This window comes from Paenibacillus dendritiformis (genome assembly GCF_945605565.1).
In the GTDB taxonomy this organism is placed as follows: Bacteria; Bacillota; Bacilli; order Paenibacillales; family Paenibacillaceae; genus Paenibacillus_B; species Paenibacillus_B dendritiformis_A.
Map to the genome: position 1 here is coordinate 5,113,541 of NZ_OX216966.1, position 922,746 is coordinate 6,036,286.

At 53.8% G+C, this 922,746-nt stretch carries 841 protein-coding genes, 5 tRNA genes, 1 other RNA gene, 14 pseudogenes, 2 CRISPR repeat arrays and 2 riboswitches (2 of these 865 only partly in view); of the genes and pseudogenes, 261 read left to right on the forward strand and 600 right to left on the reverse strand.

Annotated elements, in window-relative coordinates:
• A protein-coding gene (locus NNL35_RS22860) for an MATE family efflux transporter (RefSeq protein WP_006674928.1) crosses the window boundary here: on the reverse strand, window positions 1–1,235 show its 5' portion. It extends 190 nt beyond the left edge of the window; 1,235 of the gene's 1,425 nt are visible here — the first part of the coding sequence; it begins with the start codon at window positions 1,233–1,235; its stop codon lies off the left edge, out of view.
• 163 nt (window positions 1,236–1,398) lie between these two features.
• Between NNL35_RS22860 and NNL35_RS22865 the strand changes: the two genes are divergently transcribed.
• On the forward strand, window positions 1,399–2,283 hold the full coding sequence (locus NNL35_RS22865; RefSeq protein WP_006674929.1) for a helix-turn-helix transcriptional regulator: 885 nt from the start codon (window positions 1,399–1,401) through the stop codon (window positions 2,281–2,283).
• A gap of 41 nt (window positions 2,284–2,324) precedes the next feature.
• Here NNL35_RS22865 and NNL35_RS22870 read toward each other — a convergent pair whose 3' ends face one another.
• Together NNL35_RS22870 and NNL35_RS22875 are read right to left on the reverse strand one after the other, a co-directional pair.
• The gene (locus NNL35_RS22870) at window positions 2,325–7,271 is read right to left on the reverse strand and encodes a DUF3320 domain-containing protein (RefSeq protein WP_006674930.1); all 4,947 of its coding nucleotides are present in this window, start codon (window positions 7,269–7,271) and stop codon (window positions 2,325–2,327) included.
• 191 nt (window positions 7,272–7,462) lie between these two features.
• Window positions 7,463–7,669, reverse strand: coding sequence for a hypothetical protein (locus NNL35_RS22875; RefSeq protein ID WP_006674931.1), 207 nt, complete (start codon window positions 7,667–7,669; stop codon window positions 7,463–7,465).
• Between the two features lie 422 nt (window positions 7,670–8,091).
• Here NNL35_RS22875 and NNL35_RS22880 point away from each other — a divergent pair, with 422 nt between their 5' ends.
• Entirely contained in the window at window positions 8,092–8,604 is a 513-nt protein-coding gene (locus NNL35_RS22880) for a helix-turn-helix domain-containing protein (protein ID WP_006674932.1), read from the forward strand.
• A gap of 64 nt (window positions 8,605–8,668) precedes the next feature.
• Here NNL35_RS22880 and NNL35_RS22885 read toward each other — a convergent pair whose 3' ends face one another.
• Together NNL35_RS22885 and NNL35_RS22890 are read right to left on the reverse strand one after the other, a co-directional pair.
• Entirely contained in the window at window positions 8,669–9,535 is an 867-nt protein-coding gene (locus tag NNL35_RS22885; protein WP_006674933.1) for a YitT family protein, read from the reverse strand.
• A gap of 131 nt (window positions 9,536–9,666) precedes the next feature.
• Complete coding sequence (locus tag NNL35_RS22890) at window positions 9,667–10,113, reverse strand: MarR family winged helix-turn-helix transcriptional regulator (RefSeq protein ID WP_006674934.1); 447 nt, start codon at window positions 10,111–10,113, stop codon at window positions 9,667–9,669.
• A gap of 390 nt (window positions 10,114–10,503) precedes the next feature.
• Here NNL35_RS22890 and NNL35_RS22895 point away from each other — a divergent pair, with 390 nt between their 5' ends.
• On the forward strand, window positions 10,504–12,231 hold the full coding sequence (locus NNL35_RS22895; protein WP_006674935.1) for a methyl-accepting chemotaxis protein: 1,728 nt from the start codon (window positions 10,504–10,506) through the stop codon (window positions 12,229–12,231).
• Window positions 12,232–12,369: 138 nt separating this feature from the next.
• Here NNL35_RS22895 and NNL35_RS30830 read toward each other — a convergent pair.
• The 3 genes and pseudogenes from NNL35_RS30830 to NNL35_RS30735 form a co-directional block, all read right to left on the reverse strand.
• Window positions 12,370–12,714, reverse strand: a pseudogene (locus NNL35_RS30830) (transposase).
• Between the two features lie 1,086 nt (window positions 12,715–13,800).
• Entirely contained in the window at window positions 13,801–15,396 is a 1,596-nt protein-coding gene (locus NNL35_RS22905) for an S-layer homology domain-containing protein (protein ID WP_006678085.1), read from the reverse strand.
• Between the two features lie 100 nt (window positions 15,397–15,496).
• A pseudogene (locus NNL35_RS30735) lies at window positions 15,497–16,432 on the reverse strand (hypothetical protein).
• A 185-nt stretch (window positions 16,433–16,617) separates the two neighbouring features.
• On the opposite strand from NNL35_RS30735, the gene NNL35_RS30740 reads away from it, so the two are divergent.
• The gene (locus tag NNL35_RS30740; protein WP_138985653.1) at window positions 16,618–16,707 is read left to right on the forward strand and encodes a hypothetical protein; all 90 of its coding nucleotides are present in this window, start codon (window positions 16,618–16,620) and stop codon (window positions 16,705–16,707) included.
• A 1,267-nt stretch (window positions 16,708–17,974) separates the two neighbouring features.
• On the opposite strand, the pseudogene NNL35_RS30745 reads toward NNL35_RS30740, so the two are convergent.
• A pseudogene (locus tag NNL35_RS30745) lies at window positions 17,975–18,965 on the reverse strand (transposase).
• A gap of 1,113 nt (window positions 18,966–20,078) precedes the next feature.
• Window positions 20,079–20,637 (reverse strand): annotated as a pseudogene (locus NNL35_RS22920) (transposase); the annotation flags it as partial.
• 62 nt (window positions 20,638–20,699) lie between these two features.
• Here NNL35_RS22920 and NNL35_RS22925 point away from each other — a divergent pair.
• The gene (locus NNL35_RS22925; RefSeq protein ID WP_006678081.1) at window positions 20,700–21,425 is read left to right on the forward strand and encodes a putative immunity/bacteriocin fusion bifunctional protein; all 726 of its coding nucleotides are present in this window, start codon (window positions 20,700–20,702) and stop codon (window positions 21,423–21,425) included.
• A gap of 349 nt (window positions 21,426–21,774) precedes the next feature.
• Here the strand turns inward: NNL35_RS22925 and NNL35_RS22930 are convergent, their stop codons facing one another.
• The 11 genes from NNL35_RS22930 to NNL35_RS22985 all read right to left on the reverse strand — a co-directional run bounded on the left by NNL35_RS22930 (window position 21,775) and on the right by NNL35_RS22985 (window position 33,499).
• A complete protein-coding gene (locus tag NNL35_RS22930) occupies window positions 21,775–22,419 on the reverse strand; it encodes a GTP pyrophosphokinase (protein ID WP_006678080.1) in 645 nt (214 codons plus the stop codon).
• A 141-nt stretch (window positions 22,420–22,560) separates the two neighbouring features.
• Complete coding sequence (gene aac(2')-IIb, locus NNL35_RS22935; RefSeq protein ID WP_006678079.1) at window positions 22,561–23,277, reverse strand: kasugamycin N-acetyltransferase AAC(2')-IIb; 717 nt, start codon at window positions 23,275–23,277, stop codon at window positions 22,561–22,563.
• Between the two features lie 393 nt (window positions 23,278–23,670).
• Window positions 23,671–24,273 carry a pentapeptide repeat-containing protein gene (locus tag NNL35_RS22940; protein WP_006678078.1) on the reverse strand — a complete coding sequence of 201 codons (603 nt, stop codon included), beginning with the start codon at window positions 24,271–24,273 and terminating at the stop codon, window positions 23,671–23,673.
• 15 nt (window positions 24,274–24,288) lie between these two features.
• Window positions 24,289–26,844: a phage baseplate assembly protein V gene (locus NNL35_RS22945; protein ID WP_006678077.1), complete on the reverse strand. Its 2,556-nt coding sequence runs from the start codon at window positions 26,842–26,844 to the stop codon at window positions 24,289–24,291.
• 15 nt (window positions 26,845–26,859) lie between these two features.
• Window positions 26,860–28,497 (reverse strand): PAAR-like protein, encoded by a 1,638-nt coding sequence (locus NNL35_RS30455; RefSeq protein ID WP_006678076.1) that lies wholly within the window; start codon window positions 28,495–28,497, stop codon window positions 26,860–26,862.
• A gap of 14 nt (window positions 28,498–28,511) precedes the next feature.
• Complete coding sequence (locus NNL35_RS22960; protein WP_006678075.1) at window positions 28,512–29,309, reverse strand: hypothetical protein; 798 nt, start codon at window positions 29,307–29,309, stop codon at window positions 28,512–28,514.
• Between the two features lie 227 nt (window positions 29,310–29,536).
• Window positions 29,537–30,337 (reverse strand): hypothetical protein, encoded by an 801-nt coding sequence (locus tag NNL35_RS22965; RefSeq protein WP_006678074.1) that lies wholly within the window; start codon window positions 30,335–30,337, stop codon window positions 29,537–29,539.
• A 31-nt stretch (window positions 30,338–30,368) separates the two neighbouring features.
• Window positions 30,369–30,893, reverse strand: a complete 525-nt coding sequence (locus NNL35_RS22970; RefSeq protein WP_006678073.1) for a hypothetical protein — start codon at window positions 30,891–30,893, stop codon at window positions 30,369–30,371.
• Window positions 30,890–31,480: a hypothetical protein gene (locus NNL35_RS22975; protein WP_006678072.1), complete on the reverse strand. Its 591-nt coding sequence runs from the start codon at window positions 31,478–31,480 to the stop codon at window positions 30,890–30,892. The genes NNL35_RS22970 and NNL35_RS22975 overlap by 4 nt, the downstream gene beginning before the upstream one ends.
• The gene (locus NNL35_RS22980) at window positions 31,477–32,898 is read right to left on the reverse strand and encodes a phage baseplate assembly protein V (RefSeq protein WP_254553754.1); all 1,422 of its coding nucleotides are present in this window, start codon (window positions 32,896–32,898) and stop codon (window positions 31,477–31,479) included. Before NNL35_RS22980 ends, NNL35_RS22975 begins: the two co-directional genes overlap by 4 nt.
• Window positions 32,876–33,499 carry a hypothetical protein gene (locus NNL35_RS22985; protein ID WP_254553755.1) on the reverse strand — a complete coding sequence of 208 codons (624 nt, stop codon included), beginning with the start codon at window positions 33,497–33,499 and terminating at the stop codon, window positions 32,876–32,878. Before NNL35_RS22985 ends, NNL35_RS22980 begins: the two co-directional genes overlap by 23 nt.
• 516 nt (window positions 33,500–34,015) lie before the next feature.
• Here NNL35_RS22985 and NNL35_RS22990 point away from each other — a divergent pair.
• A pseudogene (locus tag NNL35_RS22990) lies at window positions 34,016–34,351 on the forward strand (helix-turn-helix domain-containing protein); the annotation flags it as partial.
• 241 nt (window positions 34,352–34,592) lie between these two features.
• Here NNL35_RS22990 and NNL35_RS22995 read toward each other — a convergent pair.
• Both NNL35_RS22995 and NNL35_RS23000 read right to left on the reverse strand, forming a co-directional pair.
• A complete protein-coding gene (locus tag NNL35_RS22995; protein ID WP_254553757.1) occupies window positions 34,593–35,576 on the reverse strand; it encodes a phosphotransferase in 984 nt (327 codons plus the stop codon).
• A 1-nt stretch (window position 35,577) separates the two neighbouring features.
• Window positions 35,578–36,126, reverse strand: a complete 549-nt coding sequence (locus NNL35_RS23000) for a hypothetical protein (RefSeq protein ID WP_254553758.1) — start codon at window positions 36,124–36,126, stop codon at window positions 35,578–35,580.
• A 170-nt stretch (window positions 36,127–36,296) separates the two neighbouring features.
• On the opposite strand from NNL35_RS23000, the gene NNL35_RS23005 reads away from it, so the two are divergent.
• The 3 genes from NNL35_RS23005 to NNL35_RS23015 are packed head-to-tail and all read left to right on the forward strand — an operon-like array spanning window position 36,297 to window position 40,511.
• A complete protein-coding gene (locus tag NNL35_RS23005; protein WP_254553759.1) occupies window positions 36,297–37,583 on the forward strand; it encodes a glycosyltransferase in 1,287 nt (428 codons plus the stop codon).
• A gap of 28 nt (window positions 37,584–37,611) precedes the next feature.
• Complete coding sequence (locus tag NNL35_RS23010) at window positions 37,612–39,348, forward strand: CotS family spore coat protein (RefSeq protein WP_254553760.1); 1,737 nt, start codon at window positions 37,612–37,614, stop codon at window positions 39,346–39,348.
• A gap of 20 nt (window positions 39,349–39,368) precedes the next feature.
• Entirely contained in the window at window positions 39,369–40,511 is a 1,143-nt protein-coding gene (locus NNL35_RS23015; protein ID WP_254553761.1) for a glycosyltransferase family 4 protein, read from the forward strand.
• Between the two features lie 37 nt (window positions 40,512–40,548).
• Here the strand turns inward: NNL35_RS23015 and NNL35_RS23020 are convergent, their stop codons facing one another.
• From NNL35_RS23020 to NNL35_RS23030, 3 genes are read right to left on the reverse strand one after another with little or no spacing between them, the layout of a single operon-like run.
• Entirely contained in the window at window positions 40,549–41,496 is a 948-nt protein-coding gene (locus tag NNL35_RS23020; protein WP_254553762.1) for an NAD-dependent epimerase/dehydratase family protein, read from the reverse strand.
• A 44-nt stretch (window positions 41,497–41,540) separates the two neighbouring features.
• Entirely contained in the window at window positions 41,541–42,842 is a 1,302-nt protein-coding gene (locus NNL35_RS23025) for a UDP-glucose dehydrogenase family protein (RefSeq protein ID WP_254553763.1), read from the reverse strand.
• Window positions 42,839–43,843, reverse strand: a complete 1,005-nt coding sequence (locus tag NNL35_RS23030) for a sugar phosphate nucleotidyltransferase (RefSeq protein WP_338111503.1) — start codon at window positions 43,841–43,843, stop codon at window positions 42,839–42,841. Before NNL35_RS23030 ends, NNL35_RS23025 begins: the two co-directional genes overlap by 4 nt.
• Before the next feature lie 208 nt (window positions 43,844–44,051).
• Here NNL35_RS23030 and NNL35_RS23035 point away from each other — a divergent pair, with 208 nt between their 5' ends.
• Complete coding sequence (locus tag NNL35_RS23035; RefSeq protein WP_254553765.1) at window positions 44,052–44,747, forward strand: hypothetical protein; 696 nt, start codon at window positions 44,052–44,054, stop codon at window positions 44,745–44,747.
• A gap of 74 nt (window positions 44,748–44,821) precedes the next feature.
• Here NNL35_RS23035 and NNL35_RS23040 read toward each other — a convergent pair whose 3' ends face one another.
• The 4 genes from NNL35_RS23040 to NNL35_RS23055 form a co-directional block, all read right to left on the reverse strand.
• On the reverse strand, window positions 44,822–45,463 hold the full coding sequence (locus NNL35_RS23040) for a carbon-nitrogen hydrolase family protein (RefSeq protein WP_254553766.1): 642 nt from the start codon (window positions 45,461–45,463) through the stop codon (window positions 44,822–44,824).
• Window positions 45,464–45,631: 168 nt separating this feature from the next.
• The gene (locus NNL35_RS23045; protein WP_254553767.1) at window positions 45,632–46,459 is read right to left on the reverse strand and encodes an undecaprenyl-diphosphate phosphatase; all 828 of its coding nucleotides are present in this window, start codon (window positions 46,457–46,459) and stop codon (window positions 45,632–45,634) included.
• 244 nt (window positions 46,460–46,703) lie between these two features.
• Entirely contained in the window at window positions 46,704–47,447 is a 744-nt protein-coding gene (locus NNL35_RS23050) for an SGNH/GDSL hydrolase family protein (protein ID WP_254553768.1), read from the reverse strand.
• A 150-nt stretch (window positions 47,448–47,597) separates the two neighbouring features.
• A complete protein-coding gene (locus tag NNL35_RS23055; protein WP_254553769.1) occupies window positions 47,598–47,852 on the reverse strand; it encodes a DUF3973 domain-containing protein in 255 nt (84 codons plus the stop codon).
• Window positions 47,853–48,495: 643 nt separating this feature from the next.
• On the opposite strand from NNL35_RS23055, the gene NNL35_RS23060 reads away from it, so the two are divergent.
• Entirely contained in the window at window positions 48,496–51,624 is a 3,129-nt protein-coding gene (locus tag NNL35_RS23060; RefSeq protein ID WP_254553770.1) for a collagenase, read from the forward strand.
• 222 nt (window positions 51,625–51,846) lie between these two features.
• On the opposite strand, the gene NNL35_RS23065 is transcribed toward NNL35_RS23060, so the two are convergent.
• From NNL35_RS23065 to NNL35_RS23090, 6 genes are all read right to left on the reverse strand, one after another.
• A complete protein-coding gene (locus tag NNL35_RS23065; RefSeq protein WP_006675764.1) occupies window positions 51,847–52,719 on the reverse strand; it encodes a carbohydrate ABC transporter permease in 873 nt (290 codons plus the stop codon).
• A 21-nt stretch (window positions 52,720–52,740) separates the two neighbouring features.
• The gene (locus NNL35_RS23070) at window positions 52,741–53,598 is read right to left on the reverse strand and encodes a carbohydrate ABC transporter permease (protein ID WP_006675765.1); all 858 of its coding nucleotides are present in this window, start codon (window positions 53,596–53,598) and stop codon (window positions 52,741–52,743) included.
• A 122-nt stretch (window positions 53,599–53,720) separates the two neighbouring features.
• Window positions 53,721–55,034, reverse strand: coding sequence for an ABC transporter substrate-binding protein (locus NNL35_RS23075; RefSeq protein WP_006675766.1), 1,314 nt, complete (start codon window positions 55,032–55,034; stop codon window positions 53,721–53,723).
• 323 nt (window positions 55,035–55,357) lie between these two features.
• Entirely contained in the window at window positions 55,358–56,653 is a 1,296-nt protein-coding gene (locus tag NNL35_RS23080) for an ATP-binding protein (protein WP_006675767.1), read from the reverse strand.
• On the reverse strand, window positions 56,646–57,329 hold the full coding sequence (locus tag NNL35_RS23085) for a response regulator transcription factor (protein ID WP_006675768.1): 684 nt from the start codon (window positions 57,327–57,329) through the stop codon (window positions 56,646–56,648). Before NNL35_RS23085 ends, NNL35_RS23080 begins: the two co-directional genes overlap by 8 nt.
• A gap of 162 nt (window positions 57,330–57,491) precedes the next feature.
• Complete coding sequence (locus NNL35_RS23090) at window positions 57,492–58,541, reverse strand: WD40/YVTN/BNR-like repeat-containing protein (RefSeq protein ID WP_138985612.1); 1,050 nt, start codon at window positions 58,539–58,541, stop codon at window positions 57,492–57,494.
• 326 nt (window positions 58,542–58,867) lie between these two features.
• Here NNL35_RS23090 and NNL35_RS23095 point away from each other — a divergent pair, with 326 nt between their 5' ends.
• Together NNL35_RS23095 and NNL35_RS23100 are read left to right on the forward strand one after the other, a co-directional pair.
• The gene (locus NNL35_RS23095; protein ID WP_006675770.1) at window positions 58,868–59,950 is read left to right on the forward strand and encodes a polysaccharide pyruvyl transferase family protein; all 1,083 of its coding nucleotides are present in this window, start codon (window positions 58,868–58,870) and stop codon (window positions 59,948–59,950) included.
• 2 nt (window positions 59,951–59,952) lie between these two features.
• On the forward strand, window positions 59,953–60,849 hold the full coding sequence (locus NNL35_RS23100; RefSeq protein ID WP_238535300.1) for a CgeB family protein: 897 nt from the start codon (window positions 59,953–59,955) through the stop codon (window positions 60,847–60,849).
• Between the two features lie 77 nt (window positions 60,850–60,926).
• On the opposite strand, the gene NNL35_RS23105 is transcribed toward NNL35_RS23100, so the two are convergent.
• From NNL35_RS23105 to ahpC, 12 genes are all read right to left on the reverse strand, one after another.
• Window positions 60,927–61,763 (reverse strand): nucleotidyltransferase family protein, encoded by an 837-nt coding sequence (locus NNL35_RS23105; protein ID WP_006675772.1) that lies wholly within the window; start codon window positions 61,761–61,763, stop codon window positions 60,927–60,929.
• 80 nt (window positions 61,764–61,843) lie between these two features.
• Complete coding sequence (locus NNL35_RS23110) at window positions 61,844–62,638, reverse strand: 4'-phosphopantetheinyl transferase family protein (RefSeq protein WP_254553771.1); 795 nt, start codon at window positions 62,636–62,638, stop codon at window positions 61,844–61,846.
• Window positions 62,639–62,714: 76 nt separating this feature from the next.
• Entirely contained in the window at window positions 62,715–63,212 is a 498-nt protein-coding gene (locus NNL35_RS23115; RefSeq protein WP_006675774.1) for a MarR family winged helix-turn-helix transcriptional regulator, read from the reverse strand.
• A gap of 192 nt (window positions 63,213–63,404) precedes the next feature.
• Window positions 63,405–64,547: an ROK family transcriptional regulator gene (locus tag NNL35_RS23120; RefSeq protein WP_006675775.1), complete on the reverse strand. Its 1,143-nt coding sequence runs from the start codon at window positions 64,545–64,547 to the stop codon at window positions 63,405–63,407.
• A gap of 69 nt (window positions 64,548–64,616) precedes the next feature.
• Entirely contained in the window at window positions 64,617–66,206 is a 1,590-nt protein-coding gene (locus tag NNL35_RS23125) for an extracellular solute-binding protein (protein WP_006675776.1), read from the reverse strand.
• Window positions 66,207–66,261: 55 nt separating this feature from the next.
• On the reverse strand, window positions 66,262–67,149 hold the full coding sequence (locus tag NNL35_RS23130; protein ID WP_006675777.1) for a carbohydrate ABC transporter permease: 888 nt from the start codon (window positions 67,147–67,149) through the stop codon (window positions 66,262–66,264).
• Between the two features lie 14 nt (window positions 67,150–67,163).
• A complete protein-coding gene (locus NNL35_RS23135) occupies window positions 67,164–68,129 on the reverse strand; it encodes an ABC transporter permease (protein WP_006675778.1) in 966 nt (321 codons plus the stop codon).
• 281 nt (window positions 68,130–68,410) lie between these two features.
• Window positions 68,411–68,602 (reverse strand): hypothetical protein, encoded by a 192-nt coding sequence (locus NNL35_RS23140; RefSeq protein WP_254553772.1) that lies wholly within the window; start codon window positions 68,600–68,602, stop codon window positions 68,411–68,413.
• A 109-nt stretch (window positions 68,603–68,711) separates the two neighbouring features.
• Window positions 68,712–70,148: a DUF6179 domain-containing protein gene (locus NNL35_RS23145; protein ID WP_006675779.1), complete on the reverse strand. Its 1,437-nt coding sequence runs from the start codon at window positions 70,146–70,148 to the stop codon at window positions 68,712–68,714.
• A complete protein-coding gene (locus NNL35_RS23150; protein WP_238535296.1) occupies window positions 70,130–70,564 on the reverse strand; it encodes a DUF6323 family protein in 435 nt (144 codons plus the stop codon). The genes NNL35_RS23145 and NNL35_RS23150 overlap by 19 nt, the downstream gene beginning before the upstream one ends.
• A 306-nt stretch (window positions 70,565–70,870) precedes the next feature.
• The gene (gene ahpF, locus NNL35_RS23155) at window positions 70,871–72,400 is read right to left on the reverse strand and encodes an alkyl hydroperoxide reductase subunit F (RefSeq protein WP_006675781.1); all 1,530 of its coding nucleotides are present in this window, start codon (window positions 72,398–72,400) and stop codon (window positions 70,871–70,873) included.
• Between the two features lie 10 nt (window positions 72,401–72,410).
• On the reverse strand, window positions 72,411–72,974 hold the full coding sequence (ahpC, locus tag NNL35_RS23160) for an alkyl hydroperoxide reductase subunit C (RefSeq protein ID WP_006675783.1): 564 nt from the start codon (window positions 72,972–72,974) through the stop codon (window positions 72,411–72,413).
• 402 nt (window positions 72,975–73,376) lie between these two features.
• Between ahpC and NNL35_RS23165 the strand changes: the two genes are divergently transcribed.
• Entirely contained in the window at window positions 73,377–73,808 is a 432-nt protein-coding gene (locus NNL35_RS23165; protein WP_006675784.1) for a LytR/AlgR family response regulator transcription factor, read from the forward strand.
• A gap of 176 nt (window positions 73,809–73,984) precedes the next feature.
• Here NNL35_RS23165 and NNL35_RS23170 read toward each other — a convergent pair whose 3' ends face one another.
• Complete coding sequence (locus NNL35_RS23170) at window positions 73,985–74,953, reverse strand: D-2-hydroxyacid dehydrogenase family protein (RefSeq protein ID WP_006675785.1); 969 nt, start codon at window positions 74,951–74,953, stop codon at window positions 73,985–73,987.
• 560 nt (window positions 74,954–75,513) lie between these two features.
• Here NNL35_RS23170 and NNL35_RS23175 point away from each other — a divergent pair.
• The 4 genes and pseudogenes from NNL35_RS23175 to NNL35_RS23190 all read left to right on the forward strand — a co-directional run bounded on the left by NNL35_RS23175 (window position 75,514) and on the right by NNL35_RS23190 (window position 78,517).
• Window positions 75,514–76,047, forward strand: coding sequence for a DUF4179 domain-containing protein (locus NNL35_RS23175; protein ID WP_238535297.1), 534 nt, complete (start codon window positions 75,514–75,516; stop codon window positions 76,045–76,047).
• Complete coding sequence (locus NNL35_RS23180; RefSeq protein ID WP_238535298.1) at window positions 75,980–76,582, forward strand: DUF5643 domain-containing protein; 603 nt, start codon at window positions 75,980–75,982, stop codon at window positions 76,580–76,582. Before NNL35_RS23175 ends, NNL35_RS23180 begins: the two co-directional genes overlap by 68 nt.
• Before the next feature lie 183 nt (window positions 76,583–76,765).
• Window positions 76,766–77,361: pseudogene (locus tag NNL35_RS23185) on the forward strand (RNA polymerase sigma factor).
• Window positions 77,327–78,517 (forward strand): DUF4179 domain-containing protein, encoded by a 1,191-nt coding sequence (locus NNL35_RS23190; protein ID WP_006675786.1) that lies wholly within the window; start codon window positions 77,327–77,329, stop codon window positions 78,515–78,517. The pseudogene NNL35_RS23185 and the gene NNL35_RS23190 overlap by 35 nt, the downstream one beginning before the upstream one ends.
• 126 nt (window positions 78,518–78,643) lie before the next feature.
• Here NNL35_RS23190 and NNL35_RS23195 read toward each other — a convergent pair whose 3' ends face one another.
• The 4 genes and pseudogenes from NNL35_RS23195 to NNL35_RS23210 form a co-directional block, all read right to left on the reverse strand.
• Complete coding sequence (locus NNL35_RS23195) at window positions 78,644–79,390, reverse strand: DUF1266 domain-containing protein (RefSeq protein WP_254553773.1); 747 nt, start codon at window positions 79,388–79,390, stop codon at window positions 78,644–78,646.
• A 615-nt stretch (window positions 79,391–80,005) separates the two neighbouring features.
• Complete coding sequence (locus NNL35_RS23200; RefSeq protein ID WP_254553774.1) at window positions 80,006–80,293, reverse strand: hypothetical protein; 288 nt, start codon at window positions 80,291–80,293, stop codon at window positions 80,006–80,008.
• Between the two features lie 31 nt (window positions 80,294–80,324).
• Entirely contained in the window at window positions 80,325–80,840 is a 516-nt protein-coding gene (locus NNL35_RS23205) for a hypothetical protein (protein ID WP_040730402.1), read from the reverse strand.
• 232 nt (window positions 80,841–81,072) lie between these two features.
• Window positions 81,073–81,397 (reverse strand): annotated as a pseudogene (locus NNL35_RS23210) (IS30 family transposase); the annotation flags it as partial.
• Between the two features lie 87 nt (window positions 81,398–81,484).
• Here NNL35_RS23210 and NNL35_RS23215 point away from each other — a divergent pair.
• Both NNL35_RS23215 and NNL35_RS23220 read left to right on the forward strand, forming a co-directional pair.
• Window positions 81,485–81,640, forward strand: coding sequence for a hypothetical protein (locus NNL35_RS23215; RefSeq protein ID WP_158000430.1), 156 nt, complete (start codon window positions 81,485–81,487; stop codon window positions 81,638–81,640).
• A 34-nt stretch (window positions 81,641–81,674) separates the two neighbouring features.
• A complete protein-coding gene (locus NNL35_RS23220; RefSeq protein ID WP_006675789.1) occupies window positions 81,675–82,043 on the forward strand; it encodes a hypothetical protein in 369 nt (122 codons plus the stop codon).
• Between the two features lie 758 nt (window positions 82,044–82,801).
• Here NNL35_RS23220 and NNL35_RS23225 read toward each other — a convergent pair.
• The 5 genes from NNL35_RS23225 to NNL35_RS23245 all read right to left on the reverse strand — a co-directional run bounded on the left by NNL35_RS23225 (window position 82,802) and on the right by NNL35_RS23245 (window position 86,256).
• Entirely contained in the window at window positions 82,802–83,053 is a 252-nt protein-coding gene (locus tag NNL35_RS23225) for a hypothetical protein (RefSeq protein ID WP_138985613.1), read from the reverse strand.
• 41 nt (window positions 83,054–83,094) lie between these two features.
• On the reverse strand, window positions 83,095–83,430 hold the full coding sequence (locus tag NNL35_RS23230) for a hypothetical protein (protein WP_006675790.1): 336 nt from the start codon (window positions 83,428–83,430) through the stop codon (window positions 83,095–83,097).
• A 30-nt stretch (window positions 83,431–83,460) separates the two neighbouring features.
• Window positions 83,461–84,876 carry a zincin-like metallopeptidase toxin domain-containing protein gene (locus NNL35_RS23235; protein WP_006675791.1) on the reverse strand — a complete coding sequence of 472 codons (1,416 nt, stop codon included), beginning with the start codon at window positions 84,874–84,876 and terminating at the stop codon, window positions 83,461–83,463.
• On the reverse strand, window positions 84,873–85,430 hold the full coding sequence (locus NNL35_RS23240) for a hypothetical protein (protein ID WP_006675792.1): 558 nt from the start codon (window positions 85,428–85,430) through the stop codon (window positions 84,873–84,875). The genes NNL35_RS23235 and NNL35_RS23240 overlap by 4 nt, the downstream gene beginning before the upstream one ends.
• 496 nt (window positions 85,431–85,926) lie before the next feature.
• Window positions 85,927–86,256: a hypothetical protein gene (locus tag NNL35_RS23245; RefSeq protein ID WP_006675793.1), complete on the reverse strand. Its 330-nt coding sequence runs from the start codon at window positions 86,254–86,256 to the stop codon at window positions 85,927–85,929.
• 14 nt (window positions 86,257–86,270) lie between these two features.
• Between NNL35_RS23245 and NNL35_RS30750 the strand changes: the two are divergent.
• A pseudogene (locus NNL35_RS30750) lies at window positions 86,271–86,517 on the forward strand (IS30 family transposase); the annotation flags it as partial.
• A gap of 12 nt (window positions 86,518–86,529) precedes the next feature.
• On the opposite strand, the gene NNL35_RS23250 reads toward NNL35_RS30750, so the two are convergent.
• The 5 genes from NNL35_RS23250 to NNL35_RS23270 form a co-directional block, all read right to left on the reverse strand.
• Window positions 86,530–87,282: an iron ABC transporter ATP-binding protein gene (locus tag NNL35_RS23250; protein ID WP_006675794.1), complete on the reverse strand. Its 753-nt coding sequence runs from the start codon at window positions 87,280–87,282 to the stop codon at window positions 86,530–86,532.
• Entirely contained in the window at window positions 87,279–88,343 is a 1,065-nt protein-coding gene (locus tag NNL35_RS23255; RefSeq protein ID WP_006675795.1) for an iron chelate uptake ABC transporter family permease subunit, read from the reverse strand. Before NNL35_RS23255 ends, NNL35_RS23250 begins: the two co-directional genes overlap by 4 nt.
• The gene (locus NNL35_RS23260; RefSeq protein WP_085982245.1) at window positions 88,340–89,350 is read right to left on the reverse strand and encodes an ABC transporter permease; all 1,011 of its coding nucleotides are present in this window, start codon (window positions 89,348–89,350) and stop codon (window positions 88,340–88,342) included. The genes NNL35_RS23255 and NNL35_RS23260 overlap by 4 nt, the downstream gene beginning before the upstream one ends.
• Window positions 89,351–89,384: 34 nt before the next feature.
• Window positions 89,385–90,398 carry a siderophore ABC transporter substrate-binding protein gene (locus NNL35_RS23265; protein WP_006675797.1) on the reverse strand — a complete coding sequence of 338 codons (1,014 nt, stop codon included), beginning with the start codon at window positions 90,396–90,398 and terminating at the stop codon, window positions 89,385–89,387.
• Between the two features lie 650 nt (window positions 90,399–91,048).
• Window positions 91,049–93,637 carry an adenosylcobalamin-dependent ribonucleoside-diphosphate reductase gene (locus tag NNL35_RS23270; protein ID WP_006675798.1) on the reverse strand — a complete coding sequence of 863 codons (2,589 nt, stop codon included), beginning with the start codon at window positions 93,635–93,637 and terminating at the stop codon, window positions 91,049–91,051.
• Window positions 93,638–94,117: 480 nt separating this feature from the next.
• On the opposite strand from NNL35_RS23270, the gene NNL35_RS23275 reads away from it, so the two are divergent.
• From NNL35_RS23275 to NNL35_RS23285, 3 genes are all read left to right on the forward strand, one after another.
• Entirely contained in the window at window positions 94,118–95,863 is a 1,746-nt protein-coding gene (locus tag NNL35_RS23275; protein ID WP_238535302.1) for a DEAD/DEAH box helicase, read from the forward strand.
• 4 nt (window positions 95,864–95,867) lie between these two features.
• Window positions 95,868–96,887, forward strand: coding sequence for a YqhG family protein (locus tag NNL35_RS23280; RefSeq protein WP_254553775.1), 1,020 nt, complete (start codon window positions 95,868–95,870; stop codon window positions 96,885–96,887).
• Window positions 96,888–97,253: 366 nt separating this feature from the next.
• Complete coding sequence (locus tag NNL35_RS23285) at window positions 97,254–98,453, forward strand: hypothetical protein (protein ID WP_040730406.1); 1,200 nt, start codon at window positions 97,254–97,256, stop codon at window positions 98,451–98,453.
• 38 nt (window positions 98,454–98,491) lie between these two features.
• Here the strand turns inward: NNL35_RS23285 and NNL35_RS23290 are convergent, their stop codons facing one another.
• Window positions 98,492–98,773, reverse strand: a complete 282-nt coding sequence (locus NNL35_RS23290; protein WP_006675802.1) for a YqzE family protein — start codon at window positions 98,771–98,773, stop codon at window positions 98,492–98,494.
• A gap of 143 nt (window positions 98,774–98,916) precedes the next feature.
• Here NNL35_RS23290 and NNL35_RS23295 point away from each other — a divergent pair, with 143 nt between their 5' ends.
• Entirely contained in the window at window positions 98,917–99,687 is a 771-nt protein-coding gene (locus NNL35_RS23295; protein ID WP_238535299.1) for an N-acetylmuramoyl-L-alanine amidase, read from the forward strand.
• Window positions 99,688–99,786: 99 nt separating this feature from the next.
• Here NNL35_RS23295 and NNL35_RS23300 read toward each other — a convergent pair whose 3' ends face one another.
• The gene (locus tag NNL35_RS23300; RefSeq protein WP_254553776.1) at window positions 99,787–100,017 is read right to left on the reverse strand and encodes an ATPase; all 231 of its coding nucleotides are present in this window, start codon (window positions 100,015–100,017) and stop codon (window positions 99,787–99,789) included.
• 325 nt (window positions 100,018–100,342) lie between these two features.
• Window positions 100,343–100,744 carry a hypothetical protein gene (locus NNL35_RS23305; protein WP_006675806.1) on the reverse strand — a complete coding sequence of 134 codons (402 nt, stop codon included), beginning with the start codon at window positions 100,742–100,744 and terminating at the stop codon, window positions 100,343–100,345.
• A gap of 728 nt (window positions 100,745–101,472) precedes the next feature.
• Here NNL35_RS23305 and NNL35_RS23310 point away from each other — a divergent pair.
• From NNL35_RS23310 to NNL35_RS23320, 3 genes are all read left to right on the forward strand, one after another.
• The gene (locus NNL35_RS23310) at window positions 101,473–101,925 is read left to right on the forward strand and encodes a MarR family winged helix-turn-helix transcriptional regulator (protein ID WP_006675807.1); all 453 of its coding nucleotides are present in this window, start codon (window positions 101,473–101,475) and stop codon (window positions 101,923–101,925) included.
• 6 nt (window positions 101,926–101,931) lie between these two features.
• Window positions 101,932–105,090, forward strand: coding sequence for an MMPL family transporter (locus NNL35_RS23315; RefSeq protein ID WP_006675808.1), 3,159 nt, complete (start codon window positions 101,932–101,934; stop codon window positions 105,088–105,090).
• A gap of 109 nt (window positions 105,091–105,199) precedes the next feature.
• A complete protein-coding gene (locus NNL35_RS23320) occupies window positions 105,200–105,505 on the forward strand; it encodes a hypothetical protein (RefSeq protein WP_006675809.1) in 306 nt (101 codons plus the stop codon).
• A 176-nt stretch (window positions 105,506–105,681) separates the two neighbouring features.
• Here the strand turns inward: NNL35_RS23320 and NNL35_RS23325 are convergent, their stop codons facing one another.
• Entirely contained in the window at window positions 105,682–105,984 is a 303-nt protein-coding gene (locus NNL35_RS23325) for a hypothetical protein (RefSeq protein ID WP_006675810.1), read from the reverse strand.
• Window positions 105,985–106,124: 140 nt separating this feature from the next.
• Here NNL35_RS23325 and NNL35_RS23330 point away from each other — a divergent pair, with 140 nt between their 5' ends.
• Genes NNL35_RS23330 through NNL35_RS23340 form a run of 3 tightly spaced genes read left to right on the forward strand, consistent with a single transcriptional unit; the run spans window position 106,125 to window position 109,812 of the window.
• Window positions 106,125–107,600, forward strand: a complete 1,476-nt coding sequence (locus tag NNL35_RS23330; RefSeq protein WP_006675811.1) for a spore germination protein — start codon at window positions 106,125–106,127, stop codon at window positions 107,598–107,600.
• Window positions 107,597–108,691: a GerAB/ArcD/ProY family transporter gene (locus NNL35_RS23335; RefSeq protein WP_006675812.1), complete on the forward strand. Its 1,095-nt coding sequence runs from the start codon at window positions 107,597–107,599 to the stop codon at window positions 108,689–108,691. Before NNL35_RS23330 ends, NNL35_RS23335 begins: the two co-directional genes overlap by 4 nt.
• Window positions 108,688–109,812: a Ger(x)C family spore germination protein gene (locus NNL35_RS23340; RefSeq protein WP_006675813.1), complete on the forward strand. Its 1,125-nt coding sequence runs from the start codon at window positions 108,688–108,690 to the stop codon at window positions 109,810–109,812. Before NNL35_RS23335 ends, NNL35_RS23340 begins: the two co-directional genes overlap by 4 nt.
• A gap of 79 nt (window positions 109,813–109,891) precedes the next feature.
• On the opposite strand, the gene NNL35_RS23345 is transcribed toward NNL35_RS23340, so the two are convergent.
• The 3 genes from NNL35_RS23345 to hfq all read right to left on the reverse strand — a co-directional run bounded on the left by NNL35_RS23345 (window position 109,892) and on the right by hfq (window position 113,129).
• The gene (locus NNL35_RS23345; protein WP_006675814.1) at window positions 109,892–111,070 is read right to left on the reverse strand and encodes a cation:proton antiporter; all 1,179 of its coding nucleotides are present in this window, start codon (window positions 111,068–111,070) and stop codon (window positions 109,892–109,894) included.
• A gap of 174 nt (window positions 111,071–111,244) precedes the next feature.
• Window positions 111,245–112,696 carry a SulP family inorganic anion transporter gene (locus NNL35_RS23350; protein ID WP_006675815.1) on the reverse strand — a complete coding sequence of 484 codons (1,452 nt, stop codon included), beginning with the start codon at window positions 112,694–112,696 and terminating at the stop codon, window positions 111,245–111,247.
• A gap of 205 nt (window positions 112,697–112,901) precedes the next feature.
• Window positions 112,902–113,129: an RNA chaperone Hfq gene (gene hfq / locus NNL35_RS23355; RefSeq protein ID WP_006675816.1), complete on the reverse strand. Its 228-nt coding sequence runs from the start codon at window positions 113,127–113,129 to the stop codon at window positions 112,902–112,904.
• Window positions 113,130–113,376: 247 nt separating this feature from the next.
• On the opposite strand from hfq, the gene NNL35_RS23360 reads away from it, so the two are divergent.
• Window positions 113,377–113,586: a hypothetical protein gene (locus tag NNL35_RS23360; protein ID WP_040730410.1), complete on the forward strand. Its 210-nt coding sequence runs from the start codon at window positions 113,377–113,379 to the stop codon at window positions 113,584–113,586.
• 19 nt (window positions 113,587–113,605) lie between these two features.
• Window positions 113,606–113,911 carry a spore coat protein gene (locus NNL35_RS23365; RefSeq protein ID WP_006675818.1) on the forward strand — a complete coding sequence of 102 codons (306 nt, stop codon included), beginning with the start codon at window positions 113,606–113,608 and terminating at the stop codon, window positions 113,909–113,911.
• Window positions 113,912–114,598: 687 nt separating this feature from the next.
• Here the strand turns inward: NNL35_RS23365 and NNL35_RS23370 are convergent.
• Window positions 114,599–114,925 (reverse strand): antibiotic biosynthesis monooxygenase family protein, encoded by a 327-nt coding sequence (locus NNL35_RS23370; protein ID WP_006675820.1) that lies wholly within the window; start codon window positions 114,923–114,925, stop codon window positions 114,599–114,601.
• 441 nt (window positions 114,926–115,366) lie between these two features.
• Here NNL35_RS23370 and NNL35_RS23375 point away from each other — a divergent pair, with 441 nt between their 5' ends.
• Window positions 115,367–115,879 (forward strand): hypothetical protein, encoded by a 513-nt coding sequence (locus tag NNL35_RS23375; RefSeq protein WP_006675821.1) that lies wholly within the window; start codon window positions 115,367–115,369, stop codon window positions 115,877–115,879.
• 162 nt (window positions 115,880–116,041) lie between these two features.
• Window positions 116,042–116,443, forward strand: a complete 402-nt coding sequence (locus tag NNL35_RS23380) for a YxeA family protein (protein WP_006675822.1) — start codon at window positions 116,042–116,044, stop codon at window positions 116,441–116,443.
• A 35-nt stretch (window positions 116,444–116,478) separates the two neighbouring features.
• On the opposite strand, the gene catA is transcribed toward NNL35_RS23380, so the two are convergent.
• A complete protein-coding gene (catA, locus tag NNL35_RS23385; RefSeq protein WP_006675823.1) occupies window positions 116,479–117,138 on the reverse strand; it encodes a type A chloramphenicol O-acetyltransferase in 660 nt (219 codons plus the stop codon).
• Between the two features lie 379 nt (window positions 117,139–117,517).
• Here catA and NNL35_RS23390 point away from each other — a divergent pair, with 379 nt between their 5' ends.
• The 3 genes from NNL35_RS23390 (at window position 117,518) to NNL35_RS23400 (ending at window position 122,028) form a co-directional block, all read left to right on the forward strand.
• Entirely contained in the window at window positions 117,518–118,906 is a 1,389-nt protein-coding gene (locus NNL35_RS23390; RefSeq protein WP_420798521.1) for an MFS transporter, read from the forward strand.
• A 154-nt stretch (window positions 118,907–119,060) separates the two neighbouring features.
• Window positions 119,061–121,130, forward strand: a complete 2,070-nt coding sequence (locus tag NNL35_RS23395; protein ID WP_138985614.1) for a hypothetical protein — start codon at window positions 119,061–119,063, stop codon at window positions 121,128–121,130.
• A 301-nt stretch (window positions 121,131–121,431) separates the two neighbouring features.
• The gene (locus NNL35_RS23400; protein ID WP_006675826.1) at window positions 121,432–122,028 is read left to right on the forward strand and encodes a class I SAM-dependent methyltransferase; all 597 of its coding nucleotides are present in this window, start codon (window positions 121,432–121,434) and stop codon (window positions 122,026–122,028) included.
• Window positions 122,029–122,091: 63 nt separating this feature from the next.
• Here NNL35_RS23400 and NNL35_RS23405 read toward each other — a convergent pair whose 3' ends face one another.
• The 19 genes from NNL35_RS23405 to NNL35_RS23495 all read right to left on the reverse strand — a co-directional run bounded on the left by NNL35_RS23405 (window position 122,092) and on the right by NNL35_RS23495 (window position 137,058).
• Window positions 122,092–122,688 carry a TetR/AcrR family transcriptional regulator gene (locus NNL35_RS23405; protein ID WP_040730414.1) on the reverse strand — a complete coding sequence of 199 codons (597 nt, stop codon included), beginning with the start codon at window positions 122,686–122,688 and terminating at the stop codon, window positions 122,092–122,094.
• Window positions 122,689–122,692: 4 nt separating this feature from the next.
• Complete coding sequence (locus NNL35_RS23410) at window positions 122,693–123,442, reverse strand: alpha/beta fold hydrolase (RefSeq protein WP_006675828.1); 750 nt, start codon at window positions 123,440–123,442, stop codon at window positions 122,693–122,695.
• Between the two features lie 252 nt (window positions 123,443–123,694).
• Window positions 123,695–124,507, reverse strand: coding sequence for an ATP-binding cassette domain-containing protein (locus NNL35_RS23415; protein WP_006675829.1), 813 nt, complete (start codon window positions 124,505–124,507; stop codon window positions 123,695–123,697).
• Window positions 124,508–124,540: 33 nt separating this feature from the next.
• Window positions 124,541–125,218: a cobalt ECF transporter T component CbiQ gene (gene cbiQ / locus NNL35_RS23420; protein WP_254553777.1), complete on the reverse strand. Its 678-nt coding sequence runs from the start codon at window positions 125,216–125,218 to the stop codon at window positions 124,541–124,543.
• Window positions 125,205–125,498: an energy-coupling factor ABC transporter substrate-binding protein gene (locus tag NNL35_RS23425; RefSeq protein WP_006675831.1), complete on the reverse strand. Its 294-nt coding sequence runs from the start codon at window positions 125,496–125,498 to the stop codon at window positions 125,205–125,207. The genes cbiQ and NNL35_RS23425 overlap by 14 nt, the downstream gene beginning before the upstream one ends.
• A complete protein-coding gene (locus NNL35_RS23430) occupies window positions 125,495–126,145 on the reverse strand; it encodes an energy-coupling factor ABC transporter permease (protein ID WP_254554002.1) in 651 nt (216 codons plus the stop codon). The genes NNL35_RS23425 and NNL35_RS23430 overlap by 4 nt, the downstream gene beginning before the upstream one ends.
• A gap of 108 nt (window positions 126,146–126,253) precedes the next feature.
• Window positions 126,254–126,952, reverse strand: a complete 699-nt coding sequence (locus NNL35_RS23435) for a cobalt-factor II C(20)-methyltransferase (protein WP_254553778.1) — start codon at window positions 126,950–126,952, stop codon at window positions 126,254–126,256.
• Complete coding sequence (locus tag NNL35_RS23440) at window positions 126,945–127,739, reverse strand: sirohydrochlorin cobaltochelatase (RefSeq protein WP_254553779.1); 795 nt, start codon at window positions 127,737–127,739, stop codon at window positions 126,945–126,947. The genes NNL35_RS23435 and NNL35_RS23440 overlap by 8 nt, the downstream gene beginning before the upstream one ends.
• Entirely contained in the window at window positions 127,736–129,235 is a 1,500-nt protein-coding gene (gene cobA / locus NNL35_RS23445; RefSeq protein ID WP_254553780.1) for a uroporphyrinogen-III C-methyltransferase, read from the reverse strand. Before cobA ends, NNL35_RS23440 begins: the two co-directional genes overlap by 4 nt.
• A gap of 13 nt (window positions 129,236–129,248) precedes the next feature.
• Window positions 129,249–129,995, reverse strand: a complete 747-nt coding sequence (gene cobK, locus NNL35_RS23450) for a precorrin-6A reductase (protein WP_254553781.1) — start codon at window positions 129,993–129,995, stop codon at window positions 129,249–129,251.
• Entirely contained in the window at window positions 129,992–130,717 is a 726-nt protein-coding gene (cobJ, locus tag NNL35_RS23455; RefSeq protein WP_006675837.1) for a precorrin-3B C(17)-methyltransferase, read from the reverse strand. The genes cobK and cobJ overlap by 4 nt, the downstream gene beginning before the upstream one ends.
• On the reverse strand, window positions 130,714–131,775 hold the full coding sequence (locus tag NNL35_RS23460) for a cobalt-precorrin 5A hydrolase (protein WP_254553782.1): 1,062 nt from the start codon (window positions 131,773–131,775) through the stop codon (window positions 130,714–130,716). Before NNL35_RS23460 ends, cobJ begins: the two co-directional genes overlap by 4 nt.
• Window positions 131,762–132,511, reverse strand: coding sequence for a cobalt-precorrin-4 methyltransferase (locus NNL35_RS23465; protein WP_254553783.1), 750 nt, complete (start codon window positions 132,509–132,511; stop codon window positions 131,762–131,764). The genes NNL35_RS23460 and NNL35_RS23465 overlap by 14 nt, the downstream gene beginning before the upstream one ends.
• Window positions 132,508–133,083, reverse strand: a complete 576-nt coding sequence (locus NNL35_RS23470; RefSeq protein ID WP_111152182.1) for a decarboxylating cobalt-precorrin-6B (C(15))-methyltransferase — start codon at window positions 133,081–133,083, stop codon at window positions 132,508–132,510. Before NNL35_RS23470 ends, NNL35_RS23465 begins: the two co-directional genes overlap by 4 nt.
• Window positions 133,073–133,678: a cobalt-precorrin-7 (C(5))-methyltransferase gene (locus NNL35_RS23475; protein ID WP_006675841.1), complete on the reverse strand. Its 606-nt coding sequence runs from the start codon at window positions 133,676–133,678 to the stop codon at window positions 133,073–133,075. Before NNL35_RS23475 ends, NNL35_RS23470 begins: the two co-directional genes overlap by 11 nt.
• The gene (gene cbiD / locus NNL35_RS23480; RefSeq protein WP_254553784.1) at window positions 133,675–134,796 is read right to left on the reverse strand and encodes a cobalt-precorrin-5B (C(1))-methyltransferase CbiD; all 1,122 of its coding nucleotides are present in this window, start codon (window positions 134,794–134,796) and stop codon (window positions 133,675–133,677) included. The genes NNL35_RS23475 and cbiD overlap by 4 nt, the downstream gene beginning before the upstream one ends.
• 14 nt (window positions 134,797–134,810) lie before the next feature.
• Window positions 134,811–135,443, reverse strand: a complete 633-nt coding sequence (locus NNL35_RS23485) for a cobalt-precorrin-8 methylmutase (RefSeq protein ID WP_254553785.1) — start codon at window positions 135,441–135,443, stop codon at window positions 134,811–134,813.
• Window positions 135,444–135,620: 177 nt separating this feature from the next.
• Window positions 135,621–135,792: riboswitch (cobalamin riboswitch) on the reverse strand.
• Between the two features lie 188 nt (window positions 135,793–135,980).
• Window positions 135,981–136,901, reverse strand: a complete 921-nt coding sequence (locus tag NNL35_RS23490) for a methyl-accepting chemotaxis protein (protein WP_111152186.1) — start codon at window positions 136,899–136,901, stop codon at window positions 135,981–135,983.
• Entirely contained in the window at window positions 136,894–137,058 is a 165-nt protein-coding gene (locus NNL35_RS23495) for a hypothetical protein (RefSeq protein ID WP_254553786.1), read from the reverse strand. The genes NNL35_RS23490 and NNL35_RS23495 overlap by 8 nt, the downstream gene beginning before the upstream one ends.
• A gap of 1,393 nt (window positions 137,059–138,451) precedes the next feature.
• Window positions 138,452–139,207: direct repeats of the CRISPR family, unit length 32 nt; unit sequence ATTTCAATCCACGCATCCGCGTAGGATGCGAC.
• Window positions 139,208–139,641: 434 nt separating this feature from the next.
• On the opposite strand from NNL35_RS23495, the gene NNL35_RS23500 reads away from it, so the two are divergent.
• Together NNL35_RS23500 and NNL35_RS23505 are read left to right on the forward strand one after the other, a co-directional pair.
• Window positions 139,642–140,691: an Rpn family recombination-promoting nuclease/putative transposase gene (locus tag NNL35_RS23500; RefSeq protein ID WP_254553787.1), complete on the forward strand. Its 1,050-nt coding sequence runs from the start codon at window positions 139,642–139,644 to the stop codon at window positions 140,689–140,691.
• Window positions 140,692–140,783: 92 nt separating this feature from the next.
• Window positions 140,784–141,161: a hypothetical protein gene (locus NNL35_RS23505; protein WP_254553788.1), complete on the forward strand. Its 378-nt coding sequence runs from the start codon at window positions 140,784–140,786 to the stop codon at window positions 141,159–141,161.
• Window positions 141,162–141,563: 402 nt separating this feature from the next.
• Here NNL35_RS23505 and NNL35_RS23510 read toward each other — a convergent pair whose 3' ends face one another.
• Window positions 141,564–141,887 (reverse strand): hypothetical protein, encoded by a 324-nt coding sequence (locus NNL35_RS23510; RefSeq protein ID WP_254553789.1) that lies wholly within the window; start codon window positions 141,885–141,887, stop codon window positions 141,564–141,566.
• Between the two features lie 348 nt (window positions 141,888–142,235).
• Between NNL35_RS23510 and NNL35_RS23515 the strand changes: the two genes are divergently transcribed.
• A complete protein-coding gene (locus tag NNL35_RS23515) occupies window positions 142,236–143,354 on the forward strand; it encodes a DUF4261 domain-containing protein (protein WP_254553790.1) in 1,119 nt (372 codons plus the stop codon).
• A gap of 432 nt (window positions 143,355–143,786) precedes the next feature.
• Window positions 143,787–144,242, forward strand: coding sequence for a hypothetical protein (locus tag NNL35_RS23520; protein ID WP_254553791.1), 456 nt, complete (start codon window positions 143,787–143,789; stop codon window positions 144,240–144,242).
• A gap of 245 nt (window positions 144,243–144,487) precedes the next feature.
• Here the strand turns inward: NNL35_RS23520 and NNL35_RS23525 are convergent, their stop codons facing one another.
• Complete coding sequence (locus tag NNL35_RS23525; protein ID WP_254553792.1) at window positions 144,488–146,584, reverse strand: TerD family protein; 2,097 nt, start codon at window positions 146,582–146,584, stop codon at window positions 144,488–144,490.
• Window positions 146,585–146,953: 369 nt separating this feature from the next.
• Between NNL35_RS23525 and NNL35_RS23530 the strand changes: the two genes are divergently transcribed.
• The 7 genes from NNL35_RS23530 to NNL35_RS23560 all read left to right on the forward strand — a co-directional run bounded on the left by NNL35_RS23530 (window position 146,954) and on the right by NNL35_RS23560 (window position 153,701).
• Complete coding sequence (locus NNL35_RS23530; protein WP_254553793.1) at window positions 146,954–147,889, forward strand: aldo/keto reductase; 936 nt, start codon at window positions 146,954–146,956, stop codon at window positions 147,887–147,889.
• 242 nt (window positions 147,890–148,131) lie between these two features.
• Window positions 148,132–149,424: a helix-turn-helix domain-containing protein gene (locus NNL35_RS23535; RefSeq protein ID WP_254553794.1), complete on the forward strand. Its 1,293-nt coding sequence runs from the start codon at window positions 148,132–148,134 to the stop codon at window positions 149,422–149,424.
• A gap of 239 nt (window positions 149,425–149,663) precedes the next feature.
• Window positions 149,664–149,855: an aspartyl-phosphate phosphatase Spo0E family protein gene (locus NNL35_RS23540; protein WP_006679697.1), complete on the forward strand. Its 192-nt coding sequence runs from the start codon at window positions 149,664–149,666 to the stop codon at window positions 149,853–149,855.
• Between the two features lie 67 nt (window positions 149,856–149,922).
• Window positions 149,923–151,296, forward strand: coding sequence for an XRE family transcriptional regulator (locus tag NNL35_RS23545; RefSeq protein ID WP_254553795.1), 1,374 nt, complete (start codon window positions 149,923–149,925; stop codon window positions 151,294–151,296).
• A 153-nt stretch (window positions 151,297–151,449) separates the two neighbouring features.
• Complete coding sequence (locus NNL35_RS23550; RefSeq protein ID WP_006679702.1) at window positions 151,450–151,767, forward strand: helix-turn-helix domain-containing protein; 318 nt, start codon at window positions 151,450–151,452, stop codon at window positions 151,765–151,767.
• A 36-nt stretch (window positions 151,768–151,803) separates the two neighbouring features.
• The gene (locus NNL35_RS23555) at window positions 151,804–152,919 is read left to right on the forward strand and encodes an aspartyl-phosphate phosphatase Spo0E family protein (RefSeq protein WP_254553797.1); all 1,116 of its coding nucleotides are present in this window, start codon (window positions 151,804–151,806) and stop codon (window positions 152,917–152,919) included.
• Between the two features lie 44 nt (window positions 152,920–152,963).
• On the forward strand, window positions 152,964–153,701 hold the full coding sequence (locus NNL35_RS23560) for a cyclase family protein (protein WP_006679728.1): 738 nt from the start codon (window positions 152,964–152,966) through the stop codon (window positions 153,699–153,701).
• A gap of 166 nt (window positions 153,702–153,867) precedes the next feature.
• Here NNL35_RS23560 and NNL35_RS23565 read toward each other — a convergent pair whose 3' ends face one another.
• The 4 genes from NNL35_RS23565 to NNL35_RS23580 form a co-directional block, all read right to left on the reverse strand.
• On the reverse strand, window positions 153,868–154,383 hold the full coding sequence (locus NNL35_RS23565) for a VanZ family protein (RefSeq protein ID WP_006679729.1): 516 nt from the start codon (window positions 154,381–154,383) through the stop codon (window positions 153,868–153,870).
• A gap of 47 nt (window positions 154,384–154,430) precedes the next feature.
• Window positions 154,431–154,799 carry a DUF4180 domain-containing protein gene (locus tag NNL35_RS23570; protein ID WP_040734358.1) on the reverse strand — a complete coding sequence of 123 codons (369 nt, stop codon included), beginning with the start codon at window positions 154,797–154,799 and terminating at the stop codon, window positions 154,431–154,433.
• Window positions 154,789–155,358 carry a PadR family transcriptional regulator gene (locus NNL35_RS23575; protein ID WP_050979500.1) on the reverse strand — a complete coding sequence of 190 codons (570 nt, stop codon included), beginning with the start codon at window positions 155,356–155,358 and terminating at the stop codon, window positions 154,789–154,791. The genes NNL35_RS23570 and NNL35_RS23575 overlap by 11 nt, the downstream gene beginning before the upstream one ends.
• Before the next feature lie 105 nt (window positions 155,359–155,463).
• Window positions 155,464–156,408, reverse strand: coding sequence for a nucleoside hydrolase (locus NNL35_RS23580; protein WP_006679730.1), 945 nt, complete (start codon window positions 156,406–156,408; stop codon window positions 155,464–155,466).
• Between the two features lie 112 nt (window positions 156,409–156,520).
• Between NNL35_RS23580 and NNL35_RS23585 the strand changes: the two genes are divergently transcribed.
• Together NNL35_RS23585 and NNL35_RS23590 are read left to right on the forward strand one after the other, a co-directional pair.
• Window positions 156,521–156,829: a GNAT family N-acetyltransferase gene (locus tag NNL35_RS23585; RefSeq protein WP_006679731.1), complete on the forward strand. Its 309-nt coding sequence runs from the start codon at window positions 156,521–156,523 to the stop codon at window positions 156,827–156,829.
• A gap of 337 nt (window positions 156,830–157,166) precedes the next feature.
• On the forward strand, window positions 157,167–157,532 hold the full coding sequence (locus NNL35_RS23590; protein ID WP_006679732.1) for a hypothetical protein: 366 nt from the start codon (window positions 157,167–157,169) through the stop codon (window positions 157,530–157,532).
• A gap of 197 nt (window positions 157,533–157,729) precedes the next feature.
• Here NNL35_RS23590 and NNL35_RS23595 read toward each other — a convergent pair.
• From NNL35_RS23595 to NNL35_RS23680, 18 genes are all read right to left on the reverse strand, one after another.
• Window positions 157,730–157,816, reverse strand: a tRNA-Leu gene (locus NNL35_RS23595).
• Window positions 157,817–158,103: 287 nt separating this feature from the next.
• On the reverse strand, window positions 158,104–158,754 hold the full coding sequence (locus NNL35_RS23600) for a DUF4310 family protein (RefSeq protein ID WP_006679130.1): 651 nt from the start codon (window positions 158,752–158,754) through the stop codon (window positions 158,104–158,106).
• Between the two features lies 1 nt (window position 158,755).
• Window positions 158,756–159,544, reverse strand: coding sequence for a DUF4311 domain-containing protein (locus NNL35_RS23605; protein WP_006679131.1), 789 nt, complete (start codon window positions 159,542–159,544; stop codon window positions 158,756–158,758).
• A gap of 49 nt (window positions 159,545–159,593) precedes the next feature.
• Window positions 159,594–159,932 carry a DUF4312 family protein gene (locus NNL35_RS23610; protein WP_006679132.1) on the reverse strand — a complete coding sequence of 113 codons (339 nt, stop codon included), beginning with the start codon at window positions 159,930–159,932 and terminating at the stop codon, window positions 159,594–159,596.
• A gap of 6 nt (window positions 159,933–159,938) precedes the next feature.
• On the reverse strand, window positions 159,939–160,304 hold the full coding sequence (locus NNL35_RS23615) for an SFCGS family glycine-rich protein (protein WP_006679133.1): 366 nt from the start codon (window positions 160,302–160,304) through the stop codon (window positions 159,939–159,941).
• Between the two features lie 15 nt (window positions 160,305–160,319).
• Entirely contained in the window at window positions 160,320–160,682 is a 363-nt protein-coding gene (locus NNL35_RS23620; protein WP_006679134.1) for a PRD domain-containing protein, read from the reverse strand.
• On the reverse strand, window positions 160,654–162,594 hold the full coding sequence (locus NNL35_RS23625; protein ID WP_138985671.1) for a BglG family transcription antiterminator: 1,941 nt from the start codon (window positions 162,592–162,594) through the stop codon (window positions 160,654–160,656). The genes NNL35_RS23620 and NNL35_RS23625 overlap by 29 nt, the downstream gene beginning before the upstream one ends.
• 65 nt (window positions 162,595–162,659) lie before the next feature.
• The gene (locus NNL35_RS23630) at window positions 162,660–162,920 is read right to left on the reverse strand and encodes an HPr family phosphocarrier protein (RefSeq protein ID WP_006679136.1); all 261 of its coding nucleotides are present in this window, start codon (window positions 162,918–162,920) and stop codon (window positions 162,660–162,662) included.
• Between the two features lie 322 nt (window positions 162,921–163,242).
• Window positions 163,243–163,956 carry a GntR family transcriptional regulator gene (locus NNL35_RS23635; RefSeq protein WP_006679138.1) on the reverse strand — a complete coding sequence of 238 codons (714 nt, stop codon included), beginning with the start codon at window positions 163,954–163,956 and terminating at the stop codon, window positions 163,243–163,245.
• Between the two features lie 39 nt (window positions 163,957–163,995).
• Window positions 163,996–165,024 carry a sugar kinase gene (locus NNL35_RS23640; protein ID WP_006679139.1) on the reverse strand — a complete coding sequence of 343 codons (1,029 nt, stop codon included), beginning with the start codon at window positions 165,022–165,024 and terminating at the stop codon, window positions 163,996–163,998.
• The gene (dagF, locus tag NNL35_RS23645) at window positions 165,017–165,772 is read right to left on the reverse strand and encodes a 2-dehydro-3-deoxy-phosphogluconate aldolase (RefSeq protein ID WP_006679140.1); all 756 of its coding nucleotides are present in this window, start codon (window positions 165,770–165,772) and stop codon (window positions 165,017–165,019) included. The genes NNL35_RS23640 and dagF overlap by 8 nt, the downstream gene beginning before the upstream one ends.
• Window positions 165,765–166,877 (reverse strand): DgaE family pyridoxal phosphate-dependent ammonia lyase, encoded by a 1,113-nt coding sequence (locus NNL35_RS23650; protein WP_006679141.1) that lies wholly within the window; start codon window positions 166,875–166,877, stop codon window positions 165,765–165,767. Before NNL35_RS23650 ends, dagF begins: the two co-directional genes overlap by 8 nt.
• Window positions 166,831–167,961, reverse strand: a complete 1,131-nt coding sequence (locus tag NNL35_RS23655; RefSeq protein WP_006679142.1) for an amidohydrolase/deacetylase family metallohydrolase — start codon at window positions 167,959–167,961, stop codon at window positions 166,831–166,833. Before NNL35_RS23655 ends, NNL35_RS23650 begins: the two co-directional genes overlap by 47 nt.
• A gap of 220 nt (window positions 167,962–168,181) precedes the next feature.
• The gene (locus NNL35_RS23660; RefSeq protein ID WP_006679143.1) at window positions 168,182–168,532 is read right to left on the reverse strand and encodes a VOC family protein; all 351 of its coding nucleotides are present in this window, start codon (window positions 168,530–168,532) and stop codon (window positions 168,182–168,184) included.
• 169 nt (window positions 168,533–168,701) lie between these two features.
• The gene (locus NNL35_RS23665; protein ID WP_006679144.1) at window positions 168,702–169,229 is read right to left on the reverse strand and encodes a GNAT family N-acetyltransferase; all 528 of its coding nucleotides are present in this window, start codon (window positions 169,227–169,229) and stop codon (window positions 168,702–168,704) included.
• Between the two features lie 32 nt (window positions 169,230–169,261).
• The gene (locus tag NNL35_RS23670; protein ID WP_006679145.1) at window positions 169,262–169,537 is read right to left on the reverse strand and encodes a hypothetical protein; all 276 of its coding nucleotides are present in this window, start codon (window positions 169,535–169,537) and stop codon (window positions 169,262–169,264) included.
• Window positions 169,538–169,572: 35 nt separating this feature from the next.
• On the reverse strand, window positions 169,573–170,682 hold the full coding sequence (locus tag NNL35_RS23675; RefSeq protein WP_006679146.1) for a Gfo/Idh/MocA family protein: 1,110 nt from the start codon (window positions 170,680–170,682) through the stop codon (window positions 169,573–169,575).
• Between the two features lie 124 nt (window positions 170,683–170,806).
• The gene (locus NNL35_RS23680) at window positions 170,807–171,508 is read right to left on the reverse strand and encodes an HAD-IA family hydrolase (RefSeq protein WP_006679147.1); all 702 of its coding nucleotides are present in this window, start codon (window positions 171,506–171,508) and stop codon (window positions 170,807–170,809) included.
• Between the two features lie 312 nt (window positions 171,509–171,820).
• Between NNL35_RS23680 and NNL35_RS23685 the strand changes: the two genes are divergently transcribed.
• Window positions 171,821–172,375 (forward strand): GrpB family protein, encoded by a 555-nt coding sequence (locus NNL35_RS23685; RefSeq protein ID WP_420798548.1) that lies wholly within the window; start codon window positions 171,821–171,823, stop codon window positions 172,373–172,375.
• 257 nt (window positions 172,376–172,632) lie between these two features.
• On the opposite strand, the gene NNL35_RS23690 is transcribed toward NNL35_RS23685, so the two are convergent.
• From NNL35_RS23690 to NNL35_RS23725, 8 genes are all read right to left on the reverse strand, one after another.
• Window positions 172,633–173,262 (reverse strand): S-layer homology domain-containing protein, encoded by a 630-nt coding sequence (locus tag NNL35_RS23690; protein ID WP_006679149.1) that lies wholly within the window; start codon window positions 173,260–173,262, stop codon window positions 172,633–172,635.
• Between the two features lie 871 nt (window positions 173,263–174,133).
• The gene (locus tag NNL35_RS23695; protein ID WP_254553798.1) at window positions 174,134–175,249 is read right to left on the reverse strand and encodes an IS110 family RNA-guided transposase; all 1,116 of its coding nucleotides are present in this window, start codon (window positions 175,247–175,249) and stop codon (window positions 174,134–174,136) included.
• 121 nt (window positions 175,250–175,370) lie between these two features.
• On the reverse strand, window positions 175,371–176,228 hold the full coding sequence (locus tag NNL35_RS23700; RefSeq protein ID WP_238535462.1) for a hypothetical protein: 858 nt from the start codon (window positions 176,226–176,228) through the stop codon (window positions 175,371–175,373).
• A 126-nt stretch (window positions 176,229–176,354) separates the two neighbouring features.
• Window positions 176,355–176,843 carry a DUF4358 domain-containing protein gene (locus NNL35_RS23705; RefSeq protein WP_006679577.1) on the reverse strand — a complete coding sequence of 163 codons (489 nt, stop codon included), beginning with the start codon at window positions 176,841–176,843 and terminating at the stop codon, window positions 176,355–176,357.
• Window positions 176,840–177,991, reverse strand: a complete 1,152-nt coding sequence (locus tag NNL35_RS23710) for a DHHW family protein (protein WP_006679576.1) — start codon at window positions 177,989–177,991, stop codon at window positions 176,840–176,842. Before NNL35_RS23710 ends, NNL35_RS23705 begins: the two co-directional genes overlap by 4 nt.
• A 14-nt stretch (window positions 177,992–178,005) precedes the next feature.
• Window positions 178,006–179,412: an MBOAT family O-acyltransferase gene (locus NNL35_RS23715; RefSeq protein WP_040734244.1), complete on the reverse strand. Its 1,407-nt coding sequence runs from the start codon at window positions 179,410–179,412 to the stop codon at window positions 178,006–178,008.
• Window positions 179,413–179,447: 35 nt separating this feature from the next.
• Window positions 179,448–180,125: a GDSL-type esterase/lipase family protein gene (locus tag NNL35_RS23720; RefSeq protein WP_006679574.1), complete on the reverse strand. Its 678-nt coding sequence runs from the start codon at window positions 180,123–180,125 to the stop codon at window positions 179,448–179,450.
• Between the two features lie 79 nt (window positions 180,126–180,204).
• On the reverse strand, window positions 180,205–181,023 hold the full coding sequence (locus NNL35_RS23725; protein WP_050979497.1) for a polysaccharide deacetylase family protein: 819 nt from the start codon (window positions 181,021–181,023) through the stop codon (window positions 180,205–180,207).
• A 428-nt stretch (window positions 181,024–181,451) separates the two neighbouring features.
• Here NNL35_RS23725 and NNL35_RS23730 point away from each other — a divergent pair, with 428 nt between their 5' ends.
• A complete protein-coding gene (locus tag NNL35_RS23730) occupies window positions 181,452–181,706 on the forward strand; it encodes a hypothetical protein (RefSeq protein ID WP_006679598.1) in 255 nt (84 codons plus the stop codon).
• A gap of 76 nt (window positions 181,707–181,782) precedes the next feature.
• On the opposite strand, the gene NNL35_RS23735 is transcribed toward NNL35_RS23730, so the two are convergent.
• From NNL35_RS23735 to NNL35_RS23775, 9 genes are all read right to left on the reverse strand, one after another.
• Window positions 181,783–183,606, reverse strand: coding sequence for a sensor histidine kinase (locus NNL35_RS23735; protein WP_006679599.1), 1,824 nt, complete (start codon window positions 183,604–183,606; stop codon window positions 181,783–181,785).
• Window positions 183,603–184,280: a response regulator transcription factor gene (locus NNL35_RS23740; protein ID WP_006679600.1), complete on the reverse strand. Its 678-nt coding sequence runs from the start codon at window positions 184,278–184,280 to the stop codon at window positions 183,603–183,605. Before NNL35_RS23740 ends, NNL35_RS23735 begins: the two co-directional genes overlap by 4 nt.
• A 144-nt stretch (window positions 184,281–184,424) precedes the next feature.
• Entirely contained in the window at window positions 184,425–184,835 is a 411-nt protein-coding gene (locus tag NNL35_RS23745; protein WP_006679601.1) for a DUF4064 domain-containing protein, read from the reverse strand.
• Between the two features lie 719 nt (window positions 184,836–185,554).
• A complete protein-coding gene (locus NNL35_RS23750; RefSeq protein ID WP_006679077.1) occupies window positions 185,555–186,127 on the reverse strand; it encodes a TetR/AcrR family transcriptional regulator in 573 nt (190 codons plus the stop codon).
• Between the two features lie 102 nt (window positions 186,128–186,229).
• Window positions 186,230–187,072 (reverse strand): phosphotransferase family protein, encoded by an 843-nt coding sequence (locus NNL35_RS23755; protein ID WP_040733840.1) that lies wholly within the window; start codon window positions 187,070–187,072, stop codon window positions 186,230–186,232.
• 45 nt (window positions 187,073–187,117) lie between these two features.
• Window positions 187,118–187,501: a retropepsin-like aspartic protease gene (locus tag NNL35_RS23760; RefSeq protein ID WP_006679079.1), complete on the reverse strand. Its 384-nt coding sequence runs from the start codon at window positions 187,499–187,501 to the stop codon at window positions 187,118–187,120.
• Window positions 187,498–187,722, reverse strand: coding sequence for a hypothetical protein (locus NNL35_RS23765; RefSeq protein WP_083835618.1), 225 nt, complete (start codon window positions 187,720–187,722; stop codon window positions 187,498–187,500). The genes NNL35_RS23760 and NNL35_RS23765 overlap by 4 nt, the downstream gene beginning before the upstream one ends.
• Window positions 187,723–187,817: 95 nt before the next feature.
• Window positions 187,818–188,450, reverse strand: coding sequence for an immunity protein Imm33 domain-containing protein (locus NNL35_RS23770; protein WP_006679080.1), 633 nt, complete (start codon window positions 188,448–188,450; stop codon window positions 187,818–187,820).
• 88 nt (window positions 188,451–188,538) lie between these two features.
• A complete protein-coding gene (locus NNL35_RS23775) occupies window positions 188,539–188,790 on the reverse strand; it encodes a DUF7660 family protein (RefSeq protein ID WP_006679081.1) in 252 nt (83 codons plus the stop codon).
• A gap of 502 nt (window positions 188,791–189,292) precedes the next feature.
• On the opposite strand from NNL35_RS23775, the gene NNL35_RS23780 reads away from it, so the two are divergent.
• From NNL35_RS23780 to NNL35_RS23790, 3 genes are all read left to right on the forward strand, one after another.
• Entirely contained in the window at window positions 189,293–189,481 is a 189-nt protein-coding gene (locus NNL35_RS23780) for a type II toxin-antitoxin system HicA family toxin (RefSeq protein ID WP_006679082.1), read from the forward strand.
• 30 nt (window positions 189,482–189,511) lie between these two features.
• Window positions 189,512–189,925: a type II toxin-antitoxin system HicB family antitoxin gene (locus NNL35_RS23785; RefSeq protein ID WP_006679083.1), complete on the forward strand. Its 414-nt coding sequence runs from the start codon at window positions 189,512–189,514 to the stop codon at window positions 189,923–189,925.
• A 312-nt stretch (window positions 189,926–190,237) separates the two neighbouring features.
• A complete protein-coding gene (locus tag NNL35_RS23790) occupies window positions 190,238–190,603 on the forward strand; it encodes an SH3 domain-containing protein (protein WP_006679084.1) in 366 nt (121 codons plus the stop codon).
• A gap of 85 nt (window positions 190,604–190,688) precedes the next feature.
• Here the strand turns inward: NNL35_RS23790 and NNL35_RS23795 are convergent, their stop codons facing one another.
• Together NNL35_RS23795 and NNL35_RS23800 are read right to left on the reverse strand one after the other, a co-directional pair.
• Entirely contained in the window at window positions 190,689–191,252 is a 564-nt protein-coding gene (locus tag NNL35_RS23795; RefSeq protein WP_238535438.1) for an RNA polymerase sigma factor, read from the reverse strand.
• Between the two features lie 216 nt (window positions 191,253–191,468).
• Window positions 191,469–192,146, reverse strand: coding sequence for a helix-turn-helix transcriptional regulator (locus NNL35_RS23800; RefSeq protein WP_006679086.1), 678 nt, complete (start codon window positions 192,144–192,146; stop codon window positions 191,469–191,471).
• Window positions 192,147–192,557: 411 nt separating this feature from the next.
• Between NNL35_RS23800 and NNL35_RS23805 the strand changes: the two genes are divergently transcribed.
• Genes NNL35_RS23805 through sdaAA form a run of 3 tightly spaced genes read left to right on the forward strand, consistent with a single transcriptional unit; the run spans window position 192,558 to window position 195,228 of the window.
• The gene (locus tag NNL35_RS23805; RefSeq protein WP_006679087.1) at window positions 192,558–193,601 is read left to right on the forward strand and encodes a PTS sugar transporter subunit IIC; all 1,044 of its coding nucleotides are present in this window, start codon (window positions 192,558–192,560) and stop codon (window positions 193,599–193,601) included.
• Between the two features lie 59 nt (window positions 193,602–193,660).
• Window positions 193,661–194,368, forward strand: coding sequence for an L-serine ammonia-lyase, iron-sulfur-dependent subunit beta (gene sdaAB / locus NNL35_RS23810; protein ID WP_006679088.1), 708 nt, complete (start codon window positions 193,661–193,663; stop codon window positions 194,366–194,368).
• Window positions 194,353–195,228 (forward strand): L-serine ammonia-lyase, iron-sulfur-dependent, subunit alpha, encoded by an 876-nt coding sequence (sdaAA, locus tag NNL35_RS23815; protein ID WP_006679089.1) that lies wholly within the window; start codon window positions 194,353–194,355, stop codon window positions 195,226–195,228. Before sdaAB ends, sdaAA begins: the two co-directional genes overlap by 16 nt.
• A 77-nt stretch (window positions 195,229–195,305) precedes the next feature.
• Here the strand turns inward: sdaAA and NNL35_RS23820 are convergent, their stop codons facing one another.
• The 8 genes from NNL35_RS23820 to NNL35_RS23855 all read right to left on the reverse strand — a co-directional run bounded on the left by NNL35_RS23820 (window position 195,306) and on the right by NNL35_RS23855 (window position 202,889).
• Window positions 195,306–195,650 (reverse strand): carboxymuconolactone decarboxylase family protein, encoded by a 345-nt coding sequence (locus NNL35_RS23820; RefSeq protein ID WP_006679090.1) that lies wholly within the window; start codon window positions 195,648–195,650, stop codon window positions 195,306–195,308.
• A gap of 97 nt (window positions 195,651–195,747) precedes the next feature.
• Window positions 195,748–196,083 (reverse strand): hypothetical protein, encoded by a 336-nt coding sequence (locus tag NNL35_RS23825; RefSeq protein WP_006679091.1) that lies wholly within the window; start codon window positions 196,081–196,083, stop codon window positions 195,748–195,750.
• A 185-nt stretch (window positions 196,084–196,268) separates the two neighbouring features.
• Window positions 196,269–197,297: an NAD(P)H-dependent amine dehydrogenase family protein gene (locus NNL35_RS23830; RefSeq protein ID WP_006679092.1), complete on the reverse strand. Its 1,029-nt coding sequence runs from the start codon at window positions 197,295–197,297 to the stop codon at window positions 196,269–196,271.
• 106 nt (window positions 197,298–197,403) lie between these two features.
• Window positions 197,404–198,237 carry a MerR family transcriptional regulator gene (locus NNL35_RS23835; protein ID WP_006679093.1) on the reverse strand — a complete coding sequence of 278 codons (834 nt, stop codon included), beginning with the start codon at window positions 198,235–198,237 and terminating at the stop codon, window positions 197,404–197,406.
• A 207-nt stretch (window positions 198,238–198,444) separates the two neighbouring features.
• A complete protein-coding gene (locus NNL35_RS23840; protein WP_006679094.1) occupies window positions 198,445–201,624 on the reverse strand; it encodes a bifunctional cytochrome P450/NADPH--P450 reductase in 3,180 nt (1,059 codons plus the stop codon).
• A gap of 274 nt (window positions 201,625–201,898) precedes the next feature.
• A tRNA-Leu gene (locus NNL35_RS23845) sits at window positions 201,899–201,985 on the reverse strand.
• A 207-nt stretch (window positions 201,986–202,192) separates the two neighbouring features.
• Window positions 202,193–202,450, reverse strand: coding sequence for a hypothetical protein (locus NNL35_RS23850; RefSeq protein ID WP_040734240.1), 258 nt, complete (start codon window positions 202,448–202,450; stop codon window positions 202,193–202,195).
• A 112-nt stretch (window positions 202,451–202,562) separates the two neighbouring features.
• On the reverse strand, window positions 202,563–202,889 hold the full coding sequence (locus tag NNL35_RS23855; RefSeq protein ID WP_006679571.1) for a hypothetical protein: 327 nt from the start codon (window positions 202,887–202,889) through the stop codon (window positions 202,563–202,565).
• A 236-nt stretch (window positions 202,890–203,125) separates the two neighbouring features.
• On the opposite strand from NNL35_RS23855, the gene NNL35_RS23860 reads away from it, so the two are divergent.
• Window positions 203,126–203,779, forward strand: coding sequence for a hypothetical protein (locus tag NNL35_RS23860; RefSeq protein ID WP_006679570.1), 654 nt, complete (start codon window positions 203,126–203,128; stop codon window positions 203,777–203,779).
• A gap of 43 nt (window positions 203,780–203,822) precedes the next feature.
• Here the strand turns inward: NNL35_RS23860 and NNL35_RS23865 are convergent, their stop codons facing one another.
• Window positions 203,823–204,437 carry a DedA family protein gene (locus tag NNL35_RS23865; protein WP_006679569.1) on the reverse strand — a complete coding sequence of 205 codons (615 nt, stop codon included), beginning with the start codon at window positions 204,435–204,437 and terminating at the stop codon, window positions 203,823–203,825.
• A 144-nt stretch (window positions 204,438–204,581) separates the two neighbouring features.
• Here NNL35_RS23865 and NNL35_RS23870 point away from each other — a divergent pair, with 144 nt between their 5' ends.
• A complete protein-coding gene (locus NNL35_RS23870) occupies window positions 204,582–205,694 on the forward strand; it encodes a YkvI family membrane protein (RefSeq protein WP_006679568.1) in 1,113 nt (370 codons plus the stop codon).
• Between the two features lie 140 nt (window positions 205,695–205,834).
• Here NNL35_RS23870 and NNL35_RS23875 read toward each other — a convergent pair whose 3' ends face one another.
• The 4 genes from NNL35_RS23875 to NNL35_RS23890 form a co-directional block, all read right to left on the reverse strand.
• Window positions 205,835–206,272, reverse strand: coding sequence for a macro domain-containing protein (locus NNL35_RS23875; protein WP_006679567.1), 438 nt, complete (start codon window positions 206,270–206,272; stop codon window positions 205,835–205,837).
• A complete protein-coding gene (locus NNL35_RS23880; protein WP_254553799.1) occupies window positions 206,238–209,489 on the reverse strand; it encodes an AAA family ATPase in 3,252 nt (1,083 codons plus the stop codon). The genes NNL35_RS23875 and NNL35_RS23880 overlap by 35 nt, the downstream gene beginning before the upstream one ends.
• Window positions 209,486–210,820 carry a metallophosphoesterase family protein gene (locus NNL35_RS23885; protein WP_006678947.1) on the reverse strand — a complete coding sequence of 445 codons (1,335 nt, stop codon included), beginning with the start codon at window positions 210,818–210,820 and terminating at the stop codon, window positions 209,486–209,488. Before NNL35_RS23885 ends, NNL35_RS23880 begins: the two co-directional genes overlap by 4 nt.
• A gap of 91 nt (window positions 210,821–210,911) precedes the next feature.
• Window positions 210,912–212,042 (reverse strand): glycosyltransferase family 4 protein, encoded by a 1,131-nt coding sequence (locus tag NNL35_RS23890; protein WP_006678948.1) that lies wholly within the window; start codon window positions 212,040–212,042, stop codon window positions 210,912–210,914.
• 103 nt (window positions 212,043–212,145) lie between these two features.
• On the opposite strand from NNL35_RS23890, the gene NNL35_RS23895 reads away from it, so the two are divergent.
• Window positions 212,146–213,324, forward strand: coding sequence for a GGDEF domain-containing protein (locus tag NNL35_RS23895; RefSeq protein ID WP_100226431.1), 1,179 nt, complete (start codon window positions 212,146–212,148; stop codon window positions 213,322–213,324).
• A gap of 50 nt (window positions 213,325–213,374) precedes the next feature.
• Here NNL35_RS23895 and NNL35_RS23900 read toward each other — a convergent pair whose 3' ends face one another.
• Together NNL35_RS23900 and NNL35_RS23905 are read right to left on the reverse strand one after the other, a co-directional pair.
• Window positions 213,375–214,133, reverse strand: coding sequence for an ABC transporter permease (locus NNL35_RS23900; protein ID WP_006678950.1), 759 nt, complete (start codon window positions 214,131–214,133; stop codon window positions 213,375–213,377).
• Window positions 214,130–215,071, reverse strand: a complete 942-nt coding sequence (locus tag NNL35_RS23905) for an ABC transporter ATP-binding protein (protein ID WP_006678951.1) — start codon at window positions 215,069–215,071, stop codon at window positions 214,130–214,132. Before NNL35_RS23905 ends, NNL35_RS23900 begins: the two co-directional genes overlap by 4 nt.
• A 756-nt stretch (window positions 215,072–215,827) precedes the next feature.
• Between NNL35_RS23905 and NNL35_RS23910 the strand changes: the two genes are divergently transcribed.
• Window positions 215,828–217,258 carry an RsmB/NOP family class I SAM-dependent RNA methyltransferase gene (locus NNL35_RS23910; RefSeq protein ID WP_006678953.1) on the forward strand — a complete coding sequence of 477 codons (1,431 nt, stop codon included), beginning with the start codon at window positions 215,828–215,830 and terminating at the stop codon, window positions 217,256–217,258.
• Between the two features lie 95 nt (window positions 217,259–217,353).
• Here NNL35_RS23910 and NNL35_RS23915 read toward each other — a convergent pair whose 3' ends face one another.
• Window positions 217,354–218,052 carry a hypothetical protein gene (locus NNL35_RS23915; RefSeq protein WP_006678954.1) on the reverse strand — a complete coding sequence of 233 codons (699 nt, stop codon included), beginning with the start codon at window positions 218,050–218,052 and terminating at the stop codon, window positions 217,354–217,356.
• A 217-nt stretch (window positions 218,053–218,269) separates the two neighbouring features.
• Here NNL35_RS23915 and NNL35_RS23920 point away from each other — a divergent pair, with 217 nt between their 5' ends.
• Window positions 218,270–218,362 carry a YjcZ family sporulation protein gene (locus NNL35_RS23920; protein ID WP_220084753.1) on the forward strand — a complete coding sequence of 31 codons (93 nt, stop codon included), beginning with the start codon at window positions 218,270–218,272 and terminating at the stop codon, window positions 218,360–218,362.
• Between the two features lie 71 nt (window positions 218,363–218,433).
• Here the strand turns inward: NNL35_RS23920 and NNL35_RS23925 are convergent, their stop codons facing one another.
• A complete protein-coding gene (locus NNL35_RS23925) occupies window positions 218,434–219,246 on the reverse strand; it encodes a Cof-type HAD-IIB family hydrolase (RefSeq protein WP_006678955.1) in 813 nt (270 codons plus the stop codon).
• A gap of 28 nt (window positions 219,247–219,274) precedes the next feature.
• On the reverse strand, window positions 219,275–220,027 hold the full coding sequence (locus tag NNL35_RS23930) for a pseudouridine synthase (RefSeq protein ID WP_006678956.1): 753 nt from the start codon (window positions 220,025–220,027) through the stop codon (window positions 219,275–219,277).
• 279 nt (window positions 220,028–220,306) lie between these two features.
• On the opposite strand from NNL35_RS23930, the gene NNL35_RS23935 reads away from it, so the two are divergent.
• From NNL35_RS23935 to NNL35_RS23945, 3 genes are read left to right on the forward strand one after another with little or no spacing between them, the layout of a single operon-like run.
• Window positions 220,307–221,032 carry an ABC transporter ATP-binding protein gene (locus NNL35_RS23935; protein WP_006678957.1) on the forward strand — a complete coding sequence of 242 codons (726 nt, stop codon included), beginning with the start codon at window positions 220,307–220,309 and terminating at the stop codon, window positions 221,030–221,032.
• Window positions 221,029–222,405: an ABC transporter permease gene (locus tag NNL35_RS23940; protein ID WP_006678958.1), complete on the forward strand. Its 1,377-nt coding sequence runs from the start codon at window positions 221,029–221,031 to the stop codon at window positions 222,403–222,405. The genes NNL35_RS23935 and NNL35_RS23940 overlap by 4 nt, the downstream gene beginning before the upstream one ends.
• Window positions 222,406–222,451: 46 nt before the next feature.
• Window positions 222,452–223,534 carry an efflux RND transporter periplasmic adaptor subunit gene (locus NNL35_RS23945; protein WP_006678959.1) on the forward strand — a complete coding sequence of 361 codons (1,083 nt, stop codon included), beginning with the start codon at window positions 222,452–222,454 and terminating at the stop codon, window positions 223,532–223,534.
• A gap of 75 nt (window positions 223,535–223,609) precedes the next feature.
• On the opposite strand, the gene NNL35_RS23950 is transcribed toward NNL35_RS23945, so the two are convergent.
• From NNL35_RS23950 to NNL35_RS23960, 3 genes are read right to left on the reverse strand one after another with little or no spacing between them, the layout of a single operon-like run.
• Window positions 223,610–224,218 carry an ArsR/SmtB family transcription factor gene (locus NNL35_RS23950; RefSeq protein WP_006678960.1) on the reverse strand — a complete coding sequence of 203 codons (609 nt, stop codon included), beginning with the start codon at window positions 224,216–224,218 and terminating at the stop codon, window positions 223,610–223,612.
• A 19-nt stretch (window positions 224,219–224,237) separates the two neighbouring features.
• Window positions 224,238–225,572: an MFS transporter gene (locus NNL35_RS23955; protein WP_006678961.1), complete on the reverse strand. Its 1,335-nt coding sequence runs from the start codon at window positions 225,570–225,572 to the stop codon at window positions 224,238–224,240.
• A 40-nt stretch (window positions 225,573–225,612) separates the two neighbouring features.
• Window positions 225,613–225,828 (reverse strand): hypothetical protein, encoded by a 216-nt coding sequence (locus NNL35_RS23960; RefSeq protein WP_138985667.1) that lies wholly within the window; start codon window positions 225,826–225,828, stop codon window positions 225,613–225,615.
• Between the two features lie 567 nt (window positions 225,829–226,395).
• Between NNL35_RS23960 and NNL35_RS23965 the strand changes: the two genes are divergently transcribed.
• Window positions 226,396–226,563: a hypothetical protein gene (locus NNL35_RS23965; protein WP_254553800.1), complete on the forward strand. Its 168-nt coding sequence runs from the start codon at window positions 226,396–226,398 to the stop codon at window positions 226,561–226,563.
• A 567-nt stretch (window positions 226,564–227,130) separates the two neighbouring features.
• Here NNL35_RS23965 and yjbM read toward each other — a convergent pair.
• Both yjbM and NNL35_RS23975 read right to left on the reverse strand, forming a co-directional pair.
• Window positions 227,131–227,940, reverse strand: a complete 810-nt coding sequence (gene yjbM, locus NNL35_RS23970; protein ID WP_006679434.1) for a GTP diphosphokinase — start codon at window positions 227,938–227,940, stop codon at window positions 227,131–227,133.
• 66 nt (window positions 227,941–228,006) lie between these two features.
• Entirely contained in the window at window positions 228,007–229,101 is a 1,095-nt protein-coding gene (locus tag NNL35_RS23975) for a quinone-dependent dihydroorotate dehydrogenase (protein WP_181454770.1), read from the reverse strand.
• Window positions 229,102–229,351: 250 nt separating this feature from the next.
• Here NNL35_RS23975 and NNL35_RS23980 point away from each other — a divergent pair, with 250 nt between their 5' ends.
• The gene (locus NNL35_RS23980) at window positions 229,352–229,489 is read left to right on the forward strand and encodes a hypothetical protein (RefSeq protein WP_165979827.1); all 138 of its coding nucleotides are present in this window, start codon (window positions 229,352–229,354) and stop codon (window positions 229,487–229,489) included.
• An 83-nt stretch (window positions 229,490–229,572) separates the two neighbouring features.
• Here NNL35_RS23980 and NNL35_RS23985 read toward each other — a convergent pair whose 3' ends face one another.
• The 6 genes from NNL35_RS23985 to NNL35_RS24010 form a co-directional block, all read right to left on the reverse strand.
• Window positions 229,573–230,982: a L,D-transpeptidase gene (locus NNL35_RS23985; protein ID WP_006679436.1), complete on the reverse strand. Its 1,410-nt coding sequence runs from the start codon at window positions 230,980–230,982 to the stop codon at window positions 229,573–229,575.
• A 48-nt stretch (window positions 230,983–231,030) separates the two neighbouring features.
• Window positions 231,031–232,776, reverse strand: coding sequence for a stalk domain-containing protein (locus NNL35_RS23990; RefSeq protein ID WP_040734141.1), 1,746 nt, complete (start codon window positions 232,774–232,776; stop codon window positions 231,031–231,033).
• Between the two features lie 18 nt (window positions 232,777–232,794).
• Complete coding sequence (locus NNL35_RS23995) at window positions 232,795–234,702, reverse strand: FecR family protein (protein ID WP_006679438.1); 1,908 nt, start codon at window positions 234,700–234,702, stop codon at window positions 232,795–232,797.
• Between the two features lie 104 nt (window positions 234,703–234,806).
• The gene (locus tag NNL35_RS24000; protein ID WP_006679439.1) at window positions 234,807–236,660 is read right to left on the reverse strand and encodes a CHASE2 domain-containing protein; all 1,854 of its coding nucleotides are present in this window, start codon (window positions 236,658–236,660) and stop codon (window positions 234,807–234,809) included.
• 1,057 nt (window positions 236,661–237,717) lie between these two features.
• Window positions 237,718–237,951 carry a ferredoxin gene (locus NNL35_RS24005; protein WP_006680207.1) on the reverse strand — a complete coding sequence of 78 codons (234 nt, stop codon included), beginning with the start codon at window positions 237,949–237,951 and terminating at the stop codon, window positions 237,718–237,720.
• Between the two features lie 136 nt (window positions 237,952–238,087).
• The gene (locus NNL35_RS24010) at window positions 238,088–239,407 is read right to left on the reverse strand and encodes a DNA polymerase IV (RefSeq protein WP_006680206.1); all 1,320 of its coding nucleotides are present in this window, start codon (window positions 239,405–239,407) and stop codon (window positions 238,088–238,090) included.
• A 237-nt stretch (window positions 239,408–239,644) separates the two neighbouring features.
• Between NNL35_RS24010 and cimA the strand changes: the two genes are divergently transcribed.
• Complete coding sequence (cimA, locus tag NNL35_RS24015; RefSeq protein WP_006680205.1) at window positions 239,645–241,258, forward strand: citramalate synthase; 1,614 nt, start codon at window positions 239,645–239,647, stop codon at window positions 241,256–241,258.
• 599 nt (window positions 241,259–241,857) lie between these two features.
• Complete coding sequence (locus NNL35_RS24020; RefSeq protein WP_254552890.1) at window positions 241,858–243,090, forward strand: IS110 family RNA-guided transposase; 1,233 nt, start codon at window positions 241,858–241,860, stop codon at window positions 243,088–243,090.
• A gap of 123 nt (window positions 243,091–243,213) precedes the next feature.
• On the opposite strand, the gene NNL35_RS24025 is transcribed toward NNL35_RS24020, so the two are convergent.
• Both NNL35_RS24025 and NNL35_RS24030 read right to left on the reverse strand, forming a co-directional pair.
• Window positions 243,214–243,369, reverse strand: coding sequence for a hypothetical protein (locus tag NNL35_RS24025; protein WP_254553801.1), 156 nt, complete (start codon window positions 243,367–243,369; stop codon window positions 243,214–243,216).
• Window positions 243,370–243,523: 154 nt separating this feature from the next.
• Window positions 243,524–244,087, reverse strand: coding sequence for a TlpA family protein disulfide reductase (locus NNL35_RS24030; protein ID WP_006678031.1), 564 nt, complete (start codon window positions 244,085–244,087; stop codon window positions 243,524–243,526).
• Between the two features lie 234 nt (window positions 244,088–244,321).
• Here NNL35_RS24030 and NNL35_RS24035 point away from each other — a divergent pair, with 234 nt between their 5' ends.
• The 3 genes from NNL35_RS24035 to NNL35_RS24045 all read left to right on the forward strand — a co-directional run bounded on the left by NNL35_RS24035 (window position 244,322) and on the right by NNL35_RS24045 (window position 246,945).
• A complete protein-coding gene (locus NNL35_RS24035) occupies window positions 244,322–245,530 on the forward strand; it encodes an MFS transporter (RefSeq protein WP_254553802.1) in 1,209 nt (402 codons plus the stop codon).
• A 245-nt stretch (window positions 245,531–245,775) separates the two neighbouring features.
• Window positions 245,776–246,207, forward strand: a complete 432-nt coding sequence (locus NNL35_RS24040) for a helix-turn-helix domain-containing protein (protein WP_006678033.1) — start codon at window positions 245,776–245,778, stop codon at window positions 246,205–246,207.
• A 54-nt stretch (window positions 246,208–246,261) separates the two neighbouring features.
• On the forward strand, window positions 246,262–246,945 hold the full coding sequence (locus NNL35_RS24045; RefSeq protein ID WP_006678034.1) for a zinc metallopeptidase: 684 nt from the start codon (window positions 246,262–246,264) through the stop codon (window positions 246,943–246,945).
• Between the two features lie 83 nt (window positions 246,946–247,028).
• Here the strand turns inward: NNL35_RS24045 and gltC are convergent, their stop codons facing one another.
• Both gltC and NNL35_RS24055 read right to left on the reverse strand, forming a co-directional pair.
• Window positions 247,029–247,979, reverse strand: coding sequence for a glutamate biosynthesis transcriptional regulator GltC (gene gltC, locus NNL35_RS24050; RefSeq protein ID WP_040732188.1), 951 nt, complete (start codon window positions 247,977–247,979; stop codon window positions 247,029–247,031).
• 56 nt (window positions 247,980–248,035) lie between these two features.
• Complete coding sequence (locus NNL35_RS24055) at window positions 248,036–248,635, reverse strand: rhomboid family intramembrane serine protease (protein ID WP_006678036.1); 600 nt, start codon at window positions 248,633–248,635, stop codon at window positions 248,036–248,038.
• Window positions 248,636–248,857: 222 nt separating this feature from the next.
• Between NNL35_RS24055 and tpx the strand changes: the two genes are divergently transcribed.
• Window positions 248,858–249,370: a thiol peroxidase gene (gene tpx, locus NNL35_RS24060; RefSeq protein ID WP_006678037.1), complete on the forward strand. Its 513-nt coding sequence runs from the start codon at window positions 248,858–248,860 to the stop codon at window positions 249,368–249,370.
• Between the two features lie 99 nt (window positions 249,371–249,469).
• Here the strand turns inward: tpx and NNL35_RS24065 are convergent, their stop codons facing one another.
• From NNL35_RS24065 to NNL35_RS24075, 3 genes are all read right to left on the reverse strand, one after another.
• Window positions 249,470–249,862 carry a DUF1499 domain-containing protein gene (locus NNL35_RS24065; protein ID WP_006678038.1) on the reverse strand — a complete coding sequence of 131 codons (393 nt, stop codon included), beginning with the start codon at window positions 249,860–249,862 and terminating at the stop codon, window positions 249,470–249,472.
• Window positions 249,863–250,013: 151 nt separating this feature from the next.
• Window positions 250,014–250,195: non-coding RNA, 6S RNA (ssrS, locus tag NNL35_RS24070), on the reverse strand.
• 102 nt (window positions 250,196–250,297) lie between these two features.
• Window positions 250,298–251,128: a YesL family protein gene (locus tag NNL35_RS24075; RefSeq protein WP_040732191.1), complete on the reverse strand. Its 831-nt coding sequence runs from the start codon at window positions 251,126–251,128 to the stop codon at window positions 250,298–250,300.
• A 176-nt stretch (window positions 251,129–251,304) separates the two neighbouring features.
• Between NNL35_RS24075 and NNL35_RS24080 the strand changes: the two genes are divergently transcribed.
• Complete coding sequence (locus tag NNL35_RS24080; protein ID WP_006678040.1) at window positions 251,305–251,406, forward strand: hypothetical protein; 102 nt, start codon at window positions 251,305–251,307, stop codon at window positions 251,404–251,406.
• A 91-nt stretch (window positions 251,407–251,497) separates the two neighbouring features.
• Here NNL35_RS24080 and cshA read toward each other — a convergent pair whose 3' ends face one another.
• Window positions 251,498–253,051: a degradosome RNA helicase CshA gene (gene cshA, locus NNL35_RS24085; RefSeq protein ID WP_006678041.1), complete on the reverse strand. Its 1,554-nt coding sequence runs from the start codon at window positions 253,049–253,051 to the stop codon at window positions 251,498–251,500.
• Window positions 253,052–253,321: 270 nt separating this feature from the next.
• Between cshA and NNL35_RS24090 the strand changes: the two genes are divergently transcribed.
• Window positions 253,322–254,149, forward strand: a complete 828-nt coding sequence (locus NNL35_RS24090; RefSeq protein ID WP_006678042.1) for a YitT family protein — start codon at window positions 253,322–253,324, stop codon at window positions 254,147–254,149.
• A 132-nt stretch (window positions 254,150–254,281) separates the two neighbouring features.
• Here NNL35_RS24090 and NNL35_RS24095 read toward each other — a convergent pair whose 3' ends face one another.
• The 10 genes from NNL35_RS24095 to NNL35_RS24140 all read right to left on the reverse strand — a co-directional run bounded on the left by NNL35_RS24095 (window position 254,282) and on the right by NNL35_RS24140 (window position 266,362).
• Complete coding sequence (locus NNL35_RS24095; protein ID WP_006679945.1) at window positions 254,282–255,841, reverse strand: IS1182 family transposase; 1,560 nt, start codon at window positions 255,839–255,841, stop codon at window positions 254,282–254,284.
• A 163-nt stretch (window positions 255,842–256,004) separates the two neighbouring features.
• Entirely contained in the window at window positions 256,005–256,541 is a 537-nt protein-coding gene (locus NNL35_RS24100; protein WP_040732194.1) for an NADPH-dependent FMN reductase, read from the reverse strand.
• A 66-nt stretch (window positions 256,542–256,607) separates the two neighbouring features.
• The gene (locus NNL35_RS24105) at window positions 256,608–256,808 is read right to left on the reverse strand and encodes a DUF3906 family protein (protein ID WP_006678044.1); all 201 of its coding nucleotides are present in this window, start codon (window positions 256,806–256,808) and stop codon (window positions 256,608–256,610) included.
• A 180-nt stretch (window positions 256,809–256,988) separates the two neighbouring features.
• Window positions 256,989–257,942: an ABC transporter ATP-binding protein gene (locus tag NNL35_RS24110; RefSeq protein WP_006678045.1), complete on the reverse strand. Its 954-nt coding sequence runs from the start codon at window positions 257,940–257,942 to the stop codon at window positions 256,989–256,991.
• Between the two features lies 1 nt (window position 257,943).
• Window positions 257,944–258,999: an ABC transporter ATP-binding protein gene (locus NNL35_RS24115; RefSeq protein ID WP_006678046.1), complete on the reverse strand. Its 1,056-nt coding sequence runs from the start codon at window positions 258,997–258,999 to the stop codon at window positions 257,944–257,946.
• A 17-nt stretch (window positions 259,000–259,016) separates the two neighbouring features.
• Window positions 259,017–260,150, reverse strand: coding sequence for an ABC transporter permease (locus NNL35_RS24120; RefSeq protein WP_006678047.1), 1,134 nt, complete (start codon window positions 260,148–260,150; stop codon window positions 259,017–259,019).
• Window positions 260,150–261,097, reverse strand: coding sequence for an ABC transporter permease (locus NNL35_RS24125; RefSeq protein ID WP_006678048.1), 948 nt, complete (start codon window positions 261,095–261,097; stop codon window positions 260,150–260,152). Before NNL35_RS24125 ends, NNL35_RS24120 begins: the two co-directional genes overlap by 1 nt.
• A 73-nt stretch (window positions 261,098–261,170) precedes the next feature.
• Window positions 261,171–262,955 carry a peptide ABC transporter substrate-binding protein gene (locus NNL35_RS24130; protein WP_006678049.1) on the reverse strand — a complete coding sequence of 595 codons (1,785 nt, stop codon included), beginning with the start codon at window positions 262,953–262,955 and terminating at the stop codon, window positions 261,171–261,173.
• 543 nt (window positions 262,956–263,498) lie between these two features.
• Window positions 263,499–264,806 (reverse strand): MFS transporter, encoded by a 1,308-nt coding sequence (locus NNL35_RS24135; RefSeq protein ID WP_083835589.1) that lies wholly within the window; start codon window positions 264,804–264,806, stop codon window positions 263,499–263,501.
• A gap of 173 nt (window positions 264,807–264,979) precedes the next feature.
• Window positions 264,980–266,362: a radical SAM/SPASM domain-containing protein gene (locus NNL35_RS24140; protein WP_006678051.1), complete on the reverse strand. Its 1,383-nt coding sequence runs from the start codon at window positions 266,360–266,362 to the stop codon at window positions 264,980–264,982.
• 393 nt (window positions 266,363–266,755) lie between these two features.
• On the opposite strand from NNL35_RS24140, the gene NNL35_RS30460 reads away from it, so the two are divergent.
• Entirely contained in the window at window positions 266,756–267,133 is a 378-nt protein-coding gene (locus NNL35_RS30460) for a DUF3899 domain-containing protein (RefSeq protein ID WP_274380415.1), read from the forward strand.
• Between the two features lie 89 nt (window positions 267,134–267,222).
• Here the strand turns inward: NNL35_RS30460 and pfkA are convergent, their stop codons facing one another.
• The 3 genes from pfkA to NNL35_RS24160 form a co-directional block, all read right to left on the reverse strand.
• The gene (gene pfkA, locus NNL35_RS24150; protein WP_040732198.1) at window positions 267,223–268,194 is read right to left on the reverse strand and encodes a 6-phosphofructokinase; all 972 of its coding nucleotides are present in this window, start codon (window positions 268,192–268,194) and stop codon (window positions 267,223–267,225) included.
• An 11-nt stretch (window positions 268,195–268,205) separates the two neighbouring features.
• Window positions 268,206–269,243 (reverse strand): tetraprenyl-beta-curcumene synthase family protein, encoded by a 1,038-nt coding sequence (locus NNL35_RS24155; protein WP_006678053.1) that lies wholly within the window; start codon window positions 269,241–269,243, stop codon window positions 268,206–268,208.
• A 161-nt stretch (window positions 269,244–269,404) separates the two neighbouring features.
• On the reverse strand, window positions 269,405–269,722 hold the full coding sequence (locus tag NNL35_RS24160) for a hypothetical protein (protein WP_006678054.1): 318 nt from the start codon (window positions 269,720–269,722) through the stop codon (window positions 269,405–269,407).
• Window positions 269,723–269,901: 179 nt separating this feature from the next.
• On the opposite strand from NNL35_RS24160, the gene NNL35_RS24165 reads away from it, so the two are divergent.
• A complete protein-coding gene (locus tag NNL35_RS24165) occupies window positions 269,902–271,095 on the forward strand; it encodes an MFS transporter (protein WP_006678055.1) in 1,194 nt (397 codons plus the stop codon).
• 345 nt (window positions 271,096–271,440) lie between these two features.
• Window positions 271,441–272,091: a nitroreductase family protein gene (locus tag NNL35_RS24170; protein WP_006678056.1), complete on the forward strand. Its 651-nt coding sequence runs from the start codon at window positions 271,441–271,443 to the stop codon at window positions 272,089–272,091.
• A 141-nt stretch (window positions 272,092–272,232) separates the two neighbouring features.
• Here the strand turns inward: NNL35_RS24170 and NNL35_RS24175 are convergent, their stop codons facing one another.
• Window positions 272,233–273,117, reverse strand: coding sequence for a helix-turn-helix transcriptional regulator (locus NNL35_RS24175; RefSeq protein WP_006678057.1), 885 nt, complete (start codon window positions 273,115–273,117; stop codon window positions 272,233–272,235).
• A 165-nt stretch (window positions 273,118–273,282) separates the two neighbouring features.
• On the opposite strand from NNL35_RS24175, the gene NNL35_RS24180 reads away from it, so the two are divergent.
• Entirely contained in the window at window positions 273,283–276,429 is a 3,147-nt protein-coding gene (locus NNL35_RS24180; protein WP_040732203.1) for a glycoside hydrolase family 2 TIM barrel-domain containing protein, read from the forward strand.
• Between the two features lie 1,703 nt (window positions 276,430–278,132).
• Here NNL35_RS24180 and NNL35_RS24185 read toward each other — a convergent pair.
• On the reverse strand, window positions 278,133–278,378 hold the full coding sequence (locus NNL35_RS24185) for a cold shock domain-containing protein (protein WP_172879032.1): 246 nt from the start codon (window positions 278,376–278,378) through the stop codon (window positions 278,133–278,135).
• 156 nt (window positions 278,379–278,534) lie between these two features.
• On the opposite strand from NNL35_RS24185, the gene NNL35_RS24190 reads away from it, so the two are divergent.
• The 6 genes from NNL35_RS24190 (at window position 278,535) to NNL35_RS24215 (ending at window position 283,940) form a co-directional block, all read left to right on the forward strand.
• A complete protein-coding gene (locus tag NNL35_RS24190) occupies window positions 278,535–278,768 on the forward strand; it encodes a hypothetical protein (protein WP_111157118.1) in 234 nt (77 codons plus the stop codon).
• 51 nt (window positions 278,769–278,819) lie between these two features.
• On the forward strand, window positions 278,820–278,999 hold the full coding sequence (locus NNL35_RS24195) for a hypothetical protein (protein WP_111157119.1): 180 nt from the start codon (window positions 278,820–278,822) through the stop codon (window positions 278,997–278,999).
• A 308-nt stretch (window positions 279,000–279,307) separates the two neighbouring features.
• On the forward strand, window positions 279,308–281,104 hold the full coding sequence (gene pepF, locus NNL35_RS24200) for an oligoendopeptidase F (protein ID WP_254554003.1): 1,797 nt from the start codon (window positions 279,308–279,310) through the stop codon (window positions 281,102–281,104).
• Window positions 281,105–281,296: 192 nt separating this feature from the next.
• The gene (locus NNL35_RS24205) at window positions 281,297–281,644 is read left to right on the forward strand and encodes a LapA family protein (RefSeq protein WP_111157121.1); all 348 of its coding nucleotides are present in this window, start codon (window positions 281,297–281,299) and stop codon (window positions 281,642–281,644) included.
• Between the two features lie 60 nt (window positions 281,645–281,704).
• Window positions 281,705–282,784: a M42 family metallopeptidase gene (locus tag NNL35_RS24210; RefSeq protein ID WP_254553803.1), complete on the forward strand. Its 1,080-nt coding sequence runs from the start codon at window positions 281,705–281,707 to the stop codon at window positions 282,782–282,784.
• 145 nt (window positions 282,785–282,929) lie between these two features.
• Window positions 282,930–283,940 carry an acrylyl-CoA reductase family protein gene (locus NNL35_RS24215; RefSeq protein WP_254553804.1) on the forward strand — a complete coding sequence of 337 codons (1,011 nt, stop codon included), beginning with the start codon at window positions 282,930–282,932 and terminating at the stop codon, window positions 283,938–283,940.
• 68 nt (window positions 283,941–284,008) lie between these two features.
• Here NNL35_RS24215 and NNL35_RS24220 read toward each other — a convergent pair whose 3' ends face one another.
• The 9 genes from NNL35_RS24220 to hemE form a co-directional block, all read right to left on the reverse strand.
• Entirely contained in the window at window positions 284,009–284,542 is a 534-nt protein-coding gene (locus NNL35_RS24220; RefSeq protein ID WP_254553805.1) for an STM3941 family protein, read from the reverse strand.
• A gap of 219 nt (window positions 284,543–284,761) precedes the next feature.
• The gene (locus NNL35_RS24225) at window positions 284,762–286,690 is read right to left on the reverse strand and encodes an ABC-F family ATP-binding cassette domain-containing protein (RefSeq protein ID WP_254553806.1); all 1,929 of its coding nucleotides are present in this window, start codon (window positions 286,688–286,690) and stop codon (window positions 284,762–284,764) included.
• 165 nt (window positions 286,691–286,855) lie between these two features.
• On the reverse strand, window positions 286,856–287,482 hold the full coding sequence (locus NNL35_RS24230; protein ID WP_254553807.1) for a TetR/AcrR family transcriptional regulator: 627 nt from the start codon (window positions 287,480–287,482) through the stop codon (window positions 286,856–286,858).
• A gap of 110 nt (window positions 287,483–287,592) precedes the next feature.
• On the reverse strand, window positions 287,593–288,456 hold the full coding sequence (locus tag NNL35_RS24235; protein WP_254553808.1) for a DUF92 domain-containing protein: 864 nt from the start codon (window positions 288,454–288,456) through the stop codon (window positions 287,593–287,595).
• Window positions 288,457–288,479: 23 nt separating this feature from the next.
• Window positions 288,480–289,142 (reverse strand): fumarylacetoacetate hydrolase family protein, encoded by a 663-nt coding sequence (locus tag NNL35_RS24240; protein ID WP_254553809.1) that lies wholly within the window; start codon window positions 289,140–289,142, stop codon window positions 288,480–288,482.
• A gap of 47 nt (window positions 289,143–289,189) precedes the next feature.
• Entirely contained in the window at window positions 289,190–290,479 is a 1,290-nt protein-coding gene (locus NNL35_RS24245; RefSeq protein ID WP_254553810.1) for a CapA family protein, read from the reverse strand.
• A gap of 291 nt (window positions 290,480–290,770) precedes the next feature.
• Window positions 290,771–292,252, reverse strand: a complete 1,482-nt coding sequence (hemG, locus tag NNL35_RS24250; protein ID WP_254553811.1) for a protoporphyrinogen oxidase — start codon at window positions 292,250–292,252, stop codon at window positions 290,771–290,773.
• A 15-nt stretch (window positions 292,253–292,267) separates the two neighbouring features.
• A complete protein-coding gene (hemH, locus tag NNL35_RS24255) occupies window positions 292,268–293,239 on the reverse strand; it encodes a ferrochelatase (RefSeq protein ID WP_254553812.1) in 972 nt (323 codons plus the stop codon).
• Between the two features lie 29 nt (window positions 293,240–293,268).
• Window positions 293,269–294,315 (reverse strand): uroporphyrinogen decarboxylase, encoded by a 1,047-nt coding sequence (gene hemE / locus NNL35_RS24260; RefSeq protein WP_254553813.1) that lies wholly within the window; start codon window positions 294,313–294,315, stop codon window positions 293,269–293,271.
• A gap of 351 nt (window positions 294,316–294,666) precedes the next feature.
• On the opposite strand from hemE, the gene NNL35_RS24265 reads away from it, so the two are divergent.
• The 3 genes from NNL35_RS24265 (at window position 294,667) to NNL35_RS24275 (ending at window position 298,776) form a co-directional block, all read left to right on the forward strand.
• The gene (locus NNL35_RS24265) at window positions 294,667–295,881 is read left to right on the forward strand and encodes an MFS transporter (RefSeq protein ID WP_254553814.1); all 1,215 of its coding nucleotides are present in this window, start codon (window positions 294,667–294,669) and stop codon (window positions 295,879–295,881) included.
• 290 nt (window positions 295,882–296,171) lie between these two features.
• Window positions 296,172–297,104 carry a hypothetical protein gene (locus NNL35_RS24270; RefSeq protein WP_254553815.1) on the forward strand — a complete coding sequence of 311 codons (933 nt, stop codon included), beginning with the start codon at window positions 296,172–296,174 and terminating at the stop codon, window positions 297,102–297,104.
• A gap of 439 nt (window positions 297,105–297,543) precedes the next feature.
• Window positions 297,544–298,776 (forward strand): IS110 family RNA-guided transposase, encoded by a 1,233-nt coding sequence (locus NNL35_RS24275; RefSeq protein ID WP_254553816.1) that lies wholly within the window; start codon window positions 297,544–297,546, stop codon window positions 298,774–298,776.
• Window positions 298,777–299,372: 596 nt separating this feature from the next.
• On the opposite strand, the gene NNL35_RS24280 is transcribed toward NNL35_RS24275, so the two are convergent.
• From NNL35_RS24280 to NNL35_RS24290, 3 genes are all read right to left on the reverse strand, one after another.
• Window positions 299,373–300,716, reverse strand: a complete 1,344-nt coding sequence (locus NNL35_RS24280; RefSeq protein WP_006679262.1) for a sodium-dependent transporter — start codon at window positions 300,714–300,716, stop codon at window positions 299,373–299,375.
• Window positions 300,717–300,757: 41 nt separating this feature from the next.
• Window positions 300,758–302,104, reverse strand: a complete 1,347-nt coding sequence (locus tag NNL35_RS24285; RefSeq protein ID WP_006679263.1) for a sodium-dependent transporter — start codon at window positions 302,102–302,104, stop codon at window positions 300,758–300,760.
• Between the two features lie 96 nt (window positions 302,105–302,200).
• A complete protein-coding gene (locus tag NNL35_RS24290; RefSeq protein WP_006679264.1) occupies window positions 302,201–302,836 on the reverse strand; it encodes an O-methyltransferase in 636 nt (211 codons plus the stop codon).
• Between the two features lie 82 nt (window positions 302,837–302,918).
• On the opposite strand from NNL35_RS24290, the gene NNL35_RS24295 reads away from it, so the two are divergent.
• Entirely contained in the window at window positions 302,919–304,085 is a 1,167-nt protein-coding gene (locus NNL35_RS24295; protein WP_006679265.1) for a THUMP domain-containing class I SAM-dependent RNA methyltransferase, read from the forward strand.
• A 120-nt stretch (window positions 304,086–304,205) separates the two neighbouring features.
• A complete protein-coding gene (locus tag NNL35_RS24300) occupies window positions 304,206–306,188 on the forward strand; it encodes an LTA synthase family protein (RefSeq protein WP_006679266.1) in 1,983 nt (660 codons plus the stop codon).
• Here NNL35_RS24300 and NNL35_RS24305 read toward each other — a convergent pair.
• The 16 genes from NNL35_RS24305 to NNL35_RS24380 form a co-directional block, all read right to left on the reverse strand.
• Window positions 306,151–306,291 carry a hypothetical protein gene (locus NNL35_RS24305; protein WP_254553817.1) on the reverse strand — a complete coding sequence of 47 codons (141 nt, stop codon included), beginning with the start codon at window positions 306,289–306,291 and terminating at the stop codon, window positions 306,151–306,153. The two genes, NNL35_RS24300 and NNL35_RS24305, sit on opposite strands and share 38 nt — an antisense overlap.
• A gap of 5 nt (window positions 306,292–306,296) precedes the next feature.
• The gene (locus tag NNL35_RS24310) at window positions 306,297–307,817 is read right to left on the reverse strand and encodes a glycine betaine uptake BCCT transporter (RefSeq protein ID WP_006679267.1); all 1,521 of its coding nucleotides are present in this window, start codon (window positions 307,815–307,817) and stop codon (window positions 306,297–306,299) included.
• A 108-nt stretch (window positions 307,818–307,925) separates the two neighbouring features.
• Complete coding sequence (locus NNL35_RS24315; protein ID WP_006679268.1) at window positions 307,926–308,213, reverse strand: hypothetical protein; 288 nt, start codon at window positions 308,211–308,213, stop codon at window positions 307,926–307,928.
• 74 nt (window positions 308,214–308,287) lie between these two features.
• Window positions 308,288–308,512 carry a YuzB family protein gene (locus NNL35_RS24320; RefSeq protein WP_006679269.1) on the reverse strand — a complete coding sequence of 75 codons (225 nt, stop codon included), beginning with the start codon at window positions 308,510–308,512 and terminating at the stop codon, window positions 308,288–308,290.
• Between the two features lie 112 nt (window positions 308,513–308,624).
• On the reverse strand, window positions 308,625–308,885 hold the full coding sequence (locus NNL35_RS24325) for a hypothetical protein (protein ID WP_006679271.1): 261 nt from the start codon (window positions 308,883–308,885) through the stop codon (window positions 308,625–308,627).
• A 65-nt stretch (window positions 308,886–308,950) separates the two neighbouring features.
• Window positions 308,951–310,165, reverse strand: coding sequence for a M14 family metallopeptidase (locus NNL35_RS24330; RefSeq protein ID WP_006679272.1), 1,215 nt, complete (start codon window positions 310,163–310,165; stop codon window positions 308,951–308,953).
• Window positions 310,166–310,310: 145 nt separating this feature from the next.
• Window positions 310,311–311,120: a glutamate racemase gene (gene racE, locus NNL35_RS24335; protein WP_040734006.1), complete on the reverse strand. Its 810-nt coding sequence runs from the start codon at window positions 311,118–311,120 to the stop codon at window positions 310,311–310,313.
• A gap of 249 nt (window positions 311,121–311,369) precedes the next feature.
• Window positions 311,370–311,711: a YtxH domain-containing protein gene (locus NNL35_RS24340; RefSeq protein WP_006679274.1), complete on the reverse strand. Its 342-nt coding sequence runs from the start codon at window positions 311,709–311,711 to the stop codon at window positions 311,370–311,372.
• Window position 311,712: 1 nt separating this feature from the next.
• Window positions 311,713–312,186: a DUF948 domain-containing protein gene (locus NNL35_RS24345; protein ID WP_006679275.1), complete on the reverse strand. Its 474-nt coding sequence runs from the start codon at window positions 312,184–312,186 to the stop codon at window positions 311,713–311,715.
• A gap of 1,171 nt (window positions 312,187–313,357) precedes the next feature.
• Window positions 313,358–313,993 (reverse strand): helix-turn-helix transcriptional regulator, encoded by a 636-nt coding sequence (locus NNL35_RS24350; RefSeq protein WP_006679236.1) that lies wholly within the window; start codon window positions 313,991–313,993, stop codon window positions 313,358–313,360.
• A 63-nt stretch (window positions 313,994–314,056) separates the two neighbouring features.
• Window positions 314,057–314,479, reverse strand: a complete 423-nt coding sequence (locus tag NNL35_RS24355; protein ID WP_006679237.1) for a DUF86 domain-containing protein — start codon at window positions 314,477–314,479, stop codon at window positions 314,057–314,059.
• A 114-nt stretch (window positions 314,480–314,593) separates the two neighbouring features.
• Window positions 314,594–314,971, reverse strand: coding sequence for a cupredoxin domain-containing protein (locus tag NNL35_RS24360; RefSeq protein WP_006679238.1), 378 nt, complete (start codon window positions 314,969–314,971; stop codon window positions 314,594–314,596).
• A 217-nt stretch (window positions 314,972–315,188) separates the two neighbouring features.
• Window positions 315,189–315,587: a phage holin family protein gene (locus NNL35_RS24365; RefSeq protein WP_006679239.1), complete on the reverse strand. Its 399-nt coding sequence runs from the start codon at window positions 315,585–315,587 to the stop codon at window positions 315,189–315,191.
• 139 nt (window positions 315,588–315,726) lie between these two features.
• Window positions 315,727–317,037 carry a 6-phospho-beta-glucosidase gene (locus tag NNL35_RS24370; protein ID WP_006679240.1) on the reverse strand — a complete coding sequence of 437 codons (1,311 nt, stop codon included), beginning with the start codon at window positions 317,035–317,037 and terminating at the stop codon, window positions 315,727–315,729.
• Window positions 317,038–317,090: 53 nt separating this feature from the next.
• Entirely contained in the window at window positions 317,091–318,062 is a 972-nt protein-coding gene (locus NNL35_RS24375) for an N-acetylglucosamine kinase (RefSeq protein ID WP_040733966.1), read from the reverse strand.
• A 137-nt stretch (window positions 318,063–318,199) separates the two neighbouring features.
• Window positions 318,200–319,102 (reverse strand): AraC family transcriptional regulator, encoded by a 903-nt coding sequence (locus tag NNL35_RS24380; protein ID WP_006679242.1) that lies wholly within the window; start codon window positions 319,100–319,102, stop codon window positions 318,200–318,202.
• 167 nt (window positions 319,103–319,269) lie between these two features.
• Here NNL35_RS24380 and NNL35_RS24385 point away from each other — a divergent pair, with 167 nt between their 5' ends.
• Both NNL35_RS24385 and NNL35_RS24390 read left to right on the forward strand, forming a co-directional pair.
• Window positions 319,270–319,524 (forward strand): hypothetical protein, encoded by a 255-nt coding sequence (locus NNL35_RS24385; protein ID WP_006679243.1) that lies wholly within the window; start codon window positions 319,270–319,272, stop codon window positions 319,522–319,524.
• Window positions 319,525–319,579: 55 nt separating this feature from the next.
• Window positions 319,580–319,654 (forward strand) — tRNA-Ala (locus NNL35_RS24390).
• Between the two features lie 91 nt (window positions 319,655–319,745).
• Here NNL35_RS24390 and nrdR read toward each other — a convergent pair.
• Window positions 319,746–320,219 (reverse strand): transcriptional regulator NrdR, encoded by a 474-nt coding sequence (gene nrdR / locus NNL35_RS24395; RefSeq protein ID WP_040733970.1) that lies wholly within the window; start codon window positions 320,217–320,219, stop codon window positions 319,746–319,748.
• A gap of 122 nt (window positions 320,220–320,341) precedes the next feature.
• On the opposite strand from nrdR, the gene NNL35_RS24400 reads away from it, so the two are divergent.
• The gene (locus tag NNL35_RS24400; protein WP_006679245.1) at window positions 320,342–320,563 is read left to right on the forward strand and encodes an alpha/beta-type small acid-soluble spore protein; all 222 of its coding nucleotides are present in this window, start codon (window positions 320,342–320,344) and stop codon (window positions 320,561–320,563) included.
• A 53-nt stretch (window positions 320,564–320,616) separates the two neighbouring features.
• Here NNL35_RS24400 and NNL35_RS24405 read toward each other — a convergent pair whose 3' ends face one another.
• The 10 genes from NNL35_RS24405 to NNL35_RS24450 form a co-directional block, all read right to left on the reverse strand.
• The gene (locus tag NNL35_RS24405) at window positions 320,617–321,201 is read right to left on the reverse strand and encodes a lytic transglycosylase domain-containing protein (protein ID WP_006679246.1); all 585 of its coding nucleotides are present in this window, start codon (window positions 321,199–321,201) and stop codon (window positions 320,617–320,619) included.
• Window positions 321,198–321,794: a dephospho-CoA kinase gene (gene coaE / locus NNL35_RS24410; protein ID WP_006679247.1), complete on the reverse strand. Its 597-nt coding sequence runs from the start codon at window positions 321,792–321,794 to the stop codon at window positions 321,198–321,200. Before coaE ends, NNL35_RS24405 begins: the two co-directional genes overlap by 4 nt.
• Window positions 321,795–321,824: 30 nt before the next feature.
• Window positions 321,825–322,535 (reverse strand): MntP/YtaF family protein, encoded by a 711-nt coding sequence (locus NNL35_RS24415; protein ID WP_006679248.1) that lies wholly within the window; start codon window positions 322,533–322,535, stop codon window positions 321,825–321,827.
• 99 nt (window positions 322,536–322,634) lie between these two features.
• Window positions 322,635–323,477 (reverse strand): DNA-formamidopyrimidine glycosylase, encoded by an 843-nt coding sequence (gene mutM / locus NNL35_RS24420; RefSeq protein WP_006679249.1) that lies wholly within the window; start codon window positions 323,475–323,477, stop codon window positions 322,635–322,637.
• 63 nt (window positions 323,478–323,540) lie between these two features.
• A complete protein-coding gene (gene polA, locus NNL35_RS24425; RefSeq protein ID WP_006679250.1) occupies window positions 323,541–326,210 on the reverse strand; it encodes a DNA polymerase I in 2,670 nt (889 codons plus the stop codon).
• 1,335 nt (window positions 326,211–327,545) lie between these two features.
• The gene (gene phoU, locus NNL35_RS24430; RefSeq protein ID WP_006680085.1) at window positions 327,546–328,205 is read right to left on the reverse strand and encodes a phosphate signaling complex protein PhoU; all 660 of its coding nucleotides are present in this window, start codon (window positions 328,203–328,205) and stop codon (window positions 327,546–327,548) included.
• 18 nt (window positions 328,206–328,223) lie between these two features.
• Window positions 328,224–329,009, reverse strand: a complete 786-nt coding sequence (gene pstB / locus NNL35_RS24435; protein WP_006680086.1) for a phosphate ABC transporter ATP-binding protein PstB — start codon at window positions 329,007–329,009, stop codon at window positions 328,224–328,226.
• Window positions 329,010–329,036: 27 nt separating this feature from the next.
• Window positions 329,037–329,912, reverse strand: a complete 876-nt coding sequence (gene pstA / locus NNL35_RS24440; RefSeq protein ID WP_006680087.1) for a phosphate ABC transporter permease PstA — start codon at window positions 329,910–329,912, stop codon at window positions 329,037–329,039.
• A 3-nt stretch (window positions 329,913–329,915) separates the two neighbouring features.
• Window positions 329,916–330,842, reverse strand: a complete 927-nt coding sequence (gene pstC, locus NNL35_RS24445; RefSeq protein WP_006680088.1) for a phosphate ABC transporter permease subunit PstC — start codon at window positions 330,840–330,842, stop codon at window positions 329,916–329,918.
• A gap of 137 nt (window positions 330,843–330,979) precedes the next feature.
• A complete protein-coding gene (locus NNL35_RS24450; RefSeq protein ID WP_006680089.1) occupies window positions 330,980–331,993 on the reverse strand; it encodes a PstS family phosphate ABC transporter substrate-binding protein in 1,014 nt (337 codons plus the stop codon).
• A gap of 489 nt (window positions 331,994–332,482) precedes the next feature.
• Here NNL35_RS24450 and NNL35_RS24455 point away from each other — a divergent pair, with 489 nt between their 5' ends.
• Complete coding sequence (locus NNL35_RS24455) at window positions 332,483–332,824, forward strand: hypothetical protein (RefSeq protein WP_254553818.1); 342 nt, start codon at window positions 332,483–332,485, stop codon at window positions 332,822–332,824.
• Window positions 332,825–332,945: 121 nt separating this feature from the next.
• Here NNL35_RS24455 and NNL35_RS24460 read toward each other — a convergent pair whose 3' ends face one another.
• The 5 genes from NNL35_RS24460 to NNL35_RS24480 all read right to left on the reverse strand — a co-directional run bounded on the left by NNL35_RS24460 (window position 332,946) and on the right by NNL35_RS24480 (window position 340,774).
• Entirely contained in the window at window positions 332,946–334,397 is a 1,452-nt protein-coding gene (locus tag NNL35_RS24460) for a BglG family transcription antiterminator (protein ID WP_006680091.1), read from the reverse strand.
• A gap of 172 nt (window positions 334,398–334,569) precedes the next feature.
• Window positions 334,570–335,697, reverse strand: a complete 1,128-nt coding sequence (locus tag NNL35_RS24465; RefSeq protein ID WP_006680092.1) for a methyl-accepting chemotaxis protein — start codon at window positions 335,695–335,697, stop codon at window positions 334,570–334,572.
• 292 nt (window positions 335,698–335,989) lie between these two features.
• Window positions 335,990–336,718: a response regulator transcription factor gene (locus NNL35_RS24470; protein ID WP_006680094.1), complete on the reverse strand. Its 729-nt coding sequence runs from the start codon at window positions 336,716–336,718 to the stop codon at window positions 335,990–335,992.
• A 162-nt stretch (window positions 336,719–336,880) separates the two neighbouring features.
• Window positions 336,881–338,692, reverse strand: a complete 1,812-nt coding sequence (pnpS, locus tag NNL35_RS24475; protein ID WP_006680095.1) for a two-component system histidine kinase PnpS — start codon at window positions 338,690–338,692, stop codon at window positions 336,881–336,883.
• Window positions 338,693–339,223: 531 nt separating this feature from the next.
• Window positions 339,224–340,774, reverse strand: a complete 1,551-nt coding sequence (locus tag NNL35_RS24480) for a fumarate hydratase (RefSeq protein WP_006680096.1) — start codon at window positions 340,772–340,774, stop codon at window positions 339,224–339,226.
• Window positions 340,775–340,997: 223 nt separating this feature from the next.
• Between NNL35_RS24480 and yfbR the strand changes: the two genes are divergently transcribed.
• A complete protein-coding gene (yfbR, locus tag NNL35_RS24485) occupies window positions 340,998–341,627 on the forward strand; it encodes a 5'-deoxynucleotidase (RefSeq protein ID WP_006680097.1) in 630 nt (209 codons plus the stop codon).
• Window positions 341,628–341,747: 120 nt separating this feature from the next.
• Window positions 341,748–342,884 (forward strand): sporulation integral membrane protein YtvI, encoded by a 1,137-nt coding sequence (gene ytvI / locus NNL35_RS24490; protein ID WP_006680098.1) that lies wholly within the window; start codon window positions 341,748–341,750, stop codon window positions 342,882–342,884.
• A 97-nt stretch (window positions 342,885–342,981) separates the two neighbouring features.
• On the opposite strand, the pseudogene NNL35_RS24495 reads toward ytvI (NNL35_RS24490), so the two are convergent.
• Window positions 342,982–344,561: pseudogene (locus NNL35_RS24495) on the reverse strand (oleate hydratase).
• Between the two features lie 154 nt (window positions 344,562–344,715).
• Entirely contained in the window at window positions 344,716–345,285 is a 570-nt protein-coding gene (gene dhaS, locus NNL35_RS24500; RefSeq protein ID WP_006680100.1) for a dihydroxyacetone kinase transcriptional activator DhaS, read from the reverse strand.
• Between the two features lie 273 nt (window positions 345,286–345,558).
• Between dhaS and NNL35_RS24505 the strand changes: the two genes are divergently transcribed.
• The 3 genes from NNL35_RS24505 to NNL35_RS24515 all read left to right on the forward strand — a co-directional run bounded on the left by NNL35_RS24505 (window position 345,559) and on the right by NNL35_RS24515 (window position 348,832).
• On the forward strand, window positions 345,559–346,605 hold the full coding sequence (locus tag NNL35_RS24505; RefSeq protein WP_006680101.1) for a FecCD family ABC transporter permease: 1,047 nt from the start codon (window positions 345,559–345,561) through the stop codon (window positions 346,603–346,605).
• Window positions 346,605–347,630 (forward strand): FecCD family ABC transporter permease, encoded by a 1,026-nt coding sequence (locus tag NNL35_RS24510; RefSeq protein WP_006680102.1) that lies wholly within the window; start codon window positions 346,605–346,607, stop codon window positions 347,628–347,630. Before NNL35_RS24505 ends, NNL35_RS24510 begins: the two co-directional genes overlap by 1 nt.
• A gap of 194 nt (window positions 347,631–347,824) precedes the next feature.
• The gene (locus NNL35_RS24515; protein ID WP_006680103.1) at window positions 347,825–348,832 is read left to right on the forward strand and encodes an ABC transporter substrate-binding protein; all 1,008 of its coding nucleotides are present in this window, start codon (window positions 347,825–347,827) and stop codon (window positions 348,830–348,832) included.
• Window positions 348,833–348,900: 68 nt separating this feature from the next.
• On the opposite strand, the gene NNL35_RS24520 is transcribed toward NNL35_RS24515, so the two are convergent.
• The 4 genes from NNL35_RS24520 to citZ form a co-directional block, all read right to left on the reverse strand.
• The gene (locus tag NNL35_RS24520) at window positions 348,901–349,317 is read right to left on the reverse strand and encodes a hypothetical protein (RefSeq protein ID WP_254553819.1); all 417 of its coding nucleotides are present in this window, start codon (window positions 349,315–349,317) and stop codon (window positions 348,901–348,903) included.
• A 147-nt stretch (window positions 349,318–349,464) separates the two neighbouring features.
• Complete coding sequence (gene mdh / locus NNL35_RS24525; RefSeq protein ID WP_006680105.1) at window positions 349,465–350,406, reverse strand: malate dehydrogenase; 942 nt, start codon at window positions 350,404–350,406, stop codon at window positions 349,465–349,467.
• Window positions 350,407–350,419: 13 nt separating this feature from the next.
• Window positions 350,420–351,718, reverse strand: a complete 1,299-nt coding sequence (gene icd / locus NNL35_RS24530) for an NADP-dependent isocitrate dehydrogenase (protein WP_006680106.1) — start codon at window positions 351,716–351,718, stop codon at window positions 350,420–350,422.
• Between the two features lie 154 nt (window positions 351,719–351,872).
• Window positions 351,873–352,985, reverse strand: a complete 1,113-nt coding sequence (gene citZ / locus NNL35_RS24535; protein ID WP_006680107.1) for a citrate synthase — start codon at window positions 352,983–352,985, stop codon at window positions 351,873–351,875.
• 316 nt (window positions 352,986–353,301) lie between these two features.
• On the opposite strand from citZ, the gene ytvI (NNL35_RS24540) reads away from it, so the two are divergent.
• Window positions 353,302–354,417, forward strand: a complete 1,116-nt coding sequence (ytvI, locus tag NNL35_RS24540) for a sporulation integral membrane protein YtvI (RefSeq protein ID WP_006680108.1) — start codon at window positions 353,302–353,304, stop codon at window positions 354,415–354,417.
• A gap of 188 nt (window positions 354,418–354,605) precedes the next feature.
• Complete coding sequence (locus tag NNL35_RS24545; protein WP_006680109.1) at window positions 354,606–355,127, forward strand: ClbS/DfsB family four-helix bundle protein; 522 nt, start codon at window positions 354,606–354,608, stop codon at window positions 355,125–355,127.
• 873 nt (window positions 355,128–356,000) lie between these two features.
• On the opposite strand, the gene NNL35_RS24550 is transcribed toward NNL35_RS24545, so the two are convergent.
• The 8 genes from NNL35_RS24550 to NNL35_RS24585 all read right to left on the reverse strand — a co-directional run bounded on the left by NNL35_RS24550 (window position 356,001) and on the right by NNL35_RS24585 (window position 365,286).
• Window positions 356,001–356,405: an FxsA family protein gene (locus tag NNL35_RS24550; RefSeq protein WP_006679849.1), complete on the reverse strand. Its 405-nt coding sequence runs from the start codon at window positions 356,403–356,405 to the stop codon at window positions 356,001–356,003.
• A 171-nt stretch (window positions 356,406–356,576) separates the two neighbouring features.
• Entirely contained in the window at window positions 356,577–357,056 is a 480-nt protein-coding gene (locus NNL35_RS24555) for an acyl-CoA thioesterase (protein ID WP_006679848.1), read from the reverse strand.
• A gap of 122 nt (window positions 357,057–357,178) precedes the next feature.
• Window positions 357,179–358,612, reverse strand: coding sequence for a pyruvate kinase (pyk, locus tag NNL35_RS24560; protein WP_006679847.1), 1,434 nt, complete (start codon window positions 358,610–358,612; stop codon window positions 357,179–357,181).
• Window positions 358,613–358,757: 145 nt separating this feature from the next.
• The gene (gene accA, locus NNL35_RS24565; RefSeq protein ID WP_006679846.1) at window positions 358,758–359,738 is read right to left on the reverse strand and encodes an acetyl-CoA carboxylase carboxyl transferase subunit alpha; all 981 of its coding nucleotides are present in this window, start codon (window positions 359,736–359,738) and stop codon (window positions 358,758–358,760) included.
• On the reverse strand, window positions 359,728–360,609 hold the full coding sequence (gene accD, locus NNL35_RS24570; RefSeq protein WP_040734430.1) for an acetyl-CoA carboxylase, carboxyltransferase subunit beta: 882 nt from the start codon (window positions 360,607–360,609) through the stop codon (window positions 359,728–359,730). Before accD ends, accA begins: the two co-directional genes overlap by 11 nt.
• Before the next feature lie 125 nt (window positions 360,610–360,734).
• Window positions 360,735–360,923 carry a hypothetical protein gene (locus tag NNL35_RS24575; protein ID WP_006679844.1) on the reverse strand — a complete coding sequence of 63 codons (189 nt, stop codon included), beginning with the start codon at window positions 360,921–360,923 and terminating at the stop codon, window positions 360,735–360,737.
• Between the two features lie 143 nt (window positions 360,924–361,066).
• Window positions 361,067–361,567 carry a phosphatidylglycerophosphatase A family protein gene (locus tag NNL35_RS24580; protein ID WP_006679843.1) on the reverse strand — a complete coding sequence of 167 codons (501 nt, stop codon included), beginning with the start codon at window positions 361,565–361,567 and terminating at the stop codon, window positions 361,067–361,069.
• A 104-nt stretch (window positions 361,568–361,671) separates the two neighbouring features.
• Window positions 361,672–365,286 (reverse strand): DNA polymerase III subunit alpha, encoded by a 3,615-nt coding sequence (locus NNL35_RS24585; protein ID WP_006679842.1) that lies wholly within the window; start codon window positions 365,284–365,286, stop codon window positions 361,672–361,674.
• Between the two features lie 155 nt (window positions 365,287–365,441).
• Between NNL35_RS24585 and NNL35_RS24590 the strand changes: the two genes are divergently transcribed.
• The 3 genes from NNL35_RS24590 (at window position 365,442) to NNL35_RS24600 (ending at window position 366,697) form a co-directional block, all read left to right on the forward strand.
• Window positions 365,442–365,768 (forward strand): YtrH family sporulation protein, encoded by a 327-nt coding sequence (locus NNL35_RS24590; protein ID WP_006679841.1) that lies wholly within the window; start codon window positions 365,442–365,444, stop codon window positions 365,766–365,768.
• Window positions 365,769–365,805: 37 nt separating this feature from the next.
• Window positions 365,806–366,303, forward strand: coding sequence for a sporulation membrane protein YtrI (locus NNL35_RS24595; protein WP_006679840.1), 498 nt, complete (start codon window positions 365,806–365,808; stop codon window positions 366,301–366,303).
• Window positions 366,304–366,385: 82 nt separating this feature from the next.
• Window positions 366,386–366,697, forward strand: coding sequence for a YtpI family protein (locus NNL35_RS24600; protein ID WP_006679839.1), 312 nt, complete (start codon window positions 366,386–366,388; stop codon window positions 366,695–366,697).
• 91 nt (window positions 366,698–366,788) lie between these two features.
• Here the strand turns inward: NNL35_RS24600 and NNL35_RS24605 are convergent, their stop codons facing one another.
• The 8 genes from NNL35_RS24605 to deoB all read right to left on the reverse strand — a co-directional run bounded on the left by NNL35_RS24605 (window position 366,789) and on the right by deoB (window position 378,466).
• Window positions 366,789–368,123, reverse strand: a complete 1,335-nt coding sequence (locus NNL35_RS24605; protein ID WP_006679838.1) for a DRTGG domain-containing protein — start codon at window positions 368,121–368,123, stop codon at window positions 366,789–366,791.
• A 266-nt stretch (window positions 368,124–368,389) separates the two neighbouring features.
• Complete coding sequence (gene ant(6) / locus NNL35_RS24610; protein WP_040734424.1) at window positions 368,390–369,244, reverse strand: aminoglycoside 6-adenylyltransferase; 855 nt, start codon at window positions 369,242–369,244, stop codon at window positions 368,390–368,392.
• Window positions 369,245–369,539: 295 nt separating this feature from the next.
• Entirely contained in the window at window positions 369,540–372,215 is a 2,676-nt protein-coding gene (locus NNL35_RS24615) for a YhgE/Pip domain-containing protein (RefSeq protein ID WP_006679835.1), read from the reverse strand.
• 343 nt (window positions 372,216–372,558) lie between these two features.
• Complete coding sequence (locus NNL35_RS24620; protein ID WP_006679834.1) at window positions 372,559–373,512, reverse strand: ABC transporter permease; 954 nt, start codon at window positions 373,510–373,512, stop codon at window positions 372,559–372,561.
• Between the two features lie 3 nt (window positions 373,513–373,515).
• Entirely contained in the window at window positions 373,516–374,592 is a 1,077-nt protein-coding gene (locus tag NNL35_RS24625) for an ABC transporter permease (protein WP_006679833.1), read from the reverse strand.
• Window positions 374,579–376,120 (reverse strand): ABC transporter ATP-binding protein, encoded by a 1,542-nt coding sequence (locus NNL35_RS24630; protein WP_254553820.1) that lies wholly within the window; start codon window positions 376,118–376,120, stop codon window positions 374,579–374,581. Before NNL35_RS24630 ends, NNL35_RS24625 begins: the two co-directional genes overlap by 14 nt.
• Before the next feature lie 65 nt (window positions 376,121–376,185).
• A complete protein-coding gene (locus NNL35_RS24635; protein ID WP_006679831.1) occupies window positions 376,186–377,220 on the reverse strand; it encodes a BMP family lipoprotein in 1,035 nt (344 codons plus the stop codon).
• Between the two features lie 64 nt (window positions 377,221–377,284).
• Window positions 377,285–378,466 (reverse strand): phosphopentomutase, encoded by a 1,182-nt coding sequence (deoB, locus tag NNL35_RS24640; RefSeq protein ID WP_006679830.1) that lies wholly within the window; start codon window positions 378,464–378,466, stop codon window positions 377,285–377,287.
• 185 nt (window positions 378,467–378,651) lie between these two features.
• On the opposite strand from deoB, the gene NNL35_RS24645 reads away from it, so the two are divergent.
• Window positions 378,652–379,356: a Crp/Fnr family transcriptional regulator gene (locus NNL35_RS24645; protein WP_254553821.1), complete on the forward strand. Its 705-nt coding sequence runs from the start codon at window positions 378,652–378,654 to the stop codon at window positions 379,354–379,356.
• 280 nt (window positions 379,357–379,636) lie between these two features.
• Window positions 379,637–380,347 (forward strand): purine-nucleoside phosphorylase, encoded by a 711-nt coding sequence (deoD, locus tag NNL35_RS24650; RefSeq protein ID WP_006679828.1) that lies wholly within the window; start codon window positions 379,637–379,639, stop codon window positions 380,345–380,347.
• 73 nt (window positions 380,348–380,420) lie between these two features.
• Here the strand turns inward: deoD (NNL35_RS24650) and NNL35_RS24655 are convergent, their stop codons facing one another.
• The 3 genes from NNL35_RS24655 to NNL35_RS24665 all read right to left on the reverse strand — a co-directional run bounded on the left by NNL35_RS24655 (window position 380,421) and on the right by NNL35_RS24665 (window position 382,476).
• Entirely contained in the window at window positions 380,421–380,726 is a 306-nt protein-coding gene (locus tag NNL35_RS24655) for a hypothetical protein (RefSeq protein ID WP_050979506.1), read from the reverse strand.
• Between the two features lie 176 nt (window positions 380,727–380,902).
• Entirely contained in the window at window positions 380,903–381,238 is a 336-nt protein-coding gene (locus NNL35_RS24660; RefSeq protein WP_006679826.1) for a YlbF/YmcA family competence regulator, read from the reverse strand.
• Between the two features lie 68 nt (window positions 381,239–381,306).
• Window positions 381,307–382,476, reverse strand: a complete 1,170-nt coding sequence (locus NNL35_RS24665) for a DUF445 domain-containing protein (RefSeq protein ID WP_040734422.1) — start codon at window positions 382,474–382,476, stop codon at window positions 381,307–381,309.
• 154 nt (window positions 382,477–382,630) lie between these two features.
• Here NNL35_RS24665 and NNL35_RS24670 point away from each other — a divergent pair, with 154 nt between their 5' ends.
• From NNL35_RS24670 to NNL35_RS24690, 5 genes are read left to right on the forward strand one after another with little or no spacing between them, the layout of a single operon-like run.
• Window positions 382,631–383,992 (forward strand): YheC/YheD family endospore coat-associated protein, encoded by a 1,362-nt coding sequence (locus NNL35_RS24670; RefSeq protein WP_040734421.1) that lies wholly within the window; start codon window positions 382,631–382,633, stop codon window positions 383,990–383,992.
• A gap of 14 nt (window positions 383,993–384,006) precedes the next feature.
• Window positions 384,007–385,164 (forward strand): YheC/YheD family endospore coat-associated protein, encoded by a 1,158-nt coding sequence (locus tag NNL35_RS24675; protein ID WP_006679823.1) that lies wholly within the window; start codon window positions 384,007–384,009, stop codon window positions 385,162–385,164.
• Window positions 385,161–386,537: a YheC/YheD family endospore coat-associated protein gene (locus tag NNL35_RS24680; protein ID WP_006679822.1), complete on the forward strand. Its 1,377-nt coding sequence runs from the start codon at window positions 385,161–385,163 to the stop codon at window positions 386,535–386,537. The genes NNL35_RS24675 and NNL35_RS24680 overlap by 4 nt, the downstream gene beginning before the upstream one ends.
• Entirely contained in the window at window positions 386,534–387,643 is a 1,110-nt protein-coding gene (locus NNL35_RS24685; RefSeq protein WP_006679821.1) for a YheC/YheD family endospore coat-associated protein, read from the forward strand. The genes NNL35_RS24680 and NNL35_RS24685 overlap by 4 nt, the downstream gene beginning before the upstream one ends.
• Window positions 387,644–387,664: 21 nt before the next feature.
• A complete protein-coding gene (locus NNL35_RS24690) occupies window positions 387,665–388,828 on the forward strand; it encodes a YheC/YheD family endospore coat-associated protein (RefSeq protein ID WP_006679820.1) in 1,164 nt (387 codons plus the stop codon).
• A gap of 72 nt (window positions 388,829–388,900) precedes the next feature.
• Here NNL35_RS24690 and NNL35_RS24695 read toward each other — a convergent pair whose 3' ends face one another.
• Window positions 388,901–389,596, reverse strand: a complete 696-nt coding sequence (locus NNL35_RS24695) for an HAD family hydrolase (protein ID WP_006679819.1) — start codon at window positions 389,594–389,596, stop codon at window positions 388,901–388,903.
• 199 nt (window positions 389,597–389,795) lie between these two features.
• On the opposite strand from NNL35_RS24695, the gene NNL35_RS24700 reads away from it, so the two are divergent.
• Window positions 389,796–390,803 (forward strand): YpdA family putative bacillithiol disulfide reductase, encoded by a 1,008-nt coding sequence (locus tag NNL35_RS24700; protein WP_006679818.1) that lies wholly within the window; start codon window positions 389,796–389,798, stop codon window positions 390,801–390,803.
• A gap of 1,756 nt (window positions 390,804–392,559) precedes the next feature.
• Here the strand turns inward: NNL35_RS24700 and yfkAB are convergent.
• The 5 genes from yfkAB to NNL35_RS24725 all read right to left on the reverse strand — a co-directional run bounded on the left by yfkAB (window position 392,560) and on the right by NNL35_RS24725 (window position 399,765).
• Complete coding sequence (gene yfkAB, locus NNL35_RS24705; RefSeq protein WP_006679261.1) at window positions 392,560–393,711, reverse strand: radical SAM/CxCxxxxC motif protein YfkAB; 1,152 nt, start codon at window positions 393,709–393,711, stop codon at window positions 392,560–392,562.
• A gap of 167 nt (window positions 393,712–393,878) precedes the next feature.
• The gene (locus NNL35_RS24710) at window positions 393,879–396,020 is read right to left on the reverse strand and encodes an MMPL family transporter (RefSeq protein WP_254553822.1); all 2,142 of its coding nucleotides are present in this window, start codon (window positions 396,018–396,020) and stop codon (window positions 393,879–393,881) included.
• Window positions 396,021–396,182: 162 nt separating this feature from the next.
• Window positions 396,183–397,268: an HD-GYP domain-containing protein gene (locus tag NNL35_RS24715; protein WP_006679259.1), complete on the reverse strand. Its 1,086-nt coding sequence runs from the start codon at window positions 397,266–397,268 to the stop codon at window positions 396,183–396,185.
• A gap of 199 nt (window positions 397,269–397,467) precedes the next feature.
• Window positions 397,468–398,295 (reverse strand): undecaprenyl-diphosphate phosphatase, encoded by an 828-nt coding sequence (locus NNL35_RS24720; protein ID WP_006679258.1) that lies wholly within the window; start codon window positions 398,293–398,295, stop codon window positions 397,468–397,470.
• 21 nt (window positions 398,296–398,316) lie between these two features.
• On the reverse strand, window positions 398,317–399,765 hold the full coding sequence (locus tag NNL35_RS24725; RefSeq protein WP_006679257.1) for a bifunctional metallophosphatase/5'-nucleotidase: 1,449 nt from the start codon (window positions 399,763–399,765) through the stop codon (window positions 398,317–398,319).
• Between the two features lie 271 nt (window positions 399,766–400,036).
• On the opposite strand from NNL35_RS24725, the gene NNL35_RS24730 reads away from it, so the two are divergent.
• Complete coding sequence (locus NNL35_RS24730; protein ID WP_006679256.1) at window positions 400,037–401,098, forward strand: HD-GYP domain-containing protein; 1,062 nt, start codon at window positions 400,037–400,039, stop codon at window positions 401,096–401,098.
• Window positions 401,099–401,112: 14 nt separating this feature from the next.
• Here the strand turns inward: NNL35_RS24730 and NNL35_RS24735 are convergent, their stop codons facing one another.
• The 5 genes from NNL35_RS24735 to NNL35_RS24755 form a co-directional block, all read right to left on the reverse strand.
• Window positions 401,113–402,003, reverse strand: coding sequence for a polysaccharide deacetylase family protein (locus NNL35_RS24735; protein ID WP_006679255.1), 891 nt, complete (start codon window positions 402,001–402,003; stop codon window positions 401,113–401,115).
• Between the two features lie 117 nt (window positions 402,004–402,120).
• Window positions 402,121–402,399, reverse strand: a complete 279-nt coding sequence (locus NNL35_RS24740; RefSeq protein ID WP_006679254.1) for a hypothetical protein — start codon at window positions 402,397–402,399, stop codon at window positions 402,121–402,123.
• Window positions 402,400–402,467: 68 nt separating this feature from the next.
• Window positions 402,468–402,674 (reverse strand): hypothetical protein, encoded by a 207-nt coding sequence (locus NNL35_RS24745; RefSeq protein ID WP_006679253.1) that lies wholly within the window; start codon window positions 402,672–402,674, stop codon window positions 402,468–402,470.
• Between the two features lie 608 nt (window positions 402,675–403,282).
• Entirely contained in the window at window positions 403,283–403,678 is a 396-nt protein-coding gene (locus NNL35_RS30555) for a DUF4183 domain-containing protein (RefSeq protein ID WP_338111533.1), read from the reverse strand.
• 260 nt (window positions 403,679–403,938) lie between these two features.
• A complete protein-coding gene (locus tag NNL35_RS24755; protein ID WP_006679252.1) occupies window positions 403,939–404,457 on the reverse strand; it encodes a DUF3231 family protein in 519 nt (172 codons plus the stop codon).
• A 617-nt stretch (window positions 404,458–405,074) separates the two neighbouring features.
• On the opposite strand from NNL35_RS24755, the gene NNL35_RS24760 reads away from it, so the two are divergent.
• The gene (locus NNL35_RS24760; RefSeq protein ID WP_254553823.1) at window positions 405,075–405,404 is read left to right on the forward strand and encodes a hypothetical protein; all 330 of its coding nucleotides are present in this window, start codon (window positions 405,075–405,077) and stop codon (window positions 405,402–405,404) included.
• Window positions 405,405–405,540: 136 nt separating this feature from the next.
• Here the strand turns inward: NNL35_RS24760 and NNL35_RS24765 are convergent, their stop codons facing one another.
• The 7 genes from NNL35_RS24765 to NNL35_RS24795 form a co-directional block, all read right to left on the reverse strand.
• Complete coding sequence (locus NNL35_RS24765) at window positions 405,541–406,212, reverse strand: hypothetical protein (RefSeq protein WP_006679683.1); 672 nt, start codon at window positions 406,210–406,212, stop codon at window positions 405,541–405,543.
• A complete protein-coding gene (locus NNL35_RS24770; RefSeq protein ID WP_006679682.1) occupies window positions 406,200–406,850 on the reverse strand; it encodes an N-acetylmuramoyl-L-alanine amidase in 651 nt (216 codons plus the stop codon). Before NNL35_RS24770 ends, NNL35_RS24765 begins: the two co-directional genes overlap by 13 nt.
• A complete protein-coding gene (locus NNL35_RS24775; protein ID WP_006679681.1) occupies window positions 406,834–407,253 on the reverse strand; it encodes a phage holin family protein in 420 nt (139 codons plus the stop codon). Before NNL35_RS24775 ends, NNL35_RS24770 begins: the two co-directional genes overlap by 17 nt.
• 78 nt (window positions 407,254–407,331) lie before the next feature.
• Complete coding sequence (locus tag NNL35_RS24780; protein WP_006679680.1) at window positions 407,332–407,478, reverse strand: XkdX family protein; 147 nt, start codon at window positions 407,476–407,478, stop codon at window positions 407,332–407,334.
• Window positions 407,475–408,098, reverse strand: a complete 624-nt coding sequence (locus NNL35_RS24785) for a hypothetical protein (RefSeq protein WP_254553824.1) — start codon at window positions 408,096–408,098, stop codon at window positions 407,475–407,477. The genes NNL35_RS24780 and NNL35_RS24785 overlap by 4 nt, the downstream gene beginning before the upstream one ends.
• The gene (locus NNL35_RS24790; protein ID WP_006674937.1) at window positions 408,095–411,337 is read right to left on the reverse strand and encodes a hypothetical protein; all 3,243 of its coding nucleotides are present in this window, start codon (window positions 411,335–411,337) and stop codon (window positions 408,095–408,097) included. Before NNL35_RS24790 ends, NNL35_RS24785 begins: the two co-directional genes overlap by 4 nt.
• Entirely contained in the window at window positions 411,327–411,521 is a 195-nt protein-coding gene (locus NNL35_RS24795) for a hypothetical protein (protein WP_006674938.1), read from the reverse strand. Before NNL35_RS24795 ends, NNL35_RS24790 begins: the two co-directional genes overlap by 11 nt.
• A gap of 80 nt (window positions 411,522–411,601) precedes the next feature.
• Between NNL35_RS24795 and NNL35_RS24800 the strand changes: the two genes are divergently transcribed.
• On the forward strand, window positions 411,602–411,853 hold the full coding sequence (locus NNL35_RS24800) for a hypothetical protein (protein WP_006674939.1): 252 nt from the start codon (window positions 411,602–411,604) through the stop codon (window positions 411,851–411,853).
• Window positions 411,854–411,960: 107 nt separating this feature from the next.
• On the opposite strand, the gene NNL35_RS24805 is transcribed toward NNL35_RS24800, so the two are convergent.
• The 38 genes and pseudogenes from NNL35_RS24805 to NNL35_RS24985 form a co-directional block, all read right to left on the reverse strand.
• Complete coding sequence (locus NNL35_RS24805; RefSeq protein ID WP_006674940.1) at window positions 411,961–412,521, reverse strand: stalk domain-containing protein; 561 nt, start codon at window positions 412,519–412,521, stop codon at window positions 411,961–411,963.
• A 42-nt stretch (window positions 412,522–412,563) separates the two neighbouring features.
• Window positions 412,564–414,540, reverse strand: coding sequence for a DUF3672 domain-containing protein (locus NNL35_RS24810; protein WP_238535262.1), 1,977 nt, complete (start codon window positions 414,538–414,540; stop codon window positions 412,564–412,566).
• 139 nt (window positions 414,541–414,679) lie between these two features.
• On the reverse strand, window positions 414,680–415,039 hold the full coding sequence (locus NNL35_RS24815) for a DUF6711 family protein (RefSeq protein ID WP_006674942.1): 360 nt from the start codon (window positions 415,037–415,039) through the stop codon (window positions 414,680–414,682).
• A gap of 38 nt (window positions 415,040–415,077) precedes the next feature.
• On the reverse strand, window positions 415,078–417,912 hold the full coding sequence (locus NNL35_RS24820; protein ID WP_006674943.1) for a phage tail protein: 2,835 nt from the start codon (window positions 417,910–417,912) through the stop codon (window positions 415,078–415,080).
• Window positions 417,913–417,947: 35 nt separating this feature from the next.
• On the reverse strand, window positions 417,948–418,256 hold the full coding sequence (locus tag NNL35_RS24825; protein ID WP_006674944.1) for a Gp15 family bacteriophage protein: 309 nt from the start codon (window positions 418,254–418,256) through the stop codon (window positions 417,948–417,950).
• Between the two features lie 31 nt (window positions 418,257–418,287).
• On the reverse strand, window positions 418,288–418,608 hold the full coding sequence (locus tag NNL35_RS24830; RefSeq protein WP_006674945.1) for a hypothetical protein: 321 nt from the start codon (window positions 418,606–418,608) through the stop codon (window positions 418,288–418,290).
• Window positions 418,608–419,069, reverse strand: a complete 462-nt coding sequence (locus tag NNL35_RS24835) for a phage tail tube protein (protein ID WP_006674946.1) — start codon at window positions 419,067–419,069, stop codon at window positions 418,608–418,610. The genes NNL35_RS24830 and NNL35_RS24835 overlap by 1 nt, the downstream gene beginning before the upstream one ends.
• Window positions 419,070–419,078: 9 nt before the next feature.
• Window positions 419,079–419,468, reverse strand: coding sequence for a phage tail terminator protein (locus NNL35_RS24840; RefSeq protein ID WP_006674947.1), 390 nt, complete (start codon window positions 419,466–419,468; stop codon window positions 419,079–419,081).
• A complete protein-coding gene (locus tag NNL35_RS24845; RefSeq protein WP_006674948.1) occupies window positions 419,465–419,848 on the reverse strand; it encodes a minor capsid protein in 384 nt (127 codons plus the stop codon). The genes NNL35_RS24840 and NNL35_RS24845 overlap by 4 nt, the downstream gene beginning before the upstream one ends.
• Entirely contained in the window at window positions 419,848–420,174 is a 327-nt protein-coding gene (locus NNL35_RS24850) for a hypothetical protein (protein WP_006674949.1), read from the reverse strand. The genes NNL35_RS24845 and NNL35_RS24850 overlap by 1 nt, the downstream gene beginning before the upstream one ends.
• Window positions 420,174–420,539: a head-tail connector protein gene (locus NNL35_RS24855; RefSeq protein ID WP_006674950.1), complete on the reverse strand. Its 366-nt coding sequence runs from the start codon at window positions 420,537–420,539 to the stop codon at window positions 420,174–420,176. Before NNL35_RS24855 ends, NNL35_RS24850 begins: the two co-directional genes overlap by 1 nt.
• An 8-nt stretch (window positions 420,540–420,547) precedes the next feature.
• Window positions 420,548–420,802: a hypothetical protein gene (locus NNL35_RS24860; RefSeq protein ID WP_006674951.1), complete on the reverse strand. Its 255-nt coding sequence runs from the start codon at window positions 420,800–420,802 to the stop codon at window positions 420,548–420,550.
• Window positions 420,802–421,686: a hypothetical protein gene (locus NNL35_RS24865; protein ID WP_006674952.1), complete on the reverse strand. Its 885-nt coding sequence runs from the start codon at window positions 421,684–421,686 to the stop codon at window positions 420,802–420,804. The genes NNL35_RS24860 and NNL35_RS24865 overlap by 1 nt, the downstream gene beginning before the upstream one ends.
• Before the next feature lie 17 nt (window positions 421,687–421,703).
• A complete protein-coding gene (locus tag NNL35_RS24870) occupies window positions 421,704–422,285 on the reverse strand; it encodes a phage scaffolding protein (RefSeq protein ID WP_006674953.1) in 582 nt (193 codons plus the stop codon).
• Window positions 422,286–422,399: 114 nt separating this feature from the next.
• Window positions 422,400–423,644: a phage minor capsid protein gene (locus NNL35_RS24875; protein ID WP_006674954.1), complete on the reverse strand. Its 1,245-nt coding sequence runs from the start codon at window positions 423,642–423,644 to the stop codon at window positions 422,400–422,402.
• Window positions 423,641–425,146 (reverse strand): phage capsid protein, encoded by a 1,506-nt coding sequence (locus tag NNL35_RS24880; RefSeq protein WP_040729824.1) that lies wholly within the window; start codon window positions 425,144–425,146, stop codon window positions 423,641–423,643. Before NNL35_RS24880 ends, NNL35_RS24875 begins: the two co-directional genes overlap by 4 nt.
• A 4-nt stretch (window positions 425,147–425,150) precedes the next feature.
• On the reverse strand, window positions 425,151–426,545 hold the full coding sequence (gene terL / locus NNL35_RS24885; RefSeq protein WP_006674956.1) for a phage terminase large subunit: 1,395 nt from the start codon (window positions 426,543–426,545) through the stop codon (window positions 425,151–425,153).
• Window positions 426,538–427,038 (reverse strand): hypothetical protein, encoded by a 501-nt coding sequence (locus NNL35_RS24890; RefSeq protein ID WP_006674957.1) that lies wholly within the window; start codon window positions 427,036–427,038, stop codon window positions 426,538–426,540. Before NNL35_RS24890 ends, terL begins: the two co-directional genes overlap by 8 nt.
• A 73-nt stretch (window positions 427,039–427,111) precedes the next feature.
• Window positions 427,112–427,519 carry a hypothetical protein gene (locus tag NNL35_RS24895; protein ID WP_040729826.1) on the reverse strand — a complete coding sequence of 136 codons (408 nt, stop codon included), beginning with the start codon at window positions 427,517–427,519 and terminating at the stop codon, window positions 427,112–427,114.
• A gap of 179 nt (window positions 427,520–427,698) precedes the next feature.
• Window positions 427,699–428,052, reverse strand: a complete 354-nt coding sequence (locus tag NNL35_RS24900) for a type II toxin-antitoxin system HicB family antitoxin (protein ID WP_040729842.1) — start codon at window positions 428,050–428,052, stop codon at window positions 427,699–427,701.
• 44 nt (window positions 428,053–428,096) lie between these two features.
• A complete protein-coding gene (locus NNL35_RS24905; RefSeq protein WP_006674959.1) occupies window positions 428,097–428,321 on the reverse strand; it encodes a type II toxin-antitoxin system HicA family toxin in 225 nt (74 codons plus the stop codon).
• A gap of 319 nt (window positions 428,322–428,640) precedes the next feature.
• Entirely contained in the window at window positions 428,641–428,817 is a 177-nt protein-coding gene (locus NNL35_RS24910; protein WP_158000422.1) for a hypothetical protein, read from the reverse strand.
• 174 nt (window positions 428,818–428,991) lie between these two features.
• Window positions 428,992–429,423 (reverse strand): hypothetical protein, encoded by a 432-nt coding sequence (locus tag NNL35_RS24915; protein WP_006674960.1) that lies wholly within the window; start codon window positions 429,421–429,423, stop codon window positions 428,992–428,994.
• A gap of 45 nt (window positions 429,424–429,468) precedes the next feature.
• Window positions 429,469–430,849, reverse strand: a pseudogene (locus NNL35_RS24920) (SNF2-related protein).
• On the reverse strand, window positions 430,846–431,142 hold the full coding sequence (locus tag NNL35_RS24925; protein ID WP_006674963.1) for a VRR-NUC domain-containing protein: 297 nt from the start codon (window positions 431,140–431,142) through the stop codon (window positions 430,846–430,848). Before NNL35_RS24925 ends, NNL35_RS24920 begins: the two are co-directional and overlap by 4 nt.
• 289 nt (window positions 431,143–431,431) lie before the next feature.
• A complete protein-coding gene (locus NNL35_RS24930) occupies window positions 431,432–433,768 on the reverse strand; it encodes a virulence-associated E family protein (protein WP_006674964.1) in 2,337 nt (778 codons plus the stop codon).
• Window positions 433,769–433,785: 17 nt separating this feature from the next.
• On the reverse strand, window positions 433,786–434,586 hold the full coding sequence (locus NNL35_RS24935) for a DUF3102 domain-containing protein (RefSeq protein ID WP_006674965.1): 801 nt from the start codon (window positions 434,584–434,586) through the stop codon (window positions 433,786–433,788).
• On the reverse strand, window positions 434,583–436,205 hold the full coding sequence (locus tag NNL35_RS24940) for a PcfJ domain-containing protein (protein ID WP_006674966.1): 1,623 nt from the start codon (window positions 436,203–436,205) through the stop codon (window positions 434,583–434,585). Before NNL35_RS24940 ends, NNL35_RS24935 begins: the two co-directional genes overlap by 4 nt.
• A gap of 12 nt (window positions 436,206–436,217) precedes the next feature.
• Complete coding sequence (locus NNL35_RS24945) at window positions 436,218–436,580, reverse strand: hypothetical protein (RefSeq protein WP_006674967.1); 363 nt, start codon at window positions 436,578–436,580, stop codon at window positions 436,218–436,220.
• A 14-nt stretch (window positions 436,581–436,594) separates the two neighbouring features.
• Window positions 436,595–438,547: a DNA polymerase gene (locus NNL35_RS24950; RefSeq protein ID WP_006674968.1), complete on the reverse strand. Its 1,953-nt coding sequence runs from the start codon at window positions 438,545–438,547 to the stop codon at window positions 436,595–436,597.
• The gene (locus NNL35_RS24955) at window positions 438,544–438,771 is read right to left on the reverse strand and encodes a hypothetical protein (protein ID WP_006674969.1); all 228 of its coding nucleotides are present in this window, start codon (window positions 438,769–438,771) and stop codon (window positions 438,544–438,546) included. The genes NNL35_RS24950 and NNL35_RS24955 overlap by 4 nt, the downstream gene beginning before the upstream one ends.
• A gap of 65 nt (window positions 438,772–438,836) precedes the next feature.
• Window positions 438,837–439,433, reverse strand: a complete 597-nt coding sequence (locus tag NNL35_RS24960; protein WP_040729844.1) for a DUF2815 family protein — start codon at window positions 439,431–439,433, stop codon at window positions 438,837–438,839.
• A 96-nt stretch (window positions 439,434–439,529) separates the two neighbouring features.
• Entirely contained in the window at window positions 439,530–440,729 is a 1,200-nt protein-coding gene (locus tag NNL35_RS24965) for a DUF2800 domain-containing protein (RefSeq protein ID WP_006674971.1), read from the reverse strand.
• Window positions 440,726–441,121 (reverse strand): hypothetical protein, encoded by a 396-nt coding sequence (locus NNL35_RS24970; RefSeq protein WP_006674972.1) that lies wholly within the window; start codon window positions 441,119–441,121, stop codon window positions 440,726–440,728. Before NNL35_RS24970 ends, NNL35_RS24965 begins: the two co-directional genes overlap by 4 nt.
• A 318-nt stretch (window positions 441,122–441,439) precedes the next feature.
• Entirely contained in the window at window positions 441,440–441,568 is a 129-nt protein-coding gene (locus NNL35_RS30465) for a hypothetical protein (protein WP_276540142.1), read from the reverse strand.
• Between the two features lie 16 nt (window positions 441,569–441,584).
• Window positions 441,585–441,854 (reverse strand): group-specific protein, encoded by a 270-nt coding sequence (locus tag NNL35_RS24975; RefSeq protein ID WP_040729846.1) that lies wholly within the window; start codon window positions 441,852–441,854, stop codon window positions 441,585–441,587.
• A 2-nt stretch (window positions 441,855–441,856) separates the two neighbouring features.
• A complete protein-coding gene (locus NNL35_RS24980; RefSeq protein ID WP_006674974.1) occupies window positions 441,857–442,594 on the reverse strand; it encodes a phage antirepressor Ant in 738 nt (245 codons plus the stop codon).
• Window positions 442,591–442,788, reverse strand: coding sequence for a helix-turn-helix domain-containing protein (locus tag NNL35_RS24985; protein ID WP_006674975.1), 198 nt, complete (start codon window positions 442,786–442,788; stop codon window positions 442,591–442,593). The genes NNL35_RS24980 and NNL35_RS24985 overlap by 4 nt, the downstream gene beginning before the upstream one ends.
• Window positions 442,789–443,052: 264 nt before the next feature.
• Here NNL35_RS24985 and NNL35_RS30755 point away from each other — a divergent pair, with 264 nt between their 5' ends.
• The 3 genes from NNL35_RS30755 to NNL35_RS25005 all read left to right on the forward strand — a co-directional run bounded on the left by NNL35_RS30755 (window position 443,053) and on the right by NNL35_RS25005 (window position 445,453).
• Entirely contained in the window at window positions 443,053–443,754 is a 702-nt protein-coding gene (locus NNL35_RS30755; RefSeq protein WP_006674976.1) for a helix-turn-helix domain-containing protein, read from the forward strand.
• A 4-nt stretch (window positions 443,755–443,758) separates the two neighbouring features.
• Window positions 443,759–444,220 carry an ImmA/IrrE family metallo-endopeptidase gene (locus tag NNL35_RS25000; protein ID WP_006674977.1) on the forward strand — a complete coding sequence of 154 codons (462 nt, stop codon included), beginning with the start codon at window positions 443,759–443,761 and terminating at the stop codon, window positions 444,218–444,220.
• A gap of 81 nt (window positions 444,221–444,301) precedes the next feature.
• Window positions 444,302–445,453: a site-specific integrase gene (locus tag NNL35_RS25005; RefSeq protein ID WP_006674978.1), complete on the forward strand. Its 1,152-nt coding sequence runs from the start codon at window positions 444,302–444,304 to the stop codon at window positions 445,451–445,453.
• A 62-nt stretch (window positions 445,454–445,515) separates the two neighbouring features.
• Here the strand turns inward: NNL35_RS25005 and sufB are convergent, their stop codons facing one another.
• The 6 genes from sufB to NNL35_RS25035 form a co-directional block, all read right to left on the reverse strand.
• On the reverse strand, window positions 445,516–446,913 hold the full coding sequence (sufB, locus tag NNL35_RS25010; RefSeq protein ID WP_111154113.1) for a Fe-S cluster assembly protein SufB: 1,398 nt from the start codon (window positions 446,911–446,913) through the stop codon (window positions 445,516–445,518).
• Window positions 446,914–446,957: 44 nt separating this feature from the next.
• Window positions 446,958–447,383, reverse strand: coding sequence for a Fe-S cluster assembly sulfur transfer protein SufU (gene sufU / locus NNL35_RS25015; RefSeq protein WP_006674980.1), 426 nt, complete (start codon window positions 447,381–447,383; stop codon window positions 446,958–446,960).
• Window positions 447,370–448,596 (reverse strand): cysteine desulfurase, encoded by a 1,227-nt coding sequence (locus NNL35_RS25020; protein ID WP_254553825.1) that lies wholly within the window; start codon window positions 448,594–448,596, stop codon window positions 447,370–447,372. The genes sufU and NNL35_RS25020 overlap by 14 nt, the downstream gene beginning before the upstream one ends.
• Window positions 448,593–449,900, reverse strand: coding sequence for a Fe-S cluster assembly protein SufD (gene sufD / locus NNL35_RS25025; RefSeq protein ID WP_254553826.1), 1,308 nt, complete (start codon window positions 449,898–449,900; stop codon window positions 448,593–448,595). The genes NNL35_RS25020 and sufD overlap by 4 nt, the downstream gene beginning before the upstream one ends.
• A 42-nt stretch (window positions 449,901–449,942) precedes the next feature.
• Window positions 449,943–450,725, reverse strand: a complete 783-nt coding sequence (gene sufC, locus NNL35_RS25030; RefSeq protein WP_006674983.1) for a Fe-S cluster assembly ATPase SufC — start codon at window positions 450,723–450,725, stop codon at window positions 449,943–449,945.
• A 615-nt stretch (window positions 450,726–451,340) separates the two neighbouring features.
• Entirely contained in the window at window positions 451,341–451,811 is a 471-nt protein-coding gene (locus NNL35_RS25035) for a Dps family protein (protein ID WP_006674984.1), read from the reverse strand.
• A 323-nt stretch (window positions 451,812–452,134) separates the two neighbouring features.
• Between NNL35_RS25035 and mtnK the strand changes: the two genes are divergently transcribed.
• Window positions 452,135–453,394, forward strand: coding sequence for an S-methyl-5-thioribose kinase (mtnK, locus tag NNL35_RS25040; RefSeq protein WP_254553827.1), 1,260 nt, complete (start codon window positions 452,135–452,137; stop codon window positions 453,392–453,394).
• Window positions 453,395–453,523: 129 nt separating this feature from the next.
• On the opposite strand, the gene NNL35_RS25045 is transcribed toward mtnK, so the two are convergent.
• Entirely contained in the window at window positions 453,524–453,826 is a 303-nt protein-coding gene (locus tag NNL35_RS25045) for a YunC family protein (protein WP_254553828.1), read from the reverse strand.
• A gap of 205 nt (window positions 453,827–454,031) precedes the next feature.
• Here NNL35_RS25045 and NNL35_RS25050 point away from each other — a divergent pair, with 205 nt between their 5' ends.
• On the forward strand, window positions 454,032–454,670 hold the full coding sequence (locus NNL35_RS25050) for a hypothetical protein (RefSeq protein ID WP_420832865.1): 639 nt from the start codon (window positions 454,032–454,034) through the stop codon (window positions 454,668–454,670).
• A 67-nt stretch (window positions 454,671–454,737) separates the two neighbouring features.
• Here the strand turns inward: NNL35_RS25050 and NNL35_RS25055 are convergent, their stop codons facing one another.
• Window positions 454,738–456,669, reverse strand: coding sequence for a putative bifunctional diguanylate cyclase/phosphodiesterase (locus tag NNL35_RS25055; RefSeq protein ID WP_254553830.1), 1,932 nt, complete (start codon window positions 456,667–456,669; stop codon window positions 454,738–454,740).
• A gap of 47 nt (window positions 456,670–456,716) precedes the next feature.
• On the reverse strand, window positions 456,717–457,085 hold the full coding sequence (locus tag NNL35_RS25060; protein ID WP_006674989.1) for a DUF423 domain-containing protein: 369 nt from the start codon (window positions 457,083–457,085) through the stop codon (window positions 456,717–456,719).
• 82 nt (window positions 457,086–457,167) lie between these two features.
• Here NNL35_RS25060 and NNL35_RS25065 point away from each other — a divergent pair, with 82 nt between their 5' ends.
• The 9 genes from NNL35_RS25065 to NNL35_RS25100 all read left to right on the forward strand — a co-directional run bounded on the left by NNL35_RS25065 (window position 457,168) and on the right by NNL35_RS25100 (window position 466,365).
• Entirely contained in the window at window positions 457,168–457,416 is a 249-nt protein-coding gene (locus tag NNL35_RS25065) for a hypothetical protein (RefSeq protein ID WP_254553831.1), read from the forward strand.
• Window positions 457,417–457,460: 44 nt separating this feature from the next.
• Window positions 457,461–457,880, forward strand: coding sequence for a hypothetical protein (locus tag NNL35_RS30560; protein WP_337999286.1), 420 nt, complete (start codon window positions 457,461–457,463; stop codon window positions 457,878–457,880).
• Window positions 457,881–458,008: 128 nt separating this feature from the next.
• Entirely contained in the window at window positions 458,009–459,133 is a 1,125-nt protein-coding gene (locus NNL35_RS25070) for a DUF4091 domain-containing protein (protein ID WP_338111508.1), read from the forward strand.
• Window positions 459,134–459,394: 261 nt separating this feature from the next.
• Complete coding sequence (locus NNL35_RS25075) at window positions 459,395–460,168, forward strand: IclR family transcriptional regulator (protein ID WP_006674991.1); 774 nt, start codon at window positions 459,395–459,397, stop codon at window positions 460,166–460,168.
• Window positions 460,165–461,673 (forward strand): sulfatase family protein, encoded by a 1,509-nt coding sequence (locus NNL35_RS25080; RefSeq protein WP_006674992.1) that lies wholly within the window; start codon window positions 460,165–460,167, stop codon window positions 461,671–461,673. The genes NNL35_RS25075 and NNL35_RS25080 overlap by 4 nt, the downstream gene beginning before the upstream one ends.
• A 159-nt stretch (window positions 461,674–461,832) precedes the next feature.
• On the forward strand, window positions 461,833–462,984 hold the full coding sequence (yhbH, locus tag NNL35_RS25085) for a sporulation protein YhbH (protein WP_006674993.1): 1,152 nt from the start codon (window positions 461,833–461,835) through the stop codon (window positions 462,982–462,984).
• Complete coding sequence (locus NNL35_RS25090; protein WP_006674994.1) at window positions 462,981–464,429, forward strand: SpoVR family protein; 1,449 nt, start codon at window positions 462,981–462,983, stop codon at window positions 464,427–464,429. The genes yhbH and NNL35_RS25090 overlap by 4 nt, the downstream gene beginning before the upstream one ends.
• A gap of 587 nt (window positions 464,430–465,016) precedes the next feature.
• Window positions 465,017–465,964 (forward strand): Rpn family recombination-promoting nuclease/putative transposase, encoded by a 948-nt coding sequence (locus NNL35_RS25095; protein WP_254553832.1) that lies wholly within the window; start codon window positions 465,017–465,019, stop codon window positions 465,962–465,964.
• Window positions 465,961–466,365, forward strand: a complete 405-nt coding sequence (locus NNL35_RS25100) for an RpnC/YadD family protein (RefSeq protein ID WP_254553833.1) — start codon at window positions 465,961–465,963, stop codon at window positions 466,363–466,365. The genes NNL35_RS25095 and NNL35_RS25100 overlap by 4 nt, the downstream gene beginning before the upstream one ends.
• Window positions 466,366–466,600: 235 nt before the next feature.
• On the opposite strand, the gene NNL35_RS25105 is transcribed toward NNL35_RS25100, so the two are convergent.
• The 12 genes from NNL35_RS25105 to NNL35_RS25160 form a co-directional block, all read right to left on the reverse strand.
• Window positions 466,601–466,915, reverse strand: a complete 315-nt coding sequence (locus NNL35_RS25105; protein WP_111154454.1) for an aspartyl-phosphate phosphatase Spo0E family protein — start codon at window positions 466,913–466,915, stop codon at window positions 466,601–466,603.
• A 178-nt stretch (window positions 466,916–467,093) separates the two neighbouring features.
• A complete protein-coding gene (locus NNL35_RS25110) occupies window positions 467,094–468,389 on the reverse strand; it encodes a helix-turn-helix domain-containing protein (protein WP_254553834.1) in 1,296 nt (431 codons plus the stop codon).
• Between the two features lie 157 nt (window positions 468,390–468,546).
• Window positions 468,547–469,241: a CRISPR direct-repeat array (repeat unit 32 nt; unit sequence ATTTCAATCCACGCATCCGCGTAGGATGCGAC).
• Window positions 469,242–469,821: 580 nt separating this feature from the next.
• Entirely contained in the window at window positions 469,822–470,571 is a 750-nt protein-coding gene (locus tag NNL35_RS25115; protein WP_254553835.1) for a PIG-L deacetylase family protein, read from the reverse strand.
• Window positions 470,572–470,632: 61 nt separating this feature from the next.
• Window positions 470,633–471,637: an N-acetylglucosamine kinase gene (locus NNL35_RS25120; protein ID WP_254554004.1), complete on the reverse strand. Its 1,005-nt coding sequence runs from the start codon at window positions 471,635–471,637 to the stop codon at window positions 470,633–470,635.
• Window positions 471,637–473,145 (reverse strand): argininosuccinate lyase, encoded by a 1,509-nt coding sequence (gene argH, locus NNL35_RS25125; RefSeq protein ID WP_254554005.1) that lies wholly within the window; start codon window positions 473,143–473,145, stop codon window positions 471,637–471,639. The genes NNL35_RS25120 and argH overlap by 1 nt, the downstream gene beginning before the upstream one ends.
• A gap of 10 nt (window positions 473,146–473,155) precedes the next feature.
• Window positions 473,156–473,914: a creatininase family protein gene (locus NNL35_RS25130; RefSeq protein ID WP_254553836.1), complete on the reverse strand. Its 759-nt coding sequence runs from the start codon at window positions 473,912–473,914 to the stop codon at window positions 473,156–473,158.
• Between the two features lie 341 nt (window positions 473,915–474,255).
• Window positions 474,256–476,805, reverse strand: coding sequence for an NEW3 domain-containing protein (locus NNL35_RS25135; protein ID WP_254553837.1), 2,550 nt, complete (start codon window positions 476,803–476,805; stop codon window positions 474,256–474,258).
• A 112-nt stretch (window positions 476,806–476,917) separates the two neighbouring features.
• Window positions 476,918–478,654, reverse strand: coding sequence for an ABC transporter permease (locus tag NNL35_RS25140; RefSeq protein ID WP_254553838.1), 1,737 nt, complete (start codon window positions 478,652–478,654; stop codon window positions 476,918–476,920).
• Window positions 478,655–478,668: 14 nt separating this feature from the next.
• Complete coding sequence (locus NNL35_RS25145; RefSeq protein WP_254553839.1) at window positions 478,669–479,748, reverse strand: ABC transporter ATP-binding protein; 1,080 nt, start codon at window positions 479,746–479,748, stop codon at window positions 478,669–478,671.
• A gap of 53 nt (window positions 479,749–479,801) precedes the next feature.
• Complete coding sequence (locus tag NNL35_RS25150; RefSeq protein WP_254553840.1) at window positions 479,802–480,887, reverse strand: extracellular solute-binding protein; 1,086 nt, start codon at window positions 480,885–480,887, stop codon at window positions 479,802–479,804.
• A gap of 351 nt (window positions 480,888–481,238) precedes the next feature.
• Window positions 481,239–482,417: an ROK family transcriptional regulator gene (locus tag NNL35_RS25155; protein ID WP_006675004.1), complete on the reverse strand. Its 1,179-nt coding sequence runs from the start codon at window positions 482,415–482,417 to the stop codon at window positions 481,239–481,241.
• A 193-nt stretch (window positions 482,418–482,610) separates the two neighbouring features.
• Window positions 482,611–485,292 carry a carbohydrate binding domain-containing protein gene (locus NNL35_RS25160; RefSeq protein WP_158000423.1) on the reverse strand — a complete coding sequence of 894 codons (2,682 nt, stop codon included), beginning with the start codon at window positions 485,290–485,292 and terminating at the stop codon, window positions 482,611–482,613.
• Between the two features lie 314 nt (window positions 485,293–485,606).
• Here NNL35_RS25160 and NNL35_RS30470 point away from each other — a divergent pair, with 314 nt between their 5' ends.
• From NNL35_RS30470 to NNL35_RS25170, 3 genes are all read left to right on the forward strand, one after another.
• Window positions 485,607–485,732, forward strand: coding sequence for a hypothetical protein (locus NNL35_RS30470; RefSeq protein ID WP_274380343.1), 126 nt, complete (start codon window positions 485,607–485,609; stop codon window positions 485,730–485,732).
• 95 nt (window positions 485,733–485,827) lie between these two features.
• Entirely contained in the window at window positions 485,828–486,661 is an 834-nt protein-coding gene (locus NNL35_RS25165; RefSeq protein ID WP_006675006.1) for a MerR family DNA-binding transcriptional regulator, read from the forward strand.
• A 93-nt stretch (window positions 486,662–486,754) separates the two neighbouring features.
• Window positions 486,755–488,281, forward strand: a complete 1,527-nt coding sequence (locus NNL35_RS25170; RefSeq protein WP_254553841.1) for a serine hydrolase domain-containing protein — start codon at window positions 486,755–486,757, stop codon at window positions 488,279–488,281.
• A 59-nt stretch (window positions 488,282–488,340) separates the two neighbouring features.
• Here NNL35_RS25170 and NNL35_RS25175 read toward each other — a convergent pair whose 3' ends face one another.
• The 23 genes from NNL35_RS25175 to NNL35_RS25285 all read right to left on the reverse strand — a co-directional run bounded on the left by NNL35_RS25175 (window position 488,341) and on the right by NNL35_RS25285 (window position 516,730).
• Window positions 488,341–488,712, reverse strand: a complete 372-nt coding sequence (locus tag NNL35_RS25175; RefSeq protein ID WP_006675008.1) for a hypothetical protein — start codon at window positions 488,710–488,712, stop codon at window positions 488,341–488,343.
• On the reverse strand, window positions 488,709–489,170 hold the full coding sequence (locus NNL35_RS25180) for a phage holin family protein (protein ID WP_006675009.1): 462 nt from the start codon (window positions 489,168–489,170) through the stop codon (window positions 488,709–488,711). The genes NNL35_RS25175 and NNL35_RS25180 overlap by 4 nt, the downstream gene beginning before the upstream one ends.
• A 91-nt stretch (window positions 489,171–489,261) precedes the next feature.
• Window positions 489,262–491,019 (reverse strand): DNRLRE domain-containing protein, encoded by a 1,758-nt coding sequence (locus NNL35_RS25185; RefSeq protein WP_254553842.1) that lies wholly within the window; start codon window positions 491,017–491,019, stop codon window positions 489,262–489,264.
• 95 nt (window positions 491,020–491,114) lie between these two features.
• Window positions 491,115–492,329 (reverse strand): hypothetical protein, encoded by a 1,215-nt coding sequence (locus NNL35_RS25190; RefSeq protein ID WP_254553843.1) that lies wholly within the window; start codon window positions 492,327–492,329, stop codon window positions 491,115–491,117.
• 614 nt (window positions 492,330–492,943) lie between these two features.
• Entirely contained in the window at window positions 492,944–494,008 is a 1,065-nt protein-coding gene (locus NNL35_RS25195; RefSeq protein ID WP_254553844.1) for a hypothetical protein, read from the reverse strand.
• Window positions 494,009–494,035: 27 nt separating this feature from the next.
• Window positions 494,036–495,715, reverse strand: coding sequence for a hypothetical protein (locus NNL35_RS25200; RefSeq protein WP_006675013.1), 1,680 nt, complete (start codon window positions 495,713–495,715; stop codon window positions 494,036–494,038).
• 66 nt (window positions 495,716–495,781) lie between these two features.
• Window positions 495,782–497,062 (reverse strand): hypothetical protein, encoded by a 1,281-nt coding sequence (locus tag NNL35_RS25205; RefSeq protein WP_254553845.1) that lies wholly within the window; start codon window positions 497,060–497,062, stop codon window positions 495,782–495,784.
• A gap of 236 nt (window positions 497,063–497,298) precedes the next feature.
• Window positions 497,299–497,793 carry a hypothetical protein gene (locus NNL35_RS25210; RefSeq protein ID WP_254553846.1) on the reverse strand — a complete coding sequence of 165 codons (495 nt, stop codon included), beginning with the start codon at window positions 497,791–497,793 and terminating at the stop codon, window positions 497,299–497,301.
• A gap of 2 nt (window positions 497,794–497,795) precedes the next feature.
• Window positions 497,796–498,380: a hypothetical protein gene (locus tag NNL35_RS25215; RefSeq protein ID WP_006675015.1), complete on the reverse strand. Its 585-nt coding sequence runs from the start codon at window positions 498,378–498,380 to the stop codon at window positions 497,796–497,798.
• A gap of 9 nt (window positions 498,381–498,389) precedes the next feature.
• Window positions 498,390–499,001 (reverse strand): hypothetical protein, encoded by a 612-nt coding sequence (locus NNL35_RS25220; RefSeq protein ID WP_254553847.1) that lies wholly within the window; start codon window positions 498,999–499,001, stop codon window positions 498,390–498,392.
• 114 nt (window positions 499,002–499,115) lie between these two features.
• Entirely contained in the window at window positions 499,116–499,658 is a 543-nt protein-coding gene (locus NNL35_RS25225; RefSeq protein WP_006675017.1) for a hypothetical protein, read from the reverse strand.
• Between the two features lie 25 nt (window positions 499,659–499,683).
• Window positions 499,684–500,838, reverse strand: coding sequence for a hypothetical protein (locus NNL35_RS25230; protein WP_006675018.1), 1,155 nt, complete (start codon window positions 500,836–500,838; stop codon window positions 499,684–499,686).
• Window positions 500,839–500,930: 92 nt separating this feature from the next.
• Window positions 500,931–501,419, reverse strand: a complete 489-nt coding sequence (locus tag NNL35_RS25235) for a hypothetical protein (RefSeq protein WP_006675019.1) — start codon at window positions 501,417–501,419, stop codon at window positions 500,931–500,933.
• A gap of 67 nt (window positions 501,420–501,486) precedes the next feature.
• Window positions 501,487–504,957, reverse strand: a complete 3,471-nt coding sequence (locus tag NNL35_RS25240) for a phage tail spike protein (RefSeq protein ID WP_006675020.1) — start codon at window positions 504,955–504,957, stop codon at window positions 501,487–501,489.
• Between the two features lie 15 nt (window positions 504,958–504,972).
• Window positions 504,973–505,614 (reverse strand): phage tail family protein, encoded by a 642-nt coding sequence (locus tag NNL35_RS25245; protein ID WP_254553848.1) that lies wholly within the window; start codon window positions 505,612–505,614, stop codon window positions 504,973–504,975.
• An 11-nt stretch (window positions 505,615–505,625) separates the two neighbouring features.
• A complete protein-coding gene (locus tag NNL35_RS25250; protein WP_006675022.1) occupies window positions 505,626–506,261 on the reverse strand; it encodes a hypothetical protein in 636 nt (211 codons plus the stop codon).
• A 23-nt stretch (window positions 506,262–506,284) separates the two neighbouring features.
• Window positions 506,285–506,881 carry a distal tail protein Dit gene (locus NNL35_RS25255; RefSeq protein WP_006675023.1) on the reverse strand — a complete coding sequence of 199 codons (597 nt, stop codon included), beginning with the start codon at window positions 506,879–506,881 and terminating at the stop codon, window positions 506,285–506,287.
• Window positions 506,882–506,902: 21 nt separating this feature from the next.
• The gene (locus tag NNL35_RS25260; RefSeq protein ID WP_006675024.1) at window positions 506,903–512,335 is read right to left on the reverse strand and encodes a phage tail tape measure protein; all 5,433 of its coding nucleotides are present in this window, start codon (window positions 512,333–512,335) and stop codon (window positions 506,903–506,905) included.
• A gap of 119 nt (window positions 512,336–512,454) precedes the next feature.
• Window positions 512,455–512,607 (reverse strand): hypothetical protein, encoded by a 153-nt coding sequence (locus tag NNL35_RS25265; RefSeq protein WP_158000424.1) that lies wholly within the window; start codon window positions 512,605–512,607, stop codon window positions 512,455–512,457.
• A 1-nt stretch (window position 512,608) separates the two neighbouring features.
• On the reverse strand, window positions 512,609–513,367 hold the full coding sequence (locus tag NNL35_RS25270; protein WP_006675025.1) for a hypothetical protein: 759 nt from the start codon (window positions 513,365–513,367) through the stop codon (window positions 512,609–512,611).
• Between the two features lie 132 nt (window positions 513,368–513,499).
• Window positions 513,500–514,270 (reverse strand): hypothetical protein, encoded by a 771-nt coding sequence (locus NNL35_RS25275; RefSeq protein ID WP_006675026.1) that lies wholly within the window; start codon window positions 514,268–514,270, stop codon window positions 513,500–513,502.
• A gap of 54 nt (window positions 514,271–514,324) precedes the next feature.
• Window positions 514,325–515,038, reverse strand: a complete 714-nt coding sequence (locus tag NNL35_RS25280; protein WP_006675027.1) for a hypothetical protein — start codon at window positions 515,036–515,038, stop codon at window positions 514,325–514,327.
• 81 nt (window positions 515,039–515,119) lie between these two features.
• Complete coding sequence (locus NNL35_RS25285) at window positions 515,120–516,730, reverse strand: hypothetical protein (protein ID WP_006675028.1); 1,611 nt, start codon at window positions 516,728–516,730, stop codon at window positions 515,120–515,122.
• 192 nt (window positions 516,731–516,922) lie between these two features.
• Between NNL35_RS25285 and NNL35_RS25290 the strand changes: the two genes are divergently transcribed.
• Complete coding sequence (locus NNL35_RS25290; RefSeq protein WP_006675029.1) at window positions 516,923–517,186, forward strand: metal-sensitive transcriptional regulator; 264 nt, start codon at window positions 516,923–516,925, stop codon at window positions 517,184–517,186.
• A gap of 208 nt (window positions 517,187–517,394) precedes the next feature.
• Here NNL35_RS25290 and NNL35_RS25295 read toward each other — a convergent pair whose 3' ends face one another.
• Window positions 517,395–518,036 (reverse strand): topoisomerase II, encoded by a 642-nt coding sequence (locus NNL35_RS25295; protein ID WP_254553849.1) that lies wholly within the window; start codon window positions 518,034–518,036, stop codon window positions 517,395–517,397.
• A 1,163-nt stretch (window positions 518,037–519,199) separates the two neighbouring features.
• Window positions 519,200–520,108, reverse strand: coding sequence for an EamA family transporter (locus tag NNL35_RS25300; protein ID WP_006675031.1), 909 nt, complete (start codon window positions 520,106–520,108; stop codon window positions 519,200–519,202).
• A 486-nt stretch (window positions 520,109–520,594) separates the two neighbouring features.
• On the opposite strand from NNL35_RS25300, the gene NNL35_RS25305 reads away from it, so the two are divergent.
• From NNL35_RS25305 to NNL35_RS25335, 7 genes are all read left to right on the forward strand, one after another.
• Window positions 520,595–521,881, forward strand: coding sequence for an ABC transporter substrate-binding protein (locus tag NNL35_RS25305; RefSeq protein ID WP_006675032.1), 1,287 nt, complete (start codon window positions 520,595–520,597; stop codon window positions 521,879–521,881).
• A gap of 81 nt (window positions 521,882–521,962) precedes the next feature.
• On the forward strand, window positions 521,963–522,847 hold the full coding sequence (locus NNL35_RS25310; RefSeq protein WP_006675033.1) for a carbohydrate ABC transporter permease: 885 nt from the start codon (window positions 521,963–521,965) through the stop codon (window positions 522,845–522,847).
• A complete protein-coding gene (locus NNL35_RS25315; protein WP_006675034.1) occupies window positions 522,847–523,665 on the forward strand; it encodes a carbohydrate ABC transporter permease in 819 nt (272 codons plus the stop codon). Before NNL35_RS25310 ends, NNL35_RS25315 begins: the two co-directional genes overlap by 1 nt.
• A gap of 45 nt (window positions 523,666–523,710) precedes the next feature.
• Window positions 523,711–525,456 (forward strand): sensor histidine kinase, encoded by a 1,746-nt coding sequence (locus NNL35_RS25320; RefSeq protein WP_006675035.1) that lies wholly within the window; start codon window positions 523,711–523,713, stop codon window positions 525,454–525,456.
• On the forward strand, window positions 525,453–526,958 hold the full coding sequence (locus NNL35_RS25325) for a response regulator transcription factor (protein ID WP_006675036.1): 1,506 nt from the start codon (window positions 525,453–525,455) through the stop codon (window positions 526,956–526,958). The genes NNL35_RS25320 and NNL35_RS25325 overlap by 4 nt, the downstream gene beginning before the upstream one ends.
• Window positions 526,959–526,987: 29 nt before the next feature.
• A complete protein-coding gene (locus tag NNL35_RS25330) occupies window positions 526,988–529,177 on the forward strand; it encodes an alpha-galactosidase (protein WP_006675037.1) in 2,190 nt (729 codons plus the stop codon).
• Between the two features lie 194 nt (window positions 529,178–529,371).
• A complete protein-coding gene (locus NNL35_RS25335; protein ID WP_006675038.1) occupies window positions 529,372–530,040 on the forward strand; it encodes a 3'-5' exonuclease in 669 nt (222 codons plus the stop codon).
• A gap of 63 nt (window positions 530,041–530,103) precedes the next feature.
• Here NNL35_RS25335 and NNL35_RS25340 read toward each other — a convergent pair whose 3' ends face one another.
• Complete coding sequence (locus tag NNL35_RS25340; protein ID WP_006675039.1) at window positions 530,104–531,762, reverse strand: MFS transporter; 1,659 nt, start codon at window positions 531,760–531,762, stop codon at window positions 530,104–530,106.
• A 177-nt stretch (window positions 531,763–531,939) separates the two neighbouring features.
• Between NNL35_RS25340 and NNL35_RS25345 the strand changes: the two genes are divergently transcribed.
• Window positions 531,940–532,566 carry a TetR/AcrR family transcriptional regulator gene (locus tag NNL35_RS25345; protein WP_006675040.1) on the forward strand — a complete coding sequence of 209 codons (627 nt, stop codon included), beginning with the start codon at window positions 531,940–531,942 and terminating at the stop codon, window positions 532,564–532,566.
• A gap of 108 nt (window positions 532,567–532,674) precedes the next feature.
• Here the strand turns inward: NNL35_RS25345 and NNL35_RS25350 are convergent, their stop codons facing one another.
• The 5 genes from NNL35_RS25350 to NNL35_RS25370 all read right to left on the reverse strand — a co-directional run bounded on the left by NNL35_RS25350 (window position 532,675) and on the right by NNL35_RS25370 (window position 537,425).
• Window positions 532,675–533,499: an aldo/keto reductase gene (locus NNL35_RS25350; protein WP_006675041.1), complete on the reverse strand. Its 825-nt coding sequence runs from the start codon at window positions 533,497–533,499 to the stop codon at window positions 532,675–532,677.
• 215 nt (window positions 533,500–533,714) lie between these two features.
• Entirely contained in the window at window positions 533,715–534,230 is a 516-nt protein-coding gene (gene gerQ, locus NNL35_RS25355) for a spore coat protein GerQ (protein WP_006675042.1), read from the reverse strand.
• Between the two features lie 90 nt (window positions 534,231–534,320).
• Window positions 534,321–534,746, reverse strand: coding sequence for a cell wall hydrolase (locus tag NNL35_RS25360; RefSeq protein WP_006675043.1), 426 nt, complete (start codon window positions 534,744–534,746; stop codon window positions 534,321–534,323).
• Window positions 534,747–534,900: 154 nt separating this feature from the next.
• Window positions 534,901–535,536 carry an FMN-dependent NADH-azoreductase gene (locus NNL35_RS25365; RefSeq protein WP_006675044.1) on the reverse strand — a complete coding sequence of 212 codons (636 nt, stop codon included), beginning with the start codon at window positions 535,534–535,536 and terminating at the stop codon, window positions 534,901–534,903.
• A gap of 191 nt (window positions 535,537–535,727) precedes the next feature.
• Window positions 535,728–537,425, reverse strand: a complete 1,698-nt coding sequence (locus tag NNL35_RS25370) for a hypothetical protein (RefSeq protein WP_254553850.1) — start codon at window positions 537,423–537,425, stop codon at window positions 535,728–535,730.
• A gap of 204 nt (window positions 537,426–537,629) precedes the next feature.
• Here NNL35_RS25370 and NNL35_RS25375 point away from each other — a divergent pair, with 204 nt between their 5' ends.
• The gene (locus NNL35_RS25375; RefSeq protein ID WP_006679943.1) at window positions 537,630–538,472 is read left to right on the forward strand and encodes a DUF368 domain-containing protein; all 843 of its coding nucleotides are present in this window, start codon (window positions 537,630–537,632) and stop codon (window positions 538,470–538,472) included.
• A gap of 70 nt (window positions 538,473–538,542) precedes the next feature.
• Here NNL35_RS25375 and NNL35_RS25380 read toward each other — a convergent pair whose 3' ends face one another.
• Both NNL35_RS25380 and NNL35_RS25385 read right to left on the reverse strand, forming a co-directional pair.
• On the reverse strand, window positions 538,543–539,121 hold the full coding sequence (locus NNL35_RS25380) for a DUF2199 domain-containing protein (RefSeq protein ID WP_006679944.1): 579 nt from the start codon (window positions 539,119–539,121) through the stop codon (window positions 538,543–538,545).
• A gap of 629 nt (window positions 539,122–539,750) precedes the next feature.
• Complete coding sequence (locus NNL35_RS25385; protein WP_006676393.1) at window positions 539,751–541,646, reverse strand: PrkA family serine protein kinase; 1,896 nt, start codon at window positions 541,644–541,646, stop codon at window positions 539,751–539,753.
• A gap of 349 nt (window positions 541,647–541,995) precedes the next feature.
• Here NNL35_RS25385 and NNL35_RS25390 point away from each other — a divergent pair, with 349 nt between their 5' ends.
• Window positions 541,996–542,808 (forward strand): DUF2161 domain-containing phosphodiesterase, encoded by an 813-nt coding sequence (locus NNL35_RS25390; protein ID WP_050979392.1) that lies wholly within the window; start codon window positions 541,996–541,998, stop codon window positions 542,806–542,808.
• A gap of 19 nt (window positions 542,809–542,827) precedes the next feature.
• Here NNL35_RS25390 and NNL35_RS25395 read toward each other — a convergent pair whose 3' ends face one another.
• Window positions 542,828–544,039, reverse strand: coding sequence for an aminotransferase-like domain-containing protein (locus NNL35_RS25395; RefSeq protein ID WP_006676395.1), 1,212 nt, complete (start codon window positions 544,037–544,039; stop codon window positions 542,828–542,830).
• A 360-nt stretch (window positions 544,040–544,399) separates the two neighbouring features.
• On the opposite strand from NNL35_RS25395, the gene NNL35_RS25400 reads away from it, so the two are divergent.
• The gene (locus tag NNL35_RS25400; protein ID WP_040730886.1) at window positions 544,400–544,810 is read left to right on the forward strand and encodes a hypothetical protein; all 411 of its coding nucleotides are present in this window, start codon (window positions 544,400–544,402) and stop codon (window positions 544,808–544,810) included.
• A 15-nt stretch (window positions 544,811–544,825) separates the two neighbouring features.
• The gene (locus NNL35_RS25405; protein ID WP_006676397.1) at window positions 544,826–545,887 is read left to right on the forward strand and encodes a phosphodiester glycosidase family protein; all 1,062 of its coding nucleotides are present in this window, start codon (window positions 544,826–544,828) and stop codon (window positions 545,885–545,887) included.
• Window positions 545,888–546,250: 363 nt separating this feature from the next.
• Here NNL35_RS25405 and NNL35_RS25410 read toward each other — a convergent pair whose 3' ends face one another.
• The 3 genes from NNL35_RS25410 to trmL form a co-directional block, all read right to left on the reverse strand.
• Window positions 546,251–548,614 (reverse strand): fibronectin type III domain-containing protein, encoded by a 2,364-nt coding sequence (locus NNL35_RS25410; RefSeq protein ID WP_006676398.1) that lies wholly within the window; start codon window positions 548,612–548,614, stop codon window positions 546,251–546,253.
• Window positions 548,615–548,840: 226 nt separating this feature from the next.
• Window positions 548,841–549,089, reverse strand: coding sequence for an AbrB/MazE/SpoVT family DNA-binding domain-containing protein (locus tag NNL35_RS25415; RefSeq protein ID WP_006676399.1), 249 nt, complete (start codon window positions 549,087–549,089; stop codon window positions 548,841–548,843).
• Window positions 549,090–549,395: 306 nt separating this feature from the next.
• Window positions 549,396–549,863 (reverse strand): tRNA (uridine(34)/cytosine(34)/5-carboxymethylaminomethyluridine(34)-2'-O)-methyltransferase TrmL, encoded by a 468-nt coding sequence (trmL, locus tag NNL35_RS25420; RefSeq protein WP_006676400.1) that lies wholly within the window; start codon window positions 549,861–549,863, stop codon window positions 549,396–549,398.
• A gap of 142 nt (window positions 549,864–550,005) precedes the next feature.
• Between trmL and NNL35_RS25425 the strand changes: the two genes are divergently transcribed.
• The gene (locus tag NNL35_RS25425; RefSeq protein WP_006676401.1) at window positions 550,006–550,725 is read left to right on the forward strand and encodes a response regulator transcription factor; all 720 of its coding nucleotides are present in this window, start codon (window positions 550,006–550,008) and stop codon (window positions 550,723–550,725) included.
• Between the two features lie 200 nt (window positions 550,726–550,925).
• Here the strand turns inward: NNL35_RS25425 and NNL35_RS25430 are convergent, their stop codons facing one another.
• Genes NNL35_RS25430 through murQ (NNL35_RS25440) form a run of 3 tightly spaced genes read right to left on the reverse strand, consistent with a single transcriptional unit; the run spans window position 550,926 to window position 554,100 of the window.
• Entirely contained in the window at window positions 550,926–552,323 is a 1,398-nt protein-coding gene (locus tag NNL35_RS25430; protein ID WP_006676402.1) for a PTS transporter subunit EIIC, read from the reverse strand.
• Window positions 552,324–552,337: 14 nt separating this feature from the next.
• Window positions 552,338–553,192: a MurR/RpiR family transcriptional regulator gene (locus tag NNL35_RS25435; RefSeq protein ID WP_006676403.1), complete on the reverse strand. Its 855-nt coding sequence runs from the start codon at window positions 553,190–553,192 to the stop codon at window positions 552,338–552,340.
• A 2-nt stretch (window positions 553,193–553,194) separates the two neighbouring features.
• Window positions 553,195–554,100 carry an N-acetylmuramic acid 6-phosphate etherase gene (gene murQ / locus NNL35_RS25440; protein ID WP_006676404.1) on the reverse strand — a complete coding sequence of 302 codons (906 nt, stop codon included), beginning with the start codon at window positions 554,098–554,100 and terminating at the stop codon, window positions 553,195–553,197.
• Between the two features lie 386 nt (window positions 554,101–554,486).
• Here murQ (NNL35_RS25440) and NNL35_RS25445 point away from each other — a divergent pair, with 386 nt between their 5' ends.
• Window positions 554,487–555,728, forward strand: coding sequence for a lytic polysaccharide monooxygenase (locus NNL35_RS25445; protein WP_006676405.1), 1,242 nt, complete (start codon window positions 554,487–554,489; stop codon window positions 555,726–555,728).
• A gap of 134 nt (window positions 555,729–555,862) precedes the next feature.
• Here NNL35_RS25445 and serC read toward each other — a convergent pair whose 3' ends face one another.
• From serC to liaF, 20 genes are all read right to left on the reverse strand, one after another.
• On the reverse strand, window positions 555,863–556,957 hold the full coding sequence (gene serC, locus NNL35_RS25450; RefSeq protein WP_006676406.1) for a 3-phosphoserine/phosphohydroxythreonine transaminase: 1,095 nt from the start codon (window positions 556,955–556,957) through the stop codon (window positions 555,863–555,865).
• 175 nt (window positions 556,958–557,132) lie between these two features.
• A complete protein-coding gene (locus tag NNL35_RS25455) occupies window positions 557,133–560,654 on the reverse strand; it encodes a discoidin domain-containing protein (protein WP_254553851.1) in 3,522 nt (1,173 codons plus the stop codon).
• 208 nt (window positions 560,655–560,862) lie between these two features.
• Window positions 560,863–561,525, reverse strand: coding sequence for a hypothetical protein (locus NNL35_RS25460; protein ID WP_006676408.1), 663 nt, complete (start codon window positions 561,523–561,525; stop codon window positions 560,863–560,865).
• A gap of 45 nt (window positions 561,526–561,570) precedes the next feature.
• The gene (locus tag NNL35_RS25465) at window positions 561,571–562,887 is read right to left on the reverse strand and encodes an alpha/beta hydrolase (RefSeq protein WP_040730900.1); all 1,317 of its coding nucleotides are present in this window, start codon (window positions 562,885–562,887) and stop codon (window positions 561,571–561,573) included.
• A 74-nt stretch (window positions 562,888–562,961) separates the two neighbouring features.
• A complete protein-coding gene (locus NNL35_RS25470; protein WP_006676410.1) occupies window positions 562,962–564,308 on the reverse strand; it encodes an alpha/beta hydrolase in 1,347 nt (448 codons plus the stop codon).
• A 69-nt stretch (window positions 564,309–564,377) separates the two neighbouring features.
• Entirely contained in the window at window positions 564,378–565,292 is a 915-nt protein-coding gene (locus tag NNL35_RS25475) for a LacI family DNA-binding transcriptional regulator (protein ID WP_006676411.1), read from the reverse strand.
• Between the two features lie 131 nt (window positions 565,293–565,423).
• Window positions 565,424–566,257: a sugar ABC transporter permease gene (locus NNL35_RS25480; RefSeq protein ID WP_006676412.1), complete on the reverse strand. Its 834-nt coding sequence runs from the start codon at window positions 566,255–566,257 to the stop codon at window positions 565,424–565,426.
• Window positions 566,258–567,574 (reverse strand): sugar ABC transporter permease, encoded by a 1,317-nt coding sequence (locus NNL35_RS25485; RefSeq protein ID WP_006676413.1) that lies wholly within the window; start codon window positions 567,572–567,574, stop codon window positions 566,258–566,260.
• Between the two features lie 49 nt (window positions 567,575–567,623).
• Window positions 567,624–568,910: a sugar ABC transporter substrate-binding protein gene (locus NNL35_RS25490; RefSeq protein WP_006676414.1), complete on the reverse strand. Its 1,287-nt coding sequence runs from the start codon at window positions 568,908–568,910 to the stop codon at window positions 567,624–567,626.
• A gap of 182 nt (window positions 568,911–569,092) precedes the next feature.
• Entirely contained in the window at window positions 569,093–570,517 is a 1,425-nt protein-coding gene (glnA, locus tag NNL35_RS25495) for a type I glutamate--ammonia ligase (RefSeq protein WP_006676415.1), read from the reverse strand.
• A 1,390-nt stretch (window positions 570,518–571,907) separates the two neighbouring features.
• Window positions 571,908–572,969, reverse strand: coding sequence for a 3-deoxy-7-phosphoheptulonate synthase (aroF, locus tag NNL35_RS25500; protein WP_006676416.1), 1,062 nt, complete (start codon window positions 572,967–572,969; stop codon window positions 571,908–571,910).
• A 220-nt stretch (window positions 572,970–573,189) separates the two neighbouring features.
• On the reverse strand, window positions 573,190–573,657 hold the full coding sequence (locus NNL35_RS25505; protein WP_238535320.1) for a DUF2062 domain-containing protein: 468 nt from the start codon (window positions 573,655–573,657) through the stop codon (window positions 573,190–573,192).
• A gap of 51 nt (window positions 573,658–573,708) precedes the next feature.
• On the reverse strand, window positions 573,709–574,659 hold the full coding sequence (locus NNL35_RS25510; protein WP_006676418.1) for a 4-hydroxy-3-methylbut-2-enyl diphosphate reductase: 951 nt from the start codon (window positions 574,657–574,659) through the stop codon (window positions 573,709–573,711).
• Window positions 574,660–574,707: 48 nt separating this feature from the next.
• Window positions 574,708–576,174 carry a sensor histidine kinase gene (locus tag NNL35_RS25515; protein WP_006676419.1) on the reverse strand — a complete coding sequence of 489 codons (1,467 nt, stop codon included), beginning with the start codon at window positions 576,172–576,174 and terminating at the stop codon, window positions 574,708–574,710.
• Entirely contained in the window at window positions 576,174–576,863 is a 690-nt protein-coding gene (locus NNL35_RS25520; protein ID WP_006676420.1) for a response regulator transcription factor, read from the reverse strand. Before NNL35_RS25520 ends, NNL35_RS25515 begins: the two co-directional genes overlap by 1 nt.
• Window positions 576,864–577,024: 161 nt before the next feature.
• On the reverse strand, window positions 577,025–578,668 hold the full coding sequence (locus tag NNL35_RS25525; RefSeq protein ID WP_006676421.1) for a S1C family serine protease: 1,644 nt from the start codon (window positions 578,666–578,668) through the stop codon (window positions 577,025–577,027).
• 239 nt (window positions 578,669–578,907) lie between these two features.
• Window positions 578,908–579,324 carry a YugN family protein gene (locus NNL35_RS25530; RefSeq protein WP_254553852.1) on the reverse strand — a complete coding sequence of 139 codons (417 nt, stop codon included), beginning with the start codon at window positions 579,322–579,324 and terminating at the stop codon, window positions 578,908–578,910.
• A gap of 36 nt (window positions 579,325–579,360) precedes the next feature.
• Complete coding sequence (locus NNL35_RS25535; protein ID WP_040730905.1) at window positions 579,361–580,014, reverse strand: response regulator; 654 nt, start codon at window positions 580,012–580,014, stop codon at window positions 579,361–579,363.
• A 14-nt stretch (window positions 580,015–580,028) separates the two neighbouring features.
• Entirely contained in the window at window positions 580,029–581,162 is a 1,134-nt protein-coding gene (locus tag NNL35_RS25540; RefSeq protein WP_006676424.1) for a HAMP domain-containing sensor histidine kinase, read from the reverse strand.
• Between the two features lie 2 nt (window positions 581,163–581,164).
• A complete protein-coding gene (gene liaF, locus NNL35_RS25545) occupies window positions 581,165–582,130 on the reverse strand; it encodes a cell wall-active antibiotics response protein LiaF (RefSeq protein WP_006676425.1) in 966 nt (321 codons plus the stop codon).
• Between the two features lie 299 nt (window positions 582,131–582,429).
• On the opposite strand from liaF, the gene NNL35_RS25550 reads away from it, so the two are divergent.
• The 3 genes from NNL35_RS25550 to NNL35_RS25560 are packed head-to-tail and all read left to right on the forward strand — an operon-like array spanning window position 582,430 to window position 584,309.
• A complete protein-coding gene (locus NNL35_RS25550; RefSeq protein ID WP_006676426.1) occupies window positions 582,430–582,810 on the forward strand; it encodes a GntR family transcriptional regulator in 381 nt (126 codons plus the stop codon).
• Complete coding sequence (locus NNL35_RS25555) at window positions 582,807–583,664, forward strand: ABC transporter ATP-binding protein (protein ID WP_006676427.1); 858 nt, start codon at window positions 582,807–582,809, stop codon at window positions 583,662–583,664. The genes NNL35_RS25550 and NNL35_RS25555 overlap by 4 nt, the downstream gene beginning before the upstream one ends.
• Window positions 583,665–584,309 carry an ABC-2 transporter permease gene (locus tag NNL35_RS25560; protein ID WP_006676428.1) on the forward strand — a complete coding sequence of 215 codons (645 nt, stop codon included), beginning with the start codon at window positions 583,665–583,667 and terminating at the stop codon, window positions 584,307–584,309. It abuts the gene before it with no gap.
• A 91-nt stretch (window positions 584,310–584,400) separates the two neighbouring features.
• Here NNL35_RS25560 and NNL35_RS25565 read toward each other — a convergent pair whose 3' ends face one another.
• The 17 genes from NNL35_RS25565 to ytxC form a co-directional block, all read right to left on the reverse strand.
• Window positions 584,401–584,715: a hypothetical protein gene (locus NNL35_RS25565; RefSeq protein ID WP_083835530.1), complete on the reverse strand. Its 315-nt coding sequence runs from the start codon at window positions 584,713–584,715 to the stop codon at window positions 584,401–584,403.
• A gap of 110 nt (window positions 584,716–584,825) precedes the next feature.
• On the reverse strand, window positions 584,826–585,749 hold the full coding sequence (locus tag NNL35_RS30760) for a 3D domain-containing protein (RefSeq protein ID WP_006676430.1): 924 nt from the start codon (window positions 585,747–585,749) through the stop codon (window positions 584,826–584,828).
• Window positions 585,750–585,866: 117 nt separating this feature from the next.
• Complete coding sequence (locus NNL35_RS25575; protein ID WP_006676431.1) at window positions 585,867–587,036, reverse strand: FtsW/RodA/SpoVE family cell cycle protein; 1,170 nt, start codon at window positions 587,034–587,036, stop codon at window positions 585,867–585,869.
• A gap of 10 nt (window positions 587,037–587,046) precedes the next feature.
• The gene (gene ftsW, locus NNL35_RS25580; protein ID WP_006676432.1) at window positions 587,047–588,186 is read right to left on the reverse strand and encodes a putative lipid II flippase FtsW; all 1,140 of its coding nucleotides are present in this window, start codon (window positions 588,184–588,186) and stop codon (window positions 587,047–587,049) included.
• A gap of 67 nt (window positions 588,187–588,253) precedes the next feature.
• The gene (locus NNL35_RS25585) at window positions 588,254–589,225 is read right to left on the reverse strand and encodes an LCP family protein (protein WP_006676433.1); all 972 of its coding nucleotides are present in this window, start codon (window positions 589,223–589,225) and stop codon (window positions 588,254–588,256) included.
• Window positions 589,212–589,754 (reverse strand): FG-GAP repeat domain-containing protein, encoded by a 543-nt coding sequence (locus NNL35_RS25590; RefSeq protein ID WP_006676434.1) that lies wholly within the window; start codon window positions 589,752–589,754, stop codon window positions 589,212–589,214. Before NNL35_RS25590 ends, NNL35_RS25585 begins: the two co-directional genes overlap by 14 nt.
• An 85-nt stretch (window positions 589,755–589,839) precedes the next feature.
• Window positions 589,840–591,225, reverse strand: a complete 1,386-nt coding sequence (locus tag NNL35_RS25595) for a sensor histidine kinase (protein ID WP_006676435.1) — start codon at window positions 591,223–591,225, stop codon at window positions 589,840–589,842.
• 4 nt (window positions 591,226–591,229) lie between these two features.
• Window positions 591,230–591,934 carry a response regulator transcription factor gene (locus NNL35_RS25600; RefSeq protein ID WP_006676436.1) on the reverse strand — a complete coding sequence of 235 codons (705 nt, stop codon included), beginning with the start codon at window positions 591,932–591,934 and terminating at the stop codon, window positions 591,230–591,232.
• A gap of 295 nt (window positions 591,935–592,229) precedes the next feature.
• Complete coding sequence (locus NNL35_RS25605; RefSeq protein ID WP_006676437.1) at window positions 592,230–593,690, reverse strand: ammonium transporter; 1,461 nt, start codon at window positions 593,688–593,690, stop codon at window positions 592,230–592,232.
• A 134-nt stretch (window positions 593,691–593,824) separates the two neighbouring features.
• Window positions 593,825–594,727, reverse strand: coding sequence for an NAD-dependent epimerase/dehydratase family protein (locus NNL35_RS25610; RefSeq protein WP_006676438.1), 903 nt, complete (start codon window positions 594,725–594,727; stop codon window positions 593,825–593,827).
• A 4-nt stretch (window positions 594,728–594,731) separates the two neighbouring features.
• Window positions 594,732–595,958, reverse strand: coding sequence for a class I SAM-dependent methyltransferase (locus tag NNL35_RS25615; protein WP_006676439.1), 1,227 nt, complete (start codon window positions 595,956–595,958; stop codon window positions 594,732–594,734).
• Window positions 595,955–597,046 carry a CDP-glucose 4,6-dehydratase gene (gene rfbG / locus NNL35_RS25620; RefSeq protein ID WP_006676440.1) on the reverse strand — a complete coding sequence of 364 codons (1,092 nt, stop codon included), beginning with the start codon at window positions 597,044–597,046 and terminating at the stop codon, window positions 595,955–595,957. Before rfbG ends, NNL35_RS25615 begins: the two co-directional genes overlap by 4 nt.
• Before the next feature lies 1 nt (window position 597,047).
• On the reverse strand, window positions 597,048–597,815 hold the full coding sequence (rfbF, locus tag NNL35_RS25625) for a glucose-1-phosphate cytidylyltransferase (protein WP_006676441.1): 768 nt from the start codon (window positions 597,813–597,815) through the stop codon (window positions 597,048–597,050).
• 5 nt (window positions 597,816–597,820) lie between these two features.
• Complete coding sequence (locus NNL35_RS25630; protein WP_006676442.1) at window positions 597,821–598,582, reverse strand: glycosyltransferase family 2 protein; 762 nt, start codon at window positions 598,580–598,582, stop codon at window positions 597,821–597,823.
• Window positions 598,583–598,805: 223 nt separating this feature from the next.
• Window positions 598,806–601,022: a M1 family metallopeptidase gene (locus tag NNL35_RS25635; RefSeq protein ID WP_006676443.1), complete on the reverse strand. Its 2,217-nt coding sequence runs from the start codon at window positions 601,020–601,022 to the stop codon at window positions 598,806–598,808.
• Between the two features lie 271 nt (window positions 601,023–601,293).
• A complete protein-coding gene (gene thrS / locus NNL35_RS25640; RefSeq protein ID WP_006676444.1) occupies window positions 601,294–603,252 on the reverse strand; it encodes a threonine--tRNA ligase in 1,959 nt (652 codons plus the stop codon).
• Between the two features lie 493 nt (window positions 603,253–603,745).
• Complete coding sequence (gene ytxC, locus NNL35_RS25645) at window positions 603,746–604,663, reverse strand: putative sporulation protein YtxC (RefSeq protein WP_006676445.1); 918 nt, start codon at window positions 604,661–604,663, stop codon at window positions 603,746–603,748.
• Between the two features lie 32 nt (window positions 604,664–604,695).
• Here ytxC and NNL35_RS25650 point away from each other — a divergent pair, with 32 nt between their 5' ends.
• The gene (locus tag NNL35_RS25650; protein WP_254553853.1) at window positions 604,696–604,986 is read left to right on the forward strand and encodes a hypothetical protein; all 291 of its coding nucleotides are present in this window, start codon (window positions 604,696–604,698) and stop codon (window positions 604,984–604,986) included.
• A 477-nt stretch (window positions 604,987–605,463) separates the two neighbouring features.
• Here NNL35_RS25650 and NNL35_RS25655 read toward each other — a convergent pair whose 3' ends face one another.
• Window positions 605,464–606,285: an AAC(3) family N-acetyltransferase gene (locus NNL35_RS25655; protein WP_006676447.1), complete on the reverse strand. Its 822-nt coding sequence runs from the start codon at window positions 606,283–606,285 to the stop codon at window positions 605,464–605,466.
• Between the two features lie 341 nt (window positions 606,286–606,626).
• Between NNL35_RS25655 and NNL35_RS25660 the strand changes: the two genes are divergently transcribed.
• The 6 genes from NNL35_RS25660 to NNL35_RS25685 all read left to right on the forward strand — a co-directional run bounded on the left by NNL35_RS25660 (window position 606,627) and on the right by NNL35_RS25685 (window position 613,016).
• A complete protein-coding gene (locus NNL35_RS25660; RefSeq protein WP_006676448.1) occupies window positions 606,627–607,304 on the forward strand; it encodes a response regulator transcription factor in 678 nt (225 codons plus the stop codon).
• Between the two features lie 33 nt (window positions 607,305–607,337).
• Window positions 607,338–608,777, forward strand: coding sequence for a sensor histidine kinase (locus tag NNL35_RS25665; protein ID WP_006676449.1), 1,440 nt, complete (start codon window positions 607,338–607,340; stop codon window positions 608,775–608,777).
• Window positions 608,778–608,850: 73 nt separating this feature from the next.
• Window positions 608,851–609,672 (forward strand): DUF3919 family protein, encoded by an 822-nt coding sequence (locus NNL35_RS25670; protein WP_006676450.1) that lies wholly within the window; start codon window positions 608,851–608,853, stop codon window positions 609,670–609,672.
• Entirely contained in the window at window positions 609,669–610,712 is a 1,044-nt protein-coding gene (locus tag NNL35_RS25675; RefSeq protein WP_040730895.1) for an ABC transporter substrate-binding protein, read from the forward strand. Before NNL35_RS25670 ends, NNL35_RS25675 begins: the two co-directional genes overlap by 4 nt.
• Before the next feature lie 3 nt (window positions 610,713–610,715).
• Entirely contained in the window at window positions 610,716–612,059 is a 1,344-nt protein-coding gene (pgtP, locus tag NNL35_RS25680; RefSeq protein WP_006676452.1) for an MFS transporter, read from the forward strand.
• Window positions 612,060–612,848: 789 nt separating this feature from the next.
• Entirely contained in the window at window positions 612,849–613,016 is a 168-nt protein-coding gene (locus tag NNL35_RS25685; protein ID WP_254553854.1) for a hypothetical protein, read from the forward strand.
• A 314-nt stretch (window positions 613,017–613,330) separates the two neighbouring features.
• Here NNL35_RS25685 and mqnC read toward each other — a convergent pair whose 3' ends face one another.
• From mqnC to metA, 4 genes are all read right to left on the reverse strand, one after another.
• Window positions 613,331–614,470 carry a cyclic dehypoxanthinyl futalosine synthase gene (mqnC, locus tag NNL35_RS25690; protein WP_040731715.1) on the reverse strand — a complete coding sequence of 380 codons (1,140 nt, stop codon included), beginning with the start codon at window positions 614,468–614,470 and terminating at the stop codon, window positions 613,331–613,333.
• Between the two features lie 303 nt (window positions 614,471–614,773).
• Window positions 614,774–615,958, reverse strand: a complete 1,185-nt coding sequence (locus NNL35_RS25695) for a trans-sulfuration enzyme family protein (protein WP_006677451.1) — start codon at window positions 615,956–615,958, stop codon at window positions 614,774–614,776.
• Window positions 615,955–617,139 carry an aminotransferase class V-fold PLP-dependent enzyme gene (locus tag NNL35_RS25700; RefSeq protein ID WP_006677452.1) on the reverse strand — a complete coding sequence of 395 codons (1,185 nt, stop codon included), beginning with the start codon at window positions 617,137–617,139 and terminating at the stop codon, window positions 615,955–615,957. Before NNL35_RS25700 ends, NNL35_RS25695 begins: the two co-directional genes overlap by 4 nt.
• On the reverse strand, window positions 617,139–618,080 hold the full coding sequence (metA, locus tag NNL35_RS25705; protein ID WP_006677453.1) for a homoserine O-acetyltransferase MetA: 942 nt from the start codon (window positions 618,078–618,080) through the stop codon (window positions 617,139–617,141). The genes NNL35_RS25700 and metA overlap by 1 nt, the downstream gene beginning before the upstream one ends.
• A gap of 116 nt (window positions 618,081–618,196) precedes the next feature.
• A riboswitch (SAM riboswitch) is annotated at window positions 618,197–618,348 on the reverse strand.
• Between the two features lie 505 nt (window positions 618,349–618,853).
• Between metA and corA the strand changes: the two genes are divergently transcribed.
• Window positions 618,854–619,789 carry a magnesium/cobalt transporter CorA gene (corA, locus tag NNL35_RS25710; protein WP_006677454.1) on the forward strand — a complete coding sequence of 312 codons (936 nt, stop codon included), beginning with the start codon at window positions 618,854–618,856 and terminating at the stop codon, window positions 619,787–619,789.
• Window positions 619,790–619,886: 97 nt separating this feature from the next.
• Here the strand turns inward: corA and NNL35_RS25715 are convergent, their stop codons facing one another.
• The gene (locus tag NNL35_RS25715) at window positions 619,887–620,948 is read right to left on the reverse strand and encodes an HRDC domain-containing protein (RefSeq protein ID WP_006677455.1); all 1,062 of its coding nucleotides are present in this window, start codon (window positions 620,946–620,948) and stop codon (window positions 619,887–619,889) included.
• 228 nt (window positions 620,949–621,176) lie between these two features.
• Here NNL35_RS25715 and NNL35_RS25720 point away from each other — a divergent pair, with 228 nt between their 5' ends.
• Window positions 621,177–621,473 carry a DUF3055 domain-containing protein gene (locus NNL35_RS25720; RefSeq protein WP_006677456.1) on the forward strand — a complete coding sequence of 99 codons (297 nt, stop codon included), beginning with the start codon at window positions 621,177–621,179 and terminating at the stop codon, window positions 621,471–621,473.
• Window positions 621,474–621,502: 29 nt separating this feature from the next.
• Here NNL35_RS25720 and NNL35_RS25725 read toward each other — a convergent pair whose 3' ends face one another.
• The 16 genes from NNL35_RS25725 to NNL35_RS25800 form a co-directional block, all read right to left on the reverse strand.
• The gene (locus tag NNL35_RS25725; RefSeq protein ID WP_100226363.1) at window positions 621,503–622,672 is read right to left on the reverse strand and encodes a phosphodiester glycosidase family protein; all 1,170 of its coding nucleotides are present in this window, start codon (window positions 622,670–622,672) and stop codon (window positions 621,503–621,505) included.
• 122 nt (window positions 622,673–622,794) lie between these two features.
• Window positions 622,795–623,694, reverse strand: a complete 900-nt coding sequence (locus tag NNL35_RS25730) for a 5'-3' exonuclease (protein WP_006677458.1) — start codon at window positions 623,692–623,694, stop codon at window positions 622,795–622,797.
• 159 nt (window positions 623,695–623,853) lie between these two features.
• Window positions 623,854–624,228: an arsenate reductase family protein gene (locus NNL35_RS25735; protein WP_006677459.1), complete on the reverse strand. Its 375-nt coding sequence runs from the start codon at window positions 624,226–624,228 to the stop codon at window positions 623,854–623,856.
• Window positions 624,229–624,372: 144 nt separating this feature from the next.
• Window positions 624,373–625,356 (reverse strand): RluA family pseudouridine synthase, encoded by a 984-nt coding sequence (locus NNL35_RS25740; protein ID WP_006677460.1) that lies wholly within the window; start codon window positions 625,354–625,356, stop codon window positions 624,373–624,375.
• Complete coding sequence (locus tag NNL35_RS25745; RefSeq protein WP_006677461.1) at window positions 625,343–625,933, reverse strand: cob(I)yrinic acid a,c-diamide adenosyltransferase; 591 nt, start codon at window positions 625,931–625,933, stop codon at window positions 625,343–625,345. The genes NNL35_RS25740 and NNL35_RS25745 overlap by 14 nt, the downstream gene beginning before the upstream one ends.
• An 83-nt stretch (window positions 625,934–626,016) precedes the next feature.
• Window positions 626,017–626,607: a bifunctional adenosylcobinamide kinase/adenosylcobinamide-phosphate guanylyltransferase gene (locus NNL35_RS25750; protein ID WP_254553855.1), complete on the reverse strand. Its 591-nt coding sequence runs from the start codon at window positions 626,605–626,607 to the stop codon at window positions 626,017–626,019.
• Between the two features lie 23 nt (window positions 626,608–626,630).
• A complete protein-coding gene (locus NNL35_RS25755; RefSeq protein WP_040731718.1) occupies window positions 626,631–627,179 on the reverse strand; it encodes a hypothetical protein in 549 nt (182 codons plus the stop codon).
• 99 nt (window positions 627,180–627,278) lie between these two features.
• Window positions 627,279–627,437 carry an aspartyl-phosphate phosphatase Spo0E family protein gene (locus tag NNL35_RS25760; RefSeq protein ID WP_261945010.1) on the reverse strand — a complete coding sequence of 53 codons (159 nt, stop codon included), beginning with the start codon at window positions 627,435–627,437 and terminating at the stop codon, window positions 627,279–627,281.
• Window positions 627,438–627,688: 251 nt separating this feature from the next.
• Window positions 627,689–628,897: an aminotransferase class I/II-fold pyridoxal phosphate-dependent enzyme gene (locus tag NNL35_RS25765; protein WP_006677465.1), complete on the reverse strand. Its 1,209-nt coding sequence runs from the start codon at window positions 628,895–628,897 to the stop codon at window positions 627,689–627,691.
• Between the two features lie 13 nt (window positions 628,898–628,910).
• On the reverse strand, window positions 628,911–629,411 hold the full coding sequence (locus NNL35_RS25770) for an Lrp/AsnC family transcriptional regulator (protein ID WP_006677466.1): 501 nt from the start codon (window positions 629,409–629,411) through the stop codon (window positions 628,911–628,913).
• A gap of 173 nt (window positions 629,412–629,584) precedes the next feature.
• A complete protein-coding gene (locus NNL35_RS25775; protein ID WP_006677467.1) occupies window positions 629,585–630,046 on the reverse strand; it encodes a spore coat protein in 462 nt (153 codons plus the stop codon).
• Window positions 630,047–630,072: 26 nt separating this feature from the next.
• A complete protein-coding gene (locus tag NNL35_RS25780; protein WP_006677468.1) occupies window positions 630,073–630,339 on the reverse strand; it encodes a hypothetical protein in 267 nt (88 codons plus the stop codon).
• 313 nt (window positions 630,340–630,652) lie between these two features.
• Window positions 630,653–631,855 carry an MFS transporter gene (locus NNL35_RS25785; protein WP_006677469.1) on the reverse strand — a complete coding sequence of 401 codons (1,203 nt, stop codon included), beginning with the start codon at window positions 631,853–631,855 and terminating at the stop codon, window positions 630,653–630,655.
• 82 nt (window positions 631,856–631,937) lie between these two features.
• Window positions 631,938–632,471 carry a hypothetical protein gene (locus NNL35_RS25790; protein WP_006677470.1) on the reverse strand — a complete coding sequence of 178 codons (534 nt, stop codon included), beginning with the start codon at window positions 632,469–632,471 and terminating at the stop codon, window positions 631,938–631,940.
• Between the two features lie 166 nt (window positions 632,472–632,637).
• Window positions 632,638–633,057: a DUF350 domain-containing protein gene (locus NNL35_RS25795; RefSeq protein ID WP_006677471.1), complete on the reverse strand. Its 420-nt coding sequence runs from the start codon at window positions 633,055–633,057 to the stop codon at window positions 632,638–632,640.
• A gap of 28 nt (window positions 633,058–633,085) precedes the next feature.
• The gene (locus tag NNL35_RS25800) at window positions 633,086–635,443 is read right to left on the reverse strand and encodes an endonuclease MutS2 (RefSeq protein WP_006677472.1); all 2,358 of its coding nucleotides are present in this window, start codon (window positions 635,441–635,443) and stop codon (window positions 633,086–633,088) included.
• 150 nt (window positions 635,444–635,593) lie between these two features.
• Here NNL35_RS25800 and NNL35_RS25805 point away from each other — a divergent pair, with 150 nt between their 5' ends.
• Window positions 635,594–635,959 (forward strand): phage holin family protein, encoded by a 366-nt coding sequence (locus NNL35_RS25805; RefSeq protein WP_006677473.1) that lies wholly within the window; start codon window positions 635,594–635,596, stop codon window positions 635,957–635,959.
• Between the two features lie 126 nt (window positions 635,960–636,085).
• On the forward strand, window positions 636,086–636,457 hold the full coding sequence (locus NNL35_RS25810; protein ID WP_040731705.1) for a cupredoxin domain-containing protein: 372 nt from the start codon (window positions 636,086–636,088) through the stop codon (window positions 636,455–636,457).
• A gap of 108 nt (window positions 636,458–636,565) precedes the next feature.
• Here NNL35_RS25810 and NNL35_RS25815 read toward each other — a convergent pair whose 3' ends face one another.
• The 4 genes from NNL35_RS25815 to pheS all read right to left on the reverse strand — a co-directional run bounded on the left by NNL35_RS25815 (window position 636,566) and on the right by pheS (window position 644,101).
• Window positions 636,566–637,153 carry a CvpA family protein gene (locus NNL35_RS25815; protein WP_254553856.1) on the reverse strand — a complete coding sequence of 196 codons (588 nt, stop codon included), beginning with the start codon at window positions 637,151–637,153 and terminating at the stop codon, window positions 636,566–636,568.
• A 54-nt stretch (window positions 637,154–637,207) separates the two neighbouring features.
• Window positions 637,208–640,117 (reverse strand): cell division protein ZapA, encoded by a 2,910-nt coding sequence (zapA, locus tag NNL35_RS25820; protein ID WP_254553857.1) that lies wholly within the window; start codon window positions 640,115–640,117, stop codon window positions 637,208–637,210.
• Between the two features lie 465 nt (window positions 640,118–640,582).
• Entirely contained in the window at window positions 640,583–643,024 is a 2,442-nt protein-coding gene (pheT, locus tag NNL35_RS25825) for a phenylalanine--tRNA ligase subunit beta (protein WP_006677478.1), read from the reverse strand.
• Window positions 643,025–643,066: 42 nt separating this feature from the next.
• Window positions 643,067–644,101 (reverse strand): phenylalanine--tRNA ligase subunit alpha, encoded by a 1,035-nt coding sequence (gene pheS / locus NNL35_RS25830; RefSeq protein ID WP_006677479.1) that lies wholly within the window; start codon window positions 644,099–644,101, stop codon window positions 643,067–643,069.
• A gap of 701 nt (window positions 644,102–644,802) precedes the next feature.
• Here pheS and gap point away from each other — a divergent pair.
• The gene (gap, locus tag NNL35_RS25835; RefSeq protein WP_006677480.1) at window positions 644,803–645,843 is read left to right on the forward strand and encodes a type I glyceraldehyde-3-phosphate dehydrogenase; all 1,041 of its coding nucleotides are present in this window, start codon (window positions 644,803–644,805) and stop codon (window positions 645,841–645,843) included.
• Window positions 645,844–645,979: 136 nt separating this feature from the next.
• Window positions 645,980–648,658, forward strand: coding sequence for a pyruvate, phosphate dikinase (gene ppdK / locus NNL35_RS25845; protein ID WP_006677481.1), 2,679 nt, complete (start codon window positions 645,980–645,982; stop codon window positions 648,656–648,658).
• A 155-nt stretch (window positions 648,659–648,813) separates the two neighbouring features.
• Here the strand turns inward: ppdK and NNL35_RS25850 are convergent, their stop codons facing one another.
• On the reverse strand, window positions 648,814–649,299 hold the full coding sequence (locus NNL35_RS25850; protein WP_138985638.1) for a hypothetical protein: 486 nt from the start codon (window positions 649,297–649,299) through the stop codon (window positions 648,814–648,816).
• A gap of 187 nt (window positions 649,300–649,486) precedes the next feature.
• Here NNL35_RS25850 and NNL35_RS25855 point away from each other — a divergent pair, with 187 nt between their 5' ends.
• Entirely contained in the window at window positions 649,487–650,884 is a 1,398-nt protein-coding gene (locus tag NNL35_RS25855) for a chymotrypsin family serine protease (RefSeq protein WP_006677483.1), read from the forward strand.
• A gap of 452 nt (window positions 650,885–651,336) precedes the next feature.
• Window positions 651,337–652,599, forward strand: coding sequence for an NCS2 family permease (locus tag NNL35_RS25860; protein WP_050979428.1), 1,263 nt, complete (start codon window positions 651,337–651,339; stop codon window positions 652,597–652,599).
• 141 nt (window positions 652,600–652,740) lie between these two features.
• Here the strand turns inward: NNL35_RS25860 and NNL35_RS25865 are convergent, their stop codons facing one another.
• The 29 genes from NNL35_RS25865 to NNL35_RS26000 all read right to left on the reverse strand — a co-directional run bounded on the left by NNL35_RS25865 (window position 652,741) and on the right by NNL35_RS26000 (window position 679,222).
• Window positions 652,741–653,100, reverse strand: a complete 360-nt coding sequence (locus NNL35_RS25865; RefSeq protein ID WP_006677485.1) for an MFS transporter — start codon at window positions 653,098–653,100, stop codon at window positions 652,741–652,743.
• Between the two features lie 292 nt (window positions 653,101–653,392).
• Window positions 653,393–653,602: a glucosaminidase domain-containing protein gene (locus tag NNL35_RS30565; protein ID WP_337999307.1), complete on the reverse strand. Its 210-nt coding sequence runs from the start codon at window positions 653,600–653,602 to the stop codon at window positions 653,393–653,395.
• Between the two features lie 290 nt (window positions 653,603–653,892).
• On the reverse strand, window positions 653,893–654,000 hold the full coding sequence (locus tag NNL35_RS25870) for a CD1375 family protein (RefSeq protein ID WP_254553858.1): 108 nt from the start codon (window positions 653,998–654,000) through the stop codon (window positions 653,893–653,895).
• 1 nt (window position 654,001) lies between these two features.
• Window positions 654,002–654,400: a hypothetical protein gene (locus NNL35_RS25875; protein ID WP_006677486.1), complete on the reverse strand. Its 399-nt coding sequence runs from the start codon at window positions 654,398–654,400 to the stop codon at window positions 654,002–654,004.
• Window positions 654,401–654,435: 35 nt separating this feature from the next.
• Entirely contained in the window at window positions 654,436–657,573 is a 3,138-nt protein-coding gene (locus NNL35_RS25880; RefSeq protein ID WP_254553859.1) for a hypothetical protein, read from the reverse strand.
• Window positions 657,574–657,858, reverse strand: a complete 285-nt coding sequence (locus NNL35_RS25885; RefSeq protein ID WP_006675253.1) for a hypothetical protein — start codon at window positions 657,856–657,858, stop codon at window positions 657,574–657,576. It lies immediately after the preceding gene.
• Window positions 657,855–658,442, reverse strand: a complete 588-nt coding sequence (locus tag NNL35_RS25890; protein WP_006675252.1) for a putative phage tail protein — start codon at window positions 658,440–658,442, stop codon at window positions 657,855–657,857. Before NNL35_RS25890 ends, NNL35_RS25885 begins: the two co-directional genes overlap by 4 nt.
• Window positions 658,432–659,544 carry a baseplate J/gp47 family protein gene (locus NNL35_RS25895; protein ID WP_006675251.1) on the reverse strand — a complete coding sequence of 371 codons (1,113 nt, stop codon included), beginning with the start codon at window positions 659,542–659,544 and terminating at the stop codon, window positions 658,432–658,434. Before NNL35_RS25895 ends, NNL35_RS25890 begins: the two co-directional genes overlap by 11 nt.
• Window positions 659,537–659,950, reverse strand: a complete 414-nt coding sequence (locus NNL35_RS25900) for a DUF2634 domain-containing protein (protein WP_006675250.1) — start codon at window positions 659,948–659,950, stop codon at window positions 659,537–659,539. Before NNL35_RS25900 ends, NNL35_RS25895 begins: the two co-directional genes overlap by 8 nt.
• Window positions 659,947–660,246 carry a DUF2577 domain-containing protein gene (locus NNL35_RS25905; RefSeq protein WP_006675249.1) on the reverse strand — a complete coding sequence of 100 codons (300 nt, stop codon included), beginning with the start codon at window positions 660,244–660,246 and terminating at the stop codon, window positions 659,947–659,949. Before NNL35_RS25905 ends, NNL35_RS25900 begins: the two co-directional genes overlap by 4 nt.
• Window positions 660,247–660,248: 2 nt before the next feature.
• Window positions 660,249–661,217, reverse strand: a complete 969-nt coding sequence (locus tag NNL35_RS25910) for an XkdQ/YqbQ family protein (protein WP_006675248.1) — start codon at window positions 661,215–661,217, stop codon at window positions 660,249–660,251.
• 11 nt (window positions 661,218–661,228) lie between these two features.
• Window positions 661,229–661,900: a LysM peptidoglycan-binding domain-containing protein gene (locus NNL35_RS25915; RefSeq protein WP_006675247.1), complete on the reverse strand. Its 672-nt coding sequence runs from the start codon at window positions 661,898–661,900 to the stop codon at window positions 661,229–661,231.
• The gene (locus NNL35_RS25920) at window positions 661,900–663,930 is read right to left on the reverse strand and encodes a phage tail protein (protein WP_006675246.1); all 2,031 of its coding nucleotides are present in this window, start codon (window positions 663,928–663,930) and stop codon (window positions 661,900–661,902) included. The genes NNL35_RS25915 and NNL35_RS25920 overlap by 1 nt, the downstream gene beginning before the upstream one ends.
• Before the next feature lie 261 nt (window positions 663,931–664,191).
• On the reverse strand, window positions 664,192–664,614 hold the full coding sequence (locus tag NNL35_RS25925; RefSeq protein ID WP_254553860.1) for a phage tail assembly chaperone: 423 nt from the start codon (window positions 664,612–664,614) through the stop codon (window positions 664,192–664,194).
• 31 nt (window positions 664,615–664,645) lie between these two features.
• Entirely contained in the window at window positions 664,646–665,104 is a 459-nt protein-coding gene (locus tag NNL35_RS25930) for a phage tail tube protein (RefSeq protein WP_006675244.1), read from the reverse strand.
• Window position 665,105: 1 nt separating this feature from the next.
• On the reverse strand, window positions 665,106–666,422 hold the full coding sequence (locus NNL35_RS25935) for a phage tail sheath family protein (protein WP_006675243.1): 1,317 nt from the start codon (window positions 666,420–666,422) through the stop codon (window positions 665,106–665,108).
• Entirely contained in the window at window positions 666,422–666,595 is a 174-nt protein-coding gene (locus tag NNL35_RS25940; protein ID WP_167539890.1) for a hypothetical protein, read from the reverse strand. Before NNL35_RS25940 ends, NNL35_RS25935 begins: the two co-directional genes overlap by 1 nt.
• Window positions 666,585–667,070 carry a phage tail terminator family protein gene (locus tag NNL35_RS25945; protein ID WP_238535269.1) on the reverse strand — a complete coding sequence of 162 codons (486 nt, stop codon included), beginning with the start codon at window positions 667,068–667,070 and terminating at the stop codon, window positions 666,585–666,587. The genes NNL35_RS25940 and NNL35_RS25945 overlap by 11 nt, the downstream gene beginning before the upstream one ends.
• A gap of 285 nt (window positions 667,071–667,355) precedes the next feature.
• Window positions 667,356–667,496: a hypothetical protein gene (locus tag NNL35_RS25950; RefSeq protein WP_006675241.1), complete on the reverse strand. Its 141-nt coding sequence runs from the start codon at window positions 667,494–667,496 to the stop codon at window positions 667,356–667,358.
• A complete protein-coding gene (locus NNL35_RS25955; RefSeq protein WP_006675240.1) occupies window positions 667,493–668,053 on the reverse strand; it encodes an XkdW family protein in 561 nt (186 codons plus the stop codon). Before NNL35_RS25955 ends, NNL35_RS25950 begins: the two co-directional genes overlap by 4 nt.
• A 12-nt stretch (window positions 668,054–668,065) precedes the next feature.
• On the reverse strand, window positions 668,066–670,642 hold the full coding sequence (locus NNL35_RS25960; RefSeq protein ID WP_006675239.1) for a hypothetical protein: 2,577 nt from the start codon (window positions 670,640–670,642) through the stop codon (window positions 668,066–668,068).
• Between the two features lie 16 nt (window positions 670,643–670,658).
• On the reverse strand, window positions 670,659–671,039 hold the full coding sequence (locus NNL35_RS25965; RefSeq protein WP_006675238.1) for a phage tail-collar fiber domain-containing protein: 381 nt from the start codon (window positions 671,037–671,039) through the stop codon (window positions 670,659–670,661).
• A gap of 13 nt (window positions 671,040–671,052) precedes the next feature.
• Window positions 671,053–671,796 (reverse strand): putative phage tail protein, encoded by a 744-nt coding sequence (locus NNL35_RS25970; RefSeq protein ID WP_254553861.1) that lies wholly within the window; start codon window positions 671,794–671,796, stop codon window positions 671,053–671,055.
• Between the two features lie 34 nt (window positions 671,797–671,830).
• Complete coding sequence (locus tag NNL35_RS25975; RefSeq protein ID WP_006675236.1) at window positions 671,831–672,928, reverse strand: baseplate J/gp47 family protein; 1,098 nt, start codon at window positions 672,926–672,928, stop codon at window positions 671,831–671,833.
• A complete protein-coding gene (locus NNL35_RS25980; RefSeq protein ID WP_006675235.1) occupies window positions 672,925–673,362 on the reverse strand; it encodes a DUF2634 domain-containing protein in 438 nt (145 codons plus the stop codon). Before NNL35_RS25980 ends, NNL35_RS25975 begins: the two co-directional genes overlap by 4 nt.
• Window positions 673,355–673,771: a peptide methionine sulfoxide reductase gene (locus NNL35_RS25985; RefSeq protein WP_138985602.1), complete on the reverse strand. Its 417-nt coding sequence runs from the start codon at window positions 673,769–673,771 to the stop codon at window positions 673,355–673,357. The genes NNL35_RS25980 and NNL35_RS25985 overlap by 8 nt, the downstream gene beginning before the upstream one ends.
• Entirely contained in the window at window positions 673,764–674,795 is a 1,032-nt protein-coding gene (locus NNL35_RS25990; protein WP_006675233.1) for an XkdQ/YqbQ family protein, read from the reverse strand. The genes NNL35_RS25985 and NNL35_RS25990 overlap by 8 nt, the downstream gene beginning before the upstream one ends.
• An 11-nt stretch (window positions 674,796–674,806) precedes the next feature.
• Window positions 674,807–675,448 (reverse strand): LysM peptidoglycan-binding domain-containing protein, encoded by a 642-nt coding sequence (locus tag NNL35_RS25995; protein ID WP_006675232.1) that lies wholly within the window; start codon window positions 675,446–675,448, stop codon window positions 674,807–674,809.
• Between the two features lie 75 nt (window positions 675,449–675,523).
• Window positions 675,524–679,222: a phage tail tape measure protein gene (locus NNL35_RS26000; RefSeq protein ID WP_254553862.1), complete on the reverse strand. Its 3,699-nt coding sequence runs from the start codon at window positions 679,220–679,222 to the stop codon at window positions 675,524–675,526.
• Here NNL35_RS26000 and NNL35_RS26005 point away from each other — a divergent pair.
• Complete coding sequence (locus tag NNL35_RS26005; protein WP_254553863.1) at window positions 679,211–679,567, forward strand: hypothetical protein; 357 nt, start codon at window positions 679,211–679,213, stop codon at window positions 679,565–679,567. The genes NNL35_RS26000 and NNL35_RS26005 overlap by 12 nt on opposite strands.
• On the opposite strand, the gene NNL35_RS26010 is transcribed toward NNL35_RS26005, so the two are convergent.
• The 7 genes from NNL35_RS26010 to NNL35_RS26040 form a co-directional block, all read right to left on the reverse strand.
• Window positions 679,564–680,058, reverse strand: coding sequence for a phage tail assembly chaperone (locus NNL35_RS26010; RefSeq protein WP_006675230.1), 495 nt, complete (start codon window positions 680,056–680,058; stop codon window positions 679,564–679,566). The two genes, NNL35_RS26005 and NNL35_RS26010, sit on opposite strands and share 4 nt — an antisense overlap.
• Before the next feature lie 39 nt (window positions 680,059–680,097).
• Window positions 680,098–680,544 (reverse strand): hypothetical protein, encoded by a 447-nt coding sequence (locus tag NNL35_RS26015; RefSeq protein WP_006675229.1) that lies wholly within the window; start codon window positions 680,542–680,544, stop codon window positions 680,098–680,100.
• Window positions 680,545–680,562: 18 nt separating this feature from the next.
• Window positions 680,563–681,981 (reverse strand): phage tail sheath subtilisin-like domain-containing protein, encoded by a 1,419-nt coding sequence (locus NNL35_RS26020; protein WP_006675228.1) that lies wholly within the window; start codon window positions 681,979–681,981, stop codon window positions 680,563–680,565.
• A 3-nt stretch (window positions 681,982–681,984) separates the two neighbouring features.
• Window positions 681,985–682,185: a YqzN/YkzM domain-containing protein gene (locus tag NNL35_RS26025; protein ID WP_006675227.1), complete on the reverse strand. Its 201-nt coding sequence runs from the start codon at window positions 682,183–682,185 to the stop codon at window positions 681,985–681,987.
• A gap of 1 nt (window position 682,186) precedes the next feature.
• Window positions 682,187–683,032, reverse strand: a complete 846-nt coding sequence (locus NNL35_RS26030) for a hypothetical protein (RefSeq protein WP_006675226.1) — start codon at window positions 683,030–683,032, stop codon at window positions 682,187–682,189.
• A complete protein-coding gene (locus tag NNL35_RS26035) occupies window positions 683,025–683,216 on the reverse strand; it encodes a hypothetical protein (protein WP_006675225.1) in 192 nt (63 codons plus the stop codon). Before NNL35_RS26035 ends, NNL35_RS26030 begins: the two co-directional genes overlap by 8 nt.
• Before the next feature lie 216 nt (window positions 683,217–683,432).
• Window positions 683,433–683,855 (reverse strand): ArpU family phage packaging/lysis transcriptional regulator, encoded by a 423-nt coding sequence (locus NNL35_RS26040; RefSeq protein ID WP_006675224.1) that lies wholly within the window; start codon window positions 683,853–683,855, stop codon window positions 683,433–683,435.
• A gap of 322 nt (window positions 683,856–684,177) precedes the next feature.
• Here NNL35_RS26040 and NNL35_RS26045 point away from each other — a divergent pair, with 322 nt between their 5' ends.
• The 3 genes from NNL35_RS26045 (at window position 684,178) to NNL35_RS26055 (ending at window position 686,222) form a co-directional block, all read left to right on the forward strand.
• On the forward strand, window positions 684,178–684,609 hold the full coding sequence (locus tag NNL35_RS26045; protein WP_006675223.1) for a helix-turn-helix domain-containing protein: 432 nt from the start codon (window positions 684,178–684,180) through the stop codon (window positions 684,607–684,609).
• 33 nt (window positions 684,610–684,642) lie between these two features.
• Window positions 684,643–685,104, forward strand: a complete 462-nt coding sequence (locus tag NNL35_RS26050) for an ImmA/IrrE family metallo-endopeptidase (protein WP_006675222.1) — start codon at window positions 684,643–684,645, stop codon at window positions 685,102–685,104.
• Window positions 685,105–685,256: 152 nt separating this feature from the next.
• Window positions 685,257–686,222 (forward strand): GDP-mannose 4,6-dehydratase, encoded by a 966-nt coding sequence (locus NNL35_RS26055; RefSeq protein WP_006675221.1) that lies wholly within the window; start codon window positions 685,257–685,259, stop codon window positions 686,220–686,222.
• A gap of 477 nt (window positions 686,223–686,699) precedes the next feature.
• On the opposite strand, the gene NNL35_RS26060 is transcribed toward NNL35_RS26055, so the two are convergent.
• From NNL35_RS26060 to NNL35_RS26080, 5 genes are all read right to left on the reverse strand, one after another.
• Window positions 686,700–686,773 (reverse strand) — tRNA-Gly (locus NNL35_RS26060).
• Between the two features lie 64 nt (window positions 686,774–686,837).
• Window positions 686,838–686,914 (reverse strand) — tRNA-Pro (locus NNL35_RS26065).
• A 133-nt stretch (window positions 686,915–687,047) separates the two neighbouring features.
• Window positions 687,048–687,707, reverse strand: coding sequence for a response regulator (locus NNL35_RS26070; protein WP_006675220.1), 660 nt, complete (start codon window positions 687,705–687,707; stop codon window positions 687,048–687,050).
• Window positions 687,708–687,733: 26 nt separating this feature from the next.
• A complete protein-coding gene (locus NNL35_RS26075; RefSeq protein ID WP_006675219.1) occupies window positions 687,734–688,585 on the reverse strand; it encodes a sensor histidine kinase in 852 nt (283 codons plus the stop codon).
• Window positions 688,586–688,760: 175 nt separating this feature from the next.
• A complete protein-coding gene (locus NNL35_RS26080) occupies window positions 688,761–689,762 on the reverse strand; it encodes a LacI family DNA-binding transcriptional regulator (RefSeq protein WP_006675218.1) in 1,002 nt (333 codons plus the stop codon).
• 243 nt (window positions 689,763–690,005) lie between these two features.
• Between NNL35_RS26080 and NNL35_RS26085 the strand changes: the two genes are divergently transcribed.
• The gene (locus NNL35_RS26085; RefSeq protein WP_006675217.1) at window positions 690,006–690,332 is read left to right on the forward strand and encodes a YbjQ family protein; all 327 of its coding nucleotides are present in this window, start codon (window positions 690,006–690,008) and stop codon (window positions 690,330–690,332) included.
• A 7-nt stretch (window positions 690,333–690,339) separates the two neighbouring features.
• A complete protein-coding gene (locus NNL35_RS26090) occupies window positions 690,340–690,591 on the forward strand; it encodes a hypothetical protein (protein WP_006675216.1) in 252 nt (83 codons plus the stop codon).
• Between the two features lie 85 nt (window positions 690,592–690,676).
• On the opposite strand, the gene NNL35_RS26095 is transcribed toward NNL35_RS26090, so the two are convergent.
• Window positions 690,677–691,645 (reverse strand): aldolase catalytic domain-containing protein, encoded by a 969-nt coding sequence (locus NNL35_RS26095; RefSeq protein ID WP_006675215.1) that lies wholly within the window; start codon window positions 691,643–691,645, stop codon window positions 690,677–690,679.
• A 426-nt stretch (window positions 691,646–692,071) separates the two neighbouring features.
• On the opposite strand from NNL35_RS26095, the gene NNL35_RS26100 reads away from it, so the two are divergent.
• Genes NNL35_RS26100 through NNL35_RS26110 form a run of 3 tightly spaced genes read left to right on the forward strand, consistent with a single transcriptional unit; the run spans window position 692,072 to window position 694,623 of the window.
• A complete protein-coding gene (locus tag NNL35_RS26100; RefSeq protein WP_006675214.1) occupies window positions 692,072–692,335 on the forward strand; it encodes a FeoA family protein in 264 nt (87 codons plus the stop codon).
• Window positions 692,332–694,431 carry a ferrous iron transport protein B gene (feoB, locus tag NNL35_RS26105; protein WP_006675213.1) on the forward strand — a complete coding sequence of 700 codons (2,100 nt, stop codon included), beginning with the start codon at window positions 692,332–692,334 and terminating at the stop codon, window positions 694,429–694,431. The genes NNL35_RS26100 and feoB overlap by 4 nt, the downstream gene beginning before the upstream one ends.
• A gap of 6 nt (window positions 694,432–694,437) precedes the next feature.
• Window positions 694,438–694,623 carry a FeoB-associated Cys-rich membrane protein gene (locus NNL35_RS26110; protein WP_040729992.1) on the forward strand — a complete coding sequence of 62 codons (186 nt, stop codon included), beginning with the start codon at window positions 694,438–694,440 and terminating at the stop codon, window positions 694,621–694,623.
• A gap of 119 nt (window positions 694,624–694,742) precedes the next feature.
• Here the strand turns inward: NNL35_RS26110 and NNL35_RS26115 are convergent, their stop codons facing one another.
• The gene (locus NNL35_RS26115) at window positions 694,743–695,633 is read right to left on the reverse strand and encodes a LysR family transcriptional regulator (RefSeq protein ID WP_006675211.1); all 891 of its coding nucleotides are present in this window, start codon (window positions 695,631–695,633) and stop codon (window positions 694,743–694,745) included.
• Window positions 695,634–695,786: 153 nt separating this feature from the next.
• Here NNL35_RS26115 and NNL35_RS26120 point away from each other — a divergent pair, with 153 nt between their 5' ends.
• On the forward strand, window positions 695,787–696,791 hold the full coding sequence (locus NNL35_RS26120) for a DMT family transporter (protein WP_006675210.1): 1,005 nt from the start codon (window positions 695,787–695,789) through the stop codon (window positions 696,789–696,791).
• 827 nt (window positions 696,792–697,618) lie between these two features.
• Here the strand turns inward: NNL35_RS26120 and NNL35_RS26125 are convergent.
• The 3 genes from NNL35_RS26125 to NNL35_RS26135 form a co-directional block, all read right to left on the reverse strand.
• Window positions 697,619–699,130 (reverse strand): leucyl aminopeptidase, encoded by a 1,512-nt coding sequence (locus tag NNL35_RS26125; RefSeq protein WP_006675209.1) that lies wholly within the window; start codon window positions 699,128–699,130, stop codon window positions 697,619–697,621.
• A 135-nt stretch (window positions 699,131–699,265) separates the two neighbouring features.
• Complete coding sequence (locus NNL35_RS26130) at window positions 699,266–700,438, reverse strand: ATP-binding protein (RefSeq protein WP_377636337.1); 1,173 nt, start codon at window positions 700,436–700,438, stop codon at window positions 699,266–699,268.
• A 545-nt stretch (window positions 700,439–700,983) separates the two neighbouring features.
• Entirely contained in the window at window positions 700,984–701,388 is a 405-nt protein-coding gene (locus tag NNL35_RS26135) for a hypothetical protein (protein ID WP_040729985.1), read from the reverse strand.
• Window positions 701,389–701,602: 214 nt separating this feature from the next.
• Between NNL35_RS26135 and NNL35_RS26140 the strand changes: the two genes are divergently transcribed.
• From NNL35_RS26140 to NNL35_RS26160, 5 genes are all read left to right on the forward strand, one after another.
• A complete protein-coding gene (locus tag NNL35_RS26140; RefSeq protein WP_006675206.1) occupies window positions 701,603–701,857 on the forward strand; it encodes a KTSC domain-containing protein in 255 nt (84 codons plus the stop codon).
• A gap of 215 nt (window positions 701,858–702,072) precedes the next feature.
• Window positions 702,073–702,552: a DUF4912 domain-containing protein gene (locus tag NNL35_RS26145; protein ID WP_274380345.1), complete on the forward strand. Its 480-nt coding sequence runs from the start codon at window positions 702,073–702,075 to the stop codon at window positions 702,550–702,552.
• Entirely contained in the window at window positions 702,549–705,470 is a 2,922-nt protein-coding gene (locus NNL35_RS26150; protein WP_006675204.1) for a 1,4-alpha-glucan branching protein domain-containing protein, read from the forward strand. Before NNL35_RS26145 ends, NNL35_RS26150 begins: the two co-directional genes overlap by 4 nt.
• On the forward strand, window positions 705,470–707,899 hold the full coding sequence (locus NNL35_RS26155) for a sugar phosphate nucleotidyltransferase (protein WP_006675203.1): 2,430 nt from the start codon (window positions 705,470–705,472) through the stop codon (window positions 707,897–707,899). The genes NNL35_RS26150 and NNL35_RS26155 overlap by 1 nt, the downstream gene beginning before the upstream one ends.
• A gap of 4 nt (window positions 707,900–707,903) precedes the next feature.
• Complete coding sequence (locus tag NNL35_RS26160; RefSeq protein ID WP_006675202.1) at window positions 707,904–709,895, forward strand: glycoside hydrolase family 15 protein; 1,992 nt, start codon at window positions 707,904–707,906, stop codon at window positions 709,893–709,895.
• 91 nt (window positions 709,896–709,986) lie between these two features.
• Here the strand turns inward: NNL35_RS26160 and NNL35_RS26165 are convergent, their stop codons facing one another.
• Window positions 709,987–710,517 carry a GNAT family N-acetyltransferase gene (locus NNL35_RS26165; protein ID WP_006675201.1) on the reverse strand — a complete coding sequence of 177 codons (531 nt, stop codon included), beginning with the start codon at window positions 710,515–710,517 and terminating at the stop codon, window positions 709,987–709,989.
• 130 nt (window positions 710,518–710,647) lie between these two features.
• On the opposite strand from NNL35_RS26165, the gene NNL35_RS26170 reads away from it, so the two are divergent.
• Entirely contained in the window at window positions 710,648–712,441 is a 1,794-nt protein-coding gene (locus NNL35_RS26170) for an ABC transporter substrate-binding protein (protein WP_006675200.1), read from the forward strand.
• Window positions 712,442–713,114: 673 nt separating this feature from the next.
• On the opposite strand, the gene NNL35_RS26175 is transcribed toward NNL35_RS26170, so the two are convergent.
• A complete protein-coding gene (locus tag NNL35_RS26175) occupies window positions 713,115–715,115 on the reverse strand; it encodes a S9 family peptidase (RefSeq protein WP_254554006.1) in 2,001 nt (666 codons plus the stop codon).
• 17 nt (window positions 715,116–715,132) lie between these two features.
• Between NNL35_RS26175 and NNL35_RS26180 the strand changes: the two genes are divergently transcribed.
• The 3 genes from NNL35_RS26180 (at window position 715,133) to NNL35_RS26190 (ending at window position 717,280) form a co-directional block, all read left to right on the forward strand.
• Entirely contained in the window at window positions 715,133–715,297 is a 165-nt protein-coding gene (locus tag NNL35_RS26180; RefSeq protein ID WP_254553864.1) for a hypothetical protein, read from the forward strand.
• Window positions 715,298–715,449: 152 nt separating this feature from the next.
• Window positions 715,450–716,127, forward strand: a complete 678-nt coding sequence (locus NNL35_RS26185) for a class I SAM-dependent methyltransferase (RefSeq protein WP_006675197.1) — start codon at window positions 715,450–715,452, stop codon at window positions 716,125–716,127.
• Window positions 716,128–716,194: 67 nt separating this feature from the next.
• Entirely contained in the window at window positions 716,195–717,280 is a 1,086-nt protein-coding gene (locus NNL35_RS26190; protein WP_006675196.1) for a glycosyltransferase family 61 protein, read from the forward strand.
• 118 nt (window positions 717,281–717,398) lie between these two features.
• On the opposite strand, the pseudogene NNL35_RS26195 reads toward NNL35_RS26190, so the two are convergent.
• Window positions 717,399–717,725: pseudogene (locus tag NNL35_RS26195) on the reverse strand (redoxin domain-containing protein); the annotation flags it as partial.
• A gap of 310 nt (window positions 717,726–718,035) precedes the next feature.
• Here NNL35_RS26195 and NNL35_RS26200 point away from each other — a divergent pair.
• The 5 genes from NNL35_RS26200 to NNL35_RS26220 all read left to right on the forward strand — a co-directional run bounded on the left by NNL35_RS26200 (window position 718,036) and on the right by NNL35_RS26220 (window position 723,521).
• Entirely contained in the window at window positions 718,036–718,713 is a 678-nt protein-coding gene (locus tag NNL35_RS26200) for a class I SAM-dependent methyltransferase (RefSeq protein WP_006675194.1), read from the forward strand.
• A 64-nt stretch (window positions 718,714–718,777) separates the two neighbouring features.
• Window positions 718,778–719,863 (forward strand): glycosyltransferase family 61 protein, encoded by a 1,086-nt coding sequence (locus NNL35_RS26205; protein WP_006675193.1) that lies wholly within the window; start codon window positions 718,778–718,780, stop codon window positions 719,861–719,863.
• A gap of 154 nt (window positions 719,864–720,017) precedes the next feature.
• The gene (locus tag NNL35_RS26210; protein WP_006675192.1) at window positions 720,018–720,659 is read left to right on the forward strand and encodes an acetyltransferase; all 642 of its coding nucleotides are present in this window, start codon (window positions 720,018–720,020) and stop codon (window positions 720,657–720,659) included.
• A gap of 27 nt (window positions 720,660–720,686) precedes the next feature.
• Entirely contained in the window at window positions 720,687–721,805 is a 1,119-nt protein-coding gene (locus tag NNL35_RS26215; RefSeq protein WP_006675191.1) for a DegT/DnrJ/EryC1/StrS family aminotransferase, read from the forward strand.
• Between the two features lie 21 nt (window positions 721,806–721,826).
• Complete coding sequence (locus NNL35_RS26220; RefSeq protein ID WP_006675190.1) at window positions 721,827–723,521, forward strand: DUF4214 domain-containing protein; 1,695 nt, start codon at window positions 721,827–721,829, stop codon at window positions 723,519–723,521.
• A gap of 26 nt (window positions 723,522–723,547) precedes the next feature.
• Here the strand turns inward: NNL35_RS26220 and NNL35_RS26225 are convergent, their stop codons facing one another.
• A complete protein-coding gene (locus NNL35_RS26225; RefSeq protein ID WP_006675189.1) occupies window positions 723,548–724,711 on the reverse strand; it encodes a glycosyltransferase in 1,164 nt (387 codons plus the stop codon).
• Between the two features lie 258 nt (window positions 724,712–724,969).
• On the opposite strand from NNL35_RS26225, the gene NNL35_RS26230 reads away from it, so the two are divergent.
• A complete protein-coding gene (locus tag NNL35_RS26230; RefSeq protein ID WP_006675188.1) occupies window positions 724,970–726,082 on the forward strand; it encodes a glycosyltransferase family 4 protein in 1,113 nt (370 codons plus the stop codon).
• Between the two features lie 76 nt (window positions 726,083–726,158).
• On the opposite strand, the gene NNL35_RS26235 is transcribed toward NNL35_RS26230, so the two are convergent.
• From NNL35_RS26235 to mnmH, 4 genes are all read right to left on the reverse strand, one after another.
• Window positions 726,159–726,647: a DinB family protein gene (locus NNL35_RS26235; RefSeq protein ID WP_006675187.1), complete on the reverse strand. Its 489-nt coding sequence runs from the start codon at window positions 726,645–726,647 to the stop codon at window positions 726,159–726,161.
• A 48-nt stretch (window positions 726,648–726,695) separates the two neighbouring features.
• Window positions 726,696–727,523, reverse strand: a complete 828-nt coding sequence (locus NNL35_RS26240) for an alkaline phosphatase family protein (protein ID WP_006675186.1) — start codon at window positions 727,521–727,523, stop codon at window positions 726,696–726,698.
• 222 nt (window positions 727,524–727,745) lie between these two features.
• Window positions 727,746–728,828 (reverse strand): 3-isopropylmalate dehydrogenase, encoded by a 1,083-nt coding sequence (gene leuB / locus NNL35_RS26245; protein WP_006675185.1) that lies wholly within the window; start codon window positions 728,826–728,828, stop codon window positions 727,746–727,748.
• Between the two features lie 193 nt (window positions 728,829–729,021).
• Window positions 729,022–730,074: a tRNA 2-selenouridine(34) synthase MnmH gene (gene mnmH, locus NNL35_RS26250; RefSeq protein ID WP_006675184.1), complete on the reverse strand. Its 1,053-nt coding sequence runs from the start codon at window positions 730,072–730,074 to the stop codon at window positions 729,022–729,024.
• 248 nt (window positions 730,075–730,322) lie between these two features.
• Between mnmH and NNL35_RS26255 the strand changes: the two genes are divergently transcribed.
• Genes NNL35_RS26255 through NNL35_RS26270 form a run of 4 tightly spaced genes read left to right on the forward strand, consistent with a single transcriptional unit; the run spans window position 730,323 to window position 734,338 of the window.
• The gene (locus NNL35_RS26255) at window positions 730,323–731,390 is read left to right on the forward strand and encodes a mannose-1-phosphate guanylyltransferase (protein ID WP_006675183.1); all 1,068 of its coding nucleotides are present in this window, start codon (window positions 730,323–730,325) and stop codon (window positions 731,388–731,390) included.
• Between the two features lie 28 nt (window positions 731,391–731,418).
• Window positions 731,419–732,531 (forward strand): glycosyltransferase family 4 protein, encoded by a 1,113-nt coding sequence (locus NNL35_RS26260; RefSeq protein ID WP_006675182.1) that lies wholly within the window; start codon window positions 731,419–731,421, stop codon window positions 732,529–732,531.
• Between the two features lie 17 nt (window positions 732,532–732,548).
• Complete coding sequence (locus NNL35_RS26265) at window positions 732,549–733,304, forward strand: glycosyltransferase family 2 protein (protein ID WP_006675181.1); 756 nt, start codon at window positions 732,549–732,551, stop codon at window positions 733,302–733,304.
• The gene (locus NNL35_RS26270) at window positions 733,301–734,338 is read left to right on the forward strand and encodes a glycosyltransferase family 4 protein (protein ID WP_006675180.1); all 1,038 of its coding nucleotides are present in this window, start codon (window positions 733,301–733,303) and stop codon (window positions 734,336–734,338) included. Before NNL35_RS26265 ends, NNL35_RS26270 begins: the two co-directional genes overlap by 4 nt.
• A gap of 116 nt (window positions 734,339–734,454) precedes the next feature.
• Here the strand turns inward: NNL35_RS26270 and NNL35_RS26275 are convergent, their stop codons facing one another.
• Genes NNL35_RS26275 through NNL35_RS26285 form a run of 3 tightly spaced genes read right to left on the reverse strand, consistent with a single transcriptional unit; the run spans window position 734,455 to window position 738,171 of the window.
• Window positions 734,455–735,135, reverse strand: coding sequence for a DUF1796 family putative cysteine peptidase (locus NNL35_RS26275; RefSeq protein WP_254553865.1), 681 nt, complete (start codon window positions 735,133–735,135; stop codon window positions 734,455–734,457).
• On the reverse strand, window positions 735,132–735,782 hold the full coding sequence (locus tag NNL35_RS26280) for a glycosyltransferase family 2 protein (RefSeq protein ID WP_006675178.1): 651 nt from the start codon (window positions 735,780–735,782) through the stop codon (window positions 735,132–735,134). The genes NNL35_RS26275 and NNL35_RS26280 overlap by 4 nt, the downstream gene beginning before the upstream one ends.
• A 16-nt stretch (window positions 735,783–735,798) precedes the next feature.
• Entirely contained in the window at window positions 735,799–738,171 is a 2,373-nt protein-coding gene (locus NNL35_RS26285; protein WP_006675177.1) for a glycosyltransferase, read from the reverse strand.
• A 197-nt stretch (window positions 738,172–738,368) separates the two neighbouring features.
• Here NNL35_RS26285 and NNL35_RS26290 point away from each other — a divergent pair, with 197 nt between their 5' ends.
• The 5 genes from NNL35_RS26290 to NNL35_RS26310 all read left to right on the forward strand — a co-directional run bounded on the left by NNL35_RS26290 (window position 738,369) and on the right by NNL35_RS26310 (window position 742,366).
• Window positions 738,369–739,778, forward strand: coding sequence for a prefoldin domain-containing protein (locus NNL35_RS26290; RefSeq protein ID WP_006675176.1), 1,410 nt, complete (start codon window positions 738,369–738,371; stop codon window positions 739,776–739,778).
• Between the two features lie 54 nt (window positions 739,779–739,832).
• Window positions 739,833–740,324, forward strand: coding sequence for a hypothetical protein (locus tag NNL35_RS26295; RefSeq protein WP_006675175.1), 492 nt, complete (start codon window positions 739,833–739,835; stop codon window positions 740,322–740,324).
• 119 nt (window positions 740,325–740,443) lie between these two features.
• Window positions 740,444–741,013, forward strand: coding sequence for a class I SAM-dependent methyltransferase (locus NNL35_RS26300; RefSeq protein WP_006675174.1), 570 nt, complete (start codon window positions 740,444–740,446; stop codon window positions 741,011–741,013).
• 89 nt (window positions 741,014–741,102) lie between these two features.
• A complete protein-coding gene (locus NNL35_RS26305; RefSeq protein WP_040730003.1) occupies window positions 741,103–741,648 on the forward strand; it encodes a CatB-related O-acetyltransferase in 546 nt (181 codons plus the stop codon).
• A gap of 19 nt (window positions 741,649–741,667) precedes the next feature.
• A complete protein-coding gene (locus NNL35_RS26310) occupies window positions 741,668–742,366 on the forward strand; it encodes a class I SAM-dependent methyltransferase (RefSeq protein ID WP_006675172.1) in 699 nt (232 codons plus the stop codon).
• Window positions 742,367–742,415: 49 nt separating this feature from the next.
• Here NNL35_RS26310 and NNL35_RS30475 read toward each other — a convergent pair whose 3' ends face one another.
• Window positions 742,416–742,547, reverse strand: a complete 132-nt coding sequence (locus NNL35_RS30475; RefSeq protein WP_274380344.1) for a hypothetical protein — start codon at window positions 742,545–742,547, stop codon at window positions 742,416–742,418.
• 283 nt (window positions 742,548–742,830) lie between these two features.
• On the opposite strand from NNL35_RS30475, the gene NNL35_RS26315 reads away from it, so the two are divergent.
• Together NNL35_RS26315 and NNL35_RS26320 are read left to right on the forward strand one after the other, a co-directional pair.
• Entirely contained in the window at window positions 742,831–743,469 is a 639-nt protein-coding gene (locus tag NNL35_RS26315) for a hypothetical protein (protein ID WP_006675171.1), read from the forward strand.
• A gap of 100 nt (window positions 743,470–743,569) precedes the next feature.
• Window positions 743,570–744,205 (forward strand): hypothetical protein, encoded by a 636-nt coding sequence (locus NNL35_RS26320; protein WP_006675170.1) that lies wholly within the window; start codon window positions 743,570–743,572, stop codon window positions 744,203–744,205.
• 28 nt (window positions 744,206–744,233) lie between these two features.
• Here the strand turns inward: NNL35_RS26320 and NNL35_RS26325 are convergent, their stop codons facing one another.
• The 3 genes from NNL35_RS26325 to NNL35_RS26335 are packed head-to-tail and all read right to left on the reverse strand — an operon-like array spanning window position 744,234 to window position 747,560.
• Window positions 744,234–744,638: a M67 family metallopeptidase gene (locus NNL35_RS26325; protein WP_006675169.1), complete on the reverse strand. Its 405-nt coding sequence runs from the start codon at window positions 744,636–744,638 to the stop codon at window positions 744,234–744,236.
• Between the two features lies 1 nt (window position 744,639).
• Window positions 744,640–746,244, reverse strand: a complete 1,605-nt coding sequence (locus NNL35_RS26330; RefSeq protein WP_006675168.1) for a hypothetical protein — start codon at window positions 746,242–746,244, stop codon at window positions 744,640–744,642.
• A gap of 38 nt (window positions 746,245–746,282) precedes the next feature.
• Window positions 746,283–747,560, reverse strand: coding sequence for a hypothetical protein (locus NNL35_RS26335; RefSeq protein ID WP_006675167.1), 1,278 nt, complete (start codon window positions 747,558–747,560; stop codon window positions 746,283–746,285).
• A gap of 103 nt (window positions 747,561–747,663) precedes the next feature.
• On the opposite strand from NNL35_RS26335, the gene NNL35_RS26340 reads away from it, so the two are divergent.
• Window positions 747,664–748,320 carry a BMQ_0737 family morphogenetic spore coat protein gene (locus NNL35_RS26340; RefSeq protein ID WP_040729973.1) on the forward strand — a complete coding sequence of 219 codons (657 nt, stop codon included), beginning with the start codon at window positions 747,664–747,666 and terminating at the stop codon, window positions 748,318–748,320.
• 93 nt (window positions 748,321–748,413) lie between these two features.
• Complete coding sequence (locus NNL35_RS26345) at window positions 748,414–749,397, forward strand: CgeB family protein (protein ID WP_006675165.1); 984 nt, start codon at window positions 748,414–748,416, stop codon at window positions 749,395–749,397.
• A gap of 50 nt (window positions 749,398–749,447) precedes the next feature.
• Here the strand turns inward: NNL35_RS26345 and NNL35_RS26350 are convergent, their stop codons facing one another.
• Window positions 749,448–749,795 carry a DUF1360 domain-containing protein gene (locus tag NNL35_RS26350; protein ID WP_006675164.1) on the reverse strand — a complete coding sequence of 116 codons (348 nt, stop codon included), beginning with the start codon at window positions 749,793–749,795 and terminating at the stop codon, window positions 749,448–749,450.
• 133 nt (window positions 749,796–749,928) lie between these two features.
• Between NNL35_RS26350 and ytxJ the strand changes: the two genes are divergently transcribed.
• On the forward strand, window positions 749,929–750,300 hold the full coding sequence (ytxJ, locus tag NNL35_RS26355; RefSeq protein ID WP_006675163.1) for a bacillithiol system redox-active protein YtxJ: 372 nt from the start codon (window positions 749,929–749,931) through the stop codon (window positions 750,298–750,300).
• On the opposite strand, the gene selD is transcribed toward ytxJ, so the two are convergent.
• Window positions 750,289–751,362, reverse strand: a complete 1,074-nt coding sequence (gene selD / locus NNL35_RS26360; RefSeq protein ID WP_006675162.1) for a selenide, water dikinase SelD — start codon at window positions 751,360–751,362, stop codon at window positions 750,289–750,291. The two genes, ytxJ and selD, sit on opposite strands and share 12 nt — an antisense overlap.
• Window positions 751,363–751,747: 385 nt before the next feature.
• On the opposite strand from selD, the gene NNL35_RS26365 reads away from it, so the two are divergent.
• From NNL35_RS26365 to NNL35_RS26375, 3 genes are read left to right on the forward strand one after another with little or no spacing between them, the layout of a single operon-like run.
• Window positions 751,748–752,446, forward strand: coding sequence for a response regulator transcription factor (locus NNL35_RS26365; RefSeq protein ID WP_006675161.1), 699 nt, complete (start codon window positions 751,748–751,750; stop codon window positions 752,444–752,446).
• Window positions 752,446–753,798: a sensor histidine kinase gene (locus NNL35_RS26370; protein WP_254553866.1), complete on the forward strand. Its 1,353-nt coding sequence runs from the start codon at window positions 752,446–752,448 to the stop codon at window positions 753,796–753,798. Before NNL35_RS26365 ends, NNL35_RS26370 begins: the two co-directional genes overlap by 1 nt.
• A 59-nt stretch (window positions 753,799–753,857) precedes the next feature.
• Window positions 753,858–754,586: a hypothetical protein gene (locus NNL35_RS26375; RefSeq protein WP_254553867.1), complete on the forward strand. Its 729-nt coding sequence runs from the start codon at window positions 753,858–753,860 to the stop codon at window positions 754,584–754,586.
• Between the two features lie 44 nt (window positions 754,587–754,630).
• On the opposite strand, the gene NNL35_RS26380 is transcribed toward NNL35_RS26375, so the two are convergent.
• From NNL35_RS26380 to NNL35_RS26430, 11 genes are all read right to left on the reverse strand, one after another.
• Window positions 754,631–756,037, reverse strand: a complete 1,407-nt coding sequence (locus NNL35_RS26380) for an ABC transporter substrate-binding protein (protein ID WP_254553868.1) — start codon at window positions 756,035–756,037, stop codon at window positions 754,631–754,633.
• Window positions 756,038–756,348: 311 nt separating this feature from the next.
• Window positions 756,349–757,704 carry an ABC transporter substrate-binding protein gene (locus NNL35_RS26385; RefSeq protein ID WP_254553869.1) on the reverse strand — a complete coding sequence of 452 codons (1,356 nt, stop codon included), beginning with the start codon at window positions 757,702–757,704 and terminating at the stop codon, window positions 756,349–756,351.
• A gap of 35 nt (window positions 757,705–757,739) precedes the next feature.
• Window positions 757,740–760,061 carry a M60 family metallopeptidase gene (locus tag NNL35_RS26390; protein ID WP_254553870.1) on the reverse strand — a complete coding sequence of 774 codons (2,322 nt, stop codon included), beginning with the start codon at window positions 760,059–760,061 and terminating at the stop codon, window positions 757,740–757,742.
• A gap of 34 nt (window positions 760,062–760,095) precedes the next feature.
• Window positions 760,096–761,076 carry a carbohydrate ABC transporter permease gene (locus NNL35_RS26395; RefSeq protein ID WP_111152245.1) on the reverse strand — a complete coding sequence of 327 codons (981 nt, stop codon included), beginning with the start codon at window positions 761,074–761,076 and terminating at the stop codon, window positions 760,096–760,098.
• A gap of 48 nt (window positions 761,077–761,124) precedes the next feature.
• Complete coding sequence (locus NNL35_RS26400; RefSeq protein ID WP_006675154.1) at window positions 761,125–761,988, reverse strand: carbohydrate ABC transporter permease; 864 nt, start codon at window positions 761,986–761,988, stop codon at window positions 761,125–761,127.
• A 2-nt stretch (window positions 761,989–761,990) separates the two neighbouring features.
• Window positions 761,991–764,540 (reverse strand): DUF5696 domain-containing protein, encoded by a 2,550-nt coding sequence (locus NNL35_RS26405; RefSeq protein WP_254553871.1) that lies wholly within the window; start codon window positions 764,538–764,540, stop codon window positions 761,991–761,993.
• Complete coding sequence (locus NNL35_RS26410) at window positions 764,537–766,681, reverse strand: YIP1 family protein (protein WP_254553872.1); 2,145 nt, start codon at window positions 766,679–766,681, stop codon at window positions 764,537–764,539. The genes NNL35_RS26405 and NNL35_RS26410 overlap by 4 nt, the downstream gene beginning before the upstream one ends.
• Window positions 766,682–766,702: 21 nt before the next feature.
• Window positions 766,703–767,611, reverse strand: coding sequence for a carbohydrate ABC transporter permease (locus tag NNL35_RS26415; protein WP_254553873.1), 909 nt, complete (start codon window positions 767,609–767,611; stop codon window positions 766,703–766,705).
• Between the two features lies 1 nt (window position 767,612).
• Window positions 767,613–768,602 carry a carbohydrate ABC transporter permease gene (locus NNL35_RS26420; protein WP_254553874.1) on the reverse strand — a complete coding sequence of 330 codons (990 nt, stop codon included), beginning with the start codon at window positions 768,600–768,602 and terminating at the stop codon, window positions 767,613–767,615.
• Complete coding sequence (locus NNL35_RS26425) at window positions 768,592–771,594, reverse strand: extracellular solute-binding protein (RefSeq protein WP_006675149.1); 3,003 nt, start codon at window positions 771,592–771,594, stop codon at window positions 768,592–768,594. The genes NNL35_RS26420 and NNL35_RS26425 overlap by 11 nt, the downstream gene beginning before the upstream one ends.
• Window positions 771,595–771,607: 13 nt before the next feature.
• Window positions 771,608–772,726, reverse strand: a complete 1,119-nt coding sequence (locus NNL35_RS26430; RefSeq protein WP_006675148.1) for an ABC transporter ATP-binding protein — start codon at window positions 772,724–772,726, stop codon at window positions 771,608–771,610.
• 62 nt (window positions 772,727–772,788) lie between these two features.
• On the opposite strand from NNL35_RS26430, the gene NNL35_RS26435 reads away from it, so the two are divergent.
• Entirely contained in the window at window positions 772,789–773,043 is a 255-nt protein-coding gene (locus tag NNL35_RS26435; RefSeq protein ID WP_006675147.1) for a hypothetical protein, read from the forward strand.
• Window positions 773,044–773,406: 363 nt separating this feature from the next.
• Here NNL35_RS26435 and NNL35_RS26440 read toward each other — a convergent pair whose 3' ends face one another.
• The 7 genes from NNL35_RS26440 to ilvB all read right to left on the reverse strand — a co-directional run bounded on the left by NNL35_RS26440 (window position 773,407) and on the right by ilvB (window position 782,149).
• On the reverse strand, window positions 773,407–774,609 hold the full coding sequence (locus NNL35_RS26440) for an IS256 family transposase (RefSeq protein WP_254553875.1): 1,203 nt from the start codon (window positions 774,607–774,609) through the stop codon (window positions 773,407–773,409).
• Between the two features lie 1,148 nt (window positions 774,610–775,757).
• On the reverse strand, window positions 775,758–776,192 hold the full coding sequence (locus tag NNL35_RS26445) for an NUDIX hydrolase (RefSeq protein WP_006677972.1): 435 nt from the start codon (window positions 776,190–776,192) through the stop codon (window positions 775,758–775,760).
• Between the two features lie 97 nt (window positions 776,193–776,289).
• The gene (locus NNL35_RS26450; protein WP_006677973.1) at window positions 776,290–776,568 is read right to left on the reverse strand and encodes a hypothetical protein; all 279 of its coding nucleotides are present in this window, start codon (window positions 776,566–776,568) and stop codon (window positions 776,290–776,292) included.
• Between the two features lie 441 nt (window positions 776,569–777,009).
• Window positions 777,010–778,560: a 2-isopropylmalate synthase gene (locus tag NNL35_RS26455; RefSeq protein WP_006677974.1), complete on the reverse strand. Its 1,551-nt coding sequence runs from the start codon at window positions 778,558–778,560 to the stop codon at window positions 777,010–777,012.
• Window positions 778,561–778,726: 166 nt separating this feature from the next.
• Window positions 778,727–779,719 (reverse strand): ketol-acid reductoisomerase, encoded by a 993-nt coding sequence (gene ilvC, locus NNL35_RS26460; protein WP_006677975.1) that lies wholly within the window; start codon window positions 779,717–779,719, stop codon window positions 778,727–778,729.
• 187 nt (window positions 779,720–779,906) lie between these two features.
• Window positions 779,907–780,407, reverse strand: a complete 501-nt coding sequence (ilvN, locus tag NNL35_RS26465; RefSeq protein WP_006677976.1) for an acetolactate synthase small subunit — start codon at window positions 780,405–780,407, stop codon at window positions 779,907–779,909.
• Window positions 780,404–782,149, reverse strand: a complete 1,746-nt coding sequence (gene ilvB / locus NNL35_RS26470; RefSeq protein WP_006677977.1) for a biosynthetic-type acetolactate synthase large subunit — start codon at window positions 782,147–782,149, stop codon at window positions 780,404–780,406. The genes ilvN and ilvB overlap by 4 nt, the downstream gene beginning before the upstream one ends.
• A gap of 725 nt (window positions 782,150–782,874) precedes the next feature.
• Here ilvB and NNL35_RS26475 point away from each other — a divergent pair.
• A complete protein-coding gene (locus tag NNL35_RS26475; RefSeq protein ID WP_254553876.1) occupies window positions 782,875–783,324 on the forward strand; it encodes a GNAT family N-acetyltransferase in 450 nt (149 codons plus the stop codon).
• 113 nt (window positions 783,325–783,437) lie between these two features.
• Here the strand turns inward: NNL35_RS26475 and NNL35_RS26480 are convergent, their stop codons facing one another.
• Window positions 783,438–783,707 carry a hypothetical protein gene (locus NNL35_RS26480; protein ID WP_006677979.1) on the reverse strand — a complete coding sequence of 90 codons (270 nt, stop codon included), beginning with the start codon at window positions 783,705–783,707 and terminating at the stop codon, window positions 783,438–783,440.
• A gap of 126 nt (window positions 783,708–783,833) precedes the next feature.
• Complete coding sequence (locus tag NNL35_RS26485) at window positions 783,834–784,898, reverse strand: nucleoid-associated protein (protein WP_133379527.1); 1,065 nt, start codon at window positions 784,896–784,898, stop codon at window positions 783,834–783,836.
• 278 nt (window positions 784,899–785,176) lie between these two features.
• On the opposite strand from NNL35_RS26485, the gene NNL35_RS26490 reads away from it, so the two are divergent.
• Complete coding sequence (locus NNL35_RS26490; RefSeq protein WP_040732153.1) at window positions 785,177–785,725, forward strand: acyl-CoA thioesterase; 549 nt, start codon at window positions 785,177–785,179, stop codon at window positions 785,723–785,725.
• A 101-nt stretch (window positions 785,726–785,826) separates the two neighbouring features.
• Here NNL35_RS26490 and rplT read toward each other — a convergent pair whose 3' ends face one another.
• The 4 genes from rplT to NNL35_RS26510 all read right to left on the reverse strand — a co-directional run bounded on the left by rplT (window position 785,827) and on the right by NNL35_RS26510 (window position 788,531).
• Window positions 785,827–786,186 (reverse strand): 50S ribosomal protein L20, encoded by a 360-nt coding sequence (rplT, locus tag NNL35_RS26495; protein WP_006284825.1) that lies wholly within the window; start codon window positions 786,184–786,186, stop codon window positions 785,827–785,829.
• A gap of 37 nt (window positions 786,187–786,223) precedes the next feature.
• Window positions 786,224–786,424: a 50S ribosomal protein L35 gene (rpmI, locus tag NNL35_RS26500; RefSeq protein ID WP_006677982.1), complete on the reverse strand. Its 201-nt coding sequence runs from the start codon at window positions 786,422–786,424 to the stop codon at window positions 786,224–786,226.
• Window positions 786,425–786,490: 66 nt separating this feature from the next.
• Window positions 786,491–786,988 (reverse strand): translation initiation factor IF-3, encoded by a 498-nt coding sequence (gene infC, locus NNL35_RS26505; RefSeq protein ID WP_006677983.1) that lies wholly within the window; start codon window positions 786,986–786,988, stop codon window positions 786,491–786,493.
• 301 nt (window positions 786,989–787,289) lie between these two features.
• Window positions 787,290–788,531: a glycosyltransferase family 2 protein gene (locus NNL35_RS26510; RefSeq protein ID WP_006677984.1), complete on the reverse strand. Its 1,242-nt coding sequence runs from the start codon at window positions 788,529–788,531 to the stop codon at window positions 787,290–787,292.
• 744 nt (window positions 788,532–789,275) lie between these two features.
• On the opposite strand from NNL35_RS26510, the gene NNL35_RS26515 reads away from it, so the two are divergent.
• Together NNL35_RS26515 and NNL35_RS26520 are read left to right on the forward strand one after the other, a co-directional pair.
• Window positions 789,276–789,803 (forward strand): phosphatase PAP2 family protein, encoded by a 528-nt coding sequence (locus tag NNL35_RS26515; protein ID WP_040732156.1) that lies wholly within the window; start codon window positions 789,276–789,278, stop codon window positions 789,801–789,803.
• 58 nt (window positions 789,804–789,861) lie between these two features.
• Window positions 789,862–791,073 (forward strand): MGDG synthase family glycosyltransferase, encoded by a 1,212-nt coding sequence (locus NNL35_RS26520; RefSeq protein WP_254553877.1) that lies wholly within the window; start codon window positions 789,862–789,864, stop codon window positions 791,071–791,073.
• A gap of 136 nt (window positions 791,074–791,209) precedes the next feature.
• Here the strand turns inward: NNL35_RS26520 and trmB are convergent, their stop codons facing one another.
• Window positions 791,210–791,938 (reverse strand): tRNA (guanosine(46)-N7)-methyltransferase TrmB, encoded by a 729-nt coding sequence (gene trmB / locus NNL35_RS26525; RefSeq protein ID WP_254553878.1) that lies wholly within the window; start codon window positions 791,936–791,938, stop codon window positions 791,210–791,212.
• A 227-nt stretch (window positions 791,939–792,165) separates the two neighbouring features.
• On the opposite strand from trmB, the gene NNL35_RS26530 reads away from it, so the two are divergent.
• The 6 genes from NNL35_RS26530 to NNL35_RS26555 all read left to right on the forward strand — a co-directional run bounded on the left by NNL35_RS26530 (window position 792,166) and on the right by NNL35_RS26555 (window position 798,561).
• A complete protein-coding gene (locus tag NNL35_RS26530) occupies window positions 792,166–793,533 on the forward strand; it encodes an ABC transporter substrate-binding protein (RefSeq protein WP_254553879.1) in 1,368 nt (455 codons plus the stop codon).
• Window positions 793,534–793,604: 71 nt separating this feature from the next.
• A complete protein-coding gene (locus NNL35_RS26535) occupies window positions 793,605–795,215 on the forward strand; it encodes a DUF4091 domain-containing protein (protein ID WP_254553880.1) in 1,611 nt (536 codons plus the stop codon).
• Window positions 795,216–795,538: 323 nt separating this feature from the next.
• On the forward strand, window positions 795,539–796,501 hold the full coding sequence (gene mnmL / locus NNL35_RS26540) for a tRNA modification radical SAM protein MnmL/YtqA (protein ID WP_006677990.1): 963 nt from the start codon (window positions 795,539–795,541) through the stop codon (window positions 796,499–796,501).
• Window position 796,502: 1 nt separating this feature from the next.
• On the forward strand, window positions 796,503–797,108 hold the full coding sequence (mnmM, locus tag NNL35_RS26545; RefSeq protein WP_254553881.1) for a tRNA 5-(aminomethyl)-2-thiouridylate-methyltransferase MnmM: 606 nt from the start codon (window positions 796,503–796,505) through the stop codon (window positions 797,106–797,108).
• Window positions 797,109–797,173: 65 nt separating this feature from the next.
• On the forward strand, window positions 797,174–797,569 hold the full coding sequence (locus tag NNL35_RS26550; protein ID WP_006677992.1) for a VOC family protein: 396 nt from the start codon (window positions 797,174–797,176) through the stop codon (window positions 797,567–797,569).
• 23 nt (window positions 797,570–797,592) lie between these two features.
• Window positions 797,593–798,561 carry a type I phosphomannose isomerase catalytic subunit gene (locus NNL35_RS26555; protein WP_254553882.1) on the forward strand — a complete coding sequence of 323 codons (969 nt, stop codon included), beginning with the start codon at window positions 797,593–797,595 and terminating at the stop codon, window positions 798,559–798,561.
• Between the two features lie 132 nt (window positions 798,562–798,693).
• Here the strand turns inward: NNL35_RS26555 and NNL35_RS26560 are convergent, their stop codons facing one another.
• Window positions 798,694–800,598, reverse strand: a complete 1,905-nt coding sequence (locus tag NNL35_RS26560) for a helix-turn-helix transcriptional regulator (RefSeq protein ID WP_254553883.1) — start codon at window positions 800,596–800,598, stop codon at window positions 798,694–798,696.
• Between the two features lie 137 nt (window positions 800,599–800,735).
• On the opposite strand from NNL35_RS26560, the gene NNL35_RS26565 reads away from it, so the two are divergent.
• The 5 genes from NNL35_RS26565 (at window position 800,736) to NNL35_RS26585 (ending at window position 806,123) form a co-directional block, all read left to right on the forward strand.
• A complete protein-coding gene (locus tag NNL35_RS26565) occupies window positions 800,736–801,560 on the forward strand; it encodes a CPBP family intramembrane glutamic endopeptidase (RefSeq protein WP_254553884.1) in 825 nt (274 codons plus the stop codon).
• A gap of 108 nt (window positions 801,561–801,668) precedes the next feature.
• On the forward strand, window positions 801,669–802,157 hold the full coding sequence (locus NNL35_RS26570; protein ID WP_254553885.1) for a DUF4358 domain-containing protein: 489 nt from the start codon (window positions 801,669–801,671) through the stop codon (window positions 802,155–802,157).
• 54 nt (window positions 802,158–802,211) lie between these two features.
• Window positions 802,212–803,621 (forward strand): MBOAT family O-acyltransferase, encoded by a 1,410-nt coding sequence (locus NNL35_RS26575; RefSeq protein WP_254553886.1) that lies wholly within the window; start codon window positions 802,212–802,214, stop codon window positions 803,619–803,621.
• A 42-nt stretch (window positions 803,622–803,663) separates the two neighbouring features.
• Window positions 803,664–804,791 (forward strand): DHHW family protein, encoded by a 1,128-nt coding sequence (locus tag NNL35_RS26580; RefSeq protein WP_254553887.1) that lies wholly within the window; start codon window positions 803,664–803,666, stop codon window positions 804,789–804,791.
• 93 nt (window positions 804,792–804,884) lie between these two features.
• A complete protein-coding gene (locus tag NNL35_RS26585; RefSeq protein WP_254553888.1) occupies window positions 804,885–806,123 on the forward strand; it encodes an aminopeptidase in 1,239 nt (412 codons plus the stop codon).
• Window positions 806,124–806,226: 103 nt separating this feature from the next.
• Here NNL35_RS26585 and NNL35_RS26590 read toward each other — a convergent pair whose 3' ends face one another.
• The 8 genes from NNL35_RS26590 to NNL35_RS26630 all read right to left on the reverse strand — a co-directional run bounded on the left by NNL35_RS26590 (window position 806,227) and on the right by NNL35_RS26630 (window position 812,849).
• On the reverse strand, window positions 806,227–806,694 hold the full coding sequence (locus NNL35_RS26590; protein ID WP_254553889.1) for a hypothetical protein: 468 nt from the start codon (window positions 806,692–806,694) through the stop codon (window positions 806,227–806,229).
• A 59-nt stretch (window positions 806,695–806,753) separates the two neighbouring features.
• Entirely contained in the window at window positions 806,754–807,686 is a 933-nt protein-coding gene (locus NNL35_RS26595) for a DUF2167 domain-containing protein (protein ID WP_244918937.1), read from the reverse strand.
• Between the two features lie 951 nt (window positions 807,687–808,637).
• Window positions 808,638–809,270, reverse strand: a complete 633-nt coding sequence (locus tag NNL35_RS26600; protein ID WP_254553890.1) for an SMI1/KNR4 family protein — start codon at window positions 809,268–809,270, stop codon at window positions 808,638–808,640.
• A gap of 114 nt (window positions 809,271–809,384) precedes the next feature.
• Window positions 809,385–809,960, reverse strand: a complete 576-nt coding sequence (locus tag NNL35_RS26605; RefSeq protein WP_254553891.1) for a hypothetical protein — start codon at window positions 809,958–809,960, stop codon at window positions 809,385–809,387.
• A 41-nt stretch (window positions 809,961–810,001) separates the two neighbouring features.
• Window positions 810,002–810,625, reverse strand: coding sequence for a M23 family metallopeptidase (locus NNL35_RS26610; RefSeq protein WP_254553892.1), 624 nt, complete (start codon window positions 810,623–810,625; stop codon window positions 810,002–810,004).
• Window positions 810,626–810,849: 224 nt separating this feature from the next.
• Window positions 810,850–811,983, reverse strand: a complete 1,134-nt coding sequence (locus tag NNL35_RS30570; RefSeq protein WP_338111514.1) for a GNAT family N-acetyltransferase — start codon at window positions 811,981–811,983, stop codon at window positions 810,850–810,852.
• A 58-nt stretch (window positions 811,984–812,041) separates the two neighbouring features.
• Window positions 812,042–812,242, reverse strand: a complete 201-nt coding sequence (locus NNL35_RS26625) for a DUF4177 domain-containing protein (RefSeq protein ID WP_133379551.1) — start codon at window positions 812,240–812,242, stop codon at window positions 812,042–812,044.
• Between the two features lie 43 nt (window positions 812,243–812,285).
• Complete coding sequence (locus NNL35_RS26630; protein WP_254553893.1) at window positions 812,286–812,849, reverse strand: AAA family ATPase; 564 nt, start codon at window positions 812,847–812,849, stop codon at window positions 812,286–812,288.
• Between the two features lie 103 nt (window positions 812,850–812,952).
• Between NNL35_RS26630 and NNL35_RS26635 the strand changes: the two genes are divergently transcribed.
• A complete protein-coding gene (locus tag NNL35_RS26635; protein WP_254553894.1) occupies window positions 812,953–813,678 on the forward strand; it encodes a L,D-transpeptidase family protein in 726 nt (241 codons plus the stop codon).
• A gap of 96 nt (window positions 813,679–813,774) precedes the next feature.
• Here NNL35_RS26635 and NNL35_RS26640 read toward each other — a convergent pair whose 3' ends face one another.
• The 4 genes from NNL35_RS26640 to NNL35_RS26655 all read right to left on the reverse strand — a co-directional run bounded on the left by NNL35_RS26640 (window position 813,775) and on the right by NNL35_RS26655 (window position 818,758).
• Window positions 813,775–815,055 (reverse strand): Gfo/Idh/MocA family protein, encoded by a 1,281-nt coding sequence (locus NNL35_RS26640; protein ID WP_254553895.1) that lies wholly within the window; start codon window positions 815,053–815,055, stop codon window positions 813,775–813,777.
• 191 nt (window positions 815,056–815,246) lie between these two features.
• The gene (locus tag NNL35_RS26645; RefSeq protein ID WP_338111515.1) at window positions 815,247–816,236 is read right to left on the reverse strand and encodes an Rpn family recombination-promoting nuclease/putative transposase; all 990 of its coding nucleotides are present in this window, start codon (window positions 816,234–816,236) and stop codon (window positions 815,247–815,249) included.
• Between the two features lie 129 nt (window positions 816,237–816,365).
• Window positions 816,366–818,255 carry a TolB family protein gene (locus tag NNL35_RS26650; protein WP_254553897.1) on the reverse strand — a complete coding sequence of 630 codons (1,890 nt, stop codon included), beginning with the start codon at window positions 818,253–818,255 and terminating at the stop codon, window positions 816,366–816,368.
• Window positions 818,256–818,257: 2 nt separating this feature from the next.
• The gene (locus NNL35_RS26655) at window positions 818,258–818,758 is read right to left on the reverse strand and encodes an RNA polymerase sigma factor (protein ID WP_254553898.1); all 501 of its coding nucleotides are present in this window, start codon (window positions 818,756–818,758) and stop codon (window positions 818,258–818,260) included.
• A gap of 379 nt (window positions 818,759–819,137) precedes the next feature.
• On the opposite strand from NNL35_RS26655, the gene NNL35_RS26660 reads away from it, so the two are divergent.
• A complete protein-coding gene (locus NNL35_RS26660; RefSeq protein WP_254553899.1) occupies window positions 819,138–820,328 on the forward strand; it encodes an MFS transporter in 1,191 nt (396 codons plus the stop codon).
• A gap of 65 nt (window positions 820,329–820,393) precedes the next feature.
• On the opposite strand, the gene NNL35_RS26665 is transcribed toward NNL35_RS26660, so the two are convergent.
• The 10 genes from NNL35_RS26665 to NNL35_RS26710 form a co-directional block, all read right to left on the reverse strand.
• Window positions 820,394–820,765 (reverse strand): DUF488 domain-containing protein, encoded by a 372-nt coding sequence (locus tag NNL35_RS26665; protein WP_254553900.1) that lies wholly within the window; start codon window positions 820,763–820,765, stop codon window positions 820,394–820,396.
• Window positions 820,766–821,423: 658 nt separating this feature from the next.
• On the reverse strand, window positions 821,424–822,344 hold the full coding sequence (locus NNL35_RS26670; RefSeq protein WP_276540154.1) for an IS3 family transposase: 921 nt from the start codon (window positions 822,342–822,344) through the stop codon (window positions 821,424–821,426).
• An 11-nt stretch (window positions 822,345–822,355) separates the two neighbouring features.
• Complete coding sequence (locus NNL35_RS26675) at window positions 822,356–822,676, reverse strand: transposase (protein WP_040734339.1); 321 nt, start codon at window positions 822,674–822,676, stop codon at window positions 822,356–822,358.
• Between the two features lie 530 nt (window positions 822,677–823,206).
• Complete coding sequence (treR, locus tag NNL35_RS26680) at window positions 823,207–823,941, reverse strand: trehalose operon repressor (protein WP_006679206.1); 735 nt, start codon at window positions 823,939–823,941, stop codon at window positions 823,207–823,209.
• A gap of 135 nt (window positions 823,942–824,076) precedes the next feature.
• Entirely contained in the window at window positions 824,077–825,765 is a 1,689-nt protein-coding gene (gene treC, locus NNL35_RS26685; RefSeq protein WP_006679207.1) for an alpha,alpha-phosphotrehalase, read from the reverse strand.
• A gap of 75 nt (window positions 825,766–825,840) precedes the next feature.
• Window positions 825,841–827,262 (reverse strand): PTS system trehalose-specific EIIBC component, encoded by a 1,422-nt coding sequence (gene treP / locus NNL35_RS26690; protein ID WP_006679208.1) that lies wholly within the window; start codon window positions 827,260–827,262, stop codon window positions 825,841–825,843.
• 334 nt (window positions 827,263–827,596) lie between these two features.
• Entirely contained in the window at window positions 827,597–829,924 is a 2,328-nt protein-coding gene (locus NNL35_RS26695; protein ID WP_006679209.1) for a helix-turn-helix domain-containing protein, read from the reverse strand.
• 212 nt (window positions 829,925–830,136) lie between these two features.
• Window positions 830,137–831,741, reverse strand: coding sequence for an extracellular solute-binding protein (locus NNL35_RS26700; RefSeq protein WP_006679210.1), 1,605 nt, complete (start codon window positions 831,739–831,741; stop codon window positions 830,137–830,139).
• Window positions 831,742–831,772: 31 nt separating this feature from the next.
• Complete coding sequence (locus NNL35_RS26705) at window positions 831,773–832,651, reverse strand: carbohydrate ABC transporter permease (RefSeq protein ID WP_006679211.1); 879 nt, start codon at window positions 832,649–832,651, stop codon at window positions 831,773–831,775.
• 18 nt (window positions 832,652–832,669) lie between these two features.
• Window positions 832,670–833,566, reverse strand: a complete 897-nt coding sequence (locus NNL35_RS26710) for an ABC transporter permease (protein WP_006679212.1) — start codon at window positions 833,564–833,566, stop codon at window positions 832,670–832,672.
• Between the two features lie 312 nt (window positions 833,567–833,878).
• Here NNL35_RS26710 and NNL35_RS26715 point away from each other — a divergent pair, with 312 nt between their 5' ends.
• From NNL35_RS26715 to NNL35_RS26730, 4 genes are all read left to right on the forward strand, one after another.
• Window positions 833,879–835,066 (forward strand): MFS transporter, encoded by a 1,188-nt coding sequence (locus NNL35_RS26715; RefSeq protein WP_083835625.1) that lies wholly within the window; start codon window positions 833,879–833,881, stop codon window positions 835,064–835,066.
• A gap of 149 nt (window positions 835,067–835,215) precedes the next feature.
• A complete protein-coding gene (locus tag NNL35_RS26720) occupies window positions 835,216–836,010 on the forward strand; it encodes a fumarylacetoacetate hydrolase family protein (protein WP_006679214.1) in 795 nt (264 codons plus the stop codon).
• On the forward strand, window positions 836,007–836,768 hold the full coding sequence (locus NNL35_RS26725) for a fumarylacetoacetate hydrolase family protein (protein ID WP_006679215.1): 762 nt from the start codon (window positions 836,007–836,009) through the stop codon (window positions 836,766–836,768). Before NNL35_RS26720 ends, NNL35_RS26725 begins: the two co-directional genes overlap by 4 nt.
• A gap of 34 nt (window positions 836,769–836,802) precedes the next feature.
• Window positions 836,803–837,189, forward strand: coding sequence for a 5-carboxymethyl-2-hydroxymuconate Delta-isomerase (locus NNL35_RS26730; RefSeq protein ID WP_006679216.1), 387 nt, complete (start codon window positions 836,803–836,805; stop codon window positions 837,187–837,189).
• Window positions 837,190–837,662: 473 nt separating this feature from the next.
• On the opposite strand, the gene NNL35_RS26735 is transcribed toward NNL35_RS26730, so the two are convergent.
• The 12 genes from NNL35_RS26735 to NNL35_RS26790 all read right to left on the reverse strand — a co-directional run bounded on the left by NNL35_RS26735 (window position 837,663) and on the right by NNL35_RS26790 (window position 850,389).
• On the reverse strand, window positions 837,663–839,081 hold the full coding sequence (locus tag NNL35_RS26735) for an aldehyde dehydrogenase family protein (protein WP_006679923.1): 1,419 nt from the start codon (window positions 839,079–839,081) through the stop codon (window positions 837,663–837,665).
• A gap of 19 nt (window positions 839,082–839,100) precedes the next feature.
• The gene (gene hpaD, locus NNL35_RS26740; RefSeq protein ID WP_006679924.1) at window positions 839,101–840,084 is read right to left on the reverse strand and encodes a 3,4-dihydroxyphenylacetate 2,3-dioxygenase; all 984 of its coding nucleotides are present in this window, start codon (window positions 840,082–840,084) and stop codon (window positions 839,101–839,103) included.
• A gap of 26 nt (window positions 840,085–840,110) precedes the next feature.
• Window positions 840,111–841,580, reverse strand: a complete 1,470-nt coding sequence (hpaB, locus tag NNL35_RS26745; protein WP_006679925.1) for a 4-hydroxyphenylacetate 3-monooxygenase, oxygenase component — start codon at window positions 841,578–841,580, stop codon at window positions 840,111–840,113.
• A gap of 51 nt (window positions 841,581–841,631) precedes the next feature.
• On the reverse strand, window positions 841,632–843,131 hold the full coding sequence (hpaE, locus tag NNL35_RS26750) for a 5-carboxymethyl-2-hydroxymuconate semialdehyde dehydrogenase (RefSeq protein WP_006679926.1): 1,500 nt from the start codon (window positions 843,129–843,131) through the stop codon (window positions 841,632–841,634).
• A 30-nt stretch (window positions 843,132–843,161) separates the two neighbouring features.
• Window positions 843,162–844,091: a 2,4-dihydroxyhept-2-ene-1,7-dioic acid aldolase gene (gene hpaI, locus NNL35_RS26755; RefSeq protein ID WP_006679927.1), complete on the reverse strand. Its 930-nt coding sequence runs from the start codon at window positions 844,089–844,091 to the stop codon at window positions 843,162–843,164.
• The gene (locus tag NNL35_RS26760; protein ID WP_006679928.1) at window positions 844,088–844,858 is read right to left on the reverse strand and encodes an ABC transporter ATP-binding protein; all 771 of its coding nucleotides are present in this window, start codon (window positions 844,856–844,858) and stop codon (window positions 844,088–844,090) included. The genes hpaI and NNL35_RS26760 overlap by 4 nt, the downstream gene beginning before the upstream one ends.
• Window positions 844,858–845,640 (reverse strand): ABC transporter ATP-binding protein, encoded by a 783-nt coding sequence (locus NNL35_RS26765; RefSeq protein WP_006679929.1) that lies wholly within the window; start codon window positions 845,638–845,640, stop codon window positions 844,858–844,860. The genes NNL35_RS26760 and NNL35_RS26765 overlap by 1 nt, the downstream gene beginning before the upstream one ends.
• Window positions 845,606–846,688 carry a branched-chain amino acid ABC transporter permease gene (locus NNL35_RS26770; protein WP_006679930.1) on the reverse strand — a complete coding sequence of 361 codons (1,083 nt, stop codon included), beginning with the start codon at window positions 846,686–846,688 and terminating at the stop codon, window positions 845,606–845,608. The genes NNL35_RS26765 and NNL35_RS26770 overlap by 35 nt, the downstream gene beginning before the upstream one ends.
• Window positions 846,689–846,697: 9 nt before the next feature.
• Entirely contained in the window at window positions 846,698–847,579 is an 882-nt protein-coding gene (locus NNL35_RS26775) for a branched-chain amino acid ABC transporter permease (RefSeq protein ID WP_006679931.1), read from the reverse strand.
• A gap of 34 nt (window positions 847,580–847,613) precedes the next feature.
• Entirely contained in the window at window positions 847,614–848,813 is a 1,200-nt protein-coding gene (locus NNL35_RS26780; RefSeq protein ID WP_006679932.1) for an ABC transporter substrate-binding protein, read from the reverse strand.
• Window positions 848,814–849,024: 211 nt separating this feature from the next.
• Window positions 849,025–849,495, reverse strand: coding sequence for a flavin reductase family protein (locus tag NNL35_RS26785; protein WP_006679933.1), 471 nt, complete (start codon window positions 849,493–849,495; stop codon window positions 849,025–849,027).
• Between the two features lie 225 nt (window positions 849,496–849,720).
• Window positions 849,721–850,389: a GntR family transcriptional regulator gene (locus NNL35_RS26790; protein ID WP_006679934.1), complete on the reverse strand. Its 669-nt coding sequence runs from the start codon at window positions 850,387–850,389 to the stop codon at window positions 849,721–849,723.
• A 374-nt stretch (window positions 850,390–850,763) separates the two neighbouring features.
• Between NNL35_RS26790 and NNL35_RS26795 the strand changes: the two genes are divergently transcribed.
• Window positions 850,764–852,035 (forward strand): esterase/lipase family protein, encoded by a 1,272-nt coding sequence (locus NNL35_RS26795; protein ID WP_006679935.1) that lies wholly within the window; start codon window positions 850,764–850,766, stop codon window positions 852,033–852,035.
• A gap of 83 nt (window positions 852,036–852,118) precedes the next feature.
• Here NNL35_RS26795 and NNL35_RS26800 read toward each other — a convergent pair whose 3' ends face one another.
• The 4 genes from NNL35_RS26800 to NNL35_RS26815 form a co-directional block, all read right to left on the reverse strand.
• Window positions 852,119–853,453 carry a CitMHS family transporter gene (locus tag NNL35_RS26800; RefSeq protein WP_040734488.1) on the reverse strand — a complete coding sequence of 445 codons (1,335 nt, stop codon included), beginning with the start codon at window positions 853,451–853,453 and terminating at the stop codon, window positions 852,119–852,121.
• Between the two features lie 176 nt (window positions 853,454–853,629).
• The gene (locus tag NNL35_RS26805) at window positions 853,630–854,352 is read right to left on the reverse strand and encodes a response regulator (protein WP_006679937.1); all 723 of its coding nucleotides are present in this window, start codon (window positions 854,350–854,352) and stop codon (window positions 853,630–853,632) included.
• Window positions 854,349–855,941, reverse strand: a complete 1,593-nt coding sequence (locus tag NNL35_RS26810; RefSeq protein ID WP_254553902.1) for an ATP-binding protein — start codon at window positions 855,939–855,941, stop codon at window positions 854,349–854,351. The genes NNL35_RS26805 and NNL35_RS26810 overlap by 4 nt, the downstream gene beginning before the upstream one ends.
• Before the next feature lie 200 nt (window positions 855,942–856,141).
• A complete protein-coding gene (locus tag NNL35_RS26815) occupies window positions 856,142–856,906 on the reverse strand; it encodes a TrmB family transcriptional regulator (protein WP_006679939.1) in 765 nt (254 codons plus the stop codon).
• Window positions 856,907–857,099: 193 nt separating this feature from the next.
• Here NNL35_RS26815 and NNL35_RS26820 point away from each other — a divergent pair, with 193 nt between their 5' ends.
• From NNL35_RS26820 to NNL35_RS26830, 3 genes are all read left to right on the forward strand, one after another.
• A complete protein-coding gene (locus tag NNL35_RS26820; protein ID WP_006679940.1) occupies window positions 857,100–857,873 on the forward strand; it encodes an effector binding domain-containing protein in 774 nt (257 codons plus the stop codon).
• A 329-nt stretch (window positions 857,874–858,202) separates the two neighbouring features.
• A complete protein-coding gene (locus NNL35_RS26825) occupies window positions 858,203–860,533 on the forward strand; it encodes a S9 family peptidase (protein ID WP_040734491.1) in 2,331 nt (776 codons plus the stop codon).
• 372 nt (window positions 860,534–860,905) lie between these two features.
• Window positions 860,906–861,073: a hypothetical protein gene (locus NNL35_RS26830; RefSeq protein WP_254553903.1), complete on the forward strand. Its 168-nt coding sequence runs from the start codon at window positions 860,906–860,908 to the stop codon at window positions 861,071–861,073.
• A 563-nt stretch (window positions 861,074–861,636) separates the two neighbouring features.
• Here the strand turns inward: NNL35_RS26830 and NNL35_RS26835 are convergent.
• From NNL35_RS26835 to recQ, 3 genes are all read right to left on the reverse strand, one after another.
• Window positions 861,637–863,403: a B12-binding domain-containing radical SAM protein gene (locus NNL35_RS26835; protein WP_254553904.1), complete on the reverse strand. Its 1,767-nt coding sequence runs from the start codon at window positions 863,401–863,403 to the stop codon at window positions 861,637–861,639.
• Between the two features lie 70 nt (window positions 863,404–863,473).
• A complete protein-coding gene (gene csaA / locus NNL35_RS26840; RefSeq protein ID WP_276540143.1) occupies window positions 863,474–863,884 on the reverse strand; it encodes a chaperone CsaA in 411 nt (136 codons plus the stop codon).
• Window positions 863,881–865,710: a DNA helicase RecQ gene (gene recQ, locus NNL35_RS26845; protein WP_111156698.1), complete on the reverse strand. Its 1,830-nt coding sequence runs from the start codon at window positions 865,708–865,710 to the stop codon at window positions 863,881–863,883. The genes csaA and recQ overlap by 4 nt, the downstream gene beginning before the upstream one ends.
• A gap of 469 nt (window positions 865,711–866,179) precedes the next feature.
• Here recQ and rlmD point away from each other — a divergent pair, with 469 nt between their 5' ends.
• From rlmD to NNL35_RS26880, 7 genes and pseudogenes are all read left to right on the forward strand, one after another.
• On the forward strand, window positions 866,180–867,571 hold the full coding sequence (gene rlmD / locus NNL35_RS26850) for a 23S rRNA (uracil(1939)-C(5))-methyltransferase RlmD (RefSeq protein WP_338111518.1): 1,392 nt from the start codon (window positions 866,180–866,182) through the stop codon (window positions 867,569–867,571).
• A gap of 42 nt (window positions 867,572–867,613) precedes the next feature.
• Window positions 867,614–868,321: a DNA alkylation repair protein gene (locus NNL35_RS26855; protein WP_254553906.1), complete on the forward strand. Its 708-nt coding sequence runs from the start codon at window positions 867,614–867,616 to the stop codon at window positions 868,319–868,321.
• A 203-nt stretch (window positions 868,322–868,524) separates the two neighbouring features.
• Window positions 868,525–869,052 (forward strand): GNAT family N-acetyltransferase, encoded by a 528-nt coding sequence (locus tag NNL35_RS26860; RefSeq protein ID WP_254553907.1) that lies wholly within the window; start codon window positions 868,525–868,527, stop codon window positions 869,050–869,052.
• A 27-nt stretch (window positions 869,053–869,079) separates the two neighbouring features.
• Window positions 869,080–869,615, forward strand: a pseudogene (locus tag NNL35_RS26865) (GNAT family N-acetyltransferase).
• An 83-nt stretch (window positions 869,616–869,698) separates the two neighbouring features.
• Entirely contained in the window at window positions 869,699–870,157 is a 459-nt protein-coding gene (locus tag NNL35_RS26870) for a hypothetical protein (protein WP_254553908.1), read from the forward strand.
• Window positions 870,158–870,362: 205 nt separating this feature from the next.
• Window positions 870,363–870,953, forward strand: coding sequence for a DUF3238 domain-containing protein (locus NNL35_RS26875; protein ID WP_254553909.1), 591 nt, complete (start codon window positions 870,363–870,365; stop codon window positions 870,951–870,953).
• 164 nt (window positions 870,954–871,117) lie between these two features.
• A pseudogene (locus NNL35_RS26880) lies at window positions 871,118–871,542 on the forward strand (DinB family protein).
• A 42-nt stretch (window positions 871,543–871,584) separates the two neighbouring features.
• On the opposite strand, the gene NNL35_RS26885 reads toward NNL35_RS26880, so the two are convergent.
• Complete coding sequence (locus NNL35_RS26885; protein WP_254553910.1) at window positions 871,585–872,001, reverse strand: hypothetical protein; 417 nt, start codon at window positions 871,999–872,001, stop codon at window positions 871,585–871,587.
• The gene (locus NNL35_RS26890; protein WP_254553911.1) at window positions 871,994–872,590 is read right to left on the reverse strand and encodes a protein kinase family protein; all 597 of its coding nucleotides are present in this window, start codon (window positions 872,588–872,590) and stop codon (window positions 871,994–871,996) included. Before NNL35_RS26890 ends, NNL35_RS26885 begins: the two co-directional genes overlap by 8 nt.
• Before the next feature lie 212 nt (window positions 872,591–872,802).
• On the opposite strand from NNL35_RS26890, the pseudogene NNL35_RS26895 reads away from it, so the two are divergent.
• The 9 genes and pseudogenes from NNL35_RS26895 to NNL35_RS26930 all read left to right on the forward strand — a co-directional run.
• A pseudogene (locus NNL35_RS26895) lies at window positions 872,803–873,543 on the forward strand (dihydrolipoamide acetyltransferase family protein); the annotation flags it as partial.
• 17 nt (window positions 873,544–873,560) lie between these two features.
• A complete protein-coding gene (locus NNL35_RS26900; RefSeq protein WP_254553912.1) occupies window positions 873,561–873,998 on the forward strand; it encodes a GNAT family N-acetyltransferase in 438 nt (145 codons plus the stop codon).
• Between the two features lie 14 nt (window positions 873,999–874,012).
• Window positions 874,013–874,468: a GNAT family N-acetyltransferase gene (locus NNL35_RS26905; RefSeq protein WP_254553913.1), complete on the forward strand. Its 456-nt coding sequence runs from the start codon at window positions 874,013–874,015 to the stop codon at window positions 874,466–874,468.
• A 287-nt stretch (window positions 874,469–874,755) separates the two neighbouring features.
• Window positions 874,756–876,138, forward strand: a complete 1,383-nt coding sequence (locus tag NNL35_RS26910; protein ID WP_111156441.1) for a branched-chain amino acid transporter BcaP — start codon at window positions 874,756–874,758, stop codon at window positions 876,136–876,138.
• A 436-nt stretch (window positions 876,139–876,574) separates the two neighbouring features.
• Window positions 876,575–877,522 (forward strand): ribosome small subunit-dependent GTPase A, encoded by a 948-nt coding sequence (gene rsgA, locus NNL35_RS26915; RefSeq protein ID WP_276540157.1) that lies wholly within the window; start codon window positions 876,575–876,577, stop codon window positions 877,520–877,522.
• Between the two features lie 16 nt (window positions 877,523–877,538).
• Window positions 877,539–878,522: a phosphotransferase enzyme family protein gene (locus tag NNL35_RS26920; protein WP_254553914.1), complete on the forward strand. Its 984-nt coding sequence runs from the start codon at window positions 877,539–877,541 to the stop codon at window positions 878,520–878,522.
• Between the two features lie 286 nt (window positions 878,523–878,808).
• Complete coding sequence (gene erm / locus NNL35_RS26925; protein WP_254553915.1) at window positions 878,809–879,675, forward strand: 23S ribosomal RNA methyltransferase Erm; 867 nt, start codon at window positions 878,809–878,811, stop codon at window positions 879,673–879,675.
• A 490-nt stretch (window positions 879,676–880,165) separates the two neighbouring features.
• Entirely contained in the window at window positions 880,166–880,300 is a 135-nt protein-coding gene (locus tag NNL35_RS30480; RefSeq protein WP_276540144.1) for a hypothetical protein, read from the forward strand.
• 3 nt (window positions 880,301–880,303) lie between these two features.
• Window positions 880,304–880,597, forward strand: coding sequence for a hypothetical protein (locus NNL35_RS26930; RefSeq protein ID WP_254554011.1), 294 nt, complete (start codon window positions 880,304–880,306; stop codon window positions 880,595–880,597).
• 147 nt (window positions 880,598–880,744) lie between these two features.
• On the opposite strand, the gene NNL35_RS26935 is transcribed toward NNL35_RS26930, so the two are convergent.
• The 3 genes from NNL35_RS26935 to NNL35_RS26945 all read right to left on the reverse strand — a co-directional run bounded on the left by NNL35_RS26935 (window position 880,745) and on the right by NNL35_RS26945 (window position 883,420).
• Window positions 880,745–881,890 carry a response regulator gene (locus tag NNL35_RS26935; protein WP_006679019.1) on the reverse strand — a complete coding sequence of 382 codons (1,146 nt, stop codon included), beginning with the start codon at window positions 881,888–881,890 and terminating at the stop codon, window positions 880,745–880,747.
• A 177-nt stretch (window positions 881,891–882,067) separates the two neighbouring features.
• A complete protein-coding gene (locus NNL35_RS26940) occupies window positions 882,068–882,805 on the reverse strand; it encodes a WecB/TagA/CpsF family glycosyltransferase (protein ID WP_006679020.1) in 738 nt (245 codons plus the stop codon).
• A 78-nt stretch (window positions 882,806–882,883) separates the two neighbouring features.
• Entirely contained in the window at window positions 882,884–883,420 is a 537-nt protein-coding gene (locus tag NNL35_RS26945; protein ID WP_085982261.1) for a GNAT family N-acetyltransferase, read from the reverse strand.
• Between the two features lie 39 nt (window positions 883,421–883,459).
• On the opposite strand from NNL35_RS26945, the gene NNL35_RS26950 reads away from it, so the two are divergent.
• On the forward strand, window positions 883,460–884,323 hold the full coding sequence (locus NNL35_RS26950) for a helix-turn-helix transcriptional regulator (RefSeq protein WP_040733781.1): 864 nt from the start codon (window positions 883,460–883,462) through the stop codon (window positions 884,321–884,323).
• A 101-nt stretch (window positions 884,324–884,424) separates the two neighbouring features.
• Complete coding sequence (locus tag NNL35_RS26955) at window positions 884,425–884,931, forward strand: ankyrin repeat domain-containing protein (protein WP_006679023.1); 507 nt, start codon at window positions 884,425–884,427, stop codon at window positions 884,929–884,931.
• A gap of 115 nt (window positions 884,932–885,046) precedes the next feature.
• Here NNL35_RS26955 and NNL35_RS26960 read toward each other — a convergent pair whose 3' ends face one another.
• The 4 genes from NNL35_RS26960 to NNL35_RS26975 form a co-directional block, all read right to left on the reverse strand.
• Window positions 885,047–885,778: an aminoglycoside 3'-phosphotransferase gene (locus tag NNL35_RS26960; protein WP_006679024.1), complete on the reverse strand. Its 732-nt coding sequence runs from the start codon at window positions 885,776–885,778 to the stop codon at window positions 885,047–885,049.
• A 40-nt stretch (window positions 885,779–885,818) separates the two neighbouring features.
• Window positions 885,819–886,520: a class I SAM-dependent methyltransferase gene (locus NNL35_RS26965; protein ID WP_006679025.1), complete on the reverse strand. Its 702-nt coding sequence runs from the start codon at window positions 886,518–886,520 to the stop codon at window positions 885,819–885,821.
• Between the two features lie 67 nt (window positions 886,521–886,587).
• Window positions 886,588–887,532 carry a DMT family transporter gene (locus NNL35_RS26970; RefSeq protein WP_006679026.1) on the reverse strand — a complete coding sequence of 315 codons (945 nt, stop codon included), beginning with the start codon at window positions 887,530–887,532 and terminating at the stop codon, window positions 886,588–886,590.
• Window positions 887,533–887,621: 89 nt separating this feature from the next.
• Window positions 887,622–887,942, reverse strand: coding sequence for an ArsR/SmtB family transcription factor (locus NNL35_RS26975; protein ID WP_006679027.1), 321 nt, complete (start codon window positions 887,940–887,942; stop codon window positions 887,622–887,624).
• Window positions 887,943–888,273: 331 nt separating this feature from the next.
• Between NNL35_RS26975 and NNL35_RS26980 the strand changes: the two genes are divergently transcribed.
• From NNL35_RS26980 to NNL35_RS26990, 3 genes are all read left to right on the forward strand, one after another.
• Window positions 888,274–889,170 (forward strand): putative RNA methyltransferase, encoded by an 897-nt coding sequence (locus tag NNL35_RS26980; protein WP_006679028.1) that lies wholly within the window; start codon window positions 888,274–888,276, stop codon window positions 889,168–889,170.
• A gap of 211 nt (window positions 889,171–889,381) precedes the next feature.
• Entirely contained in the window at window positions 889,382–890,059 is a 678-nt protein-coding gene (locus NNL35_RS26985) for a response regulator transcription factor (protein ID WP_006679029.1), read from the forward strand.
• Window positions 890,049–891,563, forward strand: coding sequence for a sensor histidine kinase (locus tag NNL35_RS26990; RefSeq protein WP_006679030.1), 1,515 nt, complete (start codon window positions 890,049–890,051; stop codon window positions 891,561–891,563). The genes NNL35_RS26985 and NNL35_RS26990 overlap by 11 nt, the downstream gene beginning before the upstream one ends.
• Window positions 891,564–891,732: 169 nt before the next feature.
• On the opposite strand, the gene NNL35_RS26995 is transcribed toward NNL35_RS26990, so the two are convergent.
• A complete protein-coding gene (locus tag NNL35_RS26995; RefSeq protein ID WP_006679031.1) occupies window positions 891,733–892,371 on the reverse strand; it encodes a DUF5701 family protein in 639 nt (212 codons plus the stop codon).
• A 181-nt stretch (window positions 892,372–892,552) separates the two neighbouring features.
• Here NNL35_RS26995 and NNL35_RS27000 point away from each other — a divergent pair, with 181 nt between their 5' ends.
• Complete coding sequence (locus NNL35_RS27000; RefSeq protein ID WP_006679032.1) at window positions 892,553–893,257, forward strand: MerR family DNA-binding transcriptional regulator; 705 nt, start codon at window positions 892,553–892,555, stop codon at window positions 893,255–893,257.
• A 52-nt stretch (window positions 893,258–893,309) separates the two neighbouring features.
• Here the strand turns inward: NNL35_RS27000 and NNL35_RS27005 are convergent, their stop codons facing one another.
• A complete protein-coding gene (locus NNL35_RS27005; RefSeq protein ID WP_006679033.1) occupies window positions 893,310–893,657 on the reverse strand; it encodes a YrdB family protein in 348 nt (115 codons plus the stop codon).
• A gap of 206 nt (window positions 893,658–893,863) precedes the next feature.
• Here NNL35_RS27005 and NNL35_RS27010 point away from each other — a divergent pair, with 206 nt between their 5' ends.
• A complete protein-coding gene (locus NNL35_RS27010; protein ID WP_006679034.1) occupies window positions 893,864–894,487 on the forward strand; it encodes a GNAT family N-acetyltransferase in 624 nt (207 codons plus the stop codon).
• 44 nt (window positions 894,488–894,531) lie between these two features.
• Here NNL35_RS27010 and NNL35_RS27015 read toward each other — a convergent pair whose 3' ends face one another.
• Both NNL35_RS27015 and NNL35_RS27020 read right to left on the reverse strand, forming a co-directional pair.
• Window positions 894,532–896,448 (reverse strand): serine hydrolase domain-containing protein, encoded by a 1,917-nt coding sequence (locus NNL35_RS27015; RefSeq protein ID WP_254553916.1) that lies wholly within the window; start codon window positions 896,446–896,448, stop codon window positions 894,532–894,534.
• 136 nt (window positions 896,449–896,584) lie between these two features.
• Window positions 896,585–897,166, reverse strand: a complete 582-nt coding sequence (locus NNL35_RS27020; protein WP_006679036.1) for a TetR/AcrR family transcriptional regulator — start codon at window positions 897,164–897,166, stop codon at window positions 896,585–896,587.
• A 239-nt stretch (window positions 897,167–897,405) separates the two neighbouring features.
• On the opposite strand from NNL35_RS27020, the gene NNL35_RS27025 reads away from it, so the two are divergent.
• The 3 genes from NNL35_RS27025 (at window position 897,406) to NNL35_RS27035 (ending at window position 900,131) form a co-directional block, all read left to right on the forward strand.
• Window positions 897,406–897,858, forward strand: a complete 453-nt coding sequence (locus NNL35_RS27025) for a type IV pilus modification PilV family protein (protein ID WP_006679037.1) — start codon at window positions 897,406–897,408, stop codon at window positions 897,856–897,858.
• Entirely contained in the window at window positions 897,858–898,514 is a 657-nt protein-coding gene (locus tag NNL35_RS27030) for a type II secretion system protein (RefSeq protein ID WP_006679038.1), read from the forward strand. Before NNL35_RS27025 ends, NNL35_RS27030 begins: the two co-directional genes overlap by 1 nt.
• A gap of 207 nt (window positions 898,515–898,721) precedes the next feature.
• Window positions 898,722–900,131 carry a hypothetical protein gene (locus NNL35_RS27035; RefSeq protein ID WP_254553917.1) on the forward strand — a complete coding sequence of 470 codons (1,410 nt, stop codon included), beginning with the start codon at window positions 898,722–898,724 and terminating at the stop codon, window positions 900,129–900,131.
• Between the two features lie 54 nt (window positions 900,132–900,185).
• Here the strand turns inward: NNL35_RS27035 and NNL35_RS27040 are convergent, their stop codons facing one another.
• From NNL35_RS27040 to NNL35_RS27140, 21 genes are all read right to left on the reverse strand, one after another.
• A complete protein-coding gene (locus NNL35_RS27040) occupies window positions 900,186–900,944 on the reverse strand; it encodes a hypothetical protein (protein WP_006679040.1) in 759 nt (252 codons plus the stop codon).
• A 1-nt stretch (window position 900,945) separates the two neighbouring features.
• Complete coding sequence (locus NNL35_RS27045; RefSeq protein WP_006679041.1) at window positions 900,946–901,548, reverse strand: hypothetical protein; 603 nt, start codon at window positions 901,546–901,548, stop codon at window positions 900,946–900,948.
• Complete coding sequence (gene pilM, locus NNL35_RS27050) at window positions 901,545–902,705, reverse strand: type IV pilus biogenesis protein PilM (protein ID WP_006679042.1); 1,161 nt, start codon at window positions 902,703–902,705, stop codon at window positions 901,545–901,547. Before pilM ends, NNL35_RS27045 begins: the two co-directional genes overlap by 4 nt.
• Before the next feature lie 11 nt (window positions 902,706–902,716).
• On the reverse strand, window positions 902,717–903,484 hold the full coding sequence (locus tag NNL35_RS27055; protein WP_006679043.1) for a prepilin peptidase: 768 nt from the start codon (window positions 903,482–903,484) through the stop codon (window positions 902,717–902,719).
• A 140-nt stretch (window positions 903,485–903,624) separates the two neighbouring features.
• On the reverse strand, window positions 903,625–903,843 hold the full coding sequence (locus tag NNL35_RS27060) for a hypothetical protein (protein ID WP_254553918.1): 219 nt from the start codon (window positions 903,841–903,843) through the stop codon (window positions 903,625–903,627).
• Window positions 903,844–904,427: 584 nt separating this feature from the next.
• Complete coding sequence (locus NNL35_RS27065) at window positions 904,428–904,835, reverse strand: prepilin-type N-terminal cleavage/methylation domain-containing protein (protein ID WP_040731013.1); 408 nt, start codon at window positions 904,833–904,835, stop codon at window positions 904,428–904,430.
• Window positions 904,836–904,927: 92 nt separating this feature from the next.
• Window positions 904,928–906,139 carry a type II secretion system F family protein gene (locus NNL35_RS27070; RefSeq protein ID WP_006676587.1) on the reverse strand — a complete coding sequence of 404 codons (1,212 nt, stop codon included), beginning with the start codon at window positions 906,137–906,139 and terminating at the stop codon, window positions 904,928–904,930.
• A gap of 35 nt (window positions 906,140–906,174) precedes the next feature.
• Window positions 906,175–907,263, reverse strand: coding sequence for a type IV pilus twitching motility protein PilT (locus tag NNL35_RS27075; protein ID WP_006676586.1), 1,089 nt, complete (start codon window positions 907,261–907,263; stop codon window positions 906,175–906,177).
• A complete protein-coding gene (locus NNL35_RS27080) occupies window positions 907,260–908,960 on the reverse strand; it encodes a GspE/PulE family protein (protein WP_006676585.1) in 1,701 nt (566 codons plus the stop codon). The genes NNL35_RS27075 and NNL35_RS27080 overlap by 4 nt, the downstream gene beginning before the upstream one ends.
• A 493-nt stretch (window positions 908,961–909,453) precedes the next feature.
• Window positions 909,454–910,371: an N-acetylglucosamine kinase gene (locus tag NNL35_RS27085; RefSeq protein WP_006676584.1), complete on the reverse strand. Its 918-nt coding sequence runs from the start codon at window positions 910,369–910,371 to the stop codon at window positions 909,454–909,456.
• An 81-nt stretch (window positions 910,372–910,452) separates the two neighbouring features.
• Complete coding sequence (locus NNL35_RS27090) at window positions 910,453–911,595, reverse strand: exo-beta-N-acetylmuramidase NamZ family protein (protein WP_006676583.1); 1,143 nt, start codon at window positions 911,593–911,595, stop codon at window positions 910,453–910,455.
• 29 nt (window positions 911,596–911,624) lie between these two features.
• On the reverse strand, window positions 911,625–912,329 hold the full coding sequence (locus NNL35_RS27095; protein WP_006676582.1) for a PIG-L deacetylase family protein: 705 nt from the start codon (window positions 912,327–912,329) through the stop codon (window positions 911,625–911,627).
• Entirely contained in the window at window positions 912,329–913,297 is a 969-nt protein-coding gene (locus NNL35_RS27100; RefSeq protein WP_040731036.1) for a GNAT family N-acetyltransferase, read from the reverse strand. Before NNL35_RS27100 ends, NNL35_RS27095 begins: the two co-directional genes overlap by 1 nt.
• An 18-nt stretch (window positions 913,298–913,315) precedes the next feature.
• A complete protein-coding gene (locus NNL35_RS27105; protein ID WP_254553919.1) occupies window positions 913,316–914,176 on the reverse strand; it encodes a carbohydrate ABC transporter permease in 861 nt (286 codons plus the stop codon).
• Window positions 914,177–914,197: 21 nt separating this feature from the next.
• Window positions 914,198–915,100 carry a carbohydrate ABC transporter permease gene (locus NNL35_RS27110; RefSeq protein ID WP_006676579.1) on the reverse strand — a complete coding sequence of 301 codons (903 nt, stop codon included), beginning with the start codon at window positions 915,098–915,100 and terminating at the stop codon, window positions 914,198–914,200.
• A gap of 89 nt (window positions 915,101–915,189) precedes the next feature.
• Window positions 915,190–916,620: an ABC transporter substrate-binding protein gene (locus tag NNL35_RS27115; RefSeq protein ID WP_133379642.1), complete on the reverse strand. Its 1,431-nt coding sequence runs from the start codon at window positions 916,618–916,620 to the stop codon at window positions 915,190–915,192.
• A 31-nt stretch (window positions 916,621–916,651) separates the two neighbouring features.
• Complete coding sequence (gene murQ, locus NNL35_RS27120) at window positions 916,652–917,566, reverse strand: N-acetylmuramic acid 6-phosphate etherase (RefSeq protein ID WP_006676578.1); 915 nt, start codon at window positions 917,564–917,566, stop codon at window positions 916,652–916,654.
• A 188-nt stretch (window positions 917,567–917,754) separates the two neighbouring features.
• The gene (locus NNL35_RS27125) at window positions 917,755–918,615 is read right to left on the reverse strand and encodes a MurR/RpiR family transcriptional regulator (protein ID WP_133380142.1); all 861 of its coding nucleotides are present in this window, start codon (window positions 918,613–918,615) and stop codon (window positions 917,755–917,757) included.
• Between the two features lie 754 nt (window positions 918,616–919,369).
• Window positions 919,370–920,080 carry a purine-nucleoside phosphorylase gene (deoD, locus tag NNL35_RS27130; RefSeq protein ID WP_006676576.1) on the reverse strand — a complete coding sequence of 237 codons (711 nt, stop codon included), beginning with the start codon at window positions 920,078–920,080 and terminating at the stop codon, window positions 919,370–919,372.
• A gap of 38 nt (window positions 920,081–920,118) precedes the next feature.
• Window positions 920,119–921,123 carry a DNA-binding transcriptional repressor DeoR gene (locus tag NNL35_RS27135; protein ID WP_006676575.1) on the reverse strand — a complete coding sequence of 335 codons (1,005 nt, stop codon included), beginning with the start codon at window positions 921,121–921,123 and terminating at the stop codon, window positions 920,119–920,121.
• Between the two features lie 247 nt (window positions 921,124–921,370).
• On the reverse strand, window positions 921,371–922,746 hold the 3' portion of the coding sequence (locus NNL35_RS27140) for a bifunctional metallophosphatase/5'-nucleotidase (protein WP_006676574.1). 487 nt of this gene lie beyond the right edge of the window; the window shows 1,376 of its 1,863 coding nt (coding positions 488–1,863); the start codon falls outside the window, past its right edge — the gene reads right to left on this strand; its stop codon occupies window positions 921,371–921,373.

The window sequence follows — 922,746 nt, forward strand, 5'->3', positions numbered from 1 at the left end:
ACGAGCCCCCAGCCCCAATGAATCCCCGTCAGGTAGGACAAGCCCGTGGCGACCAGCCACATCGAGAATATGGCCGTCAGCATCACGAAGCGGGTGTCGCCTACCGCATTGAGGGCGTTGCCCATCGCCATGTTCAGCATTTTGCCGGGCTGCAGCAGCAGATTGAGCCCGAGCAGCGAGACGCCGAGCGCCACGATCTCCGGATCGGCCGTGAACAGCCCCAGCAGCGCCCGGCCCGCGAACAGCAGCACGAGCGCATTGACCGTGACGAGCGGCAGTCCGTACAGCAGCGCGCGATAGGCCCCTTTGTAGGCCTCCTCCGACCGGCCCGCCCCGAACAGATGGGCGACCTGAATCTGCAGCGCCATCGCGATCGATGATCCGAGCAGGAAGCAGAATGATTCCAGTGTATTCATGTACGTCCGCGCCGCCAGCTCCTGCGGCCCCAGCATGGCGATGAAGGCGAAGATGACAAGCTGGGAGAAGACCCAGCAGGACATGTTGACGCCGAGCGGCCAGCCGATATGCAGGATCTCCTTGAAGCGGGCTCCGTCGAAGCCGAGCATCTCCCGCAGGCGGATGCGATGTCCGAACGACTGGACGAACACATAAGCGAGCACGGCCGTCGCCAGCAGCCGGCTGATGACCGTCGACAGGGCGACCCCGGTCAGTCCCCACTGCGGGAAGCCGAAGGCGCCGAAGATGAAGCCGTAGTTCATGGCGACATGGATGACGTTCATCCCGATCGCGATGATCATCGGCCCCTTCGTATTGCCGGTGTTCCGGATCACCGTGCTGAGGGTCGATGTGAGCGCCGTCAGCACCATGCCGCCGCCGACAATCGAAATATAAGTGTCCGCCAACGGCAGCAGACTGTCCGGCAGCTGCAGCACCGCCGCGATCGCGCGCGGCTTCGCGTAGAGCACGAAGCTCAGCGCCAGCCCGATCACCGCGCTCGCGCTCACCGCCATAATGGCCACGGAACGCGCCTCCTCCTCCCTCCGCGAACCGAGCTTCTGCGCGATCAAGATGCCGGCCCCGCTCGCCACCGTCATGAAGAGGGTCGTCAGCGCCTGGAACAGCTGATTGGAGAAGCCGACAACCGCGACCGCATCATCCGAGATGCGGCTCACCATCAGCGTATCCGCCGCCCCCAGAAGAAACTGCAGGAACAACTCTATAAAAATCGGCCATGCCAGCACACCCAGTGCATACCGATTCCGTTCTCTTTTCACAAATGAAACCTCCGTTATCCTCTTGATGTTGGCTGTATATCCTTGTGCAATGACGGATAGAACGTAATCATTATAGATGGTATACTCATCTTGATGTGTCACAATATCAACTTGAACTATCAAGATGCCAACCTGTTCAATTCGGAAAAAGGAGGCTCTTCCAATGAAAGCGCTGCAGTTCACATTACCGCCATTGCCCTATTACATTTACAGCGGTTCCGGCATCATGGAAGCCGGTCAGAAGCATGCCAGCCGCCGGAATATCGAAGTGTTCGACATGCTGTTCGTGACCGGAGGCTGTCTCTATATGTACGAGGAGGAGCGGGAATATGCGGTCCGTCCGGATCACGTCCTGATTCTGCGGCCGGATCAGACGCACGGGGCGACGAAAGAATGCAGGGAGGCGACAACGTACTTCTGGCTGCATTTCCAGACGGAAGGAGCGTGGGAGGCTCTCGAGGACATGCCGCATTCCCCCGCCTTCGACGGCGGCGAGGCGGCTGTGGCCTCCCCGTCGTCTTTGGCCCCGCGGCCGTTCCTCGTGACCTTGCCGCAGTTCGGCAAGCCGCTGCAGCCGGATCGTCTGCGGGAAGTGCTGCTCCAGCTGCAGGAGCTCCAGGAAGGGATACCCGAGCCAAATACCCCCTGGAAGGAGCAAATGCTGTTCCAGCACCTGTTCCATCTCCTGTCGGCATCGGCGGACCAGACGGATCTGTCCCCCGCCGCTGCATGCGCGGAGCGGGCAGCCGCTTACTTGCGGCGCCATTACCGCGAGGATATCAAGGCTCAATCGCTTGGCGACAGCCTGAACTTCCATCCGGTCTATATCGCCCGCTGCATGCAGAAGCAATTCGGCTGCTCCCCGATCGAATATTTGACGCGCTACCGCATCGAGCAGGCGAAGCTGCTGCTGCACCAGACGGATCTGCCAATCTCGCGCATCGCCGAGGAGGTCGGCTTCCGCCAAGCGGCCTACTTCGCCGCCTGCTTCTCCCGGTATGAAGGCATGTCGCCGCGCCGGTACCGGCAGCAGTTTTTCTGCCATTAAGGAGCTGGCTCCGCCATGGGGCTGAGCCCTCCTGCGCCGGTTCATCCGGGCAGGACGAGCTCGGTCCCCCGCTCCGCGATCTCCCCTGCGCGGATCATGTCCTCTACCTGTTCCTGTATGGCGCGTTTCAGCTCGTCAGTCGTCCGCGACCAGCCTAGCAGCTGCAGCGCCGCGGCAGGAACGAGCTCCTTGTCCAGCCCGTAGGCTTGGCGGATCGCCAGCCGAATCGCTTCCTGCCGCTCCTCCGGCGCGATCGCCTCCAGCCGCCTCATCCCGGGCTGCTGCGCGCGGCTGCGAACCGGAGGCGCCGTCATCGCCGCCGACCACAGGAAGACGCCCCGGCGCCGGATATGCCCTTGCCGCTCCAGCTCCTCCAGCGCCTGCGCGAACGATTCCTGCATCCGGCTGCCCATCCGCTTCATGCCGGCCGCCTCGTAGACCCGCTTCACCGCTTCCTCCTCCGGAATCGGACTCTCCGCCTCAATGACGCGAAGCAGCCAGTCCGCGACGGTCTCGACAGGCAGCGCATGGAACGGCTTGCCGCCCCGATCCGCATGAAGCACGGTTACCGTGTAAGGCACAGCCCTCTGCTCGCGCATGTCGCCGGAGCCATCCGGTTCCGAGTCGGGCTCGAGCAGCTTCATGCCCGCGGGAGGCGGCGGCACCCAGGCCGGTGCCGGTAGGCCCGATGCAGGCAGGTCCGGTGCAAGCAGGACCGTTGCCGCCGTGTCGGCCGTTGGCCGGGCAGCGGAGGGCGAGCCTCCGGCAGCCGGATTCGGGTCCTCCGCGCTGCCGCTATCCGCCGCCGCAGCGAACCCGGAGGCCGGCTCTCCCGTCCCCCGGCCCGTTCCGGATTCGTCTCCCGGCGCATGGCGGGAATCGTTCACGGCCTGCTGGACCGCGTCCAGCAGCCGCTTCCACTCCCGCTCCGGATGACGGAACCATTCCATGCTCCAGACGCGGTGAATTCGCCAGCCCAACCCTTCGAGGACCTGACGCCGCAAGCGGTCCCGATCCCGGGCAGAGCGCGCCCGGGCGTAGGAAGGCCCGTCGAACTCAATTCCGAGCACATATCGTGAGCCCGCTTCCGCATCCGGCGCCCGCACTGCCAGATCGATGCGCGATCCGGCAGTGCCGACCTGCCGATCGACGGCATAGCCGGCGGCGAGAAGCCGGTCGCGCACCAGTTCCTCCAGCAGCGCAGCGCCCGGTGCCGGTCCGGCATCCGCGGCGGGCCGGCCGTCGAAGCCGCCGGTCTCCGCATAATGGAGGAATGTGCGGAGCGCCTGGACCCCGCGGGCTTGGGTGCGGCTCAGATCGATATCTTCCGCCCTCAGGTTCGTGAACACCTCGCAGCGGAGGCGGGCCCGGCTGATCAGCACGTTCAGCCTGCGCTCCCCGCCTTCGCGGTTCAGCGGCCCGAAGTCCATCGCCAGCGATCCGTCGGCCTGCCGGCCGTATCCGATGCTGATGAAAATGACATCGCGCTCGTCCCCCTGCACATTTTCCAGGTTCTTGACGAAGAACGGCTCATGCGGGTGGGCGGCGAAGAACGGTTCGCCGTCCGGATGCGCCTGCCGCCGGCGCTCGACCTCATCCGCGATCGCCCGCATCTGGGCCATGCTGAAGGCGGCCACCCCTAGCGTCAAGTGGGGATGACGCCGCGCATGCTCCAGCACGGCAGCCGCCACGGCGGCGGCTTCCTTCCGGTTCGTCCGGCTGCGCCCGCGATCGTAGACGGACTCCGGCACATGCCGCCAGATCAGCCCGGAACCGCGCTTGTCCGCATCCGGGCTCGGGAAGACGACGAGCCGATCGCCGTAAAATTCGCGGTTCGACACCGCGATCAGCGATTCGTGCCGGCTGCGGTAATGCCAGCGCAGCATCCGCTGCGGCGCCTGCTGGCCGACGAACAGACTTAGCACGCTCTCCGCTTCCGCGACGAATCCGTCGTCCTCGTCCGCCTCGGGCTCCTCCATCGTGTCGAAGAAGCGGGTCGGCGGGAGCTGCTTGCTGTCTCCGACCACGACGGCCTGCTTCGCCCGGATGATGGCGCCCAGCGCATCGACCGGCTTGACCTGGCTGGCCTCGTCGAAGATCACAAGGTCGAATTCGATGGCGCCGGGCTCCAGGTAGGCCGCGACGGAGAGCGGGCCCATCATGAAGACGGGCTTCATCGCCTGGATCGCCCGCCCGGCCCGGGCGAACAGCTGGCGAACCGGCAGGTGGCGCGTCTTCTTCTCGAACTCCCGCAGCAGGACCCCCAGCTGTCCGCCGGCTTCATGGTGCGGCAAGCTCCGCCAGTGCAGATCGGCGAGGCGATAGCGGTTCACAAGCGTTACGTAGCGGTCCCATTGCCCGAACTTGCGAACCGCATCCTCGTGGAGCGCGCCGTCGAATTGGGCGAGGGCCGGCCGCTCCCGGAAGGCCCGGGACAGGATCGCCTCGTACCGGTTCCAGCGGTAACAGTCGGCCAACCGCTCGGGCGCTTCCGTCCACGCCGAAGCCAATTCGACGAATTCAGCGAGGCCAATGTCCCGGCAAGCCGATGCCAGGCGAGTGTACGACGCCATATCCTGCGCCTCCGCTTCGCGGCCGGTCCAGCTCGCGAACAGCGCCATCAGGGCAGCGAACGGCTGGGCGGACAAGCTCCCTTCCGCTCCGAAGCGCAGCGAGGCATCGAAGCCGAGGCACACGGACAGACGCTCGATGGCCTCGTCCGCTTCCGCCGTGGAGGCCTCTGTCTCGCGAGCGGCCTGCTCCAACCGGGCGGCGCCCGCCTCCTCCATGCCCCCAGGCAGCAGATCGAGCGCCGCTTCCGGCAGGAGGCCCTTGGCTCGATCCTCATGGAAGGCGATGATCCACGGAATCGCCTGCCCTAGTCTGTCCCAATCGGAATCGGTTCCGTGCCACCAGGACGGGAACAAGGCTTGCGCCAGCTCGGCCTGGCCGTCAATGACGGCCTTCAACCGCTTCGCCTGCAAGATCGCGTCGAGCACGGCAAGCGGCGGGACGACATCCTCCTTCGGAGAGCGGCACATCCCGAGCGTGCGCCGCCGCGCCCGGCGGTAAGCGCTGGACAAGAAGCGCCACCACTTGTCCCCGTACGCCGCGACAGCTTCCCGATCGGCCAGGACGTCCCGGCTCCACGCTTCGGGAAGCACGACGGCATCGAATTCCGCGCGCAGCCGGACATAGGCCAGTCCGCTCTCTGCGAGCCGCAGCAGACTCTCCTTCTTCTGCAGCCAGCGGTGCGACCGCACCTCGATCCCTTCCAGCGGTGGCGCTTCCGCGATGCGGCGGCACGCCTCCCCGAAGGCGCGTGCGCCCGGGAGGCCGTCCGGCTCCGGATAGCCTGCCGCGGCGGCATGCAGGCGTACGGTGTCGGCCGCCGCTTGGACGGCCTGCGCGGCCTGGCGGAGCTCCCGGGCCAGGCTGTCGGCGTCCGCCGGCAGGAAGGCGGCCGTGCGGCAGCCCCAGAACGGGTGCGCCGACGGCAACCCGCGCCGGACAAGCCATGCCTGGAGCTCGTCCAGCGCGGCCTCGCGGCGGACGGATTCCGCATCCGTCCAGTCGGCAATGCCTGCGGGGCGAACCTCCGGGAATTCGCCCGGACGGCTCCCGCTCCGGAAGCGGAGCAGTTCGCCCGCTGCGGCGTACGGGGTGACGCCCGAGGCGCCGACCGGCGTGTTGACGGCGCGGCAGTATGCGTTCAGCCGGTCGCGGAGCTCCGAGACGAGGCGGATGCCGCCCTCGTCGGGGGCGCCCGGTCTGCCGGCTTCCCAGGTGCGGGCCAGCTCGTCCAGCAGCGACCTCTTGCTCGTCTTGTGACTGTGCAGCTCCAGACACGCGGCTCCAAGGCCGGCCGCGTCGAGCCGCCGCTTCACGACGTCAAGCGCCGCGAGCTTCTCGGCAACGAACAGCACCTTGTGGCCCGCCCCGACGGACTCCGCGATAAGATTCGCAATCGTCTGCGATTTCCCGGTTCCCGGAGGGCCCTGGATGACGAGATGGCCCCCCTGTATCGCATCATGGATGGCGCTCCATTGGGAGCTATCCGCATCCATAATCAAGTAATTATCGACCGGATGGAAGGAAGCGTCGATATCACCCTCCTCCTCCAGCCCGGACGGAGGCTCGCGGAATCCTTCCCCCAACAGCGCGTTCAATACGGGGTGGCGGGACGGATCCGCATGCTCCGGCCAGCGGGACAGGTCGAGATCGTGATACATCAGGAATTTGCCGAAGGAGAACAGGCCAATGACGACGGCATTCCGGTCGACGGTCCAGCCCTCCTGATCGGCGATCGCCGCTTCCACCGCCGCATAATAAGCGTCCACATCCGGGCAGTCCTCATCCTCCGGCTGCAGCAGCGCCAGTCCGTAATCATTCTTGAGCTTCGCGGCAAGCGACAGATTGAAGCCTAGTTCCGCATCCGTATAGGTCATGGCGAACGGTTCGCCGGCATGAAGCCGCTCCAACTGCACGGGAACAAGAAGGAGCGGCGCCTTGCGCATCTCCTTGCGGTTCCCGGCTTCATACCAGTGAAGCATTCCCAGCGCCGCATACAGCACATTGACGCCCTGCTCCTCGACGTAGGTGCGTGCGGCATAAAACGTATTCAGCAAGCGGCTGTGCAGCTCCGCTTCCGGATAGAGGGTGCGCAGCTTGCCGGTAACGGCCACGGTCGGGAGGCTCACTGAGGCAGGCGCATCCGCTGCCGATCCGCAATCGGCGCCGGATGGCCCCGCCTCGCGGAGAGCCGCCCCCTCCCCCGCAACCGGGCGGCCCGTCTCCGGGCGGGCCGCCGCGAATCGCACCCGCTTCTTCTCCTGGACGAGAACCCGCAATACTTCCGCCGGGTTCTCTCCGCTTATCTCCAATCCGCGCGCCTTCCACAGCCGGTAGTTCAACAGCGGATTGCGCATTCCCAGATCAAGTAGCTCCTGACGGGCATGTTCCAGCTTCGTCTGCATCGGTGTTGTCATGTCGCAATACAGCCTCCGTACCTGAGTATGACTTCGCGGCGAAGTCCGTATCCGCCGCACTGATCGGTATTTCGACGAAGCGGCCGCCATTCCCTCTTGCCATGGCGAAATCCGCCGCCGCGCCGCGTCAGGCAACCCGCAGGCTGTCCGGCTCCGCTTGCTCGATCGGCCCCGTACCGTTCAGGCTTGCTTCAATGCCCGCATTCATGCATACGGTGGCATACCGGGCACCGTTCTCCCTGACATGCACTCTCCAGCAGCACGGCCTGCTCAATTAGCTTCTTCAGATCCCGGACGGCCATCGGCCGCGTGTACTGCTCGTCGTCGTCCAGCAGGCAGGCAATCTCCAGCAGTCCCGTCTTGAGCTGGCTGCAGTGCACCAAGTGATGAATATTCATCTCTCTTCCCCACCTTCTTCATCCATAGTACGCTCTCCGCTTCTGCGTTCTACCTCAAGCTGTATGTGCCACATTCGCTATTCATGAATAGCATTCAACAAATGGTTCTCCGCCGCGCTGTTCACGCCATCCCTCCTCTCTCCGCGGGAACACAACCTTTCCGGGCGCGGCCCTTCCATCCCTTCTGTCCCTTCTAACACTTCTATCCCTACTTATCCCTGCAATGCCCTGCCTCCAAGCCTCTGCGTCGTGCCGGTCTCGGCCGATACAGAAGCATTTATCCGGTGACAGAGAGTGTAAGGGACTTTTCTCCACACGCATGGTATCCAGGGATAGCGCCGCTTGCCAATACTATACCTCAATGGTATGCTGTTTGCAAGTCTTGAATCGCGAAAAAAAATACGGGAAAGGAGGTCAGACTGATGAACATCGGAAAGATATTGAAGGAGCTCCGGGGCAAGCGATCATTGCGGGAGATTGAACGTGAATCCGGAGTCAGCCATACGTATTTGAGCAGTCTGGAAAAAGGACGCGACCCGCGCACGGGCAAGGAGCGCAAGCCGACGCCCGACACGCTGAAGAAGCTGGCTCATGTCTATTCCGTTCCGTACGAGTGGCTTATGAGCGCCGCCGGGTATATGGATGTGGAGGAAGGCCCTTCGGATCCCGGCTACGAGAACGGGGAGCATCCTGCTGCGCAGGCGGACGGCGCTGGCTGGAATTACCGCGCCGGCGGGAACAGGCTTGCGCCCCGCGGCGTGAAGGAGAAAAAGCCGTTCTACGAATTGACCGAGGTGTTGAACGGCAGCGTTCCTGTCCATTATTACGGACAGCCGTTGAGCCGGGAGGATCGGGAGCGCGCTCTTGCCATGCTGGAGGTGCTGTTCCCCGGCCAGCGCCCCGCTTCCGATGCGCCGAGGGAAGAGGATCGCTGACATGCGCCCGCTTGCCCGAATGCAGCAACGGCCCTCCCGCTCAAGCCGGGAAGGGCCGTTTTTTTTAATGAATATTCGCTTTGCTGAAATTGCCGCCCAGCACATCCGATACGGTCTCTATGGCGATGAAAGCCTTCGGATCGATATCCTGCACAATCGCCTTCAGCTTCGCCACTTCCAGACGCGTCAGCACGCAATAGATCATTTGCGTATCCTCGCGCATATAACCGCCTTTGGCGTAGATGAACGTCGTATTGCGGCCAAGCCGGTCAATAATGGCCTGCGATATTTCCTCATACTCCGACGATATGATCGTAGCCGACTTGGATTCGTTCAGGCCTTCGACGACGATATCGATCATCTTGAAGGCAATATAGTACGTGAAGATGGAGTACATGGCCGAATCCCATCCGAACACGAAGCCGGCGACGATGAAAATAAACACGTTAATGATCATGATTAACTGGCCGACGGGAACGTTGATTTTTTTGGATACCAGGATCGAGACAATCTCCGTTCCATCCAGCGAGCCGCCGAAGCGGATGACGAGACCGACGCCCGCTCCGAGCATAATGCCGCCGAACATAACGGCGAGCAGCTTCTCGTTCGTGAATGCATTCACATCATGAAGAAATGCGGTCGTCAGCGACATGACGGCGATGCCGTACAGGGTGGAAAAGGCGAATGTCTTGCCGATCTGCTTATACCCAAGCATCAGAAACGGCACGTTGAGCAGGAACAGGAACAACCCGAGCTTCAGTGAAGTTGTCTTGGATAAAATAATCGATATCCCCGCTATTCCCCCGTCGATAATGCTGTTCGGCACCAGGAACAATTCCAGGGCTACGCCCATCAAGACAGCGCCTATCGTAATAAATACAACTCGTTTGATAAGGTCCAGCAGTTTTGTTTTCTTATGAGTGCGAGCCATAAATCTCCTCCAAACTATAGAAGTAATCGGTATATCATCCCCAACCGGAGAATGGCCATTCCAGGATGGGTATACGCGCAATGCCAATAGGCCGGTCTCGTTGCCATTCATGCGGAATCGGCAGCCGCCCTTTATTGCCCGCCTTTAAACACGAGCGCTTTTGCCGCCAGCTTCTCGCTTAGACGGACCAGCTGCTTCAGTTCGTCCTCTTCCAGCAAGGACAAGTAGGCAGTCAGCGTCAGCCTCGATCTGTCCTGCGCCTGCCGCAGCAGATGGAGGCCGGCTTCGGTAATCGAGACGAGCACAACCCGCCGATCGGACTTATCAGGGTAGCGGTCGACCAGCCCGCTGTCGAGCAGCCGATCGATCATTACGGTAACCGCGCTTGAAGTCACGCCTAATTGTTCGGCAAGCATGGACACCTTGCCCGGTCCCCGCCGCTCAATGACGTTGAGCAGCGAGTACTGCCCAATCGTCAGCCCCAACTCCTTCACGTTCGTCATGTCATGCCATAGCGTGCGTGCCAATACCGTCATCGCCTGTTCATAGCGATCCACCCACAATGACATGCGCTCCATCGTTCCACTCCTTCCTGCGGCATCGAGATTATTAAAAGATTCATTAATTAAACAGTCAATTAATTAAATGATTTAATTATTATATAAGCAAAAAAAAGGAAGAGTCAAGTAGGTCTATTTTCCTAATTAAGGGATTTCACTTCAATTATTTTACATAAAACGACATATTTTTAGAGTGATATCTAATGATATATCGAATTTTGTCGATAAATATGGTAACCTCATTTGCTCTGGCATGATCCCTTGCAAATAAATGAGGTTTAACCATTTTAAAAACAACCATTTTCCAAAGACAGGGAGGATGAAACTCACAAACAGGACCATAACATAGGTTTATAGTCACAAAACAAGCATCAAATCCAATTTGGGTGGAAAAGGGCGGAGTTCAACATGAATACGAAATTTCAATTTCGGTTCCGGCATGTAAAAACGGCAATTAAAATTTATATTTTGGTTGGGATTGGCTTGTTGTTATTAGGGATCAGCACGCTCATGTCCTATAGTTCCATTCGTGAAATCAATCAAAGCACCGAGGTTATTTTTAACCACAATCTTACATCCATAATCTGGCTGAAACAAATTCAGGTGAATAATCGCTCAACGGATTCCGCTATCTTCGAGCTCATGGCCAATAATGATGCGGAGGGCAATAAACGTCTGAAAGAAGCCATTGAACGTTTTCAAAAGGATAACAAACGATTACTCGAAAACTATGCTGCTATCCTCATTCATGAAGAAGAAAAAACGTTATTCGACAAGTACGGCAAGTTATTGCCGTCCTATCAGCAGCAGCTCAACGATGTGGTTGGTCTGGCCGTGCAAAATAAAAATGCAGAAGCCTACGATTACTATAATAATCAGGCGAGAGGGACACGTGCGGAGCTTCAAAACCTGCTCACGGAACTGGTTGAATGGAATCAGAACCTGGCGCAGCAGGAAGCGGATACGGCGACGGCATTGGGAAAAAACGCCACAACGAACAGCTTGCTGATTGGCGGACTGTCCCTGCTAATAAGCATCGCGATCGGACTGTTCATCATTAAAGCCATTGTCAATCCGCTCAAGGAGATGCAGCTGTTGATGAATAAAGCGCAGCAAGGCGATCTTACGGTCCGGGGTACATATGATTCGAAGGACGAAGTCGGAAAGGTCATGCAAGATTTCAATCAAATGATAGACGGCCTGTCCGCGATTATGAGAACGGTAAACAAGCAGGCCCAGGTTCTGTACGAAAGCTCGAGTCTCGTCGCCGATAACGCCAAAGAGACCGCCGCCGCCACCGAACAAATCGCAGCTTCCATGGAGCAAGTCGCTGCCGGTTCCAAAAACCAGCAGGCGGCGTCCAAGGAAAACGCAATCGCGCTCGAGGAGATGGCCAAAGGCATCGAGGTGATTGTGGACAGAGCAACCAGCGTAACGGAATTGTCCAGTTACTCATCCGAACAGGCGGAGCAGGGCAACGCGATTTTGAATGAGGCGGTCAGCCAAATGAAGGCCATTCATGATTCGGTAAAGATGACGGGGGCCGCCATTGGGCATCTGAATGAATCCTCCGAGCAAATCGGGAAGATCATTGATGTTATCACCAACATCGCCAGCCAGACCAATCTGCTTGCCTTGAACGCGTCCATCGAAGCGGCCAGGGCGGGAGAAAGCGGCAGAGGATTCACCGTGGTCGCGATGGAGGTGCGCAAATTAGCGGAACAGTCAGAGGATTCCGCGAAGCAAATCGCAAGCTTAATCGAAGAAATTCAGGGCAGCATGCAGCAGACGACAAAATCAATGGAGCTTGTGCAGAAGGACGTCTTATCCGGTATGGAAATCGTGGACAAGGCGGGTCAGACGTTCGAGACCATTTTGGACACGGTCCAAAAAGTCACCTTCGAAATGCAGGAAACGTCCGCTTCTACCGAAGAAATGTCGGCGGGGACGGAAGAAATCTCGGCTTCCGTTGAGGAAATGGCCTCGATCGCAGCAGAAGCATCCCAGACGGTGCAAACGGTCGTGTCGGCATCCGAAACACAGCTTGCTTCCGTTCAAACGATTTCCGCTTCCACGGAGCAGTTGAGGGTGCTCTCCGAGGAATTGCAGGCTATCGTCAAGCAGTTCAAATTATAAAAGCTTCCCGTATCCGTTGAAAGAAAATCAGCTAATACCTTGTCAATAGGCACTTTAGAATAAGAGAGATCTCTTGTATACTGTATTTAGCATGCCAAATAAACCTCCAGGTATTGGAGGTTTATGGTATAAACTTGTCTAGAAAGTGAAGGATTGCCTTTTTTCTAACATGGCGTAGATGTGATGCAATAACTTGTTCGCGCAAGGCGATCACGGCTACTTCATGGGGCTTTCCCTCGCTTTTTTTCTTGTCATAATACGCTCTAAGACGTATGTCTTAGCTTTTCGTAATCCGCACGCGACCCCTTAATAGGCAGTTCTTCTCAGCCTCTTGGAACCACGCTTTGTCATTTTATTTTCGCTAGCTGTGAACTTTCCAGAACTCAAAACACTTGGATCTAGCCCCGCCATCGCAACAAACCCTTTTGGAGTATGAATAACGGTTTCCGCTCCTCCGACAAGTCGATTTCGTTTAAGAAACACGGCACACCTGACTTACCTTTGGCCACATCGATCGATTCCAACAACAGGCTTCATTCGTCCTCCTTATGGTCATTGATTTGCCGGTCATTCCCACAAGGGTTCCAACTTCTCCCGGCTACCGCCATCATAAAACGACCAAAAAACAAGGCCAACCAGAAAACTCTGGATGACCTAATAACGAAGGGGGTGTCCCCAAAGTAGTAAATAGCTACAGTGAGACAGCCTTCCTGATTCTCAACGCTCGACTTGCCGAAAAACTGCAAATATGCAGCTTTCCTTTATGACGTGTACTCCGTTACAGGGTATCCTGCAAAACGGCATCAATTTCAGACTATTGAATAGATAAAAGACAAAAATCGATGAAAATAATGTACTATTCAGGCTGTTGGAAAACCCCTGTTTTTTTCGGAGGGGTGATTACCTAATCGAAACTTGGCATTCAGAGCGTCATCGCCTTCTGTAGACATCATAATCTCCTGGGGTTTTAACGTGTGGAGGGAATTGCTGCTATTTTACAGGAATTTCGGCTCAATGAGTCCACATTTCGAGGAATTGCTGCACAGCTACATCATTTTAGGCCCTTTTGAGCTAAGTTGAAGAGAAACGGGTGAAATTGCTGCAGTTTTACAGGATTCCCATTCTGGTGAAGTCGTCCCTACAGAATTGCTGTATTTGTGCAGGATTTTGCCTACTGAATCAACGTGTCTTGAGAAACCGTGCAGTTTTGAGGACTTCGCCTATCGGATAGACATTTCATTGTGCAGTTTTCAGGCACTCGATCAGATAAAATTTTTCTACCGAGAGACAAGTCCTGATGAAGTGCCCAAAAATCCTCTGGACTTTCTAAACAGCCTGACTATTGCAGGAATTTCATCAAATAGCGGCTTAAATATCGCAAATTGCTGCATTGACGCAGGATTTCGCTGCCCCCTCCACCATTTGCCGCTTTGCCCGCCGCCGTTTATCCCGCCTCCGCATTCGCTGTTGACCCGTCGACCCCAACCGCCGACCCCGGTCAATTTGCACTACCTATGAGACTTATGGGACAGCCCCATTGTTGTGCGGGGCATATGCTCCCCTGCCGCGCTAGAACCGGAACGAAGCATATCTCCACTGGTTCTCCAGCGCAATCCAAATATCATCGGTCTCGGCCCCCGCATACCAGTAGGCGAAGCCGGCGATATCACGGTTCGCCGCCATCGCATATTTCGCGGCGAGGGAACGGCTGTCCTCCGCCCAGACCAGATGCCGAACGCCGCTTGTCGTGAAATCCGCCACATACTGAGCCGTACTGCTGTCCCATCTTGTCTTGCGTGAGCGAAGCAGCTCCCCTTGTTCGATTAAGGTCAAATCGCGGGATGATAGCTTCTCCCCCTGCACGATCCACTCTCTCGTATAGAAGGGAAGCGCCGCAATAACCTTGTCGGAAGGAACCGACAGCAGCAGCTTATCCAACGCACGCTGCACCCACGGCAGCGACGATACGGAACCGGCCGTCGGAGCGCCCCCCCAATGCTCGTCATATCCCATCAGCACGATGTAATCCGCCGCCTCTCCCAAGGCGGCATAATCGAAGGCTTCGGTCCAGTCCGTCCCCAGATCCGGAGACACGTCGACTGACAGCACGGCCTGCAGCCGATGCAGCTCGCCAGTCAGCTCGGTGACGAAGGCGGTGAGCGCTTCCCGGTCCTTCGGATACACATTTTCAAAATCGAGATTCAAGCCATCGAGCCCATACTGCTTCACATAGCCCGTTAGCTTCGATATGACGGCGTTCTTCCGTGCCGGATCAGTGAGCACTTGATGCGTCAGATCCGCATCGAACCGATTGCCCACCATTGCCCATACCTGCTTGCCATTCTGCTTCGCCCAATGGATGAGCGTCATGTCGGTATGATCAGAGACCGTCTGGGATGAATCAAGAAAATACCATCTTGGCGTCAATGTATTGACAGGCGAAGAAGCAACTTGCGCTATGTATTGCTGCGTCGTCAACTCATGCTGCCATCCCATCTCGATGCGCTGCGGCGCAGCCGCGTCCAACGCGTTCGACCAATCCGGCTGCTGAAGGGCGCGATGCAATACGACAGCCGTTTCTTGGCGGGTCATTGGATCGTTCGGGCGGAACTTGCCTCCATCTCCGTTCATCAGATTCTGCTGCTGCATCATGCTGACATACGGAACCGCCCATTCCGCGATGAGGGACGCGTCCTCGTAAGACAGCCAGCCGGCAGCCGGCTCCTTCGGTTGCTTGAACGCCCGCATGATGATAGCTGCCGCTTCTTGACGGGTTACCGGCCGCTTGGGCTCAAAGGAACGCTCTCCCGTTCCATCCACCAGCTGGAGCAGCGTTCCCGCTTGCACCGCACCGTAGTACCATGCCTTGCGCGGCACGTCATCGAATGCGGGAATATCGCTGGCCACGGGCTGTACCTTGAGCAGACGATTCACCATCGAGATGAACTCGGACCGCGTCACCGGTTTCTCCGGCTCATAGGTCCGGTTGCCGAAGCCGTTCACAATGCCTTTGTTATAGAGGGCGACAATATCGTCCTGGCCATAGAGGCCCTCGATGTCATCGAAGGGCAGCGGGGCGCTCTTCGATTCTCCCCATGCCAAGCTTCCTGTAATGAACATGGCGGCTGCAGCCGCCAAAATAACGAATTTGCGTCGAAAGCTCAATTCGGATATCCTTCCTTCACTAGAGATGATAGATTACGCTCATCCTCATCCTAGCAAAAAAGAGAAAATCCGTAGATGCTTAAATATTGGTATTATGAACTCAACTTTCGCAGCCTAAAATTGGGAAACAAACCTTGATGTAGTTGGGCAAAGCCAAAATCCATTGCTGGAATTGACGCTGAATCAGAGTCGAAGGCTTTTTACCTACTTTCGTGGCAACTTCGTTGATTAGATCGAGCAGTTGTTGCAAGGCGACTTCCCAATCTAAAGTCCCCACTTCATCACACAACAAATAAAATAAGCCACCAAACGAGCGAGCGTCTGTGCTTGCTTTGCCGGTGCTGCCATGGGAGCAGGATGTAACGTGAGAACACAATAGGTGTATGACTAATGAGCAAATCTAAGAACGTCCTTGAAACTCTTTTTGCAAGCGAAGTAGTGATGTGGTGAATTTGAAGAAGACCTCGATGTCCCAGTGGACCGCGTAAATACGGATCACTTCTTCCACGGTGAGTGTAAGATATGTTGTTAGAAGCGCCAACCATTCATTCCTAATTGTACGCTTGTCGATTTTCTCGTTCATTCCGTTGATTTGTCCGTTACGTGAACTGAGCAATGCGAAATCGAGCGGCAAGAAGTTGTGTCCATCCGACCAGCCGATTGTCAGCAAACGAAAACCTTTGTAGAAGGCTCCTGTCGCATGATCCTTGAATCGGGCAAGCATTTCCACGACGTTACTTCGGTTACGCTCGAACATAAATCGTCAATGATGAAGGCGGAAACCCGGTCCGTGGAGGTGAGTGCATTTACTTTATTCAACGTGGTGATGCTGAGAGTGCTCAGAAAGCGACGCCACGCAAAGCCAGCATAATTAAGAAAACGATAAACGGCGTCCTTTCCGGGAAAAGACTCGGCTTTGTTGCTCTCGAGCATACGAAACCAGTTCTTATGGTGAAACAGGAGCCGATTAACAGAGCGCAACTGAAGCCAAATCGACCTTCAATTCTTGAAATGCGGGCTTTAACTCTTTTAGCAGGTGATTTAGGTTGCTTTGCTATCATGATGAAAGACACCGTCAACTCATATGCCAACAGCTGAAGCGTGCCGCTGGACGACAGAAGCAGTTCGGAACACACAAAAACAACAGTCCCAGTGCAGGAGTTTTGCATTCATTGCTAAGAGCATGGTGCGATCATCAATCCCGATATAACCCTTGAAGAAATGATCGACATCTGTGTTCCATTCATGGTAGAGGATGGGATCGAGGAAGAAGCTACTCGCAACATGATGTGGCATTTCTGCCGAACTTGAAGCGTTAGAGCTCCGCTCGTGGCGAAGATGCAGATGATCCCCGGTCGACCAAGATTGTAGAGTTGGATGCCATAAAGCTGGTCGGAATTGCGACGCGAACAACGAATGCATGTGAAATGAGCGGCATAGTGGAATTGGTGCATTGTAGGGGTCAATTCTGGTTAAAGCAGATTATACTTGCACGCTTCCCTCAATAGCCTGGAACGATATATGGCTGCTACAGCGACTATGAGAATGGAGCTATGGGCGAGTATATGATGCTAATCGGCGCTCCGATCGATCCGAGTGCTGAAATTCCGGTAGGAGTAGATTCCATTGAAATAGCGCCGTAAAAAAAATTCAGGTTTATTTCTTTTTTGCTTTCCAAAAGATAATAAATATTATGCTAAAAAAGAAAATGCAGGCCAAAACTAGTTCTAATAGACTGATTTCCTTATTAATTATATACCTAAATAAAAATAGCCCTCCACATAGCACAACACCAGTAATACAAAAGTGTAAAAGATTATCAATCTTTCTCAATTTGCAACACCTCGCTACATTTTATCATAAAAAGAATGGTTCATTCCTTAAAATTTATAATATACTATGTCAATCGTCTGTGAAAATGTCACTTGTGTGATCAGAGATCAGCATTTACAGGTAACCTCTGCATAGCTATTATGTTGTGAATACATTACACCTTAGAACGAACTGCTTTTTGTAGTACGCCTGGATTTAGTCGTATAATACGTGGATTTCCACGGATGATTCTGGACAGGTTTGCGTGGCGACGTAGAACTCGCTTTTTTTGTTGTCTTGCGTTCGGATTTTTCTGTCGCTTTCAAATCCACTGCCTGATCTTAGTACCACAATAAAACTTCTCCGGTTAGCGTCTCCCTTACCTTCAACTGTCAACTTCGTGTTCAATCGGAAAGGCTTCAATCCGTACTCTCGAAAGAAGAAGTTGTGCAATTAACGAAACTGGTAGGATATAACGAGACAGCCCGCAAGTTCTCTGTCTATACCTTGCTACAATACTGGACACAAGCGGCTTTTGAACAATGGGATGTTTTTCGAGACGGGGCTGATCGTACTGTTACCTCCGGACTAACCCATGCCGACTATTCACCATGTTTACAGATAGCCTTTATTCAGACTAAAATGGGACAACTGTAATATTGAGGTTGTACTTCCTTTGAATCAGGTGCTTTTGATGTAAGTGAGGCATACTTTCCCCTACCCCAACGAGGGCTTGCGGATTTCCATATTATTTTGTGGAACCGATTCATTCCAATAGGGCTACTCTTGTCTCGATTCGCTTCCAGGCATACCGGTTCGCGAAGTCTTTCGATAGCTTTAGCTGATCTGTCGGCTGTGCCGGATTATGGTTGCAGCTCAGTGAAAGAAATCCAATCGAAATCGGGCAATCGTATACCCTTGATGAATCGGTTCGCAGCAATCCCGTTTGAAACGTCCGTATAGGTTATACGTGAGAAGTTTAATCAAAAGGTCGATTTCGTTGCCTTTAAAATCGCTTGTCGCAATCCGGTCGATGGAAAATCTACACTTGACTTCCTTGATGTAGTTTTCCATAAGCACCGTTGGTTGTAAAACCGCCAAAGATCAATCGGCTCCCAATCTAGGTTGGTAACGATCGCTTCATATTGCTAATCCGTATCGAGTAGCAGGCAAGCTTGATCATTTTGAAGCACCTGAACTTTACGGACAATGGCAACACGACGGGACTTCTTCCATGAGGTTACTTTGTACCATAGCATAATGCCTTCGATGACCATCCTCATCCACGAATCGTTTCCAGTAACGGCATGCTGCTACTTCGGCATCCAAACATTTCGTCCATTTCAGCTATACCGTTTCTACCGTGGAATCCAAATCAAGGATGAGGGTCGACGGCAAATAGGGCAAAATGATCTAATGGTTGATCTTTCGTAACTTCTGATGATTGGTCGGACATGTCTTGCTAAGGCGGATCAATTCCTTGTAAAGCAGGGAATGGTGCGGACAACGTCCACCTAGAAAGCTTTTGACAAGCGAGTCCTGCCGCAGCCTGCGAAAATGAAAGGGCCGTTCGCAGCCGAGAATCCAGCCGATGATGAGATATAGTAGGATACGGTACACAGGATACAGGGAATTTCCGGCCTTGGAGTAGGATAAATTCTCAACACATTAGTTAGTTTGATTTTTTCGAGAGAGTCCATAAAGATTTTTCTGCCGTCCATGCTCGTTGCATGTTGAAGTGAAAATTCGGTCTTGATTTTTGATCATAGATGTGAAGGTGCTCCTTTCTTTGTGGGTGATGTTGATGATAAACACCATTCTACCAAAGATTTGAGCATCTTTTCATTTTTCAGAGAGAGTCGCTTTCGAAATTTAGGTTCAACTTTTTCGAAGAGAGCTAAGACTGTTCATATCGAGTTATTCAAAAGGTTATTTCATCTTGTACTTCAAAAGTGCAATCGGCAGACTTGACGTTAATTGAAGCTTCCTAAAGAATTATTGCTTATTGATTCAACAACCATTACGGTCGGCAAGACTCGTTTGCCTTGAGCTCCATTCCATGGAGAACGAGCAGAGGTGAAGCTTCATGTTGCCTTCGACCCTGCTTGTAGCCAGCCACAGTACGTGGTAGAGACCATTGCCATCCGCCATGACGGACCCGTTGGCGAAAAACTTGCGGATTCGGCCTATATTCTCGTTCAAGATCGCGCGTACGGAAAAATCAAACGATAAGACGCAAGGTCAATCCTTTGTTTTTCGATTGAAAGAAAATGTTCAAATCGTGTCTTCTCATTCTTTGCGCCGCCAGAAAATAGAAGGGGCTTTTCTGTGACGAAAGATATCACTTGTTTACTTGGCCCCCCAATATCGTTCTCAAGAGCGGCATAGAGTCGTTATGTTATGGCCATGAAATTCGGGTAGTTACGGATTTAAGAACGATCTCTTCAGAATAGGTCGCAGAGATCTATAAAAAATGCTGGCAGATCGAGCTTTTCTTTCGGGGATTAAGCAGCATCTGAATTTGCCCACTTTATTTGGTACAACGGAAAACGCAGTATATGGACAGCTTTATTCGGCCTTAATTGTTTACGTGCTATTGAAATTCTTCTATGTAATTATTTTCTACCCCATGGTGACATTATCACAGAAGAACAATAAAATCTCATAATATACTATTGACTAATAATATATGTATATTATAATAAATTATGGGTATACAAATATTTCCACAAGTCTCCATTCTAGAGGGAGGTGAGAATCTGTTCGAATCTAATATATAGAAATACTAATATATCCAACACTTACGAAGGTAGCATCAAGAATTTTGTGTAAATGAAAATATCCTCTCTTGTAGAAGATAGAGTTAGGGCCTCAAAAGCTGGTCTACCGGATTGCTCGTCTTCTGCATAGTACAACGATTTAAAGTCTTCGAAAATACTTAACTCGATCAGTTACACGTACTTCATGAGCAATGTTACGTGCCACATGTACGCAGCTTGATTAATTATTTCACCTTTACTTAATTGCTGCCACATCACCCTTTGATCCATCGGATATAAACAACAAAACTTCTTCTGCACCACTCTCTTTCACGTCCAGCAACAGCTCCTGTCATACGTAAGCCGATTCGGTTGGACAAAATGGTATACGTTAATACTTCTTTAGAGCCATCTTTACGAATGCCAACTGCAATATACACAGCCTCTTTGGAGACCGTTTCACTCTTAACCGCAATATATGTCACGTCAATGTTTAGACGGAAACATAACGCTTAGCTAGCGTTCGTTTCGCAAAGGCTTCGACTTGCTCGATGATCGTGCCCTGGTCATATTCGATACCATCTGTAGAGTATAATGATTACCATTTTTCGATGAGGTCAGCAATCTTTGTCATCGTTACGCCTTTTTGAAACATGTGAATGAACAAGGATGATCGCCATACTCAACATGAAGTGTTAACAACAAACAATTAAATTATGGAAGGATGATACTATGTCACAATCATTAAAAAAAATGAATTTCTTTGTTTTAGTTACTTTTATTGCATTTGTTATGTTGTCCGCTTTTACAGGTGTAAAAGCAAACGCATATGAAAATTCATCTCAATCTTGCGGTTGTTCCAATAAGAAAGAAGATATTACACCAGATGAGGCTAGAGCAATATTAGAAGCTGACGGTGTTGAGATAATTGACAATGTATCTAAAGACGACAAAGAAAGGGTCAATTCTATAATCGATACTTATCTTAATAACTATCAGCAATCACTAAAAGAGTATTCATTTGTTGATTATGAGCAAATTCCATCCAGTGATGTTTATATTAAATTTCAGAATGTTGAAATGAATGGCGTTTTATACCCTGAAGTTGTTTCTAAATACACTGTTTTTAAAGATTCATCTAACAACCTAATTACGCAGTCGTCATGGATTGATTTGGAAAAAAATAATGTTCTTGAATTAGGTATGGCTCTAATAGACAAAGATCAAAAAGTATTTCAAATTTTAGTTGTTGATAATCACTCAAAGGCTACTGCTGAAGAAGGAAAAATAGTTCCTTTTGAAAAAGATTGGTCTTTGTTTGGACAAAAATTCGCGTGTAGTATGACTGGCTTAGTTGCATGCGGAGTTTACTGTACGGTTTGGGGACTTGTTAATCCAGCTGCAGGTGTAACTTGTGATATTATTTGTGGCGCTGCTTTTGCAATAGCATGCTTTTAAGATTTTAGATCAATTTTGATTACTATCCTAGTGGAAACCGTGCATGGAAAGACTTTAGCCAAGCCACCAATAGTGAGTCTTGGACGAAAGGGAGCAATTCGGTCCGTTAAGCTGTCGCCGCTCACTTCCAATGACGGAAGATGGGCGGCGATTTCTTATGTACGGTGATGGTGGATAGGTTGCTTTGCCATCATGATGAAAGACACCTCTTCTGTCTGGTAGTGATTGTTTGACACTCTCACTTTATCAAACGAAGCGGTGTTTTTCTCTTTTTCAAGAAGTAAATTAATCTCGTAGAAGTCCTACGACGATAAGCTTTCAAGGCAATTTCTGTTCTGCGAAAGTTGAATTATGAAGAAGTAAGTAATTGATTGCGCAGCAGCGACATCTGCCGATCCATCTGGAAGGATGATTGCGCCAGTGCCTTCAACTGTTCTTTCGCTTCGTCGGGGATTTCTCCCCCTTGGTATTTGTAATTGAGCTTATGCTCCGTCGCCGCCCAGAAATCCATGGATGACGTCCGCAGCTGAATCTCCGCCGGAATCCACAATACGCCTTCCGACAAAATCACCTGTGTCTGAACGACCAAATGCAAGCTCATGTACCCGCTTGGCTTCGGGTGTTGGATATAGTCTTTGATCTGAATAACGCGAATGTCCTCCCGTTGTTCAATATGCTCCTTCATCATGTAGACGTCATCGATGAACGTCGTCACGATGCGAAGGCCGGCGATATCCCGAATCTGCTCCTGCACGATCTGCTGGTTGAACGGGATGTTTTTGCGTTCCATCTTTTTGATCAGAGACAGCGGATCTTTAATTCTCCCTTTGATATGCTCGATGGGAGAATATCCGTGCCTCGTCTTCCATTCCAAATCAATAATCTGGAAATCGCTTTTCAGCTCATTCAGCGCCATTTGATACTGGCGGAAAAACCCGCCCCAATGCTTCTGCAGTGCTTCCAGTATTTCAAATCGTCCAATCATCATGTTCATGCTGGTTCCTCCATTGCTGTTAACCCTATGTCATTCAGCTTACGCTACACGGATTCAATTTTCAAATAGCTCAAAAAGCTCGCTCAGCCGGAACCTTGCGAAAGAAAAAACCGCCCTGGAAGGCGGTTGAAGTGTATGAGGTCAAAGGATGGTGAAATTGACTCCATAGAAGGACAAAGCTAATTTTTGTGCCACGCGTTGGGATGACAGATTCTCTTCCAACGTGCTGTATAACGGGAACGCGTCCATCTTCCGCACGGCCCGTGCCCAGCCGGCAACCACGGCGCCGGCATAACCCCTTCCACGATAGGTATCCAAGGTCTCCAGCCCCGCTTCATGAGCTCCGGGTGCAATGCGAACGCTGCGGCAGATCGAGACGGCCCTGTTGTCGCGCACGAGCGCAATGCAGGGCTGTGCGTAATTTATTTCCGTGGTCAGCCATTCGAAACTGCCGTGCAGCAATTCGGTGCTATTTTCTCGCGTGATGCGGACGACCTCCATTGCCGGCGCGGCGTCAGGAACCAGATAACAAGGCCCCATCGTGAAGCGTTCACTGTGAAGGAGGCTCATATAAGCCTCCATATGTCGCGGCTTCGTCTGGACATCCCGGATGTGCGGCTCGTCGGCGCATAATTCCTTCAGCTGCGCGACAAGCTTCTCCGGGACATCATGCCGACACCGGCAGAGAGCCGAACCGTCAATCGTCCGTCCCAGGAAAAATCGAGGCGCAGGGGGCTCGCCGGGCCAGGGCTCGTTGATCGTGAGAAGCCGCATGTTCCGGTCATGCGTAAACATCGCCTCAGCATGCAATTCCATCAACTCCTGGGGGGCAGGCTTGATTTTTGCCTGATCATTCAAGCTTCCATCCCTCCGATCCGTTACAATGAACGAGTTTCGTACTGTGATCCGCTTCAATCATATCAAAATGATCCAAACATTACATAGCAATTCTTGCTCTCCGAACGACAAAGCCATAAAAAACAAGCGGACCCCCGAAGTCTGATCGCTTCCCCCAGCAGCTCCCCTAACGAAAAGTGACGGTATACCCGTTCACACAGTGATTCGGAAAGCATCACTCACACCGACATCGAGGGATACCCCATTTCAACCACTACTTTTGATTAATTCATCCCAATCAATCGCGCAGCCGTTTCGAATCGAGCTCCTCGACATGCTCAAGGTAAAAACAGGTCAATTAAAGACCATGAGTCCATAATTGACCTGGGGTTTAAAATAATCGTATTATCTTTATCATTCATTAGAACTCTGGCGTAAAAGCCACTCTTTGGCATCCTGTTCATAAAGAAGTAATGGATTTTCGGGAGTACCAATATTAATACTTTGTATAAAGGCCTCGTTCAGACCTTTAATACCGCTTAGCTGGGCTCCTTGAAATAGAACCCCTTCGAAGGTTGATAGACTTACATCTGCATTTTGAAAATCTGCTTCACGGAAATCTGCTACATCAAACAAGGCTCCAACTAGTGTTGTATTTCTTAAATCTGCTTTATAAAACACCGTTTCAATGCAATCACTTTTCGCAAATCTTGCGTTTTGAGCATTCACATTGGTAAGATTCGCATACGATAAGTTCGCTTTATAAAAATCCGCATATTGCACATTAGCTGAAATAAATGTTGAAGAGCAGACAATGGACGATGACATATCTTTATTCTTTAGATCCATACCGTCAAATATACAATCCGTCACATAGGCTTGATCTAGAGAAAACTTTGACAGATCAACCTCACGAAAATCGATTTCATCGGCTCGCAATTTATTGCCCCGTTTTCCGAGCGTATCAATCGATAGTTGATGCGCCTTTAGTTGGTTGATAATTTCATTAGGGTGCACTCTGTCTTCCCCTCTCTACGGATACCAAATCATTCTGTCCCACATTCCAGCTTCTTGTATAGCCTTCTTGAACTGATCCGCATGGTCAGGAGTCATATTACGGGTATCTAGGATTACATTGTGAGACTTGTTTAGCTCTTTATTGATTGCCTTCATTCCATTACGAACGGTAAAAGCTCCTTTGTGGGGAGATGTATGGCCATTCGGATAAGATTCAAAACTTTTTACGTTCCACTTTATACCCGTTGTTATGTCAATGAATTCCGCTCCGCCATTGGCCTGCGGATCGCGAATAATTTCCCCGAGCTTCCCTTGTCTTTCTACATCCAATCCAATGTCTCGTTCCTTCATCCCTTGCTCTCTAATTCTCCCTCCATGGAACGGAGCACCGGCCAATTCATCTAGCTCTTTCTGAGTTCTTCCCCCTGTATATTTTACGCCTTCGGTTCGAACGGCTCTTCCAGATGGATAAGTCTGTTCCCATGCTTTCATTCTTGATGACATTTGCAATTGCTTGTTGGCTTGTGGGAGAGGATCGTCATGACCCGGTACATGGCTGCCGTGGCTAGTTGCCAATTGTGGTGCAAGACGGGCATGATCCATGCTTTTTTTTAAATTGTTTATTTGTCCATTCAGGTATTCACCCAGATTATCATATGCATTTTGGACTGCCTGCCGTGAGCCTGTCAACGCCATGTTCAAACCAATGGTACCCACTGCGCATCTTGCTGCATTAATCCAGTCGCCTTCTTGAGCGTATTGTTCTGCAGCTTGAACATGTAGCGCATGCAGTCCATAGTTTGTGCCTTTGGCAGCCTTAGCTGCTTTTGGAATAATAGATGTTGCTTTTTTGGCTAACTGGACGCCCTTGATCATCGGACCTGCCAACGGAAGCGCGGCTGCACAGCATAGAGCTCCGTCTGCGTAGCTGCTCCTTGCCATAGACATGGCTCCATTGATAAGACTGGCCGGACTCCCGATCACAGGGATTAACCCTAAAATATTTAACCCCAGCTGCACAGAATCCAGTAACCAATTTGATGATTTTGTTTCTTTTTCTTTTTTATATTGATTTACCATTTGCTGATATGCCCTGTCAGCCTCGTCATCATCCACGACGACAGGGGCCTTCACGGTTCCATCCACATGAACGGACGAGGCTAACGTATCTGCTTCGCCATCCAGAATGATACTGTTACTGCCACACATCAAATAAATTGCTTCTTGTGCATTAGCCGTTATCTTGTTCTTTGTCGTTAACTGAATATCCTCATTTGACACTAATGTAATCGTGCTGTGACTATGAATCTTTACTCCATGCTGTTCATGCAATGTGATAAAATTGCTCTCTTTATTGGTAGACAGGGTTAATGCCTTGTTATCGAGTACCATTTCCTTGCCATAAGCGGTCCGAAAATATTTAACCGTTGGATCAGGCAAATTGGTTGAGTCATACTCTTCCTTACGGATTGAACTCTTGACAAATGCCTGTTCCTCATGACCACTAGGGAAGTACAGCTGCACATCATCCCCTATTTCGGGCATGCAGTACCAACCAGTATGACCCTCTGCGGAATAGACAGAAGAGTAGGGGAACCAGCATGTCGTTGTGTCCCGTTCCTGCGGCTTGTCAATGTCAAGATGGATCTTTACATCACTTGCGGATACATCAACAACTGATCCGGTCAGGGAGATACCGGCAATAGATGGATTTATAACTTTTCTCTGGCGCAGTCCATGTTCCGGAGCAATCAAATACTTATAAATCAAGATCCCATCTTTCATACTTACCGAAGATTGAAATATGATTCTCTCTCTATTTTCAAATATTACTCTGTCTCCGATATGAAAATATTGGGGAGATTCCATTTCACAACTTATAAATTCATTGTCGCTTAGATCCCAACTATCGTCGCTTTCCGAAGCTTCGTAATAAGCAGATAGATTCTTTTTTACGTTATAATTTCTACATTCAATCGGAACCGTCTTTTTTCCATCAGGCAGACCTAACCAGAATTTTGGAGAATCCGCACTCGAATCAGGAATAAGACCTGCACCAAGATGAGAAGCCATCCTTTTTAGAAATTGCCAATCTGTTTCATTGTATTGGAGAGTAAAAGCTCCTAACCTGGTGGAATCAGAAACATCACTGATGAAATTTGCTTTCGGATATTTGGCTATAATCGACTCGACAAGTTCTGAATACGACATATCCTCGTTTTGGAAAGATCTGAATTCTCTTTTAATATCCAATTCCGATGTATATGACAACGCTTCAATATAAATAAAATAGATATCCTGGATAGATCGGATAGTGAGGTTGGTAATCATCCCTTGAAAAAGAATCCTCTCCTGATCCCCATCGATCTTTTGCTTGACCTGTATGTAATCTCGATCTGTAGAAGTTGAGATACAATGATCTTTTTCTTCTGGCGCCATAATTCCAGTTAAAGTAAGACTGGCATGTTCATTGATTCTATTATTAATATGTATGTCTGTTATAGAGCGAATATCATATGGTGACACGACTTTAAGGTCAGCATACCCGGCCAGACTTTCTTTCGTCTTCACATTTCCCCCTCCTCGTCACCTTTTTTCGACTTGGCCATTATCGACAAAACTGATAAGACCTTTATGCAAGCATGAGTTCTGTGAAATATGTAATAAGGCCGGGTAATTCTCGACCAGCACATCCTCTTTCCCATAAATCCAGGGCGTCGTCACGATTGGCTTACATGGAACAGGTCTTCCTTCTTTGATAACTTGAGGATTGCCCGGACTGGAACACATGCCAAAAGGCGCGATGTTTTCATTTGGCCTGTAATCCATCACGTTTAACTTCGCCTTATCTTTAATGTATACTCCATGGGAGTAAGAGGCCTTCAATTTGCGCGGCAGGTTGCCGCAGCTGCATTGAATGGTCGCGCCCGCTACCACATAACTCAGCTTCTCTCCGCTTGCGGAAGAGACTTTCACCTCTTTCTTCTTCTCTTTGACCGGCAAATCTCTTATTTCAAACAGTACATCTTTAGGAAGTTGTGATATCGGCATCACCTTATCCTTTGACAGCTTCTTCCTATCTTTACCATGCGCCGAGAAATATTCAAGCAACGTTCGGACATTGATCGAATATAGTTTTTTAGAGTTTTCGATGGTGATTAGTTGAATTTTCTTTCCGTTTCTCCCGCTTATATCTTCTACTCTTATCATTTTCGATTTTTTTCCATCAAAATATATCTCCAGACACAGACTGCTGCCCGCTTTATATACTTTGAATGAGATATCCTTCAGATCATAATCATGAATCTTAAGCACTCCTGCTCCCCGGACACGTTCTCCTTGTGGGAGTATCAATATTCCGCTAGTTCGTATATACTTGTAAGTGTCACTCCCCTCTCCTCCATACAGGTAGCTGGTTCCTGGCCCGCCAATTAAAATATCATTTCCAACGTCCCCATATAGACGATCCGTTCCTGTTCCACCGATCAAGGTGCTCCCTCTTGGAAATGCTCTCAATTCATTATTGCCGTAAGGAACTTGAATTGTCATATGCTTGTCAACATTTACAAACATCCCATGTTTATCGAAATACCAATCAAAGTTCTCCATTTTATGCTTGTCCATAAAAGGTTTTTCTTTAAGTCCGATATTCAGATCAGGAGTAAATTGTTGCGGCATTCTTACCGTCTTGCCCAAGTCGTTTCCAGGTAAATCATGACCTACCATATCGCCGTAGATAACATAATTCCGTGTCTTACTTCCATCAATCACCGTATTCCACGGAAGATGCGGAGCATTAAATGTGACCGCTTCTTTTTGATATTCAGATGAAGCATACTGGGCTAATGCTCCTCCTAGAGAATGTCCAGTAAAGGTCAGATTCTTTATCTCTTTATTGGAGAGTAGACTATGGACAAACGACTTCGCACGTATATGTTGAATGGATAGTGGGCCTGTAAAAAACATATCTACATCTTGAACCACATCAATAGCGCTATAGGTTCCCCGAAAAGCAACGACTGCTTCGCCAGTAAAGTTATAGCTGTCATCTACCCTCCCAAATGCAGTTGCATCAAAACCCTGACCATATACAGCTTCCCCCAGACTGCTTACTTTGAGGACTTTCCATTTGCTATTTGATTCAGGAAGTTCTTCAATATTTTCTTCTACTAAATCATCGTAGGCAAAGGACGATAATTCTTTATACTCTCTATCCGTAACCATAGGAAATTTCCCTTCTATCGCTGAATATATTTTCTAATATCGTTTGAATCGCGAATCAATTTCAAGTCTTCCGGTAAAAGCTTAATACTCATCAAGCTCTTTTCCCTATTTTTCCTAATATAATTTTTCATTTCCTCCGCTCCTGAAATTGCTGCTTTGTTGCTATTGGTTTCATTAAGAAAATGAAATTCTATCGTATGATACTTCTTTAACCATTCGATTTCATTTAATTTATGCACCAATTCGTATACATTATTTAATTGTTGTTTTTTTATAAAGTGGTTCTCGTCCGAAAAAATAACGATTTGAGTGTAATAGTCAAAATGTAGACTCGTTTTTTTAATATAATCATCTCTGGGAATTCCAGATGTACCAAACCCAACCTCACTAAAGTGCTTCATTTCCGTATGGAACAATACATTCGACCCCAAAACCTTCTTGATTATCGGTTCGAGTTGATGATTTACATATCCCCCCCATAATATGTTGGCTAAATTTTCCCCTTCTACTCCCCACCTCATAAACTCTATTTTTCCACCTGTATCCGTCGGTATGTTAACATAAACTTTTACCTGTTCGTGTCCAACCGGATGAAGGATAATTTTATAGAAAGAACGATTTTCGTTTGGCCGATACGTAATCTTTTCCGCTTTAAAATGCATTCCAAAGCCCTCTGCCAGCCGTTGTTCTGCTACTTTTTTCAACTCTCCATGATCGAAGGGACCTTTGACGAAGAAGCGATAGTATCCTAGTGCCCCGGTGAATACGATGAGGAACGCAAGGAAATATTTGAACCTCTTTTTATTCCACATTCCAAGCCTCCCGCTTAAAAGAAATTAATTCTATAGTCCTTTTCATAAGAATTCTGTAAAAAAGTTATGTTTAGTAAACTATGTATTGTCAACCATGTTTACCCCTGGAATCTTTGACCCAACAGGCGTCGCTCTTATTTCATAATGTCCGCCGAATACAGGATTAACCCAAATCCGGTAAATTCTCGTCTTAACCTGCTTTCTGCAACATCCAGGGTTCACTATCTCTAACCATTGCCAAACTCTCTCCCCCTCACTCTACAATATTTTTCCACGCTATCTACACCGTAATTTTCCGAATAATTATCAATTGTGCAACTGACAATTCTTTTCTCTTCATTGTCAATTGAAAAATGTGTGTAATCCTTCTCATACAGATTTTGTAACAGACTTTGTTGATCTAACTGTGCACTGTCAAAGTATGTAATATAACAATGTATCTTATAGTTTAATTTTTCCCGTTTCAACTCGTTGCGTATTTCGAATATCTTGTCTACATCAATAGAAAGATCGAGTTCATTTTTTTTCTTATCTTTAAGAGCCAATATATCTATATCCAATGCTATTTCTTCCATCCTGGCATTTTTTATAAATTCCTTAAAATAACTATCTTTCATACCAGAAGCATTATAAGTCACTTCGAAATAATACCGATCAGTTGGAAACGCTTTTTCCAATATCGGCTGGAACCTTTTTTTGATTTGATAATCATCCAGGGTATCTATGCCTTGCGAAGTCTCTCTTGCAATCACATTAATAATCGGCGTCTCGGCCTTGCCAGGTGTTGCCCTGATCTCATAATGCCCGTTAAACACCGGGTTATAGATGCTGCTCCTTAGCGTAAACGGCTCCTTATATTTCTCCTCCAAATGCGCGACCGCCATTTCCCCGTATTTTCCCGGTTGGGCTGTCCACTCGCGGATTAAAAAATCGCCCATCAAAGTCCCGCGAAATATGAAAGTTAACAGCACAATTAATGCGAAGCTCCCGAACATAACGAGCAAAACCCATTTCACTGTTTTATCCAACAACGTCCCTCCTCACCAGACTCCAGCATCATTATCCATTCTCCATTTCCACCTTACACAACTGAAATCCGGTAAATCCCCGTCTTAACATACTCTCCACCACATCCAATCGAATGACAATCATTCTTTCAATCAGACCCGCTACTTTGAATACTTTGCAATTTCCTATTTTTTGTCGATCCAGAACCAGATGTTTGACTGTACCATTTTTATGGAAAGCGCTCGCACTTGCCAGGCAATCAATAAGATCGGGGATGAGCAGCCAATACATTTCTTGTCTCATTACAGTCTGATCAAGCAATATAACAGGTTTAAAGAATAATTTTGGATCATACCTTAGCCAAAGTTGTTTTAAGCGGTTAGATATTATAGGAAGGTGACTCTCGATGTAATCCATATATTCGTTTCCGGGATTGGGCTTTACATCGAAGTGCAGAATCTCATCCCTTTTTCCAATGATATCCTGTTCCAGAATTTTTTTTATCATTTGAGCATCTCCAAGGAGATGAACTGCGTCGGTAATTCGAGAGTCTTGCGTAATTGCGAAATAACTCATGCACTCTGCTCCTTGTATATCATCTCGCTTATGTCGAAATATTCACCTATCCGTACTTCTAGTCCGTCATGTTTCTCAATCGCGATATATTCGTCCAGCTCTATGGCTTGTGACACTGCGTGAAACGCCAAGCTACTCACATAGCGAAAAAAGTGAACTGCTTCTGCCAGCTTAATCTGATCCATATCTGCCGCATGGATAAGACCGGCATATCGTTTTCGCTCGGGCTCCAACTCCCTCATGAGTTCATGAAGAAATTGAAACGCCCAACTCGCATCATAATGGCTCACGCATTTTTCTTTATCTAAATACCAACGATGATCGAAAGCTTGGATGATGCATACGCCTCGATTGGCTAATAGCTCGCTCCGAAGCATAGAATACGTTATATAGGCAATCTTCCCTTTTTGCTCTTCTTCCTGCTGTCTCCGAATAAGCTGACATATCCCCCGAAATGAATTCAGAAAACCAATCCCTAATTCTTCCTGGTGCGTACGATAATATTTCTCCAGTTCCAATAGTTTTGATGCTTTCTTGGTCGCCACGAAGACATCCATAAAGTGTTGAATTGCCTCTTCTTTGTTCAATTGGTTTTAACGTCCTTTCCTTTGAACCGTGTGGATCCCTCTCTCATCGTGATGCTGCTGTCACGGCAACTCATGTTTATTTCTTGCTCAGCCTTAATAATAATTTTCTTCTGTGAATCCATAATTATATCTTCCTCGGAAATGAAGTTAATCGGCTTTTTACTAAAAATCTCAATACCGTCTACTTCATTTAATCGGATATAGATCTCTCCATCTTTTCCTGTAATGACAATCTCTTCAGGGCTGAACATTAATTCTTTTCCTGAAGCGGTTCGGAAGTATTTAATTTGAGGATTTTCTAATTTATTTGAATCCCCATCTTTTAGGTCTTTGCGAATAGAGCTGAGGACATATCCTTCCTCTTCCTTGTTGCTCGGGAAATAAACCTTCACTGCGTCTCCAAGCTCTGGCATAACATACCACCCGGTATTTCCTTCTGCGGTATAGACGGAGGAGTAAGGAAACCAAGTCGCCTTGCCTACACTCTGTTTTTTATCAATTTCCAAATGTACTTTGACATTGTTCTTGGAAACCGAAATAACCTCGCCCTCGATAGAAATCCCTGCAATAGGATTATCGATCGGGCTTTGGTAAAGCCCCTCCAATGGACACAAATTGTATACATGGCTGACTACACTGTTCTTCATCTGGGTATGTACTGTACTAACGTACAAGCTTTTTTCTTTAAATTGGACCTCGCTGCCAATCTCCATTATCTTACTTGTCTCTACTTCATAATAAATAAAGTCATTTACATCGATATTGTGATCGCTGTTTTCGGATGAATCGCGATAATTAGCCAATTTCTTTTGTACACTATAATTAAAATCTTCTAGGGTTCCCTTTGAACTCCCCTGAGGAATACCAAAATAAAACTTGGGCTTCTCAAAATTTGATGCAGGTACGAGCCCCGTTGAAAGACGCGATGACATTCTTTTAAGAAACTGCCAATCTGTCTCATCATACTGCATCGTAAATTTACCGATACTCGCTCCCTCAGAGGCAACATCCATAAAATCAACCCATGGATAATCCGCCATCATCTGCTGTACCATGTCGAAATAGGACATATTTTTATCCTGAAAGGATCTTCTTCTACGCCTGATATCAAGGATATAAGTGTGAGACACGGCCTCTACCTGCATATAGTAAATGTCCCTGACTGCTTTAATTTCTATGTTTGTCACTAAACCAGAGAATAGCGGGATACCATTTGATTGCTCATCCAGTTGAGTGATTTCAATGTTGGTGTGGATATCTGTCATTCCCACGTAGGTATCCTTAAGCTCTTCAGGAACAATTCCAGTCAAAAAAAGACGGGAATGCTCATTAACTCTCTTTACAATTTCCAATTCCTGCAGCCGTGTCAGACGATAAGGAGATATCCTTAGATTTTCATAAGTGATGATTCCGCTCATTTTTCGTTGCCCCTTCGTTTATGATTTGGAAGGAATTCATAATTTCCTCCGCGATCGACTGCCAATCACCCATTTCCTCCTCAGTGCAATTGAATGTACACATTAGAGCTTTTCCTTCCAGTTCCATACAAAACATGAAATTATAGATGCTCGTATCCAGCGCGGGAAGGAGTACCTCGAAAAAGCCTACACTTTTGCCATTTACTACTTTGACACCATCATCAAACCATTCCGCTGACGGGTTTATTTTCTTGATGAACTCCATCATTAGATCTTTAAAGGCGCTGGTATCCTTTTCTTTAATCTCTGTAGACGTATGATTAAATGCCATATTTATCGTCGTGCTCTCGCTCATTAATATCAAATTAGGTCTTCGCTCAGAAGGGTATTTTAATGCGGCCAGATCATTCGGCATCTCTTCAAACACACTAGGAAGATGCACTTTGATTTTTTTGTTCAGAAGCTCCCTTTCCGAAAATCGAATGATTTCACGGGTCGTTTTTACATAGCCTTTAGATACACTTCCCCTGCCAGGATCAATACCGTTATCATTCTGCTCCTTATTTAGCAGCTCCATAATTTTCTCATCTGCGTATTCCATAAGTACTTCCCCCTTCTCTGCCACAATCACCCGCTGCCTACAGCCGGCTTGCCAATCATATGCTCCCGGTCTTGAGTAACAAGACTCTTCTCTTCCAACCAATAATCAGGATTTATGCCCCATAACGCATTGAACAATAACGACTACCTTATGTACTCGCATAGAACTATATTTTCCGTACAGCAACCTTTCTCAAGAACGAAAAAATATGGAAATCGAGCTTATTCGACTTTATCTTAATGATATTTCTCCCAATGTGTCAATGAGTCTTCGAATCGGGACTTTCGGGCCAAAAACAAAGTCATCCAATAACAATAAATGTCGAATCGTGGAAGTAGTCTTCAAATTTCCCTGCGAGAACGAGAGTGTTGTGTGAGCATTTATATAATATGGAAGGTTTACATTTTAGAAAAAACATATCAAAATATGGATGTCAGATTATTGAAAATGGGAGAAGGTGCTGATGGGATGGCACAAATATTGTCCATTGGGGAATTAATATAGTGCTATCGACACAATAGAGGCATGACTTTATCGCAATTATCAGAATTGACAGGCATACATAAAGGTACCATATCCAAAATCGAAAACGCTGACGTTAAAAGGCCGAAATATATGACAATCCGTCCGCTTGCAGAAGCATTAGAAATACCGTTAGAGGCTTTGGTCGGGCTCCACATAACCGTTGACAAGAGGGCAGATACCCTTGTTTTCGTGTTACAGGACGTGATTCAGCATTCGAGTACTGCGGAACTGGTGCAAAAAGTAGGGAGAAAATTTTTGGAATCGCCTAGCGACGACAGTTATTCCTTGGTTGAGCGGCTCTATGCCTTCACAGAAAGCCTCATCTAGGGTCTTTCTAAATTCGACAGTGATAAAAAACCTTCCGAAGTTCAATAGTTCAATTTATATAGGGTGAACATGTGCGTCAAGAAAAACAGTGTACCAAGAATGACGTTACATGTACAAAGAAATCGTTCCTTTCGTAGATGGCAGGTTGGTACTTCCATTTTACGAAAGAACGATTTCTTTTTGTATTGCATTTTGAAAAATAGGGGGACCAGTCCAAGTTCAAACCTGATAATCAAGCCCCCTACCCTCTTGCCGAACGCCCCAGTTCGCTGACGCGGCGGCGCCCCTCCCCTTGCATCCATTCCAGAAAAGGCATTTGCTGCTTGAACTGCCGCATCCATTTCGCTGCCGGATCGGGCGCATAAGCCGCCTGACAGAGGAAGAACAAGCTTACCCGAGAGAGCGCTGCAGGAAGAGCGCGAATCTCTTCCCCGGTTAACTCTCCATAGCCTGATAAAAAGGCGGCATCGAAGGTCTCCGCATATTGCGGAAGCAGCAAATAGATGACCCATAGCGCATAGGCGACGTCAAACAATTGGACGCCATGCTGCACGAAATCGAAGTCCATCACGCAATTGACATGGTTGAACAGATAGCGCTGATTCCAAAAATGCCAGTCGCCATGAATAATGGAACGAGGCAGCATCGGTTCCGCTTCATCATATTGCTTTACAATCCGCTCCAGAAAATGGGACGCGCGGGACAACTCCCCGGCCGGGATTCCCGGCAGCGATTGAAGGTGACGGAACGTATCGGACAAATAATCGCTCGAACGATAAAAGGACCAGTCCGGAGTCGGCCCCGGCTTCATCCCCCGCAGCAGGCGGTGGAACTTCCGCAGCATGCCCGCACTCGCCCGCACTTGCTGCTCCCGGCATTGGAAGCTTCTCCCCCGTACAAATGGGGTCACTTGAATTCGCTGACCCTCATCATAAATGGTGCTGGCTCCCTGCTCATCCTTGAGCGGACGCAGCACGGGAATCTCTTCCTCCGGCAAGGCATCCAGCAAGCTTGACACATATTGAAGATGTTCCTCACGAACCGATGAATTGACAAAGCGAATGACATAGCTTCCTTTAGTCGTCCTGATCTTGATATTGATATTAAATGAGCCCCGAAGTCTGATCGCTTCCCCCAGCAGCTCCCCTAACGAAAAGTGACGGCAAACCCGTTCCACAGTGGTTCGGAAAGCATCATTCACACCGACATCGAGGGATGCCCCCATTTCAACCACTCCTTTTGATTAATTCATCCCAATCACGCAGCCGTTTCGAATCGAGCGCGTCGACATGCTCAAGGAACGATTCCAGCAGGTTCATTCTTCTGAGCCCCTTGGCCAATACGATGGGAACGGCGCAATATTGAGAATAAGCATGAACCAAGTCAATAATTTTCATTTTGCCGCCCCGATAGAAAAATAGATGGATCAAGGCAATGTCGATGCGGGCAAATTTCCTCTTTTTCATCTCGTCAAGGGTATCGAGAATCTGTGCCGCATCTTCTCTAGTCAGGCGGCCTGTGCGGCGCAGCCGGGACTGCATCGTCTCCCCGTCCAAATACTCCATAATGATATAATCCGCTCCAGCCTCATACAGATCCGGCAGAATCGGCGATCCCTCTGCCCGGCAGTATGCTTCGCATTCCAATTCAGCGTACCGTACCTTGGCATAGAGTTTGACGCATCGATCAGCCGCAATCCGGTACACCGTTCCTTGTTGTCCGCTTCCTATTTTTACGGCGTGCTCGGGCAAACGGTACTCCTTCAATGATGTCACCTCTCTACCTGCAGACTCTGATGCAATATATTCATTTGCTCTCGAAAAATAGGTAGTCAAAGGCGGAAAAGAAATATCATCGTTGAAAATACACGAGTGTACATGTCACTTTTGTTCCTATCACATATGAATGAAATATACGCTAACCCCTCTATAAAGGGCGTGAATCGATGCAGAAAAGCAAACGGGCGCTGACCGTCAAGAAAAAAACGGGAAGACGTTCCTCGATGAAGCGAACCCGCAAACGGACAGGAATGGCCAGCCCTACTGCCCTTCATCCAGTACCTGCCGATATCTCTCCCGTCCCTTCCCCTACAGTATGGCCGCTGCGTATCTTGATGGTCATCGATCAGTTCAATATCGGAGGAACAGAGACGTATACGCTGTCGTTGACAAGAGAGCTCATCCGTCAGGGTGCGTTCGTGGCTGTTGCCGGCAAGAGAGGGAAGCTGTTGGATTCCTTTGTCGGTCTCGGATGTGCGTACTATGAGATTGATTTCGTACAGGATAATTTCGAGCCTGACGTGGCGAACCAGATCCAGCATTTGAACGTGCTGAAGATGGTTATCCATGCCGAGCGAATCCATGTTGTGCATGCCCATCAGACTCCTTCTGGGGAGCTGGCCAGGAAGGCGGCCGAGCACATGAATATCCCTTTTGTCTTTACCGTTCATGGATGCTATTACGATGGCCCTGTCATGAAGAAGCTGCAGTCCGGCACGACCTTCATCAGTGTCAGCCCCGTGGTGGAACGCATGCTGCGCCGTCATGGCATTGAGTCGCAGCTCATCCCCAACGGAGTCGATGTGGCCGAGTACAACGCCTACAATCCAATGTACCAGCAATACTTGCGCAGCAAGCTGGGGATTCCGAAGCATGCCTTTGTTGTACTATATGCCGGACGTCTGTCCTGGGAGAAGGCGGATATATGCGAGGAATCGATTCGCACGGTGGCAGCGATGCGCAGATCGGGGAAATCCCCGTTAATTCTCATGATTGTAGGGGGCGGTCGAGACCAGGAAAAGGTAGCGGAGCTCGCAGAGCGAGAGCGGCAGTTGGCCGGAGAACCGTTTATCATTTTTCCGGGAGAAGTAATGAATATGAGAGCTTGCTACGCCATCAGTGATTGCGTAATCGGAACCGGCCGTATCGGGCTGGAAGCTATGGCCTGCCTGCGCCCTCTTATATCCGCCGGCAGCAGAGGGTTCCTCGGTGTCATCGACGCCAGCAAATATGATCAGGCGTGGGATTGCTGGTTCGGGGATCACCATTCAGAGCAGCCCGTATCGAGACAACTGCTGATGGCTCATATTCAGCAGATTCGGCAGATGGGAAGCGAAGAGATAAGCGAGCTGGTGCAGTCCGGAAGGTCCTTCGTAACGGAGCGGTTCCATGTCTCCCAAGCTGCAAGTCGGATGCTGGATATTTACCGCCAGCTGGTTCTGCCTGTGATGTGACTAACTAACGATTATGGAGGGAAAGCCGTTGGAACAATATCAAATTGGTCCCTGGGAGCATCTGATTCATACCGTTCCGCCCGGAACGGTACTGGAACAATATGTGCCCCCTGAAGTCGAAGAAGTAGCGCGGCATGTCATGAGCCAATATGACATGCAGGTCAGCAGCATGGTGCTGATTACATCGAAGCCGGACAAAGGCGGGGCAATCTGGAGAATCGACACCGACAAAGGCCCCCGAAGTCTCAAGGTGCTGCACCGCGTTCCTTCCCGCAGTCTATTCAGCATCGGCGCACAGCAGTATCTGGTCGAGCAAGGAGCGCGCGTGCCTGCCCTGATTCCAACGACCGGGAATGAGAATTACGTGGAAGCCGGGGGCAAGCTCTGGATTGTAACGGACTGGATCGAACAGATGCAGCCTGTATCCAAAATCGATCTGGAAGGCGCCTCTACACTTTGTTATGGACTTGGCGAATTCCACCGTATGTCCAAAGGGTATATTCCTCCTGCACGGGCAGGCAAATCATCCCGTTTGTACACCTGGCCGAAATACTATGAAAAAATTATTGCCAAGATCGGGTGGTTCCGGGATATTGCCAACGCCTACAATGAATTCCCTGCCAGCCAGCAATTGCTCGGCGTCGTCGATGAATTCGAGAGACAAGCGCGCGAAGCGCTGGAACGGCTGCATGCCTCCAAATATTTCAGCATGACGGCAATGGGAGAGCCGCATTGGGGTCTCGTTCACCAAGACTATGGGTGGTCGAACGGTCAAATGGGACCTGGCGGCATCTGGGTCATTGATTTAGACGGCGTCGCTTATGATTTTCCGTTCCGTGACCTGCGGAAGCTGATCACGAGCACGATGGACGATATGGGCATGTGGGATATGGCCTGGATTCGCGGAATGATCGGCGCCTACCATGAGGCGAATCCGATGGATCGGGAGATGTTCGAGCTCCTCTGCTTGGATATGGCCTTCCCGAATGAATTCTACAAGCATGTCAAGGAGGTCGTGTTCGATCCGGTGACCTTCCTCTCCATGGAGCTGGAGCCGATATTGCAGCGGGTGCTTGCGACCGAGAACACGAAGTGGCAGGCCTTGGCGGAGCTGGCTGCCGATGCCGAGCAATATGCGCCTGGCGATTATAGCACACCGGCTCCGGCGGCTTCGTGGCAAATGGATCTCCCGAATTCCTTCTTGAATGGAGAGCCGATGCCGGTCATCGAGGTTCCTGCCTTCCCGCATCCGGAGCCTCCTCCAGCGGTGACGGACAGCGGAACGGATGCGCCGGAGGCGCATGCCGAGACACAGGAAGCCGTCTCGGGCGAGCCTTCCATCCCTGTGGCAGTGCCTGCCGAACCGGCACCTGCTGAACCTGTACATGCTGAATCGGTACCTGCTGCGGCGGAACATGTTGCGGTGGAACATGCTGCCGCGGAGCCTGTTGGCGTGGCACCTGCTGCAGCGGAATCTGCTGCTCATCCTGCAGCCCCTGAACCCGCAGCTAAGCCTGACACGGCTCCGGCCGTCGATCCGATATTGCCGCGGGCGACCGGAACGGCCCGCCGCCGGAGAAGAACGGGGCGCCGTCTTCGCCCTTCCGCCAGCAGGAAGCGCCTGTCCCGGAGAAGGGGGTCGCTTCGCCGCAAGCGGCGGTTCAGCGCTGCGCGTATGCGCCGTGTGAAGACGGTCCGGTTATTGCGCCGGCACCGCACCGCTCGCCATTCCCGCAAGAAGTCCCGTTCCGGCAAGACTGCCTAAGACAGGAGGAAGCATACAGCATGAATATATTAATGATCTGTACGGAAAAGCTCCCTGTCCCCAATATTAGAGGCGGGGCCATCCAGACTTATATTGGCGGAGTAGCTCCGCAACTCGGCCAGCATCACCGTCTGACCATTCTTGGAAGGTCCGATCCAGATCTTCCGGACGTCGAAGTCGTAGACGGAATACGGTATGTCCGAGTTCCGTCGGACGGCCTGTTCGAATTGTATGCGGAAGGGGTTATCGGCTTCCTCTCCCAACAAGGGGAGCATTACGATATCATTCATATTTTCAACCGTCCGCGCCTCGTGCTTCCGGTCCGCAACGTCGCCCCGGCTTCCCGAATTATTCTCAGCATGCACAACGACATGTTCCACCCGGCCAAGATTCATCCGGAGGAAGGAAGCGCTGTCGTCGAACAGGCGGAGCGGATCATTACGATCAGCAACTATATCGGGCAGGAAATCGTCCGCTACCATCCGCATGCCGCCCCGAAGCTGCGCACGATATACTCTGGCGTTGACCTGTCTCTCTTCGCGCCGTGGATGGAATCCGACCACGCCCGCAACGAGCGGAACAACTTGCGCGCCCAGAACCAGCTGGAATCGAAAAAAGTCATCCTGTTCGTCGGCAGACTGTCGCGCAACAAAGGCCCGCATGTGCTGGTGAAGGCCATGTCCCATCTCAAGCATTCGGAGGCCGCTCTGGTCGTCGTGGGCGGTGCCTGGTACAGCGATAACAAGGTCAGCGATTATATCGCCTACGTCCGTGCCTTGGCCGCCCGTTCTCCTCTTCCCGTCATTACAACCGGATATGTTCAGTCAGGCGACATCCACCGCTGGTTCTGCGCAGCCGACGTATTTGTGTGCACCTCGCTCTGGGATGAGCCGCTGGCGAGAGTTCATTACGAAGCGATGGCTGCCGGGCTTCCCTTCTTGACGACAGCCCGCGGCGGCAATCCCGAAGTCGTGCTGAATGACAACGGGATGCTCATTACCGATCCGGAAAATCCGCTCGAATACGCCGAGAAGCTGAACCAACTCCTCTCCAATATGGATGCCAGCCGGCAGATGGGGCTGCGAGGCCGGCGGATTGCCGAACAGCGGTTCATCTGGCCGCGCGTTGCTCAAGAGATATTGGAGGTATGGAACGGTCAATAACGGACAGACAGGCGCCGAAGAAATCCGGCGCCTGTCTTTATGGATATAGTTGCCGAAGCGACTCTATCTCCGCCGCCAATCCCGCTTGGAGACTGACGCGCGGATGATAGCCCAGCAGCGACTCCGCCTTCGCGATGTCGGCCCAAGTATGGCGGGGTTCCCCGTACGTGTCTCCCACGTACTGTATAGCAGCCTTTTGTTGAAGCAGTTCCTCCAACAGCATGATGCAGGTCTTCACGGATGCCCGTTCCCTGCCGCCGATGTTCAATATCTCGCCGCGAATTCCACCCGCGTAGACTGCGGCGGCAATCCCTTCGACACAATCCGATACATACGTGAAATCGCGGGTCTGGCTTCCGTCGCCATACAGCGTAATCGGATCTCCCTGGAGCATTTGACGGATGAAGCGGTGAAAAGCCATATCCGGCCGCTGTCTCGGACCATATACGGTAAAGAAGCGAAGCACCGTGACCGGAATGCCGTCATTGTGCAAATAGACGCGGCACAGGTGTTCTCCCGTTAATTTGCTAACGCCGTACGGGGATAACGGCTCCGGCTTGGCGCTCTCGTCGACGCGCCCGCTCTGATCGCCGTAGACGGATGAGGTCGACGCATAAATAAACTTGCGCACCGGATGCTGCTTGCAGCCTTCCAGCAAGCGCTGCGTCGCCACGATGTTATGTGCGGCATAAGCCGAGAATTCGGGGCCCCAGCTTGATCGTACCCCGGGCATCCCCGCCAGATGGCAGACCACATCAACACCATCCAGCAGCTCCATCATCGGCGCATTCAGCAGATCAAGCTCATGGAAAATGAAGCGCGGATGATCCAGCAGCGCCTGAAGATTAAGCTGCCGATTCCGGCGGGGAGTCGATGAGTCGATCAATCCGTCAACGCCGATGACATGCGTCTGCTCATCCTGGAGCAGCCTTTCACAGAGATGGGAGCCGATGAATCCAGCAGCTCCCGTGACCAAAATGTTCACAATACGTCCCCCTCCGATGTTATGAGACGGCTATGAGGAAGTCCCTAGTTGGGCGGCTGGACTCCCACTCCTTGGTAATTGTAGCCCCAGGCCGCCATCTGCGCCGCATCCAGCATATTCCTTCCGTCGAACAGGAACGGCGTTCTCATCACGTCCCGAAGCCTATCCCATTCCAATGCCGAATAGGCGGGCCATTCGGTGCAGATAACGGCAGCGTCGGCTCCTTGCAGCGCCTCCTCCGCCTCCAGGCATTGGGTCAGCCGCGCCGTTCGGACGGAGTCGGGAACGCGGGCGACAGGATCATGCACCTTCACTTCAGCCCCATGCTTCAGCAGATAGGAGATGACGGACAACGAAGGCGCTTCTCTCATATCGTCGGTACCCGGCTTGAACGCAAGGCCCAACACGGCTATTTTCCGTCCTTTCAGCGTATGCAGCTTCCGGCTCAGCCGCGTCATCAGGTATATATATTGGGTGCGATTGATCTTAACGACCTTCTCCAGCAGCGTTAGACGTACGCCGTATTGACGGGCCGTATGCAGCAGCGCTTTGACATCTTTGGGGAAGCAGGAGCCGCCATACCCTATGCCGGCCCGCAGGAAGGAGCCGCCAATGCGCGAATCGAGTCCCATCCCTTCGGCAATGTCAGACACTTGCACGCCGCATTGGTCGCACAACCGGGCAAGCTCGTTCATGAAGGAGATTTTGGCAGCAAGAAATGCGTTAGAGGCATACTTGATCATTTCTGCGGTAGCCGGTTCCGTATGAAGGACAGGACAAGACATCGTATGATACAGTTGACGAACGATGCTTGCAGCTCTTTCCGATTGGCTGCCGATAATGATGCGGTCGGGGTGAAGCGCATCGTGCAGCGCGCTCCCCTCTCTCAGAAATTCCGGGTTCGAGACGACGTCAAAAGGCTGCTCGGAGTGCTGGCTGCCTGCTATCCAGCCGGCCACCTTGCGGTTCGTCCCGACAGGCACGGTGCTTTTGACGACAATCACTTTATACTCCTGCATGAACTCGCCTATCTGTTCCGCCGCCTGCTGAATGTAGCTCAAATTCGCGCTCCCGTCGTTCCCGGACGGAGTCCCGACGCATAAAAACAAGATTTGATGATCTCGAATCGCCTGCTGCGCATCGGTATAGAAGCGTACATTTCCCGACTGAACATGCTTCAGCAGCAGCCCGTCCAATCCCGGTTCATAAAATGGAAGCTGTCCGTTCTGCATTGACTCCAGCTTCGCCTTGTCCGTGTCTATCCCAGACACTTTCCAGCCCAGCTCCGCAAAAGCCAAAGCCGTCGTTGCGCCGACATAACCGAGCCCTATTACCAAGATATTCATTTATTCCACCTTCCAGATGGTGTCGCGATGAAATGCCGGCTCGCGATCACGCTGTTCAGTTCGGAGTGCTCCATGCTCACATCTTCCAGCAAAATACTATTCTTCACATGACAATCAATGAGACGGGCACGCGGGCCGATCGTGACATACGGACCTATCGTGCAATCGGTTAATTCACAGCTCGGATCCAATAAGACCGGCGGGATAATCCGGCATCCCGGATAATCATGTTCCCGGATCGGTTGCCCTGAACTCTCCAGTCCTTCCAATACCCAACGGTTCGCCTCCAACCAGCGCTCCGTCGTTCCGACGTCAGAATGATTTTCGTCCGTTATGGAGTACGCTACGGAATGATGATGATCGATGAGCCATTGTATCGCATGAGTAATCTCATACTCTCCCCGGGGAGAAGGAGATATGGAGTAAATCGCGCGGAAGATAGCGGGTGTGAAGACGTACGCCCCCAAGGACGCCAGGTTGGACTTGGGCCGCTCGGGCTTCTCCTCGAGCCCGATGACAAGATCGCCCTTTACTTCGGCAATGCCATAGTCCTGCGGATACGCCACCCTGCCCAGCAGCATTCCGGCATCGCGGCCCTTGCGCTCTACCAAGTCACGCAGTCCGGACAGCGACTGAGCAATCAGGTTATCGCCCAGAAGAAGCATGAACCGGTCCGAAGCGATAAAGCTCTCTGCTTGCTTGACTGCGTCTGCAATACCTAGCGGGATATCCTGATAGAGATAAGTCACCGTGATTCCCCATTGTTCACCATGTCCCAACCGTGCTTCGAACATCGCTTGGTGGTCGCGCTGGATAACGATTCCAATTTCTTGGATGTTCAGTTCCACCAGTTTCTCAATGCAATAAAATAGAAGCGGTTTATTCGCTACGGGCAGAAGCGATTTTGGAGTATCCGAGGAGAATGGTTGAACTCTGGATCCTTTGCCAGCACAGAGGATTAATCCCTTCATGACGATCGCTCCTTTATTCGTTACAGGCATACACCAGCTTATGCTCTCGTATTCTAGCAAGATAGGGCTTTTGTTCATTCATAGGGAAAATATACTTTTGTACATCTGGAACCCCGCGGTTAACAAGCGTTTTTTCCACTATCCCCCTCTCGCATTCGTCCATACCTTGTCTGGCGCCAGACATAGAATAGAGGGAAAGTAAATTATCATATTCATTCCAAGGAGAGGGTTGAGCGTAATGAGCAAATACGAAAATGTAAAAAAACAACTCGAAAATCTGGGAGGGTTCGATAGTATCGAGATTGAGTATAAGGGTGGAGAAGTCGTAGAGTTCGACGCCGATGGCGGAAGCCTCGACTCTTTCCTGAATGACATCGATTGGGACAAGGTCACGGATATCGACGTAGAGCTGGAAGGCGGGGAAAAGGTTGGCTTGGATTGGGATGGCGAGGACGACGAAGAAGATGAGGATGAGGAAGTGAAAGACAGCGGCGACGAAGACGAGGAAGACGAGGATGAAGATGACGAAGACAGCGACGAGGATGTAGACGCAGAAGACAGCGACGAGGAAGACGAGGATGTAGACGACGAAGACAGCGACGAGGAAGACGAGGATGAAGATGACGAAGGCAGCGACGAGGAAGACGAGGATGAAGACGACGAAGACAGTGACGAGGAAGACGAGGATGTAGACGCAGAAGACAGCGACGAGGAAGACGAGGATGAAGACGACGAAGACAGCGACGAGGAAGACGAGGATGTAGACGCCGAAGACAGTGACGAGGAAGACGAGGATGAAGACGACGAAGACAGCGACGAGGAAGACGAGGATGTAGACGCAGAAGACAGCGACGAGGAAGATGAGGATGAAGACGACGAAGACAGCGACGAAGAAGACGAAGACGAAGATGAAGACGACGAAGACGATGACTAATCCTTCCTTATGATGGATACAGCAAGATCAAGCCTTTCTGAAGCGAGACTGCTCCAGAAAGGCTTTTTTCGTTTCTAACCACCGACCGTTACTTCCCCCGAATTCGGGATAATGATGACATCATGCGTGTTGAAGTTGAGGATCCGGCTTCGGACATCGCTGTTCGAGATGAACACATCCTCCCCGCTGCTGTCGATGCAGTACGCGATCGGAAGCGAGACCTCGGAGTCGCGAAAGGAGCCGTCCGCATGGCTTGTCCCGATAATCATGGCACGGTTCGCTCGAGCGATCTGGCGCGCCGTCTCCACCCATTCGTCGAATTGCGCTTGACTGAACATGCCGACACCGATCGGGTGGACGATCAGATCCCGGCGTACGGACTCGTCGGCCGGCAGACCTTGCAGCACCAGCTCATCGCAGAGCAGACATGCGATGCCCAGGCCGTCAAGCTCCGTAACGGCCCCCGCCTCGTACTTGGCCCGATCGAGAAGAATCTCCCCTTTGCGGTTAATGATGATTGCCCGATCCTTCGGTTTTTTGTGCCCTGAAATGATGCTTGTACCGAAGGCGCTTGCCAGGCGGCAAGCCTGATCCACATGATCGTTCAAGTACCCTTCCGGGTACAGTACGATATCTGCCTCGGGATGACTCCGCAATTCCGCTTCCAGCTGTTCAATGGAAGCTTCCAGCTTCGGCTGCCCAATCAATATTTTCATCGTCACTCTCCCCTTCTCTCGAGCGTAGCTGACACTTAATCTGATTCTACATGACGATCCCGCTCAATGGAAATAAAGGAATTATTCTCTTGATGGGGACCGCAGCCAGGCGCAAAAAAATGCCTTGACCGCATCCCTTTGGTCGCTGCAGCCAAGACATTCGTTAGATTATAGAAAGACGAAAAAAATCACCGCCGCCAACACCAAGCGGTAAATGGCGAATGGAACGAGCTTGATGCGGTTGATCAGCTTCAGGAAAAAACGGATGGAAATCAGGGCGAACACGAAGGCGCTGATAAATCCGATGATGAAGAACGGCACGGCTTCCATCGTAATGGAATCCCAGCTCTTCAGCAGCGACAGGAAGCTCGCTCCCGCCATAATCGGCACCGCCATAATGAACGTGAAATCGGCCGCCGCGCGATGGCTCATCCCGGCTAGCACGCCGCCGGAAATGGTCGACCCGGAACGGGAAAAACCCGGCCACAGGGACAGACATTGAATCAAGCCGACGGAGAAGGCTTGTCCGTACGTAATCTGATCGACCGTCTCCGCCCTCGGGCGGCGCGGCCGGAACCAGTCTGCCGCGATCATGAGAATGGCCCCCAGCACGAGACCGACGACGACGGTCTTGGTCGAGAACAAATACTCATCGATATAGTCGTTGAAGAGCACGCCGAGGACACCGGCCGGAATGAGCCCGACGATCACCTGCAGCAGGTTCAGTCTCGGCTCGAACGGCGACCTCTCCTTCCTGCGGTTCAATCCGAGCAAGCTCATGAAGCGCCCCCACATGACCACGACAACCGCCAAGATGGATCCCAACTGGATGACGATCTTGAACGTATTGGCCACCGCGGGCGAGAACAGCTCTTTCGATTGGAACAAGAAATCATCGACGATAATCATATGACCGGTGGAAGACACCGGCGCGAACTCCGTAAGGCCTTCCACGAGACCCAAGACGAAGGCCACAAATGATTCCCACAAATTCAAAAATATTCACTCTCCCCGGCCACTTCTGAGCCGTAACAAAATAATAGAATAGCAGCTTGATGCACCGTTCCGGCACAGCTTGATCGCGGCTTGCGCATGAGGCTGCGAACCTGCAAGATGACCGATGAGTTCCGAACCGCATCCATCCCCATGCTGCGCGGCACGATGCCAGAATCCAAATGTACAGCAAAAATGATTGGCACGCAAGACAAGAATTCACTGCCGCTCTAGGGGGCAATGCCATTTATGGAAGAACCAGATTGCATGTCGGGCTCTCCTCATCGAACAGCTTCAGGTCCAGCAGCAGCTTGCGGGCAAGCTCCACATGCCCGTGCTGATTCGGATGAATAGCATCATTCAGCCAGTCGGCGCGCAGCCGCGCTTGCTCCGGCTGCTTGGTCATCCAGTGGGCATAATGATCAATGAGCACGGTATGCTCCTCCAACGCGATCTCCCGGACGATATGTACATAATGGCTAAGATCCGATCTTGTCGTGGCTTCCGCCTCGAAGATCGGATTCGGCGTCTGCAGCACGGGAATCGCGCCGAGATCGCGAATTCGCTGAATCACCCGAACGAAGCTGCCACGGAACTTCCCTCTTCCCGCCGGCCCGCTCGTGCAGTCATTCATCCCCAGCATCAAGAATACCGCATCTGGCTGGAATCTTGCGATTCTATCGGCAAATCCCCGCTCGATATCTTGAATCGTATGGCCGCTGATTCCCGTATTGATGACAACATCGTGGAAGCGCTGCAGCTCCCACCGGATTCTTTCCTGAATATGCTCCACGTAATTGCGCATGCCATTCGTATGCAATGGCCCATGGGTAATGCTGTCCCCCGTGAACAGCCATACACGAGGCTTGTCCCCGCTCAACATCTTGAATAAGCTCTCCCCGTCTGGCGTCATCTTCCGCTCCCCCTCTTCCTGAAATGCGATCGGCAGTTCCGAACCCGTTCCTTCGCGCTGCCACGAAATCACTGTCATTGTACCTGTTTCCGGTCCACGTGGCAATGAGACAGCATGGAAGCGGAGATCCGTCCGCTTCGGCTGCTCCGGCCCGGCGGATGCCGGGCCGGGACGCTTCCTCTCCCATCGGTCATACGATGCCATTCCGATGCCGACAGCAGCTTCGGTTCACCACAGCTGGAACCGGTCGATATGCTCGTAGACGGGTAAGCCACTGTTGACTTTTTTCCATACCGCCTTGTCATCCTTTATCATGCGCCGCGAATATTTATATTGGCTGCTGCCTCTACCGACCTTCTTATTGCACATCCCCAGTTGAATTTTCTCGCCGAGCATCGGCTCGATATAAATCGCGTGTTCAAATATCCAATCTTCAGCACCACATTCTTCGTGTAGCTGGGAACATACGATGCAATAAAACACAGCCACGACCTCCTTATCTCCGTAGATACTCTGAGAATTCCATTGCTGCCACGATACGGGCCCGCGCCGTCCATCGTTACGATGCTGCGCCCGCTCAACGGCCCGCCCTGGGATTGCGACGGATTCAAGTGTTGCTATATAGTACAGCAAATGTTGAGAAAGTGTGCATATTTCCCCCTGCCCGTTGCAAATAAATCAACAAAACGTTCATTGGAAGCAATTCTGTTGACTTTTGCTCAACAATGTAAGGACGAAGTCCCAGATCGCTGTTGTAGACGGAGCACATGCATAGTAACCGTTCCAGTTGGCGATGCTGCCGGGTCCTACATTTTAAACGACAAAATTCGACAAGTCGTTTCTGTCTTCACCGGATTGCCTTCGGGTACTTCGGGAGCACCTGCAAATCAAGGGATAACGATGGGAAAAGGAAAGCTGGTGATCAGCTTCTCATCCGGAAGGAAACCCTTCCTCGCCTTCCTTTTCATCCCGCTTTCGGGAACTTTTTATAGAGACGATGGCACTATTAGCCGAAAAAAACGGGAATTTTGCTGCATGTCAATCCATTTGCGGCCCGCCGATATTTAGCATTGTCGTTCATCAACAGGAAAATGAACGAACATGCATAAGGGGGATGTTGCACAAGATGAGACAACAAGCATGGATGAGATGGGCTTCGATTTTGCTGGCGGCGGCCATCGCCGCAGGAAGTCCGGCAGGCTTCGCCGCCGCTCAATCGAAGGGGACGCTCCCGGTTGAAGTAGTAACGGAGCCGAGAGCCGCCAGCGCCTTGGCGATGGAGGAGCTTACGCCGTTCGCTGCGCCGCTGGGCGTTGACGGAGAGCTTCCAGGCGAGGCGGCAGAGATTGCAGATGCCGGACTCTCTGAGCCGCAGCCGCGGCCGCTGAAGAGCGAAGCGCGCACAGACGGCCAGTACAGCATGGCGGAACTGAATTCGCTCTCGTATGAGGAGCTTACGGATCTGCTCGTTCGCATTGAATGGCATAAGATTCCCGAGCTTTTCAAATACAACGACGATACCCGCCGTTTTTACGAGGATGAGAACCGTTTCCAAGCGATTGTGGATCGGCTGCAAGAAAGCGGAACGCGGTTCACGCCGGAGGACGATCAAGGCATTCCGACATTAGTGGAGGTGCTCCGATCCGGCTATTACCTCGGATATTACAACAAGGAGCTGGCCCGGATTAATGAACCGGCATTCCGGGACAAGATGCTCCCTGCCATCAAGGCGATTATCGATAACCCGGCCTTTGCTTGGGGCAACGACTTACAGAACAAGGTTATCGGAGCGACAGGCAGAATGATCTCCAATTCTACCACCGATCCGGATACCGTGAAGCGATTGACAGGGCTTCTTCAGAGCTTCAACGACCGTGCGGATGCCTTGTCCGGTGATTACGAGGCTTCCAGTGCATTCTACGAGGTGATGAAGGGTGTCGGTTATGTGCTGATGTGGCGCATGAACGAACCGGACCGGGAAGCTGCGTTCAAGGGAAGCATCGACGGCTATTTGGAGCAGCTGTTCCGGATGGCGCAGCATGGACCTGCATCGGCGGACAAGGTGTGGCTGACGAATAACGCCATTTACTACACCGGTTCGCTCGGCCGTTATTACAGCGAGCCGCAGCAGGTGAACCGGGTGCTGACCGATGTCATGCAGACCGCGCCGGCGCTGGGCGAGATCTACTTCGTGGCTGCCGATCAGATTGACCAGCACTATGCGGGAACAGATGCTTCCGGCCGCCGGATCGATATGAACGACTTGAAGCAGCGCGGGAAGGAACGCTATTTGCCGCAGCGGGTCGAGTTCGATGACGGCCGCTTCGTATTCCGGACGGGCGGCCAGCTGAGCGAGGAACAGCTTCAGCGCTTATATTGGGCGGCCAAGGAGGTTCAAGCCCAATTCCATCGCGTCATCGGCAGCGATCAGCCATTGGAGACGGGAAATCCGGATGATGTGCTGACGGTCGTCATTTACAACAATCCGGACGAATACCGGATGAACCGGTATTTGTACGGGTACGACACCGACAACGGCGGCATATACATTGAACCCGACGGCACGTTCTTTACGTATGATCGGACGATTGACCAGAGTATTTATAGTCTGGAAGAGCTGTTCCGCCATGAATTTACCCATTACCTCCAGGGCCGGTACGAGGTGCCGGGCATGTGGGGCCAGGGGCCGCTGTATAAAACTGGACGCATGCAATGGTTTGATGAAGGCGGCGCCGAGTTCTTCGCCGGAGCTACGCGGACGGAAGGGATTCAGCCCCGCAAGTCGGTCGTCGGCAATCTGCGCCATGACGGTCCGGGGGAGCGCTTTACCGTCTCGGATACGGTGAATTCCCAGTACGGGACATGGAAATTTTATGATTATTCCTTTGCGTTGTACGATTACTTGTACCATCAAGATTTTAGGACGATGGATCGCATTCATCAGGCCATCCGGTTCAACGATGCGCCCGCTTATGAAGGACAGCTTGCGGCAATAAGCGGAGATACGCGCATGAATGATGCTTACCAACGCTCGATTGAGGCGCAGGTCGCCCGCTATGACAGCTTGACGGTTCCGCTCGTCTCGGATGATTATTTGCTGGCGCCTGATCCGAAGCCGGCGCGGGAAATTTATAGCGAAATCGCGGCGGTGGCCGGCTTGAAGGATACGAGCGCAACGGAGCGGGAATCGCGCTTCTTCCGGTCCTTCGAGCTTCGCGGCACGTACATCGGAAGCGCCGCTGCGGGGAAAGAGCAAGATTGGCAGACGATGAACAGCTTGACGGACGGCTTCTTGCAAGCTTTATCGGATCAGCCATGGAACGGATATAAGACCGTCACCGCATACTTTACCAATTACCGCGTGGACGATGAAGGACGATTCGTCTATGATGTCGTGTTCCATGGCAGGCTTCCCGCAGACGGGGAATCTGGCGAGAATCCGGACGACAACGGCGGAAAATTGCCGGATGGAGGCAACGGGAATGAGGGCAACGAGGGAGCCGAGGATGGCGGTCATGACGGCGGACAACCGAATGCGGACCATGAACCGAATGATTCCTGGGAACAGGCCGTTCCGTTGGATGGGACGGGCAATCCGGTATCCGGCAAGCTGAGCGATACAGATCGGGTTGATGTTTACCGCTTCGATGCCGTGAAGGCGGAACAATGGACGATTGAATTGGAAACGGAACAGGCGCAAAGTGCCGCCTGGGTACTCTACCATGAGGCTAATCTGAATGACTATGCCGCCTACCCGACGCAAGTGGAGGGAACGAGCGTAGCCGGTTCCGTAGAGGCTGTGCCGGGAACCTATTATGTGTATGTATATACGGTGGGGAACGGAGAGCAGTCCTATCGCTTGGTCGTCCAGCCGGGAACAGGCCAAGAACAGGAGCCGGAGCTTCCTACGTTCGAGGAGACCGAGCCGAACGATACGCCTGAGACGGCCAATGGGCCGATTCCGGCAGGCCGGCCTGTCATTGGGACCCTCAATGGCAGTGATAAGCAGGATGTGTTCATCATTGACGTGGACCAACCGGCGGAGCTTCAGATTGAGTTGGAGCGGCGGCTTGGTTCCGGCGTGAATTGGATCCTGTACCGGGAAGGCGATACCGATCGTCCGCTCCTGTACCCGTCCGAGATGGAAGGCAACCGGATGAGCGGCGGATTCGCGGCGGAACCGGGGCGGTACCATCTGTATGTGTACAAATATACCGATGAGGATATTCACTATACGCTGCAGGTTCAGCATTAATTGAGCTGCCGCCCCGCCTTAACGGGGTGGCAGAATGACGTTAAAAAAGCGTGCCTACTCGCAAGAGTGGTGCGCTTTTTTGCTTGAAGTGAAGCTTCGGAACGGGCAACAAGCAAAGACTTCACCCCCGGACATGACTTTCGAACGCCAAGCCAAGAGAGTGAAGCCGCTATGTGATATTCTTCAAGAATTTTCTTCCATTAGATAGGTCAGGCCTGATCGTTATCCTTTGACAGCGCCTTCGGTCAACCCTTTTTGGATAAACTTCGAGATGAACAGATACACAATCAGTACCGGAATTACGGTCAGCGACACGGCCGTCGCCATCAGTCCGAAGTCGGTTCCATATTGCGAGCTGATTTCATTCAGCAAGGCCACGATTGGCCGGACATTTTCTTTGTTGACAAAAATCATGGCCGAGAACAAATCATTGTACGACCACATAAAGACGAAAATGCTGGCCGAGGCGAATACAGGCTGCGATATCGGCACGAACACCTTCGTGAACATTTGCCAGCGGTTGCAGCCGTCAATGAATGCGGCTTCCTCCAAATCTTTCGGGATCGTGGCCATATATCCCGCGATGACCAGCGTGGCGAACGTCAAGTTCCCTGCGGTCTGGGGCAGAATCAGCCCCCAATAGGTATTGACCAGGCTTGTTTTGATCAAAATCTCATACACCGGTACAACCGTGGCAAATGCCGGAATGAGCAAGGTAGCGTAAAGAATCGAATAAATGGTTCTCTTGCCGCGGAATTGGAAGCGGGATAATATATAAGCCGCTAATCCGCCGAACAGCAGCACCAAAAATACAGTGCCGAAGGACATAATCAAGCTGTTCACATAGCTCTTCCCGATATTGATCCGGTCCAGCGCATTGGTGTAGTTCGTCATCACCGGGTTCCAGGCGATTCCGAACGAGTTGTTCATGACATCCCGCGACATCTTGAACGAGTTGTTCACAATCCAGAATAACGGATAGATTGTCGTCAAGGCCCACGCGGTCAATACGGCATACATCAAGGCGGCGCTTACGCTAAACCGCTTAGACTTCGCACGCCGGGCATTGCGTTCCACGACTAAGGTTGGCTCCATCTCTGTACACCCCTATAATGCTTAGTAAGTAATCTCGTCCCTCTTCAGCAGCCGATTGGCAATGAGCGCCAGCAGAACGCCGAACACGACCATGTAAATGGCTATCGTGGAACCGTAACCGAAGTTTTGATCCACCATGGCCTTTTTGTACATGTACGTTCCGAGCACTTCCGTCCCGTTCTGCCCCTTCGTAATGACCCAGACGAATTCGAATACTTTCAACGTCCCCGTAATCGCCAATGTGATGACAACCTTGATATCGCTCATAATGAGAGGAATGGTCAGCATCGTTGTTTTGCGGATGCCGGATATCCCTTCGAGCTTGGCCGCTTCATAGTAGTCGGAAGGAATTTTGGACATCGCAGTCAGGAACAGGACAAAATAAAAGCCGATGTAGTGCCATACCGTTGGAATTGCTACGGCTTTCAACGCATTATTCTCATCGAGCCATAATATTTTTTCAATGCCGAAGTTCGCCAGCAGATTGTTCAACAGACCGAAATTATAGTTGTAGAACAGCACGAACAACAGGGAGATCGCCGTGCCGGAAATGACGACAGGGAAAAAGAAGACGGTTCGGTAAAATCCCTTCAACTTTTGAATGTTGTCGACCAATACCGCCAGCACGAGCGCAATACCGACCTGGAACAAAATGACATAAATCATCAATTCCAAGGTGTGCAGCGTTGCCGCGCCCAGCAGCTCATCCGTGAATAGCCTCTTGTAGTTATCCCAGCCGACAAATTTCTTGTCGAAAAAACCGGAGGTGCGATAAAAGCTGAGATAGACGCTCTTGAAGAACGGATAATATAGAAAGACCGACATAAACACCGCTGCAGGCAGTAAAAACATGACAATATACTTTCGGTCGCCCTTCATATTTATCACCTTTGATGTTTATTTTCTTCCTTCTGCGAAATGACTACGCCGCCCGAATGAGGATTGAGGGGCGGCGTTCGTCATGGTTTTCAACCGTTTCAGATCAGATAATGAGATTCATATTATTTTTTATTGTCATCTTCGGTTTTCTTCGCATCTTCGATCGCTTGGGTCGGCGTTTTCTTGCCCGTTACCACCTGTTGAACGCTGGCGCGAAGATTGGAGAACGTTTCTTGTGCCACTTTGCTGTCGACCGGAGCACTGATGGAAGCAGCCTTCGCCGCCATCGCGAATCCATCCAGCGCAACCTGCGGCAAGCCGGTTACTTCCACGTCAGCAGCAGGCGTACCGCCGTTCGCCGTTGCGATTTTTTGAATGCTGGCCGGGGAAGTCAGATGCTTCAGCAATGCAATCGCGGCATCTTTTTTCGCTGCATCGTCATAGGTCGATTTTGGCAGATAGAATCCGGAGCCGAAGCCGCCTACGAGGTCGTTGCCGCTGCCGGCGCCGCCAGGAACCTGCGGGAATGGCACGACCGTCGAGTTGTTGCGCGTTTCGTCGCTCCACCCATTAATGGCCCAGGAGCCTTCGAGAATCATCGCGGCCAGACCTTCGCTGTAATAGTTGCCGGCCATACCGAGATCAATCGTTGCCGCATCTTTCGGGAATGCGCCGAGATCATACAGCTCCTTCAACGCTGCGTAGCCTTTTTCCCAGTTCGGGTCGATGCCGTCAATCAAGCCTTTATCCTGACCTTCCGGCCCTGCTGCAGACAGAATCGCATGCTCGACCACATAGTGGGACTGGTCAAACGGTGCCGACAACGGAATGATGCCTTTGCCAGACAGGGTACTAACCGCTGTTTTCAGCTTATCCCAGTCGGTCGGGAGCTCCAGGCCGTTATCTTCGAAGATTTTCTTGTTAACGAACAAGCCTTCGTAGAATCCGGTCAACGGCACCGCGTAAATGTTGCCGTCTTTTTGTCTTGCTAGCTCAAGCGCGTTCGGAAGGAATCCGTTTTTCCACTCCGCATCCGCATCAAGAATTTCATTCAGCGGAACGACCTTGCCTGCATTGACGAAGCCTTCGGCGTCAGCGCCGATGAAGTAGAACAGCAAGTCCGGCTCGTTGCCGCTATTCATATCGGTGTTTACTTTCGTCCGGAAGCCGTCGTCGTTCGCGGACATCGGATCATTTTCAATCGTGACGTGAGGATTTTTCGCCGTAAAATCATCCAGAAGCGCTTGGAACGCTTCCCGGGACGGGTCCGTTCCTCCGAATGTCGAGAAGACGCGAAGCTTGACCGGATCGGCTTTGGCTTCCTGCGATCCTGTCTCGGCCGGCGGCGTTGTTCCTTCAGCCGGACCGGCGGCGTTGCTGCCGCCCTTATTGCCGCATGCCGCGAGGAACATGGAGAGCAACAGCATAATGCTCATCAGTACCAATGAAGACCTTTTCATTTTGCAAATCCCCCCAAGTATTTTTGTTCACCCTGCAGGTTGTTCTTGGTGTATATCTAAAGTGTAGTCCACACGACAGCGCATTCAAAGGATACATTCCTCTGATTGAGGGATAAATACTTCCACAAGACTGGCGCCTCGTTCCCGCGGCTGACGGCGAAAAAGAGGGATTCTTACTACAAAAAAACTGGCCGGAAGCTGCTGGCCAGTCTTGCAAAGCGGGGGAATTGCTATATTCAGTTCCATCGTGCCCGGCCAAGGCTGCACCGTCCGGGTACATCAATGTCAGGGCCGCTTTATCATCCAAGCGTGAACGTAAAGGTCGCGCCCTCATTCTCCTTGCTGTCGGCATATATTTTACCGCCGAGCCGGTCGATAATCGCTTTGGCAATCGAAAGTCCCAGGCCATAACCGCCGTTCTCTTGTGTTCTGGCCGGATCAGCCCGGTAAAAACGGTCAAACAGCTTGGACAGATGCTGGGGCGGGATGCCTTTGCCGCTATTTTTTATGGAAAAGGCAATAGTATGCCTTGTTTTTTTCAACGTAATAAGAATACGGCCTTTTTCTTCCGTATACTTGATCGCGTTATCCACCAGGATCGTAATGACCTGCTTCACTTTTTCGCAGTCGCTTTTGATGATCATGCTCGGTTCCACTTCTTGCAGCAGCGTAATATCCTTTTCAAACGCCACCGCTTCCATCGATAAGATGACATCGCGTACCATCTCGCTCATATCAAAAGGTGTGGCATTCAGTTTGAGATTGGTGTCCTCTGTCTTCGCAAGATATAACAGATCGTTCACCAGCCTGCCCATTCTATCGGTTTGGTTCTTGATATAATCCAGCCATTTGCGCTGGCTCTGAATCGTCTCTCCCTCATTGGCGAGCAGGGCATCGGAATTGGCATTAATAATGGCCAGCGGCGTCTTCAATTCATGAGAGACGTCAGCAAAGAATTGCTTTTGCTTCTCCCAGGTCTCGGCAATCGGCGCGATCGACCGGTTGGCAAAGAAAAGGCTGATAGCAAAGATGACAAAGAGCATGATGAGACCTACAATAAATAACGTCGTCAGAAGCTCCATCAAGGTGTTATAGGACTCCGTTACATCTAAAAAGGTAATCTGATAATGATCTCCGTTCGCATTGATCAGGAAGCTCTTTCCGTTGTCATGAGAGATCAGCGTGCCGTTCATCGGAGAGAGTTGATACTGCCATCGTTTGTCGTCAAGAGAGATCGTGCTGCTCCCCTTTTTCCCGCTCCGGATAAGCTCGGCAGCCTTATAATAGGTTTCCTCCGGCATATCAATATGGGAGATGACTTTCACGATATTTCCATGTGAATTGACGATCATATTGAAAGAAAGGGTAGACTCGGAAGGAACGATACCGATGACTGTCTTCTCTCTGGCGGCAGCGTCCGGCAAGTTAAGATAGGCCGCGTTAGGTTTGGAAGTTAACAAGTCCAATTTATTTTGGTTTTCGGTGTGTATGTTGTTAGACGTCGTCAAATAAATGACGGCAAAGGCGCCAATCATCACGATAGAAATAATGGACATATTCAGCAGCAGCAGCCGATTACGGAGTTGATTAAACATCGTTTTTCCCATCTTCTGACGTTTTTAATAGATAGCCTGCACTTCTCACGGTTTGAATCCGAACCTCTGATTTTAAATGGCTTAATTTTTTGCGCAAAAAAGAGATATAGACTTCCACATGATTATCCTCCGCATCGGTGTCGTAACCCCACAGCTTCTCGATGATAGAGTCCTTGGATACAATCATCCCTTGCCGGCTGATCAGAAGCTCTAGCAATTGACTTTCTTTTAAGGTGAGCTTGAAGTTCTTGTTCCCGCAGCTGAGGTGTAAAGAGAATGGATCGAGCTCTATGTCTCCATATTGCAGCACGCTATCCTGGATCGGCACATTTTTGCGGCGTCCCAAGGCACGCAATCGGGCCAGCAACTCTTCCGCCTGAAAAGGCTTGGCCAAGTAATCATCCGCCCCGCTGTCAAGACCTTCCACCTTATCTTCGGTTGAGCCCTTGGCCGTGAGCAGGATGACCGGAGTTTGAATGCCGTTGTCCCGCAATTCCTTCAGTACCTGGAGGCCGTCCATTTTAGGAAGCATAATATCGAGAATGATAATATCATAAATATCGGAAAGGCCGCAGTCCAAGCCGTACTCGCCGTCAAACGCCAAATCAATGCTATAATTTTTCTTCTTCAGGACCTGTTCCATGGCTTCGGCCATATGCTTTTCATCTTCAACCATTAAAATCCTCACTTGCATCCCCCATTCTTCGGTTATAAGCGCCCGATATATCGCCAGTCTGCAGCGTTTGGCGCAGGGCCGTTCGCTGTTGCGACGACAATATCCGCAACCTTGGGGTTTTCACCCGATCAGTTGCGGATTTGTGCGCTGCTTCAAGCCATGTTATTTTTTGATTTTCACGCCTTCAGGGGCTTGTTCACTCCAAGTCTGTCCATCGTCCGTAGAGAACAGCTTCTTGCCGTTCTCCACCTTAACCATTACCTTGCTTTTGATTCCTTCTTCCAAGTCGCCTTTCATTTTGAACTTGATGTTTCCTTGTTCACCCATGTCGAAGGCCGGCATCCCTTCTGGCGCCGTCTCGCTCCAGGTCTGGCCGTCATCCGTAGAGTACAGCTTCTTGCCGTTTTCCTCCTTGACCATCACCTTCATTTTGATTCCGTCTTCCGAGGCGCCTTGCTTTTTGAATTTGATGTTTCCTTCGCCGCCCATGTCGAAGGCCGGCATCCCTTCTGGCGCCGTCTCGCTCCAGGTCTGGCCGTCATCCGTAGAGTACAGCTTCTTGCCGTTTTCCTCCTTGACCATCACCTTCATTTTGATTCCGTCTTCGGGAGCGAATTTATTGTTTATTTTCATGTTCCCTTCGCCAATTTTGATTGCCTGCATATTGGCAGGCGCGTTCTCGCTCCAAGTCTGACCGTCGTCAGTAGAGTAAGAGAGGACTCCATTTTCATGTTTTACGAGCAAAGAATCCGTGGCTGCTTCGGCTGCAAAGGTGGTTGTTCCCGATCCTAATGTAAGAGCAAGTGCGCCGCACAGGATGGCTGCGCCTGCTTTCTTTTTGGCTGTGTTCATCACGTTAATCATACTCATACCTCCATGTTTGCTTTTTTTGTAGACAGCTGCCTTACGATTTCTAATTATAAGCACCTTACCTTTAACGAACCTTAAATGAAAAAAACGGGCCAGAAGCAAGCCTGATATGCTCCCCTTTGCGGTAGACAGGTGAAATAAATAAAACCTGTGTAAGGGGAGCTTTTTTATGCCTAATATAATATGGTGCATCAGAGAAAAGTGGCGAAAGGCAAAGCCGCAAAAAAAGAGCGTTGTGATAGTGGAATTGATTCCGGGAGAGAAATCCTGCAAAAGTGCAGCAATTATCACACAACCGCGGCGCACAGTGAGAATCCTGCAAGAGTGCAGCATTTTCTCCATTAATGTGCTTGTTTGGGTTATTCGTCCTGAATTGATGTATTTTCGCAGGAATTCTAACAAAATACCCTATTTGGGCGGATAAATAATGTAAATTTGCAGGATTCACTCCTCAGCACAAGAACAAGAAGCTTAGGCTCATCGCGGCAGGTAGCTTAAAAATAAAACAAACTTGAGTCCAGACTTCCGCCTAGTCCGCAAGCTAGTCGAATGAAGTCGCGTTTTCCGATTCTATCATTTTCAACCGCTATCCATATCATATCGGAAGTGACGAGCATATCACTGTATAGTAGAGCGAGCAGCGTTGCACGCATGAAGGCGGTGTTGAAATGACGAGAATCTTATATTTAGGGGAGATTGGTTACCAAAACGCAGGGGATCAAGTCATGTGGGATGTCTTTCGGCATCACTTCAACAAGCACCTCGAAGCCAACCGCTTCCACGTTGTCGGATCATTAGCCGATAACGCTGACCCATTGGCATTCGATGCCGTTGTGCTTGGGGGAGGTTCTTTAATCGCTCCCACCTATCTTGCGAAGCTTGCGGTGGCGCACAAAGGCAGCAAACCTTACTATATTTGGGGTTCCGGCGTGGATAAGCTCGTACCTAAAAAAGGTCTGGACGCCATGCTTACCGGCAGCCCGTTACCTGCCGGGCTTATCGCTCGAGGCATCCACAGCGATTTGTTCCGAGGCGCCCGCTTCGCGGCAGTCCGAGGTCCTCTCAGTCAAGCATTTCTCCAAATGGCGGGAGTCGATGCGGAGAATATCGCGGTCAGTGGCGACCCTGCGCTGCTCCTCACGCCCGAGGAAGCGAAGCCCGTCTCGTACAAGCCGCCCCTTCCAGGTGACAGGCCCTATATTGGAATCAACTGGGGCACAGCGATGAATCAAGTCTTCGGCAATGATGAGGCTTCCGTGGAGGACAAGTTAGTCACGGCCGCCAAGGAATGGATCCGGCAAGGCTATTCGATTCTTATGTTCGCCATGTGGCCTAACGATTTCCCCGCCAGCCGAAGACTGATGCATAAAATAGGAAATGAGGATCGCGTGCGTTTGTGTGAAACCGTAAATCCGTACGAATTGATGAGCATCATAGGCCAATGTAAATTTACGGTCGATTTCAAATTACACGCCGCTGTGCTGTCGGCGGTCATGCGGGTCCCTTTTATCGCGCTTGGATACCGGTTCAAGGTGTTCGATTTCGCCGCTTCCATCGATGCGATCGGTTACGTTATATCGACCGATAGCCCGACTCTCGGCCATGAGCTAATGCATCTATCAAGCCGCATCGAAGCGCACTATAGCGACACCGTCGCCGCACTTGATCAACAAGTCGTCCAATATCAAAAAACGAAAATGTTGGCGGACCCTTTCTTCCGCAGGCTGCAAAAGGAGGTTGGAACCAATTGAGTATGCAACCGCAGCGCATATTGATGTGTTACGGAAAAACCCCATACACACCGGGCAGCTATTTGGAAAGAGCCTTTGGCAATATCGGTGTCGGCGTCGATGTGATCAACGATGCCGCCGATTTCTCCGTCCTGGATACCACAACGTATGCAGCGGTTCTGTTCGTCGAGAGTCCTGCCCGCCCCCCGATTGCTATTAAACATAGGGAACAGCTCCAAGCGCCCGTTCTCTTCTGGATCCATCACGGAGAAAATCGTCTCGCGGACAACCTGAAGATGTGTGAAATGTATCGTCCCGACATGCTGCTGATGTCCCATTCCTTGCACCTTGCATCCCGCTTCCCGATACCGGTCCGATTCTTCCCGTTCGGGGCAGATCCCCAATTGTTTCATTCGGACATCCCCTATTCGACGCGCCATATCGATGTTTCTTTCGTAGGTACACGCGGGCATGAAATTTATAAAAATCGGGATGAAAGTCTTCGCTTCATGGAAGCGAACCTGCAAGGGCAGGCGAATCTGTCGCTCCGGAAAAATATATATCTGGAAGATCTCAGCAAGCATTATGGGAATTCAAAAATCGTCTTTAATCAAACCGCCGATACAATTAAAGCCTTTAACATGAGAATCTTCGAAGGGATGGGATGCGGCGCATTAGTCCTGACGGATCACACTCCCGAACAAACGGAACTGTTCGAGAACGGAGTCCATTATGTTGTCTATGATTCGAAGGAAGATATGCTCGAGAAGCTCCGGTATTATTTAAGCCATCCGGACCAAGCCGCCAAGATCGCGGCAGAAGGGCAACGGCATGTTGTCCGTAATCATACGTATGAACATCGAGCCCGCCAGGTGCTCGGCCTTATCAAGTCTTTGCGTGACGGGACGAGCCAGGATTAGGAACAACGCTTGCGGCGCCAAAATAAAACCGCCTTTTCGATTAAGGCGGTTTCGTCTCCCGTTAGTTCAGTCACAGTTTAGATCTTTACAAAGGTCTTTGTTTCTTCAATGAGATCATTCAGCTCACTCAAAGATTTTTCCAAATGTTCCCGTTCCTCTGTGATGAGACTGATTATATGATTTACTCTCTTGGAGTATTGACTTGGAACCATTCGAAATGAATCTGCAATAGCAACAGCCCCTTTTTCGTTCATCAAGTAGCATTCGTTAACTGCGAATAAAACCTGATTCAAGCAGGATAACGACCGAAAACAACATCCAGCGATGTACGCTAAATCAGTTTTATAGATGCCCTTTCTCCCTGTATAAAGCGCAAAAGTGGCTTCCCAAAAAAACTTTTGAATAATTGCCTTTTTCAATTCAGCTGGATACGGAAAAGTTCTAGCCTTCATTTCTCCGATAATACCAGAAGGATCCCATAACACTTTGCATAACGCGATCTCCGAGAAATAAATGGTGTTGCTAAATCCGTGCGGATGCCCGGGCTGATAATCAACGGTAATTTCCCCCGAGTGACATTGCTGCATCACAGCAGATACTTGATTCAGATCGCGATATAAAAAATCAACAGGATAATGATTAACAACCAGCCAGCCGCCACCATTAATCCATGGCCCCCAGCCACCGATTTCCGTAACTAAGTTATGTCTGCCAGCATCATCCAGATCGGCAGCAACCTGTTGAAGTCCCGGAATATCTAATCCATTACGGGAATCATAATATATGCCAATATCGATATCTGAGTTGTCATTATGACTCCCTCTGGCTCTTGAACCGCCAAGAACTATAGCTCTCACGCCGTTTATTTGCTTTAGACGGTGAACAAGCTTGGAAATCGTATTTTCAAGTTCCATAAACCCTCCGCAGTTGACTAATATAGTTTTCCAAAGTAACTGAAGCCTGTAGACGGCAAAAGATGCCGCTGCAGGCTTGTCTACGATTCGAACATTGCCGCAGCGCTTAGCTCGGACACAAATGCAGAATAGTCACATCTGATCATGTCAGCGGGAAATGCTGGTTCAACCGCGCAAATAGATAGACAATATGGATCAGCCAAATGATATTGCTTGAAAAAAAAGCGGGACGCTGCATCAGCCGGAGAACGGAGGCCGCACTTCCCTTCGTCTGACTTGTAGACGGAAAAGGAATCGAGCGGGATGGACAAGCCCTGTCCGCGGAGCTTGACATAGCTTTCCTTAAGCGTCCACAAATCATAGAACAGCCGCAGCCTGCCTTCCGGCGGCGCATTCTCAAGCTGTGCATATTCTTCTGCCGAGAAAAAACGTCTGGCGACGCTTAAATCGATAGGCTTGATCTGCTCCACATCAATACCTACCTCGGCGTTATGAACGGCACAAGCGATCCACTCGCCGGAGTGGGTGATATTAAAATACAACCGAAGCTCCGAAGCGAGCTCCGGCTTGCCGTAGCTGTTGTAATGAAACTGGATTTGGGAATTGGCAAGCCCTGTCCTTTCCCCAATGATTTTGCGGACGAGCACCTCCCCCAGCAAGCTCCGGTAAGCATCGGCTTTATGATGGAAGCGGTTGATTTTGTCCTGCCGGTCCGGAGGAAGCAGCCGAAGCAGATGATGCAATGTCGCTTGATCGATAAGATCGGGGACTCTCATCGCGAATATGCCAATATTCCGGCTCTCGCTCCCCTCGGTAAATGGCGATAAGCCGCCTGCCCTATCGCTGCCCGCCAATGTCAGACGCCCGTCACTCATCATGTTCAACTCCTTTGCGCTCACATTCTATATCATCGCGCTCGTTGTCTCGAAAATTGTTCCAACGCCCTCTTTGTCATTCCTCTTCATCACGTCCCATATCGAGAGACATATTTTCTTCAAAACCATCTTGGTCCTCGCCATCAAAACGGTATAGCTTCTTCAACAAGGCCCACAATTGCTCCATTTCTTCCAAGGTGAAATGTTGGGACAGATCGGCAAAAAAGCTTACTGAGCTTTCACCGGACTTCAGCATCATCTCTTTTCCGGTATCGGTAATCGAGATATTCACCGCGCGTCGATCCAATTGGCTCGGCTTTGCGACAATATAGCCTTTCTTTTCAAGGGAGGATATCATCTGCCTTGCGCTCTGCTTGGTGGTGCCAAGCTTATTGGCAATATTGATGATCGTCGCCTCTCCCTCCGGCAGATGAAGAATCGCAAGCATCACCATAAACTGTCTTGATGTGATGTCGCGCAAGTATGCGTCTCCTTTGGTTTGCAGTTTGTTGGCCAGCGCGAAGAGCGTTCCGTAAATTTGCTGGATTACATACAGTTCCTTATCCTTATCCAAATGGAATCGCCACCTCATTAGACATTTCTTATTGGGCAGATACCAGAGTATCATTCACATTATACCAGTTGCTGGTATCGATTGGTTCAAAAAAAAGATTACTGCCTGATGATGCAATAGAGATAATAGAGGCTTCCCGATGCGGGAAGCCTCTATGACGTTGGAATATGAACTTGTTCACGCTCAGAACGATTAGATTACCGAGATTTTGCCTTTAAACAAATGTTGCAATACCATCGTGGTTACGCCGATGACATAATTGCGTTTGCCCAAGCTTGCCGGAGCGACCCAACTGGAATCATATACACCGTCCACCGTAAATCGGGCGAGATGATCATGGATGCACTGCATACATTTGGGCGACATCATGAACCAGCCGTCCAAAATGGTCTTCTCCGGGCCGAACAGATTCATCATCACCGCCAAGGCTCTGCTTAAGAACAACAAGCTCCGGTTCATTAACGGCTCTACCCAGTCTTCTCCGCGTTCATAGGCTTGGACAACGTCCTCGATCGTGTGTGGTACAGGGAGGCCGCGCTTGGCCGCCCTTTGCTTCGCCTGCTCCAGCACATAGGCGATGCTGAACCACCTGTCATGGAGCAAGGATACCTCGCCCGCTCTTCCTTTATATCCGGAATATACTTGGCTGTTCACGATCATTCTCGCCCCGACGCCTTCATATACCCATACATACAGCACGTGCTTCACGCCGGGACTCGTCTCCCGGTAATATTCCGCAAACGCCGCAGCATTCGTATCGTTCATGACGTAGACAGGCAGATGAACATAGCAGGCCTGCAGCAGCTTGACGATCTCGAAGTCCTTCAGCTGCAAAAAGCGAGCATAGGTTATCGTGCCGCTGCTCTCATCAACAATGCCCGGAGAAGCAATGCCGATGCCTTTAATCTGGGAAAAGTCGCTGATTCCCGCAAGCTGTACAATTTCGCTAATGCAATGCAAAATCGTCTGGAGAACCTCGTCATTGCCTTTCACGGCATGGACGGTAAGTTCAGCCACAATCTCGCTGTGAAAATTGGAGAGCGTGCAATAAAACAGGTGGTTGCCCAAGCCGACCGAAATGACAAAGCCCTTATCTTTGCTGATCTCCAGCCGGATAGCCTTACGTCCCGCTCCAGCCGAAGACTGTGCTCCGGATTCGACGATATAGCCTTCGTCAATCAGCTCATCGACCAAGGAGGACACTGTAGTGGCGCTCAATTTGGTCACCTTCGCCATATCGGCGCGGGACATCGCTTTTTCCCTGTGAAGCAAGCTCAATATGGTCGCTCGGTTGATTTCTTTCATGAGATGGACGTTACCTCTTACATGCTTCATCTTTGTGCCTTCCTCCAGGGTAATGTGCTCACGATAAAAGAAACCCCTCGTTCCCATAGTGTGCAGCCATTACTTCATTAATTCTTTGTTCGCCTCATACGCTTTGCTCTGGATCGCCTCCAGCTCGTCAAAGCGCATCGACTTTACTTTCGCCGTAAATTCATCGAACTTGGACAGCGGCTCCTGTCCGATAATAAACTTGCTGATCATCTCGTTGACATACGTATCGATCTGCGTTTTGAGCTCGGTGCTGGTCTCAAAGTCGTCCTCGCTATACTTCAGGGCAGGCGCCGGATCGCGGAAATAATCCTGCTCAACATAGTAGAACAGCTGCTTGGCCGCGTCCTCGCTGACCGCGGAAGCGATCTCATAACGCGGGTCTTGGCGGAAGCCAATCCACGGCTGCGCACCGATTCGGTGCAGCGCCTTGGCCGCTCCGTCCGGATTTTGCATAATCTTGTCGGTATATTTGAGCGTTCCATCCGCTTCCTTCGTATAGCTATCGCCCTCAATACCGAAGTTGAACAGCAGCTGGCCTTCATCGCTGTAAGCATACTCGAATATTTCCATCGTTTTGTCGACATGTTTGTTCTGGCTGCTGATGCCCCAAGCGACCGGCACCACGATTTGCTGCTGTCTGCTCGTGAGCGGCTTATCGCCTTTGTTCATTACAGGTGGCGGCGTAACCTGGAAATTAAAGCCCTTGATCTTCTCCACTTCCGGCCTGGAATTAAAGCCGGCCACATATCCGATCCAGTGATTGGTGGCGCCAACCTTATCATTGAACACCATCGAAGTATAATCCTTATCCTGTCTGGACAGAAGCTCTTTATCCAACAAGCCTTCGCTATACCATTTATTCATTGTCGTCAAAAATTCCTTGGCGCGCGGATCGATTGGCGTATAAATCATCTTGCCATTCTCCTCCATCCAGCGGCCATCCTCGTTCAAGTCAATGCCCCAGGCATCGGCAAAGTTCAAATAAAAGGTGCCAGCCGTAGCAAACGGCACTTCATCATTCGGATCCCCGTTGCCATTGGCGTCTTGCTCCTTGAACGCTTTTAACGTATTATACCAGTCGTCGATCGTTTCTGGAACCGGCAAGTTCAGACGATCGAGCCAATCCTGCCGAATCAGCGGGCCTTCCGATGTCCGAACCGCGGACAGCATCGGAACCGAATAGATATTGCCGTCCGCATTGACGATCTGGGACTTGGCAATTTTATCATCGACTACATATTTTTGCAGATTCGGCTTATCCTTGATCAGATCGTTAAGCGGGATGAACACGCCCTGCGGGCCGTACTTGTTGAAGCTGGCAGGCGCATCCGCAATAATGTCCGGATACTCATTGGAAGAAATCATAAGCGGAAATTTGTCGCGCATCGTCTTGGCGTCACCGGTAATAAACTCAAATTCAACATTGAACTTCTTCCCGATTTCCTTCCATACCAACGTCTCATTGGAGTACATTTCATCCGTAGCCCGGCTTGCAATGAACATCGACAGCTTCACCGGCTTGTCATCAGAACCGCCGCTCTGATTGTCCGACGGCGCTTGTTCTCCTTCGGACCCTCCCCCGCAGGCCGATGCCAGAAGAGCCAGGACCATCACCATGATGAATAAAGATACCCTTTTCTTTCTCCATTGTCTGTGCATTTGTACGACCTCCACTTTACATGATTCATGCTCTCTGTTTCTCATTTCCCGTCGTTTAGCTTTTTACGGCGCCGATCATCACCCCTTTCACGAAATACTTTTGCAGAAACGGATACGCCATAATAATCGGCAGAGCCGTCACCACGATAGCCGCATATTGAATCGTAATCGGCAGCACGCCGGAGCTATGTACGAGCGCCGCCTCCATTTCCTTATCGAACGTGCTGTCCCGGATAATCCGGACTAACAGCACCTGAACCGGCATCAGCGATTCCTTGCTCAACAGGATCAGCTCCCAGAAGAAGGAGTTCCATTTGCCGACCGCATAATACAAACCAATGGCCGCCAGCACCGGCTTCGACAGAGGCAGGGCGATTTGCAGAAATATTCGGATATCGCTGGCCCCGTCAATCTTCGCCGATTCCTCAATCTCCTTCGGCAGACTCTCGAAGTATGTCCGCACGATGATGATATAGAACGTAGACAGCGCGGCGTACAGCAAAATCCCGGTGCGCGTATTGAGCAAATGCAGATCTCGCATCACCATATAGAACGGAATCATTCCGCCGCCGAACCATAATGGAATCGCCAGGAACATGGCCGCAAAATTGCGCATCTTCCAGTTTTTCCGAGACAGCGGATAGGCGGCCATCGTCGTCAGCAGCAAGCTCAGAAAGGTGCCCGCCACCGTGTAAAAAATCGTATTGCCATAGGCCACGATCATTCCCTTGTAGCTCAACACCGTCTCATAAGCGGACCAATTCAGTCCTTTGGGCCACAGAAGCACTTCATTGCGCATCACGCTGTCGGTATCGCTGATAGAGACGGACAGGATATAAATAAACGGGTAGAGCATCACGATACAAGTGACGATAATAAACAGATAGATGAATGCAAAATAAAGGGCATCGCTGGCGTCCACTCTTTTTTTGGTCTTAAGCATGTTCTCTCCCCCATTTACCAAAGCGAAGTCTGGTTTGCCTTTTTGCTCAAGTAATTGGCCACATATACCAGGACGAAGCCGATTACGGCCTGGAACAGCCCCACCGCGGTGGCATAGCTGTAGTTGTTGTCAATGAGGCCTTTGCGGTACACGTAAGTATTCAGCACGTCCGCGGTCTCATAAATGGTCGGATTGTACAAAAGCAGGATTTTGCCAAAATCGGCCGTTAAAATGGTTCCCAGATTTAACAGCAGCATAATGATAATCGTCGGGACCAGGCTGGGAAAGGTAATATACCGGAGCTGGCTCCATCTCCCTGCCCCATCGATCTTGGCTGCTTCATATAGCTCGGGACTGATGCCCGAGAGGGCGGCGATATAAATAATGGCGGAAAATCCGGCCCCCTGCCAAATCCCCAGCAGCACATAAATCGTTCTGAAATACGCCGGGTCCTGGAAGAAGAAGATGCTCTCCATCCCGAGTTTGTTCAGAATAATGTTGACAACTCCTGTGCTTGGCGACAGGAAGGTGAGAGCCATCCCGCACACGACGACCGTAGAAATGAAATAAGGCAAATAACTGATCGTCTGCGTAATTTTTTTGACCATCAGATTGCGGATTTCGTTAAAGCAAAGGGCCAATATAATCGGTACCGGAAAACCGAAAATCAAGCTGTAAATATTGAGCAGGAGCGTATTTTTGATCAGCCGGTAAAAGTGAGGATCCTCCAAAAATTGTTTGAAATACTTCAAACCTACCCAATCGCTTCCTGTAATCCCCTTCACCACGTTGTACTTCTGAAATGCCATTAACAAGCCATGCATCGGCCAGTAGGCAAAGATGAAGTACCATATAAACACAGGCAAAAACATAAGGTAGAGCCATTTGTTATACACGATTTCTTTGGCCCATAACTGAAGCCGGGACTTCATGTTGTGCTTCGTGTCCATCTGACGTACAGTCGATTCTGAGCTAGCCATGTTCCTACTCCCTTCTAACGAGCCTGCCTCATGCACGTATCCGGCTGTGGACTCGCGTAACTTGAATTTCAATCAGTGATTTGCAACCGTTTTCATGTTAGCGATTACATTTCAGCCTTTAGAAAAATACTCTCCTCTTTTTCCCCGCCCTTTACCTTTGTTTTGTATCCCATTATATAACTGATTGAATTAATTTGTACAGTGTCTTTATTAATTAATTTGAAGGGGCGCGGCTGTCTCATAAGTCGTTTTCTGCTGCAGTGAGTCGCCCACCCCGCTTTTTACAGCGCCGCTTGCCAAAAAAACTGCAAAACTACAGTTTTCCCTTGGGACGATAACTCTATCACAGGAATTCCTGCAAAACTGCAGGAATTGAAGCCGTGCCAGCGGATAGAAAGCAAAAAGCGGCGAAAATGATGTACTTTTGCAGGATTCGCATTAGATAGCGGCTGAACTAGTGAAAATTCCTGCATCTGTGCAGGATTCGCTGCCTTCCCCGCTCCCGGCTGCCTGGCTGGGGCGCGCCTGCTTCCGCCAGCCGCCCCGCCGTTTTCCATTGTCCGAAAGGATTGGCCCTGCTGATCAATAGAATTTTATTGGTTCATAGTCCATCTCCCCCATGTACTTCTCAACGGCTTGCAGCCGCTCCCGGCTCATCCCCCGCAGACATTGAACCAATTGGAGCTGCCACTCCAGCGAATACTCCTTCTCTAACAACAGAAAAGACAGCAAATCCGGAGGCATGCTCCGTACCTCTTCATAGAACACGATGGTCGCCAGAATAGCCAGCTCCATATCGCCAAACGCCAGGAAGAGGGCATCATATTCATCCCCATACAAGCAGCCGGATTCAAGCATATCGAGGTAGTCATGGAAGGATTGGAAGCTGGACAAGATCAGCTTGACTTTGTCCTCCTTCCTCTCGCATGTCATGATCTCATGCAGCCGTCTTCTTAATTGGACATCGCTCATTTTGTCCTCTTCGTTGAAGGAAATGACGATGGACTTCGCTTCCGCCTCCCTCTCGGTAATAATAACCGTCCGCAAGCTGCTGTGCTTGGCGGCGTTCGCCACTCGCTGAACGAGGTCTTCCTTGCATCCGTCCATATACTCCTTCAATCGCGAATGAATCGGCATTTCACGCTGAAGCCTTTCCATCGCACCGGAGATGACGGATCGAATGTGCGCTTCCGTGAGGCTCATGAATTGCTGTTCCAGCCGTGCATATTGATTCCCGGAAATCCTGATATCATCTGCATCTCCCCCGGATAATAGCGAGAATATCGCATTATTCAGCATGAGCTCATAAATATTGAACAGCTCGATCCGGTAGTTCAACCTGCATTCCCTGCCGAAGTGGACCAGCAAATCCAACAGCTGCTGCGGTTCGAACATAGCGCAGAACTCGGTCTCCAGCTTCAGCCGTTCCAAATACTGCTTGATATAGAAAACGCCCTGAAGCCGCATGTCATCGATAGCCAGCGGGTAATCGATACTGGCCATCGTGTTGTGGGCATCGAAGATGATGCCGTATTTCCGGAGAAAGACAGGCAGGGACTCATCGATGGTCAGGTTATAGGCATCAACCGGAACCTCCAGCTTATTCGCACTGATTTCCTTATATAGCTGCTTGGTCTCTGCAAAGCATTGACTGACCTTTTCCACGCCTCTTCCGTAGATTTGGCGAACATCAACCGTGTTGAGATACGTGATCGCCTTCTCCGGTTCCTCGAAGCTGATCAGATAAGCGTCTGCCGCATACATGATGGAGGTCAGGATGCTCTCTGCTGTTTCCGTGGTGACCGAGGTGCTTGCACCCTGGGTATATTTCTCAATCAGCTCCTGCAGAATCTGCATGAACGCATGCTGAATGCGCATGATTTCCTGGCTCGTCAGCATCCCCGTCCGCAAGCCTTCGTTCATTAAAGAGATCGTATACTGATTTCGCTGCAGCCGAGATTTGCGAATGGCGCCCTGAACGATCAACTCGCGCTTCTCATTTAGATTGTCTGATCCCAATCGTCATCCTCTCCTTCAAGCAAAGACTCGTGCTTCTGCAATTGTCTGCGGAACTCTTCGGCATACTCTTCAAGTCTGCTCTTCAACAAGTCCAAGGATCCTTCGCAATCCTCTTCGAACAATTCCTTCATTCTGTGGAGGAGCTTCCTATCGCTGATTCTGTCTTCGGTTTCATTTTTCAGATAATAAAAAATCTCATGCAGCTCATTCAAGGTATCTGCATAGCTCTCCTGCTGGATGAACGAGGATTCCGAGAATAGCTCGATAAGCTCCTTGGTCACTTCGATGCTCAATTCCACCCGCCCGTAGCCGTACAGGATCTGGCTTCTCGCCGCCATCATCACTTCAATGTCCTGCGGGGTCAGAACCAAGCCGTAGTCCTTCGTCTTCTCGTTCAATTCCAGCAATTCAGTCATACCCTCTTCCTGCATAGACATGTTCAAGGAGTTGAAAATGCGAGACAAATTCATGTGGCTATCCTCGTACACTGCTCTCCCCCTGCCATCAATTTTTTGAGAAAAAGAAAAAACACTTGACTTTACGACGAATGTATGGTATAATATATAATTAATAAATCATTTAAATATTTTACTCGCACTTTCCACCCATGTCAATTGAATTGGTGGTTTTTTTGTGTTCATCCGGATTCTTTTTATAGCAAAAGAAAGAGCCCCCACTTTTTGAAAAGTGAGGGCTCTTCGTTCGCCTGTGAACAATATCGATTAATTGCGGATGAGATAATCGAACGCACCCAAAGCTGCTGTAGCGCCGGATCCCATCGATATAATAATCTGCTTATACGGACTATTCGTGCAATCGCCGGCCGCAAACACGCCAGGGACGTTAGTAGCGCCATGGCTGTCTACCACGATTTCACCTGTACGCGTGCGTTCAACTGTGTCCGCTAACCAATCCGTATTCGGAACAAGACCGATTTGTACAAACACACCTTGCAGTTCAATGTGCTTCGTTACTCCTGTATCACGCTCGACATAGGAAATTCCGTTCACCTTGTCTGTTCCGGTAATTTCTTGTGTCTGCACGTTCTTCAGTACGGTAACATTAGGCAGACTGTACAGGCGATCTTGCAGCACGGCATCCGCTTTGAGCTCTGGCGCGAACTCAAGCACGGTTACATGTCTCACAATACCTGCGAGATCAATCGCCGCTTCAATCCCTGAGTTACCGCCGCCAATAACCGCGACATCTTTACCGGTGAACAAAGGACCATCACAATGCGGGCAGTAAGCGACCCCTTTGTTCTTGAACTCCGCTTCCCCAGGCACGCCGACATTCCGCCAACGAGCGCCTGTCGATACGATGACCGTCTTGCTCTTCAGAACAGCACCGTTTTCGAGTTCAATCTCGATAAGATCCTTTTTCTCCAACCGCTTGGCACGCTGCAGCTTCATGACATCGATATCGTATTCTTTCACTTGCTGCTCAATATTCGCTACGAGCTGAGGACCTTCCGTATATTTTACACTGATAAAGTTCTCAATGCCCAAGGTGTCATTGACCTGACCGCCGAAGCGTTCAGCAACAAGACCTGTGCGAATCCCTTTACGTGCCGCGTAGATAGCCGCACTAGCTCCTGACGGGCCGCCGCCGACAACAAGCACGTCAAAAGGCTCCTTATTCTCGAACTCGGATGCATCCGGAGCACTGCCCAGCTTGGCAAGAATTTCTTCCACGGTCATACGGCCGCTTTCGAAAAATTCACCATTGAGGTAAACGCTTGGCACCGACATAATGTCCTTGCTTTCGACCTCTTCCTTGAAGACCGCACCGTCAATCATCGTATTCGTAATGCCAGGATTGAGGACGCTCATCAAGTTCAGTGCTTGCACCACATCAGGGCAATTATGGCAGCTCAGGCTGACATAAGTTTCAAACTTATATTCGCCGCGAATGCTTTTGATTTGGTCAATGACACTTTGCTCCACCTTTGGAGGTCTGCCGCTTACCTGCAGCAGAGCCAGTACGAGGGAAGTAAACTCGTGTCCCAAAGGAGTTCCCGCAAAGATGATGCCCGTATCTTCGTCAGGACGATTGACGCTGAAGCTCGGTGTTCGGGACAATTGCGTTCTCTCCACCGTTATCTTGGAAGACATGCCGGCAATTTCATTGACCAGGGCCAGCATGTCTTCCGATGCAGCGTCTTCGCCCGCACTGACTTTGAGCACCAGATCGCCTTCCAGGAGCTGGAGATATTGTGCGAGTTGATTTTTAATTTCTTGGTCTAGTGTCATCTGTCACACCTTAAATCTTGCCTACGAGATCGAGGCTTGGCTTAAGTGTTTGCCCGCCTTCCTGCCACTTCGCCGGGCATACTTCACCTGGATGGTTGCGAACATACTGTGCAGCCTTGATTTTGTTAACAAGGATGCTTGCATCGCGGCCGATGCCTCCCGCATTAATCTCGGCTGCTTGGATAATACCATCCGGATCGATGATGAACGTACCGCGGTCAGCAAGACCATCAGCTTCAATCAATACATCGAAGTTGCGGGAGACTACATGGGAAGGATCCCCGATCATAATGTACTCAACCTTGCCAATCGCAGGAGAGCTTTCATGCCATGCTTTATGTGTAAAATGCGTGTCCGTGGAAACGGAATATACTTCAACACCAAGTTGCTTCAGGGCTTCGTAGTGGTTCTGCAAATCTTCAAGCTCGGTAGGGCACACGAATGTAAAGTCCGCTGGGTAGAAGCAAACGACACTCCATTTCCCTTTGAAATTTTCTTCGGTAACCTCGATAAATTTACCATTGTGAAATGCAGATGCTTTGAATGGAAGAACTTCTGTTCCAATAAGTGACATGGTCATATCTCCTTTACCTGTGTTTTGTTAATATAGAGCATATTCAGAACATGCATGCAGCATATTCCAAACACACTTTGTAATTATTATTATTAACTAATTAATTAAATTCGTCAAGCTATTTTATAATAATTATAAACAGACTTCTGATGTTATTTCACACAATATTCATTATGCTGCTAACTGACGTAGAGTATTCGTAACTTGTTCAGTACGGCCTATGTAATATTATCGTTGACATGTTCAAGATGAAGGATGATTCATTTTCATCATCAATGCATATTACCCAATAAGTCCATCCATTAACCCTTTACTTCTTCATTCTAAAAACGGACACAAAATTGTAGGCTTCATAAAAATATTATAGAATCAAGCTATCTGGTTATTAACGGAGTGGCTGTAATGAATGTAGCGATATGTGATGATGATATAAACGTTGCGAATTTGATTGATGATATACTTTCAAACATGTGCGTTATGGAATTTTCCAGCGATGTGTTCTTAAGTGGCGGTGACTTGCTAAGGTGTTTGCAATCCGGCTCACATTATAATATCTATCTGCTAGACATTGAAATGCCTGGCCAAAATGGTATTGAAATTGCTTCGGTTATCCGGGAGCAGGATCGAGATGCGATCATTATCTTTATCACAGACCATAAAGAGTATGTATATGAAGTTTTTGAAGTTTTGCCGTTTCGCTTTTTAAGAAAGCCTGTAACCGCGCAAAAGTTGTCCCGCATCTTGCTGGACGCCGCGGCACACATCCAGGTGTCGAAGCGGCTATTCTTCCTTCCCTTTCCCCCGTCCGCAAGGTCAACTCTAAAGTGCCCGTGAATACGGCAGAATATCTGCTCTCTCTGGCAGGGGCAAAAAAGAAATAAAGAAATCGCCCCTGCATCACATTCCATGCAACAGAGAGAGAATCAAACAGGTAATTCCTGGGCAAAATGTCCCGAAGTTGATGAGATTATAGGACATAATGAAACGGCGGCCCCGCCGTTACGCGGTTTTTAAAAAAACCGCTGCGCGGCGGGTGATTCGTTGTTTGTCGGACTGTCCCTCAGGAAATACGATAAGATATTATTTACGGCATGTTTCATAAAAAGTTTGAACATATTATCTGTTTTCCACCCGATATGAGGAGACAGAATCACATTCTCCAACTCCAGAAAAGGGTGATTCGGTCTCAATGGCTCATCAGTAAATACATCAAGCCCTGCTCCCCCTATCTGATCATCACGTAACGCTTGAATGAGAGCCTGCTCATCAATGACTTCCCCTCTGGATGTATTGATGAGGAAGGCATTCTTTTTCATCAGCCCAAAATGCGGTTCCTTAAGCAGATGCTTTGTGTCCTCTACCAATCTTACATTTATCGAAATATAATTAGATTGCCGCAACAATTGCTCCAGCGTAACATAATCCACTTCCTGTTCGGCTGCGCGTTCAGCAGTCAGTCGAGGTCCCCAAGCCACTACTTTCATATTGAAAACGTTAGCAATCTGCGCAACTTTCGAACCGATTTTACCAAGTCCGATGATTCCAATCACTTTGCCCTCAAGGCCATAGCCAACCTCTTCCGTCCATATCCCGCTTTTCAGTTCCCCATGTTTTTTTATCAGCTTTCTGGAATAGGCGAGCATAAATGCGAATATAAGTTCCGCTACAGCACTTGAACCTCCTGGAGTAGTAGCAACAGAGATGTTATATTTATTCGCTTCATTCATATCAATATGTGCTAAGCCTGAACCCGTTTGAGCTATAAGCTTGACATGTGGGATGCGCTGCAGAATATCCTTATCGAACTTGGTACGTTCTCGAATGGGAATGATAATATCCGCATGCTGAAGTCGTTCAATCAACGTTTCTCTAGAAGGCCGATCATGAAAGATTTTTACGTCAAAATGCTCCTTCAATCTAGCGACGTCTTCGTTCTCGCCATAAATGTGCTCCCAATCATCCAAAATAACGACTTGCATCGTTCCCATCTTCCTTTCGGCTTTATTTTTATCATATGACAGCTCTAGGTTGATGTAGTTGTTGATGTAGATTTTGCTTTGTCTATTCTCGGAAGCACATGATACAACACCGCTATGCCGATCACTCCGCTTGCCCCCACCATTATGGTCATCATAACCTGGCCGGTTACTTTATACAAGTAATCCCCATCGTTCCCAGTAAGGCTGCTTCACAACCCATAGTTTCATGTTCAAAGAGACCCTCAGAAATCGAATAGGGATTTTAATGACGGCCGTATTCGTAAAGTCATGCACTGTTCCCTACTAGCAGACAACTTATAGGATGTGGTTACCCGAGACGAATAAGCGGTTTATTCGCCTGCTTGGGCGAAAATAAAAATCGTGTCACAAAATAGCCGTTCAAGATTGTTATTCATTATAGACGCAAGAGAACGCTGAGCTCTTGTATGCACACAACCCCGGGGAAATGGTATTGGATGATGGAAATGAGAATGTTCAGCACACTTGATTGACAGATTAGTACGACGTTAATCGCATTAAAAACCAGGAGTGATGATGAAGTGAACCAGTTGAATGAACACAAAGGGAACAAAAGTGCCTCAAAATCGAAGCCAGGTTTCATCAAAAAGACCGTAATCGCCACTTCCGCGGCGGCACTGCTTGGCATGGGAGCAATCGGTTCAGGCTTGCCCGCTATGGCGGCACCGATGAAGCAGGTCAGCTATCTTTTCAATGCAACAAGCCAACAATCTGTGAAAGCAGCCATGGAGCAAGGTTACATGTACACACCTGACCTGAGCGTAACTCATGACGGGATCACCTTGAAGTTGAGCGAAGTTCTTTACGATGGTAATCGTCTCTCCTTCTTATTGGAGCGTGAAGGAGCTAACTTAGAGACGACGTCTTCCCCTTATGTGAGCATGGATGTCTTGAAGGAAAATCCTAACAATGAGTTTTTGAAGAAACGCGCCGTTCCGGAGAAGGATCAGCTGAAAGGCTATATCAAGCGGCCAAAGATTCTTGCCGATGGACAACCAATTCAATCTACCGGGGGGGAGCTCCGGAGATTTTCCGAAAAAGAAAAATACTTATAGCGTTGAAGAAACGGGTGTGAAATTGCCTGACGAATTCGAGTTCACCATTACTGCCGAGGTGACGAAAGTTAGTAAAGCCCTTGAATTTAAGGTTCCAATCAAGTTGAAGAGCAAACCTCTCGTGCTGAAGCCGAATGCTTCCACATCTTCCGGGAAGTTCAGCTATACCGTCAAGCAGCTTGTCCTGTCGCCGTTGTCCACCCGTCTCATTCTGGATAGCAAAGGTCCAGTGCCGGCATCTTCGGAGCAAACAGGCAAGTATCACGCCAGCATGGTGTATTATGAGATCGTAGATGACAAAGGAAATATGCTAGTGCCTGAGGGAATCAAGTACTATCAGTCCAAGCCTAAAACCGAATACCAGATGAATGAATTGTACGCTCCGATGGATGACAAGGTTGCATCGATTACGATCAAGCCATATACGTTTACGGTAAATAATAAGGATTGGAGCATTGTTGGAAAGAATAAGGGAAGCAATGGGAAAAAAACGTATCTCAAAGATCTGGAAGTTACCATTCCAATCGAGCGTTAATGCACACGAAAGGGGTTGTTCCCAGAGCCGTGGAAACATGGCGAGGGAGCAGCCTTTTTCTTGCGCTTACTTGCGTTTGCGGAGCAGATCTTTTCATATAAAAGAGAATATTTAAATCCATGTCACAAAACGAGGCCTCCGGATTGTTATATATTAAAGGTCAAACAGAAAGGAGCTGAGGTATTGCAGCCCACTACTTCCGAGGAAATAGAAGCGGATTCTATGGATATCGAAGCCATCGTCGCGGAAGTCCAAGCAGGAGACAAACAGGCATATCAAGCGATTCTTACCCATTTTGAGCGAAAAATGTATACATATTGCTATTATATTTTGAAAAATCATGCCGATACGGAAGATGCCGTCCAGGAGATTTTTATCCGTGTGCCTTTGAACATCTTCATCAATACAATAGGCAAGCATCCTTCTCTGCCTGGCTCTATAAAGTGGCTTATCATCATTTGATCAATATGAAGAAAAAGAAGAGCCGTCGACTCAGATTAATCGAACGATGTAAAGAGCAGCAACCTGCACCGGAAATCTCTCGGCACGAAACGGTAGTCAGCGAATTGTTGACTTACCTCACGGCCGAAGAACGGCATATTTTGCTCCTGAAGGCGGTGGAACAGTATACCTTTGAAGAAATCAGTGAAATTATGGGAATCAACTCCGACACGATACGCAAAAAATATCAACGGTTACGCGCAAAATTAATGGAACATGTATGCCATAAAGGAGAGAGGGCCCATGGGACATATGCCGCATCGAACGGAATTCGCTGAAATGGATGCGATTGAACAATTGATTCGAGAATCATCGCTGCCTCACAGCCAAAGCGATGCAATTATGAATCACATTGAACAACGGGAATGGACAAGAACACAAAAATTCATGCACAAACCTAATATATTGAAGAGAACGATATTAGGTGCTTCTATCGCGGCAGTACTCGGTGCAGGCATCATTGGAATGGGATATGTATCGCCGGCAATGGCGGAAGCTTTGAAAAAAGTGCCGGCGATCGGCTTGCTATTCACCAATATTAGCGAAGAAGCCGTGCAAACGGCGATGGACCAAGGGATCCTATCTCAACCTAACGTGAGCGTAACGCATGGCGGTATAACGTTACGGGTAGCCGAGGTTCTATATGATGGAACCCGTCTGTCTATCCTTATCGAGCGCAATGGGGATAATTTTCCATTTAACACAAGTTCTCCATATGTTGATGAAGATGAGGGGGATATCAAAGAAACCGAGGAATTTGTGAAAAGAAGGAACACACCAAAAGAGCAGCAGCTAAAAGGATATATCATGACGCCAACAATCCTAGTTAATGGACAACCGTTCCACTACGAATCTGCCAGCTATGGAGATTATCCTCTAGAGACTCCGGCTTATCATATTGAATTTACGAAGGGCCTGAATTTGCCTGACGAGTTCGAGCTAACTATAAGGCTGAATGTCACGAAAGTAGAGGAAACGTTCGAATTCAAGATTCCCGTGAAGGTCGAATGTAAATCCGTTGTGTTCAAGCCGAACGTTACGAAGTCCGACGGGACATTCTCTTACACGGTCAAGGAGATCGAATTTTCCCCCGTGACCACCCGGCTCGTGTTGGATAGTAAGGGCCCTGTTCCGGCAACTCCGGAGCAAACCGGCAAATACCACGCCAGCATGGTCTATTATGAACTCATTGATGACCAGGGACGCGTATTGAAGCCGGAAATATTCGGCTATTACCACGCTAGGCCTAAAACCGAATACCACATTGATCAATTGTATGATCCTGCCGACGGCATACCGAAGTCAATCACCATTAAGCCGTTCACGCTTACGGTGTATAACAAAGGATTCATTGTGAAGGGACGCAGCAAAAAGAGTTTTGGGGATCGCACCTATTTGAAAGACTTGGAGGTTACTATTCCCATTGAACCCTAATGCACGACAAAAAAGAAATACAAGCTGGAACCTCTTCCACCCCGAAAATTTATAAAATCTATAATGTCAAAAAAACCTGTACCCGGCAAAATTGCCGGGTACAGGCTCATTCTATTCAATGCTAAATTATCGGCTTCCTGTTCCGGATCGCTTAATGCTAAATTCATTCCAGATCGAGCCCTCTTCATTCAGCAATTCTTTTCCATTCCAGATGATATCATAAATGTCACCCTCGTATGCAATGGCTCGGCCAAAAGCAAATGAAATAAAATAGTCCTTCCAGGATTGGAAGATATGGCTGGCGGCATCAGCAGCTCTCTCGATATACCCCCATGCCTGTTCTTCGGTTAGATAACCAAGTATGTAGCTCCATCTTGCAATATTTACAGCTCGGTCAAAATCCCAGGCAGCCATGGTGTTCACCCGGTCAAAATCGGAATTCGCAAAGGAAAGCTTCTTCATCATCACTTCTTGGGCTGATTTATAGCATTCCTGCGATTTCCCCACTTCCTCCTCGGTAAAAGACTGGCCAGCTTGCAACGCCATAAGAAGCTGATCATACTTCGCACGATGCCCTTCCGTAAGCAGCCATTCCAGGGTTTGTACAGCCTCCTCCGTATTACTAACGTCCCAGGCTGAAGAAAGGCCTTCCTTCAAAGTTTCAGAATCTACCTTCACTTGCAGTATCCGTGGCGACTCAGACCGGTAAAGAGAGAGATTGGCACCGTAGGCAAGCAAATGCTGTTTCTCCTTCGGTATAGAGTTGGCCATCTCCATTTCTGCTTGCGATTTTTTATTCTTTTTCTCAATTCGCTTGCTCGCTGTAATCAAACCCACGATAAGTAAAATCACAATCGCCGCAATAATTCCCACAATAATTAGAAAAGTCTTCAAACCATCACGTTCCTCTCGCTGTTGTTATTTGGCGCAGCTTACAGTCATTGTGCTTATAAACACTTGTTCTGCACAAGGGAAGACAACTCTATCTTTGCCAATCTTGCAAGCGCACCTTTAAGATTTAACAAAATACCCCATGATATTGTAACACAATAATTATTGGTTTCAACTACCAACTCAGAAAACATTTTCTTCGATTTCTTGTTTCCAAGCTGTTCGCAAAACGTACCGAAAAGGCTGAAAAGAGGTCCCTTGTACCTAACTTGTCATAGCCCCACCAACCCTATGCTCGGAAGGTTCCGAAACAAACTTGACGAAGAATAGCTTTAATAATAACTATCACTTCGATTGGCGGTTTTTCATTTCCTAGGACCTTTTAAATCATTACGTTGAATCAGACTTCTTTTTCAAACACAAAGCTCAATAAGCCTGCAGCTGGCAAACATTGCCGCTGCAGGCTTATTGAGCTTATAAGTGAAGGTACAACTGCATAGCGCCGTAATTCTCCATCTATGAGATGAAACATCTCCATTGATAGATAAGTAATGCTGTCCGCGTTGTATTTGCTCATAATAATATTTGTTTAATTTTCTATGTCTGACAGAGTTCCACTCCTATTTCTGCAATTATATTTTCATAGCTTGAATCTAGAATAGCTTTGGGATTTTGGTTATATCCAAGTTCTTCTTTTGTATATCTAGATACACTACTGAAAAGATAGTCCCTTAATAATCTGTCTGTAATATACTTATTATTTCGTAGGACTTCTGATACATCACCACTTATTGCCTTAGCTAAATGATGAGTCCATATTCCATTATTCAAGATATCGCTTGAATAAGAACTTTGTAATAAAGCGCGGATAGCATTCCTGCTCATTCTGGCTTACAAAGAAATCATATTTCAACATTTACAGCCCTCCATAGAACCATTGGGTCGGGATCAAGAACGTCCATGGTGTCGTAACAATCGCGATTGCTAAGCATACCTTCAGTCTCTGTGCAGGGCTTGCAATATGCTTTTTAAATGTGAACTTGTAATTCAGGATAAATATGATAGAAGAAGAGATGAACATCGCGATAATGACGAGCATTAAGCCGGATATATTGTGAAAAGGATTATAAGCAACCGCTGAGATCGCCTCCCGAGGCAGCACCTGCACTCCTTCCAGCAGCAGTAAGGAAAATAAGAACAGGGCTCCGATAAAATCGGCAAGAAATCCGAAGCCCCACACTTTCCATATGGTCTTTTTATAAATGAGCCCCAATGTTTGATCCGCTGATACGAGACCGAATGCATACGCGGAAGCGAGAAGGACGAGCGAGTCGATGATGAAGTTGCCTGCCAACGTAACGAGAATGATCGGCGGATAAAACATGATGAACCAAATCGGAAATATTACATTGTACAACTTTATCTTTCTCATCGCCTCACCCACCGCGTATGTTACTTTATTTCCTTCATTAGATCTAAAGCCTCAACAGCCTATAAATATCCTTCGGCTATTTTTGAAAAAGCTCGGGAGCGACGTCGCCCGTCAATTGGCTTCCATTGCTCTTATCGGCCGGACGTGTTTCCATTGACGAAATATAGAGGTACTTGGCTCCCCTTTTACGTGCCATCCTGCATTTCAAAAGTAAGATCAATATGACGGATTGTCAAGTTAAGTGCGACACCTCTTCCATGAAGGCTTCGTGAGACGAACGCCGACCAAGGCATTTTCGGGGTTGAGCATTGATCAATTGAATAGCATCGGCTAACTGTTCTTCCGTCACCTCTGCAAAGTCATGCCCCTTTGGGAAGAACTCTCTGAGAAGGCCGTTTGCGTTCTCGTTTGAACTTCGTTGCCATGAGGAATAAGGATCGGCAAAGTAGACTTTAACACCATGTAAGGCTTCTAAATTAGAATAGCATGCGAACTCCTCGCTCGGTTCTTGCCGTTTGGATGGTTCCTTTTGGAAATTGGCTGGTTACTACTCCGAAAGGTAAGCGTCAAGCCGATCACACCTATCCAAAGGTATAGAAATCCGTCACAATGAATCCATCATGCATACGAAAGGATGGGCTCAAATGGAGACGAATTTGCAAGCGTTAGTCGGCGTTGCCCGGATCGACATTCGTCCCGGTTTTGAACCCGGACTGCTGCTTTTTCCCGACGTATGCGCATATTCATTCCGGGTTAGGCAGAATCTAATGAAAGGCATGAAAGCCTATTTTACTGGTTAAGAAAACAGACCATTAACACAGGTAGGTGAACGTTATGGCAGAAAAAAATATTTTGGCCTATTTTAAAAGTCCGGAAGAAGCCGAAAGTGTGTCCAAGAAGCTGCAGGCGCTGCATGTCGTGGACATGTCAATTGATCGTTTCAGCATGTATCCAGCCAGTGATTCATACGGTTCGCCGAATCTAACCGGCAGTATGGGCAGTTTAACCTCCGTGACCTTCGGGGACACGCTCGGAGGTGATTCCACCAACGTTCTAGCTGCTACAAATGTATCGGCAAGCGGAATGAGTGACGGGGGGCAGGGTGGACCCACCGGAAGGGATATTTTGCTGACTGTTGTGGTGGAGGAGGAATCTTTTGACAAAGCCATGAGAATTATTGAAGACGCGGGCGGTATGGTGTAAAGGTAAACGTCAAATAAGCCCCACCTAGCGGTCAGTGAAGTGCCCCTGTCAAGTAGACAGGGGAAAAACAAAAAATTAGTCTATTTCCCTCAGTTCAATTTAACAGAACTGAGGGTTTTCTTATCGTTAGGTACAACTCGTCGATATTGGTTGGGTGACAAGCCATTTAAACGTTCGTAGCGTCAAGCAACTGGAGATGAACCTGTTTAACGAAGCCGCTGCGCCTGAAACGGAGCCCGAGAAGGAAGCCATCACGTATAAACGCCGGAAAACGAGCGGCAAACATGATGCAGATCTCTCCAAGCTGCCGGTGGAAACCGTGACTACGTTTGAACGTTGTTAAGATGCCCGAATGTTTACAACAACTTGCTTGTACAATCAAAATTCCCATATCGGGTGTATCCCTCACAAAAGTTAAAAAAGCCTGTAGCCAGCAAACATTGTCGCTACAGGCTTATATGTAACGAAATATTCTCACCTAGTAAGCATTAATTCTTATCTCAAGTCCTGTGAGTTTTCATAAAGGTGAGAAAATAACGGCAAAAAATGCCTTAATACAAATTGATTCATAATTATTGAGAATTAAGAGCAAATATTTCATAAATATTGAGAAAAAACGCTCCATGAAAATATTCGCTTGTATGCATGCTTATACGGCTCGAACATTTCGGTTGATTTCACATACTATAGGCCTGTCAAGTTTGATGCCACTTTATTCTTGTAAACGTACGACAAACTGAACTTGGTAATATCTTCATTCAGCAAATAGGGTTTAAGGGGGGGCTAAGCTCTTTCCTTGGATTTCTTAACTTTACTTTTCTAGTTCCATCAGAGTTAATAGATATCTCTGCAACTGCATAATTTGGATTACGGTTTGAAATTTCAGAAGAATGCACACCAATTAAGGCATTTTTATTTGGGCTTTTGCGTTGTCCCTCCAATATCTTAACTTTCATTTCTGGACTAATAACAGTCCTATTTGTTGGTAAAACATCACCAACATCACCCATCCCCTCAGTCTCCGGCTCAATTATCCAATTCTATTAGAGTCTTAATCTAAATCATTATCATCCCCAAAAAGCTCTTTTATCTCTTCTTCTGATAAGCCACCATCTTCAATGTGTGGATATCGCTCAAATCCATTAATGTCAATTACGTACTCAACTAAAGCTGTCTCATCTGAAACTACAATTTCGTATTCATTATCATCTTCGGGCGATAACGTTTCTATTTTTCCAATAACTAACCACGCAGTAAAACCCTTAACATTCTTCGAGAATTTTTCATAAAATCTTACTTCTCCAGTTAATTGACCATAAAACTCATATTTATCTTTGTATTCTTGCGCAATTAAAAGTGCTTCTTTTTCTGTTAGATTTGTTTTCATTCCATTTCTCCTTTAAAATTAAAACCAATATTAAAAATCAATTTCCCCATCAAATGCCGATCGACCATTTCTATACTTAAAAATTACTTTTTTAGCATGGAATATTTCCTCTTCATTCAGATTATAACTTGGTTTCATAAGTTCATTGAAAACATGCTCTTCTCTTTCTAAAACAGTTTGCTTCAAATAGTTTTCTTTCCCTAACTTGAACCATTGTTCAGCATGAATTGTTTCATGTATCATTTCGTGAAGGGTAGCATCTGGTTTCAGTATAATTTCACCTGTATAAGGATTAAATCCCCCAGCTTTCCGTTCTCCAGTTAATGGATCAATTAATATTTTCCCCTTCGAATCAATGCTTACATTTATTCCTCTAGCTTGCATCGTTTTCTTAAGTGTTTTCCAATCGCGTACACTTGCATATCTTTGTCCACCAGGGGTCATTTTTCGTTGTCCACTTACTGGCTTCCCCTCCCATGACATAAAATCTATGTCATGGACTCTATCACCCAAACTAGGTTTACCCATCCCCTCAGTCTGTTGCGGTGCTTCTCCTTTACCTTTGAGAGGCTTCACCCTCGCCGTACCCAGCTCATGTTCAACCTGCTTCTTCCACGCTGCCCATGAATCACCCATCGCCGACCTGGTCTTGCTGTTTGCCAGCTTGTCCGCTGCCTTATACAACCCGTGCTTGGCCAACATAGACAGGTTCACTACCATCAGAGCGGTTCCCAACTGATCCAGCAGCTCCTGGTCCATTCCCAGGAACTTCGGATTGGTATACGCATTCCCGTTCTTCAGATCCGACAGCTTCTCCATGTTCACGATAATCATGGACGCTCCAAGGGCCGCATCGGCCACGGCCAGTAAATACAGGGAGGCTCCCTGTGTCGGAATCGCAGCAATGATCGCCACTACGCCAAAGAGAATGTTAAATTCGGCCACCAGCATTTGTGGATCTATAATAAGAACCTGGAAGGTGTATCGGGATAAGTATACTGTTTTTTGAGTTTGCTTGCTCACATAATCTGGTTTTTGCGGAATGATATATTCGAGTTCCATTTGTTCCAGCCAAGGGCTAATCTGCTGCAGCGTATCCATGATACCGGTGGACTCTACGAACCGCTCGATCGGTCCAGGTTTCCCGCTTGAGGTCCCCTGATGGGATGAGCCCTGACCGCCCAATACCGGAGGAGCCGGCAACATTGCCTGAATTTCGGACTGCGACTTGCCAGCAGCTACCCCTTGTGCCATGACTTGCTTGGAGCGCTGCTGCCACTCATAGATAGCCGTTCGATCCCGGTCCATCTGGTCATAGGCCTGCTGCTCCTTTTCCAGTTCCGCTTGCTTCTCCTTTTCGCTCTTCTTCTCAGGCTCGACTGCGGGTGGTTTCACATATTTCTGCTGGTAGAGCGTCTTCTGTTCGTCCGGCGATTTGCTGCTCATCCAGTTCCGCGCTTATCTGCCAGACCGGGATCGTTCTTTGCCTCCTCGGCAACCTTGCTGCGAATGTCGGCTCGTTGACTATCCGTTAACTGAACTGCCGCCTTTAATTGTAACGACAATTCAATCTCCTGTTTCATGATTTCTCCCTGAGCCAGCGTATCCAGATACAACTCTTCCAGCTCATTTTCGGTCAGCAGCTCCATAAAGTCCACTTCGACCTTCTGGAAATCGACATGGGCGCTCTGAATTCCCACCCGATTGCCGTTCAGAACAACATACTGGTCCCTATTGGTCTGAAGCACGATCTGCTGCTCAGCGCGAATGCGGAAGCTTTCCAGAATCCCCTGCTCGCTTCCGCTGCCTGCTTCAATCTGACTGCCCGCCACAACGAGCAGATCCTCGCTGGCATTCAGTGTAATATTCCCTCCATCCAGATGCAGACGGACGGTTCCCTTCTCGAACAGCACCCCGTCCTCGCCAAGCTGCATTCTGGCCTCGCCCGGCATTTCGAATACCTTCGTCGCGGGCTTCTGGAATACGGTCCTGCTCCTCATCTCCTCGCCGCCGCCACGAACGGAGTTGATGGCGATTGCCTGCTTCTCCGTGCCGTTAGGGAAGTAGACCTTAATTCGTGCCCCTCATCCGGCAAACAGTGAAAAATATTGTTGCCTTCCCCCGAATACGGGAACCACCAATTGCCCTGCTCATCATGTTGATCATCGATGTCCAGGTGCACTTTCACCATATTGTTGGCCCGTTTGACTACGCGTCCTTCCAGAGACCTGCGCTGGTTCTCTGGTTCTTCAGCTCTTCTGCCACTACCTGTTCACGTTTCGCCATTTTCCTTTTCCTCCTTTGATTTTGAGCATGCAAAAAAAGCTCATTCCTACTCATGGTTCAAGTGGGAAAGAACTTTTGAAAGTTTATCAAGTGTTTGAATTGTTTAGTGTTTGGTTTGTTGGTTGTATTGTACGATCTTATGTGTAAGAAATAAACCCTGCCTATTTTTCTTGGTTTTTTTGTTGGTTTATCTAGCGCTGGGTGGAGTTTTTACAAATTTAAAACAACCTTTATCTTGTCAATAAGTAGATTCACTTGGTCTTTTTGTTCCGGGTTCTCCCCAATAAATTCTACACATATTTCTTTCAAGCAATCATAGAAATCTGTACTTTTCATAATGATTTCGTTATACGAAGAAGTGTTAATGAATATCATTATGCCTTCTTTAAATTCATTCTCCTCAGAATGCTCTGGAAGTTCATATCCCATCATATGATCTTGCCACGGCTCTCCATTGGATAAACACTCTAGCACATCAAGTAAATCGCTCTTCAAAAAGGAAAAAAAATCTTGAATGACTGGCTGTTTATCTATTAACATAAAACCCTCCTAATTACCATATGGAGGTAGCCTTTGGTGTGGTTGCAAGTCAATATCCTCAGGCTGCCTTTCAAACTGTTACCGTGGATCGAGGGAAAGCGTTTGCTTGTTATGCCAACCTTGAGACCGTTCATCACCTAAAAGTTTACTTTTCAGATCCGTATCCTTCCTGGCAACGAGGTTCTAATTCGCCCTTGTAACTGTCTAGGTTGGATTTCTGCTAACGAAGCTTTCATGAATGAGCTGTCGCACTTAGCTTGACAAGCCGTCTAACTAATAAATCGCTATTGGCCCATAAGGACCATCGATAATTTCTATTTTCGTTTCAAAAATATCTGTCAAAACTTCTGGATCCATAACCTCTTCTACTGTTCCAAAAGTGGCAATTTGTCCATCTTTCATGGCACAAATTCGATCAGAATATTTGGCTGCAAAATTTATATCATGCATAACAGTCAGAATTGTTCTTCCAAATTCATTAGCAGCATGCCTCAAATGCTCCATCATTTGAACAGAACGAGCAATATCAAGATTGTTCAATGGCTCGTCCAAAAGTACATATTCCGTCTCTTGGCACAAAACCATTGCTACATATGCCCTTTGCCTTTGACCACCAGACAGCTCATCTAAATATCTATTTTCTAGATCAGTCAAGTCTAAAAAATCGATATATTTTGAAATAATAGCCTCATCTTCTTTAGTTAATCTTCCCTTTGAATAAGGAAATCGTCCAAATCCAACTAGTTGTCTAATAGTAAGCCTAGTTACAAAATGATTTTCTTGTCGTAATATAGTCAAAATTTTTGCTAAGTCTTTTGATTTAGATTCAGAAACATCCATATTTGCTACCTGAATTTGGCCTTCATCCATATTCAAAAGTCTTCCAATCATCAAAAGTGTCGTAGACTTTCCAGCACCATTTGGTCCAATTAAAGAAGTAAGACCAGCCTTTGGTATTTCAATATTCAAAGGTCCTATTTTTACCTTATCAGTATACCATTTTCTAACATTATCAATCTTTATCATAGAGCCCTCTTCCTTAAAACTGCGATTAAAAATATGATTCCACCAAATAATTCAATAATAACGGAAACAACGCCTTGAGCATTGAATACATGATACATTAAAAAATATGCACCCGTTATTATCAAAAACCCTATAGCAAGAGCCATTGGAAAAATATATCGATGATCATAGGTTGGCGCTGCTTGATAACTCAACGTTGCAACTAAAAATCCATAGAAAGTAAGCGGTCCAATCAAAGCTGTTGAAATTGACATCAAAACAGAAACTAATATAAGCGTATAAATGATACTAGATTGATGTTTAACTCCAAAAGAAGTAGAGACATCCTTTCCAAGTGACAATACATTTAATTTTTTAGAATTAGCAAGAAGTAATAATGCTACAATTATTACCAGTGGAATTACAATAGGAAAATATTCAGAATCCGCATTATTGACAGAACCAAACAATCTTGCCTGTAAAATATCAAACTCAGACGGCGCAAGAAGTCTTCTCATAAAAGTTGACACAGAATTCAGCCCTGCGCCAATAATAATTCCAACCAAAAGCATAAGTTGCAGATTTCCATACTTTCCAGAAAGCAACCATCCATAAAGCATCAAACTCATTAAGACCATCACAATAACTTGAAATACAAATGGTCCAGTACCACTAAAATTTATCAATGCACTAGCACCAAAGAAAAATATCGTACTCGTCTGAATTGAGGAGTAAAGTGATTCAAAGCCTAAAAGTGAAGGGGTTATAATCCTATTATTCGTAATCGATTGGAAAGCAACAGTCGACAAACTCTGACAAATCGCAGCAATAATCATGGCAATAAGAGCTACCATCCTTCTTTTAACAACTGGGATAAAAGAAGGGGAATCTACCGGAACTGGATTGTTATAAATTAAAAGTCCATATGAAGAAAGAATGCCCAAAACAATCAATGTGATAAGCAAAATCCAATAACGTTTTTCTTCTTTCTTAGAACGAAAAGCTCTAGCTGATCTATTCTCATTATGAAGGCTAGAATCGATTACGACATTTTCATTATTTCTATATTCCAATGCGTTCATCTTAGCCTCCTTGGTTTTCTTTGTCTCAATAAAATAGCAATAAATACGACTGCCCCCACTGTTCCAAGTATTAAAGAAACAGGTACTTCAAAAGGCATTATAATTGTTCGAGAAATGATGTCACAAACCGTTATAGTACCCATTCCTATCACACATACCCAAGGCAAATTACTTCTAAGATCATCTCCCCTAAACATGGAAACAATATTAGGTACTATTAAACCTAGAAAAGGCAAGTTTCCAATGACAGCTGCAACAATTCCAACTGCAAAAGAAATAAGACCCGTACCCAAAAGAACGATCCTATTGTAATTTACTCCAAGACTTGTTGCAACATCTTCCCCTAGTCCAGCTAGAGTCAGTCTATTAGCATAAATAAAAATAAGAAAAGTAACGATAACAATGAGCCATAAATATTCATATCTTCCAACTTGAACTGCCGCAAAAGAACCTACAAACCAAGATTCAATATTTTGCGTCATTTGAAAAAGGAGTCCAATAAAAGTGGACACTGCAGAAATGACTGCTCCAAGCATCAGTCCAATAATTGGGACAATTAAAGACGAACGGAGTTTAACTCTTCTTAAAAATAAAAAGAAAATCATAGTTCCCATAAAAGAAAAAACAATTGCACCAGTCATTCTTAGAACTAACGTTGGTGCAGGAAATAATAAGTAAACAACAAGAAGTCCCAAACCCGCCCATTCAATAGTTCCTGTTGTGGTAGGTTCAACTAAACGATTCTGTGTAATAAGTTGCATTACGAGTCCTGCCATGGCCATGGCAGCTCCAGTAAGCATTAATGCAGCTGTTCTTGGAACACGAGTTATGAAAAACATATCCATTCCATCCTCTTGTCCGCGTATATCATAAACTCCAGTAAATAGGGATATAATTCCTAAAATAATAACAACTATAATCGCTAATATAAATGGTTTTGTCCATAGCTTATTGTGGTTATAAAGCTGGGGTTGAGAATTTTTCTCAACCCCGGAAATTTTTTGTATTGTCTTTTTCAGCACTATGTTATACTCCTTTAGACTACTTAGCTAAAGTATTTGCAAGGTTCTTAAATAACTCTATATAGGTTTGGATTGATTCATTTGTGTAAGTGTCATTTGGTGCATAAACGATCTGTCCTTTAGTTACAGCAGTTACTTTTTGAAGAGCAGGTGAATTATCAATAACATCCTGAGCAGGTACTGAATCAGTTGAAGCAGATATTGCAGCATCACGATCTAGTACAAAAATCCAATCAGGATTACTTTTTGCAATAGCTTCAACAGAAACTTCATCCCCTTGATGATCTGAAGAAGAACCGTCAACTTCTAATGCTGGAGTCCATCCGAAAATTTCATACATTGGTCCCCAAACACGTCCAGAATGAGGAGCTGAAAAACCAATATTTCCACCAGAAACTACAACACTCATAACTGTATCCGTTCCATTATATGCAGACTTAGCATCTTCGACAGCTTTATCAAAATCAGCTACCAATTGTTTAGCTTCTTCATTTTTATCAAAAATTTGTCCTAAAGTAATTGTAGAATTTTTAAGTCCATTTACTAAGTTTTCCCCAGGTTTATCAGTTTTCTCAGAAACGTCAAAATTAAGATCGATAACAGCTGCATTTGGCACTAATTTTTTTATATCTTCATAATAGTTACCAAATCTTTGACCGATAATTACAAGATCAGGGTCTGCAGCTGCTATAATTTCAAGATTTGGTTCGCGGTGATTTCCAATATTTTGAACCGAATCATCCTTTACATATGATGAATCCGCAGGCATTACATCTTTTGGTACAGCCACTAATTCAATTTTCCAATCAGCTAAAGTTTCAAAAGTTCTACTATCCAAAGCAATTACCTTCTTTGGGTTTACAGGAACAGTAACCGTTCCATGAGCATCAGTGATTTCAACCGTCGAAGCTTCAGTAGAATGATTTTCTTGCCCATTAGTTTCCGTTTTACCATTTTCATTGCTTGGACTTGAGCAAGCTGCCAACATCAAAACAAAAATTGCTAAAAAAACAGTTAATTTAAATTTCCCCATTTCCTATACTCTCCCCTTATATAAGCTTTATAGACAAACAGATTATTGAATTGATGAAATTATTACCTATGTATGTTTTTATGCGCGACTTGAAAAATAATTATCTCTACTTCACTATAGTGCACAGCGACAATACAAAAACAACAACGATAATGATTATCAATTTCAACTTTAAATTTAGTATATCAATTCAAAATATATTGTCAACTACTTTTTGACAGCTTAAATAAATTCATGGAACACTAGGCTATATGAGCCCAGTGTTACGTGAATTGTACCCATTCTCATAATCATTTAACTACAGTTTCAGATGCTGAAGGCTATGAAAGTTCAACTGGTTAATGAACTCCGTTTTCATGATATTAAATGTGGCTTCAGCAACTCAAGACCCACATGAGAAGCTACCACTCGGCAAATCTACCCCAATAATCCCGATCATAAAACCAGCCTGTAGCTGCTTAAATGCTGCCGCTACAGGCTGGTTTTACACTTTGAATGTTCATGCACCCACATTCATTAATGCGTATTAACATGCTGTGAAAATCCATTTTTTTCAATATTTTTGACGAATTATTCTCACTTACTGGGCAAAAAGTTTCACCTGTTATGCAAAATCACAAGTCCCCCCATCCAGGGGGACTATCGTCTATCTACGAGCAGCGGCTGTATCCGCAGTTCGCGCAGGTCTTGCAGCCCTCGACGTTCAGGAGCGAGGCGGTGCCGCAGGACGGGCACAGGTCGCGCGAGGCAGATGCGCTTCCGCTCTCCTTCAGTCCGATGACCGGCGCCTCGATCGTCGCGGCGATCGGAGCCGGATCCGCCTCGGCGCCGAGTCCGAGCGCTTCCTGCTGGTGAATCTCCAGCGCTTTGGCTACCGCATCGGCAATCGACTCGACGCGGTTGGCGCCGAAGCCGATCGCGCCGGAGCCGCCGATGCCCTTCAAATGCTTGATGAGCAGCTCGACCTTGTTGCCGTGATCGCCGTAGCGGAGGAACAGCGAGCAGACGCGGCCGAGCGCTTCCGCCATCGCGAACACATCGGAACCGGCCTTGCCCACGTTCAGGAAAATCTCGCCCGGAATGCCGTTCATATCATTTATCGTAATATAGGCCATGCCGAACGGTGTGTTCACCTTGTAGGTCGCTCCGCGCAATACTTGCGGACGGCGCTTGTACACATTGCTGCCCCCACCGTTGTTCGGCGCTGCCGCCTGCACAGCCACCGGTGCTGTTGACACTTCTGCCGCCTCTTCTGCCGGAGCCCCGGCTTCTTCGGTCTGGTCAGCTTGTCCGTCTTCCTTGTTGTCTGCCTTATCGGTCGACAGAACCTGAACATCGCGGCTGCCGTCGCGGTAGATCGTGACGCCCTTGCAGCCGAGATCGAAGGCCAGCTCGTACAACCGCTTCGTCTCTTCTACCGTGAAGTCGTTCGGGCAGTTCGCCGTCTTCGAGATCGAGCTGTCCACCCAGCGCTGGATCGCCGCCTGCGCACGGATATGATCCTCGGCGGACAGATCCATCGCCGTGATGAAGTAATCCGGCAGCTCTTGGCCCGGATGCGCGTCCATCCATTCCTGCGCGATCGGCACGAACTGCTCGTCGAAGCCGAGGCGGCTTTGCCGGAAATATTTGAAGGCGAAGTACGGCTCGATGCCGGTCGAGGTGCCGACCATCGTGCCGGTGCTGCCCGTCGGCGCCTGCGTAATGACGGTCACATTGCGCATGCCCTGCTGGCGAATCGCTTCACCGACCTCCGGATACACCTCGAGCATGTTCTTCATGAAGCCGCTCTGCAGATACGGCTCCGCCTCGAATGCCGGGAACGCTCCCTTCTCGCCCGCGATCTCCGCCGATGCGAGATACGATTCGCGCGCGATAAAGCCGAACAGCTTATCGAGGAACTCCAGCGATTCCGGGCTGCCGTAGCGGATCCCCAGCTTGATCATCAGCTCGGCCAAGCCCATTGAACCGAGGCCGACCCGGCGCTCGTTCTGCTGGTTCTCTCTATTTTTCTCGAAATGATATGGCGTCTTGTCGATCACGTTGTCCAGGAAGCGCACCGCATAGCGCGTCACGGTAGACAGTTCGTCCCACGCGACATCATGCTTCTCCTCGTCATAGAACTTGGACAGATTGAGCGCGGACAGGTTGCAGACGCCCCATGCCGGCAATCCTTGCTCACCGCACGGGTTCGTGCAGATGATCGGGTTGAAATACCAGCTGTTCGACATCTGGTTGTAGTATTCCATGAACACAACACCAGGCTCGGCCGATTTCCATGCCGATTCGATAATCGTATGCCAGATCTCGCGGGCCTTGACGGTGCGGTAAGGAATAACCGCCTTGCCGGCCTGCTTCCATTTATCGAGGTCTCCGTCCCACAGCTCGTCATACTCCGGATCGGAGGTATCCGGGAAGACCAGCTCCCAATCCAGATCTTCCTTGACCGCCTTCATGAAGGCGTTGCTGACGCAGACGGACAGATTGGCGTTCGTCACCTGGCCCATGGTCTGCTTCACCGTGATGAAATCAACCACGTCCGGATGCCAATCGTTCATCATCAGCATGAGCGCGCCGCGGCGGCTGCCCCCCTGCTCGATGAGTCCGGTCGTATAGCTGAACAATCCGCCCCAGGAGACGGCGCCGCTGGAGGAACCGTTGACCCCGCGCACGATCGCGCGGCGCGGACGAAGCGACGACAGGTTGATGCCGACGCCCCCGCCGCGGGCCATAATCTCGGTCATCTCCGACAACGTCTCCATAATGCCGCCGCGGCTGTCCTTCGGCGACGGGATCACGTAACAGTTGAACAGGGTCAATTCCTCGCTCGCCCCGGCTCCTGCCGCGATACGGCCCCCAGGGACGAGCTTCCAATCATCCAATATATAACGGAATTTTTCCGTCCATTCGTGTTGTTTTTCCGGGGTTGGTTCTACCGATGCCATCGCAGCCGCCAGCCGATCCCACATTTCTTCCGGCGTCTTCTCTATCGTCAAGGTCAGCTTCTCTACCGTGGACTGAACTACCTCTCCGCTTCTCAGCTTGACGGAGACGAAGCGGCCGTCACGCGCTACCACTTCTCCGACTTCCTTCGCCGGGAACTTCGGATCGTCTTTGGTCAGCACCAGGACGACATCCCCTATTTTGGTGTTGTTCGTGTCCGCATCCTTCCATGCGTAGCGATCCAGAAATATTTTTTCGCTCAAGCCTTCCAAGCGCTGCTTATGCCCCGTATTCAAAGAACACAACCTCCTATATATTGATCGATACTTGAATGATTACCACCGCACACGACAATTGAAGCATTGTACAATGTATGTATTTTCCACAATATATTGTGTGCGAAAATCATTGTACTATACTACATATAGAATTTCTAATGAGAAAAAAGGAAATATGGCGAATGGATGAGAACCGGGGAACTCCATGCTTCGTTTTTCTCTAGCAATCTCTCTATTTTGTCTCTTGCTTTTTCCGGAGGAAGATATACCACCCCCGCCCCCGACCCTCCTGGAGTCTCGTCTGTCTCCGTCTTGCAGCCGGTTATGAAAGCATGCAATAACGACCATACTACCTCTATAGAGGAGGTCGAGAGGATGAACAGACATCAGCAGCCGAATCATGGCTTTTCCAGTCCGCCGCCATCGGCCTTGGCCAGCTCGGACAGCGGCTCGATCATGCGATCCGCCGCGAATTCCTGGCCGCTCTCGTCGCGCCCCATGCCCGGATCGCTGTCTATCGTGACGGATCGGGGCTGGCTGGAGGAACTGTCGGCCCGCATCGACAAGAACGGCCCCTGGGATGACTGGACACTGTTCCAACTGGCCTATGAGGCGGAGCAAGCCAAGCGCATTCGCGCGTTCGACGAACTGCAATGCCTGACCCATATTACGAACGTAGAGCCGCTCCCCCATCAGGTAGAGACCGCCAAGAAGGTGCTTCACGAGATGCGCGGCCGCGCGATTCTGGCTGACGAGGTCGGCCTCGGGAAGACGATCGAAGCCGGGCTCGTGCTCAAAGAATATTTGATTCGCGGGCTCGTCAAGCGCGCGCTCATTCTCGTCCCCGCCTCCCTGGTGCTGCAGTGGGTGCGCGAGCTGCATCACAAGTTCGGCATCGCGGCGGTGGCCCAGAAGAAGAAATATCAATGGCAATCCGACATCGTCGTTGCCTCGATGGATACCGCCAAGCGCGATCCGCATAAATCGATTCTGATGGAGCAGGAATTCGACATGCTTATCGTCGACGAGGCGCATAAGCTCAAAAACCGCAAGACGACCAATTACCAGTTCATTCAGCATTTGCGCAAAAAATATTGTCTGCTGCTGACGGCTACGCCGGTCCAGAACGACATGAACGAGTTATATAATCTGATTACCCTTCTGAAGCCCGGACAGCTTGGGGCGCAGGGCGAATTCAGCAGCAACTTCGTCGCCGACAAGCGCCTTCCGAAGAACGAGGGCCAGCTTCAGGGCGAGCTGTCGAAGGTGATGGTGCGCAATCGGCGCGGCGAGGGCAGCGTACAATTCACGCGGCGCATCGTCCGCAATGTGCCTTTGTCGCTGTCCGCGGACGAGCAGGCCTTGTACGAGGGAGTCACCCGCTTCATCAAGGAGCAGTACCAGATGAACGGCCGCGATATCGGCAGCATGTTCTCGCTCATCACGCTGCAGCGGGAAGTATGCTCCAGCCGCGATGCGGTCTTCCTGACCCTCGTCAATCTCGCCAAAAAGCTGCCTGAGGATTCGCCGATCCGCGATCATATCTGGGATCTCGTCGATCTTATCAAAGCGATTACGTCCAACACGAAGGCGGAAGCCGCTATGGACATTATCCGGCAGACGAACGAGAAGGTGATCGTGTTCACCGAATACCGGGCGACGCAGGAATATTTGCTGCAATATTTCCGCAAGGCCGGCATCGTGGCGGTGCCTTACAGCGGCGGCATGAACCGGGGCAAGAAGGACTGGATGATGGACCTGTTCCGCGGCCGGGCCCAGGTGATGATCGCGACCGAAGCCGGCGGGGAGGGCATCAATCTGCAATTTTGCCACCATATGATCAATTTCGACCTGCCCTGGAACCCGATGCGCGTCGAGCAGAGAATCGGGCGGGTTCACCGCCTCGGCCAGATGAACGATGTGCGGATTTACAATTTATCGACCCGCGGCACGATCGAGGAGCATATTTTGAACCTGCTGCATGAAAAAATCAATATGTTCGAAATGGTCATCGGCCGGCTGGATATGATCCTGGAACGGTTCGAGAAGCAGGACTCCCTGGAGAAGAGCCTGACCCGCATTCTGCTGGAAGCGGGCAGCGACGAGGAGATCCGCCATCATGTCGAGCATCTCGGAGCGTCGCTGAACGCCATCCGCGCGGAAGTCGAAGCCGAAGCGGATGACGGGCAGAAGGCGGCGATCGGACAACTGCTGGACCAGATCAGTACGGAAGCGGAGGCTTGACATGATGAACACCGAGCAAGTGCGCGACTATGTCTTGCGGTATTTGGAGGCGACGGACTGCCACATTCTTGAGAAGTCGCCGGCCCATGTGACCGTGAAGCTGTCCGAGCGCGCCGATCGCGTGCTGACGAACCGCCCCTATTATTGGGGCTTCATCGATCGCACGGGAGCGGAGGCGGAGACGATGCGCTTCACGTTCGTGTTCGATCCGGCCGCGATGCCGCCGGAGCCGCCGCGCGCCGTCTCCTATGGATCGGCGCCCGGCGAATCCGTGCTCGGGCGCTACTTCGGCGTGGCGCCCGCATTCACCGGCGGCGGGGGCGGCCCCGGGCGCATCCCGCGCGACGACGTCACCTACGGGAGCAAGCGCCTCGAACAGATTATGCAGGCGGCCCATACCGAGGGCCGCTTCATTCAGCTGTTCGTGGAACCGCCGGCCGCGGGCGGCGTTCGCGGAGCACGCCGCGTGAAGCAATCCGCCCCGCACGAGCCGTGGCTGCTCCTGAACTTCAAGCTGGAGTTCGCCTGCGATCTGAAGCGCGAGGAGATCCATTCCTACGGCATCTCGCTCGTCAGCGGCAAGATGCGTCTCGGCTACATGGAGGAGGTGCTGCGGATGGACGTGACGCCGAAGCTGCCGCCGCATGTTCACGTCCTGCCGTGGCGGCTGTCCCTGCCCGCGGCATTGTCCTATGTGGAGGAGCACCTCGCGGAGGTCATCTCGAGCCATGACGACGCTTGGGCGCGCGAAGCGCGCGTCCGGCTGGAGGAAGAATTAAGCCGTCTCGCCTCCTATTATGAGCCGCTCATCCGCGAGGCGGCGAGCCAACAGCCGAGCCGCATGCGCCAAGAGGAAGCTCCCGCTCCGCCTCCGAACGGGGAGGATCGGGAGGAAGAGGCGCGGCCCATGACCATCGAGGAGCAATATGAGGTACGCCAGCAGGAAGTCCGGTGGCAGTTCGAGCCGCGCATCGAAGTAAGTCTCATTAGCGCCGGGCTCGTTCACGTGCCGATGAGCCCGTAGCGGCACCCAAGGGGTTATGATTGAAATACCCGCGAGGTCCTGACAAGGTACCTACCGTCGAGGCAGAGCACGGTTCCGGCGCCTCCCGGGTTCTGCCCGGGCCTTGTCAGATTGTCGGATCGCGATGTCCGTGACGGTCGGCTATAATGCGCGGCCAATTGCCATTTTGCGGCAAAAATAGAACCGGCACGGCAAGGCGTGTCATCCCCTGTTCCGACAGCCTTTTTATAGCTTGTCCCGTACAATGAAATGGTTGAAAGCTGGAGCCGGATGGGTATTAATGTGTACATCGTACTGGACCGGTGCACGGCACCACGAGAAGAAGGCAAGCATGTTGGAATGTCATAGCCAAGAGAGGTGTTGGAGATGCAAAAAACGCCTTGGTGGACAAGGTTAGCCAGTCTGATGACGACGGCGGCGCTGACCTCGCTCGCCGCGGGAGGAGTCACGTTCGCAGTGTTGGCCGCATCGGATTCGCTGTACCCGCTTCGCGGCGAACAGCCCCCCGTAACCTTGCCGAAGGCGCAGTCCGCTTATGTGGAAGCGGAAGAAGCGCCGATAGATGTCTACTCGCTAATGCTGGTGGTGATGCGCAGCGATTCGGATCGCCATTATCCGGAACGCACCCTCGCCGGGAACCTGCAGGCACGATCCGTGCGGGACATCGCGGATCGCTTCAAGCAGCAATTGGCGAAGAACGAACCGTTCACCGATTGGAGCGAGGCCCAGCTGGAGACGATACCCCTCGGTCCCGGCATGCACGGGTGGCTCGTTCGCGTCTTATCTGGCCAGGAACAGATCGGCTATATGATTCTGGAAGCGACCGAGGAGGGGGACATCCGGCTGGCGGAATACGGCCGCGGCAGCGCCATGCCGTACCAGGAGACCACCTTGCATCAAGCGATCGCCCATCGGCTGCAAGCCGAAGATGGGGCTTCTTCCGCGGGCCATGTCGCGTTGGCAGATGTCAAGCCGTATTTCTTCGACCCGCTGGTAACGGTGTGGCGTTTCGAATGGAGCAGCGGAGCGGTGGAGTGGCTTGATGCGCAGAGCGGAGAATGGCTGCCTCCTACCTTCGAGCCGGATCGGCTGGCAGCGCCATGGAGCAACGACGGTCAAGCCGTTACGGCCTCCAGCGCGGCACAACCGAAGGATGCCGCCGCTGCCGTCCTCCTGTTGGATACCGTTCCCGGGCGCGAAGAGAGCCGCGGGCCGGCGGGCAGCGGAGGAGAAGATGCCGTACCTGCCCCCAGCTCCTACCGGGATCCGTTCGACCCGTACCACAATATTTTGTGGATGGCCCGGGAGCCTCAGCTTCGCAAGCCGGAAGCCGGAGCCCCTGCCGATTACAAGACGAAGCGGTGGATATATGTGCAGCAGCGCGCCGGGCTCGATATGAAGATGCCGTTCGCTTATATCGGAATGCAGCGATGGGAGCCTGTCGGGGAGGCTGCCGATCAGGCGGTATCCAAGTACGTGATTATATCCAGCACCGACAGGGAAGCGATGCGCTGGATTCCGGCGGAAGATGCGCTCGTGAACGGATACTTCGTCCCGCAATCCTAATCTCGATTCATCCGCATGCAAAAAGGCACCCTCTGCCCTCAGGAGTGTGCCTTTTCATCTTGCGGAGGCCGCGGTCCTTTGCGCCAGCGCATCAGCTTCAAGCGAGCCGCTCGGCGAAGGAGAGGCTGCCCTGCCCGCCTCCACTTCCCAGCCCACATCTGTACGCTGAATGGCACCATGCCGAACCATTTCGTCGGCCACGGCTCCTTTGCGCGATTTTTGCGCTCCATTCTGCGTTCGCGCCGGGCCTCGACGGGGGTGTCGATATAAGTGACGACGCGCTCTGTAATATATTTGATCAGGTCTTGACCTTTGGCCATGACGGCCACCTCCATCCTGCCCTGATGGTTATTAGTGTGCCCCGCTCCCCTCCCGGCCAAACGCGCCGTCTCGGAATGAAGCGTTGTCATATTGCGCACGATAAGAACAATCGATTCTATACAATGAAGGTGGTTCACGCGATATGCCTAATCTCCTTAGGTCCCGACGGACGAGGCGATGGCTTCATGCCATCATAGCGGTGCTCATCGGCGTGTCATTCCTGCCCCTGTCCGCCTACGCACAGCAAGAAGCCGCTTCGTATATGCATATTCCCGAACCGGTTGGCGCTTGGCCGCCTGCCGACAAACCCCCGGTCTACAGCGGCGCGTTTCCTTCCCCTCACGTGCTGATTGATGCGGGACACGGCGGGATTGACGGCGGAACGAGCTACGGGGATATTTTAGAGAAAAACATCAATCTCGCCATTGCCCGCAAGCTCTATTTATTGCTAAAAGCGCGCGGCGTTCCGGTCATTCTCAACCGCACCGGCGATTATGCCCTAAGCGATGACAACCGCTGGTCAGGCGCACGCTCGCGCCATTCCAAGGATTTGTCGCACCGGAGGCAGCTAAGCAGGGAAGTGCCCGTGTCGATGTTCGTCAGCCTTCATGTCAATTGGTCCAAGCGTGCGAAGGCAACCGGTCCGCTTGTCCTGCATCAGAATGAAGGCCGGAGCCGCTTGCTGGCCTCCCTCATTCAAGATTCATTGAACCCGTTCTTCTCGACGAGCACTCTTCCCAAGCATGGGAAGACATATTACCTGCTCCGGCACGTCGATCAGCCTGCTGTTATCGTCGAGCTGGGTTATCTGAGCAACCCACAGGATCGCCGCATGCTGACCGATCCCCGGTCGCAGACGGCGATTGCGGCCCGGCTCTGCGAAGCGATTGTGCATTATCACGCCATATACTGACTGCAAAGCGCCGGTAGGAACGATTTCCTTCCGGCGCTTTGCACATGATGTCAACGGCCGCATCCGACGCTCCTCCATCCCCATAACATGTTGATGAGCTCATCGCAGGCGAATCTCCGCCGCATGCTGCGGCGAACCGGGAATGTGCTCCTTGGCGGCATGGGCTGTCTGCGGATGCCGTTCTTCCCCCACCGCCGCTCCATAGGCGTCTCCGGCCAATCCGGCTGCCGGAATCATCAGCGCGAGGCCGATGGCAAGGCGTCTCATTCCTCTGCCCTGAAGCAATTTTCGCAATATTTCCTTAGCCCGTTTACCTATCCCCTTTTTCATCATTCATCCCTCCATAGCTTGGGCCAGATTCTGCATATCTTTACTATGCGTCATTTGCGCCAAAGCTATCCTGATGGAGGCGAATGGCCCGGTGCCCATAAAAATAACCCCTCTAGGATGCGTTATCCTAAGGGGTTATCAGTATTCCTGAATCATGATTAAGTTCACCCAATCGTGTAGAATGAAATGCATGAACGGAGGGCTTACCCATCCGTGAGATGACAGGTTCATATCCAATTGTTCGAAAATTCCATGTACAGTGAATGAATCGCATCAATGTCCTTGTTCAAGCCCGGTTGCATCATCATTCCGCGATCAAAAGCAGTTACGCCGTGCGTTGATGAACACGATGCATAATGACGTAGCCTTCGACGATACGGTATTGTATCGTGCCCGCTTGCTCCATCGCCTGCAAGACGCAGGTCAAGGCGTCAACTGCATCCGAGATGACATCCAGCTCGATGCCGCGCGTATCCTGCAAGTACCGTTTGTTCAGTACTTCCCGGTATGGAACAGACAGTCGGGCGCATGCTTCCTGGAAAATCATTTCTTGCTCCTTCGCACGGGAGATTGCATGGCGAATGCGCTCTTGCTCCCGGCGCGTGCCTGGACGCTTGGCGTCATGGATGAAGGACATCCGGTAGGTCAAGCGGCGTTCGTTGATCGCGCGGCTTGCCCGGTATCCGCCCAAATGGTTCAACCAATTGTGCACGAGTCGTGTATTCATTTGTATTACCTCCAAACCTTTCAACCTGCCGGTCACTCTGCTGCCAGCAGGAAATCTCAAATTATTGTCGTTGTGTACAGTCCCCTTTGAAATAGACTATATTCTTGACTTCATTATAGTAACCGTAATCGAACACGATGAAACAGACTCGCTGATCGTGAGCTTCAAGCGAGCGCAGCGGCTATGCTTACAACAATCTTGATGGCATGACAGACGGAATGGGCAGCAGAAAAGGGTGATTCCGAAGTGAGATGTGGCAAGGTGTGTAAGATTCTAAAATGCGTAGGAGAGTGAAATTTACGATTATAAGTAGTAATTATATACGTTCATTTGTGAAATGTCAATAAATATAAATGAAAAAGAAAAAAAGGAAATCCGCTTCCTATTGCGGGGATTTCCTTGTTCTCCGGTCCTGCTTCAGACACATATAGAGGCATATCCCAGCAACGACAAACAGTGCCGCCGTCATAACTTGCTGCACAATAATCATGGTCCCACCCCGGTTTCATCCGTTTTTTAAACAAACATAATTAGAAATGATAATCATTATCACCATTATACAAAGGGAGGCCTCTTTTTTCAAGCGGCTTGCTCCGATTTGATGTATTTTTCCCTGTTGTGAGTTTGACATTCGCCAGGCTCCATCATATAGTTTTATTATCGAACTATTTCATTATGAAACAATATAGACAACTCTGCCGTGCATACACTTATGAGGAGGAAACACATTGAATACCGATTCCAATACCAATTCCAAACAATGGATTGATCGTTATATCGCTGCCTACTTTGATGTAACGAAGCATTTGTTCGCCGATATTCGGGAAGCCATTCAGGAAGAATTGACGCCTGAACAATTCCAGATTCTTCTGTTCATCAGCGAATCCCGCCGCTGCAATCCCACCGAGCTGGCGGATGCTTTTCTCGTCGGCAAAAGCTCGATCACTGCGATTATTACGAGGCTCGCCGATCGGGGGCTTATCGACCGCACTCGTGATGAATCCGATCGAAGGCAGGTGTATCTGTCCCTTACCTCCCGCGGCGTATCGGTGCTGAAGGAAGCGGAGCAGAAAGTGCAGGACATGGTATCTTCCTATCTGGTTCACTTCGAAGAGCAGGAGGTGGAAGCCTTCATCAGCACCTTCGAAAAATTAGCATATCTGATAAGGAGAGAGGAGTAGCGCTTCATGAAATTCATACTGAAGGCAAGATGGGCGATTATCGCCGTATGGATCATCGTCGCGGCAGGCCTGATGATCGCCGCCCCGTCCCTGAATGATCTGGTCAAGCAAAAAGGGACGATCACCGTTCCTGACGGTTACCCTTCAACGGAAGCCCAGGCGATTCTGGATGAAGCCGCCGCACGGAACGGCGTCAAGGAGCAATCTCAGATTGCGCTCGTCTTCCACAACCCGGACGGGCTGCAAGCCGATGAGATCGCGGAGATCAAGGAGACAATTCAGCGCCTGGAGCAGCATAAGGCCGATCTGGGCATCGAGTCGATCCTGAATCCGTACGCGCAGCCGGAGCTGGAGAAAAAGCTCGTCTCCCGCGACGGCAAGACTGTCATGACATCCATCGGGGCCAGCGTGAATTCGACGGACGACACCATCAGCCGCATAAACAAGGATATGGAGTCCGTCGGCGTCGAGCATTATATTACCGGCAGACACTCCATCGACAAGGACACGATTCAGAGCTCCCAAGACGGTCTGAAGAAGTCGGAATATATTACCGTTGCCTTCATTCTTATTATTCTCATTCTCGTCTTCCGTTCCGTCATTGCGCCGCTCATCCCGCTCGTGGCGGTCGGCGTCAGTTATTTGATATCCCAGTCCATCGTTGCCTTCCTGGTCGATTCGGCGGACTTCCCCGTCTCTACCTTCACCCAGATCTTCATGGTCGCCGTCATGTTCGGGATCGGAACCGATTATTGCATTCTGCTCCTCAGCCGCTTCAAGGAGGAAGTGCCGCGGCATGAACATATCGGCGATGCGATTGCCGCCACGTACCGCACTGCCGGCAAAACGGTATTGTTCTCCGGGCTGGCCGTACTGGTCGGCTTCACCGCCATCGGCCTGTCCACATTCATTCTGTATCGGTCAGCGGTCGCCGTCGCCATCGGCATCGCTGTCATGCTGATCGCACTGGTCACGATCGTTCCATTCTTCATGTACCTATTGGGCACCCGCATCTTCTGGCCGAGCCGGAACAGCTCGCTCGAACATAAGGAGAGCCGCATCTGGGGAGCGGTCGGTTCCTTCTCCCTCAAGCGTCCGTGGGCCGCCCTGCTCATCGTGGCCGCGGTAACGATTCCGTTCCTGGCCACCTATAACGGGCAGCTCTCCTATAACAGTCTGGAGGAGATTGGCGACAAATACGATTCGGTCAAAGCCTTCAACATTATCGCCGACAGCTTCGAGCCGGGCGAATCGCTTCCGACCCAGATTGTCGTTCACAGCGGGAAGCCGCTCGAGATTGCCGAGCATATGGCCTTGGCCGAAAAGATCAGCCGGGAGGCAGAGAAGGTGCCTGGCGTCGCCAGCGTGCGGAGCCTAAGCCGGCCTTCCGGGGAGGCTATCCCCGATCTGAAGATTACGGAGCAGGCCAAGACATTGGAAAAAGGACTTGGCGAAGGCAGCCAGGGCCTGACCGATATTAAGAGCGGACTCTCCCAAGCCAGCAGCGCCTTGTCCGAGAACGCGCCGAAGCTGAAGGAAGCAACTGACAGCGCCGGACAGCTTACCGCGGGCACGAAGGCGCTCAAGGAAGGCATCAGCGAGCTGAATGCCGGTCTGGCCCGAATTCAGCAAGGGATTGCGGACGGCTCGTCCGGCGCCGGACAGCTGAAGGCCGGATTGTCGCAAGCCACAGCAAGCGCCCTGCAATTGGCGAACGCCAACGAGAAGCTGCTCGCTTCGTACAAAAAGATCGGCGACGGCATTCAGCAGACGGACAACGGTCTGAAGCAGATGCAGCTGCAGCTGGACGGCGCCGCGAAGGCGCTGCAGTCGCTGGACAGCCGCTTCAACCGCCTGGAAGAGAACTATCCCGATCTGCTGCGCGATGAAGATTACTTGACCATTCGCGGCACCGTCACCGAGACTGGCAAGGGAACCGCCCAACTGGCAGGCGCTCTCGGCGAACTGAGCGGCCGCTTCGGCCCATTGTCCTCAGGATTGAACCAGGCCAATGAGGGCTTCGCCCAAGCCGTTGCCGGACAGAAGGCGCTCGCTTCCGGACTGGATGAACTCATTGCTGGCCTGTCCGATCTCGAGAACGGGCTCACTCAAGCAGCTCATGGCCAAGGTCAAATTATTGGCAAGGTCCCGTCAGTCATCGAAGGCCTGACCCGGATCGAGAACGGCCAGCAGCAGATGGGCGACGGCTTCCAGCAATTGACCAGTCAATTGACGGAGCTGACCGACGGGCTTCAGCAGGGCATCGACGGCCTGGAGCAAGTCTCCGGCGGCTTGAATTCTGCCTCCCAGTACTTAAGCGAGGTCGGCAGCACGGAAGACAGCGAGTTCAGCGGCTGGTTCGTGCCGAAGGAAGTGCTGGAGAATCCAGACTTCCAGCAGGCCATCGATCTGTATGTCTCCCCGGATCGCACCGTAATGACGCTCGACGTCGTATTCTCGGTCAACCCGTACGGCATCGAGGCAATCGAACAAATGCCGAATGTGCAAGCGGCGGCAGAGCGCGCGGTGGCCGGCACCGCTTGGGAACAGACGGATATCGCCATCGGCGGTGTCTCGAGCACCTTCGCCGATCTGAAGCAGATCTCAGGGGAAGACTATACCCGTACCGTCATCTTCATGATGGCCGGCATTCTGATCATTCTCATTCTTCTGCTGCGCTCCATCATTATGCCGCTGTATTTGATCGCCTCGCTCATCTTGACGTACTATACGTCTCTGGGCGTAACCGAGCTCATCTTCGTCGATATGCTCGGATACTCGGGCATCAGTTGGCCGACGCCGTTCTTCAGCTTCGTCATACTCGTCGCGCTCGGCGTCGACTACAGCATCTTCTTGATGGACCGCTTCAACGAGAATAAGCATATGGATGCCAGCACAGCCATTCTGCATGCGATGAAGAATATGGGCACCGTCATTATATCGGCGGTTATCATTCTGGGGGGAACCTTCGCCTCCTTCTATCCGTCCGGCGTGCTCAGCATGCTGCAGATTGCGACCGTCGTTCTGTCCGGTCTCCTGCTCTATGCCATTCTGCTGCTGCCGTTCTTCGTGCCCGTCATGGTCAAATTGTTCGGTTCGGCCAGCTGGTGGCCGTTCCGGGCAAGCCAGGCAGATGAATCCAATCGCGATCGGATCGCGATGTGACACCTGAATACGTTCTTCCCTCCCCGTCCGGATGCGATTGTTCCGGACGGTTTTTTCATGCATAACCCCTCTTCCATCCGGCAATCGTAGTTCCAAGGAGGCGATATATGTGAAAATCGTACTGATCGCTGCGTTCATTGCTGTTCCATTCGTGATGGCGGGGCTTGCCCATCGGTATCGTGCGCTTGCCACCGCGTTACATCTATTGGCGGTGCTGAGCTTCTTCGTGGCCGGCTCTATCTTCGCGTCCGTTATCTATGACGTGATCAAGCAGGGCACCGAGTTAACGACGCAGGTGCATGCCGTTTTTTTATATCCGTCATTTCGGATTGCCGGAGCTTATGCAGGCCTATATATTCCCTACCGGCTGCTGCGGGAGCTTGCATTCCATCTGGATGACAAGAGGCGAATCTAGGGAGCTTGCCCAATGCGAATGCGGGACGGCAAGCAGCGAGAGGTGCAGCTGACTACGGTTCCGTTCGCTGCCAAGCTGAACTCCATTCCTTCCTAATCAGCGTCAACTCTCTCCTCGCTGCCGCCATGAAGATCCGCAAGCTCATCCCTTGCGGATCTCCGGTCACGCGTTATGCCTTATTTTTCTTCCGTCACGACCGTCGCATTGTAGATGACAATCCGCTTCCCGTCCAAGTCAAACAGAACTTTATTGCCATATTCCGTATCCTTAATATCAATCTTGCCTTCATACTCCTGAATCAAGGTTCCGTCACTGCTGTATACCTTCACCGTTCTCTCCAATCCACCGGCTTGATTGGACCGGAAATTTTTTAACGACCGCTGTCCCGCCGCCGTGTTGAAGTACCAGACGATCATCAACGCAATAAACGCGACGATAGCTGCCGCGATGCCGAGTCCGATCTTGGCTCCTCTGCTCATCCATTTCCCCTCCTTTTTTATCTTATTTCATACGCGCTTCCCCTCTATCGGTTCCCGTCCAATCTTCCTTGGTGTTCGAATAAAATCGTTCCCAGTGAGCCAAACTTCTCTCATATGAACAATCGTGAGGGTGAGCAAGGATGACAGCACAAAACGGAAAAGTGAATGAACAGATGTCGGTCAATGTGCAGCAGCTGCAATCCATCTTCTCGCAAGCTCCCGACCTGATCTTCCGGAGCGTCGATACGCCGAACGGGCCTGAAGCCATGCTTGTCTATTTCGACGGCTTGGTCGATTTGAATTCCATCAACAATCATGTTCTGTACCCGCTGATTGAAGAACTGTCCAGTACGGAATATTCCCTGCCTGTCACGGTCGGCAATGTGGAATCGACATCCGACATGAACCAGGTGGAGAAGATGCTTCTTAGCGGTAAAAGCGTGCTCTTCCTGCCAGGCTCAACCGAAGCCTACATCTTCGATACGTGCGGATGGCCACAGCGGTCAATTACAGATCCGTCGATCGAAGCGTCTATCAAAGGATCGCACCAAGGATTCGTCGAGACCGCCATTCAGAATATCGCCCTGATTCGGCGCTATATCCCGAACCGGGAGCTCAAAATCAAGCAGTTGAAGGTCGGGACAAGAGGAGAAAACACCTTGTCCATCATCTACCTTCGCGATGTGGCCGATCCGGCCGTGCTTCAGGAGCTGACCCGGCGCGTCGAGGGGCTGGACATCGACTGCATCATCAATACAGGGGAGCTATCCGAGCTGATTGAAGACAGCGGCTACTCCCCGTTCCCGCAGCTGTTGATGACGGAACGGCCCGATTCCGCTGCCTCTCATATTTTGCAGGGCCGCTATGTTGTCGTTGTCGATCGTTCGCCGAGCGTGCTTATCGCTCCGGTGTCGTTCGTGTCGTTCTTCCAGAGCGTGGATGACTACAGCATGCGCTGGATCAATGCTTCCTTCATTCGGCTGCTGCGTTTTTTTGCGTTTTTTGTCGCGCTATTTTTGCCTGCGCTCTATATCGCGTTCATCACGTTTAATTTCGAGGTCATTCCGATCCAGCTTATTTTATCCGTGGCGGAATCGAGAGAACGCGTTCCTTTTCATCCGTTCCTGGAGGCGTTCATTATGGAAGTGACCTTGGAGATGATGCGAGAGGCGGGAATCCGGCTCCCGGCGCCAATCGGACAGACGGTCGGACTCGTTGGCGGCATTATTATCGGGCAGACTGCCGTCCAGGCGGGCATCGTCAGCAACATCATGGTTATCGTCGTCGCCTCCACCGCAATCGCATCCTTCATCATTCCCAACATTGATATGGGAACGGCGATTCGCTTCCTGCGGTTTCCCATGATGCTGATTGCCTTTCTGTACGGCTTCGTCGGCATCGTATGCGCGGCTATGCTTCTTATCTCTCACCTCTGCTCGCTGACTTCGCTCGGGGCCGCTTACGGAAGTCCGTTGGCTCCCGTCCGCTTTGCCGATCTGAAGGATACGGTCATTCGCTTCCCGCTGAGGTTGATGAAGACGCGTCCGACCGGCCCGGGTCCACAGCAGCTCAAACGGCAAGGTGAGAATCCACCTGAAGGAGGCAGCCCGAAGTGAACCAGTACCGCATCACCTTCATGCAGTTCGCCTTGTTGGTTCATAGCATTCAATTAGCGACAAGTGTCCTGACCCTTCCCCGCCAGCTCGCGGAGATCGCGTCTACGGACGGGTGGATATCTCTTATCCTGTCTTGGTTAGTCAATCTGTTGTTCAGCATTCTCATCGTTGTCGTCATGAGACAATACCCGGAAGATACGCTGCCGGATTTGCTGGATCGGCTGTTCGGTCGAGTTATTGGCAAGCTCGTGCTTGCGCTGGTCGCCCTGCATTTCACATTTTTATCCTGGTCGATATTTATCGCAACGATGCTGTATATTAAATCGTGGTTCCTGATGATGACACCAATACCATACATCTTGCTCCTGTTCGTCATCCCCGCCTATGTGACAGCACGAAAGCATATTACCCATATCGTCAGATATTGTGAAGTTATGTTTTATTTGACGATTTGGATGGCTCCGGTGCTATTGCTCCCATTGCGAGAAGGGTATTTTTCGCATTTTCTCCCTGTTCTCAAGGAAGGCTGGGGGCCCGTATTTCAGGCGATGCCGACCACGACAACCGCCTATCTCGGATTTGAGATCGTATTTTTCGTGTATCCGTTTTTAACACGCAAAGATCTGGCCATCCAAGGCATCGTGGTCGGCAATACATTGACCATGCTGGTTTATGTCTTTGCCACGATTGTCTGCTTCGGTTTTTTTAGCCCGGACGAGATCACGCAATACAACCAACCGATATTGAACCTGTTGAAGGTGATCGAGTTCCGGTTCCTTGAACGGTTCGACATCATTTTCCTGGCCCTCTATCTGTTTGTGATCTCGACGTCTCTGGTTCCATATTTGTACGGCGCTTCCCTCAGCGGCGCGAAGCTGTTCGGGACGAAGAACCATGGCCCGTATGTACTTGTTATATGCATGGGCACGTTGTTGGCAGCGACGTGGATCAGGCCTTCCTGGCTCGAGTCCCTTCGCTATAATCAATGGGCCGGCTATTCCGGGTTAATCATCTCGTATCTCTTGCCGCTTCTGCTATACCTGGCAATCAAAATCTATCAGAAGCTGTCACCGAAGGAGGCAACCCAATGATGCGCCGAGCGATTACGATTGTTATTCTGCTGCTGATTGTGCTCCCGCTTCCCGGGTGCGCAAGTTATACGACGATCGAGAATATGACGCTGTCGCTGCTTCTCGGCATCGATCTGGATGAAGAAGGCAATCTCTTGCTGGCGATCTCGAGTCCGGTCTTCTCGAAGGAGGCCGAGGACAATGAAGAAGAATTCGAGGTCCGTTCGACCACCTTGCGCCATTCCCGCGAAGAATTCGACAAGCGTGCGCTCGGGATGACAATTGCAGGCAAGACACAGATTGTTGTCGTCGGCAAGCGGCTTGCTGCAGAGGAAAATTGGGCGGCACTGCTTGATCCATTCTATCGGGACACCAGGAGCACCGTGTCCGCCCGGGTGGTCTACTTCGATGGCCCCATTAGCGACCTGATTCGTTATTCGGCCAAGGACAAGCCTCGCCTGCCCTTGTATTTGTCGAAGCTGGTGGATACGGGACTTCAGCGGAATGAGACAACCAAAACGACAATCCAGGAGTTCCATCGCCACCTGCATGAGAAAGGGTTGACGCCGAGCATAACCGCCCTCCGCAAAGATGAAGAATTAGCCTTGACAGGCACCGCCTTGCTGGATAAATCATCCCGGTTCAAAATGCTGGCCAATTCCGACGAGACGAAGCTGATATACATACTAAGAAATAAAACAAAGGGCGAATTTCCGTTTACGCTTCGTCTACCAATGTCTCCAGGGAAAGGACCCGAGAATGTCGACATGAAGCAGCTCAGCATCAATCTCCACAGCATTAAGCCGAAGATTCAAGCACGGTACGCCCAGGGCCGCTTCGTGTTCGATGTGAACGTTCGCTCCATCGTATATGTGACGGAACGTCTATTCCCGTTTGATGTCATGTCGCCGTACCATGAATTGGAGCAGAAAATTGCCGCGAATCTGGAGGAGCAGTTCAACAGTCTGATTCGCAAGCTGCAAAAAGCGCGTATTGATCCGGCCGGGTTCGGCATGTATGCAAGAGCCCACGCGTATCCGCAATGGAAGAAAGCCAAAGAACATTGGGAGGATTATTTCGAAGAGGCGACCGTGAATGTGAAGGTCAAAGTAAAAATCGTCGGCATGGGCGCCGTAAAATAAACGGAGATCAATAAAACAGGGCTGCCCCGCCGCACCGTCGGGAAACATGCGGCGGCGAATCAGCCCTGCCTTATATCAGCTACATATTAACACTGTTTTTTTGCTCCACCGGCACGGCATTGTCTTTCTTGTTGAAAAACATCTTCAGCATAGGAGGCGTTACCAGCGTCGTGATAATCACCATGATGATGATCGACGTGAAATATTCCGGCTGCAGCAGCCCCGACTGCAAGCCGGTGGCCGCAATAATAAGAGCGACTTCCCCTCGGGAGATCATCCCTGCGCCAATAGCCAGCGAGGAGCGGCTGTCGAAGCCGGTTACGCGCGCGCCGAGCCAGCCCCCGGCCATCTTCGTCACGATAGCGATGATCGTAATGACAGCGAGCAGGCCCAATTGGCTGCCGATACCGTCGAATGACACGTTCAGCCCAATGCTGACGAAGAACACCGGAACGAAGATGGAATACGCGATCGGCTCGACCTTGTGCTCGACATCATGCTTGTATGGGGTCAGCGACACTGCGATGCCGGCGGCGAAGGCGCCGATAATGCCGGCCATCTGCATCCATTCGGCAAAATAGGCAAAGCCGAAGCAAATAATTAACGCCGCGCTGATCACCGCTTCGGTGACTTTGAGCGGAGCCAGCCACTTCATTACGCGCGGCACGACCAGCCAGCCGGCCACAAAAGTAATGGCGAAGAACAGGAGCTTCTTGCCGACCAGCAGTCCGAGGGAGACGTCTCCCCCTTGGCCGACGATGCTCATAATGAACGCCAGCAGGATAACGACCAGCACATCGTCGACGACAGCCGCCCCAAGTATCGTCGTCCCTTCTCTCGAATTGAGCTTGTTCATTTCTTTAAGCACCTGGACGGAGATGCTCACGGATGTCGCGCAAAAGATAACGCCGAAAAACAGCGCATAATTCGAAGAAAAACCGAACGCGATTGCTGCCCCGTAACCGCCAATAAAAGGCAGAATGATGCCGCCAACGGCAACCGCAAACGCCGATTTCCAGTTTTTGCGCAGCTGATCGATATCGGTCTCCAGTCCGGCAATGAACATCAGCAGCAAGACGCCGATTTCCGATACCTGGGTGATGAAGCTGTCCTTCTCAATCCAGCCTAGCACGGCCGGACCGAGCAGGATGCCGACGATCAGCTTCCCCAATACAGCAGGCTGCCCCAGACGGACCGATATGTCGCCTGCCACCTTGGTGCACAGCAGAATCAAGGCAAGATACAGAATAAATTCCATTGCGATTCCCCCACTCTTTACAAATTTTAACATTTCTAAAAAAGACAAAGAGGAGCCCTAAATTGCCAGGCTCCTCCAAAATAAAACATATTTTTTTAGACGAATTATATCTATTATACTCCACTTTGTCGTAAGTTGCAAACCATTTCTCAGTAAATAAGATTAAAAATAAGGTTAATGGCTGGCAGTAGCCGGGAGACCGACCTGCTGCAGCAGTTTTTGGCTCTCTTCATTCAAGCCGCTGATCCGAACCGTCTTGTCCAGCTGCTTGTATTTCAACATAACCTTGCCGATGGCGGTAACCGCCGAATGATCCCAGACATGAGATTTCGAGAAATCAATCGTAATCTGTTCCGGGTCCTGCTCCGCCTTGAAGTGCTCCAGGAAGTGGCTCGTCGTGGCAAAGAAAAGCTGTCCCTTGACCTGATACACGACATGGCCGGTCCCGAGACGTTCCGCTTGGATGCGGATCCGGGCGCTCTTCCAGGCGAATAATACCGCGCTCAGGAGCACGCCCGCGAGCACGCCCTTGGACAGATCATGCGTCGCTACCACGATCGCGACCGTAACGACCATCACGAAGGCGTCGCCGCGCGGAATACGAGGCAACTGGCGGATGGAATTCCAGTCAAAGGTGCCGATGCAGACCATAATCATGACACCGACGAGCGCAGCCATCGGAATCCGTTCTACGATATCCCCCAGCGCCAGGATAAGAAACAACAGGAATACGCCAGCAACGAAGGTGGAGAGCCGGCCTCTTCCGCCGGATTTCACATTAATGACAGATTGGCCGATCATGGCGCAACCCGCCATCCCGCCGAAAAAACCGGTGACGACGTTCGCGATCCCTTGGCCGCGCATCTCCTTATTTTTGTCGCTCCCGGTGGCCGTCATCTCATCCACAATCGTCGCCGTCAGCAACGATTCAAGCAGGCCGACGATCGCCATGGACAGCGAATAAGGGAAAATAATCGCCAGCGTCTCCCAGCTCACCATCACTTGCGGGATATGAAATAGCGGGAGGGCACTCGTAATGCTCCCCATATCGCCTACCGTCTTCCCTTCAATCCCTGCCGCAATCGTCAGGGCGGAGACGGCGATGATAGCGACGAGTGCCGAAGGAACGGCCTTCGTAAGACGCGGCAAGCCATAGATGATGAGCAATGTCAATGCGACCAGAGCGTACATCATCCATCCCTGGCCTGCAAAATGAGGCAGCTGGGCCAGGAAAATGAGAATGGCCAGCGCGTTCACGAAGCCCGTCATGACGGAATGCGGGACAAACGTAATAAATCTTCCCAGCTTCAGCATGCCCATAACGAATTGAAGCACCCCTGCCAAAATCGAAGCAGCGAACAAATACTCTATCCCATGGTCCTTGACCAGAGTCACCATAAGCAGGGCCATCGCTCCGGTAGCGGCCGATATCATCCCTGGACGCCCGCCTACGATCGAGATAACGACGGCAATGCAGAAGGAGGCGTACAACCCGACCATCGGATCCACCCCCGCAATGATCGAAAAGGCGATCGCCTCGGGGATAAGCGCCAACGCTACCGTCATGCCGGACAAAATATCGCTGCGGATATTGCCGAACCATTCCTTATTTACTTTTGAGTTCACCTTTCCAAATCCTCTCTCTCATGATGTATGGCTTTCCCCTCTCAGAAAAGCCGGGTCCGTTGCACACAAACATAAATTATACACAGTGGTGACGATTTGTACACCCTGCAACTTAGAAGAACAACTCAAAAAGGCTGTCCTTCGTCTACCGACGACAGAACAGCCCCACAACGAAAACGGAGAAAGCGGGTGAAAACGAAACTTGCTACTTGAACAAGGAGAGGCGTTGGGACGGGATGATGGTTGATACAGCTGATTTGTTGATAAGGCTAAACTTCGAATCGATTTTGAGCACAATCGTATACACATCGAATGATGTAATCATGCCCTTCATCTGTATTCCATTTTTCGTAATGAGTGTGACGGGCACTTCCTGCTGTATCGCTTCCGTAAGAAACTGCTCTTGCAAGCTTCGATCGGTCGATTTCTTCAAGTGCAATCATCCCCTTCCTTATAAAGTCAACCTACTGCTAAGTTTACCAGATTTCAGACAGATAGAAAAATAGTTCACAAGATGTCTTTCTCCTCCGTGCCACAACGGTTTCCATATTATATCGTCAGCTTTGGCGAAAATCATTTGGCCTGGAATCATTTTTAGGATTCCGGTTCCTTATTTCCCCATACATAATCCCCAGGTCCACTCCCATACTAAGTGTGATCTGCTGAATGCTGGGAGGTGAATGCACGTGGAAACAAGAAGTCTGGGCGCGCACGAGACATTGGAGCTTCATGAGCTCCTCACTTTTAAGAATGCATGCATGACCAAAACGGCAACGATGTTCAACCTGGTGTCCTGCCAGGAGCTCAAGGGGCTAATGCAGCAAGACATTCAACATTCGGCCCAAGCGATTAAGGATTATCAAGGACTGTTGTCCCGAGCCCACAGCTAACGACGAAAGGAGGTACACCATGAATACGATAATGGAAAATCTGACCGGTATGTCAGGCATGACCGATCAGGCCGTTGCGACAGACATGTTGATTGCAGCCAAGTCCGGAATTAAAGATCTGGCTACCGCGCTGACCGAAGCAGCCACTCCGGAGGTGCGCACGGTCTTGCGCAATCACCTCGATACAGCCATTCAAGCCCATGAGCAAATAACCGCATACATGATGAAGAATGGTTATTACCACCCGTATAACCTGCAGGAACAGCTTCAGATCGATATGAACAACGCCAACACGGCACTGAACATGGTACAGCGGAACGGATAACCACCCGTTCCAGATTGGGGAACGGTCCTGTCGCATCGGGGCTTTGTTCCCCTTTTTCCTGCACTTTCTCTTGCCAATAAGTTAGGCCATCCTAACGAAATTCAATTCCTCCCATCTTGTAAAATATAACCGTCCTTCGTAATTGAGTTGGCACCCGTTACGATCCGGAATTCGGTATATTCATCCAATTATTATACAAAAAGGCAATGATCGTCAACCTCAACATGATATTGACCGAGACGGAGATCGCATTTTCTCGTGTCTTGTCCGCGCTTGTTGCCACATAGAATAAGAACAAGAGCTGCAAGTGGCGTGGAGGTGATAATTGCTATGTTGTCTGCCGCAAGAGGCTGCCTCTTCTTGATTGCCGTAGCCTTGTGCATACTCATGCTGGCCATTCTGGCGGGCGGAGCTCTCTTCCTGTCCTTATTCTTCGTGCTTCCGATCTTGTTCCTCGCCATCTGGAAAGCGTCCCGGAGTCGAAGATGATCCCGGTCGCGTGCCCCGGCGCGGCTCGTCAAGCGCTCCTGCGCGCCGGGGCCATTGATCCGCTCCATTCTTTAATCCAATCGAATGAGATCCTGGATTCTCCCCAATACTACAGGCAAGCTGGCACCGGATACTACTTCGGCATCATATATAGCGCAAGCCCCGGGGATTCCGGGGCTTGGGTATTTGATCTTGATATCAGGATTGTTGGTATGCGCCTTTTACCGCTTTTACGTAGTAGACGGCATGCTCCGAATTAATAATATGTTCCGGCTTTGGTTTTCCCCGGCTCTGTCTATGCCCTTCCAAATGCACTTCGCTCGTCTCCCAATTTTTCCACGCTTCTTCGGATTCCCAGCGAATCATGACGACGACTTCCTCGTCGCCTCTTCTCGCTTTTTTGACGAGAACGCTCAAGTCGATAAATCCTTCAAATTTTTCGATCGCGCCTTCTCCCGAGAATCGCTGCACAACCAAGTCGGAAGTGCCTTCTTTCACCGTAATCGTTTTTGTTTCTATGAACATTTATTTTCCTCTCCTTCTAAATAAATCATATCACGCTCCTTCCATTATAAATGATGATGATTATTATTTTCAATTCGTGGGCCTCAAGCGCCGAACGTCTGCTGAATGTCCGCCTCGCTGGCCGGCAGCGAAATGGCCCAGCTTCGCCGGGTCATTCGGGGAATAGGTGACATTGAGCACTTGCCTTTTTTTCCGGCACAGAAATTCAATACGTTCTTTTCGGTCCATGCTCTCCTCTGAACTCCCGATTGATGGGGATAAAGACTTCTTCTATTAGCATAGACGACACGGATTGAATGGGGAAAAGGTATATGGGCCCTTTTTCGGTGAGCCGCTGGACCTGTTGTCTTCCCGGCCCTGACTCGATATACTCTTGGGTTGAGAAGAGACGGACCCCTAGTTGATGTGGAACGTCCAGACTGAGGGTAAGGGGGCACGACGATGAACTACATGTATCTCAAGATCGAAGATCCGGACAATGAGCTCACCTATTATTTTGAAGTTGACGGCGAGCGCGTCGCCTACAGACAGATTGAGCTGTCGGAGAACCGTGAATGCAGGCTGTCGATCGCGCCCGACTTCCATTTGAGCGAAGTGCTTATCGACTTCGAAGAAAAAGACATGATCGCCAGGGAAGAATTCGAACGGGCATGGGCGGCGGCCGTGCAGCCATATCAACCCGCCTGGGAGCAGGCGAAGCGGGAATACCGCATCGGGGATGCGGTCACCGGTGGAATTGCCATGTTCTATCCGCAGGGGGTCATCATCCAGATAGGCCCGGGACGGTACGGCGCTGCCTGCCGCGAAGAGCTCGCTTCCGCTACCCTGCCGGAATACTTGTATCCCGGCCACCGCGCCGACGGCATCGTGCTCGGGTACGATGAAGACAACTTCTGGCTCGTACTGGGGGCTGTCCAAGTGTCGGAAGAAAACATCGCCATCGAATGGGGTTAATATCCGCGGCTCGCAGCTGCCGCCATTCGCCTCATGATCAGGTATCGCTCCGGTACCTTTCAAAAACGTAATGCACTCGTCACCTAATTACATTCCGCAAGGAAGCAGGTTGACTTATGATGAATGTGCCGCATAAGCATACGAAATTGAAGGTGATGCATTATGAAGAAGTTTATCATTATTATGGTCTCCATTGCCGTTATCGCATCTATCGTAGTGGCAGGCTTTCTTATTTTCGGAGTCGATGCAGCCAAAATGAAAGCCGAATGGGGCACAACCAAAATGTATGTCCATATTACCGAAAACGGCAAGGAAGAAATCATCGGCGAGGACAGCAACGATCCGTTTTCACGTTACTACTATACACTGACCGCCTATGACGAGGAAGGCAACGAAGCGAAGGTATCCTTTAGCGCCCATAAAAATTTGCGGCTCGATTCGTTCCTTCTCGTGTATGTCAAGGATGGCGAGGATGGCAGCGGGATTCGGCAAATCGGAAGATATGACGAGGTAACGAAGGAGGCCATTCCGGCCAAGGCCAGAGAGAAATTGGGAGTGAAATGAACCAAGCCCTGCCGAACCCGGCAGGGCTTACATCGTCACTCTACGTTCAGCCAATCCCCGTAATGCTGCGCCAAGCCTTCCAATTCATTGATAAAAACGCTGGCATGATATCCATCACAAACGGCATGATGCACCTGCAATGAAACGGGCAATAGCGTTTGACCATTCTGCTCGAAATATTTTCCGCTCGTAACAATGGGCAGCAAATACCGCCCATCGCCGAATATATTCAGGTTAAAGCCGGTAAAGCTGATCCATGGAATACACGACACCGAAAATGTATTGAGCGGCTCGTTCTCTTTGACGCGGATGCCCTTGACCTCGCCATACCTTCTCATATCTTCCAGATAGTTCTGGTAAAATCGATTAAAATCGTCCGAATAATCGGTCCACATCGCAGAAAAGGTGCAGTCGTCCTTGTGGAAAAACGTAAAAAGCGGAACCATGCTCTCCCAATAGCCTAATCGGCCTTTCGGGTCGTAGCAAGTCCGAAATTCACGATGCGCATTGACCGTTTTGGTAACCATATAGAGAAAAGCAGGGTATAGCTTGACCCCTTGCGCCCGCAGAACAGGCAGCAATGAGGTAATGTTGATGTTCGCCGACATACTGAACGTGCATCTCGCGGCATGCAAATAATGTTCAAAGTAAGGCTTTCTTCCCCAATTCTCCATGTCGATAGGATGGAATTTCATTGTATATGACCTCCTAAAATAGATGTTCCCTACTCTAGGAGGCGTAATCACGTGATCTAACCATAACTCCTTTTCTCTTCCGCATATTCATTTCGCTCACCTCACTGTCCAGCATATCATACTGCCATACCGAGGCTCTACCGCTCTGGCACGTTCCAGGGCTCGCTTGCCGGAGATGCCGTTATGCTCTTGACGATGGCAAGCATTTCATTTGTTTTGGCAACCTATGCTATAATAGCTGTGATTTTATCCAATTTCATTCCTTATTTTGGAGGTATATCAATGCGGCGAAATACAATTCGAAAAGGGCACAACCTGTAAGGGGATACGTATCACTGGCCCTATAAACTGCGTTTCCCCTTCCTGTTAAAGGGGTTATATGCAAGTGCAACAACATCAAAAAATCCGCACTCCCCAATTTATGGTGTGGTTCAGCGTATTGACTTTTTTCAGCGTGATGAACGAAACGATGTTTAACGTTTCCTTGCCGGATATTGCCGCCGATTTCGGTATTAGGCCGTCGGCAGCCAATTGGGTCAATACTTGCTTCTCTCTTTCCTTCGCCATTGGGATTGCGGTGTACGGCAAACTTTCGGAGCATGCCGGCATGAAGAAGCTGCTGTTATTCGGAATGCTGGCCTACGGCTTCGGTTCGATCATCGGCCTGCTGGGTCATGCCTGGTATCCGGGGGTGCTCATTGCGCGCTTATGTCAGGGAGCCGGCGCTTCCGCCATTCCTTCGCTCATTATGGTCATCATCGCCAAGACCGTCGAGCCTGGACAACAGGGCAAGGCGTTCGGCCTGATTGGTTCTGTCGTTGCCTTTGGCGAAGGGCTTGGACCGGTTATCGGCGGCGCGATTTCCAGCTATATTCATTGGTCTATGCTGTTCGCTCTGCCGCTGCTGTCGCTGCTCGCCCTTCCCTTGGTGCTGCGAACGCTGCCTGACGAGACATCGGATCGCAAAGCCCTGGATCTGCCGGGCGCGGCCCTGCTGTCCCTGGGCATTATCGCGTTCGCGCTGTTCACCACGCTGTACCAGTGGGGTTACTTGGCTGCGTGCATCGCTCTATTCGTGCTTCTCGCTCTTCATCTGCGCCGGACGCCGTCCCCCTTCCTGGAACCGTTCCTGTTCCGGAAGAAAACATATATCGCGGGCGTTCTGACCGGAGCCGTGCTGCTCGGCACCGTCGCCGGTTTTATTGCCATGGTGCCTTATCTGATGCGAACGGTTCATCATATGCCTACCGGGCTGATCGGAAGCGGCATTTTGTTCCCGGGCACGTTAAGCGTTATTGTGTTCGGAATAGTTGGGGGTGCGCTCGTCGACCGCAAGGGGCATATCGTGGCCATGGTCTGCGGATTAAGCATGATCATCGCCGGATTTTTGATCGTCATGCTCTATCCGGATCGGTCGCCGTGGCTGATCGCCGCTGCCATGATTTTAACATTTGGCGGTCTTGCGTTTGTGAAAACCGTGATTTCAGCAAGCGTGGCCATGACGCTGGCAGCGGATGAAGCCGGCTCCGGCATGGGGATGCTCAATTTTGCCTGCTTCCTGGCGGAAGGCATCGGCATTGCCGCCGTCGGCGGACTGCTGACGAGACCGTGGCTGAACGTCAGCCTATGGCCTGCGGTGAGCGGAACCGCTTCTCTCTACAGCAATATAACGCTGATTTTTGCTGGGCTCGTCGCCGCCGGCGGCATCCTGTTCATCGCCGCATCTGTCCGCGGGCGAAGAACTTCCGGGCAACCGAAGAAGCAATAGAATAGACGCACTCCACGACCCAGTCGCCTCAGAAGGAAGACTGGGTTGTGATCTGTCCCGGCAGATCGCGGATAGATATGGATAGACAACATTTACCTGCATGTGAGACAATAATGCAGAAAATTTATCTATCGATACCGGGAGTGAACCAGCAGTGATTGAATGTAAAGAGTGCGGGACGCAGGTTAGTGAATCCGTCGGTTATTGTCCCCGATGCGGTTCCCGGCTGCCCTACAAAAATAAACGCCATACGGGCTTCAGGAGACGGAATCTGATCGCCACCTTGCTCAGTCTCGTCATTGTATGCTCAATCATCCTGCTTGCCGATTACCTGAACGCACCGGACAAGTACACCGAATGGTTCAATACGAACACTCCCGCTTCCACGGACGCCACCGAATCGGAGGAGATGCCTGACGGCAGCCTCGAGGAAGAAGCCTGGGATAAGCAGCTTGAGGCCTATCTGGCAGACGGTCAAAAAGACCTCGCGCTTCAGCTCCTGCAGCAGCAAATTGCCGCTCAGGGAGCGAGTGCGCAGCTCTATGGCAGGGCGGCGGCACGATTCAGCCAGCACCGCTATCCTGCGGAAGCCGCCGCGATCTGGCTGGAAGGGATGATGGAGACAGGCGCGCCCGAGTTGGCGGAGCAAATGCGGCAGGCCATGACACCCAGCGATCTGATAGAGACGGGCACGCTCAAGGAGTTCCTGAAGACGGCCTACGGCAAACCTGTTGAGCAGATTACATGGGAGGATCTGTATCAGCTCAAGTCTTTGAGCATTAGCGAGGAAAGCATCTCCTACCTTATCGAATCGGAAGACAAGGAGGTGGACGATGCCGAGGCTTCCGATCTGCTGTCCATGCCTTTGCCGCGAAAATTCTCGGATCAGCCCTGGGCAACGGGAGAGCTTGCTCTATTTTGGGGTCTGCGGTCGCTGCAATGGGATGTCTCCGCTAACCTCCTGGATGAGCGGCTCCTTCTGGCTCTGCCCGACATGAAGCAATTGCGCTTGGCGTACGGATTCAGACAGAATCCGTTGGCATGGGCCAGCCTTAGCGGGCTGGAGGAGCTGTCCCTGCAAGGCAGCGGACTTGAAAGCCTTGAAGGAATTGGGCAGCTTCAGAATCTGAGGAAACTGGAGCTGAATCGGACCAAGGTGGACACTCTCGAACCACTTTCTGCCTTAAGCGGGCTGGAATCGCTAACGCTGCGGAACAACGATCTGATTGGGTCCGTAGAGCAGGTATCCCAATTCAGCAGCTTGCGGGAGCTGACGCTGGAGGGAGAGGAACTGTTCATGCTCCAGCCGCTGGCGGAGCTGACACAGCTTGAAGCCCTTGCCCTGCACCGCACCGGAACCAAGGATATCTCCTTCGCCGCGCAATTGCCGGCGCTCACGTCGCTCACGCTGGAAGGCAACAGCAAGCTGAGCAATCTGGCTCCGCTGGCCCGCTTGACGGAGCTGACGCATTTGGAGCTTGATGCCGGCCATTCAGATAAGCTGGACGGGCTGGCCAAGCTGACGAAGCTGGAGTCGCTGCATCTGAGAGGTGTCAATGATTTGAGCCCGCTGGCTCATCTGAAGAAGCTGCGCAGTCTGGAGCTGAGAAGATCGTCCGGAACAAACGATCTGCGCCCGCTCGCCGGACTTACCCGATTGGAGGAGCTGTCGCTCATCGACAATGTCGGCGGAATTGACGAGGCCGGCTCTATTTTCAAGCTGGGCAAGCTCAAGCGGCTGCGGCTCATGGACAGCAACGTATATAGCGACATGTCCGGCATCAGCTCCCTGCGGGAGCTGGAGGAGCTGCACATCCAGAACTCGGAGGTGTATCTCAATCTGGCGTCCCTAACCGGGTTGGGCAAGTTGAAGAAGCTCGCCATCAACAACAGCTGGCTGATTGCTAACGTCTATATCGAGCGGCAAGGGTTTATGACCAGCTATTATTATGATGACCGGAACTGGGACGAGGAGCTCGGCCAATGGAAAGCCCCGCCGCAGCTTAAGGCGCTGGAGCTGACCGGGAACAAACTGACGAAGCTGTCGTTCGCGGCCAGACTGGGCAAGCTGACGTACCTGAATCTGGAGGATAACAGCATTACGAGCATCGAGCCGCTCTTGAAGCTGCCGCAGCTGCGGCTGGTCAATCTGCGGGAGAATCCCGTACTGGACTGGTCGCCTGCCGATCAGATGCAGGATACCGTGTTTTTGCGCAACATGTAGCTGCATCTGCCGCTTCGAAGCGTACTTATCGATTATGCAGGGTCCCCCTCGCAAGCCGGGGGCCCTGTTTGCATCCACGATGGAACCCTTATCGTCTAATCAAGATTGACACCGTAAAATATTGAGGGTTATTATAGGGCTACGAAGTCTTTAATTTGGAGCGAATATAACGACTCCCCCATGAAATCATAAACAACTCAAATTAAGCCCTACACTCCCCCCTTTTCCTTGAAGATCGCTCCACAACAGCCTGTGTTCCCGCAACCGTAATAACAAGTGAATGACAGGAGGCTATTTACGTATGGAAAACCCATGGCATGAGCGTTTTCGTTCAGACGACTATTATTATGGAGAAGAAGCGAATGTATTTATTCAGCAACAAGCCTTTCGGCTAGAGGCATGCAAGAAGATCATCGCATTTGCGGAAGGAGAAGGGAGGAATGCGGTGTTTTTGGCAACGAGAGGGCATGATGTGACCGCCCTTGACTATGCAGAGAGCGGCCTGCTTAAAACGAAAAAGCTGGCTCAAAAGCATACGGTCAACGTGCATACCAAAAAGGTAGACCTATTGGCAGATCACATCCCGCACGAGGAATACGATGCGGCCATCATGGTATTTGGACATTTTCATCAAGAGGCACAGAAAACGGTTCTTACGAAGCTGAAAAATGCGGTAAAACCCGGCGGGATGATCATGATTGAAGTATACTCCAAGGAGCAATTGCATTATGGGACAGGCGGCCCTCCGGATCTTGACATGCTCTATGATCCAACAGATATTCTGGCTTGGTGCGAAGGCCATAAGGTGATCCATTTCTTCTATGGAGAGCAAGAGCGGGTGGAAGGCAAGGGGCATACCGGTCTTGCCCATGTCATTCAGCTTGTAGTAAAAAAATAAGGTAAGCACACATGTACGGGGCCTGCCAATGCGTAGATTACACCGATTCGCGGCCCCCTCCCCTTATGTGTTGGATGAATGGCAAAATTCATGAATAATATGTGCCTTCATTTCTTCAACCGGAAACTGCTCCGGATAGGTAGATATCATTAACATAAGGCCCTGAAGCACAGATGAAAAGTATAATGACCGTTTTCTGGGCTCCTTTACTCCGAGGTTTTCGAACATCTCACATTGCAAATGAAACTGTCTGGCGCTTTCTTCGATCAGCAGTTTACTGTATTTCGATAGCACTTCGTCTGATTCCGGCTGCGTCTGCAAATGAAGATAGAATTGAAAGACTTCCGGTTTTTGTTGGACATTGTTGATAGCGCCCTCAACAATATGCTTCAGTTGCTCGGCAGGCGACTCCTGCGAGGACGCCGCTTCCATAACCTGAATCAATTCATCGATTCTGGCCTGGATCATGGTCGATAGGAGCTCTTCTTTCCCTTTATAGTAATTGTACAGCAGACCTTTGGATATGTTCGCATGCTTCGCTACGTCTTCGATCGAAGTCGCGTGATACCCTTGCTTCATGAACAATTCCATGGCGGCTATTCGAATTTTCTCTTTGGCCATCTTACGTATTCGTTCATTTTCTTTGTGTGTACGCGGCATGATTTCACCCTTCCACAAAACCGATGATTTGGCGAAAAAGCTCGTCAGGATGGGTTAACGTGATCATATGATCCGCGCCGGGAACTGTGACAAGTTGAAGGTTGGGGATTCTCCGGAGGCATTCGGCCATACGTATGTTGTCCGGCAGTTCCACGTCTCCTATAATAAGTATGCTCTTCACCGTTATGTCTTCCAGCCTGTCGATAGCCGGCGGCTCGGGCCAAACCGATTCGAAGGTCCCCCATTCCGACGTCTTCTGTAGATGATGCCGAAACATGTCAAGCATCAGCTCCCAATGCGGGCTAGACTTAATGATGCGATACGACGGAGCATCGAAGGATAGCTCGACAACCTTGTCTATATCGGGAAAGGCCGCATTGATCTTTTGCATCCATTCTAGGAATTCCGGGGAGAAGCTGAAGCCTGACAAGGCGGGACCGACAAGCACAAGCTCAGATACTCTGTCAGGATGTTCCAGCGCGAAGTCGGTGGCGATTCGCCCGCCCATAGAATGACCTACAAGCGCAGCCTTACCGATCTCCAGATGATCAAGCAAAGCAAGCAGATCTTGCACATAGTTAGCCGGTTCTGCAGGCGATGGCGACTTCCCGGCACCCCGTCCGTCATAGGCGACCACCTTATAGCGCTTTGCCAAAAGGGGCGCGACAAACGTCCAATCCCGTAGATCTGCGCCGCCGCTGTGAAGGAGAACGACAGGCTTTCCGTTTCCGTTCACCTCATAGTACAAGTCCATTGTCTAATCCCTCCATTCATAACCTGATTTTATTATTGAATGAATGTTTAGTCAATGAAAAAGCTGAACCTAACATTTCCGACGTAAAAGTCCGTTGCTTTGATTAGTAATGCCTGTTAGGCTGAACTCGAACCACTTCCGGACATAAGCAGGCGCGAGTGTCTGCCGAAAGCTAAAAAAAGTCTTCCGGCTCTAAGCTTCCGCACGCTTGGAGCCGGTTGGTTGCTTGCCGGAAGCGCCATGCCCATGACCTTATTTGACTTCCCTTGCCTTGTCGGAGCGCCGGAACAACTCGTCTTCCGTCTTGCATAACGGCAGTCCTATCCGGGCGTGCAGCTTGACGAGCCACGGCTGAGCCAGTCCGGCTTCCCGCACCAGGGCGGCGTCGGAGAACACCTCGGTCTCCGGGCCTTCCGACAGGACGCCCCCTTGCTTCAATATATACACGTAATTGCAGATTTCATAAATCAAATCAATATCATGGCTGGAAATCAATATTTTTTTACCTGCTTCGGCCAAATCCCGGATCAGCTCCATCATCATCTGTCTGCCTTCCGGATCGAGCCCTGCCGTAGGCTCGTCAAGCAGCAGCCATTGCGTATCGAGCACCAGCGCCCCGGCAATCGCTACCCGCTTCTTCTGTCCGTAGCTCAAATACTGCACCGGCTTATCGCGGAAGTCCGCCGCGCCCACCGTCGCCAACGCTTGATTGACCCGTACCGCGACTTCAACTTCTCCCATCCCCAGATTCCGGAGCGCAAAAGCGACATCATCCGCCACGTTCGAATAAAAAATTTGCTGATCCGGGTCCTGAAAAACAATCCCGACTTCGGTGCGCAAGGACAACAGCTCCTTCTTGCTATAGCGGAGCGGCTGCCCATGGAACATCACTTCCCCGCTTGACGGCTTCAGAAGACCGAGCAGCAGCTTGAACAGCGTCGATTTCCCCGAGCCATTGGCCCCGACGAGTCCGATAATATTGCCTTTGGCCAGATCAATCGAGACATCATCCAGTGCCCGCTTGCCGTCTTCATATTCAAAGCAGAGATGATTCGTGGATAACATCCGCCCACCCTCTTTCGTAATCAAGGCTGTTCATTACACGTGGAAGTCGCCTTGGTACAGCTTCACATCAAGCGCAACCGACATGTCGCGATAGCGCCGCATGACGCGCTGGAACAATACATTTACCAGCATCGCCAGCGAGTTGTAGCTGTTTTTGAGCCCGCGATAGCCGAACCGGAGCTGCTGCGCATGGCGGATAGCTGCCGCTTCTTCGACAAAAATAAAGATAAAACGGTAAATCAGAATCATAAATTCAACAAGCAGAACGGGAATATGGATGGTTCTCATCACCTTGACCAGCTGCTGCACCGGTACGGTTAGGACAAAAAAGAGGGTGCAAGCGAGACAAGCCGTGCTTCTGAACAAGACATGCGCCGCAGCCTGCATGGTCGCATCTGACATCCCCAAATACAAGGACCCGGCCTGCACCTTCCATAACAGCCCATCCGCAGACGGCGACACGGATATCAGAATCGAAATGATGCTGAACAGTAAAAAAGAAAACGGCAGCATAAACCATTTGACGTACTGGCGGCAGGTCATTCTGGCGACATACATCGTTAGCGGAATAAGCAGCAGACAGATGGCAGCCTGCAGCACCGCCGATCCGTTCAAGGACAGGATCAGCAGCAGCATATACCCGAATGTTTTGATGTAGGGAGATACGCCGATCCAGCGGTTGTGACAGGCATATTTATCAATGGTCAGCATGTTCCCGCTTCCGTCTGCCGCGTTGCACTCCGATGACGTAGGCGATAATCCCGGTGCCGATGCAGCCTTGCAGCGTGAACAGCAAGCTTTCGATCTCGCCGCTCTTCGGCTCATATACGGGAGTGAACCATGGCTCGTAGTCCGGATGGAGTTCCGAGATCGCCGCTTCCGCCTCCCCGTCCGATCCTTCATACGCGGCATCTCGATTCAGCAAAAAAGGACTTACGATTAAGATAACGACCAGCAGCAATAGAACGAGATTGATATTGATCTTTTTCATTGCCATTGCGCCGCCTTTTCAGGAAGATTTTTGTGGATCAGATTGTACATCATGGTCGTTAGCAAGCCTTCCGCAATCGCTATCGGCACTTGGGTCGTGCAGAAAATGGCCATAAATTTGAGGATCGAGGCCATCATGCCGGAGGCCGGATCCGAAAAAACAATCCCAAGCTGCACCGAAGTCACCAAATAAGTGGCAAGATCGGCGATAAATGCGCACAGGAAGACGGCCAAGCCTTGACGGCAGCCCATTTTCCGGGCCAATCGATAGACGAGAAACCCGACGATGGGTCCGACGACAGCCATCGACACCGCATTGGCTCCAAGGGTGGTGATGCCTCCATGAGCAAGCAGCAGCGCCTGGAACAGCAGCACAATCGCGCCGAATACGCTCACGACAAGCGGCCCGAACAGCACGGTTGCCAGTCCGACGCCGGTGGGATGCGAGCAAGAGCCCGTCACCGACGGGATTTTCAGCGCGGATAATACAAAAATAAAGGCGCCGCATAAGGCAAGCAGCAATTTATTATGCGGATCGGCGGCCACCAGCTTGCGAATGCGGAGCAATCCGACAATCAGGAACGGAATAAACGCGATGCTCCAAAGGATGGACCACGCGGGCGGCAGGAAGCCCTCCATAATGTGCATCGCATGCGCCGTCTGCGGATTCGTGATGGCAAAATAAAGTACAGCAACGAGAACAAGCGGGATAAATTTGAAATAGTTAGCCGATACCCGGTTTCGCATTTCATGTCCCTACCTTTCTTTTTTCACAATAATCGTGGAAAAATAAGAAAGCTTTTCATCGTCATGCAGTTGGTTCAAGCCAAACGTTATCTTTTCGGAAGCCATGGATGCATCACTGACAAGCACCGCCTGCTCCAGCAAATCGTGCTGTTCCAGAAGCCGGAGCACCAGCGGCATATTGCTGGCTGCCTTCATGAATACAATCGTGTCGAAGCCGGTCAGCGCCTGGTGAAGCGCCTCCTCCCCGGAAGTGACCGGAATGACCGCCAGCGATTCCTCATCCATGACAAGCGGCCAGCCGACGCGCGAGGCCATATAGGAGAAGGAGGAAATCCCCGCAATCGTCTCGGTCTCGAGCTCCGTCCGCAGCAGCTCCAGCAAGTAGCTGTACGTGCTATAGACCATCGGATCTCCGATCGTAATAAATCCGGCATTTTTGCCCGATAGCACATCCGCCTTGATCTCCGCCGCGATGCCTTCCCAGGCCTGCTCCTTTTCCTCCTTGTTGTAGGTCATGGGAAAATGGCGCTGCTTCACCGTCAGCCTCTCCGGCAAATACGGAGCCACGATTTTCAGCGCGAGGCTGGCCCCGCCTTTTTTCGCTTCCGGCGTATAGAGTACGTCCAACCGCTCCAGCGTATGAACGGCTTTCATCGTCAATAGCTCGCTGTCTCCCGGACCTGTCCCGATCCCATAAAACTTAGCCATGTGCTACCATCTCCTTCTCCATCGCCATACGGATATGGTCGATAAACTGCGCCTGAATCAGCGGATTCTCGCCCAGCCCCTGCAAATAGGCGGCCGCTTCGAATCCTTGCTGCGTCAATTGCGATTTCCAGGAGTCCTCTTCGTCCGAAGCCATATCGTTGATCGCATGATCTCCGGCCACCAGCATGAACGGCATCAAATGGACCTTCCGGACCTTCGCCGCCTTGAGCTGCCCGATGACGCTCTCCAGCGGCGGGTAGCCCTCCACGGTGCCCAAGTAGATGGGCTCCCCGGCCAGCATATGGTCAAGACAAGCGTAGGCGCTGAACGCATGATGCTCCGAGCCATGCCCCATCAAGACCAGCGCTTCTTCCGCGGCCAGGCGCGGCGCTTGCGCCTTGACGGCCTGTATCGCTTTGCCGTAATCTTCATAGCTGTCGAGCAAAGGCTTGCTGATCAGCAATTGTTCAAATTGCTCCCGGTACGGCAGAGCCTGAGAGACGATTTTCTCGAACTCCTCGCCGTTAATGAGATGCAGGGATTGAATAATGACCTTGGCGTAACCGGCCGCTTTCAATTTTTCAAGCGCCTGCGCGGGCGTGTCGATATACAGCCCATCGCGCACCGCCAGTTTTTTTCTAATTTTGTTGGACGTAAAAGCCCGGAACACATCGTAGTCGGGAAATGTGTCTCTAATCTTGTTTTCGCAAGCTTCGATCGTTTTGGCGCGCGTCTCCGGATAGCTCGTTCCGAAGCTGACGACCAGTATCGCTTGTTTCTGTGTCATGTCGGCATAACCTCCCCGGCTTCTTCTAACAGCAGTGCAATCAGCGAATCCGGCTGCGCCGTCTCCGCCTCGCGATAGACCTCCAAGCCCTGCTCGCGTATCGTTCGGCTCGTCATCGGGCCGATGGACAGCAATTTCATCGAGCGGAGCCGGGCTTGTTCTTCCGCACTCAATACGGAGAGCAGATGCTCTACCGAAGCGGAACTGGAAAAGCAGACGGCATCAAACTTGCTCAAGTCAACAGGCCGCTCCGTCTCCAACACTTCCCGATACAGCGGCAAAGCAGCGAACTCGGCCGCTCCGACCAGTTCATCGGCCAACTGTGCCGCATGCTTCTCGCATCCGGCGAGCAGCACCTTCGTCCCATGCCGCCAATTCCCGGCGCAGGCTTGACGGATGAGGTCCGCCGACCGTCTCGACACGAGGACATCAGCGGCAAGGCCATATTCGCGCAGCTTCTCCTTCGTCAGCTTGCCGATCGCCGTCAGCCTGATCCCGCTCAGCGCACGGTTATCCTTCCCGGACTCCAACATCGCCTCGATGAACAAGGAGACGGCTTCCGCCGAAGTGAACAGGATTTCTGCGAACTCTGGCAAGGACGCCAGCACCGCGCTCATTTGAGCCGGATCTGGAAGTTTTTCAATCTGAATACCCGGATAAAGGGTGACCTCTCCGCCCAAAGCCGTAATCTGGGCGGCCAGTTCGCTTCGCCCGGCACGTGCCCGCGGAAGGAGAATATGCTTCCGGAACAGCGGTGCTTTCTCGAAAAAGTTCAATTTATCCCGCAGCTTCACCACATCGCCGACGACGATCAACCCGGGCGCCCCGATGTTGGCTTCCGCCACCTTGGCGCAGATTGTCGTCAGATCTCCGGTCACGGTCCGCTGACGGGAGCGGGATGCCCATTCGACCACGGCTGCGGCCGTGTCGGGGCGGCGTCCATGCTGGATCAAGTTCGCGCAGATCGATGGAAGCTGGGTCATCCCCATCAGGAAGATCAAGGTGCCGTCCAGCCGGGCCAAGCTTGTCCAATCGAGCGGATCGCTGCCTTCCTTCAAGTGTCCGGTGATCACGTGGAAGCTGGAGGCGCAGTCCCGATGCGTCACCGGGATGCCGGCATAGGCCAGCCCGCCGATCGCCGAGGTGATGCCGGGGACGACTTCGAAAGGAATGCCTGCGGCATGCAGGGTCTCGCCTTCCTCTCCTCCGCGCCCGAACACATAAGGATCGCCGCTTTTTAGGCGAATGACTAATTTGTTCCGTTTCGCCTGATTCACGAGAATTTGCTCGATTTCCGCTTGCGGAATCGGGTGGTGAGACGGCTCCTTGCCCACGTATATCAGCTCGCAGTCTGGTTTGCGATCCTTCAGCAGCGCCGGATTCACGAGGCGGTCATAGACGATCACATCCGCCTGCCGTATGAACTCCAGGGCTTTCACGGTTAACAGACCGGCTTCGCCTGGTCCGGCTCCGACAAGAACTACCTTGCCGCTCATCGGTGTTCCCCCTTTATTTCATATATATTGTGTATTGTGCTAGCTCGTTGACGTCTGTAATGACATTCGGGTATTGCAGCGCCGGCCGCCGAATGACGACGCAAGGAATGCCGAGCTCCCGGCAAGCGGCGATTTTCTCGGCAAAGCCGCCCTTCGGCCCGCTTTCCTTCGTAATCATCACGTCCGCGCCGGTCTGGCGGAACAGCTCGGTATTCAATGCTTGGGAAAACGGTCCCTTCATCGCGATAATCTGATCAGCCAGCAGACCGAGCTGTTCGCAGGCCGCGATGACGTCCGACACAGGCAGCACTCTCGCGATGACATGCTTGCCGGGGAGCTTCGCCACATACTCCGGCAAGTTTTTGCTTCCGGTCGTCAGAAAAATGCGGTCGCCCAACGCCGCTGCGGCGCGGCATGCTTCATCAATGTCACGGACGAGATGAAGATGGTCTGCCTCGCCGGATGACCTCTCATAGCGAACATAAGGAATATTCATGCTGCCGGCGGCGTTCATCGCATTCGCGGACACTTCCACAGCGAACGGATGGGTCGCATCGACGACCAGGGAGACCGCCTTCTCGCGCATCACCCGGCACATGCCGGCTGCATCCAGCCGCTGGCAGATGACCTGATCGGCATGCTGCTTCGCCAGCTGTTCCCCGTATTCGGTGGCCACGGACACGATATAGTCATGCCCGCGAGCGTGCAGCCAATCGCAAATATCGAGACTATCCGAGGTTCCGCCGAATATCAGGATCATAGCGTATAACCCCGTGGCGTGATCATGCGGCCACCGGAGACATAGGTTTCCTTGTTGCCGACGATCACCATCGTCGTCATATCCACCTCTTCATAGTCGATGTCCGCCATCGTCGTCAGTATTTTTCGTTCTTCCTTGCGGCCGACATCCTTCACGATCCCGACCGGAGTGGAAGGCGATTTATAGGCCATCATCATTTCCAGGGCATGCTGCAGATGGTTCGCCCGGCCCTTGCTTCTCGGATTGTAGAAGCAGACGACAAAATCGGCTTCCGCCGCCAGCTTCACCCGCTTCTCGATGACCTCCCAAGGCGTCATCAGATCGCTTAAGCTGATATGGCAAAAATCATGCATCAGGGGCGCTCCCAGTCTTGCCGCCGCGCCGATGCTCGCCGTGACGCCGGCCACGATTTCTACCTCAATCGCTGCTTGCTCTTTATCCACAATCTCGAGAATGAGGCCGGCCATGCCGTAAATCCCGGCATCTCCGCTCGATACGACCGCTACCGTTTTGCCGGTCTTCGCAATATCGACAGCTTCCTGGCAGCGGTCGATTTCCTTCCGCATCCCCGTTTTGACGACTTCTTTCCCCTGGATCAGCTCTTCGATCAGCCGGATATACGTAATGTAGCCCACGATCACATCCGCTTTTTGAATGGCGGCGAGCGCCTCTCCGGTCATCATGTCTCTCTCGCCCGGCCCAATTCCTACCACATAAATCATGCCTTCACCCCATCGCTTAGTTTCGTTCTCTCTCCCATCGCCATCGTGATTCCATTGACGGCGAACCTTGGCGTCAACACCCGGCCCCCGCTGGCAAGATCAGCCGCGGATAGCGCGACGCTGCCTACCTTCACAGTCTGTCTGACGAACTCGGATACCGGATACTTGCCCTCGACTTCACGCAGTTGATCGGCCGTATACGTGATGAAGGGGCAATTCCATTGTTCCGCCAAGTGCTTGATCGCCGGTTCATCCTTTTTGACATCGATACTGGCCATGACGGCAAAGGAATGCGGATCGGTATCATGCCGGAGGCAAAAATCAGCAAACGCCTGCCTCATCTGTTCAGGCTCGGTGTGCTTGCGGCATCCGACGCCAAGCACCCGTGTCCGGGGAACCAGCTTCACCGTGTGCACCTTCAATTCCGGCAGGCGATACCGATGCGTGACCCACACCAAGGCTTCGGCCTGTTCCGGAAGCTCATGCGGATTGGTGATTGGCGTGAAGCCCCGCCGGTCGATCTCTACCGGCACTTCTTCGTACAGGCACACGGTTTTCCCGGCGGCCAATAGCCCGTTGATTCGCTTGCAGTTCTCGCGAAAATCCGGGATCCATCCCGGGACGGACGGCACGATCATGTCGAGCGCCGCCACCTGCTGAACGTCTGTTGCCGTCGTAATTACGGGGGCTGCTCCCGTCAGCTCCGCCAGCTTGCGGGCCAAGTCATTGGCTCCGCCCACATGTCCGGACAATAGACTGATCGCGTGCTGTCCTTTCTCATCCATCACCACGACCGCCGGATCATACAGCTTGTCTGTGATGACGGGAGCCAGTGTCCGGACGGCAATCCCTGCCGCCATAATGCAGACCAGCGCATCATATTGCTGGAAAAGGAGTCGCATCCCCGTTGCGAAATCCGGTTCAAGCGCAGCAAACCCTTCGGATTGCAGCTTCGCGGGCACATAGCAATCGGCCGCCAGCGCCTCCTTGATGGAGGCGGCAAGCGCCTTGCCAATGGCCGTCACCGCAATAATGGCGGTGTTCTTATCTGTACTCATGCGAGAAATCCTTGTCGTACAGCTTGGAATAATAATAGGTCTCGCCCAGAAAATCCCCTACCATAATGAGCGCCGTTTTCGTGATGCCCTGCTCCTTGACTTTGGCGGCAATATCGCGCAGGGTTCCGGTCACTTGCTTTTCATCCGCCCAAGTTGCTTTATAGATGACGGCTGCCGAGGTATCCTCCGGATATCCGCCTGCCACCAGTTCGGCCACCACGTCCTCGACCGCTTGCACCGACAGGAAAATAACCATCGAGGTGCGGTGCGCGGCGAAGGATCGCAGCGATTCCCTGTCCGGAACCGGCGTTCTGCCCTCCATGCGCGTAATAATCACGCTTTGGCTCACTTCCGGCACGGTATACTCGACGCCGAGCTGCGAGGCCGCGCCCAGGAATGAACTTACCCCCGGGGTGCAGGTGAACTCGATATCCCGTTTTTTCATTTCCTCGATTTGTTCCCGGATCGACCCATAGATCGAAAAGTCTCCGGTCTGCAGGCGGACAACTTGCTTCCCGGCCCGCACGCCTTGTTCCATGCAATCGATAATCTCCATCAAATCCATCATGGCGCTGTTGTAGATTTCGCAGCCTTCCTTGCAGTACTCCAGCAAATCCGGGTTCACCAGCGAACCGGCATAAATGACGACATCCGCCTCTTTCAGGAGGTTGTATCCTCGCAATGTAATGAGTTCTTTATGTCCGGGTCCCGCCCCGACAAAATGCACTTTCGTCATGCTGTCCCGCTCCTTTCTTTTTGGCAAGCGATAATGAAGGTCGGATTTTGGGGCTTGAAATAATGCCCTTGTCCAAGTTCTTGCCATTTCGACACCTGCATTTGAATGATCTCGACTTCATGCCAGGGCCCTTGTTCGAGATAGGCTGCCGCTTCGAGGGCATTTTCCATCAAGATGAAATTGAGCACAAGCTGACCGCCCGGCTGAAGCAAGGCATGGCTCCAATCGATGATCTCCGTTAATTGCCCCCCGCTGCCGCCGACAAAAATAGCGTCGAACACGATATTGTCCAGCGGGATGGGAGCCTCTGCCGCCACGATCTCCACATTGTCCAGCCCGAACTGCCGCCGGTTCTGTTCGATTAAGGACAGCGCCTCTTCGTTCCGTTCTATCGCGGTTACCGCCACATGGGGGAACATCTTCGCAACCTGGAGCGCTACGCTGCCCGTGCCGGCTCCGACGTCGAGAACACGTCGGCTTGTCTCGTCCAAAGCTAATTTGTCAATGGATACGGCGCGGACCTCCGCCTTGGTCATCGGTGTCTTGCCGCGAATAAATGCTTCATCCCTCATCCAAAATCACCACCACATTCATATCATAGTGAGCCGCCACTTGCTCCGGCTTCAACCGATGCAACCGTTCCTCGGGATAGCTGAGGTTTTCTCCGATAATGAGCGTTTTGTGCAGCTTCCTTTGCAGAATTTCCTCAGCGATTTCCGCAGGGCCAATCTTGCTGTCCGTGACCATCGCCACTTTCGGATGCGCAAGCAGAAAGTCGAAGTCAGGCTGCTTGCCGTGGCTGCTCGTAATATACAGGTCGTTCATGGCAATGCCGCAGCGGCTGCATAAATATTGAATCGAGCTGATCCCGGGTACAATCTGAAGCTGTTCCTGTGGAAATCTGTCCAATGCCCATTTTCCGATGCCATACATTAACGGGTCTCCGGAGGCGAGCAGCACGATGTCCTGGCCGATCCTCTCGCGCAGAAAGGCTTCCAGCTCCGACAACTGCGAGGGCAGCAGCTTGCGTTCGGCCGGGTTGTCCGGCGGAATATCGCTGAGCTGCCGCTTCGAGCCGACAATCACGTCCGCCTTCTGTATGAGCAAGGCGCCTGCACTGGTCAGCAGCTCCGGACTGCCCGGGCCAATACCGACAATATGAATCATGGCCATGCCTCCTTGATGGTTGAGATGTCGCAGGTGGAAGCCAGCATTCCGCGATCCGTCGAGAACGTAATGACATCGATATCCACTGCCGGTTTGCTGTATTTCAAAAACTGTACTGCCCGTTCTTTCACTTTGTCCGTAATGGTCTGAAAAACCTCGCTATACCCTTCCGCCACCATAATTTCACCCGCCGCTTCCGTGGTCGCGCAGGCCGCAATTCGCTGGAGCAGGGGAAGGGGCGCGCCGGCCAGCGCCAGGTTCGCCACCATGATCTCTGCCCGCGCATCCGCGTCCTTGCTGTACGTGGTGAAAATGCCGGCGGATACTTTTATTAACTTGCCGAAATGGCCCACCATCAGCACATGTTCAAACGCGAGGCGCTGCGTCTCCTTGAGCATGTAGCCGACGAAATTGCTCATCGAGACCACGTATTTGCCGTCGATGCCAAGCTGCTCTTCGACAAAGCGCTCCCCGTAATTCCCGGGAACGAGAATGATTTTCCGGAAGCCCTGCGCTTTTTTCATTTCCAGCTCGATGGACAGCGACTGCTTCCATCCTTCATCGGACATCGGAGTTACGATTCCGGTCGTCCCCAGAATCGAGATTCCGCCGATAATCCCGAGGCGGCTGTTCATGGTGCGCTCGGCGCGCTCTTCGCCTTCCGGCGCGAAAATAACAACATCCGCCCCGCGGTCAGGGCCAATCTCTTCCCGTACGGCCGCGGTAATCATGCGGCGCGGCACCGGATTGATAGCCGCTTCCCCAACCGGGACCGCGATGCCCTTCTGCGTCACGCGCCCTATGCCTTGCCCGCCGTCGATGCGGATCTCCCCGCCGGCATTCAAGGTGACCTGCGCAAAAATCCACATCCCATGCGTCGCATCGATATCATCACCGCCGTCTTTTTGCACGGCGGCCGTGGCCGTATGCCGATCGAACTGCTGCTTGTCCACCGGAAGCTGCAGGGTCGTTCCGTTCGGCGTGATGATCGTCACCCCGGCGATCTTCTCCTGCTTGATGATCATGGCCGCTGCCGCTTTGGCCGCCGCTGCCGCGCAAGTGCCTGTCGTATAGCCCTTGCGCAATTTTTTCCCCTCGTAATATACGTAATCTTCCATCGGGCCACCTCTTCTTACATCGCGTACAGCACGGCGTTCATAATGGCCGCCGCCAGATTGCTTCCGCCCTTCCGCCCGCGGGCCACGACCGCCGGAATGTCGCTTTCATAAAGCGCTTCTTTGGATTCGGCCGCCCCGACAAATCCAACCGGCACGCCGACGACCGCCTCCACGTCCAACTCGCCTGCAACCGCCATCTCCAGAATTTGATAGACGGCGGTAGGCGCATTGCCGATGACAAACAATTTCTTGCCTTCTTCTTTGGCGGCAAGCTGAATTCCGGCCATGGAGCGGGTGATGCCTTGCTGACGAGCCACCTCCGCCGTTTCCGGTTCATTGACGTAGCAGCGGTAGCGACAGCCGTATTGCTCCAGCAGCTTTTTATTGATGCCGCTCAGGGCCATATTCGTATCGGTAAAAATGATGCCGCCCTCCCGGATCGTTTCGCGTATTTTCGTCAAGGCATCATGGGTGAAGACGAGATTATCCAAATAGTCAAAATCCGCCGTCGTATGAATCGCCCGCTTCATGACCAGCTCCTCTTCCCGGTTGCGGAACGTATAGTCCGGTCTTGTTTCCGTAATGATGTCCTGTATGATTTCAAAGCTTTTTTCTTCAATCCGCTTGGGGTTTTTGATGTAATCCATCTTTCCCTCTCCTTTTCGTGAGTTTCAATACAACCGCTAAAAAAGGGAACAAAAAAACACGAAACCTGAAGGTCCCGTGTCCATACGAAGAAAAGGCCGTATCCAAGTGTGTTCGCCAAATGAACACACTGGTGCCTGGGTTCTCTGCAATAGACAACTGTTCCCTTAGAAGTTGCTGCAAGGCTGAACAGAGGAGGTCTCCTGACTTGACATCATTCTACTTTCCCGCCTTCCCAGAAATAATTCCAGTGACATGAATGGGATTTCGTCCGCTTCACAGTAGCTAGGGCCTGTAGAGGAATCGCACCTCTTTCCCTGATCTCCGCTCAGTTTTCTATTCAATTTTTATCAGGTTCAATTTTTTTCACTTGAATTGCGTGAATCTCTTAGATGAATCATAGCTTGACTTCCATCGTGCCGCCTGTGACAGAACTCACTGCACGCCGGTTTGCCGGATGACAAAAAGAGCGTTTCAAGCCTGCTGACGGGCTCAAACGCTCTTTATGAAATCTTTGCGATAGCAATGTCCAGCCTTTGTTACATCATTTCGCTCAGGGTTTTCGCCTGCGCATCCAGATTACCCGCTGCTTTGCCGATTTTGGCAAATTCCTCGGTAGCTTGCTGAATTTGATGCTGACATTCGACGATTCCGTTCCGGGAGTTTTTCGTCCCCCCGCCAACCTGTCCTACCTTATCGGCGATTCTCTCGATGGCGGCTTGGACATTTTTGGCCGCCTCTTGGACGTGCTCGGCCAGCTTCCGTACCTCGGCGGCCACCACCTGAAACCCGAGGCCATGCTCCCCGGCATGGGCCGCCTCAATCGCCGCGTTCAGGCCCAGCAGATGGGTTTGCGAAGCAAAATCCCGGATCATCTGAACAATTCCTGTGATGGATTTGTGTTCAACTTCCAATTGCCGCAGAAGGGTTAAGTTGTCTTCACTGTCCGTCACCGCGCGCTGAATAGCTGCCTCAACCTGCTGGTTGCGCTCCACGCCTTCTTCCGTGCGCTTCAGCAAATCTTCCGCCATCAGCCGCAGCTCATCCTTCATTCGGGAGGCGGCGTTTTCCCTTGGCGTGATGTCGGTCGCCACCTTCAAGACGGCTACTGTGCAGCCCTTATCGTCAAGGACCGGCATATACGTTGCTTCCAGCCATACCAGGTCCCCATTCTTCGCTACCCGGGCGATCTTCTGTTGAAATTTTATACCGTTCCGCAAATTCTCCCAAAACGTATCATACTCTGCACTTCCGATAAACTGTTGCGTGCAAAACATCCGGTGATGTTTTCCGACAAGTTCTGACGCTGTATACCCCATTGTCTGGGCAAACAGATGGTTCGCCCAAAGTACTTCACCCTCGATGTTAAACTCGATCATGGCGAGCGACTGCTCTATTGCGGCCAGCACCGCTTGCTCCTCCAGCACTTGTGTACTTTTCTGCCTGATCCCACTATTCATTCATGCGCATCTCCCTTTTTTCATGCCATTGCAGCAGGCCTGCCATCCATACCTGCTTGCCCCCGGTTCGATTCCGACCTCTATATCCCCGCCCATGAGATGGCGCAACCGCTGGCTGATGGCCAAGCCCCAGTCCGGCACCTCGATATTTGCACATTGATGAATGATCAGCTTGTTGCGTGTGGACATACCGCGAATAAGATCTACCAATTTTTATGTAAATAAACTCTATTTTTATGAATTGGTATTACTTTCGTCCTGTTTTCTAAGCTGATGTTCAATATGCCTTAGGACTTTTTAATTATATAACATAGATCTCCACCATTTTTGAAACAAAAAATTTGGGGCTGTCCCATCTGCAGTGTTTCGCTGCAGTGATGAGACAACCCCTCATTCTCCAAGCTCGGCTTGCCGAAATAATGCAAAAATACAGGTTTCCACTATGAGGTGTCGCACGTTAGAGGGATTCCTGCAAAACTGCAGGAATTTCAGGCTTTGTCATAGATAGGAAGCAAAAATCGGCGAAAATAATGTATTTTAACAGGAGTTTAATCAAATACGGGCATAAATAGCGCAAATTCCTGCATTCATCAGGCTGTTGGAAAACCCCTGTTTTTTGCGAAGGGGTGGAGATTGTCCATTTTCCTACTCAAAACTTGGCACGCATAGCGTTTTCAATCGATTTTTTCTACGGAGAGACGAGATCCACCAGATAAAAAATGAATTGGAGAAAATTCCCACAGGCTTCTCAACGGCCTGATTTTACGGGATCCAAGAGACCACGTCGGATCCTGGGGGCATCATCACCTCCAGGAGGTATCATCGCCTCGTTGCCTCTCGGGGCTTGAACGTGTGGAGGGAATTGCTGCTATTTTACAGGAATTTCGGCTCAATGAGTCCACATTTCGAGGAATTGCTGCACAGTTACATCATTTTAGGCCCTTTTGAGCTAAGTTGAAGAGAAACGGGTGAAATTGCTGCAGTTTTGCAGGATTCCCTTTCTGGTAAAGTCGTCCATATCGAATTGCTGTATTTGCGCAGGATTTTGCCTACTGAATCAACGTGTCTTGAGAAATCGTGTAGTTTTGCGGATTTTGCCTACCGGATAGACGTGTCTAGGGAAATGGTGCAGTTTTCAGGTCGTTGGAAACCCCCTGTTTTTTACGAAGGGGTGGAGATTGTCCATTTTCCTACTCAAAACTTGGCACGCACAGTGTTTTAAATCGATTTTTTCTACGGAGAGACGTGATCCACCTACATAAAAAATGAAGTGCCAAAAAACCCCTTGGACTTTCTCAACAGCCTGATTCATGCAGGATTTTCATTTCACCAGCTCCGTCTCACAACCTCGTCTAAACCCGTCCCTATTCCGCCGCTTTGCCGTCCGCCGTCTTCCTGCCACTCTCTTATCTGTACATCCCGTCTTGCCCCGCATCCTTGCGCACTTCCTATGGGATAGCCTCATCACAATCGGGTTTGTCATAGAAAATTTGCTTTTGTGGCGCATCGGAAACGTTTTCAACTTTGCCGCAAGGCCGAAGGCCCGTTTCGTTTCAATCCAGGCATCCGCGTAGGATACAACTATAACTGTTTCCCCAATGCTTACCTTACGGATAATTTCAATCCACGCATCCGCGTAGGATGCGACCGCGCCATAATTGAGCCCACTCGTCATATTGTTTATTTCAATCCACGCATCCACGTAGGATGCGACTTATCATACATATAAAACCGAACGCACGTTCGAGATTTCAATCCACGCATCCACGTAGGATGCGACCACCAAGCCGTGCAGACCGCGCCGAGTTTCCAAAATTTCAATCCACGCATCCACGTAGGATGCGACCCACCGGGGAGAGCTGATGATGTCCCAGCCATGAGATTTCAATCCACGCATCCACGTAGGATGCGACCTAGCGTTGGAGCAGCCCCGCCACCTGCAGTACAATTTCAATCCACACATCCGCGTAGGATGCGACAGTATTCCTGTACTTTTTTATTATGGTCATCAGATTTCAATCCACACATCCGCGTAGGATGCGACCGGAAACTCGAAGGCCGGAGTTTATCCCCAAGATATTTCAATCCACACATCCGCGTAGGATGCGACGAATCAAATGTTCTATACGTTAAAAAACATTATATTTCAATCCACGCATCCGCGTAGGATGCGACTGTACTGACCGAATGACGGACAACGAAAAATAGATTTCAATCCACGCATCCGCGTAGGATGCGACTATAGTCAAATGAAACTAGATTCATATATTTATTATTTCAATCCACGCATCCGCGTAGGATGCGACACCGAAAAAATTACATAAAATATAACAATACAATCAATTTTTCGCTAAAATTTCGAGGCAAATGAGAGATTTAGCTCGAAATAGCTTTAAACTAATTAACTTTCACAAACTGAATTGGATAACATTGCAATAATTTTGGTGCGAATCCCCCAGGGATTTCATGTGCACTTCACATTCGCACCGAGTATTCATTTATTTTTACTCTCCATTTCAAATAGGCTCTAAACTCCTTTTCAGTATACCACAGGGGGAGCTAAATGATGGATAATTCAGACTAACTCATGCAGAATTCGCGTTAGCGAAAATGAATCCCGACTAGTCAGAAACTCCAGTGGAATGGCTATACAGCATAGACTCGACCGGATTCCCACCTGTTCCCCACCCCTTATAATCAGGTATAATAAAGGAAATGATGGTAGGAAGGAGAGGCTTGTATGGGGACGGAAACTGATGAACACAACACGGTACATCACCGCCACGATACGTCATATCGCTTCCTGTTGTCCAGTAAAAAGCTCTTTGTCGAACTGCTTCGCTCTTTTGTTCAAAAAGAATGGGTGAAGCGCATAGATGAAACGAACGTGCAGGAAATCCCCCATTCGTTTGTTCTTCAAGACTTCAAGCGGAAGGAAGCCGATTTGGTGTACCGCGTGAAGCTGAACGGACAAGATGTCGTATTTTATTTGTTGCTGGAAATGCAGTCCACAGTGGACTTCCTCATGCCGTACCGTCTTCTGCTTTATCAGGTGGAGATCTGGCGCTATCTTATGAAAGACCAGGAAAAGACAAAGGGTAAGCCGAAAGCATTCCGGCTGCCTCCCATTGTGCCGATTGTGCTTTACAATGGAAAGAGACGCTGGACCGCCAGCAGACAATTTCGCCAGTTGTTAGCCAATGAGACGATGTTCGGTTCGGAACTTCTTAATTTTGAATATGTGCTTATTGATGTTGCTCGATATACGGAAGAAGAGTTGTTGGCTCTTTCCAATACGATCGGTTCTGTCTTTTTGCTTGATCAGACGGAGGATCAGACGCAACTGCTGAATCGGCTCGGCAAGCTGATGCATACCGTACAGCAATTGCCAGAGGATAGCCAACAGCAATTGGTCGCCTGGATGGCGAATATATTGAGTCAGAAATTGCCGGAAAATGAACCGCATTTGCGCGAGCTTATCCAAAACGAAAAAGGAGGCGTATCGGTTATGGGGCTTGAAAAAACCTTGGATGCCATTAAACGCGAGGGAAGACGCGAAGGCCGAAGAGAAGGCTTACGGGAAGGTATACAGGAAGGCCGGAAAGAAGGGATACGAGAAGGGATTCGAGAAGGGATCCGAGAAGGCAAACAAGAAGGCAAGCGGGAAGCAAAAGAGGAAGTTGTCCAGCAAATGATTGCCGAAAATCTGGATCCTGAATTGATCGCCAGAGTCACGGGCTTTTCACTCGATATTATTACACAGTTACGGGAAAAATCTAAATCTAAGTGATTCATATTCCGGCCGTTTCTTTTGAACGGCCCTTTTTTACTCTTTGTAACTAAGTACACCTTTCGAATTAAAAATACCGCTTGTCTTTTACAATGAGCCAGCAGCAATTTGTCGCCTGGATGGCGAATATTTTGAGTCAGAATTTGCCGGATAATGGACCGCATTTGCGCGAGCTTATCCAAAACGAAAAAGGAGGCGTGTCGGTTATGGGGCTTGAAAAAACCTTGGATGCCATTAAACGCGAGGGAAGACGCGAAGGCCGAAGAGAAGGCTTACGGGAAGGTATACAGGAAGGCCGGAAAGAAGGGATTCGAGAAGGGATCCGAGAAGGCAAACAAGAAGGCAAGCGGGAAGCAAAAGAGGAAGTTGTCCAGCAAATGATTGCCGAAAATCTGGATCCTGAATTAATCGCCAGAATTACGGGCTTTTCACTCGATATTATTGCGCAGTTACGGGAGAAATCTAAATGATTCATAGTCTCGGCCGCTTCCCACTGTCGTACTACGACCTTCCAACTATCAGTAATGTCGGGCTTCCACCTAGAATGCTACTCATTGGAGAGCTCGAATTTCTAGATGATGGTGGCTTTCAATCCACGCATCCTGATAGGATGCGACCGCGAAAAAACAACAAAAAATATACCAAAATAATCATTCAACTAGATTGGATAATATTTCTAATTCAATTGTATGTTTATTGCGAATCCCCTGGAGACTTCATGTGAACTTCACATTCCCACCTGCCGATGAAGAGCAGGTATTCCTCTTCCTGCCAGAACGCCCTCATCCTTTTCCAGTATAGCAAGGATTTCCCTGAACTAAAAAAGCCGCTGAATAATCAGCGACTTAATTACGTTTAATTACGTTTGTACATTAAATAACTCTAATTTTGTAGATGTCAACGAGTTCACCCGTATCCACATCTTTAATGGATACATACACCGTTCCTCTTTTTAAACCTTTCACTTTACCATAACTAGTAAGGCGAATTATCTCTCCCGAATCGCCGATCGGTTCAATAGCATAAAGATATGAGTCTTCATAAGGCAAATAATCAGTTTCACCTACTGCTAGTCTCATTTCTTTGTAGCTTTTTGATGCTTGAATTTCGTGCATGTCTTTTGCAGCAAAGGATGGGGCAGTCGCACCCAATGACAATGCAACCCCTAATAAAGAAGCAATTAAGATTTTGTTCATGTTAGTTCCTCCCTTAAAATGGTATTTCAACTACAAGGTCATTGTATCCCCTTATTTTCCAAGGATCAATATATTTAGTATAACTGTAAGGTTATTGTAAGGTTCCACTGCCTCTGAATCACAACGACTTGAGATTTGTATCACTTTTCTCGAAATATACTTCTTGAACATCCACCCTTTTGGTTAAGTCAAAACGGCCGCCTTTCAATCCTCTTTCTGCGAAAATGCCCCTGATTAACACAGCAAAATCCGTTTCCCTCAAACGCGAAATCACTTTATACTAACGGTTTACTTTAAAAGATGACGCTAACGCGTTACAATATTATGGTAAGGGAGAGGAGAGATGGAATGACAGCCCAACAACAGGCGGCAATGCAATCCATGATAGAATGGCTTTCTGATGAACATGAACTCGGCCGCGAACCTAACAAGATTGAGATCGCAGGTGAATTTGATCTGCACGATATGCATTACTACATATTCAAGTATAAAAAGACAATGCTCGGAAAATGGCTTCTTGGCGTCTGTGGCGGCTATGAAGCTCCAGATGACACGGAGCATTGCGGCCACGTGTTCAGTGAGATGCAGCCCTATGATCCGGCTACTGCGGAGCAGGAAGCGATTGCGATGGTCGAAATGATCCGCGAGTACTGGATGAAGCAAGCGGCAGCACTTGAGGCCGAGCAAGAACAATCTGATCCTTCCGAGTCGAAGAAGGAATCATCCGGCCTTTTTAACGGTTTCGTTCTGCTCAACACTTCGGAGTGCGACCTTGAACAGATCAAGGCGAATCTGCTGCAGGACTGGAACATTTCTTGTCCATCCGCCGAGAACCCCGAGGAAGAAAAAGAGGGAACTATGGTCTTTGAGGTGGAAGGCTTCACCTTGGCCGTAAGCTTTGTCGATGCACCCGTGCCGGACGGCGAAGCCGAGCATTACGCGCAAGGCAACTACCTCTGGCCGGAGGCCGTTGAGATCACCAAAACGCATGTGGCCCAAATCATTTTGGCTGTATTTACCCGCTCCGGCTCCCCGCTGGACAGCGGAAGAATGTATACCAAGCTGGCCGCCAGTTGCTTAAAGCTCCCGAATGCAATCGGGCTTTATTCATCCGGCACCGTCTATCAGCCTGAATTCTTTGTGGAGCTGGCCGAGATGATGAAGTCGGATGATGCATTCCCTTTACTAAATCTGGTTTATTTTGGCCTTGTCGGAACGGAAACAGGGGTGAGCGGATATACAATCGGGCTGGAGCATTTCGGCAAGGACGAAATCGAAGTGCTTGACAGTCAGGCAACCCCTGCCGAGCTGCGCAACTTCCTGATTGATATTTCCGCTTATGTCATAGAGCAGGACGTCACTTTACGAGATGGCGAAACGATCGGTTTCACGGCTGAACAAAAGCTGCCGATTACCCGTTCTGAAGGCGTATATATCAACGGAGACAGCCTTAAAATCGAATTCTAAGACAGAAAAAAGAGCAGTGAAGCGTGATGCTTCCTGCTCTTTGTTGTGGTCCGGTTCTCAATTGCAATCTGAAACGTTGCCATTTCAATCCACATCCGTGTAGGATTCGACGTGAAAGAGACTCGCGAAGCGCTCAACAAGCTTGAATCCATGCATCCCCGTAAGCTGCGACAAATATATCAGGCCCCTGATGTGTGCCTCACCTTTCTTTTCCCAGTATGTCCAGGCATATGGGTTACTGTACGGTGGGGAAAGATCTCCGCATAAAGACTCAAATACCTAAACATATCCTAACCTGAAAAAGTCTAAGGAAAGAAGTAAGAAAAGTAACAATCACTGAAACCTTGTAGAAGACGTCTTAAGACATAAAAGGAAATACACTCCAGTTTAATCCTAGAAAAATTACCTAATTAAGGAGGTGTTTTCACTAACATGGGAAAAATGAAGTATGTCAAACTTAGTCTGCTAATTCTTTTTTTCACTTTACCCTTCAACGCGAACGCACAAACAACTAAAGGAGATGAAATGATAAAAACAGCGAAAGAAAAAGTGAATGTGTCCCAAGTGATAGAGCAGAAAATTGAGTCCTGCTTCGATAGAGAGTCCAAAATATTACCCCCTCTGCAAACAATGATTGATCAAGTAAAGGCTAAAAAGAAAGAAGAAAAAATCGAGGTCAGCATCATGCTTCGATACGATTCAAATGTAACTAAGGAGGCCTTCATAAGACAATATGATGACCTTTTTAATGAGTCCATTACAGACATTAACGGGTTTGGAGTCTATAGTTTTTTTACAAAACTACCCATTGAACAAATTCATAAGTTAGCTGATTTTGATGAGATATCCTCCATTTCAACAACAGATGATGTAGTTTCCGTGTATTAGTACACGCTGTATTGAATGAATAAAAACCGTTCCTTCATAAAGGGTGGTTCGCACCCCCAATTTACTCAGAACGGTTTTTTTAGTTTTGCAGGAAAGGCTGTTTTTCAGTGACTTTTAGAGTAGTCCACTAATCTCAAGGCGAGATTTGACCGGACCAGTCAATGGCATAAGTTGCATCATTGTAGGCTAGAATTCCGACTTTATAGGTGCCCCACTCAATCGATACCTCACCGAACTCCCGTACCCTACGAAGCCAGAAACGATCCCATAATCTCCTCCATATCGAACGGAGTGATTCCACGCTGGACCGAAAATACGGTCTGCGCCTCCTCTTCCCGCTCGACAAGCTGGCCGCGCGCCAGCGCATGCAGCCGGAACAACTCATACAGATTCGGCTTAGCTGCCGTAGTCATCGCTTTGCCCATGGCGACCATTCCCGTCTGATGCCCTTCCACATTGTTATAGAATTGAGGATTGCGAGTCAAAGCCAGATCGCACCAAATGACGGTGCGCTCCGCCAAATCGAGTATAGACGGAATAGCAATCTGCGTGTTGGCCGTCAAATCAAGGCGATCAACGACGGTCGCCGGATCGAACACCTCGCCCGATTTCGGATGCTGACGCATCATCCAGCCAGCGAAGCATTCCGGCAGCTCGCTATAGGCTTGCCCCGTGAAGGAATGCAGCGTGGCCACAATATAGCGTCCGCCGTACTGGAGGACAGAGGGAATGTTGATATCGATGAACTCGCAGGCGCCATGCGGTGCCGATACGATATCGCCGCTATGGGCCGCCTTATAGCGCGCAGACCTCAAATTCGTATAAGAGATATGCTCCTTGTAGTTCCAGGCGTCATCATACAAGACGGCAGAGAGATCGATATCGGTGCGGCCAGTCGGATTTCCGTCGATCACCCCTTCTTTCCACCACAGGAAAAAGCGAATCGTCTCCCCTGCCGGCATGGCCAGCTTGCTGCCGCGCACGAGCGTACGCAAGGACTTGCTGGCGGAACGCTGGGAGAAAGGCACCCTATAGTTCTGCAATTGCGGATCAAGATAGACATTCCCGAGAGCAGACAGCTTGGCGAAGCGGGCGAGCAATGTCTGTTCGCATACCTCCACTACGGCAGCGCATGCGTCCGGCGCGACGGGAGGCCGCGTATCTGGCGAAGAGAATGCTTTGGCCACATTGCCTTTCGGGAAAAACAGCCGCAGTTCATTGCCATACTGGCGATACTTGAAATGCGTCATCACCTGCAGCAAGACCGGCGTCGCCACCCGATCCGCTACCGATGCAAAAAACGAGGCAATCCAGCCCGCCTCCGCTCCTTCCAGACGAAGCAGATGATCCAAGCGCCGGGCAAACTCGCCCGGCCGCTCCAATAGCTGGTCCACGGCCTGATCGGTATCGAAATAGCGCAGCGACTCCTCAAGACGATGGCCAAAAGTAGCGTAAGGCCGATTGTTGCGCAGCACATCAAACGCTTCTTGGCATCGTGGATAACGGCTCTTATATTCCGAAGGATGCAAGATCTCGCCCAGACGCACCCAGCGGTCGCGGTAGCGCAGCATATCTTCGGCCGGATGCGGGCATTGCTCCAGCAAGCCAAGCAGCAACCGCCGCTCTGCCCGCGTGAACTTGCGGAAGAGCGTGCTCGCCGCCAGGCTGACATCGCCGTCCGACCAGGCCACGGCCAGACGCAGCACATCTGTCGCCGTCCGCACATAGCGTTGAATGCGAGTCACATCCGCCTTGCCGCTGCGCAGCAAAGTAGCAACGATAAAGCCGACCTGCTCCTTATGCGGGATCGCATCCGGCAATAAAGCGTCAATGTCCTGGTCATGCTCCATGACCCAGGCCAGATCCTGTTTGTCGGTGTCCGAGATGGACGTATTCGCCTGCATCAGCTCACGCATGAGCTGGCGGAAGTGCTCCTCGCTGCCGAGCTCGATGATCTCCAGCTTCGTCTTGCCCCGCAAAATTTCCCGGGTGATCGACTCCATCTCAGGCACTTCATTCGTCACATAGTGATACCATGCATTCAAAAATAACTCGGCATCGCTTGCCTCCATGACCTGCTCCGGGAAATTCGGATACATCGGCCGATAGGCAACATGCGCGCCGACGAGCTTTTTCAAGCTATGGATCAATGCTTTGTACCATCTCAAAAACGAAACCTCCGACAGCGTGCGAAGAGCCGCAAGCAGCGCGGGGGAACAGGTGAAGCCGAGTGCCGCTATATTTTTCATTGCCGTCGCCAACTGCGCGTCCGGAAGCTTGGATTGTTCCGGTACCACGATTACTTTTCGGCTTCTGCGCAAATAAATCTCGTTCTGCATCATGTCATACCCCTTTTCGATGGAACTGCATCGCCAGGAAAGCCGCCCCTCTAGTAACACCCAAGTTATTGTAGAAGGAAGAAAGACGATAGCCTGGCGAACGCAGTCTGGTATCTTCCGGAAAGCTGCTACCCTAAGCCAGGGTAAAGGAAGTAGAAGGAAGGTTAGCAATAGCCGGAAGATGGGAGCGCCGCTCAAGCTGTTGCCCGCTCGGCCTCTTGGTTACTATCTTCGCATCATTGGGAGCTCGCGAACAGGGCGCAAGTATGGCGAACTTGGAAAAATGATGCATGGATAGGTTTTTCCTTCGTTTGCCAGCGGCGATCCGCAACTGCTATACTGTAGGCATATTGAACAAAGGAGTGAAGGGGAATGACGCAGAAGACACGCATCGGCAAGACGGACTTATGGGTTAATCCGATTGGGCTTGGAGCCAACGCGGTCGGGGGACATAACATTCACCCGAACTTGAACGATGAGACAGGCAGGGAGGTCGTCCGTACGGCCTTCGATCAGGGCATCGACTTTGTGGACACGGCGTTCATCTACGGACCGGAGCGCTCGGAGCAGCTTATAGGCAAAGTGATGAAGGAGAGGGGCAACCGTTCGGACATCGTGATCGCCACCAAAGGGGCGCACAAGTTCGTGGACGGCAAGGTGGAGATCGACAACTCCCCCGCCTTCCTGACCGCCGCCGTAGAGAACAGCCTGCAGCGTCTTCAGACCGACTACATCGACTTGTTCTACATTCACTTTCCGGACGAACAGACGCCGAAGGACGAGGCCGTTGGCACGCTGAAGAAGCTCAAGGACGAGGGGAAAATTCGGGCCATCGGCGTATCCAACTTCACCATCGAGCAATTGCGGGAAGCGAATAAGGACGGCTACGTCGACGTCATCCAGGAGGAATACAACCTGATCAAGCGCGACAAAGAGCGTGATCTTCTTCCTTACGCGGCGGAGAACGGCATTTCATTCATCCCTTATTTCCCGCTGGCGTCAGGCTTGCTGGGCGGCAAGTATACGAAGGATTCGCAGTTCACGGACGGACGCGCCAACAGCCCGATGTTCCAGGGCGAGGCGTTCGCCGCGAATCTGGAGAAGGTAGAGCAAGTCCGGCAGATAGCGGAAGCGAAGCAGGCCGAAGTGGCCCATGTCGTGCTGGCCTGGTATTTGACGCGGGACGCTATCGACGCGCTCATTCCGGGCGCCAAGCGGCCGGATCAGGTACTGAACAACCTGAAGACCTTATCCGTTCGGCTGACTCCGGAGGAGATCGAGCGGATCGATCAGATTTTCAAAGCATAATTGCATATGGAGCTCCAGGGCTGTCCCACAAGTCAGAAAAAAATGACGAAGGGCAGCCCTTTTTGGCGGGATTCACAGCAGCTCTGCTCTCATTCGTCACCAGTCTTCCAACCACCAACTATCCTCATTGTAGAATGGTTTACATTAAATAGTTATTTTGTCATGTCATGTTTACAAAACAAGAGGGGGATGGTAAATTATAGGTAATATATCATTGATTATGGGGAGAAGGTGCTTATCGGATGGCACAAATATTGTCCATTGGTGAATTAATACAATGTCACAGATACAATAGAGGCATGACATTAGCGCAATTGTCAGAGCTGACAGGCATACATAAAGGGACCATCTCCAAAATTGAAAACGGTGACGTGAAAAGACCGGAATATAAGACCATCCGTCCGCTTGCAGATACATTGCAAATCCCGCTAGAGACGTTAGTCGAACTGCACATCACCGTGGATAAGAGGGCGGACACCCTCCTCTTCGTGTTGCAGGACGTGATTCAGCATTCGGGTACTGCCGATCTGGTGACCAAAGTAGGCAGAAAATTTTTGGAATCCCCTAGTGACGATAGTCACGCCTTGGTGGAACGGCTTTATGACTTCGCGGCCCACGTAGAAAATAAGGAGATTCAATTCGCCCTATATCAACTCATTGTTGACTACTCTCGCGATCACGGCATTATGCCTTTTTTGGCAAGAGGTTTATTCCAGGTGTATCTTATCGAACGGGACGACTTCACCAGGCTCAGATCGGTTTACGAGAGCGGCAAGCATATCGTTCAGTACGCCCAATTTTTAACCAGCGAAGACAGAGTCACTTTGTATTACAAATTGGCGATTCACGCGTTCAATTTATTTCTGTACCAGCAAAGCATCGAGCTCGGCCTCCAAGTTCTTCGGGAAGCAGCTCCGGATAATTTATTCTACATATATACGCTTTGTATATTGCGTGATTCTTATTTTCGTATTGGTAACTATGAAAAGTCGGAGTATTACTCAAGCCTCTATATACAATATGATTCTCCTCACATGAAAACTAACGCGGTGCTTATGCAAGCAGCACTCAATACGAAAAAGGGAAAAACCGATCATGCTGTCACACAGCTCACATCCTTTCTTGAAACGTGTGATCAGGATGCAGCTCTTCTTGCAATCAATCAATTAATGAAAATCTATTTACAGGATAACCGCCTGGAAGAAGCAGATCAATTGCTTGCTTACCCAATATGTCCCCAATCCATCAGCACGAACAATCCCAATATCATCTCTCAATTAGCCGAATATTATTATCATCGAGCGGAGTATTTTGGTGCCATTGGTGACCTTCACAACGGTATATCCGATTTTTTGGAGAGCGCGATGCATTTCTCCAGAATTAATGATACGGACATGGAGAAAGAATGCATGAACCAGATCGTGCGCTGCCACCTAAAGCAAAACTCTGATATGACCGTATCCACATTAGAAAAACTGAAAGAGTATTATGAACGCAGTGCAGCTAAAGATAATAAATTGGAGGGATTCATGTGAAGCGTTTCATCTGTAAGCTTTTCAGCGGACTGGTTTGCTCTGTTATCATCGGGGTGACAACATTTGCATCAGCTATGGGGAATGACTCTAGCGTTATACCGTGGTAAGAGTACCTGATTGGTACTCTTTTTTCGTTATGTTTCCTTAAATTCAATTTATTGGGATTCGTTCGACACATTGTATACTCATAGTTAAGAAAGCGCCCCATTATCCAAGCTGATGTGAGGTGACGAACTATTGTGTACAGTGATGATATTCTCCATAAAATTCACGGACTTCGACAGAAATTGATCTGCATCGCCAATCAAAAAGGGAAATTTACCGACGATGAAGTCGTTCAAGTTAGCCAACAGCTAGATATTTATATATTAGAGTTTCAAAAGTACTATAAAAAACAACAACAAAGAGACATAGTGAAAAAGAGCAGCTAGGTTCAGTAGAATAGCTTGGTAAGTAAAAAAGCGATATCATTGAATATGGGGAGAAGGTGCTTAACGGATGGCACAACTACTGTCCATTGGGGAGTTAATACAATGTTACAGACGCAATAGAGGCATGACATTATCGCAATTGTCAGAGTTGACAGGGATAAATAAAGAAACCCTATCCAAAATTGAAAACGGTGACGTGAAAAGACCGGAATATAAGACCATCCATCCGCTTGCAGACACCTTGCAAATCCCGCTAGAGACGTTGGTCGATCTGCACATCACCAGGGACAAGAGGGCGGACACCCTTCTCTTCGTGTTGCAGGACGTGATTCAGCATTCGGGTACTGCCGAGCTGGTAACTAAAGTTGGCAGAAAATTTTTAGAATCCCCTCGTGACGATAGTCACGCCTTGGTGGAACGGCTTTATGACTTCGCGGGCCACGTTGAAAATAAGGAGATTCAATTCGCTCTATATCAACTCATTGTTGACTACTCTCGCGATCACGGCATTATGCCTTTTTTGGCAAGAGGTTTATTCCAGGTGTATCTTATCGAGAGGGACGACTTCACCAAGCTCAGATCCGTTTACGATAGCGGCAAGCATATCGTTCAGTATGTTCAATTTTTAACCTGCGAAGACAGAGTCACTTTGTATTACAAACTATCGATTCATGCGTTCAATTTATTTCTGTACCGGCAAAGCATCGAGCTCGGCCTCCAAGTTCTTCGCGAAGCAGTGCCGGATAATTTATTCTACGTAAATGCGCTTGGCATCTTGGCTGACTCTTATTTCTATATTGAGGACTACGAAAAGTCGGAATATTACTTACGCCTCTATACCCAATATGATTACCCTCACATCAAGACGAACTCAGTGCTAATGGGAGCATTGCTCAACTCGAAAAAGGGGAATACCGATGTCGCTGTGACAATGCTTACATCTTTTCTGAAAACGTGCTGCCGAGATGCCGCTCTTCCGGCAATCAATCAGTTAATGCAAATCTATTTGTGGGACAATCGGTTAGATGAAGCAGAACAAGTGCTTGCCTACCCAATATGTCCCCAATCCATCAGCACGAACAATCCTTACCTCATCTCCCGGCTAGCCGAGTATTATTTTCATCGAGCCGAATATTTCATTACAGTTTGCGACATCCAAAAAGGAGTATCAGATCTACAAAAAAGTGCATGTTTCTTTTCTAAGGTTAATGATATTGACAATGAAAAAGAATGCATAACTAAAATAGAAAATTTACATGATACACTACTAGCCAAAGTCAAGGAGCTTAAACAAAAATTAATCCACATCGCCAATCAAAAAGGGAAACTTACGGATGACGAAGTCGTTCAGATTAGCCAACAGCTAGATATTTACATACTTGAGCTGCAAAAGTATTATATAGCACAACAAGAAAAAGTCATAGCTAGAAGGAGCAGCTAGGTTCAGGGAAAGGCTTGGTAAGTATACAACTTGTGGGGTAGTCAAATGGCAAACGAATTAATCCAAGCGTTGCAACGATGGGATAGCTGTTCCTAAAACCATAAACTCAGTCATGGGTCATATCATTGAATATGGGGAGAAGGTGCTTAACGGATGGCACAACTACTGTCCATTGGGGAGATAATACAATGCTACAGACGCAATAGAGGCATGACGCAAACACAATTGTCAGAGCTGACAGGCATACATAAAGGGACCATCTCCAAAATTGAAAACGGTGACGTGAAAAGACCAAAATATAAGACCATCCGTCCGCTTGCAGAAACATTGCAGATCCCGCTAGAGACTTGGGTCGAACTGCACATCACCGTGGATAAGAGGGCGGACACCCTCCTCTTCGTGTTGCAGGACGTGATTCAGCATTCGGGTACTGCCGATTTTCGGGGGGTGAGTCTTTTTTTGCTTTCTTAGAGTAATAATGGCCCGAAAAAGTTCTATTCATACATTTTGAAAGGGCTGTCGTGCTTACTTCAGCTGGTAACTAAAGTTGGCAGAAAATTTTTAGAATCCCCTCGTGACGATAGTCACGCCTTGGTGGAACGGCTTTATGACTTCGCGGGCCACGTTGAAAATAAGGAGATTCAATTCGCTCTATATCAACTCATTGTTGACTATTCGCGCGACCATGGCATCATGCCCTTTCTGGCCAGGGGATTACTTCAGGTGTACCTTATCGAACGGGACGACTTCACCAGGCTCAGATCTGTTTACGAGAGCGGCAGGCATATTGTTCAGTACGCCCAATTTTTAACCCTAGAAGACCGAATCGTTATGTATTACAAACTATCGATTCATGCGTTCAATTTATTTCTGTATCGGCAAAGCATCGAGCTCGGCCACCAAGTTCTTCGAGAGGCAGCTCCAGACAACTGGTTTTACATTAATGCGCTTGGCATAATTCGTGATTCTTACTTCTATATAGAGAACTACGAAAAGTCTGAATATTACTCACGACTCTATTCACAATACGACTATCCTCACATCAAGAGATATTCAATTCTTATGACAGCATCGCTCAACGCAAAAAAGGGAAAGACCGAAGTAGCTATCGAACAGTTGACATCATTTCTGAAAACATGCAATCAGGATGATGCCCTTCTGGCATTGAATCAATTAATGAAAATATATTTGCGGGAAAATCGATTGGAAGAAACGGAACAACTGCTTTCATATCCAGTATGCCCGCAATCTATCAGTACGAACAACCCCAATATCATCTCGCAACTTGCCAAATACTATTTTCATCGAGCCGAATATTACATTACAGTTGGCGACATTCAAAAAGGAGTATCAGATCTGCTAGAAAGTGCATGGTACTTCTCTAAGGTGAATGATACTGACAATGAAAAGGAATGCAAAAACAAATTAGAAAATTTAAATGATGCACTGTTGGCCAAAGTCAAAGAACTTAAACAAAAATTAATCCACATTGCCAGTCAAAAAGGCAAACTTACCGATGACGAAGTTGTTCAGATTAGCCAACAGCTAGATATTTACATACTTGAGCTGCAAAAGTATTATATAAAACAACAAGAAAAGGACATAGCTAGAAGGAGCAGCTAGGTTCCGTGCAATGGACTCATAAGTAAATAAGATGAGGTGGTCTGATGACACACGAGTTAATCCAAGCGTTGCAGCGATTAAAAGAAAAGGAATGGGTTGATCTGACGCATACGTTCGGTCCGGACTCGCCTCATTTTTCCGCTTTTGCCGATGCCCAGTTCACGACCTTATTCAACCATGATGACAGATTTTTTGCGCAGAGCTTTACCTTCCCCGGACAGTACGGAACGCATTTGGATGCTCCCATTCATTTTGTTCGGAATACTCGTTATTTGGAAGAGCTGGATTTGAAGGAATTGGTCCTGCCTCTGGTCGTTATCGACAAGTCCAAAGAAGCGAAAGCGAACCATGACTATACGCTCAGCGTAGAAGACATTTTGCAATTTGAAGCGGAGCACGGCACCATCGAGGCAGGCTCCTTCGTCGCGCTGCGAACCGATTGGAGCAAGCGCTGGCCGGATAAAGACGCCTTCAATAACAAAGATGCGGATGGCAACAACCATGCACCGGGCTGGTCGCTGGCCGCGCTTCAATTTTTATTCCAGGAAAGAAAAATCAAAGCAATCGGCCATGAAACGTTCGATACGGACGCGAGCGTGGACTATCAAAAGAATGGCGCCCTGTTAGCCGAGTATTACGTGCTCGAACAAGACGCCTACCAAGTCGAGCTCATGAAGAATCTGGATAAAGTGCCGGCCACAGGCGCCATCATCTTTAACATTGTGCCCAAGCCGGAGAAAGCATCCGGATTTCCGGTGCGGTCCTTCGCCATCTTGCCCTAAGCGCAAAAAACACGCCGTCATCACGCGAGCGTGTTTTTCTATTGGTTAAGCCAAGCAGCCGCATGCCCTTATATCATAGCCTGCCCAGCACTGCATGACTTCGGAGTGCTCCATCCGTTCTTTATAGTCGGAGCAAGACTCTCTGATAAATTATCTGTTATTTTATTTATTCTTTTAATATTTTTTGGACCGCTGGTCTTAATACTATAAAAATAAGATAGCCTAGTAAACCTCCAATTGTGTTTGTAATCAAATCAGTCACATCAAAAGTTCTTGAATGTAAGCCTCCCCACCACGCACTTAGTAACTGAGAAGATTCAATGATTAAGCTAAAAAGAAAAGTCAATGCAACCGTACTGAGAACACCTTTTTTCTTAGAGATGGGATATAGAAATCCAAATGGCATCATCATCATTACATTTAAAAGAAGTTCTCTAGCCGCCCCACTGTAATTTGCCATTAAATCTCTAAAAGGAATAAAATTCGCCGTTTCCATAAACAAATTATTCGTTCCGCCAAAGGGTAAGGTGAATGGCATTAACGTAACAAATAAGACCATTATAATATAAACGTATATTATTGAATTCAGGATTAAATGCTTTTTTGATTTTTTACTCCATTTCCTATAAAAAAACAAAACATAAATGAATGCTAACAAAATAAAATCAAGAAGATAGTTCATTGCCCAACTCTCCTCGTTACTAGCTTTTCAACCCCTCGGATTTTTTGCTAAGAGAGTGATTGAATAAGCCAGCTTTCCGCGTCTTCTCTGGATGCAAAAACCCCAAACTGGTTGCTGCGATTGGATTCGGTGACCATTTCCTTAAACCTGCCTTTATTCACCGATGGATCGGGAATGACGACGGCCGTCTTAACACTGTAGGTGATAAATTTTTGCATCATTCTTCCCGCTACGCCTGTTCTCAGGTTGAAAAAGTCCTCCGACAGCGCCTCCCCATGCAGCATCAGAAAATCGAGATCATGTTCTCTGCACAACGCAACCAGATCCACGGCATCCTGCTCTGTGCTTAGCGGGGTTGGGCCAGAGATCAATTCGATATACTTTTTCGTTCCGTTCTCCACAATTTTATAGTTCATTTCGTTCTCTCCTCCATTTGTTTGTTCTGTCATCGAGTTCCTTGCGAATGCCTTGCACCCATTTCAGTTCGTTCTGATAGAAGGACAGCTGGTTTTCGGCAATTTTATCCCACAAAAAGCTTTCCCGCTCGTTTCGATTGGGCGCCTGAACTCCACGCTTCATTTTTTCCTGCTGGTATATAAGCTGCATGTTGATTCTGCTTTCATATCGATCCAGCATTTCATGCAATTCCTCGTCGCTCAGTTGGTCTGCCCACGCCAATTGAATAAGGAACGTGTTCTTGAGCTCGGGAACTTCGGGTTCTTCAAGAACCCATTCTTTCAATCTCGCCAGCCCTTCCTCGGTAATACTGTAAATTTTCTTGGATGGAGAGCTTTCCTGATGCTTAACCTCGTTCGTCACCAAGCCATCATTCAAGAGCTGAACAAGGGACTTGTAGATCTGATTGTTGTTGCCGGACCAATACATCGCGGAAGAGTCTTCAAAAATCTTTTTTAGCTCATATCCTGTAGCGGGTTTCCAGCTAAGAAGCCCCAGTATGGCATACTTGATTGACATAAAGCCACCTCATTAGGTTACTTGTAACATAGGTTAATAGTAACCTATATAGCTCGTCATGTAAACATGGAATATGCAATAGTTATCGTATTCGCGCTTTGCAAGTTATGAGTATAGCTTCAACGTCTCGTAAACGGCATCTTCAAATTTTGCGAAATCCAGCTTCACCGCCACCTCTGCATTGGGTTTTTCCCCCGTAATGCCAAAGTAATCGCACAGTGTTCGCCCATAGCATGCCTCGCTTCTCAGTTCAACTGCCACATGCATAGGCTTGGTTTGAATAATGGATGGGTCCATCAGGTAGATCAATGTCGTTGGATCATGCAGCGGCGGGCCCTCCCAGCCGTATATTTCCTTCTGCCTTCCCCCCACCCAAGACATAATTTCAATGAAAAGCTTAGAGGCTTTATTATTCAGACTGGCAATACGGTCCATCATGCTTTTTACAACCAACGCTTGGCGGGTAAGGTCAAGCCCAATCATAACGATCGGTCTGCCGCATGTAACAACAACATGTGCCGCATCCGGGTCCGCATAAATATTAAACTCTGCCGCCGGGGTTACGTTTCCAAGCTGATATGCGCCGCCCATCAATATGATTTCTTTAATTTTAGGCACGATTCTTGGTTCTCTGCGAATCGCCATTCCGATATTCGTTAACGGACCGGTCGGTACTAAGGTTATATCCCCTTCCGAGTTCATAAGCAGCTCAATGATTAGATCTACCGCATGCCGCGTATCCAATTCAAGAGTAGGTTCGCCAAAGCTCGGACCATCCATCCCTGTCTCACCATGAATCGCATCGGCTATTACCTGCTTTCTAATCATCGGCTCAGCCATACCAGCCGCAATTGGCACATCGCGGATATCAAGATAGGAGCAGATATGTACAGCATTCCTGGCCGTTTTCTCCAGGGTTTGATTTCCCGCCACAATCGTTATGGCCAGCAAGTCAAAAATGGGGTACTTGGCAGCCAGCATAATGGCAATCGCATCATCGTGTCCCGGATCACAGTCAAGAATAATCTTCTTTTTCATACCTTCTGCCATAGTTTCACTCTCCCATTGTTTGTTTTTATAAAACACCTCTTTGCGAATTATTAACTTATGAATGATACATCTTACCCTTCAGGACGGTATAGTATAATATGCAGGCTTACAGATGGATATCAAGAAAGCAAAAGTGAAAATTGTGAATATTCGAGCAGCCACGGAAAGAGTTCATATCCTTGGATTTGCTTCCTTGTACTTGCCCGATAACTTTATTCACAATTTTTTTGTTCATCCCGATTTTTTAAAAAGGGGTGTTGGCCATCTGCTGCTGGATGCCTCCATAGTACAAATGAATACACCCGTACGATTGAAGTGCTTATCCGAAAATCACAACGTGATGAAGTTTTATGAGAAGAACGGATGGAAAAAAGTCGTGGAAGAAGAAAGGCTGAGGGAAAAATATTGGGTTATGGCATAGGAATAAAGAAGAAAAAAGCTGAAGCACGTTTCGAGAAGAGCCGTTGAGGACCAAACTCCTCCGGCTCTTTTGTTATTCATCGGCGAAATCAACGGCACCAAAACTCGGCTAAAGAACTGAAGAAAATAAGATAATTTAAATTTATTGGAATTTTTTCATGTAATTAATGATACAATAATTTACAGATAAAGTAATTTTATTCCGTTAAATGAAAACGTTCTTCTTGATAGTCCTAACGATAGCAACAAAAAAAGAAACGATGGAGAGGTGAAAAGGCGAGAACCGTATACTGTCGCTATCGTTAATGAACTATAAATTATTGAAGGAGGATGTTACCATGAAAAAAAGATTTTTTTCCTTGTCGTTAACTCTGTTTTTTGCTATTGTTTCCCTTCTCTTTCCATTCTCTGCCGCAAATGTAGAAGCTAAAGGGGTAAGCGGCACAATCACAATCAACAACGAAAAGTACAAATACATCGAAGAATCTTTTGGAAAAAACCGGGGAATCACATTCAATCCGGGGAGTCACACGTATAAAATCACTCCCAATCCACATGACAATCCGAAATACAATAAAAAGCAGGTTCAATTCTATGAAGAGATTGCAAAAGGGGTCAAAGCCCAAGTAGAAAAGTCCGGGTGGAAAGATACCTTTACGGGCATAAATGCGTTGGGCGAAACCTATACATTAAGCCCTCGTTAAGTCAAGTCCCAATCACGGTCTTAGGATGCGCCCATTAACCGATCCCGTGTGCAAGGGAATCAAAAGCCCCGGAACGCTCCGGGGCTGTGACTATGTTCAACCAAACGCTGGCCCCCCCCCACCCTGGCCCAATGATGAGTTCCAGCCCAAAATAAAGAAAAACCCTTAATCACAAAGGGTTCAATGGTTACTAAGTATGGTGCGGTCAAGAGGACTCGAACCTCCACGGGTGTTACCCCACTAGAACCTGAATCTAGCGCGTCTGCCAATTCCGCCATGACCGCATATGCATGTTATGTAATGTTCCTGTCAAAGTCGTTAACATCGCCTCAACAATCATTAGTATAGCCTATCTAACATCTCATGTCAAGCATGAAACACATGAAATATTATTCTTCTGTGAAAATATCTCCCGGTGCGCAGCAGAGAAGAACCACGCGCGGAGAACGTGGTTCTTCGTCTTAGCGGAAGCCTTTCATGCCCTCATCCTGACCGCTTCTCCCCACCGATTGGCTTGCCGTTCATTGGAAAGACATCCGGTTCAATGCCGCATGGCCTTCATGCGGCGGCTTCACGAACCGGCAGCAATAGGGAAGATCGCGCCCAGAACCATGGCGCCGATAATCGCGCCGCCGGCAATCGGCTTTTTGAAGTAATAAAAAATGCCTGCGCCGATCGTCGCGCCGATCCCGACCGGAATCGAGGCCATGACGGCCGATATGACGATGAGCGGCCCCAAGTAACGGCCTGCGGCGTTGCCTGCTCCCATCATGACGTCCGCCCCGAAGGTGGAATTCGCCGCGTTGATCGTAAATTTGCGGATCATAATAATGACCGAACCGACGAGGGCGCCCAGCCCGGCTCCCGTAACGAGCGCGAGCGGAAACGAAGTAAGCGGAGCGGTAATGCCAGCCCCGAGCATCAACGCCGGAACGCCGATGCCGATACCCGTCTGCAGCGCGCCGCCGATATCCAAGATGCCAACGAGCGGGCCCTCGAGAATGCGAGCGAACAAGAAGCTTGCGCCGAAGGCTGCGGCCGCGCCATAACTGCCGCCCTTCATGCCCGCCTCCAGCAGCGCCACAATCGCAATATCGTTGAATGCGCCCACATGATAGACATAATAGAGATGCGTCCCCGCAAAAATGCCGGAAGACAAGCAGGCGACAAACCAGACGAACGCCCATTCCGAATACCAAAAGCCTTGTTTTGCCGTCTCCATGCTAACGAACCTCCGATCCGAAAAATGCATGCAGATCAATAAGCCACTGCGGAATGTTCTCCACATGCAAGCTGTGGAGGAGTTGAACATCGAAGCCGCGGAAGAAAGCGCTCAATGTGAATAATAGCACAATCGCCGCGACAAGCGTCTTCGTAATGCGGTTCCAGCCGCTGTCGTCCAAGCCTTTGCCGACCAGTATCCCCAGCACAAGCCCCGGCACGGCATTGCCCATAATCAGGTGAGCGAATCCGCCGAGCACCGTCGCCCACAGTCCCGGGCGCTTGCCGGCGTCCATTGCCGCGGTCCAGAACACGATCGGCATAATCGGATTAATGAGCCAATTTGCCGCCGGGACCAGCACTTGCGTCGCAACGGCTTGCAGCGATGCCGGAATGGCTGCTGCCGTGGAATTCAACAGAGGCACGAGGATAGCGCCGACCAGCGCTCCGGCATACGCCATTTTTTTCGGATTGTGCAGCGTATCCTCCACATTTTTATTGCGAATCATCAGGAGCGCGGCCGACCAGTTCGGAATGATGCGGTGATCCACATCCTGCGTCAGTCCGCCCGCGCCGACAACGGACGCCCATGCGTTGAACAGAAAGCCGAGTCCGAAAGAGAAGTGCGCCACGGGGTCGCCTTCGCATGCATTCAACTCGCCGAATGTGCGGAACGCTCCCATGCCTTGCACCTTCGGGGCGTGGAACATGCGCGCCGCGCCAGCCCCAACGCCGTACCCGACCAACAGGCCGATAATGATCGATTCCACAATAATCGTAACGGTTTCCATTGGAGTCCTCCCCACTCGGATGTAATGCTTGCAGACTGATATTACCGTACTACCGAAGATGAAGAATGCGCTGGGGCGGGGACAACGATTCCGTCTGCTGCTCGAACGCGATTTCGTCCAGCTTTACGGCGCGGATTTTAATATGAATGCGAACTCGAACCTCGTAGCGCGCCCTTACTCTCGGAAAAAACAGCCCCAAAAAGCGTTCCGTATATCGTGTCTCCTTCGCCGACAGCACTTCGACATTTTGCGGCTCAATCTGCAGCAGCACATCGGGAAGCTCCTGCGTGAGCTTCCTCTTCATGGCGGAGAGCGCCTGCTGGAATGCCGCACCCTTCGACTCGCCCTTCCCTTCGATATCGATCTTCTGCTCCCATACGTGAAACATGCCGCCTCACCCCTTATATAGCTGAATATAGGCTTCTGTCAGCCTTCGGCCCAGTTCCTCCACATCCATGAAGCCGAAGCCAATCACCTTCTTGCCTTCCCGAATGGCCGTAACGCCCGCATCAATGGAACGCAGGCCGAATTCCATCGGATACTTATATTTCGTGTTGGCCGTAACCGCTCCGGCTCCCCCGCTGCCGCAGAACGAGATGCCGAAGTCCGCCTGCTCCGCGTGCATCACGTCGCCGACCTTCATGTCCGCCCCGACGCCCGGGATCAGGATCGCTTCCCCGCCGGCCGCCTCTACTCCCTTCGCCACTTGCTGTCCTTTGCCCAGGCGATCTCCAATCACGACTTTCACTTTGTTCTCCATCGTCTTCACCTCTTCTTATTGATTCCTGGCCGCTTCGAAATGAACCGTCAAATAAAAAACTTCCGCATCATCAATCGCTTTCTCCGCGAGTTCCCCGTAACTTCGCAGCGTGCAGCGACTTAGCTTCGCCAGTTCCGGACTCACCTCGTCCAACATCGATTCCTCCAGCTCGGGCAGTGACTCTTCTTGCTTCCGTCTGCGCGCGAACCCGAGCAAATGGATGGCAATGACGAGCAGGCGGTCATCCGTCAGCGGCAAGCCGATCCGTTCACTCCCTGCCAGCAGGCAGTGAAGCATCGGTCGCAACTCTTCCAGTTCGTCTGGATCTGCCTTCGTCTTGGCAGGGATATCATGAAGTATTCGTTCGATTCTGTCCATCTGTTGATCGCTCTCCATCATTCAAGTTGTCGTTACATGGTTCCAAATATCGGAGAATGGCAAAAACCTCTCCCTCTGAAGCGCTTACATTTCGTTCTCTAAGCATCTGTTCGATCTCTTCCTTTATCGCCCGCCGCGCTTCATCCAGTATCGGAAGCTCTTTGCTGTCCGCGAAGGATCGGCCGCATGCGGCCCGGTTCACCATGAACATCATGTGAAGCCGCAGCCCTTCCTCCCGTTCCTCCGACAGATAGCGCTTGAAGCGCGCGATGACGGCTCTCGACAACTCATAGCCCGTATAGATCACATCGCGAATCCGGCTTTCCAGCTCCGTATCATGGCAAGGATGCGCCTTCGCTTCGCCGAAGATATGCCCGCTCCCGCCCTCCATGCGTACCGCGCCCCGGCGCAGCCGGCCAAGCTGCATGCGAATCGCCTCGATATCCCTGACTCCCGGAATCGAATGGACGACGACGACCGGAACTTCGGCCGATACGGGCAAATTGCTGATGATCAAATCGACTTCGATGTTCTGCAGCACCTTCTTGACATCCATCACCGAGCAAGTGGCGACGAACCGGATATGCTTCAGCTCGCTCTCGATAACCGTGGTGAGCAGTTGGGCCATGCCTCTCCCTGTGCCGCACACGGCCAGCGCTCTCCACCGGTGCTGATCGATCCGGCGCTCATACGCCGTCTGGAAATGCAGGACAATGAACGCAATATCCGCATCGGTCAGGAAAATCTGATGTTCGCGGAGCACGTTCATGCACGCCGCCTTGACATGCCGGAACATCGTTCTATACTTCACCATCACATCCTTCGTCAGCGGATTCGGATCGGCAACCCCCAAGCTATGCTTCGAGATGCGGCTCGACATATGTGCAAACAGACTGTCCACCAGATCCGGATTCTCTTGGAACGGGAATTGCATCTCCCGCTCCACCTGCCGAATCAGCTCCATCGTGATCCCATACACATCGGGAAGCGGCTTGTGCCGTCCTCCTTGGACTTGCGGAGGTGCAAGCCCTTCCGCTTGCAAGCCGATGAACCACACATCCCCGTCCGTCAAGGCCAGCGAATACCGTTTCGACAATGGCTCCAGTCTCGTTCGAATAATCGAATGAATCATCAGTCTGGCCTGCGGGGCGTCGGCGCAATCCGCCGGCAGCGGGCAAGCTGAAGCGCTTGCCGATCGGCATCTCCGAATGGCAATGCACAGCCGGATAAAAACCCCGATCATGACGCGATCGGACAACGTTGCTCCAAGCTCCCGCTCGATATCCTGCACGATGTTCGCTACCAGCACGAACAGGATATTCACGTCGACAACGGACGCAAGCAAGCGATCCAACACATAGACGGCGAACGTGTCCGGCTTCCTCCGCAGGGCAACGCCCTGAACGATTTGCAGCATATCGGCTTGATCCAGTTGCCCGTAAATAACGTTTTCCAATACAATACGCCGCTCCTGCTCGCCAGCCTTCAGCTTGATGCCCCGCCGCGTACGCTCGATCGCAAGCCGATGCTCCGCGAGGAGATTCTCTGCCAGCGCCAGATCCGACACAATCGTATTGCGAGTAACATCGAATCGCTTGCAGAACCGCCCGATAGGGACGGGTTCATCGGCGAGCAGCAAATCCAGGATGATGCAGGCCATTCGCTCCCGTTGGCTAATGAAGCCCCCTTCACCCGCTTCATCCAATCTGTGAAGCAGCGCCATCCGCGCCGCATGGCCGCATTCCAGCCAAATCCCTTTGCTGGGACTTGAATGCAGCGTCAACCCCTGCTCCTTCAACCACATGCGAATCGATTCCAGATCGTACTTGATCGAGCGCTCGCTCACCTCGTACATGGCGGCCAATTCTTTAATATGGAACGGCGTATTCGCGAACATCAATGTCTTAAGCAAGCGGCGAGAACGCGTTGACAGTGTGATACCGCATCACTCCTTATCGCCTGCTAGCGGCACGATCATCATGCCTCCAAAATCGACTCCAGCACGGCCGCCAGCGCCTCTACCGCTTCCGCTTCTTGCTCGCCATTCGCTTCGACGATCACGTGATCGCCCTGCTGCAGCGATAATGACAAAATGCCGACAATGCTCTTGGCGTTCGCCGCCTTCTCGCCTTTAATGAGCCGAATATCGCATGGGAACGCTTTCGCTTCTCTCATTAACGCTCCGGCCGGCCTGGAATGAATCCCGAGCGGATTCGCTATCGTGACCTGCTTATCCATGATGTGTCCCTCCTGTGCGCAGTCTTGATCTAAATCAATTAAATCAATGAGATCGCAACCGCCACGATATGTTCTTCTTCCCTGCTTTAACGGTATCGCACATTCAGGACGCTGCCAAGATACAACCTCTTGCACTGTTCATCGGGAGGCAGATTGATCATCTCCCGAGAGGCGCGGACGAAGCGATGGAGCGTCAGGAGGCAGACGCCGGGGCGGACAGCAAAAAGACAGAAGCCGCTCCGTCCGCGCTGCCTGATGCCAGCACGAAGAGCGGCTTCTGCCTGGCCCCATCATTCACACAAGGCGTGCAACACAAGCCCTGTTAGCCGTCGTAATTCACGACATAAGAATGAAGAGCCGTATGGTAATACCCTACGCTATATTCGATCAGTGTGCCGTTCACATCATAAGAATAGCGGGAGCGCCGCAAGAGCGGCACGTCCGCTCCTACGCCAAGCACCGCCCTGGCCGCGGGCGGCGCCGTCGCCACGGCGAACTCATCCTTATACTGGCCGAGTTCGATATTCTGCTCCTCCAGCCACTCATACAGCGACTGCCCGTCCAGTTCCGACAGATCGAGCGCTCCGGCCTGATGCGATAAATAATGAGTAAAGTGGATATACGGCGAACCGTCCAGATCATAGACCCGCTCGATGCATAGGCAGCTCGCCCCGAACAAGCGGCAAGGAGCGGTTCCCTCCTCGGCGCGGATGACTTCCGCCCTCATGACCCGCTTATGAATCCGATGGCCCTCCTCGACCAAAATTTCCGTAAACCGCTTCCACTTGGACAGCTTTGAGGCGGATGTATTGCGAATGACCTTGGTGCCTTTCCCGCTGCCCTTCTCTACATACCCTTCCTGCACCAGTTCAATGATGGCGTTGCGCACCGTTATTTTGCTGACCTGGAATTCTTCTTCCAGCTGAGGCTCTGACGGAATATTCGTGCCGAGCGGATATACGCCGTGCAAAATGCGCTCGCGCAAAATATTGCTTACTTGTACATACAAAGGACGTTTGTTCCGTGACCGTTTCAAGACTACGTCCCGCCTTTCCCTTACTTGCTATGCTTCCTTTTACCTCTCGACGTCGATCCCGGACTCTTCCATCGCCCGCATCACTTCCTGCTCGGCCGCCATCGGCGTGTCGCCTTCGATCGTATGCGCAAGCATGCTGGAAGCGGCGGCGAACCTTACCGTCCGTTCCGGCGGGAAGCCGCGGAATTCGCCATGCAGGATGCCGCACGTATAGGCATCCCCCGCGCCAATCCGATCATGCACCGCGAACGTTAACGGTTCGGAATAATAAAAGGAGTCCCGCTTATACATAAAGCCCTGCAGCGAATGCGTCTGACTGTCCACAATCGTGCGATGGGTGCCAGCGATGACGGAAATATTATACTGCTTGGCCACCTGGGGAATCAATTCCTCCGCCTGTTCCCGCCGTCCGGCCTTCCCGCTCTTCATGTTCAGCGTCAGCATCGCATCCTTTTCGTTCATCATGACGATATCCGCAAGCTGCAGCATCTCCTCATAATGGGGCTTGGCCTTCCCATGCCCGCCTCCCCCCCAATGCGCCGGGCGGTAGTTGCAGTCGAAGATGACAAGCCCTCCCGCAGCCTTGACGGCGGCTGCCAATGCCTTCATATGGCGGCGGACGCCATCGTTCATCGCCAGCGCAATGCCGCACAGATGAACGGCGTCGATCCCGTTCGCGATATCGGCATACGGATACGCATCTTCCGGTGCGGTATTGAAGCTGCTTCCCAGCCGCTCCGTATAGGTGACGCGCCCCGGGCGCGCCCCGAACCCCTTTTCGAAGAAGTACATCCCCAAATAGTTCCCGCCGCGGACAAGATAAGCCGTGCCGATGCCAAGCTTGCGCAGATGAGCCTCCGCCGCTTCGCCCAGCGGATTGTCCGGCAGCCTCGATACCAGATACGCCTCATGCCCGAAGCGGGCAAGCTGCGAACTGACGTTGACGCCCGTGCCCGAAAATGAATAATCGAGCCGGCTGGCTTGGCTTAACCGCTCCACCCCGGGCACGGTCAAGCGCATCATCACCTCTCCGAAGGCCGCAATCTTTTTGGGAGTCTGATCAGGCATAATAATCGACCCATTTCTTCATTGTCGCATACAGGACGCGCATATCCTCAACCCTCGTCTTCCCGGTTGCCTTATCGATGATGGAAGAGTAGACATGCGGAATGACGATCGGCACATTCGCTTCGAGGGCGATGCGGAGAATCGCTTCGAAGTTGTCCAGATCGATTCCGCCGGTCGGCTCCAGCGCAAAGCCTTCTTCGCCGCATGCCTTCGCCACGGCGCGCAGCTCGTTCTCGCAAGCAAGTCCGTCCATCGGAAAAAATTTAAGCGCATTGCCGCCCATATCGCGCACCAGAGCGATGGCGCTCTTGATCGGAACGATTGCTTGATCCGCGTGTCCGGCGCTTGCGGGACCCGTTGAAATATTGACGTAACCGGCCTGGCCCGTCGGCGAAACCAAGCTGTTGATCCAGGAATCCTTGCCGCCGAGATTGGCACGGGTCGCGCCAACGGAAGGGAACACCTGGTTAATATGCGTCCCGCCGTAATGCTTCGCGATCTCCGCGACGACAGCCGCTTGGCGATTGTCGCCGGCGCCGAGCCCAATCGACACGGCCTCGTCAATCGCCGCGCCGTATTCCTTCATCGCCTCGACGGCCGATTCGACCGTCGAATAGTTTTTGGACAGGACGCCGACCAGCACATGTCCTTCCGCCGCATCGAACACTTCCTTCGCATTGGCTGCGCTGTTGGCGAGCACATTGAGCGCCGCACGTCCTTTGTACAACCGTTGATCCATTTTAGACATGAGCAGTCCCTCCCGTTAGTTTACGAATTTGCGCCGCGATGACGTCGATGTCGTCCCCCATAAGCGGGCGCGGATCGATATCGAAATAGCCTTGTCTTGCCCCGTAATCGCGCGTGTAGATCGCAATTTCTCCCGACTTCAATCCTTCTACGACCTCGGTGGCCGTCGTGCCGGCAAGCTCGGGATCAATCTGAATGCGCGCACGGTAGATAGCCCGGCCCGCTTCGTCTTGAACAATCGTACACGTGACGCCCTCGAGTTCATTCAGCGGCATCAGCTTGGCAAGCATCTCTTTTTCCCGCTCGCTCTTGTCTTCCTTCGCCATATACTCATCCAAGGCCTGCAGCAACCCGAATACCGATTCTTTGCCGACCTTCATGCTCCGTCCGATGCCGTGCAGTTGGGCTTTCACCCATTCCACGGCCTGCCGCTTGCCCGCCACGATGCCCGTCGTCGGTCCCTCGATCGCCTTCGAGCCGCTATAGATCGCCAGATCGGATACGTTCACATATTTCTGCAAATCTTCCTCTGCAGCCGCATCGACGATGAGCGGTACCCGGTTGCGCTGGGCTACTTCCCACGCTTCTTCGACCGAGATCATATTTTTTTGCACGGCATGATGGGATTTCACATAGAGAATGGCCGCCGTCTTCTCATGAATCGCGTCCTCGATATGTTCGGCCCTGCCTTCATTCGCATAACCGGCTTCCACCACCTTGCCGCCGCCCAGATAGACCATGGTCTCTACGGGAGCGCCGTATTGCACATTGTGACCCTTCAACATAATAATCTCGTTCTTCTCGATCGGATCCTGATGCAGGCGAAGGCTGCGGCGGCGTTCCCCTTGCGTCACGATGCCCGCGACCGACAACGCGATTCCGCTCGAGGCCGAATTCACGATGACGGCCGCTTCGGAACCGATGAGCTTGGCGACATAGCTGCCTGCCTTATCGACGAGATCGGCAATTTCCACATAGCTTTGCGCACCGATCTTCATCGCCTCCATCACCGTGTCCGTCGCCGCGGACACGCCCAGGATACTCATGCGGCCGCTGGCATTAATGACGCGCTTCAGGCCGTACTTCACATGCAACGTACTTGCCATTTGCAAACACTCCCTTAGCTACAAGATGTTGATGTCCAATACGGACATCGCCTTCCGAATCCGTCAGCTCAATCGGTTCCTTCCGCACTTCGAACAGCGTCAAATTGGCCCGATCCCCTGCCTGTATCCGGCCCAGCTCCGGTTTCTTGAGCCAATCCGCCGCATGAGTCGTCACGGACGCGACGACCTCTGCCAGCGAATAACCCAGATACAGGAATTTCGACATGACGCGGGCCAAGCTGTATACCGGTCCATTCAGCCGGTTGCCGCGGTAAATGTCGGAGCTGATCGTATGGAGCGGAATATGATGCCGCTTGGCGGATTCCGCTACCTTGAACGAGAAGCTCGCTGTCCCATGCCCAACGTCAAGATGCACGCCGCGCGCAATCGCGTCGGTCAGCACGCGGAGCGGCTCTCCACTATCCCGGAACAAGTTATTCGCTTTGCCGTTCAAGTAATGGGTAATCACGTCATGCCGCTGCAAATATGGAACAATTTCTTCAATGCCGGGCGGGGCCGACCCGATATGTACCATGACGGGAAGTCCTGTATCATCCGACAAGGCGCGCGCCTGCTTGAGCGGTTCGATGCCGCTGCCGCGCACGACGCTTCGGCTCATTCGCGCTTTGAGCCCGACGATGAAGTCCTGATGCTCCGCGACGGCTTCACGCACCGCCGCCGGATCGATCCAGGCCAGGTCCGACAGCTCATCCGTTCGCATCAGCCCGATTTTGGAAATATTCAGCAGCGCCAACACATTCGTGGCGGCTCGCTCCGCCTGCCCCCTCAGATCTCCAATCCGATCCGCCCCCATGCTTCCGGCATCGACGACAGTCGCCACGCCTTGCTCCACGCCAATCTTGTCAATCGCGTCGCCATAAGGATCGAACTCTTCGAAGGCATGGACATGCAAATCGATCCAGCCGCTGGATACATAAGTTTCCGTATTCGTATAATCAATAATATCGCCGCCGCGACTGGCGCCCGCTTCCGTAATGCCGGCAATGATCCCGTCCTCGACGACCAGATCCATATACGTCCCATCCACGCGTTTGAGGCCGCGCAGGACGATCCGCTCGGTCAAGTTGCTCACCTCATTTCGAGTAATGAAGGAAATGATTACTTATCGTCGATAAGCCAAACATTATAATGTTTGGTCTCATCGTAGCACTGTACTTCGCTTGCGTCAATATAACGTTATAATGTTTGAATTTCCGTCAACATGCCGCCCTGTAACTGCCCCAAGCCACAATCGTCAAAAAACCCTTGCGCGGCGCACAAGGGCTAAGGGCCGAAACAGCTTATCAAGCAAGAACCTCAACGGTGAACCCGCCCGGGGCCTTCACATAAAATGTCCAGCCATGCATTCTTTTCGGCGGCGCGACATCGAATCCATCCTCCTTGAGCCGCTGGTTAATCTCGTTCACCTTCTCTTCGCTCTCCTGGATGAAGCCGATATGGAACGTCTTCGGGTAACTGACCTGAGTTCCTCTCATTAACGTGAGCACTAATCCGTCATCGTCAAATAGTACCCCAAATGATTCGCCGCGCGGATCTCCGCTCGTGTCCATGGCTTTAAGGCCGAAATAGGTTGCCAAAAATTCAGAAGCTGCCGGAACGTCGGTCACCGTAAGATTGACATGATTCAGTTTCACAAGGCTACACATCCTTTTTCTGGATATTTGTTCCTTGTTTATCGTATCACATTGACGCAAATGATAACCTTTGCGCGGCGACTCGTTGCTCTGCCCGTCACAACCCGTCACATCGCTTGAACCCCGATGCGCAACCCTGCAATGCGGCGCCGGCCAACTTGCTGGCTCCCTAGTTTCTCCATTCATCTTTTAATACACTCATCTCAATCAAACTCCAATAGGAATCTTGATACCTTCTTGCATCCCTTGTCACGCCTTCTTGAACGAAGCCCAGTTTTTCATAGCATCTTCGCGCTGACACGTTAAAATCAAAAACACCAAGACTTATCCGGTGCAAATGAAGATCTTCAAATCCTATTCTTAACGCTTGCTGCATGATTTGTGTGCCGTACCCCTTGCCCCGGCTGCTCTTATTTCCTATGAGCACCTTACCTATTCTTCCTGAACGGTTCTCTCTATCTATTCGGCTGATGGAAATATGACCAACGATGTGGTTTGTTTCCGTTTCAATTGCTTTATATATAAGTCTGTTTGAAGTTTTTAAGTCATTCGCTCCCTTTATATACTCGACCAATTGTTCTTCAGTCAGCGGATATTTGAATTCCGGCCCAGCCCATTGGAGCAAAAATGCTTCATCCCCGCTCCATGATATAAGTTGTTGAAAATCGGAAGGTACGAAATATTGAAGCGTGATCATACGTCTCATCCCTCCATGTCATGTGGCGTCCATCAAGCATAATATCCGCCTCGCTTGAGATACTGCCCTTCAGCAGCGTAATGCTTATAGATTTTGGAGAACACTCGGCAGGCCATAAATTCGCTCTTCTTCTCACTCGTAAAAACAATGATGTTATTCAAGGGTGTCTCTTTTGATATTTCCCCGCTCATTAATTTTGAAAGATCGACTTCCATTTCGTATTCCAAGGTTTGCATGCAATGGCCATATCGGTAGCGCGCGACGGTTCCTCTCTCTTCAATTAATTCGAACTCAATACAAATCGCCATCTTCCCACTCTCCTTGACCTTGAGACCACAGTACCTTATAGATACTCGCTTCGAGTATCGAACAGAAGCGGATCCAGCTTGGCCCATGGCGTAAATGTTGTCGTTAAGGAGTACCGTTCCCCCGATTCCGCCGATCGATAGGCTCCGAACATAATTTCATGCACGTGAAGCTGCTGCCTGCCCGACTGTATCGGCTGCTTGCCGGTTCGAAGACAGTGAACGAAATGGGCGATCACACTTTCGTGTCTCTGCTTGGCGATCTCCCCGCGCGGGATATAGCAACCCTCCAGTCCGCGCCAATGGACTTGTTCCGCATCTGGCATGGGCTCCGCCGTTTGAACAATCAAGGGATAGCCGCTGTCATTGATGGCGATCGTTCCTTTTCGTCCATAAATAATCGTATTATTCTGCTTGAACGCCATGCCCCACAAGGAGCGAATCACGGCATGCTGCCCTCCGGCGAATTGGATGATGATCGTCACATTATCATCCACATCACTCCTTACCTTCTTCCCGTCTCCGACAATGCGGTTAGGAATCAGCGTATTCACTTCGGCCATTACGCTGACGACCGGTCCCAACAAGCCGACGAGCCGGCTGATCGGATACGCCGCGCAATCAAGCACCGCCCCTCCATGGGCGATGGATTTATTATAATACCAGTTGTCACGCCATGGACCGGGGAGGGATAGCTGCGCTTCGGCCCCCGTAATCTTGCCGATATAGCGTTCATTCACAAACTCGGAGGCGGTTAAGAAGACGGGATGCAAATCAAATGGCAAACTCATAAAGATGGCGCCCTTATCCTCGGCAAGGGAGACCATGCGTTGGCAGTCCTCGAAGGAAGTAGCCATCGGCTTCTCATTAAGTACATGCAGGCCCCGTTCCAGCGCGGCGATTACCGGCTCCGCGTGCAATGAGTGGGGAGTGGTGACAACTACCCCGTCGAGCTCCTCTTGGTCCATCATGACCCGATAATCATCATACCATCTGGGGACTCCATACTCTGCCGCTTTCCTCTCGGCATGCTCCATATGCTTGGCGCAAGTGGCCACAACACGAACTCCTTCCAATTGAGCCGCCTGTTCAAAATATCGATTGCTGACATGTCCGCTTCCAATCATGCCTAAATGAATTGTGTACATGGATATCTCCTTCATGTGGGATTGTCGATGTTCATAAGACGTTAGTCTTATTGGACTTTTTCCTTGTTGTAGTGATAGCCAAAAGAGTTGATTGAAGCAAATCTTGATTTCTAGCTGAACCTTCCTAACCTGAATGTTCCTCAACTATTTTTATTACATCTGTAAGGTCTCTACAATTTCTAGTAGCCCTTGAATCCATATTCCTTACTAATATTGCCTGAATTCCTACTGCTTCTGCTCCAAAAAAATCAGCCTCTATATTATCACCAATCATCCAAACCTTTTCTGGCTCTCCCGTCTCTCGCAGAGCATGAAGAAATATCATGGGATTGGGCTTCTCATAGCCTACAAGGGCTGAATTAACTAAGTAATTGACTTGATTCATTAATCCAAGTGATTTAACAATATCACCAAGTTCAGGAATATGATTGGATACGATTGCATGTCTCCACCCAAGATCCGATAGTGCTTTTAGCGTTTCTAGTGTATCGTCAAACAAAGTCCAACAACTCGTATCTATAAAACGCTCCCTTACATTCACCGCTAATCTTTTCGCGTCAGCTTCTGCAATTCCATAATGAACATACCCTTGAAAAAACTTGTCTATGATGGGTTCCCACCATTCTTCAGAAGTTTGAATATGAGTGTATGATCTCTCAGGATGATGCCACGGGAATCCGCTAATCAAGAAATTACGAAAATCTTGGGCTATTAGCTTTGTATCAGGGTCGTATTCCTTTAAGGCTTCTATCATCGTGGCGCCCCACATCCCACCTTGACGATAGCCTAGTGTTCCATCAAAGTCCCAAAGTAACATTTTTCTCATCAAAGCAACATCACCCTCAACCTATATTTTCCTTATTGCTGATAGCGTTATTATCAAACATCATCGCAATTCTATGGCTGAGTTTTTAATATTCGCTTATCGAAGCTGTTGTATTTTTTCGCCCAATGTCATGCCAAAACCTCTTTGCCACCATGGATAGGTTTGTTAGCGGCATGACCGGTTGCACTCTATCGACAGGACCTTGCATAGTTTTGAATCTAGGTTTGACGCTAGCGTTCCTTGTTTGATAAGATGAATGTCCTGAACAAATGGAAATCTATTCATCTATGATGAATGATGCTTGAGAGGATGGTGTGGGCGTTGGAAGACACAATCAAGATTATAAAGTATGATGCAAGTTGGATTCACGCTTTCCAACTGGAAAAAAGCAGGATATCTTCGTTTCTTAAAGGCGAAGCAATGGCAATCGAGCACGTCGGAAGCACGTCAATTCCAGGTCAGGATGCAAAACCAATCGTAGATATTTTCGTCGGCGTGTCACCTTTTAAAGAGTCGGCGTATTATCAATCTGTGTTTGAAGCTGAGCAGTATAAATATGTCCAGACGGGAATGAATGGAAGATATTTATTTTCTAAGTTTGCAAACGGAACTTGGACTCATAATATCCACATCCTCCCGTATAACGATGAGTTCTATATGCGAAATCAGTTTCTTTTTCGGGACTATTTACAGAAACATCCTGATTTGGTCCGAGAATATAGCGAGATCAAAAAGCGAACGGCCAAAATTAATGGAGTTACCATGGAGCAATATACCCGTTGTAAAACCGAATTTATCCAGAGAGTAGTCGATGCCGCAAGAACGGAGAAGGGACTTCCGCTTCAGAATGTTTGGGAAGATGAATAATGCAGCGTGGCGGCCGTCGGCTCATCCAGCAAAACTAAATTGTGTTTCCCTTATCAGTACATTCGCCAATTTTAACCACTGCCCAGCGCTGCCGGGAGAACAACTATCGAATCTTTACGCTCGATCATATCCGGCAGTTGTTGGCGCTGTACGCGCTTGCCGCGCTTTTCAGTAAAAAAGGAAAAAGCCTGATTTCAAGCCCTTTCCCCTAATCGGCTAATATAGCCATATTGTTGCACCCATTTTGACGGAATAGTTTATTGGCGTTTCTTTAGTTCGCCTGCCACCTTATACTCATGGACGGTACCGTCTTTGAGAAAATAATAAGTAATATCCAATAGTTCTCCTTGTTCGTTCCAGGTGATAAATAGTTGTCCCGAAACCTTTTTATTTTTCAGGCCTTCGATATCAATGGAATCATTATCCGTTTCAAATTTATAATGGTCTTTTGCCCCGATGTCATAACGCCATAAAATCAAATCGCCAGCCGCAGCATCTCTTACCTCAGCGTACTTGCTTCCCCAGATTTCTTTGACTTGATCTTTGGAAAGGGGGAGATTCATAGGCTGCTTTTGATAAAAATCGGTTCCAAACTGAGGTTCCGTCTTCTTGTCAGAAGCTGTGCCCAATAACCCGCGTTCAGACAAATTTCGGAGAAGAGTTGCCATTTCTCCGCGAGTCAGAGGCTCGTCGCCGCCAAATCGGTTATCGGAGATGCCGCTCATCAGCCCGTTATCCTTGGCCCATTCCGCATTTTCAGACCACCACCCGCGGTCTGTAAAATAACCTTTTAATGCCTGCCCGCTTGCTTCAACTATGCCTGACGCATGAATGAGTACGGCTGCAAAGATACCAACCACTACGCCTTTAAGCATGTTTTTATTCATTTTCACGACTCCTTTCTTGGAAAAATGACTTCTTCGAAAGTCTCCGGCATTTGCGTATAACGTCCATCCTATTTACGAACCCGATTTCCCGTTTAGGCCAACTCGCCAGCCCCGCTTCGTGAAGTAACGCGCTATCAGGCAGGCTCAGCCCTTTGAACCAATCAATTGCTTCTCCGGATTGAGTTGAAAACGTTTTAAATAACTGGAATCCGGATACAGCTTCCGGACACCTTTCCCACTAGAAAAAAGAACGGCATCCGATGAATTCGCCTCCTCGATCCTTCCATGCGTAGGAATTCGTAGCCCTGCCGTGGACACATGCGAATCCTCCGTTCCCAGTATCTTGACGTCCCAGTCGTCCATTCCGCCTACTAACCTCACCCTATTCAATACATACCCCGGCAGGAACAAGTCAAGATCCGTAAAATCATCAAAGCATACAAGAGCTATTTCATTTTTTCACCTGCTATGAACGTGACTTGTCAAGCTCCACTTCGAAACGCTCAAATACTCGGCACGAAGGCAAAATGCTAGTCGTCGGCTGGCACACTGCTATCCGTGGGTTGGGTACCACATTTTATACCTGCGACAAAGGGAGCTTCCGTCAACTCTCCTCGCGTGTTCATAAAGCGGACATACGTCAGCCTTATTAACGCAGTGACCAAAACGCGGATTTCTCCCTTATACCTTCTCTTTGCCTTCGGGCCCAGTATTTCAGACATGCACTTTCCGTAAGTTTGTCAAGGTGCTTTCCCTTGACAAACGACTCCTTTTACCCACACTATTCTTCCTCCCCAGCCATTGCTGGGGAGCTGCCACACGGCGAGTGAGGGGGTGCAGGGGGCATCGCCCCTTGCCTATCCGTTTTCTCTTACGCATTCGCTCTTTCTGCTTCCCTCGCGGTGGCCCATACGAACCCAACGAGTTCTCTGGCTACGGCTCCAATCGCGACATTTTTGTGCTTTCCCCGTTGAAGGACAAGACGCATATATTTTTTGTGCAACCGGTTTTGAGCTTTCCATGAAATCTCCTGGATTCCAGGCTCCAGTTCTTCTAATCTAGCGCGGAGTTTTCCCTTTACTGCAGGCCGGTGCCTGTAGTGCCAGGCAGCTTCAACCATTAGACGTCGAAGAGAAGCATTTCCAGCCTTAGTCATTTTGCCTTTCCGATTCGATTCACCCGAAGAGTATTCCCGAGGAACAAGACCTAGAAAAGCCATAAGCTGCATGGGAGATTTGAAGCGCTCAAAGCTTCCAATTTCCGCTGCAATGGTCACCGCGTTAACTAGACCAATTCCACGGAGTCCTTGCAAAGCCTGAATCACGGACGCATTCGCTCCCTCTGCCGCCTCCATGACAATCGCCTCTTCCAGTCGCTTTAACCGCATCTCGCATTCCACGATCGTATGATAGTATTCTTGAAAAACAACCTGCTCGGCTCTTCGTTCAAAAGTAAGTCTGGTTAACCATTGAACATAGGTCTTTGTCCATCGCGTTTTCATGGTAGGTGGATGATGAATCTGGTGTCGGAGCAGGAAATGAACGACACGCTGCCGGGCACGATGCAGATCTTCACGGGCGGCCTCCCTAGCTCGAACCAAATCACGTAAAGCTTCATTTTCACGAGAAGGAACAAAGACAGAAGTTAATTCGCCGGCCCGAAGCAGTTGGGCTAGTCTTAGGGCATCCCGTCTGTCGGTTTTAATATGGTCATCAGGACGAGCCGGGATGAGCGAGGGTGCAATGACGCTGCAAGAAACCCCCATTGAAGTAAGCCAGCGGTACAGATCGTACCCTGTCGGTCCGGCTTCGTAACAAACCTCCAGTGTCGATGGCAAACCTAATTGCTTGACTAGTTTGCGTACAGCTTCCGGCTTATGGGGAATTTCTCCCCAATAGCGGGCCTGCTCTCTGCCTTCTTCCGCAATGGCTACCGAAATTTTTTCTTTCGAGACATCTAAACCAACGTATTTTGTGGTATCCTTCATAATGAACAGCTCCTTTTGCTTTGTAGCTCTGAAATGGTGGTTTTCCTACTTTCCATTTTAACCTACGAAATGAAGCAAATACGGAGCTGTTTTCACGTTCATTATAACTCTCTTCATTGATTTAACCATCATATGTTATAGAGCGCTCCAATAATTCGTTCAGCTCGCTCTCAGGGAGCACCTTGTTCGCGCAGTAGACCAGGCTGGAGTGAAAGCCCCATTCACCAAATGCAACCAAACGGCTCTTATTGCTGCGCTGTCTCACTATAGCCCAAACTCCTAAATCTCCTTGCGCGACTGCGTCAAACAAAATCCAATCCTTGTATTTCATCACATAAGTTTCTGCAAACATTTTAAATCCGTCCAAATATCCAGCACTCTCTTTTTCAGGCAGCCGATCGCATATTTCGGTTAACAATAGCACTTCTTCGATGCCAAGCGTTATCCACGCTTTTTCTTCATTTTTGGATAGAATGCTTTCAAAACGGCATTTAATCAATGCGGAGGAATCGATCTCATCCGGGTGTTCTTCCCAGCCATTGAAGCTCGACAAAGCAGGTCTGAATAAAGTCCAAAAAGTTTCTCCCACCGACATATGAAAAGGAAAGTACACTTGCACTTTTTTCATTTCACCTTTGCTTGGCGTCGTTAATGTCCTCTGCCATATTTGCTCGTCCAAGCCGGGCACAGATTGGGAAAAATCAGACCAATCCATCATATCTTCATACGCTACGATATCGAACCCTCTGCTATCGAGTTCGTTTCTTTCCACGACTTGCTTGCATACTCTACATTTGAAAGCCAACTGTTCCTTTTTCATCACGCACCTGCTTAATTCGTAATATGAAATTGGTAAAGGCATGGTCGGTGTTGGTTTCCATCCTTCATGCTGTTGCACACTTTCATCGTGATAGGAATGCACGAATTGATAACCCTCTTCACGAAAACGCGGCAACTGAGCTTCGAAGAATGGCTTCATTCATATATTCTCGAAGCAAGGCCAAAAACCTCTCGCCGCTCACGCTACAAGCCATTCCCGTGATGCCCACGATAAGCGTCTTATCGGAACATCACAGGTAAATGGCGTATCGTTGTCCACTTAGAGCTACCATGCGCTGTCAAACGCGGCTTCCATTTGAGCAGCTTCTCTCGAGACCGCGAAAAAGACAAAGCGGCCTTTCGTTTTCAGCACATGCTTTTCGATGAGAAAATATTCTTCCGGGCGATAGTCTTTAAACTTTACCGTCTGGGCTTCGATTCGCTGCAATATGTTTTGTTTGACGCTTTCTGCCTGATCCGCATCTTTTACTTTGATAACTGCCAATTCGTCCGCCTTTACATTGGATGCAGCCGTATACAGAATAAAATCCTCCACTTCATCGGCATCGAGATGATACAGCTTGGTCAGTTTCTTGATATCCCCCTGCTTCATCTCATCCAGGTTCACCGCCCGTTGGATTCGCTCCCCCACCGCGGCGGCCGACAGCTCCTCCCCGTCTTGCTTACCGGAACATCCGGCCAATGCGCCGATGACAACGGCTAACATGAATAAAAAGGCGAGGCATTTCCAAGTTCCTTGTCTATATGGTTTCATTCGATCAACTCCGATAGATTCTGAATAGATGGATCTTCAAAAAATGTATTGGCATTATAAAGCAGCAGCATGTCACGGATATCGTGCTGCCGCACGAGCGCCGTCAAGTCTTCCCCGTAATACCGGAGATCGGCGACATAAATTTCGCCAAAATGCTCCGTTAAAAAGGGCAGCAAACTATTGGCGTATGAATCTTTGACCACCAGCAGCTTCTTCTTTCCCTCCGGATGGGCCGTTGTGATTTTAATCAGCGCATGATTGCCGTTGAAAAACACCGTATACTTATCCTTCTTGTTGAGATTGCCCAGCTCGTACAAAGAATCCGTCGTTCGCTGTTCATCGACATACTCCACCTTATAGCTCGCTTCCTTCTTCGGCAGATAGAGCTCGATGCTGTCTGGCCGGATGTGTCTGAATCCGCTCTTCGAATAGAGCGACCCGTAAAATTCATTCGTTACGCGCCGAATGCGGAAATCTTCCTTGTCCAGCGGTATCATCCCCATGTGCTTGCATAGCTCCCGATAAGCGTAATAGGCCCCTGTCGTCGTCCAATGATGGTCGGTTCGATAAAAAATAGGACGTTCCCGTTCCGCAGACAGCGCGGGATACACATCGACGAAGCGAATAGTACCAGGAAGCGCCTGCCGTACCTTGTCCATATACGCCGGTTCATCGCCGGATGCGGCATAGGCCGGGAGCTTATCCTGGTGCAGCGCGGCCGTGGTAGGCACAAGCATCATATATTTGCGAACACCGGGCGTGACATGGTCGAACGCACGAATGGCCTCCACCTTATCCTCCACATCTCTATCGGCTGGCGGGTTGAACCGTTGAATGAGGAAGCCGTCCTTGCCTAAGTACACCCCGTTGCTCTCCTTCTTCCCCACCGCCCGATCCGCATCGGTTTTGACTCCGATCCAGGCATCCCGGAAGACGAATTGATCGGACACATACTTCTCGTAGCTGGAAGTCAATTTCCCCGCCGCCAGCGACTGCAGCGTAAAGTCCGGCCACTTCTCCAACACCCGATTCTCCGCTTCCGAAAATTCGCGTTCCGTCGTCAGAACATTCAACACGGCGAGCGCGCCTATGAAGAGGAGCAGCAGTACGGCCATTACATATTTATAGATTTTGTCGTATCTGTTCATCGGCGCCGCCTCCTTCAAAAGCGAAAATATAGGAATGGGTTGTACGTTTCCGTGACCAAATAAGCCGTCGACAGCGACAGGAACAGAAAATACATCGCCGGAACGAGGACAGCTCCTGCCATCTTCCCTTTTTCCCTGAAGAACGATAAGGCCTTCCGGGGAAGCGGGGTCGCGCAAAATGCCAGCACGAACAGCAAGACAACATTCGCGGACAGATCATAGAGCGCTTGACGATCGACCAATCCATGCGTGCCGTACCCGAACATCGCCCCGATGAATTCCGCGGCGGAACCCAGATTTTCGAATTCGAACAAGACCCAGCCCATGATCACGATCAGAAGCGTATAGACATGCCCTACGAACCGAGGACTGCGCTGCAGCCATTCCAACAGGAACAGCTTCTCGGCCGTAACGAAAACACCGAAATACAATCCCCACAGAATAAAGTTCCAGTTCGCTCCGTGCCATAAGCCGGTGGCGAGCCAGACGGCGAGCAGATTACGGAACTGGATCAGCAGGCCCGACCGGTTGCCCCCGAGCGGAATATAGATATATTCGCGGAACCATGCGCCCAATGAAATATGCCACCTGCGCCAGAACTCGGTAACGCTTTTCGATATATAGGGATAATTGAAGTTTTCCAAAAAATCGAACCCGAACATCTTCCCGAGTCCGCGCGCCATATCCGAATATCCGCTAAAATCGAAATAGATCTGGAACGTAAAGGCGATAATGCCAAGCCAGGCCGACAATACGCTTAGCTCTTCTGCCGGCGCCGCCTTCACGCTCGTCCACAGCAAGCCGATATTATTGGCCAGCAGCACTTTTTTGGCAAGTCCTCTGATGAATAATTCCGCCCCCTCGCCGAACCGATCCAGCGTCATCGTTCGGGAGACCAGTTGTCTCGCGATATCGCCGTATTTGACGATCGGACCTGCGACAAGCTGCGGGAACATCGTGACATAAGCGCCGAAGGAGATGATATTCCTCTGTACGGGCACTTTGTCCCGGTATACGTCCACGATATAAGACATCGTCTGGAACGTATAGAAGGATATGCCTACCGGCAGCGGCAGATCCGCCGCCTGGATATGCAGATGAAAGAGTTGATTGATCGTGTCGACGACAAATCCGGCATATTTGAAAAAGCAGAGAATGCCTAAGCTGCCGGCGATGGAGCCGATAAAAACCGCTCTGGCGATCGGCTTGCGGTGCCGGTACTTCTCGATCAACAATCCGTTAACATAATCGAATACGGTCGAGAAAATCATGATAAAAATATAGACAGGCTCGCCCCAGGCATAGAAGATCAGGCTTGCGGCGAGCAGAACCGCATTTCTAAGCCTCTTCGGCGATACATAGTAGATCAGAATCGTTGCCGGCAAAAAGAGGAACAGAAACAGGAGGCTGCTAAACACCACGTTCTGTCACCTCGCATAATCGAACGATAGGCATGTTATTTCACTGCATCCTTCAGCGCATCCAGCATGAACGGATAGAACCCGGCTTTAAAATGGATGCCGTCCTCATCATACAGATCAGGATGGTCGGCAACGATCGGAGATACATCGACAAAACCGACCTGCTCCTTCTCCGCCAGCTCTTTCAAGCCTTGATTATAATCGCTTAGATTTTTGTAACGGGGCTCTTCCTTCTCCCGCTCAGCCGTAACCGGGGTTACCGATAAAATCGTGATTTTGGCCTGCGGAAGCTTTTCCTTGATCGAGCCGATCAAGGTGGCGTAATGCGCCAACGAGTAGGCCTTCGGATCATCCGTAGGCCATAGGATATCATCCGATCCCAATTGAATAAAAACATGTTTCGGGCTCCGTTTCGTCAACTCGCCGATATCCTCCAGCGCGAATTCGGCCGTTTTGCCCGCGCCTGCCAGCACATTCGCCTCATCCAGCACATCATGGAAGGACAGCCCCTCGGTAATCGAATCCCCCAGAAATACGCTGTCTTGAAAAATCGATGGGTATGAAGCCTCGGGTAGCTTGGCAGAGCCGCCCTCCTGTTGTTGCGCTTGAGGCAGCGGATTTTGCGGTTGCGGGCTGCCGGACTCCTGTCCGCATGCGGCCAAGGTGAATACGATGCTCCCGATCAACAGTGTAGAGATTAATTTTTTTGCCATGTTCCTCTCCCTCTCTTTATTTCAGCTCGTCTTGCATTCCGTTCGGAATGGAATGGGTTCGCGGTTCCCTCCGTTCCCGTTACAAGCGATGATCCTTCTGGAAATTCAGGTGAAAATGCTTGGCATCATCGTACACGCCGAAGCGGTACCCTTCTTGTTGATAGAAGGCAATGATATCCGGGAGAACCTGCAGCGTTTGCGGCTTCTCATGCATGAGCACGACTTCCAGATCGTCTGTCGTCGCTTTTTTAATGTTCTCGACAATTTGATCCGGGCGATCCTTCAGGTCCCAGTCGTTCGAGTCAATGGTCCAATCCCAAATTTTGATCCCTGCTTCTGAGATTTGATCGCGAAACTGCTGATTTTCCAATCCCGGCGCCGAGCCGTAAGGCGGACGCACCAAATGCGGGTTCTCATCCGTTATGTCATGAATGAGCGACAAGGTTTCTCTCATCTCCGGGACGAATTGTCCCTCTTCGTACAGCTTTTTATATTGATGAGTCATGCTGTGCCCGCCAACATAATGCCCTTCACGCACCGCGCGCTTCACAGCGCTTTGCCAGCCTTGACGTTCCAGATTGGTTCCCTGCATAAAAAAAGTGGCCTTGACGCCGTGCCGCTGCAAAACGTCCAGAAACTTCCCGGTCAATTCGCTCGGACCGTCGTCAAAGGTTAAATAAACGATTTTCCCTTGCGGCCGGGCGTCGCTGCTATTCGCCGCCGCTTGATAGCCCTGTCCGTGTTGCTTCGCCGTCGCCGTCTCCAGCAACGATGTAAATTTCATGAAGCAAAAGACGAGCAGCGCAACGGCCGCCAGTCCTGCGATGAATCGGCCTCGTGTCTTCTTTCTCAACCTTCCTTCCCTCGTGCTTCGCTCAAGGTTGGTTCGTGCTGTCATGTTCCATCCATCCCCTCTCACACTAGACAGAATAATAGAGAGAGATAAAGATAAAATGCAGATTATATAAAAAGAATCTATAGAAATAAAAAACCTGAAGCTGCGCTTCAGTTTTCTTAGGAAGGGCGGGGCCGGGGAAGGCAGAACAGATTAGGTTAGGGCAAGTTGGGCGCGCATGAAGCAAGCTGGTCCCCGTATGAAATTGCTGCACAGGCGCAGCATTTTTAACCTCAAGAGGCTAAACTCCGAGAAAATCCTGCAAAATTACATTATTTCTCCATTTTGAATGCAATTTATGCCTTGCCGTAGGGTAATTGCTGTATTTTTGCAGCAATCCTATTTTCGCAACCTCGTGTCATTGAAATTGCTGCATTCTTGCAGTATTGGCGGAGCAGGTGACTAGCGTCACGGGAGATACTGCAGCTTTAGTGGAGTGGATGACCGGAGCTGCAGACGTTCTGGCCGGGAACGATGGAAGAATATATGGGATGTATTTTCGAACCTATCAGACCTTGAAGGGCGTTTCGGAGCGGCTGCGCGCCCCGGACGGATCATCACCATCCGCTCGCCGCGGACCGATGCTTGCGCAGGTGATGAGGCTGCTGGCCGAGCAAGGGCTGCCTGACAAAGAATTGATTCTCACGGAATGGAATTCGACCGTCTATCAGGGAATTGACGAATGACAACGTGGATAAGGCGGCTTATCTCGCCAAAACCATTGTCGACAGTCTTAAGCGCAGAACCGAAGTTCTGCGCTCTCTACCTTTTTTTATGCAAATGGAAATAGAACATCACGCCTTCCGCCGTATTGGTTACGCCGTACGGCACGCCGTGCAGCTCCAGGATCTTCTTGGAGATCGCCAGACCGAGTCCGGTTCCGCCGGTCGAGCGTTGGCGGGAAGGCTCGCCGCGATAGAAACGATCCCATATCTTCTCCAACTGCTCGTCGGGAATACGGGCTCCTTTGTTTTCGATGCAAACCTGTACGGTATCCCGCTCCTCCATCGTCGATACGATAATGGCCTGTCGTTCCGGCGTGTAGCGAATCGCGTTCGTGAGGAAATTGACGATCACTTGCTCGATCCGGCGTTGATTGGCCTCCACTTCGAACGGCTGAAGATGAGTGTGCATCTCCAATTCCTTGCCCGCGATGCCGGAAGCGAACTTCGCGCACATCCGCTCCAGGACAGCAGCGATATCGAACGGTTCCATCTCCATCTTGTACGTGCCGGACTCATATTTGGCCAGCTCCAGCATATCCGCGATCAGCAGATCCATCCGTCTCACTTCATCTTCCATCGCCGCAAAATAATAATCTCGCTTATGGCTGGCCACCCCGTCCTTAAGTATGGACAGGCAGCTTTGAATGACGCTCAGCGGCGTTTTCAATTCATGCGACACCCCGGCTATAAATTCCTTGCGCGTATTCTCGAGCTGCTTTTCTTTCTCGATATCCTCCTCCAGCCGGGCAATATGGGAATGCAGCCGCCCGGACAGCTCATTAATGTTGCGGGACAGCTCCCCGATCTCATCCTTGGTCGTGACCGGAATTTTCTCGGAAAAGTCCAGGCCGGCCATTTTTTGCGTCGTCTCGTTCATCCGCAGCAGCGGCCGGGCGATGCGGCGGGAGAAATAGAACGAGGCCAGTAGCACAAGCAGCAGCGTGGCGACGATGATATAGACATAGTAGTCCTGCATCATCCCTGCGGCTTCGTTCACGGGCTGCAGTGACGTCATCGCGAACAGGTAGGCGGCCTTCCCGTTGCGATCTTCGGTGCGATCCACGAAGATTTTGTAATTCACATGATTTTCTTCAAAATCGATGATCTGACTCGGATTCGCGCCGCTGTCATAGTCTCCGTACAGCAGATCCGCCTGAAACGCTTTAATCCGGTCCAGAAATAAATGGTTCGTATAACGTGACACGCCCGCCCCTTCCGGTATCCGGATAGCCGTAATCGTTCCCTTTTCCAGGAATGAGGGGTACTTTTCGAAATATTCCGTCGGATTCCCGAACCGGGGGACGACTTCATATTCCTTGTTCACCATCTGATGATTTTCCAGACGGTTCTCCTCCCTCAGATTGGAGACACTCCACCCCATCCGCTGCACGACGAGTTGCTTGTTCATGATTACGCCTTCGAACGCAATCCGCTTCCCCTCTTCAATCCAGGGAACCAAAAACGAATTGTCGCTGCTGAATTGCTCGACCTTCATGACGGTGTACAGCGGAACGGTAAGCGTGGTACCGCCCAAGCCGGAGCTTCCGCCGACCCGATCCAGTCTGATCTCCATTTGAAAATCATCGGTATACAGCAGATTTCCCCTATCGTCCAACGCCGCGATCCAGGTGCCATGCTTTTGATAAAAATCTTGTTCAAGCCCCACCATCGCCTGGGCGTTCCCGGCATGCTTCAGGTAGTCCTGTTCATAGGCTTCGAGGGCAGACTTTACACTGGCCACCTTTTGATGCACATACATTTGCTTAAAAAATATGGTTTGTCCCACAAAAACGATCGCAAGGATGAACAGACACAGGGCGGTCGTTAACAGAAAAAGCTTGAAGACGATACCCTTTTTCATGGCTGATCCTCGAATTTATAGCCCGAGCGAACGACGGTGACAATGGACTTGGCCTGTTCCCCCAGCTTGGAGCGCAGATTGCGAATATGACTGTTGACCGTGCGATCGTCCCCGACGAAATCATAGCCCCATATTTTTGTAATGAGCTGATCCCTCGTGATGATGAGTCCTTTGTTTTTCATCAGATACGCCAAGATTTCAAATTCGGTATGCGTCAAGCTGCAGGCGGTCCCGTCCACCGTCACGGTTCGGGAGGGGAGATGAACCGTAATGCCGCCGCCGGATAAGGTGTCGGCCTCTTGATCGCGGACATGCCGGCTTTCCAGCAGCCGCTTCGCCCGAGCGAGCAAGATGGGCGGACTGTATGGCTTCGTAACATAATCATCCGCGCCGAGCTCGAATCCAAGCAGCGTATCGTCCTCATCCGCACGCGCGGTCAGCATAATAATCGGAACGTTCGATGCCTTGCGAATGCGCTGGCACACCGACCATCCGTCCAACTCCGGCAGCATGATATCCAGAATAATCAAATCCACTTCATGCTCATGAAATAGCGACAGCGCCTGCTTTCCGTCGCTAGCCTCCAGCACTTTATAGCCTTCATTCAGTAAATAATCCTTCATAATTTCCCGCAAAATCTGCTCGTCTTCCACAATCAATATTGTTCTCGACATATGATGACCTCACATCTTTTTGGAGCAGAGCCCCCCATATTGCTTGTCTGGGGAGCCTTGCTTTAAGAACATAATATCATTGGATATCCTAACATGTTGGCGGAATAGAGACAAATGTGTTCGGGAGGAAATAATTGATGTGCCTTACCGAATTCCTTGTTTCTTTCTTCCATTTGGTTTTCTTGCCAATGCCATAATACCTGCTGTAACAAAGAACATGGCAGGAATGAATCCGAACACCGAAATAAGACAAACCGCCACCGAAACAATAATAAGCGTCCATCCTGCGAGCTTCGGGCTGCCGTTACCTTTCAACCAAATCATCGTAATAATACCTAGCACACCGCCGATAATCCCGGGGAGAACCCACATCGTTCCCGCTTGATTCATCTGATCGAGCGAAGCAGCTACTTCGCTTTCCGTCCAATTGGCATACAAATAGTTCAAATAATCTTCATTATCTTTACGGTATAAAAAAACTAAGCCGGTCACAATCATGATGAGACTCGATGCGGCTCCAATGATGCTTAACACGATTTCCCCTGTTCGTTTCATATTGAACCTCCATTGTCATATAGATATCTTTCCCATGGCACTCTCTCACGGTTGGCTTGATGAATCCCCTCCTCGCTCGCATGTCCAGGCTGTTGAGAAAGAAGTTTTGAGTAGGAAAATGGATATTTCTACGGCCTGAAAACTACAGCATTTCCCTAGACACGCCCATCCGGCAGGCGAAATCCGCAAAACTCCACGATTTCTCCAGACACGCCTATTCGGTAAGCGAAATCCTGCATAAATACAACAATTCGATATGGACGACTTTTCCAGAAAGGGAATCCTGCAAAATTACAGGAATTTCCACCGTTTCGCTTCGGTTTGAAGCAAAAGGGCCTAAAATGATGTAGATTTGCAGCAATTCCTTGGGATGTGGACTCATTAAGCCGAAATTCCTGTAAAATAGCAGAAATTTCCCCCGCACGTCCAAGCCCCAGGAGGCAACGATGCTTCCAGCAGGCCGATAATGCTTCCTGAAGGCGATGATGCCCCCAGGATCCGACGCGGTCGCTTGGATCCCGTAAAATCAGGCCATTGAGTAGTCTATTGGACTTTTCGCCTGTGATGGATCTCGTCTCCCGGTAGAAAAAATCGATTTAAATTGATATCCGGTGAATTTTCTGATAACGAAGCAATTTGAAGCAGAAAATCGCCGGGTATGAATGAATATTTTAAAATTCATTCATTTCTGGGCAAAAAAAGGACTGCCTGTAATCATCCTATTTTTGGCAATCCGTTAACCCTTTCATGATAAACTCCGACAAATACTGTATCAGTTGGGGAAAATGGCGAACCCCAATTTCTTCCTTGTGTGAATCGATATATGCTAACGAGTCAAAGAAGGCGGGCAAAAGTTCATCATCAATATCCTTTCTTATTTTTCCTTCCGCTTTCCATTTTTTGAATAATTCAGTATATAAACTGCGAATGGAATCATCATTTCCTTTGACCTCTTCATAGTAGCGTTCCAGTTCCCGGAAGAGATCCCGGTTATACCATTCCTTCAGGATGATGTTCGAGTTCATGGCACTGATGTTCTGCTCCACTAATGTGCTCACAAGTGTTACGGGATCTTGATTCATGTCAAGGGATTCCACAATCCGCTTTTTCAATGCCTCGTTTTCTTTCATATAGATCTCAAAGAACAATTTCTCTTTCGAGGAATAGTAGTTATAAAAAGTCCCCACCGCTATTCCCGCCATTTTTGCAATGTCTGAGATATTCGTATCTTTGAATCCTTTGGAGTGAAATAGTTCCCAACCACAATGAAAGATGAGCTGTTTTTTATCCATCAGTTACCTAACCTCTTGTGAATGAATTTTTTTTTATTCATTCACATTAAAGCATAGCTGCATTTTTTTGTCAACACAGAAAGAAGACTATACAAGCGGCTTTCAAAGTAAGTGCTCATTCAAATGCCGATTCCCTTTCAATATATTCCTTACTCTTGAAATCGTACCTTTTCGGATAGGCAAATGAACCATTCTGTGGAGCAATATCCATCGTAAGCAAGCCATCGCCTCGAACAGTTCCAGCTCCTCGTATTTATATGCAGTTTCCGTTACAACGGTAGGAAGATAATAGGAATTCGATCTCATGCCGCCATATATCTTGATTAGAACCATTGACCAGGCAATATCGTATCTGGGGTCGCCAAGCTGCCCGTTTGTCCAATCGATTATGGTATACGTCCCCTCCGCTTCCAACACATTTCCCATATAAAAATCGCCATGAATCAGGCAGTCTTGCTTCATATCCGCTCGTTCAACAAGTTGAACAAGCAGATCCCTTAGATCAACATGTTCTTCAATCCCAGGATAAAAATAAGGAATAAAATCATGCTTGGGAAGCGTTGATTCATCTATATCCTGTAGGGACATTCTATGAATCTGAGTTAGCATCTCTGTAAGCGCTTTAAATAAAGACTGATTTACTTTGCCTATAGGACTCCCGTCAAAGCTGGTCAATAAGACCGGATTCTCGTCTCGATCAAGCCCCCAACCATGCGGTTTGGAAACGGGCAACCCCCGACAATAAAGAGCTTCTAACAGCTTATACTGAGCATGGACATTTGGCTTGGAGTCCCGATTCCATACTTTGAGCACAAAATGAAGCCCGCCTATGCTGAGTCTCGTTACCTCTGCTTCCAGACCGGACTTCATGGGAAGAATGGTGACGCACGAGTCCTCTGGCTGAAGTAGTGATTCTACCTCGCTGCTGATTTCCATCCAATCCATGTCTCGAATAGGATTCGTCAACGCTTCTCTTCCTTTCCAGTGGCATTATCGTATCGTTGTATTCCTGGCGCCTACTCCTAAGTCGATGTGAAATTTTCCATTCACTAAAATATCCAGATCAAGCAATCCGTTGATGTTATGGTACTTAAAAGAAGTAAAGTCCAATGAAACGTTTCTTAAAGTGGAATCCCCGATCGCTATGGATTGAATAGTCTTTGTAAAAGCATGTTCCTTCCCGCCAATACCAAAGCTTGCAATAATATCGTCTTCCACTGTTACTTTGATTCCAATATCATCAACTTCATCTTGAGAAATCAAAGTATGACTGGCTCCTGTATCAATCACAACATTATTAATCACTTTCTTTTGCCCATTAAATCCAATGACGATTTCGGTAAATAACAGCCCATCTTTATATTCGATTTTCATGACAAGTAGTTCCTCAACCCGGTATTCCTTCGAATTTTCACAATTACTTTATCCTTAGAAGTATGATAAACGAGAGTCTTGCCCTTACTTTCTAGTAGTTCTTGAGTAGCTTCCTCATCTGTTACCGGTCCAATAACAGCAACGTCTTCAATAACTTCCTGATTGTCTTGTTCATCAGAATGAAGAATTTCAAACTTTACAAACTGATTCGTACGAGTAATAACATTTTACCAAACTGACGCCTCATTTTCTACCAGTTGATGGACATCATCAGGGGAAATACTATTAGAGAACTTCTTTGACCTACCCACAAATCTTAACCGTTGTTATAATAATCCCAGTCAAAATCATAAATCTTCACAAACTTCCCTGTTTCTTGATCACGTTCATAGGCACATTGGGGTTCATCTTGGATAAACGCTAAAACAGAATCATCTATATTCAAAATGGCCCCAATAGAAATCACTTGCAGGTTATTGGGGTCATTCACATACTCGTCATCTTCATAGCCAGTAAATACGCTCCAGCCCGTATCCTCATCATCTCTCGGAAAATCCCTTAACAAGAAATTGACTTCCACTCTTTCAAGAACATCATTGCTTACAATGATTTTACTATCGAAATAGTAATCCCATTTCTGTTCCTCCGGGTCCTTATATTGGGTATCGCAAATATGTTCTTTTGAAAAATTCACGGTTTGACCGAGCTCTAAATTACTAAGTTTGACTGGATGGTTTATTAATGTGCCCACAAAACAATCGCCATCAACTTTTGCAATTTCGACCCACATTCGCTCGCAAGCATTTTCCTCTTCCGTTTCCGCCGACACAAAAATGAGCTTGACTTTATCACCCTTTTGAAGCATCTCAATAACAGAAGGGCTTGGAATATAGAATGTGTAAGGGGCGTTTTGATTTCTTTCCACAGCGCTTTCGAGAAACCAAGTCATGATATCCTCACTTTTTTCGTTTATTCTAGAGTTTCACGTAAAGTTGGGGTATTCCAAGTTTCTTAATACGTCTCTGCCTTCTTCGTGTCTACTCATAAATCTTTCCCATATACAGGATTTGTGCGCATCTCTTCCATGGATTATCGGGTTTATTATAATATGTGAGACCGTCGATTGACGTCAATCCCCAATCATAGGCGGCTTCCAGAAAGGCTTCTATCGATTCATTCTCCCACTCTTCTTTGTGATTTGACCTGTCCTTTCTAAGTTCATTCATAAAGTGCAGAAAGGATTTTTCATCTATCACTTCATCTACCAGCTCGAAAAGTATCTTCTTCATCTTTAACATTCAATCCTTTTTCATTTTCCTTCAGGAATTGCACAATACGTAATAGAAATGCAATTTCCTCTCTATCCTATTCATTGCCTGATCCGCAAGCTTTTATAATCCTCAAACTCGCCATCTTCATCTTTCATGCAATGGATTTGATTATTATGATCATAGAGCATATATGGATGCAATAACAACTTATCGCACTCTTCATGCTCCTTCTCTATAACGTTTTCTTCGCAGTATCCTTCTTATTCAACCGCCCCGGAAAAGGATAATCCATTAAGAATATTTATGTTAACCAATCTCTTGTCCCTCTTCTCGGTGCTGATGTCATCAGGGACGGCCTTGGAGAACGTCCTGGACTTCCCATGGCGTAAATTTATTGCTCAACGGCGAATATTGATGGCACCAAAAACCATGAACACGTGTAAAAACATTTGTTTCATCATTCACACATGTAATAACATGTGTTATAATATAATCAGAAAGGAGGTAAATATGGTCAACCTTGATAAAGCGTACTCATCAAGAGAAATTAATCCTTAAATCAGATGGTTGGGTACATAAGAATACAGAAGGTGACCACTACCACTTCGTTCATCCAACCAAAAAGGGAAAGGTTTCCGTACCTCATCCCAAGAAAGACATAAAACGGAGAACGACAAAAAGCATCTTCAAGCAGGCGGGGCTGATTTAGGCCTGCCTATCCCAAGGAGGTTAACCATATATGAGCAAGTACATTTATCCTGCTGTGTTCCATCCGGGCGAGCCAGACGAAGGCGGTTATACCGTAACCTTCCCTGACTTGCCGGGCTGCATTTCCGAAGGCGATACCCTCGACGAAGCATTGCATATGGCGAAAGACGCCCTTGGTGGACATCTCTACTTGATGGAAGAGGATAAAGACGATATCCCGCAACCAACGAAGCCGAACGCAATTCAATTGGAAGACGATGAATTTGTGTCTCTCATTCAAGTGAGTACTGATTTCGTCCGCGAGCGCATCCGTAATAAGGCCATCAATAAGACACTCACAATTCCAAAATGGCTAAACGATGCTGCTGCCGAAGAAGGGATCAACTTCTCTCAGACGCTTCAGGATGCATTGAAGGAGAAACTTGGTGTTAAAGACTTCTCTTAACGAGGAGTCTTTTTTATTCCCCCGACCTATTGCTCCCAAGGCAAGCACGATACCAAACTGCACCACATCCGTGCATTGTACCGGCGTCAGGATCTGTACCTATGACGACAATTTGCCACATCCAGACCTAACCTCGCGATAAGTAATCCCTTATTTTGAAAATTGTTCATAAATTTTATGTAATCTAGGAATTCATAAACAATGATATAGATGAAGGGAATAACTCGTACTCATCCTATTTCCACAAATGAGTTAGACTTTACCCTTCGTCGAAAATACAAGCCATTATCATAAAAAGGAGCTGTTATTCAAATGTTCAAAAAAGTTGCAATCTTGTCGCTGGCGATCGCCAGTACGGCCGTTATGACTCAAGGAGCATATGCAGCGGAGAATACTACTCAAGCCAATGTGAATAATCAGCATCAAGCCGTGACAGCCGAAAATGAATTTGTCCTTCTCAGTGCCACGTATGAAGTAAAGGAAAATGGAGTCAGATTGCGAAACAAGCCTTCCTTATCCGGGACAGTGCTTGGCTTGCTGAATAAGGGCGATATGGTAAACGGAGGGCATGGTGTAGAGCCTGTATACGCGGACGGTTATTACTGGCTCAATGTCTACAGCTACAAACATAATGCTTCGGGCTGGGTGGCAGTCAATTATTTGACCGAAATCGGATAAATTCCAGGTTCAATCGCAATGGGGCTGCCCCATTGCGATTGAACGTTTGCATCCTTTTGAGCGCGCACTGCTTTGCACATCTTTCTCAAATATCAAGACTTACGACAAGCGTCTGAACAATGCTCCTGATCTTTTTATTAATCCGGTAAATTCTTGTCGTAATCGCATTAGCCGATACATCGTATTTGCGAGTCAAATCCGCGATTGACATTTTCTTTATATAATAATCCGCATACAGTTCGTATTCACTTGTACTCAAGTTCATTAAGACTTCATGATATAATTCATCCACATTGACAGCGTTTTCAATAAACTGATCGATTTCATTATTTTGCGATTCTAATCGGTTATGGATGTCCTCCGTCATGATAACTTCATACCTATTTTTGAGATACATCGCTCGAAATGAGAGATTAACGAAATTCCTGGCCGTAGTGAATAGCCATCCTTCCACATTCGGGTGATTTTTCAACTTGGAGATTTGCTTTCTCGCTTCCAAAAATGTATTTTGCGTGCATTCATCGGCGAAGTCCATAAGCTCCGCTTGCGATTTTGCCAGTTTCCCGCAATATTTATAGACTGATTTGAAATAGGTATCACATAATTCATGAAAAAAAAGCTCATCACGTTCGCATCTTTCCCTCAACACAGTGCCACCTCCCTATATGATTTTGTTACTTATTTATATAAATCCCAATTAAATGTAATTATTCCTACAATAAATAATATGCATTTTTAACCGGAAAGTAAAGGTAATATTTTACATATTAAACAGACGTAAAGATCCGCAAAGAAACAAAAAAAGAGCCTCAGATTAACGCTCTGAAGCTCTTTATCCATGGCGGGAGAATCCTCCGCTCCCACCTTAATTGCTAGCTTTCTTTTCACTTTTCGACGTATGATTGCGAAGATGCAAATACACCGTATGCTTCGTAATCTTGAGCGCGTTCGCCACAATCGTGACCGCATCCCTCATATTGAACACGCCCCGTTCATGCAAAAGGCCGATAATATGCTTGTTCCGGTTCGCATACGAGATATCGGGAGAAGCGTCAACCGCTTCGATCGTCCGTTCGATCGTTTCCTGGATCATGTCCTCGACGGATGAGGCAAAATGCTCCGCCTGCCCTCTCGATTCCATATCCGGATGCGGCACAAAGGCTTGCAGCACCTGAGCAAACGATTCATCCAGATTCATGTTGATGCACAGCAATCCGATAATTTTCCCGGCCTCGCCCCGTATCGCGATCGTGCTCGACTTCATCAGACGATTGTTCTTGCTCCTCGTAAAATAACTGATCGCCTGCTTCGAGTTGGACTGTTCGATCTCTTGCAGCATTTTCAGAGCCAGATTGGTGATCGGCGCCCCCAATTCTCTTCCCGTATGATGCCCGTTCGCAATCTTGATAACGGAATGCTGGTAATCTTCCAGACTATGCAGCACAATTTCGGAGGCATCCCCCAAGTAATCAGCCAGGCCTTCCACCACCGAATCATACGACTCCAATATAGAACGATCCTGTTCCGTAAATCTTGTGTTCATGGAATCAAATCCTTCCTTGGGCAACCTGTAGTTGAGCATAGCGTTCAATTAAAAAAATTTGATTATATCAACATAAGTTAATTCTATTAACGATTAGTAACATCATAACGCGAACGATGGGCACAAGCAATCCCCGATTCGCCAATTCCCCAATAAACCGTCCAAATCGGCCACATTATTGGCCGTTTGGCAAAACTTGCGGCAAATTTTCAAACTCTATCGGAAGCGGGATTGTATGTTCAACCCAAACTTGATATAATCAATTTCAGTTAATCTACTCAATTATTTTTGATTAGATTAAGAAATTCAAGACTAACTCAAACTAATTTGATTCCCTGAAGCAATGCATTAATTTTTAAATTTTGAAAGCGGTTACTAATCAACGTGAACACACAAGGAGGATCATCGAGTATGGACATCGCAATCGGCACCTTACTGCTCTTACTGGTACTGTCCCTGTTCTCCCTCTTCAGCTTCAAAGCGCCGAACGGCATGAAGGCGATGGGCGCATTAGCCAATGCGGCGGTTGCCAGCTTTTTGGTGGAAGCGTTCCAAAGCTATGTAGGCGGAGATTTGTTCGGCTTCGAGCTCGCGAAGGAAGTCGGGCTCGCTTCCGGCAGCATGGGCGGCGTAGCTGCCGCCGCGCTGGTCTCGCTCGCGATGGGCGTCTCCCCCGTCTACGCGCTTCTGCTTGGCGCAGCCTGTGCCGGCACAGGCCTGTTGCCTGGCTTTATCGCCGGTTACCTCGTCTCATTTCTCGTCAAGCTGATTGAGAAGAAGGTTCCGGACGGACTCGATCTCATCGTCTGCATTATCGTCGCCGCACCGCTCGTCCGCTTTGCGGCCAATATCGCAACGCCGATCGTCGACGCCACGCTGCTCAATATCGGCGGCATCATTACGACAGCAGCGAACAACAATCCGATTATTATGGGTATCGTCCTGGGCGGGGTCATTACCGTCGTCGCAACCGCGCCGCTCAGCTCCATGGCGCTTACCGCGATGCTGGGTCTGACCGGGCTGCCGATGGCGATCGGCGCCTTGTCCGTCATGGGATCATCCTTCATGAACTTCGTGTTCTTCCACCGCATGAAGTTCGGCGACCGCAGCTCCACGATTGCCGTGGCCATTGAGCCGTTAACCCAGGCAGACGTCATCTCCGCCAACCCGATACCGGTCTATGTGACCAATTTCCTGGGCGGGGCCATGGCCGGAATCGTCGTCGCCCTGTTCAACCTGACCAATAATGCGACCGGCACCGCGACTCCGATTGCCGGACTGATGGTCATGTATGGCTTCAACGATGCGAAGACCGTCACGATCGCGGCGGCTCTATGCGCGCTGTGCGGCATCGCGGCGGGATTCATCGGCTCGATCGTCTTCAAGAACTTCAAAATCCGCACCGTCGCCGAAATTCGCGGAACCGCACCCGCAACCGGCAACGAAGCGGCTTGAGCGACAATGTGAGGCAAGTCACGCAACATCAACAAATCTGTGCAGAGGAGAATTGAACCATGCCGTTTCACTCCGTATTTGACATAATCGGCCCCGTTATGATCGGTCCGTCCAGCTCGCATACGGCCGGAGCCAACCGCATCGGCCGCGTGGCGCGGAAGCTGTTCGGGCGCTTGCCCGAATCCGTCACAGTCACCCTGTATGGATCGTTTGCGAAGACATACCGGGGCCATGGAACCGATGTGGCCATCGTAAGCGGAATTCTTGACTTCGACACGGCGGACGAGCGAATTCCGGACGCCCTCGACATCGCTGCGGAGCAAGGGCTGGACGTACAGTTCGTGCTATCGGAGGACATCGTGGAGCATCCCAATACCGCGCGTCTTACGCTGCGGGACAAGCGTGGCGCGCTAGAGGTCGTCGGCGTGTCGATTGGCGGCGGCAGCATGGAAATCCGTGAAGTCATTCAACTGGACGACAATCCGTCCGGCAGCCATCCAACGATGCTCGTCCTGCACGAGGACAAGCACGGCGCCGTGGCCCATGTGACGTCGCTGCTCGCCGAGCATCATATCAACATCGGATATATGGAAGTATCGCGTTCGGGTAAAGGACAGAGCGCCTTGATGGCGATCGAGCTCGACGAATCGGTCGACGACGCGGTCATCCATCATATGCACACACTCCCTCATATTAAGGAGATATGGCAAGTGAAGACGTATCAGCGCACCAGCTCCGAAGGAGGCAGACCATGTTCCATAGCGTAGCCGAACTGCTCCAGCTTGCCGAAGAGAGACAGACTAAGATATCGCGTGTCATGCTGGAAAGAGAAATGAAGATTCGACAACAAACGGAAGAAGAAATTATACAAATGATGGAGGCCAACCTGACTGTCATGGAGCAGGCGATCGAGAAAGGGCTGAAGGGGGTCGTCTCCCATTCCGGGCTGACCGGAGGAGATGCCGTCCTGCTTCAACGCTACATTGCAGGCGGCCATTCCTTGGCCGGTCCCCTGATTCTCGATGCGGTCAGCAAAGCAATCGCGACCAATGAAGTGAACGCGGCCATGGGCATCATCTGCGCGAATCCGACCGCAGGAGCGGCAGGCGTCGTGCCGGGGACGCTATTCGCAGTTAAGGAGAAGCTGAAGCCTACGCGGAAGCAGATGGTGGAGTTCCTGTTCACGGCGGGAGCATTCGGGTTCGTCATCGCCAATAATGCCTTCATCTCGGGCGCGGCGGGAGGATGTCAAGCCGAGGTCGGCTCCGCCACGGGTATGGCTGCGGCGGCAGTTGTCGAGATGGCGGGCGGAACGCCGCGCCAGTCAGCCGAAGCGATGGCGATTGCGCTCAAAAACATGCTCGGATTAGTATGCGATCCAGTGGCCGGCCTGGTGGAGGTGCCTTGCGTCAAGCGCAATGGAGTCGGCGCCTCGGCAGCGGTTGTCGCGGCGGATATGGCATTGGCCGGCATCAAGAGCCGAATCCCGCCCGACGATGTTATCCAGGCGATGTATGAAGTCGGCCTCTCCATGCCAAGCTCCTTGCGCGAGACGGCGGAAGGAGGACTGGCCAACACGCCAGCCGGCCGCAAGCTGGAAGCGATGGTGCTTGACGGCACCCAATAACGGAAAATGCCAAAGTCCCCGGGCAGTGCCAATGCCGCCGGGGACTTTCAACGTTTCCAAGCTCGGGCGGGACGCGCCTAAGACAAGTAAGCGCCGTTCAGCGCCTGCTGAACCCGCATGACGCCCTGGGACAGCGCATGACCGCCTCCGATAGCGGCCGCGACCGCCACGGCCTCCATAATTTCCGCATCGCCCGCTCCCTTATGTCTCGCCTCGTTCACATGGTATAACGTGCATACCTCGTTGTTCGCGAACAAGCCGATCCCAAGCGCAATCAGCTGCTTCGTCTTGGCATCCAGCGCCCCGTCGGCGAAGCAAGCGCCCGTGAACGCATGATAAGCTTGCACGACGTCCGGCAAGGTCGATTCCAGCTCGGAAATCTCATTTTTATAAGCCTGCACTTTGTTATCCATTTCGGACATGATCGCTCCTCCTCTGCCGCCCCCGGTGCAATGATTTCCTTGTCAGGGGCAGCGGCCAATCTGCTTCGTTCCCTAGGATAACCAGTACAAGCCGGCTTCATCCCTCCGGCCGGTCGGGCGGGCGATTCAACATCGATCGGGCTTCACGCTTCAGCTTCTTGTACGCATTGATGAACGAAGCGGGATTGTCGCGGACGAAATAGGTCTCCACCCCCCGATGAGTATGCAAATACAGAAAGCCGATCGCATCCGATCCGCCGTGCTTGCGATGGCATGACATATCATAGATCTGCGACATGGCGATCCGCTTGTCCCGGATCCGGACCTCATGTGCATGCAGCTCGATATGGAACGAGGTCTCCGTCACCCGTTCCTCGTTGCAATCAATGGTCCTCGTAATCTCGACGCAGGTCTGTACCGCCAATACACTCACCGCTGCACCCCCTTAATCCGAAGAAGAGCTTTCCCTTTCCGATCATTATAAAGGAAATGCAGGGGCATTCGCCAATTCGCCCCCATCCTGGCGAGCCCAAGCCGTATGCGCAGCCCGACCCATCCCATCACACGAACAGGCGAACAGGCGGCAGCGGGAAGCTGTCGCCTGTGCTATTATCCGGTTTATTTCACGTAATAATGGAGCGGGTACGTCCGGTATTGGGACGGAGCCATCTTCTCCGTAGTGTAGAAGCCGGCCGGCGCCTGCAGCAGATCCGGAATCCGGTTGACGACCGTCGCACACGTCAGCTCTACCGTCGCCGGGCAGGAGATGTTGACCTCGGTAGCCGGCTCGCCCTTAATGACCCAATCGTTATGGTCGACTTCATCCTCGGCATACACTTTGCCGATGCATTCGGTCACGATGACCGGACCTTGATGGGTCACCGTCGTAACGACGGCGGACATGCCGGTGGCATCGCCTGCCGGGATCGTGCGGCCGAGCGTCGTGGAATGCAGGTCTTGATTATGCGTCATCGGCACAAGCTGCTGTTCCATCGATTTAATCGTCCAGCCGAATTGCGAGCAGAGCCATTCGTTCGCATTTCGCATGAAGGACGGGAGGTCGTTGTTGCTTGCGATCTTCTCCTCGAATTCCTTCAAGGTCAATCCGGCTCCGTGCACCTCGGCAAGCGCGATGCCGTATTCCTCGACGTTGTAGCTCGACTTGCCTTCGATTCTCGTAATCTGATGCGTCGCACCGGCCAATACCGTGATCAGATTGCCCCAGAAGACGTCCTGGTACCCGGATCCCGCCAAGGTACAGCCGTTGTCCTTCGCCAGACGATCGAGACGGTTCGTCAAGGCCGGGGAGGTTGTCCATGGGTAGAAGGCCTCTTCACAGGTGCTAATCGCGTTCACGCCGTAACGGGCCGCGAGCTCGTACGCAGCGTACGTATCCGTCAACAGGCTAGTCGTCGCGATAATGCAGACTTGCGCATCGCATTCCTTGAACACTTGCTCGGCATCCGAACGGACAGGCACATTCAGCTTGAGGCCCAGGCCCGCCACCTCGCCTGCGTCCTTGCCGACGATATTCGGATTCACATCAATGGCCCCGACGATTTCCGCGCCTTTCTCATGCAGATATCTTAGAAAATACAAACCCATTTTTCCGCAGCCGTACTGAATGACTCTAATTTTCTCTTTCATGATGGACAACCTCCCATTGGTATTGTTACTTTTTTCACAATCCATGATGCAATGGTTTTGCAGGAGCTCCTCTGCCCTTATCATAAACTCTATACTAACTATAGAGTCAACCCTGTTTTATCGGAACCTGCAGCTTCATGAACATATTCCGTTCATCGGTATGGAATACCGGCAGCTCCACCACGACTTCGCAGATATAATCGCCGACCACTTCGCAGCCCTTTTCCTTCACATGGTCAAGCAGACGCCCGGCATATTCCCGCTCCCGAAAAAAACTGCTGCAATAAATGCAGGCATAGTCATGCTCCGGAATGATCTCCACCCCGGCCTGCATCTCGAAATCGTCATCGACGAACAGAAACACTTCAGTCGAGATGAACTGTCCCCGCTCCAGATTCGCTTGGCGGATAATCGAGCCGACATTGCAGAAATAAGCCATCGGCAGATGCTTGACGATCGCCTGGGCCCGCAGCTCCCGCAAAATATACTCATAGGTCTCCAGCGGGTGCTCATAAATGTTGACCTTGCTGTCATAGCAATAGATTTTCCGCGCAGGAATATGCTGCAGCACGAACTGTCCGTCCTGCGGCGCGCTCATATATGTATCGTAATTTTTGATGCTGACCTGGATCGCCTTCCCCATCTGCTCCAGTTCCTTGCGCTTGCGCTCGATAAGCTCGGCCTGCTCCCGCAGCATGGCAGGAATCGAGGCGATATCCTCGCTGTCGAACCAGGCCATAATATTGTCAAGAGACATGCCCAAATACTTCATATAATTGATCAAGTCCAGTCTGGCGCACTGCTTGATCGAATAATAGCGGTAACCGGTGCTCTCATCGACGAATTCCGGCTTCAACAGTCCCAGCTTGTCATAATAGCGCAGCGTCTGCACCGAGGTATGGTTCAGCTCCGCCATGCGGCCGATCGATAGCTTCTCCATGAAGCCCCCCTACTCCTTCACCTTGAAAAGATTAACCCATACTCCAAATAATCATACAACAAATGTGGTCAATGGCGAAGCAGACTAAGGAAACAGCAAAGCCGCCCCCATGGGACGACTCTACTGTTCCGATAATTTGTGTATGCAAGATCACGATGCCGAGTTCATCGCTCCTCGGATTGAATTCGCAGGCTGCATCATGTGACCTTACAATCCAGCCCACACGTCCTTCACGTATTGACCGTCGTTTTGAAGGCTTTCAAGCCAGTTTTGCGCCGATTCTTCCGTTGTGCCGTGAGCCTCGCGGTAAGCGGTACGGAAAGTTTCCTCCACCTCCGGAGCCATCTTGCTGCCGTCCCCGCAGACATACAGCTTTGCTCCCCGATTCAGCAAGTCGAGCAGCTTGCCGGCATCGCGCTTGATCAAATCCTGCACGTACGTCTTGGGCTTGTTCGCCACTCGCGAGAAAGCCGTGTGGAGTCGAACGAAGCCGTCCCGTTCATATTGCTCCAGTTCCTCACGGTACAGGTAATCGTGTTCCGGATTGCGGCAGCCGAAATACAGATGCGCCTCCCCGAGCGTCTTTCCTTCCTGCTTCAGAGCTCGCCGAGCTTGAAGAAATCCTCTGAATGGCGCAACGCCCGTGCCTGGTCCGACCATGATCATCGGCGTGTCCGCTTGCTCCGGAAGCAGGAATCCCGATTCCGGCGTCCGCACGAACATGGCGATGGCATCCCCCGGCTGGCGGACGGCGAGATAATTCGAGGTCACGCCGCGGAATTCGCCGCGCCCGCTCCTGGCCGGCCCGCGAACGACCCCGACCGTAATGCTGACTCGATCCGGCAGCGCCTTGGGAGAACTGGAAATGGAGTAATAGCGCGCTTTGAGCGGCGGCAGCAGCTCTATGAACCGTTGGAACGGAAGTTCGCAAGCCGGATACTTCTCCAGCAGGTCGATCATCGTCACCCGTTTGCTCAGCACTTGATCCTGATAAGTATCCTCCTGCAGAAGCGCCTCAAGCTCCTGCTTGTGCGGCGGACATACGGTGAAGGAAGCCATCTCGCGAAGCTGCGCACGCGTTGCCGCTTCCTGCAGCTCCACACTGTGGCTGAGCAAATCGTGAACGCTGATCGGACGATCGAGCGGAAGATGCGCGGCACTTCGTCCGGATGCGCTAATGATCAAATGATCGCTCCCCTGTAGGCCAAAACGGCGAAGAACGCGATCCACAAGCTCCTGTGCGTTCACGGGAAGGACCCCAAGATGATCCCCTTCCCGATAGGTTACCCCATCCGGCAGCGCGATTTCCAGATGTCGTGTGCTCCGTTCGCTGCCTTCTCCCTGCAATTCACGGTTCTCTACAATATTCGCGAGAAGGGCATCGTAAGTTTCTGCAAGCGGGGTTCCGATCAGACCGCTAACGAACTGAATGCTCAACGTGGTTCGTTCCCGGTGCGGCTGGCCACCGCTCTTCAAGCCCAGAGCGTTCAGCACATCTTGCCACAGGCGGTCGCCCCATTCCTCGAGCTGCTTCTCAAAATCGCCGCTCGCATCCGCTTCCCCGCGGGCAACAAGGCGGGTGGCCCCTTTGTCTGCAAGCGCCTCATCGATAAACCGCGGAACCTGCTGGTAGGTGCCTGCCCAATTATGATCGCCGCATCCGAAGACCGCATACCGAACCCCCTCGAATGCGCCCGGTTCCGCTCCCTCCAGCCATTGGACAAATTCGCGGGCATTGCTCGGCGGCTTCCCGTTGTACGACGCGGAGACGATAAACACAACGCCTTCCTTGGGCAGCTTGCCCACACGCTCGTTAAGCGGCGCCACCTCGCTGCGGAAGCCTTGATAGCGGGCGGTGTCCGCAAGCTCTCGGGCAATCCCCTCAGCCGTCCCGAGATTGGATCCGTACAGAACAAGCAGCGGCGTATTATGAGCCTCCACCGTGGGGGCCGCTGTCTGCACCGCCGGCTTGCCGACAGGCGCCTCGTTCCCCACAGCGGAAATCGTAAAGGCCCCCTGGCCGGCCCGGAGACGGACACGAATAGTAAAGCCTTCCGGCTTAAGCGTCAACGTCTCCTTCACTTTCAATTGATAATTCGTGTGATCGATGATTTCAAAATACTTGAGCACCATCCCGAGCACAAGCGTCGCTTCCTGCAGGGCAAATTGTTGACCGATGCAGGCGCGCTGGCCGTTTCCGAACGGTTTGTAGGCGTGTTCTGGAATTCGGCTGGGGTCTTCAAACCGTTCCGGACAGAACTCGTCGACATTGTCCCCCCACACGGATGTATCCCGATGAAGCTTGGGAATAAGGACGTTCACGCTGTCTCCTTTTTTCAGAGGGTATTTCCCCGCCAGTAACGTGTCTTCCTTCGCATACAAGGAGAATGCCGGGGCGGTCGGCCATAAGCGCAGAGCCTCGTTGAGAATCATCCGGATGTATTTGAGCTCCCGGACTCGGGTATATGTCGGAACCGGTTCGGTCAGAACGCGGTCCACCTCTTCGTAAGCCTTTTGCAGTTTTTCCGGATTTTTTAGCAAATAGTACATGGCAAAGGACAACAGTCCGCTTGTCGTCTCATGTCCGGCAATGAGGAACGTAATGATCTGATAACGGATATTCTCGTCGTCCAGCGGTTCGCCCGTCTCCGGATCTTTGCCTGTCAGCATATGAGCAAGCAGATCCTTCCCATCTTCCCCGCCGTGCGCCTTGCGTTCGGCGATAATTTTATCGACCAGAGAGAACATCGTTTGAATATCGTGCTTATATTGCCGTTTCGTCAAAATCATCATTTTATCTTGCAGCCCGAGACGCTGCAGTTGATTCATTGCTTCATTCAATGCACGGACCATACTGATGATAAAAGGATGCGGCTGCTCCCGGTAGAAGCTGTTGAAGCGATAATTGAATCCGCACAGCCCGATCGTATCCAGAGTAAGCCGAGTCATATCCTCCGGAACGTCCACGCTTTCGTCCGGGTTGAGCCGGGCCCACTTTTGCACAAGCTGCTGCGCGATATCTACCATCATCGTATGATACCCTTGCATGGCTCTCTGACTAAAGCTGGGAAGCAAAATATTATGAGCTTTACTCCAATTCGGCTCCTCCGTAGCGCTCGTGAATAAGCCGTCGCCGGCGAAAGCCCGCACCTTTTGCAAGGGGGCCCACAAATTTTTGTCAAAACGGGATTCGTCACAAGCATCCTCGACCAGTTCGTAACCGGAAATAAAGATTTCACTTCTTCCCGGCATATCCATTCGGAAGATCGGACCGTATTCATACGCAAGCTTTACGAGCGATTGAAGGGGAGCTTCGAGATCCAGCAGCGGCAAATTACCGAGCGGTCCAAACGTTTTCGGCTGCGGAACAGCAACGGATTCAGGCATGCTCATCCATCCTTTCAAGACAATATAGGAACCATATCCGAAGTGAAGTTGAACTTAGCTTGGCCGAAAACCAATCGTTGCATACCGGAATGAATATTCATTCCGAATACGAGATACCGAAGCACACCGTCGTCCCGCTATTCTCTGTTGTGGCTCCTCCAAAGAACGGATATCCGACATATGAAAAACACTCTTCCCTATTTCCCGCTCCACAAAGACAAAAACAAAAAAAGCCCTGCATAACAATGCTTAAGGCTTCTCGAATTCGTAAGTATGGTGCGGTCAAGAGGACTCGAACCTCCACGGGTGTTACCCCACTAGAACCTGAATCTAGCGCGTCTGCCAATTCCGCCATGACCGCATATTTAGTATCTTACATTTCGTAATTTAATTTTCTTAGCGACAAGAAATATAATATCATGTATCCGGAACTGCGTCAACACTTTTTCGAAAAATAATTTAAACCCATTTGAACCCACAGCACATGACCCCATTGCCGCCGCAGACCGGCGACAAAAGAACAGGACTGTCCCAACAACTCGGCAGTCCTTCCATATCGCTATTCGATTCAGGCTTCGCCTTCGGATGTCTCGGCTATCGGGCCCGAGTTCCCTTCCCCAAGCTCCGGCCGCGGCTCGCTGAAGGGCTGGATCAAATAGTTCCGGCTCAGCTTCACGATGCGCCGATTGCGCTTGCGAATCATCACCTCGTCCTCGCTCCAGGCGACGACGATGCCGATCACATCATTCGCTTCGAGCATGTCCCGCACGACACGCACCTTCGTGCCCTCCTGGCGGAACCGATCAAGCATAGTCTCGTCTATCATGGCCATCTCCTTTCTTGTATCGACTGCATCCATCACTCTGGCCCATGCTGCAATAGGGAACAAGGCCTGCCGGCTGACGCTGACAGGCCTTGCTTCCTCCGTCACGTGAAGGTTATCCGCCGACATGCTCTCTGGAGTCGTTCGTCTCGAACCAATAATCCAGTACTTTCGCCGACATGACGCGTTTTTGTATATATTCGACTTGCTGCGGGGTGAATTGCTCCTGCCAAGCCACCTGCAGCTGTTCGCACAGTTTGACGATAGTCAGTAATTCGGACCAGGCCACGTAACGTTTGTACCAGAAAAATTGAGGATGTTCAATCATATAGGGGTACAAATCATCGAACTCCGTATGCTTACAATCGAGAGCCCGTTCAAAATGAACTTTAGCTTCCGACACCTTCTCCTGCAAAAAACGCGCTGTTGGTTGATCAATCATCTTCGTCGCCCCCTCTCACCAACTTATCTTTATTATATGCCAAACAGGTGAATGGAGAAAAGCAGGCAATTTCATACAACGACTGCAACTTCTTGGAGTGAGCTCCGTCTATATTAATGAGAGTGTCCAAAGTCCCGCTCTCTTTCGTTATATGTAACCTGTTACGGTACAGATGAAAACCGATCCTATATCTATCGTCATACCCGCCGCGAGGCGGCGAAGGAGGAACCGCACCGATGACCCGTGCCCCGATTACCCGAATCCTGCATATGGTTGCAACTGCTGCCGCCCTTGGCGCTCTACTGTCCGGCTGTTCGACGCAAGCCGGCAGCGTGCCGCCGGCCAACCCGAAGACGCCGTATACGGCCAAGACAGGCCCGACGGAAGAGACTCCGGCGACAGGCAAGGATAAGACGCGAGAGCGTACCGAGATCGCTTCGAATAAGGATAATTCCCGTTCCGCCTCCGCCACGGGCGAGGAAGCCGAATTCAACCGGAAGCAGCCGAAGCTGAAGGGGATTGGGCTAAGCGATACCGAGGAGCAGGTGCGGCAGCTCTGGGGGGCGCCCGTCTCCCAATTCGTGATGGACGACGAGGAGCCGATTCATGTGCTGGAATATGACGGATTTTCGTTCGGCTGTCATGACGACGATAAGGTCGTATTTGTCGAGGTGTCGGGCGACGGCTCGTCCACCGGCATCAAGGGCCTGCACATCGGAGGCAAAAGCGATACCGCCGCGAAGGCTCTCGGCAATCCGGATCAAGATACCGGCTATGCCTGGAGCTACCAAGCGGCCAGCGCCCTGCTCCGGCTGGATCTCGATCCGAAGACAGGCAAGATTCAGTCCGTCAAGCTCTTCCCGATGGAGGAGAACGGGTTGAAGGCTTAACTTCCTTGCCTGAGATCATAGAACGCCTTGCATCCGCTGCGGATCAAGGCGTTTGTTTTGGGCGGGCGCGGCGCCGGATCAGGACGAACACGAGCGCGCCGATGAGCAAAAGCATCGCTGCCAAGCCCACCATATATAGCGTTCCTTTGGTATGAATCCAATGAACGGCCGCCTCCCAATGAACTCCGACGAAATGCCCAATCGTCAAAAAAGTGGCGACCCAGATAATCGCTCCCGTCCCAGCTGCAAAAAAATAAAGAGACCAATTCATCCGTGCCATCCCGGCCAGGTAACAGGTCAAGTGGCGCAGTCCGGGAACAAAGTACCCGAAGACGATGGCCCATGGACCGAAGCGCTGGAACCAGCGTTCGGTGCGTTCCACCCGCGCAGGCGTCAGCTTCACCCGCTTGCCGTACCGATTCAGCAGCGGCTTGCCGACCCTCCGTCCCACGATGTAGCTGACAGTCATGCCAGTCATGCTCCCGGCAAGGCATACAGCGAAGGCCGGCACGTATCCGAACGGGCCTTCCACCGTCAAGCTGCCGACGAATACCATGATCGTCTCATCCGGTATCGGCAGTCCGACGATGCCAAGCGCAAGCAAAAAAAATAAAGCAATGTACCCGAAATGGGTCAATGCCCATGTAATCTCCAGCAATCAAGGCTCCTCCTCTCACTCCCTAACTATCTTACCACATTGAGGGAGTCATGTCCGTCCCAAGCTTGTCATACGTATAGTAATGCGAACAAGCTAGCTCAATCCTTCGCATCAAGCTTCGTCGGACAAGGAGGCGCCTAATCGTTGAGACAGACGCTGCGGATATTACAGATTGCGTTCACTTACGTCGGAACCGTCGTCGGAGCCGGGTTCGCGACGGGCCAGGAAATTTTGCAGTTCTTCACCAAATACGGATGGATCGCTTCTCTCACGATCGGAGTGTCCAGCCTCATCTTTCTCTTCCTCGGAACGAAGCTGATGGTGATTGCCCATCAGATCCAGGCCCGTTCCTATGAAGATGTGAACCATTATTTGTTCGGTTCCCGGATCGGCGGCTGGGTCAGCATTTTCGCGATGATCGTCATTGTGTGCGTGAATGGGGTCATGCTCGCCGGCGCGGGCTCCGTCTTCGTCCAGCAATTGAATTTTCACTACCAGACCGGGCTGCTGCTGACGCTTGTCTCCTCCTATTTCATCATCAATCGGGGAATGAGCGCGATATTAAGCCTCAACTCGCTCGTCGTGCCGACGATGCTGATCTTTACCGTCATTATCGTGACTCACACGCTGCATATGCCGAACGCGGAACGGGTTTTTGCCATGACGACGGACACATCGTGGTATGCCGCATGGACCGCTCCGCTGCTGTACAGCGCCTTCAATCTGGCGATGGCCCAGGCGGTCCTCGTCCCGCTGGGCGCCTCGATGCCGAACCGGAGAATCATACGTATCGGCGGTGCAATTGGGGGCGTCCTCATCGGCGTGCTGCTGCTGGCAGGCCATCTGGCTCTCTCCGTGCATATGCCAGGCATACAGCAGTTCGACATTCCGATGGGGGAAATCGCGCATACGCTCGGCACTACCATCCAGCTCATTTATGTCCTGCTCATCTTTTCGGAAATTTTCACGACCTTTATCGCCGATCTGTATGGCATTACGCTCCAACTTCATCAACGGACCGGGTTGCCGAAGAAGCTGATATCGGCGCTCATCATGATGATGTGCTACACCATCAGCCAGTTCGGCTTCCGCACTCTGATCTCGTTCCTGTACCCGTTGTTCGGCATGTTCAGCCTCATATGGCTCTATCTGCTGATGCGGGCGGCCCAACCGGCGAAGCCCGGGACGGAACCGCCCTCCGCCCCTTCTCCCGCGGGAGGGAAGATCAAGCTGAATCCGCTCCCGCGCAAAAAATGACGCACACACCATATGCCTATGCAAATGGCAAAGTCAGGCTGCTTCGGGACTTGCCCGGACCCGCCGCCAAGCATCGCGCTTGCGGCAGATGCGTTTGTTTTGTCTGCCGCTGCCGCGATGCCCGGATCCCCGGTGCGTTCTTACAACGTGCACACGACAATTTCGATGTCCGTGTCTGCAAACACATCTTTTATCATCTCTCTCACTCTTCCCCACTGCAGCTTGTCAAGACCGCAGCCGATCTGCGGCATGGCAAGCGCAGTAATGCCTTCCTCCAAGCATACGACTCTCATCGAGACAACGGCTTGGGTCAATGATTCATAGGTTGGCTTGTGCCAATATTTCGCTTTGGTCACCAGATTCAAGGCTCTGCCCACTTTATAGCATGTGCCTATTTTCAACGGGCTGTGCTTGGCCGTCTCTTGAAGAGAGGCAAGCTTGAACCTTTTTTTGAATTCGACCGCAATCCCGGGCCGACATACGACACAATAAATAAATCTCTCGAAGCACCGCATGCCGGTCTCGATTGCATCTTCCCGCATCTTATCCGAGCGGACCCAGCTCCACAATGCGCACATCGGCCATCTCATCCCGGAACGCCTTCGCGAGATGCGGATGGCAGGTCGTCATCACGATCTGATGAGACGATGACAGCCGATGCAGCGCCTGTACGGCTTGTCCCAGCCTCCTCCGGTCATAATTGACCAGAATGTCATCCAGAATCAGAGGAAGGGCCGCTTTATGGGACAATGCTTCCGCCAAGGCGAAGCGCATGGCCAGATAGAGCTGCTCCGCTGTTCCGCGGCTCAGCAGGGAACTGTCGATCATTCGCCCGTCCGCCCGTTCCACCTCCAGCCGCTTCGTGCCGTACGGCGCCGTCACCCGGACATACCGCCCCTCGGTCATCGCCCGCAGATGGGCGGCCGCCCGCTTCAGCACCTCCGGCTGCTTCTCTTGCTCGTAGAGCCGCCTTGTCCGCTGGATCAGCGTTCGGGCCAGCGCCAGCACCGCATAGCGGGACGCCTGTTCGTCGAGCTTCGCTTCGTTCATCGCGGCCTCGTGATGATGCGCCGCTCCCTCGACCTCGGCCGTCAGCCGCTCATGCTCTTCCTTCAGCCGCCCGCGCTGCTCCTCTCCTTCACTGATGCGCGCATCCCACCGCTCCAGCTCCGCTTGCAATTCAGCGGCGCGCCGCTCCAGCTCGGGTCCATCATAGCGGGTCAGCAGCTCCTCCAGCGGCGCCCACTGCTCCGGACTTCCGCCCCGGTACACGATAGCCTCGCTCTCCTGCAGCATCCGCTCCCATTCCTGCCGGCGGGCCTCGGCATTCATCCGCAGGATGAACTCCGCTTCCTCCTTCACGCCCGCTTCCGCCAGCAGCCGTTCCTTCCGCTTGCGGGCATCCTCCGCATCCCGTGCGGCCGCTTGAGATGCCTCCAGAGCCGCTTCATGCTGCTGCACGCAGCGCTCGTATTCCTGCTGCCGCTTCTCTTCGGCCTCCAGCCGTTCCAGCAGCCGATACAGCTCCCCGATGGAAGAGAAGCCCCGGCGTCCCTCCGCTTCGTTCGGGAGGGCGTCCGCCGAATCCGTCTCATCCGCTTCCGGGCGCTCGGCCGCCGCGGCCGCTTCGCCGTCTCCTTCGGCAGCTCCCCAGGCGGCCTGCAGCAGCCGGGCGCATTCCTGCTCGACCTCCCCGATCTGGCGCCGCAGACGGGAGGCTCGCTCCAGCAGCCGCTCCCGCTGGCTCTCCATATCGAGCGCTTGCTCCACCCGGCGGAGATGCTCCAGCGCGCCGGCGGGGCTGAGCGACTCCGGCAGCCCGCGCTCCCGGAGCCAGCCGCGCCAGCGCCCAGCGGCCCCTCTCTCCGCCGCCAGGGCCGCCTCGGCTTCATCCGCCAAGGCATCGGCCCGCCGCCCGGCGGCCGCGGCGGCCTCGGCTGCATGCCGGGCGCGATCGGCCAGCTGCGCCTGCTCGCGCGCCCACTCGGCCGTATCGGCCAGCACTTGCGCCAGCGCCTGCTGCTCCGCAGCGTCAGGCAGCGCCGTCGCGCCGCCGGTCCCGGGCCAGAGCAGGCCAAGCAGCCCCCGCAGCGCTTCGGCCTGCAGCGCGGCCATCCGCTCGGCCGCGCCGCCCTCATCCGCAGGGCCTTCAACCCGGCCCGCGTGCCCGCTGCGGCTGGTATAGGCCCATGCGAGCGTCCCGGCAAGGCCGACGGCCGCCACCGCTCCCGCGGCCAGCCATTGGCCCGCCGCGAAGCCGAGCAGCGCGGCCAGCAGCAGCGCGCCGCCGCCGAAGGCGTACGCGCCGGCCGCTGCCGGGCTGCGGCGCTCCCCGGCGGCCCGAGCTGCCCGGCCCGCCCGGCCGGTCGGTGGCGCCGGAGCCAGGGCCTGCCGCGACGCGAGCGCGTCCTGGAGCGCCTGGCCGCGGCGCACGGCCTCCTCGGCCTGGGCCGGCGTCGGCGCGAAGCCGGCGCCGCGCACGCCGGCCGCCGTATGCCGCGCGAGCGCGCGCTCCGCTTCGCGGCGTTCGGCCTCCGCCGCGTCCGCCTCGCGGGCCGCCCGCTCCCCAGCGTCGGCGGCCTGGGCATGCGCCCGGCTGACGGCGTCGGCCTCCGCCTGCGCGGCCCGGGCCTGCTCCGCCTGCGTGAAGCTCGCGTCGCAGGCAAGCATCCGCTCCGGCGTCCAGCCGGAATCCGTCTGGCGGGCCAGGCGGCGCAGCTCTGCCGCGAGCCGCGCGGCTTCCGCCTCGGTCTCCGCGGCCGTCTCCTGCCAGTGGCGGACCGCATCCGCCTGCCGGGCCAGGCGGCGCGCCTCGGGCGCGAGCGCCAGCAGCACCCCCTGCGGGCGCAGCGCGGCGAGCCGCCGTTCCCATGCGGCCCGCTGCTCCTCCGCGCGGCCAAGCGCCGCCTCCGCCTCGGCCAGCCGGCGCTCGTTCGCTTCCCAGCGCGCGGCGGCGTCGGGCGGCCAAGCCGCGAGCGGCGGCAGCCCCGCCAGCGCTTCGCGCGCCGCGACGAGACGCACCCACGTCTCGCTGACATGGGCGGCTCGCTCCGTCAAGGCCAGCGCCTCGCGGACGGAGCGGCGCGCGGAGGCAGCCGCTTCAAGCCCGGCGTCCGCTTCCGCCAGCCGCGCTTCCACGTCGGCAAGCCGCGCCGCCTGCGCCTGGCCTTCCCGCCGCGCCCGGTCCGCGCGGTCCAGCGCTTGCAGCGTATGCGCCAGCTCCTGCGAGCGGCCGCGCGGCTTATACAGCTTGTCCGCCTCCTGCTGCAGCCACCGTTCGGCCTCGGCGACCTGACGGCCGCCCCCAAGGCCGGTGTCGTACAGGAAGGCGCCGACCTCGTCGCCCTGGAGCGCCTGCAGCTCATGCAGCTCGTCCAGCGTAATCGCGAACAGACGCCGGAACAACTCCCCGTTCAGTCCGCCCAGCAGCTCCGTCTCCAGCGCGGACTGGGTCATCCGGTCCAGGCGCCCGTCCGCCCCCCGGCGGTGGATAACCGTCTGCACGCTGCCGTTCCGCTCCAGACGCTCGATCCGCCATTCCTGTCCCTGATCGTCCTCCACGGCGAGCCGCCCGCCGTAGACGCCGCCTTCCGCGGGCTCGTAACGGACGGCCGCGCCGCCGCGCTTCGGGAAGCCGTACAGCATGCCCCGCAGGAAGGCGGCAATCGTGCTTTTCCCTGCCTCATTCGGGCCGAGCAGCAGCGTGATGCCGCCGGGCTTCCCCGGCTCGGCCAGATCGAGCTCCAGATCGCGCAGCTCGCCGAAGCCGTTCACATGCAGATGCAGCAGTCTCATGACGCGCTCCCTCCTTCATGCAGCGCTTCAAGAGACAGCAGCATCGCTTCCTGCAGCCAATCCGCCTGCGCCTCCTCCGGTTGATCGGCCAGCCATTGGCGAAGCCGGGGCTGCGCCTGGAAGGCGCGAAGCGCTTCAGCCAGCAGCTCGTCCCGCAGTTCGCTGTCCTGCCTGCCCCGATCCGTCAGCCGGACCAGATCGCCGAGGAAGCTCTCCGACTCCATCCAGACAGCAGGGTCCAGATCAGGGCGGCACCGCACGCGTACCTCGGCGATCCATACCCCGTCCGTCGAACCGGAACGCTCCATCCGTTCCAGCTCCTGCTCGTTGGCCGCGGCCGCCCACTGCTGCTCCAGCGATTGGCGCTGCAGTTCGCGATAGAGCGCCGTGCGCCCGACGAGCGTCAGGCGCGCGAAGACGAGGCGGCTGCCGCCCTGCTGGCGCAACCCGGCCAGCGCCGCGTCCAACCGTTCCATCACCTGCTGCATATCGGCAAGATCCGCGAGATCGACGGCCTCATCGCACCAGCGGACCTGATCGAGCGGCTCGAAGCGCAGCGACACGTGACGCCGCTCGTCGACCTCGACGACGTAAGCGCCCTTCGCCCCGGTCTCCTTGACATGCCGTCCCTGCGTATTGCCGGGATAGACGATGTATGGAGAGGCATGAAGCACCTCACGCAGATGAATATGGCCGAGCGCCCAATAATCATACCCGGCAGTAATAAGCTCCCGCTTGGAGCAGGGCGCATACGGATCATGGCCAGGCCGTCCGTCGACCGTCCCATGCAGCATGCCGATCCGGAACAAGCGGGCCCGCTCCGGCAGGCGGTCCGCCTCTGCAGCGGCCAGCGCCTTCTCCGGCTCGGACGGATAGCGCGCGGCCAGATTATCCCTTACTGCGGACTCGCCGTAAGACATCCCGGCGATCACCGCGAGCGGCGTCCCATCGGCGCCCCGGGCCAAGGCCGTGCCGGGCGCGCCGGTGCCGAACACGGTCACATTGTCCGGCCACGCCCACTGCACGCCTTCGTGCAGCGGATCGTGATTGCCGTGTATCAGATAGACCGCAATCCGGTGCGCCGCCAGCCGTTCCATTCCCCGCTGGAGACGCCACTGGGCCTTGAGCGACCGATCCTTGCCGTCATACAGGTCGCCGCTGACGACGACGAAGGCGGCCTGCTCCTGCACCGCCAGATCCACGAGCGCGTCCCACGCGGCGAAGGTCGATTCGACGGCGCGCGAGCGCAGCGAAGCCGGCAGCTCCTTCAAGCCACGGAACGGGCTGTCCACATGCAGGTCTGCCGCATGTATGAAGCGAAACGCATTCAACTTCCTCTCTCCTCTCCTGGTCGTGCGCGAACGCCCGGCAGATGCCGCCGGGCGTTCGAATGGCTGGATGGACATTCTCCGAACGAAGAAGTCAATCCTTGACGCGGAAGCGGAGATAGATCCGCTTCAGATCGTTCACGACGCCGCTCAGCGAGTAATCCTGCTTCGCCTTTGTCCAGGCCGTCCGTGACAGCTCATAGCGGAACGCCGGGTCCGTCATGACCCGATCCAGCGCCGCGGCGAGGGCCTCCGGCTCGTCGACGGGCACGAGCAGTCCGTTCACCCCGTCGGTGATCTGCTCGGCGATGCCGCCGACATTCGTTCCCACCAGGGCGAGCCCGCACAGCGCCGCCTCCGCGAACACCGAGCCGAACGCCTCCGCGCGGGATGGCAGCACGAAGATGTCCGAGAACGGCATGAACTCCTCCGGATGGAGCATATAACCATAAAATATCGTCTCGTCATAGATGCCCAGCTCCTGAGCGAGCCGCTCCAGATCCTCGCGGATCGGACCGTCGCCGATAATGTGGAGCACATAAGGACGGCCGCGCCGCTTCAGCTCGGCGCAAGCCCGTAGGAGCACGTCGAGCCCCTTCGCCGGGACAAGCCGGCATACGACAATGAGCTGGGGCACTTCATTCTCATGGGCAATCGGCCGGAACCGCTTCTCGTCGAAGCCGTTCGGCAGCACCTCGATCCGCTCCGGACGCGCGACGTAGGGCGCCAGGTCATGCCGGAACGAATTCGATACCGTCATCATCAGATCGACATGCGCTTCCAGTTCCCCGTACAGAGAGGTCAGGAAGCGGAACTCCGGTCCGTCCGGCTCGATTTTGCCGTTCAGAAGCAGCTCCCGCTCATAGCTGGAATGAACCGTCAGAATGACTGGCGTCTCGGGGAAGAGCCGCTTCATCACCCAGCCGGCAATCGGATGATGGGCATGGATGAGATCATAAGAGGAGGTGATTCGCCGTCTCGTCCACCATATGTAATCGCGGATCGTCTGAATATATTTGTCTACGATCGGAGAATCGCCGTATGCGGTCCAGTCGAAGGTCGCGAACGCGATCTCCTCCTGCCCTTTGCCCCGCAGCCGCTTGGGCAGCGAGAACAGCTCCATCTCCCATCGGGGGAGCTGGAACCGGTCTTGTATATATGGAACCATGGAGGACACGCCTCCCGGCTGTTCCGGCGGGAAAAACAACGCCTGCAATATTTTCATGCCAGCCTCCTTCATGTTGCTTTCGCTTTTCGATGTCTACCATTTATGATATATTAGAACATATGTTTCAGTAAAGACTACGCAGATGGAGCTATCGATTGCGATGAATCGGCTTTTTATCCCAGAGTTCTCCGGCAGCACCGCCGTCGCGGTGACGTCGGCGTGTATGATGTATATTTTATTCATTATGCTTTTGATGACCGTTCGCCTCTATTCCAGGCAGCGTTCCGGAGCCTATATTCTATTCATCGCGGCCCTGCTTCTCATCGCGTTCGAGCGGACGTTGGACCTTACCGATTATGAATGGTTTCCCGGATGGTTCGACCAGTATGGCATAGGAAGAACGGCTCTGCAAGCGTTTTCTTTTTTGCTGATGAATCTGGCGGTGCTGCGGCTGTACAAGCGCAGCAACCGGAGAATGCGGGTGTACGCGCTGGCCGCTCTGCTGCTGCTGGCGGGCGCCATCGCCCTATCCCTCATCCTGGCGGAGCAGTACGGAATGTCTGCCAAGCCGACATGGCCGCTCATAGTCTATCATATGACGTTCACCGTATTCTGCTATTTCTGGATTGGCCCGCGTGCGGGACAGCGGGTGAAATATGCGTTCACCCTGCTCGTCAATTTTTTGATGAACTTGTCGTCCGGCGTCAACTCGATCTATTTCAGCGGAATGAACACGCTCCTGTTCTACCTGGAGCACGCGCTTCCGCTCGTTTATTTCACGCTCATGTTCTTCATTCTGTTCGAGCGCGTGGTCGAGCATCTTCAGCGGACATACCGATCCTCGATTACCGACGGACTGACCCAGCTGTACAATCGCCGCTATCTCTTCAAGGCGATGCAGAGCTATGCCCAGAAGGATGCCGCCGTCTCGCTTATTTTCTGCGACATCGACAATTTCAAGAACTTGAACGATACGCAGGGGCATGACAAGGCGGATGATGAGCTGAAGCTGGTCTCCGCGATCATTCGGGAGGAAGTCGAGGAAGCCGGCATTCCAGGGCGCTTCGGAGGCGAGGAACTGGTGGCGCTGATTGTCGATCCCCATGCCCGCGTGGAGCAGCTGGCCGAGAATATCCGCCGGAGAGTGGAGTCGGAGACCAGCGTTACCGTCAGCGTCGGCCACAGCACGCTGCGCAGCGGGATGACTCCCGAGGAGCTGGTAAGAGAAGCGGATCAGGCGATGTACCACTCGAAGACGACAGGCAAGAATAGAGTGACCGATTACGAGACCATCGGCAGCCCCCGCCGGCGCAAGCGCGCTTCCGCGGGCGGCCGCTGAACAGAAGCGCCCCTGCCGGAACGGATTCCGGCAGGGGCGCTGTTCATCTCTCACTGCACATCGCGCTTCTGGAAGACGAAGAACGAGATGGCGAGCAGAATGGCAAAATATATCGCGTACATCATAAGGCTGAAGCCTAACGTCGCCCCTTCATATGGCAATTGGCCTTCTCCGAAATAAGGCCCCCAGTTCAAATGCGGGAACACCAGCCATTTATACCATACCTTCTCATGCAGCATCATCGCGACGGTTCCGGCGAGCATCTGGAAAATGATCGGCAGCGCGATGGATAATCCCAGACTCCGGGTCAGCACCGCAATCATGAATGCCAGCGTCAGTTGAAAGGCCGCATCCGAATAACCAAGGAAGAGCGCCACGACCGAATCCATCAAGGAAGCGTCCTCTGCGGACAGATTGAACAGCGCTGCGCCGACACCCAATCCAAGCAGTAAAATAATCATATAGGCCGCGAACAGCACGAGGAGCGCATTCACCCATTTCGAGGCCAGGACAAGCGCGCGGCTCGCCGGCCGGATTAACAGTTGCTTGATCGTGCCGTCCTTGAATTCGTCCGTAATCGTCTGCGCCGCGACGATAATGATGAAGATCGTGGTCAGCGGCCGGGCGATGAACACGAACGTATCGGCAAATCCCAAATAAGGCATGGCGCCGTCCTTGAACACGAAAAACCGGGTGACAACGCCGAGCAGCACCGCCATCAACGCGAGAAAAATATAATAATACGGAGCTTGCCGCTTGCTGTTCGTCTTCATCCATTCATTCTGGACGAGCGAGAAAAAGTAACTCATTCGATCCGGCCTCCTTTCGTCATCGTCAGGAAGGTATCTTCCAGCGTCGGCGCCGAGGTCCGGACCTCATAGATCGCGATGCCCGCATGGACCAGCTTCTCGACGACCTTCGGAATCTCGTTCCGCATCACGTTCACCGTTATGCCGGAACGCGCTTCGTCCCGGGCCGCTTGCCAGTCGGCCGCAGCGAGCGCCTGCAGCGCTTCCTCGGCCCGGTCCACCTCCAGATAGATCGTGGCCGGCCGCGCTTCCGCCACGTCCGCGGACGGATTCAGCTCCCGTTCCCCTACGAATTTGCCGTTCTGGATGATGACGACCCGATCGCACATCAATTCGATCTCCGAGAGAAGATGGCTCGATACGAGAATCGAGATTTTCTCCTCCCGCGCCAGGCGGCGCAAATAGTCGCGCAGCTGCCGGATGCCGGCCGGATCGAGCCCGTTCGTCGGCTCGTCCAAGATCAGAATCGAAGGATCGTGAAGCAGGGCCTGCGCGATGCCGAGCCGCTGCCGCATCCCCAGCGAGTAGTTCTTCACCTTTTTGTCTATCGCATTTTCGAGCTCGACGAGCCGCACGATTTCCTCGATCCGCTCCTCGCTGATCGATTTGCCGCTCAAGCGGGCGAAATGAAGCAGATTTTTTCGTCCGCTCATAAATTTGTACAGCTCCGGATTTTCGACGACCGCCCCGACATGGGTCATCGCTTTGGCCCGGTCGGTCCGAATGTCATGGCCCTCAATCCGGATTCGTCCCGAGGTCATGGACATCAGCCCGACGATCATGCGGATCGTTGTCGTCTTGCCTGCGCCGTTCGGACCGAGGAAGCCATAGACTTCCCCGCGCCGCACGCGGAACGACAAATTATCGATAATCGTTTTCCCCCGAATTTTCTTCGTCACGCCTTCCAATTCTACAACGGTATCATCGGTGGCTTGCATCGAATCTCACTCCTTCCAAAGTACAGCTGCTCATGTTGCTTCATCTCTCTGACTTACTTTACCGGATTCTTCCCTTCATTCCAACTGCGGAATCCACATTGCCGCGACTGGCGATCGGACAGGACATCTATTACGTACGCATCATCGGCCAACTCGTTTCGCTTGCGTCCAAATTCCTTCGGTCTGCAGGCCTGCTTTTTCGCTCGGCAGCCCGTTCGGAACGAACCATCCGGCGGGATGCTTTGCCGTATGCTTCAGGGGCTCTGTTCATGCGGCCTGGGAGAATACGCATCTATAATTGAATCATTCAATTGGATTATAGTAAAATTGTAACGGCTTTACGATCATGATCTGCACTGAGTATATCACGCGATAGGGGGAAGGCATGGATATCTTCGGATTCATTTATACCTTTCTGGCGGGAGTTTTATTTTTGACGGTCGGTATGATCGCTTCCTTCCCTCCTCCCCGATTGCCATGGTTTATCAGAATCATGATGTTATGTATTGGAATCGCCTTTGTTTTCTATTCCATAATGAGCATCCTTGACCTTATTTTCTTATTTTAAAAGTTTCCCGTGAACCTTGCAGGTTCTGCACCATGTCATGACCGTAGGCCGGATTCCGGCCCGCCGTTCAGGGCAAGATACATGAGAAAGCGCAGATTGCCGCTCGTTCTCTTCCCGGGAATCAGCGGCTTTTTTCTTGCCGGGATGACGAGGGCATGGCCCATTTTATCATACAAGGAGTTAATGCGATGTCACTATCACTGCCTGATGAATTGCCTCTGGCTTATCAAGAACAGATGAAGCGCCAATTCGAAGCGGACGGCGAGCCGTTCGCCCCCTTCCTCGACAGCTACAAAGAGCCCCGGACCTACGGCCTGCGCATTCAGCCCGGGAAGTGGAGCCGGCATGAGACGGCCCGCCGGAACGCGGCCGCCCTCTTCGGTCTGGAGCCCGTCCCTTGGTGTCCGGAAGGATATTACTATGAAGAATCGGCCCGGCCCGGGAAGCATCCCTACCATCATGCCGGATTGTATTACATTCAGGAGCCTTCCGCCATGTCTGCCGCCGAGCTCCTCGATCCGCAGCCGGGCGAGTTCGTGCTGGATCTGGCCGCGGCTCCGGGAGGGAAGGCGACGCAGATTGCCGGGAGGATGAGGGGCGAAGGACTGCTTATCGCCAACGAGATCCACCCGCAGCGAGCCAAAATACTGGCCGAAAATATGGAACGGATGGGCATCGTCAACTGCATCGTCACCCAGTCGGATCCGCATGCATTAGCCGAACGGTTCCCGTACAGCTTCGACCGCATTATGCTGGATGCGCCCTGCTCCGGCGAAGGGATGTTCCGCAAAGATCCGGAAGCGGTCAAGGAATGGTCACCCGAGCATGTGGAGGCATGCGCGCTCCGTCAGAGAGATATTATCCGGGCGGCTGTCCGGATGCTTCGGCCGGGAGGAAGCCTCGTCTATTCGACCTGCACCTTCAATCGTCAGGAAAACGAGAACATCATCGCTCATTGGCTGGAGGCGTATCCCGAATTCGAGCTGGTGCGCATGGAACGTCTGTGGCCGCACCGCCATCGGGGCGAAGGGCATTTCGTCGCGCTGTTGAAGAAATCCCTCTCCGCGCCAGGCGCGGCGGACGGAACGGCCTGTGCGCCATCCGGCCGGCGCGGCGGGCGCAAGGGCACAGGCTCTGCCGGAGCGAATGCGGCGGCGGCCGCGTTCCGGCAGTACGCCGAATGGGCCCGCGAGCATCTGCCCGGCCTGGAGCTTCCGCCAGGGAGGCCGCTGCTGTTCGGGGACGAGCTGTACTACGTTCCCGATGCTCATCCTGCGGCGCGGGCGCTGCTGGATGACGCTTCCGTATTCGCCGGGTTGCGCCTGCCCCGTCCCGGGCTTCATCTCGCCCATATGCGCAAGAACCGCATCGAACCGGCCCATGCGCTCGCGATGGCCTGCGCCGCCGCGGACCAGGCCGCGCTCTGCTGCGACATGGCGGCGGACGATCCGCGCATTGCCGCTTATCTGCGCGGCGAACCGATCGCGCTGAACCCGGAACTTGGCGCCGCCAAGGGCTGGACCCTCGTCGCCGTCGACGGCCTGCCGATCGGCTGGGGCAAAGCGTCCGACGGCATGATCAAAAACCATCTTCCCAAAGGCCTCCGCGCGCTCAGTTAAGCAAGAGGTTGTCCATCTCCCGCTCAACACAAAAAAACCGCTGACCTTGCAGCTTCAAATGCCCCTTGGGAGCTTTGCCTCTGCAAGGTTAACGGTTACCCCTGTCCGTTGGACGCGCAATCCACGATCAATTCGTCAATCATCTCGTTATGGAACATCATCGTCAGATGGAGCGACTGCACCTGCTTATCCTTCGCCAATTGACAGGCGAGCTCCTGGCCGATGCAGGCCCGATCGGCTCCCGTTCCCGGCACCCGAAAATCGATATACCCGGACATTGCCGGCCCGTCGGTGCTGATGGTCGCCTCTCCGACCGGCAGAGAGCCGTTATGATCGCGGTAAATATCATAGAGCAGCGCGCTGCCGTCATCCCGCGCCAAAATCACGTGAATCCGATCGCCCGCTCCTTCTGTCATGTCTTCCTCGTCCGGAGCAAGCTCCAGCCCGTCTTCCGGGCCGATGCCGAGCGGCCCTGCTTGCGGCCCTGGCGCCTCTGCCCGATATTCCGCAGCATCATCATTCGTGACGATGCGCTGCACTTGTCCCGTCACGAACACGACCTCCAGATCGGCGACGCCCAGCGCATCCGCCGTATGCCGGACATAGCGCTCGACCTGTTCCTCGATAGCGGTCCGGTGCCGCTCCTGCACATCGGTTCCGTCCATGACGAAGATTCCTTGAAGCCGTTCCCGCTCCCGGTATAGCCAGATGAACTCCCCTGCGTAGGCTCCGTTGAACAGCACGTCCTGCGATTCCCCGCTTGCCGTCCGGAAGTCAGGGCGAAATTGAATCATCTGCGTGTCCTCCCTTACCATTTCCGGTATATCCGGTATACTATAAGGTTGCCCGTTCCTTGCCGTTACAATCCCCCAGAAGGCTCAGGATATCCGTCCAATCGAAGCCGGATTCCCTTGCATATTCTGTGGATGTCGGAACAAGGGGAGGACACCGCCCCGTTGGCGCATCCATCGCTCTGTTCCGCTTCATATCGAACAAGGGAGGAATGTTTCCATGGGTGCAGGATTTGGGCATTTCACATCGACAGGCGTCATTCTCGTATTGTTCATTTTGCTGGTCATCGTATCGAAAGCGTTCATCTACTAACAGAAACAGCAGGAACAAGCAAGGCGGGGATGCCCCCGCCTATTCCGCGTTAGCCCGTCCATCGCAGAAGCCTAACGCGCTCCCGCTTCCAGACAGTGCTTGACTAGCGCATCATGCACGCCTTCTTCATTGTTCGACTTCGTGACTTCCTGTGCGGCCGCTTTCACCTCAATCGGCGCATTATCCATTGCGATGCCCATGCCCGCAAATTGAATCATCGACAGATCGTTATAGTAATTGCCGATGGCGAGCACCTGCTCCGGGGCAATGCCGCGAAGCTCCGCCAGCTTCGCCAGCGCGCTGCCCTTGGTCGCATCCTGGTGCATAATATCAATGAAATAATCACCGGAGCGGATATAATGCAATTGATGATCCCACAGGCCCAATTCCGCCTCCACCCGATCCATCTCTTCTTTTTGCCCGCTTATCGTCATTTTGACCGGCGCGTCATCCAGCGCGTCCCAGCTTGGAAGCTGCTTCGGCTCGATAAGGAACTGCGCGTAGAGATCCAGCATCTCCGGCATCATCCCCTCCCGGTCATCCACGTACAGATCGAACACCGTATTGATATTGAAATGAACGCCTTGCTCGCGGCAATATTGAATATACGGCTCCAGATCCTGCGGCGGAATATCGAACCGGTGCAGAACGCGCCGGCCCTTCGATGCGACGGTCGCCGCTCCGTTATGCGTAATGACAACCCCTTCCAGCCCCAGCTCGTCCAAATAAGGCAGCGTGCTCTGCGGGGCGCGTCCGGTGCAGAGCACAATCTCCGCACCTTGCTCCGCTACGCTGCGTATCGTAGCGGCCGTTCGCCCCGTAATCGCGTGATCGTCATTCAACAGCGTCCCGTCCATATCCAAGGCAATCATTCGGTAATTCATAGGTCTTCTCTCTCCCCTTCTGTCGGTTCTATCCCTCATTGTGTCCCGAGCGCAGCCGTTCTATCTCTTCCGGGCTGCATTCGCGCCATTGTCCGGGCTTCAGCTGCGGGTCCAGCTCCAGCGTTCCCATCGAGAGACGCTTCAAATAGACGACCTTCTTGCCGACCGCGGCGAACATCCGCTTCACCTGATGGAATTTCCCCTCCGTTATCGTCAGCTCGATATCCGACAGGACGTTCCCTTCCCCATCCGTTCGGTGACCGAGTATGTTCAACCGCGCCGGAGCCGTTACATAACCGTCATCCAGCGTTACGCCCGCGGCGAAGCTGGCGCCGTCTTCGGCGGTCACTTCGCCTGCCACATGAGCGAAGTAGGTCTTCGGGACATGCTTCTTCGGAGACAGCAGCTGATGGGCCAATTGCCCGTCGTTGCTGATCAGAAGCAATCCTTCCGTATCTTTATCCAGCCTGCCCACCGGGAACGGCTCGAAATGCCGCAGCGCTGCCGGGAGCAGATCAAGCACCGTCCGCTCGCGCGTATCCTCCGTCGCCGAGATAACGCCCTGAGGCTTGTTCATCATCACGTAAATATATTCGCGGTACAGCACGATCTCATCGTCCAGCCGGACGACATCCTGTTCCGGATCGACCTGATGGCCGCTATCCTTCACGCTCTTGCCGTTGACGGATATCCGCCCCGCCTTGGCCCATTTTCTGATATCCGACCGGGAACCCCGGCCCATATGCGCGAGCAGCTTGTCGATCCGCATCATTTTGCCCATGACGACAGGGTCACCTCCTCTGCCTGTAACCGTTCTTGTCCCTGCGGATCGCATGGCCCTAATGCAGAACATGTCCTTCTCAGCATACCATGTTGTTGTGCGTTTTGGAAAAGAAACCAGTGAAGGGTTGCTTCCCCCTCTTCTCGTCTATCGGCAAACAGACTTACATTATTGTCATGTATGCCCGCAACGGGGAAACTTTATTGTACAATAACCGTATGAAAACATTGTTTTCACAATCATCCGGGACTACAGACAATGAGAGAGAGGAGGAGACGGATGTTACGTGTTGAAAATCTGTCGCACGCTTTCAAAAACGGGCCGGAGACGACCCAGGTGCTGCACTCGGTATCGTTCAGTGTGCAGCGCGGAGAGATGGTCGCCCTGCTTGGGAGCTCCGGCTCCGGCAAATCAACCCTGTTGAATCTGATGGCAGGACTGATGAAGCCGACGGAAGGCAGCATATATATCGCCGATCAGAACATCGTCACGATGAACGAGAACCAGTTGGCCGAATTTCGGCGCGGACACATCGGATTTATTTTTCAGGCGTATGAGCTGATCGCGAATCTCACCGTGCGGGAGAACGTCGAGCTGCCGCTCATATTTCAGGGCGTCGCCCCTTCGGAGCGGAAGGCCAAGGCGATGCGCCTGTTAGAACAGGTCGGCATTCCCGACAAGTCAGAGTTGTTCACGTCCCAGCTCTCGGGCGGACAGCAGCAGCGGGTCAGTATCGCCCGTTCGCTTATCACGGATCCGTCCGTTATTTTTGCCGACGAGCCGACGGGGAATCTCGATACACGGACCGAGGAGGAGATTATTGCGATTTTGAAGCAGTTGAACAAGACGATGGATACGACATTCATCATTGTCACCCACGAGCATGAAGTGGCTGAACATACGAAGCGCATTCTTACGTTAAGAGATGGCCATCTGCACGATGACAGCCCCGCTCCGAAGCAAGCTCAGGAAGAAGCGGTCCTGTCCGGAGGTGAGACCCATTGAGAATCGCTGATTATATCCGGCTGTCCTGGGATCAGTTGAAGCGGCGCAAGGTGGTCACCGGATTGTGCGCCATCGGCATCTCGATCGGCTGCGCTTCTATCGTCGTCGCGATGAGCGTCGGGGAATCGGCCCAGGTGTTCGCGGAGAAGCAATTGAATTCTTTTCTGAAAATGGACGAGATTACCGTCACTCCGAATAAGGGCGTCTCGGACCCGAGCGCGCAGAACGCAGGCAAAAGCGATAACAGTGAAGCCGAGGAACGCGGGCAGATTACCGAGCAGAAGCTGGAGGTCATCCGCAATATTCCGCACGTCAAGGCGGTAGCCGCTTTTCAGCAGCTCGGCTATATGCAGATGGAGACAGCCGACGAGCGCAAGTCCGGCCTGGAGATTATCGGCACCGACCTGAATGCGCTGACCGACTTCGGCCATGAATTCATGCAGGGCTCGGCTTCCGATTTGACGGGGACCGTCATTCTGAATTACGGGGCCACCCTCGGACTCGTCGACGAGGAGACGATGGACAAGCTGATGAAGCAGTTGAACGAGAACCCGTACGACGATGCATTAATGCAGCAATACCGCAATCTGAGCCGTACGCCGAGCTCGCTCTATCAGCGCCAGATCCGGCTGATCCCGTTCGGTGCGGAGGACGGCAAGCAGCCGCAGGCCAGTTCCCCGCTTCGCGTGGCCGCCGTGCTCAAGAAGCCGGCCGGCAGCACGGATGATATGGTCATGTACGACAAGAAGGCGTATGTCTCGCTGGAGACCGCCGAATTACTGCAGCAAGAGCTGAAGATCGAAGGGGATTCCGTTCCCAAGCCAGGTACATACAATTCGCTAGTCGTCAAGATCGACGATCAGAAGCATGTGGAACAGGTCGAAAAGCAAATCAAAAAGCTCGTCCTGAACACGAGCACCAACCTTCACCAGATAGATCGTCTGAAGGAGCAGTTCGCGATCGTGCGCACGATCGCCCTTGGCATCGGCTTGTTCGTCTTGTTCATCGCTTCCATCTCCATCGTCGTCGCGATGACGATGTCAACGTATCAGCGCCGCCGGCAAATCGGAATTATGAAGGTGCTGGGCGCCAACTTGAAGCAGATCCGCAATATGTTCATCATCGAAGCGGCGCTGCTTGGCCTGGTAGGCGGTCTGGTCGGCATTATGCTGTCCTATTGGATCGTCTGGGCGATCAACGGGGCGGCCGCAGGGGCCATGTCAGACGGCAGCGGGGATCCGATTATTTTCATTTCGTCCAACTTTATTCCGATCGGCATCGCCTTCGCTATTATGACCGGGGTCATATCGGGCCTCTATCCTGCGATAAGCGCGTCGCGCACCGATGCGCTGACGGCCATCAAGCGCGATTGATCGCAGTCGCGCCACAACTATAGACTAAGGAGGTCCGCTCACCGGAATGAAGAAAAAAATAAAATGGGCAATCATTATCCTGGTACTCGCGGGAATCAGTTACGGACTCTATTCATTCGGCAATCCTCCCGCCCCGGAGACGGCGATGGAGAACAATGACGCCATCACCTTCCCCGTGACGAGAGAAACACTGGTGAACAGCATTGAAGTCAAAGGGAAGTCAGGCTATGAGCAGGAGACGTTCGTGCACGCTCCGTTCGGCGCGGAAGTAAGACAGTGGAACGTGAAGGAAGGCCAGCAGATTAAAAAGGGAGACGTCCTGTTCCAGCTCGACTCGACGGCCCTGGAGAATGAAATCGCGCAGACGCAAGCGACAATCAAGAAGCAGCGCCTGGAAATGAGACTGACGGAAGTCCAGAGCGCGCTCGGACAGGAGGATCAAGCGCTTGGCGTAACGGAGGCGGACCGCAAAAAAGTATTCGTGCAGCGGGAAGCCCAGAAGCTTCAAGAGGAATTAAGCGAAGTCACCCTGGATATCCAGGAACGGGACATTGCGGACAAGCAGAAGAAGCTGAACGAAGCCCACTACCGGGCGCCGGCATCCGGCATTTTCCTGTTCGAGGATCCGAAGAAGATTCCTTCCCAGGTGAACAGCAATGACCGCCTCGGCAAGATCGTCGATCTGAACAAGCTCCAGCTCGTCTCGCTTGTCGGAGAGCAGGATGTATTCCGCATCGCGGAAGGCATGCCGGTCGAAGTGAAGATCAACGCCCTGAAGCAGGTTAAGCTGACCGGAAAAGTCATCAAAGTATCCAAATTCGCCAAGGCGGGCACCGATGAGAAGAATACGAATCAGCCCGCTCAATTCGAGGTCATCATCGGGCTGGAGCCGAATAAGCAGCTCATCGCCGGACTAAGCCTCACCGGCCAGATCGAGACCGAGCGCAAGGATGACGCTATCGTCGTTCCAACCGTGGCCGTGCTGCGCGAGAAGGACCAGTATTATGTCTTCCTTGACAAGGGCAACGGACAAATCGAACGGAGAGATATCAAGATCGGAATGGAGACTCCGGAAAAAACGGAAGTGCTGGAAGGCTTGAAGGAAGGCGATCAGGTCGTCCTGCAATAGCAACCAGCCAGAGCAAGAGCCCCCGGCATGAAGCAATCATCATGCCGGGGGCTCTTCGCTTTCTGCCGGAGCCTGTCACGCCTTCGGGGTCCGCACATCCTTCAGCCGGTAAGACAGCGTGACGAAGACATAATCGTCCTCCTCCGTCTGATCGGCGTAAGGTCCCAGATCTTCTTGTTCATCGGGCTCGACCGTATCGGAGCCATTCTCTGCGGCTACCGATCCCCGGATCAACGCCATTTTTTGCTCCCATTCCTTCGGAGTCATGCTGCGGTACGCGATATTCGCCTCGGCCAGCATCTTCTCGCCGTGGCGAACCAAGTGAATCTGCTCTTCGATGATGCCGATGCCTTCCTGGAACACCCTTGACAGTTCCTGCAAAATATAGGCGGAATTCTCCGCCGCCAGCTCGCGATCGAACGTATAACTGCGTTGCATCAGATTCGTCTGATAATACTTCTCGATCAGATTGCCATGCTGCTTCGTCTCCACCAATTGCAGCAGATCCAGCTCCTCCAGCTTTTTGACGTGATAGTATAAGCGGGAAGGCTTCTCGTTGAGGCGTTCCGCCAACTGCTTGACCGTTACCGGCTCTTCCCGCGCCAATCGCAGTATTTGGGTTCTTCTCGAGTCAAGAAGGGCCTTCGCCAGCTCGAGATCTGAAATAATACGGTGATTCTTCAATCCATGGCCTCCTTAACCGCTAAGAAGGCATAACCGCTTGCGCGTCTCCTTCCGGCGGGGTCATCGTGCCTGCTGTATTCCTTTTTAAGGCTCGACTATATTTTAACAGAGGGAAAACGATAGAGACAATAACAAGCAGCCCCCCTGCCACCGCCGTGGCCTCCAGCACCCCGAACCAGACCGCGAACACGCCGCCCAGGCCAATCCCGATCACGGTGCCCGTCTCGGCGACGGTTCCGAATACCGCCGACCCCCTGCCCCTTATCTCATCCGGCATCAGAGTCAGGAACAAGCTGCTGAGCGGAACGTTCGTGCAAGAGATAGTGAACCCGGTCAAGAGTGCCCATACGTAGATGCTGATGACGCTCGTATTGGCGTATATCGGCGCCAGCGGCAGAATGAAGATGCAAGCGGCTCCAATGCCCGCTATCCCGGTCAGCAGCAGCGCACTCGGTTGAATGCGGCGCAGCAGGTGAGGCGCCGCTATCGCGCCGATGATGCTTCCGGCGCCAATAACGCTGGAGACGAAGCCGAAATGCTCCGCCGGAATGCGGAACGTCTGGAGCAGCGCCGCATTGAGGTTCGAATTGATGACCCCGACGACCAGCATCACCGGAACGACCAGCATAAGCAGGGCGAACAGGCCTTCATGCCGGTACATTTGGACCAGCCCTTCTTTGAACGACGCCATATACGACATCTTCTTTTCTTTCTCTTGCGGTATTTCCCTTGCTTCATGCTCTTCGGTTGCCGTCTTGGCGCCCTTCGCTTGCGCACCGCTCAGTTTCAATGGCTCCACTCCGCGCAGCGAGAAGACGAAGACGGCGGACAGAAGAAAAGTAATGGCGTTGAAGGTGAACAGCCAGCCGAAATGACCGAGTGGAATGAGCAGTCCGGCCAGCGCGGGACCTACCAGCCTCATGGACATAAATGTCGCCTGCGACAGGGATACTGCGGAGCTAATCTGCTCCTTGCCGACAAGGCGCGGTATAAGGGCGGAGCGCGCCGGCTCGAAAAAGACGGTGCCGATGCCCTGCAGCCAGATCAGCGCATAAATGAACGGCAGGCTGTCTTGCGCCAGGATGAACGCCAGCACGATACCCGCGCGGTAGATATCGGAAACGGCCATCAGCAGCGGACGGTTGATCCGATCGACGAGCGGCCCGACGAATGCCCCGAACAGCATCTGAGGCAGCACCTGAGACAACACGACCATGCTCAGCGCCAGCGGACTGTCCGACAAGTGAGCGACCAGGAAAATAACGACCAGGCGGGTAATTCCGTCGCCAAACTCGGAGATGAGCTGGGCCCACCATAATCGCCGGTAGGAAGAATTGCTGAAGAGCAGTTTCATAAGGACATCCTCCAAAATTGTTTTATCGTTAAAAACTATTTTAGTGATAAAAAATGTTTTGTAAATAGTCTTTTAAATATTCGTTAAAAATATTTTTAACGGTAAAATCGGATTCTTCTCCGGATATTCGCTTTGCTCTAGCTTCCTCCCCTTTCCTTTTGCCTGCATGCCAGTCGCAACCATTTGCGGAAACGCCAAATAGGGCTGTCTCCCGTTGAGACAACCCTTTACTCGGGAACATTCGATTGTCAGTCAAGTAAACTTCCCATTATAAACACAAACCCTAAAAATACGAAAAAGAGAATGCCCCCAGCAAACTAACAACAGGCGGGAAAGACGGCGGCGGGACAAGCAGCGGAAGATGGTTGAGGCAGTGAATCCTGCAGTTGTGCAGGAATTTACGCTATTTCTGCCGCTAACTGATGAAATTGCTGCATAAGTACATCCTTTTCGCCGATTTTTCCTTTCAACCCATTGGGCATGGCAGCAAATTCTGCAGTTTTCAGGCTGTTGGAAAACCCCTGTTTTTTACGAAGGGGTGGAGATGTCCATTTACCTAATCAAAACTTGGCACTCAAAGCGTTTTAAGTCGATTTTTTCTACTGAGAGACGAGATCCACCATATAAAAAATGAAGTGGAGAAAATTGCCACAGACTTCTCAACGGCCTGATTTTAAGGGAATCCAAAAGGCCGCGTCGGATCCTGGGGGCATCATCGCCTCCAGGAGGAATCATCGCCTCGTTGCCTTCAGGAGGCATCGTTGCCTCCTGGGGCTTGGACGTGCGGAGGGAATTGCTGCTATTTTACAGGAATTTCGGCTCAATGAGTCCACATCCCGAGGAATTGCTGCAAATCTACATCATTTATGGCCCTTTTGCTTCAAGTCGAAGCGACATGGGTGAAATTCCTGCAGTTGTGCAGGATTCCCCTTCTGGTAAAGTCGTCCATATCGAATTGCTGTATTTGCGCAGGATTTCGCTTACCGAATAGAAGTGTCTGGAGAAATCGTGTAGTTTTGCGGATTTCGCCTACCGGATAGACGTGTCTAGGGAAATGGTGCAGTTTTCAGGTCATTGGAAAACCCCTGTTTTTTACGAAGGGGTGGAGATTGTCCATTTTCCTACTCAAAACTTGGCAAGCATAGCGTTTTAAATCGATTTTTTCTACGGAGAGACGAGATCCACCACATAAAAAATGAAGTGCCAAAAATCCCTTGGACTTTCTCAACAGCCTGAGTTTTCCAGAAATGTCGGTAACGGAGTAGACGTCAAAATGGAAAACTGTATTCTTGCAGCTTTTCGGCAATTCGAGCTGTGAGAAGCAGGGGGACGATCTCAATGTAGGTAAAAACTACTTATGGAACAGCACTCTCCGTAGCGCGGTGTATTGCTAATTCAATGTGCTGCTTCTCTTCAGCGCCCGGCCACAATTTACCCTGGTACTTGAGCTTCATGCCAAAAAAGAACGGCCCCTTCCGGATGCCGTCCCTATGCTGTCATCTCTACTGTTCGTTAGCCACCACGGCTTCATTCACGGCCCCGGCATCGCTCATCCCGCTCATTCTTCGTTTGAGCCTGATTTCTTCGCCTGCCGCAGCATATCAATAATATCTTCCTCCAGCTGCTTGATTCCCGCCCGGTCTTCCTGCTCCCACAGCGTGTTGAACCGCTGCTGGAATTGGACGGCTTCCGTTACTTTATGATAAAAGTACAGCTCCTGAATCAGCGCCAGACATTGATGCACCAGGCGCGACTGATCCTCGAAATCGCGCTGCGCCTCCAATATTTCCTGCCGGATGCTGGACATTTCATTATCGAGAATGAACGCGGCTTCCGCCGCCTTTTTCAGGCGCAGCCGCACATCTTCCGGCAGGCTGTCCCGGTATTTGTAATTGAGCGAGTGCTCAATGGTAGCCCAGAAGTTCATGGCCAGCGTCCGGATCTGGATCTCCGCCAAGACCATCTTCTGGCCGAGCGCCGTCTGCACAGGGTATTCCACGATCATGTGGAAGCTGCGGTAGCCGCTCTCTTTATAGTTCGTTATATAATCCTTCTCGTACAGCAGATTCATATCTTTGCGATGGCGGATGAACTCAGCAACTCTGCGGATATCATCCACGAATTGGCACATGATGCGGATGCCGGCGATATCTTCGATTCCGCGCTCCAACTGGTCCATCGGAACGTCCAGCCGCTTCGCCTTGTCCAGAATACTGGAGATGCGCTTCACCCGTCCCGTAACGAACTCAATCGGCGAATACTCTTCCCGCTTCTTCAGTTCTGTGCGCATCGTCTTGAATTTGACCTTCAACTCTTCGACGGCCTGCTCATATGGCAGCAAAAACTTTCCCCAATCTCTTCCGTCCATTCAAGCGCCTCCTGTCATTCCCACCGTCCGTAATCTATGATCGTCCAAGCGGATGTCTTTATCGTTCTACCGGTGATCCGCGCCGACGGCTTCGGATATATGCCGGAATCCGTCCCGCGCCAGCAAGCGGGCCAGCCCCGCCGCCAAGTCCCGGTTAACCCCCGGCCCCCGGTAGATGAAGCCGGTATAGATCTCGACCAGACTGGCACCGGCCCGAATCTTGCGATAGGCGTCTTCTGCGCTGAACACGCCGCCCGATCCGATAATCGGGATCGAGCCATTCGTCAGGCGATACAGCTGGGATACGACCTGGGTCGATCGCTCCTCCAGCGGCCGCCCGCTCAAGCCGCCGGCCTCCAGCCGGTTGCTGTGCTCGGCTCCCATGCGGGACAGCGTCGTATTCGTCGCGATAATCCCCGATACGCCGCTCGCCATAATCGTATTCGTCATTTGCTCCAGCTCGGCGTCGGACACGTCGGGAGCGATCTTGACCAGCACGGCCTTGTTCCGGCCATGCTCCGCATTCAGCCGCTTCATGTCCGAGACCGCCGCCTGCAGAAGCGACTTCAATTCGTCTCCATGCTGAAGATTGCGCAGATCCGGCGTATTGGGCGAGCTGATATTGATGACGAACAAGTCTGCTACCGGATAGAGTGTCCGGAGACAGGACAAATAATCATCCTGTGCCTGCTCGTTCGGCGTCACTTTGTTCTTGCCGATGTTGACCCATACCGGAATTGGCCGCTTCCGCAGCGCTTCCAGTGAATGCAGCATGCTGTCGGCTCCCTTGTTATTGAAGCCCATCCGGTTGATAAGCGCCTCGTCCGGAGGCAGGCGGAACATGCGCGGCTTCTCGTTCCCCGGCTGTCCCTTGGGCGTAACGGTTCCCACTTCCATGAACCCGAAGCCGACCGAGGAGAGCCCGCTCACCGCCTCCGCGTTCTTGTCCAGGCCGGCAGCCAGCCCGATCGGCGTATGGAAGGACAAGCCGAATAGCTCGGTCTTCAAGGCCGGATTCTCTCCAACCCCGTATATCCCTCTCAGCAGCGCTGGCACGCCCGGAATGCGGCCCGCTTTGGACATCCCCCCGATGACGAGATGATGCGCCCGCTCCGGGTCCATTTTAAATAGCAGAGGTTTTGCAATATATCGATACAACAACGTGTTCACTCCGTTCATCCATGCCAGACAATAAGCCTGCTTCGGTACTATTTTGGCTCGTCGCCAACCCCTTCTCCGGCACGGCAGCCGTCCCTGGAGAGAGCAGGCGCTTTTGGCCCTAACAAATAGTTTAAATCTTTCTTCGGCAAAAGAAAAGTCTGGATTCACTTTCAATTCGTCTGGCCTTTTGCCCAGAAAACGATTACAATTAAGGTAGTGAACAAGCGATTTCTAAGAAAGGTGATGAACTATGGCAACGAAACGGAAACCTCCCGTTATCGCGACCAAGCCGCAGGATGCCGTGAACAAGAAAGCCATTTATTGGGCGGGAGGCATCGCGCTGGTTATTGTCATTATCGTTTCCATCTTACTAGTGACGAACGGATAACATTCCTGCCCGTTCAAGGAATAAGAGAGCCGTGCCCCTGAGCTTCCGAGGGAACACGGCTCTCTCTTTGTGCCGCGTGCCGATTAATCCAGCCAGCGGTAGACCTTGTCCGGGTTGTCCTGCTTCGGCGTCAGATCGAGCCGGTAGCGATCTTCCGGATCGGGAACCCGCAGCTCGCCGGGCAGCACATCCGATACAATGCTGACTTCCGTCCCGATCGGCACCATGTCGAACAGCTCCTCGACATCGTCCGGCCGCATGCGGATGCATCCCAGCGATTCGTCCCGGCCAATGCTGTCCGGCTCATTCGTGCCGTGAATCGCATACAGCGTATCCGATAGCGTCATCCCCCGGCTTCCGAAGGCGCCGGTCGAGGAGCCGTTCGGATTCACCACCTTTTCCGAGATGACGAATTTCCCCTTCGGCGTGCGGCTGCCTCCCAGCCCGACCTCATAGTTGCGAAGCAGGATGCCGCCGCTAACGACCCCTAGGCGATGCCGTTTTTTATCGACCACGATTCGAATCGGCTCGCGGAATGGATCGGTCTCATCCGCCCACATGCGGGAGAGCGCCTGCTCGATCCGCTTCCGCTTGGCTCCGCGGGCCATCCCGTTCCGGTATAGCTGCAGCACCTCCGCATAAGCCTGCTCAATTCCCGCCGATGTGCCGGATACGGAATTGGCCGGATAGGCCTTCGCCATGGCGGTCCATTGATCCGGAGCAGCCTTGCCCTGCTTCACATAGGCCGTCAAGGCGGACTTGGCAATCAGCCGCTGCTCGCTCGCTTCCGCCCATAGCGCCGCGCCTTGGCGTGCCGCCTGCCTCTCCTCCTCGCAGCGGCAATCCGGTTCTGCCAGCGGCAGCATCTCGATCGGACCGCCTTCGGACGGGGTGCTGGCCAACAGAACCGGCTCCGGCGTCCGCGACCAGATGAGCCACGCTTCATCGGCCTCCATCCGAACGACGACATCCTCGCCTGCCCGCTTCCGATCCTTCTCCAGAATCCGCTTCAAGGCACGCGCATAGCCCTCGTCATCTCCTGCGGCCACCAGCCGGTAGAAGGTGCCCCCAGAGCTCTCCTCTTGCGGCGGCGGCGCATGGCCCTTTTCCCGCTGAACGCTGAGCCGCATTCCATCGGGAGCCGCCGCCTCTCCGCCGGGCAAGAGGACGAGCAGCAGGAGGAACAGAATGGCCAATAACCCGGCCCGCAGCTGGCGCGCCTTCGTCCGGCGCCGCCTGTCGCGATCCTTCCGCTCCTTCATCTGCTCCTCTACGGTCTCCTGCGGCAGAGGCTCATTCTCGAACGCTTTATAGATGTCTCCCGCCTGGTTGAAGCAGTAATTCGCTTTCCCTTGCTCCCCGGAACGCTCATATTGCTTGCCCAGCAAATACCAGGCCATCCGGTTATCCGGATGGGATTCCAGGTACTCTTTCATATAAGCTTGGTCTTTTTTGGACCATTGAGGGGCCGGTTGGTCGGATTGAGGGGGCATTCTGATTCCTCCCTTCTGCATCAGTCGTCTTCTGTACCGGGGCTTGCCTTACCGTCCGGCTGCTTCCCCTGACGCGTCTTGCCGTTCAAATACGGTATCCCGAAGAATGAGCGTCCGGAGCTCCGGAACCCAACTCACATGCAGCCCGAATTGATCGAGCAAGCGCACCGGGATCAGCCACTGCCCGTCTTGCCGGAAGGGTGCTTCCTCCGCGTTTAGCATCTGCGTCCGCTTCGTCCCGTTAATCTCCACCTGTACTTGCGGAATGTTCCGCTCCAGGACAAGAACGGATGAGCCGAACGTTACCCGCACCTGGTCTGGATCAAGCTCCTCCACTCCGTAACCGACCATCTTTTTCCACGGATCCAGCGGAAGGAAAGCGCGATTGTTCCGAATGACCGCAGGAACAGGCGTCTCAACCCGCCGGTCGTTATACACCGTAATGACCGCGTCCTGTGCGGACGGGCTTGTGGCCGCCGGGGAACGGACCTCCTCAGGCAGCGTATATCGGCGGATAAGGCGTATCGAATTATTGAATCCGTCCGCCACCGCGATCGTTCCGTTGCTGAGCACGGCCACATCCATCGGCTCGCGGAATGTCGCCTGTTCCGCCCAGCCGTTCTGATGACCTGTCCGCCCGCCGCCGCTTAACGTATACACCTTGCCGTCATATAGATAGCGGATGGCATGATTCCACCGATCGGCGACGACGATGCCGCCCTCTCCCGTAAGCGCGATGCCTGCCGGGCCGTTGAACAGCGCCTCGCTCGCCTTGCCGTCACGGTATCCTCCCGCGGCATACAGCCGCGTATCCGGGAACTTGTAACTATAGCTGGCGACCGAGCCGGCGCCGGCAAGCGTCGTCACGCGCTTCTGCTTCAGATCCACCAAGCGAAGGCGTTGATTCCCGGTGTCGCTGACGACCAGATCACCGGACGGGGTGAAGGCCAGGCTGCTCGGCTCGTTGAACTTGCTCACCATGAGCTTGCCGTCTGCATAATCGCCTGCTGCCGTGACCGCGCCTGGGGCATATTCGACGATCCGCTTCGATCGGGCATTCAGCGTCGTGACATTTCCGTTCGCATCAATGCGCCGAATGACATGATTCAACGCATCCGCGACGTAGAGGGAACCGTCCTCCGCTACGGCCACATCCCGCGGCTCGTTGAAGCGCGCCTCCGCTCCTTTCCCGTCCTTCCAGCCGGCCAGACCGCTGCCAGCCACCGTCGTGACCCGGCCCGACTTGTCCAGCTTGCGGATAACGTGGTTCGCCGCATCCGCAATATAAAGGTTGCCTTGCCGATCCTCCGCCATCCCCATCGGCTCATTGAAGCGAGCCTCCGTGCCCTTGCCGTCTGCCCAGCTCCCGTTCGGCTCCCGCGTCTCCGCAGCGAAGCGGACCTGTCCGGCCAGCGTGCTCACCTGTCCCGCAGCGTCAGCCCGGCGGATCAGATGGTTATAGGTGTCCGCGATGAGGAGCGCGCCGTTCTTCCCTGCCAGCAGCCCGGCAGGATAGCGGAACTGTGCCTGTTCGGCGCGGCCGTCAGCCGAGCCGGACACGCCCGAGCCCGCCCAATCGATTGTCTCGTACCAGAGCGGGGCGCGGTTCCAGGCGGCGAAGTCGAACGCAGGGGTCGATAAGCTGTCGAAGCGGCTCATTTCCTGTACCGGCGGCGTCAAAGGAGCTGGCGCGGACGACGCGGAAGCCGTACCTTCCGGACTGGCCGCGCCGATGCACAGCATAAGGAGGAGCAACCTGCTTGCCCAACGGAATTGCTTTACTTTTCGATTCATGCTGTTCTCCTTTATGACTTATGGATTCACTTTAATTTCCAGGGGCTTCTCCATCGGGGCGATCGAGTGAGCCGTTCCTGCCGCATCATAGAACCGGATATCGGATATCGTCAAGGTCATCGTTCCTCCCGAGCCGGCAAGATAAGGCAGCGTCAGCATCATGTCATCGCTGTCCAGCCGGATGGATCCGGGCGCCGTGACGAGAATCCGGTACAATATCCGGCTGCCGGTGACCGATACCGCGTCCACGCTGTTCTTATCATTATAATTATCCGGGCTCAACGCAATATTGAATTTGCCGCCGCCATGACGGTATTGCCCGGCATTCTGATCAAGTTTATTCCGATCGAGCGTCCCGCCGCTCGCATTGACAGCGAACTCGATGGCGACGACGTCAACCGGCTGCGTCAATCGCTTCAAGACGGCTGTAATCTCGACTGCCGCTCCTGCCTGGACCTCTGCTGCGCTTCCGGTCAGCTCCAGCACATCCTTCTGCAGTTCCGGATCGGGATCCGGGTCTGGATCTGGATCAGGTTTCGGATCAGGCCCAGGGTTCGGGCCGGGCTTCTCTCCATTCCCGGAAGAGCCCCCCGAAGTCCCCTCCGTTGCGCTGCCTGGCTTCGAAGCCTCGACGCACATTGCCGATGCCTTTCCGTTCTCGCATACTTCAAGGCGGGCCTTCTTCAAGTCCTCGGCGAAGCGCTCACGCTCCTTCTTCTCCAGCGATGCGGCATAGTCTTGCTCCAGCTGCAGCTGCCGTTCGCGATCGAGCTTCGCCTGCTGCTCCCGGCGCGCTTCCTCTTCCTTGGATAGAGCCGGATCGGCCGCGGAGACGGCGTCCTCGAGGCGGCTTCGCTGTTCCTTCATCTGGGTGATGCGCTCCCGTTCGCCTTCAGTAAGCTGTAGGGCGGCGTCCCGCCAAGCCATCCCCGAAGCCTTCGCTTCGGCTGCCGTCAGTCTCCCCGCCTCCAGCGCCGCCCTGACGATGACGCCATGGAATGCGATCAGATTGCGTTGAATCCGGATTTCCGCCTCGCTCCGTACCTCTGCCGAAGTTCCGCTGCCCGCCTTATCCGTCCCGAGCTCCAGGAAGCTGTCAAGCAGGGGGCATGACGTTCCGTCCGCCGAGGCCGGTTCCGTCGAGCAGGACGATTCCTGCCATTCCCGCAGCAAGCGGCTGTTCTCCTCGGCCGCGTCGCGGAAGCCGCTCACCATTGCCCGGAGCACGGCGGGGTCAAGCTCTGCCGCGAGCGAATCGGTATCCGCATAGGCGAACAAGGCTTCCACTCCTCCCGACTTCAATGGAACGAAGCTGGCGGCCTGCGCCGGATACACATCCCGCTCGAACAACGGCTTGATTGAAGTTCCCCGCGTGGCGGAATTCGTATCGGTGCTGCTGTACTGCGTGCGGACCACGCCGGCGGCAACATGCAGATCCGTCCATCCGGCGCCGGGATCGACGCGCACGGCGAACTGAGTGCCGCGGACAGCCATCACGGTCGTCGGCGTCTCCAATTCGAAGCGATCGTCCGCCCCCATAATCGACTTCACTTTGGCAAAGACGGAACCGGCCCATACTCCGATTTTCGTCTTTGCCCCATTTTCTCCATCCAATTCGGTAAAGGCAACATCGGCCTCTTCTCCGATCGTCAATTCATCCTCCTCATCTCCGCCGACCAGTTGAAGTACGACGCTGGATTTCGCTCCGGTGACGATCCGGTCCCCTTGGTTAATGCTCATATTTTTGAATAATTGCAGCGGTTTGCCGCCGCCTGATTTCGTAACTGAGGCCGTTCCTTTCCATTCCTTCACGAGAGCTACGCGCACCGCCTTATCGGCAGCCGCAGCCGGCACAGGCCGGATGAGTCCGACCACCAATAAGCAGCATGCGATGATGAACATCAGATTCCATCTCCGTCGTTGCACGTTATCCCTCCTCTCTTTTTCTATCGGATGAAAAAGGCCGAAATGCGAGCATTTTTTTACTTTTCCATCCTTTTTGGGTATGAAATCCGTCCTTCGGTCCTAATTCAGGCCTCTTCTTGTTCCGCCAGCAACTCGTAGACGAGAACCGGCTCCGACTTGCCCTTCAGCTTGAGAGGCCCCACCTCGGACATGTTGAACCGGCTGCCAAGGCGGCGCACCGTTTCTTCTCCGACAAGCACCTGTCCCGGCTTCGCTTGGGATTCCAAGCGGGCGGCGGTGTTAACCGTGTCGCCAATTGCCGTGTAATCGAGCCGAAGCGCTTCCGAGCCGATGTTCCCGACCACCGCTTCGCCGCTCTGAATTCCGATGCCGAACTGAACGGCGATATCCTTCGCGCCCAGCGTCTGCTTCAACAGCTCCGCCCGCTTTACCAAGCTCAACGCGGCTTGAAGCGCATGTTCTTCATGCCGCTCCAGCGGATAGGGAGCCCCGAAAATCGCCATGACGCCATCGCCGATGAACTTGTCCAGTGTCCCCTGGTGGCGGAAGATGACATCGGCGCAGGCATGCAAATACTGATTGAGCACCTGGATCGTCTCCTCCGGAGCCAGCCGTTCCGAGAGCGGTGTGAACCCGCGAATATCGATGAACATGACGGTAATATCGCAGCGCGTTCCGCCGACCCGAATCGGCTCCCTGGATCGCAGCAGTTCCGTTACGACGGCAGGCGACACGTACCGCCCGAACAGCTCTTCCACCTGCTGGCGCGCCCGCCGCTCCTCCCGGCTGCGATAGGCGAGAAGCAGCGTATAGGAGGCGGTCATCCCGCATATTTCCGTGAAATACGGAATGAATACCGAGCCGGTCTCGTAGACCGCGATCCAGATCACCGTATATAGCCCGGCGAGCAGCAGGGCGCATCCTGCCCCCAGCACGCCCCGGACCCGGTTCCCGCACCAGGCGGCAGCGGCAATGCCCGCGGCGAGCGCGATCACGTTCCAGCCGAAGGGAGCTTCCTTATAGAAGCGCCCCTCCAGGAGCGATTGAACCATATTCGCATGGATCTCCACGCCGTGGAGCGTCATCGTCCGGCTAAGCGGCGTCATATGCTTGTCGCTAAGCGAGGTCGCATACGGGCCAATGAGGACCGTTGTATCTTTGTAATACTCGGCATCGACGACACCGGTCAGCACATCGATGAACGACTGGCGATCGTATCCGTTCAGCTCGCTCTCTCCATAACCGTAAGCGGAAGTGAAGAAATCGGTCGCCACCTGATGCCGTGCGTCCGTCGGAATCGGCTTGTCCCCCCGCAGCCAAGCCTGCTTCTCCTCTTCCCAACGGATGCGTTCCCCTTCGGGCAGCATTCGGTTCGCAAGCAGCACGTCGAGCGATGGAATCAGCTCGCCGTTCTCGTCGCGCAGGCCGAGCGTCATATGCCGGATAACCCCGTCCGGATCGGGAAGCACATTCACATGGCCCAGCTGCTCTTCCCGCACATGGAGCGAAGCGGCCGGCCGATCGACGCGCTCGACGAGCAGCGATTCCGCGTCAGGCTGACGGGATTGCAGGGTGACCTGAACCGGCAGGTAGACTTGCGGATAGCGCTGCAGTTGTTCCGACAGCAGCGCATCATCCTGTTCATCCGATGCCGGATCGATGAGAAGCAGGTCCAGTGCCACCGACTCGGCCCCCGCTTCCATCAGATTGTTGATCATATCTGCATATACGCTGCGCGGCCAAGGAAATGGCCCCAACTGATTCAAGGACTCTTCGTCAATCGCAATAATTTTGATCCGATCGTCGGGAGCCTGCTCCGCCACGCTCTTGGTGCGCAGCGCATCGCGAAGGGCATGCTCCGCCATCTGGAACGTGCCCCCGGTTCCGAAGCCGTACACATACACGGCAATGATTGTGACGAGGGCCGCGATCCCGAGCGGAAATCCGTAATTCTTCATCCCAGCCCTCCCCCTGGCTGCCAAAATCAAAATATGTTCATATATTCAATTGTTGTGGCGTTAACCTATAACATTGTAGAACGAGGAATGCATTCTTGGCAATGACACTAACCCCACCTTCAGCTTGCTTGCAACAGAGTCCTTTTTGAAAAGAAAATGCCTGCATGATTCAGGCTGTTGGAAAACCCCTGTTTTTTGCGAAGGAGTGGAGATTGTCTATTTTTTCCCAATCAAAACTTGGCTCTCAGAGCGTTTTAAATCGATTTTTTCTAGTGAGAGACGAGATCCACCATATAAAAAATGAAGTGGAGAAAATTCCCACAGACTTCTCTACGGCCTGATTTTACGGGATCCAAGAGACCGCGTCGGATCCTGGAGGCATCATCGCCCCAGGAGGTATCATCGCCTTGTTGCCTTCAGGAGGCATCGTTGCCTCTCGGGGCTTGAACGTGTGGAGGGAATTGCTGCTATTTTACAGGAATTTCGGCTCAATGAGTCCACATCCCGAGGAATTGCTGCAAATCTACATCATTTATGGCCCTTTTGCTTCAAGTCGAAGCAAAACGGGTTAAATTCCTGCAGTTTTGCAGGATTCCCTTTCTGGTAAAGTCGTCCATATCGAATTGCTGTATTTGCGCAGGATTAGGATTTCGCTTGCCGAATAGGTGTTGAAATCGTGCAGTTTTGCAGACTTCGCTCACCGAATAGAAGTTTCTGGAGAAATCGTGTAGTTTTGCGGATTTCGCCTACCGGATAGACGTGTCTAGGGAAATGGTGCAGTTTTCAGGTCGTTGGAAAACCCCTGTTTTTTACGAAGGGGTGGAGATTGTCCTGTTCCTACTCAAAACTTGGCACGCATAGCTTTTTAAATCGATTTTTTCTACGGAGAGACGAGACCACCACATAAAAAATGAAGTGCAAAAAAATCCCTTGGACTTTCTCAACAGCCTGAGGTTTACATGATTTTTGCGCAAATTGGATACGTTCCACAAATAAAAAAAATCCCCGCACTGAGCAGGGACAAGCTTCCTCTATGTTGATGCAACGCAGTTAGCAGTTAGTTGAAAGGCGTATCCGCGATCTTAATCGAATCCGTAGGGCAGCCGTCAGCCGCATCCTGCAGATCGTCGTACAGATCTTCCGGAATCTCGGTGATTCCTTGGTTGTTGTCGCCTTCGTATATCACTTCTGCGATGCCTTCATCGTCGTAGTCGTATATATCCGGAGCGGTTGCGCCGCACGCTCCACAAGCGATGCATGTGTCTTTATCTACCCAAGTATATTTTGCCATTGGTTCGTTCCCTCCTGTAATCAGAACAGTTCGTCATGGTTCCTCCGTAATCAATATAATACAAACAGGGTTGAAATTCAAACGAAATCCTCGTTTTTCTCGCGCTCCCACGCGGATTTCCGATGCCGGGGCAGTATTAATCGGAACGGTTGTCCCCATCTTCGTCGCGCAGAAAATCCGTCTGCAGGGAGGTCCCCCTTACTTTGTGATTCCGCAGCAGCGCCGAAGGATCGTCTCCCAGCATGCCCAGGGTGACAAGCGCGTTCTCCCCGTACTTGTCCCGGATCCGGTCCATCGCCTGGATAAGCTGCTCCCGCTTCGGCTGCTGCTCGAAGTCGAACAGATCGAGCTGAATCGCCGCCTCCTCCTTGGCCACCATGTTCTGCCCCGTAATTCCGAGCAGCCGTATCGGCCGATCCTCCGGCCAATGCTGCTCATACAAGCGCCAGGCTTCTTCCAGCAGGCGGGCCGCATCGTCCGTAGGCGATTCCAGCGTCGCCGATCGGGTAATCGTCTTCATCTCCGGGGTGCGGATCGTGATCTGAACCGTGTGGGCCATCAGCTGCTGCCTGCGCATGCGGCGGGCCACCTGATCGGCCAGATTGAGCAGCACCCGGCGGACATCCTCCTTCGCGGTCACGTCCTGCGGCAATGTCGTCGTATGTCCGACAGACTTGTTCGGCTCTCGTTCCGGGCGAACAGGCCCTTCATCCAGCCCGTTCGCCGCCCTCTTCATCCAGTGGCCCTGCACGCCGAACAGCGAGACAAGACGGGCTTCATCCGCCTTGGCCAGCTCGCCGATCGTGCGGATGCCCGATCGCGACAGCTTCATGGCCGTCTTCTGGCCGATGCCGAACAGCTCGCCGCACGGCCTGCTCCAGAGCAGCTTCGGCACATCCCGGATGCGAAGCACCGTAATGCCGTTCGGCTTCTTCATATCCGAAGCCATCTTCGCCAGCAGCTTGTTCGGCGCGATGCCGATCGAGCATGGCAGCGACAGCTCGCCGCGGATGCGCTGCTGCAACTCGTTCGCAATCTCAAGCGGCGTGCCGAATAACTTCGAGCCGCTGATATCCATATAGCATTCGTCAATGGAGACGACTTCAACCAACGGGGTATAATCGCGCGCAATAGCAATAAATGCCTGTGAATAACGCCGATACAGATAGAAATCCGGGCGGATCAAGACAAGCTGGGGACAGAGGCGCAGCGCCTGCTTCACGAGCATGCCGGTGCGGATGCCTCTCTTCCGGGCCGCGTAGGAGCAGGTTACGATAATCCCTTTGCGCAGCTCGATGCTGCCCGCGACGGCCGTCGGCTTGCCCCGGTACGTCTCCGGGTCCTCGGCTTCATGAACGGAACAATAGAACGCGTTCATATCCACATGGAGGATGACACGTCCCTTCGGCGGATAATGCCGCTCGACCCGGTCATGCGCCTCTTCCTTACCGCCCATTCCTCTCACCTTTCTTCCCTCATGGGAGTGTTCAACTACTCATTCAGGAATACCTGTAGTCCGATCCAGAACAACTGTTCTAGGTACATTTTAGCGCTTTCTGCAAGTCAATACAACCGGATCAATTTCCGCCGCCGCCGAAATTACGGACTATACATCCTCTTTTCGGATGCTATAATAGGAAAATATAGTTTCGGTACTGTATCGTCCGTGCACTAAAATAAGGGGGTTTCGAGTATGTCGACATTCGTTTCCATTTTTGATACCACGCTGCGCGATGGCACCCAAGGCGAAGGAATCAGCCTGTCCGCGGATGATAAAATAAAAATTGCGCGCAAGCTGAACGCCTTCGGGGTGTCTTATATTGAAGGCGGCATTCCGGGCAGCAACGGCAAGGACATCGAGTTCTTCAAGCGGGTCAAGTCGTATTCCTGGCAAGCGAAGTTGACAGCCTTCGGCAGCACCCGCCGCAAAATGTCGCGGGCAGACCAAGACGTGAGCCTGAACCGCATCATTGAAGCGGGCGTTCCTGCAGCGACACTCGTCGGCAAGTCGTGGGACTTCCACGTCCATACGGCGCTGGAGACGACGCTGGAAGAGAATCTGGCCATGATCTCGGACTCGATCGCCTACTTGAAGCGGGCCCACATGGAAGTGATGCTCGATGCGGAGCATTTCTTCGACGGCTACAAACATAATCCCGAGTACGCACTGGCCGTGCTTCGCACCGCCGAGGAAGCAGGAGCCGACTGGGTCGTCATGTGCGATACGAACGGCGGGACGCTGCCGCACGAGATCGCAAGCATCGTCCGGGACGTCAAGAATCATGTCAACATCAAGCTGGGCATCCATACGCATAACGACTGCGAATTGGCTGTCGCCAATACGCTTGCTGCCGTGGAAGCCGGGGCGACTCAGGTTCAAGGCACGATGAACGGCTACGGCGAGCGGTGCGGCAATGCCAATCTGTGCTCCATCATCCCGAATCTTCAATTAAAGATGGGTTACTCGTGCGTCTCCGCCGATCAGCTTAAGCAATTGACGTCGGTCGCGCGGTACGTCAGCGAGATCGCCAATGTGAACATGCCGGTCAACCAGCCTTACGTCGGTAACGCCGCCTTTGCTCACAAGGGAGGCATCCACGTATCGGCGATTATGAAGGATTCGCGGACGTACGAGCATATCAAGCCCGAACAGGTCGGCAACAAGCAGCGGGTGCTTGTCTCGGAGCTGGCCGGCCAGAGCAACGTATTGTCCAAGGCGCAGCAGCTCGGCTATGAGCTGGATGCCAGCAACCCGAATACCCGCGCCATTATCGAGCGCATCAAGGAGCTGGAGCATCAGGGATACCAATTCGAAGGCGCAGACGCCTCGCTCGAGCTGCTGCTCCGTCAGGCGACCGGGACACACGAGGAGCCGTTCACCTTCGCTTCCTTCAAAATGCTCGTCGAGAAATCGGCCGATCGCTCAGTCAATTCCGAAGCAATCGTGAAGCTGAATGTCGGCAATGAGACCGTGTACATGGCTGCCGAGGGCAACGGTCCGGTGAATGCGCTTGACAACGCGCTTCGCAAAGCGCTCGTCCGCCACTACCCTTTTATTGAAGATATGCATCTCACAGATTATAAAGTACGTGTATTGGACGAGAATGATACGACAGCCGCCAAGGTGCGGGTGCTCATCGAGTCGACCGATTCCCAAAATACATGGAGCACGGTCGGCGTTTCGAGCAACGTCATTGAAGCGAGCTGGGAGGCACTCGTGGACAGTATCCGCTATGCGCTCATCGGGAAAGAGAAGCTGGAGCTCGAGCCCGAGCGCAGAGAGCCGCTGGGGCTCGTCAATCATTGATCCTCATCGCGGACAAGACGAAGGGGGATGTTTCCATTGTAGTATTCAACTACAGTGTGACATCCCCCTGATTCTCCACGCTCGACTTCCCGGAAAACTGCGAAAATACAGTTTCCCTTATGACGTTTACTCCGTCACAGGAATTCCTGCAAAACACAGGCTGTTGAGAAAATCCAAAGGATTTTATGGGCACTTCATTAGGACTTGTCTCTCAGTAGAAAATTGTGATTTCAAACACTCTAATCGAAGTGGCTGAAAACTGCACATTGAAATGTCTATCCGATAGGCGAAGTCCTCAAAACTGCACGGTTTCCCAAGACACGTTGATTCGGTAGGCAAAATCCTGCACAAACCCCCATGACGTCTACGACGTCACCCCCCAGAATGAAAATAGGTAGATGTAAACTTTTAAAGTTACTGTAGATGGTAATCATGAGACTAACAAATCCAAGGACGACTGTATTATTGGGGTACGACCCTGTTGCACAAACCGTCCAATTGCGATCGCGAGAACCGCCCAATGCACACCCAAGTGCGTGTATAAAATTTCCTTATTCAGGTCGCATGATTTGTTAGTACACATGAAAGCAGGTGCAAGCATGGATGCCGTACGCGAATGCTGTTGCGGATTAGATGTCCATCAAAAAACAGTAGTTGCCTGTATCCTTTACGGGGATTTAGAATCCAAGCCCAAGAAAGTCATCGAAAGCTTTGGAACAACAACTACCGAACTACTCCGACTTCAAGATTGGCTTAACGCACATGAGTGTAAAGAAGTAGCCATGGAGAGCACAGGTGTGCTGTGGAAACCGGTATGGAATATTTTAGAGTCTAGCTGCTATTTAGTGTTGGCAAACGCTAAACAAATCAAGAATACACCAGGGCGTAAGACAGACAAGAAAGATGCGGAGTGGATTGCACAACTTCATCGTTGTGGTCTCATTCAACCAAGCGTGGTGTTGCCGCAGCATTTGCGGGATTTACGAGATCTAACGAGGTATCGTCTGAGAATCGTGGTGACCATTGCTTCTGAGAAGAATCGTATCCATAAAATTCTTCAAGACGGAAACATCAAGCTTACGAGTTTTATGAGCGATTTGTTCGGCGTATCCGGGCGTCTGCTTCTGGAAAAGCTCATGGACGGAGAAGTGCTCGTAGAAGATGACGTACGCGAACTTGTCAAAACCAAGCTAAAAACAAAAGTGCCTCAGTTAGTTGAAGCTCTGAATGGTCAGCTACGGCGACATCATCGTGTTATGATGCGTGCACACTGGAAGCACCTGCTGTTCGAGGAAGCAGAACTGCAAGAAATTGAATCATTAATCGACGAACAGCTTGAGCCTTATCGAAAAGAGATTGAGTGCTTAGACAGCATTCCCGGAATTGACAAGTCTTGCGCTTCCGCTATATTTGCAGAAATGGGGCCGGATATCGCCACGCGTTTTCCCACGGTCGAGCAATTCACCTCATGGGCAGGGGTATCTCCAGGTAATAATGAGAGCGCGGGGCGCAAGAAAAGCCGGAAATGCCTGCAAGGGAACAAGTATCTGAAACGTAGCATAACGCAAGCGGCATGGGCAAATTACAGGTCAAGGAATCGAATAGGTGAGCACTTTAGACGGATACGGAAACGACGAGGCGAAAAAACAGCAAGCGTAGCAACCGGACATCTCTTAATTAAGATCATTTATGCCATGATGAAAGAAGGAACGCCATACAAAGAAATAGACATGCAGGTACGCATGTCTAAACAAAGAACAGCTAATTTTTACGTAAAGAAACTCCAAGAGCTGGGCTTTGCACTTCAACTAACTGAAAACGAAACAAGCTAAATTTTGAAAATGATGTGATCATTTTCGGGGGGTGAGTCTTTTTTTGCTTTCTTAGAGTAATAATGGCCCGAAAAAGTTCTATTCATACATTTTGAAAGGGCTGTCGTGCTTACTTCAACGTTTTTATTTTCGTATAAAATACAGCAATTCGATAGGGACGACTTCACCAGAAAGGGAATCCTGTAAAACTGCAGCAATTTCACCCGTTTCTCTTCGACTTAGCTCAAAAGGTCCAAAAATGATGTAGCTGTGCAGCAATTCCTCGAAATGTGGACTCATTGAGCTGAAATTCCTGTAAAATAGCAGCAATTCCCTCCACACGTTAAAACCCCAGGAGATTATGATGACTCCAGAAGGCGATGACGCTCTGAATGCCAAGTTTCGATTAGGTAATCACCCCTCCGAAAACAGCCTGAAAAATGACGGCCCGGTCTCATTCAATCACCTTGTCGATGGCCTTTTCCAATTCCTTCGGCGGACGCAGCCCGATGAACAGCTCCCGGATGACTCCGTTTTTGTCAATCAAAATATTGGTCGGAAAGGCAATGCCGTTATACAGCTTATAGGCCTCTCCCTTCTCGTCCCACAGCACCGGGTTGACCATCCCATACTGGTTCACGAACTCCTTCGCTTTCTCCTTCGTATCATAATTCGTCACATTGACGGACAGAAGTTCCAGATTATCCTTATATTTCGCATGCAATTTGACAAGATCGGGCGCTTCTGCCTGGCATGGCGTGCACCAGGAAGCCCAGAAATTCAGAAAGATCGGTTTATCCTGCTTGCCGCCCACCTCATATTTCGTTCCTTCGTCCGTCTTCAGCGTGAACGATGGCGCCAGCTTCCCCACTTGGGGCCCCGTCTCCTCAGGCAGGGCGCTCTCGCCCGCACCTTGCCTCAATTCGGTCGAAGAGGCGGGAGACTGGCTTAGATTCTGCCACACGCCGAAGAGAATGAACAGCACGCCAACAATAAGCACGCCTGCACTTTTTTTCATTTACGGCTTCTCTCCTTTATATGTTCAACGGTTGAGCATCTTCGTTGCCGGGATCCGCACACCGGCCAAGCAAGTCTGAACATGTGCTTTTATATGTATTGTACCCTTTTTCTACATAAAATACGATCCTTTCGGCCATCAGCCCGCTGGTATGACTCCATCCTCCCCTGGGAATAGTAACAACGTGCTTGCAATAATTGCTCTCTAGAAATTACGCAGGAAAGGAACCTGATCATGGCCAAACAACGCAGCTCCTCCCTATGGCTCGAATATACGGCGATCGCCACCGTACCGCTTGTGCTCGTGCTGGGCAACTCCATGCTTGTTCCCATTTTGCCGGAGGTCAAGCGTCATCTGCATCTGACTCAGCTGCAGACCAGTCTCATCATTACGTTGTTCTCCGTATCGGCCGGCCTGATTATTCCGATCGCAGGCTACTTGTCGGATCGCTTCGGACGCAAGGCGATCATCATCCCTTCCCTCATCGTATACGGGGCGGCAGGCATCGTCACCGGGCTCGGAGCGTTATGGGAATCCTACGGCCTCCTAATCGGGTTCCGTGCGGTCCAGGGGCTGGGCGCGGCTGGTACTGCATCGATCGCGATGGCGCTCGTCGGCGATTTGTACAAGGGCGCTCAGGAGAGCCAGGCTTTGGGCCTGATCGAAGCTTCCAACGGCAGCGGCAAGGTCATCAGTCCGATACTCGGTTCGGCGCTTGCCCTGTGGACGTGGACAGCGCCCTTTTTTGCGTTTCCCGTATTTTGCGCCTTGTCGCTGGTTGCGGTCATCTTCCTGATTAAGGAACCCGAACGGAAGCAGAAGCCGCAGCCGCTCAAAACGTATATCCGCAACATCGGACAAATTTTCAAGCAGCAGGGCCGCTGGCTCGTGCCCGCTTTTTTTGCCGGGGCGCTGGCTCTGTTCATCCTGTTCGGCATTCTCTTCTATGTATCCGACATTTTGGAGGAGAAGCCATACAATTTAAAAGGGATCGTCAAAGGTCTTGTGCTTGCCATTCCGCTGCTCGGCATGGTGACGACCGCCTATATTACCGGTTCGCTCATCAAGAAGAACGGCGTGCTCATTCGGTGGCTGATGAATATCGGCCTGCTGCTTATGGCGGTCTCGCTCGGATGCACGATTTTCTTCTACAAAAACGTGTACGGATTTATCGCGCTCATTACCGTGAGCAGCATTGGGACAGGCTTATTGCTGCCATGTCTGAACACGATGATCACCGGCGCGGTGGAGAAGGCGCAGCGCGGCATGATTACATCGCTCTACAGCAGCCTCCGCTTCCTCGGAGTCGCCTTCGGACCGCCGCTGTTCAGCTGGATGATGGACAAGTCCCATCGCCTCATTTTTATCGTCGTCACGGTTCTGTCCGTCATCGCGCTTATCCTTGTGTTCTTGTTCATCAAGCCGGACAAAAAGGTACGCTAACCGGCTTTTTTTCCTATGCTTCCCGTGGAAGAACGGCTCTGGGTCCTCACCTGCAAAATGTTCAAAAAATGTACCTTTTTCGCCAAACCATCACGTTTGACTGTATGGTTTGGTTTTTAGTATCATAATAAATAAGAGTTCAAAGAGGACGGTTTTCAGCACCGAGAAGGTTGCGTGATCAAAAGCGTACTCTTTGAACAACCTCTTAGAGTAAAAAGTGAGGTGAGGACGATGGGAATAGGTCGTTGATTCGGATCGGAGAGCTTGCCCGTGCGGCGAAGGTCAGCCAGCGGACAATTGATTATTATACGACGATCGGGCTAATCGAGCCGGCAGGACGGACAGAAACGAACTATCGTCTGTACAGCCTTGAAACGATCGAGCGGCTCAGACGTATACATCAAATGAAGAGAGAAAAATATTCGCTGGAGGAAATCAAGCAGTATTTCGCGCAGCTGAGGCACGCATCGGCGGAACAAGAGCTTGCCGACCGGCTGACGGAGCTGCAGCTGCACATGCAGAAGCTGGAACGCGAGGCGAAGGAATTGAAGCCGATGCTCGACCAGCTGAAGCCGACCCAAGCCCGCAGACTGTTCAACCGTCTGGGCGCCCAGAGCGCGGCCTGCATTGAAGTGCTGCTGACCTTTATTGACAAGAACAATCATTTCATGATGTGAAGTCTTCGGTCCTGAATAAGCTCGCATCATCTGTACTGGATAGGAGGCAACAATATGATTTTATTTCATCCTATGGATTTTTTGATTTTTATTGCGCTCGGGATCTCGATCTGGGCCCAATTCCGAGTCAAGGGCACGTTCAACCGTTTCACGCAAGTGCAGGCCAGCAGCGGCATGACCGGCTACGAAGCGGCGCGGCGCATGCTCGACGCGAACGGGCTGCATGACGTTCCGATCGAGCCTGTGCAGGGAGCCTTGACCGACCACTATGATCCGATTCACCGGGTCGTCCGTCTGTCCGAGCCTGTCTATTATGAGAGCTCGATCTCGGCCATCTCGGTCGCCTGCCACGAAGTCGGCCATGCGATTCAGCATCAGCAATCGTATCCGATGCTCGTCCTGCGGCACCGCATGTTCCCGCTCGTCAATCTGACGTCAGGCGCAGCGCCGTTCCTCATTATTGCCGGGCTGCTGTTCCAATGGTCGAACTTGCTCCTCGTCGGAATTCTGTTCTTCTCGGCCGCTGTGCTGTTCCAACTGGTCACGCTGCCGGTCGAGTTCAATGCCAGCAACCGGGCAAGAGAGCTGATGGTGTCGGAAGGCTTCATTACGAACGAAGAGGAGCGCGGCGTCGCCAAAGTATTGAACGCTGCCGCCCTGACGTACGTTGCGGCCGCCCTCATCTCGCTTCTTGAACTGCTCAAGTTCATTATGATCTTCGCGAACAACCGGGATTAATTCCGCTCGTGATAATGACAAGAGCCCCTTCTCCCTGCGACAGCAGGAGGAAGAGGCTCTTTTTTTGTGATATATAACGCCCGCTACAGCTGCTCAAGCTCACCCTGCACAGAGTCAGCCTTCCCCGGCCCGCGGGCGCTGCCTTCACGCTCTCTGAAATATTGCAGCAAAAAGGCGTGAAAGGTCTGCGCGACCAGCGGCAGCTTCTCGTCGATGCGGCGAATCAGCCCGATGGAGCGCGTAACGACCGGATCGATCACTCTGACGCGGGCCGGTTGAAGCTCCGATGTATGCTGGAGCGCCATATCCGGCAGCAGGCTGACTCCCATGCCGGCGGCCACGAGGCCTCGAATCGTCTCCGTCTCTTCCCCCTCGAAGCCGATATGCGGCGTGAAGCCTGCCTTCATGCAGGCATCCCATACAATCGGCCGCAGCGAATACCCGGGACTGAACATGACGAACGTCTCTTCCTTCAGCTGCTTCAGCGATATCGTCTCCTCCCGGGCCAGCGGATGGTTCGGGGGAAGGATGGCAAGCAGTTCCTCGTTCAGCACAATCTCCCCGGTCACCATGTCGCTGTCCTTCGGATACGGGGAGATGAAGGCGAGATCGACTTCGCCGGATACGATGTCCCGAATGAGGGACGGGTACATGCCCTGCTTGAACCGGAACTTCACGTTCGGGTGCCGCTTCCGGAACTCGGCCACCAGCTTTGGAATCAGATGGATCCCCAAGCTGTGCGGAAATCCGATTCGCACCTCTCCCAGCTCCGGATGCATGAATTCCTGCACCTCTTGAACCGCACGCTCCAGATCCTTCAGCACCGCTTCCGCCCGGCTGCAGAACAGCTGCCCCACCGGCGTCAGCTGCAGGTTGCGACCCTTCTGCAGGAACAGCTTGACGCCAAGCTCCTCCTCCAGCTGGTGAATCTGCCGGCTTACGGCAGACTGGGCGACATGAAGCTCCTCCGCTGCCTGCGTCACATGCTCCTTCTGGGCTACCTTCACGAAGTACAACAATTGCCTAAGTTCCACGAATCTCTCGCTCCGTTCTACTCAATAATACGGTTCTTGCGATGCGTTGCCAGCCGTTACGACCGAATGCGCTGCAATACGGCGTACAATAGGAATCCGGCGGCCAGGCCGCCCAAATGAGCGCTCCAGCTGATGCCGGTGATGACGAACGACTGCACAATCCCGATGCCAAGAATAATCATGATCGTCTTCCGCGATGCCTGATCGAGCGCCCACCGTTGAAAAATGGCGATGAACAGATAAGCTCCGTATACGCCATAAATCGCGCCTGAGGCTCCTACGGCCAATGTTCCCCATTCGGACAGGTACAAGGCCGCCCCATTGCCTAGCAGGCCGCTCAGCAGATACAGCACGGCATATTTGAAGGAGCCAAGGATGCGTTCCATCGGCGGCGCGAACACGAATAGCGCGAACATATTGAACAAGAGATGCTGGAATCCCGAGTGCAGGAACATCGCCGTCGCCAACCGCCACGTCTCGCTTGCATAAGGCTCCATCTTCAACACGGCGCCGAAGCGGAACAGCGTCATGTTGTCCTGGCTTCCCCCATTCAACGCAAGTACGATGAACATCGCCACATTCGCGATAATGAGGAGCGTCGTTACAGGGAACTGCTTGATATAACTGCGCCAATTTTCATATCGGATAAATATCACGGGTTTTCTCTTCCTCTCTCTCCGCCGGCCTGAACTCTCCAATCGTTCTCATGGATGCGGGGAACCTATCACGAACGGACATTGGACAATCGTACAAGCAAAGCTTTATAATGAAAAATAAGGTAAATGACTGTTCAAAGGGCGCATCTCTTCGTGATCCAAAGCGTACTTTTTGAACTACCTCGATAAGTTACCGTCACTTTATTGAAGGAGGCTAACGATATGGCTAATGAACGTCAAGCTACGCTCAAGGGCAATCCCATCACGCTGGTGGGTCCGGAATTGAAGGCAGGAGACAAAGCTCCTGAGTTCCAATTGAACAAATCGTTGACGGAGGTAGCAGGCCTGAACGATTTCGCAGGCAAGATTAAGCTCATCAGTGTCGTTCCTTCAATCGATACGGGCGTATGCGATGCGCAGACCCGCCGCTTCAATGAAGAAGCAGGCAAGCTTGGCGACAACGTCGTCGTGCTGACCGTCAGCGCAGACCTTCCATTCGCGCAGGCCCGCTGGTGCGGCGCGGCAGGCGTCGACAATGTCGTCATGCTGTCCGACTACAAGGGCAATACATTCGGTGAAGCCTATGGCGTCCTGATTAAGGAGCTTCAGCTCGATATGCGCTCCATCTTCGTCGTTGACGCAGACAATACGATTCGCTACGTCGAAGTGCTTGGCGAGATGACCGAGCATCCGAATTACGAGAAAGCGGTCGAAGCCGTCAAAAGCTTGCTGTAATTCCGCTTCCAGGGAGAACAAAAGCGAGAGAAGAGTTTCGGCTCTCCTCTCGCTTTATCGTCAGGCAGTGCCCATTGCCTCTATTCGGCGGCCGCTTCCTTAACTATTTACTTTATATGCCGCCAGCTTCTTGTCCAAGACAGCGAACAAATCGAGTATTACGCGATAATTGGCGCCCAAATCACCTAATCCCCCGCGTGAAGCCGAGTAAATATCAACCGCCGTTCTCATTGGTCCCACGTTGATGACAGAGACAGTAATATCCATCGTCCGTCCGGTCATCGTCCGTTTCTCCATAGTGATTTCACCGACAGAAGGAACCTCATGAAGTATTTTGTACCCCTGAATCTTCTTCAATGTCGATGCGATTTCTTCCCATGCTTTATCCCGGGACATTTGATAGTAATGCGTTTTCAATTTGGGGTCTTTGGCACGATCGCCGCTGGATTCAAAACTGCGAATAATGCCGACCAATACTCGTTTGAGTGACAAGAGCGTGTTCCTCCTTTTCATGACAGCCGTTGCTCACTTATCTATAGTGTATCACTGTTCCGGAGTTAACGGAAGGAAAAATGTGTCCATTAAAGAGAAACACCTTCCATGCGAATGGTCATTCACATGAAAGGTGGCTGAAATGTCAATAGGAAAACCCGCCTATGCCGTTTGGCTCTTATGTTTCTGAACCTGCTCTAGCAGGTGGGTGTCCGCAAAAATGCTTTTGACTTCCCTTCGAGAGGGCTTGCCAGCCGCACTTCGATCTAGGACTCCCAAGAAACAAACATTGGTTCAAAACAACGAAAGCCGACACGTACATCGCAGGAAGTAATCTTATTATATAGCGGAGAGCATCAAATGTAAACCGGTACTTTATTCCCAATCATGCCAAGCGTGCGCGGCAGCTTCCCGCCACCCGGCAACCCGTGCGGATTAGGGACGGGAATAACGGTTCCCGTCTTCAAGCTCCTTGACCGGAGCGTGATCGACTTCATCGAAGGGCACTTCCGTATCGGCGTCCTTCTCCGGCTCTTCTCCTGCTTCCTCCTGCTCCTGCATGCGCTGATGCTGGTCCTGCATCTTCTGATAGACCGCATAGAAGTTGAAGAAGGCATAATAGGCAATGACAGAGCCTGCGAAGAAGATGAGCAGGAACGGCCATTTGAACAAGCTGAAATATAAGATGGCGCCGCTGACGACGGTCGTCATGATGATGCGGAACGGACGGAGCAGCGTCAGCAGGATGCTGTTCTTGACCAGCTGAACCGTTTTCATATGATAGTGTGCCACCATCGAGAAAAAATTAAACAGCGACACGAACAAGACGATGAGCAGTCCGAGCATGACGAATCCGATGATCTGCATGGACTTGAGCTGCGTCATGTATACGGTATAATCCACATACATGATGACGAACAGCAGCGTATAGAAGATGCCGCCAACCATGGCTTGCTTGTAGTTTTCCTTGTAGGACTTGAAGAAGGTTTTGAGCAATTTGACATCCGTATCGCCCATGACCCACTTGCGGCCTACCGAGAACATGGCGGCTGTCGCCGGGAAGAGCGTGAACGGGGCGCTAATCCCCATCATCCAGTTCATCGTGATCGATTCGTTCAGCATGTTTTGCTGCATGACCATCAATTTGACGAGCAAAAAAAAGAAAAACGGCGCCGAACAGAGCAGCCACAGCACGTTCGTGACCGAAAATCGCATAATCCATTCCGAAATGCGGTAAAAGCCGCCCATTATCCCTCGAAATTCCAAAGGTCATTCCCCCTCGAATACATCATCCTGTCCTATCTACTATAATACAAAGCTCCCCTGCTATGCCAGTGCCTATTTTCCAGCGCTCTGGGTACTTGCCTCAGTCGCAAATGCCCCCCCGGCATATGATACTACTGTAATTCAAAACCTTTGCATGTTCTAAAGGAGGTTGTAACATGGGCCACGTAGGAGGATACGGCGGTTTCTGGACGTCGACAGGTACGATTCTGGTGTTATTCATTTTGTTGGTTATCGTTAGCCGCGCCCTGATTATCTGACCGGCGCCATAAACGCAAAGAGACCGCTCTGATGCGGTCTCTTTGTATTGTTGTATCGTGAAGACGGCATTAGCCGTCGCCTATTCACATCTTATTCGTCGCGTTGGCGGCGTCCTTCATCATTGAAGCGGCGCGGTTTGCGATCGCCGTTACGGTCCCGGTAATCTCCACGGCTGCCGCCGCCCCGGTTGTCGCGGCCATATCCGCCACGGTTATCCCGGCCGTAGCCTCCGCGGCGCTCGCCGCCTCCTTGGCGTCCTCCGCGATTATACGGCGCGGACAGCTTGCGTCCGCTGGAGCGAAGGTCCGGCTTGCGGCGCTTCACGCGAATCGGATCTTCTGGTGTCAGCGAGATCTGGACATCCTTCTTCTCGCCCGTCAGCAGCTTGAATGCCGCGGACAGCAGATGCACCGAATCGTACTGCTCGAGCAATTGAATCGCAATGCCCTTGTACTCGTTCAAATCGGTATCCTTCAGCACTTCCATCATACGTTCGGCGACAATGCGCTGCTTGCCCTCGATCGCATCCGCCAGCGTCGGCATCGGCTTGCGCGGGATGCGGTGGCGGGTCACCCGTTCGATGAAGTTCAAATGGTCAATCTCGCGCGGCGTAACGAACGACCAGGCGCTGCCTTCCTTGCCGGCGCGGCCGGTACGGCCGATCCGGTGCACGTAAGATTCCGGATCCTGCGGCAGGTCGAAGTTGATGACATGGGTAACCCCGGATACGTCCAAGCCCCGGGCAGCCACGTCGGTAGCGACCAGCACATCGATGCTGCCGTCGCGGAATTTGCGCATGACGTTGTCACGCTGGTTCTGGGACAGATCACCGTGCAAGCCGTCAGCGGAATAGCCGCGCTTCTGCAGCGCTTCGGACAGTTCGTCGACACGGCGCTTCGTGCGGCCGAATACGATCGCGAGCTCCGGCGATTCCATGTCGAGCAAGCGGCTCAATGCATCGAACTTCACCCGTTCAGGCACTTCGATATAAGCTTGTTCGATCAGCGGTGCGCTCACCTGCTTCGGCATGACGGAGACATGCTCCGGATCGCGCAGGAATTGATTCGCCAGCTTCTGGATGTTCGGCGGCATCGTGGCCGAGAACAGCATCGTCTGGCGCTCTTCCGGCACGAGGCTCAGAATCGACGTGATGTCTTCCATGAAGCCCATGTCGAGCATCTCGTCCGCCTCGTCCAATACGACCGTCTGCACATGGTCCAGACGAATCGTCTTCCGGTTAATATGGTCAAGCAAGCGGCCCGGCGTTCCGATAATAATCTGCGGGTGCTTTTTCAGTGCGCGAATCTGCCGGCCAATATCCTGTCCGCCGTAAATCGGCAGGGAACGAACTCCTTTGAATCGGGTCAGCTTGCCGATCTCTTCGGCTACCTGAATGGCTAACTCGCGGGTAGGGGTCATGACGAGAGCGACGACTCGCTCTTCCGACGGGTCAATCTTGGAGATAAGCGGAATTCCAAATGCGGCGGTCTTGCCTGTTCCTGTCTGAGCCTGTCCAATCAAGTCACGTCCCGTCATGGCTACCGGAATCGCTTTTTCTTGAATCGGAGTGGCTTCTTCAAACCCTAATTCCGTAATCGCTTGAAGCAATTTCGGCTCCAGGCCGAATTCAACAAATGTCTTCAATATATTCATACTCCTTCATTGTGGACAATCCACAGCCTTGTCTGTATTCTTAAGTAGCGCGACAATGGTGACGAAAGGCACTTCCAGCCATTCGTCTTCTCATATACAATGCGGAGGGGTCCTGCACGGCGGACTTCCACCATGTAATCATATTATGGACATCGTGGGTATCATAAGCCTACTCAAGAATATCCAGCATATTATAACACAAATGATTAAAAGAATACCAGTTCCGAACTAACCAATACTACCTCATGAGGTGACTTCACGTTGAAACGAATTTTCCACTGCATCATTATCATTATCGGCGCCGCCTGCATCGCCGCCTCCTTCAATCTGTTCCTGCTCCCGCACCATTTGCTCAGCGGCGGGTTATCGGGCGTGTCGCTGGTAACGAATTACTTGACCGGCTGGAATCCAAGCGTCTTGTACTTCACCTTTAACCTTCCGATCCTGATCTGGGGCTGGTTCGTACTGGGCAGGCGGTTCATCGGGTACAGCATTCTCAGCGTCGCCACTACGACCTGGCTGCTGACGGTCATTCCCGTCCATTCGGTGACCAATGAGCCGCTGCTTGCCGCCATCTTCGGCGGGACGCTCGTCGGAATTGGAAGCGGAATCTCGCTGCGCGTCGGCGGCTCTTCCGGCGGCTTCGACATCATCGGATCGATCGTGACACGCTATCGCGATTTCTCGATTCAGAGCATCCTGATTATCTTGAACGGCGCCGTTATTTTCTCGCACGGATACATATCCCAGGAATGGGAGCTTGTCCTCTATTCCATGGTGTCCATCTTCACGACGGGCAAAATCATCGGCACGATCTACATCAACCATTACAAGGTGACCGTGTTTATCATTACCCGGGAGAAGGAAGCGCTTATCAATAAGCTGCTTTGTCTTCCGCACGGCGTAACCGTTATCAAAACGCGAGGCGCGTTCACCGACATAGAGAAGGATATGCTCATGACTGTGACAACCCGCTACGAGCTGCCCGATCTGAAGCGCAGCATCATGGAGATCGATCCGAAGGCGTTCGTCAATATTGTGGAGACGGTCGGCGTCATCGGCAATTTCCGGCGCCCGCTGTCGAAGTAAGCGTTCTGCGGGGACATGCTCCCTCCAGCCAAAAACCAAGAGGCTGTCCCAAAAGTAGGTATGCTCACTTGAAGGGGCAGTTCGCTTGATGGAAACCTGTGCAAAAAACAAAGAAATGGCGATGCTAGGTGGTTATCCCTGCATCGCCATTTCTGACTTTTGGTCGATTGCCGCCTTCTTAAGCAAATTGTGGGCGAGCGAAAGCCACCCGACCTCGAGGCTCACTTTGGGCAGGCCTCGAAGCAGAAAACGTCTGAATCCCCGATTGTTTTTCATTTGTCCAAATACACTCTCCGGTTCAATCATTCTCCGAACCGACAGCGCGTATCCTTCCTCACTCCTGAGTTTCTCCCGTGCTTGCTGCTTGTAACGTAGGTATTTCAAACTCACGCTGATTTCCCGGTTCCCTTTTGCTTTCGTACAAGTTGCTTTGAGTGGACATCCTTCGCAGCTTTCGCTTCGGTAGTGTCGCTTCCGTACCTCATATCCGCTTTCAGTCATTTCCTTGCTTTCGTAACGAAACAGCAGTTGGCGACCCGCTGCACACGTCCACCTATCTTCGGCTTCGTCGTACTGCCAGTTGTCCAGCTTACTGATATCTTGCTGCCACTTCTTCGACTTTTCCTTGTGGTATGTGCTGTATTTCACCAATGCTTCTAGTTGTTCGCTTTCCAAGTAAGCATAGTTTTCTTCTCCGCCGTACCCTGCATCTGCGATGACTGTTTTCGGCAGCTTGCCAAGAGCTGCTTTAACCTTCTCCAAATGCGGCTTAAGGCAGCGCGTGTCGGTCGGGCGTTGATGCAAGCTGTAGCCGATAATGAACTGGTTTTCCGTTCCAATCTGCACATTGTAGCCGGGCTTGAGTTGGCCATTACGCATGTGATCTTCTTTCATCCGCATGAAGGTGGCGTCGGGATCTGTCTTGCTGTAGCTGTTCCGGTCGCCGAGGCGCTCTTGATGGGTCTCATATTTTTGCAAACGCGGGAGGAGGTCTTTTCGGAGTGCGCGCACCGCTTTTTTAAGAGACTTGTCCTTCGGTTGGGTTTGCAGTTTTGCCTCCAATTGCTGAACGGCCGCCTCCAGCTTTTCGCTGGTCAGCGCGGATGCTTCGCCGAGCTCGGCAAGGTCTTGCCCAGCCTGCTCCTGATCTTCCTGCTTCTCCGCCGCTTCGATCGTTGCAAACAATGTCTGTACTTTTTCTTGCAACTTCGCTTTCTGTTTTACAACGGCCTTGCCCCAGACGAACGTGTACCGATTGGCATTCGCCTCAATTTTGGTACCGTCGACAAAGTAATGCTCGAGCTTTACATACCTTTCCTCAGCAAGAAATTGAAGGACGCTTGTGAAAACGACCTCCAGCACATTTTTCATTCTCTCGGAGCGAAAGCGATTAATGGTACGGAAATCTGGACGCTGTCTACCAGCTATCCACATAAACATGACATTCTCTCGGACCGCTTTGGCAATTTGGCGAGAGGAGTAGATCCGCTGTGTGTAGGCGTAAATAATAACTTTGGTAAGCATTTTAGGATGGTAACTGTCGCGTCCTCCGCCAGGATAGGCGGCTTTAAAGATCTGGTCGTCCAAACGATTGACCGCCTCGTTGACGACTCGAACAAGGTGATTTTGGGGAATGTCGTCCTCCAAGTCCATTGGCAGATACAGTTGGTCCATGGTATATTGAATGTACAAAGAAACCTCTCCTTTTGGTATGTGGTTGGGTGGTACCTCCATTTTACCAAGGAAAGGTTTTTTTTGTTTTACAAATTGAAGAAGGGGTGTCCTTCAGTCATCTAACGATGACCTTTTGGGACAGCCCCTTGTTCGATCATCTTATGAGTCCATACCTGCTATTTTAGAGGGCGCGCGTATTCTGCGCCAGCGCCAGGAAATAGTCCAGCGTCTTGTTCACGCGCTTCACGACATGATCATGCGCTGGCACGCCGTCAGCGGTAAATTCCCGCTGATCTCCTCCGATCGAGATCCACTCCGGGCAGTTGATTCCGTGCAGGTTCCGCACGATCGTCTGGAGGTGGGACAAGGAGCTGACGCCGACCGCACCGCCAGCCGAGCTGACCGACAGCACCACCTTGTTGTTGAAATACTCGAAATTCAAGTAGTCGAGCGCATTTTTCAGCACGCCCGACAGGGTGCCATGGTACTCCGGCGTCGCCAGCACAATCGCGTCGCTCTCCTTGACCGCCTTCTTCAGACGAAGCACGTTCGCATTCTCCTCGTCCACATCCGGGTCGTACAAAGGAAGCGGCAGGAGATGCAGCTCCACTACCTCCGCCTCGTGATCCTTTCCTTGCAGCCGTGCCGCGATATAGCGCACCAGCTTGGAGCTGGTCGCGTCCGCGTGATTACTCCCGGCAATACATACAATACGCACAATCTTCTCTCCTTCCGTCATGTTGCGGTTGGCAAGCGAACATCATCTATGGATGAACAACCTGACCTAACGGGAGGGGATGACATACCCGCTGCCAGAACGGCAGCGCTTCTTTTCCAACAACGCCAGGTCTGTCCATTCTGCGCCCGGCGCTTCACGTGTCAAATACGCTTCCGCATGAGTGAACGCTTCTGCTTCCGATTCGGCGATCACGACACAGACGAACGGTCCCTGCGCCGATGACGCTTCCAACCGAAATATGTACATGCCTTCGTCCCTCCCCTTTTGCAAATCATACATAAACAGGAAGTAACCGTCAAGAAAAGGCTCAATTCTACAGGTTGAAGCGGCTATCGTCTATGCGGAGCATTGATCTCGTTTTTCGACAAATGAAACACACCGCGCCTCAGCTCCGCCTTCTGAGAGCCGCGGTGTATTAAGGTTCGCCTATAACGATATTTTTTTCCTGTATGCCTCGGCTTCCGACGGAGACGCATAAACAAAATGACCCGGCCGAATCTCAATCAACTCCGGACGTTCCGACTTATAATCATGGATGTCCGGATTGTAGTATATCCGCTTGCGGTTCCGCTCGTGATGCGGATCTGGCAGCGGTATCGCCGACAGCAGCGACTGCGTATACGGATGCAGCGGCCGTTTATACAATTCATCGGCATTGGCCAGCTCCACGAGCTTGCCGTTATACATGACCCCGATCCGATCGGAGAAATATTTGACGACCGACAGATCATGCGCGATGAACAATATCGTCAGTCCCAGCTTCTTCCGCAGCCGGTTGAGCAGATTCAGCACCTGAGCTTGAATCGATACGTCCAGCGCCGATATCGGCTCGTCCGCGATGATCAGATCAGGGTTCGTAATCAGCGCCCGCGCGATGCCGATCCGCTGCCGCTGGCCTCCGGAAAATTCGTGAGGGTACCGGCTCGCATGCTCTTTGGTCAGACCGACCATCTCCAAAATGTCATAGACCATGGCAAGCATCTCTTTTTCGTTCTTGCACAGCTTGTTGATTTTGAGGCCTTCCCCGATAATTTCCTTGACCGTCATTCGCGGGTTCAGCGAAGCGATCGGATCCTGGAAAATCATCTGCATGCCGCGCGTCACTTCTTGTCTCGCTTCCTTGCTCAACCGACCCGAAATCAGCTTCCCATTGAAGTAGATCTCCCCGCTAGTAGGCTGGTACAGACGGATAATCGTCCTGCCGGTCGTCGTCTTTCCGCAGCCGGATTCGCCGACGAGACCGAACGTTTCCCCCTTGTGAATCGTGAAGCTGACATCGTCGACCGCCTTCAGTACCGTTTTTCTCCGTCCGAACCCGCTCGTGAAGTATTGCTTCAGATTTTTCACTTCCAGCACCGGCGGTACCGTCGAATTCATCATGTTATCGCACCAGCCTTTCGGTTTGCTGCGCAATCCGCCGCTTCAGGACATCAGGAAGCTGCACGGGCGGAGCATTCGGGTGAAGGAGCCATGTGGCGGCAAAGTGCGTATCGCTCACTTGGTACATCGGCGGCTCCTCCTCGAAGTCGATGCGCATCGCATAGCGGTTGCGCGGCGCGAACGCGTCTCCCTGCGGCGGGTACAGCATATTTGGCGGCGTGCCCGGAATAACGAGCAGCTCATCCGATGCGCTTGTATCCAGATCAGGCATTGAGACGAGCAGACTCCATGTATACGGATGCTTCGGATTATAGAAAATTTCATCCACCGTGCCGTATTCCACGATTTTACCGGCATACATGACCGCTACCCGATCCGCCATATTCGCCACAACGCCCAGATCATGCGTAATAAAAATGACCGACAGCTGGCGCTCTTTTTGAATCTGCTTGATCAAATCAAGAATTTGCGCCTGAATCGTCACGTCCAGCGCCGTCGTCGGCTCATCGCAGATCAATATTTCCGGATCGCTCGCCAGCGCGATGGCAATGACAATCCGCTGTCTCATCCCTCCCGAAAATTGGAACGGATACTGCTCAAACCTTTTCTCCGGATCGGGGATGCCGACCGCTACCATCAGCTCCAGCGCTCTTTCCCGGGCCTTCGCTTTGCTGATGTTGTGGGCCCGAAGCGCTTCCATAATCTGCTTCCCGACCTTCATGATCGGATTCAACGAAGACATCGGATCCTGAAAGATCATCGCGATTTTGGAGCCGCGAATCTGCGTAAATTGCCGCTCCGTATATTGGGTCAGATCATCCCCTTGATAGAGTATGCTTCCACCCTCAATATTGGCGTTCTTGGACAAAATGCCCATAATCGCTTTATTGGTCACCGATTTGCCCGAGCCCGATTCGCCGACAATCGCCAGCGTCTCTCCGCGATGCAGCTCGAAGCCTACGCCGCGCACGGCATGAATCTTGCCCGCAAAGCTGTTGAACGTAATACGCAGATCCTTGACCTGCAATACCGTTTCCTTGTTCGTTGCCACAGTCATCTGTCTTCACCCCGCTCCTATTCTTGTCCTCTTAGCGTCGGATCAAAGGCATCTCGCAGTCCGTTCCCGAACAAGTTGAACGAGAGCATCAGAATCGAGATGACAATGGCCGGGAACAGCGTCAAATGAGGATGATCCAGCAGCAATTTCTGACCATCCGCCAGAAGAACGCCAATCGAAGGCTCAGGCGCGCCAATCCCCAATCCTAGATAAGACAGGAACGACTCGGTGAATATAGCTCCCGGAACAGCAAGCGTCGCTTGGGTAATGATCGGACCGATAGCGTTCGGCAGGATGTGCCGGAAGATGAGAACCCGATCTTTGGCTCCCATCGTTCGCGATGCCAATACATATTCCTGTCCCTTGTATTTATAGAACTGGGCCCGAATCATCCGGCTCATCCCGATCCAGCCGGTGATGACCATCGCCAAAATGATCGGCATAATTCCCGCTCCCAAAAACATGACAAATAGAATGACGAGCACAAGCGACGGAACACCGTTCAATATTTCGATAATCCGCTGCATAATCATGTCAACTTTTCCGCCGTAATACCCGGATATCGAGCCGTAGGTGATGCCGATGAGCACGTTAATCGTAACGGCCATGAATCCGATTAGAAGCGAAATTCGCGTCCCTTTCCACAGGCGCGTCCACTGATCACGCCCCAGCGAGTCCGTACCCATCCAAAAATACTGATCCTTTGCTTCTTTTAATTGGTACATGTCTACTTTCGCCTTCACCATCGGAATTTTGCGGCCGCGATACTCCATTTCGAATTCATCGATGATTTTGACGACGCTGTCTTTATATTTCACATCCAGACTGGCCTTTTGAATATCCATCGTCCTCGTGCCGTCGAAGATGCCCAGCTTCTCGATCCCCGGCACGCGCGGCGGCAGCAAGGTCCATTCAATATGCTGCTCGCGGTATGTAAAGGAGCTGAGCAATGGGGCGATGATAGCCATCAAGATAATAAAGCCGATAAAAAAAGCGGCAACGGTGGACGCTTTATTTTTGCGGAAACGCAGCATCGCGTCCTTGAAAAAGCCGATCGCCTGACCTTCGAACTTCTGGTCGGCGAGCTGCTTCTCGCGCTGCACCAGCTCGAACGGGTTCTGCCCTTTACGTTTCTCCGTTTCGATGTTCATCATTTCTTCCCTCCCATGCGGATCCGCGGATCAATGATGCCGTAAGACAGATCCACGACCAAAATGCTGATTAGGCCGATCAAGGAATAAAAGAACATGATGGCAATCGTTAACGGATGATCGAGAGAGTTAATCGAGTTGACCACCAGAGAGCCAAGCCCTGGCACGCTGAAAATGTTCTCAATGACGATCGCTCCCGACAAGATCGAGAAAAACAACGGAATAATAATATTGGACAGCGGAACGAACGAGTTGCGAATCGCATGGCGCAAGGTCGCCTGCGTGAGGGTTAGCCCCTTCGTCCGGGCCAGCAGCATATAGTCCGAGTTAAGCGCTTCGCATAGTTCCGCTCTCAGATAGCGGGTAATGACCGCGATTTCACCGAAGGATAACGCCAGAACCGGCAAAATCATCGATTGCAGCTTCGTCCAGCTCAGCGATTGCTCCGCCGAGAGAAGGATCGGCACCAGTTCCCATTTGAACGCGACGATATATTGGAGCAGCGCCGCAATTACGAACGAAGGCACCGAGATGAACAGCACGACCATAATATTAAGGGTATGATCGGTCGCGGTATTCTTCTTTAGCGCCGCCCAAATGCCGAGCATAATGCCGATCGGCAGTGTAAAGATAAGCGCGAAAACATTAAGCTGGATCGTAATCGGCAGCTTGTCCTTAATAATATCGAAGACCGGAACCTTCGGCTGCACTTTAATCGAATCGCCGAAATTGAAGCTGAGGAAATCTTCCAAAAAATATACGTACTGGACAACAAGCGGCTTGTCCAAATGGTATTTCGCTTCGATGCGCTCCTTCACGTCCAGTGGCAGCATTGGATCGCTCACGATGCTTCCAGGCATGGAATGGATCAGAAAGAAAAGCAGGCTGATGATCAGAAACAAAGTGATTGCCATTGCAACCAGTCTTTGCGATATGTAACGCAGCATGGGCCTGAAGCTCCTTTTCGCAAATTCGGAGACCTTGTGCAACGGATGGTTGCGCAAGGCCTCCAGCTTTTACCTAGTCATGAATGATGGATTGCAGCGGAGCGAACTCGATTTCCGGGAAAAATTTCCCTTTAGCCAAAAGTTCAATCCGGTCCTGATACAGCATTGCATTATCATTTTGGAACAGCGGAATTTGCGGAACATAGTCCAGCAGCATTTTTTCCATTTCCACTAACGCTTGAAGTCTTTCCTCAGGTTTCAGCAGCAGATCCCCGGTCGTCGTCCGCTTTTGGAGCTCGTCGAATTCCGGACTGCTGAAGCGATGCGAACGGTTCGGGAAGTCGGTTCTCCATGCCTTCATGCTGGACCATGGGTTGAACGCGTTCTGGGTAATGGCGCCAATGCCCAATTCAAAATCACCGTCCCGGTAGGCGTCATAAGCGGCATTAAATGGCATTGCACGCAGCTTGATGTCAAGGCGGTCTTTGCCGAACAGATTCTCGTACAACTCTTCCGTCACTTCAGCGGTTTGCTTCATCGTATCTTGGGCATCGAAATAAGTAATTTCAATCGTGATCTTCTTGTTACCATTCGCCGCGTAGGCCTTATCGAAATATTCCTTCGCGAGCTCCGGATCGTAGCCGGTTCCTTCGGGAAGGATCGCCTTGGCCGCTTCCGTATCGCGGTACTTTTCTCCCTTCCGATAATCCCCTACCATGCAAATCGTAGAAATATAGTACGGAGCAGATTTGAAGGTTTTGAAAATCCCCTTCGACAATTTATCGCGATCGATTCCGTAGAACAGCGCTTTACGCAAATCATTGTTCGCCAGAATCGGATTTTTCTTCGATTCGGTATTTACATAGAAGCCCCATACCGATTTCGCTTCGGTATAGACAACTCTTGGATCGTCGCCATATTTATCGAATTGCTCCCCGCTGATCGAGACACTTTCGATTTCGCCCTTCTCCCATAACTGCATTCTGGTGGAGCTATCCATGACGACCCGGTTTTCGATGCGATCCGGCGTATAGACATCTTTCAACGTTGCATCCGGATTTTTCTCGAATACGCGGTACTGGTCGCGCACCCACTCAGTCAGCCGGTACGTGCCGCTGGAAGGTACTTGTTCCAGCGTCGTCCCATACGTCGTGGACGTTCTATCCGCATTCATGCCCGCCTCATACAATTGTTTGTGGATGGGCGATGTCGCTCCCCCGCCTGCAAAGACGCTAAATACATCAATTTCAGGCATTTCTGTCTCCAGCACAATCTCCAGCGTCAGGTCATCCTTCGCTTTAATGCCGACCTCTTCCCACTTGGCTTCACCCTTAAAATATTTGTTAGCGCTTACAACTGGTATACTATCGAATAGGATGAACGCATTGCGGTTGACCAGCTTCGGGTCCAGCAGCATCTGGTATGAATATTCATAATCATGCGCCGTAATTGGCGTTCCATCCGTCCATTTTAGTCCTTCCTTCAGATTGAAGGTCCATGTTTTGTTGTCAGAAGTCACTGGCAAATCAACAGCCTGGTAAGGCACAAACTTCACATTGTCCGTTGCTTCATCATAGATCAGTTCAAGCAAACTGCCATAAATATACTCCATCAGCTTCGACGCCTCTGCATTTTCACTCATATGCTGGTTAAACGTCTCCACCGATACACTGGAAAAGCGCATCACGGACTGCTTGTCGGAAGCTTCCTTCTCCCCGGAATTTTGCTTGCTTTCCCCCTCTGTGCTCTCTTGCTTCGTCTGGCTGGCGTCATTGCCGCCTCCGCTGGTGCAGCCAGCGAAGGATAGCGCCATCAACATGGCCAAAATCACCAGAAAAGGTTTTTTTGGCTGTGTCATAAGATCCCCTCCTCATGTTAAATGTTGTTCATGTATGTCAATTTATGCGGGTAACAATGAAAACGGACATGCAGAAAACCTATTCCATCGACAAAATTCCTCATGGAATCAATTAAATGTTAATTAATGCAATTATGATCCATTTTTTTACCAGATCAAATCTTTGGATATAGGATATGCAATACATTACATTGGTGACAAAGAAGTATACGCTCGAGGAAAATAGTGGAATGCAATTATTAAAAGCCTATCAAAGTGACAAATCGTAGTCAAGATATAAATATGTGATCTGGAAGGGGGATATTGTTAAACTTAATAAAGAAGAGAAATTAACCCTAAAATACGGTGTATGTTCCAGCACCAAACTTCTTTCTTCTCAATTTTCTTACTTAACCGAAAAAACAGTAGAAAACTTCACAATCGAAAACAGCATAAGAACTCGAACTGCAGAGGCCTGCTATGTCTGCCCGGGCAGTTCTACGTAAAAAGGGTCTGCACTAATTGCAAACCCGAGTATGGATCCGCTTTATGTTGAAAGCTGTTTTATGTAGATACTCCGTCATCCTGTACTGTATTTTTGTGTTTTACCGCTGAAGTCTCATCACTCAACGTCCGTAGCGGCGTAATACAAAAAGCGCCCGCTGTGATCAGCATCAAACAAATTCCATTCACACGAACGACAGATTGAAGTTCGACGCCTAGATGCAACAGATACGACATGAGCGCCAAAGATAACGGAGTCAAAGCGGTCGATACTGATGTCATAATCGCTGTCACTTTACCCAGCATATGAGGCTCTGTCGTCTTCTGAATGTATGTAAAAATGGGAATGTTAGAAAGTTGGATCGAGTAGCCGATTGCGAAAAGCGCGCATACCGCCAGCGCAAACTGGTGTATGAAGCCGAGTGCGCTATAGCCGAGCACGACGACGGCCAGGAAGCACAGCATAATAAGCCCGGGACGAACAAACGTTTTGCACAACGAGGTCGTAAGCGCTCCCAGTATAAATCCGATGCCCAGCGAGATCTGCAGACAAGCAAGCACGAAGGCGCTGCCCTGCAAAATATCCCGGGCCATAATCGGAATCATGACTCCCATCGGCCCGGCGATAAAAAAATTCATGAGGAAACCAATTCCTGTGGTAATTGGCAAAATGCGATGCCCCCGAACATAGGCAAGCGAAGCGCGAAAGTCCTCCCATGGGGTTGTTGAGCGTGTGGATTCAACCTGCTGCGGCGAGGTTCGAACGCAAGCGATAAGCAATGAAGAAATGAGAAGCATTGCCATACAGAACAAAAAAACTCCAGTAAATCCGATAGAAATAATTAATGTACTGCCTATGAGCGGCCCGATAATAAGGCTGTATTGCCCGGCCATCCGCAACAGTCCATTCGCCCGCTGCAGCGAATCTTTATCGGTAATGGAGACGATCATGGAAGAATGCGCAGGACCGGAAAATGCGTCCATAATGCCAAACAGAAAAGAAACGATGATCAGGAAAATCGGAGTAAGCGTATCGGTCAGATAACAAGCCAAAATGGACGCGATAAGAAGCAATTCCGACCACTGCGAGATAAGAACGACCAATTTTCGGTTTAACCGATCGGCAATAATTCCGCCATAGATCGTAAACAACAGCCGGGCGAACGTAGAGGCGAACAACATCATGCCCAAATAACTGCGCGACTCGTACATCGTGAGCATCAGCCATTCCACGGCGATGATATAAATAAAATAACCGGGACTGGAAATGAGGGCCGCCGTCAAAAAGAAGCGGTAATTGCGATTGCCCCAAATACCGGATTGGGGCGTGGCTTTCAATTGCTGGTCCATCGAACTACGTCCTTTCATAAAGCATATCCACTTTTATCCCTCTTTTTTTGAATCAATATATTCTATTCATTAACAAAAGTCAATATAATGGTCAAAATATCATACTCAACTACAAAGGAAATGAACGAGCTAGTCTCTGTTCGTTCCGCTGTTCACTACTTCGCTGAATCTCGTTGGTCTTATTAGGCAGGTCAGGCTTTGACCTTACTTTTGCATGTTGATGCATGGACTGAATAATCTCCATTAACAAGTTTCATATATTTTTTCACATTCTTTTTTATTGGAGGGCATGGAGTTATTCCGGATTCGATACGTTTCAGCGGACAGGCGTTGCCTTGGCAAGACGGCCTAAAGAAACATTTGGTGCATGCCGGGTCTTCATTAACGCCGCCTGTAGTCCACAAACTCCATTTCTCTTGATCGATTACTACGTCACCGTTTTCTAATATGTCGCCTACATGGTTATAAGGGTTATTAAAAGCAACAGTACATTTATAGATCATTCCATCTGAGCCGATAACTAGAGAAGAAGGATTGGAAGCATAGCATTCAGAGCCACCCGGTTGTAAATATTGCTTATAATGATCGAAACTGAATCCCTTTTCCCTTGCTTTATAATAAAAAGGAAATAATTCTTTACTATCGCATAAATGGATATCGGAGTTCTGTTCTTTTTCTAGGTTTCCAATAGGTGAAAAATGTAGGTCAAAGCGTGGATCATCTGCAAAAAGATCTCCAATCATTGAAATATACTCATTCATCGTTGTGGCTACTTCGTGATTGACATTAGAGCGAATAACAACATGAAAATTCTCCGAGCTTTGCTGCATTTGCATAACATTAGACATAATAGTATCAAATGTTTTTTCTCCAAACCTTCCAACCCGGTAACGATTATGGGTTTCAGCGGTTCCGTCAAGCGTTATTTGGAATGATTTTATTTCAAATTTAATTAATTGGTCAAATTTCTCTTTATCAAGTAAATATCCATTAGTCGTAATGCCCGCTCGATAAAGAACATTGTTTTTCTTACAAATTTCTATTATTTCTGGAGACATCTTTTCTATTACATTAAAGGATTTCAGTGGTTCCCCACCAAACCAGTTTATAACCAGACTATTATACCTACCTAACGTTTTCTCCAAATACTTGAGGATGCCCTTCTGTACAGATTCCTTCATTTCCGACTTAACAAAATCCTCATAACAATAGATACAACGAAAATTACAGTCCTCGTTTGGCATCAAGATAAGTTGAAGAGTCCGGTTAAAAGACAACAAATTATACTTTTGTGCTGTAGCCAATTGAAACTCATTCACATCCTCACGTACAAAATATCCTTTTTGATATAAAAAAGATATCATTTCGGAGTTGTTATTTTCATCCTGTGACAGATCGATTGATTTTATTCTCAGTAATTCCTTCACACGCTCCGCTTGCTTACCATAAAAAATAGTGATTGTCCCACGATACGAATTATATAATCTGAGCATGTCCTTTTCTTCAGCAAGTACATTGAAACGCGAAGGCTTGACTAAACTTTTATTTACAGTAATAGAATCCCCTATAACCAAATTAACACCTCCAAAACTTATGAGATTACAGGAAGGGTACCCTCCCTGTAATCGCTTTCACCCTAAAAAAAGACTATTCAGAAACAGACCACATTAAGAATAATTTTTCCATCTTTATTACTCATCGCAAACAATTCTTCCATATCTTCTCACCTCCTTCGATTTCTAAAATAATCCTAATATGGTTAGTAGTCAATATACACTAAATATTCTTTATTTTTTTGTAATATATTCTATCAATGGTTAAGTAAGTAATTATTAAATCTTTGTTAAAAAAGAAGGAAATCCTGTTCCTACGTAGAAAACGAACACAACCGGAATCGTGCTCAAGCTCTCATCATCCAGAAATGCGTTCTAACGAAGCTGACGGCTTGCGCCGGGAAAGGAGCCGTTTTGGCACTGAAACGCTTATCGCTTATTACTGCTCTACTTACAGCAATTTACCTGGTCCTTAACTCTCATGTCCCGACTCTCGTCAATCTCTCGAATTCCTTTTTCATCATCGGGCTCGTCTATTTATGTATCGCTTTGTTTTGCCATGTCCGAAATATCGGATTTTTCAAATCTTTGAGTTACCATCTCCAGCGTAAAAGACAAGCCGAAGACGCGGCCAATCGCATCGATGCCGCAGGCGGAGAGTCAATGTCCAAGCCGAAGCTGCATGAACATGCCGCCCGGATCGGCAGCGGCCCATGGCCGAACCGGATGTTTTATCTGTTCGCGATTCCGTTGCTGCTCTGTTCACTCGCGCTTGCATACGCTTCCATGTAGCACAATAACAAAATCCGGCCGACCGCATCGGTTGCAGTCAGCCGGATTTTTATGCGAGAGCTTGAATGGCGGATATCCAATCCCTTCCCTTATTGGGACAGGCGGGTTGCCAGCTCGTACAGCTCCATATTGAATTCTTTTTTGGTGTTGACGACCTTGTCAATATCGGTTGCGACCAGTTCGCCCCGGATCATGCCGCATCCCTTGCCGGAGTCGCCCTCCATCAGCTTGCGGACCGCGAAGTCGCCAAGACGGCTCGCCAGAATCCGGTCGAAAGCGGTCGGCGTTCCGCCGCGCTGGATATGTCCGAGCACCGTAACGCGAGGCTCGACCGTCGGGCAGCGCTCGATGATGCCTTGAGCCACATCTTCGCCGCGTCCTACCCCTTCAGCGACAATGACGATGCTGTGGCGCTTGCCTGCTTCGAAGTTATGCTTCATCCGCTGGGCCACTTCATCGATATCGAACGGCACTTCCGGCACCAGAATGGATTCCGCGCCGCTGGCCACACCGGCATACAACGCGATGTCGCCGCAGTGGCGGCCCATAACTTCGACGACAGAGGAACGCTCATGGGAGCTCATCGTGTCGCGCAGCTTGTTCACCGCATCGACCACGATGCTGACCGCCGTATCGAAGCCGATCGTATAGTCGGTATACGAGATGTCATTATCAATCGTTCCTGGAAGGCCCATCGTCTTGATTCCCAGCTTGCTGAGCTTGTTCGCGCCTTGATAGGAGCCGTCGCCGCCGATGACGATCAAGCCGTCGATGCCCTGCGCGCGCAGAATGTCCGCGCCCTTGCGCTGGCCTTCCTCCGTACGGAACTCCTGACAGCGTGCCGATTGCAGAATCGTGCCGCCCCGCTGGATAATATCTCCGACGCTGCGCAGATCCATCGGACGGATATCCTGATTAAGGAGGCCTTGATAGCCGCGCTGAATGCCGAACACCTCGATTCCATTGAATAAGGCTGCCCGCACCACTGCGCGAATCGCCGCGTTCATACCTTGGGAGTCTCCCCCGCTCGTCAGGATAGCAATTTTTTTGACATCAGACATGTTGTTTCCTCCTAGTTCTCCTTATGCGTATGTTTACGTATCCAGCGACTGTTGACCCAGAAGAACAACCGCATCAACGGACTATTCCGCATCAATCGCCGGCATACGTCCTGCACCTCAGCTTGGTCTCGTACTTTTGGATCGGACAGATACAACGCCAGAAGCCCTTCGATAATCATCCGGTGGAACCGTTCCTCCGGCAGCTTCTTCACCTGCTCCTTCGCCGCTTCCGCGATATGGCCAATCCGGTTCACGACCGTAGATTGGTTCGGGTAGTAATGGCAGAAATTCAAGTCTCCGCCCACCCGGTCTTCCTCCTGATCAATCAAATAATCGAGCAGAATGTGAAGTCCGCATACATATGGAAAATAAGCTTCCCGGATGAGCCCGGCATCCTCCCTCGTTAGCCCGCCGTCCATAGAAGCGGCGAACAGTTGGAACACGCCGAGGGTTGAGCCCGTCGCAGCGGCGAACTCATTCCACGTCAATTCCGGGAACTTGGCCTCATAGTCCCGCCACCAGGCGAGCAGCGCTTCTTCCCGCTTCGCCGGATCGATATGCTTGTACACCTGAAGATCGGTATACAACCCGACGAGCCAGACGATATCCGTGCGGGCGGCTTCGTAGCCGGGAAGCTGAGCGATACAGGTCCGGCACTTCTCCACCAGTCCCCGCAAATACCCGCCATCGTTCTTGTCTTCCCTCAGGGCGTAATAGTCTGCAAGCGGGCGCTCGGGCTGGACTGCATCCAGCATCGATTGGTGCAGAAGCCGGAAATCATCCGGATCCAGCGAGGTGCTGCGGTCGCACAGATTATCCAAATAATCGCTTATCGTCTGAAAAGCTACAATCAACGGAATCATGATACCACGCGTCTCCGGCCGGATGGCAGCGTATACCGCGCCTCCTTGACAGTGAAACTGCTTCGTGGCGATGCTGGCCAAGGCCTGTCTGCGCAGTTCTTCGTTCGGAATATTCTCTGCCCGCGCCCGCCAGGTATCCAGTTCGGAACGTACCCCCGGCAGTATGTATTTATATACGCGGCGCATGAGCCGCAACGGCCCTCTTGGAGCCACTGAACGGCTAAGCTTGTGATGGTCCAAGAATAACCTCCCGTTCTCCAGTCCTCCACCAGTGGATGCACTCATTTTAGCCAAAACTATTATATTACGAAGTGACTCTTTGCACAAACATTCCTGCGCCTTTTTGACTACAGATGGCTTTTGGCCACAGTATCCTGCTGCACGCGGAACCACAGATGAAGATCGTTGATGATGCTGGCCAGTTCCGCAATGTCCCAGTTCAGACGGCAGGATGCTTCAAACCGTTCTTCCTCATTCAGTTCGTACTGCAAGGCGATAATGCGGCCCTCGAGCTGCTTCACACGCTCCGGAATGCAGCTTCGGATGTCTTCCCAACGCGCGATGACCTCGGCCTGTTCCGCGAAACTTAACGAATCCCAGGGCACGAGCAGCACCGGGAGCTCAATGCCAAGCCGCTCATCCCGCTCGAAGCGATACCGATTCATTCCCGCGACCTCTCTCCTCCCGCTTCCTGTGCAAAAGCGACTTTTGCAGTTACTGTACCATTACGGGCCTGGAAAGTAAATGTCATCTGTCGCGAATCTCGCCCCGCATCCCGTAAAAGCATGATATACTATAGCATGCTTTGATTGATGCAATGCTTGACTTCACGGGGGGAACCAACATGTCGCAACCGATTGTGAAGAACCGTGACGCCCATTGGCTGCGTGCCTTTACCTTTTCCATCTTTATGGCGTCATCCGTCGTCGTATCCTATTTGCCGCTTTATTATCAGGCACTCGGGTTTACAAGCGTTCAGATTGGATTGCTCTACTCCATCGGACCGCTTATCTCCATCGTGTCCAATCTGTTCTGGGGCTTAACCAGCGATCGGCTCGGCACATTGAAAAAAGTTCTGATTCTGCTGCTGTGCGCCCAAATCATCCTGTCGCTTATTCTTAGTCAATTCGCTTCCTTCGGGGCGGTTGTCCCGGTTCTTATTCTGTTCTATTTCTTTTATTTCCCGATATTTCCCCTAAACGACAGCTTCTCTATCGTGACGGCGCAAGCTCAGGGCAAAAGCTTCATCGGCATCCGGGTGTTCGGCTCGATCGGATTCGCCGTCGCCGCCCTGCTGTTCGGCATGGTGCTGCGCGCGACAGGCGCCATCTATACCGTATGGGTGCTCGTATTCATCGGAGTCTTGTCGCTCGGCATTGCCTTCTTCCTGACGGACAAGCGAGCATCGATGAAAAAAATGGAGTTCTCCGGGCTGTGGGCGGTGCTCAGACAGCGCGAGGTGCTGTTGTTCTTCCTGTTCGTGCTGCTGCTCGCCATCGCGCACCGATTGAATGAGGCCTTCCTTGGAGTGACGCTGACCGGACTCGGCGCGGACGAGTCGCTCGTCGGCTGGGCCTGGATGCTGTCGGCCGTAAGCGAGATACCGATCTTCTTCCTGCTGAACGCTTTCGGCGATCGCTTCAAGGAGCTCCCGCTGCTCGCTTTCTCCGGCTTGACCTATGCGATCCGGCTGCTGCTCGTGGCCAATCTGCAGGCACCCGGCGCCATCGTGGCGACGCAGCTGATGCATAGCGTGTCCTTCGGTATTTTTTATTTTGTCGCCGTCCGTTACATCAGCCGGGTTATACCCGAAGAATACCGTTCCACAGGACTCGCACTCTATACGATCGTATGGTCGAGCATCGCCGGTCTGCTGAGCGGCACGTTCGGAGGCATGCTGCTCGAAGCGAATGGCAAGGACATGGTCTTCCATGTCGGGGCGGCATTCGCCGTCGCCGCCTGCGCGGGCTTCCTCGCAATGGCCGTTCATTCCCGCTATGCCGAGACCGGGACGCGATGGCCAAGGCGCCGCCGATAATTTGCGGCAAGATAGCGGAATTACGCCGTGCAGACCATCGGCACCAGGATGCAGCAAGTCATTGGGAGGTGTCGCCACCGAGGCCATGTCAAGCCTTAAGTGAGGGCCCCGTCCTGAGACCGCAGCATTGAAAGGCGACGCCGCCAGGACGCGCTGGGTTCGTCGTCACTCCGGTCATCACGGCGGAAACCGTTGCAATCGGACATAGCGGCCCGTATAATATTATCAGGTCTTAGTACGTGGTACTAAATGATACACATCGCACAACTTGCAAGGAGCAGTGCAGGCCAAATCAGAGACGGACTTTTTGAACAACCTCTTATATAGCGAAGGAGAAATGATACGATGACGTTATATGATACCGTGAAGGAAGTCATTCACAGCCGCCGGAGCGTTCGCCGCTTCACGGAGCAACCCGTCGCCGTCGAAGACGTGAAGGAACTCATCGACTGCGCGCGGTATGCGCCAAGCGACACGAATTCACAGACGTGGGAATTCATTGCAGTCATGAACCGGGAACGGATTCGGCAGATCGAGCAGATGACCTGGGACGCGCTGCACGCCAAGGCGGCCGAAGCGGAAAAGCGGGGTCTAACCAAGGAAGCGCGCCTGCTCGTCAAATCGTTCGGCCCCTATGCCACCGCCTTCTCCGACGCGCCCGTCCTGATCATTGGATTGGCGACACCTTATACGTCCAAGTTCCGCGATCGGATCTTCGATCCGATTCAATTCGTGCCGGAAGCCGTATGGGAGGAAGAGGGCATTAAGAGCAGCTGTCTCGCGCTGCAAAATCTGATGCTGGCCGCCCATGCACGCGGATTGGCGACCTGCCCGATGACCGGGCCCGTGCTGCTCGCCGCCGATGCGATCAAGTCGCTGCTTGACATTCCGCCGGACCGGCAGGTCAATATGGTGCTTTCGCTTGGCTATGCCGCCGATACGCCGGCCAAGCTTCCACGCAAGCCTGTCGAAGAGATTCTCCGCATTATCGAATAAACCCACGTGATGGTTCCAGCCCTCTATACAGACAAGCTCCTCCGGCCCCCGTTCAGACGAATGGGCCGAGGGGCTTGTCTTTATGTTTTCCTCCCCAACCGGACTCCGCGTCTGTTTTTCTTTGCGGCCCAGCCCATAACGTTACATCGAATCCGGCAGCAGCATCCGTTCCTGCTCATCCGGCTTGTAAGGCAGACGCCCGTACATTTGGCGGAACTGGACCGGCGTCATATGCTCCTGCTGCTTGAAGCGCTGGATGAAATAGCTTGCATGCCGGAACCCTGCCTCCTTGCCCACATGGGCGACGGCCATGTCCGGGCAGCTGATCAGGAGCTGCTTCGACTTCCGGATGCGAAGCCTGTTCACATATTGGAGCGGCCGCAGGCCGAAGGTGCGGCGGAACAGCGTGCAGACGTATTGCGGGGATACCTGCAGCCTATCCGCCATCTGCTGCAGGGAGACATCCTCCTGATAATGCTCGTGAATCCACTCGAGCAGCGGGGCCAGCGGTTGCGCGCCTGACTTGCGATGCAAGCCCCTGTCATGCCGGCCGCATTCGGACCATGCCATCATCAGCTCATAAGCCAGTGCGGACAAGCGGGGTCCATGACCGCCGCTCGCCCGGTCCAGCCAAGATATCGCTCGCCGAATGAGCGCCAGCGTCTGCTCCGGTTCACCGACCGTCATGGCGGCCGATTGGTGAACATGCACCATCGAGGTCAGCTCTTGAGCCAGCGCTCCGTGATAACCGAGCCAATAGATGCCCCACGGCTCCTCCAGCGGCCGATATACATGCGGCACATCCGGGTACAGAAGCACGCCCTGGCCCGGAGCAATCTCCACTGCTGGGCCGCCGCCTTCCCATTGGAACATGCCCCTTCCGCTCGTGCATTGCAGCCACTGATAGTCCGGGTAACCGTGCGGGCGGATCGTCTCCAGTTGGTTCGTCCAGCTTCCTACCGTGGTTACGACCAGAGGAAGCAGGCGCTCTTCGTCTGTCAGAATGGGGAAATGGATGCTGTCCAATCGGCCCCCCTCCTTGTCATAAAAATATCGAATTCTTTCATATTATTATATCCATTATAAAATCGTTAGATTGAAATGCAACGGATCACGGTCCTATCATAGATAGAGAACAGCTTCATATTGTGTCATTATTTTCATTCATGTTTCCCGATAACGAACGAGAGGATGATTTCCTTGACACTGCCCATCTGGCAAGATCCGACCAAGCTTCATCTGAACCGGCTGGATTCGAGAGCTTACTTCATCCCGCATGCCCAGGCAGACGAGGCGCTGACCTATGAGAGAGGGCTATCGCCCTTCTTCCAGCTGCTGAACGGGGAGTGGAAGTTCCATTACGCGCCTTCGCCGGAGCAAGCACCGAAGGAGTTCGAGCAACCGGACTATGATGACGCGGCGTGGGAGCGCATTCCCGTGCCGTCGAATTGGCAAATGGAAGGATATGGCGCTCCCGCCTATACCAACATACTGTATCCGTTCCCTGTCGATCCGCCGCATGTTCCCGGCCAGAATCCGACTGGCTCTTACCGCCGCACGTTCTGGATCGATGAATCCTGGTCCGGGCGGAGAATTGTGCTCCGCTTCGAAGGGGTGGACAGCGCCTATCATGTCTGGGTGAACGGCGTCCTTATCGGCTACAGCCAAGTAAGCCGAATGCCCGCCGAGTTCGATATTACCGACCATGTCCGCAGCGGACCGAACCTGATCGCCGTGCAGGTGTACCAGTGGAGCGACGGCACCTATCTCGAGGATCAGGATATGTGGTGGCTGAGCGGGATTTTTCGGGACGTCTATTTGCTGGCCTTCCCGGAAATGCATCTGTGGGACATAACCGTGCGCACAACGCTGGTCGACTCCGGTAAGCAAGCTCGGGTGGATGTGCAGACGCTCCTTCGCAACGCAGGCGGTTCCACTGCTGGCGGCACCCTGTCCGTTACCCTGCTGGATCGCTCCTTGCGGCCGGCGGCTGAGGGGGTTGCCGTCGACATTGGGATGCTCTCCGCGGGAGAGACACGATCGCTAAGCGCAGCGCTCGACGTGACGGAACCGAAGCTGTGGAGCGCCGAGACGCCTCACCTGTACCATTTGATGCTGGAGCTGAAGAACGCCCAGGGCGAAGTGATGCAGAGCGTCGCTCACCGCGTCGGCATCCGCGAAGTGAAGCTGGAGGGCGGCAATCTGCGCGTGAACGGCCGGGCGGTCATGTTCAAGGGCGTCAACCGTCATGAATTCCATCCTGACTTGGGACGGGCCGTGCCGCTCGCCACGATGATCGAAGATGTCAAGTTGATGAAGCGCTTCAACGTAAATGCGGTACGCACGTCGCATTACCCGAACGATCCCCGCTTCTACGAGCTGTGCGATGAGTACGGCCTGTACGTCATTGATGAGGCCGACCTGGAGACGCACGGATTCCAGCCCGCGGGAGACTGGTCCCGCCTTAGCAAGGACCCGGCCTGGACCGCAGCTTATGTTGATCGGATGGAGCGGATGGTCATGCGGGACAAAAACTTCGCGAGCATCGTCATGTGGTCGCTAGGCAATGAATCGGGCTATGGGCCGAATCATGGCGCGATGGCGGAATGGGCTCGCAGCTATGATCCTACCCGTCCGCTCCATTACGAGGGCGACTGGGACGATACGCTCGGCGTGGATATTCATTCCCATATGTACACCTCCGTTCAGGAAGTGGAGGAGATTGACGATCCGCGCCCGTTCATCCTGTGCGAATTCGCCCATGCGATGGGCAACGGTCCGGGCGCGTTCGAGGACTACGTCGAACTGTTCTACCGTTACCCGAAGCTGCAGGGGGCCTTCGTCTGGGATTGGGTCGATCAGGGCATCCGCCGGACCAGGGAGGACGGTCAGCAGGAGATGGCTTACGGCGGAGAGTTCGGGGAACGGATTCACGACGGCAACTTCTGCCTGAACGGGCTTATCGACGGCAACCGTCAACCATGGCCCGCGCTGCACGAATACAAAAAGGCGATCGAGCCCGTAAAAGTAACTGCCATCGATGCCGCTTCCGGACAATTCGAAGTGGAGAACCGTTTTGACTTCCTGCCGTTGAATGTCCTGCAAGGATTCTACACCGTTGTGGTCGGCGGACGCATCGCCGCCAGCGGCAGCTTCCCCGTGCCGGACATCGCTCCACGCCGCAAAGCGGCCTGGGCCTGGCGCATCGGCCCGGCAGTGCATGAGATCGCCCCTTCCCTGATCGGGCAGGACGTATGGCTGAAGCTGTCCTTCCAGATGCCGGCCAGCACGGCATGGGCGGAAGCGGGCCATGAGGTAGCCTGGGCCCATTTCCCACTTGATCCGGCCGTATTCCTGCCGCCAGCTTCGGCGGAGATGTCCTCGCATGTCCGTCCGAATCGTGCTTCAGCCCCAATCGGCGTGCGGGAGGAGGAAGAGGCCTATATCTTGACGGGACGCAGCTTCCGCCTCGACATCGATCGTCGCAGCGGCGCTCTTCTCGCCTGGCAGGCCGAAGGCTCGGATCTGCTGACATCCGGTCCGCAGCTGCAATTGTGGCGGGCCGTCATTGACAACGATATGTACAATGTTCAAGAGTGGCGCTCCTTCGGTCTCCATCAGATGGATGAGCGGGTGGACGAAGTTCAACTCGACGCATCCCGAGCCGGCGATGGAGTGGTTCGCATTATCCGCCGCACTCGCCTCGGCGCGCCGGCCTTGTCTTGGGGACTTCGCTGCCGGCATGAATGGACGATCCGGCAGGACGGAACCGTCACCTTGCATGTTCACAGCACGCCGGAGGGGAACCATCCGCAGGTGATGCCACGGTTCGGTTATGAACTGTCGCTTCCGGGCACCTTCGATCACTGCGCCTGGTACGGTCGCGGGCCGGGAGAGAGCTACGCAGACAGCAAACAAGCGGCGGGCCACGGCTGGTACGAAGCAAGCGTAAGCGATCTGATGACCGCCTATGAGAAGCCGCAGGAGAACGGCAACCGGACCGACACACGCTGGGCGGCTTGGACGAACCGCCGTGGATTCGGCCTGCTGGCGCTAAGCGACGGCACATTCGATTTCAGCGCCCATCGCTACACGATCGCCGACCTGGAGCGCGCGCCGCATCACGCGGATCTGACGCCGCGGGAAGATATTATCGTCCATCTGGATAAAGCCCAACATGGCCTCGGCAGCAACAGCTGCGGACCGAAGGCGCTGCCCCAGCATGAACTTCGCGTGGACGACATCGCCTTCACCGTCACGCTCGTCCCATTCAGCCGGGACGCGATCGCGCCCGATGCGCTTGCCCGCCGGGTCGCTTCCCTTCAGGACGCGGAATAATTAACATAGGAACGGGGCCGCTATCCGCAGCTCCGTTCCTCTTTTTCCGCAGAGGCACAGCCGCAGCTGTATTCATCGGCTAGCTAAGTTCTTAGGCGATGAATATCCGCCTCCTGTTTCTCCTGCCCCCAGCTCATAGTAAGGATGCAAGATGCTACTGATGAACTCATAGCTCCGAGTCCTTATGACCATTATCCCCGTCGCGCAGGAGAACGAAAAAGCCACAGAGTCACGGTCTTACATTCCGTATCCCTACAACGCAATAGATCAACTTGTAGCCTTACTTCCACGCTCCTTATGAACGATATCCCCGTGACTACACCGGAATCATGAACGATGGGAATATTGAGCGTAAGGAATAACGGAGACTTCCCTGACCGACGGGGATATTGACCATAAGGAATTACGAAGGCTTCCCTGACCGATGGGGATATTTAGCATAAGGAATTACGAAGGCTTCCCTGACCGACGGGGATATTTAGCATAAGGAATTACGGAGACCCCTGACTGACGGGGATATCGAGCATAAGGATTTACGGAGACTTCCATGACCGACGGGGATATTGAGCGTAAGGAGTAATGGAGGTTTCCCTGACCGAGTGGGATATTGACCATAAGGAATTGCGGAGACTTCCCTGACCGACGGGGATATTGAACATAAGAAGTTACGGAGACTTCCCTGACCGACGGGGATATTAAGCATAAGGACTTACGGAGACTTCCCTGACTGACGGGGATATTGAGCATAAGGAATTACGAAGGCTTCCCTGACCGACGGGGATATTGAGCGTAAGGAGTAACGGAGGTTTCCCTGACCGACTGGGATATTGAGCATAAGAAGTTACGGAGGTTTCCCTGACCAACTGGGATATTGAGCATAAGGAGTTACGGAGGCTTCCATGACCGACGGGATATCGAGCATAAGGAATTACGAAGGCTTCCCTGACCGACGGGGATATCGAGCATAAGGATTTACGGAGACTTCCCTGACCGACGGGGATATTGAGCATAAGGAATTACGGAGGCTCCCTGACCGACAGGGATATTGAGCATACGGAATTACGGAGGCTTCCCTGACCGACGGGGATATTGAGCGTAAGGAGTAACGGAGGTTTCCCTGACCGACTGGGATATTGAGCATAAGAAGTTACGGAGGTTTCCCTGACCAACTGGGATATTGAGCATAAGGAGTTACGGAGGCTTCCATGACCGACGGGATATCGAGCATAAGGAATTACGAAGGCTTCCCTGACCGACGGGGATATCGAGCATAAGGATTTACGGAGACTTCCCTGACCGACGGGGATATTGAGCATAAGGAATTACGGAGGCTCCCTGACCGACAGGGATATTGAGCATACGGAATTACGGAGGCTTCCCTGACCGACGGGGATATTGAGCATAAGGAATTGCGGAGGCTTCCCTGACCGACGGGGATATCGAGCATAAGGATTTACGGAGACTTCCCTGACCGACGGGGATATTGACCATAAGAAACTACGAAGGCTTCCCTGACCGACGGGGATATTGAGCATAAGGATTGCACAAGCATCATATCCCGCAGGAGCATCTGACCAGCTGCTCCACTGCCTTCCCTGCTCATCAACCCGATCAGAAAAAACAACCCTGACCGTGAGGTCAGGGCTGTTGGGTCGTGCTATTGTACACTATTTATAAATGAAGGGCCCGTCGCGGGCATTTCATTATAATTTAATGACATTAGCAGCTTGTGGACCACGGTTTCCTTCGGAAATTTCGAATTCTACCGCTTGGCCTTCATCCAAGCTTTTGAATCCATCGCCTTGGATTGCGGAGTAGTGGACGAATACATCGTCACCGTTTTCCACTTGAATGAATCCGTAGCCTTTTTCTGCGTTGAACCATTTTACAGTACCTTTCAAATTCAAAACCTCCTCACATAATCCACCCTTACAGGTGAATAATGTCATTATACTGGAGGTGTATGTGGAACGCAACTTTTTTTTGCCAATTCAATTTGATTTTCGCTCGCGGCCTGGGTTATCATGATCCTTACAAGGATGCGACACGAAGGCAGGCGCTGAATGCAAGCCCTGTCCCGGCACCGCAGAAATGAGGTTTTCATTATGATGAAGAAGCATGTCATCTACAAGCATGACAAATGGAACATGATGACGGTCGAAGTGCAAGGCCGTCATATCGTATTGCGCGAGATATCGGATCAATGGGGAGAAGAGTGTCACAACTTCCTTAGCCGCCCGGCACTGATGCAGTGGGCAGAGCAGCGTTTCCCGAAGGAAGACTACGCAGGCAAGGAAGAAGAGTGGCAGAGCATTATGGATGCGTTCAAGCAAGTCTAGGCTTGCTTCGCCTCCACGGCATAATATTAGTTCGATGAAGGCAGGTCGCTTATGAATTCGTCTACCAATATCATTTTCATCATTTTGGCATTCTCGCTCGGAGCGATACTTGTATGGAAAAAGGATAGTGTGCCGCCTGCCCTTCGCCGCCCGATGGCTATCGCGGCGCTCCTGTTCCTCGTCTTTGCCTTTTTCCTGATTGTCTATTCCTTCTGGACCGCCGGCACATAGACCCAGCGGTATCCGGAAGAACGTGTTAGACTCTCCCCCTGCCGGCCATACTATGGAAGTATGTTCATCAAGTCACGTTACGTTACGTTGGCATTATGAACAATAACGACAAGTATGAATCCGGAATACTTCAGGGGGGGGTTCGGATGAATCGGCAACGCATCCTTATTATGCTCACGGTCATCTCCGTATTGGGTTCGACGTTGATTCCGGCTACCGCCATTTCCCGTCAGGAGACGATGGCCCGTTCAGCCGCGAACTCATCGAATCCGTCCACAACGCAACAACCATTTAAGAGGAGGGTACATATGCAGCAATTGATGAAACGCTCGGAAGTTCCGCAGGAATACCGCTGGAAGCTGCAAGACCTGTTCGGCTCCCGGGCTGAATGGGATAAGGAATATGAACTCGTGCTTCAATTGGTCGACAAAATGAAGCAATACCATGGCAAGTTGAATGAAGCTGCCGCGCTCAAGGCATGCTTTGAGCTGGAGGACGATATTTCCCTACATACGGAACGTTTATATGTGTACGCCAGCATGAGCCATCACGAGGATACCGCTGATCCGGTCTATCAGGCGCTATCCGAGAAATCGAAGCAGTTGTCCGTCAAGGTAGGCGAGGCGCTCTCCTTCATTACGCCGGAGGTTCTGTCCTTGTCCGACGAGGAGCTGGATCGCTTGATTGCTGATCCTTCCCTGTCCGCCTATCGCTTCACGCTCGTCGAGATGAAGCGCCAGAAGGCTCATGTGCTGAGCAAAGGCGAAGAAGCGCTGCTCGCCCAGGTCGGCAATATGTCGAAGGCGCCGGAGACGATTTACAGCATGCTGAACAATGCGGATATGAAGTTTCCAAAAATCAAAAATGAAAAGGGCGAGGAAGTGGAATTGACGCATGGCCGTTACATCCAATTCCTGGAGAGCCGCAACAGCGACGTGCGCCGGGCTGCTTTTGAAGGCGTCTACTCTACATACCGCAAGCAACGCAACACGATTGCAGCGACGCTAAGCGCCAACGTAACCAAAAACTTGTTCTACGCGCGAGCGCGCAAGTATCCGTCCGCCCTGGAAATGTACCTGTTCGGCGACAATATTCCGAAAGAGGTATACACCAATCTGATCAATACGATTCACAAGCATTTGCCGCTCATGCACCGGTACATGAAGCTGCGCAAGCAGTTGCTTCAGGTTGACGAGCTTCATATGTACGATCTGTTCGCGCCGGTGGTCGAAGAGTTCGATATGGACATTACGTTCGAGGAAGCGAAAAAGATCGTCAAGGAGAGCCTCAAGCCGCTCGGCGAGAATTACCTGACCGCACTCCAGGAAGGCTTCGACAACGGTTGGATCGACGTGTATGAGAACGAGGGCAAGCGGACCGGCGCTTACAGCTGGGGCGCTTACGGTACCCACCCGTACGTGCTTCTGAATCATAAAGACAATCTGAACAGCATGTTCACGCTCACCCATGAGATGGGCCATGCGCTGCACTCGTATTACTCGGACAACAATCTGCCTTACCGCGACGCGCAATACACGATCTTCCTCGCGGAAGTCGCATCGACGCTGAACGAGGCGCTGCTGATGGACTACATGTTGAAGAAGACGAACGACAAAAAAGAAAAAATGTATCTGCTCGCCTACTATATCGATCAATTCCGCACGACGGTGTTCCGTCAGACGATGTTCGCCGAATTCGAATTGCTCATCCACGAGCATGCCGAGAAGGGCGAGGCGCTGACGCCGCAGCTCCTGTGCGAAATCTATTATGATCTGAACAAAAAGTATTATGGCGACGATATGGTTATCGATCAAGACATCGAGATGGAATGGGCTCGCATTCCGCACTTCTATACGAGCTTCTACGTGTACAAATACGCAACCGGCTTCTCGGCGGCGCAAAGCTTCGCGAAGCAGATTCTCGATGAAGGCCAGCCGGCGGTTGACCGCTACCTCGGCTTCCTGAAGAGCGGCGGAAGCGATTATTCGATCAACATTCTCCAAAAAGCCGGTGTCGACATGTCCGCACCTACGCCGATTGAAGAAGGCATGAGCCTGCTGGAATCGCTGATTGAAGAAATGGAAAAAATGGCTGCGGAAAAATAACAGAACGGATGGCGGGTTCCCTTTGGCGAATCCGCCATTTCCTTTTGCGCCTGCCGGCTCGACTACCTGCCGAAGATGGCCGAACCCGTTCGACCCCAGGAGCCGGGAGCAAGTGAGAATTCACCTTGTGACGGAAGGAGTCGAATATTATACTGGAATGTAGATACATAGAAATCATGAGGAGGATGCCTGATGCGCATTCAATGGTCCTTGATAGCAGGGCTCATCTTCGCTTTGATTACCGCCATCTTCGCCGTAATCAACGTGAATCCGGTACAAGTCAATCTGTTGTTCGGCACCTTCGAAGTGCCGCTCATCTTATTGATTCTCGGCTGCACGCTGCTGGGCGCCATCATTGTCGGCTCCTACAGCATCTATTTGCAGTACCGATCACAGAAGAAAATTCAACAGTTGGAGCAGCAGCTTGCCCAACTGGCGCCGGAGGCGGAAGCACTAGAAGCGGAAGTGCCGCTCCCGCCGGCCAACGAAGAGGTTCAAGGATTTACCGCCGAGAGGCGAAATCAGGAGGACTTGGCATAGCGGCTTGCCTTCGGCAAGCCGTTCCGGCTTATTTTCCAATATTGAGGAGGAATTCGTACGATGACTCAACCACACTCCCTATCTTCCCAGCCGCTGCGCGCTGACATTGATGAGAACTATGTCGCTTCCGTGCTGATGGAATTGCTGAATACTCCGTCTCCGACGGGCTACACCCATCATGTCATGAAGCGGATTGAAATCGAAGCTACACAGCTCGGTTACTCCTTCGAGCTGACACGCAAGGGCTGCGGCGTCATTCGCGTTCCGGGAACGAACCGCGATAGCGGCAAGGTCATCGGCTTGTCCGCTCACGTCGATACGCTGGGCGCCATGGTCCGTTCGGTTCATAGTGACGGCACGCTCCGCCTCACTTCCGTGGGCGGATTCATGATGCAGTCGATGGAGAATGAATACTGCCAGATTCATACTCGCAGCGGCAAAATTTATACGGGCACGATAATGAGCAATCATCCTTCTGTGCACGTATACTCCGATGCCCGTGACTACCGCCGCGAGGAAGCGAACATGATCGTGCGCATTGACGAGCCGGTGCAGTCGAAGCAGGATACGGAGCAGCTCGGCATCCGCACGGGGGATTACGTATCGTTCGATGCCCGCCCGGTGCGGCTTCCGAACGGCTATATCAAATCCCGCCATCTGGATGACAAAGCGAGCGTCTCCGCCCTGCTCGGCATGCTGGAGAGCATGAAGCGCACAGGCTGGCAGCCTCTCCATGATACCGTCATCTTTATTACGAATTATGAAGAAATCGGCCATGGGGCTTCGTATATTCCCCAGGAAATAACCGAAATGATCGCCATCGACATGGGTTGCATCGGCGATGATCTCGCCTGCAAGGAAACCGATGTCTCGATATGCGCCAAGGATTCCTCCGGCCCTTACGACTACATGATGACGAGCCGATTGATTGCCTTGGCTGAACGGGAAGGCATTGACTACGCAGTCGATGTCTATCCGCACTACGGTTCGGACGCATCCGCGGCTCTGCGCGGCGGCAACAATATTCGCGCCGCGCTTATCGGTCCGGGCGTGCATGCGTCCCATGCGATGGAACGCACACATTTGAAGGCCGTGCTGAACACGGCCCGGCTGGCTGCGGCGTATATTACCGAAGCATGATGATAAGACAGGGGACGGACGCTGCCGGGAGGCGGGCGCTCGCCCCTGTCTTTGTTCGGCAGAGCCGCCAGTTCGCGAACGCTGCCGACAGTCGGGCCCTACGCCCAGTTGGGACATTAGGAAGCTTAATGAAGGAGGAATTGGGATGAAAGAACAATTCTCTGCCCTGGTCGTCGACCGGACCGCGGACGGCGATGTCCACGCCGCCGTGCGCGAGCGGACGCTTGCCGATCTGCCGGAAGGCAGCGTGACGATACGCGTCGCCTATTCGGGCGTCAACTTCAAGGATGCCCTCGCCTGCTCGGCGGACGGGCATATCGTCAAGACCTACCCGTTCGTGCCGGGCATCGACCTGTCCGGCATCGTCGCCGCCAGCGACGACCCGCGCTTTACGCCGGGACAACGTGTCGTCGTCACCGGCTATGAGCTCGGCGTGTCGCATTTCGGCGGACTGAGCGAATATGCGCGCGTTCCCGGCGATTGGATCGTGCCGGTGCCGGAAGCGCTCAGCCTGCGCGATGTGATGGCCTTCGGCACGGCCGGCCTGACGGCGGCGATGGCCGTCGAGCGCCTGGAGCGGCACGGCGTACGCCCTGGTGACGGCCCGGTGCTCGTCACCGGCGCCAGCGGCGGCGTCGGCTCGCTGGCGATCGCCATGCTGGCGCAGCTTGGCTGCGAGGTCGTCGCAGCCAGCGGCAAGCCGGAGCTAAGCGATGCGCTCCGGCGCCTCGGAGCCGCCAGCGTCGTATCCCGCGACGACTGGCGGCCGGAACGCCCCCGCGCGCTGGACAAGCAGCGCTGGGCCGGCGTCGTGGACGTCTGCGGGGGCGGCATCCTGGCCGCCGCAGTCGCTTCCACGAAGTATGGCGGCGCTGTGGCCGCCACGGGGATGACAGCGGGCGGAGATTGGCCCGCCAGCGTATTTCCGTTCATCCTGCGGGGCATCACGCTCTACGGCATCGACTCGGTCTATGCGCCGCATGAGCTGCGATTGAAGCTGTGGAGCCGCATGGCCACCGACTGGCGCGATGCCGTACGCTTCGATGGCTGGGTGCAGGAGCTCCGGCTTGAGGACGTGCCGGCTTATGTGCGGACCATGAGAGAAGGCGGCATTGCCGGCCGTGCCATCGTCCGCCTGAGCGGAGACGGGCAATAGAACCCCGCCAACAGCAACAGACCGAGCGGTTCCCCCGCTCGGTCTGTTTTCCTATATGTGTGCCATGGCTATGCCCGGTCCTGGGCCTGCTTGTACTGCTCCCACCGCTCGCGCAGCTTCCGGGCCACGTCGTCCAGCGGCTCCGTGAACGCAACGACAGGCAGATTTACCGTCGCCTCAACCATGCCGCGATTGGCGCGAAGAAGCGTGCGCTTCCAGGATGGGAGATGAGCCAGCACGCGCTCAGGCTTCTCGACCTTGATGCCAATGAAGCGTTGATTCATGAATGAATAGACGAAAATATCCGTCACTTCCTCCCAGCTCACTTCGCCCACGCTGCTGATCGAGGCATTATCCACGAACCCTTGCTCACGCAGGATAAGGGAAGGACGCGGCGCGAGGATGCGCCACAGGGAATAGACGAGCGTCACGGCGAAGAAGCAGGCGGAGACGGCGCCTACCGCGACCGCAAAGCCTTCCTCGGCATTCATGAGGAATATCCCTGCCGCGACGAACAGCGCCGAGCCGAGCAGGATAGGAATCATTTTGCGCTTGCTCGGATACAACTCTTCGGATCCGGAGTACGAATGCGTTGATTCCAATACACATGACCTCCCGCTAACGAATCTATAATTATATACACACCGATTAATGCTTTGTAACAGCCTATTCCGCGGGCAAGTCCCTCACCTCGGAAACATCCGGACACATCTGGATACATTTGGATACATGCGGATACAGACCTCAACAAGCGCCCGGGAACAAGCCGCTGCCCAATCCAAGGGGCGGTCGTTCGGGGCCGGAGCGGAGAACGGCTTCCCTTACTTCTGCTTCTCCGCCTCGATCTGTTCCGCCAGCTCGCTCAAATATGTCCACCGCTCCATCAGTGCTTCAAGCCGCTGCTGGGCCGCGCTTTCTTCCTTCATCAATTCCTGCAGCCGCGCCGAATCGCTGAACGCCAGCTCCATATCCCGCTGGATCTGCTGAATGCGCTCCTCCGCCTCCATGATGTCGTCTTCAATCCGCTCATATTCGCGTTCTTCCTTGTAGGACATTTTCAGTTTCGGCTTCCGGTCCGACCGTTCCGATTTGCCTGCCGGGGCCGCTTCCTCCGGCGTCTGCGCCTTCGGCTTCGGCTCACCGGCCTCCTTCCCGTGCCGCGCCTTCCATTCCATATACTCGCTATAGTTCCCGACATGCTGGCGGATAGCGCCCTCTTCGAACGACCAGATCCGTTCAGCGACCCGATCCAGGAAATAGCGATCATGAGAGACCGCGATGACGACGCCCGGGAACTCGTCCAAATAATCTTCCAGCACGGCGAGCGTCTGCACATCCAGATCGTTCGTCGGCTCATCGAGCAGCAGCACATTCGGCGCTTCCATCAGCATGCGAAGCAGCTGCAAGCGCCGCTTCTCGCCCCCAGACAGCTTGCCGATTACGGTCCATTGCATCGCAGGCTCGAACAGGAACCGTTCCAGCATTTGCGCCGCCGTAATCGAATTGCCGTCGGCCGTGCGAACCGTCTCGGCCGCTTCGCGAATATATTCGATCACCCGCATCGACTCATCCATCTCCGCATGCTCCTGAGTGAAGAAGCCGATGCGGACGGTCGGCCCGAGAACGATCGAACCGCCGTCAGGCTCGCGCTCGCCGGCAATGATGCGCAGCAGCGTCGACTTCCCGCTTCCGTTCGGGCCAATGATGCCGATGCGGTCCTCCGGCACGGCGATATAGCTCAATCCCTGGAACAGCGGCCGATCCGCCAGTCTGGCTTCGAGTTCGTCCAGCTCCATTATTTTTTTCCCAAGACGGGCGGAGGCTGCCGTGATGTCCACTTGCCCGTTCTGCCCCGGCCCCTCCTGCTTCTGCAGCGCCTCGAAGCGCTCGATCCGGGCCTTCTGCTTCGTCGTCCGCGCTCTCGCGCCGCGCCGGATCCAGGCCAGCTCCTGGCGGAGCAGGTTCTGACGCTTGTCCTCCGACGCCGCTTCCCGCGCCTCGCGGTCTGCCTTGAGCTCCAGAAAGCGCGAATAATTGGCTTCATAGAAGAACGCCCGTCCCCGATCCAGCTCCACGATCCGGTTCGCTACCCGATCCAGGAAATAGCGGTCATGCGTAATCATCAGCAGCGCGCCGCTTCGCTTCTGCAGCATCGTCTCCAGCCAAGTGACCGTGTCGTTGTCGATATGGTTCGTCGGCTCATCAAGCAGCAGCAGATCCGACGGATGGATTAGCGCCGCCGCGAGGGCGACGCGCTTGCGCTGGCCGCCGGACAAATCCCCCATCTTGGCTCCGAATTGATCCAGCCCGAGCCGGGACAGAATCGACTTCGCCTCGCTCTCCAGCTGCCATGCCTGCAGCCGATCCATATCATCGGTCGCCCGGATGAATGCCGCCTGCGCCGCTTCATCGTCCGGCCGCTGCGCGGCCCGTTCCAGCGCTTCCGTATATACGCGCACCGCGGTCATGTCGGGAGCATCTCCGCCCAACACCTGATCCAGAATGGTCGCCTCCGGATCGAATTCAGGCTCCTGCGGCACGAAGCGGATCGTAATCCGGCTGCCGGCCAGCACTTTTCCTTGCTCGGGCTGCTCCCAACCCGCTATTGTGCGCAAAAAGGTCGACTTCCCCGTCCCGTTGACACCGATAATGCCGAAGCGATCCCCTTCCTCAATGCCGAAGGATACGTCCCGGAACAGTATTTTGTCGCCATAGCTCTTGCCCAGCTCTTCAATCGTCATGATGTGCATCTTGTGTTCCCCCATTCCCGTCCTGTCTGCTTCCCCTGGCGGTTCGGCATGCCCCGCATACCACAGCCAAAGGGGAGAACCGTCGGTTCTCCCCCGTAATCTCCTCAGCGCTGCCCGAGATAGCAGCAGTTGCTGCCAATTCTACTGCTTCTACCGCTTCGGCTCTCACTCTTCACCTCGGGGAGCGGATCCGTTCCCGGCATCCCCGTCCGGTGAAGCCGTTCCCGCCGCCGGACAGCCGTGAATGAACAAATCAGCCACGAAGCGGATGCGCTGCTCCATATCTTGCTCGGTGAACTCCGGAGAGAACAGCATGTCCATCTTCATCATATCCAGCATCCCCGTATAAGACTTCGCATGAAGCACCGGCTCGGGCAGCTCGAAGCGCCGCATCAGGCCTGCCATCGCCTCGATGTAGCGATGCATGAATTTGCACAGCGCCTGCATCATATCGGGATCTTTGTTCGGCGACTTGAAGAACAGATTCGTATACTGCCTCCGTCTGAAATAATAACGCAGATGATGATCTGCAGCGAAGCGCAGCCCATCCTCCAGCGAACCGGCTTGGTTCAAGCCGTAATCGAGCTCGCGCAAATATTGTTCAAAATCACGGACCGACATGGCCGTGAACAATTCTTCTTTGCTTTTGAAATAAATATAAATCGTTCCTTTGGCAATGCCGGCCTTCTCGGCGATGTCCGACATCTTCGTCTCATAGAAGCCATTGGCACCGAAAAGCTCATAGGCCGCATCCAATATCAGATGCAGTTTGTCGCTTTGCCCGTAACTCATCGGCACACCTCCTTCCAATCTGACGCAAGCCATGCAATCTCAGCTGCTGATACGAATATATCACGAGATCGGCAAGTTGTCGATTTGGCTCCCGGCGGCCATGCGGCGGCTTACCCTCCGGCCAGCAGCCAGATGAGACAGGAGACGGCCGCGCCGGCGCAGGAGCAGAGCAGATTCACCCGATCGTTGTTGAGCCAACGGTAACCGCGCACCAGATCCGTCGCGCTTCCGCAATGCGAGATCCGTTCCGTATCCGCGCCGCAGTGCGGGCAGCGGTAGCCTGCCTGCAAGGTCGCGCCGAGCAGGGAGTCGAGCAGCGCCCCGGCCAATCCGCCCAGCGTCCCGGCAATCAACAGGACGGCCAGCGCGCGGAAGGACGTCTCCGGCCCGGTCTGCAGCGGATCGAGCAGCAGGAAGACGACCGCGGCTCCTCCAATAACGAAGGCGCCTGCCGCCGACGCCGCCGTCCCAAGCAGAGACACGCCGCCGGACGTTCCCGGCGGAACGACCCGGCCGTTCACGATCGATCGCGGCGGGCGGCGGCTCAGACTTCCGATCTCGGTCGCCCATGTATCGGCGTTGACCGAGGCCATCGCCCCGACGAAGAGGGCGACCCAGGCGGGATGGGGCGCGATAATATAGGCAAGACAGAGAAGCAGCCCCAAGCCTCCATTGGCGAATACCTGCCCTGCATCCCGGGTCCCTGATTTTTCATAATTATCCTCAAAGCGCCCCTTGGCCTTCTTCTTCCACTTCGACCATAGCGTCGACGTCACAAAAAAAGTAAGCAGCAATCCGAACCAGATGAGCGCGCCGCCGCCGCAATAGATCGTCCCCATCACGATGGCCGCCGCGGCGCCGGATCCGGTTAACGACTTCTTCCACCATGCGGCCCCGGCCACCAGCAGGCTCCCCAGCAGCCCGATGATCCAGGGACCCCAGCTCGAATGCCATCCGATAACTTCCTGTATCAATCGCACTCCTCCTAACCCGCCGATTAATTCTGCGCCGCGATGACGCAGGAGCCCAGCCGTTCTCCGTCCCAGCTTAATTCCAGGCGATCCCCCGCCTGCACCGGGCCGACCCCTGCCGGCGTTCCCGTGAAGAGGAGATCCCCTTCTCCGAGCCCATAATGACGGGCCGTATAATCAATCAGCGTGTCGAGAGAGAACAGCATCTCCTCCGCGCGCCCCTCCTGCACGAGGCGCCCGTTGTTATGCATGGCGAACAGCGTCCGTTCTAGCGTCTCCGTGCCCGGAAAAGGCAGAAACCGGGTGACCGGAGCCGAGTTCAACACGCCCTTTGCCGCCAGCCACGGATGGCCCTTCTTCTTCAAAACGTCCTGCACGTCGCGCAGCGTAAAATCAATCCCAAGGGCAAAGGCGTCGACTGCTTCCGCAGCCGTCATGCCCGGCTCGACCCGGCGGCCGATGTGAAGCACCAGCTCCACTTCATGATGGACCGCCCCACGCTCAAGCGGGAGCGGCAGCATCGTATCCGTCTCCATCGTTATCACCGCATGGGAAGGCTTCAAAAACACCATCGGCTCCTCGGGAACCGCATTGCCCAATTCAGCCGCATGCAGCCGGTAGTTGCGCCCGATGCAATAGACATTGCGCACTTGGCGCCCGTCACTCATCATTCCTCTATGATCGCTCATCGTTCATCTCTCCCCCTGGATCTATAGATAGCCGGCCATCCGGCGGCTCACTTCTTCACATGCGTCACGCGTCCCTCCGCGTCGATGGATACCTGGTCCGATATGCTCTCCACTCGCTGCAGCACCGCCCGTCCCGCTTCCCCTTCCAGCGGAACGGCTTGCCCCAGTTCGGTATAGAACGGAACGACGGCCAGCTCGCATTGGCCCTGCTTCGTGCATTCCGCCTGCAAGATGGCGGTCTCCCACGTGACGGGCTGGATGGCCCGCGTAAAAATAAAGTTCCCGAGACTATAGGCGATCCATTTGCCTTTGTACTGCTCCAGGCCTTGCAGGACGTGGGGATGTCCTCCCACGATCAGGTCGGCGCCCGCATCAATATACAGGCAGGCCAGCTCCCGCTGGTAGTCCTCCGGGAAGTCCTTCTTCTCCTTGCCCCAATGCGCAATGACCACGACGAGATCGGCGTGCTCCTTCGCCTTCGCGACCGCTTCCGCCGCCTTCTCCTTCATCACGTCATAAGTGGTTGCCAGCCCAGGCTTGTTCTTGCCCGCATACCAGCTCACTTCCGGAACGACACGAGTGAAGCCGAGGAAGGCGAGTTTGATGCCCTGACTCTCGAGTATGACCGGCCTAAAGGCTTCCTCCGCATCATGCCCCGCCCCGACGTAAGGAAGATGAACTTCCTTCAGCGCGGCGAACGTATCCAGCAGCCCCTCTTCCCCTTGATCCATCGAATGGTTGTTGGCCAGGTTGACGAGGTGAATGCCCGCATCGACCATCGCCTGCGCCGTCCGCGGCGATGATTTGTAGACGAATTCCTTGTCCTTCGCCGGGACTCCCCGCACCGTCAGCGGCGTCTCCAGATTGACCGCGGCAATATCCGCTTGTTGGAACCACCGCTTGGCGTGCGCAAAAGGAAAGTCAAATCCATGCTCCTTCACGACATCCTCCACGCGTCCGGCCGTCATCACGTCGCCGGCGAAGGCGAGGCGGACGCGCGGTTCCTCCTCTGGCCCGCTCCCCGGAAGAGACGCATCCTGATTGGGATGTTCCGTATCCGCCCCCGCCTCTTGGCCGTCGTCAGCGCCGGCGGACGAACCGTCTGGCTCATCCCCCGGCAGCCCGCTCGCCGGCTTCTCCGGCGCTGCCGCTTCGCCTCCGTTGGAGGCTGCTGGCGGCTGCGTCCATTCTGCCTGTTCGCCGGACAGCCATCCCTGCTGCCAACCGGCGTAGGCCGTTCCAGCGACAATGGCCGCCAGCACGATATTCAGGACAAGCAGCGGGCGGCGCCGTCTCCTTCGCACGCGCCCTTCCCACTCCTTCCGCGATTGTCTCAATGTACCGCTCCTCCCGCCCGATTTTTGCAAATATGTCTCATTATAACGCGTTCCCGCCCTTTTTTTCCAATCGATCCATGAGGCATAGGTAACGCAACCGCTCTTCCCGCAGACGGCACCAGGCTCGATGCCACCATTCCGCTTAACGGCTCATGCCTCTTCCGCCTACAATTCAACCGATCTCGTTGCCCGTGTCCACAAGGTGAAGCCGCGCTCCAGACCACGCCAAAAAGCCGCGCTTCCGCGCGGCTTCTATTGAAATCTGTTACGTTCTCTGATCCGGCAAGTCCGTTACCCTGCCGTTCCAGTAGCGGCATCTTCGGCTGGCGCCCCTGTCTCCGTACTCATGGCCTGCATCGCGCTAACCGCCGCTTCCGCCGCATCGCGGCCGCTGCGAACGCAATCAGGCATGCCGACCCCTTCGTACGGCTGTCCGGCCAGGAATACGCCCGGCAGCGCGCGCCCAACCTCGTCCCTCAGCGAGCGGATCGCTTGCACATGGCCGACCGGATACTGGGGCATCGAGTGGCGAAGGCGCGTAATCTCGACGAACTCCGGGTCGATATCGATATCAAGCAGCTCCCTCAGCTCGCTGCGCACCGTGCGCTTGAGCGCCTCATCCGGCCAATCCACCCGCTCCTCGTCGCCGGCCCGGCCAATGTAGCAGCGGATAATGAGCTTATCTCCGCGGCTCGTATGCGGCCACTTGACCGAGGTCCACGTGCAGGCGGTAATCGCCCGGCCTTCCCGGCGCGATATAACGAACCCTGTGCCGTCGAACTGATTCTTGACCTGCTTGCGGTCGAACACGCTGACGACGTTCGCGACCGACACATGACGGATCGCCTTCAGGGAGCTCGCGTCGATATGCTCCTCGAGGAAGGAAGCCGCATGATAAGAAGGCGTCGTTACGATGACCGCATCCGCTAACAGGCTGCTGCCATCGCTCAAGCGCACCAGATACGTTCCGTCCTCCCGCTTCTCCAGTCCTTCCGCGCCGATGCCGAGGCGTAATTCGGCTCGTTCCTGCAGCGTCTCCTCCAGCCGTTCGACGAGCGAGATCAGGCCGTTGCGGAACGTCAGGAACATCGTTCCCTTGGCGACATCCGGCAGCCCCGGAACCGACTGGCCTGCTTGGCGGCTCGCTTTCATTCCGCGAATCAGGCCCCCGTGCTTCCGCTCCACCTGCGCGAATTGCGGGAAGGTGGCCTGCAGGCTCAGCGCCTGCAAATCTCCGGCATAAATGCCGGCAAGCAGCGGCTCGGCAATATGCTCCGTCACTTCCCGTCCGAGACGTCTGTCCAGAAACGCGCCGACAGATTCATCTTCATCCGACGGACGCGGCTTGATGAACAGATCCATAGCCGCGCGAAGCTTCCCCCACGGAGAGATGAGCCCGGTCTTCGCGAACGGACCCAGCTCCGTCGGAATGCCCAGCACTAGGCCGGGCGGCATCCGGTACAGCTTGCCCCGGCGCAATATATATGTTTTTTTGGCATGCGGATTCGTTGCGACTAATTCGGATTCCATTCCGAGGTCGCGCGCCAAATCGATCATCGGCAGCTTCCGGGCGAGGAAGGAGTCCGGTCCTTTTTCAATGACACATCCTTCCTTGCGCAGAGTCTCAATCTTCCCTCCGAGACGGTCCGATTGCTCTATGATGGTAACGGAGATGGGCTGCCCCTCTTCATCCGCCTGCTTCAGCGCATAGAACGCCGCGCTCAATCCCGTAATTCCTCCACCGATAACGACAAGTTTCCGCAGAGCATTCATGTTGTAACCTTCTTTCTAATTACTCGCTTCCGACATCGCCTTCATCGTCACGTCGGCCAATGTCGACATATACTTCGGATCATCGTTCAGCATGCGAATCCGCTTGAAGCGGATGCCCAGGCGCTCGGCCTCCTGAACCGCCTCGATATCGAGATCATACAGCACTTCCAGATGGTCGGATACGAATCCGATCGGAGCCGATAGCACCCAGCGGATGCCTTCCTGCTGAACCGCGGCGAGCGTGTCCAAAATATCCGGCCCCAACCAAGGCGCTGCCGTTCGGCCCGCGCTTTGCCAGGTGAATCTCCACTGCCCTTCCTTCAGTCCGCAGCGCTCGGCAATCGCGCCCGATGTCGCGTTCAATTCATCCACGTACGGATCATTCATCTCCAGGATGCGCGCAGGCAGGCTGTGGGCGCTGAACAGCACCTGAATCTCATCCCGCTTCGCCCCTTCAGTAACGAAGGCGTCCAGCTGCTCATTCACCCGCTCTGTCAACGCATCCAGCAGCTCAGGGTGAAGATGATAGCTGTTGACGCAGCGAAGCTCGATCCCGTGCTTCGCCGCCGCTTCCTTCGCCCGCGCATTGTAGCCGCCGACGCTCATCGCGGAATAATGCGGCGCGAGCACGACGGACACGGCTTCCTTGATGCCGTCCGCGGCCATCGCCGCCACGCCGTCCTCGATATACGGCTGCGCATGCTTCAAGCCTTGGTAGCACACATACTCCACTTCCGTGCCTTCGGTACGGCGGTTCAGCGTCTCCTGCAGCGCTTCAACTTGGCGGTTCGTATGCTCCCGCAGCGGGAACACGCCCCCGACAATCGCTTCATACCGATCCGTCAGCTCCTTCAGCTGCTCCTCGGAAGGCGGATTGCCCCGCCGGATATGCGTGTAATAAGGCTCGATTTCTTCGAGGCTGCGGGGAGTTCCGTAAGACATCACCAGCACGCCGATTTTACGCTTGGACACTCGCTGTCCCTCCATTCCATCTCGTTCTCGTTACATTCTGTTTCTTATTTCTTCGCCAGCAATTGGCTGGAATATTCATGCACGAACTCGGTCAGCCGCTGTAATTTGTCCAGCGAAGCTTCCGGGAACAGCCCGTGGCCGAGGTTGAAAATGTAGCCCGGCTCCTGAATTCCCTGCTCCACGATATGGGCGGCTTCCCGTTCGATGACGCTCATCGGCCCAGTCAACACATAAGGGTCCAGATTGCCCTGCACGGCGAACCGGCCGTTCAGCCGGCGGCGTCCTTCCGTGACGGACACTCGCCAGTCTAAGCCAATCACATCCGCCTTCAGCTCATGGAGGGCCGGAAGCAATTCCCCGGAGCTGACGCCTGGGAAATATATTTTCGGCACGTCCAACTCGGACAACTCCGCAAAAATGCGCGTCATCGTCGGCAGCACGTACCGTTCGAAATCGCGCGGAGACAAGGAGCCTACCCAGCTATCGAACAATTGGAACGCTTTGGCCCCGTTCGCCACTTGGGAACGCACATAGGCGATCACCATGTCTGCCAGCTTGTCCATCAAGGCATACCATACGTCCGGAGTCTCATACATCATCGTCTTCGTAAGGATGTAATTTTTAGAAGGACGGCCTTCGATCAGATAGCTCGCAATCGTGAACGGAGAGCCCGCGAACGTGATAAGCGGAACCTTCAACTCTGCGTCAAGAATGCGAATCGTCTCAAGAATATGGCCCAGATCGCCTTCCGGATCGACCGGTGTCAGGCGCTCGACATCGGCCGCGCTTCGTATCGGATTGTGAATGACCGGCCCTACATTGGCAACAATATCGAAATCAATGCCCATCGAAGCGACCGGATTCATAATATCGGAATAGAGAATCGCCGCATCCACGCCGAGCTTGCGGACGGGCATCATCGTAACTTCAGCAGCCAGCTCCGGCTGGCGGCATATTTCAAGCAGACTGTATTTCTCTTTAATCTTGCGATAATCGGGATCATAACGCCCCGCCTGCCGCATGTACCATACCGGCACGCGGTCTACTTGTTCCTGTCGACACGCTTTCAGAAAACGATCATTATAAGTCATTCATATACCCCGCTTTGACGGTATTGTGCTTATAGACAAATCGTCCGTTTTGGACACGCACTTTTTTATAGCTAACGCTTCCATTATGCCCCTTTTCCAGACTTCTCACAACCTCGCCGTTCCGGGTAGCTATGACAATCTGTTGACAAAAAACGTTCGCATATGATGATTTTTCGACAATTTGCCTGCACAAAACTATGAAATGACCAGAAATTGCATAACCTATCCTGACTTGCTGCCAACTGCATCCATATCCCTGTTTTCATATGACAATTGATATATATATGTATGGTATAATAATACCCGTTGCTGAACATTGTACGGACCGTGACAGAAAGTGGTGAACATCTTATGCAGCAATGGAAACTGAACCTGATTATCCTCTGGTTCGGATCATTTCTGGTCATGTCGGGCATGACCATGGTTACGCCATTCTTGGCGCTTTATTTGCAGCATGATATCGGATTGAGCGATCCGCATCAAATTGCAATTTGGACGGGACTTATCTTTGCGGCGAATTTTTTGACCTCATTTATTTTTCAGCCGATCTGGGGCAAGTTCGCCGATAAGTACGGCCGCAAAGTAATGATTATCCGTTCCGGCTTAGGTATGGCCATCGTGACGGTGTTAATGGGCTTCGCGCAGACGCCGATGCATCTCCTGCTGCTTCGCTTGCTCAATGGAACGATCTCCGGCTTCAACCCGGCCGCGGTCGCGCTCGTATCGTCGACAACGCCGCGGGAACGGACGGGCTTCGCGATGGGAATACTCCAGTCCGGCGTCGTTGCAGGCACAATTCTCGGACCGCTTATCGGCGGAGGGCTGGCGGACTGGGTCGGCTATCGGCCGATATTCTATATTACCGGAACACTGCTGTTCCTGGCCACGATGCTGACGCTGTTCATGGTGAAGGAATCGTTCGACCGCGAGAAAGCGGCAGAAGAGCCGCAAATCTCGGTTCTCGCCGGCTTCAAGCAGTTATCTGGCATTCCGCAGCTGCTGTCTTTGTTCGCGGTAACCTTCCTGCTGCAATTCGCCATGCTGAGCCCAATGTCGCTGCTGCCGCTATATGTGCAGGACCTTCATGGCTCGACGCAAAATCTGGCGTTTCTCGCCGGACTAGTCAGCGCGGTCACCGGCGTGTCCAACATGATTTGCTCTCCGATATTGGGGAAAATGAGCGACAAGCACGGCTCCCACCGGATATTGACCGTATGTCTGATCGGCGCTGCGCTAACCTTGATTCCGCAGGCCTTCGTCGGCACCGTGTGGCAGCTGCTCGTCGTCCGCTTCCTGCTCGGAATATTTATGGGCGGCCTGCTCCCATCCGTCAATGCGCTGATACGGAAATATACGCCGGACGGGATGGAGAGCCGCGCCTACAGCTTCAATACGAGCACGCTCGCGCTCGGCAATATGATCGGACCCGTATTCGGTGGAGCGATGTCTGGAATTATCGGCATTCAAGGCATTTTTATCATCTCCGGCATTTTGCTGCTGGTCAATACGGCATGGGCCCGTTACTCCTTGTATGGGAGAAATAGAACAAGTCATCGGAACACGTAATGCCTTCAGCAAGCCGTCTCGCCTTGCTTCACACCGTTAGCTGGCAGAACGACCACACTATTTTTGTAAAAGGGCTTGATCTGAAAAGCATTTCATCCGCTACAGTATGAATAGAGCCGCCATCAGCCGGCGTTACCTGACGACATCGTCGGGGCGTTACGGCAGGCGGCTTTCTTTATTTTTATTTATCGTCGCCGCGAATCCGATACAAAAAAATTATCAGCGGCTTCTCCCTGTTTGGATCTCCGCTTTCGTGCGTATATATCCACTGAAAGGAGAGATTGTAAAACATGGTAAACCATTGGACATCGCGTGCCTTGGCCGTCATGCTGAGCTTCGTCTTAACCTGGAGCGCGGCGGCTGTGCTGGGGCAGGCAGAGGCGAAGGCCAAGCCAAGTTATCCGGAATTCAACAAAGTGTCGGCCGCAGGTCCCGTCATTCCGGGATTGAACGCCAAAAATGAATGGGTGCCTCAAGGATTGGCGGTCGTGCCGGGGAAAAATTGGGTCATCGTCTCGCATTATTCGGGGAAATCCAGCAGCCAAGCAAGCGCCATCTCCATTACCGACACGAAGACCAAAAAGCGGCTAAAGACGCTCTATTTGTACGAGAGCGCCAACAAGAAGCATACCGGACATGTCGGGGGTGTCGCAGCCAGCGCCAAATACGTATGGATTGCATCCGGCAGAAGCGTGTACCAAATTCCCGTCAGCACGGTCTCCAGCAAAAAGGATTACAGCAATGTCGTCATGAAAAAATACCCTCTTGGCCATAAAGCCTCCTATGCTTCCTATTCGGATGGAGTGTTGTGGGTGGGTGAATATATGGATGGCCAAGATATCGGCCAAAGCATGTGCAAGCCGGGACCGAAGGGCAAAGCGAGAGGCTACAAGCTGAACGGCAAAGGCGAACTCCCGTCCAATCCGAAGGCTTCTTATACGTGGACGACGCCTGACCGGGTGCAAGGAATGGCTCTGACGAAGAACCGCGTCTTCTACAGTCAATCCTGCGGCCGCAACAACGACAGCACCCTGCTCGTATACACGCGCGGGGCCTCGGGCAAGAAGGTCAGCTCCTTGAAAATGCCTCCGATGTCCGAAGGCATTTCCCTAACGGGAAGCAGCCTCTATGTTCTTTTCGAATCCGGTGCGCGCAAATACGCAAACGGGAAATACCCGCTCAAAAATATGTACATCATCAACACAAAGAAGCTGAAGCTATAGCGGTATCCAACAACAGCCCCTCCTCCGATCGGCATGACCGGATGAGGGGCTGCTTAGATAGGACACCTCCGCGCTCCTTTGCATCATTATCCCAATCCGCCAGACGGAGACTAGCAAAAGGGGTTTCCAACGGCCTGAAAACTGCACAGTTTCTCTAGACACGCTTATTCGGTAGGCGAAATCCTGCACAAACCCCCATGACGTCTACGACGTCACCCCCCAGAATGAAAATAGGTAGATGTAAACTTTTAAAGTTACTGTAGATGGTAATCATGAGACTAACAAATCCAAGGACGACTGTATTATTGGGGTACGACCCTGTTGCACAAACCGTCCAATTGCGATCGCGAGAACCGCCCAATGCACACCCAAGTGCGTGTATAAAATTTCCTTATTCAGGTCGCATGATTTGTTAGTACACATGAAAGCAGGTGCAAGCATGGATGCCGTACGCGAATGCTGTTGCGGATTAGATGTCCATCAAAAAACAGTAGTTGCCTGTATCCTTTACGGGGATTTAGAATCCAAGCCCAAGAAAGTCATCGAAAGCTTTGGAACAACAACTACCGAACTACTCCGACTTCAAGATTGGCTTAACGCACATGAGTGTAAAGAAGTAGCCATGGAGAGCACAGGTGTGCTGTGGAAACCGGTATGGAATATTTTAGAGTCTAGCTGCTATTTAGTGTTGGCAAACGCTAAACAAATCAAGAATACACCAGGGCGTAAGACAGACAAGAAAGATGCGGAGTGGATTGCACAACTTCATCGTTGTGGTCTCATTCAACCAAGCGTGGTGTTGCCGCAGCATTTGCGGGATTTACGAGATCTAACGAGGTATCGTCTGAGAATCGTGGTGACCATTGCTTCTGAGAAGAATCGTATCCATAAAATTCTTCAAGACGGAAACATCAAGCTTACGAGTTTTATGAGCGATTTGTTCGGCGTATCCGGGCGTCTGCTTCTGGAAAAGCTCATGGACGGAGAAGTGCTCGCAGAAGATGACGTACGCGAACTTGTCAAAACCAAGCTAAAAACAAAAGTGCCTCAGTTAGTTGAAGCTCTGAATGGTCAGCTACGGCGACATCATCGTGTTATGATGCGTGCACACTGGAAGCACCTGCTGTTCGAGGAAGCAGAACTGCAAGAAATTGAATCATTAATCGACGAACAGCTTGAGCCTTATCGAAAAGAGATTGAGTGTTTAGACAGCATTCCCGGAATTGACAAGTCTTGCGCTTCCGCTATATTTGCAGAAATGGGGCCGGATATCGCCACGCGTTTTCCCACGGTCGAGCAATTCACCTCATGGGCAGGGGTATCTCCAGGTAATAATGAGAGCGCGGGGCGCAAGAAAAGCCGGAAATGCCTGCAAGGGAACAAGTATCTGAAACGTAGCATAACGCAAGCGGCATGGGCAAATTACAGGTCAAGGAATCGAATAGGTGAGCACTTTAGACGGATACGGAAACGACGAGGCGAAAAAACAGCAAGCGTAGCAACCGGACATCTCTTAATTAAGATCATTTATGCCATGATGAAAGAAGGAACGCCATACAAAGAAATAGACATGCAGGTACGCATGTCTAAACAAAGAACAGCTAATTTTTACGTAAAGAAACTCCAAGAGCTGGGCTTTGCACTTCAACTAACTGAAAACGAAACAAGCTAAATTTTGAAAATGATGTGATCATTTTCGGGGGGTGAGTCTTTTTTTGCTTTCTTAGAGTAATAATGGCCCGAAAAAGTTCTATTCATACATTTTGAAAGGGCTGTCGTGCTTACTTCAACGTTTTTATTTTCGTATAAAATACAGCAATTCGATATGGACGACTTCACCAGAAAGGGAATCCTGCAAAACTACAGCAATTTCACCCGTTTCGCTTCAACTTGAAGCAAAAAGGCCTAAAATGATGTGGATTTGCAGCAATTTCTCGGGATGTGGACTCACTGAACCAAAATTCCTGTAAAATAGCAGCAATTTCCTCCACACATCCAAGCCCCAGGAGGCAACGATGCCACTAGAATGCGATGATGCCACTAGAAGGCGATGATGCCTCCAGGATTGGACACGGAGGAGGACGACTATGTCTTCTTCACGCTGTCTTATTGGCTGAAGGATGTGCGGAATCCGAAGCCGTGACAGGCCAGCGACAAGAAGCGGAAGAGTTCCCGGCATGATGATTGCTTCAAGCTCTTTCTCCACTTTGCAGTCTTCTTTCCTCGCCCTGACCAAACGATACCCAATCATCTCCTCATTGGCGTCCCTTACAGCTGCAGCAGGCCGAGCACGTGAAGGAATACGATGGCGATCACAACCGGAATGACGTAGCGCAGCAGTATGATGTAGAGGGCGAGTCCTTTGCGCCACCAAGCCGCCTCGTTCGCGAATTCCTCGTACAGCCGCTGCCGCGGGAAGCGGTATCCGACGAACAAGGCGATGAGCAGCGCCCCGACGGGCATGAGCACATTCGTCACGGCGAAGTCGGCCGCGTCGAACAGAGACAGGCCGAAGATGCGCGCATCCGACCAGACGCCGAACGACAAGGCGGGCGGGATGCCGACGATGAAGATAAGGATGCCGAACAGCCAGCTCATCCGGGAGCGCTGTTGGTCGTTGTTGGACAATCCCGAGACCAGAATCTCCAGCATGGAGAAGGCCGAGGTTAAGGCCGCGAATAAGAACAACGCCAAGAATAAGACGATGAAAAGGCCGCCGAACGGCAGCTGTTCGAACAAGGCCGGCAAGGTGCCGAACAGCAGGCCTGGGCCTTCCTGCGGCTTCATGCCCAGCGCAAATATGGCCGGGAAGATCGCAAGCCCCGCCATCAGCGAGGTCAGGACGTTCAGGCCGACGACAGAGACCGATGATTTGACCAGCGATTCCTGGCGGCTCAAGTAGGAGCTGTAGGTTACCATGACGGATACCCCGACGCTGAGACAGAAGAACGACTGCCCCAACGCATACAGCACAGCCTGTCCCGTCAGCTTGCTGAAATCAGGCTGAAGAAAATAACGAAGTCCTTCGCCCATTCCGGGAAGGGTCAGGGAACGGATAATAAGCACGAGGAATAAGACGAACAAGCCCGGCATCAAGATGCGGCTTGCCCGTTCGATTCCCCCCTTGATTCCGCGCGCGACCACCGCGATCGTAATCAGCATGAAGACGAATTGCGCGGCCACCGCATACCACGGATTGGCTACCGTCTCGGCGAACAGCGCATCGTAATCCCGGCCGCTCGCGAGCAAGCCGCCCACAATGCCGCGTCCTACATAGAGCACGATCCAGCCGCCGACGACGCTGTAGTAGGACAAGAGCAGGAAGCAGGTTCCGATGCCCAAGTATCCGATCCAGTGCCATTTCGAACGCGGCGCAATGTCCTGGTAAGCGGATACGGCTCCCCGGCCTGTACTGCGCCCGATGGCGAACTCCGCCAGGAGCAGAGGCAGCCCGATGCCCAGCGTAAATAGTAGAAAAATAATAAAAAATGCGCCCCCGCCACTCGTCGCGACGACATTGGGGAATTTCCAAATGGCCCCCAGCCCGATCGCCGATCCGGCTGACGCCAATATAAATCCGAGTTTTGAAGTCCACTGCTCTCGAGTTGTCATTACTGCCTCCTGTTGTCAATCTGTGTACGAATATTGCCCGCTCATACCGGCAGCCAGTTCATCCCGTGCAAAAACACGACCAGGACGATAACCGGCAAAATGAAGCGGAGCATGAAGACGTACACGGCCAAGCCTTTGTGCCAACGGCTGCCGAGCGTGTTCCATTCCTCCTGCAGGCGCCGCCGCGGATACCGGAACCCAACGAATAGCGAGATCAGCAGCACGCCAAGCGGAAGCATGACGTTCGTAACCGCGAAGTCGGCCCAATCGAATATATTGCGCCCCAGCCACTGCAGATGGCTGCCCACGCCGAAGGAGAGTGCCGAAGGAACGCCCAAGGCAAATATAACGCCGCCGACCAGCCAACACATGCGCGTGCGTTGCTCCGCCTTGCCCCGGGTGAATGCGGCCACGACGATTTCCAACAGAGAGAACGCCGATGTCAGTGTCGCGAATAAGAAAAGCGCCAGGAACAGCACGATGAACAAGCTGCCGAACGGCAGCTGCTCAAAGACGGCCGGCAGTGTAATGAACAGCAGCCCCGCACCTTCTTGCGGCTTCATGCCGAGCGCGAACAAAGCGGGGAAAATCGCGATGCCCGCCATGAACGAGGTCAGCACGTTCAAGCCGACGACCGATAGAGCCGGCTTTCCGAGAGGCTCCCCTTTCTTCAGATAAGAGCTGTACGTTACCATGCAGGAGCCGCCCACACTCAGGCAGAAAAAGGATTGTCCGAGCGCATACAGCAGCGCTTGCGGCGTCAGCTGGCCGAAGTCCGGCTTCAGAAAATAGACGAGTCCTTCGCTCATCCCCGGCAAGGTAAGCGACCGCACAATCAGGACGAGGAACAGAATGAACAAGCCCGGCATCATAATGCGGCTTGCCTTCTCAATGCCCTGCTTCACTCCCCGGGCCACGATAACGATCGTGATGAGCAGGAACAACGCCTGCGCCAGCACGGCCGCCCAAGGGTTGGCCGAAGTCGATTCGAAGAGCTCTCCATAGTTCCGTCCACCCTGCAGCAGTGAACCACTCAGGGCCTTGAGGAAATAGAGCACAATCCAGCCGCCAACCACGCTGTAAAAAGACAGCAGCAAGGAGCACGTCGCCATGCCCAAATAGCCGACGCCGTGCCATTTGCTCCCCGGCGCCAACTCACGGTAGGCAGATACCGCTTCCTTGCCCGTGTTGCGGCCGATCATGAACTCGGCCAACAGCAGCGGCAGACCGATGCCGAAGGTAAAAATAATAAAGACAAGAAAAAAAGCGCCGCCACCGCTGGTAGCGACGACATTCGGGAACTTCCAGATCGCTCCGAGCCCGATGGCCGATCCGGCCGAGGCGAGCACGAAGCCGAGCCTCGAAGTCCATTGTTCTTGCTGTGTCATCCGTTCTAATCCATCCTTCTTTTTCGATTGCTGTCATCCATTATAGCATAGCAACGGAATAAAGAGTCTGCTTCCACATATTTGGAATCTGGCCGTCTATTTCACGATAGCAAGCGCCAGACCGTCATAGGCCGGAAGCAGCGTGCTGAGCAATCGTTCATCCTGCGCGATCGCGGCATTGAAGGCGCGCATCGCCTGCACGGACGGGCCCTGCTTGTCCGGATTGAGCGTTCTGCCGCGGAGCATGAGGTTGTCTCCCGCAATTAGTGCCCCCGGTCTCGCCAGCCGGATTGCGTATTCGAGATAGGCCGGGTAATTTTCTTTGTCCGCGTCGATGAAGAACAGATCATAGCGGGCTCCTTCCCGCTCCAGTTCTGCAAGAGATTGAAGCGCCTCGCCCACTCTGTATTCCACCTGCTCGCCGAAGCCGGCTTCGGTGAGATTGCGTTTCGCCAGATCGGCATAGTCTTGACGCAGCTCCAGAGAGACAAGGCGGCCTCCCGGTTCCAGCCCCCGTAAGATGCAATAGCCGCTGTAGCCGCCCAGCGCGCCGATCTCCAGCGCATCCTTCGCATGTGCCAGGCGGGCGAGCATCGTCAACAGGCGCCCGTACCCTTCCGGCACGGAAATGTCCGGCATGCCCTGAGCCCGGATAGCTTCCTTGATTCGCTCCACGGCCGGATCCGCCGGATATAATTGTTCCAAATAAGATTCTACTGCTTCACTCGACATTTTCCATCCTCCTTGCATTTTATGATATGATGAATGCCATACAAGTACAAGTAAGAGAAGTAGAACGGAGTGTTGTTATCGAATGAACCGACCTTGGACATTAATCGCGACTGCCCCGATGGGTCTGGAGGCCGTCGTCGCGCGCGAATTGAAGCTGCTTGGATACGAGGATACGCGGGTGGAGAACGGCCGCGTGCTGTTTTCCGGAGGTCCTGTCGACGTGTGCCGGGCCAATCTGTGGCTCCGGACCGCGGATCGGGTGCTCGTCAAGATGGGCGAGTTCCGTGCGCGTACCTTCGAGGAGCTATTCGAGGGCACCAAAGCCATCCCATGGCCGGACTGGATCCCGATGCACGGCGAATTTCCGGTTGACGGGCGTTCTCATAAATCCCAGCTCTCGAGTGTCCCCGCCTGTCAGGGCATCGTGAAAAAGGCGGTCGTGGAGCGAATGAAGCAGCGGTACCATACCGACTGGTTCGAAGAGTCCGGTCCGCTGTACCGGATCGAGGTCTCCCTGCTGAATGACATGGCGACGATTACGCTGGACACGACCGGGCCCGGCTTACATAAGCGCGGCTACCGCAAGCTGACCGGAGCTGCTCCGCTCAAAGAGACGATGGCTGCCGCCATCATTTTGCTGAGCAGGTGGAATCCGCAGCGGCCGCTGTATGATCCGTTCTGCGGATCGGGAACCCTGCTGATCGAAGCGGCGATGATCGGCTGGAATGTCGCTCCCGGACTCCGGCGCTCCTTCTCTGCGGAGGCGTGGGGCGTCATCGGTGAACAGGCATGGGAACAAGCGCGGGAGGAAGCGTTCGACGCCGTCCGCGACGACACGGAGCTCCGGTTGACCGGATCCGATATCGATCCGGAAGCGATTCGCCTAGCGCAGGCAGCGGCGAAGAGCGCCGGCTTCGCCCGCGAGATCGAGTTCCGCGTCTCCCCTGCGAACAAAGCAAAGCCGGAAGGAGACTACGGCTGCGTCGTGACGAATCCGCCTTACGGCGAACGATTGAACGAGAAGGATGAAGTCGAGCGGATGGTGAGAGACCTTGGCTTCATGGCGAAGACCCTGCCGACCTGGTCATTCTTCGCGATCAGCCCGAGCCGCCAGTTCGAGCATTACTTCGGGCGCCCGGCGGATAAGCGCCGCAAGCTGTTCAACGGCAATATCGAATGCCAGCTCTATCAATATCTCGGTCCGCTCCCGCCGCGCAGCAAAGCGCCGGAGTCGCCTGCCGAATCTTAATTTACGCCCAATCGAACACCATCTGCCCTACATCGGCAGGCGGTGTTCTTTTATTTTTAACATTTTATGAAAATCTGATAAGATGGGAGGTACGATTACAAGTCAAGGAAGGTACACGTAATGAATCCAATTCGTCAAGCCCGGCCCGATTCCAGCGGCAGGAAAAGATCGGCAGCCGCCCTGTTCGGATGGCTCAGCTTCGTCTTCTTCCTCGCGGCTATGATGGGGAAGCTGATCTATTTCAATCACACGCTGGCGATACCGAATATGGCCATGAACCGGGACGACTATCTGGTCGCCCTGGGAGCGCTGCTCATTGCGGGCAGCTGGACGTTCTGGGCGAAGGAACGATGGCGCCCTCTGCTCCTGCTGCTGCTTAACTTCGCGCTGACGCTGCTCATTTTTGCCGATTTGATCTATTTCCGCTATTTTCAGGACTTCATCACGATTCCCGTCCTGCTTCAAGCGGCGCAGGTCAGCTCGCTCGGAGAGAGCATCGCTTCGCTTATTCACGGCAAGGATGTGCGGCTGTTCCTGGATTGGCTCGTCCTGATTCCGCTTACGATCGGGCATGTCCGCATTCGGTCCAGGGAATCTCGGTATCAGCGCGCCATGTTATCCGGCCAAAAAAACCGGGGGCGCATGCTGCAGCGGGCAGCGGCCGGCCTGCTTGCCATCGTCGTCGGCGCCGTGATGGTAGCCGTACCGGTTAACAAAGCAACCAGCACATGGGCCAAAGGGCTGTTCAGCTCGGTCTGGTGGAGCGCCTCCGTCTATAACATTACGGGCTTGCTGGGCTTTCACGGCTATGATGTGTACCGGTTCGTGAAGGAGAATATAGGGGGCGGAGCCTCTCTCTCGGAAGCCGAGATCAAGGACGCGGAAGCGTGGTTCGCCGACCATCGCCCGGACCGGCAAGGACCTGCGCCCTCATTCGGGCGCTATGCCGGCAGCAATGTCATTATTGTGCAGGCTGAGGCGTTCGAAAATTTCGTCATCGGCGCCAAGGTGAACGGCCAGGAGATTACGCCGAACCTGAATGCGCTTCGCGAGGACAGTCTCTATTTCACCCGTTTCTTCCATCAGACGGGGCAGGGCCGCACCTCCGATGCCGATTTCGGGGTGAATGCCGGGCTTCATCCACTGCCGTCCGGCTCCGTCTTCATCCGCTACCCTGGCCAGACCTACGACACGCTGCCGGCCATGCTCCGCGCGGAAGGATATCGCACCGGGGCGTTCCATGCGTATGACGCCGGGTTCTGGAACCGTTATATCATGTATCAAAATATGGGCTACGACTTTTTCATGAGCAAAAAAGACTATGTTCTTGATGAGCGGGTCGGATGGACGGTCGGGGACAAATCCTTCTTCCGCCAATCGGTCGAACGAATGTCTGCCGAGCCGCATCCGTTCTACAGCTTCTTAATCACGCTGGCAAGCCATCATCCGTACAAGCTGCCGGAATCGGTGCAGAAGCTTGATGTCGGCCCATACAAGGACACAATGTTCGGTGACTATTTGCAATCGATGCATTACGTTGACGAAGCGGTCGGAGAAATGATTGCCGATCTGAAGCAGCGCGGGCTGTGGGACAAGACGATCTGGGTGTTCTACGGAGATCATGACAACTCTATCGGAGAGACGGAGCCTCTCTCGTGGCTGCTCGGCCATCCGATCAGCAAGCTTGATATGCTGGAGATGAAGAATCAGGTCCCGCTCTTCATTCATCTCCCTGACGGGGCCCAGTCCGGGACATATGATACGGTTGCGGGCCAATTGGACGTCGCCCCGACTCTGCTGCACTGGCTCGGAATCGATCCGGCCGACTCCTATATGATGGGCCATAATCTGCTGCTGCCGGATCGGCGGCTTGTCGTCCTGCGGAACGGATCGTACACGGACGGCAGCATTTTCTATGTCCCTTCGGCCGACGGACTGTTCGAGCACGGCACCTGCTTCGATTACGCGGCGCGAGAGAAGACGGATGTCGCCCGTTGTCAGCCGTACGATGCCGAAGCGAAGCGCCGCTTGACGGTCTCGGATAACGTGATTACGCATAATCTGATCAAGCGGTTCCGCCAATCTTCTCATTCGGAACCGTGACATGACAGCCGCTGTCCCCGTTGACAGCGGCTGTCCGCGCTTCTCCCGGGTGCCCGCCATCCGTTCGCTGCCGCTCCTGCGCCGCCCGCCTGTGCCCTCTCACCGGCACTACCGTTCCTGCAGCAGCTCGTCCAGCTTCCGGCGCCGCTTCTTCTCCTTCAGGCGCCGCTCGCGTTCTTCGCGGCGCAGGGCCTTGGCGAGAGACGCGCACATGCCAAGCAGGACGGCCGCGAACGGCAGCGCGGTTAGGATGGAAGCGGTCTGAAGCGCATCCAGCCCGCCGCTCAGGAGGAGGACGATGGCGATCAGCGACTGGAAGATTCCCCAGGTGAGCTTGATCGGGATGCTCGGATTCGGATTCCCGTCGGACGACATCATGCCAAGCACGAAGGTGGCGGAATCCGCCGACGTAATGAAGAAGGTCACGATTAACAGCGTGGCCAGCACCCCGAGCACATAGCCGGCCGGCAGGGCGTCGAGCGTTACGAACAAGGCGGACGTAATATCCTGCTCCACCGCCTGGGCCAGATTCATGCCTTCGAACATCTCCAAGTGAAGCCCCGTCGCCCCGAACACGGAAAACCAGATGAAGCTGAAGCCGCTTGGCAGCAGCAATGTCCCGAGAATGAACTCCTTAATCGTCCTCCCCCGGGATACGCGGGCGATGAACGAACCGACGAACGGCGCCCACGCAATCCACCACGCCCAGTAAAACAGGGTCCATCTCGCAATCCAGGAATTCTCCGTGAACGGCGACAGCCGAAGACTCATCTGGATAATATTTTGCAAGTAGCCGCCCAACGTCGTCGTGAACGTATCGATGATGAAAGAGGTCGGTCCGAGCAGCAGCGTGAAGACGAGCAGGCCAAGCGCAATGAGCAGATTCGTATTGCTTAATATGCGTATCCCCTTGTCCAGGCCGGTAATGGCCGAAGTCAGGAACAATATAGTAACCACGATAATAATGATGATTTGAACGGTGATGTTCGACGGAATTCCCAGCGTATGCTGCAGTCCGCCGTTAATCTGCATCACGCCGAGGCCAAGCGACGTCGCGACACCGAAGGTAGTGGCGATAATGGCCAAAACGTCAATCAGTTTGCCGATGGATCCTTCCACGCGTTCTCCAAGCAACGGGTAGAACGTTCGGCTGATCAGTCCTTTATGCTCATGGCGGAAGGTGAAATAAGCCATAGCGAGCGACACGAGCGTATAAATCCCCCATGGATGAAGTCCCCAATGGAAGAACGAATAACGCATCGCTTCTCGCGCCGCATCCGGTGTCATCCCAGCTGCGGTGGGCGGATTCAGATAATGGCTGAGCGGCTCGGCTACACCCCAGAAGACGAGCCCGATGCCCATGCCCGCGCTGAATAGCATCGCGAACCAGGACAGATTCGAATATTCCGGCTCATCGTCCTCTTGGCCGAGTCGAATGTGTCCGTGCTTCCCGAAGGCAAGCGCGAAGCAGAACAATAGCACGATCAGGGCCGTTATCAGGTAGAACCAGCCGAACCGCTCCGTCGTGAAGGTGAGCGCCGCCTCGGATTGCTGCGCCATGCTGCCCGGGGACAGCAAGCCCCACAGGACAAAGGCCAGGATGATAACGACCGATATTCCAAATACCATATCCCCACCCCTTGGTTTGTTGCTCTTGATAGCATGTAGTATGCGCAAAAAAAATCCCAGACGGTTGTCTGGGATTCCGGCATTATTTTCATAATAAAGAGGGCAACTTCATTCTTCACGTTGTTCCCACTGCTCGCTGTTGAGGAGAGAGCTTAACCGGTTCTGCTGCTCCTCAAGCATCGCTTCGGCCAGCTCCACCGGCTGCTGGTTCAAGCTCAGTCCGGCCTGCTCGACAGCCCGTTCCGCATGCTGAAGCGATTGCTCGGCTTGCTCGACGGACTGGTCCGACGGATGAGACATCGCTTGGGATACCGCATTGCGCGCGGTCTTGACGGCATTTTGGGCCTGGGAGATCGGATTCTGCGACTGCAGGCTGGAGTCATACTTGTTCGGCATGCTGTAAGCCTCCTTCGTCTGTGTAGTCATAAGCAACGTTAGGATGTGCTCGACAGCATTTTCTATACCGACAACTAGCCCTTCAGGAACGCCTTCGCCTTCTCGATCGCCTCGTCCTCCGTCGGCGCCGTGACATATCTTCCGTTAATAAAAATAAATACCCGCTTCAGGCAATGGCCGCAGTACGACTTGCACCCTATTTTAATTTCCGCCTCGGGATCCAGCTTCTTCACCTTCGGCAGGAACGACTTCATGCTGATGTGGCGGCATTTATCACATATACGTATATCATTTGCCATGATTGCTCACTCCATCTTAATCCCTTCGTCTTGATGTAAAAAGAAATACCGATGTTGCTATAGTTATTGTAAGGGAATGGCCCTGCAGAAGCAACCGGTATGACCACAACTTCTAGCGGACGGGATCGTATTTCATGACCCGCTTGGAGAACCATGGCATCAGAATCATCGTGAACAGGATATCGTCGATCGGCATGAATGGCATGACATCGGGCATTACCCAATACAACAGGACCAGTCCGACAAATATCCCTTTCTCCTTCAGCGGAACCCGGGTCGAGAACAACAACCGCGGAGCCGATCGGAAAAGCCGGATGATCCGGCGAACAGGATGCCTGCTTCCGCCCTTGCTGGACATATGATTGCGGCCCATCCGCACACCTCCTTGCCCCTAGTGTGCGCCATCCGGCACGCGTCATACGGCCCGCTTGAGACGGTCTATTCCTCGACCTGTCCGTTCAATGCTTCCCGCAAAATCGCCGATACTTCCTTGTACATTCCGTCGAAATCCTGTAACGGCAGCGGGCTGGCACCAAGGCCGACCTCGACCGTGAAGCCGGGCTTGCGGAAGCGCTGAATGAACCAATCCTTGTATCCGGCATCACTGCCCGACAGCTTGACGGCCCGGTAACCGCTGACCGATTCGAACCGTTCCGCCCATGTGACCGCTTCGGGAGGCTCGTAGTCACGGTAATTCCAATAAATTTCTTGCCCTTGCGTATGGAAGGACAGCGCCAACTCGAACGAATTCCGTTCCGTATAGGAAGCAAGCGCGGCGGCCTCGGGCTCGGACAGCGGATGCTCCCCACCGTAATTGAGCGGCGCCGGAGAACGCATACCGCGCCGTGCCCGCTCCTCCTCCCAATGGGCCGGGAACTGATCGTTCAGGTCAACGCCGCGGATGTTCGCTTTCCACCGTTGAAATCGCCGGGATCCCTGATTCCATTCCATCACCGAGGAATAGTATGGATGCCGCGGCGAGATGCCCTCCTGCACCAATTCGATGCCGTCCGGATTCACCATAGGCACGATTTTCAGCACGGTTCGCTCGTAGGCGGACCGCGCATCCCAGCCAAGCCATGACTTCCCGCTGTCGCACGCTCGTGCATAATCTTCGATGAACTGCATAAGCAGTGCCGAAGTAACCCATTCATTGGCATGGACACCGCCATTCGCATGAACCGGCACATTCCCGCGCCCGATGCTGACGGCCAGGATCGGCTTGCCGAGGACGCTCTGTCCGATCGTCTCGACTTGGACGCATGAATAGCGGCGGCTTATTTGCTGAAGGTCCCCCATCAGTTGGCCAGGGCCGTATTCCGCTTTTTTTCGAAGCGTCTCATTCGTGCAAACGTATGGAATGAACACCCGCTGCCCGGCCGTCAGCCGGTCCGGAGCCAAGGATGGATTCACGGAGCGCAGCACCGCTTCCGGAACGCGATGCCGTGCGGCAATCCGGCACAAAGTATCGTTCGGCTGGACGGAATAAGTATCGTATGGACGCGCCGGCAACATGAGAACATGCCCGGGAAGCGCATATTGGTCGGGATCAAGCTGCGGATTGTATGCAAACAGTGCAGGGAGATTAATTCCATGCCGGACGCAAATGCGCAGGTAGGTATCTCCAGGCTGGACGGTATAGGGGATATGCATCGTTCGAACCTCCTTCACTTCCTCATTGATGCATATGCCCTGTATGAAGCGGACATGACTGGGTACTGGCGCATACCAAAAGAGCATGCTCTCCGCGATAAACGCGAAGGGCATGCTCTTCGGCAAAAGGACAAACGTATAATAGCTATAAGATTTGGGACATTCGCCACACGACGGGCACGGCGCATATTTGTTCGCCCAGCCAGGCGCGGGCGATCTTTTGGAACATTTCCGGATCTCCGCTGCAGAAAAATTGATGAACCGGCGTCTCCAAACTATGGGCGAGCTGCCCTTTGTCATGCAAAATCGTACTGATTTCCCTTGCAGTCTCTTCGGCCGAATTGATAAGTTGAACATCCGGGCCCATGACCAGTTGAATCGCATCGGTTAAAAAAGGATAGTGCGTGCACCCCAATATTAATGTATCGAAAGGTAAAGAGCGCAATGGATCCAGTGCTTCCCGGACAACGCCCAGGGCTTCACTGGATTGGAACAAGCCTTTTTCGACGAGAGGAACGAAGGTCGGGCAAGCCTTGCTGACAGCCTCCACATGAGGAGATAACCGCTTGAGCGCCTGCTCGTAGGCGCCGCTTCGAATCGTCCCGTCCGTGCCGATGACGCCGATATACCCCGTCTTTGTGGCCGATAGCGCGGCCCGGGCTCCCGGATAGATGACACCGACGACAGGAACCGGAACATAGGCGCGTATCTCTTCCAAGGCGACCGCCGTCGCTGTATTGCAGGCAATTACGATCATCTTCGGCTGAAATTGGATAAGATAGTCCACGATCTGACGCGTGAACAATCTCACTTCCTCCGAAGATCGGGGGCCGTAAGGCGATCGGGCGGTATCGCCGAAATAAATGATTTGTTCCTGTGGAAGCTGGCGCATGACTTCTTTGACAACCGTCAAACCTCCCACACCCGAATCGAGCATTGCTATAGCTTGTTGCACGAATACACCGCTTCCTTTGTCTCTTGATTGACTGACCTGTGATACCATATGTACGGCAAACCTAAAATGTACCTCGATCTTAACAGCAATGCAGACAAGGTTCAAGTCGACTATCGTTCCATTTTCACACAGCGCAAGAGACAGCAGCGCGACGAAAGCGCTCCGCCCTAAGAAGCATCCCTGCTCCTTCCTCGGCAAATGCCAAGAAGAACAGGGATGCCGGTGAAACCATATGAAAGGCGGAGCGCCTTATCTACGGGTTACTTCTAATTCCTTCTCCGTCTCCTCGGATGCGGCATCCACTGTGTCGTCAAGCACCGTCAGCTCGGCTTCGTCGTCTGCCTGACGCCAATTGCTCCATTGCTGCTGAATGCCGGTCGCCTTCTCCCGCGCTGCTTCCAGGAAATTATCTTTTTGCTCTCCAATCTGCTTCGCCAGCCGCTGCGTCTTCTCATTCAACTGCTGAGCACCCTCCGCAATATCGGCGCGCAGCTCGCGGCCCGATTTGGGCGCAAGCAGCAATGCCGCTACCGAACCAACTACACTGCCGACGAGCGTCCCGATCCAGAACTTCTTGTTGCCGTTTGCCATGTTATTGCTCTCCTCCTGTCGGCATCGCTCCGGATTCATGCTGTTGTCGGGAATCCGGCGGGGATTCGTACCGGGACGCTCGCCGCTGCCATTCGTCCCATCCCGCTGCAGCCCATTCCAGCCATTGGCCGGAGGGCCGACGGGAACGGGAGCCCGACTCGTCCGGGCCGTCCGCCTGCCGCCCCTTGCGGCCGAACCACCGCTCGGCCTTGCGCCCCCAATCCGCTAGCAGCCTGCCCGTCTGGCGAAGCGCGCCGCTCCATTCCTTCAAGGCGCCGATGACTTCCTCGGCAGCCTCAACGGTCCGCTCGGCCTTCCTGGACAAAGCCGACAGCCGGCGCATCAGCCGCTTCGCTTCATAGGCACACTCCTCTGCCCTAGCCAGCGTCCGGCCCAAGCGAAGCAGCACGGCTACTCCCGCACCGCACAGTGCCGTCCAGGCAACGGCAGCAAGCAAAATGCTCCAAGCAATCATGGCGGCTCCTCCCTATCTCCAGCATCAACCCGGGCAAATGCCCATGTTGTAATGACAGTATAGATAGATTGGGCTTGTCTTGACACACTTTTCACGTAAAAAATAATTGTTGCGAGTCTGGTGACGACCGCATCAATGTTGAAACTACCTCGCGATCATGGCCTTATGGTCAATATCCCGGTTGCTCAGATGTCCTTCCTTGAGCCCTTATAGTCAATATCCCCGACGCTCAGATGCCCTTCCTTGAGTCCTTATGGTCAATATCCCCGCGGCTCAGATGCCCTTCCCTGGGCCTTATGGTCAATATCCCCGACGCTCAGATGCCCTTCCTTGAGTCCTTATGGTCAATATCCCCGCGGCTCAGATGCCCTTCCCTGGGCCTTATGGTCAATATCCCCGACGCTCAGATGTCATTCCTTGAGCCTTATGGTCAATATCCCCGACGCTCAGATGTCATTCCTTGAGCCCTTATGGTCAATATCCCCGCGGCTCAGATGCCCTTCCTTAAGTCCTTATAGTCAATATCCCCCACGCTCAGATGTGCTTGATCAACCAACATCCTCATCGTTCAGATTTGTTCAACGGAGGAGAAAATGGCACGTGGGGCAAGACGGGACTTGCTTATCCTGCACCAACGGGATAGCGTCCACAAGAGACAGACAGGGTCATCCAGGGGGATGCCATTGGGATATTGAACATAAGAGACAGACAGGGTCATCCAGCTCCTGCTCCAGGGGGATACTGTACATAAGAGGCAGACACGGACATCCATATCCTGCGCCAGGGGGATACCGTACATATGAGACAGACAGGGTCATCCACATCCTGTGCCATTGGGATAGCGAACATAAGAGGCAGACAGGGTCATTTACATCCTGCTCCAGGGGGATACGTTACATAAGAGACAGACAGGGTCATCTACATCCTGCGCCAGGGGGATACCTTACATATGAGACAGACAGGGTCATCCACATCCTGTGCCAAGGGGATAACGAACATAAGAGGCAGACAGGGACATCTACATCCTGTGCCAAGGGGATAACGAACATAAGAGGCAGACAGGGCTCTTCAACATCCTGTGCCAAGGGGATAGCGTGCATAAGGGACAGACGGGGACTTGTTCAACCTGCGCACACGGGATAAGAAAAAACCGGGAGTTCCCTCCCGGCGGTTAGATTCGCTTGCGAATCCGGTATGTGCAGCGCTTGCCCTGCTCTGCGATGCATTCGGTCCGGGTCACATCCGCGTCCAGCAGTTCACGGAACAGCGCCAGCTCGCAAGCACAAGGCTGCTTATAATGCTGGGCCACCTGGGCGATGGGGCAATTGTACTCATGCAGCAGCCAGCTTCCATCCTCTTCCTGCTCCGTCTCAACCATATAGCCATTATGATCCTGAATGGTCCCTAGGGCTTCGACGCGTTCATCCAGGCTAGATTGGCCCATCTGCGGAGCATACTTTTCGATCAGCGACTGCTTGCGGCTCTCGAACAGCTTCCCGACTCCATCTTCCTCCGGCCAGACCTCCATCTCCTTCAGCAAGTCCAGAATCAGTTGATGGTATTGCTTCGGGAACTGTTCATCCCCTTGGGTCGACAACCGATATGTACGCAGCGGGCGGCCCATCGGCTGGCGCACCATCTCGGTCTCCAGCAGTCCTTCTTCCTCCAGCGCATACAGATGCCTGCGCACGCCCATTTCCGTCATGTTCAGTTGGATGGCCAATTGGGCAGCCGACATCGCTCCATTGGTCTTGAGCAGCATCAGCATCTGTTGGCGGGTCGACGTTTTCGAATCAGACTGTTTCAATAGTAACCACCTTTATTTGGCTTGTCTTCGTATCGACATTGTATCTTATCCCGGCGACCGAGACTAGATCATTTCTTTGGCAATGAACTGACGGGCGCCTTCGGCGAACGGCGGCAACAGCTCCGGCAACTCTGCCAGGGCGGGATGGAGTTCGCCTCTCTTCCAGGCAGCGTAATCCTGGACGAGTGATTTGCGCAGCCGAACCAGGCCGAGCAGACCGTCATGCAGCCGCTCCGGTATGGCCCCTTCTTGCGATAAAATATCAACGATATCTTCATAGCTGCTGGCGTCCCTCATCATAAATCCGTCGATCAGCAGACTGCCTACATCGGTAATCAACTCAATGGCGATATGGAGCGCCCGTTCTTGCGCGTAGGATGCGGTCAAGCTGCCATCCCATCCGTTCCGAATCGCGTTCGCGGCTTCCACGAGTTCGGGAACCATATTCAACCGTTCCTCGATCTGTGCGGTATTGACATAATACATCGCTAGCCTCTCCCTTCTCTGTCAGACGCTGTCACAGACAGCATATCGAAGCTGGACATGATTGGCAACCACAAAAAAAGGAGCCCGTCAGCCCCTTTTCCTGAAAAATCTTGCTTATTCAACGATCAAATAAGATTTCATATCATCATGACCTGTACCGCACATGACCGAACAGTGAATTAAATATTTTCCCGGCTTGTCGAAAACAAAGTCCTTCTCCATTTGACCATCTTTCAAATCGATTTTGAAATCTTCAATGGCAGCACCGTGAAAACCGGATTCATTCACCAGCTTCAGGCGGACTTTCTCTCCAGCCTTCACCTTATATTCGGCCTGATCGAACGTAAAATCATTGCTCGCTACGATCTTGACAAGCTTAACGCCTTCTGGAGCTGCTTCTTCTTGCTCAGCCTTCGGCATGTTGAAGAGCAACAATCCGATGGCGAATACGCACGCGATGCTGAACAATGTGAACATTGCCCATTTTTGCATAACTGTCATACGCCCCTTTGTCAGTTACATTCGTCACCTTTTATATTACAAAATCTTTCCTGAATCTCTCAACCCCAAGTTGAAATTTTCTAAATCATTTTTGAACTTTGTGACGAATTGATGAACGAAAAGAGTATTTTCTTTATTTTTGCCGTATTTAGGCGATTTCATCCGATGGAAAAGCCTGAGCTATCCTTGACATTTCCGTGAACAGCTATTATTGTTTATCCTCGTTATTTTTGAGAGTTGCAATAAATTTGCGAATCTTCGGCGGCAGCGGAAGACCGAGACGACCATAATTTTCAACGATGGACACGAGCTCGTTCGCGAGGTAAAAGCTGATAGCGCCTTCTCGTATCCATACGGTGCCGAAGACCGTATCTATATGGTGCGCCAAAATGACGATAAACAGCATCAACCCTTTGCGGGCCAGGCCCCAGAACCCGATTTCGCTGCTCAAGCCCCTGCCTTCCCGCAGTGAAGCCGCGATGCCGGAGATATAATCAATAGCGATGGCGATGACGAAAAGCGATAACAACGGGTTCCAGGTGCCGAACAGGAAAGCGACGATTCCCCCGAGGAGCCCGGTTAAGCTGTTCAGAGCAAGCTGTCTCACAAGACCAACCTCCTCTTGCTACGTAATACATTATCGTATGCAAGGTCTTGTCCATCCCGCCACGGCCGGGTTCCATCCTGACGAAAAAATACGGACCGTCCTCCATCCGAAGGCACGGCCCACATCGCTATAGATGTGATTATTGTTTGAAAAATTGCGGCAAATACGCTCGATTCGCCTCCAGCATCTCATCCAGGAGCGCCTTGGCCACGCGGACGGAAGGGACAAGCGGATGATGCACCATCGCCTGCAGCGCTATTCCGCGATCTCCGGTGACTGCCGCTTCAATCGTCAGCTGCTCATATGTCTTCACCGCATGCAGCAGACCTTGGATATGTTCCGGAATCCAGCGCGGCGGCAGCGGAATCGGGCCTTGCTTCGTGACGACGCAATTGACCTCGATGCTGGCGTCGGCCGGCAAGAAGTCGTAAATGTTACCGTTCAGCACGTTCAGAGTCTGGATATCGTGTCTGTCGTTATAGATGGAATTCATCAGATTGACCGCTGCTTCCGAGTAATAAGAGCCGCCGCGCTGCTCGAGCTGCTTCGGCTTCTCGCGAAGCGATTCATCCTTATACAGCTCGAACAATTCGGTCTCGACGCGGCTGACGACGTCGGCGCGCGTTCCGTTCTTCGCCAGCGATTCCTTCATCTCCTCGAACATCTCGTCCGTCTGGTAGTAATATTTCAAATAATACGTCGGAATCGCTCCCAGGGAGACAAGGAATTCCGGATCCCAGCCCGTCGTCGGCACGTTCTTCGCATTGTATGCTTTCCCTCCGGCCAGCAGCTCCGGAAGCTTCTCCTCCCCCTTGACGGCAGCCGAAGTGACCCAGTGAAGATGGTTGATGCCGACGAATTCCGGCAGCACCTCGGCTTCGGATACTCCATATTCCGCGGAAAGGAATTTCTTGACGTTGATTGGCGAGTTGCACAATCCGATCGAACGGACGCTGCTATGCTTTGCAACCGCTTCCGTCACGATGCCTGCCGGATTCGTGAAGTTGAGCATCCAGGCATTCGGAGCAAATCGCTCAATGTCACGGCAAATTTCAAGCAGAACGGGAATGGTGCGCAGCGCCTTCATCATCCCCCCCGGCCCCGTCGTCTCCTGACCGATCACCCCATGCTGAATCGGAATGTGCTCGTCCCGCTTCCGGGCTTCGAGCAGACCGACTCGCATTTGCGTCGTGACGAAATCAGCACCTTCAATCGCGCGCTCCCGATCCAGTGTAAGATGAACGTCGATCGGGTAGTCCGACTCCTGGACCATGCGCTTCGCCAGGTTGCCGACAATATCAAGCTTATGCTTGCCTTGTTCGATATCGACCAGCCACAATTCGCGGATTGGCATTTGCTCATAGTTGCGAATGAATCCTTCCACGATCTCCGGCGTATATGAAGAGCCACCGCCAATCACTGCAATTTTCAATCCGTTGTTATCTCCCATGTAGGTACCTCCTTCATTTTGAAAAGCAAATCGCTTTAACTTATGACCGAAGCTTATCCGGGAAAGGTGAACGACTTCAGACGTCCGTCCAGCTCCGGGCTGATGATGACTCCAGCTTCATCCATCGCGCTCAGCACCGCCCCCACGACCGGATCCGATTGCAGCCGGACGCAGCGGGCCTTCGGCGCTACCCTGCTCACTTCCCGTGCCACCGCATCTTGAAGGTAAGATCCTTTGCCACGCATTAGCACACTGCCGATAAGGACGACATCGAATTCGTCATCCATCATATTCAGCCGGCGAATCAGCGCATTGACCGCATTGCCGAGCTCCGTCCCTTCCTCCTCCAATATTCGCTGCGCAACGGCATCGCCTTGGGCCGCCGCTTCGAACAAGCATTTGACCAAATCCCGCGGTACGGACACGCCGTTATCCAGCACATCGGTATACATATCCTCGACTGTACCGTAATTCATTTCCTTCAGCACGAGCGGCGTGAGTCCCGTCGCTTCCCCGCGCCCGTCCCACTCTCGAATAACCGCCCGGAAGGCCAATACCGCCAGGCTGGATCCTGCGCCGAATCCGTCGCCGAACAGATGGCCGTAGCCTCCATATTGCAATTCCGTGCCATGACGGTTGCGCGCGGCGCTGTTGAAGCCCGTGCCGCTGATGATTACGCCGCCATACGGGCGATCCGTGCCTGCACGCATGCCGATCATCGTGTCGCAGGCAATCGCGTGCCTGGCGAAGCCCAGCTCCGCAATCATCGGCCGCAGGATAACGTAATCCGGTTCGCGATCCGCTCCAGCCAGGCCGAAATAGGCGAAGGTTACATCCTCATGCCTCAAGCCGGCCGAAGCAAGCGCGGCTTCACAGGCGGCGCGAATATTGCGGGCGGCCCCATTCCGGTCAATCTGATGATTCCCGTTGCCGGATAGCCCGGTGCCCAGCACATTTCCCTCCGCATCGACCAGCAAGGCGTGCGTCTTGCTCCCTCCTGCGTCGACTCCTAAGTAGATGCTCATCGGTTTCTCTCCCATTCATCTGCAAATGCACCTCTTACGCACCTTCACGTGCGAATACATCATCTGTGCTATATCCTTACTTTACAATTTGTTTTATCCCATTAACTACTACTAACCTCGTATAAAGTAATATGATCTTACTGTTTTTTCTTCGTTCGCTGATTACGGATTTCGCTTGGCGACACGCCGAACAGCTGGCGGAACAGACGGTTGAAATTCGATAAATTGCGAAAGCCGCATTCTGATGCAATATCAATAATTTTCTCATCCGATGATTCCAATAAATGAACCGCTTGGGTCAGCCGGAGTTGGATAAGATAATCAAGCGGCGACGTGCCGACCGCCTGCTGGAACAAGGCGCTGAACCGGGACGGGCTCAAATGGGTCAGCTCGGCTAATTCCTTCAGCGTCCACGGGTAAGCCAAATTGAGCTCCATCGTTAGAATAAGCTCCTTCAGCGCATGGATTCCGCGGTGCTTCACTGGCGCCGGTTCCCCTTCCGAGATCGCGCCGTGGCGGTTCACGAGCGCGAGGAAGCGGGTCAATTGCGCCCGGATGACGGAGGCGTAAGATGGAGCCCGCACATGCATTTCCTCCTTCATATTGAGGAGTATCGCGATCAATTCATCGTAGACGGGCATGTCCCGGTTGACCAGATTGGTGAACTGTATGCCCTGTTCCCGGAACGGGCGGAGCAAGTCATGGTCATAGCGCATCTCCATGGCCAGCATCCCGGGATCGAACATATGAACGTCAATGACCAGATGATCCGTCTCGAAGGCGCGATGCAGGTCCTGTCCATTGATGAGGATAATATCTCCAGCCTGAAGCTGATATTTTACGCCGTTGATCACATAAAATCCTGTCCCGCCCCGGATATAATTAATCTCCAGTTCCCGGTGCCAATGGAGCCGTTGAAAGCCCGGACTCACGCCTTCCGTCGTCGATACGAGGTACGGCATCGGCGTAGGCCAAGACACCGGATCAGGCATGATGGCCTTTGGCTTTTCCCGGGGTTCCGTATGTACATTCCGATCCATACAAGCTTCACCTCCGCAATGAAAACGTTCTCCTTCTATTACAGCAAAAAAAGGCAATCCCGCAAAGAAAAACATTTCGCGTCCTGTACACAAATAAATTGACAAAGACAGTAAAAAGACATTAAGATGTAAAATGCAAAAAACTAAAGGGAGCAGGTGACCTACCCGTGAACTACCAACCGATTGTAAAGGAAAAGACGTTAATTGAGCGCAACGATGAAGACAACCTGTATCAAGTCAAAGTGAAATTGCAGGATGGCACTCAATGCCGCGTCATCTACAACAAAGGAGCAATTACGATCAGCCGCTTGCTCTCCATTCCTTGTCCCGTATGCAGAAAAGACTTCATTTGCTCATGTCTGAACCGCTTCGCGGAACAAATTGACAGCCAAGTCCATTTATCCGACATGCTTGCTGAATAAATGAATAAATCCTGTTGCAATTCGAGACATGTGGTGGTATAATGTAACAGGTAACGGGGCATTAGTTCAGTGGGAGAACGCTTCACTGGCAGTGAAGAGGTCAGCGGTTCGAATCCGCTATGCTCCACCATCATAGCTACACTCGAGAACATCTGGATGAAGATGTTCTTTTTGTTATGTCTGCACAAAAGAACCCGCAAGGGTTCTAAGATGCGGGTTTTTCATGAGTGCTCCCCTAATGAATTTTTGGATAGCAAGTGCGTCAGTTCCTTCATGAACATATTGATATCCTTGAATTGGCGGTATACCGAAGCAAATCGCACATAGGCCACCTCATCGACCGGATACAATTGCTCCATCACCCGCTCGCCGATAATGCGGCTCTCTACTTCGGCATGAGCCGTATTCCGGAGCTGCTTCTCCACTTCGGACGCTATCATCTCCAGCCGTTCCACCGAGACCGGCCTTTTCTCACAAGCCCGAATCAGGCCACGCAGCATCTTGTCGCGGCTGAACTCCTCACGGCTTCCATCCTTCTTAATGACAATAAGCGGCGTCTCTTCGACCATTTCGAAGGTCGTGAACCGCCGGCTGCACAACTCGCATTCCCTTCTCCTCCGGATGGACTTGTTATCATTCGCAGGCCGGGAATCCAGCACTTTCGTTCCAAGATGGTCACAAAAAGGACATTTCAAATGGTGTTCCTCCTTTCTTCCCGATTGAACTCGGATGTTATAGAAAATACCAGTCGTTACCTGTAATGAACTTAGCGAGAATGCACACAATACAATTACCAACCGCAAGGAGGTGAATAGATATGGCCCAAAACAACCGTTCCAGCAACAACCTGGTTGTTCCTCAAGCAACTGCAGCTCTCGAGCAAATGAAGTTCGAGATCGCTCAAGAATTGGGCATTGCCATTCCGCAAGACGGATACTATGGCAACATGGCAACCCGCGACACCGGTTCGATCGGGGGATACATCACGAAGCGCCTGGTACAAATCGCGGAGCAACAGCTAGCAGGACAATTCAAATAAGGCATTATGAGCATCGGATCAAGCCGGTAACCCCCGGCTTGTCCGATGCTTATTCATTTCATCCCATAGACGTCCTTATACTTATCATAATAATGGATTACGCGCTGTACGTACAGCTTCGTTTCCCCATAAGGAATCTGCTGCTTCACAGTCTCGTATCGTCCGTCCCATGTCTGGTTGCGAAGCCATTTGCTTACATTGCCCGGACCGGCGTTATACGCCGCGATCGCCGCTATCCAGTTGCCATTGAACTGCTTGTGCAGCGATTGCAAATACCAGGTGCCAATATGAATGTTCGGGTCGATCTCGTACTTCAATTCCTCCATCGTCCAATGCGAATCAAGCTTGAGCTGCTCCATCGCCCACGAGGCGGTGTCCGGCATCAGCTGCATAACCCCGATGGCGCCCTTCCTGGATTCCTGACCGGCCTGATAGTTCGTCTCTACCCGGATGATGGCCGCGACGAGCAGCGGATCAATCTGGTACTTGCCCGCGTGCTTCCGAATCTCATCCTCGTATGGAATCGGATACATCCAGCGGCCCAGCCATTGCGATTGTACAAATATGATAAATAGAAACCCGAGAAAGAGAGCGAGCAAAAAACGCTTTTTCCGCATCAGCTTCATGATTCGGTTCATAACAGACCTTTCCAAAGCCAGAACTGTTCCACCTGCTGCCTAGTCTCTTCTATTCCGTTGCTGTTGTCGATGACATAATCTGCTCGTTCCCGCTTCATCTCAATATCCCACTGGGAGAGAAGCCGTTCGGACGCTTCCGCTTCAGATAATCCGTCCCGCCGCATCAAGCGCTCCAATTGAATCGCTTGCGGGACGTAGACGACGACGATCTCCTCGAAGCGATCAGTCAAGCCGGACTCGTACAGCAGCGGCACGTCCACCACGACAAGGGATTGCGGATGCTCTTCCTCCAGCCGGCGCATCTGCGTCATCATCTCCTGCCGGATGGCGGGGTGGGTTATCTCCTCAAGCGCCTTTCGCGCGGCGGCATCGGAAAATACAACGTTTCCAAGCCGCTTGCGGTCAAGCGAGCCGTCCGGCAACAGCATGTCCGCTCCGAACCGGTCCGCGATCTGATCTAACGCGGGACTGCCAGGAAGCACGATCTCCCTGGCAATCCGGTCAGCATCAACAAGCAGAGCGCCCCGTTCCACGAGCAGACGGGAGACGGTGCTTTTCCCCGACGCAATGCCGCCGGTTAATCCGATGTTCATGCCTTCACCTCATTTATTTGCCTGCTTACATTAAGATATCAATTTTAGCATCCCCATCAACATTAACAACAAACCTGGCAGGAATGATATTCTCTGAATCCAGCGCTGGTGCGAGAACTTCATTCCCAGATGCATGCCTGCCCGCAAAAAGGCGCCGCTGAATAACGCGATCACAAGCGCCGTCAGCAAAGACGGATAGCCAAGCAGGGATGCCCCGATCCCTGCGCCGAACGCATCAAGCGACAACGCGGCTCCGAGCCATGCCGCTTCGGCGGCGCTAATGCTTCCTGAGCGATCGATATCGGCAGCGGAAGGCGTCTTCAATATTTGAATGACTAAGCCGAGACGGCGCAGCTGGATGCGGATGAGCGGCTTCGATTCCGCCCGGCCGATCCATTCCTTCAGCTCCTGCGGAGGAATCGGCTTCATGCCGCCGCTCCGTCTTCGGCCCGCTTCCGGCGCATCCTCCTTCTTGCGAAGCAGCTGGATGATCGCCCAGGCCCCGATCGTAATCAGGATAACCGATCCGGTCCACTGCGCGGCGGCTGGAGAGACGTATCGCACCAGGAGACCTCCGGCCTGCATCGACAGCCAAATGAACAATCCGGAGCATATCGAAATGATTACGATCGAAAATATCGGGATACGCACGCGGCGCAGACCGTAAGTCATTCCGACTCCGAAGCTGTCAAGGCTCAGCGCAAAAGCCAAGACGAACATGGACGCTGCTTGCATTAGCATCACATTTCCCTCCCTGCTCGGCGAGAACCGGCCGCGCGTCGGCGCGGGCTTCCCGCCGGTATACCCCATCATATGGGCAACAGCGGAGAGGGGTGAATGCTAATTGGCGCGTTGGGAATGCTTCTGGCAGCGCGGGCAATAATGCGTGCCTCTGCCGCCGACGACGCTCTTTTCAATGATTTGGCCGCAGCGGATGCACGGCTCGCCTTGCCGACCGTACATTTGAAGCTGATGCTGGAACATGCCCATCTCGCCCTGTCCGTTGACATAGGATTTGATCGAAGAGCCTCCGGCCTCGACAGCCTCGCTCAACGTGGCGATAATTGCTTCGTGCAAGCGGACGCATTCCGCGTCGGTCAGCTCGTCCGCCGGCCGCAGCGGATGAATGCCTGCCCGGAACAACGCTTCATCCACATAGATATTCCCGATGCCTACCACGACATGCTGATTGAGAAGCACCGGCTTAATGAAGCTGCGGCGCTTGCGCAGCAAAGCGGTCAGCACTTCGGGCGTGAACTGTTCCGAGAGCGGCTCCACCCCCAGCTTCTGCAGCGGCGGCATGCCCCATTCCTCGTCGCGCCGGAACAGATGCATCGTGCCGAACTGGCGCACGTCCTTGTACCGCAGCTCGCTGCCATCCGTGAGATGGAAGATGACGTGGGTATGCTTCTCCACCGGCTCCCCTGCCTTGAACACACCGTAGCGCCCTTCCATCCGCAGATGGGAGACCAACGTAAGCCCGTCCAGCAAAATGCGGAGGAACTTGCCTCGCCGCTCTACTTGTTCGATCGTATGTCCGCTCAATGCGTCGCAGAACTCTTCTATATTCGCTGGACGCTGGATGATGCGGGGGAGCGTAACAGTTACGCGCTCAATCGTCTTTCCCGCCACCAGCGTATTTAATGTCCTTTTAACAGTCTCCACTTCCGGCAATTCCGGCATGTCAATCACCTCTCGTTGTCCATTATACCGAATATTGTCCTCCTGCGGAGCACTGGTCTTGATTTACTTCGCTTCGTACCAATTGCTGCCGGAGCTCACATCGGCCCGAAGCGGCACATCGAGCTTCAAAGCCGCTTCCATGACTTCCGGCACCAGCTTCTTCATCGTGTCCACTTCATCCTCCGGCACCTCGAACACCAATTCGTCGTGCACCTGAAGCAGCATCCGGCTCTTCAAGCCCAACTCCTTCAGCTTGGCATCCATCTGAACCATCGCCAGCTTGATAATATCGGCGGCGGTTCCTTGGATCGGCGTATTCATCGCCGTCCGTTCCGCGAACGAACGAAGATTGTAGTTCGATGCGTTGATATCCTTGAGATATCGTCTGCGCTCGAGCAGCGTCGTGACGTAGCCATCCTGGCGCGCCTGCTTGACGATATCGTCCATATATTGGCGCACACCGCGGAACACATGGAAGTACTGGTCGATGAACGCGGCCGCTTCCTTGCGCGTAATGTGCAGGTTCTGAGACAGCCCGTAGTCGCTGATGCCATAGACGATGCCGAAGTTGACGGCCTTCGCCTGGCGGCGCATATTGGAATCGACCTGGTCGGCGGCGACGCCGAATACGTCCATCGCGGTCTTCGTATGAATGTCCATATCGTGGATGAACGCTTCCTTCAGCTTGTCATCGCCAGAGATATGGGCCAGAACGCGCAGCTCGATCTGGGAATAGTCGGCCGCGACAATATGCCACCCCGGCTCCGAAGGCACGAACGCCTGGCGGATTTGCCGCCCTTCCTCGAGCCGGATCGGAATGTTCTGAAGATTCGGATACTGGCTGCTCAGGCGGCCCGTCGCCGCAATCGTCTGACGGTAATACGTATGGACCTTACCCGTGCTCTCGCGTACTTCCTTCAGCAGCCCTTCAATATAGGTGGACTGCAGCTTCGTCATCTGCCGGTAGAGCAAGATGAGCGGAATGATGTCATGGTACGGCTCCAGCTTCTCCAGCACCTCGGCATCGGTCGAATACCCCGTCTTCGTCTTCTTGATGACCGGCAAGCGCAGCTTATCGAACAGAATCTCGCCCAACTGCTTCGGCGATCCAATGTTGAACTCGGTGCCGGCCAGCTCATAAATGCGCGCCATCGTCTCCTCGATCTGCTGCTTGAAGTTCGTGCCCAAGTCGTGAAGACTCTGCTTGTTCACCCGAATGCCCGTCTTCTCCATCTGCGCCAGCACCTTGGAGAGCGGCAGCTCCAGATCGTAATAGAGCCGGTTCATCTCCTGATCTTGCAGCGCCTTCTCCATCACCGGCTTCAGCAGCCGGACGAGCTTCGCCTTGCGAGCCGCATGCTCCGCAACGACTGTCGTCTCCGGCACCTTGAATTTAGCGCCTTTGCCGTATACGGCGTCATTATCCTGAGAGGACGGAAGCCCGTACTTCTCCGCGACGGATTGCAGCGTAGCCGAAGCATCCTCCGGATTGAGGAGATAGGCTGCGAGATGGACATCGAAGACGGATCCTTCCAGCGGAACTCCCGCCCAATGAAGCACCAGATCGTTATAGTGGAGATCATAGCCGCTTTTTGGACGCTGCCCGTCTCCCAACCACGCCCGCAGCTCGGCCGCTTCTTCGGTCTGCAGTTCATCTGCCGTCACATACCAGCTCTCGTCCTCTGTCGCGACGAGCAGTCCAATGAGCTCCGCCTGATGCGGATTGTCGCCATGGGCTTCCACAATCAGCACATCAGCGGTAGCGAGCGTCTCATTCAGCCCGTCCCATCGGCCTTCTCCGGCCAGACGGACATTGAGGCGCTCTGCGGAGAGCGATTCATCGACAGCAGCAGGCTTGGCTTCTCCACCGACACCGGCTTTTTCAAGCCGCTCGATAACGGATCTGAACTCAAGCTTGCGGAGCGCCGGCAACGCCTCCGCTTGCAAGCCGTCGAACTTCATCTGCTCCGGCGGCAGATCGAGCGGAACCTCCCGGAAAATCGTGGCCAGCCGCTTGCTCATCCGGGCATCTTCCGCATGATTGACCAGATTCTCCTTCATCTTGCCCTTCAGCTCGTCCACATGCTCCAGCACGCTCTCGACGCTGGGATACTGATGCAGCAGCTTCAGTGCCGTCTTCTCCCCAATCCCCGGAACGCCCGGGATATTATCAGAGGTGTCTCCCATCAATCCTTTCAGATCGATAATCTGTTCCGGCTTCAATCCATACTTCTCCTCTATCTCGGCAGGAGTATACTTCTCCACCTCCGTCACGCCCTTGCGCGTAAGCAGCACGGATACATGTCGGGAAGCAAGCTGAAGCATGTCCTTGTCCCCGGTGACGACGAACATTGGCTGGCCCGCTTCATCCGCCTGGCGGGTCATCGTGCCGATGATGTCATCCGCCTCGTAGCCCGCCAGCTCGAAATGGGCGATGCCCATCGCCGACAGCAGCTCCTTCAGCAGCGGAAACTGCTCGGACAGCTCCGGAGGCGTCTTTTCACGGCCTCCCTTATAGTCCTGATAGTCTCCATGGCGGAACGTCTCCTTGCCCGCGTCAAACGCGACCAGCATATGAGTCGGCTGCTCCTCCTCCAAAATGCGAAGCAGCATCTGCGTAAAGCCGAATACGGCATTGGTATGCAAACCTAGTGAGTTCGACAATGGCGGCATCGCAAAAAAAGCACGGTAAATAATGCTGTTGCCGTCGATTACGATCCATTTTTCCTTCATTAATAAACACCTCAATCCCGTCTCATGTTTTCATGATAGCATAGCGCGAACCCGAATAGGAAATCGAATATGAATACGGCACGAAGATAGAAAGCCGACCGCTCCTGTGTTACATAAATTACCACTTACGTCAAGTCCCCCAATCGGTCAGACGTACCCGATAATCCCTTATTCTAAATCTTCCAATGGATCAGGTGGCATCTATCGTCACCCCATATGCTCAATTTCCCATCGAGTCAGGTGGCACCCATCACCACCCTTATGTTCAATCTCCCATCGGGTCAGGTTACACCCATCACGACCCTTATGTTCAATCTCCCATCGAGTCAGGTTCGCCCATCATCACCCTTATAATCAATCTCCCATCGAGTCAGGTTCGCCCATCATCACCCCTTATGTTCAATCTCCCATCGGGTCAGGTTACACCCATCATCACCCTTATAATCAATCTCCCATCGAGTCAGGTTCGCCCATCATCACCCCTTATGTTCAATCTCCCATCGAGTCAGGTTCGCCCATCATCACCCTTATAATCAATATCCCATCGGGTCAGGTTACACCCATCACCACCCTTATGTTCAATCTCCCATCGGGTCAGGTTACGCCCATCACGACCCTTATGATTAATCTCCCATCGGGTCAGGTAGCACCCATCACGACCCTTATGTTCGATCTCCCATCGGGTCAGGTTACACCCATCACGACCCTTATGTTTAATCTCCAATCGGGTCAGGTAGCACCATCACGACCCTTATGTTCAATCTCCCATCGAGTCAGGAGAGCCTTCACCATCTACATCAACCATATTGGATAATTAGTAGACATTTGCTTGCTTCATGCAGTCATCAAGCCAATACATTCTCCTCATTCATCCATTGAAGCAAGTCTTCTGTTCTTGTTATTCCCCCTCTACGCAAATAATTGATTCCTGTGCCAAGGGGATAACGAGCATAAGGTGAGGCAGATGCAAATTCGTTTCGGTTTCCTGCGCCATGGGGATAACGAGCGTAAGGCGGGGCAGATACGGAGTCGTTTCGGTTTCCTGCGCCATGGGGATAGTGAGCGTAAGGCGGGACAGATACGGACTCGTTCTGGTTTTCCTGCGCTAAGGGGATAATGACCGTAAGGCGGGGCAGATACGGACTCGTTCTGGTTTTCCTGCGCCATGGGGATAGTGAGCGTAAGGCGGGCAGTTACAGATTCGTATCGCTTTCCTGCCTCAAGGGGATAACGAGCGTAAGGCAGGGCAGACGTGGATACTTCGAACTATTTTTCTGACTTATAAAAAGTCAGAACCGCCCGGCTTCAGCTCCGGACGGTTCCTGCGGTACGGTATTAACTATTCAGATCAGGACGTTCATTGGTGACGAGGTAGACGACCGACTCGCCGATATTGGTGGCATGGTCGGCAATCCGTTCGATATAGCGGCCGACGAAGGTGAGCAGCATCGCCTGGGAGGCGTTGTGCGGGTTTTCGAGCACGTAGCTGAGCAGCTCGCGGAATATTTGGCTGTACAGTTGGTCGACTTGATCATCATCCTTCGCCATTTTGTAAGCCAGATCGATATCTTCCTGCACATAGGCCCGAATCGAATCGGTAATCATCTGCTGGACAATCTCCGCCATGCGCGGCAGGTCGATGAGCGGCTTCATCAGCGTCTGCCCTTCTATCCGCAGCACGACCTTGGCGATGTCGATGGACAGATCGCCCATCCGCTCCAGATCGCTGGAGATGCGGAAGGCAACAAGGATGCGCCGCAGATCTTTGGCCACCGGCTGCTGCGTCAAAATCAGCTTCGAGCCCAGCTCGACAATATTATCCTCCATCCGGTTCAGATGCGGATCCTCGTTAATGATTGCCCGGGCGCGCTCCGCGTCCATCGTTTTCAACGATTCTATCGATTCGAACAACGCGCGCTCCACATGGCGGCCCATTTGTTCGAGCAGGCGGCTGAGCTCATCCAACCCCAGATCGAATTCCCTGCGCTTAATCATCCTGGTTTCCTCTCCTTTTTAGCCGAAGCGTCCCGTAATATAATCTTCCGTCCGCTTGTCGCTCGGATTGGAGAACAGCGTCTCCGTCTGATCGAACTCAACCACTTCCCCATTGAGGAAAAAGACAGTCTGATCCGACACGCGGGCGGCTTGGTGCATATTGTGCGTAACCATGACAATCGTATATTGATGCTTCAGTTCCTGTACCAGTTCCTCGATCTTCAGCGTCGAGATCGGATCCAGCGCGGATGTCGCTTCATCCATCAGCAGAATCTCGGGGTTCACCGCCAACGCGCGCGCGATGCAGAGGCGCTGCTGCTGCCCCCCGGAGAGACTGAATGCCGACCGCTTCAAATAATCCTTCACTTCATCCCACAGCACGGCGGAACGCAGGCTCTGCTCAACGATCTCATCCAGCTTCGCCTTGTTGCGAATACCATGAAGCCGCGGGCCATAAGCAATATTGTCATATATCGATTTCGGAAAAGGGTTCGGCTGCTGGAAGACCATGCCTACTTTTTTGCGCAGCGTCTCCACATCGACTTCATTGCTGTAAATATTGGTGCCGGCAATCTCTACCCGCCCCTCGATGCGCGTGCCGGCAATCATGTCGTTCATCCGATTCAGCGTCCGCAGCAGCGTCGACTTGCCGCAGCCGGAAGGGCCGATGAACGCGGTGACCGCCTTCTCGGGGATTGTCATCGATACATTCTTGAGCGCGTGGTAGGTGCCGTAATACAAATTCAGGCTGTCTATGTTAATGATAGGCTTCAAATCCGTCCCGGTTGCCGTATTCGTCGTCATCGTCGCCGTCGTCATACGATCGTCTCCTTATCTGTTTTTCTGATATTTATTGCGCAGCAGCACGGCTGACAGATTCATCAGGATGAGCAGCGCCAGCAGCACGATGATGCCCGCTGCGGCCAACTCATGGAACGCCACCTGCGGCCGCGATACCCAGTTGAAAATCTGGATCGGCATAACCGTGAACTGATCCAAAATGCTGTTCGGAAGAAAGGCGACGAACGTCAGGGCTCCGATCATAACGAGCGGCGCGGTCTCGCCGATCGCCCGGGACAAGGCCAGGATGACGCCGGTCAGTATGCCGGAGATGGCCGATGGCATGACCGAGCGGGAGACCGTCTGCCATTTGGTCGCGCCGAGCGCGAATGAAGCGTCCCGCCGCATCTTCGGAACCGCGCGAATCGCCTCTTGGGCGGATACGATAATGATCGGGAGCACGAGCAAGGTCATCGTGAGCGACCCGGAGAGCAGGCTTCGGTCAAGCGCCATGCCGCGCACGAAAATCGTCAGCCCGAGAATCCCGTATACAATGGACGGAACGCCCGCCAATGTGCTGATGTTCAACTGAATGAACCGGGTAAGAGCGTTCTTTTTTGCGTATTCTTCCAGGTAAATGGCCGCTCCTACGCCAAGAATGAATGAGATGGGCGCCATGATGAGCACCATATAAATCGATCCGACAATCGCCGACTTCATCCCGGCGGCGGCAGGCCGGCGGGACGGGTAGTTCGTGAACAAGTCAGTATTGAGCCGGGACAAGCCGTCCATCATAATGTTCACGAGCAGCGCCATCAGCGCGACGATCCCAATCAATGTAGCAGTAACAAAAAGAATGTGAAGGCAAAAATCGATTTTGCGCCGGGTGCTGATCTGCTTGCGGTTCGCGTCCTGTAACATCGCCATCTGTCAATATTCCTCCCTAAACCGGCGTGCAACCCAAAGCGCCAATATATTAAGCAGAAACGTAATGATGAACAGCGTCATGCCGACGGCAAAAATCGTGCCGTATTCAATGGATCCATGCGGCGTGTCGCCCAGGCTGACCTGCACGATGTACGCTGTCATCGTCTGAATGCTCTCCAGCGGATTCAGTGTCAAGTTCGGAGTCGCCCCTGCGGCTACCGTCACGATCATCGTCTCGCCGATCGCCCGTGAGAAGGCCAGTACGGCGGAGGAGACGATGCCTGACAACGCGGCCGGCACGACAATCTTGAGCGCCACCTCGAAGCGCGTTGCCCCGAGGGCGTAGGCCCCGTGGCGCAGGCTGCGCGGGACGGCCGTCATCGCGTCCTCGCTTAAGGAGGAGACCATCGGAATAATCATGATGCCGACGACGATTCCGGCGCTGAGCGCATTGAAGACGCCTGTGCTCGGGAAGATCTCCCGGATGATCGGCGTGACGAAGGTAAGGGCGAAATAGCCGTATACAATGGTCGGCACGCCAGCCAGCACTTCCAGAATCGGCTTGACGATCTTGCGGACGCGATCCGGCGCGTATTCGCTCAGATAGATGGCGCTCGCCAGCCCGATCGGGATAGCGACCAGGCAAGCGATGAGCGTGACCAGCAGCGTCCCGCCGATAAGCGGCAGAATGCCGAACTCCTTAGGCTGAATGAGCGGGCTCCACCGGGTGCCAAACAGGAAGTCGGCGATGTTGACGTGGGAGAAGAAGCTCCACGTCTCCGAGAATAACGTATAGACGATGCCTATTGTCGTCAGAACCGAGACGGCCGCGCACAGGAACAGCAGCACCGGCACGATTTTGTCCGACAAATGCATTCTGCGGTTACGGAACGTCAGCTTCGCTTCTTGTTGCGGGACATTCGCCTGCATATGCTTAACCTCACTTTTAGCTTCATTTACAATTCGTTAACAATCATGCTATGAAAATGTGATGTCCCTAATTCATGAGGATAAGAGACATCACACGTTCATCATCGTGTATGACTGCTGCGTACGAATTCCGGCGGTTACTTCAATTGGTTCAACTGCTCGTCATATTTCTCTTGCGGCAGCGGCACATAGCCGACTTCTTCGGCAATGCTGCCAGCCGTCTTCAGGTAGTACTCAACATAAGCCTTCACTTCCGGCTTCTCCATTTGCTTCTTGCTTACGTAGATAAGGAGCGGACGGGACAATGGGGCATAGCTTCCGTCTTTAATCGTATCGAGCGTCGGAGCTACCGTCGCCGTTCCGTTATCGACAGGAACGAGCTTCAGCTTATCTTGATTTTCCTCGAAGAAGGAGTATCCGAAGTAGCCGATCGCATTTTTGTCTCCGGCTACGCCTTGCACGATAGCGTTCGTATCCGCGCTGAACGTAATTTGGCCGTCGTTGCGGCTTTCTTGCGCCTTGCCGTTAATCTCTTCCGTGAAATAGTCGAACGTTCCATGGTCCGCGCCCGGAGAATAGATTTTGATCTCCTCGTTCGGCCAGCCTTCCCGCACGTCCGCCCACGTTTTGACCTTGGAGTTCGGCTCATAGATTTTTTTCAGCTCGTCGAGCGTAATTTTGTCGACCCAGGAGTTGTCTTTGTTCACGACGATGGACAAGCCGTCATAAGCAACCGTCAACTCTAAGTACTCGACGCCGTTCGCCTTCGCGTCTTCCGCTTCCTTGTCCTTGATCGGGCGGGATGCGTTGCTGATGGCAGTCTCGCCTGCGATAAACCGCTTGAAGCCGCCGCCTGTGCCGGACGTTCCCACGGAGACGCGGACATCGCTATGCTCCTTGCCGAATTCTTCTGCAATCGCCTCTGTCATCGGATAGACCGTGCTGGAACCGTCGATTTCAATCGTGCCGGACAATTTGTCCTCGCTGCCTTGATTCGTATTGTTAGCGGTGTTCGTCTGCGTAGATTCCGTTCCCGTATTGCCGGCGCCTGCGTTCGAGGTATCTTCTTTTTTGCCGCCGCATGCCGCTAGCGCGAATGCCATGACTGCCACCAAAGTAAGCAGCATGATTTGTTTGCCCCACTTTTTCAAGTGAATTCACTCCTTTGAATTGGTTCTCTCATTTCCCGATTGATAAGTTCGCTTGCTGCCTTACAATCTGAATATTACTGCTTGTTTGTTAAGCCTGATTTGGAAGTATGTTAACGGAGTGTAAAAATTCAAAGCTGATTCGAGCGGCCGCTGTTATCAGCAATATCTTCCAACGGATCCGCCAATCTGTTGCCTGAAAAGCATGACTCGGCTCGACATAAAAAAAAATCCCCGGTCCACACGCCAGGGATTTACAAATGGGGAAAATGAGCGAATGAGCCAATGTCAAAGCTCATTATTTTTATGCTATCAGAGATTTTATTTCCATGAAAATTAAAATATCCCCTTAATAAGAGAAAAAAACAGTAAGTCACATTTTTCTGCAGTATGTTATAGTGTCATAGAAATTCCCAATATTGTTGATTAGTAAATTCATTTTATAGGATGAAAATCAATTTTACCGGAGCAACACTGTATTTATTTTTAATAATGAATTTAGGTGAGATTATGGAAGAAGTGACGATTCAAGATTTTAGATCAGAAATTTCAAATAGGGAAAATATTAGAGTGATTTTAGAAAGTGATTTTTTAAGCACGCGGTCCCATAAAGTGGTTAACCTGTACTTCCAGTTAGGTAAAATTATAATAAACGACTGGGAAATCGATATTAAAAAATGCAAGTTTTTTTTAGAAAAAAAGAAAACCTTTTTGATAAAGGATTGGGAAATCAATGACAAGAAGTGCAAAGTTTATTTAGAAAAAAAAGAGTACGTTATAACAAGCACTGACTCTAAGACGAAACTGATTCTATTTTCGGGATTACGCTTTTGATTGAATCGTGTAAGTCAAAGACGCCTCCACCCCCGCGCCAAAGGGAGATGGAAGCGTCTTTTTCTGTCAAATCGCCCGTCAGCGTGACCAGTTGGAGCCCTGCAAGGCTAGAAAGGCCGGTTTATCCGTTTTGATTAACAAATAGTTCGATTTCATTGAAATCACGTTCTTGCAGTATAGGGGATACATGAACAATGGAATGAAAATTAATAGTAAGCGGTATTGTAGTAATAATAAAGTCAATGTCCATGCTTTTTATATCGCCTTCAATCATTTTTCTATCCACTTCACCTATAATCTCTAGTTTTCCGTCGAACTTTTTATTAATCCAGCTCTTCATGTATATTTCCCAGCTTTTCTCTTCCCCTGTAATTAGGAGCACTTTTTTCTTATTCATATTTTTTAACCGCCCGGTTGCCGCTATCCGCATCGTTATTTTTGCGGCTTCTTCATCAGGCACATCTAAGATTTCCAGTTTCTTCGCCCATTCGTTATATGCTTTCTTCACTGACAGAAATGTTTTTTTATAAGTCTTCTTTATATACTTGCAAGTCTCCTTTTCCGGCATGATTATCTTCGGGAGAAACATTAATTTATAAAAGGTATGTCTACAGTAATCAACCATACCATACACAAAATCTTCGTCGCTTGCTAAATCTATCTTTACTTCTCTTTCCAATATGTGAATGAATTCACTTATATAAGTATAAGCTTGTATTTTTCCTTCCTTATACAGTTTTAGTTCTTCCCGCCTTAAGTTAGCTTGATTTACGCTTGCGTATCTGGATAATTTCACGATGATTACTAATAAGACTTTCTCCTCAATCGTCAAAAAATGAATGGCGTCTCGTTTTTCATCTGTGCCCCTTTCAAATATTTCTTTATAATACGGGGTCTCAATTGTATTTTTAATTATACATTCATTAAATTTTACCCTATGCCCTCGCTTCCTGCGTATAAAAAGAATGGCCATGATAAAAACGAATCTTCTTCTGTCGTTCGTAAAAAATATAATACCTAATTTTTTTTCGATATAAGAAATATAACCTAGAAGCACTTCTTTCCTATACTCATTAAACGGCCATTCTTCTTCCGTAAAAGCCTCCAAATAGCGTTCAGAGAACATTAAGATGATTTGGAACTCATCCCCTGTGATTCCTAAAGGTTTTTTCTCAAGTGATAAACCAAATTTTTCAATATATTTACTAACCCTTTTTAGTGCCATATTCGTTGAAGAGACAGGAAGATATAATTTTTCGGACAAAGAGGTAATGGTAGGTGCAGTTCCTTCCAAAAACTTCTGAAGAACTAAAAAAGTCAGGGATTTTTTAGATAAATTAGATATAACCTCACATATGGTCTGATCTTGGGGTATGGCTAATTTGATCCCTTTTCCCTTTTTCGAAAAAATAGAAGCGTTTTGCGGCAATAAATCATTGAGAACTGATATATCCTTTCGAATTGTTTTACTGGAACAATCTAGTTTTTGTTCAAGTTCAGAGAGAGTAAACCACTTCTTTTCCTCAGCAAGAATCTTCAACAATTTGATTTTACGACTAATATCCTTTTCCATCATGATTCACCTTCAGCGATTTCGTCCAGCCGATCACTGTCGAATCTGCCTTCCAAGGTCAGATTATATAACAGTTCGTCTTCGATGAGTGCAACTTTCCCTCATACACTCGGAACCCTATCGTAACACACTTTCCCGTGCTCCAACGACGTTTTTTCACAGGACACTGTCTTCATTCCCGTTCCGCCATGCGCTTCAATTCCGCATGCGCTTCCTGCGCCCGCTCCTCCATGCGCTGCGCGCAGGCATCAATTTGTGCCAGCTGCTCCTGATTATGCGCGATCGCCTGCAGCAGCTGCTCGAACCGACCGCATGCCGCCTCAACCCCCATTGCGGTCATTCCAACCTGTTCCCGGGTGCGCTCCCCCGTATGTACCGCCTGATTCAATGCTTGAACCATCTGGCTCAGCGTCTCTTCGATCTGGCCGGTAGCCTCCTTCGTCAGCATGGCCAGCTTGCGCACCTCCGCGGCCACGACCTGGAAGCCAAGCCCGTGCTCGCCGGCGCGGGCCGCTTCGATCGAAGCGTTCAACGCCAGCATATGACATGAATCGGACCAGCCGCGGATGACGCCGATGGAATCGGCCACCGCCTGGGTATATTGTCGCAGATGCTCCATTTCCGCCGCCTGATCGTTCACCTGCTCAAATACTTGCTGAAAGGCGGAGGACACGTGATCGAGCGAAGTTTTGCCTGCCAGCGTCTTGTCCATCATCGCGGACGCGTGCAGCTTGCCTTCCTCCGCCGCCTGCCTGACATATCCGGTCTCGCCCCGAATCGAATCGAACGCCTGGAGCGTCGATTGCAGCACCGCCTCCTCCTTACGCTCCGCATTGCGGCGCACGCGGCTGGAGAGCTCGGACAGCTGCTTCGCCGACAGCACGCCGGCATATTGCCCTCCGCTAGTGATAATGAGGCTGTCATACATCCGCTCCTCCGGACGGGCCTCCGCCAATTCAAGCAGTTGGGCCGCATCCGTCCCCCACTCCGCACAGGCCATATCCCGATCCATCAGCCGCGCTATCGGCTTCTCATGATAGAGCGCCGGGGAGAACCGCTTGCTCATCCGTTCATGGAACCGTTCGCGCATCACCATCCCGCTCGGCTGCTGCGCCCCGTCCACGACAATAAGACAGCGCAGCGAGGAATCGGACAGGAACATGTCCTCGACGTCCTCGATCGGAGTCCGCGGATCAACCGCCGGAGCGTCATGAACCAAATCGCCGTACTCCGGGGAGGCGCCACAATGTTTGATCTGCGGAGAACCCGGGTTAATGAGAGATAACATCGGCATCGTCATATAGCATCACCCTTTGCGTTAATCTTGTAAATCTGCATCTTTAGTCCCAATGTAGCACGGAAATGTAAACGGTTGGCCCAGGCTGTGTAAAGAGTTTGTAAAGGCAATCGGGTTTTGTGGATTGCTTCACAAGGAATCTCGGAAACAGCAATGGACTCCAGGAGCGCCCATCGAAGAGAACGCGAACGCATGACGGCAGCCCGCTCCGAAGAGCGGACTGCCGTCATTGTCTCATCCATATTCATCGCAAAAAAAAGAATCCATCTCCCCATCGAAAATGGATTGTGCGGCCTTATTCGTCGGTGCGGTGCGCCTTCTTATGATGGACCAATTTGTAGCCGACGCCCCGAATCGAATCGATCTGGACGGAGCGCTGGTTCATCTCCAGCTTCTTGCGCAGCGAGCTGACATGGACATCGACTGTCCGCTGTCCGCCGATGTAGTCGAAGCCCCATACCGCGTTCATTAGGTCGTCGCGGGTAATGACCATCCCCGGGCGCTGGACGAGGTAGAGCAATACTTCGAATTCCTTCGGCCGCAGCGGGATCAGCTCATGATGCAGCGTCACTTCATACTTCTCCGGATAAATGCGCAGATCGCCGATCGCAATGACTTTGTCATCCGCTTCTTCCGTCTCGGCCGGCTCGTCGCTCGATGCGCGGCGCAGCACGGCGCCGACGCGCGCCAGCAGCTCAGCGACGCCGAACGGCTTCGTAATGTAGTCGTCCGCTCCGCACTTCAAGCCCTGCACGACTTCTTCCTCCGCATTGCGCGCCGTCAAAATGATGACGGGCGTACGGATGCCGGCTTGTCTCAGCTTGGACAGCACCTCGAATCCGTTCATGCCCGGCAGCATAATATCCAGTATGATGAGATCGAACTTGCGGTGCAGCGCCACCTGCAGCCCTTGGGAGCCGTGGTCGATCACGGTCGTATCGTACCCTTCCAAGGTCAGATTATATGACAATAGCCGCGCCAATGTCGGTTCGTCTTCAATGACTAATACTTTTCGTTCAGACATGATTATCCTCCGAAAGTCAATTCCTATCCCTTGTGCCTCTACGGCTTCACGCTTATACTCGCAACCCTATCGTAACATACTCCCCCGTGCCGCGGCGACGTTTTTTTCACTGCGGCACGGAGGTAGGGCGAGCATGGCGTCATGGCGAATTCATACCCGCGCTTATTGCTCTGACCCGTCCGGCGACCACTCCTGCAGCACAGGAAGCTCGATTGTAAAGGTCGTGCCTACGCCCAGCTCGCTCTCCACCCGTATCGTTCCTCCATGCGCATCGACGAGATGCTTCACGATGGATAGCCCCAGTCCCGTTCCTCCCGATACGCGGGAGCGAGCCTTGTCTACCCGGTAGAAGCGCTCGAAGATGCGCGGCAAATCCTTCTTCGGAATGCCGATGCCCGTATCGGTAATCGTCAGCCGGATCCGTTCCTCCTGATCCGGGTCATGCAGCGCCACAGCCCCTATCTTCACCTGACCGCCCTCCGGCGTATAGTTAATCGCGTTGGAGAGCAGATTGAGCATAATCTGGCGCAGCCGATCCTCATCCGCCTCGACATACAGATCCGTCTCGGCATCCAGCCGGACATCGATGCGCTTGCTGCCCGCTTCCTTGCGCAGCATCTCCACCGTCTGCTCGAGGAAGGTCCCGAGCTCCACCGGCGAAAATTGCAGCACCGCCCGCTTCGCTTCGATTTTCGACAGTTCCAGAATGTCGCCGATAAGCCGGTTCAAGCGCTCGCTCTCCTCCTGAATAATCTGCAGGAAGGACTTCGCAATATCCGGATCATGCATCGCTCCATTCAGCAGCGTCTCGGCGAAGCCCTTGACCGCGGCAATCGGCGTCTTGAGTTCATGGGACACATTGGCCACGAATTCGGTCCGCATCCGTTCCAGCCGCCGAATCTCCGAGACATCCTGCATCACCAGCAGAATGCCCGCCCATTCCTGATCGGTGAAATAGGCCGGGACGACCGTAACATCCAGCAGCCGCTCCTCCGGATAATAAATCGTCATCTCCTCATGGCGCAGCAGCTTCTTCTCCTCGACTTCGGCCATCATCTGCTGCATCTCATACGGCGCCCTGACTTCGCTGAACGGACGCCCGAGCCATTCCCGGCTTCGGATGCCGAGAATATGCTCGGCCTTCCGGTTCAGCAGCGCAACCTTGCCTTTCGCATCGACCATTACGATCGCATTGATCATATGCTCCATGACCGTCTGCAGCCGGCTCTCGTTCTCACGGATTTGCGACATCTGCACCTGAAGGCTCTCCGCCATCGCATTGATGGCCGTACCCAACTGCCCGATCTCGTCCTTCCCCGCAGCCTGTGCCCTCGCCTTGTAGTCCATCTGGGCGATGCGCATCGCGACGCGGGTCATATTCTCGATCGGACGCGTCAGATTGAAGGCAATCCGGTAGCTGACGATCCCGGCGATAACGAATAATGCCGCCAGACCGAGCGCCAAATACGCCCACAGCGCCCTCACGCTGCTCTCGACATGCTCCAGGCTCATCGCCAGACGAATATACCCGTCAAAAGTGGACGTATGCACGGGTCTGGCGACATAGAGCATATTTTGCCCCAGCGTCTCGCTGTAACGAATATTCGAGCCGATCCCTTCCTGTCCCGCCTTCACGATCTCCTCGCGCGACAGGTGATTGTCCATATCGGTGGCCTTATGATCGGAATCGCCGACGACCGTCCCGTCAGCCAGAATAAAGGTAACGCGGGCATCCGCGCTGTCATGAAGCTTGCGCGCCCAGCCGCTGTAATATGCAATCATTTCGCCCATACTGCCCGGCTGAATCCAGGCGAGCGTCTGCTCGATGAGCATAATTTCCCGGGACATATTCTGCTCCAACTGGCGGATATGATTGTGCTTGAAGGTGGACGCCATATAAATGCCGGCTGCCGTCACGGATATCCCGATCAGCAGCACAAAGATTAAAGTCAAACGCGTGCGAAACCGCGACATGCGCATCTCTCCACTTCATACTCGAGGTTGTAGGTCTATGTTCCATCCTACCGACCGTTGCGCCGTTTGGCTAGACTGTCTTATGTAAAGCTTTTGTAAACCATCGCCCTGAACGGAATCGCGTTCTCCGCTATTCTTCCCTTCCGATGAACAATATCATTCCGGCCGGCCATACCACAGCAGGATGAGCGCCTCCATACGCTCTCCGCGAATTTTTGTTCGCTGCCCCATGCTCCTCCTCATGTACCCCTTACGCCGAATCTCCCGCTTACACAGGCAATTGCCTGCTTCTGCAAGAGCTTGGGGCTTTCCCATCCATATCCCAACGATTCAGGAGAGACACGATGCAAGGAGGCCGCGGCGCCAACCTATCACCGCTGCCTTTTTGCAACCCGCGTCCGCCAGCCTGCGGTTCTACCGACGCATTCGAAGCGCAGTATGCCCCACCCTAGAATTACAATAAACCCTATAGGAACAAACCTTATATACGACAAATCCCCGGTCCGCGACCGGGGATGAGAGAATAATTGCTTATGCAAAGACAGGGTCCTTGAACTGGGCCAGCTTCTCGAACGAGCTGCGATCGACGTCGGCGTGCAGGCTGTTGCCATGCGCATCCATCGTCACGATCGCCGCGAACCCTTCTACATCGAGATGCCACATCGCTTCCGGAATGCCGAATTCGAGGAAATCGACTCCGTTCACTTGCTTCATGCATTCCGCATAATATTGAGCCGCCCCGCCAATCGCATTCAAATAGACGGCGCCATGCTCCTGCAGCGCGGCCAGCGTCTTCGCTCCCATGCCGCCTTTGCCGATAACGGCGCGGATGCCGAATTTCTTAATAATATCGCCCTGGTACGGCTCCTCGCGAATGCTTGTCGTCGGTCCGGCCGCCTTGACATGCCAGCCTTCCTCATCCTTCAGCATGACCGGGCCGCAATGATAGATTACCGCCCCGTTCAGATCGACCGGCGCATCGTGGTCCATCAAATATTTGTGCAGTGCATCGCGTCCCGTATGCATCTCTCCGTTGATGACGACGACGTCCCCCACCTTCAAGGAGCGGATCTGCTCCTCGGAAATCGGCGTGTTCAGCACGATGCGGCGGCTCTCGCTCTTCGCGGGCGCTTCTTCCGCCGCTCCTGCCGCTTCATCGGCTGCGCTGTCCATCGGAAGCTCGCTGCCGCGCTCGTATACCCATTCCTTAATCTCTCCGCTCGCGCTGTCGAGCAGAACGCCCTGGCGCCGGTAGGCCCAACAATTATAGGCAACCGATACGAAGAAGCTGGCCGGCAGCCGGTTCATGACCCCGATCTTGCAGCCAAGCAGCGTCACCTCGCCGCCGAAGCCCATCGTGCCGATGCCTAACTGATTCGCCTTTTCCAAAATATATTCTTCCAATTGCCGCAGCTCGTCGATCGGATTCGTATCATCTACGCGGCGGAACAGCTGTTGCTTCGCCAGCTCGTAGCCTGTCGTCCGATCGCCGCCGATGCCGACGCCGATGAAGCCTGCGCTGCAGCCCTGCCCCTGCGCCTGATAGATAGCATGCAGAATGCACTTGCGGATGCCGTCGAGATCGCGGCCCGCCTTGCCCAAGCCCTCCAGTTCGGCCGGCAGGCTGTACTGGATATTCTTGTTCTCGCAGCCGCCGCCCTTCAAGATGAGACGCACCTCAATGTCGTCGCGCTCCCACTGCTCGAAATGGATGACCGGCGTTCCCGGGCCGAGATTATCTCCGCTGTTCGCGCCCGTCAGCGAATCGACGGAATTGGTCCGGAGCTTGCCTTCCTTCGTCGCGCGGCTTACCGCCTCCTGAATGTCCCGCTTCATGACGATCTGATTCGCGCCTACCGGAGTATGCACGATGAACGTCGGCATGCCGGTATCCTGGCAGATGGGGGATACCTTCGTCTCCGCCATCGCAATGTTGCGGGCGATCGTGCCCAGGGACAGTCCGGCGCGCGTGGCAGCGTCCTCGCGCGCTTGCGCTTCCCGGATCGCCTTGCGCACATCGCCGGGCAGATTGGTTGATGTCTCCACGATCAAATCATATACGCTCTGCAAAAACGATTTCATAAGCAAACCCAAGCCCCTCTCTTCGAATGTCCCGCTTCTCTCTGCAATGATCTGGCTGTATATCGGGTTCCTCTCTATCTTCTCTGCTTCGGCCGATTCGACATGCCGCATGCGGCGTGAATCCGCTTCCTATAGTAATATAATAGCATAATAGAAGCGTCTGTCGAAGACTTCCGGGCGAAGTTATCCGAAGCTCGATGCGATGCCGGAAAGGATGAGAACTATGGATCCAACCAAGGACGAGGCGCAAGCCGGGCGCCCCTGCGGACATCATTTTTTTGCCTATATGTATCGGTTGAAGCATATCGAGCGCTGGAGCCTGATGCGCAATACGACGAAGGAGAACGTCGCCGAGCACAGCTTCCACGTCGCGATGACCACGCACATGCTGTGCACGATCGGGAACGAGGTGTACGGCAAAGCGCTGGATACGGGCCGGGCCGTCATGATGGCGTTGTTCCACGACGCGACGGAAGTGTTCACCGGTGATATTCCAACGCCGGTCAAGCACCACAATACGCGCATTCTGGCCAACTTCCGCGAGATCGAGCAATTGGCTGCGGAACGGCTTGTCGGCATGATTCCGGCCGAGCTGCAGGCGGCCTATGCGCCACTCATCGATCAGACCCTGGATGAGGAGCTGAAGCGCTATGTGAAGGCTGCCGATCTCCTCGACGCCTACTTCAAATGCGGAAGCGAAGCGGCGGCGGGCAACCGGGAATTCGATGTGGCCCGGCGGCAGACGGAACAAAAATTGCGGGCGCTCGGCCTGGAGGAAGTCGACTATGTCCTTACCCGTCTTGCGCCAAGCTTCGACATGACGCTGGACGAAATGTCGCTGTCCGACAGCTAGGCTCCCGTAGTTCCTCCTTCCTATCCCGCAGACTAGCGATGGTTTTGGAAATCATCCCGCGGTCTGTTAAAATTAAGGTAAAAAATTGTCGCCGTTGGATAGGAAGAAAGGAAGAACGCCATGCCATTATTCAATGTCACACTGGTTCATCGCATTTTTCGCGGCATATGGGTAACCATCGTTACGGTCGGGGCTATTCTGCTATTTTATTATGGCTTCCGGATAATTTACCCGTTCTTGATTGCCTGGCTGCTGGCCTATGCGATGAACCCGCTCGTACGGTTTTTGGAGCAAAGATGGAGGTTCCCGCGCTGGACCGCCGTAACCTCCGCCATTTTGCTGTTCGGATCGATTATTGCCTTCGCGATCTTCGTCTTCACGACCAAGATCGTGTCAGAGTCCTGGCATATCGTCGGCCTCGTGCAGGAGCAGATCGCGGAGTGGAGGAATTGGCTGAATGACTACTATCATTCCGCTGAATTCCAGGCGCTCCTGTCCGATCTGAATGAAACGCTGACATCCATCGACCTGCAATCGTCCCTCTCGAAATATACGAGCACGATCGCGACGGCCGGCTCGGCCCTCGTGGCCTATTTATTCAACTTTATTAAAGCGACCGTGCTGTTCCTGCCCAAGCTGGCGATCATCACCGTCATCATTATGGTCGCTACCTATCTTATCAGCAAACAGTGGAATACGCTGGCGGCCGCGAGCAAGCAGATGGTACCCGAACGGGTGCGCACCTCCCTTGGTGTCGTAATCGGCGATCTGCAGCATGCCATTTTCGGATACGTGAAGGGGCATATTATTTTATCCAGCATTACCGCCCTCGTCTTTTTCCTGGGGCTGCTTGTTCTTGGCGTCGAGTACGCCTTCACGCTCGCCATTATCGGCGGCATTGTCGATCTGATCCCGCTCATCGGCATCCCCGCCATTGTCGTCCCATGGGCGGTCTTCTCCTTCTTCGAAGGCAACCTGTTCCTGGGCACCGGTCTCCTGGTGCTATGGCCGATTATTCTCGTGACGCGCCATGCCTTTGAACCGAAGGTGTACGGCTCCAGCATCGGACTGAATCCGCTTATGCTGCTTATCTTTTTGTTCGCGGGACTTCATCTGTTCGGGGTGATCGGCATTTTTGTCGGCATCATCGCCCTCGTCGTGCTGACGGCGCTGCAGCGGGCCCATGTATTCCGCGATGTCTGGCGCTATATTATGACCGGCTCCTTCTTTCCGGTGGCGCCCCCTGCACCCAAATAATCAAGCAGCTTCGCAAGGACAACAAAGAGAGCGCCATTCCCCCGGAATGCGCTCTCTTTGCCTGTCAGGCTCACCGCAACTCTTTCACGCCACCTTTTTACCGGAAGGACGTCACCAGCCCATTCAGCAGCGTTCTAATGTCATATTGATACTCGTTAATCGGAGCGATCGGCTTGTTGATGCCCAACAGCGTATAAACGGCGATTCTTGCCGAGCGGACCGAATATTCTTCCGTAAAGACGACATCGTTCGGAATCTCGCAGAATTGCCCGACGAAGGCCAGATTCGTCGAGCCCTGCGGGACGACCTGCGGACGGTCGCCGATCGCGCGCGGCATGAATTGCGCCGTAATATACGGCATCATGCACGGAATGCAATTGGCGGTCTGGATAATCGCGTCCATATCCTCATGAAAATGAAGATGACTCAGCAGCTCCGTCAGTATCTCCTCACCTGTGCAGTCCGACATTTTTTTCTTCACATAGTCGCCGACATTGTCCGGGAACAGACCGTAGCCCCAGAACACGCGGACATGCTCCGGCTGGTTCCGGAAATGCGGCTGATGCGCCAGCACAATCGACATCAGCCAGCTGGACTCCTTGAACGTGACCAAGGCGCCTGTTCCTGCCTTATTGCGGGAGAAGGCTTCCATCAGCTCAAAAAATCTCGAATCCTGACAGGTCACGGTGAAGGACTCCCACTTCGAGCCTTCGATATGATCATCGAACGAAGAAGGCTTCCCCAATCCGGGCTTCTTCGCGGCGATGCGATCCCACAGCTTCCAGGAGCTTCCCTTGCCGTTCAAGCTCGGAGCGGTCGTCATCGAGCCAAGGCTATAGCCCTCCGTCATCGACCCGTTCGTCACGATAACAAGGTCGCCGTCATTGAGTTCTATCGTTCCCGGCGATCCTTCTTTGACATAATGAATTTTCGTTACCGTAATGCCGCTGCCTTCTTTGAAATCCAAATCGGTCACTGTGCATTTCATATTGAAATCGACGCCATGCTGCGCCAAATAATTATGGAGCGGAACCGTGATAGAATCATATTGATTGTATGGAGTTCTCGTCACCCCTTCAAGGGTATGAATTCGCGGGAACTCATGCATGAAGCGGATCATGTACCGTTTGAGCTCGGCGGCGCTATGCCAAGGCTGGAATGCGAACGTGGTTGCCCACATATACCAGAAGTTCGTCTCGAAGAAATGCGGGCCGAACCAATCCTGGATCCGGGCGGTGCCCAGCTTCTCTTCCGGCGTCATAATGAGCTTGGACATCGCGATGCGATCCGCCATATCGAAGCCCATCGATGTCACGTCCTGAACTTCGGCGTGCTGGTTGACGAGACGCGCATTCGAATGCGTCGGATGAGCGGTATCGAATTGACAATTTCGTCTCTGACGGATTTGGCGGGATCATCGATAGAAGGGATCGAGCTTAACAGATCCCAGGTGTTCTCATAAGTCTCATCATTCAGCATGCGGCCCCCGCGAATGACATATCCTTGCTCGCCATTGCCGGAGCCGTCGTTGCTGCCGCCGAGTATTTTCATTTCCTCCATGATATGAATGCGGGAACCAGGGAATTCACAGTCTCGAACCAGGAAAGCAGCACCTGCGAGTGACGCGATTCCGCCGCCGACAAAATAGACTTGCTTGTTATTGTACTCCGTGCTCATAACCGTCGCCTCCATTGGTATGATTGCTTGTGTTCCTCAGCAACCTAACTGTATTACACGAAGGCGGCTCGCGGAATAATCAATATGCGGCGGCTGTATGATTTTTTGTCATTCGCAATAAAATGTATAGTTTTCTAGCAAGAGGCAGCCTCGCTTACCGGGGCTTGTGCTCATAGCGATGCAGCGCTTTGGCGAAATTTCCCTCCAGCAGCTCGCTCAATTTTTGGATCATCCGGTCCGGATTCTCGGTCATTCCATTCTCCATCCATTGAATCACGAGGCCGGTAAAGGCCAACGCATAGAAATTGGCGATAAATTTCTTATCCTCTTCCCGAACCTCCATTTTATCCGATACTTCGTTCACCACATCCATCATCAAGCCCGTCGTGACGCTGTACAAATAATGATCGAGATGGTTCCTTGCCAATGAGTTGAGTGTGTTGAGACAGAATGCTTTGTTGTTCTCGATATAGAGAAAAATTTTGCGGAGTCCTTGCGTCCATGTGCTGTAGCTTCGGTAGTGGGCGATGCTCTCGACGGCTTCGGATTTGTAGACCCAGCCGAGCAAATCGTAAATGTCCTGGAAATGGTAGTAAAACGTTTGCCTGTTCAAGCCGCAGTGATCCACGATATGCCTGACCGTAATTTTATTGAAAGGGTGGTCGTTCATCAGTTCCTTGAGTGAGGTTGCAAGCGCTTTTTTTGTAATGAGCGAGCTGGACATTCCATCACCTGCTGTATCAGTATACAACGCTGAAATTTATGCTTATTATACCCGCAATCGTATAACGCTACAAATGACTTGGCGCAACAAGGCGCCCGCTAAAAATGAGGGGCCGTCCCATCGCTTTCTCAAAAAACTCTTGACAGAATAACCGCCTTTGATAAAATAGGCTTTGGATTTGATCGATAATGATTCTCAATATCATTTGTAACATCAAATCCGTCCCATTGCCGCTTCGGCACTGCATTTTTATACATAAAGGGGGTTCCACAAATGCAAGCAGATGGAGCGGTTCACCCTCCTCTCACCGGGACAGTACGATTCTCTCGCCTTATTATCGCACTCGGGCTGCTCCTCCTTGGGGCGATACTGCTTGCAGCAGGCTTTGTCGTTTCTATTTCGTATGGCGCTGCCGACGCAGGCTACCAAGATGTATTGGATTTGATATTGGGATTCAATACCGATTCGGCTTCCCAGTTGCTCATTTACGAGCTCCGGATGCCGAGAGCGATCAGCGGAATATTGGTGGGCGCGTGCCTGGCGGCATCCGGCGCGATCATGCAAGGCATCACCCGCAATCCGCTGGCCACCCCTTCGATTATGGGGCTGTCTCAAGGCTCGGGTCTGGCGATTGCCATCGCCATGATTGTGTTGCCGGCGTTAAGCTACCTTGAAATGGTCATCTTCTCCTTCGCCGGCGCGGCGGCGGGAGTCATGATCGTCTACGCGATCAGCGCGCTGTCCCCGGGCGGGATGTCGCCGATCAAGCTGGTCCTGGCCGGAGCGGCAGTGAGCTCTCTCTTCGGGGCGCTAGCCTCCGGGCTGGCGATTTATTTCAACATCGCGCAGGACATCAGCTTCTTCGCGGCCGGCGGGCTGACCATGGTCCGGTGGGATGCGATAGATATGCTGTTCCCGGTAAGCGTGGTCTGCCTGGCGATGGCGATTGTGCTGTCGCGGGATATTACCCTGCTCAGCTTCGGCGAGGAAGTGGCCGCCGGACTGGGGCAGCGCACCGTATTGATTAAGGCGATGTGCACGATTGTCGTCTTGTTCATGACCGGCGCCGCCGTATCGGTAGCGGGCGGGGTTGGCTTCGTAGGGCTGATCATCCCGCATATGGTGCGGTCGCTCGTCGGTGTCGACTATCGGCTGATTATTCCTTGCTCTGCCGTATTCGGCGGCGTTCTCGTCACCTATGCGGACATTGCAGCCAGATGGTTCAACGCGCCTTATGAGACACCGATCGGGGCGGTTACCGCCGTCATCGGCGTCCCGTTCTTCCTCTATCTGGCGCGTAAAGAAGGGAGGGCCCTATAATGCGGTCGTTACGGATGACCCTGCATGGACGAGCTTCCCTTGTGCTGAGCCTGCTGGCCGCGATGATTATTGCGGTATTTCTCATCAGTCTGAATTCAGGCTCGATCCCGTTGTCTCCGCTTGACGTACTCAAGACGCTGTTCGGCGGCGGAACCCAGCAGCAGGAGACCCTGCTGTTCCAGTTCCGGATGCCGCGCATGGTCATTGCGCTGCTCATCGGGTGCGGGCTGGCGGTATCGGGTGTCATCCTGCAGGGATTGTCGCGCAATGCGCTGGCCGATCCGGGAATTCTCGGAATTAACGCCGGGGCCGGGCTGGCGGTTGTACTCTTCATGTATTTGGTGTTCGAGACGAAGGAGATCAAGAGCGTATTGCCGACAATGACCATTCCGCTGTTCGCATTGGTCGGCGCCGGCGCAACGGCCGTGCTTATCTTTACGCTGGCCTGGAAGCAAGGCATCACCCCGATCCGGCTCATTCTTGTCGGAATCGCGGTATCTGCCGGCCTCGGTGCGGTCAATACGTTCATATCCTTGAAATTAGCCAACGCCAACTTCATGTATGCCACGGTCTGGCTGGCGGGCAGCCTGTGGGGAACAAGCTGGGCGTTCGTGATTGCGATTCTGCCCTGGATATTGGTGCTCGTTCCCTATGCCATGTGGAAGGCGCGTTCTCTTAATGTGCTTCAGCTCGGAGACCCGTTGGCGACGGGCGTCGGGCTGCGCGTCGAGCGCGAACGCGGCAAATTGATTTTTGCCAGCGCCGGATTGGCCGGAGCCTGTGTGGCCGCGGGCGGCGGCATCGGCTTCGTCGGCCTGATTGCGCCTCACATCGCCCGCAAGCTGGTCGGGCCCAAGCATCAGCTTCTGATTCCGGCCGCGACCTTGATCGGGGCGCTGCTGCTGCTGGCGGCAGACTTATTGTCGCGCAATGTCCTGAGCCGGACGGAGATTCCGGTCGGCATCGTTATCTCCGTGCTGGGGGCGCCCTACTTTCTCTACCTTTTAATGAAAACCAAGGCATAGGTCATGTACGACTGTTCTCAAGGGACGATGCTCCGTTAGCACCAATAGAACCTTAGGAACAACCTCTATACACGCTTCCGAGATTGCCTTAGCATGCCAAGGGGGGGATGCCTTGAAAATGAGCAAGATCGTCATCATGGAACGGCAAAATGGGGCCAAGCAATAAAAATAGAGAAGAAATGAGGAAATCCGATATGATGAAACGGTTGATAAGCGTAACATTGATTTTGGTATTGGCACTTATTTTTACAGGATGCGGCCAAAAGGAAGGCGCCCAGGCAACAGGCAGCCAGGAAAGTGCAGCTCAGCAGAATGAGAAGGCAGCGGAGGAACAGAAGACAGAGGAACATAAGGCGGAGTCCACGCAGGAAGCCGACTTCAAGGTGGTCAACACATCGCGCGGCGAAGTGAAAATTCCGGTGAACCCCCAACGCGTCGTCGACCTTGCCTATGCAACTGAAGAATTATTGATCATGGGCATCAAGCCGATTATGTCGTCAGCCGGCCCGGATCTGCCCGATTACTTGAAGGACAAGCTGGAAGGAGTAACCTTGGTGGATGCCGGCTCCGTGAAGGTGGAAGACGTGATGGCGCTGAATCCGGATTTGATTATTACGAGCGGCCGCACGGAGAAGCTGTACGATCAGCTCACGCAAATAGCGCCTACGGTCCAGTTGGAGGGCGACTTTTACACGTGGCGCGAACGCTTCCCTGAGATGGCCGGCATCTTGGGCAAAGAAAAGGAAATGAATGAATGGCTTGCTCAATATGAAGAAAAAGCGAAGAAAATCGGCGATGAAATTAAAGCCGTCACAGGAGATGCTACGTTTGCCCTGTACGTGACGAATGCGTCGCAATACCGGATTTACGGAAAAGCCTTGCTCGGCGACGTCTTGTTCTCTGACTTGAAGCTGCCGATGGGCGAAGGAGCGCCGACGGAGTCAAGCGTTGAAATTGTCTCACTTGAAAATCTGTTCAAGTTCGATCCGGACTATATTTTCTTGGGCCTGTACGGCAATAATTTGGCCGTGGCGCAAAAAAAGCTGGATGACATGCAAAAATCCGAGCTATGGGGCAAGCTGAAGGCAGCCAAAAACGGCCATGTCTATATGCTGGACAATCCAACATGGTCGTTAGGGACATTCCCGCTCGGCAAAGAAAAAGCACTTGAAATGGTGCGCGATATGGTATTGAAAAAATAAAGCAAAAGGCCGTCCCGTACGTCACACTGCATGACGTACAGGACGGCCCTCCCTCATCTGCCTTCCGGTTAAATGTTGCGGTAAACCATCAATATAACCATGATGATAAACAGGATAAAGACGAGCGTGCCGAACATCTGCGTCTTGTCAATCGCTGCCGTATTGCTCTGGCCGGCCTTCGCCGACTGCAGCGCAACCTTGATCTGCTTGCCCATAATTCCGCCCAGCGCGGCAATGGCGAGAAACACTACCATCGTCAAAATAATCCACAGCATGGAATAGCTGCCTTTACTAATCAAGTAGCCGCCGGTCAGAAATTGCGCGATCAGCGCGTACTGGGCTATCCGGTTCGCGGAATGCACGCCAAGCAGCAGCCCCTCCTGTCCCGATGCCGATACAAGCTTCAGCTTATTAACGACAAACGGAATGACCGCGTATATCCCCATTGCGACCGCCCCAAGGATATGCAAGAGTAAAAGAGCCATGGTCATAAGGAACATTCCCTCCATAGTCATGTTAAGTATGTAATATTGGTTCCTATTATACTAGACTCTTCCTCTGAACACAAAGAAAGATGGCCATTTTCGGGCCATCTTTCTGCATATCGCTATAATATTTGTCACAATTTCGATTTATCCGGCAACAACTTTGATAACATTCCGTACGGATTCGGCCGATTTGTCCAATGCCGCCCGCTCTTCCGGCGTCAAGTCAATCTCAATCACTCTCTCGATGCCGTCGCCGCCCAGTACGGCCAATACGCCCATGAACAGCTGGTCGTAGCCGTATTCGCCTTCCAGGTAAGCGATGACCGGCAGAATGCGCTTCTTGTCCTTCAGAATCGCTTCGGTCATCTGTACCAGCGAAGCCGCCGGGGCATAGTAGGCGCTGCCGTTGCCAAGCAGGTTCACGATCTCGCCACCGCCGACGCGGGTGCGCTGCACGATCGCATCAATGCGCTCCTGCGGAATCAGCTTCTCAATCGGTACGCCGCCGACATTCGTGTACCGAACGAGCGGCACCATGTCGTCGCCATGTCCGCCAAGCACGACTCCGCGGACATCTTCCACCGACACGTTCAATTCCTGCGCGATGAACGTGCAGTAACGAGCCGTGTCCAGCACGCCGGATTGGCCGATGACGCGGTTCTTCGGGAAGCCAAGCGTCTCGAATGCGGCGTAGGTCATCGCATCGACCGGATTGCTCAAAATGATGACGTAAGCATTTGGGCAGTATTTTTTCACATTCTCGCAGACGGACTTCACAATGCCTGCATTCGTGTTGACGAGATCGTCCCGGCTCATGCCCGGCTTCCGCGCTACACCCGCCGTAATGATGACGATGTCGGAATCCTTCGTATCTTCATAGTTGGAGGTACCTGTAATCTGGCTGTCGAACCCTTGCACCGGGCTTGCCTCCAGCATGTCAAGCGCCTTCCCCTTCGTTGGATTCTCGAGTTGGGGGATATCCACCAATACAACGTCTCCGAGTTCCTTTTGGGCGAGCATCAAAGCAGTAGTAGCGCCCGTGAATCCCGCACCTACTACTGTAATCTTGTTGCGTCGAATAGCCATTCCGGTCGACCCCCTATTTCATATGGTTAATGATATGATCAGCGAATTGCGAGCATTTCACTTCCGTTGCATCGTCCATCAGACGGGCAAAGTCATAGGTTACGGTCTTGTTATTGATGGCCGTCTCCATGCCTTTGTAGATCAGGTCGGCAGCTTCCTGCCAGCCAAGATGCTCCAGCAGCATGACGCCGGACAGAATAACGGAGCCCGGATTGACGACATCGAGATCCGCGTATTTCGGCGCGGTTCCGTGCGTCGCTTCGAAAATGGCATGTCCGGTAACATAGTTGATGTTCGCGCCAGGGGCAATGCCGATGCCGCCAACTTGCGCAGCCAGCGCGTCGGACAAGTAGTCGCCGTTCAGGTTCAGCGTAGCGATGACGTCGAAGTCCTTCGGACGCGTCAGCACTTGCTGCAGCGCGATATCGGCGATGGCGTCCTTGATGATGATCTTGCCGGCCGCTTCCGCTTCCGCCTGGGCCTTGTTCGCTGCATCTACGCCTTCCGCTTCCTTGATGCGATCGTACTGGCCCCAAGTGAACGTCTGCTCGGCGAATTCCTGCTCGGCTACTTCGTAGCCCCAGTTCTTGAACGCGCCTTCCGTGAACTTCATAATGTTGCCTTTGTGAACCAGCGTTACGCTCTTGCGCTTATGGGTGATCGCGTATTCGATCGCTGCGCGCACGAGACGCTTCGAGCCTTCGGAAGATACCGGCTTGATGCCGATGCCGGAAGTCTCAGGGAAGCGGATTTTCTTAACGCCCATTTCCTGCTGCAGGAAGGCAATCACTTTCTTCACTTCTTCCGATCCGGAAGCATACTCGATGCCGGCATAGATATCTTCAGTATTTTCACGGAAAATGACCATGTCAACCAATTCCGGACGCTTGACCGGAGAAGGAACGCCGTTGAAATAGCGGACCGGACGCAAGCAGGTGTACAGATCCAGCTCTTGGCGAAGCGCGACGTTCAGGGAACGGATGCCGCCGCCGATTGGCGTCGTCAACGGTCCCTTGATCGCGACGATATATTCACGAATCGCTGTCAGCGTATCGTTCGGCAGCCATTCGCCGTATGTGTTGTAGGCCTTCTCGCCCGCGAACACCTCATACCACGCCAGCTTGCGCTCGCCCTTGTACGCCTTCTCGACTGCGGCATCGAGCACCCGCTTCGATGCGCGCCAAATATCGCGGCCCGTTCCGTCGCCTTCGATGAACGGGATAATCGGATGATTAGGCACTTGCAGCTTGCCGTCTTGAATTGTAATTTTCTCGCCTTCAGTAGGTAACTCGAACTTCTCCAATTGAACCATGGACGTTCCTCCTTAAGTAAATTGCCGCACCATCACGCGATGCAGCCTTCGTCTGCCATACGATTGGCGGGAGCCACAACTCCATTGTAGCAACCCGCCGTCTGGTAGCACAAGCCAGTTCGATTATTCCGCAGCACCGTCCCGTGTCCGGCGATTATCGATCCGCAAGCGGAACGTAGCGCTGGACGGCCGGTCCGGTATACTCGGCGCGCGGACGGATAATCCGGTTGTTCTCGTACTGCTCCAAAATATGAGCCGTCCACCCGGACACCCGGCTTACCGCGAAGATCGGAGTGAACAGATCGCGCGGAATGCCAAGCAGCGTGTACACCGAGGCCGAATAGAAGTCGACGTTCGGCTTCAGACCCTTCTGACCGGTCACAATCTCTTCGATCCGCACCGACATGTTATACAGTTCGAGATTGCCGCTCTTGCTGCCAAGCTCGCGAGACATCGCCTGAAGATGCTTCGCCCGCGGATCTCCGTTCTTGTAGACGCGGTGTCCGAAGCCCATAATCTTTTCTCTTCGATTGAGCTTATCTTGAATGTAATCCTCCACGCGGTCGAGCGAGCCGATCTCTTCAAGCATCTTCATGACGGCTTCGTTGGCTCCGCCATGAAGAGGTCCCTTCAAGGCTCCGATAGCCGATACGATGCCGGAATAGATGTCGGATAGCGTCGCCACCGTGACGCGGGCGGCGAACGTGGAAGCGTTTAACTCATGATCTGCGTGAAGGACGAGCGCTTTGTCCATCGCTTTTACAGCGCTTGCCTCCGGCTCTTCCCCGGTCAGCATATACAAGAAATTGTATGCGATGGAACGGCCGGCTTGCGGAGCTACCGGCTCCTTGCCCGCGCGAAGACGCGCATAAGCGGCAACCACGGTAGGCAGCTTCGCCTGCAGGTTCACCGCCTTGGCGACATTCGCCTCCCGGCTCATATCGTCGGCCAACTCGTCATACAGAGCCAGGGCGGAAATGGCGGAGCGGAGAACAGCCATCGTATTGGCGTTCGACGGGTACAATCTCATTTGATCGATGACGGCAGGAGAAATTGCCGCATTCTCGTCGAATTGCTTCTGTAATGCAGATAATTCGTCACGGTTCGGCAGCTTGCCATGCCAGAGCAAGTACACGACCTCTTCAAAGGTTGCGTAATCAGCCAAATCGTCGATATTGTAACCGCGGTAGGTCAGCGTGCCGTCGATAATCGAGCTGATCGACGATTCCGCTGCAACAATACCTTCCAAACCTTTCGTCGCTGTCATGTGTCCTCTCTCCTTTGCATTACTAACCTATATCAATTCCAGCTTCCCTTTTCTCTGCCAATCCTGATGTTCCCTGACTATTTGGAAATAGGCAGGTTCTTTCTACTTTAAATCATAAAGGATTTTGTCGGAACTGTGAACGGTTTCATTACAGAATGTGGATAGAAATGCTTTATCACGTCTATAAATGCTTTTTGTGAAAATAAAAATGAAAGTCTTGTGATTTTAAGCATAGCATTACATATAGAGGTCTGTCCCACGTTCGGATCCGGGAAGCAGGAATCCCGGTCACCCAAGCCGGAAAGGAGACGGGAAAATGAATCACATACTGTTGAAACGGCTGTGGAGAGGAAGCCTTGTCCTGGGAGGATCCGTCCTTGTCTGCGTCTCTTGCTACGTTCTCTTGCCTGTGATGTACCCGTTCTTAATCGCGTGGCTGATCGCGCTCCTGCTGAATCCGATCGTTGATTGGATGAGCGAATCGCTGCGCTTCCCCCGCTGGCTCAGCGTCACGGTGTCGCTGCTGCTCTTCCTGCTCGGAATGATGACGATTGCGGCCGCCGTTATTACACGCATCGTCAAAGAAATATATACGGTCTCGTTAACGATGGATTACACACTGAATCAGTGGAGGGAGCTGTTTGTCCGTTTTTTCGACAGCGGGGAGGTGCAGCAGTTCATCCAATTGATCAGTTCGATCTACAAGGATAATCCCAATGTCCAGGAATCGATCAACCGCAATCTGGCCGATACCGCTCAGACCGTCACGACCGCGATTACGAATCTGATCACGCTCTTCCTGGACGGCATTGTCCGGCTGCTCACCAGCCTCCCCAACGTCGCAACCATCGCGATCGTCGTCCTGCTCGCCGCCTTCTTCATCAGCAAGGATTGGCTGCGGTGGCGGCGCACGGTGCTCGCCTGGGTGCAGGAGCCGCTCCGGACGCCGGCCGGCACCATTTGGCATGATCTGAAGGGGGCCCTGTTCGGCTACTGCCGGGCGCAATTCCTGCTTATCTCGATGACAATGGTCTTCGTCACGATCGGCCTCATCCTGCTCCGGGTCGACTACGCGATTACGATCGGACTGCTGGTCGGCCTTGTCGATCTGCTCCCCTACCTGGGCGTAGGAGCGGTCATGGTGCCTTGGATGATATACAGCTTCGCGATCGGCAACACCTCGTTCGGCATCGGACTTGCCGTCCTCTACGCGATTGTCCTCGTCGCCCGCCAGGTGATGGAGCCGAAAGTGCTGGCCTCCAGCGTCGGACTCGATCCGCTCATCATGCTCATGGCCACCTTCGCCGGCCTCAAGCTGCTCGGCGTGCTCGGCCTGATCGCCGGGCCCGTCGCCGTCGTCATCATTGCCGCTCTGCACCGGGCCGGTATCTTCACGGACTTGCGCAACTACATTATGGCGGGAAGGCACTGAGAATTCGGGGCGAGCGCCCGCATGCCTATCACCGTAGGGAATCCTCCGCTTTTCGCCGTTCACGGAGGGCCCGGATGTCGTCATGCCGTACAGTTATCTATTTTGGTTGCGGGACGGATCGGAATATGACATAGAGGTGTCAGGTTCAACCTAATAAAATATAAGAAAAACCTGAAAAGGAGCGCGCTATGGCAAGCTACGAATACACCTCCAAAGAAGAACTAAAAAAAACCATCCATGCCGCTTATCTGCTGCTGGATGGCGAGTTCGAGGGAATTGACGACAGTCAAAAGGACAATAGAGTTCCGGAAGTCGATAGAACTCCCGCCGAAATCATCGCCTACCAGCTCGGATGGCTGCACCTGGTTATGGGCTGGGATAGAGATGAACTGGCGGGAAAACCCGTTATCATGCCGGCTCCGGGTTATAAATGGAACCAGCTCGGCGGCCTGTACCAATCGTTCTACGCTGCTTACGCCGATCTTTCCCTGACCGAGCTTCGGCGGTTGTTCCGAGATACAGAACGCCAGTGGCTGGACTGGATCGACACCTTAAGCGAAGAAGACCTGTTTACCCAGTCTGTCCGCAAATGGACCGGGGACAAGCCGAACTGGCCGATGGCCCGATGGATTCACATCAATTCCGCCGCCCCCTTCAAAACATTCCGGGCAAAAATCAGAAAGTGGAAAAAACATCAGAGACAAGCGTAATTCGTCCGTCTGTCCCGACGGCGCGGTGTATGGAACCTAATCCCAACGCGTCAGGAGCCGGAACTTGCCGGGAAAGGCGGCCCACCAATCCTTTGCACATCGTTGCTGTTGATGGAGAATGTTGTCGGGTGCGCAGGCTGGTTCTTGTGCTTGTAATTTGTTCTTGTCCTGATGCCTTTGTCGAATGGAGAGGTACGCTGGGAAAGTCCTTATGACCAATATCCCAACGCGTCAGGGGACCGAACGTGCCAGCCACAAAGATTGAATGAAAAAGCTCGTAGTCCCTGACCCAGCCCGTCCTGACTGAGGGGAATAACGTCCATAAGGCTCTTGGTGCTTACCTTCCTGACCGAGCATAAGGCGCTCCTGCGTACTTACCTGCCCTGACCGAATGGGATATCGAGCATATGGCGCTCCTGCGTACTAACCTGCCCTGACGGAACGGGATATCGAGCATAAGACACTCCTGCGTACTAACCTGCCCTGACGGAACGGGATATCGAGCATATGGCGCTCCTGCGTACTTACCTGTCCTGACCGAAGGGGATATCGAGCATATGGCGCTCCTGCGTACTTACCTGCCCTGACGGAACGGGATATCGAGCATATGGCGCTCCTGCGTACTTACCTGCCCTGACCAAATGGGATATCGAGCATATGGCGCTCCTGCGTACTTACCTGCCCTGACCAAATGGGATATCGAGCATATGGCGCTGCTGTGTGCTTACCTGCCCTGACGGAACGGGATATCGAGCATATGGCGCTCCTGCGTGCTTACCTGCCCTGACGGAACGGGATATCGAGCATAAGTGGCCGGAACGGAACAACGACATGATGCACGCATCATGTCGTTGTCTGTGCGGGCGCACCTCATCAATGTCGCCGATAGTAGATGAAGCTGCCATCCTTCATTTTCTTTTCAATCCATTTAAGCAAGTAATGCCTGTATAGGGGCCGGGTCAGAGGAAACACGAGCGTGAAGCCCACAATATCCGTGAAAAAACCGGGGGTCAGCAGCAGCACGCCGCCAGCCAATATACAGAGCCCGTCAATGACCGCCCGTCCCGGAACCTGTCTCGCTTGAAGCTGCTTCTGGGCATCTCCCCATACTTGAGCTGCCTCGTAGCGCGCGATGATCGCGCCGATCACACTGGTCAAAAGGATCAGGAGGAACGTGTTCCACCCTCCTATCCAGCCGCTGACGAGGAGAAAACCATATATCTCCAAAGCCGGAATTAAGGTCAATACGATAAGTATGCCTATCATGATCGGGTTCATGCTCGCATCTCCTTCCCTCTGAAGTGAATTTCATGCTGCCGCTGCGAAGCCGAGGCTTGCGCGAGCGCAGCTTGCCACGTTATCTCTCTTGCTGGCGCTCAATGGCCGGTCAGTCATCAGCCCGACCGCGACGCGAACGATCGCCGATGCGGAGCAGTCCTTGAAGGAGCGTCAAGGGCATGCCTGCTTCAGCAGATCCCATACATCAGGCGCTTCCCGCTCGATCCGGGCCGGTCTCCAGTTCGCGTTCAACCAAGCCAGCGTCGTCTCTCCTTCGACGAGGCGCTCGCCTTCCGGCTCAACATACCAGCCGGCTTCGGCAACCCCCGCGCCTGCGCGGCAGATGCAGGAGGCGAAGGTGAGGCGCAGAGGCGTCCGCTGAATGAGCTTCGTGAACACGATCACCGTATCATCGTATACAGCCGGGCGCATAAAATGCAGATGCAGGTCGACGACCGGCAGCAGCAATCCCCGCGATTCCAGTTCACGGTAGGTTAGGCCTTGGGCCCGAATCCATTCAGTGCGGCCCACCTCGAACCAGGTGACGTAATTGCCGTGGAATACGACATCCATCCGGTCGGTCTCCTGGTATCTGACACGCAGCGGAAATCCATGCCACGCGGCTTGCGGGTTCATTCCGGCATCGCTCATTCCCATTCCCCCCTATTGTATCCTATGGAGCCTCCGCTCACAAATGCAACAGAAGCAATGGCGGTTGCACCATTGCTTCTGCTTATTTTTATGAAATCGATGCCCGAATCAAAGGCTGCCGATTAAGAAAGGCGGCTTTGACCGATTTGGCTAATCTTGATCAAGTTCGTTGAGCCTGCGCAGCCGGTAGGCACGCCAGCCGTAATGACGACGAGGTCGCCTTCGGATACGATGCCCGTGTTCACGCCGCCGCGAACCGCTTCATCGAACATTTCGTCCGTCGAATTGGCTGCTTCGCTCTTGACGGTAACGACGCCCCAGGACAGGCACAGACCACGCATCACTTGCTCCGATGGAGTGACAGCGATGATTGGCGCCTTCGGACGGTATTTGGATACCATCCGTGCCGTATAGCCTGTCTGCGTAGAGCTGATAATCGCCTTCGCATCCAGCTCCAATGCAGAGTTCGCTACCGCTTGGCTGATAGCGTCAGTTACAGTCGCCTGCTGCTTCGAGCTTTGCTTCGCCAGAATCTCATGATATTCGAGCGCAGACTCTGCTTTCTCTGCAATGCGGGACATTGTCAGTACCGACTCTACCGGATATTTACCTGCAGCCGTCTCGCCGGACAGCATGATCGCATCGGTGCCGTCGAAGATGGCGTTCGCCACGTCGCTCGCTTCAGCGCGGGTCGGACGCGGGTTGCGCTGCATGGAATCAAGCATTTGCGTTGCAGTAATGACCGGCTTGCCGGCCAGGTTGCACTTCTCAATCATTCGCTTCTGAACGAGTGGCACTTCTTCCGCCGGAATCTCGACACCGAGGTCTCCGCGCGCAACCATCAGGCCGTCGGATACTTCCAGAATCTCGTCGAGGTTGTCCACACCTTCTTGGTTCTCGATCTTCGAGATGATTTGGATGTGGCCTGCGTTGTTCTCTTCGAGCAGGTTGCGGATTTCCATGACGTCGCTCGCTTTACGCACAAAAGAAGCCGCAATGAAGTCGATACCCTGTTCAATCCCGAAGCGGATATCATTTGCGTCTTTCTCCGTAATGCCCGGCAGAGAAATCTTCACGCCTGGAACGTTTACGCCTTTTTTGCTCTTAATCGTTCCGCCGTTAACGATTTTACATTTGATTTCTGTGCCTTGAATATCAACGACAGACAGTCCGATCAGACCGTCGTCGATCAGAATCGTTGAACCTGCTTCCACATCTTGCGGCAATTCTTTATATGTAACCGAGATGCGGTCCTTGTCTCCCAAAATTTCTTCCGTCGTCAATGTGACATATTCGTCCTGAACGAGGTCAATCGGCTCTACCGCCAATTTTCCCGTACGGATTTCCGGGCCCTTGGTGTCGAGCAGGATAGCAACTGTCTTGTTCAGCTCGGCGCAAGCCTGACGAATATTTTTGATGCGGTTGCCGTGCTCATCGAAGTCGCCGTGCGAGAAGTTCAGACGGGCGACGTTCATGCCGGCCATGATCAATTTCTTGATGTTTTCCAAGGATTCGCTGGAAGGACCGATCGTACAGACAATTTTCGTTTTACGCATATGAGTTTCCTCCAATGTTGTGCTCTCTTTTTATGTCTATTGTTGCATATCTTGCGTATGCTCTCATCTATCTAATTTACTATATTTCGGCAAGTTTGTATATGAAGATTATCATAATATTTAGTTTTACCAGCATATACCGTTTTTATGATTCGGTACTTCCGACCTTGGTTTGTTCTTCAAATACCCCGATGCGGCGGAATTTCTCATACCGGTCCTCCCGCAGCTCATCGGCGCTCATCTCCAGCAGCTCGGCCAGATGGCGAACAAGCGCTTCTTTGACTTCGGCAGAGGCAGCCGGCACATCTTTGTGGGCTCCGCCCTGCGGCTCGGGAATGATCTCCTCGATGACGTCCATTTCCTTCAGATCGTCTGCCGTAATCTTCATCGCTTCCGCCGCCTGATCGGCCTTCGACGCGTCCTTCCACAGAATGGAGGCCGCCCCGTTCGGGGAAATAGCGGAATAGATCGCATTTTCCAGCATCAGCACGCGGTTGCCCACGCCCAATGCCAATGCTCCGCCGCTGCCGCCTTCACCGATTACGACACAAATGACCGGCACACGGAGCAGCATCATATCCCGCAGGTTGCGGGCGATCGCCTCGGATTGGCCGCGTTCTTCCGCCGTATTGCCCGGATAAGCGCCCTTCGTGTCAATGAACGTAATGATCGGGCGCTTGAACTTGTCCGCTTGCTGCATCAGGCGCAGCGCCTTGCGGAAGCCTTCCGGGTGGGGGCTGCCGAAGAAGCGGGCAATATTATCCTTCGTATCCTTCCCGCGCTGATGGCCGATGACCGTGACGGGAATGCCGTTCAGACGCGCCAAACCGCCGACGATCGCGAGATCGTCGCCATACAGGCGGTCTCCGTGCATTTCGATGAAATCGGTAAAAATATGCTGAATGAAATCAAGCGCGGTCGGACGTTGATGATGTCGTGCCAAGTGCATCTTCTGCGACGGACTGATCGTGGTATAAATGTCCTCGGCCAGCTTGGCGTAACGCTGCTCCAACCGGGCGATCTCCTCAGTAAAGTCAATATTTTTTTCTTCGCCGAACCGCTTAAGCTCGTCTATTTTGTTCTTCAACTCTACCAAAGGCTGCTCGAACGGAAGCTCACCCGCCATGCGTCACCTCTCCTTTCACGGTATGCAGATCAATCAGCTTGATCAATGTTTGGCGCATGTCTTTACGCGGTACGACCAGATCGATCTGTCCGTGCTTCAAGTTAAATTCCGCCGTCTGGAACTCGTCCGGCAGCTTCTGGCGAATCGTCTGCTCGATGACAAGTCGTCCGGCAAAGCCAATTCTCGCGCCGGGCTCCGCTATAATAATGTCGCCAAGCATCGCGAAGCTGGCCGATACGCCGCCCATCGTCGGATCAGTGAAGACGGAAATATACAATCCGCCGGCCTCGTGGAACTTGGCCAACGCCGCGCTCGTCTTCGCCATCTGCATCAGGCTCAGAATACTTTCCTGCATCCGCGCTCCTCCGGAGGTGGAGAAAATGATCAGAGGATATTGCTTCTGCTGCGCCGTCTCGATCGCGCGCGTCACCTTCTCGCCGACGACGGAGCCCATGCTTCCCGTGAAAAACTCGAAGCTCATGACGGCAACCACAACCGGAAATCCGCCAATGGTGCCTTCGCCGGTGATTACGGCCTCTTTCAAGCCCGTTTTTGCTTTTTGAAGATTCAACTTCTCCATATAATCCGGAAATTGAAGCGGGTCGACAGAATCCATATCCGCATCATATTCAAAGAAACGGCCTTCGTCCAAGGTCATTTCGATGCGTTCCCACGCATTCAATCGCAGATGATGACTGCACTCCGAGCATACCTTCAGGTTTTTTTGAAATTCTTTATGATACTGAATCGTGCCGCATTTCGGGCATTTGTTCATTAACCCTTCGGGTATTTCACGCTTAGGACGATCATCGTTCATCATCGGCGAAGGTACTGTTGCGTACTTTTTCTTTTGAAATAAGTCTTTAAACACCCGTTACACCTCTTTAGGCGTGATTTCTCAGCAAAGAGCAGTCTTGCGGCTCCCCAGAGATTGTCCTAACCGCAGGCAATAAAAATCGGCTGTCTGAACAACCTAGCGTTCATCCATCAGCCGTCTCATGCATGCAAAATCGAATTGAGCACCTCTTGAACTTCCTCGACTTCCCCGGAAGGTACCAGGATTTCAAATTGTTGTTTGGAGAGATGGACAGGGCGAACCTGTACGAGAAATCCTTCCTCTGTCAATCTGATCTGGATCTTCTCAGCTAAATTGGCAGTCGGAGCGATGTAGATAACTGTCCACATGCGCGTATGACCCCCCTAACGTCCCAAGTACGGCTCATATAATGCCATTATGATAACATAATTGACATTTTCACCGCAACCAAATCCGGTGGAATCGCTCGCCGTCATGTATGTCAGGGGAGTCTTCGGAGCCTCCGTTCAAGCTACAGCCCGTCATCTTCCGCATCGTAGCTGCGCGCGTCCCGGTTCCGGTGCGCGATGCGGGCGGAAGCCGCCGCCGCCAATCCGGCGACGATATCGTCGAGAAATACGTGCACCTGCTCCCGGTTATCGTTGAGCTCGCGGATGACGCCGATTTTCGCTTTGTCCAAATAGCCGAAGCTCGTTAAGCCAATCATGCCGTATACATTCGTAATCCCCATCGCGAGCGTCTCGTCCACCCCGTACAAGGATTCGTCCGCCTCCATAATCGATTGCAGCGGCTCGGGCAGCCGCTTCTGCTCCGCCAGCTCATCCAGCGCAATGCCGGTAATGAGCGTATATTGGACTTCCCGCTTGCGGATTACCGTCCGCACGCTATCCAGGCACGCTTCCATCGTCAGAGAAGCATTGTAAGGCGCCTGGAGCTGATAGACGATGTCCGCGATGCTGTCCAGGGTGACACCCCGCCGGTTGAGCCATTGCTCGGCCATATCGAGCGGCATGGCCATCCCCTCCCTTCCCTGTCCTCCGTTCGGACTTGTCTCCTGCATCTGAGACGTATCTAAAATGTATGCGGAAGGGCGGGGAAATGTTCACCGCTTGATCATTATTTTACGCGTACGCTTCCTTCGCCGAATAGCGCCTCGATTCGCTTGAACAGGTCTGGCGAAGGCTTCAGCGCGTACGAGTCATTCAGCGCGAGAAGCTGCTGCTCGCGCTCGTAGAACAGCACGGTCGGCAGCGGGCCGGGCTGCGTCCGGAGGAGCCGCTTCAGCTCCTCCAGCAGCTCCGGCCGCTCGCGGTCGGCCGTGATCTTGATGTAGACGCGCTGGCGCTTCGCCCCGCGCGGCGCGCTCTTGGCGCCGGAGCCCGCCGGTGGCGCCTGCTGCGGCTGGCCGGCCGCAGCCGGGCGCGGCGGCGTGGCCCGGTGTCCGGCGGCGCCGGCCGCTACGGGCGCGGCGGCATCCGGTGCGCGCATCCCTGCCGCAAGCGGCTTCCGCCGGCGGGCGGCGATGCGCTTCGCCAAGCCGGAGACGGCGCCGGCCTCGAGCGGCACCACCTCGTGGGCGAGCAGCTTGAAGCCCTCGTCCTCGAGCTGCACCTTCGCCTGCACCGCCACGAGCGCGCCCTTGCCGACGAGCCGCTCCGCCCGCTTCCACACTTCCGGGAACAGCACGACCTCGGCCCGTTCCACGCGGTCCTCCAGCTCGGCGAAGGCCATCGGCTTGCCCTTCTTCGTCGTAATGGTGCGAAGCGACACGATCATGCCCGCGACGATGCACTCGCTCTCGTCAGGCGCCTCGTGCAGGTCGACAAGCCGATCGGTGTCGAGCTCCTCCAGCAGTTGATCGTATTCGTCCAGCGGATGCCCGGACAAATAGAGACCGAGCAGCTCCCGCTCCAGCTCCAGCTGCTGCGACATCGTGAGCGGCTGGACATCGGGATAATCGATCGTCCAGTTGTTCACCTCGACGAGATCGAGGAATTGGATCTGCAAATCTTCCCGATCCTTGCGCCACTTCGCGGCCGCCTCCAGCGTCTCGTCGATCATGGCGAGCAGCTGGGCGCGGTGCCCCGGCAAGGAATCGAAGGCGCCGCCTTGGATGAGCGACTCAATAACCCGCCGGTTGCAGACGCGCAGATCGACCCGCTGGCAAAAATCGAGCAAATCCGCATAAGGCCGCTCCTGACGCTCGCGAATAATGCTGTCGATCGCCAGCGTGCCGACATTCTTGATCGCGCCCAGGCCGAAGCGGATGCCGCCCGCAACCGGCGTGAACGGCACGAAGCTCTCATTCACATCCGGAGGCAGCACCTCGATGCCGAGCCGCCGGCAATCGTCGATATATTCCGCCACCTTCCGGTGGCTGCCCATATTGGCGGTCAACATGGACGCCATGAATTCTGTCGGATAATGCGTCTTCAAATAAGCCGTCTGGAAGGCGAGCACGGCATACGCCGCCGCATGGGCACGCGGGAAGCCGTAGTCGGCGAAGCGGACGATCATGTCGTACACCCGGTTCGCTTCTTCCGCCGAATAGCCCTGCCCCAGACTGCCTTCCACGAAATGCTGGCGCTGCTGGTCCAGCACTTCACGCTTCTTCTTCGATACGGCCCGCCGCAGCAGATCCGCTTCCCCCAGGCTGAATCCCGCCATCTTGGAGGCAATGTGCATAATCTGCTCCTGATAGACGATAATTCCGTAAGTATCCCGGAGAATCGGCTCCAGATCGGGATGCGGGTATTCCACCGGCTTCAGGCCGTGCTTGCTCTGAATAAAATTCGGGATGAACTCCATCGGACCCGGCCGGTACAGCGCGAGGACAGATATGATATCCTCGAACGACGATGGCTTCAATTCCCGCAGCACGCGGCGCATGCCGGCCGATTCCAGCTGGAACACGCCGGTCGTATCGCCTCTGCACATAAGCGCATAGGTAGACGGATCCGTGTCGTCGAGCGCGTTCAGGCTGATCTCGTCTCCCGTATCCTTCTTCACCCAACCGAGCGTGCGCTCGATAATCGACAACGTGCGCAGGCCGAGGAAATCCATCTTCAGCAGTCCGACCGCTTCCAGATGCTCCATCGAATACTGCGTAAGCGCCGCATGCTCCGTCCCGGCCTGTAGCGGCACGTAATGCGTCAGCGGCTCCCGGCTGATAACGACCCCTGCCGCATGGGTCGACGCGTGGCGCGGCATCCGCTCCACCTTCGCCGCCATGTCGAGCAGCTCGCCGATGCGGGGCTGGCGTTCCTTCCATTCACGCAGCTCGCTGCTGGCGTTCAGCGCCTTAGCCAACGTCATGCCAATCTGGTTCGGGATCAGCTTGGCGGCCCGATCCGTCTCGTTATAGGGTACGTTCAGCACCCGGCCGACATCCCGTACGGCCGCGCGTGCGGCCATCGTGCCGAAGGTGATGATCTGCGCGACTCGATCATGGCCGTATTTGTCTGCGACATAGTGGATGACTTCGTCGCGCCGCTCGTCATTGAAATCGATGTCGATATCCGGCATCGTAATCCGTTCAGGATTGAGGAACCGCTCGAACAGCAGCCGGTATTTGAGCGGATCCACATTCGTAATGCGCAAGGTGTAGGCGACCAGGCTGCCGGCGGACGAACCCCGGCCGGGTCCGGTCATGATGCCCTGCTCATGCGCGAAGCGGATGAAATCCCACACGATAAGGAAATACTCGGAGAATCCCATCTTATCGATCGTGTCCAGCTCATAGTTCAGCCGCTCCTGCGCCGCCGCCCGGAACTCCTCTTCCGCCCAGACGGGCAGATCCGAGTAGCGCCGTTCAAGCCCTTCCTGGCACAACTGCCGCAAGTACTCTGGGGCGGACACCCCCGGCGGCAGCGGCTCGAAGGAAGGAAGAATCGAGGCGCCAAGGTCCAGCGTCACCTGACACTGCTCCGCAATGCGCGCCGTATTGGCCACCGCCTCCGGAACGTGGCGGAACAGCGCGTTCATCTCCTCCCTCGACTTGAAGTACATTTGGGTCGTCCCCATCTTCAGCCGATCCTCGTCTTCCTTCGTCTTGCCCGTGCCGATGCAGATGAGGACATCCTGCACCGCGGCATCCTCTTCCTCCATATAATGGACGTCATTCGTTACCGCAAGCGGAATGCCCGTCGCCTCGCTGAGCGCGACAAGGCCGAGATTGACCTTCTTCTGCTCAGGCAGCCCGTGGTCCTGCAGCTCCAGATAGAATCCGTCCTTGAATATGTCGCGGTAACGTTCCGCCGCCTCCCGGGCGGCCTCTTCGCGCCCGTGGAGCACATGCTGGGACACCTCTCCTCCAAGGCAAGCGCTCAGCGCGATGATGCCGTCCGCATGCCGGCGCAGCGTGTCCATGTCCACCCGCGGCTTGTAATGAAATCCTTCCAAATGCCCGATGGACGTAATCCGCATCAGATTGCGGTAGCCTTCTTCGTTCTTCGCCAGCAGAATCAGGTGATAGATTGGCTGCTCCTTGCGGGAGCCTTTTTCATGAAGGGACCCGGTCGTAACATAGGCCTCCATGCCGATAATCGGCTTGACGCCGTGCGCCAGGCAAGCTTTGTAGAAGGCGATGGTCCCGTACATGACCCCATGATCGGTAAGCGCCAGCGCCTTCATTCCATATTGAGCCGCCCGCGCGGCCAGATTCTCGATGCGGGCCGCACCGTCAAGCAGGCTGTATTCACTGTGAACGTGCAGGTGCACGAACGGTTCCATAGCCTTCCCCTCCCCTTCGTGTGCCGTGCCATGTATGGGAACATATTTTCGTCTATCTTGTATTGTATCATATTTTTTCACGGAAATTCTATATATGTATAAAGGACATCTTGTCCGCCGGGCACCCGCGGGAGCAGGAAAGGAGAAACCATTCAATGGGTACGTTTCTGTCCAAAGCGCTCATCGATTTTTTCATCGCCTTCGGCGTCGTGCTGGGCGGATCAATACTGGCCGGCATCGGGGCCGTCGTCGCGCTGCAATCGCCGGTCGATACGATGCAGCATATTTCCGAGCAATTGAAAATATGGGCCGTCGTCGCCGCCGTCGGCGGAACGATCGACCCGATACGCGTCATCGAAAGCAACTTCCTGGACGGGAACCTCTCCCCGGTCTTCAAGCAGCTGCTCTACATCCTCGTCTCCTTCATCGGCGCCCATATGGGAACCGAGCTGATTCAGTGGATATGCCGAAGCCGAATCTAGCCGCAGAAGGGTGCCGTCAGCGAGAGGGGGCGGGTCTATGCGGCTGAAGGCAGTACCTAGATGGCTGGGCGACATCGCGCTCGTCCTGGTCGGAGCTATCATTGGCGCGGCGGTATACCACGCGATGCACCTGCACCAATTCAACGAGCTGATGATGATGAACATCGACCTGCAGGACAGGCTGGCCCACTATAAAGCGGAGGCAGAGGATCTGCTTCGCTACAAGAACCGGCGGACGATTGTGAAAAGCATCGAGGTTCATATTTATGAGCCCGCCACGAGCACGGCTCTTCCCCAGGCCCATGAAACCGAGATCCGGCGCCGCCTGTTGAAGGATTTATCCGGCTTGAAGGGCAGGGACGTCTTCCAGATTGACGAACATTCGAAGCTGGTCGAGGGTCTCTTGGCCAACAAAATATATCCCGATGTGCATGAGAAGGACTACAGCGTGCTGCTGCGCACGATGCTTGTCACCGAGGGCGTGCTTCACGTGTGGGTCGATGTCAAACCTTATATTCCGGCGAAGGTGCCCTAAATATTGGGATGCAGTGGAATCTGTGATACACTAGGGACAGCCATAACCTATGAAAAGCATGTGAGAAGGAGAGTTCTTCCTGATGGAATGGATTCAATGGACGCTGTTCCTGTTATTGTGCATCACTTCCGTGCTGTCCGTCTTTTTCAGCATCCGCTCCCGGCGGCAGACGGACACGGTGCTCCGCGGCCTGTTCGCGGCCAGAATGAATATCTGCATGGGACTGATGCTGCTCTGCCTGGCCGGCATTCAGGCGATGGTATACTCCGCCTCGACGATGCGCATCATTGTCGGCGCCGTCGTCATGCTGCTCGGGCTGTTCAATCTGCTGGCCGGCGTGCGCAACCATATGCACTTCCAGCGCATTCTGGACGGGGTCGGCTCCTCGAAATAAGCCGCCGCACATCCATGCGCCCTCGCACGATGGCGCATAAATAGCCTCTGCCCCCGGTGGGCAGAGGCTATTTGCCGTGGAAAGGCGGGGATCAGTCGTGATCGATCGACTGCATCGTCATCATCGCTTTGGCCGCCAGCACCTCTCCATGCCGAATCTCGACCTCCAGCTTGCAGAACTTCCGGCTCATTTCGATCAATTGAGGCTTCAGCGTGACGACATCTTCAATCTGGAGCGGACGGACGAAATACGTGGTGATATTGTCCATCACGTGATCGTAGCTCCGCATCTCCTTGACCGCCCGCAGCGCGGCTTGCGTCATCAGCGTCGTCAATATGCCCTCCGACACCGCGCCGAAGCCGTTGACCATCTGGGGCGTAATCGCCCCGCGGAACATCGGATTGCCTTCCTCGTCCCGCTGTTCCTCGAAGCCGTTCCATATCAAATCAACGAACGTCTCGCCTAATTGCGTCTCCTGACGCGCGTCCCGCAGCGCGTTCAGCACCTCGCGGCGCGTCACGACCGCAATCAGCTTCCGGCTCCGATCGACGACAGGCAGCAGTTCCACCCCTTCCCACACCATCGTATGGGCGGCAGTAGCCAGCGTCGTCTGCAGCGTGGCCGTCAGCGGGCTTCGCGTATACAGCTTCTCAATCGTCTGCTGCGAATCCGCGCCGAGCATATCCTTGTACGTCATCATCCCGATGACGCGGTTCCATTCGTCCACGACCGGGAAGCGGCTGTGACCCGTCTCTTCCCGCATCCGCTCGAAATCATGCACCGTACTGGAAGGACGCAGCACATACATTTTCGATTTCAACGTGACGATATCCTCGATGATCATAATCTTCTTCTTGATTAACCGGTCGAACAGCGCGCGGTTAATGATCGAGGCGACCGTGAACGTGTCGTATTTCGACGAAAAAATCGGCAGATTCAGCGCATCCGCCAGCAGCTTGACCTCGCGGCTGGTGCCGAATCCCCCGGTGATGAGGACCCCCGCGCCATGCTGAAGGGCAAGCCGATGCGCATCTTCCCGGTTCCCGACGATAAGCAGGCTGCCGGCATCGATATAGCGCTCCATCGCGTCGAGCTTCATCGCCCCGATGACATATTTGTTCAGCGTCTTCTCGAGACCTTTGCCGCCGCCCAATACATGTCCGCCCAATATGTCGACCACTTCACCGAAGGTCAGGTTGTCCGACATATTGCGCGGCTTCTTCTCGACGCGGACCGTTCCTATCCGCTCCTTCGTAATGACGATGCCGATGCTCTCCGCCTCTTTGACGGCGCGGTAAGCGGTCCCCTCGCTCACCGACATCTCCTTCGCCAGCTTGCGCACCGATATTTTCGTTCCCGGCTTCAAGCCCTCGATATGATGGAGCAACTGCTCATACTTCGTAACCGTCCCATCATTCCCTTCCATCTGTTACACCCCCGGACTCCGAACTGTTGTACTCTGTATTTATGATAGCACATCTTCAAAGAACGATGCAAAAAAATCGGATCCGGCGCTTCGATCCCCTATCATGCAAGGCAATACGCCCTTCATCGGCTCTGCTGCGCTTGTGGAGGACTATGAAGTGGCGCATCATATTCAGGCGGCATTCGATTATAACAGCAGATTCCGGGATACCCGTCATTGCTCCAAAAATATAACCGCCCACAACAAAGGCGGCCATTTTACACCGCTCACGTCAATGAATTGCAGATATTTTCAGTATACTTTGTGATGGCTTCATCGTAATCCGGATACTTGTATCCGAGACTTGCGGCCACAGCCTTAGAGTATGTGCGGAACAACGTATAGCAAGTAGATAATGACTGCCACATTTCTTCATACCCATTCTGCGAATAGGTGGAGAGCAGCGATTTCCAATCTTCCTGTGGAAGGTAGCGGTCAATAAATTTGTAGTTCTTCCCCACGCTAAAGGTATATCCTTGCTCTGAGCCAATCTGCCAAGCCATCATTCTCAACAAATTCGGCCGCGCAATCTCGTGCAAATGGTCGATCGCAAACAGGATTTCTTGTCTCGCCAATCCTTTTACGACGTAAGTGGCAACCATCCAGAACTCATTGCAGCAATCATCAAATTCTCTTGCAGTCGGCCTTTTTATCCAATATTGACGGTCGTCTGCGATTACTTCCTTGTTGATACGAGCATCCTTATCAAGCAGGACCTCCACCAAACCGTCGCTCTTGGCAAAATAATCGTCTACTTCGCTCATCGGAATAAGGGTTAGGTCTAATTTATTGCCATCCTCAAAAAGAATAATATAGGAAAACCAATTCCCTAACTCCGAGGGAAAAAGCTCCATATCCTCGGGTTTTTGCATCATCTGCCGATTTCCGAAAATGTTGAGCCATTGATCATTTTCCTTGAACGAATCGATATCGGTTACAAAGTAGGAAACGTCATAATCTTGAAACGTATCCGGGGGAATATTTCGGTTTGTACGCGACCCTTCCAAAGTGGCTAATCGGATTCTCTGATCAGTCCTGGCGAAATCGACGAACATATTCATCATTTCTTGTTCGCTTCTCAATGCAGTAGCCCTCCGTTCTAACCTTTATCTTTTGTAAAAAGAAAAACAGTCCGCCAATACGGCCGCATCACTTGGACGAAGACTGACAATTGTTGTTATTGCAAGTCACGAGCGTATTTTTCTTATTCGGCGTTTTATTTTCGTATTCCTTGCGTTCTCAACCATGGTCCATCAACGGTTAAAACGAAAAAAAGACGCCGGAACGACATGTTCCGAGCGCCTTACTTCTTGCCTGCATCTATTTTAACCTTTTTCCCTGTCTTTCTCTCTATCGGTGCGGACTGCGTCCGTAGCGTCAGCCGGTCACCACGGTTGCGTCCGTCGACTGCTCCGTCTTCGCCAGCTTCCGGTGGCTGAGAATGAAATAGATCCAGCTGCCGATAAGCGACAGGACGAGGAAGATGGACAGCTTGCCGAGATTCAACCAGACGTATTGGATGTCGCCCAGCGACACGACGCCGCGGAAGGCCCGAATGGTGTAAGTCATCGGGAACCAAGGGTGCAGCATCTGGAAAAATTTCGGCGTTAACTCAATCGGGAATGTGCCTGCCGTCGAGGACAGCTGGAACACGAGCAGCAAAATGATAATGAACCGCCCTACGTTCCCGAATGAGGTAATGAAAAATTGGATCATGGCAAAGAACGTTAAGCTGGTAACGAGACAGACGACGAAAAACATCGGCACGTTCGTGACCGGCAAATGAATCACATTGAGGACGACCAGTCCGGCAATGGCAACCTGCAGAACGCTCTCCACCGTCATGAACCCGTATTTGCTCGTCATCCAGGCCGTGCCGGAAGGCGGCCGGTTGTAGGTCTCCCGCAGCGGATAGACCATCGAGAACATCAATGCCCCGACGAAAAATCCAAGCGACAGGAAATACGGAGCCATGCCTACGCCGTAGGTCGTGACATCATGATTCTCGACTTTATCGCTGCCAACCGGAGACGTAATCATTTCATATGTCTTATCGGTCGGGTTCTGCTGCGCTTTATCCGCGCCTTCCTGCAGCTTCTGGCGAAGCTCCGCGCCGCCGGATAACAGCTGCTCCTGACCGTCCAGCAGCTGCTCGAATCCGCCGTTGATCGCATCCTTCGCTTGATCGACCTGATTCAGCATATCGCTCATCTTGACGAAGATCATGTCCTGCACCTTTTTGGCGGCTTCCTTCAGCTTCATCTCTGCCATGTCGTGCAGCATGTCGCGCGCCATCGGCTCCAGACTATTCACCTTGTCATCGGCTGCCTGATGAATCTTGGTGAGAATCTCCGGCGTCATCCGATTCAGCTCGTCGTTCGCCTTCTGATGGAGTCCCGCGACAACTTTCGGCTCGTACTCCATCCATTTGGAATCGACCGTGTCATGAAGCTTGTCGGTGAGCTGTTTCGATTTTTCCTGATAAATATCTTCGGCAACGAGATGCGCCTTGGCCAGCAGCTTCGGCGCCAGCTCATTCGCTTTGGACATTGCGACCTGCTGGGCGAGCGAACGCACCTGCGGATAGACCTGATCGAACTTCTGGTCTGCCGCCTGATGCAGCTTGGCGAGCAGCGCCGGCTTCAACTTGTCAAGTTCCTTGTTGACCATGTTGTTCAAATCCTGCTTCACCTTGTCACGCAGCTGCTCCAGATTGGCCTGGGTCAGGTTTTCTTCCACTTGGGATCGAACCTCTTCCAGCTGCTTCTTCACCGCTTCCCACTGCTGCTGGAGCTCCGGAGGCAGCTTCTCGCCAATCGGCTTGAGCTTCTCTTCCAGTTGATCGAGGTTCGCCTGGATTTTGCCAAGTTGCTCCTTCCCGCGCTTGATGGCTTCGTCGAAGAGCTGATCTACTTTCTCATCGATGTAACCGTTCAGCGTCGAACGGATAGAGCTGTCGACATTGTCGTACTCCTTGTCAATAATGCTGTGCATCTTGACCCGGGCAGCCGGCTCCATCTCGGTAATCGACTTGTCGACCTCCCGGCTGATTTTGCCCAACACCTGATCCAGATTGTTGTTGTACGCGTTGTCGATTTCCTGATGCAGCTTCTTGCGGATTTCCGCCCCATAGATGACGGACTGCTTGTCGATTTGCTCGTGAAGCTTTTCCTTGGACAATGGCGAGTACTCATTGACCATGTCGTCGATCCGCGTATGCACGGTATCATATACAACCTTGGTGTACTTCTCAGCTTCTGTATCGATGTCTTGATGGACCTTTTTCATCAGCCCCGGCTTCTTCGTATCCATCGTTTTGTCTATTTCATCATGAATCAGCTGATCGAGCTTCTTCTCGTTCTCGGCCAGCATTTTCTCGACCATCGTCTCCGCTTCCGCCGTCTTCGAGTCAACCTGCGCATTCAACTCGTCCCGGAACATCTCGATTCCGTCGCCCAACTGGCTGAGACCGTCTTCGATTTTGCCGGCCCCTTCGCTGGCGGCGCCCAATCCTTCCGCGACGGTATCGATCGCATTGAACATCTGCTCGACATAGGTCTCTGTCACCTTTTGCGACAACTCCGATTTGATGCTCTGCACGACCTTGTCTGAGATTTGACCGGACAAGAAATTGTAGCTGCTATTCTCCTTGTATATCAGATTCATCGGCTTCGGATTGGGGTCAAGAATCGTCGTCGCGTTATGCGACATCTCTTCCGGCACGATAATAAGCAAATAATACTTGTTCTCGCTTAAGCCGCGCTCGCCCTCCTTGCGCGACACGAAATTAAAGTCCACCGCATCATTACTGTGCAGCTTCTCAATCAGTTCGCGCCCGATCGCGATCTCCTTGCCTTCATACGTCACCGGCCGGTCCTCATTTACGACTGCGACAGGCATGTTTTTTACATTGCTGTACGGATCCCAGTTCGCTACCAAGTAGACGCCGCTGTACAGCAGCGGGATAACCAGGAGACCGAGTACCGGAACCAGGACATCCTTCGAACGGACAACTCCCATTAATTCCGACCAAAAAAACCGAAGACTCTTCATGCTGTCACCTCCTTATTGACCGAATGACCATTTTGTTAAAATAGTTCTGACTTCGCAGATGTTTGATATTATACCTCCCGTCTTTTCAGAATTCAAACAGATTATTTTTGGCAATTCCCCTTAAAATGGTTCGAAAAGGATTAAAATTGATATAAAAGCAACGATTTTCTCTTGTTTAAAAAAAATCGCGCACAGCCAGATCGCGGTATGGAAGAAAGTGACGGGCACCGGCGTTTGAAGCTACGAAAAATGTATGCGATGGCGAATCCGAACATGAAAAAACCTCCCTCTTCCCCAACGGGAAGAGAGAGGCATAGGCCCGTCCATTCGCTTGCTGTTGATATTACCGCTTGCCCGGCTCATATGGCGCGCCAAGCGCAGATGGCGAATTGCTCTTGCCGGCCGTGAAGATCAGCACGAGAAGCGTCAGCACGTACGGCAGCATGTAGAATACTTCCGTCGGTACCGCATTGGCGAAGGAGTACAGCTGAACCTGATCTCGCAGCGCCTGCGCGAAGCCGAAGAACAAAGCCGCGAACGTCGCGCCGACCGGATTCCAGCGGCCGAAGATAACCGCAGCCAGCGCAATATACCCCTGGCCGGAGATCGTGTTGGACGCGAAGCTGCTGTTCGCCGTCAGCGCAATCGTCGCTCCGCCCAGTGCGGCAATCGATCCGCCGACCATGACGGCCCAGCCGCGCAGCCGGTTGACCTTCACCCCGGCTGTGTCCGCCGCTCCCGGGTGCTCGCCGACCGCCCGCAGTCGCAGACCGAGCGGCGTCTTGAACATCACGTAATAGACGATGATGACGAGCAGCAGCGCGATATACGTCGTCGGGTAAGACTGGAAGAACGCTCTGCCGACGAACGGAAGATCGCTTAGCCAAGGAATGTGAATCCGGTGGAACACATTGCTGATGACCGGGGTCTCGGCCGCTCCGTCGAAGATGAGCTTCACCAGGAAGAAGGTGGAGCTGGCGGCGAGCATATTGACCACGATACCGCTTATGACCTGATTCGCCTTGAAGCGAACCGAAGCAATGACATGAATGCCTGAGAAGATAACGGTAAAGATAAGCGCGGCCAGACAGCCCAGCCATGGAGAAGCCGCACCCAGTCCCGCCTGTTCGGCATAATAAGCAACAACCGCGGAGGAAAACGCGCCTGACACCATAAAGCCTTCCAAGCCGAGGTTGATAACCCCCGAACGCTCCGCAATGAGTCCGCCCAGCGCGGCGAAGACGAGTGCTGTTGCAAATACGAGAGTCCCGTTGATTAAAGATCCGAGCAATTCCATCTGTTATCCCTCCCGCTTCGCCTTTTTGGAACGTGAAAACCGTGTCAACAACCAACGGATAATGCCCGGTGCCGCGGCGAAGAAGATGATGATGCTGATAACCATCTTGATGACCTCGCCGGGAACGTTCGCTCCGAAGCTCATGCCCTGCGCTCCGTACATGAGCGCCCCGAACAGCGCAGCGGCCAGAAGGACGCCCAGCGCGCCGTTCATGCCAAGCAGTGCGACGGCGATGCCGTCGAAGCCGATGCCGGACGTCACGGAGGAGATGGCCATATATTTGAAGACGCCCAGCACTTCCAGCGTACCGATCATGCCGCCAAGCATCCCCGAGAGGAAGAACGTGCGGGTAATGACCTTGGACACGTTCATACCGGCATATTCCGCCGCATGTCTGTTATTCCCTACGGCGCGGGTCTCATACCCCCACTTCGTCCGGTTCATATACAGGTGATACCCGATAATGGCGATGATGACGATGAAGAATCCCCAATGGACGCGGGCCCCGCTCATCAAATCGCTGAGCCAGCCGATCTGGATACTGGCCGATTCCTGAATGTTCTGCGAACGGGAGGTCCCCGACTCGGCCATGAACGCCTTGATGACCATATGGCTGATATAGAGCGCGGTCCAGTTCAGCATAATGCAGGAGATAACCTCGTTGATGCCCCGCTTCGTCTTGAGCAGACCGACAAGCGCCCCCCACAGACCGCCCAGAATCGTGCCCGCGATAATGGCCACGATGCCGTGCAGAATCGGCGGCAGCGATATCATATTGCCCACGACCAGCGCTCCGAGCGCTCCCATCACGATCTGGCCGTCCACCCCGATGTTGAACATGCCCGCTCGGAACGCAAGCGCAACGGCCAACCCGGCGAAAATAAGCGGCACGATCGCTCGCAGCGTCTCTCCCATGTCATAGGCGGAGCCGAAGATTTTCTCCACCAGGGACTGATAAGCCAGGAGCGGATCGTAGCCTCCGGCAAGCATAACGAGAGCTCCAATAATAATACCGAGGATGATGGCCACGAGAGAGATGATAACCGATTCTTTGGCTAGCATCGATTTAAGCTTGTTCATGACGTTCCCCCCCTTGATGCTTGCCGGCCATCATGAGACCCAGCTCTTGGTCTGTCGTTGTCTCCGGCGTCGTCTCCCCGACAATGCGCCCGTCGAACATGACGAGAATGCGGTCGGCCACATTCAAGATCTCTTCCAGCTCGAACGACACGAGCAGTACGGCCTTGCCTGCGTCGCGCTGGGCGATTAATTGCTTATGCACGAATTCGATCGCGCCGACGTCCAGCCCCCGCGTCGGCTGGGCTGCGACGAGCAGCTTCGGATCTTTGTCGATCTCGCGCGCGATAATGATCTTCTGCTGGTTCCCGCCGGACATCGCCCGCACCAGCGTATGGATGCTTGGCGTCCGGATATCGAACTCCTCGACATACCGCTCCGCCACCTGCTTAACCGCCTGCTGATCCATGAAGCCTTTGCGTGTGAACTTCGGGCTGTCATACGATTTGAGCACGGAGTTCTCGCTGACGTCGAAGTCAAGCACCAGCCCATGCTTGTGCCGATCCTGAGGGATATAGGAAATACCCTTGTCCGAAGCGGCCCGCGGCGACGCATCCGTCACATCCTGTCCCGCCAGCCGAATCTGCCCGCCCGCGGTCCGGCGCATCCCGGTGATCGCCTCAATCAGCTCATTCTGACCGTTGCCGTCCACGCCGGCGATGCCGACAATCTCTCCGGCGCGCACTTGGAAGCTGACGTTGTCCACCGCATGCTGCCCGTGCTCGTCCTTCACGATCAGGTTGTCAACCTGAAGCATGACATCCTGCGGCGTTGCCGCCGCCTTGTCCGTCTTGAATTCGACATGCTTGCCGACCATCTTCTCGGCCAGCATCTCCGGATCCGTCTCGGACACAAGGACGGTGTCGATGACTTTGCCCCGGCGGATGATCGTGCAGCGGTCCGCAACCTCCATAATTTCCTTCAGCTTGTGCGTAATGAGCAGAATCGACTTGCCTTCCGCGGCCAGCCGCTTCATGATGTGCAGCAATTCCTCGATCTCCTGCGGCGTGAGCACCGCGGTCGGCTCGTCGAAAATAATAATCTCGGCGCCGCGATACAGCGTTTTCATAATTTCGACGCGCTGCTGCATGCCGACGGAGATCGACTCGATGACCGCCTCCGGCTTCACATTCAGCCCGTACTGCTCGGACAACTGCCGTATTTTCGCGGCAGCGCCCTTCAAATCCATCTTTATGCCTCGCGTCGGCTCCATGCCGAGCACGATATTTTCCGTAACCGTAAAAGGGTGAACAAGCTTGAAGTGCTGATGCACCATGCCGATGCCGCATTCAATCGCCTTGTTCGGGCCATCCATCACAATCGGCTGGCCGTTCAGTTCAATACTGCCTTCATCAGGCTGATATAATCCGAATACGATATTCATCAATGTCGATTTGCCGGCGCCGTTTTCGCCGAGAAGCGCATGAATTTCGCCTTTTTTCAACTGCAGGCTGATTTGATCGTTTGCTACAATGCCGGGAAAGCGCTTTGTAATTCCTTTCAGCTCTAGTACGATATCTCCCTTGTGCATATGGCGTTCCCCTCCGTAACACATCTCCCCGCCGGTCAAGCGGGCGGGGAGACGGTATGGTGAAATTAAGTCGTCGGCACTTCAATCTCGCCGTTTACAATTTTTGCACGGTATTCTTCGACTTTGTCCAATATGTCCTTCGGCACGTTTTTGTCGGAAGTCGGCGCAATATCGACGCCTTTCTCCTTCAGACCCATCGAGGTTACCTTTCCGCCAGGGAAGTTGCCGTCCGCCAATGCCTTGGAAATCGTGTAGACCGCTTCGTCGACCTTCTTAATCATCGAGGTCAGCGTGACATCATCGCCGAACTCAAGCGACTGGTCCTTGTCTACGCCGATAACCCACACGCGGTCGCCGCGCTTCACGCGCTCTTTCGCTTCATTGAACACGCCGTTCCCCGTCAAGCCCGATGCGTGGAAAATAATATCGACGCCATCGTCATAGAGCGTGGAAGCAGCCGATTTCCCCATATCGACGCGGGTGAACTGTCCCGTGTAAATCGCTTTGAAGGAAGCATCCGGATTCACTGCCTTGACGCCTTCGCGGAAGCCGGCTTCGAAGCGCTTGATGACCGGAATCTCCATGCCGCCGACGAATCCGATTTTATTCGATTTCGTCATCGAGCCGGCGATAACGCCGACCAGGAACGCGCCTTCGTTTTCTTTGAAGGAGACGGAAGCGACGTTCGGCACGATGATGTCCGAATCGACGATACCCAGCTTCGAGTCCGGATTTTCCTGCGCAATCTTCGTTACCGCCTTGTCGAGCGTGGCAGCAGTCGCCCAAGTCAGGTCATAGCCGCCCTTGACGAACTGATTCAAGTTTGGCTCCACTTCCCCGTCGTTTTTCGGCTCCAAATATTTGACTTCATAGCCAAGATCGTCGCGCAGCTTCTGCAGCCCTTCCCATGCGCTCTGATTGAACGATTTGTCGTTCACGCTTCCCATATCGGTAACCATCCCGACCTTGAGCTTCTTCCCGCCGTCTTCAGCGCCTTCGGCGCCGCCGGCGTTCGTCCCCCCGGACTTGTTGCCGCAGCCGGCCAGAGCGAAGGTGAACAATAGCATCGCTGATAAGACCAACAACATCGATTTTTTCATGACGAGTTCCCCCTTGAGATTAATGAATCCTTCTTCGTCTTGCATCTATACTAAAGCGAGCACGTCAGCGGGCCGTCAACAGCGATAAAAAGCTGGTCCCGTGACCTGTTCCCGTGACGCCGAAGTTGTCTGCCAGCGTAGCGGCCAAATCGGCAAAGGTCGTGCGCACTCCGATGGAAGCGGTCTTGCCCGCAAACGTCGGATTGTAGATGAGAATCGGCACATACTCGCGCGTATGATCCGTTCCGGCATGAATCGGGTCATTGCCGTGATCAGCCGTAATGATGAGCAGGTCTTTCTCGCCGACCCGTTCCATCATCTCCGGCAGCGCCCGGTCGAACTCCTCCAGGCAGCGGGCGTAGCCCTCCGGATCGCGGCGGTGGCCGTATAGAGAATCGAAATCAACCAGGTTGGTAAAGATTAACCCTTTCCCCGCGTCCCCTAACCGTTCGATCGTCGTCTCGATGCCGTGCGCATTGCTCTTGGTAGGATAGGAATGATTGATTCCGCTTCCGGAGAAGATATCGTTAATTTTCCCCACGGATACCACATCATACCCGCCCTCGGAGATGGAATTCAGCACCGTCTTCGCCGGCGGAGCAAGCGCGTAATCATGACGATTGGCGGTCCGCTTGAAGTTGCCCGGCTCGCCGACGTACGGCCGCGCGATAACGCGTCCGACGGCATATGGGGCGGTCAGCGTCATCTCCCTTGCAATCTCGCATGCCGCATACAGCTCTTCCAGCGGAATGATTTCCTCATGCGCCGCAATCTGGAAGACGCTGTCCGCGGACGTGTACACAATCCAGGCGCCGGTGCGCATCTGCTCTTCGCCGTACTCATTCAGCACATCCGTGCCGGAAGCGGGGCGGTTGCAGAGCACCTTGCGTCCCGTTTTCTCCTCGAAAGCCTTGATTAGCGGCTCGGGAAATCCTTCCGGGTAGACCTCGAACGGAATGTCGACATGCAGGCCCATCAGCTCCCAATGGCCGGTCATCGTATCTTTGCCGACGGAAGTTTCGGCCATTTTGCCGTAGAAGGCAAGCGGAGATGCGGCCGGAGGAATATGCGGCAGGTCCGCGATATTGCCCAGACCGAGCGCCTGCAGATTCGGAAGCTGAATCGCCGGTACGCGCTCCGCGATATGGCCGAGCGTATGAGAGCCGGCATCGCCGAAGCGTTCCGCATCCGGAAGCTCTCCGATTCCTACGCTATCCATGACGACGACACATACTCGTTCAAACATGTTTACCACTCCTCTTCTGTTATCCAAGTTGTCTAGACGGACACTCGCGCCGGCACTTGGCTTATCCGGCGAATGTCATGTAATATATACATGTATAAATGTAATTATGGTTTTTCGACAGGCAATATATCCATATTCCTGCCGAGAAAGGAGAATCCATGCTCAGCAGTTTACAGCACGTTTTTTTGTTACAGGACTTATCGGAGGAGGATTGCGACCATATCCTTCCCCTGCTCAAAACAAGAACCTATAAAAAGAACCAGGTACTCATCCATGAGGATGATGATAGTTCCGATATATATATTTTGCGGCAGGGACTCGTAAAAGTATATCGTCTTTATCACGACAAGGAAATTATTTTGAACTTCCAGTTCCCCGGCGATATCATCGGCGAGATGGAGACCATTGCCACCTACCCTCGGCGCGTCGCTACCGTAGAAACGATGGAAACCTCCCATTTCTGGATTATGAACCGTTCCGATTTCATCTCGATCATGGAAAGACACCCGTCGGTGCTGAAGCGGGCCTACAACCGGCTGCTCGATCATTTGAGCAACATGAACAACAAAGTCCGCTACCTGTCTTATCTGGACGTGCGGCTGAAGCTGGCGAACTTGCTCCTGGACCTCTACTACAATCTGGGCAAGCCTGCTGAATCCGCTTACAAGATCGACTGTAAAGTAACGCATCACCTCTTGGCCAACATGATTGGCGTGACCCGGGAATCGATCTCGAAGGTCATGCGCGAGCTGCAGGAGGAAGGTGTGCTGATGATGAATCAGAAATACATTTACATTACCGATTTGGAGAAGCTGCAATCGATGTGCGATGACATGGACGATTCGCCCGCTTACCGCAAATGGCGTTCGCAAGATATCTCCCAACCGTAAAAATCCATGGTGCCGATAATGCGCCATGCAAGCATAGAACTGATAGCGGCTGCCGACGATAAGGTCGGGGCCGTTTGTCATATCTTGATTATAATTGGCGAAGAAGGCGCATTCAGTTACCAACCCGTCAATAATTTGGTGAAATTGTTCACAGAATATAAGGGCCCGCCATCACGGTTTTTGAATCCGCGTTCATGGTATCGTATAAATACAAGTAACCGTTTTCATATTATATAACGGTTCCAAATTTAATTTGTGAAGGACAATGGAGGGATTCAGCATGAGTATTCATTTGGAAGCACAAGTTGGAGACATTGCACCCGTCGCCTTGATGCCTGGCGATCCGCTTCGCGCGAAATACATCGCAGAAACGTTCCTTGAGAACGCCGTTTGCTACAATCAGGTGCGCGGCATGCTCGGATACACAGGAACCTATAAAGGACATAAAGTATCGATTCAAGGCTCCGGCATGGGAATTCCTTCCTTCTCCATATATGCGACGGAGCTGATTAAAGATTACGGCTGCAAAACCATCATCCGCATCGGAACCTGCGGCGCGATTCAAGAAGACGTGAAGCTGCGCGACGTGCTGCTGGCGCAAGCGGTATGCACCGACTCTTCCATCAACAAGCACTACTTCCCGGATGCCGAATTCGCTCCGATTGCGACATTCGATCTGCTCCGCAGCGCCTATGAGATCGGCCAGGAAAAAGGGCTTCATCTTCGGGTAGGGAACATCTTCTCTTCGGATCATTTCTATGCCGACAATGTAGAGATGCAGACGAAGATGGGCAAATATGGGGTTCTTGCCGTAGAAATGGAGACGGCGGCGCTTTATATTTTAGCGGCCAAGTACGGCATTGACGCCTTGGCGATGTTCACCGTCAGCGATCATATTCTGACCGGGGAGCAGACGACCGCCCAAGAGCGGCAGACAACGTTCAACGACATGATCGAAGTCGCGCTGGAGACGGCGATTCGCGGCCAATAAGACAACCGGACAGACAGGAAGAAGGGGCAGCCCGCGGTCGATGCCAAGACCGGGCTGCCCCTTTGTATCATGCTCACTTCATCCGCACGGTCTTGCGGCTCAGCCGCTCCTCCCAACGCCGCATCTTCTCCCGCTTGATGCGCTTCAGTTCCTGCTCGGTCTCTTCATCCACGCCCAGGAGGCGGTGCAGATGGGCGGCAATGATAAGCAGCGCGAAGGCGCACCAGACGATGCCGAACCAGACGGCCGGCGTCCAGCCCGCCTTGAAAGACAGCGTCGGCAGCACGATCACAAGCATGACAAGTGCAGCTCCTATCGACAGGACATGCTTCCATATCCTACGCTTCGAAGAACGGAAATAAGACATTCGGTTCATCATGGGCAATCGCTCCTTCATCATCAACGATGGCAGCCGGCGGCGCCATCGTTCTGTTCTCCTATAGCTTGGCTATAGTAGAGCGTATGCCGCATCAATAGAGAACATGCCAGATTCGTTCCGGCCGCAGCATCTGCAGCACCTGCCTGCCGTGCCGGCCTCGCGCTTGGCGCGTCCGATCAGCCGTACAGATGGCCGAGCGCATCCGATACGATCTTGTTCACATCCTGGATTACGACCGCTAGCCGCTGTTCGGCTTCGAACAGCTTCGCTATCTCCGTATTCATGCTGATAACTTCATACAGCTTCTCCATTTTGTCCAGCTCCGACTGCTCCGGCATCTCGCCGGTCATCATCTTCTGCTGCATCTCCATCTGGCGCAGGCGGAAATCATCCAGCATCCGCTTGCTGTCCGCATCGGCCTCAATCGCCTTCATTGCCGTCTCGACGGCTTTCGCCTCGTCCGATTGCTGCAAGGCGCGGGCCAATTCATGGGCTTGATCGTATACACTCATCCATTCTCATCCTTTCCGTTCTTCCTCGTTAGTCAGCATACCATACGGAGCGGCCCCTGTCGCGGGCGCTACGAACCGATGGCCAGCAGAATCAGCGACTGGATCAAGCCGATAATCCCCCCGAGCAGCGCCCCGAGCCACGTAATGGCGCGGAACTCCTTCCCCGATACGCTCAAAATAATCGTCTCCAGCCGCTCTATCGGGAATTGCTCTACCTGCGAACGGACCACATCCTGCAGGCGTGCGGCGCGCACCACCTTGTCCAGATTGCGGTCCAGCAGCGCAATCGCGTAATCGATGAGCCGCGGCACGTAAGGCTGCCACGCCTCCTTGCTCTCCTCCAGCAAGCGGCTCGGCCGCGCGTCTCCCCACCGCTCCAGACGGCGGCTCCACTGCAGCCATGAGTTCGCCAAGCCGATAATCTGGCCGGCAGGATCGGACTCCGACCAGACGCGCAGCAGCTCGGCCGGCGGCTGGCTCAGCCACTCCTCCAGCTTCCGCTCCAGCATGCGGGTCACGGTCTCATGGACCTTGTCGGAGCGGAGCTGCTCCGCCAGCAGAGGCGTGATCCGCGTCACCAGCCTGTCTTCATCGACGAAGATAGCCGCCATCACGCCCATGAACCCCTTCGACCGGTCGACGAATTCCTTCGCCATCCGCAGCAGCATGCGCTGCCCGCTGGACGACAGCAGCTCCCGCTCAATCGACAGCAGGATAGCGGAAGCGGCCTTGCCTGCCAGCCGGTTCAGGCTCTCCTCCTGCCCTGCCGGCAGGAACTCGGACAGCGGACGCTCGTCCCAGCCGCTGCCTGCCAAGCCGCGCCGAATTCCCGACTCGGTCAGCTTATCGAGCCGCTCCCCCCAGGCCTCGCTCAGTTCAGGCCAGCTGCGGCCGGGGAAGGCGAGCGCGGCCCATTCGCGCAGCGTGCGGTCGTCCGCCAGCAGCCGGTCGAGAAAGCCTGTCAGGCCGGACGCCGCCCTCTCCTGCACCTCCGGCTGGCGCAGCATCGCCCGCAGCCCGTCGCTGGTTACCAAATATTCAGATACGACATCCCCTAACGAGGCCGCAATATCTAACTTCCGCTTCGGAATGAGGCCGGGGGTGAACGGCACTCTCCGCCCGAACAGATGAATCGGCTGCCGCGGGTGGAATAGCATCTTTATGGCAAAATGATTCGTTATGCCGCCGACGAACGCGGCGACAATGACGCTAAATAGAATAAACATCCAATTGGGCACGTCCAATCCCTCCTTTCATGATGAAGGTCAATCACCAAGGGAAATATGTCCTCATATGATGAATTACGTATGCGGTTCACCTGTATTTGAATCGACTCCAGCCCGGTGCATACCGTGATTCATCATGCAAGTCGTCGTTGGAAGGAGAACCAACATGTTGAAATCAAAAGTGAGGCTCCACGTTGTGAGCGCCGGCATCTTGCGGGAAGACACAATCATGTTGGGCGACAGCTATGTCAAGCAATGGAAAATTCCCGTAAACCATCCGATTACGATCCGCTTCGGTTCCTTCAGACAGAGCGTGACAGTGTCCTCCGTTCCCAAATCTGACGGGCTCCGGATCAATCATGCGCTGGCCCGCAATATGGGTCTGTCTAACGGTGTTGCCCTGCGGCTAACGTATACCCAACAGACGTTGAGAATCGGTCCGCTCATCGGCGTCCTGATCAGCCGGGATTATCCTGATGTGCCGGATCGGCCGTTCGGCACGATTACTGCCTTCTGCAGGGAGATGGTCGATGCCTGCCAATCCCAAGGAGCCGTTGCCTGCTTCTTCACGCCGGAACATGTGAAGGACACTCAACGGATTCAGGCATGGGTTTACACAAAAGGAAGTTGGCAGCTCACCAGCATGCCGATCCCGGATGTCGTGAACAATCGCTTGACTTCACGATCTCTGGAGAACAAACCTAGCGTACAGCATTTCATGAAAGAAGTAAAATCACGTTACCATTCGCATGTTTTCAATGAAAAGTTTCTGGATAAGACCGAGGTGTTCGACGCGTTGAAGGCGAGTGCGGAGTTGACCCGCTACTTGCCGGAATCGCATCTGCTGCGCAACTACTCTACCCTCAAGACGATGAGCGGACGACATCAGACCCTCTTCCTGAAGCCGGCCCGGGGAAGCCTCGGCAAAGGCATCATCTGCATCAACCGTACCTCGGATAACGGCTTTCAAGCCCTCTACTCCAATATTAGCGGCACCAAGCGCCAGAACTTCAGCAGCTTAACCAAGCTGTACTCTACCCTGTCCGGGAAGCTGAAGACGAACCGCTACCAGATCCAGCAAGGCTTGAACCTAATCGATTATGCCAAGCGCCCGATCGATTTCCGCGCGCTCGTTCAGAAGAACATTCAAGGCCGCTGGAGCATTACGTCCATCGTCGCCCGAACCGCGAGCACGCAGCATTTCGTGTCGAATGTGGCGCGCGGCGGAACCCTCAGCACCGTGAAGGAAGCGGTCGGCCGATCGAATCTGCCGGCCGGCGTGAAGAGCGACATCATGGGCAGGCTGCAGCGGGCGGCGCTCGATATCGCGCGCGGCATCGACACGCATATTCCCGCTCACTTCGGTGAATTGGGGATCGATCTGGCAATCGATACGTCAGGCAAAGTGTGGCTGCTTGAAGTCAACTCCAAGCCTTCCAAAAATGACAATACTCCATTGAACGTCAACCGAGTCCGACCCTCCGTCCGCAAAACGGTAGAATACGCCCGGTATTTGTCCGGGTTTTGAGGAGGTGGCAGGGAATGAAGAAGAACGGAACCGAGCAGCCCGTCATCGGCGTTCTGCAGAACGAATCGCCCGGCACGCCTCCCTTCACCGAGCCTGAATATTGCCGCAGACTGTGTCAGGCCGGACGCAAACACGGCGTCCGGGTCATCGTCTTTTCGCCCGCATGGGCCGATCTTGCTTCCGGCACGGTGAACGGTTATGTCTACGGCGACCATCGATGGGAGCCCTGCACCACGGCGTTGCCTCCCCTTGTATACAACCGGTGCGTATTCTCCGGGGGCAGCGCCAGCGCCAGAACTTCAGCCGCCCTCGCCAAGCTGCTGCGGAGCAGACACACTGCCCAACTGGGAGTAGGATTACGGGGCAAATGGGACATCTACCGCTCCTTATCCGCGGAGTCCGGCCTGAGCGCGATTCTGCCGCCCACTCATCTCTACAAGGGCAAGCGCAGCGTCGCTGCGGCGCTGTCCCGGTACGGTGGAAGCCTGTTCCTGAAGCCTCATGCCGGCTCCCAAGGAAAATCTGCGCTCCGGGTCCAGTATCACCGCCGGACGGCACAGCGAGAAGACGGAAGCCATGCCCCCTTGCTGAATATAACGGGACGCGATCAATGCAACCGCCCGCTGACGAAGCAATTTGAATGTACCGAGGATGGATACGAATGGATTGCCAGCTTTATCGGCAGACGAACCTTTGTCATGCAGCCCTGCTTGTCCTTGCTGACCCAGGCGGGCGAGCCATTCGACATTCGTGTGCTGATGCAGAAGAATGACCGGGGCCGCTGGGCGACGACCGGCATGGCCGCACGCGTCGGCACCCCTGACAGCATTACTTCCAATCTCCATGGAGGCGGGCGGGCCGTGTCTGTCCTTCCATTTTTGAAGCGCGAATACGACCTGGAGCGTGCCGAGCGGCTCATGGAGCAGCTGCATGCCTATAGCGAGCGCATTCCCCCTCTACTTGAAGCACGACACGGGCGTCTGATGGAGGTCGGTCTGGATTACGGCATTGATCGGGAAGCCCGCATGTGGCTGCTGGAGGTCAATTCGAAGCCGGGCAGGAGGGTCTTCCGTCAGACAGGCGAGCGGGAAGCCGCTGTGAAATCCGTGGAAAATCCCATCTTGTATGCGCGCTATGTATTGGGTCGACATCTTAGGAGGGTAAGTCCATGAGTTTGACGGTATGCAACGTCCACTTAACACCTAAATCCGAGAAAACAGTGTATCTCTCCAGCACCTTAATGAAGCAATTGAAGCTAACCGGCAAAAAATCAGTGCGGCTTCGATTGGGCAAGGCGACAATCCCCGCTACGCTGAAGCCGGTGAAGCGTCCAGGCAACCATGTCTTCATACCGGCCGGCCTTCGTTCCTTCGTCCGGGTGCCGAAATCCGGTATGGTCTATCTTCGCAATGATCAGGAAGGCGATCTGCAATTGGGGCCGCTGATCGGCGTCTTATCGGATTCCTCGCTGCGCACGCAGTCGCATCCATTCGGCAGCCGAACCACGTTCATTAAGCAAATTTTGCGCGTCGGCAATAAGAAAGGCTTCGTCTTTGCCTTCACTCCGCGCGACATCAATTGGAACAACGAGACCGTCAACGCCTACTTCCTATCGGAATCCGACAGCTGGATCCGGCGAACCGTACCGCTGCCGGATGTCGTATATAACCGGCTGCCGAGCCGGAGGGCAGAGACATCGTCCTCGATCCAGACGCTGCGGGAGCGGTTCGTTCGCCGGAACATCCCTTTTTTCAACTGGAGCTTCTTCAAAAAATCCGATATCTACGAGCTGCTGGAAAACGATCTGGAGGCGAACCTCCACGTGCCGGAATCCGTCATGAACCCGACGCCGGACACGATTCGCGACATGCTGGCCCGCCATCAGTTCGTCTATTACAAGCCGACCTCGGGAAGCCTTGGCATCGGCATCTATCGGCTGACCTACCTGCCGAGGAAAGGCTATTTCGCACGCTACACGGTCAACGGCAAAAACACGCTGCTTCGCTTCAAGCACTTCTCCAGCCTCATCCGCATGCTGCAAGGAAGGCACGGCCGTTCGCTGCGCAACTATGTCGTGCAGCAGGGGGTTCGGCTCATCGAGATCGATAGCTGTCCGATCGACTTCCGCTTCCATATGCACAAGAACGGGGATAATGACTGGACCGTAGTCGGAATCGGCGCCAAGAAAGCGGGCAAAGGCAGCGTCACCACCCACGTAAAGAATGGCGGCCAACTGATGACGCCGGAGCAGGCTCTCCAGCGGATGTTCGGCGACAGATCCGAAGAAGTGCTTGGCAATATGAAAACGGTAGCCATTGAGCTGGCCATGGCCATTGAACGGAACTATCCTCATCTGCTCGGCGAACTCGGCTTCGACCTCGGCATAGACCGGGATGAGCATGTATGGATGTTCGAGGCCAATGCCAAGCCTGGGCGTTCAATATTCAAGCATCCCTCTTTGCGCAATGAAGGTCAATCATCCATTGAACATATCCTGGATCACTGTCTGTTCCTTAGCAAATTCCGCAGGAGGGATCCGATGTGAGTGGCATACAGCAAGATCAACTGCCGGTCGTCGCCATTCTGACGATCGAGGATGCCAAGGAAAAATTCCGCGGCAATCGTGACAACTTCCTGGATATCTTGCGTACGGGCAAGGATCTTGGTTTTACCGTATATATCGTGACCGTGAAGGATCTGAAGCTCGGCGCCAGGCGAATCGCGGGCTATGATTACAACGAGGATAAGCAGGCCTGGGCGCAGGATTGGTACCCGCCTCCTCGCATCGTCTACAACCGCATACCGTTGCGGGAGGATGAGAATCTGCCTGCAGTCCGCCGCAAGATCGAGGAGATTCTGGACCATCCGACCATTCGCCTGTACAATCCTTATTTTTTCAACAAATGGCAATTATTCGAATGGCTCCAGAAATCGAGGGCCACCCGGACCTTCATCCCCGCCACGCGGCGGCTGCGCACCTCTGTCGCCCTGGCTAAGATGTTGAACAAACACCCCTATCTGTTCCTGAAGCCGGAGACGGGGAAGGCCGGCATGGGCATTATGACGCTGCGCGTCAATCATACGAAAGCGATGAAATTCCGGCTGAAAACCCAGGACAGAAGAAGGAGCGCCCTGTTCAAATGCGCCACGATCTCGAAGCTGTGGACCCGGATACGCAAGCAGGCCGGGAACCATGATTATATCGTCCAGCAAGGCATTCCGCTGGCTACGGTGAATCGGCGGCCGTTTGATTTGAGGGTGCTGGTGCAGAAGAACAGCAAAGGCCAATGGGATATTACCGGTGTCGGCGCCCGTGTCGCCGGCACTTCGAGCATTACGACCCATGTTCCACGCGGCGGAAGCATCGAGGATCCCGAGAAGCTGCTGAGCGCGAATTTCGGCGTCGAACAAGCGCGGAGAACGATGGCCCGCACCAAAAACGCGGCGATCATCATCGCCCGGCAGATCGAACGCGGCTCCGGACATATGCTGGGCGAGATGTCGATGGATTTGGGCGTGGATACGAACGGCAGCATCTGGTTCTTCGAAGCCAATGCGAAGCCGATGAAATTCGATGAGCCCCATATTCGGAGACGCTCACTGGAACGAATATTCCAGTATTCAACTTATTTGTATCGAAATGGCGGATAACGTCAAAGAAGGTGAAGACGCTTGGATGAACCCGTTCTTGGCATCTTGACGCTTTATTTAAATGATCAAAAACAATTGGAAGAACGGCATATTTATCAGAAGATGGTTGTGGCCGGAAAAAAGCTGGGGTTGACCGTCTTCGTGTTCACCCCGGAGGATGTTGATCACGAGCAAAAGCGAATCAACGGCATGTGGTACCATCAGAAGAGCGGGCGCTGGACGCGTAAATGGACCCGCTTCCCGACCATGATCTTCGATCGGTGCCGCATTCAGAAAAGCTACCGATTCGAGCAGCTGAAGCGGTTCCGCAGCAAATACCCGAAGCTGCTGTATCTGAACCGTCCGCTCCGCAATAAATGGACGATCTACCAGGTGCTCTCCACGGTCCCGTCCTTGAAGAAGTATCTTCCCTATACAAGGCAGTATTCGGGAATTCAGGATGTGCAGCGCATGCTGAAGGAGCGGCCGCTGCTCTACCTGAAGCCGATTAACGGCACGGGAGGGCGCGGCATTCTTCGCATCCAGCGCCTCCGCTCGACGGACGGCATGGTCTATGTCGAGGGAAGGGATCATCAGCGGCAGGTCATCCGGCCGCAGAAAATGACCTTCTCTCAGTTGGCCGCCCAGCTATCCTGCTGGAAGGCGAACGACCGCTATCTCATCCAGCAGGGCATTGCGCTCAAGCTGCCCAGCGGCCGTGTGCATGATTACCGGATGCTCGTGCAGAAGGACGGCTCCGGCGTCTGGTCGGTTACCGGCTGCGCCGGCCGCGTCGGTCCGCTCCATAGCATCACGTCGAATCTCCACGGCGGAGGCCAGGCCGTGCGGATGGAGGAGCTGCTGACGCAGTGGATAGGCGACGAGGCCCGCATCCAGGACGTCCGCAAGGAAGCCGAAGCCCTTAGTCTCGAGGTGGCCGCATTCCTTGAGAAGCGATATGATGCTCTCTGCGAGCTGGCACTCGATCTCGCGATCGACCAGAGAGGGCGCATCTGGCTGCTGGAGGTCAATCCGAAGCCGGCGCGCGAAGTGTTCTACCGCATCGGCGATAAGGTGACGTACCGCAACGCCATCGTGCGCCCGCTGGAATATGCATCCTGGCTGTACCGGAAAAAGGCCGGCATCCAACTGCCGGATTCCGACCCGCCGCCGATGCCGCCAGCCGACAGCGATTCGAAAGAATAAGAAGGACGCTTCCATTCAGGAGCGTCCATCACATACGACAGGCGCAGACTCGGAGAGCTGCGCCTGTCGCGGTTAAGAGGCTGTCGAGCGGTATAACTCCAACAGCTCGTCGAATTGTCGGATGATGATGTCTGAACCCTCGAGCTCCTGTTCCTGGCCGAAGCCGGCATATTGGCAGCCGATGACGGCCAGCCCGTTCTCCTTCCCCGCTTCCACGTCAGAGGAGCGATCGCCGACCATCCAGGCCGATTCGATGCCATGCTCCGACTTCAGGAGGCGCACCAGTTCCACCTTGGTCGCGGTGCCTCTTCCGCCCGCGCTGTACAAGCCGGTGAACAGCTCGTCCATGCCGAAGGTCTTCACGATCGCCTGTATATATTCCTCCAGCCCGTTGCTTGCGACGAATAGCTTCACGCCTTCCCGCTGCAGCTCGGCCAAGGTCTCCTTCACCTGCGGATACAGTTCCGCGATTCCTTCGTTCAATCCGGACAGCTCGTATTGCAGCAGAAGCTCGTCCGCGCGTCGGTGCGCCTCCGGGCTGCCTTCCGGCATAACCCGCTGCCAGATGTCCGCCAGCAGCATCCCAAGCGATCCGAGCATCAAATCTTCCGGGGGCGTCGGCCCCTCGTGCAGCTTCTCGCTCCGCAATGTATCGAATACCCGATGATACGCTGTCATCAACAGCGACTCTGTGCGGAACAGTGTCCCGTCCATATCGAAGATCATCGCTTCCGGGCGCGGCAGCCGGTCTGTGCGCAATGTGGCCATACTCACAACAAGTCCCTCCAATTGTCGTCATAAAGTAAACGGTCAGTGACCCCACTATACCATAAGCGGCCGCTGAACTGGAGCGTTTACCCTTATTCTTCTCTTTAAAATTATGTAACGGCCTCTGCCCGTTCACTTGAGGAACGGCTTCATATCGGATAACATCATAGTACAGCATGTTACACGGAGGCGAACCGATTTGGAACAAGTGATAATTATAGGCGCCGGGCCCTGCGGGCTGTCGGCCGCGATCGAAATGCAGCGCAAGGGATGGGATCCGCTCATCATCGAGAAGCAGTGCATCGTTCATTCCATTTACCGTTATCCGACCCATCTCCAGTTCTTCAGCACGCCGGTGCTGCTGGAAATCGGCGGCATCCCGTTCGCGACCCCGAATGAGAAGCCGTACCGTCACGAAGCGCTTGTATATTACCGCAGAGTGTCGGAGCAGTATGGGCTCTGCATTCGCTCCTATGAAGAGGTCAAGAATATCGCCAAGGAGGAGGACGGCATCTTCACGCTGCATACGGAGACCCGCAGCGGAGAAGCGCTCACTTACCGCAGCCGGCATGTCGTCATTGCGACCGGCTATTTCGATTATCCGAACCTCCTGGGCATCCCGGGCGAGGACCTTCCGCATGTCACCCATTATTTCCAGGAGGCGCATCCGTACGCCGGCATGAAGATAGTCATCATCGGCGGCAGCAATTCCGCCGTCGATGCCGCGCTCGAATGCGAGCGGGTGGGCGCCCAGGTAACCATCGTCTATCGCGGCACAGAGATCTCCGGCAATATCAAGCCGTGGGTCCGCCCGATTCTGGAGAGCAAACTCGCCAAGGAGCGGATCCATATCCGTTACGGCTCCCGCGTCGTCCATATTGCCCAAGATCAGGTGCGCATTGAGTGCGCCGACGGCTCAACGGAGGAGATCAGCTGTGACTTCGTGCTCGCCCTGACCGGCTTCCGTCCCGATCGCAAGCTGCTGGAGTCGAGCGGCGTCCGCATGCAGGACGATCAGGACAAGCCCGTCTACGATCCGGACACGATGGAGACGAACGTGCCCGGCCTCTATGTCGCGGGCGTCATCGCGTCGGGCCGCAATGCGAACGAAGTCTTCATCGAGACCGGCCGCTACCATGGCCGCTTGATTGCCGACCATATCGGCCCCAATCCCGACGCCGCGACCGAAGTCCGGCCGAACAACTGACATCCGCTCGGCCTCCGAATGGACGGAGTGCGGTCCACCAACGGACCAGGCTCCGTCCATCATTGGACTTCATCCCGTCCTCTATTGGACTTGGCATCGTCCGAGAATGGACTAAGTTCCGTTCTCGTTGGACCAGGCACTGTCCCCGGGGCCCAGACGCGTTTAAGCGGGCATGTCTGCCCCCATGCTTTACAACTCAGGCCGCTGCGGACCGCTCCCACCCCATTTCCGCGCATTCAAGCATCTCCCTTCGCGTCACGGCAGTCTCACATTCCGGCTCTTTGCGCACCCTCACCCATCAGTCAGGGCGGGCCACACTTTCTGGCTCTTTACACCACTCTCCCATCGCCTCAGGGCGGCTTCACTTTTCAGCTCTTCGCTTCACTATCCCATCGAGTCAGAGCGATCTCATTTTTCAGCTCTTTGCTTCACTATCCCATCGAGTCAGAGGCGATCTCATTTTTCAGCTCTTTGCTTCACTATCCCATCGAGTCAGAGCAGCCTCACTTTTCTGCTCTTTGCTTCACTATCCCATCGAGTCAGAGCGATCTCACTTTTCAGCTCTTTGCCTCACTATCCCGTTGAGTCAGGGCCTCACTTTTCTGCTCTTTGCTTCACTATCCCATCGAGTCAGAGCGATCTCATTTTTCAGCTCTTTGCTTCACTATCCCATCGAGTCAGAGCGATCTCACTTTTCAGCTCTTTGCTTCACTATCTAATCGAGTCAGAGCGATCTCATTTTTCAGCTCTTTGCTCCACTATCCCATCGAGTCAGAGCGCTCTCACTTTTCAGCTCTTTGCTTCACTATCCCATCGAATCAGAGCGATCTCACTTTTCAGCTCTTTGCCTCACTATCCCGTTGAGTCAGGGCCTCACTTTTCTGCTCTTTGCTTCACTATCCCATCGAGTCAGAGCGATCTCATTTTTCAGCTCTTCGCTTCACTATCCCATCGAGTCAGAGCAGCCTCACTTTTCTGCTCTTTGCTTCACTATCCCATCGAGTCAGAGGCGATCTCATTTTTCAGCTCTTTGCTTCACTATCCCATCGAATCAGGCTAAGTTCCTCACCCACAATAGCCAACATTCGGAAAAAATATCTTATTTCAAAGCAATATCACTCCATGCGTAACATCTTGTTCTAATTGTTAGGAATACTTCTAATAACGTTGATTTATTTTCTTCCTGACTCATGGAGAGATTGGTTATAAGGCAATCCGAGCTCACCCGGTTTCCTGACCGACGGGGAGACTGGCTATAAGGCTGTCCGAGATCATCCGGCTTCCTGACCGATGGGGAGATCGGCTATAAGGCAATCCAAGCTCATCCGACTTCCTGACCGATAGGGAGACTGGCTATAAGACATTCCGAGCTCACCCGGCTTCCTGACCATAAGGGAGATTGGTTATAGGGCAATCCGAGATCATCCGGCTTCCTGACCCACGGGGATATTGGCTATAAGGCAGTCCGAGAACATCAGGCTTCCTGACCGACAGGGAGACTGGCTATAAGGCACCCGAGATCATCCGGCTTCCTGACCGACAGGGAGACTGGCTATAAGGCAGTCTGAGGACATCCAGCTTCCTGACCAAAAGGGAGATTGGTTATAAGGCAATCCGAGCACACCCGGCTTCCTGACCAAAAGGGAAATTGGTTATATGAGGCATCGTTCATTTTCTTATGAAAAAAAGGCGGATTGCCAATTGGCATCCACCTCATTTTCTATCATAAAGTATCGTACATATTCCAAGCTGCTGCTTATTCCGCCAAGACTGGCATTTGGGCTGTTCTCGTCTTGAAATCGACGCCCTTGTAATACATGTCTGCGACGAGCAGATTCGGTCCGCAGCAGGCGACCGCCGGGCAATGGCAGTCGACCGTGCGGGACAGCGGGTGGTCCTGCAGCCAGGAATTGAAAATATCGTCCAGCCGGCTCTCGTAAATGCTGCCGAAGGCCGGGATGTCCGCGAAGTCGGTCACGAAGACATCGCCGCTGAACAGGTTGACATTCAACCGGTTGCGCCCGTCCGGATCGTTCCGCAGCGTGACCATCGGCTCGGAGCGGAGGCGCTGAAGGAGCTTCTGGTCTTCTTCGTCCGTATTGCAAGCGAAGAAAGGAAGCGTCCCGAACAGCATCCAGACGTCCTGGTGACGGGTGTCGAGCAGCCGGTGTATCGACTGTCTCAGATCGGACAGTGGCAGCACCGGAAGATTCTGCGCGAACGAGCTTGGGTACATCGGATGTACCTCATGGCGTTGGCAGCCCATCTCGACGATAAGCTGATGAATCTCGCTCAGTTGGCTGTGAGTCCGGTAGTTGATCATCGACTCGGCCGAAATGTACATTCCCGCCTCGCTCAGCCGCTTCGTATTGTCGATCATCCGCTCGTACAACCGGGACGCGGCCCCGGACTTGACCTCATGGCTTGTATGAGTGAACCCGACCGCATGAAAATCTTCCATGCACGTATAGTTGAACGAAATGTGCATGACGTCCAAATAGGGAGCGACCAGTTCATAGCGGCCGATATCGAAGGTCAAATTCGAGTTGATCTGGGTCCGTATGCCTCGTTCGCTGGCGTATTTTAATATTGGAACGATATAGTCGGTTACGGTCTTCAGATGGAACATCGGCTCTCCGCCCGTAATGCTGAGCGTCTCCAGATGCTCGACCTCGTCCAGCCGCTTGAGCATGAGGGAGAGCGGCAGCTTCGGCGGCTCGCTCATCATGAGTGTGTGCCCAACTGCGCAATGCTCGCAGCGCATGTTGCACATCTGGGCCACCGTCATCTCGACGCTGGTCAGGACATGACGTCCGTACGCGCGCAACGAGCGAATCGGATCCCAAGGATCATACGCCGGGCTGATCCGTTGCTTTTTCTTGACTCGTTCCATTTCTAGTTGATTCATGCTACATTCCACCTTATTTTTCCATTAACCTGTTGTCTGGCAATATCCATCACCATCCTGCCCGAACAAGGGCCATCCCTCCGCCTGTCGCGCGGCCAGGGGCACTCGCCATGTAACTGGAGGGTATAATTCGGGCGAAGCTGGCCATTCGTCCGGCCGATAAGCGATTAGGCCGCATTCTTCTTCTCCTTGTGCCGGAACCGCTTCGGTGCCCACCAATTGGCCCGCCCCATCAGCTTCATCAGCGAGGGCACGAGGAAGATGCGGATCAAGGTCGCATCGAGCAGAACCGAAGTGGCCAGCCCGAGGCCGATCGCTTTCATCATTTCATTATCCGTGAAAATAAAGGCGCCTACGACGACGATCAAAATGAAGGCGGCGCTCGTAATGATTCCGCCGGTCTTCATGAGGCCGTCGGCCGTACTGTGCTCGTTATGTCCCGTACGCTCGTATTCCTCGGCAATCCGCGACAACAGGAAGACTTCATAATCCATCGATATGCCGAAGACGACGCAAAATATGATGACCGGCAGCATCGCAACCACCATGCCGGTCGACGTGACCTGGAACAGATCGGCCAAATATCCGTGCTGGAAGACAAGCACGACGATGCCGAGGCTCGATCCGAGACTCAATATGTTCATCACCACCGCCTTCAGGGGAAGCAGTACCGAGCGGAAGGCGATGAACAATACCAGGTAGGTCACGATCAGGATGAAGACGACGACATAAGGAAGCGCCCCCGTAATCCGCTCGATAATGTCGAGCTGCACCGCCGGTCCGCCTGTCACATATTTGGCGGTCATTCCGCTCTGGAGCTCCCAATTCCGTAAGCTGTGAACGAGATCGCGCACTTCCTGCCCTTCCGGATCGCCATCGGGAATGACCTGCATGACGATAAGCCGCTCCTTCGCTAGATGGCTGCCCTCTAATTGGGCGCGCAGGGCAGGATCCTTCAAGGCCTCCGCCATTGCCTCCGGGCTGGGCAGCCTGCTCATCAGGCTTACGTAACTGTCGACGCGCCGCACTCCATCCATCCGGCTCAGCTCGGCCTGCCAGGCTTCCGCCTGCCGGATCGTCCCGGCATCCGTATAGGGCTGCTCCGTCCGCAGCGCGACGAGAATCGGGTTCAGTTCCCGCTTGTCATATGCCTCGTTCACCAGATCGGAGCCGGCTCGCGACTCATACTTCGGCGGCAGCATCTCCGCGTCCGGAATGCCTATATTCATCCCAGCCATCGGCAGCGCGAGACCGGTCAGCAGGACGAACAGGATGATGACAATCGTAATCGGCCGCTTCATGACGCTATGCGCGATTCGGCGCCAGAAGGTACTGCCTCCATCCGCATCCCGGCTGCGGAACCGCGCCGGAATGACCGGGAAGCGATTGATGCGCTCGCCGAATACGCCCAACAGAGCCAGCAGCAGCGAGTTGCCTACGATGACGGACATCGTCACGACGAGCACGCCGCCCAAGCTCAAGGAACGGAACAAAGCGAGATCGATGAACGCCATCGCCACCAGCCCGATCAGCACCGCCACGCCGGAGAAAAAGATCGAGCGCCCCGCTTTCTGGGCGGTCATCGCCACCGCCGCTTCGACCGAGCCATGCTGCCGCAGCTCTTCCCGGAAGCGGCTTACCATGAACAGCGCATAATCTATCCCGACGGCGAGCCCGAGCATCGTCACGACATTCGGGAGAAAGTTGCTGAGCGAATCCGTTGCGAACGAGATGAAGTAGATCAGACCAAGGGTGGTGGTCACACTGACAACACCGACGATAAGCGGCAGCAATCCGGCCAGCAGCGTGCCGAAGACGGCGAGCAGGACAACGAGCGCAATCGGCAGTCCAATCAGCTCCGACTTCACAATGTCCCGCTTGCTTGCTTCCTGCATATCGTAATAGACGGGGGTCGATCCGCTAACATAGGTGTCAGCCTGCGGAAGATCCGGTATCTGGCTGCGGATCTCCGGATATCTATCCAACGCTTCGTTCGTATCCAGATTGAGAATGACGTGGACGGCGACGACATCCTGTCGGGCATCATCCTGCCGCCCTTCCTTGCGAATGCGGACATCGCTGACGTACGGCTCCTGCTTCAGTCCGGAAAATCGTTGTTCTATTTGCCGGAATGTATCTTCCGTCATCAAGGAGGAGCCATCCCGGCTCTCGTAGACGATATCCATCGTCGTCGAAGAGAGCCCGACCTCGCTGCGCAGTATGGACAGCCCCTGCTCCGATTCGCTGCCGGTTGGCGTAAATCCGTTGTCCTTGAGCATCGAAGGAACCTGCAGGGCCAAGAGAGACATGGCCAAAAAGAATACCGTCCAACCGATCCACACAGCGTGTCGTCGACGGTATACCCATTGTCCCCATGTCCAAAAAAAGCCGCGGCTGTCCGATTCCCGCACATGTGTCGCCCCCTGACCACTCTCATTATAGCTTCATTGTAAGCTTCCCGAGTGACAGGGTCAATTTTCGACGTGCGAGCTGACGATCGTCACATTCAACGACCGGGCCAGATCGATCTCGTGCGGCACGGCGAGCTCTTCTCCCTCAGGTCCGGTCAAGATTCGCACGATCGGCCGTTGAGGGTATTCCGAATGAATGCGGGCGACAACGCCGGTCTCGCCCGTGCTCAGGCGGACGGACATCCCGATGGGATAGACGGCAAGCCGATCGCGGAACACGGCGAGCATCGAGGCATCATAGAGCGTATCCGCCCCCGTGTACAGCAATTCCAACGCTACGTGAGGCAAGGTCGCCTCCTTGTACACCCGATGCGACGTCATTGCATCATAGGAATCGGCAATCGCCACCCATTTCGCATATTCATGAATCTCATCGGAACGAATTCCGCGCGGGTAGCCGCTTCCGTTCAGACGCTCATGATGCTGGAACGCGCAATGAGCGGACAGCAGCGGAATATTCGGCTCCTCCTTCAGGATGAGGTAGCCAAGCTCGGCATGCCGCTTCATCTGGGCGAATTCCTCATCCGTCAGCTTGCCGGGCTTGTTCAAAATATTCAGATCAATCTGCGTCTTCCCAATGTCATGAAGCAGCGCGCCCATGCTCAATACCCGCTGCTCTTCCTTCTCATACCCGTGATGGATGCCAAGCAATGTCGTATAAATGCATACATTCAACGAATGCTGGAACAGGTAATGATCGGTCGCCTGCATATCGTTCAGCATGATCATCGCGTCTTCGTGACCGGACAACTCATCGATAATCGAATCGAGTATGCCTCCAAATGCTTTGCCAATTGAAGAGGATTGCCGCGGCTGCTTCCGCGATGTCGAATCATTCATCATCTGCTTGAACTGGCGCCGGATCACGACCGCCGCTTCCCTGCGCGTCTCCTCGCTTAACAGCGAAGGAGCCTCGATGCCTTCCGTCCGGTTATCCTCAATATACACATAAGAGATGCCCATCTTCGAGAGCCGGTCAATATATGCTTCGGACAACTGTACCGCCTCGCCCAACAGGACAAGGCCTTCTTCATTGAAAATTTTTTTCGCTAGCCGCATGCCGGGACGGCAAGCCTGAATTGGCATCCAACGCACACATGGTCAACCCCTGCTGTTTTCTGATTTGGCAATCCCTTTTTCCTATTCTCGTACGACTCTATCAGCTACTCTATCATAGCAAAAATGCCGCCGCGCGCGAAGAGGCGAATGTTGTTTTCTGTCGCTTCCCGGACGTTCTGCTGGCAGAAGCTGTCGGACGGTGACCGTCGCCATTGGCATCGCCGATTTATCGGATAATAAAGAACCAGAACAGCCCGGCCAACACGAAGCGGTAGATGGCAAAATGACGCAGCCGAATGCGCTGGATATGCTTCAAAAAGGTGACGACAACGAGATACGCCACGATAAAGGAGACGATAAAGCCAAGAGCGAAAAACCCGATAATATCCAGGGTAAGCATGCGATACCCGTCGATCAGCTCGTAGCCGCTCGCCAAGAACATAATCGGAATCGCCATCAGAAAGGAGAAATCGGCAGCCGCCCGATAGCTGACCCCGCTCAGCATGCCCCCGGACATCGTCGAGCCCGAACGGGAAAAACCCGGAAAGACGACCGAGAGAATCTGGTACAGTCCGATCAGCAGCGCCTGCAGGTACGTAATATCATCCATCGTCTCTGCGGCCGGCTTGCGCCGGGAGCCGAACCATTCCGCAATCCACATGAATACGCCTCCGGCCACAAGAGCCCATAATATAGTCGCGGTATTGTCGAATTGGCTCTTGATGTAATCCCGGGCGAAGAAAGCGACGATGAGCGCCGGGCCGATCCCAAGCGCCACATGCAGCAGATTGAGCTGCTTCGTGCGGACATGACCCTGCGCTACCGTCCGGCTTCGCAGTCCAAGCATCGCAAGAATCCGCTGCCAGTACACGACCGTAATCGCGAGAATCGCGCCCAGTTGGATGACAATTTCGAACGTCTTCAGAAAGTCCTCCTGCTCGGCGATGCCCATAAGCCGGGTCGTCAAAATCATATGCCCGGTAGAGGAAACCGGGATAAATTCCGTCAAGCCTTCCACGATGCCCAAAATGACCGCTATCCAAATATAGACCATGACAGGTGTCCACCTTTCCGACTAACGATAATGGACAATCGCAAGCCGATCCTCGCGGCAGCGGCTTAGCTCCTCCGCCTTCCGCAGTTGGACGGCCAAAATATCGCGCAGCACCTCCGGCAGGAAAAACGTAATATCCTGCCCATTTTTCAAGCTCGGATAGCCTCCGCCAAATACAAACATGTCGATCGTACCGACGACAAGCCGGTCGTTATCGGCCACTTCCCGGCCGTCGAGCCACAGCCGGATCCGCTCCTCGTCCGGACCGCGCCTCCACTCCACCTGCAGCCCGTCCACGCACAGCGTGCCAAGCTGGCCCCCGCGGAACCCGTAGCCGCGCACGACCCGTCCGTAAGCTTCCTCGTGCAGGCTCTCCCGGATTGCCTGCTTCACGTCCGCGCCGGATAGATGCATCCGGACCGGATTAATGGGGGAAGGGCACAGCGTATGCAGCATGCCCTCGGTCACCGTTCCGGCTGGCAGATCGCCAAGCAACTGGCCGGCATTGACGAGACCGATATCCGCCCCGGTATGGTCGCGAAGAGCTTGGGCCAGCAATTGGCCGAGAGGGGACGGCCGATTATACTGCACAGCGAGCGGTTCCGCGACTTGAGCGACCGGGACGGACAGCCTCCAGGTCGCCTCGGCCCTGGCCTGGAGCAGTTCGGCCTCCACGATCGGATCCGGCAGCTCTCCGGTCACCGGGATGCAGCGCACCGACAGCTCCAGTTCGCCCGAAGGAGCCCGCCGGCACTCGGCCACGCCCAGATGATCGCCGTATTTCCCCGCCGCCAGCAGCCAGGTCCGGCCCACTTTATGCCCGTCCGGAAGCAGATGATGGCTGTGCCCGCCCAGAATAAGGTCGATCCCTTCCGTTTCTTCCGCCATTTTCACATCCGTAGTCAGCCCGCAGTGCGATAGGACGACGAGCAGATCGACGCGAGGACGGAGAACAGAAACCGCCTCCCGCACGGCGGTTATCGGCTCGCCTACCTCCCATCCGAGCAAACGGTAATAGTCGACATAAGGCGCAGTAACGCCGACGATGCCGATCTGAATTCCGCCCCGCTCCAACTCGACCCACGGCTTCAGCCAATCCGGACGCTGCCCGGTGCTGATCGCGGTGACGTTCGCGGCCAGGACGGGAAAGCGGGCATTGCTCCGGTACACTTGTCCGAGCCGCTCCGGCACGAACGTCAGCCCTTCATTATTGCCGATAACGGCGGCATCATAGCCGAGCCGGTTCATGAGCCGAACATTCGCTGCGCCGTAGGTCCCCTCCGTCTCCATATAAGCACGGTCCATATGATCGCCGCCGTCCAGCAGCACGATCTTCTCCCCGCAATGCCGGCGGTAACGGCTCATGAGCGAGGCCAGCCGGGCCGCTCCGTCCCAATGGCTATGAATATCGTTGGTGTACAGCAATAGAATCGAATCCGAATCCGATGTATTCCACTGAAGCGATGGCATCGTATTCCCATCCTTCCCTTATCTAGAATGGCATGCACAGATTAGAATAGCATGTGTCCGATTCGCGTGACTACAGGGGAAGAGCGGAGGGATGGCCGTGCACCGTCGCCGGAAGGAGCGGATCATACAAGCCTTACTACTCTGTATACGAGCGCTGCAGTGATTTCATGACCGATAATTTTTAAGTAAAATGGGAAATGCTGTTGTCACGTTCCGATGAAGTTGATATGATTACGGTACATATGTTGTCTATTTTTGGCTAGGACGGTGAATGAACGTGAAGGTTCATGTCTTAAGCGTTGCGGACGGCGATATCGTGGCGAAGGATATTTTCAATTCCCACGGTCTTCTTGTAATCTCCGCCGGAACGAAATTGAAGGAGAAAGATATCGCCCTGCTCCTGCGGCATCATCTTGATTTTATCGATATTGAAGAGAGACAAGCCGAATCGATGACAACGCTTCCACAATTAGTTTCCTCTTCCGGAACGGATCGGCTGCAGTCTTCCTATAAGGAAGCGGTCGCCGGAGTGGAGCAGTTATTCTATGAGGCGGCTGCCCATGGTCATATACAAGATGAACAGGTGGAACAGACATTGACGCCATTGATTCACCAGATTAAGGCGGAACGGGATGTCGTCTCCCTGCTCCTGATGATGGGGGCGGAAGATGAATGCACCTACCAGCATTCGGTCCAAGTCGGAATGCTGTCCTATTATTTGGCGAAGTGGCTGAATTATAATGAAGCGGATGCGGTGCGGGCCGGCAAGGCCGGCTTCCTTCATGAGATCGGCATGGCCCTGGTGGATGCGGATGCCTCATCGATGACTGCTACGGGTATTCAGAGCGAGGAAGAAGCCGAGAAGATGAAAAAGCACACCCGCTTCGGGTGCGACTTGCTTCGAGGGACCTATGAAGACGAATGGCTGTATCTGGCCGCTCTGCAGCATCACGAACGGCTGGATGGAAGCGGTTATCCATACGGCCTGAAGGAAGACGAGATTCATCCCGTCTCCCGTATCGTTGCTATCGCCGATCTGTACAGTGAGTTGACCTCGGCCTGCAGCGGCCTTCCCAAGCAGAACCTGTTCTGCGTATTGCGGGATCTCCAGGCGATGAGCTTCGGCCAATTGGATCCTACGATGACCCATACCTTTATCCGGAACATGATTCCGAACTTCCTGCACAAGCAAGCCCGCCTGAATGACGGCCGGACGGGAGTCATCGTCATGTCGAATCAGACCGAACTGTTCCGCCCGCTCGTACAAATCGATCAGGAGTTCGTCGATCTGGCGCAGCGGAGACAGTTGGAAATCGAGCATGTGTACGTGTAACTGCATCATTCTTACTAGCGGGGCTTTTTCAGTTCTCCCTTGACCCGGTGCGCCATCAATTCGGAGACCGTCACCATGGAGTAGCCCCGCTTTTTGAGTTCCGGCAAAATCATCTTCAACGCCTCCACCGTCTGCGAACGTCCCTCCGCGAAATCATGCATCAGCACGATATCCCCATTCCGGGCCGAATTCAACACTTTATCGACGATGCGCTGGACTCCAGGGGAGCTCCAATCCTTCGTGTCCTGATGCCATGACCACATGACGATGCGGTAATCGTTGGCGCGAGCGGCATCCACCAGCTGTTGGTTATAGTAACCGCCAGGCGGGCGATATAAGTGAGTGGCCGTTCCGGTCACCTCTTCGATGAGGCGGTGCGCCTTCATCATATCCTCCTCGATCTCTGCGGCCGATATCCCGCGCCGGAAATATTTATGATAGTACGAATGGTTCCCGATCTCATGTCCTTCTCGGAGGGTTCGCTTCGCCAATTCTGGGTTAGCCTTGAGCCGCCAACCGACCAGGAAAAAGGTAGCTTTGGCGTCATGCTGCTTCAGCAGCTCCAGAATGGCAGGCGTATTTTTCGGATCAGGGCCATCATCAAATGTAAGGGCAATCCGCTTGCCTGCTGACGGCACCTCCCATACGATATCTCCCCGTTCCTCGAAGTAAGCCCGATCTTTGAGTACCGGCTTCACAGCCGCGTTCGCCGGCATTGGCTTCAGCTCCTCCATAGCCACAGCAGCAAGCTGTCTCTGCTGGACGGCCTCATTGCTGGCAACTTCACCCCCAGCCTCCCCTCTATGTACACTCGTCATAGCCGCAACGAACAGCAGGGCTATAGCCGCAAGACAGATCATCCCGACTCGTGACGCCCGTTCCAGACGTTTCCTTACGCTCTTCATGTCGCTTCCTCCTTCACAACTGCTGTCGAACATTCTCTGCGGTGCGCGATGCGGCGCAAGCAGTGTAGATTCACTTATTATGCGCCAGCGGAGGGAAGACATTCATGGGGAACCGGATTACGAAGGATTCTGCGTCGGCAGTATTCCGATCGATATTATTAGCAGATATAATGTAGGTCCCTCTAGAGAAATCATGTCTGCACCTTCATCTATTTGAAAATCATCGCCATAGATCGCTTCCACATACTGTCTGGCGAATTCAAGCGCTGCCTGCTTCTCTATATAGATGTACAATCGATATCCAACAAAAAGGACAATTAGAGCGGCAATAACGAGCCAATTCATCAATCTGCGGTGGTTGTGCAGGCCGTTGGAATGGAAGTGATGGCTGAGCATAAGACATCCTCCAAAACGTGGGATTTCCAGCTATTTCTTCTACTGTACCACGTTCTTGCAGCGATGTGTCATGCCGATCGTCCGCGGCCGCTCAGCGGCTTCCAGGATAAGATGCGTTCCAGGCGGAACGGGCGCCAGCCCCCTGCCGCGAGACAGGTTGCATGCAGGACGCCGTCCCGGATGCGGCGCACGACAATTCGCCGCTGAGTAATGGTTCCGTGCCGATCCTCATAGATGATTTCGATCGTGCTGCCGATATAATGCTCTATCTTCACTCTGCATCACCCCGAACATTCGTTTGCTTACTTGATAGTATAGGCGAATATTTGTTCGGTATGCAACGGTAAAAAGAAGCAGTTTTTTCTGCGTGTGAGGGGAGATTGTATTCGGTTAGCAGCTGGGGTTGTGATTAGCTTGTCCTGTATGTACGATTGGGTACCCGCCAGCCGGCAAAGATGCAAAAATACAGGAAATCCACAGGGGTCGATCGTTGGGAAAGGGAATCCTGCAAAAGTGCAGGAATTTCACTCGTTTTCGCTTGAATGTGAGGCAAGTTGGGAGAATTGATGTATGAATGCAGCAATTTAGTGAAATCTCTGCTTCCTGAGCGTAAAATGCTGCACTTTTGCAGGATTGGGGAGCTGTGGTTCCTCAGCTTAAAATGCTGCACTTTTGCAGGATTGAGGAGCTGTGGTGCTCCCACTTGGAATGCTAAGCTGCTGCCGCTTGGAGCGCTACCATCATAGAGTACATTTATGACGTTCATGACCGTCCAGGCATTTTGCGATGTTCATGGCCAACCGGGCATTGGCCGTGGGATAGCGCAGCAAGCGGGGCATGGACGTATCCCCCACCATCAGGTGACGGGACGATGCCTGCTTCCTCATATTCCCGCCGGTCTGGGGATGATTCGGATGAATTGAAGGGTAATGGGAACTCCCTGCTCGGGGACCCCATCGATTTGCAGAAGACCTTCCGTTACGGTATAGGTGTTGAGAGGCTGCAGCATTCCGTTAATAAACAAATTGAAATATGACACCGTTCCTGGATTCAGTATGCTGCTGCTCTGGAATTGAGCCAGACCATCCCCATTCGTGTATGCATTTCGAACTCCATCCGCGACCGTAATGTACTGAAAGGGTATCCACCTGTAAAATCTCGGGAGCCGGCGGAGGCACCGGCTCTCCCGGGAAGACCGCCGGACAGTCCGGTGGAGGGGAAAGGGAACTGCACGGGCTGATGGCAGAGGGATCGATGAACGGTTTAATAATTGGCATATCTCTCACCCCCTTACTAGAGATGCTATATTCAATGCCAATAATTTTACAAGAGATGAACCATGTAATTGACATGAGAAGATCATCCATTTCAGAAAGTTGCGAAAGCACAAGGGTAAAGGGCAGAAAGGCATTGAAAATACTTCGTCCATAAAAAAACACGCCCGCTTGACGCCAGCATGCAATGTTGGGTCAAACGGGCACGTATTGAACACATAAATTGAAGTTACTTCCCGGATTGCTACACCAATCCGCTTAATCGTTATTTCTCAACCAGCTCTGGTCTCTTTACATGCAGCGGGGGCGGAACCAACCAGCCCTTTTCTTTACTCATCTCCAAAATTTTGAGACCTAAAGCGGCTTTCGTCAAATGATATTTGCCGAATAATGCCGCAATGTCTTCCCGAATTGATTTCCCCATGATTTGGCTGCACACTACCATGCTGGCCGCAGTGTCAGCCGCAATCATAGACGTTATCTCTTGATCCGTAAGTCTCGCCCCGACAGGAATTTCTTCAAGTTTGGCTTCTGGCCTGTCAGGGAGTGTCGGGCTGGGAGCTATTCCATTGCTAATTAAAATTTGATCGCATTCTTTCTCTTCTAGTTCCGCTTGATTAATCAAATCGCCTAATATATTTTTTAAATCTTTGTCCCCGGCGTGATAATGGTAAGCCCGGTAAACGGAAATGCATCCTTTCGCTTTCATTGAGAATGCCCATACATCATAGGTTTCACCGTAATGAAGGGGTTCATCTTTCGGATTGCCGCTTAAAATGCCCATTTTGTAACAGCTCCTCTTAAAGTTTTTGTTGGACGGCGTGATTGACAGCCATCGTTCCAGTCGATGTTAAGGTTGTCTTTATCATGGGCCCTTATCCGTCTAAGTTATTACCATTATCTCCTACTTCGCTTCCCCGTTGAGCTCAGTTCAGCATGCCGCCCGGGTAAATATAAAAAAAGTGTCCGAGCGACTTGGACACGCAAAGCGTGAAAGTCACCTCGGACACCTATTTGGACGTATCAAGAAAGCTCAGGGATGGGCTTAGCCTATAGAACCTTCCATTTCCAACTTGATTATTGAGGCTTGTCATAATGTTTCATACGGCAGTGAAACCGTTAAAGAATCGAGTTTCTTCTATATAAGAGTGTCACATAAAATCATATCGTTTCATACTTATGTGGGCAAAATGTGGGCAGAATTATGGGCCGAAACAGTAACATAAAAAAGCCCTGGCGTAATGTTGCCGGGGCTCATCTTTTTGTGAATGATCGACAACCAAGAACCATTCTGGTGGTATTTATGTAAATTTGTTGCAATTATAAAAATGTATGGTATATTAGTTTTAGAGCATCATCATTGTTACAGTCACCTATAATTTTTTTTAGGAGGCGTGTACCATGACGAAAAAGATTTTTGCTTTAACCCTTGCTTCTGTGATGTTACTTTCTTCGCAAGTTGCAATGGCGGCACCATCAGCACCTACTACCAGTAATCTCGGCACAGTTCAAGCTTCTAGTATTGATAAGGTAGAAGTTCAATTAAAAGTAAGAGTCGGTGAAGGGAGAAAGTTGTCTGGCTATGGTTTCAGACCTGGCGGGGGTGATAGTTCCAGCTACTTTTTAGATGTGGATGGTAATTTTCTTGCACTCAAACCAGGACAAGGTTCTATCATTGCTAACTTAACATCTGATCGACTGATCATATACTATTTTACAATTACAAATTAACAGTAGCTAAGGCCTGTAGTTCTCATAAGACTTTATAAAGTAAACTCAGCAAAGAAATACAAAAGAGCCGGAGGGATGCCTTCCCATCGCGGCTCTTTTCGTTTGCACCGGTGCTTCCGGATGCATTTCCAGTATATCACATTATCGTGACGATGGAATAGACAGACCGGCCGTCCCCCCGAATCTGAACTTTGTCGGTACGCATTTGCGACGATCCGCTCCCATCCAAAAAGATGCCGTCGACGAGCGTGCCGCTGCCAATCTTCTCCTTGATTGCATATCGGAACTGCCCGGCGGTGCAGGCCGCATTTGTGACGATCAACCATAAGTTTAAGCCGGAGCCGTACACCATCGCGGTACGGTATGCCTTCCCGGACATGTTCGGCATATTCTGGGCCTTCGCTTTCTGCTGCCACCCGGAATCATCGTGAAGAGACATCGAAATGCCGCCCTGCGCCCAGTATCGGCTGCGGTCGGATACATGTAGCTCGTCGGCCGACTTGACTACCTGTACCGAATACCGACGCGCTACCGCATCCCATACAAGCGTTCCCCGGGCATACTTGGCATTGTACCAGCCGCTGCCGTAAGCTCCACGCCGGCCCTTAATCGGATTGTCGTTTTGCACCGAGATAGAAAGGATCTCGCCGGTGCCGAAATTAAAAAAGCCGCCGTTAATGGCGGTCAGTGGTTGGGAACAGACACTTGTACGACAGGCTTGCAGCTTGATATCGTTCGGACTGCACTTCATGGCATGAAGCACGACGCCATTGGACGCCGTGCATTTGTTGTATGTTACCTTACCCACTCTGCTGCTCCCTTTAGGAGCCGATCGACTACTACAGCAATCTCTGCCCTAGTAATCGGCTCGTTCGGCGCGAATCCAGTGTTACGGCCGCCCATAATTCCTGCGTCCATCACACGCCGAATAGACGCCTCGGCCCAATGGCCGGCATAGTCCAGCTGCTTCGGTTTCTCCATCAATTTGATAAACTCCGCCCAACGCGGCAGTATCCGGGACGGACACGCCTTCCCGCTCCAATGGCGATGCGGTACAACACGGCTGACTGATATTCCGTGCCGCTTAGTCAGCAGCACGATCAGCTCCGCCGCCCGCTGCCACGCCTTCGATTCGTCCATGCCCTGGTACATACAGACCTCAATTCCGATGGATGTCGTATTACCGGGACCGTTGCCGTCGCCGGCATGCCATCCCTGCTCGTCGTCCCGTAAGTGCTGGTAGACCTCGCGATCGTCGACCGTATAGTGCCAACTCTTCTGGGCCCCGGCGCTACCGTTCAAAATATACCGGCTATGCGCTTCGGCCGTAGCTCCTGGAGCGCTATTATCGGTATTGTGGATCGTGATATACTGCGGCTTCATTGTGCGAGTTGGCTTGTTGGGCCGCCCGTCTGGAAGCAATCGCTGCTTAATTTCGATGGTCATCGTTAACCCCTCCTTTGTTTCTCAGTACTTCAACCGCCTGCTTAATACCGGGTGGGAGTGGCACGCCCAGGCGGCCGCCATTCTCAATGATGGATAGCAACTCATTGGCCAAATAGAAAAAGATAGCAGCGTCCCGCAGCAAATGCTGATCCCCTAGTACGCTGTCCACCTGATGCGCCACCGCCACGACGAAAAAAATAAACACCTTGCGGGCAATGCCGATAAGGCCGATGCTGCTTTTCAGCTTACCTTCGGCGCCGGAAGCCATGACGCCCGTCACGTAATCAATCGCCACAACGATGAGCAGCACATTCAGTAGTGCCGGCCACCCGCCAAACAAAAACGAGGCAGCGCCGCCAGTAGCAGCAAATACCGTTTTCAATACCAAGTCCAATCTTTCCACGTCATTTCCCCCTTGGATAAAATTAGCCCCCACGCTGCCGTGAGGGCATAAAAACAGCGCCGTGCTATGAGCAGGCGCTTATTGCTCCGGGAATTCCCGTCCTGTGATTTTCTCGTATTCTTCCGGCGTAATCTCCCCGAACGGGTTGACCTCCGTTTTCACAGCTGCGCATAGCCCCTCCGCATCGATCCACCGGCATTCAAAAGCGAGTTTCCAGAAATTCATGTCGATTGCCCTCCTTTAAGTTCAATGATTTCCAGTTTTGCCTTCGTCAGCTCCGAGCCCAGACTGTCAACGGTTTGTTTCTGCTGCATGTTGTCTAGGCGTGATTCGGTAAGTTCCCGGCCAAGCCCATCAATGACGCTCTGCTGCTGGATATTCCGGATTTTCATTTGCGTCAGTTCTTGGCCCAGCATGTCTGTTTGGGACGGCTGCGGCTCCAGGTTGAGCGCGTCAATCTCCTCCTGCGTAAGACCATTACGCCAGAAGACCGTCCCGTCTATAGGCTGCGGCGGCTCCGGCTGCGGATCGTCGCTCTCCGGGTCATGCTCGGCCATGTATTCGGCGTATGCAGCCTCATAAGCCTCCTGCGCTGCCCTGTAGCCCTCGACATCGAATATAGGTTGATACAGGCCGTCAGGCATCGGAACGGCCACCGTATAGCCTACGAGTACCGTTTCCGGTTCGTCTTCTTGGCCGTCGTCACGTTTCCCCGGTTCCGGCTGCGGGTCGGGTTCGTCCGGCTCAACCAGTTCCCGCCGATCAAAAACGCCCGTCACGGAGTCCGCAACGAGCGTCGGTTCGATGTATCGGCCTTCAAGGTCAGTTATGATTGCTTCTTTCATACCTTTTCACCCCCAACATAGAATGAGAATGATTCCAAATAAATAAATCTGCGTGTATTTTCCATCGTTATTCTAATACTCCCGCCGTTTCCGATATCAACCGCATAAGGCTGTATATCTTGGGGGCTGCTATAAGTTACAGTTGGCACCCCTATTACTCTGGATGGACGGTACTGTATTGGCAGTACAAAGATGTCCGTACCCACTGCCTTGGCAGCTTCGGAACTGTCTAAAGTTCCTCTAAAGTGAACAAAACCAAAAGCATCCTTTGCATACTGCACAGGGCGACCCGGGACAGACTTCCACCCGTTTAGCAGAGTGGCTGTTATCCATTCAAGAGGAGCGTTCAAGCCGCTTGTGATACTATTCAACCTAACCTCCGAGACACTTAACCGACGCTGCACATCGCCCACATCCTGCACCAAGTCCGATATAGCCCCGCGCAGGTTCGCAGCAACAGTGCCGCTGATTGGAGCCGCCAGCATTGGATCAAGCATCGTATAGGTGACGTGATAGACTGCGGTTGGGTCGAATCCAGCCCCGCCATACCAGATTGCGCGCTCTTTGCCATACGCCTGGCTAACAACCTGCCTTATCCATGACGAGTCTACCGAGTTATTTCGATGGATGGCAAGTATTTTATCCGTCTTGTTCCTCAATCGGGAGGCATCTTCTCCTGGCACACTCGAATTTATGAGGATGTCATTAGCACTTGTTCGCACAGGATTCGCCCGTTCCCGAATCACAATACCGCTTCCAACCTCGATCATGTTCGATCCTGCCGTGAGTGTCGCTCCCAATCCGTAATTCCGGACGGGTTCGACGGTTGGCTTCGCCTTCAGGTATTGGAGGCGGTATGGCGTGTAATTCTTTGCCATTTCTGTTGGTAACGATGTTTGCATGTCTCCGTTTGTCAGTATGTTAACCCACCGTTTTTGATCGATTGGTTGCGTCCCATCCCACGGGTCTAATTTCTGTGTCTCATTGTTCCACCAACCGATCCGCCACCCCAAGAAATACGCCTTAATCTCTTCAGGTTCTGGATTGTAATCCTGTCCCCATCCGCTGTCGGTGTTGGCTACAGTAATGTGCAAGCCGTTTTTGTATAGCAAAACACTGTCAACTTCTTGTATTCCAGCAGCCTGAGACGTTTTCAACATTTTGCCGTCAAACTTCGTGGCATAAACATTAAAATCAATTCCATTGATAGAGCCGTCCCTGTAGTAAACCAACTTTGCTCCAGGCTCTACATTCGGGTCTGTGCCCCAAGGCTTGGTCTGCGTCAAGTCGACTTTACCCCACGGCTCCAGCACATACGGCAACCCATCGTCTCCCATAAATAGCGTATCGGGATTGCTGCCGTCTACCGGATGAGCGGCGAGCTCCGTTTCGAAGGCGAGCATGCTGCGTTGCTGTGGAACGAAGGGCTTCGGATCGGTGCCGGGAACAAGCATAGGATTCTTTACTTTAAATGAGCCAGTAGCTGACATATTGCCAAAGAAAACGCCAATATACTTGGTATCGTCGCCAATTTCAATGGTTGCTCCTGAACCAATTTCATGTTGCCGTATCGGTATGGCATCAATCGCCGCCTGCTCATTGAAATAACACTTTACATCTGTCCCCATGGAGTCAAAGTCAATGCGATATGTTTTATGCTTGGCCTCCATGTTACCCTTGCCTACGAATTGAAGTGTGCTATTAGTCATCAGGTCTATTTCATAAGCAGACTGTATATCAACGATTGCTCCATTTACGGCCCCCATATGATAAAAGGACGGCAGCAGATTGCCTCCCGTTACGATGGCGTATGGGTTTTTGACGTTGGTCATGCTGTCTACGTATGGGTACTTCTCGGCCACCTGAGCAAACTTCATCTTTCCGATGGCTTCGTATTCGGTCTGTGAAATCTCGTAGAGGCCGAATGCACCGATCCGGAATTCTGCGCCAGCCGTCCCTTCTCCACGGAAGTAAAAAACAAGCTTTTCCTGTGTCTCAAGGCGATCCGGGGAAATATCAATGTATCGATATTGCATTCCATCCCCCTTTTTTACATTTCCCGATTTGCGGATCGTAGAGTATCCAGTACTTTTCCATTCCGCAAAGGAGAAATAAACAGGTTCATCACACGAAATGTTGTCCAGGTATACTACCGCCACATAATGCTTCGAGCGATCAATGTTTAGTTCGTACCTGGCGCCAAAGTGCCCCGGGCTGTCTGCCGCACGATTACATACGATCTTCTGGACTTTCGTTCCGACGGGAGTAGATGCCGGAATGATCTCCCCGGTCCCGAAAAAGGTGAATAGCGGCGATGTCCGGTAATCAAAGTTACCTTCGCTACCGGGCAGATTAATTAGCGTCCGTCCCTTCACTTCCCCCATCTGGAACGGCGTATCCTGTTCCGACTCTACTATCTGGAGACCGGGCGGCAGCTCAAGGGGCTTATCCGGCACATCGGCCAGACCGCTCTCCACAGCTTCGATGCGCTGATCGTGATCCTCCAGCTCAGTGGTATGTTCCTTCAGCTTCTTGTCGTGCTGCATCAGTTCGGACGCCTGCTTCGGGACTTCCGTCGCCAGCTTGTCAAACTCCGCCTTGTCAGCTGAGCTCATAAGGCCCCCTTCCTTCGCCGTGGCATACGGGATAGGATCGGAACCGTGCTCCGTGTGGCTGCTGCCATGGGCACCAGGCGTGGACTCCCCGGAGGCCGTGATCGTTACTTCCTTCGAATTCGGGTTCGTGGTTATCTTGATTCCGACGCCGCCTTTAAAGGTCAAGGCGTCCGTCTTCTCGCCGGCCTCGATATCATTCACGCGAGAAAAGGCCGGCTGATTGACTTCCGCGCCGTCCTCGATGCTGCCCAACTTCTCATGGTCAGCTTCGGTGACGTGCATGACGGCGTCGGCCTTGTGGCTGTCCAGGTCAGACTGAACGGCGTCGACCTCCGCCTTACGGGCCACGTCAGTTTTTGCTGACGGTGCCGCTGCCTTCATTCGGCCGGACGCGTCACGTTGTACGAGCGTCCCGGGAGTGGCGGCAGCCGTGCTGGCATCCATCTTGGCCTTGTCCTGGGCGCTCATAAATCCGTCCGTCGTATCCGTCGCGTTGGGGTGCCGATGGTTGCCGGACGACTTCGAATCCATGTCTTTTTGAACTGCATCGAAGCCTATATTGATGTTGTTAAAATCTTCGCTGATTTTCTTTGAACCGACCAGGTTACAATATCTATTTGCCAAGCTGCCCATCTCCTTTCTTTCGCAGTTGAGCGATTCGCTTTCCGATGGCCTCCTGGACGCCGAGGAGTATTGCCTCCTCGTGCTCAGGTTGGTATGGGACAACGGCGGAGATTACGGCGCATATCTCCGGTACGGGCTTGGTTGGATCAATCTCGACTTGGATGATTGGTTGTATCTTTGCCATGGTGGGCCTCCTTTCTTTTGAAGGAAAAACCTCCTATTTGTCGAATGATAGGACTATCGACAGAATGGAGGTTCATACACATGTTTTTTAAACACCCGGATGTCAATAAAAGACGAACTATTTTCACTGCATCTGGAATTTTTACTGGGCTTGTCGTAGATGTAAGCGATACGGTTACTCGTTTTGGTAATGATTACTATCTTGAAAATGTCATTTTTATACCAACAGGTAATACGAAACTTCAGATACCAATTCCAGAAGTCAAGTTGTACAGCATAAACTTCATTGGAATTACTGATGAGATTGACCCGATAACCTTCAATGAAGCCTGAATATGAAGCTTTCAAAAAGAGTTCAGCCGGATCATCGACTAAACTCTTTTTCTACTTCTCCCAATCAAAAAGGCCCCGCCAACGGCGAGACCTTCACGGATGGTATGTTATTTTTGTGCAGCCAGGGCTTCGTTAATCAGCTCGAGCTCTTTGGTGTATTTGGCTTGCATCGCATCGTAATCCGATAATTGCTGATCGTATGCAGATAAGGAAGTTCCTTCTCCGCGCGGAGCACCTGATGCTTCCATTGTCTTGATTTTTTCGAGAATCTCTTTGCGTTCCTTTTCAATGTTAGCTAGGGTTTCCTTTTGTAGGCTATCTCGGGATTTCTCCAAGTCAGCTTTGCTTCTACCGATATAAGGATTGCTATTATTGACAGGCGCTGTGTTAGAAACGGAACCGGCATCGTCAGATGTTATGATTATCTTCTTCCCCTCCACCTTCATATCTACCCCCAATGCATTGGAGATTCCTCGAACGGGGACATTGGTTCTTCCCTCAATTACAGCACCTTTATCCTCAAGTTCCTTCCCATCCACAATTACGGTATACTCGCCGGTTACTTTTTTCCCGACCAAAGTCTTAACCTGATCAGCAAAAACACTCCCCGCTGTCGCAACAAGGGCACCGATGACAACCCCACTTACGAGATAAGTCCACTTTTTCATGTAAGTCTACCTCCGTAGCAATATTTACCTTATATGATATCACTACGGCGTGGACGTCGTAAATGTTTTGTCACCCCAGTTTTTATTCTGCGGGTTACCATGGTTGTGATTTGGCAGATACACAGTATGGGTGTGGTTCCTAAGCATATATCTGATGTTTTCTAATTCATCACGAAGCCCTTGGATGTCCCCTATTCCTAGTCTTAATCCGCTGACGCCATATCGAAATTCCACGTAACCGTTAAACGTCGTATACCCCTGTATATTTACGGGGCCACTCGTGCTATTTGAACCAATGAACAACGAATCCGAAACAATATTAAGCTGATTCTGGGACTGGTAGGAATTTATCTCCCCGGCAAAACCGCCATTCGATCCGAAGAATGAAATAGCCGATACCCCTGAATCTGAACCTGTATTTATCCGGATGCGGTTATTGCCATATGAATCGTAGGTCCGGAAACCGCTGGAATCAATCTCAATGCGACGGCCAGATGCTGCGGTCTTTATCGACGATCCGATTATGGTCGATCCGTTTATGGTTCCGCCGATAATCGAGGCCGCGGTGATAGTGCCGCTAAACGTGCCATCGACGCCGACCAGCGTGCCGGTGAATGTCCCGCCGGCAGCCGAGAGGTTTCCGGCAAACGTGCCCCGTGCCGCGCGCAGCTCGCCGCTGAAATCGCCGTCGACACCTCGGAGCGTGCCCGTAAATGTTCCACCTGCAGCCTGCAGGTCACCCCGGAACGTACCGCCCGCCGCCTGCAAGTTGCCGGAAAAGATTCCGTCCACGGCCTCCAGCGTCCCGTTAAACTTGTAGCGTCCAGCAACAGGATCAAAATATATGCGATCCTGGCCGTTGGCTTGGAAGGAGAGCACATCACTATTCAAGATGACTTTACTACGGTGATCCTCCCGCTCAACAATGAGCCCTTCCCGGCGCGTAACCGTCACACCAAAATACGCCTTGCCCTCCTTCAGCGCATCCTTGTTCAGCTTGTTAACTTGCTGGCTTAACGAACCCTCAAGCCCAAATTCGGACTGCTGTTCCGATATGGACGGGGCGTCGATCCGCAGCTTGAGGCCACCTTTGAAAGACAGAGTCTGACGCAGGATAATTGACTTGTAATCAACAATGCCGTCCCACGGTAAATGTGTATCCTGCCAGCTCGTGATTGTCTCAAGCCAGCTCGCCCCCTCCAACTGTGAGAAACCCAATACGTCGCCGTGTTCGAGCTGCGGGAAGCCTCGGGCATCCATAGTCAGCGGCAAATACGCGAACCCGTTCAGCGCGGCCAGTAGGTCGTCAACCATGGCTTGAGTTGCGAACGGGTTTTCCAGATTGAGCGTATGGTTTTCATCGCCGCTGCCGGCAGAGTACGAGAGATCATCCTCTGTATCGTAGGTAACGACAACGCGGGTGTAGGTCTTGACCGGGTTGGTCTGCTTCACTCGAATGTAATCAGAAACTCGCATCTCGAATACCGGAGGATCGGCTGCCGTGAATCGCTTGAATTTGAGCGTGCCGGCTTTGTCTATGAAGATACTGGCGCTGTTGAGGCCGGCGATGTATGCCAGGACCTGCCGCATCGTGAATCCCGCAGGACCGGCTTGAATCATATATCCCGGATTTATAACCACGCTGCTGTCGTAAGTATAGCCCAATCGGGTGCAGATCTCGTCAAATACAGCTTTCTGACTGGCCGGGTAGGTCAAGCTCGAAATATACGGCACGTCGCCCCATACCAGCTTGTCATAGCAGGTGAAGCGCCAGATGTCGTTGATCTTCTCTCGGCTGTCCACATAGAACTCGCCGAGCGGCAGCCACTCCGTCGCCCCGGCCTCCCAGGGAATGTTCATGGTCTCCCACGGGTATGCCGCATCGTTCCATGTCATTCCTTCGAGCGAGAGGGCAAGATACAGCTTGATTCTTGCATTGGCTGGAATGGTCTCCTTGAGCCGCATGGATAACGTGAGCTTCGACGGGATTGCCGTCCCAATCTCGAATCCTTCCGACATAGAAAGGCTATTCTCGATGCTGAAATCAACGATCGTCGCATTCGTGTACGTCTCGCCGTTTATGTCAGCTCTGACCAAAAACTCCCGGTCATGTCTCCGTAAATAGTCTGAATATAGCGGTGATATTGGATACATGGCCTCACCGCTCCGTTAAGGTGACCTTCAGGCCAGACCATAGCAGCTCATTGCCGTCCTGTACCGTAAATGGTGCCGGCCGGTTCCCGACATACATCTTCTTGGTTGTATAGGCCCCCAACATCGGATCTGGATAAGTGAAATCAAAGAATACCCCATCCATCGACTTGAGTAACGCCGATATTTGCGGCCATTTGAGCGGTCCCCAGGTCATTTCTATTTGACGTTTCACCGCTATTCGGTCGCGGTTGAGCGTGCCGTCTGCAGTCCGAACGGATGACTCGCCGTCATCGAGGTCTAGGGTTGTCACTGTAAATTGTGACGGGTACTCGGCAATTTCCATGCCGTTCACTTTTAATTGCAAATGCGGTCACCTCCTCAAAATCCCAAGCGCTTGGGATTTTACACATTTAATAATGTACGCCCTGCCTGCCGCTGGGCACTATTAATGGATTTGACGGCTAATCGCCCGAACTCCGTTTCGCCTATTTGGAGAACCGTCTGCTTATCGTTGGATTTCAGCGCCTCGAGTATCAGATATAACGCCTCGACAACCGGCTGGTTGTTCGCCCCGATCATATCCTGTAGCTTGCTCAGTGGGCTGACAACCTCGGGATCGACAGAGGCGCCGCGGTTGTCTCCGACCATCGCAAGCGTTGGACCGTATGCGAGTCCGCCTTTCGCAAGTTTAGGGATTTCGGGGATCGATATCCCGAACGTCCCGCCCCCGAGAAATTCCGGGATGTCGAAGCTGAGTTTATTGGCCTGCCGAACAAAGAAGTTTATAGCGTCTATCAGGAGGTTTACCGCCCCTTTGAATACACCAACGATCGCATCCGTGATTCCGGTGAAGATGTCCTTCATGCCGTTCCAGGTGCGCTCCCAGTCAAGAATGAGCACCCCAGTAATAAAGTCAATAATGCCGCCCAGGGCCTTAATAATCCCTTTGGCGACGTCTGAGATGACCCCCAGAGCCGTACCGATGACGTCGCCAATCAAAGAAAAGATGTCAGAAAAGACCGGCCCCAGTTTTTTGACAAGCCAGTTGACGATCGGCATCACAAACTTGTTAAGGATGTCCAAGGCCGAGGTGGCCAACTTGCCTACAAAATCTGTAACTTGCTTGATTAAGTCTTTCAAATGCTTATCCCATAGCCAGTTAAACATTTTTAGCATTTTATCGAGAAATGGCTTAAGAAAACCATTCCACAAGTTGTCCCATAATTCTCGTATTTGATCGAGAGATTCTTTTAACCCCTCGACTATCTTTTTGCCCCAGTCATCCCACCAACCAAAGATAATATCGAGCGTATCTTGGATGACTTTCGAAAGCATCTGCATTGCCGGATCTACGGCATCGCGCCAAATATCATCAAATATCCCTTTGACCAAGTCGAAGAGTCTACGGAATATGTCTTGTGCTCCGGTGACAAACTCCGAAAGGCGGGGCAGCCCTTCTGTGACAAATTTCTCGATAATCGGAAATGCATTTTCCCACAGACTCGAAAATACTTTTTGTGCACTGTCCCCCAACCCAGCCAGTACATGCCCTGCCAGCTCAATTCCATTCTGCCAGTTTGGTACTAATCCTGTCTTGATCCAGTTTTTTAGCGGTTCGCCGAGCGTCATGACATCGTTAAACATTTGAGCGAACTGCATCTTCCAACGGTCCAGAACAGGGGATATTTCCGCCCAGGCATTTTCGAAAGACGGCCCGAACGTCTCCACCAGCGTCATCCATCCTGACTTGATGTAGTCCCATGCTCCGCCGAACGATGACTTTATAGTGGCAACCAGCGCGTCCATTTGCGTCTGGATGCCTGTAATGTCCATATCCGGTACGGCCATCTCAAAGTCACCGGGGCCCCCGCTGCCGGCATCCGAGTCATCCCCGCCTTTCGACGTGTCCAGCGTGTTGAGCTCGTCGAAGCTGGCCACCGCCCCCTTGGCTTCCTTACCGGCTTTTTTGGCCACCTTACCATAGCCTGCCAGACTCTTCTTTGCTGTCTCGATCCCTTTGGCTGCCTGGTAGGACTGTTGATACGTCTTGCCAAACAACGCACTAATAAACGCAGCAATGTACGCCGTGGCCTTTGCCAACCATGACATTAGGGCGTTTATTGCCGGCAAGATGGCGTCATAGATCGGCTGGAAGGCTACCCGCAGATTGGTCTTTATGGCGTTCAAACTGGCAACGTATTGGGCATTCGTTTTAAGAGATGATCCCAGGTATGCGTTGAAGTCCCGAACCGCTTTGTACAAGACGGCAAATACAAACACCTGCTTTAGGATGCGACTAAAGGCAGCCGTGAACTGATTGCCCATCTTCCCAGCGTTCCGGCTGGCTGTGTTGAATGATGTTCCCGCGCCAGCTGCTGCTTTCGCTGCCTTATCCAGATTCGACCGCATCGGCTTCAGGGGCTTGTTCGCTTGGATCAACTTGCTTCCAAGTTTTTCGACTGGTTTTTCAGCCTGGGCAGCAGCTCCCCCTGCCCCTTTCAATCGATCCTCCAGCTCCCATATCTTTTGGGCTGTTCTGTCTGACGTCTGAGTGAGCCGAAGGAGTGTGCCTTCGGTGTTAATGATCTTTTCTTGAAGCTTGTTTTTTCTGCTATCGCTGAAGGTGTTATTGTATGCTTCATTCAAATCAGCAAGCTTCCGCTGCTGAACTTCGATTTTCGCGTTGGTATTATCCAGGACGGCGGACAGATCGCTTATCTGCGCCTTGATAGCGTCGGTATCTATTACCGGCTTGACCTTTGGCGCTGCGGTCTTCTGCGTCATTTTTGGCGCTACTGGCACCGGGGCCGGTTCCGGTTGTGCAGCTGCTGGCATCATCTTGTCAAAGAGCAGCGGCAGCCGCAGCTTTTTCAGCCGTTCGCCGACACTGTCGATCGACTGTTCAGCCAGCTGCTTATTCTCCTCAATGCTCTTTCTCAGCATGCCGTTGACCACGTTAATGCTACGGGAGATACGGGATTCGGCTGCCGTCATCGTCTCGTCGATACCATCAGCAATGCCCTGCATGGCTGTTTCTGTTGCCGCTCGTAGCGCGCCTGACATATGGGTTGCCAGCTTGTTTACGGATAGGCCCTTGGTCGATGTGCTCAGCGTAGTCTGCAACGATTTGGTCAGCTGCGAACCCATGCGGCCGGCGATGGTATTTATCTGCTTATTCAGGTCCCCGCTGCGCAGGTCCAGGTCCAGACTGATTTTTCCGACACTCTCGTTCGACATTCGTTCACCCCCTCGCCGGACAAGCAAAAGGACACCTAATTTGCAGGTGTCCCAAACGCTTGCTTTATCATGTTCTGGAATTCTTTCACGGCGGCCGCCGCCTCTTCGTCGGTCCATCGGGCTTGTTTCAGCCCCCTGGTTCGCCACTCGTTGCGGATCCGGTGCTGTTCTGGAGTAAAATGCTTCAGCTTCTCGCGGTCATTCTCGCTCCGGATACGCACAATCTGGCCGAGCGGCGTTTCCGGCATGATACTGGCCAACAGCGTGCAAAACTCATCCCAGGTCATGTCCGGTTCAGCGCGGAGACGTATGCCGTACTGTGCGGCTATGGACGCCTCTATCAATCCCCAGTCCTCGTACAGGTCATACCATTGTTCAGGTCTCTTGTTTTGAGGCGAGAAATCGAGCCTCAACGGCCTCGTAGTCCTCGCCCATTGCGCCCGCCAGCGCGGCAATAAAAATTACCTGATAATCGGCAAAGGAGATGTCTGACTCATTGATTTCCTTGACGGCTTCCTTGCCGAGCATCATCTCCAACACTTCATCCATGTTGGATCCATCACCCTCATCCATTTTCGCTTGGATGGCAAGGACCGTATTTTTCCGGTTGTCGATCCGGTACTCCTTGCCTTCGCCCAGCTTCAAAATCGGGCGCTCATTTGTCAGTTTCCCCGTTATATCAATTGTTTTCGCCATTACTCTCCGCCTCCTGTACCAGGTGTATATACCGGCTTGCCGTCGCTCATAACATCGCATTCCAGGGCGGCCACGTTGGTACTGTCGCCGGCCCCCGGATTCTTCACATCGACAATGCAATCAAACGCCAACTTCGAGCCGTCGGGGAAATTGACTTCAAACTTACTAGAACATTCCAGGCCACTCTTCCATGCCGTTGACGCAACGTAATCGTTGCCCGGATCCCCGACATGTCTTTTACCGTTGAGTGAGAGGGTAAACCCCTTTCCGGTCATCAGGCGCCGCGTCCAGCCTTCGGTATCCATCGGCGTCCACTCTTCCGTGTTGCCATCGATGGAGATGCTGAAGCTTTCCATGTCCTTGATGATGGCCATTTCTTGGGCTGTACTCGTCCGGCCTTTCGTGCCGATTTTAAAATCGATATTGAATACGGGGAATACCCCGCTTGTTACTAATGCCATCGTCGTTACCTACCTTTCATAATAAATGTGAGCCTCGATTACAAATTCATAGATGCCTTCACTGTCAGTACCTACGCTGATCGGCTCCGGTTCCGGCATTTTAAACATGATCACTCGCTTGCCCCCGATGGTGGCCGTCTGGCCGAACAGCGCAGCGTAAACCTCCTGCGCCTTCTGCTCCGCAATGTTCGCATTTTTACCCCAATGGACAAGGATGGAAACGGCCTTGATTTGGTATCCCGTCGCCTTAATGCCGCCTACGGCTAGTCGAACGGGCGCGCCGGTCGTATTGTACAAGCCAATGCACTGCGGCTTGCTTCCGTCAATCTTGCCAATGTACCATTGCGGGCACTCGATGACGGTCTTTAGCCAGTCTCGGACCTGTGCCAGCGTCATCATTTAACCAGCCCCTTCGCTGCCGTTTTGAGTAGACGGGCATAAGTTTCCTCGACGAATTTCCGCTTGTCTCCGGCATGGTACGACTCCATCCACTTACCTTGGGCGTTCGGGTTTTTGTCTGTCCGGAAATTGTATTCCGGGTGCCAGTAGTGCCTCCGGGCATAGGGAGTATCAAAGACGATTTTCACCTTTCCTTGACCAAGCCCGGAGGCATCCACATGCCCGCTGCGCTCCAGGTCCCCGGTCTGCTTCGGCACGACGGCAGATGTGACAATATCGGTCAGTACCGACTCGGCCGTCATCTCCAGGGCCTGCTTCTCAGCTTCGGCCAGCTTCTTGAGAGCGCCCTGGTTGATGATCACTTTCGCGGTCACCTTCATCAGCTCAACTCCAGTTCTGTGCTGAATACGCTGCCGTCCGGATTGCGAGGGCGACGCGTGCGGAAGATGTTTTTCTGCTCGGTGCCGATCTCCACAAAGCCCTCGATTGTCTTGCCTGGACGGATATCGCCTTCGATAACAATCAACCCGGAGAGCAGCACCAGGCGGCGCTCCGCGTCGAGAACCTGCCTGGACTTCTCATCATAAAAAGCAAGCCCGTCGAAGAGTAATTCCTCGACAGGCTCGCCGTCTTCGCTTAATTCGGTTTGATAGACTTTGACCGGTGTATTCAGTATCCAACGCGGGAAAGGCAGCTTCCCCCTCATCACCAGATCCTCCTACTCGTTAGGCCAGTAGATGCAAGCAGGTTGATGACGGCTTCCGTGGTCTGCACGCCACCGCCGCCCTGCACAGCCTTAAACGATACCGATACGCTGCCGGCCGAGTAACCGCCAAGAGGGAAGACTAGAAAGTCGCCATATTGGAATATGAAATCCGCCTGCTGACAGACGGACTTTTTAATATTCACCTGTTGGAACGGCGTGAGCTGGTCGAATCCAATCTTACGAATGCGGTTGTATGTCAGCGTGTCTACTTGGTCAGATGCCCTCTCAAGGGCCGTATCCAATCGTTCCGCCGGAATCAGCCCGTCTCCGTATTGCTCATAGTCTGCTGCTGTTGCGTAAGACATGGGATCACCTACTTGTCGCCCTTGGTCTTCTTGCCCGGTTCTGCCAGTTGCTCCTGTAGTGCGGCGATCTCGTCTTTCAAGGTTTCGTTCTCGTCCTGAAGCTTTTTGTAGTCTGCATATGGAACGGTCTTGCTCGGCGAATGCTGGATGATTTCAAGTTTATTGCCGTCCACCTGTGCGATGTCATAACCCATAGCCAGATATGTGTTTTTCTCCGCCTCACCGATCTTTAACTGTTTATTTCCTCTTACTGCGTATAGCATTATTCCCCACCGCCTTCAACATTGATTTGGATGCCTGCAACCTTTCGTTCGATTATAAACAGGTCCGTATAACTGCGGTTTTGGTACAACCAGCCGTCACCCAGCGTATGGCTTCCCGGTTCCCACAAATAGATCGCGCTGTGCTTGATCGGGGCGAGAATCGCGGAAGGATGCACCAAAATCATGTTGATCTGCTTTGCACCGACGCCCGGCACCGCGCCGTCACTGAAATCGTAAACCGTCTTCATGCGGTCGCTTGGCACCATGATAAGTGTCACGTCGTCCAAACTGCGTACCGCGCGGTTGATAGCTCCATTGCTAGACTGCACGCTGAGGAAACGCTGTACATCCTTCGCTTGCTTAAGCAGTTCATATACAGTTGGTGTCGCATACAGAATGCGGCCCGACTGCGGGACGCTCGCTTCGTCCATTTGCTTCATGAGACTGTCATACACCTGCAGAACGTTATTGATGTCCAACACAGTAGTATCCGGCTTGCCTCCATAAGCGACCTGCTCCGCGTACAGCTTCGAGTAACGATAACAATCCAACTCTGGGATCGCCTGCTCCTCAACGAATACGTTCGTCACATTTGCCGCTGACAAGATTTGATTCGTTTCGTCCACATCCATTGCGTCGACGAAGAATTCCACGTCACGGTCATGCTGTAGGATCTTCGTCTCAAAGTCGTTCGAGATCGCTTGCCGATTCCATCCGCCGCCACGGCTGTGATCCTTGTATCCGGCCAATTTCAGGCGCGGAATCTTGATCTCCTTAGCGCCAACCCACATAACGCGGTCAGTCGTGAGTGCGGCAGATGTAAGCTCCCTGGCGTATTTTTGCTGTAAATTAGTCAAAAAAGAATCAACATAATTGTAAGCCATTGGTTATTCACTCCTAGTTAATTTTGTGTTGTGTTTCCGAAAATAGCAGCAAGTTGGTCACTGGCTGCCTGACCGGTGCCCTGGCCGCTTCCACCTACCCGAAAGCCCGGTCCTTGGCCACCACCCTGGGAATCCTCTGGCTTGAATAGGAACGCCTTAGACTCTTGCAGCCCCTTCAGCTGTTCCTCCAAGCCCACAACCTTATCGCCATCGATGACCAACTTGTCACGGTCAAAGAGTCCCGCGACAAGCCCCTCATCATGGACTTTCCCAGTCAGCGCCGACTTGATGGCGCTGGTCAACGTCAGCTCTTTGATATCGGCAGCATACTTCTCGGCTGCCTCTTTATTTGCTGCTTGCAGCTGCTCGATCTGCTTCTTCAGTTCCTCGCTTGAGCCGGCGGACTTGCGCAGCTCCTCCAGCTGGCCGTCTCGTTCTGTCAGATCCTTTTCAAGCTTTTTCCGCTGATCGGCCAGCTCGTTATATTTTTCCTTTGGAACAAAGTGCATCGGTAGCTCCTTACGAACTTCGGTGTCAATTTTTTCGATCTCTGAATCCGCAATGCCCAACTTTTTTAGCAATTCCTTCAACCAGTTCATGTATAATCGCCTCCAAATGATTTTTATAGCTGCTCTCCAGCTTAGGGAGCTGGCCGCTATGCTCCGGCCAATGAGCAAAAGGCCCGCCGCTGCTCTGCGGTGGGCCTGAATCCGTTATTCGACTTTTTCCCTACGACGCATACGCCGGAGCTCGGGGTGATCCGCCAAGTGTTCCCTCAGCTTCTCGGTCCACTCCTTCACCTTCGCGGCGAATTTCTCCTGGTTCGATTCGTCGAGTGAGCCAGCTGCCAAGCGCTTGTATCGGCGTAGCTGGCGCTCAATGTATCGCTGCCGCTGCTCGGCCTCATAATTCCGCTTGGCCGTCTCCTCGTCCACCGGGGGTGGCAGCTGCGTGATACCGGGAAAATACGTAGATAAGGTATGCCGGCAATTGGGATGGAATGCGCCTTCCTGCATCGCCTCAGACAACAGCACATAACCGGTCTCCTTCGCCAGCTGCTGCGCCTGTTCCTCGCTAATCGACGTGTACACGTCGTCAATAAGGACCGTACCTTGATACGGCATGCACCACGGCGAGCAGTTATCATGCGCGGACATGATCACCGTATAAATGCCCCACTCGTCACGCTTTTTCCCTTCACCCAAAAACGTGGCCCGCTGCGATGCCGTCCGGAGTGCCATCTCTGCATAGGCCGTAATCGTAGCGCGGCGACCATTCTTGTACGTGATGCAATCGATCCCCTTCTCTAGAAACTCCTTCGTCGCCATGTCGATCGCCTGGTCAAGCGTCTTTGCCCCGGCAGTCATGTGCACCTCGGCCTTGTAAATGACTTGCCGGTACACATCATCCATTTTCCGGAGCACACCATGCTGCGCCTTCTTCAGGTCCTTCTTGACCGTCTCCTGGAGCGCGCCGAGCTTCTTCTCGTTGACGCCGAAGAAGTCGGATTCAGGTGGCGCCTTCGGCAGCTCCGCATGTGGCCGAGGCTCCGGCGACAATGGTTCAATGGGAATCTGGAGTTGTTCTTTCGGCGGCCGCTTCGGTTTTCGCGGCTTCATGTCCTTCGGGAACTCAATCTCCCCGGTTACCTTCTTCTCCAGGACTTGCCGTGTAGCGCCCTCCACGCTCTCCTCTCCAAACTGAAAACTCATCTGAAGAACATCTTCGACCAGCTGTTCAGCATCCTTTCCAGCATCCTCGATAATTCGTTTATTTGCCTTTCGGTACTGGCGGAGGTTTCGGAGCTTGACAGCCTGCCATTGGTCGAAGCGGAAGCCGACCTTTTCCTCTTCACGCTTGTGCCGGGACAGGTTCCGTTTTAAGGAAGCGATCAGGTTCAAGGTCATTTCGGCGAAGATGCGGCCGATGTCATACGTGCTCTTCTTCTCTTCACTCATTCTTCCTCACCAGCTTCAGGCGGGACAGTCTCAGGTGGATCGTCGTGCTCCCCAACCTGCGGCTCATCCATGCTTGTGAGGCCCTGTTCTTCTTTCAGACGGGCCACTTCCTGCGCCTTCTGCTCATCGGTCCAGGTATCGCCGTAGAGCTCTTCCACGGCCTGCTCGGTACTCATGATGCCGTATGTCTTCGCCTTACCAACCGTCTCGACCACAGCGTCAAAGCTCGGGCTCGCATATTCCCCAAACGTCACCGCTGCCTGGTACTCCCCCGCGCTGAGGTTACGCATCGTGTCATATACCTTCAGGACCGTATCGACCAGCTGCGGGATCACCTCGTTCAGCCGCTCGATGATTTTCCCGCGAGTGTACAGCGTGGCCTTCTCCTTCTCCCGCTGCGCCTCGGCGTTGTCCAACTTCTTCAGGTCAATCCCCAACGTCGAGGGAGAAATAATCCCTTGAAGGCACATGTCCAGGGCGCTGGCGTAGCTGGCGACGAATGCCTCGTAAAGGATGGCCGGCTGCACCATGTTGATCTGACCTTTGGCATCCTCGGCCATGACGCTCCCCACCCGGACGAACTGGTTATCGAATGGGTTCGGCCGCATCAATGCCCCGGTCTGGGGATTCTTCGGAATCAGATCCTCCGGGATGTATTTCTGCACCCGGCCGGCGCGGATAGCGTCCACCCACTGTGAAATGACTTCATCCAACGCGTCAAAACTATCCGCCTTCGAGTCAAATATCGACTTGCCCCGGCCTCTCCACTTCTTCGAGCGAAAGAAAGCCAGCGGAACCGCCATAATGAAGTCCCCGTCATACGTCACATCCGCCAGCTCTGCCGTTTCAGGCACCGTGGAGAGCGGCACTGCCTTACCTTCGGAATTAAGGAGCCGATACCGGATATAACCCCGGCCGAATATCTCCTCCAGCCGGTAGTCCTTGTCCTTGACGGCGTAGTCGGTATAAAACAATACCTCCTGGAGCCGCCCCCTGGTGCGCCTGTAGTCCACCCGCTCGCCGCTATAAAACTCGATGATCGGATATTCGGTTACGTCCATGTCGACGGTGATTTTAAACGCCCCGTCGCCCGCGACAAGCGTTTCAATGATGGACTCCCCTACCAGCTCGTCAAAGTCGTTGTCCTTAGCGATCTCTTCCCATAAGTCCGTCTGCTCCTGGCTCTTCAGCTCAATGCCGTCCAGGTCGGCCACGACGATGTCAGACAGCCGCTCGGCCACCATGGCAGGCAGCCCGGAATGAATCTTCCTGATTGACAGGTCCTCGCTCGGCACCGCCGCCCAGAATCGCGACTTGCTCACCGGATCCAGCGCCGTCTGCTTATAAAACTGGTCCAGTTCGGATGGATCGCCACGATACCAAAGCCGGTTCCGCAGCACATTCGTGTTGTACGAAAATGGCTCTGTAATCGTGATGACCCGATTTTCCGGGGCCGGATTGATCCGCAGCATCTTCATGATCATGTTCTTAAACCACCCCACTTTCTCACGCTCCTAACAGGTACATTGTTTCGGCCACGCCCGTTGTAGCATCCGGCGCGTCATCATGCTTGTTCTCACCTTCCCGCTGATACGATGTCATGGCCTTGTAATACTCCGGCCAGCGGTCCCGCCAGTTCACCGGATAGTAAATGTGATTCATAACCCAGGTTGCATTCGACACGATGCGGGCGATCTTGTTCTTGCTCTGATGGAACCAGCTCACGTCTGTTCGATTGCTCCGGTGCTCTTCCTCCAGGAGCCGCTTTACGTTCCGGGCAAACGCGCGGCCACCGTTGTTGCTCTCGATGCGGGCCTTATTCACCTGCAGCTCAAAAAGAGCCTTCGCGACAGCGGGCTCTGTTATCTCCATTGGCTCTTTTGTATAAATGACATCCAGGATATACGCCTCTTTGTTGTATACGCCCCAGATGATGTTGCACAGGTAATCTGCTCCTTGGTCGGCGGAGTCACAGTAAGCGTAAATGCCGCTGAACGAAGGATTGCCGCTGGCGTCCTTCGGCAGCTCCGTGTATGTCTTGAAGCTGCTGTATAGCTTGCCTTTGATGTCGATCGGGATCTGCTGATAGTTCGCACTGGCGATATCTTCGCCCATAGCCCGCACCTTCATGTCGTAGGACTTTCGCGACAAGATATCAGGGCACAGCATCGTGCCGTCATCCTGCAGCGCCTTCATGGTCAGCAGCCGGATCTTCTTTTTCTCGGCTGCAAAGTGCTCCAGGGCTCGCCCGGCCAGGTCGCCGGTTGCCCACCGGGTCATGATGATGATTATCTTGCCGCCTTCCTCCAAGCGGGACAGCATCGTATTCGTAAACCAATCCCAATGCTTCTCAAGCGTGGCCTCGTTATTTGCTTCCTCAGCATTTTTTATCAAGTCATCAATCATCAAGATAGTGGCCCCGAAGCCGGTCGCCGTACCAGTCGGAGACGTCGCCAGGTAATTGTTATATCCACCTTCCAGGCTCCACAGGTTCATTGCCCCGTCTCCTCGCTTAATGCGGACGCCCGGGAAAATGTCACTGTATACGATCTTGTCCTTATCTGCCTTCTCAGTGCTGATACCGTCACGGACAGCCTTCGAGAACGTCGTGGACAGCGTCTCGTTATACGAGCCGGTCATGACCTTCTCCTGTTGATTGCGTCCAAACACCCATTGGGCGAACATGGAGGCCGTCCTGGACTTGCCATGCCGAGGCGGCAGGTTGATGACCAGGATATCATCGTCGGACTCGTAAAAGTCCTGCATTTCGCCGCACAGCTCGCCTAGAAATGCCCGATCGTCCCGATAAAAGTCCGCCGCCATCGCCTGACAAAAGTAAAAAAACTCGCGGGATGCGAGCTCAATAAGGGCATAGCGCTTGATTGTCTCAAGGTCAACCATCGCGAATCAGCTTCCGTAGTTCGTCCGTGGTCAGGCCCTTCATCGGGTTATTTACGTCCATGCTGCCGCTGTGCTGGATGTCTTGCTTATCCCGCCATTTATCAGGTCGGCGGTTCTTCAGCCAGAATATTTGTGCCGCGACGTCTGGCTGGACTTCCTTGGTAACCCGCTTGGTCTCGACCATTACCGTAACCAATTCGCCAGTTTCCGGATCGATCACCTTATCGGCTTCCCGGGTCACTTCGTCATATTGATAGCCGACCGCGCGCCTAAATAGGGCATTCTCCACCTCGATGTCAGCTACTTCCTTGCCCTTTTTTAAGGCTGCCGATAATGCCGGGTATTTCTTGACATACTCTCTGAATGTCGAGTAAGCAACGCCTAATTTTTTGGCAATGTCCTCGTCTATTGTCCCGTCCCGCGCCCAAGCTTCAATAAGCAGGAGCTTGGGCTCAACGTGTGAATGATACTTATTCTTCCGGTCTCCTGCCATGTTATCAGCCTCCTCCCCGTGAAATAAGAAAAAGCCGCTGAATAATCAGCAGCTTGATTTTCTTTATTTAAAATTATTCAATCCACCGTCCCCAATCACCAGTCCATGAGAACCCTAATGAGCCTGAAAGGTGGCTTAGTGATTTATTTTCAATTCTGATGTTATATTCCCCAGCTTTAAGACCCGAGAATGTTTTAGAACGTGTATCGTTTTCACTAAAGTTAGCCACTAGCTCCTTGCCGGAAAAAGCATTGTAGACAATAACCTGTATGTCCCAGTATCGGGACCCTCTAACGTCATTCACACTAACTGTAACACTGCCATTAGAATTCACTTTCAAGTATTGATTACAGCAACCCCGGAAATCTCCTGCTTTAAGTGAAAACGAAGTAGAACTAGTTTCTGCAAAAGCTGGAACGGCTAAAACAAGCATCATGATAAAGGTTAACAATGATGAAACCAAAAAAGTTTTCTTTTTCATACCCTATCTCCTTTTTCAAATATTTACCACCACCATTATACACTGCCCATTTTGAGATTGTAAACAAATATTTTACATATATTCATAAATAAATTATTTTGTCATAAAATAAATATTATATGGATATTATTGTATTTCGAAAGATTTTATTCTGACAATTAAAAAGCCGCTGAACTCTGTCAGCGACTCAATTTGTAAACCACGTATTGATTTAAGGATACCCCTTCCCGTTCCGCTTGTTCTGCCAGCTGCCGGTGAAGGGTCTTAGGCAGACGCACATTGAACTTGCCGCTGTATGCATCAATCGCAGCCGGCTCCGGAATGTCGTCTCCATGTTCCAGTTTTACCTCAAAGTAACCTTCCATTGCATCACGAACCATCGCAAATGCCTCTTCCACCGTCTCCCCATGGCTATGGCAACCGTCCAGCTCGGCCACCGTGGCGTAGTAGTAGCTGCCGCTTTCGTCCTGGATAGGTCTAATCTGTATCGTATAAGGTAACGCCATGTAATAAGCTAAATCCTTATTTGCCATGCATTTTAGGCTAGGATAAAATGATTGGTAAGGAAGGGGAGCCGTCACTCCCCTATCCGTTCCAGTACGTCTTTGACGTACACCGCCTTGAGTGGATTATGTTTAGGTATCGTTATAAGTTCTCCTGCTTGGCTTCGATAGTGGTGATGTGAGCCTTTAACTCTCACCAGTATGTATCCGTAGTGCCGAAGGACTTTTTCGATTTCCTCCAACGTAATCCCATTCGGGCGGTTTTTCATTTTCTGGAGAAGTTTCTCTATCCTAGCCATGTCTCACCTCCTGATATTATAGTACCATATTTGGTACCAATAATCAAGTGGTGAACAGAGAAAAAGCACCGCGAAGGGTGCTTATCACCAATAATAATCTGCCTCTACGGATTTAGGCAGAATGATTTCTGTTCCACAGTCCGGGCACTCCATCTTTTTTCGTTCATAGCCTAGAACGGCCCCGCCATGGTCTAAAGTATCTTTCCAAACATACTCTTTTTTGCAGCGGGGGCAACTGTCAAGCTTCCATCCGGAATAGTCTTTAATGTTGTTCCTTTGTAAAATTTCTGACACGCTCAACCCTGTCACCTTCCCTGCTTTAACTAAAATAAAAATAGTTCCCACACTTATCGCAGTTAATTTTAAGTTCTGAATCTTCCGGCGTTTCCTCGTCGATATCTAACTCCAATCTGACGATGCTTCCATTTACGTGGTAGCCTTCTAACTCAACCTCACTGCCGCAATTGCCACATTTCAGCGTAAATTTATTGCTCAACGTCGATTCACCTCCCCCTAGCTGTCATACTTCGACATAAAGGGAGTTAAATCCTGCCAATAAGAATACCGCCCCACGAAGGAGGCGGCTATGATGAAGGTTATGAATTGATATTATTGCACACTATCATATTATCACGATTTATACCTCCGAAAGTGACATGATAGTGCCATTTTATCTCCATCCGATTTTTTCAGTAATGGCTGAAATGATCTCATCTCGCCATCGCATTGCATGCCTTGCGCTTACCCCTAGACGAAGCGCAATCCCTTCCCATGTTAACGTTTGTGGTCTGGTCCAGTATTTTAGCTGTACGAGCTTCTTTTTGTCATCTGGTAGTTGTCCAATCACGTACTCAATGGCATCCACGACGCGTTGCATCTGCTCAATCTTCCGGTGGGTTACCATCAGTGTCGCTGTTCGGCCCGTTGGATCACCCGGTAGGTTACTGCGGCCACCTCCGACATTATCGTCATCTGAAAGACCGGCCCCATAAAGAAGCTCGTTTTTCATTCTTATAATTTCTCGTCTCGTCAGGTCGTAATCTCGAAGTTCCGCCTCCACATGCTGAAATGTCGCCTTACGTATTTTAGTTGCAATCGTCATTTTGTCCCCTCCTTAACCCATTACGAAATTCCCAAGCGCTTGGGATTATGCACTTTTAATCCGCTCTATTCTCGCTTTGACCGCCTGCATAAGTGCCTCCTGGCCGTCTGCCTTCCGCTCCAAGGCTGCTACAGCTTCCTCGTCCATCGTCCCCTCTGCCACCAGCCGCATGACGACAATCCGCCGTGTCTGGCCCTGCCTGTGAACGCGGGCATTGGCTTGCTGATCCTCCTCGAGGCTCCATATCTGGTCATACCAGACCACGGTCTGACAGCTCGACTCCTGCAAGTTGAGGCCATGGCCGGCGCTCTTCGGATGCAGAAGCAGAAGCGGGATCTCGTCGTTGTTCCAGGCCCTGATGTCTTCGTTACCGTCGCGGCCTTTCCGCAATGTTCTCGCTTGCGGGAACCGCTTCTGGATCCGGGAAAGGCTGTGCTTGAAGTTGTAGAACACCATGACCGGCTTCCCCTGCGCCGCCTCGATGATGTCCTCCAGCGCATCCAGCTTGGCGTCATGAATCAGCTTAACGCCGCGCTCCTCATCGTAAACGGCGCCGCTAGCCATCTGCAGCAGCTTGTTACTCAGCACGGCCGCGGTACTCGCTACCACGTCAGCGTCGACGTACTCCAGCAGCAGGTCCTCCTCAAGCTTCTCATAAAGTTCCCTAGCCCTACCCGTCATCTTAACTGGAACGGTCCGATCGATGCGTTCCGGTAGCTTCAGCCAGTCCTCGGCCTTCATACTCACGGCAATGTCACTGATCGCCTTGTAAATCTGCTGCTCCGCCTCTTTCTTCTGTTTCCAGTTGTACACGACATGTCCGCTCCGTTCGCCCGGTGTAAAATACCGTTCACGATACCCGGTAATCGTCTTGCCAAGGCGCTCGCCTTGGTCAAGCAGATAAATAGGAGCCCACAAATCCATAAGGCTATTCGGTGCCGGCGTTCCAGTCAGTCCAATGACACGTTTCATCATCGGCCGGACGCGGCGAAGGGCTTTAAACCTCTTCGCCTGTGGATTCTTGAAGCTGCTCACCTCGTCAATGACCACCGTATCAAACGGCCACTTACTGCCGTATTCCCCGACCAGCCACTCCACGTTCTCGCGATTGATGACGTAGATATCAGCTTCAGCCTTTAATGCCTTCCTTCGTTGTGCGGCGGAGCCCAACACTTTGCTTATCCGAAGGTGCTGAAGGTGATCCCATTTCTCAATCTCTCGCGCCCAGGTATCGTCAGCAACGCGCAGCGGCGCAATGACTAGCACACGGGCGGCATCGAAGTAGTCGTTCAACAGCAGGTCAATCGCGGTAAGTGTACTTACGGTTTTGCTAACCCAAGCCCATCTCCAAAAACAACGCGATATACGGCGTGTCCAATATTCGTTGGGTCGCATACTCCTGATATTGGTGTGGGATGAACTTCATCGGGCATCACCTGCCTTTCCGCTTACCTCGGCAATGAATCTATCTATGTCATCGTTAGAATCAATCTTGTAAACTTCATGGCCCAGCTCCTGCAACGTCTTCGCCCATTTCCTCTGCAAAGGCTGTAACGGCTTCCCCGGCGCTTTCAACTCGACATATACGGTTCTGCCGCCTGGCAGGATAACAAGTCGGTCAGGCACACCTCGGTTCCCGGGGCTTACCCATTTCGGGGCCTTCCCGCCAAGGCGCCTTACCTCCCGCTCCAATCGGCGTTCCAGTGTTGACTCTCTCATAATCGTCATCTCCTTACTGAGGACAGATGGGACACTCACGCACGCGTACAGTGTATATGCGTGTTTAGCATAGGGAGCATAGGGGGCTATATATTACGTCCCCCTATGCTAATTAACATTTATCTTAAATAGGTTAATTCACTGTCCCAACTGTCCTAATCGTTCTTAATCCTTGCCATTACTGGGTTGGCAGCGGGTCAGTAAAATAAAAATTGCTGTCCCATCGCTGTCCCAACTGTCCTTTTAGGGTGGGACAGTGGACAGTAAGGGTCTGTCGTTCTGTCCCGGGTTACTGTCCCACTCTTTCAAAGATAGTCTGCTTCCCGTAACCTGCTACCCGCACCCGTCCAGGTCGCTCTTTCCAACCCGGGATGCGCCGGAGAATATCGCATAGCTCCTTTGCCTCCCACGGCTTCATATCCCCTCTGCGCTTCCCCAGGCACTCGGTCCATATCTGGGCCGCACACACACGATCCCGCAGTTGCTCCGACGGTTCATCTTCCCATTCATCCTCAATGGGGGACTCCAGCCACTCCTGGATAAGACCTTCCCGCGGGTCGCTCTCCATATGCGCCGCTTGCTGCCGCTCCGCCTCCATGCGGGCCTCGCCGTCCAGCTCCAAGGATTCCCCCGCCCAAAACCAGTTCAAAACCTCCGCCCATATTTTCCGTACCACATCATCGGTCAAATGGTCCCAGTGGCTGTACTCCGCCCGTTCCGGCACAACCTCCACAGGCCAAAAACGGCGGTTTCCGGTCGCATCCCGCAAGAAATCACGAGTATTCGTCGTACCGAAGAACACACATTTCCGTGGGAACTCCGATACCTGCCGATCATAGGCCACCCGATACCGGTCTTCTGTCTTGGACAAAAACGCCTTGACCTCTTCGACTTCCGTCCGCTTCATGGCCGATAGCTCGCCAATTTCAAATATCCAGCCGTTTTGCAGATGCTCGCCGGCTTCTTTATTCTCAAAAGTCCGCAATGAATCCGAGAACCATTCCCGGCCCAGCTTAGCAAGTAGTGAGCTCTTCCCAGCTCCTTGGGGGCCAACAAGCACAAGCATCTGATCAAACTTGCAGCCTGGCCGATACAGCCGGGCCACGGCCGCCAGCAGCATCTTCCGCGTCACCTGCCGGGTATAATGCGTGTCGGCGGCGCCGAGATATGTCACGAAAAGACGATCCGCACGCGGCACGCCGTCCCACTCCGTGCTCTCCACGTAAGCCTTGATGGGGTGAAAAGTATTTTTATGAACAACCTCCGTGAAGGCGTTTTGTATAGTCCGGGTTGAATTGATAGCAAATACTTTTGCGAACCAATGCTGGAGTCGCTTATCATCGGCCCCTAGCCACGGCTCATAAAGACGTCCCGGGCGCTCCAGGTTCCGCCACGGCAGCGGCCGCCGGATAACTTCCGAATTGCCGAATGCATCATAAGCGAGCACGCCCCGCCATACGCCGTTGGTAAGGATAAGCTCGACGTTACCAGCGGTAGGGAGCGGGAAGCCCGTCTTTGGATGACATTCCAGTTCGTCTTTCCAGCTGTCGTCCTCCGGCTCCTCTTCCTCCCCGTCGGTGTCCGCGAAGTCCTCCGACAGCTCCGCCAGCCGCTCCCGCTTCACCTTCGGATCCTGTGTGGCGAAGGACAGCATGGCCGTATAGCTCGGCAGCTTCGTGACATTCGTCTTCTCGCTGGCCCGATCGTCCAACTGGCCAAACTTGTGCAGCCGGACCAAGTCGAACGCATTGACCTCCCTGCCGCTTACCGGATCACTCTCATGATGGGAGTAAGCGAACGTGTCGTCGTCATAGATGACAAGGCCGCCGTGGCTCGTCGAGCCGACATGTGTATATCGCGATAGGCTATCATCGACCGGCTCATACACGTCTGGAAGAAACGTGGCTATCGCCTCACTTATGGAATAGCAACGGCAGAATGCCCCGACTACCCCCTGCTTAGCTCTTGGGTCCTCCATCCGCTTGGCAGTCTCTCGCGGCGCCTTATCGCCCTTATGCCGAGGCCACTGGAGCGGGTCATGCCAGTCCTCATATTGCTCCAGCACGTCATCGACGCCCAACGGCTCCCCCTCGTAGACTTCCAGCACTGGGTCGGCGTCCTTGCTGCAGCTCGGCAGATACATGAGACGATGCACGTCGAACGTCGTCTTGTCGAAGTAATCCATGTCGATGTTATCAGCCAGCTTGCGGCTGACAGCGGCGTATTCGTCCGGGCTCATAGTACGGTCTGCCGGCACAATGAGCCTGTATTTCGGTTTGTCCGGGCGGTGGCTATGCGTGGAATAGATCACATAGGCAGTGCCACCCAGAACCAGCTCAACGGTGAAAAGGAAGTCATCATCAGCATGGTCAACGTCCAGTGTAATCAGGCTGCGGGTGTCGACGTTCTCCTTCTTCCGGCGCCCGCCACGGACGAGGCCGCCGACGAAAGCAGGCCCGTCCTTGACTTTGCCACGGCCGATATTGTGCATCTTGTCGTATTCCGCCATCGTCTCCCCGGTCCGCCGCACCTTCCGGAGCCGATCGACGAACTCCTCCCACTCCAGATATTCTGGCTTCCAATTCGTATCCGCGCGGTGCTTGCCGAATGATATATCTAATTCCATGATGCCACCTCAATCCTCTAAAGCCGTTCTTCCATCTTTTTAATGAGACCAATGACGGCTCCTGTGTACTTCTCGCCTTGTTCTGGCTCCGCTGCTTTTACCTCATCGAGCGCCACGAGCAGCCCCTTAAAGCACTCCACCAGTGCCTCGAAGCGTACCCGGAACTTCATCGTCGCCTCGCCGCTTGACTGCGCCGCCTTCTTCCGCAGCTCCTCGAGCTCCTTCTCGACAGCTTCCGGTACCTTCTCCGTCACGGCCACGTCGATCGGCTTCTCCTTCAGCTCTTTCTCCAACTGCTTAATCCGGAGTCTGGCCTCCTGCATTTCAGCCTTCAGGCGCGCCTCTTCTTCCTCATCAAAATCCGCCTGCGCTTCCTTCAGCTTCTCGTTGAGCTCCTGCAGGGCTGCGCGCTCCTTCCCCGCTGCCTTCAACTGCTTCTCAAGCTGCTTTTTCTCTTTGATAACCTTCTGTAATTCTCGTGCTGATTTATCTTCATTCTCGGCAGCAACCTGCTCCCGTTCCTCTGACGGCACTCCAAGCAGAGCAAGCGCCTTCGTATAACTCAAATTCTCAAGCGCTTGCGAATTTGAACCATAATCGTCAGCCAAGCGCATGAAGTTATTCGCGGTAGACTGGCTGTAGTCGACATTATCCCGCAGCCAGTTCCCCCATTCTCCGTGGGGCACCAGTTCCTTGGCCTCACTTAGCCTCTTGCCGATTTCTACCGCACTGCGGAGCACGATCTCCCTGGCCTGCGCATCGATGCCGCGTATCTCGGCTGCGATAATGTCCGCCGTTCTCGTCGATAGCTGCGTCATACGGCTACCCCCTTGACTTTAATTGGCTTTTTCTTTTTAAGCTTCACAGAAATGAACCGATCGACGAAATCCCTTACTTCCGGTGTCATTGAGCAATTTTCATAACCGCGACACTGAAAAACTTGACCTCCCGAAACCTCCATAGTGTAAAAAGGCTTATCTGGTTCAGAGACCCGGCGGATAAAGAGCAGGTCACATTTTCCGTCTGCATAGTTCTTTGCGTAACCTCCGACACAATGGCTTAGTTCTTTCCCTTCTCGGAACAGCTCCACGCTAGTCATTGCTGGCCGAATAACTAACCCGTTATATTCAAATTGATATAACTTATTAAGCTTTTCCAGTCGATTGGCGATCCGAATGTTCAGAGCCCTGTCCTCTTTATACTTCACTTTCTCGAGTGTCTTCTGATGCGCCGAATGAAGGTCATTCGGGTAACATACCGCTTGAGATGCCATATCCATCCCAAGCTTCTTGCAATCGTTGAGATAATCTCTCCAGTCACGCAATACAGAAGATGCGCTGGAGTAATATTTACTAGCTCCCGGCCGTTCCAATTGTTTGAGTATATATTTAATGGCTTGATTGACAGTATGGGAAATACCCAATGACTTGAGGCTGTCCTGATTCTCTTCGAATGTAAGATCTCTAAGCTTGTTTGCTTGGTCAAATGAAACATTTATGCCTTTCTTTCTATAAAATCGGTAGCTATGAAGCATCAAAGGTATGTTTGTAGTGTTGACGGTTCGCATCTCCCGAATCTCTTGCTTAGAGAGCTTGAACACTTTCTCCATTGTTGCACCCCGCCAGTTAATGGCGTTGTAGGTATAGTGGCCGTTAATTTTCGCCTCAATAAGACTCGATAGGCCCAACTTAACAAGATACTCTATGCATGGATATTTCGCGGCCAGCGCAAAAAATTTCACAAGATCCGTTCTCGGCTCGCCTGCACGGCGTTCATAAGAAAACAACCCACAATAGTCCACCTCACCTTCGCGCCGGTGAGTCAACATTTCCTCCCAGCCGCTGTATTGAAATGGTGTCCCATGAACGGCCTCGCGTACATTTTCCTTATCTAAATAGAATGGGGGCCGCCTCATAGCATTTGACAGTTCAGTGATGATAGAGCTCGGGCTATAAAAATGATTGCCCCAAGGATGGCGTCGCCTCATATGAGCTTCGCCGAAGCGAGCCTTTCCTTTTGCTTTTGGATCCCCAGGAATAAAGAGATATTCCGCTTGCACATAAAACTGCGTGTTTACTTCCCTATAATCTCCTGTGTAATCCCGCTTTACATATATGCCGTGAGCTACTACTGCCTTGGGATTAATGAGTGACTTGTCATACCAGACTAAATAAGCATCATCAATTAGCCGGCTTCTCCCTCTCCCACTCGCCTTAACCGTACAGAACGATCCGCATTTCTCGCACATCTCCGTTTTTCCGTGGCGAAAACCTTTGGTCAGGTACTCTTTTTTACAATGGGTACAGTAGCCATATTGGAAACCACCCATTCGACGAGTAAAGATATAGCGGCTATCTCGTAAAGCCACATCAACAACATAAGTGTTTAACTCATCGCTAACCTGATTAGGCAGGTGGGCTGCAAAGTCTTTTGACATCTTCGCCCCTCCTTACTTCAACAACTCATCAAGATCGACATCGAAGTCATCAACGACAGGTATCTCCACTTTTGCCGGAGCCGCTGGCACGACCGAGGCCGCGTCTGTCGACTTAATGCCGTAGTACTCGAACACAACGGCGAAGCCTTCCTGTGGTGTAAGCATGGCCACGTTGCCTTTACGCTTCTTCTCTGCGGCCTTGCGCATGGCTTCCAGACTCTTCCCGATCGACTTTTCCTTGGCCATAATCTTGTCAGCATCTCCAGGGTGCGCATCGATATAGTTAAGCAGGTATTGCCCAACAAACTGCACGTAATCATTATCCTTAGCTCCGGCCATCTCTGCCTGGAGCTTTGCTTTTGCCTGTTCTAGCATCCCAGTTCCTCCTATCAGTCCTTTTGATAGAAATCACACTCAAAGCCCGCAGCCTGGAGTGGCAGCCCTGGCGCCCAATCAATCGGCCGCCCCATAATCTCCGTAACATGCTCCACGGATCCAGTGCCTACCGGCACATCCAGTACAACCTCGTCATGCACATGCATCACAATCTCGTATCCTTCCGCAGCGAGCCGTGTCATCGCGACGGCCAGGCAATCCCGTGCAATCGCTTGGACCAGATTCTCCACCAGTCGGCCGCCATACGTTCGGTGCGACATCCACTTTTTCTTGACCTGGTCCATGCCGTCGAAGACGATGCCATCCTTGCCGAAATTCGGATCCGGCTTGATTCGCGGATTCACGTATGCCAGGCTGCGGCCGCTCGGAAGATCCGCGAACAACATGCCCGCCTCGTAGCGGTACTGAACCCCGTGCGCCAGCTTGACGGCCGTCTTCTCTCGTACAGCGGTTACAGCGGCTTCCTCGGCTTTGTACCAGAGCCTTCTTATATTCGGGTTCGCGTCCCTCCATTGCTTGACAAGGCGCGGATAATCGTCCGGGTCAATCTCCTTTTTTGAGTCCATAGCAGCCATTGCATTCGGGCCGCCTTGGTAACCACAAGCCAGTACAGCTACTTTACCGGGTGCACGATATCTATAGTTTTCATGCCCTTTGACAATCGTCTCGAACGGTATTCCAAACATCTGCGACGCCGTGGCTTCGTATATCTTGCCGTGGCCACGGAAGACTTCCAGGACCCATTGCTCATCTGCCAGCCAGGCAACGACGCGAGCCTCGATAGCTGAAAAGTCACTGACGATGAAGCGACAGCCCGCCGCCGGGATGAATGCGGTACGGATGAGCTGGGACAGTACAAAAGGCGGCGCGCCGTAGAGCATCTCAAGCAGTTCGAAGTCACCGCTGCGCAGCGTCTCCCGTGCCAGCGTCAGGTCTTCGATTTTGTTCTGCGGCAGGTTCTGAACTTGGATGAGCCTCCCCGCCCAGCGCCATGTCCGGTTGGCACCGCAGAATTGCAGCAGCCCCCGGGCGCGGCCGTCACTGCAGATCGACCGATGCATGGCGTTGTATTTGTCCACGCTCGTCTTGCCCATCTCCTGCCGGAGCTCCAACGCTCGGCTTGTCTCGTCATCCGGCGCCGCATCCAGCAGCGCAGGCATATGCTCCTTCGCAAGACTCCCCGCCTCCAGGCCGTGCTCTGCAAGCCATGCCTTGAGCTGCACGTCGCTATTCGGGTTGTCCAACCCGGTCAGCTCCTTGGCCTCTTCTGTCAATCGCGCCCCATATTCTGCATCACAGGCGATAGCTGCATTGAAGAGCTCAGGATCCAGATGGACTCCCCGATCGTTGATTTGTTGGTCCAACGCCCACAGGTGCCACTCGTGTACTGGCACGGGGAAGCGCTCCAGCTTACGGCGGATCGCTCTTTCAACGACAACGTCCTGCCTGTTGTATTCGATATACTGCTGCCATTTCTCAGGATCATGGTGCGGATAGTTTCGAGTCCGTTTCCCGTTAGCCTTTGTCGGCTTACACGGTACGGAGAAGTACTTAATCAACGCCTTGCCCTTAGCGTCCTTCTGGGCCGAGAGTTTCAGCACGTCGGCCACTCCTTCCAGATACCCCGGCAACCCCAGCGTCAGCGCGTGAACAGCTGTGCATCGCCAATAATCCGGGTTGCAATCAATGCCGAAATACCGGGAGAGCGCTGTCCGCTCAAATCCAGCATTAAATGCCGTCTTGATTACGTCGGAGCGCAAAGCATCCATTACATCCTTCGGGACGTCCTCGAACGCGGTCAGGTCGATAACTTCAACCGGATCGTCGTCAAAGGCGAAGCCGAACAACAGAATCTCGAAATCTGGCGCTTCTACATATCGATGAACGCCGCACTTCTTTAGGTCCACACTGCTGAACGTTTCAAGGTCGATTTGCAGGACAGTCATGGCTGGCGTCGGCTCTCATCCGAAAGGCTTGATAGTGAAGAAGGGCTTATCTTGTCTTTGACCACCTGCTCTAACTCTTGAATTCTATATGCCATTGCCAAAATCAGATTATCACCAACAAGGTTCCGCCATTCTTCCCCGTATCGAAGCGCTTTGAAGATATTTTTTGACCAATCGATAACGATCTCGTATTTTTCATTCACCGTTACACGCTCTTCTTGCACAGGTCTCAACCTCCCGAAAATATTGATAGGAAAGGGGATCCATTACTGAATCCCCTAAAAATGCACTAGCCTAAAAAATCCTCGTCGTCGTCAACGTCATCGATGTCGAAATCCTCATCGCCAAAGTCATCATTTACGCTGCTACGGCCGCCCAGGAAGTCACCATCCTGCACTTTCACGATGTTGTTCAAGCCAGCAGCGATACCCTTATTCCCTTTCGTGTCGAAAAGATAGAAGTTGACAGACACCTTAGCGTAGCAGCCGCTATAAACCTCTGTTGTGTCAGTAATCTCCTGAAACTTCGTTTTTCCATCGGAGCCTTTCCCGATCGGCTTGGCAATACCCGGTTTGTTCTTGCTAGATGCGTTGAAGAAATAATGGCCAGCATAAGCCTCGTCATCCGGGCGTTCCTCATCCCCATCCCGAAGCGGTGTATGGAATTTAGCCGGAAGTTTCCCGTTATACTTCGCTTTTGCCTGCTCTTTCAGCAGGTCGGTGGCAGCCTTAATTTTGCGCAATGTCTCCTTATCATCTTTTGGGATCAAAATCGAAACGCTATATTTCGGGTCTCCCCCGTCAACAGATTGCGGTTCCCAAACATTCGCATAGCTCAGACGTACCTTGCCCGTAATTACCTTTGTTGATTGGTTATCAATTGTCATTTGCACATTTCCCCTTTTCATTGATTTGAAAGTTGCTACAGGCCATTTGCCTGAAGTCATCATGTCCACGTGGTAATCCGCTATTTCACCCATTAGCTACACCTCAAACCCCACGTCGGCAAACTCATCTTCCAAGCTGTTCAACTCCGCGCGTGGGTCCGTCTCCGGAACAAGCACTGGTTTACCGGGCGGCTTAATAATCAGTTCGTCCAGGAGCTTTGCCAGCTCTTTCTTGCCGATCCGTTTCTCCAGCTCGCCGATGCCGCGAAGCTCCCGCGGTTTGAGATATTTGTCCGGCTCCAAGTTCGCCTCTTCAAGAGTCTTCCAAGCTACGTCTTTGTCAGAAATGACCCTATTGCTCCGGCCTTCAACAAGCTTCCATTGCGGGATCCGCTTCCCAACTTTCGCCTGTTCGAAGGCATAGTCAGCGACATCCTTCGCCCACGCTTGCAACTGCTCGGCAACAAAAAGAATCGATCCGATTTCTTCATTAGAAAGCAATGCCGGATCCTGAAACTCGTAAACCAACGCCTTCATGTTCTCATCAGCACGGGCTCGGCAGTTCCCTTTCACCTTGCACCAGCGGCAGTGGCTGCCTGCCTTAAATCCCCCCTCGCCGGCGTAGGCCAGCGCCGCAGCAGGCTTGACCACAGTCTCCGCCCATTCCAGCAGGCCATCGATTGGCATAGTGTCCGTGCTGACACTATCCAGACGCGGCTGCACAATGGTCATGCGGACCTCTTGAATATCAAACATCCAGTTGTAAGCAGACCAGGCGCCAAGGGCATATAGCCGTATCTGCGGATTACCGACCGCGCTGACCTGTTGGCCTTTCCCGTATTTCAGATCAATTATTTCAAGCACGTCGTCCGATATCAGGACCACGTCACCAGTGCCGTAACCCTCCGGTACCCACTTTGTAAAATCCAGGCGCTCCTCAAGTGAAACGATGGCATCCGAAGATCGGGCCTTTGCCTCCAAAAAGCGTTCTTCGACAAAGTCAACATATTCCTGGACAGCGTTCTCCATTTCTGCATTGTAATATTGGTTAACCGCTATAAAAAACTGCAATCCTGCTTCCAATTCGGCTCGACGTTTGGAATTGCACGGTTTTATGCTACGGCTCAGCTTCAACTCAGCAAGCTCATGCGCCGCTGTCCCCTCGTCTGCGTACTCGCTGCGCTTATCTTCTATGTGCTCACAAAGCCGGGCACTCGGCGGGCAGTTGATCCACCGTTCAGCCCCTGATCCTCCGAGTAAGGCGTGATCACGTTCAGCATGCGCCGGCTGTGTCATAGTGCTTTTAATCGTGCCAGGAACGCCGCCCGCTGCTCTTCTTGTACTGCGGTAATGTTCTTACTGCCAAACTCGTCAAGCAGAGCCTTTACGGCTTTCTTCCCTTCTACCGTCTTGCCCTTAGCAGCAGCGACCTCTCGCAGCTCCTCCACAGTAGGAATGTCTTCTCCCCCGTCGCTACCTTCCTCCTCGGTGACATCTGGCTTTTCTGGTTCCTCCTGCTTCTTCGCCGCCTCCGCTTTTGCGGTGCGCTGGCGTTTAGGTTTCTCCTCCTGGACCGGGGCAGCTTCGAAGGTGGATACCTTTTGCCCCGAGATAGCTGCAGCTAAGACAGAAAGCTCCTGAATGGATTCGGCAGCATCGGCGCCGTTGATCGTGATTTGTACAGGCATGATAAGTCCTCCTATGATAAAATGATGAAGTGTGATACAATGGCGGTGAAAAATGTGTTTTCTTTGTAGCTCCGCGCGGCTCCTACCCCGCTTGGAGCTGTTTTTCATTTTCTAGACTGTCTTTAGCCCGTCGGTATTGCTGGCGGTACATCTCTCGAGCCCGGCTGCATTGTGTTGTATCCCGCAGCTGTAGCAAGTTACCCAGACTACGAAGGCGTTGCTTTCTCGACATGTCCACTCACCTCCTTATCAGAATCACAGGTAAGGATGAGGGTTTCTGCATCTTGCAGAAAGCCTTAAAACCCAGCCAGTTCATCGTCAAAATTTGAAGCCCATCTTCTCGGCCTCGATGGTCGCCCAGGTCACAAACGGGAGCCAATCCGCATCGATTCCGGACTGAATATACCGAGTAGCCAGGCGGTCCAGCAGCTCGTCAGGAATATTCATATGGCTTCGTCCTCCCTTACATCGTTGGTTGTTCCTTCAGCCACTGCTCCAGGAAACTCCGTGTTTCCCTTGCCGGAAACAGCCATTTTGTTCTCACCTTCCTTTTTGGGAAACGGGAGTCGAAGAAGAAGGTATCCTGAATGAAGTTCCAGCTCATACACGTTCGCCGCTGTAACTCCGCCGAGTCCCAGAATACATACTCACCGTCTACTTCCTTGAGAAACGCTTCGATTTTTTCACGACACATTTCTTTAACATGAGATTCATCAACTTGAACCGTTACCAGGCTCATGACGCGGCCTCCCTTTCTATTATTGGGAGGATCCCTTCTTGTTTAAGTAGGTCGTAGATGAAAAGCCGTCCTTTTTGGGTCCATTTAGTGCTTACACGCGATTTATCAGCGTCGATGACATGTGTAGTTGTCTGCGTGTAACCTTTATCCTGGTATTTCGCGTAGAGCAGCCAGATGTCGCCTTGCTTGTATTGAACGCCAAGCTCATATAATTTCTGATTGAGAGCTCTAGCACTCAAGCCGTAATCCTTAGCGATTTTAGATACTGACAATAAAGATTTGTTTTGCAGTACCATGTCATAATAGGAAGCTTTCGGCTGCAACTCATGGACCTGCTGTGTAAGTACGAGGTTATCAGTCGTCAAGGCTGCTACCTTTCTTTCGAGGTACTCGTGAGCCCGCTTAATGACCATTTCCGGACTGTTCCATCTACGCTCCAGCTCAAGGAAATACTGCCGGGCTTGCTTCCCCTTCTCATTGCGCTGAATCATGGATATTTCCTTGGCCATCTCGATTTTGATGTGGTGGTCAATGTAGGTTGATTCATTGCCTTGAGCTGTTACTCTTTTTTGAGTAACAGTTACGAAGTCGATGCTTTCAGTAAATCCGTATTCAATCATGCGTACAATCCAATCGTTATAGCGAGTTTTAACCTCTAAAAACTCATGAAGATCGCGACCACTCACAAGCAGATTACCCTGCTCATTCGATTGCGTTGGAATCAAATCGTTCATTGATTTAGCTCGCTTTCCATGCCGAGCATTTTTGCGATTGCCGGCTTATACTTCTTTCCTTTCCTCGTGCCTTTGAAGATTTCCGAGACATACGTACAGGAAATACCTAACTCCCTTGCGATGTGAACCATCTTGATGTCCTTTTGAAGCATGATTTTTCTGGCTTCTGCTCCGAACTCAGTGTAGTGCGGCATTTTTCCTAACCTCCTTGTAAAAGTTTGTAAAAATAACAGCTTAATTGTTGACATCAAGTCGCAAATGTACTACCATTGTGAAAAAGGCATAACCAAATAATAATCGTTGGGGGACGATTTTTTAAAAGTGGGTTATGAACCCTCTGGTTTTTTGTTGCCTTTTTCGCCTTAGATTAAGCTGTTGACAATAGTATAGTGCTATATTTCCTACCTGTCAATATATAAGTGCTAAATTTAAGACTTTGATGTAAAGGAGTTTGAGTTATGTCTTTAGTAAGACGTATTCAAGAATTATGTGGTAGTAAAAACACTACCCTGATTGGATTAGAAAGGGAGATTGGGCTTGGTAGAGGAACTATCCGTAATTGGGATAAAAATTCCCCTTCAATTGATAAAGTACAGAAAGTGGCTGAATACTTTGGTGTCTCTGCTGATTACTTGCTTTACGGGTTCAATAAAGGCGAGTTCACTTCACTTATTAACTTGGTTAGGTATAAAAGATCTATAAAAGAGTTTTCCTTAGATACAGGCATAGATGAGTATTATTTAAATAGGCTTTGTTCGGGTATCGAGTACACGCAGCCTACCATTGATATCGTTTTGAATATCGCAATCAGCAACGACAACGACTGGTTAGTTGATGCCGAATCACTTTTTAAAGCGGCGGGGTACGACCTAAAAGAAATAAGTGGCGATTTACTAACGGATGTACCTCTAGAATTACTGCATCATTACCAAGAGCAGGGCATGTCTGAAACCAAAATGGCGATAGCTTATGCAAAATTCAGAAAAGCTGAGTTAAGAGACGCAATGTCAGAGCCAAGCTATGAGGAGGATATAAATAACGACATCCATACCATCGCTGCCCACCACGACGGAGAAGAATGGACAGAGGAAGAGCTCGAAGAAATTGAGCGATTCAAAGAATTTATCCGCATGAAGAGAGCAAAAGACAAGCAGGAGTGATGTCATGGCATATGAGTTGCTACTGAGAGAGGCGGAACAACAAGGGGTTGACGTGTACGAACTCCCCCTAAAAGGTGGGTTAAAGGGTCTGTACCACAGGAATGCTATTTGCATAAACCGCCGTCTCTCTCGAATAACAGAAAAAACTTGCATCCTTGCCGAGGAGTTAGGGCATTACCATACATCGGCCGGTAACATATTGGATCAATCGGATGTACGCAACCGAAAACAAGAGCAGCGGGCACGTAGCTGGGCATATGAAAGGCTCGTCCCACTAAACACCATTGTACAAGCCCACCGACTAGGGGTCCGTAATCGCTTTGAGCTCGCCGAATACCTCAATGTGACTGAGGAGTTTCTTGAGTCGGTCTTAAAGCGGTATCAAGAAAAATATGGATTATGTGTCCCCGTTGGTAAGTACACCGTCTGCTTTGAACCACTAGGCGTCATAGAATTTTTCGAGTAACCTTCGCGCTTTCTCAGCCGTAAGGCTGTTTAACATACATATAAAACCGAACGCACGTTCCGAGAAAGGAGAATAGTTACAATGGCATCTTTCAGAAAACGCGGCGAAACTTGGGAGTACCGAATAACTTACACCGATCGCCGTACTGGGAAACGAAGGGAGAAAACGAAGGGGGGATTCCTTACCAAGAAAAAGGCTCAACTCGCAGCGGCAAAGGAAGAATTGAAAATCGATCAATTCGGGTTCGCCGAAAATGGGGATCAAAATGTGAAAGAGTACATGGAACAATGGCTCGAAGTATTTAAAAAGCCTGCAGTGAAAATCAACACATATCTCCTTCAGGAACGAAATGTTCGCTTAAACATAATCCCGCGATGGGGCAATTATCAACTTAAAGAGATCACTCGTGTTGAAGTTCAAAAATGGGTTAACGAATTAAGGGACCACTATAGCGAAGGGACCACAAGGAGGATTGTCAGCATTTTGTCCTGCGCGATTGATAATGCAGTTCATGACTTCGGGATCCTACGCGAAAACCCGATCAAGAAAATCAAGGTAACAAAAGACGAATCCGAGGACAAGGATAAGATTAAATATTTTACCGTCAAAGAGTTAGATAAATTCCTCGCGGCATGTGTACCCATCGCAAAAAGCAAATACGGGCATATGAGAAAATATCAAGCCTTGTTCGGGTTGATCTCCAGAACCGGTTTGCGGATCGGCGAAGCTCTGGCTTTAACTTGGGATGATTTTGATTTGAAAGCCGGAACGGTATCCGTCTCGAAAACCTTGACATATCCGCTTAACTCCGATCCACGAGTGACTACTCCAAAAACGAAGAAAAGTAATCGAACAATCAAAATTGATGACGGAACTGTCGAACTGATGAAGAAACATCGCGTGAACATGGCCGAAACCATATTGATGTACCCTAACTTTAAAAAGTCTGACAGGGATCTCGTTTTTCATCAAGAAGATGGCCGGTGGCTGAGAATAAACGTAGTTCGTGAGTATATGAAGGAAGTTTGCAAGCGCGTAGGCTTGCCGTTACTCTCTCCCCATGCTCTCCGGCATTCCCACGCCGTGCATCTGTTGGAAGCTGGAGCAACGATAAAATACGTCGCGGAGCGCCTCGGTCACTCCTCAATCAAGACAACCGAAAGGTATTTACACGTGACCAAGAAAATAGAAAAAGACGCACTTGACCTGTATGCCCGTTATCTTGCGAGATAAATGCGTGGGCAAAACATGGGCAAGTGCGCCCCAATTACTCTAAATACCGCGTAGCATAAAGGTTACCCGATACTGCCTTCCATTTCCAACTTAATGAGACGGTTCATCTCTACCGCATATTCCATCGGCAATTCCTTCGTGAACGGCTCAATGAAGCCCATGACGATCATTTGGGTCGCTTCGTCTTCCGTCAATCCGCGGCTCATCAGATAGAACAGTTGATCCTCCGACACTTTGGATACGGTCGCCTCATGCTCCAATTGAATGTTGTCATTCATGACTTCGTTATACGGAATCGTATCGGACGTGGATTGATTATCCATGATGAGGGTGTCGCATTTGACATTGGCCTTGGAGCCTTCGGAATTCCGGCCGAAGGACGCGATGCCGCGATACGTTACTTTGCCGCCGTGCTTCGAGATCGACTTGGATACAATCGTCGATGTCGTGTCTGGCGCCAGATGCAGCATTTTGGCGCCTGCATCCTGGTGCTGCCCTTTGCCCGCTACCGCGATGGACAATACCGAGCCTTTGGCTCCGCGTCCCTTCAAAATAACGGCAGGGTACTTCATCGTCAGCTTGGAGCCGATGTTGCCATCCACCCATTCCATGTTCGCGTTCTCTTCGCATACCGCACGCTTTGTAACCAGGTTGTAAATATTCGGTGCCCAGTTCTGAATCGTCGTATAGCGAACGCGGGCATTCTTCTTCACAATAATCTCAACGACCGCGCTATGCAGCGAGTTCGTGCTGTAGATAGGAGCCGTGCAGCCTTCTACATAGTGCACGAAGCTGTCTTCGTCGGCGATGATGAGCGTGCGCTCGAATTGCCCCATGTTCTCAGAGTTGATGCGGAAATACGCCTGCAGCGGGATTTCGCATTTGACTCCCTTCGGTACATAGATGAAGCTGCCACCGGACCATACCGCGCTGTTCAACGCAGCGAACTTGTTGTCCGCCGGAGGAACGACCGTGCCGAAGTGCTCCTTGAAAATTTCCGGATGCTCGCGCAAAGCCGAGTCGGTATCCATGAAGATAACGCCTTGCTCTTCGAGATCCTTTTGCATGCTGTGGTAGACGACTTCCGATTCATACTGCGCGGATACGCCGGCCAGGAACTTCTGCTCCGCTTCCGGAATTCCCAGCTTATCGAACGTCTCCTTAATCTCCGCCGGCACTTCCTCCCACGTCTTGCCTTGCTTCTCGGAAGGACGAACATAATATTGAATATCGTCGAAGTCCAACTCATCCAGGTCGCCGCCCCAACGGGGAAGCGGCATCTTCTCAAATTGCTTCAGCGACTTCAAGCGGAAATCGAGCATCCATTCCGGTTCATCTTTAATCTTCGAGATTTCCCGAACGATTTCCGGAGTCAATCCTTTGCCGGATTGGAAAATGGATTGGTGATTATCGCGAAAGCCATATTTATATTCCTCAAGTTCTGGCATTTCTTTCGCCATGGTGCATTACCTCCTCCGTACGTTATCCACGTACATTCTCGCCGTTATTTCGTCGGCTCTTCAATCCCTTTGCGCAGCGCGTTCCAGGCCAGCGTCGCACATTTGATCCGCGCCGGGAATTTGCATACGCCAGACAGTGCTTCAATATCTTCATACTCGTCGAATGTCACGTTCTCGCCTTTCACCATGGAGGAGAATCGTTCAGCCATCTCAATCGCTTCTTCCAACGTTCTGCCCTTGACCGCGTCGGTCATCATCGAGGCGCTCGACATGCTGATCGAGCAGCCCTCTCCGGTAAAACGGGCATCGACGACTTTATTATCCTCTACCATGAGCTGCAAGGAAATACGGTCGCCGCATGTCGGATTGTTCAATTCGATCGTTACCGCATCGGAATCGAACGTACCGCGGTTGCGCGGCTTTTTGTAATGATCCATGATGACGCGCCGGTACAAATCATCCAATTGCATCGCTGAAATACTCCTTTGTTGCCCGCAAGGCTTCTGCCAGACGGTCGATGTCTTCTTCCGTATTATACAGATAGAAGCTTGCTCGCGCCGTCGCGCTTGCCTTCAGCCAGCGCATCAGCGGCTGGCAGCAATGGTGGCCGGCGCGAATGGCAATTCCCTTTGCATCGAGAACGGTCGCCACATCATGCGGATGAACATCATCCAGATTGAAGGTAACGAGACCGATCCGGTTCTTCTTCGGACCGTAAATCGTAATCCCTTCAATCGCGGAGAGCTGTTCGACCGCATATTGGGCCAGCTCATGCTCATGAGCGGCAATGGCGTCCATGCCGACCTCTTCGAGGAACGTAATTGCCGCGGCCAGGCCGACGGCTCCGGCAATGATCGGCGTGCCGCCCTCGAAGCGCCACGGAATCTCTTTCCATGTCGACTCGTACAAGTCAACATGGTCAATCATTTCGCCGCCGAACTCGACAGGTTCCATCTTGTTCAGCAGCTCTTTCTTGCCGTACAATGCTCCAATCCCTGTCGGACCGCACATTTTATGCCCGGACAGCGTGTAGAAATCGCAATCCAAGTCCTGAACGTCAATCCGCATATGCGGCGTGCTCTGCGCCCCGTCGACCACCATCACGGCGCCGTGACGATGCGCGATGGCCGCGATGTCCTTCACCGGATTGATAACGCCCAGCACGTTCGAGGCATACGTGACCGTGACGATCTTCGTCCGATCTGTCACGGTCTGCTCCACGTCCGCCAGGTCAATCGTTCCATCCTCTTGCAGAGGAATATATTTCAACGTAGCGCCGGTTGCCTTCGCAACCTGCTGCCACGGAATGAGATTGCTGTGGTGCTCCATTGGCGTCAGGACGATCTCGTCGCCTTCCTTGCACACGGAGCGGGCATATGAAGAGGCAACTAGATTCAACGCCGTCGTCGTGCCGCGGGTGAACACAATCTCTTCCGGATACCGGGCATGAATGAACCGGGCTACTGTCTCGCGCGCTCCTTCATAAGCATCCGTTGCCCGGGAACCGAGCGTATGCACGCCGCGGTGGACGTTCGCATTGTCCCGTTCGTAATAATCCTGAATAGCACGGATAACCGCTGTCGGCTTCTGCGAAGTAGCCGCATTGTCCAAATAGACGAGAGGGTGACCGTTAATCTCCTGATTCAGTATCGGAAACTGCTTACGAAGCTCGCGCCCTATCATTGTCCTAACTTCCTTTCGATGTAGCGGCGCAGCAGCTCCTGCAGATGCTCGTTCGGCAGTTCGGCCACGACCGGAGCCAGGAACCCGCGAATAATCAGGTTCTCCGCTTCCTCCTTGGATACGCCGCGGGACATCAAGTAATAGACTTGCTCCGGATTCACTTGCCCGGCGGACGCGGCGTGTCCTGCCTTGACGTCATCCTCATCGATAAGAAGAATCGGGTTAGCGTCGCCGCGGGCTTTCGGGCTCAGCATAAGCACGCGTTCGGTCTGCTGTCCGTTCGCTTTGGAAGCGCCCTTCTCGATCTTCGTAATTCCGTTGATGATGGAAGAGGCGGATTCACGCATCACGGCGCGGGTGATCATATCGCTCTCGGAACTGAGGCCGATATGGACGGCCTTCGTCGTAATGTTGAGCTTCTGCTCTCCGTTCCCGACGCAGATCACTTTCGCATCGGAGGTGGAGCCGTTGCCGTTCAGAATCGAGCATGTATCGGAAGCTCCATTGCCATTGTTCATCTCGCCGACGACCCATTCGATACGGCCGTCATTCTCTACGATGGCGCGGCGGAACGAAATATCGGTTGTCGCTTCGCCCAGATGGTGAATCGAAGCGTAGGTCACCTTCGCTCCCGGCTTGACGAATACTTCAACCACGCCGTTGTGCATGACCGGTTCGCTCAACGGGCCGGACACGTAATTATCAACATAGTTCACCCGGCTGTTCACATCCGCCACAATCAAGATATGCGGCGCGAACGTAGCCTTGGAATCATCGGTATAGAACAAAGCTTGCACCGGTATGTCCACTTCTACATTTCGGGGCACGTACAGGAATACGCCGCCGTTCCACAGCGCGGCATGCAGCGCCGCAATGCGGTGCTCTTCAGCCTTAACGGCTTGCATCAGATGCGGCTTCACGAGCTCTTCATGCTCGCGGGCCGCCGTATGCAGATCCGTGAAAATGACGCCTTTGGCAGCCAGCTCGGCGTTCAGCTTGCTGTACACGACTGCGGAATTATGCTGCACCAGCACATTTTCCGGATCCGCTCCTTCGCCGAATACGGCGCGCGCGCCTTCCGGGAGGGCTGCGAAGCTGCCAGCCGCCGCACCTTCGGCATACTGGCCGTATGCCTCCAGATTCCAGCGGTCGATTTTCGTTTTTTCAAATATCGGGTTATCCAGTGTTGCCGCCTTATCCAAGGCCTGCAGCCGGAACTCGGTCAACCATGCCGGTTCATTATTGCGGGCGGAAAGGTTGGCTACCGCATCCCGGTTCACTGGTAAAGTTATTTGCGTGCTCATCGGTTCCATCGCTCCTCCTGTCAATCGAATTGCTGAATGTCGTTAGGCGTCTTGTCCAACCGTCTCATCGGCGATGCCAAGCTCTTCCTTAATCCAGTCGTAGCCTTCTGCTTCAAGCCGCTCTGCCAGCTCAGGTCCGCCGGATTTGACAATACGGCCCTGCATCATGACGTGAACGAAGTCAGGCTTGACGTAGTTCAGCAACCGTTGATAGTGAGTAATAATCAAGAAGCCCCGCTCTTCGCTGCGCATAGCATTCACGCCGTTCGCCACGATTTTCAACGCGTCGATATCCAGACCGGAGTCGATCTCGTCAAGGACGACGATCTTCGGATCGAGCATCATCATTTGAAGAATCTCGTTGCGCTTCTTCTCCCCGCCGGAGAAGCCTTCATTCAAATAACGATGAGCGAACTCTTCATTCATCTCCAATTCCTTCATCTTCGATTCCATCTGGCGGATGAACTTGATGAGGGAGATCTCGTTGCCTTCCCCGCGGCGCGCGTTGATGGCGCTGCGCAGGAAATCGGAATTCGTAACGCCGGCAATCTCGCTCGGATATTGCATCGCAAGGAACAGCCCCGCGCGTGCGCGCTCATCGACATCCATTTCAAGCACTTCTTCGCCGTCAAGTGTCGCGCTGCCTTCGGTTACTTCATATTTAGGGTGGCCCATCAGAGCGGATGCCAGCGTACTCTTCCCTGTTCCGTTCGGCCCCATGATGGCGTGCACTTCCCCGCCCTTCATCGAGAGGCTGATGCCTTTCAGGATCTCTTTACCTTCAATGGTCGCTTTCAAACCATTAATGACGAATTCTGTTGCCATGTGTCGTAACCTCCAGATTGATGGATTTGTTAAAAAGATGTATACTTTAAATTAAAGATTAATCTTCCCCTAGAGCCTTTCTTACATAGTAATCATTATAAAGTGATTATCAATGATTCTCAACATAATATTAGTACATTGGAATATAGAAAGCAACCTTGCAAAAGACAAGCCGCCCCCAACCTGCCTGAGGAAGAAGCCAACATAGCTAATCTGTTCTCCCTTCTGTCCATTCAAACCTTGCATCCTTCTCCGTCCCCCAGCTCAGCCCTGCGGGAACTCCATGAAAGGAACAACCGTTCCCCGTAACCGATTGGGATAGGAAGACATCATTGACTATCCATTTTCGGCAAACCGAAAATATTTATGCACAAGAAGCAGGTGCGGCCTTCGGCAGATGAGGCAAAAATGACTCTGCCGGCCAAGATTGTTTACCTAGGAAACAAAACCATTATAGCATCATCTGATAATGATAATCAATATCACTATTGACATAATCTCGCATCAGTATACTTGAAGCACGAAGAAGCATCCGTCACCATGTGGCAAAGGATGCTTCATCTTCAAGCTATTCTTATTCTTAAGCAGACAGCTGTCCCGGAACTCGCTCCCGGCTTACGCCATCTGATGGACGGCTTTGGAGGCATTGCCCAAGTAGGAGCTCAGCATCCAGATATGCTTCTCCAGATCGCCCTGCATGCCAATGAACATATCGTTGGTCACATTGTCTCCGACGCGGTCGGCTTCCTTCAACGCTTCTCCGAATTCGGTAATCAATTGATTGAAATCATCGATCAATTGCTTGACCATCTCTTCGGCCGTCTCGTTGCCGCGCGCTTCCGGAATCGTCGCGTTCGCCGCATACTCCTTCAGCGTAGCGTAAGGCTTGCCGCCGATCGTAAGCAATCTTTCCGCCACTTCATCCATTTTCTCCGTAATCTCATTATAGAATTCTTCGAACTTCTCATGAAGCGTGAAGAACAAATCGCCTTTTACAAACCAATGGTAGTTATGAAGCTTCACATACATCAGATTCAAGTTGGCTACTTGCTGATTCAACATCTGCTGCAATTTTTGGTTCGACATAAGTAAAACGCCTCCTGATATTTTGATTTATTCCTTGTTGATAATAATTCTAATATAAGAATGAGTTAATTTCAACCCCTTGACGGAAATTTTACATCTTTTTTTACCGTCCCGGAGCCTCGCATCCCTTATCCAATAAGTACCCTTTGCCGGCGCTTTTGAATCCCTCGGCCTTGCCCTGCTCATCCTCCAAATTTAAAGTTTCCATAGGTAAAAAAATCCGATATACTAAATCGCAACAGTCTTGGAGTGCGTTTTTGCACAACCTCATATTATGGAAGATTGTTCATGTTCATTTTATTACCGGGAGGTGCCTGTCTACGATGACTTATCACACAGCTTACCGTCCTTTGGGCCTGGAGGATGCCGTGGCTCTGGCGCACGGGATCGAAGGACTGTTCCCGCCCGATCTGCCTCTTCATTGCGAGGAAATCGGCGATGGCAATTTGAATTTGGTGTTTCGGGTATCCGGCGTTCCGGAGAGAACCGATGTTGCGACTCCCCCCCGACGTATTATTATCAAGCAGGCGCTCCCGTATGCAAAAGTGGTGGGAGAATCGTGGCCGCTCACTTTGGATCGGGCCCGAATCGAAAGCGAAGCCCTGCTGGCTCAAGGAAGGCTCGTCCCTCACCTCGTTCCGAAGGTCTATGCGTACGATCCGGAGCTGGCGCTCACCGTGATGGAAGATCTGAGCGATCATACGATTATGCGCCACGGGCTGATGCAGTCGGCTACGTATCCGCTGTTCGCTGAACATATTGCGGAATTCATGGCTCATACGCTGTTCTTCACCTCTGATCTGGGCTGCAATCAGCAGGAGAAAAAGCGAATCGCGGCTTCGTTCTCCAACCCCGAGCTGTGCAAAATAACCGAGGATCTGATCTTCGACGATCCTTATACCGATTCACCGAACAATAATTGCGAAGAAGCGCTGCGCGAGGATCACCGCAAGCTTCAGGAGGATCAGGCCCTTCATCTCGAAGTGATGCTGCTGCGGGAGAAGTTCCTGACCCAGGCCCAGGCTCTGCTGCATGGCGATCTTCATACGGGAAGCATCTTCGTCACGCCGGACTCGACCAAAGTAATCGACCCGGAATTCGCCTATTATGGCCCGATCGGCTTCGACATCGGCGCGGTCCTGGCCAATCTGCTGCTCAATGCGGCCGGGCATGAATATTGGAGTACGGATGAAGGGGCCCGGAAGCAGCACCGTGACTATTTGCTGGCAACGGCTGAAGCAGTCTGGACCGGGTTCGAGTCCCGCTTCCGCTCGCTGTGGAACGAACACGGCATCGATCGGCTGTCATTTACCCCTGGATATCAGGATCTTTATATGGAACGAATTTTGCAGGATGCGGTCGGTTATGCCGGCTGCAAAATCATTCGCCGGATTGTCGGCCTCTCGCATGTCGCCGATATTGACCGCATTGAGGATGATGCGATCCGGCTGCGGGCGCAACGGATGGCGCTGAGCATCGGCAAGACATTCATCCTGTCCAACCAGTCTGTCCGCTCCATTCGGGAAGCTATCGCGGCAGCCGGGTCGGCCATCGAGGACGAGTACGCCCATAACCGTTCCTAATATAGGGACATCTGAGGACGCTTGTCTGTTCTATTCTTGCCTATGATGATGATTATGCGCGAAGGCGAAAAGCAGCTTGCTTTTCGCCTTCGGTATGTGCGTGCTCCGACGGGAGATTGCCGCTCCGGCCTACACCATCCGCGCGAGCGCTTCTCTCCCCGTCATGCCAACATGAATGCCCCGGTTCTCCGCCTCGACGGTCACCGACTCGAGCGGCGCTTCCAGCAGCTGTTCCAGCGTGCGCACCCCGACGGCACGCCCCGCAACAATGCGGCGATCCTTCAGCTTCTCATTCAACAGCCCGACATCGAGCGCCCCGCACATAATATATCCTTCCTCTGTCGTAATCGCGAGCAGCGTCGTCTTCGGAAGCTTCACTTCAATGCCTAGAACGGTCATGCCGTCCATAGCCATTGGCACTATCTGCATCATTCTGAATTCCCCTTCCGCCCAAGATGATACCATCTTATGCATCCCGCCCCGGAAGGTATCCATAGGAAAATGAAAATCTTTTTCCCAATAATAGTACTTATGGACTATGCTATGATTTTTGTCCCGTATTATAATGGGTTCATCTAGGCTAATTGTCCAGGTTGGAGGAATCAACATGCTGTATCCCATAACATCAACATCTAACGTGTACAAATTTAATGTGGACATCCTGGTCAAAGGCGAATCCAATGCGGCAACGTTGGAGAAGCTGCTCCACCTGCTTCATGCTTCACCGGACGTGCTCGATCTCCGGATCCAATCCGGTGTGGAAATGGGATCCTTGTTGAATCTGATGGAAGCCATGCAGCAGAACAACATGGATGCGACTCCATTTGGCAAGCCAACCGCGACTCGAGGAAGAAACCAGAGCCCCGCCTTGTCGGATACCGGAGGGGAGAAGAAGACCGGAACGGCGGCCGTGCACCCGATTGTCCCAGAATCCCGTCCGACGCCGGTCCCGAATTCCAACAAGACGAATAGCGAGTCTTCGGAACAAGAGCTTCACATCGCGGGAAGCGCCGACTGTCCGGAGAAGAACGGACAAGCTCCTTCCGCCACGCGAATGAGACTGGTTTTGACAGAGCTTCAGATCAAGCGCTACATCGAGCAAAATTCCCTCGTACGGCTTACCGTCAACAAAGGAAAAGGAAAAATGTTGAGCATTCCTTGCCGGATTCTGAATTATGACCCCGTCAATCAGCTGCTGAATGTGTACCATGTCGATGAAAAAAATGTCTATGCCTACCAACTGTTCGAAATCGAATCGATGGATGCCCATAATTAATGCAGTTACGAGAACAGCCGCCACGCAAGTCCCAACGACTTCGCATGGCGGCTGTTGTATGGCAAGCCTATCCTATGTATGTCTCGCAATGTTCGCGGAACAACTGCTCGAACCGCTGGCAGGACAGCGGCGGGCTGAAATAGAACCCCTGAATTTCGTCGCAGTTATGCTTCTGCAGGAAGTGGAGCTGCTCCTCCGTCTCTACCCCTTCGGCAATGACCTGCATATTCATATTGTGCCCCAGGGCGATAATCGCCGACACAATCGCCGCATCATTCGGATCCTGCTGCAGATCGCGGACGAACGAGCGGTCGATCTTCAGGCGATGTATCGGGAAATTTTTGAGATAATGGAGCGAGCTGTAGCCGGTGCCGAAATCGTCAATGCTGATGGCTACCCCCATATCCTTCAACTGCTGCAGCACGGGAGATGCTCTGGGCACGTCCATGGTCATGCTCTCCGTAATCTCCAGATCGAGGTAGGCCGGATCCAATCCGGTCTTGGCCAATACCTCCTCCACCGTCTCCGACAGGTTGTCCATTTCGAACTGGCGAACGGACAGATTGACCGATACCGGTATCGGCGGAAAGCCCTTCTGCTGCCATTCTTTATTTTGCCGGCAGGCTTCTTCAAGCACCCATGTGCCAAGGGCGACAATGAAGCCGTTCTCCTCCGCGATCGGAATAAATTCCCCCGGCGAGATCATTCCGCGCACGGGATGATTCCAACGGACCAATGCTTCCATGCCGACGATGCGCTCCGTATTCATATCGAACTGCGGCTGATAATACAGCTCGAATTCCTCTTCCTTCAGCCCCCGCCGCATGTCATTTTCCAGCGTCAGCCGTTCCAGCGGCCGATCATTCATCTCCGGCACATAGAAGAGGAAGCCGTTCTTCCCCTGTTCCTTCACGCGCGACAGCGCCAGATCCGCTTGCTTCATCGCCTGAGCCCCGTCTATCGAGCCCGGGTTGTCGACCATCGCAATGCCGATGCTCATCGTCACATGAACCGGGACATCGTTCAAGCAGAACGGCTCTTCCAGGACGGACAGCCATTGCATGATCCGCTTATGCACTTCGGCCTCCGATTCCACGAACGTGAAAAAGCAGGCGAATTCATCGCCTTCCATCCGGGCGACCACGTCATTATCTGTCATCGTCCGCAGCAGCCGCTCGGCAATCTGCATCAGCAGCATATCGCCGAAATCCGTGCCGAATGTATCATTAATCCGCTTAAACCGGTCGAGGTCCATGTATAGAACGGCTATCGAGAAGCTCTCATTGACGGCCATCCCGATGGCTTCCTCCAACCGCTGCATGAACATGCGCCGGTTCGGCAGCCCGGTCATATCATCATAATAGGACATGTACCGGATCCGCTCCGCCATATGGCGGTCCGGACTCGGATCCTGCAGGCAGACCGAATAGATCGGCCGGGCCGCCTGGGGGCAGACCCCATCGGCCAGACGGACAACCCGGGCAATCCAATCCTGACGGAAGCCCTCCTTATGGAACCCGGCAAGCGCAAGCTCCTTCTCGCCCCCCGGTTCGAGATTCATCATCGTGTCCAGCAATTTCCGCTTGGAGCACTCATCCATCACCTCGGACAGCGCCGGCATCTCTTCTTCGTAGCCCGTTACGCCGCGGAACGAATGATTCACACCCTTAACCGCGCCATCCCTCTCTATAAAAAAAATCGGAACAGGCACATGATTAACCAAGTATGCCCACTCCGAACCGGCCGGTGCTCTGTTGTCAAGTATACACCGAGTCTGGCGGATTGCCTCCCGCCGAAGCGGCTTCGCCCGCCATTCGGATAGCGTGATGTACGCCACGGCGGCTCCCCATAGGATCCCGATACCGATTCGGAGAACGCCCTCCGACAGCAAAAAGACAACCGCGCCACCGATGCACGTTATGGCCGCCAATAACGATGTAACGCCGAACAGCGACGTTCTTCGCGGTTCCACCCTCGGTTCTTCTATCTGATTATTCACCTTGTACTCTTCCTTCCGGCCCCTAGTCTCTACCCGTCTGCTTAATGCTATCTTCGCGCTGCCAAGGCTAGCATGAGCCAGCCGATAAGGAAGGCGACGCCTCCAATCGGCGTAATCGCACCCAGCATGGAGAATCCGGTGAAGCATAGCAGATACAAGCTTCCCGAGAAGATGATCATTCCCGTCAACAGGAGGCGGGCCGACCACTGCACCTTCTTCTGGTCCGCCAGCTTATCCGCCAGGATTGCAATCAGAATCAATCCAAGCGCATGCGCCATATGATATTGAACCGCCGTCTCATAGGTCGCCATCCGCTCCGGTGTCAGTCTTGCCTGCATAATATGCGCACCAAACGCCCCCAGCGCAACGGACAACAACATATTCAGGCTTCCTATTATTGCGTAGCGTCGCAGCATGTTGCCACTCCTTTATGGATCATTTGGTGATCTATACTATTTTACGATTCTATCTTATCTGAATCCGCCGCCTTTTTCCACAATGAAATCGAAGGATGTCTTTATGAACGGGTGGATATATATCAACAATCGACAAGGCTTGAGACGCGGGCCGCACACTTTAGGGATGACGAATTGCGGAAAAATGACGGAGCCTGCCGAGGACTGGCCTTTCGCGATCATCTTGTTCTATCGCCGTCGCGTGGCCGGTATCGGGATATATTTAGAAAAAAAAGATATTCACAGGAAAACGGGGCTGCATGGAGAAGTTATAGAAAGCGTTATCATATGAATTAACTGAAAGATACTCTTCCATGTAAAGGTGGCATATGAAAAATGGCGAATCACGTGCTGGACACCCGCATCATCAGCTCCTTAGTCAAAGTTTTTGCCGACGAGCCGCTGCAGGCTCCCGACTTCCGAACCGCAACCGTCCTGCAGGGGGAAGCCCTGCACTTCCAGCTTGCCTACCGCGGAGAAGAACTGTTGAAGGAAGCGGCCATATCGGTACGGGGCGGCGTGGCGGAGGCGATTACGGTTCATAAAGTCGAGCTGGTTCCGTCCGAACTGCCCATCTATGCGCACCATGACGGCAATCTGCTCCGCTCCGCCCCCGGCCTCTATCCGATCTGCTGGCACCCGCAGACCCCCGGGAGGGCATCGTCATCTGTCCCGGACAATGGCGGGCGCTCTGGATTACAGCCGAAGTCGATGAACGGTGGAGCGCGGGCGAGCATCCGATCACGGTCAGTCTGACCACCAGCGGCGGCGGCCTGCTCGCTCAGGAGACGTTCACGCTCGTCGTCCTGCCGGCCGCCCTGCCCAAGCAGCAGCTCAAGCATACCGAATGGTTCCACAGCGACGGCATCGCGACCTGCTACGGCGTGGACGTGTTCAGCGAAGCGCATTGGGAGCTGATTCGGAGGTTCATCCGGACCGCCGTCCGGCACGGCATCAATATGATCCTGACGCCGCTGTTCACGCCTCCGCTGGATACCGACGTCGGAGGGGAGCGTCCGACCGTCCAGCTCGTTGACGTCGCCAAGACAGGCGATCGCTATGCCTTCGGCTTCGCGCGCCTGGAACGCTGGGTGAAGCTCTGCCTGGAGGAGGGCGTCGAATATTTCGAGATGTCCCATCTGTTCACCCAGTGGGGCGCGAAGCATGCGCCGAAGATTATCGCGGCCGTGGACGGCGAGCCGCAGCGCATCTTCGGATGGGAGACGGACGCATCCGGTCCCGAGTACCGCGCGTTCCTGCGCCAGTTCCTGCCGGAGCTGGTTGCCTGGATGAAGGCGAACGAAATCGCGGACCGGGCTCATTTCCATATCTCGGACGAACCGCGCGTCGAGCAGATGGACTCTTACCGCAACGCGGTGGAAGCCGTATCCGATCTGCTGGCGGAGTTCCCGGTGATGGACGCCTTATCCGATTATGATTTCTATCAGAGCGGGCTCGTCCAGGTGCCGGTTCCGGCCAACGATCATATCGAGCCGTTCATCGAGAACGGGGTGAAGCCGCTCTGGACCTATTACTGCTGCTCCCAGTACCGGGAGGTGTCGAACCGCTTCTTCTCGATGCCTTCAGCGCGCAACCGCATTCTCGGCTGGCAGCTGTACAAATTCCAGGCCGACGGCTTCCTCCATTGGGGATATAATTTCTACTATTCGCAATATTCGCGGAAGCCGATCGATCCGTTCCGCACGACGGACGCGTCGTACGCCTTCCCGTCAGGCGACGCCTTCCTCGTCTATCCCGGCGCGGAGGGGCCGCTCGAATCGATCCGGCTCGATGTGCTGCGGGAGGCGCTGCAGGATCTGCGCGCGCTGCAGCTTCTTGAATCCTATATCGGCCGGGAGGCGGTCATCGCACTCATCGAAGAAGATTTGGATGAACCGCTCACCTTCCGCACCTATCCGCACAGCGCCGACTGGCTGCTGAACAAGCGGATGCTGGTGAATGAACGGATTCGGGAAGCGGCTTGCGGCAAGCTGTCCGCTCCATCATAACGGCACGTCCGTGCCGCAGCGAAGACATGACCAGCCTGCGGTAAGGCATGATACCGTTTGCCGCGGAAACATGGTCCCGTCTTCGGAGGGCATGGCCAGTCTGCGGCGAAGACATGACCGGTTCTACGGCGAGCAGAGGATGCTCGGGTAGGGCCGGTTTCTTTTTGGAATTGCAACGATTGCGCGAATGAGATATTATATATGAAACTATATAGTAACTTATGTGATACTTTTAAACCACTACACATTGGAGGTGCAACGATGGCGGCTTCCGCACCAGGGTTGAGCAGCGGGCTTCGCATCATGGAAGCGATCGTCGAATCCGAATCCGGCATCGGATTCAATCAATTGAAGGCAGCGGCCGGCTTGAGCGCAGCCAGTCTGAACCGGTATTTGCAAGTGCTGCTGGAGCAGCAATATGTAGAGAAGGACGCGAATCAGCAATATGTGGCCGGGCCCATGCTGTTCGCCTTGATGCAGCGGGCCGAGCGCCATCACGGGCTCCGCGGCGCGAGCGGCCCGGTGCTGGACCGCATCTCCCGGGAGGCGGGCTGCACCGCGCTCTGGATCGATTTCCGCCACGGGCGCATGATCTGCCGGGACAAGCGGGTGCATCCGGAAGGCGTCGCGATGCAGCAGACGGGCGAGATCCGGACCGATTACCCGCTTCACCCATGGGGCTTCCTGCTGCTGGCGCATGCCGATGAAGCGAGGCGGCGCTTATATCTCGAGCACGCGGAGGACGGAGCCTTGGCGCCATATCGTCCGGATGCGGCGGCCCTGGACCAGTATATTGCCGACGCTGCGAAGCGCGGCCTGGCGGATGATCAGGGGGCCATCCTGCCCCATATTCGCCGCATCGCCGTTCCGGTCTATGACGGGGAGCGGCTCGCCGCCGCGATTGGGGTCGGCATGCCGGGCACTTCCTTCGATGCCCCGTTCATTCACCGCATCTATGAGCTGCTGCAGGACGAGGCCGCGCAGGTGAGGAAGCTGCTGCAGCCTGCGATTCAGGAAGGGAGAGGGGAATCATGAATATGGATGTGAGCAAGAATATGAACCGCAGCAAGACTTTGATCAACGCCAAAAGCACGCGTCCGAATGTCATTTACATTTTGGCTGACGATATGGGATACGGCGACATTTCTTGTCTGAACCCCGATTCCCGAATCGCGACGCCGCATCTGGATCGGCTTGGGCGGGAGGGCCTTATCTATACCGATGCGCATTCCTCCTCCGCCGTTTGCACCCCTTCGCGCTACAGTATCCTGACCGGCCGGTATAACTGGCGCTCGGAATTGAAGGAGGGCGTCCTGTGGGGGTACTCCCCCAGCATCCTCGAAGAAGGCCGAATGACGGTCGCCTCCTTGTTCAAGCAGGCCGGCTATGCTACAGCATGCTACGGGAAATGGCATCTCGGACTCGACTGGCACCGGACCGGCCCCGCGGCCGAAGATGTTGATTTCAGCAAGCCGATTCGGCGCGGTCCGCTCGATGCCGGGTTCGACGAATTCTACGGCATCAGCGCCTCGCTCGATATGCCGCCTTATGTCTATATCGAGAATGATTCCGTGGCGCAGCTGCCGGATCGGCTGACCCGCAACGATGACCGCAAAGGATTTTGGCGGGAAGGCCCAACGGCGCCCGATTTCCGCCATGAGGAGGTGCTGCCCCGGCTGACCCGGAAGGTGCTGGAGCGGATTGAGCAGGGCAGCTCGGCGGCGGACGGCAGCCCGTTCTTCATCTACTTCCCGTTGCCCGCGCCGCATACGCCGATTGTGCCGACGCCGGAATTCGTCGGGCGCTCGGGAACCAACTTGTACGGGGACTTCGTCCTTATGGTCGACGATGTCGTGGGCGCGATTCTGCGCAAGCTGGAGGAATGCGGAATCGCGGACAACACGGTTGTCCTGTACACGAGCGACAACGGATGCTCCCCGAGCGCGGATTATGAGGAGCTGGCCCGCTGCTGCCATAACCCGAGCTACGTCTTCCGCGGCCACAAGGCCGATATTTATGAAGGGGGACACCGTGTTCCGCTGCTCGTACGCTGGCCAGCGCGCATCGCGGCGGGCACCGTCTCCGACGAACCGGTCTGCCTCGTCGACTTCATGGCGACGGCCGCCGGCTTAACGGGCCAGACGCTCCCAGACGATGCGGGCGAGGACAGCGTCAGCCATCTCCTCCTGTGGCTCGGGACGGGCGGAACGGAGCCGCTTCGCGAAGCGATCGTGCATCATTCGATCGACGGCTCCTTCTCGATTCGCAAGGGCGAATGGAAGCTGGAGCTGTGCCCCGGCTCCGGAGGCTGGAGCGATCCGGTGCCTAGACAAGAGCCTCCCGGATCCCCTTCATTCCAGCTGTACCGGCTGAGCGGCGACCTCGGCGAGCGGCAAAATGTGATCGATCGCTTCCCTGATATCGTCCAGGAACTGACGGCCCTGTTGACCCGCTATATCAAGGAAGGACGAAGCACGCCAGGGGTGCCGCAGCCCAATACGGGCATGCCGCGCTGGAGCCAGCTGCACTGGATGGAATAAGCGGAGCGGCCCAAGCGGCCGTCCCCGGCGCACATCCGCCGCAGACAAATAATCATCGTCATCCTCCCTCATCAATCCCGGCCCTCCTGAATAAAGTGAGTAGAAAGCGATTCATCTGCTTATTCAGGGCATTCACTTGGTTAATAAGGAGGGCCATCTATGACCAACCCGTTGTTTATCGTGTCCCGCGAGGACTGGTCGCTCCATCGCAAAGGATATCAGGATCAAGCGCGCCACCAGCAGAAGGTTAACGACGCGATTAAGCAGAATCTCCCCGACCTCATCACTGAGGAAAACATCATCATGTCCGACGGCAAGCAAATCATTAAAGTTCCGATCCGGAGCCTGGATGAATTCCGCTTCGTCTACAATTTCAACAAGAAAAAGCATGTCGGCCAAGGGGACGGCGACAGCCAGGTCGGAGACGTCCTGGGCACCGACGGCTCCCAAGGCGCGGGCAAAGGGCAGCAGGCCGGCGATCAGGCCGGGACGGATGTCATCGAAGCCGAGGTCAGCATCGCAGATCTCGAAACTATGCTGTTCGATGAGCTCGAACTGCCTTATTTGAAGCAAAAGGACAAAGAACAACTGGAGACGACCGACATCCGGTTCAACGATATTCGCAAAAAGGGCATCATGTCCAACATCGACAAGAAGCGGACCATTCTCGAAAACCTGCGCCGCAATGCGCTCGCCGGCACTCCGGGCATTCACCGCATCAGTCCGGATGATCTGCGCTTCAAGACATGGGAGGAGATCGTGAAGCCGCATTCCAATGCCGTCATTATCGCCATGATGGACACGTCCGGCTCGATGGGCTCGTTCGAGAAATATTGCGCGCGCAGCTTCTTCTTCTGGATGACGCGCTTCCTGCGCCGCCAATACGAGAAGGTCGACATGGTCTTCATCGCCCATCATACCGAGGCGAAGGAAGTGAGCGAGGACGAATTTTTCACGCGCGGCGAGAGCGGAGGCACGATCTGCTCATCCGCCTATATCAAGGCGCTGGACATTATCGACAGCCGGTTCCCGCCATCTTCCTACAATATTTATCCGTTCCATTTCTCGGACGGCGATAACTTGACCAGTGACAACGAGCGCTGTGTGAAGCTGATCGGCGAGCTGCTGAAGCGTGCCAATCTGTTCGGCTACGGCGAAGTGAACCAATACAATCGCAGCAGCACACTCATGTCCGCATACCGTCATATTCAGAACCCCCACTTCATGCACTATGTCATCAAGGAAAAGGCCGAGGTGTACCGCGCGCTCAAGCACTTTTTCAAAAAACAGCCGGAAGGGGTGCGCTCATGACAGCCGACGATATGCAGATGCTGAACTATGCCATCGACGAGATTACCGAGATCGCGGCCGGCTTCGGTCTGGACTTCTATCCGATGCGCTACGAGATCTGCCCGGCCGACATTATCTACACGTTCGGCGCTTACGGGATGCCGACCCGCTTCAGTCATTGGAGCTTCGGGAAAACTTTTCATAAAATGAAAATGCAGTACGACTTCGGGTTGAGCAAAATCTACGAGCTCGTCATCAACTCCAACCCGTGCTATGCCTTCCTGCTCGAAGGCAATTCGCTCATTCAGAACAAGCTGATCGTCGCGCATGTGCTGGCGCATTGTGATTTCTTCAAGAACAATGCCCGCTTCTCGGCCTCGAACCGCAATATGGTCGAGAGCATGTCGGCGACGGCCGAGCGCGTCATGCAGTATGAGCTGGAATACGGGACGCAGGCGGTGGAGAGCTTCATCGATGCCGTGCTCGCCATCCAGGAGCATATCGATCCGCAGATCGTGCGGCCGCGGACGCTCGACAAGCAGCGCTATATGGAGCTGAAAATGCGCGAGCAGCGTGAAGGGAAGCCGCCTGGCCCGCCGGGGGCATATGACGACCTGTGGATGCTGGAGGAAATGAAGGCCGCGATGCGCGCCACCTCGTCCCGGGCGGAGATGGCCGACCGCCGCTTCCCGCCGGAGCCGGAGAAGGACATCGTCTGGTTCATCCAGGAATTCTCCCCGGTGCTGGAGGATTGGCAGCGCGACATCATGACGATGCTGCGCGATGAGATGCTCTATTTCTGGCCGCAGATGGAGACGAAAATTATGAACGAAGGCTGGGCCTCTTATTGGCATCAGCGCATCCTGCGGGAGCTGGATCTGACGGCGGAGGAGACGTTCGAGTATGCGAAGCTGAACGCATCGGTCGTGCAGCCGTCGCGCCACAGCCTGAATCCATACTACCTGGGCTTGAAAATATTCGAGGATATCGAGAAGCGCTGGGATAACCCGACGCAGGAGGAGCGCGATCGGTTCGGCCGCCAGCCGGGGCAGGGCCGCGCCAAAATTTTCGAGGTGCGCGAATTCGATTCCGACCAATCGTTCCTGCGCAATTACTTAACGAAGAAGCTGACGGAAGAGCTGGACCTGTATATTTTCGAGAAAAAAGGCCCGGAATGGAAAATTACCGATAAATCATGGGAGAACATCCGCGATCAGCTCGTCTACTCGCGCGTCAACGGCGGCTTCCCCTTCCTTGTCGTCGAAGACGGCGACTACCACCGGAACGGGGAGCTGTTCCTGAAGCATTATTACGAGGGGCTTGAGCTCGATCTGAAATATCTCGAACGGACGCTGCCTTATGTCTACACCTTATGGGGTAAAGCCGTCCACCTCGAGACGAAGGTCGAGGAGAAGATGGTGCTGTTCACCTATGACGGGAAAAAGGTGTCGCGGAAGTTCATGTGAGCATTTCGGTTGTATCGGGGCTGGCCCTTCTCTTCAGGAGAGAGGGGGGCCAGTTTTGTATCTGCTTCGGGTCGGGGCAGGTTCAGATCCCCGTCTGCAGCCGTGAATAGAGTTCATCCCCTATTCGTGTGACGCAATGTCGCGGTTTGAAGTGTATTCAATCATGCTATACCATGCACATCGTCCTTGTGTCGCGGATTATTTAAAGAGATGTCTTTCAAATGGTGGACACTTTTCTGTGGATGGGATATAGTACAACCAAACGAATGAACACTATATATTGTATTTAGTTCATATAAATATGTCCATATGTAGATTTTAATCTTTGAGAGAGAATAACCCCTTCGTGTCCACCTTTGTATGGACATTTTTCGAATTTGTCTTCCTTAAGAGAACAATAATTCCATGATTGCAGTCGAAATAACCGGCCATACGTTTCCTCTCCCGCTCTGTGTTTGATGCTGATTTCAATCCACGAATCCATGTATTCCAGAAGTCAGTAGCTACTCGACTTCTTTTCCCAGCTATTCCTTGCCGATTATAATCAGGTATAATAAAGGAAAAGATGGCAGGAAGGAGAGGCTTGTATGGGAACGGAAACTGATGAACACAACACGGTACATCACCGCCACGATACTTCATATCGCTTCCTGTTGTCCAGCAAAAAACTCTTTGTAGAGTTACTTCGCTCCTTTGTTCAAAAAGAGTGGGTAGAACGTATAGATGAAACGAACGTGCAGGAAATCCCCCATTCGTTTGTTCTTCAAGACTTCAAGCGCAAGGAAGCCGATTTGGTGTACCGCGTGAAGCTGAATGGACAAGATGTCGTATTTTACTTGTTGTTGGAAATGCAGTCCAAAGTGGACTTCCTCATGCCGTACCGCCTGCTGCTTTATCAGGTTGAGATCTGGCGCTATCTTTTGAAAGATCAGGAAAAAACGAAGGGCAAGCCCAAAACATTCCGGCTGCCTCCCATTGTGCCGATTGTGCTGTACAATGGGAAGAGACGCTGGACCGCCAGTCGCCAATTTCGCCAGTTGTTAGCCAATGAAACGATGTTCGGTTCGGAACTCCTGAATTTTGAATATGTCCTTATTGATGTTGCACGATATACAGAAGAAGAGTTGTTGGCTCTTTCCAATACGATTGGTTCTGTGTTTTTGCTTGATCAGACGGCGGATCAGACGGAATTACTGAATCGGCTCGGCAAGCTGATGCATACCATACACCAATTACCAGTGGAAAGCCAGCAGCAATTGGTCGCCTGGATGGCGAATATATTAAGTCAGAAATTGCCGGAAAATGAACCGCATTTGCGCGAGCTTATCCAGAACGTAAAAGGAGGCGTATCGGTTATGGGGCTTGAAAAAACCTTGGATGCCATTAAGCGCGAAGGCAAACAAGAAGGCAAGCGTGAAGCCAAAGAAGAAGTTGTCAAGCAAATGATTGCCGAAGATCTGGATCCTGAATTGATCGCGAGGGTAACAGGCTTCCCTGTAGATATTATCGCAAAGTTAAGGGAACAATCCCATTGATTTATATTATGGGTCGTTTCATTTTGAAACGGCTCTTTTTTGTTCCTATGGCAATTGAAAACCTTCCGGACTTAACCGATCGCGCTATACAATGGGAGGAGACGCTGGACAGCCAGCAGCAATTGGTCGCCTGGATGGCGAATATATTAAGTCAGAAATTGCCGGAAAATGAACCGCATTTGCGCGAGCTTATCCAGAACGTAAAAGGAGGCGTATCGGTTATGGGGCTTGAAAAAACCTTGGATGCCATTAAGCGCGAAGGCAAACAAGAAGGCAAGCGTGAAGCCAAAGAAGAAGTTGTCAAGCAAATGATTGCCCAAGATCTGGATCCTGAATTGATCGCGAGGGTAACAGGCTTCCCTGTAGATATTATCGCAAAGTTAAGGGAACAATCCCATTGATTTATATTACGGGTCGTTTCATTTTTAAACGGCTCTTTTTTGTTCCCATAACATTTGAGTGTGATCGGGGACGGTTGAATAAAAACTGCCGATTACCCGTTTCCTGCTCGTATAAATCGAGAGAGTCATAAAATCAAAATACAAGAGCAGTGAAGCGTTATGCCTCCTGCTTGTTGTTGTGCCGTTTGCATCCGCGTAGGAGGCGACTCGATTTTGAATCTAAAAACCTTTCATTTCAACGAATATCCATGTTCAGAATGGCTGTGCCCCCTCCCCATTCCGCTTCATCACATCGCCTGTCAGAATGGATATCCAAATGTTGCCCGTGTCTTTCCAAGGAGAACTTATCATCATACCGCTGGACTTTATATCGACTTGCGGCATTCTTTCTCTTCTGATATTCCAAAAGGTAAATATCCAGCTCTTGGCTCAATTCTACGACCGTCTTATCGGTGAAATTCTTCTTCTCTGCGGCCACTTGTATCATTTGCTGGCGTACGCTCTCGATTTTGTATCTCAAGCAATCGACTTCGTCAAGAAAAAAAGACATGAAAGTTGCTCCCTTCCACGTATTGTATAACGTTGGGTGCCTGCATCTACATGTTGCTCTTGGTGCAACTTTATCACGTTTTTCCTTTAATTCCCTCATTCTCTTTCAAGGAAAATTCGACAAAATTTATCATTTTTTTCAATAATAAAAGAGACGCTTGGTATACGCGTCCCTTGAGTTACCTCAATTCATATTTCATGCATTGATCAAAGATTTTCTGAAATTTTATTATAATCTCAATGTCTACTCGCTCGTCTTTTTCCATAACAAGCTTCATCATGAGATGGCTACTGCGTTCATTTAATTTGTCGTTGACTTTGGAGTACCACGAAGCGCTTTCCAAATAACATTGAGCCCCATTTTCAATATTTCCGACAGAAACGCAGTAGTCTCCTTTAAGTTTATAGTAGTGGGCCAGTTCGGACTTCTTATACGGAGTAAAGTATGAAATAGAGATAATTTTATTTTCCCGCTTTAATAGCTTTTCAATAGATGCCCAATCATTCATTTCAAGGTATAGTATCATGAGTTGGTTAATAACATGCAACAAAGCATTATCGCCGCAACTCTGCAAACATTCTTCAAGCTGCGACAAGGCAAGTTCTTTATCCCCTTTTTTGACATTCAGGACAGCCATCATTAATTTTGCATTATCTTGAATATGAGGATACGGAAAAGTCATGTACTGTTTCAAATAAGACTCACTCAAAATATACTCGCCTAAATAATAGTAAGAATTATGAACGACAGCGATGGATTCCGCCTTGATCAAGCTTACCGGTATATCCTCGGTTACATTGTTCATGCATAAGTCAATGCTCTCTTGAAAACGCCGCAAATTATACGCATGAACACCTAGCTTATAAAATAAGGTTGTTCGTTCTTCTGCTGATAGAAAATCTATGTAATGTAAAACAAATCGCCCCGAATCATAGGTTGCATGTAGTTTAGTAAAGTCATTTCTTTCAATAAGATATTTCTGAAAAAGAGCTTTGGCCACAAACTTATTGATACCGTGCCCACGGGACTGACGGATAATGAGATCGTACAAGGCGAGTTTGAGCGAGTCGTTGTTCACTTCCTGATCTACAAACTGGTACAGTCTTTCCATCAAATCGATGCTGTCCAAATCCTTGCTATGTAAACAGGCAGATGCCGTTTTAATAATTAAATCCGTTAAATCCGCTCCATCTCCCTTGATTACTTCTCGTAAGATTCCGAACAGAACATCGGATTTTTGCCCTATTTCAAGATATGGTTGTATGACTTCACGAATAGGTATATGTAATGCGTTAGCTATGGGATTAACCTTTTCAAATGAAGGACGTTCTACCTCATCATTTTCAATTTTGGAGATATAGCCTGTGCTGACGCCTGACAACTCGGCAAGTTGGCTTTGTGTAAGATTGGCTTTATTTCTGTATTGTCTTATGCTGTCGCCAATAGTGGAATATTGTAGCGACGACGCTTCCATATCATCACCCTTCCAAGACATCTTTATTTTGACACTACCATAATATTGAATTGATGTAAATAAGATAGAGAGAGTTTAAAAGCGAGGCATCCTCACATAAAAACAGATAACATGCTACGATACCAACGATATATATTTCTCAACTTTACGACTCAGAATTTCAATCCACGCATCCGCATAGGATGCGACGCGCCCTCGTCCAGCAACTTGCCGAACGGGATCGATTTCAATCCACGCATCCGCATAGGATGCGACTTTCCAAAACAACAGCAAGCGCTACATTCTGGGATTTCAATCCACGCATCCGCATAGGATGCGACCCCGGCCCTTCTTAATATGCGATTTCGTCATCTCGATTTCAATCCACGCATCCGCGTAGGATGCGACTGTGCTCTGTGAAGACTATGAGGACGAGACAGAATTTCAATCCACGCATCCGCGTAGGATGCGACCAGGGTACCGTCCCACTTGGGCTTGTCGTACTGTATTTCAATCCACGCATCCGCGTAGGATGCGACGGTTCGCTGCCATCGCTACCGTATGCCATTTGCCAATTTCAATCCACGCATCCGCGTAGGATGCGACGGTCAGGAATACAGCGCGACTTTTACGAATGGGTTATTTCAATCCACGCATCCGCGTAGGATGCGACAGTTACGACCATTCAATTTCACCTCCATTTTATGAATTTCAATCCACGCATCCGCGTAGGATGCGACTTTACGACGGCGCCGAGGATATGGGAGTACATATTATTTCAATCCACGCATCCGCGTAGGATGCGACCGTCATTACCCAGGTGCCGATCCCCCGAGTCAACATTTCAATCCACGCATCCGCGTAGGATGCGACCGTTGGCAGCGGCAAGACCTATCATGCCGTTGCTATTTCAATCCACGCATCCGCTAGGATGCGACAGCGAAAATTGACTGAATGTGTCAAATGTACATTCAAGTATGATTGAATAATTCAGAAAATGAATATAATAATCAAAATTACATTAAATCTATACCTCTTCTTCGGGTAATTTGATAATAATGTAATAATAGTGGTGCGAATGCCCCGGGGATTTCATGTGCACTATACATTCGCACCAGCAGTTGCACCCTATCATCAATTTGTACAACTCCGCTCTCCTCGACGGGGCAAAGGGCTGAATCTCCCACTTGTTCTGTTGAATTCTTTGAACTTGTTCTCTCATTCAGTATATCATGGGCCAGCGTGATAAGGTAATGGCCGTTACGTTCACGGGAAGTCCCTTGAGGGCGTGTTGCTAACGCGAGGGGAAGCCCCGGTTGTTGGCCCGGGGCCTAGCGACACGGGGCTATGTTCGGGCAATATGTCAGTGCCGCTGGCTCTGACGAGGAACGGCTCATGGGGGCTGCCATTCGACTCAACGGTAAGCCAGATGAATGGCGCCCCTCCGCTCCCTTCACCCCAGCTCCATCTCCGGCAGCTCGTCGAGAGCCGGTGCCGCCTTCACTTGGACGAGCTGGCCATTGGTGCGGGCCAGGGTGTAGTATTCGTAGTCGCCGATGACGGTGAAGTCGCCGTCCATGACGCCGGGATAGGCGCGGTTCACGGAGTAGATCTGGCTTCGGTACGCCTGCAAGGCCCGCCCCTTGTGATGGCGGAAGGCCCCGATATCGGCTCGCGCCGTGATCGGGCACGTCTGCGCAGGTCCGGAATCCGGGCAATGGTCGTAGTAATGAGGGATCGAGGTATAGTAGAATAATGGCTTCTGGCGCTCCGGGTAATGCGCTTCAGCCAGCTCAACCGCTCTCTCCGTGGCCCGGGAAATCGCGATATGATCGGGATGTCCGGTCACCCCGTCCGGCGGGAAAGTAATAATGATCTCTGGCCTTCGCTCCACAATTGTGGACTGAATCCGTTGCGCCAGCTTAGACAAGTCAAGCGACTTCAGTTCGCCGTCCGGGTACCGGTACAGCGCGAGCTCGGCGACGCCGAGGATGGAGCAGGCGTTCCGCAGCTCCTGTTCCCGGAACCGGGCCAGTTCTTCGCGGGTAGCGAATTGGAATTCCCCTGACCTCCCCTTGCATCCTGAGGTGGCGCATGCAAGAATCACGTCATGGCCCGCACGGCTCAGCTTGGCTATCGTCCCTCCGGCGGCAAACGATTCATCGTCGGGATGGGCGAAGACGAATAGCCATCTTGTCTTCATTCCCCTTCAGCCTCCCGCTGTTCATCGGTTCCGCGCCTGAAATGTGGATGGCTCAACGTTATCATTGGCGTTTTCCCCTCCCCTTTGTCTCCAAATAAGATAATCCCATGGCGGTGACGCCATAAATCGGCTCCCGGCGGACGTCGTCCCATTGGACATGCGGAGCGTATGCTTCAATCCGGCGCATCAGAGCTTCCCGGACGTGACTTTCATGCTGCAGCACGCCGCCCTGCATAATCGCAACAAAGGGGTCGCAGTGGAACGACAAATGACGAATCACCGCGGCTGCAGCGTAAAACAGTTCGTCAGCGGCTGCCGTTAATATCCGTTGCGCTTCCCGGTCCCCGGCAGAGGCTGCCTGGCCGACGGCGCGGGAGAGCCGGCTTACTTTTTCAATGGAATAAGCTGAGCCATACATCCAGTTAAACAACTCCTCTTCCCGCTCCATGCCTAGATACGGCAGCACCCAGTCCTTAAGCCTCGTGTCTGCTCCCCTTCTGTCATAGGCCCTCAGAATCGCCAACGCCGCCTGCTTGCCGATCCAATAGCCGCTCCCTTCATCGCCGACACGATGGCCCCAGCCGCCCGCTCTGGCCGTCCTTCCCTGCTCGTCGATCCCGTATATAATCGAACCGGTTCCGGCAATCACCAATATTCCTGGCTGACCGCCGGTCGCGCCCAGCAAGGCGGCGTAGCCGTCGTTCTCCACGATCAGGTGCCCGACTTGAAGCGGCAGCAGCGCAAGCGCCTCCTGCACCAATCTGGTGATGGCGAGCCTGTCGGATTCGGTATCCAGTCCGGCAAGGGCGAATACCGCGCATTCCACTTCCACTACGGTCTCTGCATCCGACTCGATACGGCTTCCGCCGCTGTGATCCAGGTCCGCGATCGCTTCGCGAATCGCCGCCGCCAGCTCGCGCATCGCTCCCTCTGTCCCGCTGCCGTGGTAATTGGACGGTCCACCATGTCCTCGTCCGAGCACCTGGCCCTGCCTATCCGTGAGGACGGCAAGGGATTTGGTCCCCCCGCCGTCGACGGCGAGCAGGGGGATGCGGCGCACCGCCATCAACTTCCACTCCACTCGATGATGACTTCGTCCACATGCTCCATCGCCCGCTGAATCTTGTCCTGCGCCTGCCCAACCCATTTCAAATGCGCCTGCTGCTCATTCATCCGAATCTCAATCATCCGCTTGACTTCCTTCGGGCTCGGCCCTCCTGGCAACGAGCGAATATCCACAAAATGCACAGGGTCGAGCGCCTCGCGCAGCGCTTCTTCGTTAAGTGTCGTATCTCGCCCGATATGGCGCCGCGCGCTCTCGTTGACGAGGGAAAGCGTAATCTGATCGGCCGCCTGTCCTTGCGCCAAGGCCTGCCGCACCACGTCGCTGACGATGTGATGGGCCTTGCGGAACGACAAGCCATCGGTTCGAACAAGCGTATCCGCCAGTTCAGTTACCGTGGCGAAGCTTCCCTGCGTCCGCTCGCGCAGCACCTCCTTGTTCACTTCCATTGTGCCGATGACGGCGGCGAACAGGCGGTACATATTATCCATTATGGCGAGGCTTTTCCAGGCATATGGCTGCATGTCGTCCTCAGTGTCCACGATGTCGCCGAACGGCGTATTGTGAATCATCGTCAGCACCGTATTCGTATTACCGACACAGCTCGACAGCAGGGCGCGCATATGCTCGAACGAGACGGGATTGCGCTTCTGCGGCATAATCGAGCTGATCTGCACATACGGGGCCGCCACATGCAGCGCGCCGAACTCCTGCGTGCACCACAGCAGCATATCTTGGACGACCCGGCCCAGATTGATTGCCGCAAGCTGCATGGCCGTCGCAATCTCGCCCAGGTAATCGGCCCCGCCGATGGCGTCATAGGAATTATCGATAAGTTCGTCGAAGGCGAGCAGCTCCATCATCTGCTCCCGGCTGATCGCAAAGCCCGATGTCGTGAGCGCCGCGGCGCCCATGCTGCTGCGGTTGCAATTGGCGTAGGACGCCATCATGCGCCGGATGTCCCGGTTGAGCGAATCGGTGACCGCCATCATATAATGCGCGAGTGTCGTCGGCTGCGCCTGCTGCGTATGCGTGTAGCCGATCATCAGCGTGTCGGCGTGGTCTCCGGCGAACAGCAGCAGCTGCTCTTTTAGCTTCAGCGCGGAAGCCAGCGTCACAAGCAGCTTCTCCCGCAGCACCATCCGGTAGATCGCGATGCCCATGTCGTTGCGGCTGCGTGCCAGATGCAGGTTGCCGGCGATCTCGCCCGCATGCTCCAGCAATTGATGCTCGACCTGGAAGAACAAATCCTCGAACTGCCCCGTATAGCGGGCTTGGCGGAGCGCCTCGGTATCGATCGCCCGAATCGCCCTGGCGATCTGCTTCGCTTCATCAAGCGACACCAACTGCTGCCGCTGCAGCATGATAAGATGGGCCTTATTGATCGCCATCATCGGATCGAGCAAATGGTTTTTTGCTTCATTAAAAGCAGGCTCCAGCACCACCTCTGCGTACGTTTTGCCAGGGAATGAAGTTCCTTCGGCTTCCATCCATTTTTCACGATATCCCATAGCGTTCATGTCACTCCTTCTTTTTGTCTGTTCTCCTCGCCAGCCACTCCTGGATGAGCAAGTTCATATTGCGGCTCGCTTCCTCCACGATGATCTGCCCCGCCTCCAGGGAGCACTGCCGGATGCGGCCCGTGTAGCCGTCCCAGCCTTGCGGAGTTCCTTCCACCAAGACATAGGGCACAGGAGATAAGGGAGGACCTGCATCGAAATCCAGGTCTGATTCCTGTACAGTTACCATATCCGGGCGAAATGCCTTGACAGCGGACATTTCATACGGTCCCCCATGCCCCCGGCCAGCCGTTCCTTGAAAAAGCCCCATCCGCTGCGTGAACTCGACGCTCGCCATCTGCCACCAGTTGATCAGAAGAAAGCTTGCGTCAGGATAGGTGCCGGTCACCTGCTCGGCTGCGGTGCGGGCCGGCCCCATATTGGCATCGTGGGCGTTCAGCAGCACGATATGGCGGATACCGAGCCGGCAAATGCCTTCCACGACATCGGTGAGATAGTCGATAAAGACCGTAGGGCGAACCGGGATCGTGCCCGGATAATGCCGCGTCTTGCCGGGGCAGGCCGAGTACGGAACGGCCGGATAGATCAAAGGATGCAGGGAAGGGTCCATCCGTTCCGCGAAGCTCTCCGCCAAGATCGTATCCGTCCCGAGCGGAGCGTGCGGACCATGGTATTCGACCGAGCCCAACGGAACGACGGCGAACCGCACGTCCCTTGTCACTTGCTCGATGTCCCGCCCGTGAACTTCGATTGCCTTCAATTGATTTGCACCTCCTCTCGCGAGCGAAAATGGAAGAGGGCCCCGGAGGGGCTAAAAGCTGGAGCTGTTCACTTCCGCAACGAAAATTGGATGCTTGCTCGTGAGGCCGTTCACGCACGGAAATCCGTCCGAGTTGACGGCTTATGCTTCCGTCTTGTCTCGGTAATCCGTTCGGGTTGACGGCTCACGCTCCGTCTTTTCGCAAGAATCCGTCCGGGGCCCTCGCCGATGATGCTATGCTGCGCAGACAGCCGTATCCGATTGGCAGCTGTCAGACAATTATTACGCAGCTATCAGGCAGTGTTCAGAGTCGCATAGTTGGGATTGCGTGTACCGCCTTCCTATTGATGCTGGCTAATCATATTGACGAACATTCGCATGGAGCCCGGAACGAGCGCCGGAATCTGGCGGTACCAGACTAAGGAGCTGTACGTATAGACCCCTTTGCCATAATGCGCGGTCAGGAACGTGCCCGTGAACTCCTTCTCTCCCGGGTCGCCGTTCGAGATGAGCGCCGTATACTCCTGGCCCCATTGCGACGGGTTGTAGGCGGAGCGGTCTTGAATCCAGCCGTTCCAATCCTGATTCGTAATCTTGTTCGGCGTGTTGAACATCGGGTGTTCCGGCGCCAGCCTCGTCACCTTCGAATTCTCGTCCGTGACGCGCCACTGAATCAGCGGCGTTCCGATCGTAATCGGATACGGAGCCAGCTCCGGCGACCATTTGTCCTCCGGCTTATGATACTGGACGACCAAATTGCCGCCGTCCTTGACATAGCTGAGCAGGCGCTGATTGCTCGGAATCAATTCTGGGCGGAAGGCGTATGCGCGAATGCCGAGCACGATCGTGTCGTATTGGGACAAATCGCCGGATTCGATATCCTTCGCATCCAGATTGACGACATTAACGCCCGCCTGGCGCAAATATTGGTCGATGTTGTCAAACCCGCTGGACACGTAGCCGACCTTTAATTGGTCCGGCACCTTCAGGTCGAAGGCCTGGATGGTGAGCTCCGCCGGCTGCACCAGGTACGTCCTGCCGATATGCGGGTATTCGATGACCTGCGCCCCATGTGTGCTGAGCACGGCACCGTTCTTCGCGATCGCCTTCACGGAAAAGGTGCCCGGCGCCACGTTCGATGCCGCCTTAACCGTAAATGCGGCCGATTTCATTTCGCCCTTGGCAGCGAAGCTTAGCTCTTCGACGGCCGGCTCGACCGTCCACCCTTCCGGCACGTTTAGCGATACCGACGCTTTGGAAGGGCCCGGCGTGTAGTTGCGCACGGTCACCTTCACCGGAATCGGCTCTCCGGCCCGGAGCGTATTCAGAATCGTGGCGCTTGGGCTAAGCGTCATCGAGTACGGCGGCAGAACAGCGACGGCGTTCTGCGGCGTAACGTCCACCGTCGTCGCCGAGCCGTACGCCTCATATTCGACCTTTCCCTGGAACACCACCGGGTCATAAGGCTTGAACAGCGGCGCGTTCGCGGGAACTGTCACCTCGAAGGCGACGGATGCAGTTTCGTTGTAGCCCAATTGCTCGAAGCGGGTCGCTCCGGCCGACGCTGCCTTCCAGCCTGCGGGCACGTTGAGGCTCAGGTTAATGTTGCGCAATGTCGTGGAACCGCCGTTGAAGACCGAGACAACGACCTTCGTCGTCTGGCCCGCCACCAGTTCACTCTCGGCCGGCTTGACCTTCGCCACGACGGATGCCGCTTCCATGCTGGCCGTATTCAACTGTGCTTCCTTGACCTGAAGCCGATGGAGCAGATCCTCCTTGGCTGCCGCCTCCAGGCCGGATGCGTTGACGTCGGCGAGCGCGGTCTGCACATCGGCTTTCATCTTATGGACTTCCTTCAGCACGTCGGCGAAACTCGGGTAGGCGGCAATGACTTCATTCGCATCCTTATGCAAGGCGCGCAAATCGCGAACCACCTTGCTGTCTTTGCCCATCCCCTCGATGTCCTTCGCCAAATCCTCAAAGGTGAAGGCGATGCCATCGAAGAAATCATTCTCTTTCTCCTTCGATGCGACCGTGCTTAGCTCGAGCTTGTAATACTTGCTGAACAGTTCCCCTTGCACGGGGCCTTCGTCATACACCCTGCCCATGCCCTGGCTTCGGTGCATGAAGCGGGATTCTTCCCCAAGCTGAAGATACGACGCGCCGTAGATTTCATCGTAGTCGCCAACCGGTGCATTCACGCTGTAATCCTTGGAATTGGCCGGCACGTACAGCTTCTTGATTTGCCAGGGTTGAAGCCCCTTTTTCAGATGTTCAGGAAAAATGTCCGGATTCGCTGCATCCTTGAACGCCCTGACGGTAAGCACGTTGATCGTTCGGTGATGTCCATGCGTGGAGGCTTCGTTCAAGAACGAAGGAATGATGACATCCGGGCGGAGCTCGCGAATTTTTCGAATCAAGCGCTCGTAGACGACGGAGTCGCCCCATTTGTCCAGCGTCTCCTCCACGCTCTTCGAAAAGCCGAAATCGTAGATCGGATCGTCCAGCTTCTCGCCAAGCATGCCTAACGTCACGTTAGTGATGCGGGATGCCTCCTGCAGCTCACGGGTCCGAATGACGCCGAGGGCCTGCCCCAGTTCGCTCCCGATCTCGTTCTGACCGCCTTCCCCTCTGACCGCGATGACGCTGGAGGTGCTCACGCCTCGCCCCAAGGACAGGTAAGCCAAGGTCGCGCTGTGCTCATCATCGGGGTGAGCCCCCGTGTTCATGGCGCTCGCGATCGTCGTCAATGGCCGAATCGCCTTCCACAGATCGGCGACCCCGCGATCCGCATACGCGGGTTGGGCTTGAGCGGACAGCAGGGCGCTGCCCGCCAACACCACGCTCATGACCATGGAACAGAACCTCCAAGCTGACTTGCCTTTGATCATCAAATCCCTCCTCTAATGGTGGAATGCTTTCCAGCAGGGAATGGCCCGTTCCCCGCTGCATATCATCACGTGGATCGCGAACCCCTAGGTGTTCCCACGAAATGACCGACCGTTACATAGCTGTGCTGTCACCCGTTATTTTGCGCGATACGAAGAGCACGATGATGATCAAGGAAATTTGCAACACGCCGTACGCGCAAGCCGTCCCGAATTCAAATGAATACATCCGCTGAAAAATTTCGACGGATAACGGAGTGCTTTTGGCGGTAAAGAGCAAAATGGAGGAAACAAATTCCCCGATGCCCTGCACGAACGCGAGCAGGGTTCCCGCCAGAATCCCGCTTAACGCCATCGGGAACACGACCCGGCGGAAGCTGTACCACCACGATGCGCCCAGATTGCGCGCCGCCTCCTCGACCGATGCGTCCATCTGGACCAAGGTGGCGGAGGTGGACCGGAACACTAACGGCAAATGGCGGACGAAATACGCCAACGGAAGTATCCAAAAGCTGCCGATGAGCACCTGATTGAAGCTGAATACGGTAGGCTCGCTGAAGGCGGCGATCAGGTTGACCGCGACGACCGTGCCGGGCAAGGCCCACGGAAGCATAATCAGCGCGTCAAGCAGCGTTTTGCCTCGGAAGGACAAGCGCACCATCGCATAAGCGGCAGCGACGCCGAAGATCACATTGCCGATGGTGGCCACGAAGCTCATCTGGAAGCTGTTCGCAATCGGCCGCCACGTTTTGCTGTCGGTGAACAGCTTCACGTAATGCTCCACCGTATATTCGGGAGGCAAAATCTGCGTCGTCCACCTGCCGTCCGCCGAGAACGAAATCAGAACGAGCACGAGAATGGGAAGCAGCAGCACGATCACGCCTGCGATTGACAGGAGCATGGCGACATATTTGCCCGCGGCGCTTTTCACTTCCGTCCGATGCACGCTGACCCCCTTGCTCATGTTCTGATAATTACGCAGGCCCTGATACCAGCGCATGACGAGCAGGAACACGATCGACACGACTGACAGGATGGTGGACTGAGCCGCCGCCATATCGAGATTGCCGTTCGTCCGGGACAAATAAATCTGCATCGTCATCGTCCGCTCAATGCCGAAAATAAGCGGAGCGGTATAGGAAGCCATCGCGATCATGAACACGAGCAGCGACGAGGCGACCAAGGCCGGGGTCAGCATCGGCAAAATAACGCGCCGCCATATGTAGATCCGTCCCGCGCCGAGACTGGCCGCCGCCTCTTCCAGCGACGGGTCGAGATTGCGGATCGCCGACGATGCCGTCATGTAAAAGTAGGTGTACATCGTGAACGTATGGACGACGAGCACGCCCCAGATGCCTTTTAAGGCAAACGGCACCTGTTCAAGCTGAAACAGCTCCTTGAGCGCCCGCGGAATAATGCCGCTTTCCCCATAGAGAAACGTGAATGACAGCACGCCGACGAGCGGCGGCAAGGCCATCGGCACGAGCACGAGAACGGCGAGGATTTTGCGGCCGGGGAACTCGTAGCGTTCCAGCAGAAAGGCCATCGCAACGCCGACAATCGCGCAGGTGATCACGCTTAACACCGAAATATAAATGCTGGTCCAGAGCGCTTCCAGATTGGAGGTATGCTCCAGGCTAAAAAAGCGGGCATAGTTTTGAAGCGAGAATTGATCCTCTGCCTGAATACTTTGCATAAACGTTTGGAACAACGGATATACGACATAAGCCAACAGCACCAAAAACAAGGGCGCGACCAGGACATAGACAAAATAAGGCGACTGCGCAATGGAAATGGGTCGGAATGGTGCAATTCCCGGTTTCCTCGGTTTTATGTTCCGTTTCGGTATCATCGTTCATCCCCTCTCTATTCCAAGAAGTAGATGCTTTCTTTTGGAATGAACAAGGAAATGGCTTCCCCTCTTCCTCGCACCCGATGCCCTTGATTGACGAACATCGCCTTCAATTGCCGTCCCGCCGCTTGCGACACATAGTTCACGCTCACGCCCGTAAATTCGGAGATGATCACGCTGCCGTGGACCACATTGTCCGCGGGTTCTCCTGGCATTGATTCGCGTATCGATTCCGGACGTATGGACATCGTAACGCGCTTGCCCGCTTCCAGTTGGCAGTCCGGCGAAGCGTTCGCAATCAGCCCCGTCAGGACCAGATCCGGAGCGATGCGAATGACCGCTTCTCCGTCTTTGATTCGTTCCACGGTTCCTTCCCACAGGTTGGATTCCCCGATAAAGGAGGCCACAAACCGGTTAACCGGACGATGATAAATCTCCTCCGGGCTCCCTATCTGCTGCACCACGCCGCCCTGCATTACCATTATCCGGTCCGACATCGCCATCGCTTCGGCCTGATCATGCGTGACATAGATCGTCGTGATTCCGAGCTCCAGCTGCAGTCTTTTTATTTCGATTCTCGTTTCTTCTCTCAGCTTCGCATCCAGATTCGATAACGGCTCATCAAGAAGCAGGATTTGCGGCTCGATTACAAGCGCGCGGGCCAGCGCTACCCGCTGCTGCTGGCCGCCAGACAATTGATCGATGCGGCGGCTGCCGTACCCCTCCAAGTGAACTTGCTTCTGCGCGCGTTCGACGCGCTGCACGATGTCGGACTTCGCGACCTTTCTCACTTGCAGGCCGAATGCGATATTTTCAAACACCGTCATATGCGGAAACAACGCATAGTTCTGAAACACCATGCCCGTATTTCGTTTGTTCGGGGGAAGTGTCGTCACATCGTTGCTGCCGAACAGGATGCGGCCCTCGCTCGGATAGTAGAAGCCCGCGATCATTCGCAGCGTCGTCGTCTTGCCGCAGCCGCTCGGCCCAAGAAAGGTGAAAAATTCCCCAGGGTGAATCCGGACATGAACGTCCGCGACTCCCTTTACGTTTCCGAATTGTTTGCTCACATGATCCAGGTTGACCTCTATCAAGTTGCTTGCCCCCTTGGTAATGTGCTCAGGCGGAGAAGCCCCCGCCCGATGCCTTAGTTGGACCCTTTGCCCTTGATGTTCTCGTCCCAATGCTGCATCCATTCCTTCTCCTTCTCCGCCATGACCGCCCAATCCAGCGGCAGCGGCTTCAACTCCAGTCCTTGCAGCCATGCCGGGAGCGTATCCTTGCTAATATCCGTACGCGTCGGAATCTGGTACAGCTTCTCCGCCAGCTCCACCCGCAGGTTGGAATCGAACAGGAATTCATAAAATTTCTTCGCTGCTTCCATGTTCTTGGCGCCCTTGACCACGCCGACCCCATCGACCAGAATCGGCGCGCCGCTGGCCGGATAGATGAAGTCGAACGGCTGCTTCTGCAATTCCTTCTGAATCATGATATCCTGCAGATTCCACAGCGACAGCGTGCCTTCCTCGCGCGCCAGCTTCAGATACAGGTTGGTTGGATCCTGCGCGTATTCCTTCGTATTGGCGTCGAGCTTCTTCAGCCATTCATAGCCTGGGGCCGGATCGTTAGCGTCTTGACGGTAGATCATGGCTGAATATATCGTTCTCATCGTTCCGGAAGCGAGCACCCCGCGAATAATGATTTTCCCTTTGTATTGGGGATCCAGCAGGTCATCCCAATCTTGGGGCGCCTCTTCTTTTTTCAACGCTGCGGAGTTGTACATGATCACTTCCGGCAGCAGCATTTCGCCGTACCAGCGATCCTCGCTGTCTTTGTAAAGCTCCGGAATGCTGTCGGCGAAGCTCGGCTTCACGCTGACGAGCAGCCCTTCATCCGCCGCGGTCATCAGGGCCGATTGCGTGCCGCCCCACCAGAAATCCGCCTGTGGGTTCGCTTTTTCCCCGCGCACGCGCTCCAAAATTTGCTGCGCCCCCATCGTAAGCACTTCCACCTCGACCTCCGGATGCTTCTCCTCGAACTTCGGAATGATTTCCTCGACCACGTTCTTGTCCCTCGCCGTATAGATAACAAGCCTCTGCTTCTCAGAACCGTTCGTTCCCGCTGGCTGGCCGCCTTCGGAAGCGGTGCCGCTGCAGGCGGTCACCATCAGCATGACCATGCTGAGAGCAGCCCCCATCAACCACGTAATTGCTGATTTTTTTGTGTGTCTCATCATTGACCTCCCGTAAATTTGAAATTTTTTCTCTCTTTTCTGAAAATCAATAAGTTTTCACAATTCTCTGATCTGTTACAAAATTACTAATGAGTTAATTAATAGTATTTTTTATTAATAAACGCCTGCGGAGAAAAGCCATATAAAAAGCCCTGTCCTGTCGCAGGCTCGATACCTGATTCACCTTTCATATCAAGCTATCCCTTCATGCTTTTTTGGAATCTTGGTGTTGTTTTTCGCTGGAGAGTTGTCTTCGGGTTGCTGCTCTTTATTTCTTGGAGGAGGTGTCTGAACCGCCCGAATGCAAAGCGGCAGGATGAAGTGAAAAGAGCGGATATCGTCGGTTGTGTACTACTTTTTTATATTTGCAGATGTTGAAAAAGCTTCGAGCGCGCAATGTATCGCCCCGATAAGTCCCGCCTGATCGCCAAGCGCAGCCATTTTGATCTGAGGAACGGAAGGTACCCAATCATTGAGCCATTGCCGGATGGCAGCGATCCCCTCGTCTCCGATATGAAGCATTTCTCCGCTCAGGATCAGCAGCTCCGGGTCCATGACGCTCGTAATATTGGCAATGCCATAGGTCCAGTGCCGGCAGACGTCGTCGAGCAGTCTCCGTGCCCCTTCATTTCCGCGGCCCGCTTGGTCGACGATCTGCCTCATCATGCTCGCGTCCTCGTCAATCGCAGGGAGGACGCCTCTGGCCTTGTCGCGGATCGCTCGTATAGAATAATTCCGCTCGAATACGCCGTATTCACCCTTGGCCTGCTTCCCGACGGGGCCGACGACCATATAGCCGATCTCGCCGCTCGCTTCCTTGGCTCCCCGGTAGAGCTGCCCGTCGATCATAATTCCGGCGCCGATTCCGGTACCCGCATACATATACACCAGATTGGAATGCCCGACCCCGACCCCTTTGTGAAATTCGCCAAGCGTCATCAGGTTCACGTCATTCTCAATCGCTACGGGCAGCCCGAGGATAGCCTCGATTTCCCTCTGCACCGGCAGCCCCATCCACCCCGTACTCGGAGCGTAGCTTACCGTTCCGGAGCTTCGCCGGGTAATCCCCGGCAGTCCCAATCCCATCCCCAGCAGCCATTCTTTGTGGAAGCCGCTCTCGTCAAGCAGGGCCGCCAGCCCTTGCTCAATGCTCTGGATGGCCGCTTCCCCATTCATCGGATGAGGCAGGCAAGTCGTGCGCTGGACTAGCAGTTCTCCTCGCAGATTAGCAATGGCCAATTGCAGGGTGCTGCCTTCGAACACCGCGCCGATGACGCCGTATGCTTGAAAATTATATTCCAGAAGAATCGGTTTTCTGCCGCCTTTCGATTCTCCGATCCCCACTTCGTTGATTAACCCTTCCGCAATCATCTCATCCACCAATGCGGAGACGCATGGACGGCTTAGCTCGGTTAATTTCGCCAAATCGGCTCTCGATACACGCGGATGTTCCCGCAGCTGATGAAGAATTCCTTCCCGGTTCATCTGCTTCACCAGCTTGGCATTTCCCGTCTGGCCCTTGCCAATCATTTCACTCCCTCCTTTCCGCTAGGCTGGTAGTTTGTTAAAGTAATTAACAAAGTTTGGATGCCTCCATTTTATTGTATCCGCTTACAATGTGTCAACCATAATTTTGCATGATCAGTTCATCTTATCTGAAAAAAAGCCGATGACGACGGTCATCGGCTGTTGCATCCTGCGCCAAGCAAAGGATAGCCCAGGGTTAGCGGGTTTGGCCCGTAACCTGAATTTTCTTGAGATTGGCTTGATCAACATAATAAATATGCTCGTTGCCCTGAGCGTCCTTGGCCAGCGTCATGAAGGCGATCTCCTGGAATGTGGTGCCGTTATCCTCGGACAGCGTGACATGCTCCAGTGTCTGCGGATCGATGACGGTAATCCGATCCGCCAGATCGATGTACAGCAAGCCGTCCTGCCCCCAATGCGGATGATACGGACGCCAGAAGCCGTAATTTTTCACATGCGGATAAATGTTTTTATAGTCAAGAACGCGATACGTCACCGGGTCCAGCTTGAAGATGATCCCATCGACGCCTCCCCATACGTTCCCGTCCGGCCCGATCGTCAAGCCGCTAATCATAACGGGCTGATCCAGTTCGGGAATATCCAGCGTAAATTCCGTGATTTTTTCTTTTTTGGCGACGTCCCATACGAACATTTTCGCCGTTTTTTCGGTTGCGCCGATGCCGAGCCCGCCAAAGACGGTGGTCGAACCGAATATTTTCCCGTCCTTATAGGCCAGACCGTTTATGCTCTGATTATGGACAATATTCCGGTACACTTCCTTTTGTCCCGTATCCGGATAGTAGAGCGTAAGCGCGCCGCCTAATTTGCCGTAATCGGGGATCGTGCCGATCATGATAAAATCATCCGCCGCCCGCATCACATAAGGCCGATCCTGTTCCGAGCCGATCTGGAATACCGCCTTCGCTTGGGGAACCGATTGTGTCGTATCCACCGAATAAATATGTCCTCCCGGATAAATGCCGAAATACATATCGTTGCCGTAAGCGACCATGCCCTCCGCCTGCCCGAGGCTGAATGTCTTGAACGTGTCGGTGCGCGGATCGAACTGGACGCCAACCCCGCCCGGATAACCGCTCATGTATACGTTGCCATCCGGACCGTTCTCCATATTGTGCAGCGGATTGGCCGAGCCCTGGACAACGGAAGGAAGGGTCTTGCTCGTCTCCGCGTCAACATTGAATACAGAGGTCTTGCCGTCGCGCTGCATCGTGACGAACGACTTACCCGGGAAGCCCGGATCATCGCGGAACTCGACCCAGGCAGCGCCGCGGAAGGAGGTGCCGTATCGCATCGAGGTCATCCGCGCTTCGAACGTGGTCAGATCGATCTCGGTGATGACCCCGTTGGCGGGAACATACACTTTGCCGTCCTTCGTCACGAGCTGGTTGAAGGAGAACACGCCTGCGCCCTGCGTGCCGCCAATGTTTTTGCCGACGACATGCGGCAGCCACTCTCCCCGATCGAGATCATAGAACAGCAAGGCCATCTGCGGATCACCGAACTTCACCAGCAGATAACGATCGACGATTGCCATATCGTAGGCGAACGGCACATCTGCGGGAGCGACACCAAGCAGCCCCGCGACCGGACCGGAAATGACCTCCTTCTTGCCGCTCTCCACATTGAGCTTGACGATTGCGCCCGTGGAGCCGATCCCCGCGTAAATAAATCCGTTGTCATAGACCATCGACCGCACATATTCCTGATTGTCCATCATGCGGCCATAATCGCGATAAGTTTTCGCTACGGGATCGTACTTGAATACTTTGCCTTGCTGGAAGGTGCCGCCATACACATTGCCCTTATCATCGGTGACAAGCGACCAGATCGATTTCTCGCCCGGAAGCGGTTCGCCCAGGCTGCTCACCGTCTTCGTCCGCGGGGAATAGCTCCACAGCTCTCCCCGGTTGCTGCCCGTCATAATCGCCGCGATGTAGACGGTTCCATCTGGGGCGATCGTATGGCGCCACACCGTATGAACCCCCTCCAACGGGAACGAGCGTAGCAGCTTGTTGCTCTCGACATCCACGACGCTGAACACGGCCGTATCGCCCTGGGCCGTCGAGTACATCGTCGCCCGCCCGTCCTCAACGCCGGCAACAGCATCGTTGATCGCTACCGTGAAGACAGGAATGCCCAGATCAACCGGCTGCGCAAAAGTTCTGCCCTTGAAGCTGATATCTTCGGCCGGCGGCTCGCCCGGCGATGTCTTCGGGTAGGTCACCTCAAAGTCATCATAATAGACTTCCGCCATCTGGTACTTGTTGACCGAGGCGAAAATGCGGGCCGTCACCGCATTCGCAGGCGCCTTGCCCGACACTTGCACCTTCTCCCATTCCCCGTAGCCAGATGACACATGCTGGAGCATATCGTCGCCGACCTGCTTGCCGCTGCCGTCATAATAGCGGAAAAGCAGACTGGCGCTGCCGCTCTTCAGCAGCATCATGACCGAGCCGGTATAGGTTATGCCCGGTTCGACCGTAAGCGGATCGCTCTGGACCGCGACGGCATGGTCGCGGCTCGTATCCGTAATCTTCAAGCTGCGCTTGCCGCGGTACGCTTCTTCCTTGCTGATCTCATGGCTGGCCGCGCCTTCCACGCTCGCGAATATCGATGTCCAGCCCGGGATCGAGTCCTTCGCTGTCTGCTGCTCGAAGCCGGGATTTTTCAGAGGCAGCGCCTTCGCCTCGGAACGGGTCTCTCCCTTGCCTTTATTGCCGGCAGCGGCCGCTTGACTCTTCGCCTGTCCTTCTGCTTCCGCCCCGGCGACAGCAGTGCCGCATGTCAACACAACCATCAGAACGGCCAACACGGCGCTTATTCGGCTGATATGTTTGCTTCTCCACGGTAACATCATTAATACCCTCCTCCATGTCTTAACTCTGATGCAGCGAATGCATTCGCATTAATTGTAAGCGTTATCAAAAATGCGGTCGGCCTAGACTTAAACCTCAATTTCCCGTTGCGTTCAACGTTGCCAATTACGCCTCAATACGAATCGTAGCTCTACGAAACTCCCCTGACTTCAAACTGCCGGTTTCCTGTCTTTTACCATGCTTTCACTTGCCTTCACCCGCAAGCCTCGACTCCCAGTGACCGGATCACCTCCTTTTTATCGATTCAAGTTCTTATGTAGTATACATGATGCAGCAAAAAATGGATCATCACCGAATGGAATGGAGAATTAGATTACAACTGGTTCATGATTTCTATATTACTTCGGTTGATGGCGATGTCAATTCGCAGGCGATTTATAGACAGATTAAAGACAGAGCGAAGCTGGTCGCTCCCATCTGACCGCTAGGTGGGGACGATTTGACGCTTACATCGTATTAACCTTAATAAGACAAAGAAGGTCTCATGCAAACGAATAAAGAAAGGGAATAATTACAATGAAATATAAAATAAGTATCGGTCAAGTAAGCAAAATGTATGGTATAAGCTTAGATACTTTACGACATTATGATAGAATCGGCATTTTGAAGCCGATCGTTGATCCCTCGAATGGTTATCGCTATTATTCTTTAGAGCATTTAGACCTGCTGGAATCAATTTTAGTAGGAAAATATTTGGAAACCCCGCTTAAAGAGATGAAACTTATTTTTCAAGAAGAGAGCATTCACAAGTATGTGGAATTGATTGAAAAACAAGAAAATACGATCCAGGAAAAGATCAAACATCTTCAGCAGTTAGAAGAATACACCGGGCAATTGAAAAAACTGCTATACGAGATTATGGATTTCAAAAACGATTATGATTTTGAACAAATGATAGCCGAGGACGTTGAGTTACAGCTTTATTTTATGAAATTACCTGATTTGCTTGAGAGATACGTTGAAATCAAGGATAAAGTCAGAGACTATGATGTAGAACATTATGTGATGTTTTATCGAACCAGCGAGGGAGAGATGGTCGAAAACGATGAGTATGCAATCTTCTCCATTCACCCGGAATACAAGAATAATATAAATGAAAACAATGTGTTGGATTTCGAGTTCAAACAATATGCCGGCAAGTATATTAAAGCAAGGTTTTACGGCAATAAAGAAGAAATGAAAAAGTACTTAAAACAATTCGCATCCTTTTTTCACAGCGATTGCAGCAACCCTGAAATAGTAGTTAAGTATGAGTTTAGCCTGCTTCATCGTGATTTACACCATGAATACTTTGCAGAAATCCTGTTACCCGTCCGATTACAAAATATCGATAAGCATCTTGACCCTTGAGTTACTCAAGGGTCTATTGTATTTAGCGAAGGAAAAATATAAAACACGTACTTCAACATGCCCTGTTCGTAGGTGAAAGGAAGGATTGGAAAAATGATTACTAATTTTCATGGAAAAAGAATAATTGCATTCTTTCTTACCATCGTTGTACTGCTTCATTTCAATGGAGCATCGGTGCATGCATTTTCAGAAAATGAAATCAGCAAGACGCTCCATTCGGATGAGATACAGACTATTATCTCGGAAGCAATGGAAGGAGATAAGGCTCCCGGAGCATCGATAACGGTGACAAACGGGTCGGAGGTCCTATATGAGCAGTATGGATTCAGTAATATAAGGGCAAAAACGCCGGTAACGGAGGATACATTATTTGAGCTTGGCTCAACAACAAAAGCATTTACGGCGTTGGCGATGCTGATACTTGAGGACGAGGGTGTCCTTTCGCTTGAGGATAATGTCTCCAAATATGTGCCCTGGTTTAACGTAAACTACAACGGTAAAAATGTCGAAATTACCATTGAGCAGCTGATACATCATTCGAGCGGCCTCCCCGAAAAAACAATAAACCGGTTCCCTGAGGGAACTTCGGATGACCTTCTGGAAAAAACGGCCCGTTTGGCAGAGGGGATGACGCTGGACTTTTATCCAGGAGCAGATTTTGAGTACGCCAATATCGGATATGACTTGCTTGCCTATATTCTTGAAACGGTAACGGGCAAAAAGTATGAAGACGTTGTACAAGAGAAAATTTTACGCCCGCTTGGAATGAATAACAGCTATTTCAACCTTGATCAAGCAAACCAAACCGGCCATATGGCCCAGGGATACTTGCCGTTTTTTATGAGAGCGGTCGAATACGATGCCCCGAGATATCAAGGTTCGTTAGCGGATGGATACTTAATTACCTGCGCAAAGGATATGGGGCGCTGGCTGAATGCCCAATTGGGCAGAGGCGATGTTCCTGAACAGCTTGCACGTCTTATTGCGAAATCTCACATGATTAATAATGAGATCGTGGTGGGGCATTTTGAGGGGAAACCTTTGTATTACGCCTACGGATGGATCGTATCGAAGGACGGAACCTATATTACCCACAGCGGAGCAAACCCAAGCTTCACTTCCAATATAATCATTCTTCCAAAAACAAAATTAGCGATTAGCGTACAATCCAACAGTCCGGGAAGCCAGACAGTCAACATTTCTCAGGCTATCTTAAAGTCTCTTCATCATGAGCCGTTACCCGAACTTTCATTCAGCCACGGTGGCATAGATAAAATCTCCAGTATAAGTATGATTATCGTGACTGTACTCATTATTGCTGCGGCCGTACTCCTGCTTACGATGAAAAAACGTATTTGCGCAAAGAAAAGAATCCATTTCAAAAAAGAAAGATTGATGTTTTTCGCAAAATTGATTCTGGGAATTTCATCTGTACTACTACTGGCGATATGGCCCAATCTGATAAACTATTCCTTTTATATGATTCGAGTGTGGATGCCATTCACTCTTCTCATTGCCAACGTATTGTGTTTTATTCTGTCAATTTTGTTGTTGGTTTCGTCAATTATAAGATTCAAGCTGGTAAAACAGATAGATGCAGTACGGGAATCCGTACTTTAAGGACGGGACCAGTGTCAGCTGGAAAAACTCGCCGGTGACAACAGTCACCGGCGAATTCGTCATTGCACGGCAGAGATGTGCTCCGTCTCGCCCCAGATCACGTCTCGCGCGCTTCCGCCAAAGCCATCGATAACATGGTCATCCGATGTGTCGGTATGCTCAAGCACAAGCACGCAAATATGCTTGTCCTGGCGGTTGCCGCCCAATCTGGCGATGACGGGCGCTTGAGCGTGACGCAGCGCTTCATTGACGGGCTCGATCAGCTCGGACGTAAAAAGCTCCAGCCTCGTCGCATACGTTCCTTGGGGAATGCTCGCCTCGTACTCGACACCGTCCACCTGGAAATTCAGCGTGTTATTCGTGCCCTTAATGACAATCGGTTCGGTATGCAGGGCCACCGAGCCCCATACCTGCGTTCCTCTGCTGCTCATTTGCTCATCCTTCCTTTCTGGTTATTGTCCTGTTCATGTTGCCGCTGCTGCTGTTCCCTCGTTTTCAAAATCGCAATAATCTGCTTGATCTGTGGCGGCAAAGGCAGCCCAATCCGCCCGTAGTTCTCGGCAATGCTGATCACCTCATTGGAAATGTAAAACCATATCGCCCCGTACATGAGAAAATCGCTCTCCAGCGCCACATCGGCGCGATGGGCGAGCAGCACGACAACGAACATCAGGCCCTTTTTGGCCAGTCCGGCAAAGCCCTTCTTGCTGCTTAATCCGGCCTGCGGCATCCCTCTGGCCGCTTCCATGACGGAGGCAGCGTAGCCGCTGATGTAATCCATGAGCGCCAACAGCGCCAAAAACTCAAGCAAGCTGCTCCCTCCCCCATACATGTAGCTCATCAAGCCGCCGATGAATCCGATACTGCTGTTCACTATTTTTTCGTACACCCGATCCCTCCTTACTCATCGACAGCCATCTCATCTCTCCAGAAAAAGAAAGAGCCATCCGGTGAAGGACGGCTCGCAATATGGGTTCCTGCTACAAAATATAATAATATGCGCCGCCTGCGCTGCCGACGGTAATGACACCATTCAAATCTCCCGCATCCCGCTGTCGGATCAGGGCTGTCGCAGGGCAGTCCTCCTCCGCAATGACCCTTGGCGCGAGATAGCCGTGAAGATCCGGAACGCTGACCCGAAGGGCGCCCTCCACCTCATCAATCGCGTGAACGACAAGGAAGGCCTTCAGCTCCGACGGCAGCTTAATCATGAGCGTGCTGTCCAGCGTGTGTTCATGCTTCACATAGAGATAGGTCTCGATCGAAGACGCATGCTTCACATCCAGAGCGACTGGAACTTCTGGACGGGACGCCGCAAGCGAGGCGCGATGATCCTCATAGTGCGGCACCTCGATCTGGCCTGCCATCTCCCGCTCACCCAGCGCCCGAATCGTCAGCGCCGCATGCATGTCCGGCTTGGATACGATTGCCCGGGACTCGATATCCGAATCCCTTCCATCCCGAATGCTCAGGCTGGCTGCTGTATCGCCGCTATGCTTATGATATCGCGACACTTCCACATACGCAGGCAGAGCAGGGACAGAAGCCGTAATGGATGATTCCGGCCCCTCGGATTCCTTCTTCATAACCGTAAGGGAGCAAGCCAGGCTTATGTTCGGATCGACCGTGATGCAAGCGGGCTTGTCCGGAGTGCTGGCCGCCATGATCACCCTGCGCTCGCTTGCCCCGTCTCTCCGAATCGTGCAGTTGGCTTCCAGCTCCGGGTGTTCACGAATCGCTACCGTCAGCGCTGCCGGGTGAACCGGCCTGGACACGAGCAGCAAGCCTTCCTGCCATTCGAACATCGGATCGGCAGGCTGATGCACATAGAGCGTCGCTGTCCGATCGTCCGCGCCGCGGTCGCTATGGACCGTAAGGCTGGCTCTCCGCTCGGATCCTCCAACGCCGTAGACGAATACGGAGGCGTCGATCGCGCTTCTGCCGATGCTGTACACTTGGTTCGGGATATAGCGGAGCTGGAGCACGGGCGGCTTGTGAGATTCCCTCGTATAGAATGTGACCGCGTAATCGTCTTGCGTTTTCACAATAAATCCGAAGTTGTCCAGTTCCCCCTGAAGCCAGCGCTCGACGATGCGAAGCACATCCACCTCAATGCAGCGCTCTGCCGGGTGAAGCGTGTATTCATCCGCGAGCAGTTCTACCGAGTGGGGCTTGTTCGCGTGGGTAATCCCGAGCTCTCTCCAAATGCTGTGCGGCTGATGCAGCTCAATGCTCGTCCCGACCGGGAACGCGCCGGCATAATAGAGCTTCATCGTCGCCTTCTCCAAGCGGTACACATCGGGGAGCAATTCATTCATTGGACCGAAATGAATAAAGGACTCGAACGATTCATTGCTGCCCTGTCCCGTAACCATGCTCTTCATATCGCCGTAATTCAGCGTAACGAGCTCCGGATCGCTGCGGGTCGTCGAATCGGCCACCGGAGGCAGACTGACGTCTTTGCGCGGCGTCTCCAGCAGCTCCACCCGTCCAGCGAGCCGGTTATGGGGCCGAACCTCGATCGATGCAGGCAGGTAGCTGGAAGCCATCGCTTCGATCGCTGCCGTCACATCCTCATTGCCCCGGTACTTGATATCCAGGACGATCGTCAGCTCCGCCTTTCTCGGCACCCTCGCGGAGACCGTGGCGTCTATCCCCTCTCTCACCCGGGTTGCCGATACGAGGGCGGCTTCCACCTCGCTCCTTCCGGAGCCATACAAATAAAAAGCCCCTCTCATGCGGTTGGAAGGGGATGGTTCGTCTACTATTTCGTTTCGTAATCTCTCATCTTCGTGAATCGTAATCACTTCCAATCTCATTGTATTGAGACTGTCTATATCCGATTGGCATAGGCCCGAATCTCGAAGCGGCCATCCGGCGTCGGCTTGGCGTCAATCTCCGTGGCAATCCGGACATAAAATTCAACCGTGTCTCCATGATGCAATACTTCACTGTACAGCAGACTATCGACGGGAATGAACGGGCTCGACTTCCGGGACAGCTCGATCGCGACGCCATCCGGGAGCGACTCATTCACCGTCTTCAACGTCAGATTCGTAATCGAGTAGCCCAACTGGTTTTTGACGACGACCTTCTGATCCAGACTGGTCTGCCCGGCAATCAGCATATCGAAATCCAAGTATTTCAGAATCCCGCCGAACGTATCGGAATAATAATTCCCCGTCTCGTCCATGAACATCAAGCCGGAGTAGCTGCCGATGAACTTCGTCTCCCAAGACTCGGTCTCGCCCCAATAATCCTGATATTCGACGCGAAGCTTATTCTCCCGATTGAACACAATATCCCGCTCCGAGATCGACAGATTAATATCGACCGGAGAAGCGGCCAGGCGCGTGAACTCCCCATTGGCCGGAAAGTAAGGTTTATCATTCAGCAGCACCCTGTACTGAACTTTTCCCTTATCGGCATCATCCAAGCGGCCGGTTAACTTGTTGCCCGTCATCTTGAGCTCAATCGATGCCTTTGTATTGAGAAGCGTTAGCGACAGGTCCTTCACCTTGACGTCGTCCAGAGCAGACCTCGCCAACAACCGCGTATGATCCAGCTTCACTTCCTCTTCGCGATGAATGCTATCGTCCAAATAATAGCCAATCCGAAGCTGGCTGCCCTTATTTTGGAAGTTAGCCTCTTTAATTTTTCCAAGCGCTTTGAAGCTCATGCCCAACTCGCGCACCTTCGCCATATCGTCCACATTCACCGATTTCCATCGTCCATTTCGGAACACTTCCCACGTCACGCCGCCATCAAACGACAAAATAAACCTGCATCGGCCCTCATAAGCATGGACAGGAAGCTGATTGGCAATGATAGCCAGAAGACTGCCATGCAGTTCAAAATCGCTCGGCTGCACGACAAGCTGCTCAAACGGCAAAGCCTTCATATCGATGCGCAGGGGGATATCCCTATAAGTCTCGGTGAAAGACTTCACCTTGTTGCCCTCCGGCACATATGTCACGATTTCGACTGTGGGAGAGAGCTGGGCTAGTTCCCCCCACGCCTCCGGCGGGATGATGGAGAGATCGGTCATGCCGTGTTGGGCGAATACTTGCGAAGATACCGGAGGGCTTATGACTTCCCATCCAGTGTCTCTGTATGTTCGATACCCGCCATTGTTTAATTGGATTAAACTCTTATTTGGAGTTATGCTTTCCGCATACCACTCGTTGAAAGCTACATAATTTCCTACCGGAGTAATTTTATATTTCCCTGCTTCCAAGTTCGGGCATAGAAGATACCAGTTATTAGTCGCTGTAGTATTGTAGACGCCAACATCCTCATACTTTTCCCCATCCGACTTTTGCAGCTTTATTTGTTTACCAGCACTCCCCCCACTGTCCGAATAGCTGCCACCAACAGCCCACAAATTACAGTTTCTACTTATAGAAAAATCTATAAACGAATCATAATAAGTGGACATCCCAGCCGCATTGTAAGTACCTTGTTTACTTATGATACCATCAAGCAACGCAGAAACATTGGATGCATAATTAGGGGTATCTACTGACGAGCATCTGAAGCCTGTAATATCAATTTTGACCTCATCTCCTAAATCCGGCACATTAGGTTTTGCATTACCTGCCACAAAATCAGCTCCTTTCAATAATTTCGCAAAATAAAAGAGACAGCCCTTTGATGACTGCCTCACTTAATATTTAAAGTCCCTTTTGATAAATCCACCGTTACACCGTATAGATCTCCATCTTCAATTTTTTCTTTAAGTTTTGGTTTAAGCTCCTCTTGAACCTCCGCCTCTTCCTCCATTGTCCATGTCACCAATTCGAAATCTCCATCCAACTCATCCAACGGCGAGTAATTATGGCTGATTTCAAGTTCAGCTTCCGTCTTATCTGGATCGTCTGTATAATATAGGACATTGAAGCTGTCTCCAACCTCATCGTAAAAGGTGAATGGTTCGGTTTCTAAGGTGATGGTTGAATCTTCTTGCTCAGGATTATCGGTATATTCGATTATTTTTATCGTTTGATCATCAAACTCTTCAGCAAGGGTGAAGGGTTTGGTGACGATGTTAAAGGAGGCTTCAGGTTTATTTTGATTCTCTGTGTAATAACAGAGTTCAATTTCACCGTTAAATTTAGCCCAAGCGGACTCTGGAATTGAAGAAATATCCTCAATATTAATGCCATGTAATAAGTAATCTTCTTCAGTTGGAACTGAGTTTCCTAAAAGTTCCCATGATATACCATCATATTTATAATAACTACTATTATTTTTAATCAATATCTTTTGTTCATAAAGCAGCTCATAAAATGCTAACTCATATATCCCCCAAGAATTGCTTCCATACCTAGATTTAACTCTAATTCTAAACTGCATATATGATTTTATTACTTCTGGCAAGTAAAATTCTTCAACTTTATTAGGTGTAATAACGAAATCATTTACTTCATGAAGTACATCATAAGTTGCAAAATTATCATTGCTCCCATGTATTTCCCATGATCTCACACTAAGGTAAGTTTTGTCTAAAATAATTGAATATTTCTTTACAAGGTGTTTAGTTGGAAACGATAAACCTAAGTGATCAGGGAAAGGAGGATAAAAAATTGAACTTCTATACCCCGTATTAGGGTTGCCGTCAAACACACGGAAGGATTCGGAATCGCTTGTTTGTGCCTTTATTATTGACACGCCATCAATGACCTGATTATTATTATTAAACTTAGGTGTTATATTAACATATTTCATTTCATCACTCCTTTCTAAATAAAAGCATCATTCAATTGACACTTTCTTGATAGGAATTTTTGACGTGTCGATTTTTTGCATGAACAACCTTCCATCTCCCAACACAGAAGACTCCATTTTAATAAATGATTTTTGAGCAAACTCTTCTTCAAAATCTATAGCAGTAGATTTGCCCATTCCATGATTAATAAAATTTTGTTCGTCTGCATTTGGGATATATTTAATTCCTACTGAATCAAGGACACTATGATATGATCCGTCTTTAGATTTAATTAAAGACTTTCCTCCGATATTAGCCAGAATAATCTTATTCACTTCATATTTCTTCAAATCAATTTCATGCTCAAATATTTTTCCCTCATTTGCATTGCTTTCTTTATTGGATATTAGCCGCACCTTACCATAATTACTTTTAAGAGTTTTTTCCGTTATTTTATTCATTCCATATTTGGCAAAGTATCTTTCATTAATTATGGGAACATACGAAACCGTACTATCACCACTATACATCTTTAGTTCATTGATGCCCGTATACCCTGTATGGCCATTGTTGGCAGTCCAATTTAAGCGGTACATTTTAAAAGATTTTGGGTTGTAAATGAAGTAATCCTTATCTGTATTTATGGTAGTCCATGTTTGATCTTTTTGCGTATCTAAAATATGCCACCTTTCTCCATCATTACTGCCTTCAAAAGTCCAATCTTTCGGCATAGTAGTAAGCACACTAGAGTTACCCATGCTTCGTAATACATATTTAAAAATAGGAATTGGTTGAACAAACTCATATCCCAAATATCCAACTCCGCCACTTCCACTTTTAGAGCAATAACCATCATTATCATCCGCTTGATTAAATGCGTACCAAACATCATATGAAGAACTCCATACGTCTTTAGCAAATGCGCGTCCACTAGGAACTGTATTTGATGTCATTTTAGGAATAGCTGTTAGCCTATCAATTTTATTCTCAAATGAGAGATACTTTCCTTTTGCAGTTTGAATTAAAAACTTGTTTTTTTTCCATGCAAATTCGCCATAATATACTCCAATCTCATCATAAGGAACCTTATAATCCGAATCATAGATAGGAGTACTCGTGATTATATTATTACTTTTATCCCAACTGCTATTGTTTGTACTGTATCCACTAGTGAACGCGCCATAACAGTTAGTCAGTTCAATAATTCCCCAATCAGTTCTTAGTAAATTTCTAGTCAGGCTAATGTTTATGCAATTGTATAATCTGAGTGATCCACCACCGGGCAGAAAGACCGAATAATCATTTGACGGTATATTAGCCATTACAACATTATACATATTCCAATGAAATCCATAGTTGTTCAGATTATATTGTGTTAAAGCAGCGTTCATTGTGAAAAGTAGCTGTACAAATTCAAGTGTAAAAGTGTAACTGCCACCGGTATTATTGCCTGAATATAATCCTACGATTTGTTTCAAAGTCGTTCTAGCTTTATTCCCTAAAATAGTTACTCTACAATTTGAAAATCCATCCGATATATCTCGCCCAAACGTATACTCGCCATCTTCCAGTTTAATAAGACTGTTTTTATCCTTTGGTATGACTTGCAACAGTTTAGACAAAGTTTTATATGGTTTTGTAACACCATCTCCTGAAGCGTCATCTCCATTAAGAGCATCTACAACATATTTTTTATCATAAGTAAAATTATTCCATACTATCGCCATGTTACTCACCATCCCATCTATATAAAGCCGTTATTCAATATAAAAAGAAGTAGAACCAATTCGATTCTACTTCACATCAATTCCATTAACATCAAAGTATTTCTTGTAATCTACCTTTACTTTGAACAGTCTGCCTTCACCCAGTATAGAGGGTGTCATAGGAAAAGAAACAAGTTGTTCTTTTCTATCCAGCACAGATAAATCACTCATACCTTCATTCATAAAAGTGTTTTTTGAAGGTAAAGTTGTTGAAATTGGTCTCCAACCATTGTTGTATGTTTTATAAGTGTTGTTGTGAACAAAAATATTTCTAATATACTTTACTGCTAAAAGTAGTACAGGTCTAAAGCCTACTACACTTCTAGTGTCTTTCGGATTTTCATATGAAAGGCTGGCTCCTCTTACTGTGCGCATTTCTGAGTAATCATGCCAAGAACTACTTGTCCACGAGTTCATATCTTTGAAGTTCCAAACTCTATTGTCACCTGCACTAATTAAACCTTTTAAATTACTATTTACAATATATTCATCCCATTCATTATCTTTACCGATTCCAATTCCACCTTCTATCAACCTTATAGTGGCTAAACAATCTTTATCCAATAGAACAGGTAATCCACTGCCGCTTGCTACTCCAGCACTATTTAAGGTATTCCATGAAATTGAATGTTGTAAATTTCGATCAGCGATCAATTTCCATCTCCCAAGATGATCCTTATCGACACAGATGAAATAAAAATCACCATTTGGTGTAGCAGATGATGTTGTAGGTGCAAGGAAATCCGATGTTTCTTTGCCTAGCCCAGAAAACGTACCAAAGGAGTTAGGTGCTGCTTTGTAATGGCATCTAATTTTTTTTCCTATTCTTAATTTTGCAATATCATTAACTTCATCAAAATGGAGTAGTTGTCCGTTATCATCAATGTCTATCGCATCAAATCTAAAATCAAATCCAGCAGAATCAGTTGGCTTATTTACTACAGCGACCTCCACTGTATGCTGTTCGTATTTTAACCCTAGCTTTTCATATGATAGTATTTGAGTTGTAAACGCTGGTGATCTTGCACTAAAATATTCCACAATATTTCCGTCAATTTTTATTTGAATTTTATCTGAATAAGTATTTGAATGTGCAAGAATTAATCTCATTTTTGTACCTACAAATGAAAAAATAAGTTTATTATGAGATTCTTTTGTGTATGAACCCGTAGCTGCCCCTAGGTAATGGTCGTTATGATTTACTTTTCCCCAACCTGCATCCGGAAAATAGGTAATTGCACCGTCACTATCATCATATCTCTTCCAACCGGTTTCTGGGTGCTTTATTTGCTCTCCAACTTTAGCCATTTTATTCTTTACCTACCTTCTATCCTTTATATTCAAACACGGGACGGAAACCAGTAACTTTATCTGAACTTTTAGTAGAATAGTGATACGGATTTAAAAAAGGATCCTTATGCATGAGTGCTCCTCGTATAATTCGACGATCAGAATTAACTCCAGGCCACAGCGAATTAATCCCATTTACAGGTGTATCTTGACACCAAAAGAAAAGACTATTGTGGTTCCACACATGAATATCATTAGGTGTTATTCCCGTTCAGATTTGATAATCTTATATACTTGTCATATTCATTATTCGTTGGGAACGCGCCATAAATAGAGTGTCTATCATTTTCGTTTGGAATAATTTTATTTCCATCTTTATCTGCATAAGCAACGCCACCAGTAAGTGAGCGTATAGCTCCCGAAATATCACTGATACCATCCCAACCTTTCACAAATACCTTTGGTCTGCCTTGAATACATTTATGCTGATTTAACACATTCCAAGTGACAGAGACTTGTGTTACTCTATCAGCAATCAATAACCCTTTGTCTACTTTGATAAAATAGAAATTACCACTCGTTGTCGGGTTTTCAAGCGGCAGTTCCTCCCCGGGCGTATTTAAAGACATACTTGTAACACTTTGTGTAAAATTATTTGTATTATAAGACCAATAACAACAGATATAATCCCCAATCTCCATATCCTTTACATGTTTTCTCAATTGTCCCGTAGTCGCTGGAACCGGCATCCTTATCCCTCCACTCGTAACGAATCAATCCTCTTCATCTTCCCATTCGGTATTCTCTTCCTCAAAAGAACGCCCTCGTCTTTCCAAGACTCGTCCCTCTCGTACTTATAGCGATAGTGCTTTTTCAGCTCCAGCACGCCCTCGTCGGAGTTGACCCATTCGTTGGTGTATTTGGCTGTCTCGGTGAAGTCGTCTACGGTAAAGGCGGCGGCGTGCAGGGCGGGGATGAATTCGATTTTGAGCTGAGCGTATTTGGCAAAGGGGGCGCTGTCGAGATTGCCGGCCGTTGTGTCGATGGCTGCGTATTCGGTCCAGGTGATGCTGTCCGCAGAATATCGGATGTACAGCTTATAGTCTGCCGCACCCTTCACGTCTACGGTCTGTGTCATCCGTTGAAAGGCGGCGAACCGGTCCTGGATGACGATCGGCAGGGACTCCCAGGAGCCGGAGGGAGCGTAGACGATGTTTCCTTCGTCGTCTTTTTTGAGTTCCTTCAATTGCAGTTTGCCGTCTTTTATGGCGGTGTTCGTAAACGTGCCTGCTGCCAAGTCGACAGGAATGATCACTTCATGCGTTGCGTTTGTCATCGAATCACCTCATCGTATCGTCCAATTGATTTGCCCGGCATGCTTCGCCTTCAGGGGCGCTTGCATCTCGTCCACCAGCAAGCCGTTTCTGCGAATGTGCAATGTGCCGTCCAGATCAATGTCTGACGTTATTTTAATCTGCATGAACGCCGCATCATTATAGGGAATCGAGAGAATGCATTGAAAATCGATGTTGGCGTCGTGGAGCTGCATTTGTTTTTTGTAGCCGATATTGTACTGGGTAATCGAGTCGGAGAAGGCCCCTGCCTTCCCGCCCGCCGTGAACAGCTTGGCGTCGGAGACGGCGTTTTTGTACGTAATTATGTCGTTGTACAGGAAGGTCCGCCCGGTCAGCGGATAATCCCGCGAGGAGGCCGAGTAGGATAAGGACAGCCGATGGCCGTTCATCGTGAAGACGCCGTTGCCGACATCGAAGTAGATTTGCGAGCCTTCCCCGATCAATCCGAACCGGATCAGTTTGGTTTTGTCTATATGATAAAAGCTGTTTGCTTTTCGGTTGTCGAAGTTATATTCAGCGAGATGCGAGCCGTCGGCATATTCCGCCACCCAGATGAACGACTGGGCGACAGGCGAACGCGTTATGTTCTTATGAAAAATCATGTGCAACCTCCCATTGTATTGTGAGATAAATATTTCCATATAGCAAAACAGACGGGACCCTATCGGCCCCGCCTGGATACATTGTCTTGGTGTAAATTATTGCTCTATTCAACGTTATACATAGCGATAGGATACGCGCAGCTTGAACTCTTGCCGGCCGCTCGACGCGTCCAGCGGAATTTTCGGCTGCACCGTCACGGTCACATAGTTGCCGGCGGCGTCCATCGGATTCCCGTTATTGTTGACCCCGAGAATCTCCTGGCTGGCCGGAGTCAGCGGAATCGACAGCGGGTTGCCCTCATGATCCTTTGTCGTCTTGCCCGTCGTTCCGATCGGCTTCATACGAATTTTGCCGACCGCCGATGTCTCCTCCTCGATATCGGTCTCGCCCAAGGTGTCCACCTGGACATGGAACCAGTTGTTTCGGACGGCTTCGACGTCGTTTTCAGGCGTATCGCCGGTACCCCCGCCCATGTCGCGCGTCGTGAACGTGCAGTCCTCCATCTTCGAGACGTCGGTCTCGCCGTTGCGGTTGTTCCAAATGTTGAACGTGCGCAGCGGCCCCAGATCTCCGGCATCAATAACGCCAAAATCAAACGGAGCCTCAATTTGGGCAGTATGCGTGTCGTTGAACCAGCTTACGATCGGTTTGGTCATCTTTTTTCCTCTTTTCTCGTTATCGTTATATTTTGACGATGAGCTGCAGCGTGACATTCTGGATGTTCACGCCTTGCTTCACGACATGAAGCCGGAACATATCGCCGGCATTCACGATCTTGTTATCGATGACGGCGCCGCGATCATCGACATGCTGATGGGCCTTGATGCGAACCGGATGGGACATAATCCCGCTCCAATTCGCCCCATCCAGCGATTTTTCCACCGTAATCTCGGTATCGGATTCGCCGGCTACCCCGCACAACGCTTCGACGCCGATCAGTTCTCCCCGAAAAGGGAACCTCGCAATGACGCTCTGAACGCCCTGATATAAGGAATTCGGAAGGCAGAACACCATCACCCGGTCCTTCACTTCCAGCGGGATGCTTTTTAACTTCACATGCTCGGCGACCGTCATCAGGCCGTCCGCATGCTCGCTCACCGGCTGAATGCTGCGGCCGAAGATGTCGATGAGCACCCATTCCTTGCCATCGAAGCGGTAGCGGTTGCCATCCTTGTACGTCTGCACGGTCCAGCCGATATGCGGATACGGATAGGTCGCGATCAGCTCCTTCATATCCGCCACGGGAGGCTTGAACACCAGGAGCGTCGACTTGTAAGCCAACAGCGCCTGCTCGGTAGCGAGCTTCGCCTCATCCGCGGCCTGGTTCGCCTGGTCGGCGGACCGATCGGCCGCATGAGCCGCCTCCTTCGCCATCGCCACGGCCTCTTTGACCTCCTCGATGGCCAGATTCGTCTCCTGCAGCCGCTGCAGCATCTCGTCAATCATGTCCTGCAGTGTCTTGACGACATCCGGATGCCGGCTGACCATCGCATAGATGCGGGAAGCCGGATAGAGGATCAGGCCTCTGCCCTTATACTTGCACAGCAGTGTCTTGCCTTCCTGAGATGGATGGAACTGAATCGTTCCGTTCGCATAGTTGACCACAAATTCATGCGGCGACAATGCCAGCTTCTTGTCGAATCGTTCAGGGTCGACCTCGGTCAACCCCTCGATGCGGACCTTGTCGGTCTGCGAAGGAATCTCTAGCAGCGTAATCTGGTTGTTAATGACGGGGAGCGAATCGATATGCTCCTTGTACGGCTCCTCTGGCGTGCCTTCCCGCCAAATAATGGTCACCGGATCATGCAGTTCAAGCTGCGTCCGTAATTGGGCCATCCTATCACCTCCTTACTCTGTCGATGAATTCGAAATGCAAGCATACCTTGCAACCCAAAAACGCCTCTCATTGAAGAGAAGCGCTCTTATGCCTACATATTGATCAATGAATTTCCTTCGCTAATCGTCGTCCCATTCCCGAGGCAGGTCGTCACGCTTGAGCCTTGGACGGCAATCAGCTTGCCGTTCAAATACACCCGCTTCGCGTTGCCGCCCGTTATCGTGCCTTGACCGCTTCCCGACGTACCCGGGGATATATTGATGTACCGCGTCCTAGCGGTATCCGAAGGAACCGGCGGGCTGGCTTGCCAGGCTTCGTTCACCCGATCCCCGACGACGGCGGCAGACACGCCGTTCACATAGAAGCGGGAGCTCGCCGCAATACCGCGGCCGGTAATCAGCGCGCCGGTGCTGCCTGATCCGGTTGTGTGCCATTTATCGCCCCTAGGATCGTCACACTCTCCAGTGTCAGGATCCCGATGCGCGCACCACGGCTCCTCATAAGTCTGTATCGTATAAGTCACATGCCCATCCTTCACGACCGGGGCGGTTGCGCCCCCATGCAAGGCGATAGCAGCCATCGCATCCCCTCCCTTCGCCGCTGAACCGGCTCGCCCGCGAACCGGTGCACTCCTTCTTTACAATCAATCAACTGTTCACAAAATCAAACTGGACCGCATGGAAGATCATTTTGCCGTCTGCGGTCATCTCAATATAAGCGCGCTCGGTGCCGAAGCGGCCCGCGCCGCCTTTGGCGATCGCTTCGATGTCTTGGCCGTCCAGCACGATGCCGCTCTCCTTCGCGGTCACGTACACGCCTTCGTCCTTCAAGTCGAGGCTGCGTTTTTTGCCCGTGGCGCTGGCGCCGTATTCCAGCATATAGCCGCCGGAATACTTCTTCTCGATCGCCACGCCGTGGCCGTCCCCGGTGCCGTCCCCGATGCCGAGATAGCGTACGGGCTGGGCGCCGCCGCCAGGCTTGTCTCGCTCGAACGTAATTTTCTGCTTCACATTGATGCTGTCGAATTTGTACGTGTCGGCGACAATCCCGGTATTTTCCGTCGTCAACACTTTCTTGTCCGCATCCTGCCAGTAGAGCGGACGGCCGCGCGAATCATGCGCCGGCTCGCTCTTCGACACCCTGGCGGTGATGAACTGAATCGCATGCTCCTGGATCTCGATATAGTCGACATATTCTCCTTCCCGCGCATCCTTCGGCAGCGTCTTCACCTTATTCACCGTCAGATCATTCACATACGTCTTGTCGGCCAGAATCGTGTTCACCTGGATCATTTCCGGAATGAGCTTGCCCACATTGATCATATCGAGATGGTCCATATCGATGTAGCCGGCTTCCGTATCGATCAGCACATGGCCCGCAGGACCGACGAACTTTCCTTTGTAGGCCGTCAGATTGCCCTTCATGTCGACGCGGAAGGGGGCCTTCCCGAATTCATCATGCCCGGCCCAGATGCCCAGGCTCGGATAGACCTTGAATACATCGTTGCCCTCGCCGATCACCAGGCTGGACCCCTCGATATGGCCGTTTTTGAACAAGGAGCTGTCAATCTCGGCGTCCTTCGCGAACAGCTTGTTCATCCAGACATTCCCCAAGTAATCGGCGTGAAAAGGTGCTGACGACCATACGGAGGAACCGAGCGCAAGCCCCTGCTTGTCAATCGTAAACACTTGATCGTCGACCCCGGCCTTGACGAACAGATCGCCGTCCAGAGAGGTGCCGAACGTCTTCTCGTACACGCCGTTGCGAATGCGTTCGATCGTGAAGCCGTCATCCGCGGTCATCGAGACCCGGTTCACCTTCGTGTCGCTGCCGCAATCGCCCGAAGCGTACCGGTTCACGATCATGCCGAACCGATCGGGACGATCCGCCAGCAGCCCGAGCTTCACGACCTCCCGGCCGCAGCGGTCGTCGATCATGAGGCGGGAGCCCTCGATGGTGAACACCCCGGTCGTATCGCCGATGACGACGCGCTGCCCGAGAATGATCTTGCCGAGCACCGTCTCCGCGATCAGGCCGTCCGGCGTAATCGCCGTATCGTAGCGCAGCCCGCCCGAGCGCGTCAGGCCAAGTGCGCCATGCGTCGCCCGCAGGAAGCGGTTCGGATCGTTCGGGTCGGTAATCGTCAGCCCTTTCCGATCCAGCGTCACGAACTCATTCGACGCCATATTGATGTCGTTCGTGACCTTGTTCCAGAAATGGTCGAACAGCCGGCTCATGTCCGATGTATCGATAACAGCCTGACCCCACTTCTTCTTGTTGCTGTCGACGACAATCGACGTGTTCTTGCTGTCGTAAATGAACTTCTCCAGCCGCTTCTGCGCATCGGATACATCTCTGGCATTGCTGATCGTCAGGCTGATATTGCCGTCCTCATAGTCATAAGTCATCTCCGCAATGCGGGCTTCGATCTCAAGCTGAAGCCGCTCATGCTTGATCGTGACAAAATCGCCCACGACCAGCTTGTCCCAATTATGCTGCTCCTCGACGATCTCGAGGAAGTTCACGATGTCGATGCGGAACGTCGTCCGGGGGCGCTGCAGCTCCTTGAACTTCTCGAGCGCCGCCTCATACAGATCTTGCTCGTCAATGTACTTGTCATCGCTGAACTCCCTCTCGATGACATACAGGTTCAGCTCCTGCAGCAGCTCCGGGGCGAAATTGCTGTCGGCGGACAGCGTCTTCTGCAGCTCAGCAATGTTTGCCTTGACGTTGTCCAACGCCTGCTCCACATTCTTGATCTCGATTTCCTTCGCGGCGATCTGCATTTGCTTATTATCGAGGCTGAACTTTTCAATAATGTCCGGTCCGTTATTCGCCCCGTTCAGCTCGTCGAGGGAGATGAGCGCCACCTGGAGGAACACTTCGGCCTCGGCGCCGCCCCGCACCTCGACGACCGCCTGGTGCGCATGATGCCGCTTGCCGAGCAGCATCCACCGGTCCGGAGCCGCGGCTTGATCCGCGCCGTCGAGCGAGACCGTGACGCCCCCTTGGCTGACCTTGCACAGGACGGCGTACGGATATTCCGGATTTAGCGCGAAGCTTCGCGAGCTGCTGCCGCGATGCGTATACTTCTCGAAAAACATCTTCTGCTCGAACTGCTGCGAAATCATCGTGTCGGTAATGACCGCTTCGTTTTTTTTCAGCTTATCCAGCTCAACGCTACGTTCGTTCAGACTGTCTTCAATTTTTTTGCGTTCGGCCAGCAATTCCCGGAACTTGTCCCGCCTGCTCTCCACCAGCTCCTCATAATCGAGCAGCGCATGGCATAATTCGTCGGACATGTACTGGCTGTGGCGGATCACCTGCCGCTGCTCATCCCGTTCGAACGGATACAGAAAATAATTGAAATTCTCGATGTAATTCTGCCCCGTCGGGTTGACCTTTTGAATCGTAAGCCCGTCCTGTCCGAACGCCTTCAACCGGGTGACCATCTCATCCGCTCTCGCTTCCTTGCCGATCGACTTCAAGTATTTTCCATAGGAAAAAGAAAGACCCCTGTTGACCCCGAACAGCTCCGGCTTGAGCAGCGACACGGTTCGCCGGTTCGTGTCCCATTGGACGACCGCATTGTAGGTCTCGGCCACTTGATAGACCGCATCCAGCACCGTCGTGTTCCCGAACTCGAAGGCGCGGTACGTCAGCTTGAAGTCGGCATCGAGATAGCCGATATTCCAGATCGTGTTATGCAGCAGTTCCGTCAGCACCTGCTCGGCATGATACGACTCGACGCTGTAATCCTGAATCGATTTGTCGCTCAGCTCATAAGGAAGAGCGAAGCAGGCGACTTGCCGGTACAGCCTGTCGTCCTGTCCGCTATCCTCGATCGAGTGAATCATATACCATTCGCTTTTCGATCCGAGCGTCACCCGGATATGATACCGTTCGCGGAGCAGGCCGATATTTTTGTTCGGCACGAGCCGGTGGTTCACGTCCAGGTAGAGCGGAATTTTGAAGGTCAGCTCGTTCACGGAGGACAGCGAGATGTTCTGGCTGATGTCATACGCTTCGCTGATCTTGCTGATGACGCTGCCGTTCGGCTTGGCGAGGAACAGCTGCGGCCGGTACGGCTTCTTGAGATAATCAATATCGCCCAGCAATCATCATCGCCTCCTTTATTGAATTCTCCGGAATTGATAGCGGAATTGGAACGCGGCGTTCCCGCGCACCTCCAGCACATTCCTTCCGGGCGGCAGCGACAAATACCCGTCGTTGAACCCGCTGTAGCGGTACGTGTTCACCAGACTGGTCTCGATATGCTGCCGATCATTATTCACATACACTGTCTCCTCATCCAGCAGCTGCTCGAAGCGAAAAGCGGCGTCTCCCTGCGACGTGTTCACGATGGCGAACTCTCCGCTGCCTTCCTTCGTAATCCAAATCTCCGGGGAGCAGCTCACATCTCCCTTATTGTCGAACACGACAACCGGCTCCAGCCGGAAGGAGATGGACCGGAAAGAAGGCGTGACGCCATGGCGTCCGGACTGCAGGATGACCCGGTACCGCAGCATCGCTTCGCGAAGGGGCGTCCCGGCTTCGATATCCGGAATGCCGCCGCCGTTCACGCACGTTTTCCAATCGCTCCAGGTCCGGCCCTGATCCGGGGAGAGGGAGGTCTGGACCGCAGCCCGGCAGGAGGGCGGAATCTCGCATTCCCAAGCCAGCTTCGTCAGCGCCCCGTCTCCTTCGAGCGCAATCGACAGCGGCTCCGAGGTGTACACCCCGAGCAAATTCGATAATGCAAGCCAATTTGCCATCACATCCACCTCTACTCGATTTTCCCGAAGGGACGGAACAGGGCGGAGATACCGCTCTCCTTCCACTTGGCGATGCGATAGCCGAGCCATACGGCGGCGCCGTCATAAATGCTCGTTCCGTCCGTCAACGCCCATTCCGGTTCGGTCCCCCCGGATTCGCCCGCCGTGATGCAGACATAAAAACGGCCGTTATCGACCGTCGGAAATACGATATCGTGCTTCTCGTACCGCTTCGAGCGCTGCCAGCGCTGCGCTCCCCGCGTATCCTGCACCTCTTGGCCGGACGCGGTCGGGAAGACCGGCTCCATCGCGCCGGAATGCCCGGCTTGAATGCATATATAGACATGGGCGTTATCCGTCTTCGGGATGACATAATCCCCTGTCTTGTAGGAGGTAAGCTCCGTCCATGACGGAGCCGTGCGGCCGGTCCGCGTATTCACCCAGCCGGCATAGCCCCCGATCGCCGGTTCCGCATTCCAGACGATGTCCCGCTGCTGCCACGTTCCCTCAATCGGCGGCGCCGTTCCGTAGTCCGGCGAGACCTCATCCAGCTTGGCGAAGTTCTGGCCGAGCTGCTCGATCGTCTCGTAAATCTCATCCGTATAGTCCGGAAGATGCAGCGCTAATTTTTCCGTTGTGTTTGCCATCGTTTTGTCCTCTCTCCTTTCGTTCACCCGATATCGGACCATCTCGTCCCCAGGTCGTAATCGCTCCAGCGCGGTCTTCTCGAATCGAGCCGCAGCTCTCCCTGCGGACCGAGAATCAGCCCTTCCCGGCTTCCCTGGGCGAAGTCCCGCTCCGCAATGTCCGCCACGGTCTCCTTCCATTCATACCGTGGAGAGTAATAGACCGGGGAGTAAGAATACGGAGAATCGCATTTAAAGGTCACGTTGATATACCCTTCGGATAATCCGTTATGGATCAGCATCGGCTCGTCGATGACCAGCGCATAGAAGACCCGCTCCGGATCCGAAGAGAAGACGAGCTCCCGGTAATAGCTCTGCTCGGTCAGCCAACGTGCAACTTCGCGAATCCGCTCCGAATTCCAGGTCTCTTCGAATGCGCACGAGATCTGGAAGCGCAGCGGTTCTTTGGCGATATTTTGAAAATACGGCCGATCTCGTCCCGCGATGCTGACCTCGCGAACCGAACGCGGGGCCGCGAAGCTCTCCTCCAGCATGCCGGAGCTGATATTGACGTTCCGGATGCCGAAGTCCATGCTGGATACCCCGGCATAGACGAAATAATCCGCATCTCTAATCGTCATGTTGCCATTCACCTGCCTTTCCTATAATCGATGTCCCCGGGCCCGCAGCGCCGTATCGAGCGATTTCGCGATATCGTCCCCATCCTTCTGCGCGAAGTTCCCCGTAATGGAAATGTGGAAGTTCTGGGTCGGCGCTCCCGCCAGGGCAGGCTGAAGCGCGGGAACGGAAGCGAACGGCCTTTTGATGGAATCGATAATGTTTCTCGTGATATCGACCACCTTCAGCAGATTGAACGAATCGGCTTTGTTCAGGATCAGCTCTTTTTCGTGAGCGAGCAGGAATTTGCCCTGCTTGCCGCCCCACGCCGGAGTCATGCCGCCGGATTCGGCGGAGAAGGGCTTTTTGTTTTTGAGCTGGTCAGCTGCGCCCGGAAGCATGGTTCCCGAGGACGTTCCCGGCTGTTTGACCGTACCTGCAACCGACGGGACTAAGCTCTTCCCGTACTGCTCCAGCTCGTCATAATCCCGCTTGAAGCCATACTTGATGTTGTCGGCGATCGTCTGGCCAAGCCGTGCGCTAGCCTTGGCCAGTTCCTCGAAGAACACGCCGTACTTGACTTTGATTTCGTCCAATGCGTTGAAGACAACAGTCTTATCATTGCTGAGCAGCTGCTGCTTCAAGTCATAGAAGTACTTTTCATCCTCCAAAATCCCCCTATAATGCTGCTCGATTTTGCTCTTCGCTTCATCCAGCTTATCTAATTGATTGCGGTGCTGATTGTCCTCGAGCTCTTTTTCGTTCTCGATGATTTTGCGCCGGTCTTCCAACTGATCGGAGAGGGCCTGTTTGCGCAGCTCCCGTTCCCGATCCAGCTTGAACTTGTCGATCTCCTCGTCTTTGGACTCGAGCTGCTCCTGAAGCTGCTTCTTCTTCGCTTTCGCTTCGAAGGAATCGTCCAAGGCCAGAACGTTGAGCCGATCCTGGATATCCTGCCGTTCCTTCATCAGCTTGCGGAGCTGTGTATCGTAATCCTCCTCCGCATTGGCCCGGTCCAGCCCCTTGAGCTGGGCATTGATATAATCCTCGGTCTTCTTGAGCTCCGCATCCAGATGCTTCATCTTCGCGTCGTGACGCTTGTTCTCCGTCCGAATCTCTTCCTCGATCGCTTGGGTACGCAGTTCTTTTTCCCGCTGCAGCACTTTTTTCAGGTTGTCAATCACCTTGTTCGCGTTATCGAGCCTTGCTTTTTGTTCCGCTGCCTGATTGTCCGCGATTTGCTTCAGCACGGTGCGCTGGTATTCTTGCAGCGCTTGCCGCTTCGACTCGGCGCGGCGCTTCTCGGCCACTGAGTCGGCGGCAGCTGCCTTGCGCGTCAATTCGGCTATCTGGGATTCGATGGTCCGGCCCGACTCTTCGTAAATAGAGATGATTTGATCGTCGATTTCTTTGGCTCTGCGCTGTTTCTCTTCGGTGTCCAGGCTGCCAAGCAGGCTTTTTTCAAATTCGAGTTCCTCGATTCGCTCCTTGTACCCGGCAATCAAGGCTTCGGCTTGCTGTTGACCGGCATGCTCGGCTTCGGCCACGATCTCCTCTTGCTTGCTCCGATCATTGTCCCGCAGCCATTCCAGATAGATCGTGGCGGCCCGTCTCTGCTCCGGCGGCGTCTTGCTGTTCCGGATAAGCTGCTCCGTATCGTCGATCTCTCCGCGGATGCGCTTGCCCTCCGTCACCAGCGCGTTCATGTTCTCGGCCGCGTTCTGCGCGGCAAGCCGCTTCTCTTCGGCGGTATTGATATCGCCAAGCAGCGCCAGTTGATGCCTCAGCTTCTCCCTCTTCTTCTCGCTCGGCTGCTGCAGGCTCTCGAAGCGGCGCTTATAGGCATCGGCCAGTTGGATGACGTTCTGATCGATTTTGAGGTCCGTGTCGCCGATATTGCGGGTCAGATCCATATATTCTTCGACGAACTTCTCATAGTCCGCAGCCGAATAGCCCGTCTTGCTCCCGCGCTTGCCTATCGACTCGAGCCGTGTACGGACATCCCCGACGACTTCGCCATTCTTGACCAGCCCGGCAGATCCGAGCAGGGACGCCAACTCCGAGTGGCGCGATGACTGCGATTGCCGCAGCTTCCGCAGCGCCTCCCCCATCTCATTGTACAGACCGATCCGTTTTTCCAGGAGCTTGTCGTACTGACGCCCGGACGCCATCGCCTCTTCCATTTGCTGCTGATTTTTCTCCAGGGACGCATTAACCCGCTGAATCGCTTCCTCGAATTGGTTGAACCGCAAGCTCGGCTGGTAGGAATCCTTCTTGCCGGAAGAAGCGGAGGACGTTCCTTTGCGGCTGACTCCGTAGTAGGCGTCATCGAGCATTGCTTCATATTTTTTGTAGTACTCATCTGTATCTTGGATTTTCTGCTTCACTTCATCCAACTGATTGTCTTGGAACCGTTGAACCGGATCCAAGAGGACCTTTGCGCCAGGAACAATACTTGTGACAACGTTCGTTAACTGCTTCGTCGTCTCCCGGTTCTTCTCGACTTCTCCGATTCTTTTTTTGGCATCGGCAAGATCCTTAATGCTGCCCATCTCGACGCCGTAGATGCGAATCCGGGCCATCGATTCGAAATAAGCCGCCAGCGTCGAACGTTTTTCGTTCTCCAGATCTTCCTTCGCCTTCTTCAGCTTTTCTTCCCGTAATTCTTGAATGCCCTCTTTCTCCAGCTTCCAGCCGTCAGCCGCCTTGCTGATATGCTTTTGCAGCTCCGGATATTGGGCCATCAGATCCAGCATCGCCTCGGTAGACATCGACTGGCCCGCCTCCAGGTCGGCCAAAATCTGATTGAACGATTTAAGCTCGTCCTGCGTGCTCTTGATCCGGTTGCGAAGCTCGTCGCCCCCCTGCTTGCTCTTCTGCAAAGAAGAAGCCAAGCCGTCCAGCCCGTCGGCCGCGCCGCCCGCGCCGAACTTCATCTGGTTGAATCGCTTATCCAAATCTTTCAATGAGCTTCCGGTGATGTGGATGTTCCCGGGCAGCTTGGCGAATAAGTCGACAACGTCTTCGACCTTTTGAATGTCGGCCTTCTGGAAGGCTTGAAAGATGGCGGCGAAGTCACTCTCGCTAATCTCCACCCGATTGGCGGCAGCCCAGGAGGCCAGTACATCGGTCAAAAAGCGCGTATGCTCGTTCAGTTCCTCCCCTTTGGATTCGAAGGCGTCCACATAGGACTGAAGCCGCCCGTTGATCGCGTTCTCCGCCGTGCTGACGGCGTCCGCGAATTCGGTGTTGGATTCTTCCCATTTTTCTTTCGCTTTTTTCACTTCTCCAGCAAGCTTTTCTCTTAACTCCTTGACCGTATAAATTTTGTCCGGGGTATTTGGATCAAGATCGAACTCCGGGAACTCTTCGAACGAATAATAGACATTTTCATTATCCTTGCCCTTATATTTTGCAAGGAACTCTTCATATTTTTTCCACTTCTTGTCAAGTTCCTCTTCCGCCCTGTCCCTTTTCGCAGAGGTTTTATCGATTTTGCGATCGATTTTCGACTTCTGACTTTCATATTCCAACTGCGCATTTTCCCGCTCGCTCCGAATCTGTTCCTGAAGCAAGGCGATCCGCTGTTTAATCAGCTCGTTGTTCTCCTTTTGCGCATCGGCATGCTCATCCAACGACTTTACGCTGATGCCGAATTGGGACCGAAGCGTATCCTCAATCTGAGCAAGGCGTATCTTCGCCTGAATCGATTTCTCCTCGAGCGCCGTCAATTCCTCATATTCCGCAGCTAGTGTCTTCAGATAACTGGCTTGCGCGACGGATTCCTTTACACGATCAAACGACTGGGCGACATTCTCCGCGCCCTCTCCCGCATCGCCGAATAGCCCGATCAGTTCGGATACGCCCCAAGAGATCAGGCCAACCAACGCTCCTATACCTGTACTGATCATCAAGCTTTTAAAGGCTCTGCCCAACATTTTCGTTGCAGTAGCCAGTCCTCTCAGTCCGGTAGCCGCCGTCGCTGACGCCGGAGCAATACCGAGAAGACCGGCCGCTGTCTGGGAGATGCTCCCGATAAAGGATGCAATCGCCGTACGGACCACTTTTACCGTTCCCGCCATCGTCCCGAGCAGTAGCGGCAGCGAACCGATTCGTTCCGCGAGCCAGACGAACGTCTGTCCCAACGCTGTCGCGGCGCTGATCAGCGCGATAAGCGAATCGCCGATGAAAGCCTCGCCCATCGTGAGGGCGAGCTCCTGCCATGCAGTCCGCATATTCGCGAGCCGGGCCTCCAGCGACTGCATATGCGTCTCATTGTCCCTCATCGCCGCGCCTTCGGAATAGAGCGCCGCGTTCGCCGCATCCAGCGCCACCGGATAATTTGCCATCAAGGCTATGAAGCGCTGCATATGATCCTTGCCGGCGATCGTCTGCGCGATATATCGCTGCGTCCCTTCCGAGAGCTGATTCCATTTACCGGCCAGCTCCTCCACAATGCTCGAAGCCGATTTCATCGCCCCCGACGTATCCTGCAGCGACACCCCCGCCTCCTGCAGTGCGGCGGCCGAGGAATCGGCCTTCATGATGCTCTCATATATCGCTTCCAGGCTGCTTCCGATAACAGCGCCCGATTCCTGCGTGATGGTCCCGATAGCGGCAGTATGCCCGATAAGCTCTTCCATGCTGACGCCATAGGATCGTGCCGCTGCGCCGGCTTCGGTCAAGGAGATCGCCAAGTCCCGCGTCGAGACGGCGTAGGCTTGATCGACCGCCTTGAGCGAATCGAGGATCGTCATGCTTCGGCTCGCCTCGATCTGGAAGGCGGACATGGCGGCGGTAAGCGTCGCGATCGCTTCATCTCCGCTCAATCCGGAAATATTCCGGGCCAATTGCACCGTCTCCGCCAGCGCCATAACCTGCTGTTCATTCCAGCCCGAACGGGACAGGCCGTGCATCGTATCGAGAACATCGTTCAATGATCGGCCCAATTCGCCGGCCAGCGAGACGGAACGGTCCAGCATGCGGTCGAAGTTGGTATCCCCGTCCATTTCCCGCCGAAGAGCGGCCATTTTGGAATCGATCTCGATAACCGTCTGCACCGCCTGCCGTGCCCCTTCAATCGGGACATTGACCAGTTGTTTCGCTACATTCTGAAGCACAGATTGTTTCGCATCCTTCAGATAGCTGCCGAAGCTTTTCTGCTCTGACGCCCCCGATTCAGGCTGCGCCGCAGCCGGTTCTACAGCCCCGCCCTTAGTCGCTTTTTGATTGGCCTCCTCGATCTGATCGCCCAGCTTTTTATAGCTGTCGATCGCATCCTTGACCGCCTCGTTCTGCTTCACGATAGCCGTGCTGCACTCCTTGAGCGATCGAAGCATGGCGGGATCGATGGCGGCTCGCAGTTGAAGCGTTTGGAGCGACGGGCTCTTTTCGAGCGCCCGAATCGCCTGGTTAATCGCTTTGGTCGAGCTCCTCATATCGAGCGACGCCGACAGCCGCAACGTTACATCATTCACTCTCTTCCCCACTCCTTTCCGTCCATGCCAAAAAAGAGCGGTTCGCCCGCTCCTTTGGACACATTTTCTGAAGATTCTCTCTCCGTCTTGTCCTTCTTCACTCTCGGTTCTCTTCCGCCTTATTTCTTCGGCTCTTCTTCCTCAAGGGGCTTCGCCAGCACATACCGAATCTCATACATCGCATCCTGCTCGGCGAACCCCTCCACTGGAGTACGGTTCAAAAACTGCAGCAAATTTTTCACCATCTGATCCGATAATTCATACTTGGCCATCTTATTTTTCCCCCTTTGTTCCGCGTGCCGATGCCCGGGAGGATGTCCGCGTTAACGGGGATGCCGCATCCGGCCCAGAGTCTCCTGTGCTCGCCGTGGTCTCCTTGCCTGCCTGATCTGCGCTGCGTGACTTGCTGAGCTTGCCCGCCTTCTCTTCCGTGCCTGCTCTATAGGCTGCCTTATCCGTCTTCTCTGCCTTCCCCGTCTTATCTGTCTTATCTGTATTATCTGTCTTACCTGCCTTATCTACCTTACCTGCGTTGCCATCTGACTTGACTGGCTTGACTGCCTTGCCCGCCTCGTCTGCGGCGTCCGCCCCTTTCGCCTTGGCCAGCTCCGCTTCCATCGCCCGGTTGAACAACTGCAGCGCGTCATTCAGCTCAGTGTACAGCGCGGCCAGCTCGTCCCGGTCGAACGCTTCGAGGATGCGCTCGGTGTAGCCGCCGTCATGCAGCGCATGGAGCATTTCCATATAATCGTCGAGGGTCGCGGCATCCGTTACGATCGACGTGAAATGCTTGATCGCGAGCATCGTCTGCAGCCCGAGCAGCATGCCCGCATCCAGCGGCTTATTCTGCTCCAGCGCCTCCGTCAAGACGCGGATAAGCTCCTTTTTCACGTCGTTTTTAACAGATGGACGGAACCGCACATCGATGTCCAGCTTCCGATTTTCCCCGAATTCAACCCGCTTCTTCTCCTTGTACCGGTCCTTCATCTCTTTTTTCACTTGCTTGATTGCTAAATTTTTCATCGCGCTCATATCGCTTCTCTCCTTATCGCTGGTAGAATAATTGATATCAAAAACTCTGACTCCGGCCAGAGTTTCTCAATCCAAGCATTCTCCGATGAAAAAGGGGAGTGCCGCCACTCCCCCCGTAGAATTTACAATCGATTATTCCTCGTAAATGATCATGTCCGCCAACGTATCCGTTCCATTTACCTTCACCGGGAAAATGTCGAAGGTCAGCGTAAGCGAGCTCGGATCGCCTGTCGGGCTCATCGCCAAGGTGAAATTCGGCTGCAGCTTCGCCTTGTAATACGTCATCTGCATCGGCACCATCTCGCCGGCCACTTCATCCGCATAGAGCGTATCGCCCACAATCTTCACGTATTTCGGGAAGCCCTTGGCCGTGAAGGAGAGCTTGTTCGCGGAAGCCGATTGGAATTGGTAATAGACTTCGACCTCCTCGCCTGCCGCTACGGTCGCTTTGTCCGACAAGACGATTTCGCTGCCGGTGACGGTTTTCACTTCTTGCGGCGCCCCTTTGACGCCATTGGTGAAGGCGAATACCGACACGGCCGTGCTGCCGCCCTGCGGAGCTTTGCTCAGCTTTACTTTTGTGCCGCCGGCGCCATCCTCCTGCACGGTGAGCACTTCCCGCTTATAAATGGTCTGCGGACCGCTCACAATCTCTTCTCCCGCCAGGAGCGCAAGATGCTCCATCGTGAAGATTTGCGTCTCGATGGTCAACGTCGCTCCCTTTTCCCCATTCCACGCGATGCGCTTCGGGTTGCCGTTGCCGCCGCGGGCATAGACCGTCTCCGCCGTCCATTCATTGGTGGCCGATGTGGCATAATCCATATACATAATCGGTTCATTCGTCGCATAGTCGATAACCTGCGTATTCAAAATCGCTCTAGATCCGTAACGTCCTTGTTCCATAAATCGTTTCCTCCTCGTCGTTGAAGCCCGTGCTTCTTCCATGCTTGTTCTGATTTACAATTTGCTTCTTGTCATCCATTCAGGCAGCGATTCATCGCGGCCCAAATATCCATTCGCCCATACCTTCAGCAAGCGGGTATGGCGCTCGCGCACATTCAAGCGCTCAAAATGCTCATATACCTGATAAATCGTCAATTCACCCACATTAAAAATATGGATGCCATTGCCCTCCGCATGGCAGAGGATGGACAAAATATCCTTCAAATGAAGCGTATTGTCGTTATCCCGGGCGTGCTTTGCCTTGAAATGCTGAAGCTTGGCGTACAGCTCTTTCGCCTTCTCGTTCTTGAAGCGGACCGGCGGCGTCTCCGCAGCCGCAATGCCGTTCACCAGCTTCACGGCGTGAACGACGTCCCGGTAATTATGCCGATCAATCACCGCCTCGTCGCTCACGAAGGCTTGCACGTCCTCATCATAGACGAACTCCCTTCTCGCAAAAAAACGCAGCGCATCGCAAATACTCACCTGAAGCGCCGGTATCGAGCAGAGCAGCAGGAAATCATCCTCCGCTTCGAGCTGCGCCCAATCGTCATCGTCTACCGAGAATAGCCGCTTCACAACCTCCTCCTTGTCGAAGGTCGCCAGCAAAAGATACAAATTATACAGCGGCTCGCCTATCTCGCCGATCTGATCGACCGTGGGCGAATAGACGCTCACCTTGCCGGCCGCAATCGGCTTCCCGAGAAAACAACGCAGCCGTTCCGTCATCGTTTCATATCTGCACTCCTCTCTAGCCCCATGCTTCGGGGAAATGGTCGGGGGAGCGGCCGCTCCAGTCCGGTTGCCTTGTTATGCCAAGGTCCGGCGATGATCCCCTGTACTATAGCTAGTGTCCGAATTCCAACCTGTTTTGCCCGTTTTTTGTGCATCCTTCTTATAGATGCAGGAATATTTGATCAATTGATTGACATGATGCTGGTTCTCCTTGAGATACTGCCTGAAAATCGTCCCGACCCGCTCCATGATTCGCTTTTTCTGCTGCGCCGTCAGAATCGAGAGCGGAGCATCATGATGCACGATCTCGGCCACCTGCTCCCAATAGGTCGCCAGCTTCTGCTGCAACAGCCGATTCAACGATCCGTACCGCTGGTTCAACCAATTTTCGACAACCCACTCATAGGGAGAATCATCGAAGCTGTAATCCCGCTTGAAAAAGTCAATCTCCTCGTCATCCTCGTCCAGATTATCCTTCAACCAATTGACGAAGATCTGGAACAGCAGCGGATATGCCTTCGTCTCCTCGCCGATGCTGTGGTACACGGTCATATATTCATTGATTTTTTGCGGCAAAGGAACTCGCTTGACGAAGCGGTATTCCTTCCATTTCAAATACGCCTTGCGAATCGTTTCTTTAATCGCGAGCTCGTATTTGCGCACCATCTCCGCCGAGATGCGCCATCGGTACACGCTGTAGAGCTCCGCCGCGATTTGCTTGTACGGCAGCTTGTCCTGCCGCTCGAAGCTTCGGCCCCGATCCGCACCCGCAGGTTTATATTCGATATTGCTTTTGATCAAAATGTAGGGATACACTCTCAGCTGCTTCTCCGTCAGCAGCGCCTCAATCTCGATTTCCCGCAAAAATTTGGCGAAGCTGCTCTCTCCCCGGATTTGCTGAAATCTTGCGAAAGCGTACGTATCGTAAGGAGAGTACGCCTGGTCTTCCAGCTCCTTGCCGTTCCTCTCCGCCGCTCCATCCTCGAAGCTCCGTTCCCGACGATCCGGCTCCAGCTCATTGCCCGGAATGATCTTGCCGAAGCTCTTCTCCGTGAACCGCTCCAAGGAGTACTTCACATGATGATAGAGCCGGGCCCGCAGCTGGGATTCCGTAAACAGCAGGTTCCTGTCATTTTGGAGAAATTCGATCACGCATTCTACGAAATATCCTTTGATCTCATCGGCTCCGAAATAGTTGATATACTTGCGTTGAATCGAATGGTACATCTTGCGCACCACGCTATGCTTGATGTCCAGCCTGACCTGCACCCCTTGTTTTTGACGAATGATGTGTTGGGCAAAAATCCGCTTCAGCGCCGACTCCTTGCTTCCCGCCTGATATTCGGCCACGATGAACGCGAGATCGCGCTCTTGACGAAGTGCGGGTTCATCCTGCCGGAATTGGGCATCCATCCAGCACTGGAATTGATCCGGCAGCGCCTCCTCTTCTGCTACCGCCCGCGCGGCCTGCTTGTCCAGGAACAGCAGCAAGTATTCCATGAATCGAATGTCGATCTCATCGCGCTCCATCCTGGTATATTGCCGCCTTATCGCTTGCAGCACCTGCTGCACATCCTCCAGCTCGAACTGTATGACGCGATTGCATTCGGAGACAATCCCGTTCAGCACCGCCTTGTTGCCGCGACGATATTCTTCCTGCAGCCATTTCAAATTCCGTAGTTCCATCGCTCTCAACCCCTTTCTTTCTATCGTAAAGCTCTTTTCAGGATCGAACTTAAACGGGAACGATAGATTTGTTATTATTATTTAACAGAAATATTTAACGTTATTTTTAATAACCTTATAACGCTTTTTGTCGGATTTCGGGTATACTATACCTATACGCGTATGTGTGTGAGCAGAAAGGAGGGAAATCGTATGAATCATTACTCGGATGACGTGAAAAAACGGCTGAAGCGGATTGAAGGACAAGTGCGCGGAGTGCTGCGCCTGATGGAAGAGGGAAAACCGTGCAAGGAGGTCGTAAGCCAACTGTCGGCTGTGCGGAACGCGTCGGACAAGGCGTTAGCCCAGATCGTGGCGGATAATTTGCAGCACTGCCTGCTGGAGGAGCAGGCTTCCGGCGGAGACACGGGGAAGATCGTGAAGGAAGCGGTAGAACTGCTGGTCAAGAGCAGATAACGAAAGGGAGGGCATCGCTGCCGCTCCCTTTCTTCTTGATCTGATTCGCTTTACGTGCACTGTACCGGCGGGGTTTCCGGCCGGAGGCGATGGCTGCTCACGGCCGTGTCATGGGCTTGCTTCCGTTCCCGCATGCGCCGCTACAGCCTTTTCGTGTTACATTTTTGTTAACGATCCGCAAGCTGCATCTGAAATTAAAGCGTATTTCTTATGGCTGCAGCGATGATTCTACCACCTGGCTAATATGTTCGTACATTTCCAGGTACAGATCCCGCAGTTCGTCATGGGCCTGCACCGCCTCCAGCACGATCTCGTCCAGCTGCCGCTGAATGTTCCAATAGGCGCTGGCAGGGTTGCCCTCGCGGAGAGGCTCCAGAATGAAGTTGAATTCCGGAAGTGCCCGGAACCATTGCTCCCTTCTTGCGGCAAGCTGATCCGCTTCCTCGTCAACCCGCGGCAGGTCATCGACATTCAGATATATTCCTTGTCGCTCCAGCACCAGGCCGCCTGCGGGGATAGAGAGCTCGCATTGGGCGACCAGCCGCATTCCGGATGAATCTCCGCCATCCTCCTTGTCGCATTTCATCACGACTAGCCGGAAGCCATCCGCTTCCCATGCTCCCAACGGCACCGTCACCTGCTCTGCCCCGCGCACGGCTTGGAAGCCATAGACTTCGCGCACGGTGACCGACCGATCCGGGATCACGGTCAACTGCAGCGGATCCCCCGTTCCTCGGCCGGCCGGGCTGCCGAATGACATCTCATTCCCCCTGGCCCAGATGAGAATAATCATAAAAAAAGTGCGGGTCCGCCCCATAAACACATGTCCGCCGCTGCATACGATGCGCATAGAAGGGTTGACTGACAAGTCGCATTCCTCTTTTCATCTCATAATATTTGAAAATTTAAATAATTAATTAGAATGAATACGTATATTTCTCTATTATGGACCATTCTCCCTGTATAGTCACCCTTATTTTCCGCCGCTGCAGGAAGTACCCGCTGACGTGGGCGATAGGCGGGTATGATGCGCTCCTTCCTGCGCGTGGCGGGAATGCACGTTTGACGTGAAGCCGCAAAACGCGCCGCGACTGTGCGGGCTGTTCGCACGGCCGCATGTGGCCGTGGGCTGGCTGGATGCGCAGCTGCAAGTGGCAGCGGCCCATGGGCGGGACGGGCGCGCTGCCGATGGGGGCAGCTCCCACCAGGCAAGCTTGGCACGCTGCCAGATGTAGCAGCTTCCCCGTCCAGCCTGGACCCGCCGCAGCCGCATAGGAATGCTGCAAAATGGCAGGATTTTTACCACAGCCGCTTGCCCCGGCCGGCAATCCTGCAAAAATACATCAATTTTACCTAAAATCGCTATAATTACTTCAAAACAGTAGAATTTCTGCACTTTTGCAGGAATTCTTCAATATGTCCCCACCAAAGCAATAAAAAACTGTAATTTTGCAGGATTTCCTTCAATCAGTACAGCGTGCAGACAATTACAGCGCATTATTTACTTAACCGTACTCCCTCTTTCGGCGTTCCATAGCACAGTCGCTGCCCAAAAGCCTGATTTGTCTCACTGAAGCTACTCGAAGGCACACGCTCCCTCATCTAGTTCACTAATCCTACCTCAGGCCCCGCACCATCATCGGGCGCACCAAGCTACTCGAAGGCACACATACCCTCATTCAGCTCACTAATGCTACCTCTGGGCCTCACACCATCATCCGACGCAGTGAAGCTCCTCATGCCTCGTACCATCATCCGGCGCACCAAGCTACTCGAAGGCACACATACCCTCATTCAGCTCACTAATGCTACCTCTGGGCCTCACACCCTCATCCAGCTCACCGAAGCTACTTTCAGGCTCACGCACGATTCGCCTGTAGCGCATAAAAACCGGGAGCCCTCGGCTCCCGGCTTGTCCCGCGCCAGCTGCGGATTCTCCGCCGCTGGCTGCAAATTCGCCCGCGCTGGCACCTTCGCTGGCTACAGACTCGCTTGCACCAGCACCTGCGCTGGCTACAGATTCGCCCGCGCCGGCGCACGCCGATGCCGCTCCTGGCGCACATACGCGAGCTGCGGCAGACAGATGCCCGCGAAGATCAACGCGATCCCCGCCCATTGGAGCCAGCTGACCTGCTCCTGCAGCACGGTGACGGACATGATGACGGCGGCGGGCAGCTCGGCCGCGCCCAGAATCGTGCCAAGGCCGGGTCCGATCTTCGGCACGCCCAGGCCGAAGAAGACGCCGGGAACGAGCACGCCCAACAGCCCCATGACGAGGCCGTATTTCCACAAGCCGGACGCAAGCGCGCCGTCGGCAAGGAAGGTCGGCGGGAACACGAGGAACAGGCTGGCCGCCGCTCCGGTGGTCAGCGACAGGCTCTTGTTCAGGATGGGCATATCGGTCGCGACACGCCCGTTCACCATAATATAGAAGGCGAACGATACGGCGGAGATGAGGCCGAAGATCGCGCCCTTCGCGGTCAGGCCGGACAAGCCGTGGTCAGCGAGTCCCCCCGCAAGCACCGTGCCAACGAGCAGGATCAGGACGGAGAGGAGCTTGGCCCGATCCGGCCAGGTCCGGTTGATAAGCGCCTCCAGCAGGACGCCGATCCATGTAAATTGGAACAAGAACACGACGGCGATCGAAGCAGGCAACTGCTCGACCGCGATCCCGTATGAAATCGAGGTGCAGCTGACCGACAAGCCGCAAACGAGCAGCACCAGCACCTGCTTCCCGCTCACCCTCCGCCGGGAGAACAGAAGCGCGGCGGCGGCCAGAAGCAGCCAGCCGAAGAAATATTGGCTCCCGATAATCTGGGGCACGGTATATCCCTCTCCGATCCCGAGCTTCATAATCGAGGATAATGTCCCATAGCTGCAGGCGCCGATGAAGACCAGCAGCGCATAACGAAATAATTTCATAGTCTACTACGCTCCCTTCTTGGTGAAAAACTGTAAATCCACGCAAAAAACCCCCTGTCACTTGACAGGGGGCGAACGAAACCAGATGCGCTCACGAAGCGGTAACCCGTGCGCGCCTCCGCAAAATTTCGCCGCTCAATCCATTGGACTGAGTTTGGTTGCTAAGCCGAACGTTTCTGCACCGTTCATTGTATAGAGGACAACGGACAATGTCAATGCTTTGGGAGCCGATCGGCAGCTTGCTTCCATCGGCTTCTGCTATAATGAGGCTCTGCTCGCCGAATAGCAACGCGCCGTGTTGAACCGGACCCGCGGAGAACGCAGTCACAACCGCTTCGTCCCCCCGAACAGGCAGCAATGCATGTATCGCCATTATATGGAATCTTGTTTAAAAAAGAGCGCTTTCATCGTAGATTAGGTCGTATCAGGCAAAATGAGAAGTTGATAGAATGGTGGCAACGCTTACAACTAGGAGGTCTCAATCACATGAAAACCAGATTCATGAAAGGGGCAGCCATCGCCCTGGCGGCCATTATGCTGCTGGCCGGATGCTCCAGCCGCTCGGGAGATACGGCAACCGACACCGAACCGGCGAAAAAGAACCAATCGGCATCCACGAAAATCACCGTCGACAGCAGCGTGAACGATCCGGTGGTTCAACGCGCATACAAAGACATCGTGGCCGCATTTGAAGAAGAAAATCCGGACATCGAAGTCGACCTGCAATTCCCCGGCTCGGAGCATGATAATATTTTGAAGGTCAAAATGGCGGCGAACGAAATGCCGGATATCTTCGATACGCACGGCTGGGCACAGGTGCGCTACGGCAATTACTTGGCCGATCTGCGCGATGAACCATGGGTTCCTCAGCTAACGGACACGATCAAGGATGTCGTCACAGACAAGGACGGCAAAGTATATGCGCTTGTGCTAAGCGAAGCCAAGGACGGCTTTACCTACAACGCCGACCTGTTGGAGCGATTGAATATTCCCGTGCCGTCCACGTTCGACGAGCTGATGGCGGCGGCCGACAAGATCGTGAAGGAAACGAACGGCGAGACGGTGCCTTTCCACTTCTCCGGCATCGACGATTGGACGATCGGCCAGTACTTCGATCTGATGGCGACCCCGCTCCTCATCAGCCCGGAGCAGAATGAGAAGGAAGCGCTCCTGAATGGAACCTTTGACTGGACGAAATGGACGCCGCTCCCGGAAAAATTCCAGGAGATGCACAAAAAGGGCTACATCAATAAAGACGTCATTACGGCGAAATACAGCGATGCCTCCCGCCAGTTCGCGGAAGGAAAAGTTGCCTTCGTCATGGTCAATCCGAGCTTTGCCGAAGAAGTGCGCAAAATGAACCAAGAGATGAAGATCGGCTATATGCCTGTGCCTGCGCTGGTTGCCGGCGACGAACCGAGCTTCTCGGGCGGCGAGCGCTTTACGATGGGCGTATGGAAAGACACAAAGAATATGGAAGAAGCAAAAAAATTGCTTGCCTTCTTCGCCAAGCCGGAGAACATGAGCAAAATCGCGAATGTCACCATGCTTCCTCCGGGCCTCAAGGGCGTTGATGCGAAGCACGAATTCTCGCCTTATTATGAGCAGTACAAGGATGTCCGCGTATTCCCTTACTTCGACCGCGTTTATTTGCCGAGCGGAATGTGGGACGTCTTGTGCAAGCAGGGCACGGAGCTTCTGGCGGATCGCATTACGCCGGAGCAATATTCTGAAGTGATGAAGCAGGAAGTAGAGCGATTGCGCAACAGATAGATAGACGACTCGCGCAGCAGAAGAGGGCCTTGTTCATTCGAGCAAGCCCTCTCTCTATGAGAGGTCAGGAGTGAGAACACGATGAATACGAACAGAAAACGGTCGTCCGGCAGCGTGCTGAATCTCTTTTATATTCCCGCCTTGGCGCTGTTTGCCGCCTTTGTCTTTTATCCTTTTATGAAGGGAATTCAGATCTCGTTTACGAACTGGGACGGCTACTCCCAAGATTTCCGCTGGATCGGCTTCGAGAACTATCGCCGCATGTTCTCCGATCCGCAGATTGTCAACGTGATGAAAAACACGATCATTTACGGCGTCGGCAGCACGGTGCTGCAAAATATACTCGGCCTGCTGTACGCTTTATATTTGAACCGCTCGATACGGGCCAAAGGGCTCATCCGTACCATCGTTTATTTACCGGTCATTATCAGCCCGCTCATCATGGGCTACATTTGGTATTTTGTGTTCCAATATGACGGAGGCGCCTTGAACGATATTATTTTATGGTTCCAGGACGAGCCGATCAATTTATTAGCGAATGCGGATATTAACGTATGGATCATTACGTTTGTCAATACGTTCCAATACATGGGGATTGCCATGGTGATCTATTTAGCCGGCCTGCAGTCGATCTCGAAGGAGTACTATGAAGCGGCGCAGATCGACGGCGCCTCATCGCTCAAGCAGTTCCGCAACATTACGCTGCCGCTGCTTGCTCCATCGATTACGATCAACGTCGTGCTCAATCTTATCGGCGGACTGAAGCTGTTCGATGTCATTATCGCCATGACGAACGGCGGACCGGGCTATGCGTCCTCCTCGCTGTCCACCTTGATGTATCACCTGTATTTCTCCAGACAAGACGCGGGGTATGCGGCTTCGCTCGGCAACCTGATGTTCGTCATCATCTCCGTCATCAGCATGTCTGCGCTGTACTTCTTGCGAAGAAAGGAGATGCAGCAATAATGAAAGCATACAAAAAATGGCTGATCGCCATCGGTTCGATCATTGTCATTGCGCTCCATACCATTCCGTTTTATATTTTATTGACCAGTTCCTTCAAGGCGGCCGACGATCTGTCTTCCAAATGGGCCTTTCCGGGGTATGTCTATCTCGACAACTTCTTGAACGCCTGGAATGAAGCGAATCTCGGCAGAGCGTTCATCAATAACATCCTGATCACCGGCATCGCTGTCGTGCTCGTCGTCGCGAGCGGCTCGCTGGCCGCCTATCCGCTGGCCCGGCATCAGACGAAGTGGAACAAGTTCATGTACATGCTGTTCATCTCGGTGCTCATTGTGCCGCCGCTGGCCATTTTGGTCCCCTTGTACCGCTTCTATGTCGATATCCATGCCTTGAATACGTACTGGGGAATTATTTTGATTCACGTGACGTTCAACCTGCCGATCACCATCTTTTTATTTACCGGGTTCATTGGCACCATCCCGAAGGATCTGGATGAGGCCGGCATGATCGACGGCTCCAGCCGTGTCGGGCTGTTTTTCCGGCTGATCATGCCGCTGCTGAAGCCGGTTACAGCCACCGTCATTATTTTGGCGGGCGTCGCAATTTGGAATGACTATCAGTTCTCGGTCTTTTTTCTGGAAAAAACAGAAGTGCGAACCATCACCGTGTCGTTGGCGAAATTTTTCGGACAATACAACAGCAATATCGGTTGGGTCGCCGCCGGATCGCTGATGGGAGCGCTGCCGATTACATTGGTCTACTTGGCGCTGCAGAAGCAGTTCATACACGGCCTGTCTTCAGGCGCCGTCAAAGGATAAACAGAGTTACCGGTTCGCATCCGCACCGCAATTGGGGAGGGCATCATGATTTCGCAGAAATTGCATTCGCTTCGGTCGAAGCTGCTTGTGCTGTATTTCATCATCCTGATGATTCCGATGCTTGTCATCGTTTATGTGATGCCCTCCTATTTTTACAACGTCATTACCGAACGGACTTCGAAGCAGACGGAGACGATTTTGGAGTCGCTGTCGAAAAATATGGAAACCTATCTCGATGATCTGGTGCGGCTGACCATTACCCCCTACTTGAGCGACGAAGTGATGAACGCCTTGAAATTAAAAGCGAGCTCCCGCTACAGCACCGTGGACGATTATACGAAGCTGCTCTCGGAACGCGCCCTGCGCAACGGGTTGCCGAACTTGATGCGCAATCTGCGCAGCGACATTCTGGGCATCGTGCTGTTGCCGTTGGACGGCTCGACCTATATGCTCCCCTCCTCGCAAGGAGGACAGATTACCGAAAATTATTCCTTCCGGAATCAATCCTGGTACAAAAAGGCGGTCGAGGCAGACGGCAAGACCGTCTTCATTAGCCCGCATCCGCGCTACTACGTGACGAACCCGGCCGTATCGCATGCGTTCTCCGTCGCCCGGCTGATCCAGGATCCGGACTCGCGGCAGCCGTTGGCCGTGCTGATGGCGGATGCGGATCTGTCCATCATCAACCATCTGGTCAAGGACATCGAATTCGACGTATCTTCGATTGTCAGCATCTATGACCAGGACAATCAATTGATCTTCTCCAATCATCCGCTGTCGGAGAAGATCCAGCTTCAAGCGGTGCAGCCGGGCGACATGGTCGAGGGCGAGCGCGACTCCTATGTCAAGATCGCCAAGCAGATGAGCAGCTCGGGTTGGAGCATCGTCGTGCTGCTATCCAAGACGGAATTAATGAACAACATCCGCTGGTTCTATATCGTCGGCGGCTTGTTCGCCATTGCTGGAATCGCGGCGACGTTCCTGCTGTTCAAGCTGCTGTCGCGCTGGATCATCAACCCGTACCACAAGCTGCTCGCCGCGATGAACCGCTTCCGGCGCGGAGACTGGCAGTCGCGCATCGAGATGAGGAACGGGACGGGCGAAATCCATGAGCTGTCGCTCGCCTACAATGCGATGGCGGATCAAATCAGCGACATGGTCAAGCGCGAATACATCGCCAAGCTGCAGTTGAAGGAAGCGGAATATCGCGCGCTGCAGTCGCAGATTCAGCCGCATTTTCTCTACAATACGTTAAATGGATTTATCGGCCTGAACCGGATGAATAAGCGGGATGTGCTGGAAGAAGCCATCGTATCGCTCAGCCGGATGCTGCGGTATACGCTGGAGGATCGGCCCAAAAGCACGCTTCGGGAGGAGTTCGATTTTTTGCAGCGCTATTGCGAGCTGCAGCAGTTGCGCTTCGGGAATAAGTTCACGTTCCGCATCGAACATGACGAGGCCGTCGGAGATGCCATGATTCCGAAGCTGCTGCTGCAGCCGCTCGTTGAGAACGCCATCATTCATGGCATCGAGCCGCTCAGGCGCCCGGCCTTCCTGCAAGTGCAGGCCATGGAGGTGTCGGTCGATGGGGAGCCATGGCTCTCGATTGCGATGAAGGATACCGGGAAGGGCTTCGATGAATCAGCCGTCCGGCCGAATGCGGTCGGGCTGGCCAATACGAAGGAACGATTGCGCCTCCTCTATCCGTCGGCAGCCTTTGCCGTTCAGAGCGCGGTGGACGAGGGCACGAGCATTACGATTCAAATCCGCAAGGAAGAAGTGAGTCCATGAAAATTCTCATTGCCGATGATGAATATTTGGTACGCATGACGCTGGTGAGCATGATTCAAGAGATGCCGCACCCGTTCGGCATATGCGGGGAAGCGGAGAGCGGAGAGGATCTGCTCGAACTGCTGCCGGACTGCAGGCCCGACATCGTGCTGCTCGATCTGAGAATGCCGGAGATGGGCGGGCTGGAAGCGATGCGCCTCGGGAAAGCTCTTTCTCCACTGACGCAGTGGATTATTTTGACCGGATTCTCGGACTTCGACAGCGCCCGGGAATCGGTCAAGCTGGGAGCGGCCGATTATTTGCTGAAGCCGTCTAGCGCCAAGGAATTGGAACAGGCGCTGCTGCGGGTCGCCGGGATCGTCCGGGAGCAGCGCAGCCTGCTGTATAAGCAGTTCGAGAGCAACTTGAACGCCGCCTTTTCGGGCTGGGTCGATCCTCACTTATCATGCCACGATCCGTTTATTGAGCAGGCGCAGTATATGGGCATCTCGTTCGCGATTGACAGCAGCCTGAAGGAACGGGAGAAAGCTTTCCATCAGCAGTACTTTTCCCGGCTGCGCCAGAAGATGGAAGCGGCCGTGTCCGAATCCTTCTATCCGGCGCTGTTCCTGCTCCCCCATGGCCATATGGCTCTTATCGGCGCCTGGCTGCCGGAGCGGGAGCAGGAAGGAAGCCGGGCGATGCGCAGGCTGCTGCGCGAGCTGGAGGATGAGGCGCAGACGGCAAGCGGCGCGCAGGCTGCCGTGACCGTGACGCTGTTCTCTACGGGAATATGCGCCTCGCTCCAGGAGCTGCGGCACGAGTTGAACGAATGTGCCCGCTTCGCTCCCTTGCGCGTAACAAGAGGGATAGGCAGGCACTGGAGCAAGGAACTGCTGATCGGATCGCAGTCTGGGATTCTGGCAGAATTCAGCCGGCTGTGGCTCGATCTGAGCGAGGCCTATAAGGGCCGTCACTACTTGTCCTATATGAAGACCGCCGATCGGCTGTGGCAGCTGTTCCAGGCGGAGCGCTTGTCCGCCTGCTCCCCGTCCGTCGCGCAATCGATTAAGGCGTATCTATCCGTCACGATGAACCGGCGGATTGACATCTGCAGCGAGAACTGGATAGAGGGGCTTCACGAGGCCGGAGACAGCCTGCTGCAGCACCAGGCTTCCAAGGATTGCGGCTCCACGATGATTGAACAGGTCATCTCCTATCTGGAGCAGCATTATGCGAGCGAGATTACGTTGACGGAGCTGGCGCGGGATTTTCATGTCACGCCCAACTATTTGAGCACATTATTCCATCAGACAACGGGCACGACGTTCGTGAAATACGTGATGCGGCTGCGGATGATGCGGGCGAAGCAGCTGCTTGCCGACCCGTCGCTGCAGGTGCAGCAGGTTGCCGAGCAAGTCGGCTATTTCAGCACAAGACACTTTACGAAGTGCTTCTTCGAATTCGAGGGATGCTCTCCCTCCGAATATAAGAAAAAACGGAAACGGCAAAATATGCAGTAGCCGCTATGTACGTCACGGGAGGGATCACGTTGAAGATTGACTACAACGAGGCGGAGCAGCTCTTTCACCTGCAGACGCCGAACACAAGCTACATCATGCAAGTGGTGAAGGGCGGCTATCTCGCCCATATCTATTGGGGGCGCAAGCTGAGAGGCATTCACGCCCTGGAGCGAATCCCTTATGTGGAGCGATGCTCGTTCCATCCGAATCCGGATCCGCGAGACCGTTCGTTCTCGCCCGATACGCTCCCCCAAGAGCTGCCGGGGTATGGCTGCGGCGACTTCCGCCATCCCGCCTATGAAGCGCGGCAGGCCCACGGAGGGACGGCGTCCGAGCTGATGTACCGGCGCCATGCGATTATCAGCGGGAAGCCCGCTCTGGAAGGGCTGCCAGCGACCTATGCCGAAGCCGATGAAGAAGCGATGACGCTGGAGATCGAGCTGGAGGATGCGGTCACGGGCCTGCAGGCAATACTGCGGTATACCGTATTCGCGGAGCATGACGCCATTGCGCGTTCCGTCTGCTACCGCAATGCGGGCGGTGCGGCGATGAAGCTGCAGCGGGCGCTCAGCATGAGCGTCGATTTCCCGCATGCGGAGTTCGACCTGCTCCGCCTGCCGGGCGCCTGGGCGCGCGAGCGCCATATCGAGCGGCACCCGCTGGCGGCCGGCACGCAATCGGTCGAGAGCCGCCGCGGCTCAAGCAGCCATCAGCACAATCCGTTCATTGCGCTGCTGTCGCGGGGAGCGGATGAAGAGCACGGCGAAGTGTACGGCTTCAGCCTCGTCTACAGCGGAAGCTTCCTGGCCCAGGCGGAAATCGATCAATTCCGTTCGACGCGCGTCTCGATGGGATTGAATCCGTTCGACTTCGAATGGCTGCTGGAGCCGGGCGAATCATTCCAGACGCCGGAAGCGGTCATGGTCTATTCGGCCGCCGGGCTGGGCGGGATGTCCCGGACCTATCACCGGCTGTACCGCACCCGGCTCTGCCGCGGCCGGTACCGCGATCGGGAGCGGCCGGTGCTGGTCAACAACTGGGAGGCCACCTATTTCGATTTTACCGCAGACAAGATCGAAGCGTTGGCCGGCGGCGCCGCTGAACTGGGAATCGAGCTGCTCGTGCTGGACGACGGCTGGTTCGGGAAGCGCAATGATGACCGCAGTTCTCTGGGCGATTGGTTCGTGAACACGGAGAAGCTGCCGGGCGGATTGGCGGATGTCGCGAAGCGGGTCAATGCGCAGGGGGTTCAGTTCGGCCTTTGGTTCGAGCCGGAAATGATCTCCCCGGACAGCGAGCTGTACCGCGCCCATCCGGATTGGTGTCTGCACGTCCCGGAGCGGAGACGGACGCAGGCCCGCTCGCAGCTTATTCTGGATTTCTCCCGCGAGGACGTGTGCCGTGCGGTTGCGGACATGCTCACCGGTATTTTGTCGAGCGCCCCGATCGCCTATGTCAAATGGGATATGAACCGCAACATGACGGAGATTGGCTCGGCCGCCCTGCCGCCCGAGCGGCAGCGGGAGACGGCGCACCGCTACATGCTGGGCGTGTACCGCGTCATGGAGCAGGTGACCTCCGCCTTCCCGGAGGTGCTTTTCGAGAGCTGCTCCGGCGGCGGCGGCCGCTTCGACCCGGGGATGCTCTTCTACATGCCGCAGACGTGGACAAGCGACAATACCGATGCCGTCGAGCGCCTTAAGATTCAATACGGCACCAGCCTCGTCTACCCGGCCAGCGCCATGGGGGCGCATGTATCGGCTGTCCCTAACCATCAGATTGGGCGCGTTACCTCACTGGAGATGAGAGGACATGTCGCGATGTCCGGGAATCTAGGCTATGAGCTCGACCTGACGAAGTTCACGGAGGCGGAGAAGACGGAGGTCAAGGAGCAGGTGGCGTTCTACAAATCGGTGCGCGCTCTCGTGCAGCACGGGGACATGTACCGCCTCTCCAGTCCGTTCACCAGCCCCGTGACGGCATGGATGTTCGTCTCCGCGGATCGCAAGGAGGCGCTGCTCGGCCATTTCCGCGTGCTCGCCGGGCCGAACCCGGCGATCGGCCGCATCAAGCTTCGAGGTTTGTGCCCGGATACCATGTACCGCCTGGAACAGACCGGCCGCATTTATGGCGGCGATGAACTCATGTACGCAGGGATTCATGTGCCGCAGATGGAGCATGATTTCTGCAGCATCCTGTACCGTTTTACCGCTGTGTAAAAGATAGACCGCCGTCTTTGCCCTTCACGGCAGAGGCGGCGGTTCCATTTGGCGCTCCTTCCGTTTGGGCCGGTTGCTTCCCTTTGGGCCGCTTCTTTCCGTTTGTCCCTCCTATCCAAGTAGTTCCTTCCAACCTGACTTGTCTTTTATGGTAAAATACAGAGAGACTAAATGAACAGAACAGGAGTAAGCCCATGTTAGCCATCATCTATGACCTGGAAATGACCGTAAAGCGGAAAAAAGGGGAATTCGCGGAGATTATCGAGATCGGCGCGGTAAAAGTAGCGGAGCAGGACGGCAAGGCCGCCATCGTCGACACATTCCAAGCCTTCGTCAAGCCGACGCTCTCCCCCAAGCTGTCGCAGGATACGGTTAATTTCACGGGCATCCGCCAGGAAGACGTCAACGCTTCTCCCGTCCTGCAGGATGTGCTGGATCAATTCGTCGCCTGGATTGATACGGAGGATTACGCGCTCTGTTCCTGGGGTCCGGACGACAAAGCCCAGTTCCTGAAGGAATGCCGCATGAAGCGCATCCCGCTCCACTGGCTGCGCAACCACAACAATTTGCAGAAGCCGGTGTCCCTGGTCATGAACCGGGGCAGCCACCAGCAGGTCGGGCTGAAGACCGCGCTTGACACGCTGCAGGTTCCGTTCGTCGGCACGCAGCACCGGGCGCTCGATGACGCATACAATACGGCGCTCATCTACATCCATATGATCGATCATATCCAGCTTCAGCGGAATGAAGTTCAGGAGCATCCGAGCTACGAGAGCGCGGTCGTCTACCGGGACGAGCCGGAAGACGATACGGATGCGAATCCGTTCGCGGCGCTCGCCCGGCTGCAGCTGCCGAAGGAGTGAACCGGGGCGAAGCGCCGGACAGCGGGCGGCCGGACGAGCCGGATCGTTCCGCCCCAGCCCTGGCTATCGGCTCCTTGTACGCCGCTTGTCGCTGATCCAGGCGAACGGAATACCCAGCAGGAGCAGCCAGCAGGAGATGACGAAGGTGCGGCTGAAGGCACGGGTGGCCGCTGCCCGATAGTCATCCTCCACCTGTCCCAGCAGCCGCTTCACTTCCTGCATCTGGCCGTCCAGATGCTTCGCGAAGACCTCCCGCTGCTCCGGCGGAAGCTCGGCGGCGGCACGGGCCCCTTGCTCCTCTATCCCGGCAAGCGCCGTCTCGGCGGACAGCTTCGGCGATGCCATGTTCGCGGCCGGAGCGGGAGCCGCCAGCTTCTCCGACAACTGCTCCTTGAGCGCGTCATCGAGCACCGTGTTCGCTCGCAGCGTGTCAGCCGCGAGCAGGCGCGCCTCCTCCAGTTCCTGCGTCATATTGGACTGCAACATCGTGACGATAAGAGCGACGCCGAGCGCACTGCCCAGCGCCTTGGTCATATTGACGACCCCGGACGATATGCCGACCTTCTCCTCCGGCACATTGCGAACAGAGGAGGCCATGACCGGCACGATCGTCATGCCCATCCCGAATCCCGCCAGCGCCAGCCGGGCCACGACGTCCATGACGGTCGAGCGGGCCTCCAGACTGCCAAGCCAATAGGCGGCTGCGCCCATCATCGCAAGCCCGGCCACCGCGAACAAACGGCTGCCGAAGCGATTGGACAGCGGCCCGACGACTGCGGAGGAGAGCATTGAGCCCAGGGCGACGACCGACAGCAAGAGGCCGGCCCGCAGCTCGGACATGTCCATCATTCGCGTCAGGAAGAATGACGTCAAGAAGAAAATCACCATCAATCCGGCGCCGACGATAAACATCGTAATCGCCGCCCCGTTGAACGCTCTAATCTTGAGCATGCCAAGCGGCAGCATCGGTTCCTTCCCCTTCCACTCCGCGATGAAAAAAAGCGCCAGCAATAGCCCTCCCCCGCCGAGCAGCAGCATAATCTGCAGAGAATCCCAACCGTATTCATTCGCTTGAATCAGACCGTACGTCAGACTGAACATCGCGGCCGTAATGGCCAGCGTCCCCGCATAGTCGATGCGCCGGCCGGAAGTTGGATCATACGACTCCTTAATGAAGACGAGCGTCAACAGCATACAGATGATGCCCAGCGGCACATTGACATAGAAAATCCACTGCCAATTCAGCTTCTCCGTCAGAACTCCGCCAAGCGCCGGGCCGCTGGCCGCAGCCAGGCCCGAAATCGCTCCCCAGATGCCGATGATCGTTCCATGCATCTCCTTCGGGAACAGATTCGTCGCCATCGGCACCGTCACCGGCACGATAATGGCTCCCGCCAAGCCTTGAACGACCCGCATCGCAATCAGCGTTCCCGCGTTCGGCGCAAGGCCGGCGAACAGCGAGGCCAGCGTGAACAGCAGCACCCCCGCCAGAAAAATTTTCTTCCTTCCGAACTGGTCCGCCAAGCGGGCCGCCGTCATAATAAAGACGGCGAACGCAAGGTTATACCCGTTAACCACCCACGAAATTTGCCCGACCGACCCGCCGAAATGCCGCGCCATCTCCGGCAGCGCAACATTGACGATAGTCGTGTCCAGCAAGGCCATAAAAAATCCGAGAATAATTGCGGTAAAAGAAACCGTTCTTCGCAGCGCAAGGTTCATACGCCTTCCACTCCTTCGCCTTAAAATATGAACTATAGTTCACTTTTTGAATTATATGAACTTTAGTTCATGTTTGTCAACGATAAATTTGAACTAGAGTTCATATTTCATTGACAGAGCGGAACAGTTCCTCTACAATCAACTACAATCGTTATCATTAAGGGAGGGAGCGGCTTCGTGAGCAAGGGGAAGCAGACAACCCGCACACCGAGCCAAGATCGGAGCATACGAACGAGAGAAGCGATTTTGCAGGCATCGATGCGCCTCTTCTCCGAGAAGGGCTTTCATCAGACGAATACGAAGCAGATTGCGGCGGCGGCCGGCGTCTCGACCGGAAGCTTTTACGCTTACTTTGCCGACAAACGGGAAGTGTTCGTGGAGGCGCTGAAGCGGTATAATCAACATTTTATGGACACGTTCAATGCCTCGCTGGAGGAAGTTGATTTGCAGAACAGCGGGGTGCGGCCGGGGATTGCCCATGTCGTGGACAGCCTGATTCGGAGCCACGATGTCTATACCGAATTCCACAATGAACTGGAAGTCATGTATCAATCCGATGCGGAAATTAAACAGTTGATGGATGAGCAATACGAGATAGGCCGGAGGCTTACATTGGAGTATTTGAACCTGACACGGGACCAGCTGCGCGTCACGGACATCGAAGCTGCGTCGTTTGTCGTATTCGAGACGCTGGACAGGCTCGTGGACACGATCGTGTTCTCCGCGCTGCCCGTCTCATCCGAGCGGATCAAGGCGGAGACCATCGACATGATTGCCTCTTATTTGCTCGGCGTGAAGGAGTAGTGTGCCTGTTCCCGGTTCCTCGTTCTCCAGGCACAAGCAAGAACCGCCCGGCATCTGCCGGACGGTTCCCTGTCTCCGGGACGCAGGTCCCGAATATATCAGCTATCTTTACGCGTTATTGAATTCATCCGGATTCGGACCGACGCGCTTATCCTGATTCAGCCCGTTGATATCGGCCATTTCTTCTTCCGCAAGCTCGAAGTCGAATACATCGAAGTTTTCCCGGATGCGCGATGGCGTGACTGATTTAGGAATGACGATGTTCCCCTTCTGCAAATGCCAGCGAATCACCGTCTGCGCAGGCGTCTTCCCATGCCGGCCCGCGATCGCCCCGATCGTCTCGTTCGTCAATATATCGCCGCCCTGCATCAGCGGGCTCCAAGCCTCCAACAGAATCTCGTTGCGCGTGCAGAATTCCCGCAGCTCGTTCTGAGCCAGGCGCGGATGGCATTCCACCTGGTTGACGGTCGGCTTCACGCTGCATTCCTGCAAAATCCGCTCCAGATGCGGGATATGGAAGTTCGATACGCCAATCGCCCGCACGCGGCCGTCGGCATACAATTTTTCCAACGCTTTGTATGTATCGACATACTTATCGTTCGCAGGCACCGGCCAATGAATCAGATACAGGTCTACATAGTCAGTGCCCAGCTTGTGCAGACTGGCATCGAACGCCCGCAGCGTCTCGTCGTAGCCTTGATCGGAATTCCATACTTTGGTCGTCAGGAAAATATCTTCGCGATTCACGCCCGACTCACGCATTCCCTCGCCTACGCCTGCTTCATTCTGATAGATCGCTGCCGTATCAATGAGGCGGTATCCAATCTCCAGCGCCGTCTTGACCGATTCTTTGACTTGCTGCCCTTCTTCTACGCGCCATACCCCCAGGCCAAGCTGCGGCATGCGCACACCATTATTCAAAGTAACGATCACGTTAACAACCTCCTCATTAGTAAAAAAGTGATTCCATACAGATACTGCGCGATGGCGCTCCCTCTATCCAGTATAGCCCCATTCCGCGCCCCAAATCAAACACTGTCCTATATTACCCGAACGGCGCTGCATCCAATCTCTCCCCCTGCCGCCCCCCGGGACAAGCCCGCGCCAGAAGAATAGCCGCATCCGATGGAAGCGGCCTGGATGAACGACTATGCCTCATCCTGCAGGCGCGGCGTCACGCCTGGATATTGATATGCCAACGGCTCGTCGAAGGTCGCATAATCAAAATTGACCATCAGCATCACGATGCGCTGGCCCGTATTCGGATCGCTGATAATAATATGATCGCGTCCCGCTGCCTCCAGCACGCCGCGGAACACCTTCGCGTTCCATTGGGAGTTATTCTCGTAGGTCATGTAGAAGGTGCCGACTTTGCCCAGGTTCAGCCGGAAAATGTTTTCGATGTAGGACTCTTCGAACATCGGGATCGCCGCAGGCATGACCGTACCGCTTGGCGTCATCATGCTCCCGCTTGGCACCGACGGCGGAACGGCAGCTCCCTGCAATTGCTGCGGCATCATATACCCGGACGTCGTCGGGGCGGCCATATACGGGGTCGGTGTCGGGGGAACCATACATTTCGACCCGCCCCAAGATCCGCCCCAAGATTGCGGCTGATACGCCTGCGGATTGGAATACCCATACGTGGAATAGCTGTAACTCATCTTGCACTCTCTCCTTATCAGCCTTTACGGCTTTTTATTTGTTGTGTCACAAGCGATGGTCATGCTTAACAGCCACTGCAGGATGGAGACTTACCGGTACACATCCGGACAATCGTCGCCAGACGGGGCAAAGAAGCAATGGGCCTTAAACCGCCCGGCATTCGGCTGATTGTACCAGGTTGCCGGACATTCTCCCGACGGGCGGAAGAACCACAGCGCGTAAGTAGCTGGCCATGTACGCTCCCCGTTGATGACACGCCTGGCCAGTCGGATTTCGGACTCACGCGGCCTTTGATAGAAATAGCTTTTCTGAACCGCTTCGTATCCTCCCGGGCTCTGATATACCATATCTCTCATCGTCCTGATATTCCTAAAATCAAGACAGTTCGCTAAAATGCGATTCACCCCGACATTGCCAACCATCAGCATGCCGAGTTCTCCTTCGCCTTCCGCTTCGGCCCGCAGCAGCCGCGCCAGCAGCCTCGCGTCTTCGGAATTTGCTTTGATGACCGCCATCTTCGTCCGCTCCCCTCCTTTCTTTCGATATCATCATATGTGCAGGCGCCTATTTGGTGACAGCGGACAATGGCGGCGAAGCAGAAAAAGACCGGCTCTCGCAAGAGCCGGTCTGGTAAGACCTTTATGAATCCTATGATAAGGTACTATTTCGTTACACGGAAGCGTACAAACGTGCTACGCTTTCTTCTGCCACGCGCTTGGCATTCTCCAGCAATTCTTCGGCACGGTCCGGAACGGCGTTCATGCCTTCCACGACAATGTTCTCATACTCCGTAATGCCGATGAAGCCCATAACCGCCTTCAGATACGAATTCGCGAACTGGAACGCCTGAGCCGGTCCTTCGGAATAGAAGCCCCCGCGCGCTTCGATATGCACGACGCGCTTGCCTTGAAGCAGGCCTTGAGGGCCTTCTGCCGTATATTTGAACGTGCGGCCAGCAATAATGACGTTATCGATATAAGCTTTCAGCATCGTTGGATAGCTCAAGTTCCACATTGGCGTAATGAAGACAATCAGGTCTGCGGCAATGAATTGCTCCAAAATCTCGTTCATGCGGCCGAGCACTTCCGTTTGCTGCGGAGTCAGCGCTTCGCCTTTCGCTGCTTTGCCCCAGCTGTCCAGCACGCTGCCGTCAATGAGAGGAATCGTATCTTCATACAGGTTCACGCGTTCGATGGCAACGTCGCCCTTCGCTTGCAGCGCAGCCAGGTAATGCTCGCCCAGGCGGAGTCCATAGGACATTTCCGTCGGTTTCGGGTTGGAGTTTACAACCAATACTTTTTTCATCGGTCTTTCACCTCTGTGTCAAATTTGCTATCAATGATCGAGTTGTTGATGTTGACTCAGCACTGTCGCTCATTAAATAACATGAACTTACTTTATGTAAGTATAATAACGAATGTTACTTACGAATGTCAAGCTATATTTTTATAGCGAATTCGAAAATAGAAAGGCGGCTCTGGAGAGCCGCCGTGTCATTACCCCAATTGGTTGTCGGACTGGACGCTTCGCACAAGCTCCGCCGCGCTGGAAGCAGATGCGTTGGAAGACAGCGACGACGTGATGCTTTGCGTTTGACCGCTTGGCTGGAAGCTGCTTGGCACTACATTTTGCTGCGCGCCATGGGTTTGAGCCGTAATGCTTTGCGTTTGACCGCTTGGCTGGAAGTTGCTTGGCACTACATTTTGCTGCGCGCCATGAGTTTGCGCCGTAATGCTTTGCGTTTGACCGCTTGGCTGGAAGTTGCTTGGCACTACATTTTGCTGCGCGCCATGAGTTTGTGCCGTAATGCTTTGCGTTTGGCCGCTTGGCTGGAAGTTGCTTGGCACTACATTTTGCTGCGCGCCATGAGTTTGCGCCGTAATGCTTTGCGTTTGACCGCTTGGCTGGAAGTTGCTTGGCACTACATTTTGCTGCGCGCCATGAGTTTGTGCCGTAATGCTTTGCGTTTGACCGCTTGGCTGGAAGTTGCTTGGCACTACATTTTGCTGCGCGCCATGCGTTTGAGCCGTAATGCTTTGCGTTTGGCCGCTTGGCTGGAAGTTGCTTGGCACTACGTTTTGCTGCGCGCCATGGGTTTGAGCCGTAATGCTTTGCACTTGACCGCTTGGCTGGAAGTTGCTTGGCACTACGTTTTGTTGCGCGCCATGAGTTTGCGCCGTAATGCTTTGTACTTGACCGCTTGGCTGGAACGCTTGGCTTGCAAATGCTGGGGCTCCATAGCTATGTAAGCCGCTTGGTTGATAAGCTCCATAGTTGGATTGAAGCCCGCTTACAATGCCGCCCGATAAGCCTTGGCCGCCCAGCGCCGAGAAGCTGCCTTGGCCGCTGAAGCGGTTGTATGCCCCTTCGTTCGCCGTGCTGCCCGATGGGCCGGAGTTATTGCCGACATACGTGCTTGCCACGATGCCGCCGCCGGACAGACCGCCAGCCATGCCGTAGCCGCTTGTCGGCGCGAAGCTTCCTTGACCGCTGAAGTTGTTATACGCGCCTTGATTCGCCGTGCTGCCCGATGGGCCGGAGCTATTGCCGGCATACGTGCTTGCCACGATGCCGCCGGACAGACCGCCAGCCAAGCCATAGCCGCTTGTCGGCGCGAAGCTTCCTTGACCGCTGAAGTTGTTATACGCGCCTTGATTCGCCGTGCTGCCCGATGGGCCGGAGCTATTGCCGGCATACGTGCTTGCCACGATGCCGCCGGACGGACCGCCAGCCAAGCCATAGCCGCTTGTCGGCGCGAAGCTTCCTTGACCGCTGAAGTTGTTATACGCGCCTTGATTCGCCGTGCTGCCCGATGGGCCGGAGCTATTGCCGGCATACGTGCTTGCCACGATGCCGCCGGACAGACCGCCGGTCGCGCCATAGCCGCTGGTCGGCGCGAAGCTTCCTTGACCGCTGAAGCTGTTGTATGCGCCTTGATTCGCCGTGCTGCCGGACGGGCCAGAGCTGTTGCCGCTGTACGTGCTTGCCACAATGCCGCCGGACGGACCGCCAGCCAAGCCATAGCCGCTTGTCGGTGCAAAGCTTCCTTGGCCGCTGAAGCTGTTGTACGCGCCTTCGTTCGCCGTGCTGCCCGATGGACCCGAGTTATTGCCAGCGTACGTGCTTGCCACGATACCGCCGGACAGACCGGCTCCCGGCGCCTGACTTTGAGGTCGTAATGGTTGAAAAGTCATGCCTTAGCCTCCTTATAGGATATGAAATGGGCCGAACCTGCGCTCAGCACTCGCCATTATTATGGATAGACAGGCAGGAGGTTTATGCATTTTCCTTTTTAAAATGTTGGGAAATGAACAAGTGAACCTTTGGACTCTCGCTGCAAATGATTGTACAATGGATATGGCTTGTTTTGGCTTATCGATATGTAAAGGAGCTTATCAATGTTTGAGTGGAAAAATATCATTCGCGGAATTCTCATTGGCGCCAGCGATCTCATTCCTGGCGTCAGCGGCGGAACAATCGCTCTCGTCCTCGGGATATATGAGCGTCTGATCGCCGCCATCAGCGGGTTCTTCAGCCGGGAATGGAAGAAGCACTTGGGCTTTCTCATTCCGCTGGGTATTGGAGTCGGCGCCGCCCTGCTGCTGCTCAGCCGCTTGATGAAATGGCTACTGGCAGAGCATCCCCAGCCGACGTTCTTTTTCTTTTTGGGTTTAATAGTCGGCATACTTCCTTTTCTGTGGAAAGAAGCGGACGCCTCCCGATCCTTCAAGGCCGTCCATTACGTATTGGCTATTGCCGCAGGGGCAGCCGTAGCGGCCACCGCTTTTGTCCGTCCCGAGGGACAGGCTCCGGTTATTGAATTGACCGCCTCATCCGGCGTGTTCCTATTTCTGGCAGGGTGGCTCGGAAGCATGGCCATGATCCTGCCGGGAATCAGCGGTTCGTTCGTACTGCTGCTGCTCGGCGCCTATCCGACGGCGATCCACGCGCTCTCGACCCTCGATATTCCGTTGATCGCCATCATCGGCAGCGGCGTAATCGTTGGCTTTATCGTCAGCAGCAAGTTCATCCGCATGCTGCTCGCCCGCTTCCCGGCCGTGATGTATGCGTTAGTCATCGGAATGGTCGTCGGCTCCCTTGTCATCGTCTACCCCGGATTGAACGGGTCTGCGGTGACGCTCGTCATCAGCTTCGTCACGCTGGCGGCCGGATTTGCCGCCGCGTTCTTTCTGGGACAGCGCCCGGCGAAAAAAATAGAAGCAAAAGTCACCGTACAATAACAGAAGGCACCGGCCGCCACGGCCAGTGCCTTCTTCCGCATATATGAAGTCGATCGTAGATGATGTGAGATTATTGCGCGTCGGTGTAGCGATGATATTCCGCATGCAGCGGGCGAAGCTCCAGCCACCGCTGGAAGGTTACCCCTTCCCGCTGTTCTCTGCCCAGGAGATGCGCCATGTCCTGAATGCGGATGTCGGGCAATGACCCTCTGCCCTGGTAATGCACGCTGACAGCCAGCGTCAACGTATCCGGATAACCGGGAATCGCGGAAGACAGCCGCCCTTCCATGGGCGCATTCCCGATTGGGTACGTACCGCGCTCGGGCTTGGGTGTGCCGGTGGCTTCATCCGGGCGGATCTCCACCCATACTTCCCAGCGAATATGTCCGCGGCCATTGCCGTACGGAACGCGCAGGCTTCCGCGCACATAATGATAGCGATCGTCCATGACGATCTCGCCGGCCATGAAGCGGCAGCGCTCCTCCCGCTCCCAAGGCTCGATCTCTGTCACATAGAATGGAGCCGAACAATCCGTATATACCCCGATAGCGGGCTTCTTCTCCGGCTTGCGCAGCCGGATGCGATGGCGCCGTCTCCTCCCGACGCCGGGCGAATTCGAGTTACCGTTCACATCATCAACCATTCTCATCTCTGTATCTCTCCCTCCACTAATAATTTACGCAAAATTTGGAAGATTGAAAGAGGGAGATTGTGAACATTTTGTAACAAAAATCAACAAAAATCAACACCAAAATGTCGAATTATTTTAAAAATCAAGCCTATCAACGCTGGTGTACATGAATACCAACACTATTTTTATCATCGCTCAGATTCGCTATTGGAGTTTCTGGGCTAACATCTTTTCATTCCCCGAAATCATAATACGCTCATGCTATCCGAAAAAACATTTATCGAAGAAATAGGGCAAGCTGTTCCCCGTATGAAATTGCTGCACAGGCGCAGCATTTTTAACCTCAATAGGCTAAATTCCGAGAAAATCCTGAAAAATTACATTATTTCGCCATTTTGAAGGCTATTTATGCCTCGCCGCACGGTAATTGCTGTATTTTTGCAGTAATCGTATTTTCGCAAGGTTTTCGCAACCTCGTGTCAATGAAATTGCTGCATTCTTGCAGTATTGGTGGAGCAGATGATAGGGATAAAAACCGTAAAGAACTCCCGCGGTTGCAGTATTCGCGGGAGTTCGTTCTTCAATCTGAAACCTGCAAGCCGAACGCTTGCAGGTCCCCCACCATGCCCTTAGACACTTCCGGCTGCTTAGCGGTTCAACAGGCTGCCCACATAACGCAGCAGCTCGTTCGCGCAGACCGGGCAATAGCCGTGCTCCTCCATCAACCGGGCGGACACCTCGTTGATCCGCTTCAATTGGTTCTCGTCCGGCGTCTTCGTCGAGGTCGTAATTTTCACGATATCCTTCAAATCGGCGAACAGCTTCTTCTCCACCGCTTCCCGCAGCCGTTCATGGCTGTTGTAATCGAACTTGCGTCCTTTCCGGGAATACGAGGACAATCGGATGAGAATCTCCTCGCGGAATGCCTTCTTCGCGTTTTCCGAGACGCCGATCTGCTCCTCGATCGAGCGCATCAGCCGCTCATCCGGATCCATCTCCTCATCCGTTAGCGGATCGCGGATTTTTTTCCAATTGCAGAAGGCCTCGATGTTATCGAGATAATTTTCGAACAGCGTCTTCGCCGACTCCTCGAAGGAGTAGACGAACGCTTTCTGCACTTCCTTCTTCGCCAGATTGTCGTATTCCTTGCGCGCCACCGAGATGTAATTCAGATACCGCTCCCGCTCCTCCTTCGTAATCGAAGCATGCTGATCCAGGCCGTCCTTCAACGCCCTGAGCACATCCAACGCGTTGATGCATTGCAGATCCTGCTTGATTAAGGCGCTCGATATGCGGTTAATGACGTAGCGCGGGTCAACCCCCGACATCCCTTCCTCGGAAAATTCGCTCTGCATTTCCTTCAGATCATTCTCTTTATAGCCTTCAACTTCTTCACCGTCGTACATACGCATCTTTTTGACCAGATCCATGCCCTGCTTCTTCGACTCCTTGAGCCGGGTCAGGATAGAGAAAATAGCGGCGGCCCGCAGCGCATGCGGCGAGATATGAACATGCTTCATATCGCTCTGATTAATCAGCTTGGCATATATTTTTTCTTCCTCAGACACTTTGAGATTGTACGGTATCGGCATCACGATCATCCGGGACTGAAGCGCTTCATTTTTTTTGTTGGCAATGAAGGCTTTGTACTCGGACTCGTTCGTATGGGCCACGATCAGTTCATCCGCGCTGATCAACGCAAATCTTCCCGCCTTGAAATTCCCCTCCTGGGTAAGCGACAACAGATTCCAGAGGAATTTCTCGTCGCATTTGAGCATCTCCTGGAACTCCATCAAGCCGCGGTTCGCCTTGTTCAACTCCCCGTCGAAGCGGTATGCCCGCGGATCGGACTCCGACCCGTACTCCGTAATCGTCGAGAAGTCGATGCTTCCGGTCAGATCCGCGATATCCTGGGACTTCGGATCGGACGGACTGAAGGTTCCGATGCCGATGCGGTTCTCCTCGGAGATCAGCACGCGTTCGACCGGTACTCGCTCGATGTCGTTCCCGTATTCGGTGCGGAGCCGCATCTGGCACGCAGGGCACAGATTGCCCTCGATGCGTACGCCCAGCTCATGCTCCACTTCGGCTCTCAGCTCATTCGGAATCAGGTGCAGAGGCTCCTCATGCATCGGGCAGCCCTTGATCGCATAGACGGCTCCCTTCTCCGTACGCGAGAATTGCTCCAAGCCCCGCTTCAGCATCGTGACCAACGTAGATTTGCCGCCGCTCACCGGACCCATCAGCAGCAGGATGCGCTTGCGCACATCAAGACGCTTGGCTGCCGAATGGAAATACTCCTCAACCAGCTTATGCACGGCACGGTCCAGACCGAATATTTCCTTTTCGAAGAAGGCATATCGCTTATGCCCGTCAGCCTCCTCCACGCCGTGTGACGCAATCATCTCATACACGCGTGCATGAGCCGTCATCGCAGGTGCCGGATCCCGACGCAGCAATTCCACATATTCTTTAAAGGTACCGGTCCAGGCCAATCGTTCGCTCTCGGCGCGGTGCTCTGAAATCCGCTTGAAAATATCCATACTCTATACCTCCATTGCTCCCGATTTGCAACACAGCCCTTCATCGCCGCTTCGCTTCGTATACGGTATGCACGTTTATCAACGATTGCTCATGCTTCTTACAGACTGGCCGCGCCTCGCGGGCTTCCTCAGCCCTGCCGGAGCGGATGCGTGAACAAAGTGTAATACATACTTATGCGGTCCGGAAGGATTATTAGCACGATAATTTGCAGACCAACTTGGAGAAAAGCAAGCCCGCTCCGCTCATGGTATACTCGTGTTATCAACGATCCGCGGATGCCCATGACGCGAGATCCGACCGGGAAGTGCGGGTCGACCAATGTTCGGATGGATGAGAGGGGTATCGGACATGGAAGCTTTAGACCATCGTGAAGCAAAGCCGGCCAAAACGGCGGCACGGAAGGAATCGGAGCTGTACGCTCCGTTGAAAGCATTCTTTGAAGCAAGGGGTTATACCGTTCGCGGCGAGGTGCGCCATTGCGATCTGGTCGCGATGCGTCCTGAGGGGGAGGAGGGGCAGCTGGAACCGCCGATTATTGTCGAAATGAAGCCTTCCTTCAATCTGACGCTTGTCCTGCAGGCGCTCGAACGGCAGAAGCTGTCCCCGCAGGTGTACGTCGCAGTCGAGAAAAAAAAGGGAGGCAAAGGACACTCCGTCTCTTCCCTGCGCCAGCTGTGCGGCAAGCTCGGCATCGGCTTCCTGCTCGTCACGTTCTACAAGCGCAAGGCGCCGTTCGTCGAGATCATCTGTACGCCGGCCGGTTCGGAGGTGAGCTACATGGAGACACGCCCCGTGAAGACGAGAGCGGCCCGGCTGGTGCGTGAATTCAGCGCCCGCAGCGGGGATTACAATGTGGGAGGCACGACGAAGCAGCCGCTCGTGACGGCTTATCGGGAGAAGGCGCTGCGCGCGGCGCATTGCCTGGCGGACGGCCCGCTCCGGGCTGCCGCCGTACGGGACGGCAGCGGCGTCGGCGATGCGGCCGCCATCCTGCAGCGCAATTATTACGGCTGGTTCGAGCGCATCAGCCGCGGCGTCTACGCGCTGACCGGGGAAGGGCGTGAGGCGCTGGAGCGCTACGCCCATGTCGTGCGCGATTGGCGCAAGCCCGGGGCCGGGACCCCAGAGGTCACCGGCCTGCCGATGGCGGGCGATACATAAGAGGTCGCACGGCTACAGGCTACTCGCCGGCATAGCGGCCGAGGAATTCGGTTGCGGCTTCGGTCAGCCGCTCCATGCCCGTGCGGATCACGTCCGGCTCCGCGAATGAGAAGTTCAGCCGCATCGTGTTGCGCTTCGGCTCTCCGGCATAGAATGACGTTCCCGGCACGAAGGCGACGCCCTTGTCGACGGCGCAAGCCAGCAGCGTCTGGGAATCCAGTCCCTCCGGCAGTTCCACCCAGAAGAACATGCCGCCCTGCGGCTTGTTCCAGACGGAGCTGCTCCAGATGCTCCGGGACAGCTCTGCTTCCATCGTCTCCATTCTTTCCTTGTAAATGGAAGACAATTTATGGATATGGTCATCGAGCTTGAACACTTCCGGCAGCAGCATCTCGCTCAAAATCAGCTGGTCCAGCACACTGGTATGCAGATCAGCCGATTGCTTCGCACGCGCCATCATGCCGATAATCTGGCGATCGGCGACCGTCCACCCTGTTCTTAATCCAGGCGCGACCGTCTTGCTGAACGTGCTCGTATAAGCGACGAGACGATGATCCGTCTCGCCCTCCAATGCAGCGATACTGGGCACGCGATCCGAAGTGAACCGCAATTCCCCATACGGGTCGTCCTCCAGGATGACCGTTCCATGCTCCCGGCACAGATTCAGCAGCGCTTGTCTCCGCTCGACGCTCCATACCCGGCCAGTCGGATTGCCGAACGTCGGAACGACATAGACGAACTTCGGCTTATGGCGCTTCAGCTTCTCGGCCACATCCTCGGGGATCATGCCGTGGTCGTCGCTGTCCACCGGGACGATGTTCGCTTGATTCATGCCCAGCACCTGCAGGCAGGCCAGATAGGTCGGATTTTCCACGAGGACCGTATCCCCCGGATCCAGCATGGCCCGCGCGAACAGATCCAGGGCCTGCTGCGATCCGTTCGTAATCAGAATCTGATCGACAGCAGCCGGAATGTTCCGATGCGATCCGAGACGGGCTCCCAGACGCTCCCGCAGCACGGTCGTCCCTTCCGTCAGGCCGTATTGAAGCGCTTGCGGGCTTTGCTGCAGCACGCGATCCGCCGCGTAGCGAATCGCTTCCATCGGGAAGTATTCTTCGGCCGGCAGGCCTCCTGCGAACGAGATGATCGATTTTCCTTGCGTTAATTTTAATATATCGCGTACGGCCGAGCTTTCGACAGATGACACGCGGGTTGAGAATGAGTATTGCATTCGGCTATCGCCCTTTCCCATTTTTCAAAAATGATACACCCAATACTTGTAATATGCAATGGGATAGAGATTGTCCGAAGTGCTGTCTTGTCGCTTGTAAGCGAATACATTATTATTCAAACGATCAATCGAAAAATTAGCACGTCCCTAATGTAAGGGGCGCTTTTTTTCGCGGGGATGGCCCGGACAGAGGTTTTTCCACATAGGTTTTTCCACATATTAGGGGCAATCTATCGTTTTTTTGTTATATCTATGTCTATTTTGTATGTTTTTTGCAAAATTCTATCCCCGAATGATAGAATACATGCTAGAATAGTAAATGTTTTGACGAGATACGACTTCATTCGAGGTGATTAGACTATGCAGCCATCCACGAATTCCACTCCCGAGACTACACGTCGCGCTCGAACGAAGACTAGCGGTTCGAATGCCAAATGGTTCCTTCTGTTCTGGGTCGTTATGATCGGGATTGGCGTGACTGCGACCTACTTCTACAGTGATCATATGAAAAAGACCATGCTGCAAGATTTGCAGAAGCAGACCGAAGCCCAGCTCAAGACCGTGCAGCAGTCCTACGAGCAGCAGCTGGCCGACATGAACAAAAAGCTGGACGAGATGCAGAGCAAGGTGGACACGTTCAACCAGCTTCTCACCTTCACGAAGGACAATGCGTCGGATAAGACCGACAACAGCAACAAGCTGTACACCCAATTGAATGAAGTGAAGAAGCAGTTGAATGATTTGAAGAAAAAAATGGATCTTTTGAAATAGCAGTGAGGCGATACGATGAATGTGCGAGTGAAACAAATAAACCGGCTGTTCATGCTGATTACCGCCCCGTTCATCGGGATGATGATCTGGATGCTGGCTTCCACGCTGCATGTTACGGCGGAGGTGGATTGGTCCCCTCCTTCCGAGCCGGCGGGCTGGACGGACAAGAATGAGAAGCTGTACATAAGCTTGGACGAGGCGCAGCATACAGCCTCCTTCACGGTAGAATCCATTAAGAAGACGTCGGTTCTGTACAGGCAGACCACCCAGGCGATGAATGATATCGTCAGCACAGCCGGCACGCAGGCGAAGCGTCCGGAGCAAATCTATGACCGGCGCATCTCGGCCAAGCTTGGCACCGTGAAGGAACGGATCGACAGCGACAAGCTGCGGGCCGAATTGTACCGGATTAACCAGCCAACCTACCATGGCTATGCCATGAAGGTGAAGCTGAAGGATCCGTCCGCCATGCGCCTGACGCTGGGCAAGGACAAGTACGGCGGGGCCGAGACGACCTTGCAGGCCGTCAAGCGCTACGGCGCCGTCGCCGGAATCAATGCTGGCGGGTTCGCGGACGGGAAGGGCAACCGTTATCCGCTCGGCACGACGGTCATGAACGGCGAATATGTCAATTCATTCGAACCAACCTACAAAGACTTGGCGTTCGTCGGGCTCGATGTCGGCGGGAAGCTGATCGGCGGCAAATTTTCGGAAAAGCAGCAATTGGATACATTGAATCCGCAGCACGGCGCCACCTTCGTGCCGGCGCTGCTCAAGAACGGCCGCAAGCTGGCGATACCGCAGAAATGGCAATCGTCCCGGGCTCCGCGCACCGTTATCGGCAATTATAAAGACGATCAATTATTAATCCTCGTCGCGGATGGGTATGATGAGAAGGGAAGCTCCGGCGCCAAGCTGGAGGAACTGCAGGCGAAGCTGTCGAACCTTGGCGTCATCGATGCCTACAATCTCGATGGCGGCGGCTCGTCATCGCTCATCTTCAACGGCCGGGTAGTCAATAACCCGTCGGACGGAGAACTTCGGGCGCTGCCGACTCACTTTTTGTTTTTCAAATAAAATGAAATCAAGCAACGAGTTCCACAAAACCTAATAGAGTACCACAGAATGCGTTCGTCGCGCCGTGCGATTTTTCACGTTTATCATTTCCTTTTTGGCATGTCTTGGTTATAATGAGATTAGATCAATGGAGGTGGGCGTACCATGACGACGACGTTCTGGATTATCGTGCTCGTGATGGCCATGTTCTTGACAGCTATTTTAACGGCTGGTTATAACGACGATAAGACCAAAGGCTTATAAGAGGCGAAGAAGCTTCCCGGACGCAGGGGAGCTTTTTCTGTGCCTGGACAAGCCGAATCATGGTACCGGAAGCCAAAGAAAAGCCGCGGCACTTTCAGCCGCGGCTTCATTCGACAGGAGCTAGATCCCTGTTAGCTCATTTCCGTACGAGTTAATTTCAAAGGTAATGATTTTATCATAGATAATGACATCTTTGCGTTGCTTGAACGGGCCTTTATTGTTGCTGTGCTTATCGATAGAGAACGTGACTGGTCCCGTTCCGCCAGCCCGCCCTTCATACCAGCTGATGAAGGCATTTACTTCTTGCATAGACAAGTCGTATTCTTTGTCCGCCCCGTTAATCAGCGTAATCCGGAGCAGAGCCCGATCCCCCGTACCGCCAGGTTCTCCTGGCTCTCCCGGTTCACCTGGTTCTCCAGGTCCCGGCCCTGGATTGTTCCCCGCCATTGGCGTAACGGCCACTTCATTGGATGTCGCCAACTCTTCGCCTTCATATAAAGCAGTTACGACATAATAGTAGACGGTTCCGTTCACGACACTCGTATCGATATAATCGTAAGTGCTCGAGGTAACGGTAGCCACCGTTGCATAAGGACCTCCCGTAGTTGCGGAGCGTTTCACGTTATAGCCAGTTGCGTCATTGATGGTATTCCAGCTTAACGTCACACTCGCATCTCCTGCCGTTCCGTTCAAGTGAATCGGCTCTGCCGGAGGCACCCCGGTCGTCGTTCCGAACACGTTCCACTCCGCAATGGTGGAATAGGAGCCTGACGTTTTCAATACGACCGTTGCCACGTTCTGAACGGGCTCTGGCAGTGTTTCCACGCTATCGTTGGTGGTCGGCGTATAAGATAGCAAGAGATTGTTGCTTGCATCGTATAATTCGACTACCGCATTACTGCCGGAATATCTATTGACAATGACGGCCGAGATTTCCGTTGGCCCTCTAAAGGTATGCCAGACGAATTTGCCCGCGTTCACGTCATAGCGCGAAGACGCGTTATTATCCGTCAATACCCGCACGGATTCGGTCGGATTCGTCAGTGTTGCCCCGGCCTTGAGCGTCAGCCCGTCCAGCAATCCGCCGGTATACTTGGTGGCGTTCGGCCTCATACTCTTCTCGCTGGAATGAGTGCTCTCGCCTGCTTCGTTCAGCGCACTTACGACATAATAGTACGTGATGCCGTTCGTGACGGCCTTGTCTGTATAAGAAGTCCCCTTTACATTCGAAGCTAGCATGGCGTATGGGCCGCCGGGGGAGGTTGCCCGCTTGACATGGTATGCTTTGGCCCCCGTCGATCCCCATTCGATTGTTACCGTCTTGTCACCGCCATAGATCCAGTTGATGGCCGGCACGGAAGGCGGAAAGGAAGGAGTGGTGAACAAGTTCCATTCCGCAATCGTAGAATAGGAGCCCGTCGTTTTCAATACCGCTGTCTTCACGTTCTTTACAGGAACCGCTAACGATTCAATGCCATCATTGGCGATAGGGGTATACGAAAGCAGCAATTGGTTATTCGTGTCATAGAACTCGATCACCGCGTTACTGCCGGAATATCGATTGATGATGACGGCGGAGATTTCCACTGGTTCGGAGAAAGGGTGCCAGACGAATTTGCCGGCGTTCACATCATAGCGTGATGAGGGGTTATTATCGGTCAATATCCGTACGGATTCGGTCGGATTCGCCAGCGATGTTCCTGCCTTCAGCGTTAGTCCGTCCAGCAGACCGCCGGTATATTTGGTGGCGTTCGGCCGGATGCTCTTCTCTCCGGAATGAGAGCTCTCGCCCGCCTCGTTGACAGCGCTTACGACATAGTAATACGTAACACCGTTGGTGACGGCCTTGTCCGTATAAGCATGTTCCTTCACATTCGCCGCGAGCATGGCGTACGGTCCTCCTGGGGACGTTGCCCGCTTGACATGGTATGCTTTCGCCCCTGTCGATCCCCATTCGAGCGTTACCGTCTTGTCGCCAGCCTGTATCCAATTGATGACGGGAACGGAAGGAGGCGCCGAAGGCGTGGTGAACACGTTCCATTCTGCGATCGTAGAATAGGAGCCCGTCGATTTCAAGACTACCGTCTTCACGTTCGTGACGGGAACAGGTAGCGATTCAATGCCATCGTTGACGATAGGCGTATGGGTTAACAGCAGTTGGTCATCCGCATCGTAGAATTCAATCACGGCATTGCTGCCTGAATATCGGTTAACAATAACCGCGGAGATTTCCGTTGGAGCAGAAAAGGAGTGCCAGACCGCTTTGCCAGCATTTACATCATACCTTGTCGCTGGATTATTATCCGTCAACTGCGTTACCGGACTGCCTGATGGCTGCCCTATGGCGCTTCCTGTCGGAAGCGGAACTCCGTCCAGCAGACCGCCCGTATATTTACTCGCCGCAGCGTTCACGGGCACGGCATGGATCAAGCCTGCAACCAACGTCAAGACAATGCACAACCAGCCGATCTTGTGTAACCTCATCTCACTACCCCCTAAAAAATAATTTCAAAGTAATAATATGTAATTACAATTCCATTATATAGCATTCTATTCGTTTAAGATATTGTCTTGTTTGTGACTTTTTACAATAATTATGTAATTCCAACCAAAAATCATCATCAAATTTTTTATAGAAGGAATGGCAGATGAATGGGTCTTTCAAAAAATGAAATAAAAAAGAAGCATCTTGCGATGCTTCTTGGTCGGGCTAGCGAACGAGATGCGTCATCTCATTCATGCATGGAGAACATATGTATCGTTCCTTGAATTCAGCGACTCCATCCATGGACCCGCAAAATACGCACTTCGGACGGTAGCGCTCCAAAATAATATGGTCGCCTTGCACCAAAATTTCGACAGGATCCCCCTCGTTCATCTGGTAACGTTTTCTCAACGATTTGGGCAACACAATGCGTCCCAGTTGATCGACTTTACGGACTACTCCGGCAGGTTTCATCTGTTCCACCTCTCTTGTATATACTTCCTCATGATTACCCTTAGAAAACTCTGCTTCTATTACTTCGATACTATAGACGAAATTCCTGCTGAAAAATGTTAATCAATCTCGTTTTTATCTATTCTGTTCATCTAATGTCTATATGTCCCTGGCAGGAAAGTATGCCGAATTCCGCTACTGGCGGGCAATCCAGGCGAACACTGTCTAAGCATATCGTCCCATAGTCCCTTCGAACTTCCTGCGACAATAGACTCAGCGGCGAAGACTGTCCCTGCCGGGCGCAGGAACAAGCCTTCCCTCCGCCGCCTATTTGAGCAGTCCGGGAAAATCGAGCTGGCGCAGCGCTTCATAGACAATGATCGCCGCCGAATTCGACAAATTGAGCGATCGGACCTTGTCGGTCATCGGCATGCGCATGCACGTTTCGCGGTTCGCCTCGATTAGCTCGGGAGGCAAGCCTTTCGTCTCTTTGCCGAAGACGAGGAAGTCGCCGTCCTGGAATGAGAAGTCGCTGTAGCATTTGTCCGCCTTGGTCGTGGCATAAAAAAAACGCGAATCCGCGTATTGATCCAGCACCTCTTGGAACGAATCATGATATTCGATATGGACAGCGTACCAATAATCCAGACCGGCACGCTTCAACGTCGCGTCATCCGTACGGAAGCCCAGCGGCCGCACAAGATGCAGGTGGGTGCCTGTCGCGGCACAGGTGCGGGCGATGTTGCCGGTATTGGCCGGAATTTCCGGTTCCACAAGCACGATATGCAGTGCCATTCTGTTCACCTCACATTCTGAACTCATTATACAACATCATGCCAAAAATCGCGATTTAACATCCCGTTTACGTTTGTTTAATATACCGCTGACGATCCCCTTGCATAATAGAAGCAGAATGTAATCGACGGGAGGGAAAGTTATGAAGTCCAAAATACTTGTCGTTGACGATGAGCCATCCATCTCTACCCTCATTGAATATAATCTGAAGCTGGCCGGTTACGAAGTCATGTGTGTCTACGATGGAGAAGCGGTATTCGAGGTGCTGCCCACCTTCCGGCCCGATCTGATCGTGCTCGACCGGATGCTGCCGAAGAGCAGCGGCCTGGAAGTATGCCGGAAGCTGCGCGAGCGGAGCAATATGGTGCCGGTCATCATGCTGACCGCCATGCAGGAGGTCGGAGACAAGATCGACGGGCTGAACAACGGGGCCGACGACTATATGACGAAGCCCTTCTCTCCGCAGGAGCTGATCTCCCGCATTCAGGCCGTCATGCGCCGCATCCGTTCCTTGCCGCTTCATGACGATGGCCAGGTCTATCAGATCGGACCGCTCACCGTCATGGCCGATCAGCGGGAAGTGAGGCTGGACGAGCGCCCCATCGAGCTGACGCCGAAGGAATTTGAGCTGCTCGTCTTCCTGTGCCGGCACCGCGGCAAAGTGCTCAGCCGGCAGCAGCTTCTGCAGGGCGTCTGGGACTATCATTTTCTCGGGGATACCCGTATCGTCGATGTCCATATCAGCCACCTGCGCGACAAGTTGGAGAAGAATGCACGCAATCCCGAATATATCATGACGATCCGCAACGTCGGCTATAAGCTGACCGAGCCGGCCCGACGCCATCTTGCCGCAGAAGGATAAGCCCCTTCCCCATATCGTTATGGCGTGCCCGCTGTTCTCAGGAACAAGCGGGTTTATCGCGTATGTGACAAAAAAAATAGCGCGGATCGCTTCGATTTCAATCGCGATTATATCCGCGCCGGGGAACGCTATAGCTCACATTGATGCGTGAGTTGGCAGCTGCAGCAACCGTTGATAGAGCTGCCGGGCTTGATGCATCGTCATTTGAATTGTCCTGCCATCGTTTCTTTAAATCCAAAAAAATAAGTAAATAAAAACCCGCAACCATAAGCTGTCAAAATGCCTGCTGCATAGCCGAACATTCCATTCAACCCGCCGTCTATAAGCGGAAATAAAGACAAACCGGCTACTCCAATCGATAGGGAAGCAACCTGGAAATAGGCGATAACAGCTCCGCCAACGCCTGCCCCTAGGCAAGCCGTCAAAAATGGCCGCCCCAATGGTAAGGTGACACCGTATAACAATGGTTCTCCAATACCTAGAAATCCTACCGGCAAAGCTCCGAGAATCGCTCGTTTCAAGGTTTTTTTCCTCGTTTTAACGAGAATGGCCAGCGCAGCCCCCACTTGACCTGCTCCACCCATAGCCTGAATGGTAAAAAGCGGGTCATTGCCCGTCTGATTAATAAGCTCCAAGTGAAAAGGGAAAAATCCCTGGTGCAGTCCGGTTGCTAGAAGAGGCAGGAAGGTCGCTCCTAAAATAAAGCCGGCTGCAATTCCGCCAACATCTAATAAGCCCATTAACAGCTGTGTGATCCCCTTGGCAATAAATCCTCCTACGGGCATAAAAACGAAATAGGTCAGCAACCCGGTAATGAAGAGTGTCGTCGTTGGCGTAACAATAATATCTAAAGAAGCCGGCACTTTTTTTCGGATTTGCTTCTCGAGATAGGACATGAGAGCAACAGAAAGAAGCACGCTCACGATTCCCCCGTTGCCTGGAACGAGTTTTTCTCCGAATACGGAAATGTCGGCAATCGCGGGATTAATAATTAGACCGCCTGCGATCGCACCCAGGACGGGAGTTCCCCCAAATTCTTTTGCCGTATTAAGACCTACCAAAATAGCTAAATAAGTAAATAAAACGCTTCCAATCGCTTGTAAAATCAAAATAAACGTATTTTGCGTAAAATCCAATTCCAGTGTCGTGTTTAAAATTTGGGGAACCGCTTTCGAAATGCCGTTAATTAAGCCGCATGCGACAAGCGCAGGAATAATGGGAACGAAAATATTGGCTAACCGGCGAATAAATTGTTGGAGCGGATTCTTATGTTTCTTGCGAAAATTTTCTTTGTTTTGTTTAGAAATTTCTTTAATATCAATATCTTCTTCATCTTCTTCTCCATCATTTTGATAGATTTTCTCAAGCTCTTCCCGGACATGATTTACTTTACCCGGCCCAATAATGATTTGAAGAGTATCTTCTTGCACCACCCCTGCCACGCCTTCAATCTGCTTTAAAGCATCAATATGAACCTTTTCTTCGTCAATTACCTTAATTCTTAACCGGGTCATACAATTAAAAAAGGATTCGATATTGCTCTTACCGCCTACCGTCTTATATATTTCACCAGCTAATTGCTTATATTGATCAGCCATTGGCTTCTCCTCCCTTATAAGCTGTCTTTAAATTCCCTGACGATAGTTCTGCTGTTATCAATTGCTTTAATGGAATCGTGGTAATACGCCGATACATAAGAGAAAAACAAGATGTCCATGACAAGCATTTGTGATATTCGTGATATGGTTGCGGCAGTTCTAAAAATCGGCTCCTCCGTAGAAGTTGAATATAAAGAAACATCAGCCATTTTGGAAAGCGGGTTTTTTGAAAACTTTGTCAATGAAATGACCTGGATTCCTTTGTTTTTTGCTATTTCCGCCAGTCTGGTAACTTCTTTCGTTTCTCCTGAAAAGGAAATCGCGAATAATAAATCATTTTTATCCGCATTCGAGATGACACTTGACAACAAATGAGTGTCAGATAAAGAAGTGCAGTCCTTATTTATTTTTGTCCACTTCTGCATAGCATCTAATGCCACCACAAAAGATGCGCCGATTCCATAAAAATGAATCCTTTTTGCTTCATGCATGAGTCGGATCACTTGTTCGCACTTTTTCTCGTCTAATAATTTTTTTGTTTGCTCCAGTATGGAATAGGTATTGTTCGATATTTTAGAAATGATATCGCCGACAGATTCGCCTTTAGACACTTCACGGTACTCAACCGATTCCGGCTCCTTGCTCTCGCTAGCGATTAAAATCTTCAGTTCTTGCCAACCGGATAATCCCATCGCCTTGGACACACGAACGACACCGGCGCTGCTTGATTGCGTAGCTTCCCCAACCTCTTTCGCGGTCATATGAATCACTTCTTCGGGATGATTAATGATATAGTCCGCTATTTTTCTTTCAGAGGGGGAAAACTGGTGCAAAATTTGTTTAATTAACGTAATACCGCCATATCCCACAATTATTCGGCTCCTTCCTCCAGCGCTTTTCGAATATGCCCTGAATACTTTTCTAAATATTTACTTGCTTCTTCATAACTTACTTGTTTCTTGTGCATGACAATCGCAGCTTTCACTTCGCCGTTGGCTTGTTCAAAAATCTGTTGTGCTTTCTCTTTTGACAAACCTGTAATCGTTTGAATAATTCCGATCGCCCGATGACGCAGTTTTTCGTTGCTGACATGAACGTCGACCATTAAATTCTCATATACTTTTCCAAGCTGAATCATCGTACCCGTTGAAATCATATTCAACACCATTTTATGTGCCGTTGCTGCTTTCATCCTTGTCGAACCGGTTAACACCTCGGGACCTGTCTCTGTCTCAATCCGGATATTTGCTTCACAACCAGCGATTGAATTCGAATTGGCTGTCAGCGCAATCGTTAAAGCCCCGATTTCATTTGCATACGCAAGGGCTGCTAGCACATAAGGGGTTCTTCCGCTTGCTGTAATGCCAATGACGCTATCCTCTGCCTTGAGATCGATTTGTTTCAAGTCTTTTACGGCAGCATCTTCACAGTCTTCAGCTCCTTCCCCGGCTTGAACAAATGCACTCTTCCCTCCGGCAATAATACCGATGACCTCATCATAAGAAGCGCTAAAGGTTGGAGGACATTCAACGGAATCAATAATTCCCAATCTTCCGCTTGTTCCCGCTCCAATATAGATCAGGCGGCCGCCTTTTTTTCTGCGTTTCACGATTTCCTCTATTGCCAGAGCGATATTTCCCAGCTCTTTCTCAACAGACAAAGCCACTTTTTTATCTTCTTCATTGATTAACTTTACGATTTCAATGGGACGTAAAGAGTCCAGATTCATCGTTTTTTCATTCCGCATTTCCGTAAATAATCGATCAAGATGTGTCAAAATTTCACCCTCCCGGTTAGGAAATAATATTTCGTATTTAATTAATATTTCCGTTATTACGTTTAATAATGAAATAATAATTCATATATATCTAAATGTCAACAAGATATTCCTTCCCTATAGTCCCACTTCCCTGGTGCGCGCCTAATCCCTCGCTTTTCCTTTCCATCAGGCATAAGGCATAATTCGACAAAAAAATCCTTCAAGTTGAGGATGATCGGGGGATTGCTTCGACAAAAGCGCTGCTTCCGCTGTCCTTTCTGGTACTTCGGATTGTCTGTCAAAATAGTTTGTAATGTTTATAGGAAATCCTACCAACGATCGATAGAATTAAACCGCTTATATCTTTATACTGGTGTCGATACCAATCAAAGGAGTTGACACCAATGGCAAGACGAATCGGCAGCACTCTGCTGTCCAAAGTATCCCCTCTGTTCACCGCATTCGGGCTTATCGTGCTCGGACTGGCCGCGAGCGCCATTTTCGCGGACAGCGCATCGGCCCACGGCTACATCGAGTCTCCGGCCAGCCGTGCCTATCAATGCAAGCTGGGCATGAACACCAACTGCGGACAGGTTCAGTATGAGCCGCAAAGTGTGGAAGCCAAAGGCAACTTCCCGGAAGGCGGACCGGCTGACGGCCATATCGCCGGCGGCGGCATCTTTGCCCCGCTGGATGAGCAATCGGCCGATCGGTGGAACAAGGTGAAAATGCAAGGCGGAACGAATACGTTCCAATGGCATCTAACCGCGCCGCATGCGACATCGGAATGGAAATACTATATTACGAAAAAAGACTGGGATCCGAACAAGCCGCTCACTCGCGCCGATCTGGATCCGGTGCCGTTCTGCACGATTCAGGACGGCGGCAAAAAGCCGCCGGCAACCGTCACGCATGAATGCAGCGTGCCGACCGACCGCAGCGGCTATCATCTGATTCTCGGCGTCTGGGAGATCGCGGACACCGGCAATGCGTTCTATCAAGTAATTGACGTCGATCTGGTCAATGACGGTTCGGGAATCGAGCTGCCGTCGGCGCCGGCCCAGCTCGCGGCTTCCGCGCGGACTGAGACATCGATCACCCTGACCTGGACATCTTCTTCCTCGGCGAACGGAATCAAGGCCTACGAAGTATTCCGCGACGGCGCTTCGCTGGGACAGACGACCGGAACATCGTATCTCGATGCCGGTCTGACTCCGGATACATCCTATACGTATACCGTGCGGGCCATCGATCGGGCCGGCCATCTCTCCCCGTTGTCTGCGCCGCTGGTTGCGGTGACGCTGCCGCAGGACAATAACGGCGGAGGCGGAGACGGTGAGGGAGAAGGCGGCACCGAGCCTCCACAGACCGGCGATACGACATGGAAGTCCGACGCCGTCTACACCCGCGGCGACCGCGTACTCTACGACGGCTTGGAATACGAAGCCCAGTATTGGACGCAGAACAATCGGCCTGACGTGTCAGAAGCGTGGAAGCTGGTGAGCAACGTCATCCTCGAGTGGAGCAAGGATCGTGCCTACGTCGGCGGAGACAAGGTGAAGCATAACGACACTGCCTACCAGGCACGCTGGTGGACCCGCGGCGAGGAGCCGGGCAGCGCCGATGTGTGGCAGGCGGTGAAGTAGACATCCATAGAGCTGTTCAAGGCGATGGCTTTGAACAGCTCTTTTGGCATATAGCATGACAAGTGAACATCGCGAGTACCTTCTAAACACAACGCCCCGCGAGCAAACCTCGCGGGGCGTCATCAACGTATATGTTAGCCGTTCTTCTGTTGGAATTGCTTCATGAACTGCACCAACGCCTCGCAGCTCGCATAAGGCACCGCATTGTAGATCGAGGCGCGCAAGCCGCCGACGCTGCGATGTCCCTTCAGACCGACGAAGCCCGCTTCCCCGGCTTCCTTGATGAACGTCTTCTCCAGTTCCTCATCCGTGAGCCGGAAGGTGACGTTCATCATCGATCGGCTGTCACGCGCCGCGCAGCCGCGGTAGAAATCGCCGCTGCTGTCGATGACGCCGTACAGCAGCTCCGCCTTCGCCTGATTGTCCCGCTCGACCTGCGCCAATCCGCCGCGGTCCTTGAGCCATTGCAGCACCAGATTCACCATATAGATGGAGAAAGAGGATGGCGTGTTATATAGAGAATTATTTTTATAATGAGTGCTGTAACGAAGCATGGTCGGAATCGTCGCAGGGCTGTTCGCCAGCAGCTCTTCCTTCGCGATGACGACCGTAACGCCGGACGGACCGAGATTTTTCTGCGCGCCCGCATAGATCATGCCGAACTTCGACACATCGACCGGACGGCATAAAATGTCGCTCGACATATCGGCGATAAGAGGCACCGCGCCCGTATCCGGGTAAGCGGCGAACTGCGTTCCCTCTATCGTCTCATTGGAAGTCAGGTGAACATAGGCGGCATTCGCCGGAACGACGATCTCCTCCGGTGCCGGCATGCGCATAAAGCGATCGGCTTCGGTCGAGGCGATAACCCGAGTCTCCCCGATAAGCTCCGCTTCCTTGATCGCCTTGCTGGCCCAGCTGCCGGTATGAACGTAGGCGCCCACCTTGCCTGCGGCGAGCAGGTTCATCGGCACCATGGCGAACTGCGTGCTCGCTCCTCCCTGCAAGAACAACACGTCGTAGCCGTCCGGAATATGGAACAGCTCCTTCAATAATTGCTTTGCTTCATTATGAACCTGTTCGTAGACGGCGCCGCGGTGCGACATTTCCATGATGGACATGCCATGGCCCCGGAAATCGATGAATTCGGACTGAGCCCGCTCCAATACTTCCAATGGCAAAGCTGCCGGACCGGCATTGAAATTGTACGCGCGTTGATGTTGTTCCATCCGTTTCTCCCACCTTCGTGTTCTTGTCTATCCAATATTTTATCGATAATCATAGCAGTAATTGAAGTTCGCTTCAAGGAGGTAACGCAAAAAAGTCTGCGTTCATCAGGCATTCTCCGCCGTGAAAAATCCCGCATCCTTCCGAATACGGGGGCTGTACGACCGTTCGCTCGGCCTAGTTCATCTGCACGCGCTGCAGCAGATCCTGCATCGGGCGAAGCTCGCGCGTCGCGTCATACGGATAGCGGTTCAACACTTGCAACAGCAGCTCGCGCAGGCGCTCCGGCTTGTTCAAGCGCGGCAGCAAATCCTCCATCAACCCGATCAGGCGCTTATATTCCTGGATATGATCCGGCGAATACACCTCGAACTCGTAGATGGAGTAGCCGAAGACCGTGGCCCGCTTCACGCCCTGGAATTTGACATAGCGCGCCATCTTCGGCTCGAAGGTCACGATGTCCAATTTCCCTTGGGACGTAATCATTCCTCCATCGCCGGAGACATTCGTCCAGTTCTTTTTGTCATCGGATACGAGAAGCTGATACTTCTCTGCGCCCGCCTGCCACTTCATAATCACTTTATTGATGTCTGTCGGCTCGCCCAAATCGACGATGAACCAGGCGTCGTCCACATAGGCGCTGGACCATCTGGAGTTGATCGAGACGATGCCGTCTACCGCCATATCAGGCGAATAATACGGGAACTCGGTTGCGGACGACTCGGCCGGTCTATGAAGCGCCTTATTATCCGTATAGAGCAGTTCAATCGGCTTATTGTACATGATGACATTGTCCAGCACGCCCCGGAACGCGTTCGTCTCGCTGCCGATGCGCAGCGCGGGGAGCACGAGCGTATGCAGACGAGGGTACGCATTCTCGAGCCGCTCCACATACTCATCCACATTGACGAACAGCGTCACGCCCTTATTGTCGCCTTTCAGTAAAATATGCGTCCACTTGTCTTCCGGCACAACGTAATCGAACATGCTGTCATAGTGCTCCTTCGTGAACCCGAGCTTGCCCGTCTTGCCCTGCTTGAGCTTCAGCGTTCCGGCCGGAGACTCCATCAGGATCGCGTCATCCGGGTTCCCCCGATCCGGCTTCACCCACATCGAGAGCGTCCAGCCGAACCCCAACGCCTCGACCGGCGTCTCGATATAGCTGGTTCCGCCCTTCAAGCGCACCCCCTGCTCATATTTCCCTTCCGTCATCTCCACATTGACGCCCTTCCCGTCGAAGCCATTGCCCGAACCATCCTTGAACTGGTCCTCGAACAGGTATTGAATAACCTGGTTCTCCTCGTTATCGACCTTGATCTTGCGGGACAAATTCGCATTCGGCGCGTCCCCGATCGCCTCCGCCCGCTTCATATAGCGATCGAAAGATCGGTCGTCCCGCGTGCCGGTCCACATTTTCTCCGCGACGACCTGGATTCCGGGCAGCATCCGCTCATGCGAGTCGTCCATCGACAGCCCATTGGCGTCCGATACATCGTTCCACAAGGCGAACATGCCGCCATTGACGCGGGGATGCCCGAACGGCAGCGTCGTATTCTCCCATTTGATCGGCTCCCATTCATTGTACAGGAACTGGGAATTCAAATAGTCACCATATAAGGTAGGAACGATATACATATAAATATTTTGGACGTTCAGCACGTCGAACCCGAGATCGACCGCCTGCTGCGGCGGCCCATACGGCTCATACCAGATATCCATCGTCGCTTCATTGCTGATCGGCGTCGTTCCGTTGTATTGCGTCAATCCCCCCCACAAATGCGGGTGCTTCCCTTTGTCGTTGATATGCTTCACGAGCGTATCCATATACCAACGGAAGCGCTCCACATCCGGGCCCCAATATTCATCGGTACCGATATGCACTTCCGGACCGACGAAGGTCGGATCGCTTCCATCCACATATTCGTTGAACAGATTTTTCACGAACTCCACGGTTTCCGGCTTGGAAATGTCGAGGGCGTGATCGTTCCCCAGCGCGGGATTATAGGATGTGAAGGCACGGGAATGCCCGGGCGTGTCAATCTCCGGGATGACGTTGACTCCGTAATCCATGCCCAGAAGCTGGAGTTCCCTGAATTCCTGCTTCGTATAATGCCCGTTCGGGCTGGCCAATCCCGGATAAGTGGTGCTTTCCAGCCGGAAAGCCGCCCTCGTTCCGTCCGCGAACGGGGTGCCGACATCATCGTTCAGATGAATTTGGAACATGTTCATTTTGTACCAGGATAGCAGCTTCACGTAGCTTCTCAGAAAATCGATCGTGTAAAATTTGCGCGCCACGTCGATCATGAGACCCCGCTTCTCATACTTCGGATAATCTCTCGCTTCTCCGCGGGGAATCGTCAGGTCCGGATGCTGCTTCAGAATCTGAAGCGCGGTTCTCGTGCCGAAGAACGCCCCCGTCGCCGAAGACGAGGCGATCGACACATAGTCACCGGCCTGGAAAACGTTGCCTTCCTCGCCCAGCCACGTTAACGACGGGTCTATCGACAAATACAGATCGCCCGTCTGCGGCTGGCCATACACAATCTCAAGCTCATATCCCGTCAGATCCGCCACATCCTCGCGCGTCAGCTCCGCCGCCTTGCGCAGCGCCGCTTCGTCCTCCGGGCGGACGACAATGCGCGACGACTCCGTCAACGTATAGCTCCCCGATCCGCCATACCATTCCCGTAAGGACGGGATGACGTCCGGCTCCGCATTGCGATCCCGGGTCTGCTTATATTGGCCCGGCACCGTAACCGCAATATTATCCGACAGCACCTTCCGGTTCGGATCGTTCAGATCCTCCACCTGCACGATGAGGTTCACTTTGGCATCGACCAATGGCGTGCGGATATGGCCTTCGCGATCAATGACAGGCAGCCGGTCGCTGCCATATACGCTGGCGCGGTACCCATCCGGCACTTCAGCCGCGGACCAATCCAGCTCGGTCTGTCCGGCCTGCACCGTCAATGTCGCCTCAATCCGGTCTGCTATAGATTGCAGGTCATTCAATTGGTACACCTCGAATTCATAGAAGGAGTAACCGTACAGAACGCCTTCGACAGGCGCCCGCTTCACTCCCTGGAACTTCACATATCTCGCTTGAAGCGGCGCGAAATCGATAACTTCGGTGCCTCCCTTGCATGCAATGACGCCGTCGCCCTCCCTCACATTCGTCCACTGTTCGCCGTCATCCGATACCAGGATCTTGTATGTATCGGCCGGCGTCTGCCAGCGGATGACGACGCGATCGATCGCGGTCCGCTCTCCCAGATTGACATAGAACCATTGATCATCCTGCTTCGCGGAAGACCATCTTGTATTGGCCTTCCCGTCCACGGCCAGATCCGGAGTCAAGTAATCGACTTCATTGCCCGACGAGTAAGCCGGCTTGTTCAGGGCGAGATTGGTCCCGCCGAATGCGGCCGGGAGAAGGCGGTCCGCCCCTTCATCCGGGGAAGGCACCGTCGAGAATGCGCTTCCATTTTTATCATATACGGCCTCCGTTACGGTCTCCGGCTCGGCGCCGTCTCCCGGTGCGACCGGCGCATCGGCCGTAACCGCCGCCTGCCCGCTCTGTTGGGCATAGGCATGCGCAGGCGGAATGCCAGGCAGAACGCTCGCCGCCGCCAATACGATACTAAGCATCCATCCAAGCGCTTTTTGGTTCATCGTCTTCTTCATTTCCCTCCATATCATCGTGGATTAAGCGGCTGTGCGTTGACGCCAATTTTCTTCGTTAATCACCTCCTTTTTTCCAATCCTAACCTGTTCAACATAACGCCGCAACAAAAAATACGCATAAGTAAAGAGATGTATATTCCCTGCCCTAACCCAATTCATGATCAGCAAAAAGGCATGAGCGAGAAAGACAATCCCCGCCCATGCCCCGCTGACCAACCGCTGCTTACAGCGTACGGAACTTCAACGTTGTACAATCGATTAAGAAATGATAGGTTCTCGTTTCCTTCGTTCCCTTCAAGGCAAGACGGAACGACAAGTTCGCAACATCCCGATCCTTCAACCCTTGATGGCGTACCCAGCCATGCAGCTCCTTAGTCGGGCGAATCGCCTTGCCCTTAAAGTCCGGGTTATCCGAAGCGGCTTCTACGGCTTCCGCTGATTTCCCTGCAACGCCGCTGTTCGCTTCCGTCTTCACCTCATCCAGTTGAAGCGTCACTTTTTCCTTATCCGAATTGTTCTTAATCGTCACCTCGAAGTCGGTGTTCTGCTCCGTGACCCGGATCGAATGAATCGTTACCTCCACATCGTTCACGGTGTGGGTAAGCGGCAATGGCTTGAATTGGCTGCCGTCGCTGCCGCCAGAGCGCTGGTCCGGCTCTTCCTTCCCGGGATTCGCATCCAGCTTGCGGCTGCCATGATCAATGCCAACCCGATCGCCCATCGCCCCGGCCAGCTCTCGCGCCGGAAGATCGCTCTCCCCCTTCATGGATGCAGGCTTGTCAGCCAGCGCCTTTATCCCGGCATTGGCTGTAAACTCCGAGGCAGTGAATATGATTCCCGTGAAAAAGAGGGCGCCGGCAAGGAGTCCCATCACCCGTTTTCTCATGCTGTTTCCTTCCTTTCGTTCATTCCATTGATGCGTTCCATTCCGTTATTCTTTCCGCTCGTTCCATCTCTCTACGACTATCTCCAATGTCCCGTCCTTCTCTGCTTTATAGCAGCGCTTAACGGGGGATCCCGCTCCATCGACCTCGAAGCTCCCGTCTTCGCGGTTCACCTGGAACACCCATTCCGTATGCAATGGAATACGCAGGCGGGCTGTATATGCGCGTCTGCCCTGATCGCAGGTTAACGGGAACCAAGCGTACAGCTTGAGGCCCTCCGGCGTATCGGACGGCACATGGACGACGATATCCAAGGTGACATGCGTGGGAATCTCCTCCATGACGCGAAGCGGCATCAACGCTTCCCGGCCATCGACTTGAACCGTTACCTCGGTGTCGCCCGGCTGCAGCGGAATAACCGTGCCATCGTCCCGAACCTGCGCGATATGCTCATCCGCGACGCGGTATACGGCACGCAGCGGAGACATTTTGAATCCGGAATCGAACTCGACGATCGGATTCAAGCGGCATGGAGGCCCCGTGATGCCCACCTCTAGATCGCCATGCAGCGTCAGGGAGCAAGCCTGGCCCCGATGGCCGAAGAAGTGGAGCAGCGGTGCAGACACCCGCGCCTCCCAATCCTTCTCTACATGAGCCGATCCAGGCTCATACAGATAGACCAACTCGTCATCCGCTTCGTACCCCAGGTCCAGAAGCTTCTCCGTCACTTCACGCACATGCTTTTCCATGACGAGAAGCCCTTCGCGGCTGCCCAGATCGATCCATATTTTCTTGATAGGCTGCTTGACGGTAAAGGTATGATACAGCTGCACTTCTTCCAACGTCTCGGGATATACGCAATACATGTAAGGCGAGATGATACCGAGCATGCTGAACACGTCGGGACGCCGCAGCCCGATATGGTACGTGACCTGCCCGCCCCTTGAGGAGCCCATTAAGGCCGTATGCTCCGGCTCCGGTTGCGTGCGGAACAAGGCGTCCACATAGGGCTTGACCTCTTCAATCAGGAAGCGCTCATACAGATGGCCGCGCGGTTGAACCGGGAATTTGTCGTCCTGGAATCTTACCCCTTCCAGGTCATGGGTAAATTCATCGGCCCGCTCCATCCCCATATTCGGGATGCCGACAATAATGATTTCTTCCATCCGTCGTTCGGCAATCAGCTTGTCGGCGGCCGCATGCACGTTCCAGGAATAGCCGTTGAAGGCGGGATGGAAAATATTTTGGCCGTCATGCATATACAAGACCGGATACCGCCTATTCGGCTCCTGCTGATAGCCGGGAGGCAAATATACGAATAATTCTCTGTCGTTATTCAAATAGTCCGAGTGAAACCGTTCCATTCGCAGTAAGCGTGATCCGCTTTCTAAGCTCTTCACACTCTTCACGCCCTTCACGCTTTCCAAGAGCTTCACGCTCATCGATTTTCCGCCCTTTCTGCCGCAATATCGACCCAGTTCTCGACCTCATAATACAGCTCCAGGCCGTCCGCAACCGTAAATTTGCGATAAGGAACCTCTTGACCGTGACGATCGGTCTCATGCATGCCCAGGCCGCGCGAAATCCGAAATTCGAATGCCATGTCCCGCGGCACCTCGAACGTGCCCCCATATCGTCCTGCGCCGATCATCGGCAGTTCGATTCCGGCATACAGCCTTTCCGTATACGGCGTATGCTCCGGTACTTTTACCACCATCTTTACGGCAACCGTCTTCGAAATATACGGCACGACACTGACCTCCGCCTCTGCCTTGAGCTGGTAATGATGATAGGTTACGGCCGTCTTGCCAGTCTGCTTCGGCATAAGCGTTCCATCCGCAGTTACCTCTAAAATGCTCGGATCGGCCACCTCATACCGGGCATTCAGATCTGACATCACATAGCCGCTGTCGAAATGAACGACCGCGTTGAACCTTTGCTGCGGCCCCTGTATCCCGATGACTCCGGATCCGCGCAGCTCCACGCGCACAGGCGTGCCGATATCTCCGAAAAAATAAAGGAGAGGCGCATGAACCCTTGCCGCCCAATCCTTCTGCGCATGGCCGGAGCCGACGGCATAGTAATACATCAGATCATGTCCCGGCTCATACCCGATGCGAATGAGGGTGTCCACGACCTGCCGCACATGCTTCTCCATGACCGTGAAGCCTTCCGCATCTCCGACATCCATCCATATCTTGAGATCCTTCTTCTCCGTATAGACATGGCTCAGCCAGCGCTCCTCCATCGTATCCGGATTGACGCTGACGAAGAACGGGCATAATGCCCCGATCATGCCGAACGTATCCGATTGACGGAAGCCGATATTGTAGGACACCAATCCGCCGGCGGATGAGCCCATCAAGGCGGTATGCTCCTTGCCCGGCAGCGTCCGGTATTCCCGATCGATATAGGGCTTCACTTCCTGTACGAGAAATTGTTCGTATAACTCCCCTTGATTGGCCATGTTGAATATATTGTGGCCGTCCGGATTCGCATGCATATATTCCGCAATCCGCGCATCTTCGATATGGGAAATAGCGACCACAATAATTTCCCTCATCCTGCCTTCAGCGGCGAGCCGATCGGCCGTTCGATGAACACCCCATGAATCTCCCTTGCGATCCGCGAAAAACATATGCTGCCCGTCCTGCATATAGAGCACAGGGTACCGCTGCTGTTCGTTCGTATGATAGCTGGGAGGCAAATAAATGAATATTTTTCTTCGATTCGCCAAGATGCTCGAATAAAACCCATAGATTGTAATAAGCCGTGATGAGTCCATTAGGCATTTCTCCTTATAGAGGCGGTTCCAAAAGTCCGCAAACCGGCCTTTTGAAACACGCGCATTGATCTACGAGGAGACAGGCAATTTCAGAAACTTCTCCTCGTGTACATATTCCGCATCATGAATAAAGCTGTTCATTACATTGACGAATGACGCGTATTCATCCAAGCCGAATGAGACCCTCGCCGCAGCTTCACCAACAATTTCAGGACAGTGACAGGTGCACCAGGCAATCAGATAGGGATGGACTTGAGCAGCCTCATTAGCCATAAATTCGTTCATGACGATGCCCGGCCGGCCCTTGAACTTCGCCAAAAAGGCCTTCATCCCTTGGCGGTGCTCGTACACATGAATCCGGTCCTCAGGCAGACCCGATGCCTGCTTGATGAAATCCATCCATTGTTCATTGTTGTAGCGATCCATTACGAGAAATTGCGGCGCTTCGCCCAACAGGGCGCGCGATCGCTGAAAGCCCGCTTCCACGTCCGGCATAATTTTGTGAAAAAGCGAATCCTCAATATAACTGTCCACCACAAACACGGGAATACCGAACCCGAAGTATGGCGTGATCGTTGCAAACCGTTCCTGATCCACATTGATCAAAAATACGCCGTCCAAATTCCGTTCCATAATGACCTTGAAAGACGGTGCCGTATCGTCGATCTGCATAAAAATGACGTGATAGCCGAGCGCGCTGCATTGCTGCTCGATTTTGCTTATCGTTTTGGCGTATTTGAAGTCCGACCAAGGGGTTTGACGCTCATCCTTGAAGACTAAAATCCCGATCAAGCCCGTCTTCTTGATTTTTAAAGACTGGGCCGTCCGGTTCGGCACATATTTAAGCTGCTGCGCGACTTTCAACACTTTAACCCGCGTCTCATTCGATATCGATTGCGTCTTGACATCGTTCAAAATATAGGACACAGTAGCAATAGACACACCCGCTGCTTTGGCGATATCTTTAATCGTCGTTTTTTTCATCTTATCCGACCTCGCTTGGCTTTGACTTAAACGTTTAAGCCAATTAAAGCATACCGCCTATAGGGTGTCAAATTTCCCCTTTTCCCCCTTCCACCTACTCTTATTTTATGGCCGCTTTTGATCACGCTATCCTAGCCCTTGTCCGCGCCAGCCGTCATGCCATGAATGAGATACTTTTGGAAGTACATGTACAGGATCGTAATCGGCAGCGCCACCAGCACGGCGCCGGCAGCAAAGGTAGTAAAGCTTGAATTCGTCTCGTTCGCCACCATATTGTACAAGCCTTGCGCCAACGTCATTTTGTCAGATGATCTCAACACGATTTGCGGCAGGATAAAATCCATGAACGGCGTAATGAAGCTGTTCAAGGCGACAAAGGTAATCGCGGGCAGGGACAGCGGCAAAATGATCTTGAACATCGTCTCCACATGACCTGCGCCATCGATGTAGGCCGCTTCCTCCAGACTTTTCGGAATCGTATCGAAATGGCCTTTCATCACCCATGTTCCCATCGAGATGGAGCCGCCGGCATAGATTAGAATGAGGCCCAAGTGCGTATCCAGCAGCTTCGTCTGCATCAGCAGCACGAAGATCGCCATGATGGACAGGAAGCCCGGAAACATTTGCAGGATCAGCAATGTCATCAATCCTTGCCGCCGGCCTTTGAAGCGAAAGCGGGAGAAGGCATAGGCCGTCGCCGCCACCAAAGCCGTTGACAATGCCGCATTGGCAAGCGCGATCGTGAGCGTGTTCGTAAACCACAGCACGAAATCCGTATTCCGTATCAGCTCCGTATAATGCGCAAGCGTGGGCTGGTCAGGAACCATTCGGCTTACCATTAAGGAATTGCCCGGGTTAAGCGAAGTTCCGATAACCCAGATCAAGGGATAGACCGTCGTCAGCAGCAGTACGGCAAACACCGCGTAAATGCCCGCTACGACCAGGTTGTTCAGCAATTTAGACATTTAGACCATATCCTCTTCTTGAGTTATCTTCATCCGCCGATAGTTCCATAGCGAGAATACCGTGATAAAGACGAACATGATGATCGAGACGGCGGAAGCCATATTGAATTGGCTCTGATTCAACGTCATCTTGAATATCCACGAGATTAAAATATCGGTGCTGCCCGCGTAATAATAATCAGGGTGGTTCGGATTGCCGTCCGTAAGCATGTAGATTAGATTGAAGTTATTGAAGTTAAAAGCAAATTGCATGATCAAGATCGGCGCCGTCGCCGCCAACACCAGCGGAAGCGTTAATTTAAAAAACTTCTGCATCCCCGTGGCCCCGTCCACAGAGGCCGCTTCGTACAAATCCCGCGGCATCGTCGTCAATACGCCTGACATCAACGCCATCAGGAACGGGGTGGAGAACCACAAATTCACGAGCAGAATCGTAAACTTGGCCATCATCGGGTCGGACAGCCATGGCACCGGCGCAAAGCCGAGTTTGGTTATCATATCGTTCACCGGACCGAATGAGCCGTTCAGCAGCACTCTGAACACCAGAATCGATATAAATTGCGGAACCGCCCATGGCAAGATGAAGATCGTGCGCCAAAATTTTTTGAATTTCACTTTCGGGTGATTTACCATCAACGCCAATAGGAGCCCGCTAAAAAAGACGGACAGCGTAGACGCCGCAGCCCAGATGACATTCCAGACCGAAATGCCGAAGAAGGTCGTGCGCCATGCCTCTTGCGCAAATAATTCATAAAACGTGCTCAGCCCTGTCCAATCCACCAAATTGCGGTCGGGAATATGATTCGGGGCCGAATAGTTCGTAAAGGCTATCAGCACATTGAACACCAACGGCACCACCGTCACGAACAGCACGAAGCAAATGGACGGCAGCAGAAGCAGATACGGAAAATGCCGAAGCTTCATCTGCTTGACCGATTCGATAAACCCCGGAGCAGGCCTCCCTTCATCCCGCAGCGCGCCATTTTTCTTCGCATCGTAAATATTCAGCACATAGCACCCGGCAAACAAAAGCACGAGCACCAATGTAAACAGCCCTTCAATCAGCAGGAAAATAGAATGATCGCCTTTGATCACTTGTCCGGATACCACCTGCGTAGGCATGTCGCCTAACGTTAGCAGCCCTCTTATTCCCTGATAAGCAATCGGATAATAGGTCCAGAAGAACAACTGGGCCGCGATCATCCATAGCAATCCCTTCATATATTGCTTGTTGTACAGCTGGCCTAATCCGATACACACCGCGGAGAATATAGCCGCTCTCGTCCGATGCCGACGGGCACCTGTTGTCACATCCATAAGGAAGACCGCCTTCGTCGATTTTTTATGCAATGTTCTCAATCCGAGGTTACTTTTTCGCCCGGATCGCCGTGTTGATTTGCTCGACCGCCTTTTTCAAGACCATCTCCGGTTCCTGCTTGTCATTCCAGATTGCAGCCAAGGCCGCGCCTGCCGGCACCCATACATTTCCCATTTCGGGAATGGACGGCATCGGAACGGAATACTTCGTTTGTTCCAGGAATGCCAGCGCATTGGCATCTTGCTTGATGATCGGCTCCTCCATCATGTCTTGCCTCGGCGGCAGCTGCATGGTCATCTCGTAGCGCTTGACGATATGTTGACGCGAGGTCGCATAACTGGCGAACAGCTTGGCGGCTGCCGGGTATTCGGTATAGGAGCTGACATAGAGCGCGCGAATGCCGGACAGGCTTCGCGGATGCTCCCCATTAGGCAGCAGCGGCAACGGAGCCACTCCATAATCCAGGCCCGCGTTGTTGACATCCGTTATGAGCCATGGTCCGCCTATGATGGCAGCCGTTTTCCCCTCGATGAAAAAGCCGGTGATGATATTGTCATTGATATCGTTGCTGTTGATCGGCAGGATGTTTTTCAGCGATTGCAAGAAAGCGGCTCCCGCGACCGACCCGGCATTGCTCAAGCCGATATCGCCTGCATCCTTCCCGCCATCCCCGAAAATATAGCCGCCGTAGCCGGCTAGAAATGAATAGGTTTGGTAGAGCTGGCCGACATTCCACATGAAGGCGTACTGCTTGTTTTTCGGATCGTTATACGTTTGGGCAAACTGAATTAGCTCTTCATAAGTTGCGGGAGCCTGGTTCAACATTTTTTTGTTATAGTACAGCGCATACGTATCGATTGCGGTTGGGAACCCGTAGAGCACCCCGTCATAGCTAACGCCTTCAAGGGCAGAGTCCATGATGTGCTGCTTCACCGGTTCATCGTACACATCATTTTGCAGGACAAGCCCTGCCATGACCGCATTCCCCAAATGATCATGCGGCGCCGAGAACACATCGGCCCCGATCCCCGCCGGCCCGTCCGTCGCCAGCTTCGTAACAGAGTCGATAGCCGGAACCGCTTCGACCGTGACGTTGACCCCATACTCCTTTTCGAAGTCTTCTGCGACCGCTTTCAGAAAATCCAGCTCCGGACCTTTGGATTCCCATACGAGCAATTTGGCGCCCTTCTCCGGCTGCAATCCGGCTTCTCCCGCATGCTGCTGCAACGAGTCCCCTGCCTCGTTAGCCGATTTCGTATTTTGCACGCTGCAAGCCGCAAGCAGTAGAAACACCAGAGCTGACGATAATATCGAAATGAAGAAGCGTCTTGACATTCCATTTCCCTCCCATCCGTTTTAACTTAAACGTTTAAGTTGCTTTCGTAGTCTATGATAGCGCAAGGTTGGCGAAGCCGTCAACAATCATTGCAATTAAGCTTTGCCCAGTCCTCTCCCCGGCATGTGAAAAAAATCCTCCCCATCCAAACTGGATGCGGAGGATCGTTAGAACGATTTGATTAGCAGTCGAAATAAAGGCTGTATTCCTGCGGATGAATGCGTACCGCAACGGATTGGGCTTCTTTTCGCTTGATGCCGACATAGTTGTCGATGAACTCGCGGGTGAATACGCCGCCCTCGAGCAAAAATTCATGGTCTGCCACCAATGCGTCGAGCGCTTCTTCCATCGTAGCCGGAACGCGGCGAATGTCCAGCTTCTCCGCCTCGGACAGTTCATATAGATTCCGGTCATACGGGCCGAAGCCGGCCGCGGCCGGATCGATCTTGCGCTTGATTCCGTCCAGCCCCGCCATCAGCATCGCCGCGAACGCCAGATACGGGTTCGCTGTCGAATCCGGCGTGCGGAACTCGATGCGGCAGCCCTTCGGCGTGACGGCAGCCACCGGGATGCGAATTGCGGCGGAACGGTTGCCTTTGGAGAAGACCAGATTGACCGGGGCTTCGTAGCCGGGAACGAGCCGCTTGAACGAGTTCGTGCTCGGGTTCGTCAAGGCGATGAGCGCAGGTGCGTGATGCAGAATCCCGCCGATATAATGAAGCGCCATCTCGCTCAGATTGGCGTATCCGCCCTTCTCATAGAACAGCGGCGTGTCGCCGTTGAATATCGATTGATGCACATGCATCCCGCTGCCGTTGTCGCCGAACAGCGGCTTCGGCATGAAGGTGGCCACCTTGCCGAACTGCCGTGCCGTATTATGAACGATATATTTATATTTCATCAGATTGTCGGCCGTGGCCGTCAACGTATCGAAGCGGAAGTTAATCTCCCCCTGCCCCGCCGTCGCCACTTCGTGATGATGGCGTTCGACGCGGATGCCGCATTCCTGAAGCAGGCGGCACATCTCGCTGCGGATGTCCTGCTGCGTATCGACCGGCGCGACCGGCACGTATCCGCCCTTCGCCGGAATTTTGCCCCCGAGGTTGCCGCCGGCCTCCTCGCGATTCGTATTCCATGACGCCTCCACCGAGTCGACGTAGAAGGAGGAGCGGTTCATCGTATTTTCGTACCGCACCTCATCGAAGATGAAAAATTCCGACTCCGGAGCGAAGAATGCGGCCGTCCCGACCCCGGATGTTTGCAAATACGCTTCCGCCTTCTGCGCGATGCTGCGCGGATCCCGATCATAGCGTTCGCCATCCGGTGTAAAAATATCGCACATGACGATGAGCGTCGGATGGGCCATGAACGGATCGACGTAGCAGGAGTTCGCGTCCGGCATCATCACCATGTCAGATTCTTCAATTCCGCGGAATCCTTTGATGGAGGAACCGTCGAAAGCAACTCCGTTCGTGAACGTGCTCTCATCCACCTCTGAAGCGGGAAGGGTAATATGATGCGCCCGACCGACCAAATCAACAAAGCGAAAATCTACATACTGGATTTTTTTCTCCTGAATAACCATCAAAGCTGGATTTGTCGACATGATGATTCCTCCCATTTCCGAACAATACACGTTCATCACGCACTCATTGTTCCACTTTCAAAATTAAGTTGTTGTCATTATAATCGCTGCGGAGAAATCTCGTCAATATCTATGTCAGGTATTTTTATGTTTCATGTTAGGTATTCTTACACCAGATGATGGGAAACGGCAGAAAAGCCGCTTTTGCCTACGCTTTCCCCTTGCTCTCCCAAGGGGAGCGAATTGGCCCCTCAGACTAGTAATACTTCCTTGCCTCCGTCCGGTGGGCCTGCCTGTTTATTGGCTGCGGCATGGCCTCTTTGGGCTTGTAAAAGTGCGCCCCATGCCTAGCTTCGTTTTCCTCGTTCGCCATGACCACTTCCTCGGTTTGTAGGGCTCGCTACTTTTCTCTCTTCAATATGGGCATACTTGATTGGCATATCTTGGCTTGCAACTCGCCTCTTCCCCGGCTTCGGCATTGCCACTTCTTGGCTGATAACTCACTATACATGTTCGGCTGCTCCGAATGCTGCAAAAATGCAGGATTTCTAGAACGCCTCATTTCTGACTAAGGCAATCCTGCAAAAGTGCAGCAATTTCGCCCGATTTAACTTCGTTCGGGCCAGAAACGGGAAAATTGATGTAGATTTGCATCAATTTCACTTAATCTACCTGCTAGAGGAATAAAATACTGTAAATTTGCAGCATTCATTGGAATTGGACCGAAAACCGATGCATCACGCGGCCGTAGGCTATCCCACCAGCGCATAGGCAGAAGCAACTTCACGTCATGTCAGCTCGTAGTCCCACATAGGCGGAAGCAACTTCACGTCATGTCAGCCCGTAGTCCCACATAGGCGCACGCTGCTTCACGCTGGTTCACTAGCGACTCATGACATGCGCGTAGCTGGTAAGCCACTAGCGGGGCTATGGCCCTAGCCATGCATTGTCAACCTGACACGCACGAGCCCACTCGATCGAATTTGGCGCATGCGGCTCAACGCTTTGCGAACAGCGGTCCTTAAGCGCATGAAGTTCCGCTCTAGCTCACCAGCCGCGCATAGGTACATGTACCTGCGCGCTTTGTCACTTGCGGCGCAAAGGGGTCCCTTGCCTACTAACGCACAAATCCGCATACCGGTCAACACATAGACACATGCCGGTGCCCACTTACCCACTCACGCGCGCATAGGCGCATGCCTTGCCCACAGCGGCGCATAGGCACACGGCCACAGCCGCTCAGGACCCCTGCCGCATGGCTCCGCCGGGTGCACGCAAGCCGCATGCCGTGCGCACCATCGGCGGTCCGGCGCGCGGCAATCGCCAAGCAAGCAGCCTCGATTGCCGCTGAAGCAAAAAAACAGCCTCTTTCCTCATAGAAAGAGACTGTTCTTCTGCAATTCAAATCGGTTCACTTGACCCATGTCGCGAAATGGGACGGCTCCATTTTCTCCGTATGGAAGGTCTTGCCGCACAGCGGAGCCAGCTGCTCCAGTTCGCGCAGCAGATTGGCGAATTGGTCCGGGAACAGCGACTGCACCCCGTCTCCGGTCATCGAGTTGTCCGGATCGGTATGCATCTCGATAATCAATCCGTCCGCGCCCGCGGCCACTGATGCCTTGGACATCGTCTCCACCAGCTCGCGGCGGCCTGTGCCGTGGCTCGGATCGGAGATGACCGGCAGATGGCTCAACTGCTTCACGACCGGAATGGCGGTCAAGTCGAGCGTGTTGCGCGTATACGTCTCGAAGGTGCGAATGCCGCGCTCGCACAGCATGACATTCGGATTGCCGCCGGCCAATATATATTCGGCCGCATTCAGCCACTCATCATAAGTGGCACTGAATCCGCGCTTGAGCAAGACCGGCTTGCCGCATTCGCCCAGCTTGCGCAGCAGATCGAAGTTCTGCATATTGCGCGTCCCCACCTGGAGAATATCCGCATACTCCGCACAAATATCGACGTATTCCGGCGTCATGACCTCCGTAATCGTCAACAGCCCGTGCTTTCGGCCGGCCTCGGCCATCATGACCAGCCCTTCCACGCCGGTCCCCTGGAAGCTGTACGGGCCTGTCCGCGGCTTGAAGGCCCCTCCGCGCAAGATTTGGCCGCCCGCCGCCTTCACCAGGCGCGCGATCTCGTCAATCTGCGCCGGCGATTCGACGGCGCACGGGCCGCCCATGACGACGAGATTGCCGCCGCCGATTTCTACGCCTTTGATATCGATCACTGTATCTTCCGGATGGAAGTCACGGCTAGCCAGCTTATATGATTTCGTAATTTTAATCACGTTCTCTACGTCCTTCATTTGTCTAAGATGTTCAGCCAGTTGAGGCTCTGCTTTACCGATAATGCCGATGACGGTACGGTCCGTGCCGCGCGAGATATGGGCTTGGTTGCCCGCCTTCTCGATGATGCGCACGAGCTCCGCGACCCGTTCTTCCGGAGTCTGATTCGAGACGATAACGATCATGGGGCTACATCCTTTCTGCTCTGTCGATTCATTGCTTTCTCATTTCAACGCTTATACGCTTTTAAGCTTTTATCTATTAAAGCAACTATATCGAATATTACCACATTCGTCAATTCTTTTTTTCTTCATCTGTAGTCCCCCGCCTCCCATTATGTCCCGGGAAATAGAAGAAAGCCCTTTTCTGCCCGGGCCGTTCGGCCGGCAAGAAAAGGGCTGCTCCTTATCCGTGAGCGTGGCCATGACGGTGGCGGCGCTTCTGCCGGCGCCGCTCCTGCACGGTCAGCAGGATCTGCTTCATTGGAATATACAGCAGAAGCGCCAGCACCACACCGTCAATCATTCCGCCTACAATCAGATTCATGTTGATGGTCAGAAGCCGGTTCATCCAGTCCGGCAGCGCGGCCGCATGAACCGTCCAATGCATGGGCAGAATCCAATGCCCTACCCGCTCATTGACGACAGCGACCGGAATATAGATCAGCTTCCCGAATACGAAGCCGATCAGAGCGGCGGCCAGCCGCCCCCTCATCAGATATACCAACGGGAAGATGAGGAAGAACGCCAGCCCTGCCGTCGGGAGGGTGAACATTTCAACGGCCAGTCCGATACAGAAGCCTCTCGCAACCTGAGCGGCGGCGCCGCGGGTCCGAACCAGCTTCAAGAACTGGTACTTCAACCACCTTTTCACAATATTCCTTCTCTCGAGGAGTGTCGTCGAGCCGTTGATTGTCGCCCCGTGTTATGACTTCGACTTCTCGCGGATGACCGGAAGCAGCTTCTTCATGTTCACGGTGCGCTTCAATTCCCATGTCTCCGGATCGTTCTCGTCATACTGCTCCAAATAAGCGATGACTTCCTTCGTAATCGGCGTCGGCGTTGAAGCGCCGGAGGTCACGCCGACTATCTGTACCCCATCAAGCCATTCCCGCTTCAATTCCGACAGATCGGAGATGCGGAAGGCTCGCACGCCGGCAATCTCCTCCGACACTTGGGCCAGCCGGTTCGAGTTGTTGCTTCGCGGATCGCCCACGACGATGACGAGGTCGCAGCTTTTGGCCTGCTCGGCTACCGCCGCCTGTCTCTCCTGCGTCGCCATGCAGATCTCGTTATGAATCTCCGCCGTCGGGAATCGGGCGATGAGCCGATTCATAATATGCTTGATATCCCACTGGCTCATCGTCGTCTGATTCGTAATGACGAGGCGATCCGTGCCTACCTTGAGATCGGCGATCTCCGCTTCCGTCTCGATGAGATGCACCTTGTCCGGAGCCACGCCGATGGCGCCCTCCGGTTCAGGATGCCCTTTTTTGCCGATATAAATAATCTCGTAGCCTTCGGCCGTCTTCTCTCGAATCAGATCATGCGTGCGCGTGACATCGGGACATGTCGCATCCACGGTGGTCAGCCCCTTCTCCCGCGCCTTCTTCCGCACTTCCGGCGATACGCCGTGCGCCGTAAAGATCACCGTCCCGGAATCGATCTGATCCAGAATATCCAAGCGGTTCGCCCCATCGAGCGTAATAATGCCTTCATCCTCGAACGCATCCGTTACGTGACGGTTATGAACGATCATCCCTAATATATATATCGGACGGGGCAAATCCAGATTGCGCGCCGTCTGTTGTGCCAGCACCATCGCATCCACGACGCCATAGCAATAGCCGCGCGGTGTAATCTTCCTGACTTCCATCGGTACACCTGCCTCCTCTTTATACTGCGCCTGACATCGGCTCCTCTATTATACCGGATAATCTCCGCTTCCGTCGACCGTAGCCAGCGGCAGCCACACGATGAACGACGTTCCTTCGCCCGGCTTCGTGACGACCTCGACCGAACCCCGGTGCTCATCGATAATCCATTTGGCAATCGCCAGCCCCAGTCCGGTGCCCGATGTGACGCCGCGCGACACGTCTGCGCGGTAGAAGCGCTCGAAGATGTACGGCACTTCCTTCTCGTTCATGCCGATCCCCGTATCGTCCACTTTGAGGCCGATCTGATTGTCCTGACGCAGCGCGGTAAGGCGGACCTTGCCTTCCTGGGTATATTTGAACGCATTCTCAATGAAGATGAACAGCATCTGCTGCAAATAATCCTTATTACCGTACACGTACAAATCTTCAAGCACATCGATATTGCCCAGTTCCCATTCGGCCTTGCGCGGCAGGAACTGCGCCCGGCGCACGACCTCCTCGACCATCGGCTTCAGCTCGACGAGCACCTTGCTCATCACATAGCCGGCATCGGCGCGGGCGAGCGACAGCAAATCATTCACGAGATGGCTCATGCGCTGCGACTCGTCCGCGATGTCACGCAACGCTTCCAGCGACATCAGCTCCCGTTCGCTCTGGCTCATCTGATTCGGCTCCTGCTGCTGCATCCACATTTTCTGAAGCAAATCGACATTGCCGCGAATTGTCGTCAACGGCGTCCGCAGCTCATGGGACGCATCGGATACGAACCGGCGCTGGGCCCGATAGGCTTCGTCCAGCTCGTTATAGAACGTCTCCATCCGGCCCAGCATGCTGTTAATCCGGTCGGTGAGCTGACCAACCTCGTCATCGGGAGGACCTTCGCGCGGAATGCGGACGCTCAGGTCGGCCCCCTTCTGAATCCGGTCGGTTGCCCGGATAATATTCTCGATCGGCCGCAGCGATTTCTGCGCCAGGAACAGGCCAAGCGAGAAAGCGAGCACGATCGTCACCATCGACGCGATGATGAGGATGCTCCGCAGCTCTTTGGTGAACAAGGCTTCGCGCCCGGTGAAGGCGAATACCTGGAAGGCGCCCTCAACCTGATCACCTAGCACGATCGCATTTTCATAGACGAGAAATTCATAGCCGTTGACTACGATTTTGCGGTAGCCCTCGTTGATCTGCGACGCCTTCTGCGGCATCGGTATATTGAGACCGAGCTCCGACAGATTCGGCGACATGCGCGGCGTTTTGTTGCGGAAGCTCACAATCTGAATGTACAGCTCGGCATCTTCCAGCCGCTTGACATCGGATTTGGGGACATCGAAGTCGAAGCGATTCTGCAGATCGAGCGTCGGCAGCACCTTCAACTGGTTGACCTGTCCCTGGATGCGGGTCTTGATATGCGCATATGTGTTGTAGTCGACAAAGGTGTAGATGGCGATTCCGAATAATAGCAATGTAAACGCGAGCAGGACGGAATACCATACCGTAAGCCGCAGCCGAATCGACATTAATGATCTCCTCTCAAGACGTACCCCGTTCCCCGAATGGTCTGGATGATACGCTTGCCTCCATGCTCTTCCGTCTTCTGGCGCAGCATGGCGATATACACCTCAAGCACATTCGATTCTCCGCTGTAGTCATAGCCCCATATTTTCTCCATAATGACGTCGCGCGGCAGCACCCGCTTCGGATTCTGCATGAACAGATGGAGCAGCTCGAACTCCTTCGCCGTCAGCTCGATCGGCTTGCCGTCGCGAAGCACCTCGCGGGTATGCAGATCAAGCACGACATCCTCGAACGCCAGGCGGTGCGTCCCGCCATCGGCCTCCGTCCGGCGGCGCAGCAGAGCGCGCACACGGGCCAGCAGCTCCTCCAGCGCGAACGGCTTGACGAGATAATCGTCCGCTCCGAGATCGAGCCCGTGCACCCGGTCCTGCACCTCGTCCTTCGCGGTCAGCATCAGCACCGGCACGCTGCTGCCCGCTTCCCGCAGCCTCCGGCACACCTCCCAGCCGTCCACCTCGGGCATCATCACGTCAAGGATCAGTAAATCAGGCTCGCGAATCATCATCTCGCGCAAGCCCTCGCTGCCATTCGTAGCCGTCCGGACCTCATATCCTTCGAACACCAAGCCACGCCTCAGCATGGACGTAATTTTCTCATCGTCATCCACGACCATAATCGTCGAACGCGTCATCCTACCAGCCCCTCTTCACCCGTAGATTACTATTTCTCTTCCTCGCTGCCATTCACCGCCACAATAGCGAAAAGGAAGCCAAGAACGGCGCAGGCCGTCCTATGCTTCCTCTCCCGCTGCGCCCGGGCCGCAGCCCCCGGATTCGTCATAAGCCGCACGGCTTATGGCTGCTGTTGCTGCGACTCAATCTGCTTGTCGAACTTGTTCCGGTCGCCGAGCTTAATCTTCAATTCCATCTCTTTGCCGTTTCGCACAACCTGCATCGTGACGGTATCGTCAACCTTCTTCTTCTGTATCGCTTCAATCAATTCCTCTTTGGTCGCGTACTTCGTGCCATCCATACCTACAATAATATCATAGGCGCGCAAATCCGCCTCATAAGACGGCGATCCGAACACCACATTGAGCACGAGCGAGCCTTCCACATTTTTGATGCCCATTTCCTGCGCAATATCGCTGGTCATTGTCTGCAGCGTAGCGCCAATGAACGGAATCGGCTCCTTCGGGATTTCACGGTTCGCCTTCAGATCGTCGACGACCTTCTTGATCACATTCGAAGGGATTGCGAATCCAATGCCCTGCGCCTGCTTGCTGACTGCGACGTTCATGCCGATGACTTCGCCCTTCATATTCAAGAGCGGTCCGCCCGAGTTGCCGGGATTGATCGACGCGTCCGTCTGCAGCAAATGCTCGTATTCGCGGGCGCTGCCATTGTCATCGACATTGATCGAGCGCTCGCGGGCGCTCAGCACGCCAGAAGTCACCGTATGGTCGAAGCCGGACGGGTTCCCGATCGCGACGACCTGCTCCCCGACCTGCGCCGCATCGGAATCGCCCAGCGGCACCGTTGGAAAATCGCCTTCGCCCTCAATCTTGATGACCGCCAGGTCCAGATCCTTGCTCTGACCGAGCAGCGTCCCCTTGAGCGGCTTCTTGTAGCCTTCCACCGTAACCTGGATGACTTCCGCCCCGGAGATAACATGCTGGTTCGTCAAAATATAGCCCGACTTATCGAAGATGAAGCCGGTCCCGATGCCAAGCGGCTGCAGCTGCTGGCTCTGGCTCGAGCTGTTGTTCCCGCTGCCGCCGAAAGAATCGCCGAAGAACTGGCGGAAGAACGGATCGTTCATCCAAGGGTTGTTGCCATAGCCGTTCTGCGTGCTAACGCGGGCCAACGTCTCGATTTTGACCACCGCCGGACTCGTCTTCTTCACCACCTCCGGCACGCTGCTGGCGCCGTTCGGGAACGGAACCGGCGTCCCGTTGGTCACGACCGCGCTCTCCGACGGGCTGGCCGTGCTCGCCAGCTCCTGTCTTCCCGTGAACAGATTGGTGGTGTCCGCTGCATACATCAAGCCGGTGATGACCAGCATTCCTGCCAGGAAGGAAGCGAACATCGCGCGGAAAGAAGTTCCCCGCTTCCGCTTCGGCTCGTTGAACTGCCAGTTGCCCTGCGGCGGCTGGGGAGGCATGTTGCCTCCGCCCTCTCCGGAATGGAAGCTGGAGCCGGCTCCTTGACCGGTCGCTCTGGAGAACGGCATCGGCTTGACGGGAGCAGGAGGCGTAACCTCTACTTCACTCACCTTGCCGGATGTCTCCGTCGTTGTTGTGCTGCCTTCGGATTGTTTGACGGACTGATAAGGGCCGTAAGCGAAATAATAAGCGCCGCCATCCTCCGGCTTATGCGCCTTGGCCTCGCCCGCCTGCGGGCCGTCCTGCGCGCTTCGGGTCTCATCCGATGCTGTTGTATAAGAATCCGAATCGGTGTCGGATGTAAAAAATAATTTGCGGCGTTGTTCGTCCATAGTTCTTACCTCCCAATAAGCTGATCTTCACTCGAATCAACAAGCGTTCTGTGGTGTGAATGATATATTTATATATTGTACCATCAACCTTAAACTCAGCTTAAAAAGATTATAAAACCCAATAAAAAGATATGCCGCCGGCAAGCGGCCGCATGCTCGCAGCGGCAGCCCGCAGGCCGGATATGGACGCAAAAAACAGGCCCTTGGACCTGTTTTACGATTCGAACGGGCCGGCGCCGCTAACTCATCCGCCCCAATACATTTTCTGCTTCATCAAGCTTCGTCCGCGCCCGGTGCATTTCGGCCGGGGATAGCGAAGCGTCCGGATTGGACGGCGCCTGGAACTGATTCACGACGGCGCCGAACAGCTGCACGCCAGCATCCGGATCATTGCCGACCCGGTACTCGTGCTTCAGCACGAATGGCTGCTTCATCTGAACGAATACCGATTCGTTGGCTTCCCCATCGAACGGACCGTTCACCGCCGTGAACGGAAGACGGAGCCACAAGGTGCGATCCTCATTCAAGGCGCAATCGAAGCTGCCTCCTTCATAATTCCAATTGCCGGAGACGGCGAAGCCGATCGGCTCCAACACGCGCACCAGTTCATCGGTGCCGAACTTGCGGCCGACGAACTTCCCTTCCAACTGCTGCATGGCATGCAACCTCCTTCCTCCTTATTGTGGACGAAGTCAGTCGCTTTTAACCCAACCTTTGCGGTGCGCATGGACGGCGAGCTGCGTCCGATCCTGCACCTCGCATTTCATGAGCAGATTGGAGACATGCGTCTTCACTGTCTTGATGCTGATGTGAAGCTCTTCGGCGATGTCCTTGTTCGTCTTCCCGTCGGCGATAAGCAGCAGCACTTCCCGCTCCCGCTCGGTCAACGCCTCATCATCCGACTGCGACGCCTGCTTGCGCAAGCCGCGGGTCAGCGCCTGCGACACCTCTCCGCTCATCACCGGCATGCCACGCACGGCGCCGCGGAGGGCATAGACCAGTTCCTCGGCGGATACGGTCTTCAGCACATAACTGATTGCCCCGGCCTGAATCGCTTCGAATACTTGATTATCCTCCATGAAGCTCGTCAGCATGACGATCTTCAGCTCCGGGTAGCGGCGCGTCAGTTCCCGCGTCGCCTCGACGCCGTTCATGTCCGGCATCATCAGATCCATCAGGATGAGATCGGGCAGCCGCTCTCCCCGCTCGGCCCGGGCCGAGATCGACTGAATCGCTTCAAGCCCGCCTCCGGCTTCCCCGATGACCTCAATTTCCGGATCCAGCATCAAATACGTCTTCAGTCCCATTCGGACCATCTCATGGTCATCCACGAGAAATACGGTCATCACCGTCTGTTCCACTAAGAAATCCCTCCGTCTCCGTCCCGCTCATCCTGCTCCGCGCCGCTTCCCGTCTTCAATCCGGTACCTGGCGATACTGTCTCCTCCGCCTCTTCCTCTTCTTCGCGAAATAAGGGGATATGAACGCGAATCGTCGTTCCTGCGCCAGGCTGACTGATGACGTCCAGATTGCCGCCCAGCTTGTCTACCCGTTCCTTCATCGTCGTCAGCCCGTAGCTTCCGGTCTTATAGGACGCGCCCTGCAGATCGAAGCCCTGGCCGTCATCCGCGATGGCCAGGATGAGCTGCGCCGGCGTCGCGTGCATTGTAAGCGTAACCTGCGTGGCGCGCGCATGCTTCACGACATTGGCCATCGCCTCCTGAATCATCAGGAAGCTCTGGTGCTCGATCGCCTCGGACAGCTTGATGTTCATGTCGATATCGAACTTGCCCTGAAGCCCGTTCTGCCGGCAGTAGTCGGGGAACCAGTGATCGAGCGCCTCCTGGAGCGTGCGCCCGTCCAGCTCCAATGGGCGGAGCTGGGCGATCAGGCTGCGCATTTGCCGTTGGGCGATATGCGACATCTGGATCAGTTGGTTGACTACCATTTCCGCCCGCTTCATATCCCGTTCCATCACTTTGGGCAGAGAAGAAGAGGCCATATGCAGGGCGAACAGCTGCTGGCTGACCGTATCATGCAGATCTCTGGCCAGCCTGCGGCGTTCTTCCAGCACAACCGCCTCGCATTCCTTCTCCCGATCCATCACCTGCTGCTCCGACATCTTCTGCAGCAGGCGCAGCTTCTTCTCCATCGCGTCGACCATCGTATTGAAGTCTTCATAGAGCCGATCGAAGGACGCGTCGTCGCCGAACGGAATCCGCTCCGACCAATTGCCCTTGATCACTTGCATCATGCTCAGATGCAGCACGTCGAGGCGGCGCTGCAGCCGGACGCCGGCGACATAGCCCATTATGAGCGACACGACGATGACCGTGCTGATGCCGAACAGCCACCAGTTCATGCCGTGGTACCATGCGCCTCCGTACACAATGCCAATCCAGAAGACGCTCATAATAAGGCCGCCGGAGATAAGAAAGGTAAGGAGAAGCTCCCATTTGACACTCCGGGAGCGGCGAACCCAATTCATCAGCATCGTTACCCTACCCTTGTCACCTTCACATCACCGATGAACGTGCTTACGACGATGCGAATTTTTTTGCCAGCCTCATAGAAATAAGGAGTCTCCATCTGGACGCTGCTCATAAATCCGTCCTTCTTTTGGTCGAATATTTTGACATCGCCCAGGAAGGAACTCGACGTTACGACAACCCCCAAATCCATATCGTTCGGAACGAATACCTTCACGTCTCCGATGAACGAGGAGACCGTAATCTTCGTCTCTCCGTAAGGAACCTGCGCCTTCGTCAAGTCTATGAACGTATCGCCGATAAAATGAGAGAGATTCGTCGGCTTCAGCTCCCAATAATCGCTGCCCAGATGGGTATCGCCGATGAACGCCGATTTGTGAAGCGTATCCCGCTTCGGGCTGCCTGACATGCCTCCCATCGGAGGCGGCGGCGGAACCGAACCGGCGAAGGAGCCTGATTGACCATGGAAATCACTCTTCTTCGGCTCTTTTTTCGTATAATTCGTGCCGAATTGCTCATCGAACTTGCTGTCGAAATCATAGTCCGTCGGCGGCGGTGGCGGAGGCGGCGGGGCCTGCGTATGGGCATCGTATCCCCAATCGTCCTCCTTCCAGTCCTTCCGGCGATGACGCTCCCGGTCAGGCCGCGGATAATCCCGCTTCTTGAACAGCATCCATACCCCGCCCACGATAAGGGCAAGCGGGAACAGCATTTTGAAGAAATCGCCCGGCGACATATAAATGTAGCCCAGATTCGACAGCAGGAAGTAGCCGCCGACGCCAAGCAGAATGACTCCCCAGAAGGCGCCATGCAGGAGCGAATTCAATCCAATGATGATCAAAATGGCCGGCCAGAAGGTGCGGAACAGCTCGCCGATGCTTATATCGATGTAGCCTAACTGGCTGAGCATAAAGAAAGCACCGAGCGCGATGAGCACCAGACCGCCGAACCATCGTCCCCGATTATGTTGCATGTTTCATCCCTCGCTTCTATCCTAATGCGGCTCAAGTTCATGCCGCTTCATGTATCTCTAGTGTAAGGGATGACTCGTCCGGACGCCAGCGGCGTGAGGTTGAAATCCGCCTCGGTCTCCAGACCGAGGGGATGGAAGCTGATTCCAGCTTCTTAGGGTCACCGCCTGTTGACTCTGCCAACAGGCATAGCAGGAGGCGTTCAGAGCGACCTGGTTATTAGCGTTGTTATTGACAATGATGTGCTGTGTGTATATGATGTGTATGTAATACATGCACAGTTGATATTGATGGAGGTCACATGAAAATTATAATTTCCAACGTATCCGATCCGCCGATTTATCAGCAAATCAAGGACCAGATCAAGGATGCCATCCTGTACGGCGAGCTGAAGGAGGGCGAATTGCTCCCATCCATTCGGGCGCTGGCCAACGATCTGCATGTGAGCGTGCTGACGACGCGGAGAGTGTATGATGAACTGGAATCCGAAGGATTTATTACAACAAGGCCGGGCAAAGGCTCCTTTGTCGCAAAGGAGAACCTGGAGCTATTGCTGGAATCGAAGCGGCATATGGTTGAAGTCAAGCTGACAGAAGCATGGACAACCGCTCGCGCGCTCGGAATCAGCAAGGAAGAACTCGTGGCCATGATGGAGATACTTTTCGAGGAGGAAGACCAATGAATTCGATTCTGGATGTCACAGGACTTCACAAACAAATTGGTTCATTCAGCCTGGAGGATATCAGCTTTTCTCTGCAGGAAGGCTGCATCACCGGGCTGGTTGGCATTAACGGGGCAGGCAAGACGACGACGATCAAAGCGATCCTCGGTTTGGTGTCGGCGGATGCCGGACGCATCGCCCTATTCGGCAAGGACATGGCCGGCCATGAACGGGAGCTGAAAAACCGGATCGGCATCGTGATGGATGAAGGCTACTTTTATGAGGATTTGACCTTGGAGGAAATGAAGAGTATCGTCGCTCCGGCCTATTCCAAATGGGATGAGTCCGCATTCAAGCAATATATGTCACGCTTCAGCCTGCAGCCCGGCCAAAAAATCTCGACCTTGTCGAAAGGAATGCGCATGAAATATGCGCTTGCCTTGGCACTCTCCCATCATGCCGAGCTGTTGATTATGGATGAGCCTACCAGCGGCCTGGACCCTCTGGTGCGAAGCGAGCTGATGGACATCCTGCTCGACTTTATGCAATCAGGCGGAAAATCCGTCTTCTTCTCCACCCATATTACGTCCGACCTGGACAAAGTGGCCGATGCGCTCATTTTCATGGACAGGGGCAAAATCAGATTCGTGGAGGACAAGGATGCATTGCTGGATTCGCATGCGGTTATCAAGGGGGACAAGGCGGCGCTGAACGAGGAGACGAGGGCATTGTTTTTGAGCCTGGAGGAGAGCCACTACGGCTTTACGGGCCTGACCGACAATAAAATGGCCGTGCGCCAAAAAATGAACAATGTGCTTATTGAGCGTCCGACGATCGAAGATGTGATGCTCGGTTATTTAAAGGGGGCAAAATAGATGCTGCTTCATCTTGTGAAAAAAGACTTTCTCCTGGCAAAAAAGCATTTGGCCTTCATGCTGGCGGTGGCCTTTGTATTCCCGGCTTTTATTTCCTCGAAGCTTCCTGTGTCCAGCAGCTTTTTGGCGTTTTTTATTACCTGGCTTTATTTTGTGTATCTGCTCTTCAACACCGTGTCGATGATGGAATATAAATTTAAGGGAGCGGCCTTGCTGTGCGCGACCCCCTATACTCGCCAAGCTTTGGTAAAAGCAAAATATTTGTTCATTTGCGTGCTCTTTGCCGGATGCTATTTGATTTATACGATAATGGCCCTGATACTGCCCTCGAAGCTCGAATTATTGTCCGCGGCTTCGTTCGCCGGATCGTTTCTGCTCTTTTCCGTTATATTCGGGATTTTGCTGCCGTTCCAATATCATTTCGGTTATGAGAAATCCAAATATGTATTTATGATTTTTGTCTTTCTCACGCCGTTTGTGTCGCCGGTCATCGCTCGGATGGCGCATGATTCCCGCTTCAGTCTGAGCCTTGATCTTCCTCTCCCGTCTGCCGTGCAAGCTTGGCTTCCCGCACTGCTCGGGTTGTTGATTGGATGGATCTCGATGCGACTGTCGATAACCATCTATTCGCGGCAAAACCTGTGATCACTTGGATGCAAAAAAGACCGCCTCATCGGCGGTCATTGCATCTCTTAATAATAGGGGGACGATCCAGGCGCCCTCCATGGCGGCACAATTACAGTTGTTCTGGCTGTCTTTTGGAGACACGGTTCGCTTGCGGCTTGTTCAGAGCGCTTGCGGCGCCTTCCGATTCAACCGCAAATTCCGTGTCCGCAGCTTCGTTACCTGCTGCGAATTCCGTATCCGCAAAGGCATTTCCTGCTGCAAATCCCGTGTTCGCAGCCGCGTTTCTTCCTGCAGCTCCTCCCGTGACTGCACCCGCGTTTCTTGGTGCAACTCCTGTATCTGCAGCCGTGTTTTCTGCTGCAAATTCAGCGTCAACATATTTCGAGTTCGCCGGGGACATTCTGTTCGCTTTGTTGTTTTTCATCGCATTTCACCTCCTGGTTGTTCGCCATCGTTGGCGAGCATGTCAAGGAAACGTCGTTTCCCACGACAAGTAGTATGCGATGGTCCGCCCCGCTTTATTCGCTTGGCAGGCTACTGCAGCGATTTAGGAATCGAGCCGGTTTTGAAGACGGCTTCGTTCAGTTGATTCAGCATGTCCTCCGACACCTTGCCGCTGCCTTCCTGGATAAGCTGAACTTCCACTTCTTTCTTGCCCCACTGCTTATATACCTGCTTCGTTGTATGGAAATACAAGTCGATTTTATTTCCTTTGATTTTCGAACCGATATCCGTCACGATGCCGTAGCCGTAGCCGGGAATATATAATATGCTGCCCAGCGGGAAGACGGACAGATCGGCGGCGATCGTGGACACGTAATCTCTTCGCACCTTCACGCCTGAATAGGTGATTCCGTATTCCGGATGGCCCGGTTTTTTCCCGGTCGATTCCACCCCTGCCGTATAGCCTGTGGCGATGACCTTCACGCTCTTGATCACCTGCTGCTTCCCCGGTGCCAGATTGATGTCGGAATACGACATCGTGGAAGTCGGAACCGCCTTGCGCGGCTCCTTCAGGGCCGATTGCGCCCCTTGGCCCGGACGGGCCGGAGGATTAACATACACGATCGGAAGCGGCGGAGACTGCTCGCTCCTTGCATTGTACGCCCCGAGCGCGGTTAACCGGTTCCAGGCCATCGAAGCCGAACCGTTCACCATCGACGGAAGAGCTGCATACCCATTCCATGTCTCCTGCGGAATGATTGAGACCCCCCATGCCAGCGCAGACGCGGACATTCGTCCCTGCATGTCGGCAGACACCGGTCCTTGCGCCATGATATCCGCATAGCGGTATGGATAGGCGTCCGCCGCTCCTCGGTCTGGCGTCAAAGCAATGGCCAGCGCGCCCAGCAGCAAGATGGCTGCCAGTCGAAGCCGCGAACGTTGGGCGCTATCGCCAATTGACTGCCTCATCGAACGTTCTTCCCAATTTCGTTCCTTGTTCATTCCTGTCAACATATGGTTACCCCTCCCTTAGTGGGAAGGATGTCCACGGATAATTTATTTTATGCACCATCGACAAAAAAAGAACCCCCTCCGCAAGGAAGGCGTTCTTTCGACATCAACAGAGCCACTCTATTTATGCCCCAATAGGGCAGGTTCAGCGGTTAAATGGCCGCCAACATCCAGGAGCACGTCATCCTTATGAACATGGACGCTTAGCACCAGCCCAATCGACACCATGTTCACCAACAAAGAGCTGCCGCCGTAGCTGATGAACGGCAGCGACAGGCCGGTTAACGGAACGAGGCCGATATGCATGCCGATATTGACGAAAATTTGAAAGACCAGCATCCCGGCAAGTCCGATAACGAGATAGGCTCCTGCCAGGTCGCGGCTCTCGCGCGCAATATGCGTCATGCGGAAGATAAGAAGAAAATAAAGCAGCAGCAGCGTCGAAGACCCTAAAAACCCGTACTTCTCGCCGATGACCACATAGATAGAATCCGAATACGCATAGGGAATATAGCCACGCTCGATATAGAATCCCGAGTCGCCTCGCAGCCCGCCCGATCCGATCGCATGCATGGCATTGTTGACATGCCATGATTTATCGGGATCACTGGCCGGGTCGAGGAAGGTCTGGATCCTCGACATTTGATGAGGCTTGACCAGCTTGGCCAGCAAATCGTGATCCGCGTAATACAACCAGCATATTGCCCCAATCGCCACCGCGATCGTGCCAAGCAGGAGCACCATATAGGAGGTGCGGATGTTGCCCATCCATAGCATGGCGAGCAGGACGCCAACGAAGACAAGCGCCGTGCCGAGATCAGGCTGCTTCATAATGATGAACGTCGGGACGAAGAACACGGCCCCAATCGGCAGCAGATCCCGCACCAGACGGAGCGTCCGGCCCGATCGCTTGTGGAGCAGATCGGCTGCCACCAATACCGTGGCTATTTTAATCAATTCAGAGGGCTGAAGCTGGAAGCTGCCGATGCTCAGCCACCGGACCGCCCCGTTGATATTCTCGCCAACGAACATCACGAGCAGCAGCAGAGAAAGTCCGATTCCGTATAAAACATAGGATACGGCGCCCATAAGCAGGGTATAATCGAACACCGCAACAAGCAGCGTCGGAATGGTGAACACGGCGAACAAGACGATATTGTTCACGTATAAGCCGTCCAGCTTGGTGCCGGAAGTCGCTCCATGCACAGCTATCGTGCCAATGACAATGAGCGCCAGCATGAAGATGACGGTCGGTCTATCCAATTTATTAAGCTTGCGAATATAGATCATATCAGTACCTCTAGTTCGTAGGCGGCAAAGGATTGCGTTCCTGCTCGCGCAGTCTCCGGTTGTTATCCCGGGATATATTCAACAGAATGCCGGTGCTCGCCATGCACAGCAGAAGAGAAGAACCGCCATAGCTGACGAACGGAAGCGGCACCCCCGTAATGGGCAGCGTCCCGGTTACCGCTCCGAGATTAAGCAGGAATTGAATAAATATCATCGTGACGATTCCCATCCCGAGCATCACCCCGAACGGCTCGTCGCTGCGGAGCGCTGTCATGAAGCCCCGGCTAAAAAAGAGAAAAAAGGCCATTAAAAGCAAGAGCGCCCCAACAAAACCAAACTCTTCTCCAATGATAGCGAAAATAAAATCGGTATGCGCTTCCGGCAAATAGAAGAGCTTCTGCACGCTTTGGCCAAATCCTGTGCCGGTAACTCCGCCATGCGCCAGCGCAAATAAAGACTGGATCAATTGATAGCCGGATCCGGTGGAATCTTCGAACGGATGCAAAAATGAAACGATCCGGTTGATCCGGTAGCTATGGCTGAAGGCGAGCCCGACAAGAATGACGGTCATCCCCAGACCCAGCATGGCTAGATGACGCAAATTCGCGCCCCCGATGACGATAATGGTCATCGCTATGATAGACAGCATCAGCACCGTGCCGAAATCCGGCTGCATCATAATGAGAAGCAGGATGATCCCCACGACAATCAGAATCGGAAGCAATCCCCGCGAGAATTGTTGGATTCGTTCTCCTTTGTTGCTGATAAGAGACGACAGATATACAACAAGAGACAGCTTGGCGAACTCCGCCGGCTGGAACTGCATGCCTCCAATGACGAACCATCTCGTAGCGCCATTGATCTTGACGCCGGCACAGAGGAGTGCTATGAGCAGGACAACGGTTAACAGAAATAAAATTGGCGCGGCCCTGCTCCATATCCGGAAGGGTATGTTCATAAAAACAAGCATGGCGGCAAGGCCCGCGCCGGCGAAAACCATCTGCTTCGCGGCGTAATACGACGGATTCTCATGCTTGAGGCCGACGACAGCCGAACTCGCGCTATAAATCATGGCCATACCAAAGCTGACCAGCAGCACCGTTAAAAAAAGCAGCAAAAAATCCGGCCGGCCTCTTATTTTTTGCTTCAAAGGGGTTCACCTCTTGCCAATCAGTAAGTTAAAGCGATTAAACTTTCGCCATAAACTCAGGCGCTCGCTAACCCTTTACCTCCGGATTTAACAATTCCGCGGAAGGCACCTCCGGATCGAGCCAATTGTCAATCAGATTCCGCGCATAATCGAGGTCCTCTTCATCCAGTATGCCATACCAGATATCATCCATAATTTTTCCTTCCTCAACCAACGAATAGCTGGTGAATGAAGGGAGGCTGTCCTTCAATAACATCATCTTGGCCAACCCAATCATATCGCTGGGCAAAATATCAGTGTCCAGGTTGTCACCGGCAATCTCCAGAAGCTCGGGCAGATGGCTGATCTTGTCAAGCTGTACCATTCGCTTCATCAAGGCCTGCAAAAAGATACGGTTGCGCTCCATCCGGTTCATGTCCGAATCTTCGCGATAACGCACATAGTTCAACGCCTCCAGCCCGGTATAGATGGGCTTGTTCGCTTCGATCAGGAATTTGTCATGATAACGGCTGCGATTCTGAATGTCTTCCGTGATCGGCAACTCTACGCCGCCCAACGCATCAACGACATCCCTGAATCCTTTGAAGTTGATGGCGGCGTAATGATTGACCGGATGCCGGAGCAGCTGTTCCACGCTCTCGACGCTCATTTTCGCACCGCCGAAGGCATAGGCATGGGCGATCTTGTCTTGCTTATCCTTGCCTACGATCTCTGCATATGAATCCCTCGGGATGGACAGGAGCAGAATCCGGTTATCCTTCGGCCTCACGACGGTATAGAGTATCGAATCGGAGCGGCCCACCTCCTTGTCGCGCTGATCGATTCCGAGCAGCAGCAGCGAGAACGGATCATCATCAATGCCTACGGTGTCCTCCGTGTCATAAATCGGTTTGTATGTCCGATCCAATGATTTTTCCACCTTATCCGACAGGAACATATCGAAGGCGAATACGGCAAGCTGCTTGCGCAACAGAAAGGCCCCGATGAGCACAATGCCTGCAGCAAGCGCAATAATCGCCCACTTTTTATTTAATTTCATCGTCCATCTCTCCCAAACTCATTTGGCCGCGGTATGCTTTTTTTCTCCACAGTTCGATGCCATCGTCTCTCCACACATAGACATCCATGCCCTTTTCTCCGCCGCCCAGAGCCCATCCAAGTACAATATCGGGATAGCCGTCCTGGTTAAGATCGGCCAGCCCTGCGTAATCCAGTCCATGGCCGAAGCCCTTCGTATCCCACACGACCCGCCACGCTTCATCTTCCCGCTTCAGCAAAGCCGCCTTCTGCACCTTCTCGTCGCGAATATTCGCTTCGTACACGACGACGACCTCATCGTTGCCGTCCCCATCCACATCCCCGACCGAGATGCCGTTGCCCTCCTCGCCGAGAGCCGGGATCAATAATCTGGAGAAGCCCGGAAGGTCGCTCAACACAAGGTCGCTGCGATGATGGGGTTCGGGTCGTGGAGGCTGAACCAAATCGGCCGGAGCGGAAGGCATGCTGCATCCGCCTATCCATAACAAGGAAGCCGCTGCGAGCGCTCCCCATCTCCGTATGTCTCTCATTGCATCCCCTTCTCTGCCCGTCTTCCACTCTAGTGTATTGGTTCATAACCAATAATAGGTTATGAAAAGGTTAAAATTATGTCATCTAACGCCGCGGAAGGAACACCTCAATCTTCGTTCCCCGTCCAGGCTCGCTCTCCATCTTCAGATGTCCGCCGTGCAGCTTCACGATCTCGTGACAGATCGACAAGCCCAGTCCGCTTCCGGCTCCGCTGTTGTTTCCTTTGTAAAATTTTTGCAGGACGTTCCCGATATCCTCCCCGGCAATTCCTGATCCGGTATCCTCGACCGTAAGCACAATGTATTCCTTGAGCGCGTCTGCACTCATCGTAACGTTGCCGCCGGGCGGAGTGAATTTCATCGCATTATCCAACAGATTGATGAGCACCTGCTTCAAGCGATTGGCATCCGCATCGATGACAGGCACGCCATCTCCCGCCCTGACTTCGAGCTCCAGTCCCAGTCTGGAGGCTCTAGGTGCAAGCTGTGTTCCGACATGCCGCAGCAGTTCCGGAATCTGTACCGGGGTGCGGGACAACCTAATTTTTCCATTCGCCAGCTTGGAGAAGTCGAGCAATTCATCCACCAGCTCCGTCAATCTGTCGCTTTCCGATTCAATCACGTCCAGTCCCTCTTCCAGCAAAGCCTTGCTGTCGCCGCCAGCCGACTTCAACGTCACCGCCCATCCTTTAATGGACGTTAACGGCGTTCGAATCTCATGGGATACCGAGGAAATGAATTCATTTTTGAGCTGATCGCTTCGCTGCAATCGGGATGCCATCGTATTCAACGTGTCGGCCAAGGCCCCCAATTCATCCTTGTACCGCTTCCCCGCTCTTGCCGAGAGATCGCCCTCCGCCATGTGGTCTGCGGCCAGCTTCAGTTCCTGAATCGATCCGGTAATCGTCCGCGACAGGAACAGGCTGACTACGGCTACCATGGCGACGACCAGCAGGCCGGCCGCAATACATAAGGCAGCAATCCAGCGGATGGTGGCAATCGTGCCTGTCAAGGAAGCCACGTACCTGACGGCCCCAACCGTCTTGCCGTCAGCCTCCAATGGATAGGATACCGCCAGCAAGGACTCGCCGGAGGAGGCCGATGTCCCCCGCCAGATGCCCATCGTTCCGTCCCGCGCCTGCCGCACATCCGGATAATCTATCATGCTTCCGATGGCCTGGACGTTGACATTATCCTGAAGCAGCTGTCCCGAAGCGTCAATGATTTGCACCTGTGCCGTCGTATTTTGGGAAAATCCCCGCAGCAGCCGCTCCGATTGCGCAGCCACATCCTGCCCGGAGAAATATTGCTGAAAAAAAGCGGCTGATATTTCCGCTTGCTTCACCAGAATGCGCTTGACGCTAGAATGGTAATAGTAATCCACCGACGCGATCAGGAACACTTCCAATATCGATACCGTAATAAGGATGACCGCCAAATAGCTGCCTACTAATCTTTGTCGGATTCCCACAATGTCATTCGTCCTTTCTCCAGCGGTACCCGGTTCCCCATACGGTCTCAATCCGCTGCGGCTTCGAGCAATCGTCTTCGAGCTTCTCTCTCAGCTTACGAACATGCACATCTACCGTCTTCGGATCGCCGACGAAATCCTCTCCCCAGACCAGGTTCAACAGCTCGTCCCGGGATAATGCTTTGTCGGGATGCTCCATAAATACTTTCACCATCAGATATTCCTTCGGCGTCAACCCGATCACATCATCCTGCTTGTACAGCCTGTTCGCATCCAGGTCAAGCCGGAACGGCCCGGATTCCATGATTTTCCGCGCAGGCGCGGCTGCTTGCCGGGTCCGGCGCAGCACCGTACGAATTCGGGCAACAAGCTCCAGTGGATTGAACGGCTTGACGATATAATCGTCGGCGCCGAGCTCAAGACCCTTGATCTTGTCCAGATCCTGTCCGCGCGCCGTGAGGAAGATAATGACAATGTCAGGGTCCATCTCTCTCATCCGCTCGCATAAGGCAAAGCCATCGATATCGGGGAGCATAATGTCCAGCACCACCGCTTCGGGACGGGTTGCCGCAAAACGATGCAGCGCCGCCTCTCCTTCCGCCGCCTCCGCCACCCGGAAGCCGTTCCGTTCCAAATTAATCGTGACAAACCGTCTAATATTATCATCGTCTTCAACGACGAGCACTTGATTGCTGCAGGAAGTATTCATTGCCGCCTCCTTCACTCCCATTCATGCATATACAAGGGAGAATCATTACTTCAATCAGGCTGCCGGCGCGGCCCAGCACCGGCTTTCCGCAGCGCTGGCAAGCAGACTGCGCGTCCGTTCCAGCTTCGCGATTACTTCTATTATAACGGGTGATGGGACGGTTCCGCGATCTCCCCCCTTTTCAGTGGACTTCAGCGGGGCAGGGCCAGACCGGATGAACGGCAAAAAAGCCCGAGAAGCCATCCGCGTTCAAGACGCAAACCGCTTCTCGGACCTTTTCCTTCAGACGGTATTCCTATCTTCTCAGAACGACCGGCTTCGCCGGCGAATGGCCAATCGGCTGAGGCACCGGCGAGCTGGCAGACCGGTTGTGCTGCGGAGCGTCTAGCTGGCCCATCTGCTCCGGGTAGCCGTATTCGCCGTGTTCGCTCAGATCGAGACCCATCACTTCCTGATCCTCTCGTACTCTCAGGCCCGAGATTTGCTTGATGCCATACAACAGACCATAGGAAGCGAGGAAAGCAAACGCGCCGGCCGCCGCGATTCCGTAAGCTTGCACTCCCAACTGATGGAAGCTGCCCGTATCGAGAAGTCCTCCGGTTCCGACGCCTACCTTGGCCGCCAGCTCCGTCGTCGCGAAAATTCCGTTCGAGAGCGTGCCCCAGATTCCGGCCATCCCATGGACGGACAACGCGTAAATCGGGTCGTCAATGCGCAGCTTATCGAACAGCTTCGTACTGTAGAAGACCAGTACACCGGCAACAAGACCGATTAGTACCGCTGCCCATGGCTCGACGAAAGCGCAAGAGGCGGTTATGGCCACCAGCCCGGCCAGCGTGCCGTTCAATATCGTCGGAATGTCCGCTTTGCCATTCACGATCCAGCTGATCGCGAGCGCCGCTATCGCGCCGGCTCCGGCGCCCAGCTGCGTGTTCATCGCTACGTAACCGAAAAATCCGTCATCTACGGCCAACGTGCTGCCTGCATTGAAGCCGAACCATCCGATCCAGAGAATAAGCACGCCAAGCGTGGTGTAGACCTGATTATGCCCCTTCATCTCTCCGGAAGCTCCCTTGCCGGCAAAGCGACCGAGCCGCGGCTTGAGCAGCAGCGTCGCCGCCAATGCCGCCATCGCGCCTGTCAAGTGAACGACGGTCGATCCGGCGAAGTCCTGCTTTCCATGCTCCGCCAGCCAGCCGCCGCCCCAGATCCAGTGCGCCACGACCGGATAAATGACAGCCGTGAACAAGATGGTGAACACCACATAGACGGACAGCTTCGCCCGCTCCGCGAAGCCCCCCCACGCAATCGACAGCGCCACGGCCGCGAAGGCGAATTGGAAGGTGAAGAAGACGAACGGGGGCAGGCCGTCAGCACCCTGCGGGTTGAAGAAGAAATCCCCCCAGCCGATAAATCCGCTGCCACCGCTGCCGAAGATGAGGCCATAGCCGACAGCCCAATACACGAGCGAACACAAGCCGACGGTGAACACGGTCTTGCCCGCGATATGGCCCGCATTCTTCATACGGGTCGATCCCGACTCCAACAGAATGAATCCCGCCTGCATGAAGAGGACCAGCACGGCTGACAGCATGACCCAGAGCGCATTCATTCCCGTATTCAGCATCTCGACGGACGGACCGTCCGCTGCCCGTGCCGGAACCGGTATGGATAACCCCCAGCCGATCCCGAGGAGCGCAGCCATCGTCCATCGTCCCCATTGAATTGCGTTGCGTCTTGATTGGATGCTCTGCATAATCTCCACTCCCTGTATTGTGTAAGATAATCTAACACAAATTTGATTTATTATTGGTGATTATAGGGGTGGGATCGCCTTGTTTCAATAGCTTTTCAAGAGAATGTATATTTTTCTGCAATTAATGTAAATGATTATGACATGACATTCCTCCACCAGGCAATCGTTTCCTCGATTCCGGCCTCTAGCGTATATGCAGGCTTCCATTCCACTTCCCGCTCTAAGCGCTCGATGTTGGCGCCAATGAACAGTGGCTCATCATCCGGATAAGGGATTGCCCCGAATTGAATCCGGTGGGCCCCTCCTAATCGCCGCGCAACTAAGGAAGCCAACTCCTTCACTTGAATCGGCTTGCCTGAACCGATATTGACGGTTCCCTGCACATCGCTGAAGAGCATAGCGACCAGAGCTGCGGCGACATCCTTGACATACAGATAATCCCGATACTGCCTGCCATGGGTGCATAATGCCTCCTGGCCCGCGAGCAAAGCCCGGATAATCGCAGACACGAGCCTGTTCCCGGCCTCGCGTGGACCGTACAGATGGAAGATGCGTGCCCAACCGCTGCTCACTCCCATCACTTCCGCATCCGACTGAAGCCAGGTGCGCAGCGAATGTTTGCATGCCGCATATGGTGTTTTCATGGATAGTGCGGAGCCCTCCTCGGATAAGTATCCGTCCACCCATTCATACTCTGCGCAAGTGCCGCTTACAATAACTCTCCTCCCCCCGCAGCGGGCGAACTGACGGATAAGTTCCTTGCCTGCCCGAGCCCAGCTGTAATTGCGCAGCGAATAATAGCATTGCGGCGGAACGGCCTCCCAGGCGAGATGCATCAGATGGGACGGCTTAATCCGCTCCATGAGCGCTTGCACCTCCGCGGCATCCAACAGATCGGCCCGATGCCATGTACAGCGGAGGTCCGTGCACGGAACGGTCCGATAAGCAGCATGAACATCATAACCCATCCGGAGCAGCCGGCCGACGACGAAGCCGCCTATCCAGCCGCTCCCCCCGGTGACAAGAATCGTAGTCATGGCGTCACATCACTTCGACTTCGGGCACCAGCACGACGAACTTGCCGCCCCATTCCCGGATGAAAGCACATTGTTCCATAATCTCATCCCGCAGATTCCACGGCAATATGAGCACAAAGTCCGGCTTCGTTCGCCGCAGCTCAGCCGGGTCCTTAATCGGAATGCGCGACCCTGGCAAATAGAGACCTTGCTTGTGCGAATTCCGATCCACAGTATAAGGAAGCCATAAGCGATTGATTCGGCAATAGTTGAGCAGCGTATTTCCCTTGGCTGGCGCTCCGTAACCAGCGATCGTCTTCCCCTTATCCAAGACGTCAAGGAAAAATCGAATAATGTCTATCCTCATCCGCTCCACCTTCCAGGCGAATTGCGTATAGACAGACACCTCATCCAGTCCATATTGGCGTTCCAACTCTATCACCTTATCTACACTGGCACTCACCGGATGACTGCTTGATTCATGGGTAACGAACAGACGAAGCGACCCTCCATGGGTCGCAATCTCCTCGGCCTCAACGACCTTGAGCCGATGCCGCGAGAATGCCTGTTGCAGAGCGATCAGCGAGAAGTAAGAAAAGTGCTCATGATATATCGTGTCAAATTGGTTGTACCGGATTAAGTTCAACAAGTGCGGGAACTCAATCGTTATCATGCCCTCCGGATGAAGCATACGGCGCAGCCCCGCCAGAAAATCATGCAAATCCGGAACATGCGCGAGCACATTATTGGCAATAATCAAATCTCCCCGAATTCCGTCCTGCACCAATTGCGCTGCCAGCCATTCCCCGAAAAACTCCGTTCTCGTCGGAATGCCCTTGCCTCTTGAGATCTCCGCCACATTGCGGGCCGGTTCAATCCCCAGCGTCCGGATTCCCCGCTGATGGAAGTATTGCAGCAAATATCCGTCATTACTTGCAATCTCGATAACTTGCGAATCCGAATGCAACGAAAACCGGCGCAGCGCCATATCGACATACTCCTCGGCATGCCGAAGCCAACTCGACGAATAGGAGCTGAAATATAAATAATGCTCGAAGATATGCTTAGGCGAAGCTATCTGCCCCAGTTGTACCAAATAACAAGACTCGCAAACATAAGCATGAAGCGGGTAGTAAGGCTCCATCCGCTTCAGCTCTTGAGGATCAATGAACGAGTTCGCCAGCGGGGAAGCGCCGAGATCAACAAATGTCCGGGTAAGCCCGGAATCGCAAATTCGACATTGTGAGTTCATGAGTCGCTGCAGCTCCTTTCCCTTGTGATAAATGAGGCAATCTGCCCCTCCGCAATGCGCCGCGCGTCTATCCCCGCTCCGTATTGCCGATGCCATGTCACCGTCCACTCTACCGCTTCCCTCGTCGACAGCTTGGGCCGCCATCCTAAGATGTGAACCGCTTTGCGGCTATCCAGCGTCAGTAGAGGGGCCTCATAAGGAGCATCTGCCGCCTCCCGAATGAAGGCCAGTTCTTCTCCCCACAGTTCTGTGGCCATGCGAACGATATCCTCTACGCTCACAGCCCCGGGATCAACAGGTCCGAAGTTCCAAGCCTCCGCGAATGAAGGGCTCTCCCATAGCTTCTCAGCCAGCAAAATATAACCGTGCAGCGGATCCAGGACATGCTGCCAGGGGCGAATGGCATGCGGTTTCCGGATCGCAAGCGCCGCCGATTGCGTATAAGCTCTAATAATATCAGGCAATAGACGGCCGTCCGCCCAATCCCCGCCCCCGATCACATTGCCGGCTCTGACCGATGCCAGCCGTGGAGCAGTCCCCTTCCCCTTCTGGAACCAAGCTTGTTGATAGCAGGCGGCAGCGATCTCTGCGCAAGCCTTGCTCGCGCTGTACGGATCATGCCCGCCAAGAGGATCTCCCTCCCGAAATGGAGGAGTTCCCCGTTTGCCGTCGTTAAGATAACATTTATCGCTTGTCACATTAACGACGACACGTACGCTTGGCGTCTGGCGAACCGCCTCTAGCAGATGGACCGTCCCGATGACATTCGTCTGGAAGGTATGGACAGGGTGGATATACGAGGTCTGTACTAACGGTTGGGCAGCCAGATGGAACACCACTTCCGGCTGGTGATTCGAGATTGCATGCAATAAGGCTGGGAAATGAGTAATGTCTCCCCGGATCGAGTGGCGGCAGGAAGTATGGATACGGGCGGCTTCAAATAAATTAGGAGTCGTAGGAGGAGTTAAGGAATAACCAATCACTTCGGCGCCCATCAGCGATAGCCATAGCGTCAGCCAAGCGCCTTTGAACCCTGAATGTCCAGTAATGAATACCTTTTTTCCGTTCCAAAATTGTACATCGACCATGCTACCACACCTTCCATGGGGCTTGCCTGCTGTCCCATAGCTCCATTAGTTTCTTCTTATCCCGCAGGGTATCCATCGGGTGCCAGAAGCCATGGTGCTGATAGGCCATAAGCTGCCGCTGCTTCGCCAGCTGAACGAGAACATCCGTCTCCAAGACGGACGCATCGTCGGATATATATTGGAATATGGCAGGTTCGAGCACGAAGAAGCCTCCGTTAATCCAGCCCCCGTCACCTGCCGGCTTCTCTGTAAAATCAACGACAAGCTGATTCTGCAGCGCGAGGGAACCGAATCGGCCGGGCGGCTGCACCGCTGTAACGGTAGCGTGCTTCCCGTGCGAGCGGTGGAAGCGAATCAACGCATCAATATTAACGTCGCTCAGCCCGTCCCCGTAAGTGAGACAAAATGTTGAATCCCCAATAAAATCCTGGATTCGCTTGATTCGTCCGGCCGTCATCGTCCCCTCTCCCGTATCAACGAGAGTGACTCGCCATGATTCCGTATCCTTGCCATGAAACTGAATGGATTGATCCGTCATATCCACGGTGAAGTCCGAACGGAATAAATGATAATTAGCAAAATATTCTTTAATCACATGCCCTTTGTACCCCAGACAGACGATGAAATCGTGGATCTGATAATGGCTATAAAGCTTCATAATATGCCATATTATCGGATGCGGGCCGATGTCGATCATCGGCTTAGGCTTGACTTGCGTCTCTTCGCCGATTCTTGTTCCATATCCGCCCGCAAGGATAACTGCCTTCATTAAGCTCACCCCCATAACCTCATATAATCCGGATAGATCCGAAGATCTGTCGTCTGGGTAACAAGCTGCAAATACCGGTGTTCTAATTCATCTCTCGTCACAACATGTTGATGACCCATGCCGAGCTTGATGCTTTCTTGTGACATCGTAGGGCCGATCTGGAGCTTGCGCAGCCTCAATTGCTCCGTCCAGGGGCTGAAGTCGAATTTCAATATAAAAGCGGGCGCCGGATAGTTCACGCACGGGAACTCACTGTATGGATGGAGGGAATAATGTCTTCCCGTCCAATAGTTGCCATGAGGAAACTTGTGAATGAACCTCCCCATAATCGGCGAAATAAACCCGTGATGGCGCTGCCGAACTAACGGAACGGCCGGATGGGGATCGGGATACCCGTACTTCGGATCATCTACCATGTAGATCGATCGGATAAAATACATATCACTTCCCAGTGCCTCCAAAGTTGTGTAAAATTGTTGCTTATCCCGGAAGCATAGAAATTCCGTCGTGTTCAATACGGTTTTCCACCCGGTACATTCCCTCTCGATCTCCATCACTTCACGATCAACTAAGACAGCGTCGAACTCATGCACTGTGGAATCCCGTACTTCCCAATGAGGGGCAAACTGTCGGCAGATGTCAACGGAGCGGTCGGTCGATCCGCGATTAAGGAGAATTCCATGATCGAACAGCGGAACATGGTGCCGCAGCCACCACGGCAGTAAATACTCTTCGTTATAAAAATGAGAAATAATGGTACTGCACATAGTTGTTTTCCCTCCTTTTTCCCAATATATGAACCAAGGTCCCATTGGCTTGTACATTCACTCCCGTTCCATCGCCTTTTTTCACGCCTTCTTGCCGTTCCCGTTAAAACGGACAAGGGCTGCCCTTGTCATCGTTGATGACAGGAGCAGCCCTTACATGCTGGAAGCAGCCGTTGCAGTGGGGGAAGCAGTCCCATACAGCCGCAAGGCATTGAGCGGTATTCTATTCTTTGAACAATTGGGACAACGGATTTTCGGTAAACTTCTCTTTATAGATCGTCCCGTCCTGCTTGAATACTTGATACTGGTGGAAGTTCTGCGTCGGGAATAACGTGCTGAAGCTGGCCGTCGGCAAAAATGCCTCTGCCGCCTTGTCATTGATATGATCGCCGGTCCAGAAATAATGCACCACGAGCCGGTTCTTATTGTACGGATGAACCGCGCCGTAAGCGCCATAGAAACCGCGTTTGCCCATCACTTCCTTCCACGGGAAGCCGGATTGCGCCGACTTCTCCACGAGCTGAGGCTTCATCGCTTGCACGAAGGCGTTCTTCGACGAATGGCCGATCGCGATAACATTGCTCTTCGCCAGCGTCGTCTCCATATTTTTCTTGACCGCCTGCCGCTCCGTCAACACGGTAGCCTTCATGCCCCACATGTCCAGCATATTGACAAGGCTATCCTTCACCATCTCCTGCTGTGCTGCGGCTTCGGGGCTTACGGAGTCGCTCAGCACGATAGCCAGCGGTTCGCCATGCAGCGTCTTGGCCATGATGCGGACCATTGATTGTTGCGGAAGATCCGGATGTTGTCCCAGGATGCCGTCATACATTTGAGTCATCGTCGTCCGGGTGTAGTTCGCCTTCTCCGCTTCGGTCAACCGGAATTCCGGCTTCAGCTCATAATTCGGCTTATTCAGATTATCATCTATCCGCTGGCGAATCTCGGTCCCGAGCTGATCCCCTATCGTCTGCAGCAGCCCTTCGACCGTCGCGTTGCGATAAGCGTAACGATTATAGTACTCTTTCATGAACGAATCGAACTTGGCTTGTCCTACCGTGCGGTACAGTTCATAGATGGCCAGGCGCCCTTTTTTGTAAAATACGGCATCGGGAGAGTCGCCCACATTGTCATTTGTGGAGTTAATCGACTCTTCCAGCGGAAATTCATCCATCCGCACGCCGTCGAAGCCGCTCATCTTGTTGCCCTGTTCTTCATAGAAATAGGCCATGGCGAAGTCGGCAAATCCTTCATCCAGGAACGATTCATGCTCTGAATCATTGCCGATGATGGAATGGAACCATTGATGCGCAATCTCGTGCACGAAGGCCGTCTTATTTTCAGGATCATCCAGCGGACTGACCAGCCCCATCTGGATGAGTCTGGAGAATTCGACAGCCACGCCCTCGACATGGGATTCCACGATGCGGAATTCCGGATAGTCATAAGGACCGAACTTCTCGCTGAAGAAGGTGATCGCCTTGAACGCCTGGTCGATATATTGATTGATGACGTCCGTTTTTTTCGGATCATTGTCGTCATTGTAATAATAGTATTCCACGGTCAAGCCGTTCACCGTTTTGCTCGCCTTATGATACTTCGGGCTGGCGAAGAAGACCAGCTCCCGCGTTTTGTCGGCCTGGGCCGTAACCGTTTTGCGTCCGGGCTCTGCCGCCGCTTCGGACAGTTGGCCCGGCATCGCTACCTGCAGCTTTTCCGGCACATTCAGGCTGACGCGATAATCGGCCATATCGTAATAATCGGATTCGAACGTTTTGCTGTACGGCTTCTTCGCCCATGCATGCGTCTTCCCGTCATAGACCGACATGACCGGGAACCAATGCGCGCCGTTCACAATATCTTTGTAATAGGACAGCCGCTGCATGCCGAACGGAATCTTCGTCTTGAATTCCAGTTCCAGCGCGACCGCCTCCCCTTCCTTCAACGCCTTCGCCAAGGAAACCGTCAGCGCCTGATTCTCATTCTTGAAATCGAGCGTCCGTCCTGTGCTCGCATCCTTCACGCTAATAATCTCAATACCGCCGAGGAAGTCCTCCGGCTTTTTATCGGGATTATCCTTGGCGATCTGCTCATTGTTCCGGGCGAACATGGTCGGCTGGGTCTCCTTCGAGCGGTTCGCATCGGCGAACAGGCGGAAGACGACATCTTGAAGCGGGTCGGAGGACGTATTGCGGTACGTTACCTTCTGCTTGCCGGTAATCGTCATCTTCTCCGTGTCCAGCTTCGCTTGAATATCATATTGAACCTGTGCAGCGGTCTCCCGCTTCGCCTGTTCCGCCGCGGCGTTCTGAGTCAAGCCTGGCTTGCCGCTCTCCTGGGCATAGGCGGTGCCTGTCCCGGCCAGAGGAGCCAGCATGGTGAAGGCCATCGCTGCCGCCAAAGTCGTATGCAGCAGTTGGCGTCCTGTTATTTTTATCAATATCCCCACTCCTTCATCCTTGCTGATGGGTCTTGCTGTTACTCCTATTGTAACGGACACAAGAAGCGGCGTGCCAGTGATTTCCCTTATCGGAAACTTACAAACTTGTCAGACGGAATTCCAATCCGGTTCCTCGATCTGCAGCTCTCTCATGCAAAAAAAGACGCCTGTCAGCGACAGACGTCTTGTATGGCAGCTTAGCCCGAGAGGTGTTCCGCACGCGGCTTCAGCTTCTTCTTCTGCTTCGGCGGCACGCCGGCATGCTATGCGGTTATTGCTCCTTCGGCTGCGCGATATGGCGCGTCCGAATCTCTTCCTGCATCAGGCCGATAAGCTCCGCGAGCGGCTTCATGCCCAGATCGCCTTCTCCGCGCTTGCGGACGGAGACGGCGCCTTCGTTCTTCTCATTCTCGCCGACGACGAGCATGTAAGGCATTTTCTCCAGCTGCGCTTCGCGGATTTTGTAGCCGAGCTTCTCGTTCCGCACATCGGCTTCGGCGCGAATGCCCGCATCCAGCAGCTTCTCGGTCACTTCCTTGGCATACGCCTCATACGTCGGCGATACCGGAATCACCTTCGCTTGAACCGGCGACAGCCAGAGCGGCAGCGCGCCAGCGAAGTTCTCCAGCAGGAACGCCGTCATGCGCTCCATCGTGCTGATGATGCCGCGGTGAATGACGACCGGACGATGCTTCTGCCCGTCATCTCCGACATATTCGAGCTGGAAGCGCTCCGGCAGCAGGAAGTCCAGTTGCGCGGTGCCCAGCGTCTCTTCCTTGCCCAGCGCCGTCTTGATCTGCACGTCCACCTTCGGACCGTAGAATGCGGCTTCCCCTTCGGCCTCGAAGAACGGAAGGCCCAGCTCTTCGACCACTTCGCGGAGCATGCGCTGGGACATTTCCCACATCGCATCGTCCGGGAAATACTTTTCGGTATCCTGCGGATCCCGGTAGGACAAGCGGAAGCGGTACTCCTTGATGCCGAAGTCATCGTATACTTTGCGCAGCAGCGTAATGACGCGCGCGAACTCTTCCTTGATCTGATCCGGACGGCAGAAAATATGAGCGTCGTTCAACGTCATCGCCCGCACGCGGTGGAGCCCCGTCAAGGCGCCGGACATCTCGTAGCGGTGCATCATGCCGAGCTCCGCAATCCGGACCGGCAAGTCGCGGTAGCTGCGCATCTCGCTCTTGTACACCATCATATGATGCGGGCAGTTCATCGGACGAAGCACGAGCTCCTCATTGTCCATCTCCATCTTCGGGAACATATCTTCCTGGTAGTGCTCCCAGTGGCCCGACGTCTTGTACAGCTCGACGTTAGCCAACACCGGCGTATAGACGTGGCTGTAGCCGAGGCGCTCCTCCATATCGACGATATAGCGCTCCAATGTACGGCGCAGCGTCGCCCCGTTCGGCAGCCAGATCGGCAGACCCTGGCCGACTTCGCGGGAGAAGGTGAACATTTTCAGTTCCTTGCCCAGCTTGCGGTGATCCCGTTTTTTCGCTTCCTCCAGGAAATGCAAGTATTCATCCAACTGCGCCTTCTTCGCGAAGGCGGTGCCGTAAATCCGCTGCAGCATCTGGTTGTCCGAATTGCCGCGCCAATAAGCGCCGGCAAGGCTGAGCAGCTTGAACACCTTGATCTTGCCGGTCGACGGAACATGCGGGCCGCGGCACAGATCGAAGAACTCGCCCTGATCATAGATCGTGATCACCGAATCCTCCGGCAGATCGCGAATCAGATCGAGCTTCAGCTCGTCGCCAATGTCCTGATAGATCGCCAACGCCTCTTCCCGGGAGACGACACGGCGCGTAATCGGCAGATTCTCCCCGATAATCCGCTCCATTTCCTTCTCAATCTTCGGCAGATCTTCCGGCGTCAACGAAATATCGAGATCGATATCATAATAAAACCCGTCCTCGATGACCGGACCGATGCCCAGCTGCACATGCGCATCCTTGTACAGACGCTTAATCGCCTGCGCCATCAGATGGGCGGTGCTGTGGCGCATCACTTCCAGCCCTTCCTCCGAATCCGCCGTCACAATCGCCACCTCGGCGTCTTGCTCAATCGGCGTCGCCAGATCGACCAGTTTGCCGCCCAACTTGCCGGCCAGCGCGTTCTTCTTCAAGCCGCTGCTGATGGAACCGGCGACTTCCTCCAATGTTGTGCCCTGCGCATACTCCCGTACGGCGCCGTCGGGCAGAGTTACTTTGACCATAGACATGATGCTGGACCTCCTCATTTCAGCTGTTGCGCTGCGATATCCGTACGCGACATCTGTGCAGCCACCGCGAAAGCCCGCGAATAACAAAAAAACACCCGTCCCTGGCAAGGGACGAGTGTTCATATACGCAGTTAACCCGTGGTTCCACCCTCATTCAACCGGATGTACTTGTACCCTCGCAACACCGCATAGCGCGATTCCTGCGATTGTTCTTACCGGTTCTTGAGCATTCGGTAACGGGAATGAATCGTTGAGCGATACTGCCCGGCAGAGCCGCATGTCCGGCTTCCGGGGTTCCCGCCCAATGCTCCGAAGGGGTCAATATGCGCGGCCACCGAAGGGACTTGCAGCCAAGGTCCCTCTCTCTGGGCGGTTCCATCTCGCCATTGTTGTCTTCGTCACAGCATGTTGCATCGCGACTGATATCGCATTTTTGATTATGCCATATTATATGGCATTTTCGGCAGGAGGTCAAGCACAGAGGCCCCGCCTGTCAATAGTCAGGCGCCGTCTCCTGCTTCTGCCAGAGCATCGATTGACAGGCGTTGCAGCGGACGCAGACATGGACCCGCGATTCGAAAATTTGCTGAATCGTCTTGATGACCTGCGAATCCGGCTCCCGGGTATGAATGACGATATTTTGCGGAGAGACATTGATGAGCGTGCTCACAATCATGTCCTCCATTTCCATATCGCAATCGACCATTTCCACAAAAATGCCGTCCATGACATGCTTCGGCTCCAACGGCTGCAGATCCTCATCCAGCAAGGTAAAATCATGGCCTCCGCTATGCATCAGATGCGCCAGCGGCACCTTCGTTTCCTGAATATAGACAAAATATTTCAACAGCGCGATAAATTCCTGGTATTGCCGTTCGAGCACAAATTCATCCACGGCATAATCGACGACTTCCTGGAGCTCGGCCATATAAGGCTGCAGCCGGAAGCGGATGAACCCGTCCAGATGAAGAGAGGTCTGCTCCTCCAAATAGCTGCGGATAGCGCGCATCACCTTCTTTTTGCGGCGCCGCCGCGCTTCCTGGCCACCGGTATCGTCACCGCCGCTCAATAGCAGCAGACAATAATCTTCAATTTTGACGCATTCCTCCGGCTCATAGCTCGTATATTTTTGAATCAAGGCGCGCAGAAGCTGCTCTTCTTTGGCAGACAGAATGAATTCGGCCAAGGCGCGGGCACTTCGATTCCATACTTCGGCGCCATGGCGCGCCAGTTGAAAATCAGGCAGCACTCCGCTGCATGCAATGGAGCTCAGCTGTTCACCGAACGTGACATCCAATTGGATAACCGTCTGTTCTTTATGTAAATCACCCAGCTCCTGCTGCAGCAATTTGCTTAAAGACAAAACCTCTTCCCGTGACGCATTCGGAAGCGTTAATGTGAACAGTTCCATACGCCCACTCCTTTCTGTTCCTTATTAAGTATATGGGGCTGAAGAAACAGATATACGAAGCGGGTTCTGGAAATGAAGGCGAACCTGACAAGCTGTGGGACAAACAGTCAGGCAAGCTGGTGGAAGGTACGTCAGACAAGGTGCGGGCCATGGCTGTGAGGTGCAAAAACGGTGCCGCGACCCGTCAGAAAAGCTCGCTTGGCATGGCGAATTCAGGTATTGCGTGTATGGCCATACGTATGATGATTTATGTGGTGAAATGTGTATGTAGTTATACGTACGGTGATTCCTGCGTGATTCGTTCGGTGTTCAGTGTTTCGTAGGATGTGCGTGCAGGGGATACGTGCAGGGAACGTGCAGGGAACGTGCAGGGAACGGGCAGGGAACGGGCAGTGCAGTGAAAAGTGCTGCGGTGAAGAGGGGCCGGTGAATGGGGGCCGGTGAATGGGGCGGCCTTGGCTCAAAATTGCTGCAAATAGACAGTTTTCGGCTTGGCGGGGCTTCCCGAAATAAAAATTCCTGCGTAAATGCAGGAATTTTCACCATTTTCTACTTATTAGAGGTGAAACCGGCGAAATCCTGCACTTTTGCATCAATTTCCCAAATTCCGCCTGTGAGAAAAAGAAAATACTGCAGTTTTGCAGAATTCTCCACACTCAAGCCCAGTCACTCTCCCGTACATAACCGGGATATTCTCCCTGCGCATATCGCGCGTACTCTCCCCGTCATACCGCGAGTCCTCTCCCCTCGCATCCATGTGCAAAAAACCATATTATACATACAAGAGATGGAGTAAAAAGTTACAAAATGGGAGCAGAAAGTGTACGCTGCTTCTCCATCCATATTGTCGCGTAATCTACAATATCTCGAACAGGAAGGAGCAAGGCAGTTGCATTCGCAACCTGTCCGACTCGGACATGATTCGTATCCCGCGCAAAATCTGCTCCAATCGCATCGAAATCGCTTGAATCTAAATCCACTTCCTTGTATTCAACCCAAGCTTTATTATTGCCTTGCATCATGGGAGCTTTCGCAATCATCTCCTTCTTACGCTCATAATTGGCCCTATATTCAGCCAAATGAATGGATGTATTATTGCCGTGACCGACCCCCAATAATAATATCCATCCATCCAGTTCATACAGGCGAGCGATCGGCGATTGCTCTCCCAAGCCGTAAGCCAGACTATGATTAACTGTAATATACACTTGATTGGCACCCCAAGCAGCGAAGGAAAGCTGAGGATGATTGCTTCGGATGACGCCTCTTTGCTTACGGAACAGCTCCGGTATAGTCCCCATTTCCGAGCAAGGCGTAAAATCACGATCAAAAGCAGGCATTTGCTCCCGAATATCCTCCCACCAAGATTCTCGCACAGGCGGATTGCACCATGTTGAGGGATCAGACAAGTCCGATGTATGCGTTGGCATGACAAGGGTTCCTTGTTCTCCCAACTGTTCCTCTAAAGCTAATATGACTGACACGGCTCCTCCTACCACCCATCCGCCCAATGATTTCATAGAGGAGTGAAGAATAACATTCATTCCCGATTGTACGCCCAGCTTCTCAAAGTCATTTTTCAATGAAGTCCGTGTTATTAAATCTCCGCTGATTACTTCCATATGTTCATTCCGCCTTATATCCGGTAGTCATCTTCAACAATCTAATCCATAGCTCCCGTCTAAAATTGAAACGTTAATGATTCGCGTAGCCGATTTTCCTATTCATTTCCAAACAGCATTGCATACGAAAATCTTACCATATAAATGAACATTTCTAAACGATTGAAGCACATATTTGAAATAGGGCTTGCTAAGCATTAGCTAGTATATTTTACCGTATTGAAGATGAAGCATTTCGTGTACAGTTATGGGTATGCCTGTATAATAGAAGAAGGAGCGGCCTTTTGCCAGGCTGCTTTTTTGTGCGATCAATGATAACCACACCCTAGAAGGAGGACGCGATGAATATTCTAGTTGTCGATGACGAGCAGAGCATCTTGAACCTCATCCGTCTCAATCTCGAGATTGAAGGCTACACGGTACACACGGCCGCGAGCGGCCAAGCCGCGCACGAACAATGGCAGGCGCAACAGATAGATTTGATTATTCTTGATGTGATGCTTCCCGATACAGATGGGTATCAATTGCTGCGCGAGTTCCGCAGCAGCAACTCAGACGTTCCCGTCATCATGCTTACCGCCAAGGGACAAATTAACGACAAGTTGCTGGGACTGCAATTAGGCGCTGATGATTACCTCGTCAAGCCGTTCCACAGCACGGAGCTGCTGCTCCGAATCAAGGTGATCGAAAGACGGATGAAAAAACAAGAGCAGACGAACTCCGGATCCAGCATCATGCATTGCGGACCTTTTCGAGTCGATCCGGAAAAGCGCGCGATTGTTGTGAACGGACAGGACATTACGCTAACGTATCGAGAGTATGATCTGCTTCTGCTGTTATTATCCAATAAGCGGCGCATCTTCACTCGCGATGATCTCCTTATGAAGGTGTGGAAGCTTGATTATCCGGAAAATACGAGAGCAGTCGATATTATGATACAGCGCCTCCGCAAAAAGCTAGGAAAAGAAGGAGAGCGAATCAAAACCATTTACGGCGTCGGATACAAAATAGATTGTTGATTTGCACGGCATTTTGAACAAGGTGGATAACCCATGACTTTACAGAAACGCTTTCACTTGGCACTTCTTGCCCTATTCATTCCTGTCATGCTTTTTCTCTATATCGTGCTTGATATTTCTTTGCAGAATAATGTTTATCAATCCGCGGTCAATTCGCTGCAAAAGCTAAGCGTAGAAGCTCAGATCTACACGATTAATTATGTGGAGCGCGAACAAAAAGGAAAACCAGACTTCACGCTTCAAAAAGGCGCGCCGCTTATTGCCTCATATCTGTCCAAGCGCATGGGCGTTCGCGTACAGCTCATTAACGCGCATCATCTCGTCCTGGCCGATACCGAGCGTGGAGCGCTGTCTTATGTGAATCAGGATATGGAACAAGCGATGCATGGCAGTAAGTCCTATATGATTCAAAAGGCCTCTCCCTCTCCATTGCTGTTGTTCTCCAGCCCAATCTACGTCGACAATCAAGTTATCGGATTAATTCGATTCCTCCAGCCCTTGGAGAATGAATCACAGCTGCTCAAGCGAATGAAGGTCACCTTCGCGGTTGCTTGCTTGCTTCTTCTCGCTGCCGCCGTGTTGATTGCGAATCGCTTCGCCAAATCGCTGAGCAAACCGATCGAGCAGCTTCGAGATATGGCGAAGAAGCTCGCCAACGGCCACTACGGCAGCCGTATCGAACTAAGCGGTTATGAGGAAATAAGTCAGCTGGCGCATTCCTTGCATGCAATGGCCGATGCAATCGAGCTGCACATCAAGCAGCTAAGCCGGGAGAAGGACAAGCAGCGCGATTTCCTGGATCGAGTCACCCATGAGCTAAAGACGCCTCTGACCGCGATTATGGGATATTCGAACCTAATTCCACGTCTGAAGGATCCGGAGGATGTTCAAGAAAGCCTGCGCCATATCTCCGTGGAAAGCGAGCGCATGCTTACACTTGTCGAGGAACTGCTCAGCCAATCCAAGTATGGAGACAGCCCGTTCTCGGTATCTCCAACCATATGCGATATCGCGGCGATTGCAAGCGAAGCCATGTATATAATGCAGCCACGACTCGACAAATATCAGATTCGGCTGCACAACGAGCTAGTAACTACGATAGTTGTCGCAGATCCGGATAAGACGAAGCAAATTTTCCTGAACCTGCTCGATAATGCAATCAAATATAGCGATGCATCCGAGCTAGTGATTCAACAGACATCAAGCGATAATGCAGAGCGAATTACGATCCGGGACGATGGAATCGGCATAAGCCATTCCCTCATTGCACGGTTCGAAAGCTCTTCATCGGACGCAGCCCTGACATCGGCCGCAGGCAATGGCTTCGGATTGCTCATATGCAAGCAACTGATGGCCCTGCAAGGAGGAGAAATGTCCATACAATCCGAGGATGGGATCGGAACGACAATCACGCTCCAATTCCGCTCACCGGCAGCATTGGATACACATCCTCTGCCAACATGCTCGAAATAATACATTTGCGAAACAATTCCGAGGAAATTATGAAATGATGATTGTTTATGCTGAGCAAGGAGAGTAATGCAGAATGAACAAGCTTATATGGAGTGCCTTTCTTTTTACGGGAATCATTCTATTGCTGTCTTTTGCCGGGTTCTTCCTGAATGAGCAGGTCTATCAGAAGGTCGGCATTATCAACGATAAGCATGAAGTATTGCGAAAAGTAAGCGATTCCCTTCCTGTTCAAGCAACAATTTCTCATCAGAAGTGGGGATCTTTGCATGTCAATGACGAGGTAAGTCTGCACGCGTTCGTATCCTATATGGATCGGATCAAGCAGGAGTATGAACCGAAGCTGTCTACTGATACCGACAGTGAACAGGCCATTCTCTCGGGACGCATCCAATATTTGAACGGAAGCGAGCAGACCTTTGAGCTTGGCAGCACCTTTACCCTAGGCAAATGGTCTTACGGCCCAGGACATGAGACTCCTCTGCTGTCTGCCCTGCAGACTCAGCTGCAAAGTCTTTTTTATACGCCCGAGCATTTCGCACAATTCATACGAACTGCAAAGGGGCTCACTTTCCGTTCTGACGGCGTACAAGGAAATTTGCTTGATCATGAAAAGGGTTACTTGGTGTCCAGCATTCAACAAGCATTGGAAATCAAAGATCAGGTCGAAATTAAGCAATTGTTGCTCCGCAAGCAGGAGCCGCTCGGCTCTATTACTGCATACAAGGAGGACAAGGAGCTGAAAAATGACCGCAGCAATATCCTGCATATCGTCGTTTATTCCGGCTATGTCGTCATGCAATATATGGGCGATGACAACGGAAATTCGATCTATTTGCAGACAGGCTTGGAGAAACTGCTGCTTCATGGAAAGAACGAAAAGGCGGATATAAGATGACACGATTACTCTACCTTTTACTATTCGTCTGTCTAGTTACGCAGGCAGGCTGTTCCAATGATCATCATGCCATTACTGTGGATGAGCAAGGTATGCCCGACATGAAAGGGCGCCATCTGGTTGCATACGTGGCCGCTCGTGAAGAAGTCGGCAGTGCCCTGCTGTCGTCCTTCTGTCAACAAACAGGATGTACGTACGAATACATCCGGCTGTCGACAGAGGAGATATTGCGCCGCGTGTCTCAGGAATCAACGAAGCCGCAAGCGGATCTCGTCATTGGGGGAACGATCGATGCGCACATGACGATGAAGGAAGAGGATCTATCCTCCCCGATTCGCAGCGCAAATATGGATCTTATCCCTTTCCCGTTCAAGGATGAGGACGGGTATTGGGCTGGTTACGAGGTTGAGCAGTTATCCATTGCGGTTAATCGCGAACGCTGGGATCAAGAATTTGCGCCGCTCGGGTTGAAGTTCCCCAAGACGTGGGAAGAACTGCTTGATCCTGCATATCGTGGCAAGATCGTCATGCCAGATCCGAATTATTCAGGAACCGCGTACACGTTTATCGCCTCGTTATACGATGCATGGGGCGAGCAGAGAACTTCCGATTATTTGCGACAGTTGAATCGCAATATCGGTCTGCTTACTGTAAACGGCTTCATGCCGGCACAATACGTCAGCTCGGGCGAGTATGCAATCGGTATCAACTTTCTGGGAGATCAGCGCAAGCTGCGCGAGGCCGGGTTCGATATCGTGAGCAGCGTTCCGATAAAAACGAGCCTATTCGTCAATGGCATATCGAAAATCCGGAACGGGCCCAATGAGGCCGCTGCAGACTGGTTCATCAATTACTGCTTGTCACAAGAGGCTGCGGCTGTCTTGGAACGAGTGTCTTACGGCACCCCGACCGTTCACGAGAATAAGCAGGATGTAGAGAAGTCTGCTGTCTTGCCTGTACACAGTTCCATGCGTAGGCATGAACAAATCCTAGACCTTTGGAACAGAATGCGTGCGGACAAAAAAGGTCAAGGAGAATGAAGAATGTTTGGTTGGTTGAAAAAAGCTCCCGCCATACCTCGATTGCCGGAGCACATGATCGCGAAGATGTACCGAATTTTCCGTATGCGTACCATAATCGGCATTTTTATCGGTTACGCAGGCTACTACTTAGTACGCAGCAACTTTACGTTGTCCACACCCTATTTGAAGAGTGAGTTCGGGTTCAGCCCTTCTCAAATCGGTATGTTGAGCGCGGCACTTGCCGTTACCTACGGTATAAGCAAATTCTTCATGGGGAATTTGGCGGATAAAGCCCATACGCAGCGATTTATCGCTGTTGGTTTGTTCTTGTCTGCCGTAGTTAACCTTATCTTAGGATCTACTTCCTCGTTCGGTCTCATCTTCATGATGCTTGTCGTGAACGGGGTGTTTCAAGGCATGGGCGCTCCTCCTTGCAGTATCGTACTGGCGAACTGGTTCTCGAAGAAAGAGCGCGGTACGTATATGGGAATCTGGAATACGTCCCATAATATCGGCGGAGGCATTATCGCCCCAATCGTAGGCGTAGCCATAGGTATTCTCGGTTCTGCCTATTGGCAGACAGGAATTTTCGTAGTCCCGTCCATTCTCGCGATGATTATCGCCGTTTTCGTATGGTTCTGCGGCAAGGATACTCCGCAATCGGTTGGTCTGCCGCCAATCGATGAATATCGCAACGATTATGACGATGTGGAACGCAATCCAGACGGCGACAAGCTGTCCATGAAAGAAATCTTGATCAAATATGTACTTAAAAACAAATTCATCTGGTACCTGTGCTTGGCGAACGTATTCGTGTACTTCATTCGCTTCGGCGTCTTGAACTGGGTACCATTATACTTGACGGAAGAAAAAGGCTTCACGCAATCGCAATATCACATTGCATTTGCTGTATTCGAATGGGCAGCCATTCTGAGCTCGCTCGTCGTCGGCGTGCTTAGCGACAAGTTGTTCAAGGGCAACCGGATGCCGCTCTGTATTATCAGCATGATCGGGGTCGTGTTGGCTACGCTTGTGTACTGGCAGTCTTCGAGCGTCCTCGTAATTACTATCGCCGTATCCATTATCGGCTGTCTCATCTATGTGCCGCAGTTCTTGATTGGCCTTAGCGCAATCGACTTCGTACCGAAGTTCGCTGTAGGTACAACTGTTGGTTTGACTGGTTTGTTCGCTTACTTGTTCGGTAACTTGACTGCAAGCGCACTTGTTGGATTCATCGTCGAATCCTCCGGTTGGAACGGTTGCTTCCTGTTGCTTCTCGTGAGTGGCGTACTGGCAACACTCTTCCTGACGATGATTCAGGTCGGTCGCAAGAAGAAGCTGGCTAACGCGGCGAACCAAGCGTAAGTCATAGCAGGATATAAATTATAAAAATAACCCTCTGATGTCACGCTACCAGGGCTGGGCATCAGAGGGTTTGCTTTTTATCGTGTGAGATGGAGCTTCAGGGACAAGAGCAAAAACATTAGTCATACCCGTTCATTTAGTTATGGGTTCTGAGAACATGTGCTAACGCCCCATTCGTAATGTAATACATATCGTACTGCTATCACTTTTGTCATGCCCCGGCTATATCCCAGATCTGATTAATTAGGCATATACCTTTGAAAGGAGTACACTTTCTTTTCTTTGCTGGGAGGATCAACGATGTCCTGGATGCTTTCACGTTGGTATGCGGTGGACGACCGTACGAGGACCCAAAAAGGGCTGTCTCCCGTAGAGACAACCCTTTACTCGGAAAAATTCGATTGTCAGTCAAGTAAGCTTCCCATTGTAAACACCAACCCTAAAAATAGCAAAAAGAGCATATTCCCATCAAGCTAACGCAAAGAATATAGAGGCGGGAAAAACGGCGGCAGGACGAGCTGAGGAAGATGGTTGAGGCACCGAATCCTGCATCTGAGCAAGATTTTATGCTATTTCAGCCATTATCTGATGCAAATCCCGTAAAAGTACATCCTTTTCGCCGATTTTTGCTTCCCCCCATAGGCACGGAAGAAAATCCTGCCGTCTTTTACGGGATCCAAGAGACCGCGTCGGATCCTGGGGGCATCATCGTCTTCTGGAGGCATCGTTGCCTTCTGAGGCTTGAACGTTTGGAGGGAATTGCTGCTATTTTACAGGAATTTCGGCTCAATGAGTCCTCATCCCGAGGAATTGCTGCATATCTACATCATTTTAGGCCCTTTCGCTCCAAGTCGAAGCGAAACGGGTGAAATTCCTGCAGTTTTGCAGGATTCACTTTCTGGTGAAGTCGTCCATATCGAATTGCTGTATTTGCGCAGCATTTCTCCTACCGGATAAACGTGTCTGGACAAATCGTGTAGTTTTGCGGGTTTCGCCTACCGGAATAGACGTGTCTAGGGAAATTGTGCAGTTTTAGGCTGTTGGAAACCCCTTTTTTACGAAGGCGTGGAGATTGTCCATTTTCCTAATCAAAACTTAGCACACAGAGCGTTTTAAAAATTTTTTCTACTGAGTGACGAGTCCAAATGAAGTCCCAAAAAATTTATAAATTCTATAATATTAAAAAAAGACACCGCACAAGCGATGCCCTATAAAATAACGCAATCAAGCGCATCCTAAACAATAATTAAGATGTCCGCCGTCCGGCAGAATTAATTCTGCATGACGAAGTCGCGATCCACCTTCACGTTCTCGTCGTCGAACACCTTCAAAATATTGTACTTCGTGTCCCGCTGCGCCGGTACTTTGCCGGCCTCGCGGATAAGCTGCAGCGTGCTGCTGATATTGACCTTATGCGTCGTGCCTGCCGCGGAGACGACATTTTCCTCAATCATCGTGCTGCCGAAATCATTGCAGCCGTAGCTCAGCGTCTTCTTGCCCACTTCCGGCCCCATCGTTACCCAAGATGCCTGGAAGTTCGGGATATTATCAAGGAAGATGCGGCTGATCGCCAGCGTCTTCAAATATTCCTCCGGGCTGACCGGCTCTGCCTTCATATTCGTATTCTCCGATTGGAACGTCCATGGAATGAAGGCAAGGAAGCCCTTGGACGTATATTTGTTCTCCAGGCACTCGTCCTGCGCGATGCGGACCCGCTCCAGATGAAGGGCGCGCTCCTCCAGCAGTTCGCCGAAGCCGACGACCATCGTCGCGGTCGTATTCATGCCTACCTTGTGCGCGGTCTGCATCACATCCATCCAATCGCGCCAGGAGCCTTTGAGCCGGCTGATCTTGCGGCGGGTGCGATCGTCCAGAATCTCGGCGCCGCCGCCAGGCAAGGAGTCAAGTCCCGCCTCGTGAATCGCGCGCACCACTTCCTCCAGCGACAATCCATCGGATACTTCCTTCATCTTCAATATTTCCGCCGGAGAGAAGGAATGCATCGTAATGCTAGGGAAGCGCTCCTTAATCGCTTTGAGCAGATTCGTATAATAGCTGAACGGAAGCTCCGGATTTGTCCCGCCCTGCATCAAAATTTCCGTACCGCCGACATCGAGCGTTTCCTGTATCTTCTGGAAGATGACTTCGTCCGGAAGCACGTAGCCTTCTTTGGAACCCGGGGCACGGTAGAACGCGCAGAACCGGCAGTACGTATCGCAGATATTCGTATAATTCACATTGCGTCCGATGACGAACGTAGCGATCGGTTCAGGATGCCATTTCAACATGATCTGGTTGGCGACATGCCCGATCTTCTCTACCTGATCGGACGAAAACAACGTCACGCACTCATCCGTGTCGATACGTTCACCGCGCAGCGCTTTATCCAAAATGCGATCAATCGGTGACATCGTCACAGTCACTTCCTCTCTCAATAGTTGCATGCTGTATGAGCGTACATGCAGCACGAAGCGGATGCATCTCGTACGATGCTCCTCTATTCGTAAGTCATTCGATATCAGCTCCTGACATGAAGCCGCTGCCCGTTCGAGCATATGGCCATTCATGTCAATGACTTCATAATCGTACCACAATTATGGGCGAAAAAACAGCACCCTCTCCAGCGAAACCAGGTGCACAACATGGCCGGTTCTCCGCGCTGAAGAGGGCATAATGCCATATATATAAGGAAAAAGGAAGCAGCGAGCGCCCGGCTATTGGCTCAACGCTTGATCCAGATCCTGGAGCAGATCGTCGATATGCTCCAGTCCGACGGAGAACCGCAGGAGCCCGTCCGTGATGCCGCGCTCCAGCCGAACATGTGCCGGCATCGAGGCATGGGACATCATCGCCGGATAGGACAGGATGCTTTCCACCGCGCCGAGGCTGACAGCGACCAGCGGAAGCTTCACCTGGTTCAGCACCCGCTTCGCCCGTTCGCCGGAGCCGACATCGAACGAGACGACCGCACCATAGCCCGCGGACTGCTTCTCATGAACGTAGCGGCGCGGATGATCCGCCAGGCCGGGATAATAGACCTGGGTAATGTCGCTTCGTTCCTGCAGCCAGACCGCCAAGCGGCGGGCGCTCTGCTCGCTGTGGCTCATCCGCGCGCCCAGCGTCTTCATACCGCGCATGAGCAGCCAGCTGTCCTGCACGCCGAGCACCGCGCCAAGCCCGTTCTGAAGCTGCTTGATCCGCGCCCCCAGTTCCTCGGTCGCCGTCACAATCAGGCCGGCCAGCACGTCGCTGTGCCCGCTCAGGAACTTCGTCGCGCTGTGGAGCACAATGTCCACCCCATGGACGATCGGCAACTGATGATATGGGGTCATGAACGTATTGTCCAGCAGCGTCAGCAGCCCGTGCTCCTTCGCCCAGCCGCATACCTCCGCGATGTCGGTAATTTTGAGCGTCGGATTGGACGGCGTCTCCATATAGACGGCCTTCGTATTCGGACGCAGCGCCGCCTTTACCTGATCGATATCGGTCATATCAACGAAGGTTGATTCAATCCGAAGCCGGTTCAGAATGGTCGTCAGCAGACGGTACGTCCCCCCGTATACATCCTCGGTTACGATAATATGATCGCCTGCGGAGAAGAGCAGAAAGGCAGAGGAGATGGCCGCCATCCCTGAAGCGAACGCGTAGCCGTTCGTTCCTCCCTCCAGCAGCGCGATATGATCCTCCAGCGCCTTCCGGGTCGGATTGCCCGAGCGCGAGTAATCGAATTCCGGGGGATCGTAAATATCGTGATGATGGAACGTCGTCGCCTGATAGATCGGGACGCTGGACGCGCCTGTCGTCTTGTCGATTTCCCCGCCGAAATGAATCAGCTTCGTTGTAAAGTCAAGCCCCTGTCCTTGCTTCGAATCCGGCTTCGCTTTGTCTGGTCCGCTCATCCCTGCTCCACCTCCAACCGGGCAGCTTCCAGCGCTTGCGCCAGATCTTCGATGAGGTCGTCGACATGCTCAATGCCGACGGAGAAGCGCAGCAGCCGATCGTCTACCCCGATCCGGTCCCGAATCTCCGCCGGAATATCGGCGTGAGTCTGCACTGCCGGATACGTCATCAGCGACTCGACCCCGCCCAGGCTCTCGGCGAACGCGATCAGCCTCAGATGGCGGAGAATCGGATCGACGTAGCGGGCATTTTTCAAGCGGAAGGAGAAGATGCCGGTGTTGCCGGACGACTGGCGCCGCTGAATCTCGCAGCCCGGATGATCCGCCAGTGCGGGGTAATAGACCGCTTCGACAGCCGGGTGCTCCAGCAGCCATTCCGCGAGGCGGGTCGCGTTGTATTCATGACGCTCCATCCGCAGCGCCAGCGTCTTCATGCCCCGCATCAGCTGATACGAATCCGACGGGCTCAGCACGGCGCCGATCGAGTTGTGGAGGAAAGCCATCTCCTCCGACAGCTCGCGGCCCTTCGTGACGATAAGGCCTGCCAGCACATCGTTGTGGCCGCCGAGATACTTCGTCGCGCTATGTACGACGATATCCGCTCCAAGCTCCAGCGGCCGCTGGAAGAACGGCGTCAGCAGCGTATTGTCCACAATCGTCAGCAGGCCGTGCTTCTTCGCCCAGGCCGCCACCCGCTCGATGTCCGTAATCATCATCAAGGGATTGGTCGGCGTCTCGATGAAGACCGCCTTCGTCTGCGGCGTGCGGGACGACTCCAGCGCATCCAGGTCATTCGTGTCGACATAGGTGGCGGTGACCCCGCAGCGGGACCATATCCGCTCCAGCAGACGGTACGTCCCGCCGTACAGATCGAGCGATACGATCAGATGATCGCCTTGTCCGAACTTGGCGAACACCGTCTGTATCGCGGCCATGCCCGAGCTGCAGGCGAAGCCGGCATCGCCCTGCTCCAGGGCGGCTGCCGCTTCCTCCAGCACGGTACGCGTCGGATTCTTCGTACGGATATAATCGAACCCCGTGCTCTGTCCCAATCTCGGATGACGATAGGCGGTAGCCTGATAAATCGGATAATTAACGGCTCCTGTCGCCGGATCGTGAACCGACCCGATCTGGGCAAGCCGGCTTTCCATGCGGTAATCGGCTTCGTTGCGCTGCACCATTATAAGTTGGCCCCTTCCTTACGCGGTACGGCTTTGCCCAGTTCGTACGGCGTTTCCTGATAGACATAGTAGTTCAGCCAGTTCGAGAACAACAGATTGGCATGGGCGCGCCACGACGAACGCGGCTGGCGTGACGGATCGTTGTTCGGAAAATAATTGACCGGCAGATCCATCTCCATCCCTTTGGCGATATCCCGATCGTACTCCCATTTCAACGTGCAAGGGTCGTACTCGGAATGACCGGTCACGAAAATATGCTTCCCGTCCTGCGTCGCCACGAGATATACGCCCGCCTCTTCTGACTCGGCGAGAATATCCAGCTCAGGGACGCGCTCCACGTCCTCCCGGCGAATCTCCGTATGCCGGGACTGGGGCACGAGGAACACGTCGTCGAAGCCGCGCGTCAGCTTCACATTATCCAAGGTCGTACAGTGCGGATACACGCCGAAAATTTTGCGCTCCAGCGGATATTTCGGAATGCCGTAATGGAAGTACAAGCCAGCTTGGGAAGCCCAGCAAATATGGAACGTGGACGTCACATTGGCGGAAGACCATTCCATAATTCGGCACAGCTCGCTCCAATAGGTCACGTCCTCGAATTCCATCTGCTCTACCGGCGCCCCCGTAATAATCATGCCGTCGAATTGCTGTTCCTCGATTTCATCGAATGTCTTATAGAATGCAGATAAATGTTCAGCGGATGTATTTTTGGACGTGTGCGTCGCTGGATGAAGCAGCGTCACATCCACTTGCAGCGGCGTATTGCCTATGAGGCGCAGCAATTGCGTCTCGGTAGTTTCTTTCGTCGGCATCAGATTCAGAATGACAATTCGCAAAGGACGAATATCCTGGTGATATGCACGGGTTTCGTCCATGACGAATATATTCTCCTGAGACAATATTTCTTTGGCCGGCAAATGATCGGGAATCTTGATCGGCATGACGCTCTCCTCCTTCATGAAATCCATCGTAGATTGGTTGTCGCTTGCGGTATAGGGTACAAAAAAACCTTTCCCGACATTCGAGAAAGGTTATGCACAGCCTACTTCATGCGCCTCTCTCATCTGTCAGCAGCAGTCTTCTGACCGCTACCGCAAGAATTAGCACCGTGCGCGCTGCAGATACGTCCTTGAATGCAAGAACGGCTCTGCACATCTGCCGGTTGCCGGGTTTCATCGGGCTTGTCCCTCCACCTGCTCTTGATAAGATTGCTAACATATCATATTCGATTGCAGTCCCGTTAAGCCGAATGGGACTTGGTAATAATTTAAAGCCAAGTCAAGCAATAAGTCAAGAGGAAAATCACCTTTTGCTCCTTCCGGCATATCGTATTCCATGCACGCCGCAGCAATCCGATTTTTTCTTGAAAAAAGGACGTGCCGAGCGGTATACTAAACAGGTGCCTGAAGGGCACTGTTGTCATAAAGCGTTCGAAGATTATCGTAAATCATTTCAAATTGGGGTGAATTTCGGATGGATGGCGACCCGAGGCAATGCCGAGGTACGAACGGACAACCGAATAAGGCGATTCGGCGGGACACCGTGCAGCTTGACGGCTGTCGCGTTCTGTCATTATGCCCATCCCCGAGCATCATGCGCGGATAACTGCCGTGCCCTGGGGGTAACGGCTCTCATCTGCATCTGCCCTGCACGAATCGTCTGAACAGACGAAGCAAGCTGCCGCATCCAACATGCGGCCGAAGGGGAGAGAGCATTGAAAATCCGTCTAGTAAACGAGGGCGTCTTCACGCCGGTGGATGACATACAGAAGACATTGACTCCACCGGAGAACGGTTTCTACTGGTTAGATGCCGATATGGAAGATCTGGTCGAGCTGCAGCCCTTGTTCTCCATACATGATCTCGCTGTCGAGGACTGTATGAGCGAAGAAGAGCAGCGGCCCAAAATCGAAATCTATGAAAATCATTATTTCATCGTACTGAACAGCATCCGGTTCGACGATGAGGAGATATTCCTGCGGGCCTTAAATATATTTCTCGGCAAGCACTACATCATCACCGTGACGAAGCAGAAAATCAATGAATTGCGCATGGTCAAGCCGATACTGTGGGAGCAGCAGGTGAGCTCGGCCGACCGCATGCTGTATCACTTGATCGATATTCTGGTGGATAACTACTTCTCGGTAGCCGATCGGATCGAAGCCAAGATCGACAACTTGGAGGAAGAACTGATCGTCAGCGCCAAGAAGGCTCATCTGAACGAGATTATCAGTCTTCGCAGCGAGATTCTGTGGCTGAAAAAAGGATTGGCGCCGCAAAAAGAAGTGCTGCTTGTCCTCTACCGGAAAGATCTCCGTCTCATCGAGGACGATCTGCAGAAGTATTTCCGGGATATCTATGAAAATGCGGTCAAAGTCTCCGAGACATTCGAGACGTTCCGTGATCTGATGGGCAACTTGCGGGAATCGTATCAGCTCAGCATCGCCAACCGCGCGAACGACATCATGCGCGTATTTACCGCGATTACGACGATCTTCATGCCGCTGACGCTCATTACCGGCATCTACGGAATGAACTTCGATTATATTCCATTCATGGACTGGGCCTACGGCTCGCTCTATATTATCGGCTTTATGCTCATACTGGGAGCCCTGATGTTCTACCTGTTCCGCAAAAAAGACTGGATCTGAAGAGGTTCCAACAACCGGCCTTATATGAATATGAACGATAGAACCCAAGCCCGCCTCCCGCTCCAAGGGATGCGGGCTTGTTCATGCTTGCCCCGGATTAACCGGCAATCGCTTGCCGCGCCTCCCGGCTCTTCCGTCTGCGGTGCAGAAGCCGGAGGAAGCGGATCCGCTCATAGTTGGTCTGCAGCTCGGAAGACGGCAGCTCCAGTGCTGCTTCGCCGAATGCCTTAATGTAGATCGGCTTGATGTACTCGTCCCCCAATTCAATAAGGGCGGACTCGACCGCTTCCCGCTCGCCGGGAGGCATGGACGCCAGCTCCTCCTCGGCCAGACCTTCGATCGCGCCGCCTTCCTTCGCAATCTTCTCGATGCGCATAATCAATTCGCGCCGATCCACCTGCAGCCGATCCATCAGCTGCTCGATCCCCATCCCTTGCTGCAGCCCTTCCATCAGCAGGCGGCGCTCCGATATTTTGGCCAGTTCATTCGCCTGCTTCGCTTCCCATTCCGCATAGACCCATCTGGCGAATTCAGGCTCGCTTACGGCATCGGCCACCCAATCCAGGGGGAAGTCCCTCGTGCGGGCATACTGCTTCGCGATCTGAATAATCTCTTCGCCGAAGTCGCGGACCTTCACCGCGCCGAAGCCCGGTATCTGCTCCAACTCCTCCAGCTGCTGCGGCAAATAGGCGCTGACCATGCGAAGCATCCGGTTCGACGCGATCCAGTACGGAGCGCGTCTCAGCCGCGTGGCCGCTTCCCTGCGCCATTGGGCCAGCCGATCATACACCTCCGCATTCGGATGGAGATCGGCATAGCAGGCGATCCACTCCTGCTGCTCCCGCATGCGGCGCTCATGAATGTCCACCTCCGGAACGAAGCCGAGCGACAGCCGGTAGCCTGCGCTCATGAGCCGCGCCATGCCCCGCCGCAGCGATGCCCGCATCTCGGCCCAATCGCCGCCTTCGAACCAGATCTCCGGCTCCGCTCCTTCTGCCTCCCACAGCACCATCCATTGCCCCTGCTCCTCGCCTGCGGTCAGGAGCCCGAAGGGAGCCGCGTACGAGTCTTCCTTCCGCTTGCCCCCGCGCTTTGGCCGCTTCTCGCTCCCGTCCTCCTCCATGCTTCGCTCCAATCGCACCATCCATACAACCTGCATGATCTACCTTCCTCCTTCTCGCTTCTCAATGCCACCCATTCCTAAGCGCGCAAAAAAAAAGAAAGCACCTCTTCCAATGCGGCTTGCGCATCATGAAGAGGTGCTTCCTCGTCCTAGTTATGAGTTTATATAGATTATAGCATAATTGCAGAATCTGTCAATTGATTATGGCCTTTTCGCAAGCGTGCGGTATAATGATAGCGTTACCGATACAAGGAGGCTCGTCCCATGAGTGCACATGAACTCGATTTTTTAGCCGATCATACCGAAGAGACGTCAACGAGGTTCGTTACGTTTATCGGCGGCAGCATGCGCCGCTTCGATCTCGCGCTTACCGCGACCACCCGCTTCTATGGCAAGACGCTCGTCACCGATCTGCAGAGCGGCCTGACCGCCATTCTCGGACAGGACGATCTGGAGGAGGAAGGCTATCTTGAGCACTTCTACCGGTTAACGGATGAAGAGGCCGCCGATCTCCGCCAATTCCTGTCCCTTGTCGTCGGCGCGGCGCATTTTAACGATTGATTCGGATCCCGCAATGACCGGGCACGAGCTTACTCAGAGAACCAGAGCACATTGCTCAGCTCCCGTCCCGGTCTGGTCACGACCCTGCCGTTGGCGATCAACCCGGAGGAAGCGCCGCCGTCCAGATTCATCGCTTGCACGGCACCCAGCTTCTTCCATATTTCTGCCCACTGCTTCATCGTCGCGGATGGAACCGTCGCCAACAGTATCGAGCCGTCGGGCAGGATGCCGATACCGCTCCGCATTGCCGACTTGGACAATATTTTGTCCTCCTTGAAGCCTTCCGCCCGCGGATTCAATGCCACCTTGCCATCCTTCACGAGCCGGGGGCCGCCGCCCAGCGCAACCTGCACGTCGTCCCAGTCGATCGGACGGCCCAGCCGATCCGTGTAACGAATCGACATCGTTACTTGATCCCCGACATGGAACCGATCGGCCATCGGCTTCTCCGTTCCCGTAAATACAAGCACATATCCGTCCTTCGGAATGCTCACATTGCGGCCCGCCGTCACCTTCTTCACGACGCCGCCGCGAACGACGACGGCCCGGCCGTAGGCGAAGCCGAGCGAGTTGCCGCGCAGCGGCGTGTACAATACGGCTGCGCTGCCGTCCCGCTTCGGCGTCCGATTGACGAAATACGCATACCATGACGAAGTGCGTTCGGTGGCCGCGTTCGTCACTTGACCGCTAATCTCGATGCGCAGGCTGTCCATTACGGCCCGCCCGTCCGGACGGAAGCCGATGGCCGTGCCGTAGTTGCTCGTATGCTCGACCCGGCCGCGATTAATAATGGTTCCATACGGCTCGGGCCGGCCGCCATACGCCTCGAAGTACGTTCCGTTCACTGCCGCCTTCGCCCCAGTCCGCTTCGCGGTGCGGGTCATCGTCGCGGTCGTGCCGAAGCGGTCCTTGCCGAAGGAGACATGCGGCTTCATTCCTTTCGGCACGCGCACGGTCGTCACGCGGAAGATCTTGCGGCCGAGGGAGACCCGCTTCACCGATGTGCTCACCTTGCTCGCCGGCTTGCCTGCCGCGACGACGACGCCTGGCGCCGCGGAGCTGCCGTCCTGCACCTCCGCTCCCGGCGTCCACGTCCATAACAGGCCGAATGCGATCAGGCCCGCAAGGCAGGAACGCCATCGGCTGGCACGGCGTTCGGAAGGAGCCTGGCATACGTTATCCTGATTCAACTCTCTCATTCCCCCAACAATTCGACCCTATCTCTCCCCAGAATGATTGCCGGATACAGGGAGGATAGGGTCTTCTAGTCATTCGATGCGTATCTCGATATATACTGTATCGGCAGCGGAAGGCCGGATCGTTAGGCCGTCTCGATCAGACGAAGAATGCTCGTCATCTCAAGCTGCTCGAACATGGCCGCGACCGCATCCCGCTGCGGCCGGAACACACATTGACCGGCTTCGCATACAACCGGCGCTTCGCAATGGATGCGCGCCAGCCGCCGCGACAGATGGAGCATCTCCAGATCCGCCTCGATCTTGGTGCGAACGCCTGCCGGGAGCGAGCTCATATTGGCAAGAATCCCGTCTATCGACGAATATTGCTGAATCAGCTTGAGGGCCGTCTTCTCGCCGATTCCGCGGACACCCGGATAATTGTCCGACGGATCGCCCATCAGTCCCTTCACATCGATAATCTGCTCCGGTGTAAGCTGCTTCTCTTCCATCAGCGTCTGCGGGCAATAGACGGCATAGTTGCCTTGCCCCTTCTTCATGATGACGACGCGGGTGCGTTCATGCACCAATTGAAGCATGTCATGGTCGCCTGTCAATACATACACTTCCATCTCATCCCGGAACACCCGCGACAGCGTGCCGATGCAATCATCGGCCTCGTAGCCTTCGGCCGACACATTCGGAATATGGAAGCTGTCCATGACGTCGCGGATCAATTGGAACTGCGGCACCAGATCGTCGGGGCATTCGGCCCGGTTCGCCTTATACTGATCGAACTGCTCCGCCCGGAACGTCTTGCTCCCCAGATCCCAGCAGCAGGCGATATGCGTCGGCTCGAACCGCTTGACCGCATCCCAGAAATAACGCATGAATCCATAGACGGCATTGGTCGGCGTACCGTCCTTCATGCGGCGGATCGACCCGCCGTATGCGGTGGCGTAATACGCGCGGAACAGCAGAGCCATCCCGTCCACCAGCAGCATGCGCGGCTCGGCCGGTTCGGACATCATGTCCGTATCCCACATCATTCGCGTTCCCCTTTCCTATCTTTTCATGACAGAATTGCTATTTTTCTATTCTGCTGACACTGCTATCCATTATAGCATATCTAGGCTTCCGCTAGCGCCCCACGGCCCAATCTGGCAAGCGGGACGCAGCACTGCAAGCCGATCTCGCCGGCGCTGTCAGCCGTGCTTGGCCGCGGTCGTCCACGTATCGCGGTAATTGTCTTCGCGGAAGCCGACCGTTACCCGCTTGCCATCCGTGACAACCGGACGCTTGATGAGCTTGCCGTTCGAGGCAAGCAGCTTGATCTGCTCCTCGCGGCTCATCTGAGGCAGCTTGTCCTTCAGCTTCAGCTCCTTATAGACTTCCCCGCTCGTATTGAACCACTTTTTCAGTTCCAGACCGCTCCGCTCAATCATCTCCTCCAGCTCCCGCTCGCTAGGCGGCTGCTCAACGATCGGCACCAGCTCCAGTTCAAGCCCCTGCTCCTTCAGCCATTGAATCGCTTTGCGGCAAGTGCCGCATTTCGCATAATGATAGACCGTTACCTTCACCTGCTCCAACTCCTTCCTTGTCCGTTCAGCTTCGTGCAAGCCCGCGCTTGCCGTTTTCCCTTCTGTCCTGGCCGTTCTCCTTGTACGAATCGCGGCGTCAGAGTCCCAGCGTCACGCTGGCCCCAATGGCCGTCACTGCTGCCGTCACTGCTGCCGCCCATGCAGCAGGCGCTCCCGCAGCGCCAGCAGATCATCCGGCAGCGGAGCCGTGAAATGCATCGGCTCCCCTGTCATCGGGTGCTTGAACCGCAGCTCGGCCGCATGCAGCGCATGCCGGGTCAACGGCTGCAGCGCCCCGGCGAGCCATGGCGAGACCGCCTGCCCGCCGAAGTAGAACTTGTCCCCCAGCAGCGGGCACCCGATATGCTTCATATGAACGCGAATCTGATGCGTCCGCCCCGTCTCCAAGCGGCAGGATACGAGGGACGCTTCCTCACCGTACGCCTCCAGCACCCGGTAATGGGTAATCGAATCATAGCCGTCCTCCGTCACGACACGCAAATGAGGCTCCGTCTTGTCCCGGTCAATCGGAGCCCGGATCGTGCCCTCCTGCGGCGAAGGGACGCCATAGACGAACGCCTCATATCCTTTCCAGATGTCATCCGTCTGCATCTGATCCGCCAGCTGATGATGGGCATGGCCATGCTTCGCGACGATGAGCAGGCCGGAGGTCTCCTGATCAAGCCGGTTCGCCGGCCGGAAGCGGGTCAGCTCCCCCTTGGCGCGCCAGTAATGCACAACCCCGTTCGCCAGCGTCCCTCCCGGGTAGCCCTTCGTCGGATGGACGACGATCCCCGCCGGCTTGTTCAGCACCAGAATATCGTCGTCCTCGTACACGATATCAATCGGGATCGGCTCGGGCAGTATCGATTCGACCGTCTCCTCCTCGATCCGCACATGAACGACATCCCCGGCATGGAGGCGCTCTCTTACACTAAGCGGCCTGCCGCTTCGCTCGGTCAGCCCGTTCACCGTAATGGCCGCTTCCATCGTCTTCAGCCGGGTTAGCAGCCGGCGCGACAGATTCAGCCGCGAGCGCAGCACGGCCCGCAGTTGAATCCCTTCGTCGCCTTCTGACACGACATATTCGAGCTCCGCGGCAAGCTTCCGTCCGTTAGGCTCCGTCATGACGGGATCTGCGGCGGAAGACTTCCGCGCTCCGCACATATTCTTCATCGGGAACCGAAGCAATCGCATTGGCCCGGCGGGCGGCGACGAAGAAGTAATCCGAGAGCCGATTCACATATTTCATCACTTGCTGGTGCACGGTTTCTTCCCGAGCCAGCGTCACGAGGCGCCGTTCGGCGCGGCGGCATACTGTCCGGCACACATGAAGCGCCGAGGCCGCCTCGCTGCCTCCCGGCAAAATGAACTTGCGGATCGCTTCCGTGTGCGCATTATGCTCGTCAATCCAGGCTTCCAGCCGTGCCACCTGCTCCGCATGCACCTTATAGACAACCTCGCCTTGCTTCTTCTCCGCATAGGCGACATCGGATCCGCAATCGAACACTTCATGCTGGATCTCGATCAGTTGGTTGCGGAGCTCCTCATAAGCATCTCCCTGGCAGCATGCCGCCGCCCAGCCTATGAACGAATTCAATTCATCGAGCTCGCCATAGGCATCCACCCGCAAATGATCCTTGGACACCCGGCCCCCGATAAGCGATGTCGTTCCTTCGTCCCCTGTCCGCGTATATATTCTCACGTGTCTTCCTCCTTGTGTTGAGTGCTGACGCCGCGCGGCGCAGCATATTGTCGTATCCTAGCACGGCAGCGGCCGGGAACTCATCAGCCTCTGAACCTCCTGGCCGATACCTCCTCCGGCATCCCTGCCTCGAGCCGGAACCATTGATGACTGCGGCGTGCAAGCTCCCGATTGAGAGCCGCGTGCTCGATAATATAGCGCCGTTCCTTCGGATCCGTGAACGGCGTGTAAGCCGGCGGATCGTTCGTAATCAGGAACAGCCTCCCCTGAAATGCGAGTAAGGCATCCTGCAGCCGCTTGCGGGCGGCGGCGATCTCCTCTATATATATGGCGTCATATTCTTCATTATCGCCTTCCGGACGCTTCTTCCATAGCTGCGCATGGACGCCTGCGAGATAGGAGGTGACACTGTCCACGACCACGACCCTCCGTTCCGCCCGGAACAGATTGGACTCTTCATTAATCCGATGCAGAAGTCCCGGCAGCTCTTCCCCCGCCGGCAGATGCTGCCACCGGCAACGGGAAGAATCGGGCATACCATCGGGAAGGCTCGTATGTAACGTCGACAGGTACAGCCCTTCACGGCCGAATCCTGCCGCATAGGACAACGCGAACGATGTCTTCCCGCTGCCATGGCCTCCGGTAATCCCGATAATCACACTGACTCCCTCCATCCGTCCGCATCATCTGCCAGCCTTCACTTCGCTTCCTCCATCAGCTTCAAGATCTGGATGGAGCGCTCCTCATTCGGTGTGCGAACCGGAATCGCGACGAATAAGCCCTTCTCTGTGATGCCAAGCTTGTTCAGAAGCGGCAATTTTTCAGCCGGAAGCGCATATAGATGCTTTTCCTGATGCTCGATATAGCCCTTTTCCGCTTTTTCCAGCACCATGCCGTCAAAATAGCCTTCTTCATATTTGTCCTTGTCGAAATAAGCATCCAACGGGATATGGCCGCCCTGCTTGCTCATCGACTTCACGTCTTCCTCGGGCACAACATGCACGGCGTTATCGCCCGCCGCATATTCGACAAATAATTTCTGCAAATTGTACATCGGCGACGCGAACACGTCCACTGTGAATTGCCCTTCCAGTTTCTGACTCAATTCCGTCTTCAGCGCCTCGGTCAATTCGGATGGCACCGTTGTCGTCGACATCATGAACACGGATATGTCCGCTTTGGACCCGCAGCCTCCCAGCACGAGCGCGAGTGCGAGCACCATCCCCATCCATCCCCATTTCCGCACGATGTATTCCCCTTTCTCCAGCATGTCTAACCGTCTATCACCCACTATATCACAAACGGCATAAGCAAAAAAAGAAGACCCCTCAGGGTCTTCGGTATGTTAGGATCGCTTGCCGAGCGATTTCATGTACTCGTTAATCTTCAAGTCCAGCATGCTGCTGATTTCAATCATACTTTCAGCCGTGAAAGACTGCTCTTCTTGAAACATCTGCTCCATTTGCTTCCGCAAAATCCTTATCTCCTGTTCCAGAGCAAGCATCTTGGACGAAACGTTTCTTGTTTTGCCCGACCATTTGGGATGAGATCCATCTTCTCTCAGTAAACTACGTGAATACGTCGTCAAGGTGTAGTTCGAACAAAACAAGCCCTTTCCTCCTTTCGCAGCTGGATCCTCGAAGCGCCATCATCGCCCATCTGTTCCATTTGATGGGACAATAAAGCGAGACATGTTATATTATACCAGATGAAGGAAAAGAAAACTAGTTCATTTTAGTTCAATTTGAATTTTTTTCACATTTCCTGCTTAATCTTGTCGAGGAAACGCCCCATTCGATCGAGCGCTTCATTCAACTGCGATACCGATGTCGCATAAGAGCAGCGGATGAAGCCCTCGCCGCCCAAGCCGAACACGTCTCCAGGAACCGCCGCCACCTTCGCCTCGAACAGGAGCCGGTGCGCGAATTCCTCGGAAGTAAGCCCTGTTGATTGAATGGAAGGAAAGGCATAGAAGGCGCCCTGCGGCTCGTGGCAGTCAAGCCCGATGTCGCGCAGCCCCTTGACGATAAGGCGCCGCCGCTGGTTATACGACTCGACCATATGCTCCTTCTCTTCATGCCCGTGCTTCAAGGCCTCCAGCGCAGCGATCTGGCCCATAATCGGGGCGCACATGACCGTATACTGATGGATTTTGAGCATGGCCGAAATAATGTCCTTGTGACCGCAGGCATAGCCCATGCGCCAGCCGGTCATCGCGAACGCCTTCGAGAAGCCGCTTACCAGAATCGTGCGCTCCTTCATCCCCGGAATGGACGAGAAGCTGACATGCTTCTGATCATAGGTCAGTTCGGCGTAGATCTCATCGGAAATGACAATGAGATCGTTCTCCTCCACGATCTTCGCGATCGGCAGCCAATCCTCATAGGTCATGATGCCGCCTGTCGGATTACTCGGATAACAGAGAATGAGCACCTTCGACTTCGGCGTAATTTTCGCCTGCAGCCCTTCGGCGGTCAGCTTGAAGTCATCCTTCGCGAACGTCTCGATTCCGACCGGTACCCCGCCGCCGATCGACACGATTGGCGAATACGAGATATAGCTTGGCTCGGGTATGAGAATCTCATCACCTGGAGCGACCAGCGTCCGCAGCGCCAGATCGATCGCTTCCGAGCCGCCAACCGTTACAATTATTTCATCGGCAGGATCATACGCAACTTTGAATGATTCATCCAAATATTTTGCAATTTCCTCTCGCAGCTCCGGCATCCCCGCGTTGGACGTATATTTGGTGCGTCCCCGCTCCAAAGAATAGACACAAGCTTCGCGCACATGCCAAGGCGTGCAGAAATCCGGTTCCCCTACCCCGAGGGTGATAATGTCCTTGCTGGATACCGCCATGTCGAAGAAACGGCGGATGCCGGAAGGCGGAATATCCCGGACCAGCGGATTAATGTATTGATGCATGGAACGGTTCGTCCCCTGTTTCTCCTCTTCCTTAATCATGCTCTGTCACCTCTCACGGGGTTACGACGAGACGTTGATCGTCCTCGCGCTCTTCATAGATGATGCCGTCTTGCTTATATTTTTTGAGAATGAAATGCGTCTTGGTCGACAACACCGATTCGATCGGCGACAGCTTATCCGAGACGAACGACGCCACCTCGCGCAAGCTTTTGCCTTGAACCTCGACCTGCAGATCATAAGAACCCGACATCAGGTAAACCGCCTTGACCTGCGGGAACAGATAGATTCGTTCGGCGATCCCTTCAAATCCGCGGCCGCGCTCCGGCGTAATCTGGACTTCAATCAGAGCCGTGACCATCTCATCATCGACCTTGCTCCAGTTCACCACCGTCGAATACTTGACAATAACATGCTTTCGTTCCATGTCAGCGATCGCCGATTGAACCTCTTCCAACTGAACCCCCAGCATCGTGGCGATTAGGTCCGGGGAACGGCGGGCGTCCTCTTTCAATAGTTTCAATATTTGAATATCCAGTGAGCTTAAGTCTGTCATTCCCATTGCCTCCCTCGACGTGCCTTGCAAATCAGCCGATATATTGTTGATATTTCAATATGATACACCTTTTTGCGGATCCACACCAGCACAAACATATGTCAGGCGCGGTTGCGAAAACAAACAACAGCCGCCCTTCCATAGAATCGGAAAAGCGGCTGCATAGCGGCGTGCTAGGATAGGTAATCGGAGTAGCGGCTGGTTCCGGACGACTGCGGCTGGTACGAGCCATGCTGTTGCTGCGGCTGGTATGGGGCTTGCTGCTGTTGCTGCGGCTGATATCCGCCCTGCCCGTAGTAGCCGGCGCCGTAGCCCTGCTGTGCTTGCAGCTTCTGCTGGACGAACTGGTTCGCCTTCTGGATCGTCTGCTCATGGTCGCGCAGCCGCTTGTTGACTTCATCCCGGAGCGCCGGGGAAGCGACGGAATACATATTTTGCTGCTGCATCAGGTTGAACAGCTGGCCTTGCATCTGCAGGGTGCTATTGGTCAGATCGGTGAACATCTGGCGAACGGTAGGGCAAGCCGCTTCCGTTACGCCGGTCGCATATTCTCTTGAGGTGCGCTTCAAGTCATTGAGAATCGTATGTAACAAATCTTTCTCGGGCATGAACCCGCTCATCGAAGTGCCGTTCATGTTCGTAACCTCCTATCGATCGTTTTTTATTGGGACTGGGTCTGCTGTTGGGCATGGGTCGGCGCGATCTGAGCATGCTGCTGCAGCGATTGCACCAGCAGGTTCATATGCTGCTGATGAGCCGACACCATCTGCACCAGCGTCTGCTGGATCGCGGCATTGGTCGTGCTTGCCGCTGTTGCCGCGCATTGCTTCATCAGCAAATCTTCATTGGAAATGGAATCTACGATATATTCCAGTTCTTTCGCAGATAACGGCTTCATCGAAAGATGGCTTTGTTGTCCGTATGGCATAGTTGGTTCCTGCTCCTTTCAACATTGAAAGTGTTGGTAATCATTTGTATTATGACTCTCTTCTGAGAAAAATATGTAAATGAATTCGTAGAAATGGAGAGGGATATCCGCGACGCTGGATCGGAGAAGACTTCGGCGGCAACGAACCGTATAACCGTATGATCGCTGCCGCTCTGATAGCCTGTCCTATCAAGACCAGGAGGGCCGAATTGCTCCGTGTGATCGAAGGCGCTGGAATCGGGTATTCTAGCCTCTCATCCCAGGGAATGTGCCTCGAAGCGCTAGCGGACGGCTTCTTCGGCCCAGGGAGGCGCTACTGCTTCGCCGCCTGCTTGACGAGCCGCTGCATGAACAGGGCGCCGAGGATCGGCACGCTTCCTGTAACCGCAAGGAAGCCGACAATAGCCCACTGCTCGGTCCGCCAGCTGACAAGCGCGATAAAAGCCGCGATCCCCAATATCCTTCCGGCCAGCAAACCGAATTCGCGGACGACGGTCAGTTCCACCCGCTGCTTGACCGAGTCGTCATTCCGGCCCAAAATATCGAAGGTGGAAGAGGTCATCGGCACGATGAACAGCGGCGAAAACAAGGAAGTGATGACCCCGAACAGGATAAGCATCGCATAATTTACCTGAATAAATAAAGGGACAATCCCCACCGCCATCGCCACGCTTCCCGCGATCATCCCTGCGGCGCGATAGGATGCGCGGTACAGCCGGCCCGCAAGATAGAAGCTGACAAGCGCGACAGCCGAAGTGATGAGCGTGTAATTCCCCAGCTTCAGCTCGTTGGTTGTTGTGATGTAGACGACGAGCCCGACCAGGAAGTAGAATACGCCTTCTCGCACCCCCTGGGCGCCCAGCGCGGGCAAGGCAGCGCGCCATGGGCTATGCTGCGGCTTCCAGGCCGTAAACGGCAGCGACCAGCGGTAGGCTCCTTGCGGCGGCCGTTTGTGCAGCCAAAAGCTGAATACACCGGCTCCGACAAACACGACGAGTGAACTCGTAAAAATTAGCGTATACCCCCGATCTCCCCCCAGCTTGGAGATCAGGAAGCCGGATACCCAGGGGGCAATCATGGCGCAGCAGGATCCGACGAACCCCGCCCAGCCATTGTACAAATCGCGGTTGTCCGCGTCCGTAATCTCAAAATAAATGACATTGTAGGCCAGCCAGAACGCTCCGCTGGCGGACCCCAGTATAAACCCGAGCGGAAGCATGTAATGCACCGCGCCTTTGCCAAGCCATAGGACCGCCGCGTAGAACAGGGCCGACAAGGCAATCCCCATGCGAAGGCAGTTCATTTTATTGCCTTCCTTCACCCATTTCCCGGCAAAATAGAACACGATGCCGATGGCCACTTGCTGCATCAAGGCAAACCAGCCAATAAAGGCGAATTCCGATTTCATCTTCCATAAAAAAACATTGACGAACGTCCCAGACAGGGCGTTCGCCAACGAAAATAGACCGAATACGACCAAGAGCAACAAAGACTGGCCGTCAAGACGCGCTTTCACGAAGGTGAACCCTCCCCGCTTTCAGAGCTGGTAGCCATATGGTTACAGCTTTTAACTTGCCCCAAAGCAGGCGTCTTATTTATTAAGCTTTCGCATTTCTCACATTTTCCATCATGGCTTCGCGATAAGGAGCCGCCAAAATTTTCGATACCTGGAAGCAGGATGTGCACACATAGACGTTCAACTCGAACGGCGGCTGAAGCAATGGCGCAGCCAGCGCTTCCGGCCGGGCAGGCTTGAAGCTCGATCCGGATACCGTCTCCGTGCCGGCAAGCAGCATATATTCACGGCATTGCGGACATTCCGGAACTTCCTCCTGGCTGTGCAGGACCTGGTCCACGCCCTCCTGATAACGAAGCGTATCCGTATCGCTGTACAGCACGCCGCCATCATCCCAACCGAAGTTGGACCAGCCCTTCTCTTCCGGCTTTCCGGCTTCTTCCCGTTCCCTGGACGCAGTCCCTTCGTCTTCTTCCATTTCCAGCTCGACATTGAGCGTGCGGTAATTGTTCAGCTCATTATGGCAATGCGGACATTCTTCCTCCGGGCCCAATTCCTCGTCCCACACAATTTCCGTATCGCACCAAGGACATATTGTTTTGCCGGTCTCGCTCATCGGCTTCCACTCCTTTTGTATGTTACGTGAGAGATTACCCTATATTTCTCCAATAAATAATCCCGATAATAAAAAAAATCGCAGCCAGCGCAAACAGCGCGCCCCATAAATACTTCATTCCGTATCCCTCCCAGACGTCATGGAGATCAACCCGGCCCCGGGGGCATCACTTGATGCTCGCCCCGATAATATAGGACAGCGAAATGGAAATAATCATCGCCAACAGTCCGACCGCCCGGTTATCCTTTTCGATCTCTTCATCCAGCCGGAAATAAGGCATCAAGAAGCCGAATAAAAAGTAGGCGGCAAGCAACAGCACGTATCCAAGCGCAGCCCACAGCAAGGACGTGTACAAGGAATCCCTGGCCACGATTCCGAAGCGAAAAATATTGCATATCCCGAATATTTTACCGGACGTGGCCATGGCAACGCTGAGATTCCCCTTGCGGATCTCATCCCAGCACTTGTATTTCGTCACAAGCTCGAAAATGGACAACAGCAGCACTAAAGCCAGCACGGCTACGGAAAAATAAGCAATCATGGATACATAGGGATTGCTTAGCCATTGTTCAATCATCACTTCCACGGTGCTCCCCCTCTGGTCTCAAGATATTTTACTTCAACTCAGCCACAGTCACTCCCGTGCCGCCCTCTCCGAAGCTGCCGAGGCGGAAGCTCTTGACGTGCTTGTGCTTGCGTAAAAATTCCTGAATTCCGGAACGGAGGATGCCGGTTCCTTTGCCGTGAATAATATAGACCTGCCCCAGATTGCCGAGCAGCGCCTCATCGAGGAAGCGGTCGACTTCCATCAACGCTTCTTCCAGGTTGGCCCCCCGAAGATCGAGCTCCGACCGGACCGATTCTCCCCGGGTCCGCTTCACGTTTGCTCCCGACTGCACGGGCTTCGCAGCGGATTTCGCCGAGGAGAGAAGCTCCAGATCATCGAGCGGCACCTTCATCTTCATAATCCCGAGCTGCACGACCGCTTCCTCTCCGGCGAGTTCAACGACGCTGCCCTTTTGATTCAAGCTGTACACCCTGACGTCATCCCCCGCTTCAATGCGGCGGACCGGCTTCGCATCCCGCTTCGGCTTCGCAGCCAGCTTGGCCTCGGGTGCGGCCTCATCCAACCGCTTCCGCGCTTCCGTCAGCATATGCTCCTTGACCTGCACTCCTTCCATCGCCAGCTGCCGCAGCTCGGCGATGATCTCCTGGGCTTCGCGGCGGGCCTTGTCCACGATGGCGCGCGCCTTCGCTTCCGCTTGCTCCTGCCGCTTCTCCCGCTCTGCCTCCTGCTTCTCCAGCTCCCGGCTCAGCTTCTGCCGCATCGCTTCCAGCTCCATGCGCAGCTTCGACGCCGTCTCCCGCTCCGCTTCGGCCTTCAACCGATTGTCCTCCAGCGACGCGATCATCGTCTCGACGCGCATATCCTCTTCCGTCACTTCTCCGCGCGCATGATCGATAATCGGCTTCGGCAGCCCGAGCCGTTCCGCAATCGCGAACGCATTGCTTCGGCCCGGAACGCCGACCAGCAACCGGTAAGTCGGGCGCAGCGTCTGCACATCGAATTCCATGCTGGCGTTGATGACGCCTTTGCGCTCATAGGCATACGCCTTCAGTTCGCTATAGTGCGTCGTCGCGACCATCCGGCAGCCTAACCGGTGAATATGCTCCAGAATGGCAATCGCCAGGGCAGACCCTTCAGCAGGGTCGGTACCTGCTCCCACCTCGTCCAACAGCACGAGGCTCTTCGGCGTCATTTGCTCCAAAATGCGAATGATATTGGTCAAATGGCTGGAGAACGTGCTCAAGCTCTGCTCAATGCTCTGTTCATCGCCAATATCGGCATAGATCGCATCGAACACGCACATCTGGCTTCCATCCTCCGCCGGAATGAACAGCCCCGACATCGCCATCAGATTCAACAGCCCGATTGTCTTCAAGGTGACCGTCTTCCCGCCGGTATTCGGACCCGTGACCAGGATCGACGTATAGGAATTGCCCAATTCCACGTCGATTGGAACGACCTGATCCGCTGGGATCAACGGATGGCGGGCCTTCCGCAGCTTCAGGAAGCCGCGGTCATTCATCCGTGGCAGGGAGGCCTTCATTTCCCGCGCGAGGCGGGCCTTGGCGAACATGAAATCCAGCGTCTCCACTGCCCCGGTATCGTACTCCAGCACATCCGCAAGCAAGCCGACCTGCTCGGTCAGGCGGGACAAAATCCGCTCGATCTCCCGCTCCTCCCGCAGCTTCGTCTCGCGCAGCTTATTGTTCATCGCCACAATCGCTTCCGGCTCGATGAACAGCGTCGCTCCCGAACCGGATTGATCATGGACGATGCCGCCATAATGGCTCCGGTACTCCTGCTTCACCGGAATAACATACCGGTCGTTGCGGATCGTAATCAGCTGCTCCTGCAGCATTTTGGCCGCATTCGAAGAGCGGATCATCGCCTCCAGCTTTTCCCGGATGCGCGTCTCGCCGATGCGGAGCTCCCGCCGGATGGCCGCCAGCTCGAAGCTGGCCTGGTCGAGAATCTCGCCCTGCTCGTCGATGCATTGGCGGATGTCCTCCTCCAGCTGCTTTTGATCGCTGATCGTCTCCGCCAGATCCTGCAATAGCGGGATCGCTTCTTCCTCATGCACGGCGGCAATATGGCGCTTCGTTCGCCGCGCCGCGAACAGCAGCGCCGAAATATCCCACAGCTCGGTGGAGCTGAGCATCGCTTGAATCCGCGCCCGCTTCAACGCTCCCCGAATATCCTTCACCCCTGCCAGCGGCGGTCCGCCCTTGAGGCGCTCGACCGTCATCGCTTCGTCTGTCGCCTGCAGACGGAGCTTCACATCCTCCAAGTCCGAGCTCGGCCTCAGATTCAGCGCGGCCTGCTCTCCCAGTCCGGTCGCCGCATGGGTGGCGAGGGAAGCTAGTATTTTATGGTAATCCATCGTATTCAATATTTTTGAATCCACAACCAGTTCGACTCCTCTCGGTGTCCATTATAACGAAACTCATTTTTGATAGCTATGATGTCTGAACCTGCCACTAATGTTTATCGAGGAAAAGGTTACACTAATTGTTGCACAACCTACACCCTTTCAAACGAGTAAGGAGGAAAGTCCATGAATTTTCTCGGCCATGTCGTTCGATTTATCGTCGCGGCAATTGTATTGATGGTCACGGGCTGGATTGTGCCGGCGTTTTCCGTAGGCGGCTTCTGGAGTGCCCTGATCCTGGCCCTGGTGATCGCATTGTTCGGCTGGATTGTCGAAGGCATCTTCGGCAAAAAAGTCACGCCGTTCGGACGCGGAATTGTCGGCTTTCTGGCCAGCGCCTTGGTCATATATGTAGCCCAATTTTTCGTCGGCGGCGTATCGGTTAGCATTCTGGGCGCCATTCTGGCCGCGCTCGTTATCGGGTTGATCGACCTGTTCATCCCGATTGCGTCTCCGTTCGAAGGCGGTAAAGAATCGCAACCCGGACGGTAATCCTTTTCCAAGTCCATACTCTCCCCCTCGTCAGCCGGCATGCCGGCATTGACGGAATTTCTTGTCTGAATAGGCTTGGCAATCCGCCAATGCATCCGCTACACTGGACTGATAAGGGGGATGAGCATGAGACGCAGCAGGCGATGGACAATAGGAGCCACCATTGTGCTTAGCCTTGGGCTGACCGCATGCGGTGGATCGCAAGCGGATACACCAGCGGCCGCAACCGAAGCCGCGGATACCGAATTGGTCATCCAAGCGACCAACTACCAGTTCGATCAGCCGGAATACCATATCAAGGCGGGCGAGTCCGTTCGCATCATATTGGAAGCGAAGGGCAATCACGGCCTTCAGGTGAAGGAACTGGGCCTGAAGCTGGATCCGAATCAGACCGAGCAAATCATCACGCCCGAGAAGCCGGGTACTTATGAATTCTTCTGCACCATCATGTGCGGGCCGGGACACAAGGACATGCACGCGAAGCTGATCGTCGAGTAACGTACCGGCCGCCAGGCAGACAGAGGCCGCCGTCCCGCCCTTCGGGGAGACGGCGGCTTTTGCATGCAGCGCGCCCGCTTCGATCGGAGCTGCGGGCACCGTACCCAATTACAGCCATTGCGCCCAAGTGACTGCCTGCGCCATCGCATCCGGTATCCAGGCCCCGGTCCATTCCATCCAGACGGATGCTGCCGCCCAATCGCGGATAGCGCCGGCCGGCCAAGCCCGGAGCAGCACATACAAGATGCACCAGAGAAAAGCGAATTGCACCAATCCCAATAGGGCGCCGACCAGCCGATCCACGGCGCGCACCGGCTTCGCTGCGGTCAGCTTCTGGATGGCGAACCGGATGAGCCATAGCCCCCCCATCGCGAAGGTGAACAGCAGAATGAACGCGACAACCGCGTGCACCGTGTCCATCAATGCCGGGGAGAGGGATGATGCGGTCCCGCCTGTTCCTGCGCCGCTCCCCGAATCGGGAGAGAACAGCCGCCGGCGTACCCAAGGCACGAAATCTTCGTAGTAGCGAGAGGCGACAATAAAAGACACGATGCATCCAATGAGGGACAGAAGCTGGGATTTCATTCCCCGCCATGCCCCCCATGCTACCGATGCCGCTGCTGCCGCCGCCAGTACATAATCCAGCCCGTTCCAGGCGGCGAAAGCATTCGCGATATCGCCCCACAGTCTATGCAAAAATTCCAAGATGTCTATATCCATATTTGCTTCCTTTATTTTTGAACATCCTCTTTAGTTAACGTCCTGCTCTATCAATTCAAGCCACTCATTGAACTCGCTCTGCAGCTTCTGATATTCGTCCTTCAGTTGAAGGTAAGCCTCCTCCGTCTCCTTGGCCTGCTGCCGCTCCATATCGCGCTCCACCTGCGCCAGCCGGAATTGATGGGACAGCACCTCGAATTGCTCCTGAATCTGCTTCAGATCCTCAAGCTGCTCCTGGCCGCTCTGTTCGGCCGCCTGCAGGCTGCGCAGCTCGGCTTCCGCCTCTCTCAGCCGCCGCTGCAGCTCATCCCGTTCTTCGTTCCAGGCCTTGAACGCCAAGGACCAATCTTGCTCCTGCTCCGCCCACTCGTCGGCCTGAGCCTGCCAAGCGGCTTCGGTCCGCTTCCATTCCTGCTCCCGAGCCTGGAATTGATCAAAATGCTCCTGCCACTGCTGCTCGCGCTGCTCCCACTTCTGCTCCAGCCCCTGCCAATGGGATTCGCGGGCTTGCAGCTTGTCCTGCCATTCCGCCTCCAGGCGGCCGCATTCCTCTTCCCACTGGGCGGTCTGCTCCCGCGCTTCCACCAGCTCGCGCTGGGACGCTTCGATCGCTGCGGCAGCCTCCTGCTGGGCAGCCTGCACGGTCTCGGCAGACGCCTTCCAATTGAGCGCCTCCGCTTCAAGCTGCCGGTTCTTCTCCTCCAGCTCGGCGATCAGCTCATCATAGGTCTGCTGCTCCTGCGCTTCCTTCTCACGCCATGCGCTGCGCTCCGCTTCATGCTGCTCCCGCAAGGCGACGATGGACTGCCCGCTCTGCGCGCTCCACGCGTCCCGCTCGGCCTGGAGCTGCTCCTCCAGCTCCCGCTTGCAGCTCGCGAGCTCCGCGTCCCGCTCTTCGGCCGCCTGCTTCCGCCAAGCTTCGAGCTGCGCTTCGTGCTGTGCTTCGCGCTCCTCCGCCTGCTCCACCAGTTCGCGTTCGCGCTCTTCCGCCTGCTGAAGCATCTCCATCGCGTCGGACAGCGACTGCTGCAGCTCGGCCGCATTCGCATGGGCCTCGTCGCGAACCCGCATCAGGCGCTCCATCTCCACCTGGCGGGCGCGATCAAGCTCTTCCGCACGGCTCAACCGGCCCTCCAGCTGCTGGATGCGCGCCGCCGCTTGCGCCAGCTTCGCATCCGCTTCCTCGCGCAGCGACTGCTCCTCAGCCAAGGCTTCCGCATGCTCTTCCGCGGTCTCGTTCGCCTTCGCTTCCGCCGCCTCGCGCAGCGCTCTCTCCTCAGACAGCGCCTTCGCGTGTTCCTCCGCAGCTTCGTTCGCTTTCGCTTCCGCCGCTTCGCGCAGCGCTCTCTCCTCGGACAGCGCCTTCGCGTGTTCCTCCGCAGCTTCGTTCGCTTTCGCTTCCGCCGCTTCGCGCAGCGCTCTCTCCTCGGACAGCGCCTTCGCATGCTCTTCCGCGGCTTCGAGCTGCAGGCTTGTCATCGCATCCACGTCTTCGGCATGGCGATTGTGTACCTTCTCCAGCTCCTCCGTATGAGCCGCTTGGAGACAATTCAGCCTGGTCTGCCATTCGCCGCTGACCTGCTCCAGCTCCTCTTGATGCGCTTCAAGCCATTGCTCCCGCTCGGACTCATGCGCAGCATTCAGACGCTCGATCTCCGCCTGGAGCTTCTCCAGCTCGGCTGCCGCCAGTTCCTCCGCTTCGCGCTTCGCCTGCTCCAGCGATGAGGCATGCTGCTCGGCCCAAGCTTCACGCTCCGCCTCCAGCTTCTCCTCGGCTTGCTTCAATTGGAGCTCATGCGCCGACTTCACGGCGGACAACTGTTCCTGCTGCTGCTCCTTCGTCTGTTCCATCCGTTTATGGAAGCTGCGCTCCAACTGCTGCCGCTCGACTGCCGCCTCCTGGCGCACTTCCTGTTGGGCAGCCTCATATTGTTCCGTCAGCTCGCTCAAGCGACGGTTCAACTCTTCATCATGCAGCCGCGCCTGCTCGGCGAGCTGCTGCTGCGCCTGCTCTTCCCGCTGGCGTGCCCGTTCTTCCGCTTCCGCTGCCTGCGCCGCCAATTGCCCTTCCCAAGCGGCAGTCTGCTCGGCAAGCTGCTCCTCCCAAATCGTAGCTGTCTCCTCGGCCAGACGTTCTGCCGCCGCGATCTTTTCTTTCCATTCCGCCTCCTGGACAGCCAGCTTCTCGCTCCACGCTTGTTCGCCGGCTTTCAGCTTGGCCTCCCAGCTCTTCGCCTGAGCGGACAGCTTCTCGTTCCAGCCCCGCTCCTGTTCGGACAGCTTCTGCTTCATCAGCTGTTCGTGCTTCGCGGCTGCTTGCTCCTTCTCCGCCACGGCCTGCTTCCACTTGCCTTCCAGCTCCTGCAGCTTGCGCTTCGTCTCTTGTTCGCGCGCCGCCGCGGACTGCACGCTGCGTTCCGCTTCCTTCAACTGCTGGCTCAGCTTCTGAAGACGTTCGTCGGCCTGCTTCTTCTGTTCCGACAGCTGCTGATTCGACTCCTTCAGCTTGGCTGTCTCCGCACGCAGACCGGCCGTCTGCTTCTCGGTGTTCTCCTTCTCCGCCGCCAACGCCTGCTGGAGCTGCTTAATCTGCGCTCCCGTATCCTTCCGCAGGTCCTCAAGCGCCCGTGCCGAGTGCGACTTGATCCGTTCCAGCTCCCGGGTCAGCTCCAGGCCGGCTTGTTCCTGCTCCTGCAGTGACTGGCTAATCCGCGCATGTTCATCCTGTATTTTCTGCACTTCTTCCGCGATATGCACGGCCGCAAGGACGGCGATGCGCGTCGTATCCAGTCTGGAATTGACGTCCGAGATAGTACGCATGCGCTCGTCTACCATGGCGGCAATGTTTCTCATGTATTCCTTGCTCGTCGTTCCTATCAATTTATACTGCGTTCCATATATGTCAACCGTAACCCGATGCTTATTGTCCGGAGTGGTCATCCTAGCGTCCTCCTTGCCTTCATGTCGCCCTGGCTTCCTGATGCTGCCAAGCGCTGACAATATCTATGCTTCCTTCCCTATTAGGTTCGGCATGACAAGCTTCATTTCCTTCTCCGATTCTAGAGGTTGTTCAAAAAGTCCGCTTTTGATCACGCAGTAACTCAAGCGAGAAACTCGGCATCGAATCTTGCACTCATTCTCGAAATTCGCTGCTCATGTAGTCTCACCTACGCTGCGCTGCTCTTTCTTCGAATTCGAGCAACCTTCTCGGTGCTGAAAACCGAACTTTTTGAACACGCACTTCAACAGAAATGTCTTGTTTTCCTGACGAAAAAGAATATGGAGACAGGCAAAAAACGCTTCGGCCTCTCCGCGAGAGGAATGCGTTCCTGCGAGATGATATAAAAGCGGACTGCCGCTCCTCCATTAGATCAGAGGACGGCAATCCGCTTCCTTCATTTCATTCTATTTACGGAGCTCCGCTTCGAATCCGGCTTCCAGCGCGGATACGACACGTCCGTGAATCTCCGTAATCTCTTCGTCGGTGAATGTCCGCTCCGGATGGCGGTACGTGAACGAGATCGCTACGCTTTTCTTGTCTGCCGCAATCCGATCCCCGGTATAGACATCGAATACGCGGACGGATTCCAGCCATTCTCCGGCCGCATCCTTCGCCGTCTGGACGAGCTCGCCGACAGCCGTACCGCGATCGACGACGACCGCGATGTCGCGTTCAACCGCAGGGAAGCGAGGAAGCGTCTTGTAGACGATATCCGCAGAAGCCGCTTCAATCAACGGCTTCAGATGAATTTCCGCGACATAGGTGTCGCCCAGATCCTTGGCCCGCTGAACCTCCGGATGCAATTGCCCGATGATGCCAAGCCGCTGCTCTTCCCCGTTCGCCTGGAGATACATCGTCGCCGATCGGCCTGGATGCAAGCCTTGCGGCCGATTCGCTTCATAGCGAATCTGTCCTTCGAGCCCGAAATGCGCCGCCAAGCTGTCGACAATCCCCTTCACATCATAGAAATCGACCGCTTCCGCCGCGATATTCCATTGCGGCGTACGCCGCGCGCCCGCCAGCAGCAGGCCAAGCACCGGCTCCTCCTGAGGAATCTCCATCAGCGTTTCCTGCGGTGTCATGTACAAGCTGCCCAATTCGAAAATCTGAATGTTGTCCGATTTACGGTTCCGGTTGTACGCCGCAACATCGAGCATGCTCGGCAGCAGGCTCGTGCGGAGCACGCTGCGCTCCTCGCTCATCGGCATGAGCAGCTTGACCGGAACGGCATCCGCCGCGATCGCAGGGAACACCTTCGCTTCCGCCGGATGCGTGAACGAATAAGTCACTGTCTCATGCAGGCCGTTGTCCGTCAGCAGATGGCGTATGGCGCGGCGGATCCGCTGCGCCTTCGTCAAATGGCCCGGTGTCGTCACCCCTTCGATCGCCGTCGTCGGAATGTGGTTATAGCCATAGATGCGGGCAACCTCTTCAATCAGGTCGACATCGCGCGTAATATCGCCGCGCCGGCCCGGCACCGTCACATGGAATACGTCACCGGACTGTTCTGATTCGAGGCCGAGCCGGTCGAGAATCGTCTTCACTTCATGCGCCTGAAGCGCGGTGCCGAGCAGCCGGTTCGTCCGCTCCAGCGTCAGCGTGACGACCAGACGCTCATGCTGCTGCGTGACCGCTTCGACGATGCCTGCGGAGACCGTGCCGTTCGCCAATTGGCGAATCAATTCGGCCGCGCGGTTCAAGGCCGGGATAACCGCTTCCGGGTTCGCTTCCTTCTCGAAGCGGAGGGACGCTTCAGAGCGAAGTCCGAGCTGCCGGGATGTTCTGCGGACGACGCTGCCCGCGAAATGGGCGGATTCCAGCAAAATGTTGACCGTCCGCTCCGTTACCTCCGAATTTTCGCCGCCCATCACGCCCGCAAGCCCGATCGGCTTCGATCCGTCCGTAATGAGGAGCATATGCGGCTCCAGCTTCCGCTCCTGTCCGTCCAGCGTCACGAGGGTCTCGCCTTCGCGCGCGTAGCGGACTTCGATCGTGCCTTCGTTCAACTGGTCGGCATCGAACGCATGCAGCGGCTGCCCGTATTCCAGCATGACGAAATTCGTCACGTCAACGATATTGTTGATCGGGCGCACACCCGCCGCCAACAGCCGGTTCTGCAGCCACAGCGGGGACGGCTGAATAGTCACATTGCGGATATAGCGGGCCGCATAATGGGTGCAGCCGTCCGCGGCGCTAATGCTGACGCGGATCGCATCCGATGCCTGCGCCGAAGCATCCTCTTCGACCTGCGTTTCCGGCAGGCGAAGCGGGCGCTCGAGCAGGGCTGACGTTTCATGCGCCACGCCCAGCATACTCAAGCAGTCCGAGCGGTTCGGCGTTAGATCCAGCTCCAGCACATGGTCGTTCAGACCGAGCACATCCGCGATCGGCGTGCCGATTTCGGTGCTCTCCGGCAGGACGAGGATCCCTTCTTGCATTTCCTTCGGCAGCAGCTTGTCATTCATGCCCAGTTCCTTAGCCGAGCAGATCATGCCCTGCGACTCGACGCCGCGCAGCTTCGCCTTCTTGATTTTCATGCCGCCCGGCATAACCGTCCCGATCAGCGCGACAGGCACTTTCTGACCGGCGTCCACATTTTTGGCCCCGCACACGATCTGCAGCACTTCGCCTGTTCCGGCATCCACCTGGCACACGTTCAGCTTGTCCGCATCCGGATGCTTCTCCTTGGACTGGACGTAACCGACAACGACGCCGTTTACTCCTTTGTTGCGATTTTCGATGACATCAATCTCGATGCCGGCTTGCGTCATCCGCGCTGCCAATTCCTCGGCGGTCACGCCGGTCACATCGATATATTCCGATAACCATTGGTAGGATACGTTCATGGCCGTTCTCTTCCTTTCCTGTGAGAGGTAGTCCCTTCCGGCTTACATGCGAGCAAATTGCTGCAAGAACCGCAGGTCGTTCGTATAGAAATGGCGGATGTCATCCACCCCGTACTTGAGCATCGCAATCCGTTCTACGCCCATGCCGAACGCGAATCCGGTGTAGTTCTCCGGATCGTAGCCTCCCATTTCCAGTACGCGCGGGTGAACCATCCCTGCTCCCAAAATCTCGATCCAGCCGGTCTGCTTGCAGATCCGGCAGCCGCTGCCGCCGCATTTCATGCAGGTGACATCAACTTCCGTGCTCGGCTCGGTGAACGGGAAGAAGCTCGGACGAAGACGAATCTGCATATGGGCGCCGAACATTTCGCGCATGAACTGCAGGAGCGTGCCTTTCAGATCGCTCATCCGGATATTTTTGTCGATCACAAGCCCCTCGATCTGATGGAACATGAACGAATGGGTCGCATCGTCGTCATCACGGCGGTATACCCGGCCCGGGCAAATGATTTTGACCGGCACCTCGCCCTTCATCTTCTCCATCGTGCGCACCTGAACCGGCGACGTCTGCGTCCGCATCAGCAGCTCCTCCGTAATGTAGAAGGAATCCTGCATATCGCGGGCCGGATGATCCTTCGGCAGGTTCAGCGCCTCGAAGTTGTAGTAATCATGCTCGACCTCCGGTCCTTCCGCGACCGTATACCCCATGCCGATGAAGATGTCTTCAATCTCCTGGATGACCTTTTGCAGCGGGTGTGCCGCTCCTTGCGCCATCGGGCGTCCCGGCAGCGTCACGTCAATCGTCTCCGCCTGAAGACGGCGTTCCGTCTCTTCGCGCTGGAATGCCTCCTGCTTCTCTTCGATATACTGTTCGATAGCTCCGCGCACTTCATTCGCCACCTGGCCGATCAGCGGACGCTCTTCCGCGCTCAGACCGCCCATGCCGCGCAATATCTCAGTAAGCGCCCCTTTTTTGCCAAGAAATTTGACGCGCAGCTCGTTCAAATTGTTCGCATCTTTTACTTGCTGCAGCTTCTCCAGCGCTTCGGCGCGCAACGCCTGCAAACGCTCTTTCATGGTGTCAACCTCCCTTTGGTTTTCCAGTTCAAATCAATTCGTGTTCAAAAAGAACAAAAAAAGCCTTCTCTGTCTCAAGGGACGAGAAGGCCGTGGTACCACCCTTATTAGACATCACGCGCTTCGGCATGACCGAGGCCGCGAGCTGTCTCACTTCATACGACGATAACGGGTCGTGCGCCGGGCGCCTCTACTGGCACAGGCGGTGCCTGCCGTTCAAGGCCCTGCTCCGGAGTGAATTTCGGCAGTCCATGTCTTCAGACGCGCTCTCAATCGGCGGCGCATCCTCCCTGGGAAGCGGTGCTGCGTACTTGTCTCCATCTTGGCAGTTGCATGGATACATGTGTTAACGATAAGCAATACGTTACATTTCATGTATTATAGTCAACGCGCCGCTGTTTTGCAAGTCTAATTCGCGGAGTTGATCGCGGCGGATACATGCTTGATTCCTGACGGTCCCACAACAGGACATCTCAGCTACTCTCCCCCTCTTCTCCCCGCTCTCCCCTGCCGTCAGGTTGCCATTTTTCTTCAGAACACCATTTTTACCTGCTGTATATAGAAAAAGAACGCCAATTTTTATTATGACGTATTATATTAAAAATATGCGATTATATATTACACATCATTTATTTATTGTGATATACTGTATCATGAAAAAGAAACCAATTATGGATCCACTCTGAAGGAGGAATTCGACTATGGCATTACCTGTTGCCATCAACGGCATGGGCCGCATCGGCCGTCTCGTGCTGCGCCGCGCTATGGATGAAGCGCATTCGCCGTTCGCCATCCGGGCCGTGAACACTCTTTATCCCGCCGCCACCATCGCGCATCTGCTCAAGTACGACTCCATTCACGGGAAATGGAACGCGAACATCGCCGCTGAAGGCAATACGCTCCTTATTAATGATACGCCCATACAGGTAGTGGCAGAAGCCGATCCGGCCCGACTGCCGTGGCAGTCGCTCGGCATTCATACCGTCATCGATGCAACCGGCAAATTCACGGATCGCCCTGGCGCTTCCAAACATATCGAAGCCGGCGCGGAAAAAGTCATCATCACCGCTCCAGGCAAGGAGCTCGACCTGACGATCGTGATGGGCGTCAACGAGCATATGTACGACGATGAGAACCATCATCTCGTCTCGGCCGCATCCTGCACCACGAACTGCCTCGCGCCGCTGCTTCATCTGCTCGACCGCTCGTTCGGCGTCGTATCGGGCTGGATGACCACCATTCATTCCTACACCAATGATCAGAAACATCTCGATAATCCGCATAAAGATTTGCGACGCGCGCGGGCATGCACGCAGTCCATCGTCCCGACGACCACCGGCGTAGGCAAAGCGCTTGCCGGCATCCTGCCGCATCTGGCGACCTCGGTGCAAGGCATCTCGGTGCGTGTGCCGACGCCGGACGTCTCGCTCGTCGACTTGACGGCCGAAGTGAAAACATCCGTAACCGCAGATGATGTCCGGCTCGCCTTCCTGCATGCGATCCGCGACGGACATGATCGTTATCTCGAATGGTGCGACGAGCCGCTCGTCTCCACCGACTTCATCGGCAACGACAAATCCGCCGTCGTCGACGGGATGTCGCTTATCGCCCATGATCATCACATTAAGCTTCTCGCCTGGTATGACAACGAATGGGGCTATGCGGCTCGGGTCGTCGACTTGGCCCGCCACGTTGCACTGGAGGGAGTGAAAGGCTCATGCAAAACGGCAGCTGCCCGGTAATGCTGGGCGCCATTCTGTGCGAACGCTGCGGAACCCTTTTGGAGGAAATCGATACAGAGAAAGTGATCGTGTACTATCATCGGTGCGACGACTGCGCCGTCTGTTCCAAATTCGATAAAATCGGGGGCGAATCAGAATGAAGCCGACTTGGATCTGTCACTTCCGGCATGGCGATGCCGGCATGAAAGCGCTGTTGGGCGGAAAGGGAGCCAATCTCGCGGAGATGACGCGCATCGGGCTGCCCGTGCCGCCCGGCTTCACCATTACGACGGAAGCGTGCCGATCCTACTACGCGCTGAACCGGCTGCCCGACGGCCTGATGGACGATGTGCGCTCCGCTCTGCAGGCCGTCGAGCTGTTGCGCGGCCAGCGATTCGGGGACGCCCATGATCCGCTTCTCGTCTCCGTCCGCTCCGGTTCTGTGCATTCCATGCCCGGCATGATGGATACGATTCTCAATCTCGGACTGAACGATGAGACCGTTCAAGGCCTCGCCTCCGCGACTGGCGACGAGCGGTTCGCTTATGATTGCTACCGCCGCCTCATCCATATGTTCGGCAATGTCGTGTCCGGCGTCGAATCAGGTGAATTCGAGCGCATCCTCGCCGAAGTCAAGGCGCATTGCGGCGCGCAGACGGACCAGTCCCTCTCCGCCGACGGCTTGCGTGAGGTTGTCCGGCGGTATCAGCAATATTTGGAGGAAGTAGCTGGCGCCCCGTTCCCGCAAGATGTTCACGTCCAACTGCAGTTGGCCATCGAGGCCGTATTCCGCAGCTGGAACAATCACCGCGCGCAAGTGTACCGCAAGCTGCATCAGCTCTCCGAGAACGAGGGCACGGCCGTTAACATCCAGTCGATGGTATTCGGCAACCGCGGCGCGGACAGCGGGACGGGCGTGCTGTTCACCCGTCATCCGTCGACAGGCGAGAAGATTTTGTTCGGCGAGTATTTGACCGATGCCCAAGGGGAGGACGTCGTCGCCGGAACCCGGACGCCGCAGCCGATCGCCAAGATGGCGGAGGAAATGCCGGAGCTGTACCGGCAGCTTGTGGAAGCCGCTAACCAGTTGGAGCGCCATTACCGCGACATGCAGGATATCGAGTTCACGGTCGAGCGCGGCAAGCTGTTCATCCTGCAGACGCGGGCCGGTAAGCGGACGGCGCAAGCCGCCGTCGCCATAGCGGTCGCGCTCGTGCATGAAGGGCTGATCACGGCGCAGGAAGCCTTGCTGCGCATGGATGTCGCGCAGCTGGAGCATTTGCTGCACCCGTCGATTGCGCCCGATGCCGCGATCGACACCGTGGCGACCGGCCTGCCCGCCTCGCCGGGAGCCGCCTCCGGCCGCATCGTGCTTGATGCCGACGAGGCTGAGCGAATGGCCGCCGCTGGCGAGCGCGTCATTCTCGTCCGGCCGGAGACGACGCCGGAGGATATTCACGGCGTGCTCGCGGCGGAAGGCGTGCTGACGAGCCGGGGCGGCATGACGAGCCACGCGGCCGTCGTCGCCCGCAGCATGGGGAAGCCATGCGTCTCGGGCTGCGAGGACGTCAGCTTCGACTTCACTCGAAATTGCATCGTTATCGGCCGGCGCACGTTCCGCGAAGGCGACCTGTTGTCGATCGACGGCGCGACGGGACGCGTCATCGCCGGAGCCGTGCCGCTCGTCGCCGCGGAGATGTCGGATGAATTCCAGCAGCTGCTGGAATGGGCCGACCGCGAACGCGAACTGGGCGTCTATGCGAACGCGGATACGCCAGCGGACGCCGCGAAGGCGCGGGCCCTTGGGGCCGAAGGCATCGGACTCTGCAGGACCGAGCATATGTTCATGTCTCCGGAACGGCTTTGCATCGTTCAGGAGATGATTTTGGCCGAATCGGAGGCAGAGCGCCGGAAGGCGCTCGCACTGCTGCTGCCGCTGCAGCAGGAGGACTTTGAGGGCATTTTCGAGGCGATGGACGGTTATACGGTCACGATTCGGCTGTTGGATCCGCCGCTTCATGAGTTCCTGCCGAATCTGGAGGAGCTTGTCGTCCGGCAGACCGAGTGGAAAGCGACCGGCACCGGAACAGAGCGTGAACGGAACGATCTCGAGCGCCTGATCGCCAAGGTGCGCGCACTGCATGAGCTGAATCCGATGCTCGGCCAGCGCGGCTGCCGGCTCGGCATTCTGTTCCCGGAAATTTATGAGATGCAAGCGGAGGCGCTGTTCCTCGCCGCTTCCCGCATGCTGCGCAAAGGCGTGCGCGTGCAGCCGGACATCATGGTGCCGCTGATCGGCCACGCCGCCGAGCTGAAGCTGCTGCGCGAGCTCATCGAGCGTACGGCAGAGCGGGTGCTCGGCCCCGAGCTCCGCGGCTGCGCGTACCGGATCGGCACGATGATCGAGGTGCCGCGCGCGGCGCTGACAGCGGGCCAGATCGCGGAGCATGCCGACTTCTTCTCGTTCGGCACGAACGATCTGACGCAGATGACGTTCGGCTGCAGCCGGGACGACGCGGAGGGCAAATTCCTGACCCACTACGTCGACCGCCGCGTGCTGGCGGCGAACCCGTTCCAGGTGCTCGACACGTCCGGCGTCGGCCAGTTGATTGAGCTGGCCGTGGAGCGCGGCCTTGCCGCCAATCCGCAGCTCAAGACCGGCATCTGCGGCGAGCATGGCGGCGAGCGGGATTCGATCCTGTTCTGCCATGCGACGGGGCTCGATTATGTAAGCTGCTCGACGTTCCGCGTCCCGCTCGCCCGCATCGCCGCCGCCCAGGCGAAGCTGCTGCTCGGGAGCCGGAACAAAGCTTCCCTGCACTCGATATCGGTGTAATGTAGAAAGGAAGCAGGCTGTCGGAATCATTCCCGGCAGCCTGCCTCAGCTTCCGTCATGGGGAGGTTATGCAGCGGGAAGGAGTCAATTCGCCTGTTGAACTCAAACTGGATGGTTGGCTAAACCTTGAGGTCTTTTCCGGGAAGCTGAACTGGCTATTCCGTAACCTCTACATTCTTCGGGGCTGTATGAATTGCGAATGTTTTGCTTTTCCCATCTATATTTACCGTAAACTCTGCAAGCGCCGAGACCTCATACATACCCGGATGCTGAATCTTGAATGTGTAATTTTCTGAAATATACGCTTTGCCTGTCAAATTCCGAATCTTGCCCCCATCCGTAACCGCGTAAGAGTTGATCTCCTTCCCGGTTCCATCCTTAATCGTATACACAAACAATTGCTCCCGACTGGTTATGGCGAGTTTTTGTTCCTCTTCTTGCTTTAATTCAGCTTTGATTGTAAATTCCTCGTTGATTCTCACTTTTTGCGGAAGCGAGATATGTGCCGAAAAGAGTCCTTCTTCCATACTTTCCAGTGAAGTAGAATCTCCCCCTGTACCCAAGTCCGTAGCTCGATCCACACTGAAGGACTGACACCCGAGACATACCAAAAGAACCATGGTAATCAACCATTTTTTCAATTATTATCCACCTCCTTTAAAACAGACGTAAGAGCTTTGTTTTTGTTGCAGAATTGATTATTTTCCCCTTTTTGGTTGATGAAAACGTCGGCTCGTAGATTGCTTCTTTTAAGAATGTTCGTCAAAAGAACAAGTTATTTAAAGAGGCTTGTTAATTAGAGAGTTTAAGAAAGGATTGAATAGAGTTATGAAACTCAGGAAATTGGTAAGTTTGATTTTTCTCGCCAGCTTCTTACTTTTCAGTTCAATCATAAGCGCCGCTGAAGATACAGCAGATAAATATGGTTGGATAACCATTAATGGATCGATTTCTGATATCGCGGAAATCACTCAACAAAACAATTTGAATAAAATACCTTATCCCTTAGAGATGATCGTCTACCCTGATAACCTCACCGATAAACTTTTTTTGGAGAACTATGTTGAGAAGCAAAGAATCAGACAAGATTTTCCTGCCATTAAAAAGTTAATCGAAAATGAACCTTCCCAGTACTCAGGCCATTACTATAATGCGGATAAGGGAACTGTAATCATCCAAATAACAGAGAACTTAGAGTCCTTAAAAGAACAAGTTCGGGATTCCGTTAAAAACTATGATAAAGTTCAATTTGAAGTTAAAAAATATTCTTGGGCCGAAATTGAAAATGCCAAGGAAACAATTATTAACAATGTTGAACCAGGTACGGTTCGAGCACTCATCCCCGATATAAAAAATAACAAGTTAATCATTGCATTCGATGAAGATGCGCTCGTAAATGAAGAAACTGTTTCATCACTTATATCCCAACCGGATATGCTTGAATTCACTACCATGCCTGCTTCAGCGCTTATTGCCGAAACAGATGATACGTCGTACGGTTCTCCATTTCCAATCGGCTCCAAAATAGGCGGTGACTACGTCAAAAAGAATGAAAATGAATATGAGTACTATATATGTACAGCAGGGTACTTCGGAGTTGATCAAAACGATCAAGAAGTGCTGGTCACGGCCGGTCACTGCCAAAACAAGGCAAGAATTAATACGGAATGGTACCAACCTACATGGAAAACACCAACCATTGGAAAGTTTACTTTTAGAACCACTTCTGCCGTTGATGGAACGAACAAAACCTCTGATGCCGGATATATAACATTACACTCAAGTTATAGCGGTCGCCCAAGGGTACCGTACCCCTCTTCCTCAAATATGGCAATGATCACAGGAGTTTACACAAGCGATACACCGGGAGATACAATTTATTTTAGAGGTGCAAATAGCGGAACCACTACATCTGGTAAAATTTCATACTCCAATGTTGATATTTATTGGGGAAAAGGTGGTTATGGATACAAACGTGCCGAGGTTCTTGCCACGGGATATTCTTCTATAGGAGGAGACAGTGGCGGGCCTATACTAACAAATTATGCTTATGATAATGATCTTACCGGATGGACTTTTGATTTGGCTGGAACCCACACGGGAGTGATAACTCTAAAGAGCACCGAAAGTCCTATTCCTCCTGGAACTTATAAAGTATATGAACCCGTCTGGACAACTTTTAATGATTTAAACCTTACGGGAATAAAAGTTATTGCTAAACCCTGAATAGAAACTGGTTTTACAGAAGTACAAGTACCGTAAATCTTGAGATAAGTCCCACGGCACTTGGCTTTTTAAGCTTTTTTCTGTACACCTGCCGGCTCGTTAGCGATACCTCTTACAATCCCATTCTGACCGGATGGGAGAGTGCTGTTAAGGAGTTTATAGAATAGGCATTCTCCCTTTTTCACAGGAAAAAAGCTCTCCCTTCTCTCAAAAACAACGGCGACAAATGGCCGCGGACTATCCTTTTAACAGGTAGTGAAATTCCTCTTGTTTATTTCCTTCCAGGATGTGATACAATAAGCGCAATAGCGGCTTCATGCCGTCTATCTTTCATATTATTGAAAGGGTTGGGTGAGGGGCTACGATGGAAAGCAGGTATTCGATTGGTCCACCAGGAAAGAAAGAGACCGTCGCATGCAAAGGAGAATGCTTCATCTAATCCAGCTGTCCGCTTGAATCCAAGCGATTGGCGGAGAGAGCTGTTAGCGGGAACCGTATCTTTTTTTGCGACTGTCTATATTATTATTGTCAATTCATCGATATTGGCGGATGCCGGGATTCCGCAGGAAGCCGGTATTATCGCCACCGTGCTCGCGTCCGCGATCGGCTGCTTCATTATGGGCTGGTGGGGCAAAGCGCCCCTGATCATCGCGCCGGGGATGGGAATCAACGCCATGTTCACGTACACGCTCGTTCAGGGCATGGGGCTGACGTGGCAGCAAGCGCTGGCCGTCACCGCGATATCCGGCATTTGCTTCATTGCCATTAGCATGACTTCGCTCGTCGAGAAGCTGAGAACGGCCATTCCCGCTTCATTACAGGAAGCGATCTCGGTCGGAATCGGTCTCATGCTCGTCCTCATCGGATTGCAAAAGGGCGGGGTCATCGTCTCGGATCGCTCCTCTATTATTGCGGTGCAATCCTTTGCCGATCCGGGCGTGCTGGTTACGCTGTTGACCTTGGCGTTGACATGCATTCTGTACATGCGCAAGGTTCCAGGGAACCTGCTGCTGGCGATTATCGGAGGGACAGTGCTCGCCTATCTGTTCGGGGCCGTTCCAACGAATGCGTCGGCCGGAGGCGGAGGCTTTTCCTGGTCCACCTATGGGGATGTGTTCGGGCAGTTGACCGTGAAGGGCTTACCTGTCACGACCTTGATTGTCGCCGTCTTCTCGCTGACGCTCGTCATCGTGTTCGAGAGCGTCGGACTGATTAACGCGCAGTTGAACATGAGCGGCCGACAAGAACGCTTCCAGCGCGTCGTTCAGGCCAATGCGGCCACCGTCTTCCTGAGCGGGATTCTCGGTACGAGTCCGACCGTCTCCACCGTGGAAGCGGCCGCCGGCATCTCGTCCGGAGGAAGAACCGGCTGGACCTCGATCGTCACGGGAGTGCTGTTCCTGTTGACTTTCATTGCGATGCCGGTCATCACGCTCGTTCCGGATCCGGCGGTAGCGCCGATCCTGATCTTCATTGGCGGCTTGATGATGCCCGCCGTCCGGAATATTTCCTTCGAACGGCTGGAGGAAGGCCTTCCCGCCTTCTTCATCATCGCGTTCATTCCGCTGATGCACAGCATCGTGGACGGAATCGCGATCGGCTTCATCAGCTACGCGCTGTTCCACCTTGCGGTGGGCAAAGGGCGCCAAGTGAAGCCCCTGTTCTATATCATTTCGCTTCTGTTCGTCATGCACTTTGTGCTGCAGACGATATAAGCGAAGCAATGGCAGAAGCCCGCTTCGGACGCATTGGCGTTCGAGCGGGCTTTGTGTGTTCCTTCGCGAACAACGGGAGAGCATCGGTATCGGCAAGTATAGTCCCATCCGGAGCCATATGTCCCCATTGGCCGCTTGCAGTCAAGCTTGGATGGCCGCCTTCCCGCCTTGACGCTTCGCTTCGAGATCCTGGATCATGCGCTGCTCGACATTTTCCAGTCGGTAGAACAAAAGCATTCCGGCGAACAGCATGAAGCAGATGAACGGGATCCAGACGAAATTGAACTGAATGGCTGCCAGTCCGGATGCCGCCTGCTCCTGGTTCGGCGCATATTGGCGCTCGCCAGAACCCATGCGACCAAGGCGCCGCCGATTCCCATGCCGAACCTTGACGCCGAAGGAGCTTGAGGCGGTCAGCAGCCCTTGAGCCCTGACGCCGGATCTCCATTCGCCATAATCGACGGTATCGGCCAGCATCGCATACATCAGGCCTGCGGTCAAGCCGAGGGTAATAGGGTCAATTATCCCCTTTTAAAATAGTCACTTTTCTATTTTTTGCACTCCACGTAACCCGGGCCTCGGCAACCTCCGTAACCGTTCTGACCGGAGCATACGCGCTGCCGCCGATCAACTCTCCAGGTACAGGCACGCCATTGATTGACGCCGTTTTTGTATGCTGGTTCCAGCCAACCTTGGCACCTAGTGCTTCCCGACCGCTCGGACCGGAGCTAGGACCATTCCATCCACTAGCGGACCTACCGCGACTTTCTTCCGTTAACCTCCATTGGGGCCATTACCGTTTTTTTGCCCTGCACGATCGTAATTTCATTAGTCCGGATTGTTCGATAATGCCCGTGAGCAACTGCGGATACTTCGGATCGGTGACATATCCACCGCGCCAGATTTCGCGGCAGGCCGTTTTGTAGTCGGCGTTCAAAATACCATGGTATCGAGTTGGCTTGTCCTTTGTACCGTTAAGGACGAGCTTCGAATGATCTTCGATTCTCTAGGCCCAGTTATGAGAGGCCTGAAAAGCAGCTTCTATTTGATATGAAGTCCGGTCCGGTCTGTACTCCGTAGTAGGCATTTTTACGCTGTCTGCAGGGCCTCCACGACCATTTCGCTCGCGAAGATCTCCCTGTCTAGCTTCTCATATTGTCAACCTTAGTTTCAACTCACGGAATCCACTGGAGCATTTCTGTTTGCACCCTATCCATCGTGCTTACCTCCAATCAAAAGAGCCCCCGGGTATCCCGAGGGCATAAATATAGCGCCATACCATAGGGCAGGCGCTTATGATTCTTGTTCGAGCATTGCTTCTACAGCGGCTCTCCAACGTAGCGGTACATCTTCAATTTTCTTAAGATTCTTGCGAATCAAATCCCAATAAATGAGTGCCATATTACTTCTCACCTCCTTCGCTCATCTCTGCTAGTTCGGCGAGAGCCATCTGCATGTTGGTAATGTCTTTCTCTTGAGTTTCTGCAACTTCAGTCAGAGCTAAGTGTGTATCGGTATTATCCTTTTCTTGGGCCTCTGCAAGCTCGGCGAGGGCGTATTTGATTTCGACGTTTTCCTTCTGCAATTCTAGGACTCTGCTTTCCAGCGTGTCCGGGCGCTCGTAATCGTAGTAGAGTTTAGCCTTTTCTACGTCGATTTTGAGCACCGCCCGCAGACCAAGAATATGATCCGCTTGCGGTATCTCCCCTTCGACGTGCATCCCCGGTTCCGACATCTGCTCCTCTGTAGGATTGTGGTAGATGGTTTCTACCCTATTAAATCGGTCGTAAATAACATACATCGCTATCCCTCCTAATTAAGCCCGCTTTCGCGAAGCTAAACATAAATAAGGCTTACGTCTTTCGCACTTACTTTTACCCACCCGCTATTATTACTATCTGGCCCCTTCTTCGTCGCCACGAAAAACGTCAAGTCCTGCTCAAGATTAAACGTATTCGGGATGACCGTATAACTGCCCGCAAATCTGGTTGATTCTGCGGTTCTATAACCGTAAGTGTAACATACGCGCCTAGTAGACTTATTCAGGTTTAGTTGGACTTCTACACAGTGTTTATAATAATCCTCACTATTTTTCGTGTCACCAGCAATTATTACAAATGTTTGCGCGGATGCGTTTCGGATCCCCAGCCTAGCATAGCTGCCTGAGGCGGATGTGTTATTGTAAATGGTTAGATCGCTTCCAGTCGAATGGTACATGACAAGTGTTCTCGCTTTTGCAGGTGCAGTAAATAAATCGAACGAACCTTCGCCCACTTCTCCCCAATCGAACTTGACCTCTTTACTTCCTGTAAATTGAACAATGCCTCCAGTAGATATATTGCGAACACCAGCGGCCAGTTCGGGGAACGTATTGTTTGCAGACACTGGCCCTCCACCTTTGCCGTTGATGGCTGCCGCCACTTGCCCCTTCCCATCAACGACAGATTGCTTTACCAGGTCAAGCTCCGCTACCACACGACGCCCTTCGAGGAATACACCTTTCATACCGTGGATATGAACCTCGTCCTTGACACTTTGCATGACGAGCGGTCCGACTTCGCTCGTCAATCGAACAGTCGATGGTTCATTCCTGTTTCCCACTCCTACCCAACCTTTTCGCTCATTGTTTACATACCACTCACCGAAAGCTGATGTAGCTCCAACAAGCTGAAGATGGGGGCCATCATTTTTGGACATTGACAACATTCCTTCAATGACAGAATCCCGATTCTTGACTACAGCTTTTTTCTTCAAGTCATCAAACTCATCCTTGGCCGCAGCCCCAACATCCGCCGCAGTCATTGCTACCTCGCCGGAAACGGAAATCTCAGACTCAAGCAAGCTAACCGCTCGAACTAGATCCGACACAGTCCCACGCAGGTTCGCCGCCACGGTGCCGCTGATTGGAGCTGGAAGCGTTGGATCGAGCATCGTATAGGTAACGTGGTAGACAGCGGTTGGGTCGAAGTCGTCATTAGATATTGACGCTCTTTGATTCCCGTATGCCGATCCGTCCGTTCGGGTTACAATAACCCATTGGTGGTCAACTCCGCGTTTATATACCTGATTGATGGTGGCCGCCTTATGATTTAATAACGATGCCGGAAGTGTTATGATATTGATTCCCCAATCACCGTTACCGCCTTGCGCCGGATTCGCCCGTTCCCGAATCACAATACCGCTGCCGACCTCGACCATGTTCGAACCTGCGGAGAGTGTTGCGCCCAGTTCGTAATTCCGGACGGGTTCAACGGTTGGCTTCGCCTTCAGGTATTGTAGGCGGTAAGGCGTGTATATATTGCCCAAAGCGTCAATTCCAGCTGGTGACGTAGGCAGTGTCGTCGTCGCATCCCATCCCCCTACGCCAATTACGTTTCTTGGGTCTGTAACTCTGCCCCAGCACCGCGTGCCCGTACCATTATAGAGACCCGCCGTTTCCACTTGACACATCCGCCATCCCAAGAAATACGCCTTAATCTCTTCCTGCGTCGGATTGTAATCCGGCCCCCATCCGCTGTCTGTGTTAAACACGCTTAACACAAGTATATTTGCATTTGGGTCGGCATTATCCGTCAGCACTTGCATATCTCCATCTGTAAGCATCTGGCCCTGTAGCTTGCGATCTAACATCTTACCATCATATTTCACGACGAACGCCGAATCTTTCACCGTCGGAGGCAGCGCCTGCGTGAAAAATGTTTTAAAACCCGTGCCCTTGTCAGCGAACCTATACGTCATATTACCGTCCAACGTAACCTTCCCCCATTGCTCCAGCACATTCGGCAGACCATCGTCTCCCATAAAGAGGGTATCGGGATTGCTGCCGTCTACCGGATGAGCGGCGAGCTTCGTTTCGAAGGCGAGCATACTGCGTTGCTGCGGCGTGAAGGGTTTCGGTTCGGTGCCGGGAACGAGCATTGGGTTTTTAGCGATAAATGTTCCTGCACCAAAAGAAATTTCATCACCGTTTACAGATACCACATTGCTAACAACCACCCGTACCTTGTTAACACCAAGCGGAACCATGAATACTTTCTCTTGAACTGTATCGCCCAGTATAAATGATAGTACTTTGATTTCGGGCTCTAGAGATACTACCCTAACGTTGCTGCCACTCATCAAATACTCTCTTCCCTCAAAAACAGGAACGTCAATAGAGAGGTATTTTTGAGTGTCATCACTCGATGTGATTGTGGCCGCGTATGGGTTATTTATTGTTACGCCAGAAACCTCTTTTACCCACTCCGTAAACGCCGGCAGCAGATTGCCTCCCGTCACGATGGCGTATGGGTTGGTTACGTTGGTTATGCTGTCTACGTATGGATAGCGTTCGGCCACTTGCTCCGGTGTCATGGAGCCAATAGCGTTGTACTCAGATTCACTAATTTCGTATAATCGGACGTCATCAATGTGAGTGGTCACGTTGGCTTTTACAGTCCCCCCCACCACAAGATATCCATCCATCTCTGAGGAGACCGAAAGTGTTGAATATAAAGTTTCCCAGTCTTTTGTTTTATTTCTATCTACCAGAGAATCAGCAAGATATAACCCGCATTCCCCTACCTCAGTGCACTTTATTTTTGCTATAGCAATATAGAACTTCCCTGTCTTCAAGGAACCTTCTGGAAAGAAACGGGCTATTCTGGCACTTGTTCTTTCAATGTCAGTAACAATCTTTATGGTAGAGTTCTCAATTGAGAAGACTGGACTTCCCGCTTCCTTATGTTGGAACCAGGCATTTAAATCATCACAAGCCCCCGCACGCCCCAACAAATTCACCAACGTCCGCCCCTTCACCTCCCCCATCCGGAACGGCGTGTCGTTCTCGACCTCCACCACCTGGAGGCCGGGGTTCAGCGTTAGCGGCTGGTGGGCAGGGACATGGGCGTCCTTCAGGCCCTGCTCGATGCGGTTCATGTCCTTCTCGGTGACGAGGTCGTCGTATTTCCAGTCGGTCTTTGCCTCGTATGGCATCTAGGCCACCTCCTTGATTGCGATTGAATGCTTGATGAGCGTGTCGGTTGTAAGCGGAATGAATACCGGATTCGAGGTCAGGACCGTTCCGGCTTCATCCTGCAGTTCAATCAGCGTCACGGTCTCCGCCGCGCCGGCAGGGATGATGTATTCCATCAGCACTTCCTGCTCCGATACATCCTTGATCTGAAAATCCGTAATTTCAACGGAATGGTTCAGCACGACCTTGGCGATTCTACGGTTGACGTGCTGCGCCATTTCCTGCAATAAAATAGAACTAATCATTTCAATATGACCTCCTGTCCCCGTTCGGCAAACGGCGCCCGTCCGAGTCTCCAGCCTATCGACAGCTTCGTCCGGCGGTGAAGCGGGGTCCGGCTCAAATGCTCCTGAACCTCAATCCGCTCCGACAAGGACGTAGCCTGCCGGTACAGCAGGTTGGCCGGCTTCATGAAGCGCACCGTATGCTCCACTTCCTTGAAAATGGCCGCGTCGGTCAGCTTCGCCCGAACGGTCAGCTCGAAGCGGCCGACGTCGAGCTCCACCTTGGCCCGGTCGGCGCCAAGCAGGAAGTCGAGCCGCTCCTGCAAGTACCGCACGGTGAACGGCGGCTTGGTGGAGTAGCGGTTCATGACCCGTTTTTTCCGGAAATCCAAGGATTCCTGTGTCGGATCGGCTTGAATGCCGAGCTGTTCTTCCCTGCGCTTCAACGAGGCCTCGCTGGCCGTGAGCACAAATTGATCGTTCAGCCATTTGTCGGCCCCGGCCGCGACGCCCTTCAGCTCCGCATCGACGGTCTCTCCCAGCCATTCGAACTCCCGAATGCCCTCATAATAGGGAGGCAAATAGGAGCAATAGTTACGCTCCATTGAGCTTCACCTCCCGCAGCACAGGCACTTCCTCCTCGCCCAGCTCCAGATTAGCCGCGGCTCCGTTCAGCGTCGTGCCGCTTACATCCGTAACCCCCGGGACAGTGAGTATGCGGGCTTCCATCTGGCTGATGCGGACGATCAGCTTCTCCTGATCCTTCCACGACTCTCGCAGCAGATGCATATATTGCTGCAGCACCTGCTCGACGTCGCTCTGCACCTGCCCGAGCGTCATTCCTTTGTCCAGTTGAAGCGTCGTCTCGACCTTCACTTCCACAGGACGGACCGCCGCAATCGTCACCTGATGCCCGATGGGAGCGAAGCCTCCGCCCAGTCCGGCAGCCGCCTTCGGATCGGCCTGTTCCTGAACCTCGGCAATCAGTTCCGCCGACGGAACCTGATAATCCGACGAGATGAGCGTACATTTGACCGTTCCGCCCCCTTGCCAGGCCGGGAACACCTTCACTCCGCCTACGCCCGGCATGACGGTGAGCTTCGTCCGATAGTCGGACACATTGCCCCCGAACGGCTGCTCGTTAATCGCTTCAAGATAGCGAGCTCGCAGCGCGTCATCGGATTCCGTGTCCTCTCCAGGGACAAGAATGTCCCCCAATTCCGCCCGGGCCAACCCGGCGACATAGTCGATCGGCGTCAGTTCTCCATAGAGTCGATTGCCTTCCGCTCCCTCCGTCTCGCAGGTCAGCTCGCTTTCCCCAGGGGACAGCGATGCCGTTACCCGCCATGTCAAATCTTCGATCGCAAAACGGCTGCCGATCGGCACGCTCTTCGGCGAGCCATCCGCAGCGTAAAATCTCCCGCGCCGCTTGGCGGCGACAGCGGGCAGGCGGCGCACGCCGAACTCGGCCGTCCGGCGCTCCAGATAAGCGCCTGTAGCCGTATCGGCATAGGATAGCTCACGGTTCAGCCTCATCTCTTGATACCACTGCGCCAACTCCGCGGCGACCGGCGCGAGCGCATCGTAGATGATGCTGCCTTCGCGCTTGTCCACCTCATTGGGAACCCGCTCCAGCATGCGCGCCAAAATATCCTCATAGCGCGGCGTCTCCTGAAAGCGTGCTTGTCCTCCAATTCCATTATCCATTGACGGTCACCTCCTTCATCGTCTGCACCGTCCCTTCCGTCGTTTCCACCGTGAAGCTAACCAGCATGGCATCCTCCGCCGATTGGAATTCGAATGCGGTCACGCTCCGCACCCGGTCATCCTGCATCAGCGCTTCGGTAATCGCCCGTTCCAATTCAGATTGAACGAACCCCGCGCCATACCCGAGATTCGCTCTCAGCTCGGTTCCGTAATTCGGACTATAGATGAGATGCTCATACCGTTCCGTCTGAAGCAGCTTGTCTATCGCCTGCTTCATCGCATCCAGGCCATCGGTTATACCTGCAATCCTTCCCGTTCTGCGATCAATTCGGTAGGTCCTTGTCGGCTGGCTGGCCTCGGCAACTTCAAAAGTATCCTCCATATCCATCAGCACTTGTGGAATCACAGACCCACCACCCTGTCGATAGCAATATACATCTGGCCGCCCTGCGCGCGGGCGAGCAGCACCTTGTCACCGGCCTTCAACCCTTGCCGGATGACGACCTCCTCCGTGCCGATGCGTACCTTATACTCCGTTAACTGCTCGGTTACGGCAATGGCGCTGGCAGGAAGCGTGAACCGCTGATCGACCTGAATGCGGAGCGGAGCGGCGCTCAACACTTCGCCGAACAGCAGCGAGACCGGACTGGAAGCCTCGACGGCGCCCACTCCGGCTTTTTTGATAATATCCAGCATCCCCATATTTAGATCACCTTCAATGTTAGTGACATTTTATGTCCCGAACCGTCCCAGTCGTGGGAGCATTCATCGATGAGCATATATTGCTGAATCTGTTGTTCGGGCAAATAAAGAGGGATGTACATTCCGGCCCGAATGCGCACATCCCCTACGGCGTCTACTTTTAATGTTTTTTTCTCGCGGTTGTGAAGCTTCATATAGGATGCGAGAAGCTCCTTGATTTGGGCGTCATTCATGCCCTCATCGAGTTTTTCGGACAACTGCAGTCTTCCCCATCTTGCGATGTTCGCGCTGTCCTGCATAATGAACGTCTCGCGCTTGCCCGACGCCTTGTTGTCCCGGAACAGCTTCACGCGGTTGTAGGTCTCATCGTCAATCGACCGCTTGTGCGAGAACCCCCGCATCTGGCTTTCTTCGCCGATTATGATATCGGTTGTCCACGTTTTCGCATCCCGCAGCGTCAGCTTGCCGAAGTCGTCATAAAATATGAAAATATTGCGCGTCGCAATCAGTGTCTTGTCCAGCGCGCGACAGATAATATCGAGCAGCTTCTTGTTATCCTCCATCACGAGAGGAATGACATGCTTCGTGTCGGACAGTTCGCCGATCTTCAGTTCGCAGTCCTTCGCTATCCGCTTGATGAGATCCGTGGCCGTCACATTTTCGAGCACATACGTATCGTTCATTAGCAAGTACCGGATCTGGTCATAGGCGGTCAGCTTCACCTTATCGTCCTCACTAGTCTCGATGGTGAACACATATCCGTAAAATACAGGCTTGCCGTCGACCTTCACCCGCACGACATCGCCATTGTTGACGGTGAATTTACGGCTCTGGAACAGCGCTCCGGATACATAAGTCAAGGACATCTTAGCCGGCTTGCCGGAACGGGACGTCGACCAGGTCATATCGGTAATCAGCTCGGAAATATCCCACATCGTCTTATTGCGGTTATCAATAATGACTTCGATCATGCCTGCACCTCCTACCGCAGCCGCAGCTTCCCGCCTTGCTCCAGATCCTTGACTTCATCGCTCCGAAGGCCGTTCAGGCGCTGAATCTCAACAGCCTTGCTCTCATCATTGAAAAACCGTTTGGCTACCGCCCATAGCGATTCGCCCGGGCCAAGCGTATAGGTGGAAGGAATCATGCGTTCATCCGGCCGCTCCGGAGGGGCCTTCTGGATCGTGACGGTGCTGTCCGTGTTCGGGGACTTCGTCATTTTGTGCGCATGGAAAAAGCGATATTCCTTCAAACCGAGCTCATAATCGATATCCCCTACGCTGCCGGACGACTCCGACCAGGTGAACTTCTCGATGACCATCGCCAGATTGATGCGCATGGAAGGCGAGGTCAGCACGAACCGGATCGGACGCTGGCGCTTCATCCACTCGCGCAGCATCTCGACATAGTCCTTCGGCTGGAGCAGCCGCTCAGGGGGAACATGAACATACGGGGCCGGTCCTGCGGGGAACAGGCTGCTGAATTGCAGATCAGCCAGCTTCATCGGCTGAATCGCGTTCACCTCGCCCAGTCCGATAATGTCGAAGGAGGACAGATTCCCGGATTCGCTTACCTGCAGCTGTGGCGGATTGACGGGCAGCTCCATCACCTGCTCCTGATTGTTGATGCTTAGAAAGATGCGGTATTTATTCATCAGCCGTACACCCCTTCCGCCGTCGAGACGAATTCTTCCTCCAGCTTCTGTTCGATGCGATTGATGAGCGTATCGAAGTCAAAGCCTTGGTGGATGTCGCCTGTGGACACCTGCACCGTCGGCGTCAGCGTCACGAAGTTCTGAATGCTGTCCATTTCCGCCAGCTCCCGCATCATCATCAGCTTCTCATCGGAAATGTCAACCTCGCCTTCGACCTTGCCGATTTTGCCGACTTCTCCAACTTTTGAGATTTGGGGCGCATTCATGCCTGTAGCGATTGGCTTGAACTGGTCCGTTTCTGTTGGACCGGGATCGGTAATCTTTTTGAACAGGTCGTTTGTGAAACCACTGTTATTCTTGACGAAGTCCTGGCCGCTTTTGAAAGCAGCGTCAGTAGCGGTCTGTTCCATTCGGAATTTTGAAAAGTCAGCCAAATCATCCCGATCGGATGTCGGCTTTATTTTTTCTACCCAATCCGTACTCCACTCATTAACCGTTTCTATGCTAGAGTCAGTCAGCTTGTTAATAAAAGAAATGACTTTGTTGATACCGCGAATGATTGTATTAATCATATTGGCAACATAATCGACAACGTTTTTCATCAAATCGTAAAATAATTTTTGAAGTGAATAAATGGGGGATTTGAAAAAATTAACAAGAAATTCCCCGAATGCCACGAATATATTCCAGATCAAAGCTATATTATTCTTTATTGATGCAGCCATAGAAAAAAAAGCGCCAACAATAGCTCCGATTGCTTCTCCTGTAGTCAAACCGAAATTTTTCAGGTTTCCGATCAGTAATCCAATCGCCCCTATAATCACAAAAATCGGCCAAGCCGCAATCAGCCACTGAACGAGCCAGATCGCAGCAACCGCGGCGACAACGATGCCGATGGCAACGAGGGCATTCTCGACCAGGCTCCAGTTCTCCAACAGAAAGCCCACGACCGTTTCCGTGATGGATCCAAGCAAGCTTAATCCGCCATGAATCGCTTCGAAAAATCCGTTGAACCGCCCTTCCTCAAATGCCTGATTCAATAATTGCAGCACCGGACCAAACGCTGTCATGGCCGTTTCGCCCATCAAGGCCAGCATGCCCTGGAAGCGATTGACGGCAAGCTCCCATTGCTTCACCGGACTTTCCATCAAGAGGGCAAGAGATTCCTGGCTCATCCCGGCCTTGGTCATCAGTTCATCGAAGGCCTCCAGGAAGCCGTCCAAATTCCCGGTCTGGCCGAAGGACTCCATTTTTTTCTGAAGATCCTCATTGATTGGCAGATTCAACTGCCCCAGCAGGCCGTCCGCCTTCCCGAAGTATGCCTCCTTCATGGAGCCCGCGAGTCCCGCGGCATTTTCATTCGGCCGGAAGGCGGCTAAGCGCTGCACCATCTCATTCATTTTGGTGACGTCATTGGCATTTTTCGAAATCGAAGTCAGCACAAGCCCCGACTCCAACGACTGGTTCACATCTCGCCCCGACTTGAGCGCTTGGGACCTCATGGTTTCGAACACTGCCGCTCCCTGCTGGGCATTGCCATATTGCGCCTGGTAGCGGGAACGGAAGTCTTCCGCCGCAGCCGCATTCTGAATCGCATGGACGCCCATCGTCTGGAGCGCATTTAATATGGGAAGGGCCGCGTTTTTCATTTTCTGCCCAACCGTTATCTTTTCTTTATCCTTGCCCTTCTTCTTTTGCTGTTCCTTGCCTTTCTCTTCTGTGGACCCTCCTGCTTCCACTGCGGAGGCGCCAGCTGCTTCAACCGCTTTAGTGAAGCTATGGGCCGCATCGCTCCATTCCTTGCCCGCGTGCGCAGCAAGCTGCTTCCATGACTCCGTCATCGAATGAAATGACTTCTTCACGACTTCATCAATCGAGGCCATAATCCTCAGGTGCGTCATCCCCATCATTTTCAGCATCGGGTTGAATTCAAAGCTCCAATCGTTGCGCATGCGGTTGACACGCTGGGGGAGCACGATAGGAGCCGGCGGCTGAGGCGGCTTGAAGACGATAAGCTGCTTCTCGTTCATGAACTCTCCTCCTTTCCCCGGCAGACGGCAAGCCTTCCCTTTACTTGCTCATTGGGTAAAAGAGAAGGCTCTACAATCTGCGTTTGTTCTACCGCTTCTTCATCTTGCGCTGCGCGCGGCGTTCCTCTTCCACGCGGATGTCGATCATCGCATAGATGGCTGCCCGCTCGCGCTCAGGCAGAGCGAGCAGCTCATGCGGCAGAATGCGAAGCTTGTGGAGGGCGTAATAGGCATAGTTCGCTTCGCCGTCGCCCTCCCGGATTAGTTTTTTACTTCATCAATGAGCTCGTTCATGTTTTGATTGAAACCGTTCAGCTCCTGAACCTCTTGCAGCAGCGCCGCATATTCTCCCGGCAGGAGCATCTTGCGAAGCAGCGCCTCCGCGCCCATGACGCCATACGATTGCTGCAGCTCCGAGTTTTTCAGATCCGGAAAGACGACGCTCGCCACGATTAGCTTCGCCGTATATTCATTGAAATCAATCTCCGGCGTCACTGCGCCTCCTTTGCCCTTCTTCTGTTTGGTCGCGGCCTTCCGGCACTGCTCGTTCTCGACCTCGCTAATGCTGCGAAGCTGCCACGGCACCGGCTCTCCCTGTTCATCCTTGAAGCGGGCAGAGACGACATAAGCCGTCTCCGTATTCGCCTCCGCATTTTGGGCCAAAAAATATTGCAATGAACTCATTGCTGCTTTCACCTCGCATGTTATTTATAATTTACGAAATGCTATTGAATTCATTTAAAATATCGACGTCGTCAAACGTAAACTCGACTTCCTCTTCCAGCACGTCGCTCTCCGTATCCAGCTTCGCCATGACGACGCTGTTCAGGTTGACGTTCTTCAGGCAGACCGTCTGCGTGCCAATCGAGGACATCGGATCTTCATTTATAATCTGGATAATGAAGTTCGTGTCTTTGCCATTCTTGATATAATCAAGCATCATATTGCGGAACAGCGGCGTCATATAGTAGATCGTCATGCTGCCGGTTCCCGTCCAGCCCGCTGCCTTATGCTGCACGCTGCGGCTGCCGAGCACCTTGACTTCCGCTTTCTGCTTTTCGATCTTCGCCTCCAGCGTCTTCACATAGAACATTTCCTCGTTTTTACCGTCAATTTGGGCAAATGCCCGGCCTTCGCGGCCCGAAATCGTATCCTTCGCCTGCAACAATGCCATGTTACTTCACCTTCACTTTCATATAAATTTTCTCTACGGCGTCAACCGGCTGCACCGCCAGTTGAATAACGATACTGTCGCTCGTATCGCCAGACGTGACCTGTACATCGGTCTGCGCATCAAATGGCTGAATCGCGGACAAGCGCACGAGCTGATCAAGGTAAGCGATGCATTCGCCGCGGAACAGCTGGCGACCGTCGCCGTTGTTGTTCACCTTTCCGACATAGGACGTCTCGAACAACTGCTTCATATCGTTGGCAATGCCGTCAAGCACCCGAACAACCCGGTTTTTGGAGAAAACACGGCCCTTATCCGGGGAATGAGACGTAAAGCTGTTGATGTCCTGTTCGACGACCGCACGGCCCCGCTGATGAACGAATACGAATTCGCCCGCCTCCAATGCGGCTTCGACCTGGCGGTTCATCAGGCGCACATCCGCGTCGATCGCATCTTCATACGCGGTATAGGTAAGCGACTCATTCATCGCTGCCGCAGCCGTAGCGGCAGCCACCCACACGCATGCTTCGGCAGCGCCGAGCACAGTGCCGTCCGCCAGCTTGACCCCGTTCTTCACGCTGATGACCCCTTCGCTATCTGCCAACGGGTAGTTCGGCAGCACCGCCTGTACCTTTTTCCCTTCCTCCTCGCGCATCCGCTTGATGAAGGCCGTATATACGGAAGCGAGCGTCTTGTCTTCCGACGGCAGGGCCACCGTATGGAAATCCTGCACCGCCAGCGCATCCAGAAAGTTCATATGGTCTTCATTCGTTGCCGCGCCGTCATCCCCGCCAGTCAGCGGCAAGCCCGCGATCGCCTCCAATGCGCCGCTGCCTTCGAATTGCACCCACGCGTTCGCCTTCAGTTCCTCTGCCTGAGCGACGGTCTGAAGATCGACCTCGCGACCCGCGACCTTCGTGATGACGTCCATCTTCGTATCGTCGAGGACGTTCGGACGCACGACGAGTACGATGTCGTTCCCGCGAACGCCGCCGCAGCGGGCAATCGCCTTCCATTCCTGGTGTGTTGCCTGCGCCTTGGTGCCTTCATTCAACCGGTACAACAGCACCGTCTTGGCCCGCTTGAACGCTTCGCGCACCAACAGCAGCGCCTTGTCCGTCACCTCATAGCCGAGAAGCTCAAAAGTCGCTTCTCCGGTCGGCATTTCCAATACCTGGCGGGCAGGTCCCCAGCTCAGCTTCAACGGCAGAGCCACAACCCCGCGTTCTCCCATCGTACCCATCGGGCCCGCTTCCGAATCGAAGCGGACATATACGCCCGGTCTTACTTTGTTCTGCGTCATCCATGTTCCTCCAGCCATCACAATACCTCCTGAATCATAAATTGATGTAGCAGCGCAGCTACCTGCGCCTTCGTGTACATGCCATCCTCCCGGAGCAGCGCATGCAGCATGTCGCGCTCCCGTCCGCTGTCCGCCTTCGCTTCCAGCCATTGCGCCTTCGTGTAGGCCGTCTCTTGCTTATCAATGCTCATCCCGAATCCGCCCCTCCTGCTTCATTGCTTCCATCTTGCTGCCCGTTTCCCGCTCCCGCAGCAGCGTGAGCGCATACTGCACCCGGAAGCGCAGCATATGATCCGGGTACTCGTGGCTCATCTCGGCGCCGCGGCAGCGCATCGTCCCGAAGTCGACGAGCTCCAGCGCGTCATACAGCTCGTCAGCGACCTCATCGGGATGCGGCCGTTCCCCGGCCTCTCCCGGCACATAGTCGACCTCCACCTGCCACGCTGCCGCATAGCGGCGCTCCCCTGTGCGCTGCCTGCTTCCGCTTCGAATACGAACGGCGTAGTACGGCGCAGTCGCGTCCGCTGCCGCCTCGGCATCCAGCACCGGCATACCGGGGAAGATCTCCCCAAGCCGCCGCATCACGCCTTGCCGAATCTCGGCACTGTGCACTTTTTTCTCCCCCTCTGCATTCCGGAGTAACGTTCCGTGAAGCAGCCACTGCATCTTCGCCAAAAACAAAGACCATCCGGCAATCTGAACCGAATGGTCTCTATTTATGGCTTGCCCCGTCCCTTCTTAGCTACGGGTCCGGTGGCACACCACTTCACGCTATTATCTTATCACCGCAAGCCGCCCGTCTGCGTGCCAGCATCCGGCCAACGAGCGGACAAGCGGAAGGCCAGAGACGGATTGGCGGTGCCACGGCATTTTAGGAGATTCAAAACAGTCGTTCACTTCCAGCTCAGGGAGTTTCATTACATCGTGCACCTTGATACGGGGAAAGTCCCCCTAGTTAAAATCAACTCCTGTAATCTTTTTGTACTCTTCCGGTGAAATTTCTCCGAAAGGATTGGACTCTGTTTTCACGGCTGCGCGCAGCCCCTCCGCGTCGATCCATATGCAGTCAAATGCAAGCTTCCAGAAAGTCATGCGGACTGTCCTCCTTTGAGCTTGATAAGTTCAAGTTTAGCCTTCGCCAACTCCGCGCCTAGATTATCGATGACGCTTTGCTGTTGAATATTTTTGATTTTCATTTGCGTCAGTTCTTGGCCCAGCACGTCGGTTTGGGAAGGTTGCGGCGGCGGGTTAAGCGCTTCTATTTCCTCATCCGTGAGGCCGTTTCGCCAGAAGCTTGGACCGTCCACGGGCTGCGGCGGGTCTGGATGAGGAATGTCGCTATCTGGGTCGTATTCGGCCATGGCGGCCTGGTAGTCGATGAATGCGGCATTGTATGCCTCCTGCGCCTCCCGATAGCCCTCCACATCGAATATAGGCTGATAGAGTCCATCCGGCATCGGCACGGCGACCGTGTAGCCTACGAGTACGGTTTCCGGTTCGGCTCGTTGATCGCCCTCTTGCTCCGCTTCGGGAAGTACATCCTTCGGCTTAACCGGTTCACGCCGATCAAAAACGCCCGTTACGGAGTACGCAACGAGCGTCGGTTCGATGTAGCGTCCGGAGAGGTCGGTTATGAGTGCTTCTTTCATGTCGCGCCTCCTTTATTGTTCTGCCAGGAATGACACCTGTAATGTCAGGTGCGTGCTTTGAGTGGGAAAGACGGCTATTACATCGCCACTGGCCTTAACGTCCAAGTAGGCAATAAAGACGTTTGTCCCCGACATGATGATCGAAGGTGTTCTGATTGTCGTTTTTGGCCTGTATCCAGCGGGTAGGCGAAACACGACGGTTTCTGTTGCCCCTCCAGTAACGATCCCGTTGACATGCACAATTCCTACGCCATCTTTATAGTATCGGACGGGGAACACTCCATTGCTCGATAGCGTCCAACCGTTCAGCAGCGTAGGTGTAATCCATTGCGGCGGTGCAGCATCCTTCTCCGCCTTCTGCGTCTCCACCACGCTCAGTCGCCGCTCTACATCGCCTACATCCTGCACCAAGTCCGATACAGTCCCGCGCAGGTTCGCGGCCACGGTGCCGCTGATGGGAGCTGGAAGCGTTGGATCGAGCATCGTATAGGTAACGTGGTAGACAGCAGTTGGGGCAAAGTTGTATTCCTTTATAGTCGCCAACTCTGCGCCATACTCACCGACAGGATTAAACTTTTCAATCGCCCATTGATGATCGCGTTTATTATTTCGTGTTACAGACAGTATTCTCGATGTCTTGTGAGTCAACTTTGACGATGGGTTGAAGTTGTTAATGTTCCATGCGCCGTATCCTCTCGCATATACCGGATTCGCCCGTTCTCTCAGTACTATACCGCTGCCGACCTCGACCATGTTCGATCCTGCCGTGAGTGTCGCACCCAGCTTGTAGTTCCGGACGGGTTCGACGGTTGGCTTTGACTTCAGGTATTGGAGGCGGTATGGGGTGTACTCAAATGCGGTTGCCATAGTTGTAGGAACCGTTCGAGTCGTAAACTCTGGACTTGAATAGTTCGTCTCTCCAATTTGTACCCAAGCTTTTTCGAGTCCATCTGTACGGTTATAGGGTTGATTATTCCATCGCCCCCATTCAAACATCCGCCACCCCAAGAAATACGCCCTAATCTCATCCTGCGTCGGGCTGTATTCCGCCCCCCATCCGCTGTCTGTGTTGGCGACGGAAATATATGCATTGGAATATGTCTCTCCTATATAAGGCATCGTGACATATGCTATATCTGGAGCCTCCCAAGTTGCAACTGCGTCACGCCCCTGCCTAAGCAATGTGCCATCATACTTCGTTCCAAATGTGTGTGCGATTAAAACCGGGCCGCCTATTCGGTTCACTCCTACAACTTTAAATGTTGATGATGGATTTCCGGCAATATGGTAGCCCAAATGTGCGTCAGGTACTATCTTACCCCACCACTCATTCACACACGGCAGCCCATCGTCCCCCATAAAGATCGTATCGGGATTGCTACAGTCTACCGGATGAGCGGCCAGCTCCGTTTCGAAGGCGAGCATGCTGCGTTGTTGTGGCATGAAGGATTTCGGTTCGGTGCCGATGGTGAGCATAGGGTTTTCAAACGTTAAGAGTCCCCCGGGTGGATTAAAACCAGAACCAAGCAATACCCCAATTATAAAATCATCTTTAGTGGTAGTGATTGATATTGTGTCACTTTCGATGTAATCGCCGTTGTGGTTTAATAAGTTCCCATTAGCATCAAATGACTGTAACGCAATAACACTTTTTGAGTGCGAACGGTTTACCGTAAATGTATACGTTGTGTCGCTTATGCAAGGGATTCTATACCCGAATGCAAACCCTGATCCCGTTCCAACTACTTGCCCGACATAAGGCTCAATCACCTTTGTTGCACCTGCTCCGTAGGTCGTCCACTCATAAAACGGCGGCAACAGATTGCCACCCGCTACGATAGCGTATGGGTTCTTGACATTAGTCACGCTGTCGACGTATGGAAAGTGTGATTCCACCTGCTCCGGTGTCATGGAATCTATCGCGTTATATTCTGCTTCGGATATTTCATAGAGTCTAATTGAGTCAAAGTATGCGTACTGACCTATTGATCCAATTACCCCTAAGTCAATGTTAACTTTATCCAAATCCTTTGTGCTCGTCTTTTTCATATAGACGAACTGCAAATCTTCTTTTTTGGTTACGGGTACCAACGGTCCCCCACCCTCATTGCCGCCGAATGCCAATGAGGCTGATTCAGCTGTACCATTCTTGATTGAACCGGCCAGTAAATAATACTTACCTGCTTTTATTACTTTATCTAATGTAATCGGTGCAACGCCAAAACCATCTTTGTTAATGATTACCTTTACCGTTTCGTTTTCGATCGTATTTGTGGTTTGAAAACTACCCAGTAAAGACAAGTCATCACAAGCCCCCGCCCGCCCCAACAAATTCACCAACGTCCGCCCCTTAATCTCCCCTAGCCGGAACGGCGTATCTTGTTCGGATTCAACAGTTTGATAACCGGGCCTGAAGGTAAGAGCTTCAGAAGGAAGAGTCTCTAACTGCTTACTAATGGTGACATCGTTATCAAGCAGCGGTTTAAGGACATTCGGGTTGAAGTCATCAGGATGTGCCCTTGTTTGCGTCGTCACGCCTTGAATTTCTTGGTTTATTCCCCCTGGCAAAACGTCACCCTTAATGCTCACGGTGATTCACTCCTTATTAAAAAAGTGCATCGAAGTCAAATTCAAGCTCGTCAGTTGCTTCCAGGTTTTTGGTCGTCGTCGTTTTGATAGCGGCCAGTGCCCCGTCAGCATCAAATAGGGCCACTTCGTTGATTCCCGTACCAGCTAAACCGTCATTTTTCGCCTGGACGGATAAAGAATAACGTACCCTAGTCGGTTCGGGCATAATTGTTCTTACTTCTTTGCGAAAAACTTCATTGAACAGACCGGTTTCGTCTCCGGTCAACGACTTTGGAACGCCGGACGCATCTGCGCCGCCGGTGCCGATGCCGATATGAGTGATTTTCACCATAGGATCAATTCCGGCCGCAGCACGAGCCAGCTTCTCGCGATATACTTTCGTTCTTGCGGTTGCCATATGTTCACCCCCATCAAAAGACTTCCTCATCAATAACCTGACCTGCGCGAATGTGACGCAAGCTGCACAGATCCGCACTATCCAGATAAAAATCGAGCCCGAACGGATTCATCCCGCTAAATGATTGCTTGCCATCAAACTTCCACGCCCCATTAAAAACGAGCTCGTCAACATCATCAACTTCATAACGGCTAAATCCAAGGTACAAGTATGAGCCTTTTAATTTAGACCCACCGATGATCTCCGAGGCGTAATCGAGCTTTATACGGCTTTTCACCTTGGCTGAAGCCTGCACTTGAAAAGAGATGAATAAGTCGATCATCAGTTCTACGATATGGAGCAAATGAGCCGGTTTCGCTTCCTCGAATGCAAATTTAAGGCCGGTATAACTGGTTAGGTCATCAATATCATAGATCGTCTTGAAAGCATACGATTCATGCAATGGCAAGAAAAGTGCATTCCTAGTTTGGCTATACGCATTCGCCAGGTCGCAGGCCGTTTGTTCCGTAAAGGTACCCCCACCGATAATTTTGGCCTTAATTCGGGAACGGCGGGTTTCATAGCTGTCCTCGTAACTGGTTGGTAAATCCCATTCCTCTTCCCAAATGTTGAGCCCCCAAGTTGCATGTTCAAGATAACACTGCTCCAGTATGGAGTCGAAGGTTTGCCATAGACCATCCAACTCAATCCCCTGTGTATCCAGTATCGAGAGCATTATCGAGGATAATTCGTATTGTTTTTTGCGTAGATAGCCCAACATAATTGGACCCCGGTTGCTTTTGAACGACGAATTAACTGACATTAATCGTCACCGTCCCAAGAATCGCAACCGCATCTTGCGCAATTTCAATATTGGTTTCATTTCCATTGACTTTGAGGGCTCCGTAATCAATAACAGGAGGGATATCCAAAATGATATTTGCAATCCGAGTATAGCGAACAAGCGGATCGGCAAATGCCAGCGTCTTTAAGTATGCGCGGACACCGTCCTGAATCATTTCTCGTACCTCGTTAGAAGAGCCTTCACTGCTGAGCGTCACGGTGACGGAAACATGAATCGGAACCTCGCTGGCTCCAACAACGGTTACAATCGCACCGATAGGGCACACATTTTTGATAAAAGTTTCAACGGCTTCAACGACTGATGGAGCAGGGGCTGTTTTCTCTTCATTGATAAGTACAACTTTAACCGTACCCGGTCCGGCCCATAACGGAATAACTTTTACGCCGCCCACGCCGGGAATCGAGAGCGCCCATTGCTCATAATCCGATTTGTTCCCGCTGCCGGTCGGAGTGCGGACCTTTAACAGAAACCGTTCCCGCAGCGAATCGTCGCTCTCTTCATCGGTACCGCCTTCCAGCGCGGTCAGATTGGTCACGGCTGTAATGCCTGGCACAGGCTCGCTCAAATGGCGAATCGCTCCCGCGGGCACATTGCCGGATCGCCCTGCATCGAGAGCCTCCACATCGGTAAAGCCTTCGCCGTTCTCCGCCAGCGAAATGCCATGGATCACCCGGTACAGCAGAGCAGGCGTTGACTCTGTGCTTTCGGTCGCGATCACGTACCCGCCCGGGACGGCCGCGCCGGGTTTGCCTGTAAAGCGGATTGTTTTGTCCGTTGACCGGGCTGTGGCGGCAGGCCGCCGTGTCACTCCGTGCTCCGCGCAGCGTTCGTCAAGATAGGGACCGAACGTCGTCGAAGCAAATGCGCGCCGCAACACCTCCTTGGCCCAGTCGGCTGCCTGGGTCAACTCGATCGCCGCCGGTTCCAGCACATCCCACGGAAACGATCCTTCCGAACGATCCAGGCTGACCGGCAGCCGCGACAGCATGCGGTCTCGAATGACCTCTTCCGTGTCTTCCTGTAAAAAAGGAGGCAGTTCCCTCATACGCTCACCTCCATTCGTTGCTCTTGTCCAATGACCGGCACGGCCGTAAAGGATACCCTGACCGAATCGCCTTCAAATTCATACTCAAAATCGGCAACCATCTGCGTCCGAGGATCAGCAAGAAGCGTTTCGGTGATGGTGCGCTCCAGTTCGGAACGAGCAGCGGCCCGGGTCGGCTGGCGGATCGCATTCTGGATCTCGCTTCCGTAATCGCTCGAGTAGGCGAGACAGGCGAAGCGTTCGGTCAAGACGGCCTTCTGGCACCATTGCGCCCACGCCGTATGGCCATCGGCCATCACGAAGCGCCCGGCTCCATCGATGATAAAATCACCGGTTGCGAAATCGAACAGTGGACTTTCGGGATACTGAACATCATTCGGGCTGTCATTCTCGACCAGAGACGGCATAGAGAACGCAGGAAATAATTCAGGCATGATCGCCGCTCACCACCTTGCTCATAATGATAGGCTCTCCGGATACCCACAGCACCAGGACCCGGTCTCCGGATGCGAAGCGGGGACTGACATCGGCAAGCCGGCTTCCATCCTCCCCAGTGACAAAATCAAACCGGGTCAATGCGGAATAGGTCGTCTCTGCCGTATCCTCCCCTGTCTCGACAACAGGAGAAGCCAGGCGGGCCACTCGGGAATATACGGGGACAGTGAAATCCCAATCGGCCAACAAATACCCTTCCGCCGGAATCGGAACGGCGAACTGATCTAGCAGCAGGCTGCCGTCGTCCTGGATCGTGCCCAGGTCAATAACGTTCAACGTATCCACGCGTCGCGACACCCTCCCGTCCATAGCGGACAGCAAGCGCCCAGCCCACTCTCTTTTACTCATGGTCGACCACCTCCATCGTCATGCTGCGGTTGTCTGCATCATGCTGAATCCCGTCTATGATGTAATAGCCAAGCAGCGTGCCGGCTGCAATATAGACCTTGTCCCCGCGCCGCAGAAAAGGAAGATCAGGAGCCGTAACGCTCCGTCGTCTGCGCGGCTTGCCGCGCTCCTTCAGCACTTCCTGCGCAGCCTCCCGCACAGCGGCGACCGTGTCGTACTGCTGGGAATAGATGATCTCTTGCAAAATGCCGTATTTTGTCTGGCCATTCACGGTATCATCGATTTTGAGCCGCGTTTTTTTCGTCCCCTGTCCCGGCCCCTCATGTTCCACTTCTCCGGCTTGCTTGCTGACGATTTTGACGCGAGTCACCAGATTCTCGATATCCTGCTGATCGCTCGCACTGCTCACAACGTCAGCGTCGAATTGATAAATGGGTTTGTTTTGTCCGGCTTTGACGACATGCATTTTGCCGTTGCTGGCGCGGATAATATAGTGGCCTTTGCCGCGGCTGCGCACCTGATCGATGACGGATGTCAGCATCGAAGCCAAGGTCTGGCTGCGGAATGGCTGCGCAGCTAAGGCAACACCGGGCAGATCCATCTGGCCGAGCGGAATATTCCAGGCCTTCGCAATATCTCTGATAATGACGGAGGCTTGCGTGCCGTTCTTGTACCAGCGATCGTCCTTGCTCCGCAACAGGTAAATCAGCATATCGTACGATTTAATTTTCAAGACGCCGTTGCCATCCTGCGTATAATCCCAGTCGAAAATGATGCCCTGATGGATTTCTTTCCATCCCTGGCCCCAATCCGCTTTTAAGATCGTCCGGGCGCCGAGCTGCAGCTGCTGATGCAGCCATTTCCCATTCCATTTCTGGTTCCGTATCGAAAAAGACAAACGGACAGCCAGTTCATTAGGCTGTTCTTCCCAGCTTAAGCCGCTGGCTAGCGTGGTGAGTGATATCTGTTCCCCTGCAGGCAGGAGAACAGATAGGTCGTATTTCACGTCAGCGATATTGATCATGGCGGCACCTCCTATACAGGCAGCCGCAGGACCTGGCCCGGCTTGATCTTGTTCGGATCCGGGCCGATCTGCTTTTTATTTTCAGGGATGCGGTAGATGTCACCGTGGCGCGCTCCATTTCCAAGAAACCGCTTCGCGATGCCCCACAGTGTATCACCCGGCTTCACGGTATAGGTTGCCGGAGGCGGCGGCGCTGCGCGTCCGGCAGAGGCGGCTGTTCCGTTTGGCTTCGCCTTCTGGCCTTTTTCCGAGATCATGATCATCTTGGCTTGCACCAGTTCAATCGAATACTGAGCATCGCCATGCCCGCCCAGCCACGTATGGTCAAATGTCTGGATATACACATCGTGATTGATCGGCGTCTCGGTAATGAGCAGCTTCAATTTTTGACCTTTGTCACGCCAACTGGACAAAAGCCCTGCAATCGCTTGCGGGGACTGCCAGGACTTGACGGTCACGCTCTCCTTCCGCGCTTCTCCGGGGAAAATCCCCTCCCAGTTGAACCGTGTCGGCACCGTACCGCGCGGCATCGTGAACTCGCCCAGCGCAATGCTCTGATACGTGACCATACGCGCCGCCGTAGCAGCCGTGACCTGCTGCGGGTTCAACGGAAACAGCAGTCTTTTTGACCCATCCGACAAGTAGAAATCCATATGCGCCTCCCTTTTAGCACGTGTTGAAAAAGGCCGGTTCTCAGCACCGAGAAGGTTGCTTGAGGTCGAAGCGGATTAAACACGGTTTTGCGCTGCGTCTTCGATCTTCTGCGCAATCACGCCGCCAATATAGTCCGCGATTTCTTCGCCGTTCCGGCGGAGCGAATCGAGCAGATTATCGCTGCTGCCTTCCAGCGTGAAGTTCATCGTCACGCCGCCAAGATGGATGCCGCCCAGGCTCTTGGAAGATCTGGCGGTTGCTGTTCCGGACGATTCATTCATCGCCGGGGCGCTGATGCTCATTTGCGGTCCGCCAGCCAAGCCGCCCACGGCATAAGGCTGCACGCCAAGCAAATAGCCCGCTTGCTGCCACAGCGACAGCCCCCGTGCTCGCTTGCCTGGAGAGAGAGGCACGATCATTTCCGGACCCGCCTCGCCAACCAGTCCGATATGGGGGCGGGTTATGAATCCGCCGTTCGCGTGCATGGGAAACTTCGGTTCTTCCAAATTAGCGAAGAAATCGAACATAAATGTTGGCTTTGGAAGCTTTGGCGGCTGCTCAATGCCGCTTTGCTGATAAAGCACTTCGATATTTATTTTCTTGTCACTCGGCAAGATGGTCACTTCTTGATTCAGCAGCCGAAGCTGGTCAATCGCCGGGATCAGACTCGATTTTAATTGATCAATCGCGGATTGCAGTGCCCTTTGTTTGTCTGCGGCCGTCGCGGATGAGTCGGATAGTATGGGCAGAGTATCTTTGAGCGCTGCCAGCTGTTCGGCAGACGGGGACTTGCTTTGTTGCAGTGCCTGCAGCGTCTGTAACATCGTTTCGAGACGAGCTGCGCCTTGCGCTATATCGCCGCCAAAGTTCATTTCAATCTGTGTCCTCGCGGCATCATAATAATCCTGGACGCTTTGCCGCGCTGCCATTAGATTCGCACCAGTTTCTTCATATTTTGCCTTCGCTTCTGCCGCTTGCTTTCGAAAGTTTTCAGCATCCATGTCCACTGCAGTCATATGAAAATAATAGTTGCCAAGCGGTTTACCGATCTCATTGGCCCTTTGAAGAAATTCTTCGTGAGCTTCATTGGTCCGGCTGTATTCCGGCATCGCCTTCCATTCCATTACGATATCCTGAAGCCCTTGTCTGACTTGATGGGCCAGCTCAAACTGCTTCTCGTAGTTAGAAAAATCGGTTTCCATCTCTCCGATTTTCTCCATCAAGGACGGCAAATTCCCCTTGCCGTCAGCGACGGCTTGCGCCAGCTTCATGCGCGCCAACTTGTCTTCCAATTCGATTTCTTTCTCAATCGTCCCGATTCGCTCCGGTATTTTCCCGTTCTCGGCATCATATTGCGATATCAACTCCGGATACATGTCACGCAGCGTCGCCGTAATACCGGCCAGACGCTCCTTTTTGGCAGCCAGCTCTCCCGAGGAGTCCGAATTTCGGCGTACGGCATCGTCAAGCTCGCGGTATTCATCGATGAGCGCCTGGGTATCCCGCGACTTTTGCAATGCCTGATTGCTTTCCGACGCGGCAGCCCGTAATCCGTCTCCCATATGAATGAGCCGCTGCTCCGCCTCTTCCTGCCGCTGCTTGTACCAAGACCAGGCAGAGCCGGCGAGCGAGACAACGGTCATAACCGCGCCTATTGGTCCCGTTAAGCCAATGAACGCTCGACCAAGCAATCGAAGGCCGCTTGATGCCGCGGATGCGATTCGCCCTAACCGGCCGGTTTGTTTGGCGGCATTGACGATATTTGCGTTTCCGTCCTTGCCCAGCAGCCGCTGCCGCCAGCTCGACATCGGAGCAGGTCCGCCAAACGCTTTCTCCAGCCCGCTATACCGCCCAAGCTGCCCGGCGTTGGCCATACGCACGACGTCGTCCCGGCGATAGGTGCGATCCAGCGGGATAGTGCGCCAGTACCGCTTGCCGGCGGGACGGTAATCCGACGGGAACTGCGCCGCCGGACCCGGCATCGCGTCCGCTGCCGCGGAACCGCGAAGCCAGCGGCGGTACCATGGCGAACGCTTAGAGGTGCCAGCGCGGGCCGTTCGCGTAGCGGCAGTTGCTGTCGTCTCGGCCATCGTAGCGGACGATCCGCCTCCAATCCACTTTCTCGCATTTTTATAGAACTGTTTCCCCTTACCCAGGAATTGGACGGTCTTGGATATGAACCAAGCATCCAGGAGCAATGCCAGCGTCTGACCCAGCGGACTGCTTGTGTCTCCGCCGAGCCAGGTCGGCTGAACATTTTTGAATGCCTCCAGAGCCTTGCCCACGATTTTTCCCGCATCAAATGCTTCAAGGAAAGCCTCGAGGAAGGCCCGTCCGGCTGTGGAGCCCGCTTGAACAAATGGAGAAGCATCCACATCGGCATCTTTGGAAGCCATGCCGAATACCCCCATCAGGTAGCCGCCAAGCGCTCCGCCCAGGGCTGCCCCGATCTTATGCGCGGCTTCAATCACTCGTTCGCGTCCGCCGCCGCTCCACCATTCGTTGAAGGGAGCGACCACAATTTCATCCCACAGCAACCGGATTTTCCCGAACACGCTGGCGTTGTTCCAGGCATCCGAATCCATAATGTCGAGCAGCTTCGTAAAGACATGGTTGATTTTCCGGCCGATCATGTCCGCCAGTCCATTGCTTTGCGTAAACGCTTCGGCAATCCGGTCGATCCAGGCTCTCAAGGCAGGCACAGCCTGCATTCCAATCGAGATGGCGATGCCTTCCCATGCGCCGGACAGCCGCCGGATGGACCCGAGCAAGGTGTCCTCCTGAATTTTGGACATTTTCTTGGCGGCGCCTTGCGCCTGCTCCAGCTGCTTGACATAGGACGCGAAGCTCTCCGATCCCGTGTTCAGCAAGATGGAAGCGGCATCGGCCGTGTGCGCCCCGAACGCATTGGTCACATCGGTAAGCCGCAATCCCTTGCGTTCGACTTCCGCCATGAATGGAATCAAGCCCTTGAATGCGTGCTGCGCGTCCCACAGCTCCAGCCCCATCGCTTTCAGCTTTTTCGCCGCAGGACTCGAAGTGTCGTTAAGCTGCATGAGCATCAGGCGCATCGCCTTGCCTGCGCGTTCGCCCTGAATGCCATGACTGGACAGCACCCCGATAGCCGCGGACATTTGCTCGATAGCGATGTTCGCGTCTGCCGCAGCCGGAGCCGCAAGGGAGAACGCGCTGCCCAACTGCGAGATGCTCGTGTTCGCCGTCGCGGCCGTCTTTGCCATGACATCAACGACACGCTCCAGCTGCGCCGCGGGCATGCGCATGCCGAACAGCACGCCCGATGCCAGGTTCGCCGCTTCCGCCAGATCCATCTGGCCGGCAGAGGCAAGCAGCAAGGTCGGGCCGATCCCGGCGAGTACTTGCTTGGCGGTGAAGCCGGCGCCAGCGAGAGATCCCATAGCATCGGCAACCTGAGTGGCCGTAAAAGGCATCGATGTGCCCAACTCACGGGCACGCTGATGGAGCGCAGCAAAGTCTTGCGCATTGGCATGGGTGACCATCCGGACGTTGGCCATGCTCTGCTCGAACTTCGCAGCGGTCTGGAACAGACCCGCCAATCCGGACGCAGCGGCTCCAAGCGCCGGGCCGAGTAATGCCATGCCGCCGCTGACCAGTCGGCCGATCATGCGCAATGGCCGGGAAGCGTAATCAAGGACGCGAACGGTAAATCGGAACGTTTTCCCTGATATGGACTGCACTCGAGCATTAATCGCGACCAGCACATCAGATGCCCGATCCGCTATATGGACCGCCATCTGCCACCGGGTCCGGTTCATCCGTTCGAGCTGTTTGCGCGTGCGCTCTACGCTTTTGTCCAGCTTGCTTACTTTACCTTCTATCTTCGAAAGGGCGGGTTCGGAACGATCGTCGACAGCCACGGATATATCTATGCGATAGGCTTCTTTCGCCACCCGCAATCACCCTCTTCCCAGCGATGCAGCTCGCTTCCGTTCCTCTATCTCGGATTCCAGCGCCAGCTTGGTGCTGACAAGACAAAAAAGCCGCTCTCCTTCGGGCAGCTTCATCACCTCGCTCGGGAATTTCCCCTGGCGCTGGAAAATATGATGCAGGAGGGTGGCAACCCCTCCCGCTTCTATTAGTTTTTTATGACTTCTTCCGCCTCGCTGCTCTCGTCGTCATCCAGATCATAGCCCGACAGACGGTCGATCTGCTCGATGATCGCATCCTTTTCCCCAGGAAGCAGAACCTTGTCAATGAGCTGTACGCCGCTGATGACATTGAGCTGATCCCAGGCCGCCTTGTTGTTCCATACTTTTTGCTGGTCTTCGGGAACCGTCGCCTCATAGATCAGATACGAGCGGTATCTCGCCGTGTCGGTGTCGTCCGGCATTTTGATGCCGCCCAGGCGGCGGTTTTTCTTATACTTGGTGGCCTTGTCCCGGCAAGCGTTATATTCCGCCTCTGCCAACGGACGAATGCTGAAGCGGAAGAACACCTTTCCTTTGCGGGCGATCTCGATGAGTTGACGTTCTCCTTCCGTGTTCGCCGCCGCATCCAGAAGACCGCGCAGGATGTCCGTTTCATTGGCCAAAAGCGTTTCGGACTGGATCGGTTCATTGTCTTTTTTCATTTATCTCTATCCTCCATTAAGTTGATTGCCCTCTCGTGATTAGCGGCTTGCACGGATCACGCCGGTGAAATTAAATACGGCATCCGGCGCTTGCGAGCGCAGGCTGTCGACCAGGCGCTTGAACAGCACCGCATCGCGGACCACCGTCTCGGTAAAGGTCAGCGTCATGCTGTAGCTCTGCATTAATGCCCAGGTATGCTTTTGGCCTGCCGGCTGGTAATCGCTGTTCGTCACGTTGAGCTGGGCCTGCCAAGTGTTGACTTCGGCCAGGAAGGTGCCCTCGCCATCGTATAATTCACCATTGTATCCTCTGGACACATTCCGGAAATCAAAGGCGCCGCGATCCAGCATCTGCTGAATGTCCGGCGGACTATTGACCCGGAAGCTCCATGAGCGGTTAATAATCTCGCCTACCTGCACATTGGCGATGTCGATGCTTCCATCAGGAACGCAGTCGCGGAAAATATAACGTGCGTCTTGTGCCATCGTTGTTCCTCCTTACGGTTACGCAGATTGCGGCGAGAATTGGAAGCCGAAATCCAGGTATATTTTTTCGATGCTGTCCAGATCGACCAGCTCCGAGAAGCGGAACCAGGCCGAATCGCCCTGCGGCGGATGATTAGGGTCCACGATCAGTTGGCCGCTTTCCAGTCCGCCCTCGCGGATCATCGTCTGGATAATGCCATTCGCAATCGTCACGACAAAGGCGCGGCCATCCGCGTTGTTGTTCCATTTGCCCAGATAAGGATGCAGCGTGTACACGATCCGGTCGATCAGCTCATAGCGCGTGCGGGTGCGGCGAATTTTTTTCCAGCCTTCGTCTTCGTCGGCCAGAAGCGTCACTTTCGTGTTGATGCCATAATCGATTTGCGCCATGCCGTCCGGGTTGAGGGAGAAGGTAAGCATCCCGGATTGAATCGCTTCTTTGTACTGCGCATTCGTCAGTTCCCCGACCAGATCGATGGAGCCGGTCATAGGAACATGCGTCAAGCTGGCATTGTACGCGCTCGAAGCAATGACGCCGGCAACCCGGGCAGCCGCTCTTGCACCTTCCACGGGACCGTTGGCGGTCCGAAATCCGTTGCCGACATAAACGATGGCAAAATCATTGAATGCGATGGCGTTCGTCTTGCGCGTCGCAAACGGAACGCTGGACGGTTCGCCGACCACGCCGATGATTCGCCCGCCGCCTTCGGCCAGCATTCGCTTCACGAAGGAATGGAGGGAGGCATGAACGGAAGCGTCCTCCGAATCGACAATGACGGTATCGAAAAATTTGCGTTCGAGACGTTCAAACGCATTCGCGTAGTCTGCGCCGGTAACGATTGGGTCTGCACCGCCCGTAAGCGGGGCATCCAGCAGCGCATCGAGCTCCCCGGATCCGTCCGCTATTTTTGCCGCCGTCAAGTAATGGCTCTGTTCATTGATGACCGCGACAAGATGCTCCGGCTCGCTTCCTTTGGCGAACAGCAGCCGTTCCAGCTGGCGTGTATTTTCATGCAGCACGAACTCCCGCATGGTCACATCTTCCAGCGAGTCGCGGATCGTGACCGTCATCTGCCGCGTGGTTGGATACTTGGTGAGCAGCCGGACCACTTTGGCCGCCGGGTCAGCGATATCGTTCAATTCAAGCGATGCCTGGGTTCCCCCCGTGCCGGCGCGAACGGCCAACACCGTGCTGGCACCGCCCGCAAAAATTTCCCGGATGCAATCCGGGCCCTGGCCGTCGCCAAGCTGCCCGGCCAATTCACCGGGCGCTTTTACCGTTACGACTTGCGTAAGCGGTCCCCAGTTGGATTGGATCACGGCCGCAGCCACGCCGACGGTTCCTGTGACGACACGGGCGCCGCCGGCATTATGCCAGCGGACATATACGTCCGGCCGAATCTTCTGTTCACCTAAAATAAACGTTGCCCCTGACATGGGCTACACCTGCCTTTTCTGAAATTCTTGAACTGCCTTTTCCGCTTCCGCTCGGGTCAAGCTGTCTGTAGGGACCCGGCGCAAGGCTCCCGCCATCGCATCCGGCGAGACACCGAATTGAGCGGAGGCAGCCATAATTTCCGCCTTCGTATAAGAGGCTTCCGGCTGCCGCTTTCTAGGTTTGGACTCTTTGGCTTCCGCCATGTTACGCACCTCCGATATGAATATGGTCAAGCAGCGGCGATGACGCCGCCGTCTGCAGGATGCCGAACCGGACATCCAGCGAGATCTGTCCAGCGCGGCAAGCGTCCTGGGTTCCGTCAGCCGATACGCTCTGGATCAGCATAGGGGATTGATCCAGCATGCGGACCTGCCCATCGAGCGCCAATTGCCGCACCGTCAGCTCCAGCCAGCGGCTGCGCGCTTCCGCATGCGGAACCAGCAGATGCCCGCGCAGCGTCGCGTCGATCCAGGCTCCCTGGCTCACCGTCTGGATGCTACGGATGGCGGCCACACGCCAGTATAAGGCGGGTGTATCCTCCGATGGATTCCAGGCCGCGGGGTCGGCCTCTATGGCCGGGAAGCGCTCGCGGGTCCATGCGAACATCGCCGCGACCGGGTCCGGCTCCAGCTGCGCATGGGACATCCATCCCAGGGAAAACACTTCAAACTGGACACTTCGGGTGACCGCCTTGAGCTTCTCATCCACCGTGTCCGAGCCTGCGCCCGTGTACCGGCAGAGGATGGATTTGCCGCTGATGGCGTCCGTCAATCGTTGACGATCCAGCGCGGAGATGACGGCGGCGGCCAGGCTGTCTACATGCGGAAACTCCGTAGGCGCCGCATACGGCGTCACTTCGATCTTGCAGCTGGGGCCGGCCCAGTCGTTCTCTACCGTCTCGGAACCTATGGTGAGAATAAGGTAGGGCTTCGCTTCGTCCGCTTCCGCAGCGCCTGTGTCAAGAACCTTGCCGTTGACAGCCGGAATCCGATCGATCAACCGCTGGCGGATGACACTGCGCATCGAGGCCCCCTCCAGATGCTTATCCATCCCGAATCCGCCCCTCCTGCGCCATTGCTTCCACCTTGCTGCCCGGCTCCCGATCCCGCAGCAGCGTGAGCGCATACTGGACCCGGAAGCGCAGCGTATGATCCGGGTACTCATGGCTCATCTCGGCACTGTACACTTTTACTCCCCCCTGCAATCCGGCGTACGTTCCCGTGAAGCGGTCCAATAATAAAAGACCACCCGGCATCCTCATCCGAATGGTCTCTCTTAACGGTCTGCCAATAGGCCGCATTAGACGGGTCCAATGGCACACCACTTCACACTACTATCTTATCACCGGAGTCCGCCTTCCGCGTGCCAGCATCCGGCCAACGAGCGGACAAGCGGCAGGCCAGCGGGGGAACAACCGGCACCCGGGCATCCCCTCCAGCCCACTGGAGTGCTACTCCGCATACACTTCCAGCCCAAGCAGGAAGGCCAGCTCCATTACCCCTCGTGCCTTGATGCGGCGGAAGGTGCGTTCGCTAACATTCATCTCATGGCAGAGCAAATAATCCGGCGTGCTGTTCTGCGGGCTGAGATAGCAGCGCTCGATCACGCCCCGCTCCGCCTCGCCCAGATGGGCAATCGCCTTGGTCACATTGTCATGGACGGTCTTCATATATTGCTCCCTCTCAACATTGTGGACCGCGGTCTCCTCGACTGGCTTCCCGACCTTGTGCGTCGCACCGTGGTAACGGGGAATATACGCCAGCGTCGTCCGCATTTCCCGGCGAACCGCTCCGGCTTTGCGGTACAGCTTCGCCACGGCCAACACCGATTCTACCCGCTTGCGCGTCTCTGCCCGATTAATGGTTGCCAACATCGTGAACCACTCCCCAATACGTTATTTATAATATAAAATAAATATAAAAAAACTATAAAAGTTATTAAAAACAACAATCAGAAAACAATGAGTTCATTACGCCTGCCTAAATAAGCCATTGTCATTCTCCCCAACCTCTGAACAGGGACTCTTTCGTTATTTACAATAACGATTTATACTAAAAGAAATTTATTTCTAGCAACGCACACCAAACCTATTGAGAACAAATGTTCGTAATGTTATACTGCAAGCATACCATACCGCCGAATTGAGCGTCAATGATGAATTGATGTTCATATATTAAAGGACGAGGGTGATAACGATGACTGGCAAGAACAGAGAAGTGATGGGTTCACGAATCAAGCAGCTCCGCTTGAAGCACGGCCTCTCCCAGGATGACGTCGCGCATGCGCTCGATATGAAGCGGGCGAATGTCGCCAACTATGAAGCGGGACGCACGACGCCGCCAAGCGATATTATCGGCCGCCTGGCCGATATGCTGCACACCTCTGCCGACTATCTGCTGGGGCGGACGGACAACCCGCTCGCGCTGCATGCGGCGGGCACGATTCCGGAATGGGCCACCGCCAAGGACAAGCGTGACTTCCGCAAAATGCTGGAGGAGGATCCGGAGGTCATGTTCGACGGCGTCCCGATGGACGAAGACGACCGCGAACGGGTCATTCAAGTGCTGGAAGCCTTGTTCTGGGATGCGAAGAAGAGGAACAAACGGAAGCCAAAGCGAACGGAATGAACATTCGAACCTTGAAACCGCGGGGTGCATGGCATGGATGTTGAGAACATCGTAAGCAAGCTGATTCGAAAATACAAAACGAACTGTCCTTTTCAACTGGCGCAGCGGCTGAATATTATCGTCAAGCAGGCGCGGCTCGGCAATTCGACGCGCGGCTTCTATTACCGCAAGCTGCGACGCCGCTATATCGTGATCAACACCGATCTGCCATTCGAGTGGCAGCGCTTCGTCTGCGCGCATGAGCTGGCGCATGACCGGCTGCATACGGGAACCGGCCATTTCTTCATCGAGCGGAACACGCTGTTCTCCGTCGGCAAATTCGAGCGGCAGGCGAACGAGTTCGCGCTCCGGCTGCTTCTGGACAGCACCGAGGCGCTGCCCGGCGACACGAAGGAGATCTACTGCATGCGGCATGGCATTCCGCCTGATGTCGCCAAGTTCCTTCCTGACGGAGACGTGCATGATATTCAACGGGAGCGGGATGCAGTCCCATAGGCAAAAAAATCAGAAACCGGTACGAATGCCGTGGCCTTTTATAGGTGAATCCCATAAGATGTGGCATCTGATGATTAGGTCTGTGCCGGGTGCGCGGAGCCCGCATTCTCCGCCCCCATGCCGCAACTATATGAGAGAGGTGATTCCCTTACATGAAGGCGCTGGTTACCGGTGTCTCCGGGTTTGTCGGAAGCCATATGGCGGAATATTTGCTGGATCGGGGCGTCGAGGTAGTCGGAACGATTCGCAACCGGAGCCGGATGGAGCATATCCGCCATATCGAATCGAAGATTCATCTGGCGGAGTGCGAGCTGCGCGATCCGTTCTCCGTCGAGACGCTGCTGACGCAGGAGAAGCCGGATTTGATTTTCCATCTGGCGGCGCAGAGCTTCGTCCCGACCTCCTGGAATTCTCCCGTCGATACGATTACGAACAATGTGGCGGGACAGCTCAATATTTTCGAGGCGGTCCGCCGTCACGATCTGGACTGCAAGATCCAGCTCGCCTGCTCGAGCGAAGAATACGGCCATGTCGAGCCTCACGAGACGCCGATTACCGAAGACAACCCGCTTCGGCCGCTGAGTCCGTACGCTGTGAGCAAGGCAGCACAAGATTATCTAGGTTACCAATACTTCAAAAGCTACGGTCTGCATGTGCTCCGCACGCGTACCTTCAATCATACGGGCCCTCGCCGGGGCGAGCAGTTCGTGACGTCCAACTTCGCCAAGCAGATTGCCGAGATTGAGAAGGGAATTCGGCCGCCGGTCGTCCATGTCGGCAACCTGAATGCGAAGCGGGACTTTACGGATGTGCGGGATGTCGTGCGGGCCTATTGGCTTGCTCTGGAAAAAGGCGAGCCCGGCGAATGCTACAACATCGCCTCCGGCTCCTGCGTCACGATTCGCGAAATGCTGAACATGCTGCTCTCCTTCAGCAACGTCAACATCGACATCGTGCCGGATCCAAGCCGGATGCGCCCATCGGATGTCGAGATTTTGCTGGGCGACAACTCCAAATTCTCCCGGCAGACGGGCTGGAAGCCGGAGATCCCGCTGGAACGGACGCTGGAGGATCTGCTGAACTACTGGCGCGAACGTGCAGGCAAGCAAGCATTGTAAGAAACAGAGGAACCGGAAGCTAATGAAAAAGAGCCGTGGGTTTCTTTGATACAGTACAAAAATAAAAATTAATTAAGCGGCCTAGGTTCTGAATTCCATCGGACTGAGGCCGTTTAGTTTTGCTTGTAATCGTTCGAGACAATATCGACTCGTTCTTGCCAAGTTGTAGTCCGATCCTTAGGCATAGCTTTCGCTCATGTTGAAGCTGGTACAGGAAAGATTAAGACATAGTAATTATCAATGACCGCAGATACGTATATTCACGTAACTAAAAAAATGAGTCAACATGTAATAAAAAGTTTCGACTCGTTCGACCCAAGTAAAAAAGAACCGGTACAACGGGTTCACCCCAATTTCACCCCAATGGTTAAATTCAGCACAATAAGATACATCCTATGTAACGTTTTCCTGAAAACCAAAAAAGGCCCCGGTCAGAGCGACCAAGGCAAAAGTAGTAAAAGGTTATGAAGAAAAAATTGGAGCGGGTGATGGGAATCGAACCCACGCTGCTGGCTTGGGAAGCCAGCGTTCTACCATTGAACTACACCCGCGAGAGGCCAAAAAACACACCCAGATCCCACAAAAACTGACCGAGTGTGTCCAATCAACAACAGATGGTCGGGACGACACGATTTGAACATGCGACCCCCTGGTCCCAAACCAGGTGCTCTACCAAGCTGAGCTACGTCCCGAAACAAAGTAACTTTTGACAAGAATTAATATATCATATCGTTGAGTATCATGCAAGCCAATTTACGAAAAAACAAACCGGTAAAATCAGCCATACGGTCACGCCCACGAGAAAAAACGGCCTCCATCGCTCCTTCACGAGTCGACGAGGCCGTTCTCCAATGCGTACCGCGTCAGCTGTACGCGATTTTCCAGATGAAGCTTCTGCAAAATATTTTTCAGGTGATTTTTGACGGTATGCTCGGATAACGAAAATTGGGCGGCAATCTCCTTGTTCGACTCGCCCCTGGCCACCCGCTCCAATATTTCGCGCTCCCGCATCGTCAACGGCGAATGCGCCGGGGCCTTGCTGTTCTTGGTGGAGAATTCCTGCAAAATGCGGAAAGCCAGCTCCTTCGACATCGGCGCCTCGTCGATGGCGATCGCACGCAAATATTCATGCCATGCCGATGGCTGCAAGTTTTTCAGCAGATAGCCCTGGGCTCCTTTTTTCAAGGCCTCGAACAAATGAGTAATATCGTCGGATACGGTCACCATGACAATTTTGACATAAGGGAACCGCTCTTTAATATGCTTGGTCGCTTCCAGCCCGTCCATCACCGGCATCGAGATGTCCATCAGAATCATATCCGGCATGACCGTCTCGGTCATCGCGATCGCTTCTTCGCCATTCACCGCTTCGCCCACGATGGCGAAGGAAGGATCGATCGCCAAAATATCCCGCATTCCTTCCCGCGCATGCGCATGATCGTCAGCGATCAACACGCGGAACACCGGTTGTCCAGCCATACTCATCGTACCCCTCTCCTCTCGTTTTCTGACTATCGTGCCTCGGCCAGCCGCTCGGCCGCTCCCCGCTTCGAGACTCGCATAATCGTCTGTCCGTCCTCCCGCATCATCTCGAATTGCCAGCCCAGCGTCCTTGCCCGATCCCGAAGCATTTTCAAGCCGTACTTCCCGGCAGCGGCGCACGGATCGCCCGCGAACCCCGCTCCGTCATCGCGCACCTCGCATTCGAAGCCTTCCCCGTTCAGCCGCCCAATGACCCGCACATGCTTCGCGTCCGCATGCTTCCTCACATTGGTCAATGCTTCCCGCACACAGGAGAACAGGGCGATCTTCTCCTTGATCGTCAACGATTCTTCCGGAATGGCCCATGCGACATCCATCTTCCACTCCGTATCCTTATGAATATCCTCGATCATTTGCATGAACGGATGGGACCAGGTAAAATCCTTCTCCTGCGGCGCGGTCCGAAGGTTCGCAATCGCTTGCCGCACATCGTCATACACATGCCGCACCGTCTGACGGAGCTTATCCAGTTGGCCCTGCTTCTCCTCCGAAGGGCATGACTCGAGGCGATCGATTTTGACGGACAGCATGAACAACGATTGCGAAATGCCGTCATGCAGCTCCTGCGCCAGCCTCTCCCGCTCCTCCAGCGCCGCCGTCATCCGCTGCTCCCGCCGGAGCGTCGCCTGCGTATCGTCCAGCTTCTTGAACAGGCGCGTCAGCAGCGTCGCCGAGACGATGAACACGATGATCGGAGCCAATATATTGCCCATGTCCATCGACAAATAAGGAAGCAAAAAGGAATGTCTGACATATTCCCACAGCCCGATCGTCAACGTCGGAATCCATAAGATCAACCGCTTAATCATCTTGTCGCTCATCGGCGCATCCTCCCCGCTCATCCTGCCGCTCTTACATTTGCAGCCGGACCGTTAATCATCCCGTTCCGTTCTTCCGTTCTTCACCCTGTTCCGATCCCAGCAAAAAAGCATGAGATCCCGCACGGGAGCTCATGCCGCCTTCCTGCAGACGATGAGACGATGGCCTTGACTGTTCTCATTGCGCTTGCGGTGCTGCCGTTGATTCCCGGACGATAATCTCCGAATTGAGACGGACAGTCCGGTTCGTCAGCGAGACGCCGTTCATCTGCTTGACGAGCATGTCCACCGCCGCCTTCCCGATCTGCTCGGCCGGCTGCCGCATCGTCGTCAAGCGCGGCCGCAGTTCCGAGGCAAGCACCTGATCGTCGTAGCCCACGATCGACATATGCTCCGGCACCCGAAGGCCCGCTTCGGTCAACGCGTTGATAGCGCCCAGTGCCGTGAAATCGTCCGCAGCGAACAGGGCCGTCGGCAGCTGATCTTGTTCGAGCCATTTGCGGACCGCCTGGTAACCGGATTCAATCGAGAACTCGCCCGGCGCCACCGCGTACGGCTCCAAGCCCGCTTCCGCCAGCGCCTGCCTGAATCCGCGCTCCCGCTCGATCGAGCTGAGGAAGAAGCCCGGCCCCTGGATATGAGCGATGGAGCGATGTCCCAGTTCAACGAGATGGCGGGTCGCTTCATAGCCTCCAGTATAATTGTCGACGGTAACGCCGTGAACATCCGGCTGGACGGTCTGGTGATCGATGAGCACGAACGGAATATTCCGGTTCCGCAGCTCCGTCAAGTAGCTCAATTCATGAATCGGCGACAGCAGAAGCAGTCCGTCCACCCGATCCTCCTCGATAAAATCCCTCCCTACGCCTTCCTCCTGGGGATAATTCGCGACTGACAAAGCAAGATAATATCCGTGATCCTTCAACAGGGAAGACACCGTTTGCACGATGCTGTCCAGGAACGAATCCTGCAGCGTCGTGACAATCATGCCGATGACTCCGGTTTTGCCTTTCGCCAAGCTTCGTGCCGCCGCGTTCGGGTGATAGTCCAGTTCTTTCATCGCCTGCAGAACCTTTTGGCGATTCTTTTCTCGAACAGTTTGGGCATTGTTCAAGACACGGGATACCGTTACGACAGACAAGCCAGCTTTTTTGGCAACATCAAAAATACTGACTTTCATATCCTTCTCTCCTCATTGTCATCGTCATCCTGCAAGCCACATTGTTGTCATCTAGTATCCATAATAACCAATTTAGCGCTTCATTCCAATAAAATCTGCAGCAATCCGCGATTCATTTTGAGTATACTATGAATTAGAGTCGGACTTGTGCCAATCGTCGCCTTGAAACGCAAGTCAAGTTGCGGCGTATTAGGTATATATAGGGTGGATGCATACATTCGCCCACGAAGGAGATGGTAAGAAATGATCGTAGCAACAACCGAAAATATCCCGAACTATGAAGTAATCGAAGTGATCGGCACCGCTTTTGGCGTCGTTGTGCGCGCACGCGGCATCGGCGGAGACATTATGGCTTCCTTGAAAGGGCTGGTCGGCGGCGAAGTTAAGCAGTACACGCAGATGATCGAGGATGCCCGGCGCCAGGCGATGGATCGGATGATCGAGAACGCGCACGCGATGGGCGGCGATGCCATTACGATGATGCGCTTCGATAGCGGCGACGTCGCGCAGAACATGAGCGAGATCGTGGCTTACGGAACGGTCGTCAAGCTGAGACCTGTGCAGAGGTAGCATGCCTATGTGGATCGTGATAGGTACAGCGTTAGTCGTATACGGGCTTCCTTTGCTTGCCCTCATCATCCTTATCATCATCGGCAAAACCTATTATGACAAGCGCTACAAGCAAGTCGACAATCCTCGCGACGCGATCGGCATCAACGCCGACTATGCCCCAACCAAGGAAATTTTTATCGATCCTCGCGACGGTCATAAATATCAGGTATACTACAATGCCAAAACGGGTCAGAGACAATATATCCGCATGGATTGATGATGGCTCGCGCAGCATTCTCCGGCATCAAAAGAAAACAGCCCGCATCCCCTGTCGTGGGAGCGGGCCGTCTTACGCTATTGAATTATTCCGGCTTCTTCTGGGAAAAGCTGACTTCCGGCGTCGTCATTCGGTCGTAGAACTCGACATATTGATCACGCTCGTCCGATGCAAGCAGCGCCATAGCCGAACGCGGATGCTCATCAAGCGTTCCGGTGACGAGATATGGAATCAGGTAACCCCACTCCCATTTTTCGCGTGTCTTCAGCATATGATTTTGGATAAAGCCGAGCACCGGACGCATGTGGTATCTGCTGTTCTTCAGATGCGTCAGCAGCAGCTCGGTCGGGCAGTTCCCTGCGCCCCGTCCCATGCCGTAGACGGAGGCATCCAGAATCTCGACGCCCAGTTCGGCAGCGACGAGCGTATTGGAAAAGGCAAGCTGCATATTGTTGTGCGTGTGCACGCCCAGGCGCTTGTTCGGCAGATGCTCCTTGAACTTGTGCACCAAGTAATGTATATCGTTATGATCGAGGCTGCCGTAGGAATCGACAATATAGACGATGTCAACCGGGCTGTCCTTAATCATGGCGAAGGCTTCAATCAGATCGTTCTCCATTACGTTGGAGAGCGCCATAATATTAATCGTTGTCTCATAACCCCGATCGTGGAAAAGCTGAATCAGATCGAGCGCTTTGTCAACGTCTTTGCTGTAGCAAGCGACACGGATCAGATCGAGCATGCTCTCGGAACGAGGCAAAATATCATTTTCGTCGACCCGTCCGATATCAACGAGCGCCGACAGCTTGGTTGTTCCTTTTTGCGGAATGACTTTACGCAGGAAATCGTCATCCAAAAAACGCCATGGGCCTGCTTCATCAGCGCCTTTAAGCAATTTCGGCGAATTTTTGTAGCCAATTTCCATATAATCGACGCCCGCTTCGTTCAATGAGGCATACAAGCTTTGCACGAACTCGACGCTGAAATCCCAGTTATTGACGAGACCGCCGTCGCGAATGGTGCAGTCGATAATTTTACAATGATTCGTTTTCATCCCGCTATCTCCTTCTCAAAAATAATTTTCTCTCTATTCTAATAGAGAACGCCTCCGAAAGTAAAGGAAATCCAGCTTCTTTCTCCATATCGATTCTACTTTTTACAATAAATCCATAGTTAAGCGCGTGTTCAAAAAGTCCGGTTTTCAGCACCCGGAAAATGGCTTGAACTCGAAGAGGGAGCGCAGTGGCGGCCAGACTGCATGAGCAGCTAGATTGTTTCCGGAGGAAACATACTTCGGAAATCTGTGCTTTTCGATAGTGAGTGCAAAATTCGAGACGGAGTTGCTTAAATTTGGCCATGACAAATATCACGGAAGCCCCGAACATTGCTGTGATAAAATCCGATCACCAATTGATAAAGATTCTCATTACCATTTGTTACCTGAGACTATGATTCCGCAACAGAAAGAAGGATGAACACGATGGGCCGTCATGTTCCCCGTTCTGCTCTATCAACCACCCCATTATGCGAACTCAAGCCTGGCCAGACAGGCTGTATTTGTGATCTGTCCGAAGCCAATCCTGCCGTCTGCCGGCGCTTGATGGAGCTCGGAGTCGAAGAGGGCACGCGTGTGCAGGTGATGCATGCCGGCCTGCTCGGCGGACCGCTCACGCTCGAAGCGAACGGCCAGCTGATCGGCATTCGCCGCAGCGAAGCCCGGCGTATCGGGGTGAATGCGGTATGAGCGTACAGACAACCGCGCTGGTCGGCAATCCGAACACCGGGAAGACTTCCTTGTTCAACGCCCTCACTCGCTCTTACGAATACGTCGGCAACTGGACAGGCGTAACCGTAGAAAAAAAAGTAGGGCGGCTGCATCGTCAGGCAGGCGCCCTGATTGATCTGCCGGGCATCTACTCGCTTCATCCGATGTCAAGAGATGAGAGCGTCGCCGTGCAGTATCTGCTGGACGAGCGTCCGAACGCCATTGTCAATGTCGTGGACGCCTCCCAATTGGAGCGGAACCTCATGCTGACTGTACAGCTGCTGGAGTATGGCGTGCCTGTATATGTCGCCCTCAATATGACGGATGTGGCGGCTGGAAGAGGCATTCATATCGATCCGGCGAAGCTGTCCGCCGCGCTCGGCGTCCCGGTCATTCCGGTGAATGCCCGCAAGAAGCAAGGCATCGCCAGCATTTTGGAGCGCCTGCAGCCGCAGGCGGCCGAGGACGCGTCCCCGCAGGCCGCTGCTCGCGGGTCCGCCTCTGGCGGCAGCGCAGCATCACCAACTGAACCGGCCGTACGCCGCAGCCCGCTCGTGCTGAATTACGGCGATGAGGCGGAGCAGGCAATCGAACGCATCGCCGCGCTTCTTCCCGGCGATGACGCCGTTCCGCTCCGATGGACGGCGCTGCAATATATCGAGCAGAACGAGACAGTCCGCCAATCCGTCCAGGAGCGGATAGGCGCCGACCAAGTCCGCCAGATCGGGCGCATTATCGAAGAGGCCAAGCTGCGCTTGCGGGACAGCGGAGCCGCGCTTCATCTTCCGCAGCGGCTGCGCAGCATCCGGATGGAATTCATCCGTCAGATCATCGCTTCGTCCGTCCATGCGGAACAGCGGCAGGCGCGCACGATGACAGAGCGACTAGATAACATCGTCACGAATCGATGGCTTGGCATTCCGATATTTATCCTTATTATGTTTCTGACCTTCAAAGTCACCTTCGACTGGATCGGCACACCGTTATCGGATGCGCTGGACGCGTTCTTCTCCGGACCGCTGACCGAAGGAGTAGCGGCGCTGCTGGACGCGGCGGGAGCCTCCTCCTTCACGCATGCGCTGCTGGAGGAAGGCATTATCGCCGGGGTCGGAGGCGTGCTGGTGTTCGTGCCGCAAATATTTTTGCTGTTCCTCTTCATCTCGTTCATTGAAGATTCCGGTTATATGGCCCGGGTCACCGTCGTCATGGACCGGCTGATGGAAGCGGTCGGCCTGAACGGCAAGGCGTTCATCCCATTCGTCATCGGCTTCGGCTGCAACGTGCCGGGCATTATGGCGGCCCGCACCATCGAACAGCCGCGGGAGCGTCTGGTCACGACGCTGCTCGTCCCGCTCATGTCCTGCTCTGCCCGGCTGTCGGTATATGCGCTGTTCGCCGGCGTGTTCTTCCAGGCGCATCAGGCGATCGTCGTGCTCAGCCTGTACCTGCTCAGCATCGTGCTGTCACTGCTGCTGGCCAAGCTGTTCACGAAGCGCTTCATGAAGGAAGAGCACAGCATCTTCGTCGTCGAGCTGCCGCCTTACCGCATGCCGCAATGGCAGACGCTGTTCCGGAGCACATGGGAGAAGGGCAAGGGCTTCGTCCGCAAAGCGGGCACGTTCATTCTCGGCGGCTCGGTCCTGATCTGGTTCCTCACCTACGCCGGTCCCGGCGGGCTCGGCGTAGAGATGGACGACAGCTATCTGGCGCTGATCGGCGGCTTCCTCGCCCCGCTGCTCGCACCGCTTGGCTTCGGGACATGGCAAGCCGGGGCCGCGCTCTTGACCGGGTTCCTGGCCAAGGAAATCGTTGTGTCCACGATGAACATCATCTATCATGCGCCGGATGCGGCGATGCTGCAGGCACAGATTGCCCAAGCCTTCACGCCGTTGTCCGCTTATACGTTCTGCGTGTTCCTGCTGCTGTACGTCCCCTGTCTCGCGACGGTCGGCATCCTGCGCAAGGAGACGGCTTCGTGGCGGTGGACGTGGTTCTCTATCGGATATTCGCTCGTCCTCGCCTATGCCGCGGCGCTGGTTGTCACGGCAATAGGACACTGGCTTGGCTATATGTAAGAAAGGATGATGGTGATGCCCTGGTTCGAGATTGCCCTCGTATCCGCTATCTTCGGCTACGCCGGCTGGACGCTGATCCGGCATATCCGCAAAAGCAAGCAGGGCGCTTGCGCCTCATGCGCCCTGAATCGCTCCTGCCCATCCGGAAGCTGCGCTTCCGCGCCGAAGCCGGAGCAGAAGCTAACCGAATAGAATCGAAGAAGGAGCGCGCCCGCTACGGACCGCTCCTTCTTCGATTTCAAGCAGCTTCGCTCTTGACGTACTGCCCGGACTCCGTCCCCTATTCGCTGCTTAGCTTGTTCACGTTCGCTTCACGCGCTTCGCCGGCTTCGAATCGCTCCGATCGCTTCGATGAATCTTCGCTCCACGCTGCCCAGATAAGAGTCTCCCCGGCGGATGTAGACGACAGACACCTTGTTGAAAGGGGCCGGAATCGGAAACACGCGGAGCGAGCCCTCCGTCTCCTGCTTCTTCACGGCGGCCCGCGGCACGACGGTAATGCCGAGTCCGGCCGCGACCGTGCCGATAATCGTCTCCAGCGTGCCGAACTCCATTACCTTCGTCGGCTGAATGCCTTCCTGCTGCAGCCATCGTTCCAGCTGCGCCCGGTATCCGCAGCCGCGCCGGAACACGAGCAGCGGCAGATGCAGCAGCTCCCGGAACGGAAGCGGCTTGCCGGGCTTGGCCTCCCATGCGTCCGGTCCGCAGACGAGCACCAGTTCCTCCTCGAAGACCGGAATCGTCTCGATATTGGCTGCGCTCACCGGCCCGGAGACGAACGCGCCGTCCAAGTTATAATCAAGCACCTCTTCGGTCAGCTTCTCGGTCACTCCCGTCACGAGAGAGATGTCGACCTTCGGATGGTTGCGGTAGAACAGGCTGAGAATATCCGGCAGCCCGACGACCGTCTCGATCGAGCCGATAAGCAGAGAGCCGGCCGGATCATCGGGATCCTGGAACGCCTTCTTCATCTCCGCCATCAGCAAGGCCATGCGCTCCGCATAATGGAGCAGCTTCCGCCCCTCCGCATTCAAGGTCATGCCCCGGCGGTGGCGATGGAACAGCGGGTATCCGATCTCCTGCTCCATCAGGCGAATGCGGGCGGTCACATTGGACTGGACGTATCCCATCTCCTCCGCCGCCCGGCTGACGCTGCCATGCTCAACGACGGCCAAAAAAATGTGTATATCGCTTACTTCCATCGCTAGCTTGCCCCTCCGATCCCGTGCTGATTTAGCTATCATTATCAGTGATATCTTAAATCACTTTCAATTGTTTTACAAGATAGCTAAGCAGCACTATGATGTAGGTTAGCTGCTTTAATTAGGATAGTGCATACAGGAGTGAGTGACATCATGAGCAAGTCCCGTTTTTGGAAAGGCGCTTTATTTTGTTTGTTTTCCGCAATCGCTTGGGGAGCGATGTTCCCTGTGGCCGAGAGCGCGCTTCATCATATCGATCCGTTCTGGTTCTCCGGCATACGCTACAGCGCCGTCGCCGTGCTGCTGGTTCTGCTGCTCGCCTGGAAGGAAGGCAAAAAGGCATTCCGAACCGAAGGCCACGGCATGAAGCTGTGGGGATTAGGTACACTCGCTTTTATGGTATATAATTTTGGCGTCTTCTGGGGCCAGCATCAATTGGGCAAATCCGGCGTGCTGCTCGCGTCCATCATGGAATCGTTCATGCCGATGCTCGCCGTGCTGCTCGTCTGGTCGCTGACCCGCAAGCGTCCGAATATCCGGACCTTGGGCTGCGTGGCCGTCGCCTTCATCGGCGTGCTCTTCGTCGTCACGAAGGGCGATCTTACCGCCTTCACGAACGGCGGTCTGCAACTGCTGCCCCTCCTGTCGGTATTCGCGGGCGTCATCGGATGGGTCGTCTTCACCGTCGGCAGCGGTCAATTCTCCGGCTGGTCGGCGCTTCGCTTCTCTACGCTGACCTGCATCTACGGGGGAGCAACGACCATGGCCGCTGTACTCGGCCTGACGTTTCTCGGCCTCATCGAGGTACCCGAAGCCTCCCAGGTGATGCGGGTCATTCCGGAGCTGCTGTTCATGATCGTCGTGGCGGGTCTGATGGCCCTGCTGAGCTGGATTCAGGGCATTCAACAGCTCAATTCGGTGAACGGCATGCTGTTCATTAACTTCGTTCCTGCGACGACCTTCGTCATCTCGGTCATTCAGGGCTATTCGGTCTCCGCAGCCGAGATTATTGGCTCGCTCCTTATCGTCGGCGCGCTGATCGCCAACAATCTGATTACGCGGCGGGAAGCCTCCCTGGAAGCGCGCAAACCAGCGGCCTCGCGTCCTTCGTCAGCACGCCGGCCCGCCAAGAAGCAATCGCATGCGCCAGCAGGATAACACACTTTTCACAACATATAACCCCTATTGGAAAAAGGGAGAGACGCTTTGGCGTCTCTCCCTTTTCTATTGGCGCAGGCAGCCGGTCAACGCCGTCCCTGGTCGGTGGCTGCCCTTCTCTTATATCCGCCTCACGGGACTGAGCGGGCTTTTTTCGGGCACTTAGCTTCCCGTAATCGTGCTGTATTTCAGCCTCTTATCGACCAGGCACTTTACCTCAGCTCGCCTTCAAAGATGAAAATGCCGTTCGGCTCTCATCATCAATACTGCATAATGCGATTCGCCACTCGTTAAAGACCACATAATGCGCTTCTACAATCGTTCAATGCTGCAAAAATACAGTATCTGCTCGCACTACTCTAACCGAAAAAAGAATTCCTGCAAATCAGCATCAATTTTGCCCATTCAGCCTGGATCCGAGGCTAGTGAGGCCAAAAAGCTGCATTTTTGCAGGAATTTCCTCATTATGAGCGAAAAACCTGGGAAAAAGCTGCATTTTTGCAGGATTCCCAGCAACCAGCGCAGTATAACACAGAAATCTAGCATCTACTTGCACTCAACCTCGATTCCCCCGTATCCACCTTATGATCCCACACTCCCGCACCCGTACCGCTTCCGCAAAGAAACCAATTCACATCGTCCCACACCCGTACCACATCCGCAAAGAGACCAACTCGTCGCCCAACACTCGTACCGCTTCCGCAAAGAAACCAACTCATCACCCCGCACTCACTCTGCAATCCCCCTCATCCGCAGGCACAAAAAATCGCCGAGGCCGACTATACGCCGGCCCCGGCTATTCTATCCTGTCATGTCGAACGGCAGGCTTACGCCTCCGACAAAACGTATTCGGTAATGGTGCGGACCATGACCCCGGTAGCGCCCTTCGGATCGACCCCGCGGCCGCTGCTCAGGAAGGCGGTGCCCGCAATATCGAGGTGAATCCAAGGCAGGCCGTCCGCGAACGTGCCGACGAACAATCCGCCCGTAATCGTGCCTGCGCCGCCTGGAATGGCATTGCGCACGTCAGCTACGTCGCTCTTCAGCATATCCCAATATTCCTGGTGGGACGGAAGCTGCCAGACGTATTCGTTCGTGCGCGCCGCCGCTTCCTGGAAGCGGGCAAAGAAGGCGTCGTCGTTCGTGACGACTCCCGTCGAGATGCTGCCGAGCGCCACGCCTACGGCCCCCGTCAAGGTCGCTGCATCGATAATCTTGCTCGCACCGAGCTCCTTCGCATACGTCATGCCGTCCGCCAGCACGAGGCGGCCTTCCGCATCCGTATTCAACACTTCAATCGTGCGTCCGCTGTAGGAAGTGAGGACATCCCCCGGCTTCAGCGCGTTGCCTGCCGGCATATTTTCGGCCGAAGCGACGACGCAGACCACGTTCACCTGCGGCTTCAGACGGCCGATAGCCGCCATCGCGCCCAATACGGCCGCGGATCCGCCCATGTCGCAGATCATCTCGTCCATATTGGCGGCGCGCTTCAGCGAGATGCCGCCGGTGTCGAAGGTAATGCCCTTGCCGACGAGACCGCACACATCCGTCCATTCCGGCTTGCCCTGGTATTTCAAGGCGATCATGCGCGGCGGGTTGGACGAACCTTTGCCGACGCCCAGCAGGGCGCCCATGCCCTTCGCCTCGATCTCCTTCTCGTCCAGCACATGCGCCTCGAAGCCGAACTGCTTCGCCAGCTCCATCGCCGTCTCCGCGAGGCGGCTTGGGTACAGCACATTGCCGGGCAGATTCGTCAGATCGCGCGCGAAGGACGTTCCGTAGGCATAGGCTTGTCCGCGAAGAGCGCCTTCGTTCCATGCCTTCTCATCGAGGCCTTCTCCGGCCAACGTCAGTGCTTCAACGCAGTGAATCGGCTTTGCGTCTTTCTTGTAAGTCACGCGCTGGTATGCTCCGAGCAAGAAGCCTTCCACCATGACGTGCGCCATCGCAGCTGCCTCTTCGCCGGCTGCCTTCTTCAGCTCGTCCGGCACGATAACCGCGATGCGGGACAGCTTCAGCTTGACCGCTTCGCGCGCAGCTTCCGCGAGCATCAGGCGCACCTGCTTCGTCGCAAGCGCCTCGTCCTTGCGGCCGACCGCAATCAGGACGGGAGCCTTCTCTTGGCCTGTCGCCGCGACATACGTCTTGCAGCAGCCTGCCTCGAACAGCCCGGCCTTCACCGCTGCCTTGCAAGCCTCCGCTCCCGGGAACCCGGAAGCTTGCTCCAGCTCGGAGCGGGATCCAATGACGACGATGCCGTCCGCTTCAATGTCGCTTGCAGCCTTCGCTGCGGTCTGAATGGTTACTTTGTCCAGCCAAGCTACATTCGATAAGTTCACGTATGTATCATCCCTTTTACTTATAATGAAGTACCCATAGTATCAATACTATCATATCTTCGTTGATTCGGGCACGGCCACGGCCACTTTTCTGTCAAAAAATGTACCGCTGCCGCAGAGATCTGACTCGGGTGATTACGATGTGACCAAAGGAAGCTTGATGACGAATTCCGTCCATTCTTCCGCCTTGCTGTCTACGTCAATGATCCCTCCATGATTTTTAATAATGCGGTAACTGACCGACAATCCCAAGCCGGTGCCCTCCGCCTTCGTCGTGAAGAAGGGGTCGAATAAATGCTCGAGCGTCTTTTGCTCCATACCGATTCCGTTATCCCGTATCCGGATGGCGACATACCTGCCTTCCTTCTCCGATGTAATGCGAATCCGGCCCTGGCGCACTTCCTGCACGTGGCCGATCGCTTCAATCGCATTGCGGATAATATTCAAAATGACCTGCTTAATCTGCTTCACGTCAATCGACACGCAGTACATATCGCCGTGAAGATCCTCTTCCAGCTCGATTTCGCAGCCTTTCATCAACGCTTCGCTTTCGGTAAGGAGTACGACTTCGCGGAGCAGGGAGGAGATGGGAACTTCTGAGGTCATTGGGGCGGATGGTTTGGATGAATTCAGAAATTCAAAAATGATGTCATTCGCGCGGTCAATCTCCGCGAGAATGATTCGTGCATACTCTTCCTTGCCCAGATGCATCAGATGCGGGCGCAGCAGCTGGATGAATCCTCGAATCGACGTGAGCGGGTTCCGTATCTCGTGGGCGATGGCGGCCGCAATCTTGCCCAGTATCGCCAGCTTGTCGTTCTGGTACGCCGTCTGCTCAATCCGCTTGAAATCCGATACATCCTTAATGCTGAATAAAAAATCTCCGTCCATCTGATCCCCGTAAGTAACGGTAATTAAGTAATGCCTGTCATTCCGATCAGAGAATTCATGATAGCGCTTACGTGTCAAGATGGTATCTTTGTACAATCGCAATATTTTTTTACGCTTGTCCTGTTTGAGCAGAGGATGGAACAGTAATTCCCTCAGACTGCAGCCGATGAGCGCCTTGCGGGGAATATCGAGCAGCTTGGCGGCCTCCACATTGATAAACGAAAGAACGCCGCTGCTATCGAACAATACAATGCCGCTATCCATTTGCTGAAGCACACTTTCATATTTATTGCGCGCCATCTGGGTGGAGTACAATGCCTGTGCGGACCGAAACCAAGGTTCGCGAATCGGGTCTAGTACCAATGTGATCCCCTCCTTGCTTCCCTGTTCTGCCTTATTAGCCGTAATCCATTCCATGAAATACAGAAACGAACGATGCATCATTTTCATGGCCTCATCCGTCTCAACATGGGACAGCACGGTAAACATAGCTTCCTCGTGGAAGCTCCATACAATCTCCGGATTCAGCGGAGCGGCACGGGCAGTCTCGCGTGCAAGGTTCAACTCCCTTATTCCGCCGTACAGCATATAACGCCTGAGTCCTTTGACATATCGAGGCTTCCATTCCGACCGTTTACACTCTTCCTGTGCGCTTATCGAATTCATGCGGGACTCACCTCATTTACGGCAACCTGTTCCGTTCGGCAAGACCAATTCCAACAGTTCCATCATAGTAAACTTTTGGCAAAAACGTCAACCCTAGATAATGTCGAAAATGTACAAAAAAACTCGTATCCCATAAAAGTAACATAAAGGATGTACAACCAGAGCCCCATACTAAAAAAGGCGACCCGGCTATGTATCGATGCCCCGTCATCGCAGCTGTTCCTGCGACGGTCCCGTACGACCGCGTGTCGCCTTTCTCTATGTCGAACTCATCCATTAGGCTGGCTCCTATCCTTCTACTGCTTCATGAGCTGCGCCTTGCGCCGGCTCATCAGAGCGAGTCGCCGCTTCAGCTGCGATTCCCATTGCGTATCCTTCCACTGCTTGGCCAATGCCAGCAGATCGAGCGCATTGTCGATTTGGTTGCGGACCAGCTCGAGCGGATCGTCATTTTCATGATTAATGCAGTTCTCGAACAGCTGACTGTCGTCCGTGGTGACGTAATCCTTGAAGTTCACCTCCTCCACCCCATCGCTTTGAGCATACTCCGCCAAAATTTCGTACTCATTTTCCACGAGAAAATGCACCTCGATACGGTGGCACACCGGACACAGCAACAGGGGAACATTTTGTATGCGAGTGCGGTAATGCTGAAGCGTGCCCTTCGTTCCGATCATGCTTGCTCCACAACAGAAACTCATGTTCTCCCTCCTCGGCAATGAATACAGGGCTTCTGCATACGGCCGTCTCTCCGTCGTCTAGTTAGCTTATTCGATACGGAAGCCGTTAATTCCTTCAACAACAGCGAAGTTCCTCCTAACGTCCCACGTCCATCCCTCACGCCTGTCACGTCTAATCCTGCGCTCTGACGGCATATAGATGTGACATTAACGATCTTCAAGGGGAGGTTCGTCGATGAAGCCTAACATGCTGTTCATTGGTTCGAAGCAGATCGACTATGTCCAGTATGACGAAGCAAGCGGGCAGCTCTATATTCATTACGCAACCGGGCGGACGGATGCCTATTGCTCCGTCTCCCCGCATTGGTATGAACGGCTGCTCCATTCTGAGAATCGCTATGATGATGTCGTTCAGTTGACGGTTCGCTCGCGCTCGGAATCAAGTGATCAAAGAGCCGTGTCTGTCGATAGGGGCAGCAGATCAAATTAGGGCCCTTCATGTATGTATACCTTTTCGCCGCGGGAATGAAACACTGGTTTATCGCTTTTTTAATTTGGAATATTATGGTTTGCAGCCGGATAGTATTAGGGTGTAGTCCGATTTCGTTCGTTGGCACACCCCTATATACCTGAAAGGAGGGCCATCTTATTTCTATCCGCAATGAGCTTATCCATTCACTCCGCGAACGCCCGTCCGCCATTCACCTGATGGTGAAGAACCCGGACACCCTGTTCGCGTACTGGCATATCTCCCCGCGCAGGCGGGCTGCCGCGGAACGGCATTACGACCGTCCCTGGAGCGCGATGACGAAGAACATCCGTCTGTACGCCGCGCCGATTCCTGAACGGCTGCGGTCCGGGAACGGGGATATGCCGCTTCCTTATCACGATTGCCGCGATTCCAGAGTCCAAGGGAATGAAACGGCTTCCGCATATCTTCGTCCTGTGCTGCCCGGAGGAGCCCATGCGGCGGATTTCGGCATTCTGGATGACGACTCCCAATTCGTGCCGCTTGTCCGTTCTTCCATTCTATGCATCCCTATGTCCGCACATGCCTATGCCCATTCGGCCCGGCTCCATTCGGCTTCATCCGGAATCATGCCGCCCAAGTCCGAGGCCGGCTCTCTATTCGAGCAATTTTCCGTATATACGCTATATTCCAAGCATGAAGGAGTCCACGCATGATCACAACTGTTCCGCAATGCAAGCGTACCTTCCCCGCTCATACGGGGCAGATCGCTCTTCTTCTCCATGCCCATCTGCCCTATGTGCGCCATCCGGATCGCAGCGGCACGCTGGAGGAGCGGTGGTACTTCGAAGCCGTGATGGAGACGTATCTTCCGCTGCTGGATCGGTTCAGGCGGCTTGAGCGGGACGGCGTGCCGTTCCGGTTGACGATATCGCTGTCCCCTACCCTGCTCGCCATGATGGACGACCGCCGGCTTCACGAACGGTTCGAAGCGCATCTGGCTCAATCCATCCGCCTCGCTTCCTCCGAGCTCGATCGACTGGCGGCGGAGGGCGCGCTGCGACAAGCCGCTGCCATGTATCTGGAGCGCTGGCGGCGGTACCAAGCGATCTACCAAGATTGGGGAGGGCGTCTTATCGATGGCTTCCGCCATTATATGGAGCGAGGCCATCTGGAGTGCATCACCAGCGCCGCGACCCACGCCTTCCTGCCTTACGTGAAGCAGGAGAAGCTGGTTCACGCCCAGTTGGAGGCCGGGCTGCAGGAGGCGGAGCGCCATCTCGGCCGGCGGCCGGCGGGGCTGTGGCTGCCCGAATGCGCCTATTCGCCCGCCCTGGCGCCGCAGCTGCAGGCCTGCGGTATCCGCTACGTCGCCGTCGCGTACGATACCTGGTCGAAGGCGCACCCGGCTCCGTCCTCCCTGCCATACGCCCCTGTCATGACGACGGGAGGCATCGCGGCATTCGCCGGGGATCCGGAGTCGTCCCGCCAAGTGTGGAGCAGCCGCGAAGGCTATCCCGGAGATGCCGACTACCGGGAATATTACCGGGATATCGGCTTCGACCTCGGCTGGCATGACGAAGCGGAATGGAACTATATCCGCCCTTATCTGCTGGAGGACGGCAGCCGGCTCAATACCGGGCTCAAATATTACCGGATTACCGGAGCGCAGGCGGCGAAGGCCCCATATTGTCCGGAGCAGGCGCTCGCCAAGGCGCAGGAGCATGCGCGGCATTTCCTCGACTGCCGGGAACGGCAGCTCCGGGAGGCCCGGGCTGTCATGGAGCGTCTCCCCGTCGCGGTCTGCCCTTACGATGCGGAGCTGTTCGGACATTGGTGGTACGAAGGGCCGCTCTGGCTCGAAGCGCTCTTCCGGGAGCTGCATGACCGGCAGTCGAGACAGACGAGCGGCCTCGCCTTCGTCACGCTGGAAGAGGCGCTCGCGGAAGCGGAGCTGCCGCCGTCGCCCGAGGCTTCGCTACCGTTCGGGAGCTGGGGCCGCGGAGGGTACGGCGAAGTCTGGCTTCAGGAGCGCAACGACTGGATCTATCCGCTGCTGCATGAAGCGGAGGACCGATTGGTTCAGGCAGCGGAACGGCTGCGCAAGCAGGCCGATCCGCGTCCGGTGCTGGACGGCATGATGAACCGGGCGCTGAAGGAATGGATGCTTGCCGCCAGCAGCGACTGGGCTTTCATTATGGATGCCGGCACCGTGGTGGAGTATGCGGCAGCGCGGACACGGGAGCATCTGCGCCGCTGCCGGATTCTGCTGGACGGCGTCATGGCGGGACAGGAAGAAGCGGAGCTGCTCCGGCAGTGGGAAGCGGACTATCCTTGCTTCCCCGCACTTGATTACCGGACGCTGCTCGGCGGGGATGAAGGGGGGAACGCCCTTGAGCAGCGCTTCATCCGGATGACCGGACCGGCTCCGGCAACCCGGGTGCTGATGCTCGCGTGGGAATTCCCGCCGCTCGTCGTCGGCGGACTGTCGCGCGCCGTCTACGACCTGTCGCGGCATCTCGCGCGCGGGGATTGCGAGGTCCACGTCCTGACCCGCGATGTCCCCGGGTCTCCGGCGTACGAACGGATGGACGGCGTCCATGTGCACCGCGTGGCGATGCTGGCTCCGCTGACCCCTCCCGCCTTCATGGATTGGGTTTTCCAGATGAACGCCGCCCTGAGCGACGGCGCGGATGCGCTCGTGCGGGAAGGCTTGCGCTTCGATTATATGCATGCCCATGACTGGCTCGTCTATCCGGCGGCTCACGATCTGAAGGAGACATATGGCTGGCCGCTCATCAGCACGATCCACGCGACGGAATACGGGCGCAACCACGGGCGGATTGAGAGCGGGCTGCAGCGCCGCATTCACGGCATGGAGCAGCGGCTCGCCGCCGAATCCGATCATGTCATCGTCTGCAGCTCGGCAATGCAGGACGAGGTGGAGCGGATCTTCGCCCTGCCGCGCAGCCGCATCTCGATGATTCCGAACGGAGTCGCCATGGCAGAGGAAGACGGTGAAGCGCCTGAAGCGCCGGCCAGGAAGATGGTGCGGACGGCGTCCCCTCCGTCGCATGAAGCGGAAGCCTACGGGCCGATGCTGTTCTATGTCGGAAGGCTCGTCTACGAGAAGGGGGTCCATGTCCTGATCGATGCGATGCCGCAGATTCGGCAAGCCGTGCCCGGCGCGAAGCTCCTCATCGCGGGAACAGGACCGATGAAGCAGGAGCTGGCCGCCCGGATCGAGGCTCGCGGGCTCGCGGGGCAGGTGCGGCTGCTCGGCTTCGTGGACGATGAGACGCGCGACGCATACATACGGGCAGCCCGTGTCTGCGTATTCCCCAGCCTGTACGAACCGTTCGGCATCGTCGCCCTGGAAGCGATGCGCTTCGGCACCCCGGTCGTCGTCTCCGATACCGGCGGGCTCGCCGAGATCATCCGCCACGGGGTCGACGGCTACAAGGCGCTGCCCGGACATGTCGAATCCTTGGCCTGGCATGTGACCGATCTGCTGCTTCACCCGGAACGGGCCTCCCGCATGGCCGCGGAAGCCGTCCGAACCGTGCGCCGGCATTACGACTGGCGCGCCATCGCCGCATCGACGAGAGAAGTATATGAAGGAGTGAGTCCCTGATGAAAGCCGTAATTATGGCCGGCGGCAAAGGAACCCGGCTGCGCCCGCTCACGCTGCATACCCCGAAACCGATGGTTCCGCTGTTGAACCGGCCGTGCATGGAATATGCGCTGGATCTGCTGCGGCGCTGCGATATTTACGAGATCGGCGTGACGGTGCAGTATCTCCCCGAGGTCATTCGCAATTATTTCGGCGACGGGTCTGACTTCGGCGTGAAGCTCCGCTACTTCGAGGAGGAGAGCCCGCTCGGGACCGCCGGGAGCGTCAAGCATGCCGCTTCCTTCCTCGACGAGACGTTCCTGGTCATCAGCGGAGACGCGCTGACCGACTTCAATCTGCGCGACGCGATCGAGTTCCATCGGCAGAAGCAGGCGATCGCCACGATGGTGATGGCGCGCGTCGCCTCTCCGCTCGAATACGGCGTCGTCATGACCGATGACGGCGGGCGGGTGACCCGCTTCCTGGAGAAGCCGGGCTGGAGCGAGGTATTCAGCGATACGGTCAATACGGGCATTTATATTATGGAGCCGGAACTGCTGGAGCGAATCCCGGACGGCGCCAGCTACGACTTCAGTCTCCAGCTCTTCCCGCAGCTGCTGGAGGAAGGGCTGCCGCTGTACGGCTATGCGGCGGAAGGCTACTGGTCCGACATCGGGACGCTCCAGCAATACCGCCAGACGCAATACGACATGCTCGATCGCAAAGTCGCTGTCCGCATTCAGGCGGCCGAACCGATGCCGGGCCTGTTCGTCGAGCAGGGGGTGCGGCTGCCGTCCCGCATCCGGCTGATCGGCCCGTCCTACATCGGCGCGGGCTGTACCCTTCACCCGTCCTGCTCCATCGGCCCGTATACGATTCTCGGCTCGGGCAATGTCGTCTACCCGCACAGCGCCCTGGAGCGCAGCATCGTCTGGAACGGCTGCAGCATCGGCAGCCGCGCCGAGCTGCAGGAAGCGCTGCTGATGGATCGGACGCAGGTCGGTCAGGACGTCCGCATCCAGGAAGGAGCGGTCATCGGGAGCGGCTGCGCGCTCGGCGACAAGTCGGTCATCCGGCCGGAGGTCAAGTTGTGGCCGGGCAAGCGCGTCGACCGCCTGCGCACCGTCAACGCCTCGCTCATCTGGAGCGAGGATGCGCCGGCCTCCCTCTTCCGCGGCAGCCGCATCTGCGGCACGCCGAACGCGGATCTGACACCCGCCTTCGCGGGAGAGCTGGCCGCAGCCTACGGCTCGGTACTGCCGGCGGGAGCGTCCGTCGTGCTGGCGCGCGGCCCGCATGACTTCGATGCGCTGCTCCAGACCGCGTTCGCGGCCGGTCTCCGCTCCGCCGGCATCCATGTCACCGACATCGGCGAAGTGTCAGCGGCCTGCACCCGCTACGCGGTCCGGAAGCTCGGCGCAGCCGGCGCGGTGCATATCGGACTGTGCCCGCCGGCCGCAGGGTCCGGTCCGGAGCGGGGCGCCCTCTGCTGGATGGATGCCAAGGGGCGGCCCCTCTCCAGCCCCGCCGCTCGCAAAATAGAGCAGGCCTACTTCCAGGAGGATTATGCGCGGGGCGCGGTCGATCGGCTGGGCAGACTCGAATCGTATGCCCACGCCCGGGCGGATTATATCGCGGCGCTGCAGCGCGAGCTCGATCTGGAGTCGATCGCGGCGGCGAATTACGCCTTCGTCCTGCACGCCCCTGCCGCCCACGCGCCCGAGATCGAGGCCTGGGCGGCCATGCTCGGCGGGTCCCGGATCCATCTCCGGGCGGAGACGTCCAGCCCTGCCGCAGTGCTGGAGCAGGTCCGTCGCCTGGACGCCGACTTCGGCATCGCCTGGGACGCGGACGACCGGCTGCAGGTCATCACGCCGGAAGGCGGCCTGCATGAGCCCGAAGCGCTGCTTCCGCTGATAGTGCGGGCGCTGGCGCTGCGCGGCGTCCGGGCTTCCTTGGGCATGCCAGTGAGCGCGCCCGCTGCCGTCGAAGCCGCGGCAGAAGGAAGTCTGCTGCAAATCGTGCGCACGAAGGAGGATCTCCACGCCCAGATGGAAGCCACCTCCGGCCTGCCCCTTCATCCGGGGGCCCATCCGCTGTACGCCGCCGGCCTGCTCATCCAATGCGCCGCCGAAGGAAGAACGCTCTGCCAGCTGCAGGAGCAGCTCCCTTCCCTGTGCATGGCGAAGGAGGAGATTCTATGCCGCCGGGAGGAGACCGGGCCGCTGCTGCGGGGGATGACCGAATGGGTGCGGAAAGGGAAGCATCAAGTGGAATTGCTGGACGGCATCCGGCTTCAGGCCGAGGACGGATGGGTCCTGATTCTGCCCGACGCCGACGAGCCCCGCTTCCAGATCGTCGCCCAGGCGGACAGCATGGATACCGCGCGCCGCCTGGCCCGGCAGTATGCCAACCGGCTGGCGAAAACGCAGCTTCTTATAAGGAAGTGATACGATGCCGAGACCGCTTGTCGTAGGCAACGGCAAGTTCCTTGTCAACCTGGACGATCGATGTTCAATCCGGGATATCTATTATCCGTATGTCGGGCAGGTCAATCATGTCGGCGGCTACCGCTGCCGCACCGGCCTATGGGCGGACGGCCGCTTCAGCTGGCTGGAGGATGCCGCCTGGCGCGTCAGGCCGGCCTATGCCGAAGATTCCCTCGTTACCGAGGTGGAGGCCTGCCATGACAGCCTCGGCTTGACGCTGCGGATCAACGATGCCGTCCATCAGCGGGAAAATATATTTCTGCGGCGCGTTCAATTGCGGAACGAAGCGGATAAGGCGCGGGAGATTCGAATTTTTTTCCATCAGGATCTGGCCATTAACGAGACCGAAGTGGGAGATACCGCCGCCTTCTACCCGGATAACCGGACCCTGTTTCACTACAAAAAAAACAGCTACTTCATGTTCAATGGCTTGTCCGCCCAGGCGGACGGCACGACGGCCGGAATATACGAATATACGACCGGGATCAAGCGGTTCCATCAGGCCGAGGGAACGTGGAAGGATGCGGAGGACGGCCATCTGATGGGCAATCCGATCGCGCAAGGCTCGGTGGACAGCACATTCAGCCTGCACCTGATCGTCCCGGGCGGCGAGACGCGGGAAGCCTATTACTGGTTCAGCGCCGGCAGCCGGCTGGAAGAGGTGAAGCGTCTGGACCGCTATGTGGCCGACAGCCACCCCGGGAGACTGATCGATCGGGTGCGGACCTATTGGCAGCGCTGGGCGAATAAGCGGAGCAAGCCGTTCGCCGATCTGGAGCCGGATCTCGTGCGGCTTTACAAGCAGAGCCTGCTGGCGGTCCGCAGCCAGACGGACGTGAACGGCGCGATTATCGCCGCCAATGATACGGACATCATGCAGTTCAATCGGGATCATTACAGCTACATGTGGCCGCGAGACGGTGCGCTCGTCGCGCAGGCGATGTCCGCCGCGGGCTATCACGGCATGATCGCCCCCTTTTTCCGTTTCTGCGCGGATGCATTAACCGAGGACGGTTACTTGCTTCATAAATATAATCCGGACGGGACGGTCGGCTCCAGCTGGCATCCCTATTTGCATGACGGTCAGGAGCAGCTGCCCATTCAAGAGGATGAGACGGCGCTCGTCCTGCACGCGCTCTGGCAAGATTATGAGCTCCATGAAGACATCGAGTTGCCGCAATCGCTGTACCGCACCTTCATCCGCAAGGCGGCGCGCTTCCTGCTCGAGTATTGCGACGACCGCCTCGGCCTCCCCCGCCCGAGCTATGATCTGTGGGAAGAGCGGTACGGCATCTTCACCTTCACCTCCGCCGCCGTGTACGGAGGATTGACGGCGGCCGCCCGCTTCGCCGCCCTGTTCGGCGATGACGAGCGCTCGAACGCCTATGCACGGGGGGCGGAGGAGATCAAGGCCGGGATGCTGCGGCACCTGTGGAACGAGGAACACGGCCGGTTCGCGCGCGGGCTGCACCGGGTCGACGGCCAGTGGCGGCAGGATATGACGCCCGAGAGCAGCATCTTCGGCATCTACGCCTTCGGCGTGCTGCCGCCGGACGATCCGCGCGTCGCCTCGACGATGCGCTCCTTGAGAGAGGCGCTGTCGGTGCGCAGCGCCACAGGCGGAATCGCGCGCTATTGGGGCGACTACTATTTCCAGCGCTGCTCCGACATGGAGGTGGCGCCCGGCAACCCGTGGATCATCTGCACGCTCTGGTTCGCCTGCTACGACATCGCCACCGCGACCTCGCTCGAACAGCTCGTGTCGGCGCGCCGCACGCTGCGCTGGGTCGCCGATCACAGCCTGCCGAGCGGTCTGCTGCCGGAACAGCTCGATCCGTACGACGGCAGCCCCGTCTCGGTCGCGCCGCTTACTTGGTCCCACGCGACCTATATCGATACGGTGCTCAAATATGTCGCCAAATACGAGCAGCTCCAAGCTTCGCAAGCTTGCTCCTGATTCGATTTTCGCGTATATAAAAAAGCAGCCTGACGGCGGATTTTTGTCTCCCCGTCAGGCTGCTCTGCCCATAGGAGCCCCGTTCGCCGGTTCAGTCCGTGAACTCCGATTGCAGCATGCCCATATGGATAATATGATGCCACGCTCCATCGCGGAACAACGCCTCCCGGGAGACGCCTTCCCGGTGGAAGCCGATCTTCTCATACAAGGCGACGGCTCTTGCATTGAAATCGAAAACCCGCAGCGACACGCGGTGCAGATTCAGCTCGCGGAAGGCGTAACGCAGGAGCAGCGAGAGCGCCTCGCGTCCGTACCCCTTCCCCCAGTAAGCCGGCTCGCCGATATCGATAATCAGCTCGGCATTCCGGTTCTTCTCATCGATCGCGATAAGCGAAGTGACGCCGATCGGCTTGTCGTCCGCCGCATCCGCGATGATGTATGATTTGGAAGCCGGAGAGCCAAGAATGACATTTTTCACGAAGGCCGCCGTCTCCTCCTCGGTATATACATCCATCGACGGGTTCGTCCAGTACATCGCTTCCGGCGTATTTCGCCACTTATGATAGACGCTGGCGTCCTGCTCCGTCATTTTGCGGAGCTTGATTCGCTCTGTTGCAAACATAGCCGCTCTCCTTTCATCCCTCGTAATGTGCAAATTAAGCAAGCTTGCCCCTCTATTATCTCCTTTGTCAAAAGCGGAAAAAAGGGTATAATCATGATTCAAATGTCCCCTTTTACAACAGAGGTGAACCATGAACACCGATTATTTGGATATGCGCGCCCATTTCTACCCGCGCGAGTCGGAGGGCCGCGTCCGGTTCCGGCTGGACGAGCTGGCCGAAGTCTGGAAGTGCAGCAGCAAGCAGGCGAAGCGCAAATTAAAAAAACTGGATGAAGACGGCATCTGCTCCTACGTTCCCGGCAGAGGCAGGGGCAATTATTCCGAGATCCGGTTCCGGACCGATTTTCAAGATGATCTGAACGCGGCGATCAGGCATAGTCTGCTGGCCAAAAATATGGAGCTGCTGATGCATATTCTCCAGCTTCCTTGTCCGAAGCAGTGGAGCGGTCAGCTGCTGCGGCCGATGCAAGAGCTGCTGGGGCTGCAGGCGCCTGACCCGATCACCGATGTGCTGCAGGCGATCGTGACCTTGCCCGTAACGAATCTCGATCCGGCCCAGGCATCCGTGACGTACGATCTGATGCTCATCTCGCTCATCGGCGACACGCTGCTGCGGTATGATGCGGCCCGGGACCAGCTGCTTCCTCATCTGGCTGCTGCCTGGGAGACGGACGCAAACTGCCGGGCGTGGACCGTATATCTGCGCAAGCAGGCCCGCTTCCATCACCGCCGGCCGCTGACAAGCGGCGACGTGAAGTTCAGCCTGGAGCGGTTGATGCAACCGGACTGCGCCAACCGGTGGCTGGCGGAGGACATCGACGACGTGAACTGCATGAACCCGCTCACCGTCCTCATTACTCTGAAGCGCCCGAATCCGCTGTTCGGCCGCTTTCTCGCAGCGGCGCCGACGACGATCGTCGCGGAGGATGCCCCTGTCCATGACAAGCATTTTATCGGAACAGGCCCTTATATGCTCACCGAATGCAATCGGCGCAAAGCCGTGCTGGAAGCGTTTGATGATTATTTCGGTCTGCGGCCTTATATCGACACCGTCCAATTTTGGCATGTGCGACCGGAGGCCGCCCATCAGATCGGGTACCACCTGGCCGGGACTAGCGCACAACCCGAAGCAAGGAGAGACGGCGATGAAGGCGGGGAGATGGATCATGTGGCCGTGGAGGAGCGGGTCGAGCAAGGCTTCCGCTTCCTGTTGTTCAATACGAGGCACGCCGGGCGGATGCAGGACCAGGCGCTGCGGCACGCCATTCATGAGCTATGCGACGTGGAGGCGATGTGGCGCGATCTAGGCCGAAGCGGGCTCGTCCCGGCGTCGCATTTTGTCCCGGGGAAGAGCAAGCCGTTCGCACGGAGCCTGCGGCGTGCCCGGCAATGGCTGGCCCAGAGCGGCTATCAGGGCGAAGATGTGCATCTATCCCTGCTTGATCTGCCTGCGGCATGGGAAGAGGGGCTCTGGCTGAAGCGGCGGGCGGCACGGATCGGGATCAATCTGGTTCTTCATCCGTATGCGCTCGACGAGCTGTATGACGGTTCTGCGGAAGAGCGAATGCACTTGATCTTGTCCGGATACGTATCGACGCACGATCCGCTTCTGTCCATGATGGGAGCCTTCCATAACCCGGTGCTTCCTTTTCGAAAATGGATGGCTGACGAGCATATCCGATCAATCGACGGGATGCTGGAACAGATGAAGCAAGCGGATCCTCTCGCGGGGGAATCGCTTGGCGATGACATTATCCGCTATATTCAAGACAACATGCTGCTCGTCTTTCTGTACCATCCGCGGCATCGGCACCGCTTCGATCTGATGCTGCGGGATATTCAATTCGATCCGTTCGCCTTCCCCGACGTGACGGCCTTATGGGTACGGCCGGCGTGGACGGCGGAGGGAAGGCGGCAGCCGTAACGGCAGGATGTTCCGGGCACAAGCGCTGGAAGCGTGCATCAAGCCCCGGCGCTGGAGCTCCCGGCGGCGCCGCTACCCTAAGGCAACGACGAAAAAAGGCCAACCCGTAATCTCCGGTTGACCCAATAAGATAGCGGGGCTGTCCCTTTTTCATCTCCATGAGACAACCCCATCCCCGCTTCTCCCAGCTCGACTGGCCCAAAAAAACGGCGAAAATGCAGTTTTTCCTTATGACGTGTGCTCCGTTAGAGGACTTCCTGCAAAACGGCATCAATTTCCGGATATCTGATGGATATTAGACAAAAATGGATGAAAATAATGTATTTTAGCAGGAATTCCATCCAAAAGCGCACCACATAACAAAAATTGCTGCATTGGCGCAGGATTTTACTGGCTCATCATCTTCTGCCGCTTTTCCGGCTTCCATTTTATCCGCCGCCGTTTTCCCGCTTTCGCCTTCTCTATCAGCCCCTTCGCTCCCTGCTCATCATCCCGCAAGATATCGTGCCGGGGTTCGAGATGTCCTTCAATTCATACGGAATATCGCTCGGGTATGCGACACGTCCTCCAATTCATACGGAATATCGCTCCGGTGTGCGACACGTCCTGCAATTCATGCGGAATATCGCGCCGGGGGCCGGGACGTCCTGGGGGCATTCGACGCAACCCCTAACTATACGTATTGCTTCATCCAGCCGGCAATCCGGTTCAGCCGCTCTACGCGCAGCTCGGGATGCCCGTTGCGCGACAGATCATGGTTCGCGCCCGGGAACCGTACCAACTGGGTTGTCTTGCCCAGGCGCTTCAAGGCCACGTACAGCTGCTCGGCCTGCTCGATGGGGCAGCGCAGATCGTCCTCTCCGTGCAGAATCAACAGCGGCGTCTGCACCTCATTTACATAAGCGAGCGGAGAATGCTTCCACAGCTTCTCCGGATCCTCCCACGGCTGAGCGCAGATCTGATACTCGGTGAAGTAGTAGCCGATATCGCTGACGCCATAGAAGGAGAACCAGTTCGAGATCGAGCGCTGGGTGACGGCGCCCTTGAAGCGGTTCGTATGGCCGACGATCCAGTTGGTCATGAAGCCGCCGTAGCTGCCGCCGGTCACGCCGAGCCGCTCTTGATCCACGAAGTCGTAGCGGGCGATGGCCTGATCCAGCGCCTCCATAATATCCTCATAATCCTTCCCGCCGTAATCTCCGCGGCAAGCATCGACGAACTTCTGTCCGTAGCCGTGACTGCCGCGCGGGTTCGTATACAGAACCGCATAGCCCTGGGCGACAAGCAGTTGGAATTCATGCATGAACGAATTCGCGTACATCGTATGCGGCCCGCCGTGAATCTCGACGATGGTCGGCACCTTCTCGCCCGCAGACACTCCTGACGGCTTCATTATCCACGCCTGTACCTTCCAACCGTCGGAGGTCTCGACCCAGAACGATTCCGGCCGGCTCAGCTTCAGCTCCGCCAGGAAGTCTTCGTTCGGGGCGGCCAGCCGGCGCTCTTCGCCCGTTGCCGTATCCATGATGAACAGCTCTCCCGGCTGCAGCGGATCGGCCGAGATGAAGACGATCCGCTGCCCGTCCTTCGTCACCGTAAATTGGGTAACCTCCCGCTCGCCGGAGGTAAACAATGTTTCCGCTTCATAACCTCCCTCCAGCGGGAAGCGTGCGAGCTGAACGCTGCCTTCCGCCGAGATGAGCGAGTATACGGCGGAGCCGTCCGGGGTGAACACGGGAGTTGAAGAGCCTCCGGCCTTCATGTCGGTCACGGCCGCGTTGCCGAGATACAAATCGAGATCGGCGGTTACGCATACGGCGGCGCCCCCCGCGGCCGGTACGGTATAGAGGCGGATCAAGGTCGCGTTCTCATATTGGCGGTCATGGCCGAAGAACGCGATCGTTTGCCCGTCAGGCGAGAAGGCGAGCTTCCCGATGACAAGACCGGACTCCGTCACGCGGCGGCAAGCGCCGTCCTCGCAGTTCACGACGAAGATGTCTTGCGTGAAGACGAGATCCGGGTCGACCGCTTCATCCTCGACACGCTTGGCGGAGAAGGCGGCATGAACGCCGTCCGGCGACCAGACGAAATCATGAATATCATAATCTCCGGAAGTCAATTGAACGGTCGAGCCCGATGCGGGATGAAATACAAATAAATGCGTGCGCTTGCCGTCAAGCAATCCTTTGCCGTCCGCCTTGCATTTCAGCCGGTCGACGACGAGCGCCTGCTTGCCAGGCTTCTTCTCGCCGTCTTCCTGCTGCTCCTTCTGTTCGCTCTTGGCCGGATCGATGCTCGATGCATACAACAGACGGGAACCGTCCGGCGACCAGGCAAATGCGCTGACGCCGAACTCCGCGTCCGTTATGGCTTCCGCTTCGCCCCCATCGGCCGCCATCGTCCAGATCTGCTGGTGCTTCCCCTTCTTGCGCAGGAAGGCCAGCTTCGTCCCGTCCGGCGACCAGACAGGCGCGCTGTCCTGCTCCCCGTTCGTAAATGCCTTGCTCTTCGTTCCGTCTGCTGCCGTGATATGTATGCGGGAGCGGTATCCGCTCTTCTCCTCATTGACCTGTCTCGCTACATATGCAATCGTTCCGTCCTGCGGATTAACGGCCGGGTCGCTTAACCATACGAACCTATATAAATCTTCCGCTGTGATGGCGCGCTGCTCCATCGTAACACCTCCCATGATTGATATACATAGTATGGCATTCCTTCCCTGCACAAGACAAGTCCAATACGGCCAAGTTCCGCGGGCAGATTGCCGGAGACCGGCATGTTCCCCTTCGATTCGTTCGCAACCGGATGCTTGCCGCCTCGCTTCCCGTTGATTGGCCGCCTTCCGGACTGAATTAGCGCCCTTTCTCCTGCCCGCTTCCCGCTCTCCCCGTCGCGGCCGGCCACGTCCAAATTGTGCATCTCTCCCCTCTTAGCTGCCCTTGCCGCCTCCTCTGCCCCTGCATACTCTATTCAATGATTCTACTATTCAATAAAGGCGGTGTTTTAGGATGGATTGGCACTATCACCAGCCCGTGTTCGCCTCAGATTCGGCGCCGGAGCTGCCGCAACTTTTTATGACGCAAGGAGCCTGGTCCGGCCATCGCCGGTTCGCGTATGATCTGGTCCGCTTCGCCCGGCCCCGCATCATCGTGGAATTGGGCACCTTGTACGGCACCTCGTTCTTCGCCTTCTGCCAGGCGGTGAAAGACGGACAACTGAACTCCCACTGCTTCGCCATCGATTCGTGGAGGGGCGATCCGCATGTCGGCGTCTATAACGATAGCGTCTTTCATGCGGTTCAGGCCGTTACGGACCGCGAATTTCCGAATATCGGCGTCTTGGTGCGGAGCGACTTCAACGGAGCGGCGAAATATTTCGCCGACGGATACATCGACATCCTCCATATTGACGGTTATCACACCTACGAAGCGGTTTGCAATGACTATATAAACTGGCTTCCGAAGCTGGCCCGGAACGGAATCGTATTGTTCCATGACATCGCCATCCGCATGGGAGATTTCGGCGTTTACCGACTGTGGGAAGAGCTTCAAATACATCCCCGTATCACGTTCACACATTCATGCGGACTCGGCGTCCTATTCCCCAAAGGATGCCCTGCCGAATGGCTGCCGCTGATTGAGAACCAGGGAGCGCTTGTGGCGAACTATGGCGCGGGACAATCGTAGACGAACTCCTGTGGCGTTGCCCGTCCCGCTTCGGCAACAGCCACTCTGTTAAAGGAGGGCCGGATTGATGAATACGATCCCTAATCTTTTCTATCACCGGACGCGAGACTGGGCTGCCGGTTATGCCTATAATCTCTCATTGCTGCAAGAGAGGTACAAAATCATATACCCGGAGGAAACCGTCGTCTTGCCTGCACCCAAAGGGGTGGACTTGCCTCGTTGGCCGCCGCTATACCACACCGATGAGGCATTCGTGGCGGTCATTCCGGAGGGAAGAGTCATGACCGGGTGCGGGTACGTTGTTACCCCCGACCATCGCCGGCTTCTTGACGTGGAACTTGCTTATCCCTATCCGTTCATCGAGCTTCCTCCGCCTCAATATACAACAGAAACCGTGGCCACGTTGTTATGGGGCTGGAATATTCCCGGCTTTGCCTCTACACAGGCCATTTTCGGGCATTGGTTTTTTGATATTTTGCCCCGAATTCATCTGCTGGAGCAGAGCGGAATCGCTATCGACAAATATTTAATCGGCCAACTGACTCATCCATTTCAATATGAATCGCTGCAAATGCTCGGTTTTCCGATGGATAAATTAATTCAAGTCGACCGGAACGACTTCCATCTGGTCGCGCGCAAGCTGGTTGTGCCTGCCGTCCCGTTCATTCTCGGCGGATGTCCCCGCTGGGCCAGTCAGTTCATCCGCTCCCGCCTGAAAGACGCACATTCGATACCTCCCCGTCCCGGCTATGAGCGAATATATGTCAGCCGGCAGGATGCGCACGTACGTCACGTCATCAATGAAGAAGAAGTGATGCAAGTGCTGGCCGAAAAGGGCTTTGTCCGCATTGTGCTCACGCCGCTGTCCATGGCGGATAAAATAGCCATCTACTCTTCCGCTCAGGTTATCGTCTCTCCGTTCGGAAGCGGAAGTATTAATACCGCGTTTTGCAATCCAGGCTCTACCTTGATCGAACTGACGCCTGTAACGGTTATGGATGGTTACTTCTGGAAAATAAGCAATCACGCCGGGATGAATTACTACGAGGTGGTCTGTGATATCGAGCAGCCGCCGAAGCCGCTCGGCGGCGCTGACAACCTGATCGTAGACATTGAAAAGCTGAAGCGCGTGCTTCATATGGCAGGCATTTAGCCGCGCCCCCATTAGAAGTGCCGCTGCAAGGGAGCCTCTCATTCTCTCTCGCGGCACAAGCCCGATACAACCAAGTCCCGCAGGCAGATTGCCGCGGGACCGGTATATTACATTTCGATTAGTTGGCAGCCAGATGCTTATCGCCCGGCTTCCAATCGCTCGGGCACAGACCGCCGGATTGCAGAGCTTGCAGCACGCGGATCGTCACGTCCACACTGCGTCCGACCTTGTTGTGGCTCACGACTTCATACTTTACTTCGCCTTCCGGGTCGATGATGAAAAGACCGCGAAGCGCTACGCCCTCCTCTTCAACGAGGACGCCGTAGTCGCGGGCTACCGATTTCGTGATGTCGGAAGCGAGCGGGAAGTTCAGGCGGCCGAGGCCATTGGCATCGGCCGGCGTGTTGATCCACGCCCGGTGCGTATGCACGGAGTCGACGGACACGCTCCATGTTGAATTCTGGCGCAGGTCTGCCAACCAAACATTCCGGCATGTCCGCTTCCTCCTTTGAGCTATCTCAAAATGTCCTGATTTATCACATTTTCTAAGATTTTTTCGCATGATTCTTACTTGGTTCTATTATGCCACTTCGATGCCGCTTTATCCTCTCCCGCAGCAAGGCCCCGGTACCCGCGCCCCACTTCTCTCTCAAAATTGTGTGTCTCTCTTCTCTCAGTTGCCCTATTCCGCCTCTCTCCTGCCTGCATAGTCTATCTCAATCAGTCTATTATCTCTGAAGGAGGTGTGCTTTGCGATGCGTTGGCACTATCATCAGCCTGTGTTTGCAGCGGATTCCGCGCCAGAGCTGCCGCGTGAGTTCATGACGCATGGAGCCTGGTCCGGCCATCGCCGCTTTGCGTATGATTTGGTTCGCTTTGCCCGGCCCCGGACGATTGTGGAGTTGGGCACGCTGTACGGCACCTCATTCTTCACCTTCTGCCAAGCGGTCGAGGACGGACAGCTTGCCGCCCGCTGCTTCGCGGTCGACACCTGGAAAGGAGACCCGCATACCGGCAGCTATGACGATGTCGTCTATCAAGCGGTGCAAGCCGTTACCGCCCGTGAATTTCCGCAGATCGGCACCTTGGTGCGGAGCGATTTCGACGGGGCGGTTAATCTCTTTGCCGACGGGTCCATCGATGTGCTTCATATCGACGGTTATCACACCTACGAGGCCGTTCATCACGATTATACGACATGGTATCCGAAGCTGGCCGAGAATGGAATCGTATTGTTCCATGACACTGCCGTCCGCCTGTGGGATTTCGGTGTATACCGGTTGTGGGAAGAGCTCGGGGAGCATCCGCATATCACGTTCCCCCATTCGAACGGGCTCGGCGTTCTGTTCCCCAAAGGATGCCCGGCGAACTGGCTGCCTCTGATCGAGAACAAGGACGCGTTTGTGGCGAACTATGCCGCAGGACAAGTGTGATGCATGGCCTTGCCGGCTAGTGCGGCACCTGACGACGATGAGCAGCAGGAGGAGGGCTTGAAATATGAATACGATACCCGATCAGTTTTATTTGCGGACCCGGGACTGGGTTGCCGGCTTTGCCGCTGACCCTCATCTCGTGCGTGAAAGGTATAAAGTCATTTATCCGAAGGAAACGATTCATCTGTCTGCGCCCAACGGGGAAGATGTGAAGCGCTGGCCATCGGCATGTCATTTCGAGGAAGCCTTCGTGGCGATCATTCCGGAAGGGCGGATCATGACGGGGAACGGTTATGTCGTCACCCCCGATCACAAGCGGCTGCTCGATGTCGAGTATGCCTATCCTTATCCGTTCACCGAGCTTCCTCCGCCGGAATATACGGAGGAGACCGTAGCCACCCTGATATGGGGCTGGAACATTCCCGGGGTCGCTTTTACGCAGGCCATTTACGGCCATTGGTTTTTCGATATTTTGCCGCGGATTCATCTGCTGGAGCAAAGCGGCATCGCCATTGATAAATACTTGATCGGCAAGCTGACCCATTCGTTCCAATATGAATCGCTGCGAATGCTCGGCTTCCCGATGGACAAATTGATTGAAGTCGACCGCAATGATTATCATCTCGTCGCACGCCAGCTGGTCGTGCCCGCGGTCCCGGTCATCCTCGGCAAGAGCCCGCGCTGGGCCTATCAATTCATCCGCAAGCGGTTGAGAGATGACCGCCACATCCAGCCCCGGCCAGGGTATGAGCGAATATATGTCAGCCGGGCGGATGCACATGCCCGCTTTGTCGTCAATGAGGAGGAGGTCATGCAGGTACTGGCCGAGAAAGGCTTTACCCGCATCGTGCTCACTCCGCTGTCCATGGAAGACAAAATTTCCATCTACTCTTCCGCTCAAGCCATCGTGGCCCCGTTCGGAAGCGGCAATGTGAATGTGGCGTTCTGCAATCCGGGCACGACGATGATCGAACTGTCGCCCGTCACCGTCGTCGATGATTATTTCTGGAAAATCAGCAATCACGCCTATATGAATTACTATGAAATCATCTGCGATATCGAGCAGCCGCCGAAGCCGGTTGGCGGGGCCGACAACCTGATCGTAGACATTGAGAAGCTGAAGCGCGTGCTTCATATGGCGGGAATTTAGACGCCCGCATGCCGTATTCATGCTGTACTGAACAATCCCCTCCTCTATATCGACAAATAACTATTTTGCCTTCCACACTACCGATGGCCTAATCTTCTGCTAGCTTGCTATCATACACATACCATATCCAAACGATTGACAGGAGGAATAAGCCTTGTCTGATAGCCAGCGGACGATCGTTATCGGGGCAGGAGGGCATTCCAAAGTCATCATTGACATTCTTCGAGCCGATCCCGCCGTCGACCTTGTCGGCTGCACTTCCGTGGCCGGAAGCGGCTGCGTGGCCGGCGTTCCTGTCCTGGGCGATGATTCGATCCTGCCGGACCTGTATGCGCAAGGGGTCCATCAGGCGTTCGTGGCCATCGGCGACAACCGCATTCGCAGGAAAATGGCCCGCACCGCCGCGGATATCGGCTACACCCTTATCAACGCAATCAGCCGCTACGCCTATATTTCCCCATCGGCAAGCCTTGGGTCAGGCATCGCCATCATGCCCGGGGCCGTGGTCAATGCGGAAGCCTGCATCCAGGATTTCGCCATCATCAACACCGGCGCATCTGTCGATCACGAATCTGTTATCGGAGAAGCATGCCATATCGCTCCGGGAAGCCATTTATCCGGCAATGTGCGGGTCGGGGAAGGCTCCTTTCTCGGTACCGGAACCCAGGTGATTGACGGTATGGCGGTCGGAGCATGGTCCGTTCTGGGAGCAGGCGCCGTCGTCGTTCGCGATATTCCCGATCTATGCCTCGCCGTGGGGGTGCCGGCCCGCGTCATCAAACATTTTGATCGTTAAGCAGTCTTGAATGTCGGAGGGAGATACATGAAGAAATATTATCCTATAGCAGCTCCGATTCTAAACGGGAATGAAAAAAAATATGTAGCCGATTGTCTCGATTCGACGTGGATTTCTTCCCACGGTTCGTATCTGGGCATGTTCGAGCAGCAATTCGCCGCTTTTTGCCAGACGAAGCACGCGATTACTTGCAGCAACGGTACGACCGCGCTCCATCTGGCGCTCATCGCCCACGGAGTTGGTCCGGGGGATGAAGTGATTGTTCCGACGCTGACCTTCGCCGCCACGGCGAATGCCGTCGTGTATTGCGGAGCGGCACCGGTGTTCGTCGATTCCGAGCCGGAGACGTGGAACATGGATCCGGAGGCGGTCGTGCAGAAGATTACGCCCCGAACGAAGGGCATTATTGCCGTCCATCTGTACGGGCACCCCGTTCATATGGATCCGGTTATGCAAGCGGCTCAAGAGCACGGCTTATTTGTCATCGAGGATGCCGCCGAAGCCATCGGCGCCGAATACAAAGGAAGAAGAGCAGGTTCTCTCGGCCATACGGCCGCCTTCAGCTTATTCGGCAATAAAATCATTACAACGGGCGAAGGCGGCATCATTACAACGAATGATGACGACATCGCCGAGAAAATTCGCCTCTTCAAGGGGCAGGGGATGGATAAGTCCCGCAAATATTGGCATACGGTCATCGGCTACAATTACCGCATGACAAATATCCAGGCCGCGATCGGCTGCGCACAGCTCGAAAATATCGACTGGCATATCCAGCAGCGCATTCGGGTAGCGATGCATTACTACGATTGCCTGCAGTACGATGAACGAATCACGCTGCCGGTCCAGAAGGTATGGTCCAAAAACGTCTATTGGATGATGAGCGTCCTATTGAACGGGTGCTCGGAAGCGAAGCGGGACCGGGTCATGGAGCGGTTGAAGGAGGATGGCATCGAGACGAGACCGTTCTTCTATCCGATGCACATTCTCCCGCCGTATCAGCATCTGCAGCCCCATACGGAGTTCCCGGTCGCCAACCGAATCGCTGCGCAAGGGATCAACATGCCGAGCCATGGCGAATTGACCGAAGAGGACATTCATTGGATCGGCGGCAAGCTGCAGCGCGCAATAGACAAGGAATCCTAAAGCTGGAAGGGAGGGAGAAGGTTGAGCCGTCATTACCGAATCATTCATCATCTATATGAGTTGATGAGACGGGAAGGGAATGACTTTGTCAGGCAGATGTACATTCAGATGCTTCACCGGGAACCGGGCGAAGCCGAGCTGCAGCATTACGGCACGCTTCTATCCATGGGGACAGGCAAGTTCACGGTCGCGATGGGCGTTCTGTGCAGCAATGAAGCCGAACAGTTGTACCGCCGCCCGCCCATCACGCTGATTCCCCCGCAGCAAGGCACCATCGCCAGCCGGATTCAATCCTTTTATACTGCTGAACCGCTCTTTTTCCTTCACTCTTTATATGCAGAACTGCTTGGGCGTGCCCCTGATCCGATTGGGATGGAGGGGCATTCGCGCACCCTCTCTACCAGAACCCCGCGCAGGACGCTGCTGCGCACCTTCGCCTCGTCCGAGGAATGCCAGCGGCTCCTTGCCGGACCGGCTCTCCCTCCCCTTCCGCTGCAGCCGCACCCGGCTGCGGCGGGATGGAGCGGGAGCTTTCCCGTGACACAGATCGGCGTCTTCCTGGGCTACCCCCATCCCCTCGCCCTCGACGGCGAAGGGATCGGAAGATTTCTGTACCGGCTTATCGAAGGCTTGCTGACGATACGCCACGATACGGTTATTCACATTGCGGCGACGCATTACAATGAAGGCGACACCCGCAGCACGTTCGATGGATTGAATGCCCGCTTCCCGGGCCGCTGCCGGATTGTCGGCTTCAATAATATGGGCTGGATCAACGATCATGTCCCCGCCGACATCTGGATCGTCCCGATCGTGTCTCTCGATCTGGCCCTGCATCTGAAGAAGCCGTACATTCTATGCCTGCATGATCTCGTCCATCATCAATTTCCGGAGTTATATTATACCTACCAACCTGATTTCTGCCACCGGGTGAACCGCACCGCTTATTATGTGATGGAGAGAGCCGCAGCCATCGTATCCAGCTCTGAATACGTCCGGCTGCATCACGCCGTCGCCCTGGGAGGAATGCCTCTGGCCAAGGCCCATGTCATTCGTCTGGCCCCGCCCAGCAGCGAGTACCATTCCTTCCCGCCTGTTCCCGAAGCGGCATTTCGGGCGGCGTATCAGCTCTTCGAGCCTTATATGGTGTTCCCGACGGTCCTGCGTCTTCACAAAAACTTCGAGCGCCTTATCGCGGCCTTTCTCCGGTACAGGCATTCGCCGGACGGCTTCGCATCCCGCCTGCGTCTCGTGTTCACGGACGATTTGAGCAACAACCCGAAGCGGGCCGAAGTGATGCAGCTTCTCCAGCAGTGCCCGAATAAGGAGATTCGCAGCAGCATCCGCTTTATCGGCCGTATTCCGAAATCCCATATCCCTTCCTTGTACCAATATGCAGCCGGCACCATTGTCCCTACGCTGTTCGAGGGCAGCTGTCCGTTTCCGATACTGGAGTCGTTGACGATGGGAACTCCGGTGGCGGTCAGCCAGCTTGAAGTCACGAAGGAACTGATACAGGATATGGAAGGATTTCTGGCCTTCAACCCCTATTCGCAGGAGGAAATGGAGGCCGCCATCCGCGGGCTGTGGCTGTATCGGAATCAATTGCTGCCGCGTCAGCAGTCCGCGATATTCCATGCGATGCAGCGTTCCTGGAACGATGTCGCCGCCGAATATTACGCCCTCATCCAGCACGTCGCCGCGGCAGGCGGCTGAGGAGCGTCTGCCTTTCCATCCGTCCCTTACAAACGGTGATATTTCTGGTAAGCGCGATGGAAGACAAGAATATATTTGAGGGCGATATCGTCCCATGTCTCGGAAGGATCATGAATCCCGGCCATCGCGGAAGCTTTGTAAAGCGCGTAATTGCCAAATAGCTGTTCAAGCGCCCTTACGATGGCGTCCGGCGATTCCGGGTCGAACCAGACGACCTCGGCGCTGTGCCTTGACAGATGCTCGCGCATGACAGGGATGTCGGAGCACAGCACCGGCACGCCCAGCTTCAATGCTTCTTCGACGGGATAGCTCCCCCCGCCTTCCGACAGGCTCGGCATAATCAGCGCCTGGGCCTGGCGAACAAGCGGAATGACATCGTTATCGGGGACGAAGCCGAGCGGATAAATATGTTCGTCCAGCCTCAGACCCTTCCGGTGGATGAGAGACACCAGCGTCGGAATGTACATCTGATCCGGCCATAGCGGCGGCACGCTTCGCAGCAGCTCCGTATTATGCCCGAACAAAATGAGGGGAATCGGATACTTTTCGCGAAACCGGGAGTAAGCCAAGAGCAGATTGTAATGGTTTTTGTGCGGAGAAATATTGCTTGGGTACAAAATATATTGCTGCGGGACACGCGCAGCTATCCCCGGGCTCAATTCGCCTGCCGCCAATGACGGGGCAGGCACTATCGCATGCTCGATCACGGTGGCGGCTTCGCACGCAGGGCCGAAATGCTGAATCAGCCTGCCCTTGACATGATGGGAAGAGACGACGATGGACGTCATGTTGTCCAACCATTCCTTGGCGGCCCTCCAGACATGCGTCACGACGGAGCCGCTAAGAAACGGAGGCACATAATCCAGCACCGTCGTATCGTGGAAGGTGCAGATCGCGGGCATCCCAATCGGAACATATTCGGGCCCATGTGGCCAAAAAAAATAAACGACATGCGTATCCTGAAGAAGGGCCTGCCCTTCAGCGGACTGAATGCTTCCGCTGAAATAGGCGATTTCCATATTCGGATAGCTTATGCCGTTCAACCTTTCGCGGAATCGCGTCTCTGCGGAGATGACGAGCCTGACCCGCTCGATGCCTGCTTGCCTGGCCATGGCAGGCAGCAAATTCGACAGCAGCCGGGCCCCCCCGCCTACGGAAATCAGATTAGCGCACCATATCACAATCTTCATGTCGCCGGTCCTCCTCGCTGCGTATGACCCATGAACTGAATTCCATCCTCAACATCCTTAATGAATATGCGGGGCAGCGCCCGAAAATGTATGGACAGCGTCATCCTCCAGGCCGCGCGTATACAATAATAGAACTCCTCCCGCAGCTTTCTCGGCGAGGAGATTATAACAAAGCAACCATTCCGGAAAATCATCAATAAGGCGGACCTGACTTCAACAGGATGACTTAGTGTGAAAACGTAAGGGAGGTATCGTTCGATGGCTCAAATTGTGTGGCACGGCAATGCATTCGACTCCACCGGCTATGCGAAGGCGACAAGGCAATATGTCATGGCTCTCCACGCTCGCGGCGCCGACGTGAAGCTCGTCAGCCATTCCGCTCTTCCTCCGATCGAGCTTCCGCGGGAGCAGCGGGACGTCTTGGAGCATCTGCAGGCCAAGCCGCCGTCGGCCAGCCAGCGGATCAATATTTATCACTACATTCCGGAGCTGTGGCGGAGAAGAATTCGTCCCTCCTTCGGATTCACCTATTGGGAGACCTCGAAAATACCGGACTCTTGGGTTCGGCAGGCCAATCAAATGAACGGCGTATTTTTGCCAAGCACGCATAATATCGGCGTATTTCGCAATTCAGGCGTTACGGTACCCTTGATTTACATACGGCCGTGCCTGATGGAGCCGTACCGTCCGCTTTCCCCGCAGGCTCCGCCGCCCTATATTCACGCCTTGCCCCCGTTTCGCTTCCTCAGCGTCTGCTCCTGGATTGAGCGCAAGGGCATTGACGTGCTGTTGAAGGCATTCTGGAACGAGTTCACGGCGGCCGATCAAGTCTGTCTCATTATCAAAACGGCCGGCAACGCAGACGTGCTGCATGAAGTCGAGCGGCTGAAGCAGGAGCAGCGGCTTCCCCATGTCCCCGCTCCGGTCTATATTGATCTGGAGCTGCGCAGCGAGCTGGAAATGGACGCGTTATACCGGAACTGCCATGCCTTCGTCCTGCCCAGCCGGGGAGAGGGCGTCGGATATCCGGTGCTGGAAGCGGCGATGAGAGGCGTTCCGGTCATTACGACCGGCTGGGGCGGCCACATGGATTTCTTAAATGAATACAACAGCTACGTCATTCCCTATCATCTGGTGCCCGTCAAGCCGCAGCATTACTACGGCGGATATCAAGCCGATCAGCTATGGGCGGAGCCGTCGGGCAGCGACCTGCAGCGCATTCTGCGCCATGTCCTGTCCCACTATGACGAGGCGGAGCTGAAGGGTCAGATTGCGAAGCAGCATACGATGACGCATTTCTCTCCCGACAATGCGGCCCAGGAGCTCCTTCAGGCGCTGTCGGGCTTGACGCGCCGCTCATTCGCCCGTTAGCGCGATAGAGTGGCGGCATCTAGCGTCGTTTGCGTTTTTGCCTTGCTATCCCGTTGCCTCAGGTATATCCGGAAAGTCACGGCACGTTCCTCTCCCGCAAGCCTTTTTTGAGATGAGCGATATTCGCATAATGGTGGCGGCTGTGATCGGCGACATGCCAGATGGCCCAGCGAATCGCAGCCTGATGCCCGTTCTCGAAGGGAACGAAGCGTTCCAGATCTTCATCGCGCAGCCCCAGGCAGATCTCCCTCAATCGGTCCTGAACGTAATCATATTCATCCAGCAGCGTCTCCAGCGGGATGCCGCGAACTATGGGCAGCCTTCCCTCCGCATCCGTCATCGGTCCATAACGCGCTTCCAGTTCGGGCGGAACCTGCCTCGACTGCAAGCGGTATACCCAATGAAGATCGACAACGGCAAGATGCCGGAGCAACTGGGCAATGCTGTTCATGTCATTCTGCGGCCCCCGATAATCGATGTCTGTCTGGTTCAGGCCGGCGACCAGGCGCTTCAGCCGCTCGTATTTTACTCCCCTCTCAATTGTTGATATAAAGAAAGCATGCATTCTTTGTCCTCTCCCAAAGCGTGCATGCCTCCTGTATCTCGTATTCAATTAGCCCCTGAACAATGCTTCCGGAACGCGGGCATCCCAGCTCTCCGGAATCGGCAAGCCGAGAGCCGCTGCCACGACGGCGGCCGTATTCTTGAAGGTCAAGCCTTCCAGATCGGCGTTCGGATTGACGCAAGGCCCGGCTGCCGCCCAAAAGATTGTCCGATCCATCGGGTGATCGCTTCCGTGATTGCATCGATGTTCTCCGCCGCCGCCATGATCGGTGACGAACAGCAGAAGACTGTCCTCCAGCCATCCCCTGCGATCGATGGCATCCACAATCCGGAGCAGCCGCTCCTCCGCCTCTGCAATCGCCTGATGCTGCTGCGGCGTATCGTAACCGCTCTGGTGGCCGAGCGCATCGGGGGCGTCCAGGGCGAGATAGAACAGGCGGATATCCTCCGCCGCCCCGATATATTCGCAAGCCGCATCCGTCAGCTCCGCATCCGGGGCGCAATGCTTATGGACGCCGATTCCCTCTTCCACCAGGCCGTAATTAATCGGGGGCCAGGCGGTGAACGAAGCGAGCGTCCACTCCGGGTACCGCTCCCGCGCGAGCCGGAAGAAGGACGGATACGCCGAGTCGAGCGGAAATCTCTCGGCGCCGGCGCGCTCGTTGTGGTAACCGTGCTTGTCGGGCGTAACGCCGTGCAGCATCGATCCCCAGCACTCCGCGCTAATCGTCGGCAGCTCGGTCATCGCATCGAGCGTCACGACTCCTCGCTGTCTTGCCAGACCGGCAATCTTCGAGCGGTTCAACCGCTGAAGAAAATTGCCCGCTCCATCCATACCCAGTACGAATACCCGCCGTGCATAGCTTGCCTGCTCCACCTGGATCATCTCCCGTCTTCAGGATTAAATGATACCGCTATCATAGCATAATAAATGGAGATGGTTAACCTGTAGCGGTAAAAATTTCGGCATCGTGCAAACACACCGAAAATAAGCATGCAACCCTTGTATCCGGCAGATACAAGAATCGCATGCTTCCATGGCTGCCTCCTGTCGGAAAACAGGCAGGCCTTCCTATGCATTGTCCATGTCCAATCCCGTTCAGGCACGCTTCATGGCTGCGATAATCAAATCGCCCATCGCGGCCGTCCCGAGCGCCTTGGATTTGTCGGTCGCGATATCCCCGGTGCGGTGTCCGGCATCCAGCACTTCCTTAACCGCGTTCTCAATCGATTGCGCGGCATCCTCGTAGCCGAACGTGAGGCGGAACATCAGCGCTACCGACAGAATGGTCGCGATCGGATTCGCCACGCCCTGGCCCGCAATGTCAGGGGCGGAGCCATGAACCGGCTCGTAGAGGCCGAAGCTGCCTTCCCCGAGCGAGGCGGAGGACAACATGCCGATGGACCCCGTCAGCATGGCGGCTTCATCGCTCAAAATATCGCCGAACATATTTTCCGTCACGATGACATCGAAGCTCGACGGCCGGCGCAGCAATTGCATCGCGCAGTTGTCGACGAGCACATGCTCCAGCTCGACATCCGGATAATCGGGAGCGATGCGGTTCACCGTCTCGCGCCAGAGGCGGGATGTCTCCAGCACGTTCGCCTTGTCAACCGAAGCGAGCTTCTTGCGGCGCTTCTGCGCAATCTCGAACGCCTGGCGCACGATGCGCTCCACTTCCTGCACATTATAGACGCAGGTATCGACCGCCTCTTGCCCGTGCTCGCCCTCGCGGCGCAGCTTCTCGCCGAAATAGATGCCGCCGGTCAGTTCACGCACCACGATGAGGTCGGTTCCCTCCAGCACTTCCGGCTTCAAGGTGGAAGCATCCTTCAAGCAGTCGAAGATGACTGCCGGACGAATATTCGAGAACAAGCCGAGCGCCTTGCGAATGCCGAGCAGCCCGGTCTCCGGACGAAGCTCCTTCGGATTGCTGTCCCATTTCGGGCCGCCGACCGCCCCGAGCAGCACCGCGTCCGCCGCTTGGCACATCTGAAGCGTCTCCTCCGGAAGCGGGGTACCCTTCTCGTCAATCGCAATGCCGCCGAACAAGCCGTGGCTTGTCTCGAAGGCATAGCCGAACAGCTCCTCCGTTCGCTTCAATACTTTCTCCGCTTCGCGGACGACTTCCGGGCCGATGCCGTCCCCGGCGATTACCGCAATTTTCTTCACTTCCGCCATCCCAGTCACTCCTCGTGTCATCATCATTTCTTTAGTTGTAACATAAAGCCCGGAGATTGACCAAGATATAAAATCTATTGTTTTGATAGGAAAAACCTATAAGTCCGTATCTTGCGATGAATAAAATACCCGGCGGGAGAAGCTGCTTGTCCGCACTCTTCTCCGCCGGGCTTGTCCTGCCCGCTTCCCTTCGCTAGACGGAACGTGCCTGCGGCACATTCCATCCGCGCAGCAGCGGCACCACCTTCGCATAGGCTTCGTTCACATCCGCCGCGTCGATGACGATAGGCTCCCGGTTGTACTGGAGCGCCGCATGCTCATAGCGCGGATCATAATAATACTCCAGCAGCAGCGCCGCTACGTCGTCATAGCGGCCGTCTTCCAGCGCGGACTCCACCTCGCGCGCTGCGGGCGTATGCATTCGGCGGCGAATCTGCTCGAACGATTCCTTCACCTTCTCTGCATGCTGCTCCGGCTGGTAGTCGGCCATCAGATTGCGGACGCGCTCCTGGACCGGCATGCACACGGTGAAGACGGTGCCGGCGCGCTTCGCTTCCACCAGGAATTCCGGCAGCACGACCTTGCCGATCCGGCGGCTCTCCCCTTCGATCAGCAAATAAGGCCGGTCCTCCGCTTCCAGCTTCAGCAGCTCATCGAGCAGCAGCGCCTCGAATTTCTTCTGATTGTTCGGCTCCAGTCCGATATGCCCGAAGATCGATCCGCGGTGCCCCGCCAAGCCCTCCAGATCCAGCACGGGATATCCGTCCTCGCGCAGCCGCTGCAGCAGCTGCGTCTTGCCGGTCCCGGTATGGCCGGCGAGCACGATGCACGGGGCCTGCAGCCGGTACTCAGCAAGCGTCGATTGCACCCAGCGGCGGTAAGAACGGATGCCGCCGAGAAGCCGGAACGTCTTCAGCCCCATCAGCGACATCACGGTAGCCATCGTGCGGCTCCGCATTCCGCCGCGCCAGCAGTAAATGACGACCGGGCCCTTCAAATCGCGAAACTGCGCATACAGCGCGGGCAGCTTGGCCGAGGCAATGGCCAGACCGCGTTCCTTGGCGGCTTCTACGCTCACCTGCTTATAAATCGTGCCGATCTCGGCCCGCTCCTCATCCGTGAACAACGGAATATTGATGCTCCCCGGCATGGTGAATTCCGCATACTCTCCCGGAGAACGAACATCAACCAGCGTGGCGCCTGCGGCACGCTTCGCCAGGCATTGCTCCAATGATATATCCTGCATGATTTCACCTCTAGTTGTCTGTCTCGAACTTCGCCTGCAACCGTAAGGATGCTCTTAATCTACTCTACCTTATTTTATCATAGACAGCCATGCCTGATCTCATACGACAGCGGCCCCGCTATCCAACGGACGTTCGCCGTGCCCTTTTCCGCTTCCGGGACATATGTAGTAATAATCTTGTGATATCTGCTTACTCTCAAGTCCGTTCCCAGGAGGTGGTTCACATTACAACGGTAAAAGCCCTCATCATGGCAGGAGGGAAAGGCACTCGCTTCTGGCCCTTTAGCCGTTCCATCCGGCCGAAGCAATTTTTGCCCATCCTTCACCCGCAATCCATGCTAGCCGATACACTGCAGCGCATGCTGCATCGTGTGCCGCTTGAACATATCCATATCGTGTCGCTCGCGGAATATGTTCCTCTGATCCGGGAACAGCTTCCTGAGTTTCCGCCGGAGCATATCATCGTGGAACCGATGGCCAAAGATACGGCCGCCTGCATCGGCCTGGCCGCACTCCATATGCTGCTGCAAGGCGAGGACCCTGTCCTCATCACCCTGCCGTCGGATCATTATGTATCGGATCCGGAAGCGTTCCATGCCGCGCTTCAGACGGGAGTCGAACGCGCCGCGGATGAAGCTTGCGTCGTCACGCTCGGCGTGCGGCCAACCCGACCGGAGACCGGCTATGGCTATATCCGGATCGCGCCCGGGGAAGACGCTGAGCCGATGTCCAGCCTGCAGGTGACGGCGGTGGAGCAATTCATCGAGAAGCCGCCGCTGCCGCTGGCCGGGCGCATCTTCGCCGACGGCAGGCACTATTGGAACACCGGCATCTTCATCTGGAAGGCCTCCACCGTCATGCATCTGCTGGAGCAGCATCTGCCGAAGCTGCACCATATTTTGATGAGAATGAAGAAAGTGCTGCTGGAGCATTCGCCGGATGAATGCGCGCTCCATTCGCTCTACAGCCAGATCGAGAACCAGTCCATCGATTACGGAGTCATCGAGAAATGCGATTCCATCTATATGATTCCCGTTCAATACGGGTGGGACGATCTGGGCAATTGGAACGCGCTGGAGCGGGCCGAGGCGCAAGATATGTCCCGGAACATCATTCACGGCCTCCATCAAGGCATCGATACGAACGGCTGTATTATTCACGGCAAGCCGGGGCAACTGATAACGACAATCGGGGCGGAAAATCTGATCATTGTCGCGACCGATGATGTATTCCTCGTCTGCCACAAAGACCGGACTCAGGATATCAAAACGCTGGTCGCCCGTCTGGAGGAGCAGGACCTCCAGCGCTATCTCTAAATTCCATCCTCCCCAAGGAGGGAAGCAGATGAGTGGAGAGACTGCCATCCACAATATAGGCACCCTATTCGAGCCGACGGGATATGCTAAAGCAAACCGGCAACTGCTGCTTCAATTCATCCGCCGCGGCGTATATCCCAAATTCTCCCCTGTCCATCCCGAAACGGTCCTTACACCTATGGCGCCTGACATCGCGGCTGAATTAACGGCTTTGATGCATCGTCCTTTGGCGCCGCGTCATACAGTGCTGTTCCATTATCCGGCTCATGCCTTTTTCCGGGATCCCGTTGGGTATTCCATCGGCATGACGATGTTCGAATGCAACCGCCTGTCGTTCACCTGGGCGCGCCGCTGCTCCATGATGGATGAAGTATGGGTGCCGTCCACCTTCAACCGTAACAGCTTCATTCAATCGGGCGTGCCGGCGCATAAGCTGCAAGTCATGCCTTACGGCGTCGATCCGGATGTGTATCACCCGGGCGCGCCTCCGCTCCCGATTCCCGGCAGACGGGAGTACGCTTTCCTGTCGGTCTGCTCCTTCGACGAGCGCAAGGGCATTGATTTTCTTCTGCAAGCGTTCCTGGCGGAGTTCTCCCCATCCGAGGACGTCTGCCTAATCATTAAGACGCGCGCCTCGACGGCTGAGGAGATCGGCCGGCAGCACGCCTATATCAATAACCTCGCTTCGCAATTGACGGGGCGGGCGAATGAATCGGTCATCCTGTTGTCCGCGGTCCACTCCTGGTCCGAGGAAGATCTGGCCCGGCTGTATACTTGCGCGGACAGTTACGTTCTGCCGACGCGGGGAGAGGGCTGGAGTATGACCGTGATGGAAGCGATGGCCGCCGGCCTGCCTGTCATCACGACCCGCTGGTCGGCCCACCTCGACTTCGTCAACGATCAGAACGGCTATTTGATCGATGTGGAGCGGTTCACTCCGTTCCTGCCGTCGCAATCCCGGCTATTATGGGCCTTGCCCAGCATCGCACACCTTCGCCAGCTGATGCGCCATGTCCATACCCATCGGCAAGAAGCCGCAGCCAAGGCCGCCCTGGGCCGCCATACCGTCATCGGAACGTATACATGGGAGGCGAGCGCCCTGCGCATGCTGCAGCGACTGCAGGAACTAGACAGCCGGTAAAAGGAGAATCCACCTGTATGATAAGTCTCATTATTCCGACGATCCATCATACGGATCTGGTGAAGCATTGCGTCAACAGCTTCATCAACACGGCCCATGAAGCATACGAGATCATTGTCGTCGATGACGGCAGCCCGCCTCCAATCCAGCATGATCTGGCCGCCTGGGCCTCCTCGCTGAACGTCCGCTTCATCCCCAAGCAGACCAACGAGGGCTTCAGCCGGACCGTCAACCTGGGCTTGCAGCACGCTGGCGGGAGCTATGCGCTGATTGCGAATAACGACATCATCTTCCACGAGCCGGGCTGGCTGCAGCAAATGCTGGCGGCGATGCAGCTCTCTCCAGAGGTTGGCATCGTCGGGGCGCGGCTGCTGTATCCGAATATGACGATTCAGCATGGCGGCGTCATCCAGGGGCCAAAAGGGAATTTCGATCACCGCTATCGCTTCCAGCCCGCCGATCACCCTCCCGCCCAAGCGGTGGAGGACGCGCCTTCCGTCACAGGCGCCCTGATGCTGATCCGGCGGGAAGTGTTCGAACGGATTGGCCTCTTCTCGGAGGAGTTCTTCATCGCCTATGAAGATGTCGACTTCTGCTACCGCGCCAGACAACACGGCTTCCGCGTCATCTACTGCGGTACGGCCTGCGCCCTGCATTATGAAGGATTTACGCGCGGGACGACGCGGGAGAATAAAAACCGGTATTGGCGAATCAAAGAAATGGAGGCCCGCAAAAAGTTCTGGGCCAAATGGGGAGGTTATCAGATCCAATGAGCGCGCCGCTTGAAGTTGTCTATGTACTGGAGCTTACCGGCTTGTCCGGCGGCATTCGCAATGTGATGGAGCAGGTGAACCGGCTGCATGAGATGGGCGTAAAGGTTCATCTGTTCGCGCTGGACGGCCAGCCTTCCTGGTTCCCGCTGCACATCCCCGTGCGCCGCTTCCCGAATTACCGGATGATGCTGCACACCCTGAAACGGATGGACTGCATCAAGGTGGCAACGTGGTGGAAGACGCTGGCCGTCGTCTGGCACAGCTGCGATTGGCGCAGAGGCGGGCGGGGTATCCCGTTCTATCTCGTTCAGGATATCGAAGAAAGCTATTATCCGAATTGGCCGGATATGCAGGAGCGGGTCCGCCAAACGTACCGAGTCCCGGTCCATATGCTGACGATTGCCGATTGGACGACCCGACAGCTGCTGGAACGGTTCCAGCAACACGCAACCAACATCTCGATTGCCGTCGATTTCAATATCTACAAGCCGAACCGGACCCATGACTACGATGCGCAGCGCATTCTCGCCTGCAGCCGCCGCAGCCAGCATTTGAAGGGCTTTGACGTCACCGTGCACGCCGTGACGGCAGCATGCCGCCAACTGCCGCATGCTTCCTTCGTTACGTTCGGCGTCGAGCCTCCGGGCATTTCAGGCATCCCGCATCATCATTTCCCGAACCCGCAGGATCAGCAGTTGGCCTACCTGTATGCCAACTGCGGAGTATTCGTGCAGACGTCCTACCACGAAGGCTTCGGGCTCCCGATTTTGGAGGCAATGGCCTGCGGGGCTCCCGTCGTCACGACGAGGGCGGAGGGCAATGAGGAATTTTGCAAGGACGGCTGGAATTGCATCCTCGTCAACAAGGGCGACGCCGATGGCGTAGCCCAGGGCATCGTCCGGGTGCTGTCCGACCCGGAATTCTCCCAATTCCTCGTCGCCAACGGATTCGAGACCGCCAAGCATTACAACTGGCCCCGGGTCATGAACAATCTGTTGAACGCGTTCCACGCCAGGCTGACGCAGCAGGCATAAGGCTTGCGTCAACATGCAAAATCGCCAGCTTCCCTTGAAGCTGGCGATTTGTCCGTTGTGCTCCGCGCAAGTTGCCGGAAGATGAGCCGGCAGGAGCCGATCCTGCAAGCTCTCTCTTATCCCGGAAGGGCCTCGTAGCGGATGCCGGCGAATAATTCGTTCCATGCCTGATCGCTCTCCGCATCCCAGGCGATCGGCGCCTCCACCGCGCAAGTATGCGCCAATGGCCAATCGAGCTCCACGATTCGGCGATCGGCCCGTGGATTGACGACGAGCAGGCGGAATTGGTGCCGGACGATCGAGGCCAGCGCGGCTTCCAAGGCCGCCGCCTCCTCATGGGAGGCATGCAGCCGGAAGAAAAAGATCCATTCCGCCTGCTCGATATTGCGGAGGAAGCGGGCAATTCTCCGCTGCAGCGTCTGCTGAAATTCCGGATATTTGCGGACAATCCCCTCCAGTTGATCCGCGACCAAAAAATCATGAACCGACTGCACCCCGTAGACGCGATCCAGTAAGGAATAGTTATGGCCGTTGAACTCCGTTCCGTCCACCTCGATATGGTCGGAGTACATAAATCCGGCGAACCGGTTGCGAAGCAGCAAGCAGAGCCCCGGGATCGAGTTGGAGTACATCCAATCGATGACCCCGCTGTAGGGCCGCAGGCCATAGCGCTCCAGCCGCTGCGCCGGGTAACAGTTCGAGCCCAGGCTGTATACCGCCTGATACGTTCGCTTGATGTCGGTCAGGCGCATCGCTCTTGCCTCCTTTTGATAGATGTTCGTGACATCCTCTGTCACATGGCCAGATTGAACGGCGTCGAATACGTCTCCTGCGCCATCCGTCCTCCCCATTTCAGCTCGTAATACCGCTCGTAAAGCGGCCAGGTCGAATCGATAAGGAAGTTGAGGCGCGGATCCGACTTGCGGCTGGAGCTCTCATGATGATCTACCGCCAGCCCCGTGAAAATTTCCTCATACCCTGCCAGCCTGAGCCGGCGGTGATAGTCGATGTCCGCGAAATAACTGCTGAACACCGTATCCCAGGGCCCCGCCGCGCGGACCGCTTCCATATTGTAGGCCGCCAGCGCATCGAAATTCGTCAAGGCCAGCCCCCACTTCCGTCCGTTCTGCTTCAGCTCCGTCAAGACGCGCAGGAAGGCTTCCGGGGTTCCGGGATGGGCCTCGGCATCCGTATGCATATACATGACCGCGTCCGCCCCCTGCTCGGCGGCAATCCGCTGGAACCAGTTCATGGACTGGGTGAAGGTCAGCGGAACGGGCGGATGGATGATGTTCACCAGCCCGGACAAGGCATGGCCCTTCAGCTCGGAATTCGCCGAGTTATCCAGAACGTACGTATGCGGCCAATAAGGGCGAATGCTGGCAACCGCCCGGTTCAGCAGATCAAGTCGGTTGACATACGGGATGCCCACGATGTAACGCATTGCCGTCACTCTCCATTCATATCAATTGTATACGGTCGGCAATATGCTGCGCGGCATGCGACCATGTCCAGCGGGACATCACTTCCTGCGCGGCGTTCAGCCCGCGCTCCCGCGCAGCTTCCCGGTTCTCGTATACATGTCTCATCAAAAACGCCAAATGCTCATAGTCGGGATCGGCCCAGCGGAAATTGGTATAGTACGGGCATTTGGCAACCGCCGGCACGAGCTGCTTGACCCGGATCGGATATCCCGTCCGTTCGTTCAGGAAGTCGCGCTGCGCGCTCCAGTCGGTGGCAATGACGGGCAGGCCGCACGCCATCGCCTCCAGTATCGGCATGCCCCACCCTTCCCCGCGGGTCGGCAATACGAAGCAATCGGCGGACCGGTACAAGCTTCCGAGCAAATACGACGGGAGCTTCTGATTGTGCAAAATCAGTATCTTCGATTCCGCATGCTTAAGATTCAGCTTGCGGATTTCGGCCAGCACGTTGATCGTCGGGTCGGCGTTCATGATTTTGCATACGAGCAGGACATTGTCGTTGGCGAATACGTTGGCGAAGGTGCGCAGCATATCCTCCGGATTTTTGCGTTCGCCCCACTCGAATACCGACAGGAACGTGAACCGATCGGAGAAGCGGGCGGATCGGATGCCGGGATGGAAATAGTTCGGGTCCACGCCGAGCGGCATAATGCGGATCGGCACTCTTACCCCGCTGTTGCGGAACGTCTCGGCATTGAACTGGGACGGCACCCATATCTCATCCATGCGATTGCATTGATGGACCCATTCCTCCGGAACTCCGTCCACCTCCAGCATCGTGTAGCCGATTTTGTATTTGCCCTCGTTCTTGAAAAAGACATCCCCTTGTCCATAGACGACCTCCGGCGCGTTCGGATCGGCATGGCGCATGCGAAAAATATTGATTCGATAATCGTCGCTCATCGGCGGCTCTTCCGCGGCATGCGGGGTGCCCGGTCCGTACACATAACGGTAATGCATTTTAATCCGTTTCTCGTCCAGCGCGATCATCAGATTTTTGGATGATGTCGCATAGCCGGTTGGCGCATTCACGATCGAATGCCAGTTCAGCCTTTTCTCATAGCTTCCTTCGAGCCGCGACTGCCATTTGTCCCGAAAGATGATGCGCGATTGCTCGAACAGGCCGGAGAAATCGACTTGATTCACCTTTGTCGTCGTATTTTGGGAGTGGGTCAGCGTCACGCGGCCGTCGCAGACGACCCGGTAGCCCCGCTCCAGCGCCCGAAGGCAATAGTCGGTATCCTCGAAGTAAGCGAAATAATCCGTATCCAGACCGCCAAGCTCCTCCAGAATGCTCCGCTTCACGTAAGCGCAGGCGAAGACGACCCCCTGCACATCCCGCGCGGACGCATATTGGCGGATGTCCGTTTCCAGTCCGCCGATCTGCTGCCCCCAGCAGGTCTCCGCAAATATATAGGTGCCTGCGTGCTGCACCAGTCCGTCGTCGCCGCGCAGCCGGCAGCCGACGACGCCGATATTCGGATCCGAATAGGCCGTCTCCTGCAGCCGTTCCACCCAGTGGGGCTCCTCCGCCACGATATCGTTGTTCAGCATCAGAATATCGCTGCCGGGATCGCAAAGGGTGATGGCCAGGTTGTTGCCTGCCGTAAATCCGATGTTGGCGCCATGCGCAATCACCCGAATCCACGGAATGCTCTGCAGGTAAGGGAGCGTGCCGTCGGTGCTGCCGTTATCGAACACTACGATCTCAATGCGGTCGTGACGGGCCGTCTTCTCCAGAGAAGCGAGGCACCGCTTCGTATGCTCCAATCCGTTCCACGTCAAGATGACAATCGAGACCTTGCGCTGAAGCGGCGGAGCGGGCAGCGCCGGTGGCTTCGTCCCGGACTCTTCCCACTGAGACAAGTGGAAGCTGCCGAGCTCAATCGGGCCGTTCAAGCGCGGGAACTCCGGCTGCGCGAGCAGGGCCTGGCACTCCGGAGACGTAAGGATGCCAAGCAGGACGGACATGCGGCTTCTTCCGTGGCGCAGCATATGTTGGTAATGCATGAGCGCCTGGTCTTCGGCGTCGCGGCATAGCAGCTCCACGTACACATCGCGGACGAATTCGGAGTCTCCCCTGGTCAGCATCAGGCTGGAGAAGGTGTAGCACAGAGCCGCGTGCTCGTTGTAGCCTCCTCCTCCCTGCGCCAATTTCTTCTTCATCTCGCTCCTGCGAAGGAAGCTGACCAGGATCAACAGCTTGCTGTGGCCGGCTTGAAGCAGCCGGGTGAAGTGCCTGATGCCATGCGGTTCCGGTTCCTTGTTCAACAGCTGCCTGTATAGTTCTGCGATGAATTGCTCGCCTTCCAATCGGAACAACAAGTAGAGCCTTTGGATCAGTATCAATAAGAATCCCTCCAGCACTTGCGGATAATACTGGAATTAGTGTATTAGCACAATCCCCCGTTTGCCTGTGCGTATGACCTTGGATCGCGCATCGCCTGAAGGAGCCAAGTCCGCCATTGGGGCCGGGAGAGCTAATTCTTCCTTCCGCCGAATAGAATGAATAGAGAGCAACATTGCCAGGGCAGGAGGGAACAGGTATGGAGCTTCGCTATTGGGTAGCTAACAGCAGCCATATGTCCGTCATTCGTCAGGACGGGGACGGTCTCGTCATTGAGCTGCTGGAGCACAGCCGGTGCGGCCATACGGCGGAGCTGCGGCTGGCCGATGCTGCCGGCATGTATGATGTATGTCAGGACGCTCAGGACTACGTCCATATTGTATATCTCAACCGACATCGCCAGCTGATGCACGCCCGGGTTCATCCCGATCAGGAGGGGCTTCAGACCAGCAAGCTGCCCGGGGAATATGCCGGGCTCGCCGGCTTGAAGCTGACCCGCTGCTCGAACCGGCTCCATCTCTTGCTGCAGTATGCTTCACGCGCCGAGCATGCGGCGCTCACGGGAATCCACTGGAGCGAGCCTGCCGTGATGGCGGAAGCGGACCGCGTCATCGCCATGCAGTGGTTGACGAGCGAACACCCTCTCTCGGCCTTCGGCCTGCTGATGAGACAGGGCAGGCTTCTTCTATGCCGCTGGAACTACGACTCCGCTTCCGGCTCGTGGAAGGCGGCCGGTGAAGGAGTGAACCTGCCTCTGGCGGACGCCGGCGCTCCCTCGCGCCTCGTTCGTCTGCCTGCCGGCGCCGTTCCCGAACCGGAGCGTGCCCGATGTCTCCTCGTCCGGCTCCTGGCCGGGCAGCTCGCGTTCGCGATCTACGAATCCGAAGCGGACGGAAGCTGGCACGCGATCGCCGAAGAAGCGATCGCCATTCCTTCCCCTCCCGCTTCCGTCATCGCCTGCGGCGCCGATCAGGAACGGGTCCGCTTCAGTTGGGCGGCCGGGAATATGATCTGCCGCATTGATTACGATCTTGCCACGAACCTCTGGGGACGGCTGTATTCAACCGCCTCCGCCCATCCGGTCTCGTGGTGCGCGGTCACCGAAGCAAGCTCCGGCGGGCCGGAACCGCAATCGATTACCGACGGCCCCTCCATTCGGGAGGCGATCCGCTTAAGCGGGACGGAGATCGACGCCTATCGGGCCGATCGCGACTTCCGCTCCAGCATTCACTTCGCGAAGCGGGCCCTCTCCTCCGTCGAGCGGCTCTCTGGCCGCATCGCGCCCTTGGAGGAAGAGCGGAAGCAGTTGGAGCAATCCCTGCAGATGGTTCAATCCCGGATTGCCGAACTGGAAAGGCGCCTCTCCATCCTGGAGGAAGAGCTGCGGATTCGCCGCTTAATCAGGCGAGTTGGACGCGCCGGACACGACATTTGGCGGCTGCCTGCGGAAGGGCATCATGGGCAGAGCGGGAAGGAGCCCGCCGAAGCCTCCTTCCGTTCGACCCTGTATACCGCCCATTCACGCCCGGTCCCTCCGGCGCTTCACCGCCGCAGCATCGCCGCCGAGCCGACTATACAGCCGGCGGCCGGCACGCCGCCTGTGAACTGAGCGTTCGCCGTTCTATTCTCTTCATGAATTTACGCATAAAGTGAGGTGCTTCGCATGACCGAACCGCAAGCTGCCCTCCCGGCAGCAGAATGCCTGTTCCAATCCGTCATCGACTTCGACACGGAGGCGGAACGCGTATCCGCCTTCGTCACGATGCTCTTCCGCAACGCCGGATCGGAGCCGATCGAACAGCCTCGCATCATCCTCTCCGTCAGCCCTGCCCGTTCCTGCGACATCAGCGGAAAAATTCTCTCTCCCCAGCTCATTCCCGCCTTCAGCGTCTACGGGAAGGACGGCCGGAAATCGGGCTGGTCATTCACGGAGGATGAATGGTTCGCTAACGGCAAGGCTACCGGGGAGTACATCATTCAATCGATCGAACCGCTGACGATGCCTCCGGGCGTCTGGCTGGAAATGCCGGACTTCCATGTCTCGTGCGCCATGGAGAGGCTGAGGGACGGCCCGCTTGCCATCCATGGACTCCTGGAAGCCGGGGAGTTGCGTTTCCCGGTGCTTAACCCGATTTCTATCCACTGCAGCTTTTGAGTGATCCGCATTTATGTGCGAACGTCTAGAGAACTTGCCTCCGCGCTTGCATAGAGTAATGAAGCAGCTGCTGTCCCGGGGTGATATGCCGCCTCGGGCTAGTCGAAAAGGAGGGCATCATGAGACAAATTATTAAAAATTTGGTAGGCATCTGCGCACAGATTTTGCCGTGCGAAGAGCCGATTTATGAATTCGGTTCCTACCAGGTGGAAGGGCAGGTTGGATTTGCGGACTTGCGCCCGTATTTCCCGGGCAAAACGTATGTCGGCTGCGATATGCGGCCGGGCACCGGGGTCGATCTCATCCTCGATCTCCATCAAATCGCGCTCCCTGACGAGACGGCCGGGATGGTGCTCTCGCTCGATACGCTGGAGCATGTCGAGGATCCGCGTCTTGCGCTGACCGAGATTCACCGCATCCTGAAGCCGAACGGCATCGTCATCATCAGCTCGGTGATGAATTTCGGGATACATGATTACCCTGCCGATTATTGGCGCTTCACCCCGGAAGGCTTCGCCAGCATTTTGAAGCCGTTCGATACCGTCATTACGGATTACGCCGGGGAAGCCTTGTTCCCGCATACGGTCGTCGGCATCGGCATCAAGGGAAGCGCGGTGCCGGAGCCAGTCGTGGCGCAGCTCCGCCATGCCTTGGCCATGTGGAGAGAGAACAGCTACCACCAGCATTAACCTTCGCCATACGCCGCGGATCCGCATGACCTGATTCACGCCGACTTCAAGCCGATCCAGGCCGGAAGGAGGGGGGAAATACAGAAATGATCGTCTTTATGAACCAAAACCCGGCCTATTCCGCTTACGCTATCGGGGATTGGAGCTACGGGGAGCCCGATGTGTTCTCCTGGGGGGAAGGATCCACCCTGACCATCGGCAAGTTCTGCTCCTTTGCCGCGCGGGTCACGATTTTGCTCGGAGGGGAGCATAATGTCGACTGGGTCACGACCTACCCGTTTAATCCGATTTTTCCGGCGGCCTCCCCTTATACAGGGCATCCGAAGACCAAGGGCAACGTGGTCATCGGCCATGACGTCTGGATTGGTATAGACTCCTATGTGCTGTCGGGCGTAACGATCGGCCACGGAGCCGTCATTGCGGCCCGCAGCACCGTCTCCAAGGATATCCCGCCTTATGCGATTGCAGGCGGCAACCCGGCGCGCGTCATCCGGTACCGCTTCCCGCCGCATATCATTGAGGGCCTGCTGCGCATCGCCTGGTGGGATTGGCCGATGGAGCGGATTCAAGCCGCTTGGCCGCTGATGCTCTCGAATCGAGCAGAAGAGTTTGTCCAGCTATATTCAGCCCGCTAACGATGGAGGGAGAGCGATATTGATCCATTTTTGGAACGCGATTATACGCCCGGTTCTGGAGCTTGCCCGGCCTGCGACCATCGTCGAGGTCGGCTGTGCCCAAGGGTGGAATACGTTGAATCTTCTCAGCTATGTCCAGTCGGTTCCGCAAGGCCGGCTCATCGCCGTCGATCCTTCGCCTCTGTTCGATGTCGCCGCTCTGCAGCAGCAGTTCGGGAGCGCCTTCGTCATGATTCCCGATCTCAGTCTGAATGTGCTGCCTCAGATGGGCCCTTGTGACGCGGCGCTGCTGGACGGGGATCATAACTGGTACACCGTCTACCATGAACTGAAGGCATTGGAAGGACACGGGCGATACCCGATCGTGTTTTTGCATGATTTGGAATGGCCTTACGGCAGAAGAGATATGTATTATTTTCCGGAGTCGATTCCCGAAGCTTACCGGAAGCCGAGCGCCCGCAAAGGCATGCTGCCGGGAGTGAATGAATTGGTCGAAGGCGGCCATAATTCATCCGTGCATAATGCGGAATACGAGTACGGGGAGAGAAATGGCGTTTTGACCGCCGTAGAGGACTTCCTTCGGGATACGAAGCTTCGCCTCCGGCTGCACCGGGCCCGAAGTCAGCACGGCCTCGGAATTATCGTTCCCGACGAATCGGGGGCGGACCATCACCTGAACGAAGCCATTCATCATATCGTTGCCGCCTCGGGCCTGTAGCCCCTGGACGAAGCGCTGCCATGATCCGCAAATAAATCTCGCCTGCGGATCATTGGCGTGCGCCCAAGATGTTAGTCCCGATGAACATGTCGTGAACAATCGTTCCGCAAGGACCGGCCAGGGCGATGCCGATGCCCGCCTGAATGCAAATCCCCGCCTGGCTGAAATGCGCTTGATCCAATTGGTGCGGTGTCTGCCGACGTTCATCAAGATGAGACAAGCCGCAGTTAAGTGAAAGGAAGTCTTCCAAGAAACGCTTACAAATTGGTATAACATATGAATTACAGTTCCACATCCATCTGAACCGCTGAATTTTCCATAACTCGAACCCGCCGTGCCCTGCAAGATTGTGTGAATGAATCTAGTAAATTCATCCAAGCCAAGCTATTCCCTCCTTCATAAATTAGTAAAGTAGGAGGACATCCCACCGTCCTTCGAACACAAGATGAAGGAGGTTTAACCTTATGCCACTCGTTCCTATTCAACGGCTTACGAGCAGTACGGCGAATGTGGTCTCTGCTCCGGATCGGGTAACGGCAGTGAACAGTCTCTTGGCTGGAGCGGCCCCCAATGTTGTCAACGTCGGCAATGCGCCAACCATCTGGCCTCAGCTCGCCAAGTTCGATAATGACAATACGGTGTTCGCAGCTGCACCAAATCCGCAATTCGTCTGGACGCAGCCAGTCTTTATTCCAGGCGAGACGCATGGCTTCGCTGCCGCGTCCGTTACGATCCCGTTACAGATCGGGGTAGTCAACGACTTCTTGATTGCGTTGACTGTATTTGCCGACAACGCGGTTACGGCACGCATTCAAGCCTTCTCCTCTCTCGGCATCAACCTGTTCCCGGTACCGGGGCTGGATGTCGATTTGATTGCAGGCTCTCTCGATCCGACAACCGGGTTGACGACAGATGTCGCTAACCCGTATAACTGGCAAAATGTCCGCTTCTATTCAATTCCGGCTTCTCTTGGACTGATCAATATCAATATCGGTGTTCGCTTCGTATTCTCGTTCCAGGTAACGAACTACTTTACGACTGGCGCTATCAATACGGCCGGTCTCGCCTTTGCCGCCGATATCTATCAGAATGTGCTTCTCTAATTGAATCGCCCCCTTATTGGAGATTCCAAGTTGAGCTGCATAACTTCCGCCATGCTCGCGCTTGCGGGCATGGCAGCCTGTTTTGAAGGAGGAGACCGTCATGCCCTTGATTCCGATTCAACGGGTCGTCAGCCACGAGCGCAGCGTCATCTCGGCAGCCGACAGAGCCGCAGCGGCGGCACAGCTCTTGTCCGGAGGCGCTCCCAACGTCGTCCATACGGCCAAGCTGGCTTGGCAAGAAAGCGTTCTCGCGTCCCTCATCGATAAAAACAGCGAATTCCTGCCGGGTCCGGTGCCCGAACTGATCGCCCCGCCTGCCGGTCCCAAGCGGAGTGAATACAGAGGCTTCGCGGCCCAGACTTATCCCATCCGTCTGGAGGTTCATCATCCTGTTTTTATCCGCTTCTGCATTTACGATCCGACCCGCACCCATTTCCAGATCGATCTCTGCAATATCGAAAAGCTCAATATGCTGGAGGCTCCCGTCCCCCTCATCATCGGGGGTCAGCCGTCCACGTCCCTGTTCTGTTCCCGGACGGCCGATCGGCGCAGCGGCAAGGCAACGCAGCTTATACGCTGCTACAGCATTCCAATCCAGTTCGATCCGGCTTTCATCGGCCTTGACGTCCAATTTCTCTTCTCCTTCGAGCAAGCCGGCTCCTCTCTCTCAAGCGGGCCTCATATGAGCGGGTTCGCCTTCACGGCCGAGGTCTATCAATCCGTGCAGGGCAAATAGCCGTGCCGAATTCATGCACGGCGCACTCTTATAGGCTGACAAGCAATATCTGCTCTTCCTTTATTGTCCCTTCTGCAATGCGGAAGCTGCGGACGCGAGGACGTATCCGCCTCAACGAGATGATGAGATACGAGCACGAGAACACCGCATGCTCGACATCGAAGGGAGACGGGTAGGGGGAGCCGCTCGGGTGGGAATGATACAGGCCCAGCAGTTGCTCGCCAAGGCTCTCCATATCGCGCAGTGCCCTCGACAGCTCCTCGCCGTCCATCGTGAATGCGACCGGGCTCTGCTCCTCATTGCGGATACGCCAGCATCGGGCGGCGACGCCATCGCGGCCGGACAACAGCCCGCATGCTTCCATGGGCTTTTCCTTGATGCAATGGCCTACCATGTCGCGGTAGGCTTGCGCCGTCATGTGAATGGCATCCATGTTACGGCTTACGGCTCCTTTCCCTGTCCATGGCGAGCATATGAAAAGGCTCCGGCTTGGTCCGCTTGTCTGTGGACTGCTGCGCTTGGTTCAGTTGGCTTACATAGCTGAAAAAAGACGGCTGGGGCTGCTGTCTTCGTTCCGGATCGCGATGCATCCGGTTGCCGGAATGCGACTGCAGCCATAAGAACATGGAGTAATTGGTCGTGCGCGGCTTCGCTTCCTGCTCTGGACCCGGGTCATGCTCCTCGTTCGCTGCGGCCTCCTCTAGAGAACCTGAAGCCTCCTCTTGCTCAGATTGTATTTCGGAATGAACCCGTTCTTCCGGAAGCGAAGCTTCGGGCTCCGTCGCTTCCCGCACTCGATCCGCCGCGTCTGCGGGGTTCCCGTCCCCTGCGGGCAAGGCTGCCGCTTCGGGCTCTTCACCGGTAGCCGGTCCGCTGTCCGGCACTGCCGCTGCCGGCTTCTCCGCCTCCACAGGTTCCTGCTCAACCAGCTTCGGCTCCGCCGCGGGCACCTCCTTCGTGTCCGCTATCTTTACCTCAATGACCTCGGCTCCTTCCGCCTCCAGCCTCCGCTCCTCCTGAAGCAGATTCAGCCCGTTCTCCTGCTCCTTCTCCTTCTCCTTCTCCGCTTCCGCCAGCTCCACCCGGATCGGGTTCAGCTCGGTGGTCTCCAACTTCAGCACTCCATGCCGTTCCTGCTGGACAGTCTCTGCCTCCTCCGGCTCCGCCTTCACAACTTCTGCCGGCTCCTTCGCGCTCCCTTCCGGCTGCGTCGGCTCCTCCCGCCCTTCCTCTGCCGGTTCAAGGACCCGAGCCGCCCCTTCGGCTCCCGCTACTCCATCCACCGCCGAAGCTTCACCATTCGACCCGGGCACCCGGGAGTCCGCTTCCACCTCGGAAGCGGCAGGCCGAGGAAGATGATACCCTGCCTCTATCTGGCGTTCTTCCAAGATCCGAAGTTGCTTAATCAGCTCCATAAGCGGCTTCTTGCCGAAAAAAATCGTGGCTGCGCCGACAACGCCATCGGTCAACTGCTGCCGCTCCTCTTCACCCATGCTGTCGAAGCCGCCGTATGCCAACCCTACCAAATTCAGCGTCTGGCCCGGCTGAGGCAAAATATAACTCAGTCCGCTCTTCCAATGAAAGCTCACCCCCTGAATCAGCATATCGCTATATCGGGCAATGTTCTGGACTAACAGGTTGGCGAGCTGCCGGCTTGCCTTCATCTGATGCAGGAAATAATAGACGACGACTTCCTTTCTCTCCCCGTCGGCCGGCTGCAGCGACAGCCATATGCTCTGCTTGCCGCTATCCCATTCCTCGGTGCAGCGTTCCCGATCTTGTTCCGATTCGATAATCCACACCTGGAATCCGGCATGCTTCAACGAATCGCGCATCATCTGCAGCAGCGGGGACGCAACGCCCCCTCCCTTGTTTTCCAGCACGATCTGGTATTTATGCAGCGGATTGACCACGTTCAAGATTTGCTTGCTTTTATCCAGATGGAAAGTAAAAGAATGCTTCCCCAGCAGTTGATACACATCGGGCAAAAACTCGTCGGCTATCGTGCACAGCGGCTTCGCATTAATCTGAATTTCCATATCGTCCTCCTCGCTTTCCGGGCACACTGGTCCTTCTATCATATGAAAGTCAGCGAGATCGGTTCCGCTCCTGCCCAGTTTTGCAGCTCATTAATTTCGGTCAGCACGGATCGCTCTTTCTCTTGCAGCCGTTCGTAACAAGCGATTAGCTCCTCTAAGCTAAGCCGCTGGTTCGCCACATCCGTCTCCAAGCGGCGGACCGAGCGCGCGGCCTCGTCTGCCCGGGCCATGATCCAATCGAACATCTCCCTCACATGCAATGGCATCCAGGACAATGACTCCCCGTCTGTCAGCAGAAGCTCCCGCTGCAGCAGCGGAAATAAATCGAAGAAGGCAATGGAACGCAGATGGGGATATCCCGTTCCCAATAACGGACGCGGAGCGGCATTGCCCTCCCCCCGCTCCATTCCCTGCACGAAGCGCAGCTTCGCCTCCGGCGCCAGACGGATATCGGTGAAGCCCGACCAGTCCTCCCCCATGTTCGGAGAATGGGCACAACTGATGCGATTGCCTTCCATAATATAGAGCAGGAAGACCTGCTCTCCCATCCACAGAAAATACGGCTGCGGCACGCTGCCCTCAAAATGGATCTTCAAGGGCGAGCAGGATCGGACGTCAGTCCGATCATTGGCGTAGTAGCACTTGGCAGCCGCACCGCTCTGAATGGACCAGGCTGCATGAGGGCGGCCGACGCGATCGAGCGAGAGGCAGATTCGCCACCGTTGCAGCGGCTGGCGGGAGGCGAAGAGACACCGCCACACCGCCTCTTCCGCCCCCGCCTCCAGCTCAAGAAGGTCCAGCGTATGCAATCCGCCATCGTCCTTCACACGATGATAGAGGCCATACAGCCTGCCCTCCCCGCTGACGGCATAGGCTGCATCCCTCACCTGCATGGCGGAGGAATCGGAATCCGGAAAAGAAATCTCCACGTCCTTCCATGTTCCCTCCGCCGGAATCCGGATAAAGCATCGATTCGGTTCATCACCGGTGACGATGCTGCACAGGCGGAGGGAGGAGCGATGCCGGAACAGATAAGGAAAGGAACTGGCGGCATGGCCATCGATACGGACTTCCCGGCGCATTCCGGTAAGCGGATGGTACTTAACATAGTACAGTCCTCCTTCCGTCTCCAGCAGCATATCGTACTGATCGTCCAACAGGAGCAAGCTGAAGCGGCGGACCGGATAAGGAGCGGACAGAAGGGTCCGGTGCGGTTGCCCTTCCTTCGGGTACAGGATATGCTCCAATGCTCCGCCGCCGGTTACGCCCATCCAATGCGAGCCGCTTCGATCATGGATGTAATGCGCTTTTTCCATCCGCATCCCTCCAAAAAAAACACTGGGGTTTCGTCACCTTTTTATGGGTGCCTCCATAGACTGTAATTGAATTTGAAATCTAAAAAGGAGGCCTGGAACATACATGGAGAGCAAGTTGGTTCAAGGGCAACAGCAGCCCCCCGAATATTTGCCTTTACCCTCTCTGGAATGTATAGAGGTTCCCAAAATATTCGACTGGGTACTGAAAACGACCCAAATTGTTGATGAATCCACGGTTGATTCAGATTGCTTGCCTCTGCCACTTTCGTTTCGTATTGAGGCCAGAGTTCTTGACGTGAATTGCGAAGAAAAAGTCGGATCCACCCGTGAAAATGTGGTGGTTACGATAGGCGGCAGACCGGTTACTTTGCAGCGGGTAGTGCTGCGGAAGTTCGGTACGTATGAAATAACAATCATCAATACAGGGGTAACGCCGAACGTCATTCATTGCCGGTTCACGAAGAACTTCCTCCGCTTCGAGAAGGTTCTGCTGTGCGCTCCTCCGGGAACCGAAATCGATTGCCATATCGTGCCGGAAGCCACGACGATCGATGTGCTGGATATCGTCAATAACACATTCGTGAACGTGGATATCGTCATTTGCCAGAGCATTCAAGTGAAGGCGATTGTCAAAATGATGGTAGAAGCCGAGTTGTGCCAGCCGCGTGCCGAAATCCCGCTTCCGGAAGGTCCTTGCGTCGTGACTTTCCCTCAACAATGCCCTGACGTCTTCCCAGGTGCACCCTATCCGTTCCCTTAATAATCGAATGCCGTTCGCTTGGGGTGGTGGGCTCAACCACCCCCTTTTTTACTCACATTTTCCGGCTTCCATGCCGTCAAGCTAGGAGGGCCTATGAAGCTATATTACATCGCATCCGGCTATCGGAGGCCGATTGATATATTGGATAATGCGCTTATCAAGGCCTTGACGCAGCGTTTTCAGGAGGTCTCTTTTTTTCTGTCCAACCGGACGCCGTATTCGCAATTGCTTCCCGACATCCGCCGCGCCGCCCCGGATTATGTGCTGACGATGGTCGGCCCGAAATCGTTCCTTCCGGCCGAGATCATCCGTTCGGTGCGGGCGATGGGGATTCGTACGGGAGCATGGTTCGTGGATGATCCGTATGCCATCGATAATGCCCTGCCCGTTGCCCGGGAATACGATGATGTATTCACGATCGATTCGGGCTGCGTTCCTTACTATGCGCGCAGCGGCTGCGCCCAGGTGCACCATCTGCCTCTCGGGACCGATACGGATATTTTCCGTCCGTATGTGGTGCATCCGACGTATCATCATGATGTATGCTTTTTGGGCACAGGGTATGAGAACCGGCTTGTATTTATGCAGGAGATGCTCCGCTATGTCGAGCGGAACGTGCGGGTGCAGCTTATCGGCCATTTCTGGGATTCGGTGGATTGGTCTTCCGGCTGCGTGCCGAGCATACGGGGGAAATGGGTGAACTTCTCGGAGACGCCCCGATATTTCAATGGCGCGAGCATCGTGCTCAACATTCACCGGAGCGAGGATGACCCGCTCCTCGACAAGAACCGGTGCGGCGCGCCCGGACACAGCATCAATAACCGGACCTTCGACATTGCGGCCTGCCGGGCCTTTCAGCTGACCGATTATCGTCCTGACCTGCCCTTGTTCTATCGGCCGGGAGAGGAGATCGTCTGCTTCGATTCGCCGAAGGAATGCGCCGAGCTCATCCACCGCTATCTGCACGACCGCCCTGCGCGGGACGAGATTGCCGACCGGGCCTACCGGCGGACATTGGCCGGGCATACCTTCGCCGATCGGCTGGATGCGATGCTGTCGCTGATCCGGTCAACTTGATTCCGATCCGGTGCAACATAGAACGATAGGCAAAAGGGCGAGCCGAAGACTCACCCTTTGACATAAGATTCAATGATGCCCGCCGCTCCGGCAATGGCCAGCAGAAGCACAAGCGGAAACATAAGGTTCGGAATGAGCAGATAAGCGGCAACCAAAAAAGCCGCCGACCAAATGCCGACGCACCAGTAGCACGTCAGCAGCTTGCGCATGAAGGTATGGAAGCGGCCGCCCTTCTCATCGACGACAGCGTACATCATGCCGGATTCATCCGTCTCGAACCGCTCCTCGACGAAGGGACGGCGCACGAAGGACAGAATCTCATCGAACACAATCAGACGGGTCAACCGGTAACTCGCCAATATGAGCAATATCAGTGTTATCCATGATATGTCCCACACGAACAGACTACCCCCTCGGATGCAACGCTTCGCGGATCAGTTCCATTGTATGGCGCTTCCGCCCGGGCTAGAACCAGGTTATGCAGCATTGCCCGTAAGTCATCCGATGGCCGGAACAAGGAGGAGAAGCCCGATGTCAGGACTCCCGATCATTCAATCCGATGAGCAGCTTACCCGAATGCTCCAGCTATCCGCCGAGAAGCCGCTGCTATTATATAAGCACAGCTCCCAGTGCGGCTCGAGCAAGGTCGCGCATGTCGGGATCAATCATTTCGTGAACCGCTATCCGGAGATTGCCTCCCGCTTCGCGATCGGCGTCATCCGTGTCGTGGAGGAGAAGCAATTGTCCGATCGCGTGGCAGGAGAGCTCGGAATTCCGCATGTGTCTCCCCAGATTCTACTCATCCGCCAAGGGCGGGTCGTCTGGCATGCCGGGCATCAGCAGATCAATTCGCAGCAGCTATGCCGGGCCGCGATGCTGTACGGTCAACCTTTAACGGGTTGAGCCGGCTTGCGCGCCGGTGACGCGAATCTCATTCGCGTGCTCGGCGACGACTTCGCCAATGCATGCCGCCGCGACGCCCCGTTCCCGCATGGCGGCCACGAGCGGTTCCGCATCCTCTGCCGCGACAGAGAGCAGCAGCCCTCCGGAGGTGACGGCATCGCACAGAATCCACTGCGCGATCTCATCCAGCCGCTCATCGAACCGGACGCTGTCCTGCACATGGCGGAAGTTGTTCTTCGTTCCGCCGGGAACCGCTCCGCTCTCCGCGAGCTCGCGGACGCGCGGCAGGACAGGCACCTGCTCCGCGTAGATATGAAGCCCGGCGCCGCTCCCCTTGGCCATCTCCAGACTGTGGCCCATCAGGCCGAAGCCGGTCACATCCGTGCAGGCATGGACGCGGAAATCCGCCATGACCTCGGCGGCGGTCTTGTTCAACGTCGTCATGGTGCGAGTGACGACCTCGATCTCTTCCGGCCGGAGCAGATCCCGCTTCAGCGATGTCGTCATAATGCCGACGCCGATCGGCTTCGTCAGGATCAGCTTGTCGCCCGGACGAGCCCCGGCATTGGTCAATACCCGGTCCGGGTGAATGAGGCCGGTGACCGCCATGCCGAACTTCGGCTCCGGATCATCGATTGAATGACCGCCCACCAGCGTCGCTCCCGCCTCGGCAACCTTGTCGCCAGCTCCCCGCAAAATATCGGCGAGCACCGATTTATCCAGCGTCGCGATCGGGAACGCGACAATATTGAGCGCCGTAAGCGGCTTGCCGCCCATCGCATAGATATCACTAAGCGCATTGGCCGCAGCCACCTGGCCGAACGAATACGGATCATCGACAATCGGCGTGAAAAAATCGACGGTCTGCACAAGCGCCAGATCGTCGTTCAGCCGGAAGACGCCGGCGTCATCGCTCGTATCCAATCCGACCAGAAGATCCGGGTGCTTCTCCGCCTTCGGCAGCTGGCGCAGCACTTGGGACAGATCGGCCGGACCGATTTTGCAACCGCAGCCTCCTTTGCTCGATAAGGCCGTCAAACGGACTTGAGATTGTTGTTCCATCTCACTTCATCTCCTCAATATGGCGTGCATGATATGTCATTATTTTACCACAATATATCGGGCGTGACGCAGAGACGCACACGGTCGGCGCAGAAGGCTCAGTCCACGGCATTAATGCGGTATACTTTATTTTTTCTTTGACAAAAAACCAATTCATTGATATACCATATATTAATGAAAATATGCTCATATTCATATTTGTATGTAAGCGCTTCCCTTTGCATTGAAAATACCTTCTCTTCATTTGGGTAACATGGATTTCGATAAGGAGTATCTTCTTATTGAATGCCCATACATATAACTGTATGTTCAAAAAGGCCGGTTTTCAGCGCCAGAAAGACTGACCTTTTGAACAATCTCTATAAGTTCAAGGGGGGAGAAAGGGATGGACATTATGATTGTCGAGGACGAAGCTTCCGTCCGGGATATTCTCAAATCCTATTTCGTGAACGAAGGGTGGAAAGTGCACCTCTCGAGCGACGGACAGGAAGCGATGAAGAAGGTCCAGCTTTACAAGCTGGATTTGATCGTGCTGGATTTAATGATTCCGGGCATGCCGGGAGAGGAAGTATGCCGCAATATTAGGCGGATGTCCAATGTGCCTCTCATCATGATCACCTCCAAGGCGCGGGAGGTTGATATGATTAACGGCCTCAATCTCGGTGCGGACGACTATATTACGAAGCCGTTCCGGGCAAAGGAGGTTATCGCTCGCATTCATGCCCTTCAACGCAGAATCAACATCATGAACAACTCGAGCCGCAACGTCATCTATTTCAACCGCCGGCGATTCATGGTCAATTTCGAGCTGGAGGATGTCTTTCTCGACGGCAAGCCCGCCAACCTGACGGCTACCGAGTTCAGAACCTTGAGCATCCTCGTACGCAAGCCGGGCAAAGTGTTCAGCAGGCATGATTTGTCCTATGAAGTTCAGGGCTACCGCTTTATCGGAGACGGGCGCGTCATGGACGTCCATATTCGCAACATCCGCAAAAAAATCGAGGAAGATCCGAAAAATCCGCAGTACATTGTGACCAAAATAGGATCCGGCTATAAATTCAATTTCCCGCTGGATGATGATTGATGGTGCGTTGGAATGCATACCGACTCCGCACACGCACATTTTTGTTCCTTGTGCTCATTTGCCTCTCCTTCGCGGCCCTAACCGGCCTATACCTGGCCCTGATGCACGACTGGAAGCAGCTGCTGGCCACGTATAAGCGGCAGGCTGCCGCCGAATACACCTATCATTTGCTGTATGCCATCCGGCAGCAGACGGCCTTGCGCTCGAACGATGCCGAATGGAGATCCGCCTTGCAGGAAGCGGCCCATGCCTTCACCGTTCCGATCCGGTATTACGGTCCGGACGGCGAGACGATCCAGATGGACCTCGTTCCCCAACATACGGCGCTGCACGCGTATACGGTTCAGGTGCCGGTCGTCATCGATGGCCGCATCGACGGCTATTTGACAGCCTTTTATGACATGGACCAAGGCTTGCACTCGCCGGCGATTAAGCAGTTGGAACGCCAGCTTCAGGGCCGGAGCCGGTATGTTCTGCTCGCCTGCGGCCTCGCCGCGCTGCTCCTGTCTGTCTACGCCGCTTATCGCTGGAGCTGCGGAATTCGCCGGGCGGGACAAATGTCGGAAGCTGTCGTTACCGGTAACAGGAATATTGTCGTTCCGCCGTGCGGCACGCGAGAGATTGCCGGCCTGATTCGGACCATCAACAGTCTGCTTGACGATTTCGAGCGCCATGAGGCTTGGCGCAAGCAGTTAATGCAAGATTTGACCCATGAGCTGAGAACCCCGCTTACCGCAGTGCTTTCACGCTTAGACGCGATAATTGACGGGATTTATCCGTTAACCACGGAAAATATGTTGAGCATTCTGGCCGATATCGAACGGCTGTATCGGCTCATCGAAGATATGGAGAAGCTGTCGGAAGCAGAGGGAGCCCGCTTCGAACTGAACCTGAAGCGAATCAATATGTCGCAAATGGTGAAGGGCGTGTATGAGGGGTTCTTATTCCTGTCGAAAGAAAAAGATATCCGGTTCGTGTTCGACAAGCCGCTGACTCCTTTCTATCTCGACATCGATCCCGATCGGGTCGCGCAAATTTTGTCCAACGTCATCTACAATGCCATTAAATATACGCCCCGCGGCGGAACGGTCGTCCTCGGGATGGAGCGCGAGAACGGCCATATGCTCCTGTATTGCCGCGACGATGGCGTCGGTATCTCCGAGGAGGATCTGCCGCGCATCTTCGACCGCTTCTACCGCGCGGACAAATCGCGCTCCCGGGACAGCGGCGGACTGGGCGTCGGCTTAAGCATCGCCAAAGCGCTCGTCGAGGCGCATCGGGGCACGATCTGGGCCGAGAGCGCGCCAGGGAAGGGCTCTACCTTTTGGATACGGCTTCCGGAACCCCGCTGAACGCGCACCTGCAGCTCCGCGCCCGGAAGCCGCCGCGACCACGATAGAGGAGGATATCCATGCCGCTTACTCAAGCTTTTCAACAATTACGCCGCAATCCGATCATCGCCTTCGTGCCAATGCTGCTCGATCTCGCCATTCTCGCGCTAAGTGTCGCCTGGTCCGGCTGGCAGCTGACATCCCAATGGAGCTACCGCATCGTGCTGGAAATGGGACTGCCTTCGATAATGCATTTATACAATCTTCCGTTCTCCTGGGCACAGCTGCTTCTCATCACGGTGTGGTCCTTCGCCCAGGGCGGGTACGTCAAGGCATTGGCCACTGCCTGTGAAGGCGGGAGCGTAGACGCGGATCACATGGTGCGGAACAGCCTTGCCTTCTGGGTGCCGTTCCTTGGTCTGAATATAGCGGTGCTGCTTGCGAAGGCTGCCGTCTCTTCTCTGCTGATTATGCAGTTCGGCTCCATCGGAGCCGGCGCTTCCTTGCTCGCCTTTGCGGTGCTGCGGATCGTCTTCATCTATCTCGAATTCACAATCGTTACCGACCGAATTCATTTCGACGCCGCCTTTCGCCGCAGCGCGCATTATTTCAAGCAGAACTGGCCGTCAGCGCTCGCGATGGCCGTGCTGCTGCTTGCGGCATCCGGCGTAGCCAGCTTGGCGGCGAACTGGTTCGTGGCCCCGGCTGCGGTCATCCTGATGATCGTTCTCTACAGCCTGATGATGTCCCTTCTCCAGACCGCGTTGATGCTCACGCTCAACGAGGCAAAGCGGTGGAGCGAAGGATAATGGCGCTCCCGGCCGGCGGCCTCATGCCGGGAGCGGCCGCCCCTCTACTTTTTGACCTTCATTTCTTTGACGAGTCCCGCATACTCTTCCTCCATTTCCCGTAAAAAGGTGGCTGTGTCCTTGCCCGGCATCTTGACAAAATCCTTCGCTTTCAAGTTGATGAAGTCGTCATAGTTGAAGGTGATAAGCGGGCCGTACGGGGAATAGACCGCGATCGGGGCCGGCTTCTGCTCGAAGATCGGGGCGATGTTGTACGTCTTGCCGCTCTCTTCGATATGCATGGCGGCGTATTGGCTCACCGCCTCCTCACTGTTGATGGTCGGCGGGCTGCCCGCGCGGGACAGCACCATCTGGCCCGCCTCCGATGCCAGATAGGCGATGACGGCCCAGGCGGCCTCCTTGTGCCGGCTATGCTTGTTGATGCTGACGGACACAGCCGGAGCCGTCGGTCCAATTCCCTTATGATCCGGCCATTCCGGGACGGACACAATGTCGAAGTCCAGGCCCTCCACCGCATTATTAAGCGGCAGATGCTGCAGCTGACCGATATACATCGCCACATTCTGCTCATTGCTGAAGCTGTACGTATAGTCGCTCGTATCGATCATCCCTGGAATGTTGCGGTATTTGTCCAGCAGCTCAAAAAATTGCTGAAATGCCGGTTCCTTCGCAAACAGCACTTCCCCTGTCTGCGGATCGGTGCCGTTCACCCCAAGCTGAGAAAAGGCATGGGAATAGTAGCCGAAGGAAAAGCCCTTGTACTTGACCCCGTCGCGCTCGGTCGTCAGTTTCTGCGCCAGGTCGAGGATCTCGTCATAGGTCATCCCGTCCTTCGGATAATCGACGCCGAACTTGTCGAAGATCGATTTGTTGTAGAACAGCGCCTTGCGGCTGTCTTCAATCGGCATCCCATACAAAGCGCCCGCCCCGTCCGGATCGAGGGCGCGAATGACGTCGACGACGCCCTCTCTGAAAATGGACATATCGAAGCCGCTGCGCTGAATGTAAGGATCGAGCGGCTCCAGCATATCGAGCTCCTTCATATCCTGATAACCGGAATGCATGACATACAGATCGGGGATGTCGCCGCGCGCATTCAATTCCTGCAATCCGGCCGTATCGAGCGAAGCTTCGGCCAGCTCCAGCGTAATATTCGGGAATGTCGCTTCGATCTGATCCTTGAAGCGGATGCGGAACGTCTCATCGTCGACAGCGATGATGAACTTGAGGGTGACCGGTTCGCCGTCATAGGCGACCTCTGTCGTCTTCACCGGCCCTCCCTTCGGTTCCGGCTCCTTGCCTTCCACTGCCGCAGGCGCGGAGGACGGATCATCGGTTGCCGCCTGCCCGGTGGAGGCTGGCGGTTCTTCCGCCGGCGAACCGCTGCAGCCGGCAAGCAGTGCGGCCATCATGAGGATGGCGATAAGCAGAATGGATACACTCTTTTTCATCGTACGGACGGCTCCCTTCATTAAACCGAAATCATCGAACATAACGGAATATACAGGTAGCCCGGCTTCAGCCAGCGAAGGCGGAAGCCGGATAGCATGCTGCGGAATGGAATTGTTCTGCGAGAAGCAGGAGGGGCTTGTAGTACGCTGTTGTGGTGCAGCAGCAGTGGCGGTATCCGCCGAACGCGTCCTGGCGGCTGAGCTGGGGTTCCGTGTTCTATCATGTGCCACGTCCCGGTGAGAGTAAGGCCGGGCGGATACCGTAACCACTGTTGCTTCTGTGCATTCAGGAGTTATGTTGCCGCGTTATCTTAATTTTTGTTTTTCTTTTCCTTCACAATTGTGGCGTAATCTTCATCCATCTTGCGGAGAAACGTAGGCACGTCATCCCCCGACTTCAGGAACGGCGTCACCTGGGAACCGACATAGTTCGTGCCATACAGCAAAATATCCGGGCCGAACGGACTGTACAAGGCCGGCTTCGCCTGTTGAAGCGAATAGATCCCTTTGACGTTCATGTCCCGCGTCATCACATCGGCGGCGAACTGCTCGAGGATGCTCTGATCGGAAGAGACGGATGGCACATCCTTCCGGGTCAAGCGCACCTGCTGCTCATCCGTAAGCAAATATTGAAGAATATCGAGCGCTTCGTCGATATGCTTGCTCTGCTTGCTGATGGCCACGGTCAGCGGCAGCGTCGATGGCCCGACGCCCGGCAGATCCGGCCATGTCGGGAAGCTGACGACATCATAGTCCAGATCTTCCGAATAGTACGGGATCGTATTCGCGATCAGTCCAAGACTCATCGCGACTTCCCCCTTGGTGAACTCATAGGTGATATCCGGCTCCCAGTTGCCCGGGATGTCGGCTACCCGCTTCACCATCTCGAAAAACCGGGCAAACGCCGGATCCTTCGAGAAGCGCGGCTCCCCGGTCTCGGGATCCGTACCGTGGGCGGAGAGCTGGGTCATCGCCTGCGACATGAAGCTCATCGCGAGTCCGCGATACTTGATGCCGTCCCGCTCTCCGGTCACTGTGGCGGCGAGATCGATCACTTCATCCCAGGTCATGCCATCAGTCGGGTAAGAAGCGCCGAACTTGTCGAAGACCGCCTTGTTGTAATGGAGTGCTACAGCCACATCCTCAATCGGAATGCCCAGCAGTCGTCCCAGCCCTTCCGGGTCGCGGGCGCGCAGCGCCTCCATGATTCCCGGCCGGATCCTGCTGAAATCGAAGTCGCGCTCCTTCAGCAGATCATCAAGCGGGAGGAGCATATCCTTCTCTTTCAGCACGTCGAACCCGTCCGTCGTCAAGATGATGTCCGGCACGACTCCCTGCGCGAACAGCTCGTCGAATTCTTCGGCGTTGGCGAATTTGCCCGTAGCCTCGATCGTGATATTCGGGAATTTCTCCCTCGTGCCTTCCAGGAATCGCATCTCCACCTGCTCCTTGCTCCACGGCGCCATGAAGATGAGCTTGACCGGCTCGCCGCTCTCTGCGGGCTCTGCCGCTTGCTCGCCTTGCCCTGCAGCGCCTTCGTTCTGCTTCGCGGATTCCGTCTCCGGCGATGCCTGCCCGGACTCGCCGCCGCTGGAGCCGCAAGCCGACAGCATCAATGTGAATACGAGTGTAAAAATAAGAAGAATGCCGATTCTACGTTTGTTCATCTTCAACCATCCCCCTCAGATGTAATTCAATGTATTCATTCGCCGAATCTCCACAGCGAGACGCTCGGCTGCGGCAGTTGCAGGCCGGCCACGGCCGCGCGTGCCTGCTCGGAATAATCCCAGCCCCACCGATCGAAAAATTCGCATAGATCGCGGCCGCAGGCGCGCGACACCATTTCAATGAACAGATCGATCTTCTGCTGCTCGGTCCGCGGCAGCCGTTCCTTCGGCAGCTCGCGGTAAGCGATATGCAGCCGGGTGAACATATCCCAGCCATACGCGAATTGCAGCTGCCGCATCATCGCCAGCCGCTCGAACAGGCCGATGTCGGCGAACTTCTGCTCCGGATCGCGCTCGCTCCGGTTCAGGAACGCCTTCGCCTTGTCGAAATAGGACCGTCCTTCCTTGTCCTTCTCCATGGCCAGGCGGGAAGGATTACCGTAATAGTCCTGAATGAGCAGCGAATAGATGTTCACCGACACCTCGACAATGTCCTCCCAGAACCAGGCCAATTGCTGGTACTCATGCCCCATCTCATGCCAGAATCCCCAGCCGTGCGCCAGCGAGCTGAATTGGCTGAAGGTGACCGCTTCCTTCGCAGCCGGGACGTTCCGAATCATAATCGGATACCCGGAATGCATGTAGCCGGCGCTAATCTGCACATCGGCGCAGATGCGGTGCGGGCGATCCGGCGTGCGGTGCGGCAGCGGCCGATCCGGACCCAGACCGACGAAGCTGTCATACTGATCGATCAGGTCGTCCCATTGCAGCATCAGCTCCTCCGGATTCTCCACCTCCCGGACAGCCGCGGACGGCAGCGTCAGGATGACCTTCCGGCCGCACAGCTCGGCATACGGTGTCTCGTAGTGGCGAATCGTATCCTTCCATTCCGCTACCGCCGTCTTCCCCAGCTCGTAATACGGGGCCCGCACCGCGCCGCTGACCGTCACCTGCGTCCGGAAGCCGGCCCGCGGCTTCGCCGGAATGAGATAGAGCAAGCCGCCGTACGGGCTGCTCAGCCTGTTCGTTCCCGGCTGCAGCGGCTTCCGCAGCGCGACGATCGGCGCCCGCTCCCACCGGAGCAGATGCCCGATCTCATCCGTATGCGCGCCGACCTGCACATCGAGATGCCGGACATCCTCCGGCACGTCGATCGTGACGACCTGTCCCGGCGGGGCGTACAGTCCGGTGCCGATCCAGTTCCCGGGAGGGACGAGCATCCGGAGATAGCTGAGGTCCGCATAGTCGAAATTCACCTCGACGGCCTGCCCGTGCACGGCCGGGGCATTGGCACCGACGAGGCCCGGGAACACTTCGGCATGCGGCGACGCCCCGCCGTCCGGGTCGAGGGTCGCCTGCTCGCAGGCGTACTGCAGCAGCACGCCGGTGTACGGCCGGCTCTCCTTGTCGAACGGAAGCGTCATCTCCATACCGGCACTGTTGGCAGCGGTTACAATTTCCTGATACAGTCCGCACTCGTCCGTCAGCGCGGCTATGGTGCCGTCCACCACCTCCAGCAGCGTCCGCCATTTCTTCTTCCCGTCCGAAGTCTCTGCGCCGAACGGAATGTCGGGCGCCGCAAGCGCACCTTCCTCGACCGCCTTCACCTGCTCGATTAGCCGCAGCAGATGGGAAGCGTCTGCCTGATCCGGCGCCAAGGCCGGCAAGGACGGGGGAAGAGACCAGATGACGCTGTTGCCCAGGGCGATGCCGGCCCGGTTCAGCAACCGCTGCAGCGGGTAGTCCCTTACCTTGACTTGGCGATCGCCGATACGCCGCTGCAGTTCCTCCTCCGGCTCCCATTCCAGCTCCCAGCCCTTCGCATGCACGAGCAGACTGCCGCCCCCCTGGATATAGGCATCCAGGCAAGCCGCATCCTCGTCCGTCAACGAGCGGTCCGCATAAGCTGCGGCATATCTCGAGATGCCTCCTTCGGCAGCGGACCAACCGGAGAGGCGTACGACCTCCACCGGCAGCCCGCTTGCGGCGTCGAACGCTTCCGGAGAGGCCGCCGTCGCGATCTGCAGCGGCCCTTGACCGGCGAGCGCTTGCCGGTAGGCCCCGCTCTCCTCTGTCAGCCAATGCAGCATGTTGGCGATGAACGCCCCGCTCCCGGGCACGGCGCTGCCCGCGCGGTTGAATCCGGTCTCGACGCCGGAGACGAGGATGCGTCCCCGGCCGTATCTTGCGGCCGCGATGACCGGACGGCCCGCCGCATCGGCGGCGGCCGTGAACGCCTGCTCCGAGATGGCGGAGACGACCCCGCCGTACAGCTTGTGATTCACCGGGATATCGGGCACGCCCTCATACAGCAGCTCGATATCCGGCGCAAGCGCTTGATCCAGCACCCGCTTCATCCAATCAACCCCTTTTCCTGTTCTCAGACTGCTCTTACTCTACCAATCCGGTACGTTCCACGCTCTCGACGAAGTAGCGCTGCGCGAAGAAGAAGATGAGCAGCGGAGGAAGCAAGGCCAGGAAGCTGGCCGACATCTTGATCGCTTCCACCAGCACGAGCGGCGCTTCTTCGCTGGCCAGCATGCTGCTGATGCTGGCGTCCACCCGCGACATCTGCGTCGCCAGCGGCACGAGCGAGGACTGCCCCAGGAACATCCGCGGGTAATACGTGTCGTTCCACGTCCAGACGAAGGAGAACAGCGACACGACCAGAATCGCCGGCTTCGCGAGCGGGAACATCACTTTCCAATAGAATTTGAAGGCGCTCGCTCCGTCGATCTTCGCCGCCTCCTCCAATTCCTTCGGCTGGGTCGTATAGAACTGCCGGAAGATGATCACGAACAGCGCGCCCTTGATGCCGAAGCCGAAGATAGACGGGATGATGAGCGAGAACAGCTTGCCCTGCAGGCCCAGCTTCGTGTACATCATGATCATCGGAAGCACGATGACCTGCGGCGGTATGATGAAGGCAAGCACAAGCAGGAACGTCAGCAGCTTTTTGAACGGGAACTGCATTCGCGCCAGCGCGTATCCCATCAAGCCGCAGGCGATGATATGGAACACGGCGACCAGAATCGAGATCCCGATGCTGACGAACAGCGATTGCGAATATTTGAGCGCCGTCCACGCCTTCTCCAGATGGCCGAAGTACAGCTCATGCGGAATCCAGGTCACCGTCGGGTCGTTCAGGTCCTTCTCGTTCATCACCATCTTGACCAGCATCTTGAAGATCGGATTCAAATAAATGTACGAGGTGACGAGCAGAATCCAATAAATGAACAGCTTGAACAGCAGTCCGCGGTTCACTTCGCGGCCAAGCACGGCATAGCGGACCGTGTTCAGGCCGTCCCGCGCCCACCGTTTTTTGAACTGCGCCGCTTTGACTCTCACGTGGGCATTCACTTTTCCTATCATCCCAATCCTCCTCCCGTCGTTCCCGCCGGATCCATTCGCTGTTGTCCGCTATCCGCGCCTGCGCCCGCTTCGGTTGATGCGCAGGAACAGGAGCAGGACAAGGGACAGGAATACGACGATGATGACGAAGTATATCCAGGCCAAGGCGCTGTTGTATCCGTAGTTGCCGGTATTGATCAGCTCAATGACCGGATTGTACGGGAAGGTGAACATGTCGACGACGGTATAAATCAGATTCAGCAAAATAAACGGCGACATCGCAGGCAGCGTAATCTTCCAGAACACCTCCCACGGCGTCGCGCCGTCAATGCGGGCAGACTCGTAGGAAGACTTCGAGATCGTCTGCCTCCCGGCCAGGAAGATCAGGATCTGGACGCCGGAATACCAGAGCACGAGCACGAAGCGGTTCAATACGTCCTTGACCGGCTTCGCCCAGGAGCTTCCGCTCAGAATTTCATCCAAATATTCTCCGATCGAGAAGCGGTCGAGAAAGCCGAGCGTGCCTTCCCCCTGATTCACGAACTCCGTCAAAATGTAGCCCGATGTGAAGATGATCGGGAGGAAGAAGACGACCCGGAACAGCATGCGGCCGGGAAAATCCTGATTCAGCATGATAGCGATGAACAAGGAAAACACCAGTATAATCGGCACCATGATGACGATCTCCTGGAAGAACGGAATCAGGTTGTCGTACAGGGCGGAGCTGCCGAACAAAATTTCGCTGTAATATTTGAAGCTCTGAAAATCATACTTCAGGCCGGTCGGCAGTACCGTGACCTTGTGGAAGCTCATATAGAGCGAGAATCCGAGCGGGAAGGCCATGAACAGCAGAAATCCGATAATCCACGGACCGACGAACAACAGGGCCTCCAGATTGCGGGACGTTTTCGCTTTCAGCATTTTTTTGCCCATGTTCATCCCCTCCCCGGCACGACGGCGAAGTCTCTGGCCTCGACCCGAATGCCGTCCCGGTCGTACGGCACATCGTTATAGTTCACGACAATCCGCTTGCCGTTCGCATACTCGGTCTCAGCGACGCCCTTCGCCAAGGCGCGGTGGCCGACGATGAACTGATCCTGCACATCGCCCAACGCCTCGTTGAAGCGGCTATACTGCTTCGCGATCTCCTCCGCCCAGTCTTTGTAGTAGGTGCTGTAAAAAGCGTACAGCGAGCGGGTCCCGATCAGATCCTCCGACGGCGCATACGTGAGCATGAAGGCCGGGATCGAGCCGTACTCGATATGTTTGAGCAGATACGACCCGTAGTTATCTGCCACATTCGCATACCAGGAGGAATAGGTCACCAGTCCGTGCAGCGCAATCTGCGCGAACGGAACGGTCTCATCGACGAACAGATCGAAGGAATTCTCATACGGCAAGCCGTTCACGTGGTCAACGTACTTCCAGGTATAATCGTTGCCGTTGGTCACATCCGCCGTTCCGATCAGCTCCTTCGTCTTCGCGAACAGATTCTCCTGGATGCGGCGCGATTCCTCGCGGGTCGCGGCATACCGCGCATTGAAGTCGCTGTTCACCCATTCGCCCACGGCCCCGCCGTAGGACATGCCGTCCACCCCGACCTGCTTCGCCTTCTCCAGATCGGCGATCAGGGTCTTCTCCAGGAAGCGCGGGCTAACCAACGTTTGGCTGGCACCGTTCCGCTCTGTGAACTTGATGACGACGGAGCCGAGATCCTGCAGCCCGTCCCGGCTGCTGCGAAAGCCGTCGCGCCCGTTGTTATTGTACGTGTAGGAAGCGGCGTCCAGCATGAGTCGATGCCCCTTCGCATGGGCGAATTCCGCCAGATGGCGCATGCCGTCCATGCCGCCCAGGCGCGAATCGACCGGGAAGCGGCCGCCGTATTCACTGAAGCCGCCCCGCTGCCATCCTTGATACGTAATCGACATTCTTTTCACGCCGACAGAGGTCAACTCGTTCACGATCTCCTCCGCCTGCGCCGTCGTCGTCAACGGCTCATACGTATCCCACAGGAAGCCTTTGCGGGAATCGGCGCCCAGCACATTCACCTGCAGCCGGATGTTATGATCCTCCGCCTTAAGCGGCTGCATCCCGTTCTCCTCCATCAAGTAACGGCGGTAGCGCTCCGCCATGCCGACGTAATCCGGCTTCGCCCCGTCCAGGAAATAATAGCGGACCGATCGGTCGCCTGTCGTGCGATCCTTGCTGAACGTCTGGAAGCCGTTCAGCTTCCGCTTGTCGGTCGGCTGGAAGAAGCGCTGCCGGTACGTGAATTCCGCCGTCGCCCAGTTGTACTGGTTCATCGACTTGGACGGCGCCGCCAGCACATTGCCGTATTCCGCCCCGTCCTGGAGCACGGCCAGCAGCGACTGCTCCCCCGACTTGATGCCGAACACCGGCATGCGGATCGGCTGGCGGGTCGAGAAGGAATTGTTGTTGTTGCTGAAGGCCAGATCCTCCCCATAGGCGCGTTCGAAATAGAAATTGTTGTTCGGCGGGCGATCCTTCTGGAACTGGACCAGCGTCCCCGGCCCATCCGGAATGAGCAGATAGCCGTTCTCCCGCTCCGAGGTGTAGGCGCCGAGGAACGGATACAGCCGGAGTCCGGTCATGCGGGCGTCATTGTCTTTTTTCTTCTTGTTATCCGCTTCGAATTGCTTCATCTCTTCGGCCGTCTTGCCGTCCTTGAAGCCTTCCTCCAGCACTCTCGTCTCGACGAAGTCATCCTTGAGCGCGACCTGAACCGGAACGACGAATCCAATCTTCGGCATCGAGAAGGTAAGGCGGAAGCCGTCATCTGTCAGTTGGAACTGCTCGATGACGCCCTTTTGGTCGATGACGTTCGTCTCCTTGACCTGGTCCTTGCGGACGTTGAATTCGACATAGCGGATAAATACCGGGGACTGCATATGCTTCTTCCACATGTCGGTGTTCTCTTTGTCATTCCATCCCTCCGCATCGGGGAACGACCGCCACACGCTGCCGTTCCGCTTATCCTTCACGATGAAATGGCCGGTGTCCCGGTGGACCAGCAGCTGCAGCTTGTCGTTCTCCGCCGCCGGAATGAACTGGCTGTCGGCCGGGTAGAGGCTCGCATAGCTGTTCTTGAGCTCCGCCTTCGCTGCCGGTTCCTTAGCTGCTGCGGATTTCGTTGCTGCAGTTTTTGTTGCTGTTGCTTGGGCTGCGCTGTTGTCTCCAGCGCCCGCTGCTTCGGCCCCGGTTCCGTCCGGCGCGGCTGGCGGCGCCGCGTCTGCCCCGGGTTGGCTATCCGGGTTGTGACCGCTATTGGAGGCCCCTGCGGCTGAACTGCCGCTCTCTTCCGCAGCCCCCTCGCCGGCGGGGGCCGCATTCCCGGAAGCCGGCGGCTCCGGCTTGTTCTCGGCCCTGCCCTGATAAGAGACGAGGACGAAGCTGGTCAGCGTCACGAGAAGGGCGATGGCGAATATTCGTCGTGTTCTGTATGCTCTGCTTAACGGCTGCTTCACATCGACACCTCCTGATAGATCGTATAGATGAAGTTCTGCAGCTCCGATGACAGACCGATCATGATGGAAATGAGCACCCAAGCGATGAGCATGGCGAAGGCTGTCAGCGACACATTGGCGAACGTCTCGCCTACGCCGTAATTCTGCAGCGATTGAATCTTCCAATAGAAGAGCAGCCCGCACCAGATGAACATGCCCATCTCGAAGAAGCTGTAGATCGACTGCTCGCTGTGGGTCATGATGTTCGACAGCGCGGCGAGGGGAAGCCCGAGCAGTACAATCGGGAACAAGGCGTACGCGCTGCCGACGAACACGTCCTTGAAGCGGGCCTCGCCCTGGCGGATGCTGCCGATCAAATAATTGCAGATGACCCAGGTCAGCCACGTGACCGCAAATACGAGCAGGAAGGTGTTGCTGCGCTCATTGCTCGGCACCGGCATGAACACGAAGCTCGTGAAATACTCCTTCGTCAGCAAGACGCCCGCCACGAGGGCCAAAATGATGCCGGCGCTGACATAGCTGCCCTTCTGCGCATAGCGCAAATCGCTGAAGCCGTCGATCGGATGCCGCAGGATAATGAAGGCTTGCTTCAGCTGCTGTACCAGCGGCTTGCGCAGCCAGGAGGCGCTGCTGCCCGGCTTCTCCCTGAGCCGGAGCCGCCGCTTCTTCTTGCGGCTGCCTGCGATCAGCAGCAGCACAACGAAGACGAACAGCCCGTTCGCCACATAGGCGAAATTGTGCTGGAACCATTGCAGGCGGAGCTGCCAGAACGTGTCGGAATACCCGGGCGCGTCTCCGGCCAGCTTGAACAGCCGCAGGGCCTGCTCATAATCCTCGCGGTGATAAGCGGCTTGCGCCAGTCCGCGATAGGCCGGCGAGTACAGAGCGTTCAGCCGCAGCACTTCCTGCCAATGCGATTCGCTCTCCTCATATTTGCCCTCCTGGGACAGCGCCGTCGCCTGCTGGAGCAGCATGCCGAATTCGGTCGGCTCCAGCACGTGAATCAGATTTTGCGAATCGTCCAGGATGTAGAGCGCATTGCGGGAATTGGTCGCGACGGAGACCGGACTCTGGCTGATGCCGAGCTGCGGCGTGCCGAACGTGACCGGCCCGGTCCAGAAAAACTGCATGTCGCCGCTCGGGTTGTATTGGGTAACGGCATTGGACAGCTTGTCAATGGCGACCAGATTGCCGTTCAGATCGACCGTAATATCGGTCAAGCCCGACTTCTGCTCTTCCCCGTTCTGCGCAGCCGCCTGGTTGACGGCGCGGTTGCGGAATCTCGCTTCCAGCCCGAATTTCTTGTCCTTCCACTGGTTCTCGCCGCGGATGTTCAGCTTCTTCACCTGTTCCTTGTCCGTGGCGGACACCGTATAGATGAAGCCTTGCTCGTCAATATGAATGTTGCGGATCGTCGACGGAAGCGTCCGGACCTGACGGCTTAATTGCTCTTCGGTGTAGAACATTTTGCGCACCAGATCCATCAAGGACACTTCGGTCAGGTTCGTGCCGTAGAAGCCATAGAAGTTGCCGTCCGGGTCGAGCTGGATGACCCCCTGATAGCTTCCGTTCGAGATGACGTACATGAAGCCCCGGCTGTCGACGACCAGATTGGTCGGTTCATAGTGGAAGGAGTCGTCAATGAATCGCGACTTCGGCCGTTCGTACTTCGCCAGCACCGCACCGTTCGCGTCCAGCTTGACGATGCGCTTGCTGCCGGTATCCGCGATGTAGATGGTTCCGTCCTTGGCGACGAACACGCCCTGCGGCGACTTCAAGCCCTCGGGGCGCAGCTCGCGGATGAATTCGCCGTCGCGATCGAGATGGACAATCCGGTTGTTGTCCGTGTCCGCGATATAGATCTCATCCTTGGCGTCAATGAACAGATCCTGAGGCCGCTTCAGCGGTGAATATTCCAGGACAGTCTCTCCCTTGGCCGTCTTCTCGATATACATGTTGTTGCCGATGACGGTAGCCGGATAATAAGCGGCCTGGCTTGGTATGGTGCGGTTATACCCGTCCTTGCTGAACGTGACGTAGGGCGGTTGCGCTGCGGCCGTGTAAGGAAATAAGACGGCAGCCGCCAGCGTCAGTGCGATGCCCAGCAGTTGCAGCCGTAATGTCTTCCCTCTCTTGTTCATCGTATGACCTCCGTAATAACCCTACTTGATACCCGAATGCGCCATCGTCTGGATCACTTTGCGCTGCGACAGCAGGAAGATAATCAGGTTAGGAATAAACATGATGAGAGATGCCGCGGCGGCCACGCCTTGTCTGGCTACGCTGTTCGCCAGATTGGACGTCAGCGACTCCACATAGAACGGCAGCGTCTTCATCGCGTCATTCTGTATGAACAGGGCGGATGTCTCGGCATTGCCCCACGCGGTCTGGAAGGACAAGATCGTAATGGTGGCCATCGCCGGCGACACTATCGGAATCATGATGCGCGTGAAAATTCTCCACTCTGAAGCCCCGTCCAGCTTGGCTGCCTCCATCAGCTCATTCGGCACTTGATCCATGAATTGCTTCATCAGGAACACGCCGACCGGAAGCGCGAGGATGGGCAGCACATGCCCCCAGTACGTATTCATAATGCCAAGGTACTTCACGACGATATAGCGCGGAATGCCCATCGTCTCGACGGCGATCATAATCGACAGCAGTATCGTCCCGAACACCAGCTTCCGCCCCGGGAACGGGTGCTTCGATAGCGGGTACGCGCACAGGGCGCCGAGCACGACCATGCCCACGGTCGACAAGACGGTTACGATGACGCTGTTCAGAATGAACCGGGTCACCGGCAGGAACGTATCCTGCGACGCATTGAGCAGATCGATGAAGTTCTGCATCGTCGCCTGCTTCACGAAGAAGGTCGGCGGGAACAGGAACAGCTCATGCAGCGGCTTGAAGGCATGATTGAAAATAAATACAAGCGGCAGCAGCATAAATACCGCGAGCACCGACAGCAGAATAAGCAGGGCGATCTGCGTCCCGTCCAGGTTGCGGAAGTCGCTGCGGTACAGCGACCATGTACGCGATATCGCGCTTCTCATGCGCCGGAACAAGGTCATGCTACTCATCCTCCTTCGGCCCAAGCAGCATCCATAGGAACCGGCTGAGCAGTATCGTGACAATCAGGAGCGCGATCGATATCGCGCTCGCATATCCAAGTTCCAGGCGGGTGAACCCGAAGTCTTCGATATGGTTCATGAAGAGCTGCCCGGAGTAATCCGGCGTCGGGTTCATGCCCGACAGCTGCGTGCCGATCCCGCCGGCCTTCAGCGTGCCGACAATGGCCATAACCGCGGCGAACAGCATCTGCGGCTTCATCATCGGAATCGTGATATACCAGATCTCCTGCAGGCGGCTGCGGATTCCGTCGATGCGGGCCGCCTCGTACAACGTTCGGTCCACATTCAGAATCCCCGCCAGGATGGCCAGGAAGCCAAGCCCCATACTCGACCAAATGGATACAATTATCATGATGATCATCAAGTAATCCTTGTCGATCGTGAACAGAACCGGCTGGTTGATCAGCCCCCATTTCAACAGAAAGCTGTTGATGTAGCCGGTCCGGTCGCCCGTGAACATGACCTGCCAGACGACGACCATCGCGATGCCCCCGGTCAGGGACGGAGCATACATCGCCAGCGCGTACCAGACGCGAATCATCGCCGGAAGCTGGGCGATCAGCCAGGCCAGGACGAACGCCAGGACATAGCCGATTGGGCCGACGAACAGCGCGAACTGAAATGAGTTCGGGATGACGTGCTTCAGAAAAATAACGTCCTGCGAAAATAAATTTTGGTAGTTCATCCACCCGGCCCACTTCGGGAACTCAATCGAGTTGAAATAGGTAAAGCTGAGCCCGATGCCCGTCAGGACCGGAACGATGATGAACAAGGTAAATACGATGAGAAACGGCGCAATGAATAGATAGGAAAGACGGTATCTCCACATTTCCTTGCGCAGGTGGCGCAGCTTGCGCCCGAATCGGCTCCCCATCCGCGGACGAGTGGCGGCAAGCGGCTGCGGAATGGCCGGCTGTGCTTCATTCGACAAGTTGATCGACCCCTTTCCACGGTTGTTGGATGACCGGCAGATCAAGCGTCTTCCGAACCTCGCCGTTCGGTCCGATAATATCGAATTCCTGCTGCTTTCTTCTCAGCTCGCGCTTGATCTCCTTAATGGCCTTTTCCAGCGAGATGCGCGAATTCTCCGCGTCGACCACGGTCCGGTTCCAGGCGAAGCCGATCTCGCGATCCGTCATATAACCGCCCGGCACCTGAGGGACCTCCTTCGTCCATGCCCACTGCTGCAGGATGATGCCGAGATCGTCCGGCTTCCACGGCATCTGGGCGAAGGCCTGCACATTGGCCGTGTTCCAGCGGAACGTCTCCCCGTGATACTGCTCCAGATTGAGACCGAACTCGGTCTGCATCTCGGTCGACGTATACCATTGCAGGAACTCCCATGCCTGCTGCTGCTTCTCCGGAGTGGAGCTCTTGAACAGCATGGCGTTCGACGGGTTCGATCCGCCGGACCATCTCACGATGCGGCCATCCGGCTGCTTCGTGCCCGGAATCGGCGCGATCGCCCAATCATTAGCGATCTCCGGAGCCGCGACCAGCAGCTGCATGTACATGTTGAAATCGGAGATCCCGATCGGGATGTCGCCTCGCCTGAACTGGTTGTAGAAGCTCTGCACGACCCGCTCCAGCCCCTGCACATTGTAGAAATCGGTCCACATTTTATAAGCCTTGAACGCTTCCGGCGTATCGAGGCCGGTCGTCAATCCGGTCTGCGCATACATCTCGACCCCGTTCTGGAACAGGATCGGGGTATAGTCCACCGGATCCATATAGAAGTTGTATTGATTCTGCAGCAGCGTCGGCAGCATCTGATACACGTCATCCCAAGTGTCAGGCACGCCCAATCCCAGCTGCTGCAAAATATCCTTGCGGTAGAACAGCACCTTGAAGCTGACGGTCTCCGGCACGCCGTAGTAACCGCCGTCATAATACAGCGGCTGCAGCATGCCCGGACTGTAACGGGAGAAGAAGTCATCCGCTCCCGGAAGCTCGCTCAGATTCAAGGCCGCATTCCGCAGCGCCATATCGAACGGCACGTTCGACGGGACGCCCAGGGCGACATCAGGCATCATGCCCGACGCATTGGCCAGCGTCAGCATCTGCGCATTCTGAATCAGGTTGATATGCACCTTGATTCCGGTCTCCGGGGTAAAACGGTCATTGACCAGATGCTGGAGCTCATCGACATAATCCCGGCCCCAGATCATCCACACATTCAGCACACTGTCGTCCTTATCGCTGAATCCGGTCCGGTCCTCGAACGAGTAGGCGAGTGACTGGAACATGCCTCCGGCCTTCTCCCAGAAGTTCGAGGTCATGCGCGGCAGCTCCGCGTCGAGCGGCGCCAGATAGATCTGGTCGAGCTGCAGCGGACTGTTCATCAGCGTCGCGCGGTTCGACTCAAGCGATTCCTGCACCGAGGCAATCCGTTCCTGGGAATAAGGAATTTGATTCGGCTTCTTCAAAATGCTTTTGATGTCTTCGGCCCCGTTCTTCAGCATTTGCGCCACATCGTCGGTACGCGGGTTAATCTGCTTCATATCGGTCTGGAGCTGAACGAACTGCTCCCGAATTCGCTCCAGCCGATCGGTCAGGCCCGGAATATCCTTCTCTACATTCCACACCCGGTATTTGTCTTCGCGGTTACCGGTCACCATCCGGAGCTCCAGCAATATCGCGCGCAGCTCGCGCGAGATATGATCCATGCGGATGATGATGGACATGTACGGCGCATACGTCGCCTCCATCGTGAGCGTGTGCTGTCCCTTCGTGAGATAAAAAGCGTAAGGCTCCCCGTCCGCCTCCGACAGCGTGACGCCTTGCCAGCCGGAATCATACGGGAACTGCACCTGCTCCATCTCGCGGAACGGAAGCTTGCCGTCAATCGTGATCGTGCGGAAGACGGACATATTTTTGACCGTATTCTGGTTGGCGCGCAGAGCCAGCTTGTAGAGGCCATCCTGCGGCACATCGAGAGTCCAGGTGACCGCCTGCCCGCCTTTCGTCCAGCGGGCTCCGCCAAGCGTGTTGTACACGATAGCATTCATTGACGCGGGGTGGGAAAAAGGATCGCGGTCATACACATTCTGAATCGAGGTGGAATTTTTGGCGCTGTACTGCTCGGCTTCCATCGTCAGCACGGCCCCGTCCCGCGCCGCGGCGGCCGGATATTGCGCCTTCACCTCGTCATACGTCGGCGTCGCGTCCGGCGGCAGCAGCGTGAACTGGCGGAATGCGACGGGCTGCTGCTGCATTTCCAGCCGAATCTTGTTCTTCCCCTGCTTCAAATGCCATAGCAACGGTGTCGAATAGGCTCCGTTCGATTCCGTCACCATTTTCTCCTTCCAGCCCTTGAGCTCTTCCACTTGAGCCCGAATCTGGTTGCCCTGATCGTCGAAGCGGGGCGGCTGGATGTCGCGGTACTCGCGCTCGAACACGATTGAACGCGCCTCGTTGAACGGATAATCGCCATTGATGCGTGCCGATAGCATCACCGGCTGACGGCCGCCTCCTTCAGCTCCGGGCAGCGGATAATATTCCGCCTTGATCTGATAGAGGCCGGCTTGGCTCACTTCCACCTCATATTCAAGCCAACCGCGCTGATTGGACCAGATCAACGCATCGCTCTCGCCTTCATAGGGACCTGTGCGGATTCCGGCATCCTCCGAGGCGGCCGCATACCGCGAAGCAGGGATGACGAGCATCTCCGTTCCGGCCGGAACGCCTTCCTGCTGCCATTGCCCGAGAACTTCCTGGTAATACGGCTCAATTCGGTTCTCCTCCGACTCGCCGAAGAGCGATTGCGATCCGGCCGGCTTCGCGGAAGCTTCTGCCCCGTACACGGCTCCGGCTCCGTTATCCGAAGGGAGCAGGCCGTACCCAAGCCCGGCAGCGATCAGAATGGCAATAGCGATGGCAAGCCAGACGCAAGCCGACAGCCCGCGATATTTACGTTTCTCCATGCTTCATCACCCCTCAATCCGTAAGGAGCATTTCCGTATCTTTATTGAAAAAAAGCGCCTTTTCCATATTGATCGCAGCCGACACTTGCGTCCCCTCGTCACAGTGCAGCCCTTCACTGGCCCGAATGACTAGCGGGCGCTCCTGCTTGATGTCGACATGGTAATACCGGTCCGAGCCGACGAACTCATTGAACTGGAGCGTCCCCGTCACGATGGAATGCGGTGAAGCCTCCAACCGGTGGGCTTCGAAGCTGATATGCTCCGGGCGGATTCCCATGATGACAGTCCGATCGACCAGCCGCTGCCTTCTGATAGCGCTTTCATGTTGTGGGGCAAGGCGGATAATGAACCTGCGCGTATGGAACTCCAAATGCCCGTCATGGTGATGCAGCCGCCCTTCGATGAAGTTCATCGGCGGGTTGCCAATGAAGTTGGCGACGAACATGTTGACCGGACGGTTGTAGATCATCTCGGGCGTATCGACCTGCTGCACCACGCCCCTGTTCATGACGACGACCCGATCTCCCATCGTCATCGCCTCAATCTGATCATGAGTAACGTAGATGGTCGTCACTTCGATCTTTTTGTGAAGGCTGATGATTTCGGAACGCATCTGCACGCGCAGCTTCGCATCGAGGTTGGACAACGGTTCGTCCATCAGGAACACCTGCGGCGTCCGGACAATCGCGCGGCCGAGCGCCACGCGTTGGCGCTGGCCCCCGGACAGCTCCCGCGGCTTGCGCTCCAGGAAATTCTCGATCTCGAGCACCCGAGCCGCCCGCTTCACCGCCAGATCAATCTCATGCTTCGGCTGCTTGCGGAGGCGCAGGCCGAAGGCGATATTTTCATAGACGCTCATATTGGGATACAGGGCATAGTTCTGAAACACCATCGAGATGTCCCTGTTCTTCGGAGGTATGTCGTTGACAATCGTATCGCCGATGTAAATATCGCCTTCCGACACGTCCTCCAATCCCGCCAGCATGCGAAGTGTCGTCGACTTCCCGCACCCGGACGGCCCGACCAGCACGATGAACTCCGTATCGTCGACACTCAGGTTGAAATCGCTTACAGCAATCTCTTTGTACTTGCCGTACCGTTTGTACACATGGTTAAACAATATATTGGCCATGATGATCCCTCCCGGTTTAACGTCATCTTACAGGGAAACCTGTTAATTTGGTGTTAAGAAACATGAAAACGGTTATTTTTTTGAAGAATGGGCAGGGGCGTGATGGTTCCTGGATAAAAACACCGGGAGCGCACGCGGGAAGCAGAAATGTAAAAGAGGGGGGTCGTGGGCCCGGGCATGCTGGCGGGATCGCGGAGGACCCGGGAGGCAAGAATGAAAAAGGAGAGGGGGTGGCGGCATACTGGCGGGAACGCGAGATAAACATGAGAAGAATGGCGGGACAAGAGGAAAATGTGAGTTGGAAAAGCGCCGAATGAGCCCGAGGAACACAAAATTCCTGCATGCCTGCAGCTTTTTGCCACGATCCACGGGGGGAAACGGGAAAATCTGCAAAAATCAGGCTGTTGGAAAACCCCTGTTTTTACGATGGGGTGGAGATGTCCAGTTACACAATCAAAACTTGGCACTCTTCTCAACGGCCTTATTTTACGGAACCAAGAGACCGCGTCGGATCCTGGGGGCATCATCGCCTTCAGGAGGCATCGTTGCCTCCTGCGGCTTGAACATGTGGAGGGAATTGCTGCTATTTTACAGTAATTTCGGCTCAATGAATCAACATCCCGGTCAAGTCCAAATTTATGTGTAAATTCCTCAATGAGATTGCCAGAGCAAAAAGATGCCTAAGCTGCAGGCTTGTTTAGCTTCTTCCTCCACTCATGGTACTCTTTCATCTCGATATACTTTTTCCCAGCAGACCACTTTTCGTCCTGCTCAATCAACAAGGCTCCAAAAAGACGAAGGACAGAGGCTCGGTTGGGAAAAATGCGAATGACGCGTTCTCGCCGCCGCAACTCGCCATTTAGACGTTCTACGGCATTTGTGGTGCGCGTACGTATCCGACAGGCAGCCGGAAGTGCCAAGATCGCTGTCGCATCGTCAAAGCCCTCTTCCAAGACCCTCATGGCTTTTGGAGCTTTATTTTCAAATGCTTCTTGTGTCCGCTTCAGCAGTGTACGGGCACTGGTCTCGTCCGCAGCTTCGTAGATGGCCCTTATATGGGCCTTCAATTCATCACGGCATGATTTAGGAGCAGCGTCCAGAATATTACGCATAAAGTGGGTTTGACACCGTTGCCAGGTTACACCTTGGAAATGTTGCCGAATCGCACTTACCAAACCACCGTGATGGTCACTTGTAATGACATCAACACCGTGCAACCCGCGACTTTTGAGGTGCGTAAAGAAAGCCCCCCACGTTGCTGCTGACTCGGTATCATCTACGGTAAGTCCAAGCAGTTCCCGATAGCCCTCCGAATTAATCCCTGTGGCAATCATCACGCCACGTGAGCGCACACGGCCGTCTTCCCGGACTTTAACGTACAGGGCGTCGACAATAAGAAAAGGGTAGGCCTTGTCCAGTTTTCGGTTATTCCACTCTTCTACGAGGGGATCCAGCTGTTTGCAGAGCTCACTAACTGTTGATTTGGAGAACTCTGTCCCGCACAGTTCTTCTGTGATATTGCTTACTTTTCGTGTTGACACACCATTGAGTACCATCTCCATCATGGCTAAGACAAGGGCCTGCTCGCTTCGTTGGTAACGAGCAAAGAGTTCCGTAGAGAACTGACCGTTGCGGAAACGCGGTACTTGCAGGGTTAATTGACCCACCCGTGTTGTCAGCCGATGAGGGTATGTTCCATTACGGTAACCTGCACGCTCTTCTGAGCGCTCGTAGTGTCCTGCCTTCAACTGTTCCGTTGCCTGCGCCTGCAAAACTTGATTCAAGATAGATTCTAATAAGGTCGCTATCCCCTCATCTCTTGATTCGGATAAAAACAGTTGATGCAAAAGTTGTGAATCTAGGGTAATCTGGTATTGAGTCATAGCTAGATCCTCCTTTGGAATGTTGTCTCGACAACCTCATTCTATACGAGGATCCTTGCTATGGCTCTACTTTTTTGCCATTTTCTTTTTACACAATTATATGGACTTAGCTAACATCCCGAGGAATTGCTGCAAATCTACATCATTTTAGGCCCTTTTGCTTCAAGCCGAAGCGAAACGGGTGAAATTCCTGCATTTTTGCAGGATTCCCATTCTGGTAAAGTCGTCCATATCGAATTGCTGTATTTACGCAGGATTTCGCTTACCGAATAGGCGTGTCTGGAGAAATCGTGCAGTTTTGCGGATTTCGCCTACCGGATAGACGTGTCTTTCGCCTACCGGATAGACGTGTCTAGGGAAATGGTGCAGTTTTCAGGCCGTTGGAAAACCCCTGTTTTTACGAAGGGGTGGAGATTATCCATTTTCCTGCTCAAAACTCGGCACCCATAGCGTTTTAAATCGATTTTTTCTACGGAGAGACGAGATCCACCACATAAAAAATGAAGTGCCAAAAAATCCCTTGGACTTTCTCAACAGCCTGAAAAATACAGGAATTTCAGGGCATAAGAGGTTAAGTTGAGGAAAAACTGATAAAAAGGTGTATTTTTGCATTAATGTAAGAGAAAAGAGTCACTTTAAGGAGAAAATACTGTATTATTGCAGGATTCCCCTAACGGACTGCCGCACTCGCTGCGAGCCTTACAGCCTTACCGGAAAGGCCGTCGTGCCCCGAGCATTATACAACATCCCTTGCCACTTTGATGATCAAGGGAAACGCAATGTTTTTGTACTCCCAGAGCGGAAAAACATCACAATTGTCCATACAAAGGTGGACATAAAGGGATTATTCCTCTTACGAGGTCATTTTCTATATGTAGAGATATCATTACAAAAAAACTACATATAGTTTCATTTCAAATAAGCGCAAACTATCTCCTTCACAGAAATGTGTCTACTATTTGGAAGACATTCTCTCTTTGTTTTCCACTGTAGAAGGACAATTTCATAAGATGAGCAAAAATAGGACATGCCTCTCCTATCGAGCTCCCGCAAGTTTGCAACCCTCCGGCCCGTTCAGGGGAACATCAGACGTTAGCAGAATGAACCGCCCTTCAGGAAAGGCGGTCATATAAAAGTGTTATCCTTCGTTAAACTTGAACTGTTTCATCCGCTAATAATTTGTCTTTGCTCATCTTCACTTGCTCAATCATGTGCCCAATATTGCCTTCACCCGCAAATAAGGTCATGTCAAAAAAGTTTTGATTTAAATCAACAGACCAGTATAATTCATTTTCATCCCCTGAAATCACAACATCACACTTCAATTTGCCCACATAAACTTCAACATAGCAATCATGCACATAGTATGTAAAATCCATGAGATGATGCAAAGTAATATTTTCTTGTGAAATGTTTGTTTCTTCAAGCAGTTCTCTGTATGCAGCTTCCATCCCAGTTTCTCCACGCTCGATTTTGCCGCCCACCAGATTACTTAATCCTTTGTAAGGGTCTTTTAATCGTTTGCACATCAGCAACCGATCCATATCTTTATTATAGATCATAAGAACATTATATCCTTGCATGATCGGGTCTCCTTATTTTACATTTTGGCTCTATCAATATTCGATAATGTTACGATATTCCCCTCCCTGGCGACCACGCTTGCTTGTCCCTGCGCAATCATACATCATCGGGCATCGGCTCAATTGAAACCAGTGTCGGACGCGTAAACCAGCGGCTTTCATAGACAATAAAATAGTTTTTTGTAACTTGGAGAGCCTGGAGATCTTCCTCTTGACCATACACCGTAACCTGCTCTTTCGCCCTATCAACAATTCGGATTGAATCCGGATTGATTTGGATGATTGTCACGACCGCTGCTGTTTTCTCCGTACTGAGCAGCCAGGGGGAGAGGAGGATAAGGCAGCTTGCAATAGTAATGATCCACTTTCTTTTCATACGTATCACTCCTCGCTATTCCGAATAGCAATCGGCTCTACAGCCATTTTACTATAATATTACTAAAAAACCGGAATGCAGAGAAAAACGGTGGTTGTTCAAAATGGCGGATGAGCAGTAGTTTGTACTTCATGAGTGGAAAAACAGCATATTTGTCCATACAAATGTGGACATGAAGGGGTTATTCTCTTAACGAGGTAAAATATCTGTATATAGAGAAGTGATCGCAGGAATACACTATATATAGTATCGTTTCATATAAGCACAATCTATCTCTCTCATAGAAAAGCGTCTACTATTTGGAAGACATTTCCTCGCGATTTTCCACTATGGAAGGACATTGTGCAGCTCAGGGGCATCTTATGGATAAAAAAGGATGACCCCCTGTTCAGAGGTCATCTGCAGGCCGAATGGGCCGAAACCAACTATGCTGAGAAAATATTAGATCAACCCGATCTTGTCGCGGCGGCTGCTCCCGCCGAGCTTGCGCTTCTCGATGAGGCGGTTGAGCGCATCCACGTACGCGCGGGCGCTCGCCTCGAGAATGTCCGTGCTGACGCCGCGGCCCAGCGCGGGCAGGCCGTCCTGGGTCAGGACGACATGAACTTCGCCGAGGGCGTCCTTGCCGTGCGTAACCGATTTGATAGAGTAATCGGTCAGCTCGACGTTTTCCTGCGACGCCTTGTCAATCGCCATATAGATGGCGTCGACGGAGCCGTTGCCGCTCGCTTCCTCTTCCAGCACGTTGCCGTCGATCGTGACGAGGCGAACCTTCGCCGATGGAACGGATTGGTTGCCGTACTCCACATAGACGGTCTCCAGCTTGAACATTTCCGGCGTGTCGCTCAGCTTCTCCTCGATCATGGCGCGAATGTCTTCGTCCGACACTTCTTTCTTCTTGTCCGCGACATCCTTGAACTTGGCGAAGGCGGCATTGACCTGTTCTTCGCTGAGCGTGTAGCCCAGATCGATCAGCTTCTCGCGGAACGCATGGCGGCCCGAATGCTTGCCGAGTACGAGCTTGCTCTCCTTCAGGCCGATCGTCTCCGGAGAAATAATCTCGTACGTCGTCTTCTCCTTCAGCATGCCGTCCTGGTGAATGCCCGATTCATGGGCGAAGGCATTGGCGCCGACAATCGCCTTGTTCCCCGGTACGACCATCCCTGTCAGCTTGCTGACCAGGCGGCTCGTGCGCGCAATCTCGCTCAGGACGAGCGATGTCTTCGCCTGATAGAAATCTTGGCGCGTCTCCAGCGCCAGCGCCACCTCTTCGAGGGCCGTATTGCCCGCGCGCTCGCCGATGCCGTTGATCGTGCCTTCGATCTGATCGGCCCCGTTCAGCACCGCCGCCAGCGCATTCGCCGTCGCCATGCCGAGATCGTCATGGCAATGCGCGCTAAGCTGAATCTTCTCAATGCCCGGAACATTCTCCTTCAACGTCTTGAAGATGTTGCCATACTCATACGGCGTCAAGTAACCGACCGTGTCCGGAATGTTGACGACCGTCGCCCCGGCGCGAATTGCCATCTCGGTCACTTGACAGAGGAAGTCGAGCTCGGTCCGTCCAGCGTCCTCCGGAGAGAACTCCACCTTCGAGAAATATTTCTTCGCATAACGAATCGCCGCTTCGGCCGTCTCCAGCACCTGCTCCTTCTCCATACGCAGCTTATGCTTGCGGTGAATCGGCGAAGAAGCAAGGAACAGATGCAGGCACGGATCCTGCGCGTTCTTCAAGGCTTCGTAAGCGGCGTCGATGTCCTGCGTCCGCGCCCGCGACAGCCCGACGATCGTCGCATTCTTCACTGCGGCGGCGACGGCCCCCACCGCGGCCGAATCACCCGGAGATGCCGCAGGAAACCCCGCTTCGATGCGGTCGACACCGAGGCGCTCCAATTGGTAGGCGATCTCGAGCTTCTCCTTCGTATTCAAGTTCACGCCCGGAGATTGCTCCCCGTCTCTTAACGTCGTGTCAAAAATATAAATTTTACGCATCGCTGCACCTCCGTTAGTCTCTCGCCATATTACTATTCCAGTGTATGCACATAAAAGAACAGCGCCATCCCGCCTTGACGACGGGCGGGCGCTGTGCGATATCGCCTTCCGGCCTTTAAGTCCTCGGCCTGCCGCTTGTCCGGCCCGGCTGGCGCAACTCACATCACTACTTCTTGATCCAGTGCATCATCTCGCGAAGCTGGCCGCCGACCACTTCGATCGGATGGTTCGCTTCGTTGCGGCGGGTCGCGGTCAGGAACGGACGATCCGCTTTGTTCTCCAGGATGAAGTCGCGCGCGAATTTGCCCTGCTGAATATCGGACAATACTTCCTTCATCGCTTTCTTCGTCTCGTCGGTCACGATGCGAGGTCCGGTTACATAGTCGCCGTATTCCGCCGTGTTGCTGATCGAATCACGCATCGTCGCAAGACCTCCTTCATAGATCAGGTCGACGATGAGCTTCATTTCATGCAAGCACTCGAAGTACGCCATTTCCGGGGAATAGCCCGCTTCCACGAGCGTCTCGAAGCCGGCCTTGATCAGCGCGCTGACGCCGCCGCACAATACCGCTTGCTCGCCGAACAGGTCCGTCTCGGTTTCTTCCTTGAAGGAAGTCTCAATCACGCCTGCGCGTGTGCAGCCGATGCCTTTGGCATAGGCCAGGCCGATCGCCTTCGCATTGCCTGTCGCATCCTGCTCGATTGCGATGAGGCCCGGTACGCCGAAGCCTTCGACATACGTGCGGCGAACGAGATGTCCCGGCGACTTCGGAGCCACGAGGAGCACGTCATTCTCTTTTGGCGCGACGATTTGGCCAAAGTGTACGTTGAAGCCGTGGGAGAACATCAAGGCAGCGCCTTTTTTCAGATTCGGCGCGATTTCCGCATGGTATACGGCCGCCTGCGTCTCGTCCGGCATGAGGATTTGAACGACATCCGCGCGGCTTGTCGCCTCGCCGACGCTCAACACTTCGAAGCCGTCGTTGCGCGCTTTGTCGGCCGATTTGCCTTCGCGAAGCCCGATGACGACTTGAAGTCCGCTGTCGCGCAGGTTTTGCGCTTGAGCATGCCCTTGGCTGCCATAGCCGATAACTGCAATTGTCTTGCCCTGCAATACACTTTGATCTGCGTCTTTTTCATAATACATAGTAACTGCCATTAGTATGAGTCCTCCTCTTTCTTCCTATTAATAAAGTGAGATAATAATCAACCCCGAATGAATGAGGGTATTTCAAGGGACAATCGCTCGTTCCGGTTCTGCCTGACTTATCCCCTGAGAGACCCCCTCATTCGGGGAATGCCCGCGGCCGGCGCGACGCCGGCCGGGTCCAGCACAGAGGTACCGGTTACTTCCCGTCCGCCGCCTGCCCGCGAACCATCGCTGTCACGCCGGTGCGGCTGATCTCGCGGATGCCGTAAGGCTTAAGCAGCTCGACCATCGCTTCGATTTTCTGCGACTCGCCCACGACTTGGACGATGATCGTGCCCGGTCCGATATCGACCACCGTCGCGCGGAACGTCTCGACGACGCCGAGTATCTCCGGACGCTCCCGCGGCTCCGCCTTGACCTTGATCAAGGCCAGTTCGCGGGATACCATCGGTTGAGAGCTCAAATCGACGACTTTGATAACATCGATAATCTTATACAACTGCTTCTCTACTTGCTCCAGCGTATGCTCGTCGCCGGTCGTCACGATGACCATGCGGGAGAGGCCTTCTTCCTCCGAGGCTCCTACCGTAATGCTGTCAATGTTGAATCCGCGGCGGCCGAACAAGCCGGACACGCGCTGCAGAACGCCAGGCTGATCGTTGACGATGACGGCGATGGTATGCTTCATCGGTTTCATTCGCAATCCCCCATTATCATTTGGTCAATGGTGCAGCCCTGGGTTACCATCGGGTAGACGTTCTCGTGCTTGCGTACGACGAACTCGACGACGGCCGGCCCAGGCGTGTTCAACGCCTCCGTCCAGGCTTGCTCCGCTTCTTCCTTCGTCGTCGCCCGGAAGCCGCGCACGCCGTAGGCTTCCGCCAGCTTGACGAAATCCGGGCTGCCTGCCAAATCGATATGGCTGTACCGGTGATCGTAAATCAGCTCCTGCCATTGACGCACCATGCCGAGCACCCGGTTATTGATGATGGCCACCTTGACCGGAATGTTGTGGATAGCGCAGATGGCGAGCTCCTGCGCGCACATTTGCATCCCGCCGTCGCCGTTGATGGAGACGACCGTCCGATCCGGGAACGCCATCTGCGCGCCGATCGCGGACGGGAAGCCGAAGCCCATCGTGCCGAGGCCGCCGGATGTAATCCAGGAGCGCGGGTGGTTGAAGCGATAGTACTGGGCCGCCCACATCTGATGCTGGCCGACATCCGTCGTCACGATCGCATTGCCTTGGGTCGTGTCATTGATCATCTGAATGACCCATTGCGGCTTCAGCTCCGAATCGGAGTCGATGAACGCCAGCGGCTTCTCCGCCTTCCATTTCTGCACCTGCTCGCGCCACGCGTCTGCTTTATCGTTGTGAACCGCCGTAGCATTAGCCAATTGAAGCGTCGACTTAATATCGCCCACAATCGGAATGTCTGTCGGCACATTTTTGCCAATCTCGGCCGGGTCGATGTCAATATGCACAATCTTCGCCTTCGGGGCGAATCCGTCCAGCTTCATCGTTACGCGGTCATCGAAGCGGGCGCCGATGTTGATAAGCAGGTCTGCTTGCTGTATAGCCATGTTCGACGTGTACGTTCCATGCATGCCGGGCATGCCCATCCACAATTCGTTCCCGCTCGGGAAGCCGCCGAGTCCGAGCAAGGTCGTCGTCACCGGAATCTTCGTCTTGGTTACGAACTCAAGCAATTCCTCATGCGCGCCGGAATGGATAACGCCGGCTCCGGCCAGAATGACGGGCGACTCCGCTTCCGCGATGGCCTTCAGCATCTTATCCACCTGATACTTGTTCGGCTGGACCGTCGGGTTATATCCGCGGATATTCACTTCTGTCACCGGCTGGAACAAGGTCGTTGCTGCGGACACATCCTTCGGAATATCGATGAGCACCGGCCCCTTGCGGCCCGTATTCGCGATGTGGAACGCTTCATGAATGACCCGCGGCAGGTCCTCCACGTTCCGCACCAGATAGCTGTGCTTCGTAATCGGCATCGTGATGCCGGTAATATCCGCCTCCTGGAAGGCGTCTGTTCCGATAAACGTCGTCGCTACGTTGCCGGTAATGACGACGAGCGGAACCGAATCCATATATGCCGTAGCGATGCCTGTGACCAGGTTCGTTGCACCGGGACCCGATGTCGCGATGCAGACGCCGACCTTGCCGCTTGCCCGCGCATAACCGTCGGCAGCGTGAATGGCGCCTTGCTCATGCCGGGTCAGGACATGATGGAAATCCTCGCGGCCGTGCATCGCGTCGTAGATGTAGAGCACGGCGCCGCCCGGATAGCCGAACACGCACTCCACACCTTCCAACAACAAGCTGCGAAGCAAAATTTCGGAGCCTGTAATCACTTCAGGCTTCATCCATTTTTCTTTTAATTCATCGGTTGAGCGCATTGTCGTTTGATGTGTGCTCATTTTGCCATCCTCCTTACGCATCTTGTCGATTTCCAATCGGGCTTGGTTGTCATGGTGTGTTGTGCCTGGCCAGGCTTGTAATACAACAAAAAAACCTTCCGCCCCCGCAGCTTGCTCGCTGCCTAAGGGACGAAAGGTTGTGCTTCCGTGGTACCACCCATGTTCATTCCACATCTCGCGATGTGAAATCTCTGCAAGTATACGCCGATACAGTTATCCATGACATGTATGGACAGCGCATACTCTGGACGCCTAACGCGCGCCTGACGATTCCCCCTACTGACATATCGGCCATGGCCTGATATCCGTTCAGGAGAACAGCTCCGAGGTGAGCTCGCCTATAAGGGATTATGGCGCCGGTCTCAGCAAGACTTCCATGCGCTCTCTGTTCATAAGGGCCCTTATGCTTCGTCCTCTTCATTGCCGTTGTAAAATATGGTCAATGTCTTTCAAATGTTTAGAAACATTATATTCCTACGATATGCAGGAGTCAAGAGGCGGTACCAAAAAATTTTGTAAACCGGTCATCCGGCAAAAAGGCAGCATAGCTTGGCGAAATGCCCGAAATCGGTAAAAACCGCAGCTTTTTTCCGTACTATAACGTTTTTGAACCGTTGGTTCATTCGTAGTTCCACAAGGGCTCGGAAGGGAGTTGAAATCGGCACGGGAGACGAAGGCAGCACATATAATACATCATTCACGATGCCGCAAAGGGGGAATCGGGCATGAACATCCGGCTTCGGCACCCCGCTTCCGATGACCGCATCATCCGCCGCCTCATTTTGGAAGAATTACTCCCTCATTCCAACCTCGTCTGGGAAGAGAGCCAGTTGCTGAAGGATATTCCGGTTCGGCTTCGGGACGGCGTCACCTTCATCGCCGCGAACCGCAGAAATCAGGCTGTCGGCTTCGCACTTGTCCAAGCCAAGAACGACATCCTGCTGATTGATCTGCTCGCCGTCAGCAGCGCCTCCCAAGGCAAGGGATGCGGCGCCGCGCTCCTGGAACGGGCAGAAAGATATGGGCGCACGCAGCGCTGCCTCCGCTCCCGCGTCTATGTAGATCAAGGCAACGGCGCCGCGCAGCGATTCTACGAGCGGCATGGCTACCGAATAAAGCGGTACATCATGCATATCGCCTGCCATGAGATGGAGAAGCCGCTGGACAGGCGCTGACATCCGCCTAATCCGTCTAAGGACAGCATGAAAGCCTGGGGTCCCCCCAGGCTCTCCGCTCCCATATCCTCATGTGGCCGCTCGTCTTGGATGTGATGGTTGGCCGAATTCGTTTACCAGAAATAACCGTACGGATAGCCCCCAAACCCGTACCCCCCATATCCCCCAAAGGCGTAAGGGGCTGTGCCGATGGCGAGAAGATCGAATAAAACCAATGGAATGATCGCTTTTGTTTTTACTTTCTTCCCCTTCGATTGCTCCAGCACCAGCCGGTTGCCGGATATGCGAATCAGCTTGCCGGACACGACAGAGCCGTTTTTGTGCAGCGCATAGATCCGTTTGCCGACAAGCTTGGATGCCTGTGCTTTCGTAACACCCCGCATGCGAATCCCTCCTTCACGGTTGATTCCATACAAGGTATTCTATCCTGCTCCTTCCCGTCTGTATGATGGCCCTTCTTTCTTCAAATCTGGGTCTCGCAAGCTCTCAAACGTGCGCCAAGCCCGATTCTATTCCTCCTCGTTATAGAAAACTTTATAGTAGTGCATGCCCCGCTCTTCATCGAAGCCCTTCTCCACGTAAGCGAAGCTCTCGCTCTTCAGCTTCAACTCGACGCCCGTATCGGTCCGGATATTGTTTTTATACGTTCGCTTCGCCTTTTTCAAGGCAGCCTGGGAGATCGGAAATTCATTCAGCGGAGGCAGCTCGTTCGCTTCCTCGTAGGTCTCCTTGTACGCCTTGAAGATCGGCACAATCTCCGGCTGCACGATAACCTCCTCGGCAAAGGCCTCCTCCTCGAACTGCTCGTGCTTGGCGAAGTACTCCATCGTATGGTGAATGAACTCCAGCTTCTCTTTCTTCTCCGGCGGTTCCTCCGCCGAGGCGGCGATGACATCCTCATAGAAATGCGTGCACATTTCGATATATTTATCCGTCAAATAATGCTCGTCCTCCAGCAGCCGCACATTCAAAAAATCTTCCTGCCAATAGCGGGCCGCTTCGTTGTTCTTGCCTGCCGAAGTATCGACGATGCCGACGGAATAACCCGCTTCCGCCCGCACGTTGAGAATGAGACAGCCCTTGTCCAGCTTGCGAATGTTCGTTCCTTCCTGGATGCTGACCTGCAGTTCTTCCGGCTTGCGCTCCTGCACCTGCAGAAAGACGTCCTTATGCTCGGATTTCATGATGCCGATGGCGTCGATGCTGAAGTTGTTGTACAAAATGTTGTTCAGATGAACGACATACAGCTCCCCCGGCTTAATCTGCGGATGAGAGGACTGCTCGTACAAATGATGCAGCAAATGAACCGACTGCTCATGAAAGGAATCGGCCTGCTGAAACATGCGGCTCACGTAGGTGTATACCTCATTCAACGGCAGCTCGGCCTCGTGATGGAAGCGGTAGAAGGCGTCGAATTTGAAGCCGGAAATGAAGTACTTCATCAGCGTCGCCTTCACTTCGTCGCTCGGCACATCATACAGCGCGTGAGAGACGCGAACCCCCTCTTCGCGTGCTTTGCTTCCGACCTGATGGACAACCATTTGCTGGATTTCCGCTTTGGATAAATCGATCATAACATTCCCTCTTTTCTCGAAGTCGCATCTCTCTATTGTATCGAAAATGCGCGCCGATGAAAACGGAAACCGAAGGCAGTTCCGCACGGAATGCCGCCGTATCTCCCCTTCTCCCCGCAGACCGGGGATGGGCGGATCTGGTATCGGATACGGGCGTCCGCCCTGGAACTGATTTGGCTTCTCCCCCGCTCTGGAGTACAATAGAAGGATGAGAAGCGGCAGCCGTCCAGGCTGCCCCGCCTTCGTGCGGAAGAGTTGTTGCATGGAAAGGACGATTGATTGTGAAGAAAGATACGGATGTTCATCAATCCGGGCTTGCCCCCAAGCTATGCCGCGAATCCCGCGTGTTCAAGACGAGCCGCGTATTTCCGAACGATGTCAATAACCACGATTCCCTGTTCGGCGGCAAACTGATGAGCGCCATCGACGAATTGGCCTCCATCTCGGCCGTACGGCATTGCCGGTACAACGTGATCACCGCTTCGACCGATTCGGTTGATTTCCTGCGTCCGATACTGCAGTCCGATTCCGTCTGTCTGGAATCGTATGTAACCTGGACGGGACGGACGAGTATGGAAGTATTCGTCAAGGTCGTCTCGGAGAATCTGTTCTCCGGCGAGCGCGCTATCGCAGCGACGTCCTTCCTGACGTTCGTGGCGGTGGATGAACATGGCCGGCCGATGGTCGTGCCGCCCGTCATCCCCGATTCCGAGGAAGAGAAGCTGCTTCACGAATCGGCGCAGGAGCGGGCAGAGCTGCGGAAGAAGAGACGGGCGGGAAGCAAGCAGCTCGCCAGCCAGCTGTCGACCCGCAAATATTGGGAGTAGAATCCATTGCAAAAAGCCCGGGTTGCTCGCAACCGGGGCTTGTCTTATAACGAACGCCGCACTGCCGTTGACGGCGATGCGGCGCTCTATATGAATCCAGCTTACGCGTTTACTTTTTCTTTGGCTACCGCTGCAAGAGAGCTGAATGCATTGGCATCGTTGACTGCCATGTCAGCCAGCATTTTGCGGTTGATGTCCACGCCTGCCAGCTTCAAGCCGTGCATCATTTTGCTGTAGGACAGTCCGTTCATGCGAGCTGCCGCGTTGATGCGGGCGATCCACAGCTTGCGGAAGTCACGCTTCCGTTGACGGCGATCGCGGTATGCATACAGCAACGATTTCATAACTTGCTCGTTCGCTGTTTTGAAGATGCGGTGTTTGGAACCGAAGTATCCTTTTGCCAGTTTCAATACTTTCTTATGACGACGACGTGTCGTAAATCCGCCTTTTACTCGTGCCATTTCGTATTAACCTCCCGATTCGATGTCTCCGAATTGCTTATTTCAAGTTTTTCAATTGCTGCTTCATGCGGTTAACGTCGCCTGCTGCCATCACTGGGCTCGTTGCCAGGTTGCGCTTTTGGCGTTGCGATTTATGGGAAAGCAAATGGTTGCGGTACGCTTTGTAGCGACGCACTTTACCAGTACCCGTAATTTTGAAGCGGCCCTTCAAGCTGCTATGCGTTTTCATCTTAGGCATAATCAATTATCCTCCTCAAGTTCGGTGTTCATCCATCCCGCCGCCTTCTCCAGCGCGGCAGGTCGCTTAGGTGCTCTTCGGCGCCAAAATCATAATCATGCTGCGGCCTTCCAGCTTCGGAACGCGTTCTACGATGCACAGTTCATTCGCTTCGACGAGAACACGGTCAAGAACCTTCTTGCCGATATCCGCATGGGCAATCTCGCGTCCGCGGAAGCGGACCGAGCATTTGACCTTATCGCCTTCACGCAGGAACTTCAAGACGTTGCGCAGCTTCGTCTGGAAATCATGCTCGTCAATGTTCGCGCGGAACCAGACTTCCTTGATATCGACCGTCTTCTGATTCTTGCGCGCTTCTTTCTCTTTCTTCTGCTGCTCGTAGCGGAACTTGCCGTAGTCCATAATCCGGCATACGGGCGGCTTCGCCTGCGGAGCCACATTCACCAGGTCCAAGTTCGCGTCATAAGCCATCTGCAGCGCTTCGCGGAACGGCTTGATGCCGATCTGCTCGCCTTCCGGGCCGACCAGTCGAACTTCCTTCGCACGAATCTCCTCGTTAACCAAATGATCTTTGCTAATGGTGTGCCACCTCCATAATCGAATTCCCACTTCACTCTTGCAAACTTCTATTGTATGCAAAAAGGGATGCGGACTCAAGAGCCCACATCCCTCACATAGACTAATTATCATCATGTGAAACACCGCCAACGCGGCAAATCGTCAGAACCAGCCAACCTACGTTGGACAGGTGAGAAGCGGGCGCTCCTGCTTAATACAAATCATATGCAATTTGAACACTCAATTACTATATCACTCTTGCGGATTCATTGTCAAGACATTTTTTCCGCTCCGGGATAACCCCGAATCAGGACACCTGCTTGCCCTGCATTTCCTCCAGGCGCACGACTCGCGTATGCTCGGTATGGCTCCATACTTTGTTGTTCTGCGTGAAGAACGCATAGAACGTAATCGGCCACCAGGACAGCAGATAGATCGGGAACGTAATGAGCGACGCGTAGATGCGCCACGACTTGACGCCCTCCAGCATGAGCGCCAGCACGAACACGCTGCATGTCAGAACCATCGACACGACCGGCACCCATGACGGCAAATATTGAAAGAACGTAGCCACGTTCGGCCCGTTGAAAATCGCCGCGTCCACCCACAAGAAGGCGGTCATAAGAAACGTCAGCAGCACGGTGTAAACCGTAATCGTATAGAGCGCCATATCGAACTTCGCCATATTGCGCTCCTTGATGCTCTTCCACAGCAGCGGGAAGAAATAGCGGCGCGCCACCGTAAAGTGGCCCTGCATCCAGCGGAGACGCTGTCGTGCCGACGCCTTGAAAGTCAACGGCTTCTCGTCGTATACGCGCGCATTGTAATTCAGCACCGGATTGATGCCGTTCATGACGCAGCGCGCCGTGAATTCCAGATCCTCGACCAGGCTCGTCGCGCCCCAGCCCATATCCTTCAGCAGCTGGCTCTCGAAGCACATGCCGGTTCCGCCGAGGAAGTTCGCCAGCTTCAGATTTTTGCGGGACAGCTGCCACAGCCGGTTGCAGTACCAGTAAGTGACCCCGTAAGCGGCCGTAATCCACGAGTCATGCGGGTTCTTCGTATCGATATACCCCTGGATAACGCGCGCGCCGGAGCACAGATCATTGTTCATTTCACGCAGGAAATCCATGCTGACCAGATTGTCCGCGTCGAGCATGACGATCGCATCGTATTGGCGCGGCATCTCCCACAGATTCTTCAGCATCCACTCAATGGCATAGCCTTTGCCGCGCTGATGGGGATTGTGGCGCTCGCATGCCGTCACGCCATGCTCTCTTACGATGTCCGCCGTGTTGTCGGTACAGTTATCGCAAATGACAAAGATGTCATACATTTCCTTCGGATAGTCGAGCTGCTTCAAGTTCTCGACAAGCGCTCCAATTACCGCTTCCTCGTTATGTGCGGCCACAATGACGGCGAACGATTTCTGCGGGTCGTAGGCTTTTCGTTTCTTTTCACGGTAAATGCCGAACAGCGACAAGGTGAATTGATACACACCGAGCGCGGCCAACAACACCTGCAAGCCGATAAATAAATTATCCACCATGTTGGTGTCCCCCTTTTAACCCCTGATGATATTTCACTTTTTTTGTAAGCATGCCTTTTCTTTGTTTTTCATGGCATGGCTTTGTCATGTTTACCCCGGCAGAAAACGGTCGATCCCGATTTTCTAACGTTTCCATCCGTTTGTCAAAAACCTAATATTGGCTTTCACACGTTAATTACTTCATTTTCATGCAAGAATGATCGTGAAGTGGCAGGCGTTCGGGCTCTGACGGGGTATTTTCTTTATTTTCGTCCAAATGCTAAGAAATTATGGCTTTGGACCCCCATTTCGTCAAAAAAAGTTAAGGAACCCGAGCATAAAGGCATTCCGCCTTGCCTTGGACCGCATGGGCATACGTCTACATCATATTATAACGTAACAGCCCGCGCAAAGGTTGCTGTCCAAAATCAACCTGCCGAGGCTGACTTGCAGCTATCACCATGTTACCCGGAGCGTCCGAAAGTGAAACATCCATCAGGTGCCCCCGCTGCAATCAGGAGAAACGTCCTAGTGACAGGAAGAGGGAACCGGAAGATGGGACATCATTCGTCAAGCTTCGCCGCCGATCTGCACGCGTCTTCCCACAATATTTATTGAAATCATGCGCAAATATAAATATGATTAAGTATGCTTCTCGGTTCCAATGGAAGGGGTACATGAAAAATTCACAAATTCCTTATCTTCTGTTAATGTAAAGTTGTTACGATCGCATCAAAATCTATCGCATAACGGAGGGGTAACATGTTGACCCGTGTTATCGCGTGGCTTGGATACCGTGAACGGCAGTTGTTTCTATGGATTAATCAGCGTCTTCATCATCACTGGATGAACATGGTACTCTATACAATGACTCATCTCGGAGGAGCGACATTCACGATCGCATTCTCGCTTATCCTCGGCCTGTTCGCGCCTGACCCTTGGAGCCGGATTGGCTGGCAGTGTCTGGTTGCGCTGGCTGTAAGCCATATTCCTGTTTTTCTTATCAAAAAATGGTACCCGCGGGTTCGCCCCCATCTGGCGCTGCCCGATATACGAACATTCCGCAAGCCGCTCATCGACCATTCGTTCCCGTCGGGACATACGACGGCCATCTTTTCGATCGTTATGCCGATTATGATGGCTTTTCCGATTCTGACCTGGGCACTGCTTCCCGTCGCCTTCATCGTGGCGATGTCCCGGATGTATCTTGGCCTTCATTATCCTTCCGATTGCTTGGCAGGGGCCTTGATCGGAACCGGGGCGGCCGTAGGCACGGTCTCCTTCTGGACATAATGGAGCGGCAGGTCGTCAACCAAGCAGTAACACTAATTAGGATAGAAGGGTGACCAACATGCAGGAACCTGTCACATGGACAGTACCGGCAGGCTTCGCTTTTGCGAACGATAACGAAGGCAAGAAGCGGGTTCTCGTCCTGTCGGAACGCTTCGGGGCCGGACACACCCAGGCCGCGCACGCGCTGGCCGTCAGCCTCCGGAAGCTGTCTCCGCATGTGCAGACGCGCGTGATTGAGCTGGGCAGCTTTTTGAATCCGCGGACGGCGCCGCTCATTATCGAGGCCTATCGCAAGACTGTCTCCGTGCAGCCAAGACTGGTCGGCTTCATGTACAGGACCCAGTATCACAAATCGTTGAACCGGCTGACCACGATGGCGCTGCACCGCGTCTTTTATACGCAGGCGATGACGGTCATGCGCCAGCTGAGGCCAGACATGATCGTATGCACGCATCCGATTCCGAATGCCGTCATCTCGCGGCTGCGCCGGTTGGGCCTGAATGTGCCGCTCTGCACGGTCATTACCGATTATGACGCGCATGCGACCTGGGTCAGCCCCGGGGTAAGCCGCTATCTCGTATCGACGCCCGAAGTGCAGGCGAAGCTGGAAGCCCATGGCGTGCCGTCCCATCGCATCATGGTCACCGGCATCCCCGTCCATCCGAAGTTCTGGGAGACGCATGACCGCAATACGAAGGCGGCCATCCGCCGGCGCTTCGGACTGAAGGAGATCCCGACCGTCCTCGTCATGGGCGGAGGATGGGGACTGATTGACCCGAGCCGCTCCAGCGAGCTGCTGACCCGTTGGCGCAATGACATCCAGTTATTGTTCTGCATCGGCGACAATGAGAAGCTTCGCCAGCGCCTGCTGGACAACCCGAGATTCCGTCATGAGAACATCCATCTCATCGGCTATACGCAAGAAATCGATCAGCTGATGGACGTATCCGATCTGCTCATCACGAAGCCGGGCGGAATGACCTGCACCGAAGCGATGGCGAAGGGCATTCCGATGCTGTTCTACGAACCGCTGCCGGGCCAGGAAGAAGAGAACTTGCATTATTTTACGGAAAAAGGGTACGGCGAGCCGATCGAGAGCGCCCATACGATAACGAACTGGATGAATAAGCTGGCCTATCACTATGAGGAGGTCGCTTCGCGCCGGCGCGAATTCGAGCTGAACGCCTCGCGCTATCATCCGAAGGCGTGTGCCGACGCCATTTTGAGCATGCTGTACGAGAAGCCGCCAACCGGCAGCTCCTCAGCCTGACTTATCATTTCTTCATGAAACGCCTTTCCCCGCCCGGTCCTGGTCTCGCGTCCAGGACCGGGCTTTGTGCTGCGGGCGGACATGACAAAGCCGCCGGCTTCCGGGCATCGCCCAAGCCGGCGGCTAACCTGGCGCATTATGGCTGCGGGACGGGCTGTCCTCCATTGCCGTACGGCAGCGAAGCCCGGTACTGCTCGTAAGCCTCGCGCCCCGCCAGAACTTCCACGCGATGAATGTTCATGCCTCTGCTCGAGAACTTCTCCTCGTATTCTGTCATCACATGCTCCGGATGAGGGCCGTCCCGGTGCAGATCGAGCGAGATGTTCCGCATCTGAAGACCGACCTCGGCGTAGGAATTCAAGGAATATTCGAACAGCGTCACCGAGTCTGTCTTCTGGTGGATCTCTCCGCGTTCATTCAGAACGTGCTTATATTTCTCGATAAAACGGGGATGAGTCAAGCGCCGGCGCGCATGGCGCTTCTTCGGCCACGGATCGCTGAAATTCAGAAAAATACGCTCGATCTCGCCCTCCGCAAAAATCGATTCCAAATATTCAATGTTCGCCCGCACGAGCCTTAAGTTCGCCTCGTTGTCCACGCCCAGCTCGCCGCGGATCGTCTCGGCCTTCTCGCAGGCGCGCGCGATTAATTCATCGTACATATCGATGCCGATGAAGTTCACATCCGGGTACCGCCGGCTCATCGTGCTGATGAACTGGCCTTTGCCCATGCCCAGCTCCACATGGATCGGGCGGCCGTTGCCGAAGATATCATGCCAGCGGCCTCGTGCCGATTGAGGGTCCAGGATCGCAATCTTCGATTGCTGCAGCAGCTCCGGAGCCCCTTTTTTGCCTCGTAAACGCATCTGTTTTCCTCCAACCTCAGTATGCTCTAATCCTCTATTCTGCATGACCGGCACGCAATTGTAAAGAGCCGCCTGCCATCACCCGGCGTTGCGCTTCCCAGGCGCGTCAGCCAAGCGTCGGCTGCCTCAAACGTTAACACTAAATTAACAGCGGCCTTTCTATAATGAGGGTAGCGGTAACTATCCCGCCCATACCTATCCTCCACTGTGAAAGGGGATCATCGTAAATGAAGAAACGAAAGCGTTTCCATTTAATGCTGTCCGTCCTGCTTGCCCTCCTGCTTGCTATCGCAGGCTGCAGCTCTTCCAGCAGCCCTCCGCCAGTTGCCGAACCTGCTCCGGCCGCTGTCGAGCCGGAGACCTCCGTTCCCGACGAAGAGACTGGCGGGGAACCGGTTACGATCAAAATTTTGTACCCTTGGGGAGAAGGCGCCTTCGAGGAACGGTACCGCGGCATTGAATCGCTGCTGCCGAACGTGAAGCTGGAGCTGGTCGATTCCCGGGCGGAATTGGAGCCGCTGCAGGAGCTGAACGCGCAGCAGATCGTTCCGGACATCATCTTCGCCAACTGGGGGCTCGATCCGCTCTACGAGCTCGATATGATCGAGCCGCTGGACGATCTGATCGCCAAGCATCAATTCGATATCCATACGCTGGATGACTCGCTTATCGCTTCGATTCGGGCCATGGACAAGGACGGCCAGGGCCGCATGATGGGCATTCCGATTCAATACAGCCCTTACGGCATCTGGTACAACAAAGAAGTCTTCGATAAATTCGGGCTCGAATATCCGACAGAGCAGATGACCTGGGACGAAGTCATCGAGATGGCGAAGCAGATGACCGCCGAGCGGGACGGGATTCAATATCGCGGTCTCGAAATGGGGCCCGGCATAGCCTCGGGCGAGGTGACGGTGCCGCTGCAGCAGCTGGCGGTCAATCTGACCGATCCCGATACCGGCGAGGTGCTGATCGCCAAGGAACCGGCCGTAGCGAAGTACCTGGAACTGATGAAGCGCATTTACAGCATTCCGGGCATCGTGAACCCGGATCCGGAAGCGCGCAAAGATTATGAATTTCCGAAAAAGAACGTCGCCATGATCGTATCCTGGATCGAGTATCTTCGTTGGGGCGTCGGCGATCCGGACGTCGCCGCCAACATGGAAGCTGCCCCGCTGCCGGTATGGCCGGATGCCCCGGACGCCGCCCCGCCTGCGGGCAGCAACCTGCTCGTCATCAACAAATACAGCCCGCATAAGGATGAAGCGTTCCGGGTGCTGATGGCGTATTTGTCGCCTGAGCATCAGACGGAGCTGGCCAAGATCGGCGATGCCCCGCCGTTGTTCAACAATCCCGACGTCGTCCGCCATTTCGGCGAGAGCGTGGAAATCTTCAACGGCAAAAACGTCTCCGCGTTCTATGTGCGCAAGCCTGCCCTGCCGCCGGCTAAAATCAGCCCCTGGGACAAATATGTCAATATCGGCGGCAGCATGCTCAAATTTTCGCAATCGAATATGGATATCGCCGAGTTCCTGCGGGTATTGAAGGAGGAATCGGAGATTAAGATCAAAGAAGCGAAGAGCCAGAGCAGTTAATCGGCCTGTAGCCTGCACCCTGCCCGGAGGCAGGAAAGACATATCACATCGCATGCAGAAAGGAGACCCCGATGAAGTACGAAGTATACAGCGCCAACGAATGGCTGTACCCCGATAGCGAAATAGCACATCCGTATGCGCACAGCGTCTCGCTGGCGAGCGCCCGCGGCTCGTATGCGAGCTGCCAGATTCTGTTCAACGGCGTGCCTGCGAACGCCTCCATCGCCTGGACATTTCAGCCGCGCGGCGAGCGGCGCCTTCCCGGCTCCGTGGAGGTCTATCAGCTGTTGGATGTACAGGTGAACGAGAATACGGATGTGGATGTCTCGACGATCCCGGCAGGCAGTCCCGCCCCGCCCTATGTAACGCGGCAGGCGCCGTTCCGCGTCTATGACGCGCTCCGCCCGGTGAAGGACCGCTATACGGCCCGGGCCGCTACCGAGGCGGCGTATCTATGCTGGCCCATCCCTGTCTCGGCAGACCCAGGCTTATATGAAGGAGAGCTGACGTTCGAGATCGGCGGCGAGCGCGGTGTCATCCCGGTCCGGATCGAGGTGTTCCCCGCCGCGGTTCCCGCACGAGGACGGCTGGCCGTCACGAACTGGTACTCCGTGCGCAATATTGCGGACCGCCACGGGCTTGAGATGTGGTCGGAGCCCTATTGGGAGATGCTGTACCGCTACGGAGCCGCCATGCGCCGCGGCAGACAGACCCACTTCATGGTCGGCGCTCCGTTCATCGAGATTCATCCGCAAGGCGGAGGCCGCTATTCCTTCGATTTCTCCAAGGCGGAACGGCTGATCACGATGTTCCTGGAGCTCGGCTTCACCCATATCGAAGGCGGTCATATCGCCGGCCGCACCCATTGGGAGGACCCCCGCTTCATGCTGAATGCCGATCGGAAGATTCCCGCGACATCGCCGGAGGGGTACGCTTTTCTGTCGCAATTTGTGCCGGCATGGCGCGACTGGCTGCGAAGCAAGGGCTGGCTGGACCGGCTCGTGCAGCATATCGCCGACGAACCGATTGCCCCATCGGCCGACGATTACCGCATCCTGTCCGGCATCGTCAGGAAATGGATGCCTGGCGTGCCGCTCATCGACGCGGTCATTCATACCGGCGTCGGGGGCGCGGTCGATATCTGGGTTCCGACGAACAAGGACTACGAGCTGAACCGGGATGCATACGAAGCGTACCGCCAATCCGGAGACGCGCTCTGGTTCTATACCTGCTGGAATCCCGGCGGCGAGTACTTGAACCGGTTCCTCGATTTTCCGCTGCTGAAAACGCGGTATCTTCATTGGGGCAATTACTTGTACGGGCTGGACGGGTATTTGCATTGGGGCTTCAATTATTTTTTCCCGGATCAGGATCCGATGGAGCTGACCAATCCGCTGCTCGCCCCTGATGTTCACGACCGCCGGGTGCCGGCCGGAGATACACATATCGTCTATCCGGGAGACGGCGGACCTATGCTCAGCATGCGGCTGGAAGCGATGCGGGCCGGCGTGGAGGATTATGAGCTGCTCTCGATCCTCTCCGAGCACGACCGGCCGCTGGCGGACAGCATCCTGGCCTCCTGCATGGGCAGCTTCCGCCAGGTCAATACGGACCCGGCCCATTTCGAAGCGGCCCACCGCAGGCTGCTCGAAGCTGCCTCAGCTTATTGCCGTTCCACCTGATGTCATTCCCCGGCGGTGGCGGGGAGCCTCGCGGACTCTCCTTCCCCGCGCATGCGATGCACCCCGGGCGGCCATGACAGGCATACAGCCGCCCGGGGTGTCTTCGCTTGTCTGGCCGCCTCTCTCCCGCTTCGCCCGCGCGGTGCCGTATCTTCGCTTTTCGAGCGAGATCTGCTACAATAAAACCACGGCCGCCTGCCGCCCGCCAAGCGCGCTACGGCAGGCTGGCGGCGGCTTGCGACCCGGCGCAACCGCGCCACGGACATCTGGAAGCTGCCGCTTCCCTCATTGGCCGACTTAGATTAGGAAAGGGCTTGTCATCATTGAAATATCCGAAGCTCGAACGGCCGCCTGTCCCCCTCGATTGGGGAGACAAGCGGTTCCATACATGGAACGCCGAGATGCGCCGCCAGTTCGGGGGCAAAGTATTCAAGGTGATGCTGGATGCCGGCTTCACCTGCCCGAACCGGGACGGACGCATCGCCATCGGCGGCTGCACCTTCTGCAGCTCGCGGGGCTCCGGCGATTTCGCGGGCTCCCGCCGCAACGATCTCGTGACCCAGTTCAACACGATTCGCGACCGCCAGCACGCGAAATGGCCGAATGCAAGCTATATCGGCTACTTCCAGGCCTACACGAATACGTATGCGCCGGTCGATACGCTGCGCGACTATTTCGAGGTCATCCTGGAGCAGCCGGGGGTCGTCGGCCTGTCCGTCGCCACCCGTCCCGACTGCTTGCCGGACGATGTCGTCGAATATTTGGCCGAGCTGAACGAGCGCACGTATCTCTGGCTGGAGATGGGCCTGCAGACGATTCACGAATCGACCTCGAACCTCATCAACAGGGCACATGACACCGCCTGCTATGAGGAGGCGGTCGCTAAGCTGCGCAAGCACAATATCCGCATCTGCACCCATATTATATATGGACTGCCGCAGGAGACGCATGAGATGATGATGGAGACGGCCGCAGCAGTCGCCCGCATGGATGTGCAGGGCATCAAGCTCCATCTGCTCCATCTCATGCGCAAGACGCCGATGGTGAAGCAATATGAAGCGGGCCTGCTCCGCTTCCTGGAGATGGACGAATATGTGAAGCTCATCGTCGACACGCTGGAGATCCTGCCGCCCGAGATGATCGTGCACCGCGTGACGGGCGATGCCCCGCGCGACCTCTTGATCGGGCCGCTGTGGAGCCTGCGCAAGTGGGAAGTGCTGAACGCGATCGACGCCGAGCTGCGCCGCCGCGATACGTGGCAGGGCAAGCTGTGGAGGGAGAGCTAATATGGGATTCCTCTCCGTCCTCAGCTTCGCGCAGCAGGCCGTGAAGGAGCGCGTGCAGCCGGGCGACCGCGCCGTGGACGCGACGATGGGCACCGGCGTGGACACGCTCTTCCTCGCCCGGCTCGTCGGGCCGCGCGGGGCGATCGCGGCCTTCGATATCCAGGCGGCGGCGCTCGAGCTGACCCACCGCCGCCTGGAGGACGCCTTCGGCGCGGACGGCGGCGCGCAGGTCGAGCTGCTGCAGCACAGCCATGCAGCGATGACCCGCGCGCTGCCCCCGGCATGGCACGGGACGACGGCAGCCGTCATGTTCAACCTCGGCTATCTGCCGACGGTTGACGCGGACAAGCGCGTCATGACGGAGCCGTCCACGACGCTGGCGGCGCTGGAGGACGCCCTGACGCTGCTGCGTCCGGGCGGGGTGCTGACCGCCGTCGTGTATCCGGGCCATGCCGGGGGCGACCGCGAAGCGGACGCCGTCCGCGCCTGGGCGGAGGCGCTGCCCGCCGCCAGAGGCCAGGCGGTCGTCTACCGCATGCTCCAGCGGCCGGAGGCGCCTTACGTCATTGCGGTCGAGAAGGCACGCTCCCGAAGCGCGGAGCAGTAAACATAGAAGACCGAGCGGTTCCGATCGCGGCGACGCGCAGAACCGCCGATAAGGAGATGAACGAGATGGCTGTCCGCAAGATCGAACATACCGGCATCATGGTCAAGCAGTTGGAGACGTCGATCCGCTTCTATGAAGAAGTGATCGGCATGAAGCTAAAACATACGCTGACACATACGAACGGCGTCCTTCGCCTCGCTTTTCTCGGCTTCCCGGGAGCGGACGAATCCGAGATCGAACTGATCGAAGGCTATAGCGACAGGCTCCCTGCCGAAGGGCTCGTTCATCATATCGCCTTCACCGTCGACGATATCGATGCCGAATTCGCCCGCATTCTGTCGCTCGGCTCCGTCGAGCTTATCGATCAGGAAATCGTCATTTTGCCGAACGGCAGCCGCTACTTCTTTTTCAAGGGGCCGGACGGCGAGTGGCTTGAATTTTTCCATACGACCACCAAATAGAGATAACGGGAGTGAGAGACAACATGACAACACCATACCCACTGAAGTTTCAACCTGAGTTCAAGGAACGCGTCTGGGGCGGCCGCGCGCTGACGCAATTCGGCCTGGATCTGCCGGAAGGGCATATCGGCGAAGGCTGGATGATCGGAGACCATCCGAACGGAACGACCAAGGTCATCAACGGCGAACTGGCCGGCCAAGGTCTCGATCAAGTGCGGGAGCAATACGGCAAGGAATGGTTCGGCGCGAAGGGCTTCTCCGAGAAGAACGGCCGCTTCCCGCTGCTCATCAAGCTGCTCGATTGCAATGATGATCTGTCGGTGCAGGTGCATCCGACTGACGATTATGAAGGGCTGCCGGAAGGCGAGCTCGGCAAGACCGAGATGTGGTACGTGCTCGACGCCAAGCCAGGAGCCAAAATCATCTATGGCTTGAAGGAAGGAATCGATCGCGAGGCGCTGGCGGCGGCGATCGCGGAAGGCCGCATCATGGAGGCGCTGCAGGAGGTTCCCGTCCAAGCCGGCGATTCCTTCTACATCCCGGCCGGCACGGTGCATGCGCTGTGCGCCGGCGTCGTCGTCGCCGAGGTGCAGCAGAACTCCGACACGACATACCGCCTGTATGACTATAACCGTCCGGGCCTGGACGGCAAGCCGCGCGAGCTGCACATCGAGGATTCCTTGAATGTCATCGCCTATGAAGGCGCCGGCGCGACCCGGATGAAGACCGACAACGCGAAGCCGAATGAATGGCTGACGCTGGCGGAATCGCCATACTTCCGGGTAGAAAAAGGCATCGTGAAGCAGCCGTGGAGCCTGTCGACGACGGCGGACAGCTTCGTCATCCTCGTCGTATGCGAAGGCACGGGCACGCTGCGCTGGGCCGATCAAGAGCTGACGCTGGCGGCCGGAGAATGCTTCCTTCTGCCGGCGAACCTCGGCGCGTACACGCTGGAAGGCGACTGCACGGTGCTCCGCTCCGTTGCCCCTTAATGCGATAGGAATCAGAGCGCTCTTCTCCTTGCGAGCGGAGCGGATAATAGATAGGCACAGCACAGCAAAGAAGCCGGGGATTCCCCGGCTTCTTGTCATATTCATGGTTTAAGACTCGTGATCGTGATGCCGCTATCCCCCGTCCCGCAGCAGTCCGGCCTCGCGCCCGACGTTCGCGGCCGACTGGCGATCGCGGACGCCGAGCTTCGCATACAGCGTGGAGATGTAATTGCGCACGGTCCCCTCCGACAAATACAACCGCTCGGCAATTTCCCGGTACTTCAAGCCTTGCGCCAATCCGTCCAGCACCTCGCGTTCCCGCTCGGTCAATCCGAACGGGTCCTCGGCCGCATCGGCATGAAGCGGAACATCCTGCGCTTCCCGCTCCTCCTCTGACTGCCGCAGCTGCTTCATCTCGGCGATCAGCGTGCGCGCCATCGCCTGATCGACCAAGGTTCCTCCTTGATACAGCATGCGCACGCTCGCCAGCAGCTCCCGGGGATGAATTGATTTGAGCAAATATCCTTCCGCGCCGGCTTCGATCGCGGCGACGGCTAAGTCGACCTCGTCCACGGTCGTAATTAGAATCACCTTCACCTGCGGAAAGCAGGCCTTCGCCTCCCTCGTGCAGGCAAGACCGTCCATCTCGGGCATGCGGACATCCATCAGCAGCACATCGGGCTGCTCCCGCTCCAGCATGGCGAGAACCTCTTTTCCATGAGCTGCCGTACCCATCACCTCGATGCCGTCTTCCTGGGCGAACAGGAAATGAAGACTTTCTCTCACCAGCTGCTCGTCATCGGCGATAAGAATGCGAACCGGGCGCGGGCGCTCTTTCTTCTCGTGAGGCATATTCGGCAGCGGCAGCGCACAGCGAATGGAGATGCCGGACTCTCGCCCGGAATGAATGTCCAATGAACCGCCATAAGCCTGCAGCCGCTCGCGCATCGAGGATAAGCCGAAGCCCGGCTCCAGTTGCTCCGTGCCCCGTCCGTCATCCCGGACACACACCGCAACCTCATCCTTCGTATAGGTAAGCAGGCAGTCCACCTGCCTCGCCTGACCATGCTTGACCGCATTCGTCATCGCTTCCTGGGCGCAGCGGATCAGCAGCAGCTGATGGGAAGAAGGGACGGGCAGCCGTTCCCCTTCCACCGCGAACGTGCCCGCTATTCCGGTGTTCTCCTGCAGCTGCTCCATCATCCGGCGCAGCGCCGCCGCCAGCTCCTCCCCGTCTGCCGGCGCCATACCGTGAATATGGCTGCGGATAGAGCCGAAGCTGTCTCTCGCATGCTCCAGCATCAAGCCCAACCGCTGCTGCGCCTGCGCGGGATCGCGCACAATAGCCGACTGAACCGTCTCCAGCCCCATCACCAGCGAGACATGGGCATGTCCGATCGCGTCATGCAGCTCCGCCGCCACCCGCGTGCGTTCCTCCTGCAGCGTAAGACGCTCCACCTGCTCGGCATACTGCCGAATGATGCGGTACTGCCGCTCATTGTCATGAAGCAGCTGCTTCAATCGCGATTGCGTATGGATAAGGAGATTGAATCCGATGCCAATCCCGTACAGCACAAAATGATTCACGCTCTGATCGACGGCTTGGGGCACGGACAACTTGCCGCTGAACAGCCCGATAAGCGGGAACAAAATCAGAATGGGAGCTGACCAACGAACGGACCGCGTCGTTGCCAGATACCCCGCCAGCAGCGTTGCCAGCACCATATTATCGAGATACTCTCCGGAGGAGAAATGCATCATCAGATTGATGCTTCCGAAGCCGATTATTTCCGAGGCAATAAACCATTCCGCCCGGATATGCGACGGCCGCCAGAATAGCAGCGGAACGATGCTGGAGATGAGGAACAGCGTTACCGCCGGCCACTTCGGATCCTCGACCACTGCAGAGAACGCAGCCACGTAGACGGCACTTGTCGCTATCCAGAACAAGTACAATCCAAATAATGACCAGTCTATCCACTGCCACGGACGATCGGCCGCAATCCGATCAGGCAGTGACAATCGTTGTCTATCCATGAGGCGCTCCTTCTTCACAATCATATATTCGTATGGTTACAGACACGATATTCCTCACTATGACTGCATTCCCCATTGTAATATGCTGTCTCTGCGAACAAAAGCAAAACTTTGGAGGAATGCACATGTTTCCATGAATGAATGACACCATAAAAGCACTTACCTATGGCGCGATCGTACTGCTGCTCGGCATCTGCTTCGCCTTGCTGCCGCAGATGAACACACTGCTCTATATGATGACGCCGGCGATCGCCGCGCTTCTCATGATGTTCCTCGTTACCGGAGAGGGCTGGCGCAAGCCAGGCTGGGCAAGTCTTGGCCTGTTCCGCTTCGGCTGGACGGGAATGCTTCCGGCCCTGGTGATCCCCCTCGCCATCATGCTCCTGAGCTATGGCACCGTCTGGCTGGCCGGTCTCGCGGACGTCCGTATCCCCGGCCAGTTCGCCGGTTATCCATGGAGCTATTCCCCGCTCATCCTCTTCGTCACGTTCCTCGGAAATATTCTGACAACCTCGCTGGGCGAAGAATTGGGCTGGCGCGGATATTGGCTTCCAGCGCTAGTCCGGGCATTCGGGGAGCGTCGCGCCTATCTTATCAACGGCTTCGTCCACGGCCTATGGCATCTGCCGATCATGTGGCTGACCGGCCTGTATCATTCGGAGCAAGCGCTCTGGCTCGCTTCCCTCATGATTGTGCTCAGCTGCATGACCCTCGCTCCGGTTATCGGCAGCTTGAGGCTGCGCACGGACAGCGTCTGGCCGGCTTCTGTGCTGCATACGGCGCATAATCTGTCCTGGAATGTGCTGTCCGGCCTGACGGTTGCCAGCTCGCCGCTTGTCTACTACATTAGCGGGGATAATAGCATCCTGATTACGCTCTGTTATGGAATGATAAGTCTGTTCGTATGGGCACGCTCCGGAACGGAACGCACCGGAATGGCCTCCCAATCCGTCGTCCATTGATCCGCGAGCTCCAATTTCTGGATGATGCAACTTATTCTCTCCCTTGCCCGTCTACAATTTTGCATATAGGAAACATCAATACGACCTTAGAAGAAAGAGGGGATCAAGATGAGAAAATGGCTGGCGGTGATGATCGTACTTGCGATTGCTGTCGCGGGATGCACCACGAAAAAAGAAGAGGCTGTTCAAGTGCCTGTGGCCGATATTATGGCGAAATTAAAGGAAAGCGCGGAGTTCCCTCCCATGGCCGAGGAGATTGATCTGAAGGCCGATGCGGATATGGCCGGAAAGCTTCATATCGATCCGGCCCAATTGGCCGAGGGGCGGATGCTGAAGGCGATGATCAACGTCAAAGCGGACGAAATCATTGTGCTCAAAGCGGCAGATGAGAAATATATCGAAGATCTGAAAAAAGCGCTGGAAGAGGAAGGCGCGGCACAGGAACAGCAATGGAGCACCTACCTTCCTGATCAACACGAGATTGTCAAAAACCGGATCATCAAACAGGAAGGCCTTTATCTGGCGTTGATCATTTCGGAAAAAGCGGAAGATATCGAGAAAGCATTCACAGCAGCGCTGAAGCCGGACGGCAAGTAATGTTCCTGCCTTGCGCATGCGCATGTCGGCAGACTTGGAGGGGAGGAACGGCAAGTGGTATTTAGCTCGATCGTCTTTCTGTTTACGTTTCTCCCCGCGGCGCTGCTGCTCTACTATGCGTCTCCCCGGCGCGGGAAGAACGCGGCGCTCTTGCTTATCAGTCTTCTTTTCTATGCGTGGGGCGAGCCGGTATATATTGTGCTGCTGCTGTTCTCCGCTGTCACCGATTATGCGAACGGACTGCTGATCGAACGGTTCCGGGGCAGAACGGGGCTGCAGCGCCTCACGCTCATCTTCTCCCTCGCGGTGAATGTGGGCGTGCTTTGCTTTTTCAAATATGCCGATTTCCTGATCCAATCGCTGAACGGCGCATTCGGGACGTCGATCGCTCCCCTTGATCTGCCGCTTCCGATCGGGATCTCCTTCTATACGTTCCAGACGATGTCCTACACGATTGACGTATACCGCGGCCGATGCAAGGCGCAGCGCAGCTTTATTGATTTTGCCGCCTTCGTGTCGATGTTCCCTCAGCTTGTCGCCGGGCCTATCGTGCGCTACGACGAAGTGGAGAAGCAACTGACGGAGCGAAGCATCACACTGGAGCAGTTCGGATACGGGGTAAGGCGCTTTATTATCGGACTGGGCAAAAAGGTGCTGCTTGCCAACAATATCGGCATGCTGTGGGATATGAGCCGCAGCGGAATCGATGATCTGACGACGGCGGGCGCATGGATGGGAATCATCGCTTTCGCGTTCCAGATTTATTTCGACTTCAGCGGGTATTCCGATATGGCCATCGGACTGGGAAGCATGCTCGGCTTCCGCTTTCCGGAGAACTTCAACTATCCGTACATTTCCGCCAGCGCTTCGGAATTTTGGCGCCGCTGGCATATGACGCTTGGCTCCTGGTTCCGTGACTATGTCTATTTCCCGTTGGGCGGAAGCCGCACCAGCAAGCCGAGGCTCCTATTGAATCTGTTCGTCGTCTGGTTCCTGACCGGATTATGGCATGGCGCGAGCTGGAATTTTGTGTTGTGGGGGCTCTATTTCGGCCTGCTGATCGGATTGGAGAAGCTGTTCCTGGGCTCATGGCTGGAACGGTTATGGCGGCCACTCCGGCATGCCTACCTGATCGCGGCGGCCCTGTTCGGCTGGGTGCTGTTCGGACTCGAAGACATTGCTTCGATCGCGAACTATATGAGAACGATGCTTGGACTCGGAGACAGCGCTCTCCTTAACGGAACGGATATGTACAATCTGCGGAATTACGGCTTGCTGCTGGTCATCCTTGTCATCAGCGCGACGCCTCTCGCCGCCCGGGTGACCGCCCTGCTGCAGCGCCGGACCTCTCTGCAAGCCGCCGTCTCGGTTGCCGATTACGCGCTGCTAGCGGGAATGCTGCTCGCCAGTACCGCTTATTTGATTGACGGCACGTATAACCCCTTTCTCTATTTCCGGTTCTAACGGCGCGGCATACCCCGATCATTTCAGGAAGGAGGAGAGAACATGACCAACAGACGCGCCGTCTGGCTTACTGCCGGCTTTGTCGCCTATATCGCCTTGCTCAGTCTGTGGAGCATCGCGCAGCCGGACCGCAAGCTATCCGAGTTCGAGAACCGGACGCTGCAGCAGTTCCCTTCCTTCTCCGCCGCGAAGCTCTGGGATGGACGCTATACGGAGCAGTTAGGGAATTATTTCGCAGATCAATTCGCTGCCCGCGACGCTTGGGTCGGCCTCAAGTCGGATTTGGAGCGCGTTAGCGGCAAGACGGAGAATCGCCACGTCTTTTTCGGCAAAGACGATTATTTATTCGAGCGCTTCCGGACGCCAGGGGCACAGTACGAAGCCAATGTGAACGAGATCCGCCGGTTCGCCGCCCGGCATGCCGGCTCCCCGATGCATATGCTGCTCGTCCCTTATTCGCAAGCCGTATACGCCGACAAGCTTCCGGCATACGCCGAGGCGACCAGCTATGATACTGCGGAATTCATTCGCGGCACGTATGATGCGCTGGGCAGCGCTGTAACGCCCGTGTCCGTGTTGGAAGCACTGAAGCAGCACAAGTCCGATTCGGTCTTCTTCCGCACCGACCATCATTGGACGATGCGCGGCGCTTATTGGGGCTATGCGGAATTCGCCCGCGCGGCCGGCTTCGAGCCGATTCCGCTGGAGAGCATGGCATCCCGCGTCATTAGCAGCAGCTTTTACGGAACCTATTACACGAAGGCGAACAACCGCCATCTGCCTCCTGACAAGCTGGAGCTGCTGGAACAGCCGCTGACGCCCTATACGGTCTGTTATTCCGACGCCTCCGCTTGCTCGGATTCCTTCTATCATATGGAGGCGCTGTCCGTCCGTGATCATTATCAGGTATTCTTCAATGGCAACCACGCATGGACGACGATAGAGACCGGGGCCGGGACCGGCCGCAGCATTGCCATATTCAAAGATTCGTATGCCAATGCGTTCGTTCCGCTGCTCGCTCAGCACTATTCCAGCATCCATATGATTGACCTGCGTTTTTTCCATGAATCGGTAGACGACTATTTGTCCAGGCATAACTTCGATCACATTCTGTTCCTGTATGGCGTGAAGACGGTTGCGGAAGAGGATATTTTCAAATGGCTCAATTAATCAGGAAACTTCTCATCCCGCCGCTTTTGATTGCATCGCTGAAATGAGTTATATTGGAAACATAGGTCCATTTTTATATTGAGGAGGATTCCGATGACTTCAGCAACATTCGAACAGAATTTGAAAAAATATGCCAACCTCATCGTCAAGGTCGGTGTTAACGTGCAGCCGGGACAAGAAGTGTATGTATCGGCTTCTACCGAAGTCGCTCCGCTGGCCCGCCTGGTGGCGCGCGAAGCGTATGAAGCCGGCGCTTCCAACGTTCATGTCGATTGGATCGACGAAGAACTGTCCCGCTTGAAGTATGAAAAGGCCGCTGACGAAATGTTCACGGAGTACCCGGAATACGAGGCTTTGAAGCGGAATACGTTCGTCGACAAGCGCGCCGCCTTCATCGCTATCGTCTCATCCAACCCGGATCTGCTCAAAGGAATCGATCCGAAGCGCATCGGCAGCTTCCAGAAGGCTTCCGGCCAGGCGCTGGACCATTACCGCAAGGCGGTGCAATCGGATAAGGTCAGCTGGACGGTCGTCGGCGCAGCCAGCGCAGACTGGGCAGCCAAAGTATTCCCGGACGCGGGACGCGAAGAAGCGGTAGAGAAGCTGTGGGACGCGATTTTCGCTTCCGTGCGTCTCCATGCGGACGATCCGGTGCAAGCCTGGGAAGAGCATAATGCCACCTTACATAAAAAGGTCGATATCTTGAACGGCCATCATTTCCACAAGCTGCATTACCGCGCTCCGGGAACCGACCTGACTATCGAGCTTCCGGACAAGCATCTGTGGGTAGGCGCAGGCAGCACGAACGAGAAGGAGATCCCGTTCATGGCGAACATGCCGACGGAGGAAGTGTTCACCGTGCCGCAGAAGGAAGGCGTGAACGGATATGTGTCCAGCACGAAGCCGCTCAGCTACGGCGGCAATCTGATCGACAACTTCAAGCTCACGTTCGAGAACGGACGCATCGTCCAAGTTGAAGCCGAGCAAGGCCAGGAGATTTTGCAGCATCTGGTCGATACGGACGAAGGCTCGCATTACTTGGGCGAGGTGGCGCTTGTGCCGCATCATTCGCCGATTTCGGAGTCCAATATTTTGTTCTACAATACGCTGTTCGACGAAAATGCCTCCAACCACCTGGCCATCGGCAGCGGCTATGCCTTCAACATCGAAGGCGGCAAAAAAATGTCCCGCGAAGAGCTGGACGCGAACGGCGTCAACAACAGCATTACGCATGTTGACTTCATGATCGGCTCCGGCGAGATGGACATCGACGGCATCCTGAAGGATGGCACCGTGGTTCCGGTGTTCCGCAACGGCAACTGGGCCATCTAATCGCTCCGCGAAGCGAGGGATTCACGGAACAGCGCCCCTGCACCGGGCGGCCAAGAGATGTTCTCCGGCTGCCCGTACGCAGGGGCGCTGTATTTTCTTCATCTTAGATCGTCTGCAAATCGGCCAGAAGGTGCTTCAGCCCCTCTTCGTCGTCCACATGACGGGCAAGCTCCTCCGCCCTCATTTTGTATCCGGCCGCATCTTCGGCCTTGTTCATCAGACTGGCGGCTCGCGCCAGCGCTTCATAAGCATAAGCGGTGTCGAACGCCCCCAAGCTGAACTTGCGGCAAATATCCATGCACCGTCTGGCATGATACATGGACGCTTCCGCCATGCCCGCGACAGCATAGACGCGGGAGATCTGCCACTCCCCGCGGGCGAACTGGAGCTCGCGTCCAACGACGCCCCAATGGTACCGCGATGCATGCGCCGCATGGATCATCATATCCGTCTCCTCCGGCGTACGATCCGTCTTCTCCATCCATTCCCATACCTTGTTGAATAATTGCTTTGCGCTTTGCTCATGGCTGTCCAGGTCGGTTTGCGCCGGGTAGTTCATCATGGCGGTCATGGACATTGCTCCTTCTTCAATTTAAGTGGCCATGCTTGTTATGCTTACTCCCGGTTCGGTCACGTTGCCGGCGGAGGCGGTGTATTGTTGTCCCGGACCGACTCGCTCTGAATCTCGTTCTGCATCTCGTTCTGTGCCTCGGCCGGCTCTTCCTGTTTCTTTTTCTTACCGGTGATGAGACGCCATACGCCGACGATAGCCGCGACAATGACGATCCAGAACTTCTTCAGCAGGGCAAGGAAACCAAGCTTCTTGGCGACGGCCACACCAGCACCGCCCAGGACAAGTCCGGTTAATCCGTACTCCGCTTTTTTGTCCGTCGACTTGTCGTAGTCTTCATACCGCTTGCCTGCCGTAACCTGGAAAGTAGACAGCACCCGCTGCTCCAGTTCCTTCCGATCGGCCTGCAAATGCTCGGGATCGGAGACGAGAATAATCGATATATAACCGCTCCGCGTCAATACCCGCATATTGTAGTTAATAATTTTCTCATTCCGCGCATTATGCGCTAGCAGTGACCAGACGAGTCTGTTGCTGTCCGCATCATAGGTTGGCTTGACATCCCAGTCATCGACGAACAGATGCATGCTCGGATCCTTTTCCTTATTATCCTCTGCCGTTCCTTCCTTATAACTGTCAAGAAGGGCATCCGCGTCAATGTTGTCTTTCTCGCTGTCTTCGATATATCCGGAATCCGTATATTCGAAAATCGCAATCCAGGTCGAGTCCTCGTCATCAGGAATGACTGTGCCGATTTCTTCTTCGCTTGGCACCGACTGGATCTGCTTTTTCCAAGCCCTCGTATTATTGCCGTCCAGGAACATCAAGCCCTCTTCCAGCTTAAATGAAGCGATTCCGTTATCCAGTTGAACTTGCTGTCCCTCGCCATCGACCCATTGGACTTCTTCCTCCGCTGCCGCGGGCATGGCTCCGCCGAGCAGCAGCACAAGGGCAATCAGGGCTGCCGCGCCTTTATGAATCCATCGTTTCAAGTTGTTTACCTCCAGAACATGGTATTATGTATTTTTCCAAATACATACTATACAGGATTGTACAAACCTTGAATATCCTCTGTTCGCAAATTGTTCCTATTGACGCAGGTGATGCAGCACGGTTTTCACATAAAGCATGACTATATAATCAAGCCTTTAGAACCATTTGTGAAAAAAGGAGCTATTCTGGGACGGAAAAGTGACAGGCTGTTACATGCCTCCCTTCTTTACGTCAATATCCCGTTGGCTCAGGTTCGTACTTCTTCATTCGCGGCTTCCATTGTCCCTCCGAGCCAAGTTATCCTCGTCTGCCCTTTGCACCACTCTCCCCTTGAGTCAGAATCGGTCCTTATTATCGAAAACAAACAAATATTTCCTTTCCGCTGGCATTTTTCAAGCTTCCTTCCCCTGCTGACGTCGAGGGACGGAACATATCAAAAAAATGAAGCTAACGCGCTGCACCTAATGTCTGAGTGAGTGGGAAAATGCTTATAAGGAGGACATATATGCTTATTCCTGACCGGCGGGGATAGCGCCTGTAAGGACGCAGTACATATGCTCTTTCCTGAACTGTAGGGATACTGGCTATAAGGGATGCAGTACATATGCTCTTCCCTGAACTGTGGGGATACTGGCTATAAGGGATGCAGTACATATGCTCTTTCCTGAACTGTGGGGATACTGGCTATAAGGACGCAGTACATATGCTCTTTCCTGATCTGTGGGGATACTGGTTATAAGGGACGCAGTACATATGCTCTTTCCTCAACTGTGGGGATATTGCTAAAAGGGTCTCGCATACAGATCCCATCACAATAAATAACGGACGGCACGCCGCCCCCCACGTATATACATCATGTTAAAAACACCGCTGTCCGATACAACGGTGTTTCTCGCCGAAAACGATGCTCTTCTGTTATGGCTGCATGTAGCGGCTTGCGATAAGCTTCCTTACTCCCTAACCGGCTGCAGGCCGCACAGCGTCTCCATCATCTCCCGGAAGGAATTGAACAGTTCTCTCTCCCAAGGCTGCACCCGTTCCCGAATTCGGCTCTGTTCCTCCCCCAATTCATGCAAATGGTCATGCAGAAACCAGACGACAGGATAATCCCCGTTGTCATCGTTCCGGGTCATGTCGAAGCAGACCGGCCCCTGACTGTCTTCTGCTTCCGTAAAGGGAAGGTAACCGGCCGCGAGCAGCGGTTCCCATGCCTGGATAATATCCCGATAGCGGGTCAGCCTGTCCTGGGAGGACATCGGAGGCAGCTCAATGAACTGGCAATCTCCCCTGTGCCCCGTCTCATCCTCAACATTTTTAAAATGCAAATCAACATAATGATAGGTACGGAACAGAGCTCTCATCAATGGCGGAAAAGAGATGGAGAATTCGTTCTCCAGTTCCTCAATCTCCTCTTCAGTAATGGAAGAGGGGATGCATTTCCAACATACCCAGCCATCCTCGTCCATGTCGCCGACTCTCATCTCCGCGGGAACCCCTTCGGCTACCGACTGGAACAACACCGGATGCACATGCGCGAGATGCAGGTCCAACTGCCTTCTGATAAAATCGATATCCTCCTTCATTAGAAACATGTCTCCTTCCTCACCTGCTAGATTATGTCTATTATTATAGTAGCTGTGTCCAAAGACAACAAACCCAGCGCCGTATGGCACTGGGTCTGCCCGTTCATTCCTTCGTCAGGGACGGACGGCTTCCACTTGATCGATAAGAAGCTTATCCGCCAAAATCGTTACCGTTTCCTCAACCTGTACCTCTATCAGTTCTTCCAGGCTGTCGCTATACTGTCCGGAGATATGAATCCGATAGCGCCCGTCCGCCTCTGTCTTGCTGGACTTCAAGCCGAAATGAATCGAGGACAGAACGCCGAATGATTCCTGCTCTTTGAAGGAGTAGTTCCCTTCAGAGCCTGCTTGGAAATACGAATCGAACAAGCGATTGGCCTGCTCTTTGCTGTAATAGCGGCCTAGCGCAGACAGGAAAGCTTGTTTGTCCTCTTCATTCAGGATCAGGCGCTGCGAGTAGCGAAGCAGTCCGTTCGTCCACGTCTCCACATCGCGCAGCCATAGAAAAAGCGGGATAGCGGAACTGTGTTCCAGCGTCTCCTTCGTCAACGGCGGGGGCGCGGTCTCCTCCATCACCTGCAGGACCGTCTGAACCGTTACCTTCTTGCCCTCCTTCCCCGAAGAAGAAGGCGACGTGCATGCTGTTAATAACAAGATGACGGAGATGAGTGCCAGCACAGTTTTTTTCATCGGTTAACTCCTCTGTGTGTAATAGGTTCCATAGCGTATCGCTATTCTAGCGGAATTCCCTTCGATAACCGCTCGTCAGCGGTCATGTTCAGAATCTCCTCCACACTATAGAAGATGTCATCCAGCAAATCATTGACATGCTCCGGGTCTGTCTCTCCAAGCTCAATTGATTTCGGGACTTTGCCGGCATGTTCAGGAAAGAAATTCGTGATGGGATTGACCGGATTGGAGGAATTGTCTGTTTTGCAAACGCCCGTACATTTTCTTGTCTCGAAATGAAGGTGAACTCCCGTCGCATCTCCCGTCTTACCCATATACCCGAGCGTGGCCCCTTTTCCTACCTTCTGGTTGGAAGACACGGCAGGCGTCTTATTCATATGAGCGTAGCGGGATTGATAGTTGGCCCTGTTGATGACATGATGAACGTAGACGACCCAGCCATAGCTGTTGGACCAGCCTGATCGGGCTACGGTACCGCCATAGAAGGCGACGATCCGATCGCCGGCAACGCCGGCCTTCTTCGCCCCAATGTCGATTCCTTTGTGCGTGCTGCTTTTGAAGCCTTGGGTGATTCGCGTGGAGTCAGGTACGGGCCAGGTGTATTTACTGTTAGCGGAAGCAATCGTGGAGAGCGAGGCAATGCATAAAGCAACTACGGATAACATCGTTACCAACCTCTTCATTACTCCAATCATCCCCTTTTTTAGGTAAATACACTTTAACCATAACATAATTTTTCCGCTTGTAAATATATGTAATTATTAACATTTGGTGTTCGGACAGAACCACGACGATGTCACAGCCCCATAAAAAAACAGACCGCCATATGGACAGTCTGCCGTGAGCGAAGCGAGAATTTTTCCGCTGTAACGGTTATTGATGACGATGTCTATTCGATAAGATTCTGCAAATGATGCAGAATAAACGTAAAATAAGCCGGCTCATGGGGGACGATATCGGTCATTGTCAGCTTGATCCCCGTCCCGCGTTCGCCATGTCCCCGACTGAACTCCTCTGCGGGAGCGGAGTCCGCTTCGCCGAGGCAAAGCTTGCGGAATGCTTCCGCTTCGAGCCGGACGATGGAGTCGACCTCATCTTCCTGCAGGCGAAAATCGGAGATTGCTCCATTATGCCGATAGAAAAAGACATGGCAGAACTCATTATCGATCATGTCCGGCTGCAAGATGGAGTCGGCGATTACGCCGGCATAAACCAGCCTCCCCGGTTCCGGTTCGATGCCCAACTCCTCGCGCAGCTCCCGCACGCCGTCCTGCGGCGTCTCCCCCGCTTCCAGATGGCCTGCCGACGTAATATCCAGCATGCCAGGATAATCCTTCTTATGTACATATCTGCGCTGCAACAACAGATAGGCCGTACCCTGCTCCTCCATCCACACCCAGCAGTGGAACGTCTGATGCCATAGCCCCTCGGCATGAACCTCATCTCTTGTCCTCACGCCGGCCGGCTTCATGGCGTCCGTAAACGTGTCAATATACTCTATGTCTTCCGGCTTGCTCTTCTGCATTGGGGTTCGCGCTCCGTCCTGCATATCATATGCAATAAGCCAGCAATCGCGCATCTCGCCCTCATGGTATTCATGCTTCGGCAGCAGGGCCAGCTTGCGGAAGCCGCATATCTCATATACATGGAGCGCGCGCTCATTCCACGTCTGCGGATCCATCATGATCCGGACCGCTTGATGTTGCGCGATCAAGTAATTCACCATCGTCTTAATCAGCTTCGTGCCGATGCCCCTGCCCCAATAGGCGGTCTCCCCGATAAATTGATCCATGCCGAACACACGGTTCATCGGTGCCTTGATGCCGTATTGGGCTTGATCCTCATGCGACAGCGGGTAGAACTGGAGATATCCGATCGCCTGTCCCTCGTACAGAATAATGCAAGGTGTTATCTCCTCCTGCCGGTCATAGAAATGCTTCCTTACCATCTCCATGTCATGCGGGCGATCCCGGCCTTCGTAATAACGGAGAACCTCCGGATCCGACAGCCAGCGGACGAGCAAGGAAGCATCGGCAGCCTGCAGCCTTCGAACCCGCCAGCTTACCGCTCTCGAACATGGGTCATCTTCCCTTCCTCCGCTTGCAGACCGCGATCACGTCCCGCGATTGGCCTTGACTCAGACTCGTATCGAAGCAGGACACCAGCTCCCATCCGTCCAGTCCGAGCCGGTTCAGTTCCTCCTCGAATTCCTGTTCGTCAACCTTTCCTCCCAGAAATCCTCCAGTTTTAATCTTGAGCGTCTTATATTCCCATTGTTCCATACTTTCTCCTCCTTGGGGCTAGCAATCTTCACTCCATTCTATCTTACGTCCGGACGATCGCTTCTGTCCATGCCCGCCGCTCGATCTCCCGGACCGTCTCTTCCGGCGTCAGGTCGGACGTATCCAGCCACATGCCGACCTGAGGCGAATCCTGGCGCAGAATGCGATCGAGCGCTTCCACGGTCCATATGCCATAGCCTTGCTTGGAGCGGGACGACTCCCTTGCCGCCACGACTTCCGCCCGCGGGCAGAGCACGACCACATATAACGGCCGCGTATTGACGAATTCAATAAATGTGCTTAATTCGGGACCGACGATGACATCCTGCACAACCGTGCTGAATCCCGCCTCGATGTAAGCATCAGCAGCCGCAGCCGCCATGCGGTAGCGCAGATGAAGCTGACGGAGCGCTTCGTCCGATGGCTCGGGAAGCATCTCTTCCCGGCCGCTCACGATCATGCGGCGGAAGATGTCGCCGCGGACATGAACGCCTCGCTCGAACCGTTCGGCAAGCATCTGTGCGACCGTAGATTTGCCTGATGCCATAATGCCTGTAATGAGGAATAGGCTTGGATGCGTCGGTACAGCAATCGGATTCGGGTTCATCATAAACCTCCTGCGTAGGGAATGGTTATCTGCTGAATGATAATGAAACATCTGGATACACTACCTCCAACGACTTGGATCAGTTGATGCGGTGGAGGCAGAAATGAAGCATTCAGTACCAAGCTATCGATATCGGGCCCTTATTATTGCTATGGCGGTCGTCCTTCTGAGTCTGACTGCGGGGATACATCATATCTCTGCTTATGCGGATTCCTCCCAGCCGGAGGATCCGCTTCCGATTGTCGCCGACCAAGGCTTATATTCGATAGATATTTATCCGGAACGTCATAAGCTGATCGTACGGGCACAAGGTGAAAAATTCAAGACGTATACTGTCGCCGTCGGCAATCCGGCTACCCCTACTCCTGCCGGAGAATACAAGATTGTATATAAAGGAAAGGATTGGGGGCCTTCCTTCGGTCCCCGCTGGCTCGGATTAAATGTCCCGTGGGGATATTACGGCATTCACGGGACGAACAAGCCTTATTCCATCGGGCAGCATCTGAGCCACGGCTGCGTCCGGATGCGCAATCGGGATGTCATCGAGCTGTTCGAGCTCGTTCCGGTCGGCACGAAGGTGACGATTCACGGGCATGTGTTGGGCGGGCTGAAGCATGATCCGAGAGTCGTAGCCGAAGGCGACGTAGGCGGAGATGTGCAGTTGATCCAGTCCCGGTTGAAAAGCGCGGGCTACTTCAAGGGCGTCTGCAACGGGAAGTTCCGCGCGGATACAACCTATGCGGTCAAGCGGTTCCAGCGCGACCGGCAATTGCCCCAGGACGGAGTCGTAACCATTCGAGTCTATGAGGAACTGGGGCTGTACGAGTAAAAAGAAGGAATCGACCGGAGCAAGCGCAACAGCGCTGCCTTAGTCCATTCCTTCTTCCCTGCTTGGGCCCCCGTGCAGGCCGCATATGGTCTGCCGTTATACTCCCGCAGAAGCCAATGCTTTGGCAGAGGATAACCGATAACGCATGATCATCTCCTGAATCTCGACCGGCATGCCCTGGCTCAACCGGGATTCCTCCGCCGCGAACGCCATCATATGGCTCTGCAGGGAGCCGCGCAGGGATTCGATCGTATGGGGGTTGTCCGGTTCGGCGGCAAGCTGGCAGAACTCCCGCATCATCTGGGTGCAGCCTTCGCTGCCTTCATCATGAACCCGAACATCCCGCGCCGTCCCGCTGACAAAGTCGTAGACGGTAAAGGCCTGATCGGTCATATTGCCCCGAATCTCCCCGCGCGTTCCCGAGATATGAACGGTGCGCGTGCTGTCATGCGTGAAGGCTGACAGCGTGAATGAAGCGGTCGCTCCGTTGACGAATTCCATGTTGATGACTTGATGGTCGACAACGTCGTTATCGCATTGGTAGACGCAGCGGCCAAAAGGCGTACTCCGGATCGTCTCCCGGATGCTCTCGTCCGATCCGTCCTGCGTAAAGTGCAGCGCGCGGCGGCGTCCTTCTCCCAAATAAAAACGCAAATCGGAGTAGCAGCATTTGTCCACGTGAATGCAGCCGTCTGTACAATATTCGGTTGCGCCCTCCGGCATATTTTCCTTTTTGAAATGAAAGAGGGAACCGAATGACGTCAGCCTTCTGCAATCCTGGTTCATCAGCCACAGGATGATGTCCAGATCGTGGCATGACTTCGCCAGCACAAGCGGGCTCGACTCCGCCGTATTGCGCCATGGGCCCCGCACATAGCTGTGCGCCATATGGCCGAAGCCGATATTTTCGCGCAGCTGGATATTCACAACCTTCCCGATACCGCCCTCCTCGATGACTTGACGGATTCCCGACCAGAACGGCGTATACCGGAGAACATAGCATATGGTCAGCACCCGCTGATTGCGGCGGGCGGCGGCTTCAATCTCAATGCATTCGGTCGGAGAAGGCGACATCGGCTTCTCCAGCAGCACATGGTAACCTTGCTCCAGAGCTGCCATTGCGGCTTCGTAGTGCATCCGATCCTGCGTGCAAATCAACACCGCATCGGCAAACCGCGGCCGTTCTAACACTTCCCGCCAATCTTCATACGCTTGCCCGGCATCGATATGATGCGAGCGCGCAAACGCCTCACGTTTCTCCGCATCCGGCTCCGCGACGGCGACGAATTCCAGTTCTTCCGGGTACTGCAGCGCATGCTTGGCATATACTTCGGCGCCCCGGACTCCTGCCCCGAGCAAGATTGCCTTGATACTCATTGGGTCAACACCTCTTTGCAGGCTATCTGCGTTGTCAATTGGTATGGAACTTCGGTTGAAGTATCTCTACCATAACAAATGATTCGGATCGGTACTATAATTATCTTCCGAAATATTTGCACAAACAGCCTGCCGCTGAACTTCGTTGCGTAAGCGCATGCACCAGCTGCCCCAACTGCCGGGGCGTCCCGTTAGACCGTTCCTTTCGACTTAGGCTCCCGCATCATCGTTTGCTTCACCCGTTCAAGCTGAGCGGCATCAAGCCCTGTGATGCGGCTGATAAAGGCCGCCTCCATCCCTTCCTTCAGCATATTTACTGCCGTTTGATAGATTCCTTTTTCAATACCTTGCTCAATCCCTTGCTCGATCCCTTCCTGGAACCCGGCCGTACGCGCATCGTGAAGCAGGCTGGCATGATCATGCAAGGCCTTTTCCCGCAGGGCATAGCGGCGGCGCGTCTCCGCGTCGCTCGCCAAGCGGGCTAGACGATCTTCGGCTTCGTTGAATACCTTATCCACCATCATCAACTCCTCCAATTGTTCGGCTGTTGCTTTCTGTTCCAAAAACCGCAGCCAGCGATGCAGCGGATCATGGATGTCAAAGGGCAGCTGCCGGAATTTCGGGCATTCGATAAAATGGAGCTCCAAAATATCTGTCAGCATATAGTGACGCTCTTCATCCTCATATAAATGAAAGGTGTTGTGATATTTTTTCAGCGGAAGATAGTAGTGGTCGAGAATATTGATTCCAATAGAGCGCTGCAAACGGTCATAAGGTTCGCCATAGTGAAGCGACTCGGTCAGCAGCTTGCCCACATAGAACAGGCTCCGGTAATCCATCCGCACAAAGCGGCGCACTTGCATTTCGACATTCACTTTTTCCCGGCCATCCACTTCACATAAAATGTCGAGAACGGCTTCCTTATCTTCTACTAATTCACGGGCGAGCTTCGTATCTTCCAGAATAGACACATCGGTGATCTGCCGAGCGCCTTCACGTCGGAGTATCGCATTGAGCAAGCTTATTAGAAGCGGTTTGCCTTCTTCTTCACCAAACAACCGTTTGAACAAAAAATCATTTTTCGGGTTAAGTCTTTCCGTTTGCTGCAAATTGGCGGCTCTCACCTGATTTCCTCCCCATTGTATCATATTTGACTTCTCTTTCCATGCGAATCCAAACATGTAAAAAAGCACGCGCTATCCACAGCTCCTGGTTATAAGGAGACGCGGACAACGCGTGCTTCGCGGTTGTCATTCAGCTATGATCTTTACTTCAAAAGTCGTTATCTCAAGCGGCTTATTTCCAGTATATCACATATTAGGTGTTGGGGCGTAATCAAAGAACACATCGCGCCCTTCCCATTCCACGTAGAAGCTCAGGGTGCTTCCCTTCCACAAACGAATGCCGAGATTCTGATAGGGAGCCGGCCCATGCAGCTTTGCGGACAAATAGACCGGAACGGAGTCCCCTTCCGTTAGCGGCAGCACCGCAATATCGTACATGTCTCCTTCTCGCTCAACCTCCATCGCCGCCCATTGCTTCGCGTCGTCCACGATCATCATCGCGGACTGACTTGCCCCATCGAGGATCCCCAAAGGCTGGAACGTCCCTTGATCCCAATCATAGCGCATCAGGCGCAGCCGGCTGCGCTCCTCCTGCTGCTGCTTGAGGAGGAACCAGATGTGACGGCCGCTGTCCGACTCGCGGTAGACGAGATTCCCGAGGCCGGCATTCGTCCAGCCGCTGTCAACCGGCACCTGATCAGGACGGAAAATCAATTGATCGCGTTGTTCGTCTTCCATCGTCGTCACCATCTCGCCGCCCCATTCCGTGATACGGATGCTGTCGACCTCTTCCATCTCGTCGATCCGATATCCGTCGCTTCCTCTTGTCAGCGTGAACCGATACGTCTCCACCTTATAGTACGGATCCTGATAAGAGTAGTCGATCTTGGCGGTTACGATCATTTTCCCGTCCGATTCGGCCGCTTTATTTACAATCGTATAGCCAACCTGACGCGGGGACGTCCCCTTCAGATACCCTGGATCATAGCTGAAAAACTGATGCGCATGCCGTTCATCCCGGTAGATGAGCGCCTCTATCGCCTGGCCCACCACCTCTTCCGGCTTGGCCTCCTGCGCCGCCAACGCATAACGGACAAGCTGCCTCCTTGTACTGTTCGTCTCGGTGACCTGATACATCGCGATGCTCTGGCCGTCGGCGCTCCAGGCGAGACTCTCCAGCCGATACGACGGCTGGAACGCTCCTTCCTTCGGTTCGCCGTGCTCCCAGGCGTCCATCGGGCGGTTGCGCGTAATCTGCTGCTCGGTCTGGCGATCGAGATCGGCGAGCCAGGCATCCTCCAGCTTCAGTTCGCCGCCGCTCTTCCGGACATAGAGCACATAGCTGCCGTCCGGAGAGATAACCGGCGACTGTCCCTCGCCCCACAACTTCTCCGTGCCGGAGGCCAGATCGAGCGTAAAGATCTGCTGCTGCTTCGCATACAGGATCTGCTCTCCATCCGGGTAATAGGAAGGCGAGCTGCCCTTCGCCAAATAGCGTTGTTCCCCGGATGCCAGCTGCGCCTCCCAGACCGTGTCCGTAGCCGGATCATGCCGTACATAGGCAAGCAGCTCCCCGTCATGCGACCAGGCTGGCTGACTTAGCGGGACTGGCGCCTCTACGGCCAGCTTCGTCCGCTTCGTATCCGCATCCCAGATATGAAGCTCATGCTCCGTGATATAAGCGAGCCGCTTCCCGTCCGGAGAGAGCGCAATCGCCGAGACATCCCCCGTCACGATCCGTTCATAGGTGAGCCCTTGCTGCCGATAGACCCCCTGTCCCGGCACCGCATAATAGATCGTGTCCTTGTCTATCGCCGCCGCTATGCTCGGCTCTTGCCCGAGCTGCTGCACCGTATTGAATTGCAGCTTCAGCCGGAGATCGGCCGCATACACGCGCGGCACGGCCTGATCGGCGAGCAGATTCCAGAGCAGAACGGCCGCTGCGATGACCGCCGCGGCAGCGCCCCATGCCCAATATCCCCGCTTCCGCTTACCTCCCGGGCGGTTCATCTCCCGGTTCTGCCTTCCCTCCTCGACGAGGGACCGCCGCAGTTCCGCCTTGAACGTCTCATCGACTTCCAACTGGTCATGAACTTTTTTCAAATCATCCACCCACTTCGGATTCCGTTCAGGCATGGTCACCCCTCCTCCAGGCAGCGATCGATATCGACTGCAAGCTTCTTCCGTATCCGGTGCACGCGCGTCCGCAGCCAGCCTTCCGTCTTGCCCAGCATCCGGCTCATCTCCTGATAGGCGAAGCCGACCATATACTTCAGATGCACCATCTCCCGCTCCTCCTGCTTCAGTTGGAGCAGCGCCTCCTCCAGGCAGTCGTTCTGCACCGACGCCTCCCGGAACATCTCCCGGATATGCTCGTAGCCGCCCCGCTCCGGATCGATGCCGTAGGCTTTCTCCGTCTTCCGCCGGTAGTGGTCGATTATCCGGTTGTGCGCAATCGCGAACAGCCAGGCCCGATCATATTCCGGGATCGCCCCTTCATGCTTGCGGCTGTATTCTAAGGCCTTGCGGAAAATATCGCTGACCAGATCGTCCGCATCCCATCGGTTGCCGACCCGGAAGAGAACATAGCGGTATAGATCCTCAAAATAGCGGTCATATAACTCTAAAAACGCGTCCACCCTCTCACTTCCTTTCCCTCGTCATGAGAAGTAACGATGGAGCCCCCTTTTTTGTATCATGATTGCACAAAAAATTTTCCCAATGATACCGATTCGTCCACGGGCCTGTAAAATAAATCCTTGTCGTTCGCCCAAGATTGGCCGCATAATGGTAGGTGAAGTCTCACTCAATAAAGGTTCAAAAGGCCGGTTTTCAGCACCGAGAAGGTTGCTTGAACTCGAAGAAGGAGCAGCGCAGTGTATCCAAGAATACATGAGCAGCGGACTTCGAGAGAGAATGCAAGATTCGATGCTGAGTTACTTCCTGACTCGCTTCGTGATCAAAAGCGGACTTTTTGAACTACCTCTAAAAGCGCTTCCAGGAAGGAGTTTCTCTCCCATGCGTATATGGCATGATTTCAACGTGTTTGTCAAAATTCCGGGGGCTTGGCTGCTCGTGCTTACCCTCTTCCTGTACGGAATCGGAACCGGGATTCTCGCTCCGATGAATGCTGTCTATCTGCAGGAGTCGGTGCAGTTGGGCAAAATCGAAATCGTCTCGATCTTCGCCATCTCGCTCTTCCTCAATATGGTGCTGACGATTACGGTCGGCATCGTGAGCGACCGCATCAAGCGGAAGAAGACGATTCCGATGATCGCGTCCCTGCTGTGCATCGGCGGCCTGCTTATCTATATGAATGCAGACGGCTACGCCACGGCCCTCGTCGGGATGGCGCTCGCCACCGCGCCTTCGGGCATGATTATGGGGCAATTGTTCGCGATGGCGCGCAATCACTTCACGCGCCTCGCGCCCGACGTCGTCGAGATTGCGCAGATCTGGCTGCGCGCCACATACAGCGTCGGCTTCTTCACCGGCCTGCTGCTCGGCGCCAATCTGTATCTGGCTGCCACGTTCCAGGGCGTCCTCTGGGGCAATCTGGCGGGCTACGCCGCCTTGTTCCTGCTGCTGCTGTTCTACCGGGAGATTACGGCCTCGCCGCTGACGGCGAAGCAGTCCAGCACAGGGGAGCCGTTCTCGCTCATCATGCTGTTCGCCATTCTGCTGCTCTCCTGTGCGGACGCGATCCGGGGCTTGTATCTTCCGCTCGTCGTGCACGAGTTGTTCGGCGATCCCCGGCTCATGTCCTACATCTGGAGCACACAGGCCGTCTTCGAGCTGTTGTTCATGACGATGGCCGGCTACTGGGCGGCCAAATACGGCAGCAAGCGGATTCTGCTGCTCGGCAGCGCCTTCGCGCTTGTGACGTATTTGACGTACAGCATGAGCGGATCGCTGCCTGTCTTTTTCCTGGTGCAGCCGCTCTATTCCTTCTTCGTCTCGGTGCTGTACGGCGTCGGGATGGGCTATGTGCAGCGCATGTTCATCCATCGGGCGGGCTTCGGGGCCAGTCTTTATGTGTTCATCTCGCAAACCGCTTCCTTGATCGGATACTTCCTGCCGCTCCTGATCGAAGGGGTGTCGCCAACGATTTTCTGGATTCCGTCGCTGCTCATCGCCGCCTCGATGGGGCTGATGATCAAGGTGCTGTATACAGATCGGAGGCTGAACCGGCAGCAGCTCACCATGTAACCCATGGAAAAAGGAGGGCCGAAGTCCGCGGGCGGGCGGTGAGCCGGCTGCCGGATACAACAGCTTTAGTTCATCATCGGCATTCGATCGGTCAAAAACCGCTGCAGGACGACCGCCTGATTATGCTGCTCATCTTTGGCGGCATACAGCAGCGTCACATCGCTCTCCTGTACCCAGGATATCAATTGCCAGATATCGTCCTGCAGCGCCGCACTCGTCAATTCGGCTTCATACCGGCGCTGGAATTCCGGGAATTTCGAAGGAATATGGTTGAACCATTTGCGCAGTTCGGCGCTTGGAGCAATGTCTTTCATCCACGCCGTCAGATGCGCGTGTTCCTTGGACACTCCTCGTGGCCAGATCCGATCCACCAGTACGCGGATGCCGTCGCTGCGGTCTGCCTGCTCGTAGATCCGTTTGGTTTTGAATGTATGCATGACCAACTTCCTCCCTGTCCGAACCTAATCGGGCTGAACTTATAATCCAGTCCTGATACTTGTTGCCAGCTTCGTTATCAAACCAATAAAAGGGATGAAAAATGAGGAGGGGCAAGACGGGACGAGCGGCGAATTGCAGAGGCGGGACAACGGGGAGATGTGACGAATGTGGGGTATGGAGACGGCCGCGGGACGAGCGGCGAATGAGGAGGAAGCAGCGAATTTCTGCATATGTGCAGGCTGTCGAGAAAGTCCAGAGGATTTTGGGGCACTTCATCAGGACTTGTCTCTCAGTAGAAAAATTTGTTCTGATCGAGTGCCTGAAAGCTGCAAAATGAAATGTCTATCCGATAGGCGAAGTCCTCCAAACGGCACGGTTTCTCAAGACATGTTGATTCAGCTGGCAAAATCCTGCAGAAATACAGCAATTCTGTAGGGACGACTTCACCAGAAGGGGAATCCTGCAAAACGGCAGCAATTTCACCCGTTTCTCTTCCACTTCGCTCAAAAGGGCCTAAAATGATGCAACTGTGCAGCAATTCCTTGAAATGTGGACTCGTTGAGCCGAAATTCCTGTAAAATCGGCTAGGCCCCCTATATCCGGAGTCCTGCCCACCAAAAAATATGCGTTCTTAGAATTGCTTCCTATTTCGCGTAATTACATGGCCCGATGATATTTTGATCGGTCTTCCAGCGTCATGACCCACTTCGAGAATTGCGATGGTGACATGCTCTTTAGGCTACCATGCATTCTGCGGTTGTTGTAGAAATCCATATAACGATCAAGTGCTTCATAGGCCTCTTCAAATGTCATAAATTCCGTCAGGCTGAACAGATCACGTTCGAGTATGCTATGAAATGACTCAATGTACGCGTTCATATTCGGGCTACGCGGCGGGATCCGTTCATGGACGATCTCCAGACTCTCGCACGTATCACCAAACAGCTTGCTGACAAACTGAGGCCCGTTGTCGGTGCGGATGGTAGGTAAGTCATCGCCGGGATTCAGACGTTCTTGCAGCGCACGGCATAGGGTCTGCACGACGTGCTTGGCCTCACACACGGAACCCCGGTATTGTCCGACGACGACGCGGTCAAATACGTCGATGATACTGAGTACGAAAAAGAATCGCTGACGCCCAACCACGTACCCATATTTAATGTCAATTTGCCATAGCTGGTTCACCCCGGTTACCGTTCGGTTTCTCGGTACTCTGCGAGGATGTTTGCTTGTTTTCTTTCGTTGTTTCTGAAGAATTCCTAACTCCTTGCAAATGCGGTACGCCTTTTTCTTGTTTAGGATCAAGCCACGTTGTCTGCGGAGGCACAGCGCCAAATTCTTGTACCCATACACGTGCTCTTCTCCTTCCAGGAGTTCGAGCATCCATTCTTTAATCTGTTCATCTGCAACTTTCCGGCCCGTGTTCGTAGAGGAAAATCCAGGTACAGGACGCCCTTTTAGGCCGCATGAAGCACGTTCTTCGGTGTTGCATGCCTCTCGTTTCTTCCGGCCATAGTACGTCGATTCGTGAACTTTCAGGATACGCAGAACCTTAGCTGTTGCATGCCCCCGCTTAATAAACGATTCTGCTACTTCAAGTCTTTCAGATAAGCGGGGTTCTTCTTTTTTACGAGTTCTCGCAGGATTTCGATCTCAAGTTCTTTTTCACCCAGGAGCTTTTTTGCCTGTTCAAACTTGGCCTCCACCTCTTGAAGTCGACGGAGTTCTTGAAGATGCTCGTCTGCTGCAGGTATCTCCTCTTGACTAATTTCGTCACGGTGGTCTCTAACCCAAACACGTACAGTCTCCGGATGTACACCGTACATTCGGGCGAGAGTTCCCACCTTAATGCCGGCCAGTGCTTCCTTTACGATTTCCAAGCGTATTTCTTTGCTAAAGTGCTTTCCCATACTTATTGCCCCCTCTGATAACAGCTTATAATATTGGGGCCAAGAGCTCCAGTTTAATTAGGGGGCCTAGGAGAAATAGCAGCAATTCCCTCCACACGTACAAGCCCCAGGAGGCCATGATGCCTCCCGAAGGGAACGATGCCTCCTAAAGGCAATAATGCCTCCAGTATCCGACGCGGTCTCTTGGATCCCGTAAAATCAGGCCGTTAAGAAGTCTATGGGAATTTGGGCCGCTTCATTTTTTATAGGGCGGATCTCGTCTCTCAGTAGAAAAAATCGACTTAAAACGCTCTGCGTGCCAAGTTTTGAGTAGAAATATGCATAATCTCCACCCCTTCGTAAAAAACAGAGCGTGTCCACCAGCCTGCGGTATTGCAGGAATTCCTTTAACGGTGGAAACTTCACCAGAGAAAACTGTAATTTCGCAGTAATTTTTGGCAAGTCGTGTTGTGAGAAGCAAGCGGGGTTGTCTCCGTGCAGCTAAAAACTACTTATGGGACAACCCCTGCATACATGGAACTGCCTGCCGATCACTTGAACGGCAAACCGATATTTTCGCGTCTGGCGAAATCAACAAACCTGAATTTATCGGGCCGATGCCTCGACTCGGTATACTGCAACAAGGCGGCATCATTCAAGTAGACATGGTTCCTGACGACAACGACATACGTGTGTTCGCCTAAATCCATGTATTCCCGATCGGCCTCGGTCGCCTGCTCCACCGTGATTTCTTTTTTGGCGAAGCTGATGACAAGTCCCAGCTGCGACTCGAAATACGCGTATAGCGAATGCTCCACAATATCTTTTGTAATCGTGGGGACAAACTCTTTGTTCACATAATCGATATCTAAAATAATCCGCTCGCCGGCGATTTCTCTCGAACGGACAATTTTCCATACTTCCGCTTTATTGTTAATTTTAAGCTGCTTCTGAATAAAGCTATCCGGCTTGGCAAGGACCAATTCGTGTACAATCGTACGCCATTCCTTCCTTGACCGGTTAGCGATCTCCTTGAAGCTGACCAGCCCCGAAATGGGAAAGTTGAATTTCTCGATATCCAGGACGACAGAGCCTTTTCCTCTTACCTTGTGGATATAGCCGTTCTGCGACAATTGGTTCAACGCCTTGCGAATCGTCTCGCGAGAAGCATCGTACATCTTGGCTAATTCATGCTCCGAGGGCAGCAAACTATTGGATTTCATTTCGCCTGATTGAATTTTTGTGGCGAGATCATAATAAATCCCGGAAAATTTATTGTTTCTCATTCCATTTCTCACCATTTCTCCAATAGCATATTCATTATTATTAGCATATACCCTTTTATTCCATGAATCAACGGATGACGTGCTTGGGCGATCTGTGTGCGTCCTGTAAAAGCACAAGCTTGCGTCGGACTGGTCTTACTCTCCCGTCCAATAATAAACGATGGATTCGTAAGGCCGCAGTTGAAGAGCCCGGAATTCTTCCGGTGAATCGGCATAATTGGATAGTAAAATCTCGCTTTTCCCGTGCTCAGGTGACATTCCGATCTCGTCGGCTGTGAGCGTAACCGGTTCGCGATAAAAGTTATTGACGACGAGAAGCGTTTCATTTTGCCATTGTCGCGCATAAGCGAATATCTGTTCATGGTCCGCAAGCAGCAGCCGATAATCTCCATAGGTGATAATGTCATATTGTTTGCGCAGTTGGATTAGTTTTTGATAATGATAAAAAATCGAGTCCTGATCTTGTAGCGCAGCTTCTACGTTGATGTCCGGATAATTCGGAGCCGCTTGTATCCAAGGCGTGCCCTTCGTGAATCCCCCGTGGGCGCTGCGATTCCATTGCATCGGCGTTCTCGAATTATCGCGGGATTTCTGCTTCAATATGTCCATGATCGTGTCATGGCTTTTTCCCTGTTCGCGCATTAGGTTGTACATATTGAGGGATTCGACATCACGGTAATCCGCAATCTGATCAAATTCCGGATTCGTCATTCCGATTTCTTCACCTTGGTATATATAAGGCGTCCCTTGCAGCATGTGGATCGTTGTACCGAGCATTTTCGCCGATTCTACGCGATACTTGCCGCTGTCGCCGAATCTCGATACAATGCGCGGCTGATCATGGTTACACCAGAACAGCGCGTTCCAGCCTTCGCCATCATGCATTCGAATTTGCCATTCCGACAAGATTTGCTTCAATTTGATAAAATCAAACTCGGCTTTCGCCCATTTCTCGCCACCCGGATAATCGACCTTGAGATGGTGGAAGTTAAAGGTCATATTTAATTCCTGCCGCTCGGGATTCGTATACTTGATGCATTCCTCGATCGAAGTGGAAGACATTTCCCCCACGGTCATCGTTTCCCGGTTGGCAAAGACCTCTTGATTCATTTCATGCAAATATTCATGAACGCGTGGCCCGTCGGTATAATATTTCCGTCCGTCCGCCTGTGCGTTTTCACCGCTGTCATTCGGGAAATTCTGATCTTTCGAAATTAAATTAATGACATCCAAGCGGAACCCATCGACTCCTTTGGCGAGCCAAAAATTCATCATTTGATAGACTTCCTGGCGCACGTCGGTGTTTTCCCAGTTGAGATCCGCCTGCGTGACATCAAAAAGATGCAAATAATACTGCTTCGTCTTTTCATCGTATTTCCAGGCGCTTCCGCCGAATTTCGACTGCCAATTGTTCGGTTCCTGTCCGTTGTTCGGTTCTCTCCATATATAGTAATCCCGGTATGGATTATCGAGGGAAGAGCAGGACTGTTGAAACCACGGATGCTCCGTCGAGGTGTGGTTCACCACAATGTCCATGATCACCTTAATCCCTCTGCGGTGAGCTTCGTCTAATAGCTTGTCGAAGTCCTCCATCGTTCCATACTGCGGGTTAACCGCGTAATAATCGCTAATATCATAGCCATTATCTTTTTCCGGCGATGCATAAATCGGGGTTAACCAGATCACATCCACGCCCAGGTCGCGAAGATAATCCAATTGGGCCATAATCCCGTTAATATCTCCAAGACCGTTGCCTGTCGTATCCAGAAAACTTTTCGGATAGATTTGATAGACGGCCGCTCTTTTCCACCAAGGTTCTTGCATCGTTACACTCCTCTACTGTAATCCGCTCAAAGGCCTGCATGAATTCCCGCGCACACGCCCATTCTTGCCTGTCTCTTACTTTCCGGTTCCTTTTACTTTGGCAAACAGAAGGGTCAGCACAAACGGGACGGCAACGGCGATGCCCATAGCTATAAAGTAAATGCCCCAAAAGTCAGTGAAGATAGACAAAAATGCCGGAATTCCGCCAATTCCGATCGAAGAAGCCGTGACATGCTTCCAGGCGACCAGCATTCCCGCACAAGCCGCGCCGATCATAGCGCTGATAAAAGGAAACTTAAAGCGTATATTCACGCCGAACATCGCAGGTTCCGTCACGCCCAGGAAGGCGGAAATGCCCGAGGTAAGCGCCGTCCCTCGCAATTTGTCGTCTTTGCTGGCGAACATCATCGCAAGCGCCGCCGCTCCTTGCGCGATATTGGACATAACAATCACCGGCCACAGGTAGGTTGTGCCGATACTCGAAATCAGCTGCAAATCAAGCGCCAGGAACGTATGGTGCATCCCCGTCATGACAAGCAATGCGCCAATTCCGGCATAGATAAACCCTGCCAGCCAGCCGAAATGATGGAACATCGCGACGACGGCATCGCTAATGGCGTTGCCAATGTGAAACGTAATCGGCCCGATAACCGCAAAGGTAATAAAACCGGTGACCAGCAGCGCGATGGGCGCCACCAGCAGCAATTGAATCGAGTCAGGAATGCGTTTTCTTAACAAGAGTTCGATTCGGGCAAGCAAAAAGGATGAGAGCAGGACAGGTATGACTTGTCCCTGATAACCGATTTTATTGATAGACAATCCAAACAAATCCCAGCGAGGAATGTCCCCGCTGCTTAACGCGTCGCTTGCAGAGGAGAGACTCGGGTGAATGAGCATCAACCCTAACACAATGCCGAGGAGCGGGCTCCCGCCGAAGCGCTTCACCGCGGACCATCCAATCAATCCCGGCAAAAAGGTAAATGCCGTGCTCGCAATCAAGCTGACAATGTCGGCAAATCCTTCCCAGGCCGGATAAACTTCAATCAACGACTTTTCCGCGTAAAAAATGCCCGGTCCCACCAGCAAATTATTGAGTCCAAGCAGCAAACCGGATGTGACAATGGCGGGAAGAAGCGGAATAAAAATATCTCCCAGCACCTTCACGAATCGTTGCAGCGGATTTATTTTTTTCGCTTCGCCGACTGGCGCCGTCCCCTGTGCCGGAGCGGGCGTGGAAGTCCCCGCCATCCCTGCGATTTGCACCAATTCCTTGTGCACTTTATCCACGAGTCCCTGGCCAATGACAACCTGAAATTGACCATTTGTGGAAAAGCTTCCTTTCACTAAATCGTTCTTGTCCAGTGCTTCTTTATTGACTTTCCCCTCATCCCTCAAGGAAAATCGCAGTCTGGTAATGCAGTGTATAACATCTGAAATATTGTCCGAGCCTCCAACAGCCTCAATAATCTGTTCCACGGACTTTCTCTTTATTGCCATCGCTAGCTCCTCCAAAACTCTATGATGCGGTATATATTGCTGAAAAAATATCCAACTGTCCAATTGGAGCAACGTTTTTTCATCGTTATCGCATCCGCGATCTTACGTGAATCATTTCACTTCCCTTGCCTCGCTCTGTCTTCCATTTTTCACCTACATCATCTCATCTATCCCCCTAGTAACGCTTACAATCTCTTTTTTCCGCAAAGCCTGTATATACAAATTACAGAGAAATGATATCATGTATATACATGTTGGTCAACCGCCGAGTAGGAGTCCGGCTCCAAAAAAAGCTTCCGCTATGGGAAGCTGGAAGCTGGTCGTCTTTCGCCGGTCATCCTTCCCGTACCGCGTTCCGGTACTGGATCGGGGTTAGGCCCTCGCTCTTCTTGAACTTGCGGATAAAATTCGTCGGGTCGTTGTAGCCGACCTCGCTCATAATATCTCGCAGCGGAACATCGGTATGCTTCAGCAATTCCTTCACCTTCTCCATCCGCAGCGTGTCGATATAGCGCATCAGCGTATGGCCGGTGCTGTCCTTGAACACACGCGTGACATAGGAAGGCGAGAGCGAGAACTGCTGCGCGATGCTCTCCAGCGAGAGGCCGTTGTCCCGGTAATGCTTGGCGACGTAGTCGCGGAGTTTGTCGGCGAGGCCGGCGCCCTTGGCCGCGGTCTGCTGTTCCATATAGACGCACAGTTCCTGGCACAAGCGGGCGATCGAGGCCTCCAGCGCCTCCATCGTCTCAACCTCTTCCGTCGCCAGGGCGTTAATCAGGTCGCGGAAGCGGTCATCCGATTCTATGCCGAGCTCCATCAGCGTCTTAATCAGCGTGTTCACCAGATTGAAGCAGATCAGCTCGGCTGCCCGGAGCGGGATATGCCGTTCCGCGATATCCTGCAGCATGGCGGCGACGATATGCCGCGCGTCGTCTCCCCGCGCCTGCCTCAGCGCCAGCACCAGCTCCCGCTCCTGCTCGAGCGCCTGCCAGTACGGGCTCTGTCCGTTCGGCTGAACATCTTCATAGCTGATGATTCGTCCCCCGCCCTTGATGAAGCGGTAGCGCACCGCCTGGCTCGCTTCGAGGAAGGAGCCGTGCGCGAGGGCGATGTCCTCGCAGCAGGAGCCGATGCCGACTGTGACCGACAGTTGCCAGTAATGGCTGAGGAACTGCCGCAGCTTCTCGGCCAGCCTGACCGGCTGCCCGCTCTCTATCGCCGCCTCGTCCAGATTGAGCAGCAGGGCGAAGGTCCGGTTGTCCGGCAGCTCCACGCTATAGCCAATCCCTATCTCCTCCGAGAGCTCCTCCAGCATTTTCACCAGACTGTACTTGAGCAGATGCTGGGTCGATGCCGAGTGAAGCCGCTGGAACCCGGCATAGTCATCGATATGGAACAGAAGGACGACCGCCTGCTCGTGCTCGAAGCGCATCGATGCGAGCGCCAGCCGCTCCTCCCATGGTCCGCTCATCATGCGGCCATGCAGCAGCGAGAGAATGATCTGCTCCTTCAGTTCACTCGCCTGGCTCTTCAACTGATGGAGCAGGCCTTCCTTCTGGGCCTCCATCTCTCCGACCGCTCGGGAGATGAGGTCATATTCATCCGCTCCCGCGGCCGCGGCCTGCAGCGAATGATGCGGCTCCAGCTTCTTCACCAGCCGCTGCAGCGGGCGGTAATTGTTCACCGAGAAGGAGAAGGCAATGATCAGTCCGATGACAAATACGGCCCCAACCGTATATTCGAACCACCGCTTGCTCTTCTGAACCTGGCTCATGAATTGATCGGTCGGCATGACGGTAATATAGGACCAATAGTTGTGGTCGGATTGCATGCGCACGATGGAATACGGATGTCCCTCGATGGACACGCTCTGGAGCGTATCATCCGCCTCCGCCGCGGCCGCGTTCCGAACCGCGGTCCACACGGCGGATTCCGCCGCTCGCGTTCCGGGGTTCTCGAGCCGGTAGAGCGGCTCCTGCTGCTCGCTGACGATGTAGGTGAAGCCATAGTAATCCTGAAGCGCTTGCTGCATAATCGTCCGGATGCTGGTCTCCTCGATGAAGAACAGCACCGCCCCGTAGCGCTCGTCCCGATTATGTGACAGCGGTTCGATATAGACATATCTTTGCAGCGGCGGGGCTCCCTTCATGACGGTCGTCTGCAGCGCTTGAAGCACGGGGATTTCCAAGCTCTCCAGCGTCTTGTCCAGGTCTTTCAGCCGGTAGTTGTCGAATTTGTAAACGGATTCAAAAAACGCGTCTGCATCGTACGTCCCGCTGGCCGCATACAGCCGGTCGGGATGCTGGGAAGGATAGTACAGCATCACGTCATAGATGAAGGAGTTGGTTGATTTGTATTTTTTGAGTTCGGACACGGTCCGGTACAGGGCGTAGCCGTTCTCCTCCACCATGAACGGCGTCAGCTCGGAGTTGGAGGAGATCTGAAGCGCCATCCGGTTCATCTCGTTCACTTTCGCATCCATAATGTCCTTAATCTGCGTCAGCCGGGCGACCGTGCTGTCCCGAATCTCATCCCCCAGCGTCGCGACGAAGCCCTGATAGACGATCCCGCCCATAATCATCAGAATAATGACGACGAGCAGCATATAAGAAAAGAAATAGTTATAAAACCTGGACTTGACCCTGCGGCTCCACAACCTCATGCCCCCGCCCTCCTCCAGCTCTAGTCATCCAGAACCGCTCGTATCCGATTCATGCGGCGACTGCCAAAGGAAGACGGATGCGTCTTACCCTTTGGCAGTCAATCGTGCAGCCCGTGCGTACAGCATACACACCCGGCAGTCGCTTGACAATCCGCGATTTCGGCATCGGCGTTGATAAAATAGCAAGCAAGCCCCAGTTCCACGTCCACCGCTTATTGCTTATACCGCTCATACCCCGCCTTGTAAATGTCCATATATTCCTTCAGGCCCATCTTGTTCAGCGTAGCGACGTAGTTGTCCCACTCGCCGAAGGAGGCTCCTCCGGTAATGAATTTGGTCGTCATCTCCTTGACATACGTCTCGATGTCGGTCTTGAGCACCGTCATGCGTTCGGTCTCTTCCTTCGTATAGTTGAACGGCGGCCAGATCTCCTTGATGAGGTACGGCTCCACCTTCTTCGCCGCCTCAATCGATCCGGGCATTCCTTCGGCTCCCTTGAAATACGCCTGCTTCAGCATGCTCGGGTAACCGACGCCCGGCCAGACGAGATATTGCGACACCGCCTGATCCTGGGTCAAGCCGTCGGGATGATGCTTGATTTCGTCCGTATAATCGACCTCGCCATTGGCCTTCTCGACGAACGTCTTATCCTTGAAGCCCATGAAGAACATTTTGATGCCTTCCTCGCTGTACAGATGGTCCACCCAACGCACAGTCGCTTCCGGATGCTTGTTCTTGTCCGTAATGACGAACTGTCCCGGATTGCCAACCGGCGATCCGATATAGGAATAGATCTTGTCGCCATGCGGCCCGGCAAGCGCCGAGGCGCCGACATAGCCCTTCAGATTGCTGTAGACGGCCTCCGGATTGTAATCGGCAATCACGGCGTATACGCCCTGGGAGCCTTTGGCGATGATCTGATCGGCATTGGCGGTGAAAAAATCTTTGTCGATCAAGCCTTCGCTGTAGATTTTGTTCACATATTGGAGCATCTCCTTGTAGCGATCGTCTGCCGGGAAGAAACGCAATTCGTTGCTTGCCGGGTCGACATCCACATACGGATGGGATACGCCGCGGTTGCCCAGCCCCCACGCGCCGTACAAGTAGTTCCCTAAGTAATTCCAGCCCGGGCCGCCGCCAAGCGGGATGATGTTCGGATCCGCCTGCTTGATCGCCTTCAAGTACTCGTAGAATTCCTCCGTCGTCTGCGGCTCCGGCTTCCCGACCCGGTCCAGCCATTCCTGGCTGTACCACATGAAGGCTCCCGTCAGCATCGAAGTGAAGCCCGGATCCGTCACGGTAGGGAAGGAGTAAATATTGCCGTCCGGCATCGTTATCGCCTTGCGCACTTCCGGATTCTCGTCCAGCAGCTTTTTGAAATTCGGCGCATAATCGTCAATCAGCTGATTGAGCGGGATAAAGACGCCCTGTTCGCCGTACAGCATCAGATCGGATGGCGTGAACCGGTTCCCGTAGAACGCATCCGGATAATCGCCGCCCGCAAGCAAAATGTTGCGCTTCTCGACCAGATTATCGCGATCGACCGTATTCCATGTGATATGAATATTGCTCATCTTCTCGAACTCCTGCCACAGCAGCAGGTTGTTCCAGTCCGAGGCCGCGAACCGCTTCGGCGCGAAGAACTCCAGTTCGATCCTGTCCTGCGCGATCGGCATCCCTTCCTTGTTCACGCCGGCGGATTCCTTCGAGCCGCCGTCTTCTCCCCCTCCTCCGCTCTGGCTGCCGCAGCCCGCGAGCGCGGTAGCCCACGCCAGCATCAAGACGAGAAGCAGCACGGCACAACGTCGGTTTTTCATCACGTAACCCCCTATATTCAAATATGTCGTGTTACCCTTTGATTGCGCCGATCGTCATCCCTTTGACGAAGTAGCGCTGCAGGAACGGATACAGTAGGAAGACCGGCAGATTCGCGACAATGACGACCGCATATTTAATCGCCTGGCCGTACATGATCTGTTCGGACAGTGCCGAAGCGCCCCCGGCCATTTTATCCATCTGGTTCTGTATCAGAATTTCGCGCAGGATGAGCTGCAGCGGGAATTTGTCGCGATCGGTCAAATAAATGAGCGCGCTGAAGTACGAGTTCCAATGATCGACGCTATAGAACAGCACCATGACCGCGATAATCGGCATCGACAGCGGAAGCATGATGCGATACAGAATCTGGAGCGTCGTGCAGCCGTCGATCATCGCCGCCTCCTGCACTTCATACGGCACGCTCGTGCGGAAGAAGGTCCGCATGATGATGATGTTATAGACGGAGACGGCCCCCGGCAGCACGAGCGCCCACATGCTGTTCAGCAGGCCGAGCTTCTTCACGACGAGATAGGAAGGAATGAGGCCGCCGCTGAAGAACATCGTGAACACGAGCGCGAACATGATGACGTTGCGGCCGGGAAGATTGGTTCGCGACAATGGAAACGCCGCCAATATGGTCATCAGCAGATTGATCGATGTCCCGACAACCGTATAGAGGATGGTATTGCCGTACCCCGTCAATATTTCCCGATTCTGAAAGACCTTCTGATAACCAACGAACGTAATCTCCTTCGGGAACAGCCACAGCTCGCCCCGCGACACGGCGGCGGGATTGCTGATGGACGCACTCAGCACGAAGACAAGCGGGTATAGAACGATCAGAAGAGTCATGACGAGCAGCAAACTATTGATGAAGCCGAACAGCTTATCTCCACGGGTCTCCCCCACTGAAATCCTCCCCTTTCCTCACCATAGGCTCGTGTTGCCGGCTTTTCTCGCAATGAAATTAACGCTGACGAGCAGAATGAAGTTGACGATGTTGCTGAATAAGCCGACGGCGGCGGAGAAGCTGTACTGCGCGCCCAGCAGGCCGCTGCGGTAGACGTACGTGGCAAAGACGTCCGAGCTCTCCAGGTTCATGTCGTTCTGCATCAGGAACACTTTCTCGAAGCCGACGCTCAGAATAGATCCGGTATTCAGAATCAACAGAATGACGATGGTCGGCATGATGCATGGAAGATTGACGTGCCAGATACGCTGCAGCCGGCTTGCCCCATCAACGCGGGCCGCCTCGTGAAGCTGCGGGTCCACTCCGGACAGCGCGGCCAAATAAATGATGGAACTCCACCCCATCTGCTGCCAGACGCCCGAAAAGACATATAATGATTTGAACCAGCCCGGCTCCGTCAGGAAGGAGATCGGCTCCCCGCCGAAGGCGCGAATAAGATGATTGATCATCCCCGTATCCGGCGACAGGAAAATGACGAGAATTCCGACCATGACGACAGTCGATAAAAAATGCGGGGCATACGTGACAGTCTGCACCGTCTTCTTGAACCATTTGCCCCGAATCTCATTAATCATCAAGGCCAGCAGGATCGGGACCGGGAAGCCGACCAGCAATTGGTACAATCCAATGCCCAGCGTATTCTTGATTAGACGCCAGAAATAATAGCTCTGATAAAAGCGCTCGAAATGCTTCATCCCGACCCAGGGACTTCCGGTAATGCCCTTCGTCGCAATAAAATCCTTAAATGCGATCTGGACCCCGTACATCGGAACATAGTGAAATACGATAAAATAGACCATAACGGGTGCAAGGAGCAGATACATCTGCCAATGCTTGCGCAACACTCTTGCCATGCAGCAGCCTCCATCTGTTCAAAGTCGTGATCTCTTCTTGATGTAAGCGTTTTAGTTTTGTTGCAGCTGTGTTATCGCTAATTGTAGAAAGGAGCCCTGCACGTGTCTATCTGCAATAATTTCTTCATCGGCTTTTTTTGTGATTCGAAGCCACAGGTGTGCGTTGTATCATTGACAACTCCGAAGACAGGCGCAGAAATTCGCCTGTGGAAAAAAATTAATTGTTGTGTTCTCGCTTTATGGTTACTATAATGGTAGTAACTTTTTGAATCCTGCAGATTGGAGTTGTTTCCTTTGAATTTCCGGGTATACATGTTGGCGGTCGCCGCCTTCGTCGTCGGCACGGTGGAGCTGATCATCGGAGGGCTGCTTGACCAGATCGCGTCTGACCTCGGCATTACGGTCAGTGCCGCAGGCCAGCTAATCACGATCTTCTCCGTCGCCTTCGCCATATCCGCGCCGATATTGATGAACGTGACCGCGCGGTTCGAACGGAAGAAGCTGTACTTATTCTTTTTGTTCGTCTTTATGCTGTCTAATCTGATCGTCGCCTTCAGCTCCGATTACGGGGCATTGATGGCCGCCCGGGCGCTGTCCGCCGCGAGCGGATCGCTCATTATCGTCCTGTCGGTTACGATCGCGTCGAAGCTGGTGAAGCCCGAGTATAAAGGCCGGGCAATCGGAATTATCTATATGGGCGTCAGCGGCTCGCTCGTGCTGGGCGTTCCGATCGGCATGGTTATCGGCCATGCTTACGGCTGGAGAGCGCCGTTCCTGTTCGTCGCCCTGCTCACGGTCGTGGCCATGATTGCGATTTTCTTCTCGCTGCAGCCCGTCGCGCCGTCGCCGGCGGCGCCGCTTCGCGCCCAGTTCGCCTCGCTGAAGAACGCCAAGCTGGTAAGCGGTCATCTGCTGGCCTATTTCATGCTGACCGGCCATTTGACCTTGTATGCGTATTTGACGCCGTACCTCCAGGCAACCTATCAATTAAGTCCGGAGATGACGAGCGTCGCCTACTTCCTGTTCGGCATCGCCGCCGTCGCCGGCGGGGGACTCGGGGGCTGGATTGCGGACAAATGGGGCACGAAGCGCTCCATTCTGACCGTCGTAGCCAGCTTCGCCTGCATCATGTTCATCCTGCCCTTCGCGGCTCATCTGCCGTTCTACCTGTTCATGGCCGTGGTCATGATATGGAGCGCGCTAAGTTGGGCGCTGACTCCGGGACAGCAGAGCTATCTGATGCAGTGCGCGCCCGATACCGCAGATATCCAGCTGAGCCTCAGCTCCTCGGTGCTGCATATGGGCATCGCGACCGGCTCGGTCGTCGGCGGGATTGTGATCGAGAAGAGCGCCGTCACCTACAACGCCTGGGTCGGCTGCTCCATCGTCCTGGTGGCACTGGTCGTGGCGGTCTATTCCTTGACCCGCCCGTTCCACGGCAAGGCAGCCGCCGCTCACCAAGCAAGCGCCGGCGCTTCGGCGCCATTAGCTGAATCGTAACCAGAAGCCGCCCCGGGGCAGTAAGCCTCGGGGCGGTGTTGTGATTAGGGGCACATTCACTGCAGAAGAATGAAACTATATTGCCCTCTTCAAATCATATATGATATGATATATCAAAACAATTACAAATAGAAACTGAGGCGAAGCACATGGTCAATGCAATGATTAAGCTATGCGGCATGCAGCAGTGGACGGAGGCTTTGGTATATCCGGAGAATAATACGGTCGAACTAAATGGTAAGCGCATTCATTCCTCCAAGCTGGCGTTGGATACTCCCGTAACCGGCATGATTTACGGAACGCTGCTCAATTACAAGGGAGTGCTGGAAGCACTGGGGAATGCGGTGAATGAACCGCCTTACAACGCCCCCCCTATTGGCCCGGTCCTGTATATCAAGCCCGCGAATACACATATCGGGTACGGCTCGGCCATTCCTCTTCCCGCAGATGCCGAACAGGTAGCGGTCGGCGCCGCGTTAGGCGTTGTCATCGGCCGCGCCGCAACGCGGGTTAGCGAATCCGAAGCCCTTGATTATGTGGCAGGCTACACGATCGTGAATGATGTCCAGATCCCGCATCAGCATCTGTTCCGGCCCGCTATCCGCCAGCTGTCGCGGGATGGCTTCTGCCCTGCAGGTCCTTGGGTCATGAAGCCGGAAGCGATCGGCGACCCGCATAATCTGAAGATCCGCGTATATGTGAATGGGGTACTGAAGCAAGAACATACGACGGCCCGTCTGATTCGCACGATCCCCCGCTTGCTTGCGGAGGTTACGGATTTTATGACGTTGAACGCAGGGGATATGCTGCATGTCGGCATTCCCGAGAACGCCCCGCTCGCGGCAGCGGGAGATGATGTCCGGATTGAAATCGATGGAATCGGCTGCCTGGACAATCCCGTTGTGCCTGAGCAGGGGAGAGCTGAAGGAGGAGAAGCGATATGAGACATGCGCGCGTCGCTTATTCCGGATCGATTCATCACGCGATAGACTGGGACGGACGGCTGAAGCTTGATGACGGACGAGAAGTTAGCGAATCGGACGTCGTATGGCTTCCGCCGCTGCAGCCCCGGACGATATTCGCGCTCGGCTTGAATTATGCGGATCATGCCAGAGAACTATCCTTTGCCGCTCCGGCTGAACCGCTTGTGTTCCTGAAGGGACCCAACACATTAATCGGCCATCGCGGGCATACTCGCCGTCCCGCTGACGCCGCTTATATGCACTATGAGTGCGAACTTGCCGTCGTCATCGGCCGCACCGCACGCGCCGTGAAGCAAGAAGATGCTTACGATTATGTAGCCGGATATACGGTAGCCAATGATTATGCCATCCGCGATTATCTGGAGAACTATTATCGGCCGAATCTGAGAGTGAAGAACCGGGATACATGCACCCCAATCGGCCCTTGGCTCGTTGATGCCGGCGATGTGTCCGATCCGATGAATTTAACTCTTCGCACCTATGTGAACGGCGCCTTGACCCAGGAAGGCTCCACCGCCGACATGATCTTCGGCATTCCTGCACTTATCGAATATTTGAGCAGCTTCATGACGCTGAAGCAAGGCGATATCATCCTGACCGGCACGCCCGAAGGATTGGTCAATACCGAAATCGGGGATGAAGTGGTGACCGAGATCGAAGGCATTGGCCGCCTAGTGAATACGATAGCAGGCGATGATGTTTTTCATATACGGGGCTGATTCCGGCTGGACAACGATTGGAGGAGGTAGTGATATGCCGCATATTATCGTGGAATATACGAGTAATATTAAAGAGGAAGCCAATATTCCATCCCTATTACAAACGATCCACCATGTGCTCCTCGCACGGCGCGATAGTTTCCCCATCGGAGGGATTCGTTCGCGGGCGATCGAACTGCATGATTACCTCGTTGCCGATGGCGCGGAAGATGACGCCTTCGTTCACATCACCTTAAAAATCGGCTCAGGCCGTTCGGAACAAGTCAAGCGAAATACATGCGACGCGCTGTTCGATGCGGTCAAGACCCATTTTGCCCCGTTGTTCGACCAACGATATTTGGCGCTGTCGCTGGAACTGGCGGAATTTAGCGAAGGCGGCACCTACAAGCATAATAATATTCACGCAAGATATGCAACATAGCCGGATCGGCCAGTCAAAAGGGGCTGTCTCATAGGCATTGCATAATGATTGAGGTGACGAGTTAACAGAGAGTGAGGATGCGGGAAAACAGCGACGCGAAACCGGTGGAAGATGGATGAAGCAGTGAAATGCTGCGTGGATGCAGCAATTTCTGTTCTTTAAGCCGTTATTTGATTAAATTACTGCGATAGTACATTATTTACATCGATTTTTGTCTTTTATCGATTGGATAGTCTGAAATTGATGCCGTTTTGCAGGATTCCCTGTAACGGAGTACACATCATAAAGGAAAGGTGCATTTTTGCAGTTTTCGGCGAGTCGAGCTTTGAGAATCAGGGGAGCTGTCTCACTGTAGTGAAATACTACTTGTGGGACAGCCCCTTTCTCGTTCGGGTTTGGAAACTCTACTTCGTCTTTGAAGACTTTCCTTCGGCTTACCCTGTTGAATCCGTCCCCTGTTGCGTAAGTTCACTTTACTTTTTCCAGACGACAAGCTTCATTTCTGTCATCTCTTCTATGGCATATTTAATTCCTTCACGCCCGATCCCGCTCTCCTTCACGCCGCCATACGGCATATGATCAACGCGGAAGCTCGGGATGTCGTTAATCATGACGCCGCCGACATGCAGTTGGTCTGCAGCATGCAGCGCTGTATGCACATGTTCCGTATAAATGCCGGCTTGCAGGCCGAAGCGGGACTCATTCACCTGTTGAATCGCCTCGTCAACCGACTTCACCTGATTGATTACGACAATCGGTCCGAACACTTCCTGGCAGCAGACCTTCAGCTTAGACCCCGCCTCCAGAATCACCGTCGGATGCAGCACATTGCCGTCGGCACAGCCGCCAGTCGCAATCGTCGCTCCGGCCTGTCTTGCTTCTTCAATCCAATCCAGCAGCCGCCGGACATCTTCAGGCGAGATCACGGCCGATACATCCGTAGCAGGGTCAAGCGGATCCCCAATCTTCAGTTGCCGCGTGCGCTGAATGAATTGGTCCACAAATTCATCATGCACCTCTTCATGGACATACACACGCTGCAACGAAATGCATACTTGCCCCTGATTAGCGAAAGCGCCCGTGACGGAACGATCGATAATATCGTCTATCCGAACGCCTTTGTCGACAATAAGCGCCGAATTGGAGCCAAGCTCCAGGGTTACGCGCTTGAGACCGGCCTGGTTGCGAATCCCGATGCCAACCGCCGGACTGCCGGTGAACGTAATCATCCGAACCCTGTCGTCTGTCACGATTCGCTCGCCAATGAGGCGGCCGCTGCCGGTCACGACGTTCAAAGCGCCGTCCGGCAGTCCGGCCTCCTGCAGCAATTCGGCGATGAACAGGCTCGACAGGGGCGATTGCGAGGCAGGCTTGAGCACAATCGCATTGCCCGCCGCGATCGCCGGGCCTACTTTATGAGCGACCAGGTTCATGGGGAAGTTGAACGGGGTAATCGCCCCTATCACTCCGAGTGGTTCTCGCAGCGTATAGGCCAATCTCCCCTCCCCGCTCTTCGATGCGTCCAGCGGCAATGTCTCCCCGTGTATCCGCTTCGCCTCTTCCGCCGCGAACCGATACGTCTCAATCGTACGCTCCACTTCAAGCATGGCGGTCCTGATCGGCTTGGCCACCTCGAGCGCGAGAAGGCGAGCCGCCTCGCCCGCGCGTGCTTCAATCAAGCCTGACAAGCGCTCAAGGATTGCCGCACGCTGATACGCGGGCATCCTGGCCATGACGGTTCCGGCTTCGTAAGCAGCTTGGATAGCCTGCTCGATGTCTTCTTCCCCGGCGACGGGAATCTCCGCTATCACTTCGCCTGAATAGGGAGAGCGCAGCATACTGTAATCCCGCGTGTCCACCCATGCACCGTTAATGAACAGTCTTCTCTTCATCATCGTCACCTGAATATCCTTAGATCAAATGCTGCGGCTGCCGGGAAGGCAGCGCCGCCGTCAGCAACTCAGCATGCTCGCCGGTCTGGATATCGACGAATGGCGTGCCTTCATTGAACCAGGATTCCGGTGTCGCGCTTCCCCAGAACGTCTGCCGTCTCGGATCGTGGATGTCCCATTTAATAGGCCCAAGATCAGGATCGCTAGTTAAATAATCTCCATTATACAGTTCAATCCGGATGCCGTCAGGATCTCTCAAATAGAGGAAGAAGGCATTAGACAATCCATGCCTGCCGGGCCCGCGTTCAATGCTCCCCTGATAACCAAGCGATGCCAGCACATCGCACGCATGAATCAGCGCCAACGGATCCGGAAGCCAGAAGCCAACATGATGCAGTCTTGGACCCGGTCCATTCATGAAGGCTTGATCATGTACGTTATGCTTGCGATGCAGCCAAGCTGCGTACAAACTGTCATCTTCGAGCGCCGTATACTCGGAGCAGGCGAAGCCCAGTTCATTGACGAAAAAATCATAGGCCCGGGCCACATCGGGAACAAAGCAATTGACATGGTCAATGCGCTGAATGCGCGCGCCCGTATATAGATCATACCGCTGCAGCAATCGTTCCACCTTATCCATTTCCGCGTAGAACTGGAGCGGAAGTCCGCTGACATCCTGCACATGCAAAGCCCGGCCCATCGCATGCAGCGTCCCCTTCGGTATCCATCGGGTCGGAAGGCCCCGGGACGCAAATAGCCGTTCCAGTGCGTCCAGGTCGCTTTCCCGCATGACTTTGTAGCCTAGAGCGACGATTCCAGGCTTGTCCGCTTTGATCAGATGCAAGCAGTGATGGTTATGCTCTTCCAGACCGCGGAGATATAAATGGTTTTCGTCGCTTTCCGTTTCAATGAAGCCCAATGCATCTACATAAAATTTCCGCGACTGTTCCAGATCCGTAACATTCATAATGACATTCCCGATTCGAATAATGGAGAAATCCAAATCTATCGCCTCCTCACATGAATGGATTAATGAGTAACAAGCTGCTCGGAACGCTCCAGAAACTCCTTGACCCGATCGACATATTCCTGCTTATCGTAGCCATTGTATAACGCTCCGGCCATTCTTACCGGATCGCCGAAGAAGAACCGTTCATACAAGGTTTGGCGGCTTCCAAAGGCGCTCATGCACACATCCCATGCCAGCCGGTACAGCTTGACGCGATGGTATGCGTCCTGATTCGCAGCCTGCAAGTATTTATCCAGATCCGGCCGAAGCACGGATTGAAAATCCGCCTCGTTCGGAAGCGCCATGAGCCCGCTTGCGCCAAGCAACTGCATAATCTCTGAAAAACGGGGGTACATCTTCGGAAAATAGTTCCGTGCGGCATTCAGAGGCCCAAAATCAGGTGTCATCACGCCCCAGCGATCGATCTTGGCATTGGCCTCCGAAGCGATTAAGAACGCTTTCAATGTTTCCAAGGCAATAATGACTTCCGCCATTTTCTCCTGCACATGCTGGTATTGGCCGATATTAATGGTCTCCACCATCAGCTGAAGGATGCCAAGAATGAATTCGGTTTTCGCTACGTTCTTCGAGACAACCTGGTGTGTCATATGAACCGCGGCGTTGCTGTCCGCATATATGCGGTTGCAAATATCGGTATTGCCCAGGGCAAAGATTCGATTCCATGGCACCGTCACATCATCGAAGACAACGATCGCGTCCATTTCTTCAAAACGGGAACCGAGCGGGTGATCAAAAGGAGATTTGCCGTAATCGAACGATTCCCGGCATATAAATTTCAATCCAGGCGTGTTGTTCGGAATCGAGAATGCAAACGCATACGGATTCTCCTCTTCCGATTGCTTCAATACCGTTGACGGAAAGACCATAATTTCATCCGTAATCCCGCCCTGGGTCGCAAGCAGGCGGGCGCCGCGAATCACCACGCCATCGTCATTCTTCCTTACGATTCGAGCCGCGATATAAGGATCGGACAACTGATGAGTCTGAACTCCCCGGTTCACTTGCGGCTGAATTAACGTATGGGTAAGCGACAGATCATTTTCACGAATGTATTCAATATATTGCCGCATATTGTCGGCATACATCGTATCTTGTGCCCCGAATATATCTGCTGCCGCGCCATAGGCCATCATCCCCGAATTGATGTAGTCAGGAGAGCGTCCCATCATTCCGCCATTGAACTTGGCCCACTCCTGAATCATGTTTCTTCGCTTCTCCAGATCTTCTCTGGTGCTTGGCTGGAGGAAGGATGTTCCTACCCGCTCCCCTGTTGTTGGAGATACGTAGGTCATGATCTCGATTTTGCCAGGGTCGAATTGCATATCATACAGAGCGGCCTGACTTCTCATCACCCCCCGGAACGCCGGGTGCTCGGACACGTTCCCTTGGACTTGCTGTCCGTCGATCCAGACATTGGACTTCGCTGCATCAATACGGTCAATATATTGTTGACCTGTCTTGGCTGGCATAGAATGACCTCCTTGGATTCATTCGGATCAGGCAATCTGCCTGTCAGATAACTATCTGGCTGCCTTCTTGCCGAAAGCAGGAATATGCTGTTCATCAAGCGCGACGTGAATGATCTGGGTTTCCGTATAGAAATCGAACCCGTAATGGCCCCCTTCTCTGCCGATTCCGCTTGCTTTGGTCCCGCCGAACGGCGTGCGCAAATCCCGCACATTTTGGGAGTTCACCCATACCATCCCGCACTCAAGCTGCTGCGCCATCCGGTGTCCGCGCTTCATATCGTTCGTCCATACATAACCGGCCAGCCCGTATTTGGAATCATTGGCCATTCTGAGCGCTTCCTCCTCGGTGGAGAAGGGAATGACGGTGAGCACGGGGCCGAATATTTCCTCTTGGGCAACCGTCATCTGATTGTTGGCGTTCAGAATAAGGGTGGGCGCTACATAATTGCCTGCGCTCAGTGCCTGAGGGATCGAAGCGGAGATGACTTCTGCGCCCTCATTCCGCGCTGTGTCGATATACCGGATGACATGGTTATAATGTTCGCGGTGAATCAGCGGACCCACTTCCGTAGCCGGATCTTGCGGATCGCCGACGATAATGTTCTGCAATCTGTCCTTCAGCCTGTCAACAAACGGATCATGAATGGATTCGTGAATAAGCAGTCTCGAATTGGCGGTGCACCGCTCTCCGTTGAAGGAGAAAATCTGCCATACGACCGCGTCCAATGCCGTATCCAGATCGGCATCCTCGAATATGATGGCCGGGGACTTGCCGCCCAGTTCCATCGAGACGCGCTTAAGCGTATCGGAACCGTTCTTAATAATTGCCGAACCGGTCGTCGTTTCCCCCGTAAAAGAAATCAGTTGCACGTCAGGGTGAGCGACTAACGGCGCGCCGCAAGTCTCGCCATAGCCATGGACGACATTGAATACGCCCGGCGGCAACCCGGCTTCATGAATAATCTCGGCCAGCTTGTTCGCTGTAAGCGGAGACCACTCGGCCGGCTTCAAGACACAAGTATTTCCGGTCGCGAGGGTTGGAGCCACTTTCCAGGTGGCCAGCATGAACGGCGCATTCCACGGTGTAATCAATCCCGCAACACCGACCGGCTTATGAATCGTATAGTTAATGAACGAGTTGTCCACTTGGTAGGATTCGCCGACAAGACGCGTCTTGACCATCTCGGCATAGAAGCGGAAATTGGCAGCCGCGCGTTCAGCCTGCTTCTTCGTCTGTGCAATCGGCAAGCCGCTATCCAGCGATTCCAGGTACGAAATATCTTCCGCATATTTCTCTATCAGTTCGGCAATTTTGATGATATATTTCATTCGTTCGTTGATGCGCATCGTCCGCCATGGCCCTTCATCGAACGCTTGGCGCGCTGCCGCCACAGCAAGGCCGATATCCTCGGCGAATCCTTCTGCCACTTCATTGATCGGCTCATTGTTGAACGGATTGAGGTTGCTGAATGCCCGGCCAGACACGCTCTCTACGAATTGGCCGTTAATATAATGCAATACGTTGCCGATATGAGTGTGTGACTGCTTCATGTCTTCTCTCCTTCCTCTCCCAATATGTCATCATGAAGACGCATTCATTTGCTTGGTTATGATCCCGTACTGAACGAGCGTCTCCTCGATTTCCTGGCGAAGAGCTTCGGATGGCGGTCCAAGCGGAAGCCGGACGGCCGGATTGATTTTCCCCATCATGCCCAATGCCGTCTTGACAGGTACCGGATTCGTATCTTTGAATAGAACGTCATTCAGCGTCAGCAAATGGTAATGAAGCTCCACCGCGCCTTCAACATCCCCGGCAGACCAGCGATTATACAGCTCGGCGACTTCCTTCGGCGCTATGTTCGCTGTAGCGGCAACGTGGCCTGCCCCGCCGATCGCCAGCATCGGGTAACATAACAACTCAATCCCTGAATACAGCAGGAAATCCCTTCCGCAGCGATGAAGAACCCGGTTCACATGTTCGAAATCTTTGTTGGACTCTTTGATTCCGACAATGTTATCGCAATCTTCTACCAGGCGGGCCAGTGTGCTTACCTCCAAATTCACGCCGGTTCGGCCCGGGATATTATACAGAATGATCGGAATATCCACGGAATCGGCAATCGTTCTGAAATGTTGATATAATGCTTGCTGGTTCGGACGATTATAATACGGCACGATGACAAGCGCCGCATCTGCCCCCATTTCTTGGGCAAGCTTCGTCAAGTGCAGCGCTTCCTCATGATTCGTTGATCCCGTGCCCGGAACAACAGGAACGCGTTGATTGACCGTACGAATGACATGCTCCATAATCATCTCGCGTTCCGCAAGCGTGAGCGAGCTTGGCTCTCCGGTCGTTCCGGTAACCGAAATTCCATGAGAACCGGATTCAAGATGCCATTCAATCAAGCCGCTCATCGCCTGCAAATCCACTTGATTGTTGCTGTCAAACGGAGTTACAATCGGCGAGATCGAACCTCTCAATCGTTGCTTCATTTCTTTCGCGTTGATCATTTTGCCAACATCCTTTCGTTCTGTATTGGGATGGATTCCGCTTCCGCTGCCCTGCTTTTGCCGAAATACGCGCTTCGAACATCGGGGTGATCCATGATCTCCGCCGCGGCTCCATGCAATGCGATCTCTCCCCGCTCAATGACGCACGCATAATCTGCAACGCCTAGCGCTGCCTTCACATTCTGTTCGACGAGAATGATCGTCGTCCCGATTTCTTGCTTGAGCTGTACAAAAATGTTCATCATATCTGTGACGATCAGCGGCGCAAGTCCAAGCGAGGGTTCGTCCAGCAACATTAGAGCGGGGCGGGACATTAAGCCTCGGCCAATCGCCAGCATCTGCTGTTCACCGCCGCTCAACAGGCCTCCCGGACGCGAAAGCATCGTCTTCAGCTTCGGGAACAACTCAAGCACCTGATCATAGTCTTGCTGGATTCGGCGCTTGTCCTTCCTTCTGCGGTGGTACGCGCCCAGCAACAGATTGTCCTTTACCGAGAGGGAGTCAAAGATTTGCCGCCGTTCAGGCACGAGACAAATCCCCTTCGCGACAACCTGCTCCACGGAGAGCCGCGTAATATCAGCGCCTTCGAACATCATCCTCCCTGCCCTTGGTTGGAGCATTCCTGCCAAGGTCCCCAACAACGTGCTCTTTCCGGCTCCATTCGATCCAACGATGGCGAGTAGTTCTCCCTTCCTTACTGTGAATGAAATCCCTTTAAGAGCATGTAAATGGCCGTAATACGTATGCAAGCCCGTTACTTCCAGCATCAGAGCGCGATCTCCTCATCTCCCAAATAAGCGGCTATAACCGCAGGGTTATTGTAGATTTCTTCCGGCGTGCCTTCCGCAAGCTTCTTGCCAAAATCAAGCACAACGATATGATCCGCCATCGACATCACGGTTTCCATGTCATGCTCAACGAACAGAAATGTCATACCCTCCGCCCGCATTCGTTCGATTGTGGTTACCAGCTTCTTGGATTCTTGCGGATTTAAGCCAGCCATCGGCTCATCAAGCAATATCAGCTTGGGGGCCGATGCCGCGGCCCGGGCGATTTCAAGAAGACGTTGGTTGCCGTAAGGGAGCTTGTCTGCTTCTTCATAGGCATATTCAACCAATCCCACATTCTCCAATAGCTTCAGAGCATCATCATGCGCCCTTCTTTCCTCCCGGCTTACCGCGGGCGGCCGAAATGCTGATCGTATCATCCCCGTCTTGAGCTGCGTATGCGCGCCTGTCATCACATTTTCCACAACGGACATATTCCCGAAGATTTGCAGGTTCTGAAAGGTTCTCGTTATTCCTAACCTCGCAATTTGCGGAGCTTTCATCCCGGTAATCTCGGTATTCTCCAAAAAGATGCGGCCGCTTGTCAGCGGGAGAATGGCCGTAATCAAATTGAACATGGTCGTCTTGCCCGCACCGTTCGGACCAATGACCGCCGTGATTTGCCCTGGATACACATCAAAGGAAACCGCTTCGACCGCGGCGACTCCACCGAACCATTTTGTTACATTAGACATCCGAAGAAGGGGCGCTTGCGCTGCCATGTCCACTCTCACCTCCCGAAGAACCCGCCAGATGGTCTCGTCCGGCTTGCTTCTTCGCTGCCGGCTTCAGCTTCCTCATCATCTTCCCGCTGACAGGCGCCAACCCGTCAGGCATATAGATTAATATCGCAACAAGCAGCATCCCGAAAAATATAATGTTGAATTCATCGCTGACATTCGGCAGGACGAACGGCATGATATCCTTCAACGCTTCGCCGAGCGCTACATAAGCGAGAGCGCCAACAAACCCGCCCCATATGCTTGTCCCTCCGCCCAGAACCGACATGATCAGAAATTGGATAGATGCGTTGGAATGAAAGAGCATCGGGTTAATAAACGAAATATAATGGGCATATACGCTTCCGGCGATCGAGGCAAAAACGGCACTCATCACAAATACTTGCAATTTGTACTTTTGGGTATCAATGCCAATCGAAGCGGATGCAATTTCACTGCTCTCAATCGAGCGCAGTGCGCGGCCGACACGGGAATGAATCATGTTCCGAGCGGCCAGAATGCCGAGAAGCGCCAAGCACCATACGACGTAATAATATTGAACGTCCGTATCAATCCTTAGCCCGAACAGGGATAATGACGGTATATTTAGAAACCCGTCCAGCCCTCCGGTGATCCCCTTGAGCTGCTTGAACAAGGCAAACATAATCATTCCGAACCCGAGCGTGGCGAGCGCCAGGTAATGACCGGTTAATCGGAGTGTAGGGATGCCGACGATATAAGCAATGAGCGCGGCCAGCAATATGCCGACCGCCATGCCTGCCAGCGGCGGCATGCCCAGTTTTACCGTAACGAAAGCAGATGAATAGGCGCCGACTCCATAAAACGCGGCGTGACTCAACGATATTTGACCTGCATACCCCATCAGCATGCCGAGACCCGTGCCCACCAAAGAATAAAGCCCGATGATGACCAAAGTGCTTAGAATATAGGCTGACGGAGAGAAGAGCGGAATGATTGCCAACAGCAAGGCAACTACGGCAATTCCCGTCAAACTCCGATTATATACATTACCTGTTCCCGATTTGATCATGAGGGCCTCCTATACTCGCTTACCTGACATTTTGGCAAACAGGCCGTTAGGCAAAATGAATAACACGAGCAGCAACACCCCAAAAATGACGAGGTCTTTGTAACCGCTGGACCACAATCCCTCCGTGAACGATTCAAGCAGACCGACGATCAAGGCGCCGACAATCGCTGCCGGAGCGTTCGTCAGACCGCCGATCACAGCGGCGATGAACGCCTTCATCCCGAGCATGAGGCCCATCTCGTAAGAGGCGCCGGAGATAGGGGCTATAATAATGCCGCCGATCGCTCCGAGCGCGGCGCTTGCGCTTATCGACAACAGCGACATCTTCTCCGGCTTGATTCCCATTAACCGGGCTGCAAAGCGATTGATCACACAGGCGGTTACCGCTTTGCCCATAAATGTTCGCTCAAAGAAAATATACATCGCGATTAAGCTAAGCATGGCTACCCCGATAGCCCAGAGACTCTGTAATTGAACGACGGCCCCGAACAGGTCGAGCGGTTCACCCGGAGTAAAAGGAGGCAGCATCTTCGGATCGGTCCCCCAGATGAACAGCGCAATCCCGCGGACGGCAATCGCAACGCCGATCGTAATAATAATCATGGCCGAGCCTTTGGAATGTCTGGCCGGATGAATCGCTGCCCGCTCGAACAGCGCGCCGCTAACCAGTACAATCAGAATGGCCATGATAAAGGCCGGCATGTAGGACAAACCTGCAGCAACGAGCGAAATGGCGATCATGGCCCCGAGCATGGCAAACTCCCCTTGAGCAAAATTCAATACACCAGTAATGTTGTACGTAATGACGAACCCGGTCGCGATTAACGCATAGATACTGCCAATCGTTAATCCCGAAATGATTAATTGAATGATTTGCTCATGGAACCCCATTCGTCATGTCCTCCCCCCAAATCATGTTCGTGCCCTACTTTGTCAATATCCATTTCTTATCTTTGATCTCGATCATCGACAGCGCATCCGGCTTCAGTCCATTATGGTTATTGGCCGACATGGTGAAGATTCCGCTCACACCTACAAGGTCCTTTGTCCCGCTTTCCAATTCATCCCGCAGTGCAACCGGGTCCGTGCCTGCCGTCTCAGCCGCTCGCTTAATCATTTCAAATGCATCCCAGACATGACCGCCAAAGGTGCTCGTCTCATATCCGAATTTGTCTTCAAATTGCTTCTTATACTGTTCCAGCACGTTCTTCTGTGCATTGTCCTCTGCTAGCTGACTGGATACGAGCAGGCTGCCTGCCGGAAACACGATACCTTCTGCAGCATCGCCCGCAAGCTCAATGAATTGGGAATTCGCAATGCCATGGGACTCAATAATAGGCAAGTCAATCCCAAGCTCACGCACGTTCTTCGTTACGATGGCCGACTCCTGCGCCGTGCCCCAGATGATGATGGCTTGCGGATTGGCATTCTTCACACGTGTCAGCATCGGCTTCGCATCGTTCACCGAAGGTTCGAACACATCCTCGATGACAATCGTAATTCCGGCCTCAGACGCCATATTCTTGAATTCTTCATGCGCGCTGGAACCGAAGGAGTTGTCCACATTGATCCAGGCAATCTTGGTCAGGTTATGTTCTTTGGCATATTGAATGACACGCGGGACGACCAGATCGTCACCCTGGGCTGTTTTGAAGACAAACGGTTTCGTCGGGACGTTAATGTTTTTGCTCGCTGCTACGGCGATGAGGGGAACCTTTGCCTTTTCCGCGAGGGGAATGATGGCCAGCGCATTGCCGGATATGGTGCCCCCGATCACAACCGACACGTTGTCCTGCTCCAGTAATTTCTTCATATTAAGGACGGCTTCGTTCTGATCCGACTTATCATCATACGTATACAGCTCGATCATCCTGCCGCCGATGCCTCCGGACGCATTGGCTTCTTCAACTAACATTTTGAGTGTATCCAATTGAGGCTTGCCAAGGGTGGAGGCACCTCCCGACACGGAGAACAAGCCGCCGATTTTAATCGTGTCTGAACCCTTTGCCGAGGAATCCGATGGCGAATTGCCTGCAGAAGATGTCCGGTTGGCATCCCCTCCCCCGCAACCAGACAGAACGAATACAAGCAGCAAACTGATGAATATGGACCAACTCTTCTTCATAGAAATCCTCCCATATTCCGAATTGCAAGCGGATACTTTTCTCGACATCAACATCTCATCATCCGGGCGCATATCTCTGGAAGTTACAGCCCCCCGATAGTATAAGCTTATTGGTAGATTGCGGTTGATACGTAACTAGCTGAACGAAGCTGTGGTTGTGGTGGTATTTCTAGATGAGGGAGACGTAACAGGGTGGGCCGGCAAATTGATTTTAGAGCGATGAGGCCTGCAGCATTCGATAGTTGCCGCCAAAAAATAATAAGGGTTCAAGCTCATGTGTCGTTATATGGTTAACCTTCCCGATAAATAAAGTGTGGTCGCCGGCGACATGCGCATCATACACGTCGCAGACAAGCGCCGCGAGAGAATGGGGCAGGACGGGCATGTCGTTCACCCACGTAAATTCGATTTCCCGCCGCTCTTTTGCTTGACCCGCAAAATATATCGACATTTCTTTCTGTTCCTGACTCAGGACACTAACGGCAAATGTTCCGGATTCTTTCATCGTTTCAAGCATTTTGGCGTTCTTGCTTATCGACACCAAAATCAACCTGGGATCCAAAGACACCGAGACGAAAGCGTTTGCAGTCATGCCGTGAACTTCCCCTTGCAAGCATGCCGTGATGACGGTAACGCCCGTGGCGAACTTGCCCATGGCCCTTCGAAAAGCTTTATCGTCCATTCCAAAACCTCCCATAAATTAGAATGAGTTCATTTTACAATAAATCATATATGATTTCAACTTATAAACTATATTTTATTTTATATTTTAATATATTATATAGTATTTTGATCATATATCACTTTGGAATGCGATGCTGAATCTCACAAGCTTCCACACCGATCCGAATATTTGCTACTATAGCAAAAAAGGAGTGCTGATTAAGCACCCCAAAAGGTCCTGCGGCTACGTATCCAGTACGATATCCGAATCTTTGCGCTCCTTAAAAGCTTTGACGGTGTTGAGCTTGTGCTGCCGCACGAATTGTTCATCAAGGTTCTGTTCCCTGATCATCGCGATCATCTGTTCATGCTCTTTTATCGATTCCTTGGCACGCTTGGGCATAAAGGCAAAGCCGGATTTGCGAACTCGACTGAGACGATCCCAGCATTGACGTATTTGTTCCTTCAAATACTCATTCTCGCAATTGTCGATAAGGACATCATGGAATTTACGATTCAATTCACTGAATTGTTCAAACTCAAATTCATACAATGCATCGCTCATGCTTTGGTTAATCTGTTCCAGAAGCCGAATGCCATCCGGATTCATTCGCTTGGCACTAAGTGAAGACGCATATCCTTCAAGGACTGCCAACACGGCCAATGTCTCCATATATTCTTCTTCGTTGATTTTACTGACTATCGCGCCGCTGTATGGCTTGTATTGGATTAAGCCATCGGCTTCGAGCTGGCGAATCGCTTCCCGGACGGGAATAATGCTAAGTTTAAGCTCTTTGGCAATCTGATCAATCACGATGCGATAGCCGGATCCGAACACGCCGTTCACAATTTGCGAGCGAATGTAATCATAAGCTAACTGTTTCTTATTTACACTTGGTTTTGTCGTTTTCATATGATAATCATAAATAATATCATATATGATTTCAAGTGCTTTACATAAGATAAGCGCTAAATTGCCCGCCTTGCACCAGGATGAAGGCTGCGTTAAGCTAAAGATTCGAATGAAAACACGGCTGTGCCGGGAGTATAGCGGAAGCAGTCAAGTTTTATTTAAATATAGTTGTAAACAATAGGTTTATATGGTAAATATGTATGTAGAACATAGAATAGTTCTCCCCCACACCACGTTATACCGACCCGCCATGCATTCTCGCATCAGGAGTTCCATTGATGTCTTCATGATTCCAGCAGCAGTGCAGCAGAAGATGAGACGGTAATTTGCCAACAACCCCATTGAAAGCGATTACAATGTGAAGGAGGCTGTTTATGAACCGCAAACGGTCACTTTATGTGGCGCTCTTCTTTCTTCTTTTCTACTCTATTCTTTGTCATGTTGGCTTGCCGTCTGCCCGCGCGCAGGCCACACATGCCAACAATGATTACCCCATCGTGCTCGTCCATGGATTTGGCGGCTGGGGAAGAGACGAGATGTTTGGTTTTAAATACTGGGGCGGATTCGGCGATATTCAAGAGAAGCTGCGTAAAGACGGATATTCCGTCTTCACGGCCACGGTAGGAACGGTATCGAGCAATTGGGATCGAGCCTGCGAGTTATATGCGCAGATTAAGGGAGGCACCGTCGATTACGGCAAAGCCCACTCGGAAAAGTACGGTCATTCGCGATATGGAAGGACCTATGAAGGTCTGTATCCGGATTGGGGAGAGATCGATCCGGAGACGGGGCAGCCGAAGAAGATTCATCTGATCGGCCATAGCATGGGGGGACAAACCGCACGAATACTGGTCCATCTGCTGGAGAACGGAGACGCCGCCGAACGCGATGTTACCGCTGCATCTGAGCTATCGCCATTATTTAGCGATCGGCCGCTGGCGCATGTAAGAAGTCTCGTGTCCATCGCCACGCCGCATGACGGCACCAGCTTCACGCATTTCGTCGAAGGAGTCGCTCCCTATACCCACCAGTTGATAGGCCTGGTTGCCGCAGCCGTCGGTAATTTTGAACAGCCCTTATATGATTTCAAATTGGATCAATGGGGGCTGAAGCGATTGCCCGATGAATCATGGCTCCGTTATTCCAAGCGCGTGCTAAACAGCGAATTCTGGACGCTATCGAAGGACAGCTCGCAGTGGGATTTAAGCCCTGACGGGGCCAAAGAATTGAACGAGCGGGTGCAGGCGCAGCCCCGCGTCTATTACTTCTCGATCGCGGCCAACAACTCCTATCGGGTGCCGCTACTGGGCTGGCATGTGCCGAAAGCGTTCATGAATCCGTTTTTATTGCCGTCCAGCTTTTTTGTCGGCTCCTTTACCTATCATGCCCCGGGGCATGTCACCATCGATCGGACATGGTGGCCGAATGATGGTCTGGTCAACACGATTTCGATGAACGGGCCGAAAAACGGATCAACCGATCACATCGTGGCTTACCGCGGAAAGCCGCAGCCCGGAAAATGGAACTATCTCGGCCTGATGGACTCCTGGGATCATCTCGACGTGGTGGGACTGGGGATAAAGCGAACGGATGATTTTTTTCGCAACGTAGCGAAAATGGTTGCGGGTTTGCCTGTTGGGGATTGAGGGAGCCCAAAACAAAAACCTCGACTGGCGCCAAGCCAATCAAGGTCCATGAACAAGTAACAATTAAGTCCTGCTATTCATCTCTAAATAACTCCCATAAATATAGCCGTAATGACGAGAACAATACTAATTCCCCATATCCAGAACAGCGAATAACGGATATGGCGGCCCATCTCCAGGCCCGCCAACCCGAGCGCCAGCCACAAGGCCGGGGACAGCGGGCTCACGAACGTGCCGACGATATTGCCGATCACCATCGCGTACGCCGTGGACAGCGAAGCGACGCCGAAGCCGGAAGCAATCTGATCGACGACAGGCAGCAGGGCGAAGTAATACGCATCCGTGCTCAAGATCAAATCGAACGGCACGCCCAGCAAGCCGACGATAATATGCAGGTAAGGCGCAATGCTGCCTGGAAGTATCGTCACGGCATCATTCGCGATAGCCGTGAGCATGCCGGTTCCGTTAAGTATGCCCAAAAATAAGCCGGCCGCAAGAATGATCGATGCCATCGTGAGCGCATTGGGCGCATGAGCGCGCAGCCGTTCCATCTGATCATTCACCTTGAAGAAGTTAAGCGGCAAGGCGATGCTTACCCCAATCATGAAGGCCAGGCCCGCCGGGATAATTCCGGCCACGAGCACGCCAACGACCGCGATAGCCAGGCAAGCATTGACCCACAGCAATTGAGGACGAGCGAGGCCATTCGCCGGCCCGGTCTGGACGGAAGCGGAGGCATCCGGCGCGGCTGCGGCCGGCGCTTCAAGCGTGGCTGCAACCTCCAACGAGCCGTACTTCCGAATGATTCTCCGCTTCTCCCTGATGCCGAGAAGTACGGCCAATCCAATCATGAGCACCATGCCGATGATCTGAATCGGAATGAGCGGCTGCCATAATTCCGTAACATCCGCTTCCAGGACGGTAGCCGTTCGGCCCAGAGGACCGGCCCAGGGAATCATATTCATAATACTTGCGCTTCCTCCGACTAACAGGAGCAGCAAATACGGATTCATTTGTAAGCGCTTGTAAACGGGTAAAAGCGCAGGAATCGTAATTAAAAAGGTCGAAGCTCCCGATCCGTCCAAATGGGCAATCGCTGCCACCAAAACGGTTCCGACACTTACCGTAATGACGCTTCCACGCGAAAAAGCGACCATTTTATTAATTAATGGATCAAAGAGCCCAACGTCCTGCATAATGCCAAAAAAGATAATCGCAAAAATAAACATAATCGCGACATTGATAACCGAGCTGACGCCGTTGCCAAAAAAGCCGCCGATTTCCGTAAAACTATACCCCGCGATGAATGCGCCAAGGATCGGCGGTATAACCATGGCAACAATCGGGGTCACTTTGCCGCTGATAAGCAAGGCGACAATAAATAAAATCGTAATCAGACCAATCAAACTAAGGCTCAATAGGATATCCCCTTTCCGTGATGTGCTTGCCAGCGTTTCACACCTAACCTCATTCCACACCGTATGAATGCGTTTACAATTCGGTGTAAAGCATAATCCTTTATAGATTAGTATGAAATTTATCACAGTTGAGACAGGGGATAAATATTGTGAGCATAAAATCAATATCGCTCATTTTACCGATTTTGTTCATAAGTTTCACAGAGGATATATCTTCGTTCCGGCCTTCCCACCGTGCCATAGATGAGCTTCGTCTTGACCATCTTCAAGGACACTAAATATTCTAAATAACGCCGCGCCGTCGAACGGCTGATGCCGAGCTCGGAGCTTAATTCAACGGCCGTAATTCCGCCGATCTCCTTGTGCGTGAAGACGCGGTGAATCTTGTCCAGCGTGATCGAGTCAATCCCCTTCGGGAGCGCCGCATCCGTCCTGGCGGAAGAGCCCGAAGGGCGATGCAGGCCGAAGACAGCGTCGATATCGCTCTGCTCCATTTCTTTGGTGGAGCGCAGCATGCTCCGGTATTCCTTATATTTTGTCAAGGCAAGGCTGAAGCGCTCCTCGTCTACGGGCTTGACGATATAATCGAACACGCCGGCGCGAAGCGCTTCCTGAACCGACCTGGCTTCCTTCTCCGCCGAGACGATAATGATATCGGTGTCATGACTGGACTGACGAAGCTCCCACAGCAGCTTCATCCCTTCCACATCCGGGATATATACATCCAACAGGATAAGATCCGGAACCGCTTTGCCGCTTTCCATATAAGCCAGCGCTTCTTTGCGGCTCTTGGCGATGTATGGAACGGCAAAGCCGGTTGTTTTTTCAACATATTGCCGATGAATATCCGCTACTCGAAAGTCATCCTCGATAATCAGCACCGAAAACAAGTCCTTCACCGCGATCCCCTTTCATCCTTAGGCATCATAATCATAAAGCAAGCTCCTCCGAGCTCCCCTTCCCCTGCTTCTAACAAAATCTCGCCGCCAACGCCATTCAGCATCAGCTTCGACAGCGCCAGGCCCGTTCCCCGATGGCTGCCCTGCTTCGTCGAAAACCCTTGCTCAAAAATGCGGGGGATATCCGCCTCGGCAACCCCTGGACCGGAATCTTCAATTTCAAAAATGCAATCCTCCCCGATATCCGTAAAAAAGATGGCCACCTTGCGCTGGCCGTCTTCCTTCTGCTTGACCGCCTCCAATGCATTCTCAATAACATTGCCCAGCGCGGTTAACAGCGCATCCTGCTTCTCCTCTGCAAATGAGCCTTCCAGCCGGCTGTCCGGATGAATGACCATGGAGATGCCCAGCTCATTGGCTTGATTGAACTTCCCTTGAAATAAGGCCTGAAGCAGAGGGTCCGCTACCTTTTCCGATAAAAACGTTAACCTGGCCTGCTGCATATTGCTTTCTTTTTTAATAAAATCAATCGCTTCCTTATGCCGCTGGTTCTGCATCAGCCCAAGGATGATATGCAGCTTATTGGAGTACTCATGCGTCTGCGCCCGCTGCGCATTCGCATATTGCTTAATGCGGGACAGCTCCTCCGTCACCGTTTCCAGCTCCGTTTTTGTGCGGAACGTATAGACGCTCCCCGTAACTGCATTTTCACTGACAATGGGCGTCTGGTTGACGAGCACGACATCTTCGCCCAGCACCATTTCCCGGTTCACCAGGCGGCTTCTCTGCTTGCCATACGCGCCCCTGTTCAAGGAAGGAACAATCTCTTGAATGGATGCGCCTGCATAATTTCTTTGTTGCTGCGCCATGTCCATGAACAGAATCTCCTTGGCCGCTTTATTCATCGCCGTAATGGCTCCATCATTATCCACCGCGATAATGCCTTCATGCGTGGACTGCAGAATCGCTTCCTTCTGAAGATACAGATGAGAAATTTCCTCGGGCTCCATATTATGCAATAATCTTTTGATATAAGAAGCAATGAAGACAGCCCCTGCGATGCCGAACAGAATAATGAGACTCAAGGTCAGCCAGAGGCCTTTGCTCTGGTCCGCCACGATGCGGTGCACATCATTATTGAGAAAACCGACCGACACGACCCCCACGATCTTGCCTTCATCGAAAATGGGCACCTTCCCCCGAATCGACAACCCGAGCGTTCCTTCCTTCTTCGATACGTACGACTCGCCATGAAGCAAGGCCCTGGCATTATCGCTTCCGACCATTTTCGCTCCGATAATGCTCAAGTTGGGATGGGATTGCCGGATTTCCTGCGTATCCCCGACAACAATGAACTCCGCGCCCGTCTCCCGCTGTATCGGCTGCACGATCGGTTGAATCACCACGGAGGGATTATCCAAGCGGAAAGCTTTTTGGATTTCCGGTATATTGGCGACGCTTTGCGCCAGATTCAACGCTCTTTTTCCGGTCTGATCCTCGGCCATATTCCATATAAAACGTTCCAGAAACACCCCGAAAATCGCACAGATTCCAATAATCAAGAGACTGATGAGCAGAATCATCTTCATCCGTAAATTACATTTAAGAGTCAATAACCGGGCCATTCTATTACTCCTAAAAATTGAAATCATTAGTTTTCAGCTATCCTATCGTCAAATAATTCCATTATATCATGATCCGTTTTTATGAGCAGAAGGGAGAATGCCCGTAAGAACTCAACTTAAAAACACTCCTGCAGCGGCAGAGCCAAGCAAGAGTGTTGTCGATGCTAATAACGAAGCTGCATCAGCAGGGCCTTCATCTCCTCGTCCTGCATCAGCTCGTCATAATATTTTTGCGAGATGGCCGCCAGCGCGACATCATGATAGAAAAATTCCGTGAAGAAGGTGACGAACGGCTGCGCGCCCGTCTGCATCGCCTGCCAGTTCCCGTGGTCGAGTCCCCCGAACATCAGCCGCTCGCCATCGACGACGATGATCGCGAACCGCTCCAGCCGCTGATGCTCGTCCGTCGGCGTAAGGGTATGCAGCTTCGACAGCCGGGCCTGCGGCACATGATAGCCGGTCACCATCGCCTCGACGCGGACTCCCTCCTGCTCCTTCCGTTCCAAGAGCGGCACATAGGCCGCGAAGTCGTCCTTCCACATCGAGATCAGAATCGATTGCTCCGCTCCCTCGATCAGATGCTTGCCGTAAGCTTGAATGCTCGTGTCCGATTTGATGGTCCACACCTGATCGTCGACGTACGCTCTGCGTTCGCTGCTTCGTCTGAGCTGAGCAATGCTGTTCTCGAATTCCTGGGCCAGCTTGTCGATGACGACCTGGAGCGGCAGCGCCGCATACAGCTTCTTCTTGCCGGAGATCGTGTCGGACGCGACGCCCTTGTCGATGAGCCGGGCCAGCACCTCATAGATTTTCGCTTTAGGGACGCCCGAATATTTCACGACCGTCGTCGCGTCCATCGGTTCGCCGCTGGAGACGAGCGCCTCGTATACTTTACTTTCATATTGGGAAAATCCAAACTTCTGAAGCATGACTCCTCCTTCTTCCCTTCGTTCTCATCCTGCCGCCGTGCCGCTACCTGTCATTTATTTTACCATGTTTCTTTTCCCCTTCAAAAAGCAGGATCACTCCAAAAACAATTTTCTCTTCCTGTCTAACCTGACACAGGGTTGTCAAGTTCCATGGCGTATACTAAAGCCATCACAGGATGAGGAGTGATTGTTCATGGAACAAACCGTGCAACGCGAATGCCAAAGCTGCGGAATGCCGCTGCACAGCGAGGAACAGCTTGGAACGGACAAGGAAAACAATAGAGTGCTGGATTACTGCATCTATTGCTATGAGGGCGGAGCCTTCAAGCAGCCGGATATGACGATGGAAGAGATGGTTGAGGTGTGCGTCCCCTTCGTCGTCGAGAACGGGATGGAAGAGCAAGCTGCGCGTACAATGCTGAAAAACTATCTTCCGACGCTAAAGCGATGGGCCGATCAAGCAGGGGCGGCGATCCCGGAGCTCCAGCCGGTCAAGATTGTCGAGCGCGGAGAGATGACGCTGGCCGGCATCTCGGCCCGCACCTCGAATATGCGCGAATACACGCCGGAAGCGGTCATTCCGCAGATGTGGGAGCGATTCTGGACAGAAGGCATGCTGGCGCGCATCCCGAATGCGGCCGAGCCTGGCGTCATTTACGGCTGTTATCATGATTATGAGAACGGGGCGGCCGGTGAGTATTCGATGCTAATCGGCACGAGCGTCATTACCGATGCTGCGCTGCCGGCAGGATTCAAGGCGGTCACGGTTCCCGCCGCGAAATATGCGGTATTCACGACGGCACGCGGGCCCTTGGCCAAGGTTGTGACGGAAGCATGGGCGGCCATCTGGAAGTGGTCGGCGGCCTCGGGGATGACGCGCACGTTCACCGGAGATTTCGAGCGGTATGACGAGCGGAGCGCCAATCCGAATGACGCGCAGGTCGATATCTACATCGCGGTGCAATAATGTCGCGGGGCACCGGGCCAGACGGCTCGGTGCTGCTGCTGTTCCAGATGAGGTAAAAATTTCCCTCAACTTTTCTCCTGGCCTCCCGTATTATTAAGATGAGCGGCCCAGTCTGACAACGCCTAGGTCGATGTGATGGATATAATGGAAGAAAGAAGGTACTCATTGCGGGCAATGACGCGCGGACACCGGAAAACCGGCCGTCAAGCCCATTCTACATAATCGTTGCTACGCTCACCTGACGTTGAAGGATGGAAGCCGCCGGGACATGGAAGAAGAAGGCGGCATGTTCGCATGTCTTCCATAGGCATGAAGGGGGAAGGTTCAAGTTGAAGAAAAGAATTGTCGCGGCTGTACTGGCCGCAGTCATGGCATGCTCCATGCCGTTGACCGTCATGGGGGCAGAGAAAAGCTCCACTGCGCCTTGGTATGCCCATGGCGTACATTCGCTTGTCACGGCAGGGGCCGTGGACGCCAAGGCCGATCTGACCGCCAAGGTCACGGCCAATGATTTCATCCGCTATGCGGTGACGGTGCTCACGTACCAGCATGGCGTCGACCCGATGAAGGTCGCGCAAGAGGAAGGCTGGATCCGGGAAGGCGAGCTCGCCTCCCCGGATGACGCGTTAACGCGCGGCGAGGCCGCCCGCATTCTGGTGCGCGCCTTCGGGCAAGACAGCGAAGAGAACAGCCTCACCGCCTATGCGGAGCAGGCGAAGTCGCTCGGTCTGCTGCACGGTTACCGCGACGGCAGCCTCCGCGCCGACGAGGCGGTTACGTTAAGAGAAGCGGCCGCAGCGCTGAACAACGTGAAAAAGCTGCGTCTGGCCTCGATCAGCGATCAGGGCGTCGCTCCGATTCCGGTCGAAGACTTCATGCGCAATCCGGGCAGCCTCGCCTACCAGATCTCTTCGGACGGCAATTACTTGACGTTTATGGCGCCGTGGGAGAACCGGGCCAACGTATTCGTGAAGAACATGGGAGGCAGCGGCGAACCGGAGCGCGTAACCAGCTCCAAGGATCGGGATATCGCGGCCTTTTTCTGGAAGGGCGACACGCTCCTGTATGTCAAAGATAACGGCGGGGATGAAAACTTCCATCTCTACTCGTCCAGCTTCAATGGAGCACAGGAGAAGGACCTGACGCCGTATTCCGGGGTCAAGGCCGGTCTGGTCAGCCTGCTGGCGGGAGTCAAGGACGAGATTCTCGTCACCCTGAACAAAGAGAATAAAACCGTCTTCGATGTCTACAAGCTGAACATCAAGACAGGCGCGCTCCAGCTCGTCGCCAAAAATCCGGGCAACGTCCAGGGCTGGCTCGCCGATCGCAACGGCAATATTCGCATGACCGTCGTATCGGACGGAGTCGTGGGCGAAATTATGTACCGCGATTCGGATAAGGAAGAATTCCGTTCCTTCCTGAAGCTGAATGCCGGAGACGAAGTGAACCTGCTTGGCTTCACGCAGGACAATCAATCCGTCCTCGCCGTATCCAATCAAGGACGGGATAAGGCGGCCCTCGTCCGCTTCGATCTGCAAGCGAACGAGAAGGTGCTCTTCGAGCATCCCGAGGTCGATATTGCCAATGCACTGTATGATTCGAAGCGGGACCGGCTGCTCTATGCGGCTTATGTGACAGACAAGGCTCATCTGCAATTTTTCGATAGCGAATTCGAAGGGCTGTACCGCAAGCTGACGGCGAAGCTGAAGGTGAGCGAAAGCGAAATCGGCATTAACGATTACAACCAGGACATGAACAAGTTCATCGTCAGCGTGTCGAATGACAAGACCTACGGCCGGTATTACTATTACGATTCCACGACCGATCAGTTGACAGAGCTGGCCAATCTCAGCCCGTGGCTGAAGCCGGAGCTGATGGCCGATATGCATCCGATCTCTTACAAGAGCCGGGACGGTCTGACGATTCACGGCTATTTGACGCTGCCGAAGAACAAGAAGCCGGAGAACCTGCCGCTTATCGTCAATCCGCATGGCGGGCCATGGGCGCGGGACATGTGGGGCTTCAATCCGGAGGTGCAGCTGCTGGCGAACCGCGGCTATTCGGTGCTGCAGGTGAATTTCCGGTCGTCTACGGGCTATGGCAAGGAATTCCTGAATGCCGGCAACAAGCAGTGGGGACGGAACATTCAAAATGACATTACCGACGGCGTGCAGTGGGCGATCAAGCAAGGCATCGCCGATCCGGATCGCATCGGCATTTACGGCGCATCCTTCGGCGGATACGCGACCTTGGCCGGCATCACCTTCACCCCGGATCTGTATGCCGCCGCCGTCGACTATGTCGGGGTCTCGAATATCTTTACGCTGCTGGAGACGCTGCCGCCGTACTGGGAGACGTTCCGCAATATGTTCTATGAACGGGTCGGCCATCCGGAGCAAGACAAGGAGCTGCTGAAGGCCGTCTCGCCGGTGTTCCATGTCAACCGCATCAAGACGCCGCTCTTCGTCGCTCAGGGTGCCAACGACCCGCGCGTTAATCAGGCGGAATCGGATCAGATTGTCGAAGCGCTGAAGAAGCGGGGCGTCGATGTCCAGTACATGCTGAAGGAGAACGAAGGACATGGATTCAACAACGAGGAGAACCGGATCGAGTTCTATAACGCGATGATCAAGTTCCTCGACGATCACTTGAAGAAATAAGCAAGGACACTGGCCGGATCTCGCTGTTAGGCTTGTTTCCGAAGGAAAAGAAGCCCGTGAGGTTCCTCTGTGATGTGCAGGGGGGCTTCGCGGGCTTTTGTTCGGGTACGTCCGCCTCGGCCCTCACCGCAGATAGCGCGCAGATAGCGGCGATTGCGGCCGCTCGCCGCTCGCCAGGCACCGGCCTATCCCCAAGCCTCAGGCCGGTTCACGGCACTTAAAAATCCCTTGGACTTTCTCAACAGCCTGATTTGCGGGATCCAAGAGACGCGTCGGATCCTGGGGGCATCATCACCTTCTGGAGGCATCGTTGCCTCCTGGGGATTGAACGTGTGGAGGGAATTGCTGCTATTTTACAGGAATTTCGGCTTAATGAGTCCACATCCCGAGGAATTGCTGCATATCTACATCATTTTAAGCCCTTTTGCTCCAAGTCGTAGCGAAACGGGTGAAATTCCTGCAGGTTTGCAGGATTCCCTTTCTGGTGAAGTCGTCCCTATCGAATTGCTGTATTTGCGCAGTATTTCGCCTGCTGGATAGACGTGTCTGGACAAATCGTGCAGTTTTACGGATTTCGCTTACCGAATAGGCGTGTCTAGGGAAAGTGTGCAGGTTTCAGGCCGTTTGGAAACTCTTTTTTTACGAAAGCGTGGAGATTATCCATTTTCCTAACCAAAACTTGGCACTCAGAGCGTTTTAAATCAATTTTTTCTACTGAGAAGCGAGTCCAAATGAAGTGCCGAAAAACACCTTGGACTTTCTCAACATCCTGCGTCTTGCAGGAATGTCGGTCACAGAGTAGACGTCAACATGGAAAACTATATTTTCGCAGCTTTTCGGCAAGTCAAGCTATGAGAAGCAGCGAGGACTATCTCAATGTAGGTAGAAACTACTTATAGAACAGCACCTTCATAGAATTGCAATAGCCCGCTGTTTTGCTAATTCAATGTACGCTTCTCTTCAGCGTTCTGCTTCTTCAGCGCCGGCCACGATTCACGCTGAGGTGGAAGACCTGCTCCCCCCAAAAAAAAATTATAAATTCTATAATATTGCACAAAAAACGCCGGGGACGCAAATCCTCCGGCGCTGCGAAATTGTTCTCGTTACTGTGTACCTGCCCCGATTGAAAAGAGCAGCGGCTTCTCGTCTTCCGTCTGCTGATAGACGACGAGCAGATAGCTCGCCTGGGCATCCTCCACATCCAGCCTGCCCGCCGCCTGCACGGCATCCGCCTTCCATGCGAAGGGGAGCCGCTCGACGACGGCATGCTTGTGCAGCTCCTTCTCGCTCAAGCCCAGCGCCGCGAAGGCGGAGGACACGGCCTCCGGCCGCTCGGCAGCCTGCCGCATCACGCGGGCCGCTTCTTCCTTCGGTACGGTCATCTCCCACCACGTCTTACGCGGCTTGTACTTGTGGTTGCGGAAATAGTCCAGCTTCATCAGCCCGCGCGCCACGTCCGGCCGCCGCAGGCCGTGCGCATCCAGGAAGGCCTGCAGGCGCACGAACAGATCCTCCAATTGATGCCCGATCTTCTGCCACCCGTTCTCTTCCCAGAAGTCGCCGAACGCCTGAAAGAAATCGAACGGAGAATCGAATTCCTCCTGCATCAGATGCTCCATCGTATAGTCCATCCGGTGGGCGTTCCAATATTTCTCCAGCACATCCTCCAGCCGCTTCAGGCGTACCACGTCGCTGAAGGGGAGCACGTCATTGCTCAGCATTTCATAAGGCGCTTGATCCATATATACATACCCGTACTTGTCCGCGTCGTTGCGCAGCCCGGTCCCCCGCAGCATCTTCAGGAAGCCGAGCTGCAGCTCCTCCGGACGAAGCTCGAACACATCATTGAACGTTTTGCGGAACGTTCCGTAGTCTTCGAGCGGCAGCCCGGCGATCAGATCGAGATGCTGATCGATTTTACCGCTGTCCTTCACCTTCGTTACGGTGCGGGTCAGCTTGGTGAAGTTCTGACGGCGCTTCACGAGCTCGTTCGTCGGATCATTGGTCGACTGGACGCCGATCTCGAAGCGGAAAATGCCGGGCGGCGCGTTCTCCGCCAGGAAGTCGAGCACCTCCGGCCGCATGATGTCCGCCGTAATCTCGAACTGGAACACGCAGCCGCGGTGATTCTCGATCAGGAAGCGGAACATCTCCATCGCATAATCCCGCTTGATGTTGAACGTGCGGTCAACGAACTTGATCAGCTTCGCCCCATTGTCAATCAGGAACAGCAGATCCGCCTTCGTCCGCTCAATATCGAAGTAGCGGACCCCGACCTCGATGCTCGACAGGCAGAATTGACAGCTGAACGGACAGCCGCGGCTCGTCTCGAAGTAGACGACCCGCTTGCCCAGATGCGGCAAATCCTCCGCGAACCGGTGCGGCGAAGGTATCGCGTTCAGGTCCAGCTTCGGACGGCCCGGATTGATGCGGACCTCATCCCCTTTGCGGTACGCAAGGCCGAACACGAAGTGATACTTCTGTTCGTCGCGAATCTCACGCAGCAGATGCAGGAAGGTCTCCTCCCCTTCTCCCATGACGATGAAGTCCACGTCCGGCAGCCGATTCATCCAGTACTCGGTGTCATAGGATACTTCTGGCCCGCCCAGGACGATGCGCAGCTCAGGCCTTACCTTCCGCAGCATGCCGATGACCCGGATCGTCTCCTCGATGTTCCAGATATAGCAGGAGAACCCGATGACATCTGGCTCGCGGCGGAACAGATCGGAGACGATATTCATCGCCGGATCCTTGATCGTATACTCCGCCAGCTCGACGTCGAACTCGTCGCCGCAGTGCGCCTTCAGGCAGCGGATGGCGAGCGAAGTATGAATATATTTCGCGTTCAATGTGGATAGTACGACTTTCATGTTGACTCCCTTCTATCGTCACGCAAGCGCGGCCAGACCGCATTCTGTCCGGCACGCCTTGCGCCATGGCCTATGCAATCGGCGTTCCGTTCGGCACCGCCTCGTCTGTCCGCAGCAGCACGACATCCCCTTCTTCCGGCACGCCGCCGAGCACGAGCACCTCCGAGGAGAAGCCCGCAATCTTCCGCGGCGGGAAATTGACCACCGCGGCAACCTGGCGCCCGATCAGCGCTTCGGGCGTATAGCGGACCGTAATCTGCGCGCTCGAGTGCTTCAGGCCGAGCGGACCGAAATCGATCAGCAGCTTGATCGCGGGCTTGCGCGCCTTGTCCAATGGAGACGCCTCTACGATCGTGCCGATCCGGATATCCAGCTTCATGAAATCTTCGATGGTCGCCTGGGCCACTTGCGGCTGCGTTCCTTCTCCCGCATTCACGCTGCCCGTACCGGCTCCATTGCTATGCTTCTTCGAATCCATCATGCCCATTCCTCCTGTGCATCAAGCCGTACCGACTCTTCTTCCCGTTGACGGAAGAAGGCCATGAACGGCTCGCCGAATTGTTTTAGCTTCGCTTCCCCGATGCCTTTGACGAGCATCATCTCGGCTTCCGTCGTCGGCATTCGCTCCGCCATTTCCCGCAGCGTGCTGTCGTTGAACACGATATATGGCGGCACGCCCGCCTTGCTCGCCAGCTCGCGGCGGATCAGGCGCAGCTGCTCGAAGATCGTCTCGTCGACCGCGCCGGCGGCCTTCGGCTTGAGCGAGGTCGCGACCCGCTGCGTCACCTGACGCTGCCCCTTGAGCACCTCGGCCGCGGGCGGCAGCAGGCGAACGACCGGATACTGTCCTTCGCTCAACTGCAAATAGCCTTCCGCGATCAGCACATAAATCAAATCAGCAATCGCCTTCTCGGTCAAATGCCGCATCTCCCCGTGCGTCGGCAGCTTCTCGAAGCCGTATTGGACCACCTTTTTGTTGCGCGATCCCTTCAGCACGGAGGCTACCATCGAGACGCCGAACCGTTCCCGCATCCGGAAGATGCAGGAGAAAATTTTCTGTGCTTCCGTCGTAATGTCAATCGACTCGCGCTCATCCTTACAGTTCCCGCACATGCCGCAGGTCTCGTCCGACATTTCGCCGAAGTAGCGCAGCATGTACGTCTGCAGGCAGCCAGTCGTGTAGCAGTAATCGATCATCGCCTGCAGCTTCTTATATTCATGCGTCTTCCGCTCTGGCGCGGCTTCGCTCTGTTCAATAAAAAACTTTTGCGTCAAAATATCCTGCGGATGGAACAGCAGCACGCATTCGCTCGGCTCGCCGTCCCGGCCCGCGCGCCCGGCCTCCTGCACATACGCCTCCATATGCTTCGGCATATTGTAGTGCAGCACATAGCGCACGTTCGATTTGTCGATGCCCATCCCGAAGGCGTTCGTCGCCACGATGACACGCAGGTCGTCGTACAGGAACGCCTCCTGCATATGCGCGCGCTCCTCGTCCGACATACCGGCATGGTATCGTCCAGCGGCAAGGCCCGCCTTCCGCAGCATCTCGCACAGATCCTCGACTTCCTTCCGCGTCGAGGCATAGATGATGCCCGGCTGATGCGTCCGCTCCCGCACATAATTCAGCGTGAACGCCCGGCGCTCCTCGCCGCGCAGCACGGCGAACGCCAGGTTGTCCCGCTTGAAGCCGGTGACCACCAGCTCCGGCTCCCCAAGCTCGAGCAGCCGGATCAAGTCCTCCGTCACCTCCGGCGTCGCGGTGGCCGTAAAGGCCGCCATGAGCGGGCGCGGACGTCCCGCTTCCTCCAGTTCCTTCAGGAAAGGCGCGATCGCGCGGTAGCTCGGTCGGAAATCATGCCCCCATTGCGACACGCAGTGAGCCTCGTCCACCGCAATGAACGCGATGGGCAGCGACTTCGCCCGCTCCCGGAACCATTCGCTCTCCAGCCGCTCCGGCGCGACATACAGCAGCTTCAGCCGCCCTTCCTCCGCCCGGCGCACAATCCGTCCCGCCTCCCCCATCTCCTGGGTGCTGTTGATGAACGCGGCCTCCACGCCCAAGCTGTGCAGCGCATCGACCTGATCCTTCATCAGCGAGATGAGCGGCGAGACAACCAGCGTCACGCCCTGCAGCATCAGCGCCGGAATCTGGTAGCAGATCGACTTCCCGCCGCCGGTCGGCATAATGCCTACCGTATTTTTTCCTTCTAATATATATTCAATTATTCGCTTCTGTCCCTCGCGGAAGTCATCGTAGCCGAACACCCGCTTCAATGTGCTCCGTGCTTGGTCCATTGATATCATATCCTCGAACTCCTTCTCGCTCTCCCTGCTATTGTTCTAGTATAACCTAACGGGAAGCCGGTTGGGAGGGCCAGGCCGGATTCTCTCGGAACAAGGCCGGATTCGTGCCGGCTCTCCGGTCTGGATATCGGCTGCCGCATTGAGGCAGCGGGCCTTCTTATACCTGTCCATTCGCATCAATCATTGAGAATCAGAAGCTGGCCCTATACAACATCGATCCTATCGGTCCGTCCCAGCTTGCCTGCATGCTTCGTCCTCGCTGCTGAGGCTCAGACCTCGTTGCGGGCGATTGGCGCCCATCCGTTCTTTTTGCTATAGTGAGAGCAGTTGAATCTGAAGGCAGGAGCGAAGACCAGACATGAATGAACGAAAAACCGGTACAGGCCGGAGTTATAGAGGAAACAATCCTAAGGAGCGACCAGCTTGGAAAAAGGGCCCGCGTCCCGGTGCGGCCGGAGCGAGGCCGCGAGTGACCGATGCCTCGGCGGAGCAGGTGAAGGTTGGCGACCGCATCGTCGTCACGATCAAGCGGATCGGCATTAACGGAGAGGGCGTTGGCTATTATCGGAAAAAAGCCGTCTTCCTCGACGGCGCTCTTCCGGGGGAGGTCGTGCGGGCGAAGGTAACCGCAGTGCACGACAAGCATATCGTCGCCGCCGTGACGGCGTACGAGAAGGAATCGCCGGACCGGCGCCAGCCGCCTTGTCCGGTCTACGAGCGCTGCGGCGGCTGCCAGCTGCAGCATCTCGCTTACGAGGGCCAGCTCCGGGCGAAGGAGGAACTGGTGCGGGAGGCGTTCCGCCGCTATGCCGGCATCGAAGGAGATGCGCTGCCGCTGAAGCCGATGCTGGGCATGGACGATCCGTGGCACTACAGGAACAAAGCCCAGCTGCAGCTCGGCGCCGGACGGGACGGCCGCATCGTGGCCGGCCTGTACGAGGCCCAGTCCCACCAGCTCGTCGATATTACGGGCTGCACGATCCAGCATGACCGCATCAATCAGACGGTCGAAGAGGTGAAGGCGATTCTGGAGCGGCTGCACATTGCACCGTATGACGCCAAGCGACGCACCGGCGTCGTCCGCACGATCATCGTGCGGACCGGCTTCCAGTCCGACGACCTGCAATTGACGCTCGTCACCGGCACGGAGACGCTGCCGAAGAGCGACCAGCTCGTCAGCGAGCTGCTGCGGAAGGTGCCCGATCTGACCACCATCGCGCACAATATCAACACGCGCAAGACGTCGCTCGTGTTCGGCGACAAGACGCGCATCCTCTGGGGCAAGCCGACGATGGAGGACTCGCTCGGCGACGTGAAGTTCTCGCTGTCGCCGCGCGCCTTCTTCCAGCTCAACCCGCAGCAGACGCTGAAGCTGTACGAGGCGGTGCGCGTGGCCGCGGCCTTGAGCGGGCGGGAACGGGTCGTCGACGCCTACTGCGGGACAGGCACGATCGCCCTCTGGCTGGCTCCTTATGCGGCCGAGGTGCGCGGCATCGAGATCATTCCGGAGGCCGTCGAGAACGCCCGCCAGAATGCCGAGCGCAGCGGCCGCACGAACGCCGCCTTCTATGCCGGAGAAGCCGAAGCGCTGCTTCCCCGCTGGGTGAAGGACGGCTACCGCCCCGACGTCATCGTCGTCGACCCGCCGCGCACCGGCTGCGACGAGCGTCTGCTGCGGGCCATCCTCGCCGCCAATCCGAAGCGGCTCGTCTACGTCTCCTGCAATCCGTCCACCTTGGCGAAGGATTGCAAAGCGCTGCTGGCCGGCGGCTACGAGCTGGCCTCCGTCCAGCCGGTGGACATGTTCCCGCAGACGGCGCATGTGGAGTGTTGTGTGTTGCTTACAAAATTTAATGATTGATTGTCATAATCTTAAGGCAACCGAAGAAGGGAGTGTTAAACATTGAATTTTGACATGGTGATGCAGGAGCTTGAAGCTCTCGGCAAGGAACGACTCAAGAAGATGTATATATCCAACGGCGCACATGAACCGCTTTTTGGCGTGGCGACAGGCGAGATGAAGCCCATCTTCAAGAAAACAAAAATCAATCAACCTCTGGCCGAGCAGCTATACGCGACAGGGAACTACGACGCTATGTACTTCGCCGGCATCATTGCAGACCCCAATGCGATGACGGAAGCGGATTATGACCGTTGGATGGATGCGGCTTATTTTTACATGCTGTCTGATTATGTGGTTGCCGTAACCCTGGCGGAAGCAGATATCGCACAAAAGGTTGCCGATAAATGGATCGCAAGCGGCGAAGAGTTGAGAATGTCGGCGGGCTGGAGCTGTTACTGCTGGCTGTTGGGGAACCGTCCGGATGATGAATTCTCCGAAGACAAAATTGCCGGTATGCTTGATCTGGCGGAACGCACGATTCACGATGCTCCCGAACGAGCGAAATACGCGATGAACAATTTTATGTACACCGTCGCCGTATCTTATTTACCGCTCCATGATAAGGCCGTCGAGACCGCTAAGGCAGTAGGCCCGGTAGAAGTCACACGGGACAAGACCAAAAGCAAGCTCATACACGCTTTCGAAAATATTCAAAAGGCTGTAGATAAAGGGCAGCTTGGTTTCAAACGCAAACATGTAAGGTGTTAAACTCTATTGTGCTGCACTCCGCATACGGTACATGCGGAGCGTTGTTCACTACTTGTGAGAATGGATTAAAAATAAGATGCATCGGTGTTTAGACCCTTCAAAATTCGGAAGGGTTTTTTGTTATAATAAAAAATGGTTGAGGTTGCCAAATGATAGTCTAACTTATTGTTGTGTTTTTGGGGGAAGTGTGGGCAGATAACGCAATGAATCCGTCATCCGCCATCGTATGGTCGAGCGGATTGGAAGGCTTCAACTTCATGGGGAGCGTTAAATCGAATTTGAACAATCATGAGTCCCTCCGTCTAAATCACGTCGTCCCTTATCAGGCTGTGGAAATCGATCAGGCTTTCGCTCTTGCACTGACGAATGGCGAAATGAAAAATGCCGACTTTTTGCATAATTACATTGAACAATATTGGGGCACGCTCGATCACTTTTTAGAAAAAGGCTATGGATACGTTGCACTCACAGCTAACAAAGAGGTCGCAAGCCTAGCCATCTCCTCATCCATATATGGTTCCACACACGCCATTGGAGTGGAAACACTTGAAGATTACCAACGACAAGGATTATCGAGCTCACTCGTGAAATTATTACTAAATAAATTCAACGAAAACAAGATTATTGCCTGGTGGGACTGCATGGAGAGCAATATCGCTTCTCAAAAAACAGCCGAGAAGGCAGGCTTATGTAAAACGCATCGTTACAAAATAAATTGGTTCCATTTTTAAGAACCAAAATGAAATGAGTGGTGAAACATGGTTTTCATTGAAACTTCCAGGTTATTTCTAAGACCATTCGATGATGAGGATGTCGCGTCCCTGCATCCTGTTTTTTCTGACCCGGAGACCATGGCATATTATCCTGCTCCTTTCAGCTATCAGCAAACCCAAGCTGGATTCAAAGAAATCAAGCCCGATATGCGAATGACGGTTATGGATTATGGGCCGTTTGTTTGAAGGATACGGGGCAGGTTATCGGAGACTGCGGACTTATTAATCAAAATGTAAACGGAAAAACCGAGGTTGAAATCGGCTACCATCTGAATAAAGCCTACTGGTCCAAAGGCTATGCTTCGGAAGCCGCCGCAGCTTGCAAGGAATATGGATTTGAACGTTTGGGTTTAAGCAGGGTGATAAGCATCATCGCCCCCCGAAACGTAGCATCGATACGTGTAGCTGTGAAGATCGGCTTCTCCAAGGAAAAAGAGGCTTTTATTTTCGGTAAATCTCATTATATTTTCTCGGGGAGTAGGCCCCAAAGAAGTAAATTATTGGGACAATGTTACTTTTGAACTATATTCTTTATAAGGGATATTTTGGTATTATAAGGATTGAAAGGCGGCCGCTTTTACATAACCAAAAGGATGGGTTGCTAATGAAATTCAAAAAGTCCATTACAACTTTCATTATGGTCGCCATGGTTTTGGTATTAGCGCAAAGCGCATTTGCGCTGCCTGGAATGGGAGATACCATGGAGAAGGCAATTAAGATCGAACCAGGCGTCAAGCTTAATGGAGTATTGCAAGACGCCAATGATTATGATTGGTACACGTGGGAGAACAAATCAGGAAAGAATAGGTATGCGTATTTTCAAGTTACAACGCCATCGGAAGATTCGGGCGCATTACTAGGTGCGGTTGTTGTTTATCCTCTTGGATTTAATTCATCTCCATTCTTTGCCGATCCAACGCAAAGAAGACACCAAAACCTTTCGACCATACTAGTTCCTCCTCATGGAAAAATCTATTTCTTCTTAAAGAACACGGGAAATAAACTTGAACCGTATGAAATCCGTAACTTTGGTTTAACATATGAAAACCCCGGTGATATTTAGTAGACAACACAAAACAGCCGCTGATTAGTCAGCGGTTGTTTTTTCTTCATTTTGCCATTGCCGGTGATGACGCTGCGGGAGAGTGTTAGATTCGTTGCAAAACAAGGCGACTTCCGCTATTCCATTTCGCATAGATATATCCATAATGAGTCCGTACAGCATGGCTGGCGTTTTATCAATGAATCAATAAGAGGAGGTTGTTGAATTGGCCCAACTTGTCGAGATACGCTTCGCTGCCTTCATCCCTGAAGCGTGGATAGAGCATAAGCGAACCGCGAATGCGATCATTCAATTCAATGGCAACAACAGAGGCTTTACTTATTTCACGGAAGATCAACCCGAGCTCTCGAAAATGGCACAGCACATTGTCGTGGATTTCGAGAAAACGGAAATAAAACATTTTCGATCGACAGGCCCGACAATCGAAAGAACCGTTGAACTAAGCAGCGGTAAAGTTTTGCAGGAAGTATTCGGCCATGCCTCTGATTCCGGACTGACCATCTCGAATAAGAGTATCTCAAACACGTCAGCGTCGTTTTTCATACAAGGCAGTGCGTCCAACCCTTTGAACGCTGACGCTTCTCCACTGGACTGGGAGTATGACGTAACGGTTGACCGTTCAGGAAAAGTAACCGTTAAGGGACGCCATGACGGCTTTCCGGCGCATGAAATTTATAAACGTGTAGATAAGGGGACTCCGTTCACCATCTATACTCACGATCCGCGCGTTACAGGCGATACGCCCCTGTCTCTGTTCCCTCCAATGGAGCGTATAGTAGACAGAATCGCTCCTTAAGCTTCCATACTGTGCCTCAGCTTCTCCTTCACCCAAACCAATCTCGATGTAGCAGAGATCCGTGAAAACACGATAAACTGCAAATATACACCAAAAGCCGGCACATCGTAATTGATGGAATCGGGAAGAGGATCTTGCCAAGAATCACGGGAAGGAGCAGCCTTATGAATTTTAATATAGCGGTAGCTATCGAGGTTTTGGAACGCACACCGCAGACATTGGAGAATTTTTTGTCCGGTTTATCGGAAGGTTGGCTGCAATGCAATGAAGGTGAAGGCAAACCCTTTCCCCGTTCGATCGCTATTCTCATCTGCATGACAAGCATGAGCGCTCCATGGAACAAAAGCTGCTAGAATTTAAAATAATAAGAGCGCAAAATATAGCCAAGTTGAAGGAGCTTATCAAAACGGAAGGGCTTGAATTGACGGGTTTTCACCCTGCATTTGGTGTCGTGAAGATCAGAGAATTGATTGCGGCGTGGGCGGTTCATTATTTAGCGCATATGGGTCAGATCGTTCGGGTCATGGCCAAGAGATACAGGACGGATATCGGGCCTTGGATAGAATATTTGGGAGTCTTGAAAAAGTAGTGATGAGGGGCGGCGACCCCCTCTTTTTTGTTGTTAAGCCGGCTATCGTACGATGCTGGTGACTTTTTGGCGAATGTCGAACAACGTTTCGAGGGCCCTCATTCTCTTGCGGATCTTGCTGCTGCGGAACACTCCCGTCTGTGCATCGTTCAACATTGACCCCATGAGTCTCACCATGCAGGCTTTGACCAAATAGGGAAACAGACCTTCGGAAAATTCCTGTGGCACCTCGACATTGCAATAGACCTTAAGCGTGGAACGGATTCTATCCAATGAAGCGGTCCCTGAAAACTCCCACAAAAAGGTCCAGTATAAAAACTGAGAGAGAGCATATAATTCATTTTCGTACTCGGGCGTGAAATCAATGATCGCTTGTATGCTATTTCCGCAAAAGACGACATTTCCAGGCCCTACATCGGAATGAATGAGCTGTTTCGGATTACGGTTAAAATCATCCATATAATCCGATAAAACTTTTTGGGCGCTCCTCAATAGAAACCTCTGCTTCTTCCAGTTCGAACTGCTTCACTATCTCATCAACCTGGTCACACAAGAAGACACCGGATTTCACTTTATCCCAAGCGTTTTTCTCTTCGATTTCCGTTTCTTCAAAAGGCACTTGGCGCAGGATTTGATGATATGTACGTAAATAGCGGATAACCGAATAAAATTGCTCATCGTTATAGGTCTCTATAGCCTCGCCTGGGACATATTCCGTTAACGAATAGCCAGCACTGGACATTAACTTATTTTCCCGTGTAGGAATAAGCCTTCCTTGAATCAATCCATTATCGGTTAGCACTTTTTGAGCCTTATGGTATATCTTTAGAAAGTCTGACCTGTCCACCTGCTTCAACATATAACTACCTTCACTCGTAGCTATCTGATAGCAAGGGCTGCTTGCAGACATGTCCCGCAGCTCCCATATTTCACGAAGATCATATTCATTTTTCAAAATTTCTTCAATGGACATGTTCATGAGAACTCCTTCATCATTCAATAAATGATTCGTGATCAGCGGCATTATCTCCTTCGTTCGCAGCGACATCAGGCTCTCCTGGCCTGCAGCGATGATTCAATCAATAATCGTGAATACATAGTTGAAGCATTCCAATTATTGGGCTATCATATTTAGTATCTGATACTAATAGCAATGACTAAGCTCGTTTATTCGTTTGCAGGGTATAAAATGGAGGGATGATTTTGGAGGACCTGACTGCTCCACAACGCCGCGCTTATAACCATGAGACCGCTCATCAACCGCCAACTCCATGGACAGAAGTTGACACACAGGTCACCGGGAGCGGCGATTATGTTATCGATGTCACCCCTATTCGCCATACTATCGCTGCACGCACGAAGCTGAGCAAAACGGAAATCCCTCATGCCGGGATGATGATCGAAGCGGACGTTACCAACCTAGTATTGCTGCGCAACAAGCGCAAAGACGAGTTCAGGCGTCAGGAAGGGATGAATCTTACGTATTTGCCCCTCTTTGTCAAAGCGGTGGTTAGCGCGATCAAAGATTATCCCATGATGAACGCTGTATGGGCGGCAGACAAAATTATTGTCAAACGCGACATCAACATGTCCCTGCTCATTGGGACCGAGGATTCCGTACTCGCGCCTGTCATCCATCACGCCGATCAGAAAAGTATCGCCGGTCTCGCCCTGGCTATCGACTCCCTCACCAGAAAAGCCCGTTCCGGCAAACTGACCCCTAACGATATGCAAGGGGGGACATTTACGGTCAACAATACCGGCTCGTTCGGCTCCGTTTCCTCCAACCCAACCATTAATTATCCGCAAGCAGCCATCTTAACTCTGGAGTCCATTGTGAAGAAGCCCGTCGTCATCGGCGAGATGATTGCAATACGATCGATGGTGAACCTATGTTTATCCATTGACCATCGCCTGCTCGATGGCGTCATATGCGGACGTTTTTTGCAAAGGGTGAAAGAGAATCTGGAGAGCTATGAGTTACATACGAAGTTGTATTAAGAAAGGAACATCTTTCAATGGAAATTAGAAAACCGAACAACGCAGAATTGGAAACTATTTTACAACTGTCGCCACAGGCTTTATTTGAAGGGACATTAGGGAGAGTGAGGCCAACAGACGAGAAGATCAAGCGGCTTGTTGAACCTCTTCTGGAAAAAGGCTGCTGCTATTTCATTGCGGCGGAACAAGATACTCTCATGGGATGGATTCTGATCGGATCAGCCAAAGACCAATTCACCGATGAGACGATTGGTTTTATTTACGAACTATACGTAATCCAGGAGTTCAGAGGCAAAGGCATTTCCAAGCACCTCATGAGAAGTGCCATGGAACACCTGCAATCGGAGGGATACCGTGAGATACGTCTGGGTGTGTTCGCAGGCAATCATGCGATTGAACTATATAAGCAAATGGGGTTCACAGAAAGAAACACAACGATGAGCCTGATGCTGTAGTAAGGGGAGATTTGATGCTTATTCGCAAGGCAAATCTGGATGAAGCCAGTTATCTAAGCGGCCTGGCCTTTCGTTCCAAAGCTCACTGGGGATACAGCGATGACTTCATGGAAGCCTGCCGCGATGATTTAACGATTACTCCGGAACAGATCGCATCTGCAATGATATATGTGGTGGAAGATGATAGCCGCATCAAAGGTTTTATAGGTCTGGAAATAGAGAACGGAGAATGCTTGCTTAGCGATCTGTTTATTGAACCTGACGCGATTGGAAAAGGATACGGCAGCGCATTGTATAATCATAGTATAGAAGCAGCTAAAGGCTTAGGCGTTCGTACTGTCACGGTCCATAGCGACCCGAATGCCGAGAACTTCTATCTCCGCATGGGAGCCAGACGGATTGGAGACATCGAATCGACGGTTTTTCCGGGCCGCAAGCTGCCATTGCTGGAGATTGCAATCAGGTATTGACAATACGAAGCAAACTGCGTGCAACAGTTGCATTCCTTGGGAGTTCTATATGAACTCCTATTTATTTTTTCCACTGATAAACCCCAGCCGTTCCCACATGCAAATTAGTGCAAAATTTTAACGGAATTCTAAGTGATATATATCACGAGTCCCCTATTTCCTCCTATGCTACATTCTTAAAACGACAGCATTGAAGTGGTATGCAGAATCATGAATTTCCCATTTATTGAAATACTATGGGTGACTTTATGTGTTTCCTGCGTACCTTTTGCATGGGAGGAATCATATTGAATCAGCTTTTCCGCAAAAAAACATTGAACCTCATGCTCGCTCACAGTGAGAAAAAAGAATTAGCGCGAACGATGTCATTGATGGATTTAATCTTTCTTGGCGTGGGATGCGTGATCGGGACGGGAATTTTTGTGGTGACGGGTGTCGTTGCGGCAGAATCTGCCGGACCGGCGATCATGTTGTCCTTTGTTCTCGCAGGGATTGCCTGTGCGCTCGCTGCTTTCTGTTATGCCGAGTTTTCCTCTGCCGTACCTGTCTCCGGAAGTGTATATACGTACACGTATGCCACGCTAGGCGAATTATTCGCCTTCCTTATCGGATGGGATCTTATGCTTGAATATGTGATGGCTATTTCTGCCGTGTCTACGGGATGGTCTGCTTACTTTCAATCGTTGCTAGCGGGCTTTCATATCCATCTTCCCGCCATTCTCACCTCCGCCCCTAGTGTTGGAAAAGGAGGCCTCATCGATTTACCTGCCGTTCTGATCATCTTGTCCATCACGGCACTCGTCAGCAAAGGCGTAAAAGAAAGCATTAAATTTAACAATATGATGGTGTTCGTCAAATTAGCCGTTATCTTGCTCTTTATTGTAGTAGGGATTTGGTATGTAAAACCTGATAACTGGGTGCCTTTTGCGCCCTTTGGAATTCAAGGGATCGTAACCGGAGCAGCTACGGTATTCTTTGCCTATATCGGGTTCGATGTTATCGCTACGGCATCGGAAGAAGTGAAGAATCCGAAAAAAACAATGCCGATTGGGATTATCTCGTCCTTGCTCATTTGCACGATTTTGTATATGACCGTCTCTGGGGTATTAACAGGGATGATCTCGTATACCAAGTTAAACGTTGGCGCTCCTGTCGCTTTAGCATTAGAAACGGTAGGACAAAACTCGATCGCGGGTATCATTTCAATCGGGGCGGTATTTGGCATTACAACCGTCATTCTGGCCTTAATCTATGCGCAAGTTCGTTTAACCTACGCCATGAGCCGTGATGGATTATTGCCAAAGCAATTCTCCAAAGTAAATGCAAAGACCCAGACTCCGTTCGCAAACACATGGTTAACCGGATTTGTCGCTGCAGGCATTGCAGGTTTTATTGATCTCACCACACTGGCACATTTAGTGAATATGGGCACGTTGGCTGCGTTTACCCTCATATCGATTGCCGTCATCGTCTTGCGGAAGAAGTTCCCTGACATCAAGGCCTCGTTCCGCGTCCCGTTCGTCCCCGTGCTGCCGGCCATTAGCGCTTTGCTGTGTCTTTACCTTGCATTGAGCTTGCCGTTAATTACATGGATTTCCTTTGTGATCTGGATTGCGATCGGTACGGTTATCTACTTTATTTATTCGCGCAAGCATAGCAAGTTGAATTGATATCGTTATAGCAATTGCTTCCACCCAGCCTCTGATGTATGATGGAAATACCTTACTGTTGAAGGGAGTGATCGGCATGACACGCCGGACTAGATTGACTACTGTTGCTAATAAGGTGAGCCTGAACTGAATAGGACAGGCAGACGCAACCGGTCTGCCGCAATTTAAGGATATCGCTGCCCATTTTTCCTGAGAACATCGAGGGTTTGTTTGCTTATGCTTTTTTTACCCTCTCATCTGGATAATGCAGACCGCAGGCGTTAGCCTTGCGGTCTTTTTGTGTGCAAAAAAATCGTTTCGGAGGAAGAGTATGCTACAAAAAACATTGCAGTCATTAGGCTGGAATTCCTTTTTTCATAGACAATGTCTCCCTTCGGCACATCCCGGCTTGATTCCGGCGAGGGTTATCTCTCAACACAATGACAGCTACCACGTGATGTCGGAGCAGGGCGAATGTACGGCCAAGGTTACGGGTAAATTCCGGTATACGGCCCATCGCCTTGCAGATTACCCCGTCGTTGGAGATTTTGTATGGATAGAGCCGAATGGAGACCATGCACGGATTCATCAGGTTATGCGCCGAAAAAATAGTTTCTCGCGAAAAATGCCGATCTCAGGCGGACGGAAGATGAAGAACGGCGTGATAGAAGGCGGAGTCACCCAGGAACAGGTCATTGCCTCGAACCTCGATACCCTGTTCATCATGTGCGGAGTGGACGGCAATTTCAACATTCCACGAATAGAACGGTATCTGACGATTGCCAGACATCAGAAGTTAGAAGCCGTTATCCTTCTCAACAAAATCGATCTGGTCCAACAACCTGACCGCTATGCAGCACAGGTCAAGGAAATAGCCGGAGGAGCAAGCATCCTCCCCATAAGCGCCGCGCACCGCACAGGACTCGACCCGCTGGCGGCCTACATGCTCCCTGGCAAAACGATTGTCTTCATCGGCTCATCCGGCGTAGGGAAATCAACCCTGCTGAATACATTGCTCGAACGGGAAGTGCAAACGACCCGTCTCACAAGTCATTATTCCGGCAAGGGCAAGCATACGACGACTCATAGACAAATGTTCTTTCACCCTTCCGGCTGTATGATCGTGGATACGCCAGGAATGAAAGAATTGCAGCTGTGGGCAGATGACACGGATCTCGATTCGGTATTCGCTGAGATTGCCGACATCATGTCGCAATGCCGATTTTCGAATTGCACGCACCGCAGCGAGCCGGGCTGCGCTCTACAAGCGGCGCTCAAGAGCGGCGCGCTGTCACGGGAACGCTATGGGCGGTATACAGCCCAGTTGAAGGAACTGCAGCGGCTGCAGGATAAGAAAAGAGAGTACGCACGGAGGCAAGGCAAGAAAAATAAATACGAATCATAAAAGGAGCTGCAACCGAATGTTGAAACTGAAATATTTATTCCATGATGAGAACTTGGCGGAAATGCTTGTGAAAAATTGGGAGTACGATCCGGAATCGCTGGATATGTTTCAGTATTACCGCATCTCATCCAATGCCATTTATCCCTTCGAATATGAAGAACAGACCCGGCTTTTGCGCTTTGCCCCAACGACGGAGAAATGCAAAACGAATATCGCCGCGGAGCTTGACTTTATTGCGTACTTGCGCGGCAACGGCTACAGAGCATTGGAACCGGTTGCCTCGTTAGGCGGGGAGGAGCTTGTCGAAGCACGCACTCCATGGGGGGACTTCTATGCCTCCGTCTTTAAGCGTGTACCCGGCGTGCAAATCAGCCAGACCGATTGCAACGACGAGATTATGTTCTGCTATGGCAAAGCGCTAGGAAAGCTCCATCAATTATCCAGCGAGTACGTTCCTGTCACGTCCAAGCGCTGGACCTGCCACGATGTATTGGACTGGATTGAGGAGCTGTTCATCGATTCTCCACAGGAGGAAGCCGCATTGGCGGAGGCGAGATTGCTGCGGAACTACTTCGCTTCTCTTCCTGTCACCAAGAGCAATTTTGGACTCGTTCATTATGATTTTGAATACGATAACGTTTTCTATGATGAGACAACGCATTCCTGCCATGTCATCGACTTCGATGACGCGATGTATCACTGGTACGCGATGGACATCGAGCAAGCATTGGCCAGTTTGCGGGACTGTGTGTCCCCGGACAGCTTCAATGCGACAAAACAATGCTTTTTAGACGGTTACCGCTCGGAATTTGACATCTCAGATGATATGGAGGCGCTCCTGCCGGCATGCCGGCGGTTCGCCGCTCTGTACGGATATGCCCGCGTATGGCGAGCCATGGCGGAACAATGGGCGAACGAACCGGATTGGCTCGTTGAGCTGAGAGAGAACTTGAGAGGGCATCTGACAGAAGATTCGTCCTGCTTCGGGAAGGAGATCTAGGAAGGCCAACGCGATATCAAGGAAAATGGAGAAGAGGGGGCCCCCCTCTTCTTTCCTTACGGCACGATTCGATCGTTTGCATTCGTCAAGCTGTACCTGCTATACTATGACCATATTTCAAGCTGGGAGGCCCTGCTTTCATGCACATGCACGGCATCGCATTTATTCGGCTACGCAAGTAAAAGGTACAGAACGGTAAGCTCGTCCATTTTTTGAAGAAATGGTCCGGGTTTATTTGTGCTGTGCCTTTTTCATTGCCTAATCCGAATGAATGAGGTGCTTTTTTGTGTCTAAAAACAAATATTCCCAGCGCGAAAAGTCCGGCATCGCCAACTTTTCCGCCCAACATCTATTAATCAGCAAGCGCGTGATCAACGAATTAATCGAACTGGCCCAGATTCGGCCAACCGATACGATATTGGATATTGGCGCAGGCGCGGGAGCCATTACCTTCCCGGCTGCGGAGAAAGCGGCACAGGTGCTGGCCATTGAAAGCGATCCTGCCCTCGCCGGCACAATCGAGAAGAAGATGGGGAAAGGAACCAATATCCGCATCAGACAGGCGGATATTTTGCAGACGCGCTTGCCCAAGGCTCCGTTCTCCGTCGTAGCGAATATTCCGTACTCGATCACGACACCGATCTTCGGCAAGCTGCTTGACCAGCCGGCCGTGCCGCTGCAGCGGGCCGTGCTCATTATCGAAAAAGGGGCGGCCAAACGCTTTACCGCCGCTCCGATTACCGATCCGCGCATTCTCGTCTGGAGAATGTGGCATGATATCCGGCTGGTGCGAACGGTGTCGCCGCAGCATTTTGCGCCGCCTCCGCGCGTTGATTCCGCGGTGGTGACGATCTGCAAGAAACCCGCCCCTGCGGTTCCCCTGAAGCATCATGCGAGGTTTCTCGCGTTGGCGTTGCATGCCCTGCAATATCCGCTTATGCCATTCGGTGCAGCGCTATCGGAGATATTCACGTCTCCTCAGCTTGCTAAGCTGGCGCGAACGCTGGGAGCCGACCGGAATATGCCGATCAGCCATGTGCAGGAGCGGCAATGGGGAGAGCTGTTCCACGCCATGCTTCGGCATGTGGATCCTTGTCGCTGGCCGAGGATGCAGAAGAAAAATGCGCGAGGCTTACGGAATCGCAGAAAATAATTAACCGCCCGTCCGGGCGGTTTCAGACTGTCGACAAAGTCCTGTCGACAGTCTTTTTTTCTTAGGAAGGGCGGGGCCGGGGAAGGCAGGACAGGTTAGGTTAGGGCGCAACCTGGTCCCTGCGTGAAGCTAGATGGTCTGCGCATGAAGCAAGATGGTCTCCGCATGAAGAAAGCTAGTCTCCGTATGAAGCAAGCTAGTCTCCGTATGAAATTGCTGCACAGGCGCAGCATTTTTAACCTCAATAGGCTAAATTCCGAGAAAATCCTGCAAAATTACATTATTTCGCCATTTTGAATGCTATTTATGCCTTGCCATGTGGTAATTGCTGTATTTTTGCAGCAATCTTATTTTCGCAACCTCGTGCCAATGAAATTGCTGCATTATTGCAGTATTGGTGGAGCAGGTGACTAGAGTGGCGGGAGATACTGCAACTTTAGTGGAGTGGGATGACTAGAGCGGCGGGATTAACGCAGCTTCTGCCTCTTTGGTGAAAAAGCCATCGGCCACCGATTTGGCGTTCAATCCATCCAGCGCGCTGAGGACAATCAATCCGTATTTGCAGCGCAGCCAATCGCTTGGTGCAGCGGATAATGATATTCTCGCGGCGGGAGAGTACGCCTGAGAAGTGGACCTCTCCGTCCCCGGCGAGCCGATCCGGCCATACGTGGAAGCCGTTGATCACGATCGGCAAAGCCAAGGAGGCTTGCATGCCGATGTTCAGGATCAGCTGCGGCATGTGGAGAGGGTGTGCCCCTTCCGCTATTTGCGAGTTCATAGCATCTTCGACGATGAGATGATGGTATACGATGAGGACGAGGCGGGTCACCTCCGCCATACAGAAGAAAACAAACAGATTTATGCGCAGAGGAAAGAAACAATAGAGCGGGTTTTGCTGGAAGACCGGTCGCCCCTCTCCTAGGTTCTCTTTCGTATTTGTAAAAATGGATAAAAAACGTAAAGAACTCCCGCAGCTACTGTATTTCGCGGGAGTTTGTCTTCAATCTGGAACCGCCCGTCCGGGCGGTTTTTCTTTTTTGGACGGTATATATCTTCAGTCGTGCATACTTTAAATTGCATAATTCCTTTGCCTCCATCGTTCGTACCAGGCGTAAATGCTGCGCGGGACGGCGGATTCCAGGTCCCCCTCGACTCGCGCCCTGAGCAGCCAATACTGCTCTTCTACGCCGCCCTTATCCCCTAATTCATCGTACAGCATCATTAGGGTGAAATACGTTTCTTCCTCATCGGGAAGCTGCTGCTGAATGCGCTGGTTGACCTGAACAGCCGCTTGCAGCCTTCCTTGCTCCACATAAAACCTGCTCAAATTTCTCGCATGCTGCAGCCATAGCTGTCGAAGCCGTTCCCTTTCGTATTCCGCCCACAGGTACTCATAATCTCCAAGATAATTGCCCTCGAATAGCTTCAGCGCATGCTCATGCGCATCAATATGATCCGGACCGAGAGCTTTTAATTGCTTAAGCTGCCGTTCCCATTCCTCCACGTCAATCTGGACATCGCCAATCTCCAGCCGGTACCCGACCTCCAAATCTCCGTTTTGGATCGATATCGAATCCATTCCGCTATTCTTCAGGGTTTGCCTGATTTGGTACACTGTCGCATACAACTGTTGGACGGCCCTTGACATTTCGAAGTCCGGCCACAGCAGTTCAATAAGTGTGCTTCGCTCAATCATGCGCCCGCGATGATGGAGCAAATAGGCAAACAGCTCCTGAGCTTTGCTCGTACGCCACTTGAACATCTGAGGCTCCTTGCCCGGGAGTTGGAAGCGGAGCTGATTGAAGCAGAGGATGCAGGGAGGATTTATCTCCATTTTCTTCTTTTGGCTTGTATGCAGCCGGTCTCGCAACCGCTGGACGGTTCGCCGCAGGCGCTCCAATTCAATGGGCTTCATGACATAATCCAGCGCATACAGCTCAAATGCCTTCACGGCATACCGATCATATCCCGTCACGAACACAATCTCGATGCCGGGTACGGCCGCCTTCAGTTCCTCTCCCAGCTTCAGTCCATTTAGCTCCGGCATATGGATATCAAGGAAGACAACATCGGGGCGGTGTCTCGTCATCAACTCCACCACCTGCCGCGGCTCCGAGCACATATCGACAATCTCAATGCCGCCGATATCGCTTTCCAGCATTTCCTTGAGCCCTCTCAGTGCCAAGTGCTCATCATCAACCAATACGGCTCGCATCGGAGTCCCCTTCCTTTACACGATAGTTGATCCTTCCCGACAACACCAGGCATTTTTCCACATGATTCCCGGTGTTACTAGATTAACAACCGCACCTATACCAAACCTATACATGCCGATGTACGCCAAAAAACCCCTGTCACCGACAGAGGCTTCGAATTCAGTTGAAGGCAGGTATTACAACCTTTCCTTGTAAAACAGCGCCCGCACCGCAAAGCGAGGCAAGATTAACTGTCTTCGTAATCTCGATGGCTGTTGAATGAGACGATACAGCCATTCGGCGTGAAGCCTTTGCCAGAGCTGCGGCGCCCGCTTCACTTTCCCGGCGATAATATCGAGGCTTCCGCCGACGCCAATCGCGACCTTGGCTTGCAGAATCTCCCGATGTTTATGTATCCAATGCTCGGCATACGGCGCTCCCAGCGCGACGATTAAGAAGTCAGGCGCAGAAGAGCGGATCTCTTCCACAATCTTCGCTTCTTCCTCCGGTTGGAAAAAGCCATGATGCCTGCCCCGAATCGCCACATTCGGATAGGTGCGGGCAATCACTTCTGCCGCTCTCCGGCTTGTCTCCTCCTCGGCCCCCAGCAGATAGAAGGACCATCCCTTCCGATTGCCGGTTTCCAGCAGCTTCAGCAGCAGGTCGCAGCCGGTCACTCTTTCCGGAAGCTGACCGCCCCGGAGCCGGGATACCATGACGATGCCGATCCTATCCGCCGTGACAAGCCCCGCCTCGTCCACGATGGAGCGCAATTGCGCATCCTGCTGACAGGACATGACGATTTCGGGATTCCCCGTCACGACGTGGAACAGATCGGAGCGCTCCTCGGCGATGACTTCGCCAAGCGTGTACAGCGTCTCATCCATCGTCATCTTGGGGAACGATATTCCCATAATCTTGGCGACATTATCCATGAGCGAACTCCACCTTCGACTAAGATATCCATATCGTACCATAATTCATCGCCTGGAGCCATCACCGGACCGTCCGCATCAACGACTGCCTATTTTTTTGAAAAACAAGACTCTGCTCTCTCCCCGCCCGTCATAATTGGAATGAACCGACACGCCGCCCGCTTCGCTGTCGCCCGGCTCGATACGGAACCCCATTCGCGTATGGAACGCAATCGAGGTTGTATTGATGGGAGAAGTGACGCAGCGGACCGTATCGCACCCGAGTTGACATACGTTGTCTATAAATGTCTGATACAACCTTCTCGCCACTCCGTTCTTCCGCTGATCGGGATGCACGCCGATAAAATGAATGTACGCTTCATTCGGACAAGTCTGGGACTGGAACCCGATCAGGAACCCGATAATTTCGCCATCCTGTTCCGCAATGAAGCTGGTCGGCTGGAAATGGACAAAAAACAGCTTCGGCAGCATATCAGACATCTGCCTGCCTCCCCACCAATCATTCAGGACCGCAATCACTTCCGCATAGTCCGACGCGTTAACCGTACGAATGTTCAATGTGCCGGCTCCTTTCGTTATAGAATTCCGTTTTTTTCTAACCCTTGCTATACTCATAACATTACATCGATAAGATAACATTTTCCAGGTGAAAAAATGACGATTGCGAACCGAACAGCCCGGCCAATCTCCCCCATCCTGCACGCCATCTCCAGAACCCATTATTGGAAGGGGCATGGCGCCTTGTCCATCAAGACGTTCCGGAACGGCCGCGCTTTTTACGAGGCGGGCCAGGGGCATTTTGCCGTGGACGACAACAGCTATCTTGTACTCAACCAAGGCCAGGAATATGCCATCACGATAGAAGCCGAGCAGCCGGTTGAATCCTTTTCCGTCTTTTTCCCCGACTCTGTGGCAGAAGCGGTCTTGCATCATCTGACGGTGTCGGACGAGCAACTGCTGGACGATCCCTTCTCGCCGAAGCGTGGGACCATCGAGTTCGTGCAGAGAACATACCCGCATGATCAATGGATCGCTCCCGCTCTTCGGAGGTTGCGGGCCGAGTATGCCTCCAGACAAGGCGAAGCGATGTGGCTGGAGGATAAGCTGCATGGGCTGGCACAGGCGCTCCTGCAGGTTCACCTTCAAGTCCGGCGGGACATCTCGAAGCTTCCGGCTCGGAAATCAGCGACGCGCTCAGAGCTGTACAAGCGGGTCCATACAGGCCATGATTATATGTCAGCCTATTACGATCGTCCGATTACATTAACCGACATCGCAAGGGCGGCGTGCCTGTCGCCCAACCATTTTCTCCGAAGCTACAAGCAATTGTTCGGCAGGTCTCCCCATCAATATATTATGGAAAAGAGGCTTCAAGCAGCGAAACAGCTTCTGCTTCATACCGAGAAGTCCGTAACCGAGATTTGCCTGGAGGTCGGATGTCACAGTCCCGGTTCGTTCAGCAGCCTGTTCTCCCGGCGGTTCGGTGTTCCTCCGTCCCGGTTGCGGACAAAAAGGTGATTTTCAAGAAGCGCATCCCCTTGGATTCGGCTATCGTAAAGATCGCAGCATCACGAGAACATAACTCGATAACTCGAGAGAAAGAGAACGGAGGATGCCAAGTGATCGAAGAGGTATGTAAAGCGGCGCAGGCGGGCGACGCATCGCGGCTGTCCGCCCTTCTGGAAGCGAATCCGCAGCTCGCCAATGAAGAGAACGGAGACGGGCTTCTTCCATTGGGAATTGCGGCCCATTGCGGCCGCGTCGATGTGGTCCGGACGCTATTGGACCGAGGTGCCGATGTCAATGCCCTGTCCTGCTCCGCCATATCCATCATCCCGTCCAACACTGCATTGCATGCCGCGATTGCAGGAGCCCGGGACCGGGAGGTCATCCAATTGCTTCTGGAGCGCGGCGCGAACCCCGCTTTGCTCGACAGCAACGGTCATACTTGCCTGCATGTGGCGGTTCTGCACGACGACGGCATCGAATTGATTCGTCTGTTGCTGGACCATGGAGCCGACGCCAACGCCCGAGCAGAGGGCGGCGACACCGCCTTGTCGCTTGCCCTGGCGCAAGGGCATCGGCATACAGCCGAGTTCCTGCGCCGGAACGGGGCCAAGGCGTAGGCAGGCCACAGACTCTGCCTGGAGGGGAAGTGAGGATAGACGCGCCACTAAATGAAGAAAGGACAGCGATTCAGCCGCTGTCCTTTCTCATGTCTCACCCTAAGCAGTACGCCTGTTACGCTGAGTGCTCTATGAAACTCGTGAAATCCGCCAGACGATCCGCATCAACATCCTGTCTTCCATACGCGTCAAGAAACCGCTCATGATACCGGTCTGTCTTCAGATTATAGCGAAGCGTCCACAATCCCCAGTACAGATCGAAATGTCTGTCGCCGACTCCGCCATTCCCCACATCGATAAACGATCGAAATGAGAAGCGATCCAGAATCACATTCGGCAGGCAATAATCCCCGTGAATCAAGACATCATCGCTGGTGAAATTCTCCAAGCGATGCACAAGTCCGGGATCGATCCCCTTGTCGATCGCTTCCTCCAGCATCTCTGCCGTCCGGTGCGGATAAGGACAGCCGTCTACCGGAAGCGAATGCAGCATCCGCAGCGATTCGCCGAAGACAGCCGCCAATCTGTCCGGCTGTTCAAGATGCACGGCCTCGGCGCCATCCTGCCCTTCCACGGCCTCGGTCAGCAGATAATCCCGCTCCCCGTCCGATTCATACGCAATGACGTCTGGCGCGAGGCCAAGACCGTGCATGAACCGCGTCATCCGGCATTCCCGTTCCAGACTGCCGCCGGCGCATATTTTAAGGAACGCGTGCTCCGCCCCCTCTACGAACAAGGTCTTCGCCGCTTCCGAACAGCTGCTGTCATAGATAGTTGCCTGTTCAAGATACGGCCGCATGGCGCCCGGCACCGTCCCGAAATCAAAAGTTATTTCCGTTCTCTTCATTTCTTTTCCTCCTGCCGCCAAAGACGCTCCCCCTGCCCGCTTACGCTCTCCGGGACAGCTTCAGCATCGTATCCGCATTCTTCTGGAAGCGATACGGAACGCGCACCTCTTCCGCGTCCCACCCTTGGCTGTCCATATATTCGAGCAGCGGTCCGGCATGCTCATACTTGCGGTTCGACAAGTCCGCCAGCGGGAAAATGCGAATCTCTTCGCGCGTCACCCGCATCAGCTCGCGAATCGTCCGCACATGAAAATCATAATCCAGCCGATCCGCATACATGAACAGGAAATGGGCCGACAAGGTAATGTCGAAGGCCTCGTCCGGGAACGGCAGCTCGGGCAGCACGGCCGGCACATAGCGCTCCGGGGCCTGCTTCATGTCTGCCGCGCAATCGCGCAGCGCCTGTATTCGAGTCCGCTTCAATCCGGCTACCGATTGATATTCGTCCCAGATGTAGTTCGCTTGCGCCTTCTCCATATGCTCCATCGCATGCTCAATATCCTGCAGTCCTTTGCGTTCCAGCTCTTCCGCCGCATAATAGTAAGCGATATCGGCTGCCGTCACATCCACCCCATGCCGGCTGGCGACAGCCGTGAAGGAGCATGCCCCGGACGGACAATCCAATATCCGCTTCCCCGCCATCTGCTCCGCCGACAGATCGAACATCTTCACATACTCTTCGAACGTCCTTCCAATAAACACGATCCGGCTCAAATCCAGCTTTACCTCCGCTTGACTCATCTCTGCTCAGCTCACCTTTCTCCGCTAAATAATAATTCACTCGCATTGTACCATATGGTGGAGAATTTTACTGCATATCCGCCTGCCTCGCAGACGGCTTGCCGCCCGGTCTGCGGGGATCGGAGGTGGCCAGGTATACCCCGGCCAGGACGACAGCCATCCCTGCGGCTTGCTCCCAGGTGACGGTGCTGCCATAGACGGCTACGGACATCAGCGTCGCCACGATCGGCGTCAGGTTCAAGTACATGCTGGCCATGTTCCCGCCCAACACCTCTACCCCTTTATTGAAAATAAGATATCCGATCAGCGTCCCGCCGACAATCATATAGATCATCTCCGCCCAGCTCTGGGCCGACATCGCCGCTGCCCGTTCCCAGCCTCCTTCGAACAGCGTCCCGGCCGCAAGCAGGACGGAGCCCGACAGCATCATGACCGCATTTGCGGGCAATGCGGGAACACCTTGAAGGATCGATTTGCCTGTCAGGCCATACAGAACCCCGCACACTAGGGCCGCCATGAACAGCAGATCCCCGTAATTCAAGCGCAGCGAGAGGAGCGCCGAGACGGAGCCGTTCACGATGACGGCAATGACACCGACGAGCGACAGCGCCACACCGAGTCCGGCGCGCGGATTCCACGCCTCCTTGCGGAGGAGGACGGAGCCGAGCAGGGTGAAGGCTGGCATCGCCGCAATAATGAGCGCCCCATTGGTCGCAGACGTATATTTCAACGCGGTGAAGAACAAGGCGTTATAGCCAAATATGCCGACCGCGCCGATAAAAAGCAGCCCCTTCCAGCGGCTTGCGATCTCGGACCAACGCCATTCCTTCCGCACCGTCACGACGAGCGCAAGGAGAAGCCCGGCGATGCCGAAGCGGATTGTCGCCGCGACAAGCGGGGGAATTTCCGTAATGACATGCTTGGCCGTCGCGAACGCGCCTCCCCAAAATAAAGGTACGAGCAGCATCAGCCAATACATCACTTTCGGTTTCGTTCCGTCCTCTTTTCCCATCCTGGTTTCACATCTCCCATGTTCGATTCATTTTCGCTATATGTTTATATGTTTAAAATCTTAAACCTACGAGTCAAAAAAAGAACAAATTAACAATCCGACTCGATCGCCAAGCACAGATCTTTAATTTGCTTCAGGAACTCCCTCGAGCTCAACGCATAATATTTTTCATTTCCTTGCTTGTCGAACCCAATCAGTCCGGCCTGTCTCAATATTTTCAAATGATGGGACACGGCGGGCCGCGACAGCTCCATTCTCTCTGTAATCTGGTTCACATTCAAGCGTCCCTGTTCCAGCAGCAGCATAATGATCTGCTGGCGGTTCTCGTCCCCCAGCGCCTGAAAAATCGGCGTCGCCAAGCGGAACTTCTCCAATACAAGCTCCTTGTTCGTGCATCCGGAAGCTTCCATATGATTCACCCTTGTAGGTTTAAACTTTTAAACATAGATCATTATCTTCGAATCATCTCCTCGTGTCAAGCCATCCCTTGCCTGCGTCCGTCCGGGAAGGCCGCCCGAGCATATGTGTGCAAGCCTTATGTTATAATAAAACTTGTCAGGAGCCTGATGGCCCTGCCTATGAGAATGTTCAGAGAGGGTGCTCCCATTCATGATCCATTACATTCGGTTGCGTTAATGAGAGGTGCGGATGAAGGCTCAGCCATTTTTTTGAGTAATGGCCTGGGTTTATTTTTCTGCGCCTTTTTTCATTCACCAATCCGAATGAATGGGGTGTTTTTGCATGTCTATCTATGGCAAAAAACAGATGAGTATCCGTCTCCTAACCGAATATGAAGCGATGCTGGCCTGCCCGATCTGCTCCGGCCCGATACAAGTGATGCAGGCGGCGAACACAGGCAGCTTGCGCTGTTCTCGCGGGCATTGCTTCGATATCGCCAAGCAGGGGTATGTGAACCTGCTTCCGCATCCTCCGCGCGGCGCTTACGGCAAGTCGATGTTCGAAGCCCGCAGGAGAGTAAGCGCCAGCGGCTTTTTTGAACCGCTGCTGGAGCGGATCAGCGGCCGAATCTCCCGGGAGCTCGCCTTCGATGCGAAGCCGCCGCATCTGTTGGATGCAGGCTGCGGGGAAGGCTCTGCTTTAGCCCGCATTGTGGACCAAGTTCACGAACGCGCTAGGACCAAGCTGTTGGGCGCAGGCGTCGACATTTCCAAGGAAGCGATCCGCATCGCGGCAAGAGAGTCATCCCGGGCGATATGGTGCGTCGCCGATCTGGCGCGGTGCCCGTTCGCCGATCGGACATTCGGCTTCATCCTGAACCTGTTGTCTCCGTCGAACTATGCTGAGTTCCGCCGGCTGCTCACCGATAACGGGATGGTCATTAAAGTGATTCCGGGCAGCGCCTATTTGCGTGAGCTCAGGGAGGTGCTGTACCGGCAGACGGACAGGCAGCACTACGATAATGAGCGCACGGCCGCGCTATTTTTCCGACATTTTCATCTGTTGGAGGCCGAGTCGGTGCAGTATCGTCTCCCGGCAGCCCCTACATTCCTGGCGGATGCGATCCGCATGACGCCCTTGTCCTGGGGCGCTTCGGAAGAGCGAATCCGTCAGGCGCTGCGCATGGAGGCCACCGAGATTACCGCGGACTTCACGATCCTGTACGGGATGAAAAAATAAAGGCTCGAATCGACATCCACCCTGCCTGGCGGGGTGGATGTTTTGCTTGTGCCCGTGCCGTTCTTCAAGGGCTGACATCTTCCTGACACCTTCATCCTGTACGCTGTCGGGCAGGGGAACCGATGCGCCAGATTAATTTTTCCTAAGGCATCGCTCCCCTGCCGCCTGATACAATAGCCTGTACGTATGAAGCTTGAAAGGATGTCATGCCGTGAAAAAAATATTGTTGATCGAAGATGAAGCGCCCATCGCCCGTTTGCTGCAGGCGTATCTGGCGCGTGAACCATATGAAGTGCGGTGGGATGCGGGAGATGGAGACCTGGAGGGGCTTTTCTTGTCATGGAGGCCGGATCTGGTGCTTCTCGACTTGACCCTGCCCGATCAGGACGGGATGGAGATCCTGAAGCAGCTAAGGCAGTATGGCAGCTGTCCGATCATTATTGTGACGGCGCGCGGCGCCGTGCCGGATCGGCTGCGGGGACTGCAGGAAGGCGCCGATGACTACATTCCGAAGCCTTTCGACCCGGAAGAGGTTGTCGCCCGCGTCCAAGCGGTTCTGCGGCGCTCCACCTATATGGCCGATCACGAGGCCGTGCGGCTGGGAAGTCTGGTTATCGACTTCACCTCCTGCGCCGTGTACTTGAACGAGCAGGCGGTGCCGCTGATCCCGCGCGATTGGAATGTGCTCGCCTTCCTTGCCCGGCATCCCAATCAATGCTTCAGCCGCGAGCAGCTGCTTGACAGCATATGGGGAATCGATTATGAAGGCGGCGATCGGGCGGTAGACACGACAATCAAGCGGCTACGGCAGTGCCTGAAGGATTGGCCGGAATCCGAAGGCGCTATCCGGACGTTGCGGGGAATGGGGTATTCTCTCCATGTCCGCTAGACAGCCGCTCCCGATGCTGCGCGTCTGGACGTGGCGCTACGCCCTGATTCTGTTCGCCGCGCTGCTCCTTATCGGTCTCCTCGCCGGAATCTGGATCTATGCGAATGCATACCGGCACAGCTATGATGTGCTGCAGGCGCGGGCGGAGCAGTTGGCCGATTCCTATGTCCGGATCTCCAGTCTGACCAGCGTCCAGGCCGATACCCAGCCTGCTGCGAACAGCCTCAAGACGGATCTGTCCGTCCGTCCTATCGTTCCGCTCGCGTCTGCCGAAGTGAGCAGCCCGGTCCAAGCCATTAGCGCGACCGTAGTAGCAAGACCTGCGAATGGCGAGACGATGCAGATTGTTGACGCGCAAGGTAAGGTGCTCGATATGTATGCGGAAGACAGCGGGAACGCCGATTCCGGAACCGCCGCTGCGCCTTCCGATTACAAGACCGTGCTCTCCGGGCAGCCGACCCGGGAACGCCTCGTCAAGCAGGACGTGACGTGGCTGCGCATCGGCGTGCCGCTCCAGCAGCAGTCGGGCGTGGCAGGGGCACTGTACTTGAGCGCGCCGATACAGGAGGATATCAACAACACGAAGCAGCTCTATGTCCTGATCGCGTTGATGGCCTTCGGCATCGCCGCAGCCGGCTGGGCGGCGATCTATCTGCTGCTACGGAAGCTGACGCAGCCGCTGCGCCAGCTGGCGCATGCCGCGCTGCAGGTCGCCGACGGACAGTATTCCCCGGCGCTGCCCGCCGTCCACGGGATCAAGGAGCAGGAGCTGAGGCAGCTTATCTCCTCCTTCGGTGATATGACCTCGCGCCTCAAGCAGCTGGAACAGATGCGTACCGATCTGCTGGCCGGGGTATCGCATGAACTGCGGACACCGCTTACCTCGATTCGCGGCATGGTTCAAGCCGTGCATGGACGAGTCGTCGCGGGGAATGAAGCCGATGAATTCCTGCAGATCTCGCTCGAGGAAGCGAAGCGGATGCAGTCGATGGTCGACGATCTGCTCGAATTCTCCTCACTGGAAGCAGGGGCCATCAAGACCGAGCGCGATAAGGGTCCGCTCTCCCCGCTCATCCGCAGCGTCACTCAGCAGCTGCGATCTCTGCCGTCGTTCGCCTCTATACAGTTGAATGCCGTCCTGCCGGACGAAGAACTCGAATGCGATGGGGATCAGGGGCAACTCAAGCAGATAGTGACGAATTTGATCATGAACAGCTCGGCAGCCGGGGCGACAGAGATTGCCGTGGAAGCCGCGGTGGTCGGAGAGGACATCGTCATCGAGGTCCGGGATAACGGCGGCGGCATCCGGGAATCTGAGGTCCCGTTCATCTTCGAACGCTATTACCGCGGCAGCAGCCGGCGCAAGAAAAAGCAAGGCCTCGGGCTGGGCTTGCCCCTCAGCCGGCTGCTGGCCCGCGCCAATGGCGGGGATCTCGTCCTCCATTCCACCTCTGAGGCCGGCACCGTGTTCCGGTTGTCCCTGCCCAAGCCGCCCGGGCCATAGCTGCCCGCGGCTGTCCTTGTTCCGGGCGGCCCTTATGCCGGAGCAGGTTGCGGATCAAGGCCGCCCCGCAAGCGGCGCGGCCTTCACCGCGTTCCGGCCTGTCGGCCCCTGCAGCCTGGCCGGGCTTGCCAGCGGGACGCCTCGCGCCGCTGAGATAAAGGCGAGGCCTTTATCCCCCGATTCGGCGGCCGCACGAAGCGGAGCCGAGCCAGGTATGCGGATTGCCCGCCCAGCACCAGCCCAGCTTCGGCCGGCCGCCGCTTATCCACAGCGCGGTGACCCTGCGGTCTCCGCAGCGGGAGGCGAGCAGGGAGAACCCGTTATTTTTCTGCAACATGTCCGGGTAATGGGTAATGAGCGCAATGCCCTCCTCGATCGTAAGCGGAGAGCGGCCCTGCTGCGCTATCGTCTTGAGCGCCTCATTCGGCGTTACATTGAGCGTCTCCATCCCCCTATCGATATCCGCCGCCACATACGCGATGCCGGCAGGAAGCTCAACGCCCTCGATGGGTTGAAACCGGCGAAGCTCTTCGGCCTCCATAATGCTGAAGCCCCGCTTGCCCTGCCGCTCGACCTGCTCCATGGCCTTATCCCCGGCCACGCCATCGCTCCTCACGACGATAATGTAAGGAACATGCCCCTGCCGAGGTTCGATCTCTTCCGGCATGGGCAGCGACTGAACGCGCTGCCTCAGGGGCGCAAGCTGCTCCTTGAACGCCTCTTCGTCCAGCCCGACAAATGCAGGATAGCCCGCCTGAATCAAGTTCCCTGCCTGCCGATCGAATTCATTCCTATCCGGTCTACTCATCCGGTCTCCTCCTCTATGCTTCTCTCGCTATCCATCTACGAATCCATCGTACAACATGGAAGCTAATTATAAACTTATGCGGCAAGACCACCTGTCACTATCGCATTAGCTTGCCAAAACATTATAAGTGAGCTTTAATCTTTAGTAACGAAGACAACATGCCGGGAGAGGACGGGATACGATGAGACCGATCGATGTAGCGAGACGATTGAACCTGAGCACCAGCGCCCTCCGCAATTACGAGGCCCAGGGCATCATCCCCCCTGCGCTGCGCGATCCGAACGGATACCGGAACTATACGGACGAGCATCTCGCCTATCTGGAATGCATAGCTGCCATGGCCGCGGGATACGGCATGGAGGTGACTTCCGATGTGATGCGGCTGCTTCTAGCCAAGGATACCGCATCCGCCCTGTGGCTGGTGAATGAAGCGCAAGCGCTGCTTCACCGGGATCGCTGCCTGGCCGAAGAAGCGATTCGCCGCTTCGAACTGGAAGAACGCGGCGCTTTCGAGCCGGACGCGGACAACGATGGGATGACGATCGGCGAAGTGGCGGCCGAGACCGATGTCCCCCCCTCCACCCTCCGCTACTGGGAGAAGGAAGGGCTAATCGCCTCGTCCCGGGACGAACAGAACGGATACCGCCGGTTCAGCCCGTCCCAGCTTCGTAAAATTTGGCTGCTCCGCACGCTGCGAACCGTCCTCTACTCAGCGGATTCGGTCCGGCTGAAGCAAGCCATTCGGAAGCTGGAGGACAATGACGCGGAGCGCGCCCGGGACATTGCCCATGAATCGCTGCAATATTTGAATCGGCTTAATCAGGAACAGCTTCGCGGCTCCTACTATTTGTTCCGGCTGTGCCGCCGCTTGAACCTGCTGCAATAACCGGCGCGCGAATAAGCCGCTTCGTCCTGTCTGGGGCGGAAGCGGCCAGCTCTTACTGCTTCCCGACATACATCAATATTAGGTTAAGCAAAGCCACGGCCCCATAGCCGATCGCCCCGCCCGTTCGGCCAAGCAGCGCCAGCAGCACAACCGGAAGACCGAACATGGCAAGCTGGAACAGAAAATAATAAGGTTCGTCCAATCGGATCGTAGCCTTGGGCGAGCCCATCATGCTCCACAACAAGGCGAGGACGAGCGGAAGACCGATCCCTGCCATCCCCTTCCACATCCATCCTTGCCCCGTACGGAATCCCCAATAGCCGGCGATCGCGAGCACGCCGAGCTCCAGCACAAAACGAACACCGAGATTGGCATATTTCAGCACCGTCAACAAGCCCATGAGCGAATCTCCTCCCTTTTCGCCACGCACCAAAACTAATATAATTAGTTAAAATTCTATACTAACGACATTAGTTTAGCAATCGTTTTTACTGATCCCCAGGAAATCCGTCCCCCGAAGGAGTGAATCTCATTCCTGGGATCATTCCGCCCTGACGCCGTTTGCGTTATAGTCAAGCTATCAAGATGAAGGAGGTGCGCAGCCTTATGATCCCGCTTACGTTCCAGACGCTGGATAAGCTGGGCGAAGCCGATGTGGAGCAGGCGGCTCACGTGTTCGTGCACAGTTATATGGATGCGCTGACAAGGGTATCCTCCGATCCGGACGTGCTGATCCGTCTGATTCGGAAGTCATTCATTCGCGAGCAATTTTACGCCGCATTGTGGAATGATCAAGTGGTAGCCATAATGGCGTACTCAACGCGCGGTACCCGTTCCCAGCGGTTCGACAAGAGCGGGCTGCAGCGCATCCTTGGCACATGGAAGGGATGGCTGTTCTATCGATCCTTTGCCCGGGAATTCCATGCTCCCCACCGCTTGACGGACGAGGAATGCTTCCTGGAGGCGGTGGCGACCGCGCCGGAACACCGGGGCCAAGGCATTGCCGCCGCACTGCTCCGGCATATCATCGTTCAGCTCCCCTACCGGGTGTTCAAGCTGGAGGTCGCGGATACGAACGTGAAGGCGAGACGGCTCTATGAGCGTCAAGGCTTTACCCTTTTCCATACAAAAAAACAGTGGTTCCTCCCCAAGATGTATGGCTTTCGCGAAAGGCTATATATGAAGTTGGAGACAGACAAGGGGCCGTGTTCGCATGCCCCGTGGAAGTAAGCGGCTAACGAGGAGAGGCGTCCGCACAGACGCCCCTCCCCCTTCTATATGATGTTCCAGTAAGAGAACAGCTTCAGCATTCCCAGCACCGCAAGTGCAAATAGCGTGTAGTGAATTCGCGCCCTGAGGCGCCCGTACCGCTTCCACCAGAGCAGTAGCGTGAGAAGAACGATCACCGCGCCGAGTCCGGCCAGCAGAAATGGAATCCGATCGATCCAGACTTGCCATGCCGATGGCTCCATATAAGACGTTGCCGGCAGCCCATACACCGGATCGGTCCTCCCCGTGCTTGCCATGCCCGCCACTGCGATCACGGTGAGCAGTCCGTACGCGACGGCCGTCCAGCGCGCCGCGGCCGCTCCGGCTGCATCCTTCAGAGAACGCCGCCGGATGCGGCGCACGAACGCCCCGATCAGCCAGTACAGCGAGGAACCGGCAACAACGAAGACGGCGAAGAGCAGCGCCATCATGGTGAATGAGCTTGTGCCGTACCAAGGCGCCTGCGAATAGGTCATCGGTCCGTCGGACATCAGCATGATATTGCCGTATGGATCGCGGTCAAATACGATAGTCCGGAATTCGCCGAAATAGTCCTGCGTCCTGCCTTCCCGAAAATTGTGATAGATTCCGGGTTCAACCTCCACGAAGCGGTTCGTCTCTCCGCCGTGCGTGATCAGCAAATGGCCGTCTTCCTCCATGCCGACCGCGATCGTCCCCATCATCAGACTGACAATACTCTCCGATGTCGTGAAATTACGGCGGTTCTGGTGGTACTCGCCGACATAGGCACGGCCTCGCTCTACACTCCCTGCGGGCGGCGGCTCCGACGCTGCGCGAGGGGAAGGATAGTAGCGATCCATGAAGGCTTGGAACAGTTCATTATGCGCCAGATAGCTCCCCCCGCTAAAAGATACAAAAATCCCCGTCCCCTGCTCCGGCAGCAGATAGAGCCCGGTGCCGAACAGCATCGTGCTGCCGTTCTGGAAGAGGAGCCGCTGGCCGTTAAGCGTGCCTTCCATGAAGCCGTAAGTCATGCCGCCAAGCTCGGGATGCTGGGTGAACTGCTGACGATGCATCTGCTCGACCGTATCTTCTTGCAGGATGCGTCCCTCCCCCGCCTGGCCGCCCTGCAGATGGGCGATCATGAAGCAAGCCATATCCGATGCCGTGCTGCTCATGCCGCCGGCCGGCCCGGGCAGAAGATATTCGAACTCCCCTTCCGCATAGCCGCCGTCCACGGCCCGGTACGCCTTGGCCAAATCCTGCGCCAGCGACTCCGGCAGCGGCTGGAGGAAGGAGCTGCGGCTCATGCCAAGCGGAGTGAAAATATGCTGCTCCACATACTCGGCAAAGGGCTGGCCCGAGACCCGTTCCACGATATAACCGGCCAAGGCCGCCCCGTAGTTGGAATAAGCCGCGACCTCCCCGGGAGGAAATACCCGCGCGGGAAGGTGCAGGCGAATATACTCCTGCAGCGGGAGCATCTCATCGGCGGACAGTCTGAATATCGAGTCCACGGAATCTTCGAAGCCAGGGGCATGCGTCATCAGATGCGTTAACGTGATCGGCTCGGCTTGATCCGGGGAATGGATAAGCTGCTGCGGAATCTTCACGTCCAGATACCGGTTGATGTCCGCATTCAGATCCAGCTTGCCCTGCTCGACAAGCTGCATGACGGCGGTCCAGGTCAATAATTTCGAAGTTGATCCGATGCGGAACAAGGTGCGCTCGGCATCCACCGGAATCCGCTTCTCCCGATCGGCATATCCATAGCCCTTCGCCAACCGAACCTCTCCCCCCGAGACGACCGCTACCGCCGCATTGGTCATGTCGTATTTCTCCATTTGCGCCTTCATGACCTCATCGACGAAGGCTTCCAGATCCGGATATGCCGCGAACTTGGCCCCGGCAGGCGATGGAAACGCCATAAGAACGGAGCCCAAGAGCGCACATAATAGCATCAACACCATTCCTCGCCTTATCATAGACAAGGCCCTCTTCACCATACGAATTGATATGCAGCGTGAACGACACGCCCTGCATGCTTGCGCCGCTTGTTCCCTCATCTCTTCCCGCTCCTCCTCTACGATTGGGGGCCTAATCCCTCTCTGCGCGCTTGCGCATCCGGGCCGCCGCCATCACATCATTCGCCGCGCCGGACAGCAGCTCCATGGCTCGCGCTTCATCCCACGGCTCCGGCAGCAGGCCGTTCGCGACCATGACCGACAAGCCAAGCTGGAATATTTTCATTTTCATCAAAATCATCATCAGCTCTTCATCGGAAAATCCTTGCAAATCGGCATCCTGCTTCATCTGTCCGATCAGGACAGGTCCCATATCCTGCTCATAGTCATTCATGTACGGATTCGGCTTCATGACCAGCTCCCGGAACAGCTCGCTGTATTCTCTTGCGAACCGGAGGCTGGCCGCCCCGATATCATAGAACGGATTGCCCGTGCTCATCTCCTCCAGCATCTGCTGGCTCACCTGCACCGTCTTCTTAATCACCTCCTGAATCAATTCCTCCGCATCTTGAAAATTGACATAAATCGGAGCAATCGAGCTCCCCAGCCGATCCGCGACCTTCCGAATCGTGATGCTGGCGAGGCCCTCCATCCGCGCGATCTCAAAAGCCGCGTCAATAATTTGTTCCCGCGTAAATTTCTTTTTAGGCGCCATTGTTTTCTCCTTACATATCACTTGATATATATCATATGTTATTTATCATTATACGTTCCGTTTTTTATTTGTAAAGATTTTCTTTTCCATAACCTGGACATAAAGAGCGCGAGCTTCTCCCCATTTTGTTGCCATATCTTCACAGTTATAAATGTAAAATTACGGAATTGATGGTATAATCAAATCAGCTCTTCCTCTTTGATTCCTAGCCTACTTTGTTGTGAAGGCGGTGCTTTCGCATGTCCGCACATCGATTATTAAAGCGCTTTACTCCCCAACTGTGCCGGCGAGACGGCCTGACACTGGTAGAGGTGCTGGCGGCCACGGCTATATTAAGCATGCTGCTTGTCCTGTTCGTCTCCCTGAGCGGCTTCGTGCAGGTGACAGACAGAGCCGTGAGCCGGGCTCACGAAGCGGCGTCGATCGCAGAATCGCTCGTCCATCAATATCGCGCCAAGCCGCTGTCGATCGGCAGCGGAATCACCCTCGATGATGTGAAGACCCACTCCGGTCAAGTACATAATTATCAAGCCTATATTCATCCGCTGCAGCCTTATGTGGACGGCGCGGCCCCAGCGGCCCGAACTGCCGGGCACACGGCTGTCGTGCAATCGATAGTCTACATCGACGAACCCGCCTACGAGAATCAGCCGATGCTGCTCACGGTCACCGTGTCATGGGAGGAATCGTAATGCGCTTATCATCCTTCATCCGCAATGAACGAGGTCTGACGCTGCTGGAGCTGATGGCGTCTCTTCTTATTACGGCCGTCATTCTTGGCGGGGGCTTGGCCTTCTGGTGGAGCCTGCAGACGAACACCAATATGGTAGCTGCTTCGCAACGGCAGGAGGCATCTATCCGTTGGACCGCCAAGCAATTCCATCATCTGATCTCGGAAGCCTCCGCGGCCGTCCTCGTGAACCAAGAGGAGATTCGGCTGCGAGTCGGCCAGCAGTACCGGGCCGTCCTTCATGACTCGGCCGCAGGGGAGTGGCGAGTCTACTCCTTTACCCTTCCTACGGATAGATCTTATCTATCGGAGGAGGAAGTCCTGAATCGGTTAGCCAGCACTTCCATCACGCTCGCTTCGCACCCGGAGCGATACGAATATATGTATTCTCTAGCCGACAACATGGCGAACCCTCCGCGCATCCGCATCATTCAGCTTCCGGATGGTTCGAAGGCCGACTCGACCGCGCTCCCCGCTATCGCCAAGGCGGGCAGCCTGCTTGAGGCCGAGCTGGACTTCCACAGCGTCATTCGCGATTCAATGGGCCGTCCCGTGCTTGCCGAAGACGATCCGCAAGCGCGCTATACGATAACGGCGAAGCTGATGCAAGACAGGTAACCCGCGTGCCGGACCGAACAGCCACTGCCGTCCGCATCCCGCTCTGCGGTGAACCCTTGTCGCGGCTGCATAGCGGCTCCGCTTTCCCTCCAAGTTAGGCGGTGCATTATAAATAAGAAAGGGCCTGATATCGTGAACCGGTTGCATTCTTGCTTACGCATTCTCCGCCAGGAACAAGGAAGCGCCATGATGATTGTCTTCGTCTGCATGATTTTGTTATTCCTCGCCATTCCTCTCCTGCTGCAGACCGTCGGCGCCAGCGTCGCACAGCAGCACTTGATCTCGGAGCAGCGCATCGCGCAGGAGCTGACGATTGGCAATATGGAAGGATATATTGCCTACTTGAATAAATACCGGCGCAGTATGAACGGGGCCTCTGTCTCGCCGGCTCAATACCGCGACGCCTATGCAGGCATGGGAGACAAGACCGTGCAGACCGGCAGCGGCTGGACGACCTCCGTCCATTTCCAGCCTGTTCAGCCATCATCCGATGACGGAATTACCGTGGATCCGGATCGCTTCTACATCCAGAGTGCGGCTTCGCTGCAAAAGGGTAAGAAAGATATGATCTATTCCTTCCTGAAAAAGCCGCGCTTCGGCGAGACGCAAGTTTCTCCCGATCCGGATGAGCGGGATTGCATGCTGGATCGGGTTTTGCTGGAGGGGAGATTCTGGGATCAACATGACGGGGATCGAGAACCGCCGCTCGTTCTGCCTAACGGGTCGGGCAGCTCGGACATTACGATCAGCAAGCACGACAATTTGCAAGGGCCGATCGGCATCTATCTTGATGAGCAAAGAAGCGAAGCCGCCGCCAGAACGAAGCCCGCCGCTGATGATGGATGCGAAGAATGCAGGAACGACCTGTCTAAAGCCGATGCGAAGGCAGTCGGTCCCGAGCAGACGATCGATATCGGCTCGGTAGCGGATCGGACGCCGCCTCGCGGCCGTATTACGATCGGAACCCGAGATCGGATCGTGAACCTCGTCGGAACAAGTCTTTCCTTCGATTCCTATGTCAACACCGAGATTTACGGGAACCTGCATGTCTCCTCGCTGACGCTTCATAATGGAGGGCATCTCAACATACACGGCGATCTCATTATCGACGGTTCGCTGGCGGCCAGTGACTGGAAAGACGGCAGCGGACTCCGCACCATCATTCAGGCGAAGCGGATCATCGTCAAGAACAGGCTCGATGTCAACGACAATGCCGAGGTGTTGGCGGCCGAGTTGCTCTACGCCGAGACATTGACGACGGCCGGCAATGCGACCGTCGGCGGAGATCGCATCGTCGTGCGGGGAGACTTGACGGTGAACAACAAGATCTTTACGAATGAGAAGCTGACGCGCGACCTTATCGTAGGCAGCTTGCATCTGCAGGGCAACAATGCGTTCACCGTAAGCGGGGATATCCTGATCAAGCACGATCTGAAAGGAAATCATAATACCTCGCTGGAATTCGGCGGCTTGCTGGCCGTCGGGGGCCATATGCGGCTCGAAGGAAGCAATAATCGGCTCCGGCCGAGCCTGGACGGGGAGCAGTCCTCCGGCATTATTCTTGACGGAGGAATCTGCGTCGGCATTCCCGACTGGGAGCCGCGCCGCGAGCGGTAATAATATAGCCGGAGGCGTGATGCCTCCGGCTCCCTGTTGTTTTTATGGTCTCGCTCAGCCCGATGCCCATGCCTCTGATCCAGGAGCGGCGTACACGTGAATGATCACCTGCATGTTGAATACGCTGCTGCCGCCGTCATGGCTGGACTCATCGGTACGGTATGAATGCTGTATCGCCCAATTTTCCAGCCGATGGAGCCGCTCCTGGCGCTGCAGGCTTGACAGCCAAGACAGCCAGTTGTTGTATTCTCCGACCCCATCCAGCTCATAGATCCACGCTTCCAGTTCCGGCGCCGCCTGTTCTTGCCGGGGCGTATCTTCCAGACCTTCACTTGTCCCCTCTCCCAATGGAGCGGATTCGTCTGCCCCTGCAACCCTTTGATCGCTGTCAGACGGCATATTTACCGCCGCAGCCTCGCCGCCCGCTTCGAGTTGCTCCCCGGCCGCAGGCAGCAGCCGCCGCTCGACGAAGCGAAGCTTTTTGACGTTAATCCCATGGTCACGGGATCCAATCCGGAGCTGCTGCAACCAACCGCTCTCGTCATGAACGGGGGGAACGAGGCGATGCCACTTCGCCCAATCCTGCACGGTAACTTGCATCGGGTCAGGCTGGCTGCGAATGGCGGCAAGCCGCCTCTCCAGCATCTCCACATCCTCGAACGCCGTGAGCTGCGCGCGCGCTTCCCGGGCAGGAAGCCACGCCAGCAGGAAAAAGGCCAGCAGCCCGAGGCACCCGGCGATCCACACCAGCCACAAGGCCATTTTTTTCTTCCGCAAAGGAGATGCCGTTCCCTTCCCTGTCATATCCGCCATCTCACTTCGCCGCCTCCTTCATGACCCGCGGTTCCAGGGTGATGATGTAATCCACTTCCAGCAGCGGCTCCCCGGCCGGGAGCGGCTCCGTATCGCCGGACCACTGCTGGAACCGCACCTCCTTCACGCCGTCCATTGCCTGCAAGCGCGCCTCGAATGCGGCCGCGTCATCCGCATTGCTCGTGACGAAGGACATATGAATCATATCCACCGAGTTCTCGGCTTCAGCAGACGCTCGCTTCCATCGCATCGTCTCCGGCAGCCCTTCCGTCCACCGCCGCCACATGCCTTCCCAATCCCTTCGTTCCTCCCGCAGCTGCCAAGACTGTCCTTCCAGCTGCTGATAGATGAGCGTGGCGGCGGTCGGTTCCTTCTGCAATCTCGCTGCGGTAATCTCGCTTCTCAGCCGGCTCATCTCCGTCTCGATCCGTTCGGTCTCCGCGCGGTATTGCCATGTCGCGAACACCAGGATCGCCGCGAGAATCAGCAAGATACCGCCGCTCACTCCCAAGTACAGCGGGAAGCGCCGTTCCAGACGAGGGCGAACCGGCAGCAGATTGATACGCCCCGGCCGGACACCCGCCGTATGAGGAATCAAGTTCACGCTCTTCCCCCTCCCCCGCAGGCCAGACTAATGGGAACGGCGAACGGATGTAACGGCGCTTCCAGCGAAGTCGTCAGTCCGTCCGCCGCTTCCAGGACAAACGCCGGCATTTGGAGCATCCGCCCCAGGACGGGACAGATCTGCCCAAGTCCGTCGATATCCCCGCAGAGAAAGACGAACTGAATCGGCTCGCTGTCCTGCGGCGATGAGTAGCGGTAGAAATCAACCAGCCGTTCCAGCTCCAACGCCAATTCTTCGCATACCGCTTCCCAGTCCTTTTCCCCCGGCCATGCGCCGCCGCTTGGAGAAGCCTCTCTCTGCTTGCGCGAGATCGAGCCTGACCTGATAGACAGGCTCCGGGTCAAGCGAAGCTGTCCCCGGTGGAACAGGAAAATATCCGTATGTCGCGCATGAATGCTGGCGGTGACGTATGTACAAGCCTCCTCGGCCAGCGAGATGCGCGGCAGAAGCCGATCGACAGCCAGCGGTTTGATGTCGAAAACGCGCGGCTGCAAGGAGGCCGCCTCCAGCGCATCGCGGTACCGGATCATCTCCGCCCCCGGCACCGCCGCCAGCAGGACGTTGCTCCGCGCCCCCGATTGACCTTGTGCCGGTTCACGATGCAGCGCCCCGCGCACCCTGCGGCCGATCCGGCTCCATAGCCCCTGGTCCTCCCGCTCCATTACGCTCCCGGCCGCCGCTTCCTCCTGGGCGTCATGGCGGAGGGGAAGCGTGTTCCCCGCTTCCTCTTCATCCGCTGCTCCGCTCGGCTTCACCGCATAAATCACGAAGTCATATATCGGATCGGAAAAAGGCAGCCGGGTCCGCAATTGAAGCTCCATGTCCAGCATTTTGCGGAGCTCGGCCCGCTCGGCAGACGGCAGCTGATAATGACGGATCAGCACGATCGAGCTCGGAATCCCGAAATACACCTCCCGGGATTGGAACCCGGCCTGCCGCCATAGCTCGGAGACGGCGGCGGTCAGCAGCCCGGGCTGCACGACCCGCCCTTCCTCCACGATGCCCGGCGCAAGCGGAGCCCGCTCCGCCTGGATCACTTCAATTCCTTCCGGCTGCTCGCTAATCTCGGCTGCCTGCAGCCACGTATCGTTAATCTCCAGCCCTACTTTTCTCGAATGGTTCCTGCGCAGCTTCATGCGTCCCCCTCCTAGACTGTCACGAGATATTGAAGCATGGCGTCCAGAGCTTCTTGCCCGTACCAATAAGCCCACCAGGCGCCCACGGCGATGAACGGCGCGAACGGCAGGGAGCGGTCCTTGCGGAAGCCCGGCTTGAAGCAGAGCATCATGCAGCCATACAGCAGCCCGAACAGACTGGCCGCGAACAGCGACAATAGGGCCGGCGCCAGACCGAGCACCAGACCGATGAACAGATAGAGCTTAATATCCCCTCCGCCCACTCCGCCCTTGCTGGCGATCGCAAGAAGGAACAACAGTCCCGAGCAGGCGAGCGCCGCCAGCGCATAATTCCACCAGGGCAGCGGATGACTGAGACAGCGCAGCAGCAGGCCCAGCCCAACTCCCCAGGCGATAATGCGGTTCGGTATAATGCGCCAATCGATATCGGTAATGACCACGGCAATCAAGACCGTGCTCAGCAGCGCGCCTGCCAAAGCTTCGACGCTCCACGGCATGCGCCAGGCAGCGATGGCGAAGGCGGTGCCCGTCAGCAGCTCCACCGCCGGATAGCGTGCGCGGATCGGATTGCCACAGAAGCGGCAGCGCCCGCACAGCAGAACATAGCTGACGACCGGAATCAGATCGTACGGCCGCACCCGCTCCCCGCAGTCCGGACAGCGCGAAGGCGGAGCAACGACCGACTCTCCCCGCGGCACCCGGTAAGCGACCACATTGAGGAAGCTGCCGATGCAGAGCCCGAACAGCGCGAAGCTGCCTACCCACAGCTCCATTTCCATTCTCATCCCCCTCTAAAGAAAAGGTAACTCTTGCGAGTTACCTTAAAACTGTCAACAATGGTTTTAGCGAGATAGGCCGCCTTATACACGGTGTCATTCCTCAATTCCATGATAGGCGGTGGAATTCCATTCCGTGAGAATCAATTCCTTGTCAGCAGCCCTTGCTCGGCCAGCAGCCTCATCACCTGCGCAAGCATGTCCCGCAAATCATCCGGACTCGGAAGAGTCCCCATGAACTCCTCCAATATTTGGCGGTACGGATGCAACGGAGCCGCAGCGGAGCGCGCGGTTCGGCGTGAAGCACCCTCCTCGATATGGTCATGCGGATAGAAATGAGGCGGGAGAAGTCCAGCAAACACGGATTGCTGCGGCAGAACGAAAAATAATTCATCATTCAGCCGCAGCGAGCGGATGGTAATGATCCGCTCGGGCGCGCAGCCGCTCCGAAACGCCCTTCAAGGTCCGATAGGTTCGCAAATACCTCTCTTTCTTCCATCGTTCCCGCCCAGAACATCCGCAGCTCCGGTCATCTACTCCACTATAGCTGCAGTACTCCCGCCACCCTAGTCATCTGCTCCGCCAATACTGCAAGAATGCAGCAATTTCAGTGAGACGAGGATGCGAAAATAGGATTGCTGCAAAAATACAGCAATTACCCTACGGCAAGGCATAAATAGCATTCAAAATGGCGAAATAATGTAATTTTGCAGGATTTCCTCAAAATTCAGCCTCTCGAGGTTAAAAATGCTGCGCCTGTGCAGCATTTTCATGCGGTGAACCGCTTGCTTCATGCGCGGACCAACTTGCCCTAACCTAACCTGTTCGCCCTTCCCCGACCCCGCCCATCCTAAGAAAATAACTAGTGACGGGACTTTGTCGACAGTCTGAGCTAACTCTTGCGAGTTACCTTTTGGGTGTATAGAGTGATTTAGTGCGTCAGGGGTTAATCTTTGGGTGGTGTATACCAATCCCCAAATTCAATAATAAATTGCTTGTCATTTGTTGAAGCATATTTGACAGTAACTGCACCAAGCTTATCTCCTTTTGAGTTTTTAGGAATATCCTTTATATATCCTTTCTTGATAAGTGTATCCATATCAATAGGCTTCGCTTCTGTACTAATCTCTATAGTAGGATTATCCAATAAGTATCTCTGTACCGCATCGGTTATTATTCTCGCCGATGCCGCATCCGAAGTCTCCTTCGCCTTATCAAACTGCCCTACAATAACCACCGCCGCGATCGCAATGATAATCCCCAGGATGACGATAACCGCCAGCAGCTCGATGAGCGTCATCCCCTTCTCGTTCCGTGCAGCCTTCAGCCGTTCCTGTGCCCATGCCATACTCATGATTTTCGTTTCCCCTTTCATGAATACAATGATTTATGTTTTACTTCCGTAAAACCATTACCTAGGGCGGAGCTCCGGTCCGGATGACCGAATCAGCGCAAATTGTCCATCAGCTTGAAGGACGGGAGCATGACGGCCAAGACGATGAAGCCGACGATGACCGCCAAAACCACAATCATAAGCGGCTCCAGCATCGACTTCAGACGATCCGACATCGTCTCCACATCCCGCTCGTAGAAGTCGGCCACCTTTTCCATCATCTCGTCCAGATTCCCGGTCCGTTCGCCGACTCCCATCATCTGCACCAGCATCGGCGGGAACCAGGCATGCTCCTCGAATGTATCCGACAGCGCCCGGCCGCTCTTGACGTCTTCCCGCGCGGCACGGATGATGCGCCCGTACACCTCGTTGCCGGTGATACGCGCGGCGATCGTCAGCGTATCGACGATCGGAATGGCCGCGCTGAAGAGGGAAGCGAACGTGCGGGTGAAGCGCGCCAGCGCCTGCTTCTGCTGCAGCTTCCCCAGGATCGGGAAGCGCAGCTTCGCCTTGTCCCTTGGATATTGCAGGCGCGGCAGCTTCAGCAACAGCATGCACCCGAACGGAAGCAGGACAAGCCCCGGAATGACGAGATAGCTGTACTGGACCATGAAGCCGCTTACAGCCATGACGACGCGGGTCGGCAGCGGCAGTTCAATGTCCATCGAAGTGAAGCTCAGCACCAGCTTCGGAATCACGAAGATCATCAAGACGGTGACGACAACGACCGTCATGACCAGCATAATGATCGGGTAGATCATCGCGGACTTCACTTTTTCCCGCGTCTGATGCTCCTTTTCATAAAAGACCGCCAGCCGCTCCAGCATCTCGTCCAGCTTCCCCGAGGCTTCCCCGGCCTTCACCATATTGACGAACATCTGGCTGAATACGCCGGGTGTCCGCTCCGCAGCCTGAGATAAGGATGTGCCGGATTCGAGATCATCGAGCACCTGGTGCAGCACCGCGCTGAATGACTTATTGTCGGTCTGTCCTTCCAGTACGCGAATCGATTCCGCGAGCGGAATGCCGGCACGCGCCATCGTGGCGAGCTGGCGGCAAAATACGGTCATCTCCCCGACCTTCACGCGCGGACCGCCAAACGCAATATCGCGATGCAGCCAATGGCTCCTGCGATCCTCCAGCTTCGTAACCCACCAATTCCTCGCCTGCAATTGCTCGGCCGCCTGCTTCTTCGTTGCCGCCTTCACGACACCGCGCCGGCGGGCGCCGTATTCATCCACCGCCTTGAATTGAAAGGTCGCCAACGCAACAACCTCTTTTCCCCATTAATTTAATCGCTTTAATTCAACCTGCGATGGGAAGCGCCGTTAGAGAGGGACGGCCCCTCTACCACGATATCGGAATGCGCCTGAACTTGATCATAATCAATAAGCCCGTTCATGGCCGCATCGGCAAATGCCTGAGCGAAGGTAACCATCCCTTCCGCCCGGCTGGTCAGCATAATTCCCGGCAATTGATACGTTCGGCCCGCGCGGATCGAATGCGCCACAGAAGGAATATTGACCAGTACTTCAAATATGCCGACCATTCCCTTCTCGAAGCGCCTTCGCACGAGACGCTGCGCCACGACGCCGACCAGAACCGACGCCAGTTGCGTGCGTATATGCTGCTGCATCTCGCCCGGGAAGCTGTCAATCAGCCGGTCGATCGATAGCGCCGCATTGGAGGTATGCAAGGTTCCGAGCACGAGATGTCCTGTCTCCGCGGCGGTGAGCGCCGTCGAGATCGTGTCATTGTCCCTCATCTCGCCGATGACGATCACATCGGGGTCTTGCCGCAGCGCGGCGCGCAAGCCGTCGAAGAAGGTCGGCGTATCGATTCCGATCTCCCGCTGATGCACCAATGCCTTCTCAGAGGGATGCAGCTTCTCCACCGGGTCCTCCAGCGTCACGATATGAATCGGCTTCGTCCGGTTCAGCTCATCCACGAACGCGCCCAGCGTCGTGGACTTCCCGCTTCCCGTCGGCCCGACGACCAGAATCAGCCCTTGCTTCTGATGAATAAGCTGCCGCGTCACCTCAGGCAGCCCCAGCGAAGCAATGGAGGCCGGCTTGCCAATGATAATTCTGGCCGCCAGACAGGGAGCGCCCCGCATCCGGTACACATGAAGGCGCACGCGCACAGACTCGCTATGCTGTACGGCCGCGTCCACATCCCCGCGGGCGACGAACTGCTCCCATTGCGGCAGCGACAACAGGTCCTCGCACAGCTCCATAATCTCCGAAGCCGTAAGCTCGCGGCTCATCATAGGCTGCAATTCGCCGAGCACCCGCATCATCGGCGGCATCCCGGACGACAGATGTACGTCCGACGCCTCCATACTCACGGCCAGAGCTACCCATCTCGACCAATCCTCTACCGCACTCATTGGACAAGCGCACTCCTTTCCTGCAGTTCCTCCTCTTCCGGAGTCGCGACGCGGATCACCTCGCTGATCGTCGTCAAGCCTTCCGCCGCCTTGCGCAGTCCGTCTTCGAACAGCGAAGCGAAGTTCTGAGCGGCAGCCGCCGCCCGGTATTCGCTATCCGGGCGCTTGTTCATCGTCAGCAGCCGCAGCTCGTCATCCATCTTCAGCACCTCGTGGATGGCCAGCCTTCCCCGGTAGCCGGTCCGCCCGCAGGCTTCACACCCCGTCCCGCGGCGCAATCCGTCCAGCGGCAGCCGGTAGCGCTCCAGCCACATGCGCTCCTCCAGGGTCGGCTCGCAAGGCTGTGCGCATTGCGTACACACCCTCCGAACCAGGCGCTGACCGGCGACACAGAGCAAGGAAGAGGAGACGAGATACGGCTCCACCCCCATATCCATCAGGCGCGTCATCGTATTGACCGCGCTGTTCGTATGCAGGGTGCTCAGCACGAGGTGGCCGGTCATCGCTGCCCGAACGGCAATCTCTGCCGTCTCCAGATCGCGTATTTCCCCGACCATAATAATATTCGGGTCCTGACGCAGCATCGCTCGCAGCCCGCGGGCAAAGGTCATGCCGATCGCCGCGTTCACCTGGACCTGATTGATGCCCGGCAGCTGGTATTCCACCGGATCTTCAATCGTCATGATATTGATACCCTGATGATAGAGCTGGGAAAGCGCGGCATATAGGGTCGTAGACTTGCCGCTTCCGGTCGGTCCGGTCAACAGGATGATCCCGTAAGTCGATTGGATCGCCCGCTGGAATTGGGCCAGATTATGCGGAGTAAATCCAAGCTGATCCAGCCCGCTGATCCCATGATGCTGATTCAGCAGCCGCATGACGACCTTTTCGCCATGAATCGTCGGCAGTGTGGAGACCCGGACATCCCATTGCTCATGAGCATGCAGCCATTCGAAGCGGCCGTCCTGGGGCAGACGGCGCTCAGTCAGATTCAGATTGGCCAAAATTTTGATTCGTGCCACAATCACATTCTGCATATGCTTCGGGAGCGTTCGTTCCGTGCGCAGCACCCCGTCTACCCGGTAGCGAATCGCCAGCTCCTCGCCCTGGGGATCGAGATGAATATCGCTCGCCCGCACCGTCACCGCCTGCGTTATCAACTGATTGACGGTCCTGACGACGGGAGATTGTTCATCTTCCAGCTGCGCCGACAGCGTCTCTTCCTCATACTGCTGGAGATGCTGCAGCATTTCGTCCACGGATTCCTGCATGCCGTAATAGCGGCGTATCATGCGGCCAAGCTCTTCGCGGGTGGCAATCACCGGCTCAATCCGATAGCCCGTGGCAAGCCGCAATTCTTCGAGCGCATAGTAATCCAACGGATCTTCCATCGCTACGATGAGCTTTGAATCCTCGATGCGCAGGGGAAGCACCCGGTACTGCTCGGCAAGCCGCTGCGAGATTAGATCGATGATCTCCTGCTCGATATGATGCCGGTACAGTTGAACATGCGGGATCCCCAGCTGGTAATCCAGCACCTCGATCAATTGCTCTTCCGTAATGAGGCCTTCGGACAGCAGGACATCGCCAAGCCGCCCTTTATGCTTCGCCTGAACCGCCAACGCATGCTGCAATTGCGCCGGGGTGATGAGACCGACCTCGACCATCAATTCTCCGATTCGCTTGCGCTGCTTCATGAGTTCACCCCATCTCGAATCGCGACGGCAATCCCGTCCCGTAGGTATGTACAAGTGCATGAAAACCGCGATGGAAACAACATTTTTTAAAAATCCCGCTCTTTAAAAAAGAACGCAAGATTCGATGCCAAGCCGCTCCCTGCTTGGGTTTCATCGATTTTAGATATTTTAAATTTTAGCGTTTAAACTATTTCTAAGGATATGTAACCACAGGCTATCATCACTGTCAATATATCCCATACCGTTTATTCTCCAAAATTCCGAACGTTACCGTTAACAAAGTCGAAAATGTTCACAATTTTGTAAATTTAGGCTCGATTATTCATTTTTCCGACACAAGTGAACGGTTCCGGCCTTCCCCTCCCAGAGACGCTCCCTCTCTACAAGCTCGCGTGATCAGCCGCTTCCCGAGAACGCAAAAAAGAGCGCGAACGGCTTTACGTATCCGCACTCTTATTGTTGGTGTGTTCCAGTTCCGAACATTGCTTCCGCTTCATCCCGCAACCAGCTTCCCTAATGCCAACAGTACCGCGCCATAGGCCGCATCCTTCCCGGCGGCCATGCATTGCATCCCGGGGTACCGCTCTGCCAACAAAGCGGTAAACCCGTTCCGGACCTCGCTGTTTTTCAGCAGCACGCTGCCGGCCATCGCCACCGTTCCCGCTTGCAGACCCAGCTTCTCCACGACCGGAACGACGAGCTCGCAGAGGGAGCGGGCGCATTTGTCCGCAATGGAGAGAGCGCTCTTGTCCCCAAGCGCGCAGGCCTGCGACAAAATCGGGGCCAGAGCCGCGATATCCTTTTTGTTCGTGTGCCGATCATACACGAAGCGGATAAGCTGTTGAATCGATTCCATCTGCAGGTGCTGATATACCATCCCTGTGATGGGCGTTGCGGGGAGGCGGCCGTCATGTGCGCGCACGACCGCCGACAGCAGCTCGCGGCCAATGCTGTAGCCGCTGCCTTCATCATCGATCAGATGACCGTAACCGCCCGCGCGATGCGACTGGCCCGCTTCATTTTGGCCATAGCAGATCGATCCCGTGCCCGCGATGAGAATGACGCCGACGGCCTTGCCGTGCGCACCCCACAGCGCCGTTGCTTGATCGCCCGTAATGGTCAAGCCGCCTTCATACCCGCATTCACGAACGTTCGCTTCCAGGCGGGGGATGACCGTCGGATTGCTGACTCCCGCCGCGCCGATACATACCTGCACGCAGTGCTCCAGCCCTCCGCATACCTCGGCAATCGTCGCGAAAATATCCCGCAGACTGCTTCGCACGCTCGCCTCGTCCTGTCCGTTGTAGTTGATTGCCCCGGACGTGAACGTGTGCACTACCGTCCCTTTCACATCCGCAACGGTGACGGCCGTCTTCGTGCCGCCGCCGTCCACCCCTGCCACATAGTTCAACGTAAGCTCACATCCTTCTTCTGCCTTAGGATCCGCGCAGGCGCACGAACGGTGCGCATTCCGGAAAGCAGCTGTTCCGCCCTATGGGTACAAATGATAGTGCCGCTTCATGCCGGCAAATTCCCGGCTTTCTTCCCGGAACCGTTCCAGCATCGCCGGAACGTCCACCGGCTCCGCGCGGTAGATGCTGTCCCCGCCTAACAGATCAATGAACGGCCGCGAATTCTCCTTCACCGGGGGCAAAAAGGAAAACTGCTCATAATTGCGCTTGATCGCATACAGCAGTTGAAACCCCGCTTCCAACGGCTGCAGCGCGCGGCGATCGAGCACATGCAGCTGCACCCCGCCGCATTGCTCATCCCGGAACTTCGAGAACGAAGGCTTGAAATAGACCGGACGGAAGACGACTCCCGGCAGCTTCATCCGGTTCATCTCCTCAGCCAGCTTCTCCGCTTCAATGAACGGCGCGCCGATGATCTCGAACGGAGCCGTCGTGCCGCGGCCTTCCGAAATGTTGGTCCCTTCGAACAGGCAAGTGCCTGCATACAGCAATGCCGAATCGAACCGCGGAAGCCCCAGGGACGGCATAACCCACGGAAGCCCGGCATCAGGGAACTGCATCGTCCGATCCCAGCCTTCGCAGCGCACGACATGCAGCCGGCCGTTCCACTTCATCTGCTCGTTCGCCATCGCCGCCACCTCGCCTGCCGTCAGGCCGTAGCGGACGCAGAGCGGATAATTCCCGACGAAGGAGTGATAGCCCGGCTTCAATAGATTCCCTTCCACCGTGACGCCGTCGAGCGGATTGATCCGATCCAGCACGACGAACGCCTTGCCTGCCTTCGCGCAATCCTCCAGGGCGTACAGCATCGTGTAAATGAACGTATAATACCGAACCCCGACATCCTGAATATCGTACACGACCATATCGACTTCATCCAGCATCTCCCGGCTCAAGCGCTTGGAGTCTTTGCGGTACAAGCTGTACACCGGCACCTGCGTATACGGGTCCACATACGTCTCCACCTGGGCCCCCGCCGCCTGATCGCCGCGCACGCCGTGCTCCGGCGAGAACAGCGCGACCAGGTTGAATTTCTCGTGCAGAACTTGAATCGTCGAGACGAAGTCCTTCGTTAAGCCGGTCGGCGCCGTAATCAACCCGATACGCTTTCCTTGGAACAGATGCGCATACTCCTCGATACAATCAATCCCGTTGCGGATCATAGCAGCCTCCTCTTCATGCGCATCCGCCCCTACAATTCGGACTGGCGCAGGCGCATGCTTTCTTCCGGAATCATGAACGTTTCTGCGTATTCCTTCCTTGCCTCAATGCCGCGCACCCGGGCGAGATGCTTATAGTACTCCAGATAAGGGAACGAGGTGCTGCCCGTCACGAACCAATGCAGCGACACCGCCTTCACCCACAAATCATAAGCCTCTTGCGAAAAGTCAACGTAGACGTAAGGCTTGTAGTCCACCGCGTCCTCCCAGTTCTCCGCATAATAGAGCTTGGAAGCGAAGAAGGCGGGCAGCTCCCGCTGGAACGACGGCAAGCCGGCGAAGAAGCGCGCGTCATTGACAATGCGGTGCGTCGTCATATGATCCTTGTGCATGCTGTTCTTGAAATGCGTAATGATAATATTCGGGCGCACCTGGCGGATGACATCGCACACCTTGAGGCGATTCTCTTCATTGTCCTGCAGCTCGCCGTCCGGCGTATCGAACACGATAGCCTCGCCGCCCAGCATCTCGGCGAACGCCTTCGCCTCATTCACCTTCTGCTCGCGGTACTCCGCCATATCTCTGCCTGCCGGGACCCCGCGCTCCCCTGCGGTCAACGCCAGGGTGACGATCCGATCCCCCTTCAGCGAATGGCTTGCCAATACGCCGCCCGCGGTCAGCTCCATATCCCCCACATGACCGCCAATGGCCAGAATCGTTATCTTTTGCTCGCTCATTAGACAAGCTCCTTTCTCATGACAGCGAAAGATTTGACCGTGCGAAAGCCAGCCTTCTCATAAATGCGAATCGCCGGATTCGTGCTTCCGGTATAGAGCGACATATACTCGGTTCCGATACTTCGGAACGCCTCGCACAGCTTGAAGAACAACACCGTTCCCAAGCCATGCCCCTCATGCCCGGGATGAACGCCGATGCCCGCGAAGTAGCCGCGTCCGTTCTCCTGGCGAATGACCGGACCGGCGAAGCCGGCGGCCTTCCCTTCATACGCGGCAATTACGAACGGCACTCCGTCCGCAGCCGCCTGGGCAATCTCCCGCTCCCAGAGCGGATTGTTCAATCCCCGCAGCATCTCCTCCACGCCGCTATGCTTATCCGGGTCGAACAGTTCGACCGCATAGCCTTCGAAGGCGGCCCGCGCCTCTTTGGCCCTGATCTCTTCGGGGATGGCGAACCCGGCCAGCGGCATATACATGGCGCATTCGATTGCGCGCTCGATATAGCCTTGCCGCAGCAAAAATTGATGATACGCGCTGCCGACCGGGACGCCCGGCGCATTATTATGCTCATGCTTCGGCGTATCCGGGATGTACCAGGGCAGCATCATCGGATTGAAGAACAGGACGTCCGCCTGCTTTTTTCCCAATGCTTGAAAGCGTTCCTCCACCGCCTCCAGCATCACCTTATAGTTCTCATCGCTGCTGTGATCATGGGACAGCACGATGCAGGTAATATAGCCGGCGACCTCCCCGAGTGGCAGATCCTGTCCGGTGCAGCCGCACGCGAAGCCGATTACCCGGCCCGCCTCCAGCAGCACAAACGTATTTTCCGGGTCGAAATACGCATTCGATAAAAAGATAGCTTCAAAGCTTGCCTCCGTCAGCTCCTTGTACCCGTCTCTCACGGCTTCTTCATTCCATAGCGCAATCACATCGCCGCTATACTTCCGATCCCAGGTTGCGAGCATCATGAGCAGCACCTCCCATTAACCTTTGACCGCGCCTACCGTGACCCCCTTCAGGAAATACTTCTGCAAGCTGAAGAAGAGAATGAACATCGGCAGCGCAGAGATCGTAGCGCCCGCCATCATCGGCGCAAAGTATGTCGTGTTGGCGAAGCGGAAGTTTTTAAGGCCTACCTGAATCGTCTGCATATCCATCGTATTCGTGACGAGGAACGGCCAGAAGAAGGTGTTCCAGCTATCCATGAAGGTGAGAATCGCCATGACGGCCAACACCGTTTTCGACAGCGGCAGTATGATCTTGAAATAGACCTGAAGCTGATTGCAGCCTTCAATCTTCGCGCATTCCAGCACCTCGGTCGGAATGCTGCTCATGAACTGCTTCGCAAGGAAAATATTATATACGGTAACGAGACCAGGCATGATTAAGGCACTGTACGTATTCTGGATTTGGAAAATGTTGACGATCAAAATGTACAATGGCACTTGCGATACCTGATACGGAATCATCATCGCTATTAACAGCAGGGTGAACAGCGCCGTTCTGCCCTTGAATTTGATTTTGGAGAAGGCGTATCCGGCCATGCTCGCAAAAAACACGTTCGACACCGTCACGACACTTGCCACAAACAAGGAATTTAACAGCCAGCGAAAGGAATGCTCGCTATATTCGAAAAAGAACTTGTATGATTCCAGAGTGAACTTGGTCGGAAAGAGCGAGTAGCTCATCGCACCGGCTTCCACAGGATCCCCGAAGGAAGAAATAATCATAAAATAGATAGGGAAGATCGTGGCCAAAGCAAAAAGCAAAAGTACGGTAATGATGACAGCATTTCTAATATATTTGACTGCCACATTTCCATTATGTGAATGATAGAGTGACATTATCGGCTTCTCCCCTTCCCCTTAATATTCCACGTCTTTGCCCATAAATTTAAATTGAATGAACGAAATGATCGCAATAATGGCGGCCAGCACCAAAGATTGGGCTGCAGCCTTCCCGAATTCAAAGTACTTAAATGCGTTGTTGAAAATAAGCAACCCAACCATTGTCGTTGAATTGTCCGGGCCGCCGCCCGTCATCAGATAAGCGTTCTGGAACACTTGAAAGGAACCGATAACACCGGTTACGAGCAAAAACAACGTTGTTGGCTTCAAAAAAGGAATTACGATATACCATAGCTTCTTCAAAAAGGATGCCCCATCCAATTCCGCTGCCTCATAATAACTGTCATCAATGCCGAGCAGGGCCGCCAAGTAAATAATAATGGCCGTGCCATGGCTTGCCAGCCAGGACATCAGGACGAGAGAGAACATCGACGTCGAGCTTGAGCCGAGCCAGTTCAAATTGCTGATGCCGAACAGGCCAAGCAGCTGGTTCAAAATTCCCGCTTCCATCGGATCGAAGATCCACAGCCATACGACAGACATCGCCACCCCGGACGCGACGGCCGGCAAATAATATACCGCCTTGAACGTCGTCTGCAGCTTCTTATTCAGCGGCAAAATAAGAATGGCCACGACAAAGGAGATAATCAAGGCCACGGGAACCGTCAACACCGTATAGACGGCCGTATTGACGATCGATTTCCAAAACAGCGGATCCTTGAAGGAATTAATATAATTGTCAAAACCGATAAACGTAGAGCCTAGCGGCTTATAATCCTGGAAGCTGATAATAAAGGCGCTGACAACCGGATAGGCCGTAAATACGGCGAATACAACCAGGGCAACGGCGATAAACGCATATCCCCAGCCTGAATCTCCTCTAATTTTCCGTCTCTTCAACGGCTTCGTTAATTGGGCCATAATGTGAAACCCCTTTCAATACGCAGTGATGCAATGATTTCCGGATAGCCGCATACAGTTCCATGCGGCTATCCGAAAGTCTGCTCTGTCTAGTCTTTGACAACTCCGTCTTCGCCGAATGCGGCGACGGCTGCCGATTTCACCGCATCATACATTTGCTCTGGCGAAATCTCGTTGGCGATCAAGGCTTGAAGCTTCGGAATAATCACTTCGTCCTCGAGCTTAATCGCCTTGGCGCCCAGATCCGTCGGAATATCCGGACGTGCCGGCGTTGCTTGCTTGAGCAATGTTTCTACAGCCTCTTTATTGAACTCGTTTCTTTCAATTGGCATGCTTTCCGCCGCTTTTCTGCCGGACTCGGTAATATGGGCGGCGAAGAGATCATTGTTCGTCGTGGCCGCAACCTTGCCGCTGGCCAAGAAGTAAGCTGCTTTGACGACATTGGCCTTATGCTCAGGCGTCGGCTCCTGCTTGCCGCGGAAGGTTACATAACCGTCAACCGCGACGCTTGCCTGCTGCTTCTCGCCCAAGAAGGTAGGAACCGGCAATACGATATAATCGACCGGGATGCTTCCTTTGACTTCACTGCCGTCTTTTTTCTCGATCTTTTCGTTATTTTGGTTCGCGTTATTTTCGAAAGTGGCCAGGCCTTTGCCTGTAATCATCGTTTGACCTGTCAGGAACATATTCCAGCGTTTCCCTGCATCGACCGAGCTGAGCTCCTTCGGCATGGAACCGTCATCAATGAGCACGCGAATCGCTTTCAGCACTTCCAGGAAGTTTTTGCTCGTATACGCATATTTCAGATCTTTGTCGAACGCGGCCGGCATGCCCGCATTTTTGAGCAGAATAGCCAAGTAGTCCTTGGACGCTACGCCCGCCGTCGCAAATACGAAGCCGTAACGGGACGTTTTGTCGCCATCCTTCACGACGCCTTTTTTGACATCTTCACGGAATTGCTCGAACGTCCAGCCTTCCTTCTGCACCTTCTTCCAATCGATGCCCGCTTGCTCCAGGAACTCTCGGTTGCCCCCAAGCGCGTGGACCTCCATATACGCCGGGAAGCCGTATAATCCGTCACCGCTCTTCATATATTCCAATGGAATTTCATCGTAATCCGCAATCATTTCTGGCGTGGCAATATCGCTAATATCCATCAGCATGCCTTGCTGAATATATTTCGGAATTCCGGCCGAACCGATGAACGCAATATCCGGCGGGCTGCCCGCGTTCACTTGCGTATCCAGCTTCTGCGTCATGTCTTCCCAGCTTGCCGGCTCGATCTTCAACGTCAGGTCCGGATACAATTCATTGAATTCCTTCTCCATTTGCTTGAAATTATCTTGGAAATTGCCAGACACTGGCGGGAGCAATGCGGTTATCGTATCTTTTGCACTGTTCCCTCCGTTAGCGCCCGCATCTGGCGATTTCGCATCATTATTCGAGCTTCCGCATGCCGTTAAAGAGGACAAAGCCAAGGTTAATGCCAAAATGGATGCCAATACACGCAATTTCCTCATTGATATAAGCCCCCTCAGGTTATCGAATGAATTACACCACTTTTGTAAACATGCCGATCGCTTTCTTCAAGCTGCCCTCGCATTGTTCCAGCGCTTGCTCTGCCGCGGCCGCATCCAGACCGGTCTTAATCATCATGATGGCCAGCTTGCAGTTCATGGAAGCGCTTTCTAAATACGTGGCAGCGGTACCCGCATCAACGCCTGTAGCTGCCTGTATTATCCGTACGGACCGATCTCGCAGCTTGATATTGCTCGCCTTCAAATCGACCATTAAGTTGTTATACGTCTTGCCCAGCTTTACCATCGTACAAGTAGTAAGCATGTTCAGAACCAGCTTCTGTGCTGTACCCGCTTTCAATCGGGTCGATCCCATAATGACTTCCGGTCCTACAACAGGTGAAATGCAGATATCGCAGACGCTCTCCAGCAAGGATTGCTTGTTATTGACGACGCCGATGGTCGTCGCCCCGATCTCCCGCGCCTTCTTCAAGGCTGCGATGACAAATCGAGCGCTTCCGCTCGCCGTAATCCCGACAACCGCATCCTTGTCTGTCACGCCGCAACTCTCGATTAATGCAACCCCCTCCTCCGCATTGTCTTCATAGCCTTCTACGGCCCATCGCAGCGCAGTGTCTCCCCCGGCAATATGTCCTTGCACCAGCTCAGGGTCGGTTCCGAACGTGGGCGGACATTCCGAAGCGTCGAGGACGCCCATTCTTCCTGAAGATCCAGCACCGACGTAAAACATCCTTCCACCATGTTTGAGCACTTGATGAAGTGAATTAACCGCTTTCACAATTTGCGGAATTTCAGCCGCAACCGCTTGCGGAACGCTCGCATCCTGCTCGTTCATGAGGCGGAGCATTTGCTCGGTCGTGCATTCATCAATGGCCGCTGTCTCAGGATTGATTGCTTCCGTCGTTAGACCCGCTAGATACTCATCCATAGCCATCCTCCTATCCTGTTTGTGTAACTTGCTTATACTGCAATCTTAGCCGCAAAGACCATTACGGTCAACAGTTTTTGAAATAAAATTTTATTATAAAATAAATTGTTGTTGTTTTATTTTCTCCATTTCAACAAAAAAAGACATCGGACGCGAGCCGATGTCTGACCGTCAAGCCGCTCCCAGCATTAGCGATGCTTGCTTGCCAGTATATTGTGCGTCTTCGTCAAATATTTCTTCACATGCTTGTATTCCGCGCTGGCCACGCCGGCGAACAAAATATCGATCACCGTCAGCATGGCAATCCGCGATCCCATGGCGCCGCTGCGGATCGTGATCTCGGGCGTGGAAATGCTCAGCACGATATGGGCGTTTTCCGCCAACGGGCTTTTCGTATACTTCGTAATCGCGATGATGCAGGCGCCGTTCTTTTTGGCGATGTCCAGCGCATCGAGAATATCGGCCGTATTGCCGGAATTCGAGATAAAGATCGCCACGTCGTTTTTCTCCAGTAGCGTCGCCGCGGTAAGCTGGCTATGGCCGTCGGTGTATGCATGGCAAATCTTATTAATGCGCGAAAATTTCTGCTCCGCATCGATCCCGACCAGACCGGAAGCGCCGATGCCAAAAAACACGATCCGCCGGCTTTCCCGCAGCACCTTCACCGCGCGCTCGACTTCTTTTCTATCAATCACACAAAGCGTATCCTCGATAGACTTGCTATTATTGCGAGAAATATTCGAGATAATCGTATTCAGATCATCTCCAGGCTGAATATCCGTATACTGATCTTTTTGCTCATCCTCCATCGAACCAAGCGAAGCGGAAATACTGACAATAAAGCTGCGGTATCCGGTATAGCCCATCGTCTTGCAAAAACGGAGAACGGATGCGTCACTCGTCTTCGTCAACTGAGCCAGACTCTTGATGGAGAGATGCGGAATCTCCTCCAAATTGTTCAGCACATACTCTGCGACTGTCCTTTCTACCGGCGTCAGGCTGTCCTTCATGTCACGAATCTTAATTAAAATATTGTCGTGGATTGACATCACTTTTCCCTACTCATCTTTGAAATTTTATTTTAAAGTTTTGCTCCAATAATAAATTTTATTTTATACCTTGCCCCTGCTATTTGCAATACGATGGCGCACATTCCACGAGGCCGATCTATCTTTGGCTGCTCTTATTGGCATTCTCCCATCCAGTCAGAATTGTCCTGTTCGCTCCTTAGCAGCACTCTCCCATCCGGTCAGAATCACCCTGCACGTTCCTTGTCAGCACTATCCCATCCGGTCAGAACCGCCCTGCACGCTCCTTATCAGCACTCTCCATCCGGGCAGAATGACCCTGCACGCCCCCTCTCAGCACTCTCCCATCCGGTCAGAATGACCCTGCACGCTCCTTGTCAGCACTCTCCCATCCGGTCAGAATGACCCTGTACATTCCTTGTCAGCACTCTCCCATCCGGGCAGAATGACCCTGCACGTTCCTTGTCAGCACTCTCCCATCCGGTCAGAATGACCCTGTACATTCCTAGTCAGCACTCTCCCATTCAATCAGAATATCCGCGCATCCCTCTTATTTCATCATCTAATCCTAGAATAAAAATCTGAAAAAATCGGAATAGACCAGATGAAAATAATAGCTTCTGAGCCTTGGGGAGAATGCTCATAAGAGGCGCGCACCCCCTATTCATTCAGCACCAGCCAGCCCCCCCTCTATCTCACAAAAGAAAAAAACGACATCTCTGTCGTTTTAACGATAATTCATCATTCCACTTCATCATTTCATAATTCTGTGTCCTTACTCCTGCGCCGCCGCCAGATCCAGGGCGAGCTCAATCATCTCGGTGAAGGTGCTCTCCCGCTCCTCGGCGGTCGTCATCTCGCCCGTCAGCACGTGGTTCGACACGGTCAAGATCGACAGCGCGTTCACCTCATGCCGGGCAGCGAGCGTATAGAGCGCCGCCGTCTCCATTTCCAGCGCCAGAATTTGATAGTCGGCCCACAGCTGAATTTCTTCGCGGTCCTCCATGTAGAACGTATCGGTCGTCATCACATTGCCGACCTTGACGGGCAGCTTCTTTTCACAGGACAGATCATACGCCTGCTTCAGAAAGCGGAAATCGGCGGTCGGCGCGAAGTCAATGCCCCGGAAGCGGCGCTGGTTCACTGCCGAGCTCGTGGAAGCGCTCATCGCGATCACGATGTCCCGCAGCCCCACGTTTTGCTGAATCGCTCCGCAGGTGCCGACGCGAATCATATGCTTGACGCCGTATTCGTGAATCAGCTCATGCGCGTAGATCGAGATGGAGGGCACCCCCATTCCCGTACCTTGAACGGAGACCCGCTTCCCTTTGTACTTCCCCGTAAAGCCGAGCATGCCGCGCACCGCGTTATAGCAATGCGCCTCTTCCAAAAAAGTATCCGCAATAAACCGGGCCCGTATCGGATCGCCGGGCAGCAGAATCGCCTCGGCGATCTCACCTTGCGGAGCGCCAATGTGTACGCTCATATCTGTCATATCCTCCCCATTATGAAGTAACCGCCTGCTCAGTACAGAGGAATGCTAGAGAGAGGGAAGGAAGAGGAAGTCCCCTCCCGATGAAGCTGCTCCTGCTCCTTGTCGGCAAGAGATTTGGCCGTGAACTGATCGGTAATGAGCACGTTCGCATAACCTCCCTGCAGCGCGCCGAATATCGCCTCCACCTTGCCCGGTCCGCCGGCCACAAGGATGGAATGCTCCTTCCGGGCGAGCGAATCGAGCGGGATCCCGATCGTCCGCGCATCCAGTTCAGGCAGACAGATCCGGCCATCGGCATCGTAGAACCGGGCGCCAATCTCTCCGCAAGCCGCGCTTGCCAATTCTTTCGCCTCTTCTTCGGTAAAGTATTGCACCGGTAAAACCGGAGAATTCGGCACAGGAACGCCTACGCTGTACAGGGCGATATTCGCCTGTTCCCCCATGTCCAGAACGGCGCGCATATGGCGCTCGGACTCTATCGCCTGCTTCACCAACGGGTGATCCACGATGACGGGAAGGGGCAGGAAATAAGGAGACGTATGATAAGCGCTGCCAAATAGCTGCATAATCTCGCAGCTATAGGTATTCGCTCCTGACTGGCTTACGCCGCCTTGCCACTGCACGACATTGACATGGCTTACATGCTTATGGTTCAACTTTTTCGCTACCTGATAAATCGTCTCTCCCCAAGCCAATGCAATCGTATCTCCATCGGTGACCAGCTCATCCAGATAGCGCGAGGCATCCTCGGCCAAATACTCTCCGATCAGTTCCTCCTCATAGTGAGGCACCGGAACGACAATCGCCTTTTTCAAGCGGTATTTGTCCTTCAACTGGTAGGCAAGCCGGTGCGTATCCTCGGACGGATCCAGAATACGAATCTGCACCAATCCGTCCTCCCGCGCCTGCTGCAGAAATCGGGAGACCGTAGGCCGGGACACGCCGAGCTTGTCCGCGATATCCTGCTGGCTGCAATCCATGAAATAATACATTTTCGCAGCATCAATCATTTTTTTGATTTTCTCTTGATCCATCCCAAGCCACCCATCTATCCAATGTCGAATATAGGAAAAACGGTCTATAATTCTCTATTATAGCATTGTCGCCGCCTCTTATCATTTGGCATTCCCGGATGGCGGATGACATCTCCCGGACATGCAGAACGAGAACAAGCGCCCCCCTGCACAATCGCTGGGGAGCGCTCGTCGCATTACGCTCAGCCTATTTATTTATCACGCGGCAGGCCATATATGAAATGGATAACCTGCACCCCGCCCCGGATTAGTTGACTCTTACAATGCGGTTCTCTACTTTTGGATGAATGACCTTGTTGTTCTCCAAGTATTCTTCTACGATGTCATAGAAGGTATAGCCGGTATCCAGCACCTGATCCTTCTTCAGCATCGAGTATCCGTCTCCGCCGGAGGTAATGAAGTCATTCGTCGCCACCTTGTACGTCTTCTCCGGGTCGAGCGGCAGCCCGCCGACCTTCACCTCGGTGACCCGTTCGCCAGCCGGCTTCTTCACGTCATAGACGAAGGACATGCCGCCTACCTGAAGGAAGGAGCCCGGCAGATCGTCGGTATTCTCCGCTCCTCTGACCGACACTTCCAACGCAGCCTTCAGATCGGCTCCGGTCGCCTCCACGATGGTCAGCGTATTCGGGAACGGCAGAATGGAGTAGAGATCCTTCTTCGTCATGTCTCCCGCCTGCTTGCTGGCACGGATGCCCCCGCCGTTGACCAGCGCCACATCGGCTTCATAGCCCTTAATCGTCTTCGTCTTGGCGATAAGCGCATCGGCAATGAAGTTACCCAGATTGGTCTCCTTCGCCCGGACCTGCGTCCGTTCGCCGTCCAAATCGACCTCCGTCTTGCCGACGACGGCCTTCATCGATTCCTCGACCTTGGCCACGACCTCTTGCACCAGCTTCTCGATCTCCGGATCCGCCTTCACGCTCTCGTCATACTCGACCAGCCCTCCGCTGAAGCCGACAAGCTCCTTGTTATAATAGAACAGATCGACACGGCCCAATGATTTGCCGTACTCCCAGTCCTGTACGATATAGGTGCCGTTCACGACTTCCGGCGTATGAAGCGGCGTATGGGAATGGCCGCCGATGATGAGGTCGATGCCCGAGACGTTCTTCGCGATCTCCCGGTCTTTGTCCACGCCGATATGCGAGACGATAATGACATGATCGGCTTCCTTCTTCATCTCCGGTACCAGCTCCCTGGCGATATCAACCGGATCCTTGAACGTCAGCCCCTTCACGTTGTTCGGATGCGTCACGATCGGCGTCTCTTCCGCGACGAAGCCGATGAAGGCGAACGTCTCGCCCCCTACCTCGGTCTGGAACGTCGGCACGAGCAAGTTGGTGCCGTCCGCCTTGAAGACGTTGGCGCTAATCATCGGATACTTCAGCTGATCGCGAAGCTTCAGCAGCTGCTCGTAGCCGAAATCAAATTCGTGGTTCCCGGCAGCCATCGCCGTGTAGCCGAGCGAATTGAGAATCGGAAGGATCGATTCTCCCTTGAACTGGTTCGTATAGATCGTGCCCTGGAACGTATCTCCCGCATCCATCAAGAGGAAATTCTTGTTCTCCTTCTCCCATTCCTTGATGAGCGTAGCGATTTTGGCGTAGCCGAACTCCTTGC

Excerpts from the sequence above, each read along its gene's own strand:
- NNL35_RS24820 (WP_006674943.1), bottom strand. The coding sequence starts at position 417,912 with ATGTCGAACGAGAGTGTCGGAAAAATCAGTCTGGACCTGGACCTGCGC.
- NNL35_RS22890 (WP_006674934.1), bottom strand. The coding sequence starts at position 10,113 with ATGGAGCGCATGTCATTGTGGGTGGATCGCTATGAACAGGCGATGACG.
- NNL35_RS24605 (WP_006679838.1), bottom strand. The coding sequence starts at position 368,123 with ATGGAAGGGAATGATGGGACGGTTACGAAGTATGAGCAGTTGCTCCAT.
- NNL35_RS24415 (WP_006679248.1), bottom strand. The coding sequence starts at position 322,535 with ATGCTAATGCAAGCAGCGTCCATGTTCGTCTTGGCTTTTGCGCTGAGC.
- NNL35_RS26535 (WP_254553880.1), top strand. The coding sequence starts at position 793,605 with ATGAAGTACGAAGTATACAGCGCCAACGAATGGCTGTACCCCGATAGC.
- NNL35_RS25950 (WP_006675241.1), bottom strand. The coding sequence starts at position 667,496 with ATGACTTTCTGGAAGCTTGCATTTGACTGCATATGGATCGACGCGGAG.
- NNL35_RS23615 (WP_006679133.1), bottom strand. The coding sequence starts at position 160,304 with ATGGAGAACAAAGTGAAAGTCGTGATTGGAGATCGCCTGGGCAAAGGA.
- NNL35_RS23220 (WP_006675789.1), top strand. The coding sequence starts at position 81,675 with ATGGCAGAAAAAAATATTTTGGCCTATTTTAAAAGTCCGGAAGAAGCC.
- NNL35_RS26270 (WP_006675180.1), top strand. The coding sequence starts at position 733,301 with ATGAGCGCGCCGCTTGAAGTTGTCTATGTACTGGAGCTTACCGGCTTG.
- sufU (WP_006674980.1), bottom strand. The coding sequence starts at position 447,383 with ATGCAATTGGATGATTTGTACCGGCGCGTCATCATGGATCATTACAAA.
- NNL35_RS24960 (WP_040729844.1), bottom strand. The coding sequence starts at position 439,433 with ATGACAATTGATAACCAATCAACAAAGGTAATTACGGGCAAGGTACGT.
- NNL35_RS24835 (WP_006674946.1), bottom strand. The coding sequence starts at position 419,069 with ATGGCATTAGTAACAAGCGGGGTATTCCCCGTATTCAATATCGATTTT.
- NNL35_RS23710 (WP_006679576.1), bottom strand. The coding sequence starts at position 177,991 with ATGAACAGATACGACAAAATCTATAAATATGTAATGGCCGTACTGCTG.
- NNL35_RS26585 (WP_254553888.1), top strand. The coding sequence starts at position 804,885 with ATGACTTCAGCAACATTCGAACAGAATTTGAAAAAATATGCCAACCTC.
- NNL35_RS24730 (WP_006679256.1), top strand. The coding sequence starts at position 400,037 with ATGAACGTGAAGGTTCATGTCTTAAGCGTTGCGGACGGCGATATCGTG.
- NNL35_RS24860 (WP_006674951.1), bottom strand. The coding sequence starts at position 420,802 with ATGCTATACGCAGTAAGAGGAAATAAACAGTTAAAGATCGGTGAGGCG.
- NNL35_RS23255 (WP_006675795.1), bottom strand. The coding sequence starts at position 88,343 with ATGAACGCATTGGAATATAGAAATAATGAAAATGTCGTAATCGATTCT.
- NNL35_RS24295 (WP_006679265.1), top strand. The coding sequence starts at position 302,919 with ATGAACCGACCTTGGACATTAATCGCGACTGCCCCGATGGGTCTGGAG.
- NNL35_RS26550 (WP_006677992.1), top strand. The coding sequence starts at position 797,174 with ATGGCTGTCCGCAAGATCGAACATACCGGCATCATGGTCAAGCAGTTG.
- NNL35_RS25310 (WP_006675033.1), top strand. The coding sequence starts at position 521,963 with ATGAATACGAACAGAAAACGGTCGTCCGGCAGCGTGCTGAATCTCTTT.
- NNL35_RS23605 (WP_006679131.1), bottom strand. The coding sequence starts at position 159,544 with ATGGAAACCGTTACGATTATTGTGGAATCGATCATTATCGGCCTGTTG.
- NNL35_RS25225 (WP_006675017.1), bottom strand. The coding sequence starts at position 499,658 with ATGACCAAACCGATCGTAAGCTGGTTCAACGACACGCATACTGCCCAA.
- NNL35_RS25775 (WP_006677467.1), bottom strand. The coding sequence starts at position 630,046 with ATGAACGGCACTTCGATGAGCGGGTTCATGCCCGAGAAAGATTTGTTA.
- mdh (WP_006680105.1), bottom strand. The coding sequence starts at position 350,406 with ATGGCTATTCGACGCAACAAGATTACAGTAGTAGGTGCGGGATTCACG.
- NNL35_RS26215 (WP_006675191.1), top strand. The coding sequence starts at position 720,687 with ATGAAGAAATATTATCCTATAGCAGCTCCGATTCTAAACGGGAATGAA.
- NNL35_RS24110 (WP_006678045.1), bottom strand. The coding sequence starts at position 257,942 with ATGATGAATTCGACGGTACCGCCGGTGCTGGAAGTGAAAAATCTGAAG.
- mnmM (WP_254553881.1), top strand. The coding sequence starts at position 796,503 with ATGGGATTCCTCTCCGTCCTCAGCTTCGCGCAGCAGGCCGTGAAGGAG.
- NNL35_RS26170 (WP_006675200.1), top strand. The coding sequence starts at position 710,648 with ATGAACACCGATTATTTGGATATGCGCGCCCATTTCTACCCGCGCGAG.
- NNL35_RS26325 (WP_006675169.1), bottom strand. The coding sequence starts at position 744,638 with ATGGATGCCATTCACATGACGGCGCAAGCCTACCGCGACATGGTAGGC.
- rplT (WP_006284825.1), bottom strand. The coding sequence starts at position 786,186 with ATGGCACGAGTAAAAGGCGGATTTACGACACGTCGTCGTCATAAGAAA.
- glnA (WP_006676415.1), bottom strand. The coding sequence starts at position 570,517 with ATGTCGACAAATCCAGCTTTGATGGTTATTCAGGAGAAAAAAATCCAG.
- NNL35_RS24115 (WP_006678046.1), bottom strand. The coding sequence starts at position 258,999 with ATGACTGTGGCAACGAACAAGGAAACGGTATTGCAGGTCAAGGATCTG.
- NNL35_RS23300 (WP_254553776.1), bottom strand. The coding sequence starts at position 100,017 with ATGAAAAAGGGGATAGGTAAACGGGCTAAGGAAATATTGCGAAAATTG.
- NNL35_RS24965 (WP_006674971.1), bottom strand. The coding sequence starts at position 440,729 with ATGACACAGCCGGCGCATGCTGAACGTGATCACGCCTTACTCGGAGGA.
- NNL35_RS26365 (WP_006675161.1), top strand. The coding sequence starts at position 751,748 with ATGGACATTATGATTGTCGAGGACGAAGCTTCCGTCCGGGATATTCTC.
- NNL35_RS23435 (WP_254553778.1), bottom strand. The coding sequence starts at position 126,952 with ATGGCTAAGTTTTATGGGATCGGGACAGGTCCGGGAGACAGCGAGCTA.
- NNL35_RS23110 (WP_254553771.1), bottom strand. The coding sequence starts at position 62,638 with ATGAGTGACGGGCGTCTGACATTGGCGGGCAGCGATAGGGCAGGCGGC.
- NNL35_RS24315 (WP_006679268.1), bottom strand. The coding sequence starts at position 308,213 with ATGCCGAACAAGTATGACTCCAGCCTGCAGTCGCAGAATCCGATCTCC.
- NNL35_RS23575 (WP_050979500.1), bottom strand. The coding sequence starts at position 155,358 with ATGTCAATCAAGTATGCCATACTGGGGCTTCTTAGCTGGAAACCCGCT.
- NNL35_RS26000 (WP_254553862.1), bottom strand. The coding sequence starts at position 679,222 with ATGGCGGTCCATATAGCGGATCGGGCATCTGATGTGCTGGTCGCGATT.
- NNL35_RS23640 (WP_006679139.1), bottom strand. The coding sequence starts at position 165,024 with ATGCCTGATCAGACTCCCAAAAAGATTGCGGCCTTCGGAGAGGTGATG.
- NNL35_RS24655 (WP_050979506.1), bottom strand. The coding sequence starts at position 380,726 with ATGATGAACCGAATGTCTTATTTCCGTTCTTCGAAGCGTAGGATATGG.
- tpx (WP_006678037.1), top strand. The coding sequence starts at position 248,858 with ATGGCTAATGAACGTCAAGCTACGCTCAAGGGCAATCCCATCACGCTG.
- NNL35_RS26175 (WP_254554006.1), bottom strand. The coding sequence starts at position 715,115 with ATGGAGCAGCGCGCCATCACAGCGGAAGATTTATATAGGTTCGTATGG.
- NNL35_RS24680 (WP_006679822.1), top strand. The coding sequence starts at position 385,161 with ATGAGTTTGACGGTATGCAACGTCCACTTAACACCTAAATCCGAGAAA.
- NNL35_RS24890 (WP_006674957.1), bottom strand. The coding sequence starts at position 427,038 with ATGGCAGGAGACCGGAAGAATAAGTATCATTCACACGTTGAGCCCAAG.
- NNL35_RS26225 (WP_006675189.1), bottom strand. The coding sequence starts at position 724,711 with ATGAAGATTGTGATATGGTGCGCTAATCTGATTTCCGTAGGCGGGGGG.
- NNL35_RS27100 (WP_040731036.1), bottom strand. The coding sequence starts at position 913,297 with ATGCTCGCAACCTGGGATCGGAAGTATAGCGGCGATGTGATTGCGCTA.
- NNL35_RS24045 (WP_006678034.1), top strand. The coding sequence starts at position 246,262 with ATGATTTTATTTCATCCTATGGATTTTTTGATTTTTATTGCGCTCGGG.
- NNL35_RS23305 (WP_006675806.1), bottom strand. The coding sequence starts at position 100,744 with ATGAATACACGACTCGTGCACAATTGGTTGAACCATTTGGGCGGATAC.
- NNL35_RS26150 (WP_006675204.1), top strand. The coding sequence starts at position 702,549 with ATGATCACAACTGTTCCGCAATGCAAGCGTACCTTCCCCGCTCATACG.
- treR (WP_006679206.1), bottom strand. The coding sequence starts at position 823,941 with ATGAGAAACAATAAATTTTCCGGGATTTATTATGATCTCGCCACAAAA.
- NNL35_RS26530 (WP_254553879.1), top strand. The coding sequence starts at position 792,166 with ATGAAGAAACGAAAGCGTTTCCATTTAATGCTGTCCGTCCTGCTTGCC.
- NNL35_RS23915 (WP_006678954.1), bottom strand. The coding sequence starts at position 218,052 with ATGATTCAATTTCGCCCTGACTTCCGGACGGCAAGCGGGGAATCGCAG.
- NNL35_RS23090 (WP_138985612.1), bottom strand. The coding sequence starts at position 58,541 with ATGGAGAAAATGCTGCACTCTTGCAGGATTCTCACTGTGCGCCGCGGT.
- NNL35_RS25195 (WP_254553844.1), bottom strand. The coding sequence starts at position 494,008 with ATGAAATATGTTAATATAACACCTAAGTTTAATAATAATAATCAGGTC.
- NNL35_RS23490 (WP_111152186.1), bottom strand. The coding sequence starts at position 136,901 with ATGAATAGTGGGATCAGGCAGAAAAGTACACAAGTGCTGGAGGAGCAA.
- NNL35_RS26640 (WP_254553895.1), bottom strand. The coding sequence starts at position 815,055 with ATGAGTATCAAGGCAATCTTGCTCGGGGCAGGAGTCCGGGGCGCCGAA.
- NNL35_RS23240 (WP_006675792.1), bottom strand. The coding sequence starts at position 85,430 with ATGAGGAGCAGGACCGTATTCCAGAAGCCCGCGACGAAGGTATTCGAA.
- NNL35_RS23330 (WP_006675811.1), top strand. The coding sequence starts at position 106,125 with ATGACAGCACAAAACGGAAAAGTGAATGAACAGATGTCGGTCAATGTG.
- NNL35_RS24755 (WP_006679252.1), bottom strand. The coding sequence starts at position 404,457 with ATGGGCATTTTAAGCGGCAATCCGAAAGATGAACCCCTTCATTACGGT.
- NNL35_RS23690 (WP_006679149.1), bottom strand. The coding sequence starts at position 173,262 with ATGAATAAAAACATGCTTAAAGGCGTAGTGGTTGGTATCTTTGCAGCC.
- NNL35_RS25605 (WP_006676437.1), bottom strand. The coding sequence starts at position 593,690 with ATGCAGAGCATCCAATCAAGACGCAACGCAATTCAATGGGGACGATGG.
- NNL35_RS25995 (WP_006675232.1), bottom strand. The coding sequence starts at position 675,448 with ATGGATTTCTACTTGTCGGATGGGTCAAAAAGACTGCTGTTTCCGTTG.
- NNL35_RS24380 (WP_006679242.1), bottom strand. The coding sequence starts at position 319,102 with ATGGATCGGAATGTACATACGGAACCCCGGGAAAAGCCAAAGGCCATC.
- NNL35_RS23985 (WP_006679436.1), bottom strand. The coding sequence starts at position 230,982 with ATGCCCCCTCAATCCGACCAACCGGCCCCTCAATGGTCCAAAAAAGAC.
- NNL35_RS27115 (WP_133379642.1), bottom strand. The coding sequence starts at position 916,620 with ATGAGGAAATTGCGTGTATTGGCATCCATTTTGGCATTAACCTTGGCT.
- NNL35_RS23800 (WP_006679086.1), bottom strand. The coding sequence starts at position 192,146 with ATGAACACAAGATTTACGGAACAGGATCGTTCTATATTGGAGTCGTAT.
- NNL35_RS25280 (WP_006675027.1), bottom strand. The coding sequence starts at position 515,038 with ATGACGGAACGGCTGCGTTGTTTTCTCGGGAAGCCGATTGCGGCCGGC.
- NNL35_RS26555 (WP_254553882.1), top strand. The coding sequence starts at position 797,593 with ATGACAACACCATACCCACTGAAGTTTCAACCTGAGTTCAAGGAACGC.
- NNL35_RS25285 (WP_006675028.1), bottom strand. The coding sequence starts at position 516,730 with ATGGAACTACGGAATTTGAAATGGCTGCAGGAAGAATATCGTCGCGGC.
- NNL35_RS23695 (WP_254553798.1), bottom strand. The coding sequence starts at position 175,249 with ATGAAGGATACCACAAAATACGTTGGTTTAGATGTCTCGAAAGAAAAA.
- NNL35_RS23925 (WP_006678955.1), bottom strand. The coding sequence starts at position 219,246 with ATGAATTACCGAATGATTGCCTTGGATATGGACGGGACGCTGTTGAAT.
- polA (WP_006679250.1), bottom strand. The coding sequence starts at position 326,210 with ATGAAGGAAAAATGGATCGTAATCGACGGCAACAGCATTATTTACCGT.
- NNL35_RS23425 (WP_006675831.1), bottom strand. The coding sequence starts at position 125,498 with ATGAAAAAGATCAATATCAATCTCGTTCTATTGCTGCTGGTCGTTATC.
- NNL35_RS25490 (WP_006676414.1), bottom strand. The coding sequence starts at position 568,910 with ATGTCAAGACGCTTCTTCATTTCGATATTATCGTCAGCTCTGGTGTTT.
- NNL35_RS24545 (WP_006680109.1), top strand. The coding sequence starts at position 354,606 with ATGGCAAGCTACGAATACACCTCCAAAGAAGAACTAAAAAAAACCATC.
- cobJ (WP_006675837.1), bottom strand. The coding sequence starts at position 130,717 with ATGATTTATGTGGTAGGAATTGGGCCGGGCGAGAGAGACATGATGACC.
- NNL35_RS25405 (WP_006676397.1), top strand. The coding sequence starts at position 544,826 with ATGAATGTGCGAGTGAAACAAATAAACCGGCTGTTCATGCTGATTACC.
- NNL35_RS26625 (WP_133379551.1), bottom strand. The coding sequence starts at position 812,242 with ATGGAACAATGGGAATATAAGACGCTCAAGATTAAAACTGGAGGATTT.
- NNL35_RS26725 (WP_006679215.1), top strand. The coding sequence starts at position 836,007 with ATGAGACATGCGCGCGTCGCTTATTCCGGATCGATTCATCACGCGATA.
- NNL35_RS26770 (WP_006679930.1), bottom strand. The coding sequence starts at position 846,688 with ATGATCAAATCGGGAACAGGTAATGTATATAATCGGAGTTTGACGGGA.
- NNL35_RS26055 (WP_006675221.1), top strand. The coding sequence starts at position 685,257 with ATGAAGGCGCTGGTTACCGGTGTCTCCGGGTTTGTCGGAAGCCATATG.
- NNL35_RS24575 (WP_006679844.1), bottom strand. The coding sequence starts at position 360,923 with ATGTGGACAGTTATCTACATCGCTCCGACTGCCAATTTAGCTGAGAAG.
- NNL35_RS26135 (WP_040729985.1), bottom strand. The coding sequence starts at position 701,388 with ATGAGTTTCTGTTGTGGAGCAAGCATGATCGGAACGAAGGGCACGCTT.
- pyk (WP_006679847.1), bottom strand. The coding sequence starts at position 358,612 with ATGCGTAAAACGAAAATTGTCTGTACGATCGGTCCTTCCAGCGAATCC.
- NNL35_RS24290 (WP_006679264.1), bottom strand. The coding sequence starts at position 302,836 with ATGTCGAGTGAAGCAGTAGAATCTTATTTGGAACAATTATATCCGGCG.
- NNL35_RS27110 (WP_006676579.1), bottom strand. The coding sequence starts at position 915,100 with ATGGCCCAATTAACGAAGCCGTTGAAGAGACGGAAAATTAGAGGAGAT.
- NNL35_RS26945 (WP_085982261.1), bottom strand. The coding sequence starts at position 883,420 with ATGAGTATAGCAAGGGTTAGAAAAAAACGGAATTCTATAACGAAAGGA.
- NNL35_RS24600 (WP_006679839.1), top strand. The coding sequence starts at position 366,386 with ATGGAATGGATTCAATGGACGCTGTTCCTGTTATTGTGCATCACTTCC.
- NNL35_RS23190 (WP_006675786.1), top strand. The coding sequence starts at position 77,327 with ATGGGACATATGCCGCATCGAACGGAATTCGCTGAAATGGATGCGATT.
- NNL35_RS23095 (WP_006675770.1), top strand. The coding sequence starts at position 58,868 with ATGACGAGAATCTTATATTTAGGGGAGATTGGTTACCAAAACGCAGGG.
- NNL35_RS26080 (WP_006675218.1), bottom strand. The coding sequence starts at position 689,762 with ATGAAAGTCAGTATTTTTGATGTTGCCAAAAAAGCTGGCTTGTCTGTC.
- NNL35_RS23680 (WP_006679147.1), bottom strand. The coding sequence starts at position 171,508 with ATGAGAAAAATGTTACTTTGGGACTTTGATGGAACACTAGGCTATCGT.
- NNL35_RS26100 (WP_006675214.1), top strand. The coding sequence starts at position 692,072 with ATGGGCCGTCATGTTCCCCGTTCTGCTCTATCAACCACCCCATTATGC.
- NNL35_RS23900 (WP_006678950.1), bottom strand. The coding sequence starts at position 214,133 with ATGAGTTACTTTTTCTCGCTCGTCCAGAATGAATGGATGAAGACGAAC.
- NNL35_RS26090 (WP_006675216.1), top strand. The coding sequence starts at position 690,340 with ATGTGGATCGTGATAGGTACAGCGTTAGTCGTATACGGGCTTCCTTTG.
- NNL35_RS26560 (WP_254553883.1), bottom strand. The coding sequence starts at position 800,598 with ATGGATAGACAACGATTGTCACTGCCTGATCGGATTGCGGCCGATCGT.
- NNL35_RS25160 (WP_158000423.1), bottom strand. The coding sequence starts at position 485,292 with ATGATGTTACCGTGGAGAAGCAAACATATCAGCCGAATAAGCGCCGTG.
- NNL35_RS26345 (WP_006675165.1), top strand. The coding sequence starts at position 748,414 with ATGAAGCTATATTACATCGCATCCGGCTATCGGAGGCCGATTGATATA.
- NNL35_RS24915 (WP_006674960.1), bottom strand. The coding sequence starts at position 429,423 with ATGACGATTGCAACTAAAATACGTAAGGCGACATTTCAGCATGTGGAG.
- terL (WP_006674956.1), bottom strand. The coding sequence starts at position 426,545 with ATGGTTGACCTTGAGACAATCAAGCGCTATGCCCTTATTGAGCTCGCA.
- NNL35_RS24520 (WP_254553819.1), bottom strand. The coding sequence starts at position 349,317 with ATGGCTCTTTTACTCTTGCATATCCTTGGGGCGGTCGCAATGGGGATA.
- deoD (WP_006676576.1), bottom strand. The coding sequence starts at position 920,080 with ATGAGCGTACACATTGGCGCTCCGCAAGGTGAGATCGCCGAGGCGATT.
- NNL35_RS25150 (WP_254553840.1), bottom strand. The coding sequence starts at position 480,887 with ATGAGACACACAAAAAAATCAGCAATTACGTGGTTGATGGGGGCTGCT.
- NNL35_RS23235 (WP_006675791.1), bottom strand. The coding sequence starts at position 84,876 with ATGAGCAGCAAATCGCCGGACGAACAGAAGACGCTCTACCAGCAGAAA.
- NNL35_RS24935 (WP_006674965.1), bottom strand. The coding sequence starts at position 434,586 with ATGACGCAGCTATCGACGAGAACGGCGGACATTATCGCAGCCGAGATA.
- NNL35_RS25325 (WP_006675036.1), top strand. The coding sequence starts at position 525,453 with ATGAAAATTCTCATTGCCGATGATGAATATTTGGTACGCATGACGCTG.
- NNL35_RS24940 (WP_006674966.1), bottom strand. The coding sequence starts at position 436,205 with ATGTCAAAAGACTTTGCAGCCCACCTGCCTAATCAGGTTAGCGATGAG.
- NNL35_RS24185 (WP_172879032.1), bottom strand. The coding sequence starts at position 278,378 with ATGACATTATTCACCTGTAAGGGTGGATTATGTGAGGAGGTTTTGAAT.
- NNL35_RS25140 (WP_254553838.1), bottom strand. The coding sequence starts at position 478,654 with ATGATACCGAAACGGAACATAAAACCGAGGAAACCGGGAATTGCACCA.
- NNL35_RS24670 (WP_040734421.1), top strand. The coding sequence starts at position 382,631 with ATGTTGAAATCAAAAGTGAGGCTCCACGTTGTGAGCGCCGGCATCTTG.
- NNL35_RS25430 (WP_006676402.1), bottom strand. The coding sequence starts at position 552,323 with ATGGCTGATCAATATAAGCAATTAGCTGGTGAAATATATAAGACGGTA.
- NNL35_RS23135 (WP_006675778.1), bottom strand. The coding sequence starts at position 68,129 with ATGGCTAGCTCAGAATCGACTGTACGTCAGATGGACACGAAGCACAAC.
- NNL35_RS25540 (WP_006676424.1), bottom strand. The coding sequence starts at position 581,162 with ATGCTGATGAATTGGGTTCGCCGCTCCCGGAGTGTCAAATGGGAGCTT.
- NNL35_RS23860 (WP_006679570.1), top strand. The coding sequence starts at position 203,126 with ATGACCCGTGCCCCGATTACCCGAATCCTGCATATGGTTGCAACTGCT.
- NNL35_RS24735 (WP_006679255.1), bottom strand. The coding sequence starts at position 402,003 with ATGAAGAGCGTAAGGAAACGTCTGGAACGGGCGTCACGAGTCGGGATG.
- NNL35_RS24900 (WP_040729842.1), bottom strand. The coding sequence starts at position 428,052 with ATGGCAAATAAGGATTTAGCTTATTACATGGCGTTACCTTATACGATA.
- NNL35_RS25585 (WP_006676433.1), bottom strand. The coding sequence starts at position 589,225 with ATGAAATTAAATAAAAAGTGGGCGATTATTGCGCTTGCTGCAGGCATT.
- NNL35_RS25425 (WP_006676401.1), top strand. The coding sequence starts at position 550,006 with ATGAAGTCCAAAATACTTGTCGTTGACGATGAGCCATCCATCTCTACC.
- yfkAB (WP_006679261.1), bottom strand. The coding sequence starts at position 393,711 with ATGAATCAACTAGAAATGGAACGAGTCAAGAAAAAGCAACGGATCAGC.
- NNL35_RS24205 (WP_111157121.1), top strand. The coding sequence starts at position 281,297 with ATGCGCATTCAATGGTCCTTGATAGCAGGGCTCATCTTCGCTTTGATT.
- pepF (WP_254554003.1), top strand. The coding sequence starts at position 279,308 with ATGCAGCAATTGATGAAACGCTCGGAAGTTCCGCAGGAATACCGCTGG.
- NNL35_RS25300 (WP_006675031.1), bottom strand. The coding sequence starts at position 520,108 with ATGAAATTATTTCGTTATGCGCTGCTGGTCTTCATCGGCGCCTGCAGC.
- NNL35_RS25290 (WP_006675029.1), top strand. The coding sequence starts at position 516,923 with ATGAATCATTACTCGGATGACGTGAAAAAACGGCTGAAGCGGATTGAA.
- recQ (WP_111156698.1), bottom strand. The coding sequence starts at position 865,710 with ATGATATCAATGGACCAAGCACGGAGCACATTGAAGCGGGTGTTCGGC.
- NNL35_RS27000 (WP_006679032.1), top strand. The coding sequence starts at position 892,553 with ATGAGACCGATCGATGTAGCGAGACGATTGAACCTGAGCACCAGCGCC.
- NNL35_RS26675 (WP_040734339.1), bottom strand. The coding sequence starts at position 822,676 with ATGGGAAAGCACTTTAGCAAAGAAATACGCTTGGAAATCGTAAAGGAA.
- NNL35_RS26905 (WP_254553913.1), top strand. The coding sequence starts at position 874,013 with ATGCTTATTCGCAAGGCAAATCTGGATGAAGCCAGTTATCTAAGCGGC.
- NNL35_RS23850 (WP_040734240.1), bottom strand. The coding sequence starts at position 202,450 with ATGATAGACGAGACTATGCTTGATCGGTTCCGCCAGGAGGGCACGAAG.
- ytvI (WP_006680098.1), top strand. The coding sequence starts at position 341,748 with ATGCCATTATTCAATGTCACACTGGTTCATCGCATTTTTCGCGGCATA.
- ilvN (WP_006677976.1), bottom strand. The coding sequence starts at position 780,407 with ATGAAACCGATGAAGCATACCATCGCCGTCATCGTCAACGATCAGCCT.
- NNL35_RS24615 (WP_006679835.1), bottom strand. The coding sequence starts at position 372,215 with ATGAAGAGTCTTCGGTTTTTTTGGTCGGAATTAATGGGAGTTGTCCGT.
- mnmH (WP_006675184.1), bottom strand. The coding sequence starts at position 730,074 with ATGCAGGATATATCATTGGAGCAATGCCTGGCGAAGCGTGCCGCAGGC.
- NNL35_RS23365 (WP_006675818.1), top strand. The coding sequence starts at position 113,606 with ATGAATACGATAATGGAAAATCTGACCGGTATGTCAGGCATGACCGAT.
- NNL35_RS26230 (WP_006675188.1), top strand. The coding sequence starts at position 724,970 with ATGGCTCAAATTGTGTGGCACGGCAATGCATTCGACTCCACCGGCTAT.
- murQ (WP_006676578.1), bottom strand. The coding sequence starts at position 917,566 with ATGGATGAGTATCTAGCGGGTCTAACGACGGAAGCAATCAATCCTGAG.
- NNL35_RS26610 (WP_254553892.1), bottom strand. The coding sequence starts at position 810,625 with ATGTTATCCGTAGTTGCTTTATGCATTGCCTCGCTCTCCACGATTGCT.
- NNL35_RS26605 (WP_254553891.1), bottom strand. The coding sequence starts at position 809,960 with ATGAAAAAAACTGTGCTGGCACTCATCTCCGTCATCTTGTTATTAACA.
- NNL35_RS26935 (WP_006679019.1), bottom strand. The coding sequence starts at position 881,890 with ATGCGAGCCGTATTGGTTGATGATGAGCACTTGGCACTGAGAGGGCTC.
- NNL35_RS27135 (WP_006676575.1), bottom strand. The coding sequence starts at position 921,123 with ATGGATCAAGAGAAAATCAAAAAAATGATTGATGCTGCGAAAATGTAT.
- NNL35_RS25740 (WP_006677460.1), bottom strand. The coding sequence starts at position 625,356 with ATGACGGAGCCTAACGGACGGAAGCTTGCCGCGGAGCTCGAATATGTC.
- yjbM (WP_006679434.1), bottom strand. The coding sequence starts at position 227,940 with ATGGACGGAAGAGATTGGGGAAAGTTTTTGCTGCCATATGAGCAGGCC.
- NNL35_RS25870 (WP_254553858.1), bottom strand. The coding sequence starts at position 654,000 with ATGGCACTCATTTATTGGGATTTGATTCGCAAGAATCTTAAGAAAATT.
- NNL35_RS25550 (WP_006676426.1), top strand. The coding sequence starts at position 582,430 with ATGAAAATTATAATTTCCAACGTATCCGATCCGCCGATTTATCAGCAA.
- NNL35_RS26590 (WP_254553889.1), bottom strand. The coding sequence starts at position 806,694 with ATGACCGCCATGATGAACTACCCGGCGCAAACCGACCTGGACAGCCAT.
- NNL35_RS23100 (WP_238535300.1), top strand. The coding sequence starts at position 59,953 with ATGCAACCGCAGCGCATATTGATGTGTTACGGAAAAACCCCATACACA.
- NNL35_RS25985 (WP_138985602.1), bottom strand. The coding sequence starts at position 673,771 with ATGAGTAAAAGAGAGTGGGCTGGGCGCTTGCTGTCCGCTATGGACGGG.
- pstC (WP_006680088.1), bottom strand. The coding sequence starts at position 330,842 with ATGCAGGCGAATGTCCCGCAACAAGAAGCGAAGCTGACGTTCCGTAAC.
- icd (WP_006680106.1), bottom strand. The coding sequence starts at position 351,718 with ATGGTTCAATTGGAGAAGTTCGAGTTACCTACTGAAGGCGAGAAAATT.
- NNL35_RS26315 (WP_006675171.1), top strand. The coding sequence starts at position 742,831 with ATGCCACTCGTTCCTATTCAACGGCTTACGAGCAGTACGGCGAATGTG.
- NNL35_RS23070 (WP_006675765.1), bottom strand. The coding sequence starts at position 53,598 with ATGAAGGGCGACCGAAAGTATATTGTCATGTTTTTACTGCCTGCAGCG.
- NNL35_RS23495 (WP_254553786.1), bottom strand. The coding sequence starts at position 137,058 with ATGTGCAAATATCGAGGTGCCGGACTGGGGCTTGGCCATCAGCCAGCG.
- NNL35_RS25470 (WP_006676410.1), bottom strand. The coding sequence starts at position 564,308 with ATGGACTCATCACGGCTTATTACAATCTATGGGTTTTATTCGAGCATC.
- NNL35_RS30455 (WP_006678076.1), bottom strand. The coding sequence starts at position 28,497 with ATGGTTACGGATAGAGAGTATAAAGAATTATCGTCCTTTGCCTACGAT.
- metA (WP_006677453.1), bottom strand. The coding sequence starts at position 618,080 with ATGCCGATCAAGATTCCCGATCATTTGCCGGCCAAAGAAATATTGTCT.
- NNL35_RS25465 (WP_040730900.1), bottom strand. The coding sequence starts at position 562,887 with ATGGAACGGTTTCACTCGGACTATTTGAATAACGACAGAGAATTATTC.
- NNL35_RS25915 (WP_006675247.1), bottom strand. The coding sequence starts at position 661,900 with ATGAATAAATACCGCATCTTTCTAAGCATCAACAATCAGGAGCAGGTG.
- NNL35_RS25610 (WP_006676438.1), bottom strand. The coding sequence starts at position 594,727 with ATGACTACGATTCTTGTCACCGGGGGGAGCGGCTGGATAGGCGGCTTC.
- NNL35_RS23380 (WP_006675822.1), top strand. The coding sequence starts at position 116,042 with ATGAAGAAGTTTATCATTATTATGGTCTCCATTGCCGTTATCGCATCT.
- NNL35_RS27020 (WP_006679036.1), bottom strand. The coding sequence starts at position 897,166 with ATGGCGCCTAAAAAGAAATTTACGCGGGAACAAATTATTGACGCGGCT.
- mutM (WP_006679249.1), bottom strand. The coding sequence starts at position 323,477 with ATGCCGGAATTGCCGGAAGTGGAGACTGTTAAAAGGACATTAAATACG.
- NNL35_RS23060 (WP_254553770.1), top strand. The coding sequence starts at position 48,496 with ATGAGACAACAAGCATGGATGAGATGGGCTTCGATTTTGCTGGCGGCG.
- NNL35_RS23630 (WP_006679136.1), bottom strand. The coding sequence starts at position 162,920 with ATGGATAAGCAGGTCACGATAGCGAATCCGCTCGGGATTCATTCCAGG.
- NNL35_RS24805 (WP_006674940.1), bottom strand. The coding sequence starts at position 412,521 with ATGAAAAAGTGGACTTATCTCGTAAGTGGGGTTGTCATCGGTGCCCTT.
- NNL35_RS25410 (WP_006676398.1), bottom strand. The coding sequence starts at position 548,614 with ATGAGGTTACACAAGATCGGCTGGTTGTGCATTGTCTTGACGTTGGTT.
- NNL35_RS25760 (WP_261945010.1), bottom strand. The coding sequence starts at position 627,437 with ATGCTTGCTCTGGAACAGGAGATAAGGATTTTGCGGAAGCAAATGGAG.
- NNL35_RS26475 (WP_254553876.1), top strand. The coding sequence starts at position 782,875 with ATGAACATCCGGCTTCGGCACCCCGCTTCCGATGACCGCATCATCCGC.
- pfkA (WP_040732198.1), bottom strand. The coding sequence starts at position 268,194 with ATGTCTGATGTCAAAAAAATTGCTATCCTGACGAGCGGGGGAGACTCC.
- NNL35_RS25045 (WP_254553828.1), bottom strand. The coding sequence starts at position 453,826 with ATGATGCAGATAGTGCCAATGGCTATGGACGGCATGACCGTTCTAGGC.
- NNL35_RS25990 (WP_006675233.1), bottom strand. The coding sequence starts at position 674,795 with ATGATCAATATCGCTGACGTGAAATACGACCTATCTGTTCTCCTGCCT.
- NNL35_RS24515 (WP_006680103.1), top strand. The coding sequence starts at position 347,825 with ATGATGAAACGGTTGATAAGCGTAACATTGATTTTGGTATTGGCACTT.
- NNL35_RS22980 (WP_254553754.1), bottom strand. The coding sequence starts at position 32,898 with ATGAGCGGAATCATCACTTATGAAAATCTAAGGATATCTCCTTATCGT.
- NNL35_RS26440 (WP_254553875.1), bottom strand. The coding sequence starts at position 774,609 with ATGACTCAATACCAGATTACCCTAGATTCACAACTTTTGCATCAACTG.
- NNL35_RS26295 (WP_006675175.1), top strand. The coding sequence starts at position 739,833 with ATGACCGAACCGCAAGCTGCCCTCCCGGCAGCAGAATGCCTGTTCCAA.
- NNL35_RS25765 (WP_006677465.1), bottom strand. The coding sequence starts at position 628,897 with ATGATTAAGGAAGAGGAGAAACAGGGGACGAACCGTTCCATGCATCAA.
- NNL35_RS25090 (WP_006674994.1), top strand. The coding sequence starts at position 462,981 with ATGACAGCCGACGATATGCAGATGCTGAACTATGCCATCGACGAGATT.
- NNL35_RS24300 (WP_006679266.1), top strand. The coding sequence starts at position 304,206 with ATGAATCCAATTCGTCAAGCCCGGCCCGATTCCAGCGGCAGGAAAAGA.
- NNL35_RS26520 (WP_254553877.1), top strand. The coding sequence starts at position 789,862 with ATGCAGGAACCTGTCACATGGACAGTACCGGCAGGCTTCGCTTTTGCG.
- NNL35_RS26140 (WP_006675206.1), top strand. The coding sequence starts at position 701,603 with ATGAAGCCTAACATGCTGTTCATTGGTTCGAAGCAGATCGACTATGTC.
- coaE (WP_006679247.1), bottom strand. The coding sequence starts at position 321,794 with ATGAACATCGGATTAACCGGCGGCATTGCGTCGGGGAAAAGCACCGTC.
- NNL35_RS26255 (WP_006675183.1), top strand. The coding sequence starts at position 730,323 with ATGGCAGGAGGGAAAGGCACTCGCTTCTGGCCCTTTAGCCGTTCCATC.
- NNL35_RS25630 (WP_006676442.1), bottom strand. The coding sequence starts at position 598,582 with ATGTGCAGTACCATTATTTCTCATTTTTATAACGAAGAGTATTTACTG.
- NNL35_RS23700 (WP_238535462.1), bottom strand. The coding sequence starts at position 176,228 with ATGAAGCCATTCTTCGAAGCTCAGTTGCCGCGTTTTCGTGAAGAGGGT.
- hemE (WP_254553813.1), bottom strand. The coding sequence starts at position 294,315 with ATGACTTATAATGATCGTTTTCTGAAAGCGTGTCGACAGGAACAAGTA.
- NNL35_RS27080 (WP_006676585.1), bottom strand. The coding sequence starts at position 908,960 with ATGAAGCAGCGCAAGCGAATCGGAGAATTGATGGTCGAGGTCGGTCTC.
- NNL35_RS24905 (WP_006674959.1), bottom strand. The coding sequence starts at position 428,321 with ATGGCTAGGATAGAGAAACTTCTCCAGAAAATGAAAAACCGCCCGAAT.
- NNL35_RS25380 (WP_006679944.1), bottom strand. The coding sequence starts at position 539,121 with ATGAGAATGGTTGATGATGTGAACGGTAACTCGAATTCGCCCGGCGTC.
- NNL35_RS27055 (WP_006679043.1), bottom strand. The coding sequence starts at position 903,484 with ATGGAAATGGAGCTGTGGGTAGGCAGCTTCGCGCTGTTCGGGCTCTGC.
- NNL35_RS25480 (WP_006676412.1), bottom strand. The coding sequence starts at position 566,257 with ATGTCTAAATTGCTGAACAACCTGGTCGTAGCGGGCATTTACGCGGTG.
- NNL35_RS26990 (WP_006679030.1), top strand. The coding sequence starts at position 890,049 with ATGTCCGCTAGACAGCCGCTCCCGATGCTGCGCGTCTGGACGTGGCGC.
- NNL35_RS26155 (WP_006675203.1), top strand. The coding sequence starts at position 705,470 with ATGAAAGCCGTAATTATGGCCGGCGGCAAAGGAACCCGGCTGCGCCCG.
- NNL35_RS25005 (WP_006674978.1), top strand. The coding sequence starts at position 444,302 with ATGGCATCTTTCAGAAAACGCGGCGAAACTTGGGAGTACCGAATAACT.
- NNL35_RS25105 (WP_111154454.1), bottom strand. The coding sequence starts at position 466,915 with ATGTCTTTTTTTCTTGACGAAGTCGATTGCTTGAGATACAAAATCGAG.
- pilM (WP_006679042.1), bottom strand. The coding sequence starts at position 902,705 with ATGAAGCTGCGCAGGAACCATTCGAGAAAAGTAGGGCTGGAGATTAAC.
- NNL35_RS23180 (WP_238535298.1), top strand. The coding sequence starts at position 75,980 with ATGGACAACCAATTCAATCTACCGGGGGGGAGCTCCGGAGATTTTCCG.
- hemH (WP_254553812.1), bottom strand. The coding sequence starts at position 293,239 with ATGGAGGGACAGCGAGTGTCCAAGCGTAAAATCGGCGTGCTGGTGATG.
- NNL35_RS25295 (WP_254553849.1), bottom strand. The coding sequence starts at position 518,036 with ATGCGCATCGTATGCAGCGGCGGACATGTGTTTATGGGGCGGACCCGC.
- NNL35_RS26120 (WP_006675210.1), top strand. The coding sequence starts at position 695,787 with ATGAGCAAGTCCCGTTTTTGGAAAGGCGCTTTATTTTGTTTGTTTTCC.
- NNL35_RS26010 (WP_006675230.1), bottom strand. The coding sequence starts at position 680,058 with ATGAAAAAAGACAATGAACCGATCCAGTCCGAAACGCTTTTGGCCAAT.
- NNL35_RS23515 (WP_254553790.1), top strand. The coding sequence starts at position 142,236 with ATGACAGCCCAACAACAGGCGGCAATGCAATCCATGATAGAATGGCTT.
- NNL35_RS25400 (WP_040730886.1), top strand. The coding sequence starts at position 544,400 with ATGCAGCCATCCACGAATTCCACTCCCGAGACTACACGTCGCGCTCGA.
- NNL35_RS25565 (WP_083835530.1), bottom strand. The coding sequence starts at position 584,715 with ATGAAAAACAACAAAGCGAACAGAATGTCCCCGGCGAACTCGAAATAT.
- NNL35_RS25365 (WP_006675044.1), bottom strand. The coding sequence starts at position 535,536 with ATGAAAAAAGTATTGGTTGTAAACTCCAACCCGAAACCGACGGAAATG.
- NNL35_RS24160 (WP_006678054.1), bottom strand. The coding sequence starts at position 269,722 with ATGAATCGGTATCGCTTCGAGCGGGATGAGCGGCTTGGCATTGAGCTC.
- liaF (WP_006676425.1), bottom strand. The coding sequence starts at position 582,130 with ATGCAACATAATCGGGGACGATGGTTCGGCGGTCTGGTGCTCATCGCG.
- NNL35_RS26205 (WP_006675193.1), top strand. The coding sequence starts at position 718,778 with ATGAATACGATACCCGATCAGTTTTATTTGCGGACCCGGGACTGGGTT.
- NNL35_RS23120 (WP_006675775.1), bottom strand. The coding sequence starts at position 64,547 with ATGAAGCATGTAAGAGGTAACGTCCATCTCATGAAAGAAATCAACCGA.
- NNL35_RS24460 (WP_006680091.1), bottom strand. The coding sequence starts at position 334,397 with ATGGAAAAGGATATTAGTCGTAAAATCAAATTGTTGAAGATTCTTGCT.
- ahpC (WP_006675783.1), bottom strand. The coding sequence starts at position 72,974 with ATGTCACTTATTGGAACAGAAGTTCTTCCATTCAAAGCATCTGCATTT.
- NNL35_RS25685 (WP_254553854.1), top strand. The coding sequence starts at position 612,849 with ATGAGTCCTCATCCCGAGGAATTGCTGCATATCTACATCATTTTAGGC.
- NNL35_RS23770 (WP_006679080.1), bottom strand. The coding sequence starts at position 188,450 with ATGACTTGGTTTCTCGAAAGCGCTGTGGAAAGAAATCAAAACGCCCCT.
- ytvI (WP_006680108.1), top strand. The coding sequence starts at position 353,302 with ATGAATCACATACTGTTGAAACGGCTGTGGAGAGGAAGCCTTGTCCTG.
- NNL35_RS25385 (WP_006676393.1), bottom strand. The coding sequence starts at position 541,646 with ATGGATATTTTCAAGCGGATTTCAGAGCACCGCGCCGAGAGCGAACGA.
- NNL35_RS25035 (WP_006674984.1), bottom strand. The coding sequence starts at position 451,811 with ATGTCGAACCAAAAATTGCAGCAGATGTTGAATCAGCAAGTAGCCAAC.
- mtnK (WP_254553827.1), top strand. The coding sequence starts at position 452,135 with ATGACTTATCACACAGCTTACCGTCCTTTGGGCCTGGAGGATGCCGTG.
- NNL35_RS23065 (WP_006675764.1), bottom strand. The coding sequence starts at position 52,719 with ATGGAGCCAACCTTAGTCGTGGAACGCAATGCCCGGCGTGCGAAGTCT.
- NNL35_RS25060 (WP_006674989.1), bottom strand. The coding sequence starts at position 457,085 with ATGCTGCGACGCTACGCAATAATAGGAAGCCTGAATATGTTGTTGTCC.
- NNL35_RS24155 (WP_006678053.1), bottom strand. The coding sequence starts at position 269,243 with ATGCGCCGCGTATATAAATACATACTGCCGGGGGTACGTTCCGAACTG.
- NNL35_RS25615 (WP_006676439.1), bottom strand. The coding sequence starts at position 595,958 with ATGAACTCACAATGTCGAATTTGCGATTCCGGGCTTACCCGGACATTT.
- NNL35_RS24120 (WP_006678047.1), bottom strand. The coding sequence starts at position 260,150 with ATGAACATCGAAACGGAGAAACGTAAAGGGCAGAACCCGTTCGAGCTG.
- NNL35_RS25520 (WP_006676420.1), bottom strand. The coding sequence starts at position 576,863 with ATGACGCGTTCGACGATTATGGTCGTGGATGACGATGAGAAAATTACG.
- NNL35_RS27125 (WP_133380142.1), bottom strand. The coding sequence starts at position 918,615 with ATGTCAATCCACGACAATATTTTAATTAAGATTCGTGACATGAAGGAC.
- phoU (WP_006680085.1), bottom strand. The coding sequence starts at position 328,205 with ATGATTAAGCGCAGGGAATTCGATCTGGGGTTGGATGAGCTCAGCCGC.
- NNL35_RS24855 (WP_006674950.1), bottom strand. The coding sequence starts at position 420,539 with ATGTCTTACGCAACAGCAGCAGACTATGAGCAATACGGAGACGGGCTG.
- NNL35_RS22995 (WP_254553757.1), bottom strand. The coding sequence starts at position 35,576 with ATGGGGGCATCCCTCGATGTCGGTGTGAATGATGCTTTCCGAACCACT.
- NNL35_RS24480 (WP_006680096.1), bottom strand. The coding sequence starts at position 340,774 with ATGAAATCGTTTTTGCAGAGCGTATATGATTTGATCGTGGAGACATCA.
- NNL35_RS22895 (WP_006674935.1), top strand. The coding sequence starts at position 10,504 with ATGAATACGAAATTTCAATTTCGGTTCCGGCATGTAAAAACGGCAATT.
- cobK (WP_254553781.1), bottom strand. The coding sequence starts at position 129,995 with ATGATCCTGATATTCGGCGGAACCTCGGATAGTCTCGATATTTGCGAT.
- NNL35_RS25255 (WP_006675023.1), bottom strand. The coding sequence starts at position 506,881 with ATGACGATTAGAGATGCGGATTATTTCGTCTATGCCGGGGTATCCAGC.
- NNL35_RS24105 (WP_006678044.1), bottom strand. The coding sequence starts at position 256,808 with ATGTACATATTTCGGTTGGAAGCGTCATCGGCGCAGGGACCGTTCGTC.
- NNL35_RS26650 (WP_254553897.1), bottom strand. The coding sequence starts at position 818,255 with ATGCCTGAACGGAATCCGAAGTGGGTGGATGATTTGAAAAAAGTTCAT.
- NNL35_RS26720 (WP_006679214.1), top strand. The coding sequence starts at position 835,216 with ATGGTCAATGCAATGATTAAGCTATGCGGCATGCAGCAGTGGACGGAG.
- NNL35_RS26260 (WP_006675182.1), top strand. The coding sequence starts at position 731,419 with ATGAGTGGAGAGACTGCCATCCACAATATAGGCACCCTATTCGAGCCG.
- NNL35_RS23720 (WP_006679574.1), bottom strand. The coding sequence starts at position 180,125 with ATGGCAAAAAAATTAATCTCTACACTGTTGATCGGGAGCATCGTATTC.
- NNL35_RS25675 (WP_040730895.1), top strand. The coding sequence starts at position 609,669 with ATGACACGATTACTCTACCTTTTACTATTCGTCTGTCTAGTTACGCAG.
- NNL35_RS27065 (WP_040731013.1), bottom strand. The coding sequence starts at position 904,835 with ATGAGTATGGCATGGGCACAGGAACGGCTGAAGGCTGCACGGAACGAG.
- NNL35_RS25305 (WP_006675032.1), top strand. The coding sequence starts at position 520,595 with ATGAAAACCAGATTCATGAAAGGGGCAGCCATCGCCCTGGCGGCCATT.
- NNL35_RS23590 (WP_006679732.1), top strand. The coding sequence starts at position 157,167 with ATGAAAAAAAGATTTTTTTCCTTGTCGTTAACTCTGTTTTTTGCTATT.
- NNL35_RS26085 (WP_006675217.1), top strand. The coding sequence starts at position 690,006 with ATGATCGTAGCAACAACCGAAAATATCCCGAACTATGAAGTAATCGAA.
- NNL35_RS23665 (WP_006679144.1), bottom strand. The coding sequence starts at position 169,229 with ATGATCACGCTTCAATATTTCGTACCTTCCGATTTTCAACAACTTATA.
- NNL35_RS23805 (WP_006679087.1), top strand. The coding sequence starts at position 192,558 with ATGGACATCGCAATCGGCACCTTACTGCTCTTACTGGTACTGTCCCTG.
- NNL35_RS23275 (WP_238535302.1), top strand. The coding sequence starts at position 94,118 with ATGCCCGGATCGCTGTCTATCGTGACGGATCGGGGCTGGCTGGAGGAA.
- NNL35_RS25270 (WP_006675025.1), bottom strand. The coding sequence starts at position 513,367 with ATGAGCGCGATGAAAAATTTAGCAATCAAGCAAGTGAAAAAAGAGATG.
- NNL35_RS24215 (WP_254553804.1), top strand. The coding sequence starts at position 282,930 with ATGAAAGAACAATTCTCTGCCCTGGTCGTCGACCGGACCGCGGACGGC.
- NNL35_RS25335 (WP_006675038.1), top strand. The coding sequence starts at position 529,372 with ATGTTAGCCATCATCTATGACCTGGAAATGACCGTAAAGCGGAAAAAA.
- NNL35_RS23945 (WP_006678959.1), top strand. The coding sequence starts at position 222,452 with ATGAAGAAAAAAATAAAATGGGCAATCATTATCCTGGTACTCGCGGGA.
- NNL35_RS30760 (WP_006676430.1), bottom strand. The coding sequence starts at position 585,749 with ATGTTGACAGGAATGAACAAGGAACGAAATTGGGAAGAACGTTCGATG.
- NNL35_RS26710 (WP_006679212.1), bottom strand. The coding sequence starts at position 833,566 with ATGGCAAGAGTGTTGCGCAAGCATTGGCAGATGTATCTGCTCCTTGCA.
- NNL35_RS25750 (WP_254553855.1), bottom strand. The coding sequence starts at position 626,607 with ATGGAGGGAGTCAGTGTGATTATCGGGATTACCGGAGGCCATGGCAGC.
- NNL35_RS25000 (WP_006674977.1), top strand. The coding sequence starts at position 443,759 with ATGGCATATGAGTTGCTACTGAGAGAGGCGGAACAACAAGGGGTTGAC.
- NNL35_RS23205 (WP_040730402.1), bottom strand. The coding sequence starts at position 80,840 with ATGAGAAAGATAAAGTTGTACAATGTAATATTTCCGATTTGGTTCATC.
- NNL35_RS24030 (WP_006678031.1), bottom strand. The coding sequence starts at position 244,087 with ATGAAAAAAAGTGCAGGCGTGCTTATTGTTGGCGTGCTGTTCATTCTC.
- NNL35_RS25135 (WP_254553837.1), bottom strand. The coding sequence starts at position 476,805 with ATGATCAAAGGCAAGTCAGCTTGGAGGTTCTGTTCCATGGTCATGAGC.
- NNL35_RS25535 (WP_040730905.1), bottom strand. The coding sequence starts at position 580,014 with ATGACCGTATTTCTCGTGGATGACCATGAGATGGTCCGAATGGGACTG.
- NNL35_RS25655 (WP_006676447.1), bottom strand. The coding sequence starts at position 606,285 with ATGGAAGTAATCAGCGGAGATTTAATAACACGGACTTCATTGAAAAAT.
- NNL35_RS26320 (WP_006675170.1), top strand. The coding sequence starts at position 743,570 with ATGCCCTTGATTCCGATTCAACGGGTCGTCAGCCACGAGCGCAGCGTC.
- NNL35_RS25810 (WP_040731705.1), top strand. The coding sequence starts at position 636,086 with ATGAGACGCAGCAGGCGATGGACAATAGGAGCCACCATTGTGCTTAGC.
- NNL35_RS25455 (WP_254553851.1), bottom strand. The coding sequence starts at position 560,654 with ATGATATGGAGGGAAATGAAGAAGACGATGAACCAAAAAGCGCTTGGA.
- NNL35_RS26380 (WP_254553868.1), bottom strand. The coding sequence starts at position 756,037 with ATGAAAAAGAGTGTATCCATTCTGCTTATCGCCATCCTCATGATGGCC.
- NNL35_RS25315 (WP_006675034.1), top strand. The coding sequence starts at position 522,847 with ATGAAAGCATACAAAAAATGGCTGATCGCCATCGGTTCGATCATTGTC.
- NNL35_RS26015 (WP_006675229.1), bottom strand. The coding sequence starts at position 680,544 with ATGGCACAAGACGCACGTTATATTTTCCGCGACTGCGTTCCTGATGGA.
- NNL35_RS24635 (WP_006679831.1), bottom strand. The coding sequence starts at position 377,220 with ATGAAAAAATCGATGTTGTTGGTCTTATCAGCGATGCTATTGTTCACC.
- NNL35_RS26735 (WP_006679923.1), bottom strand. The coding sequence starts at position 839,081 with ATGAAGAGAAGACTGTTCATTAACGGTGCATGGGTGGACACGCGGGAT.
- NNL35_RS23225 (WP_138985613.1), bottom strand. The coding sequence starts at position 83,053 with ATGGGTGATGTTGGTGATGTTTTACCAACAAATAGGACTGTTATTAGT.
- NNL35_RS25510 (WP_006676418.1), bottom strand. The coding sequence starts at position 574,659 with ATGGAAGTCAGGAAGATTACACCGCGCGGCTATTGCTATGGCGTCGTG.
- NNL35_RS25975 (WP_006675236.1), bottom strand. The coding sequence starts at position 672,928 with ATGAGGGAACTGCCTCCTTTTTTACAGGAAGACACGGAAGAGGTCATT.
- rfbG (WP_006676440.1), bottom strand. The coding sequence starts at position 597,046 with ATGGTCGATGTACAATTTTGGAACGGAAAAAAGGTATTCATTACTGGA.
- NNL35_RS25890 (WP_006675252.1), bottom strand. The coding sequence starts at position 658,442 with ATGGAGCGTAACTATTGCTCCTATTTGCCTCCCTATTATGAGGGCATT.
- NNL35_RS25660 (WP_006676448.1), top strand. The coding sequence starts at position 606,627 with ATGAATATTCTAGTTGTCGATGACGAGCAGAGCATCTTGAACCTCATC.
- ilvC (WP_006677975.1), bottom strand. The coding sequence starts at position 779,719 with ATGGCAGTTACTATGTATTATGAAAAAGACGCAGATCAAAGTGTATTG.
- NNL35_RS24345 (WP_006679275.1), bottom strand. The coding sequence starts at position 312,186 with ATGATTGCTTGGAGCATTTTGCTTGCTGCCGTTGCCTGGACGGCACTG.
- NNL35_RS24240 (WP_254553809.1), bottom strand. The coding sequence starts at position 289,142 with ATGAGCGATCATAGAGGAATGATGAGTGACGGGCGCCAAGTGCGCAAT.
- NNL35_RS25935 (WP_006675243.1), bottom strand. The coding sequence starts at position 666,422 with ATGGCTGGAGGAACATGGATGACGCAGAACAAAGTAAGACCGGGCGTA.
- NNL35_RS24580 (WP_006679843.1), bottom strand. The coding sequence starts at position 361,567 with ATGCCGCTCGATATGGCCGAGCAATGGCTCAACCGGCGGGGTGTCACC.
- NNL35_RS26695 (WP_006679209.1), bottom strand. The coding sequence starts at position 829,924 with ATGAGGTTGTGGAGCCGCAGGGTCAAGTCCAGGTTTTATAACTATTTC.
- NNL35_RS23965 (WP_254553800.1), top strand. The coding sequence starts at position 226,396 with ATGAGTCCACATCCCGAGGAATTGCTGCAAATCTACATCATTTATGGC.
- NNL35_RS26160 (WP_006675202.1), top strand. The coding sequence starts at position 707,904 with ATGCCGAGACCGCTTGTCGTAGGCAACGGCAAGTTCCTTGTCAACCTG.
- NNL35_RS26835 (WP_254553904.1), bottom strand. The coding sequence starts at position 863,403 with ATGAAAGTCGTACTATCCACATTGAACGCGAAATATATTCATACTTCG.
- ilvB (WP_006677977.1), bottom strand. The coding sequence starts at position 782,149 with ATGAGCACACATCAAACGACAATGCGCTCAACCGATGAATTAAAAGAA.
- NNL35_RS24455 (WP_254553818.1), top strand. The coding sequence starts at position 332,483 with ATGAATTTAGGTGAGATTATGGAAGAAGTGACGATTCAAGATTTTAGA.
- NNL35_RS25020 (WP_254553825.1), bottom strand. The coding sequence starts at position 448,596 with ATGATAGGGCGCGAGCTTCGTAAGCAGTTTCCGATACTGAATCAGGAG.
- NNL35_RS24280 (WP_006679262.1), bottom strand. The coding sequence starts at position 300,716 with ATGACAACTCGAGAGCAGTGGACTTCAAAACTCGGATTTATATTGGCG.
- NNL35_RS26960 (WP_006679024.1), bottom strand. The coding sequence starts at position 885,778 with ATGAAGAGAACGGAAATAACTTTTGATTTCGGGACGGTGCCGGGCGCC.
- NNL35_RS25720 (WP_006677456.1), top strand. The coding sequence starts at position 621,177 with ATGAGTGCACATGAACTCGATTTTTTAGCCGATCATACCGAAGAGACG.
- NNL35_RS23375 (WP_006675821.1), top strand. The coding sequence starts at position 115,367 with ATGAACTACATGTATCTCAAGATCGAAGATCCGGACAATGAGCTCACC.
- NNL35_RS24165 (WP_006678055.1), top strand. The coding sequence starts at position 269,902 with ATGTCGCAACCGATTGTGAAGAACCGTGACGCCCATTGGCTGCGTGCC.
- NNL35_RS24180 (WP_040732203.1), top strand. The coding sequence starts at position 273,283 with ATGATTTCCTTGACACTGCCCATCTGGCAAGATCCGACCAAGCTTCAT.
- NNL35_RS26580 (WP_254553887.1), top strand. The coding sequence starts at position 803,664 with ATGACCAACAGACGCGCCGTCTGGCTTACTGCCGGCTTTGTCGCCTAT.
- NNL35_RS25390 (WP_050979392.1), top strand. The coding sequence starts at position 541,996 with ATGGAAGCTTTAGACCATCGTGAAGCAAAGCCGGCCAAAACGGCGGCA.
- NNL35_RS24620 (WP_006679834.1), bottom strand. The coding sequence starts at position 373,512 with ATGGAATTGCTCGGATCTTTAATCAACGGGACTCTCGTATTTGCAACA.
- NNL35_RS24760 (WP_254553823.1), top strand. The coding sequence starts at position 405,075 with ATGACGAAAAAGATTTTTGCTTTAACCCTTGCTTCTGTGATGTTACTT.
- NNL35_RS23550 (WP_006679702.1), top strand. The coding sequence starts at position 151,450 with ATGGCACAACTACTGTCCATTGGGGAGATAATACAATGCTACAGACGC.
- NNL35_RS26965 (WP_006679025.1), bottom strand. The coding sequence starts at position 886,520 with ATGAGTCAAGCGGAGGTAAAGCTGGATTTGAGCCGGATCGTGTTTATT.
- NNL35_RS26430 (WP_006675148.1), bottom strand. The coding sequence starts at position 772,726 with ATGGCCAATATATTGTTTAACCATGTGTACAAACGGTACGGCAAGTAC.
- NNL35_RS26400 (WP_006675154.1), bottom strand. The coding sequence starts at position 761,988 with ATGGGCAAAAAAATGCTGAAAGCGAAAACGTCCCGCAATCTGGAGGCC.
- ytxJ (WP_006675163.1), top strand. The coding sequence starts at position 749,929 with ATGTCAGGACTCCCGATCATTCAATCCGATGAGCAGCTTACCCGAATG.
- NNL35_RS24210 (WP_254553803.1), top strand. The coding sequence starts at position 281,705 with ATGACTCAACCACACTCCCTATCTTCCCAGCCGCTGCGCGCTGACATT.
- NNL35_RS24725 (WP_006679257.1), bottom strand. The coding sequence starts at position 399,765 with ATGCCATCGCTTCAGTGGAATACATCGGATTCGGATTCGATTCTATTG.
- NNL35_RS26970 (WP_006679026.1), bottom strand. The coding sequence starts at position 887,532 with ATGGGAAAAGAGGACGGAACGAAACCGAAAGTGATGTATTGGCTGATG.
- NNL35_RS25665 (WP_006676449.1), top strand. The coding sequence starts at position 607,338 with ATGACTTTACAGAAACGCTTTCACTTGGCACTTCTTGCCCTATTCATT.
- NNL35_RS23705 (WP_006679577.1), bottom strand. The coding sequence starts at position 176,843 with ATGAAACCATATAGACAAGGAACTTGGAAATGCCTCGCCTTTTTATTC.
- NNL35_RS23820 (WP_006679090.1), bottom strand. The coding sequence starts at position 195,650 with ATGTCCGAAATGGATAACAAAGTGCAGGCTTATAAAAATGAGATTTCC.
- NNL35_RS25215 (WP_006675015.1), bottom strand. The coding sequence starts at position 498,380 with ATGACAAACGCAACGCATGAAGTGATCATTCCTGTCGACTTGGCAGCA.
- NNL35_RS25650 (WP_254553853.1), top strand. The coding sequence starts at position 604,696 with ATGGGGCTGAAGAAACAGATATACGAAGCGGGTTCTGGAAATGAAGGC.
- NNL35_RS26265 (WP_006675181.1), top strand. The coding sequence starts at position 732,549 with ATGATAAGTCTCATTATTCCGACGATCCATCATACGGATCTGGTGAAG.
- NNL35_RS23735 (WP_006679599.1), bottom strand. The coding sequence starts at position 183,606 with ATGAAAAAGGGTATCGTCTTCAAGCTTTTTCTGTTAACGACCGCCCTG.
- deoB (WP_006679830.1), bottom strand. The coding sequence starts at position 378,466 with ATGTTTGAACGAGTATGTGTCGTCGTCATGGATAGCGTAGGAATCGGA.
- NNL35_RS23170 (WP_006675785.1), bottom strand. The coding sequence starts at position 74,953 with ATGCAAGTCGTTATTTTGGATGATTGGGAGCACATTTATGGCGAGAAC.
- NNL35_RS23215 (WP_158000430.1), top strand. The coding sequence starts at position 81,485 with ATGGAGACGAATTTGCAAGCGTTAGTCGGCGTTGCCCGGATCGACATT.
- NNL35_RS24170 (WP_006678056.1), top strand. The coding sequence starts at position 271,441 with ATGACGTTATATGATACCGTGAAGGAAGTCATTCACAGCCGCCGGAGC.
- NNL35_RS23410 (WP_006675828.1), bottom strand. The coding sequence starts at position 123,442 with ATGGACTTGTACTATGAGGTGAACGGAAACGGAAAGCCTGTCGTTCTC.
- ytxC (WP_006676445.1), bottom strand. The coding sequence starts at position 604,663 with ATGGAACTGTTCACATTAACGCTTCCGAATGCGTCACGGGAAGAGGTT.
- NNL35_RS23430 (WP_254554002.1), bottom strand. The coding sequence starts at position 126,145 with ATGCACATTATGGAGGGCTTCCTGCCGCCCGCGTGGTCCATCCTTTGG.
- rfbF (WP_006676441.1), bottom strand. The coding sequence starts at position 597,815 with ATGAAGGCAGTTATCCTTGCGGGCGGATATGGAACAAGAATCGGCGAA.
- gerQ (WP_006675042.1), bottom strand. The coding sequence starts at position 534,230 with ATGAGTTACAGCTATTCCACGTATGGGTATTCCAATCCGCAGGCGTAT.
- NNL35_RS23315 (WP_006675808.1), top strand. The coding sequence starts at position 101,932 with ATGAAATTCATACTGAAGGCAAGATGGGCGATTATCGCCGTATGGATC.
- NNL35_RS23560 (WP_006679728.1), top strand. The coding sequence starts at position 152,964 with ATGACACACGAGTTAATCCAAGCGTTGCAGCGATTAAAAGAAAAGGAA.
- NNL35_RS30740 (WP_138985653.1), top strand. The coding sequence starts at position 16,618 with ATGATCGACATCTGTGTTCCATTCATGGTAGAGGATGGGATCGAGGAA.
- NNL35_RS23465 (WP_254553783.1), bottom strand. The coding sequence starts at position 132,511 with ATGACGAAAGTGCATTTTGTCGGGGCGGGACCCGGACATAAAGAACTC.
- NNL35_RS25925 (WP_254553860.1), bottom strand. The coding sequence starts at position 664,614 with ATGAGTTCATTGCAATATTTTTTGGCCCAAAATGCGGAGGCGAATACG.
- NNL35_RS27105 (WP_254553919.1), bottom strand. The coding sequence starts at position 914,176 with ATGTCACTCTATCATTCACATAATGGAAATGTGGCAGTCAAATATATT.
- NNL35_RS25065 (WP_254553831.1), top strand. The coding sequence starts at position 457,168 with ATGAAATCGAAGGATGTCTTTATGAACGGGTGGATATATATCAACAAT.
- NNL35_RS26870 (WP_254553908.1), top strand. The coding sequence starts at position 869,699 with ATGAAATTCAAAAAGTCCATTACAACTTTCATTATGGTCGCCATGGTT.
- NNL35_RS26185 (WP_006675197.1), top strand. The coding sequence starts at position 715,450 with ATGGATTGGCACTATCACCAGCCCGTGTTCGCCTCAGATTCGGCGCCG.
- NNL35_RS24590 (WP_006679841.1), top strand. The coding sequence starts at position 365,442 with ATGGGTACGTTTCTGTCCAAAGCGCTCATCGATTTTTTCATCGCCTTC.
- NNL35_RS24845 (WP_006674948.1), bottom strand. The coding sequence starts at position 419,848 with ATGAAGGTGACCGCGAAAGTGATCATCAACCAGGGCGCTCTCAAGAAG.
- NNL35_RS26025 (WP_006675227.1), bottom strand. The coding sequence starts at position 682,185 with ATGGCGGAAGCCAAAGAGTCCAAACCTAGAAAGCGGCAGCCGGAAGCC.
- NNL35_RS23345 (WP_006675814.1), bottom strand. The coding sequence starts at position 111,070 with ATGGAATTTATTCTGTATCTTGCCTTGATTCTGCTGTGCACCAAGGTG.
- NNL35_RS23745 (WP_006679601.1), bottom strand. The coding sequence starts at position 184,835 with ATGAAACGAACAGGGGAAATCGTGTTAAGCATCATTGGAGCCGCATCG.
- NNL35_RS25080 (WP_006674992.1), top strand. The coding sequence starts at position 460,165 with ATGAATATGGATGTGAGCAAGAATATGAACCGCAGCAAGACTTTGATC.
- NNL35_RS22865 (WP_006674929.1), top strand. The coding sequence starts at position 1,399 with ATGAAAGCGCTGCAGTTCACATTACCGCCATTGCCCTATTACATTTAC.
- NNL35_RS25875 (WP_006677486.1), bottom strand. The coding sequence starts at position 654,400 with ATGTATGTTATTTACGACCGATTTAATAGGGTAGAAACCATCTACCAC.
- NNL35_RS24785 (WP_254553824.1), bottom strand. The coding sequence starts at position 408,098 with ATGAAAGAAGCAATCATAACTGACCTTGAAGGCCGATACATCGAACCG.
- NNL35_RS26040 (WP_006675224.1), bottom strand. The coding sequence starts at position 683,855 with ATGTTGGCAACCATTAATCGGGCAGAGACGCGCAAGCGGGTAGAATCG.
- NNL35_RS24135 (WP_083835589.1), bottom strand. The coding sequence starts at position 264,806 with ATGAAAGGACGTAGTTCGATGGACCAGCAATTGAAAGCCACGCCCCAA.
- NNL35_RS26445 (WP_006677972.1), bottom strand. The coding sequence starts at position 776,192 with ATGCAAGGATATAATGTTCTTATGATCTATAATAAAGATATGGATCGG.
- NNL35_RS24190 (WP_111157118.1), top strand. The coding sequence starts at position 278,535 with ATGATGAAGAAGCATGTCATCTACAAGCATGACAAATGGAACATGATG.
- sufD (WP_254553826.1), bottom strand. The coding sequence starts at position 449,900 with ATGAGCACGCAAATAACTTTACCAGTGAACCGGGATGCGGTAGCCAAC.
- NNL35_RS26280 (WP_006675178.1), bottom strand. The coding sequence starts at position 735,782 with ATGCGTTACATCGTGGGCATCCCGTATGTCAACCGACTTGATCTGCTG.
- NNL35_RS24505 (WP_006680101.1), top strand. The coding sequence starts at position 345,559 with ATGCAAGCAGATGGAGCGGTTCACCCTCCTCTCACCGGGACAGTACGA.
- NNL35_RS24400 (WP_006679245.1), top strand. The coding sequence starts at position 320,342 with ATGGCCCAAAACAACCGTTCCAGCAACAACCTGGTTGTTCCTCAAGCA.
- NNL35_RS22870 (WP_006674930.1), bottom strand. The coding sequence starts at position 7,271 with ATGACAACACCGATGCAGACGAAGCTGGAACATGCCCGTCAGGAGCTA.
- NNL35_RS25780 (WP_006677468.1), bottom strand. The coding sequence starts at position 630,339 with ATGCCATACGGACAACAAAGCCATCTTTCGATGAAGCCGTTATCTGCG.
- NNL35_RS23415 (WP_006675829.1), bottom strand. The coding sequence starts at position 124,507 with ATGTTATCCACGAATCATCTCTGCTTTGAATATGAAGACGGCAAGCGG.
- NNL35_RS22930 (WP_006678080.1), bottom strand. The coding sequence starts at position 22,419 with ATGAACATGATGATTGGACGATTTGAAATACTGGAAGCACTGCAGAAG.
- NNL35_RS24875 (WP_006674954.1), bottom strand. The coding sequence starts at position 423,644 with ATGAGTGAAGAGAAGAAGAGCACGTATGACATCGGCCGCATCTTCGCC.
- NNL35_RS23050 (WP_254553768.1), bottom strand. The coding sequence starts at position 47,447 with ATGACAGTGATTTCGTGGCAGCGCGAAGGAACGGGTTCGGAACTGCCG.
- NNL35_RS22960 (WP_006678075.1), bottom strand. The coding sequence starts at position 29,309 with ATGTGGAATAAAAAGAGGTTCAAATATTTCCTTGCGTTCCTCATCGTA.
- NNL35_RS24270 (WP_254553815.1), top strand. The coding sequence starts at position 296,172 with ATGGTAAACCATTGGACATCGCGTGCCTTGGCCGTCATGCTGAGCTTC.
- NNL35_RS25715 (WP_006677455.1), bottom strand. The coding sequence starts at position 620,948 with ATGCAGGTTGTATGGATGGTGCGATTGGAGCGAAGCATGGAGGAGGAC.
- NNL35_RS23990 (WP_040734141.1), bottom strand. The coding sequence starts at position 232,776 with ATGAATCGAAAAGTAAAGCAATTCCGTTGGGCAAGCAGGTTGCTCCTC.
- NNL35_RS25395 (WP_006676395.1), bottom strand. The coding sequence starts at position 544,039 with ATGCAATACTCATTCTCAACCCGCGTGTCATCTGTCGAAAGCTCGGCC.
- NNL35_RS25340 (WP_006675039.1), bottom strand. The coding sequence starts at position 531,762 with ATGAACCTTGCGCTGCGAAGAACGGTTTCTTTTACCGCAATTATTCTC.
- cbiD (WP_254553784.1), bottom strand. The coding sequence starts at position 134,796 with ATGGAAGATTACGTATATTACGAGGGGAAAAAATTGCGCAAGGGCTAT.
- NNL35_RS24780 (WP_006679680.1), bottom strand. The coding sequence starts at position 407,478 with ATGAATTTCTGGAAACTCGCTTTTGAATGCCGGTGGATCGATGCGGAG.
- NNL35_RS26810 (WP_254553902.1), bottom strand. The coding sequence starts at position 855,941 with ATGAAGATGATTCTGCTCATCAGTCTCTTGATTATTGGAATCTGTGCG.
- NNL35_RS25200 (WP_006675013.1), bottom strand. The coding sequence starts at position 495,715 with ATGGCGATAGTATGGAATAATTTTACTTATGATAAAAAATATGTTGTA.
- NNL35_RS24130 (WP_006678049.1), bottom strand. The coding sequence starts at position 262,955 with ATGACACAGCCAAAAAAACCTTTTCTGGTGATTTTGGCCATGTTGATG.
- NNL35_RS23760 (WP_006679079.1), bottom strand. The coding sequence starts at position 187,501 with ATGAAAATCGAATATAAAGATGGGCTGTTATTTACCGAAATCGTCATT.
- NNL35_RS25805 (WP_006677473.1), top strand. The coding sequence starts at position 635,594 with ATGAATTTTCTCGGCCATGTCGTTCGATTTATCGTCGCGGCAATTGTA.
- NNL35_RS23280 (WP_254553775.1), top strand. The coding sequence starts at position 95,868 with ATGAACACCGAGCAAGTGCGCGACTATGTCTTGCGGTATTTGGAGGCG.
- NNL35_RS26235 (WP_006675187.1), bottom strand. The coding sequence starts at position 726,647 with ATGCATGCTTTCTTTATATCAACAATTGAGAGGGGAGTAAAATACGAG.
- NNL35_RS26300 (WP_006675174.1), top strand. The coding sequence starts at position 740,444 with ATGAGACAAATTATTAAAAATTTGGTAGGCATCTGCGCACAGATTTTG.
- NNL35_RS23830 (WP_006679092.1), bottom strand. The coding sequence starts at position 197,297 with ATGAAAGAGAAAATTAGAGTCATTCAGTACGGCTGCGGAAAAATGGGT.
- NNL35_RS25855 (WP_006677483.1), top strand. The coding sequence starts at position 649,487 with ATGAAACTCAGGAAATTGGTAAGTTTGATTTTTCTCGCCAGCTTCTTA.
- NNL35_RS23440 (WP_254553779.1), bottom strand. The coding sequence starts at position 127,739 with ATGACACAGAAACAAGCGATACTGGTCGTCAGCTTCGGAACGAGCTAT.
- NNL35_RS24465 (WP_006680092.1), bottom strand. The coding sequence starts at position 335,697 with ATGACGATGCCGATGTTATCTCTCATTAACCCGGGTTCTCCGCAGATC.
- NNL35_RS26415 (WP_254553873.1), bottom strand. The coding sequence starts at position 767,611 with ATGACCTTGTTCCGGCGCATGAGAAGCGCGATATCGCGTACATGGTCG.
- NNL35_RS24310 (WP_006679267.1), bottom strand. The coding sequence starts at position 307,817 with ATGGTATTTGGAATATCGGTCGTTATCATCCTGGCCTTTGTCCTGTGG.
- NNL35_RS23935 (WP_006678957.1), top strand. The coding sequence starts at position 220,307 with ATGTTACGTGTTGAAAATCTGTCGCACGCTTTCAAAAACGGGCCGGAG.
- NNL35_RS23290 (WP_006675802.1), bottom strand. The coding sequence starts at position 98,773 with ATGGCCAAAGGTCAAGACCTGATCAAATATATTACAGAGCGCGTCGTC.
- NNL35_RS27075 (WP_006676586.1), bottom strand. The coding sequence starts at position 907,263 with ATGAGTGCGGTAGAGGATTGGTCGAGATGGGTAGCTCTGGCCGTGAGT.
- NNL35_RS23785 (WP_006679083.1), top strand. The coding sequence starts at position 189,512 with ATGAGCAAGTACATTTATCCTGCTGTGTTCCATCCGGGCGAGCCAGAC.
- dagF (WP_006679140.1), bottom strand. The coding sequence starts at position 165,772 with ATGTCTAAAATGGATCAACGGTTGTACAAAGGACGTGCGGCGCTCAAT.
- NNL35_RS23485 (WP_254553785.1), bottom strand. The coding sequence starts at position 135,443 with ATGGATTACATCAAAAACCCCAAGCGGATTGAAGAAAAAAGCTTTGAA.
- NNL35_RS24595 (WP_006679840.1), top strand. The coding sequence starts at position 365,806 with ATGCGGCTGAAGGCAGTACCTAGATGGCTGGGCGACATCGCGCTCGTC.
- NNL35_RS26820 (WP_006679940.1), top strand. The coding sequence starts at position 857,100 with ATGGAACAAACCGTGCAACGCGAATGCCAAAGCTGCGGAATGCCGCTG.
- NNL35_RS25955 (WP_006675240.1), bottom strand. The coding sequence starts at position 668,053 with ATGAAAGAAGCACTCATAACCGACCTCTCCGGACGCTACATCGAACCG.
- sufB (WP_111154113.1), bottom strand. The coding sequence starts at position 446,913 with ATGGCGAAAGAAATGCCAGAACTTGAGGAATATAAATATGGCTTTCGC.
- NNL35_RS25910 (WP_006675248.1), bottom strand. The coding sequence starts at position 661,217 with ATGATCGAAGTCATTATTGATAACCGCAATAAGACGATGTGGGATATT.
- pheT (WP_006677478.1), bottom strand. The coding sequence starts at position 643,024 with ATGAACGTATCCTACCAATGGTTATCGGAATATATCGATGTGACCGGC.
- NNL35_RS23905 (WP_006678951.1), bottom strand. The coding sequence starts at position 215,071 with ATGCAAGCCACCGATGATACCGTTGTAGAATTGGAAGGCGTGACGAAG.
- NNL35_RS23390 (WP_420798521.1), top strand. The coding sequence starts at position 117,518 with ATGCAAGTGCAACAACATCAAAAAATCCGCACTCCCCAATTTATGGTG.
- NNL35_RS24830 (WP_006674945.1), bottom strand. The coding sequence starts at position 418,608 with ATGGCGAAAACAATTGATATAACGGGGAAACTGACAAATGAGCGCCCG.
- NNL35_RS27030 (WP_006679038.1), top strand. The coding sequence starts at position 897,858 with ATGCGCTTATCATCCTTCATCCGCAATGAACGAGGTCTGACGCTGCTG.
- NNL35_RS25190 (WP_254553843.1), bottom strand. The coding sequence starts at position 492,329 with ATGACCGATCTCTCCATCATCCCGCCGGAGGCGTGGGGGGAACTAGCC.
- pnpS (WP_006680095.1), bottom strand. The coding sequence starts at position 338,692 with ATGTCGCGGTTTCGCACGCGTTTGACTTTAATCTTTGTGCTGCTGATC.
- NNL35_RS27040 (WP_006679040.1), bottom strand. The coding sequence starts at position 900,944 with ATGGCGGATATGACAGGGAAGGGAACGGCATCTCCTTTGCGGAAGAAA.
- NNL35_RS23835 (WP_006679093.1), bottom strand. The coding sequence starts at position 198,237 with ATGGAGAAGCTATCGATCGGCCGCATGGCGGAGCTGAACCATACCTCG.
- NNL35_RS24125 (WP_006678048.1), bottom strand. The coding sequence starts at position 261,097 with ATGCTGCGTTACATATCGCAAAGACTGGTTGCAATGGCAATCACTTTG.
- NNL35_RS22970 (WP_006678073.1), bottom strand. The coding sequence starts at position 30,893 with ATGAGTTATTTCGCAATTACGCAAGACTCTCGAATTACCGACGCAGTT.
- NNL35_RS23670 (WP_006679145.1), bottom strand. The coding sequence starts at position 169,537 with ATGGCGATTTGTATTGAGTTCGAATTAATTGAAGAGAGAGGAACCGTC.
- NNL35_RS23130 (WP_006675777.1), bottom strand. The coding sequence starts at position 67,149 with ATGCTTAAGACCAAAAAAAGAGTGGACGCCAGCGATGCCCTTTATTTT.
- NNL35_RS23030 (WP_338111503.1), bottom strand. The coding sequence starts at position 43,843 with ATGCCTGTAACGAATAAAGGAGCGATCGTCATGAAGGGATTAATCCTC.
- NNL35_RS26075 (WP_006675219.1), bottom strand. The coding sequence starts at position 688,585 with ATGAGCGACAAGATGATTAAGCGGTTGATCTTATGGATTCCGACGTTG.
- NNL35_RS26115 (WP_006675211.1), bottom strand. The coding sequence starts at position 695,633 with ATGGAAGTAAGCGATATACACATTTTTTTGGCCGTCGTTGAGCATGGC.
- NNL35_RS23620 (WP_006679134.1), bottom strand. The coding sequence starts at position 160,682 with ATGGACAGAATCGAACGAATACTTCATGATATCCCTGCCAAGACGAAG.
- NNL35_RS22880 (WP_006674932.1), top strand. The coding sequence starts at position 8,092 with ATGAACATCGGAAAGATATTGAAGGAGCTCCGGGGCAAGCGATCATTG.
- NNL35_RS26200 (WP_006675194.1), top strand. The coding sequence starts at position 718,036 with ATGCGTTGGCACTATCATCAGCCTGTGTTTGCAGCGGATTCCGCGCCA.
- citZ (WP_006680107.1), bottom strand. The coding sequence starts at position 352,985 with ATGACAGCGACGAAAGGTTTGGAAGGTATTGTTGCAGCGGAATCGTCG.
- NNL35_RS25460 (WP_006676408.1), bottom strand. The coding sequence starts at position 561,525 with ATGAGAAAACGGGTGATGGGACTCCTTGCCGGCGCCCTCTTTTTCACG.
- NNL35_RS23775 (WP_006679081.1), bottom strand. The coding sequence starts at position 188,790 with ATGAAGAAGATACTTTTCGAGCTGGTAGATGAAGTGATAGATGAAAAA.
- NNL35_RS25375 (WP_006679943.1), top strand. The coding sequence starts at position 537,630 with ATGTTTGAGTGGAAAAATATCATTCGCGGAATTCTCATTGGCGCCAGC.
- NNL35_RS23570 (WP_040734358.1), bottom strand. The coding sequence starts at position 154,799 with ATGAACTATAAAATTGTGGAGAACGGAACGAAAAAGTATATCGAATTG.
- NNL35_RS24585 (WP_006679842.1), bottom strand. The coding sequence starts at position 365,286 with ATGGAACCGTTCGTGCACCTGCACGTTCACAGTGAATACAGCCTGCTT.
- NNL35_RS26635 (WP_254553894.1), top strand. The coding sequence starts at position 812,953 with ATGAAGCATTCAGTACCAAGCTATCGATATCGGGCCCTTATTATTGCT.
- NNL35_RS25590 (WP_006676434.1), bottom strand. The coding sequence starts at position 589,754 with ATGAGAGACATACGGAGATGGGGAGCGCTCGCAGCGGCTTCCTTGTTA.
- NNL35_RS23750 (WP_006679077.1), bottom strand. The coding sequence starts at position 186,127 with ATGGATAAAAAACAGCTCATCTTTCATTGTGGTTGGGAACTATTTCAC.
- NNL35_RS26630 (WP_254553893.1), bottom strand. The coding sequence starts at position 812,849 with ATGAACCCGAATCCGATTGCTGTACCGACGCATCCAAGCCTATTCCTC.
- NNL35_RS23880 (WP_254553799.1), bottom strand. The coding sequence starts at position 209,489 with ATGAGACTGCTGCATCTGCATGTGAACGGCTTCGGCGAGCTGCGCGAT.
- NNL35_RS25965 (WP_006675238.1), bottom strand. The coding sequence starts at position 671,039 with ATGGCAACCGCAAGAACGAAAGTATATCGCGAGAAGCTGGCTCGTGCT.
- NNL35_RS23875 (WP_006679567.1), bottom strand. The coding sequence starts at position 206,272 with ATGTGCGCATTGTGGAGCTGGGTCCGCTCGGATAAGATGCGGGAAGAT.
- NNL35_RS24770 (WP_006679682.1), bottom strand. The coding sequence starts at position 406,850 with ATGACCATCGAAATTAAGCAGCGATTGCTTCCAGACGGGCGGCCCAAC.
- NNL35_RS26760 (WP_006679928.1), bottom strand. The coding sequence starts at position 844,858 with ATGCTGGAAGTAACGGGCTTGCATACGTATTACGGCCATTTACATGCT.
- NNL35_RS25360 (WP_006675043.1), bottom strand. The coding sequence starts at position 534,746 with ATGGCGGTCATCAAAGCAAATTCCGAAGACGCGAGGCTGCTGGCGCGG.
- NNL35_RS23340 (WP_006675813.1), top strand. The coding sequence starts at position 108,688 with ATGATGCGCCGAGCGATTACGATTGTTATTCTGCTGCTGATTGTGCTC.
- NNL35_RS26950 (WP_040733781.1), top strand. The coding sequence starts at position 883,460 with ATGACGATTGCGAACCGAACAGCCCGGCCAATCTCCCCCATCCTGCAC.
- NNL35_RS22875 (WP_006674931.1), bottom strand. The coding sequence starts at position 7,669 with ATGAATATTCATCACTTGGTGCACTGCAGCCAGCTCAAGACGGGACTG.
- NNL35_RS24020 (WP_254552890.1), top strand. The coding sequence starts at position 241,858 with ATGGATGCCGTACGCGAATGCTGTTGCGGATTAGATGTCCATCAAAAA.
- NNL35_RS30465 (WP_276540142.1), bottom strand. The coding sequence starts at position 441,568 with ATGAATATTCCTGACGAGCTGCTGGACCGCCTGGCTACTCGGTATATT.
- NNL35_RS23545 (WP_254553795.1), top strand. The coding sequence starts at position 149,923 with ATGGCACAACTACTGTCCATTGGGGAGTTAATACAATGTTACAGACGC.
- NNL35_RS26765 (WP_006679929.1), bottom strand. The coding sequence starts at position 845,640 with ATGGCAGCGCAAGCGCCCCTTCTTCGGATGTCTAATGTAACAAAATGG.
- NNL35_RS22985 (WP_254553755.1), bottom strand. The coding sequence starts at position 33,499 with ATGGAATACGCAGATGAGAAAATTATGGAGCTGCTAAATAAGGAGCAG.
- NNL35_RS26975 (WP_006679027.1), bottom strand. The coding sequence starts at position 887,942 with ATGGAAGCTTCCGGATGCACGAACAAGGAGCTTGTATTGGAGAAGTTC.
- NNL35_RS23755 (WP_040733840.1), bottom strand. The coding sequence starts at position 187,072 with ATGGATTGGATGGAAATCAGCAGCGAGGTAGAATCACTACTTCAGCCA.
- NNL35_RS24340 (WP_006679274.1), bottom strand. The coding sequence starts at position 311,711 with ATGGCAAACGGCAACAAGAAGTTCTGGATCGGGACGCTCGTCGGCAGT.
- NNL35_RS25700 (WP_006677452.1), bottom strand. The coding sequence starts at position 617,139 with ATGGTGCAGCGCAACGAAGCCGATTACCGCATGGAAAGCCGGCTTGCC.
- NNL35_RS25275 (WP_006675026.1), bottom strand. The coding sequence starts at position 514,270 with ATGGAACAAGGACGTTACGGATCTAGAGCGATTTTGAATACGCAGGTT.
- NNL35_RS24985 (WP_006674975.1), bottom strand. The coding sequence starts at position 442,788 with ATGCCGCACTACACTGAGTTCGGAGCAGAAGCCAGAAAAATCATGCTT.
- NNL35_RS24715 (WP_006679259.1), bottom strand. The coding sequence starts at position 397,268 with ATGCCAATTCAGGCTTGCCGTCCCGGCATGCGGCTAGCGAAAAAAATT.
- pgtP (WP_006676452.1), top strand. The coding sequence starts at position 610,716 with ATGTTTGGTTGGTTGAAAAAAGCTCCCGCCATACCTCGATTGCCGGAG.
- NNL35_RS26780 (WP_006679932.1), bottom strand. The coding sequence starts at position 848,813 with ATGAAGAAGAGTTGGTCCATATTCATCAGTTTGCTGCTTGTATTCGTT.
- NNL35_RS23565 (WP_006679729.1), bottom strand. The coding sequence starts at position 154,383 with ATGAACTATCTTCTTGATTTTATTTTGTTAGCATTCATTTATGTTTTG.
- NNL35_RS25475 (WP_006676411.1), bottom strand. The coding sequence starts at position 565,292 with ATGAAAAAAACGACGATTAAAGATATCGCCAAAGCAGCGGGTGTGTCT.
- NNL35_RS24925 (WP_006674963.1), bottom strand. The coding sequence starts at position 431,142 with ATGAGAGAGTCAACACTGGAACGCCGATTGGAGCGGGAGGTAAGGCGC.
- NNL35_RS23895 (WP_100226431.1), top strand. The coding sequence starts at position 212,146 with ATGAATCGGCTTTTTATCCCAGAGTTCTCCGGCAGCACCGCCGTCGCG.
- NNL35_RS23125 (WP_006675776.1), bottom strand. The coding sequence starts at position 66,206 with ATGCACAGACAATGGAGAAAGAAAAGGGTATCTTTATTCATCATGGTG.
- NNL35_RS23890 (WP_006678948.1), bottom strand. The coding sequence starts at position 212,042 with ATGAAAATATTGCAGGCGTTGTTTTTCCCGCCGGAACAGCCGGGAGGC.
- accA (WP_006679846.1), bottom strand. The coding sequence starts at position 359,738 with ATGGCGGGTGAGCTTCCGTTCGAGCAGCCTTTGGTAGAGTTGAAGAAC.
- NNL35_RS23580 (WP_006679730.1), bottom strand. The coding sequence starts at position 156,408 with ATGGCAGAAGGTATGAAAAAGAAGATTATTCTTGACTGTGATCCGGGA.
- cobA (WP_254553780.1), bottom strand. The coding sequence starts at position 129,235 with ATGAGCGGCAAGGTAGTTCTTGTCGGAGCCGGACCAGGCGAAGCCGGT.
- NNL35_RS26995 (WP_006679031.1), bottom strand. The coding sequence starts at position 892,371 with ATGAGTAGACCGGATAGGAATGAATTCGATCGGCAGGCAGGGAACTTG.
- NNL35_RS26665 (WP_254553900.1), bottom strand. The coding sequence starts at position 820,765 with ATGCATACATTCAAAACCAAACGGATCTACGAGCAGGCAGACCGCAGC.
- trmL (WP_006676400.1), bottom strand. The coding sequence starts at position 549,863 with ATGGCACTGCATATCGTGCTTGTGGAACCGGAAATTCCGGCCAATACC.
- NNL35_RS25790 (WP_006677470.1), bottom strand. The coding sequence starts at position 632,471 with ATGAGCGAGACCGGCAAAACAATATGTCCTTGGTGCGATACGGAAATT.
- NNL35_RS23250 (WP_006675794.1), bottom strand. The coding sequence starts at position 87,282 with ATGATAAAGATTGATAATGTTAGAAAATGGTATACTGATAAGGTAAAA.
- NNL35_RS24675 (WP_006679823.1), top strand. The coding sequence starts at position 384,007 with ATGAAGAAGAACGGAACCGAGCAGCCCGTCATCGGCGTTCTGCAGAAC.
- NNL35_RS25445 (WP_006676405.1), top strand. The coding sequence starts at position 554,487 with ATGGCAAGACGAATCGGCAGCACTCTGCTGTCCAAAGTATCCCCTCTG.
- NNL35_RS24710 (WP_254553822.1), bottom strand. The coding sequence starts at position 396,020 with ATGTCTCTCTTGGCCCTGCAGGTTCCTTCGATGCTCAAGGACAACGGA.
- NNL35_RS27005 (WP_006679033.1), bottom strand. The coding sequence starts at position 893,657 with ATGGGCTTGTTGACGGTGCTGAAATATGCCAATCTCGGTGTTCGTTTT.
- serC (WP_006676406.1), bottom strand. The coding sequence starts at position 556,957 with ATGGAACAACATCAACGCGCGTACAATTTCAATGCCGGTCCGGCAGCT.
- NNL35_RS26095 (WP_006675215.1), bottom strand. The coding sequence starts at position 691,645 with ATGAAAACGAATCATTGTAAAATTATCGACTGCACCATTCGCGACGGC.
- NNL35_RS25095 (WP_254553832.1), top strand. The coding sequence starts at position 465,017 with ATGGGAACGGAAACTGATGAACACAACACGGTACATCACCGCCACGAT.
- NNL35_RS24945 (WP_006674967.1), bottom strand. The coding sequence starts at position 436,580 with ATGCTAGAACAGGCAAAAGCAAAGCTCCAGGCAGAGATGGCCGGAGCT.
- NNL35_RS24325 (WP_006679271.1), bottom strand. The coding sequence starts at position 308,885 with ATGGGCCGCAATCATATGTCCAGCAAGGGCGGAAGCAGGCATCCTGTT.
- catA (WP_006675823.1), bottom strand. The coding sequence starts at position 117,138 with ATGAAATTCCATCCTATCGACATGGAGAATTGGGGAAGAAAGCCTTAC.
- NNL35_RS25920 (WP_006675246.1), bottom strand. The coding sequence starts at position 663,930 with ATGAACGAGAAGCAGCTTATCGTCTTCAAGCCGCCTCAGCCGCCGGCT.
- NNL35_RS23930 (WP_006678956.1), bottom strand. The coding sequence starts at position 220,027 with ATGGGCAAAATGATGCGGATCGACAAGCTGCTCGCGCATATGGGCCGG.
- NNL35_RS26645 (WP_338111515.1), bottom strand. The coding sequence starts at position 816,236 with ATGTTTGGATTCGCATGGAAAGAGAAGTCAAATATGATACAATGGGGA.
- NNL35_RS23475 (WP_006675841.1), bottom strand. The coding sequence starts at position 133,678 with ATGATTCATATTGTCGGTATTGGCCCGGGCAGTCCGGAGCTGCTGACC.
- NNL35_RS26335 (WP_006675167.1), bottom strand. The coding sequence starts at position 747,560 with ATGGAAAAAGCGCATTACATCCATGATCGAAGCGGCTCGCATTGGATG.
- NNL35_RS24870 (WP_006674953.1), bottom strand. The coding sequence starts at position 422,285 with ATGAACTGGTTGAAGGAATTGCTAAAAAAGTTGGGCATTGCGGATTCA.
- NNL35_RS24810 (WP_238535262.1), bottom strand. The coding sequence starts at position 414,540 with ATGTCGGAAGGATTCGAGATTGGGACGGCAATCCCGTCGAAGCTCACG.
- NNL35_RS23955 (WP_006678961.1), bottom strand. The coding sequence starts at position 225,572 with ATGAAACTGCTCTTCAGCAATTCTTCCTACCGGCGATTATGGTGGGCC.
- NNL35_RS24265 (WP_254553814.1), top strand. The coding sequence starts at position 294,667 with ATGCAGCAATGGAAACTGAACCTGATTATCCTCTGGTTCGGATCATTT.
- NNL35_RS27010 (WP_006679034.1), top strand. The coding sequence starts at position 893,864 with ATGATCCCGCTTACGTTCCAGACGCTGGATAAGCTGGGCGAAGCCGAT.
- NNL35_RS26165 (WP_006675201.1), bottom strand. The coding sequence starts at position 710,517 with ATGTTTGCAACAGAGCGAATCAAGCTCCGCAAAATGACGGAGCAGGAC.
- NNL35_RS25115 (WP_254553835.1), bottom strand. The coding sequence starts at position 470,571 with ATGAAGACAAGATGGCTATTCGTCTTCGCCCATCCCGACGATGAATCG.
- NNL35_RS24950 (WP_006674968.1), bottom strand. The coding sequence starts at position 438,547 with ATGACTGTCCTGCAAATCGACCTTGAAACGTTCAGCAGTGTGGACCTA.
- NNL35_RS27035 (WP_254553917.1), top strand. The coding sequence starts at position 898,722 with ATGATTTTGTTATTCCTCGCCATTCCTCTCCTGCTGCAGACCGTCGGC.
- NNL35_RS23405 (WP_040730414.1), bottom strand. The coding sequence starts at position 122,688 with ATGCCGCGTACACACAAAGAAAATGAACGAATACGTAAGATGGCCAAA.
- NNL35_RS24470 (WP_006680094.1), bottom strand. The coding sequence starts at position 336,718 with ATGTCTGAACGAAAAGTATTAGTCATTGAAGACGAACCGACATTGGCG.
- NNL35_RS23265 (WP_006675797.1), bottom strand. The coding sequence starts at position 90,398 with ATGGGGAAATTTAAATTAACTGTTTTTTTAGCAATTTTTGTTTTGATG.
- NNL35_RS25320 (WP_006675035.1), top strand. The coding sequence starts at position 523,711 with ATGATTTCGCAGAAATTGCATTCGCTTCGGTCGAAGCTGCTTGTGCTG.
- NNL35_RS23325 (WP_006675810.1), bottom strand. The coding sequence starts at position 105,984 with ATGAGCAGAGGAGCCAAGATCGGACTCGGCATCGCGGCAGCTATCGTC.
- NNL35_RS26795 (WP_006679935.1), top strand. The coding sequence starts at position 850,764 with ATGAACCGCAAACGGTCACTTTATGTGGCGCTCTTCTTTCTTCTTTTC.
- cimA (WP_006680205.1), top strand. The coding sequence starts at position 239,645 with ATGTCGACATTCGTTTCCATTTTTGATACCACGCTGCGCGATGGCACC.
- NNL35_RS26790 (WP_006679934.1), bottom strand. The coding sequence starts at position 850,389 with ATGAAAACGACAAAACCAAGTGTAAATAAGAAACAGTTAGCTTATGAT.
- NNL35_RS24355 (WP_006679237.1), bottom strand. The coding sequence starts at position 314,479 with ATGTATTATGTCAATACCGCACAGATCGAGGAACGGTTGAATATGGTT.
- NNL35_RS25945 (WP_238535269.1), bottom strand. The coding sequence starts at position 667,070 with ATGCAGTGGCTGCTTCACGGAACGTTACTCCGGAATGCAGAGGGGGAG.
- NNL35_RS24800 (WP_006674939.1), top strand. The coding sequence starts at position 411,602 with ATGTTTTTTAAACACCCGGATGTCAATAAAAGACGAACTATTTTCACT.
- NNL35_RS23530 (WP_254553793.1), top strand. The coding sequence starts at position 146,954 with ATGACGCAGAAGACACGCATCGGCAAGACGGACTTATGGGTTAATCCG.
- NNL35_RS30755 (WP_006674976.1), top strand. The coding sequence starts at position 443,053 with ATGTCTTTAGTAAGACGTATTCAAGAATTATGTGGTAGTAAAAACACT.
- NNL35_RS23140 (WP_254553772.1), bottom strand. The coding sequence starts at position 68,602 with ATGCAGGAATTTTCACTAGTTCAGCCGCTATCTAATGCGAATCCTGCA.
- NNL35_RS26510 (WP_006677984.1), bottom strand. The coding sequence starts at position 788,531 with ATGGTGGATAATTTATTTATCGGCTTGCAGGTGTTGTTGGCCGCGCTC.
- feoB (WP_006675213.1), top strand. The coding sequence starts at position 692,332 with ATGAGCGTACAGACAACCGCGCTGGTCGGCAATCCGAACACCGGGAAG.
- NNL35_RS26395 (WP_111152245.1), bottom strand. The coding sequence starts at position 761,076 with ATGATAGGAAAAGTGAATGCCCACGTGAGAGTCAAAGCGGCGCAGTTC.
- NNL35_RS25205 (WP_254553845.1), bottom strand. The coding sequence starts at position 497,062 with ATGGCTAAAGTTGGAGAGCAAATAAAGCACCCAGAAACCGGTTGGAAG.
- NNL35_RS24625 (WP_006679833.1), bottom strand. The coding sequence starts at position 374,592 with ATGAACAAGCTTAAATCGATGCTAGCCAAAGAATCGGTTATCATCTCT.
- NNL35_RS23525 (WP_254553792.1), bottom strand. The coding sequence starts at position 146,584 with ATGATGCAGAACGAGATTTATTTGCGCAGAAGCCGAAAAGTAATCGTG.
- NNL35_RS24225 (WP_254553806.1), bottom strand. The coding sequence starts at position 286,690 with ATGCACATCATGACGATTGAAGAGCTGGGCAAGAGCTATGGCGACAAA.
- NNL35_RS26485 (WP_133379527.1), bottom strand. The coding sequence starts at position 784,898 with ATGATCGATTTATCCAAAGCGGAAATCCAGCAAATGGTTGTCCATCAG.
- NNL35_RS26290 (WP_006675176.1), top strand. The coding sequence starts at position 738,369 with ATGGAGCTTCGCTATTGGGTAGCTAACAGCAGCCATATGTCCGTCATT.
- NNL35_RS24660 (WP_006679826.1), bottom strand. The coding sequence starts at position 381,238 with ATGAGTGTATACGATCAAGCCCATGAATTGGCCCGCGCCTTGCAGCAA.
- NNL35_RS24330 (WP_006679272.1), bottom strand. The coding sequence starts at position 310,165 with ATGCATATCCCCTATACCGTCCAGCCTGGAGATACCTACCTGCGCATT.
- hpaE (WP_006679926.1), bottom strand. The coding sequence starts at position 843,131 with ATGAAGCAGTCACACACTCATATCGGCAACGTATTGCATTATATTAAC.
- NNL35_RS26190 (WP_006675196.1), top strand. The coding sequence starts at position 716,195 with ATGAATACGATCCCTAATCTTTTCTATCACCGGACGCGAGACTGGGCT.
- NNL35_RS25110 (WP_254553834.1), bottom strand. The coding sequence starts at position 468,389 with ATGGAAGCGTCGTCGCTACAATATTCCACTATTGGCGACAGCATAAGA.
- NNL35_RS26435 (WP_006675147.1), top strand. The coding sequence starts at position 772,789 with ATGAAAACGGTTATTTTTTTGAAGAATGGGCAGGGGCGTGATGGTTCC.
- NNL35_RS23740 (WP_006679600.1), bottom strand. The coding sequence starts at position 184,280 with ATGTCGAGAACAATATTGATTGTGGAAGACGAGCAGATTTTGCGGGAA.
- NNL35_RS26775 (WP_006679931.1), bottom strand. The coding sequence starts at position 847,579 with ATGGGGTTCCATGAGCAAATCATTCAATTAATCATTTCGGGATTAACG.
- NNL35_RS26005 (WP_254553863.1), top strand. The coding sequence starts at position 679,211 with ATGGACCGCCATCTGCCACCGGGTCCGGTTCATCCGTTCGAGCTGTTT.
- pheS (WP_006677479.1), bottom strand. The coding sequence starts at position 644,101 with ATGAAAGAGCGTTTGCAGGCGTTGCGCGCCGAAGCGCTGGAGAAGCTG.
- NNL35_RS23725 (WP_050979497.1), bottom strand. The coding sequence starts at position 181,023 with ATGACAGCACGAACCAACCTTGAGCGAAGCACGAGGGAAGGAAGGTTG.
- thrS (WP_006676444.1), bottom strand. The coding sequence starts at position 603,252 with ATGTCTATGGTCAAAGTAACTCTGCCCGACGGCGCCGTACGGGAGTAT.
- hemG (WP_254553811.1), bottom strand. The coding sequence starts at position 292,252 with ATGAATGCTCTGCGGAAACTTGTCGTTATCGGTGGAGGAATTACGGGA.
- NNL35_RS25725 (WP_100226363.1), bottom strand. The coding sequence starts at position 622,672 with ATGAGAGAGTTGAATCAGGATAACGTATGCCAGGCTCCTTCCGAACGC.
- csaA (WP_276540143.1), bottom strand. The coding sequence starts at position 863,884 with ATGATGGATTCGAAGAAGCATAGCAATGGAGCCGGTACGGGCAGCGTG.
- NNL35_RS24930 (WP_006674964.1), bottom strand. The coding sequence starts at position 433,768 with ATGGAATTAGATATATCATTCGGCAAGCACCGCGCGGATACGAATTGG.
- NNL35_RS26940 (WP_006679020.1), bottom strand. The coding sequence starts at position 882,805 with ATGGATAATGTCGCCAAGATTATGGGAATATCGTTCCCCAAGATGACG.
- NNL35_RS25670 (WP_006676450.1), top strand. The coding sequence starts at position 608,851 with ATGAACAAGCTTATATGGAGTGCCTTTCTTTTTACGGGAATCATTCTA.
- NNL35_RS23600 (WP_006679130.1), bottom strand. The coding sequence starts at position 158,754 with ATGGAGACGGCAAAACAAGGCTTTTGGTATTCGGAATGGGCGTTCGTC.
- NNL35_RS26730 (WP_006679216.1), top strand. The coding sequence starts at position 836,803 with ATGCCGCATATTATCGTGGAATATACGAGTAATATTAAAGAGGAAGCC.
- NNL35_RS25155 (WP_006675004.1), bottom strand. The coding sequence starts at position 482,417 with ATGATTGGCAAGGGCCAGACGGGAAATGCCAAGCTGGTGAAGCAGATG.
- NNL35_RS26600 (WP_254553890.1), bottom strand. The coding sequence starts at position 809,270 with ATGAAGGAGGATATCGATTTTATCAGAAGGCAGTTGGACCTGCATCTC.
- NNL35_RS30470 (WP_274380343.1), top strand. The coding sequence starts at position 485,607 with ATGGAATGGAGAATTAGATTACAACTGGTTCATGATTTCTATATTACT.
- NNL35_RS24555 (WP_006679848.1), bottom strand. The coding sequence starts at position 357,056 with ATGAGCGATGCCGGAATGAACCCGCAAGCCGCGTGGCATGGATTTCCG.
- NNL35_RS24025 (WP_254553801.1), bottom strand. The coding sequence starts at position 243,369 with ATGAGTCCACATTTCGAGGAATTGCTGCACAGCTACATCATTTTTGGA.
- hpaI (WP_006679927.1), bottom strand. The coding sequence starts at position 844,091 with ATGATCAACGCGAAAGAAATGAAGCAACGATTGAGAGGTTCGATCTCG.
- NNL35_RS23840 (WP_006679094.1), bottom strand. The coding sequence starts at position 201,624 with ATGCCTGAATCCGTTGCTGTTCCGCAGCCGAAAACGTTTGGACCGCTC.
- NNL35_RS25555 (WP_006676427.1), top strand. The coding sequence starts at position 582,807 with ATGAATTCGATTCTGGATGTCACAGGACTTCACAAACAAATTGGTTCA.
- NNL35_RS26410 (WP_254553872.1), bottom strand. The coding sequence starts at position 766,681 with ATGAACAAGAGAGGGAAGACATTACGGCTGCAACTGCTGGGCATCGCA.
- NNL35_RS25770 (WP_006677466.1), bottom strand. The coding sequence starts at position 629,411 with ATGACAGACTTAAGCTCACTGGATATTCAAATATTGAAACTATTGAAA.
- NNL35_RS26830 (WP_254553903.1), top strand. The coding sequence starts at position 860,906 with ATGAGTCCACATCCCGAGGAATTGCTGCATATCTACATCATTTTAAGC.
- NNL35_RS25170 (WP_254553841.1), top strand. The coding sequence starts at position 486,755 with ATGATTACTAATTTTCATGGAAAAAGAATAATTGCATTCTTTCTTACC.
- NNL35_RS24000 (WP_006679439.1), bottom strand. The coding sequence starts at position 236,660 with ATGAAGAATTACGGATTTCCGCTCGGGATCGCGGCCCTCGTCACAATC.
- NNL35_RS25230 (WP_006675018.1), bottom strand. The coding sequence starts at position 500,838 with ATGGCCCAATTACGGACGCAGCTTGAACTGCATGATCCGGTGACCATT.
- rpmI (WP_006677982.1), bottom strand. The coding sequence starts at position 786,424 with ATGCCTAAGATGAAAACGCATAGCAGCTTGAAGGGCCGCTTCAAAATT.
- ahpF (WP_006675781.1), bottom strand. The coding sequence starts at position 72,400 with ATGACACTAGACCAAGAAATTAAAAATCAACTCGCACAATATCTCCAG.
- sdaAA (WP_006679089.1), top strand. The coding sequence starts at position 194,353 with ATGTTCCATAGCGTAGCCGAACTGCTCCAGCTTGCCGAAGAGAGACAG.
- NNL35_RS23585 (WP_006679731.1), top strand. The coding sequence starts at position 156,521 with ATGGATATCAAGAAAGCAAAAGTGAAAATTGTGAATATTCGAGCAGCC.
- NNL35_RS26450 (WP_006677973.1), bottom strand. The coding sequence starts at position 776,568 with ATGAAAAGAAAGTGGATCATTACTATTGCAAGCTGCCTTATCCTCCTC.
- NNL35_RS23460 (WP_254553782.1), bottom strand. The coding sequence starts at position 131,775 with ATGAGTACAGATAAGAACACCGCCATTATTGCGGTGACGGCCATTGGC.
- NNL35_RS23295 (WP_238535299.1), top strand. The coding sequence starts at position 98,917 with ATGCCTAATCTCCTTAGGTCCCGACGGACGAGGCGATGGCTTCATGCC.
- NNL35_RS26860 (WP_254553907.1), top strand. The coding sequence starts at position 868,525 with ATGAATCCGTCATCCGCCATCGTATGGTCGAGCGGATTGGAAGGCTTC.
- NNL35_RS26570 (WP_254553885.1), top strand. The coding sequence starts at position 801,669 with ATGAGAAAATGGCTGGCGGTGATGATCGTACTTGCGATTGCTGTCGCG.
- NNL35_RS24285 (WP_006679263.1), bottom strand. The coding sequence starts at position 302,104 with ATGACACAGCAAGAACAATGGACTTCGAGGCTCGGCTTCGTGCTCGCC.
- yfbR (WP_006680097.1), top strand. The coding sequence starts at position 340,998 with ATGGATCCAACCAAGGACGAGGCGCAAGCCGGGCGCCCCTGCGGACAT.
- NNL35_RS26340 (WP_040729973.1), top strand. The coding sequence starts at position 747,664 with ATGGAGAGCAAGTTGGTTCAAGGGCAACAGCAGCCCCCCGAATATTTG.
- NNL35_RS25560 (WP_006676428.1), top strand. The coding sequence starts at position 583,665 with ATGCTGCTTCATCTTGTGAAAAAAGACTTTCTCCTGGCAAAAAAGCAT.
- pstA (WP_006680087.1), bottom strand. The coding sequence starts at position 329,912 with ATGGCGATGTTACAGGACGCGAACCGCAAGCAGATCAGCACCCGGCGC.
- NNL35_RS24360 (WP_006679238.1), bottom strand. The coding sequence starts at position 314,971 with ATGCAAAAATGGGCAATGTTCACATTGTTCAGCATCGCGTGCGTATTC.
- NNL35_RS23400 (WP_006675826.1), top strand. The coding sequence starts at position 121,432 with ATGGAAAACCCATGGCATGAGCGTTTTCGTTCAGACGACTATTATTAT.
- NNL35_RS25220 (WP_254553847.1), bottom strand. The coding sequence starts at position 499,001 with ATGATTTTTCATAAGAACATAACGCGTTCGCCTGTCGCCCAGTCGTTC.
- NNL35_RS25165 (WP_006675006.1), top strand. The coding sequence starts at position 485,828 with ATGAAATATAAAATAAGTATCGGTCAAGTAAGCAAAATGTATGGTATA.
- NNL35_RS24275 (WP_254553816.1), top strand. The coding sequence starts at position 297,544 with ATGGATGCCGTACGCGAATGCTGTTGCGGATTAGATGTCCATCAAAAA.
- NNL35_RS25515 (WP_006676419.1), bottom strand. The coding sequence starts at position 576,174 with ATGTCGATTCGGCTGCGGCTTACGGTATGGTATTCCGTCCTGCTCGCG.
- NNL35_RS26660 (WP_254553899.1), top strand. The coding sequence starts at position 819,138 with ATGCGTATATGGCATGATTTCAACGTGTTTGTCAAAATTCCGGGGGCT.
- selD (WP_006675162.1), bottom strand. The coding sequence starts at position 751,362 with ATGGAACAACAATCTCAAGTCCGTTTGACGGCCTTATCGAGCAAAGGA.
- NNL35_RS23790 (WP_006679084.1), top strand. The coding sequence starts at position 190,238 with ATGTTCAAAAAAGTTGCAATCTTGTCGCTGGCGATCGCCAGTACGGCC.
- NNL35_RS26070 (WP_006675220.1), bottom strand. The coding sequence starts at position 687,707 with ATGAGTATGGCTGGACAACCGGTGTTCCGCGTGTTGATCGCTGACGAT.
- NNL35_RS25370 (WP_254553850.1), bottom strand. The coding sequence starts at position 537,425 with ATGACTTTTCAACCATTACGACCTCAAAGTCAGGCGCCGGGAGCCGGT.
- NNL35_RS23025 (WP_254553763.1), bottom strand. The coding sequence starts at position 42,842 with ATGAATATCTTGGTAATAGGGCTCGGTTATGTCGGCGCAACGACGGCT.
- NNL35_RS23370 (WP_006675820.1), bottom strand. The coding sequence starts at position 114,925 with ATGTTCATAGAAACAAAAACGATTACGGTGAAAGAAGGCACTTCCGAC.
- NNL35_RS23165 (WP_006675784.1), top strand. The coding sequence starts at position 73,377 with ATGAATGTAGCGATATGTGATGATGATATAAACGTTGCGAATTTGATT.
- NNL35_RS26885 (WP_254553910.1), bottom strand. The coding sequence starts at position 872,001 with ATGGATGATTTTAACCGTAATCCGAAACAGCTCATTCATTCCGATGTA.
- pstB (WP_006680086.1), bottom strand. The coding sequence starts at position 329,009 with ATGACGACGAATACGGCAACCGGGACGGATTTGAAGCCTATCATTAAC.
- NNL35_RS23610 (WP_006679132.1), bottom strand. The coding sequence starts at position 159,932 with ATGTTTCACGTATGGGAGCAGAAGATCGATATCGAAGGGAAGGGCGAG.
- NNL35_RS23200 (WP_254553774.1), bottom strand. The coding sequence starts at position 80,293 with ATGAGCAGGAATGCTATCCGCGCTTTATTACAAAGTTCTTATTCAAGC.
- NNL35_RS23980 (WP_165979827.1), top strand. The coding sequence starts at position 229,352 with ATGGCAACGAAACGGAAACCTCCCGTTATCGCGACCAAGCCGCAGGAT.
- NNL35_RS25600 (WP_006676436.1), bottom strand. The coding sequence starts at position 591,934 with ATGAATACTTCCTGCAGCAATCAAGTGCTCGTCGTTGAAGACGATGAT.
- NNL35_RS24970 (WP_006674972.1), bottom strand. The coding sequence starts at position 441,121 with ATGCCTGTACAAATCACGATCAACGGCGCCGATGCTGCCGAATCCATT.
- NNL35_RS23075 (WP_006675766.1), bottom strand. The coding sequence starts at position 55,034 with ATGAGCATTATGCTGTTGCTCTCCATGTTCCTCGCGGCATGCGGCAAT.
- NNL35_RS23245 (WP_006675793.1), bottom strand. The coding sequence starts at position 86,256 with ATGTTAATAGATAAACAGCCAGTCATTCAAGATTTTTTTTCCTTTTTG.
- NNL35_RS25245 (WP_254553848.1), bottom strand. The coding sequence starts at position 505,614 with ATGGCAAATTGGCTTGCATTATCGAATTTGCTCGGGGTGTACACCTCG.
- NNL35_RS23500 (WP_254553787.1), top strand. The coding sequence starts at position 139,642 with ATGGGGACGGAAACTGATGAACACAACACGGTACATCACCGCCACGAT.
- NNL35_RS23675 (WP_006679146.1), bottom strand. The coding sequence starts at position 170,682 with ATGTACACAATTCATTTAGGCATGATTGGAAGCGGACATGTCAGCAAT.
- NNL35_RS25415 (WP_006676399.1), bottom strand. The coding sequence starts at position 549,089 with ATGAAACCTGCCGGAGTAGTCCGTAAAGTCGATCAACTGGGACGCATT.
- NNL35_RS24230 (WP_254553807.1), bottom strand. The coding sequence starts at position 287,482 with ATGAGTTACGGGCAAAGCGACAAACTGCATCTGATATTGGATGCGGCC.
- NNL35_RS23005 (WP_254553759.1), top strand. The coding sequence starts at position 36,297 with ATGCAGAAAAGCAAACGGGCGCTGACCGTCAAGAAAAAAACGGGAAGA.
- NNL35_RS26565 (WP_254553884.1), top strand. The coding sequence starts at position 800,736 with ATGAATGACACCATAAAAGCACTTACCTATGGCGCGATCGTACTGCTG.
- NNL35_RS24865 (WP_006674952.1), bottom strand. The coding sequence starts at position 421,686 with ATGGCTTACAATTATGTTGATTCTTTTTTGACTAATTTACAGCAAAAA.
- NNL35_RS30560 (WP_337999286.1), top strand. The coding sequence starts at position 457,461 with ATGGCGAATCACGTGCTGGACACCCGCATCATCAGCTCCTTAGTCAAA.
- treP (WP_006679208.1), bottom strand. The coding sequence starts at position 827,262 with ATGGCAATAAAGAGAAAGTCCGTGGAACAGATTATTGAGGCTGTTGGA.
- NNL35_RS23505 (WP_254553788.1), top strand. The coding sequence starts at position 140,784 with ATGAGCCAGCAGCAATTTGTCGCCTGGATGGCGAATATTTTGAGTCAG.
- NNL35_RS25175 (WP_006675008.1), bottom strand. The coding sequence starts at position 488,712 with ATGAGCAGCAGAGGAACGCAGGTATGGGGCTCGGTGGCCCTGCATACC.
- treC (WP_006679207.1), bottom strand. The coding sequence starts at position 825,765 with ATGCAAGAACCTTGGTGGAAAAGAGCGGCCGTCTATCAAATCTATCCG.
- gap (WP_006677480.1), top strand. The coding sequence starts at position 644,803 with ATGGCATTACCTGTTGCCATCAACGGCATGGGCCGCATCGGCCGTCTC.
- ppdK (WP_006677481.1), top strand. The coding sequence starts at position 645,980 with ATGAAGCCGACTTGGATCTGTCACTTCCGGCATGGCGATGCCGGCATG.
- NNL35_RS23535 (WP_254553794.1), top strand. The coding sequence starts at position 148,132 with ATGGCACAAATATTGTCCATTGGTGAATTAATACAATGTCACAGATAC.
- NNL35_RS27015 (WP_254553916.1), bottom strand. The coding sequence starts at position 896,448 with ATGCTATTATGTGCGCTCTTGGGCTCCGTTCTTATGGCGTTTCCATCG.
- NNL35_RS26980 (WP_006679028.1), top strand. The coding sequence starts at position 888,274 with ATGTCTATCTATGGCAAAAAACAGATGAGTATCCGTCTCCTAACCGAA.
- NNL35_RS25940 (WP_167539890.1), bottom strand. The coding sequence starts at position 666,595 with ATGAGCATTGATAAGCAAGAGACGGCCTACACGAAGGCGCAATGGCTG.
- NNL35_RS26375 (WP_254553867.1), top strand. The coding sequence starts at position 753,858 with ATGCCGCTTACTCAAGCTTTTCAACAATTACGCCGCAATCCGATCATC.
- NNL35_RS24320 (WP_006679269.1), bottom strand. The coding sequence starts at position 308,512 with ATGGCAAATGATATACGTATATGTGATAAATGCCGCCACATCAGCATG.
- NNL35_RS23360 (WP_040730410.1), top strand. The coding sequence starts at position 113,377 with ATGCACGTGGAAACAAGAAGTCTGGGCGCGCACGAGACATTGGAGCTT.
- NNL35_RS26715 (WP_083835625.1), top strand. The coding sequence starts at position 833,879 with ATGTTGGCGGTCGCCGCCTTCGTCGTCGGCACGGTGGAGCTGATCATC.
- NNL35_RS26020 (WP_006675228.1), bottom strand. The coding sequence starts at position 681,981 with ATGTCAGGGGCAACGTTTATTTTAGGTGAACAGAAGATTCGGCCGGAC.
- NNL35_RS23285 (WP_040730406.1), top strand. The coding sequence starts at position 97,254 with ATGCAAAAAACGCCTTGGTGGACAAGGTTAGCCAGTCTGATGACGACG.
- NNL35_RS24375 (WP_040733966.1), bottom strand. The coding sequence starts at position 318,062 with ATGAGCATCTACTTAGGAGTCGACGCAGGAGGGAGCAAGACGCACGCC.
- NNL35_RS23230 (WP_006675790.1), bottom strand. The coding sequence starts at position 83,430 with ATGAAAACAAATCTAACAGAAAAAGAAGCACTTTTAATTGCGCAAGAA.
- aroF (WP_006676416.1), bottom strand. The coding sequence starts at position 572,969 with ATGATCGTTATCGTCTCGAATCAGACTCCGGAAGAACGGGTCGCGGAG.
- NNL35_RS23920 (WP_220084753.1), top strand. The coding sequence starts at position 218,270 with ATGGGTGCAGGATTTGGGCATTTCACATCGACAGGCGTCATTCTCGTA.
- hpaB (WP_006679925.1), bottom strand. The coding sequence starts at position 841,580 with ATGCCAGCCAAGACAGGTCAACAATATATTGACCGTATTGATGCAGCG.
- NNL35_RS26455 (WP_006677974.1), bottom strand. The coding sequence starts at position 778,560 with ATGCGTAAAATTTATATTTTTGACACGACGTTAAGAGACGGGGAGCAA.
- NNL35_RS23015 (WP_254553761.1), top strand. The coding sequence starts at position 39,369 with ATGAATATATTAATGATCTGTACGGAAAAGCTCCCTGTCCCCAATATT.
- NNL35_RS24035 (WP_254553802.1), top strand. The coding sequence starts at position 244,322 with ATGGCCAAACAACGCAGCTCCTCCCTATGGCTCGAATATACGGCGATC.
- NNL35_RS25265 (WP_158000424.1), bottom strand. The coding sequence starts at position 512,607 with ATGGCCAAGTATGAATTATCGGATCAGATGGTGAAAAATTTGCTGCAG.
- NNL35_RS25695 (WP_006677451.1), bottom strand. The coding sequence starts at position 615,958 with ATGAGCGGACCAGACAAAGCGAAGCCGGATTCGAAGCAAGGACAGGGG.
- NNL35_RS25905 (WP_006675249.1), bottom strand. The coding sequence starts at position 660,246 with ATGGGGATGCTGGATATTATCAAAAAAGCCGGAGTGGGCGCCGTCGAG.
- leuB (WP_006675185.1), bottom strand. The coding sequence starts at position 728,828 with ATGGCGGAAGTGAAGAAAATTGCGGTAATCGCCGGGGACGGCATCGGC.
- NNL35_RS23520 (WP_254553791.1), top strand. The coding sequence starts at position 143,787 with ATGGGAAAAATGAAGTATGTCAAACTTAGTCTGCTAATTCTTTTTTTC.
- NNL35_RS26700 (WP_006679210.1), bottom strand. The coding sequence starts at position 831,741 with ATGAAAAACCGACGTTGTGCCGTGCTGCTTCTCGTCTTGATGCTGGCG.
- NNL35_RS26045 (WP_006675223.1), top strand. The coding sequence starts at position 684,178 with ATGACTGGCAAGAACAGAGAAGTGATGGGTTCACGAATCAAGCAGCTC.
- NNL35_RS24550 (WP_006679849.1), bottom strand. The coding sequence starts at position 356,405 with ATGAACCCGATCATGATAGGCATACTTATCGTATTGACCTTAATTCCG.
- NNL35_RS23080 (WP_006675767.1), bottom strand. The coding sequence starts at position 56,653 with ATGTTTAATCAACTCCGTAATCGGCTGCTGCTGCTGAATATGTCCATT.
- NNL35_RS24010 (WP_006680206.1), bottom strand. The coding sequence starts at position 239,407 with ATGGGCGGTAAGGAAGAGGCGCATGACCGGGTCGAGCGGCATTATCCG.
- NNL35_RS24695 (WP_006679819.1), bottom strand. The coding sequence starts at position 389,596 with ATGGCCACATTGCGCACAGACCGGCTGCCGCGCCCGGAAGCGATGATC.
- yhbH (WP_006674993.1), top strand. The coding sequence starts at position 461,833 with ATGACCAACCCGTTGTTTATCGTGTCCCGCGAGGACTGGTCGCTCCAT.
- NNL35_RS25885 (WP_006675253.1), bottom strand. The coding sequence starts at position 657,858 with ATGATTAGTTCTATTTTATTGCAGGAAATGGCGCAGCACGTCAACCGT.
- sufC (WP_006674983.1), bottom strand. The coding sequence starts at position 450,725 with ATGGCAACAGAATTCGTCATTAATGGTTTGAAAGCGACCATTGAAGGT.
- NNL35_RS26785 (WP_006679933.1), bottom strand. The coding sequence starts at position 849,495 with ATGGACGATAAAGCTTTTCGAAGGGCCATGGGCAAGTTCGCCACGGGC.
- NNL35_RS24405 (WP_006679246.1), bottom strand. The coding sequence starts at position 321,201 with ATGAACCGAATCATGAAGCTGATGCGGAAAAAGCGTTTTTTGCTCGCT.
- NNL35_RS23040 (WP_254553766.1), bottom strand. The coding sequence starts at position 45,463 with ATGAAAATATTGATTGGGCAGCCGAAGCTGGAAGCTTCCATTGAACAG.
- NNL35_RS23150 (WP_238535296.1), bottom strand. The coding sequence starts at position 70,564 with ATGACTGAATTGCTGGAATTGAACGAGAAGACGAAGGACTACGGCTTG.
- NNL35_RS23105 (WP_006675772.1), bottom strand. The coding sequence starts at position 61,763 with ATGGAACTTGAAAATACGATTTCCAAGCTTGTTCACCGTCTAAAGCAA.
- NNL35_RS25930 (WP_006675244.1), bottom strand. The coding sequence starts at position 665,104 with ATGGCATTGTTGCAGGCGAAGGATACGATTTCGGGCCGCGAAGGCCGG.
- NNL35_RS23910 (WP_006678953.1), top strand. The coding sequence starts at position 215,828 with ATGTCACTATCACTGCCTGATGAATTGCCTCTGGCTTATCAAGAACAG.
- NNL35_RS22925 (WP_006678081.1), top strand. The coding sequence starts at position 20,700 with ATGTCACAATCATTAAAAAAAATGAATTTCTTTGTTTTAGTTACTTTT.
- NNL35_RS26900 (WP_254553912.1), top strand. The coding sequence starts at position 873,561 with ATGGAAATTAGAAAACCGAACAACGCAGAATTGGAAACTATTTTACAA.
- NNL35_RS25210 (WP_254553846.1), bottom strand. The coding sequence starts at position 497,793 with ATGCCGGTTCCAGCGACTACGGGACAATTGAGAAAACATGTAAAGGAT.
- NNL35_RS25120 (WP_254554004.1), bottom strand. The coding sequence starts at position 471,637 with ATGGCGGTGCGCCGCATCCCCCTGCTCGCCGTCGACGGCGGGGGGACC.
- NNL35_RS23470 (WP_111152182.1), bottom strand. The coding sequence starts at position 133,083 with ATGAGGGATGAAGCATTTATTCGCGGCAAGACACCGATGACCAAGGCG.
- NNL35_RS24195 (WP_111157119.1), top strand. The coding sequence starts at position 278,820 with ATGAATTCGTCTACCAATATCATTTTCATCATTTTGGCATTCTCGCTC.
- NNL35_RS24080 (WP_006678040.1), top strand. The coding sequence starts at position 251,305 with ATGGGCCACGTAGGAGGATACGGCGGTTTCTGGACGTCGACAGGTACG.
- NNL35_RS26390 (WP_254553870.1), bottom strand. The coding sequence starts at position 760,061 with ATGAAGCGGGTGCTGGATCAAGCGCTTGCGCCGGATATCGAGCTGCTG.
- NNL35_RS25980 (WP_006675235.1), bottom strand. The coding sequence starts at position 673,362 with ATGCCTGAATTATTTCCTGCGTTCTCTATGCCGTCTCTGGTCGAGAAT.
- NNL35_RS23085 (WP_006675768.1), bottom strand. The coding sequence starts at position 57,329 with ATGGTTGAAGATGAAAAGCATATGGCCGAAGCCATGGAACAGGTCCTG.
- NNL35_RS24840 (WP_006674947.1), bottom strand. The coding sequence starts at position 419,468 with ATGATGACGCTGGCACAGGTCCGAGACTGGCTAAAGACCGTCATCGAG.
- NNL35_RS25075 (WP_006674991.1), top strand. The coding sequence starts at position 459,395 with ATGGCGGCTTCCGCACCAGGGTTGAGCAGCGGGCTTCGCATCATGGAA.
- NNL35_RS22885 (WP_006674933.1), bottom strand. The coding sequence starts at position 9,535 with ATGGCTCGCACTCATAAGAAAACAAAACTGCTGGACCTTATCAAACGA.
- NNL35_RS27095 (WP_006676582.1), bottom strand. The coding sequence starts at position 912,329 with ATGAGCGAGCAAAAGATAACGATTCTGGCCATTGGCGGTCATGTGGGG.
- NNL35_RS26330 (WP_006675168.1), bottom strand. The coding sequence starts at position 746,244 with ATGGAAATTCAGATTAATGCGAAGCCGCTGTGCACGATAGCCGACGAG.
- NNL35_RS26815 (WP_006679939.1), bottom strand. The coding sequence starts at position 856,906 with ATGCTTCAGAAGTTTGGATTTTCCCAATATGAAAGTAAAGTATACGAG.
- NNL35_RS25730 (WP_006677458.1), bottom strand. The coding sequence starts at position 623,694 with ATGTGGGATACGGACATGATGTCCGAACCGGCCGAGCCGCGCATGCTG.
- NNL35_RS24850 (WP_006674949.1), bottom strand. The coding sequence starts at position 420,174 with ATGAGGGGGAAGCTGCCTTTCCCGCGTTGGATACTGAATACACCGGTC.
- NNL35_RS24370 (WP_006679240.1), bottom strand. The coding sequence starts at position 317,037 with ATGGGAGATAACAACGGATTGAAAATTGCAGTGATTGGCGGTGGCTCT.
- NNL35_RS27090 (WP_006676583.1), bottom strand. The coding sequence starts at position 911,595 with ATGATCCGCAACGGGATTGATTGTATCGAGGAGTATGCGCATCTGTTC.
- argH (WP_254554005.1), bottom strand. The coding sequence starts at position 473,145 with ATGGGATATCGTGAAAAATGGATGGAAGCCGAAGGAACTTCATTCCCT.
- NNL35_RS26480 (WP_006677979.1), bottom strand. The coding sequence starts at position 783,707 with ATGCGGGGTGTTACGAAAGCACAGGCATCCAAGCTTGTCGGCAAACGG.
- NNL35_RS24510 (WP_006680102.1), top strand. The coding sequence starts at position 346,605 with ATGCGGTCGTTACGGATGACCCTGCATGGACGAGCTTCCCTTGTGCTG.
- NNL35_RS26370 (WP_254553866.1), top strand. The coding sequence starts at position 752,446 with ATGGTGCGTTGGAATGCATACCGACTCCGCACACGCACATTTTTGTTC.
- NNL35_RS23855 (WP_006679571.1), bottom strand. The coding sequence starts at position 202,889 with ATGATTGATCAACCAACAGCGCGTTTTTTGCAGGAGAAGGTGTCGGAA.
- NNL35_RS26050 (WP_006675222.1), top strand. The coding sequence starts at position 684,643 with ATGGATGTTGAGAACATCGTAAGCAAGCTGATTCGAAAATACAAAACG.
- NNL35_RS25235 (WP_006675019.1), bottom strand. The coding sequence starts at position 501,419 with ATGGCTGCTATCGCCTTGCATGGGGGCGCAACCGCCCCGGTCGTGAAG.
- NNL35_RS25485 (WP_006676413.1), bottom strand. The coding sequence starts at position 567,574 with ATGGATGTGACAACAGGTGCCCGTCGGCATCGGACGAGAGCGGCTATA.
- NNL35_RS27025 (WP_006679037.1), top strand. The coding sequence starts at position 897,406 with ATGTCCGCACATCGATTATTAAAGCGCTTTACTCCCCAACTGTGCCGG.
- rsgA (WP_276540157.1), top strand. The coding sequence starts at position 876,575 with ATGTCGGAGCAGGGCGAATGTACGGCCAAGGTTACGGGTAAATTCCGG.
- NNL35_RS25250 (WP_006675022.1), bottom strand. The coding sequence starts at position 506,261 with ATGGCAAACACAACGGAAAAATTAGCGCTGCATCTTCCGGACTATACG.
- NNL35_RS26110 (WP_040729992.1), top strand. The coding sequence starts at position 694,438 with ATGATGGTGATGCCCTGGTTCGAGATTGCCCTCGTATCCGCTATCTTC.
- NNL35_RS25895 (WP_006675251.1), bottom strand. The coding sequence starts at position 659,544 with ATGGATAATGGAATTGGAGGACAAGCACGCTTTCAGGAGACGCCGCGC.
- NNL35_RS25525 (WP_006676421.1), bottom strand. The coding sequence starts at position 578,668 with ATGGACGAACAACGCCGCAAATTATTTTTTACATCCGACACCGATTCG.
- zapA (WP_254553857.1), bottom strand. The coding sequence starts at position 640,117 with ATGACCACTCCGGACAATAAGCATCGGGTTACGGTTGACATATATGGA.
- NNL35_RS26920 (WP_254553914.1), top strand. The coding sequence starts at position 877,539 with ATGTTGAAACTGAAATATTTATTCCATGATGAGAACTTGGCGGAAATG.
- deoD (WP_006679828.1), top strand. The coding sequence starts at position 379,637 with ATGAGTATTCATTTGGAAGCACAAGTTGGAGACATTGCACCCGTCGCC.
- NNL35_RS24720 (WP_006679258.1), bottom strand. The coding sequence starts at position 398,295 with ATGGTCTATATTTGGATAGCGGTCATTTTGGGCATCGTGGAAGGCTTG.
- NNL35_RS24740 (WP_006679254.1), bottom strand. The coding sequence starts at position 402,399 with ATGCTCAGCCATCACTTCCATTCCAACGGCCTGCACAACCACCGCAGA.
- NNL35_RS23510 (WP_254553789.1), bottom strand. The coding sequence starts at position 141,887 with ATGAACAAAATCTTAATTGCTTCTTTATTAGGGGTTGCATTGTCATTG.
- NNL35_RS24795 (WP_006674938.1), bottom strand. The coding sequence starts at position 411,521 with ATGGCAAAGATACAACCAATCATCCAAGTCGAGATTGATCCAACCAAG.
- NNL35_RS26130 (WP_377636337.1), bottom strand. The coding sequence starts at position 700,438 with ATGGAATGGATTACGGCTAATAAGGCAGAACAGGGAAGCAAGGAGGGG.
- NNL35_RS26385 (WP_254553869.1), bottom strand. The coding sequence starts at position 757,704 with ATGAACAAACGTAGAATCGGCATTCTTCTTATTTTTACACTCGTATTC.
- NNL35_RS25530 (WP_254553852.1), bottom strand. The coding sequence starts at position 579,324 with ATGCAGCAGTTGGAAGGGAAGTTCGTCGGCCGCAAGTTCGGCACCGAT.
- trmB (WP_254553878.1), bottom strand. The coding sequence starts at position 791,938 with ATGCGTTTACGAGGCAAAAAAGGGGCTCCGGAGCTGCTGCAGCAATCG.
- NNL35_RS23650 (WP_006679141.1), bottom strand. The coding sequence starts at position 166,877 with ATGGCAAGTACGTTGCATGTGAAGTACGGCCTGAAGCGCGTCATTAAT.
- cbiQ (WP_254553777.1), bottom strand. The coding sequence starts at position 125,218 with ATGCTGACCATTGATAAATATGCCTGTCACAACCGCTGGATCGGCGTA.
- NNL35_RS24895 (WP_040729826.1), bottom strand. The coding sequence starts at position 427,519 with ATGAAAAAGAAAACTTTTTTGGTTTCATCATTGTTAACCTTTATCATG.
- mqnC (WP_040731715.1), bottom strand. The coding sequence starts at position 614,470 with ATGTCACCGATTGATCGCATTTTGGATAAAGCGCTGCGCGGTGAACGT.
- NNL35_RS24005 (WP_006680207.1), bottom strand. The coding sequence starts at position 237,951 with ATGGCAAAATATACTTGGGTAGATAAAGACACATGCATCGCTTGTGGA.
- NNL35_RS24630 (WP_254553820.1), bottom strand. The coding sequence starts at position 376,120 with ATGCACAAGGGAGATATCGTACTAGAGCTGAAAGGAATTACAAAGCGC.
- dhaS (WP_006680100.1), bottom strand. The coding sequence starts at position 345,285 with ATGTCCAGCTCGCTCATTACAAAAAAAGCGCTTGCAACCTCACTCAAG.
- NNL35_RS25880 (WP_254553859.1), bottom strand. The coding sequence starts at position 657,573 with ATGCCATACGAGGCAAAGACCGACTGGAAATACGACGACCTCGTCACC.
- NNL35_RS25575 (WP_006676431.1), bottom strand. The coding sequence starts at position 587,036 with ATGATCTATATTCGCAAGCTTAATAAATTGGATAGACCGACCGTCATC.
- NNL35_RS23035 (WP_254553765.1), top strand. The coding sequence starts at position 44,052 with ATGAGCAAATACGAAAATGTAAAAAAACAACTCGAAAATCTGGGAGGG.
- NNL35_RS26890 (WP_254553911.1), bottom strand. The coding sequence starts at position 872,590 with ATGTCGCTGCGAACGAAGGAGATAATGCCGCTGATCACGAATCATTTA.
- NNL35_RS24980 (WP_006674974.1), bottom strand. The coding sequence starts at position 442,594 with ATGAACGATTTGATTCCAACGCAATCGAATGAGCAGGGTAATCTGCTT.
- NNL35_RS25185 (WP_254553842.1), bottom strand. The coding sequence starts at position 491,019 with ATGAGAGGGGCTTTTTATTTGTATGGCTCCGGAAGGAGCGAGGTGGAA.
- sdaAB (WP_006679088.1), top strand. The coding sequence starts at position 193,661 with ATGCCGTTTCACTCCGTATTTGACATAATCGGCCCCGTTATGATCGGT.
- NNL35_RS26425 (WP_006675149.1), bottom strand. The coding sequence starts at position 771,594 with ATGGAGAAACGTAAATATCGCGGGCTGTCGGCTTGCGTCTGGCTTGCC.
- NNL35_RS26030 (WP_006675226.1), bottom strand. The coding sequence starts at position 683,032 with ATGGATAAGCATCTGGAGGGGGCCTCGATGCGCAGTGTCATCCGCCAG.